General features: G+C 65.0%; 759 protein-coding genes, 12 tRNA genes, 1 other RNA gene and 1 pseudogene (1 of these 773 running past the window's edge). 394 read left to right on the top strand and 379 right to left on the bottom strand.

Annotation, left to right across the window (positions count from 1 at the left end; translation table 11 throughout):
- The 9 genes from E4S58_RS04070 to E4S58_RS04110 all read right to left on the bottom strand — a co-directional run.
- On the bottom strand, nucleotides 1–1,423 hold the 5' portion of the coding sequence (locus tag E4S58_RS04070; RefSeq protein ID WP_136635019.1) for a replicative DNA helicase. Its footprint begins 74 nt before the window's first position; 1,423 of the gene's 1,497 nt are visible here — the first part of the coding sequence; it begins with the start codon at nucleotides 1,421–1,423; its stop codon lies off the left edge, out of view.
- 402 nt (nucleotides 1,424–1,825) lie between these two features.
- Nucleotides 1,826–2,506 (bottom strand): orotate phosphoribosyltransferase, encoded by a 681-nt coding sequence (locus E4S58_RS04075; RefSeq protein ID WP_136635020.1) that lies wholly within the window; start codon nucleotides 2,504–2,506, stop codon nucleotides 1,826–1,828.
- Between the two features lie 67 nt (nucleotides 2,507–2,573).
- Nucleotides 2,574–3,608 (bottom strand): dihydroorotase, encoded by a 1,035-nt coding sequence (gene pyrC, locus E4S58_RS04080; protein WP_136635021.1) that lies wholly within the window; start codon nucleotides 3,606–3,608, stop codon nucleotides 2,574–2,576.
- A gap of 44 nt (nucleotides 3,609–3,652) precedes the next feature.
- Nucleotides 3,653–4,573, bottom strand: a complete 921-nt coding sequence (locus tag E4S58_RS04085) for a phosphoadenosine phosphosulfate reductase (protein ID WP_136635022.1) — start codon at nucleotides 4,571–4,573, stop codon at nucleotides 3,653–3,655.
- Between the two features lie 97 nt (nucleotides 4,574–4,670).
- Complete coding sequence (locus E4S58_RS04090; protein WP_136635023.1) at nucleotides 4,671–5,723, bottom strand: glycosyltransferase family 2 protein; 1,053 nt, start codon at nucleotides 5,721–5,723, stop codon at nucleotides 4,671–4,673.
- On the bottom strand, nucleotides 5,723–6,475 hold the full coding sequence (locus tag E4S58_RS04095; protein ID WP_240789453.1) for an FkbM family methyltransferase: 753 nt from the start codon (nucleotides 6,473–6,475) through the stop codon (nucleotides 5,723–5,725). The genes E4S58_RS04090 and E4S58_RS04095 overlap by 1 nt, the downstream gene beginning before the upstream one ends.
- Nucleotides 6,472–8,805: a glycosyltransferase family 2 protein gene (locus E4S58_RS04100; RefSeq protein ID WP_136635024.1), complete on the bottom strand. Its 2,334-nt coding sequence runs from the start codon at nucleotides 8,803–8,805 to the stop codon at nucleotides 6,472–6,474. Before E4S58_RS04100 ends, E4S58_RS04095 begins: the two co-directional genes overlap by 4 nt.
- Entirely contained in the window at nucleotides 8,802–9,446 is a 645-nt protein-coding gene (locus tag E4S58_RS04105) for a sulfotransferase family protein (protein WP_136635025.1), read from the bottom strand. The genes E4S58_RS04100 and E4S58_RS04105 overlap by 4 nt, the downstream gene beginning before the upstream one ends.
- Entirely contained in the window at nucleotides 9,443–10,504 is a 1,062-nt protein-coding gene (locus tag E4S58_RS04110; protein WP_136635026.1) for a glycosyltransferase family 2 protein, read from the bottom strand. The genes E4S58_RS04105 and E4S58_RS04110 overlap by 4 nt, the downstream gene beginning before the upstream one ends.
- 224 nt (nucleotides 10,505–10,728) lie before the next feature.
- Here E4S58_RS04110 and E4S58_RS04115 point away from each other — a divergent pair, with 224 nt between their 5' ends.
- The 5 genes from E4S58_RS04115 (at nucleotide 10,729) to E4S58_RS04135 (ending at nucleotide 17,238) form a co-directional block, all read left to right on the top strand.
- Complete coding sequence (locus E4S58_RS04115; protein WP_136635027.1) at nucleotides 10,729–11,640, top strand: AAA family ATPase; 912 nt, start codon at nucleotides 10,729–10,731, stop codon at nucleotides 11,638–11,640.
- Nucleotides 11,641–11,748: 108 nt separating this feature from the next.
- Entirely contained in the window at nucleotides 11,749–13,008 is a 1,260-nt protein-coding gene (locus tag E4S58_RS04120) for a vWA domain-containing protein (RefSeq protein WP_136635028.1), read from the top strand.
- Between the two features lie 96 nt (nucleotides 13,009–13,104).
- Nucleotides 13,105–14,991: an OmpA family protein gene (locus E4S58_RS04125; protein WP_136635029.1), complete on the top strand. Its 1,887-nt coding sequence runs from the start codon at nucleotides 13,105–13,107 to the stop codon at nucleotides 14,989–14,991.
- A gap of 251 nt (nucleotides 14,992–15,242) precedes the next feature.
- Nucleotides 15,243–16,211, top strand: coding sequence for an XdhC family protein (locus tag E4S58_RS04130; RefSeq protein WP_136635030.1), 969 nt, complete (start codon nucleotides 15,243–15,245; stop codon nucleotides 16,209–16,211).
- Between the two features lies 1 nt (nucleotide 16,212).
- Nucleotides 16,213–17,238: a molybdopterin-binding protein gene (locus tag E4S58_RS04135; protein WP_136635031.1), complete on the top strand. Its 1,026-nt coding sequence runs from the start codon at nucleotides 16,213–16,215 to the stop codon at nucleotides 17,236–17,238.
- Nucleotides 17,239–17,301: 63 nt separating this feature from the next.
- Here E4S58_RS04135 and infC read toward each other — a convergent pair whose 3' ends face one another.
- Nucleotides 17,302–17,844: a translation initiation factor IF-3 gene (gene infC, locus E4S58_RS04140; RefSeq protein ID WP_136635032.1), complete on the bottom strand. Its 543-nt coding sequence runs from the start codon at nucleotides 17,842–17,844 to the stop codon at nucleotides 17,302–17,304.
- 152 nt (nucleotides 17,845–17,996) lie between these two features.
- Here infC and E4S58_RS04145 point away from each other — a divergent pair, with 152 nt between their 5' ends.
- Nucleotides 17,997–18,872 carry a translation initiation factor 3 gene (locus tag E4S58_RS04145; RefSeq protein ID WP_136635033.1) on the top strand — a complete coding sequence of 292 codons (876 nt, stop codon included), beginning with the start codon at nucleotides 17,997–17,999 and terminating at the stop codon, nucleotides 18,870–18,872.
- Nucleotides 18,873–18,905: 33 nt separating this feature from the next.
- Here the strand turns inward: E4S58_RS04145 and E4S58_RS04150 are convergent, their stop codons facing one another.
- Nucleotides 18,906–19,367 (bottom strand): Lrp/AsnC family transcriptional regulator, encoded by a 462-nt coding sequence (locus E4S58_RS04150; RefSeq protein WP_136635034.1) that lies wholly within the window; start codon nucleotides 19,365–19,367, stop codon nucleotides 18,906–18,908.
- Between the two features lie 146 nt (nucleotides 19,368–19,513).
- Between E4S58_RS04150 and E4S58_RS04155 the strand changes: the two genes are divergently transcribed.
- The 6 genes from E4S58_RS04155 to E4S58_RS04180 all read left to right on the top strand — a co-directional run bounded on the left by E4S58_RS04155 (nucleotide 19,514) and on the right by E4S58_RS04180 (nucleotide 24,589).
- Nucleotides 19,514–20,509, top strand: coding sequence for an NAD(P)-dependent oxidoreductase (locus E4S58_RS04155; protein ID WP_136635828.1), 996 nt, complete (start codon nucleotides 19,514–19,516; stop codon nucleotides 20,507–20,509).
- The gene (locus tag E4S58_RS04160; RefSeq protein ID WP_136635035.1) at nucleotides 20,509–20,820 is read left to right on the top strand and encodes a DUF2849 domain-containing protein; all 312 of its coding nucleotides are present in this window, start codon (nucleotides 20,509–20,511) and stop codon (nucleotides 20,818–20,820) included. The genes E4S58_RS04155 and E4S58_RS04160 overlap by 1 nt, the downstream gene beginning before the upstream one ends.
- A gap of 81 nt (nucleotides 20,821–20,901) precedes the next feature.
- Nucleotides 20,902–22,575, top strand: a complete 1,674-nt coding sequence (locus E4S58_RS04165) for a nitrite/sulfite reductase (RefSeq protein ID WP_136635036.1) — start codon at nucleotides 20,902–20,904, stop codon at nucleotides 22,573–22,575.
- Nucleotides 22,565–23,326: a phosphoadenylyl-sulfate reductase gene (locus tag E4S58_RS04170; RefSeq protein ID WP_136635037.1), complete on the top strand. Its 762-nt coding sequence runs from the start codon at nucleotides 22,565–22,567 to the stop codon at nucleotides 23,324–23,326. The genes E4S58_RS04165 and E4S58_RS04170 overlap by 11 nt, the downstream gene beginning before the upstream one ends.
- Nucleotides 23,323–23,703: a DUF934 domain-containing protein gene (locus tag E4S58_RS04175; RefSeq protein ID WP_136635038.1), complete on the top strand. Its 381-nt coding sequence runs from the start codon at nucleotides 23,323–23,325 to the stop codon at nucleotides 23,701–23,703. The genes E4S58_RS04170 and E4S58_RS04175 overlap by 4 nt, the downstream gene beginning before the upstream one ends.
- A 49-nt stretch (nucleotides 23,704–23,752) precedes the next feature.
- Nucleotides 23,753–24,589 carry a ferredoxin--NADP reductase gene (locus tag E4S58_RS04180; RefSeq protein WP_276605900.1) on the top strand — a complete coding sequence of 279 codons (837 nt, stop codon included), beginning with the start codon at nucleotides 23,753–23,755 and terminating at the stop codon, nucleotides 24,587–24,589.
- Nucleotides 24,590–24,864: 275 nt separating this feature from the next.
- Here the strand turns inward: E4S58_RS04180 and E4S58_RS04185 are convergent, their stop codons facing one another.
- The 11 genes from E4S58_RS04185 to E4S58_RS04235 all read right to left on the bottom strand — a co-directional run bounded on the left by E4S58_RS04185 (nucleotide 24,865) and on the right by E4S58_RS04235 (nucleotide 35,616).
- Nucleotides 24,865–26,079, bottom strand: coding sequence for a DegT/DnrJ/EryC1/StrS family aminotransferase (locus tag E4S58_RS04185; RefSeq protein ID WP_136635039.1), 1,215 nt, complete (start codon nucleotides 26,077–26,079; stop codon nucleotides 24,865–24,867).
- A gap of 84 nt (nucleotides 26,080–26,163) precedes the next feature.
- A complete protein-coding gene (locus tag E4S58_RS04190) occupies nucleotides 26,164–27,468 on the bottom strand; it encodes an NAD(P)/FAD-dependent oxidoreductase (RefSeq protein WP_136635040.1) in 1,305 nt (434 codons plus the stop codon).
- Between the two features lie 12 nt (nucleotides 27,469–27,480).
- On the bottom strand, nucleotides 27,481–28,842 hold the full coding sequence (locus E4S58_RS04195; protein WP_136635041.1) for a glutamine synthetase family protein: 1,362 nt from the start codon (nucleotides 28,840–28,842) through the stop codon (nucleotides 27,481–27,483).
- The gene (locus tag E4S58_RS04200; protein WP_136635042.1) at nucleotides 28,839–29,516 is read right to left on the bottom strand and encodes a type 1 glutamine amidotransferase; all 678 of its coding nucleotides are present in this window, start codon (nucleotides 29,514–29,516) and stop codon (nucleotides 28,839–28,841) included. Before E4S58_RS04200 ends, E4S58_RS04195 begins: the two co-directional genes overlap by 4 nt.
- 64 nt (nucleotides 29,517–29,580) lie before the next feature.
- Nucleotides 29,581–30,897, bottom strand: a complete 1,317-nt coding sequence (locus E4S58_RS04205) for a glutamine synthetase family protein (protein WP_136635043.1) — start codon at nucleotides 30,895–30,897, stop codon at nucleotides 29,581–29,583.
- Between the two features lie 3 nt (nucleotides 30,898–30,900).
- Nucleotides 30,901–31,740, bottom strand: a complete 840-nt coding sequence (locus tag E4S58_RS04210) for an ABC transporter permease (RefSeq protein ID WP_136635044.1) — start codon at nucleotides 31,738–31,740, stop codon at nucleotides 30,901–30,903.
- Nucleotides 31,737–32,612, bottom strand: coding sequence for an ABC transporter permease (locus tag E4S58_RS04215; protein ID WP_136635045.1), 876 nt, complete (start codon nucleotides 32,610–32,612; stop codon nucleotides 31,737–31,739). Before E4S58_RS04215 ends, E4S58_RS04210 begins: the two co-directional genes overlap by 4 nt.
- 45 nt (nucleotides 32,613–32,657) lie before the next feature.
- Entirely contained in the window at nucleotides 32,658–33,392 is a 735-nt protein-coding gene (locus E4S58_RS04220; protein ID WP_136635046.1) for a transporter substrate-binding domain-containing protein, read from the bottom strand.
- A 151-nt stretch (nucleotides 33,393–33,543) separates the two neighbouring features.
- Nucleotides 33,544–34,266, bottom strand: coding sequence for an ABC transporter ATP-binding protein (locus E4S58_RS04225; RefSeq protein WP_136635830.1), 723 nt, complete (start codon nucleotides 34,264–34,266; stop codon nucleotides 33,544–33,546).
- A 163-nt stretch (nucleotides 34,267–34,429) separates the two neighbouring features.
- Entirely contained in the window at nucleotides 34,430–35,182 is a 753-nt protein-coding gene (locus tag E4S58_RS04230) for a phosphate/phosphite/phosphonate ABC transporter substrate-binding protein (protein WP_136635047.1), read from the bottom strand.
- Nucleotides 35,179–35,616, bottom strand: a complete 438-nt coding sequence (locus tag E4S58_RS04235; RefSeq protein WP_136635048.1) for a tellurite resistance TerB family protein — start codon at nucleotides 35,614–35,616, stop codon at nucleotides 35,179–35,181. Before E4S58_RS04235 ends, E4S58_RS04230 begins: the two co-directional genes overlap by 4 nt.
- Before the next feature lie 229 nt (nucleotides 35,617–35,845).
- Here E4S58_RS04235 and E4S58_RS04240 point away from each other — a divergent pair, with 229 nt between their 5' ends.
- Entirely contained in the window at nucleotides 35,846–36,385 is a 540-nt protein-coding gene (locus E4S58_RS04240) for a hypothetical protein (RefSeq protein WP_169052590.1), read from the top strand.
- 346 nt (nucleotides 36,386–36,731) lie between these two features.
- On the opposite strand, the gene ppk2 (E4S58_RS04245) is transcribed toward E4S58_RS04240, so the two are convergent.
- Nucleotides 36,732–37,649 (bottom strand): polyphosphate kinase 2, encoded by a 918-nt coding sequence (ppk2, locus tag E4S58_RS04245; protein WP_136635050.1) that lies wholly within the window; start codon nucleotides 37,647–37,649, stop codon nucleotides 36,732–36,734.
- A 262-nt stretch (nucleotides 37,650–37,911) separates the two neighbouring features.
- On the opposite strand from ppk2 (E4S58_RS04245), the gene E4S58_RS04250 reads away from it, so the two are divergent.
- A complete protein-coding gene (locus E4S58_RS04250) occupies nucleotides 37,912–38,127 on the top strand; it encodes a hypothetical protein (protein WP_136635051.1) in 216 nt (71 codons plus the stop codon).
- Nucleotides 38,128–38,133: 6 nt separating this feature from the next.
- Here the strand turns inward: E4S58_RS04250 and E4S58_RS04255 are convergent, their stop codons facing one another.
- From E4S58_RS04255 to E4S58_RS04265, 3 genes are all read right to left on the bottom strand, one after another.
- Entirely contained in the window at nucleotides 38,134–39,777 is a 1,644-nt protein-coding gene (locus tag E4S58_RS04255; protein WP_136635052.1) for a CTP synthase, read from the bottom strand.
- 169 nt (nucleotides 39,778–39,946) lie between these two features.
- Entirely contained in the window at nucleotides 39,947–40,309 is a 363-nt protein-coding gene (gene secG, locus E4S58_RS04260) for a preprotein translocase subunit SecG (protein WP_136635053.1), read from the bottom strand.
- A gap of 113 nt (nucleotides 40,310–40,422) precedes the next feature.
- Nucleotides 40,423–40,818, bottom strand: a complete 396-nt coding sequence (locus E4S58_RS04265; protein ID WP_136635054.1) for a DUF6524 family protein — start codon at nucleotides 40,816–40,818, stop codon at nucleotides 40,423–40,425.
- Between the two features lie 176 nt (nucleotides 40,819–40,994).
- Between E4S58_RS04265 and E4S58_RS04270 the strand changes: the two genes are divergently transcribed.
- The 4 genes from E4S58_RS04270 to E4S58_RS04285 all read left to right on the top strand — a co-directional run bounded on the left by E4S58_RS04270 (nucleotide 40,995) and on the right by E4S58_RS04285 (nucleotide 44,633).
- Complete coding sequence (locus E4S58_RS04270; protein ID WP_136635055.1) at nucleotides 40,995–42,290, top strand: adenylosuccinate synthase; 1,296 nt, start codon at nucleotides 40,995–40,997, stop codon at nucleotides 42,288–42,290.
- An 88-nt stretch (nucleotides 42,291–42,378) separates the two neighbouring features.
- Nucleotides 42,379–43,020, top strand: a complete 642-nt coding sequence (gene gph / locus E4S58_RS04275; RefSeq protein ID WP_136635056.1) for a phosphoglycolate phosphatase — start codon at nucleotides 42,379–42,381, stop codon at nucleotides 43,018–43,020.
- Between the two features lie 95 nt (nucleotides 43,021–43,115).
- Entirely contained in the window at nucleotides 43,116–43,343 is a 228-nt protein-coding gene (locus E4S58_RS04280) for a DUF2842 domain-containing protein (RefSeq protein WP_136635057.1), read from the top strand.
- An 87-nt stretch (nucleotides 43,344–43,430) separates the two neighbouring features.
- Nucleotides 43,431–44,633, top strand: a complete 1,203-nt coding sequence (locus E4S58_RS04285) for a multidrug effflux MFS transporter (RefSeq protein ID WP_136635058.1) — start codon at nucleotides 43,431–43,433, stop codon at nucleotides 44,631–44,633.
- 72 nt (nucleotides 44,634–44,705) lie between these two features.
- Here E4S58_RS04285 and E4S58_RS04290 read toward each other — a convergent pair whose 3' ends face one another.
- Nucleotides 44,706–47,852: a valine--tRNA ligase gene (locus tag E4S58_RS04290; protein ID WP_136635831.1), complete on the bottom strand. Its 3,147-nt coding sequence runs from the start codon at nucleotides 47,850–47,852 to the stop codon at nucleotides 44,706–44,708.
- A gap of 135 nt (nucleotides 47,853–47,987) precedes the next feature.
- A complete protein-coding gene (locus tag E4S58_RS04295; RefSeq protein ID WP_136635059.1) occupies nucleotides 47,988–48,422 on the bottom strand; it encodes an Lrp/AsnC family transcriptional regulator in 435 nt (144 codons plus the stop codon).
- 106 nt (nucleotides 48,423–48,528) lie between these two features.
- Between E4S58_RS04295 and E4S58_RS04300 the strand changes: the two genes are divergently transcribed.
- The 3 genes from E4S58_RS04300 (at nucleotide 48,529) to E4S58_RS04310 (ending at nucleotide 53,076) form a co-directional block, all read left to right on the top strand.
- Nucleotides 48,529–49,647: a type III PLP-dependent enzyme gene (locus E4S58_RS04300; protein ID WP_136635060.1), complete on the top strand. Its 1,119-nt coding sequence runs from the start codon at nucleotides 48,529–48,531 to the stop codon at nucleotides 49,645–49,647.
- A gap of 83 nt (nucleotides 49,648–49,730) precedes the next feature.
- Nucleotides 49,731–52,025, top strand: coding sequence for a xanthine dehydrogenase family protein molybdopterin-binding subunit (locus E4S58_RS04305; RefSeq protein WP_136635061.1), 2,295 nt, complete (start codon nucleotides 49,731–49,733; stop codon nucleotides 52,023–52,025).
- On the top strand, nucleotides 52,006–53,076 hold the full coding sequence (locus E4S58_RS04310; RefSeq protein ID WP_136635062.1) for a DUF2235 domain-containing protein: 1,071 nt from the start codon (nucleotides 52,006–52,008) through the stop codon (nucleotides 53,074–53,076). Before E4S58_RS04305 ends, E4S58_RS04310 begins: the two co-directional genes overlap by 20 nt.
- A gap of 50 nt (nucleotides 53,077–53,126) precedes the next feature.
- Here the strand turns inward: E4S58_RS04310 and metF are convergent, their stop codons facing one another.
- Nucleotides 53,127–53,993 carry a methylenetetrahydrofolate reductase [NAD(P)H] gene (metF, locus tag E4S58_RS04315; protein WP_136635063.1) on the bottom strand — a complete coding sequence of 289 codons (867 nt, stop codon included), beginning with the start codon at nucleotides 53,991–53,993 and terminating at the stop codon, nucleotides 53,127–53,129.
- Between the two features lie 91 nt (nucleotides 53,994–54,084).
- Here metF and E4S58_RS04320 point away from each other — a divergent pair, with 91 nt between their 5' ends.
- The gene (locus E4S58_RS04320) at nucleotides 54,085–54,987 is read left to right on the top strand and encodes a LysR family transcriptional regulator (protein ID WP_136635064.1); all 903 of its coding nucleotides are present in this window, start codon (nucleotides 54,085–54,087) and stop codon (nucleotides 54,985–54,987) included.
- Between the two features lie 57 nt (nucleotides 54,988–55,044).
- On the opposite strand, the gene E4S58_RS04325 is transcribed toward E4S58_RS04320, so the two are convergent.
- The 7 genes from E4S58_RS04325 to ribB form a co-directional block, all read right to left on the bottom strand.
- The gene (locus E4S58_RS04325; RefSeq protein WP_136635065.1) at nucleotides 55,045–56,439 is read right to left on the bottom strand and encodes a TRAP transporter large permease; all 1,395 of its coding nucleotides are present in this window, start codon (nucleotides 56,437–56,439) and stop codon (nucleotides 55,045–55,047) included.
- 3 nt (nucleotides 56,440–56,442) lie between these two features.
- Nucleotides 56,443–57,108, bottom strand: coding sequence for a TRAP transporter small permease (locus E4S58_RS04330; protein WP_136635066.1), 666 nt, complete (start codon nucleotides 57,106–57,108; stop codon nucleotides 56,443–56,445).
- A 94-nt stretch (nucleotides 57,109–57,202) separates the two neighbouring features.
- Nucleotides 57,203–58,204 (bottom strand): DctP family TRAP transporter solute-binding subunit, encoded by a 1,002-nt coding sequence (locus E4S58_RS04335; protein WP_136635067.1) that lies wholly within the window; start codon nucleotides 58,202–58,204, stop codon nucleotides 57,203–57,205.
- Between the two features lie 236 nt (nucleotides 58,205–58,440).
- Complete coding sequence (locus E4S58_RS04340) at nucleotides 58,441–59,670, bottom strand: sigma-54-dependent transcriptional regulator (protein WP_136635068.1); 1,230 nt, start codon at nucleotides 59,668–59,670, stop codon at nucleotides 58,441–58,443.
- Nucleotides 59,671–59,710: 40 nt separating this feature from the next.
- Nucleotides 59,711–60,211, bottom strand: coding sequence for a transcription antitermination factor NusB (nusB, locus tag E4S58_RS04345; protein WP_136635069.1), 501 nt, complete (start codon nucleotides 60,209–60,211; stop codon nucleotides 59,711–59,713).
- Between the two features lie 26 nt (nucleotides 60,212–60,237).
- Nucleotides 60,238–60,762, bottom strand: a complete 525-nt coding sequence (locus E4S58_RS04350) for a 6,7-dimethyl-8-ribityllumazine synthase (RefSeq protein WP_136635070.1) — start codon at nucleotides 60,760–60,762, stop codon at nucleotides 60,238–60,240.
- 3 nt (nucleotides 60,763–60,765) lie between these two features.
- Nucleotides 60,766–61,896: a 3,4-dihydroxy-2-butanone-4-phosphate synthase gene (gene ribB / locus E4S58_RS04355; RefSeq protein ID WP_136635071.1), complete on the bottom strand. Its 1,131-nt coding sequence runs from the start codon at nucleotides 61,894–61,896 to the stop codon at nucleotides 60,766–60,768.
- Between the two features lie 249 nt (nucleotides 61,897–62,145).
- On the opposite strand from ribB, the gene E4S58_RS04360 reads away from it, so the two are divergent.
- Together E4S58_RS04360 and E4S58_RS04365 are read left to right on the top strand one after the other, a co-directional pair.
- Nucleotides 62,146–63,417 carry a serine hydrolase domain-containing protein gene (locus E4S58_RS04360; protein WP_136635072.1) on the top strand — a complete coding sequence of 424 codons (1,272 nt, stop codon included), beginning with the start codon at nucleotides 62,146–62,148 and terminating at the stop codon, nucleotides 63,415–63,417.
- A gap of 116 nt (nucleotides 63,418–63,533) precedes the next feature.
- Nucleotides 63,534–64,322, top strand: coding sequence for an inositol monophosphatase family protein (locus tag E4S58_RS04365; protein ID WP_136635073.1), 789 nt, complete (start codon nucleotides 63,534–63,536; stop codon nucleotides 64,320–64,322).
- A gap of 62 nt (nucleotides 64,323–64,384) precedes the next feature.
- On the opposite strand, the gene E4S58_RS04370 is transcribed toward E4S58_RS04365, so the two are convergent.
- Nucleotides 64,385–64,744: a GFA family protein gene (locus E4S58_RS04370; protein WP_136635074.1), complete on the bottom strand. Its 360-nt coding sequence runs from the start codon at nucleotides 64,742–64,744 to the stop codon at nucleotides 64,385–64,387.
- A complete protein-coding gene (locus E4S58_RS04375) occupies nucleotides 64,741–65,484 on the bottom strand; it encodes a rhomboid family intramembrane serine protease (protein WP_136635075.1) in 744 nt (247 codons plus the stop codon). The genes E4S58_RS04370 and E4S58_RS04375 overlap by 4 nt, the downstream gene beginning before the upstream one ends.
- A gap of 106 nt (nucleotides 65,485–65,590) precedes the next feature.
- On the opposite strand from E4S58_RS04375, the gene E4S58_RS04380 reads away from it, so the two are divergent.
- The 3 genes from E4S58_RS04380 to E4S58_RS04390 all read left to right on the top strand — a co-directional run bounded on the left by E4S58_RS04380 (nucleotide 65,591) and on the right by E4S58_RS04390 (nucleotide 68,969).
- Nucleotides 65,591–65,676 (top strand) — tRNA-Leu (locus tag E4S58_RS04380).
- A gap of 107 nt (nucleotides 65,677–65,783) precedes the next feature.
- Nucleotides 65,784–66,353 carry a hypothetical protein gene (locus E4S58_RS04385; RefSeq protein WP_136635076.1) on the top strand — a complete coding sequence of 190 codons (570 nt, stop codon included), beginning with the start codon at nucleotides 65,784–65,786 and terminating at the stop codon, nucleotides 66,351–66,353.
- 48 nt (nucleotides 66,354–66,401) lie between these two features.
- The gene (locus E4S58_RS04390; RefSeq protein ID WP_136635077.1) at nucleotides 66,402–68,969 is read left to right on the top strand and encodes a methyl-accepting chemotaxis protein; all 2,568 of its coding nucleotides are present in this window, start codon (nucleotides 66,402–66,404) and stop codon (nucleotides 68,967–68,969) included.
- 163 nt (nucleotides 68,970–69,132) lie between these two features.
- On the opposite strand, the gene metG is transcribed toward E4S58_RS04390, so the two are convergent.
- The 3 genes from metG to E4S58_RS04405 form a co-directional block, all read right to left on the bottom strand.
- Complete coding sequence (metG, locus tag E4S58_RS04395) at nucleotides 69,133–70,845, bottom strand: methionine--tRNA ligase (protein WP_136635078.1); 1,713 nt, start codon at nucleotides 70,843–70,845, stop codon at nucleotides 69,133–69,135.
- Between the two features lie 84 nt (nucleotides 70,846–70,929).
- On the bottom strand, nucleotides 70,930–72,159 hold the full coding sequence (locus tag E4S58_RS04400) for an MFS transporter (RefSeq protein ID WP_136635079.1): 1,230 nt from the start codon (nucleotides 72,157–72,159) through the stop codon (nucleotides 70,930–70,932).
- 151 nt (nucleotides 72,160–72,310) lie between these two features.
- Nucleotides 72,311–72,880 carry an ImuA family protein gene (locus E4S58_RS04405; protein ID WP_240789454.1) on the bottom strand — a complete coding sequence of 190 codons (570 nt, stop codon included), beginning with the start codon at nucleotides 72,878–72,880 and terminating at the stop codon, nucleotides 72,311–72,313.
- Nucleotides 72,881–73,091: 211 nt separating this feature from the next.
- Between E4S58_RS04405 and E4S58_RS04410 the strand changes: the two genes are divergently transcribed.
- The 3 genes from E4S58_RS04410 to E4S58_RS04420 all read left to right on the top strand — a co-directional run bounded on the left by E4S58_RS04410 (nucleotide 73,092) and on the right by E4S58_RS04420 (nucleotide 76,654).
- Nucleotides 73,092–74,138, top strand: coding sequence for an aldo/keto reductase (locus E4S58_RS04410; protein ID WP_136635080.1), 1,047 nt, complete (start codon nucleotides 73,092–73,094; stop codon nucleotides 74,136–74,138).
- A 126-nt stretch (nucleotides 74,139–74,264) separates the two neighbouring features.
- Nucleotides 74,265–75,182 carry a beta-keto acid cleavage family enzyme gene (locus tag E4S58_RS04415; RefSeq protein ID WP_136635081.1) on the top strand — a complete coding sequence of 306 codons (918 nt, stop codon included), beginning with the start codon at nucleotides 74,265–74,267 and terminating at the stop codon, nucleotides 75,180–75,182.
- On the top strand, nucleotides 75,179–76,654 hold the full coding sequence (locus tag E4S58_RS04420) for a carnitine 3-dehydrogenase (protein WP_136635082.1): 1,476 nt from the start codon (nucleotides 75,179–75,181) through the stop codon (nucleotides 76,652–76,654). The genes E4S58_RS04415 and E4S58_RS04420 overlap by 4 nt, the downstream gene beginning before the upstream one ends.
- On the opposite strand, the gene E4S58_RS04425 is transcribed toward E4S58_RS04420, so the two are convergent.
- Nucleotides 76,647–77,507, bottom strand: a complete 861-nt coding sequence (locus E4S58_RS04425) for a helix-turn-helix domain-containing protein (protein ID WP_136635083.1) — start codon at nucleotides 77,505–77,507, stop codon at nucleotides 76,647–76,649. The two genes, E4S58_RS04420 and E4S58_RS04425, sit on opposite strands and share 8 nt — an antisense overlap.
- A gap of 125 nt (nucleotides 77,508–77,632) precedes the next feature.
- Between E4S58_RS04425 and E4S58_RS04430 the strand changes: the two genes are divergently transcribed.
- Genes E4S58_RS04430 through E4S58_RS04440 form a run of 3 tightly spaced genes read left to right on the top strand, consistent with a single transcriptional unit; the run spans nucleotide 77,633 to nucleotide 79,627 of the window.
- A complete protein-coding gene (locus tag E4S58_RS04430) occupies nucleotides 77,633–77,836 on the top strand; it encodes a DUF2061 domain-containing protein (protein ID WP_136635084.1) in 204 nt (67 codons plus the stop codon).
- Nucleotides 77,829–78,719, top strand: a complete 891-nt coding sequence (locus tag E4S58_RS04435) for a fatty acid desaturase (RefSeq protein WP_136635085.1) — start codon at nucleotides 77,829–77,831, stop codon at nucleotides 78,717–78,719. The genes E4S58_RS04430 and E4S58_RS04435 overlap by 8 nt, the downstream gene beginning before the upstream one ends.
- A gap of 14 nt (nucleotides 78,720–78,733) precedes the next feature.
- Nucleotides 78,734–79,627 (top strand): DMT family transporter, encoded by an 894-nt coding sequence (locus tag E4S58_RS04440; RefSeq protein ID WP_136635086.1) that lies wholly within the window; start codon nucleotides 78,734–78,736, stop codon nucleotides 79,625–79,627.
- A 2-nt stretch (nucleotides 79,628–79,629) separates the two neighbouring features.
- Here the strand turns inward: E4S58_RS04440 and E4S58_RS04445 are convergent, their stop codons facing one another.
- Both E4S58_RS04445 and E4S58_RS04450 read right to left on the bottom strand, forming a co-directional pair.
- Nucleotides 79,630–80,358, bottom strand: a complete 729-nt coding sequence (locus E4S58_RS04445) for an NUDIX hydrolase (RefSeq protein WP_136635087.1) — start codon at nucleotides 80,356–80,358, stop codon at nucleotides 79,630–79,632.
- Nucleotides 80,359–80,400: 42 nt separating this feature from the next.
- Nucleotides 80,401–80,808 carry a DUF983 domain-containing protein gene (locus tag E4S58_RS04450; RefSeq protein ID WP_136635088.1) on the bottom strand — a complete coding sequence of 136 codons (408 nt, stop codon included), beginning with the start codon at nucleotides 80,806–80,808 and terminating at the stop codon, nucleotides 80,401–80,403.
- 258 nt (nucleotides 80,809–81,066) lie between these two features.
- Between E4S58_RS04450 and E4S58_RS04455 the strand changes: the two genes are divergently transcribed.
- The 4 genes from E4S58_RS04455 (at nucleotide 81,067) to E4S58_RS04470 (ending at nucleotide 83,215) form a co-directional block, all read left to right on the top strand.
- Nucleotides 81,067–81,597 (top strand): calcium-binding protein, encoded by a 531-nt coding sequence (locus E4S58_RS04455; protein WP_169052591.1) that lies wholly within the window; start codon nucleotides 81,067–81,069, stop codon nucleotides 81,595–81,597.
- A gap of 91 nt (nucleotides 81,598–81,688) precedes the next feature.
- Nucleotides 81,689–82,285 carry an RNA polymerase sigma factor gene (locus E4S58_RS04460; protein WP_136635090.1) on the top strand — a complete coding sequence of 199 codons (597 nt, stop codon included), beginning with the start codon at nucleotides 81,689–81,691 and terminating at the stop codon, nucleotides 82,283–82,285.
- Nucleotides 82,278–82,670, top strand: a complete 393-nt coding sequence (locus E4S58_RS04465) for a hypothetical protein (RefSeq protein ID WP_136635091.1) — start codon at nucleotides 82,278–82,280, stop codon at nucleotides 82,668–82,670. The genes E4S58_RS04460 and E4S58_RS04465 overlap by 8 nt, the downstream gene beginning before the upstream one ends.
- Nucleotides 82,667–83,215, top strand: a complete 549-nt coding sequence (locus E4S58_RS04470) for a periplasmic heavy metal sensor (protein WP_136635092.1) — start codon at nucleotides 82,667–82,669, stop codon at nucleotides 83,213–83,215. Before E4S58_RS04465 ends, E4S58_RS04470 begins: the two co-directional genes overlap by 4 nt.
- A gap of 28 nt (nucleotides 83,216–83,243) precedes the next feature.
- Here E4S58_RS04470 and E4S58_RS04475 read toward each other — a convergent pair whose 3' ends face one another.
- Nucleotides 83,244–84,698 carry a diguanylate cyclase domain-containing protein gene (locus tag E4S58_RS04475; RefSeq protein ID WP_169052592.1) on the bottom strand — a complete coding sequence of 485 codons (1,455 nt, stop codon included), beginning with the start codon at nucleotides 84,696–84,698 and terminating at the stop codon, nucleotides 83,244–83,246.
- Between the two features lie 139 nt (nucleotides 84,699–84,837).
- Here E4S58_RS04475 and E4S58_RS04480 point away from each other — a divergent pair, with 139 nt between their 5' ends.
- Nucleotides 84,838–85,116, top strand: a complete 279-nt coding sequence (locus E4S58_RS04480; RefSeq protein WP_136635832.1) for a DUF3572 domain-containing protein — start codon at nucleotides 84,838–84,840, stop codon at nucleotides 85,114–85,116.
- A 3-nt stretch (nucleotides 85,117–85,119) separates the two neighbouring features.
- Here E4S58_RS04480 and E4S58_RS04485 read toward each other — a convergent pair whose 3' ends face one another.
- Nucleotides 85,120–85,590 carry a MarR family winged helix-turn-helix transcriptional regulator gene (locus E4S58_RS04485; protein WP_136635094.1) on the bottom strand — a complete coding sequence of 157 codons (471 nt, stop codon included), beginning with the start codon at nucleotides 85,588–85,590 and terminating at the stop codon, nucleotides 85,120–85,122.
- 84 nt (nucleotides 85,591–85,674) lie between these two features.
- Between E4S58_RS04485 and E4S58_RS04490 the strand changes: the two genes are divergently transcribed.
- The 4 genes from E4S58_RS04490 (at nucleotide 85,675) to E4S58_RS04505 (ending at nucleotide 89,806) form a co-directional block, all read left to right on the top strand.
- The gene (locus E4S58_RS04490; RefSeq protein ID WP_136635095.1) at nucleotides 85,675–86,370 is read left to right on the top strand and encodes an HAD family hydrolase; all 696 of its coding nucleotides are present in this window, start codon (nucleotides 85,675–85,677) and stop codon (nucleotides 86,368–86,370) included.
- A 116-nt stretch (nucleotides 86,371–86,486) separates the two neighbouring features.
- On the top strand, nucleotides 86,487–88,046 hold the full coding sequence (locus tag E4S58_RS04495; protein WP_136635096.1) for a trimethylamine methyltransferase family protein: 1,560 nt from the start codon (nucleotides 86,487–86,489) through the stop codon (nucleotides 88,044–88,046).
- 96 nt (nucleotides 88,047–88,142) lie between these two features.
- Nucleotides 88,143–88,718 (top strand): heme NO-binding domain-containing protein, encoded by a 576-nt coding sequence (locus tag E4S58_RS04500; protein ID WP_338101499.1) that lies wholly within the window; start codon nucleotides 88,143–88,145, stop codon nucleotides 88,716–88,718.
- An 8-nt stretch (nucleotides 88,719–88,726) separates the two neighbouring features.
- The gene (locus E4S58_RS04505) at nucleotides 88,727–89,806 is read left to right on the top strand and encodes a GGDEF domain-containing protein (protein WP_136635098.1); all 1,080 of its coding nucleotides are present in this window, start codon (nucleotides 88,727–88,729) and stop codon (nucleotides 89,804–89,806) included.
- 200 nt (nucleotides 89,807–90,006) lie between these two features.
- On the opposite strand, the gene E4S58_RS04510 is transcribed toward E4S58_RS04505, so the two are convergent.
- The gene (locus E4S58_RS04510) at nucleotides 90,007–91,536 is read right to left on the bottom strand and encodes an AMP-binding protein (RefSeq protein WP_136635099.1); all 1,530 of its coding nucleotides are present in this window, start codon (nucleotides 91,534–91,536) and stop codon (nucleotides 90,007–90,009) included.
- Nucleotides 91,537–91,551: 15 nt separating this feature from the next.
- Nucleotides 91,552–93,102 carry a class I adenylate-forming enzyme family protein gene (locus tag E4S58_RS04515; RefSeq protein WP_136635100.1) on the bottom strand — a complete coding sequence of 517 codons (1,551 nt, stop codon included), beginning with the start codon at nucleotides 93,100–93,102 and terminating at the stop codon, nucleotides 91,552–91,554.
- Between the two features lie 146 nt (nucleotides 93,103–93,248).
- Between E4S58_RS04515 and E4S58_RS04520 the strand changes: the two genes are divergently transcribed.
- The 3 genes from E4S58_RS04520 to E4S58_RS04530 all read left to right on the top strand — a co-directional run bounded on the left by E4S58_RS04520 (nucleotide 93,249) and on the right by E4S58_RS04530 (nucleotide 97,529).
- Nucleotides 93,249–94,103: an IclR family transcriptional regulator gene (locus E4S58_RS04520; RefSeq protein WP_169052593.1), complete on the top strand. Its 855-nt coding sequence runs from the start codon at nucleotides 93,249–93,251 to the stop codon at nucleotides 94,101–94,103.
- A 379-nt stretch (nucleotides 94,104–94,482) separates the two neighbouring features.
- Nucleotides 94,483–96,792, top strand: coding sequence for an ATP-binding protein (locus tag E4S58_RS04525; protein ID WP_136635102.1), 2,310 nt, complete (start codon nucleotides 94,483–94,485; stop codon nucleotides 96,790–96,792).
- Between the two features lie 98 nt (nucleotides 96,793–96,890).
- Nucleotides 96,891–97,529, top strand: coding sequence for a response regulator transcription factor (locus E4S58_RS04530; RefSeq protein ID WP_136635103.1), 639 nt, complete (start codon nucleotides 96,891–96,893; stop codon nucleotides 97,527–97,529).
- Between the two features lie 4 nt (nucleotides 97,530–97,533).
- Here E4S58_RS04530 and E4S58_RS04535 read toward each other — a convergent pair whose 3' ends face one another.
- From E4S58_RS04535 to E4S58_RS04550, 4 genes are all read right to left on the bottom strand, one after another.
- A complete protein-coding gene (locus E4S58_RS04535; RefSeq protein ID WP_136635104.1) occupies nucleotides 97,534–98,193 on the bottom strand; it encodes a transaldolase family protein in 660 nt (219 codons plus the stop codon).
- A gap of 3 nt (nucleotides 98,194–98,196) precedes the next feature.
- Complete coding sequence (locus E4S58_RS04540) at nucleotides 98,197–99,156, bottom strand: PfkB family carbohydrate kinase (protein ID WP_136635105.1); 960 nt, start codon at nucleotides 99,154–99,156, stop codon at nucleotides 98,197–98,199.
- On the bottom strand, nucleotides 99,149–100,708 hold the full coding sequence (locus E4S58_RS04545) for an ABC transporter permease (RefSeq protein WP_136635106.1): 1,560 nt from the start codon (nucleotides 100,706–100,708) through the stop codon (nucleotides 99,149–99,151). Before E4S58_RS04545 ends, E4S58_RS04540 begins: the two co-directional genes overlap by 8 nt.
- 75 nt (nucleotides 100,709–100,783) lie before the next feature.
- The gene (locus tag E4S58_RS04550) at nucleotides 100,784–101,719 is read right to left on the bottom strand and encodes a sugar ABC transporter substrate-binding protein (protein ID WP_136635107.1); all 936 of its coding nucleotides are present in this window, start codon (nucleotides 101,717–101,719) and stop codon (nucleotides 100,784–100,786) included.
- A 184-nt stretch (nucleotides 101,720–101,903) separates the two neighbouring features.
- Between E4S58_RS04550 and E4S58_RS04555 the strand changes: the two genes are divergently transcribed.
- Together E4S58_RS04555 and E4S58_RS04560 are read left to right on the top strand one after the other, a co-directional pair.
- Nucleotides 101,904–102,686 carry an ATP-binding cassette domain-containing protein gene (locus E4S58_RS04555; RefSeq protein WP_136635108.1) on the top strand — a complete coding sequence of 261 codons (783 nt, stop codon included), beginning with the start codon at nucleotides 101,904–101,906 and terminating at the stop codon, nucleotides 102,684–102,686.
- Nucleotides 102,687–102,692: 6 nt separating this feature from the next.
- The gene (locus tag E4S58_RS04560; RefSeq protein ID WP_136635109.1) at nucleotides 102,693–103,871 is read left to right on the top strand and encodes an ROK family transcriptional regulator; all 1,179 of its coding nucleotides are present in this window, start codon (nucleotides 102,693–102,695) and stop codon (nucleotides 103,869–103,871) included.
- A gap of 3 nt (nucleotides 103,872–103,874) precedes the next feature.
- On the opposite strand, the gene E4S58_RS04565 is transcribed toward E4S58_RS04560, so the two are convergent.
- Both E4S58_RS04565 and E4S58_RS04570 read right to left on the bottom strand, forming a co-directional pair.
- Nucleotides 103,875–104,249 carry a c-type cytochrome gene (locus E4S58_RS04565; RefSeq protein ID WP_136635110.1) on the bottom strand — a complete coding sequence of 125 codons (375 nt, stop codon included), beginning with the start codon at nucleotides 104,247–104,249 and terminating at the stop codon, nucleotides 103,875–103,877.
- Nucleotides 104,250–104,336: 87 nt separating this feature from the next.
- On the bottom strand, nucleotides 104,337–105,101 hold the full coding sequence (locus E4S58_RS04570) for an ABC transporter permease (RefSeq protein WP_136635833.1): 765 nt from the start codon (nucleotides 105,099–105,101) through the stop codon (nucleotides 104,337–104,339).
- Nucleotides 105,102–105,204: 103 nt separating this feature from the next.
- Between E4S58_RS04570 and E4S58_RS04575 the strand changes: the two genes are divergently transcribed.
- On the top strand, nucleotides 105,205–107,307 hold the full coding sequence (locus E4S58_RS04575; RefSeq protein WP_136635111.1) for a 4Fe-4S binding protein: 2,103 nt from the start codon (nucleotides 105,205–105,207) through the stop codon (nucleotides 107,305–107,307).
- 140 nt (nucleotides 107,308–107,447) lie between these two features.
- On the opposite strand, the gene E4S58_RS04580 is transcribed toward E4S58_RS04575, so the two are convergent.
- The 6 genes from E4S58_RS04580 to pedF form a co-directional block, all read right to left on the bottom strand.
- On the bottom strand, nucleotides 107,448–108,236 hold the full coding sequence (locus tag E4S58_RS04580) for an FAD binding domain-containing protein (RefSeq protein WP_136635112.1): 789 nt from the start codon (nucleotides 108,234–108,236) through the stop codon (nucleotides 107,448–107,450).
- A gap of 12 nt (nucleotides 108,237–108,248) precedes the next feature.
- Complete coding sequence (locus E4S58_RS04585; RefSeq protein WP_136635113.1) at nucleotides 108,249–110,618, bottom strand: xanthine dehydrogenase family protein molybdopterin-binding subunit; 2,370 nt, start codon at nucleotides 110,616–110,618, stop codon at nucleotides 108,249–108,251.
- 57 nt (nucleotides 110,619–110,675) lie between these two features.
- Nucleotides 110,676–111,161: a (2Fe-2S)-binding protein gene (locus tag E4S58_RS04590; protein WP_136635114.1), complete on the bottom strand. Its 486-nt coding sequence runs from the start codon at nucleotides 111,159–111,161 to the stop codon at nucleotides 110,676–110,678.
- Between the two features lie 26 nt (nucleotides 111,162–111,187).
- A complete protein-coding gene (locus tag E4S58_RS04595) occupies nucleotides 111,188–111,724 on the bottom strand; it encodes an SRPBCC family protein (RefSeq protein WP_136635115.1) in 537 nt (178 codons plus the stop codon).
- A gap of 75 nt (nucleotides 111,725–111,799) precedes the next feature.
- The gene (locus E4S58_RS04600; protein WP_136635116.1) at nucleotides 111,800–112,702 is read right to left on the bottom strand and encodes a substrate-binding periplasmic protein; all 903 of its coding nucleotides are present in this window, start codon (nucleotides 112,700–112,702) and stop codon (nucleotides 111,800–111,802) included.
- A gap of 1 nt (nucleotide 112,703) precedes the next feature.
- Complete coding sequence (gene pedF / locus E4S58_RS04605; protein WP_136635117.1) at nucleotides 112,704–113,402, bottom strand: cytochrome c-550 PedF; 699 nt, start codon at nucleotides 113,400–113,402, stop codon at nucleotides 112,704–112,706.
- A 175-nt stretch (nucleotides 113,403–113,577) separates the two neighbouring features.
- Here pedF and E4S58_RS04610 point away from each other — a divergent pair, with 175 nt between their 5' ends.
- The 6 genes from E4S58_RS04610 to E4S58_RS04635 all read left to right on the top strand — a co-directional run bounded on the left by E4S58_RS04610 (nucleotide 113,578) and on the right by E4S58_RS04635 (nucleotide 118,282).
- On the top strand, nucleotides 113,578–114,741 hold the full coding sequence (locus tag E4S58_RS04610; RefSeq protein ID WP_136635118.1) for an ABC transporter substrate-binding protein: 1,164 nt from the start codon (nucleotides 113,578–113,580) through the stop codon (nucleotides 114,739–114,741).
- A complete protein-coding gene (locus tag E4S58_RS04615) occupies nucleotides 114,738–115,703 on the top strand; it encodes a YVTN family beta-propeller repeat protein (RefSeq protein WP_136635119.1) in 966 nt (321 codons plus the stop codon). Before E4S58_RS04610 ends, E4S58_RS04615 begins: the two co-directional genes overlap by 4 nt.
- A gap of 17 nt (nucleotides 115,704–115,720) precedes the next feature.
- On the top strand, nucleotides 115,721–116,161 hold the full coding sequence (locus E4S58_RS04620) for a hypothetical protein (protein ID WP_136635120.1): 441 nt from the start codon (nucleotides 115,721–115,723) through the stop codon (nucleotides 116,159–116,161).
- Entirely contained in the window at nucleotides 116,158–116,874 is a 717-nt protein-coding gene (locus tag E4S58_RS04625; protein ID WP_136635121.1) for an ABC transporter ATP-binding protein, read from the top strand. The genes E4S58_RS04620 and E4S58_RS04625 overlap by 4 nt, the downstream gene beginning before the upstream one ends.
- Nucleotides 116,871–117,662: an ABC transporter permease gene (locus E4S58_RS04630; protein WP_136635122.1), complete on the top strand. Its 792-nt coding sequence runs from the start codon at nucleotides 116,871–116,873 to the stop codon at nucleotides 117,660–117,662. Before E4S58_RS04625 ends, E4S58_RS04630 begins: the two co-directional genes overlap by 4 nt.
- Before the next feature lie 71 nt (nucleotides 117,663–117,733).
- Nucleotides 117,734–118,282: an SEL1-like repeat protein gene (locus E4S58_RS04635; RefSeq protein ID WP_136635123.1), complete on the top strand. Its 549-nt coding sequence runs from the start codon at nucleotides 117,734–117,736 to the stop codon at nucleotides 118,280–118,282.
- 20 nt (nucleotides 118,283–118,302) lie between these two features.
- Here the strand turns inward: E4S58_RS04635 and E4S58_RS04640 are convergent, their stop codons facing one another.
- Nucleotides 118,303–118,923 (bottom strand): ABC transporter ATP-binding protein, encoded by a 621-nt coding sequence (locus E4S58_RS04640; protein WP_136635124.1) that lies wholly within the window; start codon nucleotides 118,921–118,923, stop codon nucleotides 118,303–118,305.
- Entirely contained in the window at nucleotides 118,923–119,873 is a 951-nt protein-coding gene (locus E4S58_RS04645; RefSeq protein ID WP_136635834.1) for an ABC transporter substrate-binding protein, read from the bottom strand. The genes E4S58_RS04640 and E4S58_RS04645 overlap by 1 nt, the downstream gene beginning before the upstream one ends.
- 378 nt (nucleotides 119,874–120,251) lie before the next feature.
- Here E4S58_RS04645 and E4S58_RS04650 point away from each other — a divergent pair, with 378 nt between their 5' ends.
- From E4S58_RS04650 to E4S58_RS04665, 4 genes are all read left to right on the top strand, one after another.
- The gene (locus E4S58_RS04650; RefSeq protein ID WP_136635125.1) at nucleotides 120,252–122,015 is read left to right on the top strand and encodes a PQQ-dependent methanol/ethanol family dehydrogenase; all 1,764 of its coding nucleotides are present in this window, start codon (nucleotides 120,252–120,254) and stop codon (nucleotides 122,013–122,015) included.
- A 149-nt stretch (nucleotides 122,016–122,164) separates the two neighbouring features.
- Complete coding sequence (locus E4S58_RS04655) at nucleotides 122,165–122,851, top strand: LuxR C-terminal-related transcriptional regulator (RefSeq protein ID WP_136635126.1); 687 nt, start codon at nucleotides 122,165–122,167, stop codon at nucleotides 122,849–122,851.
- 31 nt (nucleotides 122,852–122,882) lie between these two features.
- Nucleotides 122,883–124,052: an FIST N-terminal domain-containing protein gene (locus E4S58_RS04660; RefSeq protein WP_240789455.1), complete on the top strand. Its 1,170-nt coding sequence runs from the start codon at nucleotides 122,883–122,885 to the stop codon at nucleotides 124,050–124,052.
- On the top strand, nucleotides 124,052–126,259 hold the full coding sequence (locus tag E4S58_RS04665; RefSeq protein WP_136635127.1) for a hybrid sensor histidine kinase/response regulator: 2,208 nt from the start codon (nucleotides 124,052–124,054) through the stop codon (nucleotides 126,257–126,259). The genes E4S58_RS04660 and E4S58_RS04665 overlap by 1 nt, the downstream gene beginning before the upstream one ends.
- Before the next feature lie 82 nt (nucleotides 126,260–126,341).
- Here the strand turns inward: E4S58_RS04665 and E4S58_RS04670 are convergent, their stop codons facing one another.
- From E4S58_RS04670 to E4S58_RS04680, 3 genes are read right to left on the bottom strand one after another with little or no spacing between them, the layout of a single operon-like run.
- Nucleotides 126,342–128,576 (bottom strand): TRAP transporter permease, encoded by a 2,235-nt coding sequence (locus E4S58_RS04670; RefSeq protein WP_136635128.1) that lies wholly within the window; start codon nucleotides 128,574–128,576, stop codon nucleotides 126,342–126,344.
- Nucleotides 128,573–129,073, bottom strand: a complete 501-nt coding sequence (locus E4S58_RS04675; RefSeq protein ID WP_136635129.1) for a DUF1850 domain-containing protein — start codon at nucleotides 129,071–129,073, stop codon at nucleotides 128,573–128,575. Before E4S58_RS04675 ends, E4S58_RS04670 begins: the two co-directional genes overlap by 4 nt.
- Nucleotides 129,073–130,047, bottom strand: coding sequence for a TAXI family TRAP transporter solute-binding subunit (locus tag E4S58_RS04680; protein ID WP_136635130.1), 975 nt, complete (start codon nucleotides 130,045–130,047; stop codon nucleotides 129,073–129,075). The genes E4S58_RS04675 and E4S58_RS04680 overlap by 1 nt, the downstream gene beginning before the upstream one ends.
- Nucleotides 130,048–130,178: 131 nt before the next feature.
- On the opposite strand from E4S58_RS04680, the gene hutG reads away from it, so the two are divergent.
- Genes hutG through E4S58_RS04695 form a run of 3 tightly spaced genes read left to right on the top strand, consistent with a single transcriptional unit; the run spans nucleotide 130,179 to nucleotide 133,192 of the window.
- Nucleotides 130,179–131,006 (top strand): N-formylglutamate deformylase, encoded by an 828-nt coding sequence (gene hutG / locus E4S58_RS04685; protein ID WP_136635131.1) that lies wholly within the window; start codon nucleotides 130,179–130,181, stop codon nucleotides 131,004–131,006.
- Nucleotides 131,006–132,421, top strand: a complete 1,416-nt coding sequence (locus E4S58_RS04690; protein ID WP_136635132.1) for a formimidoylglutamate deiminase — start codon at nucleotides 131,006–131,008, stop codon at nucleotides 132,419–132,421. Before hutG ends, E4S58_RS04690 begins: the two co-directional genes overlap by 1 nt.
- Nucleotides 132,422–132,442: 21 nt before the next feature.
- Nucleotides 132,443–133,192 (top strand): IclR family transcriptional regulator, encoded by a 750-nt coding sequence (locus E4S58_RS04695; RefSeq protein ID WP_136635133.1) that lies wholly within the window; start codon nucleotides 132,443–132,445, stop codon nucleotides 133,190–133,192.
- Here the strand turns inward: E4S58_RS04695 and E4S58_RS04700 are convergent.
- Entirely contained in the window at nucleotides 133,178–134,134 is a 957-nt protein-coding gene (locus E4S58_RS04700) for a GlxA family transcriptional regulator (RefSeq protein ID WP_240789457.1), read from the bottom strand. The genes E4S58_RS04695 and E4S58_RS04700 overlap by 15 nt on opposite strands.
- A 94-nt stretch (nucleotides 134,135–134,228) precedes the next feature.
- On the opposite strand from E4S58_RS04700, the gene E4S58_RS04705 reads away from it, so the two are divergent.
- The 6 genes from E4S58_RS04705 to E4S58_RS04730 all read left to right on the top strand — a co-directional run bounded on the left by E4S58_RS04705 (nucleotide 134,229) and on the right by E4S58_RS04730 (nucleotide 140,895).
- Nucleotides 134,229–135,479, top strand: a complete 1,251-nt coding sequence (locus E4S58_RS04705; RefSeq protein ID WP_136635134.1) for a sarcosine oxidase subunit beta family protein — start codon at nucleotides 134,229–134,231, stop codon at nucleotides 135,477–135,479.
- A 7-nt stretch (nucleotides 135,480–135,486) separates the two neighbouring features.
- Nucleotides 135,487–135,768, top strand: a complete 282-nt coding sequence (locus E4S58_RS04710) for a sarcosine oxidase subunit delta (protein ID WP_136635135.1) — start codon at nucleotides 135,487–135,489, stop codon at nucleotides 135,766–135,768.
- Nucleotides 135,765–138,710: a sarcosine oxidase subunit alpha family protein gene (locus E4S58_RS04715; protein ID WP_136635136.1), complete on the top strand. Its 2,946-nt coding sequence runs from the start codon at nucleotides 135,765–135,767 to the stop codon at nucleotides 138,708–138,710. The genes E4S58_RS04710 and E4S58_RS04715 overlap by 4 nt, the downstream gene beginning before the upstream one ends.
- A complete protein-coding gene (locus E4S58_RS04720) occupies nucleotides 138,703–139,239 on the top strand; it encodes a sarcosine oxidase subunit gamma (protein WP_136635137.1) in 537 nt (178 codons plus the stop codon). Before E4S58_RS04715 ends, E4S58_RS04720 begins: the two co-directional genes overlap by 8 nt.
- An 18-nt stretch (nucleotides 139,240–139,257) precedes the next feature.
- A complete protein-coding gene (gene purU, locus E4S58_RS04725; protein WP_136635138.1) occupies nucleotides 139,258–140,142 on the top strand; it encodes a formyltetrahydrofolate deformylase in 885 nt (294 codons plus the stop codon).
- A 210-nt stretch (nucleotides 140,143–140,352) separates the two neighbouring features.
- Nucleotides 140,353–140,895: a YaeQ family protein gene (locus tag E4S58_RS04730; protein WP_136635139.1), complete on the top strand. Its 543-nt coding sequence runs from the start codon at nucleotides 140,353–140,355 to the stop codon at nucleotides 140,893–140,895.
- A gap of 302 nt (nucleotides 140,896–141,197) precedes the next feature.
- Here the strand turns inward: E4S58_RS04730 and E4S58_RS04735 are convergent.
- The 4 genes from E4S58_RS04735 to E4S58_RS04750 all read right to left on the bottom strand — a co-directional run bounded on the left by E4S58_RS04735 (nucleotide 141,198) and on the right by E4S58_RS04750 (nucleotide 144,858).
- Nucleotides 141,198–141,272 (bottom strand) — tRNA-Glu (locus tag E4S58_RS04735).
- A 133-nt stretch (nucleotides 141,273–141,405) separates the two neighbouring features.
- Entirely contained in the window at nucleotides 141,406–143,148 is a 1,743-nt protein-coding gene (recJ, locus tag E4S58_RS04740) for a single-stranded-DNA-specific exonuclease RecJ (RefSeq protein ID WP_136635140.1), read from the bottom strand.
- Nucleotides 143,149–143,226: 78 nt separating this feature from the next.
- Nucleotides 143,227–144,513 (bottom strand): homoserine dehydrogenase, encoded by a 1,287-nt coding sequence (locus E4S58_RS04745; RefSeq protein ID WP_136635141.1) that lies wholly within the window; start codon nucleotides 144,511–144,513, stop codon nucleotides 143,227–143,229.
- 105 nt (nucleotides 144,514–144,618) lie between these two features.
- Nucleotides 144,619–144,858 (bottom strand): hypothetical protein, encoded by a 240-nt coding sequence (locus E4S58_RS04750; protein ID WP_136635142.1) that lies wholly within the window; start codon nucleotides 144,856–144,858, stop codon nucleotides 144,619–144,621.
- Nucleotides 144,859–144,952: 94 nt separating this feature from the next.
- On the opposite strand from E4S58_RS04750, the gene E4S58_RS04755 reads away from it, so the two are divergent.
- The gene (locus E4S58_RS04755; RefSeq protein ID WP_136635143.1) at nucleotides 144,953–145,540 is read left to right on the top strand and encodes a TetR/AcrR family transcriptional regulator; all 588 of its coding nucleotides are present in this window, start codon (nucleotides 144,953–144,955) and stop codon (nucleotides 145,538–145,540) included.
- A 64-nt stretch (nucleotides 145,541–145,604) separates the two neighbouring features.
- On the opposite strand, the gene E4S58_RS04760 is transcribed toward E4S58_RS04755, so the two are convergent.
- Entirely contained in the window at nucleotides 145,605–146,516 is a 912-nt protein-coding gene (locus E4S58_RS04760) for a pirin family protein (RefSeq protein ID WP_136635144.1), read from the bottom strand.
- Nucleotides 146,517–146,624: 108 nt separating this feature from the next.
- Here E4S58_RS04760 and E4S58_RS04765 point away from each other — a divergent pair, with 108 nt between their 5' ends.
- Nucleotides 146,625–147,158: a hypothetical protein gene (locus E4S58_RS04765; protein ID WP_169052594.1), complete on the top strand. Its 534-nt coding sequence runs from the start codon at nucleotides 146,625–146,627 to the stop codon at nucleotides 147,156–147,158.
- Here E4S58_RS04765 and E4S58_RS04770 read toward each other — a convergent pair.
- Genes E4S58_RS04770 through E4S58_RS04780 form a run of 3 tightly spaced genes read right to left on the bottom strand, consistent with a single transcriptional unit; the run spans nucleotide 147,155 to nucleotide 149,704 of the window.
- Nucleotides 147,155–147,751, bottom strand: a complete 597-nt coding sequence (locus E4S58_RS04770) for a TadE/TadG family type IV pilus assembly protein (protein ID WP_136635146.1) — start codon at nucleotides 147,749–147,751, stop codon at nucleotides 147,155–147,157. The two genes, E4S58_RS04765 and E4S58_RS04770, sit on opposite strands and share 4 nt — an antisense overlap.
- Nucleotides 147,752–147,758: 7 nt before the next feature.
- Nucleotides 147,759–148,298 (bottom strand): TadE/TadG family type IV pilus assembly protein, encoded by a 540-nt coding sequence (locus E4S58_RS04775; RefSeq protein ID WP_136635147.1) that lies wholly within the window; start codon nucleotides 148,296–148,298, stop codon nucleotides 147,759–147,761.
- The gene (locus E4S58_RS04780) at nucleotides 148,298–149,704 is read right to left on the bottom strand and encodes a pilus assembly protein TadG-related protein (protein WP_136635148.1); all 1,407 of its coding nucleotides are present in this window, start codon (nucleotides 149,702–149,704) and stop codon (nucleotides 148,298–148,300) included. The genes E4S58_RS04775 and E4S58_RS04780 overlap by 1 nt, the downstream gene beginning before the upstream one ends.
- Nucleotides 149,705–149,957: 253 nt before the next feature.
- Between E4S58_RS04780 and E4S58_RS04785 the strand changes: the two genes are divergently transcribed.
- The 11 genes from E4S58_RS04785 to ribD all read left to right on the top strand — a co-directional run bounded on the left by E4S58_RS04785 (nucleotide 149,958) and on the right by ribD (nucleotide 163,278).
- Nucleotides 149,958–151,385: a Glu/Leu/Phe/Val family dehydrogenase gene (locus E4S58_RS04785; protein ID WP_136635837.1), complete on the top strand. Its 1,428-nt coding sequence runs from the start codon at nucleotides 149,958–149,960 to the stop codon at nucleotides 151,383–151,385.
- A gap of 112 nt (nucleotides 151,386–151,497) precedes the next feature.
- A complete protein-coding gene (locus tag E4S58_RS04790; protein WP_136635149.1) occupies nucleotides 151,498–152,751 on the top strand; it encodes a sarcosine oxidase subunit beta family protein in 1,254 nt (417 codons plus the stop codon).
- A 59-nt stretch (nucleotides 152,752–152,810) separates the two neighbouring features.
- Nucleotides 152,811–153,053 (top strand): sarcosine oxidase subunit delta, encoded by a 243-nt coding sequence (locus E4S58_RS04795; protein WP_136635151.1) that lies wholly within the window; start codon nucleotides 152,811–152,813, stop codon nucleotides 153,051–153,053.
- The gene (locus E4S58_RS04800; RefSeq protein WP_136635152.1) at nucleotides 153,050–155,965 is read left to right on the top strand and encodes a sarcosine oxidase subunit alpha family protein; all 2,916 of its coding nucleotides are present in this window, start codon (nucleotides 153,050–153,052) and stop codon (nucleotides 155,963–155,965) included. The genes E4S58_RS04795 and E4S58_RS04800 overlap by 4 nt, the downstream gene beginning before the upstream one ends.
- Complete coding sequence (locus E4S58_RS04805; protein ID WP_240789458.1) at nucleotides 155,958–156,497, top strand: sarcosine oxidase subunit gamma; 540 nt, start codon at nucleotides 155,958–155,960, stop codon at nucleotides 156,495–156,497. The genes E4S58_RS04800 and E4S58_RS04805 overlap by 8 nt, the downstream gene beginning before the upstream one ends.
- A gap of 125 nt (nucleotides 156,498–156,622) precedes the next feature.
- Complete coding sequence (gene dnaG, locus E4S58_RS04810; RefSeq protein ID WP_136635156.1) at nucleotides 156,623–158,557, top strand: DNA primase; 1,935 nt, start codon at nucleotides 156,623–156,625, stop codon at nucleotides 158,555–158,557.
- Between the two features lie 134 nt (nucleotides 158,558–158,691).
- Nucleotides 158,692–160,671, top strand: coding sequence for an RNA polymerase sigma factor RpoD (gene rpoD, locus E4S58_RS04815; protein ID WP_136635158.1), 1,980 nt, complete (start codon nucleotides 158,692–158,694; stop codon nucleotides 160,669–160,671).
- Nucleotides 160,672–160,880: 209 nt separating this feature from the next.
- Nucleotides 160,881–161,138 (top strand): hypothetical protein, encoded by a 258-nt coding sequence (locus E4S58_RS04820; RefSeq protein ID WP_136635161.1) that lies wholly within the window; start codon nucleotides 160,881–160,883, stop codon nucleotides 161,136–161,138.
- Nucleotides 161,139–161,178: 40 nt separating this feature from the next.
- Nucleotides 161,179–161,592, top strand: coding sequence for a secondary thiamine-phosphate synthase enzyme YjbQ (locus tag E4S58_RS04825; protein WP_136635163.1), 414 nt, complete (start codon nucleotides 161,179–161,181; stop codon nucleotides 161,590–161,592).
- A gap of 96 nt (nucleotides 161,593–161,688) precedes the next feature.
- Entirely contained in the window at nucleotides 161,689–162,156 is a 468-nt protein-coding gene (nrdR, locus tag E4S58_RS04830) for a transcriptional regulator NrdR (RefSeq protein ID WP_136635165.1), read from the top strand.
- Nucleotides 162,157–162,174: 18 nt separating this feature from the next.
- Nucleotides 162,175–163,278, top strand: coding sequence for a bifunctional diaminohydroxyphosphoribosylaminopyrimidine deaminase/5-amino-6-(5-phosphoribosylamino)uracil reductase RibD (gene ribD, locus E4S58_RS04835; RefSeq protein WP_136635167.1), 1,104 nt, complete (start codon nucleotides 162,175–162,177; stop codon nucleotides 163,276–163,278).
- A gap of 12 nt (nucleotides 163,279–163,290) precedes the next feature.
- Here the strand turns inward: ribD and E4S58_RS04840 are convergent, their stop codons facing one another.
- The 3 genes from E4S58_RS04840 to E4S58_RS04850 form a co-directional block, all read right to left on the bottom strand.
- The gene (locus E4S58_RS04840) at nucleotides 163,291–165,309 is read right to left on the bottom strand and encodes a capsular polysaccharide biosynthesis protein (protein WP_136635169.1); all 2,019 of its coding nucleotides are present in this window, start codon (nucleotides 165,307–165,309) and stop codon (nucleotides 163,291–163,293) included.
- Between the two features lie 2 nt (nucleotides 165,310–165,311).
- The gene (locus E4S58_RS04845; RefSeq protein WP_136635171.1) at nucleotides 165,312–166,436 is read right to left on the bottom strand and encodes a polysaccharide biosynthesis/export family protein; all 1,125 of its coding nucleotides are present in this window, start codon (nucleotides 166,434–166,436) and stop codon (nucleotides 165,312–165,314) included.
- Between the two features lie 104 nt (nucleotides 166,437–166,540).
- Entirely contained in the window at nucleotides 166,541–167,833 is a 1,293-nt protein-coding gene (locus E4S58_RS04850) for a capsule biosynthesis protein (protein ID WP_136635173.1), read from the bottom strand.
- 134 nt (nucleotides 167,834–167,967) lie between these two features.
- On the opposite strand from E4S58_RS04850, the gene E4S58_RS04855 reads away from it, so the two are divergent.
- The 3 genes from E4S58_RS04855 (at nucleotide 167,968) to E4S58_RS04865 (ending at nucleotide 170,261) form a co-directional block, all read left to right on the top strand.
- A complete protein-coding gene (locus E4S58_RS04855) occupies nucleotides 167,968–168,564 on the top strand; it encodes a riboflavin synthase (protein ID WP_136635175.1) in 597 nt (198 codons plus the stop codon).
- Entirely contained in the window at nucleotides 168,561–169,121 is a 561-nt protein-coding gene (locus tag E4S58_RS04860) for a hypothetical protein (RefSeq protein WP_136635177.1), read from the top strand. Before E4S58_RS04855 ends, E4S58_RS04860 begins: the two co-directional genes overlap by 4 nt.
- A gap of 171 nt (nucleotides 169,122–169,292) precedes the next feature.
- Nucleotides 169,293–170,261 carry an MBL fold metallo-hydrolase gene (locus tag E4S58_RS04865; protein ID WP_136635179.1) on the top strand — a complete coding sequence of 323 codons (969 nt, stop codon included), beginning with the start codon at nucleotides 169,293–169,295 and terminating at the stop codon, nucleotides 170,259–170,261.
- Between the two features lie 7 nt (nucleotides 170,262–170,268).
- Here the strand turns inward: E4S58_RS04865 and tpiA are convergent, their stop codons facing one another.
- Nucleotides 170,269–171,018: a triose-phosphate isomerase gene (gene tpiA / locus E4S58_RS04870; RefSeq protein ID WP_136635181.1), complete on the bottom strand. Its 750-nt coding sequence runs from the start codon at nucleotides 171,016–171,018 to the stop codon at nucleotides 170,269–170,271.
- Between the two features lie 129 nt (nucleotides 171,019–171,147).
- Here tpiA and E4S58_RS04875 point away from each other — a divergent pair, with 129 nt between their 5' ends.
- Nucleotides 171,148–172,047: an isopenicillin N synthase family dioxygenase gene (locus E4S58_RS04875; RefSeq protein ID WP_136635183.1), complete on the top strand. Its 900-nt coding sequence runs from the start codon at nucleotides 171,148–171,150 to the stop codon at nucleotides 172,045–172,047.
- A 32-nt stretch (nucleotides 172,048–172,079) separates the two neighbouring features.
- Nucleotides 172,080–172,502, top strand: coding sequence for a hypothetical protein (locus E4S58_RS04880; protein ID WP_136635185.1), 423 nt, complete (start codon nucleotides 172,080–172,082; stop codon nucleotides 172,500–172,502).
- An 8-nt stretch (nucleotides 172,503–172,510) separates the two neighbouring features.
- Here the strand turns inward: E4S58_RS04880 and E4S58_RS04885 are convergent, their stop codons facing one another.
- From E4S58_RS04885 to rimK, 7 genes are all read right to left on the bottom strand, one after another.
- The gene (locus tag E4S58_RS04885; protein WP_136635187.1) at nucleotides 172,511–172,894 is read right to left on the bottom strand and encodes a TfoX/Sxy family protein; all 384 of its coding nucleotides are present in this window, start codon (nucleotides 172,892–172,894) and stop codon (nucleotides 172,511–172,513) included.
- A complete protein-coding gene (locus tag E4S58_RS04890) occupies nucleotides 172,894–173,244 on the bottom strand; it encodes a HesB/IscA family protein (protein ID WP_136635189.1) in 351 nt (116 codons plus the stop codon). The genes E4S58_RS04885 and E4S58_RS04890 overlap by 1 nt, the downstream gene beginning before the upstream one ends.
- Nucleotides 173,245–173,273: 29 nt before the next feature.
- Nucleotides 173,274–174,014 (bottom strand): DUF3307 domain-containing protein, encoded by a 741-nt coding sequence (locus E4S58_RS04895; RefSeq protein ID WP_136635192.1) that lies wholly within the window; start codon nucleotides 174,012–174,014, stop codon nucleotides 173,274–173,276.
- On the bottom strand, nucleotides 174,011–174,628 hold the full coding sequence (locus E4S58_RS04900; RefSeq protein WP_240789459.1) for a MarR family transcriptional regulator: 618 nt from the start codon (nucleotides 174,626–174,628) through the stop codon (nucleotides 174,011–174,013). The genes E4S58_RS04895 and E4S58_RS04900 overlap by 4 nt, the downstream gene beginning before the upstream one ends.
- A 66-nt stretch (nucleotides 174,629–174,694) precedes the next feature.
- The gene (locus E4S58_RS04905; protein ID WP_136635194.1) at nucleotides 174,695–175,057 is read right to left on the bottom strand and encodes an SUF system Fe-S cluster assembly protein; all 363 of its coding nucleotides are present in this window, start codon (nucleotides 175,055–175,057) and stop codon (nucleotides 174,695–174,697) included.
- A gap of 93 nt (nucleotides 175,058–175,150) precedes the next feature.
- Nucleotides 175,151–176,416 (bottom strand): Hint domain-containing protein, encoded by a 1,266-nt coding sequence (locus E4S58_RS04910; RefSeq protein ID WP_136635196.1) that lies wholly within the window; start codon nucleotides 176,414–176,416, stop codon nucleotides 175,151–175,153.
- 309 nt (nucleotides 176,417–176,725) lie between these two features.
- Nucleotides 176,726–178,153, bottom strand: a complete 1,428-nt coding sequence (gene rimK, locus E4S58_RS04915) for a 30S ribosomal protein S6--L-glutamate ligase (RefSeq protein WP_136635198.1) — start codon at nucleotides 178,151–178,153, stop codon at nucleotides 176,726–176,728.
- Between the two features lie 162 nt (nucleotides 178,154–178,315).
- On the opposite strand from rimK, the gene tgt reads away from it, so the two are divergent.
- The 6 genes from tgt to E4S58_RS17835 all read left to right on the top strand — a co-directional run bounded on the left by tgt (nucleotide 178,316) and on the right by E4S58_RS17835 (nucleotide 183,065).
- Nucleotides 178,316–179,446 carry a tRNA guanosine(34) transglycosylase Tgt gene (tgt, locus tag E4S58_RS04920; RefSeq protein WP_136635200.1) on the top strand — a complete coding sequence of 377 codons (1,131 nt, stop codon included), beginning with the start codon at nucleotides 178,316–178,318 and terminating at the stop codon, nucleotides 179,444–179,446.
- Nucleotides 179,447–179,590: 144 nt separating this feature from the next.
- Nucleotides 179,591–180,625 (top strand): cobalt-precorrin-5B (C(1))-methyltransferase, encoded by a 1,035-nt coding sequence (locus E4S58_RS04925; protein WP_136635202.1) that lies wholly within the window; start codon nucleotides 179,591–179,593, stop codon nucleotides 180,623–180,625.
- Complete coding sequence (locus tag E4S58_RS04930; protein WP_136635204.1) at nucleotides 180,622–181,362, top strand: cobalt-precorrin-6A reductase; 741 nt, start codon at nucleotides 180,622–180,624, stop codon at nucleotides 181,360–181,362. Before E4S58_RS04925 ends, E4S58_RS04930 begins: the two co-directional genes overlap by 4 nt.
- Complete coding sequence (locus E4S58_RS04935; protein WP_136635206.1) at nucleotides 181,353–181,970, top strand: DNA-3-methyladenine glycosylase family protein; 618 nt, start codon at nucleotides 181,353–181,355, stop codon at nucleotides 181,968–181,970. The genes E4S58_RS04930 and E4S58_RS04935 overlap by 10 nt, the downstream gene beginning before the upstream one ends.
- Nucleotides 181,967–182,632 (top strand): alpha/beta hydrolase, encoded by a 666-nt coding sequence (locus E4S58_RS04940; RefSeq protein ID WP_136635209.1) that lies wholly within the window; start codon nucleotides 181,967–181,969, stop codon nucleotides 182,630–182,632. The genes E4S58_RS04935 and E4S58_RS04940 overlap by 4 nt, the downstream gene beginning before the upstream one ends.
- Before the next feature lie 127 nt (nucleotides 182,633–182,759).
- Nucleotides 182,760–183,065 (top strand): putative quinol monooxygenase, encoded by a 306-nt coding sequence (locus E4S58_RS17835; protein WP_169052595.1) that lies wholly within the window; start codon nucleotides 182,760–182,762, stop codon nucleotides 183,063–183,065.
- A gap of 18 nt (nucleotides 183,066–183,083) precedes the next feature.
- Here E4S58_RS17835 and E4S58_RS04950 read toward each other — a convergent pair whose 3' ends face one another.
- Complete coding sequence (locus E4S58_RS04950) at nucleotides 183,084–183,509, bottom strand: VOC family protein (protein WP_136635213.1); 426 nt, start codon at nucleotides 183,507–183,509, stop codon at nucleotides 183,084–183,086.
- A 228-nt stretch (nucleotides 183,510–183,737) separates the two neighbouring features.
- Here E4S58_RS04950 and E4S58_RS04955 point away from each other — a divergent pair, with 228 nt between their 5' ends.
- Both E4S58_RS04955 and E4S58_RS04960 read left to right on the top strand, forming a co-directional pair.
- Nucleotides 183,738–184,322 carry an HNH endonuclease gene (locus E4S58_RS04955; protein WP_136635215.1) on the top strand — a complete coding sequence of 195 codons (585 nt, stop codon included), beginning with the start codon at nucleotides 183,738–183,740 and terminating at the stop codon, nucleotides 184,320–184,322.
- On the top strand, nucleotides 184,303–184,959 hold the full coding sequence (locus tag E4S58_RS04960) for a CAP domain-containing protein (RefSeq protein ID WP_136635217.1): 657 nt from the start codon (nucleotides 184,303–184,305) through the stop codon (nucleotides 184,957–184,959). The genes E4S58_RS04955 and E4S58_RS04960 overlap by 20 nt, the downstream gene beginning before the upstream one ends.
- Nucleotides 184,960–185,017: 58 nt before the next feature.
- Here E4S58_RS04960 and E4S58_RS04965 read toward each other — a convergent pair whose 3' ends face one another.
- From E4S58_RS04965 to bcp, 6 genes are all read right to left on the bottom strand, one after another.
- On the bottom strand, nucleotides 185,018–185,572 hold the full coding sequence (locus tag E4S58_RS04965) for a bactofilin family protein (protein ID WP_136635218.1): 555 nt from the start codon (nucleotides 185,570–185,572) through the stop codon (nucleotides 185,018–185,020).
- The gene (locus E4S58_RS04970) at nucleotides 185,562–186,899 is read right to left on the bottom strand and encodes a M23 family metallopeptidase (RefSeq protein WP_136635219.1); all 1,338 of its coding nucleotides are present in this window, start codon (nucleotides 186,897–186,899) and stop codon (nucleotides 185,562–185,564) included. Before E4S58_RS04970 ends, E4S58_RS04965 begins: the two co-directional genes overlap by 11 nt.
- 190 nt (nucleotides 186,900–187,089) lie before the next feature.
- Nucleotides 187,090–187,917 (bottom strand): ferritin-like domain-containing protein, encoded by an 828-nt coding sequence (locus E4S58_RS04975; RefSeq protein ID WP_136635220.1) that lies wholly within the window; start codon nucleotides 187,915–187,917, stop codon nucleotides 187,090–187,092.
- Between the two features lie 178 nt (nucleotides 187,918–188,095).
- Nucleotides 188,096–188,683 (bottom strand): hypothetical protein, encoded by a 588-nt coding sequence (locus E4S58_RS04980; protein ID WP_136635221.1) that lies wholly within the window; start codon nucleotides 188,681–188,683, stop codon nucleotides 188,096–188,098.
- Nucleotides 188,684–188,806: 123 nt separating this feature from the next.
- Nucleotides 188,807–189,202 carry a hypothetical protein gene (locus tag E4S58_RS04985; RefSeq protein WP_136635222.1) on the bottom strand — a complete coding sequence of 132 codons (396 nt, stop codon included), beginning with the start codon at nucleotides 189,200–189,202 and terminating at the stop codon, nucleotides 188,807–188,809.
- Between the two features lies 1 nt (nucleotide 189,203).
- Entirely contained in the window at nucleotides 189,204–189,677 is a 474-nt protein-coding gene (bcp, locus tag E4S58_RS04990) for a thioredoxin-dependent thiol peroxidase (protein WP_240789460.1), read from the bottom strand.
- A gap of 152 nt (nucleotides 189,678–189,829) precedes the next feature.
- Between bcp and E4S58_RS04995 the strand changes: the two genes are divergently transcribed.
- The 6 genes from E4S58_RS04995 to uvrA all read left to right on the top strand — a co-directional run bounded on the left by E4S58_RS04995 (nucleotide 189,830) and on the right by uvrA (nucleotide 200,819).
- Complete coding sequence (locus E4S58_RS04995; protein WP_136635224.1) at nucleotides 189,830–193,069, top strand: YhdP family protein; 3,240 nt, start codon at nucleotides 189,830–189,832, stop codon at nucleotides 193,067–193,069.
- 20 nt (nucleotides 193,070–193,089) lie between these two features.
- A complete protein-coding gene (gene queA / locus E4S58_RS05000) occupies nucleotides 193,090–194,136 on the top strand; it encodes a tRNA preQ1(34) S-adenosylmethionine ribosyltransferase-isomerase QueA (RefSeq protein ID WP_136635225.1) in 1,047 nt (348 codons plus the stop codon).
- Nucleotides 194,137–194,260: 124 nt separating this feature from the next.
- Nucleotides 194,261–195,535 carry an MFS transporter gene (locus E4S58_RS05005; protein WP_136635227.1) on the top strand — a complete coding sequence of 425 codons (1,275 nt, stop codon included), beginning with the start codon at nucleotides 194,261–194,263 and terminating at the stop codon, nucleotides 195,533–195,535.
- 110 nt (nucleotides 195,536–195,645) lie between these two features.
- On the top strand, nucleotides 195,646–196,224 hold the full coding sequence (locus tag E4S58_RS05010; RefSeq protein ID WP_136635228.1) for a DUF924 family protein: 579 nt from the start codon (nucleotides 195,646–195,648) through the stop codon (nucleotides 196,222–196,224).
- 134 nt (nucleotides 196,225–196,358) lie between these two features.
- Nucleotides 196,359–197,750 (top strand): dihydrolipoyl dehydrogenase, encoded by a 1,392-nt coding sequence (lpdA, locus tag E4S58_RS05015; RefSeq protein WP_136635229.1) that lies wholly within the window; start codon nucleotides 196,359–196,361, stop codon nucleotides 197,748–197,750.
- Between the two features lie 183 nt (nucleotides 197,751–197,933).
- Complete coding sequence (gene uvrA, locus E4S58_RS05020) at nucleotides 197,934–200,819, top strand: excinuclease ABC subunit UvrA (protein ID WP_136635230.1); 2,886 nt, start codon at nucleotides 197,934–197,936, stop codon at nucleotides 200,817–200,819.
- Here the strand turns inward: uvrA and E4S58_RS05025 are convergent, their stop codons facing one another.
- The 7 genes from E4S58_RS05025 to E4S58_RS05055 form a co-directional block, all read right to left on the bottom strand.
- Nucleotides 200,820–201,260: a hypothetical protein gene (locus E4S58_RS05025; RefSeq protein WP_136635231.1), complete on the bottom strand. Its 441-nt coding sequence runs from the start codon at nucleotides 201,258–201,260 to the stop codon at nucleotides 200,820–200,822.
- An 85-nt stretch (nucleotides 201,261–201,345) separates the two neighbouring features.
- Nucleotides 201,346–201,708 carry an excinuclease ABC subunit A gene (locus E4S58_RS17840; protein ID WP_240789461.1) on the bottom strand — a complete coding sequence of 121 codons (363 nt, stop codon included), beginning with the start codon at nucleotides 201,706–201,708 and terminating at the stop codon, nucleotides 201,346–201,348.
- Between the two features lie 81 nt (nucleotides 201,709–201,789).
- Nucleotides 201,790–202,662: a 3-hydroxyisobutyrate dehydrogenase gene (mmsB, locus tag E4S58_RS05035; RefSeq protein WP_136635233.1), complete on the bottom strand. Its 873-nt coding sequence runs from the start codon at nucleotides 202,660–202,662 to the stop codon at nucleotides 201,790–201,792.
- Entirely contained in the window at nucleotides 202,659–203,699 is a 1,041-nt protein-coding gene (locus E4S58_RS05040; protein WP_136635235.1) for an enoyl-CoA hydratase/isomerase family protein, read from the bottom strand. Before E4S58_RS05040 ends, mmsB begins: the two co-directional genes overlap by 4 nt.
- On the bottom strand, nucleotides 203,696–204,835 hold the full coding sequence (locus E4S58_RS05045; protein ID WP_136635237.1) for an acyl-CoA dehydrogenase family protein: 1,140 nt from the start codon (nucleotides 204,833–204,835) through the stop codon (nucleotides 203,696–203,698). Before E4S58_RS05045 ends, E4S58_RS05040 begins: the two co-directional genes overlap by 4 nt.
- A gap of 186 nt (nucleotides 204,836–205,021) precedes the next feature.
- On the bottom strand, nucleotides 205,022–206,305 hold the full coding sequence (locus E4S58_RS05050; RefSeq protein ID WP_136635239.1) for a leishmanolysin-related zinc metalloendopeptidase: 1,284 nt from the start codon (nucleotides 206,303–206,305) through the stop codon (nucleotides 205,022–205,024).
- Nucleotides 206,306–206,419: 114 nt separating this feature from the next.
- Nucleotides 206,420–207,175: a VPLPA-CTERM sorting domain-containing protein gene (locus tag E4S58_RS05055; protein ID WP_136635241.1), complete on the bottom strand. Its 756-nt coding sequence runs from the start codon at nucleotides 207,173–207,175 to the stop codon at nucleotides 206,420–206,422.
- Between the two features lie 634 nt (nucleotides 207,176–207,809).
- Between E4S58_RS05055 and E4S58_RS18005 the strand changes: the two genes are divergently transcribed.
- Nucleotides 207,810–208,418, top strand: coding sequence for a VPLPA-CTERM sorting domain-containing protein (locus tag E4S58_RS18005; RefSeq protein WP_240789462.1), 609 nt, complete (start codon nucleotides 207,810–207,812; stop codon nucleotides 208,416–208,418).
- Nucleotides 208,419–208,478: 60 nt separating this feature from the next.
- Here E4S58_RS18005 and E4S58_RS05065 read toward each other — a convergent pair whose 3' ends face one another.
- On the bottom strand, nucleotides 208,479–208,898 hold the full coding sequence (locus tag E4S58_RS05065) for a hypothetical protein (protein ID WP_136635243.1): 420 nt from the start codon (nucleotides 208,896–208,898) through the stop codon (nucleotides 208,479–208,481).
- A 121-nt stretch (nucleotides 208,899–209,019) separates the two neighbouring features.
- Nucleotides 209,020–210,519, bottom strand: coding sequence for a CoA-acylating methylmalonate-semialdehyde dehydrogenase (locus E4S58_RS05070; RefSeq protein ID WP_136635246.1), 1,500 nt, complete (start codon nucleotides 210,517–210,519; stop codon nucleotides 209,020–209,022).
- A 101-nt stretch (nucleotides 210,520–210,620) separates the two neighbouring features.
- Here E4S58_RS05070 and E4S58_RS05075 point away from each other — a divergent pair, with 101 nt between their 5' ends.
- From E4S58_RS05075 to coaD, 3 genes are all read left to right on the top strand, one after another.
- The gene (locus E4S58_RS05075; protein ID WP_136635248.1) at nucleotides 210,621–211,553 is read left to right on the top strand and encodes a LysR family transcriptional regulator; all 933 of its coding nucleotides are present in this window, start codon (nucleotides 210,621–210,623) and stop codon (nucleotides 211,551–211,553) included.
- Nucleotides 211,554–211,570: 17 nt separating this feature from the next.
- Nucleotides 211,571–212,005 carry a CBS domain-containing protein gene (locus E4S58_RS05080; RefSeq protein WP_136635250.1) on the top strand — a complete coding sequence of 145 codons (435 nt, stop codon included), beginning with the start codon at nucleotides 211,571–211,573 and terminating at the stop codon, nucleotides 212,003–212,005.
- An 87-nt stretch (nucleotides 212,006–212,092) separates the two neighbouring features.
- Entirely contained in the window at nucleotides 212,093–212,587 is a 495-nt protein-coding gene (coaD, locus tag E4S58_RS05085; protein ID WP_136635252.1) for a pantetheine-phosphate adenylyltransferase, read from the top strand.
- Here the strand turns inward: coaD and E4S58_RS05090 are convergent.
- The 5 genes from E4S58_RS05090 to tkt form a co-directional block, all read right to left on the bottom strand.
- Entirely contained in the window at nucleotides 212,553–213,551 is a 999-nt protein-coding gene (locus tag E4S58_RS05090; RefSeq protein WP_136635254.1) for an alpha/beta fold hydrolase, read from the bottom strand. The two genes, coaD and E4S58_RS05090, sit on opposite strands and share 35 nt — an antisense overlap.
- A gap of 27 nt (nucleotides 213,552–213,578) precedes the next feature.
- Nucleotides 213,579–213,722 carry a hypothetical protein gene (locus tag E4S58_RS17845; protein WP_169052597.1) on the bottom strand — a complete coding sequence of 48 codons (144 nt, stop codon included), beginning with the start codon at nucleotides 213,720–213,722 and terminating at the stop codon, nucleotides 213,579–213,581.
- A gap of 170 nt (nucleotides 213,723–213,892) precedes the next feature.
- Nucleotides 213,893–214,894 (bottom strand): type I glyceraldehyde-3-phosphate dehydrogenase, encoded by a 1,002-nt coding sequence (gene gap, locus E4S58_RS05095; protein ID WP_136635256.1) that lies wholly within the window; start codon nucleotides 214,892–214,894, stop codon nucleotides 213,893–213,895.
- A gap of 168 nt (nucleotides 214,895–215,062) precedes the next feature.
- The gene (gene gap, locus E4S58_RS05100) at nucleotides 215,063–216,064 is read right to left on the bottom strand and encodes a type I glyceraldehyde-3-phosphate dehydrogenase (RefSeq protein WP_136635257.1); all 1,002 of its coding nucleotides are present in this window, start codon (nucleotides 216,062–216,064) and stop codon (nucleotides 215,063–215,065) included.
- 336 nt (nucleotides 216,065–216,400) lie between these two features.
- A complete protein-coding gene (gene tkt / locus E4S58_RS05105) occupies nucleotides 216,401–218,416 on the bottom strand; it encodes a transketolase (RefSeq protein ID WP_136635258.1) in 2,016 nt (671 codons plus the stop codon).
- A 261-nt stretch (nucleotides 218,417–218,677) separates the two neighbouring features.
- Between tkt and E4S58_RS05110 the strand changes: the two genes are divergently transcribed.
- On the top strand, nucleotides 218,678–219,085 hold the full coding sequence (locus E4S58_RS05110; protein WP_136635259.1) for a hypothetical protein: 408 nt from the start codon (nucleotides 218,678–218,680) through the stop codon (nucleotides 219,083–219,085).
- The gene (locus E4S58_RS05115; protein WP_136635260.1) at nucleotides 219,085–219,498 is read left to right on the top strand and encodes a cell division protein ZapA; all 414 of its coding nucleotides are present in this window, start codon (nucleotides 219,085–219,087) and stop codon (nucleotides 219,496–219,498) included. The genes E4S58_RS05110 and E4S58_RS05115 overlap by 1 nt, the downstream gene beginning before the upstream one ends.
- Nucleotides 219,499–219,591: 93 nt before the next feature.
- Here the strand turns inward: E4S58_RS05115 and grxD are convergent, their stop codons facing one another.
- From grxD to E4S58_RS05135, 4 genes are all read right to left on the bottom strand, one after another.
- A complete protein-coding gene (gene grxD / locus E4S58_RS05120; RefSeq protein ID WP_136635261.1) occupies nucleotides 219,592–219,954 on the bottom strand; it encodes a Grx4 family monothiol glutaredoxin in 363 nt (120 codons plus the stop codon).
- Nucleotides 219,955–220,077: 123 nt separating this feature from the next.
- Nucleotides 220,078–220,314: a BolA family protein gene (locus E4S58_RS05125; RefSeq protein WP_136635262.1), complete on the bottom strand. Its 237-nt coding sequence runs from the start codon at nucleotides 220,312–220,314 to the stop codon at nucleotides 220,078–220,080.
- A gap of 80 nt (nucleotides 220,315–220,394) precedes the next feature.
- Nucleotides 220,395–222,554: a phosphoribosylformylglycinamidine synthase subunit PurL gene (purL, locus tag E4S58_RS05130; protein ID WP_136635263.1), complete on the bottom strand. Its 2,160-nt coding sequence runs from the start codon at nucleotides 222,552–222,554 to the stop codon at nucleotides 220,395–220,397.
- A gap of 398 nt (nucleotides 222,555–222,952) precedes the next feature.
- Nucleotides 222,953–223,876, bottom strand: a complete 924-nt coding sequence (locus E4S58_RS05135; RefSeq protein WP_136635264.1) for a LysR family transcriptional regulator — start codon at nucleotides 223,874–223,876, stop codon at nucleotides 222,953–222,955.
- A gap of 155 nt (nucleotides 223,877–224,031) precedes the next feature.
- Between E4S58_RS05135 and E4S58_RS05140 the strand changes: the two genes are divergently transcribed.
- A complete protein-coding gene (locus tag E4S58_RS05140; protein ID WP_136635265.1) occupies nucleotides 224,032–227,448 on the top strand; it encodes an indolepyruvate ferredoxin oxidoreductase family protein in 3,417 nt (1,138 codons plus the stop codon).
- Between the two features lie 23 nt (nucleotides 227,449–227,471).
- Here E4S58_RS05140 and E4S58_RS05145 read toward each other — a convergent pair.
- The 6 genes and pseudogenes from E4S58_RS05145 to E4S58_RS05170 all read right to left on the bottom strand — a co-directional run bounded on the left by E4S58_RS05145 (nucleotide 227,472) and on the right by E4S58_RS05170 (nucleotide 232,165).
- Nucleotides 227,472–227,986, bottom strand: a pseudogene (locus tag E4S58_RS05145) (holin family protein).
- Nucleotides 227,977–228,588 carry a holin-associated N-acetylmuramidase gene (locus E4S58_RS05150; protein WP_136635266.1) on the bottom strand — a complete coding sequence of 204 codons (612 nt, stop codon included), beginning with the start codon at nucleotides 228,586–228,588 and terminating at the stop codon, nucleotides 227,977–227,979. Before E4S58_RS05150 ends, E4S58_RS05145 begins: the two are co-directional and overlap by 10 nt.
- A gap of 256 nt (nucleotides 228,589–228,844) precedes the next feature.
- Nucleotides 228,845–229,291: a cytochrome c maturation protein CcmE gene (gene ccmE, locus E4S58_RS05155; protein ID WP_136635267.1), complete on the bottom strand. Its 447-nt coding sequence runs from the start codon at nucleotides 229,289–229,291 to the stop codon at nucleotides 228,845–228,847.
- A gap of 7 nt (nucleotides 229,292–229,298) precedes the next feature.
- Nucleotides 229,299–230,327: an N-acetyl-gamma-glutamyl-phosphate reductase gene (gene argC, locus E4S58_RS05160; protein ID WP_136635268.1), complete on the bottom strand. Its 1,029-nt coding sequence runs from the start codon at nucleotides 230,325–230,327 to the stop codon at nucleotides 229,299–229,301.
- A 64-nt stretch (nucleotides 230,328–230,391) separates the two neighbouring features.
- Nucleotides 230,392–231,204: a glutamate racemase gene (murI, locus tag E4S58_RS05165; protein WP_136635269.1), complete on the bottom strand. Its 813-nt coding sequence runs from the start codon at nucleotides 231,202–231,204 to the stop codon at nucleotides 230,392–230,394.
- A 40-nt stretch (nucleotides 231,205–231,244) separates the two neighbouring features.
- A complete protein-coding gene (locus E4S58_RS05170; RefSeq protein ID WP_136635270.1) occupies nucleotides 231,245–232,165 on the bottom strand; it encodes a lysophospholipid acyltransferase family protein in 921 nt (306 codons plus the stop codon).
- Nucleotides 232,166–232,575: 410 nt separating this feature from the next.
- Between E4S58_RS05170 and E4S58_RS05175 the strand changes: the two genes are divergently transcribed.
- From E4S58_RS05175 to E4S58_RS05190, 4 genes are all read left to right on the top strand, one after another.
- Nucleotides 232,576–234,537: a heme lyase CcmF/NrfE family subunit gene (locus E4S58_RS05175; protein ID WP_136635271.1), complete on the top strand. Its 1,962-nt coding sequence runs from the start codon at nucleotides 232,576–232,578 to the stop codon at nucleotides 234,535–234,537.
- A gap of 14 nt (nucleotides 234,538–234,551) precedes the next feature.
- Nucleotides 234,552–235,016, top strand: coding sequence for a cytochrome c-type biogenesis protein (locus E4S58_RS05180; RefSeq protein ID WP_136635841.1), 465 nt, complete (start codon nucleotides 234,552–234,554; stop codon nucleotides 235,014–235,016).
- Nucleotides 235,017–235,082: 66 nt separating this feature from the next.
- A complete protein-coding gene (locus tag E4S58_RS05185) occupies nucleotides 235,083–235,859 on the top strand; it encodes an enoyl-CoA hydratase-related protein (RefSeq protein ID WP_136635272.1) in 777 nt (258 codons plus the stop codon).
- 155 nt (nucleotides 235,860–236,014) lie between these two features.
- A complete protein-coding gene (locus tag E4S58_RS05190) occupies nucleotides 236,015–237,163 on the top strand; it encodes a Hint domain-containing protein (protein ID WP_136635273.1) in 1,149 nt (382 codons plus the stop codon).
- 66 nt (nucleotides 237,164–237,229) lie between these two features.
- On the opposite strand, the gene gltA is transcribed toward E4S58_RS05190, so the two are convergent.
- Both gltA and gltX read right to left on the bottom strand, forming a co-directional pair.
- The gene (gene gltA, locus E4S58_RS05195) at nucleotides 237,230–238,525 is read right to left on the bottom strand and encodes a citrate synthase (RefSeq protein WP_136635274.1); all 1,296 of its coding nucleotides are present in this window, start codon (nucleotides 238,523–238,525) and stop codon (nucleotides 237,230–237,232) included.
- Nucleotides 238,526–238,600: 75 nt separating this feature from the next.
- Nucleotides 238,601–240,010, bottom strand: coding sequence for a glutamate--tRNA ligase (gene gltX, locus E4S58_RS05200; RefSeq protein ID WP_136635275.1), 1,410 nt, complete (start codon nucleotides 240,008–240,010; stop codon nucleotides 238,601–238,603).
- A 77-nt stretch (nucleotides 240,011–240,087) separates the two neighbouring features.
- On the opposite strand from gltX, the gene E4S58_RS05205 reads away from it, so the two are divergent.
- Nucleotides 240,088–242,139: a ComEC/Rec2 family competence protein gene (locus tag E4S58_RS05205; RefSeq protein ID WP_240789463.1), complete on the top strand. Its 2,052-nt coding sequence runs from the start codon at nucleotides 240,088–240,090 to the stop codon at nucleotides 242,137–242,139.
- A 36-nt stretch (nucleotides 242,140–242,175) separates the two neighbouring features.
- Here E4S58_RS05205 and lexA read toward each other — a convergent pair whose 3' ends face one another.
- Nucleotides 242,176–242,877 (bottom strand): transcriptional repressor LexA, encoded by a 702-nt coding sequence (lexA, locus tag E4S58_RS05210; RefSeq protein WP_136635276.1) that lies wholly within the window; start codon nucleotides 242,875–242,877, stop codon nucleotides 242,176–242,178.
- A 212-nt stretch (nucleotides 242,878–243,089) separates the two neighbouring features.
- On the opposite strand from lexA, the gene E4S58_RS05215 reads away from it, so the two are divergent.
- Nucleotides 243,090–244,109 (top strand): LLM class flavin-dependent oxidoreductase, encoded by a 1,020-nt coding sequence (locus tag E4S58_RS05215; protein ID WP_136635277.1) that lies wholly within the window; start codon nucleotides 243,090–243,092, stop codon nucleotides 244,107–244,109.
- Between the two features lie 46 nt (nucleotides 244,110–244,155).
- Here the strand turns inward: E4S58_RS05215 and E4S58_RS05220 are convergent, their stop codons facing one another.
- Nucleotides 244,156–244,647 (bottom strand): lytic transglycosylase domain-containing protein, encoded by a 492-nt coding sequence (locus E4S58_RS05220; protein WP_136635278.1) that lies wholly within the window; start codon nucleotides 244,645–244,647, stop codon nucleotides 244,156–244,158.
- Between the two features lie 236 nt (nucleotides 244,648–244,883).
- Between E4S58_RS05220 and E4S58_RS05225 the strand changes: the two genes are divergently transcribed.
- Nucleotides 244,884–245,684 carry a FadR/GntR family transcriptional regulator gene (locus E4S58_RS05225; RefSeq protein WP_136635279.1) on the top strand — a complete coding sequence of 267 codons (801 nt, stop codon included), beginning with the start codon at nucleotides 244,884–244,886 and terminating at the stop codon, nucleotides 245,682–245,684.
- Here E4S58_RS05225 and E4S58_RS05230 read toward each other — a convergent pair whose 3' ends face one another.
- The 5 genes from E4S58_RS05230 to trpD are packed head-to-tail and all read right to left on the bottom strand — an operon-like array spanning nucleotide 245,685 to nucleotide 249,814.
- Entirely contained in the window at nucleotides 245,685–246,854 is a 1,170-nt protein-coding gene (locus E4S58_RS05230; RefSeq protein ID WP_136635280.1) for a molybdopterin molybdotransferase MoeA, read from the bottom strand.
- Nucleotides 246,851–247,327 carry a cyclic pyranopterin monophosphate synthase MoaC gene (moaC, locus tag E4S58_RS05235; RefSeq protein ID WP_136635281.1) on the bottom strand — a complete coding sequence of 159 codons (477 nt, stop codon included), beginning with the start codon at nucleotides 247,325–247,327 and terminating at the stop codon, nucleotides 246,851–246,853. The genes E4S58_RS05230 and moaC overlap by 4 nt, the downstream gene beginning before the upstream one ends.
- Nucleotides 247,324–248,148, bottom strand: coding sequence for an indole-3-glycerol phosphate synthase TrpC (gene trpC, locus E4S58_RS05240; RefSeq protein ID WP_136635282.1), 825 nt, complete (start codon nucleotides 248,146–248,148; stop codon nucleotides 247,324–247,326). Before trpC ends, moaC begins: the two co-directional genes overlap by 4 nt.
- Nucleotides 248,145–248,789: a uracil-DNA glycosylase gene (locus E4S58_RS05245; RefSeq protein ID WP_136635843.1), complete on the bottom strand. Its 645-nt coding sequence runs from the start codon at nucleotides 248,787–248,789 to the stop codon at nucleotides 248,145–248,147. Before E4S58_RS05245 ends, trpC begins: the two co-directional genes overlap by 4 nt.
- A gap of 2 nt (nucleotides 248,790–248,791) precedes the next feature.
- Nucleotides 248,792–249,814, bottom strand: a complete 1,023-nt coding sequence (gene trpD / locus E4S58_RS05250; RefSeq protein WP_136635283.1) for an anthranilate phosphoribosyltransferase — start codon at nucleotides 249,812–249,814, stop codon at nucleotides 248,792–248,794.
- A gap of 216 nt (nucleotides 249,815–250,030) precedes the next feature.
- On the opposite strand from trpD, the gene E4S58_RS05255 reads away from it, so the two are divergent.
- From E4S58_RS05255 to E4S58_RS05305, 11 genes are all read left to right on the top strand, one after another.
- Complete coding sequence (locus tag E4S58_RS05255; RefSeq protein ID WP_169052598.1) at nucleotides 250,031–251,899, top strand: divergent polysaccharide deacetylase family protein; 1,869 nt, start codon at nucleotides 250,031–250,033, stop codon at nucleotides 251,897–251,899.
- A gap of 62 nt (nucleotides 251,900–251,961) precedes the next feature.
- Nucleotides 251,962–252,840 carry an NAD(P)-dependent oxidoreductase gene (locus tag E4S58_RS05260; protein ID WP_136635285.1) on the top strand — a complete coding sequence of 293 codons (879 nt, stop codon included), beginning with the start codon at nucleotides 251,962–251,964 and terminating at the stop codon, nucleotides 252,838–252,840.
- A 175-nt stretch (nucleotides 252,841–253,015) separates the two neighbouring features.
- Nucleotides 253,016–254,464 carry an IMP dehydrogenase gene (gene guaB / locus E4S58_RS05265; RefSeq protein WP_136635286.1) on the top strand — a complete coding sequence of 483 codons (1,449 nt, stop codon included), beginning with the start codon at nucleotides 253,016–253,018 and terminating at the stop codon, nucleotides 254,462–254,464.
- Between the two features lie 191 nt (nucleotides 254,465–254,655).
- On the top strand, nucleotides 254,656–255,576 hold the full coding sequence (locus E4S58_RS05270; protein ID WP_169052599.1) for a LysR family transcriptional regulator: 921 nt from the start codon (nucleotides 254,656–254,658) through the stop codon (nucleotides 255,574–255,576).
- Between the two features lie 140 nt (nucleotides 255,577–255,716).
- Nucleotides 255,717–256,733 carry a C4-dicarboxylate TRAP transporter substrate-binding protein gene (locus tag E4S58_RS05275; RefSeq protein ID WP_136635288.1) on the top strand — a complete coding sequence of 339 codons (1,017 nt, stop codon included), beginning with the start codon at nucleotides 255,717–255,719 and terminating at the stop codon, nucleotides 256,731–256,733.
- Between the two features lie 62 nt (nucleotides 256,734–256,795).
- A complete protein-coding gene (locus E4S58_RS05280; protein ID WP_169052600.1) occupies nucleotides 256,796–257,314 on the top strand; it encodes a TRAP transporter small permease subunit in 519 nt (172 codons plus the stop codon).
- A complete protein-coding gene (locus tag E4S58_RS05285; protein WP_136635290.1) occupies nucleotides 257,311–258,621 on the top strand; it encodes a TRAP transporter large permease in 1,311 nt (436 codons plus the stop codon). Before E4S58_RS05280 ends, E4S58_RS05285 begins: the two co-directional genes overlap by 4 nt.
- On the top strand, nucleotides 258,618–259,259 hold the full coding sequence (locus tag E4S58_RS05290; RefSeq protein WP_136635291.1) for a glutathione S-transferase family protein: 642 nt from the start codon (nucleotides 258,618–258,620) through the stop codon (nucleotides 259,257–259,259). The genes E4S58_RS05285 and E4S58_RS05290 overlap by 4 nt, the downstream gene beginning before the upstream one ends.
- A complete protein-coding gene (locus tag E4S58_RS05295) occupies nucleotides 259,256–259,834 on the top strand; it encodes a carboxymuconolactone decarboxylase family protein (RefSeq protein ID WP_136635292.1) in 579 nt (192 codons plus the stop codon). The genes E4S58_RS05290 and E4S58_RS05295 overlap by 4 nt, the downstream gene beginning before the upstream one ends.
- A complete protein-coding gene (locus E4S58_RS05300) occupies nucleotides 259,831–260,709 on the top strand; it encodes an amidohydrolase family protein (protein ID WP_136635293.1) in 879 nt (292 codons plus the stop codon). Before E4S58_RS05295 ends, E4S58_RS05300 begins: the two co-directional genes overlap by 4 nt.
- A complete protein-coding gene (locus tag E4S58_RS05305; RefSeq protein WP_136635294.1) occupies nucleotides 260,709–261,509 on the top strand; it encodes an SDR family NAD(P)-dependent oxidoreductase in 801 nt (266 codons plus the stop codon). Before E4S58_RS05300 ends, E4S58_RS05305 begins: the two co-directional genes overlap by 1 nt.
- Before the next feature lie 7 nt (nucleotides 261,510–261,516).
- Here the strand turns inward: E4S58_RS05305 and E4S58_RS05310 are convergent, their stop codons facing one another.
- Nucleotides 261,517–262,452: a LysR family transcriptional regulator gene (locus tag E4S58_RS05310; RefSeq protein WP_136635295.1), complete on the bottom strand. Its 936-nt coding sequence runs from the start codon at nucleotides 262,450–262,452 to the stop codon at nucleotides 261,517–261,519.
- An 85-nt stretch (nucleotides 262,453–262,537) separates the two neighbouring features.
- On the opposite strand from E4S58_RS05310, the gene E4S58_RS05315 reads away from it, so the two are divergent.
- The 5 genes from E4S58_RS05315 to E4S58_RS05335 are packed head-to-tail and all read left to right on the top strand — an operon-like array spanning nucleotide 262,538 to nucleotide 267,500.
- On the top strand, nucleotides 262,538–263,722 hold the full coding sequence (locus E4S58_RS05315) for a CaiB/BaiF CoA transferase family protein (RefSeq protein ID WP_136635296.1): 1,185 nt from the start codon (nucleotides 262,538–262,540) through the stop codon (nucleotides 263,720–263,722).
- Nucleotides 263,719–264,672 carry a hydroxymethylglutaryl-CoA lyase gene (locus E4S58_RS05320; protein WP_136635297.1) on the top strand — a complete coding sequence of 318 codons (954 nt, stop codon included), beginning with the start codon at nucleotides 263,719–263,721 and terminating at the stop codon, nucleotides 264,670–264,672. The genes E4S58_RS05315 and E4S58_RS05320 overlap by 4 nt, the downstream gene beginning before the upstream one ends.
- A 24-nt stretch (nucleotides 264,673–264,696) precedes the next feature.
- Nucleotides 264,697–265,683, top strand: a complete 987-nt coding sequence (gene dctP / locus E4S58_RS05325; RefSeq protein WP_136635298.1) for a TRAP transporter substrate-binding protein DctP — start codon at nucleotides 264,697–264,699, stop codon at nucleotides 265,681–265,683.
- A 9-nt stretch (nucleotides 265,684–265,692) separates the two neighbouring features.
- Nucleotides 265,693–266,217 (top strand): TRAP transporter small permease, encoded by a 525-nt coding sequence (locus tag E4S58_RS05330; protein ID WP_136635299.1) that lies wholly within the window; start codon nucleotides 265,693–265,695, stop codon nucleotides 266,215–266,217.
- Entirely contained in the window at nucleotides 266,214–267,500 is a 1,287-nt protein-coding gene (locus E4S58_RS05335) for a TRAP transporter large permease (RefSeq protein WP_240789464.1), read from the top strand. The genes E4S58_RS05330 and E4S58_RS05335 overlap by 4 nt, the downstream gene beginning before the upstream one ends.
- A gap of 53 nt (nucleotides 267,501–267,553) precedes the next feature.
- Here E4S58_RS05335 and E4S58_RS05340 read toward each other — a convergent pair whose 3' ends face one another.
- A complete protein-coding gene (locus tag E4S58_RS05340; RefSeq protein WP_136635301.1) occupies nucleotides 267,554–268,330 on the bottom strand; it encodes a 2-keto-4-pentenoate hydratase in 777 nt (258 codons plus the stop codon).
- Entirely contained in the window at nucleotides 268,327–269,106 is a 780-nt protein-coding gene (locus tag E4S58_RS05345) for a hydroxypyruvate isomerase family protein (RefSeq protein WP_169052601.1), read from the bottom strand. Before E4S58_RS05345 ends, E4S58_RS05340 begins: the two co-directional genes overlap by 4 nt.
- 99 nt (nucleotides 269,107–269,205) lie before the next feature.
- Between E4S58_RS05345 and ilvD the strand changes: the two genes are divergently transcribed.
- The 8 genes from ilvD to kynU all read left to right on the top strand — a co-directional run bounded on the left by ilvD (nucleotide 269,206) and on the right by kynU (nucleotide 277,468).
- Nucleotides 269,206–270,972 (top strand): dihydroxy-acid dehydratase, encoded by a 1,767-nt coding sequence (gene ilvD, locus E4S58_RS05350; protein ID WP_136635303.1) that lies wholly within the window; start codon nucleotides 269,206–269,208, stop codon nucleotides 270,970–270,972.
- A complete protein-coding gene (locus E4S58_RS05355; RefSeq protein ID WP_136635304.1) occupies nucleotides 270,969–271,850 on the top strand; it encodes an NAD(P)-dependent oxidoreductase in 882 nt (293 codons plus the stop codon). Before ilvD ends, E4S58_RS05355 begins: the two co-directional genes overlap by 4 nt.
- A 39-nt stretch (nucleotides 271,851–271,889) precedes the next feature.
- Nucleotides 271,890–272,936 (top strand): TRAP transporter substrate-binding protein, encoded by a 1,047-nt coding sequence (locus tag E4S58_RS05360; protein WP_136635305.1) that lies wholly within the window; start codon nucleotides 271,890–271,892, stop codon nucleotides 272,934–272,936.
- A complete protein-coding gene (locus tag E4S58_RS05365; RefSeq protein ID WP_169052602.1) occupies nucleotides 272,933–273,502 on the top strand; it encodes a TRAP transporter small permease in 570 nt (189 codons plus the stop codon). The genes E4S58_RS05360 and E4S58_RS05365 overlap by 4 nt, the downstream gene beginning before the upstream one ends.
- On the top strand, nucleotides 273,502–274,803 hold the full coding sequence (locus E4S58_RS05370; protein ID WP_136635307.1) for a TRAP transporter large permease: 1,302 nt from the start codon (nucleotides 273,502–273,504) through the stop codon (nucleotides 274,801–274,803). The genes E4S58_RS05365 and E4S58_RS05370 overlap by 1 nt, the downstream gene beginning before the upstream one ends.
- Before the next feature lie 9 nt (nucleotides 274,804–274,812).
- Complete coding sequence (locus E4S58_RS05375; protein ID WP_136635308.1) at nucleotides 274,813–275,307, top strand: MarR family winged helix-turn-helix transcriptional regulator; 495 nt, start codon at nucleotides 274,813–274,815, stop codon at nucleotides 275,305–275,307.
- 137 nt (nucleotides 275,308–275,444) lie between these two features.
- Entirely contained in the window at nucleotides 275,445–276,284 is an 840-nt protein-coding gene (locus E4S58_RS05380; protein WP_136635309.1) for a tryptophan 2,3-dioxygenase, read from the top strand.
- Nucleotides 276,284–277,468, top strand: coding sequence for a kynureninase (gene kynU, locus E4S58_RS05385; RefSeq protein ID WP_136635310.1), 1,185 nt, complete (start codon nucleotides 276,284–276,286; stop codon nucleotides 277,466–277,468). Before E4S58_RS05380 ends, kynU begins: the two co-directional genes overlap by 1 nt.
- 6 nt (nucleotides 277,469–277,474) lie before the next feature.
- On the opposite strand, the gene E4S58_RS05390 is transcribed toward kynU, so the two are convergent.
- From E4S58_RS05390 to E4S58_RS05400, 3 genes are read right to left on the bottom strand one after another with little or no spacing between them, the layout of a single operon-like run.
- A complete protein-coding gene (locus E4S58_RS05390; RefSeq protein WP_136635311.1) occupies nucleotides 277,475–278,254 on the bottom strand; it encodes a MurR/RpiR family transcriptional regulator in 780 nt (259 codons plus the stop codon).
- Between the two features lie 48 nt (nucleotides 278,255–278,302).
- Complete coding sequence (locus E4S58_RS05395; RefSeq protein WP_136635844.1) at nucleotides 278,303–278,971, bottom strand: HAD-IA family hydrolase; 669 nt, start codon at nucleotides 278,969–278,971, stop codon at nucleotides 278,303–278,305.
- A gap of 13 nt (nucleotides 278,972–278,984) precedes the next feature.
- Nucleotides 278,985–279,803 carry a sugar phosphate isomerase/epimerase family protein gene (locus E4S58_RS05400; RefSeq protein WP_136635312.1) on the bottom strand — a complete coding sequence of 273 codons (819 nt, stop codon included), beginning with the start codon at nucleotides 279,801–279,803 and terminating at the stop codon, nucleotides 278,985–278,987.
- 308 nt (nucleotides 279,804–280,111) lie between these two features.
- Between E4S58_RS05400 and E4S58_RS05405 the strand changes: the two genes are divergently transcribed.
- From E4S58_RS05405 to E4S58_RS05430, 6 genes are all read left to right on the top strand, one after another.
- Nucleotides 280,112–281,755, top strand: a complete 1,644-nt coding sequence (locus E4S58_RS05405) for an ABC transporter substrate-binding protein (RefSeq protein ID WP_136635313.1) — start codon at nucleotides 280,112–280,114, stop codon at nucleotides 281,753–281,755.
- Nucleotides 281,756–281,856: 101 nt separating this feature from the next.
- Entirely contained in the window at nucleotides 281,857–282,873 is a 1,017-nt protein-coding gene (locus tag E4S58_RS05410) for an ABC transporter ATP-binding protein (RefSeq protein WP_136635314.1), read from the top strand.
- A complete protein-coding gene (locus E4S58_RS05415; RefSeq protein ID WP_136635315.1) occupies nucleotides 282,870–283,853 on the top strand; it encodes an ABC transporter ATP-binding protein in 984 nt (327 codons plus the stop codon). The genes E4S58_RS05410 and E4S58_RS05415 overlap by 4 nt, the downstream gene beginning before the upstream one ends.
- A 9-nt stretch (nucleotides 283,854–283,862) precedes the next feature.
- Nucleotides 283,863–284,789, top strand: coding sequence for an ABC transporter permease (locus E4S58_RS05420; RefSeq protein ID WP_136635316.1), 927 nt, complete (start codon nucleotides 283,863–283,865; stop codon nucleotides 284,787–284,789).
- Nucleotides 284,790–284,810: 21 nt separating this feature from the next.
- Entirely contained in the window at nucleotides 284,811–285,680 is an 870-nt protein-coding gene (locus E4S58_RS05425; protein ID WP_136635317.1) for an ABC transporter permease, read from the top strand.
- A gap of 15 nt (nucleotides 285,681–285,695) precedes the next feature.
- On the top strand, nucleotides 285,696–286,430 hold the full coding sequence (locus E4S58_RS05430) for a glycerophosphodiester phosphodiesterase family protein (protein ID WP_136635318.1): 735 nt from the start codon (nucleotides 285,696–285,698) through the stop codon (nucleotides 286,428–286,430).
- On the opposite strand, the gene E4S58_RS05435 is transcribed toward E4S58_RS05430, so the two are convergent.
- Genes E4S58_RS05435 through E4S58_RS05445 form a run of 3 tightly spaced genes read right to left on the bottom strand, consistent with a single transcriptional unit; the run spans nucleotide 286,427 to nucleotide 289,531 of the window.
- Entirely contained in the window at nucleotides 286,427–287,467 is a 1,041-nt protein-coding gene (locus E4S58_RS05435) for an ABC transporter substrate-binding protein (protein ID WP_136635319.1), read from the bottom strand. The genes E4S58_RS05430 and E4S58_RS05435 overlap by 4 nt on opposite strands.
- Nucleotides 287,464–288,867: a sensor histidine kinase N-terminal domain-containing protein gene (locus tag E4S58_RS05440; protein ID WP_136635320.1), complete on the bottom strand. Its 1,404-nt coding sequence runs from the start codon at nucleotides 288,865–288,867 to the stop codon at nucleotides 287,464–287,466. The genes E4S58_RS05435 and E4S58_RS05440 overlap by 4 nt, the downstream gene beginning before the upstream one ends.
- On the bottom strand, nucleotides 288,860–289,531 hold the full coding sequence (locus E4S58_RS05445; RefSeq protein ID WP_136635321.1) for a response regulator transcription factor: 672 nt from the start codon (nucleotides 289,529–289,531) through the stop codon (nucleotides 288,860–288,862). Before E4S58_RS05445 ends, E4S58_RS05440 begins: the two co-directional genes overlap by 8 nt.
- Nucleotides 289,532–289,703: 172 nt before the next feature.
- Between E4S58_RS05445 and E4S58_RS05450 the strand changes: the two genes are divergently transcribed.
- From E4S58_RS05450 to E4S58_RS05460, 3 genes are all read left to right on the top strand, one after another.
- On the top strand, nucleotides 289,704–290,681 hold the full coding sequence (locus E4S58_RS05450; protein ID WP_136635322.1) for a Bug family tripartite tricarboxylate transporter substrate binding protein: 978 nt from the start codon (nucleotides 289,704–289,706) through the stop codon (nucleotides 290,679–290,681).
- Nucleotides 290,682–290,758: 77 nt separating this feature from the next.
- Nucleotides 290,759–291,190 (top strand): tripartite tricarboxylate transporter TctB family protein, encoded by a 432-nt coding sequence (locus E4S58_RS05455; protein WP_136635323.1) that lies wholly within the window; start codon nucleotides 290,759–290,761, stop codon nucleotides 291,188–291,190.
- A 9-nt stretch (nucleotides 291,191–291,199) separates the two neighbouring features.
- Nucleotides 291,200–292,738: a tripartite tricarboxylate transporter permease gene (locus E4S58_RS05460; RefSeq protein WP_136635324.1), complete on the top strand. Its 1,539-nt coding sequence runs from the start codon at nucleotides 291,200–291,202 to the stop codon at nucleotides 292,736–292,738.
- 78 nt (nucleotides 292,739–292,816) lie between these two features.
- On the opposite strand, the gene E4S58_RS05465 is transcribed toward E4S58_RS05460, so the two are convergent.
- The 4 genes from E4S58_RS05465 to E4S58_RS05480 all read right to left on the bottom strand — a co-directional run bounded on the left by E4S58_RS05465 (nucleotide 292,817) and on the right by E4S58_RS05480 (nucleotide 306,087).
- Nucleotides 292,817–294,157 carry an HlyD family type I secretion periplasmic adaptor subunit gene (locus tag E4S58_RS05465; RefSeq protein ID WP_136635325.1) on the bottom strand — a complete coding sequence of 447 codons (1,341 nt, stop codon included), beginning with the start codon at nucleotides 294,155–294,157 and terminating at the stop codon, nucleotides 292,817–292,819.
- A complete protein-coding gene (locus E4S58_RS05470) occupies nucleotides 294,150–296,534 on the bottom strand; it encodes a type I secretion system permease/ATPase (protein WP_240789465.1) in 2,385 nt (794 codons plus the stop codon). The genes E4S58_RS05465 and E4S58_RS05470 overlap by 8 nt, the downstream gene beginning before the upstream one ends.
- 772 nt (nucleotides 296,535–297,306) lie before the next feature.
- Complete coding sequence (locus tag E4S58_RS05475) at nucleotides 297,307–301,059, bottom strand: hypothetical protein (RefSeq protein ID WP_136635326.1); 3,753 nt, start codon at nucleotides 301,057–301,059, stop codon at nucleotides 297,307–297,309.
- A 129-nt stretch (nucleotides 301,060–301,188) separates the two neighbouring features.
- The gene (locus E4S58_RS05480; protein ID WP_136635327.1) at nucleotides 301,189–306,087 is read right to left on the bottom strand and encodes a beta strand repeat-containing protein; all 4,899 of its coding nucleotides are present in this window, start codon (nucleotides 306,085–306,087) and stop codon (nucleotides 301,189–301,191) included.
- A gap of 766 nt (nucleotides 306,088–306,853) precedes the next feature.
- Here E4S58_RS05480 and E4S58_RS18015 point away from each other — a divergent pair.
- Nucleotides 306,854–307,528, top strand: coding sequence for a helix-turn-helix transcriptional regulator (locus E4S58_RS18015; protein ID WP_240789466.1), 675 nt, complete (start codon nucleotides 306,854–306,856; stop codon nucleotides 307,526–307,528).
- On the top strand, nucleotides 307,525–308,028 hold the full coding sequence (locus tag E4S58_RS05490; protein ID WP_136635328.1) for a hypothetical protein: 504 nt from the start codon (nucleotides 307,525–307,527) through the stop codon (nucleotides 308,026–308,028). Before E4S58_RS18015 ends, E4S58_RS05490 begins: the two co-directional genes overlap by 4 nt.
- Before the next feature lie 36 nt (nucleotides 308,029–308,064).
- Here the strand turns inward: E4S58_RS05490 and E4S58_RS05495 are convergent, their stop codons facing one another.
- From E4S58_RS05495 to E4S58_RS05505, 3 genes are all read right to left on the bottom strand, one after another.
- Nucleotides 308,065–308,646 carry an HdeA/HdeB family chaperone gene (locus E4S58_RS05495; protein ID WP_169052603.1) on the bottom strand — a complete coding sequence of 194 codons (582 nt, stop codon included), beginning with the start codon at nucleotides 308,644–308,646 and terminating at the stop codon, nucleotides 308,065–308,067.
- Nucleotides 308,647–308,653: 7 nt separating this feature from the next.
- The gene (locus E4S58_RS05500; RefSeq protein WP_136635330.1) at nucleotides 308,654–309,829 is read right to left on the bottom strand and encodes a VPLPA-CTERM sorting domain-containing protein; all 1,176 of its coding nucleotides are present in this window, start codon (nucleotides 309,827–309,829) and stop codon (nucleotides 308,654–308,656) included.
- 166 nt (nucleotides 309,830–309,995) lie between these two features.
- Nucleotides 309,996–312,068 (bottom strand): acetate--CoA ligase family protein, encoded by a 2,073-nt coding sequence (locus tag E4S58_RS05505; RefSeq protein ID WP_169052604.1) that lies wholly within the window; start codon nucleotides 312,066–312,068, stop codon nucleotides 309,996–309,998.
- Nucleotides 312,069–312,217: 149 nt separating this feature from the next.
- On the opposite strand from E4S58_RS05505, the gene E4S58_RS05510 reads away from it, so the two are divergent.
- From E4S58_RS05510 to E4S58_RS05525, 4 genes are all read left to right on the top strand, one after another.
- A complete protein-coding gene (locus tag E4S58_RS05510; protein WP_136635332.1) occupies nucleotides 312,218–312,577 on the top strand; it encodes a hypothetical protein in 360 nt (119 codons plus the stop codon).
- Nucleotides 312,574–313,419 (top strand): alpha/beta fold hydrolase, encoded by an 846-nt coding sequence (locus tag E4S58_RS05515; protein WP_136635333.1) that lies wholly within the window; start codon nucleotides 312,574–312,576, stop codon nucleotides 313,417–313,419. Before E4S58_RS05510 ends, E4S58_RS05515 begins: the two co-directional genes overlap by 4 nt.
- Before the next feature lie 66 nt (nucleotides 313,420–313,485).
- Nucleotides 313,486–314,655: an RsmB/NOP family class I SAM-dependent RNA methyltransferase gene (locus E4S58_RS05520; RefSeq protein ID WP_136635334.1), complete on the top strand. Its 1,170-nt coding sequence runs from the start codon at nucleotides 313,486–313,488 to the stop codon at nucleotides 314,653–314,655.
- A gap of 134 nt (nucleotides 314,656–314,789) precedes the next feature.
- Nucleotides 314,790–317,123, top strand: a complete 2,334-nt coding sequence (locus tag E4S58_RS05525; protein ID WP_240789467.1) for an ATP-binding protein — start codon at nucleotides 314,790–314,792, stop codon at nucleotides 317,121–317,123.
- Here E4S58_RS05525 and E4S58_RS05530 read toward each other — a convergent pair.
- Nucleotides 317,102–317,710 carry a sulfotransferase family protein gene (locus tag E4S58_RS05530; RefSeq protein ID WP_136635335.1) on the bottom strand — a complete coding sequence of 203 codons (609 nt, stop codon included), beginning with the start codon at nucleotides 317,708–317,710 and terminating at the stop codon, nucleotides 317,102–317,104. The two genes, E4S58_RS05525 and E4S58_RS05530, sit on opposite strands and share 22 nt — an antisense overlap.
- 177 nt (nucleotides 317,711–317,887) lie before the next feature.
- On the opposite strand from E4S58_RS05530, the gene recA reads away from it, so the two are divergent.
- The 4 genes from recA (at nucleotide 317,888) to E4S58_RS05550 (ending at nucleotide 322,411) form a co-directional block, all read left to right on the top strand.
- Nucleotides 317,888–318,967 (top strand): recombinase RecA, encoded by a 1,080-nt coding sequence (recA, locus tag E4S58_RS05535; protein WP_136635336.1) that lies wholly within the window; start codon nucleotides 317,888–317,890, stop codon nucleotides 318,965–318,967.
- A gap of 67 nt (nucleotides 318,968–319,034) precedes the next feature.
- On the top strand, nucleotides 319,035–319,289 hold the full coding sequence (locus E4S58_RS05540) for a hypothetical protein (protein WP_136635337.1): 255 nt from the start codon (nucleotides 319,035–319,037) through the stop codon (nucleotides 319,287–319,289).
- A 145-nt stretch (nucleotides 319,290–319,434) separates the two neighbouring features.
- Entirely contained in the window at nucleotides 319,435–322,122 is a 2,688-nt protein-coding gene (alaS, locus tag E4S58_RS05545; RefSeq protein WP_136635338.1) for an alanine--tRNA ligase, read from the top strand.
- 1 nt (nucleotide 322,123) lies between these two features.
- Nucleotides 322,124–322,411 carry a DUF1330 domain-containing protein gene (locus tag E4S58_RS05550; RefSeq protein WP_136635339.1) on the top strand — a complete coding sequence of 96 codons (288 nt, stop codon included), beginning with the start codon at nucleotides 322,124–322,126 and terminating at the stop codon, nucleotides 322,409–322,411.
- A 76-nt stretch (nucleotides 322,412–322,487) separates the two neighbouring features.
- Here E4S58_RS05550 and E4S58_RS05555 read toward each other — a convergent pair whose 3' ends face one another.
- Complete coding sequence (locus E4S58_RS05555) at nucleotides 322,488–323,069, bottom strand: VOC family protein (protein WP_136635340.1); 582 nt, start codon at nucleotides 323,067–323,069, stop codon at nucleotides 322,488–322,490.
- A gap of 173 nt (nucleotides 323,070–323,242) precedes the next feature.
- On the opposite strand from E4S58_RS05555, the gene E4S58_RS05560 reads away from it, so the two are divergent.
- On the top strand, nucleotides 323,243–323,968 hold the full coding sequence (locus E4S58_RS05560; RefSeq protein WP_136635341.1) for a phosphatase PAP2 family protein: 726 nt from the start codon (nucleotides 323,243–323,245) through the stop codon (nucleotides 323,966–323,968).
- 32 nt (nucleotides 323,969–324,000) lie between these two features.
- Here the strand turns inward: E4S58_RS05560 and typA are convergent, their stop codons facing one another.
- The 3 genes from typA to ssb all read right to left on the bottom strand — a co-directional run bounded on the left by typA (nucleotide 324,001) and on the right by ssb (nucleotide 327,786).
- Complete coding sequence (typA, locus tag E4S58_RS05565; RefSeq protein WP_136635342.1) at nucleotides 324,001–325,818, bottom strand: translational GTPase TypA; 1,818 nt, start codon at nucleotides 325,816–325,818, stop codon at nucleotides 324,001–324,003.
- A 52-nt stretch (nucleotides 325,819–325,870) separates the two neighbouring features.
- Nucleotides 325,871–326,710 (bottom strand): GNAT family N-acetyltransferase, encoded by an 840-nt coding sequence (locus E4S58_RS05570; protein ID WP_169052605.1) that lies wholly within the window; start codon nucleotides 326,708–326,710, stop codon nucleotides 325,871–325,873.
- Between the two features lie 557 nt (nucleotides 326,711–327,267).
- Nucleotides 327,268–327,786 carry a single-stranded DNA-binding protein gene (gene ssb, locus E4S58_RS05575; protein ID WP_136635344.1) on the bottom strand — a complete coding sequence of 173 codons (519 nt, stop codon included), beginning with the start codon at nucleotides 327,784–327,786 and terminating at the stop codon, nucleotides 327,268–327,270.
- A 327-nt stretch (nucleotides 327,787–328,113) separates the two neighbouring features.
- Between ssb and E4S58_RS05580 the strand changes: the two genes are divergently transcribed.
- Nucleotides 328,114–328,665, top strand: a complete 552-nt coding sequence (locus E4S58_RS05580; RefSeq protein ID WP_136635848.1) for a lytic transglycosylase domain-containing protein — start codon at nucleotides 328,114–328,116, stop codon at nucleotides 328,663–328,665.
- Nucleotides 328,666–328,803: 138 nt separating this feature from the next.
- Nucleotides 328,804–329,322, top strand: coding sequence for a hypothetical protein (locus E4S58_RS05585; RefSeq protein ID WP_136635345.1), 519 nt, complete (start codon nucleotides 328,804–328,806; stop codon nucleotides 329,320–329,322).
- Between the two features lie 78 nt (nucleotides 329,323–329,400).
- Here the strand turns inward: E4S58_RS05585 and E4S58_RS05590 are convergent, their stop codons facing one another.
- The 6 genes from E4S58_RS05590 to miaA form a co-directional block, all read right to left on the bottom strand.
- Nucleotides 329,401–331,482: a dipeptide ABC transporter ATP-binding protein gene (locus E4S58_RS05590; RefSeq protein ID WP_136635346.1), complete on the bottom strand. Its 2,082-nt coding sequence runs from the start codon at nucleotides 331,480–331,482 to the stop codon at nucleotides 329,401–329,403.
- Nucleotides 331,483–331,578: 96 nt separating this feature from the next.
- Complete coding sequence (locus tag E4S58_RS05595) at nucleotides 331,579–332,775, bottom strand: ABC transporter permease (RefSeq protein WP_136635347.1); 1,197 nt, start codon at nucleotides 332,773–332,775, stop codon at nucleotides 331,579–331,581.
- Between the two features lie 11 nt (nucleotides 332,776–332,786).
- Nucleotides 332,787–333,830 carry an ABC transporter permease gene (locus tag E4S58_RS05600; RefSeq protein WP_136635348.1) on the bottom strand — a complete coding sequence of 348 codons (1,044 nt, stop codon included), beginning with the start codon at nucleotides 333,828–333,830 and terminating at the stop codon, nucleotides 332,787–332,789.
- A 115-nt stretch (nucleotides 333,831–333,945) separates the two neighbouring features.
- Entirely contained in the window at nucleotides 333,946–335,589 is a 1,644-nt protein-coding gene (locus E4S58_RS05605) for an ABC transporter substrate-binding protein (RefSeq protein ID WP_136635349.1), read from the bottom strand.
- A gap of 315 nt (nucleotides 335,590–335,904) precedes the next feature.
- A complete protein-coding gene (locus E4S58_RS05610) occupies nucleotides 335,905–336,738 on the bottom strand; it encodes an AraC family transcriptional regulator (RefSeq protein WP_136635350.1) in 834 nt (277 codons plus the stop codon).
- Between the two features lie 161 nt (nucleotides 336,739–336,899).
- Nucleotides 336,900–337,769: a tRNA (adenosine(37)-N6)-dimethylallyltransferase MiaA gene (gene miaA / locus E4S58_RS05615; RefSeq protein ID WP_136635351.1), complete on the bottom strand. Its 870-nt coding sequence runs from the start codon at nucleotides 337,767–337,769 to the stop codon at nucleotides 336,900–336,902.
- 100 nt (nucleotides 337,770–337,869) lie between these two features.
- On the opposite strand from miaA, the gene pyrH reads away from it, so the two are divergent.
- The 13 genes from pyrH (at nucleotide 337,870) to lpxB (ending at nucleotide 350,219) form a co-directional block, all read left to right on the top strand.
- A complete protein-coding gene (gene pyrH, locus E4S58_RS05620) occupies nucleotides 337,870–338,598 on the top strand; it encodes a UMP kinase (RefSeq protein WP_136635352.1) in 729 nt (242 codons plus the stop codon).
- A 228-nt stretch (nucleotides 338,599–338,826) separates the two neighbouring features.
- A complete protein-coding gene (gene frr / locus E4S58_RS05625; protein ID WP_136635353.1) occupies nucleotides 338,827–339,390 on the top strand; it encodes a ribosome recycling factor in 564 nt (187 codons plus the stop codon).
- 15 nt (nucleotides 339,391–339,405) lie between these two features.
- Nucleotides 339,406–340,131, top strand: coding sequence for an isoprenyl transferase (locus E4S58_RS05630; protein WP_276605901.1), 726 nt, complete (start codon nucleotides 339,406–339,408; stop codon nucleotides 340,129–340,131).
- A 1-nt stretch (nucleotide 340,132) separates the two neighbouring features.
- On the top strand, nucleotides 340,133–340,912 hold the full coding sequence (locus E4S58_RS05635) for a phosphatidate cytidylyltransferase (protein WP_136635354.1): 780 nt from the start codon (nucleotides 340,133–340,135) through the stop codon (nucleotides 340,910–340,912).
- On the top strand, nucleotides 340,912–342,081 hold the full coding sequence (gene dxr, locus E4S58_RS05640) for a 1-deoxy-D-xylulose-5-phosphate reductoisomerase (RefSeq protein ID WP_136635355.1): 1,170 nt from the start codon (nucleotides 340,912–340,914) through the stop codon (nucleotides 342,079–342,081). Before E4S58_RS05635 ends, dxr begins: the two co-directional genes overlap by 1 nt.
- A 15-nt stretch (nucleotides 342,082–342,096) precedes the next feature.
- Nucleotides 342,097–343,437: an RIP metalloprotease RseP gene (rseP, locus tag E4S58_RS05645; protein ID WP_136635356.1), complete on the top strand. Its 1,341-nt coding sequence runs from the start codon at nucleotides 342,097–342,099 to the stop codon at nucleotides 343,435–343,437.
- A 149-nt stretch (nucleotides 343,438–343,586) separates the two neighbouring features.
- On the top strand, nucleotides 343,587–343,718 hold the full coding sequence (locus E4S58_RS18085; protein WP_276605902.1) for a hypothetical protein: 132 nt from the start codon (nucleotides 343,587–343,589) through the stop codon (nucleotides 343,716–343,718).
- 199 nt (nucleotides 343,719–343,917) lie between these two features.
- Complete coding sequence (gene bamA / locus E4S58_RS05650; protein ID WP_136635357.1) at nucleotides 343,918–346,278, top strand: outer membrane protein assembly factor BamA; 2,361 nt, start codon at nucleotides 343,918–343,920, stop codon at nucleotides 346,276–346,278.
- 8 nt (nucleotides 346,279–346,286) lie between these two features.
- Nucleotides 346,287–346,940 (top strand): OmpH/Skp family outer membrane protein, encoded by a 654-nt coding sequence (locus E4S58_RS05655; RefSeq protein WP_240789468.1) that lies wholly within the window; start codon nucleotides 346,287–346,289, stop codon nucleotides 346,938–346,940.
- A 64-nt stretch (nucleotides 346,941–347,004) separates the two neighbouring features.
- On the top strand, nucleotides 347,005–347,469 hold the full coding sequence (fabZ, locus tag E4S58_RS05660; RefSeq protein ID WP_136635358.1) for a 3-hydroxyacyl-ACP dehydratase FabZ: 465 nt from the start codon (nucleotides 347,005–347,007) through the stop codon (nucleotides 347,467–347,469).
- 3 nt (nucleotides 347,470–347,472) lie between these two features.
- Nucleotides 347,473–348,276, top strand: a complete 804-nt coding sequence (gene lpxA, locus E4S58_RS05665) for an acyl-ACP--UDP-N-acetylglucosamine O-acyltransferase (RefSeq protein WP_136635359.1) — start codon at nucleotides 347,473–347,475, stop codon at nucleotides 348,274–348,276.
- Nucleotides 348,277–349,080: an LpxI family protein gene (locus E4S58_RS05670; RefSeq protein WP_136635360.1), complete on the top strand. Its 804-nt coding sequence runs from the start codon at nucleotides 348,277–348,279 to the stop codon at nucleotides 349,078–349,080.
- Nucleotides 349,080–350,219 carry a lipid-A-disaccharide synthase gene (gene lpxB / locus E4S58_RS05675; protein ID WP_136635361.1) on the top strand — a complete coding sequence of 380 codons (1,140 nt, stop codon included), beginning with the start codon at nucleotides 349,080–349,082 and terminating at the stop codon, nucleotides 350,217–350,219. Before E4S58_RS05670 ends, lpxB begins: the two co-directional genes overlap by 1 nt.
- 45 nt (nucleotides 350,220–350,264) lie before the next feature.
- On the opposite strand, the gene mnmA is transcribed toward lpxB, so the two are convergent.
- Nucleotides 350,265–351,407 carry a tRNA 2-thiouridine(34) synthase MnmA gene (gene mnmA / locus E4S58_RS05680; protein ID WP_136635362.1) on the bottom strand — a complete coding sequence of 381 codons (1,143 nt, stop codon included), beginning with the start codon at nucleotides 351,405–351,407 and terminating at the stop codon, nucleotides 350,265–350,267.
- Between the two features lie 136 nt (nucleotides 351,408–351,543).
- On the opposite strand from mnmA, the gene sciP reads away from it, so the two are divergent.
- The 5 genes from sciP (at nucleotide 351,544) to E4S58_RS18090 (ending at nucleotide 357,324) form a co-directional block, all read left to right on the top strand.
- A complete protein-coding gene (gene sciP, locus E4S58_RS05685; RefSeq protein ID WP_136635363.1) occupies nucleotides 351,544–351,822 on the top strand; it encodes a CtrA inhibitor SciP in 279 nt (92 codons plus the stop codon).
- A 112-nt stretch (nucleotides 351,823–351,934) separates the two neighbouring features.
- Nucleotides 351,935–352,651, top strand: coding sequence for a response regulator transcription factor CtrA (ctrA, locus tag E4S58_RS05690; RefSeq protein WP_136635364.1), 717 nt, complete (start codon nucleotides 351,935–351,937; stop codon nucleotides 352,649–352,651).
- Between the two features lie 103 nt (nucleotides 352,652–352,754).
- Nucleotides 352,755–355,016, top strand: coding sequence for an NAD-dependent DNA ligase LigA (gene ligA, locus E4S58_RS05695; RefSeq protein WP_240789469.1), 2,262 nt, complete (start codon nucleotides 352,755–352,757; stop codon nucleotides 355,014–355,016).
- Between the two features lies 1 nt (nucleotide 355,017).
- Nucleotides 355,018–357,102 (top strand): ATP-dependent DNA helicase RecG, encoded by a 2,085-nt coding sequence (recG, locus tag E4S58_RS05700; RefSeq protein ID WP_136635365.1) that lies wholly within the window; start codon nucleotides 355,018–355,020, stop codon nucleotides 357,100–357,102.
- A gap of 99 nt (nucleotides 357,103–357,201) precedes the next feature.
- Nucleotides 357,202–357,324, top strand: a complete 123-nt coding sequence (locus tag E4S58_RS18090; RefSeq protein ID WP_276605903.1) for a hypothetical protein — start codon at nucleotides 357,202–357,204, stop codon at nucleotides 357,322–357,324.
- A gap of 177 nt (nucleotides 357,325–357,501) precedes the next feature.
- Here E4S58_RS18090 and E4S58_RS05705 read toward each other — a convergent pair whose 3' ends face one another.
- Together E4S58_RS05705 and E4S58_RS05710 are read right to left on the bottom strand one after the other, a co-directional pair.
- Nucleotides 357,502–358,908: a methyl-accepting chemotaxis protein gene (locus E4S58_RS05705; RefSeq protein WP_136635366.1), complete on the bottom strand. Its 1,407-nt coding sequence runs from the start codon at nucleotides 358,906–358,908 to the stop codon at nucleotides 357,502–357,504.
- Nucleotides 358,909–358,962: 54 nt separating this feature from the next.
- On the bottom strand, nucleotides 358,963–359,415 hold the full coding sequence (locus E4S58_RS05710) for an iron-sulfur cluster assembly scaffold protein (protein WP_136635367.1): 453 nt from the start codon (nucleotides 359,413–359,415) through the stop codon (nucleotides 358,963–358,965).
- Between the two features lie 80 nt (nucleotides 359,416–359,495).
- Here E4S58_RS05710 and hisI point away from each other — a divergent pair, with 80 nt between their 5' ends.
- Nucleotides 359,496–359,852 carry a phosphoribosyl-AMP cyclohydrolase gene (gene hisI, locus E4S58_RS05715; RefSeq protein WP_136635368.1) on the top strand — a complete coding sequence of 119 codons (357 nt, stop codon included), beginning with the start codon at nucleotides 359,496–359,498 and terminating at the stop codon, nucleotides 359,850–359,852.
- Here the strand turns inward: hisI and gluQRS are convergent.
- The 4 genes from gluQRS to E4S58_RS05735 form a co-directional block, all read right to left on the bottom strand.
- On the bottom strand, nucleotides 359,842–360,705 hold the full coding sequence (gene gluQRS, locus E4S58_RS05720; RefSeq protein ID WP_136635369.1) for a tRNA glutamyl-Q(34) synthetase GluQRS: 864 nt from the start codon (nucleotides 360,703–360,705) through the stop codon (nucleotides 359,842–359,844). The two genes, hisI and gluQRS, sit on opposite strands and share 11 nt — an antisense overlap.
- 279 nt (nucleotides 360,706–360,984) lie before the next feature.
- Entirely contained in the window at nucleotides 360,985–362,337 is a 1,353-nt protein-coding gene (gene trmFO, locus E4S58_RS05725; protein ID WP_136635370.1) for a methylenetetrahydrofolate--tRNA-(uracil(54)-C(5))-methyltransferase (FADH(2)-oxidizing) TrmFO, read from the bottom strand.
- Nucleotides 362,338–362,375: 38 nt separating this feature from the next.
- The gene (locus tag E4S58_RS05730; protein ID WP_136635371.1) at nucleotides 362,376–363,686 is read right to left on the bottom strand and encodes a cytochrome-c peroxidase; all 1,311 of its coding nucleotides are present in this window, start codon (nucleotides 363,684–363,686) and stop codon (nucleotides 362,376–362,378) included.
- 111 nt (nucleotides 363,687–363,797) lie between these two features.
- Nucleotides 363,798–364,583 (bottom strand): enoyl-CoA hydratase, encoded by a 786-nt coding sequence (locus E4S58_RS05735; RefSeq protein WP_136635372.1) that lies wholly within the window; start codon nucleotides 364,581–364,583, stop codon nucleotides 363,798–363,800.
- A gap of 58 nt (nucleotides 364,584–364,641) precedes the next feature.
- Here E4S58_RS05735 and E4S58_RS05740 point away from each other — a divergent pair, with 58 nt between their 5' ends.
- Nucleotides 364,642–365,061, top strand: coding sequence for a PaaI family thioesterase (locus tag E4S58_RS05740; protein WP_136635373.1), 420 nt, complete (start codon nucleotides 364,642–364,644; stop codon nucleotides 365,059–365,061).
- A gap of 28 nt (nucleotides 365,062–365,089) precedes the next feature.
- Here E4S58_RS05740 and E4S58_RS05745 read toward each other — a convergent pair whose 3' ends face one another.
- Nucleotides 365,090–365,572 (bottom strand): hypothetical protein, encoded by a 483-nt coding sequence (locus tag E4S58_RS05745; RefSeq protein WP_136635374.1) that lies wholly within the window; start codon nucleotides 365,570–365,572, stop codon nucleotides 365,090–365,092.
- 322 nt (nucleotides 365,573–365,894) lie between these two features.
- Between E4S58_RS05745 and rplM the strand changes: the two genes are divergently transcribed.
- A complete protein-coding gene (rplM, locus tag E4S58_RS05750) occupies nucleotides 365,895–366,356 on the top strand; it encodes a 50S ribosomal protein L13 (RefSeq protein ID WP_136635375.1) in 462 nt (153 codons plus the stop codon).
- 3 nt (nucleotides 366,357–366,359) lie between these two features.
- On the top strand, nucleotides 366,360–366,860 hold the full coding sequence (gene rpsI, locus E4S58_RS05755; RefSeq protein ID WP_136635376.1) for a 30S ribosomal protein S9: 501 nt from the start codon (nucleotides 366,360–366,362) through the stop codon (nucleotides 366,858–366,860).
- A 549-nt stretch (nucleotides 366,861–367,409) separates the two neighbouring features.
- Here rpsI and E4S58_RS05760 read toward each other — a convergent pair.
- From E4S58_RS05760 to E4S58_RS05795, 8 genes are all read right to left on the bottom strand, one after another.
- A complete protein-coding gene (locus E4S58_RS05760) occupies nucleotides 367,410–369,203 on the bottom strand; it encodes a methyl-accepting chemotaxis protein (RefSeq protein WP_136635377.1) in 1,794 nt (597 codons plus the stop codon).
- 75 nt (nucleotides 369,204–369,278) lie between these two features.
- The gene (locus tag E4S58_RS05765) at nucleotides 369,279–369,899 is read right to left on the bottom strand and encodes a TetR/AcrR family transcriptional regulator (RefSeq protein WP_136635378.1); all 621 of its coding nucleotides are present in this window, start codon (nucleotides 369,897–369,899) and stop codon (nucleotides 369,279–369,281) included.
- Complete coding sequence (gene ppk2, locus E4S58_RS05770; protein ID WP_136635379.1) at nucleotides 369,892–370,761, bottom strand: polyphosphate kinase 2; 870 nt, start codon at nucleotides 370,759–370,761, stop codon at nucleotides 369,892–369,894. The genes E4S58_RS05765 and ppk2 (E4S58_RS05770) overlap by 8 nt, the downstream gene beginning before the upstream one ends.
- 54 nt (nucleotides 370,762–370,815) lie before the next feature.
- On the bottom strand, nucleotides 370,816–371,766 hold the full coding sequence (locus tag E4S58_RS05775; protein WP_240789470.1) for an alpha/beta fold hydrolase: 951 nt from the start codon (nucleotides 371,764–371,766) through the stop codon (nucleotides 370,816–370,818).
- Nucleotides 371,759–372,682: a homoserine O-succinyltransferase gene (locus tag E4S58_RS05780; protein WP_136635381.1), complete on the bottom strand. Its 924-nt coding sequence runs from the start codon at nucleotides 372,680–372,682 to the stop codon at nucleotides 371,759–371,761. Before E4S58_RS05780 ends, E4S58_RS05775 begins: the two co-directional genes overlap by 8 nt.
- Nucleotides 372,683–372,726: 44 nt before the next feature.
- Nucleotides 372,727–373,584, bottom strand: a complete 858-nt coding sequence (locus tag E4S58_RS05785) for an ATPase (protein WP_136635382.1) — start codon at nucleotides 373,582–373,584, stop codon at nucleotides 372,727–372,729.
- 53 nt (nucleotides 373,585–373,637) lie between these two features.
- Nucleotides 373,638–374,558: a DMT family transporter gene (locus E4S58_RS05790; protein WP_169052606.1), complete on the bottom strand. Its 921-nt coding sequence runs from the start codon at nucleotides 374,556–374,558 to the stop codon at nucleotides 373,638–373,640.
- 96 nt (nucleotides 374,559–374,654) lie between these two features.
- Nucleotides 374,655–375,545 carry a DMT family transporter gene (locus tag E4S58_RS05795; protein ID WP_136635383.1) on the bottom strand — a complete coding sequence of 297 codons (891 nt, stop codon included), beginning with the start codon at nucleotides 375,543–375,545 and terminating at the stop codon, nucleotides 374,655–374,657.
- A 351-nt stretch (nucleotides 375,546–375,896) separates the two neighbouring features.
- Here E4S58_RS05795 and hemA point away from each other — a divergent pair, with 351 nt between their 5' ends.
- From hemA to ispG, 3 genes are all read left to right on the top strand, one after another.
- On the top strand, nucleotides 375,897–377,120 hold the full coding sequence (hemA, locus tag E4S58_RS05800) for a 5-aminolevulinate synthase (protein ID WP_136635384.1): 1,224 nt from the start codon (nucleotides 375,897–375,899) through the stop codon (nucleotides 377,118–377,120).
- 224 nt (nucleotides 377,121–377,344) lie between these two features.
- The gene (locus E4S58_RS05805) at nucleotides 377,345–378,580 is read left to right on the top strand and encodes a helix-turn-helix domain-containing protein (protein WP_136635385.1); all 1,236 of its coding nucleotides are present in this window, start codon (nucleotides 377,345–377,347) and stop codon (nucleotides 378,578–378,580) included.
- Between the two features lie 111 nt (nucleotides 378,581–378,691).
- Nucleotides 378,692–379,816 carry a flavodoxin-dependent (E)-4-hydroxy-3-methylbut-2-enyl-diphosphate synthase gene (ispG, locus tag E4S58_RS05810; RefSeq protein ID WP_136635386.1) on the top strand — a complete coding sequence of 375 codons (1,125 nt, stop codon included), beginning with the start codon at nucleotides 378,692–378,694 and terminating at the stop codon, nucleotides 379,814–379,816.
- A 6-nt stretch (nucleotides 379,817–379,822) separates the two neighbouring features.
- Here the strand turns inward: ispG and E4S58_RS05815 are convergent, their stop codons facing one another.
- Genes E4S58_RS05815 through E4S58_RS05825 form a run of 3 tightly spaced genes read right to left on the bottom strand, consistent with a single transcriptional unit; the run spans nucleotide 379,823 to nucleotide 382,578 of the window.
- Nucleotides 379,823–380,482 carry a thioredoxin domain-containing protein gene (locus E4S58_RS05815; protein WP_136635387.1) on the bottom strand — a complete coding sequence of 220 codons (660 nt, stop codon included), beginning with the start codon at nucleotides 380,480–380,482 and terminating at the stop codon, nucleotides 379,823–379,825.
- Complete coding sequence (locus tag E4S58_RS05820) at nucleotides 380,479–381,222, bottom strand: DsbA family protein (RefSeq protein WP_136635388.1); 744 nt, start codon at nucleotides 381,220–381,222, stop codon at nucleotides 380,479–380,481. The genes E4S58_RS05815 and E4S58_RS05820 overlap by 4 nt, the downstream gene beginning before the upstream one ends.
- A 27-nt stretch (nucleotides 381,223–381,249) precedes the next feature.
- Nucleotides 381,250–382,578 carry a M48 family metalloprotease gene (locus tag E4S58_RS05825; protein ID WP_240789471.1) on the bottom strand — a complete coding sequence of 443 codons (1,329 nt, stop codon included), beginning with the start codon at nucleotides 382,576–382,578 and terminating at the stop codon, nucleotides 381,250–381,252.
- 43 nt (nucleotides 382,579–382,621) lie between these two features.
- Here E4S58_RS05825 and E4S58_RS05830 point away from each other — a divergent pair, with 43 nt between their 5' ends.
- A complete protein-coding gene (locus tag E4S58_RS05830) occupies nucleotides 382,622–383,767 on the top strand; it encodes a pyridoxal phosphate-dependent aminotransferase (RefSeq protein WP_136635390.1) in 1,146 nt (381 codons plus the stop codon).
- 12 nt (nucleotides 383,768–383,779) lie between these two features.
- Here the strand turns inward: E4S58_RS05830 and E4S58_RS05835 are convergent, their stop codons facing one another.
- The gene (locus E4S58_RS05835) at nucleotides 383,780–384,517 is read right to left on the bottom strand and encodes a helix-turn-helix domain-containing protein (protein ID WP_338101511.1); all 738 of its coding nucleotides are present in this window, start codon (nucleotides 384,515–384,517) and stop codon (nucleotides 383,780–383,782) included.
- Nucleotides 384,518–384,828: 311 nt separating this feature from the next.
- Between E4S58_RS05835 and E4S58_RS05840 the strand changes: the two genes are divergently transcribed.
- A complete protein-coding gene (locus E4S58_RS05840; RefSeq protein ID WP_136635391.1) occupies nucleotides 384,829–385,221 on the top strand; it encodes a hypothetical protein in 393 nt (130 codons plus the stop codon).
- A 36-nt stretch (nucleotides 385,222–385,257) separates the two neighbouring features.
- Here the strand turns inward: E4S58_RS05840 and ilvN are convergent, their stop codons facing one another.
- Together ilvN and E4S58_RS05850 are read right to left on the bottom strand one after the other, a co-directional pair.
- Nucleotides 385,258–385,824, bottom strand: a complete 567-nt coding sequence (gene ilvN / locus E4S58_RS05845) for an acetolactate synthase small subunit (RefSeq protein WP_136635392.1) — start codon at nucleotides 385,822–385,824, stop codon at nucleotides 385,258–385,260.
- Between the two features lie 86 nt (nucleotides 385,825–385,910).
- Nucleotides 385,911–387,665: an acetolactate synthase 3 large subunit gene (locus E4S58_RS05850; RefSeq protein ID WP_136635393.1), complete on the bottom strand. Its 1,755-nt coding sequence runs from the start codon at nucleotides 387,663–387,665 to the stop codon at nucleotides 385,911–385,913.
- 619 nt (nucleotides 387,666–388,284) lie between these two features.
- On the opposite strand from E4S58_RS05850, the gene E4S58_RS05855 reads away from it, so the two are divergent.
- From E4S58_RS05855 to E4S58_RS05875, 5 genes are all read left to right on the top strand, one after another.
- Entirely contained in the window at nucleotides 388,285–389,370 is a 1,086-nt protein-coding gene (locus E4S58_RS05855; RefSeq protein ID WP_136635394.1) for a TRAP transporter substrate-binding protein, read from the top strand.
- A 68-nt stretch (nucleotides 389,371–389,438) separates the two neighbouring features.
- A complete protein-coding gene (locus E4S58_RS05860) occupies nucleotides 389,439–390,332 on the top strand; it encodes a TRAP transporter small permease subunit (RefSeq protein WP_136635395.1) in 894 nt (297 codons plus the stop codon).
- Nucleotides 390,333–390,343: 11 nt separating this feature from the next.
- The gene (locus E4S58_RS05865) at nucleotides 390,344–392,698 is read left to right on the top strand and encodes a TRAP transporter large permease (protein ID WP_136635396.1); all 2,355 of its coding nucleotides are present in this window, start codon (nucleotides 390,344–390,346) and stop codon (nucleotides 392,696–392,698) included.
- 107 nt (nucleotides 392,699–392,805) lie between these two features.
- Nucleotides 392,806–394,083 carry a VPLPA-CTERM sorting domain-containing protein gene (locus E4S58_RS05870; RefSeq protein WP_136635397.1) on the top strand — a complete coding sequence of 426 codons (1,278 nt, stop codon included), beginning with the start codon at nucleotides 392,806–392,808 and terminating at the stop codon, nucleotides 394,081–394,083.
- Nucleotide 394,084: 1 nt separating this feature from the next.
- The gene (locus E4S58_RS05875) at nucleotides 394,085–394,654 is read left to right on the top strand and encodes a peptidoglycan-binding domain-containing protein (protein WP_136635398.1); all 570 of its coding nucleotides are present in this window, start codon (nucleotides 394,085–394,087) and stop codon (nucleotides 394,652–394,654) included.
- Between the two features lie 66 nt (nucleotides 394,655–394,720).
- Here the strand turns inward: E4S58_RS05875 and E4S58_RS05880 are convergent, their stop codons facing one another.
- The 4 genes from E4S58_RS05880 to E4S58_RS05895 all read right to left on the bottom strand — a co-directional run bounded on the left by E4S58_RS05880 (nucleotide 394,721) and on the right by E4S58_RS05895 (nucleotide 397,310).
- A complete protein-coding gene (locus E4S58_RS05880) occupies nucleotides 394,721–395,539 on the bottom strand; it encodes an arginyltransferase (protein WP_136635399.1) in 819 nt (272 codons plus the stop codon).
- A gap of 221 nt (nucleotides 395,540–395,760) precedes the next feature.
- A complete protein-coding gene (locus E4S58_RS05885) occupies nucleotides 395,761–396,207 on the bottom strand; it encodes an RDD family protein (RefSeq protein WP_136635400.1) in 447 nt (148 codons plus the stop codon).
- A gap of 77 nt (nucleotides 396,208–396,284) precedes the next feature.
- Nucleotides 396,285–396,731: a DUF2852 domain-containing protein gene (locus E4S58_RS05890; protein WP_136635401.1), complete on the bottom strand. Its 447-nt coding sequence runs from the start codon at nucleotides 396,729–396,731 to the stop codon at nucleotides 396,285–396,287.
- A gap of 111 nt (nucleotides 396,732–396,842) precedes the next feature.
- On the bottom strand, nucleotides 396,843–397,310 hold the full coding sequence (locus E4S58_RS05895) for a YbaK/EbsC family protein (RefSeq protein ID WP_136635402.1): 468 nt from the start codon (nucleotides 397,308–397,310) through the stop codon (nucleotides 396,843–396,845).
- A 64-nt stretch (nucleotides 397,311–397,374) separates the two neighbouring features.
- Here E4S58_RS05895 and E4S58_RS05900 point away from each other — a divergent pair, with 64 nt between their 5' ends.
- From E4S58_RS05900 to E4S58_RS05910, 3 genes are all read left to right on the top strand, one after another.
- Nucleotides 397,375–400,158 (top strand): [protein-PII] uridylyltransferase family protein, encoded by a 2,784-nt coding sequence (locus tag E4S58_RS05900; protein WP_136635403.1) that lies wholly within the window; start codon nucleotides 397,375–397,377, stop codon nucleotides 400,156–400,158.
- On the top strand, nucleotides 400,151–400,426 hold the full coding sequence (locus tag E4S58_RS05905; RefSeq protein ID WP_136635404.1) for a hypothetical protein: 276 nt from the start codon (nucleotides 400,151–400,153) through the stop codon (nucleotides 400,424–400,426). The genes E4S58_RS05900 and E4S58_RS05905 overlap by 8 nt, the downstream gene beginning before the upstream one ends.
- 68 nt (nucleotides 400,427–400,494) lie before the next feature.
- Entirely contained in the window at nucleotides 400,495–400,791 is a 297-nt protein-coding gene (locus E4S58_RS05910) for a hypothetical protein (protein WP_136635405.1), read from the top strand.
- A gap of 300 nt (nucleotides 400,792–401,091) precedes the next feature.
- On the opposite strand, the gene E4S58_RS05915 is transcribed toward E4S58_RS05910, so the two are convergent.
- The 3 genes from E4S58_RS05915 to E4S58_RS05925 all read right to left on the bottom strand — a co-directional run bounded on the left by E4S58_RS05915 (nucleotide 401,092) and on the right by E4S58_RS05925 (nucleotide 403,520).
- Entirely contained in the window at nucleotides 401,092–401,424 is a 333-nt protein-coding gene (locus E4S58_RS05915; protein WP_136635406.1) for an ArsR/SmtB family transcription factor, read from the bottom strand.
- Between the two features lie 69 nt (nucleotides 401,425–401,493).
- Nucleotides 401,494–402,231: a COG3904 family protein gene (locus tag E4S58_RS05920; RefSeq protein ID WP_136635407.1), complete on the bottom strand. Its 738-nt coding sequence runs from the start codon at nucleotides 402,229–402,231 to the stop codon at nucleotides 401,494–401,496.
- Nucleotides 402,228–403,520, bottom strand: a complete 1,293-nt coding sequence (locus E4S58_RS05925) for a hypothetical protein (protein WP_240789472.1) — start codon at nucleotides 403,518–403,520, stop codon at nucleotides 402,228–402,230. Before E4S58_RS05925 ends, E4S58_RS05920 begins: the two co-directional genes overlap by 4 nt.
- A 105-nt stretch (nucleotides 403,521–403,625) precedes the next feature.
- Here E4S58_RS05925 and E4S58_RS05930 point away from each other — a divergent pair, with 105 nt between their 5' ends.
- On the top strand, nucleotides 403,626–404,090 hold the full coding sequence (locus E4S58_RS05930) for an MmcB family DNA repair protein (RefSeq protein WP_136635408.1): 465 nt from the start codon (nucleotides 403,626–403,628) through the stop codon (nucleotides 404,088–404,090).
- On the opposite strand, the gene E4S58_RS05935 is transcribed toward E4S58_RS05930, so the two are convergent.
- The gene (locus E4S58_RS05935; protein WP_136635409.1) at nucleotides 404,087–404,287 is read right to left on the bottom strand and encodes a DUF6324 family protein; all 201 of its coding nucleotides are present in this window, start codon (nucleotides 404,285–404,287) and stop codon (nucleotides 404,087–404,089) included. The two genes, E4S58_RS05930 and E4S58_RS05935, sit on opposite strands and share 4 nt — an antisense overlap.
- Nucleotides 404,288–404,515: 228 nt before the next feature.
- On the opposite strand from E4S58_RS05935, the gene E4S58_RS05940 reads away from it, so the two are divergent.
- The 4 genes from E4S58_RS05940 to E4S58_RS05955 all read left to right on the top strand — a co-directional run bounded on the left by E4S58_RS05940 (nucleotide 404,516) and on the right by E4S58_RS05955 (nucleotide 406,605).
- Complete coding sequence (locus tag E4S58_RS05940; RefSeq protein WP_136635410.1) at nucleotides 404,516–404,716, top strand: hypothetical protein; 201 nt, start codon at nucleotides 404,516–404,518, stop codon at nucleotides 404,714–404,716.
- Nucleotides 404,717–404,849: 133 nt separating this feature from the next.
- Nucleotides 404,850–405,251 (top strand): TadE/TadG family type IV pilus assembly protein, encoded by a 402-nt coding sequence (locus E4S58_RS05945; RefSeq protein ID WP_136635411.1) that lies wholly within the window; start codon nucleotides 404,850–404,852, stop codon nucleotides 405,249–405,251.
- Entirely contained in the window at nucleotides 405,251–406,465 is a 1,215-nt protein-coding gene (locus tag E4S58_RS05950; protein WP_136635412.1) for a pilus assembly protein TadG-related protein, read from the top strand. The genes E4S58_RS05945 and E4S58_RS05950 overlap by 1 nt, the downstream gene beginning before the upstream one ends.
- Before the next feature lie 63 nt (nucleotides 406,466–406,528).
- Nucleotides 406,529–406,605 (top strand) — tRNA-His (locus E4S58_RS05955).
- Nucleotides 406,606–406,744: 139 nt separating this feature from the next.
- Here the strand turns inward: E4S58_RS05955 and E4S58_RS05960 are convergent.
- Nucleotides 406,745–407,062, bottom strand: a complete 318-nt coding sequence (locus E4S58_RS05960; protein ID WP_169052607.1) for a DUF6476 family protein — start codon at nucleotides 407,060–407,062, stop codon at nucleotides 406,745–406,747.
- On the opposite strand from E4S58_RS05960, the gene E4S58_RS05965 reads away from it, so the two are divergent.
- The gene (locus E4S58_RS05965) at nucleotides 407,055–408,083 is read left to right on the top strand and encodes an RluA family pseudouridine synthase (RefSeq protein ID WP_240789473.1); all 1,029 of its coding nucleotides are present in this window, start codon (nucleotides 407,055–407,057) and stop codon (nucleotides 408,081–408,083) included. The two genes, E4S58_RS05960 and E4S58_RS05965, sit on opposite strands and share 8 nt — an antisense overlap.
- On the opposite strand, the gene E4S58_RS05970 is transcribed toward E4S58_RS05965, so the two are convergent.
- Complete coding sequence (locus tag E4S58_RS05970; RefSeq protein WP_136635415.1) at nucleotides 408,054–408,671, bottom strand: DUF4386 domain-containing protein; 618 nt, start codon at nucleotides 408,669–408,671, stop codon at nucleotides 408,054–408,056. The genes E4S58_RS05965 and E4S58_RS05970 overlap by 30 nt on opposite strands.
- Before the next feature lie 335 nt (nucleotides 408,672–409,006).
- Here E4S58_RS05970 and rpoH point away from each other — a divergent pair, with 335 nt between their 5' ends.
- Nucleotides 409,007–409,903, top strand: a complete 897-nt coding sequence (rpoH, locus tag E4S58_RS05975) for an RNA polymerase sigma factor RpoH (protein WP_136635416.1) — start codon at nucleotides 409,007–409,009, stop codon at nucleotides 409,901–409,903.
- A gap of 69 nt (nucleotides 409,904–409,972) precedes the next feature.
- Here rpoH and E4S58_RS05980 read toward each other — a convergent pair whose 3' ends face one another.
- From E4S58_RS05980 to E4S58_RS05995, 4 genes are all read right to left on the bottom strand, one after another.
- Nucleotides 409,973–411,160 carry a dipeptidase gene (locus tag E4S58_RS05980; RefSeq protein WP_136635417.1) on the bottom strand — a complete coding sequence of 396 codons (1,188 nt, stop codon included), beginning with the start codon at nucleotides 411,158–411,160 and terminating at the stop codon, nucleotides 409,973–409,975.
- A 361-nt stretch (nucleotides 411,161–411,521) separates the two neighbouring features.
- Nucleotides 411,522–413,342: a M3 family oligoendopeptidase gene (locus E4S58_RS05985; protein WP_136635418.1), complete on the bottom strand. Its 1,821-nt coding sequence runs from the start codon at nucleotides 413,340–413,342 to the stop codon at nucleotides 411,522–411,524.
- Between the two features lie 115 nt (nucleotides 413,343–413,457).
- Nucleotides 413,458–414,426 (bottom strand): alpha/beta hydrolase, encoded by a 969-nt coding sequence (locus E4S58_RS05990; RefSeq protein ID WP_136635419.1) that lies wholly within the window; start codon nucleotides 414,424–414,426, stop codon nucleotides 413,458–413,460.
- 4 nt (nucleotides 414,427–414,430) lie between these two features.
- Entirely contained in the window at nucleotides 414,431–414,718 is a 288-nt protein-coding gene (locus E4S58_RS05995; RefSeq protein WP_136635420.1) for an SCP2 sterol-binding domain-containing protein, read from the bottom strand.
- Nucleotides 414,719–414,813: 95 nt separating this feature from the next.
- Here E4S58_RS05995 and E4S58_RS06000 point away from each other — a divergent pair, with 95 nt between their 5' ends.
- From E4S58_RS06000 to E4S58_RS06020, 5 genes are all read left to right on the top strand, one after another.
- Nucleotides 414,814–415,362: a tetratricopeptide repeat protein gene (locus tag E4S58_RS06000; protein WP_240789474.1), complete on the top strand. Its 549-nt coding sequence runs from the start codon at nucleotides 414,814–414,816 to the stop codon at nucleotides 415,360–415,362.
- A 21-nt stretch (nucleotides 415,363–415,383) separates the two neighbouring features.
- Nucleotides 415,384–418,287: a helicase-related protein gene (locus tag E4S58_RS06005; RefSeq protein WP_136635422.1), complete on the top strand. Its 2,904-nt coding sequence runs from the start codon at nucleotides 415,384–415,386 to the stop codon at nucleotides 418,285–418,287.
- A gap of 15 nt (nucleotides 418,288–418,302) precedes the next feature.
- Nucleotides 418,303–418,695: an RNA-binding S4 domain-containing protein gene (locus E4S58_RS06010; RefSeq protein ID WP_136635423.1), complete on the top strand. Its 393-nt coding sequence runs from the start codon at nucleotides 418,303–418,305 to the stop codon at nucleotides 418,693–418,695.
- Nucleotides 418,696–418,753: 58 nt separating this feature from the next.
- On the top strand, nucleotides 418,754–419,092 hold the full coding sequence (gene fdxA / locus E4S58_RS06015; protein ID WP_136635424.1) for a ferredoxin FdxA: 339 nt from the start codon (nucleotides 418,754–418,756) through the stop codon (nucleotides 419,090–419,092).
- 223 nt (nucleotides 419,093–419,315) lie between these two features.
- Nucleotides 419,316–419,825 carry a CarD family transcriptional regulator gene (locus E4S58_RS06020; protein WP_136635425.1) on the top strand — a complete coding sequence of 170 codons (510 nt, stop codon included), beginning with the start codon at nucleotides 419,316–419,318 and terminating at the stop codon, nucleotides 419,823–419,825.
- Between the two features lie 105 nt (nucleotides 419,826–419,930).
- Here E4S58_RS06020 and cobS read toward each other — a convergent pair whose 3' ends face one another.
- Complete coding sequence (cobS, locus tag E4S58_RS06025; protein ID WP_136635426.1) at nucleotides 419,931–420,662, bottom strand: adenosylcobinamide-GDP ribazoletransferase; 732 nt, start codon at nucleotides 420,660–420,662, stop codon at nucleotides 419,931–419,933.
- Between the two features lie 63 nt (nucleotides 420,663–420,725).
- Between cobS and cobT the strand changes: the two genes are divergently transcribed.
- Nucleotides 420,726–421,739 (top strand): nicotinate-nucleotide--dimethylbenzimidazole phosphoribosyltransferase, encoded by a 1,014-nt coding sequence (gene cobT / locus E4S58_RS06030; RefSeq protein ID WP_136635427.1) that lies wholly within the window; start codon nucleotides 420,726–420,728, stop codon nucleotides 421,737–421,739.
- A gap of 63 nt (nucleotides 421,740–421,802) precedes the next feature.
- On the opposite strand, the gene E4S58_RS06035 is transcribed toward cobT, so the two are convergent.
- Nucleotides 421,803–423,680: a monovalent cation:proton antiporter-2 (CPA2) family protein gene (locus tag E4S58_RS06035; protein WP_136635428.1), complete on the bottom strand. Its 1,878-nt coding sequence runs from the start codon at nucleotides 423,678–423,680 to the stop codon at nucleotides 421,803–421,805.
- Nucleotides 423,681–423,726: 46 nt separating this feature from the next.
- Nucleotides 423,727–424,191, bottom strand: coding sequence for an Lrp/AsnC family transcriptional regulator (locus E4S58_RS06040; protein WP_136635429.1), 465 nt, complete (start codon nucleotides 424,189–424,191; stop codon nucleotides 423,727–423,729).
- Nucleotides 424,192–424,329: 138 nt separating this feature from the next.
- Here E4S58_RS06040 and hppD point away from each other — a divergent pair, with 138 nt between their 5' ends.
- Entirely contained in the window at nucleotides 424,330–425,424 is a 1,095-nt protein-coding gene (gene hppD / locus E4S58_RS06045; protein WP_136635430.1) for a 4-hydroxyphenylpyruvate dioxygenase, read from the top strand.
- A gap of 96 nt (nucleotides 425,425–425,520) precedes the next feature.
- On the opposite strand, the gene E4S58_RS06050 is transcribed toward hppD, so the two are convergent.
- Together E4S58_RS06050 and E4S58_RS06055 are read right to left on the bottom strand one after the other, a co-directional pair.
- Entirely contained in the window at nucleotides 425,521–428,469 is a 2,949-nt protein-coding gene (locus E4S58_RS06050) for a hypothetical protein (protein ID WP_136635431.1), read from the bottom strand.
- A 116-nt stretch (nucleotides 428,470–428,585) separates the two neighbouring features.
- Nucleotides 428,586–429,866 (bottom strand): O-acetylhomoserine aminocarboxypropyltransferase/cysteine synthase family protein, encoded by a 1,281-nt coding sequence (locus E4S58_RS06055; RefSeq protein WP_136635432.1) that lies wholly within the window; start codon nucleotides 429,864–429,866, stop codon nucleotides 428,586–428,588.
- A gap of 166 nt (nucleotides 429,867–430,032) precedes the next feature.
- Here E4S58_RS06055 and E4S58_RS06060 point away from each other — a divergent pair, with 166 nt between their 5' ends.
- Complete coding sequence (locus E4S58_RS06060; protein ID WP_136635433.1) at nucleotides 430,033–430,449, top strand: VOC family protein; 417 nt, start codon at nucleotides 430,033–430,035, stop codon at nucleotides 430,447–430,449.
- Between the two features lie 50 nt (nucleotides 430,450–430,499).
- Here E4S58_RS06060 and E4S58_RS06065 read toward each other — a convergent pair whose 3' ends face one another.
- Nucleotides 430,500–431,009 carry a DUF2239 family protein gene (locus tag E4S58_RS06065; protein WP_136635434.1) on the bottom strand — a complete coding sequence of 170 codons (510 nt, stop codon included), beginning with the start codon at nucleotides 431,007–431,009 and terminating at the stop codon, nucleotides 430,500–430,502.
- Between the two features lie 57 nt (nucleotides 431,010–431,066).
- Here E4S58_RS06065 and E4S58_RS06070 point away from each other — a divergent pair, with 57 nt between their 5' ends.
- Nucleotides 431,067–431,387 (top strand): GIY-YIG nuclease family protein, encoded by a 321-nt coding sequence (locus tag E4S58_RS06070; RefSeq protein ID WP_136635435.1) that lies wholly within the window; start codon nucleotides 431,067–431,069, stop codon nucleotides 431,385–431,387.
- On the opposite strand, the gene E4S58_RS06075 is transcribed toward E4S58_RS06070, so the two are convergent.
- Nucleotides 431,384–432,382, bottom strand: a complete 999-nt coding sequence (locus E4S58_RS06075; RefSeq protein ID WP_136635436.1) for a hypothetical protein — start codon at nucleotides 432,380–432,382, stop codon at nucleotides 431,384–431,386. The genes E4S58_RS06070 and E4S58_RS06075 overlap by 4 nt on opposite strands.
- Nucleotides 432,383–432,502: 120 nt before the next feature.
- On the opposite strand from E4S58_RS06075, the gene E4S58_RS06080 reads away from it, so the two are divergent.
- A complete protein-coding gene (locus tag E4S58_RS06080; protein WP_136635437.1) occupies nucleotides 432,503–433,066 on the top strand; it encodes a hypothetical protein in 564 nt (187 codons plus the stop codon).
- A gap of 29 nt (nucleotides 433,067–433,095) precedes the next feature.
- Here the strand turns inward: E4S58_RS06080 and E4S58_RS17850 are convergent.
- Nucleotides 433,096–433,179 (bottom strand) — tRNA-Tyr (locus tag E4S58_RS17850).
- A gap of 156 nt (nucleotides 433,180–433,335) precedes the next feature.
- On the opposite strand from E4S58_RS17850, the gene rlmB reads away from it, so the two are divergent.
- Both rlmB and E4S58_RS06090 read left to right on the top strand, forming a co-directional pair.
- Entirely contained in the window at nucleotides 433,336–434,112 is a 777-nt protein-coding gene (gene rlmB, locus E4S58_RS06085; RefSeq protein WP_136635438.1) for a 23S rRNA (guanosine(2251)-2'-O)-methyltransferase RlmB, read from the top strand.
- Nucleotides 434,113–434,352: 240 nt separating this feature from the next.
- Nucleotides 434,353–434,826: a CoA-binding protein gene (locus tag E4S58_RS06090; protein ID WP_136635439.1), complete on the top strand. Its 474-nt coding sequence runs from the start codon at nucleotides 434,353–434,355 to the stop codon at nucleotides 434,824–434,826.
- A gap of 84 nt (nucleotides 434,827–434,910) precedes the next feature.
- Here the strand turns inward: E4S58_RS06090 and E4S58_RS06095 are convergent, their stop codons facing one another.
- The 5 genes from E4S58_RS06095 to hisA are packed head-to-tail and all read right to left on the bottom strand — an operon-like array spanning nucleotide 434,911 to nucleotide 437,367.
- Nucleotides 434,911–435,228 carry a phosphoribosyl-ATP diphosphatase gene (locus tag E4S58_RS06095; protein ID WP_136635440.1) on the bottom strand — a complete coding sequence of 106 codons (318 nt, stop codon included), beginning with the start codon at nucleotides 435,226–435,228 and terminating at the stop codon, nucleotides 434,911–434,913.
- Nucleotides 435,225–435,986, bottom strand: coding sequence for an imidazole glycerol phosphate synthase subunit HisF (hisF, locus tag E4S58_RS06100; protein ID WP_136635441.1), 762 nt, complete (start codon nucleotides 435,984–435,986; stop codon nucleotides 435,225–435,227). The genes E4S58_RS06095 and hisF overlap by 4 nt, the downstream gene beginning before the upstream one ends.
- Before the next feature lie 35 nt (nucleotides 435,987–436,021).
- Complete coding sequence (locus tag E4S58_RS06105) at nucleotides 436,022–436,306, bottom strand: hypothetical protein (protein ID WP_136635442.1); 285 nt, start codon at nucleotides 436,304–436,306, stop codon at nucleotides 436,022–436,024.
- Nucleotides 436,306–436,641, bottom strand: coding sequence for a hypothetical protein (locus E4S58_RS06110; protein ID WP_136635443.1), 336 nt, complete (start codon nucleotides 436,639–436,641; stop codon nucleotides 436,306–436,308). The genes E4S58_RS06105 and E4S58_RS06110 overlap by 1 nt, the downstream gene beginning before the upstream one ends.
- 3 nt (nucleotides 436,642–436,644) lie before the next feature.
- On the bottom strand, nucleotides 436,645–437,367 hold the full coding sequence (hisA, locus tag E4S58_RS06115; RefSeq protein ID WP_136635444.1) for a 1-(5-phosphoribosyl)-5-[(5-phosphoribosylamino)methylideneamino]imidazole-4-carboxamide isomerase: 723 nt from the start codon (nucleotides 437,365–437,367) through the stop codon (nucleotides 436,645–436,647).
- Between the two features lie 116 nt (nucleotides 437,368–437,483).
- On the opposite strand from hisA, the gene E4S58_RS06120 reads away from it, so the two are divergent.
- Entirely contained in the window at nucleotides 437,484–437,870 is a 387-nt protein-coding gene (locus tag E4S58_RS06120; protein WP_136635445.1) for a DUF2147 domain-containing protein, read from the top strand.
- 22 nt (nucleotides 437,871–437,892) lie between these two features.
- On the opposite strand, the gene hisH is transcribed toward E4S58_RS06120, so the two are convergent.
- The 4 genes from hisH to edd all read right to left on the bottom strand — a co-directional run bounded on the left by hisH (nucleotide 437,893) and on the right by edd (nucleotide 441,791).
- The gene (gene hisH / locus E4S58_RS06125) at nucleotides 437,893–438,525 is read right to left on the bottom strand and encodes an imidazole glycerol phosphate synthase subunit HisH (protein WP_136635446.1); all 633 of its coding nucleotides are present in this window, start codon (nucleotides 438,523–438,525) and stop codon (nucleotides 437,893–437,895) included.
- Nucleotides 438,526–438,616: 91 nt separating this feature from the next.
- Nucleotides 438,617–439,204 carry an imidazoleglycerol-phosphate dehydratase HisB gene (gene hisB, locus E4S58_RS06130; RefSeq protein ID WP_136635447.1) on the bottom strand — a complete coding sequence of 196 codons (588 nt, stop codon included), beginning with the start codon at nucleotides 439,202–439,204 and terminating at the stop codon, nucleotides 438,617–438,619.
- Nucleotides 439,205–439,334: 130 nt separating this feature from the next.
- Nucleotides 439,335–439,976, bottom strand: a complete 642-nt coding sequence (gene eda / locus E4S58_RS06135) for a bifunctional 4-hydroxy-2-oxoglutarate aldolase/2-dehydro-3-deoxy-phosphogluconate aldolase (RefSeq protein ID WP_136635448.1) — start codon at nucleotides 439,974–439,976, stop codon at nucleotides 439,335–439,337.
- A 9-nt stretch (nucleotides 439,977–439,985) separates the two neighbouring features.
- On the bottom strand, nucleotides 439,986–441,791 hold the full coding sequence (edd, locus tag E4S58_RS06140) for a phosphogluconate dehydratase (protein ID WP_136635449.1): 1,806 nt from the start codon (nucleotides 441,789–441,791) through the stop codon (nucleotides 439,986–439,988).
- Between the two features lie 200 nt (nucleotides 441,792–441,991).
- On the opposite strand from edd, the gene E4S58_RS06145 reads away from it, so the two are divergent.
- Both E4S58_RS06145 and E4S58_RS06150 read left to right on the top strand, forming a co-directional pair.
- Nucleotides 441,992–443,194, top strand: coding sequence for an RSP_2647 family RNA methyltransferase (locus E4S58_RS06145; RefSeq protein WP_136635450.1), 1,203 nt, complete (start codon nucleotides 441,992–441,994; stop codon nucleotides 443,192–443,194).
- Nucleotides 443,191–443,736 (top strand): RSP_2648 family PIN domain-containing protein, encoded by a 546-nt coding sequence (locus tag E4S58_RS06150; protein WP_136635451.1) that lies wholly within the window; start codon nucleotides 443,191–443,193, stop codon nucleotides 443,734–443,736. The genes E4S58_RS06145 and E4S58_RS06150 overlap by 4 nt, the downstream gene beginning before the upstream one ends.
- 84 nt (nucleotides 443,737–443,820) lie before the next feature.
- Here E4S58_RS06150 and E4S58_RS06155 read toward each other — a convergent pair whose 3' ends face one another.
- The 10 genes from E4S58_RS06155 to E4S58_RS06190 form a co-directional block, all read right to left on the bottom strand.
- Nucleotides 443,821–444,822, bottom strand: a complete 1,002-nt coding sequence (locus E4S58_RS06155) for an LLM class flavin-dependent oxidoreductase (RefSeq protein ID WP_136635452.1) — start codon at nucleotides 444,820–444,822, stop codon at nucleotides 443,821–443,823.
- 38 nt (nucleotides 444,823–444,860) lie between these two features.
- Complete coding sequence (locus E4S58_RS06160; RefSeq protein WP_136635453.1) at nucleotides 444,861–445,547, bottom strand: M48 family metalloprotease; 687 nt, start codon at nucleotides 445,545–445,547, stop codon at nucleotides 444,861–444,863.
- Nucleotides 445,548–445,598: 51 nt separating this feature from the next.
- On the bottom strand, nucleotides 445,599–446,027 hold the full coding sequence (locus E4S58_RS06165; RefSeq protein WP_136635454.1) for an OsmC family protein: 429 nt from the start codon (nucleotides 446,025–446,027) through the stop codon (nucleotides 445,599–445,601).
- Between the two features lie 51 nt (nucleotides 446,028–446,078).
- Nucleotides 446,079–446,726: a DedA family protein gene (locus tag E4S58_RS06170; RefSeq protein ID WP_169052608.1), complete on the bottom strand. Its 648-nt coding sequence runs from the start codon at nucleotides 446,724–446,726 to the stop codon at nucleotides 446,079–446,081.
- The gene (locus E4S58_RS17855) at nucleotides 446,723–447,070 is read right to left on the bottom strand and encodes a hypothetical protein (RefSeq protein WP_169052609.1); all 348 of its coding nucleotides are present in this window, start codon (nucleotides 447,068–447,070) and stop codon (nucleotides 446,723–446,725) included. The genes E4S58_RS06170 and E4S58_RS17855 overlap by 4 nt, the downstream gene beginning before the upstream one ends.
- Nucleotides 447,071–447,124: 54 nt before the next feature.
- Entirely contained in the window at nucleotides 447,125–448,309 is a 1,185-nt protein-coding gene (locus E4S58_RS06175; protein WP_136635456.1) for a vWA domain-containing protein, read from the bottom strand.
- The gene (locus tag E4S58_RS17860; protein ID WP_169052610.1) at nucleotides 448,309–448,476 is read right to left on the bottom strand and encodes a hypothetical protein; all 168 of its coding nucleotides are present in this window, start codon (nucleotides 448,474–448,476) and stop codon (nucleotides 448,309–448,311) included. The genes E4S58_RS06175 and E4S58_RS17860 overlap by 1 nt, the downstream gene beginning before the upstream one ends.
- A 34-nt stretch (nucleotides 448,477–448,510) precedes the next feature.
- Nucleotides 448,511–449,911 carry a DUF2927 domain-containing protein gene (locus E4S58_RS06180; RefSeq protein ID WP_205965356.1) on the bottom strand — a complete coding sequence of 467 codons (1,401 nt, stop codon included), beginning with the start codon at nucleotides 449,909–449,911 and terminating at the stop codon, nucleotides 448,511–448,513.
- Nucleotides 449,908–450,375 carry a GNAT family N-acetyltransferase gene (locus E4S58_RS06185; protein WP_136635457.1) on the bottom strand — a complete coding sequence of 156 codons (468 nt, stop codon included), beginning with the start codon at nucleotides 450,373–450,375 and terminating at the stop codon, nucleotides 449,908–449,910. Before E4S58_RS06185 ends, E4S58_RS06180 begins: the two co-directional genes overlap by 4 nt.
- A 301-nt stretch (nucleotides 450,376–450,676) precedes the next feature.
- A complete protein-coding gene (locus E4S58_RS06190; RefSeq protein WP_136635458.1) occupies nucleotides 450,677–451,516 on the bottom strand; it encodes an AAA family ATPase in 840 nt (279 codons plus the stop codon).
- A gap of 200 nt (nucleotides 451,517–451,716) precedes the next feature.
- Between E4S58_RS06190 and dksA the strand changes: the two genes are divergently transcribed.
- Both dksA and E4S58_RS06200 read left to right on the top strand, forming a co-directional pair.
- On the top strand, nucleotides 451,717–452,139 hold the full coding sequence (gene dksA, locus E4S58_RS06195) for an RNA polymerase-binding protein DksA (RefSeq protein WP_136635459.1): 423 nt from the start codon (nucleotides 451,717–451,719) through the stop codon (nucleotides 452,137–452,139).
- A 69-nt stretch (nucleotides 452,140–452,208) separates the two neighbouring features.
- A complete protein-coding gene (locus E4S58_RS06200) occupies nucleotides 452,209–453,387 on the top strand; it encodes an FAD-dependent monooxygenase (protein WP_136635460.1) in 1,179 nt (392 codons plus the stop codon).
- Here the strand turns inward: E4S58_RS06200 and xth are convergent.
- Complete coding sequence (gene xth, locus E4S58_RS06205; protein WP_136635461.1) at nucleotides 453,384–454,166, bottom strand: exodeoxyribonuclease III; 783 nt, start codon at nucleotides 454,164–454,166, stop codon at nucleotides 453,384–453,386. The two genes, E4S58_RS06200 and xth, sit on opposite strands and share 4 nt — an antisense overlap.
- A 370-nt stretch (nucleotides 454,167–454,536) precedes the next feature.
- Between xth and E4S58_RS06210 the strand changes: the two genes are divergently transcribed.
- The 3 genes from E4S58_RS06210 to E4S58_RS06220 are packed head-to-tail and all read left to right on the top strand — an operon-like array spanning nucleotide 454,537 to nucleotide 457,361.
- On the top strand, nucleotides 454,537–455,307 hold the full coding sequence (locus E4S58_RS06210) for a DUF6749 family protein (protein WP_205965357.1): 771 nt from the start codon (nucleotides 454,537–454,539) through the stop codon (nucleotides 455,305–455,307).
- Nucleotides 455,308–455,364: 57 nt separating this feature from the next.
- Nucleotides 455,365–456,456 carry a DUF6902 family protein gene (locus tag E4S58_RS06215; RefSeq protein WP_136635462.1) on the top strand — a complete coding sequence of 364 codons (1,092 nt, stop codon included), beginning with the start codon at nucleotides 455,365–455,367 and terminating at the stop codon, nucleotides 456,454–456,456.
- A complete protein-coding gene (locus tag E4S58_RS06220; protein ID WP_136635463.1) occupies nucleotides 456,453–457,361 on the top strand; it encodes a DMT family transporter in 909 nt (302 codons plus the stop codon). The genes E4S58_RS06215 and E4S58_RS06220 overlap by 4 nt, the downstream gene beginning before the upstream one ends.
- A gap of 22 nt (nucleotides 457,362–457,383) precedes the next feature.
- Here the strand turns inward: E4S58_RS06220 and E4S58_RS06225 are convergent, their stop codons facing one another.
- Nucleotides 457,384–457,707, bottom strand: coding sequence for a HesB/IscA family protein (locus tag E4S58_RS06225; RefSeq protein ID WP_136635464.1), 324 nt, complete (start codon nucleotides 457,705–457,707; stop codon nucleotides 457,384–457,386).
- A gap of 152 nt (nucleotides 457,708–457,859) precedes the next feature.
- Here E4S58_RS06225 and E4S58_RS06230 point away from each other — a divergent pair, with 152 nt between their 5' ends.
- The 8 genes from E4S58_RS06230 to E4S58_RS17865 all read left to right on the top strand — a co-directional run bounded on the left by E4S58_RS06230 (nucleotide 457,860) and on the right by E4S58_RS17865 (nucleotide 466,604).
- Nucleotides 457,860–459,071, top strand: coding sequence for a deoxyguanosinetriphosphate triphosphohydrolase (locus E4S58_RS06230; protein WP_136635465.1), 1,212 nt, complete (start codon nucleotides 457,860–457,862; stop codon nucleotides 459,069–459,071).
- An 84-nt stretch (nucleotides 459,072–459,155) separates the two neighbouring features.
- Nucleotides 459,156–461,027 (top strand): cation:proton antiporter, encoded by a 1,872-nt coding sequence (locus E4S58_RS06235; protein WP_136635466.1) that lies wholly within the window; start codon nucleotides 459,156–459,158, stop codon nucleotides 461,025–461,027.
- 83 nt (nucleotides 461,028–461,110) lie between these two features.
- The gene (gene argS / locus E4S58_RS06240) at nucleotides 461,111–462,856 is read left to right on the top strand and encodes an arginine--tRNA ligase (RefSeq protein ID WP_136635467.1); all 1,746 of its coding nucleotides are present in this window, start codon (nucleotides 461,111–461,113) and stop codon (nucleotides 462,854–462,856) included.
- Nucleotides 462,857–463,007: 151 nt separating this feature from the next.
- Nucleotides 463,008–463,982 (top strand): SPOR domain-containing protein, encoded by a 975-nt coding sequence (locus tag E4S58_RS06245; protein ID WP_240789475.1) that lies wholly within the window; start codon nucleotides 463,008–463,010, stop codon nucleotides 463,980–463,982.
- The gene (nagZ, locus tag E4S58_RS06250; RefSeq protein WP_136635469.1) at nucleotides 463,979–464,980 is read left to right on the top strand and encodes a beta-N-acetylhexosaminidase; all 1,002 of its coding nucleotides are present in this window, start codon (nucleotides 463,979–463,981) and stop codon (nucleotides 464,978–464,980) included. The genes E4S58_RS06245 and nagZ overlap by 4 nt, the downstream gene beginning before the upstream one ends.
- Entirely contained in the window at nucleotides 464,973–465,773 is an 801-nt protein-coding gene (locus E4S58_RS06255; protein WP_136635470.1) for a segregation and condensation protein A, read from the top strand. Before nagZ ends, E4S58_RS06255 begins: the two co-directional genes overlap by 8 nt.
- A complete protein-coding gene (gene scpB / locus E4S58_RS06260) occupies nucleotides 465,766–466,431 on the top strand; it encodes an SMC-Scp complex subunit ScpB (RefSeq protein WP_136635471.1) in 666 nt (221 codons plus the stop codon). The genes E4S58_RS06255 and scpB overlap by 8 nt, the downstream gene beginning before the upstream one ends.
- On the top strand, nucleotides 466,428–466,604 hold the full coding sequence (locus E4S58_RS17865) for a hypothetical protein (protein WP_169052611.1): 177 nt from the start codon (nucleotides 466,428–466,430) through the stop codon (nucleotides 466,602–466,604). Before scpB ends, E4S58_RS17865 begins: the two co-directional genes overlap by 4 nt.
- Nucleotides 466,605–466,612: 8 nt before the next feature.
- Here E4S58_RS17865 and E4S58_RS06265 read toward each other — a convergent pair whose 3' ends face one another.
- Together E4S58_RS06265 and E4S58_RS06270 are read right to left on the bottom strand one after the other, a co-directional pair.
- Nucleotides 466,613–467,755, bottom strand: a complete 1,143-nt coding sequence (locus E4S58_RS06265) for an MFS transporter (RefSeq protein WP_136635472.1) — start codon at nucleotides 467,753–467,755, stop codon at nucleotides 466,613–466,615.
- A 22-nt stretch (nucleotides 467,756–467,777) separates the two neighbouring features.
- Nucleotides 467,778–468,854, bottom strand: a complete 1,077-nt coding sequence (locus E4S58_RS06270; protein WP_136635473.1) for a 2'-deoxycytidine 5'-triphosphate deaminase — start codon at nucleotides 468,852–468,854, stop codon at nucleotides 467,778–467,780.
- A 177-nt stretch (nucleotides 468,855–469,031) separates the two neighbouring features.
- Here E4S58_RS06270 and E4S58_RS06275 point away from each other — a divergent pair, with 177 nt between their 5' ends.
- From E4S58_RS06275 to E4S58_RS06285, 3 genes are all read left to right on the top strand, one after another.
- Nucleotides 469,032–470,180 carry a thiolase domain-containing protein gene (locus tag E4S58_RS06275; RefSeq protein ID WP_136635474.1) on the top strand — a complete coding sequence of 383 codons (1,149 nt, stop codon included), beginning with the start codon at nucleotides 469,032–469,034 and terminating at the stop codon, nucleotides 470,178–470,180.
- The gene (locus tag E4S58_RS06280) at nucleotides 470,177–470,566 is read left to right on the top strand and encodes a Zn-ribbon domain-containing OB-fold protein (protein ID WP_136635475.1); all 390 of its coding nucleotides are present in this window, start codon (nucleotides 470,177–470,179) and stop codon (nucleotides 470,564–470,566) included. Before E4S58_RS06275 ends, E4S58_RS06280 begins: the two co-directional genes overlap by 4 nt.
- Nucleotides 470,567–470,674: 108 nt before the next feature.
- Nucleotides 470,675–471,445 carry a SpoIIAA family protein gene (locus E4S58_RS06285; protein WP_136635476.1) on the top strand — a complete coding sequence of 257 codons (771 nt, stop codon included), beginning with the start codon at nucleotides 470,675–470,677 and terminating at the stop codon, nucleotides 471,443–471,445.
- A gap of 126 nt (nucleotides 471,446–471,571) precedes the next feature.
- Here the strand turns inward: E4S58_RS06285 and E4S58_RS06290 are convergent.
- The 7 genes from E4S58_RS06290 to E4S58_RS06320 form a co-directional block, all read right to left on the bottom strand.
- Nucleotides 471,572–471,648: transfer RNA gene (locus E4S58_RS06290), tRNA-Pro, on the bottom strand.
- 64 nt (nucleotides 471,649–471,712) lie between these two features.
- The gene (locus E4S58_RS18020) at nucleotides 471,713–472,498 is read right to left on the bottom strand and encodes a MerR family transcriptional regulator (protein WP_240789476.1); all 786 of its coding nucleotides are present in this window, start codon (nucleotides 472,496–472,498) and stop codon (nucleotides 471,713–471,715) included.
- A gap of 15 nt (nucleotides 472,499–472,513) precedes the next feature.
- Nucleotides 472,514–472,816, bottom strand: a complete 303-nt coding sequence (gene ihfA / locus E4S58_RS06300) for an integration host factor subunit alpha (protein ID WP_136635477.1) — start codon at nucleotides 472,814–472,816, stop codon at nucleotides 472,514–472,516.
- A gap of 135 nt (nucleotides 472,817–472,951) precedes the next feature.
- Nucleotides 472,952–473,926: a beta-ketoacyl-ACP synthase III gene (locus E4S58_RS06305; RefSeq protein WP_136635478.1), complete on the bottom strand. Its 975-nt coding sequence runs from the start codon at nucleotides 473,924–473,926 to the stop codon at nucleotides 472,952–472,954.
- The gene (gene plsX / locus E4S58_RS06310; RefSeq protein WP_136635479.1) at nucleotides 473,923–475,053 is read right to left on the bottom strand and encodes a phosphate acyltransferase PlsX; all 1,131 of its coding nucleotides are present in this window, start codon (nucleotides 475,051–475,053) and stop codon (nucleotides 473,923–473,925) included. Before plsX ends, E4S58_RS06305 begins: the two co-directional genes overlap by 4 nt.
- Nucleotides 475,054–475,080: 27 nt before the next feature.
- Nucleotides 475,081–475,287, bottom strand: a complete 207-nt coding sequence (gene rpmF, locus E4S58_RS06315) for a 50S ribosomal protein L32 (RefSeq protein ID WP_136635480.1) — start codon at nucleotides 475,285–475,287, stop codon at nucleotides 475,081–475,083.
- A gap of 199 nt (nucleotides 475,288–475,486) precedes the next feature.
- Nucleotides 475,487–476,062 carry a YceD family protein gene (locus E4S58_RS06320; protein WP_136635481.1) on the bottom strand — a complete coding sequence of 192 codons (576 nt, stop codon included), beginning with the start codon at nucleotides 476,060–476,062 and terminating at the stop codon, nucleotides 475,487–475,489.
- Between the two features lie 108 nt (nucleotides 476,063–476,170).
- Here E4S58_RS06320 and E4S58_RS06325 point away from each other — a divergent pair, with 108 nt between their 5' ends.
- Both E4S58_RS06325 and E4S58_RS06330 read left to right on the top strand, forming a co-directional pair.
- Nucleotides 476,171–476,650 carry an outer membrane protein assembly factor BamE gene (locus E4S58_RS06325; RefSeq protein WP_240789477.1) on the top strand — a complete coding sequence of 160 codons (480 nt, stop codon included), beginning with the start codon at nucleotides 476,171–476,173 and terminating at the stop codon, nucleotides 476,648–476,650.
- A 90-nt stretch (nucleotides 476,651–476,740) separates the two neighbouring features.
- Nucleotides 476,741–477,472, top strand: a complete 732-nt coding sequence (locus E4S58_RS06330; RefSeq protein WP_136635482.1) for a GNAT family N-acetyltransferase — start codon at nucleotides 476,741–476,743, stop codon at nucleotides 477,470–477,472.
- Nucleotides 477,473–477,598: 126 nt separating this feature from the next.
- Here E4S58_RS06330 and E4S58_RS06335 read toward each other — a convergent pair whose 3' ends face one another.
- The 6 genes from E4S58_RS06335 to E4S58_RS06360 form a co-directional block, all read right to left on the bottom strand.
- On the bottom strand, nucleotides 477,599–478,450 hold the full coding sequence (locus E4S58_RS06335; protein ID WP_136635483.1) for an ABC transporter permease: 852 nt from the start codon (nucleotides 478,448–478,450) through the stop codon (nucleotides 477,599–477,601).
- A 4-nt stretch (nucleotides 478,451–478,454) separates the two neighbouring features.
- Nucleotides 478,455–479,321: an ABC transporter permease gene (locus E4S58_RS06340; RefSeq protein WP_136635484.1), complete on the bottom strand. Its 867-nt coding sequence runs from the start codon at nucleotides 479,319–479,321 to the stop codon at nucleotides 478,455–478,457.
- The gene (locus E4S58_RS06345) at nucleotides 479,318–480,385 is read right to left on the bottom strand and encodes an ABC transporter ATP-binding protein (RefSeq protein ID WP_136635485.1); all 1,068 of its coding nucleotides are present in this window, start codon (nucleotides 480,383–480,385) and stop codon (nucleotides 479,318–479,320) included. Before E4S58_RS06345 ends, E4S58_RS06340 begins: the two co-directional genes overlap by 4 nt.
- Before the next feature lie 204 nt (nucleotides 480,386–480,589).
- Complete coding sequence (locus tag E4S58_RS06350) at nucleotides 480,590–481,657, bottom strand: extracellular solute-binding protein (RefSeq protein ID WP_136635486.1); 1,068 nt, start codon at nucleotides 481,655–481,657, stop codon at nucleotides 480,590–480,592.
- A gap of 139 nt (nucleotides 481,658–481,796) precedes the next feature.
- Nucleotides 481,797–483,050: an NAD(P)/FAD-dependent oxidoreductase gene (locus E4S58_RS06355; RefSeq protein WP_240789478.1), complete on the bottom strand. Its 1,254-nt coding sequence runs from the start codon at nucleotides 483,048–483,050 to the stop codon at nucleotides 481,797–481,799.
- Nucleotides 483,051–483,078: 28 nt separating this feature from the next.
- Complete coding sequence (locus E4S58_RS06360) at nucleotides 483,079–484,185, bottom strand: mandelate racemase/muconate lactonizing enzyme family protein (RefSeq protein ID WP_136635487.1); 1,107 nt, start codon at nucleotides 484,183–484,185, stop codon at nucleotides 483,079–483,081.
- A 99-nt stretch (nucleotides 484,186–484,284) separates the two neighbouring features.
- Here E4S58_RS06360 and pdxR point away from each other — a divergent pair, with 99 nt between their 5' ends.
- Nucleotides 484,285–485,763, top strand: a complete 1,479-nt coding sequence (gene pdxR, locus E4S58_RS06365) for a MocR-like pyridoxine biosynthesis transcription factor PdxR (RefSeq protein ID WP_136635488.1) — start codon at nucleotides 484,285–484,287, stop codon at nucleotides 485,761–485,763.
- Here the strand turns inward: pdxR and E4S58_RS06370 are convergent.
- On the bottom strand, nucleotides 485,744–487,372 hold the full coding sequence (locus E4S58_RS06370) for a GMC family oxidoreductase (RefSeq protein WP_136635489.1): 1,629 nt from the start codon (nucleotides 487,370–487,372) through the stop codon (nucleotides 485,744–485,746). The two genes, pdxR and E4S58_RS06370, sit on opposite strands and share 20 nt — an antisense overlap.
- 130 nt (nucleotides 487,373–487,502) lie before the next feature.
- Between E4S58_RS06370 and E4S58_RS06375 the strand changes: the two genes are divergently transcribed.
- A complete protein-coding gene (locus E4S58_RS06375) occupies nucleotides 487,503–489,320 on the top strand; it encodes an ABC-F family ATP-binding cassette domain-containing protein (RefSeq protein WP_136635490.1) in 1,818 nt (605 codons plus the stop codon).
- Nucleotides 489,321–489,326: 6 nt separating this feature from the next.
- Here E4S58_RS06375 and E4S58_RS06380 read toward each other — a convergent pair whose 3' ends face one another.
- The 12 genes from E4S58_RS06380 to E4S58_RS06435 form a co-directional block, all read right to left on the bottom strand.
- A complete protein-coding gene (locus E4S58_RS06380; protein ID WP_136635491.1) occupies nucleotides 489,327–490,427 on the bottom strand; it encodes an AbrB family transcriptional regulator in 1,101 nt (366 codons plus the stop codon).
- Between the two features lie 26 nt (nucleotides 490,428–490,453).
- Nucleotides 490,454–490,527: transfer RNA gene (locus E4S58_RS06385), tRNA-Gly, on the bottom strand.
- A gap of 84 nt (nucleotides 490,528–490,611) precedes the next feature.
- Entirely contained in the window at nucleotides 490,612–492,651 is a 2,040-nt protein-coding gene (locus E4S58_RS06390; protein WP_136635492.1) for an ASKHA domain-containing protein, read from the bottom strand.
- Between the two features lie 97 nt (nucleotides 492,652–492,748).
- Nucleotides 492,749–494,593 carry a peptidylprolyl isomerase gene (locus tag E4S58_RS06395; protein ID WP_136635493.1) on the bottom strand — a complete coding sequence of 615 codons (1,845 nt, stop codon included), beginning with the start codon at nucleotides 494,591–494,593 and terminating at the stop codon, nucleotides 492,749–492,751.
- A 110-nt stretch (nucleotides 494,594–494,703) separates the two neighbouring features.
- On the bottom strand, nucleotides 494,704–495,879 hold the full coding sequence (locus tag E4S58_RS06400) for an aminotransferase (protein WP_136635494.1): 1,176 nt from the start codon (nucleotides 495,877–495,879) through the stop codon (nucleotides 494,704–494,706).
- Between the two features lie 2 nt (nucleotides 495,880–495,881).
- Nucleotides 495,882–497,159 carry a branched-chain amino acid ABC transporter permease gene (locus E4S58_RS06405; protein ID WP_205965358.1) on the bottom strand — a complete coding sequence of 426 codons (1,278 nt, stop codon included), beginning with the start codon at nucleotides 497,157–497,159 and terminating at the stop codon, nucleotides 495,882–495,884.
- A complete protein-coding gene (locus tag E4S58_RS06410; RefSeq protein ID WP_136635495.1) occupies nucleotides 497,156–498,166 on the bottom strand; it encodes a branched-chain amino acid ABC transporter permease in 1,011 nt (336 codons plus the stop codon). The genes E4S58_RS06405 and E4S58_RS06410 overlap by 4 nt, the downstream gene beginning before the upstream one ends.
- Complete coding sequence (locus E4S58_RS06415; protein ID WP_136635496.1) at nucleotides 498,166–498,477, bottom strand: hypothetical protein; 312 nt, start codon at nucleotides 498,475–498,477, stop codon at nucleotides 498,166–498,168. Before E4S58_RS06415 ends, E4S58_RS06410 begins: the two co-directional genes overlap by 1 nt.
- A 44-nt stretch (nucleotides 498,478–498,521) precedes the next feature.
- Entirely contained in the window at nucleotides 498,522–499,235 is a 714-nt protein-coding gene (locus E4S58_RS06420) for an ABC transporter ATP-binding protein (RefSeq protein WP_136635497.1), read from the bottom strand.
- Nucleotides 499,236–499,246: 11 nt separating this feature from the next.
- A complete protein-coding gene (locus tag E4S58_RS06425) occupies nucleotides 499,247–499,717 on the bottom strand; it encodes a hypothetical protein (RefSeq protein ID WP_136635498.1) in 471 nt (156 codons plus the stop codon).
- Nucleotides 499,718–499,753: 36 nt separating this feature from the next.
- Nucleotides 499,754–500,533 carry an ABC transporter ATP-binding protein gene (locus E4S58_RS06430; RefSeq protein WP_136635499.1) on the bottom strand — a complete coding sequence of 260 codons (780 nt, stop codon included), beginning with the start codon at nucleotides 500,531–500,533 and terminating at the stop codon, nucleotides 499,754–499,756.
- A gap of 108 nt (nucleotides 500,534–500,641) precedes the next feature.
- A complete protein-coding gene (locus E4S58_RS06435) occupies nucleotides 500,642–501,823 on the bottom strand; it encodes an ABC transporter substrate-binding protein (RefSeq protein ID WP_136635500.1) in 1,182 nt (393 codons plus the stop codon).
- 131 nt (nucleotides 501,824–501,954) lie between these two features.
- On the opposite strand from E4S58_RS06435, the gene E4S58_RS06440 reads away from it, so the two are divergent.
- Nucleotides 501,955–503,043, top strand: coding sequence for a PQQ-dependent sugar dehydrogenase (locus E4S58_RS06440; protein WP_136635501.1), 1,089 nt, complete (start codon nucleotides 501,955–501,957; stop codon nucleotides 503,041–503,043).
- 138 nt (nucleotides 503,044–503,181) lie between these two features.
- On the opposite strand, the gene bmt is transcribed toward E4S58_RS06440, so the two are convergent.
- From bmt to E4S58_RS06455, 3 genes are all read right to left on the bottom strand, one after another.
- Entirely contained in the window at nucleotides 503,182–504,198 is a 1,017-nt protein-coding gene (bmt, locus tag E4S58_RS06445; RefSeq protein WP_136635502.1) for a betaine--homocysteine S-methyltransferase, read from the bottom strand.
- Between the two features lie 68 nt (nucleotides 504,199–504,266).
- On the bottom strand, nucleotides 504,267–506,111 hold the full coding sequence (locus E4S58_RS06450) for a phosphatidylglycerol lysyltransferase domain-containing protein (protein ID WP_136635503.1): 1,845 nt from the start codon (nucleotides 506,109–506,111) through the stop codon (nucleotides 504,267–504,269).
- Between the two features lie 292 nt (nucleotides 506,112–506,403).
- Nucleotides 506,404–506,715: a DUF1476 domain-containing protein gene (locus tag E4S58_RS06455; RefSeq protein ID WP_136635504.1), complete on the bottom strand. Its 312-nt coding sequence runs from the start codon at nucleotides 506,713–506,715 to the stop codon at nucleotides 506,404–506,406.
- A gap of 201 nt (nucleotides 506,716–506,916) precedes the next feature.
- Here E4S58_RS06455 and purC point away from each other — a divergent pair, with 201 nt between their 5' ends.
- The 7 genes from purC to E4S58_RS06490 all read left to right on the top strand — a co-directional run bounded on the left by purC (nucleotide 506,917) and on the right by E4S58_RS06490 (nucleotide 515,591).
- Nucleotides 506,917–507,675, top strand: a complete 759-nt coding sequence (purC, locus tag E4S58_RS06460) for a phosphoribosylaminoimidazolesuccinocarboxamide synthase (RefSeq protein ID WP_136635505.1) — start codon at nucleotides 506,917–506,919, stop codon at nucleotides 507,673–507,675.
- 11 nt (nucleotides 507,676–507,686) lie between these two features.
- Nucleotides 507,687–507,917, top strand: a complete 231-nt coding sequence (gene purS, locus E4S58_RS06465) for a phosphoribosylformylglycinamidine synthase subunit PurS (protein ID WP_136635506.1) — start codon at nucleotides 507,687–507,689, stop codon at nucleotides 507,915–507,917.
- A gap of 158 nt (nucleotides 507,918–508,075) precedes the next feature.
- Entirely contained in the window at nucleotides 508,076–508,558 is a 483-nt protein-coding gene (locus E4S58_RS06470) for a hypothetical protein (protein WP_136635507.1), read from the top strand.
- Between the two features lie 72 nt (nucleotides 508,559–508,630).
- Nucleotides 508,631–509,299, top strand: a complete 669-nt coding sequence (gene purQ, locus E4S58_RS06475) for a phosphoribosylformylglycinamidine synthase subunit PurQ (RefSeq protein WP_136635508.1) — start codon at nucleotides 508,631–508,633, stop codon at nucleotides 509,297–509,299.
- 60 nt (nucleotides 509,300–509,359) lie between these two features.
- A complete protein-coding gene (locus tag E4S58_RS06480) occupies nucleotides 509,360–511,141 on the top strand; it encodes a sensor histidine kinase (protein ID WP_136635509.1) in 1,782 nt (593 codons plus the stop codon).
- A gap of 15 nt (nucleotides 511,142–511,156) precedes the next feature.
- Entirely contained in the window at nucleotides 511,157–512,494 is a 1,338-nt protein-coding gene (locus E4S58_RS06485; RefSeq protein ID WP_136635510.1) for a sigma-54-dependent transcriptional regulator, read from the top strand.
- A gap of 481 nt (nucleotides 512,495–512,975) precedes the next feature.
- Complete coding sequence (locus E4S58_RS06490; protein ID WP_205965359.1) at nucleotides 512,976–515,591, top strand: Rne/Rng family ribonuclease; 2,616 nt, start codon at nucleotides 512,976–512,978, stop codon at nucleotides 515,589–515,591.
- 94 nt (nucleotides 515,592–515,685) lie between these two features.
- On the opposite strand, the gene E4S58_RS06495 is transcribed toward E4S58_RS06490, so the two are convergent.
- The gene (locus E4S58_RS06495) at nucleotides 515,686–515,913 is read right to left on the bottom strand and encodes a sulfurtransferase TusA family protein (RefSeq protein WP_136635511.1); all 228 of its coding nucleotides are present in this window, start codon (nucleotides 515,911–515,913) and stop codon (nucleotides 515,686–515,688) included.
- A 91-nt stretch (nucleotides 515,914–516,004) separates the two neighbouring features.
- Between E4S58_RS06495 and E4S58_RS06500 the strand changes: the two genes are divergently transcribed.
- The 3 genes from E4S58_RS06500 to E4S58_RS06510 all read left to right on the top strand — a co-directional run bounded on the left by E4S58_RS06500 (nucleotide 516,005) and on the right by E4S58_RS06510 (nucleotide 519,445).
- Nucleotides 516,005–516,754, top strand: a complete 750-nt coding sequence (locus E4S58_RS06500) for a cytochrome c biogenesis CcdA family protein (protein WP_136635512.1) — start codon at nucleotides 516,005–516,007, stop codon at nucleotides 516,752–516,754.
- Between the two features lie 106 nt (nucleotides 516,755–516,860).
- Nucleotides 516,861–518,096 carry a hypothetical protein gene (locus tag E4S58_RS06505; protein WP_136635513.1) on the top strand — a complete coding sequence of 412 codons (1,236 nt, stop codon included), beginning with the start codon at nucleotides 516,861–516,863 and terminating at the stop codon, nucleotides 518,094–518,096.
- Nucleotides 518,093–519,445, top strand: coding sequence for a cytochrome P450 (locus tag E4S58_RS06510; protein ID WP_136635514.1), 1,353 nt, complete (start codon nucleotides 518,093–518,095; stop codon nucleotides 519,443–519,445). The genes E4S58_RS06505 and E4S58_RS06510 overlap by 4 nt, the downstream gene beginning before the upstream one ends.
- Nucleotides 519,446–519,523: 78 nt before the next feature.
- Here E4S58_RS06510 and rsmA read toward each other — a convergent pair whose 3' ends face one another.
- From rsmA to lptF, 5 genes are read right to left on the bottom strand one after another with little or no spacing between them, the layout of a single operon-like run.
- Nucleotides 519,524–520,366: a 16S rRNA (adenine(1518)-N(6)/adenine(1519)-N(6))-dimethyltransferase RsmA gene (gene rsmA / locus E4S58_RS06515; RefSeq protein WP_136635515.1), complete on the bottom strand. Its 843-nt coding sequence runs from the start codon at nucleotides 520,364–520,366 to the stop codon at nucleotides 519,524–519,526.
- Complete coding sequence (locus E4S58_RS06520; protein ID WP_240789479.1) at nucleotides 520,366–521,583, bottom strand: peptidylprolyl isomerase; 1,218 nt, start codon at nucleotides 521,581–521,583, stop codon at nucleotides 520,366–520,368. The genes rsmA and E4S58_RS06520 overlap by 1 nt, the downstream gene beginning before the upstream one ends.
- Before the next feature lie 36 nt (nucleotides 521,584–521,619).
- The gene (locus tag E4S58_RS06525; RefSeq protein ID WP_136635517.1) at nucleotides 521,620–523,749 is read right to left on the bottom strand and encodes an LPS-assembly protein LptD; all 2,130 of its coding nucleotides are present in this window, start codon (nucleotides 523,747–523,749) and stop codon (nucleotides 521,620–521,622) included.
- Nucleotides 523,749–524,846, bottom strand: a complete 1,098-nt coding sequence (gene lptG, locus E4S58_RS06530; RefSeq protein ID WP_136635518.1) for an LPS export ABC transporter permease LptG — start codon at nucleotides 524,844–524,846, stop codon at nucleotides 523,749–523,751. The genes E4S58_RS06525 and lptG overlap by 1 nt, the downstream gene beginning before the upstream one ends.
- A complete protein-coding gene (gene lptF, locus E4S58_RS06535) occupies nucleotides 524,843–525,976 on the bottom strand; it encodes an LPS export ABC transporter permease LptF (protein WP_136635519.1) in 1,134 nt (377 codons plus the stop codon). Before lptF ends, lptG begins: the two co-directional genes overlap by 4 nt.
- Nucleotides 525,977–526,146: 170 nt before the next feature.
- On the opposite strand from lptF, the gene E4S58_RS06540 reads away from it, so the two are divergent.
- Together E4S58_RS06540 and E4S58_RS06545 are read left to right on the top strand one after the other, a co-directional pair.
- Nucleotides 526,147–527,613, top strand: a complete 1,467-nt coding sequence (locus E4S58_RS06540) for a leucyl aminopeptidase (RefSeq protein WP_136635520.1) — start codon at nucleotides 526,147–526,149, stop codon at nucleotides 527,611–527,613.
- Nucleotides 527,614–527,624: 11 nt separating this feature from the next.
- Nucleotides 527,625–528,089, top strand: a complete 465-nt coding sequence (locus E4S58_RS06545; RefSeq protein WP_136635859.1) for a DNA polymerase III subunit chi — start codon at nucleotides 527,625–527,627, stop codon at nucleotides 528,087–528,089.
- Nucleotide 528,090: 1 nt separating this feature from the next.
- Here E4S58_RS06545 and E4S58_RS06550 read toward each other — a convergent pair whose 3' ends face one another.
- The 3 genes from E4S58_RS06550 to E4S58_RS06560 are packed head-to-tail and all read right to left on the bottom strand — an operon-like array spanning nucleotide 528,091 to nucleotide 531,174.
- A complete protein-coding gene (locus E4S58_RS06550; RefSeq protein WP_136635521.1) occupies nucleotides 528,091–528,669 on the bottom strand; it encodes a retropepsin-like aspartic protease family protein in 579 nt (192 codons plus the stop codon).
- Between the two features lie 31 nt (nucleotides 528,670–528,700).
- On the bottom strand, nucleotides 528,701–529,321 hold the full coding sequence (locus E4S58_RS06555; protein ID WP_205965360.1) for a MarC family protein: 621 nt from the start codon (nucleotides 529,319–529,321) through the stop codon (nucleotides 528,701–528,703).
- Nucleotides 529,321–531,174 carry an ABC-F family ATP-binding cassette domain-containing protein gene (locus E4S58_RS06560; protein ID WP_136635523.1) on the bottom strand — a complete coding sequence of 618 codons (1,854 nt, stop codon included), beginning with the start codon at nucleotides 531,172–531,174 and terminating at the stop codon, nucleotides 529,321–529,323. Before E4S58_RS06560 ends, E4S58_RS06555 begins: the two co-directional genes overlap by 1 nt.
- Before the next feature lie 212 nt (nucleotides 531,175–531,386).
- Here E4S58_RS06560 and ndk point away from each other — a divergent pair, with 212 nt between their 5' ends.
- Complete coding sequence (gene ndk, locus E4S58_RS06565; RefSeq protein ID WP_136635860.1) at nucleotides 531,387–531,809, top strand: nucleoside-diphosphate kinase; 423 nt, start codon at nucleotides 531,387–531,389, stop codon at nucleotides 531,807–531,809.
- 10 nt (nucleotides 531,810–531,819) lie between these two features.
- Here ndk and E4S58_RS06570 read toward each other — a convergent pair whose 3' ends face one another.
- Genes E4S58_RS06570 through E4S58_RS06585 form a run of 4 tightly spaced genes read right to left on the bottom strand, consistent with a single transcriptional unit; the run spans nucleotide 531,820 to nucleotide 533,432 of the window.
- Nucleotides 531,820–532,212, bottom strand: coding sequence for a DUF4112 domain-containing protein (locus E4S58_RS06570; RefSeq protein WP_136635524.1), 393 nt, complete (start codon nucleotides 532,210–532,212; stop codon nucleotides 531,820–531,822).
- Entirely contained in the window at nucleotides 532,209–532,382 is a 174-nt protein-coding gene (locus E4S58_RS06575) for a YqaE/Pmp3 family membrane protein (RefSeq protein ID WP_136635525.1), read from the bottom strand. The genes E4S58_RS06570 and E4S58_RS06575 overlap by 4 nt, the downstream gene beginning before the upstream one ends.
- Before the next feature lie 60 nt (nucleotides 532,383–532,442).
- Complete coding sequence (locus E4S58_RS06580; RefSeq protein WP_136635526.1) at nucleotides 532,443–532,781, bottom strand: TfoX/Sxy family DNA transformation protein; 339 nt, start codon at nucleotides 532,779–532,781, stop codon at nucleotides 532,443–532,445.
- Between the two features lie 3 nt (nucleotides 532,782–532,784).
- Nucleotides 532,785–533,432, bottom strand: coding sequence for a TetR/AcrR family transcriptional regulator (locus E4S58_RS06585; RefSeq protein ID WP_136635527.1), 648 nt, complete (start codon nucleotides 533,430–533,432; stop codon nucleotides 532,785–532,787).
- A gap of 328 nt (nucleotides 533,433–533,760) precedes the next feature.
- On the opposite strand from E4S58_RS06585, the gene E4S58_RS06590 reads away from it, so the two are divergent.
- The 3 genes from E4S58_RS06590 (at nucleotide 533,761) to E4S58_RS06600 (ending at nucleotide 537,441) form a co-directional block, all read left to right on the top strand.
- Nucleotides 533,761–534,459 (top strand): Hint domain-containing protein, encoded by a 699-nt coding sequence (locus E4S58_RS06590; RefSeq protein WP_136635528.1) that lies wholly within the window; start codon nucleotides 533,761–533,763, stop codon nucleotides 534,457–534,459.
- Nucleotides 534,460–534,692: 233 nt separating this feature from the next.
- Nucleotides 534,693–535,865 carry a DUF4268 domain-containing protein gene (locus E4S58_RS06595; protein WP_136635529.1) on the top strand — a complete coding sequence of 391 codons (1,173 nt, stop codon included), beginning with the start codon at nucleotides 534,693–534,695 and terminating at the stop codon, nucleotides 535,863–535,865.
- Between the two features lie 244 nt (nucleotides 535,866–536,109).
- Nucleotides 536,110–537,441 carry a DUF6538 domain-containing protein gene (locus E4S58_RS06600; RefSeq protein ID WP_136635530.1) on the top strand — a complete coding sequence of 444 codons (1,332 nt, stop codon included), beginning with the start codon at nucleotides 536,110–536,112 and terminating at the stop codon, nucleotides 537,439–537,441.
- 30 nt (nucleotides 537,442–537,471) lie between these two features.
- On the opposite strand, the gene E4S58_RS06605 is transcribed toward E4S58_RS06600, so the two are convergent.
- The 5 genes from E4S58_RS06605 to E4S58_RS06625 all read right to left on the bottom strand — a co-directional run bounded on the left by E4S58_RS06605 (nucleotide 537,472) and on the right by E4S58_RS06625 (nucleotide 541,157).
- Nucleotides 537,472–538,023 carry a 3'-5' exonuclease gene (locus tag E4S58_RS06605; RefSeq protein ID WP_136635531.1) on the bottom strand — a complete coding sequence of 184 codons (552 nt, stop codon included), beginning with the start codon at nucleotides 538,021–538,023 and terminating at the stop codon, nucleotides 537,472–537,474.
- Nucleotides 538,024–538,110: 87 nt separating this feature from the next.
- Nucleotides 538,111–538,362 (bottom strand): hypothetical protein, encoded by a 252-nt coding sequence (locus E4S58_RS06610; RefSeq protein ID WP_136635532.1) that lies wholly within the window; start codon nucleotides 538,360–538,362, stop codon nucleotides 538,111–538,113.
- A gap of 308 nt (nucleotides 538,363–538,670) precedes the next feature.
- Complete coding sequence (locus tag E4S58_RS06615) at nucleotides 538,671–539,090, bottom strand: hypothetical protein (protein WP_136635533.1); 420 nt, start codon at nucleotides 539,088–539,090, stop codon at nucleotides 538,671–538,673.
- A 72-nt stretch (nucleotides 539,091–539,162) separates the two neighbouring features.
- Complete coding sequence (locus tag E4S58_RS06620; RefSeq protein ID WP_136635534.1) at nucleotides 539,163–539,687, bottom strand: hypothetical protein; 525 nt, start codon at nucleotides 539,685–539,687, stop codon at nucleotides 539,163–539,165.
- 231 nt (nucleotides 539,688–539,918) lie between these two features.
- On the bottom strand, nucleotides 539,919–541,157 hold the full coding sequence (locus E4S58_RS06625) for a MobA/MobL family protein (protein WP_136635535.1): 1,239 nt from the start codon (nucleotides 541,155–541,157) through the stop codon (nucleotides 539,919–539,921).
- 216 nt (nucleotides 541,158–541,373) lie between these two features.
- On the opposite strand from E4S58_RS06625, the gene E4S58_RS06630 reads away from it, so the two are divergent.
- From E4S58_RS06630 to E4S58_RS06665, 8 genes are all read left to right on the top strand, one after another.
- A complete protein-coding gene (locus tag E4S58_RS06630; RefSeq protein WP_136635536.1) occupies nucleotides 541,374–541,655 on the top strand; it encodes a hypothetical protein in 282 nt (93 codons plus the stop codon).
- Nucleotides 541,656–542,435: 780 nt separating this feature from the next.
- The gene (locus tag E4S58_RS06635) at nucleotides 542,436–543,260 is read left to right on the top strand and encodes a DUF6692 family protein (RefSeq protein ID WP_136635537.1); all 825 of its coding nucleotides are present in this window, start codon (nucleotides 542,436–542,438) and stop codon (nucleotides 543,258–543,260) included.
- 10 nt (nucleotides 543,261–543,270) lie between these two features.
- Nucleotides 543,271–544,032 (top strand): MauE/DoxX family redox-associated membrane protein, encoded by a 762-nt coding sequence (locus tag E4S58_RS06640; protein WP_205965361.1) that lies wholly within the window; start codon nucleotides 543,271–543,273, stop codon nucleotides 544,030–544,032.
- Between the two features lie 78 nt (nucleotides 544,033–544,110).
- A complete protein-coding gene (locus tag E4S58_RS06645) occupies nucleotides 544,111–544,443 on the top strand; it encodes a hypothetical protein (RefSeq protein WP_136635538.1) in 333 nt (110 codons plus the stop codon).
- A gap of 85 nt (nucleotides 544,444–544,528) precedes the next feature.
- Nucleotides 544,529–544,957 (top strand): c-type cytochrome, encoded by a 429-nt coding sequence (locus E4S58_RS06650; RefSeq protein WP_136635539.1) that lies wholly within the window; start codon nucleotides 544,529–544,531, stop codon nucleotides 544,955–544,957.
- Nucleotides 544,958–544,970: 13 nt separating this feature from the next.
- Nucleotides 544,971–546,350 (top strand): multicopper oxidase family protein, encoded by a 1,380-nt coding sequence (locus E4S58_RS06655; RefSeq protein WP_136635540.1) that lies wholly within the window; start codon nucleotides 544,971–544,973, stop codon nucleotides 546,348–546,350.
- 24 nt (nucleotides 546,351–546,374) lie between these two features.
- Nucleotides 546,375–546,809, top strand: a complete 435-nt coding sequence (locus tag E4S58_RS06660) for a c-type cytochrome (protein ID WP_136635541.1) — start codon at nucleotides 546,375–546,377, stop codon at nucleotides 546,807–546,809.
- Entirely contained in the window at nucleotides 546,806–547,234 is a 429-nt protein-coding gene (locus E4S58_RS06665; RefSeq protein ID WP_136635542.1) for a c-type cytochrome, read from the top strand. The genes E4S58_RS06660 and E4S58_RS06665 overlap by 4 nt, the downstream gene beginning before the upstream one ends.
- Before the next feature lie 21 nt (nucleotides 547,235–547,255).
- On the opposite strand, the gene E4S58_RS06670 is transcribed toward E4S58_RS06665, so the two are convergent.
- The 11 genes from E4S58_RS06670 to E4S58_RS06720 form a co-directional block, all read right to left on the bottom strand.
- The gene (locus tag E4S58_RS06670; protein WP_136635543.1) at nucleotides 547,256–547,558 is read right to left on the bottom strand and encodes an SHOCT domain-containing protein; all 303 of its coding nucleotides are present in this window, start codon (nucleotides 547,556–547,558) and stop codon (nucleotides 547,256–547,258) included.
- Nucleotides 547,559–547,700: 142 nt separating this feature from the next.
- A complete protein-coding gene (locus E4S58_RS06675; protein ID WP_136635544.1) occupies nucleotides 547,701–548,018 on the bottom strand; it encodes a copper-binding protein in 318 nt (105 codons plus the stop codon).
- A gap of 60 nt (nucleotides 548,019–548,078) precedes the next feature.
- Nucleotides 548,079–549,431, bottom strand: a complete 1,353-nt coding sequence (locus E4S58_RS06680) for a multicopper oxidase family protein (RefSeq protein WP_136635545.1) — start codon at nucleotides 549,429–549,431, stop codon at nucleotides 548,079–548,081.
- Nucleotides 549,428–550,822, bottom strand: coding sequence for a TolC family protein (locus E4S58_RS06685; protein ID WP_205965362.1), 1,395 nt, complete (start codon nucleotides 550,820–550,822; stop codon nucleotides 549,428–549,430). The genes E4S58_RS06680 and E4S58_RS06685 overlap by 4 nt, the downstream gene beginning before the upstream one ends.
- A 293-nt stretch (nucleotides 550,823–551,115) precedes the next feature.
- A complete protein-coding gene (locus E4S58_RS06690) occupies nucleotides 551,116–551,511 on the bottom strand; it encodes a hypothetical protein (protein ID WP_136635547.1) in 396 nt (131 codons plus the stop codon).
- A gap of 102 nt (nucleotides 551,512–551,613) precedes the next feature.
- A complete protein-coding gene (locus tag E4S58_RS06695) occupies nucleotides 551,614–551,937 on the bottom strand; it encodes a hypothetical protein (RefSeq protein WP_136635548.1) in 324 nt (107 codons plus the stop codon).
- Nucleotides 551,938–552,159: 222 nt separating this feature from the next.
- Nucleotides 552,160–553,476, bottom strand: coding sequence for a hypothetical protein (locus E4S58_RS06700; RefSeq protein WP_136635549.1), 1,317 nt, complete (start codon nucleotides 553,474–553,476; stop codon nucleotides 552,160–552,162).
- Nucleotides 553,477–553,616: 140 nt separating this feature from the next.
- On the bottom strand, nucleotides 553,617–554,066 hold the full coding sequence (locus E4S58_RS06705) for a DNA-binding protein (RefSeq protein ID WP_169052612.1): 450 nt from the start codon (nucleotides 554,064–554,066) through the stop codon (nucleotides 553,617–553,619).
- A gap of 243 nt (nucleotides 554,067–554,309) precedes the next feature.
- Entirely contained in the window at nucleotides 554,310–555,332 is a 1,023-nt protein-coding gene (locus E4S58_RS06710; RefSeq protein ID WP_136635551.1) for a reverse transcriptase family protein, read from the bottom strand.
- The gene (locus tag E4S58_RS06715; RefSeq protein WP_136635552.1) at nucleotides 555,319–555,645 is read right to left on the bottom strand and encodes a helix-turn-helix domain-containing protein; all 327 of its coding nucleotides are present in this window, start codon (nucleotides 555,643–555,645) and stop codon (nucleotides 555,319–555,321) included. The genes E4S58_RS06710 and E4S58_RS06715 overlap by 14 nt, the downstream gene beginning before the upstream one ends.
- 848 nt (nucleotides 555,646–556,493) lie before the next feature.
- Nucleotides 556,494–556,583: transfer RNA gene (locus E4S58_RS06720), tRNA-Ser, on the bottom strand.
- Between the two features lie 152 nt (nucleotides 556,584–556,735).
- Here E4S58_RS06720 and E4S58_RS06725 point away from each other — a divergent pair.
- The 8 genes from E4S58_RS06725 to E4S58_RS06760 all read left to right on the top strand — a co-directional run bounded on the left by E4S58_RS06725 (nucleotide 556,736) and on the right by E4S58_RS06760 (nucleotide 563,640).
- Nucleotides 556,736–557,569, top strand: a complete 834-nt coding sequence (locus tag E4S58_RS06725; RefSeq protein ID WP_136635862.1) for a DUF2059 domain-containing protein — start codon at nucleotides 556,736–556,738, stop codon at nucleotides 557,567–557,569.
- Nucleotides 557,566–558,414 carry a hypothetical protein gene (locus E4S58_RS06730; protein ID WP_136635553.1) on the top strand — a complete coding sequence of 283 codons (849 nt, stop codon included), beginning with the start codon at nucleotides 557,566–557,568 and terminating at the stop codon, nucleotides 558,412–558,414. Before E4S58_RS06725 ends, E4S58_RS06730 begins: the two co-directional genes overlap by 4 nt.
- Nucleotides 558,415–558,610: 196 nt before the next feature.
- The gene (locus E4S58_RS06735; RefSeq protein ID WP_136635554.1) at nucleotides 558,611–559,231 is read left to right on the top strand and encodes a 50S ribosomal protein L21; all 621 of its coding nucleotides are present in this window, start codon (nucleotides 558,611–558,613) and stop codon (nucleotides 559,229–559,231) included.
- An 18-nt stretch (nucleotides 559,232–559,249) separates the two neighbouring features.
- Entirely contained in the window at nucleotides 559,250–559,519 is a 270-nt protein-coding gene (rpmA, locus tag E4S58_RS06740) for a 50S ribosomal protein L27 (RefSeq protein ID WP_136635555.1), read from the top strand.
- Nucleotides 559,520–559,607: 88 nt separating this feature from the next.
- Nucleotides 559,608–560,159, top strand: coding sequence for a GNAT family N-acetyltransferase (locus tag E4S58_RS06745; RefSeq protein WP_136635556.1), 552 nt, complete (start codon nucleotides 559,608–559,610; stop codon nucleotides 560,157–560,159).
- A 47-nt stretch (nucleotides 560,160–560,206) separates the two neighbouring features.
- The gene (gene obgE, locus E4S58_RS06750) at nucleotides 560,207–561,244 is read left to right on the top strand and encodes a GTPase ObgE (protein ID WP_136635557.1); all 1,038 of its coding nucleotides are present in this window, start codon (nucleotides 560,207–560,209) and stop codon (nucleotides 561,242–561,244) included.
- Entirely contained in the window at nucleotides 561,241–562,362 is a 1,122-nt protein-coding gene (proB, locus tag E4S58_RS06755; RefSeq protein ID WP_136635863.1) for a glutamate 5-kinase, read from the top strand. The genes obgE and proB overlap by 4 nt, the downstream gene beginning before the upstream one ends.
- Nucleotides 562,363–562,374: 12 nt before the next feature.
- A complete protein-coding gene (locus E4S58_RS06760) occupies nucleotides 562,375–563,640 on the top strand; it encodes a glutamate-5-semialdehyde dehydrogenase (RefSeq protein WP_136635558.1) in 1,266 nt (421 codons plus the stop codon).
- Between the two features lie 9 nt (nucleotides 563,641–563,649).
- On the opposite strand, the gene E4S58_RS06765 is transcribed toward E4S58_RS06760, so the two are convergent.
- Nucleotides 563,650–564,249, bottom strand: coding sequence for a histidine phosphotransferase family protein (locus E4S58_RS06765; protein ID WP_136635559.1), 600 nt, complete (start codon nucleotides 564,247–564,249; stop codon nucleotides 563,650–563,652).
- A gap of 33 nt (nucleotides 564,250–564,282) precedes the next feature.
- Between E4S58_RS06765 and E4S58_RS06770 the strand changes: the two genes are divergently transcribed.
- From E4S58_RS06770 to olsA, 3 genes are all read left to right on the top strand, one after another.
- A complete protein-coding gene (locus E4S58_RS06770) occupies nucleotides 564,283–564,462 on the top strand; it encodes a DUF3553 domain-containing protein (protein ID WP_136635560.1) in 180 nt (59 codons plus the stop codon).
- Between the two features lie 134 nt (nucleotides 564,463–564,596).
- The gene (gene olsB, locus E4S58_RS06775; protein WP_136635561.1) at nucleotides 564,597–565,370 is read left to right on the top strand and encodes an L-ornithine N(alpha)-acyltransferase; all 774 of its coding nucleotides are present in this window, start codon (nucleotides 564,597–564,599) and stop codon (nucleotides 565,368–565,370) included.
- Complete coding sequence (gene olsA / locus E4S58_RS06780; protein ID WP_136635562.1) at nucleotides 565,367–566,197, top strand: lyso-ornithine lipid O-acyltransferase; 831 nt, start codon at nucleotides 565,367–565,369, stop codon at nucleotides 566,195–566,197. The genes olsB and olsA overlap by 4 nt, the downstream gene beginning before the upstream one ends.
- Here olsA and E4S58_RS06785 read toward each other — a convergent pair.
- Nucleotides 566,194–566,814 (bottom strand): thiamine phosphate synthase, encoded by a 621-nt coding sequence (locus E4S58_RS06785; protein ID WP_136635563.1) that lies wholly within the window; start codon nucleotides 566,812–566,814, stop codon nucleotides 566,194–566,196. The two genes, olsA and E4S58_RS06785, sit on opposite strands and share 4 nt — an antisense overlap.
- 108 nt (nucleotides 566,815–566,922) lie before the next feature.
- Here E4S58_RS06785 and E4S58_RS06790 point away from each other — a divergent pair, with 108 nt between their 5' ends.
- From E4S58_RS06790 to E4S58_RS06800, 3 genes are read left to right on the top strand one after another with little or no spacing between them, the layout of a single operon-like run.
- Complete coding sequence (locus E4S58_RS06790; protein ID WP_136635564.1) at nucleotides 566,923–567,657, top strand: RNA methyltransferase; 735 nt, start codon at nucleotides 566,923–566,925, stop codon at nucleotides 567,655–567,657.
- A 60-nt stretch (nucleotides 567,658–567,717) separates the two neighbouring features.
- Nucleotides 567,718–568,851 carry a heme A synthase gene (ctaA, locus tag E4S58_RS06795; protein ID WP_136635565.1) on the top strand — a complete coding sequence of 378 codons (1,134 nt, stop codon included), beginning with the start codon at nucleotides 567,718–567,720 and terminating at the stop codon, nucleotides 568,849–568,851.
- Between the two features lie 3 nt (nucleotides 568,852–568,854).
- Nucleotides 568,855–570,333, top strand: a complete 1,479-nt coding sequence (locus E4S58_RS06800; RefSeq protein ID WP_136635566.1) for a carboxypeptidase M32 — start codon at nucleotides 568,855–568,857, stop codon at nucleotides 570,331–570,333.
- On the opposite strand, the gene E4S58_RS06805 is transcribed toward E4S58_RS06800, so the two are convergent.
- The 3 genes from E4S58_RS06805 to gyrA form a co-directional block, all read right to left on the bottom strand.
- Nucleotides 570,327–571,031, bottom strand: a complete 705-nt coding sequence (locus E4S58_RS06805) for a hypothetical protein (RefSeq protein WP_136635567.1) — start codon at nucleotides 571,029–571,031, stop codon at nucleotides 570,327–570,329. The genes E4S58_RS06800 and E4S58_RS06805 overlap by 7 nt on opposite strands.
- 470 nt (nucleotides 571,032–571,501) lie before the next feature.
- Nucleotides 571,502–572,362: a LysR family transcriptional regulator gene (locus E4S58_RS06810; RefSeq protein WP_136635568.1), complete on the bottom strand. Its 861-nt coding sequence runs from the start codon at nucleotides 572,360–572,362 to the stop codon at nucleotides 571,502–571,504.
- Entirely contained in the window at nucleotides 572,362–575,100 is a 2,739-nt protein-coding gene (gene gyrA, locus E4S58_RS06815; protein WP_136635569.1) for a DNA gyrase subunit A, read from the bottom strand. Before gyrA ends, E4S58_RS06810 begins: the two co-directional genes overlap by 1 nt.
- Before the next feature lie 193 nt (nucleotides 575,101–575,293).
- Between gyrA and E4S58_RS06820 the strand changes: the two genes are divergently transcribed.
- Nucleotides 575,294–575,563 (top strand): usg protein, encoded by a 270-nt coding sequence (locus tag E4S58_RS06820; RefSeq protein ID WP_136635864.1) that lies wholly within the window; start codon nucleotides 575,294–575,296, stop codon nucleotides 575,561–575,563.
- Nucleotides 575,564–575,669: 106 nt separating this feature from the next.
- On the opposite strand, the gene E4S58_RS06825 is transcribed toward E4S58_RS06820, so the two are convergent.
- A complete protein-coding gene (locus E4S58_RS06825) occupies nucleotides 575,670–576,614 on the bottom strand; it encodes a radical SAM protein (RefSeq protein WP_136635570.1) in 945 nt (314 codons plus the stop codon).
- A gap of 152 nt (nucleotides 576,615–576,766) precedes the next feature.
- On the opposite strand from E4S58_RS06825, the gene zwf reads away from it, so the two are divergent.
- Genes zwf through pgi form a run of 3 tightly spaced genes read left to right on the top strand, consistent with a single transcriptional unit; the run spans nucleotide 576,767 to nucleotide 580,508 of the window.
- Entirely contained in the window at nucleotides 576,767–578,221 is a 1,455-nt protein-coding gene (gene zwf, locus E4S58_RS06830; RefSeq protein WP_136635571.1) for a glucose-6-phosphate dehydrogenase, read from the top strand.
- Nucleotides 578,218–578,889: a 6-phosphogluconolactonase gene (pgl, locus tag E4S58_RS06835; protein WP_136635572.1), complete on the top strand. Its 672-nt coding sequence runs from the start codon at nucleotides 578,218–578,220 to the stop codon at nucleotides 578,887–578,889. The genes zwf and pgl overlap by 4 nt, the downstream gene beginning before the upstream one ends.
- 17 nt (nucleotides 578,890–578,906) lie before the next feature.
- Entirely contained in the window at nucleotides 578,907–580,508 is a 1,602-nt protein-coding gene (gene pgi, locus E4S58_RS06840) for a glucose-6-phosphate isomerase (RefSeq protein WP_136635573.1), read from the top strand.
- Nucleotides 580,509–580,800: 292 nt separating this feature from the next.
- Here the strand turns inward: pgi and E4S58_RS06845 are convergent, their stop codons facing one another.
- The 6 genes from E4S58_RS06845 to guaA all read right to left on the bottom strand — a co-directional run bounded on the left by E4S58_RS06845 (nucleotide 580,801) and on the right by guaA (nucleotide 586,592).
- Nucleotides 580,801–581,226 carry a cupin domain-containing protein gene (locus tag E4S58_RS06845; protein ID WP_136635574.1) on the bottom strand — a complete coding sequence of 142 codons (426 nt, stop codon included), beginning with the start codon at nucleotides 581,224–581,226 and terminating at the stop codon, nucleotides 580,801–580,803.
- Entirely contained in the window at nucleotides 581,223–581,888 is a 666-nt protein-coding gene (locus tag E4S58_RS06850) for a GNAT family N-acetyltransferase (RefSeq protein ID WP_338101523.1), read from the bottom strand. Before E4S58_RS06850 ends, E4S58_RS06845 begins: the two co-directional genes overlap by 4 nt.
- Nucleotides 581,840–583,114, bottom strand: coding sequence for a phosphopyruvate hydratase (gene eno, locus E4S58_RS06855; RefSeq protein WP_136635576.1), 1,275 nt, complete (start codon nucleotides 583,112–583,114; stop codon nucleotides 581,840–581,842). The genes E4S58_RS06850 and eno overlap by 49 nt, the downstream gene beginning before the upstream one ends.
- 108 nt (nucleotides 583,115–583,222) lie before the next feature.
- Complete coding sequence (locus E4S58_RS06860; protein ID WP_136635577.1) at nucleotides 583,223–584,095, bottom strand: DMT family transporter; 873 nt, start codon at nucleotides 584,093–584,095, stop codon at nucleotides 583,223–583,225.
- Nucleotides 584,096–584,291: 196 nt separating this feature from the next.
- Entirely contained in the window at nucleotides 584,292–584,918 is a 627-nt protein-coding gene (locus E4S58_RS06865) for an FkbM family methyltransferase (protein WP_169052613.1), read from the bottom strand.
- Between the two features lie 96 nt (nucleotides 584,919–585,014).
- Nucleotides 585,015–586,592: a glutamine-hydrolyzing GMP synthase gene (gene guaA, locus E4S58_RS06870; protein WP_136635579.1), complete on the bottom strand. Its 1,578-nt coding sequence runs from the start codon at nucleotides 586,590–586,592 to the stop codon at nucleotides 585,015–585,017.
- A 344-nt stretch (nucleotides 586,593–586,936) separates the two neighbouring features.
- Between guaA and E4S58_RS06875 the strand changes: the two genes are divergently transcribed.
- Entirely contained in the window at nucleotides 586,937–588,484 is a 1,548-nt protein-coding gene (locus E4S58_RS06875; protein ID WP_136635580.1) for a trimethylamine methyltransferase family protein, read from the top strand.
- Nucleotides 588,485–588,489: 5 nt separating this feature from the next.
- Here E4S58_RS06875 and E4S58_RS06880 read toward each other — a convergent pair whose 3' ends face one another.
- Nucleotides 588,490–588,804 (bottom strand): DUF6477 family protein, encoded by a 315-nt coding sequence (locus E4S58_RS06880; protein ID WP_136635581.1) that lies wholly within the window; start codon nucleotides 588,802–588,804, stop codon nucleotides 588,490–588,492.
- A 245-nt stretch (nucleotides 588,805–589,049) separates the two neighbouring features.
- Between E4S58_RS06880 and E4S58_RS06885 the strand changes: the two genes are divergently transcribed.
- Nucleotides 589,050–590,138: a DUF6456 domain-containing protein gene (locus E4S58_RS06885; RefSeq protein WP_136635582.1), complete on the top strand. Its 1,089-nt coding sequence runs from the start codon at nucleotides 589,050–589,052 to the stop codon at nucleotides 590,136–590,138.
- Here the strand turns inward: E4S58_RS06885 and E4S58_RS06890 are convergent, their stop codons facing one another.
- Nucleotides 590,139–590,858, bottom strand: coding sequence for a VIT1/CCC1 transporter family protein (locus E4S58_RS06890; RefSeq protein ID WP_136635583.1), 720 nt, complete (start codon nucleotides 590,856–590,858; stop codon nucleotides 590,139–590,141).
- A 115-nt stretch (nucleotides 590,859–590,973) separates the two neighbouring features.
- Between E4S58_RS06890 and E4S58_RS06895 the strand changes: the two genes are divergently transcribed.
- Nucleotides 590,974–591,909: a LysR substrate-binding domain-containing protein gene (locus E4S58_RS06895; protein ID WP_136635584.1), complete on the top strand. Its 936-nt coding sequence runs from the start codon at nucleotides 590,974–590,976 to the stop codon at nucleotides 591,907–591,909.
- Nucleotides 591,906–592,598 (top strand): SGNH/GDSL hydrolase family protein, encoded by a 693-nt coding sequence (locus E4S58_RS06900; RefSeq protein ID WP_240789481.1) that lies wholly within the window; start codon nucleotides 591,906–591,908, stop codon nucleotides 592,596–592,598. The genes E4S58_RS06895 and E4S58_RS06900 overlap by 4 nt, the downstream gene beginning before the upstream one ends.
- 49 nt (nucleotides 592,599–592,647) lie before the next feature.
- Here the strand turns inward: E4S58_RS06900 and E4S58_RS06905 are convergent, their stop codons facing one another.
- Nucleotides 592,648–593,196: a peroxiredoxin gene (locus E4S58_RS06905; protein ID WP_136635586.1), complete on the bottom strand. Its 549-nt coding sequence runs from the start codon at nucleotides 593,194–593,196 to the stop codon at nucleotides 592,648–592,650.
- A gap of 268 nt (nucleotides 593,197–593,464) precedes the next feature.
- On the opposite strand from E4S58_RS06905, the gene lipA reads away from it, so the two are divergent.
- Nucleotides 593,465–594,418 (top strand): lipoyl synthase, encoded by a 954-nt coding sequence (gene lipA, locus E4S58_RS06910; RefSeq protein ID WP_136635587.1) that lies wholly within the window; start codon nucleotides 593,465–593,467, stop codon nucleotides 594,416–594,418.
- 71 nt (nucleotides 594,419–594,489) lie between these two features.
- On the opposite strand, the gene E4S58_RS06915 is transcribed toward lipA, so the two are convergent.
- From E4S58_RS06915 to hpt, 5 genes are all read right to left on the bottom strand, one after another.
- The gene (locus E4S58_RS06915; RefSeq protein WP_169052614.1) at nucleotides 594,490–595,254 is read right to left on the bottom strand and encodes a LamG-like jellyroll fold domain-containing protein; all 765 of its coding nucleotides are present in this window, start codon (nucleotides 595,252–595,254) and stop codon (nucleotides 594,490–594,492) included.
- A gap of 106 nt (nucleotides 595,255–595,360) precedes the next feature.
- Entirely contained in the window at nucleotides 595,361–596,416 is a 1,056-nt protein-coding gene (locus E4S58_RS06920) for an FAD-dependent oxidoreductase (protein WP_136635588.1), read from the bottom strand.
- Nucleotides 596,413–597,309, bottom strand: coding sequence for a c-type cytochrome (locus E4S58_RS06925; protein WP_136635589.1), 897 nt, complete (start codon nucleotides 597,307–597,309; stop codon nucleotides 596,413–596,415). Before E4S58_RS06925 ends, E4S58_RS06920 begins: the two co-directional genes overlap by 4 nt.
- A 23-nt stretch (nucleotides 597,310–597,332) precedes the next feature.
- Nucleotides 597,333–597,785, bottom strand: a complete 453-nt coding sequence (locus E4S58_RS06930) for a c-type cytochrome (RefSeq protein ID WP_136635590.1) — start codon at nucleotides 597,783–597,785, stop codon at nucleotides 597,333–597,335.
- Between the two features lie 110 nt (nucleotides 597,786–597,895).
- A complete protein-coding gene (gene hpt / locus E4S58_RS06935) occupies nucleotides 597,896–598,438 on the bottom strand; it encodes a hypoxanthine phosphoribosyltransferase (RefSeq protein WP_136635591.1) in 543 nt (180 codons plus the stop codon).
- 72 nt (nucleotides 598,439–598,510) lie between these two features.
- Between hpt and E4S58_RS06940 the strand changes: the two genes are divergently transcribed.
- The 3 genes from E4S58_RS06940 to E4S58_RS17870 all read left to right on the top strand — a co-directional run bounded on the left by E4S58_RS06940 (nucleotide 598,511) and on the right by E4S58_RS17870 (nucleotide 600,390).
- Nucleotides 598,511–598,954 carry a type II toxin-antitoxin system RatA family toxin gene (locus E4S58_RS06940; protein WP_136635592.1) on the top strand — a complete coding sequence of 148 codons (444 nt, stop codon included), beginning with the start codon at nucleotides 598,511–598,513 and terminating at the stop codon, nucleotides 598,952–598,954.
- A gap of 135 nt (nucleotides 598,955–599,089) precedes the next feature.
- Complete coding sequence (locus E4S58_RS06945; RefSeq protein WP_169052615.1) at nucleotides 599,090–599,713, top strand: hypothetical protein; 624 nt, start codon at nucleotides 599,090–599,092, stop codon at nucleotides 599,711–599,713.
- A 164-nt stretch (nucleotides 599,714–599,877) separates the two neighbouring features.
- The gene (locus E4S58_RS17870; RefSeq protein ID WP_169052616.1) at nucleotides 599,878–600,390 is read left to right on the top strand and encodes a hypothetical protein; all 513 of its coding nucleotides are present in this window, start codon (nucleotides 599,878–599,880) and stop codon (nucleotides 600,388–600,390) included.
- Nucleotides 600,391–600,480: 90 nt separating this feature from the next.
- On the opposite strand, the gene E4S58_RS06955 is transcribed toward E4S58_RS17870, so the two are convergent.
- From E4S58_RS06955 to ispF, 4 genes are all read right to left on the bottom strand, one after another.
- Nucleotides 600,481–601,659: an ammonium transporter gene (locus E4S58_RS06955; RefSeq protein WP_136635595.1), complete on the bottom strand. Its 1,179-nt coding sequence runs from the start codon at nucleotides 601,657–601,659 to the stop codon at nucleotides 600,481–600,483.
- A gap of 152 nt (nucleotides 601,660–601,811) precedes the next feature.
- A complete protein-coding gene (locus E4S58_RS06960) occupies nucleotides 601,812–602,294 on the bottom strand; it encodes a CinA family protein (RefSeq protein ID WP_136635596.1) in 483 nt (160 codons plus the stop codon).
- Between the two features lie 9 nt (nucleotides 602,295–602,303).
- Nucleotides 602,304–602,798 (bottom strand): phosphatidylglycerophosphatase A family protein, encoded by a 495-nt coding sequence (locus E4S58_RS06965; RefSeq protein ID WP_136635597.1) that lies wholly within the window; start codon nucleotides 602,796–602,798, stop codon nucleotides 602,304–602,306.
- Nucleotides 602,795–603,940, bottom strand: a complete 1,146-nt coding sequence (ispF, locus tag E4S58_RS06970; RefSeq protein ID WP_136635598.1) for a 2-C-methyl-D-erythritol 2,4-cyclodiphosphate synthase — start codon at nucleotides 603,938–603,940, stop codon at nucleotides 602,795–602,797. Before ispF ends, E4S58_RS06965 begins: the two co-directional genes overlap by 4 nt.
- 165 nt (nucleotides 603,941–604,105) lie before the next feature.
- On the opposite strand from ispF, the gene dusB reads away from it, so the two are divergent.
- The 5 genes from dusB to ntrX all read left to right on the top strand — a co-directional run bounded on the left by dusB (nucleotide 604,106) and on the right by ntrX (nucleotide 611,359).
- A complete protein-coding gene (gene dusB / locus E4S58_RS06975; RefSeq protein ID WP_136635599.1) occupies nucleotides 604,106–605,107 on the top strand; it encodes a tRNA dihydrouridine synthase DusB in 1,002 nt (333 codons plus the stop codon).
- A complete protein-coding gene (locus E4S58_RS06980) occupies nucleotides 605,107–606,192 on the top strand; it encodes a two-component system sensor histidine kinase NtrB (RefSeq protein ID WP_136635866.1) in 1,086 nt (361 codons plus the stop codon). Before dusB ends, E4S58_RS06980 begins: the two co-directional genes overlap by 1 nt.
- A 2-nt stretch (nucleotides 606,193–606,194) precedes the next feature.
- A complete protein-coding gene (locus E4S58_RS06985; protein ID WP_136635600.1) occupies nucleotides 606,195–607,571 on the top strand; it encodes a response regulator in 1,377 nt (458 codons plus the stop codon).
- Between the two features lie 98 nt (nucleotides 607,572–607,669).
- Nucleotides 607,670–609,946: a sensor histidine kinase NtrY-like gene (locus E4S58_RS06990; protein WP_169052617.1), complete on the top strand. Its 2,277-nt coding sequence runs from the start codon at nucleotides 607,670–607,672 to the stop codon at nucleotides 609,944–609,946.
- A 12-nt stretch (nucleotides 609,947–609,958) separates the two neighbouring features.
- The gene (gene ntrX, locus E4S58_RS06995; RefSeq protein WP_136635602.1) at nucleotides 609,959–611,359 is read left to right on the top strand and encodes a nitrogen assimilation response regulator NtrX; all 1,401 of its coding nucleotides are present in this window, start codon (nucleotides 609,959–609,961) and stop codon (nucleotides 611,357–611,359) included.
- 6 nt (nucleotides 611,360–611,365) lie between these two features.
- Here ntrX and E4S58_RS07000 read toward each other — a convergent pair whose 3' ends face one another.
- Nucleotides 611,366–611,833, bottom strand: a complete 468-nt coding sequence (locus E4S58_RS07000; protein ID WP_136635603.1) for a carboxymuconolactone decarboxylase family protein — start codon at nucleotides 611,831–611,833, stop codon at nucleotides 611,366–611,368.
- Between the two features lie 105 nt (nucleotides 611,834–611,938).
- Between E4S58_RS07000 and trkA the strand changes: the two genes are divergently transcribed.
- The 4 genes from trkA (at nucleotide 611,939) to hflX (ending at nucleotide 616,490) form a co-directional block, all read left to right on the top strand.
- Nucleotides 611,939–613,315 carry a Trk system potassium transporter TrkA gene (gene trkA / locus E4S58_RS07005; protein ID WP_136635604.1) on the top strand — a complete coding sequence of 459 codons (1,377 nt, stop codon included), beginning with the start codon at nucleotides 611,939–611,941 and terminating at the stop codon, nucleotides 613,313–613,315.
- A 4-nt stretch (nucleotides 613,316–613,319) separates the two neighbouring features.
- Entirely contained in the window at nucleotides 613,320–614,837 is a 1,518-nt protein-coding gene (locus tag E4S58_RS07010) for a potassium transporter TrkG (protein ID WP_136635605.1), read from the top strand.
- Between the two features lie 142 nt (nucleotides 614,838–614,979).
- The gene (gene hfq / locus E4S58_RS07015; RefSeq protein ID WP_005611588.1) at nucleotides 614,980–615,219 is read left to right on the top strand and encodes an RNA chaperone Hfq; all 240 of its coding nucleotides are present in this window, start codon (nucleotides 614,980–614,982) and stop codon (nucleotides 615,217–615,219) included.
- Complete coding sequence (gene hflX, locus E4S58_RS07020) at nucleotides 615,219–616,490, top strand: GTPase HflX (RefSeq protein WP_136635867.1); 1,272 nt, start codon at nucleotides 615,219–615,221, stop codon at nucleotides 616,488–616,490. Before hfq ends, hflX begins: the two co-directional genes overlap by 1 nt.
- Nucleotides 616,491–616,526: 36 nt before the next feature.
- On the opposite strand, the gene E4S58_RS07025 is transcribed toward hflX, so the two are convergent.
- Complete coding sequence (locus E4S58_RS07025; RefSeq protein WP_136635606.1) at nucleotides 616,527–617,471, bottom strand: aldo/keto reductase; 945 nt, start codon at nucleotides 617,469–617,471, stop codon at nucleotides 616,527–616,529.
- 148 nt (nucleotides 617,472–617,619) lie between these two features.
- A complete protein-coding gene (locus E4S58_RS07030) occupies nucleotides 617,620–620,088 on the bottom strand; it encodes a penicillin acylase family protein (protein WP_240789482.1) in 2,469 nt (822 codons plus the stop codon).
- Between the two features lie 87 nt (nucleotides 620,089–620,175).
- Here E4S58_RS07030 and E4S58_RS07035 point away from each other — a divergent pair, with 87 nt between their 5' ends.
- Complete coding sequence (locus E4S58_RS07035) at nucleotides 620,176–621,048, top strand: NAD(P)-dependent oxidoreductase (protein ID WP_136635607.1); 873 nt, start codon at nucleotides 620,176–620,178, stop codon at nucleotides 621,046–621,048.
- A gap of 33 nt (nucleotides 621,049–621,081) precedes the next feature.
- On the opposite strand, the gene E4S58_RS07040 is transcribed toward E4S58_RS07035, so the two are convergent.
- The 3 genes from E4S58_RS07040 to E4S58_RS07050 form a co-directional block, all read right to left on the bottom strand.
- Nucleotides 621,082–624,339 (bottom strand): acetyl-CoA carboxylase family protein, encoded by a 3,258-nt coding sequence (locus E4S58_RS07040; RefSeq protein WP_136635608.1) that lies wholly within the window; start codon nucleotides 624,337–624,339, stop codon nucleotides 621,082–621,084.
- Nucleotides 624,340–624,496: 157 nt separating this feature from the next.
- A tRNA-Asn gene (locus tag E4S58_RS07045) sits at nucleotides 624,497–624,571 on the bottom strand.
- An 82-nt stretch (nucleotides 624,572–624,653) separates the two neighbouring features.
- The gene (locus E4S58_RS07050) at nucleotides 624,654–625,580 is read right to left on the bottom strand and encodes an MBL fold metallo-hydrolase (RefSeq protein ID WP_136635609.1); all 927 of its coding nucleotides are present in this window, start codon (nucleotides 625,578–625,580) and stop codon (nucleotides 624,654–624,656) included.
- A gap of 51 nt (nucleotides 625,581–625,631) precedes the next feature.
- On the opposite strand from E4S58_RS07050, the gene E4S58_RS07055 reads away from it, so the two are divergent.
- Complete coding sequence (locus E4S58_RS07055) at nucleotides 625,632–626,915, top strand: ATP-binding protein (RefSeq protein ID WP_136635610.1); 1,284 nt, start codon at nucleotides 625,632–625,634, stop codon at nucleotides 626,913–626,915.
- Here the strand turns inward: E4S58_RS07055 and E4S58_RS07060 are convergent.
- The 3 genes from E4S58_RS07060 to E4S58_RS07075 all read right to left on the bottom strand — a co-directional run bounded on the left by E4S58_RS07060 (nucleotide 626,912) and on the right by E4S58_RS07075 (nucleotide 629,977).
- Nucleotides 626,912–628,483: a cisplatin damage response ATP-dependent DNA ligase gene (locus tag E4S58_RS07060; protein ID WP_136635611.1), complete on the bottom strand. Its 1,572-nt coding sequence runs from the start codon at nucleotides 628,481–628,483 to the stop codon at nucleotides 626,912–626,914. The genes E4S58_RS07055 and E4S58_RS07060 overlap by 4 nt on opposite strands.
- Entirely contained in the window at nucleotides 628,480–629,490 is a 1,011-nt protein-coding gene (locus E4S58_RS07065) for a ligase-associated DNA damage response exonuclease (RefSeq protein ID WP_136635612.1), read from the bottom strand. Before E4S58_RS07065 ends, E4S58_RS07060 begins: the two co-directional genes overlap by 4 nt.
- Nucleotides 629,491–629,900: 410 nt before the next feature.
- Nucleotides 629,901–629,977: transfer RNA gene (locus tag E4S58_RS07075), tRNA-Ile, on the bottom strand.
- Nucleotides 629,978–630,103: 126 nt separating this feature from the next.
- On the opposite strand from E4S58_RS07075, the gene E4S58_RS07080 reads away from it, so the two are divergent.
- The 4 genes from E4S58_RS07080 (at nucleotide 630,104) to rnd (ending at nucleotide 633,902) form a co-directional block, all read left to right on the top strand.
- Complete coding sequence (locus tag E4S58_RS07080; protein WP_136635614.1) at nucleotides 630,104–630,955, top strand: MBL fold metallo-hydrolase; 852 nt, start codon at nucleotides 630,104–630,106, stop codon at nucleotides 630,953–630,955.
- A 57-nt stretch (nucleotides 630,956–631,012) separates the two neighbouring features.
- Nucleotides 631,013–632,059 carry a phosphoribosylformylglycinamidine cyclo-ligase gene (gene purM / locus E4S58_RS07085; protein WP_136635615.1) on the top strand — a complete coding sequence of 349 codons (1,047 nt, stop codon included), beginning with the start codon at nucleotides 631,013–631,015 and terminating at the stop codon, nucleotides 632,057–632,059.
- Nucleotides 632,056–632,652, top strand: a complete 597-nt coding sequence (purN, locus tag E4S58_RS07090) for a phosphoribosylglycinamide formyltransferase (protein WP_136635616.1) — start codon at nucleotides 632,056–632,058, stop codon at nucleotides 632,650–632,652. The genes purM and purN overlap by 4 nt, the downstream gene beginning before the upstream one ends.
- Before the next feature lie 92 nt (nucleotides 632,653–632,744).
- The gene (gene rnd, locus E4S58_RS07095) at nucleotides 632,745–633,902 is read left to right on the top strand and encodes a ribonuclease D (RefSeq protein WP_136635617.1); all 1,158 of its coding nucleotides are present in this window, start codon (nucleotides 632,745–632,747) and stop codon (nucleotides 633,900–633,902) included.
- 3 nt (nucleotides 633,903–633,905) lie between these two features.
- Here the strand turns inward: rnd and E4S58_RS07100 are convergent, their stop codons facing one another.
- Nucleotides 633,906–634,403, bottom strand: a complete 498-nt coding sequence (locus E4S58_RS07100; protein ID WP_136635618.1) for a hypothetical protein — start codon at nucleotides 634,401–634,403, stop codon at nucleotides 633,906–633,908.
- A gap of 133 nt (nucleotides 634,404–634,536) precedes the next feature.
- On the opposite strand from E4S58_RS07100, the gene E4S58_RS07105 reads away from it, so the two are divergent.
- Complete coding sequence (locus E4S58_RS07105) at nucleotides 634,537–634,938, top strand: SufE family protein (protein ID WP_136635619.1); 402 nt, start codon at nucleotides 634,537–634,539, stop codon at nucleotides 634,936–634,938.
- A gap of 12 nt (nucleotides 634,939–634,950) precedes the next feature.
- On the opposite strand, the gene E4S58_RS07110 is transcribed toward E4S58_RS07105, so the two are convergent.
- From E4S58_RS07110 to E4S58_RS07120, 3 genes are read right to left on the bottom strand one after another with little or no spacing between them, the layout of a single operon-like run.
- Nucleotides 634,951–635,469, bottom strand: coding sequence for a hypothetical protein (locus E4S58_RS07110; RefSeq protein WP_136635620.1), 519 nt, complete (start codon nucleotides 635,467–635,469; stop codon nucleotides 634,951–634,953).
- A gap of 21 nt (nucleotides 635,470–635,490) precedes the next feature.
- Nucleotides 635,491–636,123 (bottom strand): DUF1638 domain-containing protein, encoded by a 633-nt coding sequence (locus E4S58_RS07115; protein WP_136635621.1) that lies wholly within the window; start codon nucleotides 636,121–636,123, stop codon nucleotides 635,491–635,493.
- Nucleotides 636,124–636,145: 22 nt separating this feature from the next.
- Nucleotides 636,146–636,850: a corrinoid protein gene (locus tag E4S58_RS07120; protein WP_136635622.1), complete on the bottom strand. Its 705-nt coding sequence runs from the start codon at nucleotides 636,848–636,850 to the stop codon at nucleotides 636,146–636,148.
- A gap of 207 nt (nucleotides 636,851–637,057) precedes the next feature.
- Here E4S58_RS07120 and E4S58_RS07125 point away from each other — a divergent pair, with 207 nt between their 5' ends.
- Nucleotides 637,058–638,158, top strand: a complete 1,101-nt coding sequence (locus E4S58_RS07125) for a PA0069 family radical SAM protein (RefSeq protein ID WP_136635623.1) — start codon at nucleotides 637,058–637,060, stop codon at nucleotides 638,156–638,158.
- A 40-nt stretch (nucleotides 638,159–638,198) separates the two neighbouring features.
- On the opposite strand, the gene E4S58_RS07130 is transcribed toward E4S58_RS07125, so the two are convergent.
- Nucleotides 638,199–639,167, bottom strand: coding sequence for a GlxA family transcriptional regulator (locus E4S58_RS07130; RefSeq protein WP_136635624.1), 969 nt, complete (start codon nucleotides 639,165–639,167; stop codon nucleotides 638,199–638,201).
- Nucleotides 639,168–639,337: 170 nt separating this feature from the next.
- Here E4S58_RS07130 and E4S58_RS07135 point away from each other — a divergent pair, with 170 nt between their 5' ends.
- The gene (locus E4S58_RS07135; protein WP_136635625.1) at nucleotides 639,338–640,705 is read left to right on the top strand and encodes a class II 3-deoxy-7-phosphoheptulonate synthase; all 1,368 of its coding nucleotides are present in this window, start codon (nucleotides 639,338–639,340) and stop codon (nucleotides 640,703–640,705) included.
- A gap of 75 nt (nucleotides 640,706–640,780) precedes the next feature.
- Here E4S58_RS07135 and E4S58_RS07140 read toward each other — a convergent pair whose 3' ends face one another.
- On the bottom strand, nucleotides 640,781–641,434 hold the full coding sequence (locus tag E4S58_RS07140) for a PAS domain-containing protein (RefSeq protein ID WP_240789483.1): 654 nt from the start codon (nucleotides 641,432–641,434) through the stop codon (nucleotides 640,781–640,783).
- A 285-nt stretch (nucleotides 641,435–641,719) separates the two neighbouring features.
- Here E4S58_RS07140 and E4S58_RS07145 point away from each other — a divergent pair, with 285 nt between their 5' ends.
- The 3 genes from E4S58_RS07145 (at nucleotide 641,720) to E4S58_RS07155 (ending at nucleotide 643,870) form a co-directional block, all read left to right on the top strand.
- A complete protein-coding gene (locus E4S58_RS07145; protein WP_136635627.1) occupies nucleotides 641,720–642,610 on the top strand; it encodes a YicC/YloC family endoribonuclease in 891 nt (296 codons plus the stop codon).
- A gap of 79 nt (nucleotides 642,611–642,689) precedes the next feature.
- On the top strand, nucleotides 642,690–643,343 hold the full coding sequence (gene gmk / locus E4S58_RS07150; RefSeq protein WP_136635628.1) for a guanylate kinase: 654 nt from the start codon (nucleotides 642,690–642,692) through the stop codon (nucleotides 643,341–643,343).
- Nucleotides 643,340–643,870, top strand: coding sequence for a gamma carbonic anhydrase family protein (locus E4S58_RS07155; protein WP_136635629.1), 531 nt, complete (start codon nucleotides 643,340–643,342; stop codon nucleotides 643,868–643,870). Before gmk ends, E4S58_RS07155 begins: the two co-directional genes overlap by 4 nt.
- Here the strand turns inward: E4S58_RS07155 and E4S58_RS07160 are convergent.
- The gene (locus E4S58_RS07160) at nucleotides 643,867–644,169 is read right to left on the bottom strand and encodes a DUF1330 domain-containing protein (RefSeq protein WP_136635630.1); all 303 of its coding nucleotides are present in this window, start codon (nucleotides 644,167–644,169) and stop codon (nucleotides 643,867–643,869) included. The genes E4S58_RS07155 and E4S58_RS07160 overlap by 4 nt on opposite strands.
- 94 nt (nucleotides 644,170–644,263) lie before the next feature.
- On the opposite strand from E4S58_RS07160, the gene E4S58_RS07165 reads away from it, so the two are divergent.
- From E4S58_RS07165 to E4S58_RS07205, 9 genes are all read left to right on the top strand, one after another.
- On the top strand, nucleotides 644,264–645,301 hold the full coding sequence (locus E4S58_RS07165; protein WP_136635869.1) for an ATP-binding protein: 1,038 nt from the start codon (nucleotides 644,264–644,266) through the stop codon (nucleotides 645,299–645,301).
- Between the two features lie 238 nt (nucleotides 645,302–645,539).
- Complete coding sequence (locus E4S58_RS07170; RefSeq protein ID WP_136635631.1) at nucleotides 645,540–646,580, top strand: substrate-binding domain-containing protein; 1,041 nt, start codon at nucleotides 645,540–645,542, stop codon at nucleotides 646,578–646,580.
- Nucleotides 646,581–646,667: 87 nt separating this feature from the next.
- Nucleotides 646,668–648,131 (top strand): phosphate ABC transporter permease subunit PstC, encoded by a 1,464-nt coding sequence (gene pstC / locus E4S58_RS07175; protein ID WP_136635632.1) that lies wholly within the window; start codon nucleotides 646,668–646,670, stop codon nucleotides 648,129–648,131.
- Nucleotides 648,128–649,480 carry a phosphate ABC transporter permease PstA gene (gene pstA, locus E4S58_RS07180; RefSeq protein WP_136635633.1) on the top strand — a complete coding sequence of 451 codons (1,353 nt, stop codon included), beginning with the start codon at nucleotides 648,128–648,130 and terminating at the stop codon, nucleotides 649,478–649,480. The genes pstC and pstA overlap by 4 nt, the downstream gene beginning before the upstream one ends.
- Before the next feature lie 17 nt (nucleotides 649,481–649,497).
- Nucleotides 649,498–650,295, top strand: a complete 798-nt coding sequence (gene pstB, locus E4S58_RS07185) for a phosphate ABC transporter ATP-binding protein PstB (RefSeq protein ID WP_136635634.1) — start codon at nucleotides 649,498–649,500, stop codon at nucleotides 650,293–650,295.
- Nucleotides 650,296–650,314: 19 nt separating this feature from the next.
- Nucleotides 650,315–651,034 carry a phosphate signaling complex protein PhoU gene (phoU, locus tag E4S58_RS07190; RefSeq protein ID WP_136635635.1) on the top strand — a complete coding sequence of 240 codons (720 nt, stop codon included), beginning with the start codon at nucleotides 650,315–650,317 and terminating at the stop codon, nucleotides 651,032–651,034.
- A 14-nt stretch (nucleotides 651,035–651,048) separates the two neighbouring features.
- Nucleotides 651,049–651,735 (top strand): phosphate regulon transcriptional regulator PhoB, encoded by a 687-nt coding sequence (phoB, locus tag E4S58_RS07195; RefSeq protein WP_136635636.1) that lies wholly within the window; start codon nucleotides 651,049–651,051, stop codon nucleotides 651,733–651,735.
- Nucleotides 651,736–651,958: 223 nt separating this feature from the next.
- On the top strand, nucleotides 651,959–652,735 hold the full coding sequence (locus E4S58_RS07200; RefSeq protein WP_169052633.1) for an autoinducer binding domain-containing protein: 777 nt from the start codon (nucleotides 651,959–651,961) through the stop codon (nucleotides 652,733–652,735).
- A gap of 400 nt (nucleotides 652,736–653,135) precedes the next feature.
- Nucleotides 653,136–653,744 (top strand): DNA-3-methyladenine glycosylase I, encoded by a 609-nt coding sequence (locus tag E4S58_RS07205; RefSeq protein WP_136635638.1) that lies wholly within the window; start codon nucleotides 653,136–653,138, stop codon nucleotides 653,742–653,744.
- 51 nt (nucleotides 653,745–653,795) lie between these two features.
- On the opposite strand, the gene tsf is transcribed toward E4S58_RS07205, so the two are convergent.
- The 3 genes from tsf to E4S58_RS07220 all read right to left on the bottom strand — a co-directional run bounded on the left by tsf (nucleotide 653,796) and on the right by E4S58_RS07220 (nucleotide 656,865).
- On the bottom strand, nucleotides 653,796–654,677 hold the full coding sequence (tsf, locus tag E4S58_RS07210) for a translation elongation factor Ts (RefSeq protein ID WP_136635639.1): 882 nt from the start codon (nucleotides 654,675–654,677) through the stop codon (nucleotides 653,796–653,798).
- Nucleotides 654,678–654,766: 89 nt separating this feature from the next.
- A complete protein-coding gene (rpsB, locus tag E4S58_RS07215; RefSeq protein ID WP_136635640.1) occupies nucleotides 654,767–655,534 on the bottom strand; it encodes a 30S ribosomal protein S2 in 768 nt (255 codons plus the stop codon).
- Nucleotides 655,535–655,707: 173 nt separating this feature from the next.
- Nucleotides 655,708–656,865, bottom strand: a complete 1,158-nt coding sequence (locus tag E4S58_RS07220; RefSeq protein ID WP_136635641.1) for a HupE/UreJ family protein — start codon at nucleotides 656,863–656,865, stop codon at nucleotides 655,708–655,710.
- 1 nt (nucleotide 656,866) lies between these two features.
- Here E4S58_RS07220 and E4S58_RS07225 point away from each other — a divergent pair, with 1 nt between their 5' ends.
- From E4S58_RS07225 to E4S58_RS07240, 4 genes are all read left to right on the top strand, one after another.
- A complete protein-coding gene (locus tag E4S58_RS07225) occupies nucleotides 656,867–657,643 on the top strand; it encodes a DUF4198 domain-containing protein (RefSeq protein WP_276605906.1) in 777 nt (258 codons plus the stop codon).
- A 36-nt stretch (nucleotides 657,644–657,679) separates the two neighbouring features.
- On the top strand, nucleotides 657,680–658,573 hold the full coding sequence (locus E4S58_RS07230) for a PfkB family carbohydrate kinase (protein ID WP_136635643.1): 894 nt from the start codon (nucleotides 657,680–657,682) through the stop codon (nucleotides 658,571–658,573).
- A gap of 7 nt (nucleotides 658,574–658,580) precedes the next feature.
- Entirely contained in the window at nucleotides 658,581–659,507 is a 927-nt protein-coding gene (locus E4S58_RS07235; protein ID WP_136635644.1) for a pseudouridine-5'-phosphate glycosidase, read from the top strand.
- 69 nt (nucleotides 659,508–659,576) lie between these two features.
- Nucleotides 659,577–660,257, top strand: coding sequence for a DUF502 domain-containing protein (locus E4S58_RS07240; protein ID WP_136635645.1), 681 nt, complete (start codon nucleotides 659,577–659,579; stop codon nucleotides 660,255–660,257).
- Here the strand turns inward: E4S58_RS07240 and E4S58_RS07245 are convergent.
- Both E4S58_RS07245 and E4S58_RS07250 read right to left on the bottom strand, forming a co-directional pair.
- A complete protein-coding gene (locus E4S58_RS07245) occupies nucleotides 660,254–661,312 on the bottom strand; it encodes a patatin-like phospholipase family protein (protein ID WP_136635646.1) in 1,059 nt (352 codons plus the stop codon). The genes E4S58_RS07240 and E4S58_RS07245 overlap by 4 nt on opposite strands.
- Before the next feature lie 3 nt (nucleotides 661,313–661,315).
- Nucleotides 661,316–662,089 (bottom strand): 3-hydroxybutyrate dehydrogenase, encoded by a 774-nt coding sequence (locus E4S58_RS07250; protein ID WP_136635647.1) that lies wholly within the window; start codon nucleotides 662,087–662,089, stop codon nucleotides 661,316–661,318.
- Nucleotides 662,090–662,478: 389 nt separating this feature from the next.
- On the opposite strand from E4S58_RS07250, the gene E4S58_RS07255 reads away from it, so the two are divergent.
- The 6 genes from E4S58_RS07255 to E4S58_RS07280 all read left to right on the top strand — a co-directional run bounded on the left by E4S58_RS07255 (nucleotide 662,479) and on the right by E4S58_RS07280 (nucleotide 669,643).
- Nucleotides 662,479–664,302 carry an extracellular solute-binding protein gene (locus E4S58_RS07255; RefSeq protein WP_136635648.1) on the top strand — a complete coding sequence of 608 codons (1,824 nt, stop codon included), beginning with the start codon at nucleotides 662,479–662,481 and terminating at the stop codon, nucleotides 664,300–664,302.
- An 82-nt stretch (nucleotides 664,303–664,384) separates the two neighbouring features.
- Entirely contained in the window at nucleotides 664,385–664,729 is a 345-nt protein-coding gene (locus E4S58_RS07260; RefSeq protein WP_136635649.1) for a hypothetical protein, read from the top strand.
- 84 nt (nucleotides 664,730–664,813) lie between these two features.
- A complete protein-coding gene (locus tag E4S58_RS07265; protein WP_136635650.1) occupies nucleotides 664,814–666,349 on the top strand; it encodes a class I adenylate-forming enzyme family protein in 1,536 nt (511 codons plus the stop codon).
- A gap of 5 nt (nucleotides 666,350–666,354) precedes the next feature.
- Nucleotides 666,355–666,993 (top strand): DsbA family oxidoreductase, encoded by a 639-nt coding sequence (locus E4S58_RS07270; RefSeq protein WP_136635651.1) that lies wholly within the window; start codon nucleotides 666,355–666,357, stop codon nucleotides 666,991–666,993.
- A 109-nt stretch (nucleotides 666,994–667,102) separates the two neighbouring features.
- On the top strand, nucleotides 667,103–668,326 hold the full coding sequence (locus E4S58_RS07275; RefSeq protein ID WP_240789485.1) for an MFS transporter: 1,224 nt from the start codon (nucleotides 667,103–667,105) through the stop codon (nucleotides 668,324–668,326).
- A gap of 102 nt (nucleotides 668,327–668,428) precedes the next feature.
- Nucleotides 668,429–669,643, top strand: a complete 1,215-nt coding sequence (locus E4S58_RS07280; RefSeq protein ID WP_136635652.1) for an NADP-dependent isocitrate dehydrogenase — start codon at nucleotides 668,429–668,431, stop codon at nucleotides 669,641–669,643.
- A 72-nt stretch (nucleotides 669,644–669,715) separates the two neighbouring features.
- Here the strand turns inward: E4S58_RS07280 and E4S58_RS07285 are convergent, their stop codons facing one another.
- Nucleotides 669,716–670,276: a type 1 glutamine amidotransferase domain-containing protein gene (locus E4S58_RS07285; RefSeq protein ID WP_136635653.1), complete on the bottom strand. Its 561-nt coding sequence runs from the start codon at nucleotides 670,274–670,276 to the stop codon at nucleotides 669,716–669,718.
- A 150-nt stretch (nucleotides 670,277–670,426) separates the two neighbouring features.
- On the opposite strand from E4S58_RS07285, the gene E4S58_RS07290 reads away from it, so the two are divergent.
- Entirely contained in the window at nucleotides 670,427–671,053 is a 627-nt protein-coding gene (locus tag E4S58_RS07290) for a YitT family protein (protein ID WP_136635654.1), read from the top strand.
- Between the two features lie 29 nt (nucleotides 671,054–671,082).
- Here E4S58_RS07290 and E4S58_RS07295 read toward each other — a convergent pair whose 3' ends face one another.
- Nucleotides 671,083–672,189, bottom strand: coding sequence for an anhydro-N-acetylmuramic acid kinase (locus tag E4S58_RS07295; protein ID WP_205965363.1), 1,107 nt, complete (start codon nucleotides 672,187–672,189; stop codon nucleotides 671,083–671,085).
- Nucleotides 672,190–672,253: 64 nt separating this feature from the next.
- Here E4S58_RS07295 and tyrS point away from each other — a divergent pair, with 64 nt between their 5' ends.
- The 3 genes from tyrS to ssrA all read left to right on the top strand — a co-directional run bounded on the left by tyrS (nucleotide 672,254) and on the right by ssrA (nucleotide 674,285).
- A complete protein-coding gene (tyrS, locus tag E4S58_RS07300) occupies nucleotides 672,254–673,507 on the top strand; it encodes a tyrosine--tRNA ligase (RefSeq protein WP_136635656.1) in 1,254 nt (417 codons plus the stop codon).
- Nucleotides 673,504–673,845 (top strand): hypothetical protein, encoded by a 342-nt coding sequence (locus E4S58_RS07305; RefSeq protein ID WP_136635657.1) that lies wholly within the window; start codon nucleotides 673,504–673,506, stop codon nucleotides 673,843–673,845. Before tyrS ends, E4S58_RS07305 begins: the two co-directional genes overlap by 4 nt.
- 65 nt (nucleotides 673,846–673,910) lie before the next feature.
- Nucleotides 673,911–674,285, top strand: a transfer-messenger RNA (tmRNA) gene (gene ssrA, locus E4S58_RS07310).
- Nucleotides 674,286–674,370: 85 nt separating this feature from the next.
- On the opposite strand, the gene E4S58_RS07315 is transcribed toward ssrA, so the two are convergent.
- A complete protein-coding gene (locus E4S58_RS07315) occupies nucleotides 674,371–675,054 on the bottom strand; it encodes an ArsR/SmtB family transcription factor (RefSeq protein ID WP_136635658.1) in 684 nt (227 codons plus the stop codon).
- 102 nt (nucleotides 675,055–675,156) lie between these two features.
- Between E4S58_RS07315 and E4S58_RS07320 the strand changes: the two genes are divergently transcribed.
- The 4 genes from E4S58_RS07320 to E4S58_RS07335 all read left to right on the top strand — a co-directional run bounded on the left by E4S58_RS07320 (nucleotide 675,157) and on the right by E4S58_RS07335 (nucleotide 678,020).
- On the top strand, nucleotides 675,157–675,465 hold the full coding sequence (locus E4S58_RS07320) for an NIPSNAP family protein (RefSeq protein ID WP_136635659.1): 309 nt from the start codon (nucleotides 675,157–675,159) through the stop codon (nucleotides 675,463–675,465).
- An 82-nt stretch (nucleotides 675,466–675,547) separates the two neighbouring features.
- Entirely contained in the window at nucleotides 675,548–676,792 is a 1,245-nt protein-coding gene (gene chrA / locus E4S58_RS07325) for a chromate efflux transporter (protein ID WP_136635660.1), read from the top strand.
- 68 nt (nucleotides 676,793–676,860) lie between these two features.
- Entirely contained in the window at nucleotides 676,861–677,358 is a 498-nt protein-coding gene (locus E4S58_RS07330; RefSeq protein ID WP_136635661.1) for an SspB family protein, read from the top strand.
- 104 nt (nucleotides 677,359–677,462) lie between these two features.
- Entirely contained in the window at nucleotides 677,463–678,020 is a 558-nt protein-coding gene (locus E4S58_RS07335) for a class I SAM-dependent methyltransferase (RefSeq protein WP_136635662.1), read from the top strand.
- Between the two features lie 30 nt (nucleotides 678,021–678,050).
- Here E4S58_RS07335 and E4S58_RS07340 read toward each other — a convergent pair whose 3' ends face one another.
- Nucleotides 678,051–678,641 (bottom strand): TetR/AcrR family transcriptional regulator, encoded by a 591-nt coding sequence (locus E4S58_RS07340; protein WP_136635663.1) that lies wholly within the window; start codon nucleotides 678,639–678,641, stop codon nucleotides 678,051–678,053.
- A gap of 133 nt (nucleotides 678,642–678,774) precedes the next feature.
- On the opposite strand from E4S58_RS07340, the gene fumC reads away from it, so the two are divergent.
- Nucleotides 678,775–680,169, top strand: a complete 1,395-nt coding sequence (gene fumC, locus E4S58_RS07345) for a class II fumarate hydratase (RefSeq protein WP_136635664.1) — start codon at nucleotides 678,775–678,777, stop codon at nucleotides 680,167–680,169.
- A 65-nt stretch (nucleotides 680,170–680,234) separates the two neighbouring features.
- Here fumC and E4S58_RS07350 read toward each other — a convergent pair whose 3' ends face one another.
- Nucleotides 680,235–680,762 (bottom strand): VPLPA-CTERM sorting domain-containing protein, encoded by a 528-nt coding sequence (locus E4S58_RS07350; protein WP_136635665.1) that lies wholly within the window; start codon nucleotides 680,760–680,762, stop codon nucleotides 680,235–680,237.
- 133 nt (nucleotides 680,763–680,895) lie between these two features.
- Here E4S58_RS07350 and E4S58_RS07355 point away from each other — a divergent pair, with 133 nt between their 5' ends.
- Nucleotides 680,896–681,081 carry a DUF4169 family protein gene (locus E4S58_RS07355; RefSeq protein ID WP_136635666.1) on the top strand — a complete coding sequence of 62 codons (186 nt, stop codon included), beginning with the start codon at nucleotides 680,896–680,898 and terminating at the stop codon, nucleotides 681,079–681,081.
- Nucleotides 681,078–681,293, top strand: a complete 216-nt coding sequence (locus tag E4S58_RS07360) for a ribbon-helix-helix domain-containing protein (RefSeq protein WP_136635667.1) — start codon at nucleotides 681,078–681,080, stop codon at nucleotides 681,291–681,293. The genes E4S58_RS07355 and E4S58_RS07360 overlap by 4 nt, the downstream gene beginning before the upstream one ends.
- Here the strand turns inward: E4S58_RS07360 and E4S58_RS07365 are convergent, their stop codons facing one another.
- The 3 genes from E4S58_RS07365 to prfA all read right to left on the bottom strand — a co-directional run bounded on the left by E4S58_RS07365 (nucleotide 681,294) and on the right by prfA (nucleotide 683,956).
- The gene (locus E4S58_RS07365) at nucleotides 681,294–681,866 is read right to left on the bottom strand and encodes a DUF4167 domain-containing protein (RefSeq protein WP_136635668.1); all 573 of its coding nucleotides are present in this window, start codon (nucleotides 681,864–681,866) and stop codon (nucleotides 681,294–681,296) included.
- Between the two features lie 222 nt (nucleotides 681,867–682,088).
- Nucleotides 682,089–682,910 (bottom strand): peptide chain release factor N(5)-glutamine methyltransferase, encoded by an 822-nt coding sequence (gene prmC / locus E4S58_RS07370; protein ID WP_136635669.1) that lies wholly within the window; start codon nucleotides 682,908–682,910, stop codon nucleotides 682,089–682,091.
- Nucleotides 682,907–683,956, bottom strand: coding sequence for a peptide chain release factor 1 (prfA, locus tag E4S58_RS07375; protein ID WP_136635670.1), 1,050 nt, complete (start codon nucleotides 683,954–683,956; stop codon nucleotides 682,907–682,909). Before prfA ends, prmC begins: the two co-directional genes overlap by 4 nt.
- 74 nt (nucleotides 683,957–684,030) lie before the next feature.
- Between prfA and E4S58_RS07380 the strand changes: the two genes are divergently transcribed.
- Nucleotides 684,031–684,306 carry a hypothetical protein gene (locus E4S58_RS07380; protein WP_136635671.1) on the top strand — a complete coding sequence of 92 codons (276 nt, stop codon included), beginning with the start codon at nucleotides 684,031–684,033 and terminating at the stop codon, nucleotides 684,304–684,306.
- 3 nt (nucleotides 684,307–684,309) lie between these two features.
- On the opposite strand, the gene E4S58_RS07385 is transcribed toward E4S58_RS07380, so the two are convergent.
- Entirely contained in the window at nucleotides 684,310–685,110 is an 801-nt protein-coding gene (locus E4S58_RS07385; RefSeq protein WP_136635672.1) for a Crp/Fnr family transcriptional regulator, read from the bottom strand.
- A gap of 464 nt (nucleotides 685,111–685,574) precedes the next feature.
- Here E4S58_RS07385 and E4S58_RS07390 point away from each other — a divergent pair, with 464 nt between their 5' ends.
- Nucleotides 685,575–685,838 carry a hypothetical protein gene (locus E4S58_RS07390; RefSeq protein WP_136635673.1) on the top strand — a complete coding sequence of 88 codons (264 nt, stop codon included), beginning with the start codon at nucleotides 685,575–685,577 and terminating at the stop codon, nucleotides 685,836–685,838.
- Here the strand turns inward: E4S58_RS07390 and E4S58_RS07395 are convergent.
- A complete protein-coding gene (locus tag E4S58_RS07395) occupies nucleotides 685,835–686,551 on the bottom strand; it encodes an RlmE family RNA methyltransferase (protein WP_136635674.1) in 717 nt (238 codons plus the stop codon). The genes E4S58_RS07390 and E4S58_RS07395 overlap by 4 nt on opposite strands.
- Nucleotides 686,552–686,703: 152 nt before the next feature.
- On the opposite strand from E4S58_RS07395, the gene yghX reads away from it, so the two are divergent.
- Nucleotides 686,704–687,585 (top strand): YghX family hydrolase, encoded by an 882-nt coding sequence (gene yghX / locus E4S58_RS07400; RefSeq protein ID WP_136635675.1) that lies wholly within the window; start codon nucleotides 686,704–686,706, stop codon nucleotides 687,583–687,585.
- Nucleotides 687,586–687,589: 4 nt separating this feature from the next.
- On the opposite strand, the gene E4S58_RS07405 is transcribed toward yghX, so the two are convergent.
- Nucleotides 687,590–688,702, bottom strand: coding sequence for a Ppx/GppA phosphatase family protein (locus E4S58_RS07405; RefSeq protein WP_136635676.1), 1,113 nt, complete (start codon nucleotides 688,700–688,702; stop codon nucleotides 687,590–687,592).
- Between the two features lie 254 nt (nucleotides 688,703–688,956).
- On the opposite strand from E4S58_RS07405, the gene E4S58_RS07410 reads away from it, so the two are divergent.
- The 10 genes from E4S58_RS07410 to E4S58_RS07455 all read left to right on the top strand — a co-directional run bounded on the left by E4S58_RS07410 (nucleotide 688,957) and on the right by E4S58_RS07455 (nucleotide 696,360).
- Nucleotides 688,957–689,259: a virulence factor gene (locus E4S58_RS07410; RefSeq protein ID WP_136635677.1), complete on the top strand. Its 303-nt coding sequence runs from the start codon at nucleotides 688,957–688,959 to the stop codon at nucleotides 689,257–689,259.
- 38 nt (nucleotides 689,260–689,297) lie between these two features.
- On the top strand, nucleotides 689,298–690,218 hold the full coding sequence (locus E4S58_RS07415) for a methylenetetrahydrofolate reductase (RefSeq protein WP_136635871.1): 921 nt from the start codon (nucleotides 689,298–689,300) through the stop codon (nucleotides 690,216–690,218).
- 33 nt (nucleotides 690,219–690,251) lie between these two features.
- Nucleotides 690,252–691,229, top strand: a complete 978-nt coding sequence (locus E4S58_RS07420; RefSeq protein WP_136635678.1) for a methyltetrahydrofolate cobalamin methyltransferase — start codon at nucleotides 690,252–690,254, stop codon at nucleotides 691,227–691,229.
- Nucleotides 691,230–691,432: 203 nt separating this feature from the next.
- Nucleotides 691,433–691,708, top strand: a complete 276-nt coding sequence (locus tag E4S58_RS07425) for an STAS domain-containing protein (RefSeq protein WP_136635679.1) — start codon at nucleotides 691,433–691,435, stop codon at nucleotides 691,706–691,708.
- Nucleotides 691,705–692,070, top strand: a complete 366-nt coding sequence (locus tag E4S58_RS07430) for a response regulator (protein ID WP_136635680.1) — start codon at nucleotides 691,705–691,707, stop codon at nucleotides 692,068–692,070. Before E4S58_RS07425 ends, E4S58_RS07430 begins: the two co-directional genes overlap by 4 nt.
- Nucleotides 692,071–692,082: 12 nt before the next feature.
- Entirely contained in the window at nucleotides 692,083–694,269 is a 2,187-nt protein-coding gene (locus E4S58_RS07435) for a chemotaxis protein CheA (RefSeq protein WP_136635681.1), read from the top strand.
- Nucleotides 694,262–694,720 (top strand): chemotaxis protein CheW, encoded by a 459-nt coding sequence (locus E4S58_RS07440; RefSeq protein ID WP_136635682.1) that lies wholly within the window; start codon nucleotides 694,262–694,264, stop codon nucleotides 694,718–694,720. Before E4S58_RS07435 ends, E4S58_RS07440 begins: the two co-directional genes overlap by 8 nt.
- Entirely contained in the window at nucleotides 694,717–695,592 is an 876-nt protein-coding gene (locus E4S58_RS07445) for a CheR family methyltransferase (RefSeq protein ID WP_136635683.1), read from the top strand. Before E4S58_RS07440 ends, E4S58_RS07445 begins: the two co-directional genes overlap by 4 nt.
- A 1-nt stretch (nucleotide 695,593) precedes the next feature.
- Complete coding sequence (locus tag E4S58_RS07450) at nucleotides 695,594–695,980, top strand: response regulator (protein ID WP_136635684.1); 387 nt, start codon at nucleotides 695,594–695,596, stop codon at nucleotides 695,978–695,980.
- A gap of 62 nt (nucleotides 695,981–696,042) precedes the next feature.
- On the top strand, nucleotides 696,043–696,360 hold the full coding sequence (locus E4S58_RS07455) for a hypothetical protein (protein ID WP_136635685.1): 318 nt from the start codon (nucleotides 696,043–696,045) through the stop codon (nucleotides 696,358–696,360).
- A 100-nt stretch (nucleotides 696,361–696,460) separates the two neighbouring features.
- Here the strand turns inward: E4S58_RS07455 and E4S58_RS07460 are convergent, their stop codons facing one another.
- The 4 genes from E4S58_RS07460 to E4S58_RS07475 form a co-directional block, all read right to left on the bottom strand.
- Nucleotides 696,461–696,973, bottom strand: coding sequence for a chemotaxis protein CheD (locus E4S58_RS07460; protein ID WP_136635686.1), 513 nt, complete (start codon nucleotides 696,971–696,973; stop codon nucleotides 696,461–696,463).
- 16 nt (nucleotides 696,974–696,989) lie between these two features.
- Nucleotides 696,990–698,063 (bottom strand): protein-glutamate methylesterase/protein-glutamine glutaminase, encoded by a 1,074-nt coding sequence (locus E4S58_RS07465; RefSeq protein WP_136635872.1) that lies wholly within the window; start codon nucleotides 698,061–698,063, stop codon nucleotides 696,990–696,992.
- Nucleotides 698,063–700,162, bottom strand: a complete 2,100-nt coding sequence (locus tag E4S58_RS07470) for a methyl-accepting chemotaxis protein (RefSeq protein ID WP_136635687.1) — start codon at nucleotides 700,160–700,162, stop codon at nucleotides 698,063–698,065. Before E4S58_RS07470 ends, E4S58_RS07465 begins: the two co-directional genes overlap by 1 nt.
- A 114-nt stretch (nucleotides 700,163–700,276) precedes the next feature.
- Nucleotides 700,277–700,867 carry a response regulator transcription factor gene (locus E4S58_RS07475; protein WP_136635688.1) on the bottom strand — a complete coding sequence of 197 codons (591 nt, stop codon included), beginning with the start codon at nucleotides 700,865–700,867 and terminating at the stop codon, nucleotides 700,277–700,279.
- Nucleotides 700,868–701,011: 144 nt separating this feature from the next.
- Between E4S58_RS07475 and E4S58_RS07480 the strand changes: the two genes are divergently transcribed.
- The 4 genes from E4S58_RS07480 (at nucleotide 701,012) to E4S58_RS07495 (ending at nucleotide 705,184) form a co-directional block, all read left to right on the top strand.
- Complete coding sequence (locus E4S58_RS07480) at nucleotides 701,012–701,500, top strand: putative pterin-binding protein (RefSeq protein ID WP_169052620.1); 489 nt, start codon at nucleotides 701,012–701,014, stop codon at nucleotides 701,498–701,500.
- A 39-nt stretch (nucleotides 701,501–701,539) separates the two neighbouring features.
- A complete protein-coding gene (locus tag E4S58_RS07485) occupies nucleotides 701,540–704,119 on the top strand; it encodes an ATP-binding protein (RefSeq protein ID WP_136635690.1) in 2,580 nt (859 codons plus the stop codon).
- Between the two features lie 61 nt (nucleotides 704,120–704,180).
- Complete coding sequence (locus tag E4S58_RS07490; RefSeq protein WP_136635691.1) at nucleotides 704,181–704,621, top strand: PaaI family thioesterase; 441 nt, start codon at nucleotides 704,181–704,183, stop codon at nucleotides 704,619–704,621.
- On the top strand, nucleotides 704,618–705,184 hold the full coding sequence (locus E4S58_RS07495; protein WP_136635692.1) for a TetR/AcrR family transcriptional regulator: 567 nt from the start codon (nucleotides 704,618–704,620) through the stop codon (nucleotides 705,182–705,184). Before E4S58_RS07490 ends, E4S58_RS07495 begins: the two co-directional genes overlap by 4 nt.
- On the opposite strand, the gene E4S58_RS07500 is transcribed toward E4S58_RS07495, so the two are convergent.
- From E4S58_RS07500 to iscR, 10 genes are all read right to left on the bottom strand, one after another.
- Nucleotides 705,181–706,401, bottom strand: a complete 1,221-nt coding sequence (locus tag E4S58_RS07500; RefSeq protein WP_136635693.1) for a cysteine desulfurase — start codon at nucleotides 706,399–706,401, stop codon at nucleotides 705,181–705,183. The genes E4S58_RS07495 and E4S58_RS07500 overlap by 4 nt on opposite strands.
- Nucleotides 706,401–706,991 carry a YIP1 family protein gene (locus E4S58_RS07505; RefSeq protein WP_136635694.1) on the bottom strand — a complete coding sequence of 197 codons (591 nt, stop codon included), beginning with the start codon at nucleotides 706,989–706,991 and terminating at the stop codon, nucleotides 706,401–706,403. The genes E4S58_RS07500 and E4S58_RS07505 overlap by 1 nt, the downstream gene beginning before the upstream one ends.
- The gene (locus tag E4S58_RS07510; protein ID WP_136635695.1) at nucleotides 706,988–707,473 is read right to left on the bottom strand and encodes a YIP1 family protein; all 486 of its coding nucleotides are present in this window, start codon (nucleotides 707,471–707,473) and stop codon (nucleotides 706,988–706,990) included. The genes E4S58_RS07505 and E4S58_RS07510 overlap by 4 nt, the downstream gene beginning before the upstream one ends.
- Nucleotides 707,473–708,768, bottom strand: a complete 1,296-nt coding sequence (sufD, locus tag E4S58_RS07515; RefSeq protein ID WP_136635696.1) for a Fe-S cluster assembly protein SufD — start codon at nucleotides 708,766–708,768, stop codon at nucleotides 707,473–707,475. Before sufD ends, E4S58_RS07510 begins: the two co-directional genes overlap by 1 nt.
- On the bottom strand, nucleotides 708,768–709,523 hold the full coding sequence (gene sufC / locus E4S58_RS07520) for a Fe-S cluster assembly ATPase SufC (protein ID WP_136635873.1): 756 nt from the start codon (nucleotides 709,521–709,523) through the stop codon (nucleotides 708,768–708,770). The genes sufD and sufC overlap by 1 nt, the downstream gene beginning before the upstream one ends.
- 75 nt (nucleotides 709,524–709,598) lie before the next feature.
- The gene (locus E4S58_RS07525; RefSeq protein ID WP_136635697.1) at nucleotides 709,599–709,913 is read right to left on the bottom strand and encodes a heavy metal-binding domain-containing protein; all 315 of its coding nucleotides are present in this window, start codon (nucleotides 709,911–709,913) and stop codon (nucleotides 709,599–709,601) included.
- A gap of 1 nt (nucleotide 709,914) precedes the next feature.
- Complete coding sequence (locus E4S58_RS07530) at nucleotides 709,915–710,700, bottom strand: FkbM family methyltransferase (RefSeq protein WP_240789487.1); 786 nt, start codon at nucleotides 710,698–710,700, stop codon at nucleotides 709,915–709,917.
- Nucleotides 710,701–710,715: 15 nt separating this feature from the next.
- Complete coding sequence (sufB, locus tag E4S58_RS07535) at nucleotides 710,716–712,236, bottom strand: Fe-S cluster assembly protein SufB (RefSeq protein WP_136635699.1); 1,521 nt, start codon at nucleotides 712,234–712,236, stop codon at nucleotides 710,716–710,718.
- A gap of 15 nt (nucleotides 712,237–712,251) precedes the next feature.
- Nucleotides 712,252–713,295 (bottom strand): cysteine desulfurase family protein, encoded by a 1,044-nt coding sequence (locus E4S58_RS07540; protein ID WP_136635874.1) that lies wholly within the window; start codon nucleotides 713,293–713,295, stop codon nucleotides 712,252–712,254.
- Complete coding sequence (iscR, locus tag E4S58_RS07545) at nucleotides 713,295–713,762, bottom strand: Fe-S cluster assembly transcriptional regulator IscR (RefSeq protein ID WP_136635700.1); 468 nt, start codon at nucleotides 713,760–713,762, stop codon at nucleotides 713,295–713,297. Before iscR ends, E4S58_RS07540 begins: the two co-directional genes overlap by 1 nt.
- Nucleotides 713,763–713,920: 158 nt before the next feature.
- Between iscR and E4S58_RS07550 the strand changes: the two genes are divergently transcribed.
- The 3 genes from E4S58_RS07550 to E4S58_RS07560 are packed head-to-tail and all read left to right on the top strand — an operon-like array spanning nucleotide 713,921 to nucleotide 715,364.
- Nucleotides 713,921–714,574 (top strand): alpha/beta hydrolase, encoded by a 654-nt coding sequence (locus tag E4S58_RS07550; RefSeq protein WP_136635701.1) that lies wholly within the window; start codon nucleotides 713,921–713,923, stop codon nucleotides 714,572–714,574.
- On the top strand, nucleotides 714,574–714,792 hold the full coding sequence (locus E4S58_RS07555) for a hypothetical protein (RefSeq protein ID WP_136635702.1): 219 nt from the start codon (nucleotides 714,574–714,576) through the stop codon (nucleotides 714,790–714,792). Before E4S58_RS07550 ends, E4S58_RS07555 begins: the two co-directional genes overlap by 1 nt.
- A complete protein-coding gene (locus E4S58_RS07560; RefSeq protein ID WP_136635703.1) occupies nucleotides 714,789–715,364 on the top strand; it encodes an HD domain-containing protein in 576 nt (191 codons plus the stop codon). Before E4S58_RS07555 ends, E4S58_RS07560 begins: the two co-directional genes overlap by 4 nt.
- On the opposite strand, the gene E4S58_RS07565 is transcribed toward E4S58_RS07560, so the two are convergent.
- The 3 genes from E4S58_RS07565 to E4S58_RS07575 all read right to left on the bottom strand — a co-directional run bounded on the left by E4S58_RS07565 (nucleotide 715,361) and on the right by E4S58_RS07575 (nucleotide 720,738).
- Nucleotides 715,361–716,560: a mandelate racemase/muconate lactonizing enzyme family protein gene (locus tag E4S58_RS07565; RefSeq protein ID WP_136635704.1), complete on the bottom strand. Its 1,200-nt coding sequence runs from the start codon at nucleotides 716,558–716,560 to the stop codon at nucleotides 715,361–715,363. The genes E4S58_RS07560 and E4S58_RS07565 overlap by 4 nt on opposite strands.
- A 176-nt stretch (nucleotides 716,561–716,736) precedes the next feature.
- Nucleotides 716,737–720,207 (bottom strand): transcription-repair coupling factor, encoded by a 3,471-nt coding sequence (mfd, locus tag E4S58_RS07570; protein WP_136635705.1) that lies wholly within the window; start codon nucleotides 720,205–720,207, stop codon nucleotides 716,737–716,739.
- 3 nt (nucleotides 720,208–720,210) lie between these two features.
- Nucleotides 720,211–720,738, bottom strand: coding sequence for a component of SufBCD complex (locus E4S58_RS07575; RefSeq protein ID WP_136635706.1), 528 nt, complete (start codon nucleotides 720,736–720,738; stop codon nucleotides 720,211–720,213).
- 137 nt (nucleotides 720,739–720,875) lie between these two features.
- Between E4S58_RS07575 and hemB the strand changes: the two genes are divergently transcribed.
- The 4 genes from hemB (at nucleotide 720,876) to E4S58_RS07595 (ending at nucleotide 724,927) form a co-directional block, all read left to right on the top strand.
- A complete protein-coding gene (hemB, locus tag E4S58_RS07580) occupies nucleotides 720,876–721,874 on the top strand; it encodes a porphobilinogen synthase (RefSeq protein WP_136635707.1) in 999 nt (332 codons plus the stop codon).
- A gap of 1 nt (nucleotide 721,875) precedes the next feature.
- Nucleotides 721,876–722,529: a hypothetical protein gene (locus E4S58_RS07585; RefSeq protein ID WP_169052621.1), complete on the top strand. Its 654-nt coding sequence runs from the start codon at nucleotides 721,876–721,878 to the stop codon at nucleotides 722,527–722,529.
- A 132-nt stretch (nucleotides 722,530–722,661) separates the two neighbouring features.
- Nucleotides 722,662–723,222: a lipid-binding SYLF domain-containing protein gene (locus E4S58_RS07590; protein ID WP_136635709.1), complete on the top strand. Its 561-nt coding sequence runs from the start codon at nucleotides 722,662–722,664 to the stop codon at nucleotides 723,220–723,222.
- A gap of 133 nt (nucleotides 723,223–723,355) precedes the next feature.
- Nucleotides 723,356–724,927 (top strand): acetolactate synthase large subunit, encoded by a 1,572-nt coding sequence (locus E4S58_RS07595; RefSeq protein ID WP_136635710.1) that lies wholly within the window; start codon nucleotides 723,356–723,358, stop codon nucleotides 724,925–724,927.
- Between the two features lie 512 nt (nucleotides 724,928–725,439).
- On the opposite strand, the gene E4S58_RS07600 is transcribed toward E4S58_RS07595, so the two are convergent.
- The 5 genes from E4S58_RS07600 to pdxH all read right to left on the bottom strand — a co-directional run bounded on the left by E4S58_RS07600 (nucleotide 725,440) and on the right by pdxH (nucleotide 731,550).
- Nucleotides 725,440–729,093, bottom strand: a complete 3,654-nt coding sequence (locus E4S58_RS07600) for a vitamin B12-dependent ribonucleotide reductase (protein WP_136635711.1) — start codon at nucleotides 729,091–729,093, stop codon at nucleotides 725,440–725,442.
- A gap of 594 nt (nucleotides 729,094–729,687) precedes the next feature.
- Nucleotides 729,688–729,764: transfer RNA gene (locus tag E4S58_RS07605), tRNA-Pro, on the bottom strand.
- A 43-nt stretch (nucleotides 729,765–729,807) separates the two neighbouring features.
- Nucleotides 729,808–730,257, bottom strand: coding sequence for a DUF192 domain-containing protein (locus E4S58_RS07610; RefSeq protein ID WP_136635712.1), 450 nt, complete (start codon nucleotides 730,255–730,257; stop codon nucleotides 729,808–729,810).
- 35 nt (nucleotides 730,258–730,292) lie between these two features.
- Nucleotides 730,293–730,796, bottom strand: coding sequence for a cold-shock protein (locus tag E4S58_RS07615; RefSeq protein WP_136635713.1), 504 nt, complete (start codon nucleotides 730,794–730,796; stop codon nucleotides 730,293–730,295).
- A gap of 148 nt (nucleotides 730,797–730,944) precedes the next feature.
- The gene (gene pdxH / locus E4S58_RS07620) at nucleotides 730,945–731,550 is read right to left on the bottom strand and encodes a pyridoxamine 5'-phosphate oxidase (protein ID WP_136635714.1); all 606 of its coding nucleotides are present in this window, start codon (nucleotides 731,548–731,550) and stop codon (nucleotides 730,945–730,947) included.
- A gap of 115 nt (nucleotides 731,551–731,665) precedes the next feature.
- Here pdxH and fabI point away from each other — a divergent pair, with 115 nt between their 5' ends.
- Genes fabI through gpt form a run of 3 tightly spaced genes read left to right on the top strand, consistent with a single transcriptional unit; the run spans nucleotide 731,666 to nucleotide 733,632 of the window.
- Nucleotides 731,666–732,472 (top strand): enoyl-ACP reductase FabI, encoded by an 807-nt coding sequence (gene fabI, locus E4S58_RS07625; protein ID WP_136635715.1) that lies wholly within the window; start codon nucleotides 731,666–731,668, stop codon nucleotides 732,470–732,472.
- A 3-nt stretch (nucleotides 732,473–732,475) separates the two neighbouring features.
- Nucleotides 732,476–733,090, top strand: a complete 615-nt coding sequence (locus E4S58_RS07630; protein WP_136635716.1) for a LysE family translocator — start codon at nucleotides 732,476–732,478, stop codon at nucleotides 733,088–733,090.
- A 35-nt stretch (nucleotides 733,091–733,125) separates the two neighbouring features.
- Complete coding sequence (gpt, locus tag E4S58_RS07635) at nucleotides 733,126–733,632, top strand: xanthine phosphoribosyltransferase (protein WP_136635717.1); 507 nt, start codon at nucleotides 733,126–733,128, stop codon at nucleotides 733,630–733,632.
- Between the two features lie 82 nt (nucleotides 733,633–733,714).
- On the opposite strand, the gene E4S58_RS07640 is transcribed toward gpt, so the two are convergent.
- On the bottom strand, nucleotides 733,715–735,280 hold the full coding sequence (locus E4S58_RS07640; protein WP_136635718.1) for a helicase HerA-like domain-containing protein: 1,566 nt from the start codon (nucleotides 735,278–735,280) through the stop codon (nucleotides 733,715–733,717).
- Nucleotides 735,281–735,801: 521 nt separating this feature from the next.
- Here E4S58_RS07640 and E4S58_RS07645 point away from each other — a divergent pair.
- Entirely contained in the window at nucleotides 735,802–736,467 is a 666-nt protein-coding gene (locus E4S58_RS07645; protein WP_169052622.1) for an invasion associated locus B family protein, read from the top strand.
- 76 nt (nucleotides 736,468–736,543) lie between these two features.
- Here E4S58_RS07645 and mepK read toward each other — a convergent pair whose 3' ends face one another.
- On the bottom strand, nucleotides 736,544–737,113 hold the full coding sequence (gene mepK, locus E4S58_RS07650; RefSeq protein WP_136635720.1) for a peptidoglycan L,D-endopeptidase MepK: 570 nt from the start codon (nucleotides 737,111–737,113) through the stop codon (nucleotides 736,544–736,546).
- A gap of 310 nt (nucleotides 737,114–737,423) precedes the next feature.
- On the opposite strand from mepK, the gene E4S58_RS07655 reads away from it, so the two are divergent.
- The 4 genes from E4S58_RS07655 to E4S58_RS07670 are packed head-to-tail and all read left to right on the top strand — an operon-like array spanning nucleotide 737,424 to nucleotide 741,660.
- Complete coding sequence (locus tag E4S58_RS07655; RefSeq protein WP_136635721.1) at nucleotides 737,424–739,040, top strand: L,D-transpeptidase family protein; 1,617 nt, start codon at nucleotides 737,424–737,426, stop codon at nucleotides 739,038–739,040.
- A gap of 31 nt (nucleotides 739,041–739,071) precedes the next feature.
- Entirely contained in the window at nucleotides 739,072–740,163 is a 1,092-nt protein-coding gene (lpxD, locus tag E4S58_RS07660; protein WP_136635722.1) for a UDP-3-O-(3-hydroxymyristoyl)glucosamine N-acyltransferase, read from the top strand.
- Nucleotides 740,164–740,194: 31 nt separating this feature from the next.
- Complete coding sequence (locus E4S58_RS07665) at nucleotides 740,195–740,455, top strand: acyl carrier protein (protein WP_136635723.1); 261 nt, start codon at nucleotides 740,195–740,197, stop codon at nucleotides 740,453–740,455.
- Nucleotides 740,452–741,660 carry a beta-ketoacyl-[acyl-carrier-protein] synthase family protein gene (locus E4S58_RS07670; RefSeq protein WP_136635724.1) on the top strand — a complete coding sequence of 403 codons (1,209 nt, stop codon included), beginning with the start codon at nucleotides 740,452–740,454 and terminating at the stop codon, nucleotides 741,658–741,660. The genes E4S58_RS07665 and E4S58_RS07670 overlap by 4 nt, the downstream gene beginning before the upstream one ends.
- A 16-nt stretch (nucleotides 741,661–741,676) precedes the next feature.
- Here E4S58_RS07670 and pdxA read toward each other — a convergent pair whose 3' ends face one another.
- On the bottom strand, nucleotides 741,677–742,687 hold the full coding sequence (gene pdxA / locus E4S58_RS07675) for a 4-hydroxythreonine-4-phosphate dehydrogenase PdxA (protein WP_136635725.1): 1,011 nt from the start codon (nucleotides 742,685–742,687) through the stop codon (nucleotides 741,677–741,679).
- Nucleotides 742,688–742,845: 158 nt separating this feature from the next.
- Between pdxA and E4S58_RS07680 the strand changes: the two genes are divergently transcribed.
- The 4 genes from E4S58_RS07680 (at nucleotide 742,846) to serS (ending at nucleotide 747,333) form a co-directional block, all read left to right on the top strand.
- On the top strand, nucleotides 742,846–744,021 hold the full coding sequence (locus E4S58_RS07680; RefSeq protein ID WP_169052623.1) for a PRC-barrel domain-containing protein: 1,176 nt from the start codon (nucleotides 742,846–742,848) through the stop codon (nucleotides 744,019–744,021).
- 117 nt (nucleotides 744,022–744,138) lie between these two features.
- The gene (locus E4S58_RS07685) at nucleotides 744,139–745,125 is read left to right on the top strand and encodes a diacylglycerol/lipid kinase family protein (RefSeq protein WP_136635727.1); all 987 of its coding nucleotides are present in this window, start codon (nucleotides 744,139–744,141) and stop codon (nucleotides 745,123–745,125) included.
- Between the two features lie 3 nt (nucleotides 745,126–745,128).
- The gene (locus tag E4S58_RS07690; RefSeq protein WP_136635728.1) at nucleotides 745,129–745,968 is read left to right on the top strand and encodes a metallophosphoesterase family protein; all 840 of its coding nucleotides are present in this window, start codon (nucleotides 745,129–745,131) and stop codon (nucleotides 745,966–745,968) included.
- Between the two features lie 75 nt (nucleotides 745,969–746,043).
- On the top strand, nucleotides 746,044–747,333 hold the full coding sequence (gene serS, locus E4S58_RS07695) for a serine--tRNA ligase (protein ID WP_136635729.1): 1,290 nt from the start codon (nucleotides 746,044–746,046) through the stop codon (nucleotides 747,331–747,333).
- Nucleotides 747,334–747,390: 57 nt separating this feature from the next.
- Here serS and E4S58_RS07700 read toward each other — a convergent pair whose 3' ends face one another.
- The gene (locus E4S58_RS07700) at nucleotides 747,391–747,642 is read right to left on the bottom strand and encodes an EF-hand domain-containing protein (RefSeq protein ID WP_136635730.1); all 252 of its coding nucleotides are present in this window, start codon (nucleotides 747,640–747,642) and stop codon (nucleotides 747,391–747,393) included.
- 330 nt (nucleotides 747,643–747,972) lie between these two features.
- On the opposite strand from E4S58_RS07700, the gene E4S58_RS07705 reads away from it, so the two are divergent.
- On the top strand, nucleotides 747,973–748,668 hold the full coding sequence (locus E4S58_RS07705) for a TspO/MBR family protein (protein ID WP_136635731.1): 696 nt from the start codon (nucleotides 747,973–747,975) through the stop codon (nucleotides 748,666–748,668).
- Between the two features lie 40 nt (nucleotides 748,669–748,708).
- Here the strand turns inward: E4S58_RS07705 and der are convergent, their stop codons facing one another.
- From der to E4S58_RS07720, 3 genes are all read right to left on the bottom strand, one after another.
- A complete protein-coding gene (gene der / locus E4S58_RS07710; protein ID WP_136635732.1) occupies nucleotides 748,709–750,193 on the bottom strand; it encodes a ribosome biogenesis GTPase Der in 1,485 nt (494 codons plus the stop codon).
- 111 nt (nucleotides 750,194–750,304) lie between these two features.
- Nucleotides 750,305–751,660: an outer membrane protein assembly factor BamB family protein gene (locus E4S58_RS07715; protein ID WP_338101519.1), complete on the bottom strand. Its 1,356-nt coding sequence runs from the start codon at nucleotides 751,658–751,660 to the stop codon at nucleotides 750,305–750,307.
- A gap of 40 nt (nucleotides 751,661–751,700) precedes the next feature.
- Nucleotides 751,701–752,375, bottom strand: coding sequence for a tetratricopeptide repeat protein (locus E4S58_RS07720; protein WP_136635733.1), 675 nt, complete (start codon nucleotides 752,373–752,375; stop codon nucleotides 751,701–751,703).
- A 217-nt stretch (nucleotides 752,376–752,592) separates the two neighbouring features.
- Here E4S58_RS07720 and E4S58_RS07725 point away from each other — a divergent pair, with 217 nt between their 5' ends.
- Nucleotides 752,593–753,897, top strand: coding sequence for an efflux RND transporter periplasmic adaptor subunit (locus E4S58_RS07725; RefSeq protein WP_136635734.1), 1,305 nt, complete (start codon nucleotides 752,593–752,595; stop codon nucleotides 753,895–753,897).
- Nucleotides 753,894–757,457: an efflux RND transporter permease subunit gene (locus E4S58_RS07730; protein WP_136635735.1), complete on the top strand. Its 3,564-nt coding sequence runs from the start codon at nucleotides 753,894–753,896 to the stop codon at nucleotides 757,455–757,457. The genes E4S58_RS07725 and E4S58_RS07730 overlap by 4 nt, the downstream gene beginning before the upstream one ends.
- A gap of 47 nt (nucleotides 757,458–757,504) precedes the next feature.
- Here the strand turns inward: E4S58_RS07730 and E4S58_RS07735 are convergent, their stop codons facing one another.
- The 4 genes from E4S58_RS07735 to E4S58_RS07750 all read right to left on the bottom strand — a co-directional run bounded on the left by E4S58_RS07735 (nucleotide 757,505) and on the right by E4S58_RS07750 (nucleotide 760,500).
- Complete coding sequence (locus E4S58_RS07735; protein ID WP_136635736.1) at nucleotides 757,505–758,368, bottom strand: DMT family transporter; 864 nt, start codon at nucleotides 758,366–758,368, stop codon at nucleotides 757,505–757,507.
- Nucleotides 758,368–759,105 (bottom strand): 3-oxoacyl-[acyl-carrier-protein] reductase, encoded by a 738-nt coding sequence (fabG, locus tag E4S58_RS07740; RefSeq protein ID WP_136635737.1) that lies wholly within the window; start codon nucleotides 759,103–759,105, stop codon nucleotides 758,368–758,370. The genes E4S58_RS07735 and fabG overlap by 1 nt, the downstream gene beginning before the upstream one ends.
- An 87-nt stretch (nucleotides 759,106–759,192) precedes the next feature.
- On the bottom strand, nucleotides 759,193–760,131 hold the full coding sequence (gene fabD, locus E4S58_RS07745) for an ACP S-malonyltransferase (protein ID WP_136635738.1): 939 nt from the start codon (nucleotides 760,129–760,131) through the stop codon (nucleotides 759,193–759,195).
- Nucleotides 760,132–760,260: 129 nt separating this feature from the next.
- Nucleotides 760,261–760,500 (bottom strand): hypothetical protein, encoded by a 240-nt coding sequence (locus tag E4S58_RS07750; protein WP_136635739.1) that lies wholly within the window; start codon nucleotides 760,498–760,500, stop codon nucleotides 760,261–760,263.
- A 331-nt stretch (nucleotides 760,501–760,831) separates the two neighbouring features.
- Here E4S58_RS07750 and rpsF point away from each other — a divergent pair, with 331 nt between their 5' ends.
- The 4 genes from rpsF to E4S58_RS07770 all read left to right on the top strand — a co-directional run bounded on the left by rpsF (nucleotide 760,832) and on the right by E4S58_RS07770 (nucleotide 763,056).
- Nucleotides 760,832–761,188 (top strand): 30S ribosomal protein S6, encoded by a 357-nt coding sequence (gene rpsF, locus E4S58_RS07755; protein WP_136635740.1) that lies wholly within the window; start codon nucleotides 760,832–760,834, stop codon nucleotides 761,186–761,188.
- Between the two features lie 29 nt (nucleotides 761,189–761,217).
- Nucleotides 761,218–761,445 (top strand): 30S ribosomal protein S18, encoded by a 228-nt coding sequence (gene rpsR, locus E4S58_RS07760; RefSeq protein ID WP_005982441.1) that lies wholly within the window; start codon nucleotides 761,218–761,220, stop codon nucleotides 761,443–761,445.
- 12 nt (nucleotides 761,446–761,457) lie between these two features.
- A complete protein-coding gene (gene rplI / locus E4S58_RS07765; protein ID WP_136635741.1) occupies nucleotides 761,458–762,072 on the top strand; it encodes a 50S ribosomal protein L9 in 615 nt (204 codons plus the stop codon).
- A gap of 216 nt (nucleotides 762,073–762,288) precedes the next feature.
- Nucleotides 762,289–763,056, top strand: coding sequence for an ion transporter (locus E4S58_RS07770; protein ID WP_136635742.1), 768 nt, complete (start codon nucleotides 762,289–762,291; stop codon nucleotides 763,054–763,056).
- A 6-nt stretch (nucleotides 763,057–763,062) separates the two neighbouring features.
- Here E4S58_RS07770 and E4S58_RS07775 read toward each other — a convergent pair whose 3' ends face one another.
- From E4S58_RS07775 to tig, 4 genes are all read right to left on the bottom strand, one after another.
- A complete protein-coding gene (locus E4S58_RS07775; RefSeq protein WP_136635743.1) occupies nucleotides 763,063–763,476 on the bottom strand; it encodes a DUF1330 domain-containing protein in 414 nt (137 codons plus the stop codon).
- Between the two features lie 12 nt (nucleotides 763,477–763,488).
- On the bottom strand, nucleotides 763,489–763,839 hold the full coding sequence (locus E4S58_RS07780) for a hypothetical protein (RefSeq protein WP_136635744.1): 351 nt from the start codon (nucleotides 763,837–763,839) through the stop codon (nucleotides 763,489–763,491).
- A 29-nt stretch (nucleotides 763,840–763,868) separates the two neighbouring features.
- The gene (locus tag E4S58_RS07785) at nucleotides 763,869–764,321 is read right to left on the bottom strand and encodes a PACE efflux transporter (RefSeq protein ID WP_136635745.1); all 453 of its coding nucleotides are present in this window, start codon (nucleotides 764,319–764,321) and stop codon (nucleotides 763,869–763,871) included.
- A 160-nt stretch (nucleotides 764,322–764,481) separates the two neighbouring features.
- Nucleotides 764,482–765,810 (bottom strand): trigger factor, encoded by a 1,329-nt coding sequence (gene tig / locus E4S58_RS07790; protein WP_136635746.1) that lies wholly within the window; start codon nucleotides 765,808–765,810, stop codon nucleotides 764,482–764,484.
- A gap of 245 nt (nucleotides 765,811–766,055) precedes the next feature.
- Here tig and E4S58_RS07795 point away from each other — a divergent pair, with 245 nt between their 5' ends.
- The gene (locus E4S58_RS07795; RefSeq protein ID WP_136635747.1) at nucleotides 766,056–766,946 is read left to right on the top strand and encodes a cation diffusion facilitator family transporter; all 891 of its coding nucleotides are present in this window, start codon (nucleotides 766,056–766,058) and stop codon (nucleotides 766,944–766,946) included.
- A 100-nt stretch (nucleotides 766,947–767,046) separates the two neighbouring features.
- On the opposite strand, the gene E4S58_RS07800 is transcribed toward E4S58_RS07795, so the two are convergent.
- Nucleotides 767,047–767,130, bottom strand: a tRNA-Leu gene (locus tag E4S58_RS07800).
- Nucleotides 767,131–767,377: 247 nt separating this feature from the next.
- On the opposite strand from E4S58_RS07800, the gene E4S58_RS07805 reads away from it, so the two are divergent.
- Nucleotides 767,378–767,866, top strand: a complete 489-nt coding sequence (locus E4S58_RS07805; RefSeq protein ID WP_136635748.1) for a Hint domain-containing protein — start codon at nucleotides 767,378–767,380, stop codon at nucleotides 767,864–767,866.
- Between the two features lie 360 nt (nucleotides 767,867–768,226).
- On the opposite strand, the gene E4S58_RS18110 is transcribed toward E4S58_RS07805, so the two are convergent.
- Both E4S58_RS18110 and E4S58_RS18115 read right to left on the bottom strand, forming a co-directional pair.
- Complete coding sequence (locus tag E4S58_RS18110) at nucleotides 768,227–769,057, bottom strand: NAD(P)H-hydrate dehydratase (RefSeq protein ID WP_338101520.1); 831 nt, start codon at nucleotides 769,055–769,057, stop codon at nucleotides 768,227–768,229.
- Between the two features lie 8 nt (nucleotides 769,058–769,065).
- Nucleotides 769,066–769,746: an NAD(P)H-hydrate epimerase gene (locus tag E4S58_RS18115; RefSeq protein WP_338101521.1), complete on the bottom strand. Its 681-nt coding sequence runs from the start codon at nucleotides 769,744–769,746 to the stop codon at nucleotides 769,066–769,068.
- 169 nt (nucleotides 769,747–769,915) lie between these two features.
- On the opposite strand from E4S58_RS18115, the gene E4S58_RS07815 reads away from it, so the two are divergent.
- The 3 genes from E4S58_RS07815 to E4S58_RS07825 all read left to right on the top strand — a co-directional run bounded on the left by E4S58_RS07815 (nucleotide 769,916) and on the right by E4S58_RS07825 (nucleotide 772,758).
- The gene (locus E4S58_RS07815) at nucleotides 769,916–770,254 is read left to right on the top strand and encodes a P-II family nitrogen regulator (RefSeq protein WP_136635749.1); all 339 of its coding nucleotides are present in this window, start codon (nucleotides 769,916–769,918) and stop codon (nucleotides 770,252–770,254) included.
- A 35-nt stretch (nucleotides 770,255–770,289) separates the two neighbouring features.
- Nucleotides 770,290–771,693, top strand: coding sequence for a type I glutamate--ammonia ligase (glnA, locus tag E4S58_RS07820; protein ID WP_136635750.1), 1,404 nt, complete (start codon nucleotides 770,290–770,292; stop codon nucleotides 771,691–771,693).
- A 297-nt stretch (nucleotides 771,694–771,990) separates the two neighbouring features.
- Nucleotides 771,991–772,758: a hypothetical protein gene (locus E4S58_RS07825; protein ID WP_136635751.1), complete on the top strand. Its 768-nt coding sequence runs from the start codon at nucleotides 771,991–771,993 to the stop codon at nucleotides 772,756–772,758.
- On the opposite strand, the gene E4S58_RS07830 is transcribed toward E4S58_RS07825, so the two are convergent.
- Nucleotides 772,740–773,522, bottom strand: a complete 783-nt coding sequence (locus E4S58_RS07830) for a heme-dependent oxidative N-demethylase family protein (protein WP_338101522.1) — start codon at nucleotides 773,520–773,522, stop codon at nucleotides 772,740–772,742. The genes E4S58_RS07825 and E4S58_RS07830 overlap by 19 nt on opposite strands.
- A 10-nt stretch (nucleotides 773,523–773,532) precedes the next feature.
- Nucleotides 773,533–774,735 (bottom strand): DUF2254 domain-containing protein, encoded by a 1,203-nt coding sequence (locus E4S58_RS07835; RefSeq protein ID WP_240789488.1) that lies wholly within the window; start codon nucleotides 774,733–774,735, stop codon nucleotides 773,533–773,535.
- Between the two features lie 156 nt (nucleotides 774,736–774,891).
- Here E4S58_RS07835 and E4S58_RS07845 point away from each other — a divergent pair, with 156 nt between their 5' ends.
- Both E4S58_RS07845 and E4S58_RS07850 read left to right on the top strand, forming a co-directional pair.
- Complete coding sequence (locus tag E4S58_RS07845; RefSeq protein ID WP_136635754.1) at nucleotides 774,892–777,300, top strand: GcvT family protein; 2,409 nt, start codon at nucleotides 774,892–774,894, stop codon at nucleotides 777,298–777,300.
- A gap of 9 nt (nucleotides 777,301–777,309) precedes the next feature.
- Nucleotides 777,310–777,894, top strand: a complete 585-nt coding sequence (locus E4S58_RS07850; protein ID WP_136635755.1) for a nucleotidyltransferase family protein — start codon at nucleotides 777,310–777,312, stop codon at nucleotides 777,892–777,894.
- Nucleotides 777,895–777,945: 51 nt separating this feature from the next.
- Here E4S58_RS07850 and E4S58_RS07855 read toward each other — a convergent pair whose 3' ends face one another.
- The 3 genes from E4S58_RS07855 to E4S58_RS07865 all read right to left on the bottom strand — a co-directional run bounded on the left by E4S58_RS07855 (nucleotide 777,946) and on the right by E4S58_RS07865 (nucleotide 786,399).
- Complete coding sequence (locus E4S58_RS07855) at nucleotides 777,946–778,215, bottom strand: DksA/TraR family C4-type zinc finger protein (RefSeq protein WP_136635756.1); 270 nt, start codon at nucleotides 778,213–778,215, stop codon at nucleotides 777,946–777,948.
- Nucleotides 778,216–778,524: 309 nt separating this feature from the next.
- Complete coding sequence (locus E4S58_RS07860) at nucleotides 778,525–785,622, bottom strand: Ig-like domain-containing protein (RefSeq protein WP_136635757.1); 7,098 nt, start codon at nucleotides 785,620–785,622, stop codon at nucleotides 778,525–778,527.
- Between the two features lie 691 nt (nucleotides 785,623–786,313).
- A tRNA-Leu gene (locus tag E4S58_RS07865) sits at nucleotides 786,314–786,399 on the bottom strand.
- A gap of 112 nt (nucleotides 786,400–786,511) precedes the next feature.
- On the opposite strand from E4S58_RS07865, the gene E4S58_RS07870 reads away from it, so the two are divergent.
- The 4 genes from E4S58_RS07870 to E4S58_RS07885 all read left to right on the top strand — a co-directional run bounded on the left by E4S58_RS07870 (nucleotide 786,512) and on the right by E4S58_RS07885 (nucleotide 789,714).
- Nucleotides 786,512–787,087, top strand: coding sequence for a YqaA family protein (locus E4S58_RS07870; RefSeq protein ID WP_136635758.1), 576 nt, complete (start codon nucleotides 786,512–786,514; stop codon nucleotides 787,085–787,087).
- Nucleotides 787,084–787,548 carry a disulfide bond formation protein B gene (locus tag E4S58_RS07875; protein WP_136635759.1) on the top strand — a complete coding sequence of 155 codons (465 nt, stop codon included), beginning with the start codon at nucleotides 787,084–787,086 and terminating at the stop codon, nucleotides 787,546–787,548. Before E4S58_RS07870 ends, E4S58_RS07875 begins: the two co-directional genes overlap by 4 nt.
- A gap of 67 nt (nucleotides 787,549–787,615) precedes the next feature.
- Nucleotides 787,616–788,551, top strand: a complete 936-nt coding sequence (locus E4S58_RS07880; protein ID WP_136635760.1) for a GDP-L-fucose synthase family protein — start codon at nucleotides 787,616–787,618, stop codon at nucleotides 788,549–788,551.
- Nucleotides 788,548–789,714 (top strand): DegT/DnrJ/EryC1/StrS family aminotransferase, encoded by a 1,167-nt coding sequence (locus E4S58_RS07885; protein ID WP_136635761.1) that lies wholly within the window; start codon nucleotides 788,548–788,550, stop codon nucleotides 789,712–789,714. The genes E4S58_RS07880 and E4S58_RS07885 overlap by 4 nt, the downstream gene beginning before the upstream one ends.
- Nucleotides 789,715–789,789: 75 nt before the next feature.
- Here E4S58_RS07885 and E4S58_RS07890 read toward each other — a convergent pair whose 3' ends face one another.
- A complete protein-coding gene (locus E4S58_RS07890; RefSeq protein WP_136635762.1) occupies nucleotides 789,790–791,973 on the bottom strand; it encodes a CAP domain-containing protein in 2,184 nt (727 codons plus the stop codon).
- 564 nt (nucleotides 791,974–792,537) lie between these two features.
- On the opposite strand from E4S58_RS07890, the gene E4S58_RS07895 reads away from it, so the two are divergent.
- Together E4S58_RS07895 and E4S58_RS07900 are read left to right on the top strand one after the other, a co-directional pair.
- Nucleotides 792,538–792,738 (top strand): helix-turn-helix transcriptional regulator, encoded by a 201-nt coding sequence (locus E4S58_RS07895; protein ID WP_136635763.1) that lies wholly within the window; start codon nucleotides 792,538–792,540, stop codon nucleotides 792,736–792,738.
- Between the two features lie 196 nt (nucleotides 792,739–792,934).
- Entirely contained in the window at nucleotides 792,935–794,926 is a 1,992-nt protein-coding gene (locus tag E4S58_RS07900; RefSeq protein ID WP_169052624.1) for a DNA phosphorothioation-associated putative methyltransferase, read from the top strand.
- Nucleotides 794,927–795,333 lie beyond the last annotated feature (407 nt).

A 795,333-nucleotide genomic window follows, 5' to 3' on the forward strand; every position in this document is an offset into this window, starting at 1 on the left:
ACAGTTCGACCGATCCGATCGGGCCGTGACGCTGCTTGCCGATGATGACCTCGGCCTTGCCGTGCAGATGCGCCATGCGGTCCTGCCAGGCGGCCATTTCGTCCAGACGGTCGTCCGAAGGCTTTTCCCGTTCGACATAGTATTCTTCGCGGAACACGAACATCACGCAGTCCGCATCCTGTTCGATCGAGCCCGATTCCCGAAGGTCCGACAGCTGCGGCCGCTTGTCGTCCCGGCTTTCCACCTGACGCGACAGCTGTGACAGAGCGATCACGGGGATATTGAGCTCCTTGGCAATGGCCTTGAGACCCATCGAGATCTCGGCGATCTCGTTCACCCGGTTCTCGGCCGTGCCGCGCACCAGCTGCAGGTAGTCGACGATCAGCAGGTCAAGCCCATGCGTCCGCTTCAGGCGCCGCGCCCGCGCCGCCAGCTGGGCGATCGGGATCGACGGCGTGTCGTCGATGAACAGCGGGCAGGCCTCGAGCGTCTTGGCGGCCTCGACGAAGCGCCGGAATTCGGCTTCGGTCATGTCACCTTGACGGATCTTGTGCGACGAGATTTCCGACGCCTCGGCCAAGACACGGGCGGCCAGCTGTTCGGCGCTCATTTCAAGCGAATAGAAGCCCACGACGCCACCCTGCACGGCGCCTTCGGTGCCGTCGGGCAGGGCGCCGCGCTTGTAGGCCTTGGCGACGTTGAACGCGATGTTCGTCGCCAGCGATGTTTTCCCCATGGAGGGACGGCCCGCGAGGATCAGAAGGTCGGATTTGTGCAATCCGCCCAGCTTCTTGTCCATGTCGATCAGACCTGTGGAAATACCGGCCAGTCCCCCTTCGCGCTGGTAGGCGGCATTGGCGACGTTCACCGCTTCTGTCACCGCGCTGAGGAAGGACTGGAACCCCGTCTCGGCGGAGCCCGCTTCGGACAGTTTGTAGAGTTTTTGTTCCGCCTTGACGATCTGCTCTCTAGGTTCGTTCTTGACGTCGACCTTCATCGCTTCTGCGGCGATATCATGCCCGAGAGAGATCAGCTCTCTCCGGATGGCAAGGTCGTAGATAATCTGTGCATAGTCGCGCACCGCGTAGGCCGCGATGGCCGCGCCGGCAAGACGGGCCAGGTAGCCCGGTCCGCCCAGTTCCCTCAGCCCCTCGTCATCTTCGAGAAACGCCTTGAGCGTCACCGGCGTGGCCAGCGCGTTCTTGGCGATGCGGGCGGCGGCGACTTCGTAGATGCGGCCGTGAACCGGTTCATAGAAATGGTCGGCAGTGATCAGAGAGGCGATGCGGTCATAGACATCGTTGTTCGTCAGAAGCGCGCCCAGCAGCTGCTGTTCGGCCTCGATCGAATGCGGAACCGTGTCGGCCTGCGCAACTTCAGGCGTAGGTGTGCCTGCGGCGTTGAAAAACGCGACGTCGTTCATGGCTGCTCGTCCCCGTCCCTTATACACGACTTCATCAACAGGGCTGACCCTTTGCCAGCACTCCGGAAGTCCTTAACGTATTGCAATCTACCACCCTGCGCAGACACCCCGTATCGCCCGCGCGGTCACCATTTGGTGGCTTCAGGAGATACATTAAGCTTCGTGAACGAAGCAATATGGAAAACCCTGTGGATAACGCGAGCATATCTTTTTCCTACCATATCTGGCGGAAGAAGTCGCTGCTTATTCCGGATTTAGTTGGGTTCCATAGGCGGCGGGGTGACGTGATGACACAAAAGGCGCGCCGTCAGAAAAAGCGCGCCCTATGCTTTCGTATAGGTGTCATTGGATAAAAGAATTAACGCGGCGGCCACGCCTGTCTTCGGCGTGCCGCGCGATTCGTTAACCTTTCACCCGGGCGTCCTGCCAGGCGCGCGGCGCGTTGAGAAAGTTTTCCACTTCGTCCAGCGTGGCGGTGTCGAAGGTGCCGCGACGGCGCGCTTCGGCCAGAACGTCCCACCAGGTGCAAAGGTGGTGCAGCGACACGCCATGGTCGCCAAGCGTCTTCTCGGTCTCGGGGAAGATGCCGTAGTAGAAGATGACGGCGGTATGCGCACAGGTCGCCCCGGTGTCGCGGATCGCGTCGACGAATGAGATCTTGGACCCGCCGTCGGTGGTCAGGTCTTCAACCAGCAGCACCCGCTGTCCTTCGGTCATGGCCCCCTCGATCCGGGCGTTGCGACCGTACCCCTTGGGCTTCTTGCGCACGTAGGTCATGGGCAGGGCCATGCGTTCGGCGACCAGCGCGGCAAAGGGGATGCCGGCGGTCTCGCCGCCCGCGATGTTGTCGAATGCCTCCAGCCCCGCATTGCGCATGACGGTGCAGGCCAGGAAGTCCATCAGCGTCGACCGGATGCGCGGGAAAGAGATCAGCTTGCGGCAGTCGATATAGGTCGGCGAGGGCAGGCCCGAGGCCAGCGTGAAAGGGTCGGTCGAATTGAAATGAACCGCCTCGATATCCAGCAGCATGCTTGCGGTGAGGCGGGCGATCTCTTCGGCGGAGGGGTAGCTGGCGGGGATCATGTCAGGGCCTTTCGCGGGTGGAGCCGTCGGATGCCTCCGGCGGGAGTATTGTTGAGAAAGATGAAGGTCAGGACCAGTAGACCGGCACGCCGGGATCGAAGACCGTGACTGGCCCGGCCGCACAGTCGATCTTCGCGGGGAAGGTCGTGGGGGTGTCGGATTTCGTCAGGGTGATCGTGTCGTCGTTCACCGGCAGGCGGTAGAACTCCGGGCCATTGCGCGATGCGAAGGCCTCGAGCTTGCCGAGCGCCTTCTGGTCGTCGAAGACCTGCGCCAGAAGCGGCATGGTGTTGGTCGCGGTGAAACAGCCCGCACAGCCGCAGGCATGTTCCTTGAGATGATCGGGATGCGGCGCGGAATCGGTGCCAAGGAAAAACCGCGCGTCGCCGGAGGTCGCGGCGGCCACCAGCGCCTGCCGGTGTTCCTCGCGTTTGGCGACGGGCAGGCAGTAGTAATGCGGCTTGATCCCACCCACGAGGATGTGGTTGCGGTTGATGAACAGGTGGTGCGTGGTGATCGTCGCGCCCAGATCCTTGTCGTTCGCGCGCACGTAATCGGCCGCCTGCGAGGTGGTGATATGTTCCATCACCACCCGAAGGCCCGGCGTCGCGCGGCGGATCGGATCCAGCACGGTGTCGATGAACACGGCCTCGCGGTCGAAGATGTCGACCTCGGATGTCGTGACCTCGCCGTGCATGCACAGCGGCATCCCGATCTCGGCCATCTTTTCCAGCACGGGGCGCACCTTTTCAAAGTTGCGCACGCCCGAGGCCGAATTGGTCGTGGCCCCGGCCGGGTAGAGCTTGACCGCGGTGGCGATGCCGTCAGCGTGGGCCTGCGCCACGTCCTCGGGATCGGTGTCCTCGGTCAGGTAAAGCGTCATCAGCGGCTTGAACGCCATGCCGTCGGGCAGGGCAGCGACGATCCGGTCGCGGTAGGCGGCGGCCTGCGCCCCGGTGACCACCGGCGGCACCAGGTTCGGCATCACGATCGCGCGGGCGAAGGTGCGGGCGGTTTCGGGCAGCACGGCCTCCATCATCGCGCCATCGCGCAGGTGAAGGTGCCAGTCGTCGGGGCGGCGGATCGTGAGGCTATCGGTCATGCCCCGCGATTACCCCGTTGCGGCGGCGTTGGGAAGCCCGCGCGTCACTCTTCCCCGGTCTCGAGCATCCGCAGCCGCCGGGCAAAGCGCGGCGCAGTGAACCGGGCAGTGACATGACGGCACAGGGCTTCGGTCAGACGGTCGCGGTCGGTCGCTTCAAGCCGGGTCAGCAACCGCCGCAGGTAGGGTAGGTGGCTGCGCCGCGCACGGTAGAGCCCCGCGAAATGCGCCGTATCCAGCCGCCCGTCGGCGGCGGCCCTGAGCATCGGGAACAGCCGCTTCATGAACAGAAGGTGGCTTTGCAGCGCCTCGCCCATATAGGGCATCCGCAACTTGGTCACGTTCGGCTTGGTGAACAGCGCCGCATGCATCGCATCAAGCGATTCCGCCGGGTCATAAATGACATAGGCGCGCGCGGCCCCGTCGATCATGTCGGGTGCAAAGCCGAAGCGGTCGGTGAAATCGGTACGCCGCATGTGGGTGAACCGGTCGTCCCATTCGGTGACGCGCGGATCCAGCGTCGCCTGCGGCTGGATCGCCACCACGGTGCTGCCCGGCGCCGCGACCGAAAAGGCCGCCGCTGCATAGCCACAGGGCCCGGCGCCATAGAACATGACCGTGTCGAATTCGTCGAAAAATCCATCGTCGATCAGCTGGTCGAAATAGTCATAGACCTCGGGCGCGCGGAACCAGGTGTCGCCGTCACAGGCCAGCAGAAGGTGCGACCACCCCTGACGCTGTGCCAGATGCCAGCCAAGCGGCTGCGCGCTGTCGGTCAGTCCACGCATGCCCTGAACGGTTTCGAAGGTCACCAGAAGGGTGCTGCCCGACTTGATGAAGGCGGCGAAATGCGACCGGCCCAGCTTGTCGGCGGCGCCTTCCATCTCGGCCCGCTCCATCACCCGACGGGTCCATTCGGGCTTGTCGAGGCCAGACAGGTCAGTGCGCGGGAAATTTCCGTCCATCTTGGGTCCTTGCGGTGCAACGGCGTTTCTACGCCTGAAATACAATTCTTGTGTCCGTCACCGCGGCCCGGGGCCGGCGTCGGGGGCGAATGGGTGGTTATCCTGGCGCGTCAGCCCGGCGGCCAAGGTTGGCATAACCTACCAGAAACCGCGCTTCGTTCAACGGCAGTGCGCGCGTCGGCGGAGTCATGAGCAAGCGACCGAACAACGCCCGGTAAGGTTCCTGTTTCATCAGCTCTTCGAACTGCGCGTGGCGCCATCTTACGGCGGCCTCGTGCAGGTCCTGCAGCTGCGGGTCGGCCTTCAATCCTTCCAGTTCGGCCGACATGCCCGGTGCAAGATGCTGGATCGTAACGTCTTCCTCCTGGTTGAAGTTCCGTTCGACCCAGTAATCGACGCCCAGCATGTGGTCCGAATGCACGGCCCGTCCGCGCGCGGCCTTGAGGATGTAGCTTTCCATCGACCCAAGCGGATAATGGTTCAGCTGCACCAGCCCATAATTCGGGCGCCCGTAATTCGAGAAGATCCGCGTGGTGCGGAATTTCTCGTCCAGCTCGCGGCCTTCACCATCGGCCCACCTGACACGCGTGATCCTGTCGGCATCCGGCGACCGGGGCCGATGCACCCCGAGCTTCGCGTAGGTGCCGTCGTTGCGATAAAGCGTCTTGAACATCGCCGACCGCCAGGGCCAGTACATCACCACGGGCGCGGCCTTGGTGAAGGTCTGGGTCACCGGCCGGTCGTGATAGCGCGCCTGACCGTTGCAGCCGAAAAGCCGCCAGGTCAGCGTGATGGCATCGGCCCACTCCAGCCGGTCGATCAACGCGGGCAGGGTGCGGTCACCGACATGGACATTGACGAATTCGTCGACGTCCAGCGTGGCGATCCAGTCGGCCTGCTTGACGATCTGCATGGCATCGGCCTGCTTGTAGGCGGTGAACTGGATGCCGCCCTTGTCATAGGGGCCGTCGTTGCGCACGTGGGTCAGCAGGCCAATGTCCTGCAACCGGTCCAGCATGGTGTCGGTGCCATCCTGGCAATCGTTGGAAAACACAAGGAAATCGGTGAACCCGCAGGCGCGGTGATGGGCCAGCCATTCCAGCAGGAAGGCGCCTTCGTTGCGCACGGTCAATACGGCCAGAAAACGCATCACTGGGGCCTCGAGAAGGTGACGACCTTGCCGTTGGACCGGCGCGGATTGTAGATCAGCCCGCCCGCGTTCATCGCGTCGAAGATCACCTGGACGCCGGGCAGGCCGATGTACTGGGGGTGCAGTTCGACGATCGCGGCGCGCAGGCGCGACAGGTCGAGCAGCGGCAGAACCATCAGCTCGGCCCCTTCGATATCGCAGATCAGAACGTCCGGGGCGAGCGCCGCGATGGTGGCGCGCGCGGGGCGGACGGGCACCTTGTGGCGGCTCACGACGCTCTCGGCCGGGTCGGGCAGCATCGAGGATTCGACAAAGTTCCGGCGGACGTAGAAATCGGCCTCGCCCGCCTCGGGGCCCAGCAGGGCGTGGTGCAGGGTGGCGCAGGTGATGCCGTTTTCCGAATGCACGCGGCGGATGCAGGGGATAAGGGCCGGGTTGGCTTCAAAGGCGTGGACCTCGGCGGGCGCGCAGTTCTTGGACACGATCGAGGACATGTACCCCATGCCCGCCCCCAGTTCGACCACCCGGTCGCCGGCTTTCACGATCCGCAGGGCGGCGGCGCTTTCCTTTTCCTCGTAGCCGTCCTCGGCCAGCAGGCGTCGGGTCTTGTGCACCATCGGCGGCAGGTCGGTCGGGAACTGCACGCCGTGGCTGGTGATATGCGCGGGCTGGCCCTTCCGGGCCAGGGTCGCGCGCATCTCGGGGTCGGAGGATCCGGGGAAGCGGTCGGAATGATCGACTGGGGCGGTCATGTTTCAAGATCCTGCGCCAGGGCATAGGCAACCCGCTCGGTTTCATTCAGACGGACCGACAGGGCCTGGTCATAAAGCTGCTGAAAGTCGGGGTCCGCGTGCAATTCGGCGGCCTTGGCGCGGTGCCAGGCAAACCCCTGCTCGTGCAGCGCCCGCAGCTCGGCGTCGGCCGAAAGCCGCGCCATCTCGGCCCGCAGGCGCGGCAGGTTCCGCTGGATGGTCACGTCGGTATGATCGCCCCAGTCCATCCGGATCCAGTAGTTCAGCCCGATCGACCGGTCGACATGCAGCGCCCGGCCGCGCTGGCGCTTGATCAGATAGCTGTCGGCCGAGCGCAGGGCATAGTGGTTCAGCTGCAGCAGGTCATACCCGATCGAATTTTTAGAGCTTCGCCAGCCGTTCTTGATCATCTCTTTCGTGGTCACGGCGCCGTTGCCATTGACCCACATCACCTGTTTCGCCTTGTCCTCGACCAGCTTGTTGGGCCGGTGGCAGGACAGCTTTTCATAGGCGCCGATGTTGCGGAACAGGGTCTTGAAGCCCCAGGCTGTGTGCGGCTTGGGGCAGAATTTCGGGGCGCAGGCGGTGAACTGTTCGATCACCGGGCGGTCGGCCAGATCCGTCACCCCGCCGTGCCCGAACAGCCGCCATGTCATCGCGACATTCGTGGCCTCGGGCGCATGGGCAAAGAAGTCGTCCAGCGTGCCGTTGCCGCAGCGCACGTTGACGAATTCGTCGACGTCGATATGCGCGATCCATTCGGCATTGCGGATGACGTCTTCGTCCAGGGCGGCGTCCAGCGCGAATTGTTGCGGCGACTGGCCCGTCCAGTGATCGTTGTCGCGGTGATGCACGACCCCCATGGCATCCAGCCGCTTGAGGATCTGGTCCGTGCCGTCGGTGCAGCCGTTGGTGTAGATCAGGAAGGTGTCGAAGCCGATGGCGCGGTGATAGGCGACCCATTCAAGGATATAGGGCGCCTCGTTCTTCATGCAGCCGACGATGACGCGGCCGGTGCTGCCCGGCGGCAGGCTGCGCGGCGGGGCGGGGGTGAAGGGGGCGGCCGGGTCTTCTTCGTTGACGCGACCCAGGCGATTGTGCGGCTTGAAGGGCGATCCCTGCAGGGACGCGAATTTCTCGACCGCAAGCGGCGACATGATCTTCCGGGCCTCTGGGCTGATGCCGTCGGCCTCGTCCCCCTCATCCGGGGCGGCATCGCCTTTGGCGGCCTCGGCAGTGGCGCGGTCGATGCGCCACATCCAGGCCAGCAGATATTGCGAGGCGCGAAATCCCATGTGAGGCGCCGGTTCGCCCCAGCCATGTCGGCCGGGGGGCAAGGGGCCGGGCGCAAGATCGAGCCCGGGGTGCGCCTGCGACAGGGCGGTCAGGCCGGGGGCAAAGCGTTGGGCGACAAAGGCCAGCCCCTCGGGGTCGATGGGGGTGCCGCCGATACGGATCTCTTCGATGAACTTCCGCCAGAGCGGCCGTGGAACGCGATGCTGGCCCAGCCCCAGAAGCCGCACCAGCAGCCCGTTCAATTCGCGCGCGCGGGCCAGCCATTCGGCCGAGGGCGCGGCGGGCGGCACCCAGGGATCGGCCTTGCCGATCTGCTGGTCGATATCGAAGGCCTCGCGCAATTCCTCGGTCACCTCGGGCGCGGACCAGCGGGCAGGGTCATAGCGGCGCAGACGGACGGACCCCGGGCCAAAGGTGCCTTCCCAGAAAGCGACAAGCGCCTGGTAATCCAGCCAGAAGGCCGGCCCCTGCACATGCGGAAAGATCCCGAGGTCGGGCTTGGCAGGCGGCGTCGTGGCCAGGCAGGCCTGCCACCAGTCGCGCTGGCGCAGCAGCCCGATTTCCAGGTCCAGCCCCCGTGCGCGCCCTTCGAAGACGTTGGCGGCATAATTCCACGCCAGCAACCGTTCGGGCCGGTCAAGGTGCGCGGTCACGGTGATGTCATCGGACAGCGGGCGCAGCATGTCCCGCAGGCGCTTTAGTTCTGACACCTGCGACAGCCCGACACCCAGCTGCGCCGCCGACAGGATCAACACGTCCGGCTTGGCCCGTGCCACGTCGCGCATCAGCCCGTCTGCCACCTGGTCGTACAACCCCGCCTGCCGGTCCGGATCAGCAAAGCCCCGCGCCGCCCGAAGCGGGTCGGGGCGGTCAGGATCCGTCACCGCCATGAACAGGCGCGTGTGGTTCTTGGGGCCCGGTCCGCGCGGAAACAGCACGCCCTTGCCTTCCAGCTGGGATCGCTTGTCCGACAGGACATCCTGAAGGCGCAGGATGCCGCAGCCCTCAAGCCCGATGTGCAGGTGGATCTTCATGCCGCGTCCGAGTCGTCGTCTTCGTCGTCCGCGTGGTTCTTGTTCGCCATGCCCCACCAGCCGATGTCGCGTCCGATGTGGCGGCCCAGCAGGCGGGGCGCGTCTTCGTCGGCGACATCGACGCGGCAAAAGATCTCGTCCCCGCCGAAGATCGTGTCGAGGAAATTGTAATGCGCCTCGATCCAGGCGATCCGTTCGTGATCCTTTTCGCCATAGCCCACGGGCAGGCCGGGCACCGAATTGCGGGTGATCCGGGCAACAAGGTTGTTCCATTTGAGCATGGAATTCGACAGCGCCGCCGGATCGCGCCAGCTTGCCACGAAGCGCACGCCGGGATGATGCCGCGCGATGGCCTCGATCACCGCCGCGTCCATCTGAGGATAGGCAGGCCGCCCCGCCCGCAGGACCGAGATTTCGCCGAACCCGTCGAACTCCTCAAGCTTCGCCAAGGGATCGCCGGTCGCGAAATAGCTGTCGTACATGACATATCCGACGTAATCCCCGGCGATGTCGGCGCGGCTGGTCAGCGCCTTGTGGATCTTGTGATCGACCATGCGCAGCCCCGAGGCCTCGAGCGCCTGCCGCACGGTGGTGGTGCCGGATTTCGGCAGGCCAAGGTTCACGACACGCAGGCGGGTCATCGGGCGACCTCCGAATAGGGGGATGGGGGCAGGGGCAGGCCAAGCGAGGTCAGAAGCGCCTCTTCTTCGGGGCACAGGACACCCGCGCCTTTCAGGTGATCCTTCATCGCACGATAGTCGGGCTGGGCCAGCAGCGCGTCGCGCCGCGCGCGGTGCAGCGCGCAGGCCTCCTCGTGCAGCGCGGCGATGCCGGGCAGCGCCTTCAGCCGATCCATCTCGGTCCTCAGCGCGGGCAGGTAGCGCAGGATCGACCGGTCCTCATGCGCCATGTCGTTGCGTTCGCGCCAATAGGTATCGTCGAAGGCGCGGTGTTCGCGGTTCACGTCGCCCCGGTCGTTCTTGACCAGGTAGCTGTCGAGCGAGCGCAGCGCATAGTGGTTGAGCGTCGCGAACCGCCGCGCCCCGGCGGCCGGAAACTTGCGGATGCGCCGCGCATTGGCCGCGATCAGGAACTTTGGCGGCACCGGTCGCCCCGAGCCGTCGGTCCACTTGGGCCGCGCCTTGCCAACCTTCTTGACGTTGAAGAAGGGGCGGTGCGCGCCATAGTATTGCAGCGGGAAATCCTTTCGGATCAGGCTTTTGACCTCGATCGCGAATTCACCGCACCAGATGTCGGGATTATGCGACCGGGTGAACTGTTCGATCACCGGCCGATCTTCGTAGCCTTCCACGCCGGCATTGGCGAAGAACTGGAAATTCACCGATATCGCCTGCGGATCGCCGCTTGCCGCGATCAGCCCGGGGATCGTGTGATCGCCGACGTGGATGTTGAGGAATTCGTCGACATCCGCGATCCAGACCCAGTCGGCCCCGGTCACGATATCTTCGCGGCGCGACGCCTTGAGCGCCTCCATCTGGTAATTCCGCCCCTGTGCGGGGTTGGGCAGGTGCCGCACGACACCCTGCACCGCCAGCGCATCCAGAAGCCGGTCGGTCGCATCGGTGCAATCGTTGGAATAGAACAGGAAATCGGTCACGCCGACGACGCGGTTGAAGGCGATCCATTCGATCAGGAACGGGCCTTCGTTCTTCACGCATGTGACGGCGGTGATGCGCATCACGTCGCCTCCGCCGGTCGGGTTACCTGTGGCATCGCCCCGGATCTCTGCTCTGTCGTGTGCCGTGGCCGCTGCCCGGAACATCCTTGTTTGCTGGCCGGAGTTTCGCATTTGCCCGACCTTCCGTCAACTTGGGGGGCAGGGCACCGTACGCACCTACGACCTTCGCCGACCTTGACCACGCGGGTCTGCCATGCAGTTCTTCCCCAAGCAGGAGGCTGACCATGACCACACCCAAGACGATCGACGATGTGCAGACCATGCTTGCGGGGCAGAATTATGTCGCCGGCAGGGCGCTTGCGACGGTCGTTTTCCTTGCCCTGCGTCTTGGCAAGCCGCTGTTCCTGGAGGGAGAGCCGGGCACCGGCAAGACCGAGATCGCCAAGGCCATCGCCGCCGCCCTGGGCCGCCGCCTGATCAGGCTGCAATGTTACGAGGGGCTCGATGCCTCCTCGGCCGTCTACGAATGGAACTTCCCGGCGCAGATGGTCGCGATCCGCACAGCCGAAGCCGCAGGTGGCGCCGACCGCGATGCCCTGCAGGCAGAACTCTTCAGCCCCGACTACCTGACCGAACGCCCCCTCCTGCAGGCCATGCGCCCGCAGCCCGAAGGCCCGCCGGTCCTGCTGATCGACGAGCTTGACCGTACCGATGAACCCTTCGAAGCCTTCCTGCTCGAGGCGCTGTCGGATTTTCAGGTCACCATCCCCGAGCTGGGCACGATCCGCGCGCCCGAGCCGCCCATTGTCATCGTCACCTCGAACCGCACCCGCGAAGTCCACGACGCCTTGAAACGCCGTTGCCTCTATCACTGGGTCGACTATCCCGACTTCGCCCGCGAGATGGAGATCCTGACCGCCCGCGCGCCCGAGGCCTCCGAGGCGCTGAGCCGCGAAATCGTCGCCTTCGTCCAGCGCCTGCGGACCGAGGACATCTTCAAGAAACCGGGCGTCGCGGAAACCATCGACTGGGCGAAATGCCTGCTGGCGCTCGATGTGATCGAACTGTCGCCCCAGACCATCGCCGACACTCTTGGCGCGATCCTGAAATACCAGGACGACATCGCCAGGCTCGAAGGCTCCGAGGCCAAGCGCCTGCTGGACGAGGCCCGCGCCACCCTGGCGCCCGCCCAATAAGGTCCGGTCCCCTGCTTCCTCTGGTTCATATATCCTCGGGGGTGGCCGTCCCATGCCCCGCATGGGGCGGCAGGGGGCAGACAGCCCCCTTGCGCGACGGGGCCCGCCATGGCTGAGCTTCCCGACCTGGACCTGCCGGACAACCCGCGCCTGGCCGACAACATCACCCATTTCGCCCGCGCCCTGCGCAAGGCGGGCCTGCCGATCGGTCCCGGCCGCACGCTTGACGCCATCCGTGCGGTCGAGGCCGTGGGCTTCACCGACAAGCGCGATTTCTACTGGACGCTGCACGCCTGCTTTGTCACCCGGCCGCAGCATCGCCAGATCTTTGCACAGCTCTTCCGGCTGTATTGGCGCGACCCGCGCTACATGGAACACATGATGGCGATGATGCTGCCCGCCATCCGCGGCGTGCAGGAAGACCGCGTGGCGGAGGCCGCCGAAAAGCGCGCCGCCGAGGCGCTGCTGGACGGGGCCGAGGCGCCCGATCTGCCAGAGCAGGAAGAAAGCGGCGAGGAAACGCAGATCGAGATCGACGCCGCGCTGACCATGTCAGAAGAAGAACGCCTGCGGACGCTCGATTTCGAACAGATGTCGACCGAAGAAGTCGCCCGCGCGAAGCGGATGCTGGCACAGCTGTCCCTGCCCGTGAAACCCATGCCGACCCGCCGCCGCAAGGTCGCGCCGCATGGGGCGCGGATCGACGCGGCGAAAACCCTGCGCATGGCCATGCGCCATGGCGGAGAGATCCGCGATCTTGCCCGCGTCACCCCACGCACCCGCTGGCCCGCGCTTGTCACGCTTTGCGATATTTCGGGCTCGATGTCGCAGTACAGCCGCATGGTGCTGCATTTCCTGCACGCCGTGGCCAACGAAAAGGGCGCGGGCTGGGCCAGGGTGCATGCCTTCACCTTCGGCACGCGCCTGACCAATATCACCCGCCACCTGGCCAACCGCGATGTCGACCAGGCGCTGGCCGCAGCCGGCGCCGAAGCGCAGGACTGGGAAGGCGGCACCCGGATCGGCGCCTGCCTGCACGATTTCAACCGCGACTGGTCGCGCCGTGTCATGGGGCAGGGGGCGGTTGTGTTGCTGATCACCGACGGCCTTGACCGGGGCGAACCTGCCGCGCTGGCGCATGAAATGCAGCGCTTGCACCTGTCCGCGCGGCGTCTGATCTGGCTGAATCCGCTGCTCAGGTGGGACGGCTTTGCCCCGAAGGCGCGCGGAATCGCGGCAATGCTGCCCCATGTCGACAGTTTCCGCGCCGGCCATTCGATCGCGTCGATCGAAGATCTGGCCGATGCGCTGTCGAGGCCCGAGGACCAGGGCGAGAAAGCCCGCCTGATGGCCATGCTAAACCGCTGAAAACGCGTCTGCTATCCGATAACATCGAACTTTTATTGCCTGTCCGGCGTTGGCTCTCCAAATCCCGCTTGAATGCGGGTCAGAAAGGACGAGACCATGACCAACACGTTTCTCAAATCTACCACGGCGATCGTGCTGAGCCTCAGCCTCGCGTTGCCGACAGTGACAATGGCCCAGACCGCCGCCGAACTGGAGGCCGCGCTGGACGTCGATACCACGGGTATGACCGAAGCCGAGCTTGAGGTGCTGCGCGAGCAATACGCCCAGCAACAGGCCCAGGCCGCGACCGAAGCTGCCGAGGAAGCCCCGGCAGAGGAAGAGAGCCTGCTGGACCGCGCCGTCGGGGCCGCCACCGACGCGATCGACAACCTGACCGGTGACGGCGAAGCCGCTGCCGAAGCCGAAGCCCCGGCCGTCGAAGCGCCCGCCGCCGAGGCTCAGGCCGAAGCCGGTGCCGCGACCGATACGCCGGTGACGACGACCGAAACCACGACTGAAACCCAGGTCGAGGCGACTGCCGCCCCGACCGAGGAACAGCCGACCGAGGCCGCCGAAGCCCCGGCAGAGGACGCGCAGCCCGAGGCGGTCGAGACGACAGAAGCCCCGGTCGAAGCTGCGCCTGCCGAAGAACCCGCGACCGAAAGCGCAGAAGCGCCGGCCGACGAACCCGTCACCCAAGAGCCCGTGACGGAATCGACCGAGACGCAGGTTGAAACCACCGAGGCACCCGCCACCGCAGAAGCCCCCGCTGCCGAAGCCTCTACCGATGCTGACGCAACGGTGACGGCTGAAACCGAGGCCACCGGCACCGAAAAGCTGCAGGCCGAGGTCGACGACCTGAAGTCCAAGCTTGATGCTCTGACCAACGAAAGCGCCGAGGAACAGGCAGCCCGCCAGGCGGCCTCCGAAGCTGCGGCTGCCGAAGCGCAGACGACGTCGATGGCGGCCACGGCTGACGCCGACGCCGACGCAGAGGTTGTCGAACAGACGGTGACCGAGGAAACTTCGCGCTCCTCGTCCGAGGAATTCGCGACCAGCGCCGCTTCGACCACCGCCGCTCCGGCCGCCAATACGGCTGCGCCGAAGTCCAGCGGTCTGGACGAACTGGGCCGCGTTGCCCTCTTCGGTCTGGGCGCGCTCGCCGTGGGTCAGATCCTGAAGAACGGCTCCGAGGTGGTGTCGAACTCGGGCGACCGCGTGGTCGTTCAGCAGTCCGACGGCAGCTACAAGGTGTTGAAGAACGATGATGTTCTGATGTTCCAGCCGGGCACTGACGTGAAGACCTATGCCTTTGACGACGGCTCGACCCGCACGGTTGCCACCCGCAACGACGGCACGCAGATCGAAACGATCCGCGCCGCCGACGGCACGGTCCTGCGCCGCACCCGCGTGCTGACCGATGGCACCCGTGTTGTTCTCTTTGACGACACGCAGGTCGCGCAGCAGGTCGAGGTCAACAAGCTTCCGCAGGTGACCAAGACGCGCAATTCGATCAACATCCAGCAGGCGCAGGAAGACGAACTGCGCGCGGCGCTTGCCGCCAAGCTGCCGCAGGAGGTCGACCGCCGCTTCTCGCTGAGCCAGGTGCGTAACATCACCGCCGTGCGTGGACTGGTGCCGGAGATCGACGTGGACAACATCACCTTCGAGACCGGGTCGTCCACCATTCGCCCGGCCGAGGCCGAGGAACTGGCCCAGCTGGGTACGCTGATGCGTCAGCGCATCGCCGAAAACCCCGGTGAGGTCTTCCTGATCGAAGGTCACACCGATGCCGTCGGTTCGGCCAGCTACAACCTGGCGCTCTCGGACCGTCGCGCGGAATCGGTGGCCCTTGCCCTGACCGAATACTTCGAGGTCCCGCCGGAAAACATGGTGGTGCAGGGCTATGGCGAATCGGATCTCAAGGTCCGCACCGCGATGGCTGAACGCGAAAATCGCCGTGCCGCCGTGCGCCGCATCACCCCGCTTCTGACGGGCAACTGATCGGCACCACGCTGCGCGTGAATAAAGGGCCGGGCAGGGTAAACCTGTCCGGCCTCATTGCGGCCCCGATTGGGGATAAGGTGCCTCGAATCTGGTGAAGCAGGGGCCGTGCCGAACATTTACATCAAAGAATAAAGAACTCCTTGATCCCGATCATGTGATCGCCCCGAACCGGCCAAATGATGCCAATGTCGCCCTTGGGGCCGCGCGGATTATCTGCAAGGATCGCCGCGACGAGAGGGAGATTTCCGATGGATCGCATACCCGAACAGGCGCTTGAATGGCATCGTGCTGGCAAGGGCGCCGCCTTGGCCACGGTGGTCGAAACCTGGGGCAGCGCGCCGCGCCGCGTGGGCGCGATGCTGGCCGTGTCGGGTGACGGTGATCTTGCCGGGTCGGTGTCCGGCGGCTGCGTCGAGGGCGCGGTGGTGACCGAAGCCTTCGACGCGCTTGAAACGGGAAAAAGCACCGTGCTGACCTATGGCGTATCCGACGACGACGCTTTCGCCGTCGGTCTGGCCTGTGGCGGCACCATCCGTATCCTGCTGCAACCCGTTGGTTTCGAGCATGGAATCGAGGTGCCGACGCTAGAGGCGCTGTGCGATGCGCGCGCGGCCCGCACCCCGGTGGCCCACGTGGTGAACACCGCCGACTGGTCGGCCCGCACCGCCGACGCCGACGCCTTCCCCGACCGCTTCCGCGCCGACCGGTCCGGTTTCGAAGAGGACGGCATGACCTTCGTGGCCATCCACAACCCGCCGCTGCGCATGACCATCGTCGGCGCGGTGCACATTGCCCAGGCGCTGGTGCCCATGGCGCGGATCGCGGGCTACGATCCGCTGATCATCGACCCGCGCCCCGCCTTCGCCGCCGAAAGCCGGTTTCCGGGTGAAGAGATCATCGACGACTATCCCGACGCGGCCCTCGCGCAGCGTCCGCTCGATACCCGCACGGCCCTGGTCCTGCTGACCCACGACCCCAAGATCGACGATCCGGCGCTGGAGCTGGGCCTGCGATCGGGCGCCTTCTACATCGGGGCACTTGGGTCGACCCGGACCCATGCGAAACGGGTGGAGCGACTGACATCAAAGGGATTTACCCAAGCAGAGATCGCCCGGATCCACGCCCCCGTCGGTCTTGATATCGGATCCGCCGGTCCGGCCGAAATCGCCATCTCGGTCATCGCCGAGGTGACGAAGGTCCTGCGCAAGGGCAGCTAGGATGCGCTTCGGTCCGGTCCCCCTGGGCGACGCTACCGGCGCCATCCTGGCCCATTCCGTCAGCCTGCCGTCGGGGCGGCTGCGCAAGGGACAGGCCCTGAGTGCCACGCATCTGTCCGAAATGGCCGCGCAGGGCATCGAAGAGGTCATCTGCGCCCGCCTCGACCCCGGGGACGTGGGCGAAGACGCCGCCGCCGCCCGCTTTGCCGCGGCCATGGTGCCCGACCCTGAGGCTGCGAACCTGCGCCTGACCAAGCCCTTTACCGGCCGCGTCAACCTGATCGCGACCGGCCCCGGCGTGGTCCGGCTGGATCCGGCGGTGTTCCACGCGCTGAACCTGATCGATCCGATGCTGACGGTCGCGACCGTGCCCGACATGCAGCAGATGGCCAAGGGCGGCATGGTCGCGACGATCAAGGTCATCTCCTACGCCGTGCCAGAGGCCACCGTGGCCGAGGCCGAGCGCCTGCTGAAGGTCGGCCCCGTGGTCGGCCCCGTGATCCGGGTGGTGCCGCCGCGTCTCAAGACCGCGCGCCTGATCGTGACGGAAATCCCCGGCGGGGCAGGGGAAAAAGGCGTCAGGGCGATCGAGGACCGGCTGACCGCGCTTGGCATGACGCTGGCGCAGATTACGACCGTCCCGCATCGTCAGGCGGATATCCGGACGGCCCTGCAGGCGTCGGACGACAGCGAGCTGACGCTGATCCTGACCGGCTCGGCCACCTCGGATCCGCATGACGTGGCGCCGCAGGCGCTGCGCGATGCCGGCGGGCGGGTCGAGCGGTTCGGGATGCCCGTAGATCCCGGCAACCTGCTGTTTTTGGGGGATCTTCATGGCCGTCCCGTGATCGGCCTGCCGGGGTGCGCGCGGTCCCCGGCGCTGAACGGGGCTGACTGGGTGCTGTCGCGCGTGGCCTGCGGAATAGCCGTCACCGCGACGGATGTTGCCAGGATGGGTGTCGGTGGCCTGCTGAAGGAAATCCCGACGCGGCCGCAGCCTCGGGCAGGGCGCAAGCCAACCACCTGATGTCATGGCGAGAAACGAAAAGCGGCCCCGCAGGGCCGCAATCGTTCAGAAATGGAGAGGGGTCTATTTCACCGGACCGATCATCATGACCATCTGGCGGCCTTCCATCTTCGGCATGTTCTCGATCTTGCCGATTTCCTTGACGTCTTCCGCAACACGTTCCAGCAGTTCGCGGCCCAGGTTCTGGTGCGCCATCTCGCGCCCCCGGAACCGCAGGGTGACCTTCACCTTGTCGCCGTTTTCCAGAAACTTGAAGACGTTGCGCATCTTGACGTCATAGTCATGCGTGTCGGTGTTGGGGCGGAATTTCACCTCCTTCACCTCGATGACCTTCTGGTTCTTGCGCGCTTCGGCTTCGCGTTTCTGCGTCTCGTACTTGAACTTGCCGAAGTCCATGATCTTGCAGACCGGCGGAGTCGCGTTCGGAGAGATTTCAACAAGGTCCAGATCGGCCTGCTCGGCCAGCTCAACCCCCCGTTCGGGCGTCACAACGCCAAGGTTTTCACCTTCAGCGCCGATAAGACGGATTTCAGGGCATTTGATGCGATCGTTTACGCGGGGGCCGGTGTCACGGGTCGGCGGCGCGTTATGAGGTCTGCGAGCTATTTTTCTGGTCCTTTTGTGGCCTGAGGTTCGTGAGCGCGTAAACTAGTCCTGCAAGGGCTTCCTTTCAAGCGGCAAATCAGCGATTCCTCCGCCAGACCCCAATCCGGGACGCCAGGACGGCGCGACGGCACAACCGTGAGGATACAAGAACAATGGTAAAGATTCTGGGATTGATCGCCAGCCTGATCGTGATCGTCGGCGCGGTCTACTATATCGGCGGTACCCCGGCGCCCGAACCCGAGGTCGCGGCGACCGAGACTGCCCCGATCACCGCACCGGAAGCCCTGGCTGAGACGGAAGAGGCCCCTGTCGAAGAGCCTGTCGAAACGGTCAGCGAGGCCGCCGCCGAAACCGCCACCGCTGCGGCCGTCGCCGCCGAAACCGCAGCTGACGCCGCCAACGCCGCGGCTGAAACCGCCGCCGAAGCCGCCGGAGAGGCCGCCACACAGCTGGCCGAAAGCTCTGACACGGCGTCTGACGCGGCCGCCAATGCCGCGAATGCCGCCGCCGAAAGCGCCGCCGCTGCCGCCGACGCGACCGTCGCCGCAACCGAAACCGCCGTCGCCGATGTGACCGAGGCCGCATCGCAAGCGGCTGAAGAGGCGGCGGAAACCGGTGCCGACGCGGCCGAGGCTGCCGCCGACACTGCCGCCGCCGTGGCCGGGGCTGCCGCCGACGTCGCCTCCACGGCCGTGGACGCGGCCGACGACGCAGCGGCATCCGTCGCCGTGGCCGCCGCCGAAGCGGCTGCCGAAACCGCCAAGGCCGCGCGCGAGGCATCGGCCGAGACGCCCGACGACATCACCGCACTGGTCGAAAAGACCGGCCTGACGATCGGGGAACTGGGCGAGGCGCTGACCGTCGACGGGTTCGACATGGGCAAGGTCGGTCAGATCATCGACGCCTCGGATCTTGGCACCATGCAGAAATCGCTTCTCAAGACCGGGATCGAGAAGGTTCAGGACAGCCCTGACAAGCTTTCCGAAATCCTGACGCAGGTGCGGCAGCTTCTGGGGATCGACGCGTAACCCGCTGATCCCGTGAAACAACCACTGCGGCGCTTACAAGGGTAGCGCCGTGGTGGACTTGATTTCCTCCATCGACAACAGCGCCGTGACGTTGTGGATCTTCACCTCGGAAATCAGCGCCTGGTAGAAGGCGTCATAGGCCTTCGCATTGGGCACCCGGACCTTCAGGATATAGTCGATGTCACCCGCCAGACGGTGCGCCTCCTGCACCTCGGCGCGTTCGCGCAACGCCTTGAGGAAGGCCTTCTGCCACGCCGCATCATGTTCGGACGTACGGATCAGCACGAAGAAGCAGGCCTCGAATCCAAGGGCGTCGGCGTCCAGGATCGCGACCTCCCGGGTGATCAGCCCACGCTCGCGCATTTTGCGGATTCGGTTCCAGACCGGGGTCTTCGAAGACCCCACGGAACGCGCGATATCCTCGATCGAGGGGCTTGTATCCTTCTGCAGCTGCAAAAGGATTTTCCTGTCCAACTCGTCCAGCCGGTCTGCCATTCCGATTTTTCCTTCATTCGCAGGACGCCTGTCCGGATCGCTCCATGGCGGGGAACCTCGTCCTTATTTGGGCCGCATACTGGCGACAATACGGGAATATTTCCTATTCTCATAAGGTGTCAATCACGACCGAAAGGGCCAGCCCGATGCAGCATTTCCCGATCTTCCTCGCGATGGCGGACGCCCGTGTCCTGCTGTCGGGCGGGGGTGCCGCCGCACTTGCAAAGCTGCGTCTGCTGATGAAGACCCCCGCCCGGATCGAGGTCTTCGCCCGCGACGCCGCGCCCGAGATCGTGACATGGGCCCGCCAGGGGCGCCTGCGCCACCACGCCCGCGATCTTCAACGCGGCGACCTGAACGGCGCGACGCTGCTGTATGCTGCGGATGAGGACGACGCGCTGGACACCCGGACCATCGCCTTCGGTCGTGGGGCAGGGGTTCTGACCAACGTGGTCGACAACCTGCAGGCCTCTGACTTCATCACGCCCGCCATGGTCGACCGCGCCCCCGTGACCGTCGCCATCGGCACCGAGGGCACGGCGCCCGTTCTGGCCCGCAAGATCAAGGCCGCGCTGGAAGAACAGCTGCCTGTCGCCACCGGCGCGCTGGCCGCCGCCGCCGCCGCCTTCCGGGACCGGGCCGAGGTTCTGCCCCACGGTGAGGCGCGCCGCCGCTTCTGGGCCGACTGGTTCGATGCCACCGGCCCCGAGGCGCAAGCTGCGGGCCACGATCTGGACGTCGCCCTGTCGGCGCTGCTGACAACCCATCAGGCCGGGCAGGCGCGTGCCCCGCGTGTCACCCTGGCCTGGACCGGATCCGACGATCCCGACCTGTTGGTCATGAAAACACGCCGGGCGCTCGACGAAGCCGACGTGGTCGTGCATGACGCGGCCATCGCGCCGGAAATCCTTGAACTCGCCCGTCGCGAGGCCGATTTCCTGACGCTGCACGACACCGCCACCGTTCCGCCGCTGCCGCAGCTTCTGGCGCAGCAGGCGAAGGGCGGGCGGCACGTCCTATACCTCGCCTGCAGTCCGGTTTCGGACAGCCTGGCGGCCGCCACCCGCGCCGCAGGCACGCAGGTCACCATGATCCCCGGCCTTCCCGCCGCCCCCGCATTTCAAAGACAGGAACAGGCCTGATGCCCCGCGCTTTCACACCCAAAGTCGTCACCGCGAACGCCCTTCTTGAAGGCGACGTGGTCTACCTGACCGAAGACAACCGCTGGACCCGCGACCTGGCCGAGGCCGAGCTGCTGACCGATGAGGCCGTGGCCGAGGAACGCCTGCTGGACGCCTCGCGCCGCCAGTCGGAAATCGTCGGCGCCTATCTGGCCGACATGTCCGCAGGCACCAATGGCCCGGCGCCCACGCACTTCCGCGAGGATTTCCGCCGCACCGGCCCCTCGAATTATCACCACGGCAAGCAGGCGGACGCGCTGTCCGAAGGCTGATCCCGGACCCCGCCGCACCCAGACCAAACGACCCACCAGACCCCAGACGACCCCGCGCCGGGGCACGGAAGGACCCGCACCATGTATCGCTATAACGACTTCGACACCGCCTTCCTGGCCGAGCGTAACGCCCAGTTCCGCGCCCAGGTCGAACGCCGCATCGACGGCTCGCTGACCGAAGACGAATTCCGCCCGCTGCGCCTGATGAACGGCCTTTACCTGCAGCTGCACGCCTACATGCTGCGCGTCGCCATCCCCTATGGCACCCTGCGCTCGGCCCAGATGCGGCAGCTGGCGATGATCGCCGACAAGTGGGACAAAGGTTACGGCCATTTCACCACCAGGCAAAATATCCAGTACAACTGGCCGAAATTGCCTGATGTTCCGGATATCCTCGACGCCCTGGGCGAGGTGCAGCTGCACGCCATCCAGACCTCGGGCAACACGATCCGCAACGTGACCGCCGATCATTTCGCAGGTGCCGCGGCAGACGAGATCGCCGACCCGCGCCCCGTGGCCGAACTTCTGCGCCAGTGGTCCACGGACCACCCCGAATTCCAGTTCCTGCCGCGCAAGTTCAAGTTCGCCGTGACCGGGTCGCCGAACGACCGCGCCGTCACCCGCGCCCACGACATCGGCGTCCGGATGATCCGCAACGACAAGGGCGATCCGGGCTACGAAGTGCTGGTCGGCGGGGGTCTGGGCCGGACCCCGATGATCGGCAAGGTGATCCGCGATTTCCTGCCGCCCGAGGACCTGCTGCCCTACATGGAGGCGATCGTCAGCACCTACAACACGCTCGGCCGCCGCGACAACAAGTACAAGGCGCGCATCAAGATCACCGTGCACGAAAACGGGCTCGACACCTTCCGCGACAAGGTCGAGGCGCGCTTCGCCGAGGTCAAGCCGCACTTTTCCGGCGTCGACCAGGAGATCCTGCGCGAGATCGAGGCGCATTTCGCCCCGCCCGCCTTCCGCAACGCCCCGACCGAAGCCTATGAGGCCGAACGCGACGCCAACCCCGCCTTCCGGGCCTGGGCCGACACGAACCTGTCGGACCATCGCGCCGAAGGCTATGCCATCGTGACGGTTTCGCTGAAGAAACATGGGGATACCCCGGGCGATGCGACCTCGGACCAGATGCGCGTTCTGGCCGATATCGCCGAACGTTACGCCCATGACGAACTGCGCATCAGCCACGAACAGAACGTGATCCTGCCGCATGTCCACGTCTCGGACCTGCCCGCGATCTACGCCGCCCTGCGCGGGGCTGATCTGGCGACCGCCAACGTCGGCCTGATCTCGGACATCATCGCCTGCCCGGGCATGGACTATTGCGCCCTGGCGACCGCCCGGTCGATCCCGGTTGCGCAAGAGATCGCGACGCGCTTCGAAGAGCTGAAGCTGGAACACGATGTCGGTCCGCTCAAGCTGAAGATCTCGGGCTGCATCAACGCCTGCGGGCATCACCACGTCGGCCACATCGGCATCCTCGGGCTTGATCGGGCAGGGGTCGAGAACTACCAGATCACCCTTGGCGGCGACGGCACCGAAGAGGCCGCGATCGGCCAGCGGACCGGCCCGGGCTTTGCCTATGACGAGATCACGGATGCCATCGAACGCATCGTGCGCGCCTATCTCGAACATCGCGAGGGGCCGGACGAGACGTTCCTGATGGCTTACCGCCGCCTTGGGCTCGACCCGTTCAAGGCCGCGCTTTACGACGATGCGAAAGGCAAAGCCCATGCCGCCTGAAGCCGCAATGGATTTCAGCGCGCCCGTGCTGCCGGAACAGGCGGAACGGGTCGCGGCGCTGAACGACCGATATCGACATCACGGTGCCACGGCGGTGCTGGAGGGCGCCCTGCGCGACCCCGAAGCCGGGCGTATCGCGCTGGTGTCGTCGTTCGGGGCCGAATCCGTGGTGCTGCTGCACCTGGTCGCGATGGTCGATCCGTCCACGCCGGTGCTGTTCATCGACACCCAGATGCTGTTCCAGGAAACGCTGGATTATCAGCATGAACTGGCGGAACGCCTGCACCTGAGAGATCTGCGGGTCGTGCGGGCCAACCCCTTGGAGTTGGCCAAGGAAGATCCGGATGACACGCTGCACCAGTTCAACACGGACGCCTGCTGCGACCTGCGCAAGACCCGGCCGCTGCAAAAGGCGCTGGACCAGTTCGACGGCTGGATCACGGGGCGCAAACGCTTTCAAAGCTCCACCCGGTCGGCGCTGGAATTCTTCGAAGCTGACGGACCGCACCGGATCAAGGTGAACCCGCTGGCCCACTGGATGCCCGACGACGTGCGCGCCTACATGGAGGAAAACCGCCTGCCCAAGCATCCGCTGGTGGCGCGCGGCTATCCCTCGATCGGCTGTGCGCCCTGCACCTCTCCGGTGGCCCCGGGCGAAGATCCGCGGGCCGGCCGCTGGCGCGGCGAAGACAAGAACGAATGCGGCATTCACTTCGTGAATGGCAAAATGGTGAGAGGAGGCGGCGCATGACCGTCATAGTGACTGACAAAGGGTTTACGCGCGTGGCGCAAGACCAGAGCGACACCGCGCAGGTGCTTGATCTTGCGTCCGATGTGGATCCGGAAACCGTGGATTTCGCGGGCGCCGCACTGATCCGGGTAGAGTTTCCAAGCTTTGCCGACGGGCGCGGGTTCACCATTGCCAACGTACTGCGCCGCCGGGGGTTTTCGGGGCATCTGCGCGCCTCGGGCCATGTGATCGCGGATCAGTATGCCATGGCCCGCCGCTCCGGCTTTGATGACGTCGAAATCTCGGACGATCTGGCTGCGCGCCAGCCCGAGGACCAATGGCTGGCCCGTGCCAACTGGCAGGCCCATGACTATCAGTCGCGGCTCCGCGCGGGCTGAGGCTCTTTCACTTCTTCGACCGAAACGCTAGAGGGGGCTGCGACAGCCCATGGATGACATGACCGAGGCACTTTTGACCGATACCGCAAAACCCAAGGTTCCGACCCTGCCTGACGCGCAGAAAGTGACCTTCGTAAAGCACTGGACCGACAAACTTTTCTCGTTCCGCTGCACACGTCCGGCGTCGCTTCGGTTCCGGTCGGGCGAATTCGTCATGATCGGCCTGATGGGCGACAACGGCCGACCGCTGTTGCGCGCCTATTCCATTGCCTCGCCGTCGTGGGACGAAGAGCTTGAGTTCTATTCGATCAAGGTCCAGGACGGGCCTCTGACCTCGCGCCTGCAACACCTTGAAGTTGGCGATGAAATCATCCTCCGGCCCAAGCCCGTGGGCACGCTGGTCCATGACGCCCTGCTTCCCGGCAAGCGCATCTGGTTCTTCGCCACCGGCACAGGTTTCGCGCCCTTCGCCTCGCTTCTGCGCGACCCGCAGACGTACGAGGACTATGAAGAAGTCATCATCACCCACACATGCCGCGAAGTCGGAGAGCTGACCTACGGCGCGGAACTGATCGACAGCATCCGCAACGACGAAATGCTCAAGGAGCTGATCGGAGAGGAAAATCTCTCCAAGCTGCGGTATTACCCGACGACCACCCGCGAAGAGAGCCCCAAGATGGGTCGCATCACCGACCTGATGCGGTCGGGCGAGGTTTTTGCCGATCTGGGCATCGACCCGATCGCGCCGGAAACGGACCGGGCGATGGTCTGCGGCAACCTGGCCTTCAACCTTGAGATCAAGGAACTTCTGGAAGGTTTCGGTCTGAACGAAGGCGCGAATTCCGATCCCAAGGAATACGTGGTCGAAAAAGCCTTCGTCGACTGACGGTTACAGAATCGCGCATTGCTTAGGGCCCTTCGGGGCCCTTTTTCACGCCCGCTGTCAGGGCAACTGACGTGATGCCTCGCGAGTGGTAAGCCATTGGCAACTATAGTTTAGACAACGTTGATGCACGTCAGGGAACACATGAACGGCGTCAGGACTTTGGTCATCTTGGTTGCCAAATCCCTGATGCTGGTCAGGCGGGACATGAAGTGCGACCCGTCAATGAAAAAGGGCGACCCGCAGGCCGCCCTCAAAGTTCGACAAGTGGATAGATGTCAGGTGCCGTAGGCTTTGACCTGCCCCATGACGTCCTCTGCCGCCGCCACAAGCGCCTGCGCGATCGTCTGGCATTGCTCGACCGTCAAACGGGCCGGAAGGCGGGTATCACAGGCGCGCAGCAGCATGGCGCGAGTCTTGGGCAACTCGGGCAGGTCGGTGATGAACTGCCAGTTCCAGAAGGCGCGCGCATTGTCCGTCGACATGCCGAAAACCTGGACTTTCACGCCCCGTGCGGCAGCGGCATCCTGAAATGCGCGGGTCTCGTCATCCGAGAGACCCTCAAGATTGAACTGAAGACTGTCAGGCGCGCGGACCTCAGCTTCCAGCTTGGCGGGCACCGTAATCCACGGGGATTGTTCGATGATTTCGGCAACGCGGTCGTGGTTGCGCCGTCCGTCCCGGACCCGCCGTGCCAGTTCGGGCAGTTGCGACCGGGCGATGGCGGCGCTCATGTTCGACAGGCGCAGATTGTAGAGCGGCAGTTTGTTCTGCCAGCGTTCCAGCGCCTCGACCAAGTCGTTCGAGTTCTCTCCATGCCGCGCCTTGTGCTTCTTCCACATGTGCTCATAGGCGCCGGACATGATGATCGCCCGCGCAACCGCATCGGCATCGTCCGTGATCAGGATCCCGCCTTCACCGGAATTGACCATCTTGTAGGACTGGAACGAGAAACAGCCGATCTTGCCGATCGTCCCGATTTTCTGGCCATTCCAAAGGGTGCCAAGAGAATGCGCCGCATCCTCGATCACGGGGATGCCTGCGCTGTCACAGGCCTTCATGATCGCGTCCATGTCAGAGGTATGGCCACGCATGTGGCTGATAATGACCGCCTGAACGTTCGGAAGCTTGGCGTGGAAGTCCTCAAGATCGATGCGATAATTGTCGCCGCACTCACACAGGACGACGTCGCAATCGGCGTGAACGATCGACGACGGGACCGCGGCAAAGGTAAAGGCCGGGATCATCACGCGCGCGCCACGCGGCAGGCCAAGCGCCTTGAGCGACAGGAAAAGCGCGGCGGAACAAGAGGATACGGCAAGCGCGTACCGCGTGCCCATCATCTCGGCAAAGTCGGTTTCCAGAAGCGTGACGGGCGCATCTTCGGGGGCCGTATAGCGGAACAGATCCCCGGATTGCAGCAGGCGCTCGATTTCCTCGCGGGCGGCTTCGGGGATGGGCTCTGCATCGTAGACGTTCGGCGGAAGAGTCATCTTTCGGCTTTCCTGAAGTTTGTTTTCGGGAAACCTAAACGAAGCGTCTGTGCGAGCCAAATGAAATCTGGGTGACGCTTTGCCTCAGATACCCAGCCGGTCACGCAGGGCGAACCAGCTCATCGCAGCGACCAGGAAAGGCGTGCGCAGCGCGGCGCCGCCGGGGAAGGGCGTGTTGGGCAGGCGAGACATGGCGTCGAAGCCCTCGGCCTGGCCGCGTATCGCCTGCGCCATGAGATAACCGGCGTGTGTCGCCGTTCCGAGCCCATGCCCGGAATAGCCGGAGGCCGTGAGGATATTGGGTGCCAAGCGCGCAAAATAAGGCAGCCGTTTCATGGTGATGGCCAATGTGCCGCCCCAAGCGTAGTCGATCTTCACATCCCTGAGATGCGGATAGATCTCGGTCATCGGGCGACGCACCTTTGCGGCGATGTCGTGGGGGAAGCGATACCCATAGCTTTCGCCGCCGCCGAACAGCAGCCGACCGTCTTCGGAGAGGCGATAGTAGTTCACCACGAACTTGTCGTCCGCGACGGCGATATCTTCGCCCAGCACTTTCGCGGCGTCAGGGCCGAGAGGTTCGGTCGCCGCGATGAAATTGTTGATCGGCATCACCCGGGCGGCCACCCGGCGATCCAGGGTCCCCAGGTAGCCGTTGCACGCCAGAAGAAGGTGATCCGCCGTCACCTGTCCTGCGCCGGTCCGAACCGTGACCTTGGACCCGCGCACGACATGATGGACCTCGGATCTTTCAAAAATCTTAACGCCGGCGGACGTGGCCGCCTTGGCCAGCCCGAGCGAGAATTTCAGCGGATGCAGATGCGCCGCGCCCCGGTCGATGATGCCGCCCTTGTAGGCGGGCGAGGGGATGATGCGGGCAAAGTCGGCGTCGTCGGGCGTGTCGATCTTCGAATAGCCATAGCGCGCGTCCAGATGGGCGGCATAGTCGTGAAGGTGCTGAACCTCGGAGCGCGAAGACCCGGTCCAGGCCACGCCAGGCGTCAAACCGACGTCGATGTCATGCTTGAAGATCAGGGACTTGGTGAATTCCTTCGCCTCTTCGCCCAGCTTCCAGAAATGCTGCGCGTCGTCCATCCCGACCATCTTTTCCAGCGTCATCTGGTCTTGCCGCTGGCCCGATCCCAGCTGTCCGCCGTTGCGTCCTGACGCGCCAAAGCCGACGCGCTGCGCCTCGACCAAGATCACCGACAGGCCGGCCTCGGCGGCATGCAGCGCGGCCGAGAGGCCCGTGAACCCCGCCCCGATGATGCAGACATCGGCCGTCTCTGCGCCCTTGAGGACCGGAAAGGGCGGCAGAGGTGTGGCGGTCGCGGCGTAGTAGCTGGGCGGATACTGACCGGGGCGATCGTTGGAGTGCAGCAGGTTCATGACGGCCCCGGATCAGACGTTGAGAAGAAGGTGCTCACGCTCCCACGGGCTGATAACGCCAAGAAATTCCTCGTATTCTGTGCGTTTCACAATGGAATAGACACGACAGAATTCTTCCCCCAGCACCTCGGCGATGCCGGTGGCGTCGTCCATGGCATCCAGCGCCTCGCCCAGGGTACGGGGGAAGTCGCCGTCGCCCTCATAGGCGTCACCGCGGAACTGCTTTTCGGCGCGCTCTTCGCGCATCAGGCCCAGGTAGCCCGCCGCGAGGGACGCCGCGATGCCGAGATAGGGGTTGCAGTCCATTCCCGCGACACGGTTTTCGACGCGCCGCGCCTCAGGAGAGGAGATCGGCACGCGGATGCCCGTCGTCCGGTTGTCGCGGCCCCATTCCAGGTTGATCGGCGCGGCATGGTCCTTCACGTATCGCCGGTAAGAGTTAACATAGGGTGCAAGCAGCGGGATCACTTGTGGAAGATGATGCTGCAAGCCCCCGATAAAGCTGTAGAAAGCATCCGTTTCACCCCCCTGCGGTCCGGTGAACAGGTTGCGTCCGGTTTCCATGTCGATGATCGAATGGTGGATGTGCATCGCGCTGCCCGGGGCATCCCCGATCGGCTTGGCCATGAAGGTCGCGAAGCAGTCGTGACGCAGGGCAGCTTCGCGGATTAGGCGTTTGAAATAGAAGACTTCATCAGCCAGTCGCACCGGGTTTCCATGGCGCAGGTTGATCTCAAGCTGGCCCGCGCCGCCCTCTTGGGTGATACCATCGATTTCGAAACCCTGGGCTTCGGCAAAGTCGTAGATGTCGTCGATCACCGGGCCGAATTCATCGACCGCCGTCATCGAATAGGCCTGTCGCGCGGCGGCGGGGCGGCCGGACCGGCCCATCATCGGTTCAATCGGCTTCGCAGGATCAAGGTTGCGCGCGACGAGATAGAATTCCATCTCGGGGGCGACGACCGGTTTCCATCCCTGATCTTCATAAAGTTTCACCACGCGTTTCAAGACGTTGCGCGGCGAATAGGGGATCGCATTGCCCTTGCGGTCATAGGCGTCGTGGATGACCTGAAGGGTCCAGTCGCCGGTCCAGGGGGCGGCCGTGGCGGTCGAATAATCCGGCCGCAGGGTCATGTCGGGTTCGATGAATCCTTCGTCCCCTGCCGCTTCGCCCCAGTCGCCGGTGATCGTCTGGAAGAAGATCGAATTGGGCAGGTGGAAGAACTGCTGGCGGGCGAACTTGGTCGCGGGAACGGCCTTGCCCCGGGCGATGCCGGGCAGGTCGGAAATGATGCATTCGACCTCGTCCAGCCGGCGGCCTTCAAGATAGGCGCGCGCCGGGTCGGGCAGCTTGTCGGTCCAGTCTTCGCTCATGCCATGGCCCTCTGAAAATGGGCCGCGATCTTGTCGGCCTCTGTCTTGTTGTCGACCGGCATGTCGAGTGCCGCGGCCGCGCCATCGCGCACCGTGGCGTCCAGCGCAGCGCCCCGGACCTTCAGCAACCCGGCAACCTCGCGCCGGTCGAACTCAGGATGGGGCTGAATGGTGTAGATCCGGTTACCATAGGCTAGCGCCGCATAGGCGCAGCGATCGGACGAGGCCAGCACGCGGGCGCCATCGGGCAGGGCGGTGACCTGATCCTGATGCCAGGCGTTCAGCGCCTCTTCCCGGTCGTCGAAGCGATAGATCGTGCGTCCGACCGACCAGCCGCCATCGAATTTCTCCACAGTGCCGCCAAGGGCTTGCGCAATGATCTGGTGCCCGAAGCAGACGCCGACCAGGGGGCGATCCGCGTCCTTGATCGCGCGGATCAGGTCTTCGAGCCGGGGGATCCAGGCGTGGTCCTCGTAGGCGCCATACTTCGAGCCCGAGATCAGCCAGCCATCGCAGTCGGTCGCGCTGTCGGGAAAGATGCCGTCGCAGACGGAAAAGACTTTGAAGTCAAATCCGTAGCCGGAAAGAAAATTCGAGTAGAGCGCGCCATAATCGCCGGTTTCCCCCTGAAGTTCTTCAGGGAAATGGCCGCATTGCAGGATGCCGATCAGCATGAGTCACCAGTTGTTTGGGTTGCGCCGAAGGTAGAGGAGGCGTCGCGGCGCGGCAAGGGGGCCCTCAGACGGCCTCCAGGTAGGTCTTCCAGTGCTGCTCGACCGGCAGCTCGGCCAGACGCTCCTGTTCTTGCCGCTTGGTCAGAACATAGTTCTTGATCAAGGCCTTGGGGAAGATCCGGGCGATCATCGGATCCTTTTCGAAGGCCGCGATCGCCGAGGTCCAGTCAGGCTTCAGCTGGGGCAGGTCAAGCTCGTAGGCGTTGCCGGAAATCGGCGGCGGCGCGACCATGCCGTCCTCGATCCCGATCAGCGCGGCGCCCAGGATCGCGGCCAACGCGAGATAGGGGTTGTTGTCGCCCCCGGCCACGCGATGTTCGATGCGCCGCGCCTTGTTGCTGCCCCCGGGAATACGCAGCGCGGCGGTGCGGTTTTCATACGCCCAGCAGGCCCCCGTAGGCGCGTGGCTGTCTTCGACGAACCGGTCATAGGAGGGCCCGTGCGGCGCGAAGACGAGTGTCGAGGCCGGCAGCGCCTCGAGGCAGCCTGCCACGGCGTTGTGCAGAAAGGCCGTGCCTTCGGGTCCGCCGTTGTCGAAGATGTTGTTGCCCTGCCGGTCCATGACCGAGAAATGGACATGCATGCCCGTGCCGGCCTCGTCGAGGTGCGGTTTGGCCATGAAGGTCCCGGCCATGTCGAACTTGCGGGCCATGCCCTTGATCAGGGCCTTGAACAGCCAGGCATCATCGGCGGCGCGCAGGGCTTCGCGATGTTCCAGGTCGATCTCGAACTGGCCAAGCCCGGCTTCGGAAATGGTGGACTGGGCGGGGATATCCATATCCTCGCAGGCCTCGTAGACGGCCGAGATGAAGCCGTCGAAGGCATCCAGCTGCCGCAGCGACAGGATGGCGTTGCCCGACAGCGGACGCCCCGATTGCGGGTTTTCCGGCGGGTTCAGCACCGGGCCGCTGTCGTCGACCAGGTAGAACTCCATCTCGATGCCGGCGTTCACGGTCCAGCCCTTTTCGGCATACCGCTCAAGCACGGCGCGCAGCGCGTGGCGGGGATCGCCCAGGAAGGGCATGCCGGTGTCGTGGAACATCTCCATCGGGACCAGAGCCGAGGGCGTGTCCAGCCAGGGCAGCGGCACCGGGCCGCGTTCGGTCGGCATCATGACGCCGTCGGCATCGCCGCTGTCGAAGACCAGCGGGCTGTCCTTGATATCCGCCCCCCAGACATCGACGTTCAGCACCGACAGGGGCATGCGCACCGATCCCTCGGCCAGCTTGTCGAAGGCGGACCGGGGCAGGCGCTTGCCCCGCATCTGGCCATTCAGATCAGCAGCGGCGACACGGAACGTGCGGATATTTCCAAGGGTCATGTTTCAACGAACCATCTGGGGCCGGACGCGCAGCCGGGGCCGGGTGGCCTGCGGCAGGTGCCGGTTGAGGTGCCGGTAGACCCGGCCATAGGCAAAGATGATCCCGAGGCTCAGCAGGATGAAATAGAAGGCCAGGATCGGGTAGGGGACAAAGGGATTGAAGGTCTTGTCCGCGAAATAGTTGGCGTAATAGAGCGCGTCGCCCTTCTGCTGCCACGCCGGGAAGGACGAGAAGAAGACCAGCGTCGTCGCATGGGTCAGGAAGATCGACTCGTTCGTGTAGGCGGGCCAGCCAAGGCGCAGCATCGTCGGGAAGGTGATGCGGCGGAACTTGCTCCAGCCGCTGAAGCCATAGGCATCGGCGGCCTCAAGATCGCCCTTGGGGACGGACCGCAACGCGCCATAGAAGATCTCTCCGGCATAGGCCGAGGTATTGAGGAACAGCACGATCAGCGCCCCTGCGCCGGCACGGGTCAGCCAGCGGGTTTCGGCGGTCAGCACGGTGAAGCCGAGGTTCAGCTCGATCCCGTTCTTGGGCAGCAGGGTGAAGGCCTCGTAGAACAGGAAGAACTGGATGAAGAGCGGCGAGCCCCGGAAGACGAAGATGAACCATTCCGCCGGCTTGCGCAGCCAGGGCGAGGCCGCGTTGCGCGCCAGCGCCAGCCCGACCGACAGGCCGAACCCCAGAAGCAGGGCGAAGATGGCGAAGTAGATGTTCCAGATCAGGCCCGATCCGATCAGCGTGAACTGCTGGCACAGGGTGAAATCCGTCTTCGGCAGCAGCCGTTCCCCGATCCCGATGGACCGAAGACCGTAGTCCGCGATGGTCTGCATGCAGCTCATGTGCGTGCCTCCTCCATCCCGGCCATGGTGGCCTGACCGCGCGACAGGCGGCGCGACAGACGGGCAAAGCCGATCTCGGACACGCGGGTCAGCACGAGGTAGAAGACCAGCAGCGCCAGGAAATACCACAGCCGCCAGTCGGGGTGCGGGTAGTCATAGGCGTTGGTCTTGCGGCCGCCCAGTTCGCGCGCCCAGAAGACCACGTCCTCGATCCCCAGCAGGAACAGCAGCGGCGTCGCCTTGATCAGGATAAGCCACAGGTTGGACAGGCCGGGCAGGGCATAGACCCACATCTGCGGCACCAGGATCCGCCAGGTGGCCTGACGACGGGTCATGCCATAGGCTTCGGCGGTTTCCATCTGCGCGCGCGGCACGGCGTTCATGGCGCCCGCCAGCACATAGGCCGCGAAGGCCCCGAAGACGAAGGCAAAGGCCGACATGCCAAGCGCCACGCCGTAGTATTCATGTACCCACTGCGGTGAGGACGACAGGGGCAGTTTCGCCTGCGCGCAGACCACGAAATCACTGCCCTGCCGGACGGCCTCGGTCCAGTCGGGGCATTTCCACTTGTGACGCAGCCACTCAAGCCCCTGGTCGAGGGCGAGCGGCATGAAGAGGAAGAAGGCGATGTCGGGCACGCCGCGCACGATCGAGGTATAGCCAACCCCGAGCCAGCGCACCGGCGCCACATGCGACCGTGAGGCCAGCGCACCTGCAAAGCCGACGGCGAGCGCGATCGGCGCGGTCACCAGCATCAGCACGACCACGAAGACAAAGCTTTGGTAGAAGAGGAAATGCTTGCCTGTCGTCAGGTAACACGACAGCCAGGTCAGCCCTTCAAGGGTCTTGGGATCGGCGCAGTATTCGAACATGTCAGATGGGAAAGGGGCGGGGCAGCATGGCCCCGCCCGGATCGCTTAGTAGGTCTGGGCGTCTTCGCCGAACCACTTGATGATCAGCGGGTTCAGCGTCCCGTCGTCTTTCATCGACTGGATGGCCGCGTCGAATTTCGCGCGCAGTTCGCCATCGCTTTCACGCAGGCCCATGCCGACGCCGCCGCCAAGCGGAACGTAATCGCCGACGAAGGTGTATTCACCGGCGGATTCTTCGACGAAGGGCTTGAGGTAGTCGAGGTCGGCCATGACCGCATCGGCTTCGCCGTTCTTCACGGCGGCGATGGTTTCGTCGGGCGTCGCGAATTCGACCAGCGTCGCGCCGGTTTCGGCGACGTGGGCCGCCTGGATGGTGCCGGTCTGGGCCGCCACGACGCCGCCCATGATGTCGACATCATCGCTCAGCGCCATGTAGGCGGAATTCGACGGCGGGGTGTAGTTCTGGGTGAAGTCGATGACCTGGTCACGTTCGTCGGTGATCGACATGCCCGCGATGATCACGTCGTAGTTGCCAGAGACGAGGTTCGGGATGATCGAATCCCAGTCGTTGGTGACCCATTCGCAGGTCAGCTCGGCGCGCTTGCACAGCTCGTCGCCCAGTTCGCGCTCGAACCCGTCGACTTCACCTTTGTCGTTGATGAAGTTGAACGGGGCGTAGGCGCCTTCGGTGCCCAGGCGAACCGTCTTCGCGTGGCTTTCGGCCATGCCCATGCCGGCCGACAGTGCGACGGCTGCGGCGGAAAGGATGAGTGTCTTCATATTTTGACTCCCTGTTGGTGCGGCGGGTTTGTGCCGCTTATGATCTGACAGCCTTGTCACGTATTTCCGCTGTGACAAGAGGCTATCGCCCGAATTTTGCGCATCTTTGCCGCTGACGATACGTCAGGCTTCAATGAAGGGCAGCCCACGGTCATGCCGTGGCGGTTGCCGACAGAAACTGTTTGAGCCGCTCGGACGAGGGGTTGCCGAACAGCTGATCCGGCGCGCCCTGTTCCTCGATCAGCCCCTGATGCAGGAAGACCACCTGATCCGACAGATCGGCCGCCAGGCGCATGTCGTGGGTCACGATGATCATGGTGCGGCCCTCGTTGGCCAGATCGCGGATCACCTTGACCACTTCCTGTTCCAGCTCGGGATCCAGCGCCGAAGTCGGTTCGTCGAACAGAAGCGCCTCGGGCTCCATGCACAGCGCCCGCGCGATGGCGGCACGCTGCTGCTGACCGCCTGACAATTGTGCGGGCCAGGCGTCGGCCTTGTCGCCGATACCGACCTTGTCGAGGTATTCGCGCGCCTTGGCCTCGACCTCGGACCGGTCGCGGCCCAGCACGGTCACCGGGGCCTCCATCACGTTCTGCAGGATGGTCATGTGCGACCACAGGTTGAACTGCTGGAACACCATCGACAGGTTCGTCCGGATCCGCAGCACCTGGTTGGCGTCGCCCGGACGCCGCGCCATGCCCGTTCCGCGCCAGTGCACGGCCTCGCCCTTGAACAGGATGTCGCCCTGCTGGCTGTCTTCCAGAAGGTTTGCACAGCGCAGCAGTGTGGACTTGCCCGACCCCGACGATCCGATCAGCGATACGACTTCGCCTTGCCGGGCCGTGATCGACACGCCCTTGAGGACCTCGAGCATGCCATAGCTTTTGTGAATGTCGCGGATTTCGATGACGGGCGGGGTCTGCAAACCGGGGTCTCTCCTGCTGGGTCGGCCAAGTAGGACGCAAACGGCGCATGATTGCAACGCCCTCGTAAGGGTAGAAGGCCGGATTTGCCCGATTTTTCAGCGTGACGAGGGGTCAGAGGGTCGGCACGGGCACCGCATGGTAGGCCGCGTCGGGCACGTCGACGACGCCGTACAGGTGCAGGACGGCACGATCGTCTTCGGTCATCCCGGCGACAGCGGCCTCAAGCGCATGGCGCAGCTGGGCGACCTCTTCGTCCGTCCGGTCACCGGCGGTGATAAAGGGCGTCGCCGGGGTCGGGTCGGTCTGGCCGATCACCACGAGATCGCGGGCCCATCCGTCATAGGCCAAGGCCATGCGGAAGCTGTGGGCATCGATCGCGGCGATATCCGCCGCCCCTTCTGCGACCATCTGCGCCGATTTGCGATGCGCGCCCGAAGCCGTCACCGAGGCAAAGCGCGCCCCAAGCTTCGCGGCGTGGTTCATGATCGCGCCGAACCCGGATTGCGAACTGTCTTCATTGATCACCAGTCGCAAGTCGGCCCAGTCCTTGGGCATAACCCCGGCGTGTTCGGGGCGCACCACGATCTTCGAGGCATAATACCCCGGCGGACAGCCCTCCAGCCCGTAGTCCGGGCTGCCGACCTTGCTCACCTTGCCCTTTAACTGCCGACTGTAGGGCAGGCCGCAGGTCTGCGACAGCAGCAGGTCGGGCGCCAGCCAGTGTGACCAGAGATCCCCGTCCCGTTTCAACACCTTGGGCGCGTCTGTCCCGGCTTCGGCGAGTGTGCTGGCGACAGAGGCCCACAGCCGGTCAGAGGCCGGTTGCACCTCAGGCCAGTCGTACATCGGAAGGCTGGCAATCACCGTGAGGCCACCTTGATCCGCATGGCGTTGCTGTCCTGGTCGGTCACGCCCAGCAGCGACGCGGCCAGGCGCAGAAGCGCGTCTTCCTCGGGATCGCGGGTGCCATCGGCCAAGACGACGGACCACATCGCCTCGATCACGCCAAGGCGGTCCTCATAGGCGACCGCGTCCTTGATGGCGCGGGTGAAACGCACGGTGTCGGGCGCCTGCGCTTCGATTTCTTCGGCATCGGTCACCAGTGCGGCGGCCTCGCCGGTGCCAAGTCCATAGCGTTCGGCGGCGATCTGAAGGATCACCTTGCGCTCGGCCGTATCGAAATGCCCGTCGCTGCGCGCGATCCGCACCAGAAGGGCCACCAGCGCCAGGCGGGCGTCGGTGTCGGACAGGGGATCAGGCTGCGGCCGGATCAGGCGCGTTAAGAGATCTGCAATCATTCTCTCGATATAATCGGACTCGCAAGGAAGGCCAATAAGTCCCGACATCCTTGTGAACACAGCGGAATTCAGGAGGGCGACGCGTTTTTGTGCAAACTGTCGACAAAAAGTGGATTTTGTTACTCTACTTTTGGTTGCGTGACAAAGTTTCGCCTTATTTCGATGTAACGGTCGGACCAACGACACCACTGTCGTCGGCAAACAAAAACCCCGGAGAGGGAATAGGAACATGCTGGCCATCGTGCAGAAAGATTGGACCACACTGGCGCCGGAGCGTCAGATCTCGCTTCTCAAAAAGCTCAAACCCGACATGCTGTGCACCTTCGTGCGCCGCCTTGACCCCACTGAACTGGACATCTCGGTCCTGCGTTGGGTCGCCGCCCGGCAGGAACTCGACCTGGGCACCGCCCTGACGCTGTTCTTCGCCTTCTCGCCGCGCCGCTACAACCTGCTGCCGAAAGATGCCCTGTCAGATGATCTGCGGGCCCGGTGTTCGGTCATCGACGTGCTGTGCCAGCGGATCAACTGCGGTTTCTACATCCCGATCGCATCGCGCCGCATGGAAAACCCTGCGCTCGTCGCCGACTGGATCAAACGCCAGAGCGAGAATATGGAAGCCGGACGCAAGGCACGCTGGAACTTCGATCCGTCGATCCTGTCGCCGATGCTGGCAGACAAGCCGTCGTCGCCCCGCGTCGGTCGCATCGCATCGCGCCCGGGCCTGATCCAGGGGCTGTTCACACCGCTCTTCGTCGCCTCGCGCACCTGATCTTTACTGCATTGTCCGGTCCGATCCCGCGCCGCGGGATCTAGTCGGATTGTGACCGCGACCGGAACGTCTGAAATTGTTCCGGGGTCTGAGATATTGCCAGAATTCGCCGACGTGGCCTTAGCGCTGGCCTGTCGCAGCTGTGCAACGCACCAGCGCTTGCGTGCTCGTCCCAGCCGTCTTTGCCTGTTTGGGAACTGATAGACCAACGCGCTATCTAAACTTTTTGCACTGAAGGCGACCCTCAGTTGGGCAGGGTACGGGCATCACCGCCACCGAAGGCACCCGGTTTGAGCGACGCCCCCGAGCCCCGCCTGGCCCAGCACGCTCCGCAGCCCCGAAACCCCTAATACTTTGACGGAACGTACAATTCCGGCGGCAGCACGTGCCGTTCGTAGTCGCTGTTGTGCACGCGGTCCGGCAAGGAGATCTCGTCTCCCTCCACCTCTTCGTAGGGGAACCGCGTCAGCAGATGGTCGATGCAGTTCAGCCGCGCGCGCTTCTTGTCGTTCCCCGGTACGATATACCAAGGGGCCTCTTCAATGTTCGTCCGCTCAAGCATCTCTTCCTTGGCGCGGGTGTAATCCTCCCACCTGATCCGCGATTGCAGGTCCATAGGGGACAGTTTCCACTGTTTCAGCGGGTCGTGGATGCGGATCAGGAAGCGCAGCTGCTGCTCTTCGTCGGTGACCGAGAACCAGTACTTCACCAGGCGGATTCCCGACCGGACCAGCATGCGTTCAAATTCGGGAACGTCCTGGAAGAACTGTTCCACCTGGTCCTCGTCGGCAAAGCCCATCACGCGTTCAACCCCGGCGCGGTTGTACCACGAGCGGTCGAACAGCACGATTTCCCCACCCGCGGGCAGATGCGGGACGTAGCGTTGGAAGTACCACTGTGACTTTTCGCGCTCGGTCGGGGCGGGCAGGGCGACCGTACGCACGACGCGGGGGTTCAACCGCTGAGTGATTCTCTTGATGACGCCTCCCTTGCCGGCACTGTCGCGCCCCTCGAAGATCACCACGACCTTTTCGTTGTTGGCGACGACCCAGTCCTGCAGCTTGATCAGTTCGGCCTGAAGTCGCAGCAGGGTGCGAAAGTAATCGGCGCGGGGGATGCTGGGGCCATGGGCCTTGCGATAGATTTCCCTGATTTTCATCGACAGGACGGCGTCTTCCATCTCGAGCTCGTATTCCTCGTCGAGCGCATCCATCAGCTCGGCCTCGAGCCAGTCTTCGGCATCCTTGAAATCGTCGGGGGACATGTCGGCCTCGTTCCTGTCAGTCTGCCCCTGCCGGGTCTGGCAGGGGGTTTCTGGCTTAGAGCACAGAATTGTAACGGCAATCGGACGGACGCCGAGACGCTGTGATGCCAGTTGGCGTCTGTTCCTTCTGAAAAGTTGACCTAGTTTCCTCCGTCGGATCAAGACGGAGCCTGCGCTGACCATGCCGACTGACGCAACACGTTCGACATTTGCGACACGCCAAGGTGTTGGCGCAGTGCGGGACGATTTGAAGGATCGTGTCATGACACGCGCTTCGGCGGTCGAAAGTCTGCACGTGCTTAGTGTTGCACATGCCCAGGATGCCGCGGCAGCCTGGCGCAGCAGCCGCGAGGACTGTGACGCCCTGAAGGCCGAGCTTTACCGGATCCGCAGGCGCGTGTCCTCGCTCTCAAACCTCATCGCAGAGGCTCGGCGCATGGGCGGAGACCCGGCGTCCGATCAGGATCCGGACGCCTGACCCCTGTCAGACCAGTCGTGACACATCCTTCGCCGCACGGACGAAATCGGCAAAAAGGGGATGCGGATCAAAGGGTTTTGACTTCAGTTCCGGATGGAACTGGACGCCGATGAACCACGGGTGATCCTTGACCTCGACGATTTCGGGCAGACGGCCGTCCGGCGACATCCCCGAGAACCGCAGGCCGTTTTCTTCCAGCTTGTCCCGATAGGCGACGTCGACCTCATAGCGGTGACGGTGCCGTTCCTCGATCTGGGTTGCGCCATAGACCTCGGCCACCTTGGACCCTTCGGCCAGGGTCGCGGTATAGGCCCCAAGGCGCATCGTGCCGCCCTTGTCGTCACCGACCTTGCGGCGCACCTGGTGATTGCCCTGCACCCATTCCTTGAGGTGGTAGACAACCGGTTCGAACCGCTTGCCGCCGGCCTCGTGGTCGAACTCCTCCGACCCGGCCTTTTCCAGCCCCGCGACATTGCGCGCGCTCTCGATGACGGCCATCTGCATCCCCAGACATATCCCCAGGTACGGGATTTTCCGTTCGCGGGCGAACTGGGCCGCCTTGATCTTCCCTTCGGTGCCGCGTTCGCCGAACCCGCCGGGCACCAGGATGGCGTGATAGCCTTCCAGATAAGGGGCCGCGTCCTTCTTGTCGAAGACCTCGGCATCGACCCATTCGACGTTCACACGGATGCGGTTGGCCATCCCGCCATGCACCAGCGCCTCTTTGATCGACTTGTAGGCGTCCTCAAGCTGCGTGTACTTGCCGACAACGGCCACGCTGACTTCACCATCGGTGTTATGGATGCGGTCGTAGACGTCCTGCCAGACCGTCAGATCGGGGCGCGGGGCAGGGGCGATCTGGAAGGCGTCCAGAACTGCCTGGTCCAGGCCTTCGCGGTGATAGGCCAGCGGGGCCTCGTAGATCGACTTGAGGTCATAGGCGGCGATCACCGACTCGGGCCGGACGTTGCAGAAAAGTGCCAGCTTCTCACGCTCTTTCTCGGGGATCGGCTGTTCGGACCGGCAGACCAGGATATCCGGCTGCAGGCCGATGGAGCGCAATTCCTTGACCGAATGCTGCGTCGGCTTGGTCTTCAGCTCACCGCTTGCCGCCAGCCAGGGCAGCAGCGTCAGGTGCATGAAGATGCACTGGCCGCGCGGCTTGTCCTGCGCGAACTGGCGGATGGCCTCAAAAAAGGGCAGGCCTTCGATATCGCCGACGGTGCCGCCGATCTCGCACAGCATGAAGTCGACCTCATCATCGCCGATATTGATGAAGTCCTTGATTTCGTTGGTCACGTGCGGAATGACCTGGATCGTCTTGCCCAGGTAGTCGCCGCGCCGCTCTTTCTCGAGCACGTTGGAATAGACCCGGCCGGAGGAGATCGAGTCGGTCATCCGCGCCGCGACGCCGGTGAACCGTTCGTAGTGGCCCAGGTCGAGGTCGGTTTCAGCGCCGTCGTCGGTCACGAAGACCTCGCCATGTTCGAACGGCGACATCGTGCCCGGATCGACGTTCAGGTAGGGGTCGAGCTTGCGCAGGCGGACCGAATAGCCCCGCGCCTGCAGCAGCGCCCCGAGGGCTGCGGAAGCCAAGCCTTTACCAAGGGACGACACAACGCCGCCCGTGATGAAAATATACCGCGCCATGGTCGAAGGCTCCCGTGAAGTCTTGTGCGTAAGATCGCAAATCCTAAGAAAATGGCTCCTTTCGGAGCACATCTCACGGGATTTAAGACCTAACAGATTCGCGGCCCAGAGTCCATCCGTGCCGCAAGATGATGTTGGGGCGGCAGGGCCGCCCGCAAGGGGTGGTGGATCAGTCGGCGGACGGCGTCAGGCTGCCACCCTCGGCCGGAGCCGGGGGCAGAAGCGATCCGCCGCCGGGCAGGGCCGGGGCGTCTTCCGTCTCGACCGGTGCCGCCGATGGGGTCAGCCGGTCAAGCACCGACGCCCCCGCAGATTTCTCGGCCGCGATGATCGTCAGCGCGATCGACGTGCCGATGAACGCAGCCGCCAGGATCCAGGTCACCTTGGACAGGGCGGTCGCCGCCGCGCGGCCCGACATGGCGCCGCCGCCGCCGCCCATGCCAAGCCCGCCGCCTTCGGACCGCTGAAGCAGCACGACGCCGATCAGCGCAAGGGCAAGAAGCAGGTGGATGATAAGGACAACGTTTTCCATAAGGGGCGGCCTGTCGGTCTAAGCGTCATTGCGCGCGACGGGATCCCGGCGCACGTTTCGCGGCTAGATAGGATGTATGGCGCAGGGCCGCAAGGGGGTTGGATGCCAATGCGTCAATCCTCGACGTCATCCACATCCGCCTGACCAGAGACCTTTCGCCGCACGATCGACCAGCTCAGCCCGATGCCAAGCACCAGCGACAGGGCCAGGATGCCCAGCCAGGTGTTGATCCCGGGGTCGGTCAGCCGCACGATTCCGAAGTCGACCAGCACCCAGATCAGGGCCCCGAAGACCGCCGCGACCAGCGCCATGCCAAACGGCCCGATCGACCGCAGCGTGGCGCGCAGGTAGATGATGTAGCCCACCAGCAGAAGCAGGCCCAGCAGCACCGCCAGCGGCATCTGGTCGGGCCAGGTCCGCGACACCCAGGCGGCATAGTTCCAGTCGGTCGGGTTATAGCTGAGCGCGATCAGCACGAAGGCGATCAGCCAGCGAAGAAGAAATCCCATGGTGTCTCTGCTCTTGCGTCGGGGGTGACCCAAGGCTTGGCCAATCGGGGCGCCCCTGTCCAGCGCCTTGCGCAGGGTCGTGCGGCGATCTGCCGGGGCAGGGCGCAAATTCCGGTTTCCGTTCCCGTGGGCTTTGGCTACAAGGACGCCGTTTGCACAGAGCCGGAGGGAAAGCCATGGCCAATGTTGTCGTCGTCGGAGCCCAGTGGGGTGACGAAGGTAAAGGCAAGATCGTCGATTGGCTGTCCGAACGGGCCGACGTCGTCGTGCGCTTTCAGGGCGGTCACAACGCGGGCCACACGCTGGTCATCGACGGCAAGGTCTACAAGCTGCACGCGCTGCCCTCGGGCGTGGTGCGCGGTGGCAAGATGTCGGTGATCGGCAACGGCGTCGTGCTGGACCCCTGGCACCTGATCAAGGAAATCGAAACGGTTCAGGCGCAGGGTGTCGAGATCAGCGCCGAGACGTTGATGATCGCCGAGAACACGCCGCTGATCCTGCCGATCCATGGTGAGCTTGACCGCGCCCGGGAGGAGGCCGCCTCGGCCGGGACCAAGATCGGCACCACCGGCCGCGGCATCGGCCCGGCCTATGAAGACAAGGTGGGCCGCCGGTCCATCCGCGTCGCCGACCTGGCCGACGAAGCCACGCTTGAGGCGCGCGTGGATCGCGCCCTGCAGCACCACAACCCCCTGCGCCGGGGCCTGGGCATCGACGAGATCGACCGCGACGCCCTTCTGGCCCAGCTCAAGGACATCGCGCCGAAGATCCTGCCCTACGCCGCGCCGGTCTGGAAGGTGCTGAACGAAAAGCGCAAGGCCGGCAAACGGATCCTTTTCGAAGGTGCGCAGGGCTCGCTGCTCGACATCGATTTCGGGACCTATCCCTTCGTCACCTCGTCGAACGTGATCGCGGGGCAGGCGGCAACCGGGTCGGGCATCGGCCCCGGCGCGATCTCCTATGTGCTGGGCATCGTGAAGGCCTACACCACGCGGGTCGGCGAAGGCCCGTTCCCGACCGAACTGCTGGACGAGGACGGCCAGCGCCTGGGCGAACGCGGGCACGAATTCGGCACCACCACGGGCCGCAAGCGCCGCTGCGGCTGGTTCGACGCGGCCCTGCTGCGCCAGACCTGCGCGACCAGCGGCATGACCGGCATCGCCCTGACCAAGCTGGACGTGCTGGACGGGTTCGAGACGCTCAAGATCTGCGTCGGCTACGATCTGGATGGTGATCGGCTGGATTACCTGCCGACTGCCGCCGACCAGCAAGCCCGCTGCAAGCCGATCTACGAGGAAATGCCGGGGTGGAGCGAATCCACCGAAGGCGCGCGCAGCTGGGCCGATCTGCCTGCCAACGCCATCAAGTACGTCCGCCGCGTGGAAGAGCTGATCGACTGCCCCGTCGCTCTTCTGTCGACCAGCCCGGAACGGGACGACACGATCCTCGTGACCGACCCCTTCTCGGACTGACCTGACCACCCCGGCCAAGTGCCGGGGTTTTCGTATCGCGTGGCCTTTCGCGCCTGATCCCCCAAGCCCGACCCGCAAAGGGGACCCGATGCGCCCTGTGATCTTCGACCTCGACGGAACCCTGATCGACAGCGCCCCGGGCATCGCCGCAGGCGTCAACCTGGCCCTGGCTGACTTCGACCGCCCCGCGCTGAGCCTTCCCAAGGTCATCAGCTTCATCGGCCACGGCGTGCCGGTCCTGATCGCGCAGGTGGCCGAAGCGGCGGGCATCGCAGCCACCGACGAACCCGCGCTTCTGGCGGCCTTCCGCAGGCATTACGATGCCGATCCCGCCGGCGGCAGCGACCTGTTTCCCGGCGTCCGCGACACGCTTGAGGCGCTGCAGGCCACGGCCACGCCGCTTGGCCTGTGCACCAATAAACCCGAGGCCCCGACCTTCGCGATCCTCGAGGCGTTGGACCTGCGCCGCTATTTCGATGTCGTCATCGGCGGCGATACCCTGCCGCAGCGCAAACCCGATCCCGCGCCGCTGCGCCTGGCCTTCGACCGGATCGGCGCGTCCGGCGCCTATGTCGGCGACAGCGAAGTCGACGCCGCCTGCGCCAAGGCCGCCGGGGTGCCGTTCTTCCTGTTCACCGAAGGCTACCGCAAAACGCCCGTCGCCGATCTGCCGCACCTGGTGGCGTTCGACAGTTTCTCTGATCTGCCGCACCTTCTGGCGCAGGGCTGACTGCCCGCATGCTTGCCGACGGGCACCCGGCACGCTAAGTCCCCCCGAAACCCGGCCCGACCCGGATGACGCCCGGATCACGCAAGGAGAGGCAGATGGCGCTCAGTTACAAGGCACGGCGACGCTGGTCCCTGATCATCCTGGTGATCGGCCTGCCGCTCTATATCATCATCGCGGTGAATGTCGTGGCGCTGTTCGACCGGCCGAGCATCCTGGTCGAACTGCTGATCTACACGCTGCTGGGCGTGGCCTGGGCGATCCCGCTGCGCGCGGTGTTCAAGGGGGTGGGCAAGGCCGACCCCGACGCGCCCGATCAGGACTGACCGCGCAGGCCCGGTATTTCATCCCAACCGATTGCCTTTCAGGGACTTGGCCTGTCAGATGCGCCGACCAAGCTCGGACCCTCATTCATGCGCCCCGCCACATCGCCGCCGCACCTCTGGACCCTCATCCTTCTGACGGGAAACTCGGTCCTCACGCTCAACATGTTCCTGCCCTCGCTGCCCCACATGGCCGAGGATTTCGGCGTCTCCTATGCCGTGATGAGCCTGGCCGTGGGGGGATATCTTCTGATCACCGGCTTCGCGCAGTTGATCTTCGGCCCGCTGTCCGACCGCTATGGCCGCCGCCCGGTGATCCTGACCGGCATGGCGATCTTCACCCTGGCCTCGCTGGTTTGTGCCCTGACCGAAAACTTCGCGGTCTTCCTGGCCGGGCGTCTGTTCCAATGCGCCTCGGCCACCGGGCTGGCGCTGTCGCGCGCCGTCATCCGCGACCAGTTCGAGGAACGCGAAGCCGCGACCAAGATCGCCACCGTGGCCATGATCATGGCCATTGCCCCGATGCTGGGACCGGCCCTTGGCGGCGTGCTGGACACCGTCTTTGGCTGGCGGGCAAACTTTGTCCTCTATGCGTCGGCGGGGGCCACGCTGTTCATCCTGTGCTGGTTCGACCTTGGCGAAACGCATCTGAAGAAATCCGCCACCTTCGGCGCGCAGTTCCGCGAATACCCCGAACTTCTGCGATCAAGACGCTTCTGGGGCTATGCCCTCTGCGCAGCCTTCTCGGTCGCGACCTTCCACATCTTCGTTGCCGGCGCACCGCTCGTCGTGGCCGCGACCTTCGACATGGGATCGGCCGAACTGGGCGTCTACATGGGCACGATCACCCTGGGCTTCATCCTGGGCTCGGGCATCTCAAGCCGGATGTCGCACCGCTATCAGCTGTCGACCATGATGATCGCGGGCCGGCTGCTGGCGGTCGCCGGGCTGGGCCTGCCGGCCCTTGCCATCGCGGCGGGTCATGTCTCGCTTCCGCTGTTTTTCGGGGCGATGATCCTGTCGGGGATGGGCAACGGCATGACCACCCCCAATGCCAACACCGGGTCGATGTCGGTCAGGCCGCATATCGCCGGCAGCGCCTCGGGGTTTTCGTCGGCGCTGATCGTCTTTGTCGGGGCGTTCGGCACGACGCTTGGCGGCGCGTTGGTCAGTGCGGAAAACGGCGCGCTTGTCCTGCCGGTGCTGATGTGCGCCGCCAGTGTCATTGGCCTTGTGGCGGCCCTGTCCGTCCGCGCCATCGACCAGGCCGAGGCCCGCGCGCGCGGCGCCTGATCTTCTTCTGGTCCCAAATACCTCGGGGGAGTCCGCAGGACGGGGGCAGCGCCCCCATCCCGGCCCGAAGCGTCAGCCCAGTTCCGCCATCCGTGCGAGGGCGGCCTTCAGCTTGGCTTCCTCGTCCTTGCGCGCGGCCAGGTTGTCGCGGGCTTCCGCCACGATCTCCTCGGGGGCGCTTTCGGCGAACTTGGGGTTGTTCAGCCGACCTTCCAGCCCGCCGATCTCCTTGCCCAGCTTGGCCAGCGACTTTTCCAGCCGCTCCCGCTCCTGCGCCACGTCAATGACGTCGGCCAGCGGCAGACCAAAGGTCGCGCCCTCGGCCGCGATGGTCACCGTGCCCTTGGGGAAGGTTTCCACCCAGGTCAGGCTGTCGACCCGCGCCAGCCGCTTGATCAGCGGCTCGTTGCGCGCCCAGGCCCCCTGTTGCGGCTCGCCCCAGTCGCTGACGACCAGCGGAACGTGCAAGCCCGCGGGGACGTGCATCTGCGCCCGCACCGACCGGATGTCCTCGATCAGGCTGATCGCCCAGTTCATCTCGTGATCCGCCTCTGCGTCGATCAGATCGGCGCCATAGACCGGCCAGTCGGCGTGGATCAGCATCTTCGGCCGCGATCCGGTCGCCGACCACAGCTCTTCTGTGATGAAGGGCATGATCGGATGCAGCAGGATCATGCACTGATCCAGCACCCAGCCCATGACGCGCTGCGTCTCGGCGCGCTCAGCGGCGTCCTCGGCCAGCAGGGGCTTGGCGAATTCGACGTACCAGTCGCAGACCTTGCCCCAGACGAACCGGTAAAGCGCCGAGGCCGCGTCATCGAAACGATAGGCGGCCAGCGCCGCATCCACGGTTTCGCGCACCCGGGCGGTTTCCCCAAGGATCCAGCGGTTCACGGTGGCCACGGCCTCGGGCACATCCGACCCCGGAGCCCCGTGGTCATAGACGCCGTTCATCTCGGCAAAGCGGGTGGCGTTCCACAGCTTGGTGCCGAAGTTCCGATAGCCCGCGATCCGCTGCGCATCCAGCTTCAGCACCCCACCAAGCGAGGCCATCGCGGCATTGGCAAACCGCAGCGCATCGGCGCCGTATTCGTCGATGATCTCAAGCGGGTCGATGACATTGCCGACGGTCTTGGACATCTTCTTGCCCTTCGCGTCACGCACCAGCCCGTGCAGGTAGACGTCCGAGAACGGCTTCTGGTCGACCACGGCCAGCTGCATCATCATCATCCTCGCGACCCAGAAGAACAGGATGTCCTGCCCGGTCACCAGCACCGAGGTCGGGAAGTATTTCGCCAGCGCCTCGGTCTGGTCGGGCCAGCCAAGCGTGCCGATCGGCCAGAGCCCCGACGAGAACCAGGTGTCCAGAACGTCCTGATCGCGCCAGACCGGGTAGACCAGGTCGGTCGGGTTCTGCGTCGTGGTGTAGGTGGCAAGCGCCTGCGCCAGCGTTTCGCGCGCGGTGGCGCGGTCTGCGACCTCGACCACGCGGGCGTGGGACAGGGGCGTCGGCAGGTTGAACAGCACGTCGTCGAACTTGGCCTTCACCGTGTCGAAGTCATGCGCGCAATGCAGGTGTTCCTCGCCGCGCAGCAGGTGCTGGTCCGAAAGCAGGCGGGTGATTTCCACCATGTCGAGCGCGCCGTCGGCCTCGTCGTCATGGAAGCCTTCGCGCGCCAGGTCGAACCCGTACCAGACGGGGATCTGGTGCCCCCACCACAGCTGGCGCGAGATGCACCAGGGTTCGATGTTTTCCAGCCAATGATAATAGGTCTTCTCGCCGCTCTCGGGCATGATCCGCACATCGCCGTTTCTGACGGCATCCAACGCGGGGCCGACGATCTTTTCGGCATCCACGAACCACTGGTCCGTCAGCATCGGTTCGATCACGACCTTCGACCGGTCGCCGAAAGGCTGCATGATCGCCTTGGCCTCGACCAGGGGCACCTGCAGCGCCGCGCCTTCCGCGTCGGGTTTCAGCGCCGCCTTGCCCAGTCGCACGTCATCGGCGCGGGTGGTCACGGCCAGGCCTTCGGTGGTGATCTCTTCAACCACGCGGGCCCGCGCCTCCATCCGGTCGAGGCCGCGCAGGTGATCGGGCACCAGGTTCAGCGTGTCGACCTCGGCCTCGGTGAACGCGTCCCCGTTGGCGATCGCCTGCGCACGGGCGGCACAGGTGGCATAGTCGTCGCCGTCGTCGCGCATGTGCGCGGTCGTGTCCATCAGGCGATAGAGGGGGATGCCCCCGCGCTGCGCCACGCCATAGTCGTTGAAGTCATGCGCGCCGGTGATCTTCACTGCGCCCGAACCGAAATTCTTGTCCGGGTATTCGTCGGTGATGATCGGGATCAGGCGGCGGTGTTCCTTGGGCCCGACCGGGATTTCGCACAGCTTGCCGACGATCGGCGCATAGCGTTCGTCCGACGGATGCACCGCGACCGCGCCATCGCCCAGCATCGTCTCGGGCCGCGTCGTCGCGATCGAGATATAGTCGCGTGTCTCGCGCAGGGTGACGTTGCCGTCTTCGTCCTTCTCGACGTATTCATAGGTCTCGCCACCGGCCAGCGGGTACTTGAAGTGCCACATGTGCCCGGCGACTTCGACGTTTTCGACCTCAAGGTCCGAAATCGCGGTCTCAAAGTGCGGGTCCCAGTTCACCAGCCGCTTGCCGCGATAGATCAGCCCCTTGTCGAACATGTCGACAAAGACCTTGATGACGGCATCATGGAAATTCGCCGTCACCGTGTCGCGGTCCGGATCGCCCGCCGCGCCGCCCATGGTGAAGGCTTCGCGCGACCAGTCGGCCGAGGCGCCAAGGCGTTTCAGCTGGCCGATGATCGTGCCGCGCGTCTTCACCTTCTGCTGCCAGACGCGTTCGATAAAGGCTTCGCGGCCCATCTCGCGGCGCGAGGGTTCGCCGTTCGCGGCCATCTCGCGTTCAGTCACCAGTTGCGTCGCGATGCCCGCGTGGTCTGTCCCCGGCTGCCACAGCGTGTCGTAGCCCTGCATGCGTTTCCACCGGATCAGGATGTCCTGCAGCGTATTATTGAAGGCGTGCCCGACATGCAGCGATCCTGTCACGTTCGGCGGCGGGATCATGATCGAAAAGGCATCCGTGCGCGAGGCATTGGCGCCGGCCTTGAAGGCCCCGCTCTCTTCCCACGTCTTGTAGATGCGGTCTTCGGCCTCGGCCGCGTTGAAGGTCTTGTCCATCGCCATGATCGTCGCCTCTTGTTCGTCCGCGCCGGAATAGCCAATCCGGGCGGAGAGGGGAAGGCGCGAGTTCACAAGGAGAGGTAGGCGCAAGGCGGCCGAGGGCGAGGGTGCGCGCCATGATCGGTGTCGATCGCGACCCTACCGCCCCCGATCCAGCTTCTGCGACAGGTGGATCAGGCTTTCGGTCGACCGCACACCGCGCGCCATCACGATCTGGTCCAGCGCATCGTTGATCCGTTCGGTCGTATCCGCCGACATCTGCACCATCAGGTCGTAGCGCCCGGATGTCGTGTGCACGCTGTCCACCTCGCGCAGGGCGGTCAGCCGCTTGAGCACCTCTGGCTCACTGCGCGGTTCGATCCCCAGAAGCACCGTCGCCCGCACGCCCGGGCGCACCGATCCGCCAAGGCGCAGGGTGTAGCCCGCGATCACGCCGGTATCCTCCATCCGTTCGATCCGGGCCTGCACGGTCGATCGCGCCAGCCCCAGATCCCGCGCCAGATCGGCGACCGGACGACGGGCGTGGTCGGACAGGGCGGTCAGGATGCGGCGGTCGGTTTCGTCGATTTGCATTGGGCTACCGTCAATCTGCATGAAAACTCGGGTAGTATAGTCGATCTGCTTGGTGATTTCGACAGGTATCAGCGGCATTTTCAACGTCACTGCCACAGGAGATACCATGAAACACGCCCCCCTGACGACACCGCGCGACCACCTGATGACCCATACGCCCGACGCGCCGGTGCTGTTTTTCAGCCCCGAACGGCTGAATGCCTCGGCGCGCGCGTTTCTGACCGGCTTTCCCGGCCTGACCTCCTATGCGGTCAAGGCGAACCCCGACCGCAACGTGCTGGAAAACCTTGTCGCCGCCGGGATCACCACCTTCGATGTCGCTTCTCCGGCCGAGATGGAGGCCGTGCGCGCCGTGCATCCCGGGGCCGTGCTGCACTACAACAACCCCGTCCGCTCCGACGCCGAAATCGCGGCGGCCCGGGCCCATGGCATCGCCTCGGCCTCGGTCGACGACATCGCGGGGCTCGACGCCATCGCGCCGCTTGGCTGCGAAGTCGCCGTGCGGTTCAAGCTGCCGGTGAAGGGCGCGGCCTATGATTTCGGCGAGAAATTCGGCGCCACCCCAGATGAGGCCGAAGACCTGCTGCGCCGCGCCCATGCGCTTGGCCTGCCGCTGGCGATGACCTTCCACCCCGGCACGCAGTGCACCGATCCCGAAGCCTGGGTCGCCTATATCCATGAGGCCGCGCGCATCGCGGATCGCGCCGGTGTCCGGCTGGACCGGCTGAACGTGGGCGGCGGTTTCCCGGCGCATCGCACCGGCGTGGCCCCTGACCTGGACCGGATCTTCGCCCGCATCGCCGAAGCGACGTCCGAAGCCTTCGGGCCGGACGCCCCCGCGCTGGTCTGCGAACCCGGCCGCGCCATGGTGGCCGAGGCCTTCTGCCTGGCCACCCGCGTCAAGGCGCTGCGCCGGGGCGGGGCGATCGTGGTGAACGACGGTGTCTATGGCGGCCTGTCCGAACAGCGCGACATCGGCCCGACAGACCGCCTGACGATCCTGTCGTCCGACGGCGTGACGCGCCGCGGCGCCCCCGTGGCCCGCGTGGTCTACGGCCCGACCTGCGACTCGCTTGACCGGCTGCCGCATCCGGTGCCGCTGCCCGAGGATCTTTCGGTTGGCGATTACCTGATCTTCAGCGGCCTTGGCGCCTATTCGCTGTCGATCGCGACGCGGTTCAATGGCTACGGGCTTGATGCGCCCGTGGCGGTCGCAGCGTTCTAGGCAACGGCGGTTTCCCTCTTCCTGCCTCTGGACACCCGGGCGCACCCCGCTAGTGTCGCGAGGAAGAGAAGAGGGAGCCTTCCATGGAAAAGTTCGGCCGCAGCCAGTCCGTCACCCGCGTCGAAGATCAGCGTCTTCTGACCGGTCACGGCCGCTACGTCGATGATATCACGCCGGAAAATGCCCTGCATTTGTATGTTTTCCGGTCCTCGGTCGCCCATGCCAAGATCACGGACCTGGACCTGGACGACGCGCGCGCCCTGGACGGCGTGCTGCTGGTGGCCGGTGCGCAGGACCTGCATGATGCGGGCATCACCGGCGGGCTGGGCTGCGTGACGGTCAAGAACCGCGACGGATCGACCGCCGCCAACCCCAAGCATCCCATCCTCGCCGAAGACAAGGTGCTCTGGGTCGGTCAGCCCGTCGCCATGATCGTTGCCGAAACGCCCGAAGCGGCGAAGGACGCGGCGGATCTGATCGGCTTCGATTATGAGGAACTGCCCGCGCAGATGGCGCTGTCCAAGGGCGACATCGACCTGCACGCCGAAGCGCCGGGCAACCTGGCCATCGATTACCTGCTGGGCCGCGAGGCCGAAACCAAGGCCGCCTTCGATGCCGCCGCCCATGTCGTCCGGGCCGAAGTGGTGGACAACCGCGTCATGGTCGCCTCGCTTGAGCCGCGCGGCTGCTATGCCGAATGGCAGGGCGACCGCATCCACCTGGCGATGAACGGGCAGGGGGTCTGGGGGCCCAAGCGGGAACTGGCCCGGCTGATGGGGCTTGAGGAAGACAACGTCCGCGTCACCACGCCGGATGTGGGCGGCGGCTTCGGCATGAAGGCCAAGCTTTATCCCGAACATGTCATGGCCGCCTACGCCGCCCGGTTCCTGGACCGGCCCGTGCGCTGGATGTCCGACCGGACCGAAGCCATGCTGTCCGACAACGGCGCGCGCGACCTGACCCACGAGGTTGCCCTGGCCTTTGACGCCGATCACAAGATGCTTGGCTATCACGTGAAGACGAAATCCAACCTCGGCGCGTTCAATTCGAACTTCGGCCAGCTGATCCAGACCTATCTTTTCGGGCGCGTGCTGATGGGGGTCTACGATTGCCAGAACGCCCTGCTCGAGGTTGAAAGCTACTATACCAACACCACTCCGACCGATGCCTATCGCGGGGCTGGGCGGCCCGAGGCGATCTATTTGCTGGAACGCGCGATGGATTACGCCGCCCGTGACCTCGGCGTCGACGGGTGGGAGTTGCGGCGCAAGAACTTCATCAAGCCGCAAGACTTTCCGTATAAGACTGTCACGGACGAGCTTTACGATGTCGGTGATTTCAACCGCCTGCTCGACCGCGCGGCCGACCTGGCCGACCGCCCTGGCTTCGACGCCCGCCGGGCCGAGGCCGAGGCGCGCGGGCGTCTGCGCGGCATGGGGCTGTGCTATTACATCGAAAGCATCCTCGGCGATCCCTCGGAAGGGGCAAAGGTGGAATTTCTCAAGGACGGCACGGTCAACATCTACGTCGGGACCCAGTCCAACGGGCAGGGGCATGAAACCGTCTATGCCCGCTTCCTGTCCGATCAGTCCGGCATCCCGATGGAGGATATCCGCGTCATCCAGGGCGACAGTGACCTGATCGCCCAGGGCGGCGGCACCGGCGGGTCGCGGTCGGTGACCACGCAGTCCAACGCCACGCTGGCCGTGGTCGGCACGATGGTGGAAACCTTCACGGCCTTCCTTGCCGACAAGATGAAGGTCGCGCCCGAGGACGTGAGCTTTGATGACGAAAGCTTCCGCATCAAGGGCTCGAACGCCGCGCCGACCATGCAGGACGTGGCCGAGATGGCCCGCGACGACGGCCGCGAAGATCTGCTGATGCACGAGGCGCGCGCCCAGCTGCCCGGCCGGTCCTACCCGAACGGCGCCCATGTCGCCGAGGTCGAGGTCGATCCCGAAACCGGCGAGACCGAGGTGATCGCCTACACGGTCGTCGACGATTTCGGCAATCTTATCAATCCGATGCTGGCCGAAGGTCAGGTGCACGGCGGGGTCGCGCAGGGCCTGGGCCAGGCGCTGATCGAGAATGTGACCTATGACGAGGACGGTCAGCTTCTGACCGCCAGCTTCATGGATTACGCGATGCCGCGCGCCAGTTCGATGCCCTTCGTCGGCTTCACGACCGAACCCGTGCCCTCGACCGCCAACCCCATGGGCATGAAGGGCTGCGGAGAGGCCGGGACCGTTGGCTCCATGGCGGCCGTATCGAACGCGGTGATGGATGCACTGGCGAACCGGGGCGTGACGCGGGCCGACATGCCCTTCACGCCGCGCCGCGTCTGGGAGATGCTGGGTGATGTTCAACCGGCTGAGTGACGGCCTTCTTCGCGTTGTCCGCCCGCGCTGGCTGTTCCGCGCGCGGCGGAACGTGCCGGGCGTCCGGCGTGGGCCGGTCACCCATGTCATCATCCTTGACGGCACCATGTCCTCGATCGAGGAAGGCGAGGAAACCAATGCCGGCCTGATCTACAAGCTGCTCTCCGAGCTTACGGGCCCCGAAATCTCGGTCTACTACGAGGGCGGGGTGCAGTGGACCAGCTGGAAGAACACCCACGAGGTCATGATGGGGCGCGGCATCAATCGCCAGATCCGCCGCGCCTACGGATATCTCGCCTCGCGCTATCGCGCCGGTGACCGGATCTACTTTTTCGGCTATTCGCGCGGCGCCTATGCCGTGCGGTCCCTGGCCGGGGTGATCGACCGCGTCGGCCTGCTGAAGGCCGAACAGGCCACCGAACGCAACGTGCAGCTGGCCTATCGTCACTACCAGTCGGGCGGGCAGGGGCCTGCCGCCCACGCCTTCGCCCGCGAATTCTGTCACGACGCCGTGACGGTCGAAATGATCGGCGCCTTCGACACGGTCAAGTCGCTTGGCCTGCGCCTGCCGCTGCTGTGGAAACTGTCGGAACCCAACCATTCGTTCCACAACCACGCGCTGGCCCGTTGCGTGCGGGCCGGGTTCCATGCGCTGGCGCTGCAGGAAAACCGCGCGGTCTATCGCCCGGTGATGTGGGCCAGCGATCCGGATTGGTCGGGTCGGCTGGAACAGGTCTGGTTCGCGGGCACCCATGGCGACGTAGGCGGCCAGCTTGGCGGCTTCGAAGAGGCGCGGGGGCTGTCGAACCTGCCGCTGGTCTGGATGCTGTTGCAGGCCGAGCTGCGTGGCCTCCCGCTGCCCGAGGGCTGGCGCCGCCGGTTTCCGATGGACGCGGATGCGCCCTCTGTCGGGATGTGGCGCGGCTGGGGCAAGATGTTCCTGATCCGCGAACGCCGCGTGATGGGCGAGGACCCGTCGGAACGTATCCACGAAAGCGCCATTGCGCGCGGGCTTCAGTTCCCTCTCGGGGTCAAGCACCACAGCGCATAAGGGTCTGCACGGGCGGGGTGGTGCGTGCAAGCACGCACCCTACCGGTGTCTCAGGCGACGTTTTCCAGTTGCACCTGCGGCGTCACGCCAAGGGCGTGGCAAACGTCACGGGTCAGTTCGGGACGGTTCAGCGTGTAGAAATGCAGCTTGTCCACGCCTTCCCCCAGAAGATCGGTGCACATCTCGGTGCAGATCGCGGTTGCCAGCAGATCCTGCCGCCCGTCGCGCGCCGCCTTTTCAAAGGCGTCGTCCATCCAGGCGGGAATCGTCGTGCCGGTGTTCACGGCAAAGCGGCGGATGCCCTTCCAGTTCTCGATCGGCATGATGCCCGGCACGATCGGCTTGTCGATCCCGGCCTTCACGCAGGCGTCGCGGAAGCGCAGGAAATGCTCCTTGTCGAAGAAGAACTGCGTCAGGGCCTCGTCCGCACCGGCATCGAACTTGCGCTTCAGGTACTCGACGTCCGCGGTGGCCGTCGCGGCTTCGGGGTGCTTTTCGGGATAGGCGCCGACGCGGATGGTGAATTTTCCGGTATCCTTCAGCGCCGCGATCAGCTCGACCGAGCTTTCGAAGCCGCCGGGATGCACGGTGAACTTGCCCTCGTCCTTCGGCGGATCGCCCCGCAGCGCGACGATTTCGGTCACGCCTGCCTCGGCGAAAGTGTTGGCGATCTCAAGCGTTTCTTCCTTGGTCGCCTTCACGCAGGTCAGATGCGCCGCGACGTTCAGGCCGGAATTCTTGTGCAGCGTCGCCACCGCATCCCGGGTCAGGTCGCGGGTGGTGCCACCCGCCCCGTAGGTCACCGACACGAAGCGCGGCGCAAGAGGCGACAGGACCTGGACCGTGTCCCACAGGCGGAACGAGGCCTCGAGGTTTTGCGGCGGAAAGAACTCGAACGATACGGCAGGCACAGTCATGGGGATCCCCTTAGATTTCGATCCTTGTCGCAAAATCAGCTTTGTGAGACAAGCTCATAAAATTCACGAACATCATGAGGGCAACTCACATATGCATATCGAGTTCCGCCACCTCCGCACGATTAAGGCCATTCACGATGCGGGCGGCCTGCAGCGCGCGGCCGAGATGCTGCACATCACCCAGTCTGCCCTGTCGCATCAGATCAAGGGGCTTGAGGATCAGGCAGGGGTCGAGCTGTTCGTGCGCCGGTCGAAGCCGCTGAAATTGTCGGCCGCCGGGCAGCGGATGCTGCGCCTTGCCGAACGCATCCTGCCCGAGATCGATGCCCTGCAGGCCGAATTCGAGGCGCTGGAGGAAGGCAGTGCCGGGCGGCTGCATATCGCACTGGAATGCCACGCCTGCTACGACTGGCTTTTCCCCGTGCTGGAACAGTTCCGCCGCGCCTGGCCGCAGGTCGACATCGACATCCGCGCAGGCCGCGCCTTCGACGCCCTGGCCGCACTGCGCAAAGAGGAGGTCGATGTCGTGATCTCCTCGGATCCCGACGAGGGCGAGGCGCATTTTGCCCCGCTTTTCGACTATTCACCGGTGTTCATCGGCGCCGCCACCCATCCGCTGGCCGCCAAACCCTGGATCGAGGCCGAGGACCTGGCTGATCAGACCCTGCTGACCTATCCGGTCGAGCGGAACAGGCTGGACGTCTACAAGATGCTTCTGCAGCCCGCCGGGGTCGAACCCGCCGCGATCCGACAGGTCGAACTGACCCAGATGATCCTGATGCTGGTCGCCTCGGGCCGCGGCGTCGCGGTCCTGCCCGATTGGGTGATGACTAATCAGCGCCACATGGGCGATTTCGCCGTGCGCCGCCTGACCGAAACCGGCGCCACCCGCCGGATGTATGCCGCGTCCCGCGAAGACGACGCCGCCAAGCCTTACATGGCGCATTTCATCCGCCTGGCCCGGACCGAGGCCGTCAAGCTGCAACGCGCGTGACCGGCCCAAATGCAAACGGCGCCCCGTGGGGCGCCGTCGATCTTGGAAAGGGCCGGATCAGCGGGTGATGATCTCGGGGCCCATGACGCTTGTCGGCAGCCAGGTCGAGATCCAGGGCACGTAGGTCACCAGGATCAGGAAGGCGAAAAGCACCAGCAGGAAGGGCGCCGCCGCCTTGACCACGCGGACCATCGGCATGCCCGCCACGCCCGACGTCACGAAGAGGTTCAGGCCGACCGGCGGGGTGATCATGCCGATTTCCATGTTCACGACCATGATGATGCCCAGGTGGATCGGGTCGATCCCCAGTTCGATCGCGATCGGGAAAACCAGCGGCGCGACGATGACCAAGAGGCCCGAGGGCTCCATGAACTGACCGCCGATCAGCAGGATCACGTTGACCACCACCAGGAACATGACCGGACCGAACCCGGCGTTGAGCATGGCGTTGGCCACGGTCTGCGGCACCTGTTCATCCGTCAGGACGTGCTTGAGGATCAGCGCGTTGGCGATGATGAACATCAGCGTGACGGTCAGCTTGCCGGCCTCGAACAGGGTCTTCTGCGTGTCCCTGTGGAACCACGCCGTCAGCAGCGCATAGGGCTTCTTGTAGAGCGGCAGGTTCGGGGCGTCGCCTTCGGTGTGCAGCGGACCCATGTCACGATAGATGAACACGGCCGCGATGAAGGCATAGACGGACGCGACGGCGGCGGCTTCGGTCGGCGTGAAGATCGCGCCGGTGATGCCGGGGATGCCGTAGATCCCGACCATGATGATGACGATCAGCATGAGGCCCCAGAAGGCGTCCTTGAAGGCCAGCCAGATCTCTCCGAACCCCTTCCATTCGCCGGCGGGCATGTTCTTGATCCGCGCCATGACATAGATCGTCGCCATCAGCAGGAAGCCCGCCAGAAGGCCCGGGATCACACCGGCCAGGAACATCCGGCCGACCGAGACATCGGTCGCGGTCGCGTAGACGACCATCACGATGGACGGCGGGATCAGGATGCCAAGCGTGCCTGCGTTACAGATCACGCCTGCGGCGAAGTCCTTGGAATAGCCCGCCTGGGTCATGGCGCCGATCACGATCGACCCGATGGCCACCACGGTCGCCGGGGACGATCCCGAGAGTGCCGCGAAGATCATGCAGGCAAAGACACCCGCGATGGCGAGGCCCCCGCGCAGGTGGCCGACGCAGGCGATCGAGAAGCGGATGATCCGTTTCGCCACCCCGCCCGTCGACATGAAAGACGACGCCAGGATGAAGAAGGGGATGGCAAGCAGGGTGAAGTGGCCGACGAAGGCCTGCATCAGCGTCTGGGCAATCGACGCCAGCGAGGTGTCGGAATACCACAGAAGGAACAGGATCGAGGAGGTGCCGAGCGAGACGGCGATCGGCACGCCGATCAGCATCAGGCCGATGACCATCACGAAAAGGATAACAACGTCCATGTCTTACACCTCGCCGCGCTGCTGGCGGACTTCTTCGAGTTCGTCTTCCACCTCGTGGCTGGCCACGATGCGGTCGGTCTTGCCGGTCCAGATGTCGACACCCGCCATGATGAAGCGGAACAGCAAAAGCGCCATGGTGAAGGGCAGGATCATGTAGGGGATGAACCGCGGCATCTTCTCGTAGGCGTCGCCGTCGTTCATCAGCGGTTCGATCCAGCGCAGGATTTCAGGCATGGGGATGTCGTTGACTTCGTACCAGGCCTTGGGGCGGAACTTTTCCTCGAACCCCAGGGGGAACCAGCGGCCCTCGGTCTGGGGCAGGTTGGCAAAGTTGGCCCAGTAGTCCCAGGCGCCCTTGAGCAGAAGGAAGGCAAAGATGATGCAAACAGAGACCGAGATCAGGCCGCAGATGCGCCGCGCCCTGGCCGGCAGGATGTCGATCAGGGCGTCCACGCCAAGGTGCGCGCCCTTCTTCACCGCGTAGCAGGCCCCCAGAAGCGCCAGCCAGGCGAAAAGGAACACCGTCGCCTCGAGCGCCCAGAGAATGTTGGCGTTGAACGCGTAGCGTGCCACCACGTTGGCAAAGGTGATCAGGGTCATCAGCCCCAGGATCACCGCGATGGCTGTCTCTTCCAGCCTGTCGACGAAACTCGTGCCCTGCGTCTGCATGGCTCTCCCCTCTTCCCCAGCTGCCGTGACCGGCAGGTATCAAAAAGGGCGCGGAAGGTCGTCCCGCGCCCCCGATCTTACACCCGGCAGGGTATCACATCTGGTTGTTGATGGCCTGTGCCGCGTCGATGTTTTCCTGGCCGACGTCACCGACGAACTTGTCCCAGACGGGCTTCATCACGTCGACCCACTCCTGACGCTGTTCGGCGGTCAGTTCACGGATCTCGGCGCCGGTGTCCAGGATCGCCTGGCGGGCGGCCATGTCGACTTCGCCCACGGCGGCGTTCCGCTCGGTGGTCACTTCGGTCAGGATGGTCATGAACTGGTCGCGAACATCCGCGTCCAGGTTATCAAGCCAGTCAACCGAGGCCACGACGAGGTAGTCGATCACACCGTGGTTGGTTTCGGTCGTACCGTCCTGAACTTCAAAGAACTTCTGGCCGTAGATGTTGGACCAGGTGTTCTCCTGCCCGTCGACGACGCCCTGCTGCAGCGCACCGTACACTTCCGAGAAGGCCATTTTCTGCGGCGAACCGCCGATGGCTTCCATCTGGGCGACCAGCACGTCCGACGGCTGCACGCGGAACTTCAGGCCATTGGCGTCCGAGGGCACCAGCAGCGGCTTGTTGGCCGACATCTGCTTCATGCCGTTGTGCCAGTAGCCCAGGCCCTGCAGGCCGCGCTTCTGCATCGAATCCAGCATCGCCTGACCGGCGTCCGAGTTCTGGAAGGCGTCGACCGCGTTGATGTCCTTGAACATGAACGGCAGGTCGAACAGGCGGAACTGCTTGGTGAAGGTCTCGAACTTGGACAGCGACGGAGCGGCCAGCTGGACGTCGCCCTGCAGCATCGCTTCCAGAACCTGGTCATCGTTGTAGAGGGTCGAGTTCGGGTAGACCTCCATGCAGGCCTTGCCGTTCATCTCTTCGTTCACGCGGGATTCCAGCAGCGACGCGGCGATACCCTTGGGGTGCTTGTCGGTGTTGGTGACGTGGGCGAACTTGATGACGATTTCGCCGGCATCGCAGGCTGCGAAGGCAGCGTTCGCGGTGACGGAGAGGGCCAGCGCCGTTGCGGCAGTGGTCAGGAATTTCATGTCGGGTCTCCTCCCGGTTATGATCCGAATCGTGAGGTCATGCCTCTGGCGCTAGGTTTGACGGCAGGTCACATCCCGCTCAAGCGGATGTGTGGGTATGGCGCAGAGGCCGTTTTAATGGACTAAAATCAGGGGCTTGCGTCAGGCGCATTCGTGCCATGCGAATGCTGCATGGCAGCAATGTGCGGGGATCCACACAGGCGCCGGTCCGGTTTGTGCGGAAAACCGCACAGGTGTCAGCGAAAGTCCTCGGGCTTGAGCCCGTACTTGGTCAGCTTGTCGTAGAATGTCTTGCGCGGCAGCTTGAGCGATGCGGCGGCCGCCGTTGCCTGACCGTCGTGCCGCCGGAGCGCGGCCGCCAGCAGGGACCTTTCGACCTGCGCCATCTGTTCGCTCAGCCCCAGATCGCCGCCCGCGCGGTCGTCGGCCCCCCGCACGCCCAGCACGAAGCGCATGGCCTCGGACATCAGCGCACGCGCATTGCCCGGCCAGTCGCGCGCCATCAGCCCGGCGATGACCTCGGGCGTGATCTCGGGCGCCTTCAGCCCCGCCTGCTCGGCCGCCTGATCGACATACTGGCGGAACATGACGGCGATGTCTTCGGGCCGTTCGGCGATCGACGGGATGCGCACGCGCATGACATCGAGGCGATAGAAAAGATCGGGGTGAAAGGCGTGGTCGGTGACGGCCTGTTCCAGCTCTTCGGTGGTCCCGGCGATCAGGCGCGCATCCAGCCCGCGCTCCAGAAGGTCCGCAAGGGCGAACTGCGTCTCGCGCGGCAGGGCCGAAACCTCGTCGATGAACAGCGTGCCGGTGCGGGCCTCTTCGGTGGCGCGGGTCAGGCCGTCGGGGGTCAGGCCGGCGGCGGGGCGTTTGACAAAGGGCATCCGCGACCGTGGCGAGGACAGGTGGATGACTTCGGACACCTTGGAAATCATCGTGCCGGGCGCGCCGTTGACCAGCACCTCGGCCTCGGTCCGGGCCACCTGCCGGACGCGGTCGCGTAACCCGTCGCTGGCCTGGGACGATCCGAAGATCAGCCGCGACGCCGGATCGCCGGCCTCGAGCTGCGCCTTCAGGACGCGGTTTTCCAGCACCAGCTGCCGGGTCTTCAGGGCGCGTTCCAGGACCGCCACCATGTCGTCCGAGGCGCAGGGTTTTTCCAGGAAGCCAAAGGCCCCGCGGTCCATCGCATCGACGGCCATGGGAATGTCGCCTTCGCCGGTCAGCAGGATGACGGGCAGGTCGGGGTCCAGCGCATGGGCATGATCGAGAAGGAAAAACCCATCACGGCCGGGCATCCGGATGTCCGACAGGATCACCCCTTCGAAATCGGCCGAGATATGGTCCTTGGCCTCGATGAAGCTGCCGGTGATGACGGGGATCAGATCGGCAAGGTCCAGCGTCTGCGCCAGCGCCTCGCGCACGGCGGCGTCATCGTCGACGATCAGGACTTTCCGCGCCATGCCAGCCCCCGTTGATTGCCCCGTTACCTGGTCCCGGGCCTCAGAACGCTTCCGGCCGGGCCTCTCGTGCCATGTGATCGAGCACGGCGTTGACAAAGCGCGCCTCTTTCCCCTCGGGGAAGAAGGCGGCGGCCACGTCGACGTATTCCTTGATGACCACTTTGGGCGGCGTGTCGGTCTGCACCATTTCGGCCCCGGCGGCGCGGAACAGCGCCCGCAGCGTCGGGTCGATCCGGGCGATCGGCCACTTGGCAACCAGGGCGCGGTCGGTCATCTGGTCGATCTTCGCCTGGTAGTTCACCGCGTCCTTCATCGTGTGACGGAACAGGTCGATGTCGCCCTCGGCCATCTCGTCGCCCTCGTAGGTGGCGCCGAAGCGGTGATCCTCGAACTCCTGCATGACCTTCTCGACGGTCTGGCCCGAATGCTCCATCTGGAACAGCGCCTGAACCGCGTAAAGACGCGAGGCGCTTTTCATCTTGCGCCGCTGGTTGCCGGAAATCGGCAGCGGAGCCTGCGGCGTCGGGGTGTCGTCGGTCATGTCATCGGTCATCGCGGAGGCCCCAGTCAGGCGAGCTTGAATTCCTCGGTCGCGGGCTTGAAGCCGACCGACCCTTTCGGAGCGCCCCATTTGCGCGAAAGCGCCAGCAGATGCAAGGCCGCAGCGGCGGCACCGCCCCCCTTGTTCTGATCGTCCACGTTCGCGCGCACCTCGGCCTGTTTGCGGTTTTCGACCGTGAGGATGCCGTTGCCGATGCACAGGCCCTGAAGCCCCAGCATCGTGATCCCGCGCGAACTGTCGTTGCAGACGGTTTCGTAATGCGTGGTCTCGCCCCGGATCACGCAGCCAAGCGCGACGAAGGCATCATAGTTCGACATGCGCGCGGCCATCGAGATCGCCGTCGGCACCTCGAGCGCGCCGGGCACCTCGATCAGCTCGTGCGTGGCGCCCCAGGCCTCGATTTCCGCCTGCGCGCCCTGGATCAGGCTGTCGGCGATGTCGCGGTAGTAGGGGGCGACGACGATCAGGACCTTGGTCGGCTTGTCGACCGTGCCCCGTTCCATCACGTAGTGCTGTTCGTTGGCGGCCATGGCTCAGGCTCCCTTGATCTTGCGGGTGCCGACGATTTCCAGCCCGTAGGCGTCCAGACCCACCACGTTCGGGCGCGGAGAGTTCGTCAGCAGTTCCAGCTTGTGAATGCCGAGGGACGACAGGATCTGCGCCCCAAGACCATACTGCCGAAGCGTCTGTGGCGATACCTCGTTCTCGGCGGCGATCTTCATGGTCAGGTCACGCAGCAGCACGACGACGCCCCGGCCTTCTTCGGCCACGACCCGCATCGCGTCGCGGAACAGATCCGCCCGCGCTTCGCCGTTGATACCCACGACATCCTTCATCGGATCCATTGCATGCATCCGCACCAGAACCGGATCATCGCCTTCGACCTCGCCCTTGATCAGGACGATATGTTCCGCACCTTGGGTTTCATCCGTGTAAACGCGCAGCGTCCATTCGCCGCCGAATTCGGTGGTGACGGTTTCCTCGCGGCGCACGCGCACCAGGTTGTCGTGGCGGCGGCGGTACGAGATCAGGTCGGAAATCGTGCCGATCTTCAGGTTGTGCTTCTGCGCGAAGGCGATCAGCTCGGGCAGGCGCGACATGGTGCCGTCTTCGTTCATGATCTCGCAGATCACGCCCGAGGCGTTCAGCCCTGCCAGGCGGCTGACGTCCACGGCAGCCTCGGTATGGCCCGCGCGGACCAGAACGCCACCCTCACGCGCGCGCAGCGGGAAGACATGGCCGGGGGTCGCGATGTCCTGCGGACCCTTGCCCGCGTCGATCGCCACGGCCACGGTGCGGGCGCGGTCATGGGCGGAAATGCCCGTCGACACGCCTTCGCGTGCCTCGATCGAGACGGTGAAATTCGTTTCATGCCGGGACGAGTTCTGCGACGACATCAGCGGCAGGCCCAGCTGGTCGACCCGTTCACCGGTCATCGACAGGCAGATCAGGCCGCGGCCGTGGGTCGCCATGAAGTTGATCGCCTCGGGGGTCGCCATCTGCGCCGGGATCACCAGATCGCCTTCGTTCTCGCGGTCTTCATGATCGACCAGGATGAACATGCGCCCGTTGCGCGCGTCCTCGATGATCTCCTCGATCGAGCTGATCGCATCGGACCATTCGGTCTCGACCGGACCGGGCTTTTCAAAGGTGGTGCTGTCCATGGCGCTCTCCGTGTGTCCCTTTCCGCCAGATAAGGGGTGACGACGGGAAACGCCAGTCCGTCGCTGCGTCGCAGGGGCGCGGTTGCGCAGGGTGAGTGTGCGCGCAGGGACAGCATCGGTCCGCGGTCCGGCCCGGCGCAGCGTGGCTTTGCCGATTGGCAAAATGTTAGGGTAATTTTATTGCGCGGAAATATTTTCCGCGTTTAGATTGGTCCTACCGCCCGCAGGGGCGGCAATGGGAGGACTATCATGAACATATTGAAAACCGGCCTTTTGGCCGGACTTTGCACTGTTGCCACGACATTTGCGGCGCCATCGTTTGCCGACCAACTGCCCATGGGGGATGCGGAGGCCCTGGGTCTGAACCCCGCCCGGATTGCGCGTCTGGATGGCACACTCAAGGCGATGGTGGACAAGGGCATGATGCCCGGCGCCGTCGTGATGCTGATCCGGGACGGCCAGATTGCGCACCTGTCGGCCATGGGGAACCGTACCCCGGACGGGCCCGAGATGACCGAGGATTCGATCTTCCGGATCTATTCGATGACCAAGCCGATCGTCAGCGCCGCCGCGATGATGCTGGTCGAGGAAGGCCGCCTGGTGCTCAATGCCCCGGTTGCGACCTATATTCCCGAATTCGCCAAGCTGACCGTTGCGACCGGAGAGGTGGATGCAGACGGCAAGCCCGAAACCCGCCCCGCAACGCGGCCGATGACCGTCCAGGATCTGCTGCGCCACACCTCGGGGCTGACCTACGGCTTTTTCGGAACCGGCCCCGCGCGCGAGGCCTATAACGAGGCGGGCGTCGGCAATGCCGATCTGACGGGGCTGGAGCAGGCGAAACTCATCGCCACCCTGCCGTTGGAGCATGAACCCGGCACGACCTGGGAATATTCACGCTCGACCGACGTGCTGGGCGGCGTGATCGAAGCGGTGACCGGCCAGTCGCTGGGCGATGTCCTGAAGGCCCGGATCTTCGACCCGCTTGGCATGGAGGACACGGATTTCTACGTCGACGACGCGGCCAAGCACGACCGTATCGCCGAAGCCTTTACCGATCACGCCAAGATCGGCCCGTTCGACATGTTCGACCCGCGCACGCGCAAGCCATCGCAATCGGGCGGCGGCGGACTTGTGTCGACCGCACATGATTACGCGCTCTTCGCCCAGATGATGCTGAACGGAGGCGAGCTGAACGGCACCCGCCTGCTGGCGCCCAAGACGGTCCAGCTGATGACCGCCAATCACCTCGAAGGCATCGCGCCGGGCAAGTACTATCTTCCCGGCCCGGGCTATGGTTTCGGCCTCGGGTATGGTGTGCGGGTGGATGCAGGCGCGCCGTCCTTCGGCAGCGTCGGCGAATACTATTGGGGCGGCGCGGCCGGTACTTATTATGTCACCGACCCGCAAGAGGACTTCATCGCGCTGCTGATGATCCAGTCTCCGACGAACCGTGTGCCGGTGCGGCTGACCTTCAAGAACCTGATCTATCCGACGATCGAGGACAGCAAGATCGACTGATCCGACGGACAAAGTAGCAAGGGGCCGCGACCTGCGGGACGCGGCCCCGACCAACGCCCCTTGGCAACTCGGCCCCTCCGGTCTATACGCGCGACCTGATCCGAAGGAGCCATCCCATGCCGCTCAGTGCCAATCTCAACATCATGATGAAAGCCGCCCGCAAGGCCGGCCGGTCCCTCGTGAAGGATTTCCGCGAGGTCGAGAACCTTCAGGTGTCGATGAAGGGCGCGGGTGATTTCGTCTCGCGCGCGGATATCGCGGCCGAGGCGATCATCAAGGAACAGCTGATGGAGGCGCGCCCGTCCTACGGCTGGGTCGGCGAGGAAGGCGGCGAAGAGCAGGGGGCCGATCCGACCCGCCGCTGGATCGTCGATCCGCTGGATGGCACGACGAATTTCCTGCACGGCCTGCCGCACTGGGCCGTGTCGATCGCGCTGGAACACAAGGGCCAGGTGATTGCCGGTGTCGTCTACGATGCCGCCAAGGACGAGATGTTCTTTGCCGAGAAGGGCGAAGGCGCCTGGATGAACGAAAGCCGCATCCGCGTGTCGGGCCGGGGCCGGATGATCGAGTCGATCTTCGCCACCGGGCTGCCCTTCGGCGGCCGGTCTGATCTGCCCAAGACCCTGCAGGACCTTGCGCGCCTGATGCCCGCCTGCGCCGGTGTGCGGCGCTGGGGCTCGGCTGCGCTCGACCTCGCCTATGTGGCGGCCGGTCGCTATGACGGGTTCTGGGAACGTCGCCTGAATGCCTGGGACATGGCCGCCGGCCTGATCATCCTGCGCGAAGCGGGCGGCCTGGTCGATTCCATCGAACCGGGCGCGGACATCCTGTCCTCGGGCGAGGTGATCGGCGCGAACGAGGCGATCTTCGAGCAGTTTGCCAAGGTCATCCGCAACGACTGATCGCGCATCCCTGGCTGGGGGCAGGAGCCTCCGGCGGGAGTATTTTCAGCAAGATGAAGCCGTCAGAGCGGCATGTCCCGCCCAGGATGCCAGGGGAAGGGGCCCATCTTGGACGGATCAACCCCGTCGATCGCGGCAAGGTTGACCGCGAATTCATCCCGGCTGCGCCGCCGGTGATGGGTGTAGATGCCGCAGGTCTTGCAGAAATAGTGTTCGGCGGTCCGCGTGCCCCACTGGTAGCGTTGCAGGTCGTCTGCGCCTTTCACGATCCTCACGCCGCCCTGCGCCGCCGTCACGGTCACGGCACCCCGGCGGCGGCAGAAGGAACAGTTGCAGCGGCGCGCGCCTTCGACCCCGTTCGCCAGAATGACCGCCAGTTCGACGGCACCACAGTGACAGGTCAGGCGGACAGGCGCGCTCATCTGCGCCGCCGGACGGTCGGCACGTTGGACCGGGCGAACCTGTATTGCGCTTCGGGATGGTCGGGGTGGCCGTGGGTCCGGTTCCAAAAGGTCATGCCGCCCAGCCTGCGGAAGGTCGGCAAGGTCAGCACGAAGCCCACGATGAACCCGCCGGCATGCGCCCAGTAGGCGACACCGCCCGCGTTCAGGTCCGCGCCCAATCCGTTGACGAACTGCAGGCCGAACCAGATGCCCAGCATGACCCAGGCGGGCACCGGGAAAACTTTGAAGAATACGATGAAAATGAAAAGGATATCGACGCGCGCCTTGGGGAACAGCAGCAGGTATCCCCCCATGACGCCCGCGATCGCGCCCGAGGCGCCGACCATCGGCACCATCGACTGCGGTCCGGCCATGTACTGCGCCATGGCCGCGCCGATGCCCGACAGAAGGTAGAAGCCAAGGAACCCCGCGTGGCCCATCTTGTCTTCCATGTTGTCGCCGAAGATCCACAGAAACAGCATGTTGCCCGCGATATGCATCAGCCCGCCATGCAGGAACATCGAGGTCAGCACCGTGTGATAACCGTCACCGGCGGACAGGCGCGCCGGGATCAGCCCGTAGGCGCCGATGAAGGCGTTGAAGGCCTGGTCATCCGAAAACCGGGCATAGGATATGAACACCGCCACGTTCAGCGCGATCAGCGCCCAAGTGACATAGGGGGTCCGGCCGGACGGGTTGTGGTCGCGCAATGGAAACATGCGCGCAGGCTGGCCGCAGGCCGGGCAAAGGTCAAGCGGCCGCGTGCCGCCGGGAGGGGGCTTTTCCCCGTGCCGACAGGACGATAAGGTCGCCCGGATCCCCCGGGCCTGCGTGGTGGAATGGTAGACACAGGAGACTTAAAATCTCTAGGCCGAAAGGCCGTGCCGGTTCGAATCCGGCCGCAGGTACCACGGTTTCGGACGGTTTCGGCCCCGGACCGGATTTTTTCATCACGTTAAGCTGACTGAAAGCGTTCGTCGGCATGGTGTCCCCGGAACCACATGTCCGGAGGAATACCATGAAGTCACTTTGGCTGGCTGTACCTGTCGCCCTGACCGCCACGCTGTCGCAAGCCGATCAATATCGCGATGTGATGACCACCTATGCCCGCGACAACGTCATGTCCTGGGTGCAGGACCCGACCGTGATCAGCGCGATCCGCATGCAGAATATGCGCACGGGGCACCTGGCGCAGTCCGACATCGACGAACTTGATCGTCTCTGGCGGCAGGAGGTCGGGCAACCCACCCGTCCCACGGTTGATCCCGTCCTGAACAATGCCGCCGCCGATTTCCTGCGCGCCCGCGTCACGGCCTCGGACGGGGTCATGACCGAGGTGTTCGTGATGGACAGCCGCGGATTGAACGTCGCGGCCTCTGACGCGACTTCGGATTATTGGCAGGGCGACGAGGCGAAGTTCACCGAAAGCTTCGGCAAGGGCGCGGATGCGATCCACATCGGCGATATCGAATTCGACGAATCCTCGCAGATGTACCAGGGCCAGGTGTCCGTCTCAATCGCCGACCCAGAGACCGGAGCGGTGATCGGCGCCGTCACCATCGGGCTCAACGCTGAAATGCTGTTCTGACGATCTGCGCCGGGTCGCCCGGCGCAATCAATCAAGGGGAGTCTGCCGATGTCCGATCAATCACTGGGTCGCACCATCCTGCGCAATCTGCGCTCTACCTTCGCGATCGGTACCTTGCTGGTTGCGATGTGCATTCTGCTTGTCGGCGCGGTGAAGGAAACCCTGTCGCATAATCGTATGGTCGAACGGGGCGAGCAGAACATTGCCCACCTCGCCGAGATGAAAAGCCTGTTCATGACCAAGCAGATGGGCGGCATGGTCCGGTTCGGCAAGGCAGATCAGATCCGCGACACGTTGAACCTGATGGTCGGCACCTCGCGGGGGGCGGCGCTGGGCGGGATGGCGGTCGCGGCGGACGGTCGGGTGATCTATGAGACCGACTTTGGCCTGGAGGATGGCGCCGACGCCATGGCGCGCGATCTGGCACGACAGGCGATCGAACACGGCCGGAACGTCTCAAGCCCCAGTGGTTTCATGGTCGCGGCCCCCGTCCGGTTCGGCCAGACCGGAGAGATCGTGGGCGCGATCGTCACCAACTGGACGAACGACGTGCTGCTGACGGAACTGGCCGAGGATCGGGCGAAGGCGTTGTTGACGGCCTCGATCGTCTTGGTGACGGCGCTACTGGGCGCGGCAGTGTTCCTCTGGTTCTGGTTGGCACGTCCTTTGCGGTGCACCGAAGCCGCCATGAGAGAGATCGCGCATGGCGCTCTCGATACCGACATTCCCGCGTCACGCCGGGGCGATGAAATCGGCAGCATTGCCCGGTCCTTGATCGAATTCCGCGACAAGCTGCGAACGGCCCGCCAGGCGGAAGAGGAAAACGCGTTCCGCAGTGCCGCGGTCGAGGCCGCAGGCTCCGCGCTCATGCTGCTGGATACCGATCTGACCGTCCGCTACGTCAACCCGGCGTGGCAGGCCTTGTTGCCGGGGTTTGCCGATCGGGCAGGGCGGGACTGGGCGGCGTTCCGTCCGGATGACATTCTGGACAGTTGTGTCACCGAATTGCCCGGCCTGGCAGGGCTTGGCGCCGCACTTGAAACCGCCGATCTGCCGCATGACGTGGAAAACAGGTGGGGCAAGCACCGTCTGCGGATCCGCATCCAGGGCGTGGCAGGCGCAGATGGTGCGGTGATCGGCTATGTCATGGAATTCGCGGATGTTTCCGACGCGACCCTGAACGCCGCCGTTCTAGGGGCCATCGCAGAGAAACAGCTGCGGCTGGATATCGGCGAAAACGGTCACGTCGAAGAGGCCAACGATGCCGTCCAGCGTATCACGGGGATGGACGTCGCGGCGCTTGGCCGGATGAAGGGCACAGATGTCATCACTTCCGTCGACAAAACTCAGGCCGAGCGGGAAGAAATTCGGCGCCTGGTCTACTCGGGCTCGATCATCGCCGGGCGCTTTGCGCTGCCCGGCGGCGGCGAGCGGCGACCGATCGCCGAAGGCACGCTGACCCCGATTGTCGGTCGTGGAGGCGACGTGCAGCGCGTGGTCTTCATCGGTGCGGATGTCACGGACCGTCACTATGCCGGGATCGCGGCGGACGAAGCCCGTGAAGCGATGGCGAAGGAGCAGGCAAATGTTGTCACGGCGCTCAAGAACGCGCTTGGCCGATTGGCCCAGGGTGACCTGACCATCACGATCTCTGATCCGTTCAGCAAGGACTACGATCAGCTCCGCCTGAACTTCAATCAGGCTGTGCGTGCCCTGCACGAAGCTATGGCCGCCGTTGTCAGCAATGCAGAATCCATCCGCAACGAGGCCGGCGAGATCACCAATGCGGCTGACGATCTGGCGCGCCGCACCGAACGGCAGGCGGCCACGCTGGAAGAAACCGCCGCCGCGCTGGACGAGTTGACGGCTTCGGTGAAATCAGCTGCCGAAGGTGCGGACGATGCAAGCACGATCGCCTCGACCGCGCTGGAGCAAGCGGAAACCGGCGGCAGCGTGGCACGTCGCGCCGTCGACGCGATGGATGCCATCAAGGCTTCCAGCAAGGAGATTTCCAAGATCACCAGTGTGATTGACGACATCGCCTTCCAGACCAATCTTCTGGCCCTCAATGCCGGTGTCGAAGCCGCCCGCGCGGGAGAGGCCGGGCGCGGCTTTGCCGTCGTCGCGACCGAGGTCCGGGCCTTGGCGCAACGCTCCTCGGACGCAGCGCGAGAGATCAACGACCTGATCTCTGCTTCGGGGCAGCAGGTTGGCTCAGGCGTCCAGCTGGTCAATGAAACCGGTGAGGCGCTGTCGCATATTGTCGGCGCTGTGTCCGACATCTCGGGACGGGTGAAGGCCATCGCGAGCTCTGCGCGGGAACAATCGTCCGGCCTGAACGAGATTAACCTGGCGATGACCGATCTCGACCAGGTGACTCAGCAGAACGCGGCCATGTTCGAGGAAACTACGGCGGCCAGCCACGCCCTGACAACCGAAGCGGCCTCGCTGGTCAACGCCTCCGAACGGTTCCAGTTGGGCGGGGCGGGGCAGTCGCCCAAACCCACCAACCTGCCGCGTCAGGCACCAGAGGATCGCGAGCCTGTTCAGCAGGTTGCCGCGAATGGACCCCGTTCAGGTTCCACCCAAAGAACCAAGGGATGGGAGGAGTTTTGACCGAGGCTGAAGGCCGCGTCCGCGAAGGCGTCGACGTTGGGTCATTGCGTGGCCGTTGAGAACTAACCGCACCGGCACCGCTAACCTTTGTGGCATGCCCCAACGTCCCGCATGCGGCAGCAAACGAAAACGCGCCGCAGGATCCTGCGGCGCGTTTCGACGTTCAGGCCCGGGTGCCCGCGTAGCGTGCTTTCCAGTCTTCGACGTCCTCGTCCGTCAGCTTCCGGAACAGGTTGTCCGGCACTACCATCGCGCCACCGCCCGGCACTGCCGACAGGGCGGTCGCGACATCTTCGGGCCAGGTCGCAGGCGCGTCCGGCAGGACCCCTGCCATCGCCTCGGCGGCATCCGGGATAAAGGGAGAGGACAGGGCGGCGTAGAATGGGATGAGGTTGAGTGAGAACCGCACAATCGCCGCCGCACGTTCGGGATCTTCCTTGAACGCGGCCCAGGGCGCGGCTTCCTGCAGGTATTCATTGCCGGCGACCCAGATCGCCCGCAGTTCCTGCGCGGCCTTGCGCACTTCAACGGCCTCCATCTGTGCCTGGTAGGCCGAAAGGCGGTTCGTCAGGTCGGCGATCAGGGCCTCTTCCGGTGCGCCATAGCTGCCGCCTTCGGGGACCACCTCGCCGAATTTTGACCGGCAGAACTTGGTCACACGGCTGACGAAATTGCCCAGCACGTCCGACAGGTCCTTGTTGACCGAGGCCTGGAAGTTTTCCCACGTGAATTCGCTGTCCGAGGATTCCGGAGCATGGCTGAGCAGCCACCACCGCCAGTAGTCGGCAGGCAGGATCTCAAGCGCCTGGTCCATGAACACACCGCGTCCGCGCGAGGTCGAGAATTGGCCGCCTTCATAGTTCAGGTAATTGAAAGATTTGATGAAATCGACCAACTTCCACGGCTCGCCCGATCCTAGGATCGTGGCCGGGAACCCGAGCGTGTGGAAGGGCACGTTGTCCTTGCCCATGAACTGGGTGTAGGTCACGTCCCCGGCGCCCTTGTCGGTGCGCCACCAGCGTTCCCAATCCGCGCCCTTGCCGGCATCGACCCATTCCTGCGAACAGGCGATGTATTCGATCGGCGCGTCGAACCAGACGTAGAAGACCTTGCCCTCCATGCCCGGCCAGTCCTGGTCGCCCTTCCTGACCGGGATCCCCCAGTCGAGGTCACGCGTGATGCCGCGATCCTGCAGGCCGTCACCGTCATTCAACCATTTCTTCGCGATCGAGGTCGTCAGCACCGGCCAGCCATCGCGGGTGTCAATCCATTCCTCAAGCTGCGCCTTCATCGCGGATTGCCGCAGGTACAGATGCTTGGTCTCACGCATCTCGAGATCGGTGGCCCCGGAAATCGTCGAATGCGGGTTGATCAGATCCACGGGATCCAGCTGCTTGGTGCAATTGTCGCACTGGTCACCCCGCGCACTGTCGAAGCCGCAGTTGGGGCAGGTCCCTTCGATGTAGCGGTCCGGCAGGAACCGGCCGTCCGCATGGGAAAACATCTGCGTTTCAGAGACTTCGCGGATATACCCGGCCTCGGCCAGACGCCCTGCGAAATGCTGGGTCAGTGCGTGGTTGCGCGGGCCCGAAGATCGTCCGAAGTGATCGAACGACAATCGGAACCCCTCGGCGATGCGGGCCTGGACCTCGTGCATTTCGGCGCAATAGTCGGCGACCGGCTGCCCGGCCTTGGCGGCGGCGAGCTCGGCGGGCGTGCCGTGTTCGTCCGTGGCACAGAGAAACAGGACTTCATTCCCGCGCGCGCGCTGGTAGCGGGCGAACAGGTCCGCCGGCAGCTGCGACCCGACGAGGTTCCCAAGATGCTTGATCCCGTTGATATAGGGGATCGCCGAAGTGATGAGATGCCGTGCCATGTCGCGCCTCTTGTCCCGTGGTCCGATCGGATGATCGGCCCCGTGTATCGCGGGACGCGCCGCAGGGCCAGAGGCCTTTGCCGCCTAGCGCCGCTCAGTGGTTCGGCCGCGTCGGGTCAGCCGCCCGATCAGGAAAGAGGTGCGTGGTGCCCAGACATAGTTGGTCCGCCCGCGCGGCTTGCGCCCGACACGGATCCGTCCCAGCCCGAAGGCCAGAAGGAAAAGGTGTCCGGCAGCCACCATCGCGAACAGCGCGGCCGGGCCATAGCCGGTGATCAGCCAGGCCGCCACGAAAGGCGCGAAGATCGCGCCGATCGCATAGAAGAACAACAGCGCCGCCGAGAGTTCGGCGCGTGCATCATCGTCAACGAAATCATGGGCATGCGCGGCGGCAATCGAATAGACGGGGTAGGTGGCCAGCCCGAAGAAGAAGGCGTTGATCTGTGCGGCGGCGGGTGACACCGCGCCGGTGAGGGACGAGGCCACGCAACTGAGGATCGAGGCAAGCGAGACCCCGACAAGCACCCGCCGTCGATCGAACCGGTCGGCGAGCCAGCCCACGGGCAGCTGCGCGAGCGCCCCGCCCAGCACGAAGAGCGCCAGGAACCAGGCGATCTGGCGGGCCTCCAGCCCGACGGCCTGACCGTAGACCGGGCCGATCATCCGGAAGGTCGCTGCGGACAGCGCCGACACGATCACCGCCACGGCGGCGAGCGGAGAGGTCCGCCAGGCCATGATCGGGCGCAGGCGGGGCGCCTCGGGCATTGCGGGTTGCACCGCCTGGCTAAGCGTCAACGGCAGGATCGCGGCACAGCAGAGCAGGGCGAGGATGTTGTAGGACGCGTAGGAGACCGGCGCGAGTAAGCCGATCAGCAGCTGCGATAGAAGCGAGGCACCCATGTCGGTCATGCGATAGATGCCGGTCAGCCGTCCGCGTGTTTCGCGGGTGATGCGGACCATCAGCCAGCCTTCGATCACCGTATAGCTGCCCGCGATGCAGACGCCGGACAGGACCCGAAGGGCGGTCCAGGCATAGGCATCGACCCAGAGCATATGCGCGATCAGCCCGAGTGTGCCAAAGACCACGAAGGCCACGAAGGCCCGGGTGTGGCCGACCTGTCCCATCAGGCGCGGCGCCCACCAGCACCCCAGGAAAAAACCCAGGAAATGCGCCGAGCCAAGCAGGCCGATCTGCTGACTGCTGAACCCTGCGGCCAGCCCCGACAGCGCATCCAAAGGCCCCAGCCCGCCGGAGGAGAGCTGCAGCAGCACGACCGACAGGAAGAGAGGGGCAAGGGACAGGATCAGTCGCATGTATCCTGAATGCCCCGGCGAGCGGCGATGCGCCAGTAAGGATTGGTGCCGCAACAGCGGATGTGCGGCGGGCGTCGCCTTGGGTCGTTGCCGCGGCGATACGGCGACGGATGTCTCACGCGGCGCCTTCGTCTTGGCGGAGGCAGGCCGCTCACCCCGCGAGGTCGATCTCTGCCAGTTTCTCCTTCTCAAGCACGAAGCCGGTGTCTTCGTCATGTCCGACACGCCAGCTGCGGGGCGGATCCATCCGGGCGCGCAGCCGATCCAGCCGCCAGCGGGTTGTGCCGGGGCCATGCGCAGGGACCATTCGCCAGCGGCTTTCGACCCCCTGTGCGCCGCCCGCACCGGGCGTCAGGATCAGGCCAAGCGGCGCCCGCCCGTGCACCTCTGCCCCGGTTTCCGCTGCCAGATGCAGCCGCCGCACCGCCGTCAGCCCCGGCAGCCCGGGGATGTCGGCCACGGCCAGGGCGGCGGTGCCGCTGCGCAGGATTTCTTCCAGCGTCCAAAGCACGTCTTCGGCCCGCTTCGGCCGCACGAAAAGCAGACGTTCCGGCCCTAGAAAAGGCGCCACGCCTTCTGCGTGCAGCTGGTCGGCCTCCCACGCCGGAGAGATCCACCAGACCGGTCCACGATCCCCCTGCGCGGCGATCCTGGCGGCGACCAGCATCGCAAAGACCCGCCGCGCCATGCCGCAGCTTTCGTGCAGGCGTGACAGGGGCATCCGCGCATCAGGCCCCAGATCAAGTGCGGGGCCCGTCCGATGCGAGCGGCGCGACAGAATCGGAGAGGGTGATCGCGACATGCCTCAAGGCTAGTGTGTTCGCTAAATGTTCTCAACATTTCTTTCCGTAAAATTTTAGCGGCATTCACCACGCCATGAGAATTTCGGTAACTTCTTTCCGCTACACCCCTGAAAGCTGCGGGGGGGCCTCATGCAGAAAAACCGTCTGGGTCGCACTGAAATCAAGGTATCGAAATTCTGTCTCGGGACGATGACCTGGGGCACGCAGACCGGTGCGCGCAAGGCCCATGCGCAGATCGACATGGCGCTGGATCACGGCGTGAATTTCATCGACACGGCCGAACTTTACCCGATGGACCCGGTGAAATCGGAAACCATCGGCCGGACCGAACGGATCATCGGGCTCTGGCTTGAGGGCGCGCCGAACCGCCGGTCGGATATCGTGATCGCGACGAAACAGGTCGGGCAGGGCATGCGGATGATCCGCGACGGTGCGCCGATCAATGCCGCAACGATCCGGCTGGCCGTGGAAGGGTCGCTGCGGCGGCTCAAGACCGACTACATCGACCTTTTTCAATTCCATTGGCCGAATCGCGGCTCCTACCACTTTCGGCCCTCGGCCTGGCACACGGCACGTCCTCCCGCCCCACAGAAGATCAAGGCCAACATGGTCGAATGCCTGCACGCGCTGGAAGCCGAACGCAGACGCGGCACCATCCGCGCCTTCGGGGTGTCGAACGAAACCGCCTGGGGGGTGGGCAAATGGCTGTCGCTGGCCGAATCGCACGATGCCCCCCGGCCAGTCAGCGTCCAGAACGAATATTCGCTTCTGCAGCGCAGCTATGAAACCGATCTGGCAGAGCTGAGCGTGAACGAAGACATCGGCCTTCTGGCGAATTCGCCGCTCGCGGCTGGGTTGCTGACCGGCAAGTACCAGGGCAACGCGGTGCCCAAGGGGTCGCGGATGGAGCGCACCCCAAGCCTGAACAGCCGCGCGACGGCCCGCAGTTTTGCCGCCGTCGAGGACTATATGGACCTGGCCTTCAAGCATGACCTTGATCCGGTGCAGATGGCGATGGCCTGGGTGACCAGCCGCCCCTTCGTGACCTCGGCCGTCTTCGGCACACGCACCGCCGAACAGTTGGCCCGTGTTCTGGAAGGGGCGGACCTCACCCTCAGCCGGGAGTTTCTGGACGACGTTGAAATCGTGCGCCGCGACCATCCGATGCCGTATTGAAACGGACTGGGGCGCCATCCTGAGGGTTGCCTGACTACAACACTTTGTCCGGTGCGCTTCCTGGCGTCCGCCTTGCAGCTTGCACGGATGGGTCTTCCGCGCCTTCCATGAGGGCGGAGGGATGTCATGCCGCTGTCGATGCCGTCAGAGGTCTTTGTCACCTGTGCCGTGACCGGATCCGGTCAGACACAGGACCGGTCGCCCCATGTCCCGCGCTCGCCCCAGCAAATCGCCGAGAGCGCGCTGGCCGCGGCGCGTGCCGGAGCCGCCGCCGTGCATCTGCATGTCCGCGATCCTGCGACGGGCGCACCATCGCGCGATCCCGCGCTTTATCGGGAATGCGTCGACCGCATCCGGGACGCCGATACCGATGTCGTCATCAACCTGACCGCAGGCATGGGCGGCGACCTCATCCTGGGTGGGACCGATCGTCCCCTGCCGCCCGGACCCGGCACCGACATGATCGGAGCAGAGGAGCGGCTGATCCACATCGCCGACTGCCTGCCCGAAATCTGCACGTTGGATTGCGGCACGATGAACTTCGCCGAAAACGACTATGTCATGACCAACTCTCCGGGCATGTTGCGCGAGATGGGGCGGCGGATCACGGCCCTTGGTGTCCTGCCTGAAATCGAATGCTTCGACACGGGCCATCTGTGGTTTGCGCGGCAGCTGGTGGACGAAGGGGTCCTCAGCTCCCCTGCGCTGGTGCAGCTTTGCATGGGGGTGCCGTGGGGGGCGCCGAACGATTTGCAAACCTTGCAGGCCATGGTTGCAAATATCCCGGAGGGCTGGACTTTCAGTGCCTTCGGACTTGGGCGGCACCAGATGCCCTATGTCGCGGCCGCCGTTCTGTCGGGGGGCCACGTCCGTGTCGGGCTGGAAGACAACCTTTGGCTGGAACGCGGCAGGCTCGCCACCAATGCCGACCTGGTCGAAAAGGCAGTGACCCTGATCGAGACCCTTGGCCCGCGCGTCATGGGGCCAGTCGAAATGCGCGAGAAGCTGGGCCTGGTCAAACGCGCACCGGGGGGGCGGCCATGACCCGCACCGCGGCGATCATCGGCGCCGGCGTGATCGGCGCGGGCTGGGCGGCGCGATTCCTGCTGAACGGCTGGAATGTCCGCATCTTCGATCCCGAACCCGCCGCGCGCGACCGGGTGGCCGCCGTGCTGGACGCCGCGCGACTTGCCCTGCCGGGGCTGGGCGACGTGGCGCTGCCGCCGGAAGGCGACCTGAGCTTTCCCGGCCTGATCTCGGAAACGGTGCGCGGCGCGGACTGGGTGCAGGAAAGCGTGCCGGAACGCATTGAACTGAAACAGAAGATCTACCAGGCGCTGCAGTCCAGCATGGAGGAGGGGGCGATCCTCGCCTCTTCGACCTCGGGCTTCACGCCGACCGAATTGCAGGCCGGATCCCCCCGCGCGGGCCAGATCATCGTGGCGCACCCGTTCAACCCGGTCTACCTGCTGCCGCTGGTCGAGGTCGTCGGCAGCGACCGCAATGATCCCAAGGTCCTGGACCGCGCGACCGAGGTGCTGACCTCGATCGGCATGGCCCCCCTGCGGGTCCGGTCCGAAGTGCCGGCCCATATCGCCGACCGCCTGCTTGAAGCCGTCTGGCGCGAGGCGCTCTGGCTCGTCAAGGACGGCGTGGCCACGACGGCCGAGATCGACGACGCGATCCGCATGGGCTTTGGCCTGAGGTGGGCGCAGATGGGGCTGTTCGAAACCTACCGGATCGCTGGCGGGGACGGCGGGATGGCCCATTTCCTGCACCAGTTCGGCCCGGCTTTGAAATGGCCCTGGACCAAGCTGATGGACGTGCCCGAGATGGATGACGACCTGGTCGACCGGATCGCGACGCAATCCGATGCCCAGTCCGGCACGCTGTCGATCCGAGAGCTCGAGGCGCAACGGGACCGTAACCTCGTCGGTCTGATCCGCGCGCTTGGGCCCAATGCCTGGGGCGCCGGCGCGGTCCAGCAGCAGGCGGATGCGCGCAACCTTGCGACCTCGGGCGTGCCGGAACGGTTCGAGGACATCGACCCGACGCGCCCCGTGCGCACGATTCGACGGGCCGTTCCGCTCGACTGGATCGACTACAACGGCCACATGACCGAGGCGCGATACCTGCATGTCTTCGGCGATGCGACCGACCGCATGATGATCCTGATCGGTTGCGATCGCGACTATGTTGCGGCAGGTCAAAGCTTTTTCACGGTGGAAACCCACATCCGCCATATCGACGAGGTCAGGGCGGGCGCGCCGCTGACCGTGCTGACCCGCGTGCTCGAGGGGGAGGGCAAGAAGATGCACCTCTGGCACGAGCTTTATTCCGACGACCGCCTTCTGGCGACGGCAGAGCACATGCTGCTTCATGTCGATCTGCAGACGCGCAAGTCGGTAGAGATGCCGCCGGTGCTGTCCAACCGGCTTGCCACGCTGGTGGGAGGACATGCGGATCACCCCCGGCCCGACGGGCTGGCCCGGGCTGTGGGCGACAAGCCTAGCTGATCTCGGATCTCAGATCTTCCAGCAGGGCCGGCAGGCTACGGGCGGTCACGGCGGCTTCGCGGACCAGTGCGTCGAAGTCATCGGTCAGGGCACGGACACGTTCGCGATCACGGAAGACGATGTAGTGGCGGCCGGAATAAAGCACCGCCATCAGCGGGCCGAACACCGTGACGGGCACGGAAAAAACGCGCCGCGCATCGAACAGGTACAGCCGCAGGCGGGGGTAAAGTGTCTCGGCCAGTTCCTGGAATCGGTCGATCTGGGCCAGGCGGATATCGGCGGGCAGGCCGCGATAGTATCCTTCGGCGCGGGCAAAGCTCTCCATCTCGTAAAGCGGCAGGGCCATCTCGTAATCCGAACTCGCCGCCCGCATCCAGGTCAGCCGGTCCTCCGAGGCATTGATCGCCTGCTCGGTCGTCCGGCCCAGGTGGGGCGAATACTCCCACTGCAGAAATTCCCTTGTTTTCAGCATGTCGGGCAGGGCGGCCGGGACGTGGCGGATCTTGTAGCCCGCGGCCTCGCGATGCCAGGCGAAGATCTGTTCGTCGACCAGCGCGCGCGGGGCGGCTGTCAGCGACAGAGAGGCCGCCAGCAGGTTCGCCGCCGTCTCGGGGCGTTCCGACAGGGACAGCAGCCAATCCGCCGACACCCCGAGCGCCGCCGCGCATTCGCCCACGACCTGGGCATTGGGCAGTCGTGCGCCATCGCCGGTCAGCAATTGCGAGATGGTCGAACGGTCCACACCGATCGTGCGGGCCAGTGCCGATTGCGTCACCGCCTGCTGGGTCATTGCCTGACGAAGCCGGTCGCGAAACTGGTGCGCCCGCAGACGCTTGTCGGTTTTTTCGATCATGAAGTGATAATTATCACCAATCGGGATTTTTGTTAATCACATTCCGAATGGTCCACATCCCTCGGCCTGCCTAGATCTTGTCTCGGGGAAACAAGCCGCTACAAGCGGCAGATCCGGGGACAGAAATGGAAACGCAGGCACGCACCTTCGTGAAGTCGGTGCTATGGACGCTTTTGGGACTGATCGTGATGGCCGTCGTCGGCTTTGCCTTCACGGGCTCGCTGACGACGGGCGGGGGCATGGCCCTTGTCAACGCTTTCTTGGGCTTTGTCATGTATGCCGGGTACGAACGGCTGTGGGCCCGGATCGCATGGGGGCGTCATGCGTAAGGTAGAATGGCCCACTCTGGCGCTTCTTGTGCTGACCTACGCGGCTTTCGGTCTGGGCACGACCGTGCTGGCCGATTGGTCTGTGATGCTTGCGATCTGCGTGACGGGGGTGGCGGTCTCCATGCACGCTTCGCTGTGTCACGAGATCATCCACGGCCACCCCTTCCGCCAGCGCCGCCTGAACGAGGCGCTGGTCTTTCCGGCGCTTGGCCTGATCGTGCCCTACCTGCGCTTTCGCGACACGCATCTGGCGCATCACAGGGACGAAAGCCTGACCGATCCCTACGACGATCCCGAAAGCAACTTCTGGGATCCGTCGGTCTGGGACCGACTGTCGCCGGTGATGCAGGGGCTGCTGGTGTGGAACAACACGCTGATCGGGCGGATGCTTCTGGGGCCGATGATCGGCACGGTCTGCTTCATCCGGTCCGACCTGCGCGCCGCCCGCGCCGGGGATCGTCGGGTGCGCAACGGCTGGCTCTGGCACATCCCGGCCCTGGTGTCCGTGGTTCTGTGGATGGCCCACGCACAGATGTCGGTCTGGGCCTACCTGGTGGCCGTCTACCTGGCCCATGCGCTGCAGAAGATCCGCACCTTCCTGGAACATCGCGCCCACGAACGCGCCCGGGGCCGCACCGTGATCGTCGAGGACCGCGGCCCCCTGGCGCTGCTGTTCCTGAACAACAACCTGCATGTCGTGCACCACGCGCACCCCAACCGACCCTGGTACGAGCTGCCGGTTCTGTACCGCACGCACCGCGACAGGTTCCTGAAACGCAACGACAATTACCGGTATGACAGCTACGGCGAGGTCTTCGCCCGCTACCTCGTCAAGACGAAGGACCCGGTGCCGCATCCCCACTGGAGGCACCCTGCCGAATAGGTCATAGAGAATACATGATCGAATCATGGGTTCTCTATGCGCTTGGGGCGACGGCCATTCAGACCGTCCGCTTCATGCTGCAGAAGGTCGTCGCGACGCGCGATTTGTCCGCAGGCGGGGCGACCTTTGCGCGGTTCCTCTATTCCGGTCCGATCGTCTGGGTCGTGGCGCTTCTGATCCTGCCCGAACTGCCGGCCCTCGGGTCGCTGTTCTGGATCTATGCGCTGGTGGGCGGGGTATCACAGATCCTCGCAACCCTTTGCACAGTCATGATTTTCCAGTCGCGAAACTTTGCCGTCGGCATCACGCTGAAGAAGACCGAAGTCCTTCTGACCGTGTTGATCGGCATCGTGATCCTGGGCGAAGGCGTCAGCTGGCCGGGCTTTGCGGCCATGGTCCTGGGCGTCGTGGGGGTGCTGCTGCTGTCGGATCCGCCCAAGATCGAAGGGCAGGGGCTCAAGGGACTGCTGCTGAGCCGGGCGGTGGTGCTGGGCCTGACCTCGGGCATCTTCTTCGGCATCTCGGCGGTCACCTATCGCGGCGCCACGCTCGAGGTCGCGGCCGAACCCGCAACCCGGGCGCTGGTGGCACTGGCCTTCGTTCTGCTGGTGCAGGTCGTCGCGATGGCGGTCTGGCTGGGCCTGCGCGAACCGGGGCAGATCACCCGCGTCGCCCTGGCCTGGCGGCGCTGCATCTGGATCGGCCTCACCTCGCTTGGCGGATCCTACTGCTGGTTCAATGCCTTCACGCTTGAAAACGCCGGCTACGCCTTTGCCGTCGGCCAGCTCGAGGTGATCTTCTCGCTCGCCGCCTCGGTCTATTTCTTCCACGAAACCGTCACGCGGCGCGAAATCTTCGGCATCGCGCTGATCTTCCTGTCGGTCGTGGCCCTGATCGCGGTGACCTGAGCTCAGTCCTCGCGACCTTCCATGTCAACCAGCCCGCGCAGCCGCTGGAAGGCGCGGTTCGATCCGTTGTTGGCAAAGAACGGCACGCTGGCAGGCGGGCGGGGGTCGGCGGCGCGCTGCTGCACCTCGGCCAGAACGACCTCGGTGATGAAGGGCAGATCAAAGCTGCGCGCCTCTTCCAGCGGGATCCACTGCAGCGCCGAGAGCTCGTCGCAGGCGGCCGAAAAATCATCGAGATCCGAGACCACGGATTCGTCCGCGTCGACGACAAAGAACCGCGCATCGAACCGACGCGGGCGTCCCGGCGGGGTAATGGCGCGAAAGACGAAGGTCAGCGCCGAGGCGTCGGGCACATGGCCGGTCGCGGCAAAGGTTTCCCAATCGGGCGGCGGGTTGTCCCAGCTGCCGGGCTTGCCCAGGATCAACCCGGTCTCTTCCCACAGCTCGCGTACGGCGGCCGCGGCAATGGCGTTGACCAGATCACCCCCGGCGTCCTCAAGCAGGCGCGACCGGCAGGGTTCGGTGATCGGCGCGGCCAGCGGGATGTCGGCGTCGCCCGCATCGACCGCACCGCCCGGAAAGACCACCTTGTTGGGCATGAAGACCGCACCGGCCCCGCGCTGCCCCATCAGCACCTTGGGCGCAGTCGCCCGATCGCGCAGGGCGATCACCGTGGCCGCGTTGCGGATCTGGGTCTTGTCGATTTTCGGCTTGGCCGTTTCGGTCGTCATTCTGTCTCGTCCTCCCGGGCGCTTAGGCTCCGGCAGGGAAGATCAGCGTGATGTTCCGAAACCGTGCATCTGTCGCGCCCACTGGAACCCGACGAGCGCCCCTTTCAATCTGGGCAGAAGGTAGAGGGACAAAGCGACCGTGCCAATAGAGAAACCGGTGAAAAGCACCAGCGGTTCGGGCTGATAGGCGTGGTAGACCCCGCCAAGCGTCGGTGCCATCAGGTGCCCGACGATCAGGATCGTCAGGTAGGCCGGGCCATCGTCGGCGCGGTGGTGGTGCAGGTCTTCCCGGCAGACCGGGCAGTGATCGCGCACCTTGAGATAGCCCTTCAGCATCGGGCCGGTGCCGCAGTTCGGGCACTTGCGGCGGAACCCGCGCAGCACGGCGCGCCGCACCTCGCGACCCTCGGTATCCTGATCCATCTGCGTCTCGCACGTCGTGTCTGTCATATCCGGTTCCTCCGGCGTTTTGTCCCCGATCGGGGGTGTCGCACAAGACTGGCCATCCCGGCGCGCGAAGAAAAGAGGACGGAATGCCCTTGCGGCGGGATGTCGCGTGGCGCGATCCAACCCCCGGGCCCGCCGTCAAACTTTTTTCCGCCCCCCGCGACGGAAACCCGAAAGCCCCCCGTAACAGTCAGCACAAGGCGATCACACACCGCCTTGGTCAACGACCATCAAGCAGTCAATACGACGGAGACTTACCCAATGAAACGCACGACCACCCTGACCGGCGCCCTGGTTCTTGCCCTGGCCGCGACCTCTCTGCCCGCCTTTGCGCAGGATCGGGGCGAAGGCCCGCGCGGACCGCGTGGCCCAATGTTCAACTTCGAAGAGATCGACGCGAACGGCGACGGTCAGATCACGCAGGACGAGATCACGGCACATGCCGCCGCCCGGTTTGCCGCGGCCGATACCGACGGCGACGGCGCCCTGTCGGCGGACGAACTGGTCGCACAACGCGAAGCGCAGCGCGCCGAGCGGATGCAGAAGGCGGCCGAACGGATGCTGGAGCGCCGCGACGCCAACGGCGACGGTCGCCTGACCGCCGACGAGATGGGGCCGCGTGACGGTGACCGCCTGTTCTCGCGTCTGGATGCGAACGAGGACGGCGCGATCTCGAAGGAAGAGATGGAACAGGCCCGCGAGAAGTTCGAAAAGCGCCACGGCAAGTGGGGCGAGCACCGCAAGGGTGAGCGCGGCCATGGCGATCACAAGAAACCGCGTCACGACAACTGACGTCACACAGATGCCGGGCCGGGGATGACCCTGGCCCGGATGCGCGGGCGGGATAGACCGCCCGCCCGCAACAGGATACGCCCGCCGGATAATGACGGACATGCCTTTCGACGATCTGACGCGGTTGGACGACGATGCGCTCTTGGTGCTTTATGCCAATGGCGACCCGTCGGCCGCGCGCATCCTGACCGGCCGCCTTGCGCCGATCGTGCAGGCCCACGCCTGGCGCCTGCTGCGCGACCGGGCCGAGGCCGAGGACGTCACGCAGGAGGCGCTGCTGCGCCTGTGGCGGATCGCGCCCGACTGGCGGCAGGGCGAGGCGAAGGTGACCACCTGGCTTTACCGGGTGACGGCGAACCTGGCCACCGACCGGATCCGGCGCAGGCGGGGGCGCACCGTCGATCTCGACACGATCCCCGAGCCCGAGGACGACCGGCCCGGGGTCGAGGATCGGATGCAGGACGCCGCGCGCGCCGATGCGCTGCACCGTGCGCTGCAAGGCCTGCCCGAGCGTCAGCGCCAGGCCGTCGTGCTGCGCCATATCGAGGGGTTGGCCAACCCCGACATTGCCGAGATCATGGAGATCGGTGTCGAAGCGGTCGAAAGCCTGGTCGCGCGTGGCAAGAGGGGACTTGCCGCGGCCCTGACCGGACACCGAGAAGAACTGGGGTATCAGGACGATGACTGACCATCCGAAGGACGACATGGGGCTGGACGCCTTCTTCGATGCGGCCCGGCGCGACACGCCGGCGCTGTCGACGCAGGCGCTGGACCGCATGACCGCGCAGGCCCTGGCCGTGCAGGCCGACCTGGCAGCACCCGCACCGGTGACGCGCGCGGCCCGGCCCTCTCGGCTGGCACAGCTTCTTGGCGCGATCGGCGGCTGGCCCGCCATGGCGACGCTGGCCACGGCCGGGGTGGCGGGGCTCTGGATCGGGGCGGTGCCGCCGGCCGGTCTGGTCAACCTAGCCGTCAGCGTGGGCGCGGTCACCGGCGTGGCCGAAGACGACGCCTATCTCGTGGACCCGCTGCCGGGCTATACCCTGTCCCTTGACCTGTCGGAGACGCAATGACCCCCACTTCCCCCAGCACCCCGACGACGCGCACGCCGCTTTGGCTGCGGCTTGTCCTGATCGTGTCCCTGGCGCTGAACCTGCTGGTCGCGGGCACGGTGATCGGCCACATGATGCGCGACGATCCGCGCGGCCGCGTGCCCCGCGTCGACCGGATCGAAGGGCCGATGACCTTTGCGCTGACCAAGGACGACCGGCGCGAGATCGGCAAGGCCCTGCGTCAGAAGTACCGGGAAAACCGCCCCTCTCGCCAGCAGATCGTCGAGGATTACCAGGGTGTCATCGCGGCCCTGCGCAGCGATCCCTTCCAGCCCGACCGGGTGGAAGAGGCCTTCGGCAACCAGCGCGCGGCGGCTGTCACGCGGATGGAGATCGGGCAGGACCTGCTGATCGAACGGCTGATCGCCATGACGCCAGAGGAACGCCATGCCTTTGCCGACCGGCTGGAAGAAGGGCTTGAGCGCGGGCCGGGGCGTGAAGGCAAGGATCGCGACGACACGTTCAAGGATGGCAAGCCGCGCGACGGCTGGCGCGGCGACCACTGATCGCGGGCCGTCGCGGTGACGGAGGCCGTCAGCCGGTAACGCCCGACACCTTGCGTGCGGGCGATGGCGTCGGCCCAACCTCGGACACCAGCCCCATGTCGCAGACCACCCGGTTCCGCCCGGCCCGTTTCGCGCGATAGAGGGCCCGATCGGCCTGCGTCAGCAGGCAGGCCGTGTCCTCTGACGGCGACAGGCCCGGCGGCATCCGCGCGGGTTCCGCCACCGCCACCCCGACCGAGGTTGTCACCCGCAGGCCCTGTGGCAGCCCCGGAAAATCGATGACCAGATCCGCCACGGCCTCCCGGATGCGCCGAGCGGCTGCCGCCGCCGCCAGTCGCCCGCAGGACGGCAGGGCGACCACGAATTCCTCGCCCCCCATGCGCGCGGCAAAGCCCAGGCGTTCGGCTTCGGACTTCATCACCTTGGACACGGCGCACAGCACGGCATCGCCCGCCGGATGACCGTGGGTGTCGTTGATCCACTTGAAATGATCCAGATCGGCCATCAGCAGCGCTGCGGGATGCCGGTCGTGCCGCATGTCGCGCATATATTGGTCCAGCCGGGGCAGCGCATAGCGGCGATTGTACAGCCCGGTCAGCGGGTCGGTCATGGCCGACTGCAACCCGCTGCGCAGAGAGGCATGAAGTTGCGTGATCTCGCCCTTGCGGCGCAGCAGCAGGTCGATCCGCGCCGCGGTTTCTGCGGCGTTGAAGGGCAGGGTCAGGACACCATCGGCCCCAAGGTCGAGCGACTTTACGCCAAGCGCGGTGTCGGTGCCGTCAACGGCCACAAGGATCTGCATGGCGCGCGGTTCCGACCGCCGGGCCATGCGCGCGACCAGCCGCAGCGTACCGTCTGTGCCAAGTGTCCGGCTGTCGATCATGACGACATCCGGCGCCTGCGTGGGCATCGCATCGGGGTGGAACAGCGCCACGCGCGGCCGTGCCGTCCTGGTCATCGCCGCACGGATGGCCCCCGGCCATTCGGCGGTCCGCAAGGCATCCTGGGTCAGGATTGCGATACTGGCGGATCCGGCAAAGGCGGCCTGCGCCTCTGACAGGCCCGGTTGCGGGCGCAGCGTGTCTTCGCGCAGGTTCAAGGCCGCGACCTTGGCGCGATGATCCACCAGCGTCTTCACGCGCGCCAGGACCTCTTCGTCCGCGCAGCTGCGCGCGATGACGTCGTCGGCCCCGGCATGGATCAGCATGGCCGTGCGCGACGGGTCGGACAGGTCGGTGATGACGATGCGCAGGGCGTCAGCGGTGTCCGGATCACGGCGCAGCGCATCGCACAGACCGGCGGCCCCAAGCCCCGCCAGCCCGTCCGAGATCACGACGATCCCGGGCTTGTCGCGACGCACCATGGCCAAGGCACCCTGGTCGGTGTCCACCTGCTGCACATCGTAATAGGCCCCCCCGAACAGGGCCGACAGCATCAGGCGGCTGGCAAATCTGTCGTCTGCAATAAGGATGCGTCCATGCATCGGGTCAAAGGCCTCCTGCCTCTTGCTTGCGAGCATATTTTCGACAAAACAGTTAACAAAACGTTGCCAAGCCAGAAAAACAGGGCCTCGCGGCATGAAATCGCCGGGCCGCACCCCCATTGAGGATCAGTGAGTTATGATGAACGCGTCCGAGGCCGAAGCGACGGCCCTCAAGTGCCTGACCTGGTTGATCGCCCATGATGACCTGCGTGGCATCTTCATGGGGGCCTCGGGCCTGTCCGAAGACGACCTGCGCAGCCGCCTCGGAGAGCCCGAGTTCCTGGGAGCCGTGCTGGATTTCCTGCTGATGGACGACGCCTGGGTGGTCCAATGCTGCGACGCGCAGCAGATGCCCTACGAGGCCATCCAGGAGGCGCGCGTCGCGCTTCCCGGCGGGCAGAACGTCAACTGGACCTGAGGGTTACAGCGCGGGCAGCGTCTCGGGCGTGCCGTCGATCAGGACCCGCAGCATCCGCTTGAGCTCGGACAGTTCGGTCGTCTCAAGCAGTTCCGCCAGCAGCCGACCGTTTTCCCGGGCAAAGGGGCTGGCCTGCACCACCGCGTCCCGGCCCTTTTCGGTCAGGACGATGCGGCGCGTCCGCTTGTCCTCCTTGCCGGAGTGCCGCGCCAGAAGGCCATCGGATTCCATGCCGCGCAATGCCCGCGAGGTCGCGGTGCGATCGATGCCGACAAACCCCGCGATGTCCGAGGGCTGCGCCAGGCCTTCGTTCGCCACGGCCAAGAGGATACACCAGGTCGTGCGGTTCAGCCCCACGGTGCGCAGCTTTTCCTCAAGCCTGCGTTCCTGCAGGCGGGCGGCCAGCGACAGGTGGTACCCAAGCGAGTCGTGCAGGCGGTAGGGCGGGTCGATCGGGGGCGTCGTGTCAGTCATCTTGCGAATGGGCCGCAGCCCCGGGCGCTTGTCAAGCAGCCCGTCGCCCGGCACAGTCCGCCGCACAGTCGATGCGGGGGCCTCATGCAGCTGGACGGAATCATTTTCGACAAGGACGGGACGCTGTTCGACTTCGGGGCCACCTGGAACACCTGGGCGCTCGAGCTGATTGCCGAACTGTCGAACGGGGATGCCCGGACGGCCCGTCGCATCGCCGACGAGACGGATTTTGACCTGGCGACGGGCAGTTTCCGCCCGACCAGCCCGATCATCGCGGGCACCGGCCGCGAGGCTGCCGAATGCGTGGCGCGTGCCGTGCCGGACCGGCCGATCGACGAGCTTGAAGCGCTGATGAACGCACGTGCGGCCTCGGCGCCGCAGGTGCCGCCGACGGATCTTTCGCCGCTGTTGCAGGCCCTTGCGGGGCGGGGGATCCAGCTGGGCGTGATGACCAACGACAGCGAAATGTCCGCCCGGGCGCATCTTCAGGCCGCAGGCGTGCTCGAGTCCTTCGACTGGATCGCGGGGTTCGACAGCGGCCATGGCGCCAAGCCCGCGCCGACGCCTCTGCTGGCCTTTGCCACGGCTACCGGACTGGACCCGGCCCGTGTCGCCATGGTCGGCGACAGCACCCATGATCTTCTGGCCGGCCGGGCGGCGGGCATGGTGACCATCGGTGTCCTGACCGGCATGGCGGGCCAAAGCGACCTGGCCCCCCACGCCGATGCGATCCTGCCGCATGTCGGCCATCTGCCGGATTGGCTGGCCACGGGCGCCTGAGACCGCCCGCGGACTGATCCCTCGCGACGGTCCTGCGCCAAAAACGACGCTTTGTGTCGCCATCTGGCCAGAAACCCACCCTGCGCCGCCCTTTCCTGAGACAAACGGAGGGCGCGATGACGACCGAAACCAAGAAACGCAAACGTGGCGGTGGTCGGGCCGGATATGCCGCCAGGCGCGGCCCCGCCGTCCTGACCCAGGCGCCCTGGACGGTGCCGATCAACCCGGACCGTCCGACCGAACCCATGCCACCCGAAGGTGTTGAAGCCGTTCACGAAACCGCCATGCGCGTGCTGGAAAACATCGGTGTCGCCTTCCTCAACCCCGAGGCCGTGGCGATCCTGAAGCAGGCCGGGTGCCGGGTGGACGGAGAGATCGTCTACATGGGCCGCGACTTCGTGATGGAGATGCTGGGCCATGCGCCCGCCGAATGGACGATCACACCGCGCAACCCGGACCGCAAGGTGACCGTCGGCGGCAGGCACATGCTTTTCGGTAACGTCTCTTCGCCGCCCAATTACTGGGATCTGGAACTGGGGCGCAAGCTGCCCGGCACGCGTGAACTGCAGACACGGTTCTACAAGATGTCGCAGTATTACAACTGCATCCACTTCATCGGCGGCTACGCGGTCGAACCGGTCGATCTGCACCCCTCGATCCGCCACCTGGACGCGCTTTTCGACAAGCTGACGCTGACCGACAAGGTGCCCCATGCCTATTCTCTCGGCGCCGAACGCATTGAAGACGGGATGGAGATGGTGCGCATCGCCGCGGGCCTGAGCCAGGACGACTTCGATGCGACGCCCCGGATGTTCACCAACATCAACTCGACCTCGCCGCTCAAGCACGACTACCCGATGCTGGACGGCTGGATGCGCATGGCGCGGCGCGGCCAGGGGCTGATCGTGTCACCCTTCACGCTGGCGGGGGCCATGGCCCCGGTGACCATGGTCGGCGCGGTGGCGCAGTCGCTGGCCGAGGGGCTCGCCGCGATTGCACTGGCGCAGTACATCAATCCCGGCGTGGCCTGCGCCTTCGGCACCTTTACCTCGAACGTCGACATGAAGTCCGGCGCCCCCGCCTTCGGCACGCCCGAATACATGCGCGCAACCCAGATCACCGGCCAGATGTGCCGGTTCTACGGTCTGCCGATGCGATCGTCGGGGGCCTGCGCGGCCAACGTGCCCGACGGACAGGCGATGTGGGAGACGTCGAATTCGCTCTGGGCCGCCGTGCAGTCGGGCAGCCACATCGTCTATCACGCGGCAGGCTGGCTTGAGGGCGGGCTGATCGCCAGCCCCGAGAAGTTCGTGATGGACTGCGAGGTGATCGGGCAGATCCTGCGGTACTTCGATCCCGTCCTGTGGCGCACCGAAGACGGAGATCTGGCGTACGAGGCGATGGACCAGGTGCGCCACGACGGCCATTTCTTCGGCATCGACCACACGCAGGACCGCTATGCCACGGCCTTCTGGCAGCCGAACCTGTCGGACTGGCGCAATTTCGAAGGCTGGCAGGCGCAGGGCGGTGTCTGGACGGCCGAACGCGCACACCTTCTGTATCAGCGGGTTCTCGACGACTATGTCGAACCACCCATGGAGGACGCGATCCGGGGCGAGCTGATCGAGTTTGTCGAGCGCCGCCGTGCCGAAGGGGGGGCACCGACGGATTTCTGACCCGACACGGGAAAATCGCGCGCCGTTCGGACCTTCTTAAGCCCCTTCGCCGATACTGGCCCCGAACGGGAAGGCGGGGCGGCGATGCATGGCCTGATGATGAGATCGATCCAGTGTTTCGCAAGGGACACCTACGGGCAGGGCCTCTGGGCGGCTGTGGCCCGTCGTGCGGCACTGGACGTTCCGGACTTCGAAGCCATGCTGACCTACGACCAGCGCGTGGCCGAAGAGGTCATCGCCGCGTTGACGGTCGAACTGGGCCGTCCCCGCGCCAGCGTGCTGGAAGACATCGGGACCTACCTCGTGTCGGACCCCAATGTCGAAAGGCTGCGGCGGCTGCTGCGGTTCGCGGGCATCAGCTTCGAGGATTTTCTTCAATCGCTCGAAGATCTGCCGGGCCGTGCGCGGCTTGCGGTATCTGACCTCATCCTGCCGCGCCTGACCCTGCAGGCCTTGCCGGGCGGCCGTTACATCCTGCGCATCGACGGGGATCCGCCGGGCTTTGCCCATGTCATGGTGGGTATCCTGCGGGCCATGGCCGACGACTATGGCGCGCTGGTGATGCTGGATCATCACGGCCAGCGCGACGGGGTGGACGAAATCGCGATCACCCTGGTCGAAGCCGCCTTTGCCGAAGGTCGACAGTTCGTGCTGGGGGACCACGCCGGATGAGCGGGGACATGACCCGCCTACTGCCGGACGACGGGGCGGGTGGGGGCGCCCTGTGCTCGGCGCTCGATCAGCTGTGCCCGATGCATTGCATCCTGGATCCGCAGGGCATGATCCTGCATGCGGGGCCCACGCTGCAAAAGCTGCGCCCTGGCCTGTCGTTGCCCGGTCAGACCCTCTGGCAGGTGTTTGATATCGTCCAGCCCTGCGCGGCGACCTCGATGGCGGCGCTGACCTCGGCCGCCGGGCGCCGCACGCGCCTGCGCTTGCGGTTTCGCGACCTGCCGCGCACTGACCTGCAGGGGCTGCTGGTGCCGCAGGCGGACGGCGGCGCCATCGTGAACCTCGCCTTCGGGATCTCGATCCTGGATGCGGTGCGGGATTATGCTCTGACGAACACCGATTTCGCCGCCACCGATCCGACGGTCGAAATGCTGTTCCTGGTCGAAGCCAAGTCCGCCGCGATGGAGGCGTCGCGCAAACTGACCCGCCAGCTGCACGTCGCCAAGATCGCCGCCGAGGAACAGGCCTTCACCGATACGCTCACCGGGCTGAAGAACCGCAGGGCGCTGGACCATGTGCTGGGGCGCATGATCGGCGCGGGCCGGGAATTTGCCCTGATGCACCTCGACCTCGATTTCTTCAAGCAGGTCAACGACACCCTTGGGCATGCGGCGGGCGATCACGTGCTGGAACACGTCGCCGCCATCATGGTCGAGGAAACGCGCAACGACGACGTGGTGGCCCGCGTCGGCGGGGATGAATTCGTGCTGGTCTTTCACAGCCTCTGCGACCGCGCGCGGCTTTCCGAAATCGCGCACCGCCTGATCGCGCGGCTCGAGGAACCGATCCGGTGGAAGGACGAGACCTGCCGCATCTCGGCCTCTGTCGGCACGGCGATATCAACCGACTACGCGGACCCCGAGGCCGAGCGCATGATCGCGGACGCAGACACCGCGCTGTATGCCGCCAAGCGCGGCGGACGGGCGCAGCATCGGTTCTTCGAACCCGTCGCGCCGCCCGCCGGGTCACGCGTGACCGCGCCGGAGGCGAAAATGCCGCCAGAGCAGGCGGAACGGCGAAAAAGATGACGGGGGGACAAGCGGATCGCCAAGGCGGACAGCAAGACGCCTTTCACCACCGCAGGTGTCGAGGGCCGGACGCGGACGGGCCATGGTGTGCGGTGCATGACGACGGAAGCCGCGACTGCCCCCATGACAGACCAAAACAGACTCACCGATCGCCCCCGAAGGCCGCCGCATGGGGCAAGGCCACGCGGGCCGCGCGCCGGCTACGCCGGATGCGCCGCCCGCAACGCCACCTTGTCGATCTTGTTCACCCGGGTCAGCGGCAGCGGATCGCGGGTCAGGGTCATCGTCTTGGGGCATTTGTAACCTGCCAGCCGCGCGCGCGAATAGGCGATCAGCTCGGCTTCGGTCGCCTCGCCAATCAACTGGATGACGGCGTGCACGCGTTCGCCCCACTTGGCGTCCGGCACGCCGATCACCGCCACCTGATGCACCGCCGGGTGAGAATCCAGCACCTGTTCGACCTCGATCGGATAGACGTTCTCGGCCCCGGTGATGATCATGTCCTTGATCCGCCCCGACAGGTAGAGATAGCCGTCGGCATCCAGATAGCCCGCGTCGCCCGTGTGATACCATCCGCCGCGCATGGCCTCGGCGGTCTGGTCGGGTTGGTCCCAATAGCCCAGCATGACGTTCGGCCCGCGGGTCACGATCTCTCCGATCTCACCGGGGGGCAGGGGCATGTCGTTTTCGTCGAAGATCATCAGGTCGGCAAAGGCCGCGGCCCGCCCCAGGGAATTGAGCCGGGGCGAGCCGAGATCCTCGTAATCCTCGGGATTGAGGTAGGTGACGATCGGCGAGGCCTCGGTCATGCCGAAGGCCTGCCCGAACCGAACGCCCGGAAAGGCGCGCATGGTCCGCGCCAGCAGGTCGGGCGGCATCGGCGCGCCGCCATAGCTGACCATCCGGATCGACGAGGTGTCGAACCGCCCGAAATCGGGATGGTCCAGCATCATGGCCAGCATGGTCGGCACGAATTGCGCCATCGCGATCCGGTGGTCCTCGATCCCCCTGAGCAGCCCGGGGATATCGAACCGCGCCTGCAGGAACATGTGCGACCCCAGGAAGACCGACACGAAGATCCGCGCCCCGGCAGCGGAGTGGAACAGCGGCCCGGTGACGGCATAGGCGTCGCCCTCGGGCAGGTGCCAGGCCCCGAGAAGGCCCATGGAATTGGCAAAGAGGTTGGTATGCGACAGCATCACGCCCTTGGGCCGCCCGGTCGTGCCGCCGGTGTAGTACATTACCAGCATGTCGTCCCCGCCGCCGATCAGATCCCGGGCGGGCGGCGTGGCAGGCTGGGCGGCCAGGGCGTCTTCGTAAGGTGTCCAGCCCTCGCGCGGCGTCGCGCTCAGCACCAGCATGACCGAGGGACAGTCAGGCAGGCAGGCCGCCAGCATGTCGGCATGGTCCGCGTCGACGATCACCACCCGGGGGCGGCAATCGTTGATCGTCTGGATCAGCTCGGGCACAGCAAGCCGCACGTTCAACGGCACCACCGAGGCGCCGATGAAGGGCGGGGCATAGAAGGTCTCGACCCCCATGTGCCCGTTGAAGCCAAGAAACCCCACGCGGTCGCCCGGACCCACGCCATGGGCCGCCAGGACCTGCGCCAGCTGCTGACACCGGTCGATCAGCGCGGCCCAGGTCAGCGTGCCGGCCGCGCAGGTCACGGCCGGGTTGTCGGGCCAGGTGCGCGCAGCCTTCAGAAGCTGGTCGGAAAATCGGAACATGGCAATCCCCGTGGTCTAGAGCCGGTCCTTCAGCAGCGCCTTCTGGATCTTGCCCGTCGGCCCGATCGGCATGGCGTCCAGCACGATGATCTCGGAGGGCACCTTGTAGGCGGTGAGCGTCCCGCGCACGAAATCACGCAGCGCGTCGGGGTCGATCCGGGCGCCGGGCATGGCGGTGACAAAGCCCACGACCTCTTCGTTGCCGGGCACCGCGCGGCCCACGACGGCGGCCTCGGCGACACTGTCATGCGACGACAGGGCCGCCTCGACGTCCGAGGGGTAGACGTTGAAGCCTGACCGGATGATGACCTCTTTCTTGCGGCCGACGATGGCCAACATGCCGCTGGGCTGGATCTCTCCCAGATCGCCGGTGGCCAGCCAGCCGCCCGGGTGCAGCACCTTGGCGGTCTCGTCGGGGTTGCGGAAGTAGCCCTGCATGCAGAAGGGACCGCGCGCCCAGATCTCTCCGGACTGGCCTTGCGGCACGTCCTGCCCGGCCTCGTCCACGATGCGCACCTCGACCCCGGGGCAGGGGGTGCCGACGACGTTGCTGTCGGCCTCCATCCCCATGGGAACGCGGGTGATCGGGACGAATTCGGTCGCGCCATAGCCGTTCGACAGGGTGACGTTCAGCACCTCGCGCACCCGGGCTTTCAAGGCCGGATCAAGGCTGGCGCCGCCGCTGGCCGCGATGCGCAACCGGGCGGCGGACATGTCGATGCCCTGTGTCGCGATATGTTCCAGCATCCGGGTGTAAAGCTGCGGCACGGCTACCATCATCGTGACCTCACCGCTTGCGATGCGGTCGATCAGGTCGGCGACGTTGAACCGGGCGGCAACGTGCAGCCGCGCCCCGGCGGCGAAACAGGCCATGATGTTCGATGACAACCCGATGCTGTGCGCGATCGGCGAGACAAGGTAGATCACGTCGTCAGAGGTCAGGCCACGATTGACGCACTGCGCCTCGCCCTGCGTCAGAAGGGTGGCATTGGTCAGCATCACACCCTTCGGCACGCCCGTCGTGCCCGAGGTGAACATGATCAGCCCCAGGTCCTGCTGCCGACTGGGCGCAGCATCGTTCGGCGTGACATCCTGCGCGGTGGTGTGGCGGATCGCGCCGAAACCCTCCACTTGGATCGTGGCGTCCGCACCAAAGTCGTCGGCGAGCGTGGCGGTCAGGGGGCTGATCGCCGGGTCGACCTGCGGAAAGGCGATCAGGCGCGGTTCGGCGAAATCAGCGATGGCGCGAACCTCCTGCGGTGTCATGCGGGCGTTCAGGATCGAGGCGCAGGCCCCCAGCCGGTTGACCGCGCTGACCAGAACGATGGCGGAAACCGAGTTTTCCGCGACGATCAGGATCCGGTCACGCCGCCGCAGCCCGGCATCGGCAAGGGCCTGCGCGACCGCAGTGACCTGCCGGTCCAGCGCGGCGTAGGTCATGGTCGCGCCGCCTTCGATCATCACCGGGGCGTCGGGCGTTTCGCGCGCCCAGTGCGTGATCAATTCGTGAAACCCTTCGTGGCGCTCGGCCAATGGGGCCTGCGGGGCCGCTGCCGCGTGGCTCATGCTGTGTCCTCCCTCTCTCCTCGGGAAGGTTGGAATGATCGACGCGCCACTTGCAAGGCACAAATACCGCAGAGCGGTACTTGATTTTGCAATTGTGAAATTTCATGCTGGTGACTGGCCCGTCCCCCGATCCATCAGGACCACCGATGACCAAAACACCGTTCAAACCGCGTCTCCCAGACCGCCAGACCACGGCGAGCCTGCTGGGCACCCGGGATCTGGCCAGTCTCGAGGCCGACTATGGCGCGGATCGCAAGTTCATCTGGTCCATTGCCCGCGCGATGCAGATCCTGCAGGCCTTCCGTCTGCGCGACGGGGCGCTAGGCAACGGGGATCTGTCGGAAAGCACCGGCATCGCCAAGGCCACGGTGACCCGGCTGACCCACACGCTGACCGAACTTGGCTATCTCAAGCGCAATCGCAGTCGGAAATATTATCCCAGCCCGGCGCTGCTGACGCTGGGCTACACGGTGATGGGCAAGCTTAGGGTGCGCCAGCTTTTGCAGTCGGGCATGCAGGATCTGGCCAATGCCGCCAATGCCTCGGTCGCGCTGGCCTGGCCCGAAGAAGACACGATGATCTATGTTGCGGCCAATGCGGCGGCGACGGCCGACGGGGTGCTTCTGGATGTCGGGCGGCGGATCGGAATGGCCAATACCTCGGCCGGGCGCGCCTATCTGGCCTGCCTGTCCGATGCCGAGCTTGATGCAAAATTCGCGAGATGGGAGGTCATCTACGGCGCCGCCTGGCCTGAATTGCACGACCGCATTCTGAAATCGATCGAGGACGTCCGGACCAAGGGCTTTTGCATTGTCGACAGTGAATGGCGCAGCAATGTGCGTGCCGTGGCGACGCCGATTTACGATAGCGATCACCGCACGTTCATGTCGCTGAATTGCGGCGGTCCAACCTTTCTTCTGAATGACGCGCGGCTCGAGGAGGAATTCGGCCCACGCCTTCTGCATCTTTCGGCCCGGCTGGGGTGGCGTCCGCCATGGTGATGTGGTGGGTGTTGACAGGTGACATTGGCCAGCCGGGCGCACGACATTGCACGGCGGCGCAAGGGCAAAAAGAAACCGGCGCGGGGTGGGGACCCTACGCCGGCTTCCAATCAAAAAAATTGCTATAAGCGTCCACTCACAAACGCCGGAAAAATTTATTTTTGAATAACTTACCGCACGAAAGTGCAGCATGTTCGACTTGTGGGTATGGGGACCTGACGCAATTTATGCATGGTAAAGGAATGGTGTAAAATGCGCATCATTGCCTGCGTAGTTTTGCCTATGTGGACTGTTTGCGCTCACAGTTGCGTGAAATGCCGCTTTGTGAAATGCAATGGGCCGGGGCGCGGGGCCTCGCTGATGGAACAGGGGACAGGCCATGCGCAACTCACTCGGGGCTTTGCTGGCCATCGGCCTGGCCGGGCTGCAGCTGATCGCGGTGCTGGCGGTGGTGTTTTCGTCCTTCGTGACGTCGGAGCGCGCGCTTCTGGATCACGCGCGTGCATTGCTGAGCGACATCGGCACCAACGCCATCGAACATTCACGCGGGTTCCTGAACCCGGCACGCGGCGCGGCGGAATTGTCGGCGCGTCTGGCTGAAGACCGCGTGGTCGCCAGCGATGTGCCCGAACAGCTTGAGCGCCTGCTGTTCCAGCAGTTGCAGATCGCGCCGCAGTTCGCCGGCGTCTATCACGGCACCGAAGACGGCGGTTTCGTCTACGTCATGCGCAGCCAGGAAATCGGCCCCTTCCGCACCAAGATCATCCGCATGGATGGCGACACCCGCAGCGTCGATCTGATCTGGCGTGACAATGAATTCAACATGATAGACCGGAAGGTCGATCCGGAAGATCCCTATGATCCGCGCACCCGGCCCTGGTATATTCGCGCCCGCGAACAGCTGACCACGATCTGGACCGATCCCTATATCTTCTTTTCGTCGCAGCGGCCCGGCATCACCCTGGCCTCGCCCGTGCTCGAGGGGCCGGATGCGGTGCGCGGCATCGTCGGTGTCGATATCGAGATCAGCGAGATCTCTGATTTCCTGGCCCGCCTGCGCATCGGAGCCTCCGGCAAGGCCCTGATCATCCACCGAAACGGGGATGTCATCGCGCATCCCGACAAGGCCCTGCTGAAAACCAAGGATGCCGACGGATCGCTGCGGTTTGTCGATGTTCAGAACTTCGACGATCCGATTGTTCCTGCGGCCTTCGGGCATCTGTTAAAGGACGGCATGATCTCGGTCGAGAAGGAGACGCTGTCACAGTTCACCTACAGCGGTGAAACCTATGTCTCGGTCGTCATGCCGCCGATCGACGAAAACCTGCCCTGGATCACGGCCGCCTATGCGCCGGAAAGCGACTTTACCGCCGTCATCGAACAGAACAGGACGACGAACCTTTGGATCGCGGTCTTTGTGGCCATCGTCACCGGGCTGTGCGGGCTGGGGTTGGCCAATTACATCTACAAGCCCGTGCGCGCCTTTGCCGTCCGCTCGGCCTTGATTTCGCAGGGCGAGATCGACCCGAACGACCCGCAGCCCAAAACCTATCAAGAGCTTGAGAACGCCAACCAGGCCTTGATGCAGGAAATCGCAGCGCGGCGCGCGACGGAAATCGAATACGGCCAGACCTTCGACCTGTCGTCGCGCGGGATGGCGCAGATCGACGCCGAGACGGGGCACCTGAGCCGGGTGAACGACCGGTTTGTCGCGATCACTGGCTATTCGGCGCAGGCGCTGGCGGGCATGACCTTTTCTGACCTTGCCCACCCCGATGACCCGCCCTTCCTGGCGTTCAACCCCGGCCAGGGCGACGACCCGCACGAGACAACGCATGAGCTGCGTTGCCTGCGCCCCGATGGCAGCGTGATCTGGGTCGTCGTGACCGGCATCATGATCTTCAACGCGGGCGGGACCCCGCTGCATTACGTGCTGACGATCGAAGACATTTCCCAGGCCCGCCAGACCGAGGACCAGATCGCCCACCTGAGCCGCGATCTGTCGAACCTTTCGCGTGACAAGACCATGGGGCAGGTGGCCGCCGGTCTGGCGCACGAACTGAACCAGCCGCTGACCGCCATCACCCAGAACGCCGACAGTGCGCTGTATGCCGTGGATCAGATGGCCAACGCGGATGCCGACCTGCGCGCCACGCTGGAAGAAATCGCCGAACAGTCGATGCGGGCGGGCGAGATCATCAAGGCCCTGCGCGCCTTCATCCGGCGCGACGAAGGCACGCGCACGCATTTCGATCTGGCCGATCTGGTGGACCAGACCAAGCAGCTGGTCATCGCCGAGGCCCGGTCGGCGCGCGTCACCATCACCGCCGATCTCGACCGCCTGCCTTTGGTCAATGCCAATCGGCTTCAGATTGCGCAGGTGCTGGTCAATCTGATCCGCAATGCAATCGAGGCGCTGAACGACAGCCCGAATGCCGGGCGGCGGATCCATATCTCGGCCGAGGATACCGGCGATCAGATCCGCGTCTGCGTTGCCGACACCGGGCCGGGCGTCGATCCGAAGATCAGCCTCTTCACGGATTTCGAATCCACCAAGCCTGCGGGGATGGGACTTGGCCTGTCGATCTGCAAATCGATTGTGCAGGCCAACGGCGGTCGCCTCTGGCACGAGAAAAGAGAGCCCGACGGCGCCAATTTCTACTTCACCATCGATGTTGCAGATGCATGATCCGGCAATATGGAATACCGTTTCGTGCCGGGCAGATGACAAGTCGCCCGAAAAACTTATATGATCAGGAACCCGGATTTGATCCCGAACAAAGCTGAATGACCACTCGACCGCCTCTCGTTTTTATCGTTGACGACGATCAGGATATCCGGACGTCACTGACGCGGGCCCTTGGCCAGCGCGGCTACGAGGTCGAAGCCTATGCCTCGGCGGCGTCCTTCCTTGACGCCTACGACGGCACGCGCGCGGCCTGTCTTGTCCTGGATTACGGTATGCCGGGCATGAACGGGCTTGAGCTTCAGCAGGAACTCAACCGTCGCAACTGGCCGCTGGCGGTCGTCTTCATCACCGGTCACGGCGGCGTGCCGGAATCCGTGCAGGCGATGAAGGGCGGGGCGGTCGACTTTCTGGAAAAACCCTTCCGCCAGTCGGATCTGCTGGACCGCATCGCGACGGCCTACCAGATGGCCTCGGCCCGAATGGCCGATACCGCGTCGCAGGACGCGCTGCGCGAACGCTTTGCCCGGCTGACCGACCGCGAGGCCGAGGTGGTCAACCACGTGCTGGCCAACCCCGCCGAGGTGTCGTCGAAGGAAATCGGCGGCGCCCTTGGGATCAGCCCGCGCACCGTGGATCATCACCGCGCGCGGATCCTGGAAAAGATCGGGGTCAAGTCGCTGGTCGAACTGGTCCGGCTGGCCGCGACCCTGCAGGATGACGGGCCGTTGCGGCCCTGACGCGTCAGGCGCGGGCCGCCTCTTCGAACTGTTGCACCGCCGCGACGGACCTGTCGTCCGTCAGCAGCATGTCGGCCACGCTGGCGGCGATGGTAAAGCAGTCATGCCCCATCTCGGACAGGCGGCACAGCTGGTCGGTGTCACGCAGCGACGCGATCAGGACCCGCGTGTGGTTGCCGGGGGACCGGGTGACCGCCAGCATTTGCGCCATCGCCTCGTAAGCCGGCAGCCCGGCCTCGAGCATCCGGCCGAAGTAGGGCGCGATGAAATCCGCGCCAAGCGCGCTGGCCACCAGCATCTGCTTGGCGTCGTAGCAGGCGGTCATCAGGATCGGACAGCCCGCAGCCTTCAGCGCGGGCACCTGGCGGATCGCCTCTTCGATCAGCGGCACCTTGACGACGGTTCGGATCCCGGCGCGCGACCCGGCCTCCAGCAGGGCATCGGCCCAGGCGGCATAGCTGTCGGGCGCGCCATAGACCTGCGCGTGCAGTTCGCTCGCGCCCAGATCGGCGGCATGCTGCGCCATGGCGGCCCAGTCGATCTGCGGATAGGACAGCCCCGCGCGCGCGGCCAGCAGGGGGTTCGTGGTGATCCCCGTGAACAGCCCCGTGGGCATCAGCCGGTCCCAGTCCGCCGTCATCGCGCTGTCGAGATAAAGATCCATGGCTCAGGTCCTTTCCGGGGTCCGGGGCGTTGCGGCGGCCAGCTCTGCCTCGGTCGGGGGATTGCACCCGGCGCGTTCGCAGTTGAGCGATGCCGCCCGGGAGGCCCGGGTCATGATCGTCTGCGCGTCCGCTGCCGTCAGCGTGTCAAGCCGCGCCGGGCTGAGGTATCCCATGAGACCCAGCCCCACAAGCAGCGACGCCATGTAGGTGTCCCCCGCGCCGACCGTATCGACCAGCGGCTGCGCCGGGTGCACCGGCACCTCGACGACCGATCCGTCGACCCAGGCGCTGGCCCCTGCGCCCCCGCGCGTCAGCACCAGAAGCCTGGCCGGCGTGGCGGCGCGCAGCGCTTCGATCGCCTCGGCCTCGGGGGTGCCCGGGAACAGCCCCTCAAGGTCTTCGTCCGACAGCTTGAGAACGTGCACGCGCCGGATCATCCGCAGGATGCGGGCGCGGTAGCTGTGGATGTCGCGGATGATGGACAGCCGCACGTTCGGATCCAGGCTGACCACCTTGCCCGATGCGTAAAGGTGGGCCATCGTCGCCTCCCACGCCGCCGCATCCGCGCCGTCGATCAGCGTCAGCGATCCGGTGTGCACGACCTGCGCGTCATCCGGGATCGCGCGCAGCAGAGAGGCCTCGGTCACCGCACGTTCGGCCGTCTTGTCGCGGTCGAAGACATAGGACGGGATGCCCGCCTCGACCGTCACCTTGGCCATGGTGCTGGGCAGGTCGTTGCGCCCGCCGGTCAGTGTCACGCCGTCGTCCGTCAGCCGCCCCGCCAGCATCTGTCCCCAGGCATCCGTCGAGATCGGAGAGACATAGCTGACCGCTGCGCCCTGACGTGCGGCGGCCATGGCCACGTTGAACGGCGATCCGCCGGGGTGAGAGACGGTGTCGCCGTCGGTGGTCACCTGGTCGATCAGGTTCTCGCCGCCGACTGCAATCCGGATATCAGTCATGCGAAAGGCTCCGTGCACGTTCGAACAGGGTGAAGACAAAGGCGCTGGCGGCCAGCGCGCAGGCCCCGAGGACAAGGAAGGGCGTGGCAGCCTGGTATCCCATCAGCGCGACCACCGGGATCATGACGACAAAGCCCGCCGCCAGGACCAACGTCATCGGGCGCGCGCCGCGGAAGATGTTGACCGCCGCCAGGATCGTCAAGACCAGCAGCACCAGCGTGCCGACTAGCGTCGACTGCGCGGCCAGCTGCGCGGCCTGGATCGCCTCGGGCTCCATCAGGCGGGCGGTGTGGCCGGGGGCCAGCGTGTCACCCGCCTCGCGCAGGGCCATGGCGGCGGCGTGTTCGCCCAGGCTGATCTTGGCGCGCAGCCAGACCGAGGCCGGGGTCATCAATGTCAGGAAGGCCATGAAGGCCCCCACGGTGGCCAGCAGTTTGCGCACGGCCTCGGGGTCGCGGGACTGGCGCACGATGTCGATGCCGACGGCGACAAGGATGATCCCGCCGGTCACCACCATCTGCCAGAAGGTGTTCAGCTGTGCCAGCGTCAGCCCGTTGTTGATCAGTTTCAGCAGGATGACCCCCATGAAGGTCCCCCACAGGGACCCGCGTCCGCCGAACAGCGACGTTCCCCCGATCACCACGGCGGCGATCGCGTCCAGTTCCCACATCTGGCCATAGTCGGACTTGGCATAGGGCGCGCGGCCCAGGAACAGCAGCGCACCGAAGGCGGCGGCGAACGACCCGAACATGTAGGTCATCAGCGTGTAGCGGCGGGTGTTGATCCCGGCCTGGCGCGCCCCCGGTTCATTGGACCCGATGGCATAGACATACCGGCCATAGCGCGTGTTCGCGACCACGATGGACAGGACAAGGAAGAAGGCGATGAAGATCAGCATCGACATCTGGAAGGTGCGGAAGAAGTTCAGCCAATTGGCATCGACGAACGCGCCGATGTTTTCCCAGATCCCGGTCAGCTCTCCGTCGCGATAGGCCTGGCGCAGTCCGGCAAAGGGATTGTAGCGGCCGAAATAGTCGAAGGCCTCGGGCAATTTGGGCGTCGCCTGCGCATTGGTCGTCAGGTGCCCGGTGCCGCGCCAGATCGACAGGCCGGCCAGCGTCACGATGAAGGCGGGCATCCCGAAATAGGCAACCAGCGTGCCATTGAAGGCCCCGACCGCCAGCCCGATGCCCAGCCCCGTCAGGATCGCGAGGGCAGGGGGGAAGCCCCAGAAGCTGGCGACATAACCGGTCAGCGCCGCCGTCAGCCCCATGACCGACCCGACCGACAGATCGATGCCGGCGGTCAGGATGATCAGCGTCATGCCCCCCGCCACCACGCCGATCGCGGCCGAGTTGTTGAGGATCGTCATCAGGTTCGACGGCCGGAAGAACATCGTGTCGGTGGTCGCGACCTCGATCGCGAGGCCGAGGATGACGATCGCCAGCAGCGCGCCGGACCATTCGGCCCGGAAGAAGCGGACCAGCAGGGCGATCATGCGGTCCTGCAGGGAAAGCCGGGGCACCGGAGTGCTGTGGGTCGCGTCCGTCATGGCAGATCTCTCATGTGGGAAAGGCGTGGAAGGGGGCGCAGGCCGGAGGTCTGGCCTGCGCCGGTCGGGTCCGGATCACTCCATCCCGATCATTTTCTTGTATTCGGCCGAGGTTTCCGGCGTCACCAGGAAGTAGCCGGTGTCGATGCGTGGGTTCACGTCTTCGCCCCGCGCGGCGGCGGCGGCGGCTTTGATCCCCTGGTAGCCCATCTGGTACAGCATCTGCGCCGTGTCTGCGTGCACCCAGCCTTCGTCCATCGCGACGATGGCATCAGAGGCGCCGTCAAAGCCCACGAGCTTCACGTCGCCCGCGCCGTAGCCGAGGTTTTCCAGCGCCGCCTTGGCGCCCATTGTGCCGCCGTCCCAGGCGTTCACGACCATCTTGATGTCGTCGCGCGAATTGAGGATCGCCTCGACCCCTTCCTGGGCCTGGGCGCTGTCCCATTCGGTCGGCACTTCGATCACTTCGGACTTCGGGCGCTGCGCCTTGAAGGTCTCCATGAAGCCGTTGCGGCGTTCCTGCCCCGTCGACTGCGCCTGATTGCCGGTGACGTAGATCACCGCATCGCCGTCTTCGACCAGGCCGGCCGCGGCGTTGCCCTGTTCCTTCGCCACGGCGAAGTTGTCGGTCGCCACGAACGAGGTCACGTCAGCGCCCGAGACACCGGTGTCGATGGCGATGATCGGGATGCCTGCCGACATGGCGTCGTTGACCGCCGGCGCGATGCCCGAACTGTCGACCGGCGCGACACCGATGGCCTTGGCGCCCTGCGCGACGAGGTTCTCGAAGACCTCGAGCTGGCTGGACAGATCGCCCTGGAAGGACGGCCCGACCGAGACGAGCTGCACGCCTTCCTCGGCCGCCGCGTCGGCGGCGCCCTGGTTGATCATCATCCAGCCCGCGTTGGTGGCGGACTTGGTGATATAGCCGATCACGTCCTGCGCCTGGGCGGCAGTCCCCGCGATGAGCGCGGCAATGGCTGCACCCGCGAAGGTGAGTTTCATGTTCATTGGTGCTCCTCCCAAATGCCGAAGGCCTCCTTGCCCGCGGCTCTGATGCAGACAGAAAGCGCGATTCTCTGCCTGCCTGTCAATAAATAAATCAACTTGATTTAAGTATTGACAGGATGCGCCTCCCGGTGCCTTCTAGGCCCGAGGACTGGTCCGGCATCATTGCTGCGACAGGGGAGGACACATGGCCCAAGATCGCAAAATCATCCTTGAGACCAAGGGGTTGACCAAGCATTACGGCGGCGTTCAGGCGCTGAATGATGCCGATTTCAAGATGTATGCTGACGAACATATCGCCATCGTCGGGGACAACGGTGCAGGCAAGTCCACCTTCGTGCGCAACATCACCGGGGTCGAACAGCGCACCCGGGGCGAGGTCTTCGTCGATGGTGAACCGGTGCACTTCGCCTCGCCGCAGGAGGCGCGCGAACATGGCATCGAAACCGTCTACCAGAACCTCGCGCTGGCCGATCATCTTGACGTGCCCGCGAACATCTTTCTGGGCCGCGAAGAGGTGCGGTTCAACCTCGGCCCGCTGTCCTGGCTGAACAAGAAGGCCATGGCCAAGCGCGCCAAGGAACTGCTGGACGAAACCGGGATCAAGATCCCCGACCCGCGCCAGCCCGTGGCGGGCATGTCGGGCGGCCAGCGCCAGTGCGTCGCGATCAGCCGCGCGGCCGGCTGGGGATCGAAACTGATCATCATGGATGAACCGACCGCCGCGCTTGGCATCCAGGAAACCACCCGGGTCGAACACATCATCCGCGGGCTCAAGGAACGCGGCGTGCCGGTCATCATCATCTCTCACAACCTGCGGCAGGTCTTTAACCTGGTCGACCGGATCGTCGTCTTCCGGCAGGGCCGGATCGCCGGGGTGCTGGACGCCAAGACCGCCAGCGGCAACGACGTGGTGGCCATGATCACCGGGGTCGATCAGGGTGTGCACGACAACGCCAGCTACATCTGACGGCCCATGACCTTCACCGACCACCCGACAAAGGCCCCCTTGACCCCCAGCCAGAGGCCAGAGAACGAACGGCACATCCTCAGCCTCGTCCGGCAGGCCGGCGCGATGAGCAAGGCGGACATCGCCCGCGCAACGGGCCTGTCGGCGCAGTCGGCGACCAATATCGTCAACCGGCTTGAGGACGAGGGGCTTCTGCGCGCCGGTGAAAGCGTGCGCGGGCGGGTCGGCCAGCCGTCCAAACCCTATGCGATCGATCCCGAAGGCGCGCTGACCATCGGCGTGAAGATCGGGCGGCAGTCCGTCGAAATCGCCACCATGGGCTTTGACTACCGCATCATCGAACACCGCCGCACCCGCTATGATTACCCGATCTACGACACCGTCCGGACGCAGATCCTCGACACGACACGGGACCTGATCGACGGGCTTGGCCCCGACCGCGCGGCCCGTGTCCTCGGCATCGGCCTGTCGCTGCCCGATGCGCTGAGCAGCTGGGAAAGCACCATCGGCGCACCGGAAGGATCTATGGCGCCCTGGGACGTGTCGGACCTGCGCGCCGAGATCGAGGCGACCTTCGCCATGCCCGTGTCGCAGATGAACGATGCCTCGGCCGCGTGCCTCGCCGCGCTGAAGCTGGGTCAGACGACGGACGCGCAATCGTTCATGTATGTCTACGTTGGCACCTTCGCGGGGGGCGGGCTGGCAATTGACGGCCGCGTCTTCGAAGGCCGCACCGGAAACGCCGCCGCCATCGGGTCGATGCCGATGCAGGTGGTCCGGACGGGCGGGGGGCAACAGCTGATCGACGCGGCCTCTCTCCATCATCTCGAGGACATGGCCGAAGCCGCGGGCCTCGACCCGCAGGTCTTCTACGCGGACGCGCCGCTGGATGAGACCGCCGCGCGTGTGCTGGACGACTGGATCGCCGTAGCCGCGCCCGCGCTGGCCTTCACCTTCGTCGCGGGGCAGGCAATCCTGGATCTGGGCACCGTGGTGCTGGACACCAGTCTGTCCGACGCCCTGCGCGCCCGGCTGGTCGAGGCCACGCGCGCCGCCTGTCCCAGGTACGACACGCGCGGGCTCCGGCCCTTCCGGATCATCGCCGGAGACCTTGGTGTCACCGCCCGGTCCCTGGGCAGCGCGCTGCTGCCCTTCCAGGCGGTGACAGAGTTTGACCTGATGTGACGCTCAGGGATGCGTCTTGAGGAAGGCGATGACATCGGCCACGTCGTCTTCCTTGCGCAGCCCGGCAAAGGACATCCGCGTGCCCTTCAGAAAGTCGCGCGGTTTGGCCAGATAGGCCGAAAGCGACGCCTCGTCCCAGACAAGCCCGTCCGCCGCCGCGTCCTGCAGGGCCGAGGAATAGTCGAACCCCTCCGCCGTGCCCGCCGCCTTGCCGACGATGCCGTTCAACGCCGGTCCGGTGCGGTTCTCCGCGCCCTCGCCAACCTGGTGGCAGGCCTTGCATTTGCGAAACACCTTTTCGCCGCTTGCGGCGTCTCCGTCGGCCAGCGCCGGGGTCGCAAGCGTCAAAGCAAGAACAAGGGGCAGGGCGCGTGGCATGGGGGATCCTCCTGGGTTTCGGCTGACCATATGCGGCGCGTGGATCGTGGAAAATAAGACCAAGGTCGCGGCGCACCCGTCGGCTTCTCAGGCCCTGCGCCAGCGCGTTGCCCGCGCCTCCAGTACCTGCAGAACGCCGTATTCCAGCACCAGCATCAGCGCCACGAAGCTGAGCGAATAGGCCAGCACGTAGCCGGTTTCGAACAGCTGGAAATACAGGTGGATCTGGAACCCGATCCCGTTGCTGCGGCCCAGGAATTCGACCACCAGCACGATCTTCCAGATGATCGCCAGCCCGTTGCGCGTGCTGGCCGCCACAAAGGGCCAGAGCTGCGGCAGGATCACGTGCCGCAATCGCGCCAGCCCCGGCATACGGTACGCCCGCGCCATGTCCGACAGCTGCCGGTCCATGGCATGGACACCTTCGCGCAGGGTCACGGCCACCATGGCGGTCTTGTTCAGCGCCACCGCCGTGATCGCCGCGACCTCGTTCAGCCCGATCCAGAGGTAACACAGCACGATCACCACCAGCGCGGGGATGTTCAGCATCACCACCAGCCAGGGCGACAGCCAGCGGTTCAGGCGCGGCGACAGGCCCAGCCCGACGCCGATCACCAGCCCGAAGACCATGGCCAGCGCAAACGCCAACAGAACCCGCCGCAGGGTCGCCCACATGTGGAACGGCAGCTCTCCGGCCGCGGTTTCCTGCACGGCGATCCGCCATACCTCGCCCGGGCCGGGCAGCACCGAGGGGTCGTTGCCCAGCCACGCCGCCACCACCCAGACAAGGCCAAGCGCCGCAAGCGACACGGCGACGACGGGGGCTGGGGACTGTGACGAGGGCGGGGCCATGATCGGAACCTGCCACGGAACGCCCACGCCGCCCATACGCAAAGGCATGGGCCACGACCAAGGTCGCATATGGGTGCTGTCGGCGCGGCCCTAACCTGCCGCCATGATCCTGTACCGTCCCCTGTCCGTCGTCCTTGCCGCTGCCTGCATCTGGCTGGCCCTTGCGGTCGTGGCCCTGTCCGATCCCCTGCCGCGCGACCGCATCGCGCCGCTGGTCGCCCCGCCCATGTCGCTTGGCGAAAGGATCACCGACGACGGCGTGTGGGAGCTGTTGAATTCCGGCGGGGCGCAGGCGGGCTATGTGTTCGAAACCGAACCCACGGCGCCGCTTCCCGGGTTTTCCGGCGCGCCGATCAACCTGCTGGTGGTGCTGGACCTCGACGGGCGGTTCCTTGACGTGCAGCTGATATCGCACAACGAACCGATCTTCGTGTCGGGGCTGGGGCAGGCGCCCTTTCATGCGTTCGTCGAACAGTACCGGGGCCATTCGATTTCCGACAGCCTCGTGGTCGGAACACCCTATGGCGGGGCGACGGACGGCAGCGCGCTGGTCTACCTGGACGGCGTGACCAAGGCGACGGCTTCGGTCCGGATCGCGCATGAGACGATCCTGGCCGCCGCGCTGAAGGTCGCGCGGGAAAAGATGGGCGGTCTGTCCGCTGGCCCGCCGGCCTATCCCGATCCGACCCATGACGAAGACCTGAGCTGGGACGACCTGATCGCCCAGGGCCTTGTCACCCGCAAGATCGTCACCAATGCCGAGGTCGACGCGGCCTTCGCCGGCACGCTCTGGGAAGACGACGATGCCGAAGCGCAGGCCGACCCCGAAGGCACGTACCTCGATCTCTGGATCATCGACCTTGGCCCGCCTTCGATTGCGCGCGCGGTGCTGTCGTCGGGCAGCCTGCGTGAACTTCAGGGCTTCATGGAGATCGCGACGACGGACGAACCGATCCTGGTGATCGAAACCGCACGCCACGGGCTGGTGACCGAAGAGTTCATCCGCAACACCGCGCCCGATCTGCTGAGCGCGGAACAGGGCGGCTTTCCGGTCGCCCTGCGCGACGCCGACATCTATGTCGAGATGAGCGATGCTGTGCCCGAAGCGGTGCGCGACGGCACCGCCCTGATCCTGCGCACCGATCGTCGGCTGGGGTTCGATCCCACGACCGAATGGATGCTGCAGGTCAAGGCATTGCGCGAACACGGGGTTTTTCAGCCCGAAATCGGGTCGGTGCAGCTGACCGCGACCCATGTCACCGACGCCCGGTTCTTCATCCGGCCGGAATTGCCCAGACCCGTCCCGCCCTGGCTTGAGGCGCTGCGCAACCGCCAGGCCGACCTGATCGTGCTGGGGCTGTTCATGATCGCGCTGGTCATGGCCCTGGGCTGGCGCATGAACCGGCTGGCGGGGCATCGCCATTTCACCGCGATCCGGCTTGGCATCCTTGGCTTCGTCATCGGCTTCGTCGGGTGGTGGGGGCAGGGGCAGCTGTCGATCGCAACCCCGCTTGGCGTGATCCGAACGCTGAAGGACGGCGGCAGCTTTGCCTTTCTTCTTTACGATCCCTTCTCGCTGGCCATCTGGGGCGTCACCATCCTTGGCTTCTTGGCCTGGGGGCGGGGGCTTTTCTGCGGCTGGCTGTGTCCCTTCGGCGCGATGCAGGAATTTGCCCATCACCTGGGCCGCCTGCTGCACCTGCCGCAGATCGAGGTCAGCCAAAGGTGGGATCGACGCCTGAAGGGCCTGAAATACGTGGTTCTTGTGGCACTTGTCGTCGTGGTCTTCACCGCGCCCGCGCGGCTCGACAAGGCGATCGAGGTCGAACCCTTCAAGACCGCCGTCACCACCTTCTTCCTGCGCGAATGGTATTACGTCGCCTATGCCGCCGGGCTGCTTGTGCTGTCGATGGTGCTGTTCAAGGGCTTCTGCCGCTATCTGTGTCCGCTTGGGGCGGTCATGGCCATCGGCGGGCTGCTGCGGGGCCGTGACTGGATCGCCCGGCGCGCCGAATGCGGATCGCCCTGTCAGCTGTGCAAGGTCAAATGTGCCTACGGCGCGATCAGAAAGGACGGCGCCATCGACTATTCCGAATGCTTCCAGTGCCTGGACTGCGTGACGATCCACGACGATCCGGCGCAATGCGTGCCGCTGATTATCAGGGCACGGCGCAATCGTCGCCTGACGGGTGTTCCGGCGAAATAACCCCTTTACGAGACCAACAAAAAAGGCCCGCGATGAACGCGGGCCCCAGTCCTCAGGGAGAGTGTGAACCGGCCGGGATCCGAGGGCGCGGCCGGGTCTGTGGTGCGGGCGGCGATGGAAGCCACCGCCCGCACCGACAGTCATTCGGCCGCCGCAACCGCCCGCTTGGTCATCACCTTGATCAGGTGCGCGCGATAGGCGGCGCTGCCGTGCAGGTCCGAAATCAGCCCGTCCGCGCTGACCGACAGCCCCTCGACCGCGCCGGGCGTGAATGAGGACGACAGCGCCGTCTCGGCCTCGGTCCAACGGAACACGCCGTCCTCGCCCGCACCGGTCACTGCCACGCGCACGCCATCTGCGAACTTGGCGACGAAGACGCCGACCATGGCAAAGCGCGAGGCGGGCTGTTCGAACTTCTGATAGTTCGACGCCTCGGGGCGGGGGAACCTGACGGCGGTGACGATCTCTCCGTCCTCCAGCGCGGTGTCGAAGAGGCCGGTAAAGAAGTCGTCCGCGGCGATGTCGCGCCGGTCGGTCACGATGGTCGCCCCGTGGGCCAGCGCCGCCGAGGGATAGCAGGCCGCCGGGTCGTTGTTGGCGATGGATCCGCCGATGGTGCCGCGATGGCGCACCGCCGGATCACCGATCCGCGCCGCCAGACCGGCGAGACCCGGGTGGGTCGCCCCGGCCTCTTTGGCCACGGTGTCGTGCTTGGTCGCGCCACCGATGCGCAGTGCACCGCCCTCGTCCGACAGCCCGATCATGTCGCTGATCCCCGACAGGGAGATCAGCTTGGACGGGGCCGCCAGACGCGCCTTGAGCGTCGGGATCAGCGTCTGCCCGCCCGACAGCGGCTGGGCCTCGTCGGCCTTCAGCGCCGCGACGGCGTCGGCGATGGTGGTCGGGCGTTCAATGTCGAATGCGTACATGTCCGGTCCTCCTTACGCGTTGGTCATTGCCGTCCACACCGCGTGCGGCGTGAGGGGCATGTCGATATGGGTGACGTTCTTGCCACCCGACTGAAGCGCATCGATCACCGCGTTCACGATGGTCGGCGGCGACCCGATCGCCCCGGCCTCGCCGCAGCCCTTCACGCCAAGCGGGTTGTGCGTGCAGGCCGTGCCCTGGCTGTGGTCGACGGTGAAGAAGGGCAGGTCGTCGGCGCGCGGCATGGTGTAATCCATGTAGCTGGCCGACAGAAGCTGGCCGTCCTCGTCGTACTTGCACCCCTCAAGCAGCGCCTGGCCGATGCCCTGGCCCAGCCCGCCATGCACCTGGCCGGTCACGATCATCGGGTTCATCACGTTGCCGAAATCGTCGACGGCGGCAAAGCGATCGACCCGGACCTTGCCGGTCTCGGGATCGACCTCGACCTCGCAGCAGTAGGCGCCCGAGGGGTAGGTGAAGTTCGCCGGATCGTAGAAGGCGGTTTCCTCGAGCCCCGGTTCGATGTCCTCGAGCGGGAAGTTGTGCGGGATATAGGCCTTCAGGGCCACTTCGCCGAAGCTGACCGACTTGTCGGTGCCCGCGACCGTGAATTGCCCGTCCTTGAACTCGATATCGCTGTCCGAGGCCTCCATCATGTGGGCCGCGATCTTCTTGGCCTTGTTGATGATCTTCTCGGTCGCGCGCACCACGGCAGACCCGCAGACCGCAAGGCTGCGCGAGCCATAGGTGCCCATGCCGAAGGGGATCTTCGAGGTGTCGCCATGCACGATGTCGATGCTCTGGGGATCGATTCCCAGCATCTCGCCCACAACCTGCGGGAAGACCGTCTCGTGGCCCTGACCGTGGCTGTGCGCGCCGACCATGACCGACAGGTTGCCGGTGGCGTTCACCCGCACCGTCGCCGCATCGTAGAGACCCACGCGGCTGCCCAACTGACCCACAAGGTTCGACGGCGCGATGCCGCAGGCCTCGATATAGGCGTTGACGCCAAAGCCGCGCAGCATACCCCTGGCTTCGCTGTCCTTGCGGCGTGCTTCGAACCCGTCGCGGTCGCAGACCTTGAGCATCTGGTCCATCAGCGCGTCGTAGTTGCCGCTGTCGTATTCCAGACCGGCGGCAGAGGCATAGGGATACATGTCCGGCTTCACGAAGTTCTTCCGGCGCAGTTCGATCGGGTCCATGCCCAGTTCGCGGGCGCATTTGTCGATGACACGTTCCAGCGAATAGGTGGCCTCTGGCCGACCGGCTCCGCGATAGGCATCGACCGGCGCGGTGTTGGTGAAGACCGCCTTCACGTTCACGTAGACATTGGGCACCGTGTAGTTGCCCGCCATCAGCGTGCCATGCAGGAAGGTCGGCGTCGCCGTGGCAAAGTTCGACAGGTAGGCGCCGACGTTGGCATAGGTTTCGGTCCGGAACGCCAGGAACTTGCCGTCGGCATCCGTGGCCAGTTCGATCTTGGTCACGTGGTCACGACCATGGGCGTCGGTCAGGAAGGCCTCGGTCCGGTCGGCGGTCCACTTGACGGTGCGGCCCGTGCGCTTGGCCGCGGCCAGCACCAGGGCCTCTTCGCCGTAGTGATAGATCTTGGATCCGAAGCCACCGCCCACGTCCGGCGCGATCACGGTCAGCTTGTTTTCCGGGATCCCCATCACGAAGGCCGAGATCAGCAGCCGCGTCAGGTGCGGGTTCTGCGAAGTCGTGTGCAGCGTGTATTCGTCACCCGATTCCTTGTAGGCGCCGATCGAGGACCGCGGTTCCATCGCGTTCGGCACCAGCCGGTTATTCACCAGCTCAAGCGTGGTGACATGGGCCGCGCCCTTGATCGCCGCGTCGGTGGCCGCGCGGTTGTCCTCGATCCAGCCCCAGTCGAAACACTGATTGGTCTCGATCTCGTCATGCACGAAGGTGTCGCCCGAAAGGGCGGCCTTCACGTCGATGATCGCGGGCAGTTCCTCGATCTCGGCCTCGATGGCCTCGACCGCGTCCATCGCCTGCTGCTTGGTCTCGGCGATGACGGCGGCGTAGGCGTCGCCGACATGGCGCACCTTGCCATGCGCCAGCACGGGGCGCTTGGGTTCCTTCATCGGCGTGCCATCACGGCTGTTGATCAGCCAGCCGGCCGGGTTGCCGCCGACCTCGACGAAATCCTCGCCGGTGAAGACGGCCAGCACGCCGGGCATGGCTTCGGCCGCCGAGGTGTCGATCGACACGATCCGGCCATGAGCCATGGTCGATCGCGCAAAGACCGCATGGGCCAGGTCGCGGGCGGAAATGTCGTCGGTGTATTCTCCCTTCCCCTTGAGGAAACGTACGTCCTCGCGGCGGCGGGTTGAGGCACCGATACCAGTGTCCTTGGGCATGTGTTTTCTCTCCCTGTAAGTCGTGGCGCGGGCAGGGGCCTGCCCGGCGGCTGCGTCTTATTCCGCCGCGATGGCGCTGACGTCCTGGCCGGATGCGGCCAGGATCGCCTTGACGATGTTGTGGTAGCCCGTGCACCGGCAGATATTGCCTTCGAGGTAGGCGCGAACCTCGCCTTCCGTCGGTTTCGGGTTTTCCTTCAGCAGGTTGGACGCGGTCATCACCATGCCCGGCGTGCAGAAGCCGCACTGAAGCCCGTGATGTTCCTGGAACGCCGCCTGGATCACCGACAGCGATCCATCCGCGTTGGCCATGCCTTCGATGGTCGTCACCTCGGCACCGTCGGCTTCGGCGGCGAACATGGTGCAGGATTTCACCGACGTGCCGTTCACATGCACCGTGCAGGCGCCGCACTGCGAGGTGTCGCAGCCCACGTGGGTGCCGGTCAGCCCGATATCGTCGCGCAGGAGCGACGACAGCAGCGTCTCTCCGGCCACGTCGCGGGTCACCGACCGCCCGTTGATCGTCATTGTTACCTTGGCCATGCCATTCCTCCCTTTATGCAGTCCGGTCAGCCGACAAGCCGCCGGAGCCATCCCTTTTTCTTCTCGCCCGCGTCCGGGGCACCTTCGGTGGTCACGTCAGCCGCCGGGTCGGCCACGGGTTCGGGCCGACCGACGGTGTCCTGGAAATTGGTGAAGAACTGGTCGGCGGTCTTCTTGGCAAAGCCGTCGATCACGCGGCTGCCCAGCTGCGCCAGCTTGCCGCCGACCTTGGCGTCGACCTCGTAATGCAGGATCGTTGCGGCGCCGTCCGCTTCCAGCCGGACCTTGGCCCCGCCCTTGGCAAACCCGGCCGCGCCGCCCTTGCCTTCGCCGGTGATGGTCATGCTCTCGGGGGCGTTGATGTCGCTCAGCTGCACGACGCCGCGAAAGGTCGCCTTCACCGGTCCGACCTTCTGGGTCACCGTGGCCTCGAACCCCTCATCGGGCGATCCGGTCATCTCTTCGCAGCCGGGCACGCAGGCCTTCAGCACCTCGGGGTCGAGAAGGGCGTTGAACACCGTCTCCCGATCCGCGCCGATCCGTTTCTGATCACTCAGGTTCATCACATGGTTCCTTTGGTTTGGGTCCGAGCCTAGGCGCTGCCGACGGCCCGCGATATTCGACCAAGGGCGTAGGCCCTAGCGTTCGGGGGGCTGATGGGTCAGCCCGTAGGTTGCGTAGATCGCGGCGATCCGCCCGTCGTCGAGCGCCCGCGCCACAGCGTCGTCGACCGCGTAGGCAAGGGGCCGGAACCGGAAATTCACCGCCACGCCAAGGGTCCAGCGGCTGACGGCGAACCCCGCGAGCGGCGGCTGGTGCAGATCGGTGCGCCTGGTCAGCCCGTATTCCAGCTGACCGCGCGGCCCCATGGCGGCCATGACCGTGCCCGCATCCAGCGCGGCCATGCCGTCGGACATGGCCGGGAAACGGTGGATGTTGGCGGCGGCCTGACCCCCGGCCAGGCCGGTGAGGTAGAAATCCGAGATTGAATCGTTCTCGACCGCCACCGTGTCGAACCGGAAATAGGCCGGCACGGGCTTCTCCTCGGGATAGGCGTCGCGGGCATAGGCGATGGCGATGCTTTCGGCCGCGTACTGTCCGGTGAAGACCGCCTGTTCGACCCGGCATTTGAAAGCGGAATCGTAGGGGATCCGCATCATCACGTTCGACACCCGCCCGCCCACGACCGGGCCGCGCCAGATGTTGTTGCGCAGGTCTGCCTCGAGGTTTTCATCGGCGGTGACGAAGGTGAACCGCGCCTCGATGCCAAGGTCCTGGGCGATCAGCCGGGCGATGTCGATGTCGACGCCGCGCGGGGTGCTGCCCTCTTGCCAGCTGTAGGGGGGGTAATCGGCGTAGACCGCGAAGCGCATGTGGCCCTGGTCGATCAGCGTGTCCAGGTCCTGCCCGACCTCGTTCGCCCCGACGTTCTGCGGCCTGGCCTGCGGGACAAAGTCGGCGCAGGGATCGGCAGCGCGGGCCGGTCCGACAAGGGACAGGCCCGCCACCACCACCGCGGGGAGGATCGCGGTCAGACGCATGTCAATGGGCCGCCGACAGGCCGATCGTCAGCGTTTCGGCCGCCTTTCCATAGGCGTCCTGGGTGCCGTCGATCATGTTGGCGGCGCGGTAGGCCACCGAATCCGCCACCGGTGCGCCGGACAGGGTTTCGATACCTGTCGCGATCTCCGTCAGTCGGGTTTTCAGCGCTTCGGGGTCGGCCCCGCTGTCGTCGCTGGCATAGCCCGCCAGCTGGTCGCGGATCGCCTTCAGCTCGTCCGAGACCTCTTCCATCTGGTCGGTGTCGGGGCGCGTCTCGATATAGGTGCGGATCGCCCAGGCAGCGTCCTGGCCCAGCAGCTCTCCGAACTCGGGCATCTTGGTGATGCCGTTCTGGGTATAGCCATAGCGGAACCGTTCCACGTACCATTCGTCGCCGTATTCCTCGGCCTCGAGAAACCGCAGGTCCGGCGCCAACCCGCCCGACACGGCCTCAAGCCCATGGCAGCGCGCGCAGTTCTGGTTGTAGCCCGAGGCGCCGATCTCTACCGCCGTCTTCCAGACGTCATCGCCCACCTTGTCGGCGCGATAGGGGTTCTCGGTCAGCCAGTCTTCACCGGTTTCGGGCAGGCCGGTGGTGTCGACCGCCTGCGGCGCCACGTCGCCGTGGGCATGGGCAAGGGCGGCAAGGGCTGTAAGCGCGGCGGCAAGGCCGAACGTCCGGGGGCTGGCAAGCGTCATATCTGGTCTCCTCGGGCAGATGAGCGTTGGCAGGAGTTGTATGGGCCGCGCATCTTTCGCGGTATTCGACTTTGGTTGGGGGGCAGGGGCGGTCGGCGCGGGCACCACTGCGACCTTGGTCCAATATGCCCGGCCCACCCCCGCCGGATAGCGTCCCCGGCAGGAGGAGACCGGGATGTTCAGACGCATGGTCTATGCGGCCTTGATCGCGCTGTGTGCCGCCCAGGCGCGGGCCGATCTGACCGTGGGCATCGCCCATCTCCAGGTCGCGCAGCCCATGCCGCCGACCCTGTCGAACCTCGATCCCGTGCCGGATGACCTTGGCCTCGCCGGTGCGCTGACGGGGCTGTCGGACAACACCACGACCGGTCGGTTCCTGGGCCAGGCCTACACGCTGGAAAGCACGGTGGTCGGCGAAGGGGACGACCCGCTGCCTGCCGCCCGCGCGCTGCTGGCCAACCACCGGTTCCTGGTCCTTGATGCAGCCCCCGAGGTGCAACTGGCCATCGCCGACATGTCCGAGGCGCAGGGGGCGCTGCTGTTCAATGCCTCCTCGGGTGCGGCGGCGCTACGGGATGGGAACTGCCGGGCGAACCTGCTGCATACGCTGCCCTCGGACGCCATGCGCACCGATGCGCTGGCGCAGGTGCTGGTGCAGAAACGCTGGACCGACCTTGCGCTGATATCGGGCACGCACCCGCAGGACGAGGCCTATGCCGAGGCGCTGCGCCGGTCGCTGACCAAGTTCGGCCTGCGTCTGAAGGCGGAAAAGACCTGGGCTTTCGACGCCGACATGCGCCGCAACGCCGCGCAGGAGGTGCCGCTGTTCACCCAGGATCTGGGCGATTACGACGCGCTGATCCTGGCGGACGAATTGCACGATTTTGGCCGCTACGTGCTGTACAACACCTGGCAGGCCCGGCCCGTCGTCGGATCCGAAGGGCTGACGGCCGTGACCTGGAGCCCGGTGATCGAACAATGGGGCGCCGCGCAGCTGCAATCCCGCTTCCACGAAGCCCACGCCCGCGACATGCAATCCGAAGACTACGCCGCCTGGGCCGCCCTCCGCACGATCGGAGAGGCGGTGACCCGCACCGGGTCGGACGACCCACAGGTGCTGCGCGACTACATCCTGTCCGACGCCTTCGAGCTGGCAGGCTTCAAGGGGCGCCCGCTGACCTACCGCCGCTGGAATGGCCAGCTGCGCCAGCCGATCGCCGTGGCGCACCCCCGCGCCTTGGTCGCCCAGGCGCCGCTGGATGGCTTCCTGCACCGGGTCAACGAACTCGATACCCTCGGGCTGGACGCTCCCGAAAGCACCTGCGAGGCCTTCAAATGAAAACCACCACTGCCCTTGCCCTGATCCTGATGATGGGCGCCCCCGCGCTGGCCGACGAGATCTGGGTGACCAACGAAAAGGACGACACCGTCAGCGTGATCGATACCGACACGCTTGAAGTCATCCAGACCTACGCCACCGGCGAACGCCCGCGCGGCATCACCTTTTCGCACGATTATTCGCGGGTCTACATCTGCGCCTCCGACAGCGACGCCGTGCAGGTGATTGACCCCGCCACCGGAGAGATCCTGCATGACCTGCCGTCGGGCGAAGACCCTGAACAGTTCGTGCTGCACCCCGACGACGTGCACCTCTACATCGCCAACGAAGACGACGCGATCACCACGGTCGTGAACACGCAGACCCGCAAGGTCGTAGCCCAGATCGACGTCGGCGTCGAACCCGAGGGCATGGCCGTGTCGCCCGATGGCAAGATCGCCATCACGACTTCGGAAACCACCAACATGGCGCATTGGATCGACACCGGAACGCAGGAGCTTTTCGCCAACACTCTGGTCGACAGCCGCCCGCGCCATGCGGAATTCACCCGCGACGGGTCCGAGATGTGGGTGAGCTCGGAAATCGGCGGCACCCTGACCGTCTTCGACACCGCCACCCAGACCGAAAAGGCCAAGATCACGTTCGAGATCAAGGGCATCCACCCCGACCGCGTGCAGCCCGTGGGCTTTGAGTTCACCGAGGGCGACAGCCATGTCTTTGTCGCGCTAGGGCCGTCCAACCATGTCGCCGTGGTCAACGCCAGGACCTACGAGGTCGAGGATTACATCCTTGTCGGCCGCCGGGTCTGGCACATGGCCTTCAACAGCGACCGCACGCGGCTTTTCACCACCAACGGCGTGTCCGGCGATGTCACCGTGATCGACGTGGCCGGTCGCAAGGCACTGAAATCCATCAAGGTCGGCCGCTTCCCCTGGGGCGCGGCCTTCCGCCCGACTGACTGATGCTGAAAGGACAGGCGATGAAACTGCTTTGGATCACGCTGATCGCCATGCTGACGGCGACCTTCGCCATGGCCGACGACGACGCGCCGTCCCTTGGCGCGGCGGGTCTTCTGTCCGGCAAGAACAAGCAGGACCTGCCGCCCATCATCCTGTCGGCCGGAATGCCGCTGGCCGAGGCACCCTGGGTGCTGAAATCCGGCACCTACTACGAAGTCGAGATCCAGGGCGACGGCAGCCAGGAACTGGCGCTGGTCGGCCCCGAGTTTTTCCGCGCCATCTGGATCGACGAGATCGTGGTCGAAGGGCTGGAAATCCGCCCGCTCGGTCTCGACAGTGTCGAATTCGACGAGGCCGGAGAGATGGAGATCGGCTTTATCGCCATCAAACCCGGCCGCTATCATATCAAGATCCCGGGCACCACGGGCGAGACGCAGCGGCTGGACATCACCATCGAATGAGCGGGCTGAGGGTATCCGGGCTGTCCTATGCCTATGGGGCAAAGCAGGCGCTGGACCGGGTGTCCTTCGACCTTGCACCGGGATGCTTCTGCGCCCTTCTGGGGCCGAACGGAGCGGGCAAGTCGACGCTCTTCGCCCTGCTGACCCGCCTGCTGACGACGCCCGAAGGCCGGATCGAGATCGCCGGGTACGATCTGTCGCGTGACCCGCGCAAGGCCCTGGCGCGGCTGGGGATCGTCTTTCAGCAGACCACGCTGGATCTGGATCTGACGGTCCGTCAGAATCTGATGTATTTCGCCGCGCTGCACGGGATCGCGGGCCGTGACGCCGCCTGTCGGATAGACGCCGCGCTTGACCGGCTTGCGATCCGCGACCGGGCCGGGGAAAAGGCCCGCGCGCTCAACGGCGGCCACAGGCGGCGCACGGAAATCGCCCGCGCCCTGCTGCACGACCCGCAGGTGCTGCTGCTGGACGAACCGACCGTGGGCCTTGATGCAGCCGCGCGCCAGGCGATCACCGATCACGTGCATGAACTGGCGGGCACGGGTATTTCGGTCCTCTGGGCCACCCATCTGACGGACGAGGTGCGCGGCGACGACCGTCTGGTCATCCTGCACCGCGCCCGGGTTCTGGCAGACGGCATCGCACGCGACATCGCCGGGGATGCGCCCCTGTCGGACCGGTTCCTGCACCTCACGGGGCAGGGGGCATGACCGGGTATCTCACCGCCCTGCGCGCCATCGTCTGGCGCGAGGCGCTGCGGTTCGTCCATCAGCGCGAACGGTTCATCGCCGCCCTTGTCCGCCCGCTGGTCTGGCTGCTGGTCTTTGCCGCGGGGTTCCGCGCGGCGCTTGGCGTGTCGATCATTGCGCCCTACGCCACCTACATCACCTACGAGACCTACATCGTGCCGGGCCTGTGCGGCATGATCATGCTGTTCAACGGGATGCAGTCTTCGCTCAGCCTTGTCTACGACCGCGAAATGGGGTCGATGAAGCTGTTGCTGACCAGCCCGCTGCCGCGCGGCTGGCTGCTTCTGTCCAAGCTGATCGGATCAACCGCGATCTCGGTCCTGCAGGTCTATGCCTTCCTCGCCATCGCGGCCGCCTTCGGCATCACCGCGCCGCCTTTGGGCTATCTCACGGTGCTGCCCGCGCTGGTGGTCACGGGCGTGATGCTGGGGGCGCTTGGGCTGTTGCTGTCCAGCTTCATCAGCCAGTTGGAGAACTTTGCCGGGGTGATGAACTTTGTCATCTTCCCGATGTTCTTCCTGTCCTCGGCGCTTTACCCGCTGTGGAAGATGGCTGAAAGCTCAGAACTTCTTCATGCCATCTGCGCCTTCAACCCCTTCACCCACGGGGTCGAGCTGATCCGCTTCGCACTTTACCAGCAGCTGAACCTTCCGGCCCTGGGCTGGGTGCTGCTGGCCACGGCGATCTTCTCCCTCGGCGCGATCCGGGGCTACGACCCGGCGCGCGGCATGAAAGGTCGCAAGGGCTGACCCGTCTTGCGACCATGGCAGGCTTGGTCGGGCCGCCCCGGTTGCCTACCATGCCCCCCAAGGAGGACCGCATGAGACATCACCTGACCGCCGTCATCGCCTTGGCCCTGACAGTGCCCTGCGCCCGGGCCGAAGAGGATCCGGCAACCTTCGGCACCCTGAATCCGGACGAGATGACCTGGCAGAAGAACGTCGAACGGGCCGGGCGCGGCGAGGTCGACATGATGGTCTGCGCCAGCGGCTACCTGATGACCAAGGCGGGCGATCACGCCTCGGCCCGCGCGGTGTTCGAGGCCTGCGCGGCCCGGGGCTACACCGGGGCCATGACCTGGATGAGCCAGCTCGACAACAACGGGTTGGGGGCAGAGTACGACCCCGATGCCGCCGCCGACTGGGATCGCCGTGCGGCCGAGGCCGGTGATCCGGTCGGGCAGTTCAACCATGGCCTGAACCTGATGCGCGGGCACGGCGTGCCGAAGGACGAGGCATTGGGCCGCCAGTATGTCGACACCGCCGCCGCCGAAGGGCTGGACATCGCGCAGCGCCTGCAGTCCTCGGGCTATGACCTGGATGAGGTCACGCCGGATGCCGACAACTGGAAATACGCCCCCGTCTTCTAGGTTCAGTTGGCCTCTCAGGCTCAGCCGGGCACCACGGTTGCGGGGCTGCCGTCCAGCCGGACGATACGGTCCGCCAGGTACGATGCCTCGCCCGCGTCATGGGTGACGAACAGCGTTGCGACCCCATGCCGGTCGCGCAGGCGCAGGAACAGGTCCATCATCTCGCGCACCAGCGCGGCGTCGAGCGACACGAAGGGTTCATCCAGCAGCAGCAGATCCGGCGCCACGGCAAAGGCCCGCGCCAGCGCGACGCGCCGTTGCTGGCCAAGCGACAGCTGGCCGGGATAGTCACCGTCCCGGCCCGCCAGTCCGACCTCGGCCAGCATTGCCTCGGCGACATCGGGCGGGGCGCCGGTCGGCAGGCAGATGTTGTCGCGCAGGGATCGCCAGGGCAGAAGGGCCGGTTCCTGGAACACCACTGCCATGCGGCCCGCCACGTGCAGCGTGCCCTCGAACCCGTCCTCGAGCCCCGCGAAGATCCGCAGCAGTGTCGTCTTGCCGATCCCCGACGGCCCGACCAGCGCCAGCGTCTGGCCCGGGTGCACCGTCAAGGTGACGTCGCGCAGAACGGCACGACCGCCGCGCGAGAATGAGGCAAGCTCAAGCCGCGCGACGACAGGGGGGGCGGAACCGTCGGGCATCAGCCGCCCGGCGACAGGAAGACACCCTGCGGCAGGGTGGTGGCCTCTCCGACCAGCTCGGATCCGCCAAGGCGGGCCATCAGCGCCAGCATCCGCGCGGCGGCCTCTTCATCGATCGGACCGGCGTCGGGGATGCCGTCCCGGAAGCCCGCCTTCAGTGCCTCGAACTGCGCGTCGGTCTTGACGTTCATCACGGGCCGCAGGCGGTCCCATTCGGCGTCGTCCCCGGCCAGGCGTTCCTTGGCGGCGCGGCTGGCCTGGGCAAAGCCTTCGACCACGGCGCGGTTGTCGCGCAGGTAGTCCCCCTTGACCACATAGCCCAGCAGCGGGGTGTTGGGATCAAGGCCAAGGGCGGTCGAGGCTTCGGCCACGGTGATCAGGCTGCGCATCCCGGCGGCCTGCATCTTGGCGTTGAAGTGCCAATAGTTCAGCGCCCCGTCGACCTCGCCCGAGAGGGCGGATTTGAAGATCAGCGGCGGCGCGCCAAAGACCTGTTCGGTGTCGGCCTTCAGGTCCATGCCGAATTCCTGTTCCGCGTAGGCCTGCAGGATGAGCCAGCTTTTATCCAGCGGCCCGCCCGCGATGCCGATGGATGTGCCCTTCATGTCCGACAGGCTTTGCGCCGGGCTGTCCTGTTTGACCAGCATCCCCCCGACCGCGCGGGAATAGGGGATGAAGACATAGTCCTTGCCCGCTGCCCGCTGCCGCGCGACCCACAGCCAGTCCGTGACCATCGCATCGGCCTCGCCACCCTGAAAGGCGATCTGGCTGGCCGATCCGCCGGCCATGCCCTGTACCTCCATCCGGAAGCCGTTGGCGGTGTCGTCACCATGATGGGCGATGCTGTCGAGCTCCCAGTTGACGGTGCCGAACTTGAGCACGGCGATGCGGAAGACCGGGTTTTCGGCCTGCGCCGCCGCGGTGGTGAACAGGCCGCAGACGGCGGCCATCAGGTAGATCTTGATCCGTTTCACGAAGCTGCTCCTTGCGGGTGGGCGGCGGTCCGGGGACCGGCGCGGGGAACCGGGGCAGGGCAGGTCACGGCCCCTTGGTGGCCCGGCGCAGATGGCCCGGGCGTGATGGCGTGACAGTCCTCCCTGCCTTGCAGCCTAGCGAAGCGCCTGGTGCCGCGCATCGCGACTTTGGTTGTAGACCCGCCGCCCCACGGCACGGACGGGCCAGCAAATCAAGGGGCATGGGGTCGTACGACCAAGGTTCAATACCCCGGCGCATGGTTTGACAGAATACTGCCGCCAGTTCGTCCGGCCCCGATCTGCACGGCCCGACGGCACTGACCCAACACCTGGGACCCAAATGGGAGGAAACCAATGAACAGATTTGTACTGGCCCTGACCGCGTCGATGATCGCGGCCAGCGGAGCCACCGCACAGGTGACGGAGGCGGATCTTGCCAATGACGCCGCGTCGACCGGGGATGTCCTGACCAACGGCATGGGCCGCCACCTGCAACGCTTCTCGCCTCTGGATACGCTGAACAAGGAAAACGTCGGCAACCTCGTCCCCGCCTATGCCTTCTCGCTTGGCGGGGAAAAGCAGCGCGGGCAGGAAACCCAGCCGATCGTGCATGACGGCGTGATGTACCTGACCGGGTCCTATTCGCGGCTGTATGCCATCGACGCGATCACCGGTGAAGAGCTGTGGCAGTACGACGCCCGCCTGCCCGAAGGCATCCTGCCCTGCTGCGATGTCATCAACCGGGGCGCGGCGATCTATGGCAACAACATCTACTTCGGCACCCTCGACGCCCGCATCGTCGCCCTGAACAAGGACACCGGCGACGTCGTCTGGAACAAGAAGATTGCGGACTACAAGGCGGGCTACAGCTATACCGCCGCCCCGCTGATCGTGAACGGGCTGATCATCACCGGCAATTCGGGTGGTGAGTTCGGCATCGTCGGCGCGGTTCAGGCGCGGGACGCCGAGACGGGCGAGCTTGTCTGGGAACGTCCGGTGATCGAAGGCCACATGGGCATGCTGAACGGCGAAGAATCCACCATGACCGGGACGCTGAACGCCACCTGGCCCGGCGACATGTGGAAGACCGGCGGCGGGGCGACCTGGCTGGGCGGATCCTATGACGCGGACACCGACACGCTGGTCTTCGGCACGGGCAACCCGGCACCCTGGAACAGCCACCTGCGCAATGCGGGCACCCCGACCGAGGGCAACAGCGGCGATAACCTTTATGCCGCCTCACGCCTTGGCATCGATCCGGCGACGGGCGAGATCAAGTGGCACTTCCAGACCACGCCGCGCGAAGGCTGGGATTATGACGGCGTGAACGAAGTCGTCGCCTACACCGACCGCAGCGGCAACCAGCGCTTTGCCACCGCCGACCGCAACGGGTTCTTCTACGTTCTGAACCGCGAAGACGGGGCCTTTGTCAGCGCCACGCCTTTCGTCAAGGACATCACCTGGGCCGACGGCATCGACGACACCGGCCGCCCGATCTTCAACGAAGGCAACCGCCCCGGCAATCCGTCGTCCGCCGCCGACGGCAAGAAGGGCGAGGTGGTCTTTTCGTCCCCGTCCTTCCTGGGCGGCAAGAACTGGATGCCGATGGCGCATTCACCCGATACCGGCCTGTTCTACGTGCCTTCGAACGAATGGGGCATGGACATCTGGAACGAGCCGATCACCTACAAGAAGGGCGCGGCCTATCTGGGATCCGGCTTCACCATCAAGCCGAACTACGAAGACCACATCGGCTCTCTCAAGGCGATCGATCCGGACACCGGCGAGATCAAGTGGGAATACAAGAACGACGCGCCGCTCTGGGGTGGCGTGATGGCGACGGCCGGCGGGCTGGTCTTCACCGGCACGCCCGAGGGGGCCTTCAAGGCCTTCGACGCCGACACCGGAGAGGTCCTGTGGTCCTTCCAGACCGGGTCGGGCATCGTCGGCCAGCCGATCACCTGGGAACAGGACGGCACCCAGTATGTCACCGTGATTTCCGGCTGGGGTGGCGCAGTGCCGCTTTGGGGCGGGGAAGTGGCCAAGAAGGTCAACTACCTCAACCAGGGTGGTCTGCTGTGGACTTTCCGCCTGCCCGAGAAATTCGCGGCTAACTGAGCCGTCGACCAAGATTGGCCAAGGTACGCCCCCGCATGTCGGGGGCGTATCTGCATGTCGGGGTCCTGTCTGCGGCCTAATACCTTTTGGTAAGATCCCCATTGCGGATTAATGGCTATAGTGGGGGTATGAAACCACAGCAGGCCCCCATGACCGACCCAAGCCCCCAACCGTCCATCGGTCGATGGGCGCTGATCGTCGACGACCACCCCCTGTTCTGCGACGCGCTGGAACTGACGCTGAAATCGGTCGCCGATTTTGCGATCGTGCGCACCGCCAACAGCCTTGCCGCCGCGCTTGAGGAACTGGACGGCCTGCCGGACCCGGGGATCATCCTGCTGGATCTGAACCTGCCGGACGTCAGCGGGCTGGACGGGCTTTTGCGCCTGAAACGCGCGGCAGAGGGGGCGCAGATCATCATCGTGTCCTCGATGACCGAAAATGCGGTCATCAATTCGGCCATCGCTGCGGGGGCCGCGGGCTACGTGCCCAAGCATTCCAGCCGCGCGACCTTCAAGGAGGCGATGGACCGCATCGCCGAAGGCGCGGTCTACAAGCCCGGCGGCTTTGTCGAAGGCGAGGGCGAGGACACCTTGCCCGACACCGACAGCATCGAACGGCTGGCCTCGCTCACCAACCAGCAGGCGCGGATCCTGCACCTGATCTGCGAAGGCAAGCTGAACAAGCAGATCGCCTATGACCTGTCGATCGCCGAAACCACGGTGAAGGCGCATGTCACCGCGATCATGCGCAAACTTGGCGTGCACAGCCGGACGCAGGCCGTTCTGGTTGCGAACGAGGTGAAGTTTACAACCCTATTGCCAAGCCAGGATTGACGACCCTATCGTTGTGGAAGGGAGGCCACAATTGGTACACAAGGACAGGGGCGCGCCGTCGGGCGCGCAGCATTCGCTGTGTCGCGCGCAGGTCTCTGCGCATGATCCCCGAGCCGTGGACAAGCTGCGCGCGGGACTGGGCCCCGATCCGCTGGCGCTGGTCATCCTCTTCATCTCTCCGCAAGCTGATTTCCAGGCGACCGTGTCGTCGATCCGGGCGCACTACCTGCACACCGATGTCGTCGCCTGCACCACGGCCGGAGAGATAGGCGCAGGCGGCTACGTCGAAGGCGAGATCATCGCCGTGGGCTTTCCGGCGGACCACTTCGCCACGACTTCGATCCTGATCGACGGGCTGTCGGAACAGACCCCCCAGGGGGTCCTGGACCGGATCGCGCTGGCCCGCCTGGCCCTGCAGGAGGGCAACCTGGACAAGCCGCACGGCTTTGCCTTCCTCGCCATCGACGGGCTGTCGCTGCGCGAGGATACCCTGACCTCGGTCATCGCGCCCGCCCTGCGCGACATGCCGCTGTTCGGCGGATCGGCCGGGGACGGCATGGATTTCGCCCATACGGTGGTGTCGTTGAACGGCGCGGTGCGGCAGGATGCGGCCGTCCTGACGATGATCCAGACGGATCACCGCACCAAGGTCTTCAGCATCGATCACCTTGTGCCGACCGAAAAGCAGATGGTCGTCACCGGCGCGGATCCGGACCGCCGCATCGTGAAATCCATCAATGCCGAACCGGCGGCGCGCGAATACGCCCGGCTGGTCGGCAAGGATCCCGACCAGCTGGACCGTTTCACCTTTGCCTCGCACCCGGTGGTGGTTCGCATCGGCGACAGCCACCATGTCCGCGCCATCCAGCAGGTGAACGAGGCCGGAGAGCTGGTGTTCTTCTCGGCCATCGACGAGGGCATGGTGCTGACCGTGGCCGAACCGCGCAACATGGCCGAACACCTGCAGGAACAGCTGGACCAGATTGCTGAATCCGGCGGGCTGACCGATATCCTGGGGTGCGACTGCGTGTTGCGCCGGATCCAGGCCGAACAGATCCAGGCCACGCGGGACCTGTCGGATATCCTGGCCAGCCACAAGGTCATCGGCTTTTCGACCTACGGCGAACAGATCGGGCCGCTGCATGTCAATCACACGATGACGGGCGTGGCCATCTATGCGCAGGACCCGGGCCGGTCGTGATGCCGACCTCGCTGATAAACCCCGAAGACAGTCTGGAACGACAGAACGAAAAGCTGCTTCAGATCGTCGGGGCGCTGATGCGCAAGGTCGAGAAGAAGAACGAACAATCCAGCGTGGCCTATGCCCAGTTCGAACGCGCCGCCATGCTGGAAGTGCAGGTGCGCGAACGGACCATCGACCTGGAACGTACGCTCGACCTGCTGCAGGAATCGAACGCGCGGCTGGAAGCGGCGAACCGCGAAACCCAGATCGCGCGGGAAAACCTGATCGAGGCGATCGAGACCGTCAGCGAAGGCTTTGCGCTTTTCGGTCCCGACGACCGGCTGGTACTGTACAACAGCCGGTTCTGTCGCGAACTGTCGGATGTCGAACCCCGCCTGCAGGAAGGGCTGACCTTTTCGAACTATGTCCGGCTGATTTCCAACAGCCGCCACCTGTCGCTGCCCCCGCCGATGACGCCGCAGGCCTGGGCGACGCAGCGCACCCGTCGCCACCGCGACGACCGCGTGGTCTTCAACGTCAGCCTGACCTATGACCGCTGGCTGCAGGTCAGCGAACACCGCACCCTGCGGGGCGGCACCGTGATCCTGCAGACCGATGTGACCAACATCATCCGGCTGGAACGCAAGGAACGCGAGAAGATGCGGGACGAACAGGCCCGCATCCTGCAGGCCACGCTCGACCACCTGAACCAGGGCGTGTGCATCTTCGACCGCAACAACGATCTTGTCGGTTGGAACAAGCGGATGGATTACCTGCTGGATCTGCCGCCGCAGGAACTGGCGCTTGGCCGCAACTTCATGGTCCTGCTGCAGCGCCTGCGTGACCAGCTGGATTTCGACGGCGATTTCGACGGCGACATGCTGATCAGGTGGGCCGAGAACAAAGAAGGCCGCCCCCCCGTCGCCTTCGAGGTCATCCGCGCCGAACGCCAGATCCTGAGCGTCTTCGCGCAGGAGATGCCGGACCGGGGCTTCGTGATCAGCTTTACCGACGTCACTGCCGAACGCGAAGCCACCCGCGCCCTGTCCGAGGTGAACGAGATGCTGGAGCGGCGTGTGCAGGACCGCACCAAGGAGTTGGGCATCGCCCTGGCCGAGGCCGAGCGGGCCAATGCCTCCAAATCACGCTTTGTGGCCGCCGCCAGCCATGACCTGCTGCAACCCCTGTCGGCGGCCAAGCTGTTCATCAACTCGCTCGCGGGCAGCGTCGAAAATGCCGGGCAGCAGGATGTCATCGCCAAGGCGGAAAGCGCGCTGTCGAGCGTCGAACAGATCATCGAGGCGCTGCTGGATATCTCGCGCCTGGATGCGCGGCGGCCCAGTTTCGACCTGCGCACCGTGCGGCTTTCGGCAATCCTCGATCCGCTGCGGGACGAACTGACCCCGGTCGCGGCGGCCAAGGGGATCGACCTGCGCGTCATCGGGTCCGGCCTGTCGGTGCGCAGCGACCCGGGCTACCTGCGCCGGATCATCCAGAACCTCGTGTCGAACGCGATCCGGTATACCGACCGGGGCAGAGTGCTGGTCGGCGTGCGCCGTATCGGCAGTGTCGCGCGGGTGCAGGTCTGGGACACCGGGCGCGGCATCGCCCCCGAGGACCAGCAGGCGATCTTCCAGGAATTCAGGCGGCTCGATACCAGTCATGACGTCAACAGCCTCGGGCTTGGCCTCGCCATTGTCGAACGGGCCTGCAAGAGCCTTGATCATCCGCTCGGCCTGACCTCCGAACCGGGGAAGGGCAGCCTGTTCACTGTCGATCTGCCGATGCGGCAGGGGGTGGCCGAAAAGCTGCCCAAGGCCCCGATCCTGCGCCGCCAGGTGCCGCAGCTGAACGGAGAGATCGTCTTTCTGGTCGAGAACGACGAGAACCTCGCCAAGGCCGTGACGCTGACCATCGAAGGCTGGGGCGGAGAGGTCATTCACGCCTGGAACGGCGAAGAGGGCCTTCAGCTTCTGTCCGAGATCGACCTGAGGCCGGATGCGCTGGTGCTGGATTACCAGCTGGGCGACGGCATGACCGGGCTCGAGCTTCTGGCGCGCATCCGCGCCCTGCATGGCGACGTGCCTGCGCGCATCGTCTCGGCCAACCGCGGGGCGGATCTGCAGGCGGCCTGCCACGAGGCCGACGTGGTCCTGATGCCCAAGCCGATCGACTGGACGCAGTTCTTCACCTTCCTCAGCGAAGCCACCCTGCCGCGCGGCTGATCCGTGCGACGTGGCCGGTCCAAAAGAAAACCGCGCGGCAACCTGCGTCGCCGGGCGGTGTCATCATGTTTTGTCTTGCCGATCAGGCGGCACTGGCACGCGGTGGCACCGGCCGCAGCAGGATCGCCGCCACCACCAGAAGGCCCACGAGGATCGCGGCATAGTGGGTCGAGATCAGCAGCAGACCGGCCACCGTCAGAGAGATCTTTTCCCACAGCGCCAGGTCCCGGCGGAACCAGCCGATATAGGCCGCCGACAGGGCCAGCACGCCGACCAGGCCCGACAGCAGCGCCGTGATGAATTCCACCCAGGTGAAGTTCACGAACAGCAGGCTGGGCGCATAGATGAACATGAACGGCACCAGCGCCTTGCCCATGGACAGGCGGAAGGCAGTTGTGCCGGTGCTCATCGGTTCGGACCGCGCCAGGCCCGCCGCCGCATAGGCCGCCAGCGCGACCGGCGGCGTCACATCCGCAAGAACCCCGAAGTAGAAGACGAAGAAGTGTGTCGCGATCAGCGGCACGCCGAATTCCGTCAGCGCCGGGGCGGCGATCGAGGCGAGGATGATGTAGGTCGGCGTCGTCGGGATGCCCGCGCCCATGATGATGCAGGCGATGGCCACGAAGATCAGGCCGAAGAACAGCGCCAGGCCATTTTCCGACAGCAGACCGGTGAAATCGATGCCGATCACGAAGCCCGCCAGGTCATGCGCCAGTTCGACCACGGCGGCCGAGAACTTGAAGCCAAGGCCGGTCAGCGTCGTCATCCCCAGCAGGAAGCCGACACAGGCACAGGCGGCGCCGATGGCCAGGGCGAACTTGGCCCCGTCCTCGAACCCGCGCACCAGGCGCGGCGGCGTCAGCACCGTCGAGGTGTCCATCGAGGTATTGCCAAGCGCGCGCATCACCAGCGGCACGTAGCTGCACACGATGGTCAGGATGATGCCCCAGAAGGCGGCCAGGAAGGGCGTGTACTGCATCAGCAGCATCGCCACCATCACGCCAAGCGGCACGAACAGGTGCCAGGACTTGGCCAGCACCGCGCCGAACTGCGGGATCTTGTCCTTGGACATGCCGGTCAGGCCCAGCTTCTTCGCCTCGAGGTGCACCATCAGCAGGATGGCGATGTAGTGGAAGGCGGCCGGGACGATCGCGATCAGGATCAGCTCGTTATAGGGCACGCCTAGCATCTCGGTCATCACGAAGGCCGAGGCCCCCATGATCGGCGGCGTGATCTGCCCCCCGCAGGAGGCCGAGGCCTCGACCGCGCCGGCAAAGCGCCCCGAGAAGCCGGATTTCTTCATCAGCGGGATCGTGAAGGCACCCGTCGTCACCGTGTTGGCGATCGGAGAGCCCGAGATCATCCCGAAGAAACCCGAGGACACGACCGACACCTTGGCCGACCCACCCGAGGCGCGGCCCGCGATGATGGTGGCAAGGTCGATGAACAGCTGCCCCAGCCCCGACATCTGCGCCAGGATCCCGAACAGAACGAAGTGGAACACGTAGGTCGCGACCACGCCGACGGCGACGCCATAGATGCCTTCGGTGCCGACGAAGAGGTGGTTGATGATCCGCGTGATCGAATAACCCCGGTGCGCCATGATGCCCGGCAGGTAAGGCCCGGCCAGCGCGTAGATCAGGCAGCCGACGCCGATCCAGGCCAGCGTCGCGCCCATGGTGCGGCGCGTGGCCTCAAGCGTCATGATGATCGCCATGAAGCCCAGCATATAGACCGGCTCGGGCGGGTTGCCGACATTCACGATGAAGATATGTTCAAAGAAAACCGACAGATAGGCCGAGAACCCCGCGCCGGCAGCGGCAAAGATCCAGTCGCGCAGGGCGATTTTTTCGGGGTCGGCGCCCTTGCGATTGAAGGGCAGCGTCAGGAAGATCAGGCCGACCATGAGGGCGATGAAGACCGTCTTGATCCCGCTGGCGGGAAGGGCGGTCGCCAGCCCGTAAAGCAGGTAGAGGTAGAAGCCCGCGAAGATCAGCGATTCAATCCACATGCCCCGGGTCGGCACGGCGCGCTTGCGCGGGAAGACCAGGAAGATCAGGCCCATCACGAAGGCCAGGTGGATCGTGCGGTGCATCACCTCGTTCAGCAGGCCGAAGCCGGCGGTATAGACGTGGAACAGCGACAGCACGACCGACAGGATCGTGACCAGCTTGGCGGTCGGTCCGACCAGGTTCCGGAAGTTCGATTCGCTGTCGTATTCCCTGACCAGGGCTTCGACTTCGTCGGCGGTGAATTCGTGATCGCCGTCCGCCGCCGTATGGCCGCGGTTGTCGTTCGGGTTGGGCCCTTGGGTCATTTGGATGTCTCCTCGTCGCAGGGGGCAAGGGTAAGCGCCGCATGGCCCAGATCCGCAAGCGGAAAGGCCTTGTCGGCGATATGCAGGGTGTTCTTGAATTGCGCCTGAACGCGCAGCGGGATGGGCCCTGTATGGCGCCTCATGTCAAGTATGAACTGGCCGTTTTCATGCCGCCATGCCGTCGCGTCCATGTCATTGGCGATCGACGGCAGGCCCGCGCCATGGGCCACGAAGACCTCGCGCGTCTGGATGATCTCTCCGGTCTCGACCACGTAGCTGTCCGTGACAAGCGTGCGGGAGACGGAGTGGATGAAGCTCAGATCGAAGGTCCGGTCGTCACCGAGGGGCAGACGGGCCACGAGGGACTGGGTGCCGCGCGTTTCGGTCAGACACAGCCAGGTGGCTGCATCCGTGGCCCGCACCGGACAGGCGGGCGCAAGCAGAAGGGCGGCACAGGCCGCCCTTCCGACATGGCGCAGGGATCTGCGCCCTGCCATTACTTGGAGATGCCTTTTTCGGCGTAGTACTTCTCGGCACCCGGGTGGACGGGGATCGACACCGATTCCAGCGCCTTCTCGACCGAGATCTGCTTGCCCATGGGGTGAACCTTGCCAAGCGTTTCGGTGTTTTCGTACAGCGCCTTGGTCACCGCGTAGATGATGTCGTCGGACACGTCCGCATGGGTCGCCCAGATCGCGCGCACGGCCAGCGTTTCGACGTCGGAATCCACACCCTTGTAGCTTTCGGCCGGAATGACCGAGTTGGCGTAGTAGGGCTGGGTTTCCTGCAGCTTGGCGATCGCCGGGCCGTTCAGCGGCACGATGCGGATGTCGTGGCCGTTGGCCAGGTCGGTCACCGAAGAGGTCGGCAGGCCGGCGGTGATCAGCGACGCGTCGAGGTTGCCGTCCTTGATCTTGTCGACCGACTGCGCGAAGGACGAATAGTCTTCCGACACGTCTTCGCGGGTCAGGCCGTGGGCTTCCAGCAGGTCGCCCAGAAGCTGCCACTGGCCCGAACCCGGCGAACCGGAGGACACGGATTTGCCCTTGATGTCCTCGAAAGTCTCGATGCCGCTGTCGGCACGCACGACCAGCTGCACGGTTTCGGGGTAGAGCGCGCCGATGGCCCGGATGTTGTCCAGTGCCGCACCGTCGAACTGGTTCACACCCTTGTAGGCAGCGTCGAGGATGTCGGCAGCCGCGAAGGCCGATTCAATCTCGCCACGGCCCAGCAGCTGGGCGTTCGCAACCGAGGCGTTGCCGGTTTCGGCCGTTGCCGACAGCTTGGTGTCGGGCAGTTCGGCGGTGTTCGAGATCAGCTGCGCCAGCATCCCGCCAAGCGGGTAATAGGTGCCGCCGGTGCCGCCGGTGGCGATACCGAAGAACGTGCGACCAGCCGCAAGGGCCGAGGTCGACATCAGGGCCAGGGCGGCCGTGGACGTGCCGAGGAATTGGCGACGGGAAAAAGACATGAAAACCTCCGTGTCTGTTATGGATCACCGCCCGGGCGGAGCCGGGGCGGGTATCGCGGGTTTGATGGATAACTTCTTGACCCTGAGATTTTGCATGTCAATAACAGTTTTCAAATATGAAAGGCTTCGAGATGCAAGTTGGTCTGAAAGACCCCGAAAACCGCCCGCTTTTTGAACGCATTACCGGGGACTCGCCCTTGCTGCTGCATGTGCCCCATGCCGGCACCCATGTTCCGCAAGATCTCCGTGCCGCTCTCAAACCCGAAGCTCTGGACCTGAGCGACACCGACTGGCACATGGACCGCATCGCCCGCGATCTGCTGCCCAAGGGGGCGTCTCTGATGACGGCCACGGTCACGCGCTATGCCGCCGACCTAAACCGTCCGTCGGATGACACGCCGCTTTATACCGGGGCGACGACCGGGCTGATGTCGACGATCGATTTCGACGGCGGGCCGCTCTATCGCCCGGGTGCCGAACCGACCCCGGACCAGCAGGCCGCCCGCATCGCAACCTACTGGGATCCCTACCACGCCGCGCTGACCGCCGAGATCGACCGCATCCGCGGCGCCCATGGCTACTGCGTGATGCTGGACCTGCATTCGATCCGCAGCCACGTCCCGCGCCTGTTCGACGGGCGCCTTCCCGATCTGAACCTCGGCAGCAACTCCGGCACCTCCTGCGCGCCGGAACTGGCCGAGGCGGCCGAGGCGGCGTTGAAGCAAAGCGACTTCAGCATGGTCCACAACGGCCGCTTCAAGGGGGGGCACATCACCCGCCACTATGGACGTCCCGACCAGAACGTTCACGTCCTGCAGATCGAGATCGCGCAGGATTGCTACATGCTGGAAGAGACCCCCTGGACCTATCTGCCAGACCGCGCCGACCGCCTGAAGGTCGCGCTGGCGCGGCTTGTCGGTGTCATGGATGCCTTCCAGCCCGAACTGGCGGGGTCGTGATGGGGTTCGATCTGCTGAACGGCGCGCATTTCCGCCAGGCGCTGACGCCCGAGGGCTGGGTGCGCAACCTCTCGGTCCATTTCGCGGCCGACGGTACCATCGCCAGCACCGCGCAGGACGACAATCCGGACGGTCTGCCGGTCTATGAAAATCCCGTGGTTCCCGGCATCACCGACCTGCACAGCCATGCCTTTCAATACGCCATGGCCGGCCTGTCCGAGGTGCGCCGCAATCCCGTCGACAGCTTCTGGTCCTGGCGCGACATCATGTATTTCTTCGCGCTGACCCTGTCGCCCGAGGATCTGCAGGCCATCGCCGCACGGCTCTACCTGTCGCTGCTCAAGGGCGGCTACACCGGGATCGTCGAATTCCACTACGTCCACAACGATCTGGACGGCACGCCCTATGCCCGGCGCGAGGAACTGTCGCTCGGCATCTTCGAGGCCGCCAAGCTCACGGGGCTCGATCTGACGCATCTGCCCGTGTTCTACGCCCATTCGAACTTCGGGGGCCTCGCCCCGACCGATGGCCAGCGCCGGTTCATTCAGGATCTCGACGGGTATGCGGCGATGCTGGACAGCCTGCGCGCCCCCGCGCAAGCGGGCGGGCACACGCTTGGCATCGCGCCGCATTCCCTGCGCGCCGCCACGCCCGAGGAAATCACCCAGCTGCTCAAGCTGCGCGCCGATCTGATCCCCGGCAGCCCCGTGCACATCCACGTCGCCGAACAGGTGAAAGAGGTCGAGGACGCCCTGGCCTGGAACGGCCGTCGTCCGGTTCAGCAACTGTTCGACATCGCCCCGGTGGATGAGGCCTGGTGCCTGATCCACGCGACCCACCTGACGGCGTCCGAGGTCGCGATGATCGCCCATTCCGGTGCGACCGTCGGCCTGTGCCCGATGACCGAAGCCAACCTGGGCGACGGCATCTTCCGCGCCACCGACTATATCGCGCAGGGCGGCAGCTTTGGCATCGGGTCGGATTCGAACATTGCCACCTATGCGTCGCAGGAACTGCAGCAGCTGGAATACAGCCAGCGTCTGCGCGACCGTCAACGCAACGTGCTGTCGTCGATGGACACGCCCCATGTGGCCGCGAACCTCTGGTCGCGGGCGGCGCAGGGCGGGGCACGGGCGGCGGGTCGGCCGGAACAGGGCCTTGCCCCCGGCGGTCTGGCCAGCTTTGTCGAACTCACCACGCCCGAACCCGGCGCGATGCTGCCGGTCGATCCCGAGGCCGCGCTGGATTTCCACGTCTTTGCTGGCCGGGGCTTCCACGTCGGCGACGTGGTCGTGCGCGGGCGGCGCGTGGTCACGGCGGGCCATCATCCCATGGAAAATGTGATCGTTTCGGACTATCACAAGGCCATGCAACGCGTCGCGGCACGTCTGTCGGATCGCGGAACCGTGGCCTGACGGGTCGGAAAGGGACGCAGCTTGGCCAAGGAACCGGATTACCGATCGAACTCGCTGGTGCGCGGGCTGAGCATCCTGGAATGCTTCACCGTCACCCGCCCCGAGATGATGCTGTCGGAAATCGCCGAGGCGCTGTCGATCACCAGCAGCGCCGCCTATCGGTTCGTCGTCACGCTGGAACGCGAAGGCTTCCTGGTCAAGCATGAAACCCGCTATCGGCTGGCACCCCGGGTGATGGACCTTGGGTACCGCTACCTGGCCTCGCTCGATATCTACGACCTGGCCCGCATCCCGGCGGACCAGCTGCGCAACGACACCGGCTTTACCGCCCACGTTTCGGTGCTTGAAGGGGTCGAGATCGTCTATGTCTATCGCGCCCTGTCGGACCGATCGATGGTGTCGAACGTGCCGGTCGGGTCGCGCCTGCCGGCCTTCTCGACCACCATGGGGCGCCTGCTTCTGTCGGACCTGCCCGAGGCCGAGCTGGACCGCCGCTTCAAGGATTACACCTTCAACCCGATGAGCCCGCAGGCCCCGGCGTCCCTGGCCGACCTGAAGCCGCTGCTGAAGGAAGACCGGGCCCGTGGCTACGTCGCGCAGCGGTCGCATCTGGCCACCGGCACCTTATCGATCGCGGCACCGCTGGTGTCGCGGCACGGGCGTTACCTTGGTGCGATCAACCTGTCGGGCCACGAGATGCAGATCCAGCCGGATGACGCCCTGATCGAGCGCGTGCTGGACGCCGCGCGCGAAATCTCACGCATGCTCTGACGGCCCGCTGCGCAGCGCGCGGGGGCTGTGACCGAACCGGGCCCGCACGGCATCGGACAGGTGCGATTGGGTGGCGAACCCGGCCATCTGCGCCACCTCGCTCATCGGCAGGCGGGTGCGGGTGATCAGATCCTTCGCCAGATCCAGCCGCATGCGGCGATAGACCTCGGCGACCGGCAGGCCGAGGCTCTCGGAGCTGAGCCGTTGCAGCTGCCGCACCGACACGCCGACCAGCGCCGCGATCTGCGTGACCGACAGAGGATCGGCCAGGTGCGTCTCCATCAGGTCCAGCGCAAGGCGCACCGGATCGGGCAGGGGACCATAGCGCGCCGCCACGCCCGCCTGCTGCGGCGCCTCGGCGATCCGCACCTCGGTCTGGATGAACCAATCCGCAATGCGCCGCGCGAAGGGGCCGCCGTGATCGCGCGCGATGATCGCGTGCATCATGTCCAGCGGTGCGGTGCCGCCCGCGCAGGTGTAACGGTCGCGGTCGATGACAAACAGCCGCCGATCGACCACGGCGCCGGGGTCCTCGGCCCGCAGCGCCTCGATATGGTGCCAGTGCAGGGTGAACCGTCGCCCGCCCATCAGCCCCGCCCGCCACAGGATCGCCGCGCCGCCCGAAATGCCGCCAAGCGCCACGCCCGCCCGGTCCATCCGGCGCAGCCAGCCCATCAGCCGCGGATCGCGCACCGCCAGGGGATCGCCCCCCGCTACGACGAAAATCAGATCGGGGCGGTCAGGTGCGTCATCAAGCGGAAGGCTGTCGAACCAGCTGCCAAGCGAGGCCCGTGCCGGCCCGCCTTCGGGTGTCAGGGTGACCGGATCGTAAAGGGTCTGGCCCGCGAACAGGTTCGCCGCCCGCAGCGGTTCAAGCGCGGCGGCGGTCGACATGAGCGCATAGCCGTCCAGCAGGACGAAGGCGAAGGTCTTGGGCGACATGTTCGGCACAATTTCGGAAAAGAACGGCAGATGCAAAGAAGAAATCGCCGTGCCGGGGGCGTATCACCAAATTGACCAGCAGGAGGCGCACGGGATGAAGTTTTCCGGCTTCAAAGTCATCAAGGAAGCCCTGACGGGCCACAAGGGGTGGGCACCGCTGTGGCGCGATCCCGATCCGCAACCGGCCTATGATTTCGTCATCGTCGGCGGCGGCGGCCACGGGCTGGCGACGGCCTTTCACCTGGCGGCGACCTTCGGGCAGGCGCGGATCGCTGTGCTTGAGAAAGGCTGGCTGGGCTCGGGCAACATCGGGCGCAACACGACGATCATCCGGTCGAACTACCTGCTGCCAGGCAACCAGCCCTTCTACGAATTCTCGATGAAGCTCTGGGAGAGCATGGAGCAGGACCTGAACTTCAACGCCATGGTCAGCCAGCGCGGGATCCTCAACCTGTTCCATTCCGACGGCCAGCGCGATGCCTATCGCCGCCGGGGCAACGCGATGCACCTGTCGGGCGCCGATGCCGAACTGCTGGACCAGCAGGCCGTGCGCGCGATGTATCCCTGGCTCAACTTCGACAACGCGCGCTTTCCGATCAAGGGCGGACTGCTGCAAAGGCGCGCGGGCACGGCGCGGCACGACGGGGTGGCCTGGGGATATGCCCGCGCCGCCGACCAGCGCGGCGTCGACATCATCCAGAATTGCGAGGTCACAGGCTTTCGCATCGACCAGGGCCGCGTTCTGGGGGTCGAGACATCGCGCGGCTTCATCGGCGCCGGCAAGGTCGGCGTCGCGGTGGCCGGGTCGTCGTCGCGCGTGATGCAGATGGCCGGGATGCGCCTGCCGATCGAAAGCCACGTCCTGCAGGCCTTTGTCAGTGAAGGGCTCAAACCCGTCATCGACGGCGTCATCACCTTCGGTGCGGGACACTTCTATGTCAGCCAGTCCGACAAGGGCGGTCTGGTCTTTGGCGGCGACATCGACGGCTACAATTCCTACGCGCAGCGCGGCAACCTGCCGGTGGTCGAGGACGTGCTGGAAGGCGGCATGGCGCTGATGCCGCGCATCGGCCGCGCGCGCCTTCTGCGGTCCTGGGGCGGGGTGATGGACATGTCGATGGACGGGTCTCCGATCATCGACCGCACCCCGGTCGAAGGGCTCTATCTGAATGCGGGCTGGTGCTACGGCGGGTTCAAGGCCACCCCGGCCTCGGGCTATGCCTTTGCCCATCTGCTGGCCACCAACACCCCGCATGAAACCGCAACCGCCTATCGGCTGGACCGCTTCGCGCGCGGCCATGTCATCGACGAAAAGGGCGTGGGTGCCACGCCGAACCTGCATTGAGACCGCCATGCTGATCCCCCATCCGCTTCTCGGCCTGCGTGACGCGCAGGAATTCACCTATCTCGGCGATGCCGCGCTGATCGACCGTCCTGATCCCGAGGCGGGCGAGGCCGCCTTTGCCTCCTATGTCTACGACCGCGACAACCCTGCCGGTCTGCACCGCGAGCTGTGGTTTCACGAACAGGGCGACCGGTCCTGGCTGGTCGTCACGCGCGATACCCTGACGCACGAGATCCTGGGCGCCGAACTGGCCCGGAATGTCGCCCGGACGCGGAGGGCAGGGGCATGACGCGGGTATCCGGCGGGCTGATCGACCGGTCACGGTCTCTGACCTTCACCTTCAACGGCCAAAGCTATGCGGGCCATCCCGGTGACACGCTGGCCTCGGCCCTGATGGCCAACGGTGTGCGGCTGGTCGGGCGCAGCTTCAAATACCACCGGCCGCGCGGCATCTTCTCGGCCGGGTCCGAGGAACCCAATGCCCTTGTCACCCTGCGCAGCAGCGCGCGGGCCGAACCCAACACCCGCGCCACCGTGGCCGAACTGTATGACGGGCTCGAGGCATCCTCGCAGAACCACGTGGGCCCGCTTGGCTTTGACCTGCTGGCGGTGAACGACCTCATGGCGCCCTTCTTTGCCGCCGGGTTCTACTACAAGACCTTCATGTGGCCGCGCGCCTTCTGGGAAAGGCTTTACGAGCCGATGATCCGGCGGGCAGCGGGACTTGGACGGTTGTCGGACCTGCCGGACCCGGACGCCTATGATCGCGGGTACCTGCATTGCGACGTGCTGATCATCGGCGGCGGTGCCGCGGGCCTGATGGCGGCGCTGAGCGCCGGGCGGGCCGGGGCGCGGGTGATCCTGGCGGATGAGGATTTCCGTCTGGGCGGCCGTCTGCTGGCCGAAAGCGATCCGATCGACGACGCCCCCGCACCCCAATGGGTCGAGCGCGTCGAGGCCGAACTGCGCAGCCTGCCGAACGTCCGCATCCTGACGCGCACGACCGTCTTTGGCGCTTATGACCACGGCATCTATGGCGCGGTCGAACGGGTCGCGGATCACCTTGCAACCCCCGGCGACGGTGTGCGCCAGACGCTGTGGCGGATCACTGCGAAGCGGGCGGTACTGGCGGCGGGCGCCACGGAACGGCATGTGCCCTTCGCCGACAACGACCGCCCCGGCATCCTGCTGTCGGGGGCCATGCGCGCCTATGCCAACCGCTGGTCGGTCGCGCCTGTGGCTAAGGCCGATGATCCGGTGGCGATCTTCACCACTTGCGACGATGGTCACCGTACCGCGCGCGACCTTCTGGCCAAGGGCGTCAACCTGATTGGCGTCGTGGATGCCCGGGCGGATGCGCCAGCGGGCAAGGATTACGAGGTCTTCGCGGGTGGGCTGGTGACCGGCACGCGGGGGCGGCGCGGGCTGACCTCCATCCGGCTGCGCCATGGCGGTCAGGACCGCTGGATCGACTGTACTGCCCTGGGCGTCGCGGGTGGCTGGAACCCCAACGTGCACCTGGCCTCGCACCATCGCGGGCGGCCGGTGTGGGACGACACGCGCCTGGCCTTCCTGCCCGGTGACGGTGGCCCCGGCGGCCTGATTCCTGCGGGCGCCTGCGCGGGCAAGGGATCGACCGCGGCGGCCCTCGCCGACGGTGCGGCCGCGGCCGAAACGGCCCTCACCGCGCTTGGCATCACGGCCCGGACGCCTGACATGCCGCGCGCCGAAGACCACGCCGACCGCCCCTCGGCCATCTGGCACGTGCCGGGCAAGGGGCGGGCCTGGGTCGATTTCCAGAACGATGTGACGGTGAAGGATATCCAGCTTTCGCACAAAGAGAATATGCGTTCTGTCGAGCACATGAAGCGGTGGACCACCCTTGGCATGGCGACCGACCAGGGCAAGACGTCGAACGTCACGGCCCTTGCTGTCATGGCTGAAATGACAGAACGATCAATTCCGCAAACCGGCACCACGATCTTCCGTCCGCCCTATACCGGCGTCTCTCTCGGCGTGCTGGGCGGCGGCGACACGGGGGCGGATTTCCGTCCGCGCCGCCTGACCCCGACGCATCACTGGGCCGAAACCCAAGGCGCAGTCTTTGTCGAGGTGGGCCCCTGGATGCGCGCCCAGTACTTTCCGCAGCCCGGAGAGACCCACTGGCGCCAGTCCGTCGACCGAGAGGCGCTGGCGGTCCGGGCGGGCGTCGGTCTGTGCGACGTGACGACCCTGGGCAAGATCGATGTGCAGGGGGCAGACGCGAGGGACTTCCTGAACCGTGTCTATGCCAACATGATGGGGACGCTGCAGGTCGGCCGCACCCGCTATGGCCTGATGCTGCGCGAGGACGGCACGCTGTTTGACGACGGCACCTGCGCCCGGCTGGCCGAGGATCACTACGTGGTGACCACGACCACCGCCAACGCGGGCGCGGTCTATCGCAACATGGAATTCGCCCGACAGTGCCTCTGGCCCGATCTGGACGTGCAGCTGATCTCGACCACCGACGCCTGGGCGCAGATCGCCGTGGCAGGGCCGAAATCGCGGCAGCTTCTGACACGGATCACCGACGGCGCCGATCTGTCGAACGCGGCCTTTCCCTTCATGGCCTGCGCCAACCTGACCGTCTGCGGCGGGCTGCGCGCACGGCTGTTCCGGATCTCGTTCTCGGGGGAACTGGCCTATGAAATCGCCGTGCCCGCCCGCTATGGCGCGGCCCTGATGCAGCGGCTGATGGAGGAGGGCGCGGATCTGGGCGTCACCCCCTATGGCACCGAAACGCTTGCGGTGTTGCGGATCGAAAAGGGTCACGCCGCCGGGGCCGAGCTGAACGGCCAGACCACCGCACAGATGCTGGGACTGGGGCGGATGGTGTCGGCCAAGAAGGACAGCATCGGGGCCGTCATGTCGCGCCGCGAAGGGCTGGCCGCCGACACCCGCCGCCTTGTCGGGCTGGTGCCCGTCGATCCGGCGCAGAAGGTCACCGCCGGGGCGCATCTGTTCACCAAAGGCGCGGTGCAGAATACGGTGACCGACCAGGGCTGGATCACCTCGGCCTGCCATTCGCCACACCTGGGCCATGCGATCGGGCTTGGCTTTCTTGAACATGGTGACACCCGGATCGGAGAGATCATCACCGCCGCCAACCCGCTTGAAGGTCAGGAGGTCGCCCTGCGTGTCGCTTCGGCCCATTTCGTCGACCCTGAGGGAGAGCGCCTTCGTGACTGACCTGACCCCGACCTGCGCCCTGGGCGCGACCACCCCGCGCAGCCTGCGCCTCGGCGCCTTTGGCCTGACCGAATGCCCCGAGGTGGCGCTGGCCTCGCTTGCGCTGCGGCGGGATGCACCACGGCCCGACGCGACCCTGCCGGAAGCCGGATTTTGGGCCGAAACCGCGCTTGGCACCGCGCTCTGGACCGGTCCCGACCAGTGGATGATCGAAGGCCCCGGTCTGGCCGACACCGATTTCGCGGCGCAGGTCGCGCACAGGGCCCCGGGGTGTTCGGTCACGGACCAGACCGACGGCTGGGTGCTGTTCGATCTGTCCGGCCCGGTCGAGCGGGTGCTGGAACGCGCCGTGAACCTCGATCCGGCCCGGCTGGCACCGGGGCAGGCGCTGCGCAGCGTGATCGACCACATGCCTGTCCTGCTTGTCCGACGCGCGCCGGACCGCCTGGGGATCTGGGGCATGCGGTCCTCGGCCGAAAGCCTCTGGCACGCGCTCGAGCGCATGCTGGCGCATCTGTCTGCCCGCTAAGTTCACAAGGGATCCGGAATGAACACCTATTGCCTGACGGTCGCCTGTCCGACCGCCCGTGGAATCGTCGCCGCCATCGCCACCCTGCTGGCGGAGGAAGGCTGCAACATCGTCGACAGCTCTCAGTTCGACGATCTCGAAACCGGTCGCTTTTTCATGCGCGTCAGCTTCACCTCGGACACCGGCGCCTCGCTGGACCGGATCGCGGCCCGGTTCGCCCCGGTGGCGGCCCGGTTCGACATGACCCACGCCTTCCACGACGAGGCCACCAAGATGAAGGTGGTCATCATGGTGTCGCGTTTCGGGCATTGCCTGAACGATCTGCTCTACCGCTGGCGGATCGGCGCCCTGCCGGTCGACATCACCGCCGTGATCTCGAATCACATGGACTATCAGAAGCTTGTCGTGAACCACGACATTCCCTTCCACTGTATCCCCGTGACCCGGGCGAACAAGCCTCAGGCCGAGGCGCAGATCATGCAGGTGGTCGAGGAGACAGGTGCCGAGCTGATCGTGCTGGCCCGCTACATGCAGATCCTCAGCGATGAGATGTGCCAGAAGATGTCGGGCCGGATCATCAACATCCACCATTCATTCCTGCCATCCTTCAAGGGCGCGAACCCCTACAAGCAGGCCTACGAGAGGGGGGTGAAGCTGATCGGCGCGACCTCGCACTATGTCACCGCCGACCTCGACGAAGGCCCGATCATCGAACAGGACACCGTCCGCGTCACCCATGCCCAGTCACCGGGCGATTACGTGTCGCTTGGCCGTGATGTCGAAGCGTCGGTGCTGGCCCGCGCGATCCACGCCCATGCCCACCACCGGGTCTTTCTGAACGGCACCAAGACCGTGGTCTTCCCCGCCTCTCCGCGTGGCTTCGCGTCGGAACGGATGGGGTAGGCACGGGCGCGGGGCAGGGCAACGGCCCGCCCCCGCGCCCGCCGCATCACGTTTGAAGCCGAAGGGCCTGATGCAGGCTGATGGTCCGGTCGCCGCGATACCGGTGTGACCAAGCCCCCCACGCGCTGCCATGCCGCGGTGACCGCAACGCCTTCCAAATTGGGCCGGGGCGCGGTAGGCAGTCCAATCCTTGAAGAGATTGGGCAGCTCATGGCGCAGAAAGCCACCATCTATAAAATCGAATTGTCGGTCTCGGACATGGACCGGCACTATTACGAAACGCACCGCCTGACCGTGGCGCGCCATCCGTCGGAAACCGACGAACGGCTGATGGTCCGCGTGATCGCCTTCGCCCTGAACGCGCATGAGCAGCTTGAGCTGGCCAAGGGCCTGTCCACCGACGACGAGCCCGACATCTGGCGCAAGAGCCTGAGCGGCGAGATCGACCTGTGGATCTCCTTGGGCCTGCCGAGCGAGAAGGTCATCCGCCAGTCCTGCAACAAGGCCGCCGAGGTCATCGTCTATGCCTACGGCCGCACGGCCGAAACCTGGTGGGACAGGACAAAGGGGGCCACCACCCGGTTCGACAATCTGCGGGTGCTGCACCTCGGGGTGGACGACACCGAAGCGCTGGCCGCATTGGCCAGCCGGTCGATGAAGCTGCAGATCAACATCCAGGAAGGCGAGGTCATGGTCGCGATGGACGACACCGTGATCTACCTGACGCCAGACACATGGAAGGGCACGGCCTGACGATCTGCCAGGGGGATCCAGGTTTGGACGCTTGCCCTGGCCCGCCGGTATCCCTGCCGCCCAGGATCGCCAACAAGACACCGCCCATCCCGTGCGGTATGACCGACACGGGCGTCATTTTCGCACCTAGGTCTGCGATGTGGCGAGAGAAGATCAGGCGCGCGCGGTCCTGCGGATCGGTGACGATCAGGGGCGCGTTTTGCGACCAATCATGGGAAGGTGAGAGCTTTGACCAAAGCGGTCGCAACCACCCACGGCGAGTGGTCGGGGTTGGTTTCTCGGCACCTGTCAGGAGATAGCCATGGCAGCCCGTAGGGGAATCGAACCCCTCTTTCCAGGTTGAAAACCTGGCGTCCTAACCGATAGACGAACGGGCCGCGCTTGGCGTGAGGCGGTGTTTAGGCAAAGCGCCGATCCACCGCAAGGGGAAATTTTCGCGTTTTTGAAGATTTTCTTTCAAGCTGCTCCCAAAGCGGGTCAGCCAATGGGAAGAGCCAACAAAACAAGGGGTCACGCGACGGGCGCCGCATCCTCCAGTCGCATCTGAACGCTTTGCCGACCACCCCAGGTGTTGATCTCAAGCCGCCCGGCCAGGTGGAATCTCTTGCCCGAGCGTTCCGACAGGGCGGGGCCGATCGGTCCGTCGAAGGCGCCAAAGCAGATCGCGTCCAGTGACGCGCCCAGCCCGTCGCCGAACCGCAGCTTCAGATGGCTTTCCCCGACCCGCTTAGCAAAGCTCACGGTGACATCGGGAAAGGCGAAGCGCGGGGCAGAGGCGCCTGCGCCGAAGGGACCCGCCGCCTCGATCGACCGGATCAGGTCGACCGTCGCGCCGCCGGGCATCAAGAGCCCGTCCAGGCGCAGATCCGCCGCGCCGCCCAGCCCGGCGCCCTGTTTCGCCAGAAGCTCGCTCAGCCGCGCCATGGCGGGCTCCAGCAGGTCACGCGCGACGGTCAGGCCCGCCGCCATCTTGTGCCCGCCACCCTTGATCAGCTGCCCCTCGGCCGCCAGCCGCTGGATCGAGGCGCCAAGGTCCACGCCCGCCACCGACCGGCCCGATCCCTTGCCCTCGTCGCCGTCCAGCCCGATGACCACGGCAGGCCGGTTCGTGGCCTCTTTCAGGCGCGAGGCGACGATGCCCACGACGCCCGGATGCCAGCCTTCGCCCGCCGCCCAGACCAGCGGCGCGTCCAAGCCCCGCTCCTCGGCCTGCGCCAGCGCGGCGGCGGTCACATTGGCCTCGATCTCGCGCCGTTCGGCGTTCAGATCGTTCAGCCGGTCCGCCATGGCGGCGGCCTCGTGCGGGTCTGTGCAGGACAGAAGCCGCGCCCCCAGGTCCGCCTTGCCGATCCGCCCACCCGCGTTGATCCGCGGGCCCAGCAGGTAACCGAGGTGATAGGCCGCAGGCGCCGTATCCATCCGCGCCACATCCGCCAGCGCCGCCAGCCCGGGCCGGGCGCGCCGCCCCATGACGACCAGCCCCTGCCGGACAAAGGCGCGGTTCACCCCGATCAGCGGCGCCACATCGGCCACCGTGGCCAGCGCCACCAGGTCCAGCATCGACATCAGGTCCGGAAGCCCCTTGGCCCCGTCCTCGCGGGCCTGCCGGTTCGCCTCCACCAGCATCAGAAAGACCACGGCCGCCGCGCACAGATGCGCCAGCGCCCCGTCCTCGTCCTGGCGGTTGGGGTTCACGCAGGCGACGCAGTCGGGCAGGGTCTCTCCGCCCAGGTGGTGGTCCAGGATCACCACGTCGCACCCCGCCGCGGCCACCGGTTCGTGGCTCAATGTCCCGCAGTCGACACAGACGATCAGGTCATGCGCCGCCCCCAGCTCCTGCATGGCGGGCACGTTCGGCCCATAGCCCTCGTCGATCCGGTCGGGCACATAAAGCGTCGCCTCGCGCCCCATCTGGCGCAGCCAGTCGATCAGCAGCGCGGCCGAGGTGCCGCCGTCCACGTCGTAATCCGCAAAGACGGCAATCCTCTCGCGCCCCTTCACGGCCCGCAGGAACCGCGCCGCTGCGGCCTCCATGTCCCGAAGGGATCGCGGATCGGGCAGCAGGTCGCGCAGCGAGGGGGCGAGGAAGGCCTCGGCCTCTGCCGCATTGACCCCGCGCCGGGCCAGCACCTGGGCCAGGGCCCGGTCCAGCCCGGTGGCCTGCGACAGGGCCTCGGCCGCGCGGTCGATCTCGACCGGCGGGCCGACCCACCTGCGCCCCAGGAGAGAGGAGGATACACCCAGGAAATCCATCAGGTCAGAAGCTCCCCTGCTTCATCTTGCCAGAAATACTCCCGCCGGAGGCCTCCCGCAGGCGCCCCCCGCGCGGCCTCAGACCTCTTCGATGCGGATCGCCACGGGCGTGCCCTCGACGACACCGGTGCGGTCCATCGCCGACAGCGCCCGGTCCAGCGCGTCGCGCTGCGTCTTGTGCGTCACGATCAGCACCGGCGCGCCATCGCCTTCGTGGTCGTACTGGCGCATCCGGTAGATCGAGATCCCGGCCTCGCCCAGCACGGTCGCCACCTTGGCCAGCGCACCCGGTTTGTCCTGCAGCATCATGCGCAGGTAATAGGCGGCTGGCGTGCCGGATTTCGCCGGAGTCGCTTCGATCAGGCTGCCCGCAGGCTGGCCGAAGACCGGCAGGCGGACACCGCGCGCGATGTCGCAGACGTCCGCCATCACGGCCGAGGCCGTCGGCCCTTCGCCTGCGCCCGGTCCGCGCAGCACGATCTGCTGCACCGCATCGCCCTCAAGCACCACCATGTTCGTCCCACCCTCCAGCTGTCCAAGCGGGGAGGTCGCGGGCACAAGGCAGGGCGACATCCGCTGTTCCAGCCCGCGCCCGGTCATCCGCGCGACGCCCAGAAGCTTGATCCGATAGCCCATGTCGGCGGCGGCGCGGATGTCCTCGATCGTCAGGCGGCCGATGCCCTCCAGCTCCATCGCGGCGAAATTCACCTGCGTGCCAAAGGCGGCGGCGGCCAGGATCGACAGCTTGTGGCCCGCGTCGATCCCGCCCACGTCCAGGTTCGGATCAGCCTCGAGATAACCAAGCTGGTTGGCTTCCTCGAAGACCGTCTCATAGGGCAGCCCCGCGCTTTCCATCCGGGTCAGGATATAGTTGCAGGTGCCGTTCATCACGCCCATGACGCGGGTGATCTGGTTGCCCGCAAGGCCTTCGATCAGCGACTTCACCACCGGGATGCCGCCCGCCACGGCGGCCTCGTAGCGGATCACGCGGCCGTTCGCCTCGGCCAGCTCTGCCAGGGCCTGACCATGCACGGCCAGCATCGCCTTGTTGGCGGTCACCACGTCCTTGCCGGCCTTCAGTGCGGCTTCGGTGGCGGCCTTGGCGGGCCCGTCCGATCCGCCCATCAGTTCGACGAAGACATCGACATCGTCGCGGGTGGCGAGGGTGACGGGATCGTCTTCCCAGGCATAGCCATCCAGCGGCACGCCGCGATCCTTGTCACGGGTGCGGGCCGACACCGCCGAGATCTCGATCCGCTGGCCGGTGCGTGTGGACAGCATCTCTGCCTCGCGCCGGATGATCTTGACCACCCCCACGCCGACCGTGCCCAGCCCCGCGATACCCAAACGCAACGTGCCGCTCATTCCCGCTCACTCCGCCTTAAATGTTGTCTAGGCGGCTCTAGCGGTTTCGCGCCGACCGTGCAACGCGCCATTGGCCGCGCGGGTCGGCCGTGGGCGTTCTGGGGTCTACTGCGACCGAAGGCGCGCCGCCCGGGCGCGAAGTGCTGCGGCGCGCGCGGTCAGCGCGGCGTCATCGCCGTCCTCGATCCGGGGATCTTCGGTGCGGGCCAGAAGATCGGGCAGGGGGGCCAGCGGCGGGTAGGGGCCGTCCAGCTCTGATGCGGGGATGTCGCGCGACAGATCGGGGAATTCGGCGCAGCCCGCGCCCGCCAGAAGCGTCAGAACCACAAGGCTGCGGATGATCATGGCATTCTCCCGTCAATCGCGTCGGACCCTGCCGCATCGGGCGCGCGGGGGCAAGCGGCCTTGATCTGAACAAGCGTTCAGATACAACGGACCAATGGCCCGAACCGCAGGATCCCATTCCGCCCTGACCGCGCCCCGCATCCGCGAGGCCGCGCAGGTGCTGTTCGCCCAACAGGGCTTTGCCGCCGTGTCGATGCGCCAGATCGCGGCCGAGGTCGGGGTGCAGGTCGGCGCGCTTTACAATTACACCGCCGACAAGCAGAGCCTGCTGTTCGACCTGATGACCGCCCATCTTGAGGATCTGCTGGCGGCGCTGGATGCGCGCCCCTTGCCCGAGGATCCGGTCGCCGCGCTTGAGGTTTTCACGCGGTTCCACATCCGCTTTCACGCCGAACGCCCCGACGCCGTCTTCATCGCCTACATGGAACTGCGCAACCTCACGCCCGACAACTTCGCCGCCGTCGAGGCGCTGCGCCACCGCTATGAGGACCGCCTGACCGCGATCCTCGCCTCGGGGCAGCAGACAGGCGCTTTCCGGATCGAGGACCCGCGCATCGCGACCATGGCCATCATCGCCATGCTGACGGGGGTCAACACCTGGTTCCGCCAGTCCGGTCGCCTAAGCCTGGAGGATGTCGAAGCCATCTACTGGGACATGACCCGCCGGATGGTGGCGGACTAGGTCGCGTCCCAAGCCGACCCGTAGGGTGCGTGCTTGCACGCACCGCACCCCGCGGACCACGCCCCTAGTGCGCCGGCTTGATGAACGTCCCGTTGCGCAGTTCGGAAAACGCCTGCTGCAGTTCCTCGGCCGTGTTCATCACGATCGGACCGTGCCAGGCGACGGGTTCCTGGATCGGCGCGCCTGAAATCAGCAGAAAGCGCACACCCTCTTCGCCCGCCTGAACCGTGATCTCGTCGCCCGTGCCAAAGCGGATCAGGGTCCGGTTGCCGGACATGTCGCGAATGTTGACCTCTTCCCCGCGCACTTCCTTTTCCAGCAGCACGCCCGTGGGCGCCGAGGCATCGGCAAAGGCGGCCGATCCTTCGAAGACATAGGCAAAGGCGCGGCGGTAGAGGTCGACCGGAAGGGTCTTCTTCACCCCCGGCGGGATCGAGATATCGAGGTATTGCGGATCGGCGGCGATGCCGTCGACCGGCCCGCGCTTGCCCCAGAACTCGCCGACCACGACGCGCACGCGGGTGCCATCATCGTCGATGATCTCGGGGATCTCCTTGGCCTCGACGTCCTGGTAACGCGGGGTGGTCATCTTCAGGTCGCGCGGCAGGTTCGCCCAAAGCTGGAACCCGTGCATCTGGCCGTTGGCGTTGCCCTGCGGCATCTCCTGATGCAGGATGCCGGACCCTGCTGTCATCCATTGCACGTCCCCCGCACCAAGCGACCCGGTGTTGCCCAAGCTGTCGGCATGATCGACCGTGCCCGACAGGACGTAGGTGATCGTCTCGATCCCGCGGTGTGGATGCCAGGGAAAGCCCGACTGGAAATCGCGCGGATCCTCGTTGCGGAAATCGTCGAACAGCAGGAAGGGGTCAAGCTCGCTCGGGCGGTGGAACCCGAAGGCGCGGTGCAGTTTCACGCCGGCCCCTTCCATGGTGGGTTGGGCGCGGCGGGTCTCAAGCGTGGGGCGGATGGACATGGGCGTCTCCTTTCACCGCCAAATCTAGGGTGCCGCCCGCCATCGGCCAAGATGGCAAAGCCTTCGTCCCGGCACGGGATCTGTGCGGCAATCCACAGTGGGCTTGCAATGGACCAAGGGCTCCTCTACCGCAGCCGCATGAGCCAGATCGACGCGACCTCCGCCCCGCTTGCCACGGTTTCCGTATCCCCCGGCCGCCGCATCTTCGGCGTCGCCGTTCTGGCGGGGCTGTCCGTGCTGCTGCTGCGCATGGCGCTGGCGGGGGCGGGCGGAAGCTGGCTGGACGCGATGGTTCTGCTGATGGGGCTGGTCGCGGCCCTTGGGGCCTGGGTGATGTACCGGGCCACGCGGCGCAGCGTGATCCTGACCCGCGAGGGGGTGTTCGACAGCACCGGCACCTGCCTGACGACGCTGGACGACATCGTCACCGTCGATCGCGGCACCTTTGCCTTCAAGCCGTCGAACGGATTTCTTCTGCGCACCCGGACCAAGGCCACGCGCCTGTGGCAGCCGGGTCTTTACTGGCGCTTTGGTCGGCGGATCGGCGTCGGCGGCATCACTCGGGCCGCCGAGGCCAAGCAGATGGCGGATGTCCTGGCCGTGACACTGGCCGAACGCGCCGCCGAGGATACGGCCGGTTAACTTGGCGTGCCGTCGTCCCATTTCAGCTGGTCGGCGAAGCGCGGGTTGACGAAGACGACCGAGCGCATCTCGAAATCATCCATGCCGATCTTGAACGGGATCACATAGTTGTTCCAGGTCTCGACCAGGATGAATTCATCGCCGGATTCGACCTCTGGAAGGATTTGACGCAGGTTATTGACCGTGTTTTCGGTCAGCGCCTCATGGCTGCCGACGCCGCGTTTCTTGGACCATTTCACCGTGTACTTGTCGGTGTCCTGATCAAAGCTCAGAACCGACACGCGCATCGCGGGCGCATTCGACCGGGTCAGTGCCTGGAACAGTTCGAACGTGCTGTCGACATAGGTGTCGTTGATCTTGTCCGTTTCGCGCGAATAGGCGTCCGCTAGTGTAAAGGCGGCCTTCTGGTTCACGCTTTTCATCCGCAGCATGTCGAAAAAGCTGAACATGGCCACATAGGTCCAGATGACCAGCGGCAGCAGGATGATCGCTTCGGTCGCGACAAGGCCACGGGTGTCGCGGCCATAGTCGGCAATCGCATGGCGCAGCCGGGCCGAGATCAGGGACAGGGCAGAGGGGCGGAACTGGGTCATGGCCATCTCAGGGTTCGTTCACGAATGCGGTGACGGAAAACAGGGACATGTCCCCATTGCCGTCCTTGGCCACCTGTTCCCCCAGACCGAAGGTCGGGAAGACGGGGGCGATCTTGACGCAGGCCCGCAGCACCATCAGCTCGTTCGTGCCGCCGGTGACGAAGGCGCGGACCGGGCTCATTTCCTCGGACTTGTCGATGCAGTCGGCCTTGGGCGGCAGCGAGGTATAGGCGCGCAGGTCCACGGGCTGCATTTCAAGCCGCAGGCTGGCGCCACAGTCGGGCAGATAGCCGGCATAGGTGCAGATCCGGGATTTCACCTTGGCATGGGTCGGGTCGGTGACCAGCCCCAGCCGCAGGTCGCGCACCGCCATGTCGAGCCCGCGTTCCAGCATGGTCTGGCGGAAGGCCATCAGGCCCATTTCCGCCGAGGACAGCAGGAACATCACGAAGACCGGCAGCATGACCGCAAAGTCCGCGATGACCGCGCCCGTCTCGTCGCCGAGCCAGCGTTTGAGGTGGGTCTTGAGAGAGAAGGAGCAGGTCATCAGAGCGTCAGTCTCAGCTGCTTGAGGTTGCGGGCGATGGATTTGAAGGCGTCAGAGATCTGCACGCCCTCCACCCGGTAGAAGTGCGAGGCCGAAGAGGCGCAGTTTTCCATCTGCGTCGCGGCGTGATTGTTGATCTCGAACCCGATGGTGTAGATCAGGATGCCCTGGTTCTTGGCGGCGGTGCAGATGTTCTGCAGCAGCAGGTCGCCATAGGACGCGGAATAGGCCACTTCGAAGAATTCGTTCTGCAAGCTGTAGTCCGCATCGTCTTCGAAGATGTTGATCGCGTTGGTGGCCCAGTAATACCGCATGTCCGGCGTGTCGTAGGCGAATTCCTTGATCGTCTTGGTTTCGGTGTTCTGGCCATCGGTCATCAGCACGACAACCTTCAGGGCCATGCCGTTCAGCGGCGCCGGGCGATCGCGGAAGGCTTCGTCAACCAGGCTGGCGTCGACCATGCTGTTGATCACCGGGCGGAAGGCCGGATCCAGCAGACCCACACCCCATTTCATGCCAAGGTGGATTGAGGTCTGTTCGCTGCCCTGCAGCTGGCCGATCTGGGTCTTCAGCGCGGTGGCGTTCTGGCTGACCGGAGTGATGCGTTCATAGCTGTTGGTCGGGCAGGGCGGCACAGGCCAGTAATCATAGTGCTTGAAGTAGGGCGCCTGCAGATAGTGATCCGCCGGATCGATCGCCGTCGTGTCGAAATCGGTCGCCTTGAACTTCACGCAGTAGGAATAGTTGTGCAACTGGCGCACGTTCATCCGGCTGAAGATCTCGTAGCCCGCGTTCACGTCGCCGGTATAGGGCACAAGGTTGACCGACACGTGGTTGACGGCCTCGGCCGGCAGCACGGTGTCGATGAATTCCTTCGCGGCCGTGTGCAGGCGCGTCATGCGGTTGTTGTCGCTCATCGAGCCCGAGATATCGAGAACCAGCGACACTTCGGAATCGCCCATGGCCTGTTCGGCGCGGCCCTGCACGGGCACGGTGAACTTCTCGAATCCGAGCGGCTTGAGGAAGGGGGTCTTCACGTCGGCCTTGAGCTTGACGGTGACGGACGTGCCCTGGGACGTGTCGACGGTGATGTCATCGCGCGAGATGTAGGAGGCAAGGTTCGCCTTGGCGAAATAGTCCATCACCACATCTTTGGGCAGCAGTTCGTTGTCCTTGTGTGCTGCGGCGAGTGTAGAGGTGTCGATGACCTGCTGGATCCGTGTCCGCTCCATCTCGGTCCGCATGACCTCGACGCCGAAGCCGGCGACGATCATCATGATCAGAAGAATACTCATCACCAGGGCCAGCATGACGCCGTCTTCCGCCTTGGCGTAATGCACGACATGCTGGCGCAGCCTGCTGCGCGCTGCCTGCACGAGATGGGCAATCCGGAACGTATCAGCCATGTCTCTACCTCTGTAGACCTGTCCCGCACCGTCCTGGACCGCGTGGGCAGACTTATTCTCCGTCGGAAGTGTTAACGGGGGATTCAGGCTGAAATGCGGCCATATTGCGGTGTGTCGGGGGAAAGGGCCGGGATCGCGGACGATCCCCGGCGTTCACGTGAGATTAAACTTGTTAAGCTCAGGTGGTGACAGAGGCCCGATGCACGGGCAGGGTACCCTTGTTCCCAGCAGGAGGAGGCGGACGATGAATGAAATGCCCAGAACCGAGCTGAGCTTTCGCGACAGCGTAGACCTGATGTTCAACCGCGCGGTGGCGCTGGTCGACCTTCCGCCGGGGCTCGAGGAAAAGATCCGCGTGTCGAACGCGACCTACACGGTGCGCTTTGGCGTCCGCCTGCGGGGCCAGATCCACACCTTCACCGGCTACCGGTCGGTGCATTCGGAACACATGGAGCCGGTCAAGGGCGGCATCCGCTATGACCTGGCGGTCAACCAGAACGAGGTCGAGGCGCTGGCGGCGCTGATGACCTACAAGTGCGCGCTGGTCGAAGCCCCCTTCGGCGGATCCAAGGGCGGGCTCTGCATCGATCCCCGCGCCTGGGAGGAACACGAGCTTGAACAGATCACCCGCCGCTTTGCCTATGAGCTGATCAAGCGCGACCTGATCCACCCCGCGCAGAACGTCCCCGCGCCCGACATGGGCACCGGAGAGCGTGAGATGGCCTGGATCGCCGACCAGTACAAACGGATGAACACCACCGACATCAACGGCAATGCCTGCGTCACCGGCAAGCCGATCGGCGGTGGCGGGATCCAGGGCCGGACCGAGGCCACAGGGCGCGGCGTGCAATACGCCCTGCAGGAATTCTTCCGCGAACCCCGCGACGTCGCCCGCACCGGCATGGAAGGCGACCTGGACCGCAAGCGGGTGATCGTGCAGGGCCTGGGCAACGTGGGCTATCACGCGGCCAAGTTCCTGTCAGAAGAAGACGGCTGCATCATCACCACCATCATCGAACGCGACGGCGCGCTGGTGTCGCACGACGGGCTTGATGTCGAAGATGTGCACCACTGGATCGCGCAGCACGGCGGCGTGACGGGCTATCCGAACGCGCGTTATTTCGAAGACGGCAACGCGCTGCTGGAACAGGAGTGTGACATCCTGATCCCCGCCGCGCTGGAAGGCGTGATCAACATGTCGAACGCCGACAACATCAACGCCAAGCTCATCATCGAGGCCGCGAACGGCCCCGTCACCGCCGGCGCGGACGAGATCCTGCGCCGCCGTGGGATCGAGATCATTCCCGATCTCTACGCCAATGCGGGCGGGGTCACGGTGTCCTATTTCGAATGGGTCAAGAACCTCAGCCATATCCGCTTTGGCCGGATGCAGCGCCGCCAGGAAGAGGCCCGTCACGAGCTGATCATCCGCGAACTTGAACGGCTCGATTCCTACCTCGGCAACGCCTGGTCGATGAGCCCGGGGTTCAAGTCGAAATACCTCAAGGGCGCAGGAGAGCTCGAGCTTGTCCGCTCGGGCCTCGACGACACGATGCGCGCGGCCTTCGACTCGATGCGCGCCGCCCGCGATGCCAAGGCCGAAGTGACGGATTTCCGCACCGCTGCCTATATCGTCGCCATCGACCGCGTCGCGGCAAGCTATCGCGCGAAGGGGCTGTAGCCTGCGCGCGATCTGCCCGTTCCGGCGGCAGGTCGCGTCCTGACCACCCGGTGCCGCATCCGGAGATTGCATTCCCTCTGCCCGACTGGTTTGTTCGGGCAGGGGGATCGCGATGCGCTTCAATGCACTGAAAATTCTGACCGAAGGGCTGACCGGCAACAAGGGATGGGGCCCGCACTGGCGCGATCCCGACCCGAAACCCGCCTATGACATCGTCATCATCGGCGGCGGCGGGCACGGTCTGGCGACGGCCTTCTACCTGGCGCAGCAACACGGGCTGACCAATGTCGCGGTGTTGGAAAAAGGCTACCTCGGCGGTGGCAACATGGGCCGCAACACCACCATCGTGCGGGCGAACTACTACCTTCCCGGCAACTCGGAATTCTATTCCCATTCGCTGAAGCTTTGGGAGCGGATGGAGAGCGATCTCAATTACAACGTGATGCATTCGCAGCGCGGGCTGATCAACCTGTTCCACTCCGACGGCCAGCGCGACGCCGCCGTCCGGCGTGGCAACGCGATGATCAACCAGGGCGACGACGCGATCCTGCTGGGGCGCGACGAACTGCGCAAGATGCTGCCCTATCTCGATCACGACACCGGGCGGTTTCCGATCCACGGCGGCCTCTACCACCCGCGCGGCGGCACGGCCCGGCATGATGCCGTGGCCTGGGGCTTTGCCCGGGGCGCGTCCGACCGGGGGATCGACCTGATCCAGAACTGCGAGGTCACGGGCATCGACGTGGAAGGCGGGCGGGTCACGGGCGTGCAGACCTCGCGCGGGCAGATCCGCGCGCGCAAGGTGGCCATCGTCACGGCGGGGCGGTCGGGGCAGGTCGCGGCCATGGCGGGTCTGCGCCTGCCGATCGAAAGCCATATCCTGCAGGCCTTCGTGACCGAGGGGCTGAAGCCCGTCATCGACAATGTCGTCACCTTCGGCATGGGGCATTTCTACATCAGCCAGTCCGACAAGGGCGGGTTGGTCTTTGGCGGTGATCTGGATTTCTACCCAAGCTACGCGCAGCGCGGCAACCTGCCTACGGTCGAACACGTGATGGAGGCCGGCATGACCCTGATGCCCATGCTGTCACGCGCCAAGGTGCTGCGCAGCTGGGGCGGGATCATGGACATGACGCCCGACGGATCGCCGATCATCGACAAGGCTCCGATCGACGGGCTCTATCTGGACTGCGGCTGGTGCTATGGCGGCTTCAAGGCGGTGCCGGGGTCGGGCTTTGCGCTGGCGCACCTGCTGGCGACGGACCGACCGCATGACAGCGCCACCGGCTTCCGGCTGGACCGGTTCACCACGGGGCGCGGGCTGATGGACGAAGAAGGCACCGGCGCGCAGCACAATCTGCACTAGGCGACCCTGGGCGGCCGGGTATGCCTCCGGCGGGAGTATTTCTGGAAGGTGAAGACGACATGCGACTGACCTGCCCCCATTGCGGCACACGCGACCTGCGGGAATTCACCTATGGCGGCGCGGCGCTGGAACGCCCGACCGGGGACTGGGGCCCGGCCTGGGATGCCTATGTCCACCTGCGGGAAAATCCGGCCGGTGCCTCGTTCGAATGGTGGCAGCACGATGTCTGCGCCACCTGGCTGAAGGTCGATCGCGACACCCGGACCCACGTGATATCCCAGGTGACGGAGGCCCGGGCATGAGCCGTATCGCAGGCGGGCTGATCGACCGGACACGTCCGGTGTCTTTCACCTTCGACGGTCATGCCTACCAGGGCTTCGCCGGTGATACCCTGGCCTCGGCCCTGATCGCCAATGATCAGCGCACCGTCGCCCGGTCGTTCAAGTACCACCGTCCGCGCGGCATCCTGAGCGCGGGAAGCGAAGAGCCGAACGCGCTGGTGACCCTGGGGCGCGGCACGGGGCAGGAGCCGAACGCCCGCGCCACGATGGTCGAGCTGCGCGAGGGGCTGGCGGCGCGCAGCCAGAACGCCTGGCCCTCGGTCGGGTTCGACCTGATGGAGGTCAACGACCTGGCCGCGCCCTTTCTGACGGCGGGCTTCTACTACAAGACGTTCATGGGGCCCTATCGCATCTGGGAGCGCCTGTTCGAACCGGCGATCCGTCGCGCCGCCGGCCTTGGTGTCCTGTCCAAAGAGGCCGCCGACCTGCGCTTCGAAAAGGCCTTTGCCTTCTGCGATCTGCTGGTCATCGGCGCGGGGCCGACCGGGTTGATGGCCGCGCTCACGGCGGCCGAGGCCGGGGCCGACGTGATCCTGGCGGATGAGGATTTCCTGCCCGGCGGGCGGCTGAATTCCGACAGGCAGGAGGTGGGGGGGCAGGCCAGCTCCGCCTGGGCGGGTGAGGTCACCGCCCGGCTCGAGGCGATGGAGAACGTCCGCATCCTGCGCCGCACTGCCGTGACCGGGGTCTACGACCAGGGCACCTATGGCGCGCTGCAACGCCATGCCCCCGGACCCACCCGACCGCTCGAGACCTTCTGGCGGATCGTCGCCCGTCACGCGATCCTGGCCGCAGGCGCCGTCGAACGCCCCGTGGCCTTTGCCAACAACGACCGTCCCGGCGTGATGCTGGCGGGGGCCGTGCGTACCTACGTCAATCGCTTTGCCGCCGCGCCGGGCCAGACGGCGGTGGTCTTCGGCGCCTCGGACAGCGTGCATCGCACCGCCGCCGATCTGCGTCGCGCGGGCGTGCATGTCGCGGCGCTGGTCGATGCGCGGGACGCCCCCTGCGATCTAGATGTGCCGTTCTATCCCGGTGCGCAGGTCGAACGGGTCCTGGGGCGCGAGGCCGAGGGCGTCGTGATCCGCCGCGCCGACGGCACCGAGGAACGGGTTCAGGCCGATCTGGTCGCCATGTCGGGCGGCTGGAACCCTCTGGTGCATCTCAGCTGCCACATGAACGCGCGGCCCGTCTGGCGCGACGACATCGCGGCCTTCGTGCCCGCGCCGGGCGCGGTGCCGGGGATGATCCCGGCGGGGGCCTGCAACGGAGAGGTGACCACCGCCGCCTGTCTGGCCGCCGGTCGGGACGCGGCCCGGCAAGTGGTGTCCGATTTGGGGTTGAGCGGGGCCAGCCCCGATCTGCCCGAAGCCGAGGATCGCGAGGCCCGCGCCGAACCGCTCTGGGTCGTGCCGGGCAAGGGCCGCAAGTGGGTCGATTTCCAGAACGACGTGACCACCAAGGACGTCGAACAGGCGGCGCGGGAAAACTTCCGCTCGGTCGAGCACATGAAGCGTTATACCACGCAGGGCATGGCCACCGATCAGGGCCGCACTGGCGGCGTCACGGCACTGGCGGTTCTGGCCGACGCGACAGGGCGGTCGATCCCCGGCACCGGAACCACGACATATCGCCCGCCCTATACGCCGGTGCACATCGGCGCGCTTGGGGCCGGCGGGCAGGGCAAGGGCTTTGCCCCGGAACGGTTCACCGCCGCGCATCCGGTGCATCTGTCGATGACCGCCCCGATGATCGAAGCGGGGCTGTGGTATCGTCCGTCCTTCTACCCGCGCGAGGGCGAGAAGACCTGGCGTGCGTCGTGCGACCGCGAGGCGCTGATGGTGCGTAATAGCGTGGGCATCTGCGACGTCACGACGCTCGGAAAGATCGATGTGCAAGGGCCGGATGCGGCTGAATTCCTTGACTTCGTCTACACCGGCACGATGTCGACGCTGAAGGTGGGCCGGGTCCGCTATGGCCTGATGCTGCGCGAGGACGGGCAAATCATGGACGACGGCACCTGCGCCCGTCTGGGCGAGGCGCACTACCTTGTCACCACGACGACGGCGGCGGCGGGTCTGGTGATGAAACAGATGGAGTTCGCGGCCCAGGTGCTGCGCCCGGATCTGGATGTGCGGCTGATGTCGGTGACGGAACAGTGGTTCCAGGCCGCCGTGGCCGGGCCCAAATCGCGCGATCTGCTGAACGATCTGCTGGACGCGCCGCTAGAGCCCGAGGACTGGCCGTTCATGGCCTGCGGCGCGGTCAGCGTCGGCGGTGTTCCGGCGCGGCTTTTCCGGATCAGTTTCTCGGGCGAACACGCCTATGAACTGGCGGTGCCCGCGCGCTATGGGGAAAGCCTGTTCCGACAACTGGTCGCCCGGGCCGAGTCCATGGGCGGCGGCGCCTACGGGATGGAGGCGCTGAACGTCCTGCGCATCGAGAAGGGGCTGCTGACGCATGCGGAACTGGACGGGCGCACAACGGCTTATGACCTGAACCTCAAGGGCATGATGAAGCGCAGCAAGGATTTCGTAGGGCGCGCCGCCGCCGGTCGCGAGGGCCTTTTGGACGAAGACCGCCCGCGTCTTGTCGGCCTGAAGCCCACGGGCGCGGTCAAGCAGCTGACCGCCGGAGCGTTTCTGTTCGACCCCGAGGCTGAACCGACCCGGCCGAACGCGCAAGGCACGATCAGTTCCGTCGCCTTTTCCCCCACGCTTGGCCATTTCATCGGGCTGGCGCTGCTGAAGGAAGGCCCCGACCGGCATGGCGACACCGTGCGCATGGTCGATCACCTGCGCGGGATCTCGACCCTCTGCGAGGTTTGCGATCCGGTGTTCTTTGACCCCGAGGGAGGACGCGTTCGTGGCTGACCTGACCCTGATCGCCAGCACGCCCGCGACCGGCACCCTTCCGGTGACGCGCGGCACCATGACACTGTCGCAGGCCGATCCCGGCCCGCTGACCTCAATCGCGCCGTACAAGGGGCAGGCGGGGGCCGTGTCCGACGCGCTGCAGGCAGCGACCGGCCTGGCGCTGCCCGGGGTTGGCACCTGTGCGACGGGTAAGGGCGCGATCCAGTGGTTCGGGCGCGACCTCTGGCTGCTCTCGGACATGGCGGCCCCGGACCTGCCGGGCGCGGCGCTGACCGACCAGACGGACGCCTGGGTGACGCTCGACCTGACCGGACCGCAGGGGGCAGAGGTCATGGCCCGGCGGGTCCCGATGGACCTGCGGCTGGCAGCCTTCCCCGAAGGCGCGACCGCGCGGACCGAGATGCACGGCATGATGGTTTCGGTGACCCGCACCGGGCCGGACGCGCTGCGTATCATGGCCTTCCGGTCGATGGCGAAGACGCTGGCCCATGCGATGATCGAAGCGATGGAGAACGTGGCCGCTCTCTGAGCCAAGGCGCACGGTCGCCGGTGGGCAGCCTTGCGTGACCCCATCCTGAGCGGACGCTCCTGCCGTGCGATCAACTCTGCCCGACCCGTCTGGACACCCCCGCCCGCAACCCGGATAATCGGGTCATGAGTCTCCCTCCCGGTTTCCTTGATGAACTGCGCACCCGCGTGAGCCTGTCCCAGATCGTGGGAAAGAAGGTGTCGTGGGATATGCGCAAGTCCAACCAGGGCAAGGGTGACTGGTGGGCACCGTGCCCCTTCCACCAGGAAAAATCCGCGTCTTTCCATGTGGATGACCGCAAGGGGTTCTACTATTGCTTCGGCTGTCACGCGAAAGGCGACGTGATCTCCTTCCTCAAGGACGCCGACAACATGGGCTTCATGGAGGCGGTCGAGGTACTGGCCCAGGAAGCTGGTATGCAGATGCCCGCCCGCGACCCGCAGGCCGCGAAGAAGGCCGAAAAGCGCGCAGGCCTCGCCGATGTCATGGAGATGGCGGTCAAACACTACCGCATGATGCTGGGATCCGGCGCCGCACAAGAGGCGCGCGCCTACCTCGACCGGCGTGGCATGTCGCGGGACACCCAGGACAAGTTCGAGATCGGCTTTGCCCCTGACGGCTGGCAGGGCCTCTGGGACTACCTGCGCAACAAGGACGTGCCGGAGCAGATGATCCTGGCGGCGGGCCTGGCGAAGCCCTCGGACAAGGGGCGCAACCCCTATGACGTCTTTCGCAACCGGATCATGTTTCCGATCCGCGATGCGCGGGGGCGGTGCATCGCCTTCGGCGGCCGGGCCATGGACCCGAACGACCGCGCCAAGTACCTGAATTCACCCGAGACCGAGCTGTTCGACAAGGGCCGGAGCCTGTACAACCACGGCCCCGCGCGCGAAGCCGTCGGCAAGGGCCAGCCGCTGATCGTGGCCGAGGGCTACATGGACGTGATCGCCCTCGCGACGGCCGGGTTCACCGGGGCCGTCGCGCCGCTTGGGACGGCGGTGACCGAGAACCAGCTGGCGATGCTCTGGGCGGTCAGTCCCGAACCTGTCGTCGCGCTGGACGGCGACAAGGCGGGCATTCGCGCGGCGATGCGCCTGATGCATGTCGCGCTGCCGCTGCTGCAATCGGGCAAGTCCCTGCGCTTTGCCGTGCTGCCCGAAGGCAAGGACCCGGACGATCTGATCAAGGCCGATGGTCCGGCCGCGATGCAGGCGGTGCTGGACAAGGCGTTCCCGCTGGTCGACCTGCTGTGGCGCGAGGCGACCGAGGGCAAAAGCTTTGACAGCCCCGAACGCCGGGCCGCGCTGGATGCCGACTTGCGCAACGCGATCAAGAAGATCCCCGACCAGTCGCTGCGCCGCCACTATGGCGATGCGATCAAGGAACTGCGGTATCAGCTGTTCCGCCCCGCGCGCTCGGGTGCCGCATGGTCGCCGAAGAAAAAGCTGACGCCGATCCGGTCGACCACCCGGGCCTCGGCGCTGACGGCGGGCGGGCCGATGGCCGAACATGCCATGCGCGAGGCGGTGATCCTTGCGACCATCATCTCGACCCCCGACGCCGTCCCGGCCTTCGAAGGGCAGCTGGAACTGATGGAGTGTCACGACCCCGACAATGCCCGGATGCGCGATCTGGCCCTGCGCCATTATCACGACGGGGCCGAGGTGCTGCGCGACGCGATTTGCGAAATTCTGGGCCCCGAGACCCTTGAACGGCTCATGTCGCAGCCCCATGTGGCCATTTGCCCGACGGTGCGAAAGCCCGGTGACATGGATATCGCTCGCATGACCCTGGCCGAGGAACTGGCCAAGCTGAAGGCGCGGCGCGGTCTGCAGGACGAGATTGCCGAAGCCGAGGAAGAACTGTCGGGCGCTGCGGACGAAGCCGTGACACACCGCCTTTCCGCCGCGCGGGAGGCCGTCGAACGGGCCATCCGGCCGCAGTCCCGTGACAAGGGGGATTACGAACTGGGCCAGAACGGCGCGCGAATCAGTCGGGAAGAGAAGGGCGCTTTCGAGGCCATTCTCGGAACGATTCGCTTCGACAAGGGGCGAAAATGATCAGTTTGGGTAACAAATCCCTAAAGAATTAACGCCAGAAGGGTGTGCGTGACCGCGAATCACGCTATTGATTCGGATCAAGCGAATCACGCCCGTTTCGCCCGGACCCCCCGCGGCGAGTGAGAGGAGCAAGCATGGCCCCCAAGGACACGGAAGAAGAGCAGCGCAACGACGGCGACGAACAGGACGTTTCGCTCGACCTTAGCCAGGCTCAGATCAAGAAGATGATCGCCGAGGCGCGCGAACGCGGCTTCATCACCTACGATCAGCTCAACCAGGTTCTTCCGCCCGATCAGGTCTCCTCCGAACAGATCGAGGACGTGATGTCGATGCTGTCCGAGATGGGCATCAACATCATCGAGGACGAAGAGGCCGAGGAGGAGGAGCAGAAATCCACCGCCGTGGTCGAAACCTCGTCCAACCGTGAAGTCGCGCTTGGGTCGGGCACGCAGGAAAAGCTGGATCGTACCGACGATCCGGTCCGCATGTACCTGCGCGAGATGGGCTCGGTCGAACTGCTGAGCCGCGAGGGCGAGATCGCGATCGCCAAGCGGATCGAGGCCGGCCGGAACACCATGATCGCGGGGCTTTGCGAAAGCCCGCTGACGTTCCAGGCGATCACCATCTGGCGTGACGAACTTCTGTCCGAAGACATTCTGCTGCGCGACGTCATCGATCTGGAAACCACCTTCGGTGACCAGATGGAGGGCGACGAGGGCGCGCCGGTCGTCGACGCCGCCAACACCAATTCCGCCGCCCCCAAGAAGGACGATGGCCCCGAACTTGACGCCGATGGCAACCCGATTGCCAGCGATGACGACGAGGACGAGGACGAACAGGCCAACATGTCCCTTGCGGCCATGGAAGCGGCGCTGAAACCCCGCGTGCTGGAAACGCTGGACCGGATCGCGCAGGACTTTGCCGTCCTGTCCGAAATCCAGGACAACCGCATCAGCGCGACCCTGAACGAAGACAACAGCTTTTCCGACAACGACGAGGCGCAGTACCAGAAACTGCGCTCTGAAATCGTTGAACTGGTGAACGGTCTTCACCTGCACAACAACCGTATCGAAGCCCTGATCGACCAGCTTTACGGCATCAACCGCCGCATCATGCAGATCGACAGCGCCATGGTGAAGCTGGCCGACCAGGCCCGCATCAACCGTCGCGAATTCATCGACGAATACCGTGGCCATGAACTGGACCCGAACTGGCTTGACCGCATGGCCGAGAAATCGGGCCGGGGCTGGCAGATGTTCATCGAACGCTCCTCGGACAAGGTCGAGGAACTGCGCTCGGACATGGCGCAGGTCGGTCAGTACGTCGGTCTGGATATCAGCGAATTCCGCCGCATCGTGCAGCAGGTCCAGAAGGGCGAAAAGGAAGCGCGGCAGGCCAAGAAGGAAATGGTCGAGGCCAACCTGCGCCTCGTGATCTCCATCGCCAAGAAGTACACGAACCGTGGCCTGCAATTCCTTGATCTCATTCAGGAAGGCAACATCGGCCTGATGAAGGCCGTCGACAAGTTCGAATACCGCCGCGGCTACAAGTTCTCGACCTACGCGACCTGGTGGATCCGTCAGGCGATCACCCGGTCGATCGCCGACCAGGCCCGCACGATCCGTATCCCGGTCCACATGATCGAAACGATCAACAAGCTGGTCCGCACCGGTCGCCAGATGCTGCACGAGATCGGCCGCGAACCGACCCCGGAAGAACTGGCCGAGAAGCTGCAGATGCCGCTCGAGAAGGTTCGCAAGGTGATGAAGATCGCCAAGGAGCCGATTTCGCTCGAGACCCCGATCGGGGACGAGGAAGACAGCCAGCTGGGCGACTTCATCGAAGACAAGAACGCGATCCTGCCGCTGGATTCCGCCATTCAGGAAAACCTGAAGGAAACCACGACCCGCGTTCTGGCCTCCCTGACCCCGCGCGAGGAACGGGTTCTGCGGATGCGATTTGGCATCGGCATGAACACCGACCACACGCTGGAGGAGGTCGGCCAGCAGTTCAGCGTGACCCGCGAACGGATCCGCCAGATCGAGGCGAAGGCGCTGCGCAAGCTGAAACACCCCAGCCGGTCGCGCAAGCTGCGGTCCTTCCTGGATCAGTAAGGTCATCTAGGCCGCCAGCCCATAAGGGACTGTCCTGCATTGAATTTTCGAAAGGCGCATCCCCTCGGGGCGCGCCTTTTCCTCATCCGGGCGCGCTCCGCCCAGTTGGCCAACGAATAAACCAGGCGAACTTCACGGCAGTTTTCCGAATTTTGATGAAACCGAACCCGGCGTCCCCCCGTTAACCAGACAACCGGGGGAGAGAGGCCATGAAACCTGCCATGAAGCCCATTGCTGCCATCATAAGCTTGCCCATCACCGTGCTGTTCGCCAGCGCGGCGCTGGCCCATGTGGAACCGGAGCCGGTCGAGACCACCCGCCCCACGTTGTCACCGGTGCTGGTGCAGGCCGATTTTCCGCGACCGGACAAGGACGGCGTATGCCGCCTGCCGCTTGTTTCGGCCGATTTCCAACTGCCCCCGCAGGCCGCTCCGCAGCCCTGCATCCAGGAGGTCCGCGCGGACTGACCCGTGGACAGTGCCCTGCGCCGCATCGCATGATCGCGCCATGCAGACACGTTTTTCGATCCCCACGGATGGCCCCGGGCTTTACGAATTCACCAGACAGGTGACCCGTTGGACGGCGGGGCAGGGCGATGGCCTGCTGACGCTCTTCATCCGGCACACCTCGGCCAGCCTTCTGGTGATGGAAAACGCGGACCCCGAGGTCCAGACCGACCTGACCGCCTATTTCCACCGCCTCGTGCCACCCACCACCGATCCGGCGATGTCCTATCTGACCCATGTCTACGAGGGGCCGGACGACATGCCCGCGCATATCAAGGCGGCGATGATGCCGGTCAGCCTGTCGATTCCGGTCGAAGGCGGGCGTCCCTTGCTGGGCACCTGGCAGGGGATTTACGTCGTCGAACATCGGCAAAGACCCCACACGCGCGAAATCGCGGCACATTTCGGCCATTGATTTGGGGCCTACCCAATCTGTTGCGGCTGCCCTATACTGGCTGTGGACAACTTGGGGTGCGCCCCATGACGGCTGGGACTAGGGGATTTAATCACGATGCGTTGCCCGTTTTGCGGAAATATCGACACCCAGGTGAAGGATTCGCGGCCTGCCGAGGATCACGTTTCGATCCGTCGTCGGCGGTTCTGCCCGGCCTGTGGCGGCCGGTTCACCACCTACGAACGGGTGCAGCTGCGCGACCTCGTGGTGATCAAGTCCAACGGACGTCGTGAAGACTTCGACCGGGACAAGCTGGAACGGTCGATCCGCATCTCGATGCAGAAGCGCCCGGTGGAACCCGAACGGATCGATCAGATGATCTCGGGCATCGTGCGGCGCCTGGAAAGCATGGGCGAGACGGACATTTCCTCGAAGGCGATCGGTGAGATCGTGATGGAGGCCCTGGCCCGGATCGACACCGTCGCCTACGTCCGGTTTGCCAGCGTTTACAAGAACTTCCAGGCTGCCGACGACTTTGACAAATTCGTCAGCGAACTGCGCCCCGACGGCAACGCCGAAGACTGACCCCGTGACCGCGGGCCAATGACCAAAGCCGAGGATCGCCGATTTCTGTCGCTGGCCCTGTCGCTTGGGCGGCGGGGGCAGGGACGGACCTGGCCGAACCCCGCCGTGGGCTGTGTCATCGTCAAGCACGGTCGCATCGTCGGGCGTGGCTGGACCGCCCCGGGGGGCCGACCCCATGCCGAACCGCAGGCGCTGGCGCAGGCCGGTGATCTGGCCCGGGGCGCGACGGCCTATGTCTCGCTTGAACCCTGCGCGCATCATGGACAGACACCGCCCTGCACAGACGCCCTGATCGCGGCCGGGATCGCCCGGGTGGTTGCCCCGCTCGAGGACATGGATCCAAGGGTCTCGGGCGAGGGGTTCGCCCGTCTGCGCGCGGCGGGGATCACGGTCACGACGGGCCTGATGTCGGACGAGGCCGGGCACGATCACGCCGGGTTCTTCCTGCGCACCGAACTGGGCCGCCCCTTCGTCACCCTGAAACTCGCATCAAGCTTTGATGGCCGCATCGCCACCGCCACGGGTGACAGCCAGTGGATCACCGGGCGCGGCGCCCGTCGTCTGGTTCATGCCATGCGGTCGCGCCATGACGCGGTGATGGTCGGGGCCGGCACGGCGCGCGCGGACGATCCGTCGCTGACCGTGCGGGACATGGGCATCGACCATCAGCCCGTGCGCGTGGTCGTCTCGCGGCGGCTGGACCTGCCGCTGATGGGCCACCTGGCGCGCACTGCCAAGGACCTGCCGGTCTGGCTGTGCCACGGCACCGACGCCGATCCGACGCTGCGCAAGACCTGGGAAGGGCTGGGGGCACGGCTGACCCCCTGCGACGTGACGGGCGGTCAGCTTGATCCGCTGGCCGTGCTGAAAGGGCTGGGGGCGGCGGGTCTGACACGGGTTTTCTGCGAAGGTGGCGGGGCACTTGCGGCCTCGCTCTTGCAGGCCGATCTGGTCGATGAGCTGGTGGGAATGACCGCAGGTGTCGCCATCGGGGCCGAGGGTCTGCCGTCGCTTGGCGCGCTTGGGCTGGCCCGCCTGACCGAAGCGCCGCGCTTCCGCCTGCGTGACAGCCGCGTGGTCGGCGGTGATGTCGTGCACATCTGGGAACGGGGCGAGGCCTGAGCCGCCGGGCGTTCACCGCCAGGCCCAGCTCATCCCCGCCAGTACGCCCTGCGCCTTGGACAATAGCCGCAACCCGAGGCCGCCGCGATCGACCGCCGCCTCGGACAGGCGCAGCACGGCGGTTTCGACCGAACAGGGCTGCCGTGTCACCGGATCGAAATACCGCGGATAGTCGATCAGCGCGGCATGGGCGAGCCCCGCGATCGACGGGCGCGCCTGCCGCCGGGCAGGCACCCGGCCCAGGTCGGTCGTCAGCCCCCAGCCCGCGTAAAAGGGCGTGCCGGTGACCGTCACGGCGCGGCCCCGGATCAGCGCCTCGAACCCCATGAGCGAGGTCATCGTCCAGACCTCGTCGACCTGTTCCAGCAGGACGCCCGGATCGACGCCCGACAGCACCATGTCCGCCAGATCCGCCGCGTTCTCGACCGCGCCGGGGCGCAGCCCGGCCTCGACGTCCGGGTGCGGTTTGTAAAGGATCACGGCGTCGGGGTTGGCCTCTCGGGCCTTGCGCAAGAGATCGAGGTTCGTCGCGATCTCTCCGGCCCCGAACCGCAGCGACGCGTCGTCTTCCACCTGTCCGGGCACGAGGATGCGCCGCCCCTCGGGCAGGTCGGGCACGGCGCCGGGCAGGTTGTATTTCGTCAGGCCCAGTCGGATCAGGCTGTCGACCAGCGCCGACGCGCGCGCCTCCTGATCGGGGCGCAGGGTGGCACGGGCGGCGATCATCCGTTCAAGCCGGCTTTCGCGGGTCGGGTCGTAGTAGATGCCCAGATCGTCCAGCGCCAGCGACAGCGGCGGTACCAGGTCTGCGCCCAGGCCGCGCGACCGCAGGAACCCGTCCTCGATCCGCACGACGTGATCGTCGGGGTCTGCCTTGCCCGCCCAGACCATGTGGCGGCGCGGCGCCTCGGGCGGCTCGTCCGAGAAGGTGACACGCTGTTCCGCGCCGAAGGCCTGCTGGATCACGCCGCGCTTCCACAACCGCATGCCCCCGGCCTGCCAGCCGTGCCGGTCCTCTCGCCAGGCCCGCACCCGCGCCTCAAGCCAGTCCAGCGCATCCTCGAAGGTGCAGATCCGGTCCTCGCAGGGGTGATACCACGTCGGGTAAAGCAGCATCGCGCAGGCAAAAAGCTGTGCCGCCGTCAGCCTGCGCCCGCGTCGCCCGCCAGGGTAGCCAAGTGGATGGCGGTCGTCGGTCAGCCCCCAGCCCGCGTAGAACGGCTGCCCGAAGGTGACGGGGCGGTGCCCCATCAGGATCGCTTCGAACCCCAGTTGCGACGAGACGCAGTAAACCCCCGTCGCCCCCTCAAGCAGCGTCCAGGGATCGACCGGATCGGTCAGGACGGTGATGCGGTCGGTCTGGTCGTCGGGGCCGAAATACCCCTCGCGGTGGCCCGCGACGGTTTCGGGATGGGTGCGGATGACGATGCGGGCGGCGGGGTTGTCCTCCTGCGCCCAGTACAGCATCTCGCGAAAGCTGTTGGCATCCGCGCGCCCCTGGCTGACCGAGGCATCGCCACGCGTCTGGTCTATCACCAGGACGTAGCCGGGATCAGGGGCGGGGGCCTCGGGATCGAAGGCGTTGTATTTCGACAGCCGCGCCTCGCGCAGCCGGGCGATCCCGCCGCGCGCCCGGTTCAGCAGCGCCGTGTCGTCCAGCGGGTGGTCGCGCAGCATCCGTTCCAAGGCCGAAGGGTGGTCTGAGGCGAAGTGCATCCCCACGGGGTCGATCACCAGCCCAAGTGGCGGCTCCCCGTCGCGTCCCGGATGGACCGAACGCAGGAAGGCATCCTCGATCCGCACCAGCGGCGCCCCTGTCGCCTCGGACACGGCCTCGCCGCGGTGCGCATAGGGGGAATGACCCCAGACGGCGACGCCATCACCCTCCGTCGGCTTGCCCAGGCGCAGCTCATAACCCGCAAGTTCAAGGATCCGGCGGACGCGCCGTTGCTTCAGGAAGCCTGCGTTGAAATAACGAAGCCGCCGGGGATGGTCCCCGGCGGCCTCTTCGAATTCCCGAAGGTGGTCCAAGCCTAGTTGCCCAGGGTGCTCGTCAGGCGATCGGCCGAGGTCAGCGTGCCGGTCAGCGCGGCAATCGCCTTGTTCCACTGGGTGAACGGCGCTTCGGTCACGTAAAGCGTATCGCCGTCGCGGACCGAGAAGTCACGCGCGTGGAACATGCCGTTCGGCTGCGTCAGGTCCAGCACATAGACCATGCGCTGCGCGCCGATCAGGTCGTCACGCCCCAGAACCTGGTTGGCCAGCTCGGCCGGTTCGTTGCGCAGGATGAAGACGCCGGTCGGATCGGCCGAGGTCGACAGAAGCCCGCCGACCTGCGCGATCGCTTCCAGCCCCGACAGCGTCTGCGTTTCAAACGGCACCAGCGACTGCGCGCCGGTCGCGCCCAGGGCGGTGAACTTGCGGGTGTCGGCTTCGACCAGGATCTTGTCGCCGCCGCGCAGCGCGATATCAAGCTGCGGGTTCTTGTAAAGGTCCTGGAACCAGATCGTGCCGGTGTGGCCACCGCGGATGACCGACACCCGGGCGACCTCGGGGTTGATCGTGACGCCACCGGCGCGCGCGATCATCGCCGCCAGCGTCCGGGTGGGGCGTTCGATGGCAAAGACACCCTGGCCGCCGATAGCCCCGACAAGGCTGACGGTCGATCCGTCCCCGGCCAGGCGGCGCACCTGGACCTGCGGGTCCGGCGTCTGTTCTTCCAGCTTGTTGGTGATGATGCGGCGCACGGCTTCGGGCGTGTTGCCCGCCGCGCGGATGCGGCCCGCGTAGGGCACGAAGATGAAGCCCGCGCCGTCGACCTGAACTTCGTCCAGCAGGGTGGCATTGGCGCCCTCGGCGGCCAGCAGCCCGTCGTCGACGTTTTCCCAGATCGTCAGGCCAAGCGTGTCGCCGGGCCGGATGGTGTCGGACCCGACGGGCGATGCGTTGATGAAGGCCTGTGAAAAGCCAAGGGCAGGGGCCACGGCGGTGGCGCGGGTCACCCGGTCATTGACCGAGATGACAAAGGCGTCGCCCTGCTGCTGGACGGATCCGGCAAAGATTTCGCGTTTGGTCGGGCCCGTGCGTGGCAACAGGGTACAGGCGGACACCATCGAAAATGCCGCCACAACGGCAACGGGCCGCGCCCATCTGGACATGGGGGAAATCACTGCTCGGTCTCCTCGACCTATGTTCTGCCTCGGTTTTTTTGTCAGACTAGCGGAATCCTGTGGATAAAGCCAGCCCCGTGGGCCTGTGCGCCCTAGCGAACGACCCGAAGCTGTTGCCGTGGAGTCGCGGTGCCGGACTTCAGTGCATCATAGGGATCTTCGGGTGCCAGCATCATGTCGACGACCATCCTCAGCAGCTGTCGCCGCCCGCGCGCCGAATAAAAGCCCCCCGCGACCTGGCTGGTTTCCAGCAGGTAGCGACGGTAATCCTGATAGGCCTTCCGGTCGGGCCGGGCGGGGGTCGCGAAAAACTCGGGCAGGGGCTGGGTCGAGACGAACTCGGGTTTGGCATAGACGGCCGAACCGAAGGTCTTGAGCGGTATGCCCCGGAACAGCGCCTGCTGCGCGGCGGTCGAATTGACCGTCACGGCGGTGCGCGCATCGGCCAGCAGTTGCGCCAGCTTGCCGCCCCGCACGAAATGCACACGGTCCGACACGCCTGCCTCCTTCGCGATCCGCCGCAGGTCGCGGCGCACGGGAACGCGGCCGTCCTCCAGCGGATGGGCCTTGAAGACCAGATGGTGATGGCGCGGTGCGCCTTCGGCAAAGCCGCGGATCACCACGTCCAGGAAATCGGTCATGGTCGAGAACGGGCTGTGCGCCTGGAACGAGGCGTCATGTTCCAGCTGCAGCAGCGCCAGGTGATAGGGAAACCCGCCGTGCCGGATCCGCGTCGTGGCCAGCCAGCGTTCCGCCGCATGGGCGGGCATCAGCAGCAACCGCTTGAGATACAGCTGGAATTCCTTGGCCACGCTCAGCGACCGGTGCGGTTGGAAATTGCGGTACTGGCCGTTCCGGAACATCACGAACCAATGGTAGAGCGCGCCGTAGAAGACATGCTGCCGCGTGTCGCCCCACTTGGCCGGGGGCAGAATGGTGTCGGGATCTGAATCGGCCAGGGTCTGCCGCATCGCGTCGACGGGCATCTCCATCAGCCGCGAATGCCCGTTGGACCCGCCGCGTTCATAGGTCACCCAATAGGGGCGGATATAGCCTTCCTCGAAGACATGCACGGTCAGGCCCATGTCGCGGGCGCGGGCGATGGCCTGGGCATGGATGGCACGGACGTCGCCGTAAAGGACGATATCGGTCACGCCTTTTTCGGCCACCAGCGCGGCGAAGTGGTCGGGCCAGTCGGCCAGCGTGCCGCGATAAGGCAGGAAGCTTTTGGGATGGAACCAGAAGGCGCGGTCCCCCGCGTTGAAGCCCACGCGCCAGACGGTTGCCCCGGCAAGCCGAAGCATCCGGCCCAGCCGGTGAAAGAACGGCCCGTGCGGTCCCTGCAGGAACAGGAAGACACGGTTCTCTCCGATATCTGCGGGCATCTGCCTGTGCCTCTGCTGTGCCTCGGGTATTGTATCTTGTCGTTAACTTTTCATGCAGGCAAAAATATGGCGTGGTCAAGGGATTGCAGATGCCCCGCCGCGCGGGTAGCCCGAAGAGGAAGGAGATCCGACCCATGTTTACAGGTATCATCACCGACATCGGCACCGTCCGCGAGGTCGAGAAACGCGGCGACCTGCGTGCCCGCATCACCACGTCCTATGACACCGACACGATTGATCTGGGCGCCTCGATCGCCTGCGACGGTGTCTGCCTGACCGTGATCGAAACCGGCGACGACTGGTTCGACGTCGAGATCAGCGCCGAAACCGTGTCGAAGACCAACGTGTCCCACAACACCTGGGATCCGGGTCGCCGGATCAACCTTGAGCGCGCGCTGAAGGTCGGCGACGAACTGGGCGGGCACATCGTGTCGGGCCATGTCGACGGCGTGGCCGAGCTGATCGCGCTGACCGACGAGGGCGACAGCACCCGCGCCACCTTTCTCGCGCCCGAGGCTTTGGCGAAATTCATAGCACCCAAGGGGTCGGTCGCATTGAACGGCACGTCCCTGACGGTGAACGACGTTGACGGCCGTGAATTTGGCATCAACATGATCCCGCACACGAAATCCGTCACCACATGGGGCGACGCGAAGGTCGGCGACCGGATCAACCTGGAAATCGACACGCTGGCCCGCTACGTGGCGCGACTGCAGGACTGGCAAGCATGACGACACATGGCATCGGACACAACAACGGCCCCGCGATGGACGCGGGCCGCAGCTGGCGTGTCCACGCCTGGCGCCGGGCCAAGGCCAACATGTCCTCGGCCCGGCTGAACCCCGCGACGGTCAAGCGTCACGTGGCCCGGGCGAAGGAACTGGGGCTGAGCTATCGCGACTATGCGATGATCCAGGCCTCGGCCGGGCGCGATGTCTGCGGGTTTTTGTTTTCGTCCAATGCGCTGGATCTGGCTTTCGGGCGGCACCGCGTGTCGCAGCCCACGGCCGAGAAGCTTGAGGCGATCCGCCATGCCCTGCGCATTGCCCTGGTCCATGCACCGCTGACGCCCGATCAGGTGGCCGAGGCGAACGCCGCACTGGACTCGGTGCATCGCGCGCCGCGCTTCCTGACATCCTTTCCGCAGATGCGAGAGGTTCTGGCCGAAGCCCAGGGTCGTCTGCCTGCAAGCGGCCTGGTGGTCGTCGGCACGGGGCTTGAATCCGAATGGGTTGCGGCCGGTCGTCTGGGGGCCTTTCTTCCCGCCGAGGCCTATTTCGGAACCTGACCGGAGGAGGGGGGCCTTGTCCCCCGCGCGCAAGGCGCGCGCCCCCCAAGGTATTTCCGACCAGAAGAAGCCGGGGTCGGATCGTTGGCCGATTTTTATATATTCGCAGATGATGTTGCGTTGCCGCCCCGCGCGACCTAGGCTTTGGCCAAGCCGTCATAGGAGCCCACCATGTCCCCGACCCGCCGTGACCTGCTGAAACTTGCCGCCGCCGCGCCGGCCTTCGCGCTGCCCGCCCTGACCCCGCTACGGGCCCGGGCCCAGCTTGGCGCGCCTGCCGCGGGCAATCCGGCACATTTCAGCTTCATGATCGGCGACACAAAGCTGACGGTCGTGTCGGACGGTTATTTCACCCTTCCGGTCACCATGTTCGGCATCAACGCCAGCCCCGAGGAGGTGCAGGCGTTCATGGCCGCGCACTTCCTGTCGCCGACCGACAATTACGCCCATACCAACCACCTTCTGATCGAGAGGGGCACGGACAAGGTGCTGGTCGATGTCGGGTCGGGCCATCGGTTCTTCGACACGGCCGGGCGGCTGGCCGCGAACCTCGACACGCTTGGGCTCGGGCTTGAGGACATCACCCATGTCGTCATCACCCATGCCCATCCCGATCATATCTGGGGCCTGCGCGACGAATTTGACGAACCGCTCTTCCCCGAGGCGCAGTATTTCGTCGGTGAGGCCGAGCGCGGCTACTGGTTGCAGGACGGGCTGGTCGACCGGGTCGCGCCCGCCGATCAGCAGTTCGTCGTCGGCGCAGTCAATTCGCTGACGGCCGAGGGCGTCGACTGGCAGCTGATGCAGGAAGGCTTCGAGGTCGTCCCCGGCGTCACCGTGATCGACACGCCCGGCCACACGCCGGGCCATATGTCAGTTCTGGTCACCGACGGCGACAACAGCCTGATCGCGCTTGGCGATGCGATGAACCACGCCTGGATGAACTTTGCCCATCCCGGCTGGTACAATGCCTCGGACACCGACGGCGAGCTGGCGGTCAGCACGCGCCGACGCCTGCTGGACATGGCCGCCGCCGACCGCATCCCAGTGCTGGGCTATCACTTCCCGTTTCCCGGCGTCGGACACGTCATGGCCGAGGGCGAGGCCTATCGGTTCGTTCCTGCGCTCTGGCAGTTCTGACGGGCGCTCAGGCCCCTTCCAGCGCCCGGATGATCGGGTCGAAATCTGACGCCTTCAGCGACGCGCCGCCGACCAGCGCGCCGTCGACGTTCGAGATGGCGAAGATCTCTTCGGCGTTGTCGGGCTTGACCGACCCGCCGTACAGCAGCCGGACGGACCGGCCGACCCCGGCGCCAAAGCGTTTTTCCAGTCGGGTGCGCATGAAGTCATGCACTTCGCCGATCTGGTCGGCCGTGGGGGTCAGGCCGGACCCGATCGCCCAGATGGGTTCATAGGCGACGACCAGGTTTTCACCGGTCGAACTGTCTGGCACCGACAGCGACAGCTGCGCGCCGATGATGTCGAGCGTATTGGTCGCCTCGCGCTGAAGCTGGCTTTCGCCAAGGCAGATCACCGTCATCAGCCCCGCCGCCTGTGCGGTCCTCGCCTTGGCGCGCACGTCTTCCGAGGTCTCGTGATGGCCGGCGCGGCGTTCCGAATGGCCCAGGATCACCGCCGTGGCACCGACGTCGCGCAGCATCGCCGCCGAGATATCGCCGGTATGGGCGCCGTCGGTCTGTTCGTGGCAGTCCTGACCGCCAATCCGGATCCGGCCCGAGGCGCAGGTCTGCGCCGCCGCCGCCAGAAGGGTCGCGGGCGGACAGATCAGCAGGTCGACGCCCGGATCGGGGTGGGCGTCCGACAGCGTGGTCAGCTCGCTCAGCGCGGCAGAGGTGCCGTTCATCTTCCAGTTTCCGGCCGCCAGTTTCCGCCGCATCCCATTCTCCTGCTGTAACATTTGCGCCATCATCGGGCTTTGGCCGGGGGCGTCAAGCAGTGCCTTGCCGCAGGCGGGCTTTCCGGGCAAAAGGGCGGCGATTGACGGGATGACAACAAGGACCGGGTCATGATCCCCAAGCTCGACATGAGCCGCCTGTTGGCCGGCGATACGGCCGAAATCGCAGAGCTGAGACGTGGTGCGCAGGACGTCGGTTTTCTTGTCGTCCGCAACACCGCGCTGTCGGCAGACGACGTTGCCAGCGTGATCGCGGCCTATCGCGCCTTCTTCCACCTGCCCACGGCCGAAAAGGCGCGCGTCGACATGGCCCTGACCGGATCGAACCGGGGCTGGGGCGCGCCGCAGTCCGAACGCGTCGATCCGGCGGCGAACCCCGATTACAAGGAAGTCTTCGATTGCGGTTTCCAGCTGGCCGAGGATGACCCGCTGTCCGAGCTGTCGGTCTATGCGCCGAACCTCTGGCCGGATCTGCCGGGATTTCGCAAGACGGTGCAGGGCTATTACCGGGCCGCCTGCGGCACGGCCATGGACATTCTGCGGGTGATTGCCGCCGCCATCGGTGAAAACCAAAGCTATTTCGACGACAAGTTCGACCGGCCCATGGCCTTGCTGCGCGGCAACTTCTACCCCGAACGTCCCGACTGGGCAGGGGACAGGGATTTCGGCATCGCGGCGCACACCGACTATGGCTGCCTGACCCTGCTGGCCAGCGATGGCGTTCCGGGGCTCGAGGTGCAGGGGCGTGACGGCGGGTGGCTGCCGGTCACGGCCGAGCCGGGCGAATTCGTCATCAACTTCGGCGAGATGCTTGAAATGTGGACGGGCGGGCGCGTGAAAGCCACGCTTCATCGCGTGCGTGGCAGCAGCGAAGAACGCATCTCGGTGCCCCTGTTCTTCAATCCCAATCACGACGCCAATGTCGCGCCCGAGGGAGACGCAGAAATAAGGGCAGGGGACCATCTGGCGAAGCGGTTCAACGAAACCTACCTTCACCTCGCCAAGGCCTGATCCGGGCCGGGCAGTTCATGCCGGAGCCCCCGATGCAGTTCCCGATCGACACGTTGACCGTGCGCCGCGCCACGCTGGAAGGCGGGCGCCATGGCCAGACCCTGAGCCTTGACCTTGCCGCCTTCACGATCCCGCTGCGGGGCGAGGATCAGACCTTCCTCACCGCCGCAGTCTTTGACGGGATCGACCTGCCAAGCACGAGGGCGAGGGATCTTGCCGGACAGGTCTATGACTTTCCGGCGAACCCGGACGACGGCTATATCGACGGGTCGATCTATATCGACAATCGGCATCACCCGGTCGATGCCACGCGGCTGGCGTTCGGGCCGATCACCGGCGACGTGCTGCCCCTGACGCTGACGACGCGACTGGTGCTGAGCTTTGAGAAACTGGCGAGCTACGCGGACACAGACTGGACGATCACGGTGGACCTGCCCCTGTCCGAGTTCGACTGACCGCGTCGTTACCTGCCCCGGGCCGCCTTGCGGGCCTTTTCGGCCCGCTTCCGTTCGGCCGCCGCCCGCGCCGGTTCAAGCGACAGGCGGGCCCAGTCCATGGCCTCGTCAGGGTCGTCGAAGGCGCTGTCGGGCAGGGACATGAAGGACGTGATCTGTTGTTCACCCCCCTTGCGCGCATAGGTGAAGGGCTCTGACCCGGCGTCGCGAAGCCGGTCTTCGGTGGTGGCGTCGGATTTCAGGAAAACCGTTCCGGACCCGGCGATCATGGCGAACATCACGTCGTCTTCGACGAAAAGCCCCACGCCGGAAAACATCCGCCCCGTCCGGATCGGTCCGAGCCCGCGGAAGAGGTCAAGCACATGCCCGAGCGCCTCTTCCGAGACGGCCATCAGTTTTCGGCGAACTTGATCGACTCGCCGCAGCCGCAGGCGTCGACGACATTGGGGTTCTTGAACTTGAACCCGGATTCCAGAAGCGAGGTCTCGTAATCGATCTCGGTCCCGAACAGGAACATCTGGGCCATTGGCGCAATCAGCACCCGCGCGCCGTCCTGTTCCACGACCTCGTCGTTTGAATCGGCGGCGTCGACGTAATCCATGGTGTATTCCATGCCCGCGCAGCCGCCCTTCTTGACCCCGATCTTGAGGCCAAAGCGGTTGTCGCGGTCCATCAGCTTGCGGATCTGCTTGGCCGCAGGCGTCGTGATGGTGACGGGGGATTGTCCGGGAATGCCAAACATCTGGGTCTCCTGTTACGCGACAAATCTAGTCATTCCGCGCCCGGAAGCCAAGGGAGGGCCGCAAAGAGATTGAGCAGCGCCAGCGTTGCATGGGCGCAGACCAGCGCCCAGCCGAACGAGGCCAGCGTGCCGATGATGACATATTCCGCCACCTTCTGTTTCCGCTTCGAGGCGTCGAAGCGCAGGACCGACTTGGCCGCGATCAGGAAGCCGACGGCAGCGGGCTGGCCGACCAGGACGAACAGGAAGATCAGCCCGCGTTCCAGAAGGCCAATCAGCTCTCCCCCGCGGGGCAGGCCTTCGGCGCGGAACGACCGACCGAAAGGGCGCACCAGCATCCCCACGGCATAGCCCCCCGCGCGGGTGGCCAGGATCAGGCCGGACAGGATCACCAGCACCGGCGGCAGCCACGTGATCGCGCCCCAGAGGCTGGTGGTGTAGAGCCCCGGCAGGGCCCAGGCCAGCGCGATCAGGGTGGCCAGATGCGCCCCCTGATCGGTCAGGAAGGCGGTAAGGGATGCGGCAGGCGCAAAGCTTTTGATCCAGTCGATCAGCAGGTGCGCGCCGGCGAGGGCCAGCAGGGGCAGCAGGACCATCGGATCGGCGGTCACGGGGGCCAGGGCCAGCGTGGCGGTGGCCAGGACGATCAGACCATGCAGCAGCAGCGCGGGCAGCGACCGGGCCTGTTTGGCCGCTGCCATCGCGTTGCTTTGCAACAGGAAATCCGCGCAGACATGGGCGAAAAGCAGGGCGGCGAAGGTTGCGCTCATGGTGTCTCCAGCATGTCCAGCGCGGACGAAATCGCGGGATATCCCGCCGCGACCAGCGCCTGCCGCACGGCCTGACGGGTGACGCCAAGCGATTGCGCGACGTCCTCCTGCGTTGGTTTGACGGGGGCCAGCATCGGCAGGACCGACCGCGCCTGCGCCTGGGTCCAGCCGTCCGAGATATGGTGCGCCAATTCCGCCGCCGCCCCGTGGGGGCCACCCCGCGCATCGGCCAGCGCGGCGCCCTGCAGGCTGTCCAGCAGGCGCCCCGAGGCGACGAAGGCGGGCCCGGTCGCGTCATTCAGGTTGCCGCTGGCGGGCAGCTGGACCGCGCCCACGGCAAGCGCCATGCGGGTCTTCAGCCGCCGGTCCGTGGCCCGCAGCGCGGCGCGCAGGGTCAGGGCAATGCGCAAAGGCGCCAGGCGGTCGGGCAGGCACAGCTGCCAGCCGTCGCCGCGATGTCGGGTAAAGTGGCTCTCGGCCCGCATCCAGCCGGCCACGCGCGTGGCCGCATCCTCCAGTGCTTCAAACCCGGCAGACAGCCTGTCAGGCGGAAGGTTGGTCGAACCGACGATGTCGCCGGTGATGACAATGCTGTGGGGCGGGCTGTGGGGCACGGTTTCCTCTGGCGTTGCGCAAGTTATATCACTTGCATTCGCAAAAAGAAACCGTTTTGACTTGCCTTACATGAAGCCCAGTTCAAGCCGCGCTTCGTCGGACATCATGTCCATGCCCCAGGGCGGTTCCCAGGTCAGCGCCACGTCGACCTGCTTGACGCCTTCCAGCGGCTCGACCGCGTCGGCCACCCAGCCCGGCATGTCGCCCGCCACGGGGCAGCCCGGCGCGGTCAGGGTCATGATGATCTTGACCTCGTTCTCCGGCGTGATGTCGATCGTGTAGATCAGGCCCAGGTCGAAGATATTCACGGGGATTTCAGGGTCATAGACAGACCGGCACGCATCCGTCACCGCGTCGTACAGCGGGTGATCGGTGGTCGAGGGCGCAATCAGCGGCGTTCCTTCAAGCGGTTCCTGAGTGTCGGTCATGATATCCTGCCTTAGTCCTGAGCGTTTATATAGGTTTTTGCACCGCCGGGGTCCAGTGCCCGAAACGCCGCCCAAAGGGCCGGGTGCGCGGGATCAGGCGATCGTGACAGGCCGGTCGTCATGCGCAAAGGCATGGGCCAGCCGGTTCGGCACCATCGGCCGGGCCGGGTCCATGTGCTGGACGGGCAGGGTGGGAAACAGCGTCAGGATTTCCTCGCGCAGGTCGTCCGACAGCGCGGCCATGGCAATATTGCCCGGCAGCAGGCTTTCGGCCGGGGCGCCATTGGCAAAGATGACCTCGTGCCGGTCGAACAGGATGTGCCAGTATTCGATGTCGCGCCCGTCCGCGATGCGCCGCACGGTCCGGTCGTTGACGAAGCCGTAGGCAGGGACCAGGCAGTCCTCTTCGCCCATGAAAAGCTCGGCCTGCCACCCGGTGACATACAGCCGGTGCTGCGGTGACACCATCAGCGCGCTGTGATTGCCGACGGTCCCCGGGGCAAAGCGGATCGGGGCAAGCTTGCCGGTGGCGGTCGCGGCGCTGCAGCCGATCCAGCGGATGGGCTGCACGCCGCCGTCGTGGGTCACGACCATGTCGCCGATCTTCAGCTTGTGCACGGGCACCTCGCCATCGGGCGTCAGGATCCGGGTGCCGCGCAGAAAACAGATCGTGCCCTCCATCGCGACCGACCGCACGGCCTGTTCGTTCGTCGACCCGCCGGTCGCGCCGGACATGGCAAAGAACACCCGGTCGCCGCCCAGGACATCGTACAGATCCTGTTCGGAATACCCGTCGCCATTGGCGTCCCCCGCGTCGAAGACGGCCTGACCCAGCAGGACGTTGTCGAAACTGACCGACAGCGTGTTGGTGGCCGCCGTCCAGCTGATCTCGACCAGGTGCCAGGCGCCGTCTTCGATGTTGCCGCTGCCCAGCTGGATATTGGGCGATGCCAGATAGCTTGAGCTGAATGCACCCCCCGCATCCGACTGCGCCCGAAGCTGGACATGGTCATACGTCGCGTCGCCCGCGTTCTGGAAGGTGTCGAATTCCAGGACAAAGGCATTCTGGACGTGGTCGGTGCCGAAGTATTCACCGCCCGACGTCGGCGTGATGTTGCTGCCGTTCGGGTCGTTGTGGAACATCCACGTCAGACCGTCGGCACCCGAGTCGTTGTAGCCGTAGAAGGCCTCGTAGCTGAACGAGAAGTCGTAGTTGATCGAATAGGCGGTGGTGGTGCTGACAAGACCGGCCTGAAAGGTCTGATCCGGCGTCAGCGTGTAGGTGCCCGTGACGGAATCATAGGTGGCGTCGCCGGTCGTGACCGTGCTCGACTCATCCCAGTTCACGTTGCGCGCCATGGCCTGCCCAATTCGCACCGCAAGGCGGGGCCTGCGGCTGTTACCTCAGATACGACAGACCCACGTCCCTCAATCCCGACGATCTGCACTGCTCGGCCGGTTGATCCGGCCTTTGGTTTGCGGCGCCGCCGGGCGATTGCACCCGTCCGGCCCCTGAACGACCTGCCATGGGCGTCAAACACGCCGGACAGATCCTGGCGCGGCATCATCGAATGTCTTGAAAGATGCCTACCAGAGTATCCTTAACACACTGTAACTGAACCACCTATACCGGCAAGGTCACGTCGCTGTTAAGCTCTTTCGGATAGGTCAGGCCGACTTTCCGGTGCGGCGTCTGGGCACAGGGGCGGGGCGGACGCGGGCCTCGATCTCGTCATAAAGCTTGCCGACGATGTCGCGCTTGGTCGCCGTCTCGATCCCTTCGAACCCCGGAGAGGAATTGACCTCGAGCACCTTCGGCCCGTTGTCGGACCGCAAGAGGTCGACCCCGGCCATGTTCAGCCCGAAGGCCCGCGCCGCGCGCACGGCCGTCTCGCGCTCTTCCTTGGTGATCTTGACGGGCGTGGCCTTGCCACCCAGGTGCAGGTTCGACCGGAAATCGCCGCCCTCCGAGGTCCGCTTGATCGCCGCGACGACCTTGCCCGCGATGACCATGCAGCGGATGTCCTCTCCGGCGGCTTCCTTGACGAAATGCTGCACGAGGAAGTTGGCCTTGAGCCCCCGGAAGGCCGAGATGACCGAATCCGCCGCCTTGCGCGTCTCGGCCAGCACCACGCCGCGCCCTTGGGTGGATTCCAGCAGCTTGACGATCAAGGGCGCCGAGCCGACCAGCCCGATCAGGTTGCCGGTGTCCTTTGGCGACGAGGCAAAGGCCGTCGCGGGCATGCCGATCCGGTTGCGCGCCAGCACCTGGTGCGCATGCAGCTTGTCGCGCGACGCGGTGATGCCCGCGCTGCCGTTGACGCAGAAGGTGCCGATGGTTTCGAACTGGCGGATGACGGCAGTGCCATAGGGCGTGATCGAAGCGCCGATGCGCGGGATGATCGCGTCATAGCGCGGCAGACGCTTGCCGTCGTAATGCACCTCGGGCGCCATGGCATTGATCGCCATGTAGCAGCGCACGGTGTCGATCACCTCGACCGTGTGGCCGCGCGCCTCTCCGGCTTCGACCAGGCGGCGGGTCGAATAGTTGTCCTCGCGCGACAGCACGGCGATCCGCAGCACCCGGTTCGGCGCGGATTTCCGAACAGTGGCCGAATGATAGACGTCGTAGTCCAGTTCGGGCTGGCAGAACCTTTCGCCCGGCTCGACCGTGGCGCGATCGACCAGCGCCTGGCGGCCCAGCAGCATGTGCGACTGCATCCCCCGCCGGTCGGTCAAGGTCACCTCGATCGGCCAACTTTCCCCGTCGATCAACACGGTGGTGCTGATGACGTTGCGCATCTCGGTCTCGCCGTTGGACGAGGTCACCTCGCGCCGGTCGATCAGATCGGCGGAACAGGCGATTTCAAGATCCTCGCGCCCCGGGATGGGCTGCACCGTGAAGCGGACCTGCGGCTTCTCGGCCCGGCCGAAGATCTCGATGTTGGTGGCATGCAGCGCCGAGGTCCGTGCCCCGGTGTCGACCTTCACCTTCAGCGCAGGCAGGCCGAGATCGGGCAGCGCCAGCCATTCTTCCCAGCCAAGGCGCAGGCTGGGATGGGTCTGGGTCTCGGGGCCGGTCAGGTCATGTGCCATGGGTCACTCCGCGGCGAAGATGGGTCAGAGGGCGTCGTCTCGGTGATTCCCTTACCCCAGTCCAGCAAAGAAATCGTGTCATGGCGGCCGGGCAACACCCCGCCGCCCCCTTCACAAGGGGCGGGGTTTCCGCCAAAAGGCCGGGCACAGGAAGGGACACCCATGACCACCCGCTTCAGCTTTGAAAAACTGGGCCAGGACGGCAAGGCCCGCACCGGCGTCATCCACACCCCGCGCGGCGACATCCGCACCCCCGCCTTCATGCCCGTCGGCACCGCCGCCACGGTCAAGGCGATGCTGCCGGAAAGCGTGGCGGCCACCGGCGCCGACATCCTGCTGGGCAACACCTATCACCTGATGCTGCGCCCCACGGCGGAACGCATCGACCGGCTGGGCGGGCTGCACAGGTTCATGAACTGGTCGAAGCCGATCCTGACCGACTCGGGCGGCTTCCAGGTGATGAGCCTCGCGGACCTGCGCAAGCTGACCGAGGACGGCGTGACCTTCCGCAGCCATATCGATGGCTCCAAGCACATGCTCTCTCCCGAACGTTCGATGGAGATCCAGCGCCTGCTCGGCTCCGACATCGTGATGTGCTTTGACGAATGCCCCGCGCTGCCCGCCGACCGCACCCGGATCGAGGACAGCATGCGCCTGTCGATGAGATGGGCCGAACGTTCGCGGGCGGCCTTCGGGGACCGCCCGGGCTATGCGCTCTTCGGCATCCAGCAGGGCGGGCTGGAACAGGACCTGCGCGCCGAAAGCGCCAAGGCCCTGCGCGACATCGGCTTTGAAGGCTACGCCATCGGCGGCCTCGCCGTGGGCGAGGGGCAGGAGGCGATGTTCGCCTGTCTCGACTATGCACCCGACCAGCTGCCCGAGGACAAGCCGCGCTACCTGATGGGTGTCGGCAAGCCCGACGACATCGTCGGCGCGGTCAAGCGCGGCGTCGACATGATGGACTGCGTGCTGCCCTCGCGCTCGGGCCGAACCGGGCAGGCCTTCACCCGCCACGGCGTCGTGAACATCAAGAACGCGCGCCACGCCGATGATCCGCGCCCGCTCGACGACTCCTGCACCTGCCCGGCCTGCCGCAGCTATTCCCGCGCCTACCTGCACCATGTCTACCGCGCGCAAGAGATGATCTCGGGCATGCTGCTGACCTGGCACAACCTGCATTACTTCCAGGAGATCATGCAGGGCATGCGCGACGCCATCGCCGCGGGCACTTTTGGCGATTGGGAAACGCGCTTTCACGAAGGCCGTGCCGAAGGCGACATCCCCCCGCTGTAAGGGGGGCGCTGCCCCCGCCGCCTGCGGCGTCTCCCCCGGAGTATTTCGAGAAGGTGAAGATCAGGCTTCATCTTGCCCAAAATACTCCCGCCGGAGGCCTCCGCCCTCTGGCCTCGCGCAGCGCCCCGGGCCATGGTGGCGCGGATGAGTGACGATCCAAAACCCCTCCGCCGTGGCTGGACCACCGGCGCCTGTGCCACGGCCGCGACCCGGGCCGCGCTGATCGGCCTATGGCGGGGCGAACGGCCCGAGTTCGTCCGCATCACCCTGCCGCGCGGCGAGAAGCCGGAGTTTGCCGTGACCCATTGGGCGACCGGCCCGGGCTGGATCGAGGCGGGGATCATCAAGGATGCCGGTGACGATCCGGACGTGACCCACGGCGCGCTGATCATTGCGCGGGTCGCTGGTTCGGACGGGGGCGTGGTCTTTGCCGCGGGTGCGGGTGTCGGCACTGTCACCAAGCCGGGCCTGCCGATCCCGCCGGGCGAGCCCGCGATCAACCCCGTGCCGCGCCAGATGATGCAGGCCGTCGTCGCGGATCTGGCCGCGCGCGAGGGGCGGGCGGCGGATGTGACCGTCACGATCTCCATCCCCGGAGGTGAGGATCTGGCCGCCAAGACCTGGAACCCGCGCCTCGGCATCGTCGGCGGGTTGTCGGTGCTGGGCACCACCGGCATCGTCCGGCCTTTCAGCTGTGCGGCCTGGATCGCCTCGATCCACCGGGGGATCGACGTGGCGCGGGCGGGCGGGCTGACCCATCTGGCGGGTTGCACCGGGGCGACCTCGGAAAAGGCGGTGCAGGCGCTGCTGGGTCTGCCGGATCAGGCCATGCTGGACATGGGGGATTTCGCGGGTGGGATGCTCAAGTACCTGCGCCGCCACCCGGTCGACCGGATCACCATCGGCGGCGGGTTGGGCAAGCTGACCAAGCTTGCGCAGGGCGCGGTCGATCTGCACTCCGGCCGGTCGCAGGTGGAGTTCGCCGCGCTCTCTGTCGCGCTGGATGCGCCCGAGGTCGCCGGGTGTTCGACCGTGCTCGAGGTGCATCAGCGTCTGGGCGACCGGCTGATCGACTGGCTGATCCCGGCCGCGCGCGAGGCCGCGCAGGCCATGGTGCCCGACATCGCCGTGGGCATCGTCGCCGTCGACCGGCAAGGCCGGGTGGTGGGGCAGGGATGACGCTGCTTCTGCTGGCAGGTACTGCCGAGGCACGACAGATCGCCGCGCAGTTGGCCGAAGCGGGGCTGCCGGTGCTGGCCTCGCGCGCCGGGGCCGTGCGCGAGGTGGCGGACTATCCCGTGCCGACGCGGACGGGCGGCTTTGGTGGGGCCGAGGGGTTTCTGACGACCCTGCGCGACCACCAGATCACCGCCGTACTGGACGCGACCCACCCCTTCGCAGCGAAGATCACCGAGCGCACGGCGCGGCTTTGCGCCAAGGCGGATCTACCCTATGCCCGCCTGTCACGCCCCGAATGGACCGCAGGCCCGGGCGACGAGTGGCACGATGTCGCCACCCCCGAGGAGGCCGCGCGGCAGATCCCCCAGGGTTCACGCGTCTTCCTCGCCACCGGCGCGCAGGAGGTCGCGCGCTATGCCGCGCTGGACGGGCGGGCCGCGGTCTTTGTCAGGCGGGCCGAGGCGACCGGCGCGGAGTTTCCCTTTGCCAGGGGGCGCTGGATCGTCGGGCGCGGGCCGTTCGACGTGGACGCGGACCGGGCGCTTTTTCAACTGCTTGGCATCGACTGGATCATCACCAAGAATGCCGGGGGGGCAGCGTCCCGCGCGAAGCTTGACGCCGCGCGGGAACTGCACCTGCCGGTGGTCATGATCGCGCGGCCGCCCGAACCAAAAGGCATGCCGATCCTGCGCACGACCCAAGCCGCCGTCGACTGGGCCACGGCCAGATGCACCTGATCGAGACCGAGGCCGACATCGCCGAAGGGGCGCAGGCTCTGGCCGGGCTCGATCCGGCCTTTGCGCCGTTGACCGTGCTGACCCCGCCGCTGCGCCGTCGTCCGCCGGGGTTTGCCACGCTGTTGCAGGCGATCGTCGGACAGCAGGTCTCGACCGCCTCGGCCGCCGCGATCTGGGCGCGGGTCGTGGACGCCGGGCTGACCGATCCTGTCGCCGTCACCCGGGCGGGCGAAGACGGGCTGCGGGGCGTCGGGTTTTCCCGCCCCAAGATCCGCTACGCCCTCGCCCTGGCCGCAGCCGACATCGACTATACGCCCGCGGGTGACCACCCCGACGAGGCCGTCATCACCGACCTGACCCGCATCCCCGGCATCGGCCGCTGGACGGCCGAGATCTATGCGCTCTCAGCGCTCGGGCGGCCCGATATATTCCCGGCGGGCGATCTGGCCTTGCAGGAGGCCGCGCGCATCCTCTACGACCTAGACCAAAGGCCCGACGAACGGACCCTGCGCCAGATGGCTGTGCGCTGGTCTCCGTGGCGGGCCGTCGCGGCGCGGCTTCTGTGGGAGCTGTACCGGACCCACAAACAGAGGGAGAGCATGATATGACACGGGTTTTGAATGCAGAGCGGAAAGAGCCGGTTTCGGGCACCACGCGATCGGTGGTGGTTTTCCTGCACGGCTATGGCGCCAATGGGGCGGACCTTCTGGGGCTCGCTGACCCGCTTGGCGAACACCTGCCCGATACGCTGTTCGTCGCCCCCGATGCGCCCGAATCCGTGCCCGGCGCGCCCTTTGGCTACCAGTGGTTCCCGATCCCTTGGCTCGACGGATCGTCCGAAGAAGAGGCCGAACGCGGCATGATCCAGGCGGTCGAGGATCTGAACGCCTTTCTCGACGCGCTGATGGTGGACGAGGACGTGTTGCCCGAACAGGTCGTCCTGTTCGGCTTTTCGCAGGGCACCATGATGTCGCTGCACGTCGCGCCGCGTCGCGAGGACGAGATGGCGGGGATCGTCGCTTTCTCGGGTCGATTGCTGAAGCCCGAACTGCTGGCGGACGAGGTCGTCTCCCGCCCGCCCGTTCTGCTGGTGCATGGCGATCAGGACGACGTCGTGCCGCCGCAATCCCTGCCCGCCGCCGCCGAGGCCCTGCAGGAGGCCGGCTGGAAAGAGGTCTATGCCCACGTCATGAAGGGCACCGCCCATGGCATCGCGCCCGATGGCCTGTCGGTCGCATTGGCCTTCATGCGGGACAAATGCGGGCTGTAACGACCTGCAGATGAGCGAAGACCAGACGCCCGGCCGATCCGCCGGGCGTTTTGCGTATCGCCGCCGACAGGTGCTTTACCGCCCGGTCGGTAAGTGCTTTTCTGCGCCCATCCAAAGGGAGAGAGACATGATCATCATCACCGGCACCATGGAGGTGGCCCCCGGCAACGAGGACAAGGCGAAAGAGAACTTCGCCATCGCCGCCGAGGCCGCCAAATCCGAACGTGGCTGCATCGAATACCGGTTCTGGCAAAGCGTCAGCACCCCGACCGAATTCCGCGTCTACGAGGAATGGGAAGACAAGGGCTGCCTGAAGGAACATTCCGAACACCCGAACTTCAAGGCACACGGCGAACGCATGGCGCCGCTTGGGGTGACGAACCGCAAGCTGAAGATGATCGAGCCGGACCGGATCAAGGACCTCGCGATCTGACGGAACCCCTGACCGGGCCTAGGCGTCGTCGAACCACAGGCGTGGTTCGGCGATCTCGATCGAATTGCCGGCCGGATCGCGAAAGTAGATCGACCGCGCACCATTGGGCCAATGGAAATCGGCCTCGATCACGATTCCCCGCGAGTTCAGCGTTTCGGCCCAGTTGGCAATCTGGGCGGCACTGGCGCGGAAACACAGGTGCCCCGGCCCCTGCGCCCCATGCGGCGGCACCGGCAGGGCGGGGTTGGTGCTTCCCGTCGCCGTCTGCACGGGATTGAAGATCAGCAGGACGATATCCCCCACGCGGTAGAAGACGTGCCGCCCCTCGACCTGCATGATCTTCTCAAGCCCCAGGACGCCGCCATAGAAGGCTTCGGCGGCCTCAAGGTCCTCGGCGTAAAGGGCCGCTTCCAGCAGGCCGTCTAAAGATGGTGGTTCGCTCATGACGCTTTAGCTAGCATGACCGGCAGGGCTGACCACCGGGGTGGCGGATCGTGCCAGGATCTGCCTGTTGTCACGGCACTGTCACCGAATCCGGCTAGCCCTGTGGATAAGCTGTATGTCGGGGGCTTGCCTTAGGTCAGCCGCGATATATAGTCGATTTATCGGCAGGGGCGGGTCTCCCCGCCCCGCAGGCCAGGATGGGCGTGCAGGGCGAGGGCGGTTTTGACGATGGACGGCGATTTCAGGACAGAATTTGTACGCGAACCGGCGGCGCTGAAGCATCATCCCGCGCTGGTTCTGAACGCGGATTACCGACCGCTCTCCTACTACCCCCTCAGCCTGTGGCCCTGGCAGGAGGCGGTGAAGGCGGCCTTCCTCGACCGGGTGGACATCGTGGCCGAATACGACACCACGGTCCGAAGCCCCAGCACGGTGATACGGATCCCGTCGGTTGTCGTCCTCAAAGACTATGTCAAACCTCAAAAGCGCGTGGCCTTCACGCGCTTTAATCTTTTTCTGAGGGACGAATTCCGCTGCCAGTACTGCGGCAGCAAGGGGGACCTGACCTTCGACCACGTGGTCCCGCGCGCCGCGGGCGGCATCACGTCGTGGGAAAATGTCGTGGCCGCCTGCAGCCCCTGCAACCTGCACAAGGGGTCGAAATCGCTGCGCCGTGCGGGCATGGCTCTGCGCAAGCCGCCCCGCGCCCCCGGCGCCGAGGAGCTGCGCAACATGGGCCGCAAGTTCCCGCCGGGCCACCTGCACGAAAGCTGGATCGACTACCTGTACTGGGATGCCGAACTGGAGGCGTAATCATTGGCCGCTTGCGATCGCCTTTGCGCTGATCGCGGGCGCGGCCACGGCGCAGGAGGCGCTGAGCTGTGGCGGAGGCACGATCCCGGCCTCTGTCCGGGCCGCCGCGGATGAGGTGAACCGCGCCCGCACCGATCCCCAAGGCTACGCGAAACACGTCGCCGCGCATTTCGCCACGCTGCAGGGCAACCGGTACCAGGCCAACGGCACCACGATAGTTCTGCGCGAAGGACGCCGCGCGGTGGAGGAGGCGATCCGCTTTCTCGACCGTCAGCCGCCGCTGCCCGCCCTGCCGCTGTCGGCCTGCCTGTCCGCCGCCGCGGCCGATCACGTTGCGCAGCAGGGGCCGACCGGGGGCTTCGGCCATCGTGGGGCAGACGGCGCGGGCCCCGGCGACAGGGTCGCGCGGCGCACCGACGGCACGGCCTATTGCGGAGAGAACATCGCCTACGGCCCGGGCGATCCGCGCGCTGTTGTAATCCAGCTGATCGTCGATGACGGCGTCGCGAACAGAGGCCATCGTCGCAACATCTTTGATCCGCGTTTCCGCAGTCTCGGGGTGGCCAGCGGGCCCCATGCCAAGATGCGGGCGATGACAGTTCAGGTCTTCTGCTTCAACGAGGTCCGGGGCCGCTGACACCCGCAACGAAAAAGCCCCGGCGCGGGGGCCGGGGCTTTGCGTGGATCTGGGCCGATCAGCTTTCGGTCGGAGCCGAGGGCTTGGGCGCCGGGGCTGCCGTCGCCGGGGTGGGGGCAGGGGCCGCAGGCTTGGCTGCCGCCTTGGCACCGGAGGCCAGCGGATCTTCCTGACGCTGCACCGAGCCTTCGAAATGCGCACCGCTTTCGATGGCGATGGTCTTGTGGATGATGTCGCCTTCGACGCGGGCGGTCGAGGTCAGGCGCACCTTGAGGCCACGCACGCGGCCGACGATGCGACCGTTGATGACGACGTCATCGGCAATGATCTCGCCCCGGATGGTGGCGGTTTCACCCACGGTCAGCAGGTGCGCCCGGATGTCGCCGTCGACGGTGCCTTCGACGTTGATGTCGCCGGTGGTCTTCAGGTTGCCCGTGACATGCAGGTCGGACGACAGAACGGACGCCGCCGGCTTGGCCTTGGGGGCAGAGGGTTTGAAATCGGACGCTGCAGAAGACTTTGCCGCTCCGCTATCGAAAGAACCGGTCGCCGGGGTGGTGGCGGTGTCGCCTGCCTTGGGTCCGGGTTCGTTGATCTTGCTTTTAGAAAACATTGTTAGCAGCCTTGATATAAGTCATCGGGTTGACGGCGCGCCCGCCGACGCGAACCTCATAGTGGATGTGGGGGCCGGTCACCCGTCCGGATGCCCCCATATCACCGATCCTCTCCCCGCGCGAGACTCTTTGTCCGACCTTCACACGAATGCGAGACATGTGGGCATAGCGGGTCTCGATGCCGAAGTCGTGCTGGATCTTGACCAGCCGACCATAGCCCGACTGCCATCCGGCATGGACCACGCGGCCGTCGCCGGTGGCATAGAGGGGGGTGCCGACGGGGCCGGCGAAATCGACGCCCGAGTGCATCCGGCGCCCGCCCGTCTTGGGATCCTTGCGATAGCCGAACCCCGAGGTGAAGCGGTAGGACGCCTGCACCGGCTGCGCGAAGGGCGCCTTTTCGGCCGCGATGCGATACAGGTTCAGCCGGTCCAGCTGGTTGAGGATCTGGTTGGCGCGGCCCGCGTCCAGCGACGGTTCTTCGCCCATGGTCGACAGGGAAATCGGCGTCAGCGGACCACCCTGGCCGGAATAGCCGCGCTTGACCTGCGCGATGATGCGATCGGTGCTCATGCCGGCGGCGCGGAACATCTTGTCCAGCGGCTTGATCGACACGGTCATCGCCTCTTCCAGCTGGCGGAAGATCTGGTCGTTCTGGTCGTGCATCAGGGCGATCTGCTGGCTCAGCTCGTCGGCCTGGGTCAGCGCGTCCTGCGCGTCGTTGCGGATCTGGTCGCGTTCCTCGGCGGTCTTTTCCAACGCGGCCGACATGAAATCCAGCGCGGCGGTATTCGCGGCGGCGGTCACGGTGCCCGGCAGGGGCGCGTCGGTGTCATCCAGCTTGGTCGCCAGGACGCTGGCCTCTTCGCGGGCGGCGTCGCGGTCCTTCATCGTGCGGCGCAGGGTGGCCTGCACCACGCCCAGGCCGGTTTCGGCCTCGCGCAGGCGGGTTTCGGCATCCAGCAGTTGCGACTGCATGACCGAGATCTGTTCCAGCGCCGAATTGAACCGTTCCTGCGCGGCCAGGGCTTCTTCTGCCCGGGTGTCGCGTTCGCTGGCCATGGCATTCAGGCGCGTCTGGTAAAGTTGCTGGTCGCGCTTCGCCTGTTCGCGGAAGTTGCCCGACCCGATCGAATCCATCAGCAGGATCGCGGTGGCGATGATCGTCCAGGCCACGACCGCGGCCGTGCCGGAAAAGGCGATCAGCTGCGTCGCGGGCTTCAACCGGATGAACCGGGTGTCCGTGTCGGATTTCAGAAAGAGCCTGCGCTCGGGAAAATGCCTCTCTAGCAAGGCATGTGCTTGGATAGCCAAACGTGTCCGCAAATCCTGCGTCCTTTGTCCCAGTCCCCAATGCGTGCTGCTTGTTGTCCCCACATGCAGCACTTGCAAAGTGTTTACAGACCGTTATGGCCCACGACAAGTTTTCCGGGTCCGGATCGGCCGTAAACGGAGGATTTCTGCCTGCATTGGCGAAAAACCGCCGAAACTGAGGCTCTTACACCGCGCTTTTGACCTATGCTTTGGTGGGGGTCTGATCCGCCAGCGGCCAGTAGAAATCGGGCGGCAACCCGGCCTCGGCGCGCTTTTCCTCGTTGAAGGGGGGCTTCAGGGCCCCATGGAAATAACGGCGAACGAGGTCATGGAAGACCGGCTCGGGGTCCAGCCCCTCACGCCCGCACATCCAGTGAAACCACTTCGAACCATAGGCGACGTGGTGTACCTCTTCGCTGTAGATCACCTTCAGCGCCTCGACCGCCTGGGTGATCCCGGCCTTCTCGAAGATCTCGATCATGCCCGGCGTCACGTCCAGCCCGCGCGCCTCCAGCACCATGGGCACGACGGCCAGCCGCCCGAAGATGTCGTCGACGGTATCCTCGGCGGCGCGCCACATGCCGGCATGCGCGGGCAGGGCGCCGTAATGCGAGCCGAGGCTTTCCAGGCAGTCGCAGACCAGGTTGAAATGCTTGGCTTCCTCGTCCGCCGACTGCACCCAGTCGTCGTAGAACCCGATCGGAAAGCCGATGTCGGTGAAACGCGCGATGATGTCCCAGTGCAGATCGACCGCGTTCAGTTCGATATGCGCCACCGCGTGCAGGATCGCGATCTGGCCCTTCAGGCTGCCCGGCCGACGCCGCGGCACATCGCGCGGATCCAGCAGCTCGGGCTGATCGGGCCGGGCCGGACGCAGCGGCGGGGTGGCCTGCCCGATCTCGATCCCGGGCCCCGATCCGTCGCGTGCAGCCCGCCAGGCGGCGGCATGTCTGTGGGCGAGCGCCGTCTTTTCGCGGCCATCCGCCGTGGTCAGGACGTCGACGGCCATCTGGGCAAGCGACAGGGCCATCGGGCACCTCCGAACAAGTCTTTGGCCCGAACTAAAGAAAAAATCTGGCGGTTGGAACAGCCAGATGCCCGTGCCCGCCTGTCCGATCCGGTCGCGGGTGCCGTGGCCCGGGCCGTCGCCCCGGACCTCGCATACTGCGGGCAAGCGGCCCGGTGTCGTCGCACCGGGCCACTTGGTCTTATTGCGTGAAGGCCGAGCTGTGCAGGTTCACCACAAGCCCGTCCGCCGTCAGGATGGGCGTCGTGGAATGGCGCACGCAAATGTCGCGGGTGCAGATCAGTTCGGTCGTGGCCCGGGTGATGGTGCCGATCGTGACGCCATCGCGCGAAACCAGGTTCGACCCGACCACGGTGACATCTCCGCCGGTGTTGGGCGATCCGGTGGTGCCGGTCGTCGATCCCGTTCCCGACTGGCCGACCGTCGCGCCCCCGCCGACCGAGGCCACGCTGCCCCCGCCGACCGTTGCGCCCAGGCCCGCCGACGCGACGGACCCGCCGCCGACCGTGGCCCCCACGTCTGCCGAAGCGACAGATCCGCCGCCGACCGTGGCACCCACATCGGCCGAGGCGACGGATCCACCACCAACCGTGGCGCCGACGTCAGCCGAGGCAACAGAGCCCCCGCCCACGTCTGCGTCCACGTCGGCCGACGCGACAGACCCGCCGCCGACGGACACGCCGACGCCCAGGCCAAGATCGGCCATTGCGGGATAGCCGGTACAGCCGACCATCGCCAATGTCAGGATCATCGTTGGTTTACAAAACATCTGGGTACTCCTCGTTACACGAGCCCCCACCCTGATGCATGACACCGAACCCAACGTCCGCGCCGCGCCAAAGTTCCATCCTGCAGTCAACTTTTTGGCGAGCTTCGCCAAAGCGCGCCCAGATCAGCCCCAGAACCCTTTCTGCAGGGGGGCAAATCCCTCGGCCAAGGCGCCCAGGCCGAGGCGCTCCATCAGCTCGGAATAAAGCCGCTGCGCCTTCTGGTCATATTGCGCGATGCTCTCAAGGCGGTCTTCACCGATCTGGCCATACCGCTGGAAATAATCGACCGGGCCGGACCAGGTCTCGTAGGCGATGAAGGCCCAGTCGGCGCCGTTCAGGCCAAGCGTCTCAAGGTAGGGCTCAAGATCTTCGCGCTTGGGCTGCCACTTGGGCATGCGCAGCACCAGCCCGTCGTGCGGCGGATCCAGCGGATAGACCATGTGGCCGGGCTTCAGGCCCGCTTGCTGCAGCGACGTGACCGGCGCCCGCGACAGGACGCCGGTGAACCGGACTGCCATGTCAAAGCGCCTTCACGGCCTCAAGCACCTCGGCGGCGTGGCCGTCGACCTTCACCTTTGGCCAGACCTTTGCGATCTTGCCGTCGGCGTCGATCAGGAAGGTCGCGCGGGTGATGCCCATGAAGGTCTTGCCGTACATCTTCTTTTCACCCCAGACACCGTAATCCTCGCAGGTCTGGCCATCTGCATCCGACACGAGGATGACCGAAAGCTCGTGCTTCTTCCGGAACTTGGCGTGCTTTTCCACCGTATCCTTCGACACGCCGATCACCTTGGCACCGGCCAGGGCGAAATCGGTCTGCATCGCGGTGAAATCCTTGTTCTCGGTAGTGCAGCCGGGCGTGTCGTCCTTGGGATAGAAGAACAGCACAACGGGCGCGGGTTGCTGGGCCGACAGGGTGACCGGGTCACCATCGTCCTGCGGCAGGGTGAAATCCGGGGCGGTCTCTCCGACTTCGGGCATGGGCTTCGACATCGTGACTGGCTTTCCTTTCGCACACATGTGATGGCAATGATAATCTGTGGGGGGGACAGGAAAAGGGTGGTTTTGGACGTCACGTGAGCGAAGGGCAAGAGCAGACAGGGACACAGCCAGCATCCCCGGCCCGGCGCCATCCGGTCCGGCGCGTGCTGTCGTGGGCGCTGGCCGTCGCCACGGGCTTTGTCCTGTTCGTCTTCCTGCTGACCGCCGGGCTGCTCTGGACCGCGCGGGGCCACAGCTATTCGGCCCCGGCGTGGTTGAAGGACGAGGTCGAGACGCGCATCGCCGCCGCCCTGCCGACGGTGACGATCCAGTTCCGCGACCTGACGCTGACGGTGTCCGAGGACTGGCAGCCCTCGATCCACCTGACCGATCTTGAAATAACGCCGCCGGGCCGGGGCGCGCCGGTGACCCTGTCGGACATCACCGGATCGTTCGACATGGCCGCGTTGATGGACGGCAACCTGCGCCCCCGCGTGATCTCGGTCTCGGGCTCGCGGCTGCACTTCCGGCGCGGCGAGGATGGCGAATATGGCATCGCCTTCGGATCGCCCGCAGGGCAGGGCCCGGCGGCCGAGGCGCAGGCGGCAACCCAGATCATCGTCGACCTGTCCGACTTCCTGAACCATCCCACCCTCGCCGCGCTGGAACGGATCGAGGGGCGGGCGATCACCGTGCGCTACGAAGACCGGCGCTCGGGCCGCGCCTGGACGCTGGATGGCGGCCGGGTGGACCTGACGCGCACCGGCGATGACCTGCGCCTGCGCGCCGATGTCGCCGTTCTGGGCGGTCACGCCTATGCCACGACGGGCGAGATCACGATCACCGGGCGCATGCACAGCCCCGCCGTCAGCCTGTCGATGAAGGTCGAGGACGCCGCCGCCCGCGACATCGCCACCCAAAGTGCGGGCCTGGCCTGGCTGGGGGTGCTGGATGCGCCGATTTCGGGCGCGCTGCGCGTCACCACCAACGCCGACGGAGAGATCGGGCCGTTGCACGGCACGCTGCAGATCGGCGAAGGCGCGCTGGCCCCCGGCGAAACCCGCGACCCCGTGCCCTTCCAGTCGGCGCGCACCTATTTCCGCTATGACCCTGCGACACTGACCCTGCGGTTCGACGAACTCACCCTGGCCAGCGCCTGGGTCGAGGCCACGGCCGAGGGGCAGATCGCGCTGACCGACATCGCGAACGGCATCCCCGAGGCGATGACCGGCCAGCTGCGGATCACCGAACTGACGACAAACCCCGCCGGGCTCTACCCGGTGCCGCTCTACCTCGAGGGGGCAGAGGCCGAGATGCGGGTCAAGCTGGATCCCTTCCGGCTTGAGGTGGGGCGACTGGACCTGCGCGACCGGGGGCAGGTGCTGGCCATCAACGGCTGGTTCGAGGCAGAGCCCGAGGGCTGGGATCTGAGCCTGACGGCCCGCGCCGATGCGCTGTCGGCGGACGACATTCTGGAACTCTGGCCCGCCACGGCCGCCGCGAAGACCCGGGAATGGGTGGCGCGCAACGTGCTGGACGGGACCGTGCGCAACCTGCAGCTTGGCGTGCGGTCCCAGCCCACGACCCGCCCCGAGGTGATGCTGGGGTTCGATTTCGAAGACCTGATCACGACCTTCATGAAGACGATGCCGCCGGTGGAATCCGCCAGCGGCCATGCCGAACTGCGCGGCGACCGCTTTGTCATCACCGCCGACGACGGTTGGGTCTACGCCCCGGACGGAGAGGCGCTGCACGTCGCGGGCACCTCGTTCATCTATCGCAACACGCGGGTGAAGGCCGGCATGGCGGATGTCGAGGTGCGGGCCAACGGCGCGCTTGGCGATGCGCTGCGCCTGCTGGACCTGCCGCCGCTGTCGGTGCTGTCCAAGGCAAACCGCACCCCGGACCTGGCGACGGGCTATGTGAAGCTGGCCGCCGATATCTCGCTTCCGTTGATCAAGAACGTGCCGCTCGATCAGGTACAGGTGGCCTATCGCGCGACGCTGACGGATGTGTCCAGCGACCGGATCGTGCCGAACCAGACCCTGAGCGCGCAGACACTGCAGATCGACGGCGACACCGAAACGCTGACCGCCAGCGGCGCGGCGCGGCTGGGCGACATCCCCGCCAGCGGCACCTGGACCGCCGACATCCGGCCCGACAGCGGCGGGCGCAGCCGGTTCGAAGGCACGCTCGGCGTGACCCAGGCCCTGTCGGACCAGCTGAACCTTGGCCTGCCGCCGGGCGCGATCACCGGGGAAGGGCGCGCCCGCATCGCGCTTGAGTTCGCCAAGGATCAGGCCCCGAAATTCACCGCCACCTCGGATCTGGCGGGGCTGGGCGTGCGCGTCGATGCGCTGAACTGGGGGATCAGCCAGGCCCAGACCGGCGCATTCGAGATCGCGGGATCCCTTGGCACCCCGCCCGTGGTGGACCGCATCAGCCTGACCGCCCCGGGGCTAAGCGCCGCAGGCACCATCAGCCTCAGGCCCGGCGGCGGCGGGTTGGAAAGCGCAAGGTTCAGCCGCGTGCGCATCGGTGACTGGCTGGACGCGCCGGTCACCCTGACCGGGCGCGGCAAGGCGGTGACCCCGGCCGTTGCGGTCAGTGGCGGGTCGGTCGACCTGCGGCACCTCGATCTTGGCAAGCCCAAGGGCGACAAGGGCGGCCCGATCAGCGTCGCGCTGGACCGGCTGCAGATCTCGGACACGCTGAGCCTGACGAACCTGCGGGGGGATTTCACCACCCGGGGCGGCATGTCGGGCCAGTTCACTGGCGCGCTGAACGGCAAGTCGACCGTGCAGGGCACCATCGTGCCGCGCGCCAACGGCTCTGCGATCCGCGTGACCTCGGCCAATGCCGGGTCGGCGCTGTCGGCGGCGGGACTGCTCAAGAAGGGGCGGGGCGGCGAACTGGACCTGACGCTGCTGCCGGTCGGGCCGAAGGGCGCCTATGACGGCAAGCTGACGATCAGCAACATCTGGATCCAGGATGCGCCCGCCATGGCGTCGCTTCTGTCGGCGGTGTCGGTCGTCGGCCTGCTGGAACAGATGTCTGGCAACGGCATCCTGTTCACCGAGGCGCAGGCCGATTTCCGGCTGACCCCGTCGCGCGTCACCATCCGCAGTGCCAGCGCCATCGGCGCCTCCATGGGGGTGTCGCTGGACGGGATCTATGACATGGCCGCCAAGGCCATCGACCTGCAGGGCGTGGTGTCGCCCTTCTATGCGCTCAACGGCATCGGGCGGATCTTCTCGCGCAACGACGGGGAAGGGCTGATCGGCTTCAACTACCGCCTGCGGGGACCGGTCGCGGGCCCGCGCGTTCAGGTGAACCCGCTTTCGCTCTTTACACCCGGCATGTTCAGAGAGATTTTCCGCCGCCCGCCCCCCACCACGAATTAGACGACCAACGGACCGGCCCGATGCACCTTTCTGATTTCGATTTCGACCTGCCCGAGGCGCTGATCGCCACACGGCCCGCGCGCCCCCGGTCCTCGGCCCGGCTGCTGGTGGCCGAGGGCGACGCGATCACCGACGCGGTGGTGCGCGACCTGACCGACTGGCTGCGTCCCGGCGACCGGCTGGTGCTGAACGACACCCGCGTGATCCCCGCGCGCCTGTCCGGCACCCGTGCCCGCGACACCGCCCAGGGCCCGACCGAGGCCCGGATCGAGGTCACCCTGCTTGAGCCGCGCCCGAACGGCCACTGGGCCGCGCTGCTCAAACCGCTCAAGAAGGTGAAGGACGGTGAAGTCATCCGCTTTTCCGACGCGCTCTCGGCCACGCTGGTGGCGCGCGAGGACGGGCAGGGGGTGTTGGAGTTCAACCTCACGGGCGATGATTTCGACGCCGCGCTGGCGCAGGCCGGGGCCATGCCGCTGCCGCCCTATATCGCCGCCCTGCGCGCGCCGGACGACGAGGACAAGACCGATTACCAGACCGTCTGGGCGGAAAAGACCGGCGCCGTCGCCGCGCCCACGGCCTCGCTGCACTTCGACCAGCCGCTGCTGGACCGGATCGCGGCCATGGGCGTCGACACCACCCGCGTGACCCTGCACGTGGGCGCGGGCACCTTCCTGCCGGTCAAGGTCGACGACGTCACCACCCACAAGATGCACGCCGAATGGGGCGAGGTCACCGAAAAGGCCGCGCAGGAGATCGCGACCACCAAGGACAACGGCGGCCGCATCATCCCCGTCGGCACCACCGCCCTGCGCCTGATCGAAAGCGCCGCGCGCACGGGCACCATCCAGCCCTGGCGCGGAGAGACCGACATCTTCATCTATCCCGGCTTCACCTTCCATGTGACCGACGCGCTGATGACGAACTTTCACCTGCCCAAGTCGACCCTGATGATGCTGGTGTCGGCGTTGATCGGACAGGACCGCATCAAGGCGATCTACGACCACGCCGTTCACGAAAAATACCGGTTCTTCTCGTATGGGGATGCGTCGCTGCTGATCCCCTGAGGGACGCGCGCAGGCAAGACCCTGCCGGTCGGACAGGACAGGATGCTGTCATGTTCGCCCCGTAAGGGTGGCCATACTCCTCCGAATCGTGCAGGCGGGGGACGAACATTCAGGAGCCGCCGCCGTGCTACAGGTCCTCTCATCTTCCTGGTCCCTTCTGCTGGGCCTTTCGCTGCTCATGGTCGGCAACGGCCTTCAGGGCACGTTGCTTGGTGTGCGTGGCCAGATCGAAGGGTTTTCGACCTTCGAGATGTCGATCGTCATGTCGGCCTACTTCCTCGGTTTCCTGGGCGGTTCGCGCGCCGCACCCGAGATGATCCGCCGGGTCGGTCACGTCCGGGTCTTCGCCGCCCTCGGCTCCTTCATCTCGGCCATCCTGATCCTCTATCCGGCCTTCGCCCATCCGATCACCTGGACCCTTGGCCGGGTGATGATCGGCTTCTGTTTCTCGGGCGTCTACGTGACCGCGGAAAGCTGGCTGAACAACGCGGCCAGCAATGAAAATCGCGGCAAGGCCCTGTCGCTTTACATGATCGTGCAGATGATCGGCATCGTCGCCGCGCAGGGCCTGCTGCTGGTCGGCGATCCCTCGGGCTTCATCCTGTTCATCATCCCCTCGGTGCTCGTTTCGATCTCATTCGCGCCGATCCTTCTGGCGGTCTCGCCCACGCCGGCCTTCGAACGCACCGCCCCCATGAGCCTGCGGCGACTGTTCGGCGTGTCACCCCTGTCCTGCGTCGGGGTCTTCATCCTGGGCGGCGCGTTTTCGGCGCAGTTCGGCATGGCGGCGGTCTATGGCGCAGAGGCGGGGCTGAGCCTCAAGCAGATCTCGCTCTTCATCGCCACCTTCTACATCGGCGCCACGGTCGCGCAGTACCCGCTTGGCTGGCTGTCCGACCGGATGGACCGCCGCCGCCTGATCATGATCGTGTCCTTCGTCGGCGGCATCGGCGCGGTGATCGGCATGGTCGTCAGCGGCCAGATCGGCCTGCTGGTCGCGGCCTTCCTCGTGGGTGGCATGTCGAACCCGCTCTATTCGCTGCTGATTTCCTACGCCAACGACTTTCTGGAGCTTGAGGATATGGCCGCCGCCTCTGGCGGGCTGATCTTCATCAACGGCCTCGGCGCGATCTCGGGCCCGCTGCTGACCGGTTGGTTGATGACCGTCTTCGGCCCCCCGGGGTTCTGGCTGTTCATCGGCGCGCTGCTGTTCGCGATGGCCGTCTATGCGCTCTACCGGATGACGCAGCGCCCGTCGCCAAGCGTGTCGGACTCGAACTCCTATGCGCCCGTGATGATGTCGGCGACCCCCGTTGCGCTGGAAGCCGCGCAGGAATGGGCCGTCGAGACGGCGGAAAACGCCGAAGACGACAGCGAACAGGGCACTCCATCCGCCTGATAGCGGTATCTGCGGCATGATAGCGCCGAAGGTAAGGAATTTCGGAATTGCAATATGTTACAGTTTTGCGAAGCTGTGGATAACAAACGGCGCGAAACCGGGAGGACAAGATGGTGAGCCCCGACGAAATTCTGACCTTCTGGCTCGATGAAATCGGGTCAGATGGCTGGTACAACGCCAGCGACGATCTGGACGACACGATCCGCACGCGGTTCGGATCGGCCTGGACGGCGGCCAGCGAAGGCTCCTACTCGCTGTGGCTGACCTATCCCACGGGCACGCTGGCCTATATCATCCTGACCGACCAGTTCCCCCGCAACATGTTCCGTGGTGAGGGCAAGGCCTTCGCCACCGACGACATTTCCCGCGCCGCCGCCAAGATGGCGATCGACCGCAACTGGGACATGAAGATCGACGAACCGGCGCGGCAGTTCTTCTATCTGCCGCTGATGCATTCGGAAAACCTCTGCGATCAGGACCGCTGCGTGCGCCTGATGAAGGAACGGATGCCGATCGCGGGCGCGTCGAACCTGCTGCATGCCAAGGCACACCGTGAGGTCATCCGCCAGTTCGGCCGCTTCCCCTACCGCAACGAGGCGCTGAGCCGCCGGGGCACCAGCGGCGAATCCAGCTATCTTGAGGATGGCGGCTACGGCAAGACCGTGCGGGAGCTTCAGTTGGCGGAGTGATCCGATCGACGTCCTGATATGTCGTGATTTAGGGACGGCCTCGTGGCATCTGCTGCGGGGCCGTCTTCTTGTGTTGAGAGACTTCGAGAAATAGTTTAACGTCAAACTATCTTGCCGGATGGAGGAGCTGACCCATGGCCGCAACCTATGATTTCCTTGTCGTCGGAGCCGGTCCCGGAGGCTATGTCGCCGCCATCCGCGCCGCCCAGCTGGGCCTGAAGACTTGCGTGGTCGAACGCGAACACCTGGGCGGTATCTGCCTGAACTGGGGCTGCATCCCGACCAAGGCGCTTTTGCGGTCGTCCGAAGTCTTTCACCTGATGCACCGCGCCAAGGACTACGGCCTGAGCGCCGACAAGATCGGCTATGATCTGGACGCCGTCGTCAAACGGTCGCGCGGGGTGGCCAAGCAAATGGAGGGCGGGGTCAAGCACCTGCTGAAAAAGAACAAGGTCGACGTCGTGATGGGCGAGGCAAAGCTGGCCGGGAAGGGCAAGCTGACCGTCAAGACCGACAAGGGCACCGAAGAGATCAGCGCCAAACACATCGTCCTGGCCACCGGCGCCCGCGCCCGCGAATTGCCAGGGCTCGAGGCCGACGGCGACCTGGTCTGGACCTACAAGCACGCTCTCGCGCCGAAACGCATGCCCAAGAAGCTGCTGGTCATCGGATCGGGCGCCATCGGCATCGAATTCGCCAGCTTCTACAACACGCTCGGCGCCGACACGACCGTGGTCGAGGTGATGGACCGCGTCCTGCCCGTCGAGGATGCCGAGATCAGCGCATTCGCGAAAAAGCAGTTCGAGAAGCAGGGCATGACCATCATGGAGAAATCCATGGTCAAGCAGCTGGACCGCGCCAAAGGCAAGGTGACCGCCCATATCGAAACCGGCGGAAAAGTTGAGAAACTGGAATTCGACACGGTGATTTCCGCCGTGGGTATCGTCGGAAATGTTGAGAATCTGGGATTGGAAGAGGCCGGTATCAAGGTCGACCGCACGCATGTCGTGACCGACGAATACTGCCGCACCGGGGTCGAGGGCGTCTATGCCATCGGCGATCTGGCCGGCGCCCCCTGGCTTGCCCACAAGGCCAGCCACGAAGGCGTCATGGTCGCCGAACTGGCCGCAGGCGGGCACCCCCATGCGGTTGATCCCGCGTCGATCGCCGGCTGCACCTATTGCCATCCCCAGGTCGCCAGCGTCGGCCTGACCGAGGCAAAGGCGAAGGAACAGGGCTACAAGGTCAAGGTTGGCAAGTTCCCCTTCATCGGCAACGGCAAGGCCGTGGCCTTGGGCGAACCGGACGGCATGATCAAGACGATCTTCGACGAAAAGACCGGCGAACTGCTGGGCGCCCACATGGTCGGGGCCGAGGTGACCGAACTGATCCAGGGCTACGTCGTCGGCCGCGCATTGGAGACCACGGAAGAGGACCTGATGAACACGGTCTTCCCGCATCCGACGTTGTCCGAGATGCTGCACGAATCCGTGCTGGCCGCCTATGGTCGCGCGATCCATATCTGAATGGTGGTGAGGGGGCGCTGCCCCCGCTTGAGCCCCAAGGGGCTCAAGTCTCCCCCGGAGTATTTTGGGCAAGATGAAGGACGCTACGGCGTTCTTCCTGTTCGTTCACGAATTGTTCTTCTTTTTCGCTTGGAACTGAGCCACGTGTAAACTATCTCTGAGCCATTGATCCCCGGGGGTGACATGGCCGAGCTGAAGAACATCGAGGTGCGCGGCGCGCGCGAACATAACCTCAAGAACATCGACGTCGATATTCCGCGCAACGAACTGGTTGTGATCACTGGCCTTTCCGGGTCGGGCAAGTCGTCGCTCGCCTTCGATACGATCTATGCCGAAGGACAGCGCCGCTATGTGGAATCGCTGTCGGCCTATGCGCGGCAGTTCCTCGACATGATGGAAAAGCCGGACGTCGACCATATCTCGGGCCTCAGCCCCGCGATTTCGATCGAACAGAAGACGACCTCCAAGAACCCGCGCTCGACCGTCGGCACGGTGACCGAGATCTACGACTACCTCCGCCTGCTCTTCGCCCGCGTCGGCACGCCCTACAGCCCCGCCACCGGCGAGCCGATCGAGGCGCAGCAGGTGCAGGACATGGTCGACCGGGTCATGGGGATGGAGGAAGGCACGCGCGGCTATCTTCTGGCCCCGATCATCCGCGACCGGAAGGGCGAATATAAGAAGGAATTTCAGGAGCTTCGCAAGCAGGGCTTCCAGCGGGTGAAGGTCGACGGCCAGTTCTATGACCTGGATGAACCGCCCACGCTGGACAAGAAGTTCCGCCATGACATCGACGTGGTCGTCGACCGCATTGTCGTGCGCGAGGGGATGGAGACCCGGCTGGCCGACAGTTTCCGCACCGCGCTGGACCTGGCCGACGGCATCGCCATCCTGGAAACCGCCCCGCGCGAAGACGAGGGCGAGGTCGAACGCTTTACCTTTTCCGAGAAATTCGCCTGTCCGGTCAGTGGCTTCACGATATCCGAGATCGAACCGCGCCTGTTTTCCTTCAACGCTCCTTTCGGCGCCTGCCCGGAATGCGGCGGCCTTGGGGTCGAGCTGTTCTTTGACGAACGCCTTGTCGTGCCCGATGCCACGCTGAAGATCGCGGATGGGGCACTGGCGCCGTGGCGCAAGGGGAAATCCCCGTATTTCCTTCAGACCATCGAGGCCATCGCCAAGCATTATGATTTCGACAAGAAGGCCCGCTGGAAGGATCTGCCCGCGCATGTGCAGCAGGTGTTCCTTTATGGGTCGGGGGACGAGGAAATCCCCTTCCGTTATGACGAAGGTGGCCGTGTCTACCAGGTCGAACGGACCTTCGAGGGCGTCATTCCCAACATGGAACGCCGCTACCGCGAAACCGACAGCAACTGGATCCGCGAAGAGTTCGAGCAATACCAGAACAACCGCCATTGCCACGCCTGCGACGGCTATCGTCTGAAGGAAGAGGCGCTGGCGGTGAAGATCGGCCCGGCCAAGGACAAGGCGCATCTGCTGCATATCGGGCAGGTGGTCGAAATGTCGATCCGCGAGGCCTTTGACTGGTGCCAGACGGTGCCCGAGCACCTGACCAACCAGAAGAATGAAATCGCCCGCGCGATCCTGAAAGAGATCCGCGAGCGGCTTGGCTTCCTCAACAACGTCGGGCTGGAATACCTGACGCTGAGCCGCAATTCCGGCACGCTGTCGGGGGGCGAAAGCCAGCGGATCCGGCTGGCCAGTCAGATCGGCTCGGGCCTGACCGGCGTGCTCTACGTGCTGGACGAACCCTCGATCGGGTTGCATCAGCGCGACAACGGCCGTCTGCTGACCACGCTGAAAAACCTGCGCGATCAGGGCAATACGGTGATCGTCGTCGAACATGACGAAGAAGCGATCCGCGAGGCGGATTACGTCTTCGACATCGGCCCCGGGGCCGGGGTCCATGGCGGGTCGGTCGTGGCGCATGGCACGCCCGAGGCAATCACCAAGGATCCTGCCAGCCTGACGGGGCAGTACCTGGCCGGCACGCGCGAAATCGCCGTGCCCGCGACGCGCCGCAAGGGCAACAAGAAGAAGATCAGCGTGGTCAAGGCGACCGGCAACAATCTTCGGGATGTCACCGCCGATTTTCCGCTTGGCAAGTTCGTCTGCGTCACCGGTGTGTCGGGCGGTGGCAAGTCGACCCTGACGATCGAGACGCTGTTCAAGACGGCCTCGATGCGGCTCAACGGCGCGCGGCAGACGCCCGCGCCCTGCGAGACGATCAAGGGTCTGGAACACTTGGATAAAGTGATCGACATCGACCAGCGCCCGATTGGCCGGACGCCCCGGTCGAACCCGGCGACCTACACCGGCGCCTTCACCCCGATCCGCGACTGGTTCGCCGGTCTGCCCGAGGCCAAGGCGCGCGGCTACAAGCCCGGGCGCTTCAGCTTCAACGTCAAGGGCGGCCGGTGCGAGGCCTGCCAGGGCGACGGTGTCATCAAGATCGAAATGCACTTCCTGCCGGATGTCTACGTCACCTGCGAAACCTGTAACGGCGCCCGCTACAACCGTGAGACGCTAGAGATCAAGTTCAAGGGCAAGTCGATCGCCGACGTGCTGGACATGACGGTTGAGGACGCGCAGGAGTTTTTTCAGGCCGTGCCGTCGATCCGGGAAAAGATGGATGCGCTGGTCCGCGTGGGCCTCGGCTACATCAAGGTCGGCCAGCAGGCGACGACCCTTTCGGGTGGTGAGGCGCAGCGGGTCAAGCTGTCCAAGGAACTGGCGAAACGCTCCACCGGCCGCACGCTCTATATCCTGGACGAACCGACCACCGGCCTGCATTTCGAAGACGTGCGCAAGCTGTTGGAAGTGTTGCATGAACTGGTCGATCAGGGGAATTCGGTCATCGTGATCGAACACAACCTCGACGTCATCAAGACGGCCGACTGGATCATTGACATCGGCCCCGAGGGCGGCGATGGCGGCGGTGAGATCGTGGCCACCGGCACGCCCGAAGACGTCGCCAAGGTCGAGCGTAGCCACACGGGCCGCTACCTGATCCCGATGCTGAACCCGGGGCGTGTCGCGGCCGAGTGATCAGCGCCGGTTGATGTGGGGATTGACGTAGTTCAGCACGCGCCGGGTGCGGATCTCGGCGCGGTAGATGTCGCGGCCCATCTTGAAATAAGTCCAGCCTGCCTCGGGGCGGGGCAGGCCATAGCGCAGCGGATTCATCAGGATCAGAACGTCGCCGGGCAGGGTATCGCCGGGGCCAAGCACATCGGTGCGGGGTGCGATCTGCTTTGCGGCAACGCGGTGTCCGGCTTCGTTTCGCTGCCCCGTGTCGGGGCGCGCCACGGTGACGAACCGGGCGCTGATGCCGGGACGGGGCGCGGTGCTCTCGGTGACCGAGGTGTTCGGCCCGACGTGCAGGCACCGCACGCGCAGCCCTGATGTCGCGCAATCGGCGCGGGCAGGGGCCTCAAGCCCGCCGGTCAGCAGGGCCAGACCAGCCAGAAGTGCAGTGCGGTATATCATGCGATGCCCCCGGGTCCGCGCGCATCGACTGTGACACGCGCGGACCATGGGGCCAAAGGGTTTCCGGCAAACACGGCGGAAACAATCAGTTGAGGATCGCCGAGACGGCACCGATCAGCGCCAGGACTTCCTGGGTCTCGCGATCGACACGATAGACGTAACCGTCGTGGCGATAATAGGTGCCGATCGGGTCCAGGCCATAGCGCGACGGGTCGCGGATGACGATGTAGTCGGGTCCGCTGATGACCGTTCCGACCTCGGGCCGCATCTTCTTGGCCTGGCCCGGGGGCACGCAGGCCGGGGACTTCTTGGCCAGACCCGGCGGGCAGGCGGCGCTGTGTCCCGGTGCGGCCTTGGCATGGCCGCGCGGCTGGTGATCGGTCTTGGCCAGCGCGGCCCCGGACAGGGCAAGCGTACCGGCGAGGGCGGTGATCAGGACATGTTTCATCAAGGACTCCTTCGGTATTTCAGGGACAAGTCCCGAAAGACCGTGGGGGTTCCCGCCGATGCCGAACCGCCGCCCCGGTGATCAGCCGCGCCCGCGCCCTTCGAACCGCGGCAGCATGGCCGAGAAATCGCGCCCGGCCCCGTCTTCCTCCTCGACGAAGCGCGCATAAAGCTCCATCGCGCGCTGGCCCATGGGGGTGTCGGCATCGGCCGCCTCGGCTGCCTGCTGCGACAGGCGCAGGTCCTTCAGCATCAGATCGGCGGCAAAGCCGGGCTTGTAGCCATTGTCGGCAGGCGACTGCGGCCCGACGCCGGGGGCCGGGCAATAGGCATTCATCGACCAGGAATACCCCGATGAGGTCGAGACGACATCGAACATCGACTGTCGGTCCAGCCCAAGCTTGTCGGCCAGCGCAAAGGCCTCGCAGGTGGCGATCATGGTCGCGCCGAGGATCATGTTGTTGCAGATCTTGGCCGCCTGGCCATTGCCCGAGGGGCCGCAGTGCACAGCCTTCTGGCCCATGATCTCGAACAGCGGTTTCGCCTTGAGGAACGCCGCATCGCTGCCCCCGACCATGAAGGTCAGCGTGCCGCCCTGCGCGCCGCCGATGCCGCCCGACACCGGGGCGTCCAGCGCCAGAAGATCGGCCTGATCGGCGGCCTCGGCCACGTGCCTCGCGCTTTCGACATCGACGGTCGAACAATCCAGAAAGACCGCGCCCGCCCGCATCGACGGGATGATCTGATCTGCCACGGCGCGCAGGATCTGGCCGTTCGGCAGCATGGTGATGACGATGTCCTGATCCGCGGCGGCCTCGGCGGCCGAGCCGACGGTTTCGACCCCCTCAACGCTTACATCCGCCGTGTCAAAGCCGGTGACGACATGCCCGGCCTTCGCCAGGTTCGTCGCCATCGGCCCGCCCATGTTGCCAAGCCCGATAAATCCGATGTTCATGTTGCATCCTCCCCGAATGTCAGTTCCGCCTCGCCGAGCGGTGCGATCATCTGCGCGACGTCCCCGTCCGGAACATCCGCAAGCTTATGTTTCCACTGCGGATTGCGATCCTTGTCGATGATCTGGGCGCGGATCCCTTCCAGGAAATCCGCCTGTTCCATGGCGCGCGAGGTAAAGCGGTATTCCAGCTTCAGCGCGTCACGTATGTCCGTTATGTCGGCCAGCTGCGCCAGCATGTCCAGCGTCACCGCCATCGCCAGCGGAGAATTGCGCCGGATCGACTTGAGAGCGCCTTCCGCGAATGCGCCATCGGCGGCGGCCAGCCGGGCCTCGATCTCGGAGAGCGTACCCGCGAACAGCCCGTCGACCTCGACCTGATGCGCCTTGAGCGGAGCTTCGACCACCTGCGCCTTCGCCACCAGCGGGCCAAGGTCGCCATCCCGGGACAGCTCCGCGATCAACCCGGGCCACAGGGCCTCGGGCACGAAAAGATCGGCAAAGCCCATGGCAATCGCATCGCCGCCCGTCATCCGCGCCGCCGTCAGCCCAAGGTAGGCCCCCATCCGACCCGGAGCCTGCGCCAGAAGCAGCGATCCGCCCACGTCCGGCACCAGCCCGATGCCGCATTCCGGCATGGCGATCCGGGTGCTTTCGCCGACGATGCGATGTTTGACATGGCACCCGATGCCGACACCGCCGCCCATGACAAAACCCTGCATGAAGCTGACGATCGGCTTGGCGTACCCGGCCAGACGTGCGTTCAGCCGGTATTCGTCGCGCCAGAAGTTGCGGCCATAGTCGTAATCCCCGGCGCGCCCGGTGTCATAAAGCTGCTGGATGTCGCCACCCGCACAAAAGGCCTTTTCGCCCTCGGCATCCAGGATGACCAGCTGCACCGCGTCGTCAGCCGCCCAATCGATCAGCGCTGCGTCGATCGCCATGGCCATGTCATAGCTTAGCGCGTTCAGGGCCTTGGGGCGGGTCAGGGTGATCCGGCCCGCAACCCCGTCGCGGCGGATGCGGATCTGGTCGCTCATGCCGCGATCATCCCGCGCGAGACGATGACGCGCATGATCTCGTTCGTGCCTTCCAGGATCTCGTGCACCCGCAGGTCACGCACCAGTTTCTCGATGCCGTAATCCGCCAGGTAGCCATAGCCGCCGTGCATCTGCAAACAGCCGTTCACGACCTTCGATCCGGTCTCGGTCACAAAGGCCTTGGCCATGGCGCAGAACTTGGTCGCATCGGGCGCGCCCTGGTCCAGCTTCCACGCCGCCTGGCGCAGGAAGGTGCGGGCGGCCTGAAGTTCGATCTCCATGTCCGCCAGTCGGAACTGCAGCGCCTGGAACTGGTTGATCGGCTTCCCGAAGGCCTGGCGTTCGGCCATGTAGGCCAGCGTCATGTTCAGCGCGGTCTGCGCGGCCCCAAGCGAACAGGCCGAGATGTTCAACCGTCCGCCATCCAGGCCTTTCATCGCATATGTGAAACCCTGGCCTTCTTCACCCACCAGATTATCGGACGAAACGTCGCAATTGTCGAACTGCACCTGACGGGTCGGCTGCGACCGCCAGCCCATCTTGTCTTCAAGCCCGCCAAAGGACAGCCCCGCCGTGCCGTCTTCGACATAGATCGTGGACACGCCCTTGGGGCCTGCGTCCCCGGTGCGCGCCATGACGACATAGGCGTCGGAATATCCCCCGCCCGAGATGAAGGCCTTCGTGCCGTTCAGCCGGTATCCTTCGTTCGTCCGGTCCGCCCGCGTCTTCAGGGCGGCAGCATCCGACCCCGATCCGGGCTCGGTCAGGCAGTAGGACAGCACCGTCTCCATGGTCATGGCCTTGGGCAGCACCCGGTCCTTCAGCTCTTGCGAGGCGAAGCTGTCGATCATCCGCGCGCACATGTTGTGGATCGACAAAAAGGCCGCGACCGACGGGCAGGCCATCGACAGCGCCTCGAACACCAGGGTCGCATCCAGCCGTCCCAACCCGGACCCGCCGCTGTCTTCGCTGACATAGAGCCCGCCGAAGCCAAGCGCCCCGATCTCGGGCCAAAGCTCTTTCGGGATCGTCCCCTCCCGTTCCCAGGCCTGGGCATTGGGCGCGATCCGCTCCTGCCCGAAGGCATGGGCCATGTCGAAGATCGCCTGCTGTTCCTCGGTCAGTGCAAAGTCCACGGTCGTCCTCCCTCATCGCGACGGCTGCAGTCTAGCGGTGCGACAGGGGGACGGACAGGGGAATCCCTGCGAGGCCGTTTTGCAAAAATGTCGGGATGTGTGCGGCGAATGCCGTCGTGCTCTGCCATTCCTGCGAGGTCCGGCAGGTCAGGCCGGTGCACGGGGCGCACCGGCCTGACGCTTGGATCAGGCGATCAGTAGCTGGTCTTCCAGAATGGTCTGGTAGCCCATGTCCTGCAGGGCGGCGATCGTCAGGGCGCTGAAATCGTTCGACAGGTTCAGCGTGCTGGACATCAGTTCGCCGGACAGGACGCCTTCGTCCCAGTGCTTCCCGGCGGTCGCGCTGCCACCCTCCATTTCCACCGGCACGCCGTGGAAGGACAGGGAATCCGCCGCCGCGATATCCGCGAACCGGTCGTTGTAGATCGCGGTGGCATAATCGCCGGTGAACCGCAGGCTGCCGTCGATCGTGTCGACCAGCCCCATGGCATCCCAGGCGGTGCCGAAGCCGAGCGCGTGGATCATCTCGTGCAGGACAAGGTCATCGAAGACGTTGTAGTTCAGCATCTTGCTGACGTCGGCCTCGTCGATCCGGATGTGGCCCATCGAGGGGATGTAGCTGTCGGTCCGGACCGAGGTATAGCCGCCCTTGCCGACATAGCCGCCCGCGCCGTCGACGGTGGTCAGGTAGGCTGTCAGGTGGAAATCGTCGATAAGGCCGCTGCTTGTCGCGACATCGGCAAGATCGCCAAGGATGACGTCGCTCAGCCGTTCGGCCGCCTCGATGACATATTGCATCATCTGCGACGTCCAGGCCCCGTCGAAGGTGATCGAGATGTTGAAGCCATCGGGCGTGTCGAGCCCGCTGACATAGTCCGCCGCAATCGGCGTCGATGTCCCGGGATCGGTCGGCGTCGGCGCAGGGTCGGTCGGGGTGTCACCACCGGAAGATCCGTCGTCAGGCGTCGTCGTGGTGCCATCGTCGGTGCTGCCCTTGTCGGGCTTGCCCTTGCCGCCACCCTTGCCGCCGCCGCTGCCACCGTCCGACTTGCCGCCGCCACCAAGCCTGATCGGCTTGGCACCGCCGTCATCGTCAACTGGGACGCTGCTGTCCGGGGTATCGATCGGAACCTCCGACGGGGCGTCGTCAACGCCGTCGTCCGTGCCGTCGTCCGGGCGGGTGGCGTCATCGGGGGCCTCCGCGGCCCAGTCGGGCTTGCCCCAGTCGCCGCCGGCGCCGGGCTTCACCCAGGCATGTGCGGGCATCGGCTTGGTCAGATCGAACGCGACATCCGCACGGGAATGATCCGCGGCCGTCGCGTTGGAATGCCCTGCAAAGCCGAAGTTATCGCGATCGATCGGCGCGAACTTGTCCTGCTTTGCCTGAATGTTGAAAAGTGCGGTCCGGTCGTCGGACGCCAAGTGCTTGCGCGAACCGAAGGCCGTCGCAACCCGATCGTTAGTCTTCATCTATCCGCCTTGTACTGCTTTCGCCCCGTTTTTCACGAGTATTAGCAGAAGAAGGCGCGATTAGGGCACCCCAGTGGGATGCCCTAAAGTATATGTTTCCGATTTGAGCGGAATTCAGCTGATTTTGTGTTTCTTCCGGCGGATCACACCAAATCCTGCGACACCTGCCAGAAGCAGTGGCAGGGAGGCGGGAAGGGGAACGTCGAAACCAGTACCGCCATCGTCGTTCACAGACAAGCAAGCCGTGGACGCTGTGGAAGTATTGCCTGAGTAGTCGACCCGAATACAGTCGATCAACGCCTGCTTGTTTTTCGGATAACTAAAGGCGATGCTGGTCACACCTTCCCATTTGGACAGGCCCGTGAGGTCGACGAAGTACCCGTTGTTGTGTTTGACGTCACCAACAGGGGCTGCCCCGGTTTCGGCATCGATCAGGTAAGAGTTATTTGCAGAAGTTTTGTCTGCAAAAGTGAGAGATTGGTTCAAGTTGTTGGTGATCGTCACAAAATTGTTGGCACCGGTCAACGAGAAGTAAAATCCAAGGAAATCGAACGCGGCTCCAAACGGACCTGTGACAGTTGACCGGTGCGACAGAGTGTTGGAGGCACCATTGGTCGTCTCCATCATGCAGTAGCCATTTCCGGCTTGAGCAGGACCGCACTTGCTATCGGAAGACACGTTGAAAGTGTTGTCAGAGCCTAGGATCTGGAACAAACCGTTCGGTGACGTGTAAGACGCTGCGATAGACGCATTCGGCAGCTCGTCAAAGTTGATCACGTACTCGGTGGTGACAGCCAACGCCGGTGTCGATACGAGGGCAGCTGTCGCAATCGATGCGACCGCTAGGAACTTCTTACTGAAAAACTTCATCGCAAATCCTCCTTGAAAAGGTCTGGCCACGGGGCTCTCCAATATCGGCACCTCCGGCTCTACGGCTTGCGAAGCACGTATACGGACACCTTTCTGCCATATTTTGAAGGTCAATGGAATTGGAATGTGTTGGCGGTTCTCTTAAAACCTATGAAATGCACCAATGTTTTACCCCGGTCAGCTAACCCTTTGAAAGGGTTCATTGTCAAAGCGTGGTTAAGGTGGGATTAAAAGGTCGTCATTCGCCCCTGGGTTGTGTTTTGCAGCCGGATCCCTGCCACGTGGCACGCCGCTTCAAGAAATCGATCCCGTCAGGGCCAAGTTTTCAAGGGATGACGCAGCGAATCACAGCGGCAACTCGGGGGCAGGGTGGGACCTGTCATCGGCCCGCAAAACCTGCCCATCCGCCGCCTCCTGGCCGCCCTGCGCCGCACCCGATCCTGACCGGGCGCGGAATGTTTTCCGGCATTTGGATCAATTGCAATGCGCGGGTTTGGACGAATGCCGACGTGCCGTCGCGTGACGGCCTCAAATGCCTCTGGTGGCCCGATTGGGACAGGCGTATGATGCAGTCAACCATGGCCGGGGCCCGCATTTCGGGGTGAGTCCGTCCCATGGCTTTCTGGAGATACTCATGACGTTCAAGACCCTCTGCGCGGCGGCAGCCCTTGCCGTTGCTTCTTTTGTCCCGGGTGCTCAGGCTGCGACGGTTGATTTCACCGGCGGATCCGGCTCTGCGCCCTCTTACACCTACGCCGACGGTCTTCTGACCGTGTCGTCCGTCGGGTTTTTCACTGGTGTTACCAAGAACAGCCTCGGCATCGGCCTGACCCATTGGTTCGACAGCACCCGCGAACTTGATAACCTGGAAACGCTGGCCTTCAGCTTTACCGAGAAAGTCAAACTCGTCAGCCTCAGCTTCTCGGCCTTCGATCCGGCGCCGCTGAACAGCTTCAAGGGCGACGACTATGTGATGACGATCTTCACCGCCGGTCCGACCCTGACCTTCGACTTCGCCGAAGCGAACCCCTTCGATTTCGGTGGGGTGGAGTCCAAGCTTTTCACGGTCACCGCAGGTCTCAAGGACGCGTTCTACATTTCGTCCCTGACCTACGAAAAGATCCTGACCCCGCCCGACAACGGCACCGGCACGCCTGCCGTGCCGCTGCCAGCTGCCGGTGTGCTGCTGATCGGCGCGCTTGGTGGTCTGGGCGCCCTGCGGCGCAAGCGCAAGGCGGCCTGACAGGGCGCAATCAAAGACAAAGGCGGGGCATCAACCCCGCCTTTTTCATGCCACCGGCGATCACACCCGGTTCATCGGCAGGTCCGCAAAACTGCGCTGCGGCACGCCCAGCATCTCCAGCGCCTCACCCTCGTCGGTGGCCATCCGCCCGACGATGCTGCTAAGCCCGTCCCAGGATTTCAGGATCATGCGCGCCATCGACTGGCTGATCCGCGTCGGCGCATAGTAGATCAGATAGCTCGGACTGGCCCCCATGGACAGCGTGTCGACCTTGCCGGCCTGCAGCTTCATCAGCTCGGGGTAGTTGCGGTCGTATTCGACGACCCCGGCCAGATCGACCAGGTGCTTGAGGTGCGGCGAAAACTGCGGATCCTGCGCGAACCGCGCAAAGGTTTCGATCGTGTCGTGAAATTCGGCCACGCCCCAATACCGCACGTAGACGATCCCGATTTCGGGAATGATCTCGTAACTGACTGCCATATAAAGTCGGCCCCCAATGCATAACGAAACGGGGCCGAATTGGGCCCCGTTCCAGAATGTGCATAATTGACCAAGTGGTTCAATTACCCCACTTTTTGACACACCGTTTCGCGATCAGAGGTTAATCCATCGGCTTGAAGTGGAACTCGCCGCCCTCTTTCAGGCCCGAGGGCCAGCGCGCCGTCACGGTCTTGGTGCGGGTGTAGAACTTGAACGCGTCCGGTCCGTGCTGGTTCAGGTCGCCGAAGGCCGACTTCTTCCAGCCACCAAAGGTGTGATAGGCCAGCGGCACCGGGATTGGCACGTTGATGCCCACCATGCCGATGTTGATCCGGCTGGCGAAATCGCGCGCCGTGTCTCCGTCGCGGGTGAAGATCGCGGTGCCGTTGCCGTATTCGTGGTCCATCGCGTAGGACAGCGCCTCTTCATAGGTCTTGGCGCGGACGGTCGACAGGACGGGGCCGAAGATCTCGGTCTTGTAGATGTCCATGTCGGTGGTCACGTGATCGAAGAGATGCGCCCCGACAAAGAACCCGTCTTCATAGCCCTGCAGGCTGAAGTTGCGCCCGTCGACCACCAGCTTCGCGCCCTGATCGACACCGGTTTCCACCAGCCGCAGGATGTTCTCCTTCGCCGCCTTGGTCACCACGGGGCCATAATCCACGTCGTCGCCGGCGGTATAGGGCCCGACCTTCAGCTTTTCGACCCGCGGGATCAGCTTTTCGATCAGCCGGTCGGCGGTTTCATCGCCCACGGGCACCGCGACCGAGATTGCCATGCAGCGTTCGCCCGCCGCGCCATAGCCCGCACCAACCAGCGCGTCCGCCGCCTGATCCATATCCGCGTCGGGCATGATGATCATGTGGTTCTTGGCGCCGCCAAAGCACTGCACGCGCTTGCCCGCCGCACAGCCGCGCGAATAGATGTATTCCGCGATCGGGGTCGACCCGACGAAGCCCACGGACTGGATGACCTCGTTATCCAGGATCGCGTCCACCGACTCCTTGTCGCCGTTGACGACCTGGATGATGCCCTTGGGCAGCCCGGCCTCTTCCAGCAGCTCCGCCAGCATCAGCGGAACCGAGGGATCACGCTCCGACGGCTTGAGGATGAACGCGTTGCCGCAGGCAATCGCGGGCGCGAACATCCACATCGGGATCATGGCGGGGAAGTTGAAGGGCGTGATGCCTGCGGTGACGCCAAGCGCCTGACGCATCGAATAGATGTCGATACCCGGGCCGGCGGCATCGGTGTATTCGCCCTTCAGCATCTGCGGTGCGCCGATGCAGTATTCCACGACCTCGAGGCCACGCTGCACGTCGCCCTTGGCATCCGGGAAGGTCTTGCCGTGCTCGCGGCTCAGCGCCTCGGCCAGCTTGTCCATGTCGCGGTTCAGAAGGCCCACGAAGGCCATCAGCACGCGCGCCCGGCGCTGCGGGTTCACGGCGGCCCAGGCGGGCTGCGCGGCGGCGGCGATTTCGACCGCGCGGTCCAACTCGTCCTTGGATGCCAGCGGCACCTTGGCCTGCACTTCGCCAGTGGCGGGGTACATGACATCCGCAAAGCGGCCCGAGGTGCCCTTGACGTGGGCGCCGTCGATGTAATGGGTCAGTTCCTGCATGGGGTCCTCCATCTTTCGCGCGAAGGATAGGGTTGCGCGAATGCCCGGGAAAGGGGAAATAGGGCAAAGAGGTTTTGCGGAAATGCAAAGGTGGGCGCGATATGAACTGGGATGATCTGCGAATTTTCCTCGGTGTCGCGCGGGATGAAAGCCTCTCGGCGGCCGGGCGCCGGTTGCGCATCGACCCGGCCACCGTCAGTCGGCGCATCGCCCGGCTGGAAGAGCAGATCGGCACGGTCCTTTTCGCCAAGTCCCCGCAGGGATACGCGCTGACCGACGCGGGCCAGCGGCTTCTGGATCACGCGCAGCGCGCCGAACAGGCGGTCATGGCGGCCGGAGAGGAGATCGCCGGTCAGGCCGCCGGGGGCCTTTCGGGTCAGATCCGCATCGGCGCGCCCGATGGTGTGGCGAACTTCCTTCTGCCGCAGGTCTGTGCCCGCATCCATGCCGACAACCCCGATCTCGAGATCCAGATCGTCGCCCTGCCACGGCTGTTCAACCTGTCCCGCCGCGAGGCCGACATGGCCGTCACCGTCTCGGCCCCCACGGCCGGGCGGCTGCTGGTTCAGAAGATCGCCGACTATCACCTGCACCTGGCCGCGACCCGGGATTACCTGGCAAGCCATTCCCCCATCCGGGACCTGCGCGATCTGAAGGATCACCCGATGGTCGGCTATATCCCCGACATGATCTTCGACAAGGAACTCGACTACCTTGGCGATCTGGGGGCGGGGCGGCTGGCCTATGCGTCGAATTCGGTGCTGGTGCAGTTCAACTGGCTGCGCATGGGGGCAGGGGTCGGCATCGTGCATGACTTCGCGCTGCCCTCGGCGCCCGAGATCGTGCGGATCCTGCGCGACAGCTTTTCCCTGACCCGCAGCTTCCACCTTGTGCGCCACCAGGACGACGCGCGGCTGGACAGGATGAACCGGGTCGCCGCCCTTCTGACCGATGGAATCCGGCGGGAAGTCACGCATCTTGAAGGCGAACTTGACAAAATGTCGCAGGCAGCGGACCCTGAACTGTACACATAGCCAACGGAGGAATGGCAATGATCGTACAGCAGATCCTCAAGTCCAAGGGCGGCGGCACGGTGATCACGGTCTCACCCGAGACGACCATCACCGAGGTCACGAAGATCCTCGCCGAAAAGCGCATCGGCGGCGTGATCGTGTCCAAGCCCGGCGATACGGCGGATGGCATCCTGTCGGAACGCGACATCGTGCGCGCCCTGTCGCATCGCGGCGCGGGGATCCTGTCGGACACGGCCGAAACCCTGATGACGCGTAACCCGGTCTGCTGTGAACGCGCCGACACCGCCGACGAGGTCCTGCGCCGCATGACCGACGGCCGCTTCCGCCACATGCCCGTGGTCGAGGACGGCAAGCTGGTCGGCATCGTCACCATCGGCGACGTGGTCAAGGCACGGCTCAGCCAGCTGTCGATGGAACGCGACGCGCTTGAAGGGATGATCGCCGGTCATTGACCATCCGGTAAGAAATAAAGCCGGGGCCTTGCATTCCCCGGCGCAATAATGTTGCGTGCGCAGAAACCGCGATGACGAGAGGACGCCATGCGCATTGGTCTTTACCCCGGCACCTTTGATCCCATCACCCTTGGCCATGTCGATGTGATCCGTCGCGCGGCCACCCTGGTGGATCGGCTCGTCATCGGCGTGGCGATCAACCGCGACAAGGGCCCGCTCTTCGATCTGGAAGAACGCGTGGCCATGATCGAAGAGGAATGCGCAAAGCTCTCGGACCAGACCGGGACCGAGATCATCGCCCATCCCTTCGAGAACCTGCTGATCCACTGCGCCCGCGATGTCGGTGCCAATGTGATCGTGCGCGGCCTGCGCGCGGTGGCGGATTTCGAATACGAATATCAGATGGTCGGGATGAACCGGTCGCTCGACAGTTCGGTCGAGACGGTGTTCCTGATGGCCGATGCCAAGCACCAGGCGATCGCGTCGAAGCTGGTCAAGGAAATCTGCCGCCTCGACGGCGACGTGGCCAAGTTCGTGACCCCTGCGGTCAACGATAAACTTCGGGCGAAGCTCGGGAAATGAACTTGCGGTCCTTCATCGCCTCATAGGCGTTGCGGATGAAGGCGCCGCTGTCCTCTGTGCGGGTCAGCGGCAGCATGTGCCCCCCCTCGATCAGCTTGAGCCCGATCTGCGGATAGCGTCGGACCAGCAGCTCTCCGTGGTGTTCGGGGTTGAGCAGGCGGTCGTCCTTGCCGAACAGCACCCGCACCGGCACGGCCAGCCGCGAATAATCGCGCGTCATGCCCGCCAGGTCTTCCTCGGACGCCTGGAAATCGCGGCTGGCGTTGTAGAACGCGCCGGGGCGCAGGGCCAGCAGGCCACCGCCCTGAACGGCGAACTCGGGCGGAATGTCGTCCGGGCCGAAGATTTCCTCGCGCACGGGTTCGGGGTGGCGGACCATGTGCGGTACCGCCGTCGTCCAGGCCAGGATCCTGCGATAAAGATCCGACCCGATGCGATAGTCGTCCAGCACCGGCGCGGTGTCCTTGGGCGGCAGCGACAGCGGCGCCAGCAGCGCAAGGCCGCGCACCAGTTCGGGCTTTTCCAGCGCCAGCGCCAGCCCGATGGCCCCGCCAAGCGAATGACCGACCACCAGCGGGTTGTCGATTTCCAGCTTCTCGATCACCTCGGCCACCTGCCGCGCCTGCGCGCGCACGTTGGCCGGTGCATCCGACGGGCGTTCGGAATAGCCCGATCCGGGCCGGTCGATCGCCACCACGCGGAAATCCCGCGCCAGATCGTCGATCAGCCCGCAGTCGAAATGGCCCAGGTTACCGCCCAGGCCGTGGATCATCAGGATCGCCGGCCCCGTCCCGCAGTCCAGGTAATGCAGCCGCCCGGTCGAAATGGTCGTGAACGCCCCGCGCGGCGGCACCAGCTTTTCCGAACGGCGTTTCTGCCGCCAGGAATAGCCGACGTAGCCAAGGATCATCAGGGCATAGAGCGCGACAAGCAGCGCAATGATATTGGGAAGAAATTCAATCATGTTTGCGGTCAGTAAGGTCCAGGTACACTAGCGCCAAAAGGCCACCCATTCCAACAATTCGGCGAACTTTCGGGCCAGAAACAGGCTGTTTGACCATTCGAACCCCTGCCAGTCGAAAATCACGAGCCCGATGATGATCACCGCCAGCACGATGGCGATCCTGTTGGTCATGCCCGTTTCCTCGCTGCGCCGTCCTGAGCCTATGCCCGAGCGGGGGGCGCGGATCAAGTGGGCAGGGCCTATCCGACAGAATAGATCTCCGGGGCGCAGTGTCCCGGACTAACATTTCGATTTCGCAAAAATGTGCCGACCCGTGGAAAAATCCTGCCGATCGGCAGGGCTCAGATCAACCGGCCGACGGCCGCTGCCGTGTCCGCCATGCGGTTCGAAAAGCCCCATTCGTTGTCGTACCAGGCCAGCACCCGCACCATCCGGCCGTCCATCACCCGCGTCTGGTCCAGCGCGACCGTGGCCGAAGCCGGGGCATGGTTCAGGTCGATCGACACCAGCGGCGCCGTGGTCACGTCCAGGATGCCCTTCAGCGCGCCCCTCGCCGCGGCTTCGAAGGCTGCGTTGATTTCCTCGGCCGTGGTGTCGCGGCCCGCGTCGAAGGTCAGATCCACGCAGGAGACATTGGGCGTGGGCACCCGGATCGCCACGCCGTCCAGCTTGCCCGCCAGTTCGGGCAGCACTAGCCCCACGGCCCGGGCCGCCCCGGTCGAGGTCGGGATCATCGACATCGCCGCCGCCCGCGCGCGGTACAGATCCTTGTGCCCGGTATCCAGCGTCGGCTGGTCGCCGGTGTAGGAATGCACGGTGGTCATGAACCCCCGGTCGATCCCCACGAGGTCATTCAGCACCTTGGCCACCGGGGCCAGGCAGTTGGTGGTGCAGGAGGCATTCGACACAACGTGATGCTCGCCCCGCAGCGTGCCGTCATTGACCCCCATCACGATGGTCGCATCCGCGCCCGCCCCGGGGGCCGAGATCAGGACCCGCGCCGATCCGTTCGACAGATGCTGCGCGGCCTTCTCGCGCGCGGTGAAAAGCCCGGTGCATTCCAGCGCCACGTCCACGTCCGACCAGGGCAGGGCGGCGGGATCGCGTTCGGCCGTCACGCGGATGCGCCCCCGGCCGATGTCGATCCAGTCCTCGCCCTCGGTCACCTCGTGGCCGAAACGGCCGTGCACGCTGTCATGGCGCAGCAGATGCGCGTTGGTCGCGACGGGGTAGAGATCGTTGATCGCCACGACCTCCACGTCGCTGCGGCCGCTTTCGGCGATGGCGCGCAGCACGTTGCGGCCGATCCGGCCAAATCCGTTGATGCCCAGTCTGATGGTCATGATGCGCCTCCCCCTGAAGTCGATCCCGGGTGGAATCTGTTATCGCTAACATATCAAGAAAACAGGCGGTTTCCAGAGCCCCGCCAGTCAATTTCGCAACCCGGTGTCCCACAACGGAAAAACGGGCCCGAAGGCCCGTTTTCGCGAATTCAGGATGGGGGGTGGTCGTTAGACCAGGCGGCCCATTGCGGCGGCGACATCGGCCATCCGCGCCGAAAAGCCCCATTCGTTGTCGTACCAGGCCAGCACGCGGACCAGGCGCTTGCCGATCACCTTGGTCTGGTCGGGCGCGAAGATCGACGACTGTTCGGTGTGGCAGAAATCGACCGACACCTTGGGCTCGGGGTCATAGGCCATGACCGCGCCCATGTGACCTGCGACGGCGTCGCGCACGACCTCGTTCACGTCCGCCTCGGTCACGTCCTTTTCCGCCACGAAGGTCAGGTCCACGGCCGAGACGTTCGGCGTCGGCACGCGGATCGCGGACCCGTCCAGCTTGCCCTTCATCTCGGGCAGCACTTCACCCAGGGCCTTGGCGGCGCCGGTCGAGGTCGGGATCATCGACATCGCGGCGGCGCGGGCGCGGTACAGATCGCCATGGCGACGGTCCAGCGTCGGCTGGTCGCCGGTGTAGGAATGGATCGTGGTCATGATGCCCGAGTCAATGCCGATCGCATCGTTCAGCACCTTGGCCAGCGGGGCCAGGCAATTGGTGGTGCACGACCCGTTGGAAATCATCGTGTCCTCGGCCACCAGGTCGCGGTGGTTCACGCCGTAGACGATGGTTTTCTGCACGTTCTTCGCCGGGGCCGAGATCAGGACCTTCTTTGCGCCGCGCTCCAGATGCACCTTGGCCTTTTCGCCATCGTTGAAGTTGCCGGTGCATTCCAGCACGACGTCACAGCCCGACCAGTCCAGTTCGGACGGATCATAGGTCGAGAACATCTCCATCGGGCCACGGCCGATGTCCATGGTGTTGCCTGCAACCTTCACCTCGTTGCGGAAGCGGCCGTGCACGCTGTCATAGCGCAGCAGGTGGGCCGAGGTCTCCAGCGGGCCGGTGGCGTTCACCTTGACGACCTGGACGTCATTGCGCGCGCTTTCGGCGATATGGGCGAGGGTGCAGCGGCCGATCCGGCCAAAACCATTGATCCCGACGGTGACGGTCATGAGTGCAGCTCCTGTGTGATTTAGGCCGGTGCATACCCGGAAGTTGGGCATTCCTTAAGGGCTAAATCACAGTTTCGCCAATGTGTTAGCGTTAACTTTGTCGTGGTGGCGCTAACCCGGGGAACGGTTTTCCGCTAACAGGCGACAGTGTCGCGCGATGCGGGACGATTGGCCGGTCTGTCGGGGGAATCGGTTAGCGCAAACCCGGTGGCTGCGGTCGCAGGGGGCGCTGCCCCCGCCGCCTGCGGCGTCTCCCCCGGAGTATTTCGGGGAAGGTGAAGGGGCAGGGCCCGGACTCAAAGGGGCGGGGCCAGTGCGGCCCCGCCCGGTGGCGCGTCAGAGCAGCGCCTTGGCCTTGTCGGCGACATTCTGCGCCGTGATGCCGAAGTGTTCGTAAAGCGTTTCCGCCGGGGCCGAGGCGCCGAAGGAGGACATGCCGACGAAATCGGCCTTGGCCTCGCGGCCCCGCTCGCCCAGCAGCCAGCGGTCCCAGCCCATGCGCGTCGCGGCCTCGACCCCGACCCGGACGGGGCCTGCGGGCAGCACGCGCTTGCGGTAGGCTTCGTCCTGCGCGGCAAACAGCTCCATGCAGGGCATGGACACGACGCGGGTGCCGATCTCCTCGGCTTCGAGCAGCTTCTTGGCTTCCATCGCGATGGCGACCTCGGAGCCGGTGGCGATCAGGATCACGCGGCGCTTGCCTGTCGCCTCGGCCAGGACATAGGCGCCCTGTTCGGTCAGGTTCTTCTGCTTGTGATCGACGCGCACGGTCGGGACGTTCTGGCGCGTCAGCGACAGGACCGAGGGCGTGCCCGACTGCGTCAGCGCGATTTCCCAGGCCTCGGCGGTCTCCACCACGTCGGCGGGGCGGAAGACCAGCGTGTTGGGCGTGGCGCGCGAAATCGCCAGGTGTTCGACCGGCTGGTGGGTCGGGCCGTCTTCGCCCAGACCGATGGAGTCATGCGTCATCACGTAGACCACCGGCTGCTTCATCAGGGCCGACAGGCGCATCGCCGGACGGGCGTAGTCGGTGAAGCACATGAAGGTGCCCGAATAGGGGCGGATGCCGCCATGCAGGGCCATGCCGTTCATCGCCGCCGACATGCCGTGTTCGCGGATGCCCCAATGCACGAAACGACCTTCGCGGTTGTCGACATCGAAGATGCCCAGGTCACCGGTCTTGGTGTTGTTCGATCCGGTCAGGTCGGCCGATCCGCCGACGGTTTCCGGCAGCACCGGGTTCACGACCTCTAGCACCATTTCGGATGCCTTGCGGGTGGCGACCTTGTGCTGCGCTTCCGAGGCCTGTTTCTTCAGCGCGCGGATGACCGAGCCGAGCTTCTTCGGGGCCTCGCCCGACATGGTGCGTTCGAATTCGGCCTTCTTGCGGTCCGAGACCTCGTTCAGGCGGCCTTCCCAGGCGAACCGTTCCTCGGTGGCACGGCGGCCGATGTCTTCCCAGGCGGATTTCACGTCGGCGGGCACTTCGAACGGGCCGGTGGTCCAGCCATAGGCGGCCTTGGCGGCGGCCATCTGGTCCTTGTCGGTCAGCGCGCCGTGGCCCTTCGAGGTATCCTGCGCCGCGTGGCCAAGCGCGATATGTGTCTTGCAGGCGATCATCTGCGGCCGCTTGCCCTTCTTGGCCTGGGTGATGGCGGCGTCGATCGCGACCGGGTCATGGCCGTCGATCTCCTGCACGTCCCAGCCGGACGCCTGGAAGCGCGCGACCTGATCGGTGCGGTCGGCCAGGTCGACCGTGCCGTCGATGGTGATGTTGTTGTTGTCCCAGAAGACGATGAGCTTGCTGAGTTCATGACGTCCGGCCAGCGAAATCGCCTCCTGGCTGACGCCCTCCATCAGGCAGCCGTCGCCGGCGATGACATAGGTGTGGTGATCCACCAGCTTCTTGCCGAAGCGCGCGCGCAGCATTTCCTCGGCCATGGCGAAACCCACGGCGTTCGAGATGCCCTGACCAAGCGGGCCTGTCGTCGTCTCGATCCCCTGGGCCAGGAAGTTCTCGGGATGGCCCGCGGTCTTCGCGCCCAGCTGGCGGAAGTTCTTGACCTCCTCCAGCGGGAAGTCCTCATAGCCCGTCAGGTGCAGCAGCGAATACAGCAGCATGGAGCCGTGGCCTGCCGACAGGATGAACCGGTCGCGGTCGGGCCACGCAGGCGCGGAGGCGTCGAATTTCAGGTGCTTTTCGTAAAGCACGGTCGCCACATCGGCCATCCCCATGGGCATGCCGGAATGTCCGGAATTCGCGGCGGCGACGGCATCCAGCGTCAGGGCGCGGATGGCGGTGGCCTTGGACCAGTGATCGGGATGGGCGGAACGAAGGGCGGCGATATCCACGGGCGGCAGCTCCTGATATGACGTGGCAGCAGTGCGGGCTGAATAGCAGCCGCGCCGCCAGTTGCAAGCTGCGCATTGGGATGGCGGCTGGACCTCGCGGCCCCCGGATGCCATTTTATCCCGTGGTTACAGGTAGATTTGGGCAATCCTTCATGTTTTGGATAGACTTGGGCAATATCGGCTGCGCGGATTGATTCGCGGGGTGGGTGGAACAAGGTCCGGAACGGACGGTATGGGACGATTGAAGGGGCGGCATCCGGAATGAGTGAAATCGACGAGCTTCAGCGACGGATCGGGGCGGCCCTGGATCGGATCGGTCAGGGTGTGGCGGGCATCTCTGCCGCAGCACCTGCACCGCAAGCCCCGGATAACACGGAAAAAGACGTGGCAGAGGCCCTCGCGGCCCGCGATCGTCTGCAGACCCAGCTGGCCGACATGGAACGTGACATGGCCCGCCTGCGCCAGTCCAACGACCAGCTGCGCGAGGTCAACGAGGCCCTGCGCGCCGCCAACGAGGCGCAGGTCGGCGACTCGCAACTGATCAACAGCGCGCTCTCGGCCGAGGTCGAAGCCCTTCGCGCCGCCCATGCCGCCAGCCAGACCGAGGTGCGCGCGATCCTCGACGCCCTCACGCCGCTTGTCGGCGACAGCGAGACGGAGGAGGCCTGATGCCCGAACTGGAGATCCTGATCGGCGGACGCGCCTTCGAAGTGGCCTGCCAGGAAGGCGAAGAGCACTATCTTCAGGCCGCCGCCGAGATGCTGAACGTCGAGGCCCAGACCCTTGTGTCCCAGACCGGCCGCATCCCCGAAGCGCGGATGCTGTTGATGTCGGGCCTGATGCTGGCCGACCGCACCGCCGGGGTCGAAGACCGCCTGAAGATCCTAGAGGACGAGGCCGAGGGCTACCGGATGGAGATCGAGCGCCTGAAGACCGCGCTGAAGCGGGCCGAGACGATGGCGTCGGAGCCCGAGAAGGTCGAAGTGCCGATGATCCCCGCAGGCCTGTCGGACAGGCTGAGCGCGCTCGCCACCCGGGCCGAGGCGCTGGCGGACGAGGTCGAGGCGAAAGCCAAGGGCTGAGGGCCATCGGCGGGCCGACGGGCGGCTATCAGCCAGCGCACACGAAAAAGGCCGGGTAACCCCGGCCTTTCGCATCCTGAACCGATCGGATGATCAGGCGTTGGCCGCCCGGATCTTTTCCGCCGCGTCCTTGTCGTAGGTGACGCCGTTGGTCTCGAACAGGGTGTCCAGCTCGCCCGACAGGGTCATTTCGGTGATGATGTCGCAGCCGCCGACGAATTCGCCCTTCACGTAAAGCTGCGGGATGGTCGGCCAGTCGGAGTAGTCCTTGATGCCCTGGCGGATCGCATCGTCGGCCAGCACGTTCACGTCAGCGAAGTCGACGCCCATGTAGTTCAGCACACCGGCCACGCGGGACGAAAATCCGCACTGCGGCATGGACTTGGTGCCCTTCATGAACAGGACCACGTCGTTGGACTTGACGGTTTCGTCGATCTGGGTGTGTGCGTCGGTCATTCTCAACTCCGATGATAGATGCGGCGTCTTTGGCGTCGCGTGACCCGCCAGTACCGGGGGCCGTGTTTCAGGAAACCTGCGATATCAGGGCAGAGGTGCCAGATATCGAACAGGTCCGACATGTCATTCCGGGGCGCGGGTCGTCAGCGCCAGGGCGTGAAGCTCTCCGGCGGGGCCGTCCATCTTGCCCTTCAGGGCGGCATAGACGGCGCGCTGTTGCTGCACCCGGTTCTTGCCGCGAAAGCTTTCGTCGACCACGGTCGCGGCGAAATGCTGGCCGTCGTCGCCCTGGACGTCGATTTTCGCGTCCGGGAAGCTTTCACGGATAAGGTCTTCGATATCCTGGGCCTGGATGGGCATGATCCGCCTTGTGATTGATGGGTCTGTCAAAGATGTAATCCCCGGCCATCTGTCTTGCAAGACGGCCGGGAGGGGCGATTTCAGGCGAAAGCCTCACCAAAGGTGCCGCGGTAGAGCGCCGACAGTTCTGCCAGCGGCGCGCTGCTGCCGCCCATGCTGACGTGATCGCCGGTGAACTTGCCGACGGTCGTGACCGACACGCCCGCCTGGCCGGCGGCCACCATCAGCGCCTCGGCGGCGTCGAAGTTGCAGGCCACCAGGTAGCGGCCCTGGTCTTCGCCGAACAGGTGACCCTGATCGCTGTCGTCGAGCACGACCCCCACGCCCGAGGCTTCGGCCATCTCGAAGGCCGCCAGCGCAAGGCCGCCATCGCTCAGATCGGTGCAGGCGCGGATGGTGTCGCGGTTGGCCAGGATGAACTCGCCCGCCGCGCGCTCGGCTGCCAGGTCCACATGCGGCGCGTCGCCTTCGACACGGCCAAAGACCTCGGCCAGCAGGGCCGACTGGCCCAGATGCCCCTTGGTCTCGCCCACCAGCAGCGCGACGTGTCCGTCCCGCGCCAGCCCGGTGATCGCGTGATCGACATGGTCGATCAGCCCCACGGCGCCGATGGTCGGGGTCGGCAGGATCGCCTGGCCGTCGGTTTCATTGTAAAGCGACACGTTGCCCGACACGATCGGCATGTCGAGCGCGGTGCAGGCCTGCCCGATGCCTTTGATCGCGCCGACGAACTGGCCCATGATCTCGGGCTTTTCGGGGTTGCCGAAGTTCAGGTTGTCGGTCGAGGCCAGCGGCCGCGCGCCCGAAGCGACAAGGTTCCGGAACGCCTCGGCCACCGCCTGTTTGCCGCCCTCGACCGGGTTCGCCTTGACGTAGCGCGGGGTGACGTCGGACGTGAAGGCCAGCGCCTTGTCCGTCCCGTGCACCCGGATGATGCCCGCGCCAAAGCCCGGGATGCGCATCGTGTCGGCCATCACCTGGCTGTCGTATTGCTCATAGACCCACTGCCGCGAGGCATAGTTCACCGACCCGATCAGCGCCTTCAGACCGTCGATCGGATCGACCGCCGGGATGTCGCCCAGGGGCGCGGCGGCTGGCGTCGGCACGTGCGGCCGGTCGTACTCCGGTGCCATCGACGACAGTTTCGACAGCGGCAGGTCGGCCCAGACCTTGCCCTTGTGTTCGATCAGGAAGCGGTCTTCGGGGATGGTTTCGCCCACGATGGCGAAGTCGAGGTCCCACTTGTCGAAGACGGCCTTCGCCTCGGCTTCCTTGGACGGATCCAGCACCATGAGCATCCGCTCCTGGCTTTCCGACAGCATCATCTCGTAGGCGGTCATGCCCTCTTCGCGGCAGGGGACGCGGTCAAGCTCAAGCTTGATGCCGAGGCCGCCCTTGTCGCCCATCTCCACCGCCGAACAGGTCAGACCGGCGGCCCCCATGTCCTGGATCGAGATCACGGCACCGGTGCGCATCAGCTCCATGCAGGCTTCCATCAGCCGCTTTTCGGTGAACGGATCGCCCACCTGCACCGTGGGGCGCTTTTCCTCGATGGTGTCGTCAAACTCGGCGCTGGCCATGGTCGCGCCGCCGACGCCATCGCGGCCCGTCTTGGCACCCAGGTAGACGACCGGCATGCCGACGCCCGAAGCGGCAGAGTAGAAAATCTTGTCCGCATCGGCCAGACCGGCGGCAAAGGCATTGACCAGGCAGTTGCCGTTATAGGCCGGATCGAACCGCACCTCGCCGCCCACGGTCGGCACGCCGAAGCAGTTGCCGTAGCCGCCCACGCCTTCGACCACGCCATGCACCAGCTGCCGGGTCTTGGGATGCGCGACTTCGCCGAAGGACAGCGAATTCATCGCCGCCACCGGACGCGCGCCCATGGTAAAGACATCGCGCAGGATGCCGCCCACGCCGGTCGCCGCGCCCTGGTAGGGTTCGATGTAGGACGGGTGGTTATGGCTTTCCATCTTGAAAACCACGGCCTGGTTGTCGCCGATATCGACCACGCCCGCGTTTTCGCCCGGCCCGCAGATGACCTGCGGCCCGGTGGTGGGCAGGGTCTTGAGGTGGATCTTCGACGACTTGTAGGAACAGTGTTCGTTCCACATGGCCGAAAAGATGCCCAGTTCAGTGAACGTCGGCTCCCGGTTCAGGATCTTGAGGATCTCGGCATATTCATCGGGCTTGATCCCGTGGCTCGCGATCAGCTCTTCTGTGATGGCCGGTTCCTGCATGTCGTCCCCCGTCTGGCGCCTGGTCGAAGATGGCCTCCTTTACGACAGGTCGCCCATGGGGGGAAGGGGCGCGAAGGGGGAATGACGTGCCCGAGGCCCGACCTACCGCCCGTTGCAGGGGGCGGAATGAGTATTTCTGGCAAGATGAAGCCCGCCCGGGGCGTGATTCGACACGCTGCGGTGCAGAGAAGTTTTCGCCGCGACTACAAGCGGAAAGAAAAAAGGCCGGACATAAAGTCCGGCCAAGTCCAACAGGGAGGTATGAAGATGATGAAGCGTTAAGCAGCATCACCGTCACGAGTGCACATATGCGTCGTGTCAGAGTCGATCAAGTTGCAAAATGACGCAGGTGCAGCATGGCCGATATGCGATTTGTGCAAGCCTTGATGGTGCGGACCTCAGCTGCGCTGGCCAACCTCGTCGGGGCGCGTTTCCTTCAGCCGCTTGCGGTGTGCGATGATCTCTTCCTGCACGAAGTCGCGGAAAGCCGCGATCCGCTTGGAATGCCGCAGCTCTTCTGGGAAGGCGAGGAACACGGGCACTTCCTGGCTTTCGACATCCGGCAGCACGCGTTCGAGGGTCGGGAAATCCTCGACCAGGTAGTCCGGCAGCACGCCGATCCCCAGCCCGTTGATCACCGCCTGCAACACGCCGAAATAGCTGTTCACGGTCAGCAGCGACGCGACATCATGGCTGAGCAGTTCGTTGACCAGCCCGGCGCCCGCCGCGACCTGCGCCGCCGCGGGGCTTTGGCAGATCAGCCGGTGTGCGCCGATGTCCTCCATCGTCTCGAGCCGCCCGCGCCGATCCAGGTACTCGGGGCTGGCGTACATGCGCATCCGCACCGACATCAGCCGCTTGCGGATCAGGTCGGCCTGGCTGGGTTCCTTCATGCGGATCGCCACGTCGGCTTCGCGCATGGGCAGGTCCAGCACGCGTTCTTCCAGCATCAGGTCGATCTTCAGGTCCGGGTACTTCTCGTAGAACTTCGGCAGGCGCGGCGCGAGCCAGAGCGACCCGAAGCCGGTTGTCGTGGTCACGCGCAGCTCTCCGAAGACCTCTTCCTCGCTGTCGCGGATCCGCGCGGTCGCGGTATCAAGCCGCTTGGCCATGGCGCGGGTGGCGTCGAACAGCAGCTCGCCCTGCTCGGTGAGAATCAGGCCCCGCGCGTGGCGGTGGAACAGGGTGGCATTCAGCGATTCTTCCAGCGCCCGCACCTGGCGGGACACCGCCGATTGCGACAGGTGCAGCGTATCGCCGGCATGCGTCAGGCTGCCCGCGTCCGCCACCGCGTGAAAGATTCTGAGTTTATCCCAATCCATGATGCTAACTTTCCGCCCTCAAACCTGCGATACGGGTAATCATCCGTCACATAGACCGTCATCCCCTTCACGTTAAGGGGAATTCCGGCAAAAACCAAAATCAGTCATATATTCTGACCCTTTTCTCGGTTAATATCGAGGCAGGGAGAACACACATGACCAAGCCAGAGATTACGCTCAACGACCGTTTCGATCTTGAGAAAAGCCCGGTCCTGCTCAACGGGACGCAGGCCCTTGTCCGTCTGATGCTGATGCAGAAGGCGCGCGACAGGGCGGCGGGGCTGAACACCGCCGGATATGTCACGGGCTATCGCGGATCGCCTCTGGGCGCCGTCGACATGCAGATGACCCGCGCCGCCAAGCAGCTGGCCGCCGCGGACATCAAGTTTCACGAGGGGTTGAACGAAGACCTGGCCGCCACCGCGCTCTGGGGATCGCAGCAGGCCGAGCTGCGGGGCGAAGGGCGCTTCGACGGGGTCTTTGGCCTGTGGTACGGCAAGGGGCCGGGGGTCGACCGGTCGGGCGACGCGATGAAACACGCCAACATGGCGGGCACGTCGCCCCATGGCGGCGTGCTGATGGCCATGGGGGACGACCATACGGGCGAATCCTCGACCGTGCTGCACCAGTCCGAATGGGCGCTGGTCGATGCCTACATGCCCGTGGTCTCTCCGGCCGGGGTGCAGGAGATTTTGGACCTTGGCGTCTATGGCTGGGCGCTGTCGCGCTATGCGGGCGTCTGGGTGGGGCTGAAGACCATGAAGGACACGGTCGAGGCGACGAGCGTTGTGGACGGCCGCCCCGATCGCATGTCGCTGGTCACGCCCACGGATTTCCCGATGCCCGAGGGCGGGCTGAACATCCGCCTTGTCGATACGCCGACCGAACAGGAAACCCGGATGATCGACCACAAGCGGTTCGCGGCCGAGGCGTTTTCGCGCGCCAACCGGCTGGACCGTCGGCACTGGGGCAAGCCCGGTGCCAAGATCGGCTTTGTCGCGGCGGGCAAGAACTGGCTCGACCTGCAGCACGCGCTGGCCCTGCTGGGCATCGATGAGGGCGAGGCCGAACGGCTGGGCATCACCACCTACAAGGTCGCGCAGGTCTTCCCGCTGGACATGCTGAGCTTTCACGACTGGGCCGAGGGGCTGGACCTGATCGTCGTGGTCGAGGAAAAGCGCAAGCTGATCGAGGTCCAGATCAAGGAGGCACTGTTCGACGACAACCGCTACCGCGTCTGGGGCTGGTACAAGGGCGGCGCCGGCGGCCTGCACCGCGAGGAACTGTTCCCGACCCGCGGCGCGCTGGATCCCATCTGGATCGCGCAGAAGCTGGGCGGCATCCTGATCGACGAAGGCCGCGACACCGATCGCATCCGCGCGGGCCTGAGCGCGCTGGATGAGGCCAAGCGCAACGACAACGCGCCCGAGATCGCGGCGCGTCTGCCGTATTTCTGTTCCGGCTGCCCGCACAACTCCTCGACCAAGGTGCCCGAGGGATCGCGCGCCTATGCCGGGATTGGCTGCCACTACATGGTGCAGTGGATGGACCGCTCGACCCAGGGCTTTACCCACATGGGGGCCGAGGGCGCGAACTGGATCGGCGAGGCGCCGTTTTCCAGCACCGGGCACGTCTTCCAGAACCTTGGTGACGGCACCTACAACCATTCGGGGGTGCAGGCGATCCGGGCCGCGCTCGCCTCGGATGCGAACATCACCTACAAGATCCTCTTCAACGACGCCGTCGCCATGACCGGTGGCCAGAAGAACGAAGGCGGTCTGACCCCCGACCGGATCGCGCACGAGCTGACCGCCATGGGCGTGCGCCGGCTGAGCGTGGTCTACGATGAAAAGGAAGAACCCCGGCGCGAGGATTTCCCCAAGTCCGTCGGCTGGCACGAACGGGCCGAGCTTGAGAGCGTCCAGAAGGAGATGGCCAAGGTCCAGGGGGTGAGCGTCATCCTTTATGTGCAGACCTGCGCCGCCGAAAAGCGCCGTCGTCGCAAGCGCGGGCAGTTCCCCGATCCCGACAAGCGGGTCTTCATCAATTCGGATGTCTGCGAAGGCTGCGGCGATTGTGGCGTTCAGTCGAACTGCGTCTCGATCGTCCCGAAGGAAACCGAACTGGGCCGCAAGCGCCAGATCGACCAGTCGTCCTGCAACAAGGACTTCAGCTGTCTCAAGGGCTTCTGCCCATCCTTCGTTACGCTGGAAGGCGCGAAGGTCAAGAAGGCGACCGGGCAGGGCATCGACCTGCCGGACCTTCCCGCCCCGGTGCTGCCCGCGATCCAGGGCACCCATAACGTGGTGATCACCGGCGTTGGCGGCACCGGCGTCGTCACCGTCGGTGCGCTGCTGGCGCAGGCCGCGCAGCTGGACGGCAAGGGCGCGGGCATGATGGAGATGGCTGGCCTCGCCCAGAAGGGCGGCGCGGTGCATATCCATGTCCGACTGGCGGAAAAGCCCGAAGATATCAGTGCGATCCGCGTCGCTACCGGCGAGGCGCACGCCCTGATCGGCGGCGATCTGGTGGTCAGCGCCGGCGCCAAGACCCTGGGCCTGACGCGCCAGGGACAGACCGGAGCGGTGGTGAACTCTCACCAGATCATCACCGGGGATTTCACCCGCAACACCGAATTCCAGATCCCCTTCGACCGGCTTGAAATGCAGCTTGAGGCGCGGCTGGGCGACCGGGTGGCGCTGTTCGACGCGTCCGAGCTGGCGCGGGTGGTGATGGGGGATTCCATCTTCTCGAACATGATGGTGCTGGGGGCGGCCTGGCAGAACGGGCTGCTGCCCCTGACTTTGGACGCGATAGAAGGGGCGATCCGGTTGAACGGCGCGGCGGTCGACAAGAACCTGCACGCCTTCGCCATCGGTCGCTGGGCCGCGCTGCACCCCGAAGAGGCCGCAAAGCGCGCGACCACGACCGTGGTGCAGAAGCCCTTGTCCTTGCAGGAAAAGATCGACTTCCGGGCCGATCACCTGCGCGCCCACACCGGGCGCGGGCTGGCCAAGAAGTACCGCAAGATGGTCGAGGGGATCAGCGACGATACCCTGAAGCTGGGCGTGGCGCAGGGCTATCACAAGCTGCTGGCCTACAAGGATGAATACGAGGTCGCGCGGCTTCTTCTGGACACCGAGAAGAAGGCCAAGGCCGAATTCGACGGCGATTTCCGCATGACCTATCACCTTGCTGCGCCCGTCGTGGCCGGGAAAGAGGAGAACGGTCGCCCCGGCAAGCGCCAGTTCGGGCCGTGGATGAAGACGCCGCTGTCAGTTCTCGCCCGGCTGAAGGTGCTGCGCGGCACGCCGTTCGATCCCTTCGGCCGGTCCGAGGAACGCCGGATGGAGCGCGCCCTGATCAAGCAGTACGAGGCCGACATGGCCGAGGTGCTGCCCAAGGTCACGCCCGCCACCCGTGACATCGCCGTGGCCATCGCCGAATTGCCCCTGAAGATCAGGGGCTTCGGCCCGGTCAAGGCGGCCAACGAGGCCAAGACCGCCAAGGAACGCGAGGCGCTGCTGGCCAGCTTCCGCGCCGGTGGCGGGATGGCCAAGGCCGCAGAATAAACGATCTGTACCGCCGCATGACCTCATGCGGTGGTGCCTGCGCGCCAGTCGTCCAGCGCGGCGTTCGGCGCGCCATCGTCCTGCGGGACGGGCGTGGAGGCTGTGGTGACCGGGGGCGTCGAACGTGACAGGGTTTCGGCGATTTCGCGTTGAAATTGCTGGCCTTTCAGCTGATGGCGCGCGCCGAAATAAAAGCTCACCACGGCGCCCATCAACCACCACAAAGCCTCGGGCACCAGGGCCAGGCCCTGCATCCGTTCGCCGAACCACGCCGGGTCCGTCATAGCGGATATGAACAGACCGATCGTTCCGAATGCCAGCATTGGGCGGGGCAGGCGGTTCAGCCCGTCGATCATCACGTCGAACCCCGACCGTGTGGCGCGGAATTCGGCGGCATGCTGGGCCAGCGCGGCCGAGAGCCGGTCGCATCGCGCTGACCGGCATTTTCCGCATTCTCGCGAAAGACTTCTGCCGTTTCGCGCAGCACGTTTCGATGGCCGCCGAAGACGGTGTTGAGCAGGGTCGAGATCAGTCCCATGAGGCGGTCCTTTTGCGGAACTCTTGTTCTGTGAGGTGGTAGCGGGGGGCGATGAAGGCCTCGGCCCGGGTGATCCAGCCTCCTTTGCCACCCGCGCGGGTGCGGGCGAATTTGCGGCTGGCCGGGCGGCGGTCGGCGAGGGCGAAATAGTAGTTCCGGCGCGCGATCCCGTAGGCATCGGTCAGATGATCGGGCGCGCGGCGGGCGGCATCCTGAGCGGCGGCCACGGTCTGCGGTCCGATCACGCCGTCGGTGGTCAGCCGTGCGCCCATGCGGTTCAACAGGCCTTGAAGGATCTTGACCGCGTTGGCGCCTGCGTTGACCTGCATGTCAAAGACGCTGTCCCAAAGCATCTCAGGCAGTTGGTCGATGCCCGGCGCGTGGAAGTACCGGTCGACAAAGATCTGCGCGGCGCGGTCGCGGGTCAGTGCCCGCACGTCCTGAGCCGTGATCTGGCCATCGCCGGTCAGGTCCAGCCCAAGCTGGCGCATCGTGCCGATGGTCACGCCGAAATTGGTGGCGCCACCCGGATCATCGGGATCGTCCACATAGCCGCCCTCGCGGGCGACGATGGCCTGCGCCATCTGTCGGATCTTCTGCATCACTGCCTCGCGTTTTGTTATGCGCGAGAGGATGCCGGGGGATGGTTAACGAAGTCTTGGACCACCGCGCGGCGGTCGGGACGACGGGGCAACGCCTGTCCGCCGGGTGGGCGATCCACGGGTGAGGGCTTCGATTTATGGCACCTTCACATCGAAGAACTGAACCTGCGCTGGCGTCAAAACATCGCCCGCCCGAGGGGGCGGACGGGCGATGGCCCGGCGGCGCTGCGCGCCTTGTTCCGGGCCAGAGGCGACCTCAGTTGGTCTCGGGCTCCTGGTAGACGCCCTGTTCCTTCAAGGCGTCCACGACCTCTTTCGGCATGTAGCTTTCGTCGTGTTTCGCAAGGATCTCAGTCGCTTCGAAGGTGCCGTCCACGTAGCGCCCGGTGCCGATCATGCCCTGGTTCTCGGCAAAGAGGTCGGGCAGGATGCCGGTGAAGGTGACGGGGATCGAGGCATTGCCGTCGGTCACCGAAAAGCGCACCGTTTCACCCTGGCCGCGGGCCAGCGTGCCGCCTTCGACCAGCCCGCCCAGGCGGAAGGTTTCGTTCGGCGCAGGCGGTTCGGTGGCGACCTGCGTGGGCGACCGGAAGAAGTTGATGCCGTCGCGCATGGCATAGCCGACCAGCGCGGTGGCCGTGACCAAAGCCACGACCGCCAGCAGGATGATCTGGATACGGCGCTGTTTTTTCAGACCTTTCATGCAGCCCTCACGGGAAGAGGGGGGCCATCATCAGCCCCTGGGTTTCCGGCAGGCCCAGCATCAGGTTGGCGTTCTGAAGCGCCTGGCCCGACGACCCCTTGCACAGGTTGTCGAGCGCGGTGACCACGATGGCGCGGCCCGCGATGCGGTCGCCGGTCACGCCGATATGGACAAAGTTCGACCCGCGCACGTCGTGGGTCGAGGGCGTCTGGCCAAAGGGCAGCACCTGCACGAAGGGTTCGTCCGCATAGGCCGCGACCAGCGCGTCGTAGACCGCCTGCGGCTCGCCCGAGACGTAGCCCGTGGACAGGATCCCGCGATTCACCGGCAGCAGGTGCGGGGTGAACTGGATCTGCACCGGACGCCCGGCAAGCTTCGAGAATTCCTGGTCAAATTCGCCCTGGTGCCGGTGCGTGCCGCCGACCGCATAGGCGTTGTAGCCCTCGGAGAGTTCGGCATGCAGCAGGTTTTCCTTGAGCGACCGGCCCGCGCCCGACACGGCGCATTTCATGTCGAGGATGATGTCATCGAGCCCGATCACCCCGGCGGAGATCAGCGGCCGCAGGGTGAACTGCCCGGTCGCCGCATTGCAGCCCGTGCCCGCCACCAGCCGGGCGCCCGCGATCTCGTCACGGTAGAACTCGGTCAGGCCATAGACGGCCTCTTTCTGCATCTCGACGGCGGCGTGATCGTTGCCGTACCACTTCTTGTAGGCCTCGGGGTCGCGCAGCCGGAAGTCGGCGGACAGGTCGACGATCTTCATGTCGGCGGGCAGCTGGGAAATCACCTCCTGGCTGGTCTTGTGCGGCAGGGCGCAGAAGCACAGGTCGATGCCGGAGAAGTCGATCTGTTCCCAGGTCACCAGTTCCGGCAGGTCGAGGTGGCGCAGGAAGGGGAAGACATCCGACATCTTCTGGCCCGCCTTGGAATTGGCGGCGAGGGCGGCGATCTCCATCCCCGGGTGGGAGGAGATGAGCCGGATGAGTTCCGCACCGGTGTAGCCGGATGCGCCGATGATTGCGATTTTCTTGGTCATGATGGCCCTCTTGGGGTCGGACGCCTTGGCGTCGAGATAGGTACGGGGCGCAGGATGCGCCAGATCAGGCAGAGACGAAGGTGATCTTTCGTCGCAGGAACTGCGTGGCCGCGTTCGACACCTTGGCCGGGTTGCCGGTGGTCAGGAACATCGACTCGCGGCCCGAGCCGATGAATTCGGGCTTGCGCGACAGGTAGTCCGCCAGGCTGTCCGCGACCAGGTTGGCCTGGGAATAGACCGCGACGTCGGGGCCAAGCGCGTCCTGGAAGATCTCTTGCATCAGGGGATAGTGGGTGCAGCCCAGGATGGCGGCCTCGGGGGTGGGCATCTTGCGCTTGAGCGCGTCGACATGGGACCGCACCAGCGCTTCGGCCAGGATCATGTCGCCGTCCTCGATCGCGTCGACGACGCCGCCGCAGGCCTGCGCCTCGACATCGACGCCGATGGCGCGGAAGGCCAGTTCACGCTGGAAGGCGCGGCTGGCCACGGTCGCCGGTGTGGCGAAGAGCGCGACGTGTTTCACCGCAACCTCGCGCGGGGGGGAATTGTCGCCCCACTGGCGTTCGGTCAGCGCCTCGATCAGCGGCACGAAGACACCCAGCACCCGCTTGTCGCGCGGCACCCAGCCTTCCTGCATGCGCCGCAGCGCGGCCGCCGAGGCGGTGTTGCAGGCGATGATCGCCAGGTCGCAGCCCGCGTCGAACATGCGCGTCACGGCGGCGGTCGTCAGGTCGTAGATATCGTCCGCGTCGCGCACGCCATAGGGCGCATGCGCGTTGTCCCCGAAGTAGACGAAGGGCACCTCGGGCAGGCGCTTGACCACCGCGTCCAGCACCGTGAGCCCGCCAAGGCCGCTGTCGAAAACACCTACTGCCATCACACTATCCCGTTTTGCGCCAAGCCTCTGGCGCGGGCCGTCAATATACCCGGCGCGGTTCGTCGCCGGTGCGGTGCTTATCTTCGAATTCAAACCCATATTCAAAGGATTTGAGAGGCTGCGGCGAAAGTTCGTACGTGCGCTTGCGCAGGAAATCCATCAGCGCCTTGGTGTCCTTGATATAGGGCGCAAGGTCGGTGCGGGTCAGCGGATCACCGATCACCACCTCAACGGGCGTGCCGACGCGGGATCGGAATTCCTTGATCAGAAGCCCCATGCGCAGGGTCGAATGCAGGTGCGAGGCCAGCTGGAACAGTCGCGAGGTATGGCCCGCAAAGAACATCGGCACCACGGTCGCTTCGGATTTCGCGATCATCCGGGCGGTGAAACCGCGCCAGCCCGGGTCCATCGGCTTGGAGAACGGGCGCAGCGCCGTCGACACGGTGCCGCCGGGAAACACGCCGATCGCGCCGCCGTCGGCCAGGTAGCGCAGGGATTCCTTGCGGGTTTCGATGTTCTGCTGCACCGCTTCCTTGGTCTCGTCGAAGGAGATCGGCAGGATGATCTTGTTGATGTCCTCGGCCTTGCGGAAGACGCGGTGTGCCAGGATGCGGAAGTCGCCGCGCTGCTGCTGCAGCACGTGCCCCATCATCAGCCCGTCAAGGATGCCATAGGGGTGGTTCGCGATGAGGATCAGCGGCCCGGTGCGGGGGATATTGTCAAGCGACCCGCCGGTGACGCGCAGCGAAAGCCGGTAGCGGTCGACCATGACGGACCAGAAATCGCGGCCGCTTTCGACCTCTTGCGCATAGCCGTCGGCGCGTTTGATCAGGCCGGGGCGGCCGGTCATGTTCTCCATCACCCGGATCAGCGCGCGTCCGCCCTTGGTCGCGGCGGAGTGCGCGTAAGAGATGTCGCGGGCGATCTGCCGGTTCGAAGGTTTGTCGATCTGGGAGGTCATGGCGTTGCCTCTGCGGGATTGGGACGAATGTAACCGCTGCCCGCGCGTGTTTCCAGAGCCGGAGGCCCGCCGCGCAGGATGTCGGCAGGCCATATGATGCTTTCGTGACGCCTTTGTGACGGGGGGTGAGCGGGTGGGGCAGTGTGCGGAGCGGCGGGACGGGGTCCTTTATGCGGACCCCCTCCCTAACCCTCCCCCGATCCGGGGGAGGGGACTGTGTTGCGTGGGGCGTCGGGTGTGGCGTTGTGCTCTCGGGGCAGGGCGCGCACCGTTTCCACCGGGTGCGCGGCCATTCCCTCCCCCGGATCGGGGGAGGGTTAGGGAGGGGGCCACCGACCCGCGACAATGTGATCCGGCCCAAGCGCGCGAAGTCGTTGGCGCTTTTCCGGGGGCGGATTATAACCTTCGGCATGGTTACAGAACTTGGTCACTTCGCCCTCATCCTCGCGCTTGTCGTGGCGCTTATCCAGACCGTCGTGCCGTTGATCGGCGCCCACAAACGCTGGCCGGGCTGGATGGCGGTGGCGGAACCTGCCGCCAACGCGCAGTTCCTGCTGGTCGGCTTTTCGTTCGCGGCCCTGACCTATGCCTTTGTCACGTCCGACTTTTCGCTCAAGCTGGTGACGGACAATTCGCATTCGCTGAAGCCCATGCTTTACAAGGTGACGGGCGTCTGGGGGAACCACGAGGGCTCGATGCTGCTGTGGATCCTGATCCTGGCGCTGTTCGGCGCCTCGGCCTCGTGGTTCGGGGGGGCGCTGCCGCCCACGCTGAAGGCCCGCGTGCTGGCGGTGCAGGGGGCGATCGGGTTGGCCTTCCTGGCCTTTCTTCTGTTCACCTCGAACCCCTTCCTGCGGCTCGCCGTGCCGCCGATGAATGGCCATGACCTGAACCCGCTGCTGCAGGATCCGGGCCTCGCCTTCCATCCGCCTTTCCTCTACCTCGGCTATGTCGGGCTGAGCATGGCCTTCTCATTCGCCGTCGCCGCGCTGATCGAAGGCCGGGTGGATGCCGCCTGGGGCAGGTGGGTCCGCCCCTGGACACTGGCCGCCTGGGTGTTTCTGACCATCGGCATCGCGCTTGGATCCTGGTGGGCCTATTATGAGCTTGGCTGGGGCGGCTTCTGGTTCTGGGACCCGGTCGAGAACGCGTCGTTCATGCCCTGGCTCATCGCGGCGGCGCTGCTGCATTCGGCCATCGTGGTGGAAAAGCGCGAAAGCCTGAAAAGCTGGACGATCCTTCTGGCCATCGTCGCCTTCGGGTTTTCGCTGATCGGCGCCTTCATCACCCGCTCGGGCATCATCACCTCGGTGCACGCTTTCGCGACCGACCCGGAGCGCGGGGTCTTCCTGCTGGCAATCACGGCGCTGTTCATGGGCGGCGCGCTGACGCTGTTCGCCGCCCGGGCAGAGGTGCTGTCGTCGAAGGGCGTCTTTGCCTTGATGAGCCGCGAGAGCATGCTGGTGCTGAACAACATCCTGCTGGCGGTCGCGGCCTTCGTCGTCTTCGTCGGCACGGTCTGGCCGCTGATTTCCGAACTGCTGTTCGACCGCAAGCTGTCGGTCGGGGCACCCTTCTTCGACATGGCCTTCACGCCCTTCTTCGTGGCGCTTGGCGTGGCGCTGCCCCTGGGCGCGCTGATGCCCTGGAAACGCGCCAAGGCGGGCCGCGCCCTGCGGCAGCTGGTGCCGGCGCTGGTGCTGGCCGTGGCGGTGCTGGTGCTGATCTTCGCGGTGCAGACTGGGCGCAGTGCGCTTGGACCCGTGGGGCTGATGCTGGCGACATGGCTGGTGATCGGCGCGGGGATCGATCTGTGGGCGCGCAAGGGCAAATCCGACTGGCGCCGCCTGCTGCGGCTGCAACGGTCGGATTACGGCCGGGTTGTCGCCCATGCCGGGCTGGGCGTGACCATCGCCGGTGTCGCCGGGCTGACCGCCTGGCAGACCGAGGATATCCGCGTCATGACCGAAGGCGACAGCCTGACGCTGTCTGGCTACACGATCACGCTGGACGCGGTCGAACGGGTGCAGGGGCCCAACTATATCTCGACCACCGGGACGGTGCGGCTGGCCAAGGGCGACCGCGCGATTGCGACGCTCTATCCCGAGAAGCGGTTTTATCCCGTGGCGCGGATGCCCACGACCGAAGCCGCCATCGACGGCGGGCTGATGCGCGACGTCTACGTGGTGATCGGTGACCCGCAGGACGGTGGGGGCTGGGCCTTCCGCACCTACGTCAAGCCGCTGGCGAACTGGATCTGGGGCGGGGCGATCCTGATGGCCCTGGGCGGCGCGCTGAGCCTGAGCGACCGCCGGTATCGCGTGGCCGCAGGGGCACGCAAGGCGCCGATGCAGGGGGTGCCCGCGGAATGAGACGGATCTGGGCCATGGTGCGTGAGATCAAGCACCCCACGGCGCTGGCGCTTCTGATCGCCCTGGCGACGACACCCGCCATGGCGGTGCAACCCGACGAAATCCTGGCTGATCCGGCGCTGGAACATCGCGCGCGTGAGATCTCGAAGGAACTGCGCTGCCTGGTATGTCGCAATGAGAACATCGATGACAGCAACGCCGACCTCGCCCGCGACCTGCGCCTTCTGGTGCGCGAAAGGCTGACCGAGGGCGACACCGACGATGAGGTGATCGATTTCGTCGTCGACCGGTACGGCGAATACGTGCTGCTGAACCCGACGACGCGCGGGTCGAACTGGGTGCTCTGGGCTGCGGGGCCCGCGATGCTGGCCCTGGCGCTGCTGATCGGCGGGCTGTTCCTGCGCCGCCGCGCCGCCGCCCCGGAACAGGAGTTGTCCGAGGAAGAAGAGGACCGGCTGCGCCAAATTCTCGATCGGTGACGGAGGGTTTCTCTTGCCCCTGCCGGGCAATCTGATTGGATCGGCCCCCAGACAGGAGGGCCCGCCATGAGCTACGACACCATCACGCTTGAGATCGACACCGACACCGCCGTCATCCGGATGAACCGGCCGGACAAGTACAACGCGCTGAACAGCCAGATGCGGGCCGAACTGGCCGACGCGGTGCGCACCGGCGCACGGGACGCGCGGGTCGTCGTGCTGACCGGCAACGGCAAGGCCTTCTGTTCGGGCCAGGATCTGAGCGACAGCGGCGACATCGCCAACCCTGACCTCGAACGCACCCTGCGCGACGAATACCAGCCCCTGATCCGCGCGATCGCCGAGGCGCCCGTGCCCGTGATCGCCGCCGTGAACGGCCCGGCCGCCGGGGCAGGGGCCAATATCGCGCTGGCCTGCGACGTGGTGATCGCGACCGAAAGCGCCTACTTCCTTCAGGCCTTCAGCAAGATCGGCCTGATCCCCGATGCAGGGGGCACCTATGTGCTGCCCCGGTCGGTCGGCACGCCCAAGGCCATGGGCGCGGCGCTGTTCGGCGAAAAGATCAGCGCGCGGGACGCCGACGCCTGGGGCATGATCTGGGAAGCCGTGGCCGATGACGCCTTCGAGGCTACCTGGAAGGCGCGCGCGGCGCAGCTGGCCAGCGGCCCGACGGTTGCCTTCGCGCGCATCAAGGACGCGATCCGGGGCAGCTGGCACAACGACCTGCAGCAGCAACTGGACCACGAGGGCAAGGCCCAGGGCGCCTGCGGCGGGTCGCGGGACTTCAAGGAAGGTGTGATCGCCTTCCTTGAAAAGCGCGCGCCGAAATACGAGGGGCGGTGATGGCCACCGGTGCGCGCAACCTGAGGGTGTAAAGCGACAAGACAATGACCCGCGCGGCCCCATTATTGTCGCGCGGTTTCCGCAATGCCGCCGTTGCACATCTGTACACAGGTATGGGGCGCAGATGACCCTGCGCCGTCGAAACCTGTGGATGTATGGCGAACAACGTAACCATATCAACGCTCTATCTGGGCGCCTTGGCGGATCTCGACACGGACGAGACCGACAAGGATATGGAATCGCCGGGCAGCCTGATCGGCACCTATGGGTCCGTTGGCACCCCCCTATACAAAGGCCGCACCGATGTCGTGACGAACAGCCCGCCGGATGGCTTCGGGGTGGACGACGACAATTCGGTCACGGCCGATCACAGCGACAACGGCACGCCCGACACGATCAGCTATGACCTTGGTGGCGGGCCCGTCACCACGCAGATCGACAGCATCGCGCTGGTCACCGGCACGATCACCTTCAACGACGGCACGACGCTGACCGACACTTTCGCGGTGTTCCAGGACCAGACCGGCGCACTGTTCCTGACGATCTACGACAGCCAGGCGACGCTGGACGACAAGGGCGTCGTGTCCTTCCAGATCACCAGCGTCAACAGCAGCGGCTATGACGCGCTGAACCAGTTCACCCGCGACGACAATTCGTTCGTGCCCTGCTTTACCGGGGATGCGCGGATCCTGACTCCCACGGGCCCGGTTCCGATCAAGAAGCTGCAGGTGGGCGACCTGGTCATGACCCGGGACCACGGGCCGCAGCCGATCCGCTGGATCGGGTCGACCCAGATCGGGCGGCGGCGGCTTGAGGCCGAACCCAACCTGCGCCCGTACCGGATCAGGGCCGATTGCTTCGGGCCCGGCCTGCCGGATCGGGATCTGACCCTGTCACCGCAGCATCGCGTGCTGACCGGCGGCAAGCTGATGGCGCAGATGTTCGGCGAGGACGAGATGCTGATCGCGGTCAAGCACCTGGCCAAGGTCAACAAGGTGCAGCAGTGCAAGGTCAAGGGCGGCATCCGCTATCGTCACATCCTGCTGGACCGGCACGAGGTGATCTATGCCAACGGCCTGCCGACCGAGACCCTGCTGATCGGGCAGGAGGCGCATCGCAGACTGCCGCGCAGCCTGATGCAGGAGATCGAGGCGGTCTTCCCGCATCTCGCCCTGGGGCCGGCGGCGCATCCCCCGGCCCGGACGCTGGCACGTGGCCATCACGGGCGGCTGCTGACCGAACGCCTGCGACGTCGGCGCGCCCACGGCCGCAGCCATGATGCGACGGTCATCGCGGTGCGCTGACCCCATCCCCGCAAACGAAAACCGCCGGACCCATGGCCCGGCGGTTTCCTTCAACTGTCTGACAGATCAGCGATTTTCGACATCGACATAGTCGCGCTGCGTCGGGCCGGTGTACAGCTGACGCGGGCGGCCGATCTTCATCTGCGGATCTTCGATCATCTCTTTCCACTGCGAAATCCAGCCGACGGTGCGCGACAGCGCGAAAATCGGCGTGAACATCGAGGTCGGGAAGCCCATGGCCTCGAGGATGATGCCCGAATAGAAGTCGACGTTCGGGAACAGCTTCTTCTCGGCGAAGTAGGGGTCCGCAAGCGCCTGCTTTTCCAGTTCCTTCGCGGTGGCGAGGATCGGGTTGTTTTCCACACCCAGCAGGTCCAGCACTTCGTCCGCGGACTGCTTCATCACCGTCGCGCGGGGATCGAAGTTCTTGTAGACGCGGTGCCCGAAGCCCATCAGGCGGAACGGATCGTTCTTGTCCTTGGCGCGGGCGATGAATTCGGGGATGCGGTCGGGCGTGCCGATTTCCTTGAGCATCTCGAGGCAGGCCTGGTTGGCGCCGCCGTGCGACGGACCCCAGAGACAGGCGATACCGGCCGCGATGCAGGCAAAGGGGTTCGCCCCCGACGAAGACGCCAGACGCACGGTCGAGGTCGAGGCGTTCTGTTCGTGATCGGCGTGCAGGGTGAAGATCCGGTCCATGGCGCGCGCCAGGATCGGGTCGACGTGATATTCCTCGCACGGGACCGAGAAGCACATGCGCAGGAAGTTCGACGCATAGTCCAGATCGTTGCGCGGGTACACGAAGGGCTGGCCGATCGAATACTTGTAGGCCATCGCGGCGATGGTCGGCATCTTGGCGATCAGGCGGATCGAGGCGACCTCGCGGTGCCAGGGGTCCGAGATGTCGGTGCTGTCGTGATAGAAGGCCGACATCGCGCCGACGACGCCGGTCATGACCGCCATCGGGTGCGCGTCACGACGGAAGCCGGTGAAGAACCGGTGCATCTGTTCGTGCACCATCGTGTGGTTGGTCACGCGCTTTTCGAAGTCTTCCAGCTGCGCGGCGGTCGGCAGTTCCCCGTAAAGCAGCAGGTAGCAGACTTCGAGGAAGTGCGATTTGCCGGCCAGCTGGTCGATCGGGTAGCCGCGGTGCAGCAGCACGCCCGCTTCGCCATCGATATAAGTGATGGAGCTGTCGCAGGACGCGGTGGAGGTGAAGCCCGGGTCATAGGTGAACACGTCTGCCTGACCATAGAGCTTGCGGATGTCGACCACATCGGGCCCGGCGCTCGGCGAGAGGATCGGAAGATCGTAGGTCTTGTCACCAATGCTGAGCGTTGCCGATTTGTTCGTGTCTGTCATACTCTTCCCTTCTCTCTTCCTTCCGCGCGTGGTCTTCGCCGCGCGCCCTTGTAGTCCAGGGGAGTTGCCGGATCCTTACGATCCCTCGGCCGTCCCCGCATCGTGCAGGCGCGCGATCACCTCGTCGCGCCCGAGAACCGTCATCATGTCGAAAACACTGGGCGTTGCGGCCCGTCCCGCCAGAGCTGCACGCAGCGGCCCCGCAAGCTGTCCGAACTTGAGCCCGCGCTCTTCGGCAAAGCTGTTCAACCGGCCCTCCAGTTCGTGACGATCCCACGTAGCATTTTGCAGCTGCGGCGTCAAATCGTTCAGTATACCACGGGATTCAGAGGTCAGGTTCTTCGCCGCCTTGGGTTCGATGTCGAGCGGCCGGTCGGCCAAGCAGAAGTGTGCTTTTTCAAGAAGTTCCGGGAACGTCTTGGCGCGTTCCTTCAGCACCGGCATGGCCGCTTCGACCAGCGCGGCCTTGGCCGGATCCAGTGTCGGCTGGCCGGTGGCCGCAAGGAAAGCCTGCAGTTCATGCAGCAGCGCAGCATCGTCCGAGGCCGCGATGTGCTGGCCGCAGATATTCTCGAGCTTCTTGAAGTCGAGCCGGGCAGGCGATTTGCCGATGCCTTTAAGGTCGAACCACTCGCGCGCCTGCGCATCGGTGAAGAATTCGTCGTCGCCATGGCTCCAGCCCAGGCGGGTCAGATAGTTGCGCATGCCCGCCGCCGGATAGCCCATGTCGCGGTATTCCTCGACGCCGAGCGCGCCGTGCCGCTTGGACAGCTTCTTGCCGTCGGGCCCGTGGATCAGCGGGATATGCGCATAGGTCGGCACCGGCCAGCCCATGGCCTCGATGATCGCCATCTGGCGCGCGGCGTTGTTCAGGTGGTCGTCGCCGCGGATCACATGGGTCACGCCCATGTCGTGGTCATCCACGACCACCGCCAGCATGTAGACCGGTGTCCCGTCCGACCGCAGCAGGACGAAGTCGTCCATCAAACTATTTCGGAATTGTACGTCGCCCTGAACGGCGTCGTGAACAATCGTATGACCCTCTTGCGGAAACTTAATACGAACAACAAAAGGTCGATCAGGATGAGTGGACGGGTCAGCGTCCCGCCACGGCGATCGAAAAAGCGCTTTTCCATCCTTGTTCGTAATTTTCTTCTGCTTTTCGATTTCATCCTGCGTGGCAAAGCACTTGTACGCTTTCCCGGCGTCCAGCAGCTCAAGCGCGACGGCGCGGTGGCGGTCGGCGCCTTCGGCCTGCGACACGGCTTCGCCATCGTAATCAAGGCCCAGCCAGTCCATCCCGGCAAGGATGGCGGCGGTCGCCTCGGGGGTCGAACGTTCGCGGTCCGTGTCTTCGATCCGCAGCAGGAATTTCCCGCCACGGCCACGCGCGTAAAGCCAGTTGAACAGGGCCGTCCGGGCGCCTCCGATATGAAGGAAACCAGTGGGGGACGGGGCAAATCGGGTAACGACCTCGGTGGACACGGTGGAGAAGTAACCTTTCGTTTACCAGGCGGGGCCAAGCTGTCGCAGTATCTAGCGGGCGATCACGGAGGAGACAAGTGCCGCACGGGGGCGCCGATGTGCTGCACCGCACAGCTGCTGTGCCGGCCGGGATCATCCTGGCGCAGCGCGGTCACCTGTTCCCGTGGGTGCCGGTGGCCCTGGGGCTGGGGATCGGCCTGTATTTCCTGGTGGACGAAGAACCCGACGTCACCCGGGTGCTGATGCTGGCCGGGATCGCCGCGCTGCTGTCGGGGATGGTGATCCTTGCAGGGGCGGTGCTGCGTCCGCTGGTCTGGGGTGTCGCGCTGGTCTGCGCCGGTCTGGCGCTGGCGGCGACGCGGGCCCAGATGGTGGCCGAGCCGGTGCTGGGCTGGCGCTATTACGGCGCGGTCGAGGGGCGGATCGTCGGCATCGACAGATCCGGATCGGACGCGGTGCGCCTGACGCTGGACCGGGTGCGGCTGGACAGCGTGTCGACCGCCAGAACACCGGCCCGGGTGCGCCTGTCCCTGCACGGGCAGCAGGGGTTCATCGACCCGGTGCCGGGGCTGACCGTGATCACCACGGCGCATCTGTCGCCGCCGGGCGGGCCGGTCGAACCGGGCGGCTTCGATTTCCAGCGCCACACCTGGTTCGATCGGCTGGGTGCCATCGGCTATACCCGCGTGCCGGTGCTGGCCCTGGCCCCGCCGCAGGCCGGAGAGACCCGGATCTTCACCACCCGCATGGCCCTGTCGGCCCGCATCCGCGCCGCCCTACCGGGCGAGACGGGGGGCATCGCCGCCGCGCTGATCACCGGCGACCGATCGGGTCTGAGCCTGGAGGTGACCGAGGCGCTGCGCCGCACCAACCTGGCGCATCTTCTGGCGATCTCGGGGCTGCACATGGGGCTGGTGGCGGGGTTCGTCTATGCCAGCCTGCGGCTGATCGGGGCGGCGGTGCCGCGCATCGCGCTCAATTGGCCGGTGCGGTCGATGGCGGCCATGGGCGCGCTGGCGGCGGGGGCGGGGTATCTGGCGCTGTCGGGCGGGGCCATCGCCACGGAACGCGCCTTTGTCATGGCGGCCGTCGCCTTTGTCGCGCTGATCGCCGACCGCCGGGCCATCACCCTGCGCGCGCTGGCGCTGGCCGCCCTGGTGGTGCTGATCCTGCGGCCCGAGGCGCTGTTGTCGCCGGGGTTCCAGATGTCCTTTGCCGCGACCACGGCGCTGGTGGCGGTCTTTGCCCTGCTGCGGGGCCGGATGACCGGTTGGCCGGGCCCCGTGAAAGCCGTGGCAACTGTGGTGATCTCATCCTCGGTGGCGGGGCTGGCGACGGCGCCGGTCGGCGCGGCGCATTTCAACATGCTGGCGCACTACGGGCTGATCGCGAACCTTGCCGCCGTGCCGCTGATGGGCGCGCTGGTGATGCCCGCGGGCGTGCTGTCGCTGGTGGTGATGCCCCTGGGGCTCGAGGTCGTGCCGCTGACCGTGATGGGCTGGGGGTTGGACTGGGTGCTGGGCGTCGCGCGGGTGGTGCAGGGCTGGGAGGGCGCCGTGGGTCACATGCCCGCGCCGGGCCCCTGGGTCCTGCCGCTTTATGCCGCGGGGGGGCTGATGCTGGCGCTGTGGCGGGGGCCGGGGTGCCTGGCCGGGGTGGTGCCGTTGATCCTGGCCGGGGTGCTCTGGGTCGGGGCCGAACGTCCGCCAGTCCTGATCGACGATGGCGGAGAGATCGTGGGCGTCCTGACCCCCGAGGGCCGCGCGCTGAGCCGGGACAAGGGCGCGGGATTTGTTGCCGAGGTCTGGCTTGAAAACGACGGATCCGGCTCGACGCAGGCCGAGGCGGCCGGGCTGTGGCCCGTTGCGGATGTGCCGGTGATCCACCTGCGGGGCAAGCGAGCGGCAGCGGCGGCGCAGTGCCGGGCGGGCGAGGTTCTGGTGTTGAACCAACCCGCGCCCAAGGGGCTGCCGTGCGAGGTCTTCGACCCGCCGCGCCTGCGCGACACCGGAGCCGTGGCCCTGCGCTGGACCCAAAGCGGCCTGCATGTGCAAACCGCCCGGGAGGTCTCCGGGCGGCGGCTTTGGAACGATCCGCGGGTGCGGGATGCGGCGTGGTTCCGGCGCTGAGGGGTAGGGCGCGAGGCCCCGCCACGACCGCCCGGATCAGTAGGTCCGGATCAGGCCGACCAGCCGACCCTGCACCTTCACCCGGTTGTCGGGCAGCACGCGGGTTTCATAGGCCGGGTTCGCCGCGACCAGTTCGATCTGGCCCGCGCGTTTGAAGAACCGCTTCAGCGTGGCTTCCTGGTCGTCGACCAGCGCCACGACGATATCGCCGTTGTCGGCCGAGCTTGTTTCCCGGATCACCACGACGTCGCCGTCGTTGATCCCGGCGTCGATCATGGAATCCCCGCGCACTTCCAGCGCGTAATGTTCGCCCTTGCCCGAGAGCATCGACCCGGGCACCGCCACGTGGTGCGACACCTGGTTGATCGCCTCGATCGGCACGCCGGCGGCGATGCGGCCCATGACCGGCAGTTCCAGCGCATGGACCGTTTCGACCGACATCGGCGCGCTGACATCGGGTTGGCGCGGGGTGGCGCCGCCTTCGATGACGCGGGGGGTGAAGCCCGAGGCCTCTCCGCCCATGCTTTCGGGCAGTTTGACGATTTCGATGGCGCGGGCACGATGTGCGAGGCGGCGGATGAAGCCGCGTTCCTCTAGCGCCGTGATCAGCCGGTGGATGCCGGATTTGGACCGCAGATCCAGCGCTTCCTTCATCTCGTCGAAAGAGGGCGGAACGCCGTCGCGCTGCACCCGTTTGTGAATGAACTCCAGCAGGTCCAACTGCTTTCTTGTCAGCACGGCACTACTCCCTCGTGTGTTTTATCGGGTCGTGTTGTTAACTTTTGTTCTACACGTGTTCACGTTTTGTGTCAACCGCGCCCTCCGCACCGGTGCACAGGGGCTGCGCGGCGGCGAAGGGCGCACCCCGTTGTCGCGTCGCGCGGTCCTTCATAGGTAGGGGGCAAGTGAAACCCGGCGCGGCATGACCCCGCGCCAGAAGGGAGCAAAAGATGAAAACCATTGGGTTCCTGTCCTTCGGGCATTGGTCCGATCAACGCGGCTCGGCCACGCGCACGGCCGGGGATGCGCTGCTGCAGGCGATCGACATTGCCGTGGCGGCCGAAAGCATGGGCGTCGATGGCGCCTATTTCCGCGTGCACCACTTCGCGCGCCAGCATGCCTCGCCCTTCCCGCTGCTCTCGGCCATCGCCGCGCGCACCTCGTCGATCGAAATCGGCACCGGTGTCATCGACATGCGGTATGAAAACCCGCTCTATATGGTCGAGGACGCGGGTGCGGCCGACCTGATCTCGCGCGGGCGGCTGCAGCTGGGCCTGTCGCGCGGATCGCCCGAACAGGTGATCGATGGCTGGCGGTATTTCGGTTATGCCCCGGGCGAGGACGAGACCGACGCCGACATGGCGCGGCGGCACACGCAGGTCTTCCTGCAGATGCTGGAAGGGGGCGGCTTTGCCGAACCCAACCCGCGCCCGATGTTCCCCAACCCGCCGGGCAAGCTGCGGCTTGAGCCGCATTCCGAGGGGCTGAAGGACCGCATCTGGTGGGGCGCCGGGTCGAACAAGACCGCCGAATGGGCCGCGATGATGGGGATGAACCTGCAAAGTTCGACCCTCAAGGACGACGAGACCGGAGAGCCGTTCCACGTCCAGCAGGCCGCCCAGATCCGCGCCTACCGCGAGGCCTGGAAGGCGGCGGGGCACAAGCGCAGCCCGCGCGTGTCGGTCAGCCGGTCGATCTTTGCGATCACCAACGACATGGACCGGATGTATTTCGGACGCGGCGGCAAAGAGGACGACAGCCTGGGCTACATCGAACAGCAACGGTCGATCTTTGGCCGGTCCTACGCGGACGAGCCCGACAAGCTGATCGCCCAGCTGGCCAAGGACGAGGCGATCGCCGAGGCCGATACGCTGCTGCTGACGATCCCGAATTCGCTTGGCGTCGATTACAACGTCCACGCGCTGGAAAGCATCCTGACGCATGTCGCGCCGGGACTTGGCTGGCGCTAGGGCATGGCCCGGTCCCCAAGGGGGCCGGGCGACACCGCAAGGTTGATTAGCAGCTGCGCCGGATCTCGCGGTCCAGCAGGCCGGTTTCCACCAGCATGCAGCGGTCGCGGGCGTCATAGTAGTAGCCGCGCGCATAATAGCCGACCGCCGCCCCCTGATCGCCGTCCGACAGAAGCCAGGCGCCGCGCAGGTATTTCACCGCCCAGGTCAGGTTGGTTTCGGCATCCAGAAGATCATGCGCATCACCCTGGAACCCCATTCCGCGCGCGGTGGCGGGCAGGATCTGCATCAGGCCATAGTAGGGGCCGTTGCGCGCACCGGGGCGGTAATCGCTTTCGCGCTGGATGACGCGGTGGACCAGGCTGCGCGGGACCTCGTAATGGTCGGCGTACTTGTTCACCAGCTGTCGCAGCTCCGGCGTTTCGCCGGGATGCAGGGACATCACCTGCGGCGCCGGATCCGGCGCGGGGGCGGCACAGGCCGCAAGCAGAACAACACCAATACCGCACCCAAGGCGCCTGGCCCAACTTATCATCATGCACGTCCGCATTGTTTCTAAACGCAGATGTTATCCCCGCCGACGTGGCCACCGGGCAAGTGTGGTATTTTCCCATGCGCGGCTTTCCGCAAAGGCCGCAGGCCACTGGATGGGCATTTGGTTGGCTATGTTAACCATAACATGGGCTTCCGCGACGTTAACGGATTGATTTAAGTCTGGGGACGGGGCAGATAGCGGCGGATTTCCCCGTCGGGGGATCTGTGACGGGGGTAATATTGACGACTCTGCACGCTCTGAAGGCGACTCTGAAGGCTCGGTTCGACGCAGAATCAGCGAATGCCGAGGCCTCGCGGCCCAAGCGCCGGTACGAAGTGCTGGCCGAGGAACTGCGCGCCCTGATCACCGGCGGCGCCCTGAAGGTCGGAGAGCCGCTGCCCGCCGAACGTGACCTGGTCGACCTGACCGGACTGGGCCGGGGGTCCGTCCGCGAGGCGATCCGCATCCTGGAAATCGAGGGGCTGCTGGCCCCGAAGAAGCCGGGCCGCAATGGCATGAGCGTGGTGCAGAACGCCTCGGACCAGACGGTGCAGCGGCAGCTTGAGCTGTTCATCGGCGGCGACCGGGTGTCGAACGAACAGCTTCTGGAAGCGCGCTTGATCATCGAACCCGCATTGGCCAAGCTCGCCGCCGCGAACCGGTCGGACGACGACATCGCGCGCCTGCGCGACATCAACGCGGTGATCGGCCAGAAGGGCATTTCCGATGTGGCCGAACTGGTGCAGCTGAACCTCGACTGGCACACCACCCTGTTCCACGCCAGCGGCAACGACCTTATGGCGGCGATCGCGACGGGGCTGACCAAGACCCAGCACACGCCGACCGTGCTGCACGACCACGGGGAAGAGATCCACATCGAGAAGACGCTGCAGCAGCACGACGCGATCCTGGCAGCGGTCGTCGACGGCAACGGCGATCTGGCCAGCGACAAGATGCGCTGCCATCTCGAGGCCTATCGGGATTCCCTGGCCCAGCTGAACCCGCCGGAATTCGAACTGGCGCCGCTCAGCCTGCGCTGATCAGAGCGGCAGGTACTCGACCTCGGTTCCCGCAGGTGCCGCGGGCGCGTTCGGTGCGCGCACCAGCAGCGCCCCGGCGTCCGACAGCACCGACAGAAGCGCGCTGTCCTGGCGGGTGGCCGGGGTGATCCCATCAGCCCCGAGCGTGGCGCGCATGTAGTGTTCGCGCGGGCCGTTGGCCGCGATGTCCACCGCCAGCCGGGCCTGAAGGCGCGGCGCCGGGCCAGTGCCCAGCCCCAGCATGTGGCGGATCACCGGCACCGCGAAGATATGCCCGCAGACCATGGCCGACACCGGATTGCCCGGCAGGCCGATCATCGCCGCATCCCCCAGACGCCCCGCCATCAGCGGTTTGCCCGGACGCATCGCGACCTTGTAGAAGACCTGCTCCATCCCGATGCCCTGCGCTGCGCGGGCGACCAGATCATGATCCCCGACAGATGCGCCGCCGATGGTGATGACCAGGTCGGCCCCCTCGGCCAGGTGCAGGACCGTCTCCAGCGCCTCCATCCGGTCGCGGGCGATCGGCAACAGCCGCGCCTCGGCCCCGGCCTGTTCGAACAGCGCCTGCAACCCGTAGGAGTTCGACGCGACGATCTGGTCCGGCCCGGGCTCTTCCCCTGGCTGGACAAGTTCGTCACCGGTCGGGATCAGCGCGATCCGGGGTTTTCGCGTGACCGAGACCTCGGGCACGTTCATCGCGGCCATCAGCGCGATGTCGGAGGGCGAGATCACGCGCGGCGCGCCGATCTGATCGCCGATGCGGAAATCGCCGCCCGCCGCGCGGACATTCGCGCCCTGGGCTGTGGCCTCGGTCACGGTGATGCGGTCGCCGTCGCGGGTGACGTCTTCCTGGATCACCACGGTATCGGTACCCTGGGGCAGGGGCGCGCCGGTGAAGATCCGGGTGGCCTGGCCTGCGCCGACGGTGCCGCCGAAGCCCCGGCCGGCGGCGGCCTCTCCGATCACGTCGAATGTCGCGCCGGTGTCGGCTGTGCCTGCCACGGCATATCCGTCCATGGCCGATCCGGCGAAGGGCGGCTGGTTGCGGCGGGCGGTCACGGGGGTGGCCAGCACCCGGCCGCGTGCTGCCGTCAGTTTCACATTTTCAACCGAAAGAGGCGAGGTCAGGGCGAAAAGCCGGTCCAGGGCCTCGGTGACTGAAATCACGGCTTCGCCTCGTAACGCCCCGACTTGCCGCCATCCTTGAGCGCGACGTGCAGCCCTCCGATCTCCATCCCGCGGTCCACGGCCTTGCACATATCGTACACCGTCAGCGCGGCGGTGGAGGCGGCGGTCAGGGCCTCCATCTCGACCCCGGTCTTGCCGGTGGTCTTGACCGTCGCCTCGATCCGCACGCCGGGCAGGTCCGCGTCTGGGGTCAGATCGACCGTCACCTTTGTGATCGGCAAGGGATGGCACAGCGGGATCAGGTCGGCGGTCTTCTTGGCGCCCATGATGCCCGCCAGCCGCGCCACGCCCAGCACATCGCCCTTCTTGGCGTCGCCCGACCGGATCAGCGCCAGCGTTTCGGGCAGCATCTTGATATGGCACCGGGCGACGGCAATGCGGTCGGTGTCGGCCTTGTCGGACACGTCGACCATGTGGGCCTGCCCGGACGGGTCGAAATGCGTCAGGCTCATAGCCCCGGCCCCATACCGACGCCCCCGACGGGGTTGGACAGCAGGTCGCGCGTGGCGGTCTGTACGTCGTCCTGCCGCATCAGGCTTTCGCCGATTAGGAAGCAGCGCGCGCCGTATTGCGCCATGTCGGCCAGATCCTCGGGCGTGAAGAGCCCGCTTTCCGAGATCACCATGCGATCCTCCGGCGTCAGCCGGGCCAGCGTGCGCGTGGTGTCGAGCGAGGTCTCGAAGGTCTTGAGATTTCGGTTGTTGATGCCCATCAGCGGCGATTTCAGCCGTGTCGCGCGGTCCAGTTCCTCGCGGTTGTGGACCTCGATCAGCACGTCCATGCCCCAGTCGAAGGCGGCGGCTTCCAGTTCGGCGGCCTGCCCGTCTTCGAGCGAGGCCATGATCAGCAGGATGCAGTCCGCGCCAAGCGCCCGGGCCTCGGCCACCTGGTAGGGGTCGTACATGAAATCCTTGCGCAGCACCGGCAGCTCGCAGGCCTCGCGCGCCTGGACGAGGAATTCCTTCGCGCCCTGGAAAGACGGCGTGTCGGTGAGCACCGAAAGACAGGCCGCGCCCCCCGCGGCATAGGCGGCGGCGATCGTCGCGGGGTCGAAGTCTTCGCGGATCAACCCCTTGGAGGGGCTGGCCTTCTTGACCTCTGCGATCAGACCATAGCCTTCGCGGGCAGCTTCGTGCAGCGCGGCGGCGAAGGGTCGGACCGGAGAGGCGTTGCGGGCCTCGGCCTCCACGTCGGCCATGGGCTTCGCGGCCTTGTCGGCGGCGACTTCCTCCAGCTTGTAGGCCTTGATGCGGTCGAGAACGGTGTCGCTCATGTCGGGTCGGTCCAGTTGATCGGGGTATCCCCCCGTGATGTAAGCCAGTTGTTCACCGATGAAAATGGCCGCGACCCGAAAAACCCCCGCCGCGCGGACAGGGGCGAAGGATGGGCCGACGCCAGGATCAGGTGATCTTGGCCCCGGATCGCATCGCGAAACCCCTGCGCATGACCGCCCCAGAGGACGAAGGCGCGCGGCCGGTCCGACAGCCGATCCAGCACCTGCCGCGTCAGGCGCGACCAGCCCAGCTTGGCGTGGCCGCCCGCATTGCCCGCAGGCACCGACAGCGCGGTGTTCAGCAAAAGCACCCCCTGCCGGGCCCAGAACCGCAGGTCGCCGGTCTGGGGGGCGTGGCCCAGATCTTCGACCATCTCCTTGTAGATATTGGTCAGCGACCGGGGCAGGGGGCGGACATCGGGTTCGACCGAAAAGGCCAGCCCGTGAGCATGGCCCGGGGTCGGATAGGGATCCTGGCCCAGGATGACCACGCGGGTGTCCTCGGGCGGGGTCAGCTCCAGCGCGGCAAAGCGCTGCGCGGCAGGCGGCAGCACGTCATCGCCCGCCGTCGCTTCGGCAATCGCCGGGTAATCCGTTGCAAAGAAGGGCAGATCGGCCCAGGCGGCGGGGATTGCAGGCAGGCTCACGCGGCGGCCGAGGTGATCCGGGCCAGCCCTTCGACCTTGGCCAGCGCCGCACCGCTGTCGATGCTCTCGGCCGCCTGGGCCACGCCCGCGCGCAGGTCGTCGACCTTGCCCGCCACCACCAGCGCCGCCGCCGAATTCAGCAGCACCGCGTCGCGATAGGCCGAGGGTTCGCCCGCCAGAAGCGCCCGGAAGGCCTGACCGTTTTCGGCCGGGGTGCCGCCGAGGATTGCCTCGAACGGGTGCACGGGCAGGCCCGCGTCTTCGGGGTGCAGTTCGACCTCGCGGATGGTGCCGTCCTCTTCCAGCGCGGCGACCCAGCTGACCCCGGTGATCGTCAGCTCGTCCGTGCCGTCCGAGCCGTGCACCAGCCAGGCGCGGTCCGACCCGAGCCGTTGCAGCGTCTCGGCCATCGGGCGGATCAGGTCGCGGGTGAAGGCGCCGGTCAGCTGCCGGGTGACGCCCGCGGGGTTGGTCAGCGGCCCGAGGATGTTGAAGATCGTGCGCGTCGCAAGTTCCTGCCGGGCGGGCATGACATGGCGGATCGCGGGGTGGTGCATGGGCGCCATCATGAAGCCGATGCCGACCTCGCGCAGGGCCTCTTCGACCACGTTGGCCTCGACCATGACCTCGATCCCCATCTGGCCCAGGGCATCCGCCGCGCCGGATTTCGACGACAGGTTGCGGTTGCCGTGCTTGGCCACCGGCACACCGGCGCCCGCCACGACAAAGGCCGTCGCGGTCGAGATGTTCAGCGTCCCCTTGCCGTCGCCGCCGGTGCCGACGATGTCGATGGCGCCCGCGGGCGCCTTGACCGGGTTGCACTTGGACCGCATGACGGCGGCGGCTGCGGCATATTCGTCCACGGTCTCGCCCCGCGTGCGCAGCGCCATCAGCAGACCGCCCATCTGGGCCGGGGTCGCTTCGCCTTCGAACAGGATCTGGAAGGCCGTCTCGGCCTCCTGTCGCGAAAGGGGCCGCTCTGCCGCCGCAGCGATCATCGGTTTCAGCGCATCGCTCATTTCTGCTCCCTTTCCGACACTTGGGTCGTCCACCCACTGGTGCGGGGCGGGTGGTGTGGTATCATCATGCCCGACCCTTGCCTGCCGGTGCGAACCTGCGGGATTGCCGTCAGGCCATTCGGGCCCTAAATGAGCCGCGCCCGGAACCGGCGTCAAGGGCGGGCATGTGACGACAGGACAAGACCGGGGCCAATCCCGGCGATAGGAGTGAGCAGAGTGCTACGTGGTATCCTCCTCGGATCGGCTTGGGGCGTTGTCCTGGGGGGCGGGTTCCTGGCGATCATGTCGCTGAGCTTTCCGGCCACCGTCCTGCCACCGCCGCAGACCGAAAGCGAACTGGCCACCCCCGAACCCCGGGCCGAGGCCGTTGGCGATGACGCGCCCTCGGATCTGCCCAGGCCGCTGACCCAGCCCGAACGCCACGACGTGTCGCAGATCACCCGGCCCGACGGCGACACGCTGGCCGCGATCGGCACCGAGGGGCGCGACCCCGGGGCCGCGCCCGAACTGTCGCCGCCCGAAGCGGTGCTGGGGCAGGGGCCCGACGCCACGCCGACCGACGACCTGCCGCAGCCCGGGCCCGAGGTGGCCGTGCTGCCCAGCCCGCAATCCATGGCCCCCGCCGCGCCGATGGCCGAAGCCGAGCCGGTGATCGTGACCACGCCCGCCACGCCGCCCCGCGCGGAGGATGGCGAGGAAGTGACGGGCTTCCCCATGGGCGATCTGAGCGAGACCGCGCAGGCGCCCGAACCGGCCCCGACCGATCTGGCCCCGACCGATCTGGTCGAGACGCCGGAAGCCGAGGTGACCGCGCCCGATGTGACCGCGCCCGATGTGACTGTGCCCGGTGTGACTGTGCCCGAAGCGAGTGAACCCGCGCAGATCGCCGAGGCCGCGCCAGACACCGCGCCCGAACTGGTCATCGTCGAAGAGGTCGCGCCGAGAGATCAGGCCGGTGCGCCCGCACAGCCCGGCGCAGGCGCGGCCAAGCCATCGGCTCAGTCCGGCGCATCACCGACCGACAGCCCCGTCACGATCACCGAGGCCCCCGAGGCGCCGACCGACGATACGGAAGATCTGGCCGAGGTCGCCTCGGAAGCGGTCGCTGACGCGTCGGCTGATCGTGCGACCGACGCGCCAGACAGTTCTGCCGAGGCCCCGGTGGAGGAGGCCCAGACCTCTGAGCCGGACGCGGAAGTCGCCACGGCCGCGCCGACCGCCGATCCTGTCGCTGACGCCCAGCCCGCAACCGATCCAATGACCGACCCTGCAACCGACCCTGTGCCGACCGTGACCGCGCCGCCGACCGTCGCGATGCCCGGCCAGCCCGGCATCCGCCTGACCCAGGACCAGCCCGATCCGGCCCCCGCCGCGCCGGAGCCCGCTGGCGACCCGGTGCTGACGGATCTGCCGCCGATCGACCGCTATGCCGTCCCCTTCGAGAACCCCGAGGGCAAGCCAATCGTGTCCATCGTGCTGATCGACAGCGCAGAGGACGGATCCACCACCGACATGCCCTCTCGCTTCCCCTATCCGGTCTCGGTCGCCGTGCCGATCGACGCGCCCGACGCCACAGCGCGGATGCGCCGCTATCGCGCGGCGGGCTACGAGGTGCTGGCCCTTGCGACGCTGCCCGAGAACGCGGCCCCCGAAGTGGTCCGGCAGGCCGCAGTCAGCTGGGCCACGGCCCTTCCCGAAGCGGTCGCCGTCATGGAACGCCCGCCCCATGCCCTGCAATCCACCCGCGCGGCGGGCGAGGCTTTGGCCGATGCGCTGGCCGACAGCGGTCACGGGCTGCTGCTGTTCCCCGACGGGCTCGACACCACGCGCAAGCTGGCCTCGCGCCGGGGCGTGCCCGCCGCCACGGTCTTTCGCGATCTCGACGGGGCCGGGCAGGACGAGGCCGTGGTGCGCCGGTTTCTCGACCATTCGGCCTTCAAGGCGGGCGTCGAAGGGTCGGTCATCCTGGTGACCCGCCTGCGCCCCGAAACGCTGGCGGCGCTGCTTGTCTGGGGCCTGGCCGACCGTGCCAACCGGGTGGCCCTGGCCCCCGTGTCCCACGCGCTGAAGGCCGCCACACCCTGAGCCATATTGCGCCGCCGGCCCGTCGGCCCTACACCTTTGCATAGGTGCTGCGGAGGGGTGTGATGGCGGATCAACCGGTGCTGGGGTTTGTCGGACTGGGCGTGATGGGCGAACCCATCTGCCGCAACATGCTGGTGAAGACCGGCGCACGGATGCTGGTGTCGGACCTGGCGCCCGACCCGGTGGCGCGGCTTGTCGGGCTTGGGGCCGTCGCGGCCTCGCCCGAGGATATCGCGGCCGAGGCCGACATCGTCTTCCTGTCGCTTCCCGGCGGGCCGCAGGTGCAGGCCGTCGCCGGCGTGGTGATCCCGCTGATGCGCCCCGGCGCGACCCTGGTCGACATGTCGACGGCCCCGGTCGGGCTGACCCGGCACCTGGCCGATCAGGCGGCGGCGCGCGGGCTCGACTATGCCGACGCCCCCGTGGCCCGCACCCGGGCGGCGGCCGAGGCGGGCACGCTGGCGATCATGGTGGGCGCCTCCGATCCGGTTTTCGCGCGGGTTGAGCCGGTCTTGGCCTGCGCGGGCGACACGATCCTGCATTGCGGACCGGTCGGCTGCGGGCAGGTGGCCAAGATCCTGAACAACATGGTGCTGTTCCAGAACGTCGTCGCCCTGTCCGAGGCGCTGGCCCTTGGCACGGCGGCGGGCATGGACGGCGAACGGCTGTTCCAGATCATCTCGCAGGGGTCCGGCGACAGTTTCGCGCTGCGCAATCACGGAATGAAGGCGATGATCCCCGATGTCTTCCCGCGGCAGGCCTTCCCGACGGACTATGCGCTCAAGGATATCTCCTATGCGCTGGAGCTGGCCGAGGAGGCGGGCCTGGCAGCGCCGGGCGCGGACCTGGCCCAGGCCCGGATGCGGATGGCGCAGGCGGCGGGATATTCCGAGGACTACTTCCCCGTGCTGGCCCGACTGGCAGGCCGCCCGACCGAATAGGCCGGGGCGCCGCGGCCCTGATCCGGGTTGCCCGACGCCTGTGACGGCGGGGCGGTGCCGTCTTCGCACGATCTATCCCGCGACACACCCGCCCCTACCATATTTATCCCTTTTCCCCATCCCGCATCCGTGTAATAGGGAAGCGCCAAGTGAACCCATCCGCAGGAGATGTCCCATGGAGATTCGCGAGGCGCTGACCTTCGATGATGTCCTACTCGTACCCGCAGCCTCTTCGGTGCTGCCCTCGACCGCGGACACCCGCACGAAGGTCACGAAGTCGATCTCTCTGAACATCCCGCTGCTCAGCTCGGCCATGGATACGGTGACCGAGGCGCGCATGGCGATCTGCATGGCGCAGGCCGGTGGAATGGGGGTGATCCACAAGAACCTGGATACCGACAAGCAGGCCGCCGAGGTCCGCCGGGTCAAACGGTTCGAATCCGGCATCGTCTACAATCCGGTGACCCTGCGCCCCGACCAGACGCTGGCCGACGCCAAGGCGCTGACCGAACGCTATGGCTTTACCGGCTTCCCGGTGGTGGACGACCAGCGCCGCGTGGTGGGCATCGTGACCAACCGCGACATGCGCTTTGCCCAGAAGGACGAGACACCGGTTTCGGTCATGATGAGCCGCGACAACCTGGCCGTGCTGGTCGAACCCGCCGACCGGCAGAAGGCGATCGAGATGATGCGCGAACGCCGGATCGAAAAGCTGCTGGTGACCGACGGCGCGGGCAAGCTGACCGGCCTGCTGACGCTGAAGGACACCGAGAAGTCGGTGCTCAACCCCACGGCCTGCAAGGACGAACTGGGCCGCCTGCGCGTCGCGGCGGCCTCGGGCGTCGGCGATGCGGGCTTTGAACGGTCCGAGGCGCTGGTGGATGCCGGCGTCGACATCGTGGTGATCGACACCGCGCACGGCCATTCCGCCGGCGTGATCGAGGCCGTCACCCGCGTCAAGAAACTGTCGAACCATGTGCAGGTCATCGCGGGCAATGTCGCCACCGCCGAAGCCACCCGCGCGCTGATCGCCGCCGGTGCGGACGCCGTCAAGGTCGGCATCGGCCCGGGATCGATCTGCACCACGCGGATGGTCGCCGGTGTGGGCGTGCCGCAGCTGACGGCGATCATGGACTGCGCGGGCGCGGCCGATGGCACCCCAATCATCGCCGACGGCGGCATCAAGTTTTCGGGCGATTTTGCCAAGGCCATCGCGGCCGGCGCCTCCTGCGCCATGGTCGGATCCATGATCGCGGGCACCGATGAATCCCCGGGCGAGGTGATCCTCTACCAGGGCCGGTCGTTCAAATCCTACCGTGGCATGGGCTCGCTTGGCGCCATGGCGCGCGGCTCGGCCGATCGGTATTTCCAGAAGGACGCGGCCTCGGACAAGCTGGTGCCCGAGGGCATCGAAGGCCAGGTCCCCTACAAGGGCGGCGCGGGCGCGGTGGTGCATCAGCTGGTCGGCGGCCTTCGCGCGGCCATGGGCTATACCGGCTGCGCCACGGTCGAGGAAATGCGGACCAACTGCCAGTTCGTCAAGATCACCGGCGCGGGGTTGAAGGAAAGCCACGTCCACGACGTACAGATCACGCGGGAAAGCCCGAACTACCGGATCGGGTGATCCCCCGTGATACGGCCTGTTCGCCCCCGGGGCGGACAGCCGCCAGCGACAGGCCAGCCGCCAGCGACAGGCCAGCCGCCGCACGCCCCGCACCAGATTGACCGCCGTGCCGCCGGTCTGCTTTACCGGAGCGGGATCTTTCCACATCGGGGGTGCAACCGCAGGCCATGGCCATAGACCGGCGATTTGACATGGGCGACTGGCAGCCAGAGCTGCGGACGCTTCGCTATTTCCTTTGCGTGGCCGAGGAAAAGAACATGACCCGCGCGGCTGAACGGTTGCGGATCGCGCAGCCTGCGCTGAGCCGCCAGATCGCGCGGCTTGAGGAAGACCTGGGCCTGCCGGTGTTCCGCCGCACCTCGCGCGGGGTCGATCTGACCGAAGCCGGTGAGATCCTGTCGACCCGCGCCTATGCCATCATGGCCCAGATTGCCCAGGCCCATCACGATGTCACCTCGCGGTCGGAAACGCCGCGCGGCGTGGTGGTCGTGGGCATGCCGCCGACGCCCGGGGAATTCATCGTGCCGCCGCTGCTGGCACGGATCAAACGGGACTACCCCGAGATCGAACTGCGGTTTGTCGAAGGGTTTTCGCGCGATCTGGAAACCAAGCTGACGCGGGGCGAGATCGGGCTGGCGGTCATGCACGACGCCCCCAAACGCGAAGATATCGTGGTGACCGATCTGCTGGTCGAACATCTGTATGTCATCGGCCCCTGCGGGTCGCTGACCCGCGACAGCTATCCCCTGGCCGAAGCCGCTGCGCTGCCGCTGGTGATGCCCAGCCGCCAGAATTACCTGCGGATCCTGATCGACCAGCACTGCGACAGCATCGGCATCGCGCTGAACGTGACGCAGCGGGTCGACGGGGTCTGGCACCTGAAATCGCTGGTGCGGCATGGCCATGGCTTCACCATCCTGACCTTCGGCGGCGTGCTGACCGAGGTCGAAGCGGGGACGTTGGATGCCCGCCCGATCACCGACCCGCAGATCGACTGGACGCTGTGCGTGGCCAGCAAGTCCGACCAGAAGGACAAGCCCGCCGTTCAGGCCGTGCGACAGGTGACGCAAGACATCGTCAACGACCTGGTGGCGCGTGGCATCTGGCACTGACGCGGCCCCAGCATGACCTATCGGTATTCCTAAAAGGTATCGAAGGTATGATTTTATAGTATTTGAAGTATATCGCGCCCTGGGTCAGCTTGTCGCGGACGACCACGAGGAGCGGGTCGGCATGAAGACTGGGAGGAACCATGACCAAGACGACACTTCGCGCGGCGGGCATTGCGCTTGCCGCCTCTCTGGCAACGGCGGGCGTAGCCCAGGCCGAAACCTACAAATGGATCACGTTCAAGCCGCAGGGCGCAGGGGACGCGCAGGCGATCACCACGCAGTGGCTTGTCGATGAATTCGCCAAGCGCACCGACGGCAAGCACGAGATCGAGGTCTTCTGGGGCGGTTCGGTCGCCAAGACCCGCGAGATCCCCGAGGCGCTTGCCGCGGGCGTGGGGGACTTCGGCGATGTGATCACGCCCTACTTCCCCGACCTGATGCCCATGAACAATGCCGTGGGCTTCTTCATCCCGCAGCCGATGGGCGCGCTCGAGGTCGGGCAGTTCATGGAGAAGATGCACGCCACCTATCCCGAGTTCTCTCAGGAACTGGCCGAGAACAACCTGCACGCCTTCGGGTTCCGCCCGCTGGAAAGCTACGGGATGCTCTGCACCAAGCCGGTCACGTCCGCCGCGGACATGAAGGGCCTGCGCATCCGGTCCTATGGCTTTGCCTATCCCCGCCTGATCGAGGCGCTTGGCGCGACCCCGGTGTCCATCGCGACCTCGGAAGCCTACGAGGCGCTGCAGCGGTCGATCATCGACTGCACCCCGATCGGCCCGGCGCTGGCCCGCGGCTGGAAATACGACGAGGTCGCCAAGTACTACATCGAGATCCCGCTTGGCGCCTCGTTCGGGCACCTGCTGGCGATGAACCTGGATACCTACAACGGCATGGATGACGAAACCAAGGCCGTCGTGGATCAGCTGGGCAAGGACTACCTGGTCGAATATTCGCGCGTTCTGGACGAAGACGCCGCCCGCGTGCGCGAGATGTGGACCGGCGATCTGGGCGTCGAGGTCGTGTCCTTCCCGACCGAGGAACTGATGGGCGCGATCGAGGACGAAGGCGTGCAGGCCGTGCGCCAGGAATGGATCGACAAGGCGACGGCGGCCGGCCTTCCGGCGGACGAGATCGTCAAGAACTTCCAGTTCTGATCCAAAACCTCGGGCCCCGGCCGCAATGCCGGGGCCCACGTTATTCCCCAAAGGACATCCCCATGCAGACTTTCGAAAGCCTGCGGCAGGCCTTCGGCAGGTTCCTGTCCCTGTGCGGCCTGATCGCCGGGGCCATCACCTTCGCCGTCATGTGCCTTGTCGTGACCAACGCGCTGATGCGCTACGGCTTCAACCAGCCGGTCAAGGGCACGCTTGAACTGACCGAGGCCTCGCTGCCGCTGATGATCTTCCTGTCGCTTGCGCTGACCCAGTTTCACGGCGGCCACATCAAGGTGGTCCTGCTGACGCAGCACCTGGGGCAGGGTGGCCAACGGGTGCTGACCGTTCTGGCCATGCTGATGGGGGCGGGGCTGTTTGCCTGGGCGGCCTATGCCGGGTGGCTGATGGCCGAGAAAAGCTTTCGCATCGGAGAGCTTGAGCGCGGATCGATCCGCTTCCCGATCTGGCCGGTGAAAGGCGCGATCTGCTTCGGCCTGGCCCTGTTGTCGATCCAGTTCCTGATCGACGCGATATACGCGGCCCTTGGCGGTCGGCTGGAAGAAGGGGAGGCCACGGAATGAGCTCTCTTGCGATTGGCCTGATCGGCACCGGGGCGCTGTTTGCCCTAATCCTGATGGGTGTGAACGTGATGGTGGCGCTTGGCATGGTCGGCGCGCTTGGCCTGGCCGCGCTGGTCGGCTTCGGGGCGGCGACCTCGATCCTTGGCACCGTCTTCTTCGACACCACGCATTCCTTCCACTTCTCGGTCATCCCACTGTTCCTGCTGATGGGCTTCTTCGCCATGCGGGCCGGGCTGGGCGAAGACCTGTTCGAGGCCACCACCAAGTGGCTGGGCAACCTGCGCGGCGGGCTGGCGATTTCCACCACGCTCGGCGCGGCGGCCTTCGGCGCGGCCTCGGGGTCGTCGGTCGGGACCGCCACGGTCTTCACCAAGCTGGCGCTGCCGCAGATGCTGGACCGCGGCTATGACAAGCGGCTTGCCTCGGCCTCGATCGCCATCGCGGGCACGCTGGCGGTGATGATCCCGCCCTCGGCCCTGGTCGTGGTCTATGGCATCCTCACCGACAGTTCGATCGGATCGCTGCTGATCGCCGGGTTCATCCCCGGGATCGTCTTTGCCCTGGTCTTGTGCCTGGCGATCTGGCTGACGGTTCTGCGCAACCCGGCGCTCGCGCCGCTGGAACGGCAAAGCTTCACGCTGCGCGAAAAGCTTGCCTCGCTGCGGCTGGCCGGGCCCCTGGTGCTGATCATCATCCTGATCGTCGCGGGCCTGTACCTGGGCGTCTTCACCCCGACCGAGGCCGGTGGCATCGGCGCCTTCGCCACGTTGCTGCTGGCGCTGATCCGGCATCGCAGCCTGGCGGGGGTCGAGCTGAAGAAGACCCTGCTCGAGACCATCCGCACCTCGGCCATGATCTTTGCCATCCTGATCTGCGCACTGGTCTTTTCCAAGTTCCTGGCGCTGTCGGGCGTGGCCAATGCCGTGGGCGGCTACCTGACCGGGCTGGACGTGAACCGTTGGGTCATCGTGGCGCTGGTGTCGCTGATCTACCTGGCGCTTGGCATGATGATGGACGCGCCTGCGCTGCTGGCGATCACCCTGCCGATCACCCACCCGGTGATGATGTCGCTTGGCTTCGATCCGATCTGGTTCGGCATCTTCGTTGTGCTGCTGGTCGAAATCGGCGCCGTGACGCCGCCCGTGGGCATCAACTGCTTCGTGGTGCAATCCGCCTCTGAAGGCAGGGTGAAGCTGGAACAGATCTTCGCGGGCCTCGTGCCCTTCGTGCTGGCGGGCTTCGCGATGCTGATCCTGCTGTGTCTTTTCCCGCAGATCGCACTGTTCCTGCCGGAGACGATGCAATGAGCCAGCTGAACCTAGCCGCAATCCCCGGAGAGGCCCGCGCCGTCCTGCGCACCACCCTGACTTCGCCCTATGGCCGCAAGGTCCGCATGGCGGCGCAGGTGCTGGGCCTGGACGACCGGATCGAGATCCGCCCGGCCGACACGCTGGATGCCGGCGACGACCTGCGCGATCAGAACCCCCTGGGCAAGATGCCCTGCCTGATGGCCGATGGCATGACGATGTTCGACAGCCGGGTGATCGTCGAATATCTGGATGCGCTGGCGGGGGGCGGGCGGCTGATCCCGGCCGGAGGTGTCGACCGCTTTCACTGTCTGACCCGCGTGGCCCTGGCCGACGGCATCGCCGATGCGGCGCTGCTGATGGTCTACGAAGGCCGGTTTCGCGACGCCGCGCAGATGTCGGCGCGCTGGCTGGATCACCAGAAGGGCAAGGTCACGCGCGGGCTGACGGCGTTGCAGGCCGATCTGCCCGATCCCGACACGACCGATGCCGCCGCGATCTCCGTGGCCTGCATGCTGGGATACCTCGACTGGCGCCGCCCGGTCGAATGGCGCGGCGACTGGCCCGCGCTGGTCGACTGGCTGGATCGCTTCGCCGCCCACGAACCCGCCTTTGACGCAACAAGGATACCCGCATGACCGACTGGCCCAAGCAGCGGATGCCCGCACCCGACCCGGCCACTTACGATGACCATCAGCGCGAGGTGGCCGAAGCCATCGCCGCAGGCCCCAGGGGCAGCGTGCGCGGCCCGCTGGCTGTCTGGCTGAACCGCCCCGGGCTGGCCGAAAAGGCGCAGGAGCTGGGGCAGTACTGCCGCTATGACAGTTCGCTTGAACCGCGCCTGTCCGAACTGGCCATCCTGGTCATGGCCCGGACCTATGCGGCCGAATTCGAATGGTACGCGCACAAGCCGATCGCGATCGCGGCCGGCATTTCCGAAGCGGCGGTCGAGACGATCCGCACCGGCGGCATCCCCGATCTGCCCGACCCCGAGGAATCGGTGGTCTACCGCGTGGCGCGCGCCGCGCTGGACACTCGACAGGTGCCCGACGATCTCTATGCCGAGGCCGAGGCCACACTGGGGCGCGACCGACTTGTCGATCTGGTCGGCGTGCTTGGCTACTATTCGCTGATTTCCCTGACCCTCAACATCTTCCGCGTCTCGCCCCCGGCCGACGCGCCCATGGAGTTCGCCAAGAAGGACCCGGCATGAACGACGCGCCCATCACCTGGAACGCCACCCCGTCGACACCTAAGCTGACGCTGCCGAAAGGCGCCACGGACTGTCACGTCCATGTCTTCGGTCCGACCGCGGTCTTCCCCTATGCCGAAAGCTCGGGGTTCAAGCCCGGGGACGCGCCGAAGGAACAGCTGTTCGCGCTGCACGACATGCTGGGGATCGACCGCTGCGTGATCGTCCAGTCGGGCTGTCACGGGCATGACAATCGCGTGGTGGCCGATGCCATGGCGGCGCGTCCCGGCCGTTACCTTGGCGTGGCACTGACGCCGCCGGATGTGTCCTCGGACGCGCTGAAGGATCTGCGTACGCAGGGCTTCCGCGCGGTGCGGTTCAACTACATGTCGCACCTGGCCCCCGGGGCCACCCATGACCAGCTGCGCGCGCTCGCGCCCCGGCTGGCCGATCTGGACATGCACCTGCTGGTTCACATGGAAGACACGCTGATCGCCGACCTGGCGCCGGTTCTGGCCGACCTGCCGATCCCGGTGGTCGTTGATCACATGGGGCGGGTCGATGCCTCGGCCGGGATGGACCAGGACCCGTTCAACAGGCTGATCGCACTGGGCGAGAATGACCATATCTGGATAAAAGTCTCGGGCTCGGAACGCTGTTCGCGGACCGATCCGCCCTATGCGGACGCCACCCCATTTGCGCGGCGGCTGGTCGAACTTTACCCCGATCGCACGATCTGGGGCACCGACTGGCCGCACCCCAATTTCCGCGCCGCCCCGCCCGACGACGGGATCCTTGTCGATCTGCTGTCGGACATCTGCCCGGACGATGAGGCGCTTGAACGGCTTCTCGTCACCAACCCCGCCCGTCTTTACGACTTTGCGGAGGACCTGTGATGGTGGGACGTCTTGACGGCAAGGTCGCGATCATCACCGGCGCGGGCTGCGTCGGGCCGGGCTGGGGCAACGGACGCGCCGCCTGCGTGCGCTTTGCCGAAGAGGGGGCAAAGATCTTTGCCGTCGACCTGCGGGCCGACACCCTTGCGGAAACCATCACCCGAACCAAAGCGGCGGGCGGCGAGATCGAGACCCATCTTTGCGACGTCACCGACCGCGCGGCGGTCGAGGCAATGGTGGCCGCCTGCATCGCCCGGTTCGGCCGGGTCGACATCCTGGTGAACAATGTCGGAGGCTCGGCCAAGGGCGGTCCGGCGCAGATGGACGAAGACACCTGGGACCGCCAGATCGACTTCAACCTCAAGTCCGTCTACCTGACCTGCCGCGCGGTGTTGCCGGTGATGGAAGCACAGGGCGGTGGCGCGATCGTCAACACCTCGTCGACCTCGGGGATGCGCTGGACCGGCGCGGCGCAGTCCGCCTATGCGGCGACCAAGGCGGGGGTCATCCAGTTTTCCAAGGTGGTCGGCGTCGAATACGCCGCCAGGGGCGTGCGGGTGAACACCGTCGTGCCCGGCCAGCTGCATACGCCGATGGTCGAGGCCCGGCTGGCCGGGCAGCGCGCGGGCGGCGACGTCGACGCGCTGTTGCAGTCGCGGCTGGCGCGCATCCCGCTTGGCTTCATGGGCGACGGGCGCGATACGGCCAATGCCGCGCTGTTCCTTGCGTCGGATGAGGCACGGTTCATCACGGCGACCGAGATCGTGGTCGATGGCGGGATGACCGCGCGCTGCGACTGATCTGCGCCTAACCCGCGTCCACCAGCTGCGCCTCCCAGGCGCCGCTCTCCACCGCGTCCCGCACGAGGGTCAGCAGCGTCTCGCGCATGGCTTCCGAGGCAAAGGTCGGTGGGCGCGAGGCGAGGCGGCACAGATGCAGGGTCCGCGACAGTTCCGGGTTGCGGATGGGGCGGGCGCGGACGGTGCCACGGGCCAGCTGATCCTGCATGAACAGCCTTGTGCCGATGACGCAGCCCAGCCCGGCCTCGATCGACCCGGCGATCGCCTGTACGGAATTCATCTGCAGGATCGCCCGCGTCTCGATCTTCTTCAGCAGCGTTACGTCGTCCATGATCGCCCGCGCCGAAAGACCCTGGCGCAGCAGGATGATCGGCAGGTCCTGCAGGGCGTCGAAGTCGATCGGGTCTTCTGTGTCGCCGACGACGTCGCTGCGGCCGATGCAGACCATCTTTTCTTCCAGCACTGGCTCGGTGTGAAAGATCGGATCGCTTGGCGGGTTGTAGACCAGCGCCAGATCCACGTCCGACGCCAGCAGATGGGGCAGGGCGGCGCCGGACAGGCTTTCGGTCAGGGCCAGCTGCACGTTGGGAAAATCACGCACGACCTTGGTGACGAAGGCCACGCCGACCGCCTTGACCGCCGAGAAGGACATGCCGACCGACACCGGGCCCGAGATCAGGGCCGATGTGTCGGTCATGTCCGTCTCGGCGACCTCGATCAGCCGCAGGATGGATCGCGCGTGATCATAAAGCCGGTGCCCCGAAGCCGTCGGCTCCATCCCCCGGGGCTTTCGGGTGAACAACGGCGCGCCAAACCGCGCCTCAAGCTGGGCCAGGTGGTGGCTGAGCGCCGACGAGGCGATGCGCAGCTGCACCGACGCCTGGGCCAGCGACCCCTTTTCGTAGATCGCGGTGAAGTACTGCAGCTGGCGTGTATCAAGCATTCTGGTTTCCAGAAGGGTAGCGTCAAAACATTATAATATTCCGCATATTCCGCTTTGGCTATGGTCCGAGTCGGGAGGAACGCACATGACCACAGACATCAGGCCCCTGGACGGTATCCGCGTCGTCGAGATGACCCATATGATCATGGGGCCGTCCTGTGCGATGTTCCTTGGGATGCTGGGCGCCGAGGTGATCAAGGTCGAACCGCCCGAGGGCGACAAGACCCGCAACCTGACCGGCATGGGGCGCGGGTTCTATCCGACGTTCAATCGCGGCAAGAAATCGGTGACGCTGGATCTGAAGTCAGACGCCGGCAAGGCCGCGCTGCACACCCTGCTTGCGACCGCCGATGTCTTTGTCGAAAACTTCCGCGATCAGTCCCTGGCCAGGATGGGCTTTGCCCCCGATGTGCTGAAGGCGCGTTATCCATCGCTGATCGTCTCGTCTCTCAAGGGGTTTCTGAAGGGCCCCTACGAGAACCGGACGGCCATGGACGAGGTGGTGCAGATGATGACCGGCATGGCCTACATGACCGGCCCGACCGGGCGGCCGCTGCGGATCGGGTCGTCGGCCAACGACATCATGGGGGGGCTGTTCGGGGCCTTTGCCGTACTGGCCGCGCTGCTGGAACGCCAGAAGGATGGCAGGGGACACGTCCTGCGCACGGGCCTGTTTGAAAACTGCCTTTTCCTTGTCGCGCAGCACATGGTCCAGTTCGACATCGAGGGGCGCGAGGCGCCGCCGATGCCCGAGCGTGAATTCTCCTGGCCGGTGTATGATATCTTTGAAACCCGCGACGCCCGGCAGATCTTCGTCGGCGCCGTGACCGAAGGCCAGTGGGTGACGCTGTGCCGGATCCTGGGCCTGCAGGACCTCCTGGACGACCCGGCGCTGCAGACACGTATGGATCAGATCAACGACCGCGACCGGACCATCCCCGTGGTGGCCGAGGCCGTGCGGACCCGCGATTTCGCCGATCTGATCGCGGCGTTTGAGCCGGCGGGTATTCCGTTTTCGCCGATCCACCGTCCGGCCGAGATGTACGACGATCCGCATGTGAACCGGCCGGGGGGGCTCTTTGCCTCGACCCTGCCCGAGGGCCAGACCTACCGCGCGCCCGCCATGCCGTTCGAAATCGACGACCGGCCGCTCACTGGCGGCACGCTTGATATCCGCGATATCGGGGCGGACACGCAGGCGGTGCTGTCGGCCGCAGGTCTCGATGCACGCGATATCGCACGCGCCTCGGGCCGGGCGGTGCAGGCGTGACCCTGCGCACCGATATCTACCCCGCCGACCGCGTGACCCTGCGCGAGGTTGGGCTGCGCGACGGCCTGCAGCTGGCCAAGGCCCTGCCATCGACCGACGCCAAGATCGACTGGCTGACACAAGAGGCCGCCGCCGGGGTGCGTCATTACGAAGTTGGCTCGTTCCTCCCTGCCGGGCGCTTTCCGCAATTCGCGGATGTCCGGCAGATGATCGAGACGGCGCAGGCGCTGGATCTGCATTCAGCGGCCCTGACCCTGAACGAACGCGGCGCCGAGGCGGCGCTGGCGTCCGGTGTCCGGGAAATGGTCTGCGTCGTCTCGGCCACGGAAGACCACAGCCGGGCCAACATGCGCCGGTCCCGCGCGGCTGCGGTCGACCTGGTGGCGGATATCGTGGCGATGCGCGACGCGCAAGCGCCGGACAAGCTGGTGAATGCCGGGATCGCGATGGCCCTGGGCTGTTCGCTGTCCGGGGACGTCGACCCGGCCGAGGTGCTGCGCCTGGCCGAGGCCTGCCTGGAGGCCGGAGCCGATATCGTCGGGCTGGCCGATACCGTCGGCTATGCCGGGCCGCGCGCCGTGGGGGCGCTGTGTGCGGGCATGGAAAAGCTGTGCGGTGACCGGCCCTTCATCATCCACCTGCATGACACGCGGGGGATGGGGGTGGCCAATGTCGCCGCCGCGCTGGACAACGGCGCGCGGGTGATCGACGCGTCGCTTGGCGGGTTGGGCGGATGCCCCTTCGCCCCGGGCGCCACCGGCAACGTTGTATTCGAAGACGTCGTGTTCCTGGCGGAATCCATGGGTTTCCGCACCGGGATCGATCTTGAGAAACTGACGGACGTACGGCGCATCGCAGAGGAGGCGATGCCCGGAGAGGCCTTTCACGGCGCCCTGCATCGCGCAGGCCCGCCGGTGAATGCAACCTGGCAGGCGGCCCCCGCCGCCTGACCGGACACTAGGGAGGAGACCCAAATGAAACAGTTCGCATCCGCCGCCATCGGTGCGGCCCTTCTGGCCACCACGGCCCCTGCGGCCATGGCCGCCACCGAAATGCGCTGCAGCCACCAGCTGCCGCCGGCGCATCACATCGCCAAGGTCGTCGACCGTTGGGCGGCCGAGGTCGAGACCCTTTCGGAGGGGGAGATCGACGTGCAGGTCTTTGGCGCCGACAGCCTTGTGGGCGCGCGCGAAAACATCGTCGCCACGGCCAAGGGCGACATCGAATGCGCCTTCTCGCTGAACTTCCAGTGGGGCAAGACCCTGCCGATCATGAACGTCACCGTGGCGCCTTTTGCCTTCGGCGACATCGAGATCTGGAAAAAGTGGCCGACCTCGGAAGCGGCGGCCTTCCTTGAAGAAAAGCTGCTTGAGAAGGGTGTGAAGAACGTCGTCTGGATGTTCCAGACCAACACCAGCGTCTTCACCACCAACGGCGAGCCGCTGGTTGCGCCCGAGGATTTCGAAGGCCTCAAGTTCCGCGGCCTGACACCGCCCTTCGATGCGGCCTTCAAGGCGCTTGGCGCGACGCCGACCGCGATGCCGGGCTCCGAGGTGTACCAGGCGCTGGCCACCGGCGTGATCGACGGGGCCATCACCGATGTCGCAGCCGCAGTGTCGCGCAAGTACTACGAAGTGCAGGACGCCTTCACGGTGGTGCCGGTGCTGTCGGCCTACCTGCACGGCTATCTGAACCCCGAATTCTATGACGGCCTGTCGGACAAGTCGAAAGAGGCGCTGCGCGAGGCCGGTCTGAAAGCCTCGGAATGGGCGATCGAGGCCTCGACGGCAGCGGGCGACGCAGGCCCGGCGGAACTGGAAGCCAAGGGCGTGAAGGTCCACATCGCGACGCCGGAAGAGAACGCGGCGCTCGAGGCGGTCATGCGTCCGGCCTTCGACAAGGCCTTCGGCGAAGGCGATGCGGACAGCCAGCGGCTGCTCGATCTTCTGGGCAAGATGTGATCCGCCGCCATGCAGCCTGACCAGACGGAGGGAGCGGCGACCGCTCCCTTCTTCCCCGACCGGATCGTGTCCGGGCTGATCCGCCTGTGTGGCGCGCTCAGCACCGCGCTGATCCTCGTGATCTTCGTGCAGATCGTCGTCGCCGTGACGCGCCGCTATCTGCTGGACCGTCCCCTGCAGTGGAATGACGAGATGCTGGGTTACCTGCTTGTCCTGATCGTCATGCTTGGCGCGGCCGAGGCGCTGCGGCGCGGTGACCATATCGCGATCGACCTGGTCTCGGCCCGGGTCGGCCCGCGCCTTGGACGGGCACAGCGCGCGCTGGCGCATCTGTCGGTGCTGGCCTTCGCGGCCATCGTCGGCCTGTCGATGTGGGACAGCATCGCCTTCGCCCGCAGCTTCGGGTCCTATTCCATCGGCTATATCGAGATCCAGACATGGATCCCGCAGGTGCCGATCGTCCTTGGCATGGTCCTGATGGCGCTATGCGCGCTGCTGGGCCTGTACCGCACACTTCGGAAGGCCACACAGTGATCCTTGCCAGCGTCTTCATCGGCCTGATCCTGCTTTTGCTCACAGGCATTCCGATCTTCGCCGCCCTTGGCCTGACCGCCAGTTCGATCCTTCTGCTGATCGAAGGCGACATCGACGGGCTGGGCGATGCGGTCTATGTCCACCTCAACAAGCCCATCCTGGCCACGATCCCGCTGTTCGTCTTCATGGCGCAGGTGATGATCCGCGCGCGGGTGATCGACGATCTGTATTCCTTCGCCCACACGGTGATCGGCCACGTCAAGGGCGGGCTGGGGGTCGCGACGGTGCTGGCCTGCACGATCTTTGCCGCGATTTCAGGATCCTCGGTCGCCACGGCCCTGTCGATCGGGTCCAGCGCCATCCCGCAGATGAAGCGCTTCGGCTATGCCGAACGGGACGCGCTTGGCGTGGTGGCGGCCGGCGGCACGCTTGGCATCCTCATTCCGCCGTCGGGGCCGATGATCCTTTATGCCATCGTGTCAGAGGCCTCGATCGGGGCGCTGTTCCTGGCGGGCATCGTCCCGGGGCTTCTGCTGGCGCTGATGTTTTCGGCCTGGTGCATGATCCAGGCGCGCGGGCGTCAGGGCATGGACGCGCCGGACTGGGCCGGCTGGCAGGCCGCCACCGCAGCGCTGCGCCGGTCGGTCTGGGCGATCCTGGCGCCGCCTGTCGTCATGGGCGGCATCTATTTCGGCATCTTCACCGCGTCCGAGGCCGCCGCCGCAGGTTCGCTCTATGCCCTGCTGGTCGCCGTGCTGGTCTATCGCAATTTCGGCCTGCGGGACCTGTGGGACTGTGCCTATGCGACCATGCGGACCTCGATGATGGTGTTCATGATCATCGCGGGTGCGGCCATGTTCGCCCATGCGATCACCCTGGCGCGGCTGCCCGTCGGCGTGACCGAGGCCGTCGCGGCGCTTGGCCTGGGGCAGATCGGCTTCATCCTCGTGGTCATGGCGCTGATCTTCGTGCTGGGGATGTTCCTGGAATCCATCGCGATCATCCTGATCACCACGCCGATCCTGCTGCCAACGATGATCAGCCTGGGCATCGACCCGATCTGGTACGGAGTCCTGCTGATGATCAACCTGGAACTGGCGATGATCACGCCTCCGGTCGGGATGAACCTGTTTGTGATCAAGGGCATCACCGACGCCCCGCTTGGCACCATCGTCCGCGGCGCGGCGCCGTTCGTGCTGATCATGATGGCCGGTCTGGCCCTGCTGATCGCGGTGCCGGAACTGGCGACCTGGCTTCCCACGGCGTCCGGCTTCGGCCGCTGAGGGATCCGCGACGGGCAGGGACGGGCCGGGGTGAAAACCTCCGGCCCGGGGTGTCAGCCAAGCGTCAGAACCGCCTCGCCCAGACCGGACATGGCCAGATCGATCCGGCCCGTGCCCTCGTGATACCAGATCGGGCTGTGGGTTCCGCACAGCACGATCTGCCCGGCCTCCAACGTCAGGCCCCGCGCCGACAGGTGGTTCGCCAGCCAGGTCACCGCCTCGAGAGGATGCTGCGGCGCGGCCCCGGTGACGTCGTGGCGCAGCTCTCCGTCGATGGTCAGGGTCGTGCGGATGGTGGACACATCCAGCGCATCCGGCGCGACGCCCGGGCCGCCGATCACCGCACCCACGTTCGAGATGTTCTGCGCGATCGCGTCTGGCAGGTGGATCGCCCCCATGTCGGCACCGCGCATGTCCAGAAGCTCCATCGCCGGGACGAACCGGGCGATGGCTGCCTGCACTGTGGCGGCATCGTAGGGCGCGTCCTGCGCGGCCAGGGTGGTGCCGATGACGGCGGCGATCTCGGGTTCGAGCGCGAACTGGCGATAGGCCCCGGCGTCCAGCGTGGCAGGGCTGTCGCGGCGCTGCGCGACGAAGACGCGGCCGCTTGCGGGCTCTCCGATGCCGAACCGTTCCAGCAGCGCCGGAGAGTTCGCGGCGATCTTCCACCCGGCCACCGGGCCGTAGCGCGGGTCGGACGTCAGACCGTCCGCCACGGCATCCTGCAGCGCGTAGGCCTGCGCGATCGAACGCGGCGGTGTGGTCGAGCGCGTGTCGAAGGCGGCAGCGGTGCGGATATCCTGCAGGATCAGGTCGCGCGTGTCGGTCATGAAAGAGCCTTTCTGAAGCTGTCCATCCAGCCCAGACCCGCAAGCGTCGTGCCGGCGGGCCGATATTCTGCTGAAATCACGTCGTCATAGCCGGTCGCCCGCAGGGCCCGCAGGGCGGCGCCGAAATCGATGTCGCCATGCCCCGGTTCGTGTCGGCCCTGGGTGTCGGCGAACTGCACGTGGCCGATCATCGGGGCGGCCTCGGCGATGGCGGCACTGAGGTCCGGTTCGGTGATCGCCATGTGATAGAAATCGAACTGCAGGAACAGGTTCGGATGTGCCGCGTCTTTCAGCAGCTGAAGCGCCGGGGCCAGCCCGGTGAGGTAAAAACCGGGCACATCCACCGGATTGACCGGTTCGACCATTACCTTCACCCCGATCCCGCCCATAACATCGGCCGCATGACGCAGGTTGTCGATCAGCACCCGCCGACACTCCGCGGGATCCGACCCCGCAAGGGGACGCCCGGACAGCACGTTGACCTTCTGCACTCCAAGCACGCGGGCCTGTTCGGCGCAGACCGCCACGGCGGCGCGGAAGTCCTCGACACGGTCGGGCAGGCAGGCCAGGCCGACCTCGTCGCCCGTACCACGCGGTACGTTGATCAGCACGACGGGCAGGCCGGTGGCGTCGATCGCGGCGCGCAGGGGGGCCAGGTCGGCGGTCTCGGGAAACTGGATTTCAACCCCGTCGAAGCCCGCGGCCTGCGACGCGGCGATGCGGTCGGCCAGCGGATGCTCGGGAAACAGCATCGAGATATTGGAGATCAGTCGCATCGGCCTCTTTCCGGAAATGAACATTGACAGGAAAGAAGATTCGCGTGTTTGTTTCAACCATGAATATTCTTGAATAAAACTTTCTTGGAAGGGAATGCCATGTCCGCGCCGACTGATCGGAAGCAGCCAGACCCCACCTCCCGCACCGCCGAACTGCGGTCGCGGATCACCACTGACGGGATCGACCGGACACCGCACCGCGCCTTCATGCGGGCCATGGGCCTGGACGATGCCGCCATCGCCAAGCCGATGATCGGTGTGGTCAGCCAGAAGGGCGAAGTGACCCCCTGCAACATGACACACTACGATCAGGTCGACTATGCCAAGGAAGGCGTGACCATGGCCGGGGGCACCCCGCGCGAATTCACCACCATCTCGGTCTCGGACGGGGTGGGGATGAACCACGAGGGCATGAAGTTCAGCCTCGTCAGCCGCGAGATCATCGCCGACAGCATCGAAGCCGTGGTCCATGGCCATGCCTACGACGGGCTGGTCGGCTACGGCGGCTGTGACAAGACCCTGCCGGGCGTCATCATGGGCATGGTGCGCTGCAACGTGCCCTCGGTCTTCGTCTACGGCGGATCGGCCCTGCCGGGGCGGTTCAAGGGCGAGGACGTGTCGGTCCTGAACACCTACGAGGCCGTCGGCGCCGTTCAGGCGGGCACCATGACCGAGGACGAGCTGACCCAGCTGGAAGACGCCTGCAAACCCACCATCGGCGCCTGCGCGGGCCAGTTCACCGCCAACACAATGGCCATGGTGTCCGAGGCGCTTGGCATCACGGTGCCGAATTCGGCCATGATCCCGGGGGTCTATTCCAAGCGGCGCGGTGTCGGCCAGCGGGCGGGCCAGCTGGTGATGGAGATGGTCGAACGCGGCGGCCCGCTGCCGCGCGACATCGTCACCCGCAAGGCGCTGGAAAACGCCTGTGCCATCGTTGCGGCCACCGGCGGGTCGACCAACACGGCGCTGCACATCCCTGCCATCGCGAACGAAGCGGGCATCCGGTTCACCGCCGACGACGTGGCCGAGGTGCTGCAACGCACCCCCTTCATCGGCAACCTGCGCCCGGGCGGCAAGTACCACGCCAAGGACGTCTACGAGATCGGCGGCGCGCATGTCGTCATCAAGGAGCTGATCACCCATGGCTTCATGCACGGCGACACGATGACCGTCACCGGCCGTACGCTCTGGGAAGAGGTCGAACACGCGCCTGCTCCGGACGGAGAGGTCATCCGCACCGTGCCGGATGCCATCATGGCCTCGGGCGGGGTGGTGGTGCTGAAGGGCAACCTGTGCCCGGATGGCGCGCTGCTGAAGGTGGCGGGCCTGGCCTCGCTGACCTTCACCGGGACGGCGCGGGTCTTCGAATCCGAAGACGATGCGGTCGAGGCCGTGCATTCGCGCGACTATTCCGAGGGGCAGGTTCTGATCGTGCGCAACGAAGGCCCCGTCGGCGGCCCCGGCATGCGCGAGATGCTGGGCCTCACCGCGCTGATCTATGGCCAGGGCATGGGCGAGAAGGTCGCGCTGCTGACCGATGGCCGGTTCTCGGGGGCGACGCGCGGCATGTGCATCGGCCACGCCGCACCCGAAGCCGCGACCGGCGGACCGCTTGGGCTGGTGCGCAACGGCGACCAAATCACCATCGACGGCAAGGCCGCGACCATCAGCGTCGATCTGAGCGACGAGGAAATGGCCGCCCGCCGCGAGACCTGGACGCCGCCGGTATCGCGCCACCGTGCGGGCCTTCTGCACAAGTACGCCGCGACCGTCGGTCAGGCCCATGAAGGCGCCGTGACCCATCCGGGCAACGCCCAGTGGCCGGAACAACCCCGCGGCAAGATCAAGGGAGCACGCGCATGACCACCACGCTTGGCTATATCGGAACCGGCCTGATGGGCGCGCCCATGGCGGGTCGGCTGATCGATGCGGGCAATCCCGTCACTGTCTGGAACCGCAGCGCCCACAAGGCCGAACCGCTGGTCGCGCGCGGCGCGTCCCTGGGCGACAGCCCGGCGGATGTGGCGGCCAAGTCGGATATCGTCTTCCTCTGCCTCACCGACACGGCGGCGATGCGCGATGCGGTCTTTGGCGACAATGGCGTGGCCAAGGGCGCGCGGGCGGGATCGGTGCTGGTCGATTTCTCGTCGATCCAGCCCGAGGCCACGCGCGAGATGGCGGCGAAGCTGAAGGCCGAGACGGGGATGGAGTGGATCGACGCCCCGGTGTCGGGCGGCGTGCCCGGCGCCGAGGCCGGGACGCTTGCGATCATGGCGGGCGGCGATCAGGCGGCCTTCGACCGGGTCGAACCCTTCGTGATGCAGATGGCGTCGCGCTTCACGCTGATGGGGCCAAGCGGGGCAGGGCAGACCACCAAGCTTTGCAACCAGGTGATCGTCGGCTGCACCATGGCCGTGCTGGCCGAAGCCGCGCGACTGGCCACCAACGCGGGCGTCGACGCCGCGCGCCTGCCCGAGGCGCTGGCGGGTGGGTTCGCCGACAGCAAGCCGCTGCAGCTGTTCGTGCCGCGCATGGTCAATGCCCAGCACGAACCACCGCTTGGACATGTCTACACGATGCTCAAGGACCTCGACTCGGTCTGCGATCTGGCGCGGGCCTCGACCTCGCCCGTGCCCTTCACCGCCATGGCGGCGGAACAGTTCCGGCTGCTGACCGTCCGCGGCGGCGCCACGGCGGATGCGCTTGAAATCTTCAAGCTAAGCGCACCCACCCAACTATAAGAAAAGAAAGACAAACCAAACCAACACGGAGAGAACGCGATGAAACACTGGACCTCCCTGGTCTTATCGACCGCCATCGGCCTTGTCGGCCTGCCTGCCCTGGCGCAGGATGTCACGACCCTGCGCATCGGCAACTGGCTGCCGCCGCACCACCTCATCGTGACCGAGATCCTGCAGCCCTGGGCCGCCGCGATCGAGGACGAGACGGAAGGATCGCTCAAGTTCGAGATCATGACCTCGGCGCTCGGGCCGCCCCCGGCGCAGTTCGACCTGTTGCTCGACCGGTCGTTTGACGTAGGTTACGGCGTAAGTGGCCACAACGCGGGCCGGTTCACCATGACCCAGGTGATGGATCTGCCCTTCATGTCGCCCGATCCCTGGGCGGGCTCTGCCGCCGCCTGGCTGACCTATGAAAAGTTCGGCGCCGATTACGGCGAACACGAGGGCGCGCATGTCGTCGGGCTGTTCACCCATTCCAACCCCAACATCAACATGGCGGGCGGCAAGGTCGAAACCCTGTCCGATCTGGAAGGCAAGACGATCCGCGTGGGCGGTAACGTCACCGGCCGGATGATGTCGGAACTGGGCGCATCGCCCGTGCAGCTGCCGCCGACCGAAGCGCAGACCGCCATGTCGCGCGGCGTGGCGGACGGCATCACCTTCCCGTCGGAATCCATCGACTTCTTCGGGATCACGCCGGTCATCACCTCGATCACGCGGATCCCGGGCGGTCTTTACACCGATACCTTCTGGGTCGCGTTCAACGAGGAAAGCTGGAACGGCCTGACCGACGACCAGAAGGCGGCCGTGGAAAAGCATTCGGGCATGGCGATTGCCATGAACGCGGGCTTTGCCTGGACCAATGCCGACATCAAGGGCGAAAAGAACCTGATGGACAACGGGGCCGAGTTCATCACGCTGTCCGACGAAGACCTCGCCGCAGCGCATGAAAAGCTGAAGCCGCTGGAAACCGAATGGCTGCAGCAGGCGTCCGACAAGGGCTTCGACGGGGAGGCCATCCTGGGCTACGCCCGCGACATGGTGCAGAACTACCTGGCCAGCCAGCCCGGACTCGACGCCAAATGACAGGGATCCGTCCCGACCGGCCGGAGCAGTCTCCGGCCGGTCATTCGCCGTCCGGACCTTTTCTGCTGACCCTGTTTGACCGGCTGTGCCTTGCGTTGGTCTGGCTGTCGGGGCTGATCGCGGCCGGGGTCATGACCGTGACCTTCGTCGGCGTGGTCATGCGCTATGTCTTCCGCAATCCGCTGATGGGCGGGTTCGAGATGATCGAGATCGGCATGGGCCTGATGGTCTTTACCGCGCTGCCCTGGATGATCCGCAAGGGCGGCAATATCCGGGTGACGATCCTGTCCGAACGCTTCCCGCCCGCCTTTGCCCGCCTGATGGATGTCATCGGCCAGTGTCTCGGGGCCGCCCTGATGGGCTTCATCGCCTGGCGCGTCTGGCTGCAGGGCAATCGCCTGCTGCGCTACAACGAGGTAACGATGGAACTGCGGGTGCCCAAGGGGCTGATCGCGCAGGGCATGTCGGTGATGCTGGTCATCGCCGCGCTGGCCTTCCTGATCTGCGCGGTCGAGGCGCTGCGCCGCCGCGCGCCGGATACCACCCTGCAGACGGGGGGCCTGTGATGGGTGTCTGGGAAACCGCCGCGCTGAGCTTCGGGCTGATCCTGGGCCTGATGATCCTTGGCATCCCGATCGCCTTTGCCATGCTGGTCGTCGGCCTTGCGGGCATCGCCCTGACGATTTCCGAAGGCGCCGCCATGGGGATGATCGGACAGCTGCCGATCAATGCCACCATGTCCTATGAACTGTCGGTCCTGCCGATGTTCGTGCTGATGGGCGTCTTCGTGACCCGCGCACGCATGTCGGGCGACCTCTACCGGCTGAGCCACGGGTTCGTCGGCCACCGCAGGGGCGGCCTGGCCGCCGCGACGATCCTGGCCTGTGGCGGCTTTTCCGCACTTTCGGGGTCGTCCATCGCCACCGCCGCCACCATGGCCAAGGTCGCCATCCCGGAAATGCGCCGTTATGGCTATGCCGATGGCTTTGCCGCCGCGACCGTGGCTGCGGGCGGCACGCTTGGCATCCTGATCCCGCCGTCGGTGATCCTTGTGCTCTACGGCATCACCACGGGCACCGACATCGGCGCGCTCTTCATCGCGGGGATCCTGCCGGGTGTGCTGGCGGTGGTGCTCTACCTCGTCGCGATCCGGGTGACGGCGCAGCTGGATCCCACCTGCGCCCCGGCCGCGCCACGGGCTGAATGGTCGGAACGGCTGGCCAACCTGCGCAATGTCGGGCCGATCCTGGCGCTTTTCGTGGCGATCATCGGCGGGCTCTACCTGGGTGTCATCACCCCGACCGAGGCCGGCGGCGTCGGCGCAACCGGCGCGCTGATCTTCGCGATCTGGCGGCGCACCATGACCCCGCGCGTCTTCCTCGACTCGCTGATCGAGACAGTGACGACCACCGCAAGCCTCTTCATGGTTCTGATCGGCGCGATGGTCTTTTCCAACTTCATGAACCTGCTGGGCCTGCCCGCCGCGCTGTCGGGGCTGATCCGGGACATGGGACTTGGCCCGACCGCGGTGATCTTCGTCATCCTCGGCATTTACCTCGTGCTGGGGATGTTCATGGAGAGCCTGTCGATGGTCCTGCTGACCATTCCGATCTTCTTTCCGATCGTGTCCGATCTGGGGTTTGATCCGGTCTGGTTCGGCATCTTCGCGGTCATGGTGACCGAGCTGTCGATGATCACCCCGCCGGTCGGGCTGAACCTGTTCGTGATCAAGTCGGCGATCGACGACCTGTCCTCGGGCGCGATCTATCGCGGGATCATCCCCTTCGTGGTGGCCGACATCCTGCGCATCGCGATCATCATCGCCATCCCGGCCATCGCCACGATCCTGCCGGATCTGGCCCGGTAGGAGGCGCGCATGTCCGATCCGTTGCCCCCGATGATGCAGATCAGCGACCAGAGCCCGCCGGCCTTTGAAGAGCTTGACCACGGCATCCTGCAGGATTTCGTCGGCATGTACCTGCGCGTCGCCTACGAGGCCGCCTATGGCGACTTCAAGCGACGGCTGGGGGACGAGGCGTTGAAGCCCGGGTATTTCACCATCCTCACGCTGATCGTGCGCAACCCCCGGATCACCCAGACCCAGATCGGGCTGGCCTCGGCCCGCGACAAGACCAACGTGACCTCGAGCCTGCGCTGGATGGAGGACCACGGGCTTATCCATCGCCACATGTCCAGCCGCGACCGCCGCACCCACATGTGCGTCGCCACGCCCGACGGCATCGCCATGCAGGCGCGGATGGAGGAAAAGACCAAGGCCCACCTGAAGGCGCTGAACGATGCCATCGGGCCGGAACGACTGACCGAATTCATCCGCACCCTGAGGGACCTGAGCGCCGCGCTCGAGCGCTGAGGGCGGGGCAGGGGAAAAGCTTTGGGTGTATAAATTTTATACTTGAAGCAAATGGCGCTTCCTGAGAATGTCGCCCCAGGGGCATCGCCACGCCCGGCACCGCGACCCGCGTGCCACCACATGTCGAGGATCAGACCATGAGCTCAGAGGCCTATAACCCCGAAACGGACGGCGCCAGGACGGATTTCCGCAAGGCGATGTCCTATGGCGATTACCTGCACCTCGACACGCTTCTTGACCAGCAGCATCCGCTGAGCGATGCGCACGACGAGATGCTGTTCATCATCCAGCACCACACGAGCGAGCTGTGGCTGAAGCTGGTCATTCACGAGATGTCGGCGGCGCGCAACGGGTTGATCGCGGGCAAGACGACCGAGATGTTCAAGATGCTGGCCCGGGTCAGCCGCATCTTCGAACAGCTCAACCAGCAGTGGGAAGTACTGCGCACCATGACGCCCGCCGATTACTCGACCTTCCGGGAATCGCTCGGCCCGTCCTCGGGGTTCCAGTCCTACCAGTATCGGCTGGTGGAATACCTGCTGGGCAACCGCAACACCAACATGCTGAAACCGCACGCCCATGCGCCCGAGGTGCAGAAGATCCTGACGGACGAACTGGCGCGGCCCAGCATCTACGACGAAACCGTGCGGTTGCTGTTCCGCACCATCGACGGCGACGAAAGCCGGATGCCTGCGCCGCAGCTGGACACGCCGCACCAGGCCGACCCAGAGATCCAGGCGCGCTGGAAAATCGTCTACGAGGACATTGACCGTTACTGGACGCTGTATGAACTGGGCGAGAAGCTGGTGGATCTTGAGGACTACTTCCGCCGCTGGCGCTTCAACCATGTCACCACGGTCGAACGGGTGATCGGGTTCAAGCGCGGCACCGGCGGCACCTCGGGCGTCGGTTACCTGCGCCGGATGCTGGACGTCGAACTCTTTCCCGAACTCTGGCACGTGAGAGGAGAGCTGTGATGCTGCCCCGCAAGGACCTGTTTCATATCCCCGACGGGGTGATCTATCTCGATGGCAATTCGCTGGGCATGCTGCCTGTCGCCGCCCAGGCCCGCGCCGCGCAGGTGATCGGCGAGGAATGGGGCAACCAGCTGATCCGGGCGTGGAATTCGGCCGACTGGATGGCCCTGCCCAAGAAGGTCGGGGATCGCATTGCGGGCCTTATCGGCGCGCCCGACGGGTCGGTGGCCACGGGCGACACCCTGTCGATCAAGGTCTATCAGGCTTTGGCCGCCGCGCTTGAGATGCGGCCCGACCGCAAGGTGATCCTGTCGGACGACGGCAACTTCCCGACCGACCTTTACATGGCGCAGGGCCTGACCCGGCTGATCGACAAGGGGCACGTGATCCGCACCCCCGCCGCCGAAGATGTCCTGGCCGCGATCGACGACAGCGTGGCGGTGGTCATGCTGACCCATGTCGATTACCGCAGCGGCCGGATGCACGACATGCAGGCCATCACCCGTGCCGCGCACGCGGCCGGGGCGGTGATGATCTGGGATCTGGCCCATAGCGCCGGGGCGGTGCCGCTGGACCTGGCAGGCAGCGGCGCGGAATTCGCCGTCGGTTGCACCTACAAGTACCTCAACGGTGGCCCCGGCGCGCCCGCCTTCATCTATGCCCGCCCCGATATCATCGACGCGGTCGCGCCCGCGCTGAGCGGCTGGATGGGCCATGATGCGCCCTTTGCCATGGATCTGGACTATCGTCCGGCGATGGCCACGGAACGCCTGCGGGTCGGTACGCCGCCGATCATCCAGCTGTCGGTGCTGGATACCGCGCTGGATGCCTGGGACGGCGTGACGCTGGACGAGATCCGAGAGGCCTCGATCCACCTGTCCGAGCTGTTCATTGCCGAGGTCGAACGCCGCTGCCCGACGCTCACGCTCGCCTCGCCGCGCGATCCCTTGCGGCGCGGCAGCCAGGTGTCTTTCGCTTTCGACGAAGGCTATGCCGCCATGCAGGCGCTGATCGCGCTGGGCGTCATCGGGGATTTCCGCGCGCCGGATATCATGCGTTTCGGCTTCACGCCGCTTTACCTGGACGACGACGACATCCGCGCCGCCGCCGAGAAGATCGAGACGGTGATCGGGGATGAGCTGTGGCGCGACCCCAGATATCAGGTCCGGTCACGCGTCACCTGACCTGACCTAGACGTCCGACCGAAGCGCCTTGACCTCTTCGGCCAGCAGTTCACACAGGACCACCTTGGCCACGGTTGGGGTGATCTCTCCGCGTTCGGGCAGGGGCGACAGGGGCGTGGCGATCAGCAGCGTTTCGCACAGGTGGCGCAGATCCGCGATGCGCCGCCCCGATATCGCGACACGGTAGGCCCCGCGCGTCCCGGAGAGGCGCAGAAGTTTTTCGGTCTGCGGGGTCAGCCCGGTCTCCGATATGGTCATGTAGACCGAACGGGCATCGACGCCGTCCATGACCTCTTCCGCGATCACCGGATCGGTCAGCGCACGTGCGACCAGTCCGATGCGTGAAAAGCGATAGGCATACAGCTGCGCCACCATGCCCGACACGCCCGCGCCGAAGATGTCGATGGTCCGCGCCTCGGTCAGACGGCGGGCAACTTCGCCCAGCTCTTGCGGATCGGTGCCGTCGACGGTGGCGCGCGCGGCATCCGACACCCGCGTCACCAGATCGGCGCCGCGCGGGTCCGCACTGCTGCGATAGGCGATGTCCGAGGCGAGCGAGAGCTTGAAGGCGTGAAAGCCGTCGAACCCCAACCGTCGGCAGAACCGCACGATGCTGGCGTCGCCGCTGCCCGACAGCTCGGCCAGCGACGACATGGAGGCCCGCACCGCCGTCTCGGGTTCCTTCAGGATGAAGTCGGCGATCCGCGCCATCGCCTCGGGCAGGTCGTCGCGGCTGGCCTCGATCACGCGCAGGACGTGCGGGGTCAGGGGGGCCTGTTCGGTCATCCTCGCGGTCTCCTCCGTCTGCGCCTGGGTCGCGATGAACCTCTCCGCTCAGGCGGGGGCCGTCAATGCCGCGATCGCCCGAGGCAGATCGGCGGCGTGACCCACGACAACCTGCGCCCCGGCCGCTTGGAGGGTCCGGGCGTGATCGGGGCCGCAGTGACCGCCGCCGGTAAATCCGATGGCCCGGGCACCTGCGGCGATGGCCCCGGTGATCCCGGTCACGCTGTCGTCGATCACGATGCACCGGGCGGCATGGGTGCCCATCCGGGTGGCGGCGAAATGGAACAGGTCCGGCGCGGGCTTGCCGCGCGCCACGTCCTGCGCGCTGAAGACATGCGGCCCGAACAATCCGTCCAGCCCGGTCAGCGCCAGCGACAGGGCCAGCCGGTCATGACCGCTGTTCGAGGTCACGCAGACCGGCAGGTCCAGCGATGCGATGGCATGGGCGATGCCCGGCACAGGCTGCAACGCGGCCCGGAACCGGGGGAACAGCATCGCGTCGAAGGGCGCCATGTCGGCCGGGGTCATGTGAACGCCGTACCGCGCTTCGATCAGGGCCAGCGCATCCGCCGTGGTCTTGCCGACGAAGATGGCGTTGGCCTCCTGCCAGGTCAGGCGGATGCCGAACCCGGACAGAAGGTCTGCCATGCACTGCGCCGACAGCGGTTCGCTGTCGACCAGCACGCCGTCACAGTCGAAACAGACCAGCGGAGCCATGCCCGCGCCTGTCTCAGCGGGCAAGGCCAAGGTCGGCAAGATAGGCGGCCGAGGGCAGGATACCCGCCTTGTCGCGCAGCTCCAAGATCAGGCGGGGTTCGCTGGTCAGGGGGGCCAGCGCGGCGAAGACCGCGTGCCAGTTGACCGTGCCCTTGCCGATGGCCCAGTGCCTGTCGGCATATCCATCCGCATCCTGCAGGTGGACATGGCGCAGCAGGTTTCCCGCCCGGTGGACATAGTAGTCGACCGGCGCCGCCCCGGTGGAGCCATGGGCATAATGCGCATGACCGGTGTCGATCGAAACCTGCACGGCGGGGCTGTCGAAGCTGCGCGCCAGATCGCAGCGGGCGTCGGGGTCCTTGTCCTCGATATTCTCCAGCACCATCTGCACGCCCAGATCCTCGGCCCGGCCGACCACCGGATCAAGCGTGGCGTGGACCAGGTCGACCACGTCCTGCCGTGCCGAGGGCAGGTTGTCGAGGTTGTTGTACATCCAGGTGGAATAGGGGCTGTGGATCACCATCTGCGTCGCGCCAAGCGCCTCGCAGACCGCCAGGCCCTGTTCCATCCGCCGGGTGACCAACGCGCGCAGGTCGGGGTCGGGGTTGGCCAGCGACAGGCCCCAGAACGGCCCATGTATGCCAAGCCGCCCGGCATAGCCGTCCAGCAGCGCCCGGGCCCGGTCGACCAGCGGCTGCCAGTCGCCGTTCAGCACGTCGGCCTTGATGAAGTCCTGCAGCTCCAGATCGCGCTGGTCGGCAATCAGCCAGTCGCGGTGTGTCTCGAGCGCGTCAAGCGGCATGGCCGCGCCAAGCAGGGGAAGGGTGGTCATCTGGAAGCTCCGTCATGTGATGTGCGGCCCGGGGGCGGGCAGGCGAAGGGCGGAGGGACAGGACCCGCCGCAGGCCTCCTCCGGCTAGGGCGGCTTTGTGACGCTTTGATAACGACACTCCACTTTCTTGTGGGAAAATGGAGCATCACTCCGGATTTCGCGGAACGGTAACGAAAGCGTCGTCCCGCTGTCACATCCGCAGGGTCAGTAGGGGGGCATCGCGGACAGGCAACTGTCGGCCGATATCCAGCAGATACTCCCGGCCCCGTGCGCACGCTGCGCAGGCCGTGCATCCAGGAGAGACAGAGATGATCCGACTTAACCGACGCCATGCGCTGGGCCTGATGGGCGCAACCGCCGGCGGGCTGATGCTGCCTGCCTATGTCCGCGCCCAGGGCGCCCGTCCTTCGATCACCATCGCGGTGCAGAAGATCACCAACAACAACACGCTCGACCCGTGGAACGAACAGTCCAACGTCGGCGAGCGCGTGCTCTATCCCAACCTCTGGGAAGGCCTGATCCTGCGGGACTGGATGGGCGATCAGGGTCCGGTGCCCGGTCTGGCCACCGAATGGAAGCGCATCGACGACAAGACGCTTGAGCTGAAGCTGCGCGAAGGCGTCAAGTTCCACAACGGCGACGAACTGACGGCCGAAGACGTGGCCTTCTCGTTCTCGAAGGAACGTGTGTTCGGCGACACCGAACCCGCAGGCGGCAAGACCGTCTTCGCCGAGGACTACAAGCCCGAGACCGCCAAGGACATCCCCGCCAACGTGCCGGGCATCGGCCGCCGCAAGCTGCCGTCGCTTGCCGGTGTGGAAATCGTCGACAAGTACACCGTCCGCTTCCACAACGCGACGCCCGACGTCACGCTGGAAGGGCGTCTTTATTCCGGCGGGACCCAGATCCTGAACCGCCGCGCCTGGGACGAAGCCGCGACCTATGCCGAATGGGCCGCCAAGCCGATCACCACCGGTCCGTACTTCGTCGACAACTATCGCCCCGACGTGTCGCTGACCCTGCGCGCCTTCGATGACTACTGGGGTGGCCGTCCGCCGCTGGAAACCATCACCTTCGTCGAGGTCCCCGAGGTGTCGAGCCGCGTCAACGGCCTGCTGTCCGGCGAATACGACTTTGCCTGCGACCTGCCGCCGGACCAGATCGGCAACGTCACCGGCACCAGCGGCTTCGAGGTCCAGAACTCCACCATCTGGAACCACCGCATTTCGGTCTTCAACACCCAGAATGACATCCTGGCCGACCCGCTGGTCCGCCGCGCGATGACCCATTCGATCGACCGCAACGCCATTGTCCAGGCGCTTTGGGGCGGGATGACCAACATCCCCGCCGGTCTGCAGTTCGAAAGCTTCCGGTCGTCCGACATGTTCGTCGAAGGCTGGGCCGCACCCGAGTACAATCCCGAACTGGCGCGCGATCTGCTCAAGCAGGCGGGCTACAAGGGCGATGCGATCCCCTATCGCCTGCTGAACAACTACTACACCAACCAGACGGCCAACGGTCAGATCATGGTCGAGATGTGGAAGCAGGTCGGCCTGAACGTCGAGATCGAGATGAAGGAAAACTGGGGCCAGATCCATGATCCCGCCGGTGTGAAGGGCGTCCGCGACTGGTCGGCTTCGAACACCATCAACGATCCGATCACCCCGATGGTCGTCCAGTTCGGTCCGAACGGCGAGGTCCAGCAGAAGAAGGACTGGTCCAACGCCGAGCTCAATGACCTGTCGCTGGTGATGGAGACCTCGACCGACCGCGCCAAGCGCAAGCAGGCCATCGCCCGGATGCTGGAAATCGCCGAACGCGAAGATCCGGCCTACCAGGTGCTGCACCAGAACGCCGTCTTCACCGGCATGCGGTCCGACCTGGGCTGGAAGGCCGCCCCGGCCTTCGCCATGGACTTCCGCGCCGCCAACTGGCCCGGCAGCAACGGCTGACCTGTCCTGAACGACCATCCCCGGCGGCCCTGTGTCGCCGGGGATTTCCGTCGCCGGGCCACGCATCCCGGCGCATCTGATCTGAACCGAAAGGACAGCGCATGACCAACCTGGTCGAGATCCGGGATCTTCGGGTCGCGTTCGACGGTGTTCCCGTCCTGCATGGCATCGATCTGGACGTCGCAAGGGGCGAGGCCCTGGGCCTTGTCGGGGAATCCGGCTGCGGCAAATCCGTGACCTGGCTTGCGGCCCTGGGCCTGTTGCCGGGCAAGGCCAGCGTATCGGGGCGGGTGACGCTGGAACAGACGGACCTGTCCGGTGCCCCCCGGGACAGGCTGGAACGCGTGCGCGGTGGCCGGATCGCGATGATCTTCCAGGACCCGTCGAGCGCGCTGAACCCGGTCCTGAAGGTCGGCCGCCAGCTGGTCGAGGCGCTGCGCCTGCATCGTGGCCTGACCGGAGCCGCCGCCAAGGCCGAGGCCCTGCGCCTGATGGACCTGGTCGGCATTCCGGACGCGCGCGGACGCTTCACGCTATACCCGCACGAATTCTCTGGCGGTCAGTGCCAGCGGATCATGATTGCCATGGCGCTGGCAGGCGAGCCGGATCTGCTGATCGCGGATGAACCGACCACCGCGCTTGATGCCACCATCCAGGCGCAGATCCTGGACCTGCTGGCGCGCCTGCGCCGCGAGATGAACATGGCCATGGTCTTTATCAGCCACGACCTGGGCGCGGTCGCGCAGGTCTGCGAACGGGTTTGTGTCATGTACGCCGGGCGCATCGTCGAAGAGGGCACCGTCTCCACCCTGTTCGACCGCCCGCGCCATCCCTACACCCGGGGCCTCTTTGACGCGCTGCCCCGGCTGCATGGCCCGCGCGGCGCGCTGACCCCGATCCCCGGCACCGTGCCCGATCCGCGCAACCTGCCTGCGGGCTGCGCCTTTGCCCCACGCTGCAACCGGGCGCAGGGGTTCTGCCAGCGCAACCGTCCTGACCTGCTGCGGCAGCGTGATGGCCGGGCGTTGGCCTGTGCCTATCCGCTGCCCGAGGACGACGCCGCGCCGGATGCCACCGCCCCCCGGATGACCGCCCACCAGGAAGGATGCCCCACATGACCGCGCTTCTCGAAGCCCGTGACCTTGTCCGCGTCTACCAGGGCCGCAAGGGCCTCTTTGGGGCCGCCGCGCCCGTCCGCGCGGTCGACGGCATCAGCCTGACTGTGAACGCTGGCGAAACCCTTGGGATCGTGGGCGAAAGCGGGTCGGGCAAGTCCACGCTTGGCCGGATGCTGCTGGGGGTCGACCCGGCGCAGGGGGGGCAGGTGCTGTTCAAGGGCCAGCCCATGCCCGCCGCCGCCACGCCCGAATGGCGGGCGCTGCGGGCCGACATGCAGATGGTCTACCAGGATCCGCTGGCCGCGCTGGACCGGCGCCTGACCATCGCCGCCCAGATCCGCGAACCGCTTGAAATCCACCGCACCGGCACCGCCGCCGACCGCACCGCAAGGGTCGCGCAGCTGATGGAGTCGGTCGGCCTGCGCGCCGATCAGGCCGACCGCTATCCGCACGAGCTGTCGGGCGGCCAGCGTCAGCGGGTCGTGATCGCGCGGGCCTTGGCGACCTCGCCCGACCTGCTGGTCTGCGACGAACCTGTCTCGGCGCTTGACGTGTCGATCCAGGCGCAGGTAGTGAACCTGCTGCGCGACCTGCAGGCGCGCGAAGGGCTGGGCATGGTCTTCATCAGCCATGACCTCAAGGTGGTGCGCAACCTGTGCGACCGTGTCGCCGTCATGTACCTGGGCCGCATCGTCGAAGAGGGTCCGTCGGAACGCCTGTTCGCCGATCCGCAGCATCCCTACACCCGCGCGCTGATCTCGTCGGTGCCCGAGCCGGGCCGCGCGCTGGACAGTCGCGTCATCCTGCAGGGAGAGCCGCCGAACCCCGCGCGCCGTCCGCGTGGCTGCGCCTTCCACCCCCGCTGTTCGTTGGCGACTGATGTCTGCCGCGATCAGGTGCCGCAGCTGGCCCGTGTCGCGCCCGGCCAGACCGCCGCCTGCCACCATTGCCCCGTCACCCCCGACGTCCGCGCCGCCTGAGGTCCCTCAATGATCCGTTTCGTTTCAATCCGTCTGCTGCGCGCGCTGATCACCGTGCTGGCCGTGATGACCTTTGCCTTCGTGGTGCTGCGCATGTCGGGCGATCCGGCCGAGGTGCTGCTGGGCCCCGACGTGCCGCAATCGGTGATCGATGCCTTCCGCGCCGAATGGGGCCTCGATGCGCCGCTCTGGCAGCAGTACCTGTCCTACCTCGGCGCGATCTTCACCGGTGATTTCGGCGTGTCGATGCGCGACCGGTCCCCCGCGCTTGAGCTGGTGCTTGAACGTGTGCCTGCCACGCTGATGCTGACGATCCCGGCGCTGCTGCTGAAACTGGGCATCGGCATTCCGGCGGGCGTCTACGCGGCGCTGCACCGCGACAGCGCGGTCGACCGGGGGGTGATCCTTCTGGCCATCCTCGGCTTCACGATCCCGTCCTTCGTGCTGGGCCTTGTGCTGGTGCTGATCTTTGCCGTCACCCTGGGCGTGCTGCCCTCGGGCGGGATGGGCACCTGGCAGCATGCGATCCTGCCTGCGATCACCATCTCGATCGGCGGGATCGGCATCCTGGCCCGCTTTTCCCGTTCGGCCATGATCGAGGTGCTGGGCCAGCCCTATATCCGCACCGCCTCGGCCAAGGGGGTCAGCTGGCGTGACGTGGTGCGGGGCCATGCCCTGCCGAATGCCGCCGTGCCGATCGTGACCATCGTGGGCTTCATGGTCGGGTCGCTGATCGCCGGCGCCGTGGTGGTCGAGACGATCTTCTCCTGGCCCGGCATCGGGCGGCTTCTGATCGTGTCGGTGTCGAACCGCGATCTTGCGGTGGTGCAGTGCATCCTGCTGCTGATCGCCGCCGTGATGGTCGTGTCGAACCTGATCGTCGATCTTCTTTACGGCTGGCTGGACCCGCGTCTGCGTGCCCAGCCCGCCCATTAAGCCCAGCAGAAAGAGGCCGCCATGACGCTTGCCACCTCTCCCTCCGACACGACCACGCCGGAGCGCGCGCCCCGGGCCCGCAGGCTGCCGCCGCCCGCCGTCACCTTCGGACTGACCTGGCTGGGCCTGATGATCCTGTGCGCCATCTTTGCCGACCTGATCCGGCCCTACGACATCACGCAGATGGACCTGTCGGCGCGCCTGTCGCCACCGGGCACGCCGGGCCATTGGCTGGGCACGGACGAACTGGGCCGGGACGTGCTGTCGCGGCTGATCCAGTCGGTGCGGGTGTCGCTGGTCATCGCCTTCGGGGCGACGCTGATCTCGGCCGTGTTCGGCACCACGCTTGGCTTTCTGGCGGCGCAGTTCCGGGGCGTGGTCGAACATGTCGTGGTCATGCTGGCGGACTTCCAGGCGGCGCTGCCCTTCCTGATCATGTCGCTGGCCGTGCTGGCCTTTTTCGGATCCTCGATGGTGCTGCTGGTCTGCCTGATGGGCTTTTATGGCTGGGAACGCTATGCCCGGATCGCGCGGGGGCTGGCGATTTCCGCAGGCGCGCAGGGCTATGCGGCGGCGGTGGTCCAGCTGGGCGCGACGCCGCGCCGGGTCTACCTGCACCACATCCTGCCCAATGTGGCCTCGACCCTGATCGTGTCGATGACCCTGACATTCCCCGAGATCATCTTGATGGAATCCGGCCTGTCCTTCCTGGGTCTTGGCGTGCAGCCGCCCGACACCAGCCTTGGCAACATGGTCGGCTTTGGCCGCGAATACCTGACCAACGCACCCTGGATCATGCTGGGCCCGGCCGTGGTCATCATGCTGACGACGCTGTCGATTTCGCTGGTCGGGGACTGGCTGCGCGACCGTCTTGATCCCACCATCCGCTGAAGGAAGGACTGCACCATGACCGCCATCACCGGACACCGCGGCGCCCGCAACCTCTGGCCCGAGAACTCGCTGGACGGATTCCGCCGGGCCGCCGCCCTGGGGTGTGACGCCATCGAACTGGACGTGCACCTTGCCGCCGACGCAGAGATCCTTGTCATCCACGACCCGACGCTGGACCGCACGACCGGGGCCAGCGGGCCCGTGGCAGACCTGACCGCCACCACCCGCCGCGACGTGGGTCTGACGGGCAGTGACGAACACCTGCCGACGCTGGACGAGGCGCTTGAGGCGCTGGCACCCTTCGGCGTGAACCTGCATGTCGAAATCAAGGTCGACGCGACAGGCACGCCCTATCCGGGCCTGCCCGGTCGGGTCGCGGACCGGATCGCGGCGCATGGGGTGCAGGGGCGGGTACACCTGACGTCCTTCGATCTGGACGTTCTGCGCGCCTGCCGCGACGCCGCGCCCGAGGTGCCGCGCCTTGTCTCCGCCGATGTGGGCTGGATCGACCGGCGCGGCGGGCTGGACGGGTTCATCGCCGAGGTGATCGATCTGGTCGACATCGTCGCGCTGCGTCACGACTACCTTGCCGGGGCCTTCGATGCCGTGACCGCGCGCTGGCCGCTGGACCGGCTCTGCGTCTGGACGGTCAATGACCCCGAGGCGATCCGCCACTGGCTGGGCACCGGCATCGGCCACCTGACAACCGACCGCCCCGATCTTGCGATCGGGATGCGGGCACCGGCCTAGGGCAGTTCGGCCCGGCGGAAGGTGTCGGACCAGAACTGCAGCAGCAGGTCGCGCCGGTTGGGATCGCGCGCGACCAGCAGGGCGGGCGACAGCGGGATGTAGCGCCGTGCACTGACCGCCAGCGCCGTGTCGGTCGCGTCGATCTGCGTCACCAGCCCGGCGCGCGCCAGAAGCGCCTGCGCCTCGGCCGTCAGCAGGAAATCCAGCAACCGGGCCGAGGCATCGGCCCGCGCGGCCCCCTTCGGGATCATGTAGCCACGCGACAGCACCAGCGTGTAGTCCTCGGGCAGGATCAGCCCGACATCCGGCAGCGCCTTGTTCACCACGTACGACCCCAGCACGTTATAGGCGATCAGGTACCGGCCCGACGCGACGCCGGCGATGATTTCCGCCGAACAGCAGGTCGCCACGGCGTCGACCCGCGCAAAGCCTTCCAGGAGCGCGCCGAAGGTCGTCGCCTCGAGACTGTCGGCATAGGCGAACAGGAACCCGAGCCCCGACTCGGCGATGTCGTAGGTGGCAATGCGGTCCTGGAAGACCTCGGGGCGTTCGCGCAGCGCATCCAGCAGCGCAAAGCGGCTGCGCGGCACGTCTTGGGCGGCCAGCAGTCGGCGGTTGTAGGCTATCACGGCCGGTTCGGTCGTCACCCCCCACAGCTCGTCCCGCCAGCGCCGGGTGCTGGGCAGGGCCAGTGTCGCGGCGGACCGGTAGGGCAGGGCGCAGGCGGCGTTGACCAGCCAGACCATCTGCTGCACCGCCGAGGACAGCACGGCATCCGCCGGTGGCCCGTCACCCCGGCAGTCGTCCCGGCTGCGTTCGAACAGCGCGTTCGACCCCCATTGCTCATAGGTGATCGACAGGCCAGGGTTGAGAGCGACGAAACGGTCGATCACCGGTCGGATGATGCCGATATCCGTGGTCGAGCGCACCACGACGGGCACGGGGCCGTTGCCGAAGGTGGCGGTCGCCTCCTGCGCGACAAGCGGCAGGGGCAGGGCAAGGGCCGCGAGGGCAAGCAGTCGGCGCAACATGGTCATGGGGTCTCCGGCTCGGCGGGCAGGATCAGGGCGGCGCGGAACCCGTCAGGGGTCGGTGTCATCTCGACCCGACCGCCGAAGGCCGAGGCGACTGAATGCACGATGCTCAGCCCGATGCCGGTGCTTTGTTCGCGGGTGCCGCTGTCACGGTTGAACCGCTCGCCCATGCGATCAAGCACCCGGGCCTCGGGCCCCGGACCGCTGTCCTGCACCCAGAGCACGGCCTCGCCCTCCTGTAGATCCGCACCCACGGACACAGGCTGCTGTCCGTGCGCCAGCGCATTGTTCAGCAGGTTGCGCCCGGCCTCGGACAGCGAAAAGGCGTCGGCGCGGACCATGACCGGCGTCTCGCCGATCTCGAGCCGCAGTTCGGCGTCCGGCATCAGCGCGATGTGGTCGTCCCGCTCCATGATCTCAAGCGCGATCTCGCGCAGGTCCACGGGGGTGCGCGGCACGCTGTCGGTGCGGTGGATCACCAGCGCGCGGCTCAGCAACTGGTCCAGCAGCGTGCCAAGCGACCGGGTGCGCGCCAGCAGGCGATCCATGGCGCGGGCGCGGGTCTCGCCCTCGGGCTCGGCGGCGGCGGTTTCGGTGTGCACGCGGATCGCGGCCACGGGGGTGCGCAGCTGGTGTGCGGTGTCCGAGATCAGGTTGCGCATGGCATCGACCTGACCGTCCAGTCGCTGCATGAACCGGTTCATCGCCCCCAGCATCACCTGCAGCTCTCCGGGCAGGCGGTCGGTCGGCATCGGCGTGAGGTCATAGGGATCGCGCCCCGCCAGATCGTCGACCAGCGCGCCAAGCGGGCGCAGGGCCGACCGGATCACCAGAAAGGCGAGGATCATCATCACCACCCCGGCGGCGACCATGGGCAGCAGCGCATCCAGCACCAGATCGCGGGTCATCGCCTGCCGCGCCCGCAGAGTTTGTCCGACGATCACGTCGACAGGGCCCGAGAAGTCGCGTTCGACAAACCGCCGGGTCAGCTGGACGAAGCGCGCCGGTTCGCCGTCCAGCGCGTCGTCAAAGTACCGCACCGCCCCGCCGCCGCGGGCGGGCGGGGTGACGATGTGGTCGGGATCGACCCCGGTGACCAGCGCCCCGTCCGGACCGATGACGGCATAGTAGATCCGGTCGTCCGGGGCCTGCGCCAGAAGCTGGAAGGCCGAGACGGGCAGGTCGACCACGGGCGCGCCATCCAGCACCCGGATCGATTCCGCGATGTCGCTGGCCGCCCCGACAAGGATCCGGTCATAGGCCTGCCGCGCCGCCTGCCGACCGTTCCACCACGACGAGGCCGCGACCAGCACGCCGCCGACCAGAAGCAGCGCCAGCACCGTGCCCAGCACCCGGCTGACAAGGCTGCGGCCCGGCAGATCGAGGGGAGGGCGGTCAGTCATCCAGCCCGATCCGGTAGCCGACGCCGCGCTGCGTGGTGATCGCCACGTCCGATCCGGCGAATTTTTTGCGCAGGCGGGCGATGTACAGCTCGATCGCGTTCACGCCGACGTCCGCATCGTCGAAGCCATAGAGGGAATCGTAAAGCCGCGTCTTCGACAGGAACTGCCCGCGGTGCCGCACCAGCGTATCCAGCAGCGCGGCCTCGCGCCGGGTCAGGTCCAGCTGCCGGCCGCCCAGCTGCGCGCTGCGGTCCTTGGGGGCATAGACCAGCGACCCAAGGGTGATCTGCTCTTCCTTCCGGTCGGCCTCGCGCCGGACCAGGGCGCGCAGCCGCGCCTCGAGCTCGCGCTGGTCGAAGGGTTTCGACAGGTAATCGTCCGCGCCCTGGTCCAGCGCCTCGACCCTGTCGTCGATCGCCGACAGCGCCGTCAGCATCAGAACCGGGGTCCGATCCGCCGCCGCGCGCAGGGCGCGCAGGAACGACAGGCCCGATCCGTCCGGCAGGTTGATGTCCAGCACGATCGCGTCATAGCGCTGAACAGCCCGGAAATCCTGCGCTTCTTCAAGGGTTTCCGCCAGATCGCAGGCCAGCCCCGACCGGGCGAGGTGGGCAATCACCCCCTCGGCCAGGTCCCTGGCGTCTTCGACCATCAGAATGCGCATGGCGGCGGTCCACTTTCCTTGTCCGACCGAAAACTGTCGCGGTGACAGCTTCGTGACAGGAACAACGGTTACACATCCGCAACCCGCGGGGAAAGTGGTCGCAAGGACCCGGCCATGCGGGCACTGACCCCGGGGCCTGGGAGGGCCCCGTGACGGACCTGAGGAGGACCACATGAAACTTACCGCAACCCGCGGCGCGATTGCCGCCGTCGCCCTGTCGCTGTCCGCCTTCGCGGCCGCCGCGCAGGAGAACCCCGAATGCATCGCGCCCGCCAACCCGGGCGGCGGCTGGGACTTCACCTGCCGTCAGGTCGGCAAGTCCCTGCAGGACGAAGGCCTCATCGACAAGACCATGCAGGTCGTCAACCTCGCCGGTGGCGGCGGTGGCGTGGCCTTCGCCGAAGTCGTCAACAAGCGCAACGACAGCAATGACCTGATCGTCGCCGCATCCTCGGCGACCGCGACCCGCCTGGCGCAGGGGGCATACCCCGGCAACACCATGGACCAGGTCCGCTGGCTGGCTTCGATCGGCGCTGACTATGGCGTGATCGCCGTGGCCGCCGACAGCGAGATCAACACGCTGCCCGAGCTGCTGGACGCCATCAAGGCCGACCCGACCTCCGTGTCGATCGCCGGTGGTTCGGCCGTGGGTGGCTGGGATCACCTGAAGGTCCTGATCGCCGCCAACGCCTATGGCATCGAAGACGTCCGTTCGGTCAAGTACATCGCCTTCGACGGCGGCGGCGAGGCCGTGACCCAGTTGCTGGCCGGATCGGTCCAGGGCTTCACCGGCGACATTTCCGAAGCCAAGGGTTTCGTCGACTCGGGCGACATCAAGGTCATCGCGGTGCTGGCACCCGAGCGTCTTGAAGGCGAATTCGCCGACATGCCGACCGCGAAGGAACAGGGCGTCGATGCGATCGGTGCAAACTGGCGTGGCTTCTACGCCCCCGGCGGCATGAGCGACGAAGCCTACGACAGCTGGGTCTCCAAGATCTCCGACCTCTATGCTTCCGACGCCTGGAAAGAGGTGATGGCGGCAAACGGGCTCGCCCCGCTGGACCTGCAGGGCGAAGCGTTCCAGTCCTTCGTTGAGGACTCGGTGGCGCAGATCCAGTCGATCTCCAAAGAAATCGGCATCATCAAGTAATCCAACTCACGGATCACCTGCCGGGGGCCGATATGCCGGCCCCCGGCTTTTCCGACACCCAGCAGAGGAGATCGACCATGAGCGATCGCATCTTCGGTGTCGTCGGCATTCTCCTCTCGATCGGCTATGTCTTCGCGGCCTTCGCGATCGAGGAAAGCTTTCTTTCGGATGCCGTCGGACCCAAAGCCTTCCCCCTGATCATCGCCGCCATCCTTGGCCTGTCGAGCCTGGCCATCGCGCTGCGCCCCGACGCCGAACCGCAGTGGCCGGCCCTTGGCCGCCTGGTCGAAATCGCCGCCGCCGTCATCGTGCTGGTCCTCTATGCCGAGATGCTGCCCGTCGCGGGCTTCGTGATCGCCACCGCCTTTGTCTCGGCCTACCTGGCCTGGCGCCTCGGCTCGTCGATCCTCGAGGCCGTACTGGTCGGCATCGGCACCTCGGTCGGGATCTACGTCATCTTCCACCTTGTCCTCGGCCTGTCGCTGGCCCGCGGACCGTTCGGTTTCTGAGGGGGCACCATGGAAACGCTTGCAAACCTCGGCGACGGCTTTGCCATCGCCCTGACCTGGCAGAACCTTCTGCTGGCCCTTCTGGGCTGCTTCCTGGGCACCATCATGGGCGCCCTGCCGGGCCTTGGCCCGTCGAACGGCGTGGCGATCCTGATCCCGCTGGCCTTCACCATGGGGCTGGGGGCGACGCCGTCGCTGATCCTGCTGACCTCGGTCTACTACGGGGCGATGTACGGCGGCCGGATCTCGTCGATCCTGCTGAACATTCCGGGCGATGAACCGGCCATGATGACCTGTCTCGACGGGCATCCCATGGCCAAGAAGGGCCTCGCCGGCGAGGCGCTTTCGCTGTCCGGCGTGGCCTCCTTCGTGGGGGCCTTCATCGCGACCTGGGGGCTGATCCTGCTGGCCCCGCAGCTGGTCAAGATCGCGCTTCTGTTCGGCCCGGCCGAATACTTCGCCCTCTTCGCGCTGGCCTTCATGACCCTGGGCGGCGTGTCCTCGACCAACCAGGCGAAATCGGCCTTCGCCGCAGCCCTGGGTCTGGGCCTCGCCACCATCGGTGTCGACACCCAGACCGGCGTGCCGCGCTTCACCTTCGGTGAGGTGCACCTTTACGACGGTCTCGACTTCCTGGTTGCCATCGTGGGGCTCTTCGCCCTGTCCGAGGTCTTCATCTTCCTCGAAAACCGCCACGGCGGTGCGGATGCAGATGCCAACAAGATCAAGGTCGGCAAGCTGTATCCGCCGGTGTCGATGCTGAAGGAAACCGCGCCCACGATGCTGCGGACGTCCTTCCTGGGCTTCCTTGCAGGGGTTCTGCCCGGCGCGGGCGCCTCGCTTGGCTCGTTCATTTCCTACTCGATGGAGAAACGCCTGGTCGACAAGGAAGGCACTTTCGGGACGGGCGACCCCCGTGGCGTCGCCGCGCCAGAAGCCGGCAACAACGCCGCCGCCGGCGGTGCGCTGGTGCCGATGCTGGCGCTTGGGGTGCCGGGATCCGGCACGACGGCGGTTCTGCTGGCCGTTCTGCTGGCGCTCAACATCACGCCGGGACCGCTGCTGTTCACGCAGAACCCCGATGTGGTCTGGGGCCTGATCGCCGCGCTCTTCATCGCGAACTTCATGCTGCTGGCGATGAACATCCCGATGGTGGGCCTGTTCACCCGCGTGCTGATGATCCCCTCGCGGATCCTGATGCCGATCGTGGCCATGGTCAGCTTTGTGGGCATCTACGGCATCTCCGGATCGACCTTCGACCTGCTGGTCATGATCGGATTCGGTGTGATGGGCTGGGGCCTGCGCAAGTTCGACGTGCCGCTGGTGCCGATCATCCTGGGCACGCTTCTGGGCAACGCGATGGAGAACAACCTGCGCCGCGCCGTGACCATCGACAACGGCAACTGGTGGACCTTGTTCGACAGCCCGTTGGCGCTTGGCCTCTGGGCCGTGGCGATCATCGGCTTCATCCTGCCGCTGATCGTGGGCGCACGGGTCAAGGCCAAGATGCACGCCCGCCGGGACGAAGAAGGGTCGATCAGCGATTGATCCGGTCCCCCGCCGGGAGGACGCGAAAAGACGAAGGGCAGCACCGGGGTGCTGCCCTTTTTCGTCGTGCCGCGGAGCTTACTGTTCGCGGAAGGCGCGGCCGAAACTGTCCTTGATCGGCTTGACCAGGTACTGCGCAAAGGTGCGTTCGGCGGTCTGGATCATGATCTCGGCCGGCATCCCCGGGGTGGGGGTGAAGTTCGCGACGCGGCGCACTTCGGCCACGGGCATCGAGATCCGGGCGATGTAGACCTCTTGCGGGGCGCCGTTGTAGGTGTCGATGACCGAGTCCGCCGAGACATAGATGACCTCTCCGTCCAGGATCGGCGTCGTCCGGCGGTTCAGCGCGGTCAGCCGGATCTTGGCGGGCTGGCCCTTGCGGACGCTATCGATATCCACGCGCGGCACCTGCATCTCGATGATCAGCGGCTGTTCCGAGGGCAGGATCTCGGCAATGGCCTTGCCGCTTTCGATGACGCCGCCGGCGGTGTGATAGTGCAACCGCACCACGGTGCCCGAGACCGGCGCGATCACATCCGTCCGTTCGCGCACGTTGCGCGCCGCAGCCAGCTGTTCGCGGATCGAGTCGAGTTCACCCTGGATGGGTTGCAGGTCGTCGAGCGCCGATTGCTGATGCTGGCGGACGGTCTGGCCGATCTGCATATCGTACTTCTGCATCAATTCGGCGATCTCGTTGATCTCGGCTTCGATCCGGCCGATCTGGCCCGCCGCCTCGACCAGCGTCCGTTTCAAGGCCGTCATCTCGGATCGCCGGATCAGCCCCTTTTCCTTCAGCTCGCTGCGGGCTTCGAATTCTTCCTCCAGCAGTTCGACCTGCTGGTGGTGCGAGGCCAGTTGCGCCGCATAGCCGGCCTGACGGACGGTCAGCGCGGCCTTGTTGCGTTCCAGCAGGGCGATTTCGTTCTGCAGGCTCTGGGTGGCGCTGTCGAAGGCGGTCTGCTGGCCTGCAAGGATCTGCAGGATGTCGCTGTTCTTCGTCTCTTCCAGCAGGTGGTCGGGGAACCGCAGGTCGGCGCGACCGTCATAAAGCGCCAGCAGACGCGCCTCGATCGCCTCGAGACGGCTTAGCCGCAGCACCAGTTCACGCTCATTGGCGCGCGCCTTGGTCTCGTCCAGCCGCAACAGCAGCTGACCTTCGCTGACCTGGTCGCCTTCCTCGACAAGGATGTCCTTGATGATCCCGCCCTCAAGGTGCTGGACGATCTTGTTCTGGCCGATGGCGACGAAACTGCCCTGCGCGATCACCGCCGCCGCAAGCGGCGCAAAGAAGGCCCAGGCGCCGAAGCCGCCGAAGGTCAGCGCCATCAAGAGCAGCCCGATGCGGGCCTGCTTGGCAATCGAGCGGGGAACGCTGTCATACCAGTCGTCGAATTGCACGAACGCCGCTTGATCAGCCATTGCCGCCTCCGTTTGGCAGGGGGGCGGGGCCGCCTGCGGGGCCCTGCATCCGGGTCTGCTGCTGCGGGGCCTTGCGCCCGGCAAGCTCTTGCAGGATCGGGGTGCGTTCGCCGAACATCTGCACCGACCCGTCCGCCAGCAGCATGATCTTGTCGACCACCGACAGAAGCGACGGCTTCTGGGTGATCACGACCACGGTGATCCCGCTTTTCTGGGCGTGCTGCAGCGCCTGCGCCAGCGCCTTGTCGCCCTTGGTGTCGAGGTTCGAGTTCGGCTCGTCCAGCACAACGAAACGCGGGTCGCCATAGAAGGCGCGGGCCAGGGCGATCCGCTGCTTCTGCCCGCCCGACAGCGGGAAGCCGTCGGCCTGCACATAGGTCTCGTAGCCATGCGGCAGGTTGGCGATCATCTCGTGCACGTCGGCCAGCTTGGCGGCGCGGTAGATCTGTTCGTCCGTCGCGTCCCTGCGCATCCGCCCGATGTTGTCCTTGATCGTGCCGGGGAACAGCTGCACGTCCTGCGGCAGGTAGCCGATGTTTTCGCCGAACTGCCGCGGATCCCAGTTGCGCAGGTCCATCAGGTCCAGGCGCACGTTGCCCGAGGTCGGCAGGACCGACCCCACCAGCATCTTGCCAAGGGTCGTCTTGCCCGCGCCCGAATTGCCGATCACCGCCAGGGACTCCCCGGGGTTCAGGCTGAAGCTGACACCGTTGAGCACGACATGCTTGGTGCCGGTCGGAACATAGAGCAGCCGTTCCACGTCCAGCCGGCCTTCGGGCTGCGGCAGGTTCAGCTTTTCGAACTGTAGTTTCGAATTCACCAGCAGGTTGCGGATCCGGTCATAGGCCTGCCGCGCGAGGATAAAGCCGTTCCACCCCTCGATCGCGCCTTCGATCGGCGCCAGCGCGCGCCCCGCGATGATCGAGGCCGCGATGACCATGCCGCCGGTGATCTGGCCGTCGATCGCAAGGTGGGCCCCCCAGCCCAGCATGCCGACCTGGGTCAGCAGGCGCACGGCCCGCGACACCGCCGACATGACGATGTTGCGGTCCTGCGCCCTGACCTGCGCGGTCAGCGACGCCGCCGTGTCGCGACCCCAGATCGTCACGGCCTCGGGGATCATGGCCAGCGCGTTGATGATCTGGCTGTTCCGCGCCATCGATTCCAGGTGGCCGTTGGCCCGCGACTGCGTCTTGTTGGCTTCGGAAAACGGCTTGTGGGTCAGGCGCTGGTTGACATAGGCGACCACCGCCAGCAGCAGGGCGCTGACCACCACGATCGACCCGAGATGCGGGTGCACCATGAAGATCGCCAGCACGAAAAGCGGCGCGAAGGGCACGTCGAGGAAGGCCAGAAGCGTGCCCGAGGTCAGGAACCCCCGCAGCTGCTGCAGATCGCCAAGCGTCTGGTATTCCCGCCCCGTGCCATGCAGCGACGCATGGGCCGCCGCACTCAGGATCGGCGCGCCCAGCCGCACCGCGACCTCGACCGCCGTGCGCATCAGGATGAACCGGCGCAGCGCGTCAAAGCAGGTCTGAAGGATCACGGCGCCGACGATGATGACGGTCAGCATGATCAGCGTATCGGTCGACCGGCTGGTCAGCACCCGGTCCGAGATCTGGAACAGGTAGATCGGGATCGACAGGATCAGCAGGTTCGTCGCCAGCGTCATGATCATGACGATGAAGAGGTTCCGCCGTACCGCGACGGATCCGACGCGCAGGCTTTCCTCGAAATCCTGCGGGCCCTTGCGCTTGTGGAATTTCGGCGGTGGCGGTTTGCCTCCGCCCCCTCCCGCAGGGGGTGGCCCGTCGTTGCGCCGCATCACCGGCCCGCTTGAGCCTTCGATCGTCTCGCCCATCCCGCCGCCGGTCGACCGCGCCTCGACCTTGTCGGCGCCGACAGGGGCCTCTGCCGGGGCAGGGCCTTTGGCTTCGGTCGGAGCCTCGGCCGGGCTCTTGGCCTGCGAGGGTGTTGCCTGCGCGGTTGGCTGCGTCGGTTTGGCGGCATCAGCCTTGGGCTGGACCGGCGCGCCGGATGCGGCTTGCCCGGCCGTGGCGGTGCCGCCGACCTTCGTCTGGCTGGGCGTCGCGGGCGCAGGTTTTTCGGCTGCGGTTGCCGCGTTGGACTTGGGCGGTGTCGGGGCTGCAACCGCATCGCCCGTTGCCGGATCGGGTGTGGTCGACGCTTTCGCCTCCACCGGATCGGGCTTGCGTGCTGCGTCGGTCGCCTGGACCGCGGCTGCGTCGGCCTTCTGTTGGCTTGATGCCGATGCATCGGTCGTCGGGGCCGTCGCCGTGGCAACTTGGGGCGCGGCGGGTGGAGATTTGACCTGTGCGGCCACGACCGGTTTCTGCACGCCGGCCTGCGTTGGCACGGTCAAATCAGGGGCATCCGTGACCGTGGTCGCGACTTCAGTTTTGCTGTCTACATCACTGAGGTCAGACGGTTTTTCGGTCGTCGACGCATCGGCGATTACAGCCGTGTCCTTGGTGGCCGAAGCTTTCGCGTCGTCTGCTGATTCCTCTGTCGCGCCAGCGTTCGGCACGGCCTGAGCCGCCGGGGACGCATCAGAGGCAGGCTGTGGCGTGGTTTCCGCGACCGTTGCTTCCCCCTCCGCCGACGCAGCCGCGACCGGCGCGTTCACCGCCCCGGTTGCCTCGGCCGCATCCCCCGTCGCGACCGCATCCGCAATCGCATCGTGCTCTACGTCAGGTTGATTATGATGGGCGGACTTGCTGACCGCGTCCGCTCCTGCCGCTTGTCGCTTCTGCGACGCGCCCTCTATGGCTGTCCCGGTCGCTTCTAAAGGCGCGTCCCCGGACATTTTCGGTTCCGTGAGTGTGAATCGTGAACCCCGCCGAACTGTTGGCGTGCCGTCGCGAGAGAGTCGAACAACCGCCAGTTCCCGGTCAGGACGGTCCTTCGAAGCAGGCAACTTTGAAGCAGCGGCGGCCACGGCCAGCTCCCGCTGCGATCTGAAGATGGTGGTCTGTTGGGGAAGATCGACGCGCTGATCATAGGGCAGATACAGCGGCAGACGATTTGACGGACCTCGGCCACTGGCCGACGGATCCTTCCCCCCGGGGCGGGAATTGCCCCCTTTGGTATCGGAATAATCTTTCACTTAAAAAACCCGCATCACACAATTACGCCAACATTGTTTGCATAATGTCCGCGTTCGGCAAAGACATTTCCATCTGTGCCGCCATATCGGCCTTCATTGTCTCCATATTGGGTTTGGTCATCATGTCGTCGGACAAGAAAGCGACCGCCTCGGTCGCGAGCGAGGCTTTCATCGCGGACATGTCCGGCATGTCGGGCATCTCTGGCATCACCAGTTCGGCCTGGTGCAGCAGCGCGTCGGAATAGACTTCGCCCTGCGTCATGACGGTTGAATCGAGGCCGGTGTCCTTGACCAGCGCAAGGTTGGCCAGGGCGTTGGAGCCCATGGTGACCTGCATCTCTTCCTCGAGCCCGGCGGCGAATTCGTCGATCGCCAGCTGGACCTGGTCGTCATCGCCCAGGATGTTGGTCTGTTGAACGACATTGACGGTCTTGAAGTCGTTCTTGATGTGCAGCACCCGCAACATCTCGGTGCCCATGAACTCTTTCTGCTGCAGGATCTCGTCCGAAATCACCTGCTTGTCGTTCTGCAGGCTGTCGAGCGTCGCGGCATAGGCGTCGGTCATCTCGGTCTGGATGTCTTCGCCGATGGTGACGATCTCGGCCTGGTTGACCAGAAGGTTGTCGGCCATCTGCGCCTTCATTACCTCAGGGTCGGGCAGGGCGGGTGCCGCCGGTTCGGGGTCGGACAGCGCCAGGTCGGTGTCGCCCGTGTCCTCCCCGGCCGTGTCTTCTTCGGCCGTCGCGCCCAGGGTAGTCAGGGTTTCGGCGGCGGCGTCGATGATTTCTTCATAATCGCCAAGGTCTTCACCCGGTGCGTCATCCTGCGCCGCGGCCAGGGTCGCGATGGCGGCGTCGATGATCTGGTCAACCTCGCCCGCCTCGTCTTCTCTCGCCACATCTGCGCCCGCCTCGTCTTCGGCCAGCTCGGTAGCCACGACCGCAGCCCCCGTCGCGGCAACGGCGGCCCCTTCGGCGCTTTTCTGCGGTTGGGCCGGGGCAGGGGTGTTCTCGACGGCGACTTCAGGTTCGCTTGCAGCGAGATCTGGCGTCGGCTCGGCGTTATCCTCGGCCTCGGCCACAACCGAGACGGACTGGGTTTCGCCCGTGCCGTCTTCGCCATCGGACACCTCTGTGTCGACCACATCCACCGTGCTGTCCTCGACCTCCTCGGTCGCGACGCTGGCGCCCTCAGCGCCCGGCTCGGACGCGCTGCTGTCCGAGGTCTCAGACTGCGACACCGCGACCACGACGCTCTCTGCCGACGCCCCGTCGTCCGAGGATTGATCGCTGGAGACATCAGATTTCACATGCACCGACGACGTCTCGGAGGCCTGTGCCGATGATCCGTCCTCTCCGTCCGAGGTCGCGCTTTCGCTGGCCTCCGCCACCTCCTCGGAGGCGATCACGACGGCTTCGCTTTCACCGTCTTCGCCGGGGGTGGAGGCGCTGTCTTCAGAGGCCTCGACGTTCACCGTCTGCGCCACCACCTCACTGGCCGCGTCGCCCGCGTCGGAGCTGTCAGAGACGTCTTCGTCGACATGCACCTCGATCGATGCGGTCTCGGAAACCACGTCGGAGGTGCCGTCTTCGCCGTCGGCTTCCACGCTCTCGCTGGCCTCCGCCGTAACCTGGGTCACGACCGCGTCTGCAGCACTGTCGCCGTCTTCGCCCGCGGCGGCGGTGTCATCGGAGGCCGAGGCCTCATCGACCTCTTCCACGACTTCGGCGGTGTCATCCTCCGAACTGTCGGCAACCACTGTCTGAACGGTCACATCCACGACCGGCTCCGTGACGTCTTCGGGCGCATCGTCATCGGCCTCGATCGCCGTGTCCGTGTGCTCGATCGCCGCGCCGACCTCCGCCGCGTCGGTCTCTTCTGCCGCGCCCGTCACCTCGCTCTCCACCACCGGCACGCCGATGGTGAGGCTGTCGCTGTCGAGCAGGATGTTCATCTGCTTGATCACCGTCACGTCGATCATGTTGCCGCCGATGATGATCAGGTCGAACTGGAATCCCAGTTCCCAGGCGAAAAAGTCGTTCAGCGTCAGGTTTTCGCCCGTCCCGATCGAGAAGCTGTGGCCGGTGGCGGTGAAGCTGACGGTGTCGCTGTCGGACACGAAGTTGGTCTGCTGGGTCCAGTTGGTCTGGATCAGGTCGCCTTCGATCGTGGTGACGGCCCAGTTCGACGGGTAGCCGGTGTATTCGACGACGGCCTCTTCTTCAGGCTCGTCCCCGGCTGCGGTGTCTTCGCTGGCCGCGACCGTGTCGTCGGTGGTCTCGGGTTCAGCCGCAAGCGTGTCGTCCACTTCGGTCGTGGGCGCGTCAGAGTCCACCGCATCCGTGTTGGTGTCGGACGGGGCTGTGTCTTCCTCGACACTCAGGGCATCGGCCTCTTCCGCGGCCTTGGCGGCGGCTTCTTCGGCCTTCTGCTGGTCATACTCCTTGCGCGAGATCGTTTCGATCTTGGCGATGTTGTGCGACTGGGAGGCCGAACCGCCACCCGCTTCGTTCACCTTGGTGGTGACCGAGGTGCCGCCGATCGTCTTGGTCAGGCTGTCGGTTTCGACCAGGACGTTGGTCTGGGAAATCGCATCCAGCTTGATGCTGTCGCCGCCAACCACGAAGACTTTGGCGTCCAGCCAGGTGGAATAGATCGCGGCTTCGTTGACCAGCTGGTTGCCACCCGTGACAAGGTCATGGCCGGGTTCGTAATCCGGGTCCACGCCCGGGTTGCCATCCTGGAAATCCTGCGAAAAGTCGTGGGACAGGTCGGCGGCGTCAACGGGGTCGCCATCGGTCTCGTCTTCGGTTTCCTCGACGCCGACCGCGCCTTCGCCGGTCTCGGCCACGCCGTCGGTCGCTTCGCCGCCGGTCAGGCTGCCGTCGCCGTCCCCTGCGGCCAGCTCTGTCTCTTCGTCGGTGCCGGGCGCGCCGGTGTCGTCGTCTTCCTCGGCCGTGGTCTCTCCCTCGTCTTCCTTGAGAAACTGCGGCAGGTAGTCCTGCCATTCCGGCAGTTCCTCGACCAGCACGCCATCCAGGTGCACGCCCTGCGCGGCCTCGGCCGAGGCAAATGTCATCTCAAGCGTGCCAGGTCCGAAATCGACGGTCGTGGTGACCTCTCCGCCTTCGGCCACGGTTGTGACCGCGCCCTCAAGCGACTGCACGGCAGCCGACAGGGCGGTGGTCGCCTGAACGATGGTCTCGGTGATCTCGGTCCAGTCGCCATCGACCGTCTCGAGGCCGAGGTGGATCGGCGTCAACGTCTCGGCCAGCGCTTCCATCGCGGTCATCGCGGCCTCGGATTCGGCGCGGGCCAGCAGGCCCTGGGCGGACGTGCCGCCGATCACGTCGTTGTCCGACAGCGTGTTCTGCTGAACCACGACGGCCGCCATCGAACTGGGCGGCGACAGGACGAAGGTCATCGATCCCGCGGGCGCCATCAGGGGCGGGGGGGTGACCGGGGTGAACTGAAGCGGAAGGCTGACCGAAAGCACCTGGGCCTGGATGTCGGGCATCTGGGCCAGCTTGGCCGGGGCCGCCTTGGAGGGCGCGTCTTCCGGCGTGGGCTTGAAGCTGAGCTTGGGGTCGTAATCCTTGGGGGTCAGCGGGGCGTCGCGGCTTTCGCTCTGCGCCTCGAGCCGGGCCTGTTCCTCTTCGGCCGACTTCTGCGCCTTGAACCTCTCGTAATCGAGCCGCATGCGCGCGCTTTCGTCCGCAAGCGAGAAAAATCCGATGAAATGGGAAATGGACTCGGTGACTGCATCGTCTCTCATGGCTCAACCAACCTGCCTAAAACAAACTTCAGTCCCGGCCCGGAACGGATGCGGACCCGTAATGGTCCTTCCGGAGGGGTGAACCGGGGCCGCCACGTGCGGCCCCGGTCGTGATCAGGGTGCGGCGACTTATACGCCGTCGTCGTCTTCGCCGATGTAGCTGGTGCTGAAGGCACCACCCACGACCGTCATGTCGACGGAGTTGCCGAGGACGTTGGCGCCCATGACGATGTCCTGGTTGAACGCCGAGGTGGTGACTTGTGCCGCGGCCGAAGCGTATGCCTCGCCCTGGATATAGCCATCATCCCCGTTGCCCGACCCGAACGAGCCGCCATTGTTGCCGCCCATTCCGCCGTCGCCATTGGTGGCCGAACCACCGGCACCGCCGTTGGCCGTTCCGCCCATGACGTCACCGGACGTGGCCATGCCACCTTCGGCGTAGCCCGACGCACCGCTTGCAGCAGCTGCGTCGCCGCCCATTCCGGCGTCACCCGACATCGCGGAGACATCCCCGGATGCGCTGGTGTCCGAACCGGCCATGACGTCGTTGTCGACACCGCCACCCATTCCGGTGGTCACGGTGGTGTCGTTGTCGGTCATGGAGTCGGCCAGGGCTTCGGCTGCGATATCGGACAGGCCGCCGTAACCACCGTCACCATCGGCATAACCCGACCCGGTTGCAGTGGACGAACCGTCGACATCCGACGAAGTGGCTCCGCTTGCACCGCTGGCGGCCGACGTGGTCGACGTGCCCGTGGCGTCCTGATCGGTGGTCGAGGATGCATCCGCATCCGCGCTGCCGGTCGAGGAGTCAGCGTAGCCGGTACCGGTGCCCGAGGCATCGGCATCGTTCATGGCATCGGCAGCACCGCTGGCACCGCCGGTCCCGGTAAGCGAGCCCGACCCGGTCGCCGACGAGTCGTCGTCGGACGAAGAGGTCTGCGTCCCGCCTTCACCGGTGGTCCCGGTGTTGCCGGCGTCGCCCGTCACATCGGTGTCGAGCATGCCGGTTGCCACGTTGTTGGTTCCGCTTGCGCCGGACTGGTTGTCCGAGTTCGCAGACCCATTGGCGTTGGCGTCGTTGTCCGACATACCGGCTGCACCTGCACCGCTGGTGCCGGAGACCATGCCATCAGCCGAAGCCGACGCATCGTCGTCCGTGGAGGCCGCGCCGCCCGATGCATCTCCGGTCATGGCGTCTGCCGACGCTGCCGAGGTCACATCGCTGTCGGCCATGCCGCCGTTGCCGGACGCCGCACCACCGGCACCCGATGCTGCATCGCCCATGATGTCGGACGTCTGCGTGGCATCGTTGTCGGCCATGCCGGCACCGCCTGCTCCGGATTCGGAGTCGGTGGATCCGGTTGCCGTTCCGGTCGCGTCGTCATCGGTGGATGCCGATCCGGCCGCACCGGCACCGCCGGTTCCGTCCGCAAGCGCATCACCCGACACGTCGTTGTCGGCCATGCCCGACGATCCGGTCGCTGCACCACCTGCACCGGACCCTGCCGTCGACGAGCTGGTGCCCGTGGCGTCATTGTCCGCCGCACCGGTCGAGGCACCGCCAGCACCGGAACCGGTGTTGCTGGTCCCATCGGCCGAAGAGGTCGCGTCGTCATCGGTGGAGGCATCACCTGCCGCACCCATGCCGCCGTCACCGCTGCTGGCAACATCACCGGTCAGGTCGATGTCGGCCATGCCGCCGGCTGCGTTGGAGGCTCCGCCTGCCGCACCAGTGCTGGTGTTGGCTGCATCACCGTCCGTCGTGCCGTCGATATCGGCCATGCCCGCACCGCCGGCACCGGATTCAGAGTCGGTCGACGCCGTCCCCGTTCCCGTGCTGGTGTTCGAGCCATCCGCATCGCCCATGCCGGACGCACCGCCGTTGCCCGACGCCATCGCGTCGCCCGAGGCGTTCTGCGTGCCGGTGCCACCGGTTGCGCTGCCTGCTCCGCCTGCACCCGAGGTGCCGGAGTTGGTGGCATCGCCGCTGGTGTCGGCGTCGATGGTGGATGCACCACCCGTACCGCCCGTGGCATCGGAGTCGACGGTCGTCGTGCCGGTCCCGGTTGCCGTGTCGGTATTGGTCGCGTCACCGGATCCGCCAGCACCGCCATTCCCGCTTGCCGCAGCATCGGTCATGGTGTCCTGGTCGATCGTGCCGGTCGTACCGGTGGCTGCGCCACCCGTGCCGCCGGTGCCGGTTGCGGTGCCGTTGGCGTTGCTTGCACCGGACGCATCGCCCGAGGTCGCATTGCCATTGCCGCCGTCGCCACCGGTTGCGTCACCCGCAACGGCCACGTCGACGTCCAGCAGGGCACCTTCGCCCGCGCCGCCGCCTTCGACTTCGGCTTCGCTTTCAGCTTCGCCGCCTGCACCGCCGTCTGCGTCTGCACCGGTCGCCCCGAGGGCCCCGCTGTAGCCTTCAACGTCGGCGTCGACTTCTTCGCTGTCGCCTGCGTCGGCATCCGCATCGGATTCCGCACCGGTCAGGCCCAGGGCACCGGCACCGTTCTCGGCGTCGCCGCCCGAACCACCGTCACCTTCGGCTTCACCCTCGGCTTCGACTTCGAAGTCGCTGGTCACGTCACCTTCGACGTCGCCACCCGTGCCGCCGTCGGCGTCAGAGGTCGCGTCGGCGTCGGCATCGCCGGTTGCATCGCCGGACACGTCACCGGTTTCGCCACCATCGGCATCGGCCGAGGATTCGAAGTCGGTGTCGGCATCGCCCTCGGCTTCGTTTTCAGCGTCGCCTGCGTCACCGCTGGTCGCGTCAACATCGCCTTCAGCTTCGGAGTCGACCGAGCCATCCACGTTGCCGTCGATGTCCCCGGCGTTCCCGCCTTCGACACCTGCCAGGCCAAGCGTTGCCGCGTTGCCTTCGGCCGTGCCGTCAACGTCACCCGAGTCGCCGCCGTCGGCGTCCGAGTCGGACTCGGCTTCGACGTCGTTTTCGCCTTCGGCTTCGTTTTCGGCGTCGCCACCGTCACCGCCATCGGCATCGGCATCGCTGTCGGTCGCCGCGTCGGAACGGGCGTCGAACGCGCTGTCGGCATTGCCGGTGTCGCCACCCATGCCATCAACGTTGCCATCGGCCGTTGCATCCGCGTCCGAGTCGGAGTCCGCATCACCGGAGTTGCCGGCTTCGATCTCGTTCTCGCTTTCCGCGTCACCCGAGGCGTCGCCTTCGGCGTTGGTGTCGACATCGCCACCGTTGCCACCATCGGCATCGGCATCGCTGTCGGACCGTGCGTCTACGGTTCCGTCGACGTCGCCGTCGATGTCCCCGGTGTCGCCACCGTCTGCATCACCTGCAGTGTCGGCATCCATGTCGGATTCGTGCTCGGCTTCCGCGTCGCCCGAGTTGCCGGCTTCGATGTCGTTTTCGGTCTCTGCTTCACCCTGGGCAAGCGATCCGGCCAGCTGACCGACTTCGCCGGTGTCGCCACCTTCGCTTTCGGCATCGCTGTCGGTTGCGGCATCGGCGCGGCCATCGACGGTTCCGTCGACATCGCCACCGTCACCACCTTCGCTGTCGCCGTCGGCGTCCGCATCGGCCGAGGCATCGACGTCGGTATCGATGTCACCGGTGTCGCCGGTGTCGCCTTCGGCTTCGGCTTCGACGTCGGAGTCGACGTCCGTTTCGGCCGTCTGGTCGATGTCGCCGCCGTTGCCGGCTTCGCCGTCAACGTCGCTGTCGGTTTCCGAAGTGGTGTCGACGTCGACGTCGCCGTCGGTGTCGCCGCCATTGCCGGATTCGGCATCGGCATCCGAGTCGCTCAGACCAAGGCCAAGGCCGTTGCCACCGCTGGTCGCATCGCCCGAGTCGCCGCCGTCGGCGTCGGTTTCGGTGTCGGCTTCCGCTTCGACTTCCTGGTCGGATTGCGCGTCGGCAGACCCGGTGTCACCACCGTCAACGTCGCTGTCGACTTCGGAGTCGCTTTCGGTATCAACGGTGTTTTCGCTGTCCGCGTCACCGCCGTTGCCGCCACGGCCTTCGACATCGCTGTCGGTTTCGGCCGAGGAGTCACCGCTGTTGTCGGAGTCGTTGTCGCCACCGTTGCCGGCTTCGCCATCAGCAGAAGCGTCGACTTCGGCGCCTTCAGCGTCGTTGCCGGATGCATCAACTTCACCGCTGTCGCCGCCCGACCCTGCGTCGGCTTCGGCTTCGCCGGTGTCACCGCTTTCGCCGCCCTTGGCATAGGCGTCGCCGCCTTCCACTTCGTCGGTTTCCGCGTTGCCGCCTTCGGACTTGGCAAAGCTGCCGCCTGCCGCGCCGTCTGCGCTGACGCTGATGCCGTCGCCGGATTCAGCATGGCCCCCGTGCGCGTCGCCCGACTGGGTGAAGTCGCCGGAGTTGGACACGGACGCTTCTTCCAGCGTGTCGTTGTCTTCCAGGTGGATGTTCTGCGGAATGACGAAACCAGCGTCGTTGCCTTCGCCGGTGAGAGAGCCGTTCAGCAGGTTGTCGACGTTGAAGTCGTTGCCCGGATCATAATCGACGTTGCCGTCGGCCATGATGAAATCGGACATTTCAGAGGACTCGAGATCGAAGTCGCCGAAGTCGTCGTCGCTCGGGTCGTAGCCTTCCAGGGACAGGTCCACGTCAACGTCGACGTCGCTGGTGTTTTCGACGGTGTTGGTCGCGTCCGAAGTGCTTTCGGAGGTGCTGTCACTGTCGCTGTCGCTGTCCGAGGAGGTTTCACCGTTTGCCGTCGCCGACGTGGTGCCGGTGTTGGTGTTGGTGTTGTTCGCGGACTGGTTGCTCGTGTTGGTGTTGGAGTTCTGGTTGTCTCCGTTCGCCGAAGCGTTCGAGTCCGTCGTGTTGGTGTTGTAGTTTTCGTTGGTCGACGTGGTGTCGTTGGACGAGGTCGTTTCCGTGTCGTTTGACGAGGAATTCTCGTTCGAATTGTGGTTGCCGTTGCCGTTCAGGTTGGCATCCAGCTCAAGTTCCACTTCCTTTTCGATTTCGACCTCTTTCTCGTGGTCGCCGAAACCCATCAGGTTGTTTCTAATATCCTTAGCCATCTTTCACTCTCTTTGCTGTAGTGAAAGCACCGGGCACACCGCCACTCATCTAAAAAGCGGTTACTGTCTGGTGCTTGCATGGATGTGATTGATGTGCGGCAATAAATTTCAACTGGCCGCACGTTCCAAATGCGTCAAATCCCTTTGACGAATGCCCCCCTTCCAATGTTCAGTCCGACCAAATCAGGTTTTTGAAAGGACCCGCCCGGCAATCAATCTCCGGCATGGGGTCAGTCAGGTAGTTCCGCCTGGTTCAATACGGTCGGCAGTTTCACAAAACAGACACGGGCAGCCGTATCTGCAGCTTCATACTTGCCGTAACGTCCATCCGGAGCATCCTGCCAATTCGGCTAAAATGTGGCGCATTTCGCTAAGACCCTGCACAAACGCAATAAAATTACGGCATTTCAGGGGCGGCGGCAGGATCGAGAGATGTACAGGGGCAGATTTACCTACACCTTTCGGGCAGGGATCCGCCGGGGGGCAAGGTGGCAGATGCGGCGCATTGACTCTTTAAGACATTGATTCATAATGAAAAAATAGAATGATTTATACCTTTTTTAATATTCTTGTGGATCGGTTAGATCGATTGGGTTAACGTTAGGCGTATTGAAGTATGAGAAACCGGCATGTTGTCGGTTCTGTTATTGTTACCAATGTGTTAGCCGGGGGTTATGGCATGACTCATTTTATTTCGCGGGGTTCGATGCGATCGGACGTCGGTGTGGGTGAGAGTGGAGGGGTGGTTGTTTTCGTCGGAACCCCGATGTTCTTCGCCGACAGTTTGTTGCGTTTCGTCCGGTCCGAACTGGGTTCGGTGGACATCATCCGGGTCCCTGACGCCCGTGCCCTGAAAGAACTGACCACCGTCGACAAGTCACCGCAGGTCTGCGTGCTTGAGGAATCCTTCGCTGAAGCGCCGGAAGACGACCTGGACCGCGTTGTCGCGGCGGCGGGTGATGCGCTGATCTCGGTCGCCTACTACAAGCCCGACCTGGCCCTGGCCCTTATGGGGCGGGTCAATTCGGCGGGGCAGGGCTTTGGCTTCGTGCCGCTTGGCGGGCAGATGGATGTCTGGCTGTCGGCCCTGCGCCTGCAGCTATGTGGCGAACGCTATGTTCCCGGAGAGCTGCTGGATGCGCTCGATCCCGGACATCAGCGCCCGACCGAACCGCGCAATGCCAAACCCGGGACAACCCAGCCGCGGCCCGGGGTTGCGGCAAACCTGACCGATCGGGAAATGCAGGTGCTGGAGCTCGTGTCCTCGGGCAAGCAGAACAAGTCCATCGCGGATGAACTGGGCCTGTCGGAACACACGGTGAAACTGCACATCCATCACGTGCTGTCCAAGCTCAACGTGCGCAACCGTACCGGCGCGACGCATTGGTACCTGCAGAACCGGGGCGGCGATCCCGCGCCCGGCTGGGCGGCCGAGGGGTGACGGCCGGGGGGGCGACATCGGGATCTTTCGATACGCTGCTGCAGCTTATCGGTCGGCTGACATATGTCTGGACGAACACCGAAAGCCTCCTCATCCACCTCATCGCCGGTCTGTCGGGCACCGACAAGGAAACCGCGACCGTGATCTTCCTGACGCTCAACACCACCCGGGCGCGGGTCGATCTGGTCGAACGGCTGGCCAAGCTCGACCGGACGCCTGCGTCGGATCGCAAGCGGGTGCTGGCCCTGACCCATGATGTCACGCGCCTGTCGGCGGTGCGCAACCATTATGCCCACTCGATCTATTCCTTCGACGAAGAGAAGGGAGAGGTCCGGACCATCATGATGCGCATCGCCGATCGCAAGCAGGACATCCGCATCGGCAAGACGCGATCCATCGATTCCGAGGCGATTGCCGAGATCGAGGACAACATCACCCATATCGCGGACCTGAACGCGCGCTTCTGGGCGCTGATCAAGGATCGCGGCTATCCGGTATAGCGCGGGCAGGGCGCCTGTGCGACGCCCCGGCCCGGATCACATGTTGAACAGATGAAGGATGGTGCGCCCGTCGGGCAGCCCGGTTTCGGGCAGCTTGGCCTCGCCCTGCAAGGTCCGGATCGCCTCGGCTGTCGGCTGGTCGAAGCCCTCGGGGACGGCCTCCAACCGGCCAAGCGCCACAAGCTTTTCCTGCACCTGCGTCAGAACCGAGGCATAGACGGTCAGCGCCGCCGTGCCCTGACGCAGTTCGACCAGCTGCTCTGGTTCGGTCAGGCGCTGCGGCTTGAGGTAGTTCACGTAGGTGACCGTCGCCTGCACCAGCGGCTTGTCGGGGTTCTGGCCGCAGAACTGCGAAATCTGCGCCATGATGATGTCGGGTGTCTGCCAGGGCGTCAGGTCGAAGGTGTCTTCGGAATAGCCCGACGCGGCGGTCAGATAGCCCAGCACCCAATGCGCGGCGGCGCTGTAACGGTCCTGGTCCTGCGTATCGCGCGCCTTGATCAGGTCGGCGCACATCATCGCACCGGCCCCTTCCACCGCTGCGGTTTGCGCCATGGCCGGGGCCGACAGCGACATCGCCCCCCCGATCAGGAGGAGCGATGCAATGTTTCGGATCACGGCCATCTCAGCACGCCGCCTTGCGGCGACGCATCAGGCCCAGGCCGCCCAGACCGGACAGCACAAAGACCAGCGACGCGGGCAGCGGCACGGCGGGCGTGTCGGTGTCGATCGTGATCGGTGTCTGGGTCACGGTCGCACCGCCCGCGTTCTGACCAAGCGAGATGCCGGTGACGAAAGCCATGATGTCGTCCGGATCCAGCCCGAGGGTCGGATCGATCCCGGTCAGCGTGAACGAGGTCACGCCGGGGCCGAAAAAGATCTCCTGACCGCTGGCGATCGACTGCTCCAGTCCATCGATGGTCAGGATGTAGCCGTCCGGATCGGCCACCGCGTCGAAGGTCGGCGCCTTGACCGAGGCGAAAGTCGATCCCTCGACCTCGTAGGTGTAGCCGACCGAAATGACCGGGTCGATGAAGATCAGCTGACCGGGCACGACATCGACCGGGATGGTGAAGACGAAGGGATCGCCGGGCTCGGACGTGCCGTCGGTGTCGGGCAGGAAGGGATCGCTTTCGTCGGTTCCGCCCGCATGGCCGATCGGCCCGGTGGTGACCATGACAAGCTCGGCCGTGTCCGAATGGATCACCGGGCCGCCGGGGGCTTCGACTTCCATCTGGACGTCGTCGATATAGACGATCTGCGTGCCGCCGGGTTCGAAGGTCGCCAGGTATCCGCAGTCATTCACCCCGTCGCAGAACTGGAAGGGGCCGGGGCCCGCGGCATAATAATAGCTCCCGTTGTCCAGACCGAACCCTTCGATGTCGCGGCTGCCGTCGTCGCCGATCGTGCCTTTGCCATCCAGCGTGAAGACCAGCCCGCGCGCCCCGCCCAGGATCGGCGCGGCAATCGGCGTCTCGTCGCTCGGGGTGACCACGGTTGTCGCCATGGCCACGACGGGGAAGTTCAGAGAGAAGATGTCGAACGACGTCGTCACCGAGTCGCTTTGGTACGTCGCGGTCAGATCCAGAACCTCGCCTTCGAACGACGAAATCTGGCCGTTGCCATTCAGATCTTCCGCCAGGAAAGCGCCCGAGAACGTGCCGCCGTCAGAAAATCCGCCTTGCGTGAATTCGAAGATCGACGCGGTGCCTTCGTAGCCTTCGAAATAGCTTGCCGCATGGCCCATCATGGGGGCGGCGATCACCAGCGCGGTCGACAGAAGAAGCGGGGTCTTGGTCATGCAAATGATCCTGGGAATTGACGTAATTTAGCCAAACGATTGACATTTTTGCCGGAAGGTCAAGCGTTCTGATCCAGTCAGTGTGCATCGAAATTGTCGCAGGACATGCGCGGTGGCAGCCGTGCCGCAGGGGATGCGGTGACGGAGTTGCAAACTGTTCGTTCCGCTACGTTGTCCGTGGCCCCATACGGATCAGCGCATCCAGCCGCATCACGCCCGTTCCGCCGATGAGGATCGGGTTGATCTCGGCCTCCTCGACGCGGGGATGGGTGCAGATCTGGCTGACGGCGACGATCACCTGGGCCAGCGCCTCAAGATCGCCGGTCGGATGGCCGCGATACCCCCGCAGGGGCGCGAACGTGCGGATGTCGCGGATCATGTCACGCGCAGTTTCCATTGATACCGGGGCGGGCCGCATCGTCGCATCGCCCAGCACTTCGGCCAGGACGCCGCCCGCAGCCAGCGTGACCAGTGGCCCGACCAACGGATCACGGGTCACTCCGATCAACGCCTCGCCAAGGCCCGATGCCATCTCCTGCACGAGGATTCCGGTGACCGGCGCGGAAACGGTTTCGCACATGTCCCGGATCGCATCGGCAAGCGCGGGCCTGCCTGCAATGTTCAACCGGATCGCCCCGGCGTCGGTCTTGTGCGGCAGATCCGGGGATACCAGTTTGGCGACAACGGGATAGCGCAGGTTGACCTCCCCCGATCCATCCGGGATCAACACCACCTGGCGGGGTGCGGGAATGGTCAGGGCGTCGAACACTGCGCCTGATGTGACCTCGTCCAGGATCCCCTCGGGTGCGGCGTCCAGCAAGGTCAATGCGGCCTGAGGCAGGTCGGGCAGAGGGCGATCCATCCTCGCGGGCGGCGTGAACAGCGCGGCAAGGCTTTCCGCGCAGCTTTCCGGTGTCACGAGGGCCGGGACGCGCGCGTCGGCCAACCGTTTCAACACGTCCGGCGCGTGGGGCAAGGGCATGACGACAATCGGCGCGTCGCCCTCCCGCCCCGATCCGATGGCTGACAGGATCGGATCCACGGCAAGATCGGGGTTGAACTGCGCCGACGACCCGGGCGCGATCACCAGAACGCCCGTTTCGGGATCGGACCGCAACGCGCGGATCACGCGGCTCATCACGTCCGCCCGCGCCCCTGCCAGTGTCACGTCGACCAGCTTGCCGGTCCCCAGCTTGATGCCCTCTGGCTCCAGCTCGGCCCGGGTCGCGGCGCCGCAGCCCGTCACGGGGACACCTCGGGCGCTGATCTGGTCCAGAACCATGCCGCCGCCGCCCCCTGTGGTCGTCAGTACGGTGACGCTTCGGGGCCGCGCCGACGAGGGTCGGGCCTGCGCCAGGGTGCGGGGCGTATCCAGAAGCGCGTCAAGAACCGTCACCTCGGCTATGCCAATATCCCTGAGGAAGCAGGATATTGCCCCGCGCGCCCCGGACAGTGCCCCGGTGTGCGACACGGCAAGGTGCTGCCCGTCATCGGACTGTCCGACGACATAGGCGACCACGGGCTTTCCGCGTGCCTGCGCGGCCCTCGCGAAGGTTTCCAGCGCGGACGGGTTTCGCAGGGTTTCCAGGAACAGCGCAAAGCACTCCGTGGCCGGGTCGTCCAGAAGCACAGACCCAAGTGTCCCAACGTCCGTGACCGCCTCGTTCCCGACCGAAACCAGCGTGGAGAACCCCGCGCCCCGTGCTGCCCCACGCGACGCCAGCGTGCCAATCATCGATCCGGACTGTGACAGAACGCTCAATCCGCCTGAGGGGATGTCCGTGGCCGCGAAGGCCGCGTTGGCGGTGCAGTAGAACCCGCCTGGCACATGCACGACGCCGGTCGAATTGGGGCCGATCAACGTGATCCCGGCTTCGCGCGCGATGGCCGCGATCCGGTCCTGACGCGCGACGCCTTCTGCCCCTGCCTCGGCAAAGCCGTCTGCCAGCATCGACACCACCTTCACCCCTGCGGCCGCGCACCCCTCGAACGCGGTGATCGCCGGATCCGCGTTCAGCAGGATGTAGGCGTGATCGACCGGACCGGCCTTGTCGATGGAGGGCAGGGCGGGCAGGCCCAGAACCGTATCGCGCGACGGGTTGATCGGCAGGATCTCTCCGGCGAAACCCTGTGCCATCATGAACCGCTGAGGCCGCGCCGTCAGCCGTGTCACCGTGTCGGACGCCCCGATCAGCGCGACGCGTTTCGGGGCGATCAATGCCTGTAGATGCGATGTCACTGCGGACTCCGTGATGAATGTCATACCGTATTGGGGCGCATACGCCCCTGTACGTATGCGTTTACCCCGACCAATTTCCAAACGGTATACCATAATGGGGCTTGCGTCACCCGGGCTGTCGCCTACGATCATCCGGGGGAGGATCACCAATGTTCCAAACGCTGACGCACACCGTCGCGCCCGGCAGTCCCGTGGCCGCCATGGCGCCCGGGCTCGACTGGCAGCTTGTCTTGCGCACCGGGCCCGAGGACCACGCCGTCACCATCCGGGACGGTGCCGTGATGCAGGTCACCCAAGGACCGTTCGTGATGCCTTCGTGGCACACCCGCATCAGCGCCTCGGTCGAGGAATGGCGGGCCTTCCTGGTGCCGGTGCCCAAGCCCGGCCATCATGACATCATCGCGCTGCTGCGACGCGGGGCGGTGCAGTTCGACGGCGATCTTCATCCGCTCATGGCGCACCTGATGTATGTCAAACGGATGTTCGAGACCCTGAGGGTGGCAGAATGACTGTTTTCATCGAGCCCATCACGGGCCGCTATGCCCATATCGAGATCGACGGCACGCCGCATCGCATCTACTGGGAAGAGGCCGGGGCAGGCATCCCGCTGATCTGTCTGCACACCGCCGGCAGCGACGGCCGACAATACCGTGCTGTCCTGAATGATGCTGAAATCACGAGACATTTCCGCGTGATGGTCTTCGACATGCCCCGCCACGGGAAATCCTCGCCGCCTGCCGGTACGGTGGATGAGGACTATGCGCTGACCTCGGATGCCTATGTCGCGCAGATCCTCGCGTTTTGCGACGCGATGGAGCTCGCGGCCCCGGTCGTCATGGGTTGTTCGATCGGCGGACGGATCGTTCTGCATCTGGCGCTGCGCCATCCTGACCGGTTCCGGGCCCTGATCGGATTGCAAAGCTCGGCCCGTGTGGCGCCCTATTACGACACGTCCTGGCTGGACCGGGCCGATGTCCACGGCGGACGGATCTGTGGTGCGATCGCCTATGGCCTGATGGCGCCGCAAAGCCCCGAGGCCGACCGCGACGAGACGCGCTGGCACTACATGCAGGGTGGTCCCGGGGTCTTCAAAGGCGACATGTGGTTCTACAAGGTCGATGGCGACATGACCGACAAGGTGGCGCAGATCGATCCGGGTCGTGTGCCGATCCATCTGTTGACCGGCGAATATGACTATTCCTGCACCCCGGCCGACAGCGCCGTTCTGGCGCGCACCCTTGGCGTCGACCTGACCGTCATGCCCGAAATGGGGCATTTCCCGATGTCCGAGAACCCTAAGATGTTCCTGGAATACCTGCGGCCGGTGCTTGCTGGCATCCGCTCGGCCTAGGTCGCGCGACAAAACGGCTTTCCCCCGCCGGGTCCTGCCGCTATCCGGTCCCGGAAGGAGCCCGCCATGACACCCGCCGCCCGCATCGCCACAGCCGCTGAACTGACCGACCTGATCCTTGCCGGGGAACCGGCGGAAAAGGCGCTGACGACCTGGGCGCGGCGGTCGCGGTTCGCCGGATCGAAGGACAGGGCGGCCATTCGCGATCACGTTTTCGACGCTCTGCGGTGCCGTCGCAGCTACGCTGCCCTCGGCGGGTCCGAAACCGGGCGCGGATTGATGCTGGGCTGGTGCCTGGCGAATGACGTTCCGCCTTCGGAGGTCTTTACCGGCGAAGGCCACGGCCCGGCCAGCCTGTCGGAGGCAGAGCGGTCGCGGGTTGAAAAGCCGATCGACCTCAATGACTTGCCCGGCCCGATCGCCGGCGACATGCCCGATTGGATCTGGCCGCAGCTTGAAGACGCGCTCGGGGATCAGGTGGCATCAGTCTGCGCCCAGCTGCGCCACCGCGCGCCGGTCTTCCTGCGCGTGAACCTGCGCAAGATCTCTCGCGATGATGCGAGTGCGCTGCTGGCGGCGCAGGGGATCGCGACCCGCCCCCATGCATGCGTCGATACAGCCCTTGAGGTGACCGACGGCGCCCGGCAGATTGCCCGCAGCGACGCCTATATCGACGGGCTGGTCGAACTTCAGGACGCGGCCTCCCAAGCGGTGACCGATGCCCTTGATCTGCGCGACGGAATGAGGGTTCTGGATTATTGTGCCGGGGGCGGCGGCAAGACGCTGGCGATGGCCGGGCGGGCGAAGGCGACCTTCGTGGCCCATGATGCCAATCCGGCACGGCTGCGCGATCTGACGGATCGTGCCGCGCGGGCCGGGGTGCGGGTCCAGCTGACCTCGGCGCCGAAGGGCCCCTTCGACCTCGTTCTGTGCGATGTGCCCTGTTCCGGCAGTGGGTCCTGGCGTCGCGCGCCCGAGGGCAAGTGGATCCTGACGCCCGAGGCGCTTGAGCGGTTGAACACGACGCAGGACGACATCCTTGACCAAACCGCGCCGCTTGTCGCCGAGGGCGGGACGCTGGCCTATGCGACCTGTTCGCTGCTACGCTCGGAAAACGAAGACCGGGCGCAGTCTTTCATCGACCGCCACCCGGAATGGACATTGCTGGATCAGCGCCGCTGGCATCCGGGACCGGACGGAGACGGGTTCTTTCTGGCGCGATTTGCGAAAAAATGACGAGACTGACCTGATCCTGGATCCGTGTTAACCATTGATTAACGACCTTCTGCGGTAATGTCGGCGGGGACCGGCCAGGCTGCAGAAGGACGCCACGAGTGTACCAGTCGCAACGTATTGAGGGGCCATCCGTGATGCCGCGCCCGCTCACCTCCGCCTCGTCGCCGATCTCCGGTGCCCAGTCCGTCCTGGGCCCCGGTCAATCAAGCCTGCGCGTGTCCGCGGGCCTTCTGCTATTGTCGATCGCCCTTTTCGTGCTGGCGCTGGTCGTGGCCGAGATGGGGCGCTTCACCACCACGGGCCTCGTGCTTCTTTCCGTTGCAGTGACGCTGTCGATCATCGCGGGCGGCCTCAGCCTGCGCACGGTGATGCGGCGATACGGCAGGGACGAAGCGGCAGCGATGACCGCGCTGCTTGACCAGATGCCATCTGCCGCCATCCTGACCGACAAGCACTGTTCCGCGCTGGCCATCAATGCCGCAGCGCGCGACCTGCTGCGACTGCCCCTGGCGCGCCACGGGCCCGATGCCCCCCGGCTGCCGGAATTTCTGACGACCGCCCTGCGCCAGATCGAAGAGGGGCCGGATCCGGACGGCGCGGTGACCTTCGCCGATGGCCGACATTGGACCCTGACCAGTCGGCACGTACCCGGCGACCGCATCCTGTGGTCGGTGTCCCAGGCGGACCAGGCCGATCAGGCGTTGAACATGGTGCCGATCCTGACCCTTGATCGGGACGGCACCATTTCGCAGCTGAACGACTGCGCCCGCGGGTTCCTCGGCGGGGTGCCTGCGCGGGCCTCTGATGTGACCGATGCTCCGCTTCCTGCCTCGGGCCATGTGGTCACGCTGACCACGGTCAAGGGCAAGCGGACCGTTCTGGTCACCGACCTGCCCGCGCCGCTGGATCAGCGCCGGGTGGCCCTTGTCCCGGTCACGACCGGTGCCGCACCTCTGGCCGATGTGGTCGAGGCGCCGGTCCGCGATTGGGACCGTTTCGAAAATCTTCCCGTGCCGCTGCTCTGGCTCAGCCCCGAAGGCCACGTCCAACGGGCCAACCGCAGCGCCTTGTCCCTGATTGGCCCGCAGTGCACGCCCGGCACCTATCTGGGGGATCTGACCGAAGGTCTGGGGCGTCCGATCGCCGACTGGCTGGACGAATCCCTGCAGGGTCAACGGATGCAAAGCCCGGAATTCCTGCGGGTGACCAGCAGCGATACCGAAGTTTTCGTGCAGATGTCGCTGAAACCCGTGCAGGACGGCGATGAGATATCGTTGCTTGCGGTTCTGTCGGACGCGACCGAGCTCAAGACGCTCGAGGCGCAGTTCGTGCAAAGCCAGAAGATGCAGGCCATCGGGCAGTTGGCGGGGGGCGTGGCGCATGACTTCAACAACCTGCTGACCGCGATCTCGGGCCATTGCGACCTGTTGCTGCTGCGCCATGACCAGGGGGATCCCGACTACGCCGATCTCATGCAGATCAACCAGAATGCCAACCGCGCCGCGTCTCTTGTCAATCAGCTGCTGGCCTATTCCCGCAAGCAGACCCTCCGCCCCGAGGAGGTCGACCTGCGCGAAACCGTGTCGGACCTGACCCATCTGCTGAACCGCCTGGTGGGCGAAAAGATCACGCTCTCGTTCAGCCACGACCCGGTGCTGCAATCGATCCGGGCGGACAAACGGCAATTGGAACAGGTGCTTATGAACCTCGTGGTCAATGCCCGCGACGCGATCCCCGGCAACGGAGAAATCAGGATCGTCACCGAAAGCGTCACCCACGACACCCCGGTGACGCGCGACCGCGCGACCGTACCGCCGGGCGATTATGTCAGCGTCAAGGTCATCGACACCGGCTGCGGCATCCCGCCCGAACGGCTGAACAAGGTCTTCGAACCCTTCTATACGACCAAACGTATAGGCGAGGGCACGGGGCTTGGCTTGTCGACGGCCTATGGCATTATCAAGCAATCCGGCGGCTACATCTTCGTGGACAGCACCCTGGGGCAGGGCACCTGTTTCACGCTGCTGTTCCGGGCCTACAAGGACGATCAGAAGGTGAAGAAAGAGGTGAAGGAAAGCAGCAAGGCGTCGGTCCGCCACGGCGATGGTGTGGTGCTTCTGGTCGAGGACGAGGCACCGGTGCGGGCCTTTGCATCCCGGGCGCTGCGGTTGCGGGGCTACAAGGTGCTCGAGGCGGAAAGCGGCGAAGAGGCGCTTGAGATCCTGTCGGACCCGGCGGTGAAGGTCGACATCTTCGTGTCGGATGTGGTCATGCCGGGCATGGATGGCCCCACCTGGGTGCGCAAGGCCTTGGAAACACGAAAGGATGTCCGCGTGATCTTCGTGTCGGGCTATGCCGAGGAAAACTTCGGCGACGAACAGTCACGCATCCCGAATTCGGTCTTCCTGCCCAAGCCCTTCTCGCTCAGCGAGCTGACGCAGACGGTTCAGGGCGTCGACGTCGGCTGAAGGCTGTTGTACAGCGCGAACTCAGCCGCGCATTTGCGCCGCAGCTTCGCCTCCATCTCGGGTGACAGGCTCAGCGTCATCTCGGGGGACACGTTTTCGCGCGTCAGCGTGATCTCGCGGTTCAGGCGGTCTTCCAGGAACATGTGCAGGGAGGCCTGGTCCTCGTACCGGAACAGGCGCGTGACCGCAGTGCCATTGCCCGCCGGTTCGACGAACTTCGCCTGGCTGCCGACGTTGGCATAACCAGGCTGTTCGCCCCGGCAATAGCCCTCGACGAAGTCGTCGAAGCTTACATCGTATGTATTGTTCGGCCGCCCCTCCATGAATGGCCTGCGGCGGTATCGATACCAGCTGCCCAGCCAGGACACCGGTTCACGGATGACGGCAATGATTTCAAGGTCTTCGCCCACGAATTTCTCAAGCATCGGCCGGAAGAAACGGTTGTAACGGAAGACCGGGGCATGCTTCAGATCCGGCGGGTCGTTCACCAGGATATCGGCCGAGGGTCCAAGCGCCTTTTCCCAGGCGGTCGTCCCGGTTTTCGGCACCGACAGGAACACCAGTTTCGCCTTGCCGAAGACCATCATTGTCCCAAATTCCTTGCCGTCGCCCGCGTCAATACTTCCTTAACCAGACTCACGTTCACTGGCGAGCAGTAAAGATTTTTGTTGAAATGTTCTCTTTTTGGTCTCATATGGAACAAGAGGCGAACAAAGGCGGTCATTGCCGCCATTTATCGGGTATGAAATAAGGGGCTGAACCAGATGGCAACGGCAGATCTTCTCTCCATGGATAGCAAGCGCGACGCGAACAAACAAAAGGCGCTGGACAGTGCCCTGGCCCAGATCGAACGGCAGTTCGGCAAGGGATCAATCATGAAACTGGGCGGCAAGGACGCCATCCAGCAGATCGAGGCGACCTCCACCGGCTCTCTCGGGCTCGACATCGCGCTCGGGATCGGCGGCCTGCCCAAGGGCCGCATCATCGAAATCTACGGGCCCGAATCTTCGGGCAAAACCACGCTGACCCTGCACTGCGTGGCCGAGGAACAGAAAAAGGGCGGCGTCTGCGCCTTCGTCGACGCCGAACATGCGCTTGATCCCGGGTATGCGAAAAAGCTGGGCGTCGACCTCGACGAACTGCTGATCTCGCAGCCCGACACCGGCGAACAGGCGCTTGAGATCACCGATACGCTGGTCCGCTCGGGCGCGGTGTCGATGGTCATCGTCGACTCGGTCGCGGCCCTGACGCCGAAATCCGAACTTGAAGGCGACATGGGCGATTCCAGCGTCGGCGTACACGCCCGCCTGATGTCCCAGGCCATGCGCAAGCTGACCGGGTCGATCGCGCGGTCGAACTGCATGGTCATCTTCATCAACCAGATCCGGATGAAGATCGGCGTCATGTTCGGCTCGCCCGAAACGACCACCGGCGGCAACGCGCTGAAATTCTACTCCTCCGTCCGCCTCGACATCCGCCGCATTGGCGCGATCAAGGAACGTGACGAGGTCGTGGGCAACCAGACCCGCGTGAAGGTCGTGAAGAACAAGGTCGCGCCGCCGTTCAAGCAGGTCGAGTTCGACATCATGTATGGCGAGGGCATTTCCAAGACCGGCGAACTGCTGGACCTCGGCGTCAAGGCCGGCGTGGTCGAGAAATCGGGCTCCTGGTATTCCTACGGCGACGAACGCATCGGTCAAGGTCGTGAAAACGCCAAGCAGTTCCTGAAGGACAACAGCGAAATCGCCCTCGCGATCGAAGACAAGATCCGCGCCGCCCATGGCCTGGAATTCGACATGGCGGATATCGACAAGGTCGAAGACGACGACGTGCTTGACGCGTGATCCCCGATCAGACTGACTGACCATCGCCCGCCGCGTCCCGGCGGGCGATCTTCATTCGGGGCAGGGCATGGCACACCAAAACCACGTCATCCAGTCGATCAACCTGAGCGGCGAGGCGATCTGCGTCGACATCTTCCGCCGCCCCGACGGCAGTTTCGGCTTTGACGAATTCCGCCGTGACCCCGAGGACGGGCGCGGCTGGTATTCCATCGGCTATCACGGCGACCGAAGCTTCCCGACCGAAGCCGCCGCCCGCGCCGCCGCACTGGCCGAGGTTCCTTGGCTGTCAGAGGCCATGCCCCCGTCAAGACCCGCGACCTGAGCCCCTTCTTCTGGTCCAAAATACCTCGGGGTGCGGGGCAGAGCCCCGCGGGCGTCGCTTTCTGCGCGTCATTTGCCTTTACCCCCTGACGCACAGGGTTTATCCCCGCTCTAACCGGAATTCTGACCGAAAGACCGCAGAGATCATGACTGGCCTCGCCGATATCCGCTCGACCTTCCTCAACTACTTCGCCAAGCAGGGGCACGAGGTCGTGTCCTCAAGCCCGCTGGTGCCGCGCAATGACGCGACGCTGATGTTCGCCAACTCGGGCATGGTGCAGTTCAAGAACCTGTTCACGGGCGTCGAAACCCGCGATTACACCCGCGCCACCACCGCGCAGAAATGCGTGCGCGCCGGGGGCAAGCACAATGACCTCGACAACGTCGGCTACACGGCGCGGCACCACACGTTCTTTGAAATGCTGGGGAATTTCAGCTTCGGCGACTATTTCAAAACCGACGCGATCCCCTTTGCGTGGGAGTTGGTGACCAAAGAATTGGGCATCCCCAAGGACAAGCTGCTGGTCACGGTCTACAAATCCGATGACGAGGCTGCCGAGATCTGGAAAAAGGTCGCGGGCCTGTCCGACGACCGTATCATCCGCATCGGCGACAAGCCTGACGGCGGGTCCGACAACTTCTGGCAGATGGGGCCGACTGGTCCCTGCGGCCCCTGCACCGAGATCTTCTTTGATCACGGCGAAAAGTTCTGGGGTGGCCCTCCGGGATCACCCGAGGAAGACGGCGACCGGTTCATCGAGATCTGGAACCTCGTCTTCATGCAGTTCGAACAGTTCGAGGACGGCTCGCGCCGTGACCTTGCTGCGCAGTCGATTGACACCGGCATGGGCATCGAACGGGTCGCCGCGCTGCTGCAGGGGACCAACGACAACTATGCCACCGACCTGATGCGCGCCCTGATCGAGGACAGCGCGCACAAGACCTCGACCGATCCCGACGGGCCGGGCAAGACGCATCACCGCGTGATCGCCGACCACCTGCGCTCGACCTCCTTCCTGATCGCGGATGGGGTGATGCCCTCGAACGACGGGCGCGGCTATGTGCTGCGCCGGATCATGCGCCGCGCCATGCGCCACGCGCACCTGCTGGGCGCCAAGGATCCGCTGATGCACCAGCTGGTGCCGGAACTTGTCCGCCAGATGGGTGAGGCCTATCCCGAACTGCGTCAGGCCAAGGCGCTGATCGAGGAAACGCTGAAGCTGGAAGAAACCCGGTTCCGTCAGACGCTTGACCGCGGTCTGAAGCTGCTGGACGACGAATTGTCCGGGCTGGACGACGGCGCCGCGTTGCCCGGCGAGGCGGCGTTCAAGCTCTATGACACCTACGGTTTCCCGCTGGACCTGACGCAGGATGCGCTGCGCGAAAAGGGCCGCACGGTCGACACCGACGGTTTCGACAGCGCGATGGCCGAACAGAAGGCCAAGGCCCGCGCCGCCTGGGCCGGGACGGGCGAATCCGCCGACCTTGCCATCTGGTTCGACATCGCGGACGAACATGGTGCGACGGATTTCCTGGGCTACGACACCGAGATCTCCGAAGGGCAGATCATCGCCATCGTCAAGGATAGCGCGGCGGTCGACGCGCTGGCCCCGGGCGAAGAGGGCTGGATCATCACCAACCAGACGCCGTTCTACGGCGAGTCGGGCGGTCAGGTCGGCGACACCGGCCTGCTGCGTCGTTTGGACAACGAGGACGAGATCGCGACCGTCACCGACACCCAGAAGATGGGCGGGGGCAAGATTTCCGCCCACATGGTCAAGACCGGGCAGGGCGCCTTCAAGGTCGGCGATGCCATCGCGCTCGAGGTCGATCACGCCCGACGCAGCACGATCCGAGCCAACCATTCGGCCACGCACCTGCTGCACGAGGCCCTGCGCGAGGCGCTTGGAGATCACGTCGCGCAGCGTGGCTCGCTCAACGCGCCGGACCGGCTGCGGTTCGACTTCAGCCACACGCAGGCGCTGACGCCCGAACAGATCGCCTCGGTCGAGGCCGAGGTGAACGCCTTCATTCGTCAGAACACGACCGTCGAAACGCGGATCATGACGCCGGACGACGCCCGGGGTCTGGGCGCGCAGGCGCTCTTTGGCGAGAAATACGGTGACGAGGTGCGTGTCGTGTCCATGGGGCGCAAGAACACCGGCAAGGGCGCGGACGGCCAGACCTATTCGCTGGAACTCTGCGGCGGTACCCATGTCACCCGCACGGGCGACATCGGGGCCTTTGCCCTGACCTCGGAAACCGCGTCTTCGGCCGGTGTCCGCCGGATCGAGGCCCTGACCGGCCAGGCGGCCCTGCAGGAACTGCGCGGCCGCGACAAGGCGCTGAGCCAGATCGAAGGCATGCTGAAAGCCACGGGCGACGAGGCCGTGACCCGCGTGAAAGCCCTGATGGACGAACGCCGCGCGCTGCAGAACGAGGTGGCGCAGCTGCGACGTGATCTGGCGATGTCCGGCGGATCCTCGGGCGGTGGCGCGGAAGCCAAGGAGATCAACGGGGTCAAGTTCCTGGCCCAGGCGATGACCGGCGTGTCCGGCAAGGACCTGCCCGCGCTGATCGACCAGTTCAAGGCGCAGATCGGATCGGGCGCTGTCCTGCTGATCGCCGATACCGGCGGCAAGGCTGCCGTGGCCGCGGGCGTGACGGACGACCTGACCGACAAGCTTTCGGCGGTCGATCTGGTGCGTGCAGCGGTGCCGGAACTGGGCGGCAAGGGCGGCGGTGGCCGTCCGGACATGGCCCAGGGCGGCGGCGCAGATGCGTCCAACGCCGAGGCCGCCATCAAGGCCGCAGAAGCCGTATTGGGAGGATAAGATGCCTGCACTCTGGATCGCACATGTCACGGTGACCGACGCCGAGGCCTATGGGAAATACGCCGAACTGGCCGGACCGGCCATCGCCAAGCACGGCGGCACCTTTGTCGCGCGCGGCGGCAAGTTCGTGCAGCTGGAAGGCAAGGAGCGCCCGCGCAATGTCGTGGCCAGGTTCCCGAGTGTCGAGGCGGCGGTGGACTGCTACAATTCGCCCGAATACCAGGAAGCGCTCGATCACGCGCGCGGCGCGAGCGAGCGGGAATTGATGGTGGTCGAAACCTCGGAATGAGGCATGATCCGGGGGAGGGGCGCTGCCCCTCGGCGGCGCTGCCGCCTCACCCCGGAGTACTTTCGGCAAGATGAAGTCAGTAGGGGTTCTTCGGGCCCCGATCTGACGACAGGGTCTGCTGGCGGCGCGTCACCAGCAGTTCGATCGCATCCGCCAGGTGTTCTTCGGCGATGTTGTAATCACCCCGGTCGACGCGGATGCGGTGTGCTTCGATCATCACGTCAGCATGGGTGCAGCCCACGGGCGGTTCGAACCGATAGCTGGCCAGTTCGATCAGCAGGCCCATGGGATCCTTGAAGTAGATCGAATCCATGAAGCCCCGGTCCTTGGGGCCGGAATGGGTGATCCCGCGTTCGTCCAGCCGCTTGACCGCCTGGTCCCAGGTCGCCTTTGACACGTTGAACGCCAGGTGATGCACGCAGCCGGGGTCGGTCGGGGTGCGGCGCGGGTCAGGCTTGCGGGTTTCGTTTGTGAAGATCGTGATCAGCCGTCCGTCGCCCGGATCGAAATAGAGATGCCCTTCGTCCGGGTTGTCGAGGTTGGGCTGGTCGAAGATGAAGGGCATCCCCAGCACCCCTTCCCAGAAATCGATGCTGGTCTGCCGATCGGCGCCGGTCAGGGTGATGTGGTGAACGCCTTGGGTCTGAAGCTTGCGCATGGGATCCTCCTTCGCTTGGGTCCAAGTTAGCCTGTGGGGCGAAAAAGGCTATCGTCGTGGCGCGCACGGGGTTTGTGCGTCTGTGAACTGAGGGCCGGTATCCGGGATGTTTGCAACGCAGACGCACATAAGCGTGCCTTGCCCGAAGCCGTCGCAGCCCCATACTCCTTGGCATGTTGACCACCGATCCTTCCCGACACCTGGCACGGCTGACTGCTTTGCTGCAGCGGTTCGAAATTGCGACGCTGATGGTGATCGTCCTTGGCGCCGGGGCGCTTTGGGCGTTCGTTGCCCTGGCGGCCGAGATGCTGGAAGGGGACCTGCACGCCTTTGACGAGGCCGTCCTGCTGGCCCTGCGGACACCCGGCGACCCGTCCGATCCGATCGGCCCGCATCAGGTCGAAATCGCCATGCGCGACCTGACCGCCCTGGGCGGGGTGACCATTCTGACACTGATCACGGTGGCGGTTCTGGTCTGGCTGATCCTCAAGCGCCAGCGTGCGACGGCCGGGTTCCTCGTGGCGGCCATGGTCGGCGGGCAGATCATCTCGAACGTGACCAAGCTGGGCTTTTCGCGGCCGCGCCCGGATCTGGTGCCGCACGGTGTCGAGGTGTCGACGGCGTCCTTCCCATCGGGGCATTCGATGATGGCGACCGTGGCCTACCTGACGCTTGCCGTGATCCTGACTCGGGCCGAGAAATCGAACCCTCTCAAGGCTTTCTACCTTGGTGTCGCCGTTGTGCTGTCATTGCTGGTCGGAACCAGCCGCGTGTATCTTGGGGTGCACTGGCCGTCAGATGTTCTGGCGGGCTGGTCGCTTGGCGCCTTCTGGGCGCTGTGCGTCTGGTTGCTGGCCCGGCGATTGCAGCACCAGGGCCGGATCGAACCCGGCAAATGAAAAGGGCGGGGTGATGCCCCGCCCTTTGATCCTTACGCCGATTTCGACATCCGCTTGCGTTCGTGAGGGTCAAGGTAGCGCTTGCGCAGCCGGATCGCGTTCGGCGTCACTTCGACCAGTTCGTCGTCGTTGATATAGGCGATCGCCTCTTCCAGCGACAGCGTGACCGGGGTGGTCAGGCGGACCGCTTCGTCGGTGCCCGAGGCCCGCACGTTGGTCAGCTTCTTGCCCTTGAGCGGGTTCACCTCGAGATCGTTCTCGCGCGAGTGTTCGCCGATGATCATGCCGGTATAGACGGGGGCCTGCGCGCCCAGGAACATCTTGCCGCGATCTTCCAGGTTCCACAGCGCATAGGCCACGGCCTCGCCGTTCTCCATCGAGATCAGGACGCCCGCGCGGCGGCCTTCGATAGTGCCCTTGTAGGCGGTCCAGCCGTGGAACACGCGGTTCAGAACCCCGGTGCCACGCGTGTCGGTCAGGAATTCGCCGTGATAGCCGATCAGACCGCGCGACGGCACGTGGGCCACGATGCGGGTCTTGCCGGCGCCTGCGGGTTTCATTTCAACCAGCTCGCCCTTGCGGGGGCCGGTGATCTTTTCGATCACGGCGCCGGTGTATTCGTCATCCACGTCGATCGTGACTTCCTCGACCGGCTCTTCACGACCCGATTCACCGTCACGCATGATCACCTGCGGGCGCGAGATCGACAGTTCGAACCCTTCGCGGCGCATGTTCTCGATCAGCACGCCCATCTGAAGTTCGCCACGACCCGAGACCTCGAAGGCCTCGCCGCCGGGGGTGTCCTTGATCTTGATCGCGACGTTGCCTTCGGCTTCCTTCATCAGGCGTTCGCGGATCACGCGCGACTGCACCTTCTTGCCGTCGCGACCGGCCAGCGGGCTGTCGTTGATGCCGAAGGTCACGGTGATGGTCGGCGGGTCGATCGGCTGCGCCTCAAGCGCGTCTTCGACGGCCAGCGCACAGATCGTGTCGGCCACGGTCGCCTTGGTCATGCCGGCCAGGGTGACGATGTCACCGGCCAGGCCTTCTTCGATGTCGGCCTGGGCCAGGCCGCGGAAGGCCTGAACGCGGGTGACGCGAAACTGTTCGATCTTCTGGCCGATGCGGGAAATCGCCTGCACCGTCTGGCCGACCTTGACCCTGCCAGTTTCAACCCGGCCGGTCAGCAGGCGGCCCATGAAGGGATCCGATCCAAGCGTCGTGGCCAGCATCCGGAAATCATCGTCCTGACGCTTGATCTGCTTGGGCGCGGGGACGTGGTTGACGACCAGGTTGAAGAGCGCGGACAGATCCTTGCGCGGCCCGTCCAGTTCCGCATCCGCCCAGCCATTCCGGCCCGAGGCATACATGTGCGGGAAGTCCAGCTGGTCGTCATCGGCGCCGAGGTTGGCAAACAGGTCAAAGCATTCGTCCAGCGCGCGGTCGGGTTCGGCGTCGGGCTTGTCGACCTTGTTCAGCACCACGATCGGACGCAGTCCAAGCGCCAGCGCCTTGGAGGTCACGAACTTCGTCTGCGGCATCGGGCCTTCGGCAGCATCGACCAGCAGGACCACGCCGTCGACCATGCTCAGGATCCGCTCGACCTCACCGCCAAAATCGGCGTGGCCGGGGGTGTCCACGATGTTGATCCGCGTGCCCTTCCATTCGACGCTCGTCGGCTTGGCGAAGATGGTGATCCCGCGTTCGCGTTCCAGATCGTTGCTGTCCATCGCGCGTTCGGCCACCGCCTGGTTTTCGCGGAATGCGCCGGATTGCTTCAGCAGCTCGTCCACGAGGGTCGTCTTGCCGTGGTCGACGTGGGCGATGATGGCGATGTTGCGCAGGTCCATGGGGCGTCCTTTTCAAGCTTGGCGCCCGCGTATACTGCATCTGCAGAAAAGGCTAGGGGGAAACGCGGAAACCCGGCGGCGCAAGCAATGTCGGGCCCAAAGTGCGAACCCGCGCGCCACACCCCAGCTTGAACCGTGCCAGCGCCGCGCCGTCTTCGGTGTCGACCGTGCCCAGATCGATCCGGCAGAGGCCCTTGGCGAAAAAGCTGCGCATGGCCTCCCACATGAGGCGGTTGTGGGCGTGGAGGCGGCGCCCCTCGGGGCCGGTCCAGCCCACGACGTAGGTGGCCACGGGTCCGTGCATCAGGAACAGCATGAAGGCGACGGTTTCGTCCTGGTGCATCGCTTCAAGGACAAGCCCGTGGTGGGGGTTCGCCCGGCTCCAGGCGGCCAGGAAGTCCGGCGGGTAGGATCGGTACCCCCGCCGTTTTCGCTGCGCCTGTTCCAGCGCAAGCAGTGTGCGGTGGCGGGCAAGGTCGAAATAGCTTTCCCTCAGGGTCAGCGGACCGTCGAGGGCACGGCGCAGGCGGTTGCGCCACTTCTGATGCATGTTGGCCCAGAGCGTGTCGTGCACCGGACTATGCGGCACGTTGATTTCTGCGATGTGCTGCGGCGTGAGGATCGGCCAGCAGCCGCCTTCGAACACCTCGGGCGCCTCGGGGATCACCAGCCGGGCCGTACTTGCGGGCAGTTCGGACAGCACACGGGCACGGCCGCCGGACAGATCGGCACGTGGAAGATAGCTGACGGACACGGGGCCGAACCGGCGCGTGATCGCCTGCACCGGGGCGCCGTCATCTACGAGGTGCCGGGTCACCCGCCGCCCAAGCAGACGAAGCGTGGCGGCGTAGCGATCCGATTGCTGCAGGGGTATCAAGTCAGGCCGGTCCATCTTGCGCATACTTTGCAGCGGCGATGGTTAAGACTTCGTGTGCCACGAGGGGCGTGGAAGGTGCCACATTGCGCCGGCGAGAGGTGTTTGCTGTCATGAGCGCGATGTTAAAGCCGGGTAAACGATGTCGGCATCTGTAAAAATAAGGATCGGGAAGGGGCACATGTGGGCCGATCAAAGGGCCGGCGGCGTTGAAATTGGCAACCGATGGCGCGCGACCTGACGACGGTTGCCGGGGCTCGCCGTCCCCGGAAATCCGGCCGGGTGCTTAGCATCTGCTTAAACTTCCTGTGCTTCACTGGTCCCATGAAGCCAAGATACGCCATCCACTTGCTTGACCTGCCTGCACCGCGCCTGACCTGGCAGGGGGCCATGACCATCGCTGTCACCGCCGCCCTGATCTGGACGGTTGCGGTTGTCGTGGTGCGCCTGATGCTGGCCGTGACCTGAGCCTGTCGCGTCGGCCGCCCCAGGGCCATCGCAGGGGGCCAAAAAGACAGAAGGCCCGGACGAACCGGACCTTCCCAAGACATCATCTTCCAGATCAGCGGCGCAGATCAGAACGGGATTTCGTCGTCCAGATCGCTGCGGCCACCACCGCCACCGCCGCCACCACCGGACGGGCCGCTGTCGTATCCGCCGCCATAGCTGCCGCCGCGATCGTCATAGCCGCCACCCGACGATCCGCCGCCGTAGTTGCCGCCGCCACCGCCGCCGCCTTCACCGCGACCGTCCAGCAGGGTCAGTTCGCCACGGTAGGGCCGCAGCACGATTTCCGTCGAATAGCGATCCTGGCCGGACTGGTCCTGCCATTTGCGGGTTTCCAGCTGGCCTTCGATATACACCTTGGAGCCCTTGCGCAGATACTGTTCCGCGATGCGCGCCAAGGGTTCCGAGAAGATCGCAACCGAATGCCATTCGGTGCGTTCGCGCCGTTCGCCGGTGTTGCGATCCTTCCAGTTCTCCGAGGTCGCGATGCGCAGATTGCAGACCTTGCCCCCGTTCTGGAAAGACCGGACTTCGGGGTCGCGGCCCAGATTTCCGACGAGAATGACCTTGTTCACCGATCCTGCCATGACGGCCCCCTTCGCAGATTCCTCAAGTTCCGACGGTTACATCAGAGTGGGGGCAAAGAGTAAAGATTGTGGAAAATTCGAACGACCCATGCCCGTGCGTCACGTGCAGGGGATCGAAAACCCTGTCACCTGAAGCCGAACACGCCACGACGCGCATGCGCGAAGCCTTGCCGACACCCCCCAGGACAGGGGAGGTAGGGCCATTTCGGGTGGCATTCGATCGAATTTTATGAAAAAAAACCGGCCAAGGGACAGGACACGGGGACAGGGCTTTTGGCATTCGTCAGAACCGCATGCGTCACGGCAACGTTGGTTGTCGCGCTTTCCATGCCGGAAATCGTGGCGGCGCAGTCCGTCTCCTCCTCCAGCCGGTCGCGGGTTTTTTCCAGCCAGACCAAGGTTCTGGATAGCCGCGCCTCGCAACAGTACAACAATTCCGTGCGGCTGCAGCCGACCCGGGTGGTCACGCCCTCGAAATGGGGCGATGGAACAGTCCCGGCGTTTCGCGGCCGCTACAAGGGCCCGCATCTTGCGACGGCCCGGGCTGCGGCGCGCAAGCATGGCATTCCCGAAGACCTGTTCCTGCGGCTGGTGCAGCAGGAAAGTGGCTGGAACGATCAGGCCCGGTCGCACAAGGGCGCGATCGGCCTTGCGCAACTGATGCCGGGCACGGCGCGCGCGCTTGGCGTGGATCCGCATAATCCGCAGCAGAACCTTGAGGGCGGTGCGCGCTATCTGGCGCAGCAGTATCGCACCTTCAAATCGTGGAAGCTGGCGTTGGCGGCTTATAATGCCGGTCCCAAGGCGGTCGAAAAGTACGACGGCATCCCGCCCTACACGGAAACCAAGAACTACGTCCGGATCATCTGGGGCAGCTAAGGCTGTGCCGTAGCGTCACGACGACAGGCCGCCCCGGTGCGGAACCTTTCTGTGCGGTTGGTGTTATCTCTCCACAACGCAACTGACGCGATGGCCGACTAGGTGCGCAGCACTGGGGTCGGCCCGAAAGGACATGATATGTTCAAGAAAACACTGACCGCCGCCGGCATCGCCCTGATCGCCGCCACCCCCGTTCTGGCCGTCGAAGGCCCGTTCCCCGTGGGTGAGATCGCGACCGAGACGAACTTCGACTCGATGAAGAACCCGAACGCGCTGGATTACTATCCCGAGGTCGCGGCCGACATCAACGCGGCCATCTCCGAACGCGCCAAGGTCGATCCCGGCATGGGCGAACGCCCCGTCGACCTTGAGGTCCGTATCCTGTCGATGCGCCTGAACGACGACCCGGTTTTGACCGGTGACGGTGCCTTCAACATGCTGGAAGGTCTGGTCACGGTCGAAGACAGCGCCAACGGCAAGACTGTCATCAGCCAGCCGATCCTGCTGAACGCCGAGGAAATGGAAGTGCCCTACCTGAGCGTGTCGCCCGAAAATCGCGACTTCTACAACGCCATGGTTCTGGCCTTCGCCGACCGCGCCGTCGAAATCGCGAACAGCGTCGACGAACTGCCGGACCTCGAGCAGGTTCAGAAGTAACAGTCAGCCAGTCCCCCGGGGTTCCCTCCCTGACCCCGACAGCCCCCGTGCTTATCGCGCGGGGGTTTTGTCATGCCGTCACTCGGCGGCGACCTTGATGACCGGCTCCATCGTGGCCAGCTGGTCTTCGGTCAGGTGACACTTGATCTGGTGGCCGTTCTGCATCCGCATGGGCGGCATGTCCGTCTCGCACAGGTTGCCCGGCACTTCGGATTTCCAGCGGCAGCGCGTCTGGAACGGGCAGCCCGGCGGCGGGTTCATAGCCGAGGGGATGTCGCCTTCCAGCACGATATGCTTCTTCTCGACCGAGGTATCGGCGATCGGCACGGCCGACAGAAGCGCCTCGGTATAGGGATGGTAGGGCGGCGCGAAGACCTGGTCGGTCGTGCCCATCTCGACCACGTGTCCAAGGTACATCACCATCACGCGGTCGCTGAGGTAGCGCACGATGCTGAGGTCGTGCGAGATGAACAGAAGCGTCGTCTTCTCTTCGCGCTGGATGTCCATCAGCAGGTCCGTCACCGCCGCCTGCACGCTGACGTCGAGCGCCGAGACGGGTTCGTCCGCCACCACGATCTTGGCCCCGCCGGCAAAGGCGCGTGCTATGCCGACCCGCTGTTTCTGCCCGCCAGACAGCTGTCGCGGCATCCGGTCGGCAAAGGCGCGGGGCAGCTTGACCAGATCGAGCAAGGTCAGCATCCGTTCGCGCCGTTCAGAGTCATTGGCCCCGATGCCGAAGACCTCGAGCGCGCGGATGATCTGGCGGCCCACGGTCATCGACGGGTTGAGCGTATCGAAGGGGTTCTGGAACACCATCTGCACGTCGGCAATCGTCGCCGCGCCGCGTTTCTCGATCGGCGTGTCCTGAATTTCCTTGTTCCGCAGCAGGATCTTGCCGTCCGTCGCAGTCTCAAGCCCCATAAGCACCTTGGCAAAGGTCGACTTCCCGCAGCCCGATTCGCCTACGATGGCCAGCGTTTCGCCTTCGCGCGCCTCGAAGCTGAGCGTTTCGTTGGCCTTGACCACCTTGGTCGCACCGCCGCCGAAAAGCGCGTTGGCGCTGACTTCGTAGTATTTCTTCAGCTCGTCCATCTTGAGCACGACATCGCCCACCTCGGTCCGGCCCTTGTCCGCGACGCCGACCACCGGGGCGTTCCAGTCGATTTCGTCAAAGCGCAGGCATCGCGTGGTGTGCCGATCGTCACCCGCGATATTGAACATCGGGATGTCCTTGGCGTCGCAGCGCCCCGCGACGAAATAGTCGCAACGCGGTCCAAAGTTGCAGCCCTTGGGCCGTTCATGGGGCAGGGGGAAGTTGCCGGGGATCGCCACCAGCGGGCGCGAGGTCTTGTCGGCCCCGGGCAGCGGGATCGACCGGAAAAGCGCCTGCGTATAGGGGTGCTGCATCTTGTCGAACACGTCCTCGATGGAGCCGCGTTCGACGGCTTCGCCCGAATACATCACGCACAGCCGGTCGCAGGTTTCCAGCACCAGCCCGAGGTTGTGGGAAATGAACAGCATCGAGGTGCCGTATTTCTTGCCCAGGTCGCGGACCAGCTCGACGATGGCCGCTTCGACCGTCACGTCCAGCGCGGTGGTCGGTTCGTCCAGGATCAGAAGCGCGGGCTTGGACATCAACGCCATGGCGATCACGATGCGCTGCTGCTGCCCGCCCGAAAGCTGGTGGGGAAAGCTGTCGAGCATCCGCTTGGGGTCGGGCAACTTGACGTCCGTCACCACCTGAAGCGCGCGCTGGTAGGCCTCGTCCCGGCTGATCCCTTCGTGGATCATCGGGACTTCCATCAGCTGCTTGCCGATCTTCATCGCCGGGTTGAGCGAGGCCATCGGCTCCTGGTAGATCATCGCGATTTCGTTGCCGCGCACGTCGCGCAGCTCTTCCGCCGACATCTGGGCCAGATCACGGCCCTTGAACTTGATCGACCCGCCCACGACGCGGCCGTTCACGCCCAGATCCTGCATCACCCCAAGCGCCACGGTGGACTTGCCGCAGCCCGATTCGCCGACAAGGCCCACGGCCTCACCGGGCATCACCCGGACCGAGAAATCCATGACCGCGGGAATTTCCCGCAGCCGCGTGAAGAACGAGATCGACAGCTGGTCGATTTCAAGGATGGGGCCGTCGTAGTCAGGAGATTTCATGTCGGGCTCCGTGGCTGGGGGCGGGGACGAGGGGCGCTGCCCCTCGCGCTCCCCGAGGTATTTTCGACCAGAAGAAGGGGCGGGCAGGGCGCATCATCAATCCTTCAGGCTTTCTTCGCGCAACCCGTCGGCCAGCAGGTTCAGGCCGAGGACGAGCGAGAGGAGGGAGAAGGCCGGAACGATGGCCGGATGCGGGTAGATCGACAGCAGCTTGCGGCCCTGGTTGATCGTGGTCCCCCAGTCCGGGCTGTCCGAGGGCAGGCCGAGGCCGAAGAACCCGAGCGTGCCCAGCAGGATGGTCGTGTAGCCGATGCGCAGGCAGAAATCGACGATCAGCGGGCCACGGGCGTTTGGCAGGATCTCCCACAGCATGATGTACCACGGGCCTTCGCCCCGGGTCTGCGCCGCCGCCACGTAGTCGCGGGTCTGGATGTCGAGCGCGAGGCCCCGCACGATCCGGAAGACCGTGGGGGCGTTGACGAAGACGACCGACACGAAGACGACGAGGATGCCGCCGGGGATGTCGAAGAGGTCGAGGTCCACGGGCAGGAAGTTCACCGGCGTGCCAGGGTCGTTGATCAGCGACAGGTAGAGCCATCCGAAGACCACCACCACAAGCGCGACCAGCACGTTGCGTCGCGTCGGCTGCGTGTGGAACCGCGAATTGATCAGCACGATCATGAAGAGGATCGGCAGGACGAAAAGGACCACGGCCATGTAGGACGGGATGCCGCTTTCCACCATCTCGGGCGTGACCAGCAGGTAGAAAAGCAGGATCACCGGGAAGGCGAGGATCAGGTTGGCCAGGAACGACAGCACGGTATCGAGCCGCCCGCCGAAATAGCCTGCGGGCAGGCCAAGCGTGATCCCGGCCATGAAGGCGAACAGCGTGGCCAGTGGCGCGATCCGGATCACGACCCAGCTGCCCTGCACCATGCGCGAGAAGACGTCGCGCGCCAGCGTATCCCCGCCCAGGAGGTAATAGGGGTAGTCGCCATCCTCGGCGCCGCGCAGGGGCGTGCCGGGGACCTTGTTCTTCATGCCCGACACCGCCGACAGCGGGTCGTGTGTGATGATCCAGTCGAACAGCCCGACGAAGAGCGCGGTGTAGACCCAGAACATCACGATGGCGAAACCCACCATGCCGATCATGTTGTCGAAGAGCTTGCCGTAAAGACCTAGGCGGCGCTTGTAGGCGATCGACAGGCCGAAGGTCAGCGCGAGCGCGATCCAGACCGGCATGAACTGATAGGCGAGGCGGAGGAGGATTTCCCCCCAGGACAGCGGTTCCATGGGTGCCTCCCTTACGAAATGCGGATGCGCGGGTTGAGGTAGACATAGCCGATGTCGGAAATCAGCTGCGTCACCAGAACCACGAAGACCGAGACGACCGAGATGCCCATGAGCAGGTCGATGTCATTGTTGCCCGCCGCCTGCACCAGCGCCCACCCCAGGCCCTTGTAGTTGAAGAGCGTCTCGACGATCACCACGCCGTTCAAGAGCCAGGGGAATTGCAGCATGATCACCGTGAACGGCGCGATCAGGGCATTCCGAAGCGCGTGCTTCAGCACGATGTTGTGGAACGATACGCCCTTGAGCCTTGCGGTGCGGATGTATTGCGCGGTCATGACCTCGGCCATCGAGGCGCGGGTCATCCGGGCGATATAGCCCATGCCGTAAAGGGCGATGGTCAGGACGGGCAGGAAGAAATTCTCGAAGGTCGCGTTCTCCATCGCCGCTGTCGCGGTGCCCTTGAACCATTTCAGCCCCACGGCCGAGGACGCGAAGACCGTGATCAATATGACGCCCGAGACATATTCGGGCGTTGCGGTTGTCGCGATGGAAAAGGTCGACAGGGTCCGGTCCAGCTTCGACCCTTCGCGCATACCGGCCAGCACGCCGATGATCAGCGCGGCGGGCACCATCAGCAGCATGACCCAGAGCATCAGCTTGCCCGTCATGTAAAGCCGCGTGCCCACGATCGACGACACGTCGTCGCGAAACACCCGGCTGTCCCCCCAGTTGCCCTGCAGCACGCCGCAGAACGCAGGCGCCGTCGCGGCGTCCTGGCCCGGATCGATGCAGCGCCCCGACACCGTGTCGCCCCGGTCGGTCGTCCAGCCGGGCAGCACACCCAGCCATTCGCCGTAGCGCACCAGCATGGGTTGCCCGAAGCCGTTGTTTTCAAGATAGCGCGCGACCTCTTCGTCGGACATGCGCGAGTTGCCTTCGAACTTGGCAACCTTTTCCAACATCGGCGGCTGGTTGGTAAGGAAGAACACCATGAAGCTCAGCACGAGGGCTGTCAGCACCATGGTTCCGATCCTTTTCAGGAGGAAGAACAGCATCCCTAATCCCTGTTGACCTGGGCCCGGCTTGGCGGACCTGGGAAGCGGGCGGGCCGTCGTGGGCCTTCTGTCCCGCGAAAAGGGGCGCGCCCGTCAGGCGCACCCCCGCGATGGATCAGGCTTCGACCCACCACTTGTAGTGGTGCATCTCGAAGGTCGGATGCATTTCGGTGCCATGAACGTTGGCCTTGTAGTGGCGGAAGAGCGACCGCCAGTACGGCTGGATCATCACGCCGTCATCCAGCATGATCTGTTCGATCTTGGCCATCACATCGCGGCGCTTGTCGGCGTCGGCGATGGACATCGCCTCGTCCAGCAGGCTGTCGAACTCCTCGTTCGCCATGGCGGTCTCGTTCCAGGCGACGCCCGACTTGTAGGCCAGCGCCAGGACCTGAACGCCAAGCGGGCGCATGTTCCATTCGGTCGCGGACCAGGGGTAGGTCAGCCAGTCGTTCCAGAAGGTCGAGCCGGGCAGGATCTTGCGTTCGATGTTGATGCCCGCGTCGCGAACCTGCGCCGCGACCGCATCGCAGCTTTCGGTCTGCCACTGGTCGTCGATCGAGATCAGTTCGAACACCGTGTCGGCATGGCCTGCATCCGCGATCGCCTGTTTCGCCGCCGCCGGATCAACCGGAACCTTCGGCACTTCGGCATATTCGGGGTGGATCGGGCAGACGTGGTGGTGTTCGGCCGTGGTGCCATAACCGGCATAGCCCAGCTCCAAAATCACCGCCGGATCGACGGCCATCTGCAGCGCCTTGCGCACGTTGACGTCGTCATAGGGCGCCTGGTTCTGGTTGAACCGCACGCACAGCGTGGCGGCCGTGACCGCTTCGGACTTGGTCCATTCCATCGCGTCAAGGACTTCGATGAATTCGCCGGTCGACTGGTAGGTCATGTCGATCTCGTCGGCATCGGCCGCCGCGACCCAGGACGCCATGTCGGTGCCGAAGTCGATGAATTCGATCCGGTCCAGATAGGCGCCTTCGCCCCACCACTGGTGATCGGTGTTCTTTTCAAGAACCTGGCGCACGCCGACTTCGTTTTCGGTCGGGATGAACGGGCCGGTGCCGATCGGGTTCGCCGCCGGATCGCCGCCGTCGTAGGACGAATGCACGATGGCCGCCGGGTAGTCGGCGAAGCCCGCGATGATCGTGATGTCGGGCGAGGAGGTCTTGAGCACGACCGTGTGGTCGTCGACCTTGGTCAGCGCGCCGTCCTTGACCATGCCGCTGTCGTCGTCGATCAGCGATGCCATGCGCGAGGCCATGGAATTGCCTTCGACGTTCTTTTCGCACCAGCGGGTGATGTTGAAGATGACGTCGTCGGCTGTGAAGGCATCGCCATTGTTCCAGGTGACACCCTGGCGGACCTTCAGCGTGTATTCGGTCGCGTCGTCGTTGGCTTCCCAGCTTTCCAGCAGCATGCCCTTGAACGACCCGTCTCGCTGGTATTCGACCAGGTATTCCAGCCAGCCGCGGCTGAAGTTCGCCATCTGCGACCAGTCGAAATTGCGCGGGTCCTTCAGCGCCTTGGTCTCCATCTGGACGCGCAGCGTGCCGCCCATCTGGGGCTGCATGTGGCTTTCGGCCTGCGCCGGTTCCAGGCCGCCCAGGCCATAGATCGTGGCGGTGGCGACACCAAGGGCAGAGGCACGGGTGATGAATTCACGACGGCTCAGCTGGCCCGCCTTGAATTCCTGCGCCCACATCTCGGCGGCCGGATGGACGGCCTCCGTGATCTTGTCCATACGAGTCATGTTTGTCTCCCTGTGACGTATGACGAAATGCGGGCCTTTGTGGCCCCGTTTGATTGGTTGTGCCCGCGTCGGGCTGCCGCTTGATGTGGCGCGGTCGGCGGAAACATCAACATTCCCAATAGCGAAGCAAAAATTGTGTCCCGGCTAGGGGCGTCATCGACATATTATGGTCTGTTTGCGACATCTGCACTAGTCAAAGACGACATCCCTAGGTTTTGCAACCGAAAATCGGGGATTTAGGCGCGGAATGAAAAAGGGGCGCCGCTGTCCTGCGACGCCCCGATAGGATCGGTGTGATCCGCGCTTCGGCACCACTTACCCCCGCGCCGCGGTCCTCAGGGCCGAGGGCGTCTGGCCGGTCTGGTTCTGGATGAAGCGGGTGAAATAGGCGGCCGAGCTGAAGCCAAGCATGTCGGCGATCAGCCGGATCGGAAGCTCTCCGCTCTCCAGCATGTCGCGCGCGGCATAGAGCACGCGTTCGGTGATGATGTCCGCCGCCGTCATGCCCGAGATCTGGCGACACGCGCGGCTCAGGTGCGTCGGCGTGACGCCCAGGGCCTCGGCGTAATCGGCCATCGGCTGGCCCGAGCGATAGTTCTTCTCGACCCGCTCGCAGAACGACGCGATCAGCCGTTCGGCGGCCGGCACGCGCGGGGCGGGCTGGTTTTCGGGCATCGCCAGCATCCGGCGCATCCAGACCGCCAGCAGCCCGGCGTGGGCCTTCGCGGCCTCGTCGCCGAAGGCGCGGTGCGTGGATTGTTCGCGCTGCATGTTGTCGAGGATCGCGGTCACCTCGTTCTGCGCCATCACGTCGCGGACCCTCAGGTGCTGCACGTCGTCCGGCATGATCCCGGATTCATGGGCGGGCAGATCGACCGCAACGCCGTAGGTCTGCTTGCCCAGGTCCATCGACATCAGCGTGCCCGCCGGGATGTAGAAGGCGTTGTGCGCCCCCACGCCGCGCCGCTTGCCCAGGATGGTCGCGCGGCCCTGGCCCTTGGTGATCCAGAGGAAAAGATGCGAGGCGCGGGCATGCTGAACCTCAAGCCGCCACGGCGCGCCCATGGTCAGCTGACCCAGGCTGCGCAGCCTCGGAGAGGCCACCGAATGTTCGTGGGGGGATTGGGCGAGGATGTTCTGTATCTGCATGTCCGAACCTCTCTGTTTGCGCCAACCTTGGCCGGGATGTCGCATATCGTAAAGTCCTCTGTGAGTTATCCACAGCTTCTCCACAGAAATCCGCCGTCAAGAGGGCAAACTGGGGACAGTTTGGGGATTATTACCCTGAGGCGGCGAAAGTTATCCACGAATCAACCATTGGGGGAAATCTTCCGCCATGCGGACATGCGTGCCCGAAACCAGGTGCGCTGCCGTTTCGCGAACTGGCGGGTCGCGATGGTCGCGGCCTCTGTCGCCGCGTCGAGCGTCAGGGCGCCCTGCAGATGGGCAATCAGTTCGGGCGCGCCGATGGCTTTCGAAGACGGCAGGGACGGTTCCCACCCGTCAAGGTTCGCGGCGGCCTCGTCCAACGCGCCCTGTTTCAGCATCAGGTCGAACCGCCGGTCGATGCGGGGTGTCAGCCAGTCTTTCGGGGCGTCGAAGACAAGGCAGTCCGCCTGGTCCGGGGGTAGGGCCGCCTGCGGCGTGTCGTCCTGCCACGCAGACAGCGCACGCCCGGTGGCGCGCCAGACCTCCCAGGCGCGCTGCACGCGCATGGGGTTGCGCTGATCGATCCGCGACAGCGTTTCGGCATCCAGGTCTGCCAGCAGGGCCGCGATGCCTTCCGCCTCGCGCAGTTGGTCGCCTTCGGCCCGGATCTCTGGCGGGGTTGCGGGGATCTCGGCCAGCCCTTCGGTCAGCGCGGTGAAATACAGCCCCGTGCCCCCGACGATCACCGGCGCAGCCTCCAGCAACGGCGTCACTTCGCGCAGCCATTCCCCGACCGAATAGGCGTGATCCCGCGCGATGTGCCCGTAAAGACGGTGCGGCACCCGCGCTTCGTCTTGCTCCGAGGGTCGCGCGGTCAGCACCCGCCAGTTGTCATAGACCTGACTCGCATCGGCGTTCACCACGACCCGCCCGTCACGCGCCGCGATCTCCATCGCCAGCGCCGATTTGCCCGATGCGGTCGGCCCGGCGATCAGCACGGGCCGTTCTTTTGAAAGGCCTGCGGGGATCATCCGTATAGACCGGTGTCATGGCGGGAATGGTGCATTGAACTGCGTCTCGTTTTGGACCATTTTGCCGCCAACCTACCCCCCGGAAAAGACGGAGCGCAACATGGCCGAAGACCAGCCCAAGACCACCTACAAGCGCGTGCTGCTCAAGATATCGGGGGAAGCGCTGATGGGCGATCAGGGGTACGGCCTGAACCCGCCGACCGTCGATCGCATCGCCAAGGAGGTCAAGACCGTCCACGACATGGGTGTCGAGATCTGCATGGTCATCGGTGGCGGCAACATCTTCCGCGGCCTCGCGGGCAGCGCGCAGGGGATGGAGCGGACCACCGCCGACTACATGGGCATGCTGGCGACGGTGATGAACGCACTGGCGATGCAGGCCGCGCTCGAGGCGCTCAAGATCCACACCCGGGTGATCTCGGCCATCCCGATGGACCAGGTCTGCGAACCCTACATCCGCCGCCGCGCCGTGCGCCACCTTGAGAAGAAGCGCGTCTGCATCTTCGCGGCCGGCACCGGCAACCCCTATTTCACGACCGACACCGCCGCGACGCTGCGCGCCAACGAAATGGCCTGCGAGGCGATCTTCAAAGGCACCAAGGTCGACGGCGTCTATGACAAGGACCCGATGAAGCACGCGGATGCGAAACGCTTCGACAAGGTCAGCTATGACGAGGTGCTGGCGCAGCATCTCAATGTCATGGATGCCTCGGCCATCGCGCTGGCGCGGGACAACAAGAAGCCGATCATCGTCTTTTCGCTGGACGAGCCGGGCGGTTTCCGTGGCATCCTGGCGGGCGAGGGGACCTATACCATCGTCAAGGACTAGGGGCTCTGCCCCCGGTCCTGCGGACCTCCCCCGAGGTATTTCCGACCAGAAGAAGGGGGCAGGGCCCGTCTCTTCTTCTGGGTCCAAATACCTCCGCCGGAGGCTTCGGGACGTTCCCAAGGGGCGGCACGACCTGATTTGATCCGGGGGCAGGCAAGCGACGCCTATACAAGCCGGGGCGCGTGCCGTATTACGCCTTTCGACAAATTTCAGAACTGGGAGGCACCCATGTCCGAAGACTTCGAGCTGGATACAGATGACCTGAAACGGCGCATGGACGGCGCCATGGGCGCGCTGCGCACCGAATTCGCCTCTCTGCGGACGGGCCGGGCCTCGGCCTCGATGCTCGAACCCGTGATGGTCGATGCCTATGGCCAGCTGACCCCGATCAACCAGGTCGGCACCGTGAACGTCCCGGAACCGCGCATGGTCACCATCAACGTCTGGGACAAGGGCCTTGTGAACAAGGTCGAAAAGGCGATCCGCGAATCCGGGCTGGGTATCAACCCCCAGATGAACGGCACCATCATCATGCTGCCGATCCCCGAGCTGAACGAGGAACGCCGCCGCGAGCTGACCAAGGTCGCGGGCAACTATGCCGAACATGCGCGCGTCGCGATCCGCAACGTGCGCCGCGACGGCATGGACCAGATCAAGAAGGCCAAGGGCGACGGCATGTCGGAAGACGACCAGAAGCTTTGGGAATCCGAGGTCCAGGACCTGACCAACACCTACATCAAGAAGGTGGACGAGGCGCTCGAGACCAAGCAGGGCGAGATCATGCAGGTCTGATCCCGGGAGGGAGACGTGACACAGCAGGATCATATCCGGCCCGGGCCGCGACATGTCGCCATCATCATGGACGGCAACGGCAGGTGGGCGACCATGCGGGGCCGCCCGCGTCTGTTCGGCCACCATGCCGGCGCCAAACGGGTGCGCGAGATCGTCGAAGCCTGCCCGGACATGGGTGTCAAGTACCTGACGATATTCGGCTTTTCGACCGAGAACTGGAAGCGCACGCAGATCGAGGTCGCGGGCCTGATGTCGCTGTTCAAGCGGTACATTCAGAAAGAGGCGCGCGCGCTGAGGGCCAACAACGTGCGGGTGCGCTTCATCGGCGACCGTCCGGGGCTGGACGAGAAGCTGCAGAGCCTCATGGACGAGCTGGAAGAGACCACCCAAGGCTGTGACGGCACCAATCTGACCATCGCGCTGAACTACGGCGGCCGCGACGAAGTGGCCCGCGCGACCCGGCGGCTGGCCGAAGACGTCGCGGCCGGAAAGCTCGACCCGGCGGCGGTGGACGAGGAAACCCTGCCGCGCTACCTTGATACCCGCGTGCTGCCCGACCCGGATCTGGTGATCCGCACCAGCGGCGAGGCGCGGATTTCGAACTTCCTGCTGTGGCAGTCGGCCTATGCGGAATATGAATTCATCGACACCCTCTGGCCCGATTTCACCCCCAAGGTCTTTGCCGAGGTGATCGACAATTACACCAACCGCGACAGGCGGTTCGGCGGGGTGAAGGCCTGATATGGCCCGGTCGTGGGAAGATCTGTCGGCCCGGGTGATCTCTGGCCTTGCGATGGTCGCCATCGGCCTTGCGGTGATCTGGGCGGGCGGGCACGTGCTGCGGTTGGCCTTTGCGCTGGTCGCCGCCGGAATGGTCTGGGAACTGGTCCGCCTGCTGGCGCCCGAGGCCCATAAATCCGCGTTGGCCATGGCCGGAGCGGCGGGCCTGGCCCTTCTGGGCGCGCTTTATCTGCCGGTGATGCTGGCGTTGCCGCTTCTGCTGGCCCCGGCCATGGCGGGTATCGCCTGGGTGCCGCGCCACCGGGTCCTGTACCTCAGCTATACCGCGTTGATCATCGTCGCGGCCTTCGGCATGGTCCAGCTGCGCGAGGTCTCGGGCATGGGCTGGATGCTGTGGCTGGTTCTGGTCGTGGTGGCAACCGACGTGGCGGGATATTTCGCCGGACGTGCCATCGGCGGGCCGAAGTTCTGGCCGCGCGTGTCGCCCAAGAAGACATGGTCCGGCACCGTGGCTGGCTGGGTCGCGGCGGCGCTGGTCGGCGTGGTCTTCATGGCCGAGGTCGGGCCGGGCCTGATCGGCCTGTCGGTCGCCGTCGCCATGGCGTCCCAGATGGGGGATATGGCGGAAAGCGCGATGAAGCGACGTGTCGGCGCCAAGGACAGTTCGTCGCTGATCCCCGGCCACGGCGGGTTGCTGGACCGGTTCGACGGCATGCTGGGCGGCGCGGTCTTCCTGCTGCTGATCGGCCCCTGGGCGGGGCTGCCTGTGGGCGTGAACTGATGCGGCGTGTCACCATCCTGGGGGCGACCGGATCCATCGGGCAGAACACCATCGACCTGATCGACCGCAACCGCGACGCCTATCAGGTGGTCGCGCTGACGGGCGGTCGGAATATCGAACGCCTTGCCCGCGATGCCATCCGACTTGGGGCCGAGGTCGCGGTGACGGCACATGACGACCTGCTGGACGACCTGCGTGCTGCGCTTGGCCAGTCTGGCGTCGCGGCCGCCGCCGGGGCAGAGGCGCTGACCGAAGCCGCCGCCCGGCCCGCCGACTGGGTCATGTCCGCCATCATCGGGGCAGCGGGGCTGCGGCCCGGTCTGGCGGCGTTGGAGCAGGGGACGACCCTGGCGCTGGCCAACAAGGAAACGCTGGTCGCCGCGGGCGCGCTGGTCATGCAGACCGCGCGGTCCAAGGGCGGAACGATCATTCCGGTTGACAGCGAGCATTCGGCCGTCTTCCAGGCCCTGGGCGGCGAAGACATGGCCTCGGTCGAACGGGTGATCCTGACGGCCAGCGGTGGCGCCTTCCGCGACTGGCCGATCGAGAAGCTTCGTTCTGCCACGCCGGAACAGGCCGCAACCCATCCCAACTGGGACATGGGCCAGCGCATCACCATCGACAGCGCCTCGATGTTCAACAAGGCGCTGGAGGTGATCGAGGCCCGCGAATTCTTCGGCCTTGCCCCCGACCAGATCGAAGTGCTGATCCACCCCGAAAGCATGGTTCACGCGCTGGTCGGCCACGTCGACGGCGGCATCCTTGCGCATCTTGGCGCGCCCGACATGCGCCACGCCATCGGCTATGCGCTGCATTGGCCCGAACGCGCACCTCTGCCGGTCGAACGGCTGGATCTGGCCAAGCTGGGCCAGCTGACCTTCCGTGCCCCCGACATGGCACGTTATCCCGCGCTTGATCTGGCACGGCAGGTGATGGAACGGGGCGGTCTGGCCGGTGCCGCGTTCAACGCCGCCAAGGAACGCGCACTTGACGGGTTCATCGCCGGGCATATCTCGTTCACGGACATGGCAGACGTCGTCGGCCGGGTCCTGGACCGGATCGAGGCGCGCCCCGGTCACATTGACGCCCCCTTTACCCTTGATAACGTCCTTCAAATGGACCATCTCGCCCGGTATGAGGCCGATAATGTGATGGCCGAGAGGCAGTAGCAGTAAGGACCCCTGATGGATTTCCTCCCGCAGTTCGGCAGCCTGTTCCAGACGCTCATCGCCTTTGTCGTGGCGCTGTCGATCATCGTGGCGATCCATGAATACGGCCATTACATCATCGGGCGTCTGTCCGGCATCCGGGCCGAGGTCTTTTCGCTTGGCTTCGGGCCTGTGCTGTTTTCGCGGGTCGACAAGCACGGCACGCGCTGGCAATTCGCCGCGCTGCCCTTCGGCGGCTACGTCAAGTTCCTGGGCGACAGTGATGCGGCGTCGGGCAAGGACGCGGCGGGGATGCAGCACCTGTCCGACACCGACCGGCGCATGACCATGCACGGCGCGCCGCTTTGGGCGCGTTCGGCCACCGTGGCGGCCGGCCCGATCTTCAACTTCATCCTGTCGATCATCGTCTTTGCGGGGCTCTTCATGGTGCAGGGGCAGGTGTCGCACCCGCTTGCCGTGGCGGAGATGCGTCCGCTGCCGCCGTCCTATGCCGCGCTTGAGCCCGGCGATCGCATCCTGTCCATCGGTGGCATCGACCTGCCCCAGACCGACACCGGCGACTTTGCCGGGCTGGGTGACAACCTGCCCATGACGCAGACGCTGGACTATCGCGTCAGCCGCGACGGATCCGAGATGGTCGTGCCCGGACCGTACCCCTATCCCGCGCTGGTCACGCAGCTGGCGCCAAACTCGGCCGCCTATGACATCGGCCTGCAGGCCGGCGACGTGATCACCAGCGTCGACGGCGCCCCGATCTTCGCCTTTTCGCAGCTGAAGGATGCGGTCGAAACCTCGGACGGGCGCGTTCTGGCGATCGAGGTCTGGCGGCAGGGCGAACCCGATCTGCTTGGCTTCTCGCTTGCGCCGCGCCGGGTGGACGAACCCAAGCCCGAGGGCGGCTTCCGCACCGAATGGCGTATCGGCATCGCCGGGGGGCTGGCGTTTGAACCGGCCACCGAAAGCACCGGCTTCGTCACCGCGGTCGGGGACGGTGTGACCCAGACCTGGCGCATCGCGTCCTCGTCGATCTCGGGCCTCTATCACATGATCACCGGCGCGATTTCGACATGCAACATGACCGGCCCGATCGGCATCGCGCAGACCTCGGGCGCGATGGCAAGCCAGGGCGCGGTCAGCTTCATCTGGTTCGTGGCGGCGCTGTCGACGGCCGTCGGGTTGCTGAACCTCTTCCCGATCCCGGTGCTGGACGGCGGACACCTGGTGTTCTTCGGCTACGAGGCGATCGTGGGAAAACCGCCTTCGGACAATGCCTTGCGCGTGCTGATGGGGGCAGGGCTGACGCTGATCCTGGGCGTGATGCTGTTCGCGCTGTCGAACGACGTGTTCTGCCCCTGACGGACTGACGACGCGCGGCATTGACTCGAGGTCGCCCGCGCTGCCCCCAAAAGGTCACAATTGGCACCGGATTTTCGCCCCATTCTGGCACGAAGTTCTTAACGAACAGCGGGTATAACGCCTGCACGAGCTTCTACAGGATCGAAACGATGCAAATCATTCAGAATGGCTATTCCGGTGTGTCGCTGCTGGTCGACCTGAACCGTGACCGCCTTTTCACCATCGCCATGATCGCAGTCGCCCTGGGCGCAGGCGGATGGCTGGGCTCTTTCATGAGCTGACACAAGTTTCCCCCAGGCCGTGGCAGCGGCCGACCTCACGATCGGACTTTGGCAGCAACTGACAGTCCGTTCGAAACTTGACGGTGCGCTTTCCACACGGAAAGCGCACCATTTTCATTTTGTGCCCGATGCATTTTGACAAGGCCGGAGGGACGGGTTAGTCACGGTCTGACAGGGGATATCTGACCAGGTCTGGATTATGAAAAGAACAAAGCGGAACGGGTCTGCCAGCCCGACGCACCGTCGGCCACTTGGCCGCGCTGCCGTTGCGGCACTGATGTTGGGCGGGGCGGTCATTGCCACCCCGGACATGACCCTCGCACAAAGCTATCGTTTCAACGCGGTCCAGGTGGACGGCAACGCACGCATCGAATCCGGCACGGTCCTGACCTATGCCGGGATCGCGCGCGGGCAGACGGTGTCTGCGGCCCAGCTGAACGACGCCTATCAACGGCTTGTCGCCTCGGGTCTGTTTGAAAGCGTGCAGATCACGCCGCGTGGCGGCACGCTGGTGATCCAGGTCAAGGAATACCCGACGGTCAACCGCGTCCGGTTCGAAGGCAACCGCCGCCTCAAGGACGATGCGCTGACGGAAATCGTTTCGTCGCAGCCGCGTCTCGTCTTCTCGCCCAGCAAGGCCGAAGCCGACGCCGAAAAGATCGCCGAGGCCTATGCCGAACAGGGCCGCATCTCGGCCCGCGTGACGCCCAAGATCATCCGCCGGTCCGACAACCGCGTCGACCTGGTCTTCGAGGTCTTCGAAGGCAAGAACACCGAGGTCAACCGCCTGACCTTCGTCGGCAACCGCGTCTATTCCGACCGCCGTCTGCGGCGCGTGCTGGAAACCAAGCAGGCCGGCCTGCTGCGCCAGCTGATCCGCCGCGACACGCTGGTCGAGGACCGGCTGCAGTACGACCAGCAGCTTCTGCGTGATTTCTACCTGTCGCGCGGCTACATCGACTTCCGGACCACCGCCGTGAACGCCGAACTGGCCCGCGAACGCGATGCCTACTTCGTGACGTTCAACGTGCAGGAAGGCCAGCAGTTCAAGTTCGGCACGATCACCGTCGTCTCCGACTACCCCAAGGCCGATGCCGAGGTGTATGACGGCGTGGTCCGCATCCGCTCGGGATCGGTCTATTCGCCGCTGGACGTGGAAAACGCCATCGCCCGGATGGAGGCACAGGCCGTTCGCGAAGGGCTGGATTTCCTGCGGGTCGAACCGCGTGTCACCCGCAACGACCGTGACCTGACGCTGGATATCGAATTTGTCCTGACCCGTGGACCGCGCGTCTTCGTCGAACGAATCGACGTCGAAGGCAACACGACCACGCTGGACCGCGTCGTGCGTCAGCAGTTCAAGATCGTCGAAGGCGATCCGTTCAACCCGCGCCAGATCCGGCAGGCGGCGGAACGCATCCGCGCGCTTGGCTACTTCGAGACCGCGCAGGTCAACGCCCGCGAAGGGTCGGCCCCCGATCAGGTTGTCGTGGATGTCGACGTCGAAGAGAAACCGACCGGGTCGCTGACCTTCGGTGGTACCTTCTCGACCAACTCGGGCTTCGGCCTGGCCGTGTCGTTCAGCGAACGCAACTTCCTGGGCCGTGGTCAGACGCTGAACCTGTCGGCCACCGGTGCGGATTCGAACAAGAACTACAGCATCGGCTTCGTCGAACCCTACTTCCTGGGCCGCGACGTCGCGTTCGATTTCAACATCGGCTACGTCGAAACCGAAAGCTACAACGCGCCCTACAACACCGAAGCCACGAACTTCGGGTTCGGCTTCACCTTCCCGCTTGGTGAGAAGTCCCGTCTGGGCCTGCGTTACCAGCTGGACAATTCGGCCATGACTGCCTCGGCGGGTACCGTCACTGGCAATGTCATTGCCCAGGAAATCCTCAAGAACGACGTACTGTCCAGCTCGCTCGGCTATACCTACACCTACGACACCCGGACCACCGGCATCGATCCGAACAAGGGCTTCCTGTTCGAATTCGGCCAGGACTATTCGGGCATCGGCGGGGACACGCAGTTCGTGCGCACCAAGGCCCGCGCCGTGGCGCAGACCCGCGTTCTGAACGAAGAAGTCACACTGCGCGCCAGCCTGCGCGGCGGCATGCTGAGCTATACCAAGGGCTCTAGCCGCACGCTCGACCGGGTCAACCTGATGGGCGAATACCTGCGTGGCTTCACTCCCGACGGGGTGGGCCCGCGTGAATACGACGCCGGTGGCGGTACCTTCAATGACGCGCTTGGCGGCAACATGTTCGTCGTCGGCAGCCTCGAGGCGGACTTCCCCATTGGCCTGCCCGAAGAATACGGGATCTCCGGCGGGGCCTTCTATGACATCTCGAATGTCTGGGATGTCGGTGCCTCGGGGGCCAACGCCGCTGCGGGTGACCTGCTCTACAACAACGGCTCGTTCCGTCATGTCGTCGGTCTGTCGGTCTTCTGGGACACCCCCATTGGCCCGCTGCGCTTCAACTTCGCCAAGGCCCTCAAGAAGGAAGCCCGCGATGAAGAGCAGTTCTTCAACCTGACGATCCGCTCGGAATTCTGAGGACACAGGTGCATCCGCGCTGGTTCACATCCACGATAAGGGCGGTCGGTGTCTCGGCCGCCCTTTTCGCTGCCGGTCCAGTGGCGGCGCAATCCGGGTTTGAACCCGGCCGGACCGAGGGCACGGAATTCAGCGCCATCCTGACGCTGGACACTGATCGCCTGCTGACCGAAAGCGCCGCCGGGCGTGCGATTGACGAGGAACTGGCCGAAACCAGTGCCGTTCTCGCCGCCGAAAACCGCCGGATCGAGGCCGAGCTGACGGAAGAGGAGAAAGACCTGTCCGTGCGCCGGTCCTCACTGACCGCGGAAGCCTTCCGCGCCGAGGCCGCCGCGTTCGACGCCAAGGTCAACGACGTGCGCGAGGAACAGGACGCCAAGCTGCGCGACCTGCAGGCCCGCGCCGAAGCGGCCCGCCGTCGCATCCTTCAGGCGGCCAACCCCGTACTGGCCTCGCTGATGCAGGACACCGGCGCCGTCGCGATCCTGGAAAAGAATACCGTGATCGTCGCCCTGCAGTCGGTCGACATCACCGCCCTGGCGATCCAGCGGCTGGACGCGGCGATGGCCGATGGCGGCCTGGGGCTGATCACGGATGATGACAGCCCGTCACAAGATCCCGCCGCGCCCGGCGTCGACGCGCCCACGGCCCCGGCCGACTGACCGCACGGCGCTTGCCCGGATGCGGGCGACTTGCTAGGCACCCCCAAAGACGAAAGGACAGCCCATGAGCGACACCCTGAAATCCGCCGATATCGGGCTTATCCAGCGGATCATCCCGCACCGCTATCCCTTCCTGCTGGTCGACCGGGTCGAGGAAATCAACGGCTACCAGTCCGCGCTTGGCATCAAGAACGTCACGATGAACGAGCCGCACTTCCAGGGCCATTTCCCCGGCAAGCCGATCATGCCCGGCGTCACCATCGTCGAAGCCATGGCCCAGACCGCCGCCGTCATGGTGGGTGTCGACATGGACATGGCCGACAAGGAGCTGCTGGTCTATTTCATGGCCATCGACAACTGCAAGTTCCGGCGCATGGTCGTGCCCGGGGATGTGCTGAAGATGCGGCTGACCACGGTGCGCGGCAAGCCCGGCGCCAAGGTCTGGAAGTTCAAGGGCGTGGCCGAGGTCGAGGGTGAACTGGCCTGCGAGGCCGAATTCACCGCGATGATGGACCTGCCGAAGGAGTAACCCATGGCCGTAGATCCGGGCGCAGAGGTCCACGCCTCTGCCATCATCGAAGACGGCGCGGTGATCGAGGCCGGCGTCACCATCGGCCCCTTCTGCCACATCGGCCCCAAGGTCGTGCTGCGGCGGGGCGTACGGCTGATGAGCCATGTCGTCGTGCAGGGCATCACCGAGATCGGAGAGGACACGCTGGTCCATCCCTTTGCGGTTCTGGGTGGCATCCCGCAGGACAAGAAGTTCAAGGGCGAGGAAACCACGCTTACCGTCGGCAAGCGCAACCGGATCCGCGAACATGTCACCATGAACACCGGCACCGAAGGCGGTGGCGGCGTCACCCGCGTGGGCGACGACGGGCTGTTCATGGCCGGCTGCCACATCGCGCATGACTGCATCCTTGGCAACAACGTGATCGTGGTGAACAACGCCGCGCTGGCCGGGCATTGCATCATCGACGACGAGGTCATCATCGGTGGTCTCTCGGGCGTGCACCAGTTCGTCCGCATCGGGCGCGGGGCCATCATCGGTGCCGTCACCATGGTCACCAACGACGTGATTCCGCATGGCCTTGTGCAGGCGCCGCGCGGGCACCTGGACGGGCTGAACCTTGTCGGGCTGAAACGCCGCGGCGTGGCGCGGTCCGACATCACGGCACTGCGCGCGGCCTTCCAGATGCTGGCGCAGGGCGAAGGCGCCTTCCAGGATCGTGCCCGCCGCCTGGGCGAGGAAACCGAAAGCGATTACGTCCGAGAGATCGTCGATTTCGTCACCGGCGCCAGCGACCGGTCCTTCCTGACGCCGGGCAAGGGCTGAATGGCGCGGCTCGGGATCATTGCCGGGGGCGGGGGCCTGCCCGTCGCCCTGGCGGCTGCCGATCCCGGGGCGCAGTGTGTGGGGTTCGAGGGCATTGCCACCGACCTGCCGTCCGATCGGTTGCAGATGCACCGGTTCGAACGGCTTGGCGCCCTGTTCGATGCGCTGCGCGGTGCGGGCGTGACCCGGGTGGTCATGGCCGGGGCCATGTCGCGCCCCGCCTTCGATCCCGCCGCGCTGGATCCCGTCACGACAGCGCTGTTGCCCCGTCTGACGGCGGCGATGCAGCAGGGCGACGACCAGCTGCTGCGCTTCGTGATCACCCTGTTTGAAGATCAGGGATTCGAGGTCGTCGGCGCCGCCGATCTGCTGCCTGACCTCACCGCCGCGCCGGGCCTTCTGGCGGGGCCGGAACCCGGGGCCTCGGCCCGGGGCGACGTGGCGCAGGCGCGCGCGATTCTTGACGCTCTCTCGCCGCTCGACGTCGGGCAGGGCTGCGTGGTGGCCGGGGGACTATGCCTCGGGGTCGAGACACTGCAGGGCACCGATGCGCTTTTGCGGTTCGTGGGCAACACCCCGGCGGCTTTGCGTGGTGATCGGCGCGGCGTGTTGGTCAAGCGGCCCAAGGCGGGGCAGGACCTGCGCGTCGACATGCCGGCCATCGGGCCGGATACCATCCGCGCCGCCGTGGACGCAGGGCTTGAAGGCATCGCCATCGCCGCCCGCGCCACCGTGCTGATCGACCGGCCATCGCTTCTCTCGGCCTGTGCCGAGCATGGTCTTTTCCTGCTGGCAGAGCCCTGATGCGCGTCTTCCTGATCGCCGGAGAGCCTTCGGGCGATGCGCTTGGACAGGCGCTGATGCAGGGGTTGAAGACGCTTGTGCCCGATGTGGCCTTCGAAGGCATCGGCGGCCCACGCATGTGCGGTGAGGGGATGCAGAGCCTCTTTCCCATGGACGAGCTGTCGGTCATGGGGCTGGCCGAGATCCTGCCGAAGTACTTTCACCTCAAGCGCCGCATCCGCGAAAGCGCCGAGGCTGCTCTGGCCAGCAAACCGGACGTTCTGATCACCATCGACAGCCCCGACTTCTGCCTGCGTGTGGCGAAGCTGGTGAAGGCCGCCAGTACCATCCGCACGGTGCACTACGTCGCGCCCACGGTCTGGGCCTGGCGTCCGGGGCGGGCGGCGAAGATGGCGCAGATGATCGACCAGGTCCTGGCGCTCTTCCCGTTCGAGCCGCCCTACATGCAGGCCGCCGGGATGGAGTGTGACTTTGTCGGCCACCCGATCGCCACCCAGCCCCGCGCAACCGACGCCGACGCGCGCGCCTTCCGTGCCGCCCACGACATCGGAGAGGCACCGCTGGCCCTTCTGTTACCCGGGTCGCGCCACGGCGAGGTTACGCGCATCGCCCCCGTGCTGGCCGAGGCGCTGCGGCGCATGACCGACCGGCGGCCCGAGCTGCGCGCCGTGCTGCCCGCCGCCACGCCCGTTGCGGCGCGGTTGACGGACATGATGGCCGACTGGCCGGTCAAACCGATCCTTCTGGATCCCGCCGCCACCGATGATGCCACCAAGCGCGCGGCCTTCAGGGCGGCGGACGTGGCCATCGCGGCCTCGGGCACGGTGTCGCTGGAACTGGCCGCCGCCCGCACGCCCATGGTCATCGCCTACAAGATGAACCCGCTGACCTTCGCGATCATGCAGCGCATGGTGGTGACGGATACGGTGACGCTGGTGAACCTTGTCGCCGACAGCCGCACCGTACCCGAATACCTAGGGCCCGACTGCCGGGCCGAGCTGATCGCGCCCGCCGCTCTCAAGATCCTGACGGACCCGAGCGCGCAGGACGCGGCCATGGCCCTGACAATGGAGCGTCTGGGCGAAGGGGGCGAGCCGCCGGGGCTGCGCGCTGCCCGGGCCGTGGTGGAACGGCTCTGATCCCACGCGCCTCCGGCGGGAGTATTTCGGGCAAGATGAAGGGGATCAGCCCTTCCAGATCCAGCCACCGCCCAGGATGCGCGTGCCGCCGGTCTCGTAGAAGACGCAGGCCTGCCCGGGCGATACGCCTTCTTCTGCGGTCAGCAGTTCGACCACCGCTTCGGTGTCGGAAATCGGGCGCAGGATCGCATCGCGCGGCGGCCGGGTCGACCGTACCTTGACCGAAATGTGGCGCTCGGCCTGGTCGGTCAGCTTGCCGTCGCCCAGCCAGTTGATCTCGCGTACGGGGACCTGGCGGGTGGCCAGCATCTCTTTCGGGCCGACGACCACGCGGCGGGTGTCGACGTCAAGCTTGACGACATAGAGCGGTTCGGTGAGGCCGCCGATGCCCAGACCGCGCCGCTGGCCGATGGTGTAATGGATCACGCCCTCATGCTTGCCCAGCACGCGGCCTTGCACGTCCACGATCTCTCCGGGTTCGGCGGCGCCGGGGCGCAGTTTTTCGATCACCGAGGCATAGTTGCCGTTCGGCACGAAGCAGATGTCCTGGCTGTCGGGCTTGTCGGCCACGGGCAGGCCGTACTTGGCCGCCAGCGCGCGGGTTTCGTTCTTGGACGGCAGGTGGCCAAGCGGGAAGCGCAGGTAGTCGAGCTGTTCCTGGGTCGTCGAGAAGAGGAAATAGCTTTGATCGCGGTTGGCATCGGCGGCGCAGTGCAGTTCGGCCCCCTGCGCACCCATCTTGCGCTGGATGTAATGGCCCGTCGCCATGCAGTCGGCGTCCAGGTCGCGCGCGGTTTCCAGCAGGTCCTTGAACTTGACCCGTTCGTTGCAGCGGATGCAGGGCACCGGGGTCGCACCTGCAAGGTAGCTGTCGGCGAATTCGTCTATCACCGCGTCCTTGAAGATGTTTTCATAGTCGAGGACATAATGCGGAAAGCCCATTTCCTCGGCCACGCGGCGCGCGTCGTGGATATCAAGACCGGCACAGCAGGCGCCCTTCTTGGCCAGCGCCGCCCCGTGGTCGTAAAGCTGCAGCGTCACGCCCACGACGTCATAGCCTTCCTCGGCCAGCTGTGCCGCCACGACCGAGCTGTCGACGCCGCCCGACATGGCCACGACGACGCGCGTTTCGGACGGCGGTTTGGCGAATCCGAGCGAGTTGAGTCCGGTGTTCTGATCCAGCGGCATGGGGCCCTCCGGGACGGATGTTGAACGAAGCATGAAGCAATAAGCGAAAATGCGAACAAATAATAGGCCGCGATTTCACCTCCCGTTAAACCCGAGCGGCAAGGATACCATCGGAACGGAAAAGGGTACGTGTGCGATGTATCTTAAGAAAATCCCCGGGCCAAGGGCCGTGAACCTGCCCGATGGCTCTATCATGACACGGGCGGATCTTCCGGCCGCGGAGACCACCAGGTGGGTCGCCTCTCGCAAGGCGGCCGTGGTGCGCGGCGTGGTCCATGGATTGATCACGCAGGACGAGGCGCTTGAGCTTTACAGGCTGAGCGAAGAGGAATTTCGCGAATGGGTCTGGGCCGTGTCGCGCCATGGGGAAGAGGCGCTGAAAGCCACAACTGTGCAGAAATTCAGGCAACCCTGACACGGTAATGACAACTTTGAGTTGTTGAGAACTTTCTTGATATACGGTAATTGGTCATTAACCATTTAGGGGCAGAGTGGGTTGTGTAAATAAAACTTAACGGAGTCCGGTAATGCGTGTGCTGCTCGTCGAAGATGATCCGACTACCTCGAAAAGCATCGAACTGATGCTGACCCATGCCAATCTTAACGTCTATACGACGGATCTCGGGGAAGAAGGGATCGATCTGGCGAAGCTCTACGATTACGACCTGATCCTCCTTGACCTTGGACTGCCGGACATGAACGGCCACGAAGTTCTGCGCCAACTGCGCATGGCCCGTATCGACACGCCGATCCTGATCCTGTCCGGGGCCGACGACACGGAAAACAAGATAAAGGGCTTCGGCTTCGGTGCCGATGACTACATGACCAAACCCTTCCACCGCGAAGAACTGGTTGCCCGGATCCACGCCATCATCCGCCGGTCCAAGGGGCATTCGCAATCCGTCATCAATACCGGCAAGGTTTCAGTCAATCTGGACGCAAAAACGGTCGAGGTCGGAAGCAAGGCCGTTCATCTGACCGGCAAGGAATATCAAATGCTTGAGCTTCTTTCCCTGCGCAAGGGAACGACGCTGACAAAAGAGATGTTCCTCAATCATCTCTACGGCGGAATGGACGAGCCGGAATTGAAAATCATCGACGTCTTCATCTGCAAATTGCGGAAGAAACTGTCGACTGCGACAGGCGGCGAGAATTACATCGAAACCGTCTGGGGCCGGGGCTACGTTCTGCGTGACCCGCAGCCCGAAGAAATGGATGATCAGCGGCTTGCCGTTGGCGCCTGAATAAAGACCGAAGGCCACCACTCACCACTGGACCCCGGTCCAAGCGCCCCCTATCACTTCGCACAGCCGGTCCGCCGGTGGTTGTGAAGAAGGGGGCGCAGGCATGTCCGGACACATGGCCGACAAGGCCGTAGACAGGCTGACGGTGGATGAGGCAGAGGCCGAGCTGGCCAGGCTGGCCAAGCTGCTGGATGCCGCCAACACCGCCTATCATACCGAGGATTCCCCCGACCTGTCGGATGCGGACTATGACGCCGCCAAGCGGCGGAACGCCGACATCGAAGCCCGCTTCCCCGATCTCAAGCGCGCCGACAGCCCGTCAGACCAGGTCGGCGCCGCCCCGGCCGAGGGATTCGGCAAGGTGCGTCATGCCGTCCGGATGATGTCGCTGGCCAACGCCTTCGAGGACGGGGATGTCCGGGATTTTGCCAATCGCGTCCGATCCTACCTCAACCTCACCCCCGACGCGCCGCTGGCCTTCACGGCGGAACCGAAGATCGATGGCCTGTCGCTGTCGCTGCGGTACGAACAGGGCAGGCTGGTGCAGGCCGCCACCCGGGGCGATGGCGAGGTTGGTGAGAACGTCACCGCCAACGCCCGCACCATCGACGACATCCCCGAGGAGATCGCAGGCGCGCCCGAGGTCGTCGAAATCCGGGGCGAGGTCTACATGTCCCACGCTGATTTCGCGGCTCTGAATGAGCGTCAGGCAGAACGGGGCGGCAAGACCTTCGCCAACCCGCGCAATGCCGCGGCCGGGTCCCTGCGCCAGCTGGATGCCGAGATCACGCGCTCCAGGCCTCTGAAATTCTTCGCCTATTCCTGGGGAGAGCTGACCGAGCCGCTTGCCGACTCGCAGTCCGGCGCGATCGACCGCATGGCTGACATGGGCTTTCAGACCAACCCGCTGACCCGCCGCTGCACCTCGGTCGCCGAGATGCTGGATCACTACCGCCTGATCGAGGACCAGCGCGCGACCCTTGGCTATGACATCGACGGCGTCGTCTACAAGGTCGACGACCTGGCTCTGCAGACCCGCCTTGGCAGCCGGTCGACCACGCCTAGGTGGGCCATGGCGCACAAGTTCCCGGCGGAACTGGCCTGGACGCGGCTTGAAGCGATCGACATCCAGGTCGGCCGGACCGGCGCGCTGAGCCCCGTCGCCCGGTTGACGCCGGTGACCGTCGGCGGCGTCGTGGTGTCCAATGCGACGCTGCATAACGAGGACTACATCGCCGGTCGCGACAATCGCGGCGAAGAGATCCGGGGCGGCAAGGACATCCGCGTGGGCGATTGGGTTCAGGTGTACCGGGCGGGCGACGTGATCCCGAAGGTGGCCGATGTCGATTTGGCCAAGCGCCCGGATGACGCAGCTCCTTACGTCTTTCCGGACGAATGCCCCGAATGTGGCAGCGCCGCCGTCCGCGAAGAAGGCGATTCGGTCCGCCGGTGCACCGGTGGCCTGATCTGCCCGGCTCAGGCTGTCGAAAAGCTGAAGCATTTCGTCTCTCGCGCGGCCTTCGACATCGAGGGGCTTGGCGCCAAACAGGTCGAGATGTTCTACGGCGATGAAACCTTGCCGATCCGCGAACCGGCCGAGATCTTCACCCTGGCGAACCGTGATGCGGCCCAGCTGGCCAAGCTGAAGAACCGTGACGGATTCGGGGACAAGAGCGCGACAAACCTGTTTGCCGCCATCGACGAAAAGCGCCGTATCCCGTTGAACCGGCTGATCTTTGCGCTCGGGATCCGGCATGTCGGCGAAGTGGCCGCCGCCGATCTGGCGCGGCATTTCACCAGTTGGGACGCCTTTGTCGCGGCTGTCGATGCGGCGGCGCCGGCCGCGAAACGCCATCTTCGGGCGGAAGAGGCGATCGTTCAGGAACGCCGTCGCGCCGCCCAGGAAGGACGCCGGGCCTCGATTTCAGCGGTCACCAAGGCCGCGTGGGAGGCCGAGGTGCTTCCCCAGGGTGCGAAGGCCGCCTGGGATGATCTTGTGGGCATCGACGGCATCGGCGCCGCCGTTGCGGTATCGCTGGTCACGACGCTGCAACAGCCCGCCGAACGCGCCTCGATCGACCGGCTGGTGGCCGAGCTGGACGTGCAGGACGTTGCCGCGCCTGCGACAAGCGACAGCCCCGTTGCCGGGAAAACGGTCGTCTTTACAGGGACTTTGGAAAAGATGACCCGCGCCGAAGCCAAGGCCCGGGCCGAGGCGCTTGGCGCCAAGGTCGCCGGATCGGTTTCGGCCAAGACAGACCTTCTGGTCGCTGGACCGGGGGCAGGGTCGAAAGCCAAGAAGGCCGCTGATCTTGGGATCGAAACGCTTGACGAAGACGGCTGGCTGGCCCTGATCGGCGGCTGACATGGCAGGCCGGCCCGAGATCCTGTTCCCGTTGTTTGCCGATGTGCAGACCCTGCCGGGCGTCGGGCCGAAGGTCGCCAAGAACCTTGAGCATCTGAACGTCGCGACACCGCGCGACCTGATTTTCCTTCTGCCGCATGGCGTTATCGACCGGCGGCGCAAACCGACGATCAAGGGTGTGCCCCTTCCAGCGACGATCACGGTCGAGGTTCAGGTCGTGTCGCATCGTCCGGCCGCCCGGCGGGGCGGCGCCACCCGGGTCTATGTGCGCGATGCCGAAGAGGACTTTCCGATCGTCTTCTTCCACGCGCGGGGCGATTACCTGACCAAGTTGCTGCCCGTGGGGGAAACCCGGCTGGTTTCGGGGAAGGTCGAACTGTTCGACGGCATCGCGCAGATGGTGCATCCCGATCACGTGCTGGCGCCATCGGACGCGGGCGACCTGCCTGATTTCGAACCAGTCTATCCGCTGACCCAGGGGGTGACGCAACGCGTGATGACCAAGGCGGTGACGGCCGCCCTGACGCGGGTGCCGACCATGGCCGAATGGATCGACGGACCGCTGAAGACCGAACGCGGCTGGCCGGATTGGGACCAGGCGCTTCTGGATGCCCATGCCCCCGAGGGTGATCCCGTCAGTCTGGACCCGGCGCGGCAACGGCTCGCCTATGATGAGCTTTTCGCCCACCAACTGACGCTGGCACTTGCGCGCAGCCGCACGCGGCGGGGCAAAGGGCGCAGCACGGCCGGGGATGGCGCGTTGCGGCAAAAGGTGCTGGCCTCGCTGCCCTATGCGCCGACCGCCGCGCAGGTCCGCGCGGTCGACGAGATCGCAAAGGACATGGGCGGCGCGGCGCGGATGTCGCGGTTGCTGCAGGGGGACGTGGGCGCGGGCAAGACGCTTGTGGCCTTCATGGCGCTGCTGGTCGCGGTCGAGGCCGGCGGGCAGGGCGTCATGATGGCGCCGACGGAAATCCTTGCGCGTCAGCATCTTGAGGGGCTTGGCCCCCTGGCTGAAGCCGCTGGTGTCCGGGTCGAGATCCTGACCGGGCGCGACAAGGGAAAGGATCGGGCGGCCAAGCTGACCGACCTGGCCCAAGGGCGCATCCACATCCTGGTGGGCACCCACGCGGTCTTTCAGGCCGACGTCCAGTTCAACGACCTGCGCCTGGCGATCATTGACGAACAGCACCGGTTCGGCGTGCGCCAACGGCTTGAACTTGGCAAGAAAGGCGCGCTTGCCGACGTTCTGGTGATGACCGCGACGCCGATCCCGCGCTCGCTTGCCCTTGCGCAATACGGCGACATGGACGTGTCGATCCTGGACGAAAAGCCGCCGGGCCGGAAGCCGATCACCACCGCGCTGGTCACCACTGGCCGGATGGAAGAGGTCGTCGGCCACCTGCGCCGGGCCATCGCAGAAGGGCGGCAGGCCTATTGGGTCTGTCCGCTGGTCGAGGAAAGCGAGGTTCTGGATCTGACCGCGGCGGAAGACCGGTTCAAGCACTTGCGCGCCGCGCTTGGTGATGACGTGGTCGCGTTGGTCCATGGCCAGATGCCCCCGTCTGACAAGGACCGGGCCATGGCGCAGTTTGTCGCCGGAGAGCGGCAGGTCCTGGTGGCCACGACGGTGATCGAGGTTGGCGTCAACGTGCCGAACGCCTCGATCATGGTTATCGAGCGGGCAGAGACCTTTGGGTTGGCGCAACTTCACCAGTTGCGGGGGCGCGTGGGGCGGGGCGAGGCGCAGGCGACCTGCCTGATGATGTACCAGGCCCCGTTGAGCGAAACGGCAGAGAAACGGCTGACCCTGATGCGCCAGACCGAAGACGGGTTCCGGATTGCCGAGGTCGATCTTGAGATGCGCGGTGCGGGCGATGTGATCGGCACGGCGCAATCGGGCGTGCCCCGGTTCCGAATCGCGGACCTGGAACGCGACACGGGCCTTATGGCCTTGGCCCAAAGCGATGCCCGGGCCTTGCTGACCCGCGACCCGACCCTGGAAGGCGATAGGGGAACAGCCGCCCGCCACCTGCTTTGGCTGATGGGGCAGGACGAAGCTATCCGACTGATTTCAGTCGGATAAATCTTTTTGTTCACGAATGTTCTCAAAAAGTTCTTTACAGATGGGGTGTGAATATGAGAACAAAGTGGCAACAGAGTTAACGCCACGAGGAACACCATCATGATCCGCCAAATCGCCGACATCATCCGCGACTCTCGTGGCACCCTGGTCGAAGACCTTGTTGGTGTCGCCGCCCTGACCGTCCTGCTTCTGGGCGCACTGCATCTGCCGGGTCTGACCTGACCCATCCCATTCTGCCTGCGATTTCGCGTCCGTCCTGACCCCCGCGTTCCCCGATGCGGTTCTGCGATTGCCTGTCCCAGATTGCCGGGAAGCCCCATTCCCCGGCCGGTCAGCACGGTGTCCCACGCGAAAACGCTTCTTTCCGCCGCCGTCCACCCCGACGTGCGGCGGTTTTTTTTACAGGTGGTAGGCCAGCCGCAATCCACCCCAATGCCGCCCTTCGACAAAGATCGGGGCCGAAAGATCCTTCATCATGGCAAAGGTGCCACCGCCCATGTCGCGGCGGTAGACCTGCAGCAGGAAGGGGTCCGTGTTCTGCCCGGCCTTGAAGCCGACGCGATCGTCAAAGACCCGCCGGTTCCGGCTGTTGGCCGCGTTCCACACCGGATCATCCCCCTGGGGGTGGGAAAATTTCAGGTTGTGCGTCGGAAGATATCCGTTCCGATCGACCGCGGCGCAGAACACGACGCGCGGATCGAAGTCCAGCGCGGGTTCCTGGATCTCTGGCAGGACGTGGTCGGTAAAGCGCGTGAACCGCGTGATCACCTGGACGGGATCCGAACCGGGCACGGGGCGATAGGCGGTGTCGAACAAGTCGTCCATCGTCAGCTGGCCGGACCGCACCGCGTCTTCGAAGGCCTCGCGCACGGCGGCGGCACGGCGCGTCACTTCGCGAATGAAGGGTGAATCGTCATGTGCCCCGCCCAAGGCCACGCTGTCCTGCACCATGCGTTCCGAGGTATCGACCAGCCGCGACACGCGGTCATGCGCCACGCGCACCCCTTCAGCGCCTGATTGGACCGAGGAATCGATGGCCGAGATCCGGGGCAGGAAGTCACGCAGTTCGGTATCCGCGGCTTCGGCGTCCCGCGTGATCAGCTCGGTCCGGTGATGCGCCGTCTTCATCTGTTCCAGCCCTTCGGCCAGCGCCGTCTGGCTTTTCGTGCCAGATGCGAACATCTGCGTGCCCTGCGCGTTGATCGTGCCGGCCTCGCTCTGCAGCTCGGTGATCCAGTCGATCAGGGCCGAGACATGGTCGGTGATGTCCTCGGCCGCCTTGCCGGTGCGATGCGACAGTTCGTTGATCGCATCGGCCACGACGGCAAAGCCCTTGCCGGTCTCGCCCGCCCGGGCGGCTTCGATTTTCGCGTTGATCGCCAGCATGTTGACCTGCGCCGCAATCACCGCGATCTGGTTGTTCGAGGTCTGAACGGCATCCAGCGTGCCCTGCACGTCCTGCGACCGCCTGTCGATGCTTTCGATCCAGGACACCAGCTTGCCCGCCTGTGACTGCGTGTCCGACACCAGGTCATAGGCCCCGTTCAGCTGGTTGAGCGTGGCGGTGATCGCTTCGGACATGGAGGTCAGCGTCTCCATCACCGAGGCATTGACCTGCACCACGTGGCCCGCGCCGTCGCGCAATTTCTTCAGCGTGCGCAGCTGTTCGCCCGACTGCGCCTCAAGCTCGTCAAGGAACCCGTTCACATCCACGATCTCGGCCCCGAGTGCCGCAGAATTTTCCGCGACCCGGTTCAGGGTTTCGGCATGGCGTTTGGCGTCAAAGCCGGTCTGATCGTGATGCATCGTATCCAGTCCGTTGTCCTTCGGACTGGATAGATCAAAAGCCCGAACAAGGCGTTAAGCGCAGCTGGACTGGCCGATCTTCTCCATCGCCTCGCTCAGCGCGTCCAGCGTCAGCAGGATCGAGGCATGGCGGTTCTTGTAGTCCTTGGCCGGGCGCAGCACCTCGAGACCGTCGAAGGGGGCAGGGGGCGTCGGCCCGTCCTCTTTCAGCATCGCCTTCAACCCGTCGCGCCCGGCGATGATCTGATCTGCCGTCGCACCGATCACGGCCTGCCCGACGATCGCCGCCGCCGCCTGGCCAAGCGCGCAGGCCTTCACGTCCTGCCCATAGCCCGCCACGCGCCCGTCCTGCATCACCACATCCACCGTCACCGTCGACCCGCACAGCGGCGCGCGCCGCTTGACGGACGCGTCGGGGGCATCCAGCCGGGTCTGGTGCGGGATGTTCGTGGCCAGCGCCAGGATCTTGTCGGAATAGAGTTTGACGAGGTCAGTCTCCGCGCTCATCGTCGGTCCTTTCGATGGTGGCGCCTTGGGCCGTTCCCCCTTAGATAGCCCCGGTGACCCCGTTTGCAAAGGACCGCCCGATGCCCTTCGACCCCGCGACGCTGAAATATGATGCCAACGGCCTGATCCCGGCGATCGCCCAGGACGAAGAGGGTGCGGTGCTGATGATGGCCTGGATGAATGCCGAGGCCGTGGTCAGGACGCTGGACACCCGCCGTGTCACCTATTGGTCGCGGTCCCGGCAAAGCTTCTGGATCAAGGGCGAAACCTCAGGCCACGTGCAGGAACTGGTGGATTTCCGCATCGACTGCGACCGTGACTGCATCCTTATGATCGTGCGTCAGACCGGCCCCGCCTGCCACACCAACCGCCGCAGCTGTTTCTACACGTCCGTTCTGGATGGAGACGAGGCCGAGCTGATGGCACCTATGGTGTAAGACCGACCAGTCTGCGAATGTCCGCAGGCGTCGCGCCCTCCTGCCGGTAGGTCAGAATGGCCCGTGCGTCATCGCGCTTGGCCAGCCGCTTGCCCTGATCGTCGCGGATCAACCGATGATGGTGATAGACCGGCGTCGGCAGACCCAGCAGGGTCTGCAGCACCACGTGGATCGCCGTCGCCTCGAACAGGTCCTGTCCGCGCACCACATGGGTCACCCCCTGCGCCGCATCATCCAGCACGACCGACAGGTGATAGGAGGTCCCCATCTCGCGGCGCGCCAGCACGACGTCGCCGATGTCCCGCACCAGCGCGGTTGAGCTGACCGCGATTCTGCCTGTTTCACCCTCGGGTCCGGCCCCGCCTTCAACAAAACTTACGCCGTCAGTCGCCGCCTTTTCCATGTCCAGCCGCAGCGCCGCGCCGGACGGGATCGGGTGCAGCCCCCCCGCGCTGCGACAGGCCCGGCAGGTCCCGGGATAGACAACCCCGTCCGGTCCCATCCGCGCGCCTTCCTGCGGGGCGCTGGCGGCGGCCTCGATGTCCCTCCGGCTGCAGGTGCAGGCAAAGACCGCTTCCTCCTGCCAAAGCCGCTCCAGCACCGCGCGATAGGCGGGCAGACGGTCGGACTGGCGCATCACCGGCTCCTCCCAGCTCAGCCCCAGCCAGTGCAGATCGTCATGGATCTGCGCCTCCCATTCGGGCCGTGCGCGGGACTGGTCGATATCTTCGATCCGCAGCAGAAACCGCCCGCCCGCCGCCCGCGCCATGTCATGCGCCAGCATCGCCGAATAAGCGTGGCCCAGGTGCAGCGGACCGGTCGGAGAGGGGGCGAAACGGGTGGTGAAGGTCATGTGGGCTCAGGCGACGCTTTCGATGGCTTGAGTTAAAACTTTAATAACGATCGGAAGTCCAACCCGTGATGCATGCCTGTCATCCCTGCTGACGCGCAACCTCACCTTAGCACCTTAAGTCTCTGAAACAAATGGACTGATCTCGCCCCTGCGCGTTCAGTCTTCATCTTGCCGAAAATGCTCCCGCCGGAGGCATCCGCCGCTCACGCCCCGCGTCATGAACCGAAAAGGGCGCGACTTCGCAGCCGCGCCCCTCCCGGACCTTATCACGTCCAAGGGTCAGCCGACCGTCGTCTCCAGCCACTCCGCCCACAGCTCTTTCGCGCGGTCGGTATAGCCCTTGTAGCGTTCTTTGCGGCCCTTGCGTCCCCCACGTACGCCGTCCAGCGGCGGGAAGAGCCCAAAGTTCACATTCATCGGCTGAAAGGTCTTGGCCACGGCGCCGCCGGTGATGTGGTTCACCAGCGCGCCCATGGCCGTCTCGGGCGGGGGCGGGGGCAGGTCGCGGCCCAGGATCTCGGACGCGGCCATGCGGCCCGCCAGAAGCCCCATGGCAGCCGACTCGACGTATCCCTCGACCCCGGTGATCTGGCCGGCGAACCGCACATGCGGGCGCGACTTCAGCCGCATCCGGTTGTCCAGCAGCGTCGGCGAATTCAGGAAGGTGTTTCTGTGGATCCCGCCAAGCCGCGCGAAAGAGGCATTCTCAAGCCCCGGGATCGTCTTGAATACCTCGGTCTGCGCGCCGTATTTCATCTTGGTCTGGAAGCCCACGATGTTGAACAGCGTGCCAAGCGCATTGTCGCGGCGCAGCTGCACTACAGCGTAAGCCTTCTCTTCCGGCTTGTGCGCGTTCGTCAGGCCAATGGGCTTCATCGGCCCGTGGCGCAGCGTCTCGCGGCCGCGTTCGGCCATGACCTCGATCGGCAGGCAGCCGTCGAAATAGCCCGCCGTCTCGCCCTCGTGGAACTCGGTCTTGTCGGCGGCCAGAAGCGCGTCGATGAAGGCCTCGTACTGCGGCTTGGTCATCGGGCAGTTGAGGTAGGCCTTCTGCTCTGCCTCCGTCTCGCCCTTGTCATAGCGCGACTGCGCCCAGACCACGTCCATGTCGATGCTGTCGGCATAGACGATCGGCGCGATGGCGTCGAAGAAGGCCAGCGCCTCGGCGCCGGTTTCGGCCTGGATCGCGCGCCCCAGCCCTTCCGAGGTCAGCGGGCCGGTGGCAAAGATCCAGTGGCCATCTGCGGGCAGCTCTGACACTTCGCCGTCCTCGACCCGCACCAGCGGATGGGCGCGCAGCCGTTCGGTGACACCGGCGGAAAAGGCGTCGCGGTCGACGGCCAGCGCACCGCCCGCAGGCAGCGCATGGGTATCGGCCATTTCCATGATCAGCCCGCCGGCCTTGCGCATTTCCCAATGCAGCAGGCCCACGGCGTTCTGTTCGTCATCGTCCGAGCGGAAGGAATTGGAACAGACCATTTCCGCCAGGTCGCCGGTCTTGTGGGCAAAGGTTTCGACCTTGGGGCGCATTTCGTGGATCACGACGCGCACGCCCATGTTCACGGCCTGCCAGGCCGCTTCCGACCCGGCCATGCCGCCGCCAACGATGTGGAGTTCAGGTGTATCAGACATGCGCGCCAGATAGGGTATCGCCGCGCCTTTGGGAAGGGTCAGTTCGCCGTATCAAGCGGCAGCCCCGACGGGACCGAGGCCGGAGGCCCCAGCCGCCCGGTACGCGCCCGCGGGTCCGTCAGCGCGCCGAGGAAGGCCAGGATCTGCGCAACCTCTTCATCCGACAGGGCGATCGGCGCGATCTCGGTCGCCTCGGCGATGCGGATCACCTCCTCCATGTCGTCCATGGCCGCCCAGTCATCGGTTTCGACCTGTGCCTGTGGCAGCTGCGCCTGGCTGCGGTCGTAGCGGGTCAGCGACGTGATGGGATCCAGGTGGTGGCGCACCATCGCCTCAAGATCGGCATAGGCCCCGTTGTGCCCATAGGGTGCCGTCACCGCGACATTGCGCAGCGACGGTGTGCGGAACCGGTAGCGGTCGTCTTCGTTGCCGGTCACAGCCAGCCGCCCGCGGTCGGCATAGCCCCCGGCGTCCTTGCCTGGGCCGAACTGCGGCAGGCCGATCGCGTGGAACCGATGGTCGGTCTGAAAGGCGCCGGCATGGCAGGTGCTGCATCGCGCCTTGCCGTAGAACAGGTCCATCCCGGCGGATTGGGCCGCGTCCAGCGTGGCCTCGCCGCGCAGGTGGCGGTCAAAGGGGCTGTCGACGGACTGGAATTCGAAGGTCTCGAACTCGGCGATGGCGCGGGCGATATCGGTGAAATGCAGCTTTCGCTCGCCGATCACGGCCTTGAAACGCTCGGTATAGCCGGGCAGGGCCTCGATCCGCTTACACAGTAAGTCCCACACACCGCCCGCCCCCGCGAACCGGCCTTCGCGCGCCGCCCGGGACACCGGGTTCTCGCCCTCCTGTCCGGCCATTTCGTCGGCACTGGTGACCGGCATCAGGGCCTGTGCGGCCAGAACGCTTGGCACCGGCCGCTCCAATTCCGCGTTTGCGGGCATCCGGAAACCAAGCGCGCCATCCGGATCCACCTGAACGCGCCCGTCATGGAACAGCACGGTGAATTCATGCGCCCCGAGATTGAACAGGGCGGGCGCATTGCGGGGGATGCGATTGTGCGGCGCATTGCCGTCCTGCACATGCCGCCGCGCCCCAAGCGCCACGGCCCCTTCGCCCAGCCCAAGCGACACCCCGTCGGCCGAGGCCAGCGTCGGGTGGTGACAGGTGGCGCAGGCGATATTGCGGTTACCGGACAGGATGGGATCGAAGAACAGGTCGCGCCCGATCTCGACCAGAAGCGGATCGGTGGCGGGGAAGTCTGCGGGGGTCACCGCCGATGGAAGCACGTCGGCCAGAGAGAGCGTGGCCTGGAGAGACAGAATGCCGACAGTGACCCAAATTCGCATCAGACAATCCTGAAATTAAATTCAGTCTAACCCATCGGATCACGCGGGCGAAATGCCAAATCGGGCAATAATGTGGTCAAGCTCCGGAAACAACCTGTACACAGGCGGGGGTCAGTCCGCCCAGTCCGGCGGTCGCTTCTCGATGAAGGCCGCCATGCCTTCGTCGGTGTCGCGCAGCATCATGTTCCGCACCATGACCTCTCCGGTATAGGCATAGGCTTCGGCCACGGGCATTTCGATCTGGCGATAGAAGGCCTCTTTCCCGATCCGGACTGCCGCCGACAACTTGGAGGCCAGCGTTCCCGCCAGATCCTCGACCGCGGCGTCCAGCTGATCGGCAGGCACCGCACGGTTGATCAACCCCAGCTCGATCGCACGGGCCGTGTCGATGAACTCTCCGGTCGTCAGCATCTCGAACGCCTGCTTGCGGGGGATGTTGCGGGACAGGGCGACCATGGGGGTCGAACAGAACAGCCCGATGTTCACCCCGTTGACCCCGAACCGCGTGCCCTCGGCCGCGATGGCCAGATCGCAGGTGGCGACCAGCTGACAGCCGGCGGCGGTGGCGATGCCATGGGGCCGCGCGATCACGGGCTGGGGCAGGGTGCGGATCGCCTCCATCACCCGGGCGCAGCGGGTGAAGAGATCCCCGAAATAGGCCGCGCCGCCGTCTTCGGCCTGCCGCCCCGCCTGCATCTCTTTCAGATCGTGCCCGGCGCAGAAGGCCTTGCCCGCGCCCGCCAGCGTGACCACCCGGATGTCCCGATCCTCGCGCAGCGCGTCAAAGGCGGCCTGAAGCTCGGCCAGCATGGCGTCGCTGAGCGCGTTCAGCTTTTCCGGCGTGTTCATCACCAGATGGGCCACGGCCCCGGTGTCGCGACGTTCCAGAATTCCCATCTTGTCCCCCCTCGCTTTCCGGGGAAGTCTATGCCCTGCGCTTGGAGGAGGAAAGCACATGCCAGTCATGACGGCCGAAGATCTGACCAGTTTCATGGAGGAGGCCTTTCCGCAGGTTCACGAGGACTTCCAGGTCGAGGAGGTCCGCGACATGGGCCTGCGTGTCCGCCTGAAGGTCACGGACAAGCACCTGCGCCCCGGCGGCACGGTGTCCGGACCCGCGATGTTCAGCTTGGCCGATGTGGGTGTCTACCTGGCGATCCTGGCGCAGATCGGCCCCAAGGCGCTGGCCGTCACCACCAACTGCTCGATCGACTTCATGCGCAAACCGGCGGCCAGGACAGACCTGATCGCCGACTGCACGCTGCTCAAGCTGGGCAAGGTCCTGGCGGTCGGTGACATCCTGATGTGGTCCGACGGCATGGAAAGCCCCGTGGCCCGGGCAACACTGACCTATTCGATCCCGCCCGACCGGTAAGCCCGGCGACGGTCAGGACCACATTTGGTCAGGACCCCATGTCGATCGTCATCACCGTGCCGGTCGGCATATAGCTCCACATGTTCGTCACGCCTGAGGCGATGCGCGCCACCTGGCCCAGGGCATAGCCGAAGGGCCGGTCCGGGTCGTCGTCGCGCAGCTCCATCAGGCGCGTGGCATGCAGCACCGTCTGAACCTCGCGCCCGGCGAACCGGCAATTCAGCGTGGCCGGGGCGAGGGGGCGGTGCAGGATCGGCATTTCGATCACTGCGGGCGTGTGAAACTCCAGGCTCATGGTCTGGGCGATCAAGCGACAGGACGCGCCGGTCAGAGGCATCCCGCCAGAGGTCGTGCGCACCTCGGCCCGGGTCACACCGTAGACGCGGGTTTCGTCGCCCGGATGCGGCACGGCGGCAGCGCGGGTCGGTGGCGGGGCCGAGACATGGACGCAGCCGCCCAAGGTCAGCGCGACGCCCACAAGGGCGATGCCGGAAATGACGCGCTGCAACATGAAAGACCCTGAATACCCTTGGTGGAATACGCCTGTGCGATGTAGACCGCAGCGCCCGTTCCGGCCAGAGGGCCGACCGCGGGGTGTACTGATTTACCCCAAGTGTGACTCAGGAGACTCGGTCGGATCGGGGGCTTCGCCGTGCGAGGGGTCGGAAAAGCGTGGGGTATAATGATACCTATATTGCAAGGCATTGATTTTGATATGATTTTCAGAAGATGTCCTGCTTGACTGCATTCTTCCGCCCTGTATAACCCGCCCATCAATCCGCCCGGTCGGCTTCACCGCTGTCCGGGCTGCCATTTTCCAAAGGGCACCCGTTATGAAAACCTTCTCTGCGACTCCGGCAGACATCGAGAAGAAGTGGATCGTGATCGACGCGGAAGGCGTTGTTCTCGGCCGTCTCGCCTCGATCGTTGCCATGCGCCTGCGCGGCAAGCACAAGGCGACCTTCACTCCTCACATGGACATGGGCGACAACGTCATCGTCATCAACGCCGACAAGGTGCAGATGACCGGCAACAAGCGCGCTGACAAGAAATACTACTGGCACACCGGCCACCCGGGCGGCATCAAGCACCGCACCGCGGGCCAGCTGCTGGAAGGCGAACACCCCGAGCGTGTCGTGACCGCCGCCGTCAAGCGGATGCTGCCGGGCAACCGCCTGTCCCGCAAGATCATGACCAACCTGCGCGTCTACGCCGGGTCCGACCATCCGCACGAGGCGCAGGCGCCGGACGTGCTGGATGTCAAATCCATGAACTCCAAGAACACGCGGAGCTGATAAATGGCCGACCAGATCAATTCGCTCGAAGAGCTGAAGGACGCCGTGTCCGATGACATCGGCGGCGTTGCGGCTGCAGCCGAACCCGAAACCCCGCGTGAGCCCGTCCGTGACGAGCTGGGCCGTTCCTACGCGACCGGCAAGCGGAAAGACGCGACCGCCCGCGTGTGGATCAAGCCGGGCTCCGGCAAGGTCACCGTGAACGGCAAGGAAATGAACGCCTACTTCGCGCGTCCGGTTCTGCAGATGATCCTGCGCCAGCCCTTCACCGTTGCCGGTGTCGAAGACCAGTTCGACGTCATGGCAACCGTGACCGGCGGTGGCCTGTCCGGTCAGGCCGGCGCGGTCAAGCACGGCATCTCCAAGGCGCTGCAGCTGTACGATCCGTCGCTGCGCGGTGCCCTGAAGGCCGCAGGCTTCCTGACCCGCGACAGCCGCGTTGTTGAGCGTAAGAAGTACGGCCGCCGCAAGGCTCGCCGGAGCTTCCAGTTCTCCAAGCGCTGATATCGCTGGCATCTGCCGACAAGATTGGAAAGGCCGCCCTCGGGGCGGCCTTTTTCCGTTGGCGCTGGCGGTTGATCCAAGCCTGGGTGGCCCGCACTGGGCCTTGATGCTGGTCGCCGCCGAGACATTGCAGTCGCCCCCGCGATTTTGCGACTAATCGCCTGACTGCCTGATGCGCGCGACCGGCCAATCGGAGGATGATCCGACTCATCCTTTGGATGGGCGAAGCCGTACGACGTGATCGTTGGCCGTGACCGGCAAATCCGCCGGAACGCCGCCCGGCATCGCATCGATCTTGCGGGTTCGTTTGACCGTCGCTTGGCCAGAGACACACCACGACATCATCGCTATGCGATCCAAATAGATCGGCACTTGGCCTTACCGCCCCGAACGTCGGCATGACCAACAGTTCCGACCGTCGCCCTAACCAAAAGATCCGAGCGGCAGCCTGTACTACGGGCCTGAGTGTCGACCTGACCAACAGTCCTGTGTGCCGACCTAGCCTACGGACCCGAGCGCCACCCTGACCGACGGACCCGAGCGCCACCCTTAACCGACCGACCTGAGCGCGGCCGGGCCATCCCCGCGCGACACCTCGACCGGTCGGGGTGCGCCGCCGACGCGGAACTGGCTGACCAGCTCTCCCAGGCGCCGGGCGTTTTCCGACAGGACGGAGTTCGCCGCCGTCGTTTCCTCGAAGCGAGAGGCGAATTCCTGCGTGACGCCGTCCAGCTCTGACACGGATTCGTGCACCATGCTCAGCCCGTTGGACTGTTCGCCGGTCGCGGTGGCGACCGTCTCCATCCGTTCAGCGATCCCGTTGACCGAGGTGCGGATGCAGTCCAGCGCCGCCCCGGTTTCCTTGACCAGTCGGACACCGTCGCTGATCTGACTGACCGACGTGTTGATGAGACCGTTGATCTCTCGGGCCGCGTCCGAGGACCGCTGCGCCAGGGCCCGCACTTCGGTCGCGACCACCGCAAAGCCCCGGCCGGCCTCACCCGCGCGGGCCGCTTCGACGCCGGCATTCAGCGCCAGAAGGTTGGTCTGGAAGGCTATGGTCTCAATCACTTCAATGATCTTGCGGATCTCGGCCGAAGAGCTTTCGATCGCATCCATGGCGGTGACCGTGCGGCCCATGATCTGCGTCCCGCTTTCCGCCTGTTCCCGCGTGTCTTCCGCCTGGCTGCGGGCCCCGTTCGTGTCGCCGGCCACCCCCCGGATCAACCCCGTCAGCTGTTCCAGCGACGACGAGATTTCGGTCAGGGTGCCGGACTGTTGTTCGATCCGCCGCGCCAGGTTGTCCGAGGTGTTCGAGATCTCTTGCGAATGGGACTGGATCGACTCGGCCTCGGCCAGGACATCGCGCATCGTGACCTCAAGACTGTCGACGGCGGAATTGAACACCGCGCCCAGACGCTGGTAATCCTCTGGCAGGCCTTCATTGATCCGCACGCGCAGATCACCCGAGGCCAGCGTTGCCAGCTTGCCGCCGATGAGGTCCAGCACCTGCGCCACGCTGCGGGCATTGTTTTCGCGCATTGCGGCATTTTCAGCCTCGGCCCAGCGCGCCTCTTCCGACTTTTCCTCGGCCTCGTGCAACGCGGCCTCGGCGCGCGCGCGGGCTTCTGCGGCCTCTGCCACGGCCTGTTGCGCCTCGGCCCGGGCGACCTCGGCCTCCTTCCGCTGCGCCTCGGCCTGGGTCAGGGCGGCCTGGGCGTCTTTCATCGCGTCTTCCAGCTTGGCGGCGTGTCGCTGTGCAGAGGCCGTCTGCGCCAGACGGACATAGACGATCTGCACCAGGCAGCTGGTCGCCATGACCACGATCACCGCGTGAAACGCGCTGCGGGCCAGGTTCAGTGACATGTCGGTGGTCAGGAAAACGAATTCCGGCGCGATGAAGGTGGCGGTCAGGTGGTGCAGCGCGATCAACCCGACGGCGGCCATCAGCGCGGAGCGCGAGGTGAGCGTTGCGGTACTGGCCAGCGCCGCGAAGAAGACCATGTGCATGTCCGCCTGCAGTGGGCTGCCCCGCAAGGCTGCCGTCAGCAGGATGACCTGCACCACCAGCATCAGCGCCACGATTATCCGGCCGCTGCGGTCCGGGGCGCGCAACCCCGACAAGGCCACCGCGCCCGCGATCAGCGACAGGACCAGCACGGCCCAGAACAGCGACGGGTCCCCGACAAGCGCGCCGCCAGCCACCACGACCGGAGAGCCCATGGCGATATAGGCATTCACTTTCAAGGCGGTGCGCCGGTGGCCTTCGAACCGTGGCCCCAGCATCCGGGGCGTGAAGGCAGAGGTCCACGTGGGCTTTTCCGAAGGGTCTTGGGGCAACATTTCTGCTTTCGCTGACAGGCGTTGCCCCCTTGTCGCAGACAGAAGTTTCCCGTGCCTTAATGCACCGTACGCACCCTAGTCGTCCGCCGGGATCAGGCCCAGGCCGCGCAGGTAGACGCCGATCGCGCTTTCCAGCAGATCTTCGGGCGGAAAGGGGCTGGCCCGGCCCGGTGAATTCCGTGCGAAAAGCTCGACAACACCGTGTGACAGAGCCCAGATATGGGCCGAGAACATCGAGGCCGGCGGGCGTTTTTCCGGCGGGATGTGCTGCGACAGGTCGGCGGCGGCCTTTTCCAGAACGCCACTCGCGCGGTTGGCCACCGCGGCCAGTTCGGGCGTGCTGTTGACGGACACGCCGCTTTCGAACATCGCGATGTAGTGCCCGGGATATTTGCGCGCGAAGGCCAGATAGGCGCGGCCCGTCGCCTCGAAGGCCGCCAGCGCCGAGGGCTGGCCCTTGTCGTAGGCGTATTGCATCACGTCGGCAAAGATCTCGTACCCCTGCCGCGCGGCCTCGGCGATCAGGTCTTCGCGGCCCTCGAAATGGCGATAGACAGCCGCAGGCGTCACCCCGGCCTCTTTCGCGGCCTCCGACAGGGTGAACCCCGTCGGGCCCTTCGCCTCGATCAGGTTGAGGGCGGCGTCGACCAGAGCCTGTCGCAGGTTGCCGTGATGATAGCCGCGCTTCTTATGCATTCCAGAGGTCCGGACCCCCGATCACCTTGGGATCGGGCGTGCCGACGGCCTTCTTGATCTTGCGGTCATAGTCGACGTTGCACAGCACATGCCGGATCGCTTCCAGCCGTGCGCGTTTCTTGTCGTCGGACCGGATCACGGTCCAGGGGGCATGATCGGTATGCGTCCGGTCAAGCGTTTCGCGGATCGCGTCGCTGTAGGCATCCCATTTTTTCAGTCCCTCGACGTCGATCCAGCTTAGCTTCCATTGCTTCAGCGGATCCTGTTCACGTTCCATGAACCGTCGCAGCTGTTCGGCGCGCCCGACGTTCAGCCAGAACTTGAACAGGTGGATGCCTTCGTCGACCAGCATCTTCTCGAACTCGGGCACCTGCGAAAAGAAGTGTTCGCGCTGCGCATCGGTGCAGAAGCCAAAGACCTTTTCCACGACGCCGCGGTTGTACCAGGACCGGTCGAAGAAGACCATTTCCCCGGCCGAGGGCAGATGATCGATGTAGCGCTGGAAATACCACTGGCCCTGTTCCGCCTCGGACGGTTTCGAAAGGGCCACCACGCGGGCCCACCTGGGATTGAGGTATTCGCGGAACCGCTTGATCGTGCCACCTTTTCCGGCCGCGTCACGCCCTTCGAAAACCACGACGACACGGGCGCCGGTTTCCTTGGCGGCGGCCTGAAGCTTGGCCAGTTCGGTCTGAAGCTTCTTCAGCTCCTTTTCATAGGTCTTGCGGCTCATCTCCTCCGAATAGGGGTAGGAGGTGTCGAGGATGTCATCCTTGTCGGCCCGCGCGATCGCCTCGCGGATCTCTTTCGGGGCGTCCTTGTCGTGAAAGGCGCTGATCGCGCCGTCGAAGGGCAAGTCCATGGGCATCGGTCCTTTTTGGACAATATGGGGGCAGGGCGCGGGGGGCGCAACGATCTAGCGCGGGGCGATCCGGGTGCGGGCGCGGTCGATGGCGGCGATCACCTCGGCCTGCGCGACGTGATGGGGCATGTGGCCGATGCCCGGCAGGACGGTCAGGCGGGCCGATGGCACGTCATTGGCCAGGGCCTCGGAATGGATGCGCAGCGACACCGTATCGTCCGCATCTCCATGCACGATCTCGATCGGCAGGGTCAGGGTGCCATAGCGGGGGGCTAGCGCGCGCAGCTCCTCTCTCAGCTCGGTGCGCTGCTGCGCGTTGGCGATCAGGCTGTGCGGACGGATCACCAGCGGCGCACCGATATAACTGGCATATCCGGAAGGTTCGTTCTGGGGTGCGAAGACCCCCGCGATGGCCCGGTCGATGTAGCCCCGGCTGACCCAGGCGCCGATGGTCCAGGCAAGGGCCGGGCCGATGACCGGTTTGGCCATGGTGGCATAGAGCCGGTCCAGATCTCCGGGCCAGGGATAGGTCGCGCCCGAGACATCGACGACCGCCGAGATGTCGTCGGGGTGATCCACCGCCCAGGTCATGGCGACGGCCCCGCCGAAGCTTTGACCCAGAACGATCGGTCTATCCAGCCTAAGCGCCCGAGACGCCCGGACCAGCAGGTCCGCCTGATCGGCCAGCGTCACCCCCCGCGCCGCCAGCCGCGGCGTATGCCCCAGACCGGGCCGGTCGAAGACGGTGACGCGGTAGCGGTCGGTCAGCTGGTCGACCAGCGCGAAGGTGAAATCCCGCGTGTTGCCGGACGCCCCGTGGATGAGCACCAGGTCGGGGCCGGTGCCCTTCTGGACGTAATGCACGGGATGACCGCCAACCTCGACGAACTGCCCCTCGGGCGGGTAGGCCCTGACCGCCTCGGCCACCCGGGACGAGGCGCGCCACCAGGTGGCCGCCGCGAGGGCAAGGATCAGAACCGCCAGCAAGACCAAGGGCTTAGTCACCGATCGTTTGGATGTCGAAGGGCGTGGTCTGGTAGATCTCGTTGATCCAGTTGCCGTAGAGCAGATGCGCATGGCTGCGCCAGCGGTTCAGCGGCGGACGCGAGGGATCGTCATCGGGATAGTAGTTCATGGGCACGTTGATCTCGGTCCCGGCGGCGACGTCGCGATCGTATTCCTGCTTGAGCGTGTCGCTGTCGTATTCGAAATGGTTGAACACATAGAGCGCTCGGTGCGCTGCGTCCTCGATCAGGCAGGGCCCGGTGGTCTCGTCGCCCAGCAGGGTGGTTAGGCCACCTGCTGCGTCGATTTCAGACTGCTTGTTCTCGGTCCAGCGCGACACCGGCACCACGCAGCCGTCCGAAAACCCCCGCAGGTAGGGCGAGGACTTGGACATGTTCTTCTGCGGGTAGCAGCCGAACAGTTTGTGCGGCAGGATGTACTTGGGAACATTGTGGAAATGATGGATCATCGCCATCGCGCCCCAGCAGACGCCGAAGGTCGAATGCACGTTCGTCTGGGTCCATTCCATGACTTCGACCATCTCGTCCCAATAGGTGACCTCTTCGAACTCCAGATGCTCGATCGGGGCGCCGGTGATGATCAGCCCGTCGAATTTCTCGCCGCTCGCCCTCACGTCCGAGAATGGGCGGTAGAAGCTTTCCATGTGTTCCGCCGCGGTGTTGCGCGTCTGGTGTTCGCTCATCCGGATGAGGGACAGTTCGATCTGCAACGGCGTCGCGCCGATCAGCCGGGCGAACTGGTTTTCCGTCTGGATCTTCTTCGGCATGAGGTTCAGCAACGCGATCCGCAGCGGCCGGATATCCTGACGGGCTGCCTGATCGTCGCCCATGACCATGACGCCCTCGCGAGAGAGGACATCGTAGGCGGGCAGGTCGGAGGGCAGCTTGATGGGCATCTTGGGGCCTTTGCGGTTGCGGTTCGGGTCAGATAAGGCGCGGCTCAGCGCGCCTCAAGGGCCTTGGCGATCATGGCATCGAAGGATTGCGCATCGGTCACCTTCGCCACCTCGTCTGCGGTAACGGTCACGCCGCGCCGCGCCATGGCCTCATAGCGGGGCTGGCGATGGTCGAGCGCGCGGGCATAGGTCCAGCGCACGAAGGCATCGGGATCGACGGATTCCTCGGTCGCGCCGGTCTCGGCCTGATAGGCGTCCCAGGCGGCAGACAGGAAGTCCGGTTGGTAATACATGGGCTTGGGCGCGCGGTCGAAGCGGCGGACCAGTTCGTCGCGATGCGCCTCGTCGCCCTTGAGCCAGACCAGCAGCGCCATGTCCTCGAGCGTGCCGAGAACCGGATCGTCCGCGTCCTCGGGATCCACGACCTCGCAGATCGACCCGCTCGTGTCGCAGACGAAATGCGGGTAGCCGTAGAGAGAGACCGCGCGTTCTGCAAAGCGTTCGGTGTCCAGCATTGCCGCGATTTCGGCGCCGCGATGTTCGGTCTGGCGCTGGCGATAGGCATCGAAGGGCAGGCCACCCTTGGCCGGATCGCCGGGCTTGCCCAGGTAGGTCGACAGCGGCGCCAGGTTGTCGAAGGTGATGTTGGACCCGATGTAGATCGAGTCGGTCATCAGCAGTTCGCGCAGGAACGGCACCTGCATGGCGTGCGCCTTGGCGTTGTCGGCGATCAGTTCGCCCATGTAGCGGGTGCCGATGCGGTAATCGACCGAGTAATGGAACCACTGACCCGTGTCGCGCAGCATGTTCGACAGGTAGGTCTTGCCCAGCCCCGACATCCCGAACAGCACCACGCGTTTCTGCGGCGCGTTCAGCCAGTCTTCTGCGGTCTTGTAGATCATGTGCGCTCGGGCCCCTTGTGGTCCGCCTTTGCTAAGCGGCGGACGCGGGACGGTCAAACCCCAATTCTGCGCCGCCGCACCAGCCCGTAAAGCCGCCCGTCCAGCACCACCAGACCAAGCGCGACGATGACGAAGCCCGCGATATGGCGGTGCAACAGCACTTCGCCCAGCACGAAGTGACCCAGCAGGATCGCGACCGGCACCAGCAGCAGCGTCACCAGCATCAGGTTGCCGCTGCCCGCCTTGGCGAGGATCGAGTAATAGAGAAGATAGGCCGTCGCGGTGGCGATCAGGCTATAATACCCGATGGCGACCCATGTGACGGGCTGTAGGGCCAGCGTCGGCGCGCCCTCCATCCACCAGGCCAGCGGCAACAGCACCAGCGTCGATCCGGTCAGCATGCCCGCTGCCGCGACCACGGGCGGCAGGTGCGACAGGCGGATGCGGGCAAAGGACCCGGCCAGCGCATAGCACAGCGTCGCCGTCAGGACCGACAACTGCGCCAGCGACCGCAGATCGATATGGCTGAGCGTCTCGAGCCCCATGGCCACGGCCACGCCCACGACCCCGAAGGCCACGCCCATGGCCTTGCGCCGGGTCAGCTGTTCATCGGCAAAGACGATGGCCGCGACCACCACGCCGAAGACGGCGGTGAAGGAATTGAAGATCGCGGTCAGCCCGGTTTCGATATGCAGCTGCCCCCAGGCAAGGAAATAGAAGGGCAGCACGTTGTTCAGCACGCCCATCATCAGGAAGGCCAGCCAGACGCGCGGATCGCGCGGCAGCGGCATCCGGCGCAGCAGCACCACCGCCCAAAGCACGATCATCGCCCAGCCGCAGCGGTGCAGCACGGCGGTGAAGGGGCCGACCTCGTCCAGGACAAAGCGCGTGGCAAGGAAACTGCCGCCCCAGATCAGCGACAGGACAAGAAGCTGCGTCCAGGCCAGGCCGGACATGGATTTCTGTGATGTCATGGCGGCATTTGGCGCAGCGGGCCGGGGGCGGGCAACCCGGATCCTGTGCAATCACGCCTGTGCTGCATGCGGGGTATATGCGGGCGGGTCGCGGGCTCAGCCGCGGGCACCGCCCCGGATGTTATAGTAATTGGCACCGAAGATGATCGCGGCGCCGATCAGCACGAAGGGATCCAGCGCCTCGTTATACAGAAGCAGCCCGACCACGGCGGCCGTCGGCAGGCGCAGGAAATCCATCGGCGACACGACCGAGGCCGGGGCGATCGACAGCGCGGATGTCACGCAGAAATGGGCGAAAAGACCCGCGCAGCCCACCAGCACCGCCCAGGGCCAGAGCGCGGCAGAAGGCACCGCGAAGTCCATATCATAGCCGCCGCAGACCAGCCCGAAGACCGCCTGCATCACCGTCAGCCAGAAGAGGATGCCGATGGTCGACACGTCGCGGGTCAGCAGCTTGGTCGTCAGGATGGTGCCCGCAAAGCCGAGCGCACAGGCCGCGGCCGCCATCAGCCCCGGCGTGATCGCCTGCGCGCCGGGCCGGGTGATCAGCAGGATACCGGCAAAGCCCACCACCCCCGCAATCGCCCGGCGCGAGGTCATCTTTTCCCCCAGCAGCAGCGGCGACAGCACCAGAACCCACAGCGGCGCGGTGAATTCCAGCGCGAAGACCTGCGCCAGCGGGATCACGGTGATTGCGTAGAACCAAAGATTCTGGCCGGTGAAATGCGCCACGTTGCGGATCAGGTGCAGTCCGAACCGCCGGGTCGACACCTGGTCCCACGCCCCGCGCATCGCCACCACCGCCACGACGATGACGACACCCGTCAGGCTGCGCCATGTCATGATCTCGAAGGTATCAAGTTCGGCGGCAAGAACGCGGCCCGCCACGGCCATCGTCATGAAGGATGCAATCGCCCCCAGCATCCAGATCGCGGCGCGCAGGTTGGGCGAGGGCAGGGGTGTGGCAGGGGCTATCGGCTGGGTCATTCGGATTCGGATCTTGGAACCGCGCGACCCTAGCAGCGCGCGCGGGGGTGTCCAGATGTCGCGGCCCGGTCTCGAATTCCTTGACACATTCGCATATGATAATTCAAATTGTCGGTATCGCGGCCAAAGTCGCACAGCAAAAAGGGCCAAAAGCCCTTATGAATGAGGGGAGGCTGGTTTTAGGTCACTTTCGGATGAGCCTTTGATCTGGGTCAAGGCCGGGGGGGCGGCAATTTGTAACCTGCCCTTGAATGGATGCGCGACTTAAAACCATTCCAATTCGGAACTGACGGTGCTAGCACCGGACCGCCCGCCCGCGCGCGGACAGGCGAAGACCAAGGAGGACTGCCCGTGACCTACGAGGCTCATCTGGACCAGGCGCTGAACCAGCTCCACGAAGAAGGCCGCTACCGGACCTTCATCGATATCGTGCGGCACAAGGGTCAGTTTCCCCATGCGACGCGCCGCAGGCCCGATGGATCCGAACAGCCGGTCACCGTGTGGTGCGGCAACGACTATCTTGGCATGGGCCAGCATCCGGTGGTTCTGTCCGCGATGCACGATGCGCTCGACAACGTCGGCGCAGGATCGGGCGGCACGCGCAACATCTCGGGCACGACGCTTTATCACAAGGCGCTCGAGGCCGAATTGGCCGACCTGCACGGCAAGGAAAGCGCCCTGCTGTTCACCTCGGCCTACATCGCCAATGACGCGACGCTGTCGACCCTGCCCAAGCTTTTCCCGGGCCTCATCATCTATTCGGACGAACTGAACCACGCCTCCATGATCGAGGGCGTGCGCCGCAACGGTGGCGCCAAGCGGATCTTCCGTCACAACGATGTCGAGCATCTGCGCGAACTGCTGCAGGCCGACGATCCTGCCGCGCCCAAGCTGATCGCCTTCGAATCGGTCTATTCGATGGACGGCGATTTTGGCCCGATCGAGGCGCTGTGCGACCTGGCCGACGAATTCAACGCGCTGACCTACATCGACGAGGTGCACGCGGTCGGCATGTACGGCCCCCGCGGTGGCGGCGTGACCGAACGGGACAACCTTGCGCACCGGATCGACATCATCAACGGCACGCTGGCCAAGGCCTATGGCGTGATGGGCGGCTATATCGCCGCGTCGGAAAAGATGTGCGACGCGATCCGGTCCTATGCGCCGGGCTTCATCTTCACCACCTCGCTGCCGCCGTCGGTCGCGGCGGGGGCGGCGGCCTCGGTCAAGCATCTGAAGACGGATCAGGCGCTGCGCGACCTGCACCAGCAGCAGGCCAAGGTGCTCAAGCTGCGGCTGAAGGGTCTGGGCATGCCGCTGATCGACCACGGCAGCCACATCGTGCCGGTGATCGTCGGCAATCCGGTCCACACCAAGATGCTGTCGGACATGCTGCTTGAGGACTTCGGCATCTATGTTCAGCCGATCAATTTTCCGACAGTGCCGCGCGGCACGGAACGGCTGCGGTTCACGCCGTCGCCTGTCCATGGTCCGGACGAGATCGACAAGCTGGTTCGCGCGATGGATTCGCTCTGGTCGCATTGCGCCCTGAACCGCCAGGAACTGGCAGGCTGACTTTGGGGTCCGGCGGGGGGCATCTAGTGCCTCTCGCCGAACTTTCTACCACCCCTAGTTGCCTTTCAATTAACGATTTTGTGCACGACGGGGGGCTGAAACCCGCCCATTGGTTTCGTTTTCCTTTAAAACTCCTTGAATCGTGATAGGGTCTTAGCAACAAAGACCGAGACTCGAATCGGGGTGATAACGGGTCTCAGCACATTCGCGGACGGGGCAGCAGCATGATGCGGCGCAGGAAGCTCAAGCTGGAGCAGGAGACGGTCCAGCCTAAGGGATTTGACGACTACGAGCTGAAGCTCGGCGACATGATGCGCGGTGAACGCGCAACCATGGGTAAATCCCTGCTCGACGTTCAGCGCGAGCTGAGGATCAAGGCGTCCTATATCGCCGCGATCGAAAACAGCGATCCCGACGCCTTTGAGACCCCCGGTTTCATTGCTGGCTACGTGCGGTCCTATGCCCGTTATCTCGACCTCGATCCCGACCGGGCCTTTGCGCAGTTCTGCGCCGAAAGCGGGTTCGAGATCGCCCATGGCATGTCCGAAGCCGCCTCTGGCGTGAAGCGTCAGAAGGTTGAACCGGTGAAGCCGAAAGGTGTCGACGCGCTTGGCTCCTCCACGGCGTTTCTTCCTGAAAAGGAAAGCTTTTTCTCGCAGATCGAACCCGGTGCCCTTGGCTCTGTCGCGGTTCTGGTCGCCCTGATCGGGGCGCTTGGATATGGCGGCTGGTCGATCCTGACCGAAGTGCAGCGGGTCAAGTTCGCACCCGTCGAACAGGCGCCCGAGGTCCTGTCGGATCTGGATCCGATCCAGGCCGTGCCGGGATCCAGCCTGCCTGCAGGCCCCGCGAGTGTCTCGACCACCGGACGTGCCGCCGAGGGTCTTGACCGTCTGTACCGGCCCGAGGCGCTGGACGTACCCGTTCTGGTTGCACGCGATGCGCCGATCTCGACCCTGAACCCGTCGGAAAACGGTGCCTTCGTCGATGAGACGCAGCAGGCCGAGGCCGTGGTTCCCGGTTCGGCCGAAGACCGCGCGGTTGCCCTGGCCCTGGCCGGCGCAACGGCCGGCACCGAACCGACACCGACCACGCCGCAGGTCACCGAAACGCTGCGCCCGGGCGTCACCATCGTCGCCGTCCGCCCCGCATGGGTGCGCGTCAGCGCCGCCGACGGCACGGTGGTCTTTGAAAAGATCCTCGATGCGGGCGAAGAATATGCCGTCCCGATGATGGAAGAGCCGCCGCTGCTGCGCGCGGGCATGTCCGGATCGCTCTATGCCTCGGTCAACGGCGAGTTGCGCGGACCGCTTGGCCCGGGCACCGCGACGATCCGCAACGTGGCGCTGGCGGCCGATCAGATGGCCGACACCTATTCGGTCGCGGACCTGTCTTCGGACCCGGTCGCGCAGGACATCATGCTGGCCAAGGCGCGCCAGCTGGAAACCCCGACCGAGTGATCCCGCACAGGTGATCGCCCCTTGGACACGCAGACCGGCCCGACGCATTGCGGCGGGCCGTTTCGCGTTGTAAGCCTTCGCCAACCCTCACCGCGACCCCGCGAGGCCCTCATGTCCCATAACCCCGTCCGCCCCTGGCGCAACATCGACCGCCGCAAGAGTCGCCGGATCATGGTCGGCACTGTCCCCGTGGGGGGCGATGCGCCTATTTCGGTGCAGACCATGACCAACACCGACACATCGGACGTGGCGGCGACCGTGGCGCAGATCCAGGCAGCAGCGGATGTGGGCGCCGACATCGTGCGGGTGTCCACGCCCGACGAATCCTCGACCCGTGCGCTGAAGGACATCGTGCGCGAAAGCCCGGTGCCGATCGTCGCGGACATCCATTTCCACTACAAGCGCGCCATCGAAGCGGCCGAGGCCGGCGCCGCCTGCCTGCGGATCAATCCCGGCAACATCGGCGACGCAAAGCGCGTGGCCGAGGTTGTGCGCGCCGCCAAGGACCACGGCTGTTCCATCCGCATCGGCGTCAATGCCGGGTCGCTGGAAAAGCACCTGCTTGAGAAATACGGAGAGCCGTGTCCTGACGCGATGGTCGAGTCCGGGCTGGATCACATCCGCATCCTGCAGGACCACGACTTCCACGAATTCAAGATCAGCGTGAAGGCCTCGGACGTCTTCATGGCTGCCGCCGCCTATCAGCAGCTGGCCGATGCGACGGATGCGCCCATCCACCTCGGGATCACCGAGGCCGGGGGGCTGATGTCCGGCACGGTCAAATCCGCCATCGGGCTGGGCAACCTGCTGTGGATGGGCATCGGTGACACCCTGCGCGTGTCCCTGTCGGCCGACCCGGTGGAAGAGGTCAAGATGGGGTTCGAGATCCTCAAATCCCTTGGCCTGCGGCACCGGGGCGTCAACATCATCTCGTGCCCGTCCTGCGCGCGTCAGGGTTTCGACGTCATCAAGACGGTCGAAAAGCTGGAACGGCGGCTTGAGCACATCAAGACGCCCATGTCCCTGTCGATCATCGGCTGCGTGGTCAACGGCCCCGGTGAGGCGCTGATGACCGACGTGGGCTTTACCGGCGGTGGCGCCGGGTCGGGCATGGTCTATCTGGCGGGCAAGCAAAGCCACAAGATGTCGAACGACCAGATGGTCGACCACATCGTCGAACAGGTCGAAAAACGCGCGGCCGAGATCGAGGCGACGCAGGTCGAGGCGGCGGAATAGACCCGCCTAGCGGGTCGCGTATTTTTCCAGCACGACAACGGGCACCGCACCCTGGACCATCATCGTCGGAAAGACGAAGGACGGCGCGGTCTGCAACTCGAGCGCCGCAAAAGACGCGGCCTCGATTGATGGGGCAGGGCGCAGCATCCGGTCCTGGACTCGCGGCGATGTATCAAGGGCCGCGTCCAGCTCTGCCTGCGTTCCGGCCGCCATCAGATCGGCCCTGAGCGCGCGGTAGGCGGCGATGCCTTCACGATCCAGCACCGACAGCAGCAATTGCGCGGCGCCGCTGTCGGCGGCGAAACGTGGCTCGACCCGGATATCGTCGTGGCGGGCCAGAAGGGCGTCGACCTGCACCCAGGCCTCGGCGCAGGTAGCGCAGGGGTAGGCCTCGAAAAACAGGACCGTCAGGCGGGGATCCTCTGCGCCATAGCCCCGGTCGGTCGGGGCAAACAGCGCCGCCTGATCGTCCAGTCGTGCGCGGTCCTGCGCGGCGTATTCGTCATAGAGGTCGGGGCTCAGGGCCCGCATGATCACGGAAGGATCGTCCAGCAGCGCGGCCCGCACCTCGGCGCGGAACGCCGCACGGTCTGCAGCCGACAGGTCCAGCCCCTCGGACAGAGCGGGACCGGCCAGCAAAAGCGACAGGACAAGCGGGCGGATCACCCTTCGCGCTGGTCCGTCACGATCTCTTGCATGTTCTGCAGCGGCACATAGCCCCGGATCATCTGGTCGCCAAACACGAAGGTCGGCGTGCCGTTGATCTTCAGCTTGGAGGCCAGGTCGTGGGTCTTGCGGATCTCGGCATCGACGGCCGGGTCTTCGATATGGGCGACGATCGGCGCGGCGTCGATGCCAAGGCTGTCGGCCAGCCGCGACAGTCCGGCTTCGTCCGTCGGCCCCTTGTATTCCATCAGCGCGTCGTGAAGCATGCCGTAGGCCTCGTCCCCGGCAACCTGCTTGGTCGCCACCGCAAAGCGCGACATGGCCAGCGATTCCGGCCCGAGGATCGGCAGTTCCTTGACGATGAACCGGATGTTGCCGTCCGCTTCGATCAGCTGCTGCACCTCCTGGAAGGCCTTGCGGCAGTAGCCGCAGCGATAGTCCAGGAATTCGACGACCGTCACGTCCCCCTCGGGGTTGCCGCCGACCCAGGAATAGCCGTCCTCGAAGATCTCGGCGGCATTGCCCTTCACAAGGTCCAGGTCGTTGGTCACCTGATCGGCGGCGTTGCGCTGTTCCAGGACCGCGACGGCCTCCATGATGACCTCGGGGTTGTCCAGAAGGTAGGCCCGCACCTCGTCGCGGAAGGCCTTGCGTTCGGCATCGGTCATGTCGGTCAGGTCCAGCGCCGCGGCCGGGGTCGCAAGCAGGCCCAGAAGGGCAAGGGGGGCAAGGCGGGTCATCGGCATACTCCGGATCTGGTCACAGGGTTAATTCTCGGTCTTGACGGCATTCAACACATCCTGCGCGCGTTGCCAACCGGGCGCGCCGCGCGGCAGCAGGTCGGCGGCCCTTTGCGCAAGCACGCGGGCTTCCTTGGTGCGGCCATGCATCGCATGGGCTTCGGCAGTGACAAGCGCCGCCATGCCGGGGTTGCCCAGCTTGGCATAGGCCGCCCCCAGGTCACGCAGCGCCTGCGAATTGCGCCAGTCCTGGGCTGTCGATCGTTCCAGAAGCGGCACCGCCTTGCGCAGCCGGTCGGTTCCCCCAAGCGCCACCAGCGCCCGTGCGTAGCTGGCCATGATCAGGGGATCCTTCGGCGCGCGCTGCAGCGCCGCGCCGTAAGCATTGGCCGCACCGCCGAAGTTGCGGCTTTCCATCAGGATCTGGCCGCGCAATTCGTCGTAGAAGGGATCGGACCCCCGCGTCTGCCGGGCCTGATCCAGCTTGGCCAGCGCCTTGCCGGTCTGGTTCAGCCGGTGATGGGCCACTGCCTCGCGCATGGCGCGCACGTCCGGATAAGGGCTGTCCTTCGATCGCTGGAACGTCCACTTGGGATTGCGCACGAAGGCCGACAGCTTGCCCTTGGCGCGGTCGAACCAATAGTCGGCCTCGGCATTCGGCTTGCCCGAGGCACCGTAGCTTTGCGCCAGCGCCTTGATCTGCCGAAGCCGGTCGCGCGACAACGGGTGCGACTGGGCATAGACGTCCTGACGGCGGGCGGGCAGGGCCTCCTGGCCGGCGAAAAGCTCCATCAGCGACACCGCGCCCGAGGTCTCGACGCCCGCCGCCGCAAGGTAGCGCATGCCGGACTGGTCGGCGGCGGCTTCCTCGGCGCGGGTGTGGCCATAGAAGACGCGCTGCGCCGACGACGCGATGCCCACGGCCAGCCCGCCTGCCGCGCCCCCCGCACCGGCGGCTCCGGCGGCGGCGGACAGGGCCATGCCCAGCATCATCACGTTCTTCGCGCTTTGGGCATTGGCGGCACGGCGCACCAGATGGCCGTTCGCGATATGCGCGGCCTCGTGCGCGATCACGGATTGCAGTTCCGACGCCTTAGACAGCCGCAGGATCAGGCCCGAATGGATGTAGATCGCCGTCGGATCCAGCACGAAGGCGTTCATCGACCCGTCCTGGATCACGTAAATCCCCACGCGTGAGGTGCTGAGCCCGGCCGCCCGCAGGATCGGCGCGCCCAACTGTTTCAGCGCGTGTTCGATGTCTGGATCCCGCACAAGCGTCGCCGCCAGTCCTGCACGCGGCGCCAGGGACAGCGCAAGGATCAGCGCGCAGAAGATCAGGCGGATGATTGACCTCAAGGGGGACTCCGTCGACAAGGTGGCAACACTGTCGGAGATGCCAATGAGGGTTTCAAGCCGAGGGGATGTCGATCCCTTCATTGTGATGGTCATTCTGCAACTGGCCGAAGAGGCCGAGGCGAAGGGCCATCATGTCATCCACCTGGAAATCGGCCAGCCGGGCACGCCGGCCCCTGCCGCAGCGCGCGCCGCCGTTGAAAACAGCATGAACGCCCGGTCGCTTGGCTATACCCAGTCGCGCGGACTGCCGGCGTTGCGGGACCGGATCGCCCGGCTCTACCGGGACTGGTACGGCGTGACCATCGACCCGGCCCGCGTGCTGGTGACGCCCGGGTCGTCGGGCGGATTTGTCCTGAGCTTCGCGTCGCTTTTCGATGCCGGTCAGCGGGTCGGCATCGCCAATCCGGGCTACCCGGCCTATCGCCAGATCCTCAAGGCGCAGGGCCTTGAGCCGGTACTGCTGGAAACCACACCCGAGGATGGCTATCGCCTGCGCCCCGACCAGATCACCGAGGCCGGGCTGGACGGCGTTCTGGTGGCCTCTCCGGCCAATCCGACCGGCACGATGATGGACCGCGCGGGCCTGACCGGCCTGATCGAGGCCGCACAGGCCACCGGCACCACCTTCATCTCGGACGAGATCTATCACGGGCTTCATTACACGCAGCCCGCCGTCTCTGCGCTTGAGATCTCGGACGACGTGGTCGTGATCAATTCGTTCTCGAAGTATTTTTCGATGACGGGCTGGCGGATCGGCTGGATGATCGTGCCCGAGGCCATCGCCGAACGTGTCGACAAGCTGAGCCAGCACATGTTCATCTGCGCGCCCCATGTCAGCCAGGTGGCCGCGCTGGCCGCGCTGGATGCGGGCGACGAGCTTGAGGCCAACCGCGCGACCTATGCGACGAACCGCGAGGTGATGATCGACGGGCTGACGCGCGCGGGTTTCACCGATATCGCCCCGCCTGACGGTGGCTTTTACGTCTATGCCGACATCAGCCACCTGGGCGGCGACAGCCTGGATCTTGCCAAGGCGCTGCTTGAGGAAGAGGGGGTGGCCGTGACGCCCGGTCACGACTTCGATCCGCAGCGTGGCGGGCAGACCTGGCGGTTCTCTTACGCCTCGGCCACGGCTGACATCGTCGAAGGCATGGCGCGGATCGCGCGGTTCACCGCCCGCAGGCGCTGAACCGGGCCGATCTTAGCGGAAGGGTTCGTCCAGCCGCAGAAGCCGCTGGTGGAACTTGGGCAGCTTGTCGAAGGACAGAAGGCCCTGGTTCTGCGCGGTGTGCCGGATGGTCTCGCGGTTGTCGCCCAGATGCTCATAGACCGTGCGTTCGATCCGACGGCTGCGCATGGTTTCGCGCACCGACCGGGCCGAGTACCCTTCAAGGAAGTGACCGTCCATCGACGGATACCGCGACAGGAACTGGTACGAGCACGTGATCGACCCGCGCCGCGCCGCGATATTGGCCACGCCTTCCTCCTGCAGCAGGAAGATGCCGCGGAATTCGCGTGCGGGGCCGCTGGTCGGCAAGCCCTGCTGTTCCATCGCTTCCTTGGCCTCGTAGCCGCGCAGGAAGGTATAGCCGTCCTCGCGGAACACCAGCAGCATCCCCAGGACGCCCATGCTGTCATCGACGAACGACCGGCGCGAGAACCGGTAGAGCCCCGACGGCACGTCCTTTTCCGGCACGTTGGTCGAATTCTTCCCCATGAAGTCGCGGATCGCCGGGTGGTTCAGCAGTTCGCTGTTGCCGTCCGGGATCGTGTCGACGGGTTCCAGAAGGATGCGGGCATCCTTGCCGAAGAATTCACAGATCCGATGCAGCACGTCCGGGCGGGGGAAGCTCTCTCCCGATAGGTAGCGGTTGTATTGGGTCCGATTGATCCCAAGTTCGCGGCACAGGCCGGCGATCGAGGGGTATTGCGCACTCAACTGACGCAGGTTTGCGCCGAAGATGTTTCTGATTTCCGCAGGGTCAGTTGGGTTCTGACTCGGTTTCTTGGCAGATCGGGACAAATGTCGAGACTCCGCTTTCTATCTTATTATTACCTTCCTGTATGACGCCAAGTCGCAACATTTTTAGCGTTGACTGACGTTAATTGGCGTCAATATCTGCACTCTATAGCGTCGTGCCTTACATTGCACGACACATTTTGCCAAAACGCGGTACAGGATAGGTAATTTCCCGACGCCAAAGTTTTCCACAGACTGGGGTCAACTGCGAAAAACGTACGGAGATCAGCATGTTCGGTGTCGTACTGTGGAGCAATACGAAAGAGCGCACCGCCGTTATCTGGTGTGAGGACCACGGCGATCTGGCGATCTACAACGAAGCCGAGGCCATTTTCCCCTGCACCAGCCTTTTGGGCGAGGGCGACCTTGTGCGCGTTGAGATGAAAGAGAAAAACGGCCTCCGCCAGGTGCGGTCCGCCGTTATCATCGAAGCGGGGCATGCCGTCGGCCTTCCGACCGCGATCAAGGGTGCCGCAACGGAAGTCGCTGCATCGCGCCAGAGTGCCTATTCGACGCGCAATCGCGTCTCGGACAGCACCGTGGTGCCCTTTCCGGGCAGGCCTGCGCGCCGCCTGGCAGAGGCTGAGCGCGACGATCTGGCCCAGGCGGGCATGATGGCCTGAGAGACCGCCCCGGGGCCGCAACCCCGGGGCCTGATCTTAGCTGTTGCTGCCGCGCGACAGGGCGGCGACGCCGGTCCGCGCCATTTCGATCAGCCCAAGCGGCCGCATCAGATCGGCGAAGGCATCGATCTTCTCGGGCGCGCCGGTGATTTCGAACACGAAGCTGTCCAGCGTGCTGTCGACCACGTTCGCACGGAAGATATCCGCCAGACGCAGCGCCTCGACCCGCTTGTCCCCGGCGCCCGACACCTTCAGCAGCGCCAGTTCCCGTTCCACCGACGGTCCTTCGACGGTCAGGTCGTGGACCCGGTGCACCGGCACGATGCGACCCAGCTGTGCCTTGATCTGTTCGATGACCTGCGGCGTGCCGCGCGTCACGATGGTGATCCGGCTGAGGTGCCCGGTATGGTCCACTTCGGCCACGGTCAGGCTGTCGATGTTGTAGCCACGCCCCGAAAACAATCCGATGACGCGGGCTAGAACCCCCGCTTCGTTGTCGACGAGGACAGCAAGGGTGTGGGTTTCGATCACGTCGGAAAACGTGGGGCGAAGGTTGTAGGCCGAATGTTTGGTCGAGCCCTTCTTGATCTGCAGTGCGCTCATGATCTTGTCCTTTTTGGTCGGGCGGGACGGTGCGTGCATGCACGCACCATACGGGGAACGACGGCGGCGCCGGAACGCCGACACGTTCACACCAGAACCGCGCCCCCTTCCTTGATGGCATCCTTGGTCGACGCGTCGCCCAGCAGCATCTTGTTGTGCGGCTCGCCCGACGGGATCATCGGGAAGCAGTTCTCGTGCTTCTCGACCAGGCAGTCGAAGATCACCGGACCGTCGTAGTTGATCATTTCCATGATCGCGTCTTCCAGATCGGCGGGATCCTTGCATTGGATGCCCTTGGCCCCGAAGGCTTCGGCCAGCTTGACGAAATCGGGCAGGGCCTCGGACCAGCTGGAGGAATAGCGTTCGCCGTGCAGCAGCTGCTGCCACTGGCGCACCATGCCAAGGCGTTCGTTGTTCAGGATGAACTGCTTGACCGGCAGGCGATACTGCATCGCCGTGCCCATTTCCTGCATGTTCATCAGCCACGACGCCTCGCCCGCGACGTTGATGACCAGCGCGTCCGGATGGGCCATCTGCACGCCGATCGATGCCGGGAAGCCGTAGCCCATGGTACCCAGCCCTCCGCTCGTCATCCAGCGGTTCGGATCATCGAAGTGCAGGAACTGCGCGGCCCACATCTGGTGCTGGCCGACCTCGGTCGTGATGTAACGGTCATGACGCTTCGTCAGCGCCTCAAGCCGCTGCAGCGCGTACTGCGGTTTGATGATCTTGTCCGAGTTCTTGTAGGTCAGGCAGTTGACGGCCTTCCATTCCTCGATCTGCTTCCACCACTTGGCCAGGCCGTCCGCGTTGGTCTTGCGGCCGCGCGATTTCCAGACCTTGAGCATGTCTTCCAGCACGTGCGCCACGTCGCCCACGATCGGGATGTCGACGTGGATCACCTTGTTGATGGACGAGGGATCGATGTCGATATGCGCCTTGATGGAATGGGGGCTGAAGGCATCGGTGCGGCCGGTGATCCGGTCGTCGAAACGCGCGCCGATGTTGATCATCAGGTCGCAGCCGTGCATCGCCATGTTGGCCTCGTAAAGGCCGTGCATCCCCAGCATCCCGAGCCAATTCTTGCCCGACGCCGGATAGGCGCCCAGCCCCATGAGGGTCGAGGTGATGGGAAACCCGGTGGCGTCCACCAGTTCACGCAGCAGCTGGCTGGCGGCATCCCCCGAATTGATGACGCCGCCGCCGGTGTAGAAGATCGGCTTCTTGGCGGTCTCCAGCGCGTCGACAAGGGCGGTGATCGCCTGCATGTCGCCCTTCACCTGCGGCTGGTACCGCTTGGATCCGCCCTTGACGGGGGCCGTGTAGGTGCCTGTGGCGAACTGCACGTCCTTAGGAATGTCGATCAGCACCGGGCCGGGGCGGCCGGTGGTAGCGACATGGAAGGCTTCGTGCAGGGTGGGCGACAGGGCGTTCGTCTCTTTCACCAGCCAGTTGTGCTTGGTGCAGGGGCGGGTGATGCCGACCGTGTCGGCCTCCTGGAACCCGTCCGAGCCGATCATGAAGGTCGGCACCTGGCCGGTCAGAACCACCAGCGGGATACTGTCGAGAAGCGCATCGGCCAGGCCGGTCACGGCATTCGTCGCGCCGGGGCCCGAGGTCACGAGGACCACACCGGGCTTGCCGGTCGACCGGGCATAGCCTTCGGCGGCGTGCACGGCACCCTGTTCGTGGCGCACCAGCACGTGCTTGATGTCGTTCTGCTGGAAGACTTCGTCATAAATCGGCAGGACGGCCCCGCCGGGATAGCCGAATACGGTATCGACGCCCTGATCCTTCAGCGCCTGAACCACCATTTTCGCACCTGTCATCTGACGTGCCATGTTCTCTCTCCGTCCTGCTGCGCGTCTGCGCCGGTCCTTGCCAACAAGTCCTTACCAACAAAAAACCCCCGGTGTTATCCGGGGGCGCATGGGGTCCTGATCAGGTTCCGGTATTACCGGCCCATGCGCCAAACTCCTACAATTACGATTAGTGCGGACATGCCCAAGGGCTCCTTCATTGGTGATTTCGAGGGATAAGGCCGGGATGCGGCAAGGTCAACCGCTATTCTGCGATAAAAGTGTCGCGGATCCGGCGATTTCTTTCCGATTGTTGCGTTTGGCGTCGATTTTCTTTTCGATCACGCCGTCACGGGGTTTTCGGAGCCCCCGACCTGACCCGAAGTCACCGGCGAACCGCCGGGCCGCAGGTCGAAGGCGCCACGCCATCCACCGGCCGCGCGGTTTCACCGCAACCACAGGCACGCCGGTCGACATGTCCGGATGCATCCGGGGGCGGAGGCCGGAAAGTAGGGCCGAATTTACATGTAAAAGTCACGTAACGCCCTGAATGCAAAAAGTGTTTGCGCTCTCCGGCGGCATCGCTAGTTTGTCCCCACTTATGACGCCGGGAAAAACAGAAAACTCACCGGTACATGCTGATCTGTTGGGAGGACAACATATGGATCGCCGCTCATTTCTGAAAACTTCTGCCCTTGGTGGGTCCGCAGTTGCAGCAACGTCGCTTGCCGCACCGGCCATCGCACAGGGCGGCACCACGCTGACCATGGTCACCACCTGGCCCCGCGGCCTTGCAGGTGTGTGGGACTCGGTCGAGCGTTTCACCAATAACGTCAACACCATGTCCGGCGGTTCGCTGACCATCGACCCCAAGGGTGCCGGTGAACTGGTGGGCGCGCTGGAAAGCTTCGACGCCGTGACCTCGGGTCAGGCCGACATGTACCACGGCGCCGACTACTACTGGGTTGGCCAGCACCCGGCGTGGGCCTTCTTCACCGCTGTGCCCTTCGGCATGACCGCGCCTGAAATCATGGTCTGGTACTACGGCCAGGACGGCATGGCGCTGCACCACGAACTGGGCGAAGTCTTCGGCATCAAGGCCTTCATCGCCGGTCAGACCGCCGCACAGGGTGGCGGCTGGTACCGCAACGAGATCAAGTCGGCCGATGACTTCAAGGGTCTCAAGTTCCGGATGCCGGGCCTTGGTGGTCAGGCGCTGGCGGAACTGGGCGCATCGGTCCAGAACATCCCCGGCGGCGAAATCTACCAGGCGCTGTCCACCGGCGCGCTGGACGGCACCGAATGGATCGGCCCCTGGTCGGACGAAAAGCTGGGCCTGCAGGAAGTCTGCGACCACTACTACCCTGCCGGTTTCCACGAGCCGGGCGCGGCGCTGTCCGTCGGCTGCAACCTGGACGTCTTCAACGGCCTGTCGCCCGAGCACCAGGAGATCATCCGGGTCGCGGCAGCCGATGCGCACCAGCACAACTACGCGGTGTTCATCGCCAACAACGGCCCGGCGCTGCAGCGTCTGAAGGACGGCGGCACCCAGGTCCACGCCTTCACCGACGACGTGTGGGACGCCTTCGGCGCGGCCTCCAAGAAGGTCCTCGACGGCTTCATGGATGACGAGATCTTCGCCAAGATCCGCAACTCGGTCGACAAGTCCATGGCGGCGACGGCCGGCTGGGTGTCCCAGTCCGACGGCACCTACACCGCGCAGCGGGCCCGTGTGACCGGCGCGTGATCGTGAAAGCTTGAAAAACCTAGGTGCGCGCGGTATCCGCGCGCATCTTTCGTTCGGGGGGAAGGGACATGCTTGGCGGACTGACCTGGCTGGTGACGCAGATCGGCCTTGGCTTCTATAATATCGCATATGCCGTGAGCCATCCTGGGCTCTGGCTGGACTGGTCTGACAAAGAGGCCCTGCTGCGGTTCGTCTACTACGGCGGCTCGGTGGAATTCTTCTTTGCGATGTTCGACATCTTCATCGTGTTCACCATCGCGGGCCTGATCTGGCGTCCGTTCATGTGGGGCATGGTGCGGGCGTTCGAAGGGCTGGCCAACTGGATCGGCCGTGCGGCCGCCTGGGCCGGGCTCATCATGGTCGGACAGCAGATCATCATCATCTTCCTGCAGTCGGTCTTCCGTCTGGGCGAGATCACCATGTCGCCGCTTGGCATCGGGTTCTCGCATTCGATCACCTGGTACGCCGAGGGGCTGAAGTTCTGGAACGCCGCCGTGGTTGCGCTTTGCGTCAGCTACGCCTTCGTTCAGGGCAGCCACGTCCGCGTCGATCTGGTCTATGCCGGTGTCAGCCACCGCGCCAAGAAGGCGATCGACATGTTCGGATCGCTGTTCTTCATGATCCCCTTTGCCGTCCTGGCCTGGATGTATTCCTGGTACTTCCTGTGGCGGCACCTGATCACGCCGAAGGTGTCGGCGTCGGACCAGCTGGAGATGATGCTCCGCAAGTCCAAGATCGTGAAGTGGAACGTCGAACGCACCGGGTTCAGCCCCGATGGCTTCGATTTCTACTTCCTGTTCAAGATCCTGATCCTCAGTTTCCTCGTCCTGGTCATGATCCAGGCCGTGGCGTTCTTCTACCGCTCCCTGCTGGAGTTCCTGGAAGGCGAAGAGGCACAGGACAGATACCTCGACCGGGATTCGCTCGGTGAAGGTGAAGAAATGTACGAAGGCACGCACTAGGGGGCAGGGGCATGTTGTTCGGTCTAGACGGGGTCGAAATCGGCCTGATCATCGTGTTCCTGAGCCTGTTCTCGGGAATTCTCTCTGGCTTCCCGGTGGCCTTCGCCATCCCGGGGGCGGGCCTGATCTCCTTCGCGGTGATCGCATGGCTCGACACTCAGGGGCTTCTTATCCACGAGGCCATCGACCAAGGGTCGCAGGCCTTCCGGGATCTGGTCAATTCGGGGGTCAATCGCGACGCGATCTCGCACTTCCGGTACCCGGATCTGCCGACCATCGCACAGCCGGTCTTCGACCGGGGCTGGGAAACCGCGATGGACCGCAACCTGTCGTTCATCGTGAACCGCATGAACGAACGCGTCTTTGCTGGCCAGTCCATCGAGACGCTGCTGGCGGTGCTGATGTTCGTCATGATGGGCATTACGCTGGAACGGTCCAAGATCGCGAACGATCTGCTGACCACCATGGCGCGCGTCTTCGGTCCGCTGCCCGGCGGTCTGGCCGTGTCCGTGGTTGTCGTGGGCGCCTTCCTTGCCGCGTCGACCGGTATCGTCGGTGCGACCGTGGTGACCATGGGTCTGCTGTCGCTGCCCACCATGCTTCGCAACGGCTATTCGCCGGAACTGTCGACCGGGGTCATCGCGGCCTCGGGTACGCTTGGGCAGATCATCCCGCCGTCGATCGTGATCGTCCTGCTGGGCACGCTGGCCGGGGATCTTTACTCCTCTGCCCAGGAAACGCGTGCGCAGCTCTATGGCTGCACCGACGCGCTGACCTATCTGGGACGCCCGGCGGTCGTTTCGGTCGGGACGCTGTTCCAGGCGGCGTTGCTGCCGGGCATCCTGCTGGCGGTTCTCTATGCCGGCTATGCCTTCGTCTACGCCATGCTGAACCCCTCCAAGGCGCCGGCCGTCCATATCGACAACCCGGACGGAGAGGTCATCACCCGCACAGAGGGCCTGACCTGGTTCCTCGCCATGCCGGTCCTCATCATCGGGGGCCTGATGCTGGCGGCCGAAGGTGGCCTGATCGGCGGACAGGATGCGACCGTGTCGAACTACACCCAGGTCGAACGTCTGGATGCCCTGCGCACCAACGTCAGCCCCGAGTGTAAGGCGGCCATGATCGAACTGCACGGCCAGTCCCGTTGGGATGAATCCGTCGCAGCCCGTGAGGCCCTGAAGGAGTCGGGTGGAACCGAGGAGTCGCGGGAACTGACCGCCGAGGAGATCACCGCGGCCCGGGCCGAAAAGATCGCCAACGCGGCGCCTGTGGGCTCCGGCGTGGCAACGCTCTTTGGTCTGGTCCTGCTGACGCTGGCGATCGCACGCGGCGTGAAGCCCTCGGCCTCGGCCGGACCGCTTCTGGTCGGTGTCGCGGGCGTTGCGCTGGCCTTTGCGCTCGACGCGCTTTGGATCCATCCGGGCATGACTGGCGCATCCAAGGTCGCGATCCTGATCGTGCCGCTGCTGATCACGCTGTGGTCGCTCAAGCATGCCTCGGTCCGGATGGCGGAAAACGACCTGATCCGCGTGGTCTTCCCGCCGCTGGTCCTGATCATCGCCGTGCTGGGGTCCATCCTGGGCGGCATCACCAACCCGACGCCTGCCGCGGCGCTTGGGGCCGGTGGTGCGATCATGCTGGCGGCCTATCGCAAGCTGAAGGATGAAGGTGGCTCGGGCCAGTTCATCATCTGGGCGACGCTGGCGCTGGCGGCGCTGATCCTGATCGGGATCAACTTCGACCTGCGGATGAACCAGTCCGTCGTCACAGCCGGCAACGTCGTGGGCTTTGTCGTCGCCTATGCCGCCTACATGGTGGCGGGCATCGGCCTGATCTACGCCTGTATCGTGCTGTTCCGGAACGGCGTTCTGCAGCCGATCGTGCGTGAGACGGCCAAGGTGACCTCGATGGTCTTCACCATCCTGATCGGCTCGCAGCTTCTCAACCTCGTGGTGATCTCCTTCGGGGGCGAGCACTACATCCAGCAGTTCCTGCGCTCGTTCGACAACGAATTCACGGTCTTCCTGCTGGTGATGCTGGTGCTGTTCCTGCTGGGCTTCGTGCTCGACTTCCTGGAAATCATCTACATCGTCGTGCCGATCGTCGGTCCCGTCATCTATGGCGGATCCTTCGACCCCAAGTGGGTGACGATCATGATCGCGGTGAACCTGCAGACGTCCTTCCTGACCCCGCCGTTCGGCTTCGCGCTGTTCTATCTGCGCGGCGTGGCACCGGCGTCTGTCACCACGGGACATATCTATCGCGGGATCATTCCCTTCGTGCTGATCCAGGTGGCGGGCCTTGCCCTGCTGTGGTTCGCACCGGGGATCGTGACGATCGTGCCGGATCTGATCGGCCGTTAAGGTAGATCAACAGACTGTTTACGTGGCGGCAGGCCGCCCGGGGATTGCCCCGGGCGGCCTGCCTCTTTATTGCCATAGTTATTAATGACTTAAATTATGGATGCTTGATGTATAAATTCGGATCTCTTGCTCTTGTCGCGTTGATGGGCACCACCGCACAGGCGGATGTCATCCAGCTTGGCGTCAACACCGATGTCGCCCAGACCTTCTTCTACAATGGCCCGACGCCGAACGAAGCTTACACCCACCCGAACGAGGTCACGGACTATCCGTTTTTCCAGCAGTACGTAGAGTCGGTCTACGAGGCGGGTCTGTGGACCGAAAGCGAGCTGAACCTGAGCCTCGACTACGCTCCGCAGGAAATCACCAGCTTTGGTCGGCTTGAGGCGATCTGGACCTTCGACGACGTCGCACTGGCGCAGGATCTGACGGGCTATACCGATCAGGACGGCACGGTCATCGGGTCGTATGACCTGAATTCGACCTTCCAGATCACCACCCAGCTTGGCGACAAGGACAGCACCGTGTCGAACGGCGTCAACGTGCTGGCCGTCAACAACATGGACGTCGGCGACGGCCAGATGCTTGACGTGATCGGCATCCAGGCACTGCTGCCCCCGACCAATCCGGACGAAGACAATTTCGGCGTGCTGCTGATGCTCAGCGGCGGGTCCAACTGGTTCGAGGACGCGGCGACCTCCGGGGAGAAGCTTGACCTGACGACCCTTGAGCGCGCGGCCGTGATGTACGAGCTGCAGCATTTCGAGGATCGCGCGGATGACTACGTGCTCTATTCCGTCGAGATCAACGGCGAAGTCGGCCGTGACCAGATGAAGTACCGCAACTTCGGCGCCGCAGACGGATCCTCCGAAGACGCGCCGCTGCTGCCCGAGGTGATCGAAAGCAACGAAGACGGCGCGCCGTCCTTCAGCTTTGACCTGTCCGACGTCGACACCGACAGCCAGATGGTCTTCATCGATCCCGAAATCGCCGTGGGCTACACCTACACACTCGACGGCGGCAAGGAGATCTCGGCGATCCAGGCTCCGACCCTGGCGGCTGTCGATGACGCAGACGGCTATCTGGTGACGCTGCCGAACGGCACGACCTTCCGCATCCAACCCGGCGAGATCAAGGTGCTGGATGCCCCGGTGACCTCGTTCACGCTGTCGGACATCGATCCGCTGCTCGGTCTTGATCCGCTGGACCAGACGACCTTTGTCCTTGGGATGCAGCTGAGCGGGCAGGGCGATGCCTTCCTGACGCAGACGGCCATCGTGATCGACACCGACACCCCGGCGGTTCCGCTGCCTGCCGGGATCGTCCTTCTGGCCTCGGGCGTGGCGGGCCTTGGCTTTGCGCGTCGCCTGCGGAAAGCGGCCTGAGATGATCCGCAGCCTCGTCACGCTGGCCTTCTGTGCCCTGGCGACCCATGCCGGGGCTGTGGACCAGAACGACCGCTACGCGGTCAAGGGCCCCGGCAAGCTCAAGTGCGGCACCTTCGCCGCGCTTGATCCCACCCACGAACACGTGCGCGACGCGGGCGTCTGGCTGACCGGGTACTTCACCGCGCACAACCGCCTGCTGCGTGAGACCTATGACCTGCTGCCCTGGCAGACCCCGGGCACGGTCCTGGCGCTGGCGGCGCAATACTGCCGCGCCCACCCCGAGGCGCAGCTGAACGACGCGGCGGCCGAACTGGTGGGTTACATGGCATCCCGGCGCGTGACCGAAGAAGCGCCAGGCGTCGTGCTGCGCAGTGGCGGCAGCGTGACCGTCGTCTATGCGCCGATCGTGGAAGATATCCGCGACGCGCTGCGCGAGGCCGGGCAGGACCTTGGCCCCGATGCCGAGGATCTTGAGGCCGCGCTGAAGCTGTACCAGCAGGCACAGGATCTGCCGGTCACCGGCATCCCGGATCAACCCACGCTTCTGAAGCTTCTCGCCGATCGCTGAGATCCTGAAAACGCGAAACGCCTGATCCCCGGATCAGGCGTTTTCGTTTTCACACGGGGTGTCGTGTCAGCCGCGCGGCGACCGCAGATCGGGAAGCGAGATATTCGCGACCTGTTCCGCGATCGGATCGGTCTTGAGGGGGTGGCGTTCGCTGTCGTAATCCGCCGGGTCGCGCATCTTGTTCCAGCGCCCGCCAACGTACAGCTCAAGCCCCTTGAACTTGGCCTTGTAGCCCATCTTGGGCGATCCCGGCACCCAGTAGCCCAGGTAGACATAGGGCAGCCCGGCCTCACGCGCGATTTCGATGTGATCGAGGATCATGTAGGTGCCCAAGGAGTCAGCCTGGCGGGCGGGATCGTAGAAGGAATAGACCATCGACAGCCCGTCATCGAGCACATCCGTCAGCGCCGCGGCCGTCAGACCGTTGCGGCCGTCCACGTATTCGATGACGCGCGACCGGATCGGCGTTTCCTCGATCATCGCGGCAAATTCGAAGACATCCATGTCGGCCATACCGCCCGTGGCATGGCGCGCCTCGAGGTAGTCGCGGAACAGGTCATACTGTTCCTCGGTCGCCCAGGGCGAGGTCGCACGGCGACTCAGGCCCGCATTCTTCTTCCAGGTGCGCTTCTGGCTCTTGGTGGGCGCGAAGGCCTCGACGTCGATGCGGGCCGACAGGCAGGCGGCGCAATCGGCACAGGACGGGCGGTACAGCACGTTCTGCGACCGGCGGAACCCCTGTTTTGACAAGGTATCGTTCAGCCGCGAGGCCCCTTCGCCCGTCAGGGACGTGAACAACTTCCTCTCCATCCGGCCCTCAAGGTAGGGGCAGGGCTGTGGGGCCGTCACATAGAATTGCGGCGTCAGCGGAAGAGAGTGGCGCATGAGGTCAAGTTTGGCAGCAGCTTACAGGTTCGAAACGATACATAGGTCAGGCGACATGTCAAAGGTAGTTGGAGAGTTACGCCGACCAAGGTAAAAAAGTTGCGACTTCTCAGACGATTGTATCGCGTTGTCCTGCTGGCTTACCGCCCGCTGTGCGGAAGGTAAATACACCCGGACAATCTCCGGGTGTATTCTTGGACGGATTGTTTCCGGATTCGCGGTTATAACCCGGCGCGGCGATTGATTGCCACGGTTCCGAAAACATTGTCGGTCAGCCCCTGCTTGCGGGCGCCGGTCAGCATCAGCCCGATCGAGATCACCTGAAGGATCGGGAAGGCCAGCGAGATCGTGTAGCCAAGCGTATGCATGAAGGCCATTCCGGCATCCAGCCTCCGGCCGTAGCCGTCGCGCAATTCGATCGCCATCAGGCGCATGCCCCAGGTGGCCGATCCGTTGGCGATGGTCGTCCAGCGGTAAAGAAAACCAAGGATCAGGAACAGCACCGGCAGGAAGAACAGGCCGATGAAGGCGGTGAAGGGAATGATGACGGCGACCAGCAGCCCGATCAGCACCGCGTCCACGACCCAGGCCAGCAGGCGCTTGACCGGGACGTCGGCATAGAACTCCGGCTGGTGGTAGGGATCGGGAAGGGACCAGGTGTCGGTCATCGGTGTCTCCGTCGAGGATGGGGAAAGGGGGCCGGCATGGCCCCCCGGGGTCGTCAGTGTGAAGATCGGGCCGAAGATCAGGCGTCTTCGTCTTCGCGGGTTTCTTCACGTGCCTTGCGGGCCCGTTCGTCCATGAACTGGTCGAACTCGGTCTTGTCCTTGGCTTCCCGCAGACGTTCAAGGAAGCTTTCGAACTGTTCCTGTTCGTCTTCCAGGCGGCGCAGGGTTTCCGCTTTGTAGGCGTCGAAGGCCGAGTTGCCCGAGGTCTTCATCGCGGCAAAGCCCGAACGGCGCATTTCGTGCTGGCGACCGGCACGGCGGCAGGATTTCGAGAACATGCGTTTACTCCAGATCATGTAGGCAAGAAGGGCGAGACCGGCGGGCCAGAAGAAGACAAAGCCGAGGACCATCGCGGCGATCCACGCACCTTTGCCCTTGCGGTCGAGCCAGGCCTCGGATTTGGACAGCCAGCCCATATGGCGGGTATCCTGTCCTTCGTAGGCAGTGGCGGCGGCGGGGGTCATGTCGGTACTCCGTGTTTGTGTCTGAATGTGAATGCTTTTCACATTGAATAGATTGGCACGACGGAAGCCCCCCGCAAGGGGTGATGTGAACGATTTTTACATTTTTCGATATTAGGTAGTGAAGTCAGCAGCTTGCGCGCCGGAAATTTCCGGAAGTACGGCGGATTTCAGCGAAAAGACGTGGTGCGGTGTGCCTGCGGCGGCCCAGATCACATCGAACTCAAGCAGCCTCGGGTCGATCCAGGCGCGGATCGGGTTCAGGTGACCGACCGGGGCGACGCCGCCGATCGCAAACCCGGTCTGGGCGCGGATCAGCGCGGCATCGGCCTTGGTCAGGGCCTCGCCCGCGACGGCACTGGCCTTGTCGGCGTCCACCATGTTGCCACCCGCCGTCAGGAACAGCAGCGCCGCGCCGCTGTCGACCCCCGCAAAGATGATGGACTTGGCGATCTGGTCGATCTCGCAGCCCACGCCATCCGCCGCCTGTTGCGCCGTCTTGGCCTGGCCAAGTTCGACGATCTCTGTCTCGATCCCCGCCGCCTCAAGCGCGCGGATCACCCGTTTCATGCTCTTGCTCATGGCGCGCAATCTGCCCCGCGCGGGGGCCATTGACCAGCCCCCCGATCACGGTGAATGTCGGGCCATGAGCTTTGCCGATCGCCTGACCCGCACCCCCCGCCCGCATGATCCCGACCGCGCCGCCGACGCTCGCGCGGCGCTGGACCTGCCCGGGCCGGTCGGGGCACTGATCGAAGGGGCAGGGGGATCCAGCCCCTACCTTCTGTCGCTGATCCAGAAGGAGGGCGATTGGATCGGCGCGGCGCTGGACGACCCCGAGGCCGCGCTGGCTGCCGAATTCGACCGGTTGCGCGGTGTGGACACCCCGCTGAAGCCCGCGTTGCGTCAGGGCAAGCGGCGGGTTGCGCTGCTGATCGCGCTGGCCGATCTGGGCGGCGTCTGGCCTTTGGAAAGGGTCACCGGCACGCTGACCGATTTTGCCGATCTTGCCTGCCAGCTGGCGATGACCGATGCGCTGGCCCCGCTGATCCGGCGCGGCAAGATCCCCGGCATGACCGAGGATGACCTGGAGAGCGGCGCGGGGCTGTTCCTGCTGGCCATGGGCAAGATGGGGGCAGGAGAGCTCAACTACTCCTCGGACATCGACCTGATCAGCCTGTTCGACGAGGCGCGGTTCGACGAGGACGGCTATCTCGAGGCGCGGCCCGCCTTCATCCGCGCCACCCGGACACTGGCCGCCACCCTGTCGGACATCACCGAGGACGGCTATGTCTTCCGCACCGACCTGCGGCTGCGCCCCGATCCGTCGGTGACGCCGGTGTCGCTGTCGATGGAGGCGGCCGAACGCTATTACGAAAGCCTGGGCCGAACGTGGGAACGCGCGGCCTATATCAAGGCGCGTCCCTGCGCCGGCGATCTGGAGGCGGGCGAGCGGTTCCTGACCGACCTCAAGCCCTTTGTCTGGCGGCGACATCTGGATTTCGCGGCAATCCAGGATGCGCATGACATGCGGCTGGCCATTCGCGACCACAAGGGACACCACGGCGCGATCAGCCTGCCCGGCCACGACATGAAGCTGGGGCGCGGCGGCATCCGCGAGATCGAATTCTTCGCCCAGTTCCACCAGATCATCGCCGGCGGCCGCGATCCCGACCTGCGCGTGCGCCGCACGGTCGAGGCGCTGTCCCTGATCGGCGATCGCAACTGGGCCCCGACCGAGATCACGGCGCGGCTGGCCGATCATTACCGGGTGCTGCGCGACGTCGAACACCGCATCCAGATGGTCAACGACGCCCAGACCCACGCCCTGCCGACCAGCGACGACGGAATCGACCGCATCGCCGCCCTGTCGGACATGGACCCGGCTGCCTTTCGCCGCGAATTGCGCGACCGGCTTGAGGACGTGCATTCCACCTGTGAAACCTTCTTTGCGCGTGAAAAGCAGGGCCATCGCCCCCCGCCCGAGGACGCGCCCGAGGTCGATGCCGCCCTGATCGCGCGCTGGCGCAGCTATCCCGCCCTGCGGTCCGCCCGCGCGCAGGAGATCTTCGCCCGCCTGCGCCCCCGCCTGCTGGCGGCGCTTGCCCGTGCCGGCAAGCCCGAAGAGGCGCTGTCTGCCTTCGACGGCTTCCTCGCGGGGCTGCCCGCCGGTGTGCAGCTTTTTTCGCTGTTCGAGGCCAACCCGCAGCTGATCGACCTTCTGGGCGATATCGCCGGGACCGCGCCGGACCTTGCGCGCTATCTGTCGCGTCATGCCTCGGTCTTTGACGGGGTGATCGGCGGGTCGTTCTTTGCCGACTGGCCGGGCGCCGACGTGCTGACCAAGCGGCTTGGTGCGCAGCTGAAGGCGGAAGAGGATTACGAGGCCAAGCTCGACACCGCGCGTCGCTGGCAGAAGGAATGGCATTTCCGCATCGGCGTGCATCACCTGCGCGGGTTGATCGGCCCCGACGCTGCCGCCGCCCAGTACACCGATCTGGCCGACGCGGTTCTGCGGGCGCTCTGGCCCGTGGTGCAGGCGAACTTTGCCACCCGTCATGGCGCGGCACCGGGGCGGGGTGCTGTGATCCTTGGCATGGGATCGCTTGGGGCGCGGCGCCTGAATGCGCGGTCCGATCTGGACCTGATCGTGATCTACGACCCCGAGGGGGTCGAGACCTCGGACGGGCGCCGCCCTCTGGCCTCGCGCGCCTATTATGCCCGGCTGACGCAGGCTCTGGTCACCGCGCTGTCTGCGCCGACCGCCGAAGGGCGGCTTTACGAGGTCGACATGCGCCTGCGCCCTTCGGGCAACCAGGGGCCGGTCGCGACTTCGTGGGACGCCTTCCGCAATTACCAGCAGTCCGAGGCCTGGACCTGGGAACACATGGCCCTGACCTCGGCCCGCCCCGTCGCCGGGCCCGAGGACCTGCAGTCCGACATCGCCGCCTTCCGCCACGATCTTCTGTCGACGCCCGGCGATCCGGCGAAGATCCTGCACGAGGTGGCCGAGATGCGCGCCCGCATCGCCGCCGCCAAGGGCGCCAGCGGGGATTGGGACATGAAGGTCGGCCGCGGCCGCACGCAAGAGATCGAGTTGCTGGCCCAGGCCGGGGCGCTGGCGGCGGGCCATCCGACGGCGCAGGTGGCTGAAGGTCTGGCGGGCGGCGTGGCGGCCGGCTGGATGACCGATGATCAGGCAAGGACGCTCTCTGACGCCTGGCGCCGTTTCTGGTCCATCAACATGACGCAAAAGCTGCTAACCGATCAGCCATTGGATCCCGACGCCCTGGGCAGTGGCGGTTGCGCGCTGCTTCTGCGCGAATCCGGCGCGACCACCTGGGCCGACCTGCTGGATGCCCTTGCGGCCCTGCGGGACGATGCGGCGGCGATCCTGGATGACACAGTGAAGGGCAAGGCCGATGGCTGAGGCGCGAAATCCCAATGACCCCAAGGGGCTGATCCGCGAATCCTACCGGATCGACGGCATAACCGAGGCCGAATGCCGGTCGATCCTGATCGACTGGGCGCTGAGCCTGCCGGACGGGGTCACCCAGACCACCGCCCTGTCCGCGCTGATCGACAGCTATGGTGCGACGGCGCCGGATCATCCCATGACCCAGCTGCTGCGCGACGGGATGCAGGGCCCCTCGGTGACCGGGCGCCGGGGCGGGCGCGCGGGGCGGCTGCGACACTAGGGTCGCGGGCGGCGCTACAAGATATCTTGAAAATGAGATATGATGGGCCGAGTCGCAAGGAGAGCGCCATGCCCAAGCTTGTTCGCCTGTATATCCGCAACGTCCTTCTGGGGTTCGTGATCGCCGCGATTTTCGTGGCGCTGCTGATGGCCTTCGACGTGGGCGGGCTGCGCCACCTGCTGACCGGATCTTCGTCAGGATACCTTGCCATCGGGATGCTGTGGTTCGCCAACGGCATCGTCTTTGCCGGGGTCCAGTTCGCGCTGGCGGTCATGGCGCTGCGGGAACGCCCCGGACCACGGGGTGGCACGCCGGTCGGGCTGACACCCGCGCCGGTGCGCGTCGTGGCGAAACGCCGACACTGACGAAAAGGGCGTGAGGCGGCGGGCCCGCACGCAACCGTTTGGGTGACGCATTCCCGAGGACCTGTATCTACAGGTGGGCGCCAGGTAACCGAACCAGGGCTCGGACAGAGCCAGCTCCCTCGGATTTGCTTAAGGCCACCGGAATGTACCCGTTCACGAGAAGGGCAGAACCCGCCTCAGGCCGAGATAGGGCTTTGCCCTGATCTGGGCAAGGGGCATGACCGCGAATTGCGTCATGTCCGCCTGTCCAGCGCACGGGCAGGGCGGTGTGTTGCGGGGTGCCGGTGACAGAACGTTCGGTCAGTCCGCGTAAAGCTGCCGGGCAATCGCGATCAGCTCGGCATCACGCCCCGCGGTCTCACCACGATGTGCACCCAGCCAGCCGTCGATCAGCTTCAACTGACCGGGCCGCAGAGTGCAGATGCGGGAACGTCCCTTCTTGGACGTCCGGATAAGCCCGGATTTCTCAAGCATGGCGATGTGCTTGGTGAAGGACGGCAGCGCCATGGCATGCGGCGCGGCCAGGTCCGTGATGGCCACGGGCCCCGCACGCAAGGCGTCCAGCACCGCCCGCCGCGTCGGATCGGCAAGCGCCTGGAACAGCAAATCGAGGGCAGGGTCTTTCTTAGCCATGGGGCTTTCTATCCGGGGTGGTTGTTCACCTCAACGGCTAAGTGTCGGGTGGGCCAGTGCTCCTTGTTTTCAACCGTTGGCCAGCCGTGTTTCGCTAAGTTCCTCGGGGGTCAGGATGTAGATCGCCTCGGGCGGGGTCGACAGGCCCGGGACCAGCACCATCGGGTCCACGCCCATCTCGTCCAAGTGCCGCATGACCTCGGCCTGGCCGCGCTGGATGTCGCGCACGGCCATGAAGGCAGGCAGGAAGGTGTTCTCTCCGAAATAGTGCTGGTGCACCCCGACGCGGCCGCCTTCGGCCACGGTGCGTTCGGTGCCCCCGGCCAGCATGTAGGGGCAGGCCGACAGGCAGACGTCGCTGGCCCGCAAAGCAGTCCGCTTGCCTGCCGTCCGGATCGCGCGGCCGACCTCAAGCGCGTCGGCGACATTGCCGCCGGGCGAATGCAGCACGATCTCTTCGGCCTCGCTGGCGGTGATCTGGGTGACGATGCGGTCCGCGTCGCCCGCGCCGATCTTGCCAGTCAGCAGCGCGCGGCCATCATCGAGAGGTTGCAGAACAAGCCTTTCGGGCATCGGCCCGTCGATCTGCGTGCCGGGCGCGGTCGGCAGCCGCGGGTCGTATTCGCGCCGCTGGTCGCCGGGCCGGACGGGCTGATCGAAGCCGGGCGCAGAAGGATCGCGCGACGGCCAGGAAAAATCGCGCCCCATGTCGCCCAAAAACAGGAACCCCGCCAGCACCAGCTGGAACGCCAGCACGCCGGTCAGCATCCGCCGGATCGGGCGCAGCTTTTCCTGGTCGTTCATCATCTGTCGCGGTCCTCTTGCAACGGCGCGTTCCAGGGCTGCGCGGGCGGGCCTTCCATGGGCGGCGTGGCCGACGCCGGGCCGGGCGCGAAGGCCATGTCGACGTCGCGCGCCGCGTGCAGGGCCGCGCGCAGTTCCGCGATGGTCATCGTGTCCTCGATTGGCGCGCCTTCGTGGCCGTGGCGGATCAGCCCTTGCGTGATCGACACGATCAGCACGAGAACCGCAGGCAGAAGGTCGATCGCGATGGCCCCGGCCCAGGAGGGCACGAAGTTGCGCGCATAAAGGATGACCGCGTCGGCGGCGGAGATGGGGGTATAGGTTGTCTCTGGCGGCGGCGGCATGGCGATGACCTCGGCCGCCGCGCGTTCCAGCGTCTGGGCCCGCTGCTGCAGCACCTCGAGCACCGAGGAGATTGTCGCAGACTGGTCGTTTCGATTTGATTCCGTGCGCCCGTCCAGTTCCGGCAGGACCACGGAGGCCGCCAGATCCTGCGCCGCGCGCTGCACCAGGGGCGCGACCGACAGCTGCCGCAGCTGCGTGATCAGCCCGGCCAGTTGTACCGCCTGTTCGGAAAATTCGACCGAGCGCGGCTCGACCGGGCCGGGTTCGACCGTCAGCGCGCGCATCCGCGACAGGATCGCGTTGCCTTCGGCGAAGGCGGCGGTCACCAGCGGCGCCTGCGTGCCGATCTGATCCTCAAGCCCCGAAAGTTCCGCCGATTTCTGGCGCAGAACCCGGAAGACCGCGCCACGTCCGGCCAGGCCCGACAGGGTGCCCTGCGCCTCCTGCTCTGACAGGTCTTCGAACGACTGGCGCACGCGGGCCACGTCCCGCTCCAACCCCTGGGCAGAGACCGCGATCTCGTTCGCGCGCTCAAGCGAGGTCTGGTAATCCTGCACGGTCACAGCAAGGTGCTGTTCGACCGCCGCCGCACCTGCCAGCGCCGCCGCGTTCAGCCAGGACGACATGGCGACAATGGCCAGCGACCCGAGGCCCATGGCGCCCAGAAGGCCCATTCTGGATCGGGCCGTGCGCATCGCCGGGAAGAGCCGCATCATGTAGGACCAGAAAACGAAGATCGCGGTCGAGACGGCGATGGAATAGGCGATGGCCGCAAAGGCCTTCATCGCGCCGTCGCCGTCCAGCAGGGTCGACACGCCGAGATAGGTGTAGATGCCCGAGGCCACCGACAGGATGCCAAGCGCGGCCCCGGTGAAACTGTCCAGCCAGGCAAGGTGCCCCTCAAGCTCGCGCGCCATGCGCGCGCCGCGATCCGATCGTTCTGTCATGTGCCCCCCGAGGTTCGACCTTGAAAAGGTAAGGTGGCATGGGGGCTTATGCCAGCCTTCGCAACGCGGACTTGCGTTTGTTCACGGAATGTTCATGATGTCGTCATGTCCGACACCGCCTTCGATATCACCGCCCTGCAGCCCGGTCAGCTGATCGCACGCGGGGTCTGTCGCCTTCTGGCCAGCCATGACTTCTGGCCGCTTGAAGAATTCGTGCCCGCCCGGGGATTACGTATGGATGTCATGGCGATAGGCCCGAAAGGCGAGCTGTGGTGCGTCGAGTGCAAATCCAGCCGGGCAGACTATGCGTCCGACAGCAAGTGGCAGGGATACCTGGAGTATTGCGACCGGTTCTTCTGGGCCGTCGGCCCGGATTTCCCGGTCGAGCTGCTGCCCGAGGAGAGCGGCCTGATCCTGGCCGATGCCTGGGGCGGTGAGGTCGTGCGCTGGCCGGACGAATCGAAACTCTCCGGCGCGCGGCGCAAGGCGATGACGCTGAAGTTCGCACGCGACACGGCGCGGCGGCTGTCGTGGATGCGCGATCCGACCGGACCGGCAGGCATGATCTAGCGTTTCTTTTTTCGGCCCATACCTTCGGCGGCCTGCGCGGCTGCCAGGATCTCTTCCGCGATCTCCCGGGCCTCGTCAGGTTCGAAATCCATCGGGATCTCGGTCTTTCCCGCCTCGATGAAAAGGCGGACCATGCCCTGGTCGGTCGGGCCGATCTGCAGGTTGGCTTCGATGTCGCGTTCGGTGTCGATGCTCATCACTGTCTCCGTAGCGGGATGCAGGTGGCTATCGCACCTGCCAGAAATGTTCAAGCCACGGTGCGGGGGGTGGTGCAAAGGTATAGGTTAACGGCGCGGGTCAAGTAAGTATCTGAAAAGTAAGAATACAACTTAGGGTAATCCACCCGTTAAACATTCTATATTTACTATTTGTTAAGGACTTTGGCGCCAAGACATTCGTGAAGATTTTACGAAAAGGCCGAAGCCATGACACACCTCGTGACACACCTCATCACCTTCCTCCGCGGGACCTCGGGCAGCATGTCGCAAGAGCTTGTGTACGGTCTGCCGCTTGTCTTCATGCTGACGATCGGGTCGATCGGATCGGCCCGCGAGATGATGGAGACCGAGGCCACGGGCATCCAGTCCGTCTTCGATGCACTGACGGTGGTTGCCGCCGCCGACTGAACTGACGCGGTGGTTGTGGGCGAAGCCCGGCGTAACACCTAAAAATTGAAAGAACTTTAGTGATGCCCCAAAAAAGTCGTGTTTCCAGCGCATCTATTACCTTGTGTGTTAAATAGTACTGGGCTTGTTAACTATGGCTCCCTCTCTCAGGGTTCTGGACCGTTTCCGTCGTGAAACCTCCGGCACCGTCTCCTTCGAATTCATGATCTGGATCCCGCTTGTCTTCGGCATCCTCGTCACCCTCCTTGATTTTGCCCATGCGCTGACCGTGAACAGCACCATGTGGCACGAAGCCCGCACGGCCGCGCGCGGGCTGTCCATGCACGCCATGTCGGAAAGCAGCGCCCGCGCGCATATCGCAGATGCCCTGTCGTGGAGCGATGCAGACTATGCCGTCGATATCCAGCGTGACCGGACACGTGTCTATGTGACCATCCGCACGCCTATGAAGACCTCGGGGCTTGTCGATTTTGCCACCGCGCGGCTGAACGGCGACTGGGTGGCCCGGGTCACCGTCCTGCAGGAACCGGTCTGATGGCCGCCCTCTGGACGCGCTATATCCGTGAAGAGCGGGGCGCTGCGACCTTTGCCATGTTGTTCGTGATCGGCATCCTGCTGCTGGTCGGCGGGCTGGCGCTGGACGTGGCCAACCGGTACCGGGCCGAAGCCGCCCTGCAGACCGCCGCGGACCTGGCCGCCACCAGCGGGGCGATCGTGCTGGGTGAACGGGTGGCCCTTGGCTCTCCTCGGGACGAGGCATGGCGAACCTTCCGTGGCACGCTTGGCCGCACGAACATGCGCGACGCCTGGGTCGACGGCAGCTTCCGCCTGGGTCAGTTCGACGAGGATCGCGGCGAATTCCTGAACGCCACCGACGAAGAGGACGCCGATGCCGTCAAGGTCACCCTTGTCCGGTCGCCCGAATGGGACAACGGCGAACCGACCCTGCTGCTGCGCCTGATCGGCGTGAGGTTCTGGGACATCCGCGTCGAATCCATCGCACGGGTGCAGACGATCGAAACCTTGCCCTGTCCCGATCCGCTGCTGTCGCTGCAGGCCCGCGTCCGGCTGGCCCGCGACAATGTATTTGCCGGGATCTGCGTTGATGGCGGGGTCGAGCTGACCTCGGCGCCGCCGCCCTGGCTGACCGAACAGGCCGAAGAGTTCCTGGGCGGCTTGCTGGATGCCATCGTCCGTCCCGACGCGCTGACCTTCGTCAGCCTGCTGCGCCGCGACAACGACCTGACCGACCTGATCCGCACGGCCCGTCCCGTGCGGGGCGAGACCTTCGATCTGGACGATCTTCATTCCGGTGTCAGCCTGCGGGTCTCTTGCCCGGACAGCGGCGTGCTGTCGTTGCGGGGACCGCTGGTGCTTGAGGGCGTGGCCCTGTTTTCCGAATGCCCGGTACGCTTCGATCCGGATGTCAGTGTCCGGGCCAGCCTGATCCTGACCAACCTCAAGGCCCTGCACCCGACCGGGGATCTGCGTGGAATCACCAGTGATGCCGAGCTGATCGACGACGGCCACTGCCTGCCCGGGGACGGCGCGCGCCTGTACCTTTTCGCCTCGGCCGATGTCCGCGCCGCGCTGCCGGTCCTCGACCTGTTGATCGGCGCCGAAGCCGAATCTCCGGTGTCGCTGGCTGCCAACCTTGGCCTGTCGACCACGGTATCGCTGGCCGATCTGGTCGGGCTGTGCCTGGGGGTGGAGGCGATGGTGGCCACCGACCGGGTCTCTCTTCACTGAGGTGCCATTTTCCGTCGCGAGACGCTTGCAATCGCGAGGCGAGGGGGGTAATGCACCCCACGTGCCGCCTTAGCTCAGTTGGTTAGAGCGCCTGATTGTGGATCAGGAGGTCCCCCGTTCGAGCCGGGGAGGTGGTACCATCCCCCCCTACATACAAATCTTGTTTGAGCCGTCTCAGACGGTTTTAGCCTGTGCGGCTGTACGCGGCGCCTAAGGGCGCTGCCCCTGCGCCATCAACTGCGCGAGCGGTGCCACAAAGTATCTCTAGAAAGATGAAGATCAGGGCAGCGTCAGTGTGCTTTCCGAAACCTGCGCGCCGTCCGGCCCGTAAACCAGTGCGCGGCCGTCCTGCGTCACGATCAGGAACCAGCCGGGTCCGGCGGTGATCGCCTGCGGCACCGCGCCCTCGGGCAGGGTGATCGCGGCGGGCAGGGTCGGCACGGCGGCGGCCGGGGGCGTGCGGAAACGGATGACAATGAGCGTGATGAGGACTAGAAGCCCGAGAATCATCACCCCCGCCAAAGTGCTGACCAGCACGCGCAAAAATCGCAGCTGCGGGAAATCCTGTTCCTCTTCGGTCGGAGTATTCGTGTCCAAGAGCCTGTCCATCCGTATCGGGGCCAATCCGCCCGCCCGTCTTGATAAGGCGCTGGCGCGGGATGTGCCAGAGGAAGCCGCGCTGTCGCGCACCCGTCTTGCGCGTCTGATCGCCGAGGGCGCGGTGCGGCGCGGGGGCGATCCGGTGACCGACCCCAAGGCGAAGGTCGAAGAAGGCGATATCCTCGAGATCACGGTCGAAGAGGCAGCCGAGATCGAAACGGTCGCCCAGAAGATCGCTCTGGACGTGGTCTACGAGGACGACGCGCTGATCGTCATCAACAAGCCCGCGGGCATGGTGGTGCACCCGGCGCCGGGATCGCCGGACGGAACGCTGGTGAACGCGCTGCTGCATCATTGCGGTGACAGCCTGTCGGGCATTGGCGGCGAAAAGCGCCCCGGCATCGTGCACCGCATCGACAAGGAAACCTCGGGGCTTCTGGTCGTGGCGAAATCCGACAAGGCGCATCACGCGCTGGCCAAGCAGTTCGAAAAGCATTCTGCCGAACGGGCCTATCTTGCGGTCTGCCACGGAGAGCCCGATCCCGGCGATCCGCGCCTGCGCGGCGTGAAGGGGGCGAGTTTCGAGCCGGGCGGCGTGCTGAAGCTGTCGACCCAGCTGGCGCGCCACCGGACTGACCGGCAGAAGCAGGCGGTGACCTTCGAGGGCGGGCGGCATGCGGTGACGCGGGCGCGGGTGCTTGAAGGCTTCGGCGGCGCGGCGCTGATCGAATGCCGCCTGGAAACCGGGCGCACGCATCAGATCCGTGTGCACATGGCCCACGCGGGCCACGCCCTTGTCGGCGATCCGGTCTACGGCGGGCGGCGCAAGGCCGGCAAGGCGCTGAACCCGGCGGCGATCGAGGCGGTGAACGGCTTCCCCCGGCAGGCGCTGCATGCGGCTGTGCTGGGCTTCGATCACCCCGAGGATCGCAGACCGCTTCGGTTCGAGGCGGCCTTGCCTCAGGACATGGAAACCCTGCTTGCGGCGCTACGCGGCGAGGGTCCGGGCGCGGGCTGAGATCAGAAGCCAAAGGGCAAAGCTCAGCTCGGCCACCACCGGGATCAGGTAGGCGGGCTGGATCAGCGCGTTGATCTCGGGCGCGACAAAGCGGGTCAGGCTGCCTGTCAGGTAGACGACCCCGGCCGCCCCGATCAGACCGGCCAGCCATCCCGCCCCGGCGCGGGCCAGCAGCACGGACATGGCCAGCGCATTCAACCCGAAGAACCACAGGCCCAGATCATATCCCGCCCCGTGGCGGTCGATCAGCGGCATCGGGTCGGTGGCGGTGATGGCCGAGACAAGCAGCGGCAGGTGCGCCGCGATGACGGCCATCTGGACCAGCCGCAGAACAAGGGCCGACAGGGCCAGGTCTGGGCCGAGCGGGCGGAAAAGCCGGAAAAGCATCAGCGCCAGCGCGACGTCCAGCGTGGCCATCACGATGTCGGCCCCGATCGCCAGCCGCCACGACTTCAGCGCGTCCGCCAGCGCGGCGGCGGGATCGGCGGCGGTGGTCACGGGCATGCGAAGGCCGACCTCGGCCCCGAGGCCAAGGGCGATGATCCCGAGATAGGCAAGACCGGCGAGGCGGGGCAAGGTGACAGGCATGGGGTGTCCTTTCGGTTTGATGACCCCGGGGTAGCCCATGCGCTGCCGCATGAGAATTCGCTGATCTGGCAGATGTCCCATGCGGATATGCATGATGATTGGTGCACCAGTTCACCGCGATCTGTGCACGGGCACGCAGTTGCGCCTGACCGCACAAGCCCTCACCTTGGTGCACGACCGCGTGACAACGACGAAATCTTATGGTGCCTCCGACCGGATCATCGTCATCATGCGTTAAGAGTTATGACGTACGGATCTTGTAATGGCTTCGGCGCGTCCCTATCTGCAATGTTAATCCCATAAACATGGGGCCAGAAACGAGAGACAGGGTGAACATGGGTAACTACGCAAATCTCCCCGCACCGTCGCCGGAAGGCGGACTGAACCGCTATCTTCAGGAAATCCGGAAGTTCCCGCTTCTGGAGCCGGAAGAGGAATACATGCTTGCCAAAAGGTGGGTGGAGCAGGAAGACACCGAAGCCGCGCACCGGATGGTGACATCGCATCTGCGCCTCGCAGCCAAGATCGCCATGGGCTATCGCGGCTACGGCCTGCCGCAGGCCGAGGTGATTTCCGAAGCGAACGTCGGCCTGATGCAGGCGGTCAAGCGGTTCGATCCCGAAAAGGGCTTCCGTCTTGCGACCTATGCCATGTGGTGGATCCGTGCCTCGATCCAGGAATATATCCTGCGGTCCTGGAGCCTTGTGAAACTTGGCACCACCAGCGCCCAGAAGAAGCTGTTCTTCAACCTGCGCAAGGCCAAGGCCCGCATTGGTGCGCTGGAAGACGGCGACATGCACCCCGACAACGTCAAGCAGATCGCCAACGATCTGGGCGTGACCGAGGACGAGGTGATCTCGATGAACCGGCGGATGGCGGGCAGCGATGCCTCGCTGAACGCGACGGTCGGATCCGAGGGCGAGTCCTCCATGCAGTGGCAGGATTGGCTTGAGGACGAAGACGCCGATCAGGCCGGCGATTACGCCGAGAAGGACGAGATGCAGACCCGGCGCGAGATGCTGGCCGAGGCGCTTGAGGTGCTCAACGACCGCGAGAAGGATATCCTCACGCAGCGCCGCCTGTCGGACGAGACGATCACGCTTGAGGATCTGTCGGCGCAATACGGTGTCAGCCGCGAACGCATCCGCCAGATCGAGGTGCGGGCGTTTGAAAAGCTGCAGGGTCGGATGAAGGATCTGGCCCAGGAAAAAGGCCTGCTGGCGGCGCACTGATCGCGCAGACCTGCAGGCAAACGGCCCGGTGCGAGCGATCGCGCCGGGCCGTTCGCGTCTGGCGGCGTGTCAGCCCCCCAGCCGCGCCTTGAGAACCCGGACCATGTTGCCGCCCATGATCTTTTCGATCTGCGCTTCGGTCAGCCCGGCCTCCAGCATCGCCTGCGTCAGCGCCGCCAGTTCCGAGGTGTCGAAGGCCGTCTCAACCGATCCGTCAAAGTCGGACCCGAGCGATATGTGATCTTCGCCCAGCAGGTCCACCGCCGCCACGGCCATGGCCGCGATCCCTTCGGGCGTGATCTGGTTGCAAGTCACCTCGTCCCAGTAGCCCAACCCGATCACGCCGCCGGTTTCGGCCACGCGCACCATCAGGTCGTCCGGCAGGTTGCGCTGCGTTTCGCAAAAGGCGCTGACCCCGGTGTGACTGACCACCAGCGGGATGTCGGTCATGGCCAGCACGTCCTCGACCACCTGCGGCCCGGAATGCGCCAGATCAAGGATCAGCGGGCGCGCAGCGACGGCCGCCACGATGTCCCGGCCAAAGTCGGTCAGACCGCCGTTGTCCTGCCCGTGCAACGACCCGCCAAGCGCATTGTCGAAGAAGTGGTGCAACCCGATCAGCCGGTATCCCGCCTCGACCAGGCCATCCAGATGCGCCATCTGGCCTTCCAGCGCATGGGCGCCTTCGATGCCGAGGATCGCGCCGATCCGATCCTCGCCCGCGGCCCGCGCAGCCAGCACGGCGTCCAGATCCGCGCCGCTTTGGATAATCGTCACCCTGCCATCCGTCGCCGCGAAATCATGCAACTTTTCCGCCTGATAGCGGGCACGTTCGTAAAGGCTGGACCAGGTGCGCATCGGCCAGCGTTGCCCGAAGGCCAGCAGCGTGATGTTGTCGAAGGCCTCGGCCGAGTTTTCCTCGTAGTTCTGGCCCGCCGGGCTTTTCGTGACCGCCGTGAAGACCTGCAGCGCCACATTGCCGTCGCGCAGGCGGGGAAAATCGACCTGGCCCCAGTCGCCGCGTTTGGTCAGGTCGCGGTTCCACAGCAGCGGGTCGGCGTGCCAGTCGCCGATCACCAGCCGGTCGTGCAGCGCCTGTGCGGCGTCGCCGACGGGGTAGGGCGCATGGTCGACCACGTTGTTGCGGGCCGCGCCGACGTAGGCCGGGGCAAAGGTCCAGAAGGCGATGACACCGATCACGGCAAGGGCGACAAGGCCAAGGATGATCCGGGCGATCCAGACAAGGGTGCGATACATGGGGCTCTCCTCTTTGCCGCGATGCTAACGGGCCGGGGGCGCCCGGGTCTGGTGCGACGTGGCGTCACTTTGGTCCGCGCGCGCAGGACCGGGCGGGCGGAGGATTGCCGTAGGGAAAACCTTACCTTCCCCCAGGGCAGCTTTTGATGTATGCTGACAGCATTAAACTAAGTGTAAGTAAGTATTTGGAGGAATTGTTAGATGAAGACCTACGTCCTGATCATGGCCATGGCCATCGTCGCGACCGCCGCGCATTTCGCCGTCGCCTGATCTGACACCTGACCTGACGCCCGGTTTCGGGCAGCAAAAGGCCCGCGCCCTTCGGTGAGGACGCGGGCGATTTTCGTAAAGTCCCGAAGGATCAGTCCTCCATCGCCTCCAGCTCGTCGATGAAGCCTTCGATCATCGACAGGCCCTTGTCCCAGAACGCCGGATCCGACGCGTCGAGACCGAAGGGCGCAAGAAGTTCGGAGTGGTGCTTCGACCCGCCGGCGCGCAGCATGTCGAAATACTTGTCCTGGAAGCCCTCGGGCGCCTCCTGATAGGCGGCGTAGAGCGCGTTCACCAGCCCGTCGCCGAAGGCATAGGCGTAGACGTAGAAGGGCGAATGGACGAAGTGTGGGATGTAGGACCAGAAGACCTCGTACCCGTCCATGAATTCGAACGCCGGCCCGAGGGATTCCGCCTGCACGGACATCCAGATGGCGTTGATGTCCTCGGGCGTCAGTTCGCCTTCGCGCCGCGCGGCGTGCAGTTTGCATTCGAAGTCATAGAACGCGATCTGGCGCACGACGGTGTTGATCATGTCCTCGACCTTGCCCGCCAGCAGGGTCTTGCGTTCGCCCTTGGTCTTCGCTTCGTCCAGCAGCTTGCGGAAGGTCAGCATCTCACCAAAGACGGAGGCCGTTTCGGCCAGGGTCAGCGGGGTCGACGACAGCAGTTCCCCCTGTTCCGCCGCCAGAACCTGGTGCACGCCGTGGCCCAGTTCGTGCGCCAGGGTCATCACGTCACGCGGTTTGCCGAGGTAGTTCAGCATCACGTAAGGATGCACGGTCGTCACGGTCGGATGTGCGAAGGCACCGGGCGCCTTGCCGGGCTTCACGCCCGCGTCGATCCAGCCCTTGGTAAAGAACGGCTCGGCAATGTCGGCCATGCGGGTGTCGAAACCACCATAGGCGGACATCACCATCTCCTGCGCGGTCGGCCAGTCGACGGTCTTTGCCGGTTCGATCGGCAGCGGCGCGTTGCGGTCCCAGACCTGCATGACGTCGAGGCCAAGCCATTTCCGTTTCAGCTCGTAATACCGGTGCGACAGGCGCGGGTAGGCGGCGACGACCGCGTCGCGCAGCGCCTCGACCACCTCGGGTTCGACGTGGTTCGACAGGTGGCGGCCGGTCTGGGCCGTGGGCATGCCGCGCCAGCGGTCCATGACCTCTTTTTCCTTGGCCTGGGTATTGTGCACCCGGGCGAAGGTCTTGATGTTGTCACCCAGCACGGCGGCGATTTCACGCGCGGCGGCTTCGCGGACCTCGCGGTCGGGTTCGGTCAGCAGGGTGGTGGTCGCCTCGAGCCCCAGCTCGTCCCCGTTCACGCAGAAGGTCAGCCCGGCAACGGTTTCGTCGAACAGCTTTTCCCAGGCATCGCCCACGACGCCCATGTCGTGCAGGAACTTCTCCATCTCGTCCGACAGCTGGTAGGGCTTCATCGTGCGGATGCGGTCGAAGATCGGCTTGTAGCGCGCCAGGTCTTCGCTTTGCGCGAAAAGCGTGTCCAGCCGGTCCTCGGGCAGGCGGTTGATCTCGAGCGTGAAGAACACCAGCGGCGTGGTGTAGGTGGTGATCTTGTCCTGCATGTCGGACATGAACTTGGCGCGGCTCGCGTCCGTGGTCTGCTGGTAATAGCGCAGCCCGGCATAGGACATGATCCGGCCCGAGATATTGGTCAGGGTCTCGTCACGCTGGATGCAGTGCAGCATCCCCGGCGCGTCAAGCGTATCCAGCTTGCCTTCGTAATCCGCCGCAAAGGCCGCGCATTCTGTCTTGAGCCAATCGAGATCGCGCTGCACCTCGGGCGCGTCATCGGCGGAGTAGAGGTCCGTCAGGTCCCAGTCCGGCAGCTTGCCAAGGTCCTTTCCGCCGGAGCTCGGGTTGGCATCGTAGACGGGGCGGGGATGAATGAACATGAAACCTCCTTCACGGCTTTGGGCCAGAGATATGACGGGGGGGCACAAGGGGCAAGGGCCGGGGCCGGTTCGCGGCCCCCGGCCAGGATCGCCTGTAGCCTAGGCGGCCCGGACTTCAGGCAGATTGTGCCGAAGCGCCATTGGGCCGCGCGTGATCCGCGAGGAACGGCAGCAGCTTGTCGAACAGCACCTTGCGGGTCTCGGGCGTCTCCATCAGGACTTCGTGACGGGCGCCGGGCAGCATCACCAGCTCCCCGTTCGACCAGCTGTCCATGCGCTGATGCACGCGCAGCGGATCGACGATGGCCTCGTCCGAGCCAAGGAACGTCAGGCAGGGGACCGCGGGCGCGGGACGCCGCGCCAGGGCAAGCGTTTCGCCCAGGGCCTGGTTCAGCCAGTGCAGGGACGCGCCGCCAAGGCTCAGGTCCGGATGCGCGATCAGCTGGTTGCGCATGTAGTCGTACATGTCCTTGTCCGACGTCAGCTTGTTGTCGGGGAAATCCGCGTCCAGCGGATAGGGGATTTCCTTCATGCCCGGCGACATCAGGTGCCCCAGCCCAAGGCGCGATCCGCCCCAGCTGAGAACCCAGGCGGCCGGACGGACCGAGGGCATGATGCGGATGCCCCACATCGGGGCCGAGAAGACGGCCGAATTGACCGGCAAACCTTCGTGCAGCGACCGCAACCCGATGCAGCCGCCCATGGAATGGCCCAGCAGGTGCCAGGGCTTGGGCAGCCCGATCTCTTCGGCCACCTTCAAGGCGGCGGCCACATCTAGCTGGTAGTCCGCGAACTGGCCGACATGGCCGACCCGGGCGTTGGCGACCATGCGGCCCGCCAGCCCCTGACCGCGCCAGTCGATCGCCAGCACGGCATAACCCGCGTCGGTAAGGGTCTGGGCGTCGCGGCCGTATTTTTCGATGTATTCGGTGCGGCCCGGAAAGATCAGCACCGTTCCCTTGGTCGCGCCGTCGGGCTGCCACCAGCCGACGCGGATGCGGATGCCATCGGCGGTGTCGGCCCAGACGGCCTGCCCGCCGTCGGGGCCCTGGGCCACGTCGGAAAAGAACGGTGCTGACTGCATGGGATCAGGCCAGGACCGACCCAAGCTGCATGGCTTTGCCCATGTCGCCATCGACGGTGAGCTTGCCGGTCATGAAGGCCGATGTCGGGTTCAGATCGCCTGACAGGATTTCCTTGAAGGTCTCTGCATCCGCGGTGAGGGTCACGTCGGCGTCCTCGTCACCTGCGCGCACGTCGTTGCCTTCGATCATGATGGCGCCTTCGCCTTCGATCACGAACTTGGCGGTGCCGTCGAAACCACCGTCCATTTTTTCGCGCAGGGCCGCAACGGCCACGTCAATCACTTCACTCATGGTTCACCTTTCCTGGATTATTCGCCCTTGGGGGTTACATCGGGATCAAGATTTCCCGATACTGGGTCATACCCGCAAGTGATATGGGCCTCGCAATGCATCATCTCAAATATGTCGTAGCGGCAATTCTGGTCCTCGCGCCCGCGATGTCCTCCGCTCAGGTGCAGAGTGACCATAGTCGGGACCTATTGCAACAACTGCATGATGCCGATCCGGCAGACGCCAAGAAGATCGAGCGGGAACTTGATCTTGTCTGGGCACGCTCGGGATCGCCGTCGATGGACCTGCTGATGACGCGGGGCCAGGATGCGCTCGAGGCCGGAGAGGTCGAGGACGCGATTGGCCACTTCTCGGCGCTGATCGACCATGCGCCGGATTTCGCCGAAGCCTACCATCGCCGCGCCACCGCCTTCTTCCGGCAAGAGGAACTGGGCCTTGCGCTGTCGGACCTGGCGCAGGTGCTGACGCTGAATCCCGACCATTTCGAAGCGACCTACGGGCTGGGCGTGGTGATGGAAACGCTTGACCGGACGGACGAAGCCTTTGACGCCTATTCCCGCGTGCTTGACACATATCCGACCCACGAACGCGCGCTTGAAGCGGTCGAACGCCTGCGCACCCGCGTGTCGGGCCAGAGCCTCTGAACTTACGGAAAATCCAAGCACATGACCCGTCAGGGCAGGATCACGGCCGTTCTCGGCCCGACGAACACGGGCAAGACGCATTACGCCATTGACCGGATGCTGGGCTATCGCACCGGCATCATCGGCCTGCCGCTGCGCCTTCTGGCGCGCGAGGTCTATGACAAGATCGTCGCCGTGCGCGGTCCTTCGGTCGTCGCGCTGGTCACCGGAGAGGAACGCATCGTGCCGCCGCGCACTCAGTACTGGGTCTGCACGGTCGAGGCGATGCCGGAAGGCATGGGCACCGATTTCCTGGCCATCGACGAGATTCAGCTTTGCGCCGATCCCGAACGCGGCCATGTCTTCACGGACCGGCTGCTGCGCGCGCGCGGCCTGCACGAGACGCTGTTCCTCGGCTCCGACACGATGCGGTCGATGATCGCCAACCTCGTGCCCGGCGTCGATTTCATGCACCGCGAGCGGATGTCCGAGCTGACCTATGCAGGTTCGAAAAAGATAAGCCGGATGCCGCCCAGATCTGCAATCGTCGGGTTTTCGGTTGATAATGTCTATGCAATTGCCGAACTGATCCGGCGGCAGAAGGGCGGCGCGGCGGTGGTCATGGGGGCGCTGTCCCCGCGCACGCGCAATGCGCAGGTCGATCTATATCAGAACGGCGACGTCGATTACCTGGTGGCCACCGATGCCATCGGCATGGGCCTGAACCTCGATATCAACCACGTCGCCTTTTCGTCGCTGACCAAGTTCGACGGGCGGCGGATGCGGATGCTGGCTCCGAACGAACTGGCCCAGATCGCCGGACGCGCCGGGCGGGGCATGGCGAACGGCACCTTCGGCGTCACCGGCGAAGCACCGCCGCTGGACGACGAGGTCGCCGAGGCGATCATGGACCATCGCTTCGCGCCCGTCCGTCACCTGCAATGGCGCAACAGCGCGCTGACCTTCGCGACGCCCGAGACGCTGATCGCCTCGCTCGAGGAGACGCCGAACCAGCCTGGCCTGCACCGCGCCCGCGACGCCGACGACCTGATCGCGCTGCGCAACCTTTCGGCCGACGCCGAAACCCGCGCCCGCGCCAGCAGCACCGAAGCGGTGCGTCTGCTGTGGGATGTCTGCCGTGTGCCGGACTTCCGGGGCATCAGCCATGCCGAACATGCATCGCTGCTGATGCAGATCTATGCTTACCTGCACCAGTCGGGCCGGGTGCCGAACGACTGGATCGCGACCCATATCCGTCGTATCGACAGGGTCGACGGGGATATCGACACCCTGTCCAAACGGCTGGCATTTATCCGCACATGGACCTACGTGGCTCAGCGGAAGGGCTGGGTCGATGACGAAAGCCATTGGCGCGGGGAGACTCGCGCGGTAGAAGACCGCCTGTCGGATGCGCTGCACGCGCGGCTGACGCAAAGATTTGTGGACCGGCGCACCAGCGTGCTCTTGCGGCGGCTCAAGCAGAAGGAGGCCCTCTTGGCCGAAGTCAGTGATACCGGTGAAGTGACAGTCGAAGGCGAATTCGTCGGTCGACTTGAGGGGTTCCGTTTCCGTCAGGATGCGCAGGCAACGGGCGAGGAAGCCAAGACGCTTGCCAAGGCGGCCATGCAGGCGCTTGCGCCGCATTTCCACCTGCGCGCGGACAAGTTCTACAACGCACCCGATACCGAGATCGACTTTACCGAACAGGGCGGCCTCATGTGGGGCGAGCAGGCGGTCGGCAAGCTGGTGGCGGGTCCCGAACCCCTCAAGCCGCAGGTCGCCGTCTTTGTCGATGACGAAGCAGGCGCGGACGTGGCGCAGAAGGTGCAGCGCCGCCTGCAGCACTTCATCGATCGCAAGATCGCCGCGCTGTTCGAACCGCTTCTGGCGATGTCGCGCGACGAGGCGCTGACCGGTCTGGCCCGTGGCTTTGCCTTCCAGATGGTCGAATCCCTTGGCATCATGCCGCGCCAGCAGGTCGCCAACGACGTGAAACAGCTGGATCAGGACGCCCGGGGCGCGCTGCGCAAGCATGGCATCCGCTTTGGTCAGTTCACCATCTTCATGCCCGCGCTGCTGAAGCCCGCGCCGACCCGCCTGCGGCTTGTGCTGTGGTCGCTGTCCAAGGGCCTGCAGGAATTTCCCGAAGCGCCGCCGCCGGGTCTTGTGACCGTGCCGACCGACAAATCCGCGCCCGAGGGCTATGACACCATGTCCGGCTACCGCGTGGCCGGCGACCGGGCGATCCGCATCGACATGCTTGAACGTCTGGCCGACATGCTGCGCGGCGAAGACAGCCGGTCCGGGTTCGAGGCCAAGGCCGACATGCTGTCGATCACCGGCATGACCCTTGATCAGTTTTCCGACCTGATGCAGGGCCTGGGCTACAAGGCCGAGAAGGGCGAACGCGAAAAGGTCCGCCACGCCCCCGAAGCCCCCAAGGTCGTCGACGACAGCGCCGTGACGGCTGATCCGTCCGAGCCCGCCGTCGAAGGCGCGACCGTGGATGGCGCGCCGCAGAAGCTGGAAAGCGAAGAGACCACCGCCGGTCTGTCGACCGAAGAGGTGCTGGCCGAACACGCGCCCGAGGAAACCTCTCCGGTCGCCGAAGCCGAGGCCGGTCAGGAACCGCCCGCCGCCGACATTCCCGACCAGCCGGCCGCGGACACCGCGCCCGAGATGGAGGTCTTCTACACCTTCACTTGGGGCGGCAACCGGTCGCGTCGCGAAGGCGAACAGCACGGCAAGGGCGGACGCGGTCGTCGCGACGATGGCAAGCCGCAGGGGCAGGGCAAGCCCAAGGGCGGCAAGCCGCGTGGCAAGGGCGGCAAGCCCCGCCGGGACGACGGGCCGAAATCCTTCCAGTCGCGCCCGCCGCGCAAGGAAAAGGCCATCGACCCCGACAACCCCTTTGCCGCGGCTCTCAAGGGTCTGAAGACCGACTGATCGCCGGGGGCAGGGATGTCCGACAAGGCTGACAAGTTCCGGCTCGACAAGTGGCTGTGGCAGGCGCGCTTCGTGAAATCACGCAGCCTTGCCGCCGCCCTTGTCACCGGCGGGCACGTCCGGGTGAATTCCAACCGGGCCGCCAAACCGTCGCATGCCGTGCAGCCGGGCGATGTGCTGACCTTTCCGCAGGGCGACCGCATCCGGGTGGTCAAAATCCTGTCGCCCGCGACCCGGCGCGGCCCTGCGACCGAGGCCCAGACGCTTTACGACGATATGTCGCCCCCGCCTCAGAAGGCGGAAATCCCACAAGGCGCGCGAATTGAAGGCAATTCTCGCCCGACAAAGCGGGATCGACGGAAACTCGATCTTTATCGCGGCGGCATGGGCGAAGACCCGCTTGAATGATCGGCCCGGTGAGGCTAGCTAACCCGAAACGCCGCAAAGGCCCGAGCGGAGCCAATCCATGACCTACATCGTCAACGACGCCTGTATCGCCTGCAAATACACCGACTGCGTGGAAGTCTGCCCTGTGGACTGCTTCTACGAAGGCGAGAACATGCTTGTCATCCATCCCGACGAATGCATCGACTGCGGTGTCTGCGAACCCGAATGCCCTGCCGACGCGATCCGCCCGGATACCGAACCGGACATGGAGAAGTGGGTCGAATTCAACCGCAAGTATTCCGAATTGTGGCCGGTGATCGTGACCCGCAAGGATCCGCTTCCCGAGGCCGAGGAACGCGACGGTGAATCCGGCAAACTGGAAAAGTACTTTTCCGAAGCGCCCGGCGAAGGCGGCTGATCCGGAAACGGGCGGTTGACGCCGCGCTGCAACATGACACTTCCGAAATGGCGTGATTCGTGTTATGATCTACGCTGTATGAAGAAGACTGCCAGCCCCAGACGTGCGGATACTGCCCTCCGCACCTTGATGTAACCACACTCAATACAGCGCCGGACGAGGCCCCCGTTTGCCTCGCCCGTATCTGTGTCGCCTGGTGCCGGGGCCTTGTGAGGAATATGCAATGACCAAAGCGAAAAAAGCCGAATTCAGCCCGAACGATTACGTCGTCTACCCCGCCCATGGCGTCGGTCAGATCGTGTCGATCGAGAGCCAGGAAATCGCAGGCATCTCTCTCGAGCTTTTCGTGATTTCCTTCGAGAAGGACAAGATGACCCTTCGTGTGCCGACCAACAAGGCAACCGAGGTGGGCATGCGGTCCCTGTCGACCCCCGACGTCGTGTCCAAAGCGATGACCACGCTGAAGGGCAAGGCGAAGGTAAAGCGCGCCATGTGGTCGCGCCGTGCCCAAGAGTACGAACAGAAGATCAACTCGGGCGACCTGATCTCGATCGCCGAGGTCGTGCGCGACCTGCACCGCAACGACGATCAGCGCGAACAGTCCTATTCCGAGCGTCAGCTGTACGAAGCCGCGCTGGAACGACTGACCCGCGAAGTCGCCGCCGTGTCCGGCGCGGACGAAGTGGATGCCGCCCGCAAAGTGGACGAAGTGCTGGTGTCGCGCGCCGCCTGAGCGACGCTACCTGAACACACCTGAATGATCGAAAGGCCGCGCCGGATGTCCGGGGCGGCCTTTTCCGTAGGCGCAGCTTTACTGGAAAGATGTAGGCGGGCGCCGTTACAGCGCCAGCAGCACCCCGATCTCGGCCACCACCTGGATGGCGCCCAGGATGTCGCCCGTCTGCCCGCCGATCCGCGCCACCGCGATCCGCACCAGCACCCAGGCCAGCACGACCGCGACCACGATCGCCACGATCCCGTCGCCTGTCAGCAGCAGCGCCAGCGCAAGGGCCAGCACCAGCGCGACACAGGCACGAACCGGCGTGGGCCGACCCACGCCCCGCGACAACCCGTCCTGCCGCGCGTTCGGGACAAGCGCCATGACGCCGGGCAACACCCCGCGCGACACCACTGCCGCCGCGACGACCACGCCCCAGTGCCCCACGGCGATCAGCTGGACCACCGCCGTCCAGCGCAGCAGCAGGGCCAGAACCAGCGCGATGACCCCGTAGGACCCGATGCGCGAATCCCGCATGATCTCCAGCCGCCGGTCGCGCGTCCAGCCGCCCCAAAGCCCGTCGGCGGTATCCGCCAACCCGTCCTCATGCAGCCCGCCCGTGGCCATCACCTGCGTCACCAGCATCAGCACTGCCGCCGCCCCAGCCGACAGCCCCGCCCACATCGCCACCGCTCCGACCGCGACGGCCAGCCCGCCGACCACAAGGCCTGTCAGCGGCCAGCTCCAGGCGGCGCGGGCGCCGGTGCCGGTGTGATCGGGCAGGGGCAGGCGGGTCAGCAGACCGAAGCCGGTGAGGATGTCGTCGGTCAGACGCATATGGGCGGTTTCCATGGGTTGCTCAGGGTGCGCCATGCTTTAGACACGCCTGAAGACGACTGATCAACGAGGAAAATCATGTCCCAGGCCCCCGTCACCCTTGCCGAGTTCCGCTCTGTCATCGCCGGTCTGGACGGACCCGACGCCGCCGCCATCAGCGCGGCCGAGGATCGCAACGCGCAACTGACCAAGCCGCCCGCGGCCCTTGGTCGGCTTGAGGATCTGGCGCGCTGGTATGCGGGCTGGCGCGGCACCGGGCGGCCCGAGCTGAGCGCGCCGCAGGTGGTGATCTTTGCCGGCAACCACGGTATCGCGGCGCGCGGCGTGTCGGCCTTTCCGCCCGAGGTGACCGTGCAGATGGTGGCGAATTTCGAACATGGCGGCGCGGCGATCAACCAGCTGTCCAAGGCCTTCGGCGCTCGGATGGATGTGCATGCGCTGGATCTTGATCGCCCGACCGCCGATTTCACCGCCGCCCCCGCGATGTCCGAAGACGAGATCCTGTCGGCGCTCACCACCGGCTGGAACGCTGTCGATCCGCGGGCTGACCTGCTGGTCACCGGCGAAATGGGGATCGGCAACACCACCGCCGCCGCCGCCATCGCCCATGCGCTTTATGGCGGTGAGGCCGCGGATTGGGTCGGACGCGGCACGGGCGTCGATGACGCGGGCCTGACGCTGAAGGCCCAGGTCGTGGCCGAGGGCGTGGCGCGCCACGCGGGCGGCGACGGCATCGACACCCTGGCCCGTCTGGGCGGGCGCGAGATCGCGGCGATGGCCGGGGCCATCCTGCGCGCGCGGGTCGAAAACATCCCCGTGATCCTCGACGGGTTCATCTGCTGTTCGGCCGCCGCCTGCCTTCAGGCGCTGAACGACACCGCGCTGGATCACTGCGTCGCGGGCCATGTCAGCGCCGAATCCGCGCATCCCGCACTGCTGACGCGTCTGGGCAAGGACCCGCTGCTGTCGCTTGGCCTGCGCCTAGGCGAAGGATCCGGCGCCGCGCTGGCAATCGGTGTTCTGAAGGGGGCCGTCGCCTGCCATTCGGGCATGGCGACCTTTGCCGAGGCCGGGGTCAGCGAAGGCGCCTGATCCACACCATACCATGACATCGCCCCGGTCCCTTGGCCGGGGCGATGGTCACAGACGCGCCAATCAGGCCGCGCTGTCCTTTTCCGACAAGAGCCCCTGAAGCGCGGTTTCCAGATCCCGTTCCAGCTCTTTCGAGCGCGCGACATATTCGGGGTTCTTGTCTGCCGGGACGTCCGGATCCCACAGCTCGGCCAGATCGCGGATGGTGTCGCGGTCATGGTGATAGAAGGCATCTTCCAGCTTTGACGCCTCGTATTCGGTAAAGCCCACGTTTTCCAGCACATAGCGCCCGGCCCGCAGGCTGGAATCGAATGTCTCCCGGACGATGTCGTCGGCCCCGGCCTGATAAAGCTCGTAGGTGTGGCGCCGGTCATGGGCGCGGGCGATGATGTGCAGGTCCGGGCGGAACTTGCGGGCATATTCGACCAGCTGCGTGACGGATTTCGGGTTGTCCATCGCCGCGACCAGCACCCGTGCCTTGCCCAACCCGGCCGCCCGCAGGATGTCGGGGCGGGTCGGGTCGCCAAAGTAGCCTTTGAAGCCAAAGCGCCGCATGACCTCGATCGTGCGCATGTCGTGATCCAGAACGACCGTCCGCACACCAGAACTTTGCACCAGCCGGTTCACGATCTGCCCGAACCGTCCGATCCCGGCGATGATGACGGGGCCTTCGTCGTCGATGTCGTCAGCCTCCTGCGCCTCGGTCACCGGGTCGCCGATCTTCTTCGACAGCCAGTCATAAAGCAGGAACAGCAGGGGCGTGATCAGCATGGTCAGCGCGATGACCAGAAGCAGCTGTTCGGTCAGCACGGGCGGCAGCACGTTCTGCTGTTGCGAGAACGACAGCAGCACGAAGCCGAATTCCCCCGCCTGGCTCAGCGACAGGGTGAACAGCATCAACCGCCGCCGCCGCAGCTTGAACGCGCGCCCGATCAGGAACAGGATCACGCCCTTCACCAGGATCAGCCCGAAGGCCATCGACAGGATCACCACCGGTTCGCCCACCAGCACCTGGAAGTTGATGCCCGCCCCCACGGTGATGAAGAACAGGCCCAAGAGCAGCCCCTTGAAGGGTTCGATGTCCGATTCCAGCTCGTGCCGGAATTCCGAGTTTGCCAGCACCACCCCCGCCAGGAAGGTGCCAAGCGCGGGCGACAGGCCCACCATGTTCATCAGGAAGGCGATCCCGACCACGATGCCCAGGGCCAGCGCGGTGTACATCTCGCGCAGCTTGGCGGCGTGGATGAACCGGAAGACCGGCGTGGTCAGGTAGACGCCCGTCAGGATCACCGCCGCCACCGCGCCAAGCGTGACCAGAGTGACCCCCCAGCCGGGCAGCCCTTCGACAAGCGACATGGTATGTTCCGCCGCCTCTTCGGGGGCGACGCGGGCCAGGGATCCGTCGGGGTTCGCCGTCAGCCCGAGCGACGGCAGGGCCAGCAGCGGCAGGAATGCCAGCATCGGGATCACCGCGATGTCCTGCGTCAACAGCACCGAAAAGGCCGATCGCCCGCCTGGTGTCTGGATCAGCCCCTTTTCCGACAGGGTCTGCAACACGATGGCCGTCGAGGACAGCGCCAGGATCATCCCCGTCGCCAGCGACACGGACCAGCCATAGCCCAGCATCCGGAACCCGAAGAAGACCGCCAGCGTCGTCAGCACGACCTGCAGCCCGCCCAGTCCCAGAAGCCGGTGCCGCATGTCCCACAGCGCCTTCGGCTCAAGCTCCAGCCCGATGAGAAACAGCATCATGACCACGCCGAATTCGGCGAAATGCTGCAGGTCATGGGTTTCATGCCCGACCAGCCCCAGCACCGGCCCGATCACGATCCCGGCGGCCAGATACCCCAGCACCGACCCCAGCCCGAGCCGCGCGGCGATCGGCACGGCGATCACGGCGGCGGCAAGGTAGATCGTGGCCTGATAAAGGAAACCTTCCATGTGTCGTCTTTCCTGGCAGTGCTGGCGCGGTGGCTGGCGTGATCTTTTATAGCGGGCGGGTCGGCAGGGGGCCGTCCTGTTTGAACTGGTCCATGACGATCTGGCTTTGCACCCGCATGACGGCCGGATGCGGCAGCAGAACCTCGTGAATCAATCTGTGCAATTCCCCGAGGTCAGCGCAATAGACCCGCAGCAGGTAATCGGCCTCTCCGGTCAGGGTCCAGGCGCTGGTGATCTCGGCGCGCGCGTCGACCAGGGCGGCGAAATCGCGCGACTGTTCGGGCCCGTGGGTGGCCATCTGCACCTGCACGAAAGCCTGGATCGCCAGCCCCAGCCGCAGCGGGGCAAGGCGCGCGACGTAGGCCTCGATATACCCTTCGGCCTCAAGCCGCTGCCGCCGCCGACCAGCCTGCGAGGACGACAGGTTCAACACCTCTCCCAGCTCCTGCGCGGTCAGATGCGCATCCTTTTGCAGGACGGTCAGCAGGCGCAGATCAGTCGAATCAAGCATGTGCGGATTTCTCGCATGAATTTCCGGATCAGCGTAAAACACCCGCACCGCGACGGCAACCTAACTGCCAGAATGCGCAGATTTACCGTCATTCATGCCGTATGATTGCCAAAACACCGCGCAACAGAGGAGGTCACAATGGGCCCTTTCCCCCACGACGCCCCGAAATCCACCATCACGCCTGAAAACCCGGCCGGCACGGACGGGTTCGAATTTGTCGAATTCGCCCACCCGGATCCCGAAGAGCTTCGGACGCTCTTTGCCAGGATGGGCTATGAACTGGTCGGCCGTCACAAGTCCAAGGACATCGAACTCTGGCAGCAGGGCGACATCACCTACATCGTGAACGCCGAACCCGGCACCCACGCCGCGCAGTTCATCGAGGAACACGGACCCTGCGCCCCCTCCATGGGCTGGCGGGTCGTCGACGCGCAGCAGGCGTTCGATCACGCGGTCGCCAAGGGCGCCACGCCTTACGAAGGCGACGGCAAGACCATGGACGTCCCTGCCATCGTCGGCATCGGCGGATCGCTGATCTATTTCATCGACCAGTACTACGACACCTCGCCTTACAACGAGGAATTCACCTGGCTCGCCCAGTCCAAGCCGCGCGGCGTGGGCTTCTATTACCTCGATCACCTGACCCACAACGTCCACAAGGGCAACATGGACACCTGGTTCCGCTTCTACGGTGATCTGTTCAACTTCCGCGAAATCCGCTTCTTCGACATCCAGGGCAAATTCACCGGTCTCTATTCCCGCGCCCTGACGTCGCCCTGTGGCCGCATCCGGATCCCGATCAACGAGGATCGCGGCGAAACCGGCCAGATCGTTGCCTATCTCAAAAAATACAACGGCGAAGGCATCCAGCACATCGCGGTCGGCGCCCGCGACATCTATGACGCCACCGACCAGATCGCCGACAAGGGCATCAAGTACATGCCCGGCCCGCCGGACACCTACTACGACATGTCCAAGAACCGCGTTAAGGACCACGAAGAGCCGATCGACAGGATGAAGAAACACGGCATCCTGATCGACGGCGAAGGCGTGGTCGACGGCGGCGAAACCCGCATCCTGCTGCAGATCTTCTCGAAGACCGTGATCGGCCCGATCTTCTTCGAATTCATCCAGCGCAAGGGGGACGACGGTTTTGGCGAAGGCAACTTCAAGGCGCTCTTCGAATCCATCGAGGCCGAGCAGATCGCCAACGGGGAAATCGCGGCCGAATAAGCCGCAGGGCCGGGGGCAGCCTGTCCCCGGCCAACAAAAAAGGCGCAGCCGCGCCCTTCATCCTGCCAGAAATACTCCCGCCGGAGGCATCCCCGGTCAGCCGCTTGGCATGGCCAGCGTCATGTTCCGGCCGTTCTTCTGATAGCGCAGCGTGTCATCGCCGATGGCCAGGACCCGCCCGCCGTCGATGCGATCACCGACCTTCACCTTGCGATACCGCCCGTTCGACAGCCGCACCAGCGCGCGCCGGTCCGAGGGTTGCCCGTAGACGCCGATCAGGTTGACCTCGGTCAGATCGATGGCGCTGCGCACCGTGGCCTGACGCGCGACGGACACGGCCGTGGGACCGGACGGTGCGATCGACGGGGTCGGGATCGGCGTGGCGCGGGCGGCGGCGGCCAGTTCGCCGATATTGCCGGGGCGCTGCAACGGCCGCAGGGCCGGGAACTCGGGCACCAGCGCGGCCGAAGCCTCTTCGATCTCGGCTTCCTCGCCCTCGGCTGCGGTCGGGTCGTCGCCGGCCAGCCCTGCCGCGATCGAGGCCCGGTTTTCGTCCGGGATCAGGGCCGTGGTCTCGGTGCGCGATCCGATGGCCGCCCCCGCCAGCGAGGCGCCGGCCGCCGTGGTCACGTCGTCGTCCGCCCGATCGCCTGCCGTGCCGTCCGCAGCCACCTCGGGTTCGGTGACCGGGCGCTGACGTGGACGAACAGCGGCGAAAGTCTCGCCGCTGTTCTCTTGTGCCGCATCCGGTTGCGGCTCTTCGATGGTGTCGGGGGTCGCCGCCGCGTCATCCTGCGGCGAGGCCTCGGGCTCGGGCGCGGCGGTCGGTTCCGGGTCACCCGGACGCGCCGGCGGCTCTACCGGCGGCGGCCCGGAAAAGGCCAGAACGCCCGACGGTGTCTCGGCCCCCTCGGGTGTTGCGATGACCAGACCGCGTGCGTCCATGTCGAACCGCTGTCCGAACACCGGCGGCGGCGCGGGCGGCGCGGGGCGCAGGTCAGGGGTCAGGGCGGCCAGGTCGACGCTCGGGCTGCGGTCTGGCGGGGCATCGGGATCGGCCGATCCGTCGGTGCCCGTCCCGGTTGCCGCGTCGCCGGTTGCAGCGATGCCATCGGGCGATTCCTGCCAGATGCCCGACGCGGCATAGCGCGCCTCTTCCTCGGGCGTCAGGGTGCCGTCGGTCGCATCCGCAGTCGGTTCGGGCTCCGGCTCGGCCTCGGCGGCCTCGGTCACGATCAACGGCGAGACAGGCTCTTCGCTCGGCGCAGCGTCTTCGGTGGCCGGTGCATCCGTCGGGGCCTCTGGCGGCGCCTCGGTCGTCTCCTCGGCAGCAAGGGCCTGGGCCACGGCTGCATCTTCGGCCGTCGGCGCGGGCGCCTCGGCCTGAGACTCGGGGGCCGTATCGGGGGTCGCATCGGGGGCGTTGTCCTCGGCCTCTGCCGCGTCCTCGGGGTCGCCGGGCGCCGGAGGCACGAAGCTGTCCTCGATCACGCGCGGCTCCACCGCTGCGACGGTCTCCTCTTGTGGGCTGTCGCCGCCGACCAGCGCGCTCAGCGACCCGTCGCTGAACAGCATCGCCCAGGCAGCCGTGCCCAGCACGAAGACCGCGATGATCACGGCCGTCACCACTCCGGCCGATCCGCCGCCACTGGATTCATAGCTGCCGCCGCGCGCCCCGAAGACGGTCATCCGTTCTTCTTCCGCGCGCCGTTCCTCGGCGGTCAGGGCGCCGGGAATGCGATCCTCGGCGCTGTGCAGATTGGCGACAACCTTTTCGAAGGTTGGGGTCGGCGCGACCGGCTCAGACGCTGCGGGGGCAGGGGCCGCAGCCGCCGCGACGGCCGCGTTGGCCTTGGATTTTCCCTTGCGTCCCTTGGGCTTGGGCGCATCCTGCTGGGTGTCCCCGGGCGCGTCCTGCGGCGCGGGCACCGCGGCGGGCGCGGTCGGGTTGGCGATGCCAAGCGCCTTTGTCGGCGCTTCGGGCGTGATCTGGGCGGCCTCTTCGGCCTTGCGGGCGGCCTCGGCCCGGGCGGCCTCTCGTGCCTCGGTCCGCGCTGCACGGCGCGCGGCCATGGCTGCCCCGACACGGCCTGAGAACGCACCGGCCGCAGCGATGATCCCGGCCATCGGCGAGGGCTTCGGCATCACGCCATCGTCGCTGTCCGCCTTGAGAGAGGCCGACATTTCCTCGGGCTGCAGATCGCGCGGCGGCACGACGACCGGCGCGGGTGAGGTCCCGGCCTCGGGTTCGGCAAAGGTGATCCGGGGCGCATCCCCGCGCGGTGCGGCAGACCTGTCGGCCTTGGGGGCCGGGGGCACGTCGCCCGCGTCTTCGCCGGACCGCGCCCGGCGGGTGCTGAAGGACACGGGGCCTGCGGCATCGGTCGTCGCGTCGGGATCGGACGGGCCGGCAACCGCCGCGCCGTCATCGGCCAGGGGATCCGCGATCTCGGTCTTGGGAACCTCGACCAGCTTGGGCGCGGGCTTGTCTTCCAGATCCGCGGGCCGGACATGGCCCGTGACCCGGATCGCGGTTGAATCGGGCACGACGGCGACATCGTCGGGCACGTCATGGGCCGTGCCGAAGAACGGCTCGCCGATATAGTCGCGGTCTTCGGGCATGGCGACGAAGCACAGCGGATCGAACCCGAAGCTGCGCGCGAATTCGTCGGCTTCCTGAAGGGTTTCCAGCGCCACGGCCGCGATGTTCAGCGATCCGCCCGATACCGCGTGATCGACCGCCAGTTCGTCCAGCGCATAGGGCGTCGCCCCGTCCAGCGCGGTTTCGACCGCACGCTGCCGCGCCATCGGATCGGGCGCGCCTGCGGGGATCGAGACATATCGGATCTGGTCGTTCGGGATCACGACCTTGAAGGTGGCCTCGCCCGGGGCCAGCCTGTCGGCGGCCGCACGCAGTCGGGCCATATCGTCGGCAAGATTATCACCGTCCGGATAGGCTTCACCGACGATAGCCCAGCCGGGAGACGCGCGTTGCAGCAAGGCAATGCCGTCCATCGACAGAATAAGCGCAAAATTCGGTTTCATGGACCTGACATCTTGGGGACGGGAAGGCGCGGACGCCTCCCCCTGAGTGTGCAGGATGCTATATCACGGTTAAAACGAGGAAAAGGATAACCCGCCCTCGAAACGCACTGTAGCGGTTAACCGCACGCCTTCGTGAGCGCCTGATCCAGATCCGCGATCAGGTCATCCGCGTTTTCGATGCCGATCGACACGCGCACGACCTCGGGCGCGGCGCCGGCGGCCTTCTGCTGGTCGGGCGTCAGCTGCCGGTGCGTGGTCGAGGCCGAATGGATGATCAGCGACCGGGTATCGCCCAGGTTCGCGACATGGCTGAAGATCTCGACCGCATCGACCAGCTTGACGCAGGCCTCGTAGCCGTCCTTGAGCGCAAAGGTGAACAGCCCCCCGGCGCCCTTGGGGCAGATCTGGGAGACGCGGCCATGGTAGGGTGAGCTTTCAAGCCCGGCATAGGTCACGTAATCGACGCGCGGATCGGATTCGAGCCACTTGGCAACCTTCACCGCATTTTCGACATGCCGTTCCATGCGCAGCGACAGGGTTTCGATCCCCATCAGCGTGTAATGCGCCGCCTGCGGGTTCATCGTCATACCCAGATCACGCAGACCGATCGCAATGCCGTGGAAGGTGAAGGCCAGCGGGCCGAAGGTCTCGTGGAACTTCAGGCCGTGATAGGCGGGTTCGGGTTGCGACAGCGACGGGAACTTGTCTGACGCGGACCAGTCGAACTTGCCCGAATCCACGATGCAGCCGCCGGTGACGGTGCCATTGCCCGTCAGGTATTTCGTGGTCGAATGCACCACGAGCGTTGCGCCATGTTCGATCGGCCGACACAGGTACGGCGTGGCCGAGGTGTTGTCGACGATCAGCGGCACGCCCGCCGCGTCCGAGATCGCAGAGATCGCGCCCAGATCGGTGATATAGCCGCCGGGGTTCGCCACGGATTCGCAGAAGACCGCCCTGGTGTCGTCGTCGATGGCGGCCTTGACCGCGTCCAGATCGTCGAAATCGACGAACTTGGCCGACCAGCCGAAGCGTTTGATTGTCTGGGAAAACTGCGTGATCGTGCCGCCGTAAAGCCGGGTCGAGGCCACGACGTTCTTGCCCGGGCCCATCAGTGGGAACAGCGCCATGATCTGCGCCGCGTGCCCCGACGAACAGCAGACCGCCCCCTGGCCGCCTTCCAGCGTCGCAATGCGTTCCTGCAGAACGGCGACGGTCGGGTTGGTCAGGCGGGAATAGATATACCCCACTTCCTGCAGGTTGAAGAGCGCCGCCGCGTGGTCCGCATCGCGGAACACATAGGCCGTGCTCTGGTAGATCGGGGTCTGCCGGGCGCCGGTCGCCGGATCGGGCCGGGCGCCTGCGTGAATTTGCAACGTGTCAAAGCCATAGGTCATGAACTGTCCTCCTCCTGTGCCCGTATCGGTAGGCCAATCGTGACAAGCCTGCAATTGTCCTTTGCGGTGCGATGGCCGGGCAGGACGGTTGCCTGCCGGGCGGCCCCTTGCATCCGGGGCCGCGAAGGATCAACAGTCGCGCCAGACAAACCTGCCGGAGCGCCCCATGATCCCCCCCTTCCACCTTGCCTATCATGTCACCGACCTTGACGAGGCCCGCGCCTTCTATGGCGGGGTTCTGGCCGCCGTTGAGGGGCGCAGCACCGAGACATGGGTGGATTTCGATTTCTTCGGCCACCAGCTGTCGCTGCATCTGGGCGAGCCGTTCAAGACCACCAACACCGGCAAGGTCGGCGATCACATGGTGCCCATGCCGCACCTCGGCATGGTCCTGCCACTGGACGACTGGCGCGCCATGGCCGATCGGCTGACCGCGGCGGGGGTAGAGTTCGTTCTGCCGCCGTCGGTCCGGTTTGAGGGCGAGCCGGGCGAGCAATGGACGATGTTCTTCCGCGACCCGTCTGGAAACCCGATCGAGATCAAGGGGTTCAAGGACTTCGCCGGGATCTTCGCGAAAACCTGAGGGGTGATCCGGGACCTATGGTCGCCAAGTGGTGCGTGCCAGCACGCACCCTACAGGCCGGCCAGGCGCACCGCGTGGGTCCGGATGTCGTCCGGCCAGTCGGCCATCCGCGCGCGGAAGTCCTTGGCCCGTCCGGCGTAAAGATCCCGCATCGCCTCCTCGAACCCCGGCAGATCCCCCGCGATCGCCGAACAGAAGCGATAGGCCGCGTCGCGGCGCAGCACCGCCTCGTCGCCCCGGCTCGCCTCCTCGACCAGACGCCGCAGCGCCGCCGAGGCCCCGCCGCGCTGCGTGGCCAGCCAATCCCAGTGGCGCGGCAGCAGCGTGACTTCCCGGGCCACGACGCCCAGCTTCGGCCGCCCGCGCGCCGGGGCGTCGGGATAGCGCGTGGCCACCGCCACAGCCCCGCCCGACAGGTCCAGGTCGATTTCGCGCCCCGTCTCGTCCGAGAAGATCAGAACGGATGTTTCGCCATCTTCGGCCAGACGGCGTGCCACCTGGGCCCGGGTGCCGCGCGCCACGATCAGGCCATTGGAAAAGGCTGTGTAGGTCTCACTCATGTCGCCTATTTACACCCGGGTAAAAATATGGTCAAGCATGGGGAAAGGAGCCCCGCCATGACCATCGACAGACGCGCCGCCCGCACCGCCTGGAAGGATCGCGACACAGAATGGACGGTCTATGTCGCCCGTACCGGTGGCCAGGCCTGGGTCGGCGTCAGCACTAACGTCGCGGCCATCCAGAACCGGCTGGGCTTTACCCTGCGCCTTGGCGATTGCCGGACGAAGGGGATGCAGGCGGCCTATGACGGCACGCTCACCATCGAAGAGCTTGAAATCCTGGACCCGGCGCTTGGCCCGTTGGCCCGGCAGGACGCGATCAAGGATCGCCGCGCCCATTGGTGCGCCGAGCTGGATGCGACCCCTATCGAGGCCTAGCGCATCCAGAAGCCTTCGCGCTTGATCCGGTTGCGGATCGCCTGTTCTTTCCGGGGCAGGTTGTCCCGGTCGAACATCGCGCGCACCTTCTGTCCGCGTCCCTGGTAGACCATGCGCTTGATCGGGTCGTAGCCCTTGAGCACCCGCTTGATCTTCTGCGGGGCGGTCACGGCCTCCAGCACCTCGACGACGCGGTCGCCTTCCCGCGCATAGAGCAGCGGCAGCACGCGATAGTGACAGCTGACCTCTCCGTCCAGAAGGCCCGGCGGCAAGGCATCGCGCCCCCCGCCGAAAGATGCGATGACCAGCGGCAGGGCGACCTGGTCCAGCCAGGGATCCATCTGCTGACCGATCAACGCGTCCGGCGGGTCGTCGCGGAGGGCCAGCGCGTAGTCGAGAAACCGCTGACCGAAAACGCGGGGACAGCGATAGAAGAAATAGCCCGCATTGAAATAAAGGTACCGCCGCCAGTATTCGTCCGGCTGTGACAGATCGAGCGTTCCTTCATAATCCAGCCCGAACTTGTCGTAGAGAGACCTCCAGATCGCGCCATATCCCGGCCCGTAAAGTTCCAGCTTCGGCCAGGTGCCCTCGACCCGCAGCGATGCGCCGGGGCGGTCGAAGTCGAAGGGCACGCGGGTCAGCGTATCAAGGATCAGCGTGTCGGTGTCGAAGAAAACGAAGGGCTCTCCCTCGGGCAGGGCCATCAGCGCCTCGATCTTGTTGCCGTAGGGATAGGACTCGCCAAAGTGGCGGCTGTCGAAGGGCAGGATCTGCGCGCCGAGGTCTTGCAACGCGCCACGGACCTCGTCTGACATTCGCGGCGACCGGGACCACAGCGGCCCATCCTGCGGCTCTGCCACCCACAGGCGCGGCGTCTCGGGGCTGTTGGCCACAAGCGAGGCGGCAAAGACCAGCGCCTCGTACTGCAGGCGCCCCGATTGGCCGACGATCAGGATGTTCAGGTCGGCAATCGACCCGCCGGGTTTGGTCATGTCAGCTCAGGCCCTTGAAGCCGCTAGGAAAAACAACACTTGGTCGCGGGGACAGTAGCAAAGATAATGCGGAATTGAAGGCGCCACCACGGGGTGCCGGGAATTGATGGATATTTGCCGATGCTTTTCTGGTTCTGGATGATGCTTGCGATTTCCCTGCAAGGCGGGTCCGCCCCGACGCCACCTGCCGTCGCACGACCCGAAAAGCCCGCCGCGCCAGTGGCGCCGCGCAAGATCACCAGTACCGCGTCCCCGGCCGCGCCCGCCGCGCCGTCAGCCCCGGCCAGCCCTTCGACGCCCGCGCCGGTGGCCGAGCCGCAGCAGCCGACGGGCCGATTCACCACGGCAACCGAGGTCAAGCCGATCCTGACGGCCACCAAGTCGTCCTGGGTCGCGGTGCGGGAATACGAAGGGCGGGATCTTGTCTATGTCACCCAGATCCTGTCGTGGCGCTGTGGTCTTGCGGGGATGACCCTGTCGATCAACGGCGCCCCGCCCGAGATCTGGGACCTGCCGCCCTGCCATATCGACACCGCCGCGCCAAACGCGCTGACCCCCGAGGACGGTCTGCCGTTTCGCGCCTATCCGCTTGGCGCGGTGCAGTCGATCACGGTGACGCTGACCTACGACGATCTGACAACCGACACGGCACAGTTCGCCCGCGCGCAGGTTCTGATGCCCTGAGCGTGTCATCCACCAAATCTGTAAGAGAGTGGTGGGCGACCCTGGAATCGAACCAGGCATGGGTCTCCCCGGCGGAGTTACAGTCCGCTGCCGCACCTTGCAGCTCGTCGCCCGAACAGGCCCCGAAGCAACTCCGGCGCGTGTCGTGAGGGGGTGATTACTAAGGCCCGCCAAGGGCGTCAACAGGAAATCCGTCCCCTCTCGCATCATCTGCGCCGGGGTGATAGGGCAGGCGGCGAAATGACCGGTCAGGACCGTGGGGAACGCGCATGAAAAAGCCGAAGTGGGTGGTGGAAAAGGAACGGGCGCAGAAGGCCGCGGGCGAGGAAACCGTGTGGCTCTTTGGTCTGCACGCGGTGCGCGATGCGCTGGTGAACCCCGCGCGCGAGAAACTGCGGCTGATCGTGACGAAGAACGCCGCCGACAAGCTGGCGGATGCGATTGCCGACTCTGGCGTCGAGCCCGAGATGGCCGACCCGCGCCGGTTCACCGCGCCGATCGATCCGCAGTCGGTGCACCAGGGGGCCGCGCTTGAGGTCAAGCCGCTGGACTGGGGATCGGTCGCGGACCGCTGCCTGGGCGATGGACGGCCGCCCCGTGTCGTCCTGCTGGACCGGGTGACCGATCCGCACAACGTCGGCGCGATCCTGCGCTCGGCCGAGGTCTTCGGCGCGGTGGCCGTCATCGGGATGCGCCACCACGCGGCACCCGAAACCGGGGCCCTGGCCAAGACGGCCTCGGGCGCGCTGGAGCGTCAGCCCTATCTGCGGGTGCGCAACCTCGCCGACACGATGGAGGAGCTGAAGTCCATGGGCTACCTCGTCCTCGGTCTGGATGGCGAAGCCGAGCAGACGCTTGAGGCCGCCAGCGAGGGACTTCTGGACCGGCCGATCGCGCTGGTCCTCGGGGCCGAAGGGCCGGGGTTGCGACCCAAGACGAAGGACACCTGCGATCACCTGGTGCGCATTGATTTCGCCGGAGATTTCGGATCGTTGAACGTGTCGAACGCCGCGGCGGTCGCGCTATATGCGGTACGCCCCAGGTAAGCGGCCCGCAATTTCCTGTGGATAAGCCCGAGCGGTTAACCTTTCGTTCACATTCGTATTACAGCCTCTCCCTACACTGTCCCGGACCTCTTATCTGAGGTTCAGAGATGTCGGACCGGAACTCTGGCATTTCATTTCACTGTCCCTCGTTCCGTACTGCGCCCGGGCTTGTCCCGGGCGTTCTTTTGCGCCGCCGCGCTTTGCCATTGCGGCGGCCCGCGCTTCGCCTAGGGTAGGGGCATGACAGACACCTACACCGACGCCTTCCTGACCCGGATCCTCAAGCGCACCAAGGTGATCGCCGTGGTCGGCGTGTCGATGAACCCGGTCCGGCCCAGCTATTATGTCGCGCGCTACCTGGGGCTGAAGGGGTTCACAGTGATCCCCGTCAATCCCGGCCACGCGGGCGAACGCCTGTTCGGCCAGACCGTGCGCGCATCCCTGTCCGAGATCACCGAACCGGTCGACATGGTCGACATCTTTCGCCGGTCCGAAGCCGTGCCGCCGATCGTCGACGAGGCGCTTGAGGCCTTCCCGGACCTCAAGACCATCTGGATGCAGATCGGCGTGTCGCACACTGAAGCGGCGGAAAAGGCGCAGGCGCGCGGCGTGGACGTGGTGATGAACCGCTGCCCCAAGATCGAATACCAGCGGCTGTTCGGTGAACTGCGGATGGGTGGGTTCAATACCGGCGTGATCTCGTCAAAGCTGTGACAGCGCGGGCCGAGGGCGCAGAGGGGGCTTTGCCCCCGTCGCGTGCCGCGACTCCCCCAAGGTATTTTCGACCAGAAGAAGCGATCAGGCGCCGGGACGCGCGGCCTTTTCGGCGATGCCCGAGGTGCCTTCGCGCCGTTCCAGTTCCGCCAGCACGTCCGAAAGCGGAACGTCGCGGGCCGCCAGCATGACCAGCAGGTGATAGAGCACATCTGCGGCCTCGGATGTCAGGCCCGCGCGGTCGCCCTTGACCGCTTCGATGATGGCCTCGACGGCCTCTTCACCGAATTTCTCGGCGCATTTCTCCGGGCCCTTGGACAGCAGTTTCGCGGTCCATGAAGTGTCGGGATCGGCCCCCTTGCGAGAGGCAATCGTGGCGGCAAGCTGGTCCAGAACGGTCATTCGATCCTCATCGGGATGCCCGCGGCGGCCATGTGATCCTTGGCCTCGCGGATGGTATGATCGCCGAAGTGGAAGATCGAGGCGGCCAGCACGGCAGATGCGCCGCCCTTGGTCACGCCCTCGACCAGGTGATCCAGCGTGCCGACGCCGCCCGAGGCGATGACCGGCACGTCGACCGCATCGGAAATCGCGCGGGTCAGCGGCAGGTTGAACCCTGCGCGGGTGCCGTCGCGATCCATCGAGGTCAGCAGGATTTCTCCGGCCCCCTTGTCGGCGACCAGGCGCGCGAACTCCACCGCGTCGATCCCCGTGGGCTTGCGCCCGCCGTGGGTAAAGATCTCCCACCGGCCGGGCGCGACGGTCTTGGCGTCGATGGCGACGACGATGCACTGCGATCCGAAGTGATCGGCGGCCTCGGCCACGACGTCCGGGTTCGCCACGGCGGCAGAGTTGAACGACACCTTGTCGGCCCCCGCCAGCAGCAGGTTCCGGACATCCAGCACCGTGCGGACGCCACCGCCCACGGTCAGCGGGATGTAGCACTGTTCGGCCGTCCGGGTGACGACATCGAACATGGTGCCCCGGTTTTCATGGGTCGCATGGATATCGAGAAAGCAAAGCTCGTCCGCGCCGGCCGCGTCATAGGCGCGGGCGGCATCCACGGGATCGCCGGCATCGCGCAGGTCGACGAAGTTCACGCCTTTGACCACGCGGCCGTCGGCCACGTCGAGGCAGGGAATGATGCGGGTCTTCAACATAGCCGCCTTCTAGGCTGCGGCGCAGCGGGGCGCAATCACTGCCTGCGCCGCCGCAGGGCCCGGATCACGCTGACCACGATCAGAACCAGCAGGACGATCGCGGCCAGCGGAAGGGTCACGATGCCCAGCCATCCCAGCAGGAACGCCCCGCCAAGCAGCCCGCCCATGTCCTCGCCATCCACGACGCAAGCGTGACGCCCGGCTTCGTTCAGAACGCAGTCGTGGGCATCCGCCACCCAGGTCGACCAGAGCACACCCATGACCGGCACAAGGCACAGAATGATCAGTGCGATACAGGTGATCACGAACGCGCGGTACATCAGCCGTGACGGTGGCGATGCACGGCTTCGATCAGCAGCGCCGCGATCAGCAGGATCGGCCCGACCGACAGCATCGCCGTGACGCCAGTCAGGATCATCGGCCCCAGCAGCTGGAACAGGCCGGTCAAGCCCGCGGCGCAATCCCCCAGCCCGGCCCCAAGCGATCCGGAACACAGGTTCTGCGCCAGCACCGACAGCGCCATCGCCAGCGCAAACAGCAACCCGCCGACCCGCAGGATCCAGTAGGCCACCCGGCTGCGCGCCCGGCCCGCCGACAGGAAACAGGCGAAGGGGATCAGGATCAGCACCAGCTGGATGATCTCGGTCTTGCCCATGGATCAGCCTTTCAGCGCGGTCAGCGCCTGCGCCAGGTCCAGCGCCCCGTCATAAAGCGCCCGGCCGGAAATCGCGCCGTTCAGCGACGCGCCGCAGTCGCGCAGGGCGATCAGGTCGGCGAGCGAGGAGACGCCACCCGAGGCGATGACCGGGATACTGACCGCGCGGGCCAGATCGGCGGTGGCCTCGATGTTCGGCCCCTGCATGGCACCATCGCGGTTGATGTCGGTATAGATGATCGCCGCAACGCCCGCGTCCTCGAAGGACTTGGCGAGGTCGGTGACCATCACGTTCGTTTCGGTCGCCCAGCCCTTGGTGGCGACACGCCCGTTGCGCGCATCGATGCCGACGGCGACATGCCCGGGAAAGGCCTTTGCGGCCTCGCGCACCAGATCCGGGTTCTCGACCGCGACCGTGCCCAGGATCACCCGCGCCAGCCCCTTGTCGAGCCAGGCCTCGATCGTCGCCATGTCACGGATGCCGCCACCCAGCTGGGCCGGCACCTTGGTGCGCGTCAGGATCGCCTCGACCGGCGCGGCGTTCACCGGCTCACCCGCGAAAGCGCCATTGAGATCAACGAGATGGAGCCATTCACACCCGGCCTCGACAAAGGCCATGGCCTGCGCTGCCGGATCGTCGTTGAAGACCGTGGCCTTCTCCATGTCGCCCTTGAGCAGGCGCACCGCCTGGCCATCTTTCAGGTCGATCGCGGGATAGAGGATCATCACGGGCCCTTTCTGTGGTTCGGCGCGGTTATGCATGACGCTACGGGACATGCAACCTTCACTTGCGATGGCGCCAGTGCAGCGGCACCATCCCACCAAGCATAGGGAGGAGCAATATGCGCAAGGCACTACTCACACTCGCCACACTCATGCTGGGGGCCACCACGGCGCTGGCCGATCCGGTCGAAGGCACCTGGAAGACGCAGGTCGACGACGGGGCCTATGCCCACGTCCAGATCGCGCCCTGCGGCCCGGCGTTCTGCGGCACGATCGTCAAGACCTTCAACAGCAGCGGCGAATACAAGTCACCCAACCTCGGCAAGCAGCTGGTGCGCGGCATGACGCCTGCGGGCAGCGGCAAGTACGAGGGCAAGGTCTGGCGGCCGTCGAACAACAAGATCTACGTCGGCAAGCTGGAACTTAACGGCAATGCGCTGACGATGAAGGGCTGTGTGGCGGGCGGTCTGATCTGTTCCGGCCAGACCTGGTCGCGCCTGAACTGAACCTATCGCGAAGGGCTGGGCGTCATGGCGCCCAGCTCAGGAAGTTTGCGATCATCCGCAGACCGGTCTCCTGGCTTTTCTCGGGATGGAACTGCGTGCCGATCATGGTGTCCCGCCCGACGATGGCGGTGACCGGCTGGCCATAGTCGACATGGGCCAACAGCTGCTCCGGCGCATCCACCCGCATGTGATAGGAGTGCACGAAATAGGCGTGCCGTCCGCTGTCGATCCCATCCAGCACGGGATGCGGATGGTCGATCACCAGATCGTTCCACCCCATGTGCGGCACCTTCAGCCCCTCGGCCTGGATCCGCCCGACCTCTCCGTCGATCCAGCCAAGGCCCGCCGTTTCCTCGTATTCATGGCCGACCCGCGCCATCAGCTGCATCCCGACGCAGATGCCCATGAAGGGCCGGGCCTTGACCTCGACAACTTCACGCAGCGCATCAAACAGGTTCTCGCGACCCTTCAACGCCTTGGCACAGGCCGGAAAGGCGCCGTCGCCGGGCAGGACCACGCGGTCCGCGCGCAGCACGTCCTCGGCCCGGTCGCTGACGATCACCTCGCCGCCCCCGACCTCGCGCGCCATGCGCTGAAAGGCCTTTTCGGCCGAATGCAGGTTGCCGCTTTCATAGTCGATCAGAACGGTCAGCATGGTCTCTCCCCGCCGGGTCAGGCCCCTGCGGTCTTCTTCTGGTCAAAAATACCTCCGCCGGAGGCTCGGGACGCCGCAGGCGACCCGACGGTCAGAGCATTCCCTTGGTCGAGGGCACGGCATCCGACTTGCGCGGGTCCGTCTCGACCGCCTCGCGCAGGGCGCGGGCGACGGCCTTGAAGGCGGCCTCGGCGATGTGGTGCGAATTGATGCCATGCAGCATGTCGACATGCAGGGTGATCCCGCCGTGTGTCGACAGCGCCTGGAAGAATTCGCGCACAAGTTCGGTGTCGAAGGTGCCGATCTTCGGGGTCGGCAGGTCGACGTTCCACACAAGGAAGGGCCGCCCCGACAGGTCCAGCGCGCAGCGCACCAGCGCGTCGTCCATCGGCAGCAGGCAGCTGCCGTACCGCCGGATTCCGCGTTTGTCGCCAAGAGCCTGGCTCAGGGCCTGGCCGATGGCGATGCCCACGTCCTCGACGGTGTGGTGATCGTCGATATGCAGGTCACCCTTACAGCGTACGTCCATGTCGATCAGCGAATGGCGGGCCAGCTGGTCCAGCATGTGATCGAAGAAGCCGACGCCGGTCTGCATGTCATAGGACCCGGTCCCGTCGAGGGTCAGGCTGACGTCGATGTCCGTTTCTGCGGTCTTGCGGCTGATCTTGGCGCTGCGCATGGGGCCTCCGATGGTTTCGGGGGCTGTATAGGGCGCGGGCGCGCGGGGGCCAAGCGAAAGCCGCGGGCGAGGGAAAATGCCGCGCAGGGCGCGACTTCCGTGCACCTCGTGGCGCGGCGGACCCAGGCGATCAGAGAGCCGACGCCTCGCGCGCCAGGGCCTCGATCCCCGCCCAGTCGCCCGCTTCGACCTTGTCCTTCGGCGCGACCCAGGATCCGCCGACGCAGGCGGTATTGGGCAGGGCCAGGTAGTCGGGCGCATTGCCGGGCGTCACGCCCCCGGTCGGGCAGAACAGGATCTGCGGAATCGGTGAGGCCAGCGATTTCAGCGCCTTGGCGCCGCCCGCGGCTTCGGCCGGGAAAAACTTCTGCACCCGGTAGCCGCGTTCCAGCAGCCGCATCGCCTCGGACGCGGTGGCGGCGCCGGGCAGCATCGGCAGCCCCATGTCCTCGGCCGCGTCCAGAAGGGTGTCGGTCGCGCCCGGCGAGACGCCAAAGGTCGCCCCGGCCTTCAGCGCGCGTTCGACATCGGCGGGCGTCAGGATCGTGCCCGCGCCCACCATGCCGCCCGGCACCGTGGCCATCTCGCGGATCACATCCAGCGCAGCGGGGGTGCGCAGCGTCACCTCAAGCACCGGCAGGCCGCCCGCGACAAGCGCGGTGGCCAGCGGTTTGGCATGGGCCACGTCGTCGACCACAAGCACCGGGATCACCGGCGCGGTACGGCAAAGCTTTTCGCTGGAAACGCTGGCTTCCTCGGGGGTGACTGGCATGATGGCTCCTTACACGATGCTGGCGGCGCCGGTCGTGGCCGGGCCTGCGTTCTGACGGAAGACTTCGAACATTTCACGCCCGATGCCGAACTTGTTGGCCGACAGGTCGCGCGATACGGGCGCACGGTCCAGCGCGCCGGGCGTCAGCACTTCGATCGTGCCCGCGACCGCATCCACCCGGATCAGGTCGCCATCGATCAACCGCGCCAGCGGTCCGCCATCGGCAGCCTCGGGCGACACGTGGATCGCGGCCGGCACCTTGCCCGAAGCGCCCGACATGCGGCCATCGGTCAGCAGCGCGACCTTCAGCCCGCGATCCTGAAGCACCGACAGCGTTGGCGTCAGCGAATGCAGTTCCGGCATGCCATTGGCCTTGGGACCCTGAAAGCGGACGATGACGACGGTGTCGCTGGTGAACTCGCCCGCCTTGAACGCCGTCTTGACCGACTCCTGGTCCTCGAAGATGCGGCACGGGGCCTCGATCACGTGACGCTCGGACGCGACGGCCGAAACCTTCATGATCCCCGCGCCAAGGTTGCCCTGCAACAGCTTCAAACCGCCGGTCTTCTGGAACGGGTCCGAGGGCGGGCGCAGGATCTTGTCGTTCTCGGACGTGCGCGCGCCGTCGCTGTAGGTCAGCTTGCCGTCGGTCAGCTTCGGCTCCTTGGCGTACGCCGTAAGTCCGCCCTCCGCGATGGTCAGCGTGTCGTCGTGCAACAGCCCGGCCGACAGTAGTTCGCCGATCATGTAGCCCAGTCCGCCGGCCGCGTGGAAGTGGTTCACATCCGCCAGACCGTTCGGATAAACCTTTGCCATCAAAGGCGTAGCGCCCGAGATCTCGTCGAAGTCCTCGGTCTCAAGCAAGACACCCGCAGCCCGCGCCATGGCGGGCATATGCAGCACGAGGTTGGTCGACCCGCCCGTCGCCATCAGCCCGACGATGCCGTTGACGAAGGCCTTTTCGTCCAGAACGCGCCCGGCGGGGCGGTAGTCGTTGCCAAGCGCCGTGATCTCCATCGCGCGCTCGACCCCGGCGGCCGTCAGCGCATCGCGCAGCGGCGTGTTCGGGTTCACAAAGGACGATCCCGGCAGGTGCAAGCCCATGAATTCCATCAACATCTGGTTGGAATTGGCGGTCCCATAGAAGGTGCAGGTGCCGGGGGAATGGTAGGACGCCATTTCCGCCGCCATCAACTCGTCCCGTCCGATCTCTCCGGCGGCGAACTGCTGGCGCACCTTGGCCTTTTCGTCGTTCGGCAGACCCGAGGGCATCGGCCCCGCAGGCAGGAAGACCGCCGGAATATGGCCAAAGGTCGCCGCCGCCATCACCAGACCCGGGACGATCTTGTCACATACACCAAGGTAAAGTGCTGCATCAAAACAGTTGTGAGACAGCGCAACTCCGGCCGACAAGGCTATGACATCACGGGAAAAAAGCGAAAGTTCCATGCCCGGCTGTCCCTGCGTGACCCCGTCGCACATGGCAGGCACGCCGCCCGCCACCTGCGCCGTCGCCCCCTTGGCGCGCGCCGTGGCGCGGATCAGCCCGGGGAAGGTCTCAAACGGTTGGTGCGCCGACAGCATGTCGTTGTAGGCGGTGACAATCCCCAGGTTCGCGGCCTTGCCCTTGGCCAACGCGTCCTGGTCAGCGGGAACGCCCGCATAGGCATGCGCCTGGTTGCCACAGGTCAGATGCGCCCGCACCGGCCCGGCCTCGGCCGCAGCCTCCAACCGGTCGAGGTAGCGACCCCGCGTGTCGGCAGAGCGTTCGATGATCCGTTGCGTGACCTTTTCGATCGTCGGGTTCAGCGGCATGGGCGTCTCCTGTTGCTGCGGGCACCATATCAAGCAATGTTAGCGGTAACAATCCTTGCCATGCGGCGCCGCGCCTCTGTCATGGTCACACCTGCGGGCGCTGGTCCCCGGGTGCCGGTCGACACCAAGGCTAGACCCGCCGCCAACGGGTCACAAGGGCACCTCTTCCCGTGCCCGGGATTTGCAGCTAGAGGAGGTCCATGACAGACCTTCCCGTGCTCCGCCTCAAACCCAAGATGGACCCGCGCCGCATTCGTTTCGGCTACCCTTGGGTCTACGACAACGAACTCGTGCTTGACCGCCGGACCAAGGCGATCGCGCCGGGAACGCTTGCGGTTCTTGAAGACGCGGGGCGCGAACCGCTTGGCCTGGTCGCTGTCAACACCGCCTCGCGCATCGTCGGCCGGGTGCTGGACCGCGCGGATGTGACCGAGCTGACCGAAGACTGGTTTGCCGAACGCCTGTCCCGCGCGCTGGCCCTGCGCGACCGCCTGTATGACCAGCCTTTCTATCGCCTCGTCCATGCCGAGGCCGATGGCTTTCCGGGCGTCATCATCGACCGCTTTGGCGATACGGCGGTGGTCCAGCCGAACGCCGCCTGGGCCGAGGTGCACCTGGATCAGCTGACCGCCGCATTGGCCCGCGTCACCGGTGTGACCACGATCCTGAAATCCGCCGGCGGCCGGGCGCGCGGGCTGGAAGGTCTGGATGATGTCGACGCGGTGCTGACCGGCACCGCCCCGACGGCCGCCGTGCCGGTCCCGATGAACGGCGCCACCTACATGGCCGACCTGATGGGCGGGCAGAAGACCGGCCTTTTCTTCGACCAGCGCCCGAACCACGCCTTTGCGGCAGGTCTGGCCAAGGGCGCCCGTGTGCTTGATGTCTTCTCGCACGTCGGCGGGTTTGCGCTGGCTGCGCTTGTCGCGGGGGCCGACAGCGCCCTGGCGGTCGACGGATCCCAGCCCGCGCTGGATCTCGCGACCGAAGGCGCCGCGCGCACCGGCGTCGCCGAGCGGTTCAGCACCCGCAAGGGCGATGCCTTCGATGCGCTGACCGCGCTGGGCGAAGAGGGCGCGACCTTCGACGTCGTCATCTGCGACCCGCCGGCCTTCGCGCCCAATAAACCTGCGCTCGACAAGGGGTTGCGCGCCTACGAACGCATCGCCCGCCTTGCCGCGCCGCTGGTCGCCCCCGGCGGCTACCTTGGCCTCTGTTCCTGCTCGCATGCCGCCGATCTGGACGCGTTCCGCACCGCCTGCATTCGCGGCATCGGGCGCGGGCTGCATGGCACGGGCCGCTCCTCGCAACTGCTGCACACCGGCTTTGCCGGGCCGGACCACCCGATGCATCCCCAGCTGGCCGAAAGCGGGTACCTCAAGGCGCTCTTCTTCCGCCTATGAAACTGATCCTCGACGCCTGCGTGCTTTACCCGACGGTGATGCGCGAGATGCTGCTGGCCGCCGCGCGGGCGGGGATCTACACGCCGCTCTGGTCGGACCGCATTCTCGAGGAATGGGCCCGCGCCGCCGCCCGCATCGACCCGGCGCAAGAGGCGCAGGCGCGGGGCGAGATCGCGATGCTGTCGGCCCACTGGCCGCGCGCGCGGGTACAGGCGACCGATGGCCTGATGAACCGGCTCTGGCTGCCCGACCCGGCGGACATCCACGTGTTGGCGGCCGCCGTCGCGGGCAGCGCCGATGGCATCGTCACGATGAATGCCAAGGACTTTCCCCGCAATATCCTAGCCGAGGAAGGGCTGACCCGCGCTGACCCCGACACACTTCTGCTTGGGTTCTTCGAGGCACAGCCCGATGCCATGCGCCACGCCGCCGAAACCGTTCTGGCCGAGGCGCGCCGCCTGTCCGGCGAAGACTGGACGCTGCGATCCCTGATGAAGAAGGCGCGCCTGCCACGGCTGGGCAAGGCACTGGAACAGGCCTGACCGGGCTTTCTTTTTGCTGAAAATATCCCCGCCGGAGGCATCCGACCGCAGGTCCCATGCCACCCGGCAAGCGTGGCTCCGTCGTCAGAACGACCCTTCCGCCCCCAGATCCCGCAACACCCGGGCCCCGATCTCAAGGCTTTTCAACCGTGCCTCATGCCCCCAGATCTGGGCGTTCACCATCACCTCGTCCGGCTGGTATTTCTCAAGAATGTCAGCCACCTGACGCTTGACCATCTCTTCCGACCCGATCGCGCTGACCGTGAAGCGTGACTGGGCGGCGGCGATCCAGGCGGGGTCCAGATGGTCTTCCAGTCTCTCCACCGGACGGGGCAGCGGGCCGGGATTGCCCGCGCGCAGCGCGGCAAAGCCCAGCACGGCCGAGGACTGGTGATACAGCGCCTCTTCCTCGGTCTCGGCGGCAAAGACGTTCATCGCCACCATGAAATGCGGCTTCTGCAGCACGTCGGACGGGCGGAAGGTCCGGCGATAGACCTCGCCCGCTTCCTCAAGCATCTCGGGCGCGAAATGCGAGGCAAAGGCGTAGGGCAGACCCAGATGCGCCGCCAGCTGCGCACCATAAAGCGATGACCCCAGGATCCAGATCGGCACGCGGGTGTTGACGCCCGGAATGGCGCGCAACCGCTGGCCGTCCTCGACCGGGCCGAGGTAGGCCATCAGTTCCAGCACGTCCTGCGGGAAGGTGTCCTGCTGTGACATGTGCCGACGCAGGGCGCGGGCGGTTTCCATGTCCGTCCCCGGGGCACGGCCCAGGCCCAGGTCGATGCGGTCGCCGAACATCTCGGCCAGGGTGCCGAACTGTTCGGCGATCACCAGCGGCGAATGGTTCGGAAGCATGATCCCGCCCGACCCGACGCGGATCCGCGAGGTCGCCACCGCGATGCGCCCGATCAGCACGGCCGTGGCCGAGGACGCGATGCCCGGCATGTTGTGATGTTCGGCCAGCCAGTGGCGGTGATAGCCCTGGCTTTCGGCGAACTGCGACACCGCGACCGAATTTGCGATGGCCTCACCAGCGGTGGAGCCTTCGGGAATGGGGGCTAGGTCGAGGAGGGAATAGCGCATGACGGCACCTTGTCTTTGAAGTCTTGAAATCAGGGGGATCAGGCGTCGGACCAGCCGTCCGACAGCCTGCGGATGGCGGCGATGCGCTCCTCCGGCTTGGGGTGGGACAGGAGCCAGGCCGGGGCGGCGTCGTGGTTCGACTGGGTCAGCGCGGCCAGCTTTTCGAACAGCCGAACCTGGTGTTCGACGCCGATGCCGGACTTGGTCAGCAGGGCGGCGGCATAGGCATCGGCCTCGTATTCATCCGACCGCGACAGCCGCGCCGCCAGAAGCGAGGTGATCAGCCCCGCGATCCAGCCGCCGATGCCGGGCACGATCCGCGACAGGATCATGCCAAGCGCCGTGCGCATCGCGTTCTGGCCCGAGAAATCGATCAGCCGACGGCGCGTGTGACCCAGGGCGACATGGCCCAGTTCGTGCGCGATGACCGAGGCAAGCTCCTCTGCCGTGACCTCGCCCGCGTGGTACCTGTTGAGGAACCCGCGCGTCAGGAAGATCCGGCCATCGGGGACGGCCATGCCGTTCACCGGCTCGACCTCGTAGACGTTCACCCGGATGCGCGGCAGATCCAGTGCCTGCGCCATCCGCCGCGTCAACGCCTCGAGCTTGGGATCGGCCAGCTCAGTGGATTTCTGGTCCATCTCCTTCTTCAGCCGCCAGGACGAGAAGTGCCAGGCGATGACGCCGTACAGGATGGCCAGAAGGATCGGGGTCAGACGCAGCATGACACCGATATGGGGCAGGGCGCCTGCCGGGACAAGCGCCCTGTCCTTGGGTCAGGCGAGTTTCGCGTCCAGCGTGATCTCGGCCCCGGCCAGCAGTTTCGAGATCGGGCAGCCTTCCTTCGCGGCCTTGGCGGCCTCCTGGAACTTGGCCTCGTCCGCGTCGGGGATCTTGGCGGTCAGGTCCAGGTGCACCTTCTTGACCGAAAACCCGTCATCGTCCTTGTCGAGGAAGACGGTGGATTTCGCCGACAGTTCATACGCGACCATGCCGTGTTCCTCAAGCTGCAGGGACAGCGCCATGGCAAAGCAAGACGCATGGGCCGCGCCGATCAGTTCTTCGGGGTTGGTGCCCGGCTCATCGCCGAAGCGCTTGTTGAAGCCGTACTGCGCCTTGTCCAGCACGCCGGATTGGGTGGATACGATGCCGGAGCCGCCCTTGATGGTGCCGTTCCAGATGGCAGAGCCGTGTTTCTTGATCATGATGTCTCTCCTTTTCTGTTGGGGAAAAGGAGAGGGCGATCGGCCCCGGTTTCAAGGGCGCGGGTCGGTGCGCACCACGTCCCCGCCAGCATCGCGGTCGCCGGCCCGGTGCGCACGGCGCAGGGCGCGGCGCATCCAGAACCCCGCCCCGACCATGACCGCCAGCGCCGCCAGAAGCCCGGCCACGTCGGACGACAGTTCGGCCACCATGTCGATCTGTTCGCCGAAGGCGTAGCCCAACCCGACGTAGATCGCGACCCAGACCAGTTCGCCCGCCGCTCCCCAGATCGTGAAGACGCGCCGGTCGATCCGGGCGCCCCCGGCGGCGAAATTCACGTAAGGCCCAAGCGGAGAGAACAGCCAGCGCGACAGGAAGACAGCCGGACCCGCGCGGCCTTCCATCATCCTCTCGGCACGTTGCATCGCCAGCGCGGGCTTCGATCCCGGCTTCATCCGCGCCTTGGCCCAGGATCCACCCGACCGGCCGATACGATAGCCGACCTGATCGCCCGCCACCGCCCCGACATAGGCCCCCGCAAAGACCCAGCCCAGGCTCAGGTCGCCCGACGCGGTCAATGCCCCCGCCGCCAGCATCAGCAACGAACTGGGCACCGGCATGGCGAGGCAGGACAGGAAGGTCACCAGCATCAGAACGGGAACCCCGCCGATGGTCAGAGCGCTGAGCAGCGTCTCGTTCATTCGGCATCGGCCTGCGTCTGCAGGAAGACCGTGAGTTCGGCGATCAGCGCCTCGACCGGCTGGCCACGTGCCTCGGCGATCTGGTCCAGCGTCAGGCGTTTCTTGGGGTGGTCGGGCAGGCCCAGGTGGTGAAACACCCGTTCGATCTGCATGTGCCATGAAAAGGCGACATAGCCCGGCGTCATCCAGGGTTCGGGCAGCTGCTGGCGATGCGCGGGATTGGCCCAGTATAGCGAAAAGACCGCCAGCCGCACCAAGAAGACCAGTGCCAGAACCGTCGCCGCGCCGAAAAGTGTCAGCGCAATGGGGTGGTGTCGCCACAGATGTCGAAGCTTGCCCGTCATGTCATCAAGACTGCGCGCGCGGGCGCCGAATGAACAGGGCAAATCGCAGGTGCCTTACCGCGTAAGGTCCTTCATGCCCTGTTCCAGCCCGGCCAGCGTCATCGGCACCATCTGGTCCTCGAAGATGTCCTTGATCATCTTGATGGACTGCGTGTAGCTCCAGTATTTCTCGGGCACCGGATTGATCCACAGGGTCGACGTCCACTGGTTGCGGCAGCGTTCCAGCCAGGCCTGGCCGGATTCCTCGTTCCAGTGTTCGTTGGCCCCGCCGGGATAGGCGATTTCATAGGGCGACATCGACGCATCCCCGACGAAGATCGCCTTGTAGTCCGGCCCATAGGTCCGCAGCACGTCCCAGGTCGGGGTCTGTTCGGTCCAGCGCCGCTTGTTGTCCTTCCAAACGCCCTCGTAGAGGCAATTGTGGAAGTAGAAGTATTCCATGTGCTTGAATTCTGACTTGGCGGCGGAAAACAGTTCCTCGACCACCTTGATGTGCGGGTCCATCGATCCGCCCACGTCGAGAAACAGCAGCACCTTCACCGCGTTGCGCCGTTCGGGCCGGACCTTCACGTCCAGATAGCCGTGTTCGGCGGTGGCGCGGATCGTGCCATCCAGGTCCAGCTCGTCATGCGCGCCGGTGCGCGCCCATTTGCGCAGCCGCTTCAGCGCGACCTTGATGTTGCGTGTGCCCAGTTCGACGGTGTCGTCGAAGTTCTTGAATTCGCGCTTGTCCCAGACCTTCACCGCGCGCTGGTGGCGGGATTTCTCCTGCCCGATGCGGACGCCTTCGGGATTGTAGCCATCGGCCCCGAAGGGCGAGGTGCCCCCGGTGCCGACCCACTTGTTGCCGCCCTGGTGCCGGCCTTTCTGTTCCTCGAGCCGCTTCTTCAGCGTCTCCATCAGCTTCTCGAAGCCGCCAAGCGCCTCGATCTCGGCCTTCTCTTCCTCGCTCAGGTGCTTTTCCGCCATCGACCGCAGCCAGTCGGCGGGCAGATCGACCTTTTCCAGCACCTGGTCGAAGGTGATCTGGTCCAGCCCCTCGAAGGTCTTGGCGAAGGCCACGTCGAATTTGTCGAGGTTGCGTTCGTCTTTCACCATCGCCGCGCGGGCAAGGTAATAGAACCCCTCGGGATCATAGGTGATCAGGTCCGCCTTCAGCGCCTCCAGGAAACTCAGGTACTCCCGAAGGGAGACCGGAACAGCATGATTGCGGAGGGTTTCGAAGAAGGGAATGAACATCAGAGCACAACGCGATCCAGGAACAGGGCCAGGAACAGCCCGATCAATGCGAAGAAGATGGCATGGACCACGGCGTATTGCAAAATGTCCGCCGTCTTGCCTTTGCGCCGCTTTGCCCGCAGTGCGCCGACGACCGCCCCGATCAGGGTGCTGAGAATGATGACCATGCTATGCCTCCGCCTGTGCGCCGGGGCTGTCGTGTCAGCCCCGGATCTCGGCCGGGCGCAAAGAGGCGATTTCGTTCAGCTTCGCCCGCACGGCCCAGTCCGGGCCAAAGCCGTAGCGCGCCCAGCCCAGACTGTCCAGCCGGACGGGGGCGGCTTCGGGGCCGTGGCCTGTCAGCTCAAGCGCCTCGGCACGCATCATCTGGATCGACGCCAGAAGCGCCGCGTTCTCGGCCCGGCGGGCCACATCGGCCTGTCCCTGCAAAAGCGACAGCGCCAGCGCGCCGTCCCCTTCATAGATGGCGTGCGCGGCCAGTTGCGTGGCGATCTGGGCGGTGTGCACCTCGGTCACCGGGCTGCGGCGATAGATCTGGTAGGCCTGCGTCAGGTGGGCCCGCGCCCGCATCCGGTCGGTGGTCTGGATCTGCCGCGCCACGACGTAATGCGCAAAGGCGATGCGGTGATCCGTCCAGCCGTTGTCCTGTGCGATCGCCAGCGCGCGATAGGCGGCGGCGGTGCGGGTGCGGGCGTTGCCCTTGGTGCCAAGCGCGGTCTGCACGGCTTCGATCCAGTCATAGGGCGTCGGACCCGCCAGCGTGCTGATCTGCCCGTTCCCGGCCGGGTTGAGGCGGCCGAGGATCCCGGGGATCAGGCGCTGCACCTGATCGCGGCTCATGCCCGAGTGCAATTCGGGCGCGTAGGTCGCGCGCAGGATCAACATGTCGAACCCGGTCAGGACCGAATTCATGTTGTCATCGTTGAAGGTGCTGTCCGGCAGCCGGTAGAGGTCATTGAGCGGGCCGATGGCCTGCGCCAGTTCCTCGTGCAGGCAGTCGCGCGTTTCCTGCGGGCTGACGTCATTGGGCACGAAGATCGCGATTTTCTCGCGGCGCTCCAGCCGTGCCCAGTCGGTCGCGCCGGTGTTGCGGGCGCTATTGTACTGATCCAGCGTGGTGATCCCCGGCACGACAAAGCAGGCGGCCTGAGGCAGGTACTGGCGGATCTTGCGGCTTGGCACGGCTTCGACCGTCAGCTGGTTCGGGCCGGTGCCGAAATCGATGTCGATGCCCGCTTCGGTCCGCAGCCGGGTCAGCAGGCGGCGCAGGTCTTCGATCATGTCGCGGTCGGGCTGGCCGGACACGGCGACCCGGATCGGGCCTTCGAAGCGGGTAAAGACCGGCAGGTTGCGCCCGGATTCCAGGCGGAACGACAGATCCATGAAATCCTGCGCGATCTCGCTGTTCGCGCGCAGCGGCGCGGCGGGCAGGGGGCGGGCAAAGACCTTCATCGGCGGCAGCGGCATCAGGTCCGGCTGCGCCATCCGGGTGGGCACTTCGTCCGAAACGGGCAGGCGGGGTTTGGCATTGTCGACCGGGCCGATACAGGCCGTCAGGGCCAGCGTCATGGGGATCAGTCGGAGGGCCTTGCGCACCCTCATGCCGGCCTCTGGTACTTGATGAAGTCGGTCAGCACCCCGATCTGGTCATAAAGCTTGCGGGCGGTGGCGTTGTCGTCCTGGGTCATCCAGTAGACCGTCGGCGCGCCCGCCTTGTCCGCCGCCGCGTAGACCGCGTTGATCAGCGCCGCGCCGATGCCTTTGCCGCGCACATCGGGATCGGCGTAGAGATCCTGCAGGTAGCAGACCTGTTCGCGCTTCCAGCCGTGGCGATGGAAAAGGTAATGGACCAGCCCGACCGGCCGGTCCCCGACAAGGGCGATCAGCCCGTTGAATTCGCCGTCCGCCCCGGACAGCATCCTTTCGAACGCAAGATCATAGATCTCGTCCGGTAGGGTCGTCTTGTAGAATTCGAGATACCCCTGCCACAACCGGCCCCATTCGGCACGGTCCGCCCCTGTGATAGGGCGAATGGACAGGGACTCGGCCGCCGCCGGTCCTGCCATGAACACTGCTCCAACTCGCGGTCAGCGGAATGTTTCCCCCGTCTGACCTTTATTGATGGCCCCGGTTTGTCCGAGGTCCGGGCCGGATCGTTGTCTGGCCTGATGTCACTATGCCCAAGCGCGGGTGTATGGCCAAGCAAAGAGTCGTGTCTGTTCTTGGTTTTGCAGGTTTTGGTAAGGTTTCGTTAAGAACTGTACGTGCGGTGGCATGGTTAACGGTACTGGCACGTGAAACGGGCGCGTGTTGCCACGCGCCCGTTTCAATTTATCCGGTCGGATGCGTGCTGGCACGCCCCGCCACTTACCGCTGTCCGCGCGCCAGAAACGCCAGCCGTTCGAACAGATGCACATCCTGTTCGTTCTTCAGCAGCGCGCCATGCAGCTTGGGCAGGGCGTTGGCCCCGTCGCGCTTGAGGTCCGCGGGATCCAGATCCTCGGCCAGCAGCAGCTTGAGCCAGTCCAGGACTTCCGACGTCGAGGGCTTCTTCTTCAGGCCCGAGGTCTCGCGCACCTCGAAGAACTGGGTCAGCGCCATTGTCAGCAGCTCGCCCTTGATGCCGGGGTGATGCACCTCGACGATCCGGCGCATCGTGTCCATGTCCGGAAAGCGGATGTAGTGGAAGAAGCAGCGGCGCAGAAAGGCGTCGGGCAGCTCTTTTTCGTTGTTCGAGGTGATGATGACGATCGGGCGCACCTTGGCCTTGATCGTCTCGCCTGTCTCGTAGACGTGGAACTCCATCTTGTCGAGTTCCTGAAGCAGGTCGTTCGGAAACTCGATGTCGGCCTTGTCGACCTCGTCGATCAGCAGCACGACCTTTTCGTCGGACTCGAAGGCCTGCCACAGCTTGCCTTTGCGGATATAGTTCTTGACGTCGTGGACCTTTTCCTCGCCCAGCTGGGAATCGCGCAGCCGCGATACGGCGTCGTATTCATAAAGGCCCTGCTGCGCCTTGGTGGTGGACTTGATGTTCCACTCGATCATCCGCAGCCCAAGGCTTTCGGCCACCTGCCGCGCCAGTTCCGTCTTGCCGGTGCCGGGTTCGCCCTTGACCAGCAGCGGGCGCTCCAGGGTGACGGCGGCATTGACGGCAACTTTCAGGTCGTCCGTGGCGACATAGCTCTCGGTACCCTGGAATTTCATGTAATCTCGGCCTCTTCCCATTCGTTTCCGCAGGACGATAATATCTTCCGCAGGGGCGTGCAATGCAGGTAAACTAGGGACGTTTCCGTATGGAAATGTGTAGTGACATCCCTGTCCAAAGGGAGTAGAGCGAGCGCGTAAGGGGGCCTTTGGCTGGCAACATTACCCGTCAGCCGGGGCATTGCTAGGGAGCCAAAAAAATGAAAGCAGAAACGTTTCTGCCCGAAGACTATCGTCCCGCCGAGGACGAGCCCTTCATGAACGAGCGGCAAACGGAATATTTCAGACGTAAATTGATTGCCTGGAAAGACGACCTTCTGGAAGACAGCCGCGACACCGTCGAAGGGCTGCAGGAAAACACCCGCAACATTCCCGACGTCGCCGACCGCGCCTCCGAGGAAACCGACCGTGCGCTGGAACTGCGCACCCGGGACCGTCAGCGCAAACTGGTGGCCAAGATCGACAGCGCCCTGCGCCGGATCGACGAAGGGGAATACGGCTATTGCGAAGTGACCGGTGAGCCGATTTCGCTGAAGCGTCTCGATGCCCGTCCGATCGCCACCATGAGCCTCGAGGCGCAGGAGCGCCACGAGCGCCGCGAGAAGGTGCACCGCGACGACTGATCGCGCTTGAATGATTGAAGATGCACGGCTCCGGGGTCAGCACCGGGGCTGTTGCCCGGGCCGGTTCGCATGTCCTTGAGTGATCGGGAAATCATCGTCGTCGGGGCCGGGATCGGTGGTCTGACGGCGGCGCGCGCCCTGGCGCTACGCGGCGCGACCGTCACCCTGCTTGAACAGGCCCCCGCGATCACCGAGGTCGGCGCGGGCCTGCAGATCAGCCCGAACGGGATGGCCGTGCTGCGCGCGCTTGGGCTTGAACAGGCGGTCAGGGACACCGGCGCGCCGGTCTCTCGTGGTCTGGTTCTGCGAAACGCGCGCGGCGCGTTGCTGGCCCGCTTTCCCTATGCCGGGCTGAACCGCCCCGACGATTACCTCTTTGTTCATCGTGCCGACCTGGTCGGCGTGCTGGCCACGGCCGCACGCGATGCTGGCGTCGACATCCGCCTTGGCCAGACCGTGCTGGGTGTCGCGCCCGGGGAAGCACCACGGGTCGACCTGGCAAATGGCACCTCTCTCACGGCTGATCTGGTCATCGGGGCCGATGGTCTGCGTTCGGTCATTGCCCCCGCGATCCAGCCGCGCCCCGAACCATTCTTCACCGGGCAGGTCGCCTGGCGCGCCCTGGTTCCCGGTGACAACGGACCTGCCGAGGCGCAGCTGTACATGGCGCCCGGGCGGCATCTTGTGACCTATCCCTTGCGCGGCGGCAGCCTGCGCAACATCGTGGCGGTCGAGGAACGCGACAGCTGGACCGCCGAAGGCTGGTCGCATCGTGATGATCCCGACACCCTGCGCCACGCCTTTGCCGGGATGGGGCCGCAGGTGCAGGCGATGCTGGCGCAGGTCACGACCACCCACCTCTGGGGCCTCTTTCGTCACGAGGTCGCGCCGTTTTGGCACCGCGATCACGTGGCAATCCTGGGCGACGCGGTCCATCCGACCCTGCCGTTTCTGGCGCAGGGCGCCTGCATGGCGATCGAAGACGCTTGGGTCCTGGCCCGCTGCCTGGATAGCACGCCCGACAGTCACGACGCGCTTGCCGCCTATCAATCCGCCCGCCACGCGCGGGTCACGCGGACGGTCAGGTCGGCGACGGGCAATGCCTGGCGCTTCCACCTGCGCGGGCCGCTGGTCGTGGGGGCCCAGATGGCCATGCGGGCCGCCGGTGTCATGACGCCCCACGCCATCACGCGGGGCTATGCCTGGCTATACGATCACGACGTCACGCAGGGCGACCGGTTGGCCTAGGCGTCAAGCTCGACCCAGACCGGCACGTGGTCCGACGGCTTGTCGCGCCCGCGCAGATCCTTCTCGATCCCCGCATCCACCATCAGGTCGGCGCATTGCGGTGTCATCAGGATGTGGTCGATCAGGATGCCATTGTTCCGCTGCCATGCTCCGGCCTGGTAATCCCAGAAGGAATAGTGCCCGGGTCCGGAGGTGCGGGCGCGGAAGGCGTCGGTGAAGCCAAGGTGCTGGATCTTGCGGAATGCCGCACGGCTTTCCAGCCGGAACAACGCATCTTCGCGCCATGCATCCGGCTTGGCGGCATCCTCGGCCTGCTGGATGATGTTGTAGTCGCCAGCCATCAGCGCCGGTTCTTCCGCCGCCATCAGCGCCTCGGCCCGTGCGCGAAGCCGCTCCATCCATGACAGTTTATAGTCGTACTTGGGCCCCGGCACCGGATTTCCGTTCGGCAGGTACAGCCCGCAGACCCGCACGGCGGCCTTGTCACCGACCACGGTCGCCTCGATCCAGCGGGCCTGTTCATCCTCGTCATCGCCGGGCAGGCCCGTCGTCACGTCTTCAAGCGGGATCTTCGACAGGATCGCGACCCCGTTAAAGCTTTTCTGGCCGTGGGTGTGCACATTGTACCCGCGATCTTCGAACAGCTCGCGCGGGAAGCCTTCGTCGACCGACTTGATCTCTTGCAGCACCACGACGTCGGGGCTGGCTTCGTCGAGCCAGGTGGTCAGCGCTTCATGGCGCGCCTTGATGCCATTGATGTTGAACGTGGCGATACGCATCGGCCCGGCCTCCTGTTTTTCGGCAGTCTTAGCGATTCATTCGGGCGGGGCAAGCGACGCACCTGAGCGTCACGCGGGTGCGGCCTCGCGTCACCTGTTCCGCAAATCTGCCGCAAAATCGCACGCCCGAGTCAGGCGATTCGAACGCATCATGTGGGTCGTGAATCGCTCCGTGACGGATAAGGGCAATTTTGTGGCGATGTTGAGAAAATTTTCAGACCTGTCGGGTTTCAATCGTTTCAGAGACTTAACGCGAATCGCCTCGCGTGCCACAGAAATCAGCACACGTATAGGTTGAAAAATGTCTTGGCGAAAACCGGTTAGAGGGCAAAGCTCATGTACATCAACTGCCAACATGGGGAACAAACCAATGACCGCAATTCGCAAAAACTTCATCGCCCAAGCATCTGACAAAGCTCGTGAAAACACCTCCCTTATGGGCGAGGGTGTCGAGATGTTTGCTTCCGGTTCCGCACCCTCCGCATCCTCCGGCCTGACCGGCGACGCGGTCGAGATGTTCGCCTCCGGTTCCGCCCCGGCGACCGCCACCCGCGCCCTGGTTGGCGACGCGGTTTCGCTCTTCGCGTCCGGCTCCGCGCCGACCGCTTCTTCAGATGTCAAGGCCGGTGATGCGGTCGAAATGTTCGCCTCCGGCTCCGCTCCGACAGCTGGCCGCACCTTCTCCGGCGACGCGGTCGAGATGTTCGCCTCGGGTTCCGCGCCGACTGCCACGAAAATGAGCACCGGCGACGCGGTCGAAATGTTCGCTTCGGGCTCCGCTCCTGTGACCTCCGACGCCTCCACCGGCGACGCGGTTGAGATGTTCGCCTCGGGTTCCGCCCCGGTGACCTCCGACGCTTCCACCGGTGACGCGGTCGAGATGTTCGCTTCGGGTTCGGCCCCGGTGACCTCCGACGCCACCACCGGCGACGCGGTTGAGATGTTCGCCTCGGGTTCGGCCCCGGTGACCTCCGACGCCTCCACCGGCGACGCGGTCGAGATGTTCGCCTCGGGTTCGGCCCCGGTGACCTCCGACGCCTCCACCGGCGACGCGGTTGAAGCCTTCGCTTCGGGTTCGGCTCCGGTGACGTCCGAAGTCTCCGCAGGCGACGCGGTGCAGTCCTTCGCCTCCGGCAGCTAAGCCGACACCACTGACGGGCGGGGCAGGAATAGCCCCGGTGACCAAAGGAGACCTACAATGTCCAATGTCATCCGCCTTTCCTTCCCCTCCCGCCAGGAGCAGCGGGCCGCGTCGATCGCGGCCCTGCTGGAGACCTTCGCCCTGCACCGCCGCGACGAAAGCGACGTGTTCTGGATGAAGGAGAATGCCGAGATCCTGAACATCCTCGAATGCACCGGTCAGTCGGTCCCGCGCGAGGCGCTTGAGGCCTACGCCGGGTTCTACGACACCATCGAGGAGCGTCTGGAGTTCTTCCCACAGTACTACCGGTTCCTTCTGTCGATCTGCCAGGACCTCGAATCCCTCGGGATGGAGGGGGGCAAATCGGCCGGTCTGGCGCGCTGGATTGCCGCCGAAGGACTGGTCGAGGCCGAGCTGTCGGACCTGCAGCGCGGGGAGGCCATGCGCCTGCTGACGCGAAGTGGCGTCAATATTGATATGGACATGACGCTAATCAATGTCAGGTTGAATCAATTTGCGGCACGTTCGAAAACGTTCGCGGTTCCGAATAAAAAAGCCGCTTACGAATTGACACATATCGCTTTTTACCTATCCGAGTACGGTCGGCGCGATCCCGAACTGGATGCGCAAGTCCTGCAAAGCCTTAATTACACGGGCATACTGGCTTTTCTGGATTGCAATTTTGATCTCCTTGCGGAAGTCTTGGTGGCAATTGGGTATTGCGGAGCCGAGGCGCCGCAGCTCTGGAAAGATGCCGTCACCAATTCCACGGCCCTTTTCTCGGTTTCGGAAGGTGACGACGCAGTGCGGCAAGACGACTATCACGAATACCTCGTCTGCAACTGGGCGTTGAGCGAATTGGGCCACAAGCCGTTCCAGGCTGCCCTGCGCCCGGGTCCCGTCAGCTTCCACGCCGCCCCGCGCCAGGCAACGCCGCTGCGCGAACTCTCCGAGGTGATGCATGGGCTCAGCGTCCGCCGGTCGTCCGACTGGGTCGGGATGCGCGACTACCTGTGCGACTGTGTCAGCCCCGAAAACGCCGACCTCCTGCTGTCGGCGGAAGAGGCCAGCGACTGCTTCCAGGACTTCTTCTCGGGCTTCGCCCGGACCGGAATGCGGGGCATGGCCCAGGGGGCGATGACCGCATGACGCCAGCGCCCGCCATGGCCCTTACGGGGGCGATCCTTGTCGTGATCTACACCGGCCTGATCTCATCGGCCGACGGGATCACCAAGCTTCTGGCGGGCGGCTATGCCGCGCCCCAGCTTTATGCCGTGTCCGGCGGGCTGGTGGCGTTTTTCTGTTTCATCGCCAATGCGATCAAACCGGCACAGGGGGGGCTGCGCACCACACAACCTGTCGCGATGGCCCTGCGGTCGGTCGCGACGGTGATTGCGGGCGTATCCTTCTTCTATGCCTTCCGTCTGCTGCCCTTCGCCGAGGTCTTCGTCTTCATCGGCCTGATGCCGCTGGTGGCAGGACTGATGTCCGGCCCCATCCTGAAAGAGGCCGTCGCCCTGCGTGTCTGGATCGCCCTCGGCACCGGCTTCCTGGGGGTCATCTGCCTGTTTCCCGAAGGCGTGCATGCGGTGACCCTGGGCCACGGCGTGGCGCTGCTGGCCTGTGTGTCCGGGACGTTCTCGATGGTCATGGCGCGCTATGTCGGCCGGACCGAAAGCAATTCGCTGGCGCTGGTCTTCTATCCGAACCTTCTGAACATGCTGGTGATGGCGGCCGTGCTGCCGCTGGTCTACAAGCCGATGCCGCTGTCGGACTTCGGTCTTGCCGTGGCCTATGCGGCGCTGCTTTTCGGGGCGCGCTGGCTGCTTGTCATCGCCCTGCGGCTGCTGCCGGCCTACACGGCGACACCGCTGATGAACCTGCAGTTTATCTGGATGGTGATCATCGGCGCGGTGATCTTCGGCGAAGTGCCGGGATCGAACATCTACCTCGGCGCACTGATCGTCGTCGCCTCGGGTCTGTATCTGGTCTATGACCAGTTCGCGCCCAATCGCGCCGCGCGCCGTGCCGCGATGATGCCGCCGGCGGAATAACCCGCCGCGCACCCAACTGACATCAGATCGAAAACGACGTCCCGCACCCGCAGGAACTGGTGGCGTTCGGATTTTCGATGACGAACCGCGCGCCGATCAGTTCTTCGGAAAAATCGATCACCGCGCCGGTCAGGAAGGGCAGGGACACGTCGTCGACGACGACCTTTTCCCCGTTGCCTTCCAGAACCAGGTCGCCCTCGGCGACGTCGTCCAGCTTGATCTCGTACTGGAACCCCGAACAGCCGCCGCCCTCGACGGCCACGCGCAGGGCCTGACCCTGTTCGCCTGCGCCGATCTCGGCAAGGCGTTCGAAAGCGCGGTCGGTCACTTTGGGCGGGATCTGCATCTCTCAACTCCGTTGCGGGCAAAAAGCCGGTTTGCCCGTCATTGATCTGCAATATATGCAGGGCCAGACTAGGCTACAAGGATCACCGGTGATCAACACCGGGACCACGGGACAAGAACCGCCGGATTTCGGCACAAGACCAAGGAGGCGCCATGCTCGCGCCCTATGCCTCGCATCCGGATCAGTCGCGCGGGCGGCTTTACCCGGAAGAGGAAAGCACATTCCGCTCCTGCTTCCAGCGGGACCGCGACCGGATCATCCACGCCTCGGCCTTTCGCAGGCTCAAGCACAAGACGCAGGTCTTCATCGAACACGAGGGCGATTATTTCCGCACCCGCCTGACCCATTCGATCGAGGTCGCGCAGGTGGCCCGGACCATCGCCGGGGCATTGAAGCTGAACCCCGAGCTGACCGAAGCCGTCGCGCTGGCCCATGACCTGGGCCATCCGCCCTTTGGCCACACCGGCGAAGATGCGCTGCATGACCTGATGGCGCCCTACGGCGGCTTCGATCACAACGCGCAGGCTATCCGCATCGTGACGAACCTGGAACGGACCTATGCCGAATGGGACGGTCTGAACCTGACCTGGGACTGTCTTGAAGGTATCGCGAAACACAATGGCCCCGTGACCGGCAACATCCCGATCGCCCTGGCCGACTACAACGCGCATCATGATCTTGAGCTGCACACCCATGCCTCGGCCGAGGCGCAGGTGGCGGCCCTGTCGGACGACATCGCCTACAACAACCACGATCTGCACGACGGCCTGCGGGCCGAGCTGTTCTCGACCGACGAACTGGCCGAACTGCCCATTCTGCGCGACTGCTTTGCCGAGGTCGACCGCCGCTATCCCGGTCTCAACTACTATCGCCGCCGTCACGAGGCGCTGCGCCGGTTCTTCGGTGTTCTGGTCGAGGACGTGATCAACGTCACCCGCGCCAATATCGCCAAGCTCGATCCCGCCGACGTCACTGACGTTCGTGAAGCCGGGCAGATGATGGCGCGGTTCTCGGGGGGGATGTGGGGCGATCTGAAGGTCATCCGCGAATTCCTGTTCCACCGCATGTACCGCGCGCCCGAGGTGGTCGAAACCCGCGCCAAGGTCACCCGCATCGTGCAGGAACTGTTCCCGATGTTCATGGATCAACCGGACCTTCTGCCCAAGCAGTGGCGCAAGGATGTTGAAGCCATCGAAGGCGATCGCACCGCGCTGGCGCGGATCGTGTGCGATTACATCTCGGGCATGACCGACCGGTTCGCGATCGTCGAATACGCCCGCCTGACGGGGGAAGAGCCCGAACCCGGCCTGCGCGCCTCCGGTCCGGGTCACATCCGCTATGAAGAGCGGTTGAAGAACGGGTAATCTGTAACGGCCAGTCAACGCTGGCTACCAATCCGGCGCAAACGATCTAAGGTCTCTCGTCTGACACCCCGACCCGGAGACCCCATGGCCGTACCCGTTGACACCCTGCCGCCCGTTGCCGCCTTTGCCCTTGTCGGCGTGCTGGGCGTGGGGGCGCAATTGCTGGCCTGGCGGCTCAAGATGCCGGCCATCGTGCTGATGCTGGTTGCCGGGATCATCGCCGGGCCGATCACCGGGATCTTCGACCCCGAACGCGAATTCGGCGCCCTGCGCGAACCGATGATCGCCGTGGCCGTGGCGATCATCCTGTTCGAGGGCGGGCTGACGCTGAACCTCAAGTCGTTGCAGGACGCGGCCAAGGGGGTCAGGCGGCTGGTGATCGTCGGCGCGCCGCTTGGATGGCTCATGTCGGCGCTGACGCTGCACTACGTGGCGGGGCTGGGCTGGGAATCCTCGGCCGTCTTCGGCGGCATCATGATCGTGACCGGCCCCACGGTGATCGCGCCCCTGCTGCGGTCGGCCCGGCTCAATCGTCGCCCGGCGCAGGTGCTGCAGTGGGAGGCCATCGTCAACGACCCCATAGGCGCCCTAGCGGCCGTGCTGGCCTACGAGGTCGTGGGCGTCTTCCGCGCCTCGCACGCCATGTCCACCGCCATCGGAGAGACCGCACTGGGCATCGTGCTGGCCATCGCCGTCGGCATCGCGGGCGGCTTTGGGCTGGTCTGGGCGTTCCGCAAGGGGCGGGTGCCGGAATACATGAAGGTGCCGGTGCTGTTCACGCTGTTGCTGGCGGTCTTCGCGGGCTGCGACTGGGTGTTGCATGAAAGCGGGCTGCTGGCGGTCACCGTCATGGGGATCGTCATTGCCAATTCGGACCTGCCGTCGTTCGAGGAACTGCGCCGCTTCAAGGAACATGCGACGATCCTGCTGGTCTCGGGCGTCTTCATCATCCTGGCGGCCAGCCTCGATCTGTCGGAACTGTCCACTCTGAACTGGCGCGCGGCCTTCTTCGTGGCGGCCGTTATGCTGGTGGCGCGGCCTGTGACCGTGCTGGTGTCGCTGATCGGGACGAACCTGCCGTGGCGCGAACAGCTGCTGGTGGCCTTTACCGGCCCGCGCGGCGTGGTGCTGGTGGCGGTTGCCGGACTTTTCGGCGAACGGCTGGTCGGGCTGGGGGTCGAGGACGCGGCGCTGATCGGCCCGCTGGCCTTCGTGCTGGTCGCCGTCACGGTTGTGGTCCACGGCTTCGGCCTGCGTCCCATGGCCCGGGCCCTCGGGCTGACGGGGGCCGAGACGCCGGGCCTGCTGATCGTCGGCGGGTCGCGCTTTACCACCGGGCTGGCGCGGCTGCTGCATGAAAACGAAATACCCGTTCTGGTATCCGACCCCAACCACAGCAAGCTGCGCGGCGCGCGGCGCGAAGGGGTGCAGACATACTATGGTGACATCCTGGCCGAGGCGGCGGAACACCGGCTGGACATGGTCAGCTACACGAGCTTGCTGACGGCGACCGACAACGACGCCTACAACACGCTGGTCGCCACCGACCTGGCGCATCACTTCGGCCGCGACGCCGTCTACCAGATCGCCCGCGACAAGGAGGCGAACACCCGCCACGCCCTGCCGGTGACCCTGGGCGGCAAGCCGGTGCTGAAGGACATGACCCACGAGGCGCTTGAAGAACGTATGATTGCGGGCTGGCGTTTCCGGCAGACCCGCCTGACCGACAAGTTCACGCTGGACGACTGGCGTGCGGAAAACCCGGACAGCCTTCTTGTCGCGGCGCAGCGCAAGGGCCAGACCATGCGGCTGCTGCGCACCGGAGAGAACCTGAAGGGCGCCGAGGACATGCGCCTGATCCACCTTGCCCCGCCCGAGGACGAGGCCGAGGCACGGCGCAATGCGCAACAGGCGCTGAAGGACGGAAGCGAGGACGACACGCCCTCGGGTGCCTGATCCGGCCTGGACCATCGCGCGCAAGGTCATGTTGACGCGCCGCATCCCCATGATAAACCCGCGCCAGATTGAAAGGACGGGCCATGAACCTATTCGCCGACATCCGCAATGCCGTGCTCGAGGCGCTGAACGCGCTGCAAGCGGACGGCACGCTGCCCGAGGGGCTCGATTACGCCAATGTGGCGGTCGAACCTCCGCGCGATGCCGGGCATGGCGACATGGCCACCAACGCCGCCATGGTGCTGGCGAAACCGGCGAAGATGAAGCCGCGCGACATCGCCGACGCGCTGGCCGCGAAACTGGCCGACGATCCGCGCATCCAGAGCGCCGAGGTCGCGGGCCCGGGGTTCCTGAACCTGCGCCTCGACGCCGCCGCCTGGGCGGGCATCGTGCGCGCGGTGCTGGTCAATGGCGCCGATTTCGGCAAGTCCGACATGGGGCAGGGGCAGAAGGTCAACGTCGAATACGTCTCGGCCAACCCGACCGGTCCGCTGCATGTCGGCCATACCCGGGGCGCGGTCTTCGGCGATGCGCTGGCCTCGCTGCTGGATTACGCGGGCTATGACGTCACCCGCGAATACTACATCAACGACGGCGGCGCGCAGGTCGATGTGCTGGCCCGGTCGGTCTACCTCCGTTACCTCGAAGCCCACGGGCAGGAGGTCACCTTCGAGGGCGGCACCTATCCCGGCGATTACCTGATCGAGGTCGGCGAGGCCCTGAAGGACCGCGTCGGAGACGCCTATGTCGACCAGCCCGAAGAGGTCTGGCTGGAAGACGTGCGCAACATGGCGACCGAAGCGATGATGGAACTGATCCGCGTCGATCTGGGCATGCTGGGCGTGCAGATGGATCGCTTCTTCTCGGAAAAGTCGCTGTACGGCACTGGCAAGATCGAGGCCGCGATCGACAGCCTCAAGGCGAAGGGCCTCATCTACAAGGGCGTGCTTGAACCGCCGAAGGGCAAGGTCCCCGAGGATTGGGAGCCGCGCGAACAGACCCTGTTCAAATCGACTGACCACGGCGATGACGTCGACCGGCCGATCATGAAGTCCGACGGCGCCTGGACCTACTTTGCCCCCGACATCGCCTATCACTACGACAAGATCAGCCGCGGCTATGACCTGCTGATCGACGTCTTCGGGGCCGACCACGGCGGCTATGTCAAACGGATGAAGGCCGCCGTCAGCGCGCTGTCGGACGGTCGCGTGCCCGTCGACATCAAGCTGTGCCAGCTGGTGAAGCTCTTCAAGGACGGCGAGCCCTTCAAGATGTCCAAGCGGGCAGGGACCTTCATCACCCTGCGTGATGTCGTCGACGAGGTCGGGCCGGACGTGACCCGCTTTGTCATGCTGACCCGCAAGAACGACGCGCCGCTTGATTTCGATTTCGACAAGGTGCTGGAACAATCGCGCGAGAACCCGGTGTTCTACGTGCAATACGCCCATGCCCGTGTCTGTTCGGTGCTGCGCAAGGCGAATGCGGCTGGCATCGCCCATGACGACGCCACGCTGGCCGACGCGGACCTTGCCGGGATGACCGACGAGGCCGAACTGGCGCTGGCCAAGAAGCTGTCGGAATGGCCGCGCCTTGTGGAAATCGCCGCGCGGTCGAACGAACCGCACCGGGTGGCCTTCTACCTCTATGAACTCGCCTCTGACCTGCATTCGCTGTGGAACCGCGGCAACGACAAGCCCGAACTGCGCTTCCTGCAAGAGGGCAAACCGGCGGAAACCCAGTCGAAACTGGCGCTGGCGCGGGCGACTGCCGTTGTCATTTCCGCAGGTCTTGCTATTCTTGGTGTAACCCCTGCGGAAGAGATGCGTTAACGCACCGCCGCTTCCGGGGACGAGCAGTCCAGGAAACCGAGGCGCAGAAGCGTCCGGAATGTGAGGCGAAATGGCAGAGATACAGGTGGAGTCCGGGCAGGAAGAATTTCCGCTATCCACGAGTACCCTGATCAATCTGACGGGTGGGCTTGTGTCCATTGCCCTGGTGATCGGCGTGGGCGTCTGGGGCTATAAAACCATGGTCCGCGACGTGTCCGACGTGCCGGTCGTGCGCGCCGCGAAAGACCCGATGCGCATCGCCCCCGAAGACCCCGGCGGCACGCTGGCGGGCAACACCGGGCTGGCCGTGAACCAGGTCGCCGCCGAAGGCGTCGCCGAAAAGCCGGCCGACCGCCTGATCCTGGCCCCCGAACCGATCCAGCTGACCAGCGAAGACGAATCGTCCAAGGCCCTGGCCGAGATGATCGCGGCCGAAAACCGCGCCGCCGACCTGGCCCGCGCCGCCGTGCAAAGCGCCGAAGCCACACCCGATGCCGCGCCCGATACCGTGTCAGGCGACCAGTCCGAGGCGGATGACGGCACGCTCGCAAGACTGACCGACATGCTGACCCGCGACGCTAAACCGCTCTCGGGCGAAACGGTGCAGCAAGTCTCCGCCGAAGGCCCGATTGCCGCCGCGCTGATGCGCGCGCAGCAGCAGGCCGATCTAAGCGCCGACGAACCCACGGGCCCCGCGGTCGAAGAAGCCCGGCCCGAACCCGTCGCCTTCAGCCCGACCAACGATGCCGTGCCGACCACGGTCGTGCGGCCCCGCATGCGGCCGGGCGCGGGCAGCTCTTCGGGCCCCGCCGCGATGATCGCCGCACCATCACCCGGCATGACCTCCGTCGATGTCGATCCACGCTCCATCATGCCCGGCACCCGCCTGGCGCAGCTGGGTGCCTATGACAGCGTCGATATCGCGCGCCAGGAATGGGATCGCTTCTCGGGGCGGTTCTCGGACTACATGAACGGCAAGCAGCGCGTCATCCAGGAGGCCTCGACCGGCGGCCGTACCTTCTATCGCCTGCGTGTCATGGGCTTCGACGACCTGGCCGCCGCGCGCTATTTCTGCGCCGCGCTTGTTGCCGAACAGGCCGACTGTATCCCCGTGGTGGCGAAATGACCTTCGGGGCGACGATCCTCGATGCCGAGGGGCTGCGCCTGAGCGGTGAGGAAAAGGCCTTTTTCCGCGATGCCGATCCCTTTGGCTTCATCCTGTTCGCCCGTAACATCGAACATGCCGACCAGCTGCGCGCCCTGACAACCGAGATGCGCGAGGCCGTGGGCCGCGACGCCCCGATCCTGATCGACCAGGAGGGCGGCCGGGTTCAGCGTCTGCGCGAACCGCTGGCCCGCGACTGGACACCGCCTCTGGATTTTGCCCGCGCCGCCGGGGTCCACGCGACCCAGGCGATGTACCTGCGTTATCTGATCACCGCGCTGGAACTGCGCCGCTACGGCATCGACGTGAACTGCGCGCCGATGGTCGATGTGCCGCGAGCCACCACGCATGATTTCCTGACCAACCGCTGCTATGGCATGTCGCCGGCCGAAGCCGCAGGCTTGGGCCGGGCCGTTGCCATGGGGCTGATGGCGGGCGGCGTCCTGCCCGTGGTCAAGCATATCCCCGGACACGGTCTGGCCACCGCCGACAGCCATTTCGACCTGCCGCATGTCTCTGCCCCGGTGCAGGAGCTCGACACGGTCGATTTCGCGCCCTTCAAGGTGCTGAACGACCTGCCAATGGCAATGACAGCCCATGTCGTCTACGAGGCCTTCGACAGCGAACCCGCGACCCTGTCGCCGCGCATGATCCAGGTGATCCGCAACGACATCGGCTTCGACGGCCTGCTGATGACCGACGACATCTCGATGAAGGCGCTCAGCGGGTCCCTGACCGATATCACCACCACCTCGATCGATGCGGGCTGTGACGTGGTCCTGCTGTGCAACGCCACGCTCGACGATCGCCGCACCGTGGCCGAGGCGGCAGGCCGGATGAGCGCCGCCGCGCAGGAGCGTGCCGAGCGCGCGCTTGCCATGCGGACCGGGCAGGAGGTTGACATTCGGGTCGCGGAAGAGAAGCTTGAGGCTCTCTTGCACGGCCAGGGCGATGTCTGACCCCGAACTTGACCTGAACGACACCCGTATCAGCGTATCCGAGCGGCTTGCCGCCGAGGCGCTGATCGTGGACGTGGAAGGCTTTGAAGGGCCGCTGGATATCCTGCTGACACTGGCGCGGACCCAAAAGGTCGACCTGCTCAAGATCTCGGTCCTGCACTTGGCGGAACAGTATCTTGTCTTCGTCGAGAAGGCCAAGGAACTGCGGATCGAACTGGCCGCCGATTACCTTGTCATGGCCGCCTGGCTGGCCTTTCTGAAAAGCCGCCTGCTGCTGCCCCCCGACCCGGACGAAGAGGGCCCGTCTGGCGAAGACCTGGCCGCGCACCTGGCGTTTCAGCTGGAACGGCTGGCGGCGATGCGGGACATGGCCGCGCGCCTGATGGCCCGTGATCAGCTGGGCCGCAACTTCTTTGCCCGCGGCGTGCCCGAAGGGGTGCAGCGGGTGAAGCGGATCGATTATTCCGCCAACCTGCTGGACCTGATGCAGGCCTATGCCCGCATCCGCACCCACGACGAATTCCGCCCCTTCGTGATGGACCGCGACAATGTCTTCACGATGGAACAGGCGCTGGACCGGATGCGCAAGATGATCGGCTTTGCGGGCACCTGGACCGATATCCTGTCCTACCTGCCGCAGGGCTGGGACAGCGACCCCGCGCGCAGGCGATCTGCCACCGCCGCCACCTTTGCGGCGTCGCTGCAATTGGTTAAGGAGGGGCATGCCGAACTGCGCCAGTCCGGCACCTTCGAACCCATCCACCTGCGCCACCGGGACCAGACCGATGACTGACCAGACCCCGCCGCAGGTCGACGACACCGACGTCCTGTTCGATGCCCCCGCGATCGAGGAACAGGAGCGCATGGTCGAAGCCATCCTCTTTGCCTCGACCGAACCCGTGACGGTGGCCGACATGAATTCCCGCATGCCTCACGGTTCCGACGCGGCGCTAGCGGTCGGCCTGTTGCGCGACCGCTATGCCGACCGGGGCGTGCGCGTCGTGCAGGTCGGCGATGCCTGGGCCATCCGCACCGCGCCCGAACTGGGGCACCTGCTGCAGAAGGAAACGGTCGAGACGCGCAAGCTGTCGCGCGCCGCGATCGAAACCCTGGCCATCATCGCCTACCACCAGCCGGTGACCCGCGCCGAGATCGAGGAGATCCGGGGTGTCTCGGTCTCTCGCGGAACGATCGATCTGCTGCTCGAGATGGAGTGGATCCGCTTTGGCCGTCGCCGGATGACTCCCGGCCGTCCGGTGACCTTCGTGGTGACACCGACCTTCCTGGATCACTTCGGCCTGGAAACCGCCCGCGACCTGCCGGGGCTGAAGGAGCTTCGTGCCGCCGGGCTTCTCGACAACCGCCCGCCGCCGGGGTTCGAAGCGCCGATGGACGAAGACGAAGTTGCGGACGACGAAGGCCAGAGCGACATGTTCGAGGACAACCAATGAACGCAGACCAACTGTTCCGGATGTTCGGCCGTCGATTGCTGAACCGGCTGATGGCCAAGGGCATCAACGCCGGGATTGACCGGGCCTCGCGCGGGGACCGTGCGCAGGCGCGCCAATCGAAACAGGCGGTGCGCCGGGTGCGTCAGGTCATGCGGATGTTCCGCCGGTTCTAGGCCTGGTTCTAGGCCTGGGCCACCGGCTTGGGCGCGGTCAGGCTCTCGATCACCGCGGCGGCGACGCAGATCGCCGACAGCAGGTTGCACAGCAGGAACCCGCCGCCCTCGTACGCCGGCCGGAAGGCCAGCGCGCCCCCGGTCACGGCCAGATAGGTGACGGCCGAATTCAGCCCCAGCACCGCACCGCGTTGCGAAGCATCAAGCTCGGCCAGGCGCGATACGACGAAGTTCAGGCCCAGGTGCTGCACGATCCCCCAGACCAGCGCGATGCCCGCCAGCACGGCAAAGGTGCCACCGAACCCGGCCATGGCCAGGTAGATCACCGTCAGCCCGGTGAAGGACACCATGCCCGCCATCCGCTGTGGCAGTCGGTCGACGTACTTGTCGATCAGCGCCGCCAGCCCGAAGCCCGTGCCATAGAACAGCGTCACCACACCCGCGCCGTCGGTCCCGCGCCCGAGCGCATCGTGGACATGCGCGCCGATGAAGGCATAGGTGCCATAGAACCCCAGCATCAGCGCGCCGGCCGCGAAAAGCCCCCGCCAGATCCCCGGCACCCGCAGCGCGGTGAGAGGGGAGGTCGCGCGCGCCCGGCTCATGTCGACGGTCAGGTCGATCCGGTGCATCGCGATGAAGACGCCGATGATGGCCAGGGACAGCACCATGTAGACCGCGCGCCAGCCCGCCCATTCCGCCAGGAACCCCGATCCGGCAACGCCGCCGACCAGCGCCAGCGTCCAGCCTGACAGGACCAGGCCCATGGTGCGTTTTTCCTGCCCCTTGGGGGCCAGCTGCGGTGCCAGCGCATAGATCGACGGGATCGCCACGCCCGCGCCGATGCCGCCCAGCCCCTGCGCCAGGATCAGCGCCCATTTCGTCGGCGCCAGGACCGAGGCGACCATCGAGATCAGGATCACGATCACCGCCTGATACAGCGCCCTGTGCGGCCCGATCACATCGGCGCGCGGCGCCAGCAGGATGGCCGAGGCCGCGGTGGTCAGCCCATAGGCTGCGGCGGCCTGCACGATTTCCGCGGGGTCTCCGCCAAGGTCGCGGGCCACGGCGCCGGTGATCGGCGCAAGAACCATGGAATTCGCCCCGACAACCGCAATGGCGGCCGTCAGCAGGGCAATCGGGGGGGACATCATCTTGGGGTCTTTCCGAAAGGGATCAGGCGCTTTTGAAGTGCTTCGCCAGCTTCAGCCCCTGACCCTGGTAATTCGACGCGATATCGGCGCCATACAGGGTTTCCGGCACGGCCGCCATGCGTTCGTAGACCAGCCGGCCGACGACCTGCCCGTGTTCCAGCACGAAGGGCGCCTCGTGACAGCGCACCTCAAGCACGCCGCGCGACCCGGCCCCGCCCGATCCGTCATGCCCGAATCCCGGGTCGAAGAAGCCTGCGTAATGCACCCGGAATTCGCCCACCATGGCAAGGTAGGGCGCCATTTCGGCGGCATGATCGGGCGGAATCGTCACGGCCTCGCGGCTGACGAGGATGTAGAAGGCGCCGGGATCAAGGATGATGCGTCCCTTGTCGGTGCGCACGCGGTCCCAGTAGTCGGCCGGGTCGTAATGGTCGATCAGGTCCAGGTCGATCACCCCGGCATGGGGCTTGGCACGATAGCCGACGACGTCGTCCTCACCGCCCGTCAGATCGACCGAAAAGCCCAGCCCGTCCTCGATCACCGGGTGGCCGTCGACCAGCCGTTCGCGCCGGTGCAGGTCGCGCAGCTGGGCATCGTCCAGCCGCGCCCCGCCAGCGCGGAACCGGATCTGGTTCAGCCGCATGCCGGGGCGGACAAGGACGGAAAAGCTGCGCGGGCAGATCTCGGCAAACAGGGGGCCCTTGTAGCCCGGGGGAATGCGGTCGAATTCGGTCCCGCCGTCGACCACTGTCCGGGTCAGAAGATCCAGCCGCCCGGTCGAGGACTTGGCATTCGCCACCGCCTGCACCCCGCCAGGCAGGTCGAGCGATTCCATCAGCGGCACAAGGTAGACGCAGCCCTTTTCCAGCACGGCCCCGCCATCCAGCCGGATCTCGTGCATCTTGAATTCCTCGATGCGCTCGGCAACCGTGCGCCCTTCGCCCGCCAGAAAGGATGCCCGCACCCGGTAGGCCACCTGGCCCAGCCGCAGATCGACGCTGGCGGGCTGGATCTGCGCGTCGGTGATGGCCGGATCGGCCGCGATGTCGCCGCGTTGGATCATCTGGCGCAGGTGCTGGCTGGGAATGATGCCGGACATGGTGTCTCCCTCGAATTGGGGGTCACGTTACTGCGCGGGAATGGCAAAGAAAAGGCGGGCAGCGCCGCCAGATGCATCACCGGCAGCGAAAGCATGAAGATTTCACGCAATATGCGCCCGCCCGTCTGGACAGGAACTAACCGACCGGTAGAATAGCGCCAAAGAGGAGGACCATCCGTGACCATCAAGGGCGTTGCCAGCATCGTCGGCATCTATGAACATCCCCTGCGCAAGGCGCCGGACAAATCGACCGCTCAGCTGCATTACGAATGCGCGCAGGGGGCGCTGGCCGATGCCGGGCTGACCTTCGACGACGTGGATGGCTATTTCTGCGCGGGCGACGCGGGCTGGTTCCTGTCGATGGTCGATTACATGGGCCTTCGCAACCTGACCTATTTCGATGCGACCGACATCGGCGGATCCTCCTACATCGCGCACCTGAACGACGCGGCGACGGCAATCGCCATGGGGCGCTGCAAGATCGCGCTGGTGACGCTGGCCGGTCGGCCGAAGAACGACAAGCCAATGCCGCGCCCCGCCGGGGCCGAGGCCGGATGGGAAACGCCCTATGGGGGCTCTCCGCCCAACATCTACGCCATGGCGGCGCACCGGCACATGCATGAATACGGCACGACCTCGGAACAGCTGGCCTGGATCAAGGTCGCGGCCTCGCACCACGCGCAGCACAACGAACACGCCATGCTGCGCGACGTGGTGACGGTGGACGACGTGCTGAATTCGCCGATGATCGCCGACCCGCTGCACCGCATGGACTGCTGTGTCGTATCAGAAGGCGGCGGAGCTTTCATCATCACCACGCCCGAGATCGCCAGGTCCCTCGGCAAGGCCGACGTCCGCCTGCAGGGTGCGGCGCAGGCGATCAAGGGCCAGGACGGCGGCAGGATCGACCTGACCTATTCCGGCGCGGTCCACACCGGCCCCAAGGCGATGGAGGAGGCGGGCGTCAAACCGACGGACATCAAGTACGCCTCGATCTACGACAGCTTTACCATCACCGTGCTGATGCAGCTTGAAGACTGCGGGTTCTGCGAAAAGGGCAAGGGCGGGGCCTTTGTCGCCGATGGCAACCTGATCTCGGGGCAGGGCAAGCTGCCCTTCAATACCGACGGCGGCGGCCTGTGCAACAACCACCCCGTCAATCGCGGTGGCCTGACCAAGGTGTTGGAAGCCGTCCGCCAGCTGCGCGGAGAGGCGCACCCGGCGGTGCAGGTCCCCAACTGCGACCTGGCCTTCGTCACTGGCATCGGCGGCACGCTGGCCGTGCGTCACGGCGCCGCCTCGGCCGTACTGGAGCGTATCGCATGAGCTATGACAAGATCCCCGCCCCCGTCCCGACGCCGGAAAGCCAGCCTTTCTGGGATGCCGCCGCCGAAGGCCGGTTCCTGATCCGCCGCTGTCCCGCCTGCGGTGAGGCGCATTTCTATCCCCGCACCATCTGCCCGCTGTGTCACAAGGCGGATACGGAATGGGAGGAAAGCCCCGGCACCGGCACGATCTACACCTGGACGGTCATGCGCAAATCGCCCCGCGGCGCCTTTGCCCTGGCGTATCTAGAGCTGGACGAAGGCCCCCGCGTCTATGTCCAGTTCCGCCCCGAGGACAACGACGATCTGGCGATCGGCAAACGGGCGCAGATCATGTTCCATCCCGTCCAGGACGGGCAGCCGATGATGTTCGCCAAACTTATCTGACACGCGACCGGGGCACCTTGTCCCAGATCATTGCACACCCACGCCGCCCGCCCCATGTGATTGGGGACCGGGCGGCGTTTCGTCCGCCCTGCGTACAGGAGGACGACCATGATCCACTTTGACCGCAGCCAGGCCCCGCTGTTCCGTATCACCGTCACCGGCGATGTCGACCGGGACCAGATCCGCGCCTTTTACCGCGACTTCAAGCCCGCCCTCGATGCGGCCGATCGCGTCGGCATCCTTGTCGACATGACCGGCTTCGGCGACATCTCGGCCGGGGCGATGCTGGAAGACATGATGGAGGAGCTGGGCCTGCTTGATGACCTGGGGAAGATGCCCCGCGCCGCGCTGATCACCGGCAACCGCTTCATGGCGGGCACGATCCGCTACCTCAACCCCGTGATCCCGCGGATGGAAATGCGGACCTTCCTGCCCGACGAGGCTGAAGACGCCGCCGCCTGGGCCCGGGACCTGCCCGAGAAACGCAGGGACGCCCCCGGCGTTCGCATGATCGACAGTCGCCTTGCCGATGTGCTGGCCTTCGAGGTCGACGGCTACATGGACGATGACGACATGGATGACGTCGTCAAACCCTTCCGCGACCGCATCGACAGGGGCCGCAAGTTCAACGCCCTGGCCCGGATCAGGCGGTTTGCCGGGTTCGATCCCGAGATCCTGGTCGACAAGGCCGTTCTGGGCATGAAGTGGGACGCGATCCGCGCCATGCACCGCTATGCCATCGTGACCGATCAGCAGTGGGTACGCCCCTTTGCGGGCATGGCGCGGCTGGTCACGCAGGTCGATATCCGCCTCTTCCCCCTGGCCGAGGAAGAGGCCGCCTGGGCCTGGGTCGGTGAACCGGTCCCGCAGGCGGGCTGAGGCTTCATCTTGCCGGAAATACTCCCGCCGGAGGCAGCTGACCGATGCCACCGGCGGACGATTGTACAGGCGGCACAGGCCCAGCCAAATGGCCGGGCGTTTCAGATGATACCGTACGGATTGAAGTGGTCGGGCTAGCAGGACTCGAACCTGCGACCTTCCGTCCCCCAGACGGACGCGCTACCAGGCTGCGCTATAGCCCGACGGTCCGGCCTAAATACTGCATCTGGCGCGGGGGGCAAGGGGCAATCTGCCCCGAATTCAAAATCAGCTAAGGTCTTTTGCCAGCCACAGCTGCAGCTTGCCGCGCAGTGCCGTGACTTGGCCCGCAGCAGGCGCGGGCAGGGCGTCCTTGCGTGCGTAGATCGCGGCCAGAAGGGCCGGGGGCGCAACCGCGTGGGGCTGTGCCTGCGGGGTCGTTGCCGCGCGGGCCACGGGCCCGGCGGGGGGCGGCGCGCGAAACGGTTTCACATCGGCGACACTGGGCGGCGGGGCAGGTGTTTCGCCCTCGGGCGCATTGGCCGACGCGTCAGCTTCGACGGTCTCGGTTGCGACGGATGGCGTCGCGATCGGCGCAGGCTCCGCTGTGGCGTCGCCCGGGTCTGCGTCGACCGGATCGGGATTCTGGAAGACGACCGACTCGGCCTGCGGTTCGACGGTCACGGCCGGTTCATGCCCGATCATGCCGGGCTCGTCGGCCTTCTCGGCACGCGCCGCGTCCTGCTTGGCCTTCAGGGCCTTGCTGTCCATCGCATCGCGCACGGCGGCGGTGACGTCGTCCAGCGGCTGCGACAGCGCCGCGACATGGGCCACGCCCTTTTCGCGCAACAGTTTCTGCGCGCCCTTGATGGTCATCCCGTCTTCATGCAGCAGCCGCTTGATGCCGCCCAAGAGCTCCATGTCCGAGGGGCGGTAATACCGGCGACCGCCCGCGCGCTTGACCGGCTTCACCTGGGAAAACTTGCTTTCCCAGAATCGCAGGACATGCGCAGGCGTATCAAGCCACTCTGAAACCTCAGAGATCGTGCGGAAGGCGTCGGCGGATTTGGCCATGCCGGGGGGCATCCCTTACTTGCGGTTGCCGTCGGCGACGCGGTCTTTCATCAGGTGAGACGGGCGGAAGGTCAGCACGCGGCGCGGGCTGATCGGAACCTCTTCGCCGGTCTTGGGATTGCGCCCGACCCGGGCGGCCTTGTCCCGGACCGAGAAGGTCCCGAACGAGGAAATCTTGACCTGTTCGCCATCGACCAGCGCGTCGGACATGTGGGTGAGAACCGATTCGACCAGCTGGGCGGAATCATTTCGCGACAGCCCGACTTCGCGGAACACCGCCTCGCTCAGGTCCAGTCGCGTTAGTGTTTTCTCACTCATGATCCGGTCTCCTCGCCGTGCGCAAACCAATGCTTAGTTAACAATGCGTTCCGGCCATCCTGCGTCGAGGACATTTCCGAGTCAATATCAACGGCTTGCAGAGGACACGCGGCGCGGAGCGACGCGACGGCAGGATTACCAGCGCAGCGCGACCGCGCCCCAGGCCAGACCGCCGCCGATCGCCTCGGCCACCAGAAGGTCGCCGGTCTTGATCTTGCCTTCGCTCACGCCGACCGACAGGGCCAGCGGGATCGAGGCGGCAGAGGTGTTGCCGTGGTTGTGGACGGTGACGATCACCTTCTCCATCGGCACGCCCATCTTCTTGGCTGTGCCCTGGATAATCCGGATATTGGCCTGGTGCGGCACGATCCAGGCCACGTCGTCCGCGGCCAGTTTGGCCTTGTCGAGCGCACGATGCGCCGTCTCGGCCAGCTTCTCGACCGCCTGCCGGAACAGCGGGTTGCCCTGCATCCGCAGCTTGCCGCTGGTGCCGGAGGTCGACACGCCGCCGTCGACGTAAAGCATGTCGCGATAGCGCCCGTCTGAATTCAGATCGACCGACAGGATCCCCCGGTCGGAACTGTTGCCCGACCCGGTCCGCGCCTCAAGCACCAGCGCGCCGGCACCGTCGCCGAACAGAACGCAGGTGGCACGGTCGTCCCAGTCCATGATGCGCGAAAACGTTTCGGCCCCGATGACCAGCACCCGCTCGGCCTGGCCCGACAGGATCATCCCGTTGGCATTGGCCAGCGCGAAGATGAAGCCCGCGCAGACCGCCTGCACGTCGTAGCCGAAGCCGCGCGTCATCCCCAGGCCTTCCTGAACCATCGTCGCGACAGAGGGGAAGGTCAGGTCGGGGGTCGAGGTCGCGACGATCACCGCGTCGATGTCGTCGGGCTTCAGCTCGGCCATGGCGAGCGCGCGTTCGGCGGCCTTCACGGCCATCTGGCTCGTCGTTTCGCCCTCGGCGGCGAAATGGCGCCGCTCGATCCCCGAGCGGGTCTTGATCCATTCGTCCGACGTCTCGAGGGTCTTTTCGAATTCGCTGTTTTCGACGACCCGTTCAGGCAGGTAGTGCCCGATTCCGGTCGGCACGGCGCGTACAGTCATTCAGCCACCTTGGTTTCTTCCGGCGCATCCTGTTCCGCCGCGCCCGCGGATGCAACCCGCGCCTTGATCTTGCTGGTCAGATCCTGTCGGGCCAGCTGGAACGCCAGGTTCACCGCCGCCTCGACCCCGGTCGCATCGGCCGAGCCGTGGGATTTCACCACCGTGCCGTTCAGGCCCAGGAACACCCCGCCATTGACGCGCCGCGGATCGATCCGCTTTTGCAGACGCCGCATCGAGGTCAGCGCCAGCAGCGCCGCGATCCGCGAGAGGGGAGAGAACTTGAAGGCTTCCTTCAGCAGGTCGCCGATCAGCTTGGCCGTGCCTTCGCCGGTCTTCAGCGCGACGTTGCCGGTAAAGCCGTCGGTCACGATCACGTCGCAGCGGTCGCCGGGGATGTCGCCCCCCTCGACGAAGCCGACGAAATCGAACTTGCCGCCGGGGGCTTCGGCCTCGATCAGGTCATGCGCGGCCTTAAGCTCGGCCCGGCCCTTGTTTTCCTCGGTGCCGACGTTCAGCAGGCCGATCCGTGGCCGGTCGATGTGCATGCCGTTGCGGGCATAGGATGCCCCCATCAGCGCATATTGCAGCAGGTCTTCCTCGTCCGCGCGCACATCGGCGCCGACGTCGAGCATCACGTTGAACCCCGAGGGGTTGCGCGACGGCCAGAGCACCGCGATCGCGGGCCTGTTCACACCGGGGATCTTGCGCAGGCGCACCATCGACAGCGCCATCAGCGCGCCGGTGTTGCCGCAGGACACGGCCACCTTGGCCTCGCCGTCCCGCACTGATTCCAGGCAGGACCACATCGAGGTGCCCTTGCCATGGCGCATCACCTGGCTCGGCTTGTCCTCCATCGTGACCACGCCGCCGCAGTCGCGAATCTCGCACCGGTCGCGCAGCATCTTGCGGCGGCTGACCGCGCGGGTCAGCTGATCGGCCGGGCCATGCAGCAGGAAGGCGATGTCGGGATTGGCCTTTGCGGCCTTGGCAATGCCCGCCACAACGGCACCCGGGCCACGATCGCCCCCCATGGCATCCACGGAGATGACGATGCGGCCCGGTTCCGCAACGGGGACGGCCCCGCCGTTCAAAGGTCCCGCCGGCGTCTGGTCTGTTCCGTCGCTCATGCGGGTCAGTCCAGCCTAGGGCAGAATTTAAGCTGCGTCTTCGTCCAGGTCGACTTCGTCGGCCATGGCGATAACTTCACGATCCGCATACTGGCCACAGGACGGGCACACGTGATGCGGGCGCTTCAGTTCACCGCAGGAGGGGCATTCGTTCGGGTTTGCAGCCACGAGAGCGTCGTGCGCACGACGGTTGTTGCGCCGGGACTTCGAGACTTTGTTCTGTTGGACAGCCATGTCGCAACCTTCATATCTGGGGCCCTTGGCCGGGGCGCGGAGGCCGCGCCGCCGCATCGTCAGGGGCCGAGTTTCGTCGGATGCGAGGCTCATAATCGCTCATGCGCCACGCATTCAAGGGAAATCGGATGAGCGCGCGAAAATACTCCGAAGTCGCGCAATAGCAAGCGATTCTTTGACCCGCCTGCAGAGGGGACGTTTACTCCTCTTCGCCGTCCTTTGCACCCATCTTGTCACGCAAGGCCGCCAGTCCCGCAAAGGGCTTGAGGTCCTCGTCCTTCAACGGCGCGACGCCCTTTTCGGTGAACTGCGCTTCGCCCAGGTCGGCGCCGTCCGCACGCGGATACATCGGCAGCGACAGCGCCAGGGCCTCCTCCAGAACCTCCATCAGGTCGACGGCGGCGGGCAGGGGCTCCAGCGTGTCGTCTTCGGGCATGGGGACACCTTCGCCGTCCTTTTCCGCATCCGTGGCCGAGATCTTGTCGTAGTCCGGCGTATAGCGCCGCACCACGTCTTCCTCGACCCGCGTAGTCACCGGGGCCAGCGTCACGACACAGGGCTGCACCACCGTGGCCCCCAGCCGTGCCTCAAGCCGCCAGCCACGCCGGCCTTCGGGTTTCAACGCGCCGTCCAGCCGGACCTTGCGCAGATCCAGCAGCTCCAGCCGGGCGATCAGGCCTGCCAGATCCTCGGGTCGAAGGTCGAACGTGCGCCCTTCGCGGTCGTTCAGATCGGCCAGCCTGAAGACCGTTTGTTGCTGCGGGCTTTCCGCCATGGTGCTGATCCTTCCTTGAACCGGGACAAGAAGTTGATGTAAGCGGAGTAAAAGCCGCAGCAACTCCTTTCAAGAGGAACCACGCGGGGTGACGTCGAGGGGGCAGGAATGACCGTAGCGATTGACGCAGCAGCGCGCCGGATGGCGCGGGTGGTCCGGATGACGCTTCTGGGCCTTCTGGTCGTGGGTGTTGCAGCCTGCGCCGAACGCACCCGCAACCACGGCTACGTTCCCGACGAGGAAGACCTGACCCAGATCACCGTCGGTGTCGACACGCGCGACACGGTCAGCGATGTCCTGGGGGCCCCGTCGACATCCGGCATCGTGGATGACAGCGGCTATTACTACGTCCGCTCGACCTTCCGCCACTTCGGCCCGACCGAACCGCGCGTCGTCGAACGCGAGATCGTCGCGATCTCGTTCGACACAGCGGGCGTGGTGACCAATGTCGAACGCTACGGGCTGGAAGACGGCCGCACGGTTGTTCTCTCCCGCCGCGTCACTGACAGCCAGGCAGGCAACAACGGCTTCCTGCGTCAGCTGTTGCGCAACCTCGGCCAGTTCGATCCGGCCTCTTTCGGCAGCTGAGACGAAGCTTCATCAAGACGACACATCTTGCGGGCATGACATCGGCATCTTAGCTTGAACGGCGCAACAGGCGCTGAGGAGGTGCTTGGGATGGTGTCACTCAGGAAGGGGCGGTATCGCGCCCGGTTCGCCGAAACGCCCGAAGACGTCCACGCCGCGCAGCGCCTGCGTACCCGGGCCTTTCGCGGCACGGACGAGGCCGCGCTCGACGCCGATGATTTCGACAGCCTGTGCGAACATGTGCTGGTCGAGGATCAGAAGACGGGCGCTCTGGTCTGCTGCTTCCGGTTCCTGCCGCTTCTGGGCGGCGCGGAGATCGCGAAGAGCTATTCCGCCCAGTACTACGAACTGTCGGCTCTTGAAGGATTCGAGGGCCGCATGGTCGAAATGGGCCGCTTCTGCATCGACCCCGACGTGAAGGACGCCGATATCCTGCGCGTCGCCTGGGGCGCGATGACCACATACGTCGACGACAACGCCGTCGAACTGCTGTTCGGATGTTCGTCCTTTCATGGCACCGACGCGGACCAGTACCTCGATGCCTTCGCCATGCTCAAGGCGCGGCACCTGGCACCGAAACGCTGGCTGCCCAAGGTCAAGGCACCCAAGGTCTTCCGCTTCGCCCAGAAGCTGCGCCGCAAGCCGGACGCGAAACTGGCGATGCTGCGGATGCCGCCGCTTCTGCGGACCTATCTGCTGATGGGCGGCTGGGTCAGCGACCACGCGGTCGTCGACAGCCACATGAACACGCTGCACGTCTTCACCGGGCTCGAGATCAAGGCGATCCCCCCGGCCCGCAAGCGCCTGCTGCGCGCGATCTGATTGCCCCTACGGGGCAAGCCTCCGGCGGAGTTATTTTGAACCAGAAGAAGCCAGGACGCGCGCCCAGCTTCTTCTGGTCCCAAATACCTTGGGGTGAGGCGCGCCAGCGCCGAGGGGCAACGCCCCTCAGGCCGATTTCTTGGGTCTCTGCGCCACCACCGACAGAAGCGCCAGCAGGCCGGATCCCAGCATGAGCACCACCGACACGGCGTTCAGCACCGGGGTCGATCCCACCTTCACCATGCGGTCGTACATCGTGATCGTCAGCGGCGCGTCCGATCCCACCAGCATCAGCGTGGTGTTGAAGTTCTCGAACGAGACGAGGAAGGCCACCACGAAGGCCGAGAACATCGCCGGGAAGAGGAAGGGCAGGGTGACCGTCAGCAGTACCCGCAGACGCGAGGCCCCGAGGTTCAGCGCCGCCTCTTCCAGCGAGATGTCGAACTTCTGCAGCCGCGCCGCGATCACCAGTGAGGTGATCGTGGTCAGGAACGAGAACTGTCCCATGACCACCAGCGGGATGCCGGGACGCAGCCAGGTCAGGAAGAGCCCGAACTGCGCATCGGCAAAGTTCGCCACCATCGAAGCAAAGACCAGGATCGAGATGCCCAGGATGACGCCCGGGATCACCAGTGGCACCACCATCAGCACGTAGAGCGCGTTCTTGAAGGGGAACTGCTTGCGTTCGAACAGGAAGGCGTTGCAGGTGCCCGCCGCCACCGACAGCGTCGCCACGATCAACCCGATGTAAAGCGAATTGCCCATGCCCTGCAGCAGGCGATCGTCGTGGAAAAGCCCCAGCTTTGGTTCCACCGGAGAGAAGAACCAATCCCACGTGAACCCCTGCCAGGGCAGCGACGGGAACATCGAGTCGTTGAAGGCAAAGACGCCGGCCGCCACCAGCGGCGAGACGAGGAAGATGAAGAAGATCACCATGTAGGCGCGGTAGACGAAAAGAAGAGGACCGGATTTCTGCATGACGTCAGTCCTTTGCCACGGTGGTGGCGAGGCTTTGCCCCGTCAGGCGCAACCCGGCCCAGACCACGAAGGAGGTGAAGACAAGAAGCGCGACGCCGAAGGCCGATCCGCTTTCCCAGTTATATCGCGTGATGAACTGGTTGTAGATCTGTTCGGTGAACCAGCTGGAGTTCTTGCCGCCCAGAAGGATCGGCGTCAGGTAGCTGCCCGCCGTCAACATGAAGGTGATGATGCAGCCCGACACGATCCCCGGCATGGCATAGGGGATGATGATCCGGCGCAGCACGGTCAGGCGCGATCCGCCCAGGTTGTAGCCGGCCTCCAACAGCGCGTCGTCCATGCCCTGAAGCGTCGACACCAGCGGCACGATCATGAACAGGATCACCGTGTAGACGAGCCCGATGATGACGGTCATGTCGTTGTACAGCATCTCGATCGGCTGGTTGATGATCCCCCATTTGACCAGCGCCGTGGAAATCACCCCGGTCTCGCGCAGCAGAACGATCCATCCGTAAGCGCGGACAAGGTCCGATACCCACAGCGGGATGAGACACATCAGGAAGAGCGCGGCGCGCGAGCGTTCCCGCGCGATCTTGGCGATGTAGTAGGCGATCGGAAACCCCATCACCAGCGCCAGCGCGGTGACCAGGATGGACATCCATGCGGTGCGCAGAAGCGTGTTGCGGTAGACCGGTTCGCCCAGGAAATCGACGTAGTTCTTGAGGCCGAAGGAATATTCGTTCCAGCTGATCTTCTCGCGCAGCGAGGTATAGCCGATGCCGACCTGCGGCAGGATGATCAGCAGGCCGATCCACAGCACGAAGGGTGCGAACAGCAGGATCAGCGACAGTCGGGAGGCATCACGGCTCATGCGGACCTCCGGGCGAAGATGCGGGCGCGGTCGGCGCTCCAGCGGACCTGTGCATCGGCGCCCTTGACCAGGGATGAGGATTGTTCGGGGTCCGCGACCTCGATCAGCTGGTCATCAACCCGGATCAGCACGCGTGAGGACGCGCCGTTGAAGAGCAGGCTCTCCACCTTCCCGGCCATCATCGTGCCCTCGGCCCCGGCGCCCAGCCGTAGGCTTTCGGGGCGCAGGAAGACCTCGACCTTGTCGCCGGCTTTGCTGGCATCGCAGACACGGCCCAGGATCAGCCCGCCACCGTCCAGCATGACCTGCGCCTCATCCCCGCGAACCTCTGTCAGGGTGCCGGACAGGACGTTGGAATCACCGACGAAACCGGCCACGAAGCCCGAGGACGGATCGTCATACAAAGCCTTGGGGCTTCCTATCTGTTCGAACCGTCCGGCGTTCATGACCGCGACGTTGTCGGACATCACCAACGCCTCGGACTGGTCGTGGGTGATGTAGAGGAACGTCGTCTCGAACTGGTGCTGCAGCTGCTTGAGTTCGATTTTCATATGCTCGCGCAGCTTCAGATCCAGCGCACCAAGCGGTTCGTCCAGAAGCAGAACGTCCGGTTCCAGAACCATGCAGCGGGCAATCGCGATCCGCTGTTTCTGACCGCCAGACAGCTGGTCGATCTGCTTGTCCTCGGATCCCGGCAGGCCGACGCGGTCCAGAACGCGCGCGACCTTGGGCCCGATGTCGGACTTGGACTCGCCACGGCAGCGCAGCCCGTAGGCGATGTTTTCGCCGACGGTCATCATCGGAAACAGCGCCAGGTGCTGGAATACCATCTTCACGTTGCGCTTGTTGGGCGGCAGGGTCAGCACGCTGTCGCCCTTGATCCGGATGTCGCCGGAGGTGGGGGTTTCGAACCCCGCGATCATGCGCATCAGCGTGGTCTTGCCACAGCCCGACGGCCCCAGGATGGAGAAGAATGAACCGGAGGGAATATCGAGCGAGACGTTCCGCACGGCGGTGAAATTGCCGAAGCTCTTGGTCACGTCTGCACAGCTGAGGTCATACATGGGCGGGTCTTTCCTGGGTCGGCGTCGGCACCGACGGGCACGCATGGCCCATGGGGACGCCGGAACGGGTGGTCGATGTCGTTCAGATGGTCAGAGATCCCTGACCAGGGCGCGCGGAGGGAGTCATACATCGGGCCAAGGCCCGGTCCCCGACCGGCACATACAGAAAGGGCCGGGACGCCACAGCGCCCCGGCCCGATGCCTTTAGTTCGCGGCCTTGATACGCTCGAGCGCCAGGCCTTCCATGTCCTCGATCCCCGGAGGAATGTTGGCGAAGAACTTCAGGTTGTCGATGTCCGACTGGTCGAACGCGGCCGAGATCGCGGCGCGCTTGTCTTCCGGCATCAGGTCGATCCCGTTCGGCACGGCGGCAATGGCACCGGTCGACGCGGACATCATCTTGGTGATCTCCGGACGCAGGACGAAGTTGATCCACTTGTAGGCGGCATCGTCAGCCTCGCCACCGCGCGGGATGGTGAAGGTGTCGATCCAGGCCAGGGCACCGGTTTCAGGCGGCACGAAGACGATGTCGGGGTTTTCGCCGTACAGCTTGAACGCGGTCGAATCCCAGGTCTCGGAGACCACGACTTCGCCCGACAGCATCAGCGCGGACAGGTCGTCACCGCCGGTCCAGTAGGTCTTGATGACTGACTTACAGTCGATCAGCTTCTCGGTGACCTTGTCCAGCATGTCCTGATAGGCGGCCGGGTCGGCGTAAAGCGCGAAGGGATCCATGCCCATGCCGAAGGCGGTGCCCAGAAGGATCGTGCGGCGCAGGCGCATCGAGGTGCGGCCCTGGTACTGTTCGCTGCACAGGTCACCCCAGCCCTTGGCGTCGGGGGCTTCCTTCATGTTGGCCATGATGCCCGAGGTGCCCCACTGGTGCGGGACCGAATAGACCTCGCCGTCGATGGTGGTGTTGGCCTTGACGCCTTCGACCAGGTTCGGGGTCAGCGCGTCCATGTTGATCTTGGACAGATCCATGGGCTTGTAGATGTTGTATTCCAGCTGCGCCGCGTAGATGCGGTCATGGCTGGGCTGCGCCAGGTCAAAGCCCGTGCCGCCGGTGGCGCGCAGCTTGGCGATCATTTCCTCGTTGTTGGAAAAGGTCACCTCGACGTCGATGTCCGGGTATTCCTCTTCGAACAGCTTGACGACCTCGTCGGGCGCATAGGAGCCCCAGGTCAGCAGGCGCAGCGTCTCGGCGCTGGCGGTGCCTGCGATCAGGGCCATTGCGGTCCCGGCAAGCAGGGCGCGAAGCGATGGTTTCATGTTATTTCCTCCGTTGGAAAGTTGAATTCAGGGTCCGTCTGCGCGGACTTGGATCAATTTGAACTCCAGAATGGTCTGGCCCGAAAGGTCCATTTCGCGCATCCTGGCAAACCGTTAAGCACTCTTCATGACACCTTTGTTACACCCCCATCCGATCCATGACGCGATAGGCCGTCACGGCGGCGGGCAGGAACCAGGGGTCACCCTTGTAAAATGGGCGGGTCGCAAATCCCGGGGCGGACATGGCCGTTTCACCGGCCGGATCGCCCAGGACACGCAGCCCCATCTTCATACCAAGGTAGGAGGCCATACCGACGCCCGATCCGCAATAGCCCATGGCATGGTGAATGGCGCCGCGCTGGCCGGTATGGGCCAGCTTGTCGAAGGTGAACGCGACATAGCCCATCCAGCTGTGGCTGATCCCGGCGCCCTCAAGGTCCGGAAAAAGCTTGCACATTTCGGTGCGCAGACGCGCGGCGGCAAGGCTGGCCCCGGTTTCGCCCGCGCTCGTGCGTCCGCCGAAGATGACCCTGCGTCCATCAGGTGACGCCCGGTAGTAGTAGATCACGCGGCGGCTGTCGCAGACCATCCGGTCCGTCGGAAACAGCCGTTTGATCAGCGCCGGATCCTGTTCCTCGGTCGCGATGATGTAGCTGCCGATCGGAATGACCCGCCGACGGTGCCAGGGTGCCGCGCCGGGGGTATAGCCGTTGGTCGCCAGCACCACGTCACGCGCGGTGATCGTACCGTGGGGCGTGGTGATGCGCACGCCGTCGGGGCCGTCGTCCATCGTGAGGGCCGGGGTTTCGGGGTGCACCACGGCCCCGACGTCGCGCACCTTGGCCAGAAGCGCCTTGTGATAGGCCCCCGGGTCTAGGCTGGCATAATGCGTATGCAGGATGCCGCCATGGTAGCTGTCGGTGCCCAGTTCCTCGTGCTGGCGATCTTTCGGAATGATCCTTCTGAGATCGCCATCGGCCTGCGCCTGCATCTCCTTGAAGGCGGCCGGGGTCGCGGCGCCGTCGAAACGGCCACAGGCACGATAGGCGCACTCGAGCCCTTCCTCGGCGATGAAGTCCTTCAGGTAGGCCATCGAGGCATAGCCTTCCGCGACGATGCCCTTCGCGACCTCGGCCCCGTGGCGGCGGGTCAGTTCCTTGATCGACGGCTTGATCGAATGACTGATCTGTCCGCCGTTACGGGTGGAACAGCCTTCGCCGGGTTGGCCCTTTTCAAGGATGACGACGCTGCGACCGGCCCGCGCCACGCGCAGCGCGGCCTGCAGGCCGGTGTAGCCCGACCCGATCACGACGCAATCCGCCTTTGCGGGCAAATCGGTCCGGGGGATCACGGTCAGCGGCGCGTTTTCCCACCAGTAGGGTGTTGTCTTCATGCCCAGCCCCTGCCTGTCGTTTCTGCGCCTAGGCGGCTTCGCTCACGCGGTAGTCCGATTTTGCCAGCCATTCGTCCGAAATCTCCACACCCCAGCCCGGTTCCTCGGTCACGGTAACCTTGCCGTCGACGACCTTGTAGGGGTCATTGCGGTAAAGTCCGTATTGCCAAGGATAATAGTCCGCCTCCTCGATCGAGAACTCAAGATAGGGTCCGGCGTTTGGCACCGCCCGCAGGAAGTGCATGGTGAACAGCGTCACCAGTCCGAGGTTCGCGGCATGCGGCGTCACCACCATCCCGGCCGCTTCGGCCATTTCGGCGACGCGGAACATCCGACCGATCCCGCCGACATACAGAACGTCCGGTTGCACGACGTTGACCGCGCGCATGTCGATCATCTGCCGCCAGGTCGGAAGCCAGCAGTCCTGTTCGCCCCCCGTCACGTCGATGTCGAGCGCGGCGGTGACCTCGGCAGTCTGCTCAAGCTCCCAATAGGGGCAGGGTTCCTCGTAATGCGTGATGCCGTTGTCCTGCAGCATCCGGCCATAGTGGATCGCTGCAGCAGGGCCGTAGCAGGAATTCGCATCGGCCAGAAGGGTCACGTCCTCGCCTTCAAAGGTGCGGGCGATGGTCGGGATGATCTCTTCGGTGCGGCCTTCCCATTCATCGCGCCCGCGCCCGCATTCGGCACCGATCCGGAACTTGAAGGCATCGAACCCATGGGCGTCGCGCAACTGCCGGAACCGGCGTGCTTCGTCCTTGGGGGTGATGTCGCGTTTCATCGACGACGCATAGCAGCGCAGCGGCCCGGCCGATCCGCCCAGCAGTTCCGCCACTGGCTTGCCCGCGCGCTTGCCCTTCAGATCCCACAGCGCCGTATCGACGCCGGCAATCGCCCGCGCGATGTAGCTGCCGGGGAACTTGTGTTCCTTCTCCTGCGCGCGGTCGAACAGGTCATCCGCGTCGGTGAATGTCTTGCCCAGCACATGCGGCGCGATCTGGCGGTGCAGCACCTGCGCGGTGATGTCGGACTGATAGGTCGACACCTGGCCCCAGCCCTGGGCGCCCGTGTCATCCGTCACGCGGACGAACCCGACGTCCGGCGTGGAAAAGGTTTCAAGACGGGTGAGGCGCATGAGCATTGTCCTAGCAGTGGTCCTCGCGTTATCACGGTCAAAGCGGTCTGGTGATAAGGTCCATTTCCCGCCCTCTGCGGGACCATTGGAGGGGCGATCATGACGAAATATGCCGGAGGAGCCCTGATCCCGTCATTGCGGGTCGAACGGGACCAGCCCGCCAGCCTGTCGATGCAACTGGCCACCAAGCTGCGCGACCTGATCCTGTCGGGCCAGCTGCCGCCGGGAACGCGGCTGCCCGCGACCCGGATCCTGGCGCGCGAACACGGCGTGTCGCGGACCACGGCCGTGACGGTCTATGAACAGCTGGTCTCCGAGGGTATGATCGTCAGCCGGGTCGGTGCCGGAACGTTCGTTTCGGATGAGGTGAAGCCCCTGGCGCCACCGCCCGAACCCAAGGCCCCCACCACGCCGCCGCCGATTGCTGACCTAAGCCGCGATGCCGCCGACCAGTTCTTTCCGCGCCTCGAACATCCCCGCACGCCGCGCCCCTTCGTCACCGGCATGCCCGCCTTCGACGCCTTTCCCATGGCGCTCTGGGCCCATATGTCGGCCCGCTACTGGCGCAGCCCCCGGGCCGAGATCATGTCCTACCCCGAGGCGACCGGCCTGCCGGTCCTGCGCGAGGCCATCGCGCGCCACCTTGGTGCGAACCGGGGATTGCTGTGCCGCCCCGAAGAGGTCTTCATCTTTGCCGGCGCCCAGGATGCCTTCCTGCAGATCGCGCAGATCCTGCTTGAGCCCGGCGATCCGGTCTGGATGGAAAACCCCGGGGCCATCGGTGCCCGCAACGCGCTGCTGGCGCGCGGCGTCCGGCTGGTGCCGGTGCCGGTCGACGCCCACGGCATCGACGTCGCGGCGGGGAGGGATGCAGAACCCGCGTTCCGCGCGGCCTTTGTCACCCCCGCGCACCAGCATCCGCTTGGCATGCCCATGTCCCGCGACCGGCGCTTCGATCTTCTGGCCGAGGCCGACCGCGCCGATGCCTGGATCATCGAGGACGACTACGTTGGTGAATTCCACTATGGTCGTGCGTCGCTGCCGCCGCTCAAGGCGCTCGATACCTCGGGGCGGGTGATCTACGTCGGCACCTTTTCCAAGGCGCTCTTCCCGGCGGTCAGGCTTGGCTACGCCGTTGTGCCCGAGGCGCTGACGGACACCTTCGAACGCATCCTCGGCGCATCGGCTCATGGGGTGTCGCACGCGATCCAGTCGATCGTCGCGCAGTTCATCGACGAGGGAAAGTTCAGCGCCCACATCCGCCGCATGCGCAGCCTGTACCGCGACCGCCGCGATGCGCTGATGGAGGCCGGGTCCCGCCACCTGCAGGGCCTGGTCGAGGTGCAGAACACCGAAACCGGCTTTCACACCATCGGCCTTCTGCCGCCGGGACTGGATGACCGACAGGCGGCCGAGGCGGCATCGCGCGAAAACCTGGCCACCGCGCCGCTGTCGCGCTTTGCGCTGTCGCCGATTGCCGCCAACGGCCTGACCTTGGGCTTTTCGGCGACCCCGCCGGTCGAGATCACGCGCGGCGTCGAACGGCTGGCACGCGCGCTCAGATCCGTGCCGCGATAAGCTCGGCCGCCTTTTCCCCGATCATCATGACCGGCGCGTTGATATTGCCCGAGGTGATCGTCGGCATGACCGAGGCATCCGCGACGCTGATCCCCTCCAGCCCGTGCACCCGCAGATCCGGCGCGACAACGGCCCCCTTGGCGGGGTCGGTCCCCATGGCGCAGGTGCCGCACTGGTGAAAGATCGACCCGGTGGTGTCGCGGATATACTGCGCGATCGCCTCGGGGTCCTGCACGTCGCGGCCTGGCCGCAGTTCTTCGGCGACATGATCCGACAACGGCCGCTGCTGCGCGATGGCGCGGATCACCGGAAAGCTTTCGACCAGTTCGGCCAGGTCTTCGGGCGCCGACAGGTAGTTGCCGCGCATCTCGGGCGCCTCATCCGGGTTGGCCGACCGGATGTGCACCGTGCCTCGGCTTTTCGGATAACAGTTCGACGCGCCCAGCATGAAGCCCTGGAACGGGTCCGGCTTCATCAGGGCGCGCTTGCCTGGCTTGGCGCGGGTATAGCTCATGGGCGAGAAATAGACCTGGATGTTCGGGCGGTCCCGGTCGGGCGCGCTTCGGATGAAGCCTCCGCCCTGGTTGACCGACAGCGACAGCGGCCCCTTGCGCGTCATCACGTAATGCGCCCCGGCCAGCCCGCGCCCCATCCAGGTGCCGAACACCCGGTTGAGCGATGGCGTCCGCGACACATGGGCGATGTCATAGCCGATGTGATCCTGCAGATTGCCTCCGACGGCTGGGGCAGAATGGACGGTCTGGATCCCCAGGTCGGCCAGACGCGCCGGATCGCCGATGCCCGAGCGTTGCAGGATCGCAGGCGACCCGATGGCACCGGCCGACACCACGACCTCGCGCGCCATGACACGCGTGACATGACCGTGACGGGTCAGTTCGACCCCCACGGCGCGCCGCCCGTCGAACAGGACACGCCCCACGGTCGCATCGCGCAGCACCCGCAGGTTGGGGCGTTTCATCGCGGGATGCAGATAGCCCCGCGCCGCCGAACAGCGGAACCCGCCCCGGATGTTGGTCTGGTAGTATCCGACGCCCTCTTGGTCGCCGACGTTGAAATCGGGGTTGTAGGCATGGCCCGCCGCCTGCGCCGAGGCCAGGTAGGCCTGTGTCAGCGGGTGTGCTTCTTCGGCCAGATCGCGCACGGTGATCGGCCCTTCGGAGCCGCGCCACTGGTTGGGCTCCCCCTCGTAGCTTTCCATCCGTCGGAAATAGGGCAGGACGTCGCCATAGCCCCAGCCGGTACAGCCCGCCTCGGCCCAGCTGTCGAAATCCCGGGCCTGCCCCCGGATGAAGACCATGGCGTTGATCGCCGACGACCCCCCCATTACCTTGCCGCGTGGCCAATAGGCCGGGCGATTGCCAAGCTCGGCCTCGGGTTCGGTATAGTAGCGCCAGTTCAGCCGGGGGTGGTAGAAGGCCGCGCCATAGCCGATCGGCATCCAGACCCAGGGCGAGGCATCGGACCCGCCGGCCTCGACCAATGTCACCTGGATCCCCGGTTTTTCGGACAGCCGACCCGCGATGACGCAGCCCGCTGATCCGGCGCCGACGACGACCACGTCCGTGGTGATGATCTGATGTTCCGACATGGGGCCTCGTGCAGATGGTCCGGCGACACTAATGGGGTAACGGTCTGCCGTCGCAGGCCATTTCACGCAATCGAAAAGTCCAATATTCGGCCCCTTGACGACGCGTCGGGGCCAGCGTAGCGGAACGCCCATGGCCCGTGCACCTCTTCTCCAACTGTCTTCGATTTCCCTGACCTTCGGCGGGGATCCTGTCTTTGATGACCTGTCGCTTGTCATCCAGCCCGGCGACCGCCTGGCGCTGGTCGGGCGCAACGGGTCTGGCAAGTCCACCCTGATGAAGGTCATGGCGGGGCTGGTCGAGGCGGATGCGGGCGACCGCGTCGTTACCCCCGGCACATCCGTCGGCTACATGGAGCAGGAGCCCGAGATGGCGGGCTTTGCCACGCTTGGCGACTATGCGACCTCGGCGCTGGATCCGGCCGAACACTACAAGGTCGAAATGGCCTCGGAAGGGTTGAAGTTCGATCCGGAACGACCGGTCGCCACGGCATCGGGCGGGGAACGCCGCCGCGCCGCGCTGGCCAAGCTGATGGCCGAAGCGCCCGACCTGATGCTGCTGGACGAACCGACCAACCACCTGGACATCGAAGCGATCGCCTGGCTGGAAGAGGAACTGAAGCAGACCCGCGCGGCCTATGTGCTGATCTCGCACGACCGCGCCTTCCTGCGCGCGTTGACCAAGGGCACGCTGTGGATCGACCGGGGCGCCGTGCGGCGGCAGGAGGAAGGCTTTGCCGCCTTCGAGGCCTGGCGCGACAAGATCTGGGAAGAAGAAGACATCGCCCGCCACAAGCTGGATCGCAAGATCAAGCACGAGGCGAAATGGGCGGTCGAAGGCATCTCGGCCCGGCGCAAGCGCAACCAGGGCCGGGTCCGCGCCCTGCAGGACATGCGCGCCGAGCGCGCCAGCCAGATCCGCCGTCAGGGCACCGCCGCGATGGAGTTCTCCTCGGGCCCGCAGTCCTCGCGCCGGGTGATCGAAGCCAAGGGGCTGACCAAGGTCTTCGGCGACCGTCCGATCGTCAAGGGGCTGGACCTGCGGATCATGCGCGGCGATCGCGTCGCATTTGTCGGCCCGAACGGTGTGGGCAAGACGACCCTCATCAAGCTGCTGACCGGAGAGATCGCGCCCGACGAAGGTACCGTGACCCAGGGAAATGCGCTGGTGCCCGCGATCTTTGATCAAAGCCGTGCCGCGCTCGACCCCGATCAATCGCTGTGGGAAAACCTTGTCGGCGACAAGGACATGCGCGTGTCGGGGCAGGCGGATCAGGTGCTGGTGCGCGGGACGCCCAAGCACGTGGTCGGCTACCTCAAGGAATTCCTGTTCGACGAACGCCAGGCCCGCGCCGCCGTGCGGTCGCTGTCGGGCGGGGAAAAGGCACGGTTGCTGCTGGCCAAGCTGATGGCGAAGGAAAGCAACCTGCTGGTCCTTGACGAACCGACCAACGATCTGGACGTCGAAACGCTGGACCTGCTGCAGGAATTGCTTGACGGCTATGACGGAACGGTCCTTCTGGTCAGCCACGACCGGGATTTCATCGACCGCGTCGCGACGACGACACTGGCCTTTGACGGCGGCGGTCGGGTGACCGCCTATGCCGGGGGCTGGACGGACTACCAGGCGCAGAAGGGCGAGTCCGCCTCCGCTGCGGCCCCTGCCAAAACCGCCGCGCCCAAGGCCGAGGCACCCAAGCCGCAGGCCCAAAAACAGAAAGCCGACGGGCTTACCTTTACCGAAAGACATCGGTTGGAGGCCTTGCCCGGTGTGATCGACAAGCTGATGGCGGAGATCGCAAAACTGGAAGACTTCCTTGCCCAGCCGGACCTGTATGCCAAGGAACCGCTGAAGTTCAAAAAGGGCACCGAGGCGCTGGTCGAACGGCAGCAGGCCCTGTCCGAAGCCGAGGAAGAGTGGTTGACGCTGGAAGAAAAGGCGGGCGGCTGACCCCTGTCAGGTCCGCCAGCCGAACCGCTTTGCGACGTGGGTGATCATGAACACGGTCAACACGATCCGGTAGATGTGGTGCAGCGTCACGAAGGCCGGATTGGCGTTCAGGGACAGGGCGATCAGCGCCATTTCGGTCACGCCACCGGGCGCGAAGGAAATCAGCAGCACGTCGAAATGTTCGCCCGTCAGCGGCCGCAGGATCAGCGCCATGCCGGTGCCGATCAGCAGCATCATCCCGACGGTCAGGAAGGCCAGCCAGGTGCCCCGGATCAGCATGGCAGGTCGCATCCCTGCAAAGCGCGTGCCAAGCGTTGTGCCGATCACGATCTGGCTGACCGACAGCATCCAGTTCGGCAGATCCAGAACGGCCAGTCCGGAAAGCGTCACGATCCCGGCCAGCAGCAAGGGCCCCAGCAGCTGCGGCGCGGGCACATGGATAAGTCGTCCGACGTAAAGCCCCAGGACCACGACCAGCGCCGCGACTGGCAGGTGTTCAAGCCCGGTGTCCTTCGGGGCCAGCCCCAGCCCCGCTGACGACCCGACCGGGTGGCCCACGTAGATCGACATGCCCACGGGCAGCAGCGTCACGACCAGGATGATCCGCAGGAACTGCGCCAGCATCAGCTGCCGCATGTCCGCGCCCGCCTGTTCGCCGAACATGATCGACTCATACAGCCCCCCGGGCGAGGCCGAGAAGATCGCGGTCGGCCGGTCATAGCCTCCGACCCGCCGGAAGATCACGTAGTTCGCCCAGAAGGTCAGTGGCACGAACAGCGTCAACGCAAGGAAAGAGAACGCGGCCTTGGGCAGCGTCAGCAGGACCTCCATCGTGATGCTGGTGCCGATCGCCATGCCGATGACCCCGATGAACACGGCGCGGGCCGGATCGTTGAACCGGAAGTCCGGCGGCAGAAGGGCGGTGTCGGGGGTCTTCGCCAGGATTTCCGACCCCTGCGCCAGGATCGCGACGGACAGCAGGCTTCCCAGAATGTACGGCAGGGGCAGGCCCGCAGCCTGCGCGGCCAGCCCGCCAAGGGCACCGACGAAGACAAGACCAAGATGAAGGAGGATCAGGCGCGGATTGAAGGTCGGTCTAGAGATCACGCGAGATCGGGTCCGGATCAGAGGAATGGAGCGGGTGAAGGGAATCGAACCCTCGTCTTAAGCTTGGGAAGCTCCTGCTCTACCATTGAGCTACACCCGCGTGGCGTTCTGATTAGCGCCCATTCCGAACCGGGGCAAGGGGCTGCGCCCCGGCCGGTGCGATTTCAAAGGCGGGTTTTCACCATTAGCCACGCCGCCGCCGTCTGCGCCCGCCGTCCTCGCCGCCATTGGTGTTGAACGACACGTCGGGCAGGGTCACGATCCGGCCCAGTTCGGGGAAGGGATCCGTGGCGTGGGGGATCGCATTGGCATTGACGAAGTGTTCCTGGAACTTCGGCGCGATCGCGGTTTCGATCTTGGAAATTCGGCGCACGCCCTGTTCGACCTGACGGCGCACCGCGATGGAACACAGCGCCATGCGCGCCCCGGTGCCCGCCGCATTCCCGGCCGAGGTCACCTTGTCCAACGCGACGTCGGGGATCATGCCCAGCACCATCGCGTGCTTGGCCGAGATATGGGCGCCAAAGGCCCCGGCCAGCACAACACGGTCCACCCGGTCGACGCCGCGTTCGTCCATCAGCAGCCGGGCCCCTGCATAAAGGGCAGACTTGGCCAGCTGGATCGCACGGATGTCGCCCTGGGTCACGCTGATGCGCGGCCCGCCCTCGGCGGTGCCGTCATGGATCAGGTAGGAATGCGTCCGCCCTTCGGGTTCGCAGCGGATGGTGCCGGTCTGCTCGGCTGATCCGATCAACCCGCGCGCGTCCAGAAGGCCCGCCATGCGCATCTCGGCCACCGCTTCGATGATCCCCGACCCGCAGATGCCGGTCACGCCGGTCTGCGCCACGGCCACCGCAAAGCCCGGATCATTCGACCACAGATCGACGCCGATCACGCGGAACCGGGGCTCCTTGGTTGCAGGATCGATCTCGACCCGTTCGATGGCGCCCGGCGCCGCGCGCTGACCCGAGGAGATCTGCGCCCCCTCGAAAGCAGGCCCCGTGGGTGATGAACAGGCCAGGACCCGCGTCTTGTCGCCCAGCAGGATCTCGGCGTTGGTGCCCACGTCGATGACCAGCATCAGCTCGTCCGACATCTCGGGCGCGGTGGCGATCGACACGGCGGCGGCATCGGCGCCGACGTGGCCCGCGATGCAGGGCAGCATGTAGGCGCGCGCGCGCGGGTTGATCGTCGTGATTTCAAGATCCGAGGCGGGCAGGGACAACGACTCGCTCACCGCCAGGGCAAAGGGTGCCTGGCCCAGTTCGGTTGGGTCGATGCCAAGCAGCAGGTGGTGCATCACCGGGTTGCAGACGATCGCCGCCTCGACGATCAGCGCAGAATCGATCTGGGCCTCATCGGCCAGCGCGCGCGCAAGATCCGACAGCGCCGCGCGCACGACCGAGGTCAGCTCGGCCTCGCCGCCCGGGTTCATCATCACGTAGGACACGCGCGACATCAGGTCTTCGCCGAACCGGATCTGCGGGTTCATCAGGCCCGAGGACGCCCGAACCTCACCGGTCAGCAGGTCGGTCAGATGCGCGGCGATGGTGGTCGATCCAAGGTCGATCGCCAGCCCAAACAGCCCCGCTTCGTGCAGGCCCGGCCAAACCTCGATCACCTGGGGCCGCGCGCCGGTGTGATCGTCGTGCACCGCGACGGTGACCTTCCACGCGCCCTTGCGCAGAACGCCCTGCAGCTTGGCCAGCAGCGACGGCATGGCGATCAGGTCGGTGACCTCCCACTGGTCTTTCAGGGCCTGCGTCAGCCGTTCGAAATCGCCCGTGGGGACGTGCATGTCAGGCTCTGCCACCTCGACATAGTAAAGCCGGACGGCGGGATCCATCACCATGGGCCGTGCGTCGGCGGACTTGCGGATGACCTGCCGGTGCACCTGGCTTTCGGGCGGCACATCCAGGACCACGTCGCCCTGGATGCAGGCCTGACAGCCCAGCCGTCGCCCCTTGGGCAGGCCGCGCTTGTCGTCGTACCGCTGTTCGACCGAATTCCACTCGGACAGGGCGCCGTCGCGCACCGTCACGCCATGCTTGGCGAATTCGCCATAGGACGGCGTGACCTGGCACTTGGAACAGATGCCGCGTCCGCCGCAGACCGAATCCAGATCCACGCCAAGCTGGCGGGCGGCTGCAAGAACCGAGGTGCCGGGGGCCACCCGGCCACGTTTGCCGGAGGGCGTGAAGATCACCAGGGGCTGGTCGGACATCGGGGCCTCATTGTCGCGCTGACAGGGGGAACCTACGCCGCAAGCCGCCCGCCGCATACAGCGGGGGCGGCATTATCCGGCGCAGAAACGGCAGGATTTACTGGAAGTTGGCGTTCACGGCGGAAATCGCCTGCTGATCGATCGTAACCCCGGCCCGCTGCCGCGCATCTTCCGAGAAGGCCCGGTAGAGGTCGGTCGCGACGGATCCCTGAAGCTGCTGTTCCAACCCGTCACGCATCGCGGCGACATCCGGGTCTTCCAGGTTCGGCGGCAGCACTTCCTCGAGCTTGAGAATGATCACCGCGCCAAAGCCATCGACGGTCGCGATCTCGCCCGGTTCCAATTCGAACGCGCGGGTCACGAAGCTGTCGGGGGTGCCCAGAACCGATCCCTGGCGGGTCAGCGCCTCTTCGGTTTCGACCTCGAGCCCGAGGGTCGAGAAATCGGCCGCCTCGCCCAGCTTGGCGACATAGTCACCGGCCAGCGCGCGCAGACGGTCCATCTGCTGGCGCGTGTCCCAGATACCCCGGACGCGATCGCGGACCTCGTCAAAAGGCGCGGGTTCGGGCGGGACGATCTCTTCAAGACGCATGGCAAAGATGCCGCCGTCGTCAAGGTACATGATCTCGGGATAGGCGTCTTCGGTCAGCGCCTCGGCGGCGGCGTCGAAGCCCGCGTAGGCGGCGATGCCTTCGGCCTGACCCTGCGCCCAGTCGATGGTGCCCAGCTGCAGGTCGGTGTCGGCGGCCAGTTCTTCCAGCGTCGCACCCGAGGCCAGCATGTCCTCGGCCGGTTCCGCTTCGCCCTGAACCTGACGGCGCGCCCGGTCGGTGGCCAGTTCGTCGCGCAGCTCGGGCAGGGCCTCTTCGAATGTGGTCTCCTCGGCGGCCAGGATGCCGTTCACGCGGAAGAACGCCGGTCCAAGCGCGGTCGGCAGGGGGCCGACCACGTCGCCGGACTGCGCGGCAAAGACGGCCTCGCCTGCCTCGTCCAACTCGCCCTGCGCGACGTCGCCCATGTCGACGTCATTCAGGGACAGCCCACGGGCCTCGACCAGATCGTCGAAGGTCGACGACCCGTCGTCCAGCGCCGCCCGCGCATCGGCAGCACGGCCTTCGTCGGAATAGATCAGGCGTTCGACCAGGCGGCGCTCGGGCCGGTTGAAGTCGGCCTGACGCGCGTCATAGGTCTGCCGCAGCAGGGTCTCATCAACCTCGACCTGGTCCAGGATCATCTCGGGCGTGAGCCAGGCGTAGGTGATCCGTTTCATCTCGGGGCGGGTGAAATCCTCGATCTGCTCTTCGTAGAGCGCCTGAAGATCCTCTTCCGACGGCTCAAGCGCGACGTCTTCCAGCAGGCCGGAGTCGACCCGCGCCCAGGTTACCCGGCGGCGTTCGGCGAAATAGCTCAGCACCGTGTCGATATAGGGATCGGGCAGGGCGGATCCGGCAATGACCGCGCCCTGAAGCAGCGCGCGGGCGGTTTCGCGACGGATGCCGCGTTCGAACTCGGCCTCGCTCAGTCCGGCGCGATCCAAAGCGAACTTGTAGCTGTCACGGTCGAACTTGCCGTCGATGCCCTGGAACGCCTGGATGCCCTGCAACTGCTTGGCCAGCGTCGCGTCGCCGACAGACAGGCCGATCCGCATGGCTTCGTTGTCGATGGCCGCGTCCGAGATCAGGCGGCTCAGCACCTGCCGGTCCAGCCCGAAGGACTGCGCCTGGTCAAAAGACAGCGCCTGACCGGTCTGCGCCTCAAGCGCGCGCATCTCGTTCTGCATGGCCCGGCCATATTCGTTGACGCCGATGTCGCGGTCGCCGACCGACCCGACCGAGCGCACGTTGCCGGTGAAACTGGTTGCCCCGAAACCGCCAAGACCGAGGATCAGAAGACCCATCAAGATCCAGACTGCGGTCTTTGCGCCGGTCTTCTTCTTCGCCATGCCTGCTGGCCTCCCTTTGCGGTCGCGGATGCGGTGTCGGCCCTGTCTAGTGTGCGTCGGGTAAGGGGGCAAGGGGGACCGCGTGACCCGGGCCCCGCAATCGCGTGAGCCTAGCCCTGAAAGCCCGCCAGTCGATCGATCAGCCGTCCGATGCCGGCCGTGTCGAGGTTGGCGAAGGCGATCCGCATCTGCCGCTTGCCTGCCGCATCGCCCTCGGGCGTGAACATGGTGCCCGGCAGCATGAGGATCCCGGCCTCGGCGACCAGCCGCTGCGCGATCCGGTCCGAGGGCGCGTCGAAGGGATGGTCGGCATAGGCGAAATAGGCCCCCGCGCCGCGCAGGATCCACCCGCGGTCGGCCAGCGGGGCAAAGCCGTCGCGGATCGCCGCGCCGCGCGACAGGATCTCCTCGCGTTCTCCGGCCAGCCAGTCCTGCAGGTTCCGCATCCCCCACAGCGCCGCATATTGCCCCAGCTGCGCCGGGCAGATCGTCACCGTATCAAGATATTTCTCGACCTCTGACAATCGCGCGGTCCCGGTCAGTATCGCACCCACCCGGTGCCCGGTCAGCCGGTAGGCCTTCGAGAAGGAATACAGCTGGATCAGGGTCCGGTCCCAATCGGGCCGGGTGAAAAGATCATGCGGCGCGGCCTGCGAGGAATGGAAATCGCGGTAGGTCTCGTCAAGGATCAGGGCGATGCCGCGCGCCTGGCACAGATCGAAAAAAGCGCCGATCAGTTCGGGCGGGTATTCGACGCCCGACGGGTTGTTCGGACTGACCAGCGCGATGGCGCGCGTGCGGTCGGTGATCCGCGCCGCCGCGGCCTCGACATCCGGAAAAAGGCCCGCATCCGTCGGCAGGGCCACCGCCCGGGCGCCCATCATGTCCAGTGCCATCTTGTGGTTGAAGTACCACGGCACCGGCAGAAGCACCTCGTCGCCCTCGGCCACGAGCGTGGCGATGGCGGCGCAAAAAGCTTCGTTACATCCGGAGGTTATGCCGACATGGTCCGCCGTGATCGCCCCGCCATACGCCGTAAGCCACTGCTGCGCGACCTCCTCGCGCAGCGCCGGAAGCCCCAGCACCGGACCATACAGATGCGCCTGCGGTTCCTCCATCGCGATGCGCGCGATTTCGCGGCGCATCGGTTCGGGCGGCGGGTCGACCGGGGCGGCCTGGCTGACGTTGATCAGCTCAAGGCCCTCGGGCAGCGTCGCTTCGTTCAGCCAGCGGCGCGCCTCCATCACCGGCGGCAGGAAGGTCGTGGCGGTACGGGGCAGGGCCATGCTCACCGCTCCGGGATCAGACCACGGGGCGAGAAGCGCAGGACGACCAGCATCAGCACGCCCATGGTGAACAGCCGCATGTAGGCCGCACTGTCCAGCAGGTGCGATTTGAACGCCCCGTCCGGCAGACCGGCCGTCAGCAGGCCGATCAGGAATTGGCCGACAGGTTCGACCTGAACCCAGAGGAACCAGATCAGGAACCCGCCCAGCACGGCGCCATAGTTGTTGCCCGACCCGCCGACGATCACCATCACCCAGATCAGGAAGGTGAAACGCAGCGGCTGGTAGGTGCCGGGCACAAGCTGACCATCAAGCGTGGTCATCATCGCGCCCGCGATGCCACAGATGGCCGATCCAAGGATGAAGATTTGCAGATGCCTCTTGGTGATGTTCTTGCCCATGGCGGCGGCGGCGGTTTCATTGTCGCGGATCGCCCGCATCATCCGGCCCCAGGGCGAATGCAGCGCCAGCTGCATCAGAACCAGGATGATCACCAGCACGATCGCGAACAGAATGGCATATCCCAGCTTGACCGTGATCGTCGAGGCGGTGACCGGATCTGCGAAACGGGACACGAAATCAGCGCTTTGCTGAAGCTCATAGGCCGTCGGAAGCGGCGAGGGGATGCCGATCACGTTCTTCACGCCCCGCGCCATCCAGTCTTCGTTCTTCATCACCGCCAGGATGATCTCGGCGATGCCGAGCGTCGCGATGGCCAGGTAATCCGACCGCAGCCCAAGCGCGGTCTTGCCGATGGCCCAGGCCGCGCCGGCCGCCAGCAGACCGCCGATCGGCCAGGCGATCAGCACCGGCAGGCCCAGCCCGCCCAGATTGCCCTGAAGCGCAGGGTTCACGGCCTCGATCGCGTCGCGCGCCGGATCAAAGAGCGTCCGGAAGATCACCAGCCCGATCAGCACGACCGCCGCCACGACCCAGCCGCGTTTCGCCACCCGCCGGGCCCAGAGCGTCACCGCAAGTGCGATTGTCCCGGCCCCGACTGCGAGCGCCAGCAAGATGCGCCCGCCGCCAACCGCCCAGGCCTCGGCCACGGGCGGCATGGAGGTCAGCGCCACGGCCAGCCCGCCAAGCGCGACGAACCCCAGCACCCCGACATTGAACAGCCCCGCAAAGCCCCACTGCAGGTTCACGCCAAGCGCCATGATCGCGGAAATCAGCCCCATATTAAGGACTTGCAGGGCAAGGTTCCAACTTTGCATCACGCCGGTGAGCACGATGAGGAAAGCAACCAGAAGGAAGAGAGACGCGTCGCGCAGGGTCATACGGATTTCCCCTTGAAGAGCCCGGTCGGGCGGAACAGCAGCACCGCGATCAGGATGACGAAAGACACCGCCAGTTTATAGTCGGTGGACAGCAGCTGGACGAGCCCGTCCGGAGCCCAGCTGTCTGGCAGCGTATAGACCAGCACCTTTTTCCAGGCATAGGTCACCAGCACTTCGGAAAACGCGATGACAAAGCCACCGACGATGGCGCCGATCGGGCTGCCAAGCCCGCCGACGATGGCCGCGGCGAAGAAGGGCAGCAGAAGCTGGAAATACGTGAAGGGTTTGAACGACTTGTCGAGACCATAGAGCGTCCCGGCCAGCGTCGCCAGCCCGGCCACGATCAGCCAGGTCACCATGACGACGCGTTCAGGATTGATGCCCGACAGCAGCGCGAGATCCTCGTTGTCGGAATAGGCGCGCATGGACTTGCCGGTGCGCGTCCGGTTCAGAAACCAGAAAAGCCAGATCACCGCGATCACGGCGATCACCACGGTCAACGCCTGCCCGGTCTTGATCGCCAGACCTTCCTCAAGCCCCGTCATCTCTTTGAAATCACGCGCGGAAATCAGGAATCGTTCGCCATCGGCAAAACGTTGGTCATCCGGGCCGATGATCAGGCGGACGATGCCGTTGGTCACGAACATCACGCCCATGGACACGATGACCAGCACCACCGGCTTGACCCGTTGTTCGCGATAGAACCGATAGACAACTCGGTCCGTCGCCAGCACCAGCCCCATGCACAGCACGATCCCGAAGGGCAGCGCCAGCAGGGCGGTCGGCAGCGGGCCGAGGCTGATCCCCCATCCCTGGAAGAGCCAGGTGATCAGCACCACGCACATGGTCCCGAAGGCCATGGTGTCGCCGTGCGCAAAGTTCGAGAACCGCAGGATGCTGTAGATCAGCGTCACCCCAAGCGCGCCAAGCGCCAGCTGCGCGCCGTAGGAAAGCGCCGGGACGAAAACAAAATTGGTCAGCGCGACCAGTGCGTTAAGCCAATCCATCAGCCTGTCTTCTCACATTGTCCCAGGTAGGTGATCGTTTGCGGGCCATCGGTGATGTGAACCGTCAGCCGCGCCGTCCGTGCCCCCGCGCTCATCAGGTAAACGGCGCCGTCGGTGTGCACGAAGGTTGTCAGGATCTGGGCGGTTTCGCGTTTTGCGAGGATCGGAAAGGTGCCGAAGTCGGTGACGAACTTGTCTTCACCACTCCTGATCTCGACGGTGAAGTCGCTTTCACCACAGGGCTCGCTTTCGTAGCATTCGGTATTGAAATTGCACGAATAATCCGACGCCAAGGCCGCAACAGGCAGCATCAGCGCGCCCGTCAGCCCCAGTACATTTACAGCGCAAGCCATCCTCATCCCCCCAGGAAGCTGCGGCGCACGTCGTCGTCGGCCAGCAGATCCTTGCCCGTGCCGGTGTGCGCATTGGCGCCCTGAACCAGCACATAGCCCTTGTCCGCGATCTCGAGCGCCTGGCGCGCGTTTTGTTCGACCATCAGGACGGGCAGGCCGGTGCGGGCAATTTCGATAATCCGATCAAACAGTTCATCCATCACGATCGGGCTGACCCCGGCGGTCGGTTCATCCAGCATCAGCACCTTGGGCTGGGTCATCAGCGCGCGCCCCACGGCCACCTGTTGACGCTGGCCACCGGACAGTTCGCCCGCCGCCTGATGACGCTTTTCCTTCAGGATGGGGAACAGGTCGTAAACCGTTGCCATCGTTCCAGAAATATCGTCATCCCGGATAAAGGCCCCCATCTCGAGGTTCTCTTCCACGCTCATCGACGGGAAGATGTTGTTCACCTGCGGGACAAAGCCCATGCCCTTGCGGACGCGGTCCTGCGGGCTGAGCGTGGTGATGTCTTCGCCGTCCAGCTTGACCGCCCCCGACCGCACGTCGAGCATTCCGAAAAGCGCCTTCATCGCCGTGCTTTTGCCGGCACCGTTCGGGCCCACGATCACGGCGATTTCGCCGGGGTTCACGGCGATGGTGCAGCCATGCAGGATATCGGGGCCACGGCCATAGCCGCCGGTCATGGTGTCACCGATGAGGAAAGGTTGGGTCATGGTCTGTCCGGTCACATCAGGGTCAGGGCCGAAATCGCCTCTCTCAGGCGGCTCAGCACGAGGTCGGGGTCGGTGGCGTCGGGCGCCGTCACCCAGATCAGCACGCGGGCATCATCCAGCGTGACGAAGGCCTGCGCGACGAAAGCGCCGAGGTCCGCGTTCGGACCATATTGCATCAGTCCGCGTCTGCCTTCGATATCAAAGGCTTCGACAGTCAGGCCGGTGTCGGCGGTGATGTCGAAGAAATCGTTGTAACTGGCCAGATCATCCTCGATCGGCCCGTCGGACCGGCCGGGATAGGGCTCTGTCTGGTCCAGCTGCATGTCGGGCAGGTGATAGGTCGCGCCATCGCCGAAGGTCTCGATCTCGGCCGTGGCCCAGCTTGATCCGTCAAAGCAGTACTGGAACCGCGACCCGATCTGGTCGCACGCCATGGCCGCGGGCGCGATGAACATCAGAAGAAAGGCGAAAACATATTTCATGTCAGATGCTTGCCTCCGGATACTGAAGGTGGCGCATCACGCCACCGCATCCTTGTTCTTAAGCCCGGTGCCAAGGTAGGCCTCGATCACCTGCTCGTTCGCCTTGATCTCGTCCAGCGTGCCTTCGGCCAGAACCTTGCCTTCGGCCATGCAGATCACCGGATCACAGAGCTTGCCGATGAAGTCCATGTCATGTTCGATCACGACGAAGGTATAGCCGCGTTCCTTGTTCAGCCGCAGGATGGCGTCCGCGATGGTCATCAGAAGCGTCCGGTTCACACCCGCGCCGACCTCGTCCAGGAAGACGATCTTGGCGTCGACCATCATCGTGCGGCCCAGCTCAAGCAGCTTCTTCTGCCCGCCCGAGAGGTTCCCGGCCTTCTCATCCGCGAGATGGGAAATCGTCAGGAATTCAAGGACTTCATCAGCCTTGCGCCGTAATTCAGCCTCTTCCGATGCGATGCGTCCGCGATGAAACCAGGTGTTCCACAGCGTTTCGCCCGACTGGTTGCCCGGCACCATCATCAGGTTCTCACGCACGGTCATCGAATGAAATTCATGCGCGATCTGGAAGGTCCGCAGCAGGCCCTTGTGGAACAGTTCGTGCGGGGGCAGGCCGGTGATGTCTTCGCCGCCCATGGTCACCCGACCCGAGGTCGGCGGCAGCAGCCCTGCGATCACGTTGAAAAGGGTGGTCTTGCCCGCGCCGTTCGGCCCGATCAGCCCGGTGATCGACCCGTCCCGGATCGTCAGGCTGGCGCCGTCCACCGCGTGGAAGCCGCCGAAATGCTTGTGGATGTCCTCGACGACGATCATCTTCAGTCCCCTGTGGCCCGGGCGTTTGCCGCCTCTGTGCCCTGTCTTGAGTGCAAATGTCAAAGCGGCCCGGGTCTGCGCCGGGCCGCTTCAAAGGTCAACCTAGACTTAACGGTAGCCGGTCGTCGTCATCTTGCCGCCTTCGAACTTGATCTCGCGGTAGGAGCCTGCGGCTTCGCCCGGTTCGATCATTTCGACAGCGGTTGCACCGACATAATCGATGTCCGTGCCAGCGGCGATCAGTTCAAGCGCCTTGGCCAGCTCACCGGGATAGATCTTTTCGCCGGGCGCGTTGGCCACGTCCATGATCTTGCCCTTGTAGTCTGCCGGTTCGGCAGAGCCAGCGGCCTGCATGGCCAGCAGGATCAGCGCAGCGGCGTCATAGCTTTCACCAGCATAGCTGCCCGACGCGTTGAACTTGTCGCCGACAACTTCCGCGAACATGCCCGCGCCTTCGCTGTCGGTGCCGGGGATCTGCCCGGTCGAGCCATCAAGGTCGCTGCCGAAGTTCTCTTCCAGCGCGGCACCGATCATGCCGTCGGGGAAGTGGAACTTGTCAAACGCACCGGTGTCGAGCGACCCGCGCACGATGCCCGCGCCACCCTGGTCGACGTAGCCCGCAACAACCAGCAGGTCGCCACCGGCCGAAGCCAGCGCCGCGACTTCGGAGGAGTAGTCGGCCTTGCCGTCCTCATGTGCAGCCGAGATCGTCACCGACCCGCCAGCGGCTTCGAACGCCTGCTGGAAGCTGTCGGCCAGACCCTTGCCATAGTCGTTGTTGGTGTAGGTCAGCGCCACAGACTTGACGCCCATGTCGATCAGCGCCTCGGTCATCACGGCACCCTGACGCGCATCCGACGGGGCGGTGCGGAAGAACAGGCCGTTGTCTTCGGTTTCCGACAGACCCGGCGAGGTCGCGGAGGGGGAAATCATGACCATGCCGTTCGGAACGGCCACGTTGGTCAGGATCGCGCCGGTCACGCCGGAACAGTCTGCACCCATGATGCCCTTCACGCCTTCGGCGGTGATCAGGCGTTCGGCTGCGGCCGTCGCGGCACCCGCGTCGACGCAGGTCGAATCGGCGCGAACGGAGGCGACGGTCGTGCCATCCAGGAACTTGCCGCTTTCCGAAACTTCGCTCATCGCAAGCTCGGCGCCTGCGGCCATGTCGGGGGTCAGCGATTCAATCGGGCCGGTGAAGCCCAGAATCACGCCCAGCTTGATCTCTTCGGCCTGCGCGCTCACGGACATTGCGGTCAGCGCGGCAGTTGCCAGCAAAAGCTTTTTCATTGTTGTTCTCCCTATTTGGAACAATGCTCCGGGGCCGAGCCTATGCCTGCGCCGACGAAAAGGAAAGTCTCCGTGAGATGAGGTTGGCTTTACGTCAATTGACCCTAGGTGCAGCCAAAAGGAGATTGCCGATGAAACCCCTTCTGATCGCCGCCACGCTGGCTTTGACCTCAACCACCGGTGCGGCCCTCGCGCTGGATACCTCGGCCGGAGAGGTCAGGATCGAGAAGGTCGCCGGGGGGTTCACCTCTCCCTGGGCCATGGGGTTTCTTCCGGACGGCGGGATCCTCGTCACCGAGTTGGACGGGCGGCTCTGGCTGCTGCGGGACGGTGCGGCGACCCAGATCGCGGGCCTGCCCGAAATCGAGGTCGACGGGCAGGGCGGTCTGCTGGACGTGATGGTCCCCCGCGATTTCGCCCGGACGCGAGAGATCTTTCTCAGCCACGCCGCGCCACAGGGATCGGGCAGCGGCACCGCCCTGACCCGCGCCATCCTGTCCGACGACGCCACCCAGCTGACAGAGGTGCGGCAACTGTTCCAGATGGCGCCGGGCAGCAGCGGCGGGCGGCATTTCGGATCGCGCATCGTCGAAGGGGCCGACGGGCACATCTTCATGACGATCGGCGAACGCGGCGACCGTCCGGCGGCGCAGGACCTGTCGCGCCATAACGGGTCGGTGATCCGGCTGAACCGCGACGGATCCGTGCCCGCCGACAACCCGTTTGTCGGGCAGGACGGCGCCCGGCCCGAGATCTGGTCCTACGGCCACCGAAACCCGCAGGGCGCGGCCCTCGACAGCACGGGCCAGTTGTGGGTCAACGAACACGGCGCGCGCGGCGGGGACGAGGTCAACCGGATCAAGCCCGGCGCGAACTATGGTTGGCCCGTCATTTCCTACGGTCGGCATTATTCGGGCATGAAGATCGGCGAGGGCACCGAGAAACCCGGCATGGAACAGCCCGTGTCCTACTGGGACCCCTCGATCGCGCCCTCGGGGATGACCTTCTATGACGGCACCATCGCTGACTGGGACGGGGATGCCTTCGTCGGATCTCTGAAATTCGACTACATCGCGCGGCTGTCGGGGGACGACATGGCCGAGGTCGAGCGCACCGAAGCGCCGGAAACCGCCCGCGTACGCGACGTGCGGACCGGGCCGGACGGCGGGTTGTGGTTTATCTCAGAGGGTAACGGGTCGATCTATAGAATCGTCAAGTAATCAGATGCTTGAGGGTCGAAGTTTATGTTTCGCGAGACGCGCTTTCACCAGTCGACCGACGAACTTATGACGTAAGTTAAAGTCCTGCATTCAAAAAAAGACCCGCCATAGAGCGGGTCTTTCGTATGTGTGAAGACGTCAGCCGCGCCGGCGTTTGCTGGTCCGGCTGCGGGTCGGCCCGTTGTCATCGCCCGTGCCGTCCGATACGGAGGAGAACCCGCCGAGTCTCGCCGTGATCTGTTCCAACGTGGGGCGATCGCCGCGCGGACGGGTCGACAGGGCTTCGTGCATCTTTTCAAGATGTTCGGGCATCGTGCCGCAGCAGCCGCCGATGATCGTGGCGCCGCAGTCGCGCGCCATCACGGCATATTCGCCCATCAGCTCGGGCGTGCCGTCATAATGGATATGGCCGTCGTGGTACTTGGGGATGCCGGCGTTGCCCTTGGCGATGATCGGCCGTTCGACACCCTGCGCGGCAAGGCCCAGCACGGTGCGCAGCAGGTCCGATGCACCGACACCGCAGTTGGCGCCATAGGCGATCGGCGGGTTCGGCAGCTTTTCGACCATCGACACCATCGCTTCCGAGGTCACGCCCATCATCGTGCGCCCTGCGGTGTCGAACGACATGGTTCCGCACCAGGGCATGCCGGCAAGGGCAAAGGCCTCGGCCGCGGCCTTGTATTCTTCGGGCGCCGAGATGGTTTCAAGCCAGAGCACGTCCGCGCCGCCCTCTTTCAGGCCCTCGGCCTGTTCGTGGAACATCTCGACCGCCAGTTCGTGGGTCAGCGATCCCATGGGCACCATGATGTCGCCCGTCGGCCCGACCGATCCCGCCACGACCACGGTGCGCCCCGAGGCATCCGCGACCTCGCGGCCAAGTTCGGCGCCGACGCGGTTCAGCTCGCGCACCCGGCCCTCGGCCTGGTGCAGCTTCAGCCGCGAGGCATTGCCGCCGAAGGTGTTCGTCAGGAAGATGTCGCTGCCGGAATTGACCGCGTAGGAATACAGCGTCCGGATCTTCTCGGGTTCGTCCACGTTCCACAGCTCGGGCGCGTCGCCCGACGACAGCCCCATGTTGAACAGGTTCGTTCCCGTCGCACCATCGGCCATCAGCCAGTCGCGGGTTTCCAAAAGCTTGGTCAGAGCATCAGTCATCGGCTTCTCCGGTCGGTCGACGCATGTTCGCCCCACATAGCGCGGCCAAGGGTCCGAGGGAACCCCGCCTATCCCTGCGGACGTCGGATCACGCGGGCGATATCGGCCACCGCCAGCGCCATGGTCACCGGATCGGGCGCGGCCATGTAAAGCGGTTGGCGACGGATGCCGAAGCTTTCCTTGAACCGGGTCAGCCCTGCACCGCCCGAACCGCTGGCGATCCGGTCGCGGAGGCGCGTGGCCAGGCGGCTTTCACGACACGGCCGGGCCGGCATGGCCGCCAGTGTCAGGCGGCGACGTTTCGCGTCGCGGGCGGCCTCGATCGCGCGCGCCACCAGCAGGTGCATCGTGCCGTCGGGCAGGGTGCACCCATGGCGCATAAGGTCCAGGGCCAGGTCGCGATCCGTCTGGTGCAGGGTGATAAAGGCGATGGCCTCTCCACCCTGGCGGGCCACGAAAATCTGTTGGGCGTCCATGTACTTGGGGCAGAACTGCCCCATGGAGAACCCGCGCGCGCCGCGATGTTCGATCACCCATGCGGCATCGATGCGCACCAGTTCGCTGATCAGATCCGGGCCAAGCTCTTCGCGTTCGACGGTCACCCCGGCCTTTTCGGCCTGGCGCAGCTTACGCCGTAATTGACGAAACTCGGCACCCTCGGTGCAGAACGCCGCCGGGTCGATCACGGCGTCGTCCGCGACCCGCAGAACCCACCAGCCCGCGCGCTTGGCTTCTGAGGCCAGCCGGGCGGAACACTTGTAGATCACGGGCACCAGCATCCTGTCCCGCGCGGCGGCGGTCAGGGCCGGGACCACGCCCTGGGGCTTGCCGGACATGGGATCGAACAGCAGGGTCAGCGTCTGGCCTGTCTCGACCACCATGGCCTCGCCGGTGCAGGTGTCCAGCACCTCGGCCCCGTTCTGCCGCGCCACGCCGCATTCGGCGCGCGGCGCCCGGGACAAGGCCTTGGTCGTCGCCGCAGACCGGGCGGGCGTGCTGTCGGCCACCTTGAAGGGGACAGCCAGCGGGATCAGCGCCAGAAGCGCGGGCACGGCATAGTAGATCACCCGCCATGCCAGGACCGCGCCCAGCAGTGGCGCTTCGGCTACCATGGGCAGCAGCGCCAGAAGCGTCAGTTCGAACGGCCCCGCGCCGCCGGGGGTGGAGCTGAATAGACCCGCCCCAAGCGCCAACGCAAAGACCGGCAGCAGGACCGCGAAGCTGATCGTGACATCCGGGGGCAGCAGGACGTAAAGCGCCGCCGCCGCCGCGACCACGTCAAGCATGGTCAGCATGGCGATGGCCGCGAGCGCCCGCAGGCTTGGCAGGCGCAGGGTGAACCGGCCAACCTGCAGGGTCGGGCGGAAGAACGCCAGGCCCGCGACGCTGATCGTCGCCACCGCCGTAGCCAGCGTCATCCAAAGGGGCAGGGAGGCCCCGGGAAAGACCGCAGCCATCAGCACCGCGATCGGTGCCCAGGCGGCCATGAAGCTAAGCGCGACGGCCCCGGTCACCGCTGCGGCCATGCCTGGACGGGCGCCCGACAGCATCCGCCAGCGCGCCAGGGCGCCCGTGACCATGCCCAGCCCCAGCACCTGCGCCAGGGCGATCGACCCGGCGCCGGTGATCCGCGCGACCTTCGGGTCGACCCCGGTGCGCAGATGGCGGTGCATCACCATGTCATAGGTGCCGATGGCCCAGAACGACAGCGCAGTCGCCGCCGCCGCCGCGATCCACTGCAGCGCTGATGTCGTACGGACCACATCCGCCACGGCATGGAAATCAAGCCCCTCGAGACGATCCCGCAGCAGCCAGACGCAGGCCGCGCCGATCAGCAGCGGCAGGCCCGAGCGCATTATCTTTCGGGAGGCAGCCGCACGCACGGCGGCCCTCTGGCGGGACTTGTCGGTCATAGGTCTCTCCACTCACTCCCCAGGGGGGATAGGCAGGAAGTCCTACCAGCAACTTAAGGAAGTCACGGAAAGGAAGGACTGCTCGGGCCGGTCTGCGCCGGAATTTCAGACAATTTAAACGCTGAGCCCAAATTTGGGAATCGAAATCTTGACCACGGCGCACATCCTTAACCTGAACTCAAACACTGTGTCGCCTTTGCCGCGACACCACTGGTTAGCCTGTGTACAGTGGCAACCGGGCAAGAAAAAGGCGCGGTCCGAAGACCGCGCCTGGATCAGCCTTGTGGTCGGATCACTCTTCCAGAAGTTGCGCCTTGGCGACCTTGAGAAGCTGGTCGATCTTGGTGCGGATCTCGGCCTCGGTGGCCTTGTCGCCCAGATCGCCCGCAACCTTGCGCACGACATCCTCGTGGCCGGCTTCCTCGAAATCGGCCTTCACGACCTCGCGGGCATAGGCGGCGGCGTCATCGCCGGTCTTGCCAAGCAGCTCGGCCGCCCACAGACCCAGAAGCTTGTTCCGGCGCGCTTCGGCACGGAACTGCATCTCCTGGTCATGGGCATATTTGTTTTCGAATGCGTTTTCGCGATCGTCGAAGGTGGTCATGGCCAGTTCCTTGCGTGAAATTCCCTCTGTTCCGATATGCCCATCCAGACAGCACCGTGCAAGCCCCGAAGGCCCGCCGGACCGCGTCATGGCGTCCGGGCGGCGCGGTGGCCGGACCCGCGCTTGCGGCAAACCCGCCCATGTTCTAAGAGGGCGCATCACCCGACGGGGCCGCACCCCGGCCCGAACGAAAGGTCATCCATGGCACGGCGCAAGAAAATCTACGAAGGCAAGGCGAAGATCCTGTACGAAGGCCCCGAACCGGGCACGATCGTCCAGTATTTCAAGGACGATGCCACTGCCTTCAACGCCGAGAAGAAGGCCACGATCGATGGCAAGGGCGTGCTGAACAACCGCCTGTCCGAATTCTTCATGACCGGGCTGAACAACATCGGCGTGCCGACTCATTTCCTCAAGCGGCTGAACATGCGCGAACAGCTGGTCCGCAGCTGCGAGATCATCCCGCTGGAAATCATCGTGCGCAACTTTGCCGCCGGGTCGCTGTCCAAGCGGCTGGGGATCGAGGAAGGCACCGCGCTGCCGCGTCCGATCGTCGAATACTGCTACAAGGATGACAAGCTGGGCGACCCGCTGGTCACCGAGGAACATATCGCGGCCTTCGGTTGGGCCAGCCAGCAGGACATGGACGACATCCTGAGCCTTGCGCTGCGGGTGAACGACTACATGGCCGGGCTGATGTACGGCGTCGGCATCAAGCTGATCGACTTCAAGATCGAGATCGGCCGCGTCTACGACGGCGACTTCCAGCGCCTGATCGTCGCGGACGAGATCAGCCCCGACAGCTGCCGCCTGTGGGACATCGAGACCGGCCAGAAGCTGGACAAGGACGTGTTCCGCCGTGACCTGGGCAACCTGACCGACGCCTACACCGAAGTGGCGCGCCGCCTGGGCGTCATGCCGAAATCCAACGGCCACACGAAGCCGACCCTGATCAACTGAGGATACCGCCGATGAAAGCCCGTGTTCATGTCATGCTGAAAAACGGTGTTCTGGACCCGCAGGGCGAAGCCGTGCGCCATGCGCTCGGCTCGCTTGGGTTCGAAGGTGTGTCGGGCGTGCGCCAGGGCAAGGTCATCGACCTCGACCTGGCCGAGGGCACCAGCGAAGAGACCGTGCGCGAGATGTGCGAGAAGCTTCTCGCCAACACGGTGATCGAAAGCTATTCGGTCGAACTGATCTGACCGGCGCGCCCCGTGGCGGGCGCTCCGACACGAGGGGGCGCTGCCCCCTCGCACTCCCCCGGGATATCTGACCAGAGGAAGACCGGACCCGGGTAGGGTATTCCGGCCTGTCGTCCCGTGGCGGGCCGCGCTAGCCTGAACCGACAGGAGGCAGCGCGATGATCACACTGGCATTCTACAAGGGGCGCGGCGACGGCATCTGGCAGCGCCTGCAGGACTGGGGCATCCGCTTTGCGACCCGGTCGATCTACAGCCACGTCGAACTGATCGCGGGCCTGGCCGAGCTGGGGCAGGAGGCGGTTTGTCTGTCGTCGTCCGGGCGGGACGGCGGCGTGCGGCTGGCCCGGTTCGTGCTCAATCCCGATCACTGGGATCTTGTGGCGCTGGAGGACGAGCCCGAGGCGGTCGCCGACTTCATCCGCGACCGGTTCGGCAAGCGGTACGATTATCGCGGCATCCTGCTGAGCCAGATCTTCGCGCTGGCCCGCCACGACCCCGACAAGTGGTTCTGTTCCGAGATCTGCGCTGCCGCCCTGGGCATTCCAAACGCACAGCGGATGTCCCCGCAGGCGCTCTATGACGTGGTCAGCTGGAAGCATTTTCAGGACATGGCGCTGTCGGATCATATCCAGTACGCCTGAGGCGCGGCTGCCCCTTGAGATTTGCGGCCCTGCGGCGTAACAGCAGGCAACATCCCAGATCGGAGTCCCGCCATGAAGGCTGCCATCCTCGTCTTTCCCGGATCCAACTGTGACCGCGACCTGCAGGTCGCCTTCGAACGGGCCGGGGCCGATGTGACCATGGTTTGGCACAAGGACGACGCCCTGCCCGCGGGCACGGATATCGTCGGCGTGCCGGGCGGCTTTTCCTACGGGGATTACCTGCGCTGCGGCGCGATTGCGGCGAATTCGCCGATCACCCGGTCGCTGAAGACGCATGTGGAACGTGGCGGTTATGCCCTTGGCATCTGCAACGGGTTCCAGATCCTGACCGAGACCCGGATCCTGCCGGGCGCGCTGCTGCGCAATGCCGGACTGAAATACATCTGCCGCACCGTGCCGCTGAACGTGCGCACCTCGGACAGCGATTTCACCCGGGGCTGGGCTGCGGGGACCGAGTTGCAGATCCCGATCGCGCATCATGATGGCAACTACCAGGCCGATGCAGAGCTGCTGCGCGAACTTGAAGGCGAGGACCGTATCGCCTTTACCTACAACGACAATCCCAACGGGTCCTCGGGCGACGTCGCGGGCGTGCTGAGCGCGAACCGCCGGGTGCTGGGCATGATGCCCCACCCCGAACGCGCGGCGGACGAGGCGCTTGGCGGGTCCGACGGGCGCGCGATGTTCACCTCTCTGATGACCGCGCTGGTTTCCGCCTGATCCCGTAGCCGGGCCGGGCGCCGCGCTTGAGCGGACCCCGCGCCTGACGTATCGTGTGGCATGACCGGAACGCCGCAATTCCTTGAGACCTCGCGCACCCGCAAGACCGGGGGCACGGCGTTTTCATGGCAAAGCCGCATCGCGCTTGGGCTTTTCGTGGCGATCGCGGTGCTGACGGTCTGGATCACCAATTCTGCGCTGACAGACCGCTTCACCCAGAACACCCGCAACCGGGCCGAACTGCGCCTGGCGCTTTACGGCGGCAACCTGGTGTCCGAGCTGCGCCGCAATTCGATCGTGCCGCAGTTGCTGGCCCGCGACCCGACGCTGATCGGGGCGTTGAATTCCTCGGACTATTCGCAATCGACGCAGCGCCTGATTTCCTTCGTGGACGAGATCGGCGCGGCGTCGCTGATGCTGTTGGACCAGGACGGGCGCACCGTGGCGGCGACCGACCGCAATCGCCTGGGCGAATTGCATGCGGGCACCCAGCATTTCACCGAAGCGCTGGACAGTGCCGGCACCGTCTTCACCGTCGCCGAACGGGACGGGGTCGGTTATCGGTTCACCTATTCGCGCAAGATGGAAAGTTCGGGCACCGCCATCGGCGTGATCGTGGTCGAGGTCGACCTGCAGAAGTTCGAACGTGCCTGGGCCGGGATCTCGGACGCGGTGCTGGTCACCGACAGCACCGGCAAGATCATCCTGGCGACCGAACCGCGCTGGCGCAGCCTGACCGAAGGCGTTGCCCTGCAGCGCGAACCGCCCGAAACCGCGATCCAGCGCGCCATCCAGGCCACCGCCGACTGGTCCGCGCTGCCGGCCGATGCCTATGTGAAGGGCGAGGCGGTGATGCGCGTGTCCTCGCGCCTGCCGTTCCGGGGATGGCAGATCGCCAGCTTCACCACCTATGCCAGCGTCCGCGAGAAGGTGAACGGCTTCCTCGCGCTCGAGATCATGGGCTTTGCGATCCTGCTGGCGCTGGCCTTCTATGCGCTGTCCCGCAAGAACGCGCTGCGCATGGCCTTCTTCCAGAACGAGTCGGCGGACCTTCGCGCATTGAACGAAAGGCTGCAGCGGGAAATCGCCGAACGCGAACGCATGCAAAAGTCACTGGACGTGGCCGAACAGACCCTGGCGCAGTCCTCGAAACTGGCCGCCCTGGGCGAGATGTCGGCCGCCGTCAGTCACGAGCTGAACCAGCCCCTGGCCGCGATGAAGACCTACCTGGCCGGAGCGGCCCTGCTGCTGCGCCGCAACCGCCCCGACGAGGCGCTGGCAAGCTTCCAGCGGATCGACGATCTGATCGGCCGGATGGGGTCGATCACCCGCCAGCTGAAATCCTATGCCCGCAAGGGGGGCGAACAGTTTGCCCCAGTAAACGTTGGCGATGCCCTCAATTCCGCGCTGTCGATGATGGAGCCGCAGCTGCGTCAGCGGCAGATCCGGATCACCCGCGCGATCCCCGAACGACCCGTCCGAGTGATGGCCGACCGGGTGCGGCTGGAACAGGTTCTGATCAACCTGCTGCGCAACGCCGTGGACGCCACCTCGACCGTCGATCATCCGTCCATCGACGTGATCCTGTCGGCCGGTGAAACCGCGACGATCACCGTGCGCGACAATGGCACCGGCATCGAGAATCTCGATGATCTGTTCGAGCCGTTCTACACCACCAAACAACCCGGTGATGGGGTGGGGCTGGGGCTTGCCATCTCCTCAGGGATCGTGAACGACCTCGGCGGGCGGCTCACCGCACGGAACGCCGAAGGGGGCGGGGCTGTTTTTGAAATACAGCTGCCTATCTTATCCGATGAGGCAGGGATCGAAGCCGCCGAATAAGACCGGAGAAAACGAATGCAGAAGGCCATGAAGATCGCGATCGTCGACGACGAACAGGACATGCGCCAATCCATCAGCCAGTGGCTTGCGCTGTCTGGCTACGACACCGAAACCTTCGCCAGCGCGGAAGACGCGCTCAAGAAGCTGGGGCCCGATTATCCGGGCATCGTGATTTCGGACATCAAGATGCCCGGCATGGACGGCATGCAGTTCCTGCGCAAGCTCATGGGGTCCGACAGCGCGCTGCCGGTCATCATGATCACCGGCCATGGCGACGTGCCCATGGCGGTCGAAGCGATGCGCCTTGGTGCTTTCGACTTCCTGGAAAAGCCCTTCGATCCCGACCGGATGAACCAGCTGGCCAAGAAGGCCGCCAATGCGCGCCGCCTGGTCATGGACAACCGCCAGCTGCGCCGCGAACTGTCGGACGGCGGGCAGATCATGAAGAAACTGATCGGGTCCTCCCCGGCGGTCGAACGGCTTCGCGAGGATATCCTCGATCTGGGGCAGGCCGACGGTCACGTGCTGATCGACGGCGAAACCGGCACCGGCAAGACGCTGGTGGCCCATGCGCTGCACGCCGTGGGCGCGCGGGCGGGCAAGAAGTTCGTGCTGGTCAGCTGCGCCGCGATGGACGAACCCGCGCTCTCCAAGCGGCTGTTCGGCCCGATGAACCCCGAGGACAGCCGCCTGCCGGCGATCGAGGAAGCCCGGGGCGGCACGCTGGTTCTGGAAGACATCGAGGCGATGACCGACGCGGTGCAGGGCAAGCTGCTGAACGCGATCAACGAACAGGGCACCCCGGCCGAAACCCGCATCGTCGGCATCTGCAACATGCAGGAGGCCGACCGCACCTGCGAAGACGCCCTTCGCTCGGATCTGTTTTATAGGCTGGCCGCGCTGCGCATCACCGTGCCGCCGCTGCGCCAGCGGGGCGAAGACGTGCTGACGCTGTTCACCACCTTCTCGGAACAGTTTTCCGACGAATACGGCTGCGACGCCCCCAAGGTTGCCGCGCAGGAAGCCGCGCAGCTTCTGCAGGCGCCCTGGCCGGGCAACGTGCGCCAGCTGATCAACGTCGCCGAACGCGCCGTCCTGCAGTCTCGCCGTGGGTCCGGCACGATCGCATCGCTGCTGATGACCGAACACGACGACATGCAGTCGGTCGTGACCACCGAAGGCAAGCCGCTCAAGGAATACGTCGAGGCGTTCGAACGCATGCTGATCGACAACACCATGCGCCGCCACAAGGGGTCCATCGCCTCGGTGATGGAGGAGCTTTGCCTGCCGCGCCGCACCCTGAACGAGAAGATGGCGAAGTACGGCCTGCAACGGTCCGACTACCTGAACTGACCGCCGATCACCGCCATCCGCCCCGATCCGGGCGGGTGGCGGGGTATCTGAAGGATAGTGGTGACCATTTTATCCATTGTCTTTTCATCCTTTGCAGTCTTATTGTGAAAGATGGTTCGGTGCCTGATGGCACCCCGAACATGAGTTTCTCTGTTCCACCGCTGCTGTGACCGTCCGAATGACTGGCCCCGGGTGGTTGGACAGACCGAATGGACCCCCGCAAGGGGTCACCCAAACGCCAAGCTGTCCCGAAGGACTGACAAGGCATTGAACGGGCGGACGCCACGCCAAAAACGTGGTCCAACCGCCGGAGAAGAACCGCGATGAGGCGCGACGGGACAAGTGAGAGCAGGGGCAGGGCGCAGACGCGCCGTCCCGCACCCATGGCCCGGGACGCCCGCACTATCGCCCCTGACAGACACGCCGATTTCCCTCTGGGTCCCCCGGGATCACAGGGGTTGTCGCCGTGCAATTGGATAAAATGGCAAAGAAAATGCTCATCGATGCCACCCACGCGGAAGAGACCCGCGTCGTGGTGGTTGACGGAAACAAGGTCGAAGAGTTCGACTTTGAATCGGAAAACAAGCGCCAGCTAGCCGGCAACATCTACCTCGCCAAGGTCACGCGGGTAGAGCCGTCGCTTCAGGCGGCCTTCATCGACTACGGCGGGAACCGGCACGGTTTCCTGGCGTTCTCGGAAATTCATCCCGACTACTACCAGATCCCCGTCGCGGACCGTGAGGCCCTGATGGAGGAAGAGCGCGCCTATGCCGAGGCCATGAAGGCGCGCGAGGAAGAAGACGAAAAGCCCAAGCGCCGTCCGCGCCGCCGGTCCTCTGCCAAGGCCGCCAAGGTCGAAGGCGGGGCCGAGGATGCCGTGCTCGAAGGCGAAATCTCCGGGATGGAGACGATCGACCTGGAAACCGAGGACGGCATCGAAGGCCTGTCCCCGATGGAAACGGTCAACGAAACCCCGGTTGAAGAACCGCAGGACGGCGCCGAAGACACCAGCGCAGACGCGGTCGACGCGGATGACGCCGACACCGACGATGGCGATGACGACGCGGAAGACACCGTGCGCGACGCCGCCGCCCACGACGACGAGATCGAATCCGTCGCTGACGAGGACGATCAGGAAGACATCCGCCCGGTCCGCAAGCCGCGTCCGCGCCGCTACAAGATCCAGGAAGTCGTCAAGGTCCGCCAGATCATGCTGGTGCAGGTCGTCAAGGAAGAACGCGGCAACAAGGGCGCTGCCCTGACCACCTATCTTTCGCTGGCCGGTCGCTACTGCGTGCTGATGCCGAACACCGCCCGTGGCGGCGGCATCTCGCGCAAGATCACCAATGCGGCGGACCGCAAGAAGCTCAAGGAAACCGCGTCGGAAATCGATCTGCCGCAGGGCGCGGGCCTGATCGTCCGCACCGCCGGCGCCAAGCGTACGAAGACCGAGATCAAGCGCGACTACGAATACCTTCAGCGGACCTGGGAACAGATCCGCGAACTGACGCTGAAATCCATCGCGCCGGCCAAGATCTATGAAGAAGGCGACCTGATCAAACGCTCGATCCGCGATCTCTATTCGCGCGACATCGACGAGGTCCTGGTCGAAGGCGAACGCGGCTACCGCAACGCCAAGGACTTCATGAAGATGATCATGCCGTCCCACGCCAAGAACGTGAAGCACTACGGCGAACAGATGCCGCTTTTTGCGCGCTACCAGGTGGAAAGCTACCTCGGCGGGATGTTCAACCCGACCGTTCAGCTGAAATCCGGCGGCTACATCGTGATCGGCGTGACCGAGGCGCTGGTCGCCATCGACGTGAACTCTGGCCGGGCCACCAAGGAAGGCTCGATCGAGGAAACCGCGACCAAGACCAACCTCGAGGCCGCCGAAGAGGTCGCCCGCCAGCTGCGCCTGCGCGACCTGGCCGGTCTGATCGTCATCGACTTCATCGACATGGACGAGCGCAAGAACAACCTCGCCGTCGAAAAGCGCCTGAAGGACAAGCTGAAAACCGACCGCGCCCGCATCCAGGTCGGCCGCATCTCGGGCTTCGGCCTGCTGGAAATGTCGCGCCAGCGTCTGCGGCCCGGCATGCTCGAGGCGACGACCCAGCCCTGCCACGCCTGCCACGGCACCGGCCTGATCCGTTCGGACGACTCCATGGCGCTGAACATCCTGCGTCAGATCGAAGAGGAAGGCACCCGCCGCCGCTCGCGCGAGGTTCTGGTGAAATGTCCCGTGGACATCGCCAACTACCTGATGAACCAGAAGCGCGAACATGTGGCCGCCGTCGAAGCCCGCTATGGCCTGTCGGTCCGGATCGAGGGCGACCCGCACCTCGTCAGCCCCGACTTCACGCTTGAAAAGTTCAAGACCGCGACCCGCGTGATCCCCGAACCCGTCGCCTTCGTTTCGGCCAGCGCATCGCTGATGGACGAGGTCGATGACGACATCGTGGACGAGGTCGAAGAAGAAACCGCCGAGGCCCCCGAGGCCGAGGAAGAGGATCAGAAGCCCAAGAAGCGGCGTCGTCGGCGTCGTCGGCGGCGCGGCAGCGGCAATGGCGAAAACGGGGACAATGGCTCGGGTGACGATCAGTCCGACGCGGATGACGCCGATGGCGATACGCCCGCCGAAGTGACCGAGGACGCCAAGTCCGAAGACACCCCGGCCGAGGCTGAAGCTGAAGCCCCCGAGGCCGAGGAAAAGCCGAAAAAGCGCACCCGGTCCCGCAGCCGCAAGAAGAAGGTCGAGGACACGCCGGCAGAGCCTGCAGCCGAGGCCGCAGTGGAAACCCCGGCCACGCCGGAGCCCGCAGCCGACGCCACGCCCGAACCGGACGTGACACCCGAACCCGAGGCACCGGCCGAACCTGTAGCCGAGGCCGCACCGGAACCCGAAGCCCCGGCCGAGCCCGAGCCTGCCGCCCAGGCAGAACCCGAGCCCGAGCCCGCAGCAGAGCCGGAACAGGCCGAAGCCCCGGCAGCGGACCCCGCGCCCGAGCCCGAGAAAGAGCTTGAGCCAGCCGAGGCCGCCGAGGACTCGGACAAGCCCAAGCGTCGCGGCTGGTGGTCGCTCGGCAAAGGCTAAGGGCCAAGGATTGATGAAAACGGAAAAGCCGCCCCACACCGGGGCGGCTTTTTCACGTCTCGATATCGGCAAACGCGGGACGTCCCGCGCGCGGCTACTGTCCCCGCCTGACGCGGAAGAACCGCGCCGCGCCCATGTCGCGGTTCTCGATCACCTCGTGCCCTTCGCTGGCGCAGAAATGCGGGATGTCGATGGCGGCGACCGGATCGTCCGACAGCATCGTCAGCTCTGCGCCCGCAGACACACCCATCAGCCGCTTGCGCAGGCGCAGCACGGGCAGGGGGCAGATCAGGCCGCGGGCATCTATGTCGACGTCATCCATGGCCACACCGCTACCCCCTCCACGCCTTTGTGACAACTGGTCGCTCGCGAAGGGCGTGACGCCACGCGCGGAACCCGTTAATCCGAAACACATGTTCGGAATAGACATCATCGACGCTGGCCTGCTGCCGGCCATGATCGTGGCGCTGATCGCCGGGGGGATTTCCTTCCTCAGCCCCTGCGTGCTGCCGATCGTGCCGCCCTATATCGCCTATATGTCCGGCGTCACGTTGAACGACCTCGGGCAGGGCAGCCGCAGGGGCAGGGCGCTCGCCACCGCCTTCATGTTCGTGCTTGGCCTGTCGACCGTCTTTCTGCTGCTTGGTTTCGCGGCCTCCGTCGTCGGTTCGGTCTTCCTGCGGTATCAGGAGTACTTCAACACCGTCGCAGGCATCCTCGTGATGATCTTCGGCGCGCATTTCCTCGGCATCTACCGCATCGGCTTCCTCGACCGCGAGGCCCGGCTTGATGCGGGCGACCGCGGCGGCTCGGCCTTCGGGGCCTATGTCCTGGGCCTGGCCTTCGCCTTCGGCTGGACCCCCTGCATCGGTCCGCAACTGGGCGCGATCCTGTCGCTCGCCGCCTCCGAGGCCTCAATCGCCAAGGGCACCGCACTGCTGGCCGTCTACGCTGCAGGCCTCGGCATCCCGTTCCTTCTGGTCGCCGCCTTCCTGCCGCGTCTCACCGGAACGCTGAACTGGATGAAACGCAACATGGAGCGGATCGAACGGATCATGGGCCTGCTGCTCTGGACCATCGGGCTGCTGATGCTGACGGGCGGATTTTCGGCCATGTCCTTCTGGCTGCTCGAAACCTTCCCCGGCCTCGCCACCCTCGGCTAAACGCAGGTAAAGAAACACCAAACAGGGCGTCCGGACCACCGAACGCTTTGTTCACACTTTCGCCCCGAACATGGTTTATATTGCCTCAAGATAAACCGAGGCAGATATGAGCAGCCCGCCCCACGTCCAGACCCGCCGGGTGTTCTACATCCCCGGCTACGACCCGATTCACCCGCGCCGCTACCGCGAGCTTTACCGCAAGGAAGGCGCGGCACAGGCGGGGATCTCGGGCTATGACATCGACCTGCGTCCCAAGACGACCACGGGGCCCTACGGCTGGCACGTGACCTCGACACAGGACGGCGCAGCGGTCGAAACGGATATCGAGGTGCTCTACTGGTCCGACATCGTACGCGACAGTATGGACGGATCAATCCCCGCGACCTACCTCGCCTTGTTACGTACAGCGTCAGTCTACATCTTCACCGGAGCTCTCTTCCGCCTGATGCGCCTGCGCAAGGGGCCGGTCATCGCGGCCCTCTATCCGGTGCTCTTCCTGCTGGTGCAGCTTGCCATCGCCGTGGGGCTGGGCTGGGCGGTCGCTGCGACCCTGCAATGGCTTGCGGGCCTGGCATTTCCGCCGGCCAACGCCCCCGTCGCCGTCGTCAGCGCGCTGACCGGCGTTATCGTGGCCGTCCTGCTGCTGCGCTGGTTCAAGGCCAAGGATGCCAAGTTCTTCGCCTATTACCTCATGCACGATTATTCATTTTCGGCCAGATACTTGGGATCCAATCCTGAAGCTCTGGAGGAGCGCATCGCATCCTTTGCCGACACCATCGCGGATGCGTTGAACACAGATGCGGACGAGGTGCTGATCGTCGGTCACTCCTCTGGCGCGCACCTCGCCGTGTCGATCCTGTCGGACCTGCTGCGCACAGGCCGCGTGCCACCGGACGGCCCCGTATTGTCCTTCCTGTCGCTCGGCCAGGTCGTGCCCATGGTGTCCTTCCTGCCGCGCGCAACCCGCCTGCGCGCCGACCTCGCCTATCTCTCCACCCGCCCCGAACTGACCTGGGTCGATGTCACCGCCCCCGGCGACGGCTGCGCCTTTGCGCTTTGCGATCCGGTGGCGGTCTCCGGCGTCGCGCCCGCCGATCAACGCTGGCCGCTGATCCTCTCCGCCGCCTTCACCCAGACCCTGTCGCCGGAGCGCTGGAAAGAACTCCGCTGGCGCTTTTTCCGCCTGCATTTCCAGTACTTGTGCGCCTTCGACCGGCCCGACCACTACGATTATTTCCGCATCACCGCAGGCCACCTTACACTGTCAGCCCGCTACCACGGCAAGCCCGCGTCAAAATCCACGATCACAACCCCGGTCAACCGCTACCGGAGCGTGGCATGACCCTTCCGCCCAAACCCGCGGCCCGCCCCGACAAGGTCTCCCTCCGCCGCTACATCCGGCTCTTTCGCGACGACATCCTCTCGGCCCAGCCCGCGCGTCTCTACCGCGCCTGGATGGCCGAATTCCGCACGCCGTTTTTCCGGTCCTACCTCGTCAACCAGCCAGACCTGATCAGGACCGTGCTCAGGGATCGGCCCGACGACTTCCCGAAATCCAACCGCATCTCCGAAGGTCTGCGTCCGCTGCTCGGCAACTCGGTCTTCCTGACGAACGGCGAGGCATGGAAACGCCAGCGTCGCATCATCGATCCGGCCTTCGAAGGCGGTCGGATCAAAGACACCTTTCCGGCCATGCGTGCCGCCGCCGAGGCCTGCGTGTCACGCCTGTCAGAAAAGACAGACCAGACGGTAGAGATCGAAGCCGAAACCTCCCACGCTGCCGCTGACGTGATCTTTCGCACGCTGTTTTCGATCCCGATCGACCACCAGATCGCGGCGCAGGTCTTCTCCCGCTTTCGCGACTACCAACGCAGCGCCCCGATCCTGAACCTCGCGGCCTTCGTCCCGCTGCCGAACTGGGTTCCGCGGTTTCACAACCGGCGCACCCGTCGCGCCGCCCGTGACATCCGTTCGCTGATCACCCGTCTCACCGCAGACCGGCAGGCGGCGATTACCGACGGCACGGCACCCGACGACCTGGCCGCCAAGATCATGACCACGGCGGATCCTGCCACGGGCGACATCTTCGGCACGGACGAGATGGTCGACCAGGTCGCGATCTTCTTCCTCGCCGGACACGAAACCTCGGCCTCCGCGCTCGCCTGGGCGCTCTACCTCGTCGCGACGCACCCCGACTGGCAGGATAAGCTGGCCGAGGAAGCCCGCGCGCTCGACACCACCGCCGATTTCGCGGTGCTCGCGCAGCTCAAACTCTCCCGCGATACCTTCCGCGAGGCGCTGCGCCTTTACCCGCCCGTGCCCATGATGGTGCGCGAAACCACCTGTCCCGAAACCTTCCGTGACCGCGCCGTGAAACCCGGCGCGCAGGTCGTGCTCAGTCCCTGGCACCTGCACCGCCAGACGCGGCTCTGGGACAATCCCGACGGCTTCGACCCGACGCGCTGGCACAGCGAAAACGGCAAGACCTGCATGCGCGAGGCGTTCATCCCGTTTTCGTCAGGCCCCCGGGTCTGCCCCGGCGCGGGCTTCGCGATGGTCGAGGGCCCGCTGATCCTGTCAATGATCCTGCGCGCATTCCGGATCGAACCTGTCGGCCCGGCGCCCGTGCCGGTCGCGCATCTGACAGTCCGATCCCGGGCCGGCATCCACCTGCGCCTGACCAGACGTTGATTGAGTATTTATGGCAAGATGAAGTCCGCATTCATCTTGCCTCAAATACTCCCGCCGGAGGCATCCGGCCCCGCCGCCTCAGCCCGCCTTCACGGCACGGGCGAGCGCGCAGAATTGCTCCAAAGACACGGTTTCGGCGCGGTCCGTCGGCTTGATCCCCGCAGCGACCAACCGGTCCTCGATGTCCGGCCCCAACCCCTTGAGCGCGGCGCGCAGCATCTTGCGGCGCTGGTTGAACGCCATGGCCACCACACGCTCCAGCACCTTGGGGTCGGCCGGATAACGCGGTTCGGGCAGGGCGGTCAGGTGCACCACGGCCGAGGACACCTTGGGCGGCGGCGAAAACGCCTCGGGCGGAAGGTTGATGACAATCCGCGCATCCGCCCGCCAGGACGCCAGAAGGGCGAGCCGACCATAGGCCTTGGATCCGGGCGTGGCGACGATGCGGTCGGCCACCTCGCGCTGGAACATCAAGGTCAGGCTCTGCCAGAAGGGCGGCCATTCGGGCGGCGTCAGCCAGCGCACCAGCAGTTCGGTCCCTACGTTGTAGGGCAGGTTGGCGGCCACGCGGATCGGCGGGGTCAGCTGGGTCAGGGGATCGATGTCGAGCGCGTCGCCGTTCACCACCTCGAGCCGGCCGGGATAGGCGGCGGCGACCTCGGCCAGGGCAGGCAGGCAGCGCGCGTCCTTTTCGATCGCCAGCACCCGCCGCGCGCCTTCGGCCAGCAGACCGCGGGTCAGACCACCAGGGCCGGGGCCGATTTCCAGCACGTCACAGCCGGTCAGATCCCCGGCCTGGCGCGCGATCTTGGCAGTCAGGTTCAGATCCAGCAGGAAGTTTTGGCCAAGGCTTTTCTTTGCTGCCAGCCCGTGCTGCGCGATGACCTCGCGCAGCGGGGGAAGCCCGTCGATCGCCGCCATCAGTAGCGGGTGATCCGCGCCTCGGACCGCAGCTGCTGCAGGTAGCCTTCGGCGAAAGAGGCGAGGCGGCGGTTCTGGATGTCCATGGCCACGCCTTCGCGCGACACGGCGCCCGACAGATCGAAGCTGCGCCCGCACATCATCAGGAAGACCAGCGTCTGGCCATTGGCGCGGGTCAGGTTCGTCGACACTTCGCCCTCGTCCAGCTTGGCCAGTTCGGCGGCGATGTCGGCGGGGATCTCGGACGGCATCTTGGTGCCGCGATCCAGCACCTCGGCCGGTTGTCCCTTGGCGATGCCGTAAAGGTCGTCGCAGGTGTCGACACGGGCCTTGATCTTGGCGGCCTGCGCCAGCGCCTGTTCGCTGCGGCCACCGGGAATGTAGTAGGCGGCGTATTCGATGGCGGAATAATTGGAGGGCGCGCGGTTCTCGGATTGCTCGATCGCGCGCAGCAGGAACAGGGCGATCTGGCCGTTCACCTCGATCGGGGCGCTGATCTGGCCGGGACGCAGCCCGAGGATGGCGCCGCGCACCTGCGGCGCGAGGTTGGAGGCAGGCACCCAGTTCACCCGGCCGCCCTGTGCCGCCGACGGCGCGGCAGAGCTTTCGCGCGCGGCACGGGCAAAGCCGTCCGCGCTCATCCGGCGGATACGCTCGGCCTGGGCCAGGACCTCGTCCTTGTTGGCGGCGGTGAAGGGCAGGAAGACCTCGGACATCAGCACCTGCACGGTGGCGCCGGACGCCCCGCCCGAAGAGATCGCGCGATCGATCTCCTGTTCCGAGACCTGGACGCGGGGGCCGAACTTGGCCTGCACGACCGACCGCCAGGCCAGGCCGGCGCTGACGAAATCTCGGAAGGTTTCGGGGGCGACGCCGCCGCCCTGCAGGGCGGTCAGGAACTGGTCGGCGGACAGGTTCGCGCGGCCGGCGAATTCCTGCATGCCACCGATGATTTCCTCTTCCGAGGGGGCGATTCCCAGTTCACGCGCGGCCTGGCGGCGCAGGCGGTCGTCGATCAGCTGGTCCGCCGCGATCTCGCGCACGTCGCCGGGGGTGCGGAACAGCTGCAGCATCCGGATCCGCTGTGCCAGTTCGTACTGGGTGACGACCTGATCGTTCACCTTGATCGCCGGTCCGAAGCCCTGCGCCTGTGCGGCGGTGGCCAGGCCGATCATCATCGCGGTCAGGGTCAGGCAGAGGCGGAAGAGGTTGCGCATTGTCATGTCCGTTTGTCTACTCGTGTCACTTGGGTCTCAGCGGCATGTCCGGGCGACGGTCCCGCCCGAGGTCTGGGCAGAGAAGCCGCGCAGCCCGATCGTGAAGCTGAAGTCCGTGGCTGGCGTGACGATAGTGGAAGAGGTGAAGCGGCGCGAGGCCGAAAGCGCCACATCCACGCATTCATTGGAATAAACCAGCCCAAGCCCCGCCGAGATCGGTTCGTCCGCGACGATGTCATAGCGCCCGAACAGCGACCCGCGCCAATTGGGGTTCAGATCGAAACTGGTGTCGAAGGCCCATTCCGATACCGAATTGGGGCGATCCTCGGCGGCATCGGCGGTCAGCCAGACATAGCTGGCCGACAGGTCATAACGCCCCGCCACCCACGACGCCTTGGCCTCGGCCTTGTTCACCGTGAACGAGGTATCGAACAGCCCCCGCGCCGTCACCGTCAGGCCCGACGCCGTACGCGCCTGGCCCGCGATCAGCAGGTCCGAGGTCGTGCCGCCAAGGCCCGAGGAATTGGTGAAGTTCAGATCCGGGGACGACCGCAGCACCGACCCGAAGGTCAGCCGTGCATCCCAGCCCGTCGGGTCGATCCGGGTCCAGTTCACCCCGACCGCTGCCCGCAGCCCGCGTTCGCGACGATCGGGTGCGGTGAAGCGCGACAGGCTCAGCAGGTTGCCTTCGTCAAACTCGATCCGGGTGCTTTCGTCGTTGGCCACGCGCAAGGCGCTGCCACCGGTCCAGGCGACCATGGCGACGGGTTCGATCACCTCGCTCACGCCGTCGCGGCCATGGCGGACCCAGGGCCAGCGCAGCGTCACAGCGACCGAGGGGCTGACCTGGCTGTCGCCCTGCGGCAGCGTGGCGTCCTGCGCGGTGCGGAAACTGTCGGCGTCGATCCCGATCATGCCCTGCGCGCGGATGCCCATGGGCAGGGTCCATGAATTGCGCAGGCTGGCCCCGACCGAAAGGCGGGTGACGTCGCGCCCGTCAGTGACGAGGTCGGCGTCCGGCCCGTCGGTGTTCCGGTCGGAATAGCGCAGGTGGCTGTGCTGATCGGCGGTCAGGCGCAGCTCGCCTCCGAAGCGGGGAAAGAGGCGGCGTTCATAGGACACATCCGTCAGGATCGACGGGATGGTCGCATTGTCTTCGGTGACGCGCAGCGAATGGATGTTGGCCAGCCCGATGGCCGCGTATTCGTCGCGTCGCACCCGCGACACGATCACTTCGCTTTCCAGCCGGTCGGCATCGGAATAGCCGTAGTCGGTGACATAGGCATCGTCGCTGACGGCGGCGATCTTGAAGTCCAGCTGGAAGCCGCGCGGCAGGTCGAACTGCCCGGCCCCTTCGACATAGGCGCGGGTGATCGCGGGCTTGAGCTCATCCTTGGTCACGGCGCCGGAGAACTCGATCCGGCCGTTGGTATAGGCCTGCCGATAGCGCCATTCGAGCGTCTTGGTCTTGGAGGAGATATACGGCGTAAGTGTCAGGTCGCGATGATCGCCGATCTTGATGAAGTAGGGCACCTTGATGCCCGTCGCCAGCTGTGAATTCCGGCGTATCGACGGGATGAGGAACCCGGTCGCGCGGGTCTGGTTCGGGTCGGGCAGACGCAGGCGGGGCAGCCAGAAGATCCGCGCGCCCAGAACTTCCATCCGGGCGTCATCGAAATACAGCTGCATCTCTTCCTGGTCGTGGATGATACGCCGCGCCTTGATCTGCCACAGCGGCGGACGATTGCCGCAGACCTTGCACGACGACACGGTCGCGCGGGTCAGCTGCGAATAGCGCCCGTCCACCCGGTCAAGTCGTGCGGCGGCCAGTTGCAGCTGCTGGTTCAGCACCATGCGCGCGCCCCGGATCATGCCGTTGCGCAGGTCCCGATCCAGATCGGCGGCATCCGCGATGATGACCTGGTCCGCGCCGCGCGTCAGCACGATCGGCCCTTCGATCAGCAGCTGTTCGCTGTCGCGGTCATAGCTGACCCGGCTGGCCCGCAGCCGCGCATCGCCCTGCAGCACCTCGACCGATCCTTCGGCGACGACGCGGGTCCGGCCCTGCAGGAACACGCGGTCGGCGACCAGCATGGCGGTGTCATCGTCCTGCGCCAGCGCCAGACGGGGCAGAAGGACCAGGCAGAGGATCACAAGCCAACGCATCAGCCATCCTCCGCATGCAGCAACAGGCCGACGGCCAGCAGGACCGAGGCCACGGGCGGCGCCCAGGCGGCCAGGGCCACCGGGATCTGGCCGTTTTCGCCCAGGATCTGCACGAAGTTGCGCAGGTAATAGAGCGCAAAGCCCAGCATCACCGCCGTCAGCACCGCGACGCCGGTATTGCCGAAGCGCACGTGCCGCATGGTGAAGGCCGCCGACACCAGAACCAGCGCAACAAGGAACAGCGGCCGGGCCAGTTCCATCTGGAACCAGACGGCATGGCGCCGGGCCGAGAACCCCGCCTCGGTCAGCAGCTGGATGTAGGTCGGCAGATCCCAGATCGGAATGGCCGAGGGTTCGCCGAAGGTGTCGCGAATGCGCGCCTCGGTCAGGGTCGAGGGCACTTCGATCCGTTCGTAATTCTCGATCCGGGCCTGCGGGTTCTGCCCCTGGTCCAACGGCCAGATCCGGGCGTCGCGCAGTTCCCACGCGCCATCGATCAGCCGCGCGCGGTCGGCTTCGATGCGTCGGGTCGGGCCGCCTTCGGGGGCGTATTGCACCATGGTCACGTCATAAAGCTCTGTGGCCTGCGGATTGGACCGGGCCGCGCGGATCACCGTCTGCCCCTCGGCACCGCCCTGACGCAGCCAAAGCCCCTCGGCCGAGAGCGAGATCACGTCGCGCCCGCCGGCGCGATAGTCTTCCAGCAGGCTGGAATAGCGTTTCGAGGTCGAGGCGACGATCGGGTTGAACACCGCCACGGTCACCACGCCGATCATCAACGCCGTCACCGTCGGAGACACCAGCGCCCGCAGGGCGGACCGGCCGGCCGCGCGGATCACCACCATTTCGGACGACCGGGCAAGGCCCAGAAACAGCGCGACCGTCGACAGGATCATCACAAGCGGCAGGATCGTGTAGATCCCCTGCGGCGCGTTGAGCAGCGCAAGCTCGGCCACCTGCGCGAAGGTGGCCGAGGTCGATGACAGGCGGCGCAGGTGTTCGACCAGATCGATCAGCATCGACATCAGCAGGAAGACCAGCAGAAGGCCGCCGAAGCTGCGCAGGAAGCGCCGCGCGAGGTAGAAGTTCAGGATCATGCGGCGACCTCGACCCGGCGGGGGCGTCGGGATCGCGCAGTCCAGCCCAGCATCAGCGCCCCGATCGCGAACCCGGCCAGCGGCGCGGCATAGGTCAGCGGCCAAAGCGCCGGATTGGCGCGCACGGGCGCAAAGCTGGCCCCTTCGATCCCCTTGATCACCAGCAGCAGCACGATGGCATAGACGATCTGCCGCCACACCCCGAAGCGCGAAAACCCGCCCGTCAGCAGCGCGGCAAAACCGATCAGCGCGGCGGCCATGCACATCAGTGGCTGTTCAAACCTCTCGTGTCGTTCCAGCACCAGGTCACCGCGAGACGATCCGGTCAGGGCCATCACGGCCTCTTCGCGGGTAAAAAGCTGCCACGTCGGCAGGTAGCGTACGTGCACGAAGGGCGTCTCGGCCTTTCCGAAAAGCCGCCCGATGTCATAGGTGAAATCCTGGAAATGCGTGGTGAACAGACGCTGGCTGTCGGACCGCAGGGTCTGCGCCAGCCCGTCCACCATCACCAGCTTGGCCCCGCTGTTTTCCGTCGCGCGATCGGCCACCAGGTATGCGCGGGCGGCGGTGAAGGTCTGCGGTGCTTCGGCGTTGCGACGGTCGGACAGGAAGACATCCGTCAGCGTGCCGTCGGTTTCGATACTGCGGATATAGAAGGTCACACCGGCGGCGGGATGCAGGAAGGTGCCTTCGGTCAGAAGCCGGGCCGTGATGTTGCGTTCGAGGTCGTCCTGCCGGTTCTGCAGCTGCGTCATCGACGCGGGCACCAGGAAATGGGTCACCAGCGACATGAAGAGCCCGACGAACAGCCCGAACCACAGCACCGGCCGCGCCAGCCGCCAGGGCGAAAACCCGGTGGCCTGCATCACGACCAGTTCGCTTTCCGAAGACAGCCGGTTGGTCACGTAGACCACGGCGGCAAAGCTGGCCATCGGCAGCACGATGCGGATCACGTTCGGCAGGGTCAGCGCGGTGAATTCAAGGAAGACCCAGGCGGATTGCCCGTCGCCGATCAGGGTGTCGAAAAGCCTCACCGCCTGATTGATCCAGTAGATCGACACCAGCACGAGCGAAAAGAATCCGAACAGCACCATGAATTGCGACAGGATGTATCTGTCGAAACGTGACAAGGTGGTCCCCCAAACTTCATCGCCCCGGCAGCGGGCTGGACCCGACCCTAGCGGATTCGACGGGGGGGGAAAACTGCTATCTGGCCAAACCGGCGCACGGGCGCTAGCCTGCCCGCCAACGCGGCGGCAATGCGCCTGCCGCCCTGCAAAATCCCATCCAGGAGAAGCCCTTGACCCAGACCGCCGCCGTGAGTTTCACCGACCATGACCTTGACGCGATTGCCGGCACCGAAGGGCGGCTGGCCCTGATCTTGAACGCCGACGGCACGCTGAGTCGCGCGGCGCGGCGGCTGAACCGGCTGACCCGTGGCGCGCTGGCCCGCCTGATCGAAAGCGAGGCTTTCACCAAGGCGGACCCCGGCACGGTCATCACGCTGAACTGGCCCACGGGGCTTGCCGCCGAGGCGCTGGATATCGTCATCCTGCCGCGCCGCCCCGAGATTGAAGATGTGCGCACCGCCGGCGCGGCCCTTGGCAAGGCGCTGAAGGACAAGACGCTTCTGATCCTCGGCCCGTCGCAGCGCCTGCCCGAGCTGATCGAGGCCGCGGTCCTGCGCGCCTATGAGTACAGCGATCAGAAGACCGAAAGCGGCAAGGTGCCCGGCACCATCACCGCGCAGGTCAGCGATCCGTCGGGCATGACCGACAAGATGGCCGATCTGCTGGCAGCGGCTCAGGGCGTCTTCTTCACGCGGGACCTGGTGAACGCCCCGGCCAATGTGCTGACGACGACGACCTTCGCCGACCAGCTGAAGGCGATGGAGCAGTACGGCCTGGAGGTCGAGGTGCTGGAAGAGGACCAGTTGGAAGAGCTGGGCATGGGCGCGCTGCTGGCGGTCGGGCAGGGGTCGGCCAGCCCCTCGAAGGTCGTGGTGATGCAGTGGAATGGCGGCGGGGACGAGCCGCCGCTGGCGCTGATCGGCAAGGGCGTGGTCTTCGACACCGGGGGGATTTCGCTGAAACCCGCCGGTGGCATGGAAGACATGACCATGGACATGGGTGGCGCGGGTACGGTGGCAGGCGCGATGCGTGCGCTGGCGCTGCGCAAGGCCAAGGCGAACGTGGTTGGACTGGTCGGTCTGGTCGAAAACATGCCCTCGGGGACGGCGATGCGCCCCGGCGACGTGATCAAGTCGATGAAGGGCGACACCATCGAGGTCACGAACACCGACGCCGAAGGGCGGCTCGTGCTGTGTGACGTGATGTGGTACGCGCAGACCCGCTTCCAGCCCTCGGGCATGATCGATCTGGCGACGCTGACCGGCGCAATCATCATCGGGCTCGGCCACCACAATGCAGGCGTCTTTTCCAACAACGACGTCCTGTGCAACAGCCTGACAAAGGCGGCCAGCAGCGTGGGCGAAGGCGCCTGGCGCATGCCCCTGGGCAAGGCCTATGCCAAGCAGTTGAAGTCGCGCGTGGCCGACACCAACAACGTCGGCGGACGGCCCGCAGGGTCGATCACCGCAGCCGAATTCCTGCAGCGCTTTGTCAAGGACAACACCCCCTGGTGCCATATCGACATCGCCGGGACTGCCAGCGTGAAGGCGGAAACCACCTTTGCGCCGGCCGGGGCCACGGGCTGGGGCGTGCGCGCACTGGACCGATTGGTCCAGGAGAAGTTCGAAGGCCAGTGAAGGCAGGGAATATGGGCGAAGCCTACTTCTATCACCTGACCCACACCCCGCTTGAAGTGACCCTGCCCATGCTTCTGGGCAAGGCGCGCGGCGCGGGCTGGGCCATCGCGGTTCGGGGCACGTCGCCTGACCGCATGGACTGGCTTGACCAGAAGCTGTGGCTGGGCCCCGAGGATGCGTTCCTGCCGCATGGCCTTGCGGGGGGCGATCACGACGCGCTGCAACCTGTGCTACTGACGACCGGCGCGGCGGCGAACGATCCGGCCTGCCTGATGACCGTCGACGGGGCCGAGGTCACGGCAGAAGAGGTCAAGGCGCTGCAACGCACCTGCATCCTGTTCGACGGCACCGATCCGCAGGCCGTGCAACATGCGCGCGGCCAATGGAAATCACTGACCGACGCGGGATGCGGCGCAAAATACTGGTCCGAGGAAACCGGCAGCTGGCAGATGAAGGCCGAAAAGGCGGCCGTCTGACTTACGGCGTAAGAACCAGCGACCCGTCGCCGATCTCAAGCTTCGAAAAGCCTTGCAGATAGCGCATCCCGAGAAGGGACTGGCGCATCTCTCCGCCGTTGACCATGGCGCGCACGCCTTCAGACCGGACAGGACCAAGCGCCACGCTGTCCAGCACCACCGGGGCGATCCCGACCTCTCCGTTCGCCGACAGGGCGCGGCTGGAATAGACCAGCCCGGCCGGGTCGATCCCGAGGGTCTGTGCGTCTTTCTTGGTCAGCACGATGTCGCTGGCCCCGGTATCGACCATGAACCGCAAGGGTTCGCCGTTCACTTCGAGCGTGAGGTAATAGTGGCCGTCCGGTGCACGCGGGACCGAGATCTCTCCGCCCTGCAGAACCGCCTGCGACGGCAGCATGGTCTGGCGGATGTCACCCCAAAGACCCACCACGGCGATCACGCCGACGAAGATCAGGACCCAGGCGGCAAAGTTCTGCGCCAGACGGCCCCAGTGCTTGCGGCCCTGCGTGAAAATCCAGCCGCCGACCGCGATCAGCAGCAGGACGAGATAGGCGAAATGCATGGTCGAATTGGTATCCATGGACTGGATATAGGCGCCCTGACCCGATGCGTCACCCGGCGAAACCGAAATCCTTAAGACCGTCCAGAACGAACTGCACCGACAGCGCCGCCAGAAGCATCCCCATCACCCGCGTGACCACGTTGATGCCGGTGCGCCCCAGCAGCCGTTCCAGCCACGTCGCGGTCAGGAAGAATCCGAAGACCACCAGAAGCACAAGCGCCGCGATCCCGGCGACGGACAGCGCGCCAAGGGCCCCGGGCCGCTGACCGGCCAGCAGGATCACGGTGGCAATCGCCCCCGGCCCGGCAATCAGCGGCATGGCCAGCGGGAAGACCGACGGATCGGGTTGGTCCTGCGGGTTCTCGGACTGATCCGAGCGCCGCTTGGTGCGCCGTTCAAACAGCATCTCGAGCGCGGTCAGGAACAGAAGGACACCGCCCGCGATCCGGAAGGCGGGCATGGTGATGCCGACGAACCCCATCACCGCCTCGCCGAAGAAGGCGAAGAGCGTCAGCAGGCCAAGCGCGATCAGCGACGACCGGATGGCCAGCGCGCGGCGGCGTTCCTGGCTGTCGCCCTGGGTGAGCGCGGTAAAGACCGGCGTCAGGCCGATCGGATCGATGATCACGAAAAGCGTGACAAAGGCGGTGATGTAGAAGGCGCTGTCCATCACGCAGCTTCCTCTGCCTTCTCAAGCTTTTCAAGCGCGGTCATCCAGAGCGCCTCGGCCTTCGCCATCGCTTCGCGCAACTCGGCGTATTTGCGGTTCCAGACCTCAAGCTCGCCGACCCGTTCGTCTTCGTAAAGCGCCGGGTCGGACAGCTTCTTCGACAGCTTGTCGCTCATGTCCTGCAGCTTGGTGACGCGCTCTTCGCACTTGCGGACATCGGCCTTCAGCGCCAGCATGGCATCCCGCGACGGACGCTTCGGTTTGTCTTTCTTATCAGACTTCTGCGGACCAGAGTTCACGTTCAGAAGGAGGTTTCTGTAGGCTTCCAGATCATCCTCGTAAGGCGTGACGGCCCCGTCTTTCACCAGCCACAGCCGGTCCGCGACCAGCGACAGAAGATGCATGTCGTGCGACACCAGCACCACGGCGCCGGTATACGCCGTAAGGGCCTCAACCAGCGCCTCGCGGCTTTCGATATCGAGGTGGTTGGTCGGTTCGTCGAGGATCAGCAGGTGCGGCGCATCAAGCGTCGCCAGCAGCAGTGTCAGACGTGCCTTTTGCCCACCCGAAAGCCGCCCGACCTCGGTTTCCGCCTGATCGGCGCCCAGACCGAATCCGGCCAGACGGGCGCGCAACCGCGCGGGGGCCTCATCCGGGCGTTCGCGGCGGATGTGGTCGATCGGGGTCTCGTCCAGGTGCAGCTCGTCGACCTGGTGCTGGGCAAAGAACCCGATCCGCAGCTTGGACGATCGGCTGATCGACCCGTCCATGAGGCTCAGGCGGTCCGACAGCAGCTTGGCCAACGTCGACTTGCCCTCGCCGTTGCGACCCAGAAGCGCGATGCGGTCATCCTGGTCGATGCGCAGATCCAGCCGCGACAGCACGCGCCGGTCGCCATAGCCCACGGCGCCCCCTTCGATGCGGATGATCGGGGGCGAGAGTTCCTCGGGCGAGGGGAAGGTGAAGACCGTGCGCGCCGCATCTTCGGGCGCGGTGATCTTCTCCATCTTTTCCAACATCTTGACGCGGGACTGCGCCTGTTTCGCCTTCGACGCCTTGGCCTTGAACCGGTCGACAAAGCTTTGCAGGTGCGCGCGTTTCGCATCCTGTTTCTTGGCCGCCGCTGCCTGCAACGCGCGCTGTTCGGCACGTTGCTTGGCAAAGGTGTCGTAGCCACCGGTATATAGTGTAAGTTTCTTGCCCTCGAGATGCAGGATCGCCCCCACGGCGCGGTTCAGCAAACCACGGTCGTGGCTGATGATCAGCACGGTGTGGGGGTAGCGCTGCAGATAGCTCTCCAGCCAGAGCGCCCCTTCGAGGTCAAGGTAGTTGGTCGGTTCGTCCAGCAGCAGCAGGTCGGGCTGCGAAAACAGCACCCCCGCCAGCGCGACGCGCATCCGCCAGCCGCCCGAGAAGGCCGAACAGGGCATGTGCTGTTCCGCTTCGGTGAACCCCAGGCCGCGCAGGATCGACGAGGCGCGTCCCTCGGCGGACCAGGCGTCGATGTCCGCGAGCCGCGTCTGGATGTCCGCGATGCGCGTGGGATCGGTGGCGGTCTCGGATTCGGCCATCAGGCTGGCGCGTTCGGTGTCGGCCGCCAGAACGGTATCGAGCAGCGAGACCTCGTTGCCCGGCACCTCTTGCGCGACGCCGCCGATGCGCGCCTTTTCGGGGACCGAGATCGCCCCGCCGTCCAGCGTCAGCTCGCCCCGGATCAGGCGGAAGAGGGTGGACTTGCCCGCGCCGTTGCGCCCGACGATGCCGACCTTGTGGCCTGCGGGGATCGTGGCGCTGGCCCCTTCAAGAAGGGGACGACCGGCGATGGAGTATGAGATGTCTTGGATACGCAGCATGGCGCGCGCTTAGCAGAGGGCAGGGCACAGGGCCAGAGGGAGAATGGGGGCGCTGCCCCCGCCGCCCTTGGCGGCCCCCCCGGGATATTTGAAGCAACGAGAAAGGCAGGGTCGCGGCGCGTGACGGCTTTTCAAAGGGCCGGACCCATGCTAGGCGGGCGCCGATCCCGAAGCCGGAGCATTGGCTCCGTATTATATATAGAGAGATGACCATGGCCACCGAACGTACGCTTTCCATCATCAAGCCCGACGCCACCCGCCGCAACCTGACCGGCAAGATCAACGCCAAGTTCGAAGATGCCGGTCTGCGCATCGTCGCACAGAAGCGCATCAAGCTGTCGAAGGAACAGGCCGGTGTCTTCTACGCCGTGCACGCCGAGCGTCCGTTCTATGACGAGCTGTGCGAATTCATGGCTTCCGAGCCGGTCGTCGTGCAGGTGCTGGAAGGCGAAGGCGCCATCGCGAAGAACCGTGAAGTCATGGGCGCGACCAACCCCGCCGACGCGGCACCCGGCACCATCCGTGCCGAGTTCGCTGAATCGGTCGGCGAGAACTCGGTCCACGGGTCCGACGCACCGGAAACCGCAGCTGTCGAAATCGCCTACTTCTTCTCGGGTCTCGAACTGGTCGGCTAAGCCCGAACTGTCAGATCTGAAGGGGCCGTGCCTGCGAGGGTGCGGTCCCTTTGTTTTGGGGCGTACGTTCAACGTGGTCGCGCAGGATCGCGGCGTTGCGCAGGTTGGCCTTCCATCCGACGTCGAAGATGTCGCCGATCAGCGGCACGAGGCCGATCACCCAGTCGATGCCGAGGTTCCGGGCCATGCGGGCCAGATCGCGGCGGGGCAGGCCCATGCGGTAGGCCTCCTGCAGGATAAACAGCGCAGGCGCGAGGGCGAGCGTGTCGCCGACACCCGGGACCAGACCAAGAATACTGTCGAGGCCCAGCCGGATGCGGGTGCCCGGCAGACGGACGGCGCGGTCCATCAGCCGGGCGATGCGCTCTGCCCTGGCCACGCGGGAGAGGCGCGGATCACTCATGCCCGGGCCGGTCCACGGGACAGGATGATGTAGATCGCGTGGATGATACCGGGGATGTAGCCCAGGATCGTCAGCAGCAGGTTCAGCCAGAAGGCACCGCCAAGTCCCACCTGAAGAAAGACACCAAGCGGCGGGATGAAGATCGCGACGAGGATGCGAAGAAGGTCCATGATCTGTTCCTTTCAATACAGTGTTGAAAGGATAACGGCGGGATTTCGCCTTCGGTTCCCTCAGCCCACGCGGACCCCGATGGCATCAAGGAACCGGGCAAGCTCGGCGGGCAGGCCCGCAACCTCGGGCGGGGGCCCCGCGGCGCGGATCCGATCGAAGCGTTGACGCAGGGCGTCTTTCTCGGCACCCTTGCAGTCGTTCCACGGGCGGCCCTGCAATCCCATAACCAGCGCGTAATAGCCGATGAAGTGCGGCCGGGTGCCCGTGGCGATCAGCCTGGCATAGGTGGCGTCGGGCCCAAGATCGCGGACCTCGTCAGCCGTGGTGATCCCGGCGCGCCGGTATGGGTCGACCGAGGCCGGACCGATGTTGCGGATCGCGATGACCGGATCCGACATCTGCTACTTCCGCGTCATCGCGTCGAGCCCGTCGAGGATCAGGTCGAGGCCGAAGTCGAAATCGTCCACCTCGGGCGTGCTAGCGCGGGCCAGATCCTCGGTCCTGCGATAAAGGCTGGGGTAGCGGTCCTTCGGGATCTCCTTGAGGTCCTTCTTGGCGGCCCTTGCGATTTCGCGGGTGCGGGTCGGGCGCACCAGCCGCTGCAGGGTGAAGCCGTAGACGTGGTTGTCGATGGTGTTGCGCGCGTGATCGGCCTGCGCCGGGGTGAAGCCGACGGCCATCAGGCAGCCGAGCGTCGCGTCGAGGTATTCCATCATCATCGGCCCCGGCGCGCGCGGCTGCTGGAACTGCGCCGCCGCCCAGGGGTGGCGCATCAGCACCCGGTGCGCCGATTGCGACCGCGTCTTCATCTGGCCCTTCCAGTCGAAGTCCGGCGTCGGCAGGTCGATCTCTCCGGCGACCATGTCGGTGATCCCGGCCACGATGTCCGCCTTGTTGCCGATGTGATTATAGAGAGACATGGCCTCGACGCTCAGCCGGGTGGCCACCTTGCGCATCGACAGTGCCGTCAGGCCTTCGTCGTCCGCCAGCGCCAGGGCGGCGGTCAGGATGCGGTCGCGGGAAAGGGGCAGGCGGGTCTGGGTCATCATGGTCGGGTCCCGTGTCGTCACCCCTTACGCTGTAAATGACTTGGGCGCGGGGAAACAGACCCCTGACACAAATCTTAACGGACGGTTCGGAGATTCGTCCAAAATGGGGCAGCTCTGCCTCAAATTCGAATCGAAATATGGCCGTTTTGGCCCCGGTCGGTAAACAGTTTTACCCGGTTGGCCGAACTGTTCGCGGATCGGGTGGGGCAAATCCGTAAAACACCGGAAATGAGCCCCTTTTCCGCCTTTTTTCACCACCCCCTGCCCAATTCGTGTATTCAGTTTGTGGGGGCCTTGAAGATTGCATGAGCAAGACGAGAGGCAGAAGATGTCGAAGTTTGAAGCTTACGAGCCGAAGGGCGGTAACGGTCAGATCGAAGGTGCGGAAGCGCGCCGTGTTGGCAAGCGTGGTGCGATTGCCTGCTTCGTGGCCGGAACCAAGATCCTGACCATGGAAGGGCAGCGCCCGGTCGAACAACTGGTTCCCGGCGACCGCGTGATGACCCGTGACCACGGTCTGCAGTCCCTGCGCTGGATCGGCTGCCGTCACGTCGATGGCTCCGAGATCAAGGAATTCGACAGCGTTCGCCCGATTCGCATTGCCGCGGGTGCCCTGGGCAACGGCATGCCGGTGCGTGACCTTCTCGTTTCCCCGGAACACCGTGTGATGGTGTCGGGTGACAAGGTCGCCGAACTGATCGGTGAAGACGAAGCCCTGATCGCCGCCAAGTACCTGGTCGGCCGCGACGGCATTACCGTCGAAAAGGTCGAGGCCGTCATCTATTACCACCTGATGTTCGACGATCACGAACTGGTCATGTCGGAAGGCACCTGGACCGAAAGCTTCCTGCCCGGTCTGAGCGCCCTGAACGGCATGGACGTCGAGGCGGTCGAAGAACTGTACGCGATCTACCCCGAACTGCGCCTTCTGCCGACGCCGTTCAAACCGGCCCGCGCCTCGATGGACCCGGTGATCGCCAAGATGCTGTCGGCCGACGCCGGCCTGCTGGTCAAGAACGACGCCTGATCCAACCGCTTGTCTTTTGAAATGGCTTAAGATTTTTTCAAGACTACTATACTGAAACCCTCTGGTCCATTTGACCAAACTGCATGCAGCATTTCAGTAGGAGAGACGCCTGGCCCCGGCCGGGCGTCTTTTTTTGCGGACGGGTCCAAAGAGCTTTGTATGATTGTTCGGCTCTTCTTGCATTCTTTGATCTGAGGCGTCACCCTTGCAATAACATATACTGAGGCGACGAGATGTTTAGAATTGACAGAGAATCCAACAAGATGTGCAAGTTGGAGCGAACTACATTTTCGCACGCGGGTTTCAAGGAGCGTCAGCATCTTCAGGAATGGTTGGCTTCGGAGCCCAACGCTCTCTGTGAGGCAATGGGGGAAAAACCTGGAAGTTTATTGATTATCCAAAAAGAGTTTGATGGTTTCTCTGAAACAAAAGAGCGGTTAGACCTTCTCGCTTTGGATCGGAGTGGCCAGCTGGTGATTATTGAAAACAAACTTGATGACTCGGGTCGAGATGTAGTCTGGCAAGCAATGAAATATGCTGCGTATTGTTCCACCTTGAAAAAGGCAGACGTTATATCGATATACCGGCAGTATCTAGGAAAAACAGGCAGCCAAAAAGACCCAGCTTTGGATATTTGCGAGTTTTTGGGCGAGGAGAATTTGGATGAAGTAAAGATAAACGACGGTGTAGCGCAAAGAATCGTATTTATTGCTGCAAATTTCAGAAAAGAAGTCACTTCGACCGCACTTTGGTTAGGTAGCCATGGCATTGATGTGCGATGCGTCAAGATATCTCCATATGTCTATGGCAGCGAAGTATTCATAGATCTGCTTCAGATTGTGCCGCCTCCGGAAGCCGCTGATTATATGATCCGTATGGCTGAAAAGGATAGTGAAGAAAAAAGTACGACTGGTGCCCTTAAGGAGGCTCACCGGTTACGTTTGGCGTTTTGGGAACACTCCATTGAGAAGCTGAGGAGTGATGGATCGCCCAGATTTCAACATGTCAATCCGACCAAAGAGAATTGGATAAGTGTTGGTACTGGCGTTTCTGGCTGTATGTACTGTGCGGTGGTTGTGAAGACTGCCGCTAGGGTTGAATTTGTCATGCAAAGGTCTGATGAAGCTGAAAATGATTGGATTTTTGAGGAGTTGAAAAGAGACAGGCTCAGTATTGAACACGATTTCGGCGGTTCGTTGGTGTGGAAGCCTATGGCGAACATGAAGCGAAGTGCTATTGCAATCGAAGCAAACTTTGACACCTCTGACAGAGATCAGTGGGTGGATATTGCTGATTGGATGGCAGACAATATATCTCGTCTGGAAGGGGCGCTAAAAGACAGGCTGGCAAAATTAAACGCGCGCCTCAAGTCAGGTCAGGCATCCGCGCAGCTTACCGCTAAATAGTTTTTTGCTAGTGATGCAACCGATATCACGGTCTGCCTTTACATCCTGACGCAAGATCGTGCGTTAGGGAAAGTGGCGGAGAGACAGGGATTCGAATGCGACATTCTGCATCCTGAAAAAGCCATGATTTCAAGATAGTTGCGACACATCACGATGCGACACATGCCGGGCATTGTGTAGCAAAATGTGGAGCAAACCCGGCTGAAGCTATGGCATCGGGACCGGGTCCGATACGGGGGAAATCATGGCGGGATTGCATAAGCGAAACGGCACTTGGCATCTCCGGATGCGGGTCCCGCGTAGATATCTCGATGTCGCCGGTCGCAGTGAGATTCACCGCAGTCTTCGGACGGACAGCGAGCGACGCGCGCGCGAGCTGCTGCCCGCCGCTGAAGCTCAGATCCTCAAGGACCTTGAGGCCATGCGGGCGCTCACACTGGAAATGTCAGACTCCATAGATCAACTGGCCGCTGCCTCGCATATCGCTGCCAATGAAGGATTTCTATATCGCCCAGTCGCGGAACTCGTGACGGCACCCCTGGATGAGTTGTTGGGTCGGTTCGCCGCCGTGGAAAGGCATGGAGGCGATCCAACGGTCGCGAAGGCCGTGCTTGGCGGCGTGGAGCAGACGGGCCTGCGACTATCCCAGTTCGCGGCTGCTGATGAGCAGCTTGCTGCATTCGACAATCGGTTCAAAAATCCCAACCAGATGCGGGTCTGGCGCAATGCGAAAATCCGGGCTGCCAGCAACCTACGGGCGGCGTTGGACGGTGCCGACATCCTCGTTGAGGATATCGACCATGCGGTCGCGCTACGGCATCGAGCGTGGTGGAAGCGCAGGGTGGCTGCCGAAGGCCTTGCGATTGAGAGCGCAAACAAAGAGTTCGCCAACCTCGCAGGAATGCTTAGGCGTTACTACGAGAACATCGCGCGACCGAACCCTCCCGAGCCGTATCGGAGGGTCAGTTTGCGTGATCGGCACAATAATGAAAACCGGAGGCTCGAAATCCCGACCGACTGGATCGTCGAGAAATGGTTTGCACCCGGGGCGTTCGACAATCTCAATGCGGAGGCGCGTGACATCCTGCTGATCTCCATCGAGACGGGGTGTCGGCAATCAGAAATCCATGATCTTCCGCCAGAGGCGATCGTGCTGGATGCAGCTATTCCCCATATTCTCGTCGCGAATAACAACGGCGAGCTCCGACGCGAAATCAAGAACACCGCTTCAAAACGAAAGGTGCCATTGGTGGGCGTCGCCTTGGCGGCGGCACGGCGAAACCCGGATGGGTTCCCGAGGTATCGCGGAAAAGGCGGATATTCCGGCAATGTGAATGGCCGTCTCAGGACAAGTGGTCTCTTTCCTTCGCCAGAGCACACGATCGGAGGTCTGCGGCATTCCTGGGAGAGCAGGATGGAGGCGTTCCGGGTGAGCGAAACGGAGAAGGGCCACATGATGGGCCACAGCATCAAAAAGATCCGGGGGCGGCCGGTCTACGGTGACGATGTGACGCTCGAAAAGCGGCACGAGATTGCCCAGCAGCTGTCCTTGCCGGTGCCCGATCATCTCGCATGATCGTGGCAAAACCGGGTGCTGCGGCAAAATCTACGAGAGGTGGTCCTCATGATGCGCAAGGGCTCTGCGCCAACCAGCAACCAATCGGGCGCTGTCGGGGCCAGCTCGATGCGGCACAACCTTTCTCTCGATCGTTTCGTATAGCAAATCGAGGGCAAGGCCGCTGAAGTTCGCGAATGAAACCCGGTGGAAATCGAGCACCGGTCCTTTGGCCGGCTGGTCAGCGGCCTCGGTCATTCTGGTTAACCAGTGTGTTTCAAAGACCGGCGCGTCGGAGACCAACTGGCGCGTTCCGAGGACTTCGAAGAAACGGGCCGCGACTACATCGACGCATGGCGCAGCGTGGACGATTTCTATGGGGATCCGGTGAACTGCTGCGCTCTCATCAGACCAGTCATCGAGGCTCCATGATCTGGATGGCCGCATAAGAGATGACCAGGTCCTAACCTGTCCATCGTCGAGCCATGACAAACCGATCTCGATCGGCCAGCTGTCAGACGAAAGGCTGCTGGCTTCGAAGTCGATGACCGCATAGTGTGACATAGCAGCCTTTTTTTCAGTGTTTTCTGTGTTGTCGGACATATCTCACTCGACGATAGCACCATACGACATGCACGCCATGTTAAGCTGCACGCGCTGATCACTCCGTTTCCGGTAGATGTGAAAGCATTACGCCGCCCTGCGAGGGGCGGCGTTGGCGATTTCGTGGGCTTGCAGGAGAAGGTCTTGGTCGTCTTCGAGCCGGGCAAGTTCGTCCTTGAACCTTTTCAAGTAAGGGAGCACCCAGGTTTCGCCCTGAGTGATCTGCCTCGCGGCCTCGCTGAGGGCGCTTTTGACCTTTTGGATCTGCGCGGTCGAGGAGGTCAGGGAGACTTGGGCTCTTGCGTTCGCCGCGGCCCGTGCGGCTGTCTGTTTCGACATAGCACTCCATGCCCGACCACCGCAGGGATGCGGCTGGTTTCGTGGGCCTGGAAGGTGATCGCTACATGAAGTTGCTCCATTCGTGCTGAGGTTGAAAGTAGCCGACAGATTTCGCCGGATAAACATCTGTATAGGAAACAGTTCGTTCTGACCTGTGACCGGTCTTTCCGGGAACGATGATCACTTCCTGGTATGCATTGCCGGTAAAGGCGGTGGTGTCAGGACGGGCGCGCCAGCTTGAGCAAAAGAAAGGTGAGTGGGGCCAGCGCGCCCTGGCGCCGGGGGATCCAGCCCCGGCGATCTCGGCGTCAGTTTCGGTTTCCGCGGTGCTTGGCGATGGCTTGCTCCGCTGCGAGCAAGTCGGAGACACGGTAGGATGCCTCCAGAGCATCGCGCAAATGTCGCGTGGCATCGTCGATCAGACCGGGTGCCAACTCAACCTCCAGCTTCGCTATTTCGCAAAGTGCCGAACGAGCAGCGTGGAGGAAACCCTCGCTGAGCAGTGAGTTCTTTTCGAGATGCTTGCCGAGGTCGCCAGACCATCGCTGGAGTGGCTTGAACGCCTCGTAGGGAAGCTGACTGATGGCCTCGCACGCTGCTCGGGTATGGCGCGACGCGTCAGCGAGGATGTCCTCGATCCTCTCGAAATCTCCGTGTATTTTTTGATCGAAGAAATGCACCAAGCGATGGTTGTTGCCGTTGTCGTATGAGGTGGGTTTCGGAAACATGTTTCTCTCCAGGTCTGCGAGCCGGAGTGCGACCGGCCCTCACCTTGGAGGGGCCGGTCATACTGCCGGTTGTCAGACTGCCGACTGGCGTCCCTTTTTCATCGTTCGTCGCATCCGATGCTCAACGGCGACGGAGGTTGAGCTGCGTTCCCTCTGGTGCTCGACCGCGATGTCGTGCTCGGCATGGAGACGAGCACGCACGCATTGCATCCGTTCCCAAGGGGCTTCTGCCAGACGACCTGTGATTGGCGTGCCGGTCATACCAATAGGGAAGCCCTCATGGTTCGGACTGACCGACAACAGACGAGCGCCGATGAAGCGGGTGGGCCGTTTCAAACCTGCACTTCTTAGGTCGGACAAGCGCGTGAGACTAATGTCGTAGCCGGTGTGCGAGACCGATGTCGCAGTCGTGCCATAAGCGAGCACGACCTTTTGGGAAGCGCCTTCGCCATCGACTTCCAGGACGAGGCATGGGCGTGTCATCGGCACTCCGTCTTTCGTTTGCGGATAGCGAACGGGGAAGCGAAACAGCACGACATGACCTGGCTGGACATGTTCGGCCCAGTTGGCTGCTACATGGGTTGTGTGATCGAACATCAATATCTCCTGGTTTCGATGATCGACGCGGTCCAACATTGCCTCTCTCGGGTATCGGCCACCGGATGCGCGTCACAACGCGCGTGCAGCCGGTGCAGATATCCCTCTCGGTGGAAGTGCAGCAGGATCGCCGCTTAACCTCGTTTCGGCGCTATTGGAGGCGGGCGGGCATACAGTCGGTAGGAGAAATGCGGAGTGCCTCAGCAACAAACCGTCGCCTGTGTCACGCCATTATCCCCGTGTGCGCTGCCGCGGTGAGCGGCGCTTCACCGCGACCGGCCGCATGATCGGTTCGGGTTCCGGAGCATGGGGCAGATTGCAGTTCTCGGGATCTATCGTTTCGTCGTTCTCGAAACCTTCGGCGAAGGGACCGCGTCCGGCCATTGCGTCGCTGATAGCCTGGGCCCAGCCGCATCCAGCTCGAGTGCTCTCGACGGAGTGTGACTGTTCGACCGCGGCCCTTATTGCTTCATCAGTATCGGCTGAACGGATCCTGTCGGCATGAGCCGTGGCTTCCTGTCGGCGCTCAGCCTCCCGCTTGTTCGCGATATGCTGCGACTCTCCGGATCTCCGAGCTTTTTCCCGTTGCCTCGCGCGCTTCAGATCCCACGCCTGCCACAGAGCCTCATTCCTTGAGCGCACGGTCGCGCGGTCCCGTTGTCTGGCCCCCGCTGGTGCTGCTTTTGCCTGCCGCCGTTTTCTTTTGATCGCTGCCGTCTTCGGTCCCTCGTGCCTCTGGGGCTCAAGCCCTTCCGGAGCGTCGCCAGCCGCTGCTTGATCGGCGTAGGAACGCAGGTCGATACGAGCGGATGATCCACAGCGTTTGAGCGCGGCGTTTGTTCGGGTTTCCCATTCTTGGCGCATGAGAAGGACGCAGGCGGCACCGGTGTCCCGTGCGTCGAGCACACGCGTTTTCTCTCCGAAAACGCCACTATCGCGCTCGACTTCCCGGGTCGTGAAGCGGATGTGCGCATGAAAGTTGATATTGCTCTTTGTTGGGTCTTTTAGAGCGGTAAAATAGTCCTGTTCGCCGACCTCCGTCCCACGGTTTTTCCAGAGCGCCTTCCCCCATTCTTCGTCGAAGAATCTGGGGGCGTGGGTCACATAATGGACGGCAACACCGAACGAGTCTCGCAGCCAGCACGCAAACCCGTGAACCAGACGGATCTGCTCGTTGTGCGGCAGCTCAGCGGGCAGGGCCGGCCTCAGTTCCCTCGCGACACGCGCGTTGCTTCGCACCTCGGATTTCTCGGCGGCGTTCCAAAGTTCCTCGGCAGAGGATTTCCAGCCCACGAGGCCCTCGTGCAGGAGACCCGGAACATTGCGATAGTTGAAAATCAGACCAGTCCGATGATCGGTCATCCGGCTCCGAGAGGCGTAAGCGGCCGCGGCGACGGATGACCGTCCGTCCGATCGGGAAATGACCAGGAGTGGGCAATGGCTGGCTGGATGTGGGCGCAAGTGTTTCATAGAAATGAAATCGGGCCCGGGTCGGGTATCCGCTCCTCAATGCCCGCGGCAGCGCGCGGCAAAGTCTCGACTTTGCGTAACTGCGCCCTTGCCTCTCGGCGGCGGGGACTGGTGCCGTGCACAGATGTTCTCGCGTCGCCGTTCTGATTTTCGGGTGCGCGAAGCAAGGCGGGGCAACATCTCCCTTTCGGAAATGCGAAATCAGGAGGTGGTCCCATGACAGATCGCAGCAAACGGGTAGAGATGCTCAAGGAAAAGCTGGAGCAGGCGCAGGCGCGCTTGAAATCTGCGGAGGGCGAGGAGAAGAAGCGTCAGCGCAAGGAAGACGATCGGCGTAAATACATCCACGGTGGTGCGTTTCTGGCGGCGATGGCCAAGGCCAGCCCGGAGGATCGCAAGAAGTTGGAACGGTTCATCGACAAACACATCAATCGACCGACAGATCGGAAGTTTCTTGGTCTTGAGCCTCTGCCCGCGTCGCCCGGAGAGAAGCAATAGCCGGCATCGACCGATAGTCGCGATCAGCAGCTACCGCATGATTCCATGAAGAACTGAATCGGAGCGGTTGTGACCTGAGAGATTGGCAATCTGACTGCCGTCTCCGAAGGTTTTTCCTTGGGGACCTGCGATCTCCCACCGGGGCGATATCCGCATCTTCAACACAAGGATCACGAAGTTCGGGCTGGAGATCGCGGTCTCCTCTACCGCCTTCGCGGCGGCTAACTGGTGGGACCCGGCGCACTCTCGTATCAAGAGCGTTGTTTCTCAGCCGCCTACGCGGCGGCTCACACCGGGTCCCTGGTAAGGAGATAGGGTGGCGCCGACTCAGACGGAAACACCTTTTTCTCCTCTACCGCCTTCGCGGCGGCTAACTGGTGGGACCCGGCGCACTCTTGTATCAAGAGCGTCTTTCTCCGCCGCCTACGCGGCGGCTCACACCGGGTCCTTGGTAAGGAGATAGGGTGGCGCCGGTTCAGCCGGAAACACCTTTTTCTCCTCTGCCGCCTATGCGGCGGCTAACTGGTGGGACCCGGCGCACTCTTGTATCAAGAGCGTCTTTCTCCGCCGCCTACGCGGCGGCTCACACCGGGTCCTTGGCAAGGAGATAGGGTGGCGCCGTTTCAGACGGAAACACCTTTTTCTCCTCTACCGCCTTCGCGGCGGCTAACCAATGGGACCCGGTGATTTCGTCAGTCCTCATGCGGGCTTCATGACTTTTTCGGGAACATCCAGCCACTGGAGGGTTGTTGTTCTCCTGAACACTTCAGGAGAACCCCGATGGCCTACACCCGTTTTTTCCTCATGATCGCGACCTCGACCCTGCTGATGCTCGGTCTGATGTATCTGAACACCTATCTCGTCAGCCATGTCTTCTGGTCGGAAACGCGCGCCTACATGGCGCTGGTCATGGGGGCCGTTATGGCTTTCGTGATGCTGGCTTTCATGCTGGGCATGTATAAGAACCGCACCGCCAATATCGCCATTTTCGCCGGGTCCGTCGTCGTATTCGCCGGGGCGCTCTGGCTGGTGCGCAGCCAGGCGACTGTGCAGGACCGGTCCTACATGAGCGCGATGATCCCGCACCATTCGATCGCCATCATGACCTCTTCACGGGCCAATCTGACCGACCCGCGCGTGCGCGAGCTGGCGGATGGGATCATCTACGCTCAGGACAAGGAGATCGCCGAGATGCGCTACTTGCTCGCCGACATCGCGGCGAATGGCGAGGCACAGCCGGGGCCTGCCGCCGCCGCGCCGAAGCTGAAGGATGCTGCCGAGGCGCTGTCGACCGAGGTCGTCAAGACCGTCGATCCGGAGTTCCTGACGGAGGACGACATCGCGAAGGTCTTCCCCGATGGTGCCGACTGCCGCTTCACCTATACCGAGACCAGCCCGCCGGTGCTTGTGACGGGCGACGACAGCGCGTTGATACGGATCAGCGGCGACCTTGTCCGGCTTGAGGCCGCCGGCGACGGCTTTGCCGCCGACCCGCTGACGGCAAAGATCAACCAAACGGACGACGGCGACCTGCACGACCTGATCGTGACCGCCGGGCCCGACTACACCGCCGGGTTCCGCGGCCAGTTCACCTGCGCCAACTGAGGAGATCGACATGCCCAAGGACACCAAGCAGACCGCCGCCCTCTACCGCATGGTCATGCCGGAGCACACCTGCCCCTATGGCCTGAAGTCGAAGCACCTGCTCGAAACGCACGGTTACGAGGTGGAGGACCACCATCTCAAGACCCGCGAAGAGACGGACGCCTTCATGCGGGAGCACAATGTGAAGACAACCCCGCAGACCTTCGTCGATGGCGAGCGGATCGGCGGCCACGACGAGCTGCGCATCTTTCTCGGGATCGACCCGCCGAAGGAGGAGCAGAGCGACACAAGCTACCGGCCCGTGATCGCGATCTTTTCGGTCTGCGCGCTGCTGGCGCTCGGTCTGGCCTGGCACCAGTATGGCACCGTTCTGACCTGGCAGAGCTTCATCTGGTTCATTTCGCTGTCGATGACCGTTCTGGCGATCCAGAAGTTGCAGGATGTCGAACAGTTCTCGACCATGTTCCTCAACTACGACCTGCTGGCGAAAAGATGGGTGCCCTACGGCAAGGTCTATCCTTATGGCGAGGCGCTCGCCGGCATCCTTATGACCGCGGGGATCCTGCCGTGGCTCTCGGCCCCCGTGGCGCTCTTCATCGGGACCATCGGTGCGGTGAGCGTGTTCAAGGCGGTCTACATCGACAAACGCGAACTCAAGTGCGCCTGCGTGGGCGGGGATTCCAACGTGCCGCTCGGGTTCATCTCGCTGACTGAGAACCTGATGATGATGCTCATGGGGATCTGGATGGGCGTGCGGGTGTTTGCCGGATGAACGGAAGTGTGATGGCCCGCCACAGTTGACCTCGAAACGCGCATCGCGTCATAGTTCGGTCACTCATCCGGAGGTCCCGTGCGGCATATCCTCGTCATCATAGCGTTGATCGTAACCGCCTGGGCGTTTCTGCCCGGTGCGGCGCAGGCGCATGACATGCCGCATGTCGAAATGGGTGACGCGAAGACCAACGGGGACTGCGCCGACTGCCTGGACATGGACGACACGGGCGGACACGCCTCGGGCATCGACTGTCATCACGGGGCCGGCTGTGGTCCGGCAATCCACGCGCTGCCGGTCTCTCTGTCGGTCATAGCGGATCCGGAGATGTCCCGCAGCACGCGCCCTCACGACACGGTCGGCCTGCGATCCGTTTCCCTCTCCCGGGACCTGCCACCTCCGCGATCCTGACGGCATCGAAGCCGCGACTGCGACACCTGTCGCAGTTCATCGACTTGTTCGGCCTCATCGGCCGAGCCCTTCAGGATCAATACCCATGAACAAGATCATTCCCGCCGCTCTGGCCATTGTCGCCGTTGCAGGCGGAGCCTATTACCTCACCCGTCCCGGTGCCCCGGCGCCAAGTGCACAGCCGGCAGAGGGCGAACCGATCGTCTCGATCACCGTGCCCGACACGATGTCCGCTGATGCCATGATCGGCCAACGGGCATTCGACGCGACCTGCGCCGCCTGCCATGGCACCAATGCAAGCGGGAAACAGGGCTTCGGCCCGCCGCTGGTCCACAAGATCTACGAGCCGAACCATCACGCGGACATGGCGTTTCAGATGGCCGTCCAGAACGGCGTCCGGTCGCATCACTGGACCTTCGGCGACATGCCCGCCCAGTCTGGGCTGACCAAGGCTGATGTCGGCAATATCGTCGCCTATGTTCGCGAACTTCAACGCGCCAACGGGATCGAGTGACATGAGCCTTCGCATGACACGCCGCGGCTTCTGCGGCGCTTTGGCCGGGTCCGCAGGCCTTGCCACGCTTCCGGTGCGGGCGGCGGGACCGCAGACGCTGACCGCCCGCGTTGCCACCGCCCAGATCGCACCGCCGAAATACGCTCCGACCGAGGTCTGGAGCTACGACGGCACTTTGCCCGGCCCGGTCCTGCGCGTGACGCAGGGCGGCCGCGTGACCCGCCGGTTGGTGAACGACCTGGCCGAACCGACTTCGATCCACTGGCACGGCATCCGCATCGACAACGCGATGGACGGCGTCGCCGGCCTGACGCAGGAGGCGGTGCCGCCGGGCGGAACCTTCGACTACGACTTCGCCGTGCCGGACGCGGGCACCTACTGGTATCACGCGCACACGAACTCCTTCGAACAGGTGGCGCGTGGCCTTTCCGGTGCGCTGATTGTCGAGGAAGCGGATGCTCCGGAGGTCGACCGGGACGAGGTGCTGGTCCTCGACGACTGGCTGCTGAACCCCGAGGACGGCCAGTTCGCCGAACCCTTCGGCCACATGATGAGCCTCAGCCATGGCGGGCGGCTCGGCAACCTCATGGGCACCAACGGGACCTTTGACTTCGCGCGTGACGTGAAGGCCAACGAACGGCTCCGCCTGCGTCTGATCAACGCCTCCAATGCACGGATCTTCGTGCTTCGGCTGGCGGGCCTCGACGGCTGGACCGTCGCGCTGGATGGCATGCCGCTGCCCACGCCGGAGCCGGTGGCCGCCGAGCTGATCCTCGCCCCCGCTCAGCGCATCGACCTGATCGTAGATGTGACGGCGGATGACGGTGAGACCGCGGCACTCGTCAGGTTCGACGACGACGACCAATGGCGGCCGCAGGCACGGTTCCCGGTCAACGGCAAAGCATCCGCGACCCGGCGCGATACGCCCGCCGCCCTGCCGCCGAACCCGCGCATGGAGGTGCCGGGGATCGACAGCGCCCGGCGGCTCGACATGGTCATGGAGGGCGGCGCCATGGGGCGCATGTCCGGCGCCATGATGAACGGCCGCTCCATGGGGTTTCGTCAGATGGCGGGGCAGGGGCAGTTCTGGGCCCTGTCCGGGCAGGTCGGCATGACCGAGACGCCCTTCGCCAGCCTCGACCGGGGCGAGACGGTGCGCGTCAAGCTGACCAACGATACGGCCTTTGCCCATGCCATGCACCTGCACGGCATGCATTTCCGGCAGGTGGCCCAGGACGGAACCCTCGGCCCGATGCGCGACACGATCCTCAGCTATCCGGACGAACCGCTGGAGATCGCCTTCGTCGCCGACAACCACGGCAAGTGGCTGTTCCACTGCCATATGCTCGGCCACGCGTCCTCGGGCATGACCGCCTGGATCAATGTAAGCTGACCCCCTAAACAGGAAGGACATACCATGAAGAAATACATCGCCATCGCGCTGATCGCCACCGGCACCGCAGCCTTCGCCCACAGCGGCGTGAAGGACCCGGACGTGATGAACCGAATGATGGGCATGTCGGCGCTGGCCGACCAGATGAAGGTCATCGGTTCCATGGCAAAGGGGCAAATGGATTTCGACGCCGATGCGGTGAACACCGCCCTTGCCAAGATGTCCAAGGAGGCCTCCTACATCCCGTCGCTTTTCGAGAAGAAGGCGCTCGACCCCAAGTCCGAGGCCCTGCCGGTGATCTGGGACGAGTTCGACACCTTCACGGCCCGCGCGAAGGACCTGGAGGCGGTCACGGGCAGCCTCGCCGGAACCATCGAGACGGCGGCGGACCTCGGCCCGGCGATGGGACAGATCGGCAAGGCGTGCGGTGCTTGCCACGCCGATTTCCGGGCCAAATGAGACTGGCTGCCCTGTTGATCGCCTGCGCGGCCACCGCCGCGCAGGCTGACCACCGCCTCACCGGTCGGGACGTCGAAACGGGCGCCGCGCTCTATGCGGAAAACTGCGCCTCTTGCCACGGCGCGGCGCTGGAGGGGCAGCCCGACTGGCGCAGCCCCGGCGCGGATGGCGTCCTGCCCGCGCCACCACACGACGTAACCGGCCACACCTGGCACCACGATACGCCGCTGCTGCTGGAATATACGCTGAAAGGCGGTCAGGCGGCGCTGGAGGCGCGCGGCGTGACCGGCTTCAACAGCGGGATGCCCGCGTTCGAGGACGCGCTGACCGAAGGCCAGGTGCTGGATATCCTCGCCTACATCCGCTCGACCTGGCCGGAACAGGCGCAGCAGGTGCAGAGCCAGCGGACACATGCCGCCGACTGACGTCCTGCGCACGGGCGTCGGTCAGCTGGTCAGCAGCTTCTTCCGGGCGGCGTAGTCCTCGGCGTCGATCTCGCCGCGGGCGAGGCGCATGTCGAGTTCTGCCAGCGCCCCAGACGCCTTGCCGTCCGGCGCTGGCCCGTCCAGGCGGCGGACGAACCAGATGACCCCTGCCACGATCAGACCAAGGACGATAAGCCAGAGGACCGGTCCGAACATCATGCCGGGACCATAGCCATAGCCCCAGTTCATCATGTGATCATAGCCCTCCGGATCGGCGAACGCCGGTTGAGCGAAGAGGGCAAGGGGGAGTGCGAGACGTTTCATGGCAGCCTCTTGGATGGTGAAAACGCCCGCCCAGTCTGACCCGGAATGGCTCCGGTGCCCTTGATCCAGCGCAACCACACGGATTGGTGAACCGGCGGGGCGCCCCGGTGTCCCGAGGCGCCCCCGTGGCCCGAACTGCGGCTTATTCCGGCGCGATCTCGGTCACGGTCAGCTTGCCCTTCACCCGGTCAGCGGTGAAGGCGATCTCCTGGCCTTCGGCCAACCCGTCGAGCATCGCCGGATCGGAGACTTCGAAGACCATGGTCATCCCCTCCATGCCGAGGTTCTCAAGCGGCCCGTGGTCGATGGTCAGCCGGTGCCACTGGGTGTCGATCTTGGTGATCGTGCCCATGCTCATGCCCGCGTCGCCATGCGCGGCGTCGTGAGAGCCGGTATGATCGCCGGAGGCGGCGGCGGCGGTTGCGAGGAGAGCGAAGGCGAGTGGCAGAAGTTTCTTCATTTCTTTGTCCTTTCGAGACGTGAGAGGACGCACCCTGCGAGGCAGGACGCGCCCGGGAAATCAGCCGCGACGCACGTGGTCGCGGGGGGAGATGATGGTGTCGGGGCTGTCGTTGCGGGCTTCATCGGGAAGCGCGCCGGTCCATTCCCAGGCCTGTGTGCCGGGCGGGTTCTCATACCAGCCGGGGTCGGTATAGTCGTCCGCCGCAATGCCGTCGCGCACCTTCACGACGGAGAACATGCCGCCCATTTCCAGCGGGCCGTAGGGACCCCAGCCCGCCATCATCGGCACGGTGTTTTCGGGCAGTTCCATCGACATTTCGCCCATGTCGGCCATCCCTGCGGTGCCCATGGGCATGTAGCCCCGGGTTTCGCGCCGGATCATCTGGGTTACCTTGCGCTTGTCCGCCCCGATGAAGGTCGGGACACCGTGGCCCATGGCGTTCATCGTGTGATGCGCCTTGTGGCAATGTATGGCCCAGTCGCCTTCGTGCACGGCATCAAACTCGTAGGCGCGCATGGCGCCGACGGGGATGTCGATGCTGACCTCGGGCCAGCGCGCCTCTGGCCGGACCCAGCCGCCATCGGTGCCGGTGACCTCGAAGTGGTAGCCATGCATGTGGATGGGGTGGTTGGTCATCGTCAGGTTGCCGACCCGGACCCGCACCCGGTCGCCCTTGGACACCACCAGCGGGTCGATGTCGGGGAAGATCCGGCTGTTCCAGGTCCACATGTTGAACTCGGTCATTGTCGCAGTGCGCGGAATGTAGGTGCCCGGGTCGATGTCGTAGGCCGCCAGCAGGAAGGCGAAGTCCCGGTCCACCGGCATGAAGGCCGGGTCGCGCGGATGCACGATGAAGAGGCCCATCATGCCCATGGCCATCTGCACCATCTCGTCCGCATGCGGGTGATACATGAAGGTGCCGGATTTGGTCAGGTCGAACTCGTAGACATAGGTCTTGCCCGGCGGGATCGCGGGATGAGACAACCCGCCGACACCGTCCATGCCCGAGGGCAGGATCAGCCCGTGCCAGTGCACGGTGGTGTGTTCCGGCAGGCGGTTGGTGACGTAGATGCGCACACGCTCGCCTTCGACGGCTTCGATGGTCGGCCCGGTGGACTGGCCGTTGTAGCCCCAGAGGCGCGCCATCATGCCGTTGGCCATGATCCGCTCGACCGGCTCGGCCACCAGGTGGAACTCCTTCACATTGCCGTTCATCCGCCAGGGCAGCGACCAGCCGTTGAGCGTGACAACCGGGTTGTAGTCCGGTCCATTTGAGGGGCGCGGCGGGACCTGCGTGTTCGGGCTGTCATAGCTCGCCGCTTCGGGCAGGTCCCGGAACCGGGTCTGCGCCTGCGCGGCGGATGCCATGGCGAGGCCGGCCCCGCCGGCAAGAAGTTGTCTGCGGTTCATTCTGCACCTCCTGTCGCGCCACCCCAGATGGCGGCGGTCATGGCTGCCTCGGCGCGCCAGTAGTCGGCCTTTGCCTCGGCATAACTGAGTTCGGCTTCAAGGCCCTCGCGGGCATCGGTGATCAGGTCGAAGGTCGAGGTGAGCATGCCGTTGTAGGACTTTAGCGCCTCCGCATCTATCGTGCGGCGCAACGGCAGCACCTCGTCCCGCCAGTGGCGGGCGATGTTGTATTTGCCGGTGACGGCCGCATGGGCGGACCGCGCCTCGGACCGGGCATTGACCGCCGCCTGCGCCAACTCGTTCGCCGCGCGCATGTAGGCCAGTTCACCCCGGCGGCTGGTCAGCTTGCCGGTGTCGTAGAGCGGGATCTCGAAGCTCGCTTCCAGCACACGAGTGGTCTCCGTCTCGCGTCCCGTGGGCGTGTCGGATCGCTCTACCTCGGCGCCCGCGGTGATCTCGATATCCGAGAGCATCCGCGTCTGGCCTTCCAGCCGGTATTCCTGCGCGATAGCCTCCAGCTCCAGCCGCCCGATGGCGAGGTCGGTGCGGTGTTCCAGCGCCAGTTTCTCGATATCCGACCGGCCGGGCCGTCGACCAGGCAGGCCCGGCAGGCGATCCGGAACATAGAAGTCGATATCCGAGCCCCAGAGCCCCATGAGCCGGGTCAGTTTCTCCTTCGCCAGCTGGGCTTCCAGACGGGCATCGGCGCGTTCGGCGGCGAGCTCGGCGGTGAAGACATGCTCCCGCGCCTGATCGGCCCGGTTCATCGCCCCGGTGCGACCGAGTTCGGCGGCCAGTTCCGATGCCGCATCCGCCGTGCCCTGCGCCCGCCCGATCAGCGCGGCGGCCTCGAAGGCTGAAACCGCGTCGATCCAAGCCTGACGCGTCTCTGTCGCCAGCGCGATCGTCGCCCCAAGGGCGGCAAACTGCGCCTGCTGGAACTTTGTCTGCGCGATGGCACGGCGGGGTTTCACGGTTGCTGCGTCGAGGATCGCGCCCGTCACCACGGCTTCCAGCGAGCGGGCCAGCCCGACCTCGCCGATGCCCGAGATCGTCACGCCGAAGGACGGCACCGGGCCCATGGCGACCTCCCACAGGTCCGCCGCCGAAAGCCCCAGATCGGCGTAAGCCGCCTGAAGGCCGCGGTTGTTCATCAGCGCCACCTGAACGGCCGTGTCCGGCCCGATGGTCTTGCGATGAACCAGAGCCCGGGCCCGCGCCTCGTTCGCGGCGACTTCGGCGGCCGATTGCGCCCAGACGCCCGACGCGCCGGTGGCCTGTTTCGTCCCGCTGGACACCAGCGAAAACACCGCGCCCGGGGCCGAGGCCTGACCGACCAGTCCCGCATCCGCACAGGCCGCAAGGGCCAGCGGCAGAAGCGCGACACTCATTTTGAAGGTCCTCTTCATGACGACCCTCCCGGCCCCTGCGCGTCATTCAGCTGGCGCCAATCGCCGGGCGCCTCGATGGGGCGTGAGGTGTGCGCAACGGCTGGCCCGGAGGGCGCGGCGCGCGCGGTCATTGGATCGGCAGCCCGCGTCAGCGGGGCGGCCAAGGGGGGCTCGAACGGCTGCGCACAGCCCGCGAGCGCCAGCGGCACGGCGGCCGCCAAGAGGAACTTCATGATTGGTCTCCGGAAGGGATCGGCAGAGCAGGCGCCGGACGGCACCCTACGACAGCTCGATCACGCCTTCGGAGGTCGTCGCAGCCCGTTCGGGTGCGTCAGTTCGGTCAGGTCGGACGATGACAGGTCGTGCGGCGCACTCGATGCGATCTGGCCGACGCCCAGCACCACGGGCATCACCGTCAGCTCAGCCACGCATGCATGATCGCAGCAGATCGGCGCTGAATCCGTTGAGGCCTCATCCGAAGTCTGAACCACCTGATGCATGCCGTGGTCCGCGCCATGGTGGGAATGGTCCATCGAAGCAGCCGAAGGCTGTTGCGCGGCATGCTGCATACTGACGCTCGCCTGCTGTTCGCACAGCATGGAGCCGGACATGGCCATGACGGCGACCGGGGCGGCCACCATCATCAGCCCGGTCAACGCCAGGAAGAGTGCGATCAGGTATCTCTTCATCGTGTTCGCATCATCCGGTAGCGCGAGTGTCGTGGCAAGTCACAAGCGCTTCACTAACATCGGCAAAGGTGCAAACCCACCGCTGTGGTCGGACTCGCCGATTTATCGTGCCTCACGCACGACTTTGAGGGCCCTGAGATGCTGATGCGCCGTCTCGGGGCGGGTGGGATATACCGTGAACACATCGTAGCCGGGCTCGAGATCCACCTTGCACCCTAACAATCCGAGCAATCGACTCGCTTCGGCCCGAATGCCGCGGCGCCGGTCGCGTTGATCGTCAACGCCGTAGACCTCGATAAATGCAAATCCTGGACCTGGCCGATAGTGGGCCTGTGCGGCAAGCCGGAGAGATGGCAGGTCCGGATTGTCTGACCTCATGGCTGCCTCTACGAAACCGAGCAGCGTTTTTCTGTCTGGCGTATCCATGCGTAAATCCTTCCACGGTGGCGTAAACCAACATTGGCCCGAAGCGGCATCCACGAAGCGATTTCACGGGGGGCTGCACGCATCAATGGAAAGATCGTCAAATCTGGGTCCGTGGGCGGGTTTGGCGCGGTCTGGGGAAATGGGGAAACGGCCTTGTTTCGGCTATGTCGGTCCCTCAGCCTTCGGCAAGGCTTTGCCCCCTGTAGCGGACACGGACCTGTCTCACTGAAAAAATGCCGACGGTGCAGTGGAAACCTCCGAAATCACGGGCTTTCCCCTCCGATACCAAGTCGCACGGGACATGCCCTGAACTTTCCACGGCATCTCTCTCGATATAGCATTCGCTGCGAGGTATTCCGCTCGCGGCACGGCGCCGGCGGCGGCGCGGCGCTCTCTTTCCCGTTCGGTCTTCCTGCGGCGTCGTTCCTTGGTCGAATAAACCTGCTGGAGGCTGAGGGAGCGCGCTTCGTCATCGGTGATGTCGAGCAGTTGCGCGACCTGGGCGCCGGAATAATGATACCTGCCGTCATCCAGCGGATTTGCCGTCCGAGGCCGCGCTGCACGGTCCTCCGCGTTCCGGACGATACTCCGGACTTCTGTCGCGGGAAGGCCGGGCGTCGCGACGGCTGCCATCCTGTCGATCGCCGTCGCAATATCGCCTGGCTCGCGCAAGTGCGTCAGGCATGTCGCATAGAGGTGCAGGAAAGTGTTCCGGCGCCCTTGGGGGACTTGGCCTCCCCAGAGGACGCAAAGCTTATCGAGGTCGTTCAGGATCTGCTGGAACCTGGCAGCCGGAGTAAGCCCCGAGCCGGTCACCCGACGCCTTGCCTTTTTGACATGCCGCAGCTTTCGCTCTTGAAGCTGGCGCCGTGTAGGTCGGCCGAGGGCCGTGTATATGGCGTCCTCCAGAGCGTCGTAATTGTAGCGCAGGAGCGTTCCGCCAATAACGCGGACGACACGGCCGGACTTCGGATTGATGCTGCCAGGGAGGCGGAAAACGCGTGCGGTATCCGAACAAGACTTATCGGCGCCGGCACTCCTGAACAGGCTGATAAGGCCATGGATTGCCGCCCGCCATCGTGCCCGCACATGGGGTGGCAACGGTCGTATGAGCCAGATAGCGGCGAGGCCGCGTCCGGTCGCGTTCAGCAGTGAAGGCATTGGCAACCCCGCAGTCTCGCATATCTCCGTGACCTTGGCGCGCCATGCGGCCGGGTCCGCCACAAGGCCCGTTGGAGCGAGATCGGCGTCGAGATCGACGAACATCGCGTTCAGCGCGGCAAGGCGCATATCTTCCCGATGACCGTGAAACCGGTTCAGGGAAACAAACGAGGTTCGTTCGGTCGCACAGGTGGCATAGAACGGAGCGGTTGCGATCTCGGAGATCTTGCACTCGGCCCGATCTTTCCGGTCCGCGATCAGAAAGTTCACCTTGCCGATGGCGTCGTCAGGGTGCAGCAGGCGCACATAGTCCGCGGTGGCCATATCGGCCGCGACGGGCAGCGCGTCTATGAGGGTGCGTGTGTTGAGGTGTTCCATTTTGGGGAACTGGTTCGCGCGACGGCGTTACCCAAACAGCCACCAGCCGGGCAGTAAGGGCGGGCTGCCGAGGCCTTTGCTGCAAGCGAAAGCCTGCAACCGGCCTCGGTGCCGATGACCATCGTCGTGTCCAGGTGGCCTCAGATAATGAGGCGAGGGGTATTGCCCCGCTTGATCTGGGACAGCTGGCCTTCGAGATCTGCCATCTGCTCTTCCATCGCATCCACAAGAGCTTCGAGGTCGGTGACTGATGCGGTTCGCTCGACCAGCATCTTTTCGAGGGCCTGGACGCGAAGCTCGAGCGGCCGGGCCGCTTCGGCTCTGATAGCCTCGGCCAGGGTCCGAAGCGTATCCGAATGGGCCTGCGTGGCCTTGGCGACCTCAGGCGAAATCCCTTCTTCCACGACCTGCCGAGGCAGGTCGGGAAGACCTTCTTCACGCACGGCGAGGAATGTGCTCCAGGCCGTCGTGGCGAGCCCTCGGCGACCAAGAGCATTCCACAAGTTCAGTCGGTCAGGGGTTTCCCCCTTGGCCATGAGAGTCATGGCGGCGGCAAGAACTTGGTCACGGGTGTAGGCGGGTGTCTGCATTGGGAACTCCATAGTGCAGTGAAGAGGAGTTCAGGACTTGGTAACGATTGTTGTTGCCGACTCCGCCACAACGCGTTTCCAATCCGGCGCCGTTGATATGGTCGGAAGCTCATATGCTCTCGAGCTTCAAAGGAGTCGGTCGCTTAGCATGAGAATGGGCGCAGGAACTTGTGTCTTGGAGCATTCCCTGTGATCTGGTGGCGTGCCTTCTGCTTAATACTCTGCCGCTCAGGGGCCGGCGTGTTAAAAAGGCATGTCTTCCGCATCCACCGACGCATCATGTTGGCGAGCAGGGGTGACAGCATTAGCCTCCCGAAGCCATTTTGCCCGCTTCTGCTTGAGCATGTTCATCTGGTCAGCCGCCCTTTGGCCGACGTCGGATTTCGCGCCAACAATATGCCTGACAGTCCCAAGTTGGCTCATCAGAAGTTGCGCGCAAGCCGCCTTTTCATCTGCGGTGACGGCCTCGTGGAGGTCGTCCCAATACCGTCTAATCCGTAGGTTCAGCGAGTTGGGAGCAACCAGGTCTCGACCGACGACACCGATGCCAGTGATCACGACGGGACGGTTGCCAGACCGATATCGGATTTTGTGAGAACGTAAGCCGCAGTCTTGGATGACTGTCCGAATGCTGGTGACAACCTTGCCCGGAACGAACCTTCCAGAGATCGTGAGATCATCAACCCACAGCGAGTGTCGCAATCCGCGGGCGCTACAGATGTCGGAAATACTGTCGAACATCGGCCGGTGCACGAGGGTGCAAAGCACCGGCGTCAGCGGCGAGCCGAAGGAGGCTTTTCCGTCGATCGTGCACAAGTGAGTGAGCATCCCCGCCACGTCATCATACATGCCGAGTTCATCTTTGAACCATCGGAATACCATGGCGTCGGTCGTGGAAGGGTAAAACTGCTTGATGTCCAGGGTCAGGTATTGGTCTTGGTCAAGATGCAGCTCCGCGTTGTCGCGCTGGCTGCGCTTTTTGCGCGGACTAAATAGATAGCTCGGCTGTCGAACCTTATTCAGGTGAAACTTGAGCCTTTCATGGATGCCTCGCAGGCGGGCGGTCGGATAAGCAAGATCGCGGTCCTTTCCCGCGATCCGCTCCTGTCGTCTGACGACAAACTGATCTTTATAGTTGATCAGCCGCTCGAGATCGGCCTTCGTCTCGCCCAGGAGGTCAGCGACGTCTCGCTGCGTTGGCCTTTGCGCAAATGGGGAGCGATCCAGATCGTAGCGTTCGTATGCGGGCTTCTTATTGCGCCGCATCAGCGTGCTCCTTGGGCGAGAACGCCTCCAGCAGCTTCAGCACCCGGTTGGCGATGATCAATCTGCCGCGCTTCTGGACCGGTTCGCCTTCGAGTTCTTCCGCGAAGAACATCAGCTGAGACATTCTTACGCCGAGCCTCTCACTATACCGCTCCAAAACATCTATCGAAACCGTCTTTGCGTTGCGTTCGATCTCTGAAATCATGGACTGGGAAAGCCCGAGTTCCTCGGCCAGTTCTGCCTGAGAATACCCATAGTATAGGCGGATCAAGCGAAGGGCGTCGTTGATCATTGGTCGTTTTACATCAGCCATCTTGCCCTCCTTTCGGCTATTTTCGAGGTCGCCGCTCACTCCCGGTCCATAAACCAGAACCACAAGCGAACAACGTAGTATGTTGCCTGACCCAGCAGGACAATGACTCGCCAGAGCCATCCGTAGTTTCTGCCAGACCGGCGGCGACGCCGCTGGTGTCGATTTCTTTCGTTCATCCTGAAAGTCTCCTTCATACCCACCAGCGGAAGTGCCGGTGCCCATCGGGAAGAAGGCCAGTTCAGCGACGATTTACCTCGAACATGCCGCACCCGTGCCCAGCGGGTGCGGCGCGCGGCTGCGGTCCCTGCCGGTAAACGGGATTGAATCGGAGACCATCGGTCTCCACAGGGCTCAAGGCCCCAACTCAAGACGGGTTCTGCTCCTTGGATGAACAATCTTCACGGCACCCTTGTGCCGGATTCGGCGTAGCTCGTCAAATAAAAAATCACCATCAGTGATATTCGACCGATTGTTGGGCGCGGGATTGTTGCTACATGGGAATGGCCACGAACTGGAGCCTAAAGTAGTGCTAACCTCACGGTGAACGATGACTGGCCCCTGTGTTCATGCTCCGCAGTAACAGGCCTGGAATGATCTTCGGTGTGCAACTTCGGACGCTCAAATGCGAGGGCTCCAAGATAACGGTCAAGGTCGTAGCGATCGAAGCCCAACGCGTCCCAAACCTGACGCTGATCTGGTAGACGCGAATGCTGCCTCAGCACCGTTGGTGCCGTGTTTTCGACGAAAAATGTGTAGCAAAATGTGGAGCAAAATCTCGCCCCAAGGAGGGGCGTCGCCCGAAGAATCATTGCTTTTCAGGATGTTGCCATCACCCGCAGGGGTGAAAGTGGCGGAGAGACAGGGATTCGAACCCTGGGTGGGCTTGCACCCACAACGGTTTTCGAGACCGCCCCGTTCGACCACTCCGGCACCTCTCCGCGGGGGTCTGGGAGGTCCGTCTAACGGCCTTTGTGATGGCGCGCAAGGGGCCTTTTGCATTGCACGTCCAAGGAAATGACCTACGTTTCGATCGGGCGCCCGTCGCCCGCAGACTCACCTGTCCCTGACACACCCGGAGGTGTCGATCGCGATGCGACCCGCAGCCCTTGTCCGCCCCTTGTTTTTCGCCCTTGCCACGATGGTCCTGTCCCTGACCCAGGCTGTTGCCGCCGATCGGGACAAGGTCGAGGCCTTCCTGACCATCACCGGTTTCGACGTATCGCTGGAAAGCATCAAGCTGTCGGCGGAAGATGCACCGCGCATGCTGGGATTGAATGCGCAGGACTTCGGGGCCACCTGGTCGCTGCTGAGCCGCGATGTCTTTGACGTCGACGGCATGCAGGAAGACGCGACGACGATTCTGGAACAGACGCTGAGCGACGAGGCGCTGGCGCATGGCGCTGATTTCTACGCCTCGGACCTGGGCCAGCGGCTGGTGCAGGCCGAAAACGAAAGCCACATGCGCGAACGCGCGTCCAAGCAGGACGAGGGCGGGCGGCTCCTGGCCGAGATGCAGCAGGACGATCCCGAACGCTTCGCCTTGATCGAGCGGATGCTGGATGCCATCGGGTCGGAAGAGCAAAGCCTGCGGGCCGCCAACGAGTTGGAGGTCCGGTTCCTGATGGCGGCGCAGCAGGCGGGCGTGATCCGGCTGCGCGTGGACGAGGAAGGGCTGCGCGCCGCGCAGGCCGAGACCGCGGAAGAGACCAAGAAATCAATGCGCCTGTCGGGCATGGCCTCTTCGGCCGCGACCTATCGCGATTTCAGCAACGCCGAGCTCGAAGCCTATGCCGAAGCGCTGGAAGACCCGCTGATGCAGGAGGTCTATGAGCTGATGAACGCCGTTCAGTTCGAAATCATGGCCGACCGCTTCGAAGAGGTCGCGTCGCGCCTGGCCGAGCTTAACCCGGGTCAGGAACTGTGAAGATCCTGCAGGCGATCTGCGTCGCACTGGCGCTGATCGCGCCACTCTCGGCCCAGGCGCAGACGCAGGACACCGCCGAGGGTCCTCAAGTCGCGCCACAGGTGATCGACCGCCTGTGGCAGGTCCTGGATATTCCCGCGTCGCTCGCCATCATGCGCGAGGAAGGGCAGGGGATGGCCGACAGCGTGGCGCAGGATTACCTGCCCGGACGTCCCGGCAGCGGCTGGCAGGCCGATACGGCCGACATCTATGACCCCGCCGCGATGGACGGCCTGATGCGGTCGGCCTTTGCCGAGGATTTCGCGGGGACCGACCCCGAGCCCATCTTCGCCTTTTTCGATGGTGACCTCGGCACCCGTATCATCGGGCTGGAACTGTCGGCGCGGCGAGCCTTCCTGGACGACGATACCGAGAACATGGCCCGCGACCGGATCCGCGGCGGATCGGTCCCTGTCGCCCGGCTGGCCATGATCGACGACTTCATCGCGGCCAACGACCTGATCGAATTCAACCTGTCTGGCGCGCTCAACACCAATTTCGCCTTCCTGTCCGGGCTGGCCGAGGCCGAGGTCTTCCGCATGTCCGAAGGCGAAATCCTGGCCCGGGTCTACGAGAATGCAGAAGACACCCGCGCCGACACCACCGAATGGCTGCAGGCTTACCTGACCATGGCCTACCAACCGCTGAGCGATGACGAGTTGCAGGCCTACATCGACTTCTCGCGCCTGCCCGAGGGGCAGCGGCTGAACCGGGCGCTGTTCGCGGGCTTTGGCAAGATGTATGACCAGCAGTATCACGCCCTTGGCCTTGCCGTGGCGCGGCAACTGGGGGCGCAGGAATTGTAGGCCCCACGGCCCGGCGCCCTTGACTTGCCCGCCGATCCGCCGTATTCGCCCGCAACCTGACGGGCATTCGGCCCGATCGGGTCATGTTCAATTCGCCCCAGGAAGGGCGCGCCGTTCGAAGGTGGGGAAACCCGGAAACGCCTGAAAGCCAAGGGGCTGAAGGGACCAGAGGACGCGGTAGAAAAGGAAAATGCCCATGTTTGCGGTCCTCAAGACCGGTGGCAAGCAGTATCGCGTGAAGTCCGGCGATCTGCTCCGCGTGGAAAAGCTGGCAGCTGATGCCGGTGAAAAAGTTCAATTCAACGAAGTTCTGATGCTTGGCGGTGACGATCTCGTCGTCGGCGCGCCGCTTGTTGATGATGCAGCCGTCCAGGCCGAAGTCGTCGACATCGTGAAGGGCGACAAGGTCATCAACTACGTCAAGCGTCGTCGTAAGCATTCGTCGCAGCGCACCCGTGGCCACCGCCAGCAGCTGACCCTGCTCCGCGTGACCGAGATCCTCGCCAAGGGCGCAGGCAAGTCCGGCGTGAAGGCTGCGATCGGTGCGGGCTCCGTCTCCGGTGCCGCCGTCGCCGCTGCTGCCCCCAAGGCAGAAAAGAAGGCCGCGGCTCCGAAAGCCGAAGCCAAGGCTGCACCCGCCGCTGACGCGGCCGGTGACGACCTGACCGCGATCACCGGTGTCGGCCCCGCCGCCGCCAAGAAGCTGGCCGATGCCGGCATCACCACCTTCGCCCAGCTGGCGGCCGTGGACGTCGACACCTTCGACGCCGTCAAGGTCAAGCCCGAGTGGGTCGAACAGGCGAAAACCCTCGCCTGAGCGTAAGGAGAAAACGATATGGCACATAAAAAAGCTGGCGGTTCCTCCCGCAACGGTCGCGACTCAGCTGGTCGCCGCCTTGGCATCAAGAAATACGGTGGCGAAAACGTCATCCCCGGCAACATCATCTGCCGTCAGCGCGGCACCAAGTGGTGGCCGGGCGAAGGCGTTGGCTTGGGCAAGGACCACACCATCTTCGCGACCGTCGAAGGCAACGTGACCTTCCACAAGGGCCTCAAGGGCCGCACCTTTATTTCGGTTCTGCCAGCGGCGGAGGCCGCTGAGTAAGCCGACCTTCAGGTTGATGTGACATCAGGGGGATCGGCAGACAGCCGGTCCCCCTTGACGTTAGGGGACCCCATATCGGGAGGAGACTATGGAAGACGCCCTGAACCTGGTGCCCGAGATCGCGCTGGAGGACGTTGTCCTGCGCCCGTTGCGCCGGTCCGATGCCGGCCTGATCGAACTGTACGGATCCGACGAACGTGTCGCCCGCATGACGACCTCGATCCCGCATCCGCTGCCACCGGGCACGACCGAAGCCTTCGTCACCCGGGCCATGGCCACGGATGGCGACGAACTGATCTGGGCGATGGATGCGTCTCTGGTCGGTGGCGCCGAACTCAAGGGGCTGATCAGCCTCAAGCGGATGGAGCCCGGATCGAAAGGCGGCAGCCAGTCCGAGATCGGCTACTGGGTCGCCCCGGCCTGGTGGAACACCGGCCTCGCCTCGGCCGCCGTGCAGGGTCTTGTGGGGGCCAATCCACTTGGCAACGACGCGATCTTCGGGTCGGTCTTCCAGGACAACCCGGCCTCGGCCCGGGTCCTCACCAACGCCGGTTTCGCCTATGTTGGCGATGCCGAAAGCTTCTCGGTCGCCCGCAACGCCAAGGTGGCCACCTGGACCTACGTCCGAAAACTGAATTGAGCCGCGGGCGCGCCTAAGTTAAGCGACCATTGCGGCAGGAGAGACAGATGAAATTCCTCGATCTCGCAAAGGTCTACATTCGCTCGGGTGCGGGCGGTAACGGCGCGATTTCCTTCCGCCGCGAAAAATACATCGAATTCGGCGGTCCCGATGGCGGCAACGGCGGCCATGGCGGTGATGTCATCGCCGAAGCGGTGGACGGGCTGAACACCCTGATCGACTTCCGCTACCAGCAGCATTTCTTTGCCCAGAACGGGCAGGGCGGCATGGGCCGCATGAAAACCGGCAAGGACGGCGAAGACATCGTGCTGCGCGTGCCTGTCGGTACCGAGATCCTTGAAGAAGACGGCGAAACGCTGATCGCCGACATGACCGAACTGGGCCAGCGCGTGGTGCTGGCCGGTGGCGGCAACGGCGGCTTCGGCAACGCGCATTTCAAGACCTCGACCAACCAGGCGCCGCGCCGCGCGAACCCCGGATTGGAAGGTGTCGAACGCACCATCTGGCTGCGGCTGAAGCTGATCGCGGATGCGGGCCTTCTGGGCCTTCCGAACGCGGGGAAATCCACTTTCCTCGCCGCGACCTCGAATGCGCGGCCCAAGATCGCCGACTATCCCTTCACCACGCTGCACCCCAACCTGGGCGTTGTCGGTGTGGACGGGGCCGAATTCGTCGTCGCCGACATCCCCGGCCTGATCGAAGGCGCGTCCGAGGGCAGGGGACTGGGCGATCTGTTCTTGGGCCATGTCGAACGCTGCGCCGTTCTGCTGCACCTGATCGACGGTACCGCGGATGACGTTGCGGGCGATTACCGCACCATCATCAACGAGCTCGAGGCCTATGGCGGAGAGCTGGCCGAAAAGCCCCGCGTCACCGTTCTCAACAAGGTCGACAGCCTTGATCCGGAACTGCGCGACATGCAGCGCGAATTCCTGGAAGAGGCCGTGGGCGGGCCGGTGATGCTGATGTCCGGGGCCTCGGGCGAAGGCGTGACCGAGGTGCTGCGCGCGCTGCGCGACAAGATCAGCGCCGACCGGCTGCGCGAGGCCAAGTCGCAGGAGGAGGACGCGCCTTGGCGGCCCTGACTGGTCTGACCGGCGCCCGGCGCGTCGTCATCAAGATCGGATCCGCCCTGCTGGTGGACCGCACCACCGGCACGCTGCGCGCCGACTGGCTGCAAAGCCTTGCGGACGATGTCGCGATGCTGCGCGGGCGCGGTCAGGACGTGGTCCTGGTGTCGTCGGGGTCGATCGCCCTTGGCCGCGGGGTGCTGGGGCTGGGCCTTGGCGTCCTGTCGCTGGAACAATCACAGGCCGCCGCCGCCACGGGCCAGATCGCCCTGGCCGCCGCCTATACCCAGGCGCTTGGCAGTCACGGGATCAAGGTCGGCCAGGTGCTTGTCACGCTGGAAGACAGTGCGGACCGTCGCCGCTACCTCAATTCCCGCGCAACGCTGGAGACACTGCTGGGCTTCGGGGTCGTGCCGATCGTCAATGAAAACGACACCGTCGCCACCGACGAGATCCGCTATGGCGACAACGACCGCCTGGCCGCGCAGGTTGCCGTGACCGTGGGCGCGGATCGGCTGGTGCTATTGTCGGATGTCGATGGCCTGTACACCGCCAACCCGTCAATCGACCCGAGCGCGACGCGGCTGGACCAGGTGGTCCAGATCACGCCCGAGATCGAGGCGATGGCGGGCGATGCCGGATCTGGCCTGTCGAAGGGCGGCATGAAGACCAAGGTGATGGCGGCCAAGACCGCGACCGCGGCGGGCTGCGCCATGGCCATCACCCACGGGTTCCGCCGCAATCCGATCCAGGGTCTGGAAGACGGCGCCGCCGCCACCTGGTTCGTGGCCAAGGGCGATCCGGCCACCGCGCGCAAGGGCTGGATCGGGTCGATGAAGCCCAAGGGGCGGCTGGTGCTGGATGCGGGCGCCGTGCGGGCGATGCGGGCCGGCAAAAGTCTGCTGCCCGCCGGTGTCGCGCGGGTCGAAGGGATCTTTGGCCGGGGCGACCCGGTTGAAATCGCAGGACCGGGTGACGAGGTTCTGGCACAGGGCCTGACGCGCTATACCTCGGACGAGGCCCTGCTGATCGCCGGCCACCGGTCGGACGAGATCGAGGCGCTGCTTGGCTATCCCGGCCGGGCGGCTCTGGTGCACCGCGACGACCTCGCGATGCTCGCTCATGTGGAGTGAAAGGACTGCACGATGAAAGACCTGGACGATATTTCCGCCGTCATGCACAGCCTGGGCGACAACGCCAAGGCCGCCGCCGCAGAGCTTGCCTTCGCCACCCCAAAATCCAAGACCGCCGCGCTTGAGGCTGCCGCGAAATCCGTCTGGGCCCGCCGCGCCGAGATCCTGGAGGCCAACGCCAAGGACATGGAGTTCGGCGCCGAGAAAGGCCTGTCGGCGGCCATGCTGGACCGGCTTCAGCTGACCGAAGACCGCATCAAGGGCATCGTCGAGGGGCTGCGGTCCGTCGCCGCGCAGACCGATCCCGTGGGCAAGACGATTGCCGAATGGGACATGCCCTCGGGGCTGAACATCCGCCGCGTCCGCACGCCGCTTGGCGTGGTCGGCGTGATCTATGAAAGCCGCCCGAACGTGACCGCGGATGCCGGCGCTCTGTGCCTGAAATCCGGCAACGCGGTGATCCTGCGCGGCGGGTCGGAAAGCTTCCACTCCTCGACCCTGATCCACGCCTGCCTTGTCGACGGGCTGAAACAGGCGGGCCTGCCCGAAGCGGCGATCCAGCTGGTGCCGACGCGCGACCGCGCAGCGGTGTCGGCCATGCTGACGATGACCGACCATATCGACGTGATCGTGCCGCGTGGCGGCAAGGGTCTGGTCGGGCTGGTCCAGCGCGAGGCCCGCGTGCCGGTCTTCGCCCACCTTGAAGGGATCTGCCACGTCTACGTCGATGCCAAGGCCGACCCGGCCATGGCGGTCGAGATCGTGCTGAACGCCAAAACCCGCCGCACCGGCATCTGCGGGTCGATGGAATGCCTGCTGATCGACCGCGCCTTCCACGAGGCCTATGGCACCATCCTGACCGAGGCGCTGGTCAAGGCGGGCGTTCAGGTGCGTGGCGATACCGATCTGGCCCAGACCGACGGCGTGATCCCGGCCGAAGACAGCGACTTCGGCAAGGAGTTCCTGGACATGATCTGCGCCGCGCGGATCGTGGACGGCGTGGACGAGGCGATCAGCCACATCCGCACCTACGGGTCCGACCATACGGATGCGATCGTCACCAACGACCAGCCGACGGCCGACCGGTTCTTCCAGCGGCTCGACAGCGCGATCCTGATGCACAACGCCTCGACCCAGTTTGCCGATGGTGGCGAATTTGGCATGGGCGCGGAAATCGGCATCGCCACCGGCAAGATGCACGCGCGCGGCCCCGTCGGGGCCGAGCAGCTGACCAGCTTCAAGTACCTGGTCGCGGGCAAGGGCACGCTGCGCCCGTAACCATCAGGATCAGGCGGGGAATCGGATCTCAACCGTTTCCCCGGCGTCCGCCACCTGCGCCCGTGTCCCACGGTCGTTCAGCAGCGCCGCCAGCAGCACGAACTGCACATGGGCGGGCAGAACCTCTGCGTCCCCGGACCCGCCGCACAGCTGCGTCCAAAGCGCCGGATCCGGCCGCGTCTTGTCGGCCGGGCCGCTGATGATCCAGCCTGCGCCGTCACGCTCGGCGCGGATCGTGCCGCCCCGTGGCATCGCGGCCTCAAGGCACAGGAACGCCAGGAACACCGCCTGCAACGACTGACGCGGACAGTCTTCGCCCCCGGCCCAGTCATAGCGCACGCGGCCCGCCCGCCCCATGTCGTCCAGAATCGACTGGATCTCGGCCCGTCCGATGCTCTGGCCGCCCGCCATGCCGAAAGCGACTCGCATGAAACGGATCCGGGCCGAGGCATTGGCGACGCTTTCCTCGATCAGCGTCAGCTCCGGGCTCTTGCGCCCCTCCATCGCCAGCAGTTCGATGCCGTTCTGGATCGCGCCCACGGGCGAAATCAGATCATGGCAGATGCGCGACCCTATCAGAGTGGCAAGTGATTGGTTAGACTGGCTCATGCTATCCTCTTCATGATCAGACAGGCGTCCCGCATGACCGACCTTAACTCTCTTCTCGAACCGGGGATGCGCGTGACGCACCCCGATCAGCCCGACTGGGGCGTCGGGCAGGTACAATCCAACATCGGCGGGCGCATCACAGTCAACTTTCCCGAGGCGGGCAAGGTGGTGATCGACGGCCGGTACGTCGCGCTGATCCCGCAGTTCGGCTGACCTGCGGGGGCGTGGCGCCACTCTGCCTCACAGAACCTTTCGTTAAGGTTAACGAAACATGCACCTGCCGGGGATTGCGCTTGGCCCGGCCTATCCCGTACACCTCCGCCACCATGGAAAGCAGACCCGCCCGGATGCCCGCACCCGCCCCGGACTTCACCACCCGACTTGCCCGGACCGAGGCAGAGCTGCGCGCCGCGCAGCACCTGCGCTATCAGGTCTTCGTGCGCGAACTTGGCTCGGACGGAGAGATGGTGGATCACGAGGCCGAGCTTGAGCAGGACCGCTTCGATCCCTACTTCGACCACCTTCTGCTGATCGACGCGACGCGGGGCGATGACATCCGCGATCAGGTGGTGGGCGTCTATCGGCTGCTGGACGAAGACGGCGCGGCCAAGGTCGGCCAGTTCTATTCCGAGGATGAATACGACCTGACCGTGCTGCGCCGCTCGGGCCGCAAGTTGTTGGAACTTGGCCGATCCTGCCTGCACCCCGACTATCGCGGCGGTACCGGCATGTTCCACATGTGGCAGGCGCTGGCGGACTATGTGAGCGAACGGGGGATCGAGATCCTGTTTGGCACCGCGTCCTTCCACGGTACTGACATCGACCAGCTGGCACCATCCCTGTCGCTGCTGCACCATCGCCATCTCGCGCCCGAGGACCTGCGCGTGCGCACCCAGCCCGCCGCCTTCCAGCCGATGGACCTTATCCCCGAAGGCCAGCTGGACCGCCCTGCGGCCATGCGTGCAGTCCCCTCTCTGATCAAGGGCTACCTGCGGCTGGGCGGTTTCGTGGGCGAGGGTGCCTTTGTCGATCACGCCTTCAACACCACCGACGTCTGCCTTGTCCTCGACACCCGGCAGATGAGCGCGGCGCAGTCCCGCATCTATGGACGCGGCCAATGACCTGGGATCCGGATACCGCGCCTTACCCGGACTTCCCGCTGGACCGTGGCACATGGGTCCGCTTCTGGCTGCGGGCCATTCCTTTCGGCACGATCTGCTTCGGCACCCTCGCCATCCTGCTGATCCTGCGCCAGCCCGAACGCTGGATTTACGGCGTAAGGCGGCCCTTCACGCCCTACCTGACCCAGTTCGTCTGTCGCATGTTCTTCGTGATCTCGGGCATCCGGTTTTCGCACCACGGCAAGCCCATGCCGGAACACGGCGCCATCGTCGCCAACCATTCCTCCTGGCTTGATATCTTCACCCTGCATGCGGCGAAACGGATCTATTACGTCTCGAAGGCCGAGGTGCGGGGATGGTTCGGCATAGGATGGCTGGCCAGAGCCACGGGAACCATATTTATCAATAGGGTACGGGCAGAAGCTAAGGTTCAGGAGGAGGTTATCCGAGATCGGTTAACCATTGGCCATAAGCTGTTGTTTTTCCCCGAAGGAACATCGACCGACGCGCTGCGCGTGCTGCCCTTCAAGACGACGCTCTTCGCCGCCTTCTTCCATCCTGACTTACACGATAAGCTGAAGGTCCAGCCGGTCACCGTCATCTACCGCGCCCCCGAGGGGATGGAGGACAGTTTCTATGGTTGGTGGGGCGACATGGGCTTTGGCTGGAGCCTGGTGCGCGTGCTGGGCGCGCGCCGTCAGGGTAGTGTCGAGGTGATCTATCACACGCCGCTTGCGGTCGCGGATTATCCGAACCGCAAGGTCATGGCGAAGGCCTGCGAAGACATCGTGCGCGGCGCCATGCCGACCGAGCGGCAGATCACCTAGTCCAGCGGGGCCAGCAATTCGGCCAGCGCGGCCGCCGGGTCGTCGGACTTCCAGATTTCGGTGCCGATGCCGAAGAAGTCGGTCACGGGCCCCAGCTTGGCCGTCAGCGCGGCGGTCAGTGCGCCTTCGGCGACGACCGGCACCTCGATCATCTGCGACCACCATTGGAACAGCTCGAAGTCCGCTTGTTCGCCGTCTACCAGCGCCGATGCGCCTACCGGGCCGAAGCTGACATAATCCGCCCCGGCTTCGCCAGCCGACATGCCGTCGTGGCGCGACACGCCGCAGAACGACCCGACGATGGCATCCGCGCCCAGCTGCTTGCGCGCCTTGCGGACCGATCGCGACCCATCGGTCAGGTGCACCCCGTCCAGCCCGTGACGTTCCGCCAGCAGAATGTGGTTGTCGATCACCAGCGCCACGTCGCGCTGATGGCAGACCTCGCGCAGGGTATCCGCCGCGCGCGCAATGTCGCCCTCGTCATGCGAGGCCAGCGCAAGCCGCACGCAGGCGATGTCGCGGGCATCCAGCACGCGGCCCAGGTCCTCCGAAAAGCTGCTCAGCTCGAAATCGGGGGGCGAGATCAGGTAGATCTGCGGCTGTTCGTCCTGCGACATGGGGAATCTCCGTCAAGTTGCGGCGGTATACCTGCGAAAGGGGTAGGGCGCAAAGACTTGTTCCCGGGGGGCACCGGCGCTAACAGGCAGCAGCCAGAAGGAGTTTCCATGTCCCAGCCCGTCTTTGTCCTTGTCCGTCCGCAGATGGGGGAAAACATCGGCGCCGCGGCCCGCGCCATGTGGAATTTTGGCCTTGACCGGATGCGGCTCACCACGCCGCGCGACGGCTGGCCCAACCAGAAGGCCGTCGCCATGGCCAGCGGCGCCGGACGCCTGCTGGACGAGGCCGGGCTGTTCGACAGCACCGCTGCCGCATTGGACGACCGCACCCATGTCTTTGCCACCACCGCACGGCCCCGGGGCCTGACCAAACCCGTCGTCACCCCCGAACGCGCCATGCAGATGGCGGCCGAGATGATCGGACGCGGCGACAAGGTCGCGGTCATGTTCGGCCCCGAACGCGCGGGGCTTGAAAACGACGACATCGTGCGCGCCAACACCATCATCAACGTGCCGGTGAACCCTGATTTCGCGTCGCTCAACCTCGCGCAGTGCGTGCTGCTGTGCGCCTATGAATGGCGCCGCCAGACGGTCGCGGTCGAGCCCGAACGCGTCGACATGGCCGGCACCGACTGGGCCACCGGGATCGAGGTCGAAAAGCTGGCCGAACATTACGAGGACCGGCTGGACGACGCGGGCTTCTTCTTTCCCGACCACAAGGCCGAGACGATGAAGCTGAACCTGCGCAACCTCTGGTCCCGGATGCCGCTGACCACCGCCGACGTGCAGACGCTGCATGGGGTGATGCGGCAGATGGTCCGCTGGAAGAACCGCAAGGACTGATCGACTGGACGGCGAAGGGTCCGACCACTACCTTCCCGGCGACTGACCAAGAGGCAGAAGATGGCTGAAAAACGCAAGCTGTTCGAAGAGGTCCAGACGGACCAACGCCCTGAAATCGCGACCGGAGGCATCGACCGTGCCCACCGCGGCGCCCGTGGCGCGATCCGCATCTGGCTTATGATCCTGTTCGCGCTCGTCGTGATCATGATCGCCGTGGGCGGCCTGACCCGGCTGACCGACAGCGGGTTGTCGATCACCGAATGGCGTCCGCTGACTGGCGCGTTGCCCCCGATGAATGACGCCGACTGGCAATCGGAATTCGCCAAGTACCAGGAAATCCCCGAATTCAAGGTCCAGAACGCCTGGATGGGGCTTGAGGATTTCAAGTCGATCTACTGGTGGGAATGGGGCCATCGTCAGCTGGGGCGCGTGATCGGGTTGGTCTGGGCCATCGGGTTCTTCGGATTTCTGGCGTTGCGGAAAATTCCGACCGGATGGACCGGTCGCCTGCTGGGCATCGGTGCGCTTGGCGGGCTTCAGGGCGCGATTGGCTGGTGGATGGTGCATTCGGGCCTCAGTGGCGCGATGCTGGACGTCGCCTCCTACCGGCTGGCGACGCACCTTGGGCTGGCCTTCATCATCCTTGGCTTCATCGCGTGGTACGTTCTGATGCTGGGCCGGTCCGAGCGTGACCTGATGCAGGCGCGGCGGTCGCGCGATGCCAAGCTTTTCTCGCTTGGCACCGGCTGGATGCACTTTGCCTTCCTGCAGATCCTGCTGGGGGCTCTGGTCGCCGGGATCGACGCGGGCCGCAGCTATACCGACTGGCCGACCATGGGCGGCGGGTTCTTCCCGCCCGACATGATGTCACTGGAACCGGCATGGCGGAACTTCCTTGAAAATCCGGGACTTGTGCAGTTCATCCACCGGATGTCCGGCTATCTGCTACTGGCCTTCGGGATCATGATCTTCGTCAAGTCCCGCCGCGCCGCGAACCGGGTGACCGGCGGCGCCTTCACCGTCGCCTTCATCGCGCTGCTGGGGCAGGTCGCGCTTGGGATTTACACTGTAATCTCGGCCGCGCAGATGCACGTCGCCCTGACGCACCAACTGTTGGCCGTTGCGACCTTTGTCCTGATCCTGCGGGCGCGGTTCCTGGCCGCCTATCCCGTTCCCCAATCTGTCCGAGGCTGATCCATGACTGCACTTTCCGATCTTCTGGAATTCCAGAAAGAGACCGAGGCGCTCGCCGCCATCGCCGGTCGCCTCGAATGGGATCAGGAAACCATGATGCCCCGTGGCGCCGCTGAACAGCGCGGAGAGGAACACGCCGCCATCCAGGGCGTGTTGCACGCCCGCCGCACCGATCCGCGCATCGCCGACTGGCTGGCCGCCAGCGACGGGGCCGAGATGACGCAGGCGCAGGCCGCCATGTTGCGCCACATCCGGCGCGATTACGACAAGACCCAGAAGGTCCCGGCCAAGCTGGCGGCGGAACTGGCCCGCGTGACGTCTGTGGCACAGGGCAAATGGGCTGCGGCGCGCGCTGCGGACGACTTCAAGGCGTTTCTGCCGATGCTGGAACAGGTCGTCGCCCTCCGGCAGGAGGAAGGCCAGGCGCTGGCGGACGGCGGGGATGTCTATGACGCGCTGCTCGACAATTACGAAGCCGACATGACAGCGGGCCGGCTGGACGCCATGTTCGGCGAGATGCGCCCGCGTCTGACCGCACTGCGGGAAAAGGTGCTGGCGCAGCCCGAACCCAAAGGGCTGACCGGCACGTTCGATGAGCAGGACCAGGTGGCGCTGGCCACCACGCTGGCCTCGACCTTCGGCTACGACTTCACGCGCGGGCGGCTGGACCGATCGGTCCACCCGTTTTCATCGGGCGGCGGGTCGGATGCCCGTATCACCACGCGCACCAGCGCCGAGGATCCGTTCAACTGCCTTTATTCCACGATCCACGAGGTCGGCCACGCCTGCTATGAACAGGGCATCGACCCGGCGTACCTGTTCACGCCGCTCGGGCAGGGCGTGTCCATGGGCGTGCACGAAAGCCAAAGCCGGATCTACGAGAACCAGCTGGGCCGCTCGCGTCCCTTCACCTCGTGGATGTTCGGTGAGATGACCCGCACCTTCGGCGACATCGGCGTGTCGGATGCGGACGCCTTCTATGCCGCCGTGAACCGTGTGCGTAAGGATTTCGTCCGCACCGAATCCGACGAACTGCAGTACAACCTGCACATCATGCTGCGCTTTGACCTGGAACGCGCGATGGTCAGCGGTGATCTGAAGCCTGCCGATCTGGAAACCGCCTGGAACGACCGGTTCAAGGCCGACTTCGGCTATGACGTCCCGCGCGCCTCGCTTGGCTGTCTGCAGGACGTGCATTGGTCGGTTGGTCTGTTCGGCTACTTCCCGACCTATTCGCTTGGCAACGTCTATGCGGGCTGCCTGAACGCGGCGATGCGCACGGCGATCCCGGATCTTGACGACCACCTGGCCAAGGGCGACACCACGCCTGCCACCACCTGGCTGCGTCAGAACGTGCAGACGCACGGCGGGCTATATCGCCCGGCCGAGGTGATCGAGAAAGCCTGCGGGGCCGCGCCGACGGCCGCCCCGCTGCTGGACTATATCGAGGCCAAGTTCACCGACCTCTACGGTCTTCAGTAACCGTCGAACACACCCTGGCTGTGGCGGCGCGAGAACGTGGCGCCACGGCCGAAGTTGATGTGATAGCCAAGGGTGACCACGGATTCGTCCAGGTTCGTCCGGCCATAGGTCAGGGCCAGCTTGGTATCGTTGGCAAAGCGGTAATCGCCGCCGACATAGACGATCGACTTGGACCCGCCCGGCAGGCCGCTTTCGCTGTGGCCACCGCCGAAGATCCCGAAACCGCCCCAGTTGTCCGGTGCATAGGCCATCTCGACCCCGAAGCGTTCGCCGTCGAAGGTCGACGCCCGGTCATTGCGATAGGCGGCATAGACCTCGGCCATGAACGGACCCGAGGTATAGGCGGCTTCGACCCCGAAATAGGCATAGTTGCCGGGACGCTGGTCCTCTCCGGTCAGGAAGGCGCCGATGGCCCAGTCATCGCTCGGCGCATAGTAGACATGCAGGCCCGCGGTCGGCTGGGTCGAGGTGACCTGTTCATATTTGCCGACACTGATATCCAGCTGCAACCCGACGCCATTGTCGAAGGTCGTGCCAAGGGAGGTCGCGATATGCTTGAAATTTCGGCTTTTGTCGATGTTCCGGCCCAGCTCGAAGCTCAGGTTCCCGTTCAGGGTATTCTCGGCCAGCGCGGGCGTCGCCACCACTCCGGTCATCGCAAGTGTCACGGCAGACACACCACACATCAATTTCTTCATCAGAAGTCCTTTCGAAACCACATTTATTCGGGTCCTACGAAAAACCGGTCAGATCCGGCCGGGTTCCGCCGATCACCATAATGCCATGGAACTGTGGCATTCGGGATGACAAGTGATGTCCAAAAAAATTGGGTCGGCGTCAAGGCCGACCCAGTCTGCTAAGGGTTTGGCGGTGGTGCCACCAATATTACAGGTATCAGACCACCCGTTGCGACGTAGCGTCGGAGAGTAGACCGGGCGGTCTGTTTTGACCCCGAAGGGAGGTCCGGCCTCTGGCTTGGCTGGGCGGAACTTGGGTGGAGACCGCCGTGGCGCGCTTTAGCAAGGCCAGTGTCGCACGGAAGACGCGACATGACTCATGTTCTACACGCTGAGGTTGATCATGCAACCTGTGCGAGAGCAAAAGCGGGCCTCCGACACAAAGACATGGAAAATGCGATCAATGTGACGCCGCTTGGCGTCACATCGGGTTAAAGGTCCTTGCAGGCGTCGAAGGCGGCGGTGGCCCAGTCGATCACGGCCTGAAGCAGCGGATCGTGGCGCCGCGTCTCGTGATAGCACAGGTACAGCGCGGTTTCGTTGTCCGGAGACTCCGCGTCATACAGCGCCATCTTCGGCTCGATCGCCGCGCAGATGTTCAGCGTCAGCCCCGGCAGCCCCGTGATGCGCATCGCTTCGGCCACGTCATGCAGCGTTTCCACCCGCAGCGATGGCGGACGACCCATCAGCGTGATCGCCTGCTGCATCGGCGCATGGGCGTCATGGTCGCGTAGAAGGCCGATCCAGGGACCGCCGCGTTCCGTGCCGGGCAGGGCGTAGACGTTGGAATGCACCTTGCCGATCGGCTTGACGATCAACCGCCCCTGCTGGGGCCGGATCGGCGACACGATCAGGTCGTTCTCGCCAAGCGTTTCACGATACGTCTGCGCATGCAGGTTCAGCCGAATGCCGGGGTGCTTTTTGACAAGGTCCGCCGCATAGGGATAGAGCACGCCGTTCGCCAGCGATCCGGGCATCCCGATGGAAATCGTCCCCTCAAGCTGCCCGCCCTTCATGTCGTTGGCGTTCAGATAGCTTTCGATCTCACCCTCGAAGCTCGACACGCTGGCCAGCAGCGGACCGATGGCCTCGCTTGCCACCCAGCCTTCCGGCGTCTTGTGGAAAAGCTCGTGCCCCAGGGCCTCGGCCAGGCGCGCAAGGCGGCGGGACACGGTGGCGGGGTTGGTATCCAGCAGACGCGACGCCGCGCTCATGGATCCGGTCTTGTGGACCGCCATGAGGTAGCGCAGGTCATCCCAGTTCTGGACCCGTGAGTCTTTCCCCTTCAGCATCAGCTTTCGCCCGTCTCGCTGTCGTCCTCGTCTCCCTGATCGGCAATCCGGGCCACCGAGACGACTGTTTCATTCTTACCGGTGTTGAACACTCGCACCCCGCCGGCACTACGCGACCGGAAGGAAATTCCGTCGACCGGCACGCGGATCGACTGTCCCTTGGACGTCGCCAGCATCACCTGGTCGTCCATCTCGATCGGGAAGGCGGCGATCAGTGCACCGGTGCGCATCGACTTTTCCCAGGCCGTCACGCCCATGCCGCCGCGACCGCGAACCGGGTAATCATGAGACGAGCTTACGTGGCCCGCGCCGCCTGCGGTGATCGTCAGGATCAGCGTCTCGGCCGCCGACATCTCGGCATAGCGGTCCTGGGGCAGCGGCATGTCCGCGTTGCCCTCTTCCTCGTCACCGACCTGTTCGACGTCACCCGCCATGGCGCGGCGCATTTTGAGGTACGACGCGCGTTCGTCGGATTCCGCGCTGAACGACGGCAGCACGAACATCGAGGCGACTTCGTCATTCTCGTTCAACCGCACGCCCCGCACACCGACCGACGAGCGGGAATTGAAGACGCGCACATCATCCGCACGGAACCGTATGGCCCGCCCGGACTGGGTGAACAGCATCACGTCGTCCTCGGGGCCACAGATCGCGGCGTTGATCAGGCGCATCCCTTCGGAATCGCCTTCGAACTTCATCGCGATCTTGCCGTTGCGCATGACGTTGGTGAAATCCGACAGCGCGTTGCGGCGCACGGTCCCGGCCGAGGTGGCAAAGACGATCTGCAGATCGCCCCATTCCTCTTCGGCGCGGTCCACCGGCATGATCGCGGCAATCGACACGCCCGTCGGGATCGGCAGGATGTTCACGATTGCCTTGCCCTTGGACGTCCGGCCGCCAAGCGGCAGGCGCCAGGTCTTGAGCTTGTAGACCATCCCGTCCGTGGTGAAGAACAGCAGCTGCGTATGGGTGTTGGCGACGAACAGCGACGTGACCACGTCGTCGTCCTTGGTCGCCATGCCGGAAAGCCCCTTGCCGCCGCGCTTCTGGCTGCGGAAGTCCTCAAGCGGGGTGCGTTTGATATAGCCGGACTGGGTGATCGTCACGACCATCTCGGCGCGCTCGATCAGGTCCTCGTCTTCCATGTCGCCGGACCAGTCGACGATTTCCGTACGGCGGGGCACGGCGAACAGGTCTTTCACCTCGGTCAGCTCGTCCGAGATGATGCCCATGATCCGCTCGCGCGAGCCGAGGATTTCAAGGTATTCCTTGATCTTCCCGGCCAGCTCTTCCAGCTCGTCCGTGACCTCTTTCACACCCAGCTGCGTCAGGCGCTGCAGGCGCAGTTCCAGGATCGCACGGGCCTGGGTTTCCGACAGGTTATAGGTCCCGTCGTCGTTCATCGTGTGGGTCGGATCGTCGATCAGCCGGATATAGGCGGCGATGTCGGCGGCGGGCCAGGCCCGGGTCATCAGCTTTTCACGCGCTTCGGCAGCATCGGCCGAGGCCCGGATGGTGGCGACGATCTCGTCCACGTTCGACACGGCGACCGCCAGACCGCACAGGATATGCGACCGTTCCCGCGCCTTGCGCAACAGGTAGGCGGTGCGGCGGGCAACGACCTCTTCGCGGAACTTGATGAATTCCGACAGGAAACCATACAGCGTAAGTGTCTCGGGCCGACCACCGTTCAGCGCCAGCATGTTGCAGCCGAAGGACGTCTGCATCGGCGTGAAGCGCCACAGCTGGTTCAGCACCACGTCGGGCGTCGCGTCGCGCTTCAGCTCGATCACGACGCGCACGCCATGGCGGTCGGATTCGTCCTGCACATGGGCGATCCCGTCGATCTTCTTCTCGCGGACCTGTTCCGCGATCTTCTCGATCATCGCGGACTTGTTCACCTGATAGGGGATCTCGTCGATGACGATGGCGTAGCGTTCCTTGCGGATCTCTTCGACATGCTGCTTGCAGCGGATGATCACAGACCCGCGGCCTTCGGTATAAGCCTTGCGCGCACCGCCACGGCCCAGGATGATGCCACCCGTCGGGAAATCCGGCGCCGGGACATATTCGATCAGCTCTTCGACTGACATGTCGGGGTTCTGGATCAGCGCCAGCGTCGCATCGACCACTTCACCCAGGTTGTGCGGCGGAATGTTCGTCGCCATGCCGACCGCGATACCGCCGGCCCCGTTGACCAGCATGTTCGGGAAGCGGGCGGGAAGGACAACAGGTTCGCGGTCCTTGCCGTCATAGTTCAGTTCGAAATCGACGGTGTCCTTGTCGATGTCTTCCAGCAGGTAATTCGCCGCCTTGGCCATCCGCACTTCGGTGTAACGGAAGGCCGCGGCCTTGTCCCCGTCCATCGAGCCGAAGTTGCCCTGACCGTCCAGCAGCGGCAGCGACATCGAGAAGCTTTGCGCCATCCGAACCAGCGCGTCGTAGATCGCGGAATCACCATGCGGGTGATACTTGCCCATGGCGTCCGACACGGGCCGCGAGGACTTCCGGTAGGGCTTGTCGAAGGTGTTTCCGACCTCGCTCATCGCGTAAAGGATGCGCCGGTGCACAGGTTTCAGGCCGTCGCGCAGGTCGGGAATCGCCCGCGCCACGATGACCGACATCGCGTAGTCGAGGTAGGAATTGCGCATCTCGTCGGTGATCGACACCGTCGGGCCATCATAGGCCGGGCGCTTGATTTCCTCGTCGTTCTCAGGGGGTTCGGGCGTGTCCGTCACTTTGGGTGCCTTGTATCGCGCAGCTTCTATATGTTGTTGATGCGGACTATAGCACCCACGCTTTCTTGGGTGCAATCCCAACCCTGCAATTGTGTTGGCACTCAATCCGGTCGGTGGATAACAATCTGTTTTTGTTGATTTTTAATCCGCTTATGGGATCATTTTGGGACCAACCATGAAAAGAGGGTCCCATATGGCGATGAGCGACACGGAAATGATGCTGCGCGGCTATGGTCTGACGACCGCCGAACTCTTCTACCGGATGCCCGATTACCAGCACGTACTGAACAGTTTCATCTGGCAGGATTACGATCTGGCACCCGACCATCCCAAGCTCTTCAAGTTCATCGAATTCTGGCAGGACGAGATCGAAGGCCCGCTGCATTCCGTCCGCTTCACGCACCGCAAGCAGATCTCGCCCGGCGAATGGCGCAACTGCGTGGGCGAGCTGACGCTGCACTGACGGGCAGGGTGCCAGGCGCCCACCACATGATCGCATCGCTCTGCGCGGGTTAATGGACGCAGGCCGCCGCGCGATTGCGGCGCCGTGATCCGTCACGCGGGTCAGGTCACGCCGCGCAGCTTGCCCCGCCCAACACGCAGAACTTTGCGCAATGTGGATGGTTCAGGGCCACGCTTTGCCCGATCTGCGGCGCGGTGCCGCCCATGTCGAACTGCGGGTCATAGGGCAGCAGGGTGCAGGCGGCAAAGCTCAGGCCCTCGCCCTTGCGCTTGACCAGCATCCGCGACGTGGCGCACATCACGTCCGACGGCGCCTTGCCCAGGATGCCCCAGCAGGCGGTCGTGATCTCGGGCACTTCTGCGCTCAGGTCCATCTCCGGGAAGACCATGCATTGCGCGGGGTTGGTCGCGTCGATGGCAAAGCCTTCGGCCTCGAACAGCGCCGCATAGCCCGCACGCAGATCGGCCTCGGTCTCGCCCGAAAACCCGCGCCCTGCCACGTGCATCTCGACCCCAAGGTCGCGCAGCCAGCGCATGCCGGTCAGGCTTTCGCCAAAGGCACCGTCGCCCCGTTCCGCGTCGTGCACCGGGGCGGTGTAATGGTCCAGCGACACCCGCAAGGCGACCCGGCCCGGATGGTCCGCCTGCCAGCGCGCAACCGCATCCCGGCACCGGGGCCGCATCATCGGCTTCATCGCGTTCGTCAGGATCAATACCCTCAGCCCGCGCGCCAGAACCGCGTCGACCATCTGCGGAAACTGCGGGTTCAGGAAGGGCTCGCCCCCGGTGAACCCGATCTCGACCACCGGATGGCCCTGCGCCAGAACGTCGTCGATCGCCGCATCGACCTCCTCGGCCGTCAGGTAGACCAGCGCGTCATTGGTGGGCGAGCTTTCGATGTAGCAGTGCGAACAGGCGATGTTGCACAGCGTGCCGGTGTTGATCCACAGCGTCGTGATCCCGGTCAGCGCGACGCTCGCCCGCGCCTCGCCCTTGGCTGTCACGAAAGGGTCGCGGAACTTGCCGATATTGGCGTCGATCTGGTCTTTCATGCGGGCTCCGTTCCGAAAAATCCGTGGCTCACACAGGTCTAGCGGCTGGACATCGGCGGGGCAAACCCTAGGCTCCCCATTGCCGTTGTTGTGATGCGTCTCAAGTTGTGTTAGCGCAAACATCAACTGGACACCGAAGGAAAGCGCCCGTTATGGTTTCACGCGTCATCCCCGTAGATCCCTTTGATCTGGTCGTCTTTGGCGGCACCGGTGATCTTGCCCGTCGCAAGATCCTGCCCGCGCTTTTCCGCCGCTTCTGTTCCGGCCAGATGGAGGGCGGATCGCGCGTCATCGGCGCGGCCCGTTCGGATCTGAGCGCGGATGACTATCGCAAGATGGTGGCCGAGGCGATCGCCGAATTCAACACCTCCACCACCTGCGAGGCCGGCACGATCGAGGCCTTCCTGAGCCAGGTCGATTACGTCCATATCGACGCCATGGGCGAAGAGGGCTGGCAGACGCTGGCCGACATGATGAAGCCCGGCAAGATCCGCGCCTATTACTTCTCGGTCGCGCCCAGCCTCTTCGGGCCGCTGGCGGAACGTCTGCAGGCGCATGGCATGGCCGACGGCGAAAGCCGCATCGTGGTCGAAAAGCCCTTCGGTCGCGATCTGGAAACTGCCCGCACGCTGAATGACACGCTGGCCAAGTATTTCCACGAAAGCCAGATCTACCGGATCGACCATTACCTGGGCAAGGAAACCGTCCAGAACCTGATGGCCGTGCGCTTCGGCAACATGCTGTTCGAACCGCTGTGGAACGCGCAATACGTCGATCATATCCAGATCACCGTGGCGGAAACCGTGGGTGTCGGGGGCAGGGGCGAATACTATGACCGCTCTGGCGCGATGCGTGACATGGTGCAGAACCACATCATGCAGCTGCTCTGCCTCATCGCGATGGAGCCGCCGGCGAAATTCGACCCCGACGCAGTGCGCGACGAGAAGCTCAAGGTGATCCGCGCCCTGAACGAGGTCACGCCGACGGATATCGTGCGCGGCCAATACGCGCGTGGCGAAGGCGACAGCGACTATCGCGACGACGTGGAAAACCCCAAGGCCACCAGCGAAAGCTTCATCGCCCTGCGCGTCGGCATTTCGAACTGGAGATGGGCCGGCACGCCCTTCTACCTGCGCACCGGCAAGAAGCTGAAGGCCCGGTCAAGCGAGATCGCGGTGATCTTCAAGGAAACTCCGCATTCGATCTTCGGACCCGAGGCCGGGCGTCACCGCAATATCCTGACCATCCGCCTGCAGCCGAACGAGGGCATGGATCTGGACGTGACGATCAAGGAACCGGGGCCGGGCGGGATGCGCCTGATCGACGTGCCGCTCGACATGACCTTCGCCGAGGCGCTTGGCCCCGATGGCGAAGACGTACCCGACGCCTACGAACGGCTGATCATGGACGTGATCCGGGGCAACCAGACGCTGTTCATGCGCGGCGACGAGGTCGAGGCCGCCTGGGCCTGGACCGATCCGATCATCCAGGGCTGGGAAAAGCGCGGCGACCGGCCCGTGAGCTATGAGCCCGGCACCTCCGGCCCCGAGGACGCGCTGGAACTGATCCACCACGACGGCCGCCGCTGGCGGGAGATCCGGACATGAACTGGACCGACTATCCCGACCGCGAGATCCTGGCGCTCGACCTGGCGGAAACGCTGGCCGACGCGCTGAACGCCGCCCTGCGCAACAAGGATCGCGTGACCCTTGCCGTGCCCGGTGGCACGTCCCCCGGCCCGGTCTTCGATGCCTTGTCGCAGGTGCATCTGCCCTGGGACCGCGTCACCGTCATGCTGACCGATGAAAGATGGGTGCCCGAATCCTCTGACCGGTCGAACACCGCGCTGCTGCGGCGCACGCTGCTGACCGGGCAGGCGGCGGCGGCGACCCTGCTGCCGTTCTATGCCGACACCGACACGCCCGAGGAAAGCCTTGATGCGCTGTCCGCCCGGATCGCCGAGGCGCTGCCGATCGATGTCATGCTGATCGGCATGGGAGCCGACATGCACACCGCCTCGATCTTCCCGGGCGCCGACCGGTTGGATGACGCGCTGTCCGACGACGCGCCGGTGCTGCTGCCAATGCGGGCGCCGGGCGCACCGGAACCGCGCGTGACCCTGACCGCGCCGGTCCTGCGTGACGCGATGGACATTCACCTGCTGATCATGGGGCCCGACAAGAAGGCCGCCATCGAGACCGCGCGCCGCCTGCCGCCCTCCGAGGCGCCGGTGGCCGTGCTGCTCGACGCCGCGCAGGTGCATTACGCCGACTGACGAAAGGGCTTTCGACCATGTGGGACGACATTCAGGCACGCGGCCAGGCTGCGTTGGATCGCGACATTGCAGCTTTGTTGGAAACGGACAATCGGATTGCCGATTTCTCTGTCGAATTTCAGACCATGATGTTCGATTATGCCAAGACGCAGATCGACCCTGCCGACCGTGACGCCCTGATCGCCCTGGCGCGCGAAGCACAGGTCGAAAAACGCCGCGATGCCATGTTCGCGGGCGCGAAGATCAACGAAACCGAAGGCCGTGCGGTGCTGCACACCGCCTTGCGCAACCTCTCGGCCACGCCTGTCATGGTGGACGGGGCGGATGTCATGCCCGGCGTGCTCGACACGCAGTCGCGTATGGAGGATTTCGCCACCTCTGTGCGCAGCGGGACCTTCACCGGTGCGGGCGGCAAGATCACGGACGTGGTCAACATCGGCATCGGCGGGTCGGACCTTGGCCCCGTGATGGCCTATGCCGCGCTGGCGCCCTATGCCGATGGCCCGCGCATCCACTACGTGTCCAACGTCGACGGCGCGCATATCCACGACACGCTCCGGGGCCTCGACCCCACGACCACGCTGGTGATCGTCGCCTCCAAGACCTTCACCACGATCGAGACGATGACCAACGCCGAAACCGCCCGGCGCTGGATGGCCGACAAGGTCACCGACCCCGCCGCGCAGTTCGCCGCCCTCTCGACGGCTGCCGATCTGACGGCAGACTTCGGGATCGACGACACCCGCGTCTTCGGGTTCGAGGACTGGGTCGGCGGGCGCTATTCCATGTGGGGCCCGATCGGCCTGTCGCTGATGATCGCCATCGGCCCCGACAACTTCCGCGACATGCTGGCCGGGGCCGAGGCGATGGATCAGCATTTCCGCACGGCGCCGCTGGCCGACAACATGCCGGTGATGCTGGCGCTTGTCGGCATCTGGCACAACCAGGGGCAGGGCCACGCCACCCGCGCCGTGCTGCCCTATGACCAGCGCCTGCTGCGCTTGCCCGCCTACCTTCAACAGCTTGAGATGGAGAGCAACGGCAAGTCGGTGTCGATGGACGGCCAGTCGCTCCCCGTCCATTCCGGCCCCGTCGTCTGGGGCGAGCCCGGCACCAACGGCCAGCACGCGTTCTATCAGCTGATACACCAAGGCACCCGGGTCGTGCCTTGCGAATTCATGGTCGCCGCCAAGGGGCACGAACCCGATCTGGCGCATCACCACGCATTGCTGGTCGCCAATTGCCTCGCCCAGTCCGAAGCCCTGATGCGCGGCCGTTCGCTGGACGAAGCCCGCGGGATCATGGCCGCCAAAGGTCTGACCGGCGACGAATTGGACCGCCAAGCCCGCCACCGTGTCTTCCCCGGCAACCGCCCCTCGACCACGCTGATCTATCCGCAGCTGACCCCGAACGTGCTGGGCCAGATCGTGGCGCTCTATGAACATCGCGTGTTTGTCGAAGGGGTGATCCTCGGCATCAATTCCTTCGACCAATGGGGGGTCGAGCTGGGCAAGGAGCTGGCGAAATCGCTGGCCCCGGTGCTGAGCGGCGAGGAAAGCGCCGCAGGCAAGGATGCCTCGACCCGCGCGCTGGTGGATTACGTGCAGCGCCACAGCTGAGGCCGTCGAACAGGCCTGACAACATCACGAAGGGCAGCGACGACCCGGGGTGGCGCAATAGCGCCGCCCATGGGGCGGGTCGGCGCTGCCCGGCGGTGCCGCCGGGCGGGACATCACCTCATCAAATCGCACTGGATATAGTTGCCACCCGGGTCGCATGCCTGCCATCAGACCAGCACGCCAAGCGCAGCACCCCCTCCAATCGCGACGCAATCCCCTCCCCCTGCCAGGGGGAGGGCTAGGGAGGGGGTCATCACAATCAGGGAGGGGGGCATTACGGTCAGAGAGGGGGTCACCCCCGCGGAATATCAAACCCCGGCGCGGCCAGCTCGAACCCCTCGAACCGGAAACCGGGCGACACGGTACAGCCCACCAGCGTCCAATCGCCAAGCGTCTCGGCCGCCTGCCACCAGTCCTTGGGCACGATCCCCTGCGGCCGCGCACCACTGGCCAGATCCGGCCCGAGGACCAAGGCCTCCGCCGGTCCGGCCTCTGTCTCGGCCATCATCAACCGCAGCGGCGCGCCCGCGTAATGGTGCCAGATCTCGACCGCATCGACGCGGTGCCATTGACTCCGCTCGCCGACCTTCAACAGGAAGTAGATGCAGGTGCCCGCAGGCCGGCCCCCGGACCCATCATCAATCCAGGTCTGACGATAATGGCCGCCCTCGGGATGCGGCTGCAGGTCCAGCAGGGCGATGATCTCCTCGGCGGTCACAGCTCTTTCCCGTAGAACCGGACCAGATCGCCGAAGCCCTCGGGAAGGTCGTAGAACGGCTCCCAATCGGTGAAGCCCAGCTTTTCATACAGCGCGATCGCCTCGACCAGCCGGACAAGCGTGTCCAGAACCATCACCCGATAGCCGTCCGCCTTGGCCTGCGCCATCGCGGCGGCAAAGATCTGACGCGCCGCCCCATGGCCGCGCGCGGCTTCGGCGGTGAAGACGCGCTTGATCTCGCAGGTCTCGGGCCCGACCCGATGCGTCATGCCGCAGCCGACGACATGCCCGTCAAGTTCGGCCACGAAGATCGCACCATCGGGGCGCGCGTGTTTCTCGGGCAGGGCGTGCAACAGGGCCTCGTAGTCGGCCTCGGCATAGTAGTTGGCCAGGATCTCGGGGCGGTCGGGCAGGCGGTCGACAAGCACCTGCCGGTAATCGCGGCATAGGTCCCGGATGGCGGCCATGTCGGCCGCGCTGGCGGCCTGTCGGATGATCAGATTGGACATGGCCGCAGATTGCCGAAGTGCCCGCCGGGCGCAATGGCAAAGCCACGCGGCGCAGCAAAAAGGGGCCGCCGGACGGCAGCCCCCTGTACCACAGCGCCTGCGCCTTACTTTAGGATCGAACGCCCGGCGTATTCCGCCGCTTCGCCAAGCGATTCCTCGATGCGGATCAGCTGGTTGTACTTGGCCAGCCGGTCCGACCGCGCCAGCGACCCGGTCTTGATCTGACCGCAGTTGGTGGCCACGGCGAGGTCGGCGATCGTCGCATCCTCGGTCTCGCCCGAGCGGTGCGACATCACGTTGGTGTAGCGCGCACGATGCGCCATATCGACGGCGCGCAGGGTTTCGGTCAGCGACCCGATCTGGTTGACCTTGACCAGCATCGAATTCGCGACGCCCTTCTGGATCCCCTCGGCCAGACGCGCCGGGTTGGTCACGAAGAGGTCGTCACCGACCAACTGCACCTTGTCGCCCAGTTTGTCGGTCAGCAGTTTCCAGCCGTCCCAGTCATCTTCCGAACAGCCGTCCTCGATCGAGATGATCGGATAATCGGCACAGAGCGCGGCAAGGTAATCGACGTTTTCCTCGGCCGACAGGGTCTTGCCCTCGCCCGAGAAGACGTACTTGCCGTCCTTGAAGTACTCGGTCGCGGCACAATCCAAAGCCAGGTAGATGTCCTCGCCGGGCTTGTAGCCGGCCTTTTCGATCGACTTCAGCACGAAATCCAGCGCGTCGCGGGTCGAGGCCAGTTCCGGCGCAAAGCCGCCCTCGTCACCCAGGCCGGTGGACATGCCGGCCGCCGACAGCTCTTTCTTCAGGACATGGAAGACTTCCGAGCCCATGCGCACCGCATCGCGGATATTGTCAGCCGCAACCGGCATGATCATGAATTCCTGGATGTCGATCGGGTTGTCGGCATGTTCGCCACCGTTGATGATGTTCATCATCGGCACCGGAAGCACGCGGGCCGAGGTGCCGCCGACATAGCGGTAAAGCGGCTGCATGGTGAAATCCGCCGCCGCCTTGGCCGCGGCCAGCGACACGCCGAGGATGGCGTTGGCGCCCAGACGGCCCTTGTTCTCGGTCCCGTCCAGTTCGATCATCGCCATGTCGAGGTCGATCTGGTCGGTCGCATCCATGCCCAGCAGCTCTTCGGCGATCTCGCCGTTCACGGCCGCCACGGCCTCGAGCACGCCCTTGCCGCCATAGCGGCTTTTGTCGCCGTCCCGACGTTCGACCGCCTCGTAGGCCCCGGTCGAGGCGCCCGAGGGAACGGCCGCCCGGCCCATGGAGCCGTCTTCGAGGGTCACGTCGACCTCGACCGTCGGATTGCCGCGGCTGTCGACGATTTCGCGGGCGTGGATGTCGATGATGGTGCTCATGGGGAAACTCCCGTGCGGAATGGCTTTGGCCCGGCTTGTAAGCGTCGGTTTTGGCTTTGGAAAGGGCGCGATTGGACGTTTGCGCAAACAAACCCCGCCCGCGCCGGGTCAGGCGGTGCGGCGGGCCAGGCGGCGTTCCCGAACGAAGGTGTAAAGCCCTGATCCGATGATGATTGTCGCCCCCACATAGGTGGCAAGGTCCGGGCGTTCGCCCAGTACCAGCATCCCGAGGATCAGCGAAAACACCAGCCGGGTATAGCGGAAGGGCATGATCGCCGACACGTCACCGACCCGCGTGGCCAGCACGATGGCATAATAACCGGCCGTGCCGAAGGCCACGGCCCCGATCAGCCGCAGGATCTGCGGCGTGGCCATGCCGACCAGGTGGTCCCCCCGGATCCACATCAGCACGGGCGCGATCACCACCAGTGCGGCGAACCCGTAGAAGGCCACCGTGACCGAATGCAGCCCGTCCGGCAGGCGGCGCGACGCCAGATCCCGCGCCGCGATCGCCACCACGGCGCCCAGCACGAAGAGCGCCTCGGGGCGAAAGCCCTCAAGCCCCGGGCGGATGATGATCAGCACGCCCAGGAACCCGATGCCGATCGCGCTCCACCGCCGCCAGCCGACGGTTTCGCCCAGGAACACCGCCGCCCCGAAAGTGATCGCCAGGGGCGTTGCCTGGAACACCGCCGCCACGGTCGAGAGCGTCACCAGCGACAGCGACGTGATGAAGAAGAGCGCCGCGAAGGATTCCGCGCCGGTGCGGATGACGAAGGCGGCCGAGCGCATCTGCGGCACCCAGAGCCGATGCCCCTGCGCCACGGCGATCGCGCCAAAGACCCCCATCCCGCCAAGTCCCAGCATCAACAGCGTCTGGCCCGTGGGGATATCGACCGTCATCAGCTTGATAAGCAGGTCCTCGATGGCAAAGGCGGCCATCGAAAAGATCACAAGGGCGATGCCGTGAAGGGATGTCATGGGGATCCTGCAAGGTTTGCCCCGCCTTACGCGCGGCGATCGGAAAGGGGAAGGGGGAGGGGACCGCTTTTTGTCCGCCGGTTCGAATGGACGGAGTTGCGGGGATTGGGGGTCGCGGACGCTCGATTGCGCCGCTGTTGCCTCACGAGGTCGGATGCGCCGGTCGCGAGGAGCTAAGTCTTCCTCGCAGTCGAGGTCACAACCCCTTGCGCGCCCAGCTTTCCCAGACAAAGTGATAATTCCAGGCGCAATCGTGTGTTTCGGACAGGGCGGCACGGATCCGGTCCCGCTGCGCATGTGCATCCGTCACGAAGTCATGAAACTGGATCTGAAGATGGTCGATCTTCGCGATCAGACCGGTCTCGATCAGATGCGGCAGGACGTCGAACTCACCGCCTTCGATGTTGATCTTGAGAAGGTGGATATGATCCACCCCAAGCTCGGCAAAGACATCGGCAAAGCGGCGGATCTGCACGGTTTCCCCGGTCAGATTACGGGTCTTCTCGGTCACCACAGACGACGCATCCGCATCATCCGTCAGTGTCAGCGTCCCATCTGCAGAGCCAAGGCCATAAGCGTGGCAGTGCACCTCTGGCGTTGTCCGGAACCGATCAACACAGGCCGCATGGAAGGTCAGCGAGGGTTCGAACAGATGGACCGTTGCACCGAACTTACCATGTACGTCCGACGCAAAATCCCCAAGGTAGCCGCCCAGGTCGAAGACCACCGCATCACGCGGCAGGTCATAATCCAACCGCAGGTCCCGACCCCGGTTATCCCGCTTCCACGCCCGATAGGCCAGGACGCGCGGATCTTTGGCCACGTGGGTAAGCCACAGTTTCCGGACTGCGATGACCGGTTCGGACAGCAGACGTCGCAGACGATGCGACAGGGATTTACCGGCAGGCGCCAAAAGGGATCACTCCCACTCGATCGTGCCCGGAGGCTTCGAGGTCACGTCATAGGTCACGCGGTTGATGCCTTCGACTTCATTGATGATCCGCGTCGCGGTTTCGCCCAGGAAGTCATGGCTGAAGGGGTAATAATCGGCGGTCATCCCGTCGACCGAGGTCACCGCGCGCAGCGCACAGGCGTAATCATAGGTGCGGCCATCGCCCATGACGCCCACGGTGCGGACCGGCAGGATCGCAACAAAGGCCTGCCAGATCTCGTCGTAGAGCCCATGCTTGCGAATCTGATCGATATAGACCGCGTCCGCCTTGCGCAGGATCTCCAGCTTGTCGCGGGTGATCTCTCCGGGACAGCGGATCGCCAGGCCCGGCCCGGGGAAGGGATGGCGGCCGATGAAGCTGTCGGGCAGGCCAAGCTCGCGACCCAAAGCGCGGACCTCGTCCTTGAATAGCTCGCGCAGCGGTTCGACCAGCTTGAGGCCCATCTTCTCGGGCAGGCCACCAACGTTGTGGTGGCTTTTGATCGTGACCGAAGGGCCGCCGGAAAAGCTGACCGATTCAATGACATCGGGGTAAAGCGTGCCCTGTGCCAGATAGGCCGCGCCTTCGATCTGGTCGGCGTATTTCTGGAACACGTCGATGAAGAGCCGGCCAATGATCTTGCGCTTGGTCTCGGGGTCCGAGACGCCGTCCAGCTCGCCGAGGAACAGGTCCTGTTCCTGCGCGTGGATCACGCTGAGGTTCATGTGATCGCGGAACATGCCCACGACCTCTTCGGCCTCGTTCAGGCGCAGCAGGCCATGATCGACGAAGACGCAGGTCAGGTTCTCGCCGATGGCCTCGTGGATCAGCGCGGCCGCGACGGAACTGTCGACGCCGCCCGAGAGCGCGCAGATCACCTTGGCATCGCCCACCTGGTCGCGGATGGCCTGCACCATCTCTTCGCGGTAGGCGGCCATGGTCCAGTCGCCATCGAACCCGGCAAGTCGCACGAAGTTCTCGTACAGCGTCTTGCCGTTCGGGGTGTGGTGCACCTCGGGGTGGAACTGAACGGCAAAGAAGTTGCGCTCCAGATCCGCCGTGATGGCAAATGGCGCATTGGGCGAGGTGCCGTAGACCGCAAAGCCCGGGGCCAAGGCCGCGACGTGATCGCCATGGCTCATCCAGACCTGTTCGCGCGCATCCAGGAACCAGCCCGACAAAAGGTCGATGCGGTCCTCGGTCGGGGTCACCCAGGCGCGGCCGAATTCGGCGGTGCCGCCACCGCCCGAGATCTTGCCGCCTTCGACCCGGCCGCCCAGATCCTGCATCATGACCTGCTGGCCATAGCAGATGCCCAGGATCGGCACGCCCAGGTCATAGACCGACTGCGGCGGACGCGGCGATCCTTCGCGCGTCACCGTGTCAGGCCCGCCGGAAAAGATCACGGCCTTGGGCGCAAACTCGGCCAGGAAGGCGTCGGTGACCTTCTGGTAGGGATGGATTTCACAATAGACGTTCAGCTCTCTCAGGCGGCGCGCGATCAGCTGCGTCACCTGGCTGCCAAAGTCGATGATCAGAAGGCGGTCATGGGCGGTCTGGGTCATGTGCGTCCTGTAGCCGCCGCGCCCTGATCCCGCAAGCGGCTTTGATGCGAATGGCGCGCGAAAGGGGGCTGTCCGCCCCCTCTGCCGCTTGGGGCGGCATTCACCCCCGAAGGTATTTTCCACCAGAAGAAGGAACGGCCTGCTTCTTCTGGTCCCAAGTACCTTCGGGGGAGGCGGCGAACCGGCAGGTTTGCCGACCGGGGGCAGACAGCCCCCGTCCTCCGGTCGGGCGGCGATGTCGCTTTTTCCCCCGACACGACGCAATCTGTGCGTGGTCGCGGCGCGCGTGGCGGTATGAACGGCACAAACCGGCATCGGGCCGGGGCCAAGGTACGAGGGCGAACATGAGCGATGCAGCGGTGAGCGGACGGCGGGGCAGATCGGGCGGAGGCGCGGCGCGCCGGGCCGAACGAACTTCGGTCCAGATCGGAACGGTGCCGGCGATCGACCGGAACATTCCCAACCTCGAACTGCTGTCCGAGGATTCGCTGGCGATCATCGAACGCAATGCCGAAACCGTGCTGGAAGAAATCGGCGTGAATTTCGTCAACAACCCCGGCGCGCTGGCCCGCTGGCGCGAGGCCGGGGCCGAGGTCAAGGGCGAACGGGTCCACATTCCGCGCGGCCTGGCCCGCAAGCTGTGCGAAACCGCGCCGTCCAAATTCACCCAGCACGCGCGCAATCCGGCGAACAACGTCGAGATCGGCGGCAAGGGCCTGGTCCTGGCGCCCGTCTATGGCCCGCCCTTCGTGCGCGATGCCGACGGCGGCCGCCGCTATGCCACGATGGAGGATTTCCGCAAGTTCGTGAAACTGGGCCACATGTCCAAGTGGCTGCACCATTCCGGCGGCACCGTCTGCGAGCCGACCGACGTGCCGGTGAACAAGCGCCACCTCGACATGCTTTATGCCCACATGACGCTGACCGACAAACCCTTCATGGGATCGGTCACCGAACCCAGCCGGGCGCAGGACAGCGTCGACATGTGCAAGATCCTGTTCGGCGACGAGTTCGTGCAGAACAACACGGTGATGACCTCTCTGATCAACATCAACTCGCCGCTGACCTTCGACGACGTGATGATGGGTGCGATGGAGGTCTATTCGGCCAACATGCAGGCCTGCATCATCAGCCCCTTCATCGTCGGCGGTGCCATGGCGCCCGTGTCGGTGATGGGCACGCTGACGCAGGTCCTGGCCGAGGTCCTGGCGGGCATCGCCTATTCGCAGCTGGTCCGCCCCGGCGCGCCGGTGATCTTCGGGGCCTTCGTGACCTCGATCGACATGAACTCGGGCGCGCCGACCTTCGGCACGCCAGAGGCCAGCCAGATCCTGACCGGCGCTGGTCAGCTGGCACGGCGCATGAACCTGCCGTTCCGGTCGGGTGGCGCGCTCTGCGGGTCCAAGCTGCCCGACGCGCAGGCCGCCTATGAAACCGCCAACACGCTGAACGCCGCGCTGCTGGGCGGGGTGAACTTCATGCTGCACGCCTGCGGCTGGCTGGAAGGCGGCCTGGTGTCGTCGTTCGAGAAATTTGTGATGGACGCCGACCAGCTGGGTGCGCTGCACAAGATGGCCGCCGGGGTTCCGACGGACGAAAATGCCCAGGCCATGGACGCCATCCGCGAGGTCGGGCCGGGCGGTCACTATCTTGGGTGCGCGCATACACAGGCCAACTTCAAGACGGCGTTCTGGCGGTCCGAGCTGTCGGACTACAAGCCGTTCGAGACCTGGGACGAGGAAGGCGCGCGCGACACGCAGACGCTGGCTACGGCGCGTGTCGAAAAGCTTCTGTCGCAGTACCAGCAGCCCGCCATCGATCCCGCCGTGGCCGAGGCGCTGGCCGCCTTCGTCGCGGGCAAGAAGGCCTCGATGCCCGACGCGTTCATGTAAGACTGTCACGGCACGACTTTCAGGTCGTGCCCGAGGTCATGCCGGTCATGGGCGGAGCGCAGGGCACTGTGTTCCGCCACCAGCGCCGTCAGGATGGCCACGTGACGGCGGACGCGGTACCCGCGTCGGCCGCGTCTTGCGGTCTCCTGCGCGGCTTCCATGTCGAACAGCTGCATCACGGCGGCCCCATGCCCCGGCACCCGGCCCAGCAGCATGGACAGATCCCTGTTCCGGTCATAAAGCGCCTGCCCCTCGCGGGCGGCATCGACCAGCAGGCGGGGTCGGTGCAGGCGGGACAGGCGGGTGGTCAGATCTTCCATTTCGCTCTCCGATTCTGTGAACGATGGACAGCATGACACGCCCAAAGGTTGTGTTGCGCAAAAGGCAATTTCACCGAACGGTCTGAAAATAGACCATTAATCCTTTGGCAAGAGAATTCCGAAATTAAGGTTAATTGTTAACCTAATGGAAACTTAACATTGGCAACCCTGATGCAAAAGAGCGGGTCAAGCCAAAGGATATCCACGTCCGGGGCAGCGTGGATCCCAAACCGGGGAACGGGGAAATGACGAAACACACGCACGAATGGGGCGGGGTCTGGCCAGACTGGGTGCCGGGCCATGTCCGCAACTACATATGTCACGTAAACGGGGATCAAAGCCTGCGATCCCTGGCGCGAAACGAAGGCGGTCATGCCTCGACCGTGCTGCGCCAATTCCGGCAGATCGAGACGGCGCGCGAAGACCTTCTGGTCGACGAGGCGTTGAATTGGCTGATTGGTCACTTTCGGATTACTGTTTCCGATGACGAAACGTTTAACGGGCGGCAGATGGAGCGCCCCGACGAGGCCGCCCGCCACACGTTTAAGCAGATCGAGCGTGATCTGCCGATGATCCTGCAGCGGCTGGCCAAGCCCGATGCGGTCCTGGCCTATGCGCCCAACATGGACCGCGCGGTCATCGTCCGCGACCGCGACGATGGCGACACGGTGCGCCTTGGCGTGGTCGATCGCCCCTCGGCGTTGGTGCTGGCCTTGAACGGCTGGATCGACCGGGGCGGCGGGGCACCGGCCAAGGGCAAGGTGGCGCGCTATCGGATCACGCCCCAGGGCCGGGTGGCCTTGAACGCCATGATCGCCAAGGCCGAGAACACCGCCAGCGGGTTTGCCGAAGCGCGCGGTTCGTTCCACGGCGCGCCCACCCGCCGCGCCCGGGCCATGGGCGTGGCCGATACGCCGGTGCTGGGCCTGGCCCGCAGGCGCGGTCCCGGCGGCACGCCGTTCCTTGGCCCCGACCTGGTGCGCGCGGCGGAACGGATCCAGGACGATTTCGAACTGGCCCAGATGGAGCCCCGGGTGACGGCGAACTGGGACAGCTTCCTTACCGCCGGGACGTCAGGGGCCCCGGGCGGATCCGAGCCCGCGTTGCGCGGCGCCGCCGCCGCCCGTGACCGCGTCCTATCGGCGCTGAGCGCGCTTGGCCCCGGGCTGGGTGACGTGGTGCTGGAATGTTGCTGCCGGCTGCACGGGCTTGAAGCGGCCGAGAAGAAGCTGGGCTGGTCGGCGCGGTCGGGCAAGATCGTCCTGCGCATCGCCCTGCAAAGGCTTCGGGCGCATTATGACGGGCTGAAAGACGGCGGCGGGCTCATTGGGTGATCAGCCGCCCACGATCCAGCCGACCGCATAGGCCACCACGGCGCAGATCGCCCCGACCAGAACCGTTTCCCCGACCGCGCGGCGCAGACCCTGTTCGGTCACGCTGTAGCGCAGCAGGCCAAGCGCGGTCAGGGCGCCGAAGGTCGCCACCACCGAGGCGGTCAGCGTGCCGCCCGACGGCCCGGCGACGATATAGGGGAACAGGGGCACGGCGCCGAAGATCACGAAACTGCCGAAGGTGAAAAGCCCGTTCAGGATCGGCCGGTCGCCGGCGGGGTCCTGCATGCCGTGATCCAGCGACATGCGCAGTTCGGCCAGGATCTCGGGGTGGCGGGACAGGATGGCGCTGACCTGTTCGGCATCCGGCTCCGGCAGGCCGCGCCGGGCCAGATGGCGGGTCAGGGGCGCGGCCTCGGCCGCCGGGGTGGCCCGGATCGCGGCCAGAAGTGCACCGAGGCGGCTGCGATAGAGATCATGCTGTGCCCGTCCCGACAGGATTTCCCCCATCCCCATGGACACGGCGTCGGCAAACAGGTTCGCAAGCCCGAAGACCAGCACCGCCAGCCCGCCGATCTGCGCCACGCCGTCGGCCTGCGCCCCGGCGAACCCCGCCACGATGGCAAAAGTGGTCACGATCCCGTCGTTGCCGCCAAAGACGATCTGTTTGAGGAAATCCTGCGTCCTTGCGCGGCGTGAGGTCGGCTCTGGCTGGTCGGTCATCTTCGGTCCCTTGGCTGCGGGCAGGGTGGCCCGTGCCACGCGTCACGGCAAGGGACAGGAGGTCGCGCAGATAAGCCTTGCCTTGGCGTTCGGGTTGGCGCGATAGGATTGGCTTATGAACCTGACGCTTCGCCAACTCACGTATTTCAAGGCACTTGCCCAGGCCGGCAGCTTCGGGCGCGCGGCGGACGCCTGCCGCGTGTCGCAGCCGGCCCTGTCCATGCAGATCAAGGAGATGGAGGGGATACTGGGCGCGCCGGTGGTCGAACGGCAGGCCCGGCGCGTGGTGCTGACCCCCTTTGGACGGCGAATCCTGGGGCATGCCGAGAGGGTGCTGGACGAAATGCACCAGCTTGAGGAGGCGGCGCGCTGGCGTGAAGGTCTGGCGGGGCAGCTGTCGATCGGCGTGATCCCGACCATCGCGCCCTACCTTTTGCCCGATCTGCTGGCGCGGTTGCGCGCCTCGGACATCGCGCTGGATGTACAGGTGCAGGAAGCCAAGACGACGCGGCTCATGGCCGACCTGATGGAGGGGAGCCTGGACGCCGCGATCCTGGCCCTGCCGTCGGGGGCGCAGGACGTGGTCGAACGGCCGCTGTTCGAAGACCGGTTCCTGCTGGCCGGGTCGCGGACGCGGATCGACGCGCTTGGCCCCCGCGCCGAAACCCTGCGCCCGACCGAGATCGGGGCGAGCCAGCTTTTGCTGCTGGAAGACGGACATTGCCTGACCGATCAGGCGCTTGAGGTCTGCGGACGGGGCAGGGGTCATGCGCAGATCAACATGGGGGCATCATCGCTGGCGACCCTGTCGCGGCTTGTGTCGGCGGGGTTTGGCCTGACGCTGATGCCCGAACTGTCGCTGCCCGATGATGGCCATGACCTCGCGCTGTTGCGCTTTGCCGCGCCCGAACCGTCGCGCACCATCGGCCTGGTCCGCCGCGCGTCATCGCCGGCGGGGCGGTGGTTCGATGCGCTGGCCGTCGCGATTGCCGAAGCCGGGCAGGAGGTCATCACCCGGGCCCGGACCATCGCGCCCGGCCCGACCGATTGACCCTTGATCCGCCGCCGTTTCGCGTCACCTTTAGCGTCATGTACCGCTGGATCGCCCTTGCCCTGTCCCTGACCCTTCTTGCCGCCTGCGGGCGTGGTGTGCCCGATCAGGCGCGGGTCGTTGTTGCCGGCGATTCGATCATGGCCTGGAATCGGGTCGAAGGGGCGTCGGTGGCCGACCGGCTGGAGGCGCGCCTGGGTCAACCCGTGGGCGACGTGTCGTTGTCCTTCGCACGCGTGGCCGGGGGCTCGGGTCCGCTGAACATCCCAACCCAGCTGAACGGCGTCCGGGCCGACTGGATCGTGCTGAACGGGGGCGCCAATGATCTGAGCGCGGGCTGCGACTGTTCGGCCTGCGGTCCGGTGCTCAACCGGTTGATTTCCGACGACGGGCAACGCGGCGCGATCCCGGCGCTGGTGCGTGACCTGCGCGGTCGCGGCGCGCGCGTGGTCTGGGCCGATTACTACACCGCGCCCAGGTATGCCGGAACGGGCTGCGAAGCCCCCTACGAGGTGCTTGAGGCGCGGCTGACCCGCATGGCCGCCGCCGATCCGGGCGTGACGCTGGTGGATATGGACGACGCCTTCACCCCGACGGACCTGAGCCTTTTTGCCGGGGACCGGACGCATCCGTCGGCCAAGGGATCGGCGCTGATCGCGGACCAGATCCTGCCGGTCCTGCAGCGGTAACGCAAAAGGCCGCCCCGAGGGACGGCCTTTGTTGGTCTGGTCCGACGGATCAGGCCGCGACTTCGGCGGTTGCCTCGGCCAGGTACTTGAGCAGGTTCTCGGGCGAGCTTTCGCCATAGGGGTCTTCGCCGTGGTTGTCGCAGATGCCGGGCTCTTCGAACCAGGCCTCGACCACGCCGTTGTCGATGACGGCGGCATAGCGCCAGGACCGCAGACCGAAGCCCAGGTTATCCTTGCGCACCAGCATGCCGACGCGGCGGGTGAATTCACCAGAACCGTCGGGGATGACCGACACGTTCTCGATGCCCTGCGCCTTGGCCCACTGGTTCATGACAAAGCTGTCGTTGACCGACATGCAGTAGATCGCGTCGATGCCCAGGTCCTGGAACTTGGCAAAGTTGTTCTCGAAACCCGGCAGCTGGTAGGTCGAACAGGTCGGCGTGAAGGCGCCGGGCAGCGAAAACAGGATCACGCGCTTGCCCGCGAAGTAATCGGCGGTGGTCTTGTCTTCCCAACGGAACGGGTTGGACCCGCCGATTGAGGCATCCCGGACCCGGGTGTGGAAGGTGACCTGGGGAAGTTTCTGACCGCTTTGCATGTGTCCCTCGTATGCGATGTCTTGTCTGGCGCCGGGGTAGAATGATTCCAGAACCAAGGACAACGCCAATTCCGCACTGCGGCATGGGAATATGTGGCGAATCCAGATACCTGCGACCGCATTATGCATGTGCGGCAAGGGGTTCAGGGACATCGCATGTGCCTTGCATGTCCCGCATGGCCGCCTTGCGCCCGGGGGCGACTGGCCAATTCCCGTGCAGCGGCGTATGATCGGCCAGCACTCAACCGGCGAAGCCCGAAGGCCCGATATGCGCGATCTCAAGATCCCCGAACAGCGTCACCCGGAAAAGGCCCGCAAGCCCGACAATCCGCAGCCCAAGAAACCCGACTGGATCCGCGTCAAGGCGCCGACCTCGAAGGGGTATTTCGACACGCGCAACACCATGCGCGAACACAAGCTGACCACGGTCTGCGAAGAGGCCGGCTGCCCGAACGTCGGCGAATGCTGGAGCCAGGGCCACGCCACCATGATGATCATGGGCGAGGTCTGCACCCGCGCCTGCACCTTCTGCAACATCGCCACCGGCAAGCCGCCCGAGGATCTGGACGTCTTCGAACCGGGCCGCGTCGCCGATGCGGTGGCCAAGCTGGGTCTGAACCACGTCGTCATCACCAGCGTGGACCGCGACGATATCGAAGACGGCGGGGCCGAGCATTTCGCGATGACCATCCGCGCCATCCGCAAGCGCGCGCCGGGCACCACGATCGAAATCCTGACGCCCGACTTCATCCGCTGTGGTCCCGAAGCGCTTGAGGTTGTCGTCGAGGCCAAGCCGGACGTCTTCAACCACAACCTTGAAACCGTGCCGGGGCTTTACCCCGAGGTGCGGCCGGGCGCGCGGTACTTCCATTCGCTGCGTCTGTTGCAGCGTGTGAAGGAGTTGGACCCGACGATGTTCACCAAGTCCGGCATCATGGTGGGGCTGGGCGAAAACCGCCAGCAGGTCACGCAGGTCATGGAGGACATGCGCGCCGCCGACATCGATTTCCTGACCATCGGCCAGTACCTGCAGCCGACACCCAAGCATCACGCGGTCGACCGTTTCGTCACGCCCGAGGAATTCGCGGCCTATGAAAAGACGGCCTACAACAAGGGATTCCTGATGGTCTCGGCCACGCCGCTGACCCGGTCGTCCTATCACGCGGGCGACGATTTCGCCCGGCTGCGCGAGAACCGACTGAAGAAGCTCGGCCGCGCCTGAACGGTGCGAGACAAAGAAAAACGGCCGGTCCCGCGAAGGACCGGCCGTTTCTGTTTGCGACGTGTGTGGAGTCAGCCCTTGCGGCGACGCAGCGCGGCAAGTCCACCCAAACCGGCGATCAGAAGCGGCAGCCCGGCGGGCAGCGGCACGGCGGGGGTGGTGAAGCCGTTGTCGTAGATCGATTTCACTTCGCTCTCGCCAAGTGTGCGGTCGAACAGGAAGACGTCGTCGGCGAGGCCGGTGAAGTATTCGTTGTGAACCGCGTTCGCGCCGATGGTGAAGTAGCTCAGCATCGATGTGCCGGCGGTCCAGGATTCAGTGACTTCGGACGCCAGAACGCCGTTGGCAAAAAGCTGAACCTTGCTGCCATCATAGGTGGCGACGAGGTGCACCCATGTGTCGAGGGTCATCGATGTGATGTCCTGCACGCCAGATCCGTTGAAGGCTGCCCAAGCTGGATCACGTCCCGGATTGCCGCGCGTGTCGATCCCCATGAGACGGTCGAACCCGCCATTGTCGGCGCTGAGAACGCCGTGATAGCGGGTGCCGGCGGATGCGTTGAACCAGCCGCCCCAGGACATGGTCGCCATCGCGCCTTCCGAGACGTTTTCGTTGACGGTCACATAGCTGCTGCCGTCGAACGACGCGACAGAACCGCGCGTGGCGTCAGTCACGATGGTCGTGCCGGTGTTGGTTGCGGTGCCGGATCCGGTGCCGCTGTAGGCGGTCGCGCTGGTGTCGAAACCGAAAAGGTAAAGGTAGTCTGAGGTCGTCGCCGATGCGGTGGTCGCCGCCAGGGCGACGGGCAAGGCAAGAGCCAGGGTTCTGAAAATCATTGAGCACATCCTTCAATAGAATGCGCGCAGGATACCAACGGTTTGCATCATAGGAAAGCACGGATTTTTCCTAAGGAAAAGTCTTTCCGCCGTGGGCAGGCCCCGTCTAACCGGCCAGCAGCTGATGCACGATCGCCCGCTTGGCCGAGGACGAATGATCGATCGCCCCGATGGCCGCCATGAGGATCGCCTTGGGTGCCCCCCGACTTTGCAGCATCCGCCGCGCGCGTTCGGTAACCTGAATGGCGTGATGCCCTTCGGGATGGCGCGCGGCCTCGTATCCGTCCTGCGTGCCCTCGGCCAGCCGTTCGGCCAGGTCGCAGGCATCCGCGATGCCAAGGTTCATGCCACGCCCGCCCACGGGCGAATGCGCATGGGCCGCATCCCCGGCGAGGAAGACGTTGCCCTTGCGATAGGCCTCGGCCTGCTTGACCTCGATATGAAAGCTGGAGTCGCGGATCAGTTTGTCGACGGTCAAAGGCACCGGCAGCGCCTTGAGCGCATCATCCCGGCTGGCGATCACGCGGTAGCGGTCGGGCGCCATCGGCACGACGACAGCCACGTCGCCATGCGGCAGCAGGTAGCCCGCGAACCGGTCGCGATGCGGCCAGTCGGCCGAGATCACGTCGGCAATCGACCAGTGGCCGGGCAGGGTGCGCCCTTCGAAATGGATGCCGGCGGTGGCGCGGACACGGCTGTGCACGCCGTCGGCCCCGATCAGGTACCGGCCCTGCACGCGGATGTGCTGGCCGAATTCGACCTCGATATGATCGGCGCGCAGGTGATAGTTGGTCATGCAGCGCATGTATTCAACCGTGACACCCTGCGCCTTCAGCGCGTCGATCAGATGCGCTTCGGTCCGGTCCTGCGGCAGGCCGTAGATCTCGCTTTGCCCGTCGAAATTGAGCGGCAGGGTCAGCACCGGATCCTTGCCATGATGCATCACCATGCCTTCGAACCGCACGGCCTCGGCCCGGATCGCGGGGCCGGCACCACAGGACGCCAGCAGCTCGATCGACCGGGCGGTGACCCCCACGGCGCGCGACAACCCCGAGGGCCCGTCCTTCTTGTCGAAGATCCGCACGCTCATCCCCCGCCGCGCCAGTTCGGTGGCGACGGTCAGGCCGGTCGGACCGGCCCCGATCACGATGACGTCGATCATTCGATGGCTGGTACGGATTTCAGGTAGGCGACGATCGCATCGATATCCTCGTCCGGCAGATGCGACATGTTCTGGACAACCTCGGCCATTTCCCCTCCCGCGCTGTCGAAATCGGGCGTGAAGCCCGTCTTCAGGTAAGCCGCAATATCCACATCCGTCCAGTCGAGTTTTCCCGGCGTGATGTTGGGGATCGATCCGCGCCCGTCCGGTGACGGCGCGCCGCCCAGCCAGCGCGCGGTGTCCAGCCCGCCAAGCGCGTTGCGTGGCGTATGGCATTCGGCGCAATGGCCAAGCGCCTCGACCAGGTAGCGGCCTCTTTCAAGCTGGGGCGTGGCGGCGTCGGTCATCACCCAGTCGTCCGAGAAGAACAGCATCTTCCACCCGCCAAGCGACCGGCGGATGTTGAAGGGAAACCCGACCTCGTGCGGCAGGCTGGGCGTGTCGGACGCGGGCAGGGTGGTGACAAAGGCATGCAGGTCCGCGATGTCCTGCGGATCGGCCTTGGCGTAGGAGGTATAGGGGAAGGCGGGGTAATAATGTGCCCCCGAAGGCGACACGCCCCGCATCATGGCGTTGCCAAGATCTGCCACGCTCCACCCCGCGATCCCGGCGTCCGAGGGCGAGATGTTGGGCGCGCGGAACGTGCCGAAATCGCTTGCGAATCCCTTGCCGCCTGCCAGCACGAGACGATCGTCGCCCTCTGCGCCCGGCGCAGCATGGCACGAGGCGCAGCCGGCCGCCCAGAAGACCTGTTCGCCCCGGGTGGCGTCGCCCGACAGCCCGGCGAAGGTGTCATCGGGCATCGTGCGTGGTGCGGTGACGAACCAGAAGATGCCGAGGCCGCCCAGCACAAGGATGAGCGCAAGGGCCAGAAGTCGTGTGATCGTGTACATTGGCCCTTGCCTCTATGCGTGTCTTAGTCGGACTGGCGGTAGGATTTGTGGCAGGCGCCGCAGGCACCGCCCATGGCGCCCATGGCCGCCTGAAGCCCGGCCAGATCCGTCGCGGCTTCGGCCTGCATGGCGGCTTCGGTCAGGGCGGCGGCCTTGGCGCCGACGTCTTCCATGTTCTCCCACACGGCGGGAAGCGCCTTGGAGCCTTCGACTTCGCCGACGGCCGATCCCTGCGGCCAATAGGCCATCTGATTCTGCGACGACACCTTCACGATGTTGCCGGCCGCGGCCTGCGCCACTGCGGCGTCATAGTCCATCTGACCCTTGGCCATCGCGCCAAGCGTCCCGAGGTTGAAGGCATATAGCTGCATCACCGCCTGGCGGGCCTTCACGGCCTTGTCCAGATCCTGCGCGGTGGCGTGGCTGCCAACCAGTCCCAGACCTGCCACGAGCAGGCCCATGCTAAAGCGTTTCATTGGTAACTCCCTGTCTGAACACTTCTGTTCCGACCGTAGAGCAGAAGTATGTGACAGGCAGTGACTAAATCGTGAGGTTTCGGCACCGGGCGAGAGCCTGCGCGTAGGCCCTAGTCGGTGAACCGCACCTTGCCGATGTAGGGCAGGTTGCGATTGCACTGCGCGTAGTCGATGCCATAGCCGACGACGAATTCGTCCGGGATCGCGAAGCCCGTGTAATCCGCCTTGAAATCGACCTCGCGGCGCGACGGCTTGTCCAGCAACGCGATGGTGCGGATCCGCTTGGGGTGGCGCGATTCGAGGAAGTGCATCACGTGATTGAGCGTATGTCCCGTGTCGACGATATCCTCGACGACCAGGACGTTGCGCCCCTCGATCTCGCCGCGCAGGTCCTTGAGGATCCGCACCTCGCGCGAGCTTTCCATCGCATTGCCGTAGGACGAGGCTTCGAGGAAATCGACCTCGACATCGCGGTCCTTGAGCTCACGCACCAGGTCGGCGATGAAGACGAAGGACCCGCGCAGAAGCCCCACGACGACCAGCCGTTCCTCGGCCGGGAATTCCTTCTTGATCTCTTCGGTCAGCTCTTCGATGCGGGCGGCAATCGCCTTGGCCGAGATCATCTGGTCGATGACATAAGGACGCGCGGTCATGGTTCTTCCTTGATATTACGCGCGCACCATACGACATGAGGTGCCTGTGTAAACGCGTCAAAAAGGGGCCAGATGCCACGTCATTCCGAGACACGCCGCCTGCCGTATACCGCGCAGCAGATGTATGACCTTGTCGCCGATGTGGGGTCCTATCCGCAGTTCCTGCCCTGGTGCGCCGCCGCCCGTATCCGGTCGCGCGAGGATCGGGGCGATCACGAGGTGATGGCGGCGGACCTGGTGATCTCCTTCAAGGTGTTTCGCGAAAAGTTCGGGTCCCGCGTCGTGCTGTGGCCCGAGGTGATGAAGATCGACACCGAATACCTGGACGGTCCCTTCCGTTACATGAAATCCGACTGGCATTTCGCCGATGCCGAAGACGGCTGCGATGTTTCCTTCCACGTCGATTTCGAATTCAAGAACGCCGTATTGCAAGGGATCATCGGTGTCGTCTTCAATGAAGCGATGCACCGGATTGTCCGGGCATTCGAAGATCGGGCCCGGGCGCTTTACGGTTAAATGGTATAACCGTTTTCTGCAAAGGTGCCGCTGCACGTAAGAGTTGAATTAAGGCGGCAACCCGGCACAACCAACAAAATTACATCGCAATCAGGGGACAACTTCTAGGTGTGCAAGCTAGAAGGAGTCATAACATTGTTTGCTAACGGAGCGCTGTTCGAGCAGTTCAGCAAAACCGACTGGAAGGCCGCTTTCAAAGCGGCGCGGGACGCCGCCCGGGCTGCGCGGTCGTCGCAGGATGACGGTCAGACGACGCAGCAGGCCTCGGCACCGACCGCAACGCCCGAACCGGCCCCCGCCGCATCTGCGCCGGCCCAGGCTGTCCAGGCCGTGACCGAAGTTGCCACCAACGTTGCCGCACAGGCGGTTGCCCCGGCCGAGGCAAAGGCCGCGCCGGTTGCCCAGGTCGCCAACGCTGCCGCAGCGGTTGAAAAGGTCGCCGATGTCGCCAAAGAGGTGGTCAGCGGTGTCCTTGCCAAGTCGGTCAAACCGGCGGAAGAGCCCGTGGCCGAGGCCACAGCGCCTGCAGCTGAGGATGCGGAACCGGTTGAGGAAAAGGTCAACGCCGACGAATACGCGCGTCGCGCGGCCATCAACGCCCAGGCGGCGATGAAGACCCAGACGCTGATCGACGGCATGGGCGGCGGATCCTACACCCGCGTCGAAGGCGGGTCGGGCAGCGTGGCCGATCTCTATGCGCCGGCGTCCTCTGCCTCTGGCGGCTCGGCATCGCGTGACGCTGTCGAATACTCGGCCTGACCCTGTCGCTGCGCCCCGGTCCGGCACCGGGGCACATCGTTTTTCGCAATGACAACGATGCGCGCATGTTCATGAATTGGGCAGGCGGAACGCGGCGTTAACACAATCCGAACTCAATTGAGGTGCATCCCTTGCTTCCGGTGGAGAAAGCAAAGGAGAGTACCATGTCCCTTATTGGCGGCATATCCAATGGCCTGGGCGCTGTTTTCGGCGGCGGTAATGGCAATGGTAATGGAAATACCTCTGGTGTCGGCGGCAATACTGCCGATCAGCCGGTTTCCGAAAGCAATTCTGATAATACTGCGACCTCTCCTGAGGGGGAAACGCAGGCGGTTGAGAATTCGTCCGAGACAAATTCAGGCGCGGCCCCTGTGACCGGCAACAGCTCGGTCGGTGTGGATTATTATCGTTACAAGCAAGAGCTGGAGAAAGCCGAAATCTCCGGCCCCCGAGATTACGACATCGAGTCGCGTGACCAGGCCGTCATCGCCGTGGATTTCGTGCGCCGCGAAGCGATCGCCACGCAATCCGCGCTAAGCCTCGACGGCATCTTTGCCGATCTCGAACGCGTCGACACCTATTCGCTTCTGACGCCGGTCAACCAGGACGCGGGCGGTGCCTATGGTCGTGCCGACATGGCCGAACGGTCGGGCGAGCGCACAGAACGCAGCGCATGACGGGGCGCCCGGTTCGGGCAGACCTCAAAAAGATCAGGGTCTTTCCTTGGACTAAGGAAAGACCCTGAATTTATTTCAGGCAGACCCGGGTCAGGACACGTGGTCGTAGGCTCGTTCGCCATGCTGGGCAAGGTCGAGGCCCGTGTGCTCGGTCTCCTGATCGACGCGCATCGGCACGACGATCGCCACAAGCTTGGCCAGCGCATAGGTCACGACCACGGTGAAGACGCCGACGATGGCCAGCGACCCAAGCTGCGCGGTCCAGGACGCTTCGCCAAAGACCGCGATCATCAGCGTCCCGAAGATGCCGCCGACGCCGTGCACCGCGAAGACATCCAGCGTGTCGTCGATCACCAGGCGGTTGCGGATGACGTTCACCATCTCCTGGCACAGCACGCCGGCGATCGCCCCGATGATCAGCGCTTCGACCGGGCCGACAAAGCCCGAGGCAGGCGTGATCGACGCAAGACCCGCGATGGTGCCGGTGACGATGCCCACAAGCGAGGACTTGCCGTACTTGATGCGTTCCCAGATTGCCCAGGTGACCGAGGCGGTCGCGGCCGAGATATGCGTGACCGTCAGCGCCATGGCCGCGCCTCCGTCGGCGGCCAGTTGCGAGCCGCCGTTGAAGCCGAACCAGCCGACCCAGAGCATCGAGGCACCGATCATCACGAAACCGGGGTTGTGCGGCGGCTTGGACTTGTCGCGGCGCGACCCAAGCATGACCGCGATCACCAGCGCCGCAAGGCCCGCGGTTTCATGCACGACGATCCCGCCGGCAAAGTCGCGCGCGCCGGTTTCCCCGAAGATGCCGCCGTCTGACAGCATGCCGCCGCCCCAGATCCAGTGCACAACCGGCGCGTAGCAGACCAGCATCCACAGCGTCGAGAACAGGATCACCCACGAGAAGTTCGCGCGTTCCACGAAGGCGCCGACGATCAGGGCCGGGGTGATGATCGCGAAGGTCATCTGGAAGGCAAAGAACAGCACCTCGGGCAGGGTGCCCGCTAGCGTGTCGGCGTCGATGCCCAGCAACATCGCCTTGCCCAGGCCGCCCCAGACGGCGTTGCCGTCACCGAAGGCGATGGAATAGCCTGCGACGAACCAGGCCACGCTCATGACGCAGGCGATGGCATAGCAATGCATGAAGACGCTCAGCACGTTCCGTGCCCGCACGAGGCCGCCGTAAAACAGCGCCAGCCCCGGTAATGTCATGAACAGCACAAGTGCTGTGGCGACGATGATCCAGGCGGTATCCGCTCCGTTCATGTTCTGGTTTCCCTCTTCCCATGTGATGCCGGGGCGACTTATCGGAGCGCCGACGGATCAAGAAAGAGGCAACCATGCAAATGGGTGCCAAAAATCAGTGCAATTCGCAAACCGCACAACAATTGGGCGGGTAATTGCGGTGTATGGTCAGTTTATGGGCGGTCTGTTGACGCCTGCGTCAGCAGCATCCCAAGCGCGTGATCGCGGGACGCTGCACGCACCTCGGCCCGGCCAAGGGCACCGAACTGCACCGTTTCAGCCACCGGCGCCGCCCCGCGCCGTGCCACGGCAAAGCAGACCATGCCCTCGGGTTTCGGCCCGCTGGCGCCGGGCCCCGCGACCCCGGTGATGCCCACGGCAAGGTCCGCGTTCAGCCGGATCAGGGCGCCGGTCGCCATCTCGATCGCGGTCTGCTCGCTCACCGCGCCATGGGTGGTCAGCGTGGCGGCGCGGACGCCCAGCAGGTCGCGCTTGGCGGCGTTGGAATAGGACACGACGCCCCCCAGCACCACGGCCGAGGACCCGGCGATGTCGATCAGCGAGGATGCGACCATGCCCCCGGTGCAGCTTTCGGCGGTGGCCAGGGTCAGCCCGGCGGCCTTGCAGGTCTCAAGAAGATCATGGGGCAGGGACATCGCGTCCTCCTACATCAGAAACACATGCGCCACGGCAGCGCTGAGCGCGACGACGATCGCGGCCATGATGCCTGCGAAGACATCATCCAGCATCACCCCGATCGGATCGTTGCGGCGGTCGGCCCAGCCGACTGGACCGGGCTTCCAGATGTCGAACAGCCGGAAGGCCAGGAAACCCACGACCCAGCCGGGCCAGAGCGCCAGCACGGGTGCGCCGACATGCGCGGCCCCGATGAACACGGGCAAAAGCGCGATCCACTGGCCGACGACTTCGTCCATCACGACCTCGGACGGGTCGTGGTTGTCGGACCCGCGCGTCATTTCCGCCGTGGCCCAGGTGCCCGCGACGAACAGCACCACGGCCAGCGCGATCACCAGCCAGGGCCCGCCCAGCACATAGACCACCCAGGCCAGCGGCAGCGCGGCGGCGCTGCCCCAGGTGCCAGAGGCCGGGCGAAGATAGCCGACGCCGCCGACGGTTCCGATCATCTGCGCCGGGGTCATGCCGACACCAGCGTCGCGGTGGCCATCGCCGCGATCCCTTCGCCGCGGCCCGTGAAGCCCAGCTTTTCCGATGTTGTTGCCTTGACTGATATGCGCCCGGCCTCGATCCCCGTTATGGCGGCCAGGGCGGCCTGCATCGCGGCGGCATGGGGCCCGACCTTGGGGCGTTCGCAGATCAGCGTGCAGTCGATATTGCCGACGCGAAAGCCCTTTTCCGTCGCCAGATCAACGGCATGGCGCAGGAAGATATGGCTTTCTGCGCCCTTCCACTGCGGATCCGACGGCGGGAAGTGGCGGCCGATGTCGCCTTCGGCCAGCGCGCCATAGATCGCGTCGGTGATGGCATGCATGCCGACATCCGCATCCGAATGGCCCAGCAGGCCCTTGTCGTGCGGCACGGCAACTCCACACAGCATCACGTGATCGCCGTCGCAAAAGGCGTGCACGTCAAAACCGTTTCCAAGGCGAACGTCCATCGCGCCCCTCCGTTTCTGCAAGATCGCCTCGGCCCGGGCGAAATCGCCGGGATGGGTGATCTTGATGTTGTCTTCGTCGCCCTGCGTGATGACGACCTCAAGCCCGCTTGACAGGGCGACCTCGACATCATCACGCGCCTCGCCGGGAAATCCGTCGTGGGCGGCGGCAATTTCTCCGATGGCGAAGCCCTGCGGGGTCTGGGCGCGCATCAGGCCAGTGCGGTCGCGCGCGCCGGTGACAAGCCCGCCCGACTGGGTCCAGAGCGCATCGGTGACCTCGATCCCCGGTGCCGCGGCATGGGCCCCCCGCATCAGCGCATCCGTCACGGCGGTGATCACATGCGGGGCCACGCAGGGGCGCGCGATGTCGTGGATCAGCACATGGCTGGCCCCAAGCGCCCAGGCCCGCGTCAGGCCGGCCTTCACCGACAGTCCCCGGGTCGACCCGCCGGTGACGCGGTGCACGCCTTCGGGCAGGGTCACGTCCATGTCGTCGGGGTGCAGCACCACCACGATATCCCCGACCCTGGCGAAGGCCTCAAGGGTCCAGTCCGCAACGCGCCGCCCGGCGAGGGGACGCCATTGTTTCGGCTGGCCGCCCCCGGCCCGCAGACCGCGCCCGGCGGCAACGAGTATTGTGGCAAAACGGATGCTGTCGTTCGTCATGCGGACTGGATATGAGGAAACGCAGGCGGCGGCAATGCACCCTGATCCGCACCTGTATGCCTAAAAAATAGGCATACGCGCAGAAGTGAGGCGGAATTCCCGTCGGGAAGCGTTGAGCCACCGGTTTCAACGCGATAACTAGACTTTATTGCACAAGGATTAGGCATGTCCTTCCCGTTCGACACCACAGATACACGCCCCGTCGTCGCCCTGGCCCCAATGGCCGGGATCACCGACCTGCCGATGCGCACGCTGGTCGCGGGCTTTGGCGCGGACCTGGTGGTCAGTGAAATGGTGGCCAGCGGAGAGCTTGTCGCCGCCCGGGCCGGCACCCGCGAACGCGCCGAATTGGGGCTGGGGGATGCGACGACCTCGGTCCAGCTGGCGGGGCGTCAGGCCGATGTGATGGCCGAAGCCGCGAAACAGGTGGCAGATCTGGGCGCCCGGATCATCGACATCAACATGGGCTGCCCGGCCAAGAAGGTGACGGGCGGGCTGTCTGGCTCGGCTCTGATGCGCGACCCGGATCTCGCGCTGTCGCTGGTCGAGGCCGTGGCCGAAGCCGTCGACGTTCCGGTGACCGTCAAGATGCGCCTGGGCTGGGACGACGACAGCCTGAACGCGCCCGACATCGCCCGCATGGCCGAAGGGGCGGGGGCGCGGATGATCGTGGTGCATGGCCGCACGCGCTGCCAGTTCTACAAGGGGCAGGCCGACTGGGCCGCGATCCGCCGTGTGACGGATGCGGTCACGGTGCCGGTGCTGGCCAACGGCGACATCACCGACGGCGCAACGGCGCAACAGGCGCTCGCAGCGTCAGGCGCGCAGGGCGTCATGGTCGGACGCGGCATCCAGGGCCGCCCCTGGGCCGTGGCCGAGGTCATGGCAGCCCTGTCCGATACGCCGTTCGAGGCGCCCGATAACCGTGCCGAGATCGCGCTGAACCACTATGTCGCGATCCTGTCGTTCTACGGCACCGATCTTGGCCTACGTGTCGCGCGCAAGCACCTGGGCTGGTACATGGACGCCGCCAACACGCCCGCGGACCTGCGCGGTCAGATCCTGCGGTCCCGCTGCGTGGCCGAGGTGCAGCGGCTGCTGCCGGACGCGCTGGCGCAGGATCCGACAGCCGACCAGACACCCGAGACGACAAGGGCGGTCGCATGATGATCGACGACAATCCGCTGTGGAATTCGCTTCCCATTCCGGCGCTGGTGCTGGATCCCGACGACAATATCGTTGCGATCAACGGCCCGGCCGAAGGCTTCCTGAACACCTCGGCCAAGTCGATCCTGGGCACCAAGGTCTGGGAAAAGGTCATGATCGACAGCCCGCTTGAGAATGCTTTCGCGCGGGCCCGGGCCACGGCGTCGCCGCTCTTCGTGAACGACGTCGACGTCGGCACCGGGGATCGGCCGCCTTTGCACTGCAACCTGCAGATCGCGCCCATGGCGGACCGGCCCGACCACATGCTGTTCCTGATCTCTCCGCGCGAACTGGCGGGGCAGCTGACGCTGGACCACACGGTCAAGTCCGCCGCCCGGTCGGCCATCGGCATGGCGGAAATGCTGGCGCACGAGATCAAGAACCCTCTGGCAGGCATCACCGGGGCGGCGCAGCTTCTGTCGATGAACCTGTCGAAAGAGGATCAGGAACTGACCGACCTGATCGTCGGCGAAACCCGTCGCATCGTAAAGCTGCTGGAACAGGTCGAACAGTTCGGCAATCTGACCCTGCCGGACCTGCGACCGGTGAACATCCACGACGTGCTGGACCGCGCGCGGCGGTCGGCCCTGCTGGGCTTTGGCGCCCACATGAAGATCATCGAGGATTACGATCCGTCCCTGCCGCTGGCCATCGCGGATCCGGATCAGCTGTTGCAGGTCATCCTGAACCTTCTGAAAAACGCGTCCGAAGCGGCCGGGAAGGAACCGGGCACGATCCGGCTTCACACCTACTTTGAACATTCCTTCCGTCTGCGCCGATCAGACGGATTGGGCGAACCGCTGCCCCTGCAGATCGAGATCATCGATGACGGCCCGGGCCTGCCGCCCGAGATCGCCGACGACATCTTCGATCCCTTCGTCTCGGGCAAGGAAAACGGCACGGGGCTAGGCCTTGCTCTCGTCAGCAAGATCATCTCGGACCACAACGGATGGATTTCCGTCACCTCCGTGCCCGGCAAGACCACGTTCCGCCTGTCCCTGCCGATGGACAAGGCCCGCAAGAAATCCAAAGCCAAGGAGAGCTGAGTATGGATGGCACCATCCTTGTCGCGGACGATGACCGCACGATCCGCACCGTTCTGACACAGGCCCTGACGCGGGCCGGGTGCAAGGTGCACGCGACCTCCTCGCTCACCACGCTGATGAGGTGGGTCAGTGAAGGGAAGGGCGACGTGGTCATTTCGGACGTGATGATGCCGGACGGGAACGGGCTCGAAATGCTGCCGAAGATCCAGCAGGACCGCCCCGGTCTGCCGGTCATCGTGATCTCGGCGCAGAACACGATCATGACGGCGATCCAGGCGGCCGAGGCCGAGGCCTATGATTACCTGCCCAAGCCCTTCGACCTGCCCGACCTGATGAAGCGCACCGCCCGCGCGCTGGAGGCCCGACGCAAGAACGCGGCCGCACCGGTGTCGTCGAACAGCGACAGCGAACGCCCGGACGAACTGCCCCTGATCGGGCGCACCCCGTCGATGCAGGCGCTTTACCGTCTGATCGCGCGCGTGCTGAACACCGATCTTCCGGTGCTGATCACCGGCGAATCCGGCACTGGCAAATCGCTGATCGCGCGGGCAATCCACGATTTCTCGGATCGGCGGAACCTGCCGTTCGTCACGGCCTCGGCTGCCGATCTGCAGGACATCGAAGGGCCGGCGCAGATCATGGCGCGGGCCAAGGGCGGCACGATCATCATCGACGAAATCACGGATATCCCGGCCGAGGTGCAGGCGCGGATCGTGCGGATGATGGACGGCACGGCGGACAACCTGCCGCGCTTCATGGCGACATCCCAGGCCGATCTGAACCGCGCGATGGAGGACGGCAAGATCCGGCAGGATCTGTACTACCGGCTGTCCGGGGCCTCGATCCACGTGCCGGCGCTGCGGGATCGGGTCGACGATATCCCGCTGCTGGTCGAGCATTTCTTCGCCCGGTGCGAACGCGAGGGATCGCCGCTGAAGAAACTGACCCCCGACGCGATGGAGCTGACCCGAAGCCATCCCTGGCCCGGCAACGTGCGCCAGCTGGAGAACGCGATTCGACGGCTGGTGCTGACCGCGCGCACCGACGAGATCACCAAGGCCGAGGTTGCGGGCGTGCTGGGCAACCAGCCCGAAAGCGAACAGCCCGCCGCGACCGTTGAGGATGCAGAGAAGCTCTCGGCCTCGATCGGGCGGCATCTGCGGCGCTATTTTGACCTGCATGGCAACATGCTGCCGCCCCCCGGCCTTTATGCCCGCATTCTCAAAGAGATGGAGACACCCCTGATCGAGATCGCGCTGGAGGCATCGGGCGGCAACCAGGCCAAATGCGCCGATCTTCTGGGGATCAACCGGAATACCCTGCGAAAGAAGATCACCGATCTGGATATTCGCGTGACTCGCCGGCGCCGATTGATGTAAAACCGCAACAGCAGAGTGGCCGTGGCACCTCAGGGTGTCGTTCGGCCGCAAGATATAGCGGTAGCCGCAGAATGCGGCACATTGTATGAGGCGGTCCCGTGGCAACTCGGGCACATCGATCGACCTGGTCGGCACTTCTGCGGCTGGGACGACAACGCAGGTTGCAGAATGCAGCGACACTCGGGCTGGTGATCCTTGGCCCGGTCCTTGTTCTTGCGACCTTCTTCATTCTCGGTCCCCTCAATCAGGGCGCGGCGTCACAATCGCTGCGGCTGATCCTGCTGGCCGATCTGGTCTATGTGCTGGTCGTCGCCGCATTGGTGCTGCAACGCGTGGCCCGCATGGTGGCGGCGCGACGGGCGAAATCCGCAGGGAGCCGACTGCACCTGCGGTTGACGACGCTGTTTGCCACGATGGCGCTGATCCCCACGGTTTCGGTGGCGATCTTTGCCGTCCTGACGATCAACATCGGGCTTGAGGGCTGGTTTTCCGAACGCGTCCGGCAGGTGGTCGGCACCTCGCTCGCCGCCGCGCGCGCCTACGAGGAAGAACACCGCGTGGATCTTGAGGAAGACGGCCGCGCGCTGGCCAATTTCCTCAATACCGCGAAACAGCGCGACTTCCTGATCACCGACGCGGTGATCCGTCAGCTTCTCGCCTCGGGTCAGAACCAGATCCAGCGGGGGCTGCGCGAAGCCTACGTCATCGACGGCACGGGCGAGATCCGCGCGCGCGGCGAACGATCGTACCTGTTCGACTATGAAGAACCGACCGACGAACAGATTGCCCAGGCGCTGCAGGATGGCTTCCTGCTGATCGACGATTGGGACAACAACGAATTCCGCGCGCTGATCCCGCTCAGCGCCTATCTTGACCGGTTCCTCTATGTCAGCCGGGACGTGGACGGCGATATCCTCAACCTGCTGGACGACACGCAGGAAACCGTGCGGCTGTATCAGCAGCTTGAGAACGAACGCGGCCGGGTGCTGTTCGAATTCGGCCTGCTTTATATCGGCTTTGCCGTCATCCTGATCCTTGCCGCCGTCTGGCTGGGCCTGTGGTTTGCCGAACGGCTGTCGGGTCCCGTGGGTCGCCTGACGGGCGCGGCACAGCGGGTCGGGTCGGGTGATCTGGACGTGCGGGTGGCGGAAGACGATGGCGACGATGAAATCGCCATGTTGTCGCGCTACTTCAACCAGATGACGATGGAGCTGAAGGGCCAGCGCGCCGCCCTGCTTGAGAACACCAACCAGATCGAACAACGCCGCAGGCTGTTCGATTCCGTGCTCTCGTCGGTGACCTCGGGCGTCGTGGGGCTGGACCGCGAGGGGCGCGTGACTTTCGTGAACCGGTCCGCCGAACGGCTGCTTGACTGGTCGGACGATCACGAATCCCTGGCGATTTCCTATGCGGTGCCGGAATTCGGTGCGCTCTTCGACCAGCTGAAGGACAGCGGCGGCCAGACCATCCAGGCCGAAATCAAGGTCGTGCGCGGCGGACGGCAGGAAACCCTGCTGGTCCGCATGGCCACCCGGCGCAACACCGAAGGGCGACGCGAAGGCTACGTTGTGGCCTTTGACGATGTCACCGACCTGGTCACGGCGCAGCGCATGGCGGCCTGGGGCGACGTTGCCCGCCGCATCGCACATGAGATCAAGAACCCGCTCACCCCGATCCAGCTGTCGGCCGAACGCATCAAGCGCAAATTCTCGCGCCACCTGGACGAACCTCTGGTCGACGATCTCGAGGCGCTGACCGAAGTGATCGTGCGCCAGACCGGCGACCTGCGCCGCATCGTCGATGAATTTTCCAAGTTCGCCCGCATGCCCGAACCCGAAAAACGGCAGGAGGATCTTCGCGATCTGCTGCAGGGCGCGGTGCTGTTGCAACAGTCCGGCCAGCCGGATGTCCAGATCACTTCGGATCTGGGCCAGCACCGCATGCCCGCCGATCTGGATGCCACCATGATCGGACAGGCGCTGACCAACCTGATCAAGAATGCGGGCGAGGCCACGGAAACCTACCGCGAGAAACACAGCCCCGACGCCTATGCCCCCGCCATCCACATCAGCGCCGCGATCGAGTTCGAAGAGACCGAATTCGGCGACGCGCCCTGGGCCGAAATCCGCATCTGCGACAACGGCATAGGGCTTCCCGAAGACCGCGCGCAGCTGTTCGAACCCTATGTCACCACGCGGGAAAAGGGCACCGGGCTGGGCCTGCCGATCGTCAAGAAGATCATCGAAGAACATGGCGGCACGCTGCGCCTGGACGACGCGCCGCCGTTTGACGGGCTGTCCCACGCGGGCGCCTGCGCAATTATCCGCCTGCCTCTCATCGCCGGTAAGGTCGATGCGGCAGGCCAAGAGAAATGATAGTGAGGGACCATGAGTGATATTTTGATCGTGGACGATGAGCGGGACATTCGCGAGCTCATCTCGGACATTCTGGAAGACGAAGGGTTCGCCACCCGGCTGGCCGGCAATTCGGACGAATGCATGGCACATCTGAACACCGAGGCGCCCGCGCTGATGATCCTCGACATCTGGCTCAAGGACAGCCGGATGGACGGGATCGATATCCTAAAGCACGTCAAGCGCGACAACCCCGACGTTCCCGTGGTCATCATTTCGGGCCACGGCAACATCGAGATCGCGGTCGCGGCGATCAAGCAGGGCGCCTACGACTTCATCGAAAAGCCGTTCAACATCGACCAGCTGCTGGTGGTGATCCGCCGCGCCATGGAAACCTCGCGGCTGCGCCGGGAAAACACGCAGCTGCGCCGCAAGGACACCGCCTCGGCCGAGATGGTGGGCAATTCGGCCACCTTCCGCACGCTCATGGGGCAGCTGGACAAGGTCACGAAGTCGAACGGTCGCGTCATGCTCAAGGGTCCGTCCGGATCGGGCAAGGAAATCGCGGCGCGCTATGTCCATGCGAATTCGAACCGGGCCGAGGCGCCCTTCGTGGTCGTTTCCTGCGCGACGATCGAAGCCGACCGGATGGAAGAGGTCCTGTTCGGGCGCGAAGGCACGGACCGGGGCATCGAACAGGGGCTGCTGGAACAGGCCCATGGCGGCGTGATCTATTTCGACGAGATCGCGGACATGCCCATGGGCAGCCAGTCCAAGATCCTGCGCGTGCTGGTCGATCAGCAATTTACCCGCGTGGGCGGGACCGACAAGGTGCGGGTCGACCTGCGCGTCGTCTCCTCGACCTCGCGCGATCTTGAGGCCGAGATCGCCGCCGGCACCTTCCGGCAGGAACTGTTCCATCGCCTGAACGTCGTGCCGATCGACGTGCCATCGCTGGCTGACCGGCGCGAGGATATTCCCGTTCTGGCCCAGTACTTCATCGAAGGTCTGCACAAGGCGCAGGGCCTGCCGATGCGCAGCCTCTCCGACGATGCGGCCGCGCTGATGCAGACGATGGTCTGGCCGGGCAACGTGCGCCAGCTGCGCAACGTCATCGAACGCATCCTGATCCTTGGTGACGGCACAGGAGAGATCGAACCGCGCGAAGTCCCGACCGAGGCCGACAAGCCTTCGGAAGAGGGGCGCGTGGTGCTGTCGGGCACGCTGGCCACCATGCCGCTGCGCGAAGCCCGCGAGGCGTTTGAACGGGAATACCTGCTGACCCAGATCAATCGGTTCGGCGGCAATATCTCGAAGACTGCGCAGTTCGTCGGGATGGAACGCTCTGCTCTGCACCGCAAGCTCAAGTCGCTTGGCGTCGTCACCACCACCAAGGCCGGCGGTCGCGTCGCGCAGGTCGAGGAAGAAGACTAAGTCGGCTTAGGGCACGATCTGGTAGGCGCCTGATCCGCGCGGGATCAGGCAGCTTTGTTCCCGCAGTTTCGGCAGCACCCGGGTCACGCCCGGCACCGTGGCATTCTTCACCGATGCGTCGCACAGCGGCAGGGACACCCGGTCAATGCCGCGCTCGGCCAGACAGGTGCGGGTCAGCAGACGGCGCTCATCGGCGTTGACGTCCACGGTTTCGAACTCGGGAAAGCTGCGATAGCCCGGGCGCACCGTGCAATTGCCCGCGCCGTCGCAGACTTTTTGCGGCGGGATCCACTCACCCGGCAGAATGACCGTTTGGTTGGCGACGGGCGCAGCCCGCACGGCCCGAAGCGCGCAGGCGTCGACCTCTCTCTGGATCTCGGCGGTGGTCGCGCCTTCGCGGTAACTGATCTGCTGCGAACAGCCCGTCAGCACGGCGAGGAGGCCCAGGGTGATGAGGAGTCGGTCTTTGCGCATGGCCTGATCCTAACGGTTTAATCATCCGGGACAATTCGTTTGACCACCCCACACGCATCTGTCATGCGATAGGTTCAGAACGACAGAAACCCCGGGGGACAAGGGATGAAAGTCATCATCTGCGGGGCAGGGCAGGTCGGCTGGCAGATCGCGCGCCACCTGTCTGGCGAAAACAACGACGTCACCGTCGTGGACAACAATCCCGAACTGGTGCGCCGTGCCACCGACACGCTGGACGTGCAGGGGATTGCCGGCTTCGCCTCCTACCCCGACATCCTAGAACGTGCCGGCGCCAATGACGCCGACATGATCATCGCCGCGACCCATTCGGACGAGGTGAACATGGTCACCTGCCAGGTCGCGCATTCGGTCTTCTCGATCCCGCGCAAGATCGCGCGCCTGCGGTCGCAAAGCTATCTGACGGCGATCTATTCCGATCTCTACCGTCGTGATCACCTGCCGATCGACGTGGTGATTTCCCCCGAACGCGAGGTCGCCGAGGCCGCGTTGCAGCGTCTGTCCGCCCCCGCCGCCTTCGACACCGAGATGTTCCTGAACGGCAAGGCGCAGCTTCTGGGGATCATGATCGACGAAGATTGCCCGGTGGTGAACACGCCGCTGCGGCAGCTGACCGACCTGTTCTCGACCCTGCGGACGATCGTGGTCGGCATCCGGCGCGAGGGGCGGCTGTTCGCGCCCGAACCCGGCGATCAGATCTTCCCGGGTGACGCCTGTTACCTTTGCGTCGTGACCGAGGACGTGCCCCGCACGCTTGAGGTCTTTGGCAAGTCGACCCAGACCCAGGAACGCGTGATCATCGTCGGCGGCGGCAACGTCGGCCTGTCGGTCGCGCAGCGGCTTGAAGAACGCGGGCGCGGCATCCGGTCGAAGGTTATCGAGAAAAGCCGAACCATAGCAGAACGGGCTGCCGATGCGCTGGAAAGAACCATCGTTCTGAACGGCGACGGGCTGGACAAGGCGCTTCTGGCCGAAGCCGGGGTCAGCCGCGCGGATGCGATCCTGTGCGTGACCGACGACGACAAGACCAACATGCTGACGGCCGTGCGTGCCAAGGCGCTTGGCTGTCACATGTCGATCGCGCTGATCAACGATACCTCGCTGACGACGATGATGAAGCCGCTTGGCATCGACGCGCATATCAACCCGCGTCAGACCACCGTCAGTTCGATCCTGCGCCACATCCGGCACGGGCGCGTGCGCGGCGTCTATTCCGTGGGCGATGCCGAGGCCGAGGTGATCGAGGCCGAGGTCCTGTCGACCAGCCCGATCGCCGGTCGCACGCTGCGTGACATCGATTTTCCCGAAGGCGTTCTGGTTGGCGCGATCCAGCAGAACGGCAAGGTCTACAAACCCGATGGCAAGATCAAGATCGAGGCCGGCGACGTCATCCTGATCTTCGCCCTTGCCGATGATGTGCCCGAGGTGGAGCGACTGCTTCAGGTCTCCATCGACTACTTCTAGTGCCATGCGCCTGCGTCTGGATGACCAGCCCCTGTTCCTGATCATCGTCGCCTGTGCGGCGCTGTCGATGATGCTGCCCGCCATCGTCGCGCTCGGGACCGAGGAATTCCTGATCGCCCGCAGCTTCTTCTACGCGGGCGTTCTGGGCATGATCCTGACCTGGCTGATCGCGATCGCCCGCGGGCGTCAGTCGTGGACGGGGCGGAACACCGACCTGATCGGGCTGCTGTCCCTGCTGGGCACCTATGTCCTGGTGCCGGTCTACCTGGCGATCCCGTTTCAGGAGTCGATCGGCCAGACGTCCTTTCTGAATGCCTACCTCGAAATGGTGTCGGCCCTGACGACGACGGGCGCGCCGCTGTTCGAACCGGGCCGCCTGTCACCGGTGCTTGAGCTGTGGCGGGCGCAGGTTGGCTGGATGGGCGGGCTGCTGATCTGGGTGGCGGCGGCGGCCGTGCTGGCGCCGCTGAACCTTGGCGGGTTCGAGGTCACCTGGGCCGCGGCATCCGGCGGGCCCGACAGCTATGCCGACCGGTTCCAGCGGGCCGACATCCTGCGCCGCGTCGGCCGGAACTTTGTCCAGCTGGCGCCCATCTACACGGTGCTGACGGCGGTGCTTTGCGTGCTGTTGCTGATCAACGGCGACACGGCGCTGGTGGCGCTGTGCCATGCCATGTCGACCATGGCGACCAGCGGCATCACCCCGATCGGCGGGCTGCCCAATGCCGACAGCGGCATCGCGGGCGAGATGGTGATCCTGCTGTTCCTGGTCTTTGCCCTGTCGCGGGTCAGTTTCACCACCGACACCTCGGTCTCGCGCTTCGGGTTGCACCTGGACCCGGAACTGCGCCTTGGCGCACTGATCGTTCTGGGCGTGCCCGTCCTGCTGTTCCTGCGCCACTGGATCGCCGCCTTCGAAGTCGACGCCGGCGAAGACGTGGCGCTTGGGCTGCGCGCGCTCTGGGGGGCCTTGTTCACGGTCATGAGCTTCCTGACCACCGCCGGTTTCGAAAGCGGCGAATGGGACAGTGCGCAGGTCTGGTCGGGGCTGGGAACGCCGGGGATCATCCTGATGGGACTGGCCATCATGGGGGGCGGCGTGGCCACAACGGCGGGCGGGGTGAAGCTGATGCGCGTCTTCGCCCTCTACCTCAACGGGCTGCAGGAAATGCAAAAGCTCGTCCACCCCAATGCGGTGGCCGGAATCGGTGCCGTGGCGCGGCGGATCGGACGTCAGGGCGCCTATCACGCCTGGATCTTCTTCATGCTGTTCGCGATGACGCTGGCGGCACTGATGATGCTTCTGGCCCTTTTTGGACAGGACTTCGAGGCCGCGACGGTACTGGCCGTCGCCGCGCTGACAACCACCGGTCCGTTGCTGGAACATGGCAGCGATGCGGTGATCCGTCTCGGAGAGCTGGGGGCCGCCGCCAAGGTGGTTTTCGCCGCCGGAATGGTGCTTGGCCGGCTTGAACTGCTGGCGTTTATTGCGCTGCTCAATCCGGATTTGTGGCGCGGGTGACGCAGAAGCGCATCGCGATGGTACAATTGGAAAATATGGGGTAGCAAACGCCGAAACGAGACCCCATACTTGAAATCGCTAGAGGGTTGGCCGCTTTGCGGCCCGGTGAAGACGACAAAAAAAGAAAAAAAGGTCCACAATTATGGCTTCCGACAGACAGAACCTGCAGGACGCGTTCCTGAATCATGTCCGCAAGACGAAGGTTCCGGTTACCATTTTCCTGATCAATGGTGTGAAACTCCAGGGTGTTATCACCTGGTTCGACAATTTCTGTGTGCTGCTGCGCCGCGACGGTCAATCGCAGCTGGTGTACAAGCACGCGATCTCTACGATCATGCCGGCCCAACCGATCAGCCTGTATGAAGGCGAAGACAGCAATTGATACCCCATGACAGGCCCGTCACCCGGGCCTGGGTACTGCATCCCGAACTGAAATCCGAAGACCGCCGCCATGCGCCCGAATACGCGCTAGAGGAGGCGGTCTCGTTGGCGCGTGCGCTCCCTGATCTAGAGGTTCAGGGGGCCGACATCGTGCGCATTGCCAAGGCCGTACCGGCAACTTTGTTCGGATCGGGCAAGATCGAAGAGATCAAGGCAAAATTATCCGACCATGATGTTGAACTTGTGCTGGTCGACGGTCCGGTCACCCCGGTTCAGCAGCGCAACCTGGAAAAGAAGTGGGGCGTCAAGGTTCTGGACCGAACCGGCCTGATCCTTGAGATCTTCTCGGACCGGGCGCGCACCCGTGAAGGTGTTCTTCAGGTCGAAATGGCCGCGCTGAACTATCAGCGCACCCGGCTGGTCCGCGCCTGGACCCACCTGGAACGTCAACGGGGCGGGCTTGGGTTTGTGGGTGGTCCTGGCGAGACGCAGATCGAAGCCGACCGCCGCGCCATCGACGAACAGCTGGTGCGCCTGCGGCGACAGCTGGACAAGGTCGTGAAGACCCGCGAACTGCACCGCGCCGCCCGCGCCAAGGTGCCGTTCCCGATCGTGGCCCTTGCGGGCTATACGAACGCCGGGAAATCCACGCTGTTCAATCGCCTGACCGGGGCCGAGGTCTTCGTGAAGGACATGCTTTTCGCCACGCTCGATCCGACGATGCGGCGCGTGCGGCTGCCCGACAATGGCCCCGAGGTGATCCTGTCCGACACCGTGGGGTTCATCTCGGACCTGCCGACACAGCTTGTCGCGGCCTTCCGCGCGACGCTGGAAGAGGTTCTTGAGGCGAACCTGGTGCTGCATGTCCGTGACATCAGCCACCCCGAGTCGGACGAGCAGAAGCAGGACGTGACCGAGATCCTTCAGGATCTGGGCCTGCCCGAGGATGTGACGGTTCTGGAAGTCTGGAACAAGATCGACCAGTTCGACGAGGAAGAGCGCGAGGCCGTGCTGCGCCGGGCAGAGCGCGAGGGGTGCTATGCGATCTCGGCCGTGACGGGCGACGGGCTCGACGCGCTTCTCAAGGCCATTGAGGCGGGGCTGGAACAGGAACATCTGACCGAGGTCCTGACCGTCGGCTTCGACCAGGGCCGCGCGCGGGCCTGGCTGTTCGATCAGGGCGTCGTCGTCGACGACACCCAGACCGACGATGGCCATCGCATGACAGTGCGTTGGACGGCCAAGCAGGCCGCCCGGTTTCGCGCGCTGTAGGCTATCGGGGCCGGTGATCCGGCCCCTGTCACCCCGTCACGCCCCGGCCGCATCCAGCCGGGCCATCTGATCCGCGCTCAGCTCCAGAACTGCCGCCCGCGCCAGGCTGTCGACCTGCGCCGCCGAGGTGGCCGAGGCGATCGGCGCGGTGATGCTGGGTTTGCCACGCAGCCAGGCCAGCGCGATTTCCGCCAGGGACGCGCCGGTTTCTTCGGCCACGACATCCATCGCGCCAAGGATCGCCATGCCGCGCGCGTTCATGTACTTGCCGACGCTGCGTTCGCCACGCGGTCCCTTCAGGTCGTCCTGGCCGCGGTACTTGCCGCTCAGGAACCCGGACGCGAGGCCGTAGTAGGGGAAGACCCCGATGTCATGGGCCACGCAGAACTGTTCCAGCGCGCCCTCGAAGGTGTCGCGGGTGTAAAGGTTGTATTCGGGCTGCAACGCGCCATAGCGCGGCAGATCGGGGCCCGCGTCCTCGGCCGCCTGCATCTGGTCTGCTGAAAAGTTCGAGGCGCCTATCGCGCGCACCTTGCCCGCCTTGATCAGCCGGTCGTAGGCCTCGAGCGTTTCGTCATGCGGGACGCTGTCGTCGGCCTTGTGCGACAGGTAGAGATCGATGTGATCGGTCTTCAGGCGCTTCAGCGACTGTTCGACCTCGGCTTCGATCCACCACGATGACAGACCTTCGCCCTGGCCCGGCATCTCCATCCCGACCTTGGTGATCAGCTGGACCTTGTCGCGCGCGCCGGGTCGATCGGCGAACCAGGTGCCGATGATGTTTTCGCTTTCCCCCCCGACGTTGCCTTCGACCCACTTGGAATAGACGTCCGCGGTATCAAGCGTGGTCAGCCCGTGGTCCATCAACTGGTCGAGCAGCCGGTGCGAGGCGGCTTCATCCACGGTCCAGCCGAAGACGTTGCAGCCGAAGACGACGGGAGAGATCTTCAGGCCGGTGCGGCCGAGGGTGACGGGGGTCATTGGAAGCTCCTTGCGTTGGAGGCTTAGGGTAAGGCGGCAGGCGGCGCCGCCAAGGGTCATTTTCGCGCACCCGGTGTTGAGGCGGCAAAGGGGGGCGCTGCCCCCCGTCCTGCGGACTCCCCCCGGGATATTTTTGACAAAGAGAAATTCAGGGCGCGGGTTGCAGCAGCGTGATGCCTTCGTTGGCGGCGCGAGCCAGATCCTGATCCAGCGACATGGGCACGTATTCGCCGCGTCGCCAAAGCTGGGCGAGATCATCGTAATGCTGCGACAGGAAATGCCCGGACTGCCCGGTCGAGATGATGAAGACCGAGGAATTCGGGTCGGCGAAGTCATAGACCCCCCGGAATCCCGCCCCGTGCACGTTGAGGAAGGGCAGCGGGCCGGTGCCCTTCGTCATGCCGCGCATCAGTGTGTTGTCGCCGCCGCTGGTCGACTGGCGGATGTTCACGAAATAGCGCAGCAGCGGCACCTCGCCCAGGATTTGGTGATCGTGGGTGGCCTGGTGGGCATCCCCCCACCTGAGGCTTTCCAGCGCGTCGCCATAGCGTTCGTCGATCCAGACCAGCGCGTCGTCCAGCGCCAGCCGGGCGATGTCGGAACAGCTTTCGACGCGGCTGGACTGGCGGATGTCACACCAGGTCGAGGCGCCGTCGATGTCGCGGTAGACTCGTTCGATGAAGACCGGGTTCACATGGGTGAATTCCGGCGCCAGCGGGCCAAGGTCGTCCTGGATCAGCCGGGTCTGAAGCGCCCGCAGCCAGGCCGAATAGATCAGCGGTTCGGGCAGATGTTCATTCATCTCACCGTTCCAGTCGGCCAGAAGTTCCAGCGCGCGCTGGCGCAGGCGTTGCGGCGTGCCTTCGGGTGCGGCTTCGCCGGTGAACCACAGATCCTTGCCGATCAGCGGCAGAAGCGACCGGGCTGTGAAGGATACGGTGTCAAGCTGCGCCTCGATGAAGCTGTCGCGGGTGTGCACGCCGCGCGACTGCATCAGGCGTTGCCAGCGATGCACCCGCTGCGTGTCACCCCAGAGGAAGCTGACGTGGTTCGGGAAGGGCCGGTCGATCACCTTGTTGTTGGTGTTGCCAAGGATCCCGCCTTCGGGGTCGCGGAATTCGGGATTGTCGGCGTAGGGCAGGAACCCCTTCCAGCGGTTTTCGGCCAGCCAGCCCTGCGTCGGCATCCGCCCCTGAGAGGCATGGTCTGCATCCCGCGCGGGCATCCGGCCGACCAGCTTCATGGCGATCGAGGACCGGTCGACCAGCGTGATGTTCTGGCTGGGGGCCGAGAAGTCCTCGAGCAGGGTGATAGCTTCTTCGACCGACCCGGCCGACATCAGCCGGATACCAGCCGCGATCGTGCGGTCTTCGACCTGGAAGGCCGACCAGGCGAGGCTGGCCACATGTCCCGGCGGCGTCACGGTGGCGAGGTTGTAGTCGCTGCCCGCCAGCACGGGGCCGTTGTCTGTCCAGCGCAGGGTGATGGTGACCGGGTCCATGCCCTTGACGCGGATGATCGACCCGCGCGTCTCGAATTCCTTGAACCCGTCGGGGGTGCGGTATTCGTTCGGGTTCTGCGGGTTCAACTGTTCGATATAGACGTCCTGGTCGTCCAGGTAAGAAGATGTAAGACCCCAGCCGAGCTGTTCCGAGCGGCCCGTCAGAACCGAGGGAATGCCCGGGATGGTGCCGCCGATGACCCCGCCCGAGGCCAGTTCAAGCCGGGCCAGGTACCAGATCGCAGGCGCGGAAAAGCCCAGGTGCGGGTCATTGGCCAGAAGCGTGCCCCCGGCGGCAGACCGCGACGGCGCGGCGGCAAAGGCGTTCGAGGCGCCGGCCAGCGGCGTGGGATTGATCGGCGACAGCGGATCGTCGGGCAGGCCCGCGCCTTGCGCATAACGCGGCAGGTCGTCGAACAGCGCGGCGTATTTCGGCAGGGCGGCGATCGGCGCGCCCGGCGCATCCGGCATGATGTCGCGCAGCCGGTCCGGGTCGTCCAGCGCCAGAGAGGTGCGGGCGCGCATGATCTCGTCCGAGACATGGCCGGACAGCTGCAGCGCCATCAGCTTGCCCATGGCCAGGCTGTCGGCGGGCGTCCAGGGGGCGACGGGGGCGTTGAACAGGAACAGCTCGGGCGCGCCGCGGCCCAGGGCGTCGCTGTTGATCTCGTCCAGCCGCGCGTTGACCCCGGCCGCATAGGCCCGCAGTTTGGCCGTGGTTTCGGCATCCTGCATGTCGACCGCATCGCGGGCGATGCCGTAAAGGTCCAGCCGCCGCAGCAACTTGTCGATGCGCAGGGTGCGCGCGCCGAAGACCTCGGACAGGCGGCCCTGCACCGTCCAGCGCATGGTCAGCATCTGCCACAGCCGGTCCTGCGCATGGGCATAGCCCAGGCCATAGAGCACATCTTCGTCGGTTGCGCCGAAGATATGGGGCACGTTGGCGCTGTCGCGCACGATTTCCACCGGCGCCGAGATGCCCGCGACCTCGAGCGTCTTTTCGTAATCGGGCAGGGACCGCGAGGCGAACCAGTAGGCCAGCGTGGCCACCACCACGCCCAGCACGATCAGGCCGGTGGCAATGCGAAACAGCCACAGAAACACTTTGCCCAACATCTGCCAGTCCTTTTCCCTCAGGCCCCTTGCCTTCGGGTCCTTGCCTCGACACAAGCTATAGGACAAGCCGCAAGAGGGGGAAAGACCATGGCAAAAGTTGCGTTTCTGGGGCTCGGGGTGATGGGCTATCCGATGGCCGGGCACCTGCAGGCCAAGGGGCACGAGGTCACCGTCTACAACCGCACCGCCGCCAAGGCGGAGGCCTGGGTGAAGGACCACGGCGGCGCCATGGCAGCCACCCCGCGCGAGGCGGCCGAGGGGGCCGAGTTCGTCATGTCCTGCGTCGGCAACGACGATGACCTGCGGTCGGTCTGCACCGGCACCGACGGGGCCTTTGCCGGCATGGCCGAAGGCGCGATCTTTGTCGATCACACCACGGTGTCGGCACGGGTCACGCGCGACCTGGCCGCGATCGCGGCGGGCGGGGGCCTGGGCTATGTCGACGCGCCGATTTCCGGCGGGCAGGCGGGGGCCGAGAATGGCCAGCTGTCGGTCATGTGCGGCGGGGATGAAGCGACCTTTGCCAAGGCCGCGCCGGTGATCGACGCATATGCCAAGATCTGCCGCAGGCTGGGCGATGTGGGCGCGGGTCAGATCACGAAGATGTGCAACCAGATCGCCATCGCGGGCCTCGTCCAGGGCCTGTCCGAGGCGCTGCATTTCGCCCAGAAGGCCGGCATGGACGGCGCGCAGGTGGTCGAGGTGATCTCTCAGGGTGCGGCCGGGTCATGGCAGATGCAGAACCGGTACCAGACCATGCTGGACGATCATTTCGACCATGGGTTTGCCGTCGACTGGATGCGCAAGGATCTGGGCATCTGCCTGGATACCGCGAACGAGATCGAGGCTTCGCTGCCCGTCACCGCGCTGGTCGACCAGTTCTACAAGGACGTGCAGCGCATGGGCGGCGGGCGTTGGGATACCTCGTCGCTGATCAAGCGGTTGAACGGCGTGGAGTGACCGGATGCGCCCCGGCGTCAGCCCGGGGCGCACCTACCATGTGTCGATGAAACGGGGCGTGCCCCGGCCGATCGGCGGTGCCGCGCGGCGGGCGTTGACCAGCCATTGACGCGTCTCCATCGGGTCGATCACCGCGTCGATTTCCGTGGCCATCGCATAGTTCACGGCCTTCCCGGCATCGTAGAACCCCGCCAGAAGCTTTTCGAACAGCGCCTGTTTCGCCGCCGGGTCGGTTTCGGCCTCAAGCTCTTTCCGGTAGCCCAGGCGCACGGCCCCTTCCAGCCCCATGCCCCCGAACTCGCCGGTCGGCCATGAGACCGTCAGCGCGGATTCCTTGAACCCGCCCGCCACCATCGCCATCGCGCCCAGCCCATAGCCCTTGCGCAATACGACCGAATAGACCGGCACCGTCAGCGCCGCGCCGGTCACGAACATGCGGCAGACGTGGCGCACCAGCGCGGTCTTTTCGGCCTCGGGGCCCACCATGAAGCCGGGCGTGTCGCATAGGGACACCACCGGCAGCCCGTGCGCATCGCACAGCTGCAGGAACCGCGCGGCCTTGTCGGCGGCATCGGCATCGACCGCACCGCCCAGGTGCTTGGGATTGTTGGCGATCAGCCCATAGGCGCGCCCTTCGATCCGGATCAGCGCGGTGACCATCCCTGGCGCCCAGCCGCCCCGCAGTTCAAGCACCGATCCCGCGTCCGCCATGGTGCGGATCACATCGCGGATCTCGTAGACCCGCAGGCGGTTTTCCGGGATCGCCCGGCGCAATGCGCGCTGGTCCGGGGCCGTCCAGTCGGACAGGTCGCCCTGGAAATACGACAGGTACTGTTTCGCCACGGCACAGGCCTCGGCCTCGTTCGCGACGCGGATATCGACGACGCCATTGGCCCACTGCACGTCGATCGGTCCCACGTCATCGGGCGCATAGACACCCAACCCGCCGCCTTCGATCATCGCCGGGCCGGCCATGCCGATATTGCTGTCCTCAGTCGCGATCACGACATCGCAACATCCCAACAGCGCGGCGTTGCCGGCAAAGCACCGTCCCGCCACGACGCCGACGACCGGCACGTGACCCGAGAGCGCCGCAAAGGCGGCAAAGCTGGGCCCGTCCAACCCCGCAACCGAGGCACGTTCGGTATCGCCGGGCCGACCGCCTCCGCCCTCGGCAAAGAACACCATGGGCAGGGCGTGGTCGCCCGCCAGCTTGAAGATCCGGTCAAGCTTGCGGTGATGGCGCTGCCCCTGTGTGCCCGCCAGCACCGTGTAATCCCCGATGGCAAAGGCGCAGCGGCCGGCATCGCCAAAGCTGGCGCCGTTGACCATTCCCGTGCCGGTCAGGATGCCATCGCCCGGAGTGTTCCGCACCAGATCCTCGACCGAGCGGCGCTGCAGCTGTGCCGCCACGGCCAGATCGCCATACCCGTTGAACGTGCCCGGATCACACAGATCGGCCAGGTTTTCCTGCGCGGTCCGCTGGCCCTTGGCATGGCGTTTCGCCACCTTGTCGGGGCGGGCGTCATCGCGCCCCAGGGCGATGCGGTCGAAAAGCTCCTGCAGGTCGGGGCGGATGGCGTCGGGATCGAGCTCCTCAGCCTCGGCCGTGTCCTGATCGGGTCCATCCCCGGGGGTGAGCGACAGAAGAAGCGCGCCGGGCATCAGCGTTGCACCGGGCTGAACATGCAGCTGGGTGACGACGCCGGCCTCGGGCGCCTCGATCGTATGCTCCATTTTCATCGCCTCCAGCACGGCCACGACCTGGCCCTTGGCGACCGCCGCGCCGGGCTGGACCGACAGGTCTATCACCGTGGCCTGCATCGGCGCCGTGACTGCCAGATCGCCGGCCGCGACTTGCGCGATTGGGTGTTCGCCGGTTGTCCCTGTCTCACCGAAGGACGCCGTCGGCACCTGGATGGCGGCCTGCGCCAGGTCAGGGGCGTGGTCTTCGATGAACCGCGTGTGCAGGTCGTAGGTCTCGACCTCTGGCCGGGTCAGGATCGCCTGCAGCCAGGGCAGGGTGGTCGCCACGCCGTCGATCCGGAATTCCGACAGCGCCCGGCGGCATCGTGCCAGTGCCGATCCCAGATCCGGCCCCCGCACGATCACCTTGGCCAGAAGAGAGTCGTAAAAGCCCGAGGTCGCATAGCCCGCATAGCCGAACCCGTCGACCCGCACACCCGGGCCGGCAGGCGGATCATAGGCCGCAATCACCCCGCCCGAGGGCCGCACAGCGCCGTCCGGTCCAATCTCCTCCATGTTCACGCGGGCCTGCACGGCGACACCGCGCGGGCCGTCGGGCAGGTCAAGATCCGCGATCCGCGCGCCATTGGCGATGCGCAGTTGGAGCGACACCAGGTCGACGTCGAAAACCTCCTCGGTGATGGTGTGTTCGACCTGGATGCGGGGATTGGCCTCGATGAAGAAGACCTCGCCAGTCGCCCGATCCAGAAGGAATTCGAAGGTTCCGAGGCTGCGATAGCGGCCCGCCTCGGCCATACGCCGGGCGTGATCGTGCAGCGCCTTGCGGGTGGTGGGATCCAGCATCGGCGCCGGAGCGATCTCGATCACCTTCTGATGGCGGCGCTGAAGCGTGCAGTCCCGTTCGCCAAGGATGGCCACGCCGCCCTGGCCATCGCCCAGCACCTGCACCTCGATATGTCGCGCGCGCGGGATGAAGCGTTCGGCATAGACCGCGCCGTTGCCGAAGGCCGCCTGCGCCTCACGCGCGGCCTCCGCGACTGCGGCCCCGACCTGACCCGCGTCATCCACGACACGCATGCCGCGACCACCACCGCCGGCCACCGCCTTGACGACCATCGCGGCCCCCTCTGGCAGCGTCTCGAAGAACGACAGCGCACCGGCGGCATCCACGACCCCGGACGTACCCGGAACCACCGGCACCGCGCAGTCCACCGCCAGCCCGCGCGCCCGGACCTTGTCGCCGTAAAGCTCAAGCTGTTCGGGTGTGGGACCGATCCAGATCAGCCCCGCGTCCTCGACCAAGGCTGCGAAATCGGCGCTTTCACTCAGGAACCCGTAGCCGGGATGCACCGCACCGGCCCCCGACCGCCGCGCCGCCGAAACGATCTCGGCCGCGTCCAGATAGGCCTGAGCGCCCCTGCCGGGCAGACGCTCGGCCTGATCGGCGCGCAACACGTGCAACGACAGCGCATCATCACTTGGATGGATCGCCACGGTGCGCAGGCCTTTGTCCCGGGCGGTCCGGCCAAGACGCAGGGCGATCTCACCCCTATTGGCGATGAGCAACGTGTTGAAAAGGGTCATGTCCTGCGGTCCTCACTCCCCGATCCAGCGCAACGCCGAACCTCCTCCCGGGGTCGCCGGAGGGTTTCACCGGATCGCGTCGGGATCAACGGGAAAACGGGACAGACCTGTCGACTGCATGCGATTCATGCAGTCACGGTGGTAGCTTAGGGGATTTTGGCTCCGGCGGTAGGGATCGAACCTACGACCAATTGATTAACAGTCAACTGCTCTACCGCTGAGCTACGCCGGAACACGAGGGGGCGTATAGCAACACCGATTCAGCGCGTCCAGAGGCATTTCGTCATTAATTTGCGAAAATCTCATTTCGGCCCCTACGTCAGCCTGAAGATGCTGGTGGCGGTCAGCTCTCCGTCCGGGGCGACGGTGTTTTTCCCATAGAGGTCAATAAGATGCGCAAGGACGTTGCGTGCGGCGGCGGGCATGAGGTGGGCGGGCGTGTCGGTATAGACCCGGCCCGCAAGGGTGGCGGCGTCGGCGGGGCCATCGGACAGGGCAGTGAGGATCGAGGCCTCGCGCTGACGGCGATGCGCGACAAGCCAGTTCAGGCGGCCATGCGGATCGGTGATCTCGGGGCCGTGGCCGGGCAGGTACAGATGCGCGGGGCGTGACAGAAGAACCTCGCAGCTCTGCATGAACTGGGTGAGGTCTCCGTCCGGGGGCGAGACTATCGAGGTTGACCAGGCCATGACGTGATCGCCGGTAAAGACGGTGCCGTATCCCGCGCCGGTGTCACAGTCGAACGACAGGTGGTTGCAGTGATGCCCCGGTGTCCAGAGCGCGGTCAGCGACCAGCCGTCGCCCGCGATGACCTCACCATGCTCAAGCGCATGGTCGGGCGCAAAGTCGAAATCCATGCCTTCTCCGCCACCGAGCCCGCCCTGAGCTGCGAGGTGCTGCATCACGTCTGACTGGCCGCGCGTCGCGGGCCCGTAGGCATAGACCGGCGCACCGGTGGCCCGGGCAAGCGGCCCGGCCAAGGGCGTGTGATCCAGATGCGCGTGCGTGGTCAGGATGTGGGTGATGCGTTCGCCCGGGCGCAGGGCGTCCAGAATGGCCTCCAGATGGCCCTGGTTGACCGGGCCGGGATCGATGACCGCCACACCGCCCCCGGATCCGACCAAATAGGTGTTGGTCCCGGTATAGGTGAAAGGCGAGGGGTTGTCGCACAGGATGCGGCGGATGCCGGGCCCGACCTCTTGCGGGGTTTCTGGAAGGGCGGCGGTGTCGGGCTGGTGCATGGGATCGTCCTGTGGTCTTGTCCCCGGGTGAGGATCGGGGGCACCGTAACGATGGACTTCAGCTGGCTCAAACGATATGTGCCGCGCGGCCTGTACGGACGGGCGGCGCTGATCCTCGTGCTGCCGGTCGTCGTGGTGCAGCTGGTCGCGTCGGTCGTCTTCATCCAGCGCCATTTCGAAGGCGTGACGACCCAGATGACCCGCACCCTGACGGATGAGCTTGTGCTGGTGGCACAGGCCGGGCCCGAGGATCGCGACCGGTTGGCGGATGCGCTGAATTTCACCGTGGTCGAGGGGCGCGAGCCGCCCGTGCGCGATGTCCGGCGGTGGTACGATCTGTCGGGCGTCTCGGTGATCCGGACCTTGCGCAACCGCGTGCCGGATCTGCGGGCGGTCGAACTGCCGGATGACTATGTCGTGCGCGTGCATCTTGTCGGTGAGCCGCCCCTGACCATGAGCTTTGCCCGCAGCCGCGTGTCGGCCTCGAACCCGCACCAACTGTTCGTGAACATGGCGTTTTTCGGCGGGCTGATGACCCTGGTGTCCTACCTTTACCTGCGCAACCAACTGCGCCCGATCACCCGGCTGGCGGCGGCGGCCGAGGCCTTCGGCAAGGGCCAGACCGTGCCCTATCGCCCCGGCGGCGCGACCGAGGTGCGGGCGGCCGGACAGGCCTTTCTGGCCATGCGCAGCCGGATCGAGAGACAGATCGAACAGCGCACCCTGATGCTGTCGGGGGTCAGCCATGACCTGCGGACTCCGCTGACACGATTGAAGCTGGGCCTGTCGATGCTTGAGGACGACGAGAAGGAGCCGCTTGAGCGTGACGTGACCGAGATGCAGCGCATGATCGACGAATTCCTGGCCTTTGCGCGGGGGGCGTCGTCGGAACAGGTGGCCGAGGTCGACCCGATCGAGCTTGTCACCGCCATCGTCGAAGACGCGGCGCGGGGCGGGGCGAAGGTCACGCTGGACGAGGTCGACGGAGAGGGCACGGTCAACATCCGTCCGGGGGCGATGCGCCGCGCGGTCGAGAACCTGATTTCCAACGCCGTGCGCTATGGATCGCGGGCCGAGGTGTCGGTGCAGATGACCGACAAATCCCTGCGCATCAGGGTCAGCGACGATGGCCCCGGCATCCCGGCAGACCGGCGAGAGGAGGCGATGCGCCCCTTCGCCCGGCTGGAACCGGCGCGCAACCAGAACCGCGGATCGGGCGTCGGGCTGGGGCTGGCCATCGCGACGGACATCGCGCGAACGCATGGTGGCGTGCTGCGGCTGGGGGAATCGCGCAAGCTGGGCGGGTTACAGGCGGATATCGTGCTGGCGCGCTAATCCGTCGCCTCGGGCAGCATGGCGCGCAGGGTCTCAATGCGGTCGGCCTCTTCCACCGGCTTGTCGCGGCGGATCCGGGCAATGCGCGGGAACCGCATCGCCAGCCCGGACTTGTGCCGATTGGAGCGATTGAGCCCTTCGAACGCGATCTCAAGCACCAGCCCGGGCGCCACGGCACGCACGGGGCCGAAACGGTCGGTGGTGTTCTGCCGCACGAACCGGTCCAGCTCCTTCAGCTCTTCGTCGCTAAAGCCGAAATAGGCCTTGCCGACGGGGACAAGCTGATCTCCGTCCCAGACGCCGAAACTGAAATCCGAGAAATAGCCGGATCGTTTGCCGTGGCCACGCTGTGCATTCATCAAAACGGCGTCGATGCGCATGGGGTCGCGCTTCCACTTGTACCAATGGCCCCGGATCCGACCGGCCAGATAGGGGCTGTCCTTGCGTTTGATCATCACGCCTTCGATCACCGCTTCCGGCGGATCGGCACGCAGGCGGGCAAGATCCTCCCACGTCTCAAACGGCAGAACCGGCGACAGGTCGATGCGGTCCGGCGGCAGATTGGCGACCAACCGTTGCAACCGGATATGCCGATCCGGGAAAGTTTGATCCCGCAGATCGCGCGAATTTTCGATCAGAATGTCGTATATTCGCAAGGCGGCCGGATGTGTCTTCAACAGTGTCTTCGGCGCGGTCTTGCGGTTCAGACGCTTTTGCAGATCCCCAAAGGGCGCGACTTGATCGCCGCGCCGAACCAGCAGCTCTCCGTCCAGGGTGGCGTCAAAGTCCATCGCGTCGATCACATCGGGGAAGGCGGCCGAGATATCTTCGCCGGTCCTGGAATACAGGCGCTTCACCCCCTGGTCAGACACCGCCTGAACACGGATGCCGTCCCATTTCCATTCTGCCACGAAATCCTCGGGTGGCAGGTCGCGCAGCCCCTCAAGGTCGATGGCGGTCGACAGCATGACCGGGCGAAACGGCGCGCGGGCGGCGTTGACGGGTTTCTCACCGCCCTCGGCCCATTCGAACAGCGCGGTGTAGGGGGGTGTCAGCCCGTGCCACAGTTCCTCGATCTCGGTCAGGGGCAGGTCGCCGTACTGCGCAAAGGCCGTCCGGGCCAGCCGGGCCGACACGCCGACCCGCATCCCGCCGGTCGCAAGCTTGAGATAGGCATAACGATCGTTGGCCACCATCTGATCCAGCCGCCCCGCGATCACACCGGGCAGGGCATTGCGCCCCGTGGTCTGCAACTCGGCCACCAGATCGGGCAGATCGGGCGACACAGGATCGACCGGATCGGGCCAGATCAGCGCGATGGTTTCGGCCAGATCGCCCACGAAATCATAGGACTGCGCAAAGAGAACCTCGTCGATCTTGTCCACCGCCAGCCCCCGCAGCAGCGAAGGCGTGACCTTCTTGAGATCCAGATCCCCGGTCAGCGCGGCCAGCGCCAGCCCGCGTTCCGGGTCGGGCCGCGCACGAAAATAGCCGGTCAGCAGCCGCAGCTTGTCGTTCCGTCCGGGCGTCACGGCAAGGCTTTGCAGAAGATCGGCAAAGGCCTTCATTCCTCGACCTCGTCCTCGTAGCCCACCAGCCGAAGCGGCCGACCGACCCGCTGTGTCAGCTCGCACCACCGCATCAGCGCATCTTCGCGCCCATGGGTGATCCAGGTTTCCTGCGGCGCGAGCTCTTGGATCGTGCGGGTCAGGTCGGGCCAGTCGACATGGTCCGAGATGATCAGCGGAAGCTCGACCCCGCGCGCCTTGGCCCGGTTGCGGATCTGCATCCAGCCCGAGGCGAAGCCCAGGATCGGATCGGGAAACCGCCGCACCCAGGGCCCGTTCAGCGCGCCGGGCGGAGCGATCACGATCTCTCCGGCATAGTCGGCCTTCTTGCTGCGCTCGGCCGTGGCGGGACGAAGCTCTCCCAGGTCGATCCCCTGGTCGACGTGGTAGTCGCACAGCGCCTGCAACGCGCCGTGAATATAGATGGGCCGGTCCCACCCGGCGGCGCGGATCAAGGCGATCACCCGCTGCGCCTTGCCAAGGGCATAGGCGCCGATCAGATGCGCCCGGTCGGGGAAGGTCGCGAGCGAGGCCATCAACTTGGCCATCTCCTCTTCCGGCGCGGGGTGGCGGAAGACAGGCAGGGCAAAGGTCGCTTCGGTCACGAAGACATCGGCCGGAATCGGTTCCCACGGGGCGCAGGCGGGGTTCGGGTGGCGGCAATAGTCACCCGACACGGTGATCCGCATCCCTTTGTACTCCAAGCCGATCTGCGCCGATCCCAGGACATGCCCGGCCGGCCGGAAGACAACGCCGACGCCGTTGACCTCAACCCGGTCACCCCCCGCGGGCTGGCGATCCCGCGTGAACCCCGCGCCATAGCGCAGGGCCATGATGTCCAGCGTCTGCGGGGTTGCCATGACAGCGCCATGCCCCGAGCGCGCGTGATCGGCGTGTCCATGCGTCACCAGCGCCCGGGGCACGGGCGCGACCGGGTCGATGTAGAAATCGCCGGGCGGGCAATAAAGCCCCTGCGGTGTGGGATGCAGCATGTCGTCGTAACGCATGCATCTGACATAGGCGGAAGGGGAAGGTTTGGTAGGCCCGGCAGGACTTGAACCACAATGTTCGAATTCCACAAATTGTATGACGGTATCGCACATATTGTGTGGTAGACTTGTTGATATACCATGAAACCTGAAAGGAGGTGAATACAAAATGACAAAGAGACCTGGATCCAATACCGGCAGAAATGGTGGCATCTTCCAAGAAGTCGGCCCGCGAGGGGGGAAGAAGCCCAATTTCTCAACCGTTCCGGACAATACCCGTCTTCCACCAACGACCAAGCCTGGGAACGAGTGGAAACCGGTTAGGCGGACGCCTGACAGCAAACGTTGAGAAACTGCCATAGACGAGAACAGCTTGTCCAAGATCTGCTCTTGGGCAAGCTTTTCATGTAATCGTAAGACGGAAGGTTTGGTAGGCCCGGCAGGACTTGAACCCGCAACCAAAGCGTTATGAGCGCTCTGCTCTAACCAATTGAGCTACAGGCCCGCCATCCCCGTGGATTAGGCGAGGGGCGGGGCGTGGTCAAGCATCCTTGGGCCGGGTGGTTGGCGTCCGGTGGTTGGCCTTTGCCCGGCACGCCGCTAGGCTCGCCCCGCGCAAGGGAGGCGACACATGCAGGACATCATCACGACCCGGGTCGGCCGGTTCGACATTCTGACGCTGACGGACGGATTTGGCCGCGCGCCGAACGCGCTGTTCCCGGATTATGACGCCGACCGCGCCCATGCCGCCGCCGCCCAGTCCGGGGAGGCCTATGACGGCGAAACCGTATCCGTGCCTATCCAGGGGTTCGTGATCCGCGATGGCGATGACATCACGCTGGTCGATGCCGGTGCGCCCGATGGCTATTCGCCGACCACCGGCGCCTTCATGGATAATCTTGCCAAGGCCGGGATCGCGCCGGCCCAGGTGACGCGGCTGGCCATGACGCATCTGCACGTTGACCATGTCGGCCAGATGGTGCGCCCCGACGGGGCCAAGACCTTTCCCAATGCGCAGCTGATCCATGGGGCAGGCGACTGGGATCACTTCTTTTCCGATGCCGTCTATGACCGGACCCGCCCGGGCGGGCGTGAACGCGCCTCGCTTGACGTGTCGCGCCGGGCCTGCGCGCCCTATGCCGACACGCGGCGCGAGATCGGGGTCGAGACCGAATTCGCCCCCGGGCTGACCATGGTGCCGCTGCCCGGGCACACCCCCGGGCATTCCGGCATCCGCATCGACGACGGCGGCGACAGCCTGCTGATCTGGGGTGACACCATCCATTCCGCTGCCTTCCAGGTGGCCGAGCCCGACTGGGGCGTGCTGTTCGACGTCGATCCGGTGCAGGCCCGCGCCACCCGCAGGGCGCTGTTTGCCGACCTCGCCGCCAGTGGCTTGCCCATCCTCGGCCCGCATGTCCCGCAACCCGGGCCATGGCGGGTGGAAAAGGCGCGGATCGGATATCGCCTGACGCCCGCCTGACCCGTGGACAGTCGCGCCGCCGTGGTCTATCGGGGGCGCAACCATCCGGAGGGCCAGATGAGCGACATCAAGAACGGGATCACCTATGCCGACGCGGGCGTCGATATCGACGCCGGCAATGAACTGGTCGAGCGGATCAAGCCCGCCGCCAAGCGCACCGCGCGGCCCGGCACAATGGCGGGGCTTGGCGGCTTCGGCGCGCTGTTCGATCTGAAGGGGGCAGGGTACAACGATCCGATCCTCGTCGCGGCCACCGACGGCGTCGGCACCAAGCTGCGCATCGCCATCGACACCGGCAACGTCGACACCATCGGCATCGATCTGGTCGCCATGTGCGTCAACGATCTGGTCTGCCAGGGGGCAGAGCCTCTGTTCTTCTTGGACTATTTCGCCACCGGCAAGCTGAAGCTGGACGAGGCGACGGCAATCATCGAAGGCATCGCCAAGGGTTGCGAGGACAGCGGCTGTGCCCTGATCGGTGGCGAAACGGCTGAGATGCCCGGCATGTATCACGAGGGCGATTTCGACCTCGCGGGCTTTGCCGTGGGCGCGATGGAACGCGGGCAGGACCTGCCACGCGGCGTGGCCAAGGGCGACGTGCTGCTCGGCCTGACCTCGAACGGGGTGCACTCCAACGGCTACAGCCTTGTGCGCAAGATCGTCGAACGATCTGGCCTCAAGTGGTCCGACCTTTGCCCGTTTTCGGACGGCACCCTGGGCGAGGCGCTGCTGGCCCCGACGGCGCTTTATGTCAAAGGCGCGGTCGCGGCCGTGAAAGACGACTGCGTTCGCGCACTGGCCCATATCACTGGCGGCGGTCTGACCGAGAACCTGCCGCGTGTCCTGCCCGAAGGGCTGGGCGCCGAGATCGACCTGGACACCTGGACCCTGCCGCCCGTCTTCCACTGGCTGGCCGAACACGGCGGGATCGACCAGAAGGAAATGCTCAAGACCTTCAACTGCGGCATCGGCATGATCGCCGTCGTTCCCTCCGACAAGGTCGAGGTCGCGCGCCATCACTTCGCCGCCGCCGGGCATGACGTGGTGCAGCTGGGCCAGATCGCGGACGGGCAGGGGGTCAGCTATCGGGGCAGCCTCTTTTGAAGCGGGTCGCAATCCTGATTTCCGGTGGCGGATCAAACATGGTCAGCCTTGTCGACAGCATGACCGGTGACCACCCTGCGCGGCCCGTGCTGGTTCTGTCGAACAACGCGGACGCCGGAGGGCTGGCCAAGGCCGCCGAGCGTGGCATCCCGACCGCCGTTGTCGATCATCGCCCCCACAGGGGCGACCGCGCGGCCTTCGAGGCCGAGTTGATCAAGGTGATCGACGACGCCCGGCCCGATATCCTGTGCCTGGCCGGCTTCATGCGCATCCTGACCGAAGGCTTCACCGGCCATTACGCGGGCCGAATGATCAATATCCACCCCTCGCTTCTGCCCAAGTACCGCGGCCTGCACACCCACGCCCGCGCGATCGAGGCCGGTGAGACCGAGGCCGGCTGCACTGTGCACGAGGTCACCGCCGAACTGGACGACGGCCCCATCCTTGGACAGGCCCGCGTGCCGATCCGGCCCGACGACACGCCCGAAGCGCTGGCCTCGCGGGTGCTGGTGCAGGAACATCGGTTGTATCCCATGGCCCTGCGCCGCTTTGCCGAAGGCAACCGGACGACCTTTGACCTGCCAGCGGACTGACCGCGACACGACCGCTTTCATCCCGTCCGGGGATGGAATATAGAAGCTGAACCGCGTCACCGACGCTTCATATTCAGGACGAACCTGACCGCATGAAAACACTTACGACGACCGAAGACCTTGCTGCATTCTGCACCGAAGCGGCGAAATACGACTATGTCACAGTCGATACCGAGTTCCTGAGGGAACGAACCTATTATTCCCAACTTTGCCTGATCCAGCTTGCCATGCCCGGCGAGGACGACGAGACCGCCGTTCTGGTCGACCCGCTGGCCGAGGGGCTGGACCTTGCGCCGCTATACGACCTTTTCCGCGACACCAGCGTGGTCAAGGTGTTCCACGCCGCGCGTCAGGATCTTGAGATCTTCTTTGTCGATCAGGGCGTCATTCCCGAACCACTGTTCGACACGCAGATCGCGGCCATGGTCTGCGGTTTCGGGGAACAGGTCGGCTATGAAACGCTGGTCAAGCGGATCGCCAAGGAACAGCTCGACAAATCCTCGCGGTTCACCGACTGGTCGCGCCGTCCGTTGACCGATGCGCAGAAGAAATACGCGCTGGCCGATGTCACGCACCTGCGCAAGATCTATGAATTCCTGGCCGACAAGCTGAAGAAGCAGAAGCGCGAAGGCTGGGTGGCAGAAGAGCTCAAGGTTCTGACCTCGCCCGAAACCTACACGGTGGTCCCGTCCGAAGCCTGGCAGCGCGTGCGCACCCGCACCAATTCGCCGCGTTTCCTGGGCATCGTCCAGCAGTTGGCCGCCTTCCGCGAAGATTATGCGCAGCGCAACAACGTGCCGCGCAGCCGGGTCTACAAGGACGACGCGCTGGTCGAACTCGCCTCGACCAAGCCCGCCAACATGAAGGATCTGGGCCGGTCCCGCCTGCTGTTGCGCGAAGCCCGCAAGGGCGAGATCGCGGACGGCATCCTGGCCGCGGTCAAGACCGGGCTCGAGATGCCGCAGGAAGACCTGCCAAAGCCTGACACCACCAACCAGAAGCTTCAGGTGGATCCGGCGCTGGCCGATCTGCTGCGCGTCCTGCTCAAGGCCAAGGCCGATGGTGCAGGCGTGGCGCCGCGCCTGATTGCCGCGACGTCGGAACTGGATGCCCTGTCGGCCGGCGTGCGGGACGTGGCGGCGCTCAAGGGCTGGCGCATGGATGTCTTTGGCAAGGACGCCCTGCGGCTTTGCGACGGCGAGGTCGGGCTCGCCGCCCGCAAGGGCCGGGTCGAAATCGTCGAGCTCTAAGGCTTAGCGGCGCGCGGTCATCACGTTGGCCGCGCCCACCACTTCGATTCGCCGCACAGAGGCCAGTTCGGCATCCGTCAGCTCGATCGCGGTGACCACGCGGCGCGAGGCCTCGGTGCCCACGGCGCGACGCGGCTGGTAGGCGACGAAGGCATAGCGCAGCGTACCCTCGGGCACCTCGACATCCTCGACCAGGCGCAGGCCCAGATCATAGGCCGCCTGATAGGCCGTGACCCCTTCGGCCCGCAGGATCGCGCCCGACGGGTTCCGTTCGATCGCCAGAAGCGTGACCTGCTGGATCGGTGTCCGATTGTCGTCCTTTTCGCGCGCAGCCAGAAGACTGCGACGCGGCAGCAGCGGATTGCGCCCTTCCACGTTCTCGATCTGACGCGATTCCCCACGTCCGAACCAGTTGAACGGGTTGTACCGGCTATCCCGCACGGCACCGCAGCTGGTCAGCACCAGGGCGGATGCCAAAAGAAGGGGAATTGTCTTGCGCATGAAGGGGCCTCTCCTGTCTTAAGCTTGGGTAGCGCATTGAACCCGGGTTGAAAAGCCGTTCCATCCGCTGGACATGGGCGATCCGGGCGCTTACCTCAACCCCAGACCAAAGCTCCACACCAAGGAGGCGCAGATGGCCCAACCCGCATTCGAAGCGATCGTCGAGGATTTTGAGTTCCTGGAAGACTGGGAAGACCGCTATCGGCATGTCATCGAACTGGGCAAGGCGATGGATCCGCTGGAGGACGCGCTGAAGGTGCCTGCCAACAAGGTCGATGGCTGCGCCAGCCAGGTCTGGCTGTTTCCCAAGATCGACGGCGGCACGTTCCGGTTCGACGGCGAAAGCGACGCGATGATCGTGCGCGGGCTGATCGCGGTGCTGCGCGCGCTCTACAACGATCTGCCGGTGGCACAGGTTGGTGGCGTCGATGCCCAGGCGGAACTGGCCCGGCTTGGTCTGCAGGATCACCTGTCGGCGCAGCGGTCGAACGGTGTGCGCGCCATGATCGAACGCATCCGCACCGTCGCCGCCTGACCCATCACGGGCTCAGCCCAGGGTGCGCCCGGTGACGTAGCGCCGAAGCCCCGGCAGGAACAGGTCGATCTCGGCCGCTTCGACCGATTCCGGAAAGAACCGCACCAGGTCGAAATCCAGCGCATCGGGCATCAGCCAGCCGATCATCTCGCGCACCCGCGCGGCGTCGCTGGCATCAAGATCAAGGTTGTCCTGCGCCGCGACAAGGATCGCCAGCCGGTCCTGGATCGCCCGCATGCCGCGAAAGGCCTCCATCATGGGCACCTTGAGGGCCATGTCGTCCCGCCAGCTTTGCCCCGCGAACAACTCCTGCGTGACACGCTGGCCGGCGCCGCCGCAGGAATAGATCGTGCATCCGGAAAACCCCTCGACTCGCAGCCAGCGATGGATGCGGCAGCCGTGGCCGTCAAGGTTGGGGCAGGGAACCCCGGCAGGCTTGTCGATGGCAAAGTGTTCGCCCTTGTCGATCGTCAGGGCGAGACAGCACAGCGCGGCGCATTTGCTGCAATCTTCTTTGAGTGAAGGGATCATGCGGGTCCGGTCGGGTTGCGGTCAGACGGCGGCGGCCAGGGCGGTCGCCAGCTCTCCGTAGCCCGTGTAACGCCGCTCGAAGGCGAGGCCAAGCTTGTCGGCGGCCTGTTGCGCAAGCGCGGTCAGCGCGGGGTCATCCGTCTGCGCCAGATAGACCAGCGTCTGGTAGTGGCCGAAGTACATCGGCAGCAGTTCGGGGTGCTTGTCGATCTTGAGCCCGCGCCAGACAAAGGTATCGAACTGCCGTGCCAGGAAATCAGTGAGGTAGAAAGAAAAGACCTCGCCCCGCGCGTCAAAGGCGTCGACCCCTTCGAAGAAGGCATAACAATGCGGACCGCGGATCATCTGGACGCCCAGCCGGTCGCACACGCGCCCAAGATCCCCGCCCGTGCCGCAGTCGGCGTAGGCCACGAAGACCTGCTCATACCCGTCACGCCGTGCCAGGACGGCCTCTTCGACGGCCCCGGCGATCTTCTGCGGATGGTTGTGCAGGATCGCGGGCAGGCAGTGCAGATCGACGTGATCCCAGCCATTCACCCGGATCAGCGCCAGGATTTCGCGCGCCAATGCCCCGCAGGCCAATACAAGAAGGCGACCCCCGCCGGAGGCCGCCATTCCTTTCGTCGTAAGGTCCTGATCGCTCGGAACCTGCATCACGTCCTCCGCGTCGGGCGGATCAGCGCACCACGCCCTGGTTGTGCTTGCGTGCCATCATCGACTTGGCGGTTTCAACCGCCACGGCCGCGTCGCGGCAATAGGCGTCCGCCCCGATGGCCCGGCCGAATTCCTCGTTCAGGGGCGCACCGCCCACGAGGACGATGTAATCGTCGCGCTTGCCCTGTTCGACCAGCGAATCGATCACGACCTTCATGTAGGGCATCGTGGTGGTCAGCAGCGCCGACATGCCAAGGATATCGGGCGCTTCGGATTCCAGCGCTTCCATGTAGGATTCGACCGCGTTGTTGATGCCCAGATCGACGACTTCAAACCCGGCGCCTTCCATCATCATCGCGACAAGGTTCTTGCCGATGTCGTGGATGTCGCCCTTCACGGTGCCGATCACCATCTTGCCGACACGCGGCGCGCCGGTTTCAGCCAGCAGCGGCTTCAGGATGGCCATGCCGCCCTTCATCGCGTTCGCGGCCAGCAGAACCTCGGGGACAAAGAGGATCCCGTCGCGGAAGTCGTGACCCACGATGGTCATCCCGCCGACCAGCGCTTTGGTCAGGATATCATAGGGTTGCCATCCGCGTTCCAGCAGGATGTTGACCGCTTCCTCGATCTCTTCCTTGAGACCGTCGTAAAGGTCGTCAAACATCTGGTCGACGAGTTCGTCGTCGTTCAGCTCTGACAGGATGATGTCGGATTCGTCGTCGGACATGGGCTTTCCTCGATGCGCGTCATGGCGTGATCATGGGTCACCCTTGACGAATTCGTCGCAACCCCACTCCGCCTTTTGCGACATGGCAGCATCATCTACCGACCTCGCCACCCGTCGCGTCCTGATTTATCCCGTGCTCTCATCACCTTCGCGGCATCTTGCACCTGCCTCTTGTCAATGTTCCACCTTTGTTCCAGATTGCCGGGCATGACGCAGGACGCCCCGCCAGATGCCCTTCCCATAGACCCTGCCACGCGGCGCGGGCGGGCGGCCGCGACCAACCATACCGGCCGGTTCGAGTCGCAGTCCCGGATCGCCACCGACGATGGCTGGGACATCCCCGAAGACACCCCGCAGATCCGCACCGAACTGCGCGAGGAGATCGCGCGCAGCCTGATCACCTACAACAAGTCCCCCGATCTTCCCTTCGATCGGTCAATAAATCCTTACCGGGGGTGCGAACACGGCTGCATCTATTGCTTCGCGCGGCCGACGCACGCCTATCTGGGCCTGTCCCCGGGGCTTGATTTCGAAACCCGTCTCACCGCGCGGACCAACGCCGCCCAGGTGCTTGAGCGTGAACTGCGAAACCCGCGCTACACCCCCGCGACGATTGCCATCGGCACCAACACCGACCCCTATCAGCCGGTCGAGCGTGACCGCGCCATCACCCGCGCCTGCCTGCAGGTGCTGCGCGACTACAATCACCCCGTCGCGATCGTGACCAAGGGCACCGGCATCCTGCGCGACATCGACATCCTGTCGGACATGGCGGCCAACGGCCTCGCCTCGGTCGGGATCTCGGTCACGACGCTCGACCGCAAGATCGCCCGCACGATGGAGCCTCGGGTCCCCACGCCGGAAAACCGGCTCAACACAATCCGCCGCCTGTCCGAGGCCGGGATCCCCGTGCGCGTCATGGTCTCTCCGGTCGTGCCCGGCCTGACGGATACAGAGGTCGAACAGATCCTCGAAGCAGGGCGCGACGCGGGTGCGCGCACGGCCAGCTGGATCATGCTGCGCCTTCCTCTCGAGGTCGCGCCGCTGGTGCAGGGCTGGCTGGCCGAACACTTCCCCGACCGGGCGGCCAAGGTGCTCAACCGCCTGCGCGAGATGCACGGCGGGGAACTTTATGACGCGCAATGGGGCAAGCGGATGCGGGGCGAGGGGGTCTATGCCCAGATGATCGCCGCCCGCTTCGACGCGGCCTGCCGCAGGCTGGGGCTTGAAACCAGGGGCGTTCCGCTGCGCACCGATCTGTTCCGGCATCCGCCGCGCCCGGGCGACCAGCTCAGCCTGTTCGGCTGATCTTCACCTTCCCGAAATACTCCCGCCGGAGGCGACCGGCTCAGACCGGCAGGCGGGTGCCATGCGTCCCCCGTTCGCGATAGGGCGTCGTGCCATATTGCGCGCGGTAGCATTTCGAAAAATGCGAGGGCGAGGAAAAGCCGCATGCCAGCGCGACGTTGATCACCGACATATCCGTCTGCATCAACAGGTTGCGCGCCTTCTGCAGCCGCAGCTCCATGTAGTACCGCTTGGGCGACCGGTTCAGATACCGACGGAACAGCCGTTCCAGCTGCCGCGTCGACATGCCCACGTCCCGCGCCAGGATCGCCGGAGAGATCGGCTCCTCGATGTTCTTTTCCATCATGTGGATGACCTGGCTCAGCTTCGGGTGCCGCACGCCGATGCGCGTGGGCACCGATAGCCTCTGGGTGTCCTGATCGGTGCGGATCGACGAATAGATCAGCTGGTCCGCGACCGAATTCGCCAGATCCTCTCCGTGCGTGTCTGCAATCAATTTCAGCATCAGGTCGATGGACGAGGTGCCGCCGGCGGTCGTCATCCGCCCGCCATCGACGACAAAGACCGATTTGGTCAGCGTTACGTCCTCGAACTCTTCGGCAAAGCTGTCGTGATTCTCCCAGTGGATCGTGGCGCGCTTGCCGTCCAGAAGCCCGGCCGAGGCCAGCACATAGGCGCCGGTACAAAGCCCGCCGATTTTCAGTCCCTTGCGGGCCTCGCGCCGCACCCAGTTCAGCAGTGGCTTGGTCGCCGCCGCCTGCACGTTCAGCCCGGCGCAGATCAGCACGATGTCATCGCGCGACAGCTCGCCCAGCTTGGCGTCGGGGGCAAAGGCCGATCCCGCCGAACAGGACACCATTTCCCCTGATTCCGTCTGCACTTCCCACGAATACAGCTTCTGTCCCGACATGCGGTTTGCGATACGCAGACACTCCAACGCCGAGGCGAAGGACAACAACGAAAAGTTGTCCAGCAGGGCAAAAACGAAGTGGACTGGCTTGTCGGTCATGGCGGCCTCTTCAGGTTCCAAATGGGGAACGGGAAAAACCCTGTCACGCGACAGTTACATCCACAAGTGCCTCTATCACCTTCCTTTGCATGGGCTGTTTAACCGGTGGCGCATCAGGGGATGAGCTTTTATAACCCCGAAACCCTTATATTCCGGTGGAGGACAGGATCATGACCGGCTGGACCAAAAGCGACTGGCGCAAGAAGCCGCGGGTACAGATGCCCGACTATCCCGATCAGGCGGCCCTCGAGGCTGTCGAGGCCAAGCTGTCCAAGTATCCGCCGCTGGTTTTTGCCGGGGAAGCCCGCCGCCTGAAGGACGCGCTTGGCAAGGCGGGGCGGGGCGAAGCCTTTGTCCTGCAGGGCGGCGACTGTGCCGAGGCCTTCGATCAGTTCAGCGCCGACGCGATCCGCGACACCTTCAAGGTGATGCTGCAGATGGCCATGGTTCTGACCTTCGGGGCCAAGGTGCCGGTGGTGAAGATCGGCCGCATGGCTGGCCAGTTCGCCAAGCCGCGGTCTGCCCCGACCGAGTCGGTCGATGGCGTGGAACTGCCCAGCTACCGCGGGGATATCATCAACGATCTGGACTTCACGTCCGAGTCGCGAATCCCCAATCCCGACAAGATGTTGCAGGCCTACATGCAGTCTGCCGCGACGCTGAACCTGCTGCGCGCCTTTTCCACCGGCGGCTATGCCGACGTGAACGAGGTGCACCGCTGGATTCTTGGCTACACAGAAGCCGAAGAGGCCGAACGCTTCCGCGACATGGCCAACCGGATCACCGACACGCTTGATTTCATCCGCGCCGCCGGCGTGTCGTCCGACCGCCAGCATGCGCTGCGGCAGGTCGATTTCTACACCTCGCACGAGGCGCTGCTGCTGGAATACGAAGAGGCCTTCTGCCGCGTCGATTCCACCACCGGCCAGCATCTTGCGGGTTCCGGCCACATGATCTGGATCGGCGACCGCACCCGCCAGCCCGATGGCGCGCATGTCGAATTCTGCAGCGGCGTCCAGAACCCGATCGGTCTGAAGTGCGGCCCAACGATGACCGCCGAAGATCTCAAGGTTCTGCTGAAAAAGCTGAACCCCAAGAACGAGATGGGCCGGCTGACCCTCATCGCCCGCTTCGGTGCCGGAAAGGTGGCCGAACATCTGCCGCGCCTGATCGACACCGTCCGCCGCGAAGGCGCCAACGTCGTCTGGGTCTGCGATCCGATGCATGGCAACACGATCAAGTCGGACTCGGGCTACAAGACCCGTCCCTTCGACGCCGTGCTTCAGGAAGTGCAGGAGTTCTTCCGTGTCCACAAGGCCGAGGGCACTGTCCCCGGCGGCGTGCATTTCGAGATGACGGGCCTGGATGTGACGGAATGCGTCGGCGGCCTGCAGGAAGTGACCGACGAAGGGCTCAAGGACCGGTATCACACCGCCTGCGATCCGCGCCTGAATGCGTCGCAGTCGCTGGAACTGGCCTTCCTGATCGCCGAGGAACTGACCTCGATGCGGCAAGAGGCCCTGGCTGAAGCTGGCTGACTTAGCGACCATAAAATCGAACAGGCCCCGCATCTTGCGGGGCCTTTTTCATTTCAGAACGACCTGTTTGCGATCTTATTCAGAATGGTCGGTTTTCACCAGCCGCAGGTACGGCGCGGGCCCCGGTTCGAACCGTGTCTGGCTTTCCGCCATGCCAACCGGCCGGGACGGCGCGGGGCTGGGAACGACGTCCGGGACTTCCTGATCAAACACCCGCGCATCACCCAGCAACGGCGTGATCTCGGTATCGACGATATCGAACCGGCGGGGCGCGCGGCCGGTTTGTCCGCTGGCGACAAGGCAGCCCAGAACGCGGGTGATATCGCCCAGGTCGCTTTTCAGCGGCAGCAGGACCATCCGCGCCTCAAGCGCCGGCTTGCCGATCGCCTTGTCCGACCGCAGCACCAGTTCGACCTTGGAGGGACCCGCGAAGACCTCTTCCAGCGCGTCCGACATGGCGTTGCGGGAGTCGGCCGAGATCAGCGCCGACAGCGGCATGCCACGCACCTCCATGCCCATCAGTTCGGTCAGATGCGATCCCGCGATGCGCAACCGGCCAAGACCCGGCGCGATTCGTTCCAGCACGAAGGCGAATTCCAGCGCGCGTTCGATCCCGCGCGGATCGATATCCGAACGCCGGGGCACCAGCCGACCGGCGCGCAGGGCGTCCCAGTAGGCTTCGACTTCGCGCACCGGCTGAAACCGGGTCGCCGTGGCGAATTGTGTCATGTTCACGACCTTTGGGTCAGACTTCTTGTCCATTGGCATTGGAGGCGTCCCGTTCTTTCTCAATCATGCCCGACTGCGCCCCGTGCCTTGCCCCCGCAGACATTAAGGAATAACGCATCAAGCTTACTCATCTGTGAAGATGCCATATTCCCGCCTCAATCGGGCAAATTTGTGAACGATTAGTTAACGCCAGGTGCGGTGCCTTCACATGACGCTGCGTTAAACGCTGGACCTTGGCTGGGTGGTGACGCTACGCCTGTCGGGCGTTGAAAGAAAGGGTTTCGGATGCATCACTCAATGACGGGCTTTGCCTCGGGGCAGGGTGCAACGGGCAGCTACAGCTGGACCTGGGATCTGAGATCGGTGAACGCCAAGGGGCTGGATCTGCGCCTGCGCGTGCCCGATTGGGTGCCGGGGCTTGAACCCGATCTGAAAGCGCGCCTGGCCAAGGCTGTGGCGCGGGGCAACGTGACGCTGAACCTGCGCGTCAGCCGGGAAGAGACCGCGACCGGGCTGACCGTCAACCTCGCGATGCTGGACAATGTCCTGACCGCGCTGACACAGGTCGAAGATCGCGCGATGTCCATGGGGGTGACACTCGCGCCCTCAAAGGCGGCCGATCTGCTGGCCCTGCGCGGCGTGCTGGACACCGCAAGCCCCGACGACGAAACCGAAGCGCTGGCCAAGGCGCTGAAGGCGGATTTCGAGGGCCTGGTGACAGCTTTCACCGCCATGCGGGCCCACGAAGGCCAGGCGCTGACCGCACTGCTGCACGGCCACTTCGACCGCATCGAGGCGCTCGTGACCGAGGCCGCCGGCGTGCTCGACAGCCGACGCGACGCGATGAAAGAGACGCTTGTCGCCCAGCTGCGCCGCGTGATGGAGGCCGACCAGCAGATGGACGACCAGCGCCTCACGCAGGAACTGGCGTTGATCGCGGTCAAGGCCGACGTGACCGAGGAACTGGATCGCCTGACCGCCCATGTCGCCGCCGCGCGCGACCTGCTGGCAGGGGACGGACCCGCCGGGCGCAAGCTTGATTTCCTGGCGCAGGAATTCAACCGCGAAGCCAACACCCTGTGTTCCAAATCCCAGAACGCCGACCTGACCGCCGTGGGGCTGGAATTGAAGGCGGTGATCGAACAGATGCGCGAGCAGGTGCAGAACCTCGAATAGCCGCGCGACTTGCGGCAAGGGCGGAAATTTGCCAAGTCCGACACAACCGACATCAAGGACCGCGCAGGCGGTGGACCCCATGCCCAAGACATCCCCGGACCGCCGCGGCCTTCTGATCATCCTGTCCTCGCCCTCGGGCGCAGGGAAATCCACGCTGGCGAAACGCCTGCGCGCCTGGGACGACACGATCCGCTTCTCGGTTTCGGCCACCACGCGCGCCCCGCGCCCGGGCGAGATTGACGGGGCCGATTACCACTTCCTGGCCGAGGCGGATTTCAAGACGCAGGTGGCCGACGGTGGCATGCTGGAACACGCCCATGTCTTCGGCAACTTCTACGGATCGCCCAAGGCCGCCGTCCAAGAGGCGATCGATGCGGGGCAGGACGTGCTGTTCGACATCGACTGGCAGGGCGCGCAGCAGATCCGCAATTCGTCGCTGGCCGACCATACCCTGTCGATCTTCCTGCTGCCGCCGTCGATCACCGAACTTCACCGCCGCCTGCAGACCCGCGCGCAGGACAGCGATGAGGTCATCGCAAAGCGCATGCAGAAAAGCTGGGACGAGATCAGCCATTGGGACGCCTATGACTACGTGCTGGTGAACGACGACCTGGACGCGACCGAGGCCAAGCTGAAAGCGATCCTGACCGCCGCCCGCCTGCGCCGGACCCAGCAACCGCAGCTGACGGATCACGTCCGCAAGCTTCAGAAAGAGTTCGAGGAGACCCTATGACCCTGTACACGCTTGACGGAATATCCCCCGAACTGCCCGAAGACGGCGACTATTGGGTCGCGCCGGATGCCAATGTCATCGGCCGCATCATCCTGATGTCCGGGTCGTCGGTCTGGTTCGGCGCCACGCTGCGCGGCGACAACGAACCGATCACCATCGGCAAGGGGTCGAACGTGCAGGAAAACACCGTCATGCACACCGATATCGGCTGCCCGCTGACCGTGGGTGAAAACTGCACCATCGGCCACAAGGCGATGCTGCACGGCTGCACCATCGGCGACAACACCCTTGTCGGCATGGGCGCGACGATCCTGAACAACGCAGTGATCGGCAAGAACTGCCTGATCGGGGCCGGTGCGCTGGTGACCGAAGGCAAGGTGATCCCCGACAATTCGATGGTGCTGGGCAGCCCCGGCAAGGTCGTCAAGGAACTGGGGCCCGAATGGGTGCAGCGCAACACGGCCTCGGCCCTTGGGTATCAGCGCAACATGCGCCGGTTCCGGGACGGGCTGACGGCCGTCGGTTAACGCAGCGGCGGGTCCAGCGCGTGCACGGCATGGGCGATCGTGACGGACCCCGCCAGCCGATCGCGCGAGATCTCCTGGTATTCGTCGGACAGAAGAAACGCGCTGGCCTGTTCGGCGCCGTCGAACTGCATCAGCACGATCCGATCGGGGCTGTCCGACCCTTCCAGCCGCAGCGGCTGGTCGTCCGCCGACAACAGGGTGCCCCCGCAGCCCGCGAACACCTGTTCGAAGCGCGATTGATAGCACCGATACCGCGCTTCGTCGGTGAATTTCACAGAAGCGACAACATAGACGGCCAAACTGATCCCTCCTGACGACGGCCATCGGGCGGGCGGATACCCTTTACAGCCCGATCGGCCTTTGGCTATGGCTCGCTACAATACCGGATTGATCATGAACGAAGCCTTTCTGACCCAACTTCTCCAGGCGGTGCCGCTGCCGTCCGTTCTGATCGGGCGGGGCGAACGGATCCTTGCGGCCAATGCGGCGGGGCTTGAGCTGTTGGGGCCCGGCATCGTCGGACGGCATTTCCTGACCGCCATCCGCCATCCGGCGGTCCTGGACGCGATCGAGGCCTGCCTGCGCGACGGACAGCTGCGCAAGACACGGCATCTGACCTCGCAAAGCGGGCGCGACCTGACCTTCGACGTCACGGCCTCGCGCATCGATCTGGGTGACGGGCACGGGGTGCTGGTCTGTTTCGACGATATCTCTCCGGTCGAACAGGCGGGCCAGATGCGCCGCGATTTCGTCGCCAACGTCAGCCACGAACTGCGCACGCCGCTGACCGCGCTCATGGGTTTCATCGAGACCATGCAGGGCCCGGCCAGGAACGACATCCCCGCGCAGCAGCGGTTCCTTGAAATCATGCAGCAGGAAGCGCAGCGGATGGAGCGTTTGGTGCGCGATCTTCTGTCGCTGAGCCGGGTCGAGGCCGACGAACGGGTTCGGCCGACATCCTTTGTCGACATCGCCGCCATCGCGACCTCGGTCCTGCAATCGCTTGCCCCGCTGGCGAAAGAGAACGAGGTGACCTTTGTTCAGGACGGTCCGACCGAGGGCATGGGCGTGCCGGGGGACGAAGACCAGCTGCGGCAGGTGCTGACCAACCTGGTCGAGAACGCGATCAAGTACGGCGGACGCGGCAAGGCCGTGACCGTGTCTTTGACCCCGATCGAAAAGCTCAAGGGGACGGATGGACCGGGGATCGAGATCTCGGTTGCCGATCAGGGCCCGGGGATCGACCAGATCCACCTGCCACGACTCACCGAGCGGTTCTATCGAATCGATTCCCACAGATCGCGCGAGATGGGCGGGACAGGCCTTGGTCTGGCGATCGTGAAGCATATTGTGACACGACATCGCGGACGGCTGCGCATCGACAGCGCACCGGGGCAGGGCAGTCGTTTCATCATCTCCCTGCCGCGCTGACGGCGGCGGGTGCACCAGAAAAATACGGCAAAACAAGGGCAAATGGCCTGTGGCGATCTGGCTAGACAAGTCTGGCGCACGGTCTCGACAACGCTTGGCAGTTGTCGATCTATCCTGACGTCACGACGGCTGTCATGAAACCGTTACACAAGCGTCACAAAAGCATTAACGCCGACCACTAGGAGGCACCTCAAGGCTGCCGGGGATGGTGGCCCGGAGACACAAACAGGAGCAATCCATGTCCATGATCAAACTGACCGCCTCTGCCCTGGCGATCGCTGCCGTTTCGGCAACTGCTGCCACCGCCCGTGACCAGGTGCAGGTTGCCGGTTCGTCCACCGTTCTGCCCTACGCCTCGATCGTTGCAGAAGCTTTCGGTGAAAACTTCGACTTCCCGACCCCGGTTGTTGAATCCGGCGGCTCCTCGGCTGGTCTGAAGCGCTTCTGTGAAGGTGTTGGCGAAAACACCATCGACGTGGCCAACGCATCGCGCGCCATCCGCGAAAAAGAGATCAAGGCCTGTGCCGAAGCCGGCGTGACCGACATCATCGAAGTCCGCATCGGCTATGACGGGATCGTCTTTGCATCCCAGCTGAACGGCCCGGCCTACAACGCCTTCGAACCCGCCGACATCTACAACGCCCTGGCGCCGAAGGTGCTCAAGGACGGTGAGCTGGTCGACAACCCCTACACCACCTGGAACGAATTCAACGCCGACCTGCCGGCCGAAGAAATCCTCGCCTTCATTCCGGGCACCAAGCACGGCACCCGTGAAGTGTTCGAAGAGAAGGTCCTGGCGGCTGGCTGTGAAGCAACCGGTGCCCACAAGGCCATGATCGAAGCCGGCATGTCCGAAGACGACGCAGAAGACGCCTGCATCGCGGTTCGCACCGACGGTCGTTCGGTCGACATCGACGGTGACTACACCGAAACCCTGGCCTCCATCGACTCCAATGCCAACGGCATCGGCATCTTCGGCCTGGCGTTCTACGAGAACAACACCGACAAGCTGAAAGTTGCGACCATGTCCGGCGTCACCCCGACGACCGAATCCATCGCAAAAGGCGAATACCCGGTGTCCCGTCCGCTGTTCTTCTACGTGAAGAAAGCCCACATCGGCGTGATCCCCGGCCTGAAAGAATACGCCGAGTTCTTCGTGTCTGACGACATGGCAGGCCCCGACGGCCCGCTGGCCGAGTACGGCCTCGTGTCCGACCCGGAACTGTCCGACACCCAGTCGGCTGTCTCCGACGAACAGACCATGGGCTCGAACATGTAATTCGGCCCCGGGGCGGCGCAGCAACGCGCCGCCCCGACCCTTCGGTCCCTGACCGCCTTCAAGACTTCAAAGACGGGAACATACCCCATGTCGGCATTCTGGATCCTCGTTGTCGTTCTGGCCCTTGCCGCCATCGGATATGGTCTCGGTCGGTCCCGCGCCATGGCCTCGGCCGGCGGTGACGCGCGCCACCTCCACTCTCTTCCCGGATACTACGGCTACAACGCCGCGCTCAGCGTCCTTGTCCCCGCCCTGGGCCTTCTGGTCGTCTGGCTGATCGTGCAGCCGCTGATCGTGCAGGGCGTCGTGTCCGGATCGATCCCGGAAGGCACCTATGCCGATGCCGGGGCGCTGAACCTGCTGATGTCCGACGTCCGCCGCGTGGCGGAAGGGCTGGACATGGCGGTGGCACAGGGCGTGCTGAACGCCGATCAGGTCGCATCGCTGCGGGTCGAGGACACCAACCTGCGCGAACTTCTGGGGCAGGTGGGCGTCGCGCTTGGATCGGATGTGGAAGGTTATGTGCTGAACGCGGCGCAGGAATACCGGTCGATGACTGCAACCGGCAACCTGCTGCGCACCGCGCTGGTGCTGATCCTGGCGGTCGCGGGCCTGGCCTTCGCCTTCACCCGGACCAACAAGGACTTCCGCGCGCGCAATGTCGTCGAAAAGGTCGTGCTGGCGCTTCTGATCTTCGCGGCATCCATCGCGATCCTGACCACCATCGGCATCGTGCTGAGCCTTGTGTTCAACACCATCGAATTCTTCAAGCTCTACCCCTGGACCGACTTCTTCTTCGGCCTGACCTGGGCGCCGTCCTTCGGCGGCGGGTCCGAGCTGGGGATCATCCCGCTCTTCTGGGGCACCTTCTATATCTCGATCATCGCGCTGGCCGTGGCCGTGCCGATCGGCCTTTTCGCCGCCGTCTACCTGTCGGAATACGCCAGCCCGACCGTGCGCGCCTTTGCCAAGCCCCTGCTTGAGGTGCTGGCGGGCATCCCGACCATCGTCTACGGCCTTTTCGCCCTGCTGACGGTCGGCCCGGCGCTGGTCGCCGTCTTCGGCCCCGACAGCCTGGGCTGGATGGGCGGGTCGCGCGCCGTGATGACTGCGGGCATCGTGATGGGCATCATGCTGATCCCCTTCGTGTCCTCGCTGTCCGACGACATCATCAACTCGGTCCCGCAGGCCATGCGGGACGGGTCACTGGGCCTTGGCGCGACGAAATCGGAAACCATCAAGCAGGTGGTCCTGCCCGCCGCACTGCCCGGCATCGTCGGCGCTGTCCTTCTGGCCGCCTCGCGCGCCATTGGCGAGACAATGATCGTCGTGCTCGGGGCAGGGGCCGCGGCCCGCCTGTCGATGAACCCCTTCGAGGCTATGACGACCGTGACCGCCAAGGTCGTGAGCCAGCTGACCGGCGACGCCGACTTTGCCTCGCCCGAAGCCCTTGTCGCCTTTGCCTTGGGCATGACGCTCTTCGTCATCACCCTCGGCCTCAACATCTTCGCCCTCTGGATCGTGCGGAAATACCGGGAGCAATACGAATGACCGACGCAACCACGACCCCCGGTGCCGCAGCGCCCAAAAGCTCTCTGCTGCAGCTGGATGACCGCGTCCGCCGCCGCAATGCCGCCGAACGCCGCTTCAAGGCCTACGGGATTGCCGCCGTCTCGATCGGCCTCGTCTTCCTGGCCCTGCTGCTGTTCGCGATCATCCGCAACGGCGTGCCCGCCTATACCCAGACCTTCCTGACGGTTCCGATCGAACTGCAGGCGGACAAGCTGGACAAGAACGGCAACCGCGACCTTGAAGAGATCCAGAAGGTGTCGACCTTCGGCTACAAGCCGCTGATCATCGACGGGATGGAGGCCGCGCTGGCCGGGCAGGGCATCGCATCGCCCTTCGAGAAGGCCAAGGACCTGGAAAAGATGGTGTCGGCCTCGGCCCCCGCCCAGATCCGCGACTTCGTTCTCGCCAACCCCGACCGGATCGGTGAGACGGTAGAATTCCGGCTGCTGGCCTCGTCCCGCGTGGACGGCTACCTGAAAGGCCGCGTGGCCCGCGAAGACCTGGCACGCGACAAGAACCTTGATGCCGAACACCTGGATGTGGCCGACGCCATGCGCGATGCCGGTATCCTGGAGCGCACCTTCAACTGGGCCTTCATCTTCGGGGCAGACGCCTCGGAAAGCCGCCCGGAACAGGCCGGGATCGGTGTCTCGATGATCGGGTCGTTCTTCATGATGCTGGTGGTGCTGGGCCTTGCCCTGCCGATCGGCGTCGCGGCGTCGATCTATCTTGAGGAATTCGCGCCCAAGAACCGCTGGACCGACCTGATCGAGGTGAACATCTCGAACCTCGCCGCCGTGCCGTCGATCGTCTTCGGTATCCTCGGCCTTGCCGTCTTCATCCAGTTCGCGCACCTGCCGCAGTCCGCGCCGCTGGTCGGTGGCCTCGTGCTGACGCTGATGACCCTGCCGACGATCATCATCTCGACCCGCGCCTCGCTGAAGGCCGTGCCGCCGTCGATCCGCGATGCGGCCCTTGGGGTCGGGGCCTCGAAAATGCAGTCGGTCTTCCACCACGTCCTGCCGCTGGCCATGCCCGGCATCCTGACCGGCACGATCATCGGCCTCGCGCAGGCGCTTGGCGAAACCGCGCCGCTCTTGCTGATCGGGATGGTGGGCTACATCGCCTCGAACTATCCCGACGGCATCGCAAGCGGCTTTCTCGACCCGAACTCCGCCATGCCCGCCCAGATCTACGAATGGGCGAAACGGGCGGATCCCGCCTATTATGAACGCGCCTGGGGCGGCATCATCATCCTGCTCCTGTTCCTGATGACCATGAACATCATCGCCATCATCCTCCGCCGTCGGTTTGAGCGCCGCTGGTAAGTATGGGAGAAGCAAATATGTACGACGCACCCGCATCGGAGCTGAAAGTGACTCAGAAAGAAACCAAGATCGCCGCAAACAAGGTGCAGGTGTTCTATGGCGACACCCACGCCATCAAGGACGTGGACGTTCAGATCGAAGACAAGACCGTCACCGCCTTCATCGGCCCCTCGGGCTGCGGCAAGTCGACCTTCCTGCGCTGCCTGAACCGGATGAACGACACGATCGACATCTGCCGCGTGCAGGGCCAGATCCTGCTGGACGGCGAAGACATCTATGACCCCAAGGTCGACCCGGTGCAGCTGCGCGCCAAGGTCGGCATGGTGTTCCAGAAGCCGAACCCGTTCCCCAAGTCCATCTACGACAACATCGCCTATGGCCCCCGCATCCACGGGCTGGCCAAGAACAAGGCCGATCTGGATGATATCGTTGAAAAATCCCTGCGTCGCGGCGCCATCTGGAACGAAGTGAAGGACCGCCTGCATTCGCCCGGCACCGGCCTTTCGGGCGGCCAGCAGCAGCGTCTGTGCATCGCCCGCGCCGTGGCCACCGAACCCGAGGTGCTGCTTATGGACGAACCCTGTTCGGCGCTTGACCCGATCGCCACCGGCCAGGTCGAGGAACTGATCGACGAACTGCGCGAAAACTATTCGGTCGTCATCGTCACGCACTCCATGCAGCAGGCCGCGCGGGTCAGCCAGAAGACGGCGTTCTTCCACCTTGGAAGCCTCGTCGAATACGGCGAAACGGGCCAGATCTTTACCAATCCGGTCGATCCCCGCACCGAAAGCTACATCACCGGCCGTATCGGCTGATCGACCAACGGAGCACACCATGCCAGAAGAGCACATCGCATCCGCCTTCGACCGCGACCTCGAAGCGATCCAGGGCAAGATCATGAAAATGGGTGGCCTGGTGGAAACCGCCATCCTCGACGCCGCGCAATCGCTTGAAACCCGGGACGAGGAACTGGCCGAAAGGGTCAGGGCAGGGGACAAGGCCATCGACGCCCTGGAACAGATGATCAACGAAGACGCAGCGCGCCTGATCGCCCTGCGCTCGCCCACGGCCGGCGACCTTCGCATCGTTCTGACGGTGATGAAGATCGCGTCGAACCTGGAACGGATCGGCGACTATGCCAAGAACATGGCCAAGCGGACCTCGATCCTGGCGCAGATGAGCCCGATCAACGGGTCTCAGGCCGCGCTGCGCCGCATGGCCCGTGAAGTGAACGAGATGCTGAAGGATGCGCTCGACAGCTATATCCAGCGCGATGCGACCAAGGCACAGGACGTCATCGACCGCGACGTCGACGTCGATCAGATGTACAATGCGCTGTTCCGTGAATTCCTGACCTTCATGATGGAAGACCCGCGCAATATCACGGCCTGCATGCACCTGCATTTCATGGCCAAGAACACCGAACGCATGGGCGACCATGTGACCTCGATCGCGGAACAGGTGATCTATCTCGTCACTGGCGACAACCCCGAGACGCGGCAGAAAGGCGACAAGACTTCGATCGACGCGGCGCTGTCTCCGGAAGCGAACTGAACGGACAAGACGACATGGCCGACCAACCGACTGTCCTTGTGGTCGAGGACGAACGCGCACAACGCGAAGTCCTTGCCTATAACCTAGAAGCCGAAGGGTTCCGCGTGACCCGTGCCGAAAACGGCGAAGAGGCTTTGCTTCTGGTCGACGAGGACGCGCCGGACATCATCGTGCTGGACTGGATGCTGCCGAATGTCTCGGGCATCGAGGTCTGCCGCCAGCTGAAGATGCGCACCGAAACCCGCGGTGTGCCGATCATCATGCTGTCCGCGCGCAGCGAAGAAGTCGATCGCGTGCGCGGCCTGGAAACCGGTGCGGACGACTATGTCGTCAAACCGTATTCGGTGATCGAACTGATGGCCCGTGTCCGCGCACAGCTACGCCGCACGCGGCCCTCGACAGTCGGTGAACGGCTTGAATTCGAGGACATCGTGCTGGACAGCGAAACGCACCGCGTGACGCGCGATGGCAACGTGCTCAAGCTTGGGCCCACGGAATTCCGACTGCTAACGACCTTCATGGAAAAGCCAGGTCGCGTCTGGTCGCGCGAACAACTGCTGGATCGGGTGTGGGGCCGCGACATCTATGTCGACACCCGCACGGTCGACGTGCACATCGGACGGCTGCGCAAGGCCCTGTGCCACTTCGGCGGTGACGATCCGCTGCGCACGGTGCGAGGGGCCGGTTACGCTTTAGGTTGAAAATCGGGAGTGATGTGGGGTTTGACGTCACCTTCCGGCGCGACGTGTAATTGGTATTATGTAAATATCAGATGCACGGCCAAGCCCCGGAACCTGCGACAGAAACAGTCCTTGCGGCTTTAAAACCCCTTCACCTCTCGACATTTGCGCATCTGTCGGACTACTTTCCTGCCGGAAGCAGAGACCGAGAATGGCAGACAAAACCGATCAACCTCTCGTACGGATGAACGAGTCCCAAAGGCTCGTCGCGCGTCGCGACTATCTTGAGCGTCTGACAAATGCGCAGACCATCGAAGAGCTGTGGCAGCTGCACTGTGCGAAGATGGCTGATTTTGGCTTCGATCGGCTGATCTACGGCTTCACGCGATATCGCACCGCGACCTCGCTTGGCGATCCCGAAGACTTCGTCATCCTGACGAACCATTCGACCGAATACACCGACAGCTTCCTTGGCAAAGGCCTCTACTTCCACGCCCCGATGGTCCGTTGGGCGCTGGAACATGAAGGCGCCAGTTCCTGGAGCATCGTCGAGGACATGGTGAACTCCGGCGCGCTGACCGACAGCGAACGCAGCGTGATCGAGTTCAACCGCAAGCTGGGCGTCACGGCGGGTTTCTCGATCAGCTTCAAGTCGATCTCGCCGCGTACAAAGGGCGCCATCGCGCTGACCGCACGACCCGGCGTGTCCCAGGCCGAGGTCGATACCATGTGGGAAACCTATGGCCGCGACATCGTCGTTATGAACAACGTCGCGCACCTCAAGATCCTCACCCTGCCCTATGCCGGTCCGACGCGCGGCCTGACCAAGCGCCAGCGCGAGGCGCTGCAATGGGTCGGTGACGGCAAGACCACCGCTGATATCGCGCTTCTGATGGGCCTGACCTCCGCTACGGTGGAAAAGCACCTGCGCCTTGCGCGCGAAGCGCTGAACGTGGAAACAACCGCGCAGGCCGTTCTGAAGGCCGCCTTTCTGAACCAGATGTTCGTGCTAGAGAACTGAGACCAAGTTTAGCGCCTAGATATCTGAATTTTCGTATGAATTCGGCTTTTCAGAAGGTCGAGGTACGGATTCCCTTACTTTCGTAACGTCGCGTCACAAGGCATTCTGACCGTGTTCCGTGAGTGGTGGCCATAACGGCCATGGGACATCCGGGTCGCACCCTTCGTGATTTCGAAGCACGGCGGCTTGTCCGGGAAACCGGGGTCGGACGGGGGCGTATTGATCCGCCTTCGATCCGGCCGTTCCGGCCTCTTCCATCCCCATAAGGGGGCCGGTGCAATGACGGTGTCGATCCCCGCGATCGGCACCGTTTCGCGTTCCAATCAGCGGCTTTCGGATTGACCAGCAGGGCGCACCCGTAGGACGGTCGCTGCATCCAGGATGACTGCAGGAGAGCCCCGTGACCCAGCCCCTCGCCCATGGCCCCGATGGCCAGACCCGCTGCGCATGGGCCGCGCAGACCGACGACTTCATCCCGTATCACGACGAAGAATGGGGCTGGCCCGTGACCGACGACCGGCACCTGTTCGAAAAGCTCTGCCTTGAGAGTTTCCAGTCGGGCCTAAGCTGGCGGACCATTCTGGCAAAGAGAGAGAACTTTCGTTCCGCGTTTCATAACTTCGACTTACACGCCGTCGCTAAGATGGATGAGGCCGATGTCGAACGCCTGTTGCAAGACGCTGGTATCATCCGTCATCGCGGCAAGATCGAAGCCGTCATCAACAACGCCGCCCGTGCGCAGGCTCTTGTGGCCGAACACGGGACCCTGGCGGCCTACGTCTGGTCGTGGGAACCCCGTGAGGACGAGCTGGGCGCACCGCAAAGCCAGACCACCAGCGCCTCGGCCATCGCCATGTCGAAGGATCTGAAAAAGCGCGGGTGGAAGTTCGTGGGCCCGACTACGGTCTTTGCCTTCATGCAGTCCATGGGTCTGCTGAATGACCACGCCGAGGGCTGCTGCCTGCGGGCGCCGGTCGACAAGGCGCGCGCGACGCTCATCCGCCCATGAAAAAAGGCCGGGGTTGCCCCCGGCCCTTTCCGATTTCCGATCCGGAGAGGATCAGCCGCGCGCGGCTGCTGCGACCTCGGCCGCGAAATCCTCTTCCTTCTTCTCGATGCCTTCACCGACTTCGAGACGGACAAAGCCCAGGATCTCGACGCCAGCTTCCTTGGCGGCCTGGCCAACGGTCAGGTCGGGGTTCACGACGAACGCCTGGTTCAGCAGCGTGATCTCGGCCAGGAACTTCTTCATGCGGCCTTCGATCATCTTCTCGATGACCTGCTCCGGCTTGCCGGATTCGCGCGCGATGTCGATCTGGATCTGACGCTCTTTTTCAACGACGGCCGGGTCAACCTCGGCTTCGTTCAGCGCCTGCGGACGCGGATCGGCAGCGGCAACGTGCATGGCGACCTGGCGGCCGAAGTCGTCGTTCTGGCCGTCCAGCGCAATCAGCACGCCGATCTTGCCCATGCCGTCAGCGGCGGCGTTGTGCACATACGACACGACCGAGGTGCCCGAGATCTTGGCCATCCGGCGCAGGGTCATGTTTTCGCCGATGGTGGCGATCTTGTCGGTGATCAGCGTCTCGACAGCCTTGCCGTCAACCTGCGCCGTCTTCAGCGCCTCGACATCGTCGACGGTCAGCGCGGCGGTCGCGATCTTGGACACCATGCCCTGGAATTCAGCGTTCTTGCCGACAAAGTCGGTTTCCGAGTTCACTTCGACAGCAACACCGGTGCCACCATCGACCGCGATGGCGACAAGGCCTTCGGCTGCGGTACGGTCGGCTTTCTTGGCGGCTTTCGCCAGACCCTTGGTGCGCAGCCAATCCACGGCGGCTTCCATGTCGCCGTTGGTTTCGGTCAGCGCCTTCTTTGCATCCATCATGCCTGCAGCGGTCATTTCGCGCAGTTCTTTCACCTGTGCAGCAGTGATAGCCATGTCGGCTCTCCTAGATCTTGGAAAAGGGTCGTGGCCGCGGGCGTACCCGCGACCCATGACAGTCTTGTAAAGGTCCGAAGACCGCGGGCTTACGCCTCGGCGGTTTCCTCGACGATCTCTTCGACCGGTGCTTCTTCCATCGCACCCATGTCGACACCGGCCGCGCCCAGCTGGGCGGTCATGCCGTCAAGCGCCGCGCGGGACGCCAGATCGCAATACAGCGAAATCGCACGGGCCGCGTCGTCGTTGCCGGGGATGATGTAGTCGATGCCGTCGGGCGAGCAGTTGGTGTCGACAACGGCGACAACCGGGATGCCCAGCTTGTTGGCTTCTGCGATGGCCAGCTGTTCTTTCTTCACGTCGATGACGAACAGCAGGTCCGGAACGCCGCCCATTTCGCGGATCCCGCCGAGGGACGCGGTCAGCTTCTCCTGGTCACGCTCCATGCCCAGACGCTCTTTCTTGGTCAGGCCTTCGGCGCCGGAGGTCAGCTTTTCGTCGATTTCCTTCAGGCGGTTGATCGACTGGGAGACGGTCTTCCAGTTGGTCAGCGTGCCACCGAGCCAGCGGTGGTTCATGTAGTACTGTGCACACTTTTCAGCGGCTTCGGCGATCGGCGCGGAGGCCTGACGCTTGGTGCCGACGAACAGGATGCGGCCGCCCTTGGCGACGGTTTCGCGCACGACGTTCAGCGCCTGGTCCAGCATGGGGACGGTCTGCGTCAGGTCCATGATGTGGATGCCGTTGCGCGCGCCATAGATGAACTCGCCCATGCGGGGGTTCCAACGCTGCGTCTGGTGGCCGAAGTGCACGCCTGCTTCAAGCAGCTGGCGCATGGTGAACTCGGGAAGAGCCATGTCCGTTTCCTTTCCGGTTTAGCCTTGGCGGGGGTGAGAAGCTGCGCTTCAACCGGTGGACGCACGGGGATGTCTCCCCCATGGGCCCGACCCCGCCTGCGGGATTGAGTGGCGGTGCATTACACGCCGCCCTGCCCTTTGGCAACACTCAATCGGCCGATTTGGCCCGACGGTCAAAGAAAGGTGCGTTCGACCGCCCAATACAGACCGACACAGGCAATCACGGCCGAGGCCGGAATGGCGATGGCCCGACGATACCAGGCCTTTTGTCCGAACCAGGCACCAACCGCCAGGAAGGCCAGCGCGATGACGGTCAGCTGTCCCAGTTCGACACCCACGTTGAAGCCGATCAGCGCGGGAATGAACTGCGCCTGCGGCAACCCGAAGTCCTGCAACACCGAGGCAAAACCGAGCCCGTGCAGCAGCCCGAAGCCAAAGACCACTACGGGCCGCCAGCGATGCAGGTTGGTCGAGAAGATGTTTTCGATCGCGATAAAGGCGATGGAGGCCGCGATCAGCGGCTCGACAATCGATCCCGGCACGTTCACCCAGCCAAGCGCGCCAAGCGCCAGCGTGACGGTATGGGCCAGCGTGAAGGCCGACACCTGCCACAGCAACGGACCCATCTTGGGCGACAGGAAAAACAATCCCAGAACGAAAAGTATGTGGTCTAACCCTTTGGGAAGAATGTGGTCGAAGCCGACGGGGATATAGGACACGAAGGCCTGCCAGCCCGATTGCGCCTGCTCACCGGCCAGAACGATCGGTTCGCTCGTCTCGCCGCCGGACAGATACCCGGCGTAGCCGTTTTCGACCCCGACCAGCCGCAGCGCCAACGCACCGTGGCCCTCGGGCCAGCTCAACGTGGCGGCGGTCGCACCGTCGGGCGCCGTGCCGGTCAGCACGATCCGCGTCGGACGCGCCTGGTCGACCGACCCTATTTCGCTGACATCGACACTTTCCAAGGCCATCGGCACCGGGTCGTCATCCAGTCGCAGAACGATCCCGTCGGAAATCCGGTCCCAGTCGGCGCGGATGCGGTCGGCCAGGATGTCGGGTTCCAACCCGCGAAGTGCGTCGTAAGCATCTGACTGCGATGTATTATTGGTGTCCTCGATACCGTCCAGATCGATCCCGGCGACAAAGGCCTCGGCGTTCAGCCGCAGTTCAAGCTGGACGTCGCTGCCGTCGACCGACAGCTGCGCGACGGTCGGCAGGACCTCGTGCGCCGCGACGGCCTGGGACATCACCATTGCGGCAAGACCCGCGCCTGCCCTTGACAGCAGCCCGCGAAGCCGCAGCTTTGGGCGCATGAAAGTCTTGATCCGCATGATGGTTCCTCTCCTCTTTGCTCTAGCTACGCAGAGCAAGGCGCATGAGTTTTGGTTGGAGCCACAAAATTATCAATCCGACGCAGGCGCAACCATCAATATCGACATTCGCAACGGAGAAGACTTCAAGGGCCTTACGCTCAGCTGGTTCGATCCGCGCATTCAGGCGGCGTTTATCAATGACGGAACACTCAGCGACTACAAGGGTTTGCCGGGCGATCTTCCCGGAATGAAAGTCACGGTTGGCGACGGGTTGACCGTGGTGGGCTATGCCTCGACCCTGTCGCGGTTGACCTATGACAGCTGGGAAAAAACGCTCAGCTTCGCCAGCCACAAGGATTTTCCGTGGTTCACCGCCCGCCACGCCGACCGCGGCCTGCCGCAGGACAGCGTGACCGAAGGCTACTGGCGGTTCTCGAAGACCCTGATTTCGGGCCCCGAGGCGACGGGCGCGGACGCCCCCATGGGGTTTGAAACCGAATTCGTCGCGCTGACAAACCCTTACGCGAACGCAGACCAGATGACCGTCCGGCTTCTGTATCAATCCGAACCCCGCGCCGACGCGCAGGTCGAGATGTGGGAGAAATCCTCGGAAGGTGTCACCAGAACCCTGCACCGCACCGATGCGGGCGGCACGGTCACCCTGCCCGTCAAACCCGGCCACGCCTACATGATCGACGCCGTCGTGCTGCGAGAGCCCGCCTCGGCGGAGGCGATCGAGAAGGGTGTGATGTGGGAAAGCCTCTGGGCCAACATGACCTTTGCCGTTCCGGAATAGCTGGACGGCGCACGGCTTTGACGTCATATGCCGGGCATGACCGGCTCATCCGATATCCTCTGCATTGGTTCTGTCCTGTGGGACATCATCGGGCGCTCGGCCTCTGTCATGCGGCAGGGTTCGGACGTGCCGGGCCGCATCACCCGCCTGCCCGGCGGTGTCGCGATGAACATCGCCATGGCCGCCGCGCGGTTCGGGCTGAACCCTGTACTTCTGACCGCCGTGGGTCGTGACCCCGAGGGGGACGAACTGATCGCCGCCTGCGAAAGCCTGGGCACCGACACCACGCATGTCTACCGTTCGGACGATCTGCCGACGGACCGGTACATGGCGGTCGAGGGCGCGAACGGCCTGATCGCGGCCATTGCCGATGCGCATTCGCTGGAAGCAGCTGGCGACAAGATCCTGCGACCGCTGACAAAAGGCCCGCTCGGTACCACCGAGGCACCGTTCGAAGGCCGCATCGCGCTGGACGGCAACCTGACCCGCGCGCTCTTGGAAACCATTGCCGTCTCGCCGGCCTTTGCGCGGGCCGATCTGCGCGTTGCGCCCGCCAGCCCCGGCAAAGCCGAACGCCTGCGGCCCTTCCTGACCCACACCCGCGCCATGCTCTACGTCAATCTCGAAGAAGCCGGGCTGCTGTGTCAGACCACCTTCAAGACGGCGGCCGAGGGCGCAGAGGGCCTGATCGCGCGCGGCGCCGCCCGCGTCACCGTCACCGATGGCGGCCGTTCGGCCGCCGAAGCCACGCCCGAGGGCGTCATCACCGGCACCCCGCCGGAAGTTCTGGTCACCCGCGTGACCGGCGCCGGTGACACCTTCATGGCCGCCCATATCGCCGCCGAGGCCGAGGGCGCCGACCGCGAAACCGCGCTGGACCGCGCGTTGACGGCGGCGGCGCGCTATGTCTCGGGCGACACTGCACTCTGAGGTTTACATGACAGTCTTCACCTGTTCCCCCGAGGTCGCCGAGGCCCTGGACAACGGCCGCCCCGTGGTCGCGCTGGAAAGCACGATCATCACCCACGGCATGCCCTACCCGCAGAACCTGGAAACCGCGCGCCAGGTCGAAGACGATGTGCGCCAGGGTGGCGCGACGCCGGCCACCATCGCCGTGATCGACGGCACGCTGCACGTCGGCCTGACCGCAGATCAGCTGGAAACGCTGGCGCAGGCCAAGAATGTGGCCAAGCTGTCGCGTGCCGACATGGCCGTCTGCATGGCGCGCGGTGGCACCGGCGCCACCACGGTCGCCGCCACGATGATCGCGGCCCGCCTTGCCGGGATCGAGGTCTTTGCCACCGGCGGCATCGGCGGCGTGCATCGCGGGGCGGAAACCTCGATGGATGTCTCGGCCGATCTGGCCGAACTGGCGCAGACCGCCGTCACGGTCATCTGCGCCGGCGCCAAGGCGATCCTGGACATTCCGCTGACGCTCGAGGTGCTGGAAACCAACGGCGTGCCGGTCATTGCCTATGGGCAGGACGATCTGCCGGCCTTCTGGTCGCAATCCTCGGGCCTGAAGGCGCCGCTGCGGCTGGACGACCCGGCCCAGATCGCGCGTGCGCAACGCACCCGGGCCGATCTCGGCCTGCCCGGTGGTCAGCTGATCGCCAATCCCGTGCCCGCAGCCGACGAGATCCCGCGGGACGAGATCGAACCGATCATCCGCCGCGCGCTGGACGAGGCGGCCGAACAGGGCATCACCGCCAAGGCCGTCACGCCTTTCCTGCTGGACCGGATCTTCGCGCTGACCTCGGGCCGGTCACTGGCCACCAATATCGCGCTGGTGCGCAACAACGCCCGGCTGGCCGCGCAAATCGCCTGCGAATTGTCCAAAATGCCTGCGAAACCGGTGAAATAACGGCGACCTCCCATTGCCGTTAACCGTTCCAGTGCCTAGGTTCTGGGCGAACTTCTGGAACGGACCCGAATGAACGACCCGCTGAGCGAACCGCAAAACCGCCCTGGCCTTCTGGCCCGCCTGCGGTCGTCCTTCCTGACGGGTATCGTGGTCATCCTGCCTGTCGGGCTGACCATTTGGCTGCTCTGGACCCTGGCCGGCTGGATCGACGGCGTTGTCCTGCCGCTGGTGCCCCAGACCTTCCAGCCCGAAAAGTACATCGGCATCAACCTGCGCGGTGTCGGGATCATCTTCTTCCTGGTCTTCACCATCGTCATCGGCTGGATCGCAAAGGGCCTGATCGGCCGGTCGCTGATCCGCTATGCCGAAACGCTGGTTGACCGGATGCCGTTCGTGCGCTCGATCTATTCCGGCGCCAAGCAGCTGGCCGAAACGGTCTTTGCCCAGTCCGAGCGCAGCTTTGAACGCGCCTGCCTGATCCAGTACCCCCGCAAGGGCATCTGGGCCATCGGCTTCGTGTCGACCGAAGCCAAGGGCGAAGTCGCGGGCCGGGCAGAAACCAGCTCTCCGCTTCTGTCGGTCTTCGTGCCGACGACACCCAACCCGACCTCCGGCTTCCTGCTGTTCTTCCCGCAGGAGGACGTGATCGAGCTCGACATGACGATCGAGGATGCGGCCAAGCTGGTGATCTCGGCTGGGCTGGTCTATCCGAACGCCAAGGACCCGACCAAGCCGCCGCGCAACGCCTAGTCGAGCATCGGGCGGATATCGACCGAGGACCGCTTGTTCAGGTTCGCCTTGTCGGTCTTCAGAAACCGCTCTGCCGCCGTACGCCCCGCATCCTTGAGCGTCGCCAGAAGCACCGGGTTCGGCAACATCTTGGTGGCCACGGACAATTCGCGCATCAGGCTGTCGTCGGCGATCATGTGCACCAGCACGTTTTTCATCGCGCCCTTGGGCACCTGGCCGTTGGCGATCAGACCCTGCACGAAGGCGATGGCCCGCAATTCTCGCAGAAGCGATGAATTGAAGCTGATCTCGTTCACCCGGTTTTCGATCTGCTGCGGCGTCTTCGGGATCTCGTCCCGTTCAAGCGGGTTGATGTTCACCACCACAATGTCGTCCGGCAAGTCCTTGTCGAACAACGGAAACAACGCCGGATTGCCGGTGTATCCACCGTCCCAGTAGGCTTCCTTTCGGCCCGTCTTGGGATCGTCGATCTCGACCGCCTGGAACAGCGACGGCAGGCAGGCCGAGGCCAGGATCGCCTCGGTCGTGATCTGGTCGCGGGTGAAGATCCGTACCTTGCCGGTGCGCACGTTGGTGGCGCAGACGAACAGCCGCGGCCCGTCTTCCGCGCAGACCCCTTCGTAATCGAACCCGGCCACGACGGGTTCAAGCGGGTTGCGATAGAACGGGCCGTAAGCATAGGGCGATGTGTAGTTTTTCAGAACGTCCGCCGCGATCACGGGCGGTGAATATTCGATCGCCGCCGCCAGTTCGGGCGTCGAGGGCATCATCCATTTCTCGAAGAACGACAGCGGCGTCGTGACGAAGGCCGGCAATCGCAGGTCGTCCACCGCCCCCATCCGGGCCCAGAGCGCGTTCAGCGTGTCCTTTGCCCCCTCGCGCCCGCCGCGCATCCACCCGGCCTTGTAGGCCGCGCCATTCAGCGCCCCGGCCGAGGTGCCGGATATCCCCGCCACCTCGATGCTCTCGTCCTCCAGCAGCCGGTCCAGCACGCCCCATGTGAAGGCGCCATGCGCGCCCCCGCCCTGAAGCGCCAGATTGATCCGCTTGACCATGGCTCAGGCCGCCGTCCAGCCCCCGTCGACCGGAAGCGGCTGACCTGTGATCTGCGCCGCCGCGTCGGAACACAGGAACACCGCCAGCCCGCCGATCTGTTCGACGGTCGCGAACTGCTTGGACGGCTGCTTGGCCAGGATCACCTTCTCGACGACCTCGTCTTCGGACATGTTGTATTCCTTGGCGGTGTCGGGGATCTGCGCCTCGACCAGCGGGGTCAGCACGTATCCGGGGCAGATCGCATTGGCGGTGATGTTTTCCTTGGCGGTTTCCAGCGCCACGGTCTTGGTCATGCCGACCACGCCGTGTTTCGCGGTGATATAGGCCGACTTGAAGGGCGACGCGCGCAGACCATGCGCCGAGGCGACGTTGATCACACGCCCCCAGCCGGCCTTGCGCATCAGCGGCAGCGCGGCGGCAGTGGTGTGAAAGGCCGAGGACATGTTGATCGCAATGATCGCATCCCACTTCTCGACCGGGAACTCATCGATCGGCGCGACATGCTGGATGCCCGCGTTGTTCACAAGGATATCGCAGGCCCCGGCCTTTTCGATCAGCTTGCGGCAGTCGTCACCCTTGGACATGTCCGCTTGGACATAGCGCGCCTCTACGCCGAATTCCGCCGCCAGGTCGAACGCCAGCTTGTGGTCCTCGTCCCGATCGGTAAAGGAGTTCAAAACGATGTTCGCCCCGGCCTCGGCCAGCGCGCGTGCAATGCCCAGCCCGATACCCGAATTCGATCCCGTGATAACGGCGGTTTTTCCTGTGAGAGACATGGTGGACTCCTCTTCGATATCCTTTGGTCAGCATAGATGCTGCACCTGCAAAGGAAACCGGGAAGATCACGCCCGGTTCCGGGGCTGAGGCGCAATGTCGCGAGCGCTAACATCGCCGCCCCGTCCGGCCGCACGATTCGCCACGGTTAACGCAGGGTTATCGAAAGACGCTCATGCCCCGCAGAGCCAACACATGAACAAAAAAAACCCCGGCACGAAGCCGGGGTCTAGTTATTGAGGCAGGTTTCATACAGGCAAGAAACCTATCGAGCAGTGCCCTCTTTATATGCCTTCCCTCGCCGTCTTCCAAGCTAAAAGTTTGAAAACGCGATGAACCGCAGATACCGTCCGGGCCAAACAGATAAGGGTGAGCAGGGATTGTTGCCAAAATGAGGCCACATTTTTTCGTTACGTCATATGTCATCGCAGCCGCCGTTTCGGCCATTGCGGTCCCCGGTTCAGCCGTGGCGGAGCCCCGCCATGGCATAGCTATGTATGGGCAACCGGCGCTTCCACCCGATTTTGTGTCGCTGCCCTACGTGAACCCCGACGCCCCCAAGGGTGGTCGACTGATCAGCGGCAATGAAGGCGGGTTCGACAGCCTCAATCCTTTCGTCATCACCGGCAATCCACCTTGGCAGCTGCGCTTCATCCTGACCGAAGGCCTGATGTACCGCAGCCAGGACGAACCCTTCACCGTCTATGGCCTTCTGGCCGAATCGATCGACACCCCCGACGACCGGTCCTGGGCCGAATTCACCCTGCGCGAAGGCGCGCGGTTTTCTGACGGCGACCCGGTGACGGTCGAGGACGTGATCTGGAGCTACGAGACACTCGGCACCCAAGGTAACGCGCGTTACCGGGGGCTCTGGTCGCAGATCGAGTCCGTCGAACAGACCGGGCCGCGTTCGGTTCGCTTTACCTTCAACCGGCTGGACCGTGAACTTCCGCTGCTGGTCGGGCTTCAGCCGATTCTCAAGAAGGCCCAATTCGCCGACCGCAGCTTTACCTCGCTCAGCCTCGAAGAGGCACCGATCGGCACCGCGCCCTACTACGTGTCGGCCTATGAACCCGCGCGGTCGGTCACCCTGACCCGCAACGACGACTATTGGGGCAGGGACCTTCCGATCCGGCGCGGCACCAACAACTTCGACGAGATCAAGATCGAATTCTACGGCGACAGCGCGGTGCTGTTCGAAGGATTCAAGGGCGGTGAGATCAGCTATATCCGCGAATTCAACGCCGAGAAATGGAACCGCGACTATGGCTTCCCCGCCGTGCAGCGCGGCGACGTGGTGCTGTCGGAAATCCCCTCGGGTCGGCCGTCCGGGATCACCGGCTATGTCATGAACACCCGTCGCGCGCCGTTCGACGACATCCGGGTCCGTGACGCGATGATCCACGCCTTCAACTTCGAAAGCATCAATGAAACCATGACCGGCGGCCGCCAGCCGCGCATCACCTCATACTTTTCGCGCAGCGATCTGGGGATGCAGGACGGCCCCGCCACCGACCGCGTGAAAGACCTGCTGACGCCCTTCGCCGCCGACATTCCCGAAGGCGCGCTGGACGGCTATGCCCTGCCCGTCTCGGACGGCACGCAGCGCAACCGGCGCAACCTGCGCAAGGCCGTCGCGCTGCTGAATGACGCGGGCTGGCAGGCCGGGTCCGACGGGGTGCTGCGCAACACTGACGGCGCACCTTTCCGCTTTACACTGCTGCTGCGGCAGGGCGCGACCGAGCTGCAGACCATCGCGGATCTCTACCTCAAGGCGCTTGAGCGGCTGGGCATGCAGGTTCGGATCGAGGTCGTCGACAACGCCGCCTACCAGATGCGGATCACCGATTTCGATTTCGACATGACCGACATAAGGCGCCAGTTCTCGCTGTCACCCGGCAACGACCAGCGGCTCTACTGGGGATCGACCACCGCCGACGTGCCCGGGTCGCGCAACCTGATGGGTGTCGAAAGCCCCGCCATTGATGCGATGATCGACGCGATGGTCAATTCGGTCACGGCCGAGGATTTCACGGCCGCCACCCGCGCGCTGGACCGTCTGCTGACCGCCGGGCGCTATGTCATCCCGATCCACACCTTTGACGTCGGCCGCATCGCCCACGTCAAGGACATCACCTATCCGGTTGGCAACACACCCCTTTACGGCGACTCGGTCTATTTCCTGCCCGAGGTCTGGTGGCACGCGCCGGACTGACCCGACGCACGTTTCCATGATCGGCGGGAACCGCGACGCGCCGCCGATCATTTCACTTCTGACACGAACACAGGAGTGACCGATGCAGTGGAAAGACATCCAGACCAACTGGGAAGCCTTCACCCCCGCCATCCTTGACCGCTGGCCCGAAGCCGAGGAATCCTCGGTTCTCGCTTTAGACGGCAACCAGACCGACTTCGCCCTCTATCTCTCTGAGGTCACTGGCGAATCCTCTCGGGATACGCTGGCCCAGATCGAAGACTGGCGCATGGGATCGATCCCCACGGACGTGGCCATGGACCCGAACCGCGACAACACCAACATCCTGCACAGCGACCGCCATCTCGGCCCCGGCGAAGAGGTGTCGGATCGCGATGACCTGTTCGGCGACGACAACGAGGCCGAGCCGCCTGTCGGACGGTCCTGACGCGGTCCCGCCTTTGCGCGGGCCGACATCGGCGGCGGACGGTTGCCCCTTGCACCCGGCCCCGCCGATGCTAACCCTAGGCGCATGAAATCCGTCTTCGATCACGGGCCTTTTGCGCCCTGTCCCGCGCCGTTCAACATGGCGGCCCATGTCCTTGCCCATGCCGACCGTCTGGCCGACAAGGTCGCCCTGTCGATCATCGGCCTCTCGGGCGCCGAGCGCTGGTCGTACGGTCGCCTGTCTGCCGCCGTGCGCGGCACCGCGACCGGTTTGTTGCAGAACGGATTTGCCCCGGGTGATATCCTGTTGATGCGGTTGGGAAATTCGGTTGAGTTTCCCATTGCCTACCTGGCCGCCATCACCGTCGGAATGGTGCCTGTTCCGACCTCGTCGCAGCTGACCGCGCGGGAAGTCGCCAAGATGATCGCCGGATTGAAACCTGCGGGTATCCTGCACGATCCCGCGGTGGCCATCGCAGATACGGACCTGCCGGTCATCGACACCGACGCGCTGCGTGCCATGCGCGACCTGCCCCCGGCGGACTTTGACATGGGCGATCCAGAACGCCTTGGCTATATCGTCTATACCTCTGGAACTTCGGGAAATCCCCGCGCCGTGATGCATGCGCACCGGGCCATCTGGGCGCGCCAGATGATGCACCGCGACTGGTATGACCTGCATGAAGACGACCGTCTTCTGCACGCCGGCGCCTTTAACTGGACCTATACGCTAGGCACCGGGCTGATGGATCCCTGGTCGGTCGGTGCGACCGCCCTGATCCCCGCCGAAGGTGTGCCCGCCGACGCTCTGCCACTGTTGATGAAACGGCACGAGGCGACGATGTTTGCTGCAGCCCCAGGGGTTTACAGGAAGATCCTTTCACAGAATGAACAGATCGTTCTGCCAAAACTGCGACACGGCCTGACCGCAGGCGAGAAGGTCTCGGACCAGATCCGCAATGATTGGCGCGCGGCCGGCGGGGGCGAGATGTACGAGGCCTTCGGCATGTCCGAATGTTCGACCTTCATCTCCGGCTCGCCCACGACCCCCGCCAAGCCCGGCGCGCTTGGCAAACCGCAAGACGGGCGCCGCGTCGCGATCCTTGGCCCCGATGGCCCCGTCGCCTTGGGAGAGGAAGGCGTGATCGCCGTTCACAAGGACGATCCGGGGCTGATGCTGGGCTATCTGGGTGCGATGGACGAAGCCCAGTCGCGGATGCAGGGTGACTGGTTCCTGACCGGCGATCATGGGCGGATGGATGAGGACGGCCAGATCACCTACATGGCCCGCGCCGACGACATGATGAACGCAGGCGGCTACCGCGTGTCTCCGATCGAGGTCGAAAGCGCGCTGTCAGACATCCCCGGCATCACCGAAATCGGCGTCACCGACTGCGAGGTCAAGGCCGATGCGCGCCTGATCATCGCCTTCTACACCGGGCCCGAGCCGCTGGACGAGGCGCAGCTCGCATCGCTCGCCGCCGAGCGGTTGGCCCGATACAAACAACCCCGCGCATTCCTTCATGTGAAGGACATGCCGCGCAATCCGAACGGCAAGCTTTTGCGCCGCGCCCTGCGCGACGTCTGGGCCGCCCGCCAGAACGCCCGTCAGAAAGACTGAAGACCATGGAAACCGGAAACGTCGTCAAGCTTGACATCATCTCGGACCCGATCTGCCCCTGGTGCTACATCGGCAAGACCCAGCTGGAGCGCGCCCTGACCGAGCGCCCCGACCATCCCTTCGTGATCGAATGGCACCCCTTCCAGCTGAACCCCGACATGCCGCGCGAAGGCATGTCCCGCGCCGATTACCTGCGCACCAAGTTCGGCGACCGCGCGGACGAGATCTATGGCCAGATCGGCGCGCATTTCGACAAGATCGGGCTTGAAGCCAACCTGGGCGACATCACCCGCACGCCGAACACGCTGGATGCACACCGCATGATCCACTGGGCCGGGGTCGAGGCCAAGCAGAACGCCATGGTCGACGCGCTCTTCCGCGCCAACTTCGTCGAAGGACGCGACATCGGCGATCATGACGTGCTGGCGGATCTGGCCGACGGGATCGGCATGGACGCCTCGGTCGTGCTGCGGTTGCTGCAAAGCGACGCGGACGAACAGATGATCCGCGACCGCGACGCCCATTCGCGTGAAATGGGGGTGAACGCCGTGCCGACCTTCATCGTGGCCAGCCAGCACGCGGTGCCGGGCGCGCAGCCCCCGGACCTGTGGGTCAAGGTCATCGACGAGATGATGGGCAAATGACACCGGATCGGCATGGGTCCACCCGCCCTTGCCGATTTGACCCGCCTTGCGACATGGCCTTGGTCGGACCAGCATGATAGCAGGGCCGCAGTCCGTGCCGAAGGCCCCCATGTCCAGCAAGATCTCTCAGTCCGAATTCATCGCCATGATGGCCATGATGGTTGCAACCGTTGCGTTCTCCATCGACTCCATGCTGCCGGCCATGCCGGAAATCGCGCAGGACCTTGCGCCCGACGCGCCCAACCGCGCACAGCTGATCCTGTCGGCCTTCATCGTCGGCATGGGCGCGGGCACGCTGTTCACCGGGCCCCTGTCGGACACTTTCGGACGCAAGACGATCATCAACCTTGGCGCGGCGCTTTATATCCTGGGCGCCACCCTGGCCTGGGCCGCCCCCACGATGGAGCTGATGGTCGCCGCCCGCGTCATGCAGGGCATCGGCGCCGCCGGGCCGCGTATCGTGTCGCTGGCCATCGTCCGCGATCTTTATTCGGGTCGCGAGATGGCCCGGATCGTCAGCTTCATCATGGTGATCTTCACCCTTGTGCCGGCCCTGGCGCCCTTCCTGGGGGAAATCGTCATCAACATCGGCGGCTGGCGGTCGATCTTCCTGTCGTTCCTGGCCTTCGCCGTGATCTCGACCCTGTGGCTGAACGTGCGCCTGGCGGAACCCCTGCCGGTCGCCGATCGCCGCCCGTTCCGGACCTCGGCCATCTGGGCCGCCACGAAAGAGATGATGTCCCTGCCCATGGTGCGCGGGTCGATCTATGTGCAGACCATCATCTTCTCGGTCCTGTTCACCGCGATCTCGCTGATCCAGCCGACCTTCGATCTGATCTTCGACAAGGGCGCGCAATTCGCGCTGTATTTCTTCGGCATCGGCATGTTCTGCGGCACGTCATCGCTGGTGAACGCGGCCTTCGTGGTGCGCTACGGAATGCGCGCAATCATCACGCTTGCCGTACTGGCAACCGCCGCCACCACGGCGATCATGCTGATCATCACCCTGTCGGGCGTCAGCGGGCCGGTTTATTTCTGGATCTTCGTGCTGTGGCAGATCACCATTTTCTACCAGATGGGCCTGACGATCGGAAACCTGAACGCGCTTGCGATGGAACCCCTGGGCCATATCGCGGGCCTTGCGGCCAGCGTCATGGGGGCCATCGCCACCATCTGCGGCGGAATCATCGCCACGCTGATCGCGCAGACCTTCAACGGCACGACCCTGCCCCAGATCCTCGGCTCTCTGGTGCTGCTGCTGCTCGCCGTGCCGATGCTTCTTAAGATGCGCAGGCTGGATCGGCCGACGGACGTGGTCGTGCACGGCGATTGATCCCTTCGTAATCATTCGGCGTTACGCCCCGGGTCGAAACTTCCCCAGCCTTGCGCTTTGCGCTAGGTAGCGGACATACCCCTCGATCCGAAGGAGCCACGGATGACGAAGATCAAGGTCGACAACCCGATCGTAGAGATGGACGGGGACGAGATGACCCGGATCATCTGGCAGTTCATCAAGGACAAGCTGATCCTGCCGTACCTCGATATCGATCTGCTCTACTACGATCTGGGGATGGAGGAACGCGACCGCACCGAAGACCAGATCACCATCGACGCGGCCATGAAGACCAAGGAGGTCGGGGTCGCCGTCAAATGCGCCACGATCACGCCGGATGAAGCGCGGGTCGAGGAATTCGGCCTCAAGAAGATGTGGAAGTCGCCCAATGGCACGATCCGCAACATCCTGGGCGGCGTGGTGTTCCGCCAGCCGATCATCTGCCGCAACGTGCCGCGTCTGGTGCCGGGCTGGACCAAGCCCATTGTCATCGGGCGCCATGCCTTTGGCGATCAGTACAAGGCCACCGATTTCACCTTTCCGGGTGCGGGCAAGCTGACGATGAAGTTCGAAGGCAGCGACGGCACGGTGATCGAGAAGGACGTCTTCGACGCGCCTTCGGCCGGGGTCTATCAGGCGATGTACAACCTCGACGACTCCATCCGCGACTTCGCCCGTGCCTCGCTCAACTACGGGCTGATGCTGGGCTGGCCGGTCTACCTGTCAACCAAGAACACCATCCTCAAGGCCTATGACGGCCGCTTCAAGGACATCTTCCAGGAGGTGTTCGAGCAGGAGTTCGAGGAAGAATTCAAGAAGAAGAAGATCTGGTACGAACACCGCCTGATCGACGACATGGTCGCCTGCTGCATGAAGTGGAACGGCGGATTTGTCTGGGCCTGCAAGAACTACGACGGCGATGTTCAGTCCGACACCGTGGCGCAGGGGTTCGGATCGCTCGGCCTGATGACCTCCCAGCTGATGACGCCCGATGGCAAGATCGTCGAGGCCGAGGCCGCGCATGGCACCGTCACCCGTCACTATCGCCAGCATCAGGCAGGCGAAGCGACCTCGACCAACTCCATCGCCTCGATCTACGCCTGGACCGGCGGGCTCAAGCACCGCGCCAAGCTCGACGACAACGCCAAGCTGATGGACTTCGCGACGACGCTGGAAAAGGTCATCGTCGACACGGTGGAAAGCGGCCATATGACCAAGGATCTGGCGCTGCTGGTCGGGCCGGATCAGGGCTGGCTGACCACCATGGGCTTTCTGGAAAAGATCGACGAAAACCTCAACAAGGCTCTTGCCGGATAAATCGTTCTGTAAAAGAAAAGGCAGGCGGATCAACCGCCTGCCAATCGTTCTGCTACCAATAGGGCCCGAGCCTCACGCCGCTTGGCGTTCGTGACGGCCCTCTTCGATCTCTTCGATGATCTTTGCGACGAAAGCGTCCAGATCGCCCGGGTTGCGCGAGGTGATGATGCCCTTGTCGGTCGCGACCTCGCTGTCTTCCCACAGGCCGCCCGCGTTTTCGACATCGGTGCGGATCGACGGATAGGATGTGACCTTGCGGCCCTTCACGATCCCGGCCTCGACCAGCATCCAGGGGCCGTGGCAGATCGCGGCGACAACCTTGCCGCCGTCGTGCATGGCCTTCACGAATTCGACGGCCGCCTTTTCGGTGCGCAGGATGTCGGGGTTGATCTGACCACCTGGTAGCACGATCGCGTCGTAATCTTCGGCTTTCACGTCGGCCAGCGCATGCTGCACCTCGGCCTCGCGGCCCCAGTCCTTGTCGTCCCAGCCCTTGATGGCCTTGCCGTCGGGCGACACGACGTGCACCTCGGCCCCGGCCTCGCGCAGCTTGTCGCGCGGCACTTCCAATTCGCTCTGTTCAAAGCCGTTGGTGGACAGGATGATGATGCGGGCGTTCTTGATATCGGTCATGGTGAACTCCGTTCTGATGGGTCGGGCCGTGGCCCGTTGTTCGACCAACACGACCCCCCGCTGCCCGGTTCCTGAGCAATCGCGCACAATTCGGCAAATGACGTGCCGTATCACTGGACAGGTCCGCAATGCTGACCTATCTGCCGGAACATGCCAGCACCATTTCCAATCCCGACCGAATACCGTCACAAACACACCGTGATCGAGGACATCCAGGGCCTGTCGATCTCGCTTGTCACGGCCTCGGTCGGGATCACCTTTCTGGCCTCGCTCGGCTTCATCACGGGCCAGACGGCAGGCATCGCCCTGATCATCAGCTATCTCACCGGCCTCAGCTTCGGCACGGTCTTCTGGCTGGTGAACCTGCCCTTCTACGCCTTCGCCTGGCGCAGGCTGGGCGCGGAATTCACCCTGAAATCAATCCTCTGCGTAACGGTCCTGTCGCTGATGGTCGACTATCTGCCGCTTGGCATGCAGTTTGCCCACCTCAACCCGGTGCTGGGCACGGTGATCTTTGGTGTGCTGACCGGCTTTGGCCTGCTGGGCACCTTCCGGCACAAGGGGTCCCTGGGCGGGCTGGGCGTCGTGGCGCTGATGATCCAGGACCGGACCGGGTTTCGCGCTGGCTATGTCCAACTGATCGCGGATGCGGTGATTTTCGCCACCGCCGCCTTCCTGTTCGACGCCCGCGTGATCCTGTTCTCGCTTTTCGGGGCGGCCGTGCTGAATAGCGTCATCGCCTTCAACCACGACCGCGACCGCTATATCGCCGACTGATCGCACTTGGGGAACCACTCAGGCCCCATTCAGGGCAGAGACACCTGCCCGCCCCCAACCGCCATCTTCACGCCGGTCGTCGACGGACCCGAGGTCGCCAGCCCCCGCGCCACCCGCACTGCAAGGTAGCCAAAGGCCTGCGCTTCCAGCATATCACCGTCCAGCCCGACCTCCTCGACCGGGTCGACCGGACAATCGAGCGCGACGCGCAGCATCTCCATCAGCACCGGGTTCCGCCGCCCGCCACCGCAGACCAGCAGGCGCTCGGGCGGCTCAGGGCAATGCTCCATCCCGCGCAGGACGGCCGCCGCCGCCATGCCCGTCAGGGTCGCCGCGGCGTCTTCATCGCCCAGCTCGCGCACCAGCGACATCATTTCCGGAAACGCGTTACGATCCAATGACTTGGGAGGCATTCGTGAGAAATAGGGGTCGTCCAGAAACAGCTCCAACGCGCCAGTTTCCACCTGTCCCGCCATGGCCAGCTTGCCGTCCTCGTCATAATCCAGCCCCCGCCGGTCCTGGATCAGGTCGTTGATCGGCGCATTCGCGGGCCCGGTATCGAAGGCCAGTACCGCGCCCTCGTCCTCGGCCCGCGCCACGCGGGGATCGACCCAGGTCAGGTTCCCCACGCCCCCAAGGTTCAGAAAGGCCAGCGGCCCCTGCGCGCCGATCCAGCGCGCGCAGGCGTGATGGAAGAACGGCACCAGCGGCGCGCCTTCGCCGCCCAGACCGACGTCGGCGGACCGGAAATCCCACACCACCGGCACCCCCAGTTCCGCCGCCAGCAGATCGCCATCCCCCACCTGGTGCGTGCCGCGCCCGCGTGGATCATGCGCCAGCGTCTGGCCGTGAAAGCCAACGATCTCGACATCGCGGAACCGCGACAACAGCGCCTCATGCGCCGCCATGACGACCCGGCTGGCCTCGACCACACCCGGATCGTTCGGCCAGCACCCCAGGGCCGCGTGCAACACCCGCCTCTGGTCGGCCGAATAGGTCAGGTAATCGCTTTCCCCGAACCCCAGGATGTCGATGCCATCCGTCACCACAACCGCCGCATCCACCCCGTCAAGCGAGGTGCCCGACATCGCGCCCAGGGCGCGAACCGGACCTTTCTTCGCCAATGCCTTCGACACGGTCTTTTCCTTTGCCTGCCTGCTGCCTATAGAGTGCCCTGCACCTAACCCCGGGACAAGAGACATGACATACCATCCCAAGTCAGACTTCATGGCGACCATCATGCAGCGTGGCTTCATCGCCGACTGCACTGATTATCAGGCGCTGGACGAAGCCCTGAACAAGGGGATGGTGACCGCCTATATCGGCTATGACGCGACAGCGAAATCGCTGCACGTCGGCCACCTGATGAACATCATGATGCTGCGCTGGCTGCAAAAGACCGGGCACCAGCCGATCACGCTGATGGGCGGCGGCACGACCAAGGTGGGCGATCCGTCCTTCCGCGCCGACGAACGCCCCCTGCTGACCGCCGACCAGATCGACGACAACATCGGCGGCATGCAGAAGGTCTTCGCGCAGTACCTCGATTACGACACCGCGACGAACCCGGCCTTGATGCTGAACAACGCCGAATGGCTCGACAGCCTCAACTACCTGGAATTCCTGCGCGACATCGGGCGGCATTTCTCGGTCAACCGGATGCTGTCGTTTGAATCGGTGAAATCCCGGCTCGATCGCGAACAGTCGCTGTCGTTCCTCGAATTCAACTACATGATCCTGCAGGCCTATGACTTCCTCGAACTCAACCGCCGCTACGGCTGCCTGTTGCAGATGGGCGGGTCCGACCAGTGGGGCAACATCGTCAACGGGATCGACCTGACGCGCCGCGTGCTCGACAATGAAATCTACGGGCTGACCACGCCGCTGCTGACGACCTCGGACGGCAAGAAGATGGGCAAATCCGCCAACGGCGCCGTCTGGCTGAACGGTGAGATGCTCTCTCCTTATGAATTCTGGCAATTCTGGCGCAATTCGACCGACGCCGACGTGGGCCGGTTCCTCAAGATCTTCTCGGAACTGCCCTTGGACGAATGCGACCGGCTTGGCGCACTTGGCGGGTCGGAAATCAACGAGGCCAAGGTGATCCTCGCCAACGAGGCGACGACCCTGCTGCACGGAGCCGAGGCCGCGGCGGCCGCCGAACAGACCGCCCGCGAAGTCTTTGAAAAAGGTGGCGTCGGGGATGACCTGCCCACGCTTGAACTGTCTGCGGAAGAGGTCGGCGACGGCATCTCGGTCGCGCAGCTGATCGTGCGTACCGGCCTTGCCAAGACCGGCAAGGAAGCCAAACGCCTGATCGCCGACAACGGCGCCCGCATCGACGACGCGCCGCTGACCGACGCGGGCCTGATGCTGGACGCGGCGGCGCTGGCCTCTCCGGTCAAGCTGTCGGCCGGCAAGAAACGCCACGCGCTGGTCAAGCTCGCCGGATGATCCTGCACTGCCGCGTGCCACCGGGCCTCGTCCGGTGGCCGCACCTCGCACTGGTCCTTGCGCTCTCGGCCCACGGCGCCCAGGCCGATGACTGGTCCGACCGCAAGTGCGCGCTGTATCAAGACGCCGTCACCGATGCCCTGCACGCCTTGGGCGCCGACGGCATCCGCCCGGAATTCACCGACCAGAACGAAGCCTTCCTCGCGGGCGGCTGTACCGGCCCCGAAAAGGTCTGCGCCGTGACGCCCGAAGAACGCGCGCTTGCCGACATGCTGACCGTCATGACCATGAACGAAGGCATGGCCAGCACCTTCGTGCCCTTCGCCTGCCCCGACTGACCCGCTTCTTCTGGTCCGAAATACCTCGGGGGAGGTCCGCAGGACCGGGGGCAGCGCCCCCGAAACCCGTTGAAATCCCCGCACCCGCGCCCTATATCAAGTCCGTCGGGCAACCGACTATGGACATAAACGCGCTCGTAATAAGCGGATCGGACCCGGGGGCGGTACCCGGCGGCTCCACCAACCACCATCCGGCGCCATCCTTCGTTTGGGGATGTCTTCGGGGTCGAGGGGCCGAAATAGGATCGACGAACGTCTAAAGGGGTTTGCTTTGTCCCGGTGAGATACCACCGTTATCGGTTCAAACAGTACAATTGCAAACGACAATCGTGCTCCGGTTGCTCTGGCTGCGTAAGCAGTTCGAGGAATCGAAATCTAAGTCCTTGCGCCTAGCAGCGTAAGGCGGGGTTCGCAGGTACCTGGCAACAGAAACCTGCACTTTCCAAAATATTTCAGGCACCTGGCAACAGAAGCCTGCACTTTCCCCAACAATTCAGGCACTTGGCGCGGCAAGCCGTATTCCCATCACACATCGCCTGTCAAGGGAAACGCCTTGCGAAACGCGGCCTCTCCAGTCTGCGTGAAGGCGACGACCCGGCTGCCCGTCTCGCGCCGCGCCCACCCCCGGTCCAGCACCATCGTCAACAGGCCAGTGCCAAGCGGCCCCGACAGATGCATCCGCCGTTCGGACCAGTCCAGACATTCCCGACACAGCGGTTTGCGGCTTCCCGTCAGCGCCACCCCCAGCCCGGCAAAGGCGGCGTGGCCCGCATCGGACAGGTCCAGCCCGTCCTGCGCCACCACGATCAGCCCACGTTGCCGCAGGCTGTCATAGGCACGCACCGCCATCTCTCCGGCCAGGTGGTTGTAACAGCTGCGCGCCTTGCGCATGGCGGCGTCGCGCGGGCCTGTCCGAACACGCCTGCGCGCCCCCTGATCCGCCAGCGCCAGAAGCGCCGACAGGGCCTCGGCCACCTCGGCCGTGGCCAGCCGGAAATACCGGTGCCGCCCCTGTTTCTCGACACACAACAGCCCCGCCTCGACCATCCGTGCGAGGTGACCGCTGGCGGTCTGCAGCGTCACGCCCGCCTCACCGGCCAATTCACCCGCCGACAGCGCGCGCCCGTCCAGCAGCGCCAGAAGCATGTGCGCCCGCCCGGGATCGCCGATCAGCGCGGCCACTTCCGATATGTCCGGTCCGTTCCTCATTCCGCCAGCCTAGCACGGGCAGCGCCGGAACACTTCGGTTTCTGCCGAAGCATTCATGCGTCCCGCACGGCTACATCGGGGGCACACCACAAAGGACCCCACATGCTGACCTGCATCATCCAATACCAGATCGACCCGACCAAACGCGCGCAGTTTGAGACCTATGCCCGGACCTGGGGTCAATGCATCCCCCGCAACGGGGCCGAACTGATCGGATACTTCGCCCCGCGCGAGGGTTCATCCACCCTCGCCTACGGCATCTACAACGTCGAAAACCTTGCCGCTTATGAGGCTTACAGGGCAAAGCTCGCCTCCGACCCCCTGGGCCGACAGAACTATGCCTATGCCATGACAGAACGCTTCATCCGGTCCGAAGATCGAACATGGCTGGCACGTGTCGATCAGGGGTGACAGGCTGGCTCTGCGCGGAAAACTGTGACACGACCGTCACATGGCGGCGTTAGGGTCGCAAGAACCCGGGCGGAGCCACCACATGACCCCAAGCTGGACCGAGATGACCCGCGCCTTCGGGCGCATCGGCCTGCTGTCGTTCGGCGGCCCCGCAGCACAGATCGCATTGATGCACGAAGAGCTTGTGGATCGCCGCAACTGGCTGAATGACAAGGACTTTCTGGGCGCCCTGTCCTTCTGCATGCTCCTTCCCGGGCCCGAGGCCATGCAGCTGGCAACCTATACCGGGTGGCGCCTGCGCGGCACCCCGGGCGGCCTGCTTGCCGGGCTTCTGTTCGTGCTGCCCGGCGCCATGGTCATCGCCGCCCTCGCCTTCGCCTATGCCACCTGGGGCGACGTGCCGCTGGTGCGGGACGCTTTCCTGGGGATCAAGGCGCTGGTCATCGCCATCGTCATCCAGGCGCTCTGGAAGGTGTCGAAAAAGGCGCTGACGGGACACGAGGGATGGATCATCGCCGCGCTCGCCTTCGTCGCGATCTTCGCGATTGGTCTGCCGTTCCCGCTGATCATCCTTGGCGCCGGCCTCTACGGGGGGCTGACCGCCCGGTCCGATCACGCCGCCCGTGCGACGCCGGCCAGTTGGGGCCGCTCGGCGCGCACGGCGACGCTCTGGGCGGCTCTCTGGGCGGCGCCGCTGCTGCCGCTCTGGCTTGCTGACCAGGACTTCCTGCTGACCCTGTCGCTTTTCTTCGCCAAGCTCGCCGTCGTCACCTTTGGCGGCGCCTACGCCGTGCTGGCCTACATGACGCAGGCCGTGGTCGAAACCCACGGCTGGCTCGGCACCACCCAGATGATCGATGCGCTTGGCCTTGCCGAAACCACGCCCGGCCCGCTGATCCTGGTGACCCAGTTCACCGCGCATCTTGCCGGGATCGGTGCAGGGGGCTGGCCCATGGGAGCCCTCGCCGGGATTATGGCGCTGTGGATGACCTTTGTGCCCTGTTTTCTATGGATCTTCACCCTCGCCCCGCATGTCGAGGCGCTGTTGTCGAACCCACGCCTGAAATCTGCTCTGACCGCGATCACCGCCGCCGTGGTCGGCGTGATCCTCAACCTGAGCCTCTGGTTCGCGCTGCATGTTCTGTTTGCGCAGGTCGACACCACAGGCGCGCTGCCCATCCCCGATCCGGCCTCACTCGACCTGCGTGCGGCCTGTTTCACCGGTCTCGCCGCGCTTCTGATCTTCGCCATCCGCCTGCCCCTTTTGCCATCTCTCGCGGCGATGGCAGCCATTGCGACGGGAACCGGCATGATCCTGTCGATTTGAGGCCATACAGAGCTTTTGTTTTGCCACGAATCTCCTATGCTCGGGTCCGAAGGGTGTTGGAACACAAGATGTCGCGTTCAATTGACTATGGAAACCTGATGCACCGCGCGATGCGGGGCCTGATTCAGGAAGTTTTGGAAGATGTTGCCAACTCGGGACTTCCCGGGAACCACCACTTCTTCATCACCTTCGACACCACGCACGAAGATGCGGAACTGGCGGACTGGCTCAAGGATCGCTACCCGACCGAAATGACCGTGGTGCTGCAGCACTGGTTCGACGCGCTCGAGGTCGACGACGAAGGCTTCGCCATCACCCTGAACTTCGGTGATTCTCCGGAACGGCTGCGGATTCCCTTCGATGCGATCCTGACATTCGTGGATCCCTCTGTCGAATTCGGCCTGCGGTTCGAAACCCAGGACGACGGCAGCGACGACGAGGATGAGGACGAGCCCGATCCGGCGCATCCCCTGCGGGAAGAAAAATCCCCGGCGGACCAAGGCGATGGATCCGAAAGCACCGGCCAGAACGCCGATGTCGTCCAGTTGGACAAGTTCCGCAAGTAACCGCAACCGTATGAAATTTTTGTAAAAACCGGAAACCCGGCTTGCGTGGTGCGGGGGATCCGGCGTTCAGTTCCGTCACAGGATGACAAGGGAACTGATCCGTCATGGCCAGCGATTTTACCGTTTTTCTGGGCGAAATGATGCGCAACCCGTTCGAGGTATCGGCCATCGCGCCCTCCTCGGCCGCCGTCGCGCGCAAGATGACCGAAGGGGTCGAACATGTCACCGGACCGATCGTCGAAATCGGCCCCGGCACGGGCAGTTTCACGAAGGAAATCCTGCGACGCGGCGTCTCGCCCGACCGGCTGATCCTGATGGAGCTCAACCCGCGCTTCTGCGACGAACTGCGCCAGAAGTTTCCCGGGGTGCATGTGATCAACCGCCCCGCGCAGGACATCGAACAGATCGGCGTCGAAAACCTCGGCTGCGTGATCTCGGGCGTGCCGGTCCTGGCCCGTCCGCAGATCCAGAAAGAGGTCGTCGGCCGCGCCTTCAACGTGCTGGCCCCCGAGGGTATCTTTGTGCAGATCACCTATTCTCCGAACGCGCCGATCCCCGAAGACGTGCAGGCCCGGATGGGCATCACCGGCACCAAACGCGGCACCGTCTGGGCCAACCTGCCGCCCGCGCGCGTGTTCGAATTCCGCAGGAAATTCCAGTAACGCCAGAACGTTACGACGCAGAACGAACGATCACTTAAGGCGGTATTCCAGCAGATCCAGGAAGACCGCCGCATGTTCTCGCATCACCTCGACCTTGTCGATGCTGCGCGACGCGGTCCACAGGCCGTTGGCGAAGATCATCGTCGTGCGGGCCAGCGCCCGGCGATGTGCAACCGGCAGGCGCGACGCCTGTTCCCGCTCCAACGCCTTGGCGAAGGCGCTTTCCATGCGATCGTTGTGCTCTTGCACCTTCGCGGCGATCTCGGGGTCATGCGGCGCGGTTTCCGTCGCGGCGTTGACCACGAAGCACCCCGGCCCCGGCAGGCCGATCCCTTCCGCCATCTCGACCATCCGGCCGAAATAGCCGACAATCGCCGCCAGCCCATCCCCGGACCCTGTCACCGGGTTCAGGATCGGCGCCACGACATGTTCGTGATAGCGCGGAAAACAGGCGAGATAGAGAGCCTTCTTGCCACCGTAATCGGCATAGATCCCGTGACGGCTGACCCCGGTCTTCTTGACCAGCTTGTCCATCGACGTGGCTTCGTACCCACCCCACCAAAACTGCGCGAGAGCGCCATCGGCAAGACTTTCGGGCGTATGTGAGGGTTTACGTGGCATACCTCATCTATGTCGGAACACGTGTTCTGACACAAGATATATTTGCAGGGCCCACCAACTTTTTTCCCCCGATTGCGCGCCCCCGGGCGACCGCGTATAGCGGGCGCAACGTCAAGTATCGGAGTACGCCACGATGACCCAGACCCGCACCGAAAGCGACAGTTTCGGCCCGCTTGAAGTTCCGTCAGACAAGTACTGGGGCGCGCAGACGCAGCGCTCGATCATGAACTTCCCCATTGGCTGGGAAAAGCAGCCCGTCGCCATCGTGCGCGCCCTTGGCGTCATCAAGAAGGCCTGTGCCATCGCCAACCGCGACAGCGGCGCTCTGGACGGCAAACTGGCCGAGGCGATCATCCAGGCGGCTGGTGAGGTCGTCGATGGCAAGTTCGACGACAACTTCCCCCTGGTGGTCTGGCAGACCGGGTCCGGCACCCAGTCGAACATGAACGCGAACGAGGTCATCGCGAACCGCGCGATCGAAATCCTCGGTGGCGTGATCGGGTCCAAGGATCCGGTGCACCCGAACGATCACTGCAACATGGGCCAGTCGTCGAACGACACCTTCCCGACGGCCATGCACATCGCCGCGGCCACCACCGTACGGGACGTTCTGCTTCCCGGGCTGACCAAACTTGCGACAGGTCTGGAAGCCAAGTCTAAAGAATTCGACGATATTATCAAGATCGGCCGGACCCACACCCAGGACGCGACCCCGCTGACCCTGGGCCAGGAATTCTCGGGCTACGCCGCGCAGATCCGCAACGGCATCAAGCGCATCGAAATGGCGCTGCCGGGGATCTATGAACTCGCCCAGGGTGGTACCGCCGTCGGCACCGGGCTCAACACCAAACATGGCTGGGGCGAAACCGTCGCCGGGCACATGGCCGACATCACCGGCCTGCCCTTCGTCACCGCCCCCAACAAGTTCGAAGCGCTCGCTGCCCATGACGCCATGGTCTTCATGTCCGGCGCGCTCGCGACCGTGGCCGGCGCCATGTACAAGATCGCCAACGACATCCGTTTCCTCGGCTCCGGCCCCCGCTCGGGCCTGGGCGAACTGATCCTGCCGGAAAACGAACCCGGCTCGTCGATCATGCCCGGCAAGGTCAACCCGACCCAGGCCGAGGCGATGACCCAGGTCGCCGCCCACGTCATGGGCAACGACGCTGCGATGAAGTTCGCGGGCTCTCAGGGGCACTTTGAACTCAACGTCTATAACCCGATGATGTCCTACAACCTGCTGCAATCCATGCAGCTTCTGGGGGACGTCGCGGACAGCTTCACCGAACGCATGCTCAATGGCATCGAGGCGAACAAGCCCCGCATCCAGAAGCTGATGGAGGAATCGCTGATGCTGGTGACGGCGCTGGCCCCGACTATCGGCTACGACAATGCCACCAAGGTCGCCAAGACCGCGCACAAGAACGGCACCACCTTGAAGGAAGAGGCGATCGCCCTTGGCTTCGTCGATGCCGAAACCTTCGACAAGGTCGTGCGTCCCGAAGACATGATCGGGCCCAAGGCCTGATCGAAGCCCATCAACAGGAAAAGGCGGCCCTTGGGAGCCGCCTTTTTAATTGGCTTAATCTCTGTTCAGGCGGACGTCTTCTTCCGCCGCAGCGCAGCCAAGCCGGCCAGCCCACCCACTAAAAGTGGAAGCCCTGCCGGCAGTGGGACTGCGGGAGTCGAGATCGTGACCGCGATCGATCCGGTATTGTCGGAATTGTTGGAATCCAAGTTCCAGAGCAGAAGTTCACCGTTGCCCCAAGCCGTGGTCGTGCCGCTGACCCCGAGGGCCATGAAGCTACCGCCAATGGATCCGACAAGCGTGCCGTAGGGCGCCGAGACGTCGACGTGGGTATGGTTACCGAAATCGCTGACGGCCAATCCGTCCGCATTGCCCTCACGCGGCGGCGGGTCGCTGCCCAAGCGCCAAAGGTCCGCGACATCGGTCCACCACGAGAACGTGTCGCCCGTGTTCAGGATGAAACCGGTCGCAAACCCACTGCCTCCGCCCGTGGAGTTGGCGGCCGATTGCACGTCGAAGGTCGCTGAGGCTGCCATCCCAGCCACGGGCAGAACCGCGACGGTGACAGCAAGAAGATAGGGCCTAATATTCATAAAAATCACCTTTCAAAACTCGTGAGCGTTTGAAGATGATACCAGACGATCCGGTTTTCACAAACACCAGAAAGCGTTGAACGGATCCCGACAATGGTCTCGACAATCGTTGCCTATAGGATACGCTCATTGGATGTCCAAGGTCATCAACCTCAACCGCTTCCGCAAGGAAAAGACCCGCGCCGACAAGCGCGCGAAAGGGGATGTCAATTCCGCGAAGTTTGGCCGGACCAAGGCTGAGAAGCAGCTGACCGAGGCGCAACGGGAAAAAGACGTGCGTAGCCTTGACGGGCACAAGCGCGATCGTGACGGCACATGACCGCGCGACCGCAGAAACGGTCGCTGACCCTGCATGGTCATCGCACCAGCGTATCCCTGGAAGAAACGTTCTGGAAAGCCTTCCGCGACATCGCGAAGGCGCGCGACATGCCGATCAATGCCCTGGCGGCCGAGATCGACGAGGCGCGTGGGACGGACGCCGGATTGGCCTCGGCCATCCGGGTCTACATCCTTGATTACTATCGCAGATAGTTATTCGGCCGCGGCTGCGCTGCCGTCCGACGATCCGCCTTCGCCACCGTCACCTGCATCGCGCTTGGCGCGCGGCTTGCGGTTGTAGGTGCGCTTGGGCTTGGACTTGGGCTCTTCCGCTGCGTCGGTCTTGCTTTCCGGCGTCTCGACCAGTCCGCTTTCCGTCTCGGCTTCGGCCACCTCGATGATGTCGGGCTGTTCGGACGACCCGGGATCGGCAGGCGTGTCGGACGATGCGTTGTCCTGATCCTGACGGGCGCGGTCACGGTCGCGGTCGGCCTGACGCTTGCGGTTGTCGGCCTCCTGCTGTTCGCGCTGCTTGTCCTGATCCTTCTGCGCCGCACCCAGCATCCGAAGATAGTGTTCGGCGTGCTGCTGGAAGTTTTCGGTCGCAACACGGTCACCGGACAGCTGCGCATCGCGCGCCAGCTGGTTGTACTTGTCGATGATCTGCTGCGGGGTACCGCGCACCTTGCCTTCCGGACCGGAGCTGTCAAACACCCGGTTCACGATGTTTCCGACAGACCGGTTACGGTTCGACTTGTTGCGCGAACGTGATTTCGAAGATCTCATGGGCCTCTGTTGAGCCTTGCTGATTGGGCTGTCGTTTGCGCTGGCCTGCGCTGAATTGCGCGGAGGCGGCGATCGACACTGTGGGCTTAACTGCCGTCGAGGGGGATACCTGCTGGCTTCCCGGCCTTGACTGTATACCGAATAACCACGTCGGCGCGGTCATTACAAGCAAAAACCGTCAAGATCGGGTTAAGGTCGCGGATCGGGGCCGTTTTCCACAGATTACGCGGGCCTTTGCCCGGTGACGACACGGTCGCGCTGGTCGATGTCGCGATGCACCTGCACGGTGTCGAAACCGGCGGCGCGGAACAGATCGGCGACACCAGCCGCCTGCGTGGGCCCGATCTCGACCATCAGCCAACCGCCGGGCGTCAGATGTGCCATCACGTGACCGGCGATGATGCGATAGGCCCCCAGACCGTCCCCTTCGTCGGTCAGGGCCAGGCGCGGCTCCCACCGGGCGACCTCGGGCGCCAGGCCCGGCATCTCCTCCAGCGCGATATAGGGCGGGTTCGACACGATCAGATCGAACTGGCCGGTGACATGGGTGAACCAGTCCGACAGCCGCAGATCCAGCCGGTCCGCCACGCCGATCCGGTCGGCATTGCCCCGCGCCACCGTCAGCGCCGCGTCCGAGGCATCGACGGCCATCCCGGTGGCCGTTATCCGGTCGGCCAGCAGCGAAATCACGATGCAGCCCGTGCCGGTGCCCAGGTCCAGAACGCGATCAAAAGGCACCGCAAGCGCCTGTTCGACAAGGGTTTCGGTATCGGGACGCGGATCCAGCACATCGGGCGTGACGTCAAAGTCATGCCGCCAGAACGCGCGCCGTCCGGTGATCTGGCTGACCGGCTGGCGGTCGGCGCGCCGGGCAATGGCGTCGTCGAAGGCCGCCTGAGTCACGGCGTTCGGCGCGTCACGATCCTGCGAAGGCCCCGCCGCCTGCCCCAGAGCATAGGCCCAGTCGAAGAGCCGCCGCGCATCGCCGCGCGGATCAGCCACCCCGGCCTTGGTCAGACGGGCAACGGCATCGGAAAGGATCACCCCTCCATCTCCGCCAGCAGCGCGGCCTGATGATCGGCGATGAGCGCATCGATCACCTCGTCCAGATCGCCCTGCATCACCTGGTCCAGCCGATAGAGCGTCAGGTTGATCCGGTGGTCGGTCAGCCGCCCCTGCGGAAAGTTGTAGGTCCGGATGCGTTCGCTACGGTCCCCCGATCCGACCTGCGCCTTGCGGTCCGCCGCGCGCGCGTCCGCCGCCCGCTGGCGTTCCATGTCGAACAGCCGCGTCTTCAGCACCTGCATGGCAATGGCGCGGTTCTGGTGCTGCGATTTCTCGGATGACGTCACGACCAGCCCCGTGGGCAGGTGGGTGATCCGCACCGCCGAGTCGGTCGTGTTGACGTGCTGGCCACCCGCGCCGGACGACCGCATGGTGTCGATCCGCAGGTCGTTCGGGTCGATGTGAATGTCGACGTCCTCGGCCTCGGGCAGGACGGCGACCGTCGCGGCCGAGGTATGAATGCGCCCGCCGCTTTCGGTTTCCGGCACGCGCTGAACCCGGTGCACACCGGATTCGAACTTGAGCCGCGCAAAGACGTTGTCGCCCTGGATATTGCCGACGACCTCCTTGATGCCGCCAAGCTCGGTCTCGGTTATCTCGACGATCTGGAACTTCCAGCCGCGCGCCTCGCAATAACGTTGGTACATCCGCAGCAGATCGCCCGCGAAAAGCGCCGCTTCGTCCCCGCCTGTTCCGGGCCGGATCTCGATCATCGCAGGGCGGCTGTCGGCGGCGTCGCGCGGCAGCAGGGCCAGCTGCACGGCGTGTTCGAGGTCGGGCAGATCTTTCGACAGCTGCGCGACCTCTTCTTCAGCCAGGTCCCGCATTTCGGGGTCCTTCAGCAGCGCCCGCGCCTCGTCCAGCGCCTGCGCGGCCTCCTGCCAGGTCGTGATCGCGCCGACCACGGGTCGCAGCTCGGCATATTCGCGCGACAGGGCCGCGAAATCGCCGCCCCCTTCGGCCATCCGGGCCTCGAGATATTCGAACCTTTGGGTGATCTGGGACAGGCGGTCAGGCGAAATCATGGCTTTCCATTTCCTATCCGCCGAGATTGGTCAAGACCGTTGGTCGAACGGGCGCGCCGTGGTAGTATCGTGCCATGAAGCGCGCGGTGATCATTCTTGCCCTGCTTCCGGGGCCGCTGTTGGCCGATGGCAACATCGGCGGCAAGACCATCGACTGCTACTGCACCGACAAGACCGGGTCCCGCGTCGAACTTGGCGAAACCATCTGCCTTGAAGTCGACGGCCGCATGTTCATGGCCCAGTGCCAGATGTCGCTGAATGTGCCGATGTGGCGCGAGATGCAGGAAGGTTGCGCCACATCCGATATCCGGCCCCTGATGACCCCGAGACCCGGGGCCATCAAGAGCTGAGGGTCAGATCCCGTTGCTGGTGGCGCGCGACGGGAACCACGAGGTATCCAGATCGTCATATCGGTTCTGGTAATCCACCATCTCGCGCAGCTGGTTCGGCTGCAGGATCCGGACGTAGGGGCGTTCGATCTCGATCAGCCCGTCCTCGGTGAAGGACCGCAGCAGGCGGTTCACATAGACCTTGGTCAGGCCAAGCACTTCGGCGATATCGACCTGGCGCAGCGGCAGGCGGAAACGTCGGCCGAGGTTGGGGTTCGTGATCTGCAGGCGTTCGTGCACGTCCAGAAGGAAGTGCGCCATACGCTGGCGCGCGTCCCCTGCCCCCATCATGGCCAGCCGGTCCTTCAGCGTGATCTGGTCCAGGCCAGAGATCGCCATGAACAGTGCGGCAAGGCGCGGGGACCGGGCATAGACCGCCGTCACGTGATCCTTCGGAAACGGGCAGACAACGCCATCGGTGACCATACGCACGTCATAGGGCGCGGATTTCACACCCAGGCCGGGCAGGCCGATGACCTCACCGGGCAGATAGACGCGGACGGTCTGCGCCCGGTCGTTGCTGGGGCGCGACGACGCGATCGCCCAACCTTCCTTGAGCACGAACAGATCCTCGATCTGCGCATTCTGCCGCATGACGGCGCCGCCCTTGACGACGCGACGTTCGGTTTCTTCCATCCGCGCAATGAACTTCATCTCATCAGCATCAAGCTCCGCATAGCGGTTCAGACGGCTGGCAAAGCAGCTCATCTTTTCCGCTTCGGCGCGGGACAGACTGGTGTCGATATTCGGGTTCGATTGTTGCATAGCTACGCCCCCGGGCGCCTCCGTTCTCGCGATGGTTGTTAAACCAGATAACTCTTATGACGGATCACGGTTCCGGGTGACGCCCCGGACAGGCCCCGTCGACACATTCCTGCAACAGGGGCGAACCCACTGGTGCGGCGCGGGAAAACCGACGCACGGGGCGTGCGGAAAAAAGATGCAGCATCGTCATTCTGAATGGGGGGACCTGTCGCGTTTTGCCTTGGATTTCGGCCAAGTCTAGGCAGGCGAAACACCTGCGCAAACGAAAGCGCGCGTCAACTTCACGGCGTCACGCCAGAATCTGCGGCAAAATCCACTTGGTTTAACAAACCAGCGATATTCCGCTGCGTGCCTTGGGGTCACTCAACCTCAGGGTTAACGCGGATCGAAATCTTGGTTAAACGCATAAATACCACGACCTCGCCCCAATCCGACGGTAATTTCGCCAAAAGACGCGATTAACCATGATTGAAATCGAGCAGGAAGACCAAACCATGGATAACGCCATCCGGCACAGCACGGAACTTTCCGGACGTCGCCGCCGTCTTTTCGACCTTCTGCGGACCGGAGAGTTCGCGACCACCCCCCTGGATACGGAGACGCCGCAGGACACTGCGCCGCTGCCGAAAGCCCGGACCGCCGCGACCGACGCGCGCATCCAAGCACCCGCCGACCTGACGCACCTGCAGTTTCTTGCCTCGGAAAGCCTGATCTTCCGCGATCGTTAACCGCGATAGCCCGTCGCGACGACGAATTTTTCGGAACTGTCCTTGCGCGACGAGGGTGGTTTGAAGTTCGCTACCTTGTCGAACTTCTGCTTCAATAGCTTCTGAAGCTCGCCTTCCGCCCCGCCGGCCAGCACTTTCGCGACGAAGGTTCCGCCCGGTGCCAGCACGTCGAAGGCAAAATAGGCCGCCCTTTCACACAATGAGATGATGCGCAGGTGGTCCGTCTGCTTGTGACCCGAGGACGCCGCCGCCATGTCCGACATCACGACGTCGGCCTCACCGCCCAGCCATTCCTTGACCAGCTCGTCCGCATCGTCGGCCATGAAGTCCAGCTGGTGAACTTCGGCCCCCGGCAGCGCGTCGACCTCTTGCAGGTCGACACCGATGATCCGGCCCACGGCCTTGCCCTTCTTCTCGCCAAGCGCATTGATCCGTGGCACCGCCACCTGCAGCCAGCCGCCGGGCGCACAGCCCAGGTCGACCACACGCGCGCCCGGAACAAGGAACCGGTACTTGTCGTCGATCTCCATGATCTTGAAGGCCGCACGGCCGCGATAGCCCTCGGCCTGCGCGCGGGCGACATAGGGATCGTTCAGTTGGCGCTGCAGCCACCGGGTCGACGACAGCTTGCGCCCCCGTGCGGTCTTCACCTTCACGGTCAGGTCGCGCTGTCCGCGCCCCGAGGTGTTCTTGCCGGTCGGTTTCTTTGCCACATCAGACCCTTTCGATTGGCCAACCCCATAGCGAAAGCCCCGCTCCGGCTCAAGCATCGCGCGCCCCGCGCCTGTGACGGAAACGTGAGCACGTGCTGCCCCGGCGCGAGGCTAGTCTGATCGCGCCAGCGCCACGAGGGGGAGAACCGGCCATGACCAGATTGACCGCAAAAGATTTCGCGCCCGAGATACTCGAGCTTTACGATTACTACGCCCACGGCATGATCACCAAGCGCGAGTTCCTGGAACGGGCCGGCAAATACGCCGTCGGCACCATGACCGCCGCCGCCCTGCTCAGCTCGATGAGCCCGAACTACGCGCTGGCCGAACAGGTCAGCTTCAACGATCCCGACATCACCGCCGAATGGATCACCTACGACTCGCCCAATGGCAACGGCGCCGTGCGCGGCTATCTGGTGCGTCCGACGGCTAAAGAAAACGCACCGGGCGTGGTGGTCGTGCACGAAAACCGTGGGCTGAACCCCTATATTCAGGATGTCGCACGACGCGTGGCCAAGGCGGGCTTCATTGCGCTGGCCCCGGACGGGCTGACCTCGGTCGGGGGCTATCCGGGCAACGACGAACAGGGGCGCGAGCTTCAGAAGCAGGTCGATCCGACGCTGCTGATGAACGACTTCTTCGCCGCCGTCGAATTTCTGATGGGCCATGACAGCGTGACCGGCAAGGTCGGCATTACCGGGTTCTGCTACGGCGGTGGCGTGTCGAATGCCGCCGCGGTGGCCTATCCGGAACTGGGCGCTGCCGTGCCCTTCTATGGCCGCCAGCCCCGGGCCGAGGATGTCGCGAAGATCCAGGCGCCGATCCTGCTGCACTATGCCGAGCTTGATACCCGGATCAACGAAGGCTGGCCCGCCTATGAGGCCGCGCTGAAGGCCGAGGGCAAGACCTATGAGGCGCACATCTACCCCGGCGCGAACCACGGGTTTCACAACGATTCGACCCCGCGCTACGACGATGCGGCGGCCCAGCTTGCCTGGGACCGGACGATCGACTGGTTCCGGACCTACCTGTGACGGGTCAGAATGGCGTGTCTTCCAGCACGCCGTGCGCCGACATCTGCGCGTAAAGCAGCCCTTCGCGCAGGCCCCGGTCGGCCACCGACAGGCGGTCGGTCGGCCAGCACCGCAGCAACGCCTGAAGGATCGCCGCGCCCGACATGATCAGGGTCTGGCGGTCCTGTCCGATCCGGGGATCCTTGCGGCGGCCCTCGGGCCCAAGCTGCAGGTAATCGCGGATCACCCGGTCGATCTGATCGCTGGTCATGCGCAGCCCGTCCACCTTGGTCCGGTCATAGCGCTTCAGCCCCAAATGCGACGCGGCCACGGTGGTGACGGTGCCCGAGGTGCCGATGATCTGGAACCCCTCGCGCGCCTGTTCGTCCCGGTAAGGCGCGAATTCGGCAAGGTTTTCTTCAAAGAACCAGGACATGAGCGCAAACCGGGCGGTGTCGTCGCGCACGTCGCGGAACTGATCACGCAGCGTCGCCACGCCAAGCGGCACGGAAATCCAGTCGACGACCTTGGCGGCGGGAAACGGGCTCTCGGGCGGATGGAACCCCGAATGCAGCCGCATGATCGCCCGGGGCCGTTCGCGCCGCGGCACCGCCGTCAGGTCGATCCAGACCAGTTCGGTCGAACCGCCGCCGATATCCACGACCAAAAGCTGATCGGTCTTGGTCGACACCAGCGGCGCACAGGAAATGACCGCCAGCCGCGCCTCTTCCTCGGGCAGGATGATTTCAAGCCGCAGGCCGGTCTCACGTTCGACCTGTTCGATGAACTTGCCCGCGTTGCCGGCCCGACGGCAGGCCTCGGTCGCGACAAGCCGCATGTGGCGGACCTGGTGCCGTTTCAGTTTCTGCTGACAGACCCGCAACGCCTGAATGGTGCGCCCCATGGACGATCGCGACAATTGTCCCGACCGTTCCAATCCTGCGCCCAACTGGACAGACTTGGAAAAGCTGTCCACGACGTGGAATTGACTGCCCTTCGGTTGGGCAATCAGCATGCGGCACGAATTCGTGCCTAGATCCAGCGCCGCATACAGTTCGGCGGGATCCGGGGTTGAGGAAGCGGGGCTCTCTACCGGTTTCGGGAAAGCGCCTGATCCTTTGGGACGCCTGGGCGCCATGGTCGCGCCCTCCTATACGTGTTGATAAACAAACTATGTCACACAGTGGGTTCGTGCAAGCCTCCGCCTGGCGTCAGCACCCCGAATACCCGCGCTTGCATGTGTCAGGTGCTGTGCCGGATCCGCCGCCGGGTCGCGTCACCGCCCCGCCGCCCTGCCCCCACGTCGCGTGCGGAATACAGGATGTCGAAAACGACCTCACGCGGGGGCTTCGGCTTTCGTATGAACAAGATCACGACGACAGAGGAACGCCCATGGCCACCACCGATATCACCCTTGTCTGCTGGCGCGACATTCCGGCCCAAGTGATTGTCGGCAAAGGCCGGAAAGCCGCCAAGATGATCCTGCCCGAACGCTTCGAACAGGCCATCGACCGCGCAGCCATGAAGGTGGGGGCGTCCGATACCGACGCCTATCTCGCCGAATGGCGCAAACAGGCTCTGCCGCCGCAGGAAGGTGACCCTTCCGACATCGCCGCCCGCGAAGTGGCGCGGATCGAGACCGAGTATGACCAGGACCGCATCAAGGCCCTGATCGCAAATGATGGATGGGCATGACACGATCTGATCGTGGCCCGAACTGGAGGGACCGCCTGATGGCTATTCTGAACTTCGCCCGCCGCCAGGAGCCCGCCCAGGCCGATGGTCGTCTTGAAGCCTTCCTGCAGGGCTATTCGATCGAGGTGATGCCCCGCACCGCCGAGAAGGTCGAGGACTTCCGCGAGATCCTGCCCGAAGGCACCCGCGTCTACATCGCCCATATCGACGGCACGCCCATTGACGACATGGTCGCCACCGCCGCGCGCCTGTCCGACGGCGGTTTTGACGTCATGCCCCATTTCCCCGCGCGCATCATCCGCGATGCCGCCACGCTGGAAGACTGGATCAACCGCTATCAGGGTGAGGCCGGGGTCAAACAGGGCCTGATCCTCGCCGGTGGCGTCTCGGACCCCGTGGGTGAATTCCACTCCTCGATGCAGCTGCTGGAAACAGGCCTGTTCGACCGCGCGGGCTTTACCCGCCTGCACATCGCCGGCCACCCCGAAGGCAACCGCGACATCGACCCCAATGGCGGCGACGCCATGGTGATGGAGGCGCTGCGCTGGAAGCAGGCCTTCGCCGAGCGTACCGATGCCAAGGTCGCCATGGCCACCCAGTTCGCGTTCGAGGCACAGCCGATCATCGCCTGGGCCAACCGCCTGAAATCCGAAGGCATCGAACTGCCCATCCATATCGGCATCGCGGGCCCGGCCAAGCTTCAGACCCTGATCAAGTTCGCCATCGCCTGCGGCGTCGGCCCGTCGCTCAAGGTCCTTCAGAAGCGCGCCATGGACGTGACCAAGCTGGTCCTGCCCTACGAGCCGACCGACCTGCTGGCGGATCTGGCCCAGCACAAGCTGGAAAACCCCGACAGCCTGATCGAACAGGCGCATATCTTCCCGCTTGGCGGCATCAAGACCGCCGCCAAATGGGTCACCGACAACGCGGGCGACGCCGGTAAACCGGCCGCAGCCTGATCCCCCAGAACACCAATAAGACAAGGGACAGCCATGACCCGCACCGTGCTTGAAAGCAAGACCAAGACCGTCACCATCGGGTTCGACGAACCCTTCTGCGTGATCGGCGAACGGATCAACCCGACCGGCCGCAAGAAGCTGGCCGCCGAACTTGAGATGGACGATTTCTCGACCGTCGAAAAGGACGCCATCGAACAGGTCGCCTGTGGCGCCATGGTGCTCGACATCAACTCGGGCGCCGTTTTCACCAACAAGATGGCCTCGGATCCGCGTTACGCCGACAACAACTTTGTCGAACCGATGCTGATGCCGGAACTGGTCAAGCGCGTGCAGGCGCTGGTCGACGTACCGCTGTGCATCGACAGCTCGGTTCCCGGCGCGCTCGAGGCCGGGCTCGAGGCCGCCGAAGGCCGCCCGCTCCTGAACTCCGTCACCGGCGAAGAAGAGCGGCTGGAAATCGTCCTGCCGCTGGTCAAGAAGTACAATGTGCCGGTCGTCGCGATCTCCAACGACGACACCGGCATTTCCGAAGACCCCGACGTCCGCTTTGCCGTCGCCAAGAAGATCGTCGAACGTGCTGCCGACTTTGGCATTCCGGCCCATGACATCGTCGTCGATCCGCTGGTCATGCCGATCGGCGCCATGGCCACCGCCGGCCAGCAGGTCTTCACCCTCGTGCGTCGCCTGCGGGACGAGCTTGGCGTGAACACCACCTGCGGCGCGTCCAACGTGTCCTTCGGCCTGCCGCACCGCCACGGCATCAACGCCGCCTTCCTGCCCATGGCCATCGGCGCCGGCATGACCTCGGCCATCATGAACCCGGTCCGCCAGGTCGAGATGGAGGCGATCAAAGCCGCCAACATGCTGATGAACCACGATCCGAACGGCAGCGCCTGGATCGGCTTTTCCCGCGTGATCGACGCCGTGGCCGAAGGCGCGACCTTTGCCGAGGCGTCGAAAGCCGCCATGGAAGCCGGATCGGGCCGCGGAGGCCGACGCCGCCGCCGCTGACCGTCACCTACCGGATCCTTTGAAACCCCGCCCGAAAATGGCGGGGTTTCTTCGTTTCAGACGGACTTTCAGAAAAGATGCGCAATTCGGGACGGTGGCGTAACCGGACCTTAACTCACGCTGGCCTATCACCGTTCCGAGATCCTCGAACAACGGGAGTCCGAGCGTGACAACCCAATTGCGATCAGCCCCGGGTCGGCACCATGGCTGAAACTTACAAGCTGCCGCCGAAACTAGACCTGCCCGCCGCCGCCCCACTCGCGGCCGAATTGCGCGCGCGCCTGACCGACGACCTCACCCTCGACGCGGGTGAGGTCACGCAGATCGGCGCGCTGTGCACGCAGGTCATCGCCTCTGCGGCCCTCAGTTTTGCCGCAGCAGATCATCAGCTGACCATCGTCAACACCACGGACCGGGTCATCGACCAGCTCCGCAACCTCGGTTTCACGCCCGAAAGCCTGTCGGAGATCCGTACATGACCCTGACCGTTCTCGCCGTAGATGACAGCCGGACGATGCGCGACATGATCCGCATGTGCCTCGTCCCCGCCGGGTTCGAAGTGCACCTGGCCGACGATGGTGTCCACGGGGTCGAGGTGCTGGAAGGCATCGATCCCGACGCGATCATCACCGACATCAACATGCCGCGCATGGACGGGTTCGGGTTCATCGACGCCGTGCGCAAGCAGGATGACCACAGGGCCACCCCGATCCTTGTGCTGACAACCGAAAGCGCCCCGGAGCTCAAGCAAAGGGCCCGCAACGCCGGTGCCACCGGCTGGATCGTCAAACCCTTCGATCCCGAAAAGCTGGTCAAGGCCCTGACCATGGTAACTGGATAAGGAGGCCCGGGAATGAGCGACTCAAACGACCCGATGGCCGAAATCCGGGCCTCGTTCTTCATCGAATGCGACGAACTGCTCGAAGCGCTTCAGGACGGGCTCGAACAGCTCTCCGAAGGCGCCGATGACCCGGAAACGATCAACATCGTCTTCCGCGCCGTGCATTCCATTAAGGGCGGTGCCGGTGCCTTCGGCCTCGAAAGCCTGGTTCGTTTCGCACACAGCTATGAAACCGTGCTGGATGAGGTGCGGTCCGGCAAGCTCGACGCCGACAGCGAGGCGCAGAAGGTCTTCTACCAGGCCGCCGATCACCTGTCGGACCTCGTACGCATGTCGCGCGACGGTGAGGAGATACCGGCCAACGACGGCGAAGACCTGATCGCGGCATTGAACGCCCTGGTCGGTGATCTTGCGCAAGACGACGTCGAGCCCGAAGATTTCCAACCCCTCGGCGTTGCGATCTCGCTTGACCTGCCCGCCGTCGATGACGCCCCCGCCACGCCTGTCTTCCTGGTCGACTTCAAGCCCGGCCAGGAACTGTTCGCCACCGGCAACGAACCCCAGATGCTGCTTCGCAACCTCTGCGATCTGGGCCAGGCCGAGGTCACCTGCCACGTGGCCGACCTGCCTCATCTGGATCAGCTGGCCCCTGAAACCCCGTATTTTCATTGGACGATCCGGCTCGAAGCCGCAATTTCCGAGGCCGAGATCCGCGACGTCTTCGAATTTGTCGATGGCCTGTGCGAGTTGACAGTCACGCAGGAAAATGGCGCGGCACCCGACAACCCGGACCTGCCTGCGCCCGACGCGCCCGTCAATGACGAGGCGGATGCGGCCCCCCCGCCAGAACCTGCACCGGCACCTGTCGAACCCGCCACGGCACAGGCCCCGAAGCCGGACCTGGAACTGGTCCCGACCACGCCCAAACCCGCGAGCCCTGCGGACAAGACATCACCGGCCAAACCCTCCGGCCCCGCAGGCCAGAAGTCCGTCGTCCGGGTCGATCTGGAACGGATCGAGCGGCTGGTGAACCTCGTCGGCGAACTGGTCATCAACCAGGCGATGCTGGCGCAAAGCCTAGATCAGGCCGGCCTCTCTCCGCATTCCGACGCGATGAACGGGCTCGAAGAATTCCAGCGCCTCACGCGGGATATCCAGGACAGCGTGATGATGATCCGTGCGCAGCCGGTCAAATCGCTGTTCCAACGCATGTCCCGCATCGTCCGCGAAGCCTCTGCAGCCGTGCGCAAGGAGGTGCGTTTCGTCACGGACGGCGAGGCAACCGAGGTCGACAAGACCGTCATCGAACGTCTCGCAGACCCGCTGACCCACATGATCCGCAATGCCGTGGACCACGGCCTGGAGTCGACCGAAGATCGCACCGCGGCCGGCAAGAACCCGGTCGGTCAGGTCCGGCTGTCGGCTGCGCACCGCTCCGGTCGCGTCATCATCGAGGTCGCCGACGACGGCGGCGGCATCAACCGCCCGCGCGTCCTTGGCATCGCCAAGTCCAAGGGACTGATCCCTGCGGATGCGACGCTCAGCGACGGTGAAATAGACAACCTGCTGTTTCTGCCGGGCTTCTCCACGGCAAGCGAAGTGTCGGATCTCTCCGGCCGCGGCGTTGGCATGGACGTGGTCAAGACGTCGATCCAGCAGTTGGGCGGCCGCATCACCATCACCTCGGAAAAGGGCAAAGGCACCAGCTTCTCCATCAGTCTGCCCCTCACGTTGGCGGTGCTGGACGGCATGGTCGTGAACGTCGCGGGCGAGACCCTGGTTCTGCCTTTGAACGTCGTCGTCGAGACCCTGTCGCTCGGCCCCGACGATGTCCAGATGCTCCGCCCCGGTGCCCATGTGGTCCGCGTGCGCGGCGGCTTTGTCCCGCTCTACGATCTCGGCGTGATGCTCGGCTATCGCGCGCCACGAGACTCGCTGGAAAAGGCGATTGTCCTGCTTATCTCGCTCGAGGATGGCACCCGCGCGGCACTTGTGATCGACGGCATCCAGGACCAACGGCAGGTCGTCATCAAGGGGCTGGACGACAGCTTCTACCGCGCGCCCGGCATCGCCGCGGCCACCATTCTCGGCGACGGCCGAATCGCCCTGATCCTGGATCCCGCCGACGTGATTGCCGCCTCCGGAAACTTCCCCCAGGCAGACCTGTCCATCATGGAAAGGAAGGTTGTAAATGACTGAAACAACAACAAACCACAGCCTCGAACTGCTGACCTTCCGCGTCGCAGAGCAGGAATATTCGCTCGACATCATGTCCGTACGGGAAATCCGTGGATGGACCCGCACGACCCCGATGCCCCACGCCCCCGAATACATGCGCGGTGTGATCAACCTGCGCGGGACCGTCCTGCCGGTCATGGATCTCGCCCGTCGGCTGAACCTGCCCTCCCGTGAGGTCACCGATCGCAATGTGATCATCGTGGTCAAGATCAACGGAACGCTGACCGGCCTTCTGGTCGACGCGGTCTCGGACATCGTCGCGATGACCGAAGACGACCTTCAACCGCCGCCCGAACTGTCCTCTGATCCGCAGATGGCCGTCGTGCGTGCGCTCACAGTGATCGACGATCGCATGATCCGTGTCCTCGACCTGTCGGCCATCGTCCCGGCAACCTCGGAAGAGGCCGCATGACAGCCGCGGCGACCACCGGTGGCGGCACGCTGACAGAGGCCGCCTTTGGCAAGATCTCGGCCCTTGCCAAGGCCGAGGCCGGCCTCGTGCTGCCAACGACCAAGCTGACCATGGTACAATCCCGCTTGCGCCACCGCATGTCTGCCCTGGGGCTGCCCACCTACAATGACTACGTCGAATTCGTCACCAGTCAGAAGGGCGCGGAAGAACGGCGGCACATGATCTCGGCTCTCACCACCAACGTGTCGCATTTCTTCCGCGAAAACCATCACTTCGAGATCTTTCGCGACAGGGCCCTGCCCCTGCTGATGGCGAAATCGAGAGCCGGACACCCCGTCCGGATCTGGTCTGCCGGCTGCTCAAGCGGTCAGGAACCCTATTCGATCGCCATGACGATCCAGGAGGCCGCGCCCGAGCTTGCCGCGCGGGACGTGTTGATCCTCGCGTCGGACATCGACCCCAACATCCTCGACAAGGCCGAGGCCGGTATCTACTCGGAACAGCAGATCAACGGGATCCCACCCGAGATGCGCAAGAAATACCTTCGCCCCTCAGGCAACGGGCTCCAGATCGACACCGGCCTCAAGCGCATGATCCGCTTCAGAGAGCTCAACCTGCTGCGCGACTGGCCAATGCGCAACAAGTTCGATGCGATCTTCTGTCGGAATGTCGTGATCTACTTCGACGCCCCGACACAGGACACGCTCTGGCCTCGTTTCGAAAACGCGCTGGCGCCCGAGGGCTGGTTCTTTCTTGGGCACTCCGAACGTGTGTCTGATGCCGCAGCAACGCGGTTCACATCGGTCGGAATGACCGCCTACCGAACAAAACCCGGGGCAGAAGCCCCCACGACGAAAGTGAAGGAAGCCTGACATGGCACTGCGCGATCAGATCCGGATCATGGTGGTGGACGACATGTCGACCAGCCGTGGCCTCATCACCCAGGCCCTCGACGCCTTTGGCATTCGCAACGTCGCCAGCACGGCTGATGGTCCAAGCGCGTTGAAAACGCTGGAAACCCAGCCGGTCCACCTGGTGATCTCGGACTACAACATGCCGGGCATGGACGGGCTGCAACTGCTGCACCGTCTGCGCACGGGTCCAAAGACCAAGGGAGTCGGGTTCATCCTGATCACCGGGAAGGCTGACAAGGCCATCATCGATCAGGGACGCAAGTTGGGGATGAACAATTTTCTCAAGAAACCTTTTGAGCCCAAAGACCTGCAAACCTGCATCGAAGCCGTCGTGGGGCGTCTGTGAACGGGCCCGATACCAAAAAAACGTCCCACGCGTCGGCCCCTGAGGTTCCGGCAGACGTCCTCATGTCTGTCCTGGGCGAGCAGGTCTCGACGCTCCATGGCCTGGCGCATGAGCTGGAGAGATCCCTGTCCGAAACTCTGAGCGCAACGGACAGGCTGTCCGCCGAGGCTTTTCGTACTTTGCAGAGGCTCGACTACCTCCGACAGTCGCTCAAGGACATCGGCGCCGTGATGTCGCATGTCGGAGAGAAGCTCAGCTGGACTGAGGGCCGCGAAGTGCACCTCGACAGTCTGCACGAACTTGTCGACATGCGGGAAAGTCTTGAGGGGCTGGTCCCAAAAAAGGACAACGGCGCTGCGGTGCATGACATCTGGCTCTGACCGCACCCCCCTTTGATTACGTGAAATGCTAAGCCCTCGGATCCCGCAATCCGAGGGTTTGCTTTGGCCCAACGGTATTAAAAAACCTCGGCGACCTAGTCTAAAAAAGTTCCACATCATTGCGCGCGGGCACTTTGACGGCAGGCGTTGGCTCGGGTGCCGAGGCGACCGTTTTCTGCATGACCCGGCCTTCAGCCGGATAGAAACGGATATGCCGTGCAGAAGACCCGCCGAGCGAATTCCCGATGCATGGGATCCCCTCTTGATCAAGAAACTTCAGCGCAAAGGCACCATTGGCATGTCCGATGTCCGACAGGCCGCGGACCATGCGGGCTCCGCCGAAAACCTTTGCCTTCAAGCGGGTCCGCATTGCCCCTTCCCGGACGAGCGCATTGATCAACAGCTCCATCGCGTTGACACCGGCAAAGTCATTGGCGATTCCTCCGACATTGGATTGCGCCACCAGGATGTGGTTCATGCCGCCGACGCCTGCGGTGTCATCCCACAGACACACGGCGACACACGACCCCAGGATCGTTGAGATGACAGCGCCCGACTTGCCGGAGACGGCAAACTCACCCTGGGAAATGCTGACGGATTCAGGTTTGTTCATGGATTGCACTCGATCCTCAGACCCGCGATGTCGTTTTTTCGGCCATACGGCAAATCTCTCCCGCAATCTCGTCCAGCGGAAGTTCCTTGTCGACCGCTCCAAGTTCGGCAGCGGCGCGGGGCATCCCGTAGACCACGCAGGATTCCTTGTTCTGGCCGAGGGTCAGCGCACCGCCGTCATGAATCTGGGCCAAAGCCTCTGCGCCATCACGCCCAAGTCCGGTGAGGATGACGCCGATGACGGCCTCTGGAAAAGCTTTGGCAGAGCCGAAGAGCTCATCCACCGACGGGTAATGTCCGTTGGTCTTGGGGCCCATGATATCCGTGCAATAGAAGGCACCGCCCCGCCGGGTGACGCCTGTGTGGCGGTCGCCCCCGGGGGCTATGTACACTGTTCCCTGCTCAAGCTGGGCGCCATCGGTCGCGACCCGGACACGTTGACCATTTCGCTGGTCCAAGCGAGAGACAAAACTTTTCAAGAAACTCTCAGGCATATGCTGAGAGATCACGATCGGCGGACAGGAGACTGGCAAACCCTTCAACACGGTTTCGATCGCGGCAACGCCCCCGGTCGATGCGCCGATCAATACGATCCGGCCATTCCAGCGTTTGATCTTGTTGGGCTGTAAGGTGGTTTCGATCCGCCGCAGCCCGTCAGTCCTGGCGATCTGCCGTCCGCCACTGCGCGCGGCCGCCAGAACCCGCACGGCCATGTCGTCGAGGAAATTGGGTCTGATCCCTTCCTGCGGCTTCACCAGCACATCGACGGCACCAAGAGACAGGGCCCGGATTGCAGCCTGGCTGCCTTCGACGGTGACGCTTGAAAACATCACGACGGGCATGGGGCGCAAACGCATGATCCGTTCAAGAAAATCGAGACCATTCATGCGCGGCATCTCGACGTCCAGCGTGATCACGTCCGGGTTCAGCGCCTTGATCTTTTCGCGGGCATCATAGGCATCGATGGCGGTCCCGACGACTTCGATCTCGGGATGACGGGCAAGGCCGTGGCTTAGCATGTTGAGGATCGCCGGAGAGTCATCGACCAGCAAAACACGACAGGATTGCGGCGTACGCGAGGAAGTCAGCATCAATCTGTCCAATCGTCTGCCGCGCGGAGGGTCCTTGGTCCACCGTTGGCGACGGCCCTCATCGGCACCTCGACCGTTCCTGGCAGGGCTGCCTTCGACGTTCGACGGGCTCCGACGATGTCGTCACCGATCGAGAATTGGCCAATGGCGCTGACCAGGCTCTGGGTTCGGGACGCGAGGGCATGCGCGGCAGAAGACGTCTGTTCGAACATCGCGGCGTTCTGTTGCGTCGCATGGTCGATCTGGTTGATCGCGCCGTTGATCTGGGACAGCGACGTGCTTTGTTCATCACCCGCGCGGGCGATCTCTCCGATGTAGTCCGAGATTTCTCCGATGGACTGGACGATGCCCTTGAGCGCGGCACCGGTCTGACCAACCAGTTCCACGCCTTGCGACACATGCTGTCCCGACCGCGAGATCAGCGAACCGATTTCGGCCGCGGCATCGGCGCAGCGCTGGGCCAGCGCCCGAACCTCGGTGGCGACAACGGCGAACCCGCGACCGGCCTCGCCCGCGCGGGCAGCTTCGACGCCGGCGTTCAACGCCAACAGATTGGTCTGGAAAGCGATATCGTCGATGACGGAGATCACCTTGACGACCTCTTGGGAGGAGGCGGCGATTTCCGACATGGCGTGTTCCGCTGAATCCACGACGGCGCCAGAGCTTTCCGCGCTGCGCTGCGCCTCGACCACCAGTTGGTTCGCGCGCGAGGTGCCCGTGGCGGTCGAGGCGACGGTTTGCGTCAGCTCATCCAGGCTGCTGGCGGTCTCCTGCAGCGTCATGGCCTGCTTTTCGGTGCGTTTCGCAAGATCGTCCGACGCCTTCACGATTTCGGCCGTCTCCTGCTGCATGGCGCCGGTTTCGCGCGCGACCGAGCTCATCGCTCGGGTCAGGTGGTCGGTCGAATTGTTGAAATCGACCCGAAGCTGATCATCTTCCCCGGCGAAGGGTGTCGACAAACGCGTTGTCAGATCGCCGGAGGCGATGGCCTTCAACCCGATGCGCAGCGAATCCACGACCAGTTTCTGGTTGTCTTCAAGCTGCTTGCGCGCGGCCTCTGCCTGTTCCATCGCGGTGTGCTCTTCGGTCACGTCGTCGGCGATGAAGAGGATCGACCCGGTCTTTCCCTTGAGATCGCGGATCGGATAAAACCCGCCATCCAGAACCGTCGCACCGTCCGGGCCGATTGCCCGGAAACGACCGGACACCGCCTCTCCGGCCGAGATGGTCCGGGCGATGTCCGTGCCGGTCATGTCACTGTCGACCGCCTGCAGGCGCGCCATGAAGTCGGTGCTGTCGACCTGATGGTCCGCGACGCAGGCCTGAAAATTTCCATTCGCCCGGACAACCGCCCCGTCCAGGGTGAATTCCGCCTTGGCCTTGCTGTTCTCGATCGCGTCCAGTGTTGCCTGGTCACGCCGCCGGTCGGTCACGTCGATCCATTCCAGAACCATCCCGGCGACGGCGCCGTCATCGCCCGGAATCGCATCTACCCGCAGCTGGACCGCGGCCTGCCCGACGTAGATATCGGTGATGAAGGGCAGGTTCTTCGGATTGCTCATCATCTTGCGGATCTTCGCGGGCACCTTGTGGAATTCATCCATGTTCCGGCCGATCAGTTTTTCCGCGTCGAACCCCGGATCAACGGTGGCGAAGTCCTTCTGACGGTTGGCCAGAAGCTGCACGACGGACCTGTTGGTGTACTGGATGTTGAAATCCGCATCCGTCATCATCAGCGCAGCGGAACTGGTGTCGATCGCGACGCTTTTGCGCAGATTTTCCGCGTTCGTCTGCCGGGCCCTGTCCAGCGAGCTGCCCAACTGGTCCGCAATAAGCGTCAGGCGCGAGAGCTCATCCACGGGCGTCTTGCCATCCGACGGGTGAAGCGCCGCCAGTCCATCCGTGACACGACGCAGCCGGCCAACCAGACCGCGCGCACCGACGAAGCACAGAACCGCGCCGATCCCGGCCAGCCCTATGGTCAGCAGATGGTCGGGCACCGCGGGCGACAGGGCCCGAAACCCAAGCAGGCTTCCGATGATCAGAAGATAGACGGCAGCCGTAATCTTGACGGCCAGACCCACGCGACGGATGAACATGAAAGACCCCTCGGACAACGGCGCATCACGGCACCACTTCGGGGTCTGTTATGGCGCGGGGCCATGAAGATTGACTTAATCCCTGCCCGCCATCTGCTGGCTGACGAAATTTTTTCAGACCAGCCCCAGGTCACGCGCGCGCATCGCGGCATGGGTCCGGTTGCGCGCCTCGAGCTTACGCGACAGCGTCTTGACGTGCAGCTTGATCGTCACTTCCTGCACCCCGAGATCGCGCGCGATTTCCTTGTTGGACTTGCCGCCGGCGATGCCGCGCACGACCTCGACCTCACGCGGGGTCAGCCGGTGCGAGGCATCGGCCAGCGCGTCGTCGGGGATATAGGCGCCGCCCGCCATCAGCGTGCTGACCGCCTGGATCAGATCATCGGGGCCAAGCGTCTTGGGCAAAAACCCGGCCGCCCCCAGATCGATCGCCTGCCGCGCGACCTCGCCCCCGGCGGCACCGGAGATCAGGGCAACGGGAACATCAGGAAAGCGTTCGGCCAGCTTGCGAAGACCATCGAGCGATTCCATGCCCGGCATGCGATAGTCCAACAGGATCAGATCATAGCTGCTGGTGTCGAGCGCCGCTTCGGCGCCGGTCATGTCGCCGACCGCCGTGACCTCGTGAAGACCGTTCTGCATCAGATAGGCCGCGATGGTTTCGCGCACCAGTCCGTGATCGTCAGCAAGCAGGATCTTTCCCATGCCCATCCTCCGTAGCTTCGAGTCGTAACCTATCCGAAAGGACAGTTTATGTCCTCAAAACTTGCCGAATTGTTTACGAGACGGCAAGGATCATAGAATACGCTCGGGTGCCAGCCCGTAATGCCTTTCAGAACGGAGACATCGATGTTTCGACGACTTGCCCTGACCGTCCTTCTCACCTTCAGTCCGGTCATCTGCACAGCCGCCGACACCCTGCCCACGACCACCGAACCCCCGATCCTGACGATCCGCGCCAAGGGCGAGACCTATCCGCTCGACCTCGGGGCGCTGCGCGAACTTCCCGCGGACCGGTTCACCACGTCGACCATCTGGACCGACGGCGAACAGACCTTCACCGGCGTCCGCGTGACCGAGGTGCTGGAGCGGCTGGGCCTGACCGAAGGCACCATGAGCCTTACGGCCGCCAACGACTACCAGATCACCATAGACGTCGGTCATTTCACCCCCGACGGGGCCATGCTGGCCTACGAGCGCAACGGAAAACCGATGACCCTGCGCGACAAGGGCCCGGTCTGGCTGGTCTACCCCTACGACTCGGATGCGAAATTCCGCACCGAAGTTGTCTATGCCAATTCGATCTGGCAACTCGACCGGATCGAGATCACGCAGTAACAAGGCCCGGATGGCGCCCCGCCAGCCGGAGCACAGCCCATGAGCCTGCCGCCCCCGGTTGTTGAACCGGCCAAGAAACGACCCGCGCACGTCAATCCCTTCTACATCGTCGGGCTTGGCGCGATGCTGTTCATGTCGGTGCTGCTGGTCGGGTCGCTGATGATCGACGTGCGGCACAAGCTGGCCGAACTGGAATCCGCGCCGCAGGACAACGTGCAATGGACCCTGTCGCAGTTCGAGGTCGAGTTTCTGGCGCTGACGCTGGCCGTGCAGGAAGCGGATACGGCGCGTGCGCTTGGCCAGCCGGTTGATCTGACCGATCTGCGGCGGCGCTATGACATCCTGTATTCCCGCGCGCAGACCCTGTCGCAAAGCGAAGTGTACCGCCGCGCCTTCGACGACCCCGCGCTGTCGACGCTTTTTGCCCTACTGGCGACCGAAGTGCGCGTGATGGCCGATCGCATCGACGCCGACGATTCCACCCTGATCGCCGACCTGCCCGGCCTTCTGGCGACCTTGACCCTGCTGCGCGAACAGACCCGCGCCGTCACCACGGAAGGCAACCGCGCGCTCGTGCACGACTCCGACGCCTCGCGGCAAGAGATTTCGCAGGTGCTTCTCAGGCTGGCCATGGCCTCGTTCCTGCTGCTGGTGATCCTTGCGGCGATGGTCGTGCAGTTTCGCAGGATGGCGCAGATCTCGGTCCGGCAACTGCAGGAAAACCTGTCGACCTCTGCCCGGCTCGAGGCGACGTTCAACACCTCGCGCGACAGCATCGTCGTGGTCGAGGACGACGGACGGATCGACAACCTGAACCGTACGGCAGCGGATCTTTTCAACCGGGACGATATCTATACCCGCGGCGCCAGGATCGGCACGATGCTGGCCTATCGGTCGGACACGGGCCTTGAGCCGCTGACCGGAGCGCAGCTGTTGCGCATGGCCGCGGAACGCCAGACCGGCATCCGCCTGATCGGGATCCGCCCGGATGAAACGACCTTTCCGGTCGAGATGTCGGTCGGCACCTCGACCCGTGAAAAGCGCCCGATCTGCGTCTGCGTGATCCGCGACATCTCGCACCAGATGAACGTGGAAACCGAACTGAAGCAGTCGCGGGACCACGCCCTTGCCGGCGAACGGGCCAAGGCGCGGTTCCTGGGTGTGATCAGCCACGAGATGCGCACACCGCTGAACGGCATCCTCGGCACCTTGGATCTGATCGAAGAGGAGGTCACGCAGGACGATCACGCAGGTCCACTGCGCGACACCTTCCTGCCGATGCTGCGCAATTCGTCGAGCACGCTTCTGACGCTGGTCAACGATGTGCTTGATATCACGCAGATCGAAAGCGGGATGAAGCTGAACACCCGCGCCTTCGACCTGGACCGGATGCTGGGTGATCTGACACTGGCCTTTGCCGCCGGGGCCCGCGAAACCGGCAATCGGGTCGAGGTGACCAGCGCCGATCCGATCGGCACGGTCGCGGGCGATCCGGACCGGCTGCGCCAGGTGATCTCGAACCTTCTGGGCAATGCGATCAAGTTCACCAAGGACGGTGTCATCACGATCGAGGCCAGCCGCCTGTCGGAGGAGTTGATCGAGATCCAGGTGATCGACACCGGCTTTGGCATGACCGCCGCCGAACTTGAGCGGATCTTTGACGATTTCGTACGCACCGACCGGGCGATCAACCAGCAGATCCAGGGCACCGGCCTTGGGCTGGGCATCGCCAAGACGCTGGTCGAGGCCATGGGCGGCACCATCGGCGCCGAAAGCGAACCGGGGGAAGGGTCGCTGTTCTGGGTGCGCCTGCCCCTGCCCCCGGCGATGCCGCTGGCCGAGGATGAAACCGAGGACCGGCCGGGCACCGGCACCTGTGCCCGCATCCTTCTGGTCGAGGACAATGCGACCAACCGGTTCATCGCCCGCCGCCTGATGGAAAACGACGGCCACCGCGTGACCGAAGCCGTCAACGGCGCCGCCGCCGTCGATCTGGCCAATAGGGAACATTTCGATCTGATCCTGATGGACATCTCGATGCCCGTTATGGACGGCATCGCCGCGACGCAGGCCATACGCGCCGGCACTGGCCCGAACAGCCAGACCCGGATCATCGCGCTGACCGCGCATCTGACCGGCGGGCTTGACCAGACCCAGACCGATGCGGTGATGGACGCCGTCCTGCACAAGCCGATCGACCGCGCGGCGCTGCGTCGACAGATCGCCTCGGCGGTCGGCAAGGCGGTCGGGCCACCGCAGCAGGACGACGACCAGCCGCCCTTCGATTCGCTTCTGGCCGAACTGGATCCCGCAACGGCCACCCGCCTGATCGATGCCTTCGTTGCGGAAACCGACCGGGCACTGGCCGACCTGCCAGGGCGACTGGCCGCGGCCGAACCGCAGGATGACGCCGTCGCCCGCGCCCTGCATGACGCGGCCGGCGGCTGTGCCAGTTTCGGCCTGCCACGCCTGCATCGCCTTCTGATCGAAGGAGAATCCGACTGGCGTGCCGGTGATCGGGCGGCGGCAGAAGCAAAGTTGAGCGACGCCTGTCGGATCTGGCCCGATCTGCGCGCCCAGGTCCTTGACGCGCGTCCGACGATCCCCGTCAGCCCCTGACGCCCCTTGACCCGACCATATTCGCCGCCAAACTAGACCAAACGGTCTAGGAGCAACGACGATGTATGATTGGAACGATCCTGACCTCGTGGACCGGCTGACCCGCAGTTCGGCCAACCAGGGGTTCAACCAATGGCTCGGCATCACGCCGATCGCGGTCGGCAATGGCCAGGTTGAACTGACCGTGCGGATCCGGCCCGAGATGACCCAACACCACGGCTATGTCCACGGCGGCTGCGTCGGCACGATCGCGGATGCCGCCTGTGCCTGGGCCGGCGTTGCCGCCACCGGTGCGGATGTCGTCACGGCCAATTACACGCTGCACTTCCTCGCCCCCGCCACCGGAGAGCTGCTGCGCGCCAAGGGCCGGACCATCCGTGCCGGACGCAGCGTCGTCACGGTCGAGGCCGAGGTCTGGGCCGAAGCCGAAGGCCGCGATCCCAAGAAGGTCGCTGTCGCCATGGCCTCGATCGCGGTGCTGCCACAGAAGACACCGGCATGACCCGGCAGGGCGAAGAAACCCGCGCCCGGCTGATCCGCGCCGCCGTCGCCCTGTACCAATCGCAGGGCTACCACGCGACCGGGGTGGCCGCGATCCTGACCCATGCGGGCGTGCCCAAGGGGTCGATGTACCACCATTTTCCCGATGGCAAGCAAGAGCTTACGGTGGCCGCCGTCGACTGGTTGACGCAAGAGATGATCGGGCGATTTGCCCGTGCCGCCGATGGCAAGGTGGCCGCGGACAAACAGGTGATGCGGCTTTTCACCGACACCGCCGCCTGGGTCGAAGGGCATGACTATACCCAGGGCGCGCTGCTGTCATTGCTGGCACAGGAGGTCGAGGCGGGTGAGGTTGCCCTGCGCACACGGATCGCCGCCGCCTACCGTGATGTGACCACGCAACTGGCCGAAGCGCTTGAGGCCGGGGGCGCCACGCAGCCGGAGGATCTGGCCACCACGGTTCTGGCGGCGCTGGACGGCGGCATTGCCCGCGCCCGCGCGCAACGCTCGACCGTCGGGCTTCACCGCGCCGGAGAGATGCTGGCAGCCGTCGCCCGGCGTTAACCGAACAGATCGTGCGCCAGTTCCAGCGCGTCGATCAGCGCGTCGACCTCGGACTTGGTGTTGTACATGCCAAAGGACGCGCGGCAGGTCGCCGACAGGCCCAGGTGCTCCATCAACGGTCCGGTGCAATGTTGCCCGGCCCGCACCGCGACGCCCTTCTTGTCAAGAATGGTCGAAATATCATGGGCATGGGCCGCCCCTTCCAGGGTGAACGAAAAGATCGCCCCCTTGCCCGGTGCAGTGCCCTGGACCTGGATCCAGTTCACCCCGTGCAGCCGTTCTGCGGCATAGCGCGCGATCTCGGCCTCGTGGGCGGCAATGTTTTCCATCCCGACGCCCATCATGTAATCCAGCGCGACGCCAAGACCGATCGTCTGCACGATCCCCGGGGTGCCTGCTTCGAACTTCATCGGCGGATCGTTATAGATCACGGCATCCTTGGTCACTTCGCGGATCATGTCACCGCCGCCGAGGAATGGCCGCATCTCGGCCTGCCGCTCGGCACGGGCAAAGATCGCCCCGGACCCCGAGGGGCCGTAAAGCTTGTGGCCCGTGATCGGATAGAAATCACACCCGATGTCCTGCACGTCGACCGGCATGTGAACCGCGGCCTGCGATCCGTCGATCACCGACACGATGCCGCGCTCGCGGGCGGCGGCGCAGATCGTCTTGACGTCCACCACGGTGCCCAGCACGTTCGACATCTGCGTCACGCAGACCATCCGGGTCCTGGGCCCGAAGGCATCGATGACCTTCTGCGGATCCAGCGATCCGTCGGCCTCGACATCGACCCATTTGATCACGACACCCTGACGCTCACGCAGGAAGTGCCACGGCACGATGTTGGCGTGATGCTCCATCACGCTCAGCACGATCTCGTCGCCCGCCTGCAGGTGCGGCATGGCCCAGCCGTATGCGACAAGGTTCAGCCCCTCGGTCGTGCCCGAGGTGAAGATGATCTCGTCCTCTGACCCGGCATTCAGGAACTGGGCGATTTTGCGCCGGACGCCTTCGTATTTCTCGGTCGCCAGGTTCGACAGGTAATGCAGCCCGCGGTGCACATTGGCGTATTCATGCGAATAGGCGGTATTGATCGCGTCGATCACCACCTGCGGCTTCTGTGCCGAGGCCCCGTTGTCCAGGTAGACCAGCGGCTTGCCGTTGACCTCGCGCGACAGGATCGGGAAATCGCGGCGGATCGCGTCGACGTCGTACATCAGAAATCTCCGGTCTGGGCGGGCGGTGCAAGGCCAAGCGCGGCGCTCAGCACGGACATCACCACGATAAGGCCGACGAACATGACGGCCAGCGTGCCAAGCGCCTTGGGAATGTTGAACCCATGCGCCTGGGCCACGAAATTGAGAAGGATCCAGATCCCCCAGATGCCAAGCGCGGTCGCCGCCAGCCAGCCCAGCAGCGGTGACACCAGCGACAGGATCGAGATCACGACCTGCGCCACCACCCGCAGCATCTGCAGCCAGACGGTGATCTTGCCGACGCTTTCCACGTCGCCGATCCCACCCAGCAAGCGGCCCGAAAAGGCCGTCAGGAAGACCATCAGCACGAAGATCACCAGGATGAACCCGGTCAGCGTCACGGGCGATCCGACCATCGCGGGCACGGCAAGCCCCGCCTGCGCCAGCCCCGGCAGCAGGACGGAATAGTAGATCCCGTTCAGCACCGCGACGAGGCCGAGCCCCATCCAGACCGCCTGCATCGGAACATCCAGCGCCAGCACGCGTTTGGCGGCCTGCGCCGGGTTCGTCACCGTTTCCAGCGCGAGCGATTTCAGATCATCAAAAGTCATATCCGGCCCTTTTCGACCGCCCAGAGGCCCGACACCCAGAACCACAGAAAGACCCCAAGCGCCAGCAACCCGGTCAGGGCCGTCTGCGGCCCGGCCCCCAGGAACCCTTCGGTCAACCCGTTGAGAAGAAAGGCCGGCGCCGTGGCCAGCAGCGCCCAGAACAGCGCCATGCGGGCAGAATAGAAACCGCCCTGCCCGCCCACGACCCGCGCCACCGCGTGGCTGAGCGCGCCGAGGCCGTAAAGGATCAGCGGCAGGATAAACACCAGCGCCATCAGCGATCCGCCCATCAGCATCTCAAGCTCGGCTCCGGTCTCGAACGACTGCCGGGCCAGTCGCGGCCACTGCGCCACGAACAGCAGACCGCAGCCCGCCATCAGCACGGCCAGCGCGCGGTCTTCCCGCGCGCCGCCTTCGATCCGGCGCTGCAACACGGGCACGGGCCCGCGATAGGTCGCCACGATATCCCGCAGGATCGACATCAGCCGCGCCGACGATCCAGCCAGGCTTCGACCTTGCCCAGGATCTCGTCCGAGAGCGCCTCGTCCTCGATCTCCTGCACCGCTTCGGCCAGGAAGGCCAGCGTCAGCAGGTCGGTTGCCCGTCCTTCCGGCACCCCGCGCGACCGCAGGTAGAACAGCGCATCCTCATCGATCGCCCCGGACGTGGAGCCGTGCGAACAGGCCACGTCATCGGCGTAGATCTCAAGCTCGGGCTTGGCCAGGAACTGGCTGTCCCCGTCCAGCAGCAGCGATTGGCTGATCTGGTAGCCGTCGGTCTTCTGTGCGCCTTCCTTCACCAGGATCTTGCCCTGGAACACGCCCGTCGCACCGTTGCGCAGCACCTTCTTGAACACCTGGCGGCTTTCGCAGTTCACCGCGTCATGGGTGATGAAGATCGTGTCGTCGTGATGGAAATCACCATCGCCGACGCAGGCGCCGGCCACGTGGGCCACGGCGTCATCACCGGTCAGTTCGATCACGCATTCATTGCGCGTCATCCGGCCGTTCGCGGTCAGGGTAAAGCTTTTGAACGTGCTCTCGGTGCCCAGACGCGCGAAGATATGCGTCGCGGCCTGACGTTCGTGATCGCGCCCCTGCGCCCGGACGTGGTGGAAAGCCGCGCCATCGGCAATATCGACCTCCATCACCTTGTTGAACCGCGCGGCGGCGGGGCCGTTTTCCAGCACCGTCAGCTCGGCCTTGGCATCCAGCTTGATCACGTGGTGCAAGATCGCATCCGAGGTCTCGCTCTCGTGCCGATAGATCAGCGACACGGGCTTTTCCGCCTTGCCGGTCGCATGGATCAGCACGCCGTCGGTGGCGTAGGCGGTGTTCAGCGCGGCCAGCGGACGTGCGACCGGATCCTGACCGTTCGCCTCGAGCGTGCCATAAAGCCCCTGCGCCCAGTGGATGTCCGAGGTCGCCTCGGCCAGACGTTCGATCTTGACCCCCGCAAGTGCGGGATCGTCCGAGGCCGCGGCGTCGAAGACGCCGTCCACGAAGACCAGCTTGACGCGGTCGACGCTGTCGAACACCTGCACCTCGTCGCCGGTAAAGACCGCCGCCGGGGTGACATCGGCCACGACCAAGCCCGTGGGTTTGGTGAATTTCCAGTATTCATCACGGGCGTGCGGCAGGCCCTGCTGCACCACCCGGTCCAGCGCCGCCTTGCGTGCCGTGGCCGTCCAACCCTTGTCCGCCACCGGACCCAGGCTGTCGAGCCGCGCGCTGGTCGCGCCCTGCTTCTGTTCGATGAGTCCTGCGCGTGCGGCCATTATTCGGCCTCCGCAAGCAGGTCGGCATAGCCGTTCTGTTCGACTTCCAGCGCCAGTTCGGGACCGCCGGTCTTGATGATCCGGCCGTCGGCCATGATGTGCACGACGTCCGGTTTGATGTGGTCCAGAAGGCGCTGGTAGTGGGTGATGACCAGGAAGCCACGGCCTGCATCGCGCAGCGCGTTCACGCCTTCGGACACCAGTTTCATCGCGTCGACGTCCAGGCCCGAATCCGTTTCATCCAGGATGCACATGCGCGGCTGAAGAACCGCCATCTGCAGGATTTCGTTGCGCTTCTTCTCACCACCCGAGAAACCGACGTTCACGGGGCGCTTCAGCATGTCGGCGTCGATCTTCAGATCCTTGGCCTTTTCACGCACGAACTTGAGGAAATCGGTCGCCGACATCTCGTCTTCGCCGCGCGCCTTGCGTTGTGCGTTCACCGCAGTGCGCAGGAAGGTCATGTTGCCGACGCCGGGGATCTCGACCGGGTACTGGAACGCCAGGAACAGGCCCGCCGCCGCGCGCTCTTCCGCTTCCATGTCCAGCAGGTCGTCGCCGTCCAGCGTCGCCTCGCCGCCGGTGACCTCGTAGCCGTCCTTGCCGGACAGCACGTACGACAGCGTCGACTTGCCCGACCCGTTCGGGCCCATGATCGCATGCACCTTGCCCGCTTCGACGGTCAGGTCCACACCCTTGAGGATCTGTTTGTCCTCGTCTTCCAGTTTCACCTGCAGGTTCTTGATTTCCAGCATCTTTTCGTCCTTTTCATCCGCCCCGTCCGGGGCGCCCATATCCTTGCCCGGGGGCTGCCCCCCGCGCGAATTTCGTTAGTCCACCACCACGGCCGTGCCCGAGACCGACACCATCAGCATCGAATCCCCCACGACCTCGTAATCCAGATCGACACCCACCACGGCATTGGCACCCATGGCCGCCGCGCGATGTTCCAGCTCGCGCATGGCAGTGTCGCGGGCATCCTGAAGCTTGGCCTCGTAGGCACCCGACCGGCCGCCGACGATATCGGTGATCCCGGCAAAGAAATCGCGCACCACGTTGGCGCCCATGATCGCCTCGCCCACCACGATGCCGCGGTAGTCGGTGATGCGTTTGCCTTCGATCGATTGCGTCGTTGTCACGATCATCTCAATCTCCTGTCTCTGCCATCTGCACCTCGGCCAGCGCAGCGCTCAGACGCGCCTCGTCGCTGGCGTGACAGATGATGAAGTTCTTGTTCGTCTGATACCGCTGGTGCACCAGCAGCTCGCGATAGTCCTGCGCCGCGACCCATTGATCGAAGGCGTCGTAGTTTTCCTGATCGACCTCGACCAGCATGACCGGGTGGCACCGCGCCAGAACGCCCGAAAGGCCCTGCAGCGCCTGCATTTCCATCCCCTCGACATCGATCTTGATGAAGTCGGGGGTGACATCGGCCAGGGCATCATCGGCGCGCACCACTTCGACATCGCCTTCGCCCGCCCGCATCTTGGCCGCGCCCAGGTTCCGGTCGCGTTTCTGCATGCCGAAACCACCGCGCGCCACGTCCGAGGCGCCGTAGCCGATGAAGTCCAGCGACACGACATCGCGCAGACGGTTCACCAGCACGTTCTGGATCAGCAGCTCATAGGCCAGCGGGTTCGGCTCGAACGGGATCACCTTGGTGGCCTTCAGGTGCAGCGCGGCAAACAGCGAATGATTTCCGATGTTTGCCCCGATATCGACAAAGGTGCCGCCCGTGGGAAAGATCGCGCTCAGGACCGACAGTTCCTGCTGTTCATAGAATTCGCCCGCCCGGTGCTTGCGCTGGATCGGGTCGTTTTCCATGTTCACGCAGAAGGTGACAGGCAGCCCAAGCGGCGACGCATGGATCAGCTCCAGCGGCACAGAGGCCACCGGACGCCCACGCGCCAGCCGTCGATTTATGCGTGCCACCCGCGGGATCATGGATCAGCCCACGGAGCCTTCGAGAGAGATCGCGACAAGCTGCTGTGCTTCCATCGCGAATTCCATCGGCAGGGCCTGCAGCACCTCGCGGCAGAAGCCGTTCACGACCAGCGCGACCGCCTCTTCTTCGTCCATGCCGCGCTGGCGGCAATAGAACAGCTGATCGTCGTCGACCTTCGACGTCGTCGCCTCGTGTTCCACGCGGGACGAGTTGTTCTTCACCTCGATATACGGAACCGTATGCGCACCGCATTCCGACCCGATCAGAAGCGAGTCACACTGCGTGTAGTTGCGCGAATTCTTCGCCTTGGGGTGCATCGAAACCAGCCCGCGATAGGTGTTCTGCGCCTTGCCCGCGCTGATCCCCTTGGACACGATCCGAGACTTCGTGTTCTTGCCCAGGTGCACCATCTTCGTGCCGGTATCGGCCTGCTGATAGTTGTTGGTGATCGCGATCGAGTAGAATTCGCCCTGGCTGTCGTCCCCGCGCAGGATGCAGCTGGGGTATTTCCAGGTCACGGCGGACCCCGTTTCAACCTGCGTCCACATCACCTTGGCCCGGTCGCCCCGGCAATCCGCGCGCTTGGTCACAAAGTTATAGATGCCGCCCTTGCCATTCTCGTCGCCCGGGAACCAGTTCTGGACGGTGGAATACTTCACCTCGGCGTCTTCCTCGACGACGATCTCGACCACGGCGGCATGCAGCTGCGACGTATCCCGCTGCGGTGCGGTGCAGCCTTCGAGGTACGAGACATACGACCCCTTGTCTGCGATGATCAGCGTGCGTTCGAACTGGCCGGTGTTTTCCGCGTTGATACGGAAATAGGTGGACAGTTCCATCGGGCAGCGCACGCCCGGCGGGACGTAGACGAACGACCCATCCGAGAAGACGGCGCTGTTGAGCGTGGCGTAGAAGTTGTCGGACACAGGAACGACCGACCCGAGGTATTTCTTCACCAGCTCAGGATGCTCGCGGATCGCTTCCGAGATCGAACAGAAGATCACCCCGGCCTTTTTCAGTTCCGCCTGGAAGGTCGTGCCGACGGAGACGGAATCGAACACCGCGTCCACGGCGACCTTGCGGCCTTCGGCGGGCATGTCCTCGGCGCCCTCGACGCCGGCCAGGATCATCTGTTCCTTCAGCGGAATGCCCAGCTTTTCATAGGTCGCCAGCAGCTTGGGGTCGACCTCGTCCAGCGACTTGGGCTTCACTTCCATGCTTTTCGGGCGGGCGTAGTAATACTGCTTCTGGAAGTCGATCTCCGGATAATCGATCATCGCCCAGTCGGGTTCTTCCAGCGTCTTCCAGCGTGCGAACGCCTCAAGCCGCCAGTCGGTCATCCACTGGGGTTCTTCGTTCTTTTCGGAAATCAGCCGCACGATGTCCTCGGAGAGGCCCATGGGCGCGTATTCCGTTTCGATCTCGGTGTCCCAGCCGTACTTGTAGGTTCCGATCGCCTTGACCGCATCGACCGTTTCCTGGTCGACGCCTTCCTTCACCTGGGTGTCGTCAATCGTGCTCATCTCTCGCGTCCTTCCTTACGCCGCGCGGGCGCGGTGTTTGTCCCGTTGCGCCAGCCAGGCATCGGCAAAGCGCATGATCTCGTCTTCCGTCGTCCGGACCCCAAGCGACACGCGCAGCGCGCCACCGGCAGACCGGTCGTCATAACCCATGGCCTTCAGAACCTTGCTCTCGCGGACCTTGCCGCTTGAACAGGCCGATCCGGCCGAAACTGCGAACCCCTTGAGGTCCATTTGCATCACCTGCGTCTCGCCCTTCCAGCCGGGGGACACAAGGTAGCTGGTGTTGGGCAGCCGCGGCGCATTGGCCCCGGCGATCACCACGTCTTCGGCCTCGGTCAGCACCCGCGCCTCGAAGGCGTCGCGCAAATCGCGCACCCGGTCCCAGGCGCCGCTGTCCAGCTCGGCCATGGCGGCCTCGGCGGCGGCGCCGAAGCCGACGATGCCCAGCAGGTTCTCCGTCCCCGCGCGGCGGCCCATCTCCTGGCCTCCGCCCGTCATCTGGGCCTGCACATCCGTGCCGCGCTTCATCACCAGCGCCCCGATGCCCTTGGGCGCGCCCAGCTTGTGACCGGATATAAGGGCCATCTGGCAGCCCATCCAGTTGAAGGCCACCGGAATCTTGCCGAAAGCCTGGGTTGCGTCCGACGCATAAAGCCCCTCGGGCAGGGTCTGGATCACCCCGGTTTCGGAATTTGCCAGCTGCAGCGTACCCTTGGAGACATCGCCGGGCGTCACGATCCCGTCGGCATCCACCGCCCAGACCGGCGAAATCCGGCTGCCCACGGCATCATGTTCGATGCCCGCGCCCTCAAAACCGCCAGCGGCAAAGGCGATCCCCGCCGCTTCGGTCGCGCCCGAGGTGAAGACGATATCCGCCCCATCCGCCCCGAAGGCCGCCGCGACCTGCGCCCGCGCCTTTTCGATCAACGCCTTGGCCGCACGCCCCTCGGCATGGACCGAGGACGGATTGCCCACCAGGTCCATCGCCGCCAGCATCGCCTCGCGCGCCTCGGGCCGCAGAGGATAGGTGGCGTTGTGGTCAAGATAGACCCGCGAGATCACGCGTCTTCCTCGTCCACGACCGCAAAGAGGTTCGGCACAGCCGGGCATGGCGCCAGGCCGTTACCGATCACATCCGACAGCCGCGCCTGGTGCAGGAACACGTAGACATGCGCCGACAGGCTTTGCCACAGACGGTTGGTGACGGACTGCGCCTTGGTGCCCGACAGGCCGCCGCTGGCACCCGCGCCCGAATGCATCGCGTCGATGGTTTCATCCACGGCACCCAGCACGTCGATCACCCGGATATCGGACGCGGACCGCGCCAGCTTGTACCCGCCGCCCGGCCCCCGGACCGACGCCACAAGCCCCGAACGACGCAACTTGACGAACAGCTGTTCGAGATAGGGCAGAGAGATATTCTGCCGTTTCGACACCTCGGCCAGCGTCACCAGCTTGCCCTCGGGCTGCATTGCAATATCCGCCAGTGCCACCATGGCATAGCGTCCTTTGGTGCTGAGTTTCATGGCCTGACGCCCCGTGCGAGTCCCGAATTCATTGACGTTGCCGAAACAAGAGCTTATCTCGCTTCAAGCCGTCATGCCGGGGCCGGACCCCGGTTTAGAATCTTTCTAAGGTGCTTGAGCTAATTCGTCAAGAATTGAGCACCAAACAGGAGTACCCAATGCCCGAGGTTATTTTCCCCGGCCCCGAAGGCCGCCTCGAAGGTCGCTACCACCCGCAGAAAGAACGTGACGCGCCGATCGCCATCATCCTGCATCCGCACCCTCAGTTCGGCGGCACGATGAACAACAAGGTCGTCTATAACCTGCATTACGCCTTCCACAAGATGGGCTTCACTGTCCTGCGGTTCAACTTCCGCGGCGTGGGACGCAGCCAGGGTGAATACGACCAGGGCGTGGGTGAACTGTCGGATGCGGCCTCGGCCCTCGACTACCTGCAGTCGATGAACACGAACTCCAAGCATTGCTGGGTCGCGGGCTTTTCCTTTGGCGCCTGGATCGGCATGCAGCTTTTGATGCGCCGCCCCGAGATCACCGGCTTCATCTCGGTCAGCCCTCCCGCCAACATGTACGATTTTTCGTTCCTGGCGCCCTGCCCGTCTTCGGGCCTGATCATCAATGGCACCGCCGACCGCGTCGCGCCCCCCGCAGACACCACCACCCTGGTCGGCAAGCTGCAGGAACAGAAGGGCATCACGGTCACCCATGAACAGATGGAAGGCGCCGGCCACTTCTTCGAAGATCCCTACATGGATCCGATGATCGACACCGTGACCGACTACGTCAAACGCCGCCTGACCGAGTCGACCCGCTGATGTCGGGGTCGACCGACCGGATCGCCGCCAAACTGGCCGACGAAACGCTCGAGGTGATGACCCAGACCGGCAACGAACGGTTCTACATAGAGGTCGCGCAGATGATCGGCGCGGCCTCGCAGACGCTGGAAGAGGCCTATCTGACCGAAATCCGCGTCCGTCTTGCCGCCCGCAAGGCCATGAGCTTTATCCGCAAGCACAAGAAAGCCTCGGAATGACCCGCATCGACGCGCAGATGGCCTTTCTGGCCGAAGCCGAGAAGCTGCGGGGCATTCTGCGCGCCACCCCGATCGGTGACAATTCGCGGCAAGAGAACTCGGGCGAACACAGCTGGCACATCGCGCTGTATGCCATGATCCTGGGCGAACACGCCCCCGAGGGCGTGCAGATCGACCGGGTGATCCGGATGCTGCTGATCCACGACATCGTCGAAATCGACGCGGGCGACGTGCCGATCTATGCCCAGACCGCCGAAGGCCAGGCCGAAACCGAAGCGGCCGAGGAACGCGCCGCCGCCCGCATCTTTGGCCTGCTGCCCGAAGATCAGGCGCGGGGCCTGATCGACCTCTGGCATGAGTTCGAGGCGGCCGAGACACCGGACGCCATCTTTGCCAAATCGCTCGACCGGTTCCAGCCGCCCAACCTGAACCTCGCCTCGGGTGGCGGATCCTGGAAGACCTACAACGTCACCTTCGACGTTCTGGATCAGCGCGTCGGCAAGCCGGTGCGGCGTGGGGCCCCCGCGCTTTGGGACTGGATCGCGCCGAGGATCCGGGCGGTCCTGGGCTAGACCCAGTCCGCCAGCACCTCGGGCATCCACTTGGCCGATGTCCTGTCGGCCGCGTAATAGCACCGCCCGCAGCGTTTCAGCACATCTCGGTCGATCTCGAACCCCAGCCCAGGCGCCTGGGGCATTTTGAACCATCCCTCGTCGTGCAGGAACGGCTGCGTGAAGATCTGGTCGCGCCCCTCGGGGGTCCAGCCCGGCTCGGCGATCGGATATTCGAAGAGCTCTTCTCCCGCGAACCCGCTGGCCGCGAAGACATGGGCGTTGGCGATGAACCCGAACCCGTTCGACCAGCAATGCGGCGTGAACCGCACGCCGCGTTCGCGACACAGCTTGGCAACCTGCATCACCTGCCCCACGCCCCCGGCCCACATCACGTCGGGCTGATAGATGTTGTAGCAGCGCATGGTGACCATCCGCTCCAGCTCGGAATAGCCCATCAGGTGCAGCTCGCTTCCCGCAACGGGCACGCGGGAATAGCTGGTCAGCTCGGCCATCTGGTCGTGCCATTCGCCGAACAGCGGCTCTTCCACCCAGGCAAGGCCGACGTCCGCCGCCGCGTCCACGAACCGCTTGGCCCGGTCAAGCGACCAGATCGGCGCATCCCCATCCTTGGTCAGCCGAAACGCCTGGTTCACGTCGACTGAAATCCGCATCCGCCCCTGCATATAGGTCGCAATGTCCGAGATATGTTCGATATCAACGGCTTCGTCGAAATCATGCACCCGGATCTTCATCGTCCGAAAACCCTCGGCATGGCGTTTCTCGGCCTCTTCCCGCCGCGCGCCGGTGTCCTTGATCTCTCCGCCCGAGGCATAAAGTGGGATGCGATCGTCCGTCCCGCCCAGCAACTTGTAAAGCGGCAGCCCTGCCGCCTTGCCGCGAATGTCCCAGAAGGCCGGCTCAAGCCACCAGTTGAAACTGCCGCCCGCCGCCATGATGCCGATGCGTTCGGTCAGCGTGGCCTGATCCGCGACATCCACCCCCAGAAACAGCGCCGACAGCTGGTCCCCCAGCCCCGCACGTTCCCGCCCCGAGGCGGGAAAGCCGCTCCACCCCTCGATGCCGTCATCGGTGACGAACCGCACGACACACATCGATACATGCGTCCGGATGAACCCCGGTATCCAGGACGGCGCATGCGGCGCGGCCAGGGGCGTCTTCACGAGGTACAACTCGACACGGTCCAGAACAGACATGGGCGGTCCTTTCAGGGTTCGGGGACATTCCGTTACGCGGAAAGCTAGGCGGACAATGGACCGTCGCAGAGGGCCAATCCGCGCCCATCACCAGACCAATTCAGGTCCAGCTTCCTCTGGTCCCATATCCTGGGGGAGTCGCGGCACGCGACGGGGGCAAAGCCCCCATCCCACCCTCAGCCCTTCGACTTGGCGCCGGCGTCCACGGCGTGCTTTGCCAGATCCTGGGCGATCGCGAAGGCACCCTTGATCTTGTCCGCGTTCGATTTCCAGTCCCGCCGCACGACGATCTTGTTGTCCTTCACCTTGGCCAGACCCTTCTGCGCCTTGATGAACTCGACCAGCCCCTGCGGATTGGCAAACTTGTCGTTGTGGAACTGGATCGTCGCCCCCTTCGGCCCGCCGTCCAGCTTTGCGATCCCGGCGCGTTTGCACATCGCCTTGATGCGCACGACCAGCAGCAGCGTGTTGACCTCTTTCGGCAGCTTGCCGAAACGGTCGATCAGTTCGGCGGCAAAGCCTTCCAGTTCGACCTTGGTGGTCAGCGACGACAGGCGGCGATAGAGCCCCAGCCGCAGGTCGAGGTCGGGCACGTACTCCTCGGGGATCAGCACCGACACGCCCAGGTTGATCTGTGGCGCCCACTGGTCATCCATTTCGGACAATCCGTCCAGCTCGCCCGACTTGATCTTGGCGATCGCCTCTTCCAGCATCGACTGGTACAACTCGTAGCCCACGTCGCGCATGTTGCCCGACTGTTCTTCGCCCAGCAGGTTGCCCGCGCCTCGGATGTCCAGATCCTGGCTTGCCAGCGTGAACCCGGCGCCAAGCGTGTCGAGCGAGCCGAGAACCTTCAGCCGTTTCTCGGCTCCCGGCGTCAGGCGCACGCGGGGCTTGGTCGTCAGGTAGGCATAGGCGCGCGTCTTGGCGCGGCCCACACGCCCCCGTATCTGATAGAGCTGCGCCAGCCCGAACATGTCGGCGCGGTGCACGATCATCGTGTTGGCGCGCGGGATATCCAGACCGGATTCGACGATCGTCGTGGCCAGCAGGACGTCGTACTTGCCGTCGTAGAAGGCGTTCATCCGCTTGTCGAGCTCACCGGCGGCCATCTGGCCATGCGCGGTGACGTAACTCACCTCGGGCACTTCGTTTTTCAGGAACTCCTCGACCTCGGCCAGGTCGGTGATCCGGGGCACGACATAGAAGGACTGGCCGCCGCGATAGCGTTCGCGCAGCAGCGCCTCGCGCACGGTGACCGCATCGAATTCGGACACGTATGTCCGGATCGCCAGACGGTCGACCGGCGGCGTGCCGATGATCGACAGATCCCGCACCCCCGACAGCGAAAGCTGCAGCGTCCGGGGGATCGGCGTGGCGGTCAGGGTCAGCACGTGCACGTCGGATTTCAGCTGTTTGAGCCGTTCCTTGTGGTTCACGCCGAACCGCTGTTCCTCGTCCACGATCAGCAGGCCGAGGTTCTTGAACCGGATCGACTTGGCCAGAAGCGCATGGGTGCCGACCACGATGTCGACCGTGCCCTTCGCCAGCCCCTCGCGCGTCTTCTCGGCGTCCTTGGCCGAGACAAAGCGCGACAGCGGCGACACCTGCAACGGGAAGCCCCGGAAGCGTTCGGCAAACCCCTGAAAATGCTGACGCGCCAACAGGGTCGTCGGCGCGATCACCGCCACCTGCACGCCGGACATGGCGGCGACAAATGCGGCGCGCAGCGCCACCTCGGTCTTGCCGAACCCGACATCGCCGCAGATCAGACGGTCCATCGGATGCCCGGATTCCAGATCCTCGATCACGTCGGAAATCGCCGACAGCTGGTCGTCGGTTTCCTGGTAGGGAAAGCGCGCCTGGAAGGCATCCCAGGCGCCATCGGGCGGATCCATGATCGGGGCCTTGCGCAGCGCACGTTCCGCCGCAACGCGGATCAGCCGGTCCGCCATCTCGCGAATGCGTTCCTTCAGGCGCGCCTTCTTGGCCTGCCAGGCGCCACCGCCCAGCTTGTCCAGAAGCCCTTCCTCGTGGCCGTACTTGGACAGCAGTTCGATGTTTTCGACCGGCAGGTAAAGCCTTGCGCCTTCCGCATATTCCAGCAGCAGGCATTCATGCGCGGCACCTGCGGCCGTGATGACCTCAAGCCCGTGATAGCGCCCGATGCCATGATCGACATGGACCACCAGATCGCCGGGCGACAGCGACTGCGCCTCGGTCAGGAAGTTCTCGGCCCGGCGTTTCTTGCGCGCGCCACGGATCAGACGGTCGCCCAGCACGTCCTGTTCGGAAATCACCGTCAGCTTGCGGTCGCGCCACGGGCCTTCGAACCCGGCCTCAAGCGCCCAGACCGCCAGATGCAGGCCCGTCTTGCCGATGCCTTCAGCGTTGCGGATCGGCACGGCACCGACCAGCCCCTCGTCCTCGATCAGCCCGTCCAGACGTTCACGCGCGCCGTCAGAGTACGACGCGATGACCACAGGACCATCCGCCATCTTCGCCCGCACGTGATCGGCCAACGCCCCGAAAAGGCTGACATTCTCAAGCTGCCGCTCGGGCGAGAAGCTGCGCCCGACGCGCCCGCCTGCATCCACCACCCCGGGGCCCGAGGCACGGGGCAACGGCGACATCTGCACCACCCGCAACGGATCGACCGCCTTGTCCCAGGCGGCATCGTCCAGATACAGCAGGCCCGGCGGCACGGGTTTGTAGATCGAATCCATACGGTCGCGTTTTTCAAGCGCGATGCGCCGCGTGTCGTATTGATCCTTGACGCCGTCCCACCTGGACAGCCGCGCCGCGCTGACCTGATCGTCCAGCATGACCGAGGCCTGCGGCACGTAGTCGAACAGCGTTTCAAGCCGGTCATGGAAAAACGGCAGCCAGTGTTCGACACCCTGGTGCTTGCGACCCGCGCTGACGGCTTCGTACAGCGGATCGTCGGTGCCCGCCGCGCCAAATTCGATCCGGTAGTTCTGGCGGAACCGGGTGATCGCGGCCTCGTCCAGGATCACCTCGCTCACCGGGGCAAGTTCGATCACGTCAAGCTTTTCGGTCGTGCGCTGCGTGCCCGCATCGAACCGCCGCGCCGCATCCAGCACATCACCGAACATGTCCAGCCGCACCGGCCCGCCTTCGCCCGGCGGATAGATGTCGATGATACCGCCGCGCACCGCGTAATCGCCGGGTTCAGTCACCGAATGCGACTGCGAAAACCCCATGCGGACAAGGAAGGCGCGCAGCGCGGCCTCGTCGATCCGGTCGCCGACACGGGCGGTGAACGCGGCCTCGCGCAGCACCTCGCGCGCAGGCACGCGCTGCGTCGCGGCGTTGACGGTCGTCAGAAGCACGAAGCGTTCGGGCATCCCATGGACCAGCGCTGCCAGCGTCGCCATCCGCATGGCCGACACGTCTGCGTTGGGCGACACCCGGTCATAGGCCAGGCAGTCCCAGGCCGGGAACTGCACCACCGGCATCGACGGATCGAAGAACCGCAGCGCATCCACCATCGAGGCCATGCGGCGATCATCCAGCGCCACGTGCACAACCGGACCGCCGCGCTTTTCCACCTCTTTCAGGATGAGAGAGGCATCGAACCCCTCGGGCGCGCCGCCGAGGGTGATCTTGTCGGACCCCGTCGCCATGGTTCAGCCCCCCAGAGCGCCGAAGGAAAAGTTCTGGAACATGCCCCACATCGTCGTGATGAAGATCGAGGCCATACCGATCAGCTGCACCGTCATCCGGTGGATCTGCAGCCGCCGATACAACTCGGCCCCCTCGGGGCGCTCGGCGGCCAGGATCCGGGCAGACCGGATGGTGATCAGCCCGACGATCGTCATGGGCATGCCAAGAAGGAACAGCGCCTGGGCGAATTCGATCCGATAGCCGAAGCCCAGAACCGCCAGCGTCGTCAGCGAAAAGCAGACCAGCACGATCAGCACCAGCCCCGACACCTCGGCCACGTGCAGGATCCGGTCGACATAGACCCGCACCAGAACGGCCACGTCGTCTTCGAACTTGCCGCCCTTGCGCTTGGCACGGGTGATCATGTCCCAGGGCACGCCAAGCACCCAGTGCGACGCGGTGGACCACATCACGGCCAGCGAAATCCAGAACCAGAGGTTCGAGAAGCTGCGCATGTCGATGACTTCGAAGATCGTCTGTGTCAGGTCCAAACCGCTGCCCTTTTGTCCGCCATCTGGCCCGGGGCGCTTGACCCCGGTCGACACGCCGGGATTGGCCCACTTGTGGTACAGGCCATTCCATGCCACCCAATGCCCGCAGGATCAAGCAGATCACGATAGGACGCGCCATGACAGCCCTCGCCGCCCCCTTCCCCGCCGCCCGTTTCCGCCGCGCGCGCAAATCGCCCGCAATCCGGGCGCTGATGCAGGAAAACGAAGTGTCGGTGAACGATCTGATCTGGCCGGTCTTCCTGACCGAGGGTGAGAATATCCGCGAACCGATCCCGTCGATGCCGGGCGTCGTGCGCCATTCGATCGACCAGGTGGTCGAGGCCGCGAAAGAAGCCGCCGATCTGGGCATCCCCTGCATCTGCCTCTTTCCCTACACGCCCATGGAGAAGCGCACCAAGGACTGCGCCGAGGCCTGGAACCCCGAAAACCTGACCAACCGCGCCATCCGCGCGATCAAGGCCGTGCGGCCCGACCTGGCGATCATGACCGACGTCGCGCTGGACCCCTACAACATCGACGGGCACGACGGGTTTGTCGTGGACGGAGAGATCCTGAACGACGAAACCGTCGAGGCACTGGTGAAACAGACGCTGAGCCAAGCCGAGGCCGGGGCGGACATCATCGGACCGTCGGACATGATGGACGGCCGCATCGCCGCGATGCGTACCGCGCTTGAGGCGGGGGGCCACACCAACGTCATGATCCTCAGCTATGCTGCGAAGTATGCCAGCGCCTTCTACGGTCCCTTCCGCGATGCGGTCGGCGCGACCGGTGCGCTGAAAGGCGACAAGAAGACCTACCAGATGAACGCGGGCAATTCGGACGAGGCGCTGCGCCTTGTCACCCGCGACATCACCGAAGGTGCCGACTGGGTGATGGTGAAGCCCGGGATGCCTTACCTCGACATCTGCACCCGGGTGAAACGAGAGCTGCAGGTGCCGACCTTCGCCTACCAGGTGTCGGGCGAATACGCGATGATCACCGGCGCGGCGCAGAACGGCTGGATCGACGGCGACCGCGCGATGGCGGAAAGCCTGCTGTGCTTCAAACGCGCGGGCTGCGACGGCATCCTGACCTATTTCGCCCCGGCCATGGCCCGCGCCCTGGGGCACTGACGTGTCGGGATTTCTGTCGCGCCTGTTTCGGCGTGGCCTGGGAACCCCGGCGACGGATCTCCCCGAGCTACCGGGGAATGTCACGGAAGACGAATTCTACGACATGACCTTCGCCATCACGGCGCAGTCGGTCACAAACGGGCTATTGCATCTGTCGTGCCGCGCGCAGGCCAACGGGCTTGCGGTCGGTTTCGACATGACCCTGCCGCAGCAGATCGACGGCGGGCTGAGCTTTAACGCAGACGGCACGCCGACCATGGCAAAGGCTCGCCTGTCCGCGCCGGTGACCTTTCTGCCTGCGGGCCCGGCCACCACGGCGCTCACGGCGACACTGTCGGCCCGCACCGGACACATCGCGCAGGATCTGTCGATCTACTACGATGCCCCGGCGACCCTGCCCGAGCAGTTGGAGGTCCATGCCCTCCACCTTGAAGAAGGCCCCGTGGACCTGATGCAGCAAAGCACCCGGATCAAGCTGTTCTTCGAACTCGGTCCCGCCCCCGAAGGTGAAGGGGAAGAAGACCCCGAGATCGAACAGCTGTATGCAGAGCTGTTCCTGATACCCGACCTTCCAAGAGGTCGGCTGGCCCTGCACGACAAGGACTATGCCTACCGGCCCGTTCTGATCGACATATTCACCGCCGCTTGGGGCTGAGGCGGGCGGCAGCACGCCAATCGCCATGGGTGATAGTGACAATACCCGCAGCACGCGCTAGACTTCGCGCAGATCCGGAGAACCGGACAGATCGAGCAACGGCGCGACCGCGCCCCCAGACAGGCAGAAGCTATGTTGAAACTCACCCGTCGCGCCGTGGCGCTGACAGCCCTCGCGTCCCTTGGCCTGACCGCCGCCTGTGGCAATGGCATCGGCAACATGAACGGCCAGAAGATCGATGCCCGCGCCGATGCGACGCTTGGCCATCTCTTTGATCGTTATCCCGAATCCCGCGAAGTTGCCGCGAAATCCGTCGCAACCCTGATCATGCCCGTGATCACCGAGGCCGGCTTTGGCTTTGGCGGATCCTATGGCCAGGGTGCGCTGCGGATCGATGGCGTCACGGTCGATTACTATTCCGCCGCCTCGGCCAACCTGGGCCTGCAGATCGGCGCGCAGCAGTACGCGCACGTGCTGTTCTTCATGACGCAGGACGCGCTTGAACGATTCCGCCGAACCGATGGCTGGGCCATGGGCGCCGATGTGGAATACGCCTTCTCGAACGACGGCGCGAACATCCGCACCGACTCCTATTCCGGCCTGTCGCCGATCGTCGCCTATGTCTTCGCCCAGGCGGGTGCGCGTCTTGGCGCCACTCTCGAAGGCGTCAAGTACAGCCGCATCATCCCCTGATCCGCATTCAGGAACGATCCTGCGGGGGCCACGTGCCCCCGCCTGCACACCCGGATTTTCCCCTGCAACTTCAGGGGTGGACCTTCCCGGCAACTGACGAAACACTCCGCCCGACATGAATGGGAGGAACACGATGTCCAGTCAGGCGGGAAAACCCGGAGAAACCGGCGCGGATGCGCTTTGCGACACGCTTCTGGCAAATGGCGTCGACGTCTGCTTTGCCAATCCGGGCACGTCCGAGATGCACTTTGTCGCCGCGCTGGACCGCAAGCAGCAGATGCGCTGCGTCCTGGGGCTGTTCGAAGGTGTCGTGACCGGGGCCGCCGATGGCTATGCGCGCATGGCCGAAAAGCCCGCGGCGACCCTGCTGCACACCGGCCCCGGCCTGGCGAACGCCCTGGCCAACATGCACAATGCCCGCCGCGCCAACACGCCAATGGTCAACGTCGTCGGCGATCACGCAAGCTATCACCTGCCCTATGACGCGCCGCTGACCTCGGATATCGAAAGCCTGGCCCGGCCGATGTCTGGCCACGTCCGCCGCATCGGCTCGGCCGCGGACGTCAGCGCGGCGACGGCCGAATCCATCGCCGCCGCATCCCGTGCGCCGGGACTTGTGTCCACCCTGATCCTGCCCGCCGATCACGCATGGGAAGCCGCACCGCAGGTCCCGCCCGTCAAGGCGGACCTGCGCGCCCCCACGGCAGCGGATCCGACAAGGATAACTGCAGCCGCCAAGGCCCTGAAGAACGGCAAGAAAACGGTCGTTCTGATTTCGGGCACAGGGCTCCGCGCCCAGGCTTTGGAAAGCGCCCAGGCCATCGCCGATACCACCGGCGCCACGATCATGGCCCAACAGTCCAACGGCCGGATCGAACGCGGGGCGGGCCGGGTCCAGATCAACCGGGTTCCCTATCCGGTCGACCAGGCGATCGAGGCCTTGAAGGGCTTTGAACAGATCATTCTGGTTGGCGCAAAGTTCCCCGTGGTCTTCTTCGGCTATCCCGGCAAACCTTCGTCGCCCGTGCCCGCCGATTGCGTATCACTGACCCTGGCCGATCCGTCGGACGACCTGCCCGCCGCGCTTGAGGTCCTGGCCGGAGAACTGGGTGCCTCGGCCCCCAAGATCACCGCGGCCCCCGCCATCCCCGACCTCATGTCGGGCGCGCTGAGCCCCGAAAGCATTGCCGTCACTCTTGGTCACGGGCTGCCCGAGAACGCGATCATCTGCGATGAATCGGTCACCTCCGGGCGGGATTTCTTCCGCTTCACCTTTGACGCCGCGCCCCATGACTGGCTGCAGGTCACCGGTGGCGCCATCGGCGGGGGCATGCCGCTCGCGGTTGGTGCCGCGCTGGCCTGTCCGGATCGGAAAGTCGTGAACCTTCAGGCAGATGGCAGCGCGATGTACACCAATCAGGCGCTCTGGACGATGGCGCGTGAAAACCTGGATGTCTGCGTGGTGATCTTCTCGAACCGGAAGTACCAGATCCTTCTGGGCGAGCTGAAGGGCGTCGGCGCAGGCGAGCCGGGCAAGAACGCCAGCCGCATGCTGAACCTCGACGAGCCCGCGCTGGATTGGGTCAAGATCGCCGAGGGCATGGGCGTCGAAGCCGCGCGCGCCGACACCGCAGAAGGGTTCACGCAGCTTTTCGACCGGGCGACGAAAACCAAGGGCCCCTTCCTGATCGAGGCGCTGATCTGACCGGTCGCGCATAGCAAAGGCGGCACGGACGGACGTGCAGGAAAACGTGGTCTTCCCTGTCGCCTTTTCACCGGGCCATGCGTTAGAAAGGGTGGTCGCCCGCCCGACTTTGGAAGGCTTGGCGGACGACCGACGTCGCAAGGACGTCCTGACCGTTGCAGCGGTCAGGGCACGACGATCAACCGGTTACTCGTGAACGCCCGACCCTAAGGGGCGGGATCGGGTTCGGCGATGTGCCTTCGCCATCTTCTAAATGTAATACACATTCCAAATTTGCCAGACGTTGTTTCGTGATTTTGCAGCCTCTGCCCGGCGTAAAAGTATAGGCCCCTGAAATTCAACCAGTTTAACCGGATTACGTTTTGTTTACAGGATGTAACGAAAAGAGGGGCCTCCGAAGAGGCCCCTTTAGTCTTGGGATCAGGCTCAGTCGTAGTACCGCCCGAAAATTTCTGCCTGCGGCCTGATCCCGGCAAGCGCGGCAAACGAACCAGTCGCCGCGCTATTCCGTCTTAGCTACACCCCGACGTCGCGCCGCAGGTGTTGCACTTCATGCAGGTGCCGTTGCGCACCAGCGTGTAGTTTCCGCAGTCGCCACAGGCTTCGCCTTCATAGCCCTGCATCTTGGCCTTGGTCCGCGCGTCCATGGACACGGTGCCCGTGGCAATCGCGGTCGAGGTTTCGATCTTCACCGCCGCAGGCGCCGTTTCCGGAACGAGCGTTTTGAGCGCGGTCACCGGGTCTGTACCGGTCATCATACCACCTTGCAGAACGACCAGTTCGGAAGGAAGACGCTTGCGCAGATACCCGGTCGAAGAGATTTGCTTAAGCACTTCCAGGGACTTGGAAGCCGCAGTTTCACTAAGCTCTTCGACGTTGGAAATCCCTTCCTGCGCCGATCCCTGACCGATGCTGTCAAAGGTCTCGCCCGTCGGTTTGACGTGCGCCAGGTCGGTACGGTCAAGGTAGGACACGGCCAGTTCGCGGAAGATGTAATCCAGAATGGACGTGGCGTTCTTGATCGAGTCGTTGCCCTGCACCATGCCGGCCGGTTCGAACTTGGTGAAGGTGAAGGCGTCGACGAATTCCTCAAGCGGCACGCCGTACTGAAGACCCACGGACACGGCGATGGCGAAGTTGTTCATCATCGCGCGGAAGCCTGCGCCTTCCTTGTGCATGTCGATGAAGATCTCACCGAGCGACCCGTCCTGATATTCACCGGTCCGCAGATAGACCTTGTGGCCACCGACCATCGCCTTCTGGGTATAGCCCTTCCGACGCTCGGGAAGCTTCTCGCGACCGGCGCGGGCAACCTCCTTGATGACGATCTTCTCGACGATCTTCTCGGCCAGCACAGCTGCCTTTTCGTGGGTCGAGCCGCTTTCCAGCACCTCCATCGCCTCGTCGTCGTCTTCCACCAGGGCGGAGGCCAGCGGCTGCGACAGCTTGGAGCCGTCACGGTACAGTGCGTTCGCCTTGATCCCGAGGGACCAGCTGAGCTCGTACGCCTTCTGGCAGTCTTCGATGGTGGCGTCGTTCGGCATGTTGATCGTCTTCGAGATCGCGCCGGAGATGAACGACTGGGCCGCGGCCATCATGGTGATGTGGCTGTCGGTCGACAGGAAGCGCTTGCCCTTTTTGCCACAGGGGTTGGCGCAGTCGAAGACGACCAGGTGCGCGGGATCCAGATGCGGCGCGCCCTCAAGGGTCATGGTGCCGCAGACGTGGTCATTGGCGGCCTCGATTTCCTTGCGGGTATAGCCGAGGTGTCGCAGCAGGTCGAAGCTGGGATCGTTCAGCTTTTCAGCCGGGATACCAAGCGTCTTCGAGCAGAACTCCTCGCCCAGGGTCCACTGGTTGAAGACGAAGCGGATGTCGAAGGCCGAAGCCAGCGAGGCGTCGATCTTGTCCAGTTCGCGCTGGCCAAACCCATGGCCGATCAGCGAGGTGTGGTTGATCCCCGGCGCATTGCCGATGGACCCATGACCAACCGCGTAAGAGATGATCTCTTCGATCTGCGCGGACCCGTAGCCCAGCTTTTCCAGCGCCGCAGGCACCGACCGATTGATGATCTTGAAGTACCCGCCACCGGCGAGCTTCTTGAACTTCACCAGCGCGAAGTCGGGCTCGATCCCGGTGGTGTCGCAATCCATGACCAGACCGATCGTTCCGGTCGGAGCGATCACCGAGGTCTGGGCGTTGCGATAGCCGTGCTCTTCACCAAGGCGCAGCGCCTCGTCCCAAGCCGTCTTGGCCAGCGCGACCAGCTTCTGATCGGGGACATTCGCATGATCCAGCGCAACCGGCTTGATCGGCAGGTCTTCGTAGGTGCCGCTGGCATAGGCCGCCGCGCGGTGGTTGCGGATGACCCGCAGCATGTGCTTGGCGTTGCGCTCGTAGCCCGGGAAGGCGCCCAGCTCACCGGCCATCTCTGCGCTTGTCGCATAGGCCACGCCGGTCATGATCGCGGTCAGGGCACCGGTCAGCGCCCGGCCCTCGTCGCTGTCATAGCCCAGCCCCATGTTCATCAGCAGGCCGCCGATGTTGGCATAGCCCAGGCCAAGGGTGCGGAAATCGTAGGACAGCTGCGCGATTTCCTTGGACGGGAACTGCGCCATGGTGACCGAGATTTCCAGCGTCATGGTCCACAGACGCGTGGCGTGGATGTAGTCTTCGGCCTGGAATTCTCCGTCCTTCAGGAAGGTCAGCAGGTTCATGGACGCCAGGTTGCACGCCGTGTCGTCGAGGAACATGTATTCCGAGCACGGGTTGGACCCGCGGATCGCGCCGTCTTCGGGGCAGGTGTGCCAGGCGTTGACGGTGTCGTGGTACTGGATGCCCGGATCGGCACAGGCCCAGGCGGCGTGGCCGATGGTTTCCCACAGGTCACGCGCCTTGATGGTCTTGGCGACAGACCCGTCGGTGCGGCGGATCAGTTCCCAGTCACCGTCATTTTCGACAGCCTTCAGGAAGGCGTCGGTGACGCGGACGGAGTTGTTGGAGTTCTGGCCCGATACGGAGGCGTATGCTTCGCTGTCCCAGTCGGTGTCGTATGTCGGAAACTCGATCGAGGCATAGCCCTGCTTGGCATAGTCGAGCACGCGCTTGATGTAGGTTTCCGGGATCGCCGATTTCTTGGCTTCGCGGACGGCCGTCTTCAGGGCGTCGTTTTCGTTCGGATCATAGGCGCCCGCCTCGGATCCGTCGAAGGACCGGATCGCCTTGAAGATGGCGTTCAGGCACTTCTCGTGCATCTTCGAACCGGCGACGATGGAGGCAACCTTCTGCTCTTCCTTCACCTTCCAGTTGATGTATTCTTCGATATCCGGGTGATCGGCGTCGACGATCACCATCTTCGCTGCTCGACGGGTCGTGCCGCCCGACTTGATGGCGCCCGCCGCGCGGTCGCCGATCTTGAGAAAGCCCATCAGGCCCGAGGACTTGCCGCCACCCGACAGCTTTTCGCCTTCTGCCCGCAGGGACGAGAAGTTGGTGCCGGTGCCCGAGCCGTACTTGAACAGACGTGCTTCGCGAACCCAGAGGTCCATGATGCCGCCCTCGCCCACCAGGTCGTCACCGACCGACTGGATGAAGCAGGCATGCGGCTGCGGATGTTCGTAGGCCGATTTGGACTTGGTCAGCTTGCCGGTCTGGAAATCGACGTAGTAGTGGCCCTGGCTGGGGCCGTCGATGCCGTAGGCCCAGTGCAGGCCGGTGTTGAACCACTGGGGCGAGTTCGGCGCTGCGCGCTGCGTGGCGAGCATGTACCGCATCTCGTCGTAATATGCCGAGGCGTCCTCTTCTGTCGAGAAATAGCCGCCCTTCCAGCCCCAGTAGGCCCAGGCGCCAGCCAGACGGTCGAAGACCTGGCGGGCGGAGGTTTCACCGCCAATCTCAGCATCACCGTCGGCGACAGAGCGCCATAGGAATTCAGGAACGTTCTTTTCTTTGACCTTCTTCAGCGCAGACGGCACGCCGGCCTTGCGGAAGTATTTCTGCGCGATCACGTCGCTTGCGACCTGGCTCCAGCTGGCGGGGACTTCGCAGTCATCCAGCTTGAACACGATGGACCCGTCAGGATTGCGGATTTCGGAGGAGGTCTTGACGAACTCGACTCCGGCATAGGCGTCCTGGCCAGCCTTGGTAAACTTGCGCTCGATCTTCATTTGAAACAGCCCCTGATCGTTTCTTGCATCACGCAGTGCCCCGAACGGGGCGTGGTTCGTGCCGGAAGACCACAGCAAGGGAGTGCCAGTCGAAAGCCGAAGCCTTCGCCGTGCGCCAAATTGAATGGCTTGGATTGTCTCTGTCCCTTGCCGAAGACCCGCATCTATATCTGGTGGGTGATCCTTCCGGCCTCCACAATCTGCGGTAAGTGAAGCCACATCGTCAACGCGTTTTTAAGACTAAATTCGCTTGACCCGGTTGTGCACAGAATCGCACAGCCGTCCTGCCCCCAAGACCCGCTATCAAGCGATTGGTTTTCGGCGAATTTCCGCGAATTGCTAGAAAATCACCCACAGCGCGGCGCGTCTAACCCCGCGTTAACCAACCGGGCATTTCACGGCTTGAGTGCACGGAGAACACAGAATCGCCCGCCAAACGGACACAACATTTAGGCACCCTGAGCGTGACTGATCTACAAGTGGTATACCCGGACAGCGCGGGTAGCCCCGCATACCAGATCTGGTGACGCCGCGATGATCCACCCCGCAGCGGCAGCACGTGCCGGGCATCCCGAGTGTTGATGTCGATAAAGATGGTCGGGGCGGCGAGATTCGAACTCACGACCCCCTGTACCCAAAACAGGTGCGCTACCAGACTGCGCTACGCCCCGGACCGTGGGTGGTCCTTACCCTGCGCGGCGCGCGAAGGAAAGGCTATTCGCAGGGCCAGGCGGCGTCTTCTCCGATCGCGGGGTGGCGCAGTTGCGTGCCTGCCGCGATCCCCATGGACGCCGCAAGGCCGCCGTTGATCTCAAGCACGTATTGAATGCCCGATCCGCCGGGCAAGGCGGTTTCATCATGGGGAATGGCATTATGGGCAATCCGGCGCACGGTGCCGGTCTTGTCCATGTAGATGATGTCGAGGGGGATTCGCGTGTTCTTCATCCAGAAGGCCACGGCAACCTGCGGTCTTGGATAGACGAACAGCATCCCGGCACCCGACGACATGCTGTCACGATACATCAGCCCCTGGGCCCGTTCCTGACCATCGTCGGCCACCTCGACCCGGAATCGCGCCTCGCCCCAGTCGCCGCGCAGCTGAACCTGGTCCATGCGGCAGACCTCGGCCAGGGCGGGCCCAGCCAGCACTGTCGCAAGGATCATGAACGCGACGACAAGACGCGCCCGTATCCCGGCCCTCAGGCTTCCCGATTCACCGCGACTTCCCATGTGCTCACCTCCGACGCCATGCGCCCGCGGCGACCGTCGATCACGCGCATCGCGACCGCTTCGCCCGGCTGGAGATCGGACAGGCCCGAGGCGCGCAGCACCTCGATATGGATGAACACGTCTTCGCTGCGACCGAAGACGTTGGCAAATCCGAATCCCTTGTCCTTGTTGAACCATTTGACGCGCGCGGGTTCCAGCGGCATCGCGCGGATCTCATCCGGCGTGAGCGACTTGAAATCTTCCAGTCCCGGCGCCTCTTCGGTGGCAACCGTTTCGATGGCCAGAACTTCAGTCGCCTGCACGCCCCGTTGCGTCTCTTGCACGGAAATGACGATACGGGCGCCATCCGCGACAGAACTCTGCCCGAAATTGCGCAACACATTTGCATGAAGCAGAATGTCAGGACCGCCTTCATCCGCTACCACGAATCCGAAGCCCCGCCCCGGATCGAACCACTTAACAACGCCTTCCATCCTGCGGGTACTTATATCTAGAGAAGTCACTTATTCGCCCCGCGTGAACATTGGTCCTACTTATCTTGTCAACAAACCAAGCGCACCCCACCAAACGTATAGAAAACAACAAGTTTCTGGATACCTAACAGTTAACCCTGATTTGAGATCAAGGATTAAGTCGTGTCACATCCCAGGCTTCGCTGACGCTTTTACGCGACCACCGAAACCTGTCGTGCAACCGAAACGCACCATCGGCCCAGAACTCCACCTCGACTGGGGTGATCCTGAAGCCCCCCCAAAACGGAGGGCGCTGCGGATCCGGGCCTTGCCGGGCGGTTACCTTTGCAACCTCTGCCATCAACGTTGTACGCGACGCAAGTGGTTGCGATTGCTGAGATGCCCAGGCCCCCAACCTGGACTTGAGTGATCGCGACCGGTAGTAGGTGTCGGCCTGAGGTCCTTCCTCACGCTCGACATGGCCGCGTACCCTGATCTGACGTCTAAGTGACTTCCAATGCAAGACAAAAGCGGCTTTGTGCCCGGTTTCGATCTCTTGCGCCTTCACGCTGTTGTAATTCGTGTAGAAGACGAAGGCCTGCGGCTCGATCTCTTTCAACAGGACCATCCGGCAGTTCGGCATGCCGTCGGCGTCGACCGTCGACAGCGCGATGGCATTGGGGTCGTTCGGCTCGGTGCCCGTCGCCTCCTCCAGCCAGTCACGGGCAATCTGAAAGGGGTCGTCCCCTGCGAAAATACCGCTGCGGTCGGTCATGTCTTACCTCTGTTTCTGCATCATCGTACCCTGAGACCGGGCCGTGACGGACTTGATGCGCCGTTAGGGATCGCCTAAAGGAACCTGAGGGAAATCAATGGGCGGGATTGGCAAAATGTCAAATCAGCTGCTGGCAGGCAAGCGCGGCATCATCATGGGTGTCGCCAACGACAAATCCATCGCTTGGGGAATCGCAAAGGCCTGTGCCGACGCCGGTGCCGAACTTGCGTTCTCGTACATGGGCGACCAGTTCCGCAAACGCGTGGTTCCGCTGGCCGAACAACTGGGCGTCGAGGTCCTGATCGACTGCGACGTGGGCGACGAGGCCTCGATCGACGCGGCCTTTTCCGAGCTTGAGGAAAAGTGGGGCAAGCTGGACTTCATCGTCCATGCCATCGGCTTTTCCGACAAGTCCGAACTGCGCGGCCGCTATATCGACACCACCCGCGGCAACTTTGCCATGACCATGGACATCTCGGTCTATTCCTTCACGGCCGTCGCACAGCGCGCCGAGAAGCTGATGACCGATGGCGGATCGATGCTGACGCTGACCTACTATGGTGCCGAACAGGTCATGCCGCATTACAACGTCATGGGTGTGGCCAAGGCTGCACTTGAAGCGTCGGTCAAATACATGGCCGAGGATCTGGGCAAGGACAACATCCGCGTCAACGCGATCTCGGCCGGTCCGATCAAGACGCTGGCGGCCAGCGGGATCGGTGATTTCCGCTATATCCTGAAATGGAACGAATACAATTCGCCCCTGCGCCGCAACGTGACGATCGACGACGTTGGCAAGTCGGCGCTCTACCTGCTGTCCGACCTCGGCTCGGGTGTGACGGGTGAAAACCTGCATGTCGACGCGGGCTATCACGTGGTCGGCATGAAGGCCGTCGACGCCCCCGATATCGAAAAAGGCTGACCCGTGACGGCGGGCGCCTTCCTGTCCATCGCGGTGATCCACCTCCTGGCGGCCATGTCGCCGGGCCCGTCCTTCGTGGTCTGCATCCGCATGGCGATCACCCGGGGCTTCCGCACCGCCGTGGCCCTGGCCGTGGGCTTCGGGCTGGGCGCGGTTCTGTGGGCCACGGCCGCGCTGGCCGGCCTTGCCCTGCTGTTCGAAATCGTCCCGTCGCTGTTCCTTGCGTTGAAGCTGATCGGCGGCGCCTTCCTGATCTGGATCGGCTACATGATGTGGCGCCACGCCCGCGACCCGATCGAGATGGGACCGGACAGCATGACCGCGCTGACGCCGCTGCGCGCCCTGCGCTACGGTTTCCTGACCTTCGCGTCGAACCCCAAGCCGGCTGTCTTCTTCGGCGCGGTCTTCGTCGGCCTCGTTCCGGCCGATGCCTCGCTGCTGACGCTCGCCGCGCTGATCGGCGTCATCTTCCTGAACGAAACCCTGTGGTATATCCTTGTGGCACGGCTCTTCTCGCTGTCGCACCCGCGCGCGCTCTACCTGCGCGCCAAGGCCTGGATCGACCGCAGCTTCGGCACGCTCATGACCGCCTTCGGTCTGAAAATCGCACTGGGCTGACAGGGCCCGTCAGATCACCTGAGAAAGGATTTGCCATGTCAGACCTTCTGCCCCACGAAAAAGGCTTTCACGTCAGTTGGGACCAGATCCACCGCGACAGCCGCGCGCTGGCCTGGCGGCTGGACAAGCACGGCCCCGGCCAGAACGGCGCCTGGAAAGCCGTCGTCGCCATCACCCGCGGCGGCATGGCGCCCGCGATGATCGTCGCGCGCGAGCTGGACATTCGCATGGTCGACACGATTTCCGTGCGCAGCTACCACCACCAGTCTCAGGGCGAGGCCGAGGTGCTGAACAAGCCCGACGACGCGATGATGGGCGACGGCACCGGCATCCTGGTGGTCGACGATCTGGTCGACAGCGGCAAGACGCTGGAACTGGTGCGCAAGATGTATCCGAACGCGCATTTCGCCACCGTCTATGCCAAGCCCAAGGGCCGCGCGCAGGTCGATACCTTCATCACCGAGGTGTCTCAGGACACGTGGATCTTCTTCCCCTGGGACATGGCGATGCAGTACGTCAAACCGTATCGCGGCGAAGATTGATTGCGGGAACGGCGGGGTAAATCCCGCCGTACACGCGCCGTAGGGCGGGGTTCACCCCGCCGCCACGTCTCCGGCCGCAAACTTACCGCGACTTGAAAAGCCCGCCCAGGATCCCGCGCACGATCCGCCGTCCGGTGGTGCCGCCAAGTTCCTTGATGACGGCCTTCCCGAACGCTTCGCCCAGGCTGTCGGGCGCGCGGCGCGATGACCGGGACGAGGTCTTTTTGACACCCGTCGGCGAATAGCGCCGGGCATTCCGGAACTCCCGTTCCTCTTCCTTCTCACGCGCGGCGCGCGCCGCCTCTTCCGCCTCGGCCTTTTCGGCCTCTTCCGCCTCGCGCGCGGCCTCGGCCGCCCGGCGGGTCAGGATCTCGTAGGCGCTTTCCCGGTCGACGAGGGTTTCGTATTTTCCGGCAATGGGCGAGCCATCGATCACCGCCTTGCGCACGCCGGGATCGATGGGACCCAGCTTTGAGGACGGCGGACGGATCAGCGTCCGCTCGACGATCCCCGGCACGCCCTTGGGCTGCAGGAACGAAGTCACCGCCTCGCCCACACCGACCTCGCGGATGGCATCTTCCGTGTTGAAACGCGGGTTCTCACGATAGGTTTCGGCCGCCTGACGCAACTCCTTCCGGTCCTTCGCCGTGAAAGCCCGAAGCGCGTGCTGCACGCGGTTGCCCAGCTGGCCAAGGATATCTTCCGGCACGTCCGCCGGGTTCTGCGTGATGAAATAGACGCCGACGCCCTTGGACCGGATCAGCCGCGCCACCTGTTCCACCTTGTCGACCAGCGCCTTGGGGGCGTCATCGAAAAGCAGATGCGCCTCATCAAAGAAGAAGACCAGCTTAGGCTTGTCGGGATCGCCGACCTCGGGCAGTTCCTCGAACAGCTCGGACAGCAGCCACAACAGGAAGGTCGCGTAAAGCCGGGGCGAGGACATCAGCGTGTCCGCGGCCAGGATCGAGATCATGCCCCGCCCGTCCACATCCGTGCGCATCATGTCCGACAGTTCCAGCGCCGGTTCGCCGAAAAGCTTCGCGCCACCCTGGTTTTCCAGCACCAGAAGCCGACGCTGGATCGCCCCGACCGACGCCGCCGAGACATTGCCGTACCGCAGCCCCAGCTCTGGGGCCTGTTCGCCGACATGCACCAGCAGCGCCTGCAGATCCTTGAGGTCCAGCAGCGCCATGCCCTCTTCGTCGGCGACCCGGAAGGCGATGTTCAGAACGCCCTCCTGCGCCTCGCTCAACTCCAGCAGGCGCGAGATCAGAAGCGGCCCCATCTCGGTGACGGTGGTGCGGATCGGGTGGCCCTGTTCGCCGAACAGATCCCAGAACAACACCGGGAACTTCTGGTAGGCAAAGTCGTCGAACCCCATGGTCTCGACCCGCTCCATGAAGGCGCCGTGCAGCTTGAAGCTTTCGCTGCCCGCATCCGCGAGGCCCGACAGGTCGCCCTTCACATCCGACAGGAAGACGGGCACGCCGGCGGCCGAAAACCCTTCGGCCATGATCTGCAAGGTGACGGATTTCCCGGTCCCCGTGGCCCCGGCGACCAACCCGTGACGGTTGGCGTATTTAAGCGCAAGCCCCTGCTTTTCCGCATAACCTTCGCCACCGCCGCCGATGAACACATGCCCGTCCATGCCCGCCTCCGTCACCCGAAAAATGTCATCAGACCTGACCATACATTCTTAACTTTTGTGTGCCAGTATCATTTCTGTCGCCGCCACATGTCCTCGCGCGGTGACGAACTTCCTCCCTGTCTGACTGGCCGTGCCCTCGTGGCACGGCTTTTTTCCCTGTCCAGCATCGGCGTCTTCAAGGTGACCTTCGTCATCTTTGCGTCACATCGTTGTGCGAAGATGTGTAAACCATCCTTTTCAAACCAGATTTTGCCTGTTGACGGATTTCCGGAAACCGCCTAGCGTCACGTCAAACATAAGTCGGCCAGTCCGACAGGGAGAATGAAAAGGGACCTTCGGGTCCCTTTTCTATTGCGCTGACGGTCCGTCGGCGTCCGCCCGCGACGCCGCCCCACATCACTGGCCCCACGACACCTGCCCCTGACGCTGGCATGTGATTGCCATCACATCGGCTTTTGGCCTGACAACGGTTCGGCAAAGTGATAACCCCCGGCTAACGTAATTAGGAAAACGGGACAGAAATGCTCAAGACCAGACCCCTCTTGTCCGCCCTCGCCCTCGCCGCCATGACCGGCGCAGCCATGGCTCAGACCGCCACGACCGAAGCGCCCGCCGCCGAGGCCACCGAGACGACCCAGACCGAACAAAGCCAGACCGAACAGGCGCAGACCACGCCCGCCGTCGACAGCACGCTCGACACCGGCCAGTCCGAAGAACCGCAGGTCGGTCAGGGCTATGTCCGCGAATCCTTCGGGGATTGGCAGCTGCAGTGCATCAAAGAAGAAGACGCGACCAAGGAACGCTGCCAGCTGTACCAGCTTCTGCTGGGCGAACAGGGCAACCCCGTCGCCGAAGTGCTGATCGAAAAGCTGCCCGACGGCGGTCAGGTCGCCGCAGGTGCCACCGTTGCCGTGCCCCACGGCACCGCGCTTGCCAAGGATCTGCGGATTACCGTGGATGGCGCCAAAGGCAAGGTCTATCGCTATGCCTTCTGTGATGCAGCCAGCTGCTATGCGCGGATCGGCCTGCTGGCCGCCGACGTATCGGCCTTCCAGCGCGGCAACTCTGCCAAGGTCACGATCTTCCCGTTCGAATCCCAGGACACGCCGGTCGACCTGACCCTGTCGCTCTCGGGCTTCACCGCGGGCTACGAGGCCACGACGGCCCCTGCCGCCCCGGCCGAGTGATCGCCCCATCAAACATCAAAACGCCCGCCAGTTTGGCGGGCGTTTTTGTTTGCGGTTCGTGCAAAAGGCGCGAAGGTTACGCGCCCCACTGACGGATCGGGCCGCAGTCCATGTGGACGAAGTTGGATCCGCTGTACCGGCCCACGCCGCCTGCATTGCAAGAAGACGCCGCGCGCGCCATCTGGTTGACCGAGCGCGAGGACAGTCGCACATCGGCCGCCTGCCCCTTCATGTGAAGGGAATTGCGCGCCACGTTGCGGGATTTCGACCGCAGCATCTGGTTGGTCTGCTGCGTCCGGTACCCGGACAGAAGAAGATAGGGTTCGCTGACATCAAGCAGATTGTGCGATGCCGCGAGGATGTCGATCGTGCGGGTATCCATCTTGGAGACGGAGTCGGTCCGCCAGTCCCGCATGAAGTGGGCGACTTCCGTCACCGCATCCTTGATGTAGACACCATCGACCCAGTAGATCATGTCGATGCGTTCGCCCGTCCGGGCCGAATACATACGGATGCGTCGGATATCGCCGGCGTTGCGAAGAACGCCTGCTGCCTTGGAAAATGTCGGAGCTGCTGTGACTGCGGTCGCTGCGAATGCACCAAGAAGTGCACGCCGCGAGATGCCCGCCGAGCTTTCGATTGCCATGTTTCGCGCCTGTCCCGTCGCTACCTGTACCGCGATGTTACGCGGTAATCTGTTTGCACCTCATCCCCAGATGCAGGGCCCTTATCTCATATTTGACCGAGTCAACCAAGGCGGATTTGTCGGGCAATTTATTCAATTGCCTTATTTCGGCGAGAATTCGCCAATAGGTAAATTTACGCAGACCTGTGGCGCCGACGTCACCCCCGTGCATCACTCCGAAAGATGTTGGCCTCATAAGGTTTTTGTGAATGGACAGTTCCGGCGGCTTGCCGCCAGTTTTGGATAAAAGTGATTTCCGGAAGGACCCTGCATGCCTCTCGCCGCCAAAGCCCGCCTGCTCACCGCATCGGCTGCCCTCGCCCTTGCCCTGACAGCCCTGCCGGGTGCCGCGCAAGAGGCCCCGACGATCCAGATCACGGCCTTCCAGCAGGTCGTGGCGGAAACGGCGGCGCAGGATCGTGACCTTGCTGCCTTCTACCGGTCGCATGATTTCGCCCCGATCTGGACCGGCGCCGACAAGGCCCATACCGATCGCCGCCGCGCCCTTCTGGCGGCCCTGTCCAACGTCGAAGACCACGGCCTGCCCGCCGCGGCCTATGACGTCCCCGCGCTGATCGAAGCCATGCGCACCGCCACCACCGATGCCGACCGCGCGCGGCTTGACGTGCGGCTGTCCCGCCTGTTCCTGGCCTATGCCGCCGACGTGCAGACCGGCCTGCTGACCCCGTCAGACATCGACAAATCCATCGTCCGCGAAGTGCCGCTGCGCGATCGCGCCGGTTACCTGACCGACCTGACGACCAAGGACCCCGAGGCATTCCTGGCCTCTCTCCCGCCCCAAAGCGCTGAATACACCCGCCTGATGCGCGAGAAGTTCCGGCTCGAAGCGCTGGTCAGCTCGGGCGGCTTCGGCGCCTCGGTCCGTGGCAGTGCGATCAAACCCGGCGAACGGGGCAATGACGTCGTCGCCCTGCGCAACCGCCTGATGACCATGGGCTACCTGCCCCGCAGCGTATCGACGACCTACGACAGCGCCATGGAAGCCGCCGTGCAGGAGTTTCAGCGCGACCACGGCCTGCCCGACGACGGTGTCGCCGGCGCCGCCACCCTGGCCGAGCTGAACGTGCCCGCCGAGGACCGCCTGAAATCCGTCATCGTCGCGATGGAGCGGGAGCGCTGGATCAACCGCGATCTGGGCGACCGTCATGTCCTGGTCAACCTGACCGACTTCAAGGCCAAGATCATGGATCACGGCAAGGTCTACTTTGAAACCCGCGCGGTCATCGGGAAGAACCTGTCGACGCACCGGACGCCGGAATTCTCGGATGTCATGGAGCACATGATCATCAACCCGACCTGGAACGTCCCCCGGTCGATCGCGGTCAGCGAATACCTCCCGGCGTTCCAGCGCAACGCCTATTCCAACAGCCATCTCAAGCTGATCAACGCGCGCGGCCAGGTCGTGGATCGCGGGTCGGTGAACTTTGCCGCCTACAACGCGCGCAACTTCCCCTTCGATATCAAGCAGCCGCCGTCGGCGCGCAACGCGCTTGGGCTGGTGAAGTTCATGTTCCCGAACCCCAACAACATCTACCTGCACGACACCCCGGCCAAGAGCCTGTTTTCCCGCGACGTCCGCGCGTTTTCGCACGGGTGCATCCGCCTGAACGACCCGTTCGACTTTGCCTATGCCCTGCTGGCCTGGCAAAGCGACACCCCCGAGCAGCTGTTCAAGTCGCACCTGAACACCGGGCGCGAGACGCAGGTGAACCTGCGCGAACCGCTGCCCGTGCACCTGATCTACCGCACCGCCGTCGGCCAGCCGAAGGGGCACATGACCTATCGCCGCGACGTCTATGGGCGTGACGCCGCGATCTGGAATGCGCTGGCGCGTGAAGGGGTGGAACTGCACGCGGTTCAGGGGTAATCCGGGGCCACGATCCCTACCCGAGGCCACCATGGCATACACGATCCAAGCCCTCGCCGAGGCCATCGGCGGTGTGGCCCACGGCTCCATCGACCTGACGATCACCGGCGCGGCCGAACCCGCCGCCGCCCGCGCAGACGACATCGCGCTGGCCATGCGCCCGGCCTTTGCCGACACGCTGAAGACCGGGGCGGCCCGGGCGGCGATCCTCTGGGACGACGCGGATTGGCAGGCCTACGGGCTCGAGGCCGCGATCCTGGTCTCGCGCCCCCGCCTGGCCATGGCGCGGCTGACCGAACGCTTCGACCGCGGTCAGGGATATACGCTAGGCATTGACCGGTCGGCGATGATCGAAAGTTCGGCCACGATCGGCAGCGACACCTCGGTCGGGCCGATGACGTATATCGCGGCCAACGTGCAGATCGGTGACAACTGCCTGATCGGGCCGCAGTGCTATATCGGTGACGGCGTGGTCCTGGGCGACGGCGCGGTGATCCATGCCGGTGTGCGCATCCTGGCCCGGGTCCGCATCGGGGCCCGGTTCCGCGCCAGCCCCGGCGTCGTGGTCGGGGCGGATGGCCACAGCTTTGTCACGCCCGAGGAAAGCGCCGTCGAACAGGCCCGCGCCACCCTGGGCACCGAAGTCACCGCCAAGGCCCAGTCCTGGCAGCGCATCCATTCGCTCGGGTCTGTCATCATCGGCGATGACGTCGAACTGGGCGCGAACACCACTGTCGATGCGGGCACCATCCGCCCGACGGAAATCGGCGACGGCTGCAAGATCGACAACCTGTGCCAGATCGGCCACAACGTCCGGCTTGGCCATGATTGCCTGTTCTCGGCCCAGACCGGCGTCGCCGGATCGACCGTGATCGGCAACAATGTGATCCTCGGCGGTCAGGTCGGCGTATCCGACAATATCACCGTCGGCGACAACGTCGTGGTCGGCGGCGGATCGAAGCTTCTGTCCAAGGTGCCCGCGGGCCGCGTCATGCTGGGTTATCCGGCGACGAAGATGGATCAGAACCTCGAGATCTACAGACTTCAGCGCCGCCTGCCGCGGCTCTTTGAACAGGTTGCCGCACTACAGAAAGCGGTTTTCAAGACCGGTGATAAAGACTAGATCACCGGGGACGCTGCCTTTGGGGGACGCCATGGATATCAAGACCCGTGTCATCGAAATCATCGCCGAACAGGCCATGATCGACCAGTCCGATGTGACGATGGAAGCGACGCTTGAAGACCTCGGCATCGACAGCCTGGGCCTGGTCGAGTCGATCTTCGCCATCGAGGAAGCCTTCGACATCCAGGTCCCGTTCAACGCGAATGAACCGACAGAAAGCGATTTCGACATCTCGTCGGTGGCCTCCATCGTGGCGGGCATCGAAAAGCTGGTGGCGGAACAAAAGTCGTGAAACGCGTCGTCATTACCGGGGCCGGCACGATCAATGCCCTTGGTCATTCGGTGCCCGAAACGCTCGAAGCCTTCCGCGAAGGCCGCTGCGGCATCGGCCCGCTTGAGTTCCGGGACGTCGAACGCCTGGCGATCAATATCGGCGGGCAGATCAAGGGGTTCGAGGCCGAGGGCCTGTTCAACCGGCAGCAGATGTCGCTTTATGACCGGTTCACGCAGTTCACCCTGATTGCCGCGCGCGAAGCCATCGCACAGGCGGGGCTAGAGTTCATCGGAGAGCTTGCCGCCAAGTCCGGCGTCGTGCTGGGCAACTCGGGCGGCGGGATGACCACGCTGGATGAGAACTACCGCCACGTCTACGAGGACGGCAAGAACCGGGTGCATCCCTTCGTGGTGCCCAAGCTGATGAACAACGCGGCCGCCAGCCACGTCAGCATGGAATTCAACCTCAAGGGCCCGTCCTTCACCGTGGCCTCGGCCTGTGCGTCGTCCAACCACGCCATGGCGCAGGCCTTCCAGATGGTGCGTACCGGCATGGCCCCCGTGATGGTCACCGGCGGGTCGGAATCAATGCTGTGCTTCGGTGGTGTGAAGGCCTGGGAAGGCCTGCGCGTCATGTCCAAGGATGCCTGCCGCCCGTTTTCCATGAACCGCAACGGCATGGTGCAGGGCGAAGGTGCGGGCATCTTCGTGTTTGAGGATTACGACCACGCCAAGAAGCGCGGTGCCGAAATCCTGGCCGAAGTCATCGGCTTCGCCATGTCCTCGGATGCTTCGGATATCGTGATGCCGTCCAAGCAAGGCGCAGCGCGGGCCATTGCCGGCGCGATCAAGGATGCGGGCGTCAACGCCTCGGACGTGGGGTATATCAACGCCCATGGCACCGGCACCGCCGCCAACGACAAGACCGAATGCGCCGCCGTGGCCGATGCGCTTGGGCCGCACGCCGACAAGGTGATGATTTCGTCGACCAAGTCGATGCACGGTCACCTGATCGGCGGCACCGGCGCGGTCGAATTGCTGGCCTGCATCATGGCGCTGCGGGACGGCATCATCGCCCCGACGATCGGCTATGAAGAACCCGATCCGGAATGCGCGCTGGACGTGGTGCCGAACGAGGCCCGCGAAGCCAAGGTGGATGTCGCCCTGTCGAATGCCTTTGCCTTCGGTGGCCTCAACGCCGTGCTGGCCCTGCGCGCGGTCTGATCCCGCCGCCCAGCCATCAGGCGCGCCGCTTCGCCTCGGCCATCCTGTAGGCAATCTCCATCGCCAGAACCATGGACGACGGGTCGGCCACGCCGCGCCCGGCGATGTCGAACGCGGTACCGTGATCGGGTGAGGTACGGATGAAGGGCAGTCCAAGCGTCACGTTAACGCCCTTCTCCAACCCCATGTATTTGATCGGAATAAGTCCCTGATCATGGTACTGCGCCACGACCACGTCAAAGGCCCCCTGGCGCGCCTGCATGAAGACCGTGTCGCCGGGGAATGGCCCCTTCACGTCCAGCCCTTCCTCGCGGGCGCGGGCGATGGCGGGGGCGATCACCTCGATCTCTTCGCGCCCGAACAGCCCGCCTTCGCCGGCATGCGGGTTCAGGCCTGCAACCGCGATCCGCGGGTTGCCGATGCCAAACGCCTGACAGCCCTTGTGCGCCAGCCGGATCGCCCGCATCTGCGCCTCGAAGGTGCACTGTTCGATCGCGTCGCGCAGGGACACGTGGATCGTCACCAGCACCACGCGCAGCACGTCATTGGCCAGCATCATCGCGACGCGCCCGCCGGTGTCGCGGATGCCGCTGTGATGTTCCAGGATCTCGGTGTGGCCGGGATAGTTCACCCCCGCCATCGACAGCGCCTCTTTCTGAATCGGCGCGGTGACCATGCCTGCCACGCGCCCGGCCTTGGCCAGAGCAATGGCGACGAGGATCGCGTCATAGGCCATCTGCCCCGCCTCGGCCGAGATCCGGCCATAGGGGTGCGGCTGGGAATGGCTGGACGGCATCATCGGGATGGCATTGGTGACATTGGCCGCCGCCTCGGGGCCGTCCACGACCTCGATCTTGCGGTCCGGCGCCACCAGGTCGCGCGCCCGCGCCGCCGTGGCGGGCGATCCGATCAGAACGGCAGGATGCGCCCCCGGGCGGGTCACCGCACGCAGGGCCACTTCGGGTCCGATCCCGGCAGGATCCCCCAGGGTGACTGCCAGCGGCAGCCGAGTCGTTTGGTTTTTCATGACGGTAGCCTATCCGAAGCCGGTCCGGGAAAAAGCCCTGCCGACAGGTATTTGCAAAAATCTTCACGAAGAGTTGGGAACAATCCTGCCACCTCGCCTGTTGCACTGCCATGAAGCGGCCAACACCGCACAACACCGTCAAGGAGAGGACCAGAGCTATGAAAAATCTGCTGCTCACGACTGCAATGATCACCATCGGCGCGACCGGCGCCGCACTGGCTGACACCACCAACACCGAAGCCAACACCGACATGAACGCCACCTCGGGCGCCGCATTTGCCAGCGGCATGCAAGAGGGCCAGATCCGCGCCTCCGACTTCATCGGCATGCGCGTCTATGCTGCTGCCAATTCCGGCGAAATGACCGACGCTGATGGCGCAGGTCAGGACTGGGAAGACATCGGTGAAATCAACGACGTCGTGATGAACCGCGATGGTCAGGTCGAATCCGTCCTCGTCGACATCGGCGGGTTCCTCGGCATCGGCGAACGCCAGGTTGCTGCCAACCTGAGCCAGGTGAAGTTCGTCTCCGACAGCTCCACCGACGAACCGGAAGATTTCTTCCTGGTGATGAACGTCGACCCGGAAACGCTGGACGACGCCCCGGAATACAGCTTTGACAGCGCAGCCGCCGAGGTCGAAGCCGAAACCGAAGAAGCCGGCGAGGACGTCGCAGCTGCTGCCGACACCGCAAACCAGGAAATGGAAGAAGCGGGTGACGACGTTGCCGCTGCTGCCGACGAAGCTGGTGAGGAGCTGAACGAAGCGGGCGAAGACGTCGCTGCCGCTGCTGATGAAGCGGGCCAGGAAATCGAGGAAGGTGCTGAAGACATGGCACAATCCGCCGAAGCCGCTGGCGAGGAACTGGAAGCCGAGGCCGAAGAGATGGCCGCGACGGACGAACCCGCCGGTGAAGAGCTGCGCGAAGAAGACACCGCTGCCGCCACGACCGAAGCCGACGCCGACACCAATGTCACCGCAACGGCGGACGCCGATGCATCCGTGACCGAAGATGCGACCGCAACGGCCGACGCTTCGGCCACCGTTGACGCGAACGCCGAGCTCATGACTGCCGAAAACCTTGACGGTGCACGTGTCTACGACTCGAACGACAAGTGGATCGGCGAGATCTCGGAACTGATCATCACCGAAGACGGTCAGATCACCGACGCGATCGTCGACGTGGGTGGTTTCCTCGGCATCGGTGAAAAGCCGGTCGCTCTGAAACTGTCGGACCTGAAGATCATGCGTCAGGACGGTGGTGACGAGATCCGCGTCTACACCGCGATGATGGAAGCCGAACTGGAATCCATGCCCGAGTTCGAAAAGCAGTAATCTGCTGAAAGACTTGAGGAAGGGGTCGCGCAAGCGGCCCCTTTTTCGTTGGAACATCGCGCCTGCGCGGGCGTTGGTCCATCAACCCGGCACCCTGCCGCCAGCAAAGGCCTTGTCATGCCCCTTGATACCCGTCCCCGGCCCGGCGCCGCGCCCGCCCCCGCAGGGTCCACGGCCCGCAGCATCTGCGTCATCGCCAACCCCGGCTCGGGCAAGCGTGACCCGGGCCTCTTCGACGACATCCGCCAGACCATCTGCGCCGATGGCCGCACCTGCGACCTGCGCGAAGCCAAGCACGGGTCCGAGATCGAGACCCTGGCGCGCGCCGCCGTCGACGAAGGGTTCGACGTGGTGGCGGCGGCCGGCGGCGATGGCACCATCGCGGCCGTTGCAGGCGCGATCTTCGCGGCCCGTGACAAGATGGACCGCCTGCCCCACCTTGGCATCATCCCCCTGGGCACCTTCAATTATGTCGCGCGGTCCCTGAACATCCCGCAAGAGGCCCCGGCCGAGGCCGCGCGCCTGCTGCTCGAGGCGCCGGATCAGCCGCTCGCCATCGGCGAGGTCAACGGCAAGGTCTTTCTCAACAACGCCTCGCTTGGCGCCTATCCCGCGATCCTCGACCAGCGCGAAGGCATCTATCGCAAATGGGGCCGGTCCCGCGTGGCCGCCTATTGGTCGGTGCTGCGCGCCCTGTCGACCCTGGGCAAGCCATTGTCGATGAAGATCGAGGTCGATGGACAGCGCGTGCGGAAAAAGTCCCCGCTCGCCTTCGTTGCCAATTCATCCTACCAGATCGAGGAGTTCGCCCTGCCCGGCGCCGATGACGTCCGCAACGGCAACTTCGCGCTTTACCTTGCCCCCGACACGGGCCGCTATGGCCTGATCCTGCGGGCCCTGCGCCTTGCGGGCCGCGTCGCGCGCCCCGGACGGGATCTTGAGATGATTGCCGCCCGCGAGGTCACGATCACCACCCGCCAGTCGCAGCGCCTTGTCGCCCGTGATGGCGAGAAAGAGCGTCTTTCCAGCCCCTTCCGCTTCCGGCTTCATACCGACGTGATGCGCGTGATCGCCCCTGTTGCCGACGACACCCCAGACACCTGACCCATGCCGACACGCCTGATCCACCTGTCCGACCTGCACTTCGGCCGCGACCGTCCCGAATTGATGCGCCCGCTGATCGACGCGGTGAACGGCCTGTCCCCCGATCTTGTGGCGATCTCGGGCGACCTGACACAGCGGGCCTTCGCCAGCCAGTTCCGCGCCGCCCGCACCTTCATCGACCACATCGATGCGCCGGTCCTGTGTGTGCCGGGAAACCACGACCTGCCGGTGCATCGCCCGGTGACGCGGTTCTTTCGGCCCTTTCACAACTACAAGAAGCACATCAACGAAGAGCTCAGCCCCGCGTTGCTGACCCCCGATGTCGCCCTGATCGGCATCAACACGATGAAGCCCTGGCGCTGGCAGACGGGCTGGGCCAGCCGCAGCGTGATCCGTCGCGCCGCCCGCCTGTGCCGCAGCGGCCCGGCACATCGGCTCAATGTCATCGTCGCGCACCATCCCTTCGAACTGCCCCCCGACAGCACCAAGCGTGCGATGATAAACGCCGAATGGGGCCTGGCCACCCTGGCCGAGGCCGGGGCCGACATCATCCTGTCCGGCCACCTGCACCAGTGGCGCGTCATTTCGCCCCCTGACCCGCAATCACCCGAGATCCTGCAGATCCACTGCGGCACCGGGCTGTCGACGCGGATGCGGGGCGAACCGAACGACTTTGCCGAAATCGTCATCGGCAGCGCCACGTCCGACAGCGACCTCAGCGTGACGCGCTGGATCGCCGGGCCCGAGAACCGCTTTGCCGCGCGCGAAACCACCCGCTTCCATCGCGGGGCCGACGGCTGGCAGACTGCGACGCCCGTCGATCCGCTGCGGGTTCACCGCTGAAACCACCCGGTTTTGCAAACGTGAAAAATCCGCCATAAGCGGCGTCACCTATTCAACCGATTCCGGGACAAAGACATGCACGACATCCGCGCCATCCGCGAAAACCCCGCCGCCTTCGACGCCGCCCTGGCCCGTCGCGGAGTGTCCGCCGTCTCGTCCGACATCCTTTCGCTGGACGAAAAGCGCCGCGCCTGTATTCACGCCGCCGAAACCGCGCAGGCGGATCAGAACGCGTCGTCCAAGGAAATCGGCAAGGCCAAGGCCAGCGGTGACGAGGCCGAATTCGAACGCCTGCGCGCCATCGTCGCCGACAAGAAGGCCGAAGTCGCCAAGATGCAGGCCGAAGCGAAGGATCTGGACCAGCAGCTGACCGACCTTCTGCTGGGCATCCCGAACCTGCCCTATGACGACACGCCCGAGGGCGCGGACGAAGACGACAACGTCGAAATCCGCCGCGAAGGTACGCCGCGCGAGTTTGACTTCGGCCCGGTCGAGCATTTCGAGATCGCGGGCGTCAAACCGGGGATGGACTTCGAAACCGCCGCCAAGCTCTCGGGCTCGCGTTTCGTGGTGCTGGCCAACGGCGTCGCGCGCATCCACCGCGCGCTGGCGCAATTCATGCTCGACACCCACACCACCGAACACGGGTTGTCCGAGACCTGGACGCCCGTGCTGGTGAAAGAAGAGATGATGTACGGCACCGGCCAGCTGCCCAAGTTCGGCGAAGACAGCTATCAGACCCGCGAGGGCTGGTGGCTTGTGCCCACGGCCGAGGTCACGCTGACCAATATCGTCAACGACACGATCATCGACGAAGGCTACCTGCCCCGCCGCTATGTCGCCCACACCCAGTGTTTCCGGTCCGAGGCCGGCAGCGCGGGTCGCGACACCAGCGGAATGCTGCGCCAGCACCAGTTCGAAAAGGTCGAAATGGTCTCGGTCACCAAGCCCGAGGACAGCCGGGCCGAACTGGACCGGATGACCGACTGCGCCGAGAACATCCTGCGCAAGCTGGGCATTCCCTTCCGCACCGTGGTGCTTTGCACCGGTGACATGGGCGCAGGCGCACGCCGCACCCACGACATCGAGGTCTGGCTGCCCGGTCAGAACGCCTATCGCGAAATCTCGTCCTGTTCGGTCTGCGGCGATTACCAGGCGCGGCGCATGAACGCCCGCTATCGCCCCGATGGCGGCAAGCCGGAATTCGTGCACACGCTCAACGGGTCGGGCCTCGCGGTCGGGCGCTGCCTGATCGCGGTGCTGGAAAACGGCCAGCAAGAGGACGGGTCTGTCCTCCTGCCCGAGGCGCTGCACCCCTGGCTGGGCGGCAAGACCGTGCTGCAGGCCGACGGCACCCTCGCCTGACAAAAAGGCCGCGCCCCGGGTATCCCCGGCGCGCGGCCCCCACTTACCTCAGCGCGATCAGCCTGCGATGACGCCCGCGTCGATCGCGGCAGTCAGTTCATCCTGAGAGACCTCTCCGCTCTGGTCGGCATCGATCTCACCGAAGACCTCGGGGGTCAGATCCGGATAGGCTTCGACCAGTTCCTCCATCGAGAAGCTGCCGTTTGCATCGACGTCCTGGACCATCGTGTCTGCCAGCGCCGGAGCGGCGGCAAAGCCCAGCAGGGCGATGGTGGTGGCCAGGGTCGTGTTCAGCTTCGTCTTGGTCATGTTCAACTCCATTGGTTGGGTTATGAAACGGCTGTGTGTGCCGTTGATCCAAAGCTGGCGCTCTTCCAATTGACTTACAAGCCACTGAAATGGGGTAGAAAATCGGAATCGCGTGGTTCGGCGCAAGGGTGCCGATTTTCAGGCGCCCCCAGCAAAAAGGCGCTGTCGGGCGCCGTCGGAAATTCGTGCCATCTGGACAATTTCGGCCGGTCCTTGCCAGCGACACGGCCGGTTCCCGCCAGACTCAGGCCATGGCGCGGATCGGCAAGTTTCCCCGCCCCGAAACGCCCCGCCGATGAACCAATCTCTCCCCTCGTGCGTATCCTTTCCATGACACGCACCAAAGCCATCCTGGCCCTCGCGGCGGCGCTCGCCTTCGCCATATCGCCCTTCACCACGACCGGATTCGCGGGCTTTTCGGCCGACCAATTCCCGGTGCCGCAGTTCGACCCGCCGATTCAGCCCGCAGGCTGGGCCTTTTCGATCTGGGGGGTGATCTACCTCTGGCTCATCGCCTCAGCCGGGTACGGGCTTTTGCGCCGCGCCGAAGATCCCACATGGGACCAAACACGCTGGCCGCTGATCGCCTCGCTCGCAATTGGCGCGGCATGGATCCCGACCGCAGTCGCATCGCCCCTCTGGGCAACGGTGCTGATCTGGGCAATGTGGGTCGGCGCGATCCTGGCCCTGCTGCGGACCCCAGCAACCGACACCTGGTGGTTGCGCGTCCCGCTCGGGCTCTATGCCGGCTGGCTCACCGCCGCCTCCTGCGTGGCGACGGCGATCCTTGCGACCGGCTATGGCGCGACGCCGGTCCTGACGATCCACGCGGCCTTCCTGCTGCTGGGACTGGCGCTGGCCTCGCTCGTCCTGCGGCGCCTGCCCAGCCCGGGCTACGCCGCCGCGGTGGTCTGGGCGCTCACCGGGATCCTCGTTGCCAATCTTGACCCGGTGCGCCCCCTGATGATCGCCCTGCCCCTGATCGGCGCGGTGCTTCTGGCGCTTCCGGTCCTACGGCGCGCCTGATCTTCATCTTGCCGGAAATACTCCCGCCGGAGGCAGCCCGTCAGCCGGGCTTGCCCTTGCCCAGGTGCTTGCGCAACCGGGACGGCGTGGATTTCTTGCGGCCCTTGTAGGGGTTCTTGTCGGCCTGGCTGCGCATGTACAGCCGGATCGGCGTGCCGGGCATGTCGAAGGTCACCCGCAACCCGTTGACCAGATAGCGGGAATAGCTGTCCGGCAGAAGCTCGGGGTGCGAACACATGACCACGAAGGCCGGGGGCCGGGTCTTGGCCTGCGTGACATAGCGCAGCTTGATACGCTTGCCGCCGGGCGCGGGCGGCGGGTGCTGTTCCAGCATCCCCGTCAGCCAACGGTTCAGCCGCGCGGTCGAAACACGGCGGTTCCAGACCTCGTGCGCCTTGATGACGGCGGCCTGCAGGCGATCCAGCCCGCGACCCGTCTTGGCCGACACGGTGACCAGCGGCGCGCCCTTCAGCTGTGGCAGCAGCCGCTCGAACGCTTCACGCAGATCGCGCAGCTTGCCCTGCTTGTCGTCTTCCAGATCCCACTTGTTGACGGCGACCACCACCGCGCGCCCTTCACGCTCGGCCAGGTCGGCGATCCGCAGGTCCTGCTGTTCAAACGGGATCGCGGCATCCAGAAGCACGACGACCACTTCGGCGAACTTCACCGCCCGCAACCCGTCCGAGACCGAAAGCTTCTCAAGCTTGTCCTGGACCTTGGCCTTCTTGCGCATCCCGGCCGTATCGAACAGCCGCACCGGCACGTCATCCCATGTCAGCCGAAGCGAGATCGAATCCCGCGTGATCCCCGCCTCGGGGCCGGTCAGCAGCCGTTCCTCCCCTAGGATCTTGTTGATCAGGGTGGATTTCCCGGCGTTCGGACGGCCCACGACGGCCACCTGCAGCGGCCGCGCCTCGGTCGGGCGCCAGCTTTCGTCCTCTTCGGGTTCCTCGTCCACGTCCCAGTCGGTCGAGGGCATCAGCCCTTCTTCGGCGGCCACGCGCGCGGCTTCCTTGTCGCGGGCCGCGAAATCCTTGGCGATCGGGCCCAGCACCTCGGCCAGCTCGCCCATGCCTTCGCCGTGTTCGGCCGACAGGCGCAGCGGTTCGCCCAGGCCCAGCTCATAGGCCTCGAACAGCCCGGCTTCGCCCGCACGCCCCTCGGCCTTGTTGGCCGCAAGGATCACATGGGCAGACCGTTTGCGCAGGATATCCGCAAAGATGTGATCCGAAGGCGTCACCCCGGCGCGCGCGTCGATGACGAACAGGCACACGTCCGCCATGTCGACCGCACGTTCGGTCAGCTTGCGCATCCGGCCCTGCAGGCTTTCGTCCGTCGCCTCTTCCAGACCGGCGGTGTCGATGACGGTGAATCGCAGGTGGCCCAGACGCGCGTCGCCTTCACGCAGGTCGCGCGTCACGCCGGGCTGGTCATCGACCAGCGCCAGCTTCTTGCCGACAAGGCGGTTGAACAGCGTCGACTTGCCCACATTGGGCCGTCCGACGATGGCGAGCGTAAAGGACATCCTGACCTCGATCCGTCAAAACCCGTCCCGAAGGGTGAACTTGCGTTCCCCCGGATGGGGAATGGCAGGGGCGGGTTGGGTAACAAGCCGCCCCGATACCCTATTCCTGGATCAACGGAAAGCCAGCAATTGACCACGCGCCGACACGACATAAAGCGTGCGTCCCGCGATCACCGGGTTCGACGACGCACCGCCCGGCAATTCGACCTGGCCCACCAGCGCGCCCGAGGTCGGATCGAACGACCGCAGCAGCCCGTCGCCCGAAGCGACGATCAGACGGTTGCCCGCCAGAACCGGGCCATAGTGGCCAAAGACTTCCTTCTGGCGGCGCGGCTTGTCCTTGACGAACAGCGGCAGGTCCTGCGCCCAGACACGTTCGCCCGTTTCGGCCGACAGGCGGACGATCTGGTTCAGGTCGGACACCAGGAAGACATCGCCACCAAAGGCCCAGACCGGCGACATCGCGCCTTCGTTCGCGGACCAGAGCCGTTCGCCGGTCGTGGCATCCAGCGCCACGGTCGACCCGGACTGCACCCCGACATAGACGCGGCCGTTCGACACGACCGGATCGCCCGAGATATCGCCGATGACGGACTTCGCGAACCCGCGACGCCGCCCGGACACCAGCGCGCCCCAGGATTGCAGGCCGCCTTCGCGGCTGACGGCCTGGATCTCGCCCGAGGCATGGCCGAAGATCACCAGGTCGCCGGAAATCGCCGGAGCGGGTCCGCCCAGAAGCGTATTGCGGTCCGGCGTGGCGGTCATCTGCCAGCGCACGCGGCCATTGTTCACATCGATCGCCCAGGCGGTTGCATCGCCCGAGATCACGTAGACCAGGTTGCCCGCCACCGTCGGCGTGCCCGTGCCCGAGCTGTCCAGATCCTGTTCCCACAGCACAGCGCCGGTCGCCGGATCGAGAGCCGACAGGATGCCATAACCGGTCGAGACGAAAAGCTTGCCTCCGCCATAGGCCAGGCCGCCGCCGGATGCCTGCCCGCTGCCGTCGGCCGGCGGGGCAAGATCGCGGGTCCAGGCCACGGCGCCACCGGTGGTGACCGCCGTCACCTTGGCGCCGCTGTCCAGCGTGAAGATGCGGCCGTCGGCCACCACGGGATCCCCGGCGATGCGGGCCTTGCGACCGTCGCCATCGCCGATGTTCACCGCCCAGGCCAGCGACAGCGCGCCATTCAGCGCCGCGTTGTCGACCCGCGTTGCAGGCGATCCGGGGCGTTGCGGCCAGTTGGCATTGGCCGTCGCGCCGGGCATCGACACCGGCTCGACCCGGTTTTCGGTGGCATCGTCGGTCAGCGGCGCATCGGTCAGCACCGCGGCCACGTCTTCGCGCTTGCCGGGCAGATAGGTTTCCTTCTTCTCGCAAGCCGCCAGCGCAACCACGCTGCAGATCACGGCCAGGCGGATCATCCGGTCACCGGCCATCCGGCCCTTTGCCATCGCAAATGTCATCATTGCCGCGTTCCCGCCTCTTCGTCCCGATCCTGACAGCCGATCAGCCGTCCTGCGTGGTGTCCGCCTCTCCGGGCGTGCCACCAAGCACCACAATCAACTGAGAAATCCGACGAAGCAAGTCCGGCGTCATCCCCGCATCTTCCTGCATGTCGCGCAGCTGCGCCAGCGCCTCGCCGGGGTTGCCTTCCTCGACATGCGTCATGGCGATCTGTTCCAGCGCCAGCAGCCGCAGCGGCGATCCTGCCCCGGCCAGGTCCTGATAGCCGTCGCGCCGTTCGGCGGGCGACAGCGTGTCGGCCTGCAGCGCCAGCGCCCGGAATTTCGCCAGCGACCGGTAGACCACCGGGACCTCGCCGGTTTCCGCCACGCGGTTCAGCTCGTCCACGGCGCCCTGCGTATCGCCCGACCGTGCCATTTCCGCCGCGCGGGTCAGGCCCAGCATGGCGGCGGCATCGGGCGTATCGGCCCCGATCGCATCAAGCGCGGCGGCGCGTTCGCCCGGCTCGCCCTGTTCCAGAGCGGTCAGGATCGCGTCCCCGAAGGCTTCGGCCTGCGCTTCGCGTTCGGCGCGGGTGTATTCGTACCAGGCCGCACCCGCCACGATCACCACGACAACCACGGCGGCAATCCAGCCATATCTGCGGAATGTCGCGAACAACCTGTCGCGCCGCACCTCTTCCGTCACTTCGTCAATGAATGAATCCGACTGGCTCACCGTATACTCCCCGGTTCTGGTCCGCCCCTCTTAACCTGTCACCCCATGCCTGCCAAGGGGACCCAACCAGATGTGCCGATGTGACAGGATGCGGCATTGCAGAAATCTGGAACTGAACTATACAGTTCAGAATATTCCCCCTCTGACCTTGCATTTTGGGGTCGGCTCTCTAATTCGGGGAAAACGAGTTTAACCGAAGAACAGGGCAAGCGGTTCCATGCGTCTGATCCCGATCCTCACTGCGATCCTCGTCACGGCCTTCCTGTACGGCATGGTCATCCAGCGCGACGCCATCACCGCCTTTGCCCGTGGCGAAGGGCTGTCGACCGCGCTGGCCATCGCCAAGGGCGAAGATGACGACGGCGCCATCCAGACCGCTGCCGTCGACAGCGAACAGCGCAGCGACGCGACCGAGGTCGCCGCCCCCGCCAAGGAAAAGGCGACCCATGCCCCCGTCAAGGTCGTCACCGTGATGAGCGAGGCGCGCGAAATCGACAGCGCCGTCATCCTGCGCGGCCAGACGGCGGCCGCGCGCAGTGTCGAACTGCGCTCGGAAACCAGCGGCACCGTCGTGTCGACCCCGATCCGCAAGGGCGCCGAGGTTCAGGCGGACGACCTGCTGTGCGCCATCGATCCCGGCACCCGCGAAGACAGCCTTGCCGAAGCCGAAGCGCGGCTGGCCGAAGCCGTGGCCTCGGTCCCGTCGGCCGAAGCGCGCGTCGAAGAGGCCAAGGCCCGCCTCTCCGAGGCCGAGATCAACCAGAATGCCTCTGACCGCCTGAAGGAAAGCGGCTTTGCCTCGGACACCCGCGTGGCGTCCTCGCAGGCCACGACGCGCGCCGCCGAAGCCGCACTGGCCCAGGCCGAAAGCGGTCTGGCCACCACGCAGGCCGCGATCCGGTCGGCCGAAGCCGCCGTCGCCTCGGCCACCCGCGAACTGGACCGCACCAAGATGCACGCCCCGTTCGGCGGGCTGCTGGAACATGACACCGCTGAGCTTGGGTCGCTTTTGCAGACGGGCGGCACCTGCGCCACGATCATCCAGCTTGATCCGATCAAGCTGGTCGGCTTCATCCCGGAAACCGAGATCAACCGGGTCGAGACCGGCGCCCGCGCCGGCGCCCGTCTGACCGCCTCGGCCAAGGAGCTGACGGGCGTGGTGACCTTCCTGTCGCGCTCGGCCGATCCGCAGACCCGCACCTTCCGCGTAGAAATCGAAGTACCCAACCCCGATCTTGCCATCCGCGACGGCCAGACCGCCGAGATCCTGATTGCCGCGCCCGGTGCCAAGGCGCACCTGCTGCCGCAATCGGCGCTGACGCTGAACGACGACGGCGCGCTTGGGGTCCGCACGGTCGAAGGCGCCACCGCCGGGTTCGCCCCCGTCAAGATCCTGCGCGACACCGTCGAAGGCGTCTGGGTGACCGGCCTGCCAGACACCGCGCAGGTCATCGTCATCGGCCAGGACTACGTGATCGCGGGCGTGCCGGTCGAGGCCACCCTGCAGGAGCCGCGCCAATGATCGGCATGGTCGACTGGGCCGCGTCACGGGCGCGGATGGTCCTGGCCTTCATCGTCCTGTCGCTGGTCGCGGGCGGGCTGGCCTATGCCACCCTGCCCAAGGAAGGTGAGCCCGACATCGAGATCCCGGCGCTTTTCGTGTCGCTGCAGTTTCCCGGCATCTCGGCCGTCGACAGCGAGACACTGCTTGTCAAACCGATGGAGACCGAGCTTTCGGATCTGGACGGTCTGAAGAAGATGACCGGCACCGCCGCCGAAGGCTATGCCGGTGTCGCGCTCGAATTCGAATTCGGCTGGGACAAGACCAAGATCATGGCTGACGTCCGCGAGGCCATGTCCAACGCCGAGGCCCTGTTCCCCGAGGGCTACGAGAAATATTCGATCAACGAGATCAACTTCTCGGAATTTCCGATCATCATCGTCAACCTGACCGGCGACGTCCCCGAACGCACCATGGCCCGCGTCATCAAGGACCTGCAGGAAGACGTCGAGGGCATCGAATCGGTGCTCGAAGCCGGGATCGCCGGCAACCGGGACGAGATGGTCGAGGTCGTGATCGACCCGCTGCGGCTGGAAAGCTACAACGTGACCGCCGGTGAGCTGATCAACGTCGTCACCCAGAACAACCTGCTGATCGCCGCCGGTGAGATCGAAACGGCCACTGGCGCCTTCGCCGTCAAGATCCCCGGATCCTTCGACGAACCGCGCGACATCTATGCCCTGCCCGTCAAACGCAATGGCGACCGCGTCGTCACCCTTGGCGATCTGGCCGACATCCGCCTGACCTTCGTCGACCGCAAGGGCACCGCACGCTTCAACGGCGAAAAGACCACCGCCCTGCAGGTGGTCAAGCGCAAGGGCTACAACGTCATCGACACCGCGGACGAGGTGAAGCGCGTGGTGGCCGAAGCCCAGGAGGCCTGGCCGCCCGAGCTCAAGGCGGCCGTGCGCGTCGGCACCTCGAACGACCAGAGCCGCGTCGTCGGATCGATGGTGTCGCAGCTGGAAGGCTCGGTCCTGACCGCGATCGCGCTGGTCATGATCGTCGTGCTGGCCGCGCTTGGCCCCCGGCCCGCGCTTCTGGTGGGCTTCGCGATCCCGACGTCCTTCCTGCTGTGCTTCGTGCTGCTGGGGCTGATGGGCGTGTCGATTTCCAACATCGTCATGTTCGGCCTGATCCTGGCAGTGGGGATGCTGGTCGACGGCGCCATCGTCATCGTGGAATACGCCGACAAGCGCATCTCGGAAGGCTCGGGGCCCATGCACGCCTATGTCGAGGCCGCGCAGCGCATGTTCTGGCCGGTGGTGTCGTCGACCGCGACGACGCTCTGTGCCTTCCTGCCCATGCTCTTCTGGCCCGGTGTGCCCGGCGAATTCATGGGGATGCTGCCCGTCACCCTGATCTTCGTTCTGTCGGCCTCGCTGATCGTGGCCCTGATCTACCTGCCGGTCATGGGCGGCGTCACGGGTCGCTTCTCGCGCTCGCTCAACCGGGCGTCCGACGGTCTGACCCGCGCCACGCCCTGGTGGCTGCGCGCCGCGCTGGTGCCCGTCGCGCTTTACGGCATCTTCATCGGTGCGATGCAGACCATCAACCCGGCCTACCTGACCGGCGCGCCCATGGGATCGGGAGTCTTGTCGCTGATGCCGGGCTTCGCGATCTTCACGGCCTCGGCGATCGCCGCGTCCATCACCATCAGCGCGGCGAAGATCAACTGGCGTCGCCCCCGCGTGCAGGGCGGCCATCGCCGCACCGCCTTCGGCTGGTTCATCAAGCTGCTGGCGGGCAACCCGATCATGCCGCTGGTCGTGGTCGTTTCGGTCGTGGCCTTCGTCATCACCACCTTCCAGGTCTTCGGCGCCAACAACAAGGGCACCGAGTTCTTCGTCGAGTCGGAACCGGAACAGGCGATCGTCTATGTCCGCGCCCGTGGCAACCTGAGCCTCGAGCAGAAGGACGATCTTGTCCGTCAGGTCGAGGAAATCGTGCTGCCGCATCCCGGCGTTCTGAATGCCTTTGCCTTTGCCGGTGACGGCGGGCTGAATTCCAACACCGGCGGCGCGCAGCCGCCCCTCGACACCATCGGTCAGGTGCAGCTGGAAATCGTCCCGTGGGAGGACCGCAAGGACCGCCCCGAGCTTGACGGCGATCTGGTGATCGAGGATCTGACCGCCGCCATCGAAACCATCCCCGGCATCAAGATCGAGGTGCTGGCCCCCAACATGGGTCCTGCCTCGGCCAAGCCGGTGCACCTGCGCCTGATGGGCAACGACTGGGGCCCGCTGCGCGAAGCCACCGCCATGGCCCGCGACAAGTTCGAAGAGCTCGATGGCCTGCGCCTGATCGAAGACACCCTGCCCCTGCCCGGCATCGACTGGCAGATCGACGTGGATGTCGAAAAGGCCGGCCGCTATGGCGCCGATGTTGCTACCGTCGGCGCGATGGTCCAGCTGGTCACGCGCGGCCTGCTGCTGGATACGATGAGGGTCGACACCTCGGACGAGGAAATCGAGATCCGCGTGCGCCTGCCCGAAAAGGACCGGGTGCTGTCGACACTCGACACGCTCAAGGTCCGCACCAGCGACGGCCTTGTGCCCCTGTCGAACTTCATCACCCGCGAACCGGTCGCCAAGCTGGCCAAGATCGACCGCATCGACCAGAAGCGGTTCTATGACGTCAAGGCCGCGGTCGCCGCCGATCTGACCAAGACGGTCGTGGTGGACGGCGAAGAAACACAGGTGCCCATCACCGCCAACGAACGGATCGAGACTCTGACGGACTGGCTCGACAGCGGCGTGCTGCCGCCCGGCGTGACCTACGAATGGACCGGCGATCAGGCGGATCAGGAGGAATCCTCGGCCTTCCTCGGCCAGGCCTTCGCCGGGGCGCTCGGCCTCATGTTCATCATCCTGCTGGCGCAGTTCAATTCGATCTACAACTCGGTCCTGGTCCTGCTGGCCGTGGTCCTGTCGACCACGGGCGTGCTGATCGGCATGCTGGTGATGGATCAGACCTTCTCGATCATCATGACCGGCACGGGGATCGTCGCGCTGGCGGGGATCGTGGTGAACAACAACATCGTGCTGATCGACACCTTCCAGGAATACAGCCAGTACATGCCAAGGATCGAGGCAATCATCCGCACCGCCGAGGATCGCATCCGCCCGGTTCTGCTGACCACGATCACCACCATGGCGGGTCTTGCCCCGATGATGTTCGGCCTCAGTCTCGACTTCTGGGCCGGCGGCTATTCGATCGACAGCCCCACGGCGCTCTGGTGGAAGCAGCTGGCGACGGCGGTGGTCTTCGGCCTTGGCGTGGCCACGGTGCTGACGCTGATCGTCACGCCGTCGCTGCTGGCGCTGCGGGTCTGGTTCTGGACCTACGTGCGCTGGTTCGGCCAGCTTCTGGCCTCGCTCTCCTTCGGGCGCGGATCGCGCGCGGCCCAGGACTGGGCCCTGCGCCGCGCCGCCCGCCGGACCCGGTCGCCGGAACTGATCTGGCCAATCGACGACGACGCACCGCCCGCCGACACGGCCAGCCTGCGCGCCGCCGAATGACGCTATCGCACAACTGAAAAGGCCCCGGTGCAAACCGGGGCCTTTCGTCATTCCGGGATCCGCCGCGGCCGCCGCCGCGCGGGCCATTCGCCCAGCACCATGCCAAAGACGATCATCGCCCCGCCGACCAGCGCCGCCAGTGGCAGGAGCTCTCCGGCCATGCGCCCGATGATCGCCGCCCAGACCGGCTCGCCCGCGTAGATCAGCGTCGACCGGGTGGCCGAGACGCTTTTCTGCGCCCAGTTCATCGCCAGCTGGATCACCGCGCTGGCCAGGCCCAATCCGCCCGCGAACAGCAGGATCCGCCAGTCCCAGGCCGGTATCGCTTCGCCCGAGGCCCCCATGGCCGCGAAACAGAAGACCGAGGCCGCCGCAAGCTGCACCACCGTCACCCGCGCCGCATCGACCTGTGGGGCAAAGCGCGAAATCAGGATGACCTCGGCGGCGATGGCCACGACCGACAGGATCGTAATCAGCTCTCCGAAGGAAAAACCGAACCCCCCGGCCTCGGGCCCCGCGATCAGCATCAGCCCGATGGTGGCAAATCCGACGCCGACCCAGGTCAGCCCCCCCGGCGGGCGGCCCAGCACGATCCATTGCAGGACCGGCACCAAGGGCACGTAAAGCGCGGTGATGAAAGCGGATTTCGAAGACGGAATGAACTGCAGGCCCACGGTCTGCATGCCATAGCCAAGCGCGATCGCCAGCCCGATCAGGCTGCCTGCGATGACCTCGACCCGGGTGATCCGCATCAACCGCCGCCCGGCCAGCAGCCCCAGGCACAGGGCCGCCAGCGCAAACCGCAACCCCACGAAGAACAGCGGCCCTGACCAGGTCAGGGCCGTCTGCACCGCCAGGAAGGTCCCGCCCCACAGGACGGTGACCCCCACCAGGACCCATTCGGGCCGCATCAGAGCATTGCCATCCCGCCGTTCACATGCAGCGTGGCACCGGTCACATAGCCCGCCTCGGCCGAGGAGAGGTACAGAACGGCAGCCGCGATCTCTTCCGGCGTGCCCATGCGGGCGGCCGGGATCTGCACGTTGATCTTGTCCTTCTGCTCATCCGTCAGCTTGTCGGTCATCGCCGTGGCGATGAAGCCCGGCGCGACGCAGTTCGCCGTGATCCCGCGCGACGCGACCTCGTAGGCGATCGACTTGGTCATGCCCACCATACCCGCCTTGGACGCGGCATAGTTCACCTGGCCCGGATTGCCGGTCGCGCCGACGATGGACGAGATATTGACGATCCGCCCCCACCTGGCCTTCATCATCGGCCGCATCACCGCCCGGCACAGGCGCATGGTCGAAGTCAGGTTGACCTCGATCACCTGCGCCCAGTCCTCGTCCGACATGCGCATGAACAGCTGATCGCGGGTGATGCCCGCGTTGTTCACCAAGATGTCCAGCCCGCCCATGGCCTCGATCGCCTGCTTGGGCAGGGCATCGACCGCCGCCGCGTCGCCCAGGTTGCAGGGCAGCACATGCGCCCGTTCGCCCAGCTCCGCCGCCAACGCCTCAAGCGGTTCGACCCGCGTGCCCGAAAGCCCCACGGTCGCGCCCGCCTCATGCAGCGCCTTGGCGATCGCGCCGCCGATACCACCCGAAGCGCCCGTCACCAGCGCCGTCTTTCCCGTCAGATCGAACATCCGCCCGTCCCCTTCATCTTGCCAAAAATACTCCGGGGGGCGTCCGCAGGACGCGGGGGCAGCGCCCCCTCCCCGGTCTCAACCCGTTCAGCCCTTGGAAGCCGCCGCTGTCGCCACGTCCTCGGGCGTGCCCACGGCCGTGCAGGCGATGGACCGCTCGATCCGTCGCACCATGCCCGACAGCGCTTTGCCCGCCCCGATCTCCCAGATCTCGGTCACGCCCTGCGCCGCCATGTAGGCGACGCTTTCCCGCCAGCGCACCGATCCGGTGACCTGTTCGACCAGCAGCGACCGGATGACCTGCGGATCATCGACCGCCTCGGCGCGGACGTTGGCCACCAGCGGCACGGCGGGCGCCTTGATCTCGACCGCCGCCAAAGCCTCGGCCATCACGGCCGCGGCCGGTTCCATCAGGGCGCAATGGAACGGCGCCGACACCGGCAAAAGCACCGCCCGTTTCGCGCCCTTCTCCTTGGCGATCTCCACCGCACGTTCCACGGCGGCCTTGTGGCCCGACACGACCACCTGGCCGGGGTCGTTGTCATTCGCGGCCTGGCAGACCTCGCCCTGCGCGGCCTCTTCGGCCACGGCGCGGGCACCGTCAAAGTCCAGCCCCAGAAGCGCCGCCATGGCGCCGACACCGACCGGCACGGCCTCCTGCATGGCGCGACCGCGGGCGCGCAGCAGGCGTGCGGCATCGGCGATGCTCAGCGAACCGGCGGCGGCGAGCGCGGAATATTCGCCCAGGGAATGTCCGGCCACGAAGGCCGCATCGGTGATCGCCACGCCCTCGGCCTCAAGCGCGCGCAGCGCGGCCAGAGAGGTCGCCATCAGCGCGGGCTGGGCATTCTGCGTCAGGGTCAGCTGGTCCTGCTCGCCGTCCCAGATCAGCGTCGACAGCTTTTCGCCAAGCGCCTCGTCCACCTCGTCGAAGACGGCCTTGGCTTCGGGATAGGCATCGGCCAGGGCGCGGCCCATGCCAATGGTCTGGGCACCCTGCCCGGGGAATACGAATGCGCGGCTCATGGCTCACTCCCTCATTTGATTGGGCCGGGGATAGCCCGGGACGCCACACAAGGCAATCCACCGCACAGGAGGCGATGCGGCGGATGTCAGAGCCTGGAGAGAGAGTGGATCGTGCAGCGTCCCCGTGGCCTAGCCTGCCCGGGCCTTGCGAACCCGGCGCAGCGCACACCGTCCCATCAGGACCACGGCCGGAGAGACCATGACCAGCGCCACCAGGGGTTTGAGCGCGACAAGCAGCACCAGAAGGCCGACGATCAGCACGATCAGGGTCGCCACCGTGGCGCAGAGCGCCGTGGGACGTTCGCCGCGATCCGCGGAATACGGATCGGCATAATTGCGGCCCGCCGGGCCGGCGGAGAGGTCGGTCATCAATGTCATCTGCTCGTCTTTGTCGTACAGGGGTCTGCGCCCCTTTTTCGTGTGCCTTTGCACGTTATACACTTTTTGCGAGAGATTGTGGCAAAATCCGGGCATTTTCCCTAAAGGAAAACCACAATACTCACACACCGGGCTTTGCACATTTGTCGGACCATATCGCGGGCACGGCACACCGCCTCCACAGCGGCCTTGCCCCCCCGGACGATCCGGGCTAAAGGGACGCTTCCTTCCGCACTTCGATTGACCCGCGCGGACTCTCGTGGAGGCACCGCGGAAGGCTTGGTCCTCCTATGAAACGCGCCCTGACAGAAGTGGAGCACACATGCCGCTTTATGAGCATGTCTTTATTGCGCGCCAGGATCTTTCCAACGCGCAGGCCGAAGGCCTTGTCGAACATTTTGGCACCGTCCTTTCGGACAACGGCGGCAAGGTCGTCGAATCCGAATACTGGGGCGTCAAGACGATGGCCTACAAGATCAACAAGAACCGCAAGGGCCACTACGCCTTCCTCAAGTCCGACGCACCCGCGACGGCCGTGCAGGAAATGGAACGCCTGATGCGCCTGCATGATGACGTGATGCGCGTTCTGACCATCAAGGTCGAAGAGCACGCCGAAGGTCCGTCCGTCCAGATGCAGAAACGCGAAGAGCGCGACGACCGTCGCCGCGAACGCCGCTGATCTTTAGCCTGAGGAAAGGAACCTAACCCATGGCCGCAAAACCGTTTTTCCGCCGCCGCAAGGTCTGCCCGTTCTCCGGCGACAACGCGCCGAAGATCGACTACAAGGACACCCGTCTGCTGCAGCGCTACATCTCTGAGCGTGGCAAGATCGTGCCGTCCCGCATCACCGCCGTGTCGGCAAAGAAGCAGCGTGAACTGGCCCGCGCCATCAAGCGCGCCCGCTTCCTCGCCCTGCTGCCCTACGCCGTGAAGTAAGGAGAGAGACCAATGGAAGTCATTCTTCTCGAACGTGTCGCCAAGCTGGGCCAGATGGGTGACGTCGTCACCGTCAAGCCGGGCTATGCGCGCAACTACCTTCTGCTGCAGGGCAAGGCCCTGACCGCATCGAAGGAAAACATCGCCAAGTTCGACGAGCAGAAAGCACAGCTGGAAGCCAACAACCTCGAGACCAAGAAAGAGGCCGAAAGCCTCGGCTCGCGTCTCGATGGCGAAACCTTTGTTGTGATTCGCTCTGCCTCTGACGGCGGCAACCTCTACGGCTCTGTCACTCCGCGTGACGTCGCCGCCGTTGCCACCGAAGCGGGCTACACCGTCGAGCGCAAGCAGGTCATCATCCCGATGCCGATCAAGGAACTGGGCATGCACACGGTGAACATCACCCTGCACCCGGAAGTCGACATCGAGATCACCCTAAACGTCGCACGTTCCCCCGAAGAGGCCGAGCTTCAGGCCGCAGGCAAGTCCATCCAGGACCTGGCCGCGGAAGAAGAAGCCGCAGCCGAATTCGAGATCCAGGAACTGTTCGACGATCTCGGCTCGGCCGCATCGGACGACGACGATCAGCCTGCTGTCGAAGCCAAGGGCGACGACGAAGAGAACTGATCGATCTGATCACGGATCACGGAAAACGCCGCGCCCCCGGGTGCGGCGTTTTTCATTGCGCGATGGCCATTTGCCTTTGAAACGCTGCTGGATCGATCACGTCCCCGGCGCGGTCAGGCGGAAAGACGACGCGACCGGGAAAGACCCTGCGCGGGGTCTGGAATGTGCGCCGCCAAGCCCCTAAATCCAAGGAAATTTCAAAGGATCCCGCACCCGATGCGCCAGCAGATTTCCGATGTCCTAGACCGTCCGGCCACGCGTTACGCGATCATGGGGGTGATCCTGTTCAACGCGGTCATCCTTGGCCTGGAAACCTCGGGTCGCGTCATGAGCGTCGCGGGCGACATCATCATCTTCCTCGACACGCTGTGCTTGACCATCTTCGTGGCCGAACTGGTCGCCAAGCTGTACGCCCGGGGGCTGGGGTTCTTCCGCAATGCCTGGAACATCTTCGACTTCATCGTCGTCGGCATCGCGCTGCTGCCTGCCACAGGTGGCCTGTCGGTGCTGCGGGCCCTGCGGATTCTGCGGTTGCTGCGCGTGGTATCCGTGGCGCCGACACTGCGGCGGGTGGTCGAAGGCTTCATCTCGGCCCTGCCCGGCATGGCCTCGGTCTTCCTGCTGATGGGCGTGATCTTCTACATCGCAGCCGTCATCGCGACCAAGCTGTTCGCACCAACCTTTCCCGACTGGTTCGGCACGCTTGGCCGGTCGCTGTATACGCTGTTCCAGGTGATGACGCTGGAAAGCTGGTCCATGGGCATCGTCCGCCCGGTGATGGAGGTCCACCCCGAGGCCTGGATGTTCTTCGTGCCCTTCATCCTGATCACCACCTTCGCGGTGGTGAACCTTGTCGTCGGCCTGATCGTCAATTCGATGCAGGACGCCCACGCCGAGGAATCCAACGCCGCCACCGGCAATTACCGCGACGAGGTGCTGCAGCGCCTGGTCGCGATCGAGGCAAAGCTGGACAAAGGCGGATAGACGACCCTATTCGGCGAAATTCGCCCCGGTGTCCTGCGGGTTCATCCGGATCAGCCGACTGTCGAGGCATCCGGCCTGCCGATGCACCATGGCGCGTCGATAGTCCGGGTCATAGATCATGTCGATAAAGGCCTGCGGCGACGGGTATTCGGCAATGAAGCACAGGTCCCAGGCCTCGTCCTGCGGCCCGATCAGCATATGCTCCATCCGGCCGCGCCAGACGATGCGCCCCCCGACCTTGTCGAGGATCGGCTGGCTTTCGCGGCCATAGGCGGCATAGGCCTCGGCCCCCGTCGCCTGCCGCCCGTCGTCATAGTCTGCGCGGTCACGCAGCCGTACCAGATTGAGCATGTGGATTGGCCCGTCCCGGTCGATCGCCTTGAAGGCCTCGAAACCCGCCTTGTCGAATCCCGTATGCATGGTGTCCTCCTCTCAGGTGCGCCCATAGGGCTGGCACAGATTGCGGCGCTTCAGCTCGTCCGCCATCGACCGGCCCACGCGGGCGCCTGCGGACGGGCCGTAGATGCAATCGCCCACGTTGCCGTCGGGCTTCTTGTCATAGCTGCATTCCAGCTTCCGCGCGAAGAGCATGATGTTCATGATCCGCTTCGCCTCGCGCCCCTCGGCCGTTGTCTCGGCGGGGCATTCGGTATCGCGCAACTGGATCTCGACGCCCTGCACGACGATCCGGTCGCCCGAGATCACCCGCCGCCGCATGTCCTGCGCCGTGGCAGGACATGCCCAGATGCCGATCAGGCAGATGATCATGATGGCCAGCCGCACGCCGCCCCCCGGTTCGGTTCCCGGGCAGGCTAACCGGGCGTGTGCGCAGGCGGAACCCCCGGCGTCTGCCATTCGGGCAGCGGAAAGAGCTTGTCGTAGGCCCAGTTGAAGGCCAGCGCATAGAGCAGATAGAAAGCCGCCAGCGACACATCCATGACAAACGCCTGCCAGAGCGTAACGCCAAGATACCAGGCGATGAAGGGCATCAGCACGACCAACAGCCCGGCTTCGAACAGCACCGCATGCAGCACCCGCACCAGCGGCGTCTTAAGCGTGGTCCCGGACCAGCGGCGATAGGCCCGGTCAAAGACATAGTTGTAGCCCATGTTGTAAAGTGTCGCGATGGTGGCGCTGACAACGCCCACCACGCCGATTTCGGTCATCGGCAGGCCAAAGACAAAAGCCCCGCCGGGGATCATGATCGCAAGCGCGATAAGTTCGAAGCTGATGGCGTGACGCAGACGGTCAAGGGGGGATCGCATGGAGACCTCCGGTTTCCGCCGGGTCGTCCCGGCCGTTCACCCATGATGGGGAGGTCGTCCTCTGCCCCCTAGGTGCGCCTTGGGGCGCGTTTGGTCAAGGCCGCCCGCAAAAGAAAAGGGCCGCCCCGAAGGACGGCCCCAGATCCGGATCAGACCGGGATCATTCGTTTTCCAGATCCTCGACCGCCTTCTGAAGGTCTTCTTTCGAAACCTCCTTCTCGGTCACGTCGGCCTGGGCGAAGACATGGTCGACAACCTTGTCTTCGAAGATCGGTGCGCGCAGCTGCTGCTGCATCTGCTGGTTCTGCTGCACGAATTCAAAGAACGCACGCTCCTGGCCCGGGTACTGGCGGGCCTGGTTCATGATCGCCTGGGTCATTTCGGCGTCGGTCACTTCGACCTCGGCCTTCTGACCCAGTTCGGCCAGCAGCAGGCCAAGGCGCACGCGGCGCTCGGCCAGCTTGGTGTGCTCCTCGGTGGTCTCGATCTCACCGTGGTTGTGATCGTGAACCTCGGGGTTGTCCTCGTGCCACAGTTGATGCGCGATCTGCTTGGCTTCGGCCTCGACCAGCGACGGCGGCAGGTCGAAAGAGACGACCTCGTCCATCGCGTCCAGCAGGCCACGCTTCATGACCGCGCGGGCGGCACCGGCGTATTCGGCTTCCAGACGCTCGGCGACCTGCGCCTTCAGCGCGGCCAGGTCTTCGGCACCGTACTTGGTGGCCAGCTCGTCGTTGACCTCGGCGGCGACGGGGCCCTTGACCTCTTTCACCTTGCATTCGAACACGGCGGCTTTGCCGGCCAGGTGTTCGGCCTGGTACTGTTCGGGGAACGAAACCTCGACGTTCTTCTCGTCACCGGCCTTCGTGCCGACCAGCTGATCTTCGAAACCCGGGATGAACGAATTCGAGCCGAGCACCAGCGGATAGTCTTCCGCCGCGCCGCCCTCGAAGGCTTCGCCGTCGACCTTGCCGAGGAAATCGATCACGACCTGGTCGCCATCTTCCGCCGCGCCGTCCTTGGCTTCGAAGTTCTGGGCGCTTTCGGCCAGGTTCTGCAGGGCTTCGTCGATCGCGGCGTCATCGGCCTTCACGACCAGCTTTTCCAGCTTGAGCGTCGACAGGTCGACCTCGGGGATCGCCGGCAGGGCCTCGTAGGCCACGGTCACGACGACATCGTCGCCCTCTTTCCAGGTCTCGCCATCGACCATTTCGACCTGCGGCTGCAGCGCGGGCTTGTCGCCGGTGGATTCGAAGTGATCATTCATGGCGCCGTCGATGGCTTCCTGCATCGCTTCGCCCATGATCCGCTGACCGAACTGCTTTTTCAGCAGCGCCATCGGCACCTTGCCCTTGCGGAAGCCCTTCATTTCGACTTCGGGCTGCGCTTCGGCCAGCTTTTCGTTGACCTTGGCGTCCAACTCGCTGGCGGGCAGCGTGATCTGGTAGCCGCGCTTGAGGCCTTCGTTCAGGGTCTCGGTGACCTGCATCGGTTCTCGTCCTTCCATAACGTCCACGGGCCGCCGTCTTGCGGGGGCCAAATCAGGCGCCCTTCTAGGGGGCGTCAGCCTTGGGCGCAAGGGTGATCCGCGCCATTCCGGCCCATGCCCACAGGTTTTTGCCGGCAGTGGCTGCGCCCACCCTGCCCAAGCTTGCCGACAGCCCGCCCCACGGTTGACGTGACCGCCCCGATGCCGCATTGCAGCACCATCCGCCACATCCAAAAGGGCACGTGATGACCCGCACCCAGAAAGCTGCCCTTGCCAGCGTCGCCGTCGGCCTTCTGGTCTTTGCCATAAAGCTTTGGGCCTGGCTTCTGACCGGGTCCGTCGCGCTGTATTCCGACGCCTTGGAAAGCACCATAAACGTGGTGGCGGCGCTGGCGGTCTTCGTGGCGCTGCGCGTCGCGGCGCGGCCCGCGGACGACAACCACCCCTACGGCCACCACAAGGCCGAATACCTCTCGGCCGTGTTCGAAGGCGTGCTGGTGGTCATCGCCGCCCTGATGATTCTGCGCGAGGCCTATGCCGGCCTGATCCACCCCGAACCCCTGCGCGCCCCCGTGCTGGGCCTGGTGATCAACGGCGCGGCCTCGGTGCTGAACGCGCTTTGGGCCGTCGCATTGCTAAGATGGGGACGCGCCTGGCGGTCCCCCGCCCTGGTCGCCGACGGACGGCATATCCTGACCGATGTCTGGACCTCGGTCGGCGTGATCATCGGCATCGCCCTGGCGACGGTGACCGGCCAGGACTGGCTCGACCCTGCGCTCGCCGCGCTGGTCGCCGTCAACATCCTCTGGACCGGCTGGAAAATGGTGCGCGAGGCGACCGGCGGGCTGATGGACGAACTGCACGATCCGGCCCTGGTCGACGACCTGCAAGAGATCATCCGCCTCAGCGCCACCGGCGCGATCGAGGCGCACGACATCCGCATCCGTATCGCCGGCGCCATGACCTTTATCGATTTTCACCTGATCGTGGACCGGGACATGCCGGTGTCGGAAGCGCACGACATCTGCGACCGCATCGAAGGCGCGCTGAAGATCGCCCGCGACGGCAAGGCCATCGTGACGATCCATGTGGAGCCTGATCACAAGGCGAAAAATGAAGGCGTAATGGTAGGATAAGGCGTCTGGCGCGCCGCCGGGAACACCCGAGCGCGATTTCAAAGGCTCGGCCATCATCCATGTCTGGCTGGTGAAAGGTCACGTCCCCGGGGACAGTGCATGGTGCGGGTGAAGGGACTCGAACCCCCACGCCAAAGGCGCCAGAACCTAAATCTGGTGCGTCTACCAATTCCGCCACACCCGCAGTACGCGGCTGGATAGCAAAAGCCGCAGCGCGATGCGAGAGGGAAAAAGCTCTCATCCCTTAACCTTTTCTAAGCTTCTTTCGCCAATATTGAACCTGACCGGACAAGCGACGTGGCCCTAGCGCCAATTGTGGCGAAAACCGGACGCGGTTTGCCTCAATGCCGCACAGTTAACTGGAACCCGGCGAAATTTCGCCCTAATCTGATGCAAAAACAATGAGGCAGTCAGGAAAGGGGAGAAGTCCCATGAAAACTATCGAAGTTACCATCACCAAGCAGTCCAAGGCTCAGCCCAAGCTGGTGTGCGGCATCGCAGCCGGGACCAAGGTCATGACCCTGGATGGTGAAATGCCCGTCGAATTCCTGACCGAAGGCGACCGTGTCATCACCCGCGACACCGGCATGGCCATGCTGAAAGGTGTCCGCGCCCGCAAGGTGGCCTGCGATCTGGTCCACATCTCCGGCGGCTCCCTGGGACACAACCGTCCCGAAGCCGACATCACCATTCCCTCGGGCCAGGAAGTCCTGATCCGCGACTGGCGCGCCGAAGCCCTGTTCGGCAAGAAAACCGCACTGGTCTCCGCTGACCGCCTGGTCGACGGCGAATACGTCCGCGACCTCGGCAAGGGCGTGATGACCGTGTACGAACTGGTCTTCGACCGCGATCACATCATCTATGCCGGCGGCCTCGAAGTGGCCGCCAAGGCAGAAGAGGACATGGCCGCCGCAGGCTGACCCCCTTCCATTCGGACCGACTGCACCGAGGCTCGCGCACCTGCGCGGGCCTCGCGTCGTTTTGGGATTGTCGTTCGCCAATAGCATCTCACTGCCCAAGGCGAAGTGAGCGGACGGCAATGTTGGTCTGTCCCAGGGCCGCAGTCTGGTTTTCCGTTAGTGCTCTTCGAATGGTCGAAAACGTGTTGGCCGCAAGCGAACCGAGGCGACCACAGAGTGTGACGCAAGCGCCGTATCGCAGCGGATCATTGATGATCGGGTCCGGATCGAAACGCGCAAGGCCTGTCGCGCTTCAAAGGCCACCATCAGTCGCACAGCAAACAGCTGTAGCTCATCGCAGCCAAGCGTCCGACAGCCGAATCACACACGCAACTGGCGAAAGACCTCGGGAAGAATCTCCGGCAGATCCTCTGCGATCAACCCCGGCCCTGCGATCCGACCACATTCTGCATGCAGCCAGACCGCACAACAGGCCGCCTCGAATGCCTCCGTGCCGCGCGCCATCAGGCCCGTGATCATCCCCGCAAGAACATCGCCCGAGCCCGCCGTCGCAAGCCATGGCGCAGCGCGCAACCCGTTGCCATTGTGCACGCCGCTCCGCCCGTCAGGACTGGCGACCGCTGTGGCATCGCCTTTCAGCAGAACGACACACCCGGCACGCTTGGCGGCGGCAACGGCCCCCGAAAGGTCTGCGCCCAGATCGGGAAACAAACGCGCAAATTCGCCCGCATGCGGCGTCAGAACGGCCCGCGCATCGCGGGTCATCGCGAAGAGCTCTTCGGGATCTTCGGCAAAGGAGGTGAGCGCATCCGCATCCAGCACCACGCCCCGCGTCCCCCCGAGCGCCCGGGCAACCGCCGCCCGACACCCCGCCCCGACGCCGAACCCCGGCCCGATGCAGACCGCGTTGATCCGCCGGTCCGTCAGCAGATCGGCGTCGTCCGAAACCTCGCGCACCATGATCGAGGTGACCTGACCGGCGACCTCGGCCAACGCGTCGCTCGGCACGGCAATCGTCACCAGCCCGGCACCGATGCGCAGCGCGGCACGGGCGGCCAGCCGGGCCGCGCCGGTTCGCCCCATGCCGCCCGAGAAGACCACCGCATGACCGTGGTCATACTTGTGCTGATCCGGCCTTTTGCGCAGCAGGTCGATCGCCGCCGCGCCCATGGTGATGTCTCTCGCGCGCATAGTCCCCGTCACAGGCCGATATCCACGACGACAAGCTCGGTATCCAGGAAATGCGGCATCCCGTGGATCGGCTTGGGCTGATGAAAGGTCACCGTCAGGTCGCTGCTCAGGGGGCGTCGACAGAGCGTCGCGCCAGTGTCGGCGTCGTACCCGGTCGGCAGATCGATCGCGACGAAGAAGGGCGTCGGCCCTGCCCCGCCCAGCATATGATCGACCAGGTCGCCGACCGGTTCGGTCACCGGATCAAGCGGCGCACGCTGTCCAATGCCGAACAGCGCATCAATGACAACCAGCCAGTCCTGCCCGCGCGACACGGCCTGCTCTGCGACGGCCACCAAACCGGAGGCGTCGAGCATCTGTACTGTCCCGCCCCACAGGCGCCGGGCGCGCAGGGCATCGCCCGACAGGGCCGCAGGATCACCATAGGCGAGCACCCGGACATCCGCCCCGGCCTCGGCCAGCAGCCGCGCGACGACATAGCCGTCGCCGCCGTTGTTGCCCGGCCCGCACAGGACAAGCACCAGCTGACCGGCGCAAGGCGACGGGCTGATCCCGTCCCAACCCGGCCAGCGGTCCATCAGGGCCTGAACCACACCGGCACCGGCACGCTCCATCAGTTCGGTCCCCGTAACGGAGCCGCTGTCGATGGCCCGGGCCTCGGCGTCCCGCATCTCCTGACTGGTCAGCATTGCTTCCCTTATTTTTTCATTCCGCACATATTTTGTGCGCATCGCTCAATTTTCGCTCTCACCCTCTTTCCTCCCCGTGGCATTTGCCCCAGTTTGCCCAACATCAATTGAGGCCCGGAAGTCTTCATGGTCTCAAACCGGGCGAGGGATACGTGAGGAGTTCCGTGACATGAAAAAGATCGAGGCAATCATCAAGCCGTTCAAGCTTGATGAGGTCAAGGAGGCCCTGCAGGAATTCGGCATTCAGGGTCTGTCCGTCATCGAGGTCAAGGGCTTTGGCCGTCAGAAAGGCCACACTGAACTCTACCGGGGCGCGGAATATGTTGTCGATTTCCTGCCCAAGGTGAAGATCGAGGTCATCCTGGACGACGATCAGGTCGACGGTGCCATTGCGGCGATCACCGACGCGGCCAAGACCGAAAAGATCGGCGACGGCAAGATTTTCGTCTCTCCCGTCGAACAGGCGATCCGCATCCGCACCGGCGAATCCGGTTCGGACGCTCTCTGACAAACACCCCAATTCTAAGAAAGGGATACAAGGGAATGAGCAACAAGGTTCTCAAACTCATCAAGGACGAGGACGCGGAATACGTCGATATCCGCTTCACCGATCCGCGCGGCAAGCTGCAGCACGTGACCGTGATCAAGGACGAAGTCGATGAAGACTTCCTTGAGGAAGGGTTCATGTTCGACGGCTCCTCGATCGCGGGCTGGAAGTCCATCGAAGCTTCCGACATGAAGCTGATGCCCGACCTGGACAGCGCCTACATCGATCCCTTCTACGCGGAAAAGACCGTTGTCGTGCACTGCTCGATCGTCGAGCCCGACACCGGCGAAGCCTATGACCGCGACCCGCGCGGCACGGCGCAGAAAGCCGAAGCCTACCTGAAGTCCTCGGGCATCGGTGACGTCGCCTACTTCGGCCCCGAAGCGGAATTCTTCCTGTTCGACGACGTGAAATACTCCGTCTCCCCGAACAAGGTGTCCTTCGAGGTCGACGCAGACCACGCCGCCTGGAACACCGACGCCGATTTCGAAATGGGCAACCTGGGCCACCGTCCGACCTACAAGGGTGGCTATTTCCCGGTGAACCCGATGGACGACGGCCAGGACATCCGCTCCGAGATGCTGTCGACCATGAAGCGCCTCGGCATGAAAGTCGACAAGCACCATCACGAAGTTGCGACCTCGCAGCACGAGCTGGGCCTGGTCTTCGGGTCGCTGACCAAGCAGGCGGACGAACTGCAGAAGTACAAGTACGTCATCCACAACGTGGCACAGGCCTATGGCCGTTCGGCGACCTTCATGCCGAAGCCGCTGAAGGGTGACAACGGGTCCGGCATGCACGTGAACATGTCGATCTGGAAAGACGGCAAGCCGCTGTTCGCAGGCGACAAATACGCCGACCTCAGCCAGGAAGCCTTGTACTTCATCGGTGGTATCCTGAAGCACGCCAAGGCCCTGAACGCCTTCACCAACCCCTCGACCAACTCCTACAAGCGTCTGGTCCCGGGTTTCGAAGCCCCCGTTCTGCGCGCCTATTCCGCACGCAACCGGTCGGGCTGTGTCCGTATTCCGTGGACCGAATCCCCGAAAGCCAAGCGCGTCGAAGCCCGCTTCCCCGATCCCTCGGCGAACCCGTACCTCTGCTTCTCGGCCCTGCTGATGGCCGGTCTCGACGGGATCAAGAACAAGATCGATCCGGGCGAAGCCATGGACAAGAACCTCTACGACCTGCCCCCCGAAGAGCTGGCCGACATCCCGACCGTCTGTGGTTCGCTGCGCGAAGCCATGTCGGAACTGGAAGCGGACATGGACTTCCTGCTGGCCGGCGACGTGTTCACCAAAGACCAGATCCAGGGCTACATCGACCTGAAGATGGAAGAGATCGAGATGTACGAAATGACGCCGCACCCGGCCGAATTCGCTCTCTACTACTCCTGCTGATCCGACGATCAGTCACAGAAACGGGCGTCCCCTGGGGCGCCCGTTTTCTTTTGGCCCTGGCTTCCGGAGCCTGGCCAGGCGTGGAAAACACCTCGGGTTTGATCGATTAACCGGGGTAAATGGCTCCAGCTTTAGGCACTTCCCGGGCCCGGGCCCTATTCGCCCTGCAATGCGTCCGAATAAGGGCGAAAGGCCCGTGATCTGGGCAATCTCGCCAGATTGCTGGAAAAACCCGGCACACTTCTTCCCCATTTCCGCGCGAGACTTGGAATCAGGCACAACCAAAAGGGGAAAATCATGTCACAAGCCAACACGCTGAAAATTCCGCACGCCACCCTCACCTTCGAAGATGATTATCTACCTACAATCAGTGACTTGAAAGATGCAAGCAATGCGGCGCTGGAAGCTTACGACCTGACATCCGAGTGCATGGCGGATGGGTCTGACGGACGTGTGAGGCTGGTCGCTGGTCCCGTAGGGGTTGAATTCATTCGGATCGACAGCTGCCCCCGGATCACGCTTATGGTCACCCGCGTGCGCGACAGCGAACGCCTGCACCCCGACGCCGAAACCGCGATCCTGGCCGAGATCATCTCGGTCATGGTCGAACGGTTCGGGGGCGGCACGCTGGACTGGGGCCTGGCCGGCGTCACCCTGGATCTCGAGAAATTCGCGGCCTCGTTCACGCCCCTGCGCCGTCGCGGCGGAGCCTCCCGTATCTGCCCCCGTCGCGTCAAACGCGACGACACGATCGGCACCCCCATCCAGGTCAAGTCCAAGGCGCCGAAGGTCGCGGTCACCTCTGATGATCCCGAAACCCAGGCCCGCCTGAAACAGATCTTCGCAGACCCGGTCGAGGAAACGTCGACCAGCAACCTGACCAACGTCAGCGCCTGGGCGGCGACCGCCACCGTCGGGGCAATGAACCCGCTGATCGGTGTGCCACTGATCGCCTACAACCTGACCAAGGGCGCCGATATCCGCGTCAGCACGCAGGCCTTCGCACTGACTGCAACGCTGACCGGGCTGGTCGGATCGACCTACGGCTACCTGCCGTTCTTCTGATCCGCCACGACGAAGGTGTGAATGCCGAAGACGACCGCGTCGGTTCCGGGTAAGCGCAAGATCGTCTGACGCTCGGATCGGATGAACCGCTGGTCTTCGGGCTGGCCATATTTCGGCACGCCTTCGTGACGCGGCTGGAACAAGGCCGGATCGGCATAGCGCAACGCGTTGAACCGCCACATCGGCCGCCCGACCCGCACCCCGTCGAACAGCCGCTGCACACGGCGCGCCAGGTCATCGTCATAGTCGATCACGGGCTTGTGGATCCGGATCAGGGGCCGCCCCAGTTTCTCGGCCAGCATCCAGCCCGCCGGAAAGCACAGCGCCGCGCCGGTCAGCACGTGTTCCGCCGCCCCTTCGGCCTTCTGCATCAGGCACAGGTCTTCCTGCACCAGCCGCCCCGCAGTCCCTAACGGGTCCTCACGATCGATCATCACCGCCACGCCATCCGGACGGGTCACGGCGTCATCCCCCACGTCATAGCCATCATCCTGGACCAGTCGGTCCAGCACCAGCGCCAGCAGTTCCTGCGCCGCATCGCGCCCCTCGGGCAGCAGGCCGATCACGTCCTCGCGCCGCTCGGCAATCAGCCGGTCCCGCAGCGCCATCTGCCCAGCAAAGGCGTCATCGCGCAGCAGCCATTCGGCGCCATCCATCGGAGAGACCCCGGGCAGTCGCACGGCGGAAATGTCATACGGTATATGGCTTTGCAGGATCGTCGTCATGGCACCAGCTAACGCCAGCGCCCGCCGATTGACCAGCAAAACCTGCGCCTCAGATGCTGCTGAAGGCCGCTTCGGGTTCCCGCTCCGACAGCTCGTCCAGCACCCGCCGCGCCGCGCGGGCCATGCCGCCATCGCCCCGATCGGCCAGCGCGGTCAGTGACTGACGTCCGGCCGCCACGACCTCCGGGTGTTCCAGGCCATGCCGCAGGATCGCACCGATACTGTCACTGACCAGCCTGTCGCGCGGCAAGGGCGGCACGAGAAGGCGGTCATAGAGCAACTCTTGTTCGTCCGCCGGAACGACGTCGCTGCCCAGCAGGATACGCGAGACCCGCCGGATCATGTCGACGGCCGTGCCCGGATCGTTGATTCCCGGCGACAGGGCGCGCTGTCCGATCTCGGTCAGGTTCTGCAGGCCGAACTCGGGGTCCTGCGTATAATTGCGCAGGCTGCCGATCGACACGTGATCGCGCATCATCTTCGTGCAGGCCTCGGCCTTGCCGGTGACGCGGGCCAGCACGTCGCCCTTGTGCACGAAGGCCCCGACGCGCTGCGCCAGGTAGACCTCGACATCCGCCTTCTCGGCCTCGTCCTGCAGCCGGTCCTGGTAGACCTGCTGGATATAGCCCGTCCGGTCCGCCAGGATCTCCTCCAACCCCTCGGGCGCGTCACCAGTCAGGGGCCGCCCGCCAAGCGACGGGTATTCGCACCGCATCCGGTAGGCATCGGTTGCATGGTCCTCGATCCTCTGCGCGGTCTCTATCAAGCTGCCCAGAAGCTCCATATGCGAAATCCAGCGGATGATCGCAAAGATCACAAGCGTCACAACGGCCAGCGTCACGAAGAACAGGACAACCAGCTCTTCGCCTTTGAAGACGTCCGTTTCCCGCAGGATGATGACGTTGATGGCGTAAAGGTAGGCCCCCACGAAAGTGGCCAGCACGGTATGGGTCGTGGTGTCCTGCAGCAGCACCTGGTGCGCGCGCGGGGTCCATTGCGATTGCGCGATGCGGTGCGACGCCGCCATGACCGTCAGCGAAAAGGTCGTCACGGTCAGCATCGAATTCGCGATGATCGACAGGATGCGGTCGACCGCATCGGCACCGATCCGGTCCTTCAGGCCGAAGGGGATGGCATGGCCAAAGACCTTGGCAAGGCCGATCGCCAGAAAGGCACACAGCGCGATCAGCACGATCCGCACCACAAGGCGACGCGAAAATTCATGCATCCGGCGCAAAATGGATGGCAGCATAGGTCTGTCCCGGTTCCTGTCCCATGGGATCAATGCCTTGGCGCTCAATTCGGTTCCCCGCAAAGCGTCGGCCAAACGCGACACGATCTGTCGCAAACACACGCGCCAAGCCCCGATCCGCCGCGCCACGATCAGCCCATGAGACCGGAGGCCGCCATGAAAACCACCACCCGCGTAGTCGTAATCGGAGGCGGCGTCGTCGGCTGCTCCGTGCTCTATCACCTGACCAAGCTTGGCTGGTCCGACGTCATGCTGCTGGAACGGTCCGAGCTGACGGCCGGATCCACCTGGCACGCGGCCGGCGGATTCCACACCATCAACGGCGACACCAACATGGCGGCGCTGCAGGGCTATACCATCAAGCTCTACAAGGAGCTGGAGGAGATCACCGGCCTGTCCTGTGGGTTGCACCATTCGGGCGGCTTCACCCTGGCCACCACGCAGGACCGGTTCGACTATCTTCTGGCCGAACGCGCCAAGCACCGGCACATGGGGCTCGACACCCACATCATGACCCCGCAGGAGGTGAAGGAGATCGCGCCCATCACCAACATCGACGGCGTGGTCGGTGCGCTCTACGATCCGCTGGACGGGCACCTGGATCCCTCGGGCACGACCCATGCCTACGCCAAGGCTGCGCGCATCGCCGGGGCCGAGATCGTGACCCACTGCAAGGTCGAGGAAACCAATCCCCGCCCCGACGGCACCTGGGACGTGGTGACCGACAAGGGCACCATCCACGCCGAACATGTGGTCAACGCCGGTGGTCTCTGGGCGCGCGAAGTGGCGGCCATGGCAGGCCATTACGTGCCGCTGCACCCGATGGAGCACCACTATCTCGTCACCGACGACATCCCCGAGATCTACGAACGCGACACCGAACATCCGCATGTCGTCGACCCGGCGGGCGAATCCTACCTGCGCCAGGAAGGGCGCGGGCTATGCATCGGGTATTACGAGAAAAAGCCGCGCGCCTGGGCGATCGACGGCAGCCCCTGGGACTTTGCCGCCGAACTGCTGCCCGATGATCTCGACAAGATTTCCGACAGCATCGAAATGAGCTGGAAGCGCTTCCCCGTCCTCGCCACCGCCGGCGTGAAGCGTGTCATCCACGGCCCCTTCACCTTTGCCCCCGACGGCAACCCGCTGGTCGGGCCGGTCCCGGGGCTGCGCAACTACTGGTCGGCCTGCGGCGTCATGGCCGGGTTCAGCCAGGGCGGCGGCGTCGGCCTGATGCTGGCGCAGTGGATGACCACCGGCGAATGCGAACGCGACACCTCGTCGTTTGACATCGCGCGCTACGGCCCTTGGATCCAGAAGGGCTATACCCTGCCCAAGGTGATGGAGAACTACTCCACCCGCTTCTCGGTGCCCTACCCGAACGAGGAAAAGCCCGCCGCACGCCCCCTGCGCCGCACGCCGATGTACGACGTCTTCGACAGCCTGGGCGCGGTCTGGGGCCACACCTACGGGCTCGAGGTGCCGAACTATTTTGCCCAGGGCGTGGAGCCCCGGTACGAAACCCCGTCGTTCCGCCGGTCGAACGCCTTTGAAGCCACCGCCCGCGAATGCCGCGCCGTGCGCGAGGGCGTCGGCATCAACGAGATCCACAATTTCGGCAAGTACAGCGTCACCGGCCCCAAGGCGCGTGACTGGCTTGATACCGTCATGGCAGGCCGCATCCCGAAGCCCGGCCGGATCAGCCTGACACCGATGCTGGCCCCCTCGGGACGCATCATCGGGGATTTCACCGTCGCCTGCCTAGGCGACGAGGAATTCCGCCTGACCGCGTCCTACGGGGCGCAGGCCTACCATGAAAGATGGTTCCGCCAGAACATGAAGGACGGCGTGCAACTCACTAATATGTCTGACAGATGGACCGGTTTCCAGATTGCCGGACCCAAGGCGCGCGATGTGCTTCAGGCCTGCGTCCGCGAAGACGTGTCAGACATGAAGTTCCTCGACATCCGCCGCCTGACGCTTGGCCTGCTGACGGTCACGGTCCAGCGCGTCAGCTATACCGGTGACCTGGGCTACGAGATCTACTGCGACCCGCTGGAACAACGCACTCTCTGGGATCAGCTCTGGACCGCTGGTGAGGCGCACGGGATGAAACCCTTCGGCATGCGGGCCATGATGTCGCTGCGCCTGGATCGCCACTTCGGGTCGTGGCTGCGGGAATATTCCCCCGATTACACGCCCGCCGAAACCGGGCTGGACCGGTTCATCGCCTGGAAGAAACACGCCGATTTCATCGGTCGCGCCGCTGCCGAACAGGCCAGGGCCGACGGCCCCGCGCGTCAGCTTCTGATGTTCGAGATCGACGCCGAGGATGCCGACGTGAAAGGCTATGAGCCCCTGTGGATCGACGGCAAGGTTGTGGGCTACTGCACCTCGGGCGGCTATTCGCACCACCTGGGCAAGTCGATGGCCCACGCCTTTGTGCCGACCGCCATGGTCGCGCCGGGGCTGGAGTGCGAGATCGAGGTGCTGGGCCAGCGCCGCCCGGCGCGGCGCATCGACGAACCGCTCTTCGATGCTGACGGGGCGCGGATGCGGGGGTAGACCCCTCGTATGAGCCTTGTGATCCTCCTCCTCGCCGCCGGCGCGTCATCCCGCATGCGGGGCGGCGACAAGCTGCTCGAAGAGGTCGCGGACGCGCCGCTGATCCTGACCATGGCCCGCCGGGCACGGGCCGTGGCGCCTGTCGTCGTGGCCCTGCCTGGTCCCGATCACCCCCGCGCACATGCGCTGGCCGACATCGACGTCACCCAGATCGGCGTGCCCGACGCCGACGAAGGCATGGCGGCCTCGTTGCGCACCGGGATCACCGCCCTGCCCGCGACGGCCACCGCCGTCATGATTCTGCCCGGCGACATGCCCGAGCTGACCGAGGGCGACCTGCAGACCATGGCGCACGCCTGGCAACAGACGCCTGACCAGATCCACCGCGCCACCGCCGCAGATGGAACGCCCGGCCACCCGGTGATCTTCCCGTCACGCCATTTCGACGACCTGCAGGCCCTGACCGGCGACACAGGCGCCCGCGCGATCCTCAGCACGCACCCGGTCCATCCCGTCGCCCTGCCCGACCGCCACGCGATCACCGACCTCGACACGCCCGAAGACTGGGCTGCCTGGCGGGCCGCCCGGTCCTGACTTCATCTTGCAAGTAAATACTCCCGCCGGAGGCAGCGCCCGCACGGGCGCTCACTTCAGCTGGCTGTCCTTGGATCCGCGCCGGTTGATCCCGCCGCGCGCCACCTGCCGACCATCCCGCTCCTGCTGGCAATCGATGCACAGCTTGACGCCCGGGATGGCAAGTCGGCGCTTTTCGGGGATCTCTTCCTCGCACTCGGCGCAGTGCGTCAGGCTTTCGCCCTGCGGTCCTGACCGGGCCCGCATGCGGCTCAGCTCGTCCGAAATGGATGCTTCGATCTGTTCACTTACCGCGCCGTCGCGCGCCCAACCACCGGCCATGTCCGATCCTCCGTCCCTGGAAGATAGGTCAGGACCGCCGCTGCGCCAAGTCGCTCAGAAGCTGAGCACGCCGATGCCGGACAGGGTCGCGCAGGCCAGGGTCGCCAGAACAAGCAGGCTCCACCGCGCAAGGCCGAAAAACATTTCCATGTGAAATCCCCCACCACAAGGTTTTCAAAAAATCAGGGCGCGGGCATCCGCCCGGCCGAAATTAACCAATATACCAACACCCGCGCCCTGAGAACCGGCCAGAGCCCCCGCCCGACCGGAAAGACGCCGGGCCCCGATCAGGGGCCCGGCGGTGCTGCATCACTTGAGCAGAAGCTTCGCTTCGTGCTTTTTCAGGGTCCGGCGTGCCGCGTGATAATCTTCGCGGCCCTGTTCCGTTGCCAGTTCCGGGAACAGCTCCAGGATCTCCTGGCGCTGCGCGTTCCCGATCCCGTCAAGGGTCTGGTGACCCGGCTGGAAGCTTTCGGTCCAGGACCCGTCGGACAGGATGACCTCGTGCTGGTCGAACATGAAGTGGATGTACGTGGTCTTCATCGTATCCACCCGGTTCACGCCCGCCAGACCGGTCAGGTGCTTGGCCGCGACCAGAACCTCACGCTCTTCGAAGTAGAGCGCCGTCTTGTCGTTGTTCACCAGCACACGGTGGTTCGGAGACACCAGCATGTCACGTTCCGGCAGCCCGTAGCCAAGCGAGCCTTTCTGGATCAGAACCGGCTTGAGATGCTCTTTCTGCAGCAGCTCGCGGCCCGTCAGACCCTTGGCGCCCATCCAGCGAATTTCCTGGATGCCGTTGTCACGGGTGATGACACGGTCACCTTCCTTCAGGCTTTCCACCGGAACTTCGCCGCGCGGGGTCGCGATCAGGGTGCCCGGCGTGAAGCAGGGGATGACCTTCTCGATTTCCTCGAACTGCGAGGTGCCGACCAGCTTGTCGTCCGCATCGTAGAATTCGACCGTGCCGTTTTCGGGGTTGCTGTCGTAGATGACGTTGATCCGGCCACCCGTCGGAGCAGAGCCGCGCAGGTCGAGGATGTCATAGTCATCGCCGCCCGAGCCACCGTCGATCTTGTCGCCCACGGTCGACCCGAGGAAGACGTCGCGATCGTTGGCCCCGAACATGGTGTCCGCGCCCGCGCCACCGGTGATGGTGTCGTTTCCGGCGCCACCGTCGATGCTGTCTTCGCCCGACCCGCCGTAAAGCTCGTCTGCGCCGACATTGCCGCGCAGGGTGTCATCACCCTCGCCACCATAGACGGTGTCGTTCTCCTGGCCGCCCTCGATGCTGTCATCGCCGCTGTCGCCGTACAGAAGATCGGTGCCCGTCCCGCCCGAGATGACATCGCCACCGATGCCGCCATGGACCGTATCGTTGCCCGAGCCACCCTTGAGGTCGTCGTCACCCGAACCGCCTTCAAGGCTGTCGTTGCCCTGTTCGCCGTTCATGGTGTCGTCGCCTTGGCCACCCAGAAGCGTATCATCGCCCGAGTCGCCCTCGACCAGGTCATCGTCGATGCCCGCGTCGATCAGGTCGTTGCCTTCACCGCCATACAGCGTGTCGTCGTCGTCCTGGCCGAAGATGGTGTCGTTGCCGTCACCGCCATAGACCAGATCGCGGCCGTTCTCGGGCACCGGATCGGGGTTGACCGGATCGTCGTCCGGGGACTGGCCGTACAGCAGGTCGCTGTCGCCCGCGTTGATCCAGTCGTCGCCGGTCTGACCCCAGATCGTGTCGGAGCCGTGGCCACCGATGATCGAGTCGTTGCCTTCGCCACCTTCGACATAGTCGTCGTCGATGCCCGCGTGGATCGTGTCGTCGCCCGACCCGCCAAAGACGCGGTCGGCGTCATCGCCGGTGTTGATGACGTCGTGACCCTGACCGCCATAGACCGTGTCCTTGCCATCGGTCTTGTCCGGATCGCTCAGCGCACCGGGGTACAGCGGGTTCGGCAGGTTCGGATCGTCGCCCTCGTAGTCCGAGAAGGTGTCGATCCCGGCATTGATCGTGTCGTTGCCATCGCCGCCGTAGATCAGGTCCGAGCCCTGGATGTCGTCGATCAGGTCGTCACCCGAGTTGCCGTAGACCTCGTCGTCGTCGATGCCCGGCTTCAGCGTGTCGTTGCCGCTGCCGCCATAGATCGTGTCCGCGTCATCCCCGGTCGAGATGCTGTCGTTGCCCGCGCCGCCATAGGCCAGGTCGCGGTCGTCGTTCGGATCGGTGTCGTCGGACACACCCGGGATCGCCGCCGCCTTGTCGGGGCGTCCGTCCGGGCCACTGGTGATCGTGTCGTCGCCCGAGTCGCCGTAGATGGTGTCGTTGCCATCTTCGCCGCGCAGGTCATCGTCACCCGAATTGCCGTGGATGCTGTCATCGCCGTCACCGCCATAGACGGTATCGTCGCCCGAGCCCGCGATCACGGTGTCGTCGCCGCTGTAGGCCTCGATCAGGTCGTCATCGCCCGAGGTCGGGTCAAGCGCATCCTCGTTGTCGACAAAGTCGCCTTCCGGATCGCCGTCGTAATCGTCGTCGATCAGATCGTCACCCGAGGAGCCTTCCACGATGCCGTCGCGCACGGGCGGCGGCGGCGGGGGTCCGTCCTCGACCGTCACGGTGACGGTCGCGGTGTCGGTCAGACCGTCTTCGTCTGTGATCGTGTAGGTGAAGGTATCGGTCCCGGTGAAACCAGCCGCCGGGGTGTAGAGGATCTGGTTGCCCACGATCGCCGCAGTGCCGTTCGCCGGGGTGCCGACGGACGTAACCGTCAGATCATCGCCGTCCACGTCCGTGTCGTTGCCGACCACGTCGATAGTCACGGCCGTGTCTTCTTCGGTCTCGTCCGCATCATCGACCGCCACCGGCGCGTCGTTCACCGGCTTGACGGTCACGGTCACGGTGGCCGTGTCGGTGTTCCCGTCGGGATCGGTCACGGTGTAGGTGATCGTGTCGGTGCCGTTGAAGTCCTGATCCGGGGTGTAGACCAGCTTGCCGTCCACAACCGCGACCGAGCCGTTGGCCGGATCGGTGACGTCGGTGATGGTGAGCGGGTCGTTCTGCGGATCGGTGTCATTGGCCAGCACGTCGATGGTGACGGCCGTGTCCTCATCCGTCTCTGCCATGTCGTCGCCGGCCACGGGATCCTGGGCGCCGCCCGTCGGATCCTCGACCTTGACGGTCACGGTCGCGGTGTCGGTCAGGCCGTCGGGATCGGTGACGGTGTAGGTGAAGGTCTCGGTCCCGGTGAACCCGGCATCCGGCGTGTAGACGATCTTGCCGTCCACGATCTGGGCCGTGCCATTGGCCGGGTCTGCGACGTCCGAGATGGTCAGCGTGTCGCCGTCCACGTCCGTGTCGTTCGCCAGCACGTCGATGGTGACGGGGGTGACGATGTCGGTGTCGTCCGCATCATCGACCGCCACCGGCGCGTCGTTCACCGGCTTTACGGTCACGGTCACGGTGGCCGTGTCGGTGTTCCCGTCGGGATCGGTCACGGTGTAGGTGATCGTGTCGGTTCCGTTGAAGTCCTGATCCGGGGTATAGACCAGCTTGCCGTCCACAACCGCGACCGAGCCGTTGGCCGGATCGGTGACGTCGCTGATGGTCAGCGGATCGTTCTGCGGGTCGGTGTCGTTGGCAAGGACGTCGATGGTGACGGCCGTGTCCTCGTCCGTCTCGGCCATGTCGTCGCCGGCCACCGGGTCCTGGGCGCCGCCTGTCGGATCCTCGACCTTGACGGTCACCGTCGCGGTGTCGGTCAGGCCGTCGGGATCGGTGACGGTGTAGGTGAAGGTCTCGGTCCCGGTGAACCCGGCATCCGGCGTGTAGACGATCTTGCCGTCCACGATCTGCGCCGTGCCATTGGCCGGGTCTGCGACGTCCGAGATGGTCAGCGTGTCGCCGTCCACGTCCGTGTCGTTCGCCAGCACATCGATGGTCACGGGGGTGACGATGTCGGTGTCGTCCGCATCATCCGCAGCCACCGGCGCGTCGTTCACCGGGTTGACGGTCACAGTCACGGTCGCGGTGTCGGTGTTCCCGTCGGGATCGGTCACGGTGTAGGTGATCGTGTCGGTGCCGTTGAAGTCGGCGTCCGGCGTGTAGACGATCTTGCCATCCACCACGGTCGCGGTGCCGTTGGCCGGATCGGTGACATCGGTGATGGTCAGCGGGTCACCATCGGGATCGCTGTCGTTCGCCAGAACGTCGATGGTGATCGACGTGTCCTCGTCGACCTCGGCCGTGTCGTCACCGGCCACCGGGGCATCCGCGACCGGCTTGACGGTCACGGTGATCGTGGCTGTGTCGGTCAGGCCGTCGGGATCCTTCACCGTATAGGAGATGGTGTCGGTGCCGTTGAAATCGGCGGGCGGCGTATAGCTGATCGACCCGTCCGAAGCGACGACGACCGTGCCGCCCGCAGCCGACACCGGCGTGCCGACGATCTGCAGCGGGTCGCCATCGGGATCGCTGTCGTTGGCCAGCGGGAAGAGCGTCGTGGTGCTGTCTTCGTCCACCGTGTAGGCGTCATCGACGGCCACGGGGGCGTCGTTCACTTCGCCCACGGTGACCGTGACGGTCGCGGTGTCGGTCAGCCCGTCCGGATCGGTGACGGTGTAGGTGATCGTGTCGGTGCCGTTGAAATCGGCATCGGGTGTGTAGACCAGCTTGCCGTCCACGATCTCGACCGTGCCGTTCGCCGGGTCGGACACGTCCGAGATGGTCAGCGTGTCGCCGTCGACATCCGTGTCGTTCGCCAGCACGTCGATCGTGACGGACGCGTCTTCGTCCACGGATGCGGTGTCGTCTGCAGCCACCGGGGCGTCGTTCACGGGGGTCACCGTGATCGTGATCGTTGCCGTATCGGTGTTCCCGTCGGGGTCGGTCACCGTGTAGGTGATCGTCTCGGTCCCGTTGAAGTCGGGATCGGGGGTGTACAGGATTTCACCGCCCACGATGGCCGCAGTTCCGTTGGCCGGATCGGAGACATTGGTGATCGTCAGGGTGTCACCATCCGGGTCGCTGTCGTTTGCCAGCACGTCGATCGAGATCGTGGTGTCCTCGTCCACCGTGACGCTGTCGTCCATCGCGTCGGGGGTCCGGTTTTCCGGGTCCGTCAGGATGGTCTCGATCTGGCTGAATTCAAGCGTGCTGCCGTCTTCGAAGGTCACGGTGCCCTTGTAGGCGCCCGCGTCCGTGTCGTCGGCCTGCTGGTCGATGACCACGCGGCCCGCGCCGCGCAGGTCCAGCACGTCGTTGTCGGTCGTCTGATCGGGGCCGTTGCCACCGACGATCTTGTCGCCTGCGCCGTCCGAGGCGCTGCCGACGGTGAAGGTGTCGTTGCCGCCTTCGCCGTACATGATGTCGGCGCCTTCGCCGCCATCGATCAGGTCATCGCCGCCTTCGCCGTTCATCCCGTCGCCGCCGGAGGTGCCGGGCGCAGTGAAGTAGAGGTCGGTGATCCAGATACCCGAGTTGGTGGCGCCGACCTGGGTGTGTTCCACCACGATCTTCGACACCGGACCCGCGATCGAGACCTGGAGGTTGTTGCTGTCCGCATCCTCGACCTTGTCGCCCTGGATCGACTTGGCCTGGTCGTTGCCGGCCACCGCGTCGGTATCGGACAGGGTCATGCCGGACCCGCCGGTCAGCTGAACCTGGATCGGCTGGCCGTTTTCGTCATAGGCGGTGACCTTCACGACGCCATTGGTGTCGAGGTCGTTGATGTTGAAGGTCACATCCGTCACGGCCTCGGAGAAGTCCCACTGGAAATCGCCTTCGTTGCCGTTGCCGCGGGTCTCGGACCGCAGGGCCGAATTGTCGTCCACGGTCGCGCCGCCACCATCGATGCCCGAGGTGTTGAGATGCGTGGAGTTGTCGATGTTGGTCTGGTGGTCCCCGGTATCCTTGATCCGGGTGTAGGTGACGTTGACGCTGCCGGTGTCCTGCGTGACCGTGCTGTCGGCCTGCGCCTCGGAGACGCCCTGCCAGTTGAAGCTTTCGCGCGGACCCTCGGTGCCGCCGCCGTTCACGTCTTCGCCGTTGTCGCCGTAGATCACGTCGGCACCCTTGCCGCCGCTCAGTTCGTCATCGCCGCCGTTGCCGTAGATCGTGTCGTCGCCCGACCCGCCAAGGATCGTGTCGTTGCCGGTGCCCGACCCGCCGCCGGTCACATCACCTTCGAGCGCATCGAAATAGATGTCGGTCACGTTGATTTCAGAGGTATGGCCACCGTCCTGGACATGCGTGATCTCGAGGCTTGCGATCGGCCCCGCGATGTTGACCAGGACCGAATGCGCCGGGCTGGTGTCAGCGGCGGTGTCATGGCCCGAATGGCTGATGACTTCCTTGCCGCCTGCCCCGTCCAGGTCCTTCAGCGTCAGATGGGTGCCACCCTCGGCCTGGACATTGATGTCGACGAGATTGCCGTTGGCATCATAGGCCTTGATGATGATCTTCGAATCCGCGTCGATGTCGTTGATCCGGAAGGACACGTTGCCCACGTCAGACGAAAAGCCCCATTCGTAGGTCGCAGCTTCGTCATCCGAATTCAGGCGCGAAGCCATCGACGAATGCGCATCCGCGCCAGTGCCGTCGGTGGTGATCGAATGCACCTTCTGCTGGTCCGTCTGGAACTTGGTCTCGGGGTGTTCGTTCGTCGACTTCACCCGGAAGGACACGTCGACCGACCCGGTGTTCTGGGTGAATCCGCCGCTCAGGTTGTCGCCATTGTCGATGCCGCCGTGACCATCGGGATCCGGCGCCTTGTCCCATTCAAAGCTCTCACGCTCGCCCGAGCCGCCGCCCGAGGAGGTGCCGGGACCGTAGTCGCCGTAGATCAGGTCGTCGCCGCCCGCCCCTTCGATGTAATCGTCGCCGCCGTTGCCGAAGATCGTGTCGGCGCCATTGGTGATCTTGTCGCCGCCCTGGTCGGTCGGGGCGTTGCTGTCGTCATAGCCCAGCACCATCGTCTCGCCGAACTCTTCGCCGTCGACCGCGCCATCCGAAGGCGCCGTGGTCGGCACGGTGTAGCCCGCGTCGATGTTGCACTGGTCCAGCCCGTTGCCGACGCTGAAGGTCATGGTCTTGCCGGTCGCCGGGTCGGCGTCGCTGTCTTCGGAATAGGTGCTGCCCGCGACTTCCTGTTCGACCAGCCCGTTGCCGTCGACCGAGGTCGGGAATTTCACGTAGTATTCGCCGTAAGCCACCTTGCCGAAGCTGTAGTGACCGTTCGCATCCGTGGTCGTCGAGCCGACCAATTTGCCGTTGGCCTTGTAAAGAAGAACCGTCTGACCCGCGAGCCCGGTGTCGAAACCGCCGCCTGCCTTGTTCTCGGTCCCGTCGCCATCCACGTCCGAGAACATCCGGCCGGCAATCTCGCCCTGGCTTTTATACTGAAAAGTCATCTCTACTCTCCTTCGCGCGGCGCAGTTCCCGCAAGACCGCGCGCAGCGGCCAAAATCCTACCCGTGTCCGAAGTTCTGTGTATGGCCAGACCCTCCGCAGACCCACGTGGGTCTCACGGTACCAGGCGGCCGTCCCGATCACTCTCCTGATCAGGCCCCGACAAACGCGAGCTACACATCCTTCCGGATGCATGACATTTCGGTGGCCGCCCCCGGCCATCTGTCTTGCGCCCCCCAGTCGGGCACGTTTGGTTTTAATCCTGCGAACACGTCGAACAAAGGAAAAAACAGCGGAAAATTGGTGTCACCAAAGCTTGATTCAGCCACAATGTGACCCAGTTGACCTTGCGGAAATTGCGTGAACCGAGACATTGTTTCCCGGACCGGAAACACCGCCCGACACCTACCCCTCAAGATTTTAACGGTTTTTAAACCATTCATCGCGGGGGCGCGGGGTCTTGTCCCCCTGCTTTGGTTTCGAAACCGGAAACAGACGGGATCGGAAGAATCTTGCCCAAGTTTGATCACAATCCACCCCGAAAGGCCCGGTTTTCGTCCAAGTTCCAGAACCAATGGCCGAATCCGCCGAAAGATTGGTTCGCGAAATGTGGCGGATCAGCCGGGGGTTGTCCGAATCGTAAACGCCACGCCCCCGCAAGAGAGCGCTCATTTCCGGATTTTCAGAGAGGGCTGGTACCCAAGGTCGGACTCGAACCGACATGACCTCGCGGCCGGGGGATTTTGAATCCCCTGCGTCTACCATTCCGCCACTTGGGCCCTGCCGCATCCCTAATGCGATGGCCTGTCCGCGTCCAGCCGGAACTTTTGCCGACCTTGACCGCCGCGTCGCAGCATGGTTCTTGGCCCTGCAGGCAAAGGATCGGACTTCATGCGGAAACTCTATGACTGGTGCTTGCGCATGGCAGATCATCGCCACGCGCTTCTGGTTCTCGCCATCATCTCCTTCGTGGAATCCTCGGTTTTTCCGATCCCGCCCGACGTGCTGATGATCCCGATGATCCTGGCCAACCGCCGCCGCGCCTGGCTGATCGCCGGCGTGGCCACCGTATCGTCCGTGCTGGGTGGGATGCTGGGCTATGCCATCGGCGCCTTCGCCTACGACTCCATCGGCCAGCCGATCCTCGCCTCCATGGGCAAGGCCGCGGCGATGGAGGAATTCAACCAGACCTTCGTCGACGCGGGCTTCTGGGCGGTGCTGGGCGCGGGCATCACGCCCTTCCCCTACAAGGTCATCACCATCATGTCCGGCTGGACCGGCATGCCACTGGTCACCTTCACCGTCACCTCGATCGTGGCGCGCGGCCTGCGGTTCTTCATCCTCGCCGGGCTGCTGTGGAAGTTCGGACCGCCGATCCGCACCTTCATCGAAAAGCGTCTCGGCCTGATGTTCACGTTGTTTTTCATTGCGCTGATCGGCGGTTTTGCGGTTCTGAAATTCCTATGACATTCCGCACGCATATCCTGATCGCGGCCGGCGGCTCTGCTGCCCTGCTGCTTGGCGCCCTCTTCTTCCAATACGTCCTGGGCCTTGCCCCCTGCACGCTGTGCATCTGGCAGCGCTGGCCACATCTGGCCGCCGTCCTGATCGGGGTCGCGGCCTATGCCCTTGGCCTGCGCGCGCTCGCCTTTCTGGGCGCCGGCGCCGCCGCGCTGTCCGGCGTCTTCGGCATCTATCACACCGGGGTCGAACGCAACTGGTGGGAAGGCCCGACGACCTGCACCTCTTCCTCCCCAGGGTCCGTATCGGCGGACGAGCTCTTCAACCAGATCATGAACGCCCCGCTGATCCGCTGTGACGAGGTCGCCTGGTCCCTTCTGGGCCTGTCCATGGCCAGCTGGAACGCGATCCTTGCCTTTGCGCTGGCCGTGGTCTGGCTGCGCGCCGCGCTGATGCCGCGCCCCTAGCCGACCCTTGTAACACCCTGCCCTGCCGCTTAATGGTTCACCAGACGCAGGCAAGGCAGGTATTCCCATGTCCAGGAACGGCACGCTACTTCTGACCGGTGGTTCGGGCATGGTGGGGCGCAACATCCTTGAACATCCGCGCGCTGCGGGCTGGACGATCCTTGCGCCCGCCTCGGCCGAGCTTGACCTGACCGACGCCGCGATGACCGACGCCTATGTCGCGGACAAAAAGCCCGACATCGTGGTTCATTGTGCCGGCCAGGTCGGCGGCATCCAGGCCAACATGGCGCAGCCCGTGGCCTTTCTGGAACGCAACACCGCCATGGGACGCAACATCATTATGGCCGCGCACAAGGCGGGCGTGCGGCGCTTCCTGAACCTCGCCTCGACCTGCATGTACCCCCGCACCGCGCCCAACCCGCTGACCGAGGACATGATCCTGACCGGTGAGCTTGAGCCGACGAACGAAGGCTATGCCCTGGCCAAGATCATGGCGACGCGCCTGTGCCAGTACATCCGCCGCGAGGACGAGGGCGCACAGTACAAGACCCTGATCCCCTGCAACCTTTTTGGCCGCCACGACAAGTTCGACCCCCGGCATTCGCACCTGCTACCCGCGATCATCCACAAGGTCTACGAGGCGCAGCAAGCCGGATCGTCGGAGGTCGAGATCTGGGGCGACGGCACCGCGCGGCGCGAATTCATGTACGCGGGCGATCTGGCCGACGCGGTGCTGAAAGCGGCGGAGGAGATCGAGGCGATCCCCGACCTGATGAACGTCGGTCTGGGCCACGACCATTCGATCAACGACTATTACCGTACGGTTGCGGATGTGATCGGCTGGGACGGCACCTTCACCCACGACCTCGGCCGTCCCGTCGGCATGAAGCAGAAGCTCTGCGACACCACCCGCCAGACCGACTGGGGCTGGCATGCGCCGACGACCCTTCCCGACGCCATCGCCAAGACTTATGATTTCTACCTGACCGAGGCCGCAGCATGAGCATTCTCTACCCCCTCGCCACCTCCTCCTGGGACCAGTCCGAACAGGACGCCATCCAGCGCGTCATCGCCTCGGACCGCTATTCCATGGGGGCCGAGGTTGCGGAGTTCGAAACGAAGTTCGCCGAATTCTTCGGGTCGAAGTTCGCCGTGATGGTCAACTCCGGCTCTTCCGCCAACCTGCTGATGACCGCCGCGCTCTTTTTTACCAAGAACCCGGCGCTGAAACTGAACCGCGGGGACGAGATCATCGTGCCCGCCGTCAGCTGGTCCACCACCTATGCGCCGCTGCAACAATACGGCCTGCACCTCAAGTTCGTCGATATCGACCTCGAGACGCTGAACTATGACCTGACCGCGCTGGAAGAGGCCGTGACCGACCGCACCCGCGCGATCATGGTGGTCAACCTGCTGGGCAACCCGAACGATTTCGACGCCCTCACCCGCATCATCGACGGCCGCGACATCGTGGTGATCGAGGACAACTGCGAAAGCATGGGCGCGACCTTCGGCGGCAAGCAATGCGGCACCTTCGGGGTCATGGGCACCTTCTCGTGCTTCTTCTCGCACCACATCTCGACCATGGAGGGCGGGATGGTCGTCACCGACGACGAAGAGCTCTACCACGTCATGCTGGCCCTGCGCGCCCATGGCTGGACCCGTAACCTGCCCAAGTTCAACCATGTGACGGGCGAGAAATCCGACGATCCGTTCGAAGAAAGCTTCCGCTTCGTCCTGCCCGGCTACAACCTCCGCCCGCTCGAGATGTCGGGCGCCATCGGCCTTGCGCAGCTGGAAAAACTCCCCGACCTGATCCGGGGGCGCCGCGCCAACGGGACGCTGGTCCAGAACGCGCTTGGCAACCACCCCAAGTTCATGATCCAGCGCGAAATAGGCGCGTCGAGCTGGTTCGGCTTCTCACTGGTGATCCGACCCGACACCGGGCTGGCCCGCGCCGATCTGGTCCGCGACCTGACCGCCGCCGGGTTCGAATGCCGCCCGATCGTGGCCGGCAATTTCGCCAAGAACGAGGTCATGGCGCATTTCGATTACGAGGTGCACGGGACGCTTAAGAACGCCGACTACATCGACCAGCACGGCCTGTTCGTCGGCAATCACCATTATCCGATCCCCGAGGCGGTCGAGGCGCTCTCGCGCCTCTGACAGCCCTTGGCCACCAAAAGTACGAAAGGGCGCCCCCCTCGCAGGTGGCGCCCTTTCTTTGGTCTTTGTTCCCTATCAGACGATGCTGTCGTCGTAGGTCGACAGGTTGAAACTGTCCCAAGCGCCCCAGGCAATGCCGTCATGGGCGCGCACCCAAAGGACCTGATCCGATACTGACCCGTCACGCTGGAACCAGATGCCGTCCAGGTCCGAGGTCTGGTAGCCGGTCTTGGCGTTTACGACGCCACCATCAGCCCACCAATTGTTGGACCCTGCACTGTCGTAGACTTCGTAGTTGGTGATCACATCGCCATCTTCATCAGTCACGTTCATGACGGTGTTCAGACGCACCCAAGCGTATTCGTTAAGCCCGATGGCCTGGTCGGCAATGGTCACCACCGGCTTGGAATTCGCCTTGGTGATCAGGTCGAATGTATCCATCGCGCTCCAGTCCGTACCATCGCTCACCTCGATCCCGAGCGTCTGGGTCGATGCAACGGCATCCCGCTTGATCCAAACCCCGTCGATATTGCTGGTGGTATAGCCCGAGGACGTGTCCCGGATCGCACCGTCGGCGAACCAATTCGAGGCACCCGTGGTATCATAGAGGCGCACAGCCGTGATGTCCTGGCCGTCGGCGTCAGTCGTGTTCAGGATCGTGTTCAACTGGACCCATTGATAGGCTTCCAGCTGGATGGTGAGATCTTCCACCGCGACCACGGGAGCGGAATTTTCCGCCGAAGTGAGCGTAAAGCTGTCCCAATCGCTCCAGGACGCGCCATCATGGGCACGGACCCAAAGCTTCTGGCTGGACGCCACATCGTCGCGCTGCATCCAGATCCCGTTAAGGTTGGACGTCACGTATCCCTTGTATGCATCCACGACCTTGCCGTCCGCGTACCACGAATGGCCCCCGACGCTATCGTAGATTTCGTACTTCGTGATGGCATCGCCATCTGCGTCCGAGACATTGATGACATCCGAAAGCTTGAGCCAGCGATAATCGGACAGGACGATGGACTGGTCATCGACCGAAACGACAGGTTTCGAATTGACGGCGTCCGTGGTCAGCGTGAAGGCCGTCCATTCACCCCATTCGAAACCATCGTGCGCACGAACCTCCATTGTCTGTACAGAGGATTCACTATCCCGGCGGTACCAGATACCGCTGAGATTGGTGGTAACGTAGCCCGAGGTCGCATCCCGCAGGGCACCGTCTGCGTACCAATTGTTGATACCGGTGGTGTCACGCAACTCGTATTGGGTGGCCGTATTTCCATCCGCGTCTGAAAACGACATGACCGTATTCAGTTGAACCCAAGGATATTCGGTAATCCGCACCGTATCGTCGGGAACGACCAACTGCGGCAGAGCATTAAGCGCCTCCTGCGCCAACGCATCCACCTTGACGTTCTCGGTGCCAAGCGTCGCCGTCTTGGTCACCGTGCCAGCCAGCCCGCCGCCTGAGAACACTATTTCATAAGTGTCGGCGGGCACTTCGATCTGCCAGCCGCCCGCGTCCCATGTCGTCGTCGAAAAGGTTCCCGCGTTGCCGGTCAGGGTCACGGTGACGCCGCCCATGCCTTCGCCGATGTCATAGAAATTGTCGCTGTCCTGGTCGTCGATCACGACGCCAAGGAACTGCGCGACGTAATCCAGACGGCCCCCGAAGTGCTGTGTCGTGACGTTCGGACCCACGCTGGTGCCGGGATCGGAGTCGACCACGACGCCCACCCCGATCTCGGTGTAGTTCGCCGACATGATGACGTTCCGATGCCCGGCGGGGTCCTGGATGCCATCGCCGGTGGTCTGCCAGTTGGCGTTCAGCTGGCCGTTCGTGTAATCCACCGCATCGTAGCCCCAGTCGATGACGAACCCGGCGTGGCCGTAAAGCGCGTCGTCACTGAACGCAAAGATGTTCTCGGCGATGTAGGAGTTGTCGGGATAGCCGGCCGCATCGAACTTGCCGCGCGTGTCGGGCTCGCCCTCGAAATTGTGCGCCTGTTCGTCAAGCCGGATCATTCGTTCGGAATGCGTGGTGGCAGAGTCGTTCAGCAGGCTGTTCCATGCCAGCGGCGACAGCGCCGAAAGGCTGGCCAGCTGCGTGTCCAATGCGGCCAGATCCACGCCGAAGTAACTGATGGCGTTGTCAATGTCGCCGTCCACACCGACAAGCCGGTCGTACTCGTTGGTGGGATCCATGCGGAACCGGTTCACCAGTTCCATCGTCAATTGTTCGTATGCGGTCGGAGAACCCATAATTTTCGCCCGTTCCTATCGTTGGAAACAGCCCCAAGGGCCGTGCATTGGATGTGTGATATCAGGCAGGTAATCCGGTCAGCAAAACGAACCAGCCCAGCCCCTCAGCTTCGCATCAAGCTAGCAGTCCAAAGGTACGAAGCAAGTAAACATGTTGTTTCACAGGCCATATACTTTGTGCTGTCAAAGATGTGATCGCACCATCACTTGGCCTGCCCACCAAGGTCGATCGACGCCTGTCCTGGCACCGCAAGCGACCGCTTATTCAGGGGGTAGTGGCGGAGGGAATGACTCGAAAATTAAATCGGCTTTTTTGGCAGTTCGGATCGAGTCTGGATGGCACGAAAATCTCTGAAATCTTGAGAAAAGTGTCCGACCCCATGCCGAAGGGGGCCGCTCCATCCCGAACGTTCCGACGCCGCTTCTAAGGCTTGCGCCAATCTACGCTCTATCCGCCTGTTCTGGACATAGTCTTTGAGTACTCAACATACCGACTTGAATAGGTTTTCTTCTTACGGCTTCGTTCTGCTGCGACCAAAGTGAGTTGCGCAAAAGGAGACGAAAATGAGCGAAGTATGTCTGAGTCAGATCGAACTGGCGGCACGTTGGAAGATCAGCCACCGAACACTTGAGCGCTGGCGTTGGGCTCAAGAGGGTCCGCGATACCTCAAGCTGGGCGGACGGGTAATCTACAGGCTGTCCAATGTCGAGGGATTCGAGAGGGAGGTTCAAAGCTTTCCAGACAAGCTATCGATCGAAGGCTGACGCCGCTAGCTCGACGCTTGTCTTGCATGAAGAGGCTTCGCAGAGATACAAAATCCACTCCAGATCGGTCGAGTTTTCACCGATTGCGTGACCACGTTTGTCGTCTCATGAACAATCAAGGCGGAGCAAACCGATAAGCAACGGCCACCTACCCCCACACGGGCATTCTACTATGGATAAGTAGCAAGGCCGCTTATTGAAAGGTACAGCAATGCATGCGGAAGATCCTGGGAAGCTAGTCGCGGGTAACCGCTACCTGCATCGAGACGCGGTCGCCCATCTGGAGCAAGCCTTGCAGTCAGAAGTCTGGGAGGCTGAAGCGATAGCGAATGCATCGCACTGGAACGTCGTCAAGATTAACACGATTGGACTAAAGCGAATTTCGCTCCTAACTTACGAGGATTTTGAACGGCCATTTCCGGCCTTGCTCGAGAGCATCACCGTGAACCTAGAGAACCAGACTGCGGTTCGGCGTTCTTACCGTGCACGCGTCAACCCACCAGTACTTCATCGTAAAGAACTTCTCCTGCCAGCTGATCACCCAAGGCGCGAGGAGTTTAGCGAACTGACGATTGGCCTCGAACGCATAGGGCTTCTAAGAGAGACGAGTTCCATTGGGACAAGGCGTGCGTGGGACGAACGTATGCGGGAAGCTGGCGTCAAAATTGTCGGGCATACAATTGAGCTGCTTGACGAGCACCTTTTAAAGCCAGATGCCACCATCCAGCGACATCTCGCGGCCATTCGGAGAGACGGGCTATCGTCACCAATTCAGTCACTGATCCGTTATGGCTTAATCAATGAAAAGACCACCGTATTCGACTACGGGTGCGGATTCGGATCGGATATCGAAGGGCTTCAGGCGGCTGGCATTTCGGCCGCCGGGTGGGATCCATACTACTCTCCGGATCAGCCACGCGAGCCAGCTCACGTGGTAAATCTCGGCTTTGTTCTGAATGTGATCGAGACCCCCGCTGAGCGGCAGGACGTCCTGCGTTCGGCCTTTGCCCTCGCGCAACGCTGCCTCGCGGTCGCCGTCATCACCTCTAGCCGGGCGCGAACAGAGACGTGCCGACCCTATGGTGACGGGCACGTCACACGCCGCGGTACGTTTCAGAAATTCTATCGCCCGGTCGAACTCAAGGAAGTGATTGAATCCACATTGGGCAGAGAGGCATTTCCGGCAGGACCAGGTCTCTTCTTCATTTTTGCAGATCCGGTGTCCGAGCAATCCTACCTGCTGTCTCGACAAACTCGCCGGCCCGTCCCGGCCGTGAGCGCCGCCGCACGGCGAAAGGAGGCGCGAGAAGCGGCCTTCGAGGCCCTCCGACCTGACCTCGAAGCCATTGCGGCAGTAGCGACAGAACTTGGAAGGTGGCCAGCGGTGGTCGAACTTCCGCAGGAAATACTTAACCGGCTCGAGGCGGCAAATACCTCGGCCGCGAAGGCAATCAGTTTGGCGAGCAGCCTGTCCGACCCCGAAATTCTCGACGAAGTAGCCCAGCAGAGGCAGGAAGATATCGCTGTCTATCTAGCGCTCAACCAATTCAATCGGCGCAAGAATTACAGGGACTTGCCAGAGCGTCTCCAAAGGGATGTTCGTGCGCTGTTCCAAAATTTCACCACGGCGCAAGCGACAGCGCATGATCTGCTTTTCTCTCTCGCTGACTGTGAGCGTCTCTGCGCCGCGGCCGAGGCTACCGCCAGTGAAGGGCTGGGTTATTTGGACGAAGAAAAGAACTACTGGGTTGGAACTGAACTAACACCGCGACTCCCCGCAGTGCTGCGTTGTTTTGCAGGCTGTGCTGAGAAGTACGCCGGTGGCTTCGACGAGATGCAACTTATTAAATTTCATCTTCGAACCGGCAAGTTGACAGGTTTCCGCTATGCAGACTTTGAGCTGTCCCCTATTCCGCGTCTAGAGGTTCGAACCAAGGTCGATCTGAGGCGGCAGCGAATTTCGGACTTCGACCACCACGGTGAGGATCAGCGCCTGCTCTTGAAGTCTCGATTCATGTCAACTGATCAAACTGGTTTTGAGCGTCAGAAAAGGTTCGATGCGCAAGCGGCTGAAATCGGATTGGATGGGTTCGGGATCCGCGCCACCGGAAGGGAGATAGCGTTGGCCGCCGAAACTGCGGGCCTTGTTCTTAGCGGGTGGAGTTGGGCGCCTGTTGCTTTCCGATAGCAAAGGCACTTTTATTCATGGCTGCCAGGACTTGCTTATAAGCCTGGGGAGTTGCTGTGCGCCGCTACGAAGAGCTAGACTAGGCAAAAAAAAACCGATGGGTTGCCAAGTGCATTACTTCAACCAGTAGGCAGGCGATACTCAGCGTGAAACCAGGCATTTTCCTCACCAAGCGCGCTCAGACACGCCCGCCATCGCCAAGTATGCGCAAGTCAGTACAGAGCAAAACCATCCGTAGCTTCCCCCAAGGTCATTCGGCTATGCTGATGATATGAGCAAAACTAAACTCCTTGAGTTCCTCAGAAATACCATGTCGATGACGGACGTCTACCAGCCGGTGGTCGTGAGGGAACTTCTCTTGCATGGTGGGCACCGCACAAAGACCGAACTGGCTGCCGCGTTCGCGG

The sequence above is a fragment of the Pseudooceanicola onchidii genome (assembly GCF_004959925.1).
Lineage (GTDB): Bacteria > Pseudomonadota > Alphaproteobacteria > Rhodobacterales > Rhodobacteraceae > Pseudooceanicola > Pseudooceanicola onchidii.

Bases quoted from the DNA above. Each gene is read 5' to 3' on its own strand.
- E4S58_RS07145 (WP_136635627.1), top strand. From the start codon at position 641,720: ATGCATCACTCAATGACGGGCTTTGCCTCGGGGCAGGGTGCAACGGGC.
- E4S58_RS05445 (WP_136635321.1), bottom strand. From the start codon at position 289,531: ATGCGCATTCTGATGGTCGAAGACGCCAGGGACCTGGCCGAGGGGGTG.
- E4S58_RS06485 (WP_136635510.1), top strand. From the start codon at position 511,157: ATGCAGAAGGCCATGAAGATCGCGATCGTCGACGACGAACAGGACATG.
- E4S58_RS05455 (WP_136635323.1), top strand. From the start codon at position 290,759: ATGAGCGATCGCATCTTCGGTGTCGTCGGCATTCTCCTCTCGATCGGC.
- rpoH (WP_136635416.1), top strand. From the start codon at position 409,007: ATGGGTAACTACGCAAATCTCCCCGCACCGTCGCCGGAAGGCGGACTG.
- tig (WP_136635746.1), bottom strand. From the start codon at position 765,810: ATGCAGGTCACCGAGACCCTGAACGAAGGCCTCAAGCGCGGCTACCAG.
- E4S58_RS04300 (WP_136635060.1), top strand. From the start codon at position 48,529: ATGAAACACGCCCCCCTGACGACACCGCGCGACCACCTGATGACCCAT.
- E4S58_RS04130 (WP_136635030.1), top strand. From the start codon at position 15,243: ATGGATCGCATACCCGAACAGGCGCTTGAATGGCATCGTGCTGGCAAG.
- E4S58_RS06095 (WP_136635440.1), bottom strand. From the start codon at position 435,228: ATGACCGTTCTGGACCAGCTTGCCGCCACGATTGCCTCTCGCAAGGGG.
- scpB (WP_136635471.1), top strand. From the start codon at position 465,766: ATGACTGACCAGACCCCGCCGCAGGTCGACGACACCGACGTCCTGTTC.
- E4S58_RS05405 (WP_136635313.1), top strand. From the start codon at position 280,112: ATGATCCGACTTAACCGACGCCATGCGCTGGGCCTGATGGGCGCAACC.
- E4S58_RS18085 (WP_276605902.1), top strand. From the start codon at position 343,587: ATGCAAATCATTCAGAATGGCTATTCCGGTGTGTCGCTGCTGGTCGAC.
- E4S58_RS17870 (WP_169052616.1), top strand. From the start codon at position 599,878: ATGTCCCTTATTGGCGGCATATCCAATGGCCTGGGCGCTGTTTTCGGC.
- E4S58_RS06325 (WP_240789477.1), top strand. From the start codon at position 476,171: ATGACCGTAGCGATTGACGCAGCAGCGCGCCGGATGGCGCGGGTGGTC.
- E4S58_RS07240 (WP_136635645.1), top strand. From the start codon at position 659,577: ATGAACGACCCGCTGAGCGAACCGCAAAACCGCCCTGGCCTTCTGGCC.
- E4S58_RS04255 (WP_136635052.1), bottom strand. From the start codon at position 39,777: ATGGCGCGGTATATTTTCATCACGGGCGGCGTTGTGTCGTCCCTTGGT.
- E4S58_RS06825 (WP_136635570.1), bottom strand. From the start codon at position 576,614: ATGAAAGACCAGATCGACGCCAATATCGGCAAGTTCCGCGACCCTTTC.
- E4S58_RS06285 (WP_136635476.1), top strand. From the start codon at position 470,675: ATGATCCACTTTGACCGCAGCCAGGCCCCGCTGTTCCGTATCACCGTC.
- argC (WP_136635268.1), bottom strand. From the start codon at position 230,327: ATGACCAAGAAAATCGCAATCATCGGCGCATCCGGCTACACCGGTGCG.
- E4S58_RS05410 (WP_136635314.1), top strand. From the start codon at position 281,857: ATGACCAACCTGGTCGAGATCCGGGATCTTCGGGTCGCGTTCGACGGT.
- mmsB (WP_136635233.1), bottom strand. From the start codon at position 202,662: ATGAACATCGGATTTATCGGGCTTGGCAACATGGGCGGGCCGATGGCG.
- serS (WP_136635729.1), top strand. From the start codon at position 746,044: ATGCACGACATCCGCGCCATCCGCGAAAACCCCGCCGCCTTCGACGCC.
- E4S58_RS04500 (WP_338101499.1), top strand. From the start codon at position 88,143: ATGATGAGATCGATCCAGTGTTTCGCAAGGGACACCTACGGGCAGGGC.
- moaC (WP_136635281.1), bottom strand. From the start codon at position 247,327: ATGAGCCTGACGCATTTCGACCCGTCCGGGCAGGCCCACATGGTCGAC.
- E4S58_RS06165 (WP_136635454.1), bottom strand. From the start codon at position 446,027: ATGATCAAGAAACACGGCTCTGCCATCTGGAACGGCACCATCAAGGGC.
- E4S58_RS04310 (WP_136635062.1), top strand. From the start codon at position 52,006: ATGTTCAACCGGCTGAGTGACGGCCTTCTTCGCGTTGTCCGCCCGCGC.
- E4S58_RS04935 (WP_136635206.1), top strand. From the start codon at position 181,353: ATGCACCTGATCGAGACCGAGGCCGACATCGCCGAAGGGGCGCAGGCT.
- E4S58_RS04280 (WP_136635057.1), top strand. From the start codon at position 43,116: ATGGCGCTCAGTTACAAGGCACGGCGACGCTGGTCCCTGATCATCCTG.
- E4S58_RS07495 (WP_136635692.1), top strand. From the start codon at position 704,618: ATGACCCGGCAGGGCGAAGAAACCCGCGCCCGGCTGATCCGCGCCGCC.
- E4S58_RS07350 (WP_136635665.1), bottom strand. From the start codon at position 680,762: ATGAATATTAGGCCCTATCTTCTTGCTGTCACCGTCGCGGTTCTGCCC.
- bcp (WP_240789460.1), bottom strand. From the start codon at position 189,677: ATGTCGAAGCCCATGCCCGAAGTCGGAGAGACCGCCCCGGATTTCACC.
- E4S58_RS04875 (WP_136635183.1), top strand. From the start codon at position 171,148: ATGATCCCCAAGCTCGACATGAGCCGCCTGTTGGCCGGCGATACGGCC.
- E4S58_RS06060 (WP_136635433.1), top strand. From the start codon at position 430,033: ATGATCCCCCCCTTCCACCTTGCCTATCATGTCACCGACCTTGACGAG.
- E4S58_RS04850 (WP_136635173.1), bottom strand. From the start codon at position 167,833: ATGCCCGCAGATATCGGAGAGAACCGTGTCTTCCTGTTCCTGCAGGGA.
- lipA (WP_136635587.1), top strand. From the start codon at position 593,465: ATGCGCGATCTCAAGATCCCCGAACAGCGTCACCCGGAAAAGGCCCGC.
- E4S58_RS05790 (WP_169052606.1), bottom strand. From the start codon at position 374,558: ATGACATCACAGAAATCCATGTCCGGCCTGGCCTGGACGCAGCTTCTT.
- E4S58_RS05855 (WP_136635394.1), top strand. From the start codon at position 388,285: ATGGATCGCCGCTCATTTCTGAAAACTTCTGCCCTTGGTGGGTCCGCA.
- E4S58_RS04095 (WP_240789453.1), bottom strand. From the start codon at position 6,475: ATGACCGCCCCAGTCGATCATTCCGACCGCTTCCCCGGATCCTCCGAC.
- E4S58_RS07455 (WP_136635685.1), top strand. From the start codon at position 696,043: ATGTCTGTCCTGGGCGAGCAGGTCTCGACGCTCCATGGCCTGGCGCAT.
- E4S58_RS05260 (WP_136635285.1), top strand. From the start codon at position 251,962: ATGGCGGATCAACCGGTGCTGGGGTTTGTCGGACTGGGCGTGATGGGC.
- nagZ (WP_136635469.1), top strand. From the start codon at position 463,979: ATGACCTTCGGGGCGACGATCCTCGATGCCGAGGGGCTGCGCCTGAGC.
- E4S58_RS04285 (WP_136635058.1), top strand. From the start codon at position 43,431: ATGCGCCCCGCCACATCGCCGCCGCACCTCTGGACCCTCATCCTTCTG.
- E4S58_RS04800 (WP_136635152.1), top strand. From the start codon at position 153,050: ATGAGCCGTATCGCAGGCGGGCTGATCGACCGGACACGTCCGGTGTCT.
- gpt (WP_136635717.1), top strand. From the start codon at position 733,126: ATGTCAGACCTTCTGCCCCACGAAAAAGGCTTTCACGTCAGTTGGGAC.
- purL (WP_136635263.1), bottom strand. From the start codon at position 222,554: ATGCAGGAACCGGCCATCACAGAAGAGCTGATCGCGAGCCACGGGATC.
- E4S58_RS06715 (WP_136635552.1), bottom strand. From the start codon at position 555,645: ATGGCTGATGTAAAACGACCAATGATCAACGACGCCCTTCGCTTGATC.
- E4S58_RS06435 (WP_136635500.1), bottom strand. From the start codon at position 501,823: ATGAAAAAGCTTTTGCTGGCAACTGCCGCGCTGACCGCAATGTCCGTG.
- E4S58_RS05550 (WP_136635339.1), top strand. From the start codon at position 322,124: ATGCCTGCACTCTGGATCGCACATGTCACGGTGACCGACGCCGAGGCC.
- E4S58_RS04160 (WP_136635035.1), top strand. From the start codon at position 20,509: ATGCCCCGCGCTTTCACACCCAAAGTCGTCACCGCGAACGCCCTTCTT.
- E4S58_RS18090 (WP_276605903.1), top strand. From the start codon at position 357,202: ATGATCCGCCAAATCGCCGACATCATCCGCGACTCTCGTGGCACCCTG.
- E4S58_RS04445 (WP_136635087.1), bottom strand. From the start codon at position 80,358: ATGACGACCGAAACGGCCAAGCCGAAAATCGACAAGACCCAGATCCGC.
- E4S58_RS05925 (WP_240789472.1), bottom strand. From the start codon at position 403,520: ATGACAGAACGATCGGATCGCGGCGCGCGCATGGCGCGCGAGCTTGAG.
- argS (WP_136635467.1), top strand. From the start codon at position 461,111: ATGAACCTATTCGCCGACATCCGCAATGCCGTGCTCGAGGCGCTGAAC.
- E4S58_RS07715 (WP_338101519.1), bottom strand. From the start codon at position 751,660: ATGATGACATTTGCGATGGCAAAGGGCCGGATGGCCGGTGACCGGATG.
- E4S58_RS05315 (WP_136635296.1), top strand. From the start codon at position 262,538: ATGACCACAGACATCAGGCCCCTGGACGGTATCCGCGTCGTCGAGATG.
- E4S58_RS04825 (WP_136635163.1), top strand. From the start codon at position 161,179: ATGCAGACACGTTTTTCGATCCCCACGGATGGCCCCGGGCTTTACGAA.
- miaA (WP_136635351.1), bottom strand. From the start codon at position 337,769: ATGATCCCCGCAGGCCTTTCAAAAGAACGGCCCGTGCTGATCGCCGGG.
- E4S58_RS05040 (WP_136635235.1), bottom strand. From the start codon at position 203,699: ATGAGCGACCAGATCCGCATCCGCCGCGACGGGGTTGCGGGCCGGATC.
- E4S58_RS04985 (WP_136635222.1), bottom strand. From the start codon at position 189,202: ATGGCAGTCCGGTTCACCGGCGTCCTGTCGCGGGCGCCGGTCACGTCG.
- lpdA (WP_136635229.1), top strand. From the start codon at position 196,359: ATGGCCGCAACCTATGATTTCCTTGTCGTCGGAGCCGGTCCCGGAGGC.
- E4S58_RS06760 (WP_136635558.1), top strand. From the start codon at position 562,375: ATGAAAGACCTGGACGATATTTCCGCCGTCATGCACAGCCTGGGCGAC.
- E4S58_RS06330 (WP_136635482.1), top strand. From the start codon at position 476,741: ATGGTGTCACTCAGGAAGGGGCGGTATCGCGCCCGGTTCGCCGAAACG.
- E4S58_RS07220 (WP_136635641.1), bottom strand. From the start codon at position 656,865: ATGCGGATCAAGACTTTCATGCGCCCAAAGCTGCGGCTTCGCGGGCTG.
- E4S58_RS05010 (WP_136635228.1), top strand. From the start codon at position 195,646: ATGGTGAGCCCCGACGAAATTCTGACCTTCTGGCTCGATGAAATCGGG.
- E4S58_RS05110 (WP_136635259.1), top strand. From the start codon at position 218,678: ATGAGTGAAATCGACGAGCTTCAGCGACGGATCGGGGCGGCCCTGGAT.
- ligA (WP_240789469.1), top strand. From the start codon at position 352,755: ATGTCCGGACACATGGCCGACAAGGCCGTAGACAGGCTGACGGTGGAT.
- sufD (WP_136635696.1), bottom strand. From the start codon at position 708,768: ATGGCCGCACGCGCAGGACTCATCGAACAGAAGCAGGGCGCGACCAGC.
- guaA (WP_136635579.1), bottom strand. From the start codon at position 586,592: ATGACCCAGACCGCCCATGACCGCCTTCTGATCATCGACTTTGGCAGC.
- gap (WP_136635257.1), bottom strand. From the start codon at position 216,064: ATGACCGTCACCGTCGGGATCAATGGTTTTGGCCGGATCGGCCGCTGC.
- E4S58_RS04755 (WP_136635143.1), top strand. From the start codon at position 144,953: ATGGCCCGAACCGCAGGATCCCATTCCGCCCTGACCGCGCCCCGCATC.
- E4S58_RS07080 (WP_136635614.1), top strand. From the start codon at position 630,104: ATGCAGGACATCATCACGACCCGGGTCGGCCGGTTCGACATTCTGACG.
- E4S58_RS05950 (WP_136635412.1), top strand. From the start codon at position 405,251: ATGGCCGCCCTCTGGACGCGCTATATCCGTGAAGAGCGGGGCGCTGCG.
- E4S58_RS07380 (WP_136635671.1), top strand. From the start codon at position 684,031: ATGAAGCGCGCGGTGATCATTCTTGCCCTGCTTCCGGGGCCGCTGTTG.
- E4S58_RS04305 (WP_136635061.1), top strand. From the start codon at position 49,731: ATGGAAAAGTTCGGCCGCAGCCAGTCCGTCACCCGCGTCGAAGATCAG.
- E4S58_RS06455 (WP_136635504.1), bottom strand. From the start codon at position 506,715: ATGACCACCTTCGACGATCGCGAAAACGCATTCGAAAACAAATATGCC.
- E4S58_RS06230 (WP_136635465.1), top strand. From the start codon at position 457,860: ATGCTCGCGCCCTATGCCTCGCATCCGGATCAGTCGCGCGGGCGGCTT.
- E4S58_RS04775 (WP_136635147.1), bottom strand. From the start codon at position 148,298: ATGACCTGCTCCTTCTCTCTCAAGACCCACCTCAAACGCTGGCTCGGC.
- E4S58_RS04565 (WP_136635110.1), bottom strand. From the start codon at position 104,249: ATGCCACGCGCCCTGCCCCTTGTTCTTGCTTTGACGCTTGCGACCCCG.
- E4S58_RS05600 (WP_136635348.1), bottom strand. From the start codon at position 333,830: ATGCTGTTCTTCCTCCTGAAAAGGATCGGAACCATGGTGCTGACAGCC.
- E4S58_RS04495 (WP_136635096.1), top strand. From the start codon at position 86,487: ATGACGACCGAAACCAAGAAACGCAAACGTGGCGGTGGTCGGGCCGGA.
- E4S58_RS18020 (WP_240789476.1), bottom strand. From the start codon at position 472,498: ATGGCCAAATCCGCCGACGCCTTCCGCACGATCTCTGAGGTTTCAGAG.
- E4S58_RS04525 (WP_136635102.1), top strand. From the start codon at position 94,483: ATGCGCAACTCACTCGGGGCTTTGCTGGCCATCGGCCTGGCCGGGCTG.
- ntrX (WP_136635602.1), top strand. From the start codon at position 609,959: ATGAGTGATATTTTGATCGTGGACGATGAGCGGGACATTCGCGAGCTC.
- E4S58_RS07225 (WP_276605906.1), top strand. From the start codon at position 656,867: ATGGTTCCTCTCCTCTTTGCTCTAGCTACGCAGAGCAAGGCGCATGAG.
- E4S58_RS05395 (WP_136635844.1), bottom strand. From the start codon at position 278,971: ATGGCTCCGCTGGTCTGTTTCGACTGTGACGGCGTGCTGGTCGACAGC.
- E4S58_RS06405 (WP_205965358.1), bottom strand. From the start codon at position 497,159: ATGACCCTGCGCGACGCGTCTCTCTTCCTTCTGGTTGCTTTCCTCATC.
- E4S58_RS07895 (WP_136635763.1), top strand. From the start codon at position 792,538: ATGAGCGAAGTATGTCTGAGTCAGATCGAACTGGCGGCACGTTGGAAG.
- E4S58_RS04290 (WP_136635831.1), bottom strand. From the start codon at position 47,852: ATGGCGATGGACAAGACCTTCAACGCGGCCGAGGCCGAAGACCGCATC.
- E4S58_RS04155 (WP_136635828.1), top strand. From the start codon at position 19,514: ATGCAGCATTTCCCGATCTTCCTCGCGATGGCGGACGCCCGTGTCCTG.
- E4S58_RS04750 (WP_136635142.1), bottom strand. From the start codon at position 144,858: ATGATCATCCGCAGCCTTGTGGTTCTGACGCTTCTGGCGGGCGCGGGC.
- E4S58_RS05460 (WP_136635324.1), top strand. From the start codon at position 291,200: ATGGAAACGCTTGCAAACCTCGGCGACGGCTTTGCCATCGCCCTGACC.
- E4S58_RS06550 (WP_136635521.1), bottom strand. From the start codon at position 528,669: ATGGATACCAATTCGACCATGCATTTCGCCTATCTCGTCCTGCTGCTG.
- E4S58_RS06965 (WP_136635597.1), bottom strand. From the start codon at position 602,798: ATGACCCCGGCGCAGATGATCGGAACCGTCGGCGGCGTCGGCTATCTT.
- E4S58_RS18110 (WP_338101520.1), bottom strand. From the start codon at position 769,057: ATGCGCGCGAGAGACATCACCATGGGCGCGGCGGCGATCGACCTGCTG.
- E4S58_RS04420 (WP_136635082.1), top strand. From the start codon at position 75,179: ATGACCCGCACCGCGGCGATCATCGGCGCCGGCGTGATCGGCGCGGGC.
- E4S58_RS06770 (WP_136635560.1), top strand. From the start codon at position 564,283: ATGACCGACCTTAACTCTCTTCTCGAACCGGGGATGCGCGTGACGCAC.
- plsX (WP_136635479.1), bottom strand. From the start codon at position 475,053: ATGAGCGACGGAACAGACCAGACGCCGGCGGGACCTTTGAACGGCGGG.
- E4S58_RS07355 (WP_136635666.1), top strand. From the start codon at position 680,896: ATGTCCAAGGTCATCAACCTCAACCGCTTCCGCAAGGAAAAGACCCGC.
- E4S58_RS07410 (WP_136635677.1), top strand. From the start codon at position 688,957: ATGGCCACCACCGATATCACCCTTGTCTGCTGGCGCGACATTCCGGCC.
- E4S58_RS07655 (WP_136635721.1), top strand. From the start codon at position 737,424: ATGCCTCTCGCCGCCAAAGCCCGCCTGCTCACCGCATCGGCTGCCCTC.
- ndk (WP_136635860.1), top strand. From the start codon at position 531,387: ATGGCCACCGAACGTACGCTTTCCATCATCAAGCCCGACGCCACCCGC.
- E4S58_RS04780 (WP_136635148.1), bottom strand. From the start codon at position 149,704: ATGGCTGATACGTTCCGGATTGCCCATCTCGTGCAGGCAGCGCGCAGC.
- E4S58_RS07060 (WP_136635611.1), bottom strand. From the start codon at position 628,483: ATGAAGGCCTTTGCCGATCTTCTGCAAAGCCTTGCCGTGACGCCCGGA.
- E4S58_RS05190 (WP_136635273.1), top strand. From the start codon at position 236,015: ATGGCGAACAACGTAACCATATCAACGCTCTATCTGGGCGCCTTGGCG.
- E4S58_RS06650 (WP_136635539.1), top strand. From the start codon at position 544,529: ATGAACAAGATCATTCCCGCCGCTCTGGCCATTGTCGCCGTTGCAGGC.
- E4S58_RS05520 (WP_136635334.1), top strand. From the start codon at position 313,486: ATGACACCCGCCGCCCGCATCGCCACAGCCGCTGAACTGACCGACCTG.
- E4S58_RS07735 (WP_136635736.1), bottom strand. From the start codon at position 758,368: ATGCGGCCCGAATGGGTCCTGGTGGGGGTCACCGTCCTGTGGGGCGGG.
- E4S58_RS05865 (WP_136635396.1), top strand. From the start codon at position 390,344: ATGTTGTTCGGTCTAGACGGGGTCGAAATCGGCCTGATCATCGTGTTC.
- pyrH (WP_136635352.1), top strand. From the start codon at position 337,870: ATGGCCGAAGACCAGCCCAAGACCACCTACAAGCGCGTGCTGCTCAAG.
- purU (WP_136635138.1), top strand. From the start codon at position 139,258: ATGAACACCTATTGCCTGACGGTCGCCTGTCCGACCGCCCGTGGAATC.
- E4S58_RS04250 (WP_136635051.1), top strand. From the start codon at position 37,912: ATGACACGCGCTTCGGCGGTCGAAAGTCTGCACGTGCTTAGTGTTGCA.
- E4S58_RS06175 (WP_136635456.1), bottom strand. From the start codon at position 448,309: ATGTTCATTCCCTTCTTCGAAACCCTCCGCAATCATGCTGTTCCGGTC.
- pedF (WP_136635117.1), bottom strand. From the start codon at position 113,402: ATGACGCTTGCCAGCCCCCGGACGTTCGGCCTTGCCGCCGCGCTTACA.
- ilvN (WP_136635392.1), bottom strand. From the start codon at position 385,824: ATGAGCGCACTGCAGATCAAGAAGGGCTCGACCAAACATTCGGCCTAC.
- E4S58_RS05310 (WP_136635295.1), bottom strand. From the start codon at position 262,452: ATGCTTGATACACGCCAGCTGCAGTACTTCACCGCGATCTACGAAAAG.
- E4S58_RS06035 (WP_136635428.1), bottom strand. From the start codon at position 423,680: ATGGAAGGTTTCCTTTATCAGGCCACGATCTACCTTGCCGCCGCCGTG.
- E4S58_RS06790 (WP_136635564.1), top strand. From the start codon at position 566,923: ATGTCCCAGCCCGTCTTTGTCCTTGTCCGTCCGCAGATGGGGGAAAAC.
- E4S58_RS06925 (WP_136635589.1), bottom strand. From the start codon at position 597,309: ATGTACACGATCACACGACTTCTGGCCCTTGCGCTCATCCTTGTGCTG.
- E4S58_RS07390 (WP_136635673.1), top strand. From the start codon at position 685,575: ATGATTGAAATCGAGCAGGAAGACCAAACCATGGATAACGCCATCCGG.
- E4S58_RS04360 (WP_136635072.1), top strand. From the start codon at position 62,146: ATGAACATATTGAAAACCGGCCTTTTGGCCGGACTTTGCACTGTTGCC.
- E4S58_RS07885 (WP_136635761.1), top strand. From the start codon at position 788,548: ATGAGCATTCTCTACCCCCTCGCCACCTCCTCCTGGGACCAGTCCGAA.
- E4S58_RS04180 (WP_276605900.1), top strand. From the start codon at position 23,753: ATGGATGACATGACCGAGGCACTTTTGACCGATACCGCAAAACCCAAG.
- E4S58_RS06660 (WP_136635541.1), top strand. From the start codon at position 546,375: ATGAAGAAATACATCGCCATCGCGCTGATCGCCACCGGCACCGCAGCC.
- E4S58_RS07435 (WP_136635681.1), top strand. From the start codon at position 692,083: ATGAGCGACTCAAACGACCCGATGGCCGAAATCCGGGCCTCGTTCTTC.
- rplM (WP_136635375.1), top strand. From the start codon at position 365,895: ATGAAAACCTTCTCTGCGACTCCGGCAGACATCGAGAAGAAGTGGATC.
- E4S58_RS07420 (WP_136635678.1), top strand. From the start codon at position 690,252: ATGACCCGCACCGTGCTTGAAAGCAAGACCAAGACCGTCACCATCGGG.
- dksA (WP_136635459.1), top strand. From the start codon at position 451,717: ATGAAAGCAGAAACGTTTCTGCCCGAAGACTATCGTCCCGCCGAGGAC.
- E4S58_RS04965 (WP_136635218.1), bottom strand. From the start codon at position 185,572: ATGTTTTCTAAAAGCAAGATCAACGAACCCGGACCCAAGGCAGGCGAC.
- E4S58_RS05860 (WP_136635395.1), top strand. From the start codon at position 389,439: ATGCTTGGCGGACTGACCTGGCTGGTGACGCAGATCGGCCTTGGCTTC.
- E4S58_RS06695 (WP_136635548.1), bottom strand. From the start codon at position 551,937: ATGGATACGCCAGACAGAAAAACGCTGCTCGGTTTCGTAGAGGCAGCC.
- E4S58_RS04715 (WP_136635136.1), top strand. From the start codon at position 135,765: ATGACGCGGGTATCCGGCGGGCTGATCGACCGGTCACGGTCTCTGACC.
- E4S58_RS04550 (WP_136635107.1), bottom strand. From the start codon at position 101,719: ATGAACATGAAACTCACCTTCGCGGGTGCAGCCATTGCCGCGCTCATC.
- eno (WP_136635576.1), bottom strand. From the start codon at position 583,114: ATGAGCACCATCATCGACATCCACGCCCGCGAAATCGTCGACAGCCGC.
- E4S58_RS06810 (WP_136635568.1), bottom strand. From the start codon at position 572,362: ATGCTGAAGGGGAAAGACTCACGGGTCCAGAACTGGGATGACCTGCGC.
- E4S58_RS06955 (WP_136635595.1), bottom strand. From the start codon at position 601,659: ATGAACGGAGCGGATACCGCCTGGATCATCGTCGCCACAGCACTTGTG.
- der (WP_136635732.1), bottom strand. From the start codon at position 750,193: ATGTCCTTTACGCTCGCCATCGTCGGACGGCCCAATGTGGGCAAGTCG.
- E4S58_RS07555 (WP_136635702.1), top strand. From the start codon at position 714,574: ATGTCGGGGTCGACCGACCGGATCGCCGCCAAACTGGCCGACGAAACG.
- ispG (WP_136635386.1), top strand. From the start codon at position 378,692: ATGTCCCATAACCCCGTCCGCCCCTGGCGCAACATCGACCGCCGCAAG.
- E4S58_RS17840 (WP_240789461.1), bottom strand. From the start codon at position 201,708: ATGAAACATGTCCTGATCACCGCCCTCGCCGGTACGCTTGCCCTGTCC.
- E4S58_RS04760 (WP_136635144.1), bottom strand. From the start codon at position 146,516: ATGTCCATCCGCCCCACGCTTGAGACCCGCCGCGCCCAACCCACCATG.
- E4S58_RS05525 (WP_240789467.1), top strand. From the start codon at position 314,790: ATGCCGCGCCCGCTCACCTCCGCCTCGTCGCCGATCTCCGGTGCCCAG.
- E4S58_RS04100 (WP_136635024.1), bottom strand. From the start codon at position 8,805: ATGAAGATCCACCTGCACATCGGGCTTGAGGGCTGCGGCATCCTGCGC.
- E4S58_RS07260 (WP_136635649.1), top strand. From the start codon at position 664,385: ATGCAGTGGAAAGACATCCAGACCAACTGGGAAGCCTTCACCCCCGCC.
- E4S58_RS04330 (WP_136635066.1), bottom strand. From the start codon at position 57,108: ATGCAGACGCAGGGCACGAGTTTCGTCGACAGGCTGGAAGAGACAGCC.
- E4S58_RS07860 (WP_136635757.1), bottom strand. From the start codon at position 785,622: ATGACTTTTCAGTATAAAAGCCAGGGCGAGATTGCCGGCCGGATGTTC.
- E4S58_RS04785 (WP_136635837.1), top strand. From the start codon at position 149,958: ATGCCCAGAACCGAGCTGAGCTTTCGCGACAGCGTAGACCTGATGTTC.
- E4S58_RS05475 (WP_136635326.1), bottom strand. From the start codon at position 301,059: ATGAGAGACGATGCAGTCACCGAGTCCATTTCCCATTTCATCGGATTT.
- E4S58_RS05215 (WP_136635277.1), top strand. From the start codon at position 243,090: ATGAAAACCATTGGGTTCCTGTCCTTCGGGCATTGGTCCGATCAACGC.
- E4S58_RS06630 (WP_136635536.1), top strand. From the start codon at position 541,374: ATGACAGATCGCAGCAAACGGGTAGAGATGCTCAAGGAAAAGCTGGAG.
- E4S58_RS07105 (WP_136635619.1), top strand. From the start codon at position 634,537: ATGGCCCAACCCGCATTCGAAGCGATCGTCGAGGATTTTGAGTTCCTG.
- E4S58_RS05170 (WP_136635270.1), bottom strand. From the start codon at position 232,165: ATGACCTCCCAGATCGACAAACCTTCGAACCGGCAGATCGCCCGCGAC.
- phoU (WP_136635635.1), top strand. From the start codon at position 650,315: ATGCCAGAAGAGCACATCGCATCCGCCTTCGACCGCGACCTCGAAGCG.
- E4S58_RS04415 (WP_136635081.1), top strand. From the start codon at position 74,265: ATGCCGCTGTCGATGCCGTCAGAGGTCTTTGTCACCTGTGCCGTGACC.
- queA (WP_136635225.1), top strand. From the start codon at position 193,090: ATGCACCTTTCTGATTTCGATTTCGACCTGCCCGAGGCGCTGATCGCC.
- rsmA (WP_136635515.1), bottom strand. From the start codon at position 520,366: ATGGCGGCGATCGACGGGCTTCCCCCGCTGCGCGAGGTCATCGCGCAG.
- E4S58_RS04150 (WP_136635034.1), bottom strand. From the start codon at position 19,367: ATGGCAGACCGGCTGGACGAGTTGGACAGGAAAATCCTTTTGCAGCTG.
- E4S58_RS04575 (WP_136635111.1), top strand. From the start codon at position 105,205: ATGATCCTGTACCGTCCCCTGTCCGTCGTCCTTGCCGCTGCCTGCATC.
- E4S58_RS04730 (WP_136635139.1), top strand. From the start codon at position 140,353: ATGGCGCAGAAAGCCACCATCTATAAAATCGAATTGTCGGTCTCGGAC.
- E4S58_RS04705 (WP_136635134.1), top strand. From the start codon at position 134,229: ATGAAGTTTTCCGGCTTCAAAGTCATCAAGGAAGCCCTGACGGGCCAC.
- E4S58_RS05795 (WP_136635383.1), bottom strand. From the start codon at position 375,545: ATGACCCAGCCGATAGCCCCTGCCACACCCCTGCCCTCGCCCAACCTG.
- E4S58_RS07230 (WP_136635643.1), top strand. From the start codon at position 657,680: ATGACCGGCTCATCCGATATCCTCTGCATTGGTTCTGTCCTGTGGGAC.
- E4S58_RS06185 (WP_136635457.1), bottom strand. From the start codon at position 450,375: ATGGCAGGACCGGCGGCGGCCGAGTCCCTGTCCATTCGCCCTATCACA.
- mfd (WP_136635705.1), bottom strand. From the start codon at position 720,207: ATGGCGACGGGGTCCGACAAGATCACCCTCGGCGGCGCGCCCGAGGGG.
- E4S58_RS05150 (WP_136635266.1), bottom strand. From the start codon at position 228,588: ATGCAGAAGATCCGACAGATGGCGCAGGCCATCGTCGCCCGCGAGGGC.
- E4S58_RS05605 (WP_136635349.1), bottom strand. From the start codon at position 335,589: ATGACTCGTATGGACAAGATCACGGAGGCCGTCCATCCGGCCGCCGAG.
- E4S58_RS07125 (WP_136635623.1), top strand. From the start codon at position 637,058: ATGACGCAGGACGCCCCGCCAGATGCCCTTCCCATAGACCCTGCCACG.
- lpxB (WP_136635361.1), top strand. From the start codon at position 349,080: ATGCGCGTCTTCCTGATCGCCGGAGAGCCTTCGGGCGATGCGCTTGGA.
- E4S58_RS05355 (WP_136635304.1), top strand. From the start codon at position 270,969: ATGACCACCACGCTTGGCTATATCGGAACCGGCCTGATGGGCGCGCCC.
- E4S58_RS06155 (WP_136635452.1), bottom strand. From the start codon at position 444,822: ATGCGCTATTCCCTCCTCGACCTAGCCCCCATTCCCGAAGGCTCCACC.
- E4S58_RS04860 (WP_136635177.1), top strand. From the start codon at position 168,561: ATGACGACACATGGCATCGGACACAACAACGGCCCCGCGATGGACGCG.
- E4S58_RS04665 (WP_136635127.1), top strand. From the start codon at position 124,052: ATGCCGACCTCGCTGATAAACCCCGAAGACAGTCTGGAACGACAGAAC.
- E4S58_RS06860 (WP_136635577.1), bottom strand. From the start codon at position 584,095: ATGACATCCCTTCACGGCATCGCCCTTGTGATCTTTTCGATGGCCGCC.
- E4S58_RS17835 (WP_169052595.1), top strand. From the start codon at position 182,760: ATGATCATCATCACCGGCACCATGGAGGTGGCCCCCGGCAACGAGGAC.
- E4S58_RS05115 (WP_136635260.1), top strand. From the start codon at position 219,085: ATGCCCGAACTGGAGATCCTGATCGGCGGACGCGCCTTCGAAGTGGCC.
- E4S58_RS05330 (WP_136635299.1), top strand. From the start codon at position 265,693: ATGCAGCCTGACCAGACGGAGGGAGCGGCGACCGCTCCCTTCTTCCCC.
- E4S58_RS05450 (WP_136635322.1), top strand. From the start codon at position 289,704: ATGAAACTTACCGCAACCCGCGGCGCGATTGCCGCCGTCGCCCTGTCG.
- E4S58_RS04460 (WP_136635090.1), top strand. From the start codon at position 81,689: ATGACGGACATGCCTTTCGACGATCTGACGCGGTTGGACGACGATGCG.
- E4S58_RS06985 (WP_136635600.1), top strand. From the start codon at position 606,195: ATGGATGGCACCATCCTTGTCGCGGACGATGACCGCACGATCCGCACC.
- E4S58_RS05840 (WP_136635391.1), top strand. From the start codon at position 384,829: ATGTTCGGTGTCGTACTGTGGAGCAATACGAAAGAGCGCACCGCCGTT.
- tgt (WP_136635200.1), top strand. From the start codon at position 178,316: ATGACCACCCGCTTCAGCTTTGAAAAACTGGGCCAGGACGGCAAGGCC.
- E4S58_RS06640 (WP_205965361.1), top strand. From the start codon at position 543,271: ATGCCCAAGGACACCAAGCAGACCGCCGCCCTCTACCGCATGGTCATG.
- metG (WP_136635078.1), bottom strand. From the start codon at position 70,845: ATGGCACGGCATCTCATCACTTCGGCGATCCCCTATATCAACGGGATC.
- E4S58_RS07050 (WP_136635609.1), bottom strand. From the start codon at position 625,580: ATGCACCAGCCCGACACCGCCGCCCTTCCAGAAACCCCGCAAGAGGTC.
- E4S58_RS07770 (WP_136635742.1), top strand. From the start codon at position 762,289: ATGCGCCAGCAGATTTCCGATGTCCTAGACCGTCCGGCCACGCGTTAC.
- E4S58_RS04265 (WP_136635054.1), bottom strand. From the start codon at position 40,818: ATGGGATTTCTTCTTCGCTGGCTGATCGCCTTCGTGCTGATCGCGCTC.
- E4S58_RS05280 (WP_169052600.1), top strand. From the start codon at position 256,796: ATGCAGACTTTCGAAAGCCTGCGGCAGGCCTTCGGCAGGTTCCTGTCC.
- E4S58_RS06495 (WP_136635511.1), bottom strand. From the start codon at position 515,913: ATGGATGACGTCGACATAGATGCCCGCGGCCTGATCTGCCCCCTGCCC.
- E4S58_RS07890 (WP_136635762.1), bottom strand. From the start codon at position 791,973: ATGGGTTCTCCGACCGCATACGAACAATTGACGATGGAACTGGTGAAC.
- E4S58_RS07405 (WP_136635676.1), bottom strand. From the start codon at position 688,702: ATGGCGCCCAGGCGTCCCAAAGGATCAGGCGCTTTCCCGAAACCGGTA.
- E4S58_RS05555 (WP_136635340.1), bottom strand. From the start codon at position 323,069: ATGCGCAAGCTTCAGACCCAAGGCGTTCACCACATCACCCTGACCGGC.
- E4S58_RS07805 (WP_136635748.1), top strand. From the start codon at position 767,378: ATGAAAACTATCGAAGTTACCATCACCAAGCAGTCCAAGGCTCAGCCC.
- E4S58_RS04435 (WP_136635085.1), top strand. From the start codon at position 77,829: ATGCGTAAGGTAGAATGGCCCACTCTGGCGCTTCTTGTGCTGACCTAC.
- E4S58_RS04510 (WP_136635099.1), bottom strand. From the start codon at position 91,536: ATGTTCCGATTTTCCGACCAGCTTCTGAAGGCTGCGCGCACCTGGCCC.
- E4S58_RS04195 (WP_136635041.1), bottom strand. From the start codon at position 28,842: ATGAGCGAAGACTGGACCGACAAGCTGCCCGACCCGGCGCGCGCCTAT.
- E4S58_RS06420 (WP_136635497.1), bottom strand. From the start codon at position 499,235: ATGACCCAACCTTTCCTCATCGGTGACACCATGACCGGCGGCTATGGC.
- E4S58_RS05760 (WP_136635377.1), bottom strand. From the start codon at position 369,203: ATGTTGCCCCAAGACCCTTCGGAAAAGCCCACGTGGACCTCTGCCTTC.
- E4S58_RS07775 (WP_136635743.1), bottom strand. From the start codon at position 763,476: ATGCATACGGGATTCGACAAGGCGGGTTTCGAGGCCTTCAAGGCGATC.
- E4S58_RS07040 (WP_136635608.1), bottom strand. From the start codon at position 624,339: ATGACCCTTTTCAACACGTTGCTCATCGCCAATAGGGGTGAGATCGCC.
- E4S58_RS07525 (WP_136635697.1), bottom strand. From the start codon at position 709,913: ATGATCGTGACAACGACGCAATCGATCGAAGGCAAACGCATCACCGAC.
- tpiA (WP_136635181.1), bottom strand. From the start codon at position 171,018: ATGCGGCGGAAACTGGCGGCCGGAAACTGGAAGATGAACGGCACCTCT.
- recJ (WP_136635140.1), bottom strand. From the start codon at position 143,148: ATGGATTTCCTGGGTGTATCCTCCTCTCTCCTGGGGCGCAGGTGGGTC.
- hisB (WP_136635447.1), bottom strand. From the start codon at position 439,204: ATGCGCAGCGCCAAGATCAGCCGCAAGACCGCAGAAACGGACATCGAC.
- E4S58_RS05590 (WP_136635346.1), bottom strand. From the start codon at position 331,482: ATGAAATCTCCTGACTACGACGGCCCCATCCTTGAAATCGACCAGCTG.
- E4S58_RS05270 (WP_169052599.1), top strand. From the start codon at position 254,656: ATGGGCGACTGGCAGCCAGAGCTGCGGACGCTTCGCTATTTCCTTTGC.
- E4S58_RS06725 (WP_136635862.1), top strand. From the start codon at position 556,736: ATGCGACCCGCAGCCCTTGTCCGCCCCTTGTTTTTCGCCCTTGCCACG.
- E4S58_RS07615 (WP_136635713.1), bottom strand. From the start codon at position 730,796: ATGGAAGGCGTTGTTAAGTGGTTCGATCCGGGGCGGGGCTTCGGATTC.
- E4S58_RS07430 (WP_136635680.1), top strand. From the start codon at position 691,705: ATGACCCTGACCGTTCTCGCCGTAGATGACAGCCGGACGATGCGCGAC.
- E4S58_RS05420 (WP_136635316.1), top strand. From the start codon at position 283,863: ATGATCCGTTTCGTTTCAATCCGTCTGCTGCGCGCGCTGATCACCGTG.
- E4S58_RS07825 (WP_136635751.1), top strand. From the start codon at position 771,991: ATGTCACAAGCCAACACGCTGAAAATTCCGCACGCCACCCTCACCTTC.
- hutG (WP_136635131.1), top strand. From the start codon at position 130,179: ATGCAAGTTGGTCTGAAAGACCCCGAAAACCGCCCGCTTTTTGAACGC.
- E4S58_RS04710 (WP_136635135.1), top strand. From the start codon at position 135,487: ATGCTGATCCCCCATCCGCTTCTCGGCCTGCGTGACGCGCAGGAATTC.
- recG (WP_136635365.1), top strand. From the start codon at position 355,018: ATGGCAGGCCGGCCCGAGATCCTGTTCCCGTTGTTTGCCGATGTGCAG.
- E4S58_RS04545 (WP_136635106.1), bottom strand. From the start codon at position 100,708: ATGACGGACGCGACCCACAGCACTCCGGTGCCCCGGCTTTCCCTGCAG.
- E4S58_RS05275 (WP_136635288.1), top strand. From the start codon at position 255,717: ATGACCAAGACGACACTTCGCGCGGCGGGCATTGCGCTTGCCGCCTCT.
- bmt (WP_136635502.1), bottom strand. From the start codon at position 504,198: ATGACTGATGCTCTGACCAAGCTTTTGGAAACCCGCGACTGGCTGATG.
- E4S58_RS05970 (WP_136635415.1), bottom strand. From the start codon at position 408,671: ATGCCTGTCACCTTGCCCCGCCTCGCCGGTCTTGCCTATCTCGGGATC.
- E4S58_RS04485 (WP_136635094.1), bottom strand. From the start codon at position 85,590: ATGACTGACACGACGCCCCCGATCGACCCGCCCTACCGCCTGCACGAC.
- E4S58_RS04450 (WP_136635088.1), bottom strand. From the start codon at position 80,808: ATGACAGACACGACGTGCGAGACGCAGATGGATCAGGATACCGAGGGT.
- E4S58_RS05560 (WP_136635341.1), top strand. From the start codon at position 323,243: ATGTTGACCACCGATCCTTCCCGACACCTGGCACGGCTGACTGCTTTG.
- rpmA (WP_136635555.1), top strand. From the start codon at position 559,250: ATGGCACATAAAAAAGCTGGCGGTTCCTCCCGCAACGGTCGCGACTCA.
- secG (WP_136635053.1), bottom strand. From the start codon at position 40,309: ATGGAAAACGTTGTCCTTATCATCCACCTGCTTCTTGCCCTTGCGCTG.
- E4S58_RS04480 (WP_136635832.1), top strand. From the start codon at position 84,838: ATGAACGCGTCCGAGGCCGAAGCGACGGCCCTCAAGTGCCTGACCTGG.
- ribD (WP_136635167.1), top strand. From the start codon at position 162,175: ATGACCAAAGCCGAGGATCGCCGATTTCTGTCGCTGGCCCTGTCGCTT.
- E4S58_RS05610 (WP_136635350.1), bottom strand. From the start codon at position 336,738: ATGCAGATACAGAACATCCTCGCCCAATCCCCCCACGAACATTCGGTG.
- lpxA (WP_136635359.1), top strand. From the start codon at position 347,473: ATGGCCGTAGATCCGGGCGCAGAGGTCCACGCCTCTGCCATCATCGAA.
- E4S58_RS06320 (WP_136635481.1), bottom strand. From the start codon at position 476,062: ATGGCGGAAAGCCCGCAGCAACAAACGGTCTTCAGGCTGGCCGATCTG.
- pdxA (WP_136635725.1), bottom strand. From the start codon at position 742,687: ATGAAAAACCAAACGACTCGGCTGCCGCTGGCAGTCACCCTGGGGGAT.
- E4S58_RS07685 (WP_136635727.1), top strand. From the start codon at position 744,139: ATGCCCCTTGATACCCGTCCCCGGCCCGGCGCCGCGCCCGCCCCCGCA.
- coaD (WP_136635252.1), top strand. From the start codon at position 212,093: ATGCGCATTGGTCTTTACCCCGGCACCTTTGATCCCATCACCCTTGGC.
- E4S58_RS05885 (WP_136635400.1), bottom strand. From the start codon at position 396,207: ATGACCGACACCTGGTCCCTTCCCGATCCCTACCACCAGCCGGAGTTC.
- dnaG (WP_136635156.1), top strand. From the start codon at position 156,623: ATGAGTCTCCCTCCCGGTTTCCTTGATGAACTGCGCACCCGCGTGAGC.
- mnmA (WP_136635362.1), bottom strand. From the start codon at position 351,407: ATGCCGCTGGATCAGAACACCGGACTCAACTCGCTCGGATTCGCCAAA.
- E4S58_RS04930 (WP_136635204.1), top strand. From the start codon at position 180,622: ATGACGCTGCTTCTGCTGGCAGGTACTGCCGAGGCACGACAGATCGCC.
- E4S58_RS04205 (WP_136635043.1), bottom strand. From the start codon at position 30,897: ATGACCCTTGGAAATATCCGCACGTTCCGTGTCGCCGCTGCTGATCTG.
- murI (WP_136635269.1), bottom strand. From the start codon at position 231,204: ATGGCAGTAGGTGTTTTCGACAGCGGCCTTGGCGGGCTCACGGTGCTG.
- rnd (WP_136635617.1), top strand. From the start codon at position 632,745: ATGAAAACACTTACGACGACCGAAGACCTTGCTGCATTCTGCACCGAA.
- E4S58_RS06020 (WP_136635425.1), top strand. From the start codon at position 419,316: ATGACCAAAGCGAAAAAAGCCGAATTCAGCCCGAACGATTACGTCGTC.
- E4S58_RS06920 (WP_136635588.1), bottom strand. From the start codon at position 596,416: ATGATCGACGTCATCGTGATCGGGGCCGGTCCGACCGGCCTGACCGTC.
- iscR (WP_136635700.1), bottom strand. From the start codon at position 713,762: ATGAAACTCAGCACCAAAGGACGCTATGCCATGGTGGCACTGGCGGAT.
- E4S58_RS05710 (WP_136635367.1), bottom strand. From the start codon at position 359,415: ATGAGCGCGGAGACTGACCTCGTCAAACTCTATTCCGACAAGATCCTG.
- E4S58_RS06000 (WP_240789474.1), top strand. From the start codon at position 414,814: ATGCATCATCTCAAATATGTCGTAGCGGCAATTCTGGTCCTCGCGCCC.
- E4S58_RS05305 (WP_136635294.1), top strand. From the start codon at position 260,709: ATGGTGGGACGTCTTGACGGCAAGGTCGCGATCATCACCGGCGCGGGC.
- E4S58_RS04440 (WP_136635086.1), top strand. From the start codon at position 78,734: ATGATCGAATCATGGGTTCTCTATGCGCTTGGGGCGACGGCCATTCAG.
- E4S58_RS05985 (WP_136635418.1), bottom strand. From the start codon at position 413,342: ATGTTCATTCATCCCCGCCCCGTCTACGATGCCAACCCGAGCTCCGGC.
- E4S58_RS06440 (WP_136635501.1), top strand. From the start codon at position 501,955: ATGAAACCCCTTCTGATCGCCGCCACGCTGGCTTTGACCTCAACCACC.
- E4S58_RS05065 (WP_136635243.1), bottom strand. From the start codon at position 208,898: ATGGCAGTCAGTTACGAGATCATTCCCGAAATCGGGATCGTCTACGTG.
- E4S58_RS05180 (WP_136635841.1), top strand. From the start codon at position 234,552: ATGGTGCGTGAGATCAAGCACCCCACGGCGCTGGCGCTTCTGATCGCC.
- E4S58_RS07835 (WP_240789488.1), bottom strand. From the start codon at position 774,735: ATGCTGCCATCCATTTTGCGCCGGATGCATGAATTTTCGCGTCGCCTT.
- E4S58_RS04600 (WP_136635116.1), bottom strand. From the start codon at position 112,702: ATGCGTCTGACCGCGATCCTCCCCGCGGTGGTGGTGGCGGGCCTGTCC.
- E4S58_RS06525 (WP_136635517.1), bottom strand. From the start codon at position 523,749: ATGCGTTGGCTTGTGATCCTCTGCCTGGTCCTTCTGCCCCGTCTGGCG.
- E4S58_RS05140 (WP_136635265.1), top strand. From the start codon at position 224,032: ATGACCAAGCCAGAGATTACGCTCAACGACCGTTTCGATCTTGAGAAA.
- E4S58_RS07595 (WP_136635710.1), top strand. From the start codon at position 723,356: ATGTCCAGTCAGGCGGGAAAACCCGGAGAAACCGGCGCGGATGCGCTT.
- E4S58_RS07550 (WP_136635701.1), top strand. From the start codon at position 713,921: ATGCCCGAGGTTATTTTCCCCGGCCCCGAAGGCCGCCTCGAAGGTCGC.
- E4S58_RS07130 (WP_136635624.1), bottom strand. From the start codon at position 639,167: ATGACCGACAAGCCAGTCCACTTCGTTTTTGCCCTGCTGGACAACTTT.
- E4S58_RS06520 (WP_240789479.1), bottom strand. From the start codon at position 521,583: ATGCGCAACCTCTTCCGCCTCTGCCTGACCCTGACCGCGATGATGATC.
- E4S58_RS04845 (WP_136635171.1), bottom strand. From the start codon at position 166,436: ATGTCCAGATGGGCGCGGCCCGTTGCCGTTGTGGCGGCATTTTCGATG.
- E4S58_RS07250 (WP_136635647.1), bottom strand. From the start codon at position 662,089: ATGTCTCTCACAGGAAAAACCGCCGTTATCACGGGATCGAATTCGGGT.
- E4S58_RS04580 (WP_136635112.1), bottom strand. From the start codon at position 108,236: ATGTACGCATTCGACATTGAACGCCCGACCACCATCGCCGACGCCGTC.
- E4S58_RS06180 (WP_205965356.1), bottom strand. From the start codon at position 449,911: ATGAGGGTGCGCAAGGCCCTCCGACTGATCCCCATGACGCTGGCCCTG.
- E4S58_RS06580 (WP_136635526.1), bottom strand. From the start codon at position 532,781: ATGTCGGATCCGGTCATCGCGATCCGCAACATCGGTCCGGCCTCGGTC.
- ihfA (WP_136635477.1), bottom strand. From the start codon at position 472,816: ATGAGTGAGAAAACACTAACGCGACTGGACCTGAGCGAGGCGGTGTTC.
- E4S58_RS07140 (WP_240789483.1), bottom strand. From the start codon at position 641,434: ATGACACAATTCGCCACGGCGACCCGGTTTCAGCCGGTGCGCGAAGTC.
- E4S58_RS07285 (WP_136635653.1), bottom strand. From the start codon at position 670,276: ATGACCGATATCAAGAACGCCCGCATCATCATCCTGTCCACCAACGGC.
- chrA (WP_136635660.1), top strand. From the start codon at position 675,548: ATGACCCCAAGCTGGACCGAGATGACCCGCGCCTTCGGGCGCATCGGC.
- E4S58_RS06110 (WP_136635443.1), bottom strand. From the start codon at position 436,641: ATGGGCAAGACCGAGATCATCCAGCTGGTGCTGATCCTGATCCCCTTC.
- E4S58_RS07795 (WP_136635747.1), top strand. From the start codon at position 766,056: ATGACCCGCACCCAGAAAGCTGCCCTTGCCAGCGTCGCCGTCGGCCTT.
- E4S58_RS05370 (WP_136635307.1), top strand. From the start codon at position 273,502: ATGGGTGTCTGGGAAACCGCCGCGCTGAGCTTCGGGCTGATCCTGGGC.
- E4S58_RS04910 (WP_136635196.1), bottom strand. From the start codon at position 176,416: ATGGCGCGCAACGTGAACTGGGATGAGTCGAGCACGGTCACGACCGGC.
- E4S58_RS04895 (WP_136635192.1), bottom strand. From the start codon at position 174,014: ATGAGCGCAACCTTCGCCGCCCTGCTTTTCGCCCATGTCTGCGCGGAT.
- E4S58_RS06265 (WP_136635472.1), bottom strand. From the start codon at position 467,755: ATGATGTCCCCCCCGATTGCCCTGCTGACGGCCGCCATTGCGGTTGTC.
- E4S58_RS07875 (WP_136635759.1), top strand. From the start codon at position 787,084: ATGACATTCCGCACGCATATCCTGATCGCGGCCGGCGGCTCTGCTGCC.
- E4S58_RS07490 (WP_136635691.1), top strand. From the start codon at position 704,181: ATGTATGATTGGAACGATCCTGACCTCGTGGACCGGCTGACCCGCAGT.
- E4S58_RS07445 (WP_136635683.1), top strand. From the start codon at position 694,717: ATGACAGCCGCGGCGACCACCGGTGGCGGCACGCTGACAGAGGCCGCC.
- E4S58_RS06670 (WP_136635543.1), bottom strand. From the start codon at position 547,558: ATGAAACGTCTCGCACTCCCCCTTGCCCTCTTCGCTCAACCGGCGTTC.
- E4S58_RS05870 (WP_136635397.1), top strand. From the start codon at position 392,806: ATGTATAAATTCGGATCTCTTGCTCTTGTCGCGTTGATGGGCACCACC.
- E4S58_RS06370 (WP_136635489.1), bottom strand. From the start codon at position 487,372: ATGTCGGAACATCAGATCATCACCACGGACGTGGTCGTCGTCGGCGCC.
- E4S58_RS05360 (WP_136635305.1), top strand. From the start codon at position 271,890: ATGAAACACTGGACCTCCCTGGTCTTATCGACCGCCATCGGCCTTGTC.
- E4S58_RS04120 (WP_136635028.1), top strand. From the start codon at position 11,749: ATGGCTGAGCTTCCCGACCTGGACCTGCCGGACAACCCGCGCCTGGCC.
- E4S58_RS06425 (WP_136635498.1), bottom strand. From the start codon at position 499,717: ATGAAATATGTTTTCGCCTTTCTTCTGATGTTCATCGCGCCCGCGGCC.
- E4S58_RS07235 (WP_136635644.1), top strand. From the start codon at position 658,581: ATGACAGTCTTCACCTGTTCCCCCGAGGTCGCCGAGGCCCTGGACAAC.
- E4S58_RS05025 (WP_136635231.1), bottom strand. From the start codon at position 201,260: ATGATATACCGCACTGCACTTCTGGCTGGTCTGGCCCTGCTGACCGGC.
- E4S58_RS04105 (WP_136635025.1), bottom strand. From the start codon at position 9,446: ATGACCCGCCTGCGTGTCGTGAACCTTGGCCTGCCGAAATCCGGCACC.
- E4S58_RS04110 (WP_136635026.1), bottom strand. From the start codon at position 10,504: ATGCGCATCACCGCCGTCACATGCGTGAAGAACGAAGGCCCGTTCCTG.
- sufB (WP_136635699.1), bottom strand. From the start codon at position 712,236: ATGAGCACGATTGACGACACCCAGGTGAAGGAAGGCGTCGACCAGGAA.
- E4S58_RS06355 (WP_240789478.1), bottom strand. From the start codon at position 483,050: ATGAAGACAACACCCTACTGGTGGGAAAACGCGCCGCTGACCGTGATC.
- E4S58_RS06510 (WP_136635514.1), top strand. From the start codon at position 518,093: ATGACCCTTCCGCCCAAACCCGCGGCCCGCCCCGACAAGGTCTCCCTC.
- E4S58_RS04960 (WP_136635217.1), top strand. From the start codon at position 184,303: ATGCCGAACTGGAGGCGTAATCATTGGCCGCTTGCGATCGCCTTTGCG.
- rpoD (WP_136635158.1), top strand. From the start codon at position 158,692: ATGGCCCCCAAGGACACGGAAGAAGAGCAGCGCAACGACGGCGACGAA.
- E4S58_RS05500 (WP_136635330.1), bottom strand. From the start codon at position 309,829: ATGACCAAGACCCCGCTTCTTCTGTCGACCGCGCTGGTGATCGCCGCC.
- E4S58_RS07645 (WP_169052622.1), top strand. From the start codon at position 735,802: ATGCTCAAGACCAGACCCCTCTTGTCCGCCCTCGCCCTCGCCGCCATG.
- E4S58_RS04215 (WP_136635045.1), bottom strand. From the start codon at position 32,612: ATGTTCGAATACTGCGCCGATCCCAAGACCCTTGAAGGGCTGACCTGG.
- ppk2 (WP_136635379.1), bottom strand. From the start codon at position 370,761: ATGGACTTGCCCTTCGACGGCGCGATCAGCGCCTTTCACGACAAGGAC.
- E4S58_RS04640 (WP_136635124.1), bottom strand. From the start codon at position 118,923: ATGCCCGACGGTTCCGCCCCCCCTGTCGTCGCGCGGCTTGAGCTTGCC.
- E4S58_RS07680 (WP_169052623.1), top strand. From the start codon at position 742,846: ATGAAAAATCTGCTGCTCACGACTGCAATGATCACCATCGGCGCGACC.
- ispF (WP_136635598.1), bottom strand. From the start codon at position 603,940: ATGACGAACGACAGCATCCGTTTTGCCACAATACTCGTTGCCGCCGGG.
- E4S58_RS05745 (WP_136635374.1), bottom strand. From the start codon at position 365,572: ATGTTGCAGCGCGTCATTTCCGGCATCGCCCTTGTGGGCGTCGCGCTG.
- rlmB (WP_136635438.1), top strand. From the start codon at position 433,336: ATGAAAAAGCCGAAGTGGGTGGTGGAAAAGGAACGGGCGCAGAAGGCC.
- purC (WP_136635505.1), top strand. From the start codon at position 506,917: ATGGCACGGCGCAAGAAAATCTACGAAGGCAAGGCGAAGATCCTGTAC.
- E4S58_RS06395 (WP_136635493.1), bottom strand. From the start codon at position 494,593: ATGGCGAAGAAGAAGACCGGCGCAAAGACCGCAGTCTGGATCTTGATG.
- gmk (WP_136635628.1), top strand. From the start codon at position 642,690: ATGCCCAAGACATCCCCGGACCGCCGCGGCCTTCTGATCATCCTGTCC.
- purQ (WP_136635508.1), top strand. From the start codon at position 508,631: ATGAAGGCTGCCATCCTCGTCTTTCCCGGATCCAACTGTGACCGCGAC.
- E4S58_RS05285 (WP_136635290.1), top strand. From the start codon at position 257,311: ATGAGCTCTCTTGCGATTGGCCTGATCGGCACCGGGGCGCTGTTTGCC.
- fabI (WP_136635715.1), top strand. From the start codon at position 731,666: ATGTCAAATCAGCTGCTGGCAGGCAAGCGCGGCATCATCATGGGTGTC.
- E4S58_RS05915 (WP_136635406.1), bottom strand. From the start codon at position 401,424: ATGGCTAAGAAAGACCCTGCCCTCGATTTGCTGTTCCAGGCGCTTGCC.
- E4S58_RS07385 (WP_136635672.1), bottom strand. From the start codon at position 685,110: ATGCAACAATCGAACCCGAATATCGACACCAGTCTGTCCCGCGCCGAA.
- E4S58_RS04125 (WP_136635029.1), top strand. From the start codon at position 13,105: ATGACCAACACGTTTCTCAAATCTACCACGGCGATCGTGCTGAGCCTC.
- E4S58_RS06375 (WP_136635490.1), top strand. From the start codon at position 487,503: ATGGCCCGTGCACCTCTTCTCCAACTGTCTTCGATTTCCCTGACCTTC.
- E4S58_RS07290 (WP_136635654.1), top strand. From the start codon at position 670,427: ATGCCAGCACCATTTCCAATCCCGACCGAATACCGTCACAAACACACC.
- E4S58_RS06400 (WP_136635494.1), bottom strand. From the start codon at position 495,879: ATGGCCCTGCCCCGTACCGCCACGACCTTCCTGCCGCCGGTGATGGAG.
- E4S58_RS05175 (WP_136635271.1), top strand. From the start codon at position 232,576: ATGGTTACAGAACTTGGTCACTTCGCCCTCATCCTCGCGCTTGTCGTG.
- sufC (WP_136635873.1), bottom strand. From the start codon at position 709,523: ATGCTGGAAATCAAGAACCTGCAGGTGAAACTGGAAGACGAGGACAAA.
- pstB (WP_136635634.1), top strand. From the start codon at position 649,498: ATGTACGACGCACCCGCATCGGAGCTGAAAGTGACTCAGAAAGAAACC.
- E4S58_RS04855 (WP_136635175.1), top strand. From the start codon at position 167,968: ATGTTTACAGGTATCATCACCGACATCGGCACCGTCCGCGAGGTCGAG.
- E4S58_RS04585 (WP_136635113.1), bottom strand. From the start codon at position 110,618: ATGCCCAAGGACACTGGTATCGGTGCCTCAACCCGCCGCCGCGAGGAC.
- E4S58_RS04885 (WP_136635187.1), bottom strand. From the start codon at position 172,894: ATGGCCGTCTCGGAAGAGGCGCTCGGGCATGTGCTTGACCTCTTCCGC.
- gltA (WP_136635274.1), bottom strand. From the start codon at position 238,525: ATGACAGACACGAACAAATCGGCAACGCTCAGCATTGGTGACAAGACC.
- E4S58_RS07590 (WP_136635709.1), top strand. From the start codon at position 722,662: ATGTTGAAACTCACCCGTCGCGCCGTGGCGCTGACAGCCCTCGCGTCC.
- alaS (WP_136635338.1), top strand. From the start codon at position 319,435: ATGACTGGCCTCGCCGATATCCGCTCGACCTTCCTCAACTACTTCGCC.
- E4S58_RS06075 (WP_136635436.1), bottom strand. From the start codon at position 432,382: ATGACCAAACCCGGCGGGTCGATTGCCGACCTGAACATCCTGATCGTC.
- E4S58_RS05895 (WP_136635402.1), bottom strand. From the start codon at position 397,310: ATGAGCAAGAGCATGAAACGGGTGATCCGCGCGCTTGAGGCGGCGGGG.
- E4S58_RS07425 (WP_136635679.1), top strand. From the start codon at position 691,433: ATGGCTGAAACTTACAAGCTGCCGCCGAAACTAGACCTGCCCGCCGCC.
- gluQRS (WP_136635369.1), bottom strand. From the start codon at position 360,705: ATGACCTTCACCACCCGTTTCGCCCCCTCTCCGACCGGTCCGCTGCAC.
- E4S58_RS07200 (WP_169052633.1), top strand. From the start codon at position 651,959: ATGAACGAGTCCCAAAGGCTCGTCGCGCGTCGCGACTATCTTGAGCGT.
- trpD (WP_136635283.1), bottom strand. From the start codon at position 249,814: ATGAGCGATGCGCTGAAACCGATGATCGCTGCGGCGGCAGAGCGGCCC.
- E4S58_RS05340 (WP_136635301.1), bottom strand. From the start codon at position 268,330: ATGACCGACACGCGCGACCTGATCCTGCAGGATATCCGCACCGCTGCC.
- nrdR (WP_136635165.1), top strand. From the start codon at position 161,689: ATGCGTTGCCCGTTTTGCGGAAATATCGACACCCAGGTGAAGGATTCG.
- hisH (WP_136635446.1), bottom strand. From the start codon at position 438,525: ATGCTGACCGTTCTGATCGACTATGAAAGCGGCAACCTGCATTCGGCC.
- glnA (WP_136635750.1), top strand. From the start codon at position 770,290: ATGAGCAACAAGGTTCTCAAACTCATCAAGGACGAGGACGCGGAATAC.
- fdxA (WP_136635424.1), top strand. From the start codon at position 418,754: ATGACCTACATCGTCAACGACGCCTGTATCGCCTGCAAATACACCGAC.
- E4S58_RS06705 (WP_169052612.1), bottom strand. From the start codon at position 554,066: ATGCAGACACCCGCCTACACCCGTGACCAAGTTCTTGCCGCCGCCATG.
- E4S58_RS05055 (WP_136635241.1), bottom strand. From the start codon at position 207,175: ATGAAGTTTTTCAGTAAGAAGTTCCTAGCGGTCGCATCGATTGCGACA.
- E4S58_RS06980 (WP_136635866.1), top strand. From the start codon at position 605,107: ATGATCGACGACAATCCGCTGTGGAATTCGCTTCCCATTCCGGCGCTG.
- E4S58_RS04690 (WP_136635132.1), top strand. From the start codon at position 131,006: ATGGGGTTCGATCTGCTGAACGGCGCGCATTTCCGCCAGGCGCTGACG.
- E4S58_RS07750 (WP_136635739.1), bottom strand. From the start codon at position 760,500: ATGACCGACCTCTCCGCCGGCCCGGCGGGCCGCAATTATGCCGATCCG.
- E4S58_RS07330 (WP_136635661.1), top strand. From the start codon at position 676,861: ATGTCGCGTTCAATTGACTATGGAAACCTGATGCACCGCGCGATGCGG.
- E4S58_RS05940 (WP_136635410.1), top strand. From the start codon at position 404,516: ATGACACACCTCGTGACACACCTCATCACCTTCCTCCGCGGGACCTCG.
- E4S58_RS07315 (WP_136635658.1), bottom strand. From the start codon at position 675,054: ATGAGGAACGGACCGGACATATCGGAAGTGGCCGCGCTGATCGGCGAT.
- tsf (WP_136635639.1), bottom strand. From the start codon at position 654,677: ATGGCTATCACTGCTGCACAGGTGAAAGAACTGCGCGAAATGACCGCT.
- E4S58_RS04475 (WP_169052592.1), bottom strand. From the start codon at position 84,698: ATGCATGGACGCATCCTTATTGCAGACGACAGATTTGCCAGCCGCCTG.
- E4S58_RS07360 (WP_136635667.1), top strand. From the start codon at position 681,078: ATGACCGCGCGACCGCAGAAACGGTCGCTGACCCTGCATGGTCATCGC.
- E4S58_RS05480 (WP_136635327.1), bottom strand. From the start codon at position 306,087: ATGGCTAAGGATATTAGAAACAACCTGATGGGTTTCGGCGACCACGAG.
- E4S58_RS06070 (WP_136635435.1), top strand. From the start codon at position 431,067: ATGACCATCGACAGACGCGCCGCCCGCACCGCCTGGAAGGATCGCGAC.
- E4S58_RS07010 (WP_136635605.1), top strand. From the start codon at position 613,320: ATGCGCCTGCGTCTGGATGACCAGCCCCTGTTCCTGATCATCGTCGCC.
- E4S58_RS07280 (WP_136635652.1), top strand. From the start codon at position 668,429: ATGACGAAGATCAAGGTCGACAACCCGATCGTAGAGATGGACGGGGAC.
- E4S58_RS17865 (WP_169052611.1), top strand. From the start codon at position 466,428: ATGAACGCAGACCAACTGTTCCGGATGTTCGGCCGTCGATTGCTGAAC.
- pstA (WP_136635633.1), top strand. From the start codon at position 648,128: ATGACCGACGCAACCACGACCCCCGGTGCCGCAGCGCCCAAAAGCTCT.
- E4S58_RS04090 (WP_136635023.1), bottom strand. From the start codon at position 5,723: ATGCGTTTTCTGGCCGTATTGACCGTGCGCAACGAAGGCGCCTTCCTG.
- E4S58_RS07120 (WP_136635622.1), bottom strand. From the start codon at position 636,850: ATGTCCGACGACGAATCCGACATCATCCTGTCAGAGCTGAACGACGAC.
- E4S58_RS06220 (WP_136635463.1), top strand. From the start codon at position 456,453: ATGACGCCAGCGCCCGCCATGGCCCTTACGGGGGCGATCCTTGTCGTG.
- E4S58_RS05390 (WP_136635311.1), bottom strand. From the start codon at position 278,254: ATGACCGAACAGGCCCCCCTGACCCCGCACGTCCTGCGCGTGATCGAG.
- E4S58_RS06890 (WP_136635583.1), bottom strand. From the start codon at position 590,858: ATGACCGACCAGCCAGAGCCGACCTCACGCCGCGCAAGGACGCAGGAT.
- E4S58_RS07270 (WP_136635651.1), top strand. From the start codon at position 666,355: ATGGAAACCGGAAACGTCGTCAAGCTTGACATCATCTCGGACCCGATC.
- E4S58_RS04950 (WP_136635213.1), bottom strand. From the start codon at position 183,509: ATGAGCGAACCACCATCTTTAGACGGCCTGCTGGAAGCGGCCCTTTAC.
- E4S58_RS06010 (WP_136635423.1), top strand. From the start codon at position 418,303: ATGTCCGACAAGGCTGACAAGTTCCGGCTCGACAAGTGGCTGTGGCAG.
- E4S58_RS07440 (WP_136635682.1), top strand. From the start codon at position 694,262: ATGACTGAAACAACAACAAACCACAGCCTCGAACTGCTGACCTTCCGC.
- E4S58_RS06820 (WP_136635864.1), top strand. From the start codon at position 575,294: ATGGCGATGAGCGACACGGAAATGATGCTGCGCGGCTATGGTCTGACG.
- E4S58_RS07135 (WP_136635625.1), top strand. From the start codon at position 639,338: ATGACCGGCTGGACCAAAAGCGACTGGCGCAAGAAGCCGCGGGTACAG.
- E4S58_RS06225 (WP_136635464.1), bottom strand. From the start codon at position 457,707: ATGCAGATCCCGCCCAAAGTGACCGACCGCGCTTTCGAACGCCTTGCC.
- E4S58_RS05930 (WP_136635408.1), top strand. From the start codon at position 403,626: ATGTCCGACACCGCCTTCGATATCACCGCCCTGCAGCCCGGTCAGCTG.
- E4S58_RS06235 (WP_136635466.1), top strand. From the start codon at position 459,156: ATGGCCGTACCCGTTGACACCCTGCCGCCCGTTGCCGCCTTTGCCCTT.
- E4S58_RS06120 (WP_136635445.1), top strand. From the start codon at position 437,484: ATGCGCAAGGCACTACTCACACTCGCCACACTCATGCTGGGGGCCACC.
- E4S58_RS07870 (WP_136635758.1), top strand. From the start codon at position 786,512: ATGCGGAAACTCTATGACTGGTGCTTGCGCATGGCAGATCATCGCCAC.
- E4S58_RS05290 (WP_136635291.1), top strand. From the start codon at position 258,618: ATGAGCCAGCTGAACCTAGCCGCAATCCCCGGAGAGGCCCGCGCCGTC.
- E4S58_RS04390 (WP_136635077.1), top strand. From the start codon at position 66,402: ATGTCCGATCAATCACTGGGTCGCACCATCCTGCGCAATCTGCGCTCT.
- E4S58_RS05185 (WP_136635272.1), top strand. From the start codon at position 235,083: ATGAGCTACGACACCATCACGCTTGAGATCGACACCGACACCGCCGTC.
- E4S58_RS04240 (WP_169052590.1), top strand. From the start codon at position 35,846: ATGCTGGCCATCGTGCAGAAAGATTGGACCACACTGGCGCCGGAGCGT.
- E4S58_RS07500 (WP_136635693.1), bottom strand. From the start codon at position 706,401: ATGTACGACGTCGACGCGATCCGCCGCGATTTCCCGATCCTGTCGCGC.
- guaB (WP_136635286.1), top strand. From the start codon at position 253,016: ATGGAGATTCGCGAGGCGCTGACCTTCGATGATGTCCTACTCGTACCC.
- E4S58_RS06280 (WP_136635475.1), top strand. From the start codon at position 470,177: ATGAGCTATGACAAGATCCCCGCCCCCGTCCCGACGCCGGAAAGCCAG.
- ccmE (WP_136635267.1), bottom strand. From the start codon at position 229,291: ATGAAAGGTCTGAAAAAACAGCGCCGTATCCAGATCATCCTGCTGGCG.
- E4S58_RS05935 (WP_136635409.1), bottom strand. From the start codon at position 404,287: ATGAGCATCGACACCGAACGCGACATCGAAGCCAACCTGCAGATCGGC.
- E4S58_RS06545 (WP_136635859.1), top strand. From the start codon at position 527,625: ATGGGCGAAGCCTACTTCTATCACCTGACCCACACCCCGCTTGAAGTG.
- olsB (WP_136635561.1), top strand. From the start codon at position 564,597: ATGCCCGCACCCGCCCCGGACTTCACCACCCGACTTGCCCGGACCGAG.
- E4S58_RS07100 (WP_136635618.1), bottom strand. From the start codon at position 634,403: ATGCGCAAGACAATTCCCCTTCTTTTGGCATCCGCCCTGGTGCTGACC.
- E4S58_RS05415 (WP_136635315.1), top strand. From the start codon at position 282,870: ATGACCGCGCTTCTCGAAGCCCGTGACCTTGTCCGCGTCTACCAGGGC.
- E4S58_RS04595 (WP_136635115.1), bottom strand. From the start codon at position 111,724: ATGAACCTGAGTGATCAGAAACGGATCGGCGCGGATCGGGAGACGGTG.
- E4S58_RS05635 (WP_136635354.1), top strand. From the start codon at position 340,133: ATGGCCCGGTCGTGGGAAGATCTGTCGGCCCGGGTGATCTCTGGCCTT.
- dusB (WP_136635599.1), top strand. From the start codon at position 604,106: ATGTCCTTCCCGTTCGACACCACAGATACACGCCCCGTCGTCGCCCTG.
- E4S58_RS05530 (WP_136635335.1), bottom strand. From the start codon at position 317,710: ATGATGGTCTTCGGCAAGGCGAAACTGGTGTTCCTGTCGGTGCCGAAA.
- E4S58_RS06610 (WP_136635532.1), bottom strand. From the start codon at position 538,362: ATGTCGAAACAGACAGCCGCACGGGCCGCGGCGAACGCAAGAGCCCAA.
- E4S58_RS07465 (WP_136635872.1), bottom strand. From the start codon at position 698,063: ATGCTGACTTCCTCGCGTACGCCGCAATCCTGTCGTGTTTTGCTGGTC.
- E4S58_RS06090 (WP_136635439.1), top strand. From the start codon at position 434,353: ATGACAGACACCTACACCGACGCCTTCCTGACCCGGATCCTCAAGCGC.
- E4S58_RS04675 (WP_136635129.1), bottom strand. From the start codon at position 129,073: ATGGCAGGGCGCAGATCCCTGCGCCATGTCGGAAGGGCGGCCTGTGCC.
- dxr (WP_136635355.1), top strand. From the start codon at position 340,912: ATGCGGCGTGTCACCATCCTGGGGGCGACCGGATCCATCGGGCAGAAC.
- E4S58_RS05135 (WP_136635264.1), bottom strand. From the start codon at position 223,876: ATGGATTGGGATAAACTCAGAATCTTTCACGCGGTGGCGGACGCGGGC.
- E4S58_RS05735 (WP_136635372.1), bottom strand. From the start codon at position 364,583: ATGGGAATTCTGGAACGTCGCGACACCGGGGCCGTGGCCCATCTGGTG.
- rseP (WP_136635356.1), top strand. From the start codon at position 342,097: ATGGATTTCCTCCCGCAGTTCGGCAGCCTGTTCCAGACGCTCATCGCC.
- E4S58_RS04470 (WP_136635092.1), top strand. From the start codon at position 82,667: ATGACCCCCACTTCCCCCAGCACCCCGACGACGCGCACGCCGCTTTGG.
- E4S58_RS05890 (WP_136635401.1), bottom strand. From the start codon at position 396,731: ATGACCCCCGCCGCCGCCACTGCCTACGAAGGACAGGATACCCGCCAT.
- ilvD (WP_136635303.1), top strand. From the start codon at position 269,206: ATGTCCGCGCCGACTGATCGGAAGCAGCCAGACCCCACCTCCCGCACC.
- E4S58_RS05570 (WP_169052605.1), bottom strand. From the start codon at position 326,710: ATGGACCGGCCTGACTTGATACCCCTGCAGCAATCGGATCGCTACGCC.
- hemB (WP_136635707.1), top strand. From the start codon at position 720,876: ATGACAGCCCTCGCCGCCCCCTTCCCCGCCGCCCGTTTCCGCCGCGCG.
- grxD (WP_136635261.1), bottom strand. From the start codon at position 219,954: ATGACCGACGCACACACCCAGATCGACGAAACCGTCAAGTCCAACGAC.
- E4S58_RS04115 (WP_136635027.1), top strand. From the start codon at position 10,729: ATGACCACACCCAAGACGATCGACGATGTGCAGACCATGCTTGCGGGG.
- E4S58_RS06170 (WP_169052608.1), bottom strand. From the start codon at position 446,726: ATGAACGAGACGCTGCTCAGCGCTCTGACCATCGGCGGGGTTCCCGTT.
- E4S58_RS06145 (WP_136635450.1), top strand. From the start codon at position 441,992: ATGACAGACCTTCCCGTGCTCCGCCTCAAACCCAAGATGGACCCGCGC.
- pgl (WP_136635572.1), top strand. From the start codon at position 578,218: ATGAACTGGACCGACTATCCCGACCGCGAGATCCTGGCGCTCGACCTG.
- E4S58_RS04700 (WP_240789457.1), bottom strand. From the start codon at position 134,134: ATGTCGCCCAAGACCTTCGCCTTCGTCCTGCTGGACGGCTATGCGCTC.
- E4S58_RS06655 (WP_136635540.1), top strand. From the start codon at position 544,971: ATGACACGCCGCGGCTTCTGCGGCGCTTTGGCCGGGTCCGCAGGCCTT.
- E4S58_RS05075 (WP_136635248.1), top strand. From the start codon at position 210,621: ATGAACTGGGATGATCTGCGAATTTTCCTCGGTGTCGCGCGGGATGAA.
- E4S58_RS05830 (WP_136635390.1), top strand. From the start codon at position 382,622: ATGAGGGTTTCAAGCCGAGGGGATGTCGATCCCTTCATTGTGATGGTC.
- pyrC (WP_136635021.1), bottom strand. From the start codon at position 3,608: ATGACCGATAGCCTCACGATCCGCCGCCCCGACGACTGGCACCTTCAC.
- E4S58_RS07065 (WP_136635612.1), bottom strand. From the start codon at position 629,490: ATGCGTTACGACGACATGCTGCATCCCACACCGCAGGGGCTTTATTGC.
- E4S58_RS07560 (WP_136635703.1), top strand. From the start codon at position 714,789: ATGACCCGCATCGACGCGCAGATGGCCTTTCTGGCCGAAGCCGAGAAG.
- E4S58_RS04570 (WP_136635833.1), bottom strand. From the start codon at position 105,101: ATGGCCCCGCCCTCGTCACAGTCCCCAGCCCCCGTCGTCGCCGTGTCG.
- E4S58_RS04615 (WP_136635119.1), top strand. From the start codon at position 114,738: ATGAAAACCACCACTGCCCTTGCCCTGATCCTGATGATGGGCGCCCCC.
- E4S58_RS04365 (WP_136635073.1), top strand. From the start codon at position 63,534: ATGCCGCTCAGTGCCAATCTCAACATCATGATGAAAGCCGCCCGCAAG.
- E4S58_RS04540 (WP_136635105.1), bottom strand. From the start codon at position 99,156: ATGACTGATATCCGGATTGCAGTCGGCGGCGAGAACCTGATCGACCAG.
- E4S58_RS07245 (WP_136635646.1), bottom strand. From the start codon at position 661,312: ATGGTCAAGCGGATCAATCTGGCGCTTCAGGGCGGGGGCGCGCATGGC.
- E4S58_RS07815 (WP_136635749.1), top strand. From the start codon at position 769,916: ATGAAAAAGATCGAGGCAATCATCAAGCCGTTCAAGCTTGATGAGGTC.
- trpC (WP_136635282.1), bottom strand. From the start codon at position 248,148: ATGAGCGACACCGTTCTCGACCGCATCAAGGCCTACAAGCTGGAGGAA.
- E4S58_RS07255 (WP_136635648.1), top strand. From the start codon at position 662,479: ATGAGGCCACATTTTTTCGTTACGTCATATGTCATCGCAGCCGCCGTT.
- E4S58_RS04085 (WP_136635022.1), bottom strand. From the start codon at position 4,573: ATGGACGGAAATTTCCCGCGCACTGACCTGTCTGGCCTCGACAAGCCC.
- E4S58_RS05365 (WP_169052602.1), top strand. From the start codon at position 272,933: ATGACAGGGATCCGTCCCGACCGGCCGGAGCAGTCTCCGGCCGGTCAT.
- E4S58_RS06710 (WP_136635551.1), bottom strand. From the start codon at position 555,332: ATGCGGCGCAATAAGAAGCCCGCATACGAACGCTACGATCTGGATCGC.
- E4S58_RS06675 (WP_136635544.1), bottom strand. From the start codon at position 548,018: ATGAAGAAACTTCTGCCACTCGCCTTCGCTCTCCTCGCAACCGCCGCC.
- E4S58_RS06345 (WP_136635485.1), bottom strand. From the start codon at position 480,385: ATGTATGACCTCAGCTGTGCAGACGTGACCAAGAGCTTCGGCAATTTC.
- E4S58_RS07340 (WP_136635663.1), bottom strand. From the start codon at position 678,641: ATGCCACGTAAACCCTCACATACGCCCGAAAGTCTTGCCGATGGCGCT.
- E4S58_RS06410 (WP_136635495.1), bottom strand. From the start codon at position 498,166: ATGGATTGGCTTAACGCACTGGTCGCGCTGACCAATTTTGTTTTCGTC.
- E4S58_RS04745 (WP_136635141.1), bottom strand. From the start codon at position 144,513: ATGAGCGGCACGTTGCGTTTGGGTATCGCGGGGCTGGGCACGGTCGGC.
- fabD (WP_136635738.1), bottom strand. From the start codon at position 760,131: ATGAGCCGCGCATTCGTATTCCCCGGGCAGGGTGCCCAGACCATTGGC.
- lpxD (WP_136635722.1), top strand. From the start codon at position 739,072: ATGGCATACACGATCCAAGCCCTCGCCGAGGCCATCGGCGGTGTGGCC.
- E4S58_RS04455 (WP_169052591.1), top strand. From the start codon at position 81,067: ATGAAACGCACGACCACCCTGACCGGCGCCCTGGTTCTTGCCCTGGCC.
- E4S58_RS06270 (WP_136635473.1), bottom strand. From the start codon at position 468,854: ATGTCCGGCATCATTCCCAGCCAGCACCTGCGCCAGATGATCCAACGC.
- E4S58_RS07880 (WP_136635760.1), top strand. From the start codon at position 787,616: ATGTCCAGGAACGGCACGCTACTTCTGACCGGTGGTTCGGGCATGGTG.
- E4S58_RS06555 (WP_205965360.1), bottom strand. From the start codon at position 529,321: ATGGACAGCGCCTTCTACATCACCGCCTTTGTCACGCTTTTCGTGATC.
- E4S58_RS06005 (WP_136635422.1), top strand. From the start codon at position 415,384: ATGACCCGTCAGGGCAGGATCACGGCCGTTCTCGGCCCGACGAACACG.
- E4S58_RS04865 (WP_136635179.1), top strand. From the start codon at position 169,293: ATGTCCCCGACCCGCCGTGACCTGCTGAAACTTGCCGCCGCCGCGCCG.
- E4S58_RS06615 (WP_136635533.1), bottom strand. From the start codon at position 539,090: ATGTTTCCGAAACCCACCTCATACGACAACGGCAACAACCATCGCTTG.
- E4S58_RS05435 (WP_136635319.1), bottom strand. From the start codon at position 287,467: ATGACCATGTTGCGCCGACTGCTTGCCCTCGCGGCCCTTGCCCTGCCC.
- E4S58_RS04645 (WP_136635834.1), bottom strand. From the start codon at position 119,873: ATGGCCGCCGTCTGCGGCCTGTTCACCACCGCGGCGGCGCAGGCCGAA.
- E4S58_RS06160 (WP_136635453.1), bottom strand. From the start codon at position 445,547: ATGCTGCGTCTGACCCCGATCCTTCTGGCCATCCTGTACGGCGTCATC.
- E4S58_RS06905 (WP_136635586.1), bottom strand. From the start codon at position 593,196: ATGCAAAGCGGTCAGAAACTTCCCCAGGTCACCTTCCACACCCGGGTC.
- E4S58_RS06490 (WP_205965359.1), top strand. From the start codon at position 512,976: ATGGCAAAGAAAATGCTCATCGATGCCACCCACGCGGAAGAGACCCGC.
- E4S58_RS07365 (WP_136635668.1), bottom strand. From the start codon at position 681,866: ATGAGATCTTCGAAATCACGTTCGCGCAACAAGTCGAACCGTAACCGG.
- E4S58_RS06055 (WP_136635432.1), bottom strand. From the start codon at position 429,866: ATGACCTATGGCTTTGACACGTTGCAAATTCACGCAGGCGCCCGGCCC.
- E4S58_RS05515 (WP_136635333.1), top strand. From the start codon at position 312,574: ATGACTGTTTTCATCGAGCCCATCACGGGCCGCTATGCCCATATCGAG.
- E4S58_RS04590 (WP_136635114.1), bottom strand. From the start codon at position 111,161: ATGGCCAAGGTAACAATGACGATCAACGGGCGGTCGGTGACCCGCGAC.
- E4S58_RS07665 (WP_136635723.1), top strand. From the start codon at position 740,195: ATGGATATCAAGACCCGTGTCATCGAAATCATCGCCGAACAGGCCATG.
- E4S58_RS06880 (WP_136635581.1), bottom strand. From the start codon at position 588,804: ATGGAAGATCTGACCACCCGCCTGTCCCGCCTGCACCGACCCCGCCTG.
- E4S58_RS04515 (WP_136635100.1), bottom strand. From the start codon at position 93,102: ATGAGCCACGCGGCAGCGGCCCCGCAGGCCCCATTGGCCGAGCGCCAC.
- E4S58_RS06690 (WP_136635547.1), bottom strand. From the start codon at position 551,511: ATGAAGAGATACCTGATCGCACTCTTCCTGGCGTTGACCGGGCTGATG.
- E4S58_RS04625 (WP_136635121.1), top strand. From the start codon at position 116,158: ATGAGCGGGCTGAGGGTATCCGGGCTGTCCTATGCCTATGGGGCAAAG.
- uvrA (WP_136635230.1), top strand. From the start codon at position 197,934: ATGGCCGAGCTGAAGAACATCGAGGTGCGCGGCGCGCGCGAACATAAC.
- E4S58_RS04375 (WP_136635075.1), bottom strand. From the start codon at position 65,484: ATGTTTCCATTGCGCGACCACAACCCGTCCGGCCGGACCCCCTATGTC.
- E4S58_RS06895 (WP_136635584.1), top strand. From the start codon at position 590,974: ATGAACCTGACGCTTCGCCAACTCACGTATTTCAAGGCACTTGCCCAG.
- E4S58_RS07305 (WP_136635657.1), top strand. From the start codon at position 673,504: ATGATCCTGCACTGCCGCGTGCCACCGGGCCTCGTCCGGTGGCCGCAC.
- E4S58_RS06415 (WP_136635496.1), bottom strand. From the start codon at position 498,477: ATGCTGCCTGTTGCGGCCTTGGCGTCGGATTATTCGTGCAATTTCAAT.
- E4S58_RS04225 (WP_136635830.1), bottom strand. From the start codon at position 34,266: ATGCTCGAGGTCCTCAAGGGCGTGTCGATCACGGCCCGGCAAGGCGAA.
- E4S58_RS06745 (WP_136635556.1), top strand. From the start codon at position 559,608: ATGGAAGACGCCCTGAACCTGGTGCCCGAGATCGCGCTGGAGGACGTT.
- E4S58_RS06050 (WP_136635431.1), bottom strand. From the start codon at position 428,469: ATGAAACCGAATTTTGCGCTTATTCTGTCGATGGACGGCATTGCCTTG.
- E4S58_RS06105 (WP_136635442.1), bottom strand. From the start codon at position 436,306: ATGTACCGCGCGTTCGTGATCACCTGTATCGCACTGATCATTCTGTGC.
- E4S58_RS06915 (WP_169052614.1), bottom strand. From the start codon at position 595,254: ATGATTTTCAGAACCCTGGCTCTTGCCTTGCCCGTCGCCCTGGCGGCG.
- E4S58_RS07690 (WP_136635728.1), top strand. From the start codon at position 745,129: ATGCCGACACGCCTGATCCACCTGTCCGACCTGCACTTCGGCCGCGAC.
- E4S58_RS06570 (WP_136635524.1), bottom strand. From the start codon at position 532,212: ATGAGTGATCCGCGCCTCTCCCGCGTGGCCAGGGCAGAGCGCATCGCC.
- cobT (WP_136635427.1), top strand. From the start codon at position 420,726: ATGTCCCAGGCCCCCGTCACCCTTGCCGAGTTCCGCTCTGTCATCGCC.
- E4S58_RS04770 (WP_136635146.1), bottom strand. From the start codon at position 147,751: ATGACCCAGTTCCGCCCCTCTGCCCTGTCCCTGATCTCGGCCCGGCTG.
- mepK (WP_136635720.1), bottom strand. From the start codon at position 737,113: ATGGCAATCGAAAGCTCGGCGGGCATCTCGCGGCGTGCACTTCTTGGT.
- E4S58_RS06080 (WP_136635437.1), top strand. From the start codon at position 432,503: ATGCTTTTCTGGTTCTGGATGATGCTTGCGATTTCCCTGCAAGGCGGG.
- hisA (WP_136635444.1), bottom strand. From the start codon at position 437,367: ATGATCCTCTATCCCGCGATCGACCTGAAAGATGGCCAGGCGGTGCGC.
- E4S58_RS05780 (WP_136635381.1), bottom strand. From the start codon at position 372,682: ATGCCCATCAAGCTGCCCTCCGACCTGCCCGCCTACGATGTCCTCTCT.
- kynU (WP_136635310.1), top strand. From the start codon at position 276,284: ATGCTGCCCCGCAAGGACCTGTTTCATATCCCCGACGGGGTGATCTAT.
- E4S58_RS07320 (WP_136635659.1), top strand. From the start codon at position 675,157: ATGCTGACCTGCATCATCCAATACCAGATCGACCCGACCAAACGCGCG.
- E4S58_RS04385 (WP_136635076.1), top strand. From the start codon at position 65,784: ATGAAGTCACTTTGGCTGGCTGTACCTGTCGCCCTGACCGCCACGCTG.
- typA (WP_136635342.1), bottom strand. From the start codon at position 325,818: ATGGACCTGCGCAACATCGCCATCATCGCCCACGTCGACCACGGCAAG.
- E4S58_RS07565 (WP_136635704.1), bottom strand. From the start codon at position 716,560: ATGTCTGTTCTGGACCGTGTCGAGTTGTACCTCGTGAAGACGCCCCTG.
- E4S58_RS04190 (WP_136635040.1), bottom strand. From the start codon at position 27,468: ATGAACCTGCTGCACTCCAACGATCGCCCCGGTCAGTATCCGCCCAGC.
- E4S58_RS05880 (WP_136635399.1), bottom strand. From the start codon at position 395,539: ATGCGCCACTCTCTTCCGCTGACGCCGCAATTCTATGTGACGGCCCCA.
- E4S58_RS07335 (WP_136635662.1), top strand. From the start codon at position 677,463: ATGGCCAGCGATTTTACCGTTTTTCTGGGCGAAATGATGCGCAACCCG.
- gph (WP_136635056.1), top strand. From the start codon at position 42,379: ATGCGCCCTGTGATCTTCGACCTCGACGGAACCCTGATCGACAGCGCC.
- E4S58_RS06450 (WP_136635503.1), bottom strand. From the start codon at position 506,111: ATGACCGACAAGTCCCGCCAGAGGGCCGCCGTGCGTGCGGCTGCCTCC.
- E4S58_RS06305 (WP_136635478.1), bottom strand. From the start codon at position 473,926: ATGACTGTACGCGCCGTGCCGACCGGAATCGGGCACTACCTGCCTGAA.
- edd (WP_136635449.1), bottom strand. From the start codon at position 441,791: ATGCCGCTGAACCCGACGATCGAAAAGGTCACGCAACGGATCATCGAA.
- E4S58_RS07600 (WP_136635711.1), bottom strand. From the start codon at position 729,093: ATGAAGATCGAGCGCAAGTTTACCAAGGCTGGCCAGGACGCCTATGCC.
- E4S58_RS04145 (WP_136635033.1), top strand. From the start codon at position 17,997: ATGGTAAAGATTCTGGGATTGATCGCCAGCCTGATCGTGATCGTCGGC.
- E4S58_RS04410 (WP_136635080.1), top strand. From the start codon at position 73,092: ATGCAGAAAAACCGTCTGGGTCGCACTGAAATCAAGGTATCGAAATTC.
- E4S58_RS05375 (WP_136635308.1), top strand. From the start codon at position 274,813: ATGTCCGATCCGTTGCCCCCGATGATGCAGATCAGCGACCAGAGCCCG.
- E4S58_RS04670 (WP_136635128.1), bottom strand. From the start codon at position 128,576: ATGACCCAAGGGCCCAACCCGAACGACAACCGCGGCCATACGGCGGCG.
- hpt (WP_136635591.1), bottom strand. From the start codon at position 598,438: ATGACCGCGCGTCCTTATGTCATCGACCAGATGATCTCGGCCAAGGCG.
- E4S58_RS04560 (WP_136635109.1), top strand. From the start codon at position 102,693: ATGACCTTCACCGACCACCCGACAAAGGCCCCCTTGACCCCCAGCCAG.
- purS (WP_136635506.1), top strand. From the start codon at position 507,687: ATGAAAGCCCGTGTTCATGTCATGCTGAAAAACGGTGTTCTGGACCCG.
- E4S58_RS07030 (WP_240789482.1), bottom strand. From the start codon at position 620,088: ATGTTGGGCAAAGTGTTTCTGTGGCTGTTTCGCATTGCCACCGGCCTG.
- E4S58_RS05765 (WP_136635378.1), bottom strand. From the start codon at position 369,899: ATGCATAAGAAGCGCGGCTATCATCACGGCAACCTGCGACAGGCTCTG.
- E4S58_RS05805 (WP_136635385.1), top strand. From the start codon at position 377,345: ATGATGCGGCGCAGGAAGCTCAAGCTGGAGCAGGAGACGGTCCAGCCT.
- E4S58_RS04795 (WP_136635151.1), top strand. From the start codon at position 152,811: ATGCGACTGACCTGCCCCCATTGCGGCACACGCGACCTGCGGGAATTC.
- E4S58_RS05585 (WP_136635345.1), top strand. From the start codon at position 328,804: ATGTTCAAGAAAACACTGACCGCCGCCGGCATCGCCCTGATCGCCGCC.
- E4S58_RS07480 (WP_169052620.1), top strand. From the start codon at position 701,012: ATGTTTCGACGACTTGCCCTGACCGTCCTTCTCACCTTCAGTCCGGTC.
- E4S58_RS05070 (WP_136635246.1), bottom strand. From the start codon at position 210,519: ATGCAGGAACTGACCCATTACATCGACGGCGCCCACGTCAAGGGCACC.
- E4S58_RS17860 (WP_169052610.1), bottom strand. From the start codon at position 448,476: ATGGTCATCATTCTCAGCACCCTGATCGGGGCGGTCGTCGGCGCACTG.
- E4S58_RS05990 (WP_136635419.1), bottom strand. From the start codon at position 414,426: ATGCAGTCAGCACCGTTCTTTTCCGACGTGGCCCAGGGCCCCGACGGC.
- prfA (WP_136635670.1), bottom strand. From the start codon at position 683,956: ATGATTTCGCCTGACCGCCTGTCCCAGATCACCCAAAGGTTCGAATAT.
- E4S58_RS06505 (WP_136635513.1), top strand. From the start codon at position 516,861: ATGAGCAGCCCGCCCCACGTCCAGACCCGCCGGGTGTTCTACATCCCC.
- E4S58_RS06940 (WP_136635592.1), top strand. From the start codon at position 598,511: ATGCCACGTCATTCCGAGACACGCCGCCTGCCGTATACCGCGCAGCAG.
- E4S58_RS07155 (WP_136635629.1), top strand. From the start codon at position 643,340: ATGACCCTGTACACGCTTGACGGAATATCCCCCGAACTGCCCGAAGAC.
- E4S58_RS05910 (WP_136635405.1), top strand. From the start codon at position 400,495: ATGCCCAAGCTTGTTCGCCTGTATATCCGCAACGTCCTTCTGGGGTTC.
- E4S58_RS06480 (WP_136635509.1), top strand. From the start codon at position 509,360: ATGACCGGAACGCCGCAATTCCTTGAGACCTCGCGCACCCGCAAGACC.
- E4S58_RS07110 (WP_136635620.1), bottom strand. From the start codon at position 635,469: ATGATCCCTTCACTCAAAGAAGATTGCAGCAAATGCGCCGCGCTGTGC.
- E4S58_RS04635 (WP_136635123.1), top strand. From the start codon at position 117,734: ATGAGACATCACCTGACCGCCGTCATCGCCTTGGCCCTGACAGTGCCC.
- E4S58_RS06960 (WP_136635596.1), bottom strand. From the start codon at position 602,294: ATGTCCCTGCCCCATGATCTTCTTGAGACCTGCAAGGCCGCCGGGCTG.
- recA (WP_136635336.1), top strand. From the start codon at position 317,888: ATGGCAACGGCAGATCTTCTCTCCATGGATAGCAAGCGCGACGCGAAC.
- E4S58_RS07275 (WP_240789485.1), top strand. From the start codon at position 667,103: ATGTCCAGCAAGATCTCTCAGTCCGAATTCATCGCCATGATGGCCATG.
- E4S58_RS06390 (WP_136635492.1), bottom strand. From the start codon at position 492,651: ATGTCCGACCAGCCCCTGGTGATCTTCACGCCCTCCGGCAAACGTGGC.
- E4S58_RS06930 (WP_136635590.1), bottom strand. From the start codon at position 597,785: ATGAAACGCTTTAGCATGGGCCTGCTCGTGGCAGGTCTGGGACTGGTT.
- E4S58_RS04765 (WP_169052594.1), top strand. From the start codon at position 146,625: ATGGACCAAGGGCTCCTCTACCGCAGCCGCATGAGCCAGATCGACGCG.
- E4S58_RS04555 (WP_136635108.1), top strand. From the start codon at position 101,904: ATGGCCCAAGATCGCAAAATCATCCTTGAGACCAAGGGGTTGACCAAG.
- E4S58_RS05980 (WP_136635417.1), bottom strand. From the start codon at position 411,160: ATGTATCGCACCCTTGTCTGGATCGCCCGGATCATCCTTGGCCTTGTC.
- E4S58_RS07700 (WP_136635730.1), bottom strand. From the start codon at position 747,642: ATGACCAAGACGAAGCTGAACACGACCCTGGCCACCACCATCGCCCTG.
- E4S58_RS05080 (WP_136635250.1), top strand. From the start codon at position 211,571: ATGATCGTACAGCAGATCCTCAAGTCCAAGGGCGGCGGCACGGTGATC.
- ctrA (WP_136635364.1), top strand. From the start codon at position 351,935: ATGCGTGTGCTGCTCGTCGAAGATGATCCGACTACCTCGAAAAGCATC.
- E4S58_RS05400 (WP_136635312.1), bottom strand. From the start codon at position 279,803: ATGACCACCCTTCCCCTGCTTGGCGCGGCCATGCCGCTTGACGCGCTC.
- E4S58_RS05295 (WP_136635292.1), top strand. From the start codon at position 259,256: ATGACCGACTGGCCCAAGCAGCGGATGCCCGCACCCGACCCGGCCACT.
- E4S58_RS04940 (WP_136635209.1), top strand. From the start codon at position 181,967: ATGACACGGGTTTTGAATGCAGAGCGGAAAGAGCCGGTTTCGGGCACC.
- E4S58_RS07475 (WP_136635688.1), bottom strand. From the start codon at position 700,867: ATGGGAAAGATCCTGCTTGCTGACGATCACGGACTGGTGCGCGAAACC.
- E4S58_RS04270 (WP_136635055.1), top strand. From the start codon at position 40,995: ATGGCCAATGTTGTCGTCGTCGGAGCCCAGTGGGGTGACGAAGGTAAA.
- trmFO (WP_136635370.1), bottom strand. From the start codon at position 362,337: ATGTCTGATACACCTGAACTCCACATCGTTGGCGGCGGCATGGCCGGG.
- E4S58_RS06575 (WP_136635525.1), bottom strand. From the start codon at position 532,382: ATGGACCTTCTTCGCATCCTCGTCGCGATCTTCATCCCGCCGCTTGGT.
- E4S58_RS04925 (WP_136635202.1), top strand. From the start codon at position 179,591: ATGAGTGACGATCCAAAACCCCTCCGCCGTGGCTGGACCACCGGCGCC.
- E4S58_RS04505 (WP_136635098.1), top strand. From the start codon at position 88,727: ATGACCCGCCTACTGCCGGACGACGGGGCGGGTGGGGGCGCCCTGTGC.
- E4S58_RS06605 (WP_136635531.1), bottom strand. From the start codon at position 538,023: ATGTCCGACAACACAGAAAACACTGAAAAAAAGGCTGCTATGTCACAC.
- gap (WP_136635256.1), bottom strand. From the start codon at position 214,894: ATGACCATCAGACTGGGCATCAACGGATTTGGCCGGATCGGCCGCAAC.
- E4S58_RS06430 (WP_136635499.1), bottom strand. From the start codon at position 500,533: ATGATCGTCGTCGAGGACATCCACAAGCATTTCGGCGGCTTCCACGCG.
- trkA (WP_136635604.1), top strand. From the start codon at position 611,939: ATGAAAGTCATCATCTGCGGGGCAGGGCAGGTCGGCTGGCAGATCGCG.
- E4S58_RS06595 (WP_136635529.1), top strand. From the start codon at position 534,693: ATGTTTAGAATTGACAGAGAATCCAACAAGATGTGCAAGTTGGAGCGA.
- pdxR (WP_136635488.1), top strand. From the start codon at position 484,285: ATGACGAAATATGCCGGAGGAGCCCTGATCCCGTCATTGCGGGTCGAA.
- E4S58_RS07450 (WP_136635684.1), top strand. From the start codon at position 695,594: ATGGCACTGCGCGATCAGATCCGGATCATGGTGGTGGACGACATGTCG.
- purM (WP_136635615.1), top strand. From the start codon at position 631,013: ATGAGCGACATCAAGAACGGGATCACCTATGCCGACGCGGGCGTCGAT.
- E4S58_RS17855 (WP_169052609.1), bottom strand. From the start codon at position 447,070: ATGACGGGCAAGCTTCGACATCTGTGGCGACACCACCCCATTGCGCTG.
- E4S58_RS04490 (WP_136635095.1), top strand. From the start codon at position 85,675: ATGCAGCTGGACGGAATCATTTTCGACAAGGACGGGACGCTGTTCGAC.
- E4S58_RS05670 (WP_136635360.1), top strand. From the start codon at position 348,277: ATGGCGCGGCTCGGGATCATTGCCGGGGGCGGGGGCCTGCCCGTCGCC.
- lptG (WP_136635518.1), bottom strand. From the start codon at position 524,846: ATGATCCTGAACTTCTACCTCGCGCGGCGCTTCCTGCGCAGCTTCGGC.
- E4S58_RS05820 (WP_136635388.1), bottom strand. From the start codon at position 381,222: ATGACCCGCCTTGCCCCCCTTGCCCTTCTGGGCCTGCTTGCGACCCCG.
- E4S58_RS07510 (WP_136635695.1), bottom strand. From the start codon at position 707,473: ATGTCGATCCTGCGGGATATCGTGGCGACCTATCGCGGGCCCGTGCCC.
- E4S58_RS07640 (WP_136635718.1), bottom strand. From the start codon at position 735,280: ATGGACGGGCATGTGTTCATCGGCGGCGGTGGCGAAGGTTATGCGGAA.
- E4S58_RS06200 (WP_136635460.1), top strand. From the start codon at position 452,209: ATGTCCTTGAGTGATCGGGAAATCATCGTCGTCGGGGCCGGGATCGGT.
- E4S58_RS04175 (WP_136635038.1), top strand. From the start codon at position 23,323: ATGACCGTCATAGTGACTGACAAAGGGTTTACGCGCGTGGCGCAAGAC.
- rpsI (WP_136635376.1), top strand. From the start codon at position 366,360: ATGGCCGACCAGATCAATTCGCTCGAAGAGCTGAAGGACGCCGTGTCC.
- E4S58_RS04350 (WP_136635070.1), bottom strand. From the start codon at position 60,762: ATGGCCGCCAACGAACAGCACTACGTGATGGAACGGGGCACGGTCGAC.
- fabZ (WP_136635358.1), top strand. From the start codon at position 347,005: ATGAGCGACACCCTGAAATCCGCCGATATCGGGCTTATCCAGCGGATC.
- E4S58_RS04620 (WP_136635120.1), top strand. From the start codon at position 115,721: ATGAAACTGCTTTGGATCACGCTGATCGCCATGCTGACGGCGACCTTC.
- E4S58_RS04975 (WP_136635220.1), bottom strand. From the start codon at position 187,917: ATGGCCCTGTCGCTTGCCCAGATGGCCGTCGACGTCCTGACCACGGCG.
- yghX (WP_136635675.1), top strand. From the start codon at position 686,704: ATGACCAGATTGACCGCAAAAGATTTCGCGCCCGAGATACTCGAGCTT.
- rimK (WP_136635198.1), bottom strand. From the start codon at position 178,153: ATGGCACATGACCTGACCGGCCCCGAGACCCAGACCCATCCCAGCCTG.
- E4S58_RS04980 (WP_136635221.1), bottom strand. From the start codon at position 188,683: ATGTTTTGTAAACCAACGATGATCCTGACATTGGCGATGGTCGGCTGT.
- E4S58_RS04820 (WP_136635161.1), top strand. From the start codon at position 160,881: ATGAAACCTGCCATGAAGCCCATTGCTGCCATCATAAGCTTGCCCATC.
- pstC (WP_136635632.1), top strand. From the start codon at position 646,668: ATGTCGGCATTCTGGATCCTCGTTGTCGTTCTGGCCCTTGCCGCCATC.
- E4S58_RS04295 (WP_136635059.1), bottom strand. From the start codon at position 48,422: ATGCAAATCGACGAAACCGACCGCCGCATCCTGACCGCCCTGTCCGAC.
- nusB (WP_136635069.1), bottom strand. From the start codon at position 60,211: ATGACCGACGACACCCCGACGCCGCAGGCTCCGCTGCCGATTTCCGGC.
- E4S58_RS06735 (WP_136635554.1), top strand. From the start codon at position 558,611: ATGTTTGCGGTCCTCAAGACCGGTGGCAAGCAGTATCGCGTGAAGTCC.
- E4S58_RS18115 (WP_338101521.1), bottom strand. From the start codon at position 769,746: ATGCTGACCAGTCAGGAGATGCGGGACGCCGAGGCCCGGGCCATCGAC.
- rpsB (WP_136635640.1), bottom strand. From the start codon at position 655,534: ATGGCTCTTCCCGAGTTCACCATGCGCCAGCTGCTTGAAGCAGGCGTG.
- tyrS (WP_136635656.1), top strand. From the start codon at position 672,254: ATGACATACCATCCCAAGTCAGACTTCATGGCGACCATCATGCAGCGT.
- E4S58_RS05875 (WP_136635398.1), top strand. From the start codon at position 394,085: ATGATCCGCAGCCTCGTCACGCTGGCCTTCTGTGCCCTGGCGACCCAT.
- E4S58_RS04220 (WP_136635046.1), bottom strand. From the start codon at position 33,392: ATGAAGACACTCATCCTTTCCGCCGCAGCCGTCGCACTGTCGGCCGGC.
- E4S58_RS06620 (WP_136635534.1), bottom strand. From the start codon at position 539,687: ATGTTCGATCACACAACCCATGTAGCAGCCAACTGGGCCGAACATGTC.
- E4S58_RS06665 (WP_136635542.1), top strand. From the start codon at position 546,806: ATGAGACTGGCTGCCCTGTTGATCGCCTGCGCGGCCACCGCCGCGCAG.
- E4S58_RS04170 (WP_136635037.1), top strand. From the start codon at position 22,565: ATGCCGCCTGAAGCCGCAATGGATTTCAGCGCGCCCGTGCTGCCGGAA.
- E4S58_RS07730 (WP_136635735.1), top strand. From the start codon at position 753,894: ATGATCGGCATGGTCGACTGGGCCGCGTCACGGGCGCGGATGGTCCTG.
- E4S58_RS05345 (WP_169052601.1), bottom strand. From the start codon at position 269,106: ATGCGACTGATCTCCAATATCTCGATGCTGTTTCCCGAGCATCCGCTG.
- hfq (WP_005611588.1), top strand. From the start codon at position 614,980: ATGGCTTCCGACAGACAGAACCTGCAGGACGCGTTCCTGAATCATGTC.
- E4S58_RS04880 (WP_136635185.1), top strand. From the start codon at position 172,080: ATGCAGTTCCCGATCGACACGTTGACCGTGCGCCGCGCCACGCTGGAA.
- E4S58_RS06875 (WP_136635580.1), top strand. From the start codon at position 586,937: ATGAGCGATGCAGCGGTGAGCGGACGGCGGGGCAGATCGGGCGGAGGC.
- E4S58_RS06335 (WP_136635483.1), bottom strand. From the start codon at position 478,450: ATGCAGAAATCCGGTCCTCTTCTTTTCGTCTACCGCGCCTACATGGTG.
- olsA (WP_136635562.1), top strand. From the start codon at position 565,367: ATGACCTGGGATCCGGATACCGCGCCTTACCCGGACTTCCCGCTGGAC.
- E4S58_RS04535 (WP_136635104.1), bottom strand. From the start codon at position 98,193: ATGGATCTTTATCTCGACAGCGCGATGACGGCGGACTGGGACCGGCTG.
- pdxH (WP_136635714.1), bottom strand. From the start codon at position 731,550: ATGACCGACCGCAGCGGTATTTTCGCAGGGGACGACCCCTTTCAGATT.
- frr (WP_136635353.1), top strand. From the start codon at position 338,827: ATGTCCGAAGACTTCGAGCTGGATACAGATGACCTGAAACGGCGCATG.
- zwf (WP_136635571.1), top strand. From the start codon at position 576,767: ATGGTTTCACGCGTCATCCCCGTAGATCCCTTTGATCTGGTCGTCTTT.
- E4S58_RS04135 (WP_136635031.1), top strand. From the start codon at position 16,213: ATGCGCTTCGGTCCGGTCCCCCTGGGCGACGCTACCGGCGCCATCCTG.
- E4S58_RS05945 (WP_136635411.1), top strand. From the start codon at position 404,850: ATGGCTCCCTCTCTCAGGGTTCTGGACCGTTTCCGTCGTGAAACCTCC.
- E4S58_RS06360 (WP_136635487.1), bottom strand. From the start codon at position 484,185: ATGCGCCTCACCCGTCTTGAAACCTTTTCCACGCCGGACGTCGGGTTC.
- E4S58_RS06585 (WP_136635527.1), bottom strand. From the start codon at position 533,432: ATGATGACCCAGACCCGCCTGCCCCTTTCCCGCGACCGCATCCTGACC.
- E4S58_RS05730 (WP_136635371.1), bottom strand. From the start codon at position 363,686: ATGCGAATTTGGGTCACTGTCGGCATTCTGTCTCTCCAGGCCACGCTC.
- fumC (WP_136635664.1), top strand. From the start codon at position 678,775: ATGACCCAGACCCGCACCGAAAGCGACAGTTTCGGCCCGCTTGAAGTT.
- hppD (WP_136635430.1), top strand. From the start codon at position 424,330: ATGGGCCCTTTCCCCCACGACGCCCCGAAATCCACCATCACGCCTGAA.
- E4S58_RS05995 (WP_136635420.1), bottom strand. From the start codon at position 414,718: ATGAGTGAAGTGATTGACGTGGCCGTTGCGGCCCTGCGCGAAAAAATG.
- metF (WP_136635063.1), bottom strand. From the start codon at position 53,993: ATGACTGTGCCTGCCGTATCGTTCGAGTTCTTTCCGCCGCAAAACCTC.
- E4S58_RS07025 (WP_136635606.1), bottom strand. From the start codon at position 617,471: ATGACCCCCGTCACCCTCGGCCGCACCGGCCTGAAGATCTCTCCCGTC.
- E4S58_RS05510 (WP_136635332.1), top strand. From the start codon at position 312,218: ATGTTCCAAACGCTGACGCACACCGTCGCGCCCGGCAGTCCCGTGGCC.
- E4S58_RS07705 (WP_136635731.1), top strand. From the start codon at position 747,973: ATGACACGCACCAAAGCCATCCTGGCCCTCGCGGCGGCGCTCGCCTTC.
- hisI (WP_136635368.1), top strand. From the start codon at position 359,496: ATGCCCTTCGACCCCGCGACGCTGAAATATGATGCCAACGGCCTGATC.
- E4S58_RS06765 (WP_136635559.1), bottom strand. From the start codon at position 564,249: ATGAGCCAGTCTAACCAATCACTTGCCACTCTGATAGGGTCGCGCATC.
- E4S58_RS04370 (WP_136635074.1), bottom strand. From the start codon at position 64,744: ATGAGCGCGCCTGTCCGCCTGACCTGTCACTGTGGTGCCGTCGAACTG.
- E4S58_RS05900 (WP_136635403.1), top strand. From the start codon at position 397,375: ATGAGCTTTGCCGATCGCCTGACCCGCACCCCCCGCCCGCATGATCCC.
- E4S58_RS04325 (WP_136635065.1), bottom strand. From the start codon at position 56,439: ATGGACGTTGTTATCCTTTTCGTGATGGTCATCGGCCTGATGCTGATC.
- E4S58_RS07035 (WP_136635607.1), top strand. From the start codon at position 620,176: ATGGCAAAAGTTGCGTTTCTGGGGCTCGGGGTGATGGGCTATCCGATG.
- E4S58_RS05425 (WP_136635317.1), top strand. From the start codon at position 284,811: ATGACGCTTGCCACCTCTCCCTCCGACACGACCACGCCGGAGCGCGCG.
- pgi (WP_136635573.1), top strand. From the start codon at position 578,907: ATGTGGGACGACATTCAGGCACGCGGCCAGGCTGCGTTGGATCGCGAC.
- phoB (WP_136635636.1), top strand. From the start codon at position 651,049: ATGGCCGACCAACCGACTGTCCTTGTGGTCGAGGACGAACGCGCACAA.
- E4S58_RS04650 (WP_136635125.1), top strand. From the start codon at position 120,252: ATGAACAGATTTGTACTGGCCCTGACCGCGTCGATGATCGCGGCCAGC.
- E4S58_RS07470 (WP_136635687.1), bottom strand. From the start codon at position 700,162: ATGTTCATCCGTCGCGTGGGTCTGGCCGTCAAGATTACGGCTGCCGTC.
- E4S58_RS18015 (WP_240789466.1), top strand. From the start codon at position 306,854: ATGTTCTTCGCCGACAGTTTGTTGCGTTTCGTCCGGTCCGAACTGGGT.
- E4S58_RS06885 (WP_136635582.1), top strand. From the start codon at position 589,050: ATGACGAAACACACGCACGAATGGGGCGGGGTCTGGCCAGACTGGGTG.
- E4S58_RS05540 (WP_136635337.1), top strand. From the start codon at position 319,035: ATGGCACACCAAAACCACGTCATCCAGTCGATCAACCTGAGCGGCGAG.
- E4S58_RS05740 (WP_136635373.1), top strand. From the start codon at position 364,642: ATGCCAGTCATGACGGCCGAAGATCTGACCAGTTTCATGGAGGAGGCC.
- E4S58_RS07485 (WP_136635690.1), top strand. From the start codon at position 701,540: ATGAGCCTGCCGCCCCCGGTTGTTGAACCGGCCAAGAAACGACCCGCG.
- E4S58_RS07415 (WP_136635871.1), top strand. From the start codon at position 689,298: ATGGCTATTCTGAACTTCGCCCGCCGCCAGGAGCCCGCCCAGGCCGAT.
- dctP (WP_136635298.1), top strand. From the start codon at position 264,697: ATGAAACAGTTCGCATCCGCCGCCATCGGTGCGGCCCTTCTGGCCACC.
- E4S58_RS06150 (WP_136635451.1), top strand. From the start codon at position 443,191: ATGAAACTGATCCTCGACGCCTGCGTGCTTTACCCGACGGTGATGCGC.
- cobS (WP_136635426.1), bottom strand. From the start codon at position 420,662: ATGGAAACCGCCCATATGCGTCTGACCGACGACATCCTCACCGGCTTC.
- E4S58_RS04680 (WP_136635130.1), bottom strand. From the start codon at position 130,047: ATGTCTTTTTCCCGTCGCCAATTCCTCGGCACGTCCACGGCCGCCCTG.
- E4S58_RS04400 (WP_136635079.1), bottom strand. From the start codon at position 72,159: ATGCGACTGATCCTGTCCCTTGCCCCTCTCTTCCTGTCGGTCGTGCTG.
- E4S58_RS06680 (WP_136635545.1), bottom strand. From the start codon at position 549,431: ATGAACCGCAGACAACTTCTTGCCGGCGGGGCCGGCCTCGCCATGGCA.
- rpmF (WP_136635480.1), bottom strand. From the start codon at position 475,287: ATGGCTGTCCAACAGAACAAAGTCTCGAAGTCCCGGCGCAACAACCGT.
- ssb (WP_136635344.1), bottom strand. From the start codon at position 327,786: ATGGCAGGATCGGTGAACAAGGTCATTCTCGTCGGAAATCTGGGCCGC.
- hisF (WP_136635441.1), bottom strand. From the start codon at position 435,986: ATGTTGAAGACCCGCATCATTCCCTGCCTCGACGTGGCCGACGGCCGC.
- E4S58_RS07725 (WP_136635734.1), top strand. From the start codon at position 752,593: ATGCGTCTGATCCCGATCCTCACTGCGATCCTCGTCACGGCCTTCCTG.
- E4S58_RS05220 (WP_136635278.1), bottom strand. From the start codon at position 244,647: ATGATGATAAGTTGGGCCAGGCGCCTTGGGTGCGGTATTGGTGTTGTT.
- E4S58_RS07505 (WP_136635694.1), bottom strand. From the start codon at position 706,991: ATGACTTTTGATGATCTGAAATCGCTCGCGCTGGAAACGGTGACGAAC.
- E4S58_RS05380 (WP_136635309.1), top strand. From the start codon at position 275,445: ATGAGCTCAGAGGCCTATAACCCCGAAACGGACGGCGCCAGGACGGAT.
- E4S58_RS05905 (WP_136635404.1), top strand. From the start codon at position 400,151: ATGGCTGAGGCGCGAAATCCCAATGACCCCAAGGGGCTGATCCGCGAA.
- E4S58_RS05465 (WP_136635325.1), bottom strand. From the start codon at position 294,157: ATGGCTGATCAAGCGGCGTTCGTGCAATTCGACGACTGGTATGACAGC.
- E4S58_RS06350 (WP_136635486.1), bottom strand. From the start codon at position 481,657: ATGAAACCATCGCTTCGCGCCCTGCTTGCCGGGACCGCAATGGCCCTG.
- ribB (WP_136635071.1), bottom strand. From the start codon at position 61,896: ATGGACAGCACCACCTTTGAAAAGCCCGGTCCGGTCGAGACCGAATGG.
- E4S58_RS05300 (WP_136635293.1), top strand. From the start codon at position 259,831: ATGAACGACGCGCCCATCACCTGGAACGCCACCCCGTCGACACCTAAG.
- E4S58_RS04340 (WP_136635068.1), bottom strand. From the start codon at position 59,670: ATGGCGCGGAAAGTCCTGATCGTCGACGATGACGCCGCCGTGCGCGAG.
- E4S58_RS06590 (WP_136635528.1), top strand. From the start codon at position 533,761: ATGTCGAAGTTTGAAGCTTACGAGCCGAAGGGCGGTAACGGTCAGATC.
- E4S58_RS06625 (WP_136635535.1), bottom strand. From the start codon at position 541,157: ATGAAACACTTGCGCCCACATCCAGCCAGCCATTGCCCACTCCTGGTC.
- rpsR (WP_005982441.1), top strand. From the start codon at position 761,218: ATGGCCGCAAAACCGTTTTTCCGCCGCCGCAAGGTCTGCCCGTTCTCC.
- E4S58_RS06215 (WP_136635462.1), top strand. From the start codon at position 455,365: ATGTCCAATGTCATCCGCCTTTCCTTCCCCTCCCGCCAGGAGCAGCGG.
- E4S58_RS05125 (WP_136635262.1), bottom strand. From the start codon at position 220,314: ATGCCCATCCAGGCCCAGGATATCGAAGACCTTATCCGTGAAAGCTTC.
- E4S58_RS05595 (WP_136635347.1), bottom strand. From the start codon at position 332,775: ATGGAACCGCTGTCCTGGGGGGAAATCCTCCTCCGCCTCGCCTATCAG.
- E4S58_RS06210 (WP_205965357.1), top strand. From the start codon at position 454,537: ATGACCGCAATTCGCAAAAACTTCATCGCCCAAGCATCTGACAAAGCT.
- E4S58_RS04075 (WP_136635020.1), bottom strand. From the start codon at position 2,506: ATGATCCCCGCCAGCTACCCCTCCGCCGAAGAGATCGCCCGCCTCACC.
- E4S58_RS18005 (WP_240789462.1), top strand. From the start codon at position 207,810: ATGACGTTCAAGACCCTCTGCGCGGCGGCAGCCCTTGCCGTTGCTTCT.
- E4S58_RS04890 (WP_136635189.1), bottom strand. From the start codon at position 173,244: ATGTTTGGCATTCCCGGACAATCCCCCGTCACCATCACGACGCCTGCG.
- E4S58_RS06700 (WP_136635549.1), bottom strand. From the start codon at position 553,476: ATGGAACACCTCAACACACGCACCCTCATAGACGCGCTGCCCGTCGCG.
- E4S58_RS06805 (WP_136635567.1), bottom strand. From the start codon at position 571,031: ATGAAGAAATTGATGTGTGGTGTGTCTGCCGTGACACTTGCGATGACC.
- E4S58_RS05785 (WP_136635382.1), bottom strand. From the start codon at position 373,584: ATGATCTACAAGACCGCAGAAGACTGGCTGAACGCGCCGCAGAAACGC.
- E4S58_RS06470 (WP_136635507.1), top strand. From the start codon at position 508,076: ATGATCACACTGGCATTCTACAAGGGGCGCGGCGACGGCATCTGGCAG.
- E4S58_RS06785 (WP_136635563.1), bottom strand. From the start codon at position 566,814: ATGTCGCAGGACGAACAGCCGCAGATCTACCTGATCTCGCCCCCCGAT.
- E4S58_RS04955 (WP_136635215.1), top strand. From the start codon at position 183,738: ATGGACGGCGATTTCAGGACAGAATTTGTACGCGAACCGGCGGCGCTG.
- E4S58_RS07055 (WP_136635610.1), top strand. From the start codon at position 625,632: ATGGACTTCAGCTGGCTCAAACGATATGTGCCGCGCGGCCTGTACGGA.
- E4S58_RS05050 (WP_136635239.1), bottom strand. From the start codon at position 206,305: ATGAAGACTAACGATCGGGTTGCGACGGCCTTCGGTTCGCGCAAGCAC.
- xth (WP_136635461.1), bottom strand. From the start codon at position 454,166: ATGCGTATCGCCACGTTCAACATCAATGGCATCAAGGCGCGCCATGAA.
- E4S58_RS04655 (WP_136635126.1), top strand. From the start codon at position 122,165: ATGACCGACCCAAGCCCCCAACCGTCCATCGGTCGATGGGCGCTGATC.
- E4S58_RS06560 (WP_136635523.1), bottom strand. From the start codon at position 531,174: ATGCTGCGTATCCAAGACATCTCATACTCCATCGCCGGTCGTCCCCTT.
- E4S58_RS04165 (WP_136635036.1), top strand. From the start codon at position 20,902: ATGTATCGCTATAACGACTTCGACACCGCCTTCCTGGCCGAGCGTAAC.
- E4S58_RS07855 (WP_136635756.1), bottom strand. From the start codon at position 778,215: ATGGCCGGTGGTTGGGCGCGCGACGGCGCGGTAAGTGAACAGATCGAA.
- E4S58_RS04630 (WP_136635122.1), top strand. From the start codon at position 116,871: ATGACCGGGTATCTCACCGCCCTGCGCGCCATCGTCTGGCGCGAGGCG.
- E4S58_RS06800 (WP_136635566.1), top strand. From the start codon at position 568,855: ATGACTGCACTTTCCGATCTTCTGGAATTCCAGAAAGAGACCGAGGCG.
- E4S58_RS04185 (WP_136635039.1), bottom strand. From the start codon at position 26,079: ATGACTCTTCCGCCGAACGTCTACGATGCAGAGCCCATCCCCGAAGCC.
- E4S58_RS04530 (WP_136635103.1), top strand. From the start codon at position 96,891: ATGACCACTCGACCGCCTCTCGTTTTTATCGTTGACGACGATCAGGAT.
- E4S58_RS04520 (WP_169052593.1), top strand. From the start codon at position 93,249: ATGACCAAAACACCGTTCAAACCGCGTCTCCCAGACCGCCAGACCACG.
- E4S58_RS05430 (WP_136635318.1), top strand. From the start codon at position 285,696: ATGACCGCCATCACCGGACACCGCGGCGCCCGCAACCTCTGGCCCGAG.
- obgE (WP_136635557.1), top strand. From the start codon at position 560,207: ATGAAATTCCTCGATCTCGCAAAGGTCTACATTCGCTCGGGTGCGGGC.
- bamA (WP_136635357.1), top strand. From the start codon at position 343,918: ATGAAAAGAACAAAGCGGAACGGGTCTGCCAGCCCGACGCACCGTCGG.
- ctaA (WP_136635565.1), top strand. From the start codon at position 567,718: ATGGCTGAAAAACGCAAGCTGTTCGAAGAGGTCCAGACGGACCAACGC.
- rplI (WP_136635741.1), top strand. From the start codon at position 761,458: ATGGAAGTCATTCTTCTCGAACGTGTCGCCAAGCTGGGCCAGATGGGT.
- sciP (WP_136635363.1), top strand. From the start codon at position 351,544: ATGTATCTTAAGAAAATCCCCGGGCCAAGGGCCGTGAACCTGCCCGAT.
- E4S58_RS04430 (WP_136635084.1), top strand. From the start codon at position 77,633: ATGGAAACGCAGGCACGCACCTTCGTGAAGTCGGTGCTATGGACGCTT.
- E4S58_RS07115 (WP_136635621.1), bottom strand. From the start codon at position 636,123: ATGCAGGTTCCGAGCGATCAGGACCTTACGACGAAAGGAATGGCGGCC.
- E4S58_RS06685 (WP_205965362.1), bottom strand. From the start codon at position 550,822: ATGAGTGTCGCGCTTCTGCCGCTGGCCCTTGCGGCCTGTGCGGATGCG.
- E4S58_RS04200 (WP_136635042.1), bottom strand. From the start codon at position 29,516: ATGCTGATCGGCATCCTGCAATGCGGCCATTTCCCTGAAGAACTTCAG.
- E4S58_RS05580 (WP_136635848.1), top strand. From the start codon at position 328,114: ATGCCGGAAATCGTGGCGGCGCAGTCCGTCTCCTCCTCCAGCCGGTCG.
- E4S58_RS05440 (WP_136635320.1), bottom strand. From the start codon at position 288,867: ATGACTGACCGCCCTCCCCTCGATCTGCCGGGCCGCAGCCTTGTCAGC.
- E4S58_RS06255 (WP_136635470.1), top strand. From the start codon at position 464,973: ATGTCTGACCCCGAACTTGACCTGAACGACACCCGTATCAGCGTATCC.
- E4S58_RS07610 (WP_136635712.1), bottom strand. From the start codon at position 730,257: ATGATCCTTGCGACAGTGCTGGCTGGGCCCGCCCTGGCCGAGGTCTGC.
- E4S58_RS06190 (WP_136635458.1), bottom strand. From the start codon at position 451,516: ATGAAATTCCAGGGTACCGAGAGCTATGTCGCCACGGACGACCTGAAA.
- E4S58_RS07850 (WP_136635755.1), top strand. From the start codon at position 777,310: ATGAGCCTTGTGATCCTCCTCCTCGCCGCCGGCGCGTCATCCCGCATG.
- E4S58_RS04235 (WP_136635048.1), bottom strand. From the start codon at position 35,616: ATGATTGCAGATCTCTTAACGCGCCTGATCCGGCCGCAGCCTGATCCC.
- E4S58_RS04210 (WP_136635044.1), bottom strand. From the start codon at position 31,740: ATGAGCTGCATGCAGACCATCGCGGACTACGGTCTTCGGTCCATCGGG.
- fabG (WP_136635737.1), bottom strand. From the start codon at position 759,105: ATGTTCGATCTGACGGGAAAGACGGCGCTGGTGACGGGCGCTTCGGGT.
- E4S58_RS17845 (WP_169052597.1), bottom strand. From the start codon at position 213,722: ATGACCAACAGGATCGCCATCGTGCTGGCGGTGATCATCATCGGGCTC.
- eda (WP_136635448.1), bottom strand. From the start codon at position 439,976: ATGCCAGTCACCCCCGAGGAAGCCAGCGTTTCCAGCGAAAAGCTTTGC.
- E4S58_RS07460 (WP_136635686.1), bottom strand. From the start codon at position 696,973: ATGAACAAACCTGAATCCGTCAGCATTTCCCAGGGTGAGTTTGCCGTC.
- E4S58_RS04425 (WP_136635083.1), bottom strand. From the start codon at position 77,507: ATGATCGAAAAAACCGACAAGCGTCTGCGGGCGCACCAGTTTCGCGAC.
- E4S58_RS04790 (WP_136635149.1), top strand. From the start codon at position 151,498: ATGCGCTTCAATGCACTGAAAATTCTGACCGAAGGGCTGACCGGCAAC.
- E4S58_RS04610 (WP_136635118.1), top strand. From the start codon at position 113,578: ATGTTCAGACGCATGGTCTATGCGGCCTTGATCGCGCTGTGTGCCGCC.
- E4S58_RS06040 (WP_136635429.1), bottom strand. From the start codon at position 424,191: ATGCTTGATTCGACTGATCTGCGCCTGCTGACCGTCCTGCAAAAGGAT.
- rpsF (WP_136635740.1), top strand. From the start codon at position 760,832: ATGCCGCTTTATGAGCATGTCTTTATTGCGCGCCAGGATCTTTCCAAC.
- E4S58_RS07265 (WP_136635650.1), top strand. From the start codon at position 664,814: ATGAAATCCGTCTTCGATCACGGGCCTTTTGCGCCCTGTCCCGCGCCG.
- E4S58_RS06600 (WP_136635530.1), top strand. From the start codon at position 536,110: ATGGCGGGATTGCATAAGCGAAACGGCACTTGGCATCTCCGGATGCGG.
- E4S58_RS06500 (WP_136635512.1), top strand. From the start codon at position 516,005: ATGTTCGGAATAGACATCATCGACGCTGGCCTGCTGCCGGCCATGATC.
- E4S58_RS04335 (WP_136635067.1), bottom strand. From the start codon at position 58,204: ATGAAATTCCTGACCACTGCCGCAACGGCGCTGGCCCTCTCCGTCACC.
- E4S58_RS07165 (WP_136635869.1), top strand. From the start codon at position 644,264: ATGAACGAAGCCTTTCTGACCCAACTTCTCCAGGCGGTGCCGCTGCCG.
- E4S58_RS04905 (WP_136635194.1), bottom strand. From the start codon at position 175,057: ATGACCGACACTCAGGAACCGCTTGAAGGAACGCCGCTGATTGCGCCC.
- E4S58_RS07170 (WP_136635631.1), top strand. From the start codon at position 645,540: ATGTCCATGATCAAACTGACCGCCTCTGCCCTGGCGATCGCTGCCGTT.
- E4S58_RS07845 (WP_136635754.1), top strand. From the start codon at position 774,892: ATGAAAACCACCACCCGCGTAGTCGTAATCGGAGGCGGCGTCGTCGGC.
- E4S58_RS06340 (WP_136635484.1), bottom strand. From the start codon at position 479,321: ATGAGCCGTGATGCCTCCCGACTGTCGCTGATCCTGCTGTTCGCACCC.
- E4S58_RS07785 (WP_136635745.1), bottom strand. From the start codon at position 764,321: ATGCGATCCCCCCTTGACCGTCTGCGTCACGCCATCAGCTTCGAACTT.
- E4S58_RS07000 (WP_136635603.1), bottom strand. From the start codon at position 611,833: ATGCGCAAAGACCGACTCCTCATCACCCTGGGCCTCCTCGCCGTGCTG.
- E4S58_RS05920 (WP_136635407.1), bottom strand. From the start codon at position 402,231: ATGATGAACGACCAGGAAAAGCTGCGCCCGATCCGGCGGATGCTGACC.
- E4S58_RS05090 (WP_136635254.1), bottom strand. From the start codon at position 213,551: ATGATTGAATTTCTTCCCAATATCATTGCGCTGCTTGTCGCGCTCTAT.
- E4S58_RS06065 (WP_136635434.1), bottom strand. From the start codon at position 431,009: ATGAGTGAGACCTACACAGCCTTTTCCAATGGCCTGATCGTGGCGCGC.
- ppk2 (WP_136635050.1), bottom strand. From the start codon at position 37,649: ATGTCCCCCGACGATTTCAAGGATGCCGAAGACTGGCTCGAGGCCGAG.
- E4S58_RS04405 (WP_240789454.1), bottom strand. From the start codon at position 72,880: ATGCCCCTGTCACGCCTGCACGAAAGCTGCGGCATGGCGCGGCGGGTC.
- E4S58_RS04320 (WP_136635064.1), top strand. From the start codon at position 54,085: ATGCATATCGAGTTCCGCCACCTCCGCACGATTAAGGCCATTCACGAT.
- E4S58_RS06635 (WP_136635537.1), top strand. From the start codon at position 542,436: ATGGCCTACACCCGTTTTTTCCTCATGATCGCGACCTCGACCCTGCTG.
- E4S58_RS04465 (WP_136635091.1), top strand. From the start codon at position 82,278: ATGACTGACCATCCGAAGGACGACATGGGGCTGGACGCCTTCTTCGAT.
- E4S58_RS05850 (WP_136635393.1), bottom strand. From the start codon at position 387,665: ATGGCACGTCAGATGACAGGTGCGAAAATGGTGGTTCAGGCGCTGAAG.
- E4S58_RS05705 (WP_136635366.1), bottom strand. From the start codon at position 358,908: ATGCATCACGATCAGACCGGCTTTGACGCCAAACGCCATGCCGAAACC.